Here is a 900,548-nt window from a genome sequence, read left to right as displayed (position 1 = left end):
GCTGAGACTGCATCGATCAGCGTTGCATCCAGCATCGTGCCGCGCTTCAGGATCACGCCGGCCTTCTCCAGCTGCCGGTCGAGTTCGCCAAACAGCTTCTCCAGCAGCCCTTCACCGACAAGCAGATTGCGAAAGCGCGAGAGCACCGTGTGGTCGGGAATGCTCTCTCCCAGCCCAAGCCCGGCAAAACGCCGGAACGACAGCCGGTCGCCGAGCGCCTCCTCAAGTTCGCGATCCGACAGCCCATAAAGCGATTGCAGCAGCAGTGCCTTGAACAGCACCAGCGGCGGCCAAGCCGCCCGACCCGGTCCGCCATCGCGCAGAGGGTTAAGCAGCTTCTCGAAGCGGTACCACTTCACAAGGCCAGACAACCGGTCGAGCGGCGAGGAGCCACCAGACAGCTTGTCGCCCAGAAATCCCTCCACCAGACTCAACTGACCTGTCCGCTTCACCGCCATCGGTTCGTCCTCCGAGCTTATGTCTCAGAGAATCACAACCAGCCAATTACGCAACAGGCCCACAAGGGGAGAAGGAGAGGCGCCAGCTACACCTCGCCCTCATACACCCTCTGCGCCTGCGTCAGCGCCCGGTCCAGCCTCTCGCCCTCGGCATATCCAGCCAGGTTCTCCGGCCGCTCGATGCCGGGCAGCAGCCTCGGGCACGGCTCGGCCGCGCCGATCACTGTCCGCACCGGGATGACGCCGGCCCACGCCGGATGGCCGTAATCCTCCTCGTCGTCGGCAACGCCCTTGGCGCGTACCTTGGCCGACGCCTCTTCGATGCGCATGCCGATCACCATCGTCGCCTTGGCCTCCTGCGCCGAGATCGGCCGCAAGGTTTCGCTGCGGCCGGCATAGAAGCGGTCGACGACGCCGGCCAGCGCCTTCATCTTCTCCTCCGGCTCGTCGACGATCCGCGCCGTGCCAAAGCACATCGCCGAGCGGTAGTTGGCGGAATGGTTGAAGCCGGTGCGCGCCAGCACCAGCCCGTCGAGATGTGAAACGGTGAGACAGGCCGGCGTGCCGCCGCGCAGCTGGCGCAGCATGCGGCTGGCGGACGAGCCGTGCCAGTAGAGCATGTCGCCCTCGCGCCAGTGGATGGTCGGCGTGCAATAGGGCTGGCCGTCGAACGTGTAGGCGACGTGGCAGAGCAGCCCGGCATCCAGCACCGCGAAGACGGCCGCATGGTCGTAGCTGCCGCGCTCATGCAGGCGCTTGACCCGGTTGCGGCTGGTGGTCGGAAAGCTGGCGGCGACGTCGTTCACGGCTTGCGTCCTCGGTTGTTGTCTGGCAACCATGCGCCATGACATTGGTCGAGAAAAGAACCAATCAGAGCAACAAAATTCAGACCAATCTGCCGGATTGGTCGGCGCTGATCCCGGTCCTGCCCGGCGACGGCCCGCGCAGCCGCGAGCTTTACGCGGCGCTCCGCCGGTTGATCGAGACCGGCGCGCTGGCCGCTGGCGCCAAGCTGCCGACCACCCGCGACCTTGCGCGGCGCTTCGGCCTGTCGCGCTCGGCGGCCGTCGCCTGTTTCGAAATGCTGATCTCGGAAGGCTTTGCTGTCGCCAAGGTCGGCGCCGGCACCTTCGTCGCGCCCGACGTGCCACATCTGCCGACAACGCTGGTCAAGGCGCGCCCGCCGGAGATCGACGTCGCCGCCTCGCTGCCTTGCGGGCTAGGCGTGGCGGTATCCGACCCGCGCACGCTCAATTTGTTCCGCATCCTGCTGTCGCGTCACCTCGCCCGCCCCGGCCCCGAACATTTCCGCTATGGCGATCCGCGCGGCGGCCTTCCACTGCGCACCGCGATTGCCACCTATCTCAGGACCGCGCGCGGCGTACGTTGCGACGCCGGCCAGATCGTGCTGACCTCGGGCACGCAGCAGGGACTGGACCTGCTGGCGCGCGCGGCACTGCGCCCCGGCGACGCCGTCTGGCTGGAAAACCCCTGCTATCCCATGGCGCACGCCGTGCTGGCCGGCAGCGGCGCCGGGATTGTCGCCGTGCCGGTCGACGAGGAAGGGCTCGATCCCGAAATCGGCGAGCGTCTGTGCCCAAAGGCACGCGCGGCCTATGTCACGCCCTCGCACCAATATCCGCTCGGCGTGACCATGACGATGCGCCGGCGCCTTGCTCTGCTCGACTGGGCGCGGCGCAACGATGCCTGGATCATCGAGGACGATTACGACAGCGAGTTCCGCTACGCCGGCCCGCCGCTGACCTCGCTGCAAGGCATGGATGGCGCGAACCGCGTCGCCTATCTCGGCACCTTCTCAAAGGTGCTCTTCCCCGGCCTGCGCATCGGCTATGTCGTGGTGCCGGAGCCGCTGCTCGATGCCGTGATGGCGGTCCGGGCGCGCTCCGACCGTTACCCCTCGACACTGGCCGAAGGCGCGCTGACCGATCTTTTGAACGAAGGCCATTTCGCCGCCCATCTCAGGCGCGTGCGCCGCCGGGTACAAGCCGCGCGCGACGTGCTGGTCTCGGGCCTCGAGGCGCATTGCGGGGATGCGCTCGACGTGACGGTGCCCGAACAGGGACTGCATTTGATGGCGATGCTGAGGGGCGGCGGACCGGACACCGCGATCGTCGAGGCGGCAAAAGCGGCGGGCGTTGGCGCGCGTGCCCTGTCCGCGATGTTCATCGACGGGGCGCCGAAGCATGGGCTGGTGCTGGGCTTTTCCGGGTTTTCGGATGAAGAGTTAAGGGCGGCTACGGTGCGGCTGGGTGGGGTGCTGCAACAGCATCCCCTCCCTTCGTCATCCTAGGGCGAAGCAGGGGCGCAGCTCCGTCGCGGAGACCCTAGGATGACGAAGGGGCAGGTAGCCCCCTAATCCGCTTCACCCGCAGGCTTCGCCTTGCCGCACTGCGCCAGCACCTTGCCGATGGCCCCGCTCGATCCCCTCAGCGGAAAGCTGACCGCACCGTATTTCGCCGCACTGACCGACACGTCGCCCTTCGAACGCAACAGGTCGAGCAGTGGATCGGCCTTGGCCAGATCGACCACGAAATAACCGTACATTTCCTCCAGCTGCAGCGTCTTGGTCACGGTCTTGCCGTCGGCCTTGAAGTCGAAAGCGCCGCTGATGCCGGGCTCCGTCTGCTGGCCGCTGGAACCCAGATCGTAGCTCAGCACCGGTTTGTCGAAGCAGGCCAGCATCAGATACGCGTCGCCCTTCGGCCCGCCGCAGACCGAGGCGGTCAGCACGCTGCCGCCCTCGTCTTCCTCCATCTTGGCTGTCCAGCCGCTGCACGATGCGGCAAAGGCCGGCTGCGCGGCCTGCAATACTGCCACGGCCCCGGCGACGACGAGATAGCGAACTTTCATGACTTCCCCTCCGACAATTGCAGCACCCGTCGGCAGCATATAGGAAAAGCGATCCCGTGACATTGGCCGTTGCGGCAAGGTCGCGTGGTCCGGGTTTGGAGAGAGCGGTGTTGAGAGCCTGCGTTCGTCTGGGTGTTTTGATGGCGGCCCTGGTCACCTTGCCGCTCGCCGCCCATGCGCAGTGGAAGCCGGTCGAAAAGGTCGAAACCTACGCAATTTCAGGCCAGTCCGGGCCGGAGCTCTACCGCTCGATCGGCGAGAACGGGCCGAATGTCGGCGTTGCCCGCGCCATCGCCCACACCAATTTCAAGCTGACCTGGACCAGGGACTATCAGGCGCGGGCCGGCGCCTGCGTGCTGGTGTCGGCGAAGCCGAAACTGATCATCACCTACACCTTGCCCAGCCCCTCTTCGCCCTTGCCGCCAGCCATCCAGAAGAATTGGGAGGTTTTTCTTGCCGGCGTCAGCGCCCATGAAAAGGTGCATGGCGCGAGCATTGTCGACATGGTGCGCAAGATCGAGGCGGCGACCGTCGGCCTGACGGTTGCCGACGACCCCAAATGCAGCAAGATCCGCGCCGAAATGACCAAACGCCTGTCCGCACTCTCGCAGGCGCAACGGCAGGCCAGCCGCGATTTCGACCATGTCGAACTCGGCCAGGGCGGCAATCTGCAAAAACTCATTCTTGCCCTTGTGAATGGCGGCTGAAACGCCATCCCGTTCATGCCTCGGAAACCAGCCCGTCGAGCAGCGCCAAACCTTCAGGCCAGCCACCCAGGCCGCTATCGGCATTGATGTGGCCGAACGGCCCGATGACGGCCAGGCGGCTGCCCCATTGCGTCGCCCGCGCCTGCGCATACTCCTGCGAGCCATAGGGATCGTCGGTGCTGGTCACCACCAGCGAGGCAAAGCGCAGCTTGCCCTGCGGAATTCCGGCGAAAGCCATGCCATACCCGGGAAAGACCGCCGACGCTGGATCGGGAACGGCGACCAGCAAGGCAGCCTTGACCGGCCTTTGCGAAATCTTCTGCCAATGCGCGATCAGCAGGCAGGACAGGCTGTGCGCGACCAGCACCGGCGGCTCCGGCGCCGCGATCACGGCAGCCTCCAGCGCCGCCAGCCAGTCGGTGAAATCGGGCAGGTCCCAGCTTGTGGGCTGGAAGCGCCGCATCGCCGGATCGGCGCCTTCCCAGAGCGATTGCCAATGCGCCGGACCCGAACCGCCGCTCCCCGGCAGGATGATGAAATGCGTCATGTCGCCTTGCTCCTATCGATTGATAGGGCATGGTGGCGTCTTGAACTGGCATCGAGAATGGGAAACCATCGGAAAAATCACGTCCTTGCCGATGGATTCAAGGTGACCATGAAGACCAGCGATGAGCGCGCGCCGCTCGACCCGACCGACATCGCCATTGTCGAGGCCCTGCAGGAGAACGGCCGCATCGGCATATCCGAGCTTGGCCGGCGGGTCGGCCTGTCGCAGCCGGCGACCTCCGAGCGCGTGAAACGGCTGGAGGAGCGCGGCATCATCGCCGGCTACACCGCGGTGATCGATCCGGCGGCGCTGGGCCTCGGCATGATGGCCATCATCCGCGTCCGCACCACGCATGAGCACATCCGCCCCTGCCTGAAACAGTTCGCCGAAATGCCCGAGATTACCGAGGTGCACCGGCTGACCGGCGAGGACTGCTTCATCCTGAAAGTGGTCGTGCCCTCGCCCGCCCACCTTGAAACCATCGTCGACGCCGTGGCGCGCCATGGCGCGGTCACCACGGCGCTGGTACTGCGCAGCGAGACGCCGAAGCCGATCGGCCGCGAGTTGATCCGCAGATCAGGCGGTTAGCGGGTCAGATCAAGCGCGGCTGACAGATCCCCCATCGGCGACTCGCCATTGGCGGCCAGCGCCTTGTCGCGGGCGACGATGCCGGAGAGCACCGGCAGGTCGTAGCGCGCGGTGATGAAGCGCAGGATCGACGTCGTGTCATATTGCGTGTGGTCGACCGTGCCCATTTTCGCATAGGGCGAGATGATGAAGGTCGGGATGCGGTTGCCCGGCCCCCAGCGGTCGGCCTTGGGCGGCGCGACGTGGTCCCAGTAGCCGCCATTCTCGTCATAGGTGACGACCACCAGCATGTGGCTCCATTGCGGGCTCTTCTCCAGATGCGCGACGAGGTCGGCCAGATGCTGGTCGCCCGATGTCACGTCGGCATAGCCGCTGTGCTCGTTGAGATTGCCTTGCGGCTTGTAGAAGCTGACAGAAGGCAGCTTGCCGTCGTCGATCGCCTTGATGAACTCGGTCCCATCCAGCCCGCCATCCCTGAGATGCGCGGTGCGCGCGGCGGTGCCCGGCGCATAGCCGGCGAAATAGTTGAACGGCTGGTGGTGAAACTGGAAGTTCGGCACCGGCGTCGCGTTCTTGCCGTCGAGCGTTGCCTGCCAGGCGCCGGCATACCAGGCCCAGTCGATCCCCTTCAGCGACAGCAGGTCGCCGATGGTGATGTCGTGCTGCGGCGGCAGCGTCGTCGGCTGCGTCGGGTCGGCCAGCGCCTTGTCGCCGCCCTCGACCGGCTTGTTGGCGCTCGGCTGGTACGGCGGCTGCATGGTGTTGACGGCGTAGAAGTCGGGCGTGATGGCACCGTCATTGACGAATTTCGGCGCACCGCCAAGTGCCGAGGCTGGCGAATTGTCGGCGACCTTCAGCGTCTTGCCATCGGCCTCGACGACGGCGATCTGGCCCTTCACCGGGCTGGTGTCGGCATGCGGATAGACCGGCGCGCAGGCGCAGGCGAGCATGATGTGGTTGAGGAAGGAGCCGCCAAAGGCACCCTGGAAGAAATTGTCGGCCAGCACGTATTTCTTCGCCACCGCCCACATCGGCAAGCCGGAGCCGTCATAATGGCCCATCACCAGTCCGCCGGAATCGGCCCAGGCGGCAAACTTGTCATTCTTGCCGCCGTCGATCTGCATCTGCTCCTGGTAAAAGCGATGCCAGAGGTCGCGCGTGATGACCGATGTTTTCTCGTTGAAGCCGCTGGCGTCGTCGATGGCGAAGCTGGCGTTGGCGAGATGCGCCGACTGCGCCTCGGTCACCACGGGCGTCACCCCTTTGGCGGTCAGCCCGCCCCAGGCCGGCGGCAGTTCTGAAAGCGGCTTGCCGTCGCGGTCGAGCTGGCGCGCCTGGTCGGCCGAGACATTGGCCAGCCCATTGGCGCCGGGAAAGCCGCCATAGAGATTATCGAAGCTGCGGTTCTCGGCATAGATGACGACGACAGTGTCGATCTTGTCGTAGCCGGGAGGGGCGGCGTTGGCCGTGCCGGCGACCGACGCCAGGGCGGTGGAGGCGAGGCAAAGGGAGAGAAAGGACCTGGTCATGGGAAGATGCCTCGTGGCTGGGGGATGGCTGGAGGACGACACGCATGGGCAACGAAAATACAGGAATGGAGCTACTTCCGTGCCTTGTCACCTTTGTGACATTTGCCGACCCAGCGAACACGGTTTCGTGAACGCCGGGCTGGGTCATGAATCCGTTGTACAGGGTACTTAGTTGCGGATCGAAAACGGACTGCAGGCATGGCAACGCGACGATGGAAGAGCCGGGCGGCAATGATCGCCGCGGCATCGGTGGTAAGCTTCGCCGCGCCAGCAAACACGGCGGCACCGGATGGCGTCCACCCCGGCCCGCTTTCGCGCGCCGACGCCTTCGCCCGGGCGCAGGCCCTGACCGCGCTTGGCAAAAGAATGTTCTTCGACCCGGCGCTTTCCGCCTCCGGCAAACAGGCCTGCTCGTCCTGCCATGATCCGCACCATGCCTTTGGCCCGGTCTCGGCCTCGCCGGTCGAGATGGGCGGGCCGAAACTCGACAGGCCGGGCGTGCGCGCCGTGCCGTCGCTGCGCTACCTCCAGGCGGCGCCCGCCTTCACCGAGCATTTCTACGATTCCGAGGACGAGGGCGACGAGAGCGTCGACAATGGTCCGACCGGCGGGTTGACCTGGGACGGCCGCGCCGACCATGGCAAGGACCAGGCGAAAATCCCCCTGCTCTCGCCCTTCGAAATGGCCAACAAGGATGAGGCCACCGTCACATCAGCCTTGCGCAAATCAGCCTATGCCGATGAGTTCAAGGCGGCCTTTGGCAACGACGTGTTCGACCACGCGAGCGATGCCTTCGACGCCGCCGCCGAGGCGCTCGGCACGTTCGAGCAGAGCGCGCCTGATTTCTATCCCTATTCCAGCCGCTACGACGCTTTCCTCGCCGGCAAGGCTGAGCTGACGGCGCAGGAAATGCGCGGCCGCGCGCTGTTCGAGGACGAAACCAAGGGCAATTGCGCCAGCTGCCATCTCAGCGAACCGGCCAATGACGGCGAGCCGCCACAATTCACCGATTTCGGCCTGATCGCCATCGCCGTGCCGCGCAATGCGGCAATTCCCGCCAATGCCGATCCCGCCTATGTCGATCTCGGCCTGTGCGGCCCGCTGCGCACTGATTTCAAGGGGCGGACTGAATATTGCGGCCTGTTCAAGACGCCGACGCTGCGCAACGTGGCGCTGCGCAAGAGCTTCTTCCACAACGGCGCCTTCCACACGCTGCGTGATGCGGTCGCCTTCTACGCCAGCCGCGACACCGATCCCGGCCATTGGTACCCCAGGAATGCCGACGGCACGCTCAGGCAATATGACGATCTGCCAAGGGCTTACTGGGGAAACTTGAATCAGGATCCGCCCTTCAACGGCAAGAAACCCGGCGACAAGCCCGCGCTGACCGATGCCGAGATCGACGACATCGTCGCCTTCCTGGGCACGCTTACCGATGCCGACCAGCAGGCGGTGCCAGCGAACTGAGCCCCATGCGCCTTGCTCGCCCCGGCCTGCCCGCCGGCGAAAAGAAGGTGTCTCGTTTCTGCCGCATCTGATGCGCGCCAGCACGCGGGAGTCGTAAAGAAAAGACTGATTCTATTAGCGCTTCCTAAACCGCCTTGCGCTATCCCTTGCCACTCGAGGGTGGACGCAGATGAACGCATTCAGGCGAGCGGCCGGATTTGTTGTGATCCTGTTGACCGGCGCGGCGACGCTGGCGGCGTTGCATATCGATGCCCAGCGAAACTTCGCGCTGGCCAAGGAACGCTATCTCGAGAATTCCCAGGCAGCCTCCAGGGCAACGGCGAAGACCGTCGAAGACGCCTTGCGGGCCGTCTATGAAAATGTCCGGACCTTGACCTATCTGCCCAGCGTCCAAAACCTCGACCGGCATGGCACCAATCTGGGCGACGAAGGCCGCGCGACAATCCAGCAGATCTACAACAACCTCGCCAACAACGTCTCCATTTCCGAGGTTTACTTCTTGCCGCTGGATTTCAACCCGGACCGCTTCGATGCGGTGACTGGCAAGCTCGAGGAGCCGATCCTCCAATTCGACCAGCTGATCGTGAATGCCAAGGCGAGATCCGAGGCCTCCGCCGACGCGAAGCCCGGAAAATTGGGCCAGAATGCCCTGGTCCGCCCTCCCGAGGAGATCGAGACCTATGAGTACCACGAACTGGCCAAACAACTCGCCTGGCTGAAGACGAACTATCCGAATTCGAGCGCCATTGACGGGTTGAATGTGCCGATCATCGGCACGAAGGAGCTCATCACCTGCGACAACACCGATTTCATCCACACCGGCAATGACGCCGATCGCTCAGGCTTCATCCTTTCGGTCCCGGTCTTCGGCGGGGATGGCAGCCTGCGCGGCTCCGTCTCGGCGATCATGCTTACCTCGGCGCTGCGCAAACTCTTGCCGAGCACCGACTACGTCATCGTCAATTCAGGCTACGGTTTCGAATCCGACCAGCACAAGATGTCGACGGCCCTGGCGGCGGACTCCCATGCCTTCACCGCGGCCGACCCCAATCTGATCTATTCCGAAGTCATCCCGCTCTCGCTCAACGATCCCAGGAGCGCATGGCGTCTCTGGGCCGGTTTTCCCAACAGCCGGTTCGACAGCAATCTGGACGTCCAGTCCGTGCGTCAATTCGAGCTGGCCGGCTATGCAGCGGTCGCGGTGGTCACGCTGCTGGCGCTGGCCTGCTGGTATGCGATCGGGCGGACGATGACGATGCAGGTCGAGGCTGCCGAGACCCTGGAGCGGCGGGTCGAGGAACGCACCGCCGAGATCCAGCACCTGGCCACGCATGACATTCTCACCGGCCTGCCCAACCGAGGCCTCCTGGCAGAAACGATGGACGAGGCCTTGAGAAGCCTCAGGGACTGCGAGAAGCTGGCCGTCCATTGCGTCGATCTCGATCGTTTCAAACCGGTCAACGACACGCTCGGCCATCCGGTCGGCGACGAGTTGCTTGGTGCGGTGGCGAAGCGGTTGAAACACCATGCCGGCGAAACCGCCATGGTGGCGAGAATTGGCGGGGACGAGTTCGTCATCCTTCAGCTCCTGCTCGACGGCAACGACGAGGCCGGCGGGCTGGCAAGCCGCGTCATTCATGCCCTGTCCGACGAATTCTCCATCCAGGGTCACAAGATCAACATCGGCGGCAGCATAGGCATCGCCGTCTTCCCCGACGACGGGCAAAATTCGGAAACCCTTATCCGCAACGCCGACCTCGCCTTGTACAAGGCCAAGATGGAAGGCCGCGGGACCTGCAGGTCGTTCGAGCCAGGAATGGACGCGAGACTGCAGGAGCGGCGCCAACTCGAATCCGAACTGGCGCTCGGCGTGAAAAAAGAACAGTTCGTCCTGCATTATCAACCGCTGCACGACGCAAAGACCTCGCAACTCACAGGCTTCGAAGCGCTGGTGCGATGGAACCATCCGCGCCTCGGCCTGCTGCCGCCGTCGGAGTTCATCCAACTGGCCGAGGAGACGGGCGTCATCGATGCGCTTGGCGAGTGGATCCTGCGGCGTGCCTGTACCGACGCCGCGAAATGGCCCCTGCCCGTCAAGGTCGCGGTCAATCTCTCGCCGGCCCAGTTTAAACAGCAGGGGCTGTCGCTTCAGGTTGCCTCGGCGCTCGCGGCCTCAGCCCTGCTGCCGTCGCGGCTCGAGCTGGAGATCACCGAATCGGTGCTGCTAGCGAACAACGAAAACACGCTAAACACGCTGCACAGCCTGCGCGACCTCGGCATCTCCATAGCCATGGACGATTTCGGCACCGGCTATTCCTCGCTGAGCTATCTCAGATCGTTCCCGTTCAACCGCATCAAGATCGACCGCAGCTTCGTCAGCCTGATGTGCGAGAGCAGCGAAAGCCGGGCAATCGTCAAGGCCGTCGCCGAACTCGGCACCACGCTCGGCATGACCACAACCGCCGAAGGCGTCGAGACCGAGGACCAGTACAGGCTGGTCAGGGAGAATGGCTGCACGGATGTCCAGGGCTGGTTGTTTGGCCGTCCAATGCCGGTCTGCGAGCTCCATGCGCTTTTCGAACAGCCGGAAGCCCTGACCGCGTAATCTGTCAGCTCCGCCAGGCCGCCAGATCGGCCAGGATCCGCGCCTTCAGCGCCGGGTCGGCATAGCTCGCCTGCACCGATGTCGCGGCGAGCTGGCGGATGGTTTCGTCGTCCCAGGCGAAAGTCTCGGCGCAAGCGGCGTAGGAGGCTTCAAGCGTGGTGTCGAGCAGCGACGGATCGTCGGTGTTGATCGAGACCGGGACACCGGCCTTGCGCAAGGCATCGAGCGGATGTTGCGCAAGCGAGGGATAGACACCGAGCGCCAGATTGGAGACCGGGCAGACGCCGAGCGGAATCTGCCGCTGCGCCAGCAAGTCGACGAGGTCCGGGTCCTCGATTGCCCGCACGCCGTGGTCGATGCGGTCGGCGCCCAGCAGTTCGATGGCGTCGCGAACACCTTCCGGGCCACTCGACTCGCCTGCGTGAACGGTGCGCCGCAGACCTGCCGCGCCGGCACGGCGAAATGCCTCGGCGAAGCGCGGGCCGGTGCGGCCGGCGGCCGCTTCGTTGCCGTCGATCGACAGGGCGACGACGCGCTTGTGCCGGATGTCGCTCAGCATCTCCACCAGATCGATCGCCTCCGCCGCCGACTGGGTGCGCAGCAGGCTGACGCAAAGTCCGACCGGCGGGTGCCCATCCTGCTCGGCGGCCGCGAACCCCGCGTCGAACGCGTCTGTCATCCCCCGAATGTCTTTGTGCCAATGCGGCCAATGCGTCGGATTGACGATGACGTCGGCGTAACGCACGCCGCTTCGGCCCATGCGCTGCGCGAACTTGTAAGCGGTCGTGGCGAGCTGCTCGCGCGTGCGAAAAGTCCCGCACAACCAGTCGAGCATTTCGAGGAAGCTCCTGAGGTCATGGGCTTCGAAAAGCCTGTCGCGCGGCGCGCGCAGCGGAATGCCGGCCTCCTCGCAGTTCGCGATCACATCGTCGGCCTCGAAGCAGCCCTCGATATGGATGTGCACTTCGGCTTTCGGCAGTCCGATGAAGTCGGTCAATGACGCCTCCCCTTTTGGCGGGCGCCATCAAATCATGAAACGGCCGCTGCCGGTTTCAAGAAATGATTGAAAGAACTGCGCGTGGGCCGCGAGACTGGCGGCGCGTCGCTCGAGGCCTCACAGCGCCCTGATAACACCCCCATCCACGCGGATGTTCTGGCCGGTGATATAGCCTGCACCCTCCGAAGCCAGGAAAGCAATCGTCGCGGCGACCTCCTCCGACGTGCCGTAGCGCTGCATCGGCACATTGTCGCGGCGCTCTTCGGTCGCCGGCAGGCTGTCGATCCAGCCGGGCAGCACATTGTTCATGCGCACATTGTCCGGTGCATAACTGTTGGAGAAGATCTTGGTGTAGGCGGCAAGGCCGGCGCGGAACACGGCCGAGGTCGGAAACATCGCGTTCGGCTCGGCCACCCAGGCCGTCGAGATGTTGATGATGGCCCCACCCTTCTGCTTGACCATTTGCGGCGCCACGATGCGCACCGGCCGGATGACGTTCATCAGATAGACATCCATGCCGGTACGCCACTGCTCGTCCGTGATCTCCAGGATCGGCGCGCGCGGCCCGTGGCCACCGCTGTTGACCAGCACGTCGATGCGGCCATAGCGCTCCAGCGTCAGGTCGGCGAGGCGCTGCAGATCATCGTTCGACTGGTTGGAGCCGGTGACGCCGAGCCCGCCCAACGCCTTGGCCAGCGCCTCGCCCTTGCCGGAGGACGACAGGATAGCGACCTTGAAGCCGTCCGCCGCGAGCCGCTTGGCCGCCGCCGCGCCCATGCCGCTGCCACCGGCCACGACAACAGCCACTTTTTCTACACTCATCGGGTTTTCCTCTTCGGGTTGGCGGGCACCACAAGCGGTGATTTCGGGTTGTGGGCGCCGATATAGCTGGTTTTTCCGCTCGGTTCGAACCAGAATGCCTGAAATCAACCAGTAGAAAAACTCCTGCATGCCTGAAGCCTTCCTGAGTCTGCCGCCATTGAATGCGCTGCGCGCCTTCGAGGCTTCGGCGCGCCATCTCAACTTCCGCATCGCCGCGGAGGAGCTGAACGTGACCCAGGGTGCGGTGGCCCAGCACATTCGCGGCCTGGAGACCCATCTCGGCACGAAACTGTTCGAGCGGCTGCCGCGCGGCCTGGCGCTGACCGATCAGGGGCGCGCCTATGTGCCCAACATCCGCCGCGCCTTCGACCTGATCTCGGAGGCGACCTTGCTGCTGCGCCCCGAGCCGGCGCGGCTGACGATCAGCGTGACGCCGAGTTTTGCCACCAAATGGCTGATCCCCCGGTTGCAGGATTTCATGGCCGACAATCCGCTGGTCGACCTGCGCGTGCTGGCCAGCGAGAGCCTGTCGAGTTTCCAGGCCGACGGCGTCGACATTGCTGTGCGGCAAGGCCGCCCGCCCTTCGGCGCCGGCCTGATCGTCGACCTGGTGTTTCCCCAGCAGATCATCGCCATCTGCAGCCCGGCCCTGCTGCCGGCCGGCGCAACCGAAATCGCGGCGGCCGAAATCCAGCATCACGTCCTGCTGCACGACGCGCACAATCTGTGGCCGGAATTCATGGAAAAGGCCGTCGGCCTGAGGATGACCGCCGAACTGAAACGCATGCGCTTCAACCAGACCAGCCTCGCCATCGACGCCGCCATCGCCGGCCAGGGCATAGCGCTGGCCAGCCGCTTCCTCGTCGCCGCCGACCTCGCCGCCGGGAGGCTGGTCCAGCCGGTCAGCGGCGAAATGCGCGGCACGCAGGATTTCCATGTCGTGATGCCGAGAAAGCAGCGCCATCCCGAGCCGACGCAAGCCGTGCGGCAATGGCTGCTCGATGCCGGGGAACGGCCGCCGGTCTAGATCGGCAGCAACGCGTCCGGCTTCACATTGGCGATCGAGGCGTAGGTATGCGTCTCCCTGACGCCGGGCAGCGGCAGGATCACCCGCTGCAGGAAATCCTGGAACATCGTCATGTCGGCGATGCGCGCCTTGACCAGATAATCGAAGCCGCCGACCACCATGTGGCATTCGATGATCTCGGGCGCCCGCACAACCGCCTCGGCGAAGCGGTCGAAGACATGCGGCGCCGTATGGTCGAGCCGCACTTCGATGAAGACCAGCTGTGCCTGCCCGATCCGGGCCGGGTCGAGAACGGCCCGCACCGCCCGGATGAAGCCTTGGGCGAACAGCCGCTTGATACGCTGCGCCGCCCCGGTCGGCGACAGGCCGACGCGGCGGGCCAGATCGAGCGTCGTGCGACGGCCATCCTCTTGCAGCAAGCGCAACAGCGAGCGGTCGATACGGTCGAGATCGTCCATTCCGGGATTCACACTTTCTGGCGACATATAGCGTGATTATCACGCAAAAATCGTGAAAACAGCATATTTCATCACGCTGTCGAGTGGCAATACCGTTGACGGGCAACGCAACCCGACCAAGGCAAATCCCATGATGTCAGCCACACCGACCACCCGCAGCGCCCAGACCAAGGGCGACACAGCCGTGCTCATCCTGAGCGAAACCGAGGTGAAAACATGCATCGACCCGCGCCAGCTGCTCGATGTGCTGGCAGAGGGCTTCAAGGCATTGTCCGGCGGCAAGATCGTCAATCCGGCGCGGCCGCAGCTCGACATTCCGCATGCCGGCTATTCGCTGGCAATGCCGGCCTGGATGGCGGGCATGCATCTGACGGTGAAGATCGTCAACGTGTTCGAAGGCAACATCGCCCGGGCCATCCCCAGCCATCTCGCCACCATCCATCTGTTCGACCCGCAAACGGGCATGCCGGTCTGCGTCATGGACGGCACCTACATCACCGCCGCGCGCACCTCCGGCTCTGCCGTGCTCTCGGTGCGCGAACTCGCCCACCGCGATGCCAGGGTCGCGACGGTGGTCGGCGCCGGCGTGCAGGCCGGCCAGCATTTGCACCTTTTGCCGCTGGTACGGGACTTCACCGAAATCCGCGTCGTCTCGAAAGAATTCGCGGACGCGCAGGCGCTGGCGGCACGGCATCCGGGCGTCGTCGCCGTCAGCGATCTCGAGGCCGCGGTGCGTTCGTCGGATGTCGTGTGCCTGGCAACGCATTCCTACCAGCCGGTGATTTCGGCCGAATGGGTGCGGCCCGGCACGCATGTCTCGTCGGTGGGCGTCGCCCCGCCCGGCGGCGAATTGCCGGTTGAGCTCGTCCGCCGGGCCAGCCTGTTCGTCGAGACCAGGGACGCCTTCGCGCCTACTCCGGTCGGCTCTTGCGAACTCGATGGCATCGATCCACAAACCGGGACCGAGCTTGGCGAGATGCTGCTTGGGCTGCGGCCGGGAAGGACCGGCGCCGACCAGGTCACCGTCTACAAGGCCATGGGTGTCGCGATGGAAGACCTGGTGGCAGGGGACCTCGCTTATCGCGAGGCGGTTCGGCGAGGATTGGGGCGGACCGTGGCCTTGTAGAGGATGCTGCCGATCGTCGCAGCCAGCGCTGCCCTCGCCGCACTGCCGGCCATTTCTTCCCGCTCCACGGGAAGATATGGCTGCGCAAACAACCGAGGACAGGTCGCGCCGTTTGACTGGATACGAAATCATTTTTACCACTGACGGATGCAGTCGAATCCTCCCCAAAAAATCGTCGTCATCGGTGGTGGCATTGCCGGCTTGTCGCTTGCGGCGGCCGTGCGAGACTGGGCCGAAGTCATCGTCATCGAGCGCGAGCCGCATCTCGGCTACCACGCCAGCGGCCGCTCCGCCGCTTTATTCACCGAGACCTATGGCAACCGGCTGGTGCGGGCCCTGACGCTGGCCAGCCGACAGGCGATCATCGAGGGCGGCTTTTCTGCCCATCGGCGCGGCGCGCTGCATGTCGGCTGGGCTGACGACGGTGCGGCAATAGACCGGCTGGCAGGCGAATTGCAGGCGCTGGTGCCCAGCGTGCGGCGCCTGTCGGCGGCAGAGCTGCACGCGCTGGTCCCGGTCATTGCCGCAGAGGCCAGCTGCGGGGGCGTCTATGAGCCGGACGCGGTGGATGTCGACACGGACAAGATGCTTGCGGCCAGCGCCTCGGCGCTGAAGGCCAGCGGCGGCACCATCCGCACCGGCGAGGAAGTCCGCGCCATCGCGCCAAACGGCAGCGGGTTGCGAGTGAAAACGACCGCCGGTGTCCATTCAGCCGACATCGTCGTCAACGCCGCCGGCGCCTGGGTCGATGTCGTCGCTGGCCTCGCCGGGCTCTCCGGCCTCGGCTTCCAGCCCAAGCGACGCACCGCCTTCCTGTTCGATCCGCCTGCGGGCACCAACATCGCCGGCTGGCCGCTGGTGGTCGACCTGCACGAACAGTTCTACTTCAAGCCCGACGCCGGCAGGCTGATCGGCTCGCTTGCCGACGAGACCGACTCCGAACCTTGCGACGCGTATCCGGAAGACATCGACGTCGCCATCGCCGTCGACCGCATCGAGCAGGCGACGTCGATGCGCATCGGCCGGCCGTCGACGCCTTGGGCGGGCCTGCGCACCTTCGCGCCCGACCGCACGCCGGTCGCCGGTTTCGACCCGCGTCTGCCCGGCTTCTTCTGGCTCGGCGGTCAGGGCGGCTACGGTTTTCAGGTATCGCTGACCTTGGCCAGGCTGAGCGCGGCGCTGATGCGCGGCGAGCCCCTGCCCGGCGACGTCACGGCCCTCGGCGTCACCGCCGCGGCGCTGGCGCCCGACCGTTTCCTGGTTCCGGCGACGACACCATGAAACCTTCACTGCCGCTGCTGCTCAGCCTCAATGGCGGCTATGTCGACACGGCCGGCTTTCTGGCGCTGCAGGGCCTGTTCACCGCGCATGTGACGGGGAACTTCGTCACCCTCGGCGCCTCGCTGGTGCTCGGCATTTCGGGCGTGCTCGCGAAGCTCCTGGCGCTGCCGGTGTTCTGCATCGTCGTCATCCTGACCCGGCTGGCCGGCGAGCGCTTGCGCCGGCGCGGACATCAGGCGCTCGGGGTGCTGCTGGCGACCAAGCTGGCGCTGCTCGTCATCGGCGCGGTGCTGGCGATCCGCTTTGGCCCCTTCGCCAGCGGCGACAGCGCGGCCGCGATCGTCACCGGCATGGTGCTGGTTGCCGCCATGGCGATCCAGAACGCCGTCCACCGGGTCCATCTGGCGGCTGCCCCGCCCTCGACGCTGATGACCGGCACCACCACCCAGATCATGATCGACCTCGCCGATCTCATCGGCGGCCCGGCCGCGGAGGCCCGCGCGGCACTGATAGCCCGCCTGCGGCGCATGGCGGCGGCGGTCGCCGTCTTCGCCGCCGGCTGCGCGGCCGCCGCGCTTAGCTTCGCCTTCGCCAATGTCTGGTGCTTCGTCGTCCCGCCGGCGATCGCGCTCGCCGCGCTGCTGCTGCGGCTTTCCGCGCCGGACGGGGAAACCAGATAGCGGCCTCAGTCTTCGCCCAGATCAGGCACTGTAAGGCCGCGACGGCGTACGCGGTCGTCAGCCATCTCTGCTTCTTTCAAAGAGCCGGAGATATTGTTCGAACACGAAAAGCCGATTGCGCCGTTGGCCAGTCACTTCGACTAGAACGCCATGGCTCAATAAATCGGCAATCAATGACGTGGCCGTGTTTGTCGTCGTTCCCAGCAGAGCTGTGACGCCTCTCACGTCGATCAACGGTCGTTTGTACAGATACCGCATAAGCTGCTGCGCGTTTCCCTGACGGCGATGGCTGAAGCGGGGCAGCGTTTCCCGCTCTATCTGTTCCTTGAGCACCAGAATCTGGCGGAACACATCAGCGGACGCGCGCGCCGTCTCCTCAACTCCGTGGAGGAAGAAGACCAACCAGTCGCGCATATGATTGCCCTCACGCACCGCCATGAGGTGATCAATATATGCGGTCTTGTTGCGCTCGAAATAATCGGAGAGGTAAAGCGCCGGTTTGACGAGCAGGCCCTCCGAGGCGAGGTAAAGCGAGATCATAAGGCGCCCCAGGCGCCCGTTGCCATCCAGGAACGGATGGATAGTTTCGAATTGATAATGTGCGATGGCGATGCGAATTAGCGGCGGCACGCGCAGGCTATCTTCATGGACGAACTTTTCCATGTCGCTCATAAGCTCGGGCACTTGCTCATGGTGCGGGGGCACGAACGCTGCATTTCTTAGACTCACGCCTATCCAGTTCTGACTGGTTCGAAATTCGCCGGGCTGCTTGGTTTCGCCACGCACGCCCTGCATCAGGATGGCGTGTGTTTCCTTCAGCAGCCTATTGGAGAAAGGCAGGCGCTTAAGGCTGAGAATAGCGCTGTTGATTGCTTGGATGTAGTTCTGCACCTCCCCCCAGTCGTCGCGGGCTTCCGGAGACAGGTCTTCGATTTGCTTGAAGGCGTCCTCGATATTGGTCTGAGTGCCCTCGATACGGCTAGACTGGGTAGCTTCCTTCGCGACATACATGCTGATGAAGAAATCAATGTCGGGAACGAGTTGCGCAAATGCGTTCAATTCGCCCAATGCCCGGTCGGCGCGACCAAGCACGTCTATCACCTCAGGATCGGAGATGGTCCATGGATGGTTGATCAGCGTCGGCGCGAAACTGCGATATTCTAACCGCTTCTCGTAGCGTCCTGCTCTGTAGGCCGACAAATCCATATTTCAGAAACGTCCCATGTTTCTACAATAAGAGATTCTATATGTCAGATTCGACCAGCGCCCGACAGCTATTTCATTTTCTGAGGCAGTTTCTGAAATAAGGGGCACGCTTGTTTCAGAAACCTTCCGCACCGCAGCGCGCCGACGGGCAAGCCGGCTAGACTGCCCTCAACCTTCGTCCGTCCAGATCAGGCGCAGCAGGCGCAGCAGCGTCGCCCGCTCCTTTTTCGTCAGCCGTTGCAGAAACCTGTCCTCGTGCCGGCGAACCTGTCGCCGCCAGCCCGGCATCGCCTGTCTGGCCGTCGGCGTCAGGGTCAGCACCCGCACGCGCCTGTCCTGCGCATGATCGTCGCGCTCGACCAGCCCGCGCTCTTCCAGTTCGGCCAGCAGCGGCGCCATGTTGGCGCTCTTCATGCCGAGCATGCGGCACAGTTCCGCGGCGCGGATGCCTGGCCGCTCATCGATCAGCGCCAGCATGCCATAGGTGACCGGGCGCAGGCCCGCATCGGTCAGTTCGACCGCGAAATCATTGAGCGCGAAAGCCGAGGCACGCTTGAGATTGTAGCCGATCTGCGCATCGAGCGCGTCGTCGGACATCATCTCCGGCCCGGTATGAGGCTGGGTTTCGTCCATGCCAACCGATCGCCGCGATGCCGGCCCTTGTCAAGCGAAAAAGACTATGCGACATAGCAATCAAGATAGCTATGCTCCATAGCAATTTCCAAAATGGAACGGGAGGACACCGACCATGACCGACGAGACCGTTGCCTTCGATGTCGAGAACGGCATCGCCTGGGTGCGCTTCAACCGGCCGGACAAGCGCAATTGCATGAACCCGACGCTCAACCGGCGCATGATGGAGGTCCTCGACGAACTCGAATACCGCGACGATGTCGGCGTGCTGGTGCTGTCGGGCGAAGGCAGCGCCTGGTCGGCCGGCATGGACCTCAAGGAGTATTTTCGCGAGACCGAAGCCAAGGGTCTCGGCGCCGTCCGCAAGGCGCAGGCGGAAGCCTATGGCTGGTGGCGGCGCCTGCGCTGGTACAGCAAGCCGACCATCGCCATGGTCAATGGCTGGTGTTTCGGCGGCGGCTATGGCCCGCTCTTCGCCTGCGACCTCGCCTTTGCCGCCGACGAGGCGCAGTTCGCTTTGTCCGAGATCAACTGGGGCATCCTGCCCGGCGGCGGCGCCACCAAGGTGGTGGTCGATCTCCTGTCGATGCGTGACGCCATGTACCACGCGCTGACCGGCGAACTGATCGACGGCAGGAAGGCCGCCGCCTGGAAGCTGGTCAATGAAAGCCTGCCGCTGGCCGATCTGAAGGCGCGCGTCACCGAGATCGCGAACACCTTGCTGAAGAAGAACCCGATTGCGCTGAAGGCGACGAAGGACGCCATCAGACGCGTCGCCGAGATGACCTACGACAACGCCGAGGACTATCTCGTCCGCGCCCAGGAGGCGGCCAACTTCCACGACAATTCGGGCCGCAAGGAAGGCATCCGCCAGTTCATCGACGAAAAGAGCTACAAGCCCGGCCTCGGCGCCTACGACAAGGCCAGATGACGCTATAAACGACTGCCAATCTGGGAGGAGATGCGAATGCCGGCCTGGACAACGCCCGATCCCGTGGCCCTGCACGCCAGGGCGCAACCGGATCGTCTCGCTTGTGTCGACCTGGCATCCGGCCGGCGCTGGACCTATCGCGCGCTCGACGAGGCCATCCAGCGCGCCGTCGGCGTTCTCGAAACCGGCTACGGCGTCAAGCCTGGGCAACGGATCGCCACGCTGGCCCGCAACAGCGCCGACCTCCTGATCCTGCAGCAGGCCGCAATGCGGCTCGGCGCCATCTTCGTGCCGGTCAACTGGCGGCTCGCCAGTGCCGAACAGCAGGCGATCCTCGAGGATTGCGGCCCGGCGTTGCTGCTGCATGACACCGCCCCCGATATCGCGTTGCCCGAGGGCTGCATACCAATCGAAGTCTCGGCCTTCGCCAGAGCAGTCGAGGCGCAGGCGCCGGCGCCGCGCTGTCCCCTGCCCGCCGGCGATGCGCCATCGATCATCCTCTACACATCGGGCACGTCAGGCCGGCCGAAGGGCGTCATCGTCACCGAGCGCAACGCCTTTGCCACCGCGGTCAATTTCGGCGTGCTGGGCCGGGTCGGCAATGCCAGCATCTTCCTCTGCGACGCGCCGATGTTCCATGTCATCGGCCTCATCACCAGCCTGCGCCCGCCGCTGCTCCAGGGCGGCACGGTGCTGATCTCGCCCGGCTTTGATGCCGGCGCCACCAATCGCCGCCTTGCCGATCCCACCCTTGGCGTCACCCACTATTTCTGCGTTCCGCAAATGGCCAGGATGCTGCGCGAGCACCCCGACTTCGCCCCGTCGCGCTGGACCTCGCTCACCGCCATTTTCACCGGCGGCGCGCCCAACCCGGCCGCCGAAATCAACTGGTGGCTGGCGCAAGGAGTCCGCATGGCCGACGGCTTCGGCATGACCGAGGCAGGCACGGTGCTTGGCATGCCGGTCGAGGCCGGCCGCATCGCCGACAAGGCAGGCGCGGCCGGCCTGCCGGCGCCGATGATCGGGCTGCGCCTCGTCGACGATGGCCGCGACGTCGCCGCCGGCGAAGCGGCCGAGATATGGCTGTCCGGCCCCTCGATCACGCCAGGCTACTGGAACCGGCCGGAGGAGACAGAGCGCGCCTTTACCGCCGATGGCTGGTTCCGCACCGGCGACATCGCGCGGCGCGACGAGGAAGGCTTCGTCACCCTCGTCGACCGTCGCAAGGACATGTTCATCTCCGGCGGCGAGAACGTCTATCCCGTCGAAATCGAAACCGTTCTGCTCGACCATCCCGGCATCGCCGAAGCCGCCGTGATCGGCGTCGCCGACGCGCGCTGGGGCGAAGTCGGGCGCGCCTTCGTCGTGGTGAAGCCCGGATGCATCGTCGATCCGGCCGATCTGGCAAGCCATTGCGGCGCCCGCATCGCCCGCTACAAGGTGCCGAAAGAATTCCTGCTCACCGAAGCGCTGCCGCGCACCGCCTCCGGCAAGATCCAGAAACACATTTTGCGCACCTGGACAGCACCCGCCGGCGGGCAGGACTGAAGCAGCCCACCGTTCAGCCGACGTGCGCGGAGCGGAAGACCGCCGCAGCAGCAGCCACGATCTCCGCATTGTCCTTGGCCATCGTTCCATCGGCCAGCGTCCCGCCGTCCTCCAACCCGACCCGCGTCGACCAGCGCTTTTGGTGCGCCAACTCCACGAACGACCAGACCGTGGCGTCGACGCCGTGCAGCAGGATCGGCCGCCGCATTTCGGCGCGTTCGAGCACGGCGGCGATGCCGTGCGCCTCGTCGAGCGCCTTGGACAAATCCTGTATGTCGATCTCGATCAGGATGCGCAGCACCCGGTTGTGGTCGGCAAGCGCCACGAAGCGCTCGGCATCGACTGTTGTGGCAAGCCCGGCCTCGACGCCGACGCCGCGCTGGCGCAACAGCTCCATCACGGCGGGCGCGTCGGCCTCGGAGAGATTGACCGAGGCATAGTCCGGCAGCTCGCGCCAGCCGGCGATCGCCGCGCGGGTCCGCGCAACATCATCCTCGATCCAGGCGCCGGTCGACACACCGACCAGCGTGCCCGGGCAGATCAGGCGCACGGCCAGCACCGTCGCATCGACGGCGCCCAGGCTTTCGCGCCCGTCGGCGCCGCGCGGATGGATGTGCAGTTCACCAGCACCCGCCGCGACGCAAGCCGCGGCATCGCTGGCCATCGCCTGCGCGTCGAGCGGCAGCTTCGGGTGGAAATCGCGCGGACGCGCGCCATTGATGCAGGCCTGGACAATCATCGGGGTGCCACCCTCAAAAATCCACCCTAGCCCTCGAAGGATCGCGCGGCAAAGAGCCCAACCTCGAGACTGCTGACAAGACTCAGCCGTGCAGGCCCTGCTTGATCCCCGCCGGAATGTTCATCTGCGCCTGCAGCGAGGGATAATAGTCGGGATCGCCGGCGACCGTCAGCGGATCGAGCTTCTGCGGCTTCAGCGTCGCCGGCGCAATCGCCGTGAGCGGCTTTGCAGCAGCCGACAGCCGGACCAGCGACGGCATGTGCGCCTCGTCGCTGAAGCGCGGCCGAAGATTGAGGTCGTGCGGCTCGTCCTGGTCGAGGACGAGCGTCCACTGCGCCTGGCGCGGCATGGCCCGCGCCCGCAAGGTCGGCGACATGCGTTCGAACGCGATGGCGCGCTCGGCGGCCCCGGCAAGATTGCCCATGGCCTCCGCAAGCAGTGCCTGCGCTTTCCCCAGCCCGAGCCCGGCAACCACCTCGTCCGCCGAAGCGTCGTCGAGATTGATCAGGCGTTTCTCGCCGGCGAAGGAAATCTCCTCGGCGGTGGCTGAAAACCCCGCTGCCAGTGCCGATGTAGCGTAGCGCGGGACGCCGTCGATCACGACAAGGTCGATCCTGGTCTCGTCGGCCGCCAAGAGGCTGGCGTAAGGATCGCCGCCATTGCCCCGCACCAGCATCAGGTCGGCATATTTTCCGGCCTCGATCGAGCCGAGATAGCGGTCCCAGCGCAGCAGGCCCGCTGCGTTGATCGTCGCCATGGCGACGATGTCGCGCTGGCTGAAGAGCGCGCCAGTGGTCTGGCTGTATTGCCAGACCACTTTCATCTCGTGCAGCAGGTTCTTGCTGCCTGTCGGCGACCAGTCCGAGCCGATGCCGATGCGCAGCCCCGCGGCCTTTGCCGCCGCGATGTCGGCGGTCTGGCCGTAGAGCATCAGGTTGGACAGCGGCGACCACACCATGCCGGCGCCGGCCTGCGCCAGCCGGTCGAAATCCTCGCGTTTCAGGGCGTTGCAGTGAATGCCGGTCAGGGACGGCGCGATCGCCCATTCGTCCGGCCCGATCTTGAGGTCGAGGAAATGCTTGCGGGCGCTGGCGTCGATTCCCTCGCTGAGATGCAGCAGCATGCATTTGTGCGTCTTCAGATAGTTCAGGAAAATGTCCTTCTTGTCGGCCGCGAAATCGGGGATCTGCGCCTGCGCATCCGGCAGGTTGGCGTCCAGGCTCTCCTCGACATTGCGCACCAGGCCGCGATATTTGCGCTTGATACCGGCGGCGCTGAACAGGGTCAGCCCTTGCGAGGTGGTGGTGCCGCCGACCAGGCACTTTGCCTCGGTGAACCGCGCGATCGCCGGTGCGACGCCCGGTGCCTTGCCAAGCACCTTCATCGGCTCGGTGACCAGCGTCTGGTATTCGGGCTTGCCTTGCCATGCACCCCGGTTCTTGTAGAGCTTCGGCACCGCCCACAGTTTCAGTATGTCGTAGGCGAGATGATTGTGAAGCTCGATCAGGCCAGGAAAGAACGTGCCGCCGGTCACCACCGGCGACAGATGTTCGAAGCCCGGTGGTGGCGCGACCGAGGCATCCGTCACGGCGATAATACGGTTGGCCTCGATCCAGATGATCGCGTCGGCAAGCACGGTGAATGCCGCGTCCATCTGCACGACGCGTCCGCGATAGGCACGTTTGCTGGCTTGCATGGAACCCCCCTGTTCTTCAAACCCGGCGAAGGCGCGATAGCGGACTAACGCCGGCGGATCGCGCCACGGAGCAATTCGTCAGGAAAGGTCGAAACCCCACAAAAACATATGGTTAGACCTGTTCGACGATTCAATTTCTCAATCGGTCTAATTCGACTTCGGCGCCTTCCAGATCAGCGTATGCCGGTCGTCGGGCTGAGGCCGGCTGACGCTGGCGAACTGCGGCGGCGCCATCGCCCGCAGCCAGCGGTCGTCGCCCATGAAGGCGGGAACCCCGAACGGCAGGTCGCGTCGCGGGATCACCGCATAGTCGGCCTCGACCAGTTGCGCGCCATAGTTTGCCCCGGTGGCATTGCCGCCGGCGTCGGCGGTGACGATGCCGCGCAGCGTGACGATCGCCGCCCGCCAGGCGTTCGCAAGAACCTGCGGATCGTGGCTGCTGGGATGGGGAAGCTTGAACACCTGGGTTCCAGCCTTGCCGGGCCATTTGGCGACAGCGCGCTGGGCCTGCGCGCCGAAAGCGATAACCGCCTGCACTTGCGGCCCCTTTGCCATGTCGAACAGCGCGTTGCGCCACGCCAGATGCGCCGGCTCGTCAAGGATATCGTCACCGCCGGCGCTCTGACTTGGGATCAGCGCGTAGGCGAAGGCATTGAGGCAGAGATAGGACCGGACCAGCCCAAGCTTGGCAAGAAAGCCCTGGACCCGCTGGCCGGCATCGCCGACCAATGTCCTCAGCGCCACCCTTTCGGTCGCCCCGGGATCGGATGCGATGCACAGAACCCGCGCCGACCCATCCAGCCTGCCCCGATAGAAGACCGGCCCCCAATCATACCAGAAGAAGTTCTTGAAGGGGGCGTAGTCGGGCACGCTGGCGAAGTGCTGGGCAAAAGCCGCGGGCGGACCAGGATCGAATTCGACGGCATTGCTCATGCGCCACCTGCAGTGGTTTGAACGCAGCAAGAATTCTTCGATTATTGTACTGACAGTAATTCTATATCCGCGTCACATTCAAGTAGCCCTGGAAATTTTCCCTCTAATAATATTCGGCCTGCGGCTCCCGGCTGAAAATCGCAAGGACGTGTCATTCGGGAACAATTGGACAGGCAAGGATCTTGCCTTGTCGGCAGATTGACCTGCCGTGCCTTCGTTCACTCCGGTGGCATTTGATTAAAAAGCGCCTGTGGATATTTACCCCACATTCTGCCAGGCCGGCCAAGATACATTAGGGCGGGATCATGGAGGGACCATTGACCAGCGATTTTTCAGCCGCCCGCATCCATCTCGAACGCGCCTATCACTATCTGCGCGGCGGTGACGAGACGAGCCGCGCGGCATGCGAGGCTCTCGACCTGCTGATCGAAATGGTGGCGGAGGCACAATACAGGCGGCCCGAGGCCGGGGTGCTGGACTTTCCGCAAGCGACGGCGCGGCACCCTGCCTGATTGAAGCGCGTCGACGCGCTTCAAGTCTTTGCCCTGTGCATGTCCTTATCCCAAAACCGCTACGCACTTTTGGGGGACATGCATTTTGCTTGATGCATGTCCTTATCCCAAAACCGCTACGCACTTTTGGGGGACATGCATTTTACTTGATGCATGTCCTTATCCCAAAACCGCTACGCACTTTTGGGGGACATGCATTTTACTTGATGCATGTCCTTATCCCAAAACCGCTACTCACTTTTGGGGGACATGCATTTTACTTGATGCATGTCCTTATCCCAAAACCGCTACTCACTTTTGGGGGACATGCATCAGGACGCCTTGCGGGCCTGAACTCCGTCTGCCGGCCCGGTCGCACGCGCCACGATCTGCTCCAGCGGCTCAGGCCGGTGCAAGAGAAACCCCTGACCGAAATCGACGCCCATCGCTTGCAGGATGCCGAGCGTCTCGGCTTGTTCGATCTTCTCGGCCACGACGCCGCAGCCGACGCTGCGGGCAATGCCTGATATGGCGGAAACGATCTCGCGGTCGAAGCGGCTCTCGGCGATGTGCTCGATGAAGGAGCCGTCGATCTTGATGGCATCGACCGGAAAGCGCCTGAGATATTCGAACGAGCTCATGCCGGCGCCGAAATCGTCGAGGCTGACCTTGCAGCGCCGCTCGCGCGCCTTGCGCACGAATGTCTCTGCGGCGTCGAAATTGGTGACGGCGGCTGTTTCGGTGATTTCGAAGCCGATACAGGAATGCGGCGCCCCGGTTTGCTCGATGATGCTGTCGACGAAGTCCCACAGCCCCGGATCGCTCAGCGTCTGTGCCGACAGGTTGAAGCCGAGCGTGAGCGCGCCGGACTTCATCGCCGCGCCATGCCGCGAGAGCGCGGTGCGGATGATCCAGCGGTCGAGCCTGGCGGCAATGCCGAAGCGCTCCGCCGCCGGGATGAACTCGCTGGGCGGGATCAGCTTGCCACTACGCCCGACAAGCCGCGCCAGCACCTCGACATGGCGGCTTTCCTGCCAGGGGCGACCAAGCCGGTGGATCTCCTGGCCGAACAGCTTCAGCCGGCCGTCCTCCATGGCGTCGACGGTGTCGGCGGCGAGCCGCGCCGCGTTGAGGCCGCCCGAATTGGCCTCGGCCGAAAACATCGCGAAGCGGTCTCGCCCGGCGGCCTTGGCCGCGTAGCAGGCGTCGTCGGCGCAGGCCAGCGCGTCGGCGACCGTGGTGGCCCGGTCGTTGACGATGGCGATGCCGATGCTTGCCGCAAGCCGCCGCGCGGCCGCGGCAAGGCCGAGATCGGCGCCGCGCACGGCCGCCAGTATGGCGCCGGCCAGCAGCTCGGCCTGCGCCGCGTCGCAATGCGGCACCAGCAAGGCAAATTCGTCGCCGCCGAGTCGTGCCGCATGCGCCGCTGGCGGCAGGCAGCGGCCAATGCCGGCCGCCACGCTCTTCAGCGCCAGATCGCCGGCAGCATGGCCGGCGAAGTCGTTGAGCGCCTTGAAGTAGTCGAGATCGACATAGAACACCGCCAGCGGCACACCCGTGGCGATATGGTCGGCAAGCAGCCTGTCGAAGGCCGTGCGGTTCCACAGGCCGGTCAGCGCGTCGTGGCGGGCGGCGAAGGCGAGCTCCTGTTCGCGCAGCTTGTCCTCGGTGATGTCGCGCACCGTGCCGAGGATCTGGCCGGCAGCACCCGCGGCGGCGACGTAGCGCACCAGCGATTCGATGTGGCGGATTTCGCCGTCGCGCTTGATGATGCGGTATTGCGAGGCGGTAACGCCATTCGAGCCGGGTGCCGGCTGGTGGGCGCGCTCGGTGGCTTCCTTATCCTCGGGGTGCAGAAAACTGTGCCAGAGGTCGGCCGGCACCTCGTCGGCATCGGCGACGAGCCCGAACATCTCCCTGGTGCGCGCGTCCCAATAGCTCTTGTGGGTGGCGATGTCGTAGTGCCAGATGCCGGTGCCGCTGGCGGCGAGCGCCAGGCGGAAACGCATGGTGACCTGTTCGAGCGCGGCTTCGGCCGCCTTTTGCTTCGAAATGTCGGTCTGCACGCCCATCAGCCTGAGCGGCTGCCCGTCCGCGCCGCGCTCGACGATACCGCCGCGGTCGAGCACCCACACCCAGTGGCCCTGCTTGTGCTTCAGCCGCAGTTCCGTCTCGATGGCATCGGTCAGCCCGGCAATGTGGCGGTCGCCGCTGGCCAGCGCCCGTTCGCGGTCGTCGGGATGGGTCAGTTGCAGCCAAAGGTCGCTGGTGTTGGCGAGTTCATTTTCCTCGTAGCCCAGCATCCGCGCCCAGGTCGCCGAATAGAAGCAGTCGCCGGTGCGAAGATCCCAGTCCCAGACACCAAGATGGGCGCGCTCCAGGGCCGTGCCCCAAAACGCTCCACTGCGACTTTTCTTGCCTTGACGCGCCATCGTCTGTTTTCGCCTGCTCCACCCGCGGGCAATCTGCGGCAAAACCAGAGAAGAAACCGTTACCGTTGCGAGGCAGACGGCTGTCGTGGCCAAAGATCATCCGGAGGGGAAAACGGGTAGCCGGTCCGGGGCAGCGACATGCTTCCCGCAGGCAGGGGCCTGATCGCCGGAACTCACCCCACCGATCGTCAGCAATCGTAAATCAAGATTCTGAGTGTCAAGTTTTCGCAAAAGCAATCTTGATACTCTGAAGCAATCCGCAGAACCCAATATTCGCGTTCGAATCGGAAGGCTCTGCGGTTACGGACATCAAAATCATCCTGCTCCGGCAGCCACTTGATGGGTTCGTTGGGTGTTAGGAAAAGAGCGGTACGGCCACGCGCCTAAGTAAAATTTTCTTTAGTTGAAAAAAATAGCTGTCAGGTTTATTTTCACAGGGCCAGCAGAGCAACTCAAAGTGTAAAACAAAACTGCTGGCGGGGAAATCACAAAGCACACCTTGGATAGAGGCGAGCATGACCCAGCTTGGCGCGGTTGGCCGGGCTGGCGCGAGATGTGTTTGCTTGCGAACAGCAATCCATCTCGAAGTTACCTCGGATCATTTGAACGAAACTAACCTGGGAGAGGCATTGCCATGTTGACAAGACATGTCGCGCTGGTTTCGGACGAATCCAGCATCAAGAATTCGGAATTGGTCGCGGTCGCGGGCGCCCTGCAGAAGCAGGTGACGCGGGATTTTGGTCCGATATGGGGAATTCAGGCTGACGTCTCGGCATTTGAGAAGCTTGAAGACATGCCGCTCGACTACTGGCCGATCATCATCAAGGACGATATCGGCGATCCCAATGCGGCCGGCTACCATGAGGACCAACATGGGCAGCCTTATTCGCTGGTCCAGTTTTCAGAGGGCTGGCACCTGACGGCAAGCCATGAACTCCTCGAAATGCTGGGCGATCCCTTCGGTCGGCGAATGGTGGCCGGGCAGTCTCCGGTCGCCACGCAAGGCCGCGTCAAGTTCCTCGTCGAGGTCTGCGATCCCTGCGAGGCGGAGCAGTTCGCCTACACGGTGAACGGCATCACGGTGTCCGACTTCTACACGCCCCACTATCTCGACCCGGTGGCCTCTGCCGGTGTCCGCTACAGCTATACCGGTGCGATAAAGGAGCCAAGGCAGGTGCTGAAGGGCGGCTATCTCAGCTGGTACGAGCCGTCGTCGCGACAATGGTGGCAACGCACCTGGTTCGGGGGTACAAAGGCCGCTGATGGAGCGCTGCAGAACTTGAACGTCGGCAACGGCAATCTGCGGCAGGCGATCGACCGGCTGACGCAAGCCAAGCAGGCAAAGGCGCAACGTCGAGGCGCCAAGCCGCCGCGCATGGCGGCCATGGCGGCGCGCAAGCCCGACATGGCCTTTGCCAACCACGCCGCAGATCTTCGCGCGACGATCGCGGTGGTGACGAAAAAGGCGACGGCCGCCACGGTGGCGAAAAGGCCCAAGTGATCCGCTTCGGTTGCTCGGGTCCCGGCCATAGCAAAGGAGTTGCCCGAGATGGCGAAGAAACCAGGAACAACCGACCAGCCCCCCAGCGCCGGCGATACGCCGGCGCAGATCCGGCGCGCCGAGGAGCTCCGCCGCGAGATCGCCCAAATCGCCAAAGGCGGAACGCCTGCCGGCAAGCCGACCCCGCGCGAAATGACCGACGCGGCCGCGCGCGCCAAGGCCGGCAAGACCGAGGACTAGCAGGTCAGCGAAGATCGCTGCCGTCGCCTGACGCATGTCCCAAAAGTGACCTCGATTTGGGGAAAACGACATGCATGAAAACAACGACTTAGGCGCGTCGCCTATTTCCACTTTGATGCGACGCGATTAGGGCCGGCAGATCACCGCGACCATACCAGATGCGTGGAGGACTTGGCCGGCTGCTCCGGCTTGGCGAAAGGGCTGTTTCGCTCGCAGCCGAGCAGCGCAAGCGCGCCCACGAGGATAAGTGTCCGAAAAATCACACGATGCATTGGATGTCCTTCGATGAGGCTCAAGGCCGTCAACCAGAGCTGCCAGATGAAGAACCAGGCAATTGAAATGGCCTCCATGGCCAGGCTCTCCTGTTGGTTTTGGGTCGGCAATCGCCGTTGAAAAGAGGCCGCGGAGGCCGTCACTTCAGCTGCGCGACAAGCGCATCCGCTCCCCTATCGACACCGGCCTGCGCGGCGGCCAGCGGTTGCATGCTGGCCTTGATGTTGACCGGGCTCGGATATTGCTTGGTGACGAAAGCCTTCAGCAGGCGGTTGGTTCCGGCGTCGAAGATCTCGACGGCGTAGAGGACGGAGCCGGTCAGCGAGCCTTCGCGGTCGCGGGCGGTCTGCACGGTGTTGTAGACGCCGCCGGCGATGTCGAAGCGCGAAAGCGTGCCGAGAACCGGCGTGTTGGCCTTGGCACCGGTCAGCGTCAGCCGCACCCGCAAAGTGTTCGGTCCCGCCTGGCTGGTGAGCGTGAAGCGGCTCTTCAGCCTTTCGGTGAAGCGATCCTGCATATAGCTGGCGATCGCCGCCCGGTCGCCTGCCGGCATCTTGCCGAACTGCCCGTCGGCGCCGCGATAGATGACGACGGGGTCGACGATGACGCTGCTGAATTGTTTCCAGTCGACGGCGGTCGAATAGCTGTAGGGAACCCGCCCGGTTGTCTCGCGGGGATTGGGCGCAAGCTCTGCCGAGGACGATAATCCCGAATAGGCGATCGGGTCGGCACTGACGCAGCCCTGGAGAGCCCCACGAGATAGACCTGAACACGGGTAAAAACAATCCATCCGGTCTGTTTATCGACGTCGACGCCCTCCCCGTCTTTCGATTGGCCAGCAAGAACCGGAGTTTTGCGCGTCCCCGATCGCCCTAGGGATGGCTCAGGTCATCGGCGACACCGATGCCCCCGCCAAACACAAAAGGATGCTCCCAATGACCAAACAGGAAGACAACAAGGCCGTCGTCGTCAGATGGTTCACCGACTTCTGGGGTGAAACCTGCGATCTGTCCGTCGTCGACGACATCGCCGCACCCGACATGCTGCTCAAATATTCCCTGCACGAGCCGCGCCGGGGCCGCGACGACATCAAGGCCTTCATGACCGACTTCCGCGCCGCCTTCCCGGACCTCAACTTCTGGGCCACCGCCGATCTCATCGCCGAGGGCGATTATGTCGTCGGCCAGTGGGAGGGCGGCGGCACGCATTCCGGGCCGGCCTTCGGCGATTTCCTCGCCGGCTCGCTGCCCGCCGCCACCGGCCGCGCCATGCGCTTCACCGGCACCACCGTGCTGAAGGTGATCGACGGCCGGATCGTCGAGGAGATCGGTCTCGACGACGGCGTCGCGGCGCTGACCCAGCTCGGCCTGATCAAGGCCGCCTGATTTTGCAGGGGCCATCGCCGGCCAGGCGATGGCCCGCTTCGACTGCGGCCGAAACCCGGCAACCTTTCGGGGCGTTCGGAGGTGACTCCGCTGTCATCAATACTTATACATTTAACGATCACGCCTTCGTCAACGAATCCTTGATGAAAAAGGAATAATCATAATTGTCTAATATCTGTAATTTTTTTCAAACCCAAAGTGTAACTGAATAGTAATACTTAATCTGCGAAATACCCCTAATAATGCTTTGGGCGGCTGGCGGGTTTTCTCAATGAGTGCGCATACCGGGCAGCGGGACGGCGAAAGCCGCTCGCTTGCCATTTTTGACCTGGACATCGCTGCAACCAGGAGCGGCTGGCTGCTGACTGCCTTGTGCCTGGCTTACGCCCTGGCCGCGCTTTGCCTGCAGCCCAGCCGCTATCTGCACCTGGCGCAATCCTACGCCCAGCCCTTCATCTTCTTCCTGCCCACGCTCCTTGCCGCCGGCCTCGGCCTGTTGGCGCTGACATTTGCTAGGCATAGCCCGACACGGTTCATGCTCGATATGCTCAGGCAGCGCTGGCTGGGCGCCGCACCGGTGATCCTTCTGTTCTTTCTCGGCATCACCGCCTTCACCACCTTCAAGATCGCCATCCCGGAGATCGTTCCATTCTATGCCGACCGCATGCTGGCGGAGCTTGATCTTGGGCTGCATGGCGCCGATCCCTGGATATGGGCGCACAGCGTCATTCCCGAACCCGTCTCGGCGGTCATTTTCCTCGGCTACGGATATGGCTGGCACGTTCAATGGTTCGGCACCTTGCTGTTCGTCGCGTTCTGGAACAACCCGGCAGGGCGTTTACGTTACCTCTGGACGTTGGCGCTGACCACGATCCTGTGCGGCACCGTCCTGGCCATGGCGCTGTCATCCGCCGGCCCGATATTTCATGACCAGTTCTACGGCGGCGACCGGTTTGCCGCATTGCAGGACGCGCTGACGCGGAACGACTACGCCGCGCCGGTCCACACCTATGCCAGCTATCTGCTCACGGCCTACGCAAGCGGCCGCCCCGAACTGGGCGGCGGCATCTCCGCCATGCCAAGCATGCATGTCGCCTTCGCTACGCTCAACGCGTTCTTCCTGAGCGGTTTCGGCCGCCGCTGGGCCGTCGCCGGCTGGTCCTTTGCAGCACTCATCCTGTTCGGCTCGGTCTACACCGGCTGGCACTATGCCGTTGACGGCTACCTTTCGATCCTTGTCGTGTCCGTGCTCTGGTACCTGACGGGCCGTTTCGTTCTGCCGCAGGCGAGCCGCGACGCCACCGTGATAGGACTGCCGCTGCCCGAACCGGCGTCGCAATGACCGGACCAGGCTGAAGCCGGGGCAGACCGTCCCTCCATTGCCCTTTGGGAGAGCCAGGCGGCATTCGCGCCGCCTGGCCTTGCCGGTTACTGGCTCGGCGCCATCGCGTGTTCGCACGACACTTTCGGGTTCATGTCGGCGAACGTGCCGGCCGGGTTGCCCTTCCAGGCCCAGACATGCAGTTCGTAGAATTCACCCAGGCCGTAGCGGTTGGGGGCGCTGTTGAAGTTGAACAGCTGTCCACCCAGCGACGCCGGGCCTTTGGAGGTGATGTATTCGACCGCCACGAGCTTCAGCGTGCCGTCGGCCATCGGCTCGTACATCACTGCTTCGGGACGGGCGATGTCGATCTTGTCGTCCTTCAGATACTGGCCGTTGACGTAGTGGATGCCCATGGCGCCGCCGGTGATGCCGCTGGCGCAGGGAATGGGCGCATAGCCCTCTTCTGTCGCCGCCTTGACGTCGAGAAACCGGCTGTTGGCGGCCCGCACCTTGTCGGCCAGTGGATTGGGACCGGACGCGGCTTCAGCCGCTTCCTGATGCGCCTGTGCGACGGTGGCGCAGACGGCCAGCATGGCCCCCGCCATGACCAGCCTGTTGCGAAAGTTTGATTTCATATCCATTCCATTCTTCTTGAAAAGCACAGCTGGCCGGCCGCCGGAAATACGGCGGCCCAGCAGGCAAGCGCTGTGACTGTTGTTGCTTGGAGATCCCGGTGTGACGCCTGCCGGGAGGGATCATCCCTTCGGCAGATACGGGATCGTTCCGGCCAGATCGGTGTCGTCGATCAGCTGGAAGCGGCTGTCGCTGCCGTCCTGACGGGCCGAAACGAAAGGCGCATAGGACGGATCATTGGTAAAGGCGCGCGCAGCCGCTTCCGACGGGAACGCCATCAAGGCGATCAGCGTGGTGTCGAGCGGCTTGCCTTCAAGCGTCTTCACATTGCCGCTGCGCGACAGATATTTGCCGCCATGCTTGTGGACGATGTCGTGCACCGAGGCCGCGTATTCCGGCACCCATTTCGGGTCCTTCATCTTGATGTCGGCGATAACGTAAGCAGTCATGGTCGTCTCCTGGTTGCGGCGCACAGGGGTATCCCGTGCAACCGGCCAAAGGGCTCGCATGGCAGGGCCCTCGCCAACCAGTCCGCGATCTGTACTGGGGTGGTACAGTTTCCGTACTGGCCGCTTCATTCATGAAGGCCTAATGTTCGGCCCAACTTCGAGGGAGGAACGCCAATCATGAGCCAGCACGGATACAAGCAGTTCTGTCCGCTATCGATGGCCGCCGAGGTGCTGTGCACCCGCTGGACGATGGTGCTGATGCGCGAATTGGTGGCCGGTTCGACCCGCTTCAACGATCTGCGCCGCGGCGTGCCCAAAATGTCGCCGACCCTTCTGTCGCAACGGCTGAAGGAGCTCGAGCTGGCCGGGATCGTCGAGCGTAAGGAGGTTCAGGGCGAGAAGGGGATCTTCGACTACCAGCTGACCGAGGCTGGCCGCGATTTGCGCCCCGTCGTCGAGGCGATGGGTTTCTGGGGGCAGAAATGGGTCGAGTCCCGGCTGTCGCTCAAGAACCTCGATCCGTCGCTGCTGATGTGGGACATGCGGCGCAATCTGAACCCCTCGCCGCTCCCCGAAGGACGCACGGTGATACAATTCCTGTATCAGGACCTGCCGGCGTCCAAACGGTCATGGTGGCTGATCGTCGAAAAGCACGGCGAGGTCGACCTGTGCTGGTACGATCCGGGCTTCGATGTCGATCTCTACGTCTCGACCGACCTGCACACGATGACGGCGATCTGGATGGGATTGCTGACCGTCGAGAAGGCCGGCGCGAAGGTTTCCCTGACCGGCGACCAGGCGATCGGCAAGAAGATGCAGACCTGGCTCGGGCTCAGCCCGTTCGCGGTCGAGCCTAAACGCGCTGCATAGGAGCGCCCAGTGCGCATTTGCCTTGTCGGCCTGGCGGCGGCTCAGGCGCGCTTGCGCTCCCTATCATTCGCAAGGTGATAGGGTTGCACGAGGACTTCGGCAGGAATGTTCCATTCCTTGTTCAGCTTGAAGATCATATCCACGGTAAGGGCCCGCTTTCTGTTCAGCACCTCGGTTGCCCGAGGTGATGACCCGATCACCTCAGCCAGAGCCTTTCGCGACAGGCTGAACAGTTGCATGTGCGACTGAATGGCTTCAACGGGATCGGGCGCTTCGATCGGGTAGTGCTTATCCTCGTAAGCCTCGATCAGCGTTGCGAGAACATCGAAGCGGTCACCATCGAGAGAGCCGACCTCCGGCTCATGCTCGAAATATTTGGTGATTTCGACGATCGCCCAATCATAATCGGCTTCGTTCTTAATGGGTCGAATATTCTCCATCACACCTTCTCCGGATCAATCTTGTCATACTCTTTGTGTGTTCCGACGAATTTGATCAGGACCCGGTGAAATTTGTAGGCCACGTGGACAATCAAGCGGTACTTGTTGCCGCCAATGTCGAAAATGACACGATTGTCACCCACGAAATCGACTGTCGTTCCAAACGCATCCTTGATATCTGTCGGAGTCTTCCAGTCAGCATTGCTGACAGCCACATACCAAGCCGTCAAAGGAGCTTCGGCCTGATTGTGTTTGGCCCAAAAATCCTTCAGCGCTTTCTTGGCGATGATCTGCATGTCTCGATATAGCAACTTCCCAATTTGGGAACAAGAGGGAGTTTTCCCAATCTGGGAAGAGCCCGTGCGAGGCATCCTGACAGTTGGCAGGAAACGGGTGGCGGGGCCGGCTTCCGACGGCTTCAATGCGGCCATGTTCATCACCCTGGCCAGAGACCTGAAATCCACTCCGCTGCCGGTCACTGATGACCCGCGTTGGGCGCGCATCGTCGTGCGCGATAAATCGGCGGACGGCGCATTCTGGTATTCGGTGGCGACGACCGGCGTCTATTGCCGGCCTTCCTGCCCGTCGCGGCGCGCCAACCCCGCCAATGTCCAGCTGCACGACACGCTGGCTCAGGCGAAGGCGACCGGCTTCCGCGCCTGCCGGCGCTGCAAGCCGGATGGCCCCTCGCTCGAGGCCGGCAATGCCGCCATGGTCGCCGATGCCTGCCGCAGGATCGAACACAGCGAGGAAGAGCCCTCGCTCGCCGAACTGGCTGGTGCCGCCGGCCGCAGCGCCGGCTATTTCCACCGCGTCTTCAAGGCGATCACCGGGCTGACGCCGAAAGACTATGCCGCGGCGCACCGCGCCGCCCGAGTCCGCCAGGGCCTCGAGGACGGCGCCAGCGTGACGGCGGCGATCTACGATGCCGGCTTCAATTCGAGCGGGCGCTTCTACGAGAAGTCCACCGGCATGCTCGGCATGACGCCGACGCGCTACCGCGCCGGTGGCGCCAACGAGGACATACGCTTCGCCGTCGGCGAGACCACGCTCGGCGCCATACTGGTCGCGTCGAGCCGCAAGGGCGTCGCCTCGATCCTGCTCGGCGACGATCCGGACGCGCTGGTGCGCGACCTGCAGGACCGTTTCCCCAAGGCGCGGCTGATCGGCGGCGACCGCGACTATGAGGCGCTGGTCGCCCGCGTCGTCGGCTTTGCCGAGGCCCCACAGCTCGGTCTCGACCTGCCGCTCGACGTGCGCGGCACCGCCTTCCAGCAGCGCGTCTGGCAGGCGCTGCGCGATATCCCGGTCGGCGGCACGGTGTCCTATGCCGAGATCGCCGAGCGCATCGGCACGCCGAAGGCAACCCGCGCCATCGCCGCCGCCTGCGCCGCCAACGCCCATGCGGTCGCCATTCCCTGCCACCGCGTGATCCGGAAGGACGGGGCGCTTTCCGGCTATGCCTGGGGCGCCGAGCGCAAGCGCGCGCTGCTCCACCGCGAGGCCGGAGGGTCGGCGAAGACCTACCGGTCCTCGCGGGCCTGACCAGGACCGGTGATGCGCACGATGGCAAGGTCTTCCGCCGCCGGTGCGAACAGCCAGATCGCCAACGGTGCCGCCATCGACGCGAAGTCGCAGGTCTTGGCCGCGATCGGCGAACTTGTCGATGATGGCAAGGCTGAGTGGAGCCGCACCGCGACGGGCGAGGTTGAATTGCGGCTGTTGAGTGGGCAGGTGTTCCTGCTGGGTGAGGCCACCGTCACGCGTGTCTCATAGGCACACTCAGCGCTCTACGGCGCCCCCCTCTGTCCTGCCGGACATCTCCCCCACGAGGGGGGAGACCGCTATCATCGCGGCCTTCGCAAATTTTCAACTTCGCGGGAAGAGCGGGGCGCCAAAGCTGCCAATCTCCCCACCTGTGGGGGAGATGTCCGGCAGGACAGAGGGGGGGCGCCGTAGAGCGCTTACCTTGGCATTGTCGGCCCCTCAAACCCCTTCGATTTGAATTTGAAAGCAAGCATCGGAGTGAGGGCCGACCGGCACACCGCTAGGGTTCAGTCACAACAAGGAGTGAAGGCAATGAACCTCATGCAAACCCACATACCGGCGACAGCCCGCAACGCTGTCGCCCTCAACACCATCACCTACGCCATCGGCCAATCCGCGATAGGTAAAATCCTGGCGGCGCGCAGCCATATCGGCGTCTGCGCCATCCTCATCGGCTCCGGCGCCGAAGCGCTGGAGCAGGATCTCGCCAGCCGCTTCCCCGGCAAGGTGCTGGTCGAAGACAAGGCCGCCCTGTGCGACGATCTCGCGGCGATAGCCCGCTTCATCGAAACCCCCGGCGCAGGCCTCGACCTGCCGCTCGACATGCGCCACGGCACGCCGTTCCAGCAACGTGTGTGGGAGGTGTTGCGCGCCATCCCCTGCGGCGCCACCATCACCTACACCGCGCTTGCCCGGCACCTTGGCCAACCGAACGGCGCTCGTGCCGTGGCGACCGCCTGCGCCGCCAACGCCATCGCGCTCGGCATTCCCTGCCACCGCGTTGTCCGAACCGACGGCACGCTGTCGGGCTACCGCTGGGGCATCGAGCGCAAGCGCGCTTTGCTGGATAAGGAGGCCCAGATATGAACGCCCATGCCAGGGTTGCCGCATCTGCGGTGGAAGTCGCCGAGACACGCGTCGGCGCTTACGAGTGGCCGGCGCTGGCCGCCGAACTCGACGGTTTCGGCTGCGCGGTGATGCAAAAGCTGCTCTCGCCCGAGGAGTGCCGGCGGATCGCCGGCCTCTACCCCCAGGAGCAGCATTTCCGCAGCCATGTCCACATGGCCAGGCACGGTTTCGGCAAAGGCGAATACCGCTACTTCCGCTATCCCTTGCCGGACCTCATCGGCGGCCTGCGCAGCGCGCTTTATCCCCGGCTGGCCGAGGTCGCCAACCGATGGAACGAGCGGATGGGCATCGCCCTGCGCTACCCTGGCATGCATGCCGAGTTTCTCGACCAGTGCCACGCCGCCGGCCAGGTCAGGCCGACGCCGCTTTTGCTGCAATATGTGCCGGGCGACTTCAACTGCCTGCACCAGGACCTCTATGGCGACCTCGCCTTTCCCCTGCAGGTGGCGATCCTGCTCTCCGAGCCGGGTGAGGATTTCACCGGTGGCGAATTCGCGCTGACCGAGCAGCGGCCGCGCATGCAGAGCCGGGTCGAGGTGGTGCCGTTGCGCCAGGGCGACGCGGTGGCCTTCGCCGTCCACAACCGGCCGGTGCAGGGAACCAGGGGCAACTACCGCGTCAATCTGCGCCACGGCGTCAGCCGCCTGCGCTCAGGCATGCGTCACACGCTCGGCATCATTTTTCACGACGCGAAGTGAACGCCGGCTCACGCCTCCCAATAGGGCGGATCGCCAAAGGCATTGCGTAGCCATGCGGTAAGTGCGCGCAGTTTGGCGGATCCGCGCCTGTCCTCGGGACAGGCGATATAGAGGCTGGCCCCTTCAGGCTCGGCACCGACATCGACGACCGTCAACCGCTTGTCGGCGATCTCGGTCCGGATGAAGTAGGCGGGGAGCAGCGCCAGGCCGAGGCCGGCAAGTGCTGCGTCGCGCATCAAAATCCCATTGTTGACGCGCAGCGCGGTTTCCGGGCGGATCGTCACCAGCCGCCGCGAAATCTTGAACCGCCAGTCGGCGGCACCCCGGATGGAATAGATGATGCCCTTGTGGCGTTTCAGCTCGTCGGTGTTTGCCGGCAGTCCGAAGCGCTCGATATAGTCCGGTGAGGCCACGAGGAAGCGACGGCTGGAAGCCAGCTTCCTGACGATGACAGGTCCGTCATCGACGACCGGCCCGTGACGCACAATGGCATCGTAGCCATCGGCCACCACGTTGACGAAACGGTCGTCGACATCAAGCGTCAGTTCGATCCCCGGGTGCCTGGCCAGGAAGCCGTAGAGCGCCGGGCCGAGATGGAGGATGCCGAAACTGGTCGGCGCCGATATTCTGAGCGGTCCAGCGAGGTCGCCGCGATGTTCGGCGATCTCGGCGCGGGCATCGGTCACCTCCTGCATGATGCGCTTGGCGCGCTCGTAAAAACCGCGCCCCGCTTCGGTGATGGAGAGCTTGCGGGTGGTGCGGTCCAGCAGCCTTGCGCCAAGGCTGCGCTCGAGCTCCGACAGCCGCTCGCTGATGACGGACTTGGACAGGTTCATGCGCCTGGCCGCTTCGGTGATCGAACCGGATTCCGCGACGGCGACAAAGGCGGCGGCGGATTCGAGCTTCAACATTGTTCGGTTTTCCCGAATTCACAATCAGGCGACCGACGCCTAACGAAATCAAGGGCATGGTGCCATAGTCGAAAAGGCCGCGATATGGCGGCGGCAGAATAAAAGCTCGGGGTAATGCATCATGTTTCGTTCCTTGGTTATCGTGCTTGGTCTGCTGTCACTCGCCGCTCCGGCCTCCGCGCGCGTGACCCCGTTTCCGACCGGCTTCAAGACGCAGTCGATCGAGACCAACGGCACCAAGCTTTATGTGCGCGTTGGCGGACAAGGACCGGCTGTCGTGCTGCTGCACGGCTTCGCCGATACCGGCGACATGTGGGCACAGGCGGCGATAAAGCTGATGAAGGATCACACGGTGATCGTGCCGGATCTGCGCGGCATGGGCCTTTCGGCGCATCCGGACAGCGGCTACACCAAGAAGAATCAGGCGGCCGACATCGCTGGCGTGATGGACGCGCTGAAGATCGACAAGGCCGACCTGGTGACGCACGACATCGGCAACATGGTCGGCTATGCGCTGGCCGCGCAATATCCCAAGCGCATCACGAAATGGGTCGTCATCGACGCACCGCTGCCGGGCATAGGCGACTGGGACAAGATCAAGCAAAGCCCGCTGCTCTGGCACTTCAACTTCCGCGGCCCCGACATGGAGCGGCTGGTCGCTGGCCGCGAGCGCATCTATCTCGACCGCTTCTACAACGAACTGTCGGCCGACCCGAAGAAGATCGACGAGGCGACGCGCGTCCACTACGCGAAACTCTATGCGCGGCCGCATGCCATGCATGACGCCTTCGAGCAGTTCAAGGCATTCGACCAGGACGCCATCGACAACCAGGCAATGCTTGCCACCGGCGGCAAATTGCCCATGCCGGTGCTGGCAGTCGGCGCGGAGAAATCGGCAGGCACGACACAGGCCGACACCCTGCGCTTCGTCGCGTCGGACGTGACCGGCGCCATCGTGCCCGCATCCGGTCATTGGATCATGGAGGAAAACCCGGACGCCACGGTCAAGCTCATCACCGATTTCCTCGCCAGATAACCGCGCGAAGTGGCCGATATTGTTCTGGCGGCCGCGAACTTGGTGAAAGAGGACGCCGCCAGACAAATCCATCAGCCGTCGGCGGCGATCATGTCCAGGATCCAGGGGCACGCATAATAGTCGGCGATGCGATCGATGACACCGCCCTGCGCATGTATCCGCACGAGATAGGCCGGCCGCCATTCCCCGCCACGCCGCCTGTCGACGACCAGTACCGCCTCCCCTTCGATCGCATCTGGCCGCATGCGCCAGGGCTCGCCGCGCTCATATTCGACGAAATAGGGCGAGCGGGAGAGCAGGCCATTGTAGCAGTCCGAAACCCGCAGCCGGGCATCGGCGCTGGTCAGCGCCCGCACCCCGTCCCAGTCCCTGGCATTGAAGAGTTCGACATAGCGGCCGAGCAGCCGCTCCAGTTCGGGATCGTGTGCGGGTGCCGCGGCCGGCTGCGCCGGTAGAGCGGCGAGCTTGGCGCGGCCGCGATTGAGCGCCGATTTGACGCCACCGGTTGTCGAGCCGACCAGGTCGGCGATCTCGTCGAGCGAATGGTCGAAGACATCCTTGAGCAGCACGCAGGCGCGCTCCTTCGGCGGCAAGTGCACCACCAGCCGCTCGATGGCGCGGCCGGCACCCGGGCCGGCGGGTTCGACGGGCAGCACGATCTCATCCCCAGCATAGCCTGCCTCGGCCTTGAGCCGCGTGCGGCGGTTGCGGATGAAGTCGATGCAGCGATTGTGAGCGATGCGGAACAGCCACGGTCGCAAGGCCTGCGCATCGTCGAGCAGCCCGATCTTGCGATAGGCCTCGAACAAAGCCTCCTGCATGATGTCTTCACCGTCGAGCGCCGAGCCGGTCATGCGCGCGCAATAGCGGTGCAGGCGGACGCGCAAATGCGAGACCGTCTCCAGGAACGCCCTGTAGCGCAGGTCGAACAGGCCTTCGGGATCGAGGCGCAGCTCCATGCCTTGCCTCGTTTCAGGGGAATTGCGGATCTGCTGGTTCATCACAGCACGTGGCTCGGCGTTGCCACAGCATCGCGCAAGCGCCGCGCATCCACAAGCCGGCCCATTGTCACGCCGCCCTGTTGTCGGCGACATTGTCGCCAGCATCCGGCAGGCCCAACCTCGGCCGCACCCAGGCGGCGAAGCGGCCGATCGCATCGTCGGCTTCCGGCGCCTTGCCGGCCATCATCTGGAAGGAGTGCAGCATGTCGTCGAAGACGTCGAGACGCGCCTCGACGCCAGCCTGCCGCGCGCGTTCGGCGAACATGCGGCTTTCGTCGACCAGCGTCTCGTCGGCGCCGACCTGCAGGAAGACGGGCGGAAAGCCGCTCAAATCGGCATAGAGCGGGCTGACCTCCGAATCGAGCCGGTCGCGGTCGCCGATGAAGTTGGTCACCAGCCAGTCGACACCCCCCTTGGCGAAGAAGGGATCCTTTTCGCGGTTGGTTTCGTAGCTGGCAGCGGTCAGCGCCATGTCGAACCAGCCGGACATCATCAGCGTGGCGGCCGGCAGCGGTCGACCTTGCGCGCGCAGCCGCTGCAGGACGCCATAGGTCAGCACCGCGCCGCAGGAATCGCCCGCAAGCGCGATCGCTTTTGCGTCGAAACCCTGGTCGACGAGCCAGTTCCAGGCTGCCATCGCCGCTTCGAGCTGGGCCGGATACTTGCCCTGGTTCGCCAGGGGATAGCCATAGAGCAAGGCCCGGCAGCCGACGGCCTTGGCCAGATGGCCGACCAGCTTGCGATGTGTGTAGATCGAGCCGCCGAGGAAGCCGCCGCCATGCGCATAAAACAGCACGCGCCGGTCGTCGGCGCCCTTCGGCACGATCCATAGCGCGGGCACGCCGCCGGCATCGACCTCGATATAATCGACGCCGCCGGGTTCGCCGGTCAGCGCCGTCCAACTGGCATCGTTGAACTCGACGAACGCCTGCGGGCTGGCCATCTTGCCCGCATTGGCGGCGATCGCCGCGTAGTGGTTCCTGTTTGCTTCGCTCTCAATGCTCGCCATGATGCTCTCCTGGGGTTACGGATCGCGGATAGCGACCTTCCAAGCCAGAGACGAATGGGCTGATCAAAAGGATACGTGGCTGCGCTGTTTTTTTGGATGGCTCGCCTCTGAAGGCCAAGGCCGGCGGGACAGCACCCCCTCTGTCCTACCGGACATCTCCCCCGCAAGGGGGGAGATTGGCAACTTCACCTGACGCGGCCTTTCTTCAACGCTGGAGATTAGCGAAAGCAGAGGTGACATCTGATCTCCCCCCTTGCGGGGGAGATGGCCGGCAGGCCAGAGGGGGGTGTGAAGGATCGCCAGCCCTCGCTATTGGCCGACAGGCGCAAGCCAATGAGCCGGGCAGCGCCTCGCCCTCACCTCGCCGGAGCGTAGCGGTTGACCACCATGCCGCAGCCATAGGCCTTCGAGCCGAGCAGCCGGAGGTTCTGAAAACCGCCCTGGTCGAAGATGCGGCGGCCAGCGCCCAGCACCGCCGGGTTGACGAACAGCTGGAACTCGTCGACCAGCCCGGCGGCGGTCAAGGAGGAGGCGAAGCCGGCGCCGCCGAAGACGGCGATATCCGCCCCCTCGCGCGCCTTCAGCGCCTCGACTTCGCGCGGCAGGTCGCCGCTCACCACCGTCGTGCGTTCCCATCGCGAAGCCTTCAGCCTGTCGCTCGGCACCACCTTCCGGGCCTCCACGATACGCTGGGCGAAGGCGTAGAACGGGTCGTGGGGAAACTTCTTCGCCGCGTTACCCCAATGGGTGAGATAGCCCTCCTCGGCCATCTTGCGGCTGAGCAGGATGATATCGATGCCGGCGAAGACGATGTTGAAATCGCGCTTTAGGTCCTCGTCCCAGCCGATGTTGTCGCCCCATTCCCAGAGCTGCCAGCGATGGTCGTCATTCGCGCCGACAAAACCGTCGACCGACATCTGCATCTGCAGGATCAGCTTTTTCATCGTCGTCTCCTCGTTTGTCCGGTTCAAGGGGAATTGGTTTACTTTTGGAACCATTGACGTGTGGGAAAAATGATGTCAAGAGTAAAGTGATTTAAAAATGGAACCATAGACATGTCGACGCGCGAAAGATCCGGCTGCCCCATCAGCCTGTCGCTGGAACTGCTCGGCGACCGCTGGACGCTGCTCATCATCCGCGACCTGGTCTTCGCCGGGAAAAAGCATTTTCGCGAATTCCTGCAGTCGGATGAAGGCATCTCCTCGCGCACGCTGGCCGAGCGGCTGCAGACGCTGCAGGACGAAGGCATCCTCACCCGCAGCGACGATCCGAGCCATGGGCTGAAGGCGATCTACCGGCTGACCGAGGCCGGCATCGACCTGTTGCCGGTGCTGGCCACGCTCGGCGCCTGGGGCAGCAAGTACCGCAAGGCCGACGATCAGCTCGCCCGCATCGCCGACGAGCTGGCGGCCGGCGGCGAACCGGCGCTGGAGCGGATCAAGGCGGCGCTGCGGGCGGAGCATCTGGCGAACGCTTGATCACCGAAGCTCTTGAAGGACGTCCCAAGGCCGAGGCCGGCGCGTTGCCCAGCGGCACGGCGGATCATCATCGATCCTCATATTCATCGTGAAGGCGGACCCAATCGCCCAGCGTATGCGATGGCCCGTTTTCATTGCGGCCGATGGGAGTGAGGTCGAGATAGCTGTAGGTCCCGATCAGGTTCTCGCCGCCCCGGCTCCGCACCTGGAAAGTGCAATAGATCTTGCCGTCGTCATCCCGGTAGAAAACGGTCGCGCCACCGCGATCCCTGCCTGTCATCGCGACCTCTTCAAAATTGAAGAGCACCTTGCCCGAACTGATCTGGTCCTCGGTGAACGACACCTGGAAGTCGAAATTGAAATCGCTCCCGAACGACGAAACCCAGTCGAACTGCCAGTTCATCCGCGCCTTGAAATCCATGAGCTCGGCCAGAGGAGCGCGCGCGCAGACGACCAGGGAGACGTCGTGATGCCTGAGATGCTGGTTGGCGGCGTCGATGTGATCGCAAAGGAATGAACAGCCGGTACAGCGATAGTCCGCATTGGGCGGAAACATGAAGTGATAGACGATCAGCTGGCTGCGGCCGGCGAAGAGATCGGCCAGCGATTTCCGTCCCTCGCTCGTATCGAAAACGTAGGGCTTGTCGATCCGCAGCCACGGCAATGCCCGCCGGTCCGCCGCGAGCTGCTGACGCTGGCGCGTCAACGCCTTTTCTTTCCCGAGATGCGATTTGTGCGCTTCAAACCACTCCGAGTAAGGCGCGATGATGTGGTCGGTCATGTCGTCCTCCTTACGCACTCAGGCGTATGCTGCAGCCTCGTTGCCCGTCTCTAGGACGTTGTTGAAAACCGCGATCCGACATTTGGCTGTGCAGTTTTCGCGGGAAGAGCGCAGATGATACAGCCGAACGCGGACATACCGCTTGACAGCTGTACGCGTTATGTTCTCTATTCGTTCTAATCCATCAGCAACCGTGGATATGCAGCCGGATGGAAACCACAGCCACCATCCTGCATGCCGATCTCGATGCCTTCTATGCCTCGGTCGAGCAGCTGCTCGACCCGTCGCTGCGCGGCAAGCCGATCGCTGTCGGCGGCGGTGTGGTGCTGGCGGCTTCCTATGAAGCGCGCGCCTTCGGCGTGCGCGGCGGCATGCCCGGGCGCAAGGCACGCGAGCTTTGCCCGCAGCTGATCTTCGTCGGCGGCAATTTCAGCCACTACCAGCGGCTGGGCGACGCGGCGATCAAGGTGCTCGACGATTTCACGCCGGTGGTCGAGCGCATTTCCATCGACGAGGCCTTTGCCGATGTCGCCGGCTGCACGCATCTGTTCGGCTCCCCGCAAGAGATCGCCACGGCGATCCGCCGCCGCGTGCGGGCCGAACTCGGCCTGCCGATCTCGATCGGCGTGGCGCGCACCAAGCATCTGGCCAAGATCGCCTCGCAGGTCGCCAAGCCCGACGGGTTGGTGGTGGTCGATCCCGGCACGGAGCTCGCCTTCCTGCACGATTTGCCGGTCGGCCTGATGTGGGGCGTCGGGCCGGCGACCAGGGCGCGGCTGGCCGAGATCGGCGTCGAGACCATCGGCCAATTGGCGAGGACGCATAGCGGCGCATTGACCAGGCTGCTCGGGCCCGCCGCCGGCGAAAAGCTCGCCGCCCTGTCATGGAACCGCGACCCGAGAAAACTGGAGACCAGGCGCCGCGCGCATTCGGCCGGCGCGCAATCGGCACTTGGCCAGAAGCCGGCCGTGGCGCGGGTGATCGTGCCGACCTTGCTGCATCTGGCCGACCGCGTCGCCAGCCGGCTGCGCGCCAAGGCGCGGCCCGGCCGCACGGTGACGGTGCGCGTGCGCTTTGCCGATCTCAGCGCCGTCACCCGTTCGATCACGCTGGAGCAGCCGATCTCGGCGACCACCATGCTGGCCGAAATCGCGCAGGACCTAGTACGAGGCGTACTCGCCGATCATCCCCGGGAAAAGACGATCTCGCTGCTGGCGATCTCGGTCTCGCATCTCGAGGAAAGTGTCGAGCTGCAGCTCGATCTGCCGCTTGGCCTCGCCGACGAGAAGCGTCGCCCCGGCAGCAAAAAGGGCCTCGCCCGCTTCGGCGCCGACCGCGCCATCGACAAGATCCGCGAACGCTTCGGCAAACAGGCCGTCGGCTACGGCACCGTGGCGCTGGAAGCGGCACGCTCCGTGCCCGACGAATTCAGGGAATTGGCGGAAAAGGAACTGTGAGCGCGGGAAGCGTCAGCCCCCTCGCCCTACGGCTTCCGGATCAACGCCCGGACGTGGCAGGCGCGGCGGTCACGGCGGACAGCAGCTCGCGCTTCACCAGCACCGGCTTCAGATATGTCTTCTTCACGGCAAAGTCCCCCAGCCCAAGCGGCTGGCGGCAGTAACATCCGGCCAGCGCGGCTTGTCAAGAAAATGCGGACTCCGACCTCGCGAGCCGCTTCTTGTCCTGAGGCTCTCCCGGCGATCATCGCGACAATCGAGGTCGCTGACGGGCGAGCCCGGCCCTCTCGCCGTGAAATGCTTGCCAAATCCCGCCATGCCGCCCATACCAACGGCTCGGGTGGATCGCCTGTCGAGAGGTCCGCGCCTCCCCTCTTTTGCCAGAGATACTGTCCGATGTCAGCGACGCCGTACCCTTGGTCGAAGCCGTGACGGCCTCCTCCCCCGCCCCGTCCCTATCGCTTGCCAGCCTTGGATGGTCGGATTTTTTCGGCGACCAGCTTGAACCGGGCGAGGCAAACCTCATCCCGGTCCGCATTGCCATGGTGCATCGTGATCGCCTGAGCGGCCTGTCCCAGACGGGACAAATCGACCTGACGCTGGCGCCGCAGGCCAACACTGGCGACTACGCCGTCGGCGACTGGGTGCTGGTCGAGCCGCATAGTCACCTCTTGCGCCGCCGCCTGACGCGCAAGACGGTGCTGGAACGCCGCACCCAGGGTGGCCGGGTGCCGCAGCTGGCCGCGGCCAATGTCGACACGCTGTTCATCGTCACCTCCTGCAATGCCGATTTCAACATCGCCCGGCTCGAGCGCTATCTGGCGCTGGCCAACGAGGCCGGAACGACACCCGTCATCCTGTTGACCAAGGCCGACACAGCTGAAAACGCCGAGGCGTACCAACGCCAAGCCTCCGCGCTGCAGCGCGGATTGGCGGTGGTGACGCTGAACCCGCGCACGTCGGATGCCGCGGCAGCACTCGCCGCCTGGTGCGGCACGGGGCAGACGGTGGCGCTGATCGGCTCCTCCGGCGTCGGCAAATCGACACTGGTCAACACGCTGGCCGGATCGGCGCAGCAATCGCCGCAGCAGACCGGAGCCATTCGCGAACACGACGCCAAAGGACGCCACACCACCACGGCACGCTCGCTGCATGCCATTGCCGGTGGCGGCTGGGTGATCGACACGCCGGGCATGCGCACGCTGCAGGTAAGCGACGTCGGCTACGGCATCGACACGCTGTTTGCCGAGATCACCGAGCTGGCACCGCTGTGCAAATTCCGCGACTGCACCCATGTGCACGAACCGGGCTGCGCGGTGCAGGCTGCCATCAAGGCCGGCACGCTCGATCCCGAGCGTCTTGCCCGCTGGCGCAAACTGTCCGAGGAAAACCAGCACAACACGCCGGTGCAGAGCGGGCCGCGTGGTAGCAAATCACCCGCCGGCCGTGGAAAGCGGCGCTGAAACGGCTACCCCTACTGCCCTACTGCCCTACTGCCCTACTGCCCTACTGCCCTACTGCCCTACTGCCCTCAAAGCCGCGCCGTACCAAAAACCCGGTCCCACAAAAGCGACGTCACGCCGAAATTGGCGTTGTCGTCGATATGGTGATGCACCGCGTGGCGGCGCTTGAGGGTGTAGAGATAGCTGGGATGGGCGGGATGCCAGTGGTGGATCATGTGGTGGACACTGATGTACCAGAGATAGCCCAGCATCAGCCCGCAGCCGACCGCGCTGGCGGTCGCGAAATCCGAGATCAGCCAAACGGGCAGTGCGATCAACGCATGCACGCCGAGACTGAGCCAGGTCGGCGTGCCGACCGGACTGCGCTCCTCGACATGATGACGGTCGTGCAGATCCCTGATGTAGGGCACGTGATGAAGGACGAAGCGGTGCAGGACATATTCGATCAACGTCCACAGAACGAGACAGATCAGCACCGTGCCGATCCATTCCGGCGCGCTCTCTTCCCCGGCCTCGATCAGCCCGGCCACCCCCAACAGGGCGATCACTAAGGGATAGACCACGAAATCGCTGTAGTAGCCGATCAGACCGAGTTGCATTCCCGATGCCCCAACTGATTTTCGACTCGCCCCAGAAACGACGCTAACAGATTGCCGAACTCGCGGGTGAGGTGCAATCCGGACGCATCTGACATAGCGTCGCAATTTCCCGGTGCAAGTTCGGCACCATGATCCCTGCAGAATCGGCCGACTCGCACCAGCACCGCAAACGGACATGCAATCATGGCAAAACGCAGTGCGGGCCTGCTGATTTATCGTCGAAACGATGGGGATATCCAGGTGCTTCTGGTTCATCCCGGCGGCCCCTTCTGGGCGAAGAAGGACGATGGCGCCTGGTCGATCCCGAAAGGCCTCGTCGACGAGGGCGAGGACGAACTGGCGGCTGCACAGCGCGAGACCGGGGAAGAGCTCGGCATCACCGTCGACGGCCCCTTCACGCGCCTCGGCGCCTACAAGCAACCGGGCGGCAAGATCGTCATCGCCTGGTCCGTCGAGGCCAGAGCCGAGATCGATGTCGCCGCCATCAAGAGCAACAATTTCACGATGGAATGGCCGCCGCGGTCCGGGTCGATGAAAGAATTTCCCGAGGTCGACAGGGCCGGCTGGTTCAGCCTGTCCGAGGCCGAGGTCAAGATCCTTGCGGGCCAGCGCCCGATGCTGGCTGACTTGGCGAGGCAACTGGATGCCGGGTGATCGCCGGCGCCAGTTTCCTTCCATCGATCATCGCTGGATCAAGGCGGTTCAATCCTATCGAAAGACCAGACCCGATCGGCCAGGCCTTGGTTGCCTGGTCCGTTCGATGGCGACGAGAAGCGCGCCCGCCGCCATCAACGGCAAATGGGCATCGGCAAGGCAGAGCGGTAAAAGCATCAAGGCCCAGCAGGTCGCCACGCACCAGCAGGCCAAGGTGAGGCCGAAAAGCAGCGGATCGGTGAACGCCGCCACGCCGAAGATCGACAGCCGCGGACGCAAGTGACATCGGGCAAGGCAACGTGCCCGTGCCGGACTGACCTGCCAGGCCAGGCCTGCCGCGGCAACCACCAGCCCGGCGCCCAGTTCCGAGCCGGTCGAGCCGTGCAGGAGGTAGGCCGTCAAGATCAGGAACACACAGACGACCGTCCAGATCGACAGGTAGCCGGCGATGAAGAGCAGGATCGCTCGCCAGCGATGCCGTGACAAGGAGCGATACCACAAATGCAGAAACGGTCCGGCGAGCGCCGGCGCCATCATCGCGACCACCATCAGCACCGATCCACCAGCAAGCGCCGGCCAGCCGACTGTTTGTATCGCGAAGTCGAGAGCGAACACGCCTTGAGGAATTAGGGCGTTGGGCGGTCCCCCGCACAGCAGCGGCAGCGCGACATGAAGCCGGTCACCCCCAACAATCAGCAGCCATGCACACAGGCTGACGCTCCAGAGCAGAAGCCCGAGCGGGCCGAAACCCCGTGCCTGTAACCATTGTCTCAGCATCAGCTCGACTGACGATAGATGCTCACGCGCTTGATCGAGACCCCTCCCGCTCCAACCGAACTCACCGGCACGAACAGCACGGACAAGTTGCTGAGGTCGGCATTGCCGGACAGATGCAGCCGGTCGATCGTATCGGTGATCTCCAATACTTTCGTCATTCCCGAACCGCCATGCGGTTTGGCCATGTTCGTCGCGGCGCGCGCTCCAAACAGCGACACCACCCCTGCCAGATTATCGGGATGCGCCGCCGGGTCGGCGCCTTCTGGCAGCCCGACATAGACGTCGAACACGGCGGCATTGTTGTCGCTGGTGATGTTCTCGAGGTTCAGAAACACGCGGTCCGGTTCGGGGACAGACCGTGCCGCGAACTCGTTCAGCTTGAAGCTGTTGGTGACTTTGCGGGCGGTCGGCTTGTCGACCTTGATTGTCGTTGACGTGGGCGCGTTGGAGAGCGTGACGGCCTTGGCGTTGGCGCCAAGCAATTCGACGATGGGCTTTTTCGCCACGGAACTGACCTCCGGACCTGCAACGCCTTGGGCGCCTGGTATCACCATGCTCAGCGTTTTCAGCCTGATGCTCAGGCGCTGTTGCCCGGCAAAGGGATCACTGGTGTCTTCATAGACATAATTGAGCGCTGGTGCGGTTGTGTCGAGCATATCTTTCGGCGCAAATCGTTTGCGGGTTCCATCGGGCTGCGGAAGAATGAACTTGTGCCGCCCGGCCGGGCCGTTGAGCCATGAAGAGAGGGTCGGGTTCTTGTGACGTGCGTCACGCTTGCGCCAGACCTCCCACAGCCGGTCGATATTGGCATGGTGCAGCCAGAAGATGGGATCGAGCCCTGCCGTCTCCGGCATCGACATGAGGCCCGCGAAACGCCAGTCGTTTGGATCTTGACCGGCCTGGCTTCCGCCCACTCGCCCGTGCACCACATCATGCGGCACCTGCTCGAGCCAGCCTTCATGATCGCGATCGGCGTCATGCTGGAACGGCGTGCGCACACCGCCAAAGCCGGGTGAACCGTTGGTGACGCCCTCGAACTGCCCATCGGTCAGCGCGGTCTTGGTATCCACGTCCTGTGGCCGGATGACCACCACGCCGTCGCCGCGGCCGTAGCGTCGTTTGTCAAACAGCGGATTGTCGCCGCCATCGGGCCAGACGTTCTTTGCGAAGGCTTCAGGAAGAGCGCGGGGATTGGCGACGGCCTTGCTGTTGTAGTCCCAGTAAGGCAGCGCCCAGTCCACCGGCGCGCCGGGCAATTTCGCGATGGCAGCGCGAACAATGGCTTCAAAAGCCGCGAGATAGCCGCGGTGCCAGGGGACGAAATACCAGCCGTGATGCTGACACTGGCCTTGATCCTGGTTCTTGAATTCAGGCGTCTGCGGCAATTGCTCGGCAGGCTTGAGCCAGCCGAACTCACGCCAGATCTGTTCTTCGATACCATGGATAGCGGCAAGATATCGCCAACTGGTGACATCCGGGAACGGCCGCGCCTTAAGGGCCTGCACGCCACGAGCATACCACAGCAAAACAGGATCCCAGGGCTGCGCAAGACTCCAGACGTTTCGCCGAATTCGAGCCATCGTCTCCCCCTTTGTTTAGCATGGAGAGTATATGCTCGAACGAGACCCGAATCCATTTGAATCCAAAAGTCTGTTCAAAGTAATTCCAAAAAATTTTAGCTATCGGACCACCGACAAGATGGGCTGATTTCGGAAAGATCATGCTCGAACAAACAGATAGGGGCAATCTCGATGGCATCGAGAGCGAACAGGATGCGGAATCCGCTGCCGTCGCCTTCGCCTTGGCGAGTCATCTCTCAATATTCGCGCAAATGCAGAAAGTGGCTTCCGAACCGCTGAGGCAGTTCCGCGCTGTCTCATTCGAAAAACGGGGCGTCGACCGAGGGACGCGGCGAACCTGCCGGCTGACTACGTCGTCTCGCGCAGGATCACCGTCGGTTCCATCAGCACCGTCCGGCGCGGATGTGAGGGGTCGTCGAGAAAATCGATGAGCGCGCCGATCGCCAGGGCGCCGGCTTCGGAAATACGCCGTTCGATCGTCGACAGAGGCCGCACCAGCAGCGGCGCGATGTAGATGTTGTCGAAGCCCATCACCGCGCAGTCCTCGGGAACGCTCAAGCCGCGTTCGCGCAGCGCCACCGTAGCCCCCATCGCCAGCATATCGCTCATGCAGCACATAGCCGAGAAGCTGGTGCGGTCGAGCAGCGTGCGGGTGGCCACCAGTCCAAATCGATGGTTGAACGCGCCGCACTCGATCAGGTCGGGATCGACCGGCAGCCCGGCCTCGCGATGCGCCCGCTCGTACCCCGCCCGCCTGATTTTGGTGTTCGACGCCAAGGGATTGCCGCTGACAAAGGCGATACGCGTGTGTCCCGCCTCGATCAGATGGCGCGCCGACAGGAAAGCGCCCTGCTCGTAATCCGTATCGATGCGCGCGGCCAGGCAATCGAGGTCCGGAATTTCCCGGTCCATCGAGATCACTGGAATCCTGAGCCGCTCCAAAAGGTCGACCTCCGGAATGAGGTCGCTCGCGGCGAGCACGATGCCATCGACGCCGTGACTGGCAAGGAAGGTCAGATGCGCCGCCTCCTTTTCTGGATCGGAGTCCGAATTGCACAGGATCGTCGAATAGCCGCGCTCGCGCGCGGCCTGGTCGCAGGCGCGCACCAGCTCGGTGAAATAGGCGTTGAGGATGTCCGGCACAATGACGCCGATGACGCGCGAACTGCGGGTGATCAGCGAGCGGGCAATCGAGTTCGGCGTGTAGTTGAGTTCCTTGACCAGCGACCAGATCTTTTCGCGGGTCTGCTCGCCGATCGACTGGTCCTTCCGGTTCAGGACCTTTGAAACGGTTGCCGCCGTCACGCCAGCCAGCCGGGCGATATCTTTGATCGTTGTTGCCACAGTCCCTCGCCACTCGACGAACAATGGCCTGTTGTTAGCCGCCATCGCTACATCGCCACGCGACTAGCACGGATCGCGATCCCAACAAACAGGTCGCGTCATCCACAGCCTCTGCCGTCGATTTGACAACCAGTCGGAAAACATCTAGGTAAACGTTTACCTACGTTAATTCAACGCTGTTTTCTGGCGATGAGCAGGCCTGCCCGGCGCAGGCTTGTGTGACGCCGGACGGGAGGATCTATGCGTTTTCGAACCAGCCTGCTTCGCGAGGATTGCTGAATGCCGGAGGCGTTGAAGTCACCCGGCACGGTCGGATCGCAGCAATCCGCTCCGACAAAGCTATCAATCGAGAATCTCAACGTCCGCTTCGGTTCCGTCACTGCTTTGAGCGATGTCAGCCTCGACATCTCGGACGGCGAATTCGTCTGCATCCTCGGCGCCTCCGGCTGCGGCAAGAGCACGCTGTTCAACGTCGTTTCGGGTCTGCTCAAGGCGACGTCGGGAAAGATCGTGCTCGACGGCCACGATGTCTCCAACCGGCCGGGCCAGGTCGGCTACATGCTGCAGAAGGATCTGATGCTGCCCTGGCGCACCGTGCTCGGCAACATCACACTGGCAGCGTCGCTGACGCGCGGCGCCACCGCGCGGGACCGCGTCGAGGCCGCCGAGCTCGCCAGCCGCTACGGCCTCGGCGACTTCCTCAACCATTATCCGCATGCCCTCTCCGGCGGCATGCGCCAGCGCGTCGCCATGATGCGCACCATCGCCGCCGGCCGCCAGGTCATGCTGCTCGACGAGCCGTTCGGTGCGCTCGACGCGCAGACCCGGCTTGGCATGCAGCAATGGCTGCTGCAGCTTTGGCGCGACCTCAAGCGCACCGTCCTGTTCGTCACCCATGATGTCGACGAGGCGATCTATCTCGCCGACCGCATCGTGGTGATGACGCCGCGCCCCGGCCGCATCGCCGAAATCCTCACCGTCGACCTGCCCAGGCCCCGGCCGCTGGAAGTGCTGACGACCGACATTTTTGTCGGCCTGAAGCGGCAGATCATGCAGCACCTCTACCACTGAAGCGCACGGGGACCACTCGAATGAACACACGGTTTGGGGCAGCAGCGGGGCCGTTCTTGATCTGGATCGTGGCCATGGTGCTGATCGTGGTCGCCTGGCAGCTGCTGGTCTGGGTCACCGGGCTTCCCGCCTATGTCATCCCGCCGCCGGCCCAGGCATTCCAGACGCTCTACGACAACTGGCCGCGGCTCTCGGTCCTCACCGGCCAGACGCTCTATGAAACCGCCATCGGCTACGTCATCGGCGCCCTGATTGGCTTCGTGCTTGCGCTCGCCATGGGTCAGATCCGTGTCGTGCAAAGGCTGGTCATGCCGGCCTTGATCATTTCGCAGGCGGTGCCGATCGTCGCCATCGCCGCCCCTCTGGTCATCATCTTCGGCTTCGGCCTGATGCCCAAGCTGATCATCGTCGCCTGGATCGTGTTCTTCCCGGTCGTCGTCAACGTGCTCGACGGTCTCGCCTCGGTCGACCGCGATATGCTGAACCTCGCCCGCCTGATGGGCGGCGGGTCCTTGCGCACCTTCGCCATCGTCAAGCTGCCGGCCTGCATCGGCCCATTGTTTTCCGGCCTCAAGATCGGCGCCACCTATGCGGTGACCGGCGCCGTCATCGGCGAATGGACGGCGTCGTCCAAACAGGGCCTCGGCACCTATCTGCTTACCGCCAACGCGCAGATGAACACGGCCGGCGTCTACGCCGCCATGCTGCTTCTCACCGTCATCGGCGTCGGCTCGTTCCTGCTCGTCTTCGGGCTCGAAGTGCTGATGACGCCTTGGCGCTCCCGCTCCACCGCACCGGCCTGGGCTCAATGGAAGCCCACGCAGGCCAGCGCCGCAGCGTGATTTTGCCACCAATTTTCAACCAGCCGACAACAACCAAAAAGGGGAATGCAATGCACAGTGCTTACACCAGGATGATCTCGGCAACCGTTGGCCTGCTCGCCCTCGGCACCGCCTTCGGCGCGGCTCCGGCCAGCGCCTCAGACCTCACCACCGTCCGCTTCGTCTATGACTGGGCGAGCGCCGATTTCGAGCTGATCCCGACGCTGGTCGCCCAGCAGAAGGGTTTTTATGAAGCCGAAGGCATCAAGGTCGATGTCATCTTCCCGCCGGACTCGCAGACCACGGCCCGGCTGCTCGCCGTCGGCCAGGCCGAGATCGGCTTCGAGGCCACCACCGACGTCGTCTTCGGCGCTGCCCAGGGCATCCCGATCACCTCGATCGGCCTCTACACCAAGAGCAACAATTGGGGCCTGTTCGGCCGCCCCGGCGAGCCGCTCTCGCTCGACAATCTGAAGGGCAAGTCGATCGCCATCTACACCGACTCCTGGACCAAGGCGATGATGCCCTTCGTGCTCAAGGCCGCCAAGCTGACCGAGGACGACGTCAAACTGATCATCGCGCAGGATTCCGACACCAATCTGCTGCTCGCCGGCAAGATCGACATCGCCACCAACACGGAAAACTATCTGGTGCCGCAAGTGCAGGAGACCTTGAAGAAGGACCCGACCAGCCTCGTCGGCACGGCCGCCGGCGCGCCCAACGTGCCGGTCTGGACCTACACGGCGTCGACCGCCTATCTGGCCGACCACGGCGACATCGCCAAGAAATGGATGCGCGCCACCATCAAGGGAACCGAATGGGCCGCCGATCATCCCGACGAGGCAGCGGAAATGTTCACCAAGGCGTATCCGGAAGGCGGCAGCCTTGCCTACAACCTCTCCGGCTGGAAGCTGACCGCAGCCCTGATGAAGGGCGACACCGGCTACATGATGCAGGAAGACAAAAACTGGCTGCCGATCGCCCAGGCGCTGAAGGACACCGACCAGATCAAGGAAGTCCTCCCCGCCTCAAAATATTATACCAACGAACTGCTGAAATAAGCGCTGCGGCGCTCCTCAACGAAGGAGCCATCCTCAAAGGGTGGCCCCTTTGACCCACACAAAGAGAATGGACTTATCAGGCATGGCCAAGAGCAAAATCATCGTCGATTGCGACCCCGGCGTCGACGACGCCATCGCGCTGCTTCTGGCCTTTGCCTCGCCCGGCGAGATCGAGGTCGTCGGCATCACGACGGTCATCGGCAACGTCTCGCTGCCGCTGACCACCCGCAATGCGCTGCGCATCACCGCCATGGCCAGCCGCCAGGACATTCCGGTTTACGCCGGCTGCAGCAGGCCGATCATCCTGCCGCGCGTGCAGCGCGGCGCCTCGGTGCACGGCACTGACGGCCTTGGCGACCTCGGCATGCCAGATGCCACGCATGAGGCTGAGAGCCGGCATGCGGTGGATTTCATCATCGACACGATCCTGCGTGAGCCTGGCCAGATCACGCTCTGCCCGATCGGCCCGATGACCAACATCGCGCTGGCGCTCATCAAGGAGCCGTCCATCGCGACCAAGATCAAGGCCATCGTCTTCATGGGCGGTGCCGCCTTCAGCCCCGGCAACACCGCGACCGATGCCGAGTTCAACATCTGGATCGACCCGCATGCCGCGCAGGTGGTGCTTTCGTCAGGCATTCCGATGACCATGTTCGGCCTGGACGTAACCCGCCACGCGACGCTGACCAAGGCGCGCTTCGACCAGCTCGAGCGCGACGCCAGCCCGATCATGCAGACCGCCATCGCCATGATGCGCCGCTACGGCAGCGGCGATCCCGCTTTGCACGACCCCTGCGTGACGGCGTTCCTGATCGACCCGACTTTGTTCAAGGGCGTTGACGCGGAGATCGAGGTCGACTGCGATCAGGCCGGCGCCTACGGCCGCACGCGGGCGGTGGAAAACGGCGTTGGCAACGGCAAGCCGATCCACGTCATCACCGAGGTGGATGATGAGCGGTTGTTCCAGTTGATCGACCAGCGGCTACGGCTGCTGTAGCGTCTTCGGCGGGGCAATCACGTAGGGTGACGCCCATTCTTCAATCGATCCATAGCCATCCAAACGCCGCCTCCTCTCACCACTCCGCATAATCCCTTGGGGTTATGGCCGCCTTGCGCCGGCTAAGTCATGTTTCGCCTCAACTTCGAGAAATGCAACCGGAGCGCCTTCGCAAACGCCTGATCTCCAGGCGCCGGCCGGCCTCCGGAAAAGCATCGCAAACAAGCTCCCCGGAGGCGGAACAATGCAAGACACAATCAAACTCGACCGCGCGCTCGGACTCTGGTCCGTCGTGCTCTTCGGCCTGGCCTACATGACGCCGATGATCGTCTTCGGCACCTTTGGCGCGCTGGCCGCGGCCAGCCAGGGCACCACCGCCATGGCCTATCTCGTGGCGGCGGCTGCCATCCTGCTCACCGCCATCAGCTACGGCGTCATGGCGCGCGTCTATCCCGTTGCCGGCTCGGCCTATACCTATGCCCGCCGCTCGATCAGCCCCAGCATCGGCTTCCTCGTCGGCTGGGCGGTGCTGCTCGATTATTTCTTCCTGCCGATGGTGATCTGGCTGATCGGTGCCGCCTATCTCGCCTCGGCCTTCCCCGCGGTTCCGACCTGGCTGTGGATCGTCGGCTTCATCGCGGTGACGACCGTGGTCAACGTCGTCGGCATCGCCTTCGCCAACCGCGTCAATTTCATCCTGATGCTGGTGCAGCTCGGCGTGCTCGTCGCCTTCCTGTTTCTGGCCGCCCGCTATGTCGTGGCGCTGAACGGCGCCGGCGGCCTCGTCTCGGTCACGCCTTTCTTCAAGACCGGCGTGCCGTTCTCGGCCTCGGTCGCGGGTGCAGCGATCGCCGCCTACTCCTTCCTCGGCTTCGACGCGGTGTCGACGCTGACCGAGGAGACCAGGGATCCCAGGCGCACCATGCCGAAGGCGATCCTGATCATCGCGCTCGCCGGTGGCGTGATCTTCATCGCCTCGGCCTACATCACGCAGCTCGCCCATCCCGGCATGGACTTCGTCTCGGTCGACGCCGCCGCCACCGAAATCGCCAAGGCAATCGGCGGCGACCTGTTCGTCACCATCTTCCTGGCGACGCTGGTCGTGGCGCAGTTCACCTCCGGCCTTGCCGCGCAGGCCAGCGTCGGCCGGCTGCTCTACGCCATGGGTCGCGACACCGTGCTGCCGGTCTCCTTCTTCGGCAATCTGCATCCGAAATGGCACACGCCGATCCTCAATTTGATCCTGGTCGGCGTGGTCGGGCTCGCGGCGCTGACGATGGACGTCACCACCTCGACATCCTTCATCAATTTCGGCGCCTTCCTCGCCTTCACCGCCGTCAACGTCTCGGTGATCGCGCTCTATCTCAAGCGCGACCAGCAGGTGCGGCCGCTGGGCGTGCTGATCGGACTGGTCGTCCCGGCATTGGCGGCGGTCTGCGACCTCTTCCTGCTGTGGAACCTCGACGAGAACGCCAAGGTGCTCGGCCTGGTCTGGCTAACGGTCGGCATCGTCTATCTCGCCTACCTCACCAGCTTCTTCCAGGTCGCGCCGCCCGAGATGGATTTCGCCGAATAAGGACGGGCGGCGGCCTTCTCACATCGGTGCAGGCCGCCGCTCCATCTCGTTGTTAGGAATCGGAAAAGCCGGCATCCCGTTTGGCCAATTCTAGTTGATAGATACTTCGCGGATGTCTTCTGCGTCGCCATATCTGAAGAGATACGGTCAACGCAACGTAGCCAAATAGGGCAAGCATGCTCCAGAGAACACCGAGATCGCTCATGACCGCGGCGAGAAGAAGCACCGAGGCAACCACGGCCACGGCGTAATACAGGACAGAGGCCCAGACATATCGTTCCATCTGCGAGCTGCTCATTGGTCACTCCCGGCCCGAAAGTGCGATTCACAACTCACCGGCGCCGAGCGATTCATTGCGTTTGGGCCTAGGTCAAGAACAGCCGGAACAGTTCGGCCTGGCTGGATATTGCGAGCTTCGAATAGATCTGCCGGCGATGGACCTTCACCGTGTTGGGCGACAGCGACAGGACCGCGGCGAGCGAGAGGTTGGAATGTCCCTTGAGGATCAGCGTGACGATTTCGAGCTCGCGCCGGGTCAGCAGCGGATGCTCGATCCGCGCCGCCGGGGCCGCGTTCTTGATGTCGAGCGAGAGGCCGGGAACATGATACCAGTGCCGCGCCGCGAGCGCGCAGACGATGGGCGCGGCGGACCTCAGGCGCTCGAGTTCGTCCTCGGCGAAGACCGGCGCCGCACCGGTCCGCGACAGCGACAGCACGCCGGCAAAACCGTTCTCCAGCTTCAGCACGAAACCGATCTCGTCGCCGATCTCGGTGGTCGCGTAGTGCCGCCGATAATATTCGGTGTGCGCGAAATCGTCGGGCGCCAACTCCCGCATCACGATCATGCGTTCGCTGCCATCGCCGCGAACGGCGTCGTAGAACGGGTCCAGCACATAGGCGCCGGCAAGGTAGCGGTCGACGATGATCGAGCGCTCTGCGACGATCTTCTCATTGTAGAGGTCGAAGGCGCGGCCATCCGGCGAATAGAGAAAACCGTTCATCATCTGGAAGGGCGTCAGCAGCCGCAGCGCCGCCGCCAGCGCATCGGGAAATCCGCGCGAGCCGATCGCGGCCGCCGCGGCACCAAGGCCGGCATTCCAGACATCGAAGGACGGATGCGAGCCTTTGTCGGCGGACTTCATGGAAACGGCGGGGCCTCTCTTCCAGTTCAGGTGAGATTGTGCAGGTCCGCCACCCCCGAGCAAGCATGCTTTCCATTTCTTTGCGAAAACCAAAGCCGCCCGGCATGAATTCACCTCCGGAGACCCGAGCCATGACCCATCCGCTGGATCTGACCGCCAACGCGATCGCCGATGGCATCCGCATGGGCGCCTTCAGTGCGCAGACCGTGGTTGCCGAGTCCATCCGCCGCGCCAAGGCTGTCGGCGACAGGCTCAACGCCTTTGCCGTGATCCGCGAGGAGCAGGCGCTGGAGGCCGCCCGCCTGGCCGACCGTGCCGTAGCACGCGGCGATGCGACCGGGCCGCTCCTTGGCGTGCCATTCGCGGCCAAGGACCTGACGCCGACATCAGGCGATTTGACGACGCTGGGCTCCTGGACGAAGGGCGATTGGGTGCCCGAAGAGACGGCGCTGTGCGTGCGCCGCCTGCAAGCGGCCGGCGCAATCCTGATCGGCAAGACGACGACGCCGGAATTCGCCTTTTCCTCCTTCACCAACAGCCCGCGCTGGGGCGTGACCCGCAACCCCTGGAACCCGCAGCGCACCAGTGGCGGCTCCTCCGGAGGGGCGGGGGTGGCGGTGGCAACGGGCGTGGTGCCATTCGCCGAGGGCACCGACATGGGCGGCTCGGTGCGCATCCCCGCCGCCTTCTGTGGCGTCGTCGGGCTGAAGCCAAGCCTCGGCCGCATCCCGATGACCATCCTGCCCAGCGTCTTCGACAACATCTCGCATTTCGGGCCGCTGGCACGCAACGTCGCCGACGCGGTCGCCTTCATGCAGGCGACTGCGGGCGGCAGCGACGAGGACATCACCTCGCTGCCGATCGGTTTTGATGTCTTAGCCGCAAGGGCGGGTGAGTTGGAAGGCAGGCGCTTCGCGCTGTCGCTCGACCTTGGCTATTACCAGATCCAGCCGCAGGTCGAAGCCGTCATCCGGCAAGCCGTCACCGAGATGCGCAAAGCCGGCGCCATCGTCGACGAGGTGGCGATCGGCTGGACGCGCGCCGTCAATGACGAATGGTTCGATCTCTGGTGCGTCTTCATGTCGGCCTTCTTCGGCGACGAGCTTGCCGGTCATCGCCACCATATGGATCCGTCGGTGGTCTCGATGATCGAACGCGGGCTGGCGATGAACGCGACCGCCTACAAGCGGGTGGAACTGCTGCGCACCGCGATGTGGCGGGACATGGCGCGGCTTTTCGAGCGCTACGATGCCTTGCTGTGCCCGACCTGCGCCATCACGGCACCACTCGTGAGCGAGACCGACGACGACTATGTGGCGACGCTGCCCGATGGCCGCTTCAAGGGCCTGGACCTGACCTGCCCCTTCAACATGCTGCCGCAACTGCCGGCGCTGTCGCTGCCCGCCGGGTTCGCGGAAGACGGATTGCCGGTCGGCCTGCAGATCGTCGGGCGGCGCTTCGCCGATGAGGACGTGCTGTCGATCGCGGCGGCGGTGGAGGCACGGCTGGCGGTCGCCGGGATCAATGCGGATCGGTTCGCTGCCGCAACTGCAGTCAGGGCAATCGCATAAGGTAGCGCCACCCCCCACTCAGTTTCACCCAAACCTAGCCGCCATCCACGCCCCGCCCGCCGCATTCGACTCCACCGCCGCCGCGACGAACTTCACCCCGCGCGCGCCATCCACCACATCCGGCACCTGCGCCGCGCGCGCTGCATCCACCGCCCCACCAGAGCGATGCGCCCGAATGATATCCGCGGCGTCGCGGTAGAAATTGGCGAAGGCCTCGATATAGCCTTCTGGATGCGCCGCCGGCATGCGCGACACGCGCCGGGCCTCCGCCGTCGAACCATGGCCGCCGCGCACCAGCGTGCGGGTTTCCTCGCCGTAGGGCGAGAAGCGCAGTTCCTCCGGCCGGCCGCCCGACCATTCGAGCCCGGCTCTGTCGCCATAGATGCGCACGGAGAGGTCATTGTAGTGGCCGGGCGAGGTCTGGCTGGCCAGGATCGTGCCACGCGCGCCACCGGTCCAGCGCATCATCACATGCGCATTGTCGTCGAGCCGGCGTCCCGGCACGGCGGTGAACAGGTCCGCCGACACCGCCTCGGCCTCGCAACCCGAAATATAGCTCGCCAGATTGAAGGCGTGCACGCCGATATCGGCCAGCACCGCCGACTGCCCAGCACGCGCCGGATCGGTGCGCCATTCCGCCTGCTTCTGGCCCTCGGCGTCGATCGGTTTGGTCAGCCAGTCCTGGATATAGGCGCCATGCACGGACACGATCCGGCCAAGCTCACCCGCCATCACCATTTCGCGCGCCTGGCGCACCATGGCGTAGCCGGTGTTGTTCAGCGTGACGACGAAGCGTCGGTTTTTGGCGCGCGCCAGCGTCACCAGCGCTTCGGCATCATCAAGCGTCGTCGACAGCGGCTTGTCGCAGATCACGTCGATGCCCGCCTCGAGAAAGGCGGTGGCGATCGGCGCGTGCAGATGGTTGGGCGTAACGATGACAACCGCCTCGATGCCATCAGGCCGCGCGGCCTCGGCCAGCGCCATCGCATGGTAATCGGCATAGCTGCGTTCCGGCGCGATGCCGATCTCGGCGGCCGAGGCGGCAGCGTTCTCCGGATCGGACGACAGCGCGCCGGCCACCAGCACGATCTGGTCGTCAAGGCGCATGGCCAGCCGATGCACCGCACCTATGAAGGCATTGCGGCCGCCACCGACCATGCCGACCCTCAGGCGCTTGCCCGCCGACCCATCCGATGTTGCGTAGACCATGTTTTCTCCTCCGAGCCGATCATTGGCGACGCGCCAAGCGTCAAGCTCGGCTACCACTTTCGAACACAATTTCCAATTTCCATATTGTAATACGATTGTGCCGCGCTAGCCTGAGACTATGAGTGGGGCGGGCAAATCATCGGGACGATCTCTCAGCGACGAGGCGGCGACGCGCAAACGCGGGCGCTCTCTTGCCGCGCTGGGCTATATCCAGCCGCAGACCTATGAGGAACTGCGCGCGGTGCTGTCCTCCGGCACAGTGCATTTCCCCAAGCGGCTGCGCCAGGTGGCGATCTTCATGTGGCAGCATCCGAGCGATGTTGCGCTCGGCACCATCGCGCAGGTGGCCGCGCAGGCCGGCGTGCAGCCCTCGACGCTGGTGCGCTTTGCCCAGATCTTCGGCTATTCCGGCTTTTCCGATTTCCAGGGCCTGTTCAAGGAACACGTCAAAGGCTCATGGCCGGAAGCGCGCGGCGAGCCGCGCACCGAGGCGGAGCCCAATGCCGCCATGCATTTCCTGCACGGCATGGTCGGCGCTTCGCAGGCCTCGCTCGGCCGCATCGAGGCGGGCTTCGACGTTGAGCGTTTCGAGAAGATGGTAACGCTGCTGGCGGCGGCCGACCTGATCTACGTCATCGGCTCCAAGCGCGCCTTCCCGGTCACCGCCTATCTGTCGCTGACGCTGTCGCAGCAAGGCGTGCGCAACGTGCTGGTCGACAATGTCGGCTCCTCCGCGCTCGACCAGGTCGGCTGCATCGGCGACCGAGACGCTGTGCTGGCCGTCTCGTTCAGTCCCTACAATTCGATCACGCCCGACCTGGTCGCCGTGGCGCATGAGCGCAAGGCCCGCATCGTCACCATCACCGACAGCACCTTCAGCCCGCTGATCCCGTTGTCGGACAGCTGGCTGGAAGTGGTGGAATCCGACTTCGCCGGCTTCCGCTCGCTGGCGGCGTCGCTCGCCGTCGGCATGGCTCTGGTCCAAGGCGTCGCCGCGCGCCGCGGCACATGAGGTGCTGCTGGCACAATTGACTATCGGGAATTGCCGTTCCATATTTCAAAAAATAGAAACTTTGTTCCGGGAGGAGGAATGGAGCTTCATCTGCAAGGCAAGGTCGTGCTGGTCACCGGCGCGACGCAAGGCATCGGCCGCGCCATCGCCGAGACGCTCGCGCGCGCCGGCGCTGAGGGATTGGTGATCACCGGACGCGATGGCAAACGCGGCGACGCCGTGGCGGCGGAACTGTCGGCCATCGGCACGCCGACCACCTTCATCGCCGCCGACCTTGGAGACCCGCAAACCCCTGCCCTTCTGGCGCAAGCCTGCATTGACCGCTTCGGCCGTATCGATGGCCTCGTCAACGCCGCCGGGCTGACCGACCGCGCCTCCTTCCTCGATGCCAGTCTCGACGACTGGGCCTCGCTGTTCGCCGTCAACGCGCGCGCGCCGTTCTTCCTGATGCAGGCGGCGATCGCCGACATGAGGAAGCGCGGGGAGCCCGGCGCCATCGTCAACATCCTGTCGATCAACGCCCATTGCGGCTCGCCGGAACTCGCCGTCTACTCCGCCACCAAGGGCGCGCTGGCGACGCTGACCAAGAACGCCGCCAACGCCCACCGCTTCGACCGCATCCGCGTCAACGGCATCAATGTCGGCTGGACCGACACGCCGGCCGAACGCGTGATGCAGGCCGAAACGCTGGGCCACGGCCCCGGCTGGCTTGACGCCGCTAACGCCGCGCAGCCTTTCGGCAGGCTGCTCAAGCCGGACGATATCGCCAACCTTGCCGTCTTCCTGCTTTCCGACGCGGCCGGCCCGATGACCGGCGCCGTGATCGATCAGGAACAGTCGGTGATCGGGGCAAACCGGTGAACGCGGCTTCGGCATCGTCGGAAACGCTTGGGCCAGCCTTGCTGGACCGGCTTCCGGCCGCTGTCCAAACACCGGCCTACGACCGGAAAACACTCGCTCCCGGCATGGCGCATCTCGGCGTCGGCGCCTTCCACCGCTGCCACCAGGCCGAGTACACCGACGATCTGCTCGCGCGCCAGTTCGACCGCTGGGGCGTTGTCGGCATCAACATCCGCCCGCCCGCCCTTGCCGACACGCTCGGCCGGCAGGGCGGGCTCTACACAAGGCTGATCCGCGAAAACAGCCACATCGAAGCGCGCGTCATCGGCAGCATCGTCCGCGTGGTCGACAGCCAGGCGAGTGCCGCACCGGCGCTCGGCGTCCTCTCCTCATCCGACATCGAACTGGTGACGCTGACGGTGACCGAGAAAGGCTATTGCCACATCCCGTCGAGCGGCGTGCTCGATCTCGACCATCCCGACATCGTCCATGATCTTGCCAACCCGCAAGCACCGCGCAGCGTGCCCGGCATCCTTGCGCGGGCACTGGAGCTGCGCCGGGCCACGCATGGCCGGAAGCTGACGCTGCTCTCCTGCGACAACATCCCGACCAACGGCGGCATCCTGCAGACTGTCGTGCGGAGCTTTGCCGAGCGGCGCGGCAACGGTCTTGCCGACTGGATCGCGGCCAACGCCGCCTTCCCTTCCGCCATGGTCGACCGCATCGCGCCGGCGGTGACGCAGGACGATCTCGACAGCGTCGAGCAATGGTTTGGCTACCGCGACGGCGCCGTCGCCGTCGGCGAGCCATTCCGGCAATGGGTGATCGAGCAGAAATTCGCCGGCCGCGTGCCGCGCTGGGACCTGGTCGGCGCCACCTTTGTCGACGACGTCACGCCGTTCGAGCATCTCAAGATGCGGGTGCTGAACGGCGCCCAGACGACGCTCGCCACACTCGGCGTGCTGGCCGGGCTGGAACACACGTCGGATGCCATCGCCGACCCGCTGCTCTCGGTCTTCGTGAGGCGCATGCTGGTCGAGGAAACGCTGCCGACGCTGATGCCGGTGCCCGGCATGGATCCATCGGCCTATGTCGAGCAGAGCCTCGGCCGCTTGAAGAACACGGCGATCCGCCACCGCAACCACCAGATCGCCACCGACGGCTCGCAGAAGATCGTCCAGCGCCTGCTCAACCCGATCCGTGACCGCTTGAGCCAGGGCGCCAGCATCGGCCTGCTGTCGGTGCCGATCGCCGGTTGGATGGCTTATCTCATCCAGGCCTCCGACCGCTTCGGCAAGCGCTGGCCGGTCTCCGACCCCTATGCCGGCAAGGTTGCCGAGATAGCCGACGCGACAGGCCGCGATGCGGCGGCGTTGGCTTCGGGAATCCTGGCCATCGATACGATTTTTGACCTCGGCCTTGCCGCGAACGAGACATTCCGCGCGACCGTCACATCGGCGCTTGATGAGCTGCTTTCGGACGATCCGATGGCGGCTGTCCGGCACAGTCTCGAACAAGATGAGATCGCCAGGTTGAAACGATCCAAACAATCGGCATTATGAACATGGCCGTGAAGACACGACAGAAGCAATTCCAGGAAAAGTGTGAAACGGTTTTCCGTCCGGAATTGCGCGAAAACAAAGGGAGAGCTCTTCAGCGTTTCCACGAAACGATGAAGAGCTCTGGGGAGGCACTATGAAACTTGGACTGCTCACCGCGCCCTTCGCGGAGACGCCGCTTGGCGAGGTTGCCAACTGGGCAAGCTCGGCCGGCTTCGAGGCGCTGGAAATCGCCTGCTGGCCGAAAACGTCTGGCGCGACCCGCCGCTATGCCGGCACCAGCCATATCGATGCTGCCTCGACCTCAGCCACGCAGGCGAAAGACATCGTCGCCTCGCTGGCGGAAAAGAGCCTCACCGTTTCCGGCCTCGGCTACTACCCCAACCCGCTGCATCCCGATGCCGCGCACCGCGATGCAGTCATCGGCCATCTCAAGAAGGTCATCGTGCTGGCCGCCAATATGGGCGTGCCCGTCGTCAACACCTTCTGCGGCGGCGATGCCGCGAAGACCGTCGACGTCAACTGGCAGGACGCGCTGAAAGTCTGGCCCGAAATCGTCGCTTTTGCGCGCGGCCACGGCATCAAGCTTGCCTTCGAGAACTGCCCGATGATCTTCAGCTATGACGAATGGCCGGGCGGGCACAACATCGCCTATTCGCCACTCGTCTGGCGCCGCATCCTGGAGACCTGGGGCGGCGATGTCGGCATGAATTTCGACCCCTCGCACCTGGTCTGGCAGATGATCGACCAGGCCCGCTTTATCAGGGAGTTCGGCCCCTACATGCTGCATGTCCACGCCAAGGATTTGATGATTGATCATGATGGTTTGTACGAGCGCGGAATCCTTTCGGCCGGGATAGGCTGGCAGGTGCCGCGCATGCCGGGGCTGGGCGATGTCGACTGGAGCGGCTTCTTCTCCGGCCTCTACCGCGCCGGCTATGACGGCTCGGTCATCATCGAACACGAGGACAGGCGATTTGAAGACAGCGACGAGCAGGTGAAGCGCGGTTTTCTGCTCGCCCGCGACGTGCTGCGTCCCTACGTCAAGTGAGGAAAACATGTCGATAACGACATGCGGAGGACAACGAGTTGAGCGGGCCGCCTGAATCTCTTTGTGAGCGACATGCCTCAACGACTTGGAACTGAAACTGAAAAACAATGTGGAGGAGTACTGAAATGAAGAAAATACTGACCATGGTGCCGCTGCTTGCGGGTGCTGCCTTGCTGGCATCGATGGGCGTCTCGGCCGCCGCCGGCAAATACACGATCGGCATCTCCAACACCGTCCAGGGCAATGGCTGGCGCGAGGAGATGGTCTGCGCCATGAAGGCGCAGGCGCTGGCTTCCGGCGAGGTGGCAAAACTCAACATCGCCCACCGCAACACCGACGCCGCCGGCCAGCTGGAAGACATCCGCAATTTGATCAGCGCCAAGGTCGACGCCATCGTCGTCAACCCCGCCGATCCGGCCGGCATCAAGGCAGGCCTGGAGGAAGCCACCAAGGCCGGCATCGTCGTCGTCGCCGTCGACCAGGCGGTCACCGAGCCGTCGGCCTACATCATCTCCAACAACCAGGAGGAATATGCCTATCTCGGCGCCAAATGGCTGTTCGGCCAGATGGGCGGCAAGGGCGAGGTATTTTACATGCGCGGCGCCGCCGGTGCCTCGGCCGACAGCGATCGCGACAAAGGCTTCAAGAAGGCGCTGGCCGAATTCCCCGACGTGAAGGTGGCGCAGGAGGTCTTCACCGGCTGGCAGCAGGACCAGGCCAAGCAGCAGATCCTCTCCTTCCTGTCGACCGGAACGCCGATCAACGGCATCTGGACGTCCGGCATCGACAACGTCATCGTCGACGCGCTGGTGGAATCGCAGGCGCCGCTGGTGCCGATCGTCGGTGCCGACAATGCCGGCTTCGTCGGCCAGCTGAGCTCGGTCAAGGGCCTGGTCGGCGCCGCGGTCACCAACCCCGGTTCGATCGGTGGTGCGGGTGTGACGCTGGCGCTGCAGATCCTTGACGGCAAGAAGCCGGCGCAGCAGACCGTGCTGGTGCAGCCGCAGCTCTGGGAAAACGCCACCGATGAAGGCAAGGCCAAGCTGAAGGCCGCCGCCGACCCGTCGCTCAGCCCCGAATGGCCGGTCTCGATCTCGATCCCGGACTGGACGACGTACACGAAGGACCAGATCGTGGCGTGCAAGGGGCCGGGGGAATAAGGAATTGAATTGCATGGCGAGGACGGTTGCCGTCCTCGCCATTGTAGGTCAGCGCTCTACCCCCCTCTGTCCTGCCGGACATCTCCCCCTCAAGGGGGGAGATCGGCAGTCGCGGCGCCGGCTCTCTTCTTGCAACGTCGAAAATTGGCGAAAGCTGAGACGACGTCTAATCTCCCCCCTTGAGGGGGAGATGTCCGGCAGGACAGAGGGGGGCCTCGTAAAGCGCCAACCATCAGCCAGTTTGCTCTAGAAATATTTGAACAGATTGACCCGAGACCCAAACGATTTGACCACCAGCCCCCTCCTCGACGCCACCGGCGTCGCCAAAAACTACGGCGCGGTTGCAGCGCTGCGCAACGCGTCGCTGACCGTGCTGCCCGGCGAGGTCCACGCGCTGATGGGCGCCAATGGCGCCGGCAAGTCGACGCTGGTGAAGATCCTGACCGGGGCGATTTCGGCCAATGCCGGGCACATCCTGATCCGCGGCGAGGCGCGCGACATACGCTCGCCCGCCGCCGCGCGCCGCGCGGGCCTGCTGCCCGTCTACCAGGAGCCGTCGCTCATCCCCGATCTCGACGTCCTCTCCAACCTCCGCCTCACCGGCACGCCGGTCGAGCCGTTCCGCGCCTGGGTGCGCGAGCTCGGTATCGCGGACCTCGATTTGCGCGACACCGCGCGCGACATTCCGCTGGCCGTGCTGCGCGTACTGGACCTCGCCCGCGCACTCGCCGTCGAGCCTGACGTGCTGCTGCTCGACGAAATGACGGCGGCCCTGCCCGCCAACCTCGCTGAAAAAGTGCTGGAAGTGGTGCGCCGCCAGGGCGATTCGGGACGCGCTGTGATCTTCATCTCGCATCGCTTCGTCGAGATCTCGGCGCTGTGCGACCGCGCCACCGTGCTGCGCGACGGCGAGACCGTCGGCGTCGTCGACATCGTGCCGGGCGTCGAGGAAAAGATCGTCGAGCTCATGCTCGGCACCCGCATCGTCAAGACCCATGTCGCCGCCCGCAGCGCGGCTGAGAAGGCCGCGCCCGCCCCTGCCCGGCCGCGGCTCGCCGTGCACAATCTGCGCGTCGGCACCAAGCTCAACGACGTCTCCTTCGATCTCAGGGATGGCGAGGTCGCCGGCGTCGTGGCACTCGAAGGCCAGGGCCAGGACGAGCTGTTCGCCGCCCTTGCCGGCTCGATCCGGCCCTCGGGCGGCACGATCGAGGTCGACGGCTCTCAGGTGAAATTCTCGCACCCGACCGACGCCATCCGTGCCGGCATTGCCTATGTGCCGGGCGACCGTTCGGAAGCGCTCGCCATGCAGCGCTCGGTGCGCGAGAACATCGCCCTGCCCTTCAGCGCGGCGCTGCGCAATTGGGGGCCGATCAATATGCGCAAGGAGCGCGACACGGTGCTCAGCGCTATCAAGCGCCTGCAGATAGACACCCGTGCGCAAGGCGAGGTGCAGCGCCTGTCCGGCGGCAACCAGCAGAAGGTGACGATCGCCCGCTGGATCGCGGCGGATGCCCGCACCATACTGTGCTTTGATCCGACGCGCGGCATCGATGTCGGCACCAAGCAGGAGATCTACAAGCTGCTGCGCGAGCTCGCCGGCCACGGCAAGTCGGTGCTGTTCTACACCTCGGAACTGGAAGAGGTGCAGCGCGTCTGCGACCGCGTCATCGTCATCTTCGGCGGCCGCCTCGTCGACATCTTTCCGGTGGAGGAGGCAGACGAGCCGGCACTGATGCGCGCAGCCTACGGCCTGCCGCGCGGCGCCAAGGCCGATATCGGCATTTTGGCCGACCCCACCGCCTCCGGCGCGCCAGAGGCTAAGCCATGAACCATTTCCTGCGCCGCCAGGGCTGGGTCATCGGCCTGTTCGCTCTCCTGATCGTCCTGTTCATCGCCACCAAAATCATCCAGCCCGGCTATGGCAGTGGCGACTTCGGCTCGCTGGCGCGGGCGGTTCTCCCGTACGCTTTCGCCGTCGCAGCCCAAACGGTGGTCGTCATCGCCGGCGGCATCGACCTGTCGGTCGCCGCCATGATGGCGCTGACCAGCGTCACCGCCGCCTCGATGATGAATGGCGCGAGCGAGGAATACGCGCTGTTCGTCGTGCCCTTCGTGCTCGCCATGGGTCTTGTCCTCGGCGCGCTCAACGGCCTGTTGATCGTCGTCACCCGCGTGCCCGACATCGTCGTCACGCTCGCCATGCTGTTCGTGCTGCAGGGTGCCGCCCTGCTGGTGCTCGACGCGCCGGGCGGCGCCGCCGCCGAATGGCTGAAGGCGTTGATCTCGGGCACCGTGCCGATCCCCGGCCTGCCCGACGCCATCGACGCCTGGCTGCCCAAGGCGCTGCTGGTGCTGATCGTCTGCCTCTGCGTGATCTGGATCCCGCTTCGCCGCTCGCGCCTTGGCCTCTCCATCTATGCCATTGGCTCGAGCGAACTGGCGGCGTTCCGCTCAGGCGTGCCGGTCAAGCGCACCCGCATCATCGCCTATGCGCTGTCGGGCCTGTTCGCCGCCTTTGGCGGGCTGGCGCTGACCATGAGCACCGGCATCGGCGCCCCCATCCCCGGCCCCTATCTCTTGGCCAGCGTCGCTGCCGTGGTACTGGGCGGCGTCGCGCTCGGCGGTGGCAAGGGCGGCCTGCTCGGCCCCATAGTCGCCGTCTTCGTGCTGCGCCTGCTGCGCACGGATTTGACGCTGCTCGCCATCGACCCCAACGTCACCGCCATCATCGAAGGCGCCATCATGGTGGCGGTGGTGATGTTCGGCGCGTTCATTACGATGCGGGAGCGGCAATGAGCGAGAGTAGCGCCTTACGGCGCCCCCCTCTGTCCTGCCGGACATCTCCCCCACAAGGAGGGAGATTGGCAGCTTTGGCGCCCCACCCTTTTCAGCAACGTTGGAGATTGGCGAAAGCCGCGACAACAGCCAATCTCCCCACAAGTGGGGGAGATGGCCGGCAGGCCAGAGGGGGGCGCCGTAGGGCACAAGCCTCCCGGAACATCGGGCAAACCCCATGAGCACCACCGCGATCACCCCCGTCCCCTTCGGCCGCCGCATAAAACGCTTCATGGCCGACCGGCCGCTCGTCCCGCTGATCATCCTGCTCGTCATCCTGGTGGTGATCCTGCAGATCCTGCGCCCCGGCATCGTCAACGAGCGCTGGATCGCCAACACCATCAAATTCGCCATTCCGCTGGCGATCCTCGCCGGCTGCCAGACCATGACCATGCTGACCGGCGGCATCGACCTCTCGGTCGGCACGGTCGCGACGATGAGCGCCTTCATCATGGCCACGCAAATCGTCAGCCAGGACCCGGCGGTGGCCTTCCTGCTGGCGATGATGCCGGCGGTGCTGATCGGCCTCGTCAACGGCATCGGCGTCGGCGTCTTCCGCGTCCACCCGTTGATCATGACGCTGGGCACCAGCCTGATCGGCACCGGCTGCCTGCAGGTCTACCAGCGCACCGTGATCGCGTCGGGTGCCAAAATCCCCGATTTCCTCGCCTGGCTCGGCACCGGCGTCACCTACGGCTTCCCCAACGCGCTGCTCTTGTTCATACCGCTGGCCGCCCTCATCGTCTTCACGCTCGCCCGCACCGGCTTCGGCCGCCTGCTCTACGCCGTCGGCGACAATGAGCGTGCGACGCGCCTGTCGGGCGTGCAATACTGGCAGGTCATCACGGCGCTCTACGTCACCTCGAGCCTGCTCGCCGGCATCACCGGCCTGCTCTATATCGGCCTGATCAAGGCCCCGTCCCTGTCACTCGCCGAACCCCTGGTGCTCCCCTCGGTCGCCGCCGCCGTCATCGGCGGCACCTCCATCTTCGGCGGCCGCGGCGGCTACACCGGCACCATCATCGGCGCGCTCATCCTCACCGTGCTGACGACGCTCTTGACGATTTTGCAAATGCCGGAAGGGGCGAGAAGGATATTGTTCGGGCTGATCGTGCTGTTTGTCACGGCGGCTTATTTGCGGATTGTGGAGGAAAGGTAGGGGGCGAACGGCTGATTTGGGGCCGGAATCGGACCCGCTGTCAGTCGCGTCGGATTACCGAGCTTCGGCTATACCCGAAGACAGAGGGGGCGCATGACGGGGCAGTTCACAATCGGTCTCATCGGCTACGTTTTAGCGGTAAATTTGCTGGCGTACGCCGCTATGGCATTCGACAAGTCCAGGGCCAAAAACGGTTTACAACGCATTCCCGAGTCGACGCTTCTGACCCTTGCCATGATCGGCGGCAGCATCGGAACCATGATCGCGCAGCAAACGATCCGACACAAGACGCGCAAGGAGCCGTTCCGCTCCACGCTCGTTGGCATCGTCCTGCTCCAGCTCCTCGCCCTGATCGCGCTTATAGTCGGATTGCTCACTACGGGATCGCCCGAAGCGCTCTGGCGATTCCTTACGTCATGACGGCGACTTATCTGCGGATTGTCGAGGAGCGGTAGGGACCTGCCGCCCGTCGCATGTCCCGTTTCGACGTGATGCGCTTAATTTTCTCGCGTGCCGCGATACATTTCCAAGGCGCGGTCCCTGGCCACGGCGTGGTCCACGATCGGCGGCGGATAGTCCTTTCCGATGGAAAGCCCGCACTCCCCGAGGACGGCTACCGGCGCTTCGAAGGGACGATGGATGTAGCGGTCGGGCAGCTTGGCCAGTTCCGGAACATAGCGCCTGATGTAGTTGCCCTACGGATCGAACTTTTCGTCCTGCAGGACGGGATTGAAGATGCGGAAATAGGGAGCGGCGCCTGCGGCCAATCCGGGATTACGGTGACAGTGCACTCTTACGTCACCCCGTCGGCTAATCACCCCCCGCGCCATCCCCCCGATCCTCTCAAGCAACCCTGCTCCCCAAGGCCGCATCCATCACCGGCAGAATCTCCCGCGCCGTCGCTTCCACAGTCAGGCGAGAGCCCAAGCGATCGCGTATCCATAGGCGAATGGCCGCCTTGCCAGTCCTGCCAATTCGAAAATCCGGCCCCCGCCAGGTCTTGACGAAAATCGGTGCGCCTGACACGACGGCAAATGGGGCATTCGCGCCATGGACGACGAGCAGGCGGTGGGCAAGCTGTGAAGCGCTTTTTTCGATTGCTTGCCGCCGTGGTCATGGCGTCCGGCGTGGCCGGGTGCACCAGCGTCTCCTACTACGCGCAGTCGCTGGAGGGCCATGTGCAGATCATGGCCGCGCGGAAAAATGTCGGAAAGCTCATCCACGATCCATCGACGCCTGTGGCATTGCGCACGAAGTTGACGTCGGCGAGCGCCATACGTCGCTTTGCCACGGATGAGCTGGCGCTCCCCGATAACAGCAGCTACCGCAGCTATGTCGACATCGGTCGAGATAACGTGACCTTTGCCGTTTTTGCCGCGCCGCAATTCTCGCTCACGCCACGGACATGGTGCTTTCCGGTCTTCGGCTGCGTTCCGTACCGGGGCTACTTTTCCCAGAAATCCGCGGCTGAAAGTGCTGCCGAACTGCAGCAGCAAGGCCTGGACGTTTACGTCTCGGGCGTCACCGCATATTCCACGCTGGGCTGGTTCAGCGACCCGCTGCTCAGCACCATGCTGCGTCAGGACGTCATATATCTCGCAGGCCTCATCTTCCATGAACTGGCGCATCAGGAAATCTATGTGAACGGCGACTCCGCGTTCAATGAGGCTTTCGCGGTCGCCGTCGAAACCACAGGGGTGAGGAAATGGCTGCGCGCCACCGGCAATCGCGCCGGATTGCGCAATTATGAAATCGATCGCCAGCGCAAAGCGGATTTTCTCGGACTGATAGCGAAAACGCGGGACGAGTTGAGGCAGGTCTATGCCAGCCCCCGCACCTCGCAGCAGATGGCTGCCGCCAAAACAGCCGCGATCGACAGGCTGCGGGTGCGCTACCGGCAAATGCGCGACAGGCGCTGGGCGGGATATCGCGGATACGATGCCTGGTTCAATAGCCCCATCAACAACGCAAAGCTCGCCGCGACGTCCGTCTACGGCGAACAGGTTCCGGCGTTCCTTCGCCTGTATGATTTGTGCTCGGGCGATTATCCAAGGTTCTATGCTTCCGTTCGGCGGATTGCGGCATTGCCCGAGCCTTCCCGCGCGGAGGCACTGAGGAACGCGACGACGTGTCATTGACGTTGACCAGCACGGCGGCCTCGCCGCCCGACCAACGCCGGTTCTGACCGGCGCGCGCGGGAGCGGGGCCGGCCTCACCGTCCGCTCGTCATCCCCCCAATCCCCTCCAGCAGCGCCCCCTGCTCCCCCACCCAGAACCAGTGATCCTCCCCCTCCACCTCGACAAACCGCGCCCCCGGTATCCGCGCCGCCAGATACCGCCCGGCCTCGATCCGCACCGCCCGGTCACCCCTGCGGTGCACAACCAGCGTCGGTGCTCTGACTTTTGACAGCAGCGGCCGCACGTCGGCGTCGCGCAGCGCCTGCAGCAGGCCGGCGACGGCGCCGGGGCTGGAGGCGGCCCGGAGCAGGCCGGCCCACCAGGCGCGCGCCTGGCGGTCTTCGGCGACGCTCGGCGCGAAGGTTTCGATTTCCGCCGGGCCGCCCCAGCCGGCGAGCAGGCGCTGTTGCCATAGGTCGTATTGCGCCGATGTGAGCGCGAAGGGATAGTCCGGCGCGCGGCTGCCCTTGGCGAGCGAGCCCCACAGCACCAGGCCGGTCAGGCGGTCGGGGTAGTCGACGGCAAAGCGGATGCAGCCCGGCCCGCCCTCCGAGGCGCCGACCAGCACGGCGCGGCGGCTGCCGGCGGCGTCCATGACAGCCAGTATGTCGCGCGCGGTGGCCTCGACGGTCGGGCGGGCGCCGACGCGGTCGGACAGGCCCATGCCGCGCCGGTCGAACAGGATCAACCGGCCGAGCCGCGACACAGCATTGAGCCAGGCGCGGCAGCTCCTGTCTTCCCAGATGCGCTCGACATGCGAGATGAAGCCGGGAACCAGCACGATATCGGCAGGGCCGCTGCCTATGGTCTGGTAGGCGATATGGATGCCGTCCACGGCGACATAGCGGGTTCTGGGCATCTCCGGTCCGGCATCGCTGGCGCGCAGCAGAGCGAGCGTCGCCGGGTCGGGCGCCACGCCGAGTTCGTCGCGCAGCAGCCGCACACAGGTCTCGCCCTGGCGCTCGGCCGCCGCCCGGTCGCCAGCCGCCAGATGGGCGCGGATCAAATGGCGGTGTGCGCTTTCGCTCAAGGGATCGAGGGCGGCAAGGCGGGTCGCGTGGACTACAGCGCCGCGCGCATCGCCCCCGGCGATCCTGGCTTCCACCAGCCGCTCCAGCGCCTGCACCAGCCGGCTGCGCAAGGCCTCGCGGCGGAAGAACACCCATTCCTCGAATTCGGGACAATCCGGCAGCGAGAAGCCGGCGAGATAGTCGCCGGTGTAGAGGCGGGCGGCCTCGTCGAGTTGCCCGGCATCGCAGGCATGATCGAAGGCGATGGCATCGGCCTCGACCAGGAGCGCCGGGCGCAGGATGAGCGATGCCGCGCTGGCTGAAATGACCTCCTCGCCGAAGGCGACGCGTATCTTGTAGAGCGTGCGCCGCAGGCGCGCGCGGGCGGCCTCCGCGTCGGCTTCGGGCCACAGCAACGTGGCGGCGACGTCGCGCGCCACCGGTCCGCCGGCCTCGGCGAGGTAGATGACCAGCGCAGCCGCCTTGCGCAAGGCGAGCTCTATCGGCTGCCCGTTCAGCCGGAACTCCGGAAAACCCAGAAGTCTGAGTTGTATCCGCTCCATCGATCCGCACGCGGCCGCAAGGGATTCGAGAGGACGTTGAGGGGACGCCGGCCTTCTATCCATCCCCGCGAAGTCGGGCGATCGGGCCCGATCAACTCCCTTGGAGCGAGAAATGTCACCGGTCAATACATCAAGCCACCACGCACCTCATGCCATGGGCGCCGCACCTGCCAGCACCGGGCATGGAGGTTGAACCATGTGCCAGACCTGCCTCTCCTGGTATGCGCGCTGCGTCGCACCCTATTTCGTCCATGCCGGCTGTTCGGCCGGCGCATTCACGCAGATGCGCAGGCGCGTCATCCCGAGGGCCGAAGGTGTCGTCGTCGAGGTCGGCTTCGGCTCGGGCCTCAACCTGCCCTATTACGACGCCGCGAGAGTACAGCAGCTGATCGGCATCGATCCCGACGGCACCATGCTCGGCCTCGCCGCGCCGAAAAGCCGTGCCATGCCATTCCCGGTCGAATGCATCCGCGCCGGCGGCGAAAGCCTGCCCTTGGCCGACGGCATCGCCGACACCGTGGTCGTCACCTATGCCTTCTGCACCATTCCGGACCCGCAAGCCGCGCTGAGTGAAATCCGGCGCGTCCTGAAGCCGACGGGCCGGCTGATCTTCATCGAGCACGGCCAGGCCGAGGGGCCGCGTTGCCGCCGGTGGCAGGAGCGCCTGAACCGGCTGTGGGGATCAATTGCCGGCGGCTGCCACCTCAACCGCGATCCGTTGCACCTGATCGGCGCGGCGGGTTTTCGCCTGCTCGAGGTACAGCATAGCCGCTTCCCCTTGCCCTTCTGGCAATTGGGCAGCCACCACGCCGGCATCGCGTCGGCGGGCTGACCGACCTTTGCCGGCTCAGGCCGGCACCGCTCTCTTCGCTCGCTGTCCGCCCTGCTCCGCCTCGCCGCACTCGACGAACCGGCGCCAACCGCCGAAGGACGAGATGTCGGAGGCACCGCTGAGCCCAACGGTTTCGGCCAGGAACCCCTTGGCCGAACTGCCGTCCTCGAGCTCGACGGTGCCGATGCCGAGCGGCGGCGGGATGGCGGCGACGAAGCGGCCGAAGGCGTCGGCCGACAGCCGCCAGACCTCGACCTCGACGGCGGCGCCGCCCTCGGCAACGCGGATCAGGCCGGGCTTGGGCACGGACTGGCCGGCCAGCGCATAAAGCCTGTAGGCGGCGGATGTTTTTGCCGCGCGCGAAAACCGCGCGCCGAGCTGGGTGAGCTGGCCGTTGAGCGGCATGCCCGACAGATGCGCGCCGACAACCACGAGATCGATCATCCCGTCATCGGCTGACGACGCTGCCGGCGCAATGCCCGGCTGCGCCCAGCCGGTTGCGCCGAGCGGCAGGCCGCTCGCGGCATGGATGTCGCGGGCAAGTGCCGCCGTCAGCCAGTCCCTGCCGGCCATGGCGAGCAAGGTCACGCTCATGGGCAGCCCGTCGTCGCGCTTGCCGGTCGGCACGGCGATGCCGCACATGTCGAGCAGATTGACGAAATTGGTGTAGGTGCCGAGCCGGCTGTTGGTGGTGATCGGATCGGCGAGCACGGCGTCGAGCGCATAATGCGTCGGCGCGGTCGGCACGCAGAACAGGTCGACCGAGGCGATGACCGGGGCGAGCTTCGCCTTGTACGCCTGCAGCGCATAGAGGCCCTTGAACGCATCGGCCGCCGACAGGCCGCGCGCGCCGCCAATGATCTTGCGCGTCACCGGATGCATGGCCGCTTCGTTGGCGTCCATGAAATCGCGGATCGCCGCATAGCGTTCGGCCACCCAGGCGCCTTCATAGAGCAGATTGGCGGTGGCATAGAAATCGCCGAACGGGATCTCGACCAGCCGGCAGCCGAGCTTTTCCAGCAGGCCAAGCGCCACCTCGAAGCCCGTCTGCATCAAGGCATCGCCGAAGAATTGCAGGTCCGCCTTCGCCGGCACGCCGACGCTCAGCACAGGCGGGCGGGCGGCCAGCGCCGGCACCTTCACGGTTCGCGAATAGGCATCGGCCGGGTCCTTGGCCGCCGCGACGGAGAACACCGCATAAGCGTCGTCGACGGTGAGCGCGAACACCGAGACGCAGTCGAGCGTGCGGCAGGCCGGCACCACGCCGGCGGCCGACAGCGCGCCGACCGTCGGCTTCAGCCCGACAATGTTGTTGAGCCCGGCGGGGATGCGGCCGGAGCCGGCCGTATCGGTGCCGAGCGCGAACGAGACGATGCCGCGCGCCGTCGCCACCGCCGACCCCGACGAAGAGCCGCCTGGCACCAGGCTGGCATCGACGGCGTTCCTCGGGATCGGATAGGGCGTGCGCACGCCGACAAGGCCGGTGGCGAACTGGTCGAGATTGGTCTTGCCGACCACCAGCGCGCCGGCGGCCTTCAGCCGCGCCACCACGGTGGCATCCTTGTCGGGCACATAGGCATATTCGGCGCAGGCGGCGGTGGTCGGCATGCCGGCGACATCGATGTTGTCCTTGACCGCGAACGGCACGCCCCACAGCGGCTTGCCCACCGGATCGAACGGTCCGAGCGTCTGCGCCTGCGCCAGCATCTCCGCCTTGCCGGCGAGATGAATGAAGATGCCGGGATCGTCCGCCGCCGCGATGCGGGCATGAACGGTGTCGATCATATCGGCGACACTGACGCCGGCCGCATAGGCCGCATGCAGACTGCCGATATCGAAGCGGATCTCGCTCATTTGGCCTCCCCCAGAATGATCACCGGCAAGTCCCACTGGATCAGCACGACGCAGCCGTCCTTGGTCCACACCGAATGCTCGGTGCCGACCGGATTCAGGATGACGCTGCCGGAGGGATAGTCGCCATTCTCGTCGCTCTGCGTGCCCTCGAGCACGACGATGGTTTCAAGTCCGACATGGCGGTGGCGCGGCACGCCGGCGCCCGCCCGGTAGTCGAGGATCGCCACCGACGGCTCGACCGGTCCGCCCTTCAGCAGCCAGTGCACGGTGATGCCCTCGCGAAAAGGTTCGAACGCCAGATCGCGCCAGCCGCCACCGACGAGGCCGGCAAAACTCAGATTAGCCATCGGCAAGTCCCTGCAGCACCTGGTCGGTCGTCGCCGTCCAGCCGACGATGGCGCCCTGGGCGCGGATCATGGCGATGGCGGCCGCCTTGAACTCGGGAAAATAGCTTTCCGTCGCGTCTTCGGCGAGCAGGCATTCGTAGCCGCGATCATTGGCCTCGCGCATCGTCGTCTGCACGCAGACCTCGGTGGTGACGCCGGCGAAAACCAGCTGCTGTGCGCCAATCCGCTTCAGTTCGTCACCGAAGCTGGTCGCATAGAAGGCCCCCTTGCCCGGCTTCTCGATGACGATCTCGCCCGGCAGCGGCTTGAGTTCGTCGAGGATCGCTGTACCCGGTTCGCCTGATATCAGCACGCGGCCCATCGGCCCGACGTCGCCGATGCGGATCGACGGATTGCCGCGATTGCGCTTGGCCGGCGGCAGGTCGGATAGATCGGCGCGGTGGCACTCCATCGTGTGGATTACCGGCAGGCCGGCGGCGCGGAACCCCTCGATCAATTTCTTCACCGTCGGCACGATCGCCGTAACCCGGCTGACATCATTGCCGAGGCTGGCGCCGAAGCCGCCGGGCTCGGCGAAATCGCGCTGCATGTCGATGACGACCAGCGCCATCGTCTGCGGCTTGAAGGCAAAGGCGAACGGCTGCGCATCGATTTCCGCCATCAATGATGTCCCGCCATATGCTCGCCGATGGTCTGCACGCTCGCTTGCGCGATCGGCGTCTCGTAGACCAGCGCGCCGTCCGACATGACGAAGATGCGGTCCGACAGTTCCAGGAGTTCGTCGAGGTCCTCCGACATCAACAGCACGGCGGCACCGGCGTTGCGCGCCTTCATGATGCGGGCGCGGATTTCGGCGACGGCCGAGAAATCGAGGCCGAAGCAGGGATTGGAGACGATCAGCAGGTCGACCTCGCCGGTCAGCTCGCGCGCCAGCACCGCACGCTGCACATTGCCGCCCGACAGCGAGGCGATGGGCGACGACAGCGATGCGGTCTTGACCTTGAACTGCTCGACCAGCCTGGCGCTGAAGGCGCGGATGGCGCTGGCGTTGATCCAGCTCACCGGCTTGCCGTTGCCGTCCATGTCGAAGGTGCGGAAGGAGATGTTTTCGGCCACCGTCATTTTCGGCGCGCAGGCATTCTTCAGCGGCTCCTCGGGAATGAGCCGCACATTGAGCGCCCGCGCCTCGGCCCGCGTCGCCGCATAGGCGGAACCGCGCACCAGCACCTCGCCGCCGTCGCGCGGCCGCTGGCCGGCCAACACTTCCAGAAACTCCTTCTGGCCATTGCCGGAAATGCCGGCGATGCCGACGATCTCGCCCGAACGCACGCCGAGATCCTCGATGCGGATCGATTTCAGCCCGGTGCGATCCGGCGCCTTCAGCGATTTGACCTTGAGCACGATCTCGGCATCGGCCCTGGGCGCCGCGCGGCTGTCGAGGGCGGCGATCGGCTGGTCGCCGATCATCATCGCCGCCATCGCCTTGTGGTCGAGATCGGCGACGCGTCCGGTTCCCGTCAGTCTGCCCTTGCGCAGCACGCTGACATCGTCGGCGAAGGCGGTGACTTCATGGAATTTATGCGAGATCATCAGCACGGTGAGGTCGCCTGCCTTGGTCATGTCGCGCACCAGCCCCAGCACCTCCTGCGCTTCGCCCGGCGTCAGCACCGAGGTCGGCTCGTCCAGCACCAGGAAGGAGCGGCCGAGATAGAGCTGCTTGATGATTTCAAGCTTCTGCTTCTCGCCGGCCGCGAGCTCCGCCACCTTGACGTCGAGCGGCAGCTTGAAAGGCATGCGCTCCATGAACACGGCAAGCTCTCCGCGCTCCTTGCGCCAGTCGATGACACCGGGAACTTTTTCGCGCGAGATGACGAGGTTTTCCGCACCGGTCAGCGAGGGGACGAGGGTAAAGTGCTGGTAGACCATGCCGAGCCCGAGCGCCGAGGCGTCGCGCGGACTGGCGATCGTCACCTCGCGGCCATCGACGAGGATGTCGCCTGACGTCGGGTGATAAAAACCCATCATGCATTTGACCAGCGTCGACTTGCCGGCGCCGTTCTCGCCGAGCAGCGCGTGGAAGGAGCCCGCCGGCACCTTCACCGACACGGCGTCCAGCGCCGTGAAGCCGCCGAAGCGCATGGTCATCCCAATGGTTTCGACGCCGACCGCTTTCCTGTCGCTCATCGTGGCCCCCTCAAGGCAGTTGCGCGACGAGCGCCTTCGAGTTCGACACCGTGCCGAAGACGCCGCCCTGCATCTTGATCATCTTGATTGCCGCCAGATGGTTGCCGAAGTCGGTCGCGCCGCAGCAATCCTCCAGCATCATGCATTCATAGCCGCGGTCATTGGCCTCGCGCATGGTGGTGTGCACGCAGACATCGGTGGTGATGCCGGTGAGCACGATGTTCTCGATGCCGCGCTGGTTGAGGATCAGCTCCAGATCGGTGGCGCAGAACGAGCCCTTGCCGGGCTTGTCGATGATCGGCTCGCCCTCGATCGGATAGAGGTCGGGGATGATGTCCCAGCCCGGCTCGCCGCGTACCAGGATGCGCCCGCACGGGCCGGGGTCGCCGATGCCGGCATTGATGCGGCGCGAGCGCCAGCGCTTGTTGGCCGGCAGGTCGGCGAGATCGGGACGATGCCCCTCGCGCGTGTGGATGATGGTGTAGCCCTTGGCCCGCATCGCAGACAGCACCGCCTTGATCGGTTCGATCGGCGCCCGCACCAGCGACAAATCGTAGCCCATATGGTCGACATAGCCGCCCGGCCCGCAGAAATCGGTCTGCATGTCGATGATGATCAGCGCCGTGTTGTCGGGTCGCAGGTCGCCATTGTAGGGCCACGGATAAGGCTCGGCATCGATCGTGTGCTGGGTGAATTCGGCTCTGGCGTTCATCGGCAAAACTCCAGTCATTTGGTGCCAGTCATTTGGTGATCGACAATTCGCCTGGCGCACCCGCTAGCGAGCGTGTCGGCGATGAGGTGGCGATCATGATGATAAGGGTGAGGATGTAGGGAGCGGCGTAGAACAAATAGTAGCCCTGCGTGACGCCGACCGATTGCAGCGCCGGACCAAGCGCGCCCGCTCCGCCGAACAGCAGGGCGGCGGCAAAGCAGCCGAGCGGATTCCAGCGCGCGAAGATGACCAGCGCCACCGCCATCAGGCCCTGGCCCGACGAGATGCGCTCGGTCCAGCTGCCGGGATAGTAAAGCGACAGATAGGCGCCGCCGACGCCGGCCAGCGCGCCGCCGACACCGGTGGCGGCGAGCCGCACCGTATCGGGGTTGAGGCCCATGGCGCGTGCCGCATCCGAACTGTCGCCGACGACGCGCACGATCAGCCCGGCCCGGGTGTTGCGGAAGGCCCACCATAGGATGACCGAAAGCACCGCCCCGATCAGGAACAGCACGTTGACGTCGAGTGCTGCCTGCACCTGCGGTATGTCGGACCAGCCGCCGAAGGGAATGGCCGGCAGATTGGGCGCCTTCGGCTTGATGAACGGCTTGCCGAAGAAGAAGGCCAGCCCCGAGCCGAACAGCATCAGCGCGATGCCGATGGCGATGTCGTTGACTTTCGGGAATTTGCAGATCCAGCCATGGAACAGGCCGAAGCACAGGCCGGCGACGGCCGCGGCGAGCAGGCCGAACCAGGGCGAGTTGGTCATCACCGCCACCGCATAGGCTGTCATGGCGCCGAAGACGAGCGTGCCTTCGAGCCCCAGATTGATGCGGCCGGACCGCTCGGTGATCGCCTCGCCCAGTGAGACGAAGATGAAGGGCGTCGACACACGGATGGCGCCACCCAGAATGGCCAGCGGCACGCCCCAGAGGCCGATCTCGGTCGCGTCCATCAGGCAGTCCCCTTCAAGAGATCGGGCCTCTTCCACAAATCGGGATTGAAGGCCTTGAAGCGGCCATAAAAGGTTTCGCTGAACAGGATGACGATGAAGATCATGCCCTGCAACACCAGCACGGTGGCGTCGGGCAGGTCGAGGCGGCGCTGGATCAGCCCGCCCGAGGCGTCGATGCCGCCGAGCAGGATGGCGACCGGAATGATGGCCAGCGGATTGTGGCGGGCCAGGAAGGCGACGAGGATGCCGGTGTAGCCATAGCCGGCGGCGAGCGAGGCATTGGCGCTGCCTTGCACGGCGGCGACCTCCAGCATGCCGGCGAGCCCGGCGAAGCCGCCGGCCAGAGCGGTGAAGCCGACAATGAGCGGCCCAACGGCCAGCCCCTGCACCTGCGCGGCGCGCACATTGCCGCCGGCGATGCGGGCGGCGAAACCCCAGCGGGTCTTTTCGATGAGCACCCAGGAGAGAATGCAGGCGACGACGCCGACCACCAGCCCCCAATGCACGTCCATGCCCGGTATGTTGCCGATGCGGTAGATCTCCGCCAGCGGCTGCGTCGACGGCTTGTTGAGCGAGGCCGGGTCGCGCAGCGGCCCCTCTACCAGCTGGTTCATCAGCGCGATGGCGATGTAGGCCATCAGCAGGCTGGAGATGGTTTCGTTAACGGCCCGGTAGTGGCGCAGCGCGCCGACGGCACCGATCCAGATGCCGCCGGCGGCCAGGCCCGCCACGCCCATGGCAAGAATAACGATTGGCGAAGGCGCGCCGCTCAGCGCCACGCCTATGGCAGCGGCGGCAACACCGCCGAGCACGATGGCGCCCTCGCCGCCGATGACGACAAGGCCAAGCCGCGCCGGCAGCGCCACGCACAGCGCCGCCAACAGCAAGGGTGCGGCCCGCGACAGCGAGTTCTGGATCGAGAACCAGGAGCCGAAACCGCCCCGCCACATGGTCTCGTAGAGCAGGACCGGCGACTTGCCGACGAGCGCAATGAACAGGCTGAACAGCGCCATGCCGACGATCAGCGCCGCCAGCGGAATGACGAAAGCCTCCGCCCGCCGCGCGATCCATTCCAGCGCCGAGGGATAGACCCTGGCGCCGAAGAGTGCCGGCGCGCCGGCTCCTGTCACCGTATCCGTCATCACCCCGCTCCCCCTCGGATCAGGCAGTCGAACCGACGACGCCCTCGACGAGATAGTCCATGCTTTCGAGCTCGATGGCGGTCTCGACGAAGGCCTGGCCCGCAGTGGCGACGACAGCGCCCTTGTTGCTTTTCAGCGGCCCCTTGATGACGGAGAAGCCACCCTTCATCATTTCGGCCAGCGTGGCGTCGAACTGCTTGCGCGCCGGCTCGCCGACGGCGGGGCCGAGTGGGCTCATCTTGACGAAGCCGTCGGCCAGGCCGCCGCGGGTGAAGTTGGGCAGCGGCGTGCCAGCGACGAGGTCGTCGACGAACATCTTGTAGACCTTGGCCCAGTTCCACTCGGCGCCGGTCAGGTATTTTTCCGGCGCCAGCGGGCTCTGGTTGGCGTGATAGCCGCAGACGAAGGCGCCGCGCCCGGCCGCCGTCTCGACCACCACTTTCGGGCTGTCGACATGGCAGGTGATGACGTCGGCGCCCTGGTCGACCAGCGCATTGGTGGCCTCCGCCTCCTTCACTGCCAGCGACCATTCGCCGGTGAAGATGACCTGGCAGGTGATGGCCGGATCGACCGAGCGCGCGCCGAGCAGGAAGGAGTTGATGTTGAGCAGAACCTGCGGGATCGGCTTGGCGGCGACGAAGCCGAGTTTCTTGGTCTTCGAGGTGTGGCCGGCGACGACGCCGTTCAAATACTGGCCCATGCCGATATAGCCGAAATAGGAACCGGCATTCATCGGATGCTTGGCCTTGTCCCACATGCCGCCGCAGTGGCGGAACTGCACGTCGGGGAATTTCGCGCACATGGCCAGCATGTGAGGGTCGAAATAGCCGAACGAGGTCGGGAAGATCAGCGAGGCGCCATCGAGATTGATCATCGATTCCATCGTCTTCTGGACATCGACCGTTTCCGGCACGTTCTCCTCCTCGACGACGGTGATGCCCTCGATGCCCTTCAGTGTCGCCGCCCCCTCGGCATGCGCCTGGTTGTAGCCATAGTCGTCCTTCGGCCCGACATAGATGAAGCCGACTGTGGCGGTGGCGGCAAAGGCTCTGCTGATGGGAAGGGCCGCCGAGGCAAGCCCGAATGCCGCCCCGGCGGCGGAGGTCTTGAGCAATTGGCGGCGGCTAAGCATGAATCTGTCGGTCATCTGAATGCTCCCCTGTAGGACCCCTTCCGGGTCGGTTAACGCCTTCTCAAGAAAGTGCATGCAATCGCCATGCCAGTTCGAATTGATAAATTTATCCAATAAAATCAATGATAGTTGCAACACGCCATGCACAAGCGAGAGGCAATTGCATGCACTTTTTGCCTTGAAAACAGCCAATTTGACAGACAGATTAAAACATAGGCATAGAGGGTGCGGCCTGAGTCGGGATCGCGCCGTCTGGCCGCAGGATTTCATGGCTCGGAACGCCGGAGCATGGGAGGCGATCGAGATTTGTCGGCAAAGCGCGGGTTGATCCGGTCGGGCACGACCGTCGATCAGATGGTGCGGGCGATCGGCGACCGCATCGTCACCGGCGTGCTGCGCCCGGGCGAAAAACTCGACGAGGTTTCGCTGGCCGCCCGCTTCGAGGTGTCACGCACGCCGGTGCGCGAGGCGCTCGGCCATCTCAGCGCCATGGGCCTCGTCGAGCGGCGACCCAACAGAGGCGCTATTGTCGCCGTCGTCACCCAGGAACATCTCACGTCGATGTTCGAAAGCATGGCCGAGCTGGAAGGCATATGCGCGCGCTTCTGCGCCGAGCGCATGACCGGCAGCGAGCGCCGCGCGCTCGAGACCGAGCACCAGGCCTCGGCGCGGCTGGTGCGGCTGGGTGCCGAGGAAGACTATGAATACTTCAACACCGAGTTCCACAGCCGGCTCTATCGCGGCGCCCACAGCACGCACATCCAAGAGCTGACCGCGACGACGCGCAGCCGGCTGGCGCCCTTCCGCCGCGCCCAGTTCAGGCTGGCCGGTCGGCTGGCCAAATCCTGGCAGGAGCATGACGCCATCGTCACCGCGATCCTGCGTGGCGACGGCGCTGCCGCGGGCAAGGCCGCGCGCGACCACGTCTCCATCGTCAGCGAGGCGAGCGCCGTCTTTGCCGTCGGCGACCAGCCGAAGGCCGCGACCATGACGCCAGTCACCTCAGGCTGAGGATCCAGCTGGCTTCAATGGCATCGGGGACATGGCCAAGCCGTGTCGCACAACCGGTGCGACAAGCCCCCTCACCAAAACCCGACCAGCGACCTCAGCATCGCAGCTGGGCCGACCGCCTCGCGGCATACCTCGCGAAAGCCGGCCCGTCCCGTTGCATCGAGCACGTCATCGTCGATGCCGCGCAGGATGGTGCTCGCATTGCGCCATCCGATCCTGGCCAGCGCCGAGGCCAGCTCGGCGCGCGCGGGATCAAACGCGGTGCGCTCACCCGTCGTGCCCGCAACCTGGTCGAAATCATTGCTCGCGTCGAGCGTGTGCCGCGGAATCTCCACCACGCTACGGACGTCGAAAGGCCTGGCAAAGCCCAGGAAATCAGAGATCAGATACAGCGACGTGGCCGCGGATGAGACGAGCTGCTCATAGCACATGAAATGCACCGGAGCGCCGGTGCGGCGAAGCGCATCCATGGCGAAATAGAACTGGTTCCAGTAATCGGCTGGCGACCGGAACCTGTATTCCATGCGCTTGGGCTCGGTGAAATCCTGCCTGACTTCGAACGGTTGCTCGAGGAACGAGCCGAGATTCCCGTTCGGCTTGAAAATCGTGTCGTTCCTGGCAAGGCGGAACCATGACAGGATCTGTGTGACCGGATCCTTGCTCATGACGACAATGGGCAAGCCCCCATGGTCGACCTCGCGCCCGCTCATGAGCGCCGGGAAGATTCCGTGTTTCCAGAATCCCTGATCGAAGACGACCGGGATTTCGAGGTAACGTTCGATGAGATGCTTGGCGAGATTGGTGCCGGATCGCGGCGTCCCCATCACCCGGACGGCATCAATGCCGGGCCGCTCCCGCGCTCCGCCGAGCGTCGACATGTTCACGATGCTTCCCATTACGCCCTGCGAAAAACGGGTTGATCGGCTACCAATGCGCCGGCCTGTCTGGCCGGCCCGGCCAGCACCGGATGCGGCCCGTAAATCCTGGGCGTCGGATCGTCTGAAGCGGTCTCTGCGACGGGGTCAAGTTCTGCGGCATGGTCGACTTCCGCGACATGGTCAATAGCCGCGACATGGTCGACAATGGTCGCGAAAAACGCGCGCTCGCGGATCGGGCGGTATCGCGTCGTGATGGTGTGGCGCAACTCCGCCAGCCAGACCGGATCGGTGCAGGCCTTGGTGACCGCGGCGCACCAGGCTTCAACGTCGTGCGCGGGAATAGTCGGCATCAGCCCTTGCGTCGCCTCCGTCAGCGACGGCGCGTCCGAAATCAGCACCGGCAGCCCGAAATCCAGGCACTCGGCCGCCCCCAGCCCCCAGCCTTCGACCGCGGAAGGATAGACGCTGAATTCAGCATCCCGGTAGAGTTCCGCCAATTCCCGGTCGCTGAGATTGGGGCGGAACTGGACATGCTCGGCAAGCTCCGGATGCTGCGCCATGAAGGCGGTGAGTTCCTCATACATCCAGCCCCATCGGCCGCACAGCACGAGCGTCGGCAGCCGCTCTCCCAGCAGCGGCAAAAGCCGGTGCCAGACCTTGAGCAGAAGGATGTGGTTTTTCCGGATCTCGATCGTCGAGCAGTAGAGGACGAATTTGCGGTTCCGGTTTTGCTTTACGACGGACATCTCCCGGTCGGTGACGCTTTCCCTCAGGAAGGCGCCGGGCGATGCAACCGCGACCTGGGGAATCCGGCGCAGGCCGGAGGCTTTCGCATGACACTTCACCCTGTCGGCGGTGTATTTCGACACGCAGACGAGCAGCTGCGCATTTTCCAGCTGCCATGCCGTGTTGCGGACAAAACCGCGCGCGTGATGCGGACCGACGAATTGCGGGAAGTCGATCGGAATGAGGTCGTGCATCAAGGTGAAGATGCCGCTTTTGGCTTTTCCCGTGAGCTTCTTGGCGGCGAACTCGTGCACGCTCGCACTGGACAGAAAGCAGATGACGTTTTCGTCTTTCAGCGGATCTCCGGTATCGAGCCTGCTTGGGCGGAGCGCCGACTTCACGATCTTGAAAAGCCGGATGGCCGTCTTGGACAGTTGGAACTTGAGCCCGCGCCGCTTCTCGGAACCCGAGAGGAAGATCGCCGCCACGCGATCGAACTCGCGCCCGCAGGCGAAGGGCGCCTCCCGCATGATCGACAGCACTTTCCACAGCCGCGCCAGATACGAGCTGCCCTCGCCGCCAACCGGCTGCGGCAGATCACCGTCGACAAGCCGCTTCAGATAGCGAAGTTCGGTTTCATCGAGCCTCTGACCCTGCCCCCATGCGTCGACGATGAAGAAGCCGACCGGCGAGCCCTTCCATCGAAGCGCCTGGCGAATGAGCGCCGTTTCGACGCGCGGGATGCCCACTGGCGGATGCGGCCCCCAGCGAAACGGCAGGGACGCATCAATATACAGTTTTTTCAATGGCTTACCTCTGAGGTTGCTTCACCGAAATCAATCAATCCGGAGGCAACAAAATCCGTGGCGGTCAAAGCCGCATCCTTTCGGATCGTTTGCCTTTGTTCCGATCGAGGCCCCGGAGGCTTCGCAAATGGCTTTCCCGGGAGTGCCAATCTATCTACGTGGGAAATTTACCCACGTCAAGTACGCGCGGTTGACTTGTGGGTTATTTTCCCACACATTGAGTCAGTCAGCGACTGTAAGAGGAAAGGAAGCCAAGACATTCCATAGGATTCAGCGGACCGTCCGCCCCCCGCATGGTCCGCGGAAAGCAGCCGTACCAAAAAAGCTCATACCCCTACCCAACGAGCCCCGTACGGCTGTGCCGGCCGGTCCCGTCTATCGCAAAGGACGGACCGGCCGGATTACCGCTCCCTCCACACGCTGGCACATCAATCGCTTCGTCATCCTGGGGCGGAGTAAGGAGCGCAGCGACGCGGCGCAGCCCCCAGGATCCATGCCGCGACTTCGAAGCCTCGCCACGGTGCAGAATTCTGCTCCGCTGCACGCCACGGCTAAGGTCACGGAATGGATCCCAGGGTCTTCGCGACGGAACTGCGCTCCTGCTTCGCCCAGGGATGACGACGCGATGCGCGGCTTCCGGGAAACGATGAAGGCTCTAAGGCCCGCCAGGTCCACCAGGCCCACCGGGACCGCCAGGTCCACCCGGCCCACCGGGGCCGCCCGGACCACCGCCGGGCGCGTCCGGCCCGCCCGGCCCAGGAGGCTGACCAGGCAGACCGGGTGACTTGGGCCCGGGCATGCCGGAGCGGTTTGGCCCGCCGGCACCGCGACCACGCGACGCCGACACAATATTGCCCTCGCGATCGAACCCGACCTCGATAAATGCCCTGACGACACCAGTCGATTTCTCATCGCCGTTCTGATTGTCGACGGCGACGCCAAGACCCGATTCCAGCCGCTGTCCGCGGCGCTGCAAAAACGTCTCGTAAAGAACATCGGCGACATTGGCCTGCGGCACCGGCGCTTCCGCTTCCAGATGCACCACTTTGTATCCGCCCTTGGCCTTGGTGAGGGTCAGCTGAACGCGCCGATTTGCCAGCGGCGACGATCCGGGGCCGATCTTGAGCTGCCCGACCTGCAACGCACCTGAGCGCACCACCGCCAGGCCGCGAAGCTGATAGGTCTGCTGGTGCGGCCTGGCCTCCACCAGGCTGGCGACGATTTTCCCGTCGGGCCGGCGAATGCCGTGGACGGCCACGATATCGCCTACCCCGACCGTCAATCCCTCCGCTAGCTGGCTGGTGTCGACCTGCTGTCCCAGCACCCGCATCGAGCCGGCGGTCTTGCGCTCGACCGGTCCGACCACCTCACTGGTGACATGGATGGCTGAGGTCACGATGCGATCGGCCTGTTGCACCACCGCGACGCGCACGACATGCCCGATCTTGAGGCTGTCCGGGGCGAGGCGGACGCCGTCGATCCAGACCGGCACGTCGGGCTGGTACTGAACCCGCACGCCGTTGACGAAAATGCTGCCGAAGCGCTGGATCGTTCCGACGATGCCGGTGCCGCCGATGCCCTGGTCGCCGTCGGTCCCTGCCGTCCAGCCGGTGCCGCCAATGCCCTGGTCTTTCGACGGTTCGGTCGCCCGCGCAAGCAGACTGAATAACACCGCCGGCACGGCGGCTGCGAGCGTTAGGAAATCCCGTCTGGTCGGTCTCCCGCTCATGCCGTCTCTCCGCCGGCACCCTTGTTTTCAGGCTTTTCCTCGGCAACCAGCGACGTGCCGTCGGAGGTGAGGATATAGACACCCCAGTTCCACCGGCTGGTGCCGCCTGGATCGCTTTGAATGGCCTGGTTTGCGTATTTGTTCAGGCGCAGCAGCGTTTCGACCGCGATCTCGCGGCTGTAGGCCTCGAGCGACCTGGCCAGCTCTTCCGACAGCCCGTCATAGTGGACGGCGCGCTCGAGGAAGGGCGGCGCGTCGGCCAGGACGTTGTCGACCGAGGCCGCCGCGTGATCCCCGAGATTGCGGGCAAAATAGTAGAGCCGGACCTCGCCGTCGCCGCGCGGCACCATTGCCCCTTCCATCAGCACGATCCGGTCCTTGCCGTCGATTTCGACCAGCTTCCGGTCGAGCCAGTCGTCGAGAACCGCGCGTGGCCTGAGATCGCGGGTCACCGATTCCACCAGGCCGGCAAAGGACGGCTCTCCCGCCTCGCTTGTCCGCGCCAGCGGTAACGGCACGCCCTTGGCGTCGACGAACTGCGGATCGGCGAGCCAGCGCGCGACGATGGCGCTCGTCCTGGAAACGGCATCGGGCACCACCCGCACCGGAGCGCCCGCCCCTCTCAGCCGGCTGACTTCCTTCCGGTGGACACCCGTCAGCAGGCTGACCCTGGAGTCGGTCTGCTGCTTGTCCGGCAAGGCGAATTCATGCTCCGCCACATTGACGTAGAGCTGGCGCAGCAGATCGACGAAGGCCGGAAAGGTTACGCCACATTTGATGGCAAGCCGCACCAAAGGGCGAAGAACCCGGTTCAACGCGTTCTGGACCCCTGCGGCATCCAGATATTGTCCCGCCGATTTGCTCATCGTCGTCCTTCACTTGCCAATCGTGAAATCGGTCATCCATCCCTCGGAAATTCCTGCCGAAAATAGCTTGTGGGAAATGCTTCCACAAGGGCACCCGCCAAAGAAGCGACATCGGCGGCCCTTCTGTTGCGTCAGTTCCGGTTGGCCGCATCCAGACGGGGAACGATGCTTCGACTTGGCCGAAATCATCCCGGGGCGAGTTTCACGCCAGTTGACACGTGTGAAATTTTCCCACAACTATGGTCCGGCAGCTGCAACCGCCAGCCCATGCTCGTCAAGGAGAAGCCTTTTGAAGAAGCCTTATGTCAGACCAACCATAGTCCGGGCCGGAGGAATTTTCGAAGAAACACCTGGTGAAGTCACCGGCGGTGCCAGCACATACGCCGGAAATGGAAAGCATATCGATCCCGTTATTTTGATAGCCGCCGATATTGTCTCGTCCTATGTCTCGAACAACCCGATTCCCGCCGCCGAACTGCCTGACTTCATCGGGAAAATCCACGCGTCGATTCGCAATATTTCGGATGGCGCTGCCGATGGTGGCCCAGACGAGATCCGATATGCCGTCCCCGTGAAGAAATCCGTCACCCCCGATTTCATCATCTGCCTGGAGGACGGCAAGCGTTTCAAATCGCTGAAACGGCATATCGAGGCGAACTATGGCCTGACGCCGGACCAGTATCGCAAGAAGTGGAACCTGCCTTCCAACTACCCGATGGTGGCGCCAAACTATTCCGCGACCCGCTCGAAACTCGCCAAATCCATGGGGCTAGGCCGCAAATCAAAATAGGCGGCCGGAGGCGGCGCGCGCCGCCCTCACAGCGCCAGGCTCCCCTGCTCCGCCTCCTCGGCATTGGGGTCGCCGGGCGCCGTGGCCCAGGCGAGTTCGACCAGCGTCACGGTGCGCTTTCCCGTGCCGTCGAGCTGGCAGACGATCAGGCCTTGCTCCTCGATATAGGTCAGGAGACGCCGGGCGCGGCGCAGCGAGTGCGAGCCATAGGCGCGCGCGATCGCGGCGTCGCTCGGGCACGGCCAGCCTTCCTTGGCCGCCCGCGCGATCATCATGAACACGCCCTGCATGTCGTCGGGCAGCAGCGAGGCGCGCACGGATACGTCGCGCCACGCGTCATCCTGCGTCGTCTCGGAGCCAAGGCCGGCGCGGGCGCGCGTCAGCATGCGGCGGAATTCGGCGAGGTCCGGCACCACAGAGGCGAGGCCCTCGATGCGGCAGCGCACGACGAATTCCTGGTAAAGCACGCCGATGACGCGAAAACCCGCATCGGGCTGCGCCAGGATGGCGCGCAGCACGCGGTCGACCCGCTCGCGCCGCTCGGCCAGATCCTCGGCGCTGATTTGCGGCTCCGCCGGTTCGGGGCGGATTTCCAGCGCCGCCGATTTCGCCGCCATCAGCTGGTCGAGCAGGTCTGGTGACGCCACCCGGCGCGGCGTGCGCACCGTCTCGGGCGGAGGCGCGGCCAGGATGATCGCGCGTGCGTCCTCAAGGGCTGATTCCGGCATCGCCATCAGCCGCGGCGTGCCGTTGCGCGGGCTGGTGTCGGTCGGGCCGATGCGCAGCCCCAGCGGCCGCCGTGACAGCGCCGGCCCCAGCGCCATGAACTGCCCGCGCTCCAGATCGCGAAATGCTTCCGCCTGGCGCCGCTCCATGCCGAGCAGATCGGCGGCGCGCGCCATGTCGATGTCGAGGAAGGTGCGGCCCATGAGGAAATTGGAGGCTTCCGCCGCGACATTCTTGGCGAGCTTGGCCAGCCGCTGCGTGGCGATGATGCCGGCGAGCCCCCGTTTGCGGCCACGGCACATCAGATTGGTCATGGCGCCAAGCGAGAGCTTGCGCGCCTCGTCCGAAACCTCGCCTGCCACCGCCGGCGCGAACAGCTGCGCCTCGTCCACCACCACCAGCATCGGATACCAATGGTCGCGGGCAACCTCGAACAGCCCGCCGAGGAAGGCGGCGGCGCGCCGCATCTGGTTTTCGGCGTCGAGCCCTTCGAGGTTGAGCACGGTGGAGACGCGATGGATACGCGCCCGCTCGCCGGCCGCCTGCAGGCCGCGCTCGGTATGCTCCTCTGCATCGATCACCAGATGGCCGTAACGCTCGCCGAGCGAGACGAAGTCGCCTTCGGGGTCGATGATGGTCTGCTGCACCCAGGGCGCGCTCTGCTCCAGCAGGCGGCGCAACAGATGCGACTTGCCGGAGCCCGAATTGCCCTGCACCAGAAGGCGGGTCGCCAGCAGCTCCTCGAGATCGAGGTTCGCTGGGGCGCCCGCCGTGGTGTGTCCCATCTCGATCGCAACGGTCATGTCTCGACTCAAAAAGGTCTCCTGCGCAGCATGGGGCTTAGCAACCCAGGTGCTGCCCGTCGAGCACCGATGGCCCGCCATAGGGTGTTGCACACAGGTGTGAGGGACGACCAAGGGCCATAAGCGTGATCGCCGGCCTGTGGATAGTAACCACCTGTTCACCATGAGCCGGCGTTTCGATTGAAGGCGTCCGGCATCCGCGTAGCCTGACCTTGCATCGCGCCCCAACGAGATGCACCCCAACGCCCCAAATGGCGGCCGGCGTCTTCAAGTTTCCTTTGTGTATGCGCCGGTCGTCAGTTTTTCCGCCAGTAGGCAAACCCCATTCGTCATTGAGCCGCCACTTTAGGCCGGTTAGCATGGGGCGGGCTTATCGGGGTTATGCATGGCGGGTTGGCATCGCTTTGCTTTTTGCGCTGCATTGCTGCTGGCGCTGCAGGCCGTCGTGCTGGCATGGCCGGCACGGGCCGATGACGCCAGGCCGTTGCGCGGCGTGGCGCTGGTCATCGGTGAATCGCAATACCGTTCCCTGCCCGCGCTTCCCAACCCGGCCAACGATGCGCGCGCCGTCGCCCAGCTTTTGACCAGCCTCGGCTTCGAGGTCAGCTCCATTCCCGATGGCGACGGGCCTCGCCTAGGGCGCGGCCTCAAGCATTTCGTCGAGGACGCGGCCGGCGCCGACGTCGCCCTGCTCTACTATTCCGGCCACGGCATCGAGGCCGGCGGCGAGAACTACCTGGCGCCGGTCGAAGCCGACGCCTCCTCGCTTGCCGATCCGGCGAACCGGCTGGTTCCGGTCTCCACTCTGCTGGCTGAACTCAAGGCCAGCGTGCCGGTGGCGATCGTGCTGCTCGACGCCTGCCGCTCCAACCCGTTTCCGCCTGACGCGACGCTGAACGCCCCATCAGGCCCGGCACCGTTGGCCGCCGCCGGGCTCGATCTCGCTCGGGGTGTCGCAGCCCTCGCCGATGCTGCCGATGCGCCGCAAAGTCTGGGCGAGGTCATCGGCTTTGCCGCCGCGCCTGGACGTGCGGCGCTGGACGGCGAGCCCGGCGGCAACAGTCCGTATGCCGCGGCCCTTTTGAAACATCTCGCGGCTGGCGGTTTCGCCTTCGGCGATGTCATGACAATGGTCACCGAGGAAGTCTACGTGAAGACCGGCGGCCGGCAATTGCCCTGGACGAACGCCAGCCTGCGGCGCCTGCTCTATTTCGGCCAGGCACCGGAAGAGACCGGCAGCGACGAGGCCTCGATCCGTTCCGCACGGCGCAAGCTCTTGCTGACCATCGCCGCCACGCCCGCCGAGCAGCGCTCGATGGTCGAAACGGTGGCGGCGCAAAATGAGGTGCCGCTCGACCAGCTCTACGGCATGCTCGGTGCCTTGCAGGTCGACACGTCGGCCGGTCCCGCCGATTTGCGGGCGCAGCTCGCCGCAGGCGCGCAGAAGTTGCGTGAGATCCTCGACCGCCACGATACCGAAACCCGGCAGGATCCGGAATTGATTCGGCTTTCCGGCCTTGCCGACCGCGCGCAATCGGAAGGCGCCATCCAGCTGGCGCTGACCTTCCGCGCCAAGGCGAGCGCTCGCGCCGAGGTGATCGACAAGCAACTCGATGAGGCAGAGGCCGATATCGGGCAGCGGCGGCTGGAGCTGGCTGATACTTTTGCCGACCATGCCCGCACGGCGATCCTGAATTTCGACTATCGCACAGCAGCAGAGCGCTACGAGGACGCCTTCCGCCAGGCCGAGCGCTGGGATCCGAAGACCGCCTTCATCTACAAGATCTTCGAGGGCGACGCGCTGACCGATCAGGGCATGATCAAGGGCGAGAACGCCGCGCTGTCGCAGGCGGTCGACGTCTACGAAGCGGCAAAGCTCCTGCCCGGGGTCACCGTCTTCACCGGCGGCCCGGCCGGCGTCGCCATCAACGAAGGCGTCACGCTGACAGCGCTGGCCGCGCGCGAAAACGGCACGGCGCGCGTCGAGCAGGCGATCAAGGTCTATGAGGACGCGCTAAAAACCTTCACCCGCAAGCGCACGCCGGCAATATGGGCCACCGTGCTGATCAATCTCGGCAACGCCTATGACCTGATGGGACAGCGCGCCGGCGGCACGGTCTATTACGCCAAGGCCATGGATGCCTTCCGCCAGGCAACGAAGGTCTACACGAAGAAGACCAATCCCGATGAATGGGCCGGGCTGCAGAACAACATCGGCAATGAATTCACCGCGCTTGGCGACTCCGGCGATGCCAGGAAGAGCTACGCGGCGGCGATCGATGCCTTCCACGGCGCCCTCTCCGTGTGGACGCGCGACAAGGTACCGGTGCAATGGGCGATGGCGCTGGCCAACCTGGCCGTCGCCTTGCAGAGACTCGGCGAGATCGAGGGCGGCACGGAGAAACTGGAGGCATCGCGGGCCGCCTTCCAGGATGTGCTGGAGGTGCGCACCCGCCAGACCCAGCCGGTCGACTGGGCCAACACGCAGAACAATCTCGGCGCCGTGCTGCTGTCGCTTGGCCAGCGCGGCAAATGCCCGGACTGCTTCACCCAGGCGCTTGCCGCCCTCGACCAGGCGCATGAGGTGATCACCCGCAGGCAGGACCCATTCACCTGGGCGACCATCACCTACAATCAGGGCCGCGCCTATCGCTTCATGGGCGACGCCGAAAACAGTGTGCCGCGCTACCGCAAGGCGCTGGAGCAGATGGACCTCGCTCTAACGGAATTGACGCGCGAAAAATCGCCGGTCATCTGGGGCAAGACCCATTCGGTACGCGGCGAAATCCTGCTCGCCATCGGCACAAAGACCCATGACAAGGCCAGCTTGCTTGCGGCCCGCGACGCCTTCACCGCCGCCCGCGACATTTTTCGCGAGCAGCATTATTCCCCAGGCTTCGAAGGTTTCTACGAGAAGGAACTCGGCCTGGTGGACCAGCAGCTTGCCCTGGCGAAATAAACCTGGACGATGTTCCGATATCGGCCGGGCGTAGCCTCTGGCTTCGCATCAGCTTGGTCGCCGCTTTGGCGCCGTGTCTCAGGCAGGCGTCACCGGCGGCAGATGCGGCGCATCCAGCCCCTCGAAAGGGTCGCGCCAGGCGTCGATGGCTTCGAGCTGGCGATACCAGCGGATGAGCGCGGAATAATCCTCGAGCGGCAGGCCGGCGACTTCGTTGAAGGGCAGGAACGTCGCCATGCGGAAATCGGCATAGGAGACCCGATCTCCGACCAGCCATTGCCGGTTGCCAAGCGCTGCTTCCAGGATTGCCGCCGTCGTGTGGAACAGCTTCAGCCCCTCCTCGACCAGAAGATGATCGATTGGGCCCAAGTGATAACGCTGCTTGGTGCCGCGCTCGAAATGCACCATGTCGCAGGCCCGCGCAAAATTCTCCTTGCCCCAGCTCAGCCAGCGGATCATGTCGGGTTCGTCATGGCCGGTGCGCCAGAAATCCGATCCGACGTCGCGCGACAGCCGGCAGGCTATGGCGTCCGCTTCCCAAAGACTGCCGCCCGGCCACGCCAGTATGGGGAGGGAAAGGTTGGGATTGAGCGGTCGGAATCGCTCCGCTTGCCCCGGCGCGAAGGGTGACGCAAATTCGAAGGTCACCTGCGCCTCGAGATGGCGTGCCACCGCGACCGCCAGGCGCGGATTGGGATTGCGGCTGAAGTACAGTTTCATTTCGCTTCCAGCCGGCATTGGCTCGACCTTGTCACGCATAGATGCCTCTCCCTGTCCTGGCGAACATCGCCAGACCTAGGACGGAGGTGGCCGATCTAATCCGACAAAGTGTGGGTTGACCACCATCGATGGCGAGGCGACACTTCATCTCGCACCAAGGCAGGAGGAATTGCGATGGACGAGCCCGAACGGTGGCGCCACATGTCGACAGCGCCCAAGGACGGCAGCCGGATCCTGGTCACGGTCCGTCCCTCCGAGCAAGGGCCGGCGGAAGTCGACCTCGCCTACTGGGCGCGCGGCGACCAGTTCGCCGGCGAAGGCTGGCGGGCGTCGGATTCCTCACCCGGCCGCGTCGTCGAATATGCCGAACCGGAGCTGAAATGCTGGATGCCCCTGCCCTCGGCCAATCTCAGCCGCGGCGGCTCGATGCCGGCGCCGTGGGAGGGCGACGACGCGCAGCAGCTGGATGGGTCTGGGATTTAGCGGCCGCGCGCGCCTTCCGATCTAATCTTCAAAACAAAAACGCCGCCGTGGCCGGGTTCGGGCCGTCGCGGCCGGTAGCCGAATCCATGCCCGCGATCGTCTCCAAATCCTGCGCGTCCAGTTCGAAGTCGAAGACGTCGAAATTGGCCGCGATGCGGTCCTGGCGGACCGATTTCGGGATGACGATCAGCCCTTGCTGCAGGTGCCAGCGGATGATCGTCTGCGCCGCCGACTTGCCGTGCTTCCCGGCAATGCCCGCGATCGTCGGGTCGCTGAGCAGCCGGCCGCTGCCCAGCGGGCTCCAGCTTTCCGTATGGATGTTGTGCCGGGCGTGAAATTCCCTGAGCGCGCGCTGCTGGAAACGCGGATGCAGCTCGATCTGGTTGGCCACCGGAACCACGCCGGTCTCGCCGATGATGCGTTCCAGATGGTCCCTGTTGAAATTCGAAACGCCGATCGACTTGATACGGCCGGCCTGCTTGAGCTCGATGAGGGTCTTCCAGGCCTCGACATATCTGTCCCGGCTGGGCACCGGCCAGTGAATCAGGAACAGGTCGATCTGCTCGACGCCGAGTTTTTCCATCGTCTCGTCGAAAGCGCGCAGCGCCGCGTCACGCTGGTGGGCGCCGTTGCGCAGTTTCGAGGTGATGAACAGCTCGCGTCTCGGCACATCGGCTGCACGGATCGCCTCGCCGACGCCCTCCTCGTTCTGGTAGCCTTCGGCCGTGTCGATCAGCCGGTAGCCGGCCTTGATCGCCCAGCCCACAACTTGGGCGGTGATGTCGTGATCGACCTGCCACACGCCAAGGCCAAGCTGGGGAATGGTGGCGCCGTCATTCAGCGTGATCTGTGCGGGCATGGTCGGGTCCTTTGCGAAGAGATGTCCGGGCGGTCGCCCAACGCAGCCTATCTAGGCACGCGCTGGGACGACGACCAGTCGCCGTGGACAAATTCGCGAGGCTCGAACTTCGCAGCCCTGATGTCTGCGTCAGGGGAACCGGTTCATTTCGGCCGGCGCACCGCCCGCACCACTCCGGTTGACGTGCTGCCGCAATAGAGGCGGTCGCCGCCATCGGATTCCAGCCCCGAAATGCCGATGCCAGCCGGCATGTCGAGCGTCTCCAGGAGCTTGCCGGTTTTCGGGTCGACGCGGCGCAGATCGCTCTCGTCGCCTTCCCAGGTGGCGTGCCACAGCTCGCCATCCACCCAGGTCACCCCGGTGACGAAGCGGCTGGATTCGATGCTGCGCAGGATCTTTCCGGTCTCGGGATCGATCTGGTGGATCTTGCGCTCCCGGTATTGCCCCACCCAGAGCGTGCCTTCGGCCCAGGTCAGCCCGGAATCGCGGCCGCCGCCGGGCGCCGGGATGGTGGAGACCACCGCGCCGGTATCGGGATCGATCTTCTGGATGCGATCATCGGCGAGCTGGTAAAAATACCGGCCGTCATAGGCGGTGCCGGCATGTGCGGCGACATCGATCGAACGCAGTTTCTGCCCGCTTTGCGGATCGAAGGCATTCAGCCTGTCGCCAGAGGCAAACCAGACATTCTCGCCGTCGAAGCTCACCCCATGGATTCGTTCGATCCCGGGGAAAGGTCCGTATTCGCGCAGGATTTCGGCCGGTGAATGTTTCATGTCTTGATCCTCGTGTGATGGTGGAATGATCCATTCCTAACCAGTTGCCAGCGGCGCCGGGAGTAACAAGGTGGTCGTGAATCCGGCCACCGGCGGCGTCATCCAACGGCGCGCCCGGCCATGGCCGAAAGACTGCACCTTGCCGGCCTCGGCAAGCGGCTCGAGCGCCCGCTGCACGCTGCGCTGGCCGGTTCCGAGCGCCAGCGCGAGCGCCGAACTCGACCAGGCCTCGCCGTCGGCGAGCAAGGCCAGCACCGCCGCATGGCGCTCCTCGATCGGCCGCGCCAGCACCATCACCGCGCGCGCCTGGCGCGGCGCCAGCGTAAAGCCGCGCTTGGTGGCGCTGATGTCGGCCAGCGCGGCAAGCTCGGCGCGCAGCCGGCCGATCTCGACGCGCAAGCGGGCACGGTGCGATTCATCGGCATGCTTGCCGCCAAAGGCGCGCGCCACGAGTTCCTCCCGCGAGACATCGCCGGGCCAGGCTTCAGCGAGTGCCCGCGCCAGTGCGAACAGCACCGGCCGGCTCGCCAGCGAGACCGTGCTGTCGCCGGCACGCACGGCGTAGCGAAACGCGTCGACGACCAGCGCCGGCGACCCCTGCAGCGCCTCGACCTCTTCGAGCAGCAGCGGCCGCTCAGCACCTTGCGTGATCAGCCGCGCCGCCGGCGTTTCCAGCGCCAGCGATGCGGTGGCGACCTCCGCCATCAGGCCTGGAATACCCGCCTGCCGGGCGGCGTTGCGTGCCCATTCCAGTGCCGCCCGCGCCGGCCGGGTTCGGAGTCGCCGCATGGCGATGCCGGCGACGGCGAGTTCATGCGCGGCCCTAGCGGCCGGCGGCAGCGGTGTCGGGTCGAGCCCGGCCAGCACATGCTCGGCCTCGTCGAGACGACCGATCAGCAGCAGGCGTCGCACCTTGAGGTGGCCGGCATGCGCCGCGTTCAGCCGGTCGCCATGCTTTTCCAGCGTCGTGCGCGCCGCGTCGAGCGCCTTGGCCGGCCAGCCCAGGTCACGCGAGACCAGCGCGATCTCGGCCTCGGCGACGACGCATCTGGCGCGCGCGACGGCCTCTTTCGGGCTGAACGCGCGGGCCGCTCGCCGTAAGAGCAGCTTGGCGCGGTCGAAATCGCCGAGCTGCGCCATGGCTATGCCGCGCAGCGCCAGCGCCGGCGCATCCTCGCGCAAGGCGACGCGGTCGAGCGCGCCGAGCGGATCGCCCGCCGCCAGCGCCAGCGCCGCCGCCGTGATCAGCGAGTCCATTCAAATCCCGTCACACTTGTAACTCCCACCCCCGCACCGCCCTAACTTAAATCACCATTGCCGGCCAGCAAGCCGCATCGAGCCGAGGGAGACCTAGCCATCTGGCTGAGAACACACGATTGACGCCAATTCCGGCACTCGCTAGCCTGAGCATCTCAGGTATTCATATTAAGCATCTCATTAGAGGTAGTTGAAAATGCCTGCAACCGACAATCTCGAACACACCGCACGGCCCCGCCATCCCTGCTGCGCCGGGCCGGAGGATGCAAATCCCGTCGCAGATGTAACTCACCCCACCCCGCTTCACCGCTCTAGCCTGGATTCCCAGGTGGCCCGCGACGGCACCACTGGCAAAGGAGAAGACCAATGACCAAGCACATGACGATGCAGACCCCGCCGATCGTTTCCAGGCAGGAATGGGACGCCGCGCGCGAAAAGATGCTGGTGAAGGAAAAGGCGACGCTGCGCGCCAAGGACGCGCTCGCCGCCGAACGCCGGCGCATGCCGTGGATGGAAGTGGACAAGGCCTATGTGTTCGAAGGCCCGAACGGCAAGGCAAGCCTGCTCGACCTGTTCGAAGGCCGCCGCCAGCTGATCGTCTACCGCGCCTTCTTCGAACCGGGCGTCTATGGCTGGCCCGATCATGCCTGCCGCGGCTGCTCGCTCGGCGCCGACCAGGTCGGCCACCTCGCCCATCTCAACGCCCGCAACACCACGCTCGCCTACGCCTCGCGTGCGCCGCAGGCCGATATTGCGCGGCTGAAGACACGGATGGGCTGGGCGATGCCCTGGTACACGATCACCGACAGCTTCGACAAGGATTTCGGCGTCGACGAATGGCACGGCCACAACGTCTTCATCCATGACGGCGACCGCATCTTCCGCACCTATTTCATCAACAGCCGCGGCGACGAGGCGATGGGTACGGTCTGGAGCTATCTCGACGCCACCCCGCTCGGCCGCCAGGAGGTCTGGGAGGACTCGCCCGAAGGCTACCCGCAGACCCCGCTCTACAGCTGGTGGAACTGGCACGACAATTATGAAGCCGGGGCCGACAAGAAATGGGCCGAAGTGGCCGCCGCCGGCGAAGCCGCGTTCAGGGATAAAGCTGAGTAGGAACGGCTGTCCAACTTGGGTTCCTCGCCCCACGAAAGTGGGGGGTCCGAAGGACGGGCGAGACGCGTGGCTCGCCCCGGGACGGTGGCTCGGCGAAGCCGAGACGGAGAGGGGGCTGCGCCCTACGAAGGCCCCCTCTCCGTCCGCTTCGCGGACACCTCTCCCCCGCCTTTGGCGGGGGCGAGGAACCGGATCCTGACGGGGTCACAACCATCAAGGAAAAAGACCATGAGCGACATCCACACGAGCGCCGGCGGCACCGTCCCCGAAAGCACCGAAGCTGCCACCCTTGGCATCGCCGACTGGCTGTGCCTCGCCGCGGCACCGACCTTCGCCGTGATGGCCCTGCTCTCCTGCATGCAGGGCAGTGATGCGGCCATGCTGTGCATGGGTGCCTCGCCGCTGACTGGCATGGCCGCCATGTATCTCCTGATGAGCGCCTTCCACCTGGCACCCTGGCTGCGGGTGATTTCAGGCCGTCATATCCGATAGAGCCGCCCCGCCGCATCAAACATCCCCTTATTCGGAGACAGGCAATGAAGCTCGTCAGGCTGAGAGCGCCGGGTGGCTTGGACAGGCTCGACCTGGTTGAGGAAGATCCGCCACAGCTGGGACCCGGAGAAGTGATGGTGAGGATCCGCGCCTGCTCGTTGAACATGCGCGACGATTTCGCGGTGCAAGGCAAGACACCGCTGGCCGATGGCCGCGTGCCGCTGTCCGACGGCGCGGGCGAAGTGATCGCCGTCGGCAGCGGCGTCGATGCGCTCAAGCCCGGCGACAGCGTCGTCAGCACCTTCTACCCCTGGTGGCAGGACGGCGACATGACACCCGCCACCAGGCGCGACATTCCAGGAGAAAGCTTCGACGGCTTCGCCAGCGAATATGTCTGCATGCCCGCGCAGGCCTTCACGAAAGCTCCGGCGGGCTACACGCATGCCGAAGCCGCGACGCTGACCTGCACCGGCGTCACTGCCTGGCGAGGCTTGGTCGTGTGCGGCAAGGTGAAGCCAGGCGACACGGTGCTGGTTCTCGGCACCGGCAGCGTGTCGATGTTTGCGCTGCAATTCGCCAAGGCCGCCGGCGCCAGGGTCATCGCCACCTCCTCCGACGAGGAAAAGCTGGAGCGGCTGAGCCGCCTCGGCGCCGACGCCGTCATCAACTACAAGGCGGTGCCAGACTGGGGCCACAAGGCCAGGGAGTTGACCTGCGGACGAGGCGTCGACCACGTGATCGAGGTCGGCGGCCCTGCCACGCTGGCGCAGTCGATAGCCGCCTGCCGCACAGGCGGTCACATCGCCCTGATCGGCGTTTTGACCGGCTTTGCCGCCGATGTCTCGATCCCGGCCGTATTCTCGAACCAGATCCGCATCAGCGGTATTTCGATCGGCAGTCGGGCGGATCAAGAGGACATGATCCGTGCGATCGAGATCAACGGCATAAAGCCTGTCATCGACCGCCGTTTCCCCCTGCGCGACATCGCCGCCGCCTTCACGCACTACGCAGCCCAGAAGCATTTTGGCAAAGTCTGCCTCGAGCTTTAGGATGTCCATCAGCAACAGCTAATTGACAGCCTGCCGGAAACGGCGCTCACTGGCTCGTAAAGGTGGATCGCAGCAACAGGCGGCCGATATCGGCCGCCGGCGTCACCTTGGGGAGGATGCCATGCCAACCGTCATCGGTCATCACAACATCACGAAAGACAGCAAGCACTGGTTGAGCTCACCCAAGCGAAAGGAGCTTTTCGGCTCGCTGGGGATCACCAATATCCGCACCTTCGTCGATCCGCAAAACCCGAAGCGGGTGGCCGTGATGATGGACGTTCCGGACATGGATAAGATGGCCGCACTGATGCAGAGCAAGGCAGCCGCCGACGCGATGGCGCATGATGGCGTGGTGCCGGAATCGCTGGTGATCCTGGTCGAGGCGAAGGCGTAGCCGCGCCGCCAGCAGGGGTGCACGTCTTTAGCGTCAGCCAGACATGCGCGCGGGTTTCCCCCGCGCCCATCTCCCCTACATCAATTACACTTCGGCTTGGCGCTGCTGCAGGCGTCGACCAGTTCGGCCGGCGGATCCTTGTGGAAGACGGTCTTGTAGGATTCCAGCACGTTGGACTGCACCACCGGCAGCGACTGCACGCCGACCCAAGCGGGCGTGGGTTGCCCGATCAGCGCCTTCATCATGGCCATCGCCTCGGCGACGCCCTGATCATAGGGGCGCTGCGAGCCGGTTGCCTTGAGTGGCCCGCCCTTGGCGATCTCGATCGCCGACTGCAGGCCGAGATCGACCGTGGTGATCGGAATGTCGATGCCTTGCGCACGCATCGAGGATAGCGTGTCGAGCGCCGGCTGGTCCCAGACCGCGAACAGGCCTTTCACATCGGGATTGCCGGTGAGGAAGTCGCCGGCGATCTGCGAGACTTTCGATGGATCGGTGAAGTCGACCTGCTTCAAGACGATGTCGGGCCGGTTCGCCTTCATCCACTCGCTGACCCCCTTGGTCCGCTCATTGGTGCTGAAATAGTCGACGCCGAAATTCACCAGCCCGATCGTGCCACCCTTGGGCATGCAGGACGCCAGGATCGTTGCCGCGATCTGACCATTGCCCTGGCTGTCGGCCGAGATCATCGAGGCAAAATCCTTTGGCGACGAGAGGCCAACCGGAATGCTGTCCATGAACACCAGCTTGATGCCGGCCTCGCCCACTTTCTTGTAGGTCGGCGCCGTCGCGGTGAAATCGACGGGGATGGAAATGATGCCGTCGGGATGCTGCTGGATGGTGTTCTCGATATCGGCGATCTGCTTGTCGACTTGATATTCGGCCGACGCCACGCCGGTGACGGTGACGCCATATTTGGCCAGCGTTTCGCTGATGCCCGCCACCTGCAGCTGCGACCAGTCGAGGTTGACCGTCTGCATGGAGATGCCGACCTTGAACTTGCCGGCCTTGACCTTGGCGGCTTCGTCGTCGGTCAGTTTCAGCTCGTCGGGCGAAGCCGCCTTTTCGCCATGCGGGCCCTGGCCGACAATGCCCTTGGGGCCAAGCGTCGCCATGTCGACGCCGGTAACGCAGGTGTCGGGCGTTTGCGCGAGACTGAGCGACGTCGACAGCGCGAAGGCGCTGGCGGCGAGGCTGAATGTGCCGAATAGGATTCGTGCCGATTGTTTCATGACTTCCTCCGTTGATCTCTGACGTTTGTTTTGCCGTTTGGAGCCGGCTGTCTTCTGCTGATATCCGCGAGATGCGCGCCTTACCTCCTCGTGAACGCGACCGCGGCGACGATGATTGCTCCCTTGATGACAAGTTGCAGCGACGAGCTGACGCCGAGCAGCACCAGCCCGTTGTTGAGCGTGCCGATGATCAGGCTGCCGAGCAGCGTGCCGAGCACGAAGCCGCGGCCGCCGAACAGGCTGCAGCCGCCGAGGATGACCGAGGCGATGACGTCGAGTTCCATGCCTTGCACGACATCGGGCCGCGCCGCGTGCGAGCGCGCCGACAAGATCAGCGATGCCAGACCGGCGAGCGTGCCGGTCAGCACGAAGGCGAGCGTCGTGACCTGCTTGATATGGACGCCGGAATAAAGCGCCGCCGTCGGGTTGCCGCCGGCGGCGTAAACCCGCCGTCCATAGACACTGTAGTGCAGCAGCAATATGCCGGCGATGGTGACGCCGAGCGTCCACAGGATCGGCGCCGGGATGCCGAGCACCGAGCCCTCACCGAAGATCGCGAAATAATGCTCGTTGGTGATGATGACCGGCTTGGTGTTGGTGACCATCAGCGCCAGGCCGCGCGCGCCACTCAACGTGCCCAATGTCACCAGGAAGGACGGGATTTCGAGGCGCGTGGTCAAGAGACCGTTGATCAGCCCGATCAGCGCGCCCGTGCCCAGCCCCGCCACAGCACCGACGACCCAGTTGTTGGCGACAAAAGCCATGGCCAGCGACGCGCTCATGCCCGAAAGCGCCAGCGTCGAGGCGACCGACAGGTCGATCTGCCTGGAGATGATGACGAACGTCATGCCGACCGCAATGATCGACACCAGCGTCGTCTGGCGGCCGATGTTGAGAAAATTGTCGATCGACAGGAACCAGGGCGATGCCAGGCTGAAGACGATCAGCATGATAGCGAAGGCGACATAGAGCATGTAGGGACGCTCGCCCTGCAGCAGATGCCGCAGCGCCGAGCGACCGCTCGGTTGGTTGGCGGCGGCTTTTGCCGGGCTTTGGGTTTCGGTCATGCCGCGTGCTCTTCCGATGGCTGCGAAAGTTGAATGAGGTGATGGAGATCCTCGGCGCTGCCGAAGTCCGGCCGCGCAATCGTCCTGGTGATGCGGCCATCGACGACGATCGAGATGCGATCACAGAGCTGCAGCAGTTCGGAGAGATCCGAAGACACCAGCAGCACACCGCTGCCGCCGGCCGCCGCGGCACGAATGACGCCGTAGATCTCCTCGCGCGCGCCGACATCGACACCGACCGTCGGCTCGTCGAGCAACAGCACGCGCGGCCGCGGCTCGTTCCATTTGCCGAACACCACCTTCTGCTGGTTGCCGCCGGACAGGTTCTTCACCAGGGTCGACGCGCCTGGCGCCTTGACGGAAAGCCGGCGCATCGCCGCATCGGCGTGTTCGCTCGCCGGACGGCGCTGCAGCCAGCCAAGGCGCGAGAAATACGGCAGGCGCGGCAGGGTCAGATTGCGCTCGATCGAATGTTCGAGAACCAGGCCTTGGACGTGCCGGTCCTCCGGCACCAGCGCGATGCCCAGTTGTATCGCCGCCGCCGGATCTGTGCCCTTCAGCGACACACCGTCCAGCCTGGCCTCACCCGACTGGACGGGTCGCAGGCCGAAGATGGTCTGCAGGATTTCGGTGCGGCCGCTGCCGATCAGACCGGCAAGGCCATGGATCTCGCCGGCGCGCAATTCGAGACTGGCCCCATCGAGCCGGTCATTGCTGACGCCTTTCAATTCGAGCACGGGCCTTTCGGATGACCCGACGGATGACAGCACGCTTTGCCGTGATGCCGTGCTGCCCGTCTTCAGCACAGCATGATCCGGCCCGACGATCGCGCCGACCAATTGCCGCATATTGGTTTGCGCCGTGACGAAGGTGCCGGCGTTCTGCCCGTCGCGGAACACGGTGACCCGGTTCGAGATGCGGAAGACCTCATTGAGGCGGTGGGTGACATAGATCACCCCGACGCCGCGCGCCGCGACCGCCCGGATGGCCTCGAACAGGATTTTTTCCTCATCGTCGGTCAGCGCCGAGGTCGGCTCGTCCAGGATGAGCAGGCGCACATCGCCCATCAGCGCCTTGGCGATCTCGGTCATCTGGCGATAGGCGAAGGGCAGCGAGCCGACCATGGCGCGGGCATCGAGCGGGATGTTCTGCGATTTGAGGAAGGCTTCGGCCTGCGCCACCAGTTGGCGTTTCTTCAAGAAGCCAAGCGGCGTCTTCGGCTCTCGTCCCAAAAGGAGATTGTCGGCGACCGAGAGCGACTCGACCAGGCTCAGATCCTGATAGACCACCGCCACGCCGGCGTCGCGCGACTGGGCGGGCGAGGAAAACGAGACAGGCTTGCCGTCGATTTCGATCGAGCCGCCATCATGCACATGCACGCCGCTCAGGATCTTAATCAGCGTCGATTTGCCCGCGCCGTTTTCACCAAGGAGCGCGTGCACTTCACCGGACAGGATTTCGAGACTGACACCGCGCAGCGCATTGACGCCGCCGAACCGCTTCCTGACGCCCTCGACACGCAGCAAGGGGGCCTCGGAAATCAGCGCAATCGAACCCTGTTCGATCATGACGCCCGCACTTCCTCCCTTTGACGCGTCCCCTACCCAGACTGTCCGGAGCCTCTTTTGAGACTTCTCTTACTTTTTTTGTGACTTTTCCATCACCTTGGGGAAATGTCAAACGGAGTCAGGCTGGCGGCCGGAATGAATCCGGCCCGACCTCGCCATGTTCGGTAATGATGGCGTCGAAGCCGTCCATGGCTGAGAAAAAGGCGCGCTTGAGCTTGCCGATCTTGCTGGAGTCGATGACCAGATAATTTTCGCGCGCCAGGCTCATCACCTTCTGTTTCACCACCGCCTCGTGGAAATGCTCGCAGGTGGCGCCGCGCTTGGCATCGACGCCGGCGGCGGACAGGAAGGCGGCGTTGATGCCGACGCTGTTCAAAATGTCGAAATCATGCGTGCCCGAAAAAGACGCCGACGCCGGATGATAGACGCCACCCAGCATGATGATCGTGACGTTAGGCTTACGGCTCAGGCGCTCCGCGACGTTCATGGCATAACATATTGCCGTTATTTGATAATTGTCGGGAACGAGATCGATCAGATGGATCAGCGTCGTGCCGCAGTCGATGAAGATCGTCTCGTCGGGCCGTATCTTGCGCACCGCATGCGCGCAGGCTTCGCGCTTCGCCGCCGCATGGCTGTCGGCCGCGGTCGCCAGTTCGTAGGGAACATCGGCCTCGATCTCGGCCGCCGCCAATATGTGCCCGCCGAGATAGGCTATCTGCCCCTGGTTGGTGGCGATGTCGCGCCGCACCGTCATCTCCGAGACGCCAAGCAGCGCCGCCGCTTCGCTGAGATGGATAACCCGTCGCTGCGACAGCAGATCGATCAGCCGGGCCGTCCGTTGCGCTTTGCGAGCAGTCATGCGTTGGGCCTGTGCATCCCCTGAAATGTGAGGATTTTAACAACCGCTTTCATTCAGATGCAAGCGCGACGTGCGGGGTTCGCCTTGCCATGGCTAACGGACGCGCCTGTTTACGGGGTTTTGCTTGGCTGGGACTGGTCGCGGAAACCGTCAGGCCTTGGCTGCCGCGCCAAACCGCAGCCCGTCCATCAACAGCTTGACCAAGCGCCGCGAGCGGTCGCGCCACTCCGGCGTGTCGGGCGCCGAATAGATGCCCGAGAGAGCGTGCAGCACGTCCGAGGCGTCGACATCGCCGCGGATGGTGCCGTCAGCCACCGCCGCCTCGACCAGTTGCCGCAGGGCCTGCGAGACGCGGCCCGACGTGTCGGAAAACAGCGTCGAATTGGTGGTGAGCAGGATGCGCAGGCTGGTCGCCAGGCCGCGCTTGGTGGCGATGTAATCGACGAAGCGCCGCATCCATTCTTCCAGCGCGATGTCGGAAGGATGTTTCGCCGCGAGCTCGCCGGCAGCAGCACACAGCGCCTCCACCTCGCGGCGGTAGACCACCTCGACCAGATGCTCGCGCGTCGGGAAATGCCGGTAGAGCGTGCCGATGCCGACGCCGGCGCGGCGCGCGATCTCCTCCAGCGAGGCATCGATGCCGCGCTCGGCAAAGACCGACGCCGCCACCTCGACCAGCCGGTCGCGGTTGCGCTGAGCGTCGGCGCGCAGCGGTTTTTCCACTGCGGCCTTCTCTGCGGCGATGTCGGCGTCTGCCAATTTTTTCTCCACGGACCAAATATGGGGGCTTGAACCCGGCCGGGCCAGCTCCCACCTAACAAACGGAGGCGCCTCCGCTTTAGTGGAGTGCCTTTATCATATAAGAAGGGGAAGCGGTATGTCACGTCTTTCGAACCTGCAAGCCGACATCTCCCCTGCCCGCCTGTTTCCCGGGACATCCGCTGTCATCTCCACCTCCGCCCACACCTGACCTTAAGGTTACCTTGCCCTTCTCCGGCAAGGCACCAGTTCACTTCCCATCCGCGTCAAGCAAACTGGAGCCAGACGCCCATGACCAGCCTTCCCATCACCCTCACCATCAACGGACACCGACACGCGCTGGAGGTCGACCCGCGCGTAACCCTGCTCGACCTCTTGCGTGAGCGGCTTGACCTCACCGGCACCAAGAAAGGCTGCGACCGCGGCCAGTGCGGCGCCTGCACGGTGCTGGTCGACGGCAAGCGCATCAACTCCTGCCTGGCGCTGGCGGTCAGCCATGACGGCGCCGATGTCTTGACCATCGAAGGCGTGGCCCATGGTGAAGAGCTGCATCCGGTGCAGGCCGCCTTCATCGCCCATGACGGCTTCCAGTGCGGCTTCTGCACGCCCGGCCAGATCATGAGCACGCTCGGCCTGATCGCCGAGGGACAGGCCGGCGACGATCCCGAACGCATCCGCGAGGGGCTGAGCGGCAACATATGCCGCTGCGCGGCCTATGGCGGCATCGTCGAGGCCGTCCTGGAAGCCCAGGAAAAACTTGCCACAGCCGACCGGAGGGCCGCGGCATGAGAGACTTCGACTATATCAGACCCGCCACCATTCCCGACGCCATCGCGGCGGCGGCCGAGCCGGGTTCGGCCTACCTGGCCGGCGGCACCAATCTGCTCGACCTGATGAAGGGCGGCATCACCAGCCCCGAGCGCGTCGTCGACATCTCGCGGCTGCCGGAACTCAACCGCATCGAGCGGCTGGACGATGGCGGCCTGCGCATCGGTGCGCTGGTCCGCAATGCCGATCTCGCCCACGACGCGGCGTTCGCAAAAGCCTATCCGGCGGTGGCCGAAGCGTTGCTGTCGGGAGCCTCGGCGCAGCTTCGCAACGCCGCCACGGTCGGCGGCAATCTCCTGCAGCGCACGCGCTGCAGCTATTTCTACGACACCGCCAGCGCCTGCAACAAGCGTGTATCCGGCGCCGGCTGCGATGCACTGGGCGGCGAGAACCGCCTGCATGCGGTGCTCGGCTGGAGCGATGCCTGCATCGCCACCCATCCGTCGGACTTCTGCGTGCCGCTGGTGGCACTCGACGCCGTCGTCGAGATCGAGGGCAAGAAGGGCCGGCGCCACGTCACGCTGGCTGAATTCCACCGGCTTCCCGGCGAAACGCCGCAGCGGGAGAATGCGCTGGAGCCGGGCGACCTGATCGTGGCGGTGCGCCTGCCGGCCGAGGCCGCCTCCTTCGCGGCCAATGCCCGTTACCTGAAAGTCCGCGAGCGCACCTCCTATGCTTTCGCCGTCGTTTCGGCCGCCGCGGCCCTTGTCGTCGATGGCGGCAAGATCCGCGCCGCGAGGCTGGCGCTCGGCGGCGTCGCGGCCAAGCCGTGGCGGGCGCGCTCGGCGGAAGCCGTCCTGCTTGGCGCCGATGCCAACGCGGCGACCTTCGCCAGTGCGGCGGACGCCGCCTTGGCCGATGCCAGCCCCTCCGGCGACAATGCGTTCAAGATCGAGCTTGCCCGCCGCATCGTGGTGAGAGCGCTGAAATCTGCCTTGGCGGGAACGCCCGAGCGGCTGCCGGCCCTTCCTGCCTCCCCGTTCTCAAACAGTCCCGGAGCGCACCATGACGCTTGAACTCAGCCTCAACCAGCAACCCGCCCATATCAGGCAGGGCTCCAGCATCGGCCAGCCACTGACCCGCCGCGACGGCTTCCTGAAAGTCACCGGAGCCGCGCGCTACGCGGCCGACAACCATCCGCCCGGCATGCTCTACGCCGTGCTCGCTGTCTCCAGCATCGCGCGCGGCCGCGTTGCCTCGCTGGATGTCGAGGCAGCCAAGGCGCACAAGGGCGTGGTCGAGGTGATGACGCCCAAGAACCGGCCCGCGCTCGCCGCCGACCCGGATGCCAAGGACCATCCCTTCATGTTCCGGCTCGACCTGCTGCAGAACGACCAGGTCCGCTACCCCAACCAGAGCATCGCCGTGGTGATCGCCGAAACGCTGGAGGCGGCGACCGAGGGGGCGGCGCTGCTCTCGCCGCGCTATGAAGCGCTGCCGGCGCGCGTCGGTCTAGACGGTGGCGAAAGCTTCGTGCCGCGTGGGGTCGGCGTCGGCAATCCGGCCGTCCAGCACAAGGGCGATGTCGAGGCCGGCCTCAAATCGGCGAAGACGCGGATCGAGGCCACCTACGAGACGCCGGCCCAGTACCACAACGCCATGGAGCCGCACGCGATCGTCGCCTCCTGGGATGGCGACCGGCTGTCGATCGACACGCCGAGCCAGGGCCTGGCCCTGGCGCAGGGCCGCATCGCCGGCCTGTTTGGCATCGCGCCGCAAAACATCCACATCCGCAGCCCCTTCCTCGGCGGCGGCTTCGGTTCGAAAGGCATGATTTCCGGGCCGCAGGTGCTGGGCATCCTGGCGGCGCGTCTCGTTGGCCGTCCCGTTAAGCTGGTGCTGCGGCGCGAGCAGATGTACGGGCCGGTCGGCCACCGCGCGCCGACGCTCCAGACCCTGCGCATGGGCATGGATGGCGAGGGGCGGCTGACGGCCATCGACCATCACGCCAAGACCACGTCGAGCACCTTCGACGATTTCTTCGAACCGGCGGCGGACGCCTCGCACACGCTCTATGCCAGCCCTGCCATCACCACCTCGCACGAGGCGGTGCGGCTCGACACCGGGACGCCGCTGTTCATGCGCGCGCCCGGCGAAGCCACCGGCTCGATCGCGCTCGAAAGCGCCATCGATGAGGCGGCGCACGCCTGCGGCATGGACCCGCTGGAATTCCGGCTGCGGAACTATGCCGAGGTCGAGCCGATGACCGGCAAGCCGTTTTCCTCCAAGGCACTGCGCGAATGCTACAGACAGGCGGCCGAGACGTTCGGCTGGGCGAGCCGCCCGATGCAGCCGCGACTGATGCGCGACGCCGACGGTTTCCTCACCGGCTGGGGCATGGGCACCGCGACCTTCCCGGCCCTGATGTTCCAGGCCGAAGCGCGTGCGGTGCTGAAGGCCGATGGCAGCGGCCTGATGGAGACCGGCGCGCAGGATATGGGGCAAGGCGCCTGGACCGCCTTCGCCCAGATCGCCGCCGACGGGCTGGGGCTCGACATCGACCAGGTCGATTTCAGGGCCGGCAGCTCCGACCTGCCCAATGCGGGCATTGCCGGCGGCTCCGGCCATACGGCGACGGCCGGCATGGCGATCCACAATGCGGGTGCCGCCGTCATCGCCAGGCTCGCCGATCTCGCCACCGGCAACGAGGCCTCGCCGCTGTTCGGCGCCGGTAATGAGGGCGTTGTGGCGCGCGGCGGCCGGCTGTATCGCCGCGACAACGAAAATCGCAGCGAAAGCTACGCCGAGATCCTCACACGCGCCGGCCTGACGGAGATCGAAGGCCACGGCAAGGGCGCTCCAGACCCGGCGTCCCAGGAGACCTATGCCAAGCACGCGCATGGTGCCGTCTTCGCCGAGGTCAAGGTCGATCCCGATTTCGGCCAGATCCGCGTCACAAGGCTGGTCGGCGCCTTCGCCGCAGGGCGGGTCATCAATCCCAGGCTTGTGCGCAGCCAGTATTATGGCGGCATGATCTGGGGCGTCTCCTTCGCGCTGCACGAGGAAGCCGTCACCGACCGGCGCTCGGGCCGGATCCAGAATGCCAACCTCGCCGAATACCATGTCCCGGTGAATGCCGACGTGCCGTCGGTCGAGGCGATCTTGGTCCATGAGGACGACCCTTACGTCAATGCGCTCGGCATCAAGGGCGTCGGCGAAATCGGCGTCACCGGTACGGCTGGCGCGGTTGCCAACGCGGTCTGGCATGCAACCGGCGTGCGGCCCCGCCGCTTTCCGATTCGCATCGAGGATCTGCTGGCCTGAAAAGGGGCGAACGCCCGGAGCGAAAGCGCCGGACGGACAGGTGGGCCTCCACCTGTCCAACATGAAATAATCCCACCAGCGTCAAGCAACTGGAGCCCGACGCCCCATGACGAAAATCCCCGTACATCTCGACATTAACGGCACACATCATCACCTGGAACTCGAACCTCGTGTCACGCTGCTCGACGCCTTGCGCGAGCGGCTCGGCCTGACCGGCACCAAGAAGGGCTGCGACCACGGCCAGTGCGGTGCCTGCACCGTCCATATCGACGGCGAGCGCGTGCTGGCTTGCCTGACGCTGGCGGCGCAAGCCGAGGGCCGCGCCATCACCACCATTGAGGGGCTTGCACGGGAGGGCGAACTGCATCCCGTGCAGGCTGCCTTCCTCGAGCAGGACGCCTTCCAGTGCGGTTATTGCACCCCGGGCCAGATCATGTCGGCGGTGGCCTGCATCCGCGAGGGCCATGCCGGCTCCGACGAGGAAATCCGCGAATACATGGCCGGCAATCTCTGCCGCTGCGGCGCCTATCCGCACATCGTCGCTGCTGTGCGCCAGGCAGCCCTGGAGGTCGCATCATGAGGGATTTTTCCTATCTTCGCGCCACGTCGGCTGAGACCGCACGCCAGGCGGCGGCCCTGCCCGGCGCCATGCTGATTGCCGGCGGCACCACGCTGATCGACCTCGCCAAGTGCGGCGTCGCCGAACCCGACACGCTGGTCGACATCACCCATCTCAAAGGCCTCGACCGGATCGAGGTGAACGAGCGCGGCGCCACCATCGGCGCGCTCGCCAAAATGGGCCATGTCGCCGACCACGCCGACATCAAAAGCCACTTCCCCGCCATCTCCGAAGCGCTGTGGCAGGCCGCCTCGGCGCAGATCCGCAACATGGCGACCATCGGCGGCAATCTGATGCAGCGCACGCGCTGCCCCTATTTCCGCGATCCCGCGAATTTTTCCGCCTGCAACAAGCGCACGCCAGGCAGCGGCTGTTCGGCGATCGGCGGCGTCACCAGGGGACATGCGGTGCTTGGCACCAGCGAGGCCTGCATCGCCATGTATCCCGGCGACCTCGCCACTGCGCTGGTCGCCTTCGACGCAACAGTCCATCTCGGTGAGCGTAGGCTTCTGGTGGACGACTTCTTCCTGCTGCCCGGCACCACGCCGGACAGGGAGCATGCGATCGAGCCGGGCGAGATGATCACCGCCATCGAAATCCCCTCATCCGCCGCCGCCCGCCGCTCGACCTATCTGAAGATCCGCGACCGGCAATCCTATGAATTCGCCGCCGCGAGTGCCGCGGTCGGCATCGAATTCGAGGCCGATGGGCGCACCATCCGCGACCTGCGCGTGGCGCTTGGCGGCGTTGCCGCGAAACCATGGCGGGCGCGGGCCGTCGAAGCCGCTTTGAAAGGCAAGGTGCTGGAGCCGGAAGCCGTCCGTGCCGCCAGCCTGCTCGCCGTCGAAGGCGCCGTCGACCATGGCGCCAACCACTACAAGATCGAGCTCGCGCCGCGCGTCGTCGCCAGGGCCATCCTCAAATTGGGAGAGACGGCATGACCGTTCACAACATCAGACATGGCGATGCTTCGGATGGCGTACTGGCGGAAGCCGTCGGCGGCCGGCTGTCGCGCGTCGACGGCCCGGCCAAGATCACCGGTGCCGCCAAATACGCCGTCGAGCAGCAGCTCGAAGGCCTCGCCTACGCCGTGCTGGTCGAAAGCACGATTGCCTCAGGTAAGGTGCGCGCGATCGACATCGCACAGGCAGAGGCAGCGCCGGGCGTGCTGCAAGTGCTGACACCGGACACCATCATCAGCCTCAGGACCGCATCCGACTGGTTCGGCACGCCGCCGCCCGACAAGCCTTATTGCCCACTGGCGCGCGACATCACCTTCTCCGGCCAACACGTCGCGGCAGTTGTCGCCGAAACCTTCGAGCAGGCGGTCGCCGCGGCGGCCCTGGTCGAGATCAGCTATGACGAGACGCCGGCGATCGTCGACCTCAGCGACGGCAAGGCCGGCGACGGCATTCCGATCGACGCCATGACCAAGGAATGGGGCAATGCGCCCGCCGCTTTCGCCGCCGCGCCGGTGCGGATATGCGCCGCCTACAACACGCCGCGCGAATACCAGGCGCCTATGGAGCCGCACGGCCTGATCGCCCGCTGGGAAGGCGATCATCTCACCGTGTGGGAGCCGAGCCAGTGGCTCGACGGCATGGCCCGCACCTATGCCGAATGGTTCGAAGTGCCGTTCGAGAATGTGCGGCTGGTCTCGCCCTACATTGGCGGCGGCTTCGGCTCCAAGGCGCTGGCGCTCAGCCATGGCGCGGTGGCCGCAAGTGCCGCCAAAATGCTGGGCCGGCCGGTGAAGCTGGTAATGACGCGGCCGCAGACCTTTACCGGCTATGGCGGCCGCGCGGCGACCCGGCAGACGGTGACGATCGGCGCCGACCATGACGGCGTGATCCAGTCGATCGTGCATCGCGGCGTCAATGAAACCTCCATCGACGGCATGTGGGTCGAGCCGCTGGGCTCGGTCACCTCGATCATGTACGCAACGCCGAATTTCTCCTCCAAGCAGAATGTCGTGCGGGTGAATTCGGTGGTGCCGGGCGCCATGCGCGCGCCGGGCGAAAACCCCTCGGCCTTCGGCATCGAAAGCGCCATCGACGAGCTTGCCTATGAGGTCGGCATCGATCCGCTGGAGATCCGGCTGCGGAACTATGCCGAGCAGGACCCGCACGCCAAAAAAGCCTGGTCGACCAGGCAGTTGCGCGAGGCTTTTGCCGCAGGCGCCGAGCGCTTCGGCTGGGCCAGGCGCTCGCCAAAGCCGCGCTCGATGCGCGACGGCAATCAGCTGATCGGCTGGGGCGTTGCCGCCGGCACCTATCCGGTGCGGCGCGCCTATGGCGAGGCTGTCGTGCGCATCCTGGCAAACGGTTCGGTCGAGGTCGAAAGCTCCTCAATCGACATGGGCCAGGGCACCTACACCATCCTGGCGCAGACCGCCGCCGAGACGGTCGGCGTGCCGGCCGACGACGTGGTGGTGAAGCTCGGCGACTCCCGCTTCCCCCGCGCCGGCGTCACCGGCGGCTCGCGTCTGGCGGGCGTGATGACCGGTGCCGTCTACAAGGCCGCGACCTCGGCGCTCGACCAGCTGGTGGGGCTAGCGATCAGCGATCCGCGCTCGCCATTCCATGCGCTGCAGGCCAACACGCTGGTCGTCGCCAATGGCCGCATCGGCTCACCGCGCGGCGACGGCCCCGATATCTCGATCGCCGAACTGCTCAAGAGCGTCGGCCGCGACCATATCGAGGCGACCGGCGACACCATGCCGGCCAATTCGACGGCCGACGACCGCTACAAGAACTACACCACCATCGCCATGGCGTTGCCGCACACCGAGGGCGACTATTCCCGCCACTCCTGGTGCGCGCATTTCATCGAGGTGCGCGTCGACGAGGATTTCGGCACGGTGCGCGTGTCGCGCGTGGTGTCGGCGCTGGATTCGGGCCGGCTCTACAACCCGAAGCTCGCCGAAAGCCAGTGGAAGGGCGGCATCATCATGGGCATCGGCCAGGCACTGCTGGAGGAAGGCATCATGGACCGCCGCCACGGCCGCATCGTCAACAACAACCTTGCCGACTACCTCGTGCCGACCAATGCCGACATCCCCGACATCGAGGTAATCTCCGTCGGTATCCCCGACCTGCACTCCTCGGTGCTCGGCGGCAAGGGCGTCGGGGAGCTCGCCATCGTCGGCGTCGCGCCGGCGATCGCCAACGCGGTATTCCATGCGACGGGAAAGAGGATCAGGGACCTGCCGATTACCTTGGAGAAGTTGATTTAGACAGAGGCGTGGTGCGAGGCGCACCCCTCTGCCCTGCCGGGCATCTCCCCCTCAAGGGGGGAGATTGGCAGCTTTGGCGCTCCGCCAGCTCTACAGCCTTGATCATTGGCGAAGACGATGAAGCGAATGATCTCCCCCCTTGAGGGGGAGATGGCCGGCAGGGCAGAGGGGGCGGCCAGGCGCAAACCTCACCACTCCAACCCGAACACCAGCTTGCCGAAATGCAGGCCGCCCGCGGCCATGTGGGCGTAGGCTTCGGCCGCATCATCGGGTGAAAACACCTTGTCGACGACCGGCGCGATCCCGGCAGCGCCGATGGCGCGGGCGGCGTCGCGAAGGTCGGACACCGACCCGGTGTTGTTGCCGATCACCTTCAGTGCCTTGATGATGATCGGCAGCAGGTTGATCGTGGCCTCGGCTCCGGTGACGAAGCCGATGGTGAACAGCGTGCCGCCGGGTGCGGTGGCGTTGATGGCGCGGGCGAAGGTGGCGGTGCCGCCGGTTTCGACGACGAGGTCGGCGCCGAGGCCATCGGTCAGCTCCAGCACCTTGCCGTCCCAATCTGATGTCGCGCGGTAGTTGATGAGATGATCGGCGCCGAGCGCCTTCGCCCGCTCCAGCTTCTCGTCCGACGACGAGGTGATGATGACGGTGGCGCCGGCGGCCTTCGCCAGTTGCAGGGTGAAGATCGAGACGCCGCCGGTGCCGAGCAATACGACGACCGAGCCCGGCCCGACATTGGCGGCGCGGATGGCGTTCCAGGCGGTGGTGCCGGCGATCGGCAGCGTCGACGCCGCCTCGAAGGAGAGATGCGCCGGCACCGGCACGATCGAATTGGCCGGCAACGCGACATATTCGGCCAGCGACCCAGGCAGCGAGATGCCGCGCATCTGCGTCATCTCGTAGGGCCGCGGCCGGCCACCGATCCAGCGCGGCTTGGCATGGGCGACGACACGATCGCCAGCGCTGAAACCCGTAACGCCCTCGCCCAGCGCGACGATCTCGCCGGCGCCGTCGGCGACAGGGATCAGCGGAAAGCTCGGTCCGGGATAATTGCCGCTCGCCACCGCGACATCGACAAAATTGAGGCTTGCCGCACGCTGGCGGATCAGCACCTCGCCGCGCTGCGGTTCGGGTGTGGCGACAGTGGCGGCGCGGAAGGCGTCGAGCCTGGCTTGGCTCAGTTCGATGGCTTTCATGGTTTCACTCCGGTGGGACGATTGATGGTTGAGTGAACCTATCTGCTGCGCTATTTCTGGATAATCATTCCATTTTGCATTTGAGTACTGCGAAACATGCAGCAATCTTACGAGCCTGCGGCCCTTGCCGAAATGGCGGCCTTCGCGGCCATCGCCGAGGCGCGCTCCTTCACCAGGGCGGCGGCGCGTGTCGGGCGTGACGCGACCATCCTGTCGCGGCGCCTGCAATCGCTGGAGGAACGGCTGGGGGTCAGGCTGCTCCATCGCACGACGCGCAGCGTGTCGCTGACCGAGGCGGGCGCCGAATTCCTGGTGCGCGTGCGCGCCATCCTCGCCTCCGTCGACGAGGCCGAGGCCGCCGCGTCGGCGCATGCCGGCGGCGGCCCGCGCGGCCTGCTCAGGCTGGCGCTGCCTGGCACGTTCGGGCGCATGTGGATCGGACCGCTGCTGCCGCAATTCCTTGCCGAATTTCCCGATATCCGCATCGAGGCAGAATTCTCCAACCGTTTCGCCGATCTGGTCGCCGAGAATTTCGACGTCGCCGTGCGGCTCGGCGCGCTGGAGGATTCGCGCCTGGTGGCGCGCAAGGTGGCGACACGGCACCGGCTGCTTTGCGCCGCGCCCGCCTATCTTGCCCGAAGAGGCAGGCCGCGGACACCGCAGGCGCTGCTCGAACATTCCTGCCTGGGCTTCAGCGGCTTCCAGACCTTTCCAGTCTGGGAGATGACCGACCGCGAGGGCCGGCGCGCGCGCGTCGAGGTTTCCGGGCCGTTGGTCAGCGACGACGCCGAGGTGTTGGTTCAGGCCGCCGTGCAAGGCGTCGGCCTGATGATGAGCACCGACTGGCTGATCGGCCGCGAGCTCGCCGACGGACGGCTGGTGCCTGTGCTGGAGGAGTGGACCCTGGCCGACGAAGGCGCGGTCTATGTCGTCGTGCCCTCGGCCAAGGGACAAGCCGCCAAGACCCGCGCCTTCGCCGACTGGATCACCAAGCGATTTTCGCCGGAGCCGCCGTGGCGAGGGTGAGGTGCCGCCATTCGGTTTTCGCCAATCTCCCCACCTATCCTGGAAAATCCCAGTTCGACCGGTTCAGGACAGCGCTGGGTGGAAGAATCTCTTCGGGCTTGAGCTCTCGGCGCTGAACCTCATCGGCGACAAATTCCTCACGTGGCCCCCACGCTCCACCACTGCCGATTTTTAGCGGGATTTTGTCCTGCGTCAGACATTGCGAAAGGTTTATGTCAAACGTACCCGGAGCCATGTCGAACCAGTCGCACGCCTCGCCGAGAACACTGTCCGTGCGCCCCATGCTCTCCGGGATGACATTGCGGCCGAGGTGAATAGCCAGCGAATCTCCGGGCCGGCATTCCGCGCATATGGAGAGCCGCTCAAACGCGCCGCCCTTGGCGGCCCTGAAGGATAGTGCCTGCCCCGTTTGGTCATTGCGGATATTCAGGGTTCGCCGTCCATCGGGATACGATATTTCATCGTAGGTCCACGGATCGTGCCGCCGCAATGCCCTGACCGCACCTTGCCATTGCATGTGCATGGCAAAATCCGGCGGGCGCTTGACTGCGGTTGCTGCTTGGGGTGGCTGATCGAAGTGCAGCCATTGGGCAACGTCCAATAAATTGGCAGGCAGTTCGACCTCCTCGGCGGACACGGGGCGGCGTTCGAGTCTGACAATCGCCGTTGATTGAAACAGCGAGCCGTTCACAGACACCCTGGTGGCAATCTCGATACCATCAGCAGTCAGGCAACTCAGCCATTGCAGTTGAGGGGCCTGCTTGTCTGGATCGCGCCGCACAACTTCCCGCACGTCGCATCGTTCGCCGGCATGCGTCTCGGTCTGGCCGGTTTTGGTTACTGCGCGAATTCGTTCGTAGGATGTCGACGTCTCACGGTTTATCGAAACAGAGGAATAGTTTGAATCCTTGCTGAATGAGACTGTTATTTGCTTTGCCGGATTTGCGTAGATGACAGTCCCCAGTTCGTCCACACGGACCCAGCCGTCATGATGTGTGACGATCCTCGTATGGGATCCGGTCGAATTTCCCGATGGTTGCACCGTCATGGTCGCGACATAGTCGGGGACGTCGGCGGAGGGCGCATAGGGGATGTCGCCTGCCCGCGCCGCGGAACCTGCAAGAACGAGAGCGGCCATGATCGACAATCTCATCATGGGTTCTCCCCCGCTTGCCACGCAGCTGCCAGTCGAACAATTCCCAGCAACAGCGGCTATTTTGCGACTGGTTTCTTACTTTGCCCCACCCTGCCCCTTCATGAACTGGCTGAGCAGATCCACCGGCAGCGGGAACACCACAGTGGACGAGCGCTCGCCGGCGATGTCGTGCAAGGCCTCGAAATAGCGCAGCTGCATGGCCTGCGGTTCGGCTGCCAGCATGCGGCCTGCCTCGACCAGTTTCGCCGCCGCCTGCTGCTCGCCATCGGCATTGATCACCTTGGCGCGCCGCAACCGCTCGGCCTCGGCCTGCTTGGCGATGGCGCGGATCATGCTTTCGTTCAGGTCGACATGCTTGATCTCGACATTGGAAACCTTGATGCCCCAGGCATCGGTGCGTTGGTCGAGAATCTCCTGGATGTCGCTGTTCAGCTTGTCGCGCTCGGCCAGCATCTCGTCGAGTTCGTGCTTGCCGAGCACCGAGCGCAGCGTGGTCTGTGCCAGCTGGTTGGTGGCGGCCATATAGTCCTCGACCTGGATGATCGCACGCTCGGCATCGACGATGCGGAAATAGAGCACCGCGTTGACCTTCACCGAGACGTTGTCGCGCGAAATCACGTCCTGCGGCGGCACATCCTGCACCACCACCCGCAGGTCGACCTTCACCATCTGCTGCACGAAGGGGACGAGGATGATGAGGCCGGGACCCTTGACCCCGGTGAAGCGGCCGAGCGTGAAAACCACCCCGCGCTGATATTCCCTGAGGATACGGACGGCCGCGGACAGGAACACGACCACGACCAGTGCAAGCAGCAGATAGGCGACGTAACCGATGCTCATTGTCTTGCTCCATTCTCTCCCGGATCGCGCCGCCGCACGGTGAGCACGAGGTCGCTGATGTCGGTGACCTCGGCACTGTCGCCGGCGGCGATCGGCCCGTCGGCCTTTGCCCGCCAGCGCTCGCCCAGAGCCAGCACATGGCCCTCGCCGCCCTGCCAGTCGAGGATTTCGACGGGCAGGCCGCGCATCGCCTCGCCGCCGACGCGCGGCGGGTTCTTGCGCGCCGCCCAGACATAGGTGCCGGTCAAGAGCGCCAGCCCAAGCGTCAGCGCGGCGGCGGGACCGATGACGGCCCAGGACATGGCAAAGCCCGGCCCCTCTACCCGCAGCAGCATGGCGGCGCCGAACAGAAAGGCAGCCACGCCGCCGAGCCCAAGCACGACGGTGGGATTGAAGGCCTCGATGACGAGGAAGGCGATGCCGAGCAGCATCAGCGCAAGGCCGGTATAGTTGATCGGCAAGAGGTTGAGCGCATAGAGCCCAAGCACGAGGCAGATCGTGCCGATGACGCCGGGCGCGATCGCGCCGGGACTGGTGAACTCGAAGATGATGGCGTAGACGCCGACCAGCATCAGGATGATGGCGATGTTCGGATCGGTGATGACGGCAAGCAGCCGGATGAACCAGCCGGGCTCCAGCGTCTCGACCGGCAGCCCCTTGGTCGCCAGAACCACTTTTTTGCCGGCAACGTCGACGGTGCGCCCATCGGCCAGTTGCAACAGCTCGGTGGTGTCGTTGGCGACGAAGTCGATGACATGCTCCTGCAGTGCCGCATTGGCCGACAGGCTTGCCGCCTCGCGCACCGCCTTCTCGCCCCAGTCGCCATTGCGCCCGCGCAGTTCGGCGAGCGAGCGGATCAGGGCGACCGCGTCATTGGTCACCTTGGCCATCATCGCGTCGCCTGCCGGTCGACCGTCCTGGCTCTTCTGATCGCCCTGGTCTTTCTGATCGCCCTTATCGCCGCCCGGGAGCGACGGCAGCCCGCCGATCTCGACCGGTGTCGCAGCACCCAGATTGGTGCCGGGCGCCATCGCCGCGACATGGGTGGCGTAGAGGATATAGGTGCCGGCACTCGCCGCATGGCCGCCGGCCGGCGCGACATAGCCGATGACGGGCACCGGCGAGGCCAGGATGTCGGCGATCATCTCGCGCATCGAGGTGACCAGCCCGCCGGGCGTATCGAGTTGCAGGATGAGGACTTCGGCGTTCCGCTTGGCGGCGACATCGAGCGCTTCCTCGAGCTGCCTGGTGCTCGCCGGCCCGATGGCGCCATCGATGGCGACGCTCAGCGCAACCCTCTCGCTCCCAGCCGAGGAGAAGGGAGAAAATGCAGCCACGGCGACAAAGGCCGCGGCAAGAAGGGCCACCCGCGCGAAGGTCACGCTCAAAGCTCCATGGACTCAATATGGGTGGTGCCCCAGCGAAGTCCAATGGGGGCGAAGTCCAATGGGGGAATTGACGTCGGCGATTGCCGGACGTGGCCGAGCACGCAATCGTCCCCCTGAAGGGGGAAATTCGCGGCTTCAGCGGTCAGAATTTATAGGCGATGCCGATGCGGATATCGTGCGTCGTCAGTTCGATGGCATCCGAATTGAAGGGCGCCCCATCGAAAGTCGAGTGGCGCACGGAGGTGTGGCGGCCGAAATCGGCAAACCGGTATTCGCCGCGAACCAGCCAATTGTCGGTGACGGCATATTCCGCACCGGCGCCCAGCGTATAGCCCGCTATCGTACCCCTGGCGTCGGCATAGGCAACACCGCTGGGAAGATCCACTGTGGCGTGCTTGTAGGATCCCACCGCAAGGCCTGTGGTAACAAAAGGCAGCCACCGATCCATCGCGTAGCCGGCCCGCAGGCGAACGGATCCGACTGAATCCAGCTTGAGCTCGCCGCCAAAGGCAGGGTCGTCAACGCCGAGCGCGCGATAGAGCGTGGTGTCTTTCACGCCGGCGAAGCTGTAATCACCCTCGACGCCAAGAACCAGCCCGCTCTCGAACTGATGGTTGAAGCCGGCATACAGGCCGCCGAGACCACCCGACGGACTGTAAGCCCAGCCGTAGTCGTCGAAGCTGCCCGGCGCGAAGGTTTGCCCGACCCTTGCGTTTCCCCAGGCATATCCGGCTTGCGCGCCGATATAGGCGCCGGACCAGTTATAGGTGGCGGCAACCAGCAGAACTTCATTGGTATCCGCCGCGCAAGCCATGCCGATCGGTGCAAGGATTAGGGCCGTCGCGAGAAGAATGGTTTTCATCGTTTGTCTGCTGTTCCGAAATATTGCGTTTCCCCGCGCGGCAAAGGCGCGCGGGGGCGTTCAGCCTGGCGGCTCAGAACTTGTAGCTGAGGCCGACCCGGACATCGTGCGTCTGCAGATCGACATGCGTTTCCGTGAGCAGACCGGCTGCTATCGAGAGGTCCTTGCTGCCGAAGTCGGAGTAGCGATATTCGGCCCGCGCGATCCACCGGTCGGTGAAGGCGTGCTCGATGCCGGCGCCAACGGTCCAGCCGACATGGGTCTCATCATGGAATGGTATTTGGATGGCGCCGCTGCTGCCAATCGCAGTCACTTCATACTTTGCCGCGGCCACGCCGGCAGCGATGTAGGGCAAAGTCCGATCGAAAGCGTAGCCCGCTCGCAGCCGCGCCGCGCCCGACCACTTAAGTTCGCTCTTAAGCAATGTGCTGAAACCACCGCCACTAGCATCGAGGGGCGTTATCGCGTCGGCATTGCTGTAGGCAATGTCAGCCTCGGCGCCGATCACGAAACGGTTCTCCATCTGGTAATTGGCGCCGATATGAATGCCGCCAATAAAACCGTCCGGATCGACGGGAAGGTTAAGGTCCGAGGCCCCACCGAAGCCGCCGCCGGCGACGAAGAAATTGGATTTTCCGGCCATGTAACCGATGTCGACGCCGGCATAGAGGCCGGACCAGTCGTAGCCGGAAACGGGCGAAACCTCATTGATATCAGCCGCGCACGCCATGCCGATCGGCGCGAGGATGAAGGCCGTAGCGAGTAGGATCGTTTTCATTGTTTGTCTGCCGCCCCAGGGGTTGTGGTTCCCCGCCACGAAAAATGCTCCGCGGCGATCGAGCACCCGGTGTTGCATTGTCCGCCGGCCGCGTCTTGGGCTGGGCCGCACTGGAATTGTCCTGGACGGCGATACAGCGCTTTCCCGAGCGGTGTGGCCATTCAGCCGCAGTCGATTTGGCGTCCGACAGGACTGGCGGCGGTGAGTCTACCTGGCGCCGCTCGGCGTCGAGCCGAAGCGGCGGCGGAAGCAGCGATTGAAATAGGAGACGTCGGAGAAGCCGCTGAGCAGCGCGATCTCGCTGATGCGCATCTGGACGTTGCGCCTGTCGGAAAGCATCCGGTGCGCTCTCTGCAGGCGCAATTCGAGAATGCGCTCGGCAAAGCTCACTCCAGTTTCCTGCAGGAGATCATGGACGTAGCGCACGGAGAGCCGCAACTGCCAGGCGACGCTTTGGGCCGAAATGGCGGGATCGGCGAAATTGTCCCGCATCTTTTGCAGGATGGCCTGCAGCCTTGCCGCGCGCAGGCCGCGCAGGCCCGCGAGTTCCGCGGCCTCGCCCTTGGCGCCGGTCGCCAGGCCGATCAGGTCGACGACCGTTTCGGTGGCATGGCTGACAAGATCGGGCGAGACCAGAGCCGGCCCCGCTTCCAGGAAGCTGCAATAGCGCTTGAGCATGCCGAGCGCCTCATTGTCGGCGCCGACGGTCAACGCCAACCGGTCCTCGACATGCGTGAAGGCATTCTCCAGCACGGCGCGCGGGAGCACCACATTGGCCCAGACATTGTTGTCGCCGCCCGTCATCTGCAATGCCTCCGAAGCCGAGACCAACGCGGCCTCCCCCTTGCCCACACGATAGTCTCGGCCGATCTGGGTGCCGCTGAGCACCGTATCGCCATTGTTGATCAGCAAGAGATAGCCATCACGGCCGTCAGCGGCGATGTTGCTTGCCTTGCGCCTGGCATGCCGGATCGTCCCGGCCATCTGCCCGAGCACCAGTGGTCCGACGGCCGTGGCTTCGATCGCCGCCTCGAACGACAGCTTCTCGGAAATCGTATATTCGACCGACCATATTTCGGCGACGTGGATGTCCTGCCAGAGCGCGAACCGAGCATGATGGTCCAGATGCGGCGGCAGGTCGACCGATGAGAAGACATTCTTTTGCAAGGAACAACCAGACCTTTTTCACACGCGCATATTCACTTTGTTGTGCACCGTATTGGACCAGATGATGATCTGTCCAGAGCCGGAAATACTTCTGCCATGGCCGACAATTTAAGTGCCGTTTTAGACAAGAATTTTCCTCGACGTCGTCGATCTGGCCTGCATGGAGATTTTCGGAATACACGCACAAGCCAGCAAAACCGGCGACGTCCGGCCTCATGCGGTCTCTACGCAGCACTTACCGCCGAGACGGCGATGGGAAGGCACAGCTCGCCCCTACTCCGGCGACGGCACCGGGGGCTTCGAGGTCAGCGCGGTGCCGGCGGCCGCGACAATGACGGCGGCGATGCCGGCCAGTTGCGGCGGGGTCAGGCTCTCGTGCAGGAACAGGAAACCGGCCAGCGCGCCCAGCCCCGGCTCCAGGCAGGTCAGCGTGCCGTAGATGCGCGCCGGCATACGGGTCAGCGCCACCATCTCCAGGAAGAACGGCAATGCGCTTGAAAACAGGCCGACGAGCAGCGCGCTGACCAGGATCGACGGTGCGAGCAGCCCCGCTCCCGCCTGCGCCACGCCGAAGGGCAGCACCAGCACGGCGGCGATCGCCATGCCATAGGCGGTGGTGCGGGTACCGAGCTCGGCGCCTGCCTTCTGGGCAAGCACGATGTAGAGCGCCCAGAAGCCACCGGCCGCCAGTGCCAGCATCACCCCGGTCGGATCGAGCGGCTGCAGCGAATGGATGAAGGGCGACAACAGGATGATGCCGGCCACCGCAAGCGCGATCCAGGCAAAATCGCTGGCGCGCCGCGAGGTCAGCGTCGCCACCAGCAGCGGCCCGGAAAATTCGAGCGCCACGGCGACACCGAGCGGGATCCGGGCAAGCGCTGCATAGAACAGGAGGTTGAGCGCGCAGAGCGTCACGCCATAGGCGACCAGCCACGGCAAGGTGGCCCGCGTCGGCCGCATCTGCCAGGGCCGCAGCACCGCGATCAGCATCAGTGCGCCGATGACCAGCCGCAGCGTCGTCGTGCCTTGCGCGCCGATCTGCGGGAACAGCGTCTTGGCGAAGGTGGCGCCGATCTGGATCGACACCATGGCCCCCATCAGCGCCGCGACGGGCAAGGGCGCCGCTTCGCGATTGGCAACCGGCATCGATGTCACTTCTGTTCACCCTCCCCTGCCGTGCCGGGCATCCGCGCGACCCGGCAGCATGGCTGGCAGCTATGGCCTGCCCGGGCGGGCCTGTCGTGAGGCACGGGACGACAGTCGGCTGGGGCAAGCGCTGGAATGGGTCCCGCAAGTCGGGGAACACCCTTCCGGCCACTCAAGGCATCCGTTGGGCTGCCTGCCTAAGCAGCGGCGGCGGCAGAGCGCTTAAAGACGATGGTGACCCGCGTGCCCTCGCTGGCGCTCGAATTCACGTCGAATTCCGCCTTGGCGTTCTCGGTCAGCGAACGCGCGATCAGCGCGCCGAGCTTGCCGGGCTTGGGCCAGGTCTCGCCTTCGGGCAGGCCGATGCCGTCGTCGGCGATGACAATACGGCAGCCATCGCCGTTGACGATGCTGTGCAGTGTGATCGTGCCGCCGTCGCGCCCTTTGAAGGCATGCTTGAGCGCATTGGTCAAAAGCTCGTTCACCACCAGCCCGGTTGGCATGGCGACGTTGACCGACACCGGATAGGTATCGACCTTCATGTCGAGGCGAATGCCCTCGACCGCATGCGAGTTCATCACCGCCGACGCGATCTGGCTGAGATAGACGCCGAGATCGACCTCGTCCTTGTGATCGTCGCCCGACAGCGTCTGGTAAAGGATCGCCAGCGCGTCGACGCGGCCGGCCAGCCTCTCGAACCGCTTCTGGTCCGGCTCCATCGCGTTGCGCGTCTCCAGCCGGATCAGCGCGGTGATCATCTGCAAATTGTTTTTCACCCGGTGCTGCAATTCGCGCAGCAGCGTGTCCTTCTCGCGCACGCGTTCCTCGACCGTAGCTGCATCTTCGGTCTCGCCATGGGCCGAGACGTCGACCAGCGCCACCAGCCGGAAGCAGACCTTGCCATTGTCGTCCTCGATGACATTGGAGTAGGCGTCAACGATCGCCGGCGTATGCTCGGCCCGCTCCAGCCGGAACGTACCGACAAAATCGGTCTCCTCGACCAACGCTTCGAACAGCGCGCGGTCCTTCTGCTGATGCAGGCCGGTGCCGGAAAGTGCCGCCCAGTGCTTCTGGGCGAGCCTGGCCGCCTTCAGCCCTGACAGCTTCTCGAATTCCGGGTTGGCATAGACGACGCGCTCCTTCGCGCCGAGGTCCGAGACGGCAATGGCGATCGGCACCTGGTCGAGGAATTTCTTGAACTGTTCGCTTTCCAACGCGCTGGCAAGGTCCGGCGTATCGAGCAACTGCTCGACCGCTTCGGCCTTCTGTGTGTCGGATGTCATCTGCGGCGCCTGTGCTGTGCGTGAGCGCCATCAGTATCAGCGATAGGGCGCGCCCGCCATCACAATGCAGGAGGATGCTGGCACCTGCCTCCGCGTCAGGGCGCCAAAATCGGTTTCGCTCGCCCCAGGCCGCCAAGACGCCCGCCATCGGTTCAGCCGCTGAACGACACGCCCCTGCGACGCATCCCCGCCTGCACGCCGCGTACGATCAGCCGGGACAGCATCTCCATGTCCCAGGGCATTCCCGGCCGCCAGACATCCAGTAGCAAGGCGATCCGGGCTTCATCGGCATTGTTCATCACCTCGTGCGGGTAGGTGTCGTCCCACAGCATGCCTTCGCCGTCAGTGATGCGTTTCTCCTGATGGTCGATCATCATGATGGTTGCCGGGCGGCCATCGGCCTGTCGCGGAATGACCAGACCAAGGTGGAACCGCATGATGCCGCGGAAAGGCCCGCGGTGGGCGGGGATGTGCTTGCGCGGCGCGAGGAACGAGATAGCCGCCGATTTGACTTCCGGGCATTCGGCAAGCAAGCGGCTGAGAACCGGCATGCGCGCAAGGTTCTCCGGCACCGCCATATCATAGGCCTTGAGCACGAACATGCGCCAGTCCAGCCCGTCATTGGCTGAGATATCGGCCTGCTCCGGCATGATGTCATGGAAGCGCGGGACCTTGCCCAGATGCACGCCAAGCGCTTCGTCACGGATGTCGCGCCAGGCATTGGTGAATTTCGCCGCGTTCGGAAATTCGGTGGCGGCATCGAGGATCGCCGGTGCGTCTATTCGCTTTTCATAGACACGCCGGATCACATCGGATGCAAGATCGTAGGTATGGGACATCGCATTGCCTCCACCACATTATAAACGGACGGCTACGGGTTGTGCTTACACATTTTGTTCACTGTGGCGTCATCGTCGCCGCCAGCCGTGGCCCGGTCTTGACGTCGACGACCTCGGGCCTGCTGCTGTCGACCGTGCCGTCCCAGCCGCCGCCAAGCGCCTTGTTGAGGGCGATGTAGTTGGTCGCCAGAAGCACGCGGCTTTGCAGCAGTGAATCCTCGGCCGAATAGAGCGAGCGCTGCGCGTCGAGCACGTCGAGCAGGCTGGTCTCGCCAGCCTTGTAGAGCGTGCCTTCGAGGCTCGCCGCCTGGCCATAGGATTTCGCCGACGCGGCAAGCTTGCCGATCCGGATGCGCTCCTGCGCCATCAGCACCAGCGCATTCTCGACATCCTCGAGCGCGGCCAGCACCGACGCGCGGTAGGCGATGAAATACTGGTCGCGCTGCGCGCGGGCGACGTCGGCGGCCGCCTGCAGCTGGCCGGCATTGAACAGCGGCACGCTGAGCGACGGCCCGAACGACCAGCCGATCGACGAATTCTTGCCAAGATCGCCGAGATTGAGCGCCGCCGTGCTGATGTTTCCCGTCAGGCTAACCGAGGGATAGCGCGCCGCCTCGGCCTGGCCGACCTTCGCGGTGTACTGCGCATATTGCCGCTCGGCCATGCGCACATCCGGGCGCGACAAAAGGATGTCGGCGGGAATCCCGGTCGGCATCGGCAGGCGCGGCGACGGGATCGGCTTGCTGCGCTTCAGCCGCTCGCTAAGCGCTGCCGGCGGCCGGCCGGTGAGCACCGCCAGACGATGCACCGCCTCGGCATAGCTTGCCTCCAGCGTCGGCACCGCCGCCTCGGTGCTGGCCGCCTGCCCCATCACCTTGGCGACATCGGCGGCCGTCGCCGACCCGGCCAGCGCCATGGTGCGGGTGAGTTCGGCGGTCTGCCGCTGCGACACGGCCGAACGCCGGGCGAGCGCGATGCGGGCCTGGTAGCCGCGCGCCTGGGTGTAATAGGACGCGACATCGCCGACCAGGGTGAGAAGCGTCGAACGCAACTCCTCTTCCGACGCATCGACGCCGTAGCGCGCCGCCTCGACGCCCCTGCGGTTGGCGCCGAACAGGTCGAGCTCCCAGCTGGCGTCGAAGCCGGCCTGGTATTCTGAGTAGATGGAATTGGTCCCCGAAGTGGTCTCGGCCGACTTGTTGCGCGTCACCGAGCCGGAGCCGTCCACGGACGGCAGCAATGTGCCGGCGCTCTGGCGGTAGCTGGCGCGCGCCTCGCGGATCTTGGCCTTGGCGGTGGCGACGTCGAGATTGCCGGCGACGGCTTCCTCGATCAGCGTGTTGAGCTGCGGATCGCGCAGCCGCTGCCACCATTGCGACAATTGCGCCGGCTGGACGGATTTCGTCGGCTTCTCACTGCTCCAGTTCGCCGGCATCGGCAGGATGGGCGTGCGATAGTCCGGGCCGACGACGCATCCGGCGAGCAGAACAGCCGTAATCATGGGCGCAATGAGCCGCCCCGCGGCCACCGGGCCACGTTCAAAACCTGTCATGGAAAGTTTCCTTATTGCTGGTTGGCCGTCGCCGGCTTCTCGTCCTGTTTGGCCGCCCTGCCCTTGAAGATCCGCCGCACCGTGACGAACAGCAGCGGCACCAGGAACACGCCGATCACCGTCGCCGCGATCATGCCGCCCATGACGCCGATGCCGACCGAGTTCTGCGCGCCGGAGCCGGCGCCACTGGCGATCGCCAGCGGCGTAACGCCGAGGATGAAGGCCAGCGACGTCATCAGGATCGGCCGCAATCGTTGTCGCGCCGCCTCCAGAGTCGCCTCGATGAGCCCCATGCCGGCCGCCTGCCGCTCGATGGCGAACTCGACGATGAGGATGGCGTTCTTGGAGGCGAGGCCGATCGTCGTCAGCAGGCCGACCTTGAAATAGACGTCGTTGGTCTGGCCGAAGAGTGTCGCCGCGGCGAGCGCGCCAAAAATGCCGATCGGCACCGACAGCATGACCGCGAACGGGATCGACCAGCTCTCATAAAGGGCCGCCAGGCACAGGAACACGACCAGCGCCGAAATCGCATAGAGCGACAGCGCCTGGTTGCCCGAAAGCCGTTCCTGATGTGACAGCCCGGTCCACTCATGCGAATAGCCGGCCGGCAGTTGCGCCACCAGCCTGTCGATCTCGTCCATCGCCGCACCGGAGCTCACGCCCGCTGCCGCCGCACCCTGGATCTCGACCGCCGCCGAGCCATTGTAGCGTTCCAGCCTGGGGGAGCCGAATGTCCAGTGGCTGGAGGTGAAGGCCGAGAACGGCACCATGGCGCCGCTGGCATTGCGCACCTGCCATTTGTCCAGATCTTCCGGCTGCATGCGGAAGTTCGCGTCCGACTGCATATAGACCGGCTTCACCCGGCCGCGATCGATGAAGTCGTTGACGTAGTCGCTGCCCCAGGCGCTCGACAGCGTGTTGTTGATGTCGGCGAGGCTGACTCCGAGCGCGCTGGCCTTTTCCTGGTCGATGTCGATCGAGAATTGCGGCTGGTCCTCCTGGCCATTGGGCCTTGTGGCGGTCAGCAGCTTGCTCTGTGCCGCGAGGCCCAGAAGCTGGTTGCGCGTCTGGATAAGCGCATCATGGCCGGCGCCGTTGACATCCTGCAGGTAGAAGTCGAAGCCGTTGGTGTTGCCAAAGCCCTGGATCGCGGGCGGGGCAAGCGCGAAAACCTGCGCATCCCTGATTTTGGAGAAGGCACCCATGGCGCGGCGGGCCACCGCTTGCGCCGACAGAGCCGGAGACTTGCGCTGGCTGAATTCCTTCATCGGCACGAAAGCGATACCGACATTCTGCCCGGCGCCGCCAAAACCGAAGCCGGAGGCCGTAAAGACGCCCTGGACAGCGTCCTTTTCCTCCTTGAGATAATGATCGGTCACCTCAGCCAGCACACGTTCGGTCCGGTCCTGTGTCGCGCCGACCGGCAGCGACACGCTGGTGATCAGGATGCCCTGGTCCTCTTCCGGCAGGAACGAGCTCGGCAGCCGGGCAAACATCCAGCCCATGGCGACAACGATGGCGAGGAAGAGGGCGAGGAAGCGCCAGGACCGGTTGATGATGCCATGTGAGCCGTCACGATAGGCCGTCGTGCCGCGGTCGAAGACGCGGTTGAACCAGCCGAACGGGCCGGTCTGCGTGGCATGGTCCTTGGGCCGCCGCAGGATGGTGGCGCACAGCGCCGGCGTCAGCACAAGTGCTACCAGCACCGACAGCACCATGGCCGAGACGATGGTCACCGAAAACTGCCGGTAGATGATGCCGGTCGAGCCACCGAAGAAGGCCATCGGCACGAACACCGCCGACAAAACGGTGGCGATGCCGACCAGCGCCCCGGTGATCTCGTTCATCGATTTTCGCGTCGCCTCCTTAGGCGACAGATCTTCCTCCTGCATGACGCGTTCGACATTCTCGACCACGACGATGGCGTCGTCGACCAGCAGGCCGATGGCCAGCACCATGGCGAACATGGTCAGCGTGTTGACCGAATAGCCGAACAGCGACAGCACGCCGAACGTGCCGAGCAGCACCACCGGCACGGCGATCGTCGGGATGATGGTCGCCCGCAGATTCTGCAGGAAGATGAACATCACCAGGAACACCAGCACGATCGCCTCGGCCAGCGTCTTGACCACCTCCTCGATCGACAGCCGCACGAAGGGCGAGGTGTCGTAGGGGTAGACGACCTCGACCCCTTGCGGGAAGGTCGAGCTCAGCCGATTGATCGTCGAGCGCACCGCTTCCGCCGTGCTGATGGCGTTGGCGCCGGTTGCCAGGTTGACGGCGACGCCGGCCGCCGGCTGGCCATTGTATCTGGCGGCCGTCGTATAGCTTTCAGCGCCGAGCTCGACGGTGGCGACATCGTTGAGGCGCACCAGCGAGCCATCCGTCTGGCTCTTCAGGATGATGTTGCGGAACTGTTCGGCGGTCTGCAGCCGGCTCTTGGCCGTCACCGTGGCGTTGAGCTGCTGGCCCTTGCGTTGCGGCATGCCGCCGAGCTGGCCGGCCGAGACCTGCGTGTTCTGCGCCTCGATCGCCGAGGCCACATCGCTCGGCATCAGCGTATATTTGGCGAGCTTGTCCGGATCGAGCCAGATGCGCATGGCATAGCTGGAGCCGAACAATTGCGTCGAGCCGACGCCCTCGACGCGCTTCAGCGTGTCGTTGATGGTCGAGTCGACATAGTCGGCAAGATCGGTCGAGTTCATCTTGCCGTCGCTGGAGACGAAGCCGATGACCATCAGGAAGCCGGTCGAGGATTTGGAGACGGTGATGCCGTTGCTCTGCACCACCTGCGGCAGCTGCGACTGCACCAGCTGCAGCTTGTTCTGCGTCTGCACCTGGGCGGTGTCGGGATCGGCCGCGCTGGTGAAGGTCAGCGTGATCGTGGCCGCACCGGTCGAGGTCGAGGTCGCCGTCATATAGTCGAGATTGTCGATGCCGGTCATGCCTTGCTCGATGACCTTGGTCACCGAATTTTCGACCGTCTGCGCGTCGGCGCCGGGATAGGAGGCGCTGATGTTGACCGTGGTCGGCGCGATCTGCGGATATTGCGAGATCGGCAGCGTGGTGAGCGCGAGCAGGCCGCCCAGCATGATCACGATGGCGATCACCCAGGCGAAGATCGGCCGGTTGATGAAGAATGCTGACATCGCCTCAGTTCCCGGTCGACTGGCTGCTATCGGCCATCTTGGACGTGGAAGACGTGGATGAAGAGGTCTGTGCCCGGTCCTTGACCTCGCCGGTGGTCTCGTCGATCGTCACTTCGACACCCGTCGCGTCGCCGCCGGGACGCACCAGCTGCAGGCCCTCGACGATGACGCGGTCGCCGTCGCCGACGCCCGAATCCACCAGCCAGTTGTTGCCGACGCTGTTGCGCACGGCCAGCACACGCGTCTCGACCTTGCCCTGCGCATTGATGACCATGGCGGTCGCCTCGCCCTTGGTGTTGCGGGTCACGCCGCGCTGCGGCACCAGGAAACTGTTCTGGGCGACGCCCTCCTCGACCAGCGCCCGCACATACATGCCCGGCAGAAGCAGGCGGTCGGGATTGGGGAATTCGGCCCGCAGCGCGAAAGTGCCGGTCGTCTGGTCGACATTGGCGCCGGCGAATTCCAACTTGCCGGTCTGGTTATAGATGGTGCCGTTCTCGAGCTTCAGCTTGACGCTGACATTGGGGCCGCTGAACTTCAGCCGGCCCTCATTGATGGCCTGACGCAGATTGAGCAGATTGGTGCTCGACTGCGTGACGTCGACATTGATCGGATCGAGCGAACGGATGGTGGTGAGCAAGGTATCCTGATTGGCGGTGACCAGGGCGCCCGGCGTCAGCGACGACTTGTCGATGCGGCCGGCGATCGGCGCGGTGATCTTGGTGTAGTCGAGATTGATGCGCGCGGTTTCGACACTGGCCTTGGCCGACGCCACATCCGCATTGGCCTGCGCCAGCGTTGCCGCGGCATCGTCATAATCCTGTTTGGAAACAACGTTCTGCTTCAACAAGCCGGCATAACGGTCGAACTTGGCCTGCGCCGTCGGCACCGCCGCCTCGGCCTTCTGCTGGGCTGCCTGCGCGCTGTCATAGGCTGCCTGGTAGCTCGCCGGATCGATGAGGTAGAGCGGCTGCCCGACCACCACCTCGCTGCCCTCCTTGAACAACCGTGCCTGGATGATGCCGTTGACCTGCGGGCGCACATCGGCTGTGAGCGACGCTGACGTGCGTCCCGGCAGTTCGGCCGTGATCGCCACCGATTGCGGATGCAACGTGACGACGCCGACTTCCGGCTTGCCGACGCCGCCCATGCCGGCGGGAGCTTTGCTCCCCTCCTGCGAACAGGCCGCCAGAAGAACCGTGGTGACGAGTATCGCCGCGAACCGGCGGGCCGGCAGGGAAGACGGGCTAGACTGGATAGACATGGCCTGGATGATCTTTCGCTGGGGTTGCGGTCGCCGTCTGGCTGTCGGGATCGGAGCGTTCCACCAGAAGCCGGCTCAAATACCGGCCGAGGAAGCGCTGGATGTCGTCCATGAAGGTGTAGACGACGGGAACATAGACGAGGCTGAGCACGGTCGAGGAGATGAGCCCGCCGATCACGGCGATCGCCATCGGCGCCCGCGTCTCGGCGTCGGCGCCGATGCCGAGCGCGATCGGCAGCATGCCGGCGCCCATGGCGATCGATGTCATGACGATGGGCCGTGCCCGCTTGCGGGCTGCGTCGAGCAGTGCGTCGAAGCGGCTCATGCCACGCTCCTTCTCGGCGACCAAGGCGTACTCGACAAGCAGGATCGAGTTCTTGGCCGCAATGCCCATCAGCATCAGTATGCCGATCAGCGGCGATATGCCAAGCGCCTTGCCGGCAATCAGCATGAAGCCGAGCGCGCCGCCGATCGACAGCGGCAGCGCGACCAGGATGGTCACCGGCTGCACGAAGCCGCGGAAAAGCAGCACCAGCGTCAGGTACATCAGCAGGATACCGGCGGCGATCGCGGTGGCGAAACCGGAAAACAGCTCCTGCATGCGCTGGGCGTCGCCGCGCGCCAGTTCCTGCACGCCGGCCGGCAGATTACGCATCGCCGGCAAGGCATGGATGGCCTCGGTCGCCTGGCCGAGCGTCAGGCCGGATAGATCCGCCTCGACCGTGGCGCTGCGGCTGCGCCTCACCCTTGTGATGCTGTTCGGCCCGGCATTGAAGCCGATATCGGCGACCGCGCCGAGCGGCACCGTGCCCTTGCTGCCGATCAGCGGCAGCACGGCCAGTTTCGCCGGGTCGTCGATGGCTCCGTCGGGCAAGGTCACGACGATCGCAACCTGGCGGTCGCCGAGATTGAACTTGGCCAGGCTGGTGTCGGTGTCGCCGATGGTGGCGATCTTGACCGTCGCCGCGATCTCGGTCGGCGTGACGCCCAGTTCGGCCGCTCTGGCGCTGTCGGGGCGCACGATCAGCTCCGGCTTGGTCGTCGCCGCGGTCGAGGTCGGGTTGATGAGGCCGGGCACCGACTTCATCCCGTCGATCAGCGCATCGCTGGCCTTCTGCAGCGCCTCGCCATCGTCGCCGACCAGCGTGATCGCCACCTTGGCGCCGGCAAAGCCGTCGGCACCGAACTGGATGCGGGCGCCGGGGATGTCGTTGAGCTTCGGTGACGCCTCGGCCTCGAATTGCTGCTGGCTGACGCTGCGCTCGCCGCGCGGCTTCAAATTGACGGTGACATAGGCGCTGCGCACCTCGGCCGAGGTCGAGCCACGGTTCGGCCCACCGCCGGATGAGGCCGCGGTGCCGATGGTGGCGAAGATGCTGTCGACGGCCGGCTCATCCTTGAGCCGTTTTGTGATGTCCTGGACGACATCTGTCGTCTGTTCGATCGTCGACCCCGGCTGCAGCTCGACCGAGATCATCGAGCGGCCGCGATCGGTTGCCGCCATGAATTCGGTCGGCAATTTGGTTGCGAGCCCAATCGAGCCGGCGAAGAAGGCGATGCCGGCGACGAGCGTGATCCAGCGATGATCCAGCGCCTTGCGCAACAGCCAGAGATAGGTCGGTACCCAGGCCGGTAGATCGTCCTCGCTGTGGCCGCCGGCGCGCACCAGATAGGCGCCCATCAGCGGGGTGAGCATGCGCGCGACAAGCAGCGAGAACAGCACCGAGACGCAGACGGCGACCGCGAAGGAGAAGAAGAATTTTCCCGGAATGCCGGGCATGAAGGCGACCGGCAGGAACACCGCGACAATAGTCGCCGTGGTCGCCACCACGGCAAGCCCGATCTCGTCTGCCGCCTCGATCGCCGCCTGGTAGGCGCTGGCGCCGGTCTGGCGCATATGGCGCACGATGTTCTCGATCTCGACGATGGCGTCGTCGACGAGGATGCCGACCACCAGCGACAGCGCCAGCAAGGTGATGTTGTTGAGCGAGATGTCGAACGCCGCCATGACGGCGAAGGTCGGGATCAGCGACAGCGGCATGGCGACCGCCGACACCAGCGTCGCCCTGATGTCGCGCAGGAACAGCCAGACGACGCCGATGGCGAGCAGCGCGCCGAGCCACAGCGCCTCGAATGCGGCGTCATAACTTTCCTGCACGAAGCCGGAGGACGAGGTGACTTCGGTGAATTTCGCGGTGTCGGTCTTCGCCGCTATCTCCGCGATTGCGGTCCGCGCGGCCTTGACCACGTCGATCTCGCTCGACCCGACCGACCTGTAGACGTTGAAGGCGACGACCTGCCTGCCGTCGAGATAGGCGGCCTGGCGCGGCTTTTCCCAGCTGTCGACCACCCTGCCCAGATCGGAGAGCTTGACGCCGCCGGCGCCTGACAGCGCGATGCGTGTGTCGGCCAGCGCCTCGACTGTGCCGGCGCTGGCCAGCGTGCGCACCGACTGCTCCTGGCCACCGACGCTGGTGCGGCCGCCCGGCTGGTTGACGTTGTTGGAGGCAAGCGTCTGGCTGACATCGCCGGCGCTGATGCCGAGTGCTGCAAGACGGTCCGGATCGAGCTCGACACGGATGACGCGGTCGACGCCGCCCGAACGGGTGATCTTGGAGACGCCGTCGACCCCGAGCAGCGCCTTGGCGACATCATTGTCGATGTACCAGCTCAACGCGTCCGGCGACATCGACGGCGCCTCGACGACATAGGTCAGCACCGAATTGCCCGATGCGTTCATCTTGGCCACGACCGGCGACTGCGCCGCTGCCGGCAGGCTCGACTGCACTTCCGACACCGCGTTGCGGACGTCATTGGCGGCGGTCTCGGGATCGGTGCCCAATGTGAACTCGACCGTGGTGACGGACGAGCCCTCGCTGATCGAGGTCGAGACGTCGTCGACGCCTTCGAGCGTCGCCACGGCGTTCTCGACCACCCGCGCCACCTGCACTTCCATTTCGCTGGGCGCGGCGCCCGGCTGCGAAACGGTGACGGTGACCGTCGGCAGGTCGATGTCGGGCATGTTGTTGGTGCGCAGCTGCATGAAGCCGTAGAGGCCGGCGATGGTCAGCGACAGGAACAGCACGATGGTCGGTACCGGATTGCGGATCGACCAGGAGGAAATGGCGTTCATCGCGCCGCCTCCGTCATCTTGCCGGCGGTGCCCGCTTGCGCCTCGGCGATCCGCACCAGATTGCCGTCGCTGAGGAAGCCGGCGCCGGCGACAACGACGCTGTCACCCTCCGATAGCCCGCCTTCTATGGCGACCCGGCCGTTCTGGTGCGGGCCAGTGGTGACGGCACGCGAGGCCGCTTTGCCGGCGGCGTCGACCACGAAGACAACAGGCTTGCCGTCCTGCCAGACCAGCGCGGACCCGGCGACGCTGAGCCTTTGCGAGGCGGCGCCCGCGATCGACACGCGGGCGAACATGCCGGGTTTCAGGCCCGAGCCTTCGCCCAGCCCGACATAGACGGTGGCGAGCCGTGTCGTCGAACTGACCGTCTCGGCAATGGAGGACACCTGTCCGACAAAAGTCCGGCCCGAAGCGTCGACGACATTGGCCGCCTGCCCGACCGAGACCGAGGGAAGGTCCTTTTCGGGGACAAGCACGCCGACTTCCAGCCGGCCGTCGCGGATGATCTTCATCAGCTCGGTGCCGGCCTGGACGATCGAGCCGGCGACCGCCGGCCGGCTGGAGACGATGCCGTCGAAGGGCGCGCGGATGGTCGCCTGGTCGAGTTGGGCCTGCAGCCGCTCGGCGGCGGCCTTGGCCTGTTCAAGCGCGGCCCGGCCGGTCTTGACGGCGGTCGCCTTATCCTCAGCCGTTTCGGCGCTGATCGCCTTGCTGGCCAGCAGCCTGTCGGCGCGGCCGGCGGCGGAGATCGCCGTGTCCAGCGTCGCCTGGGCCTGGTCGACGGCGGCTTTCTGCTCGGCCAGCTGTGCCTTGAGCACAGAGGCGTCGAGCCGCGCGACGACATCACCGGCCCGCACATGATCGCCTTCGCCAACCAGCACTTCGGTCAATTTGAGGCTGGAGGTCTCGGCGCCGATGGTTGCTTCCTGCCATGCGGCGACGGTGCCGGTGGCGCTGATCGACGAGGCGATCGCCTCGGAGCGCACCTTTTCGACCGCGACCGTGAGGCTGGCGCGCGGCGCCGCGACGGCTGGCGCGGCCGGTTCAACGGTCGCGCGCCCATAGGCTCTCAGCGCCGCCATCGCCCCCAGGACGGTCAGCACGCCGGCCAGGACAAGATAGGTCTTACGCGATCTTGCGGTCATGATGTCCGTGGCCGTTGGGCTGCTGCGAAACCGGCAGCGACAGGCGCCAGGCGGCAAAGCTAAGGCGCACCGCGCCCTTCAGCGTATCGGCCGGCAGCGCCGCCGGCGTGGCGGCATGGCTGACGCCCTGACTGACCGAGAGCCTCGGGCTCATCGATGCGATCAGCCGCAGCATCATCATGGCTTCCCACATTGCCGTGCTTCCATTGTGGATGAGTTTGAACGGTGGGATGGCGGAACATGCCGCCATCCCACGAGACCGGCCGGCCCGAGAACGGGTTGGGCACCGGGCCGGCCGGCGCAGCCGGACGGAGTTGTCAGCCATTCCCGGGCTGGGGCGGCGGAAGCTGTCCGCCCTGGTCGGGCGGACCTCCAGGTCCGGCTGCATCTTCCGGCGGGCCGCCCCAGGGACCGGGGGGTGGTCCGTGGGGGCGTTCCGCCGAAGCCAGGATTTCGAGCTGTTCGGGCGACAGCTTGGTGCGCAGCTCGGCGATCGCATCCTTCAGCTTGGCGGCCGAAGCCGCGCGAGCCGTGACCTCGTCGGCCAGCCTTTCCTGGAAGGCGAACGGATCGGGCTTGCCGCCCGGAGCCGCATCGGGTCCCTTGGCCTCGGGTTCACCCGGGCCGGGGCCGCCGGTGCCACCGGGGCCGCGATCATGCCGTGGCGGCGCAAGCACGGCCTGCAGCGCGCTGGTGTAGTCGCGCCAGGCGTCGAGCTGCTCGCTGCGGATGCCGACGCGTGTCTCCAGCGCCGCCAGCCGGGCGGCCAGCATGAATTCCGGCGGCGGTCCCATGCGGTGCGGGCCGAAGCCTTCCGGACCCTGCGGACCAAAACCGTGCGGACCCCAACCCTGAGGACCGGGCCGCATCGGCCCATGCGGGCCATTCTGACCGAACCAGCCCATCGGGCCATGGTCGGGTCCATCCTGAGCGATGACCGGGGGCTCGCCGGCGCCGGCATCGGGCTGTGCCGCCAGCACGGGATGGATTGCGGCGACGGAAAACAGGCCGAGCGCAAGAAGTCTGCTTCGCATGACGGTGTTCCTTTCTCTCATGCATCGGACAGCCCTGAGGATAGGAAGCCTGTTTGTCCGCTTCGCGTCGGCATGTTGCCGAAGGTTTCCGCAAAGGGGCAATTTGTTTCCGAATGTTTCCCGCCCCCGGCCAGAAACACTGCGTTGCAATTTTCCATGCCGCTGGCGCGCGCGCTCCCTATAATCAGAGGCAGGCAAGGGCACGCATGATGCAATCACAACCCCATATCCTCGTCGTGGACGACGACCGCGAGATCCGCACGCTGCTCGGCCGCTATCTTGACGGCCAGGGTTTTCGCGTCTCGGTAGCGGCCGACCGGCGCGAATGCGAGCAGAAGCTTGGCGTCGGCCAGTTCGACCTTGTCGTGCTCGACGTCATGCTGCCGGACGGTTCGGGGCTCGACATCTGCCGCGGCTTGCGCGACCGCAAGCCGCATGTCCCGGTCATTCTGCTGACGGCACTGAAGGAAGATGTCGACCGCATCATCGGCCTGGAGCTCGGCGCCGACGATTATCTCGGCAAGCCGTTCAACCCGCGCGAACTCACCGCCCGCATCCGCGCCGTGCTGCGGCGCGCCGCACCGGAAGAGGCGCCCGCTCCCCGCGCGCGCATCTACCGCTTCGCCAGCTACCGGCTGGAACCGGACACCCGCAAGGTGACGGACGCGCGGGGCGAGCTCGTCGACCTGACCGGCGCCGAATTCGACCTTCTGCAGGTCTTCCTCGACCGCCCCGGCCGGCTGCTGTCGCGCGACCAGTTGCTTGACCTCACGCAAGGCCGCGAGCGCGACCCGCTCGAACGCTCGGTCGATGTGCTGATGAGCCGGCTGCGCCGCAAATTCTCCGACACCGGCGACGGCCCGCTGTTCAAGACCGTGCGCAATGGCGGTTACCAGCTGACCGCGCGCGTCGAGACGGTGGAGATCCCGGCGTGAACTCGTTGCGCCGAAGGCTGATCATCCTGCTGGTGGCCTCGATCATCGGCGTCGTCGGCCTTGCCACGACCGTGGCGATCAAGGTGCTCGGCGGGCCATCGCCGGAACTGATCATGGGGCCGGTTGCCCGTCAGGTCCAATTCATGGTGCAGCTGGTTCCCGGCCATGTGCCTGGCGCGGGCGATGCTCCGCTGACCATCCGCGACCACCCCGCCGATGGTCCGGTGGACCGCAAGCACACGCGCGTGCTCAACGACATCCTGCGTGACGACGGCCTCGGCCTCTCGGCCGTTGTCAGCCGTACTCCGGGCACTCCCGGCATGGTCGCGTCGGTGATGCTTCCCGATAAACGTTGGATGATCATCGACGTCCCCGACTTCGATCCGCCGAGGGATGTCTGGCTGGTTCTCGCCGGCTGGATCACGCTGATCGCGCTCGGCGCCACCGCCGTGTCGGTCTATTTCACCAGCGTGCTGGTGCGGCCGCTGGAAATGCTGGAGGCCGCCGTCTCGAAGATCGGCTCGGACGGCTTGCTGGCGCAGTTGCCGGAAGAGGGCTCGGCCGAGGTCAGGGCGACGGCGCATGCGCTGAACCAGCTCTCCTCGCGGCTGCGCGCGGCCATGGAGAGCCGCATGCGCCTGGTCGCCGCCGCTGGCCATGATCTGCGCACGCCGATGACGCGCATGCGGCTGCGCGCCGAATTCCTCGACGAGGACCGCGACAAATGGCTTCACGACCTCGACGAACTCGACCGCATCGCCGACAGCGCCATCCGCCTGGTGCGCGAGGAGGTGAACCAGGACGCCGTCGAGCCGCTGGACCTGGAAAAGATGGTGCGCGACATCGAAGCCGAGATGGTCACGCTCGGCCACGCCGTCTCGATCGGCCCCCTGGACAAGGTCTCGGTGCGCGCCGGCGCGCTCGGCCTGCGCCGGGCGCTGCGCAATCTGGTCGTCAACGCCGCCACCCATGGCAAGGCCTGCACCATTGCCCTCGCCGCTATCGACCGACGCGCCGTGCTGACCATTTCCGACAACGGCCCGGGCATCCCGCCCGACCTCATCAACAAGGCCTTCGAGCCCTTCTTCCGCGTCGACCCCGGCCGCCAGCAATTCATCCCCGGCGCGGGGTTGGGCCTCGCCATCGCCAAGGAGATTATCGAGCGCTACGGCGGGACCGTGACGCTGGAGAACCGCAAGGGGGGTGGGCTGGCGCAGACGGTGGTGTTCAAGGCTGTGTGAGGCGTAAGCAAGCCGTTTTGCCAGGCGACGAAAAAGGGCGACTATGCTGCACCGCGAAAAGTCAATGATTCCAATTCATTCGCGGGTAGATCGGTATGAACTCAAATAGATAAAATGTAGATTTCTCAAATTTTGAGATTTTTTTACAAAGATTCGAGCGCGTCCTGTCTCCCAAGGCAGAAGTGCTTCCGATCAACCAAAGCGGGTAGATCGATACAACTCGAACCACAGGGTTGAAGTGCTATTAAAAACCGCAAGAAAGCGGGAAAATGGCGGTTTTTTGCCAATTTCTTGCCTTGCTCACATAAGTATTTCAGCCTGCTAGATTTTTTGTGTTGCACCGCACAATGCCGTGACCGAACCATCACCTGGGGGACTCGTTTACGACTGGATATACGCCGTGGAGGATTCCGCCAGCTTGACGAACTTGAGCTGTCCATCCGTCGAGTTCGTTCCTGGCTCGGATGGACTCGCAAGGCTCGGGTTTGACAGTGCCGGGTCGCGAGCCAGGCGGCACGGACATCATAGGGGCGCAAGCTGATGGCAAACGCCCGCGACATCCAACTGGATGCACTGAGGGCCATCGCCGTGACGATGGTGTTGTACTCCCATTTCTTCGCGGCGGGAGGATCTTCCTTCTGGGGCCATATCGGTGTGCGGCTGTTCTTCGTGCTGAGCGGCTTCCTGATCACCCGCCTGCTGCTGGAAGCGCGCGCGGCCGCCGCGTTTGAAACCGGCCCGGCGCTGCGATCCTTCTACGTCAGACGGGCGCTGCGGATATTCCCTCCCTATTTTGCCGTGCTGGGTTTCGTCTGGCTGTTTGATCTGGAGCAGTCCAGGGGATCGCTGGTCTGGCATGCGCTTTACCTGTCGAATTTCTGGTATGCGCTTCACAACAACTGGAACCCCTGGGTGCTGTGCCATTTCTGGAGCCTGAGCATCGAGGAGCAGTTCTATCTCGCCTGGCCACTGGTCGTCCTTTTGGCCCCACGCCGGCGCTTCGAACAGATCTGCATCGGCGTCATCGCCCTGTCGCTGGCCTATCGCTTTTACTGGCCCCTCACCGCCAACACGGCGCTGGCGCGCGACCTGCTGCCACCGGCATCCATGGATGCGCTGGCGACGGGCGCGCTGCTTGCCTGCTGGCGCTCCAGAGGTGCGGCCCTGCCGCAATGGATGCGGCTAGGCTGGCCTGCCTTCGCGGCCGCATTCCTTGTCATCGAATGGTTTGTCCCGGCGCCTGCCGATCCGATGCTGGAATGGGCCCATTGGCTGGTGCGGCAAGTCCTGCCCCTGGTGCCGCTGATGGTCATCGTCGCCGCCTGTTCGCGCGGCCTTGGCGGCACCCTTGGCAGGCTCGCGGAGCTGCCGCCGCTGCTGGCCCTCGGCCGTATCAGCTACGGCGTTTATCTCTATCATCCGATATTGCTGTCGCTCGCCGTCAAGTCGCAGGCTTGGATTCCGCTCAATGTTTCGCAGCAAGGACCAGGACGGTTCCTGGTTGCAAGCACCGCCACGATTGTCGTGGCCTCGGTTTCCTGGATGGTTTTCGAAAGGCCGCTCAACAGCCTCAAGCGCCACTTCCCGTATGTCCGGCGAGCCCAGGCCGGTCATGCCGGCTGGTTTGCGCGGCCGGTGGAAGCTTATCCCGGCGGATCGCCCGATGGCCGCACGCCTTCCCTCGACCTCCCGCGAACGGATGCAAGACGATGACCGCCGCGCCGCTCGTCTCCGTCCTGCTGCCGGTCTACAATGCCGGACCCTATCTCGCAGCGGCACTTGGAAGCATCCTGCGCCAGGATTACCGCCGCCTGGAGGTCATCGCGATCGATGACGGGTCGAGCGACAATTCGCTCGAAATCCTGGAGCGATACCGGCAGGCCGACAGTCGCGTCTCGATCATCTCGCGCGAAAATCGCGGCCTCGTCGCGACGCTCAACGAAGGGCTGGCGGTCGCCCGGGGCGAGCTGGTTGCGCGCATGGACGCCGACGACATCGCCTATCCCTGGCGCCTGTCGCGCCAGGTGGCGCTGTTCGAGCAACGGCCCGAGCTCGGCTTTTGCGGCGCCGGCGTCGACATGTTGATCCGCGGTCGTATCGCCAGGGGCAAGCCCGATCCGGTGTTCCAGTTCGGCCGCATGCCCATATTGGCGATGTTCTTCACCATCTTCATGCACCCGACGGTCGTCTACAACAGGAAGGTCATCGAAGACGCCGCTCTCCACTACGACCCGACCTACCGGCACGCCGAGGATTTCGATCTCTTCCGGCGGCTGGCCGCTCGTTACCCGGCGGCAATGATGCCCGAAAACCTGCTCGTCTACCGTACTCATCAGGGGAGCGTGACCCACCGGCACAGCAAGGAGATGCGCAGGACGCATTTGCGCATCGTGGCCGAGAACCTCGAGCGCGAGGGCCTCGCGGAAGCCTCGCGGGACCTGCGCGACATCGGCGAAGCGGTCAGCTTCGACACGGTTACCCGCGCGGCCGACTTCATTCTCGCGCTGGAGGAGCGGATCCGCTCGCTGCCGGACAAGACGCGGCCGAGCTTCGAGGCCGGCGCGCTCAACCTGTTCTATTTCCTTTACCAGCTCGTCGCCGACGAAAAGCAGCCCCCATTGACGCATGAACTGCTGACGCGGACCGCGAAATGGAACGCCATCCGGCGGCGCGAGAAATATGCGTTGCGGCCGGGCGCCTGGGCGCCCTGGCTCAGCCGCGCCTCGCTGTCGGCCGGCAAGCAGGCGGACGCCGTGGAATACTTCTTCAAATCCGCGCCCGCCGCGGCGGTTCTGGCATCTCATCAGGTGGGCTAGAGGCATGACCGTCAAAGCCCACCAACCTCTGCAACGCGACCGTTCGACGGCGCTTGGCGGCGCCCCGGCCGGTCCGCGAGCGGAGCGATCAGGCCCGGAAGTCAGCTTCATCATCTGCACGCGCAACCGCGTCGCCGTGCTCGAGGCCTGCATCAAGTCGGTACAGGCCGCGTGCCGTGCCCATGCCGGCTTCGCGGCCGAGCTCGTGGTCGTCGACAATGGCTCGAGCGACCGCACGGCGGAACGCCTGGCCAGCATCGCCGCCATGTCGGACATTCCATTCACGCCCGTCTGCGAGCCACGCCGCGGACTGGCGGCTGCCCGCAACGCCGGATTGCGGCGCGCGCGGGGGCGCGTGCTGGTGTTCGTCGATGACGATTGCGCGGTGCATCTCGACTATCTACGCGACCTGGAGCGGCACTATGCATCCGGGGAACAGTGGCTCATCCGGGGCGGCCGCGTCGAGCTTGGCGATCCCAGGGACCTGCCTTTCACGATCAAGCGATCGCGGGTGCGCGAGCGGCTGACGCCGGATATTCATCCCGGCGGCTTCGTGTTGGGCTGCAACATGACGATGCACCGCGACGTCGCGGCCCGTATCGGCTATTTCGACGAACGCTTCGGCGCGGGCGGGCCGTTGCGGTCGGCGGAGGACACCGACTACCTCGTTCGGGCGGTGCGGCTCGGCATCGCGGTCGAATATGTGCCCGACATGACGATATTCCATCATCATGGCCGGCGCGATCGCAAAGCCATCGAAAAGCTCCACCGCGACTACAGCCTGGGCAATGGCGGGCTCTGCCTGAAACACATTCGCCACGCGCCCTGGCTGCTTCGGCATTTCTACTGGGCCGTGAGAGGGGCTTTCCGGGAATTGGCGGGCGGGCCCGCCTTCGATCGCGAACTCGACCTGTCGCACTGGCCGATCGTCGGCATGAATGTTCTCGGCGCGGCCAGATACGCACTGCTCCTGCTGGCGAGACGGCCGCAGGCCGAGCCGGTGCGGCAGGATCAGCAAGCCAATGCCGAGGCACCGCTCTGATGCCATTGCTCCCGCCTGGCCTGCCGATGCTGTTTCGCGCTTTCGGAAAGCGGCAACTGCGCCTGGTTCCGGCCGTGGTGGGCCTCGGCCTGGTCAGCGCCGCCCTAGAGGGGTTCGGCATCGGCCTGATCATCCCCCTGCTGGGCATCATCATGGGGCACGGCGATGCGACGGGAATGGCGGGCTTCTCCGCTGTTCTCCAGCAGGTCGGATCGGGCTTCAGCGAGCGCGACCGGCTTGTCGTCATCTCGGTCGCCATACTCGGCTCGATCATCCTGAAGAACGTTTTCGCCTTCGCCAACACGCTGCTGACGACCTTCATCTCCGGCAAGGCCAGTCATTCGATCCGCAGCGCACTGTCGGAGCAGCTGCTGCGGGTCGGCTACCCCTTCTTCCTGCGGCAGAGCCCCGGACGGCTGCTCAACATCATCTCCAACGAATCCTGGCGCGCGTCCGATGCCATCCAGATCATGCTGTCGGCGATCGTCAGCGCATCGGCCGCCATCATCCTCCTGGCCTTTCTGCTGCTGCTGTCATGGCGCATGACGCTGCTGGTCACGCTCGGACTGGCGCTCGTCCAGATCGCGCACGCCATCCTCTCGGCCAATCTGAAAGGCCCCAGCCGCAGCGTCGCTTCGCGCAACAGCCACCTCGCCTCGCAGATGCTCCACCTCGTGCATGCCGGACGCCTGATCCGCATCTTCGGCCAGGAGAGCCGGGAGAAGGCGATATTCGACACCGCCTCCGACGCGGTGCGCCGCGCCTCCTTCGTCCTGCAGGTCCGCCAGGGCGCGTTGCCGCCGCTGACGGAGGTTCTCCACGCCATGCTGTTCCTGGCGGTGGTGATCGGCGCCTGGCTGGCGCAGGTGAGTTTCCCGCTGATCATCGCCTTCGTCATCCTGCTCTACAGGCTGCAGCCGCATATGCGGGCCCTGCAAGGGTCGTGGAGCCAGCTGCAGGGGCTCAGCGGATCGCTGGAAGAGGTGACATGGATGCTCGACCCCGCGGGCAAGCCCAGGCCGCCGCAAGGCGACGGGCCGTTCCACGGTCTGCGCCAGGGCATCAAGTTCGATGACGTGACCTTCACCTATTCCGGCACCGACCGGCGTGAAGTGGTGCTGCATGCGGCAACGTTCGCAATCAACAGTGGCCGCTCGACGGCGCTGATCGGCCGCTCGGGCGCCGGCAAGACGACGATCGTCAACCTTCTGTGCCGCTTCGTGGAGCCGGACACGGGCAGGATTCTCGTCGATGGGTCGCCGCTCGATGGGATCGACGCCAGCCAGTGGCGGCGCCACATCGCGCTGGCCAGCCAGGAGCTGGAACTGGTCGACGGCACCATTTTCGAGAACATAGTCTATGGCCAGGATGCGGCCACGATCGGCGACGCCGAGCGCGCGGCAAGACTGGCCGAGGCGCATGAATTCATCGAACGGCTGCCGCAGGGCTACGAGACGCTGGTCGGCTACAGGGGTGTCAATCTGTCGGCGGGACAGAGGCAGCGGATCGCGCTGGCCAGGGCGCTGGTGCGCGATCCCGATCTGCTCATCCTCGACGAAGCCACCAATGCGGTCGACGGACTGTCGGAAGCGGCCATCGTCGAGACCTTGAAGTCGAGGGCGGGACGGCGCACGACCATCGTCATCAGCCACCATCACAGCACCATATCGTTCTGCGACGACGTGGTGATCCTGAGCGGCGGCCGGGTGAAGAAACAGGCCCCTTTCGGCGCCCTGGCATCGCTCTCCATGGACGAGCTTTACCAGCATGAACCGCTCGACTGACATGGGTTCGGGCAGCGCTTCCCGGTGCCCGCGCCGGTGGTCCGAATCAATCGATGATGATTTGCCGACGGCACCCTGCGCGATCGCACCAATGCCGTGCGGTGCCCGGACTCAGCTAGCGTTCCATCGCGGCGGACCTGTCGATCCGCCCGGGCCGGTGCCCATCGCTTACTCTCCAGATGCGGCGCCGGCCTCCCCTTGTCCAGCCGATAGATGGGTAACACTTTAAACCGGATACATGGGTAACAGTTCTCCCCCTATGCGTCCGTCGCAGCGCCAAGCGGTTTGGTTGGCGCGGCGCTGCGACGGACAAGCTTCATGCGCCTGGTGTCGATGATGCCGAGCGGATGAGCATGGAAGCTGAGCATCCATTCGCCGTCTTCGGTCTCTGCGGCGGCGACCGCTTCGCCGGCCAGTGTTTGCGAGACATAGACGAAGCCGCCATTCCACTTGATCTCGCCATTGTGGCGCACACGGCGCACCGCCGCCTCGTCCGGATAATCGGGCTCGGGCGGCGTTCTTGGCATGGCGCGCCGTGAGGGGCGGTAATGCTGGGCTGGGGTGTCCATGGCCAGTGCCTCATGCGGGCGTTCCTCATTGTAGCTGCGCCGGAAGGCCTCGAAGGCTTGGCCCTGGGCTGTTCTGTCGACCGCGGGTTCCTTAGCCATCGGCAGCATGGTCAGATGAAAGCGCTCATGGCGTCCGTTCTGCTGCGGCTTGCCGGGCGCAATCCGCTCCAGCGTGATGCCAAGCTTGATGAAGCGCGCCGCAAGCGGCGTCAGACCCGTGACGCCGGGCGATGCGAAGGGTGGGCCATTGTCGCTTCTGAAGCGATCCGGCAGCCCATGCTCTTCAAACAGCCGCTCGAACACCGGCCAGGCCTCGGCGTCCGCCGTCGAACCCGTCGCTTCCAGCGCCAGAAGGTAGCGGCTCGATGCATCCATCACCGTCAACGGCTCACAACGCCACCCGTCACGGGTCCGGAACCAGCCCTTGTGGTCCCCGGTCCACACCGCGTTCGGCTCTGAAGCTTTCGGCCATGGACCATTGCCTGCCGCCTTCCAGCGCCTGCGCTTACGCCCCACAAGTCCATGCCGCTTCAGAATCTCACCGGCCGTCGAGACCGCAGGCCAGCCGCAGCAGGGCTCCGCACGCTTGAGCCTGGCCATGATCTTCTTGGGTCCCCACAACGGGTGGACCTCCTTCATAGCCACGATCCGCTCCACCACATCCCAAGGCGTCGCCCGGCCGTGATTGAGCGGCGCTCGCGGCCGATCGTGCAAACCTTCCGGGCCAAACTCCCGATAACGCCCAAGCCATTTGTAGCCGCTCTTGCGCGAGATGCCGTAACCCGCACAAAGCGCACTCATCGTCTCCTCACCCGCAAGGCAATCCACAACAAACCGTAGCCGCTCGTCCATGATGCCAGTCTCTCGCCAAACCATCGCCGGTCCTCCGGCGGACAAGAAAACTGTCACCCATGCTATCGGTCCATTCTGTTACCTATCTATCCGGTTCGGACACCCTTGCCCCCTCTCCCCGCTTTGCGGGCGAGGAACCCAAGCCTTGGGGCGTCGCGCAGACCCCCACCCCGATCCGCTTTGCGGATCGACCCTCCCCACAAGGGGGAGGTGAAGAGGCGCCCTGCCCGCCAGCGGAACAGCGTTCTTATCGAGGCGTGGAAAAGCTGGACTCCCCACCTCCCCCTTGTGGGGAGGTCGGACCGCAGGTCCGGGTGGGGGTGCTGGCGCTGGCTTAGCAAAACTTGGTTTCCTCGCCCCCACGAATGTGGGGGAGAGGTGGCTCGGGCGAAGCCCGAGACGGAGCGGGGAATGGCTCGGCCTCAATGAAGTTCAGAGGGAACCGACGAGCGCCGCGCTGCCCCCTCTCCGACCGCTTCGCGGCCACCTCTCCCCCGCTTTGCGGGGGCGAGGAAATGGCGTCGGCGCTAGCCGGCAATCGCCATCGGTGCCGGGCTCTTGTTGGGTATCTGGATGTCGATCTCCAGCGTCGACATGGTCTCGCCCCTGTCCATCGAGACCTGCAAATAATCCTGGTCGATCTGCACATGCTTGGCGATGACGGCCATGATCTCCTCGCGCAGGATGGAGACGAGGTCGGGCTGGCTGCGGTTGCGGCGCTCATAGGCGAGCAGCACTTGCAGCCGCTCGCGCGCCACCGGCGCGCTGGAGCGCCGCTTGAAGAGGTCGAACAACACTTTCATGCCGCCCTCCTTCCCAACAGCCGGTCGAGGAAGCCCTTGCGCTCGAAGGGAACGACGACCGGCAGGTCCTCGCCCTCCAGCCGCCTTGCGGCGTCGATATAGGCCTTGGCGGCGGTGTTGAGCGGCTCCGACAGCGTCACCGGCGCACCGAGATTGGAGGCCCTGAGCACATCCTGGCTTTCCGGGATGATGCCGAGCAGCGGCACCGACAGGATTTCCAGCACATCGTCGATGCTGAGCATTTCACCCCGCGCGGCGCGCCCTGCGTCATAGCGGGTGACCAGCACGTGCTTGGCGATCTGCTCGCCCTGTTCGGCGCGCATGGTGCGGGCGTCGAGCAGGCCGATGATGCGGTCGGAATCGCGCACCGACGACACTTCCGGGTTGGTGACGATGACCGCCTCGTCGGCAAAGCGCATGGCGAGTTGCGCGCCGCGCTCGATGCCGGCCGGGCTGTCGCAGAAGACATAGTCGAACACCGAGCGCAGCTTGTCGATGACTTCGCCGACGCCCTCCTCGGTCAGCGCATCTTTGTCGCGCGTCTGCGAGGCCGGCAGCAGGAACAGCGTGTCGACCCGCTTGTCGCGGATCAACGCCTGCGACAGTTTCGCCGTGCCCTGGATGACGTTGACGAGGTCGAACACCACGCGCCGCTCGGCGCCCATGATCAGGTCGAGATTGCGCAGGCCGACGTCGAAATCGACGAGCGCCACCTTCTTGCCGGTCTTGGCCACGGCCGCACCGAGCGCAGCCGTCGAGGTGGTCTTGCCGACGCCCCCCTTGCCCGAAGTGACCACCACTACCTTGCCCATGAAAAAAGCCTCCGTCGTTGTTGTTCGTTTGTTGTCCCGGCCGCCCTGACGGCCTTCAATTCAGTCAGTCGCTTCAGCTCAGTGTCTCGACGCGCAGGCCCTCGCCGTCGAGGAAGGCCTGCACCGGTTTGCCGCGCGACACCCCTTCCATCTCCTCGGCGGTGATGTACCAGCCGTCGACCGACAGAAGCTCGGCCTCGTTGCGGCGGCAGAAGATGCGCGCGCCGGTGTTGCCCAGCGCACCCGCCGAAGCGCGCCCGCGCAGCGTGCCGTAGACATGGATCGAACCGGCGGCGACGATCTCCGAACCGGACGCGACCGAGCCCAGCACGATGACATCGCCATGCGCATGCATGATCGCCTGGCCGGAACGGATCGGCGTCTTGATCATCAGCGTGCCCGAATCGTAGTGCGAAACCTGCGGCTCGCTTTCCTCAGTCTTGCTTGCGCCAGCCTTGCCCTTCGCAACGCTGCCGGCATCGGCATGCGCGTCCATACGGTGGTCCGGCGCCCTGCCCTCGGCCTTGCCTTCCCTGCCGGAAGCCTCTTGCCCACCCTTGCGGCCAGGCAACAGCCCATCCGTCGTCGCCTCCTTGGCGCCGACCAGCAAGGGTGGCAGTTCAGGCCCGAGCGAAGCCCCTTCAAGCTCAATGGCATAGATGCGGATGCCGCGCGTCCCCAGCTCCGCCACAAGAGCCGCGATCTCGCTTGGAGCGGGCTTCAGCACATTCAAATCCAGCAGCACCGGCCGCCCGGCAAAATAGCCCGGCGAATTGCCGATCCAGTGATCCAGCCCCTGCAGCCACTCCGCCATGGGCGCTTCCGGGGTCAAGGTGAAAGCGACAAAAGAGCGGGCACGAAAGCGAATGGATTTGGCCTCGAGGGGAGCGGCAAAGGTCACGGCTGGCGAATCCTTACTGAGAGGTAAACGCTAGCGAGGGAATGGTTAACGAATGGTTAATAAGGGTGGGGGAAGCAGGTCCGGTATTGAGCGTCCTGACAGATCCGCGGGTTCGCAGCCGCCATCAGGGGCTCCTACCAGCCAAGCACTGTGCCGGCTCAAGTCGAGAGTGCTCCCACTGAGCAGAACGTCAGCTCAGAGTCGCGATCCTATGCAAATTGGGGTTGGCCGGGCAGCTTGAGAGCGTTCAATTGGATCGTTCCTACGAAGGGATAGTGACTGTTTCAGCGTGCTAGGCGGTGTCGGCTTTTCCGGATCGAGCGCTTTTTGGGTGTACTTCTTTGCTGTCCTTGTCCCAAGGTGACCACTTCTGGATCGGTAGTGCATCTCCTCCTTCATCAAGCACCTCTCGGACACCGCGCATCCTGGCATCATATAGATCGATGATCTCAAGCAGAGCTCGATGCGGCGCAACAATTTGGCCTATGAGCTCGTCGTCCGGCTTTCTGCCATCTTCGACCAATGCACCTAACCGCCGCAAATCGTCGACCAGATCGTCTACTAGTACCTTAGCGTTGGAGATCACGTGAGTAACTGATGGATGTATGTGGTCCGTCCTGTCAACGAATGCACCCAATCCCAAAGCGCTGACAGTCGCCCGCTGGCGCCAATCGCGAATATCGCTGCCTTCCACGGGAGTTGTGCGATTGACTAAATCAGCAGCGATAGTGTGGCTGTCGAATTGTGCCTGGACAATGGCGAAGCGGACATACCAGGCCGCCTCTTCGTTCTGCTCGCGCCGATTCCTCCGCGCTCTCCTGCCCTCGCTTTGAGCAAGCCAAGTTGCACCTACGATCGCGGCGATGGAACCCGCAGCTTGCACCCATGCAGCAGCTTCAGATCCCCAACCAGAATGAGCTACACTGAAATAGGTGGCCCATCCCGCCATAGCGATAAGAACTACGGCCGCACCATAAAACAGCGATCCCAACCAATAGCTTATCCTTAGCCATATGGGCTTGAAATGGGAGCGAAGTACCGCCTTCCTTTTGGCCGTTATATCTGCACTATCCATTGCACGCCTCATCCGCCGCTCTGAGTACTGCGTGGGAGCCAGCTTGTATTGATTTAAACGAATAACGCCATGTCGCGATTCATCGTTCCTTGCGTCCCCTGCATCGTGCGTTGGCTAGCCCTGTGACATTTTTGCAATCTATCAGGAGCCAGATGTAGGTTGTAAACGTATGGCTCAGCGAATCATGTATTTTAGCAGATGAATGTAGTGAAGGAGGCAAGCAGGTGCTGCTGAGTCTATTTTGCGGCGCCGGCGGTCTCGATTTGGGATTCGAAGACGCGGGGTTTGAGGTCGGACTGGCGTTTGACCGAAATAGCGATAGCGTATTGTCCTACAACGAAAATCGGCCCGAAAGGCGCGTAGGGCATGTCGCGGATTTGTCAGCAACGACTGCAGGTATGCTGGATCAAAGGTATGGCCAGCGCTTCAATCCGACTGGCATTGTCGGCGGCCCGCCGTGTCAGAGCTTCAGTCAGGCGAACGTACGGCAGCAGGATGATGATCCCCGTCACCTTATGCCGCTTGTTTTCGCCCGCCTAACTCAACAACTTAACGAGCGCAGCCCCGTCGATTTTTTTGTCCTCGAAAACGTTGTCGGTCTTACGCTTTCGCGACACCGAGAAACACTTCGGAAGACGAAGGAAGCTTTTGATATAGCTGGCTTTGAGGTCGTTCAGACCGTGTTAGATGCACAATTCTACGGTGCACCTCAGTCGCGACAACGCCTATTCCTAGTGGGTTTCAACAGACGCCGTTTCGATGGACTCAAATGGTCGCCTCCGGCCCCCCTAGCAACACCGGTCCGTACGGTGCGCGATGCCATTGGCGGATTGCCGGATCCTATGTTCTTTCAGAAAGGTGCAGACACTAGCAAGTTTCCGCATCACCCGAATCACTGGTGCATGCAACCTAGATCACCAAAATTCGACCGACCAGGCGCGCTTGCCGAAGGCAATGTCAAAAGTCGAAGTTTCAAAACGCTATCGTGGGAGCGGCCTAGCATTGCCGTCGCGTACGGCCATCGCGAGGTACATATCCATCCCAACGGCAAACGCAGACTTAGCGTGTATGAAGCGATGCAGTTGCAGGGGATGCCCCACAATTACCGCCTACACGGCACGATGTCTTCACAGATACGCCAGATAAGTGAAGCAGTGCCAGTTCCCTTGGCGAGAGCCGTAGCAGAATCTGTCAGAGATCAGCTCATATCAGCAGACAGTTCAAGCTGCGGTGTCCAATTGCATGGGACGGACAGGAAGTTCGGCTAGCCACTTGCGCCAAAACGGAATGTCGTAGTGCGCTGAGGCCAGCAAAGCTTCGGTGCTCAGAATTGCCTCCATCCGAAGGCTTTCATCATTCGCAACAGCGTCGTCGAGATACCAAAGTTTTGCGGCCTTATCAATTACGGCAACGGCGTCTTTCAATTCAAGAGGCGGGATAACTGCCGCTCCTCCGGCGCTCCCCGGCTGAACTTTGATACCATCCGGAGTTATTCGAAATGCCAAAGATAGCATATCCGGCTCATCTTTGGAGACCTTATAAGTAAATGCGCTGACAAGTTCAACTTTTGCGGGGAGATTCTGCTGTGCATGGTAATACTGTAGAAGATATTTTCCGAGCCCTATGCTGAAAAGCTTGAGAAAAGAGAAACCCTGCGTTGACCAATGACTGGCAAGCTCACCTGCCAGATTTAACGGATCACCACCGAGGCAGGTTGCTAGCGGATCACCAAATGCGGACGAGTGCTGATCCAGGTTTTTGTGAATCGCGCCTTGTAGCTTTGTCGCTGGAGCGCCGAGCAAATCAGGACTGGCTCTCGTAGTTATGAAGAGTAACCATGGATCGACCGCGGGAAGTTGATGTGCAAGCATTGCCTCCAATGCGTCAAAAATCGAATTCGCTCTGTTTTTTGGGACATAGCCTAAGTGATCACAAGCATCGATGTTGACGACATCAAAGATACCTTTCTGCCGCAGGCGATTGGCAGCCTGACTGCCTTTGATAGCAATATCCTCAAGCCGATCGGCTAGCACTTCTGCGCCATCCGCGATCCGGCCGGCTTGGCGCAGCGCCGATTCAGTTGCCAAGTATACTCCGTTAGAGTCAGCCGCAGGATCTCCAGAATCTGCTCCTTCATAACCCATATCGAAGCCAAAGTAATCGATACGAATGCCACTCGCCGACAGTGTTTCTGCAAGCACACGCACATCAAGCAAATCGGATCCGGGCAGCGTAAAATAGCGAAGAGTTTCTAGACCCTCCTTTGGTCGATGCTTTTCAACCAAACGCTTAACCTGATCAGCCCATTGGTAGAGTCGCACAATCTGCTTAATTGGATGATGCCAAGGAGCGAAATTCTTACGGAGTTCAAGTGATACTCCTAGTACAGTCTCATGCTCTGGATTTGCCCCGAAAACCGCATCGATGTATTGTTCTTCCCCATTGCCCCCGGCAATGGGCTCGATTGCCGCCTCGTTCTCCAGACCGCTGGCCGAGCCCATCTTTTCGCCGATCAAAATTTCCCCCCTCGGAAAATAGCCAGAATGGCCGCGACTAACGTCTGCTGCTCTTCATACGTTCGCCCTTCCAGCACATCGTATGCGGCAAGAACCTGAATCAGGGCGGCAGCCTGACCATCGTATATTGCCCTGTCTTGGGGCTTGGCAGGTTGAGGTACCCCAGATCGCATAATTGCGATCGAACCTGCTTTGCGTGCCTCCTGAGCCTCAGAGGCCGTGTTTGCTATCACCACGTCCGGGGCTGGTTCATCTCCACGCCTTTTCCGCCATATCTCAGATGCAGTAGTAGCTAAATGATCTCGCCCGGCTTGGGCGTCGCTTTGTTTCCGCAGCGCCCTCAATCTATCCGCCTCATCCTTCAGACGGTTCGTTAACTGGCGTATCGCTCCATGCAACCATAGCGTCACTAATTGCAAGTGAGGGTGAGAGTAGTTGAAGCTCTCGCGATCAATATTCAGCGCCGCGTCAAGCCCTCGCTGAACGAAGAGTTCCGACGTAATTTGCCTGAGACGCGTCTGTTCTGACACTTGATATTTGAAGAAATTCGGATCAAAGTTCGACCCGCTTGCGCCTCGGATACGGACTAGAACTCCGTTATTCTCTTTGGGAACAACGCGACCGGTCCAGAACAGATATGCTTCCAGTGACAGGTCGCCGCCGCGCTGGCTTTGCGCAACTCTAGTTAGGTCTGGCTCGAAGCGCCCTACAAACAAGACCGAAGTATTGAGCCCCCTTTGGGTGGTAGCGTAGTGTTTGAACCGTATCGGCCGCTTGAGCTCGACTCCGTCCATTACAACGCGAAAGCCGCCTACCGGATCGAGTCCATCGGTAAGCGCAGGGGCGCCTTTAATCTGGGCTTTCACTGCCTCGCGAACAGTAATGCCTGGGTTCAATCGAACTTCTTGTCCGCGCCCGCGCTCTCTAGTTATCCAATAAAGCTGGAGGTGCCCATCTTGCGTAAGGTCAAATGGATGCCGATCGACATAGGCTACAGGTGCAGCCAACCCCAGTGTCCAGATCATCTCTAGATAGGTGTCTAACGTCGTCGCAAGTTCGGGGCGGTCGAGCCGATCAAACTCGCCCTCCACGGCATCCATCAACTTTGACATCCGGATGTCGGCCGGATCCTCGCTGGTCCAAGGGAGTTTCGGCTTGATGGCCAAAAGTACCGGGCCGTCAGCTGGTTCAGAGAGATTACCGATATATCCAGAATGGTACGTGGGAGGCTCGACCCGCATACTCGCCCAAGTATCGAGATCACCACGTTTGAATGCCGCCTCACGATCGGCGACGCTATCCCAACGGTCTGCGCTTCGTAGGATATCTCGGACTCGTGGTTTCACATCATCAAGGATGATGTCTGTACCGTGCGCTTCCAAGTCGTCGGTTCGCTCTCGGCGGATTAGGACGTCGCCCGCAATATAGTCCTCGCCTTCGTCCGCTTCGACATCGCTTCTGTCCTCAGCATACGCACGAAGCCTAATTTCGGCGAGCAGACGATAATTTTCGCCTCTAGCCTTCGTACTAATCTGGAATCGTCGTGACAACTGACTTATCGAGAAAAGACCAATCCCAATTTTTCCGATAAGTGGGCGTCCTCCCGGAGTACAATCGACATCTTCAGCGCTGACAACGCCGAGACTCTTTCCTTCTTCTCGTCTCTTTGCGCTACCGCCAATGTTCTTTAACAGGCGCGTAAGTGTCTCGTGCGACATGCCGGCGCCGTCGTCGCGGACATATATTCTGGAGAACCGTGGCGCATCAGTGAGGATTGTCACAGTGGAAGCGTCTGCGTCCCACGCGTTGGATATTAACTCGCGTAGAGCTGATGCCGGCTGACGATAAATCCCGTCCGTGACCCGAGCTATCACTCTGTCGCTCGCCGCCAGCCTAGTTTGCACAATTTGCCCCTCGTTGACCGGATTGGCCAACCAGTTAGACAAGTCTTCGCCCTTTTCGATTACTATAGCGTCAGTCACTAATTTTTCATCCCCCGAACCACGTTACTGATCTATGCACTTGGGTGCAACCAGCATCCCGTCGCGATACCGGAATATTCTATCGACATCGGTTTTCCGTTCAGGCTCCCACTTTCGGCGGTCCAAGGAAATTGAAGATCGCAGCCACAAGATCATCATCCGTCTTAGTTTCACAATCCCATATAACCATCGCTGACCACCCAGCTTTTTGGAGCAATTGCAACGACCGTTGATCTCTGGCTTTCGTTCTCGCGAATTTTGGCTGCCAATAATCTTGACGTGACTTCGGCTCGGAGCAATCGATACAGCCTTCGTGCCTGTGCCAGAAGCACCCATGGACAAAGATGACCTTACGACGCGCTGAAAAGACTATATCAGGCTTGCCCGGGAGATCCTTCCGATGAAGGCGGAAGCGGTAGCCATATCGATGCGCGATCTGTCTGACACGCATCTCTGGCCCTGTGTCTTTAGAGCGTATCCGCGCCATATTTGCGCTTCGGCGCTCTTTTGATATTCGATCAACCATAGCTGCTTCGTTCCACCTGGCTCTTTGCGGCTCCATTCGTCCCGGCACGAGGTAGGTCCTACAGCCTTACATACAATAAGGATTGTCGTCGCGACGGGTCAAAGGCTAAGATACGGTGCGTCCCACCCGCCGACGACCCACAGATCCTGATCATTGCTCGATGATGGGCGCCGGCAAGACCCGGACCTTTCGCCCAAACGACGAAACCCCACCGATCGCCGGTCTCGCCGCGTGGAGTTCGAGAACGCAGCCATGCTAGCTTCCATCGAGCCGCCTGAAGCGCGGACCTGAGGGGCAAGTCATGTTGGATCAATGGAGTAATTTCTTCGTCGGGGCGGCGCGGCGGGGCTTGCCGGGTTGATCTTCGTCGCGATCTCGATCAATCCCGAACGCATTGTCCGCAACACGACGCACAAGAACCGGGCAATCAACATGCTGTCGGGCTTCAGCGCGATTTTCATGGCATGCAGCCTGGCACTTCTGGGAGGTCAATATCTTCCGGCACTTGGCGTCGAATTGCTTTTCCTCTGGGGCGTAGCGACATTCATCTTCGTCAGAGGATATGTCGTGGCCCTCAGGGCGGGGATGAGTTCCATCGGCTTGACCGGGCCGCGGCTGGCGGGCGGCACGATCTGTTACCTGGCCGAGGTTGCGGGCGCGATTTTGCTTATTATCGGACGCGGCGTGGGCCTTTACATCGCGGCCCTTGGAACCATCGTCCTGTTCGCCTTCCTGATTTCAGGCGCATGGCTCCTCATCACCGGCATCTACGAAGAGCCGGCCGAGGGATGAGTTGCGGATGGCCGGTCTCCCGAAACGGACAATCGGTTCACTCAGATATGTTGGGCACCCGCCAGCGTGGCGTCCCCACAATCTGCCCACCCTTTGCGGCTTTGAAATAGGTCGCCGCGAGATCCTCGTCACACATCGAGGACAAGTATATCTGGATCGACCCACCATCCTGGGTGACCGGGTAGCGTTCGCCGCATGCATCGAGGCGCTTTTCATACAGGCGCATTTGCTTGCGGGTCAGTCGATCGAAGAATCCAGCCTTGCACTTGTCGATCACGGCTTCCGACATGAATTCGTCGCCGCTCGATCCCCAGGCGCAGGCCTGGTGCAACTTGTGAGCGGCCAGGCAACCGGGGGCGGCCTGAATGTCCTGCTCCAATTGCGCACCTTCCGGGCACTGCGCGTCCTCCGCGGCCGCGGGAGCGATCAAGAGAAGCCCCATCAGGATTGCGCAGCTGGTCCGCATATCGAATTCCCCGGCGGCCTCTCTCCAGATCGATTTTGCGTCGGTCCCAGCTTAGCCGAATGGACGCAAACGGGAAAGATTGTCGCTTCCGGCGGTGTTCCGCGAGCCGCGATTTCACAGGCCTCCGGCTACGGGCAGCGCGGCCGATGCCTTGCGCGGCCTTCGCCTTGGCGGCGCCGGCGAAATGGTGGCATGTGCTATGCCCTCATTCGCGCGGGCTTCGAGTTAGGCGTCGCATGAAAGATCGAAACTTTGCTTTGAATGCGCGTCGGCGCAACCCGTCAATCATCCTGAGGCGGTCAAGATATAGGTCCGGGTGAACGCAATCGAGCATTGTTGAAGGGCTGCCAAGTCCGAGCCTATCGGCAGCCTGATCATCGGCCATGATCAGGATGTTCTGCCTGTACCAAAAGGGCAAACTGCTGTCTGACCATATCCTCGGGCGAATTAGATCGAAGGGCTCGTAGCCCTGTTGCTTGAACAGGGCTGACCAATGGCTCTGCCAGGCCTCGTTGATGTGGTGAGTGCCTCCCTGGGAAGGAATGGCGGCTGAGAAAAGAACAACGGGTGCGCTCCGGCAAAGCCATTCGACAGCGCGCACGGAAGCCGGAGCCGAGATATGCTCCAGGACCTCCGTACAAATTGCGAGGTCAAAGCGTCCAAGGTCGGGGATCGAGTCCTCCAAATCCCCCAGCACAAACTCTGCTTCCGAAATGAGCCTCTGTTCCGCGGGCACCCAAGGTCCGTCGATACCATTTACGCGGGCCACCCCCATTTGTTTTGCCGCCAATAGCCATGACCCGGTTGCCGTTCCGAGGTCGACAACGGACTCGGGCTTGAAATATTCAAAGACGTGCCCGAGTATTTCCTTCGCAATTCTGATTTCGCCCGAGCGTTCCCTAAAAAAATCGCTGTCATAGGTGTTCTGGCTCATAATGCAGTCCTAAAAATTCATTCTAACTCTTTGTTTTGACGCAATTCCAGGCGGAAAACCGCTCACACTTTTCCTGGAATTGCTCTCGTCAAACTCGTTGGGCATGGAGCGCAAACTCGTTTCGGGGCTATGCAACGTTCATTGCCAGCGGGAAGCGTAGCGGCACGACGTCGACCTTCTCGGTGGCGAAAAAGCTTCTGTTTCGAAAATGCCCGAAAACGCGAGTCGACTCTGCCCGGATCCTTTCGATGACGCGCTTGTTTCTGGCGGGCGGCGACCTGGATTGAATTAAGGTCGCAGGCCCGCCGTTTTCCGAAACGAAATGCGCTTGCGTGCAGAGCGCGGGCATCAACTGGTAGGTCGTGTTACGCGCGGTCGTCATCTCGGTTGGATTGAAGAGTGCGAAATCGACCGCCGCTTTGAGACGATTCGTGCCCTTGAGCAGTTTTTGGGCGGCGTCTTTCGAAATCAGATAACCGCACGAGCCCATGTGCCGTCCGGCCAGTCTCCTGACCGAGTATCCATTTTGAGCGGAAACATCCCGGCTCCCGATCCTCACCCGTACGAAGAATGTTTCGAGCTTGACCACATCCGCGTCCCTCGGGATCCAGCTGACATCGGACAGCATCGGTCCGGCGTCGTGGCTGAAAACAACGTCGTCCTCGAAAACAGCGCCATACCGATCGGGGCCGTCCGCGATGCTCTGCCAGCAGAGACGGTGGCTAAGAAAGCAGCAGACTTCCGCCCCGGTCAGCGGGGGTGCGATAAAAGGAACTCCGCGTGCCGCATCGATACCGGCAACACGTTCAAAAGCAATTCCAATGCGGGAAAATTCTGCCGTAACGTCAGCGAGCCGATCAACTGATCGGTCAAGATTGATCACAAAACACTTCACTGCCACCCCCCGAGGCCCTAAAGCAAAATTAGCGATATCTACTTTATGCCCGCCTAGGCAGGAAGTTCATCGTTAGTTCTTATCGCCCCTCTCTTCTCTATAGGGATGCTCCAAGCGGCAGTCAACTTTCCGTGAGCACCAAATGATCGCAGCCGCTGGGCCAAAGGTCGCAAGCTTAGCGCCATCGCGACCGTCAGAGCCCTCAATGCCGCTTGAAATACTGCACCTCGCGCTCATGCTTCTCAGCCGCCTCGCGCGTCTCGAACGTCCCCAGGTTCCGCCTTTTCCCGGTCTTCTCATCCTTCTTGCGCGAATAAAGCCGGTATTTTCCGTCCTTGAGTTTGCGGATCATCTCGCTCTCCCTTGCCAGGATCGATCAGGATTTCCCCCTGGCCTTCAGGCTGCGCGCTGCCTGCTCCACCGCCGCGCGGTCGGTGCCCAGGCGGTCGAGCAGCGCCTGCGCTTCGTCGCCCGAAATGCCGGTGCGCATGGCCAGTTTCTCGACCTCCAGCACATCGGTGCTGGCGATCTCGCGGGTCTCAGGCAGTGCGTCGTCGGCCGTCAGCGGCAGTGCGGCTTCACGGTCGATCTCCATTTCGGCCTGGTGCCAGTGCCGCTCGTGGTCGCCATCAGCGCCGCCTTCGCGTTGCCATATGGCGTAGGCGCGGTCTCGGATCTTGTCGTTGCGGTCGTCGGTCATGGTGGTTCTCCCTTCGTGTCGGGGAGGAACGCCGCGCCGGCGCGAACGATCCAAAAATTTTGCGTGATCGTCGGCTGGGGATCGCAAGGCGTCACGGGTTCAGACGCGCCGGCTCGTTCCTACTCGCACTGACGCCTCGGCCCACCCGAATAGGGCTGGTAGCTGTTGTCCTCGGGACGGTAGGAGCGGTAGCGGCTGAAGCAGGACTGGACGTGGTCGTCCGAAAGATCGGCCGACGCAACCAGGGGCGCGGCGCCGCCTTCGACATAGCTGACTTCGGCGGGCGCGGCCTGGTCGGCGGCGGCGGTGGTGTCGAGATAGGGCGACACGCAGGGGCGCTGCTGGCCGCTGTAGGACATGTAGCTGTTGTCGTCGGGATTGTAGGAGCGGTAGCGGTCCGCGCACCAGCTGACATGGGCAGGTGGCAGCCTGGCCTGCTGCTCGCCGGCGCCGGGCGCCACCGCGACTGTATGGGTCGGGTCGGGCGCCTGCACCCTGGCGGCGGCATCGGGTGCTGCGGGCTGCGCGGCGGCCACCCGCTCCAGGCCCGGCGCGGCCTTGTCCACGGGCTGTGCGTCCTTGGTCCACAGCTGCGAGACACTGTCGGCGGGCCTGGCCTGATGCGCGGGCTTGGCGACAATCAGCCAAGCGGCGAAAGCCAGCCCGCTGGCAAAGACCGCAAGGGTCAGGAAAAAGCCTGCGACCAGTGCCAAAACCGCTTTCATCACACACTCCTTGAGCCCCTGCTAATAGAATGCGGAGCGTCGGGACTGGTTCCAGCGAGCGAGCGTTTGGCAAAGGTGTCTCAAACCGGCAGCCGCACGTCCACCGAAAACTCGTTCTCCACGGCCAGCAGCGCCTTGACCATCTCCTTGTCGCGCTCACGCTTCTGCAGGGTGCGGGCCAGCAGCCAGTCCAGCGACAGCCTGCCGGCGCCAACGGCGGCCAGCACGAACATGCCGCCTGCGATCGCCAGGTCCTTTTCGAAATGCAGCAGTTCGTTCTGGCTGGCGAAGTTGGTGTGGAACAGCAAGGCGGTGGACAGGCAGAACAAGCCGAGCCCGATGCCGCCCAGCCGCGTCAGCAGGCCTGATGCCACCGAGAGCCCTGCCCCCAGTTGCAGCGCGATGGTGGCGATGAACAGCGGCAGGCCGACGCCTTGGGCGGCCATCGCCCTGGCGGCGCCGTCGAAATGGGTGGCCAGCGTCACGCCCTCCTGCAGGAAGATGAAGGACATAAGCAGGCGGCCGGCGAGCAGGGTCACGTCCCTGATGTGGTATTTCGTGGCGAGGCCGTTGAGCTTCGCGGCGATGTCGTTCGGTGTCATGGGTCAGCCTCCATTTTTAGCATGAGGCAAGCGCCGCCCGCCGCGGGACGCACGAGAACGGCGCCTGCCGGATGTGATGTTCGAAAAGGCCGGAGCCGGCTCGAGGGAGAGCGCCGGCTCCGGCAATGGGCGCCAGCCACGAGCGCCCAAACTTTGGTAAGGTCAGCGCCAGCCCTCACTCCGTCTCGGCTTCGCCGAGCCACCCCCCCCACGTCCGTGGGGGAGAGGAAATGGCGGTGGCGCCGTGGGTTTACTGCGTCACCTTGGTGTCGATGGCCTTTTGCAGGTCGGACAGCTCGTCGCAGCCGGCGGGGCAGAGTTTCTGCAGCGAGGCCAGCTGCGCCTTGGCCTTGTCCATGTCGCCGGTCTCGACATAGAGCTCGCCCAGATATTCGCGGGCGGCCTTGTGGTCGGGCTTCAGCTCCAGCGCCTTGTTGTAGTAGGTCAGCGCGGTGGTGAAATCGCCGGTCTTGCGCAGCGTGAAGCCGAGCAGATTGTAGACGTCGGCCTGCTGGTTGTCCTGCGCGAGATCGCGCAGATCGGCCAGCGCGCCCTTGTAATCCTTGGCGGCGATCTTGGCCTGAACGGCGGTGAGGTCGGGCGCGTCAGTGCCCTCGATATCATCCACCGCATAGGCCGGCATGATTGTCGCGACGGGAACGACGGTCAGCACGGCAATGGCGCCGAGCAGGCCGAACAGGGCGTCTCTGCCCAAAAGGGACTGTTTCATTGTCTTTCTCGCTTTGGTTGAGTGCTAGCGTTGAGAGACCGTTTCGAAACTCGCTCTGGCGAGTCATATGGAGGTGGTTTCGAGAACCGGAGCGCAGCGTACTTTTGGGTACGTGAGCACCGGAAGCGCAGAAAGCGCCTCCAGATGGCCGCCAGAGTAGAGTTTCCAAACGGGCTCAAACTTGAACCGGCGTGAAGCCATAGGCACTGCCGTCTTTCACGAAGACGCCGGTGCCCGGGAATGGGAAGTGCGACCCGGAAATGCGGATGTTGTCCGCGATCACCCGGTCGATGATCTTGTGGCGCGTGGCAATCGCCGTCGGCCCATCCTGGTCGTAGGCGCCCTGCCACTCCGGATGCGGCGCCAGCAAAGCGGGCACATACATGGTGTCGGCCGAGATCATCAGCTGTTCCTTGCCGGAATTGGCGAGGTACACCGAATGTCCGGGCGTGTGGCCGGGGGCGGCGATGATCTGGATGCCGGGCGCGACTTCGGCGCCGTCCTCGACCAGCTTCCAGTTCTTCCATTTCGGAAAATTTTCGGCGATGCGCTTGCCCGCCGGCTTGCGGCCCTCGGGCAGCTTGGCCAGCCGGCCGGGGTCGGTCCACCAATTGTATTCCGTGGCGTTGACGATCAGCTCGGCATTGGGGAACACCGGCGTGTTGGTGCCTTTCTCCATCAGGCCCCAGACGTGGTCGGGATGGAAATGCGAGATCATGATGGTGTCGATCGCCTTGTAGTCGATGCCGGCGGCGGCCATGTTGGCCGGCAGGTGCGTGGCATTGGCCTGCCATTGGCCGACGCCCGAGCCGGCATCCATCATGATCAGTTTTCCGCCCATCTTGAGCACGACGACGGTGAGCGGAATGGGCATGAAATCGGTGGTGAGCCCCGCCTTGGCGAGCGCCGCCTTGGTGTCTTCGACCGAGACGTCCTTGATGAAGGCCGGGTCGTGCGGCTTCTTCCAGATGCCGTCATAGATGGCGGTCACCTCGATATCGCCGACCGTGTATTTGTAGAAGCCGACGGTCGGCTCCACCGGGGTTTCGGCAAAAGCGGGGCGGGTGAACTCAAGCTTGCCGGCAAGGCCGAAGGCAGCGGCGGCAGTGGCGGTTCCAAGCAGTGTGCGGCGTGTCATGCTGAACATCGGGTATCTCCTGTGAGGTTGCGTGGCGGTGGCAAAAGTCGGAAGGCGAGAAATTCCAGGGGTGACGGAAGGCCACGCCACATGGCCCTCCGTCCTGATTGCGGACCGGGTCGGGACCTCGAGGCTGTCCCAACCCCTGAACTCAGTTGCCCCAGATGCCCTGGCCTGGTTCATCCGCATCAGTTTTGGTCGTTGCCTGCATGCCGTGCCGAACCATGTCCGGCTTGCGGATCGAGGCGGTGTAGGTGTTGTCGACGGAGGCGGCTGCCGGATTGACGGTACGGTCGCCAAAATGATCGCTGCCGGCGAAGGCGCTGGTGGTGGCCACGAGGATGGCGGCGGCGGTGAGAGCGATGTTTTTCATATCGATGGCTCCTGTTGTTGAGCGATTGCTTGAAGGCGCGCTCAGCGGCCCCAGAGGCCTTCGTCGTTGTGCCGGTTGATGATGTCCTGCGCCGATCCCTGGCTCGGTCCGGTCGTCACCTTGGTGTCGACGCCGTTCTGGTGCGCGGTGTAGGGGATCGAAGCGGTGGCATTGGCGTCGACGGAAGCGACAGGCTGGTTTCCCGTGTTGCCACCGAAATGATCGCTGCCGGCAAAGGCAGCACTCGAGGCAAGCAACATCGCAGCCACGCCGAGAGCGAGCTTGGTCATTTGACAAATCCTTGTTTCGTTTCTCCGGGTCGCGGGCCGGCAGTTTGGCCCCGCTGAAGGAAAGACCCGGCAAGGCGGTGCTTTATTCCCGGGGGTGGCGAGATTTTTTTGGAAGGGGAATCAGGGCTCGATGAACCCAACCTTGGCAGAGCCCAATAGGCGCGACCTAGACACACAAAAGGCGCCGGCGCAGCGCGCCGACGCCTTCAAGGATGCGCCAGACCGGCCCGCCTACGGACAGGTCTTCTTGCCGCAGACCGCGATGCAGATCGCCGGGTTCGAACAGGTGTAGGTTTTCTTGGAACTGGTGCCGGAAGATGAGCCGCCGCTGGACGCGGCGAGCTGGCCGGGGCCGCCCTGGTCCAGCGTCTTCATGTCGCGATTGCTGGCGCTGATCTTGCCGCAGATCTCGGCGCCGCAGACCGCCTTGCAGATCGCCGGATTCCAGCATTTGTAGGCCGCGAAGACCTCGGTAGGAAGAAGGGCGCAGAAAACCGAGATGCCGAATATCAATCTTTTCGCCGCACGCATTGTTGCCTCCTGTGGCCAGTTTTCCCGATGTCACGGAGACCCGGCCGCCCAGCCTCCGTTCCCGCGCATGCCTCATGCAGCGCGTCCGCCGGCGCGACTATGCGGATGCAAAGCCATGGGCGTATCGCACTGGCGGCACAGGCGCATGGCACTGGCGGAACAGGCGCCTCACTGCGCCAGGCCGGCGCGCACCTCGGAAGGCGTCATGCGATAGCGCGAGCGGAACTGCCGGTAGAAGGTCGACGGCTCGACCAGTCCCGCCTCGAAGGCGAGATCGGCGATCGGCCGCGCGGCGAAAAGCGGGCTGGCGAGCTGCCGGTGGATCCGCTCCAGCCGCCTTTGCATGACATAGTCGGAAAAGCCCTGCCCCTCCTCGGCGAAAAGCCGCCTGATGTAGCGCGGGCTGATGCCGAGGCCCCTTCCCGCCATCTCCGCCGACAGCCGCGCTTTGTGCAGATTTTCCTCGATGTAGCGTTTGATGGCCTCGATGCGCGCGGCGCGGACGCCGCGCCCGGCGATCACCTCGCTAACCTCGCGGCTGGCGCCGACCGCGGCCGCGAACAGATCGGCAATGTGCAGGGCCGCCAGCGGCGCCAGCCCGGCGCTCATCCCGCCCTGCGCCACCGCGCCGAGATAGGCCAGCAGAAGCCGCGCCTCCGGCGTGGCGGGATTGATCGCATCGGGCCTGAGATCGCCGACATGGCGCACCAGCGGCTCCAGCGTCGACCTGGCAAAGCGGGCGCAGATGGTCCACTCGCCGTTCGGCGCCCTGGCGCGCCAGCGCCGGTCCATCGGCATGATGCAGGGCGCGCCGGCCGGTGTCTCCACCGTTCCATGGCTTGGCGTGTCAAAAGCCCAGCCGCCGGCGATCCAGGACACGACGAGGTCGTCATTGGCATCCTGCCGCAGCGCTGCCGTGCGTTCCCAGGCCATCGGCGCAACCTTGCCCTCGGCCACGCTCACCCCAGGCAGCAGAAGCGTGGTGGCGCTCAGACGCAGTTCGCCGCCCTCCAGCGGGGCGAGGTCCAGCCGCATGCAGATGCGGCCGTAGAATTCGCGCACGGCTTCTTCGCGCTCGCGATCGGCAATCTCGTCCGTGGACAGGACGATGACATTGTCCGGGCTGGACACCTGCGTTCGATCCCCGTTCTTCCCCTGGGGTTTTCGTGCGGGCGACAGGGACAGTTCAAGGCCTATGTGGACGCTCCGCGCAAAAGTGGCGGCAGGCGCAAGGAATGTGGCCCCAGGTGCAAGATCGGCATCGGATTGTCTGCTGTCCGGGCTTCAGCGGAGTTCGCGGATCCAATGCCATAGGCTGTAGTTGGCCCCATGCCCGCGGTTGAGGCCGCGGCCCTCCGCGGCAAGCGCCCGCATCTCGCGCGGCGTCATGTCGAAGGCACGCCGGAAGGCGCGGACAAAACTCTTGCGGTGAACGAAGCCGTAGCGGCCGGCGATCTCGCCAATGGCTTCGTGCCGGCGGCCGGGATCGACAAGTTCGGCGCGGCAGCGGCGCAGCCTCTCCTCCTGGATGTATCTGGAGAGGCCGCCATGCGGCTCGAACAGATAATAGAGCTTGCGCGTCGAGATGCCGAACAGCGCGGCTATCGTTTCGGCGGCGAGGTCCCGGCCGCTGATGTGCCTGTCGATATGGCGGCGGATTTCGCCGCTCAGCGCCAGTTGCACCGAAATGGCGTTTTCCTCCGCCACGGTCGAATTGATCGCCGCGGCGGCGAGTTCCAGGGTCGGCCTGGTCACCGCCTCGGCATCCCTGCCGCTCATGGCCGGCGCGGCCTGGTAGAGGCCGAGCAGATGGCCGCGCAACAGCGCCGTCAAAGGCGCGTTGCCCGGGATGACGCGCAGATTGTGCTCGTCGGGCGCCTTCAGAAGCGGCGCCAGCAGGCGACGCGGCATGGTCAGGTTGAGGCTGTCGATACCGGACGTCCCTGTCGACTGGGCCTGCGCCAGGTCGGAGACGATCAGGTCGCCCGGGCAGGCCTTTTCATCCAGTCCGCCATCGCGCCGGCCGTGGCTGCCGCGCAGGCAGAGCTGCACGGTGATCTGGTCGAGGCCGTCGCGTCCGATGCGGGCGCGTGAGCGGTCGAAGTTCTGCGCGACGCATCGGTACGAACTGAGCGCGATCTCGCCGAAATCAAACGCTTCCGCATGGACATGGAACCGATCGTCGCCACCATTGCGCAGGCGAACGTCGTAGAAGAAACTCATGTTCTCCTGCCACAGCGCGATGGCCTGCCTGGGCGCCAGGCCCGCTGAATCCAGCACGGAGCGCGGGATCCCGCGATCCGCGAGCGCCCCGCCCGGCTTTTGACCGTTGCCTGCCGCTGCCATCCGCCACGATCCTCCGCGAACGGCGCAGCATAGGCATGGTTGCCGAGCCGCGACAACACCGGGTTTGCACGGCAAGCGCAGGCCGGCTCCACCAGCCCCTCCCCAGTTCACAATGTCCCGCTCAGACACACTTCAGAAACAATATTCAACAGTTCGGAAAAACTGGCGAAAAGATCGGATGCCATAAGCATCCCTCAACGGCCGGGAATCGGCCGCCTCACACGCGCACGACGGTCAAATGCAGCGGCTGCGCAGCCGGCAAAGGCCTGCCAATGCGGCGGCATGAACAGCCTGGCAATGCGCAGTAAGGGCGAGAAAGTTTGGAAATGGATTACGGTATCGATATCGCCGCATTGGACAGGGACGCGGCAAGGCCGGGCAGAGCGCCCGAAACTGGCGACGCGCAGCCGAAAACCGGCGCCGGCTCCGCAATCGCCGCGCACGGCCAGATCCTGACCGGCGCCGACTTCGCCCGGGCAGGTCAGCCCGGCGAGCGGCTCGATGCGGTCTTCGAACAACTCGCCGAAACATTCGCCACCCTGCCGGCGGTGATCTCCGAAGGACGTGTCTGGACCTATCAGGAGCTCGACAGGCGGGCCAACCAGTTCGCCCGCCTGCTTGTCAAGCGCGGCGTGCGGCCGGGTGACCGGGTCGGACTTATTCTCGACCGCTCGGCGGAAACCTATGTCGCCTTGCTCGCCGTGGTGAAGGCAGGCGCGGCTTTCGTGCCGCTGGCCACCGCCTTTCCGCAAGAGCGCATGGCGCTGATCATCGAGGACGCCAACGTCAGCCTGGTCGTGACCATCGCCACCTATGCATCGCGGGCCGACCAGTTGCCGGTTCCGCATGTGCTGATCGACAGCGCCGCCGCCGAGATCTCCAAACAGTCCGACGCCCCGCTGAAGCCCCACAAGGCGCCGGCCCCCGCTGCAGTCGAAGACATCTGCTACATCCTCTACACGTCGGGGACGACCGGCAGGCCGAAGGGCGTGGCCATCCGCCACCAGAGCTTTGTCAACTTCATCCGCGTCGCCGCCGCATCCTACGGCTACCGGCCGGGCGATCGCGTCTACCAGGGCATGACGATTGCCTTCGACTTTTCCTCCGAAGAGATCTGGGTGCCGTTCGTCGCCGGCGCGACCGTGGTGCCCGCACCCGGCCAGATGCCGCTCGTCGGCGAGGAACTCGCCGATTTCCTGCGTCTTCATGACATCACCTGCATGGCCTGCAGCCCGACGCTGCTGTCGTCGATGACATCGGATGTGCCCAACCTGCGCACGCTCCTGGTCGGCGGCGAGGCCTGCCCGCACAATCTGGTGGTGCGCTGGTCGAAGCCGGGGCGGCAGATCCTCAACACCTACGGCCCGACCGAAGCGACCGTCACGGCGACTATGGGCGCGCTGACGCCGGAAAAGCCCGTCACCATCGGTGCGCCGCTGCCCACCTATTCCATCGTCATTCTCGACGCTTCGCTGCCGGAGCTCGCCGAGCCTGGCGAACTGGGCGAGATCGGCATCGCCGGCATCGGGCTCGCGGTCGGGTATCTCAACAGGCAAGACCTGACCGAACAGAAGTTCATCCCCGATTTCCTCGGCCTGCCGAACAACCCGTCGAAGCGCATCTACCGCACGGGCGACCTTGGTCGGATCAACGCCGATGGCGAGATCGAATATGCCGGGCGTATCGATACCCAGGTGAAGATCCGCGGCTACCGCATCGAGCTCGGTGAGATCGAGGCGGTGCTGCTCGACCAGCCTGAGATCGCGCAGGCCGCCGTCACCACCTGGGAGATCGAGCCCGGGCGTGTCGAGCTCGTTGCCTACTACGCAGCCAAGGCCGGAGCGTCGGCGCTCTCGCGCGCCGATCTCGCCCAGACGATGAAGCGGCGCCTGCCGGACTACATGGTGCCATCCTATCTGGAGGAACTGCCGGCAATCCCGATGACGGTGTCGAACAAGGTCGACCTTCGCCAGCTGCCGAAGCCGACAAGCACCAGGCTTTCGGCCGACCGCGCCATGGTTGCGCCCGGCAATGACGACGAAATTTTCCTGGCCGACGCGCTGGCCGCGGTGCTGAAATTCGACGCGGTGTCGGTCGAGGACAATTTCTTCGACGATCTCGGCGCCAACTCGCTGCTGATGGCGCATTTCTGCGCCCGTGTGCGCACCCGCAAGGAATGGGCGACGACGTCCATGCGCGACATCTATCTCTATCCGACGGTCGCGCGCCTGGCCAAGCATCTGAGCGTGGCGGAAGAGATGACGACGGCCACCAATGAGCCTGTCCTCACCCGCCAGGCCTCGAATCTTGCCTACTGGAGCTGCGGCGCGGGCCAGCTTTCGTTCTACCTTGCCTACAGCTATGCCGCGCTGTGGGTCCTCGACCATGGCCTCGACTGGGTCTACGACGCACTCGACGAACCGCTGCAGCTTTATATCAGGTGCGTGGCGCTGTCGGCCGGCGTGTTCTTCGGCATGTCCGGCTTTGCCGTGGCCGCGAAATGGCTGCTCATCGGCCGCTGGAAGGCCGAGGCGTTCCCCATCTGGGGATGGCGCTACTATCGCTTCTGGGTCGTCAAGACGCTGATCCGCTCGGCGCCCGTCGTGCTGTTCCGCGGCAGCCCGCTCTACAGCATCTATCTGCAGCTTCTCGGCACCAAGCTCGGGCACAACGCCGTCATCGAATCCAAATCCGTGCCCGTCTGCACGGATCTCATTTCGATCGGCGCCAACACGATCCTGCGCAAGGAATCGATGGTCCTCGGCTATCGGGCCCAGGCCGGCTATATCCACACCGGGCCGCTGAGCATCGGTCGCGATGCCTTCGTCGGCGTCGGTTCGACGCTCGACATCGACACCTCGATCGGCGACGGCGGCCAGCTCGGCCATTCGTCCTCGCTGCAGCGCGGGCAGAGCATTCCCGACGGCGAGCACTGGCATGGATCGCCGGCCGTGCCGACCACGGCCGACTATTGCAAGGTGCGCACCGCGAACCCCTACGAGGTCCGGCGCTTCCTCTACGAGGCCGTTCAGCTGTTCCTGCTGTTCGCTGTCATCACCCCGCTGCCGCTCCTGTTCCACAGCTATTGGGAATATGTCGGCGACGACTATCAGGAGACGATCGGTCTTGTCGCCATCGGCACCACGGTCACGCTTTTCGGCTATATCGCCGTGGCCTTTTTCGCCGCCACGGTCCTGCCGCGCGTTTTCAGCCTGATCCTGAAGCCGGGCCGCACCTATACGCTCTATGGCTTCCGCTACTGGCTGCAGACCGTGTCCGAATTCTCCAGCAATTCGCGTGTGCTGGGGCTGCTGTTCGGCGACAGCTCGGCCATCGTCCACTACATGCGCGCCATCGGCTGGAACCTCAACAAGGTGGTGCAGACCGGCTCCAATTTCGGCTCGAACCAGCAGCACGACAACCCGCTTCTGTGCGAGATCGGCACCGAGACCATGGTGTCGGACGGCCTGTACATGATCAATGTGCACAAGTCCGCCTCGGCGTTCCGGCTGGAGCCGACCCGCATTGGCGAGCGCAACTATCTCGGCAACAACATCTACTATCCGCCGGATGGCCGCACGGGCGACAACGTCCTGCTCGGCACCAAGGTGATGATCCCCATCGACGGCCCGCTGCGCGAGAATGTCGGCCTGCTTGGTTCGCCTGCCTTTGAAATCCCGCGCATGGTCAACCGCGACAAGGAACTCATCGCCGGCGTCGACGAGGCCGACCGGCGCCAGCGTATCCCGTTCAAGAACCGCCACAATCTGGTGACGATCCTTCTGTTCATGGCGACGCAATGGGTCATGCTGTTCGCCACGCTGGCGATCTGGGACCGGGCGCTGAACTACTACACCGAATGGAACGAGGTCGCCCTCTTCGTCGCCGTGCTCCTGACTTCGGCGATCACCATTCCGTTCTACATCTTCGTCGAGCGGGCAAGCCTTGGTTTCGGCCGGCTGAAGCCGCGGATGACGACGATCTACGATGTCGACTTCTGGCGCCACGAACGTCACTGGAAGCTGGCGGATTCGCCGATCGTGCGCCTGTTCGCCGGCACGCCGTTCCGGCCGATGATCCTGCGCCTGCTGGGCGTCAAGGTCGGCAAGCGGGTCTATGATGGCGGCAGCAACCTCACCGAACGCTCGCTGGTCGAGATCGGCGATGACGTCACGCTCAACGAGGGCTGCGTCATCCAGGCCCATTCGTTGGAAGAAGGTGCGTTCAAGTCGGACTTCATCCGCATCGGTAACGGTTGCACGCTCGGGCCTTCCGCCTTTATCCATTACGGCGTCGTCATGGGCCGGGGATCGGTGGTCGATACGGACTCCTTCGTGATGAAGGGCGAAGAGCTGGAGCCCAACTCGATCTGGCGCGGCAACCCGGCCAAGCTGCACCGATTCGTCGAGCCGATCGTGGAGGATGGCTCCAGAGCGTCATCCTGACGCCCGATAGCATCGGAGGTCACGTGGCAGAGCGATCCGGAAGCACCATAGACATCCGGATCGCCCCAGTGACCCCGGCCAACAGCACTTTGGTCACCGCACTGCAGTTGGCTCCGGAGCAGATGAATTTCGTCGCAAGCAATGCGGACTCGCTGCGCGAAGCCAGATCCGACAGGGACGCGCGGCCGCGCGTCATCATGGCCGGGGATCGTGTCGTCGGGTTCCTGATGTACGAGGCGCCGCACGACGACGACGAGGCGCGGATCTACCGCCTCATGATCGACCGCGCCTGGCAGGGCAGAGGCTACGGCAAGGCCGCGTTGCGTGAAGTGCTCAAGGAAATCGCCGGGCTCGGCCACATCGGCCACGTCTCCATCTGCTATGAACCGGAGAATGAAGCAGCGCGCCAGCTCTATCGCACTGCCGGTTTCGTCGAAGAAGGGCTCGACGAGGATGGCGAAATGATCGCCGACCTCGTCCTGCCGAGGGATGGCCGTTGACGCGGTCGCCCGAAGACGCGTTGACCGAGGCGATGGCGGCAATCGCGCCCCGAGGTGTCCGGACGGGATGCAGGGTGATAGGCGACGCGGACGAGGCCCTTCTGCTCCCGGAGGAAGCGCGTTCCATCCCCGCGCGCCAGCCGGCCATGCGGCGTGCCAGCGGAGCGGCCCGCTGGATCGCACACCGGCTGCTGGCCGATATCGGCATCAAGGACGTCGCCATCCCGCGCGCGCCATCCGGTGCTCCGGTCTGGCCAGCCGGGATAATTGGTTCGCTCGCCCATGACGACGACATGGCCGTGGCGGCGGTCGCGCAAATTGCCGATATCAGCTCGCTCGGCATCGACGTCGAGCCCGCGCTGCCCCTGCCCGATGATATTTTCGCGCTCGTTGCAATCGCCGCGGATCGGATGGACACAGCCGACCAGTCTCTTGCCGGCCGTATCCTGTTTGCCGCCAAGGAGGCGGTCTACAAGGCCGTCTATCCGCTGGACCGCCAGGTGCTGGGCTATGAGGATATCTCCGTCGACCTCAGGGCGGGCCGCGCGACGACAACGACAGGCCGCAGCGCCAGCCTCGTCTACTGCATTGCCCCGCGCGTGGTGGTGCTGGCGTTTGTCGGTAGTAGCGCACCACCCTATTCGCCCACGATCTCCCGATAGTCCCGCACCGCGCCATCCAGCCCGCGTATCCGCCAGCTGTCCCCGTCACGCCCCTCGACAGGACACGGCCCGAGCGGCACCTTGCCGCCGCCTTCCGGCAGGTCGAGCACATAGACGGGGTTGCAGATGCCCGACAGCCGCGCCCTGAGCGCTTCCACCAGCGCCTGACCTTGCGCGATCGTGGTGCGCCGATGCGCCATGCCGCGCGCCAGATCGCCATGGTGCAGGTAATAGGGTTTCACCCCGAGCCGGTACATCAGCTCGCGGCAGAGTTCTTCCAGCACCTCGACCGTATCGTTGACGCCTTTCAGCAGAACGCTCTGGTTGAGCAGCACGAAGCCCGCCTGCCGCATCGTCCGGCAGGCTGTTTCGGTGGCATCGGTGATCTCGCGCGCGTGGTTGAAATGGGTGACGACCGTGACCATCAGCCGGCCCTGCAAGGCCTTGACCAGCCCTGATGTGATGCGCGACGGCAGCACCACCGGCACGCGCGTGTGGATGCGCAGCAACCGCACATGCGGGATGGCCTCGATGCGCGCGAAGATTTCGGCGAGCGCCTTGTCGGGCAGCGACAGCGGGTCGCCGCCGGTCAGGATCACCTCGCGGATCTCGGGATGATCCGCGATATAGGCCAGCGCCGGCTCCAGCGCCTCGCGGGTATAGCCACGACCGATCGAGGTCAGCGATTCCTTGCGGAAGCAGAACCGGCAATAGACCGCGCATTGATAGGTCGGGAACAGCAGCACCCGGTCGGCATGGCGATGCGTCAGCCGGGGCACCGGGCTGAAGTCGTGGTCGGCGATCGGATCGCCAAGCTCGCCCTCCGTTTCCACCAGTTCGCCCGGTGACGGGATGACCTGCGCGCGGATCGGATCGGCGGGGTCGTTCCAGTCGATCAGGTCGAGATAGGCTTTTGGCGCACGCACTTTGTGGAGCGCGGTGGCAGCTTGTGCCGCTGCGCGCTCGGCCGGCGACAGCGGCAGGCGGTCGAGATCGCGCACATGGCGCACGCCCTGGCGGATATCGTCCTGCCAGGCAGTGTCGGGAGCCTCGTCGGGAGGGGCTCGAAGTTTGGTGTCTGAAGTCATCGGTATTCTCGGGGGTCACGTGCCTGGTGCGGACCTATCGGGCGGAAGCCGGTTTCCGTCAACAGCCGCGCTTGCTGCACATTGTCTCGCTGCGACATCAGGACAAGGCCCGTCTCCATCTCGGGCTTTGCCCGAACCGCGGCGCCGGGGCGAGAAAGCCAAGCCTTGGATGGTCCGCGCCGCCCCCACCCCGCTGCTTCGCAGCGACTTGCCAGGGCGAGCCGCGGGTCTCGCCCGTCCTTCGGACCCCCACAAGGGGGAGGGTAAGGACGCGCCTTGTCCGCCATGCGACAGTGCTATTGTGGAGGTACGGAAAAGCGCGCTCCCCACCTCCCCCTTGTGGGGAGGTCGGACCGAAGGTCCGGGCGGGGGTCCTGGCGCAAACCTTTCAGTATCCGGGTTCCTTGCCCGCAATATTGCCTACGCTCTCTTCCCGCCCACCAACCCCAGCCGCAACAGGCTCTCGGCCGTGGCGACGATTGCCTCTTCGGCCGGGCGCGGCGTCCAGCCGAGCAGGCGCGTTGCCTTTTCGCTGGTGGCGTCCATCATCACGCCGAGATGCCTGGCCAGCATCTTCGTCGTCGGATCGCCGCGCAGCGCCAGCAGGCGGATCACCCAGTTGGGGATTTCGCGGCGCGGCACCTTGGCCGCTGCGGCGCCCATCCGCCGCCGCAGCACTTTTGCAACTTCGGCCATCCACAGGCTGTGGCCCGAAATGCCGATGAAGCGCTCGCCCTTGGCCGCGGGACTGGTCATCGCCAGCAAGTGCAGATCGGCAAGGTCGCGCACGTCGACATAGCCGGAATTGACTTTGGGACAGCCGGGCATGCCGTCCATCAGCCGCTTGATCAGCCCGATCGAATGCGAGAAGTCGGCAGCGAGAACCGGGCCCAACACGGCGACCGGATTGACGACGGAGAGTTCGAGGCCACCGCCCTCGCGGGCGATGAAATCCCAGGCCGCGCGCTCCGACAGTGTCTTCGATTTCTGGTAGGGCGCGACAGCGCCGCTGAGGTCTGTCCAGTCCGTCTCGTTGAAGGGCCTGGTCTGCGGCGCATGACCCATGGCGATGGCACCGATCGCCGAGGTCAGCACCACGCGTTTCACGCCCGCATCGCGCGCGGCCTTGAGCACCCGCAGCACGCCGTCGACGGCCGGCCTTACCCAGTCTTCCTCGCGCGTCTGGCTGCCGGAGGGCGTCGGCGAGGCACCATGCATGACATAGGCGCAGCCGGCGACCGCCTCTGCCCAGCCGGCGTCCGCAGTCAGGTCGGCGGCGACGAAGGACAGCCGATCGCCGGGCTCGGCGCCGCCTTCCCTCAGCATCGCACGCACCTCGGCTTCGCGCTTGAGTGAGCGCACTGTCGTGCGCACGCGGTAGCCGGCGTCGAGCAGCTTGAGGATGCAATGCGATGCGATGAAGCCTGAGCCGCCGGTCACCAGCACCAATTCGTCGTTCATGTCGGTCTCCTCTGTCGTCGCCGCTCGCGACGACGCTTGATCGACCATCAGCTATGCGCCCGCACCCGGATTGTGAATGCTTGAAAATCCGCATAAATTGCGCGAGAGTACGAAATGACCGGCGACCCCTTCTCCGACATCCTCAAATTCACCAGCGCGCAAACCATGGTGACGGGCGGCTTCACCGCCGGCGGTCCCTGGGCGTTGCGCTTTCCGGCGCCCGAGAAGATAAAATTCTTCGCCGTGGTGAAGGGCAGTTGCTGGATCCGCCTCGAGGGTGAGGACGAGCCGGTGCGTGCGCTAACGGGAGACGTGCTGCTGCTTGCTTCGCGGCGTTCCTTCATCCTCGCCAGCGACCTGTCCGTCCCGCCGTTGGACGCTATGGCGGTGTTCTCAGGCTGCAAAATCGCGCAGCTCGGCGACGGCAGGGATTTCGTCCATATTGGCGGCCATGTCCTGCTCGACCAGGCGAGCGGGCGGCTGCTGGCGGATGTCTTGCCGCCATGGATCCACATCCAGGCTTCGTCGCCGCAAGCGACGATCCTGCGCTGGATCCTCGACCAACTGGTGCGCGAGCAGGCGGATGGCCAGCCGGGCGCAAGCCTTGCCTCGGCGCAGCTGGCGCAGTTGCTGTTCATCCAGGTGTTGCGGGCGCATCTGCAGACATCGGAGCTGATGCCCGCCGGCTGGCTGCGCGCGCTCGCCGATCCGCGCCTGGCGCCGGCGCTGCGGCTGATGCATGGCGACCCCGGCCGCGACTGGCATCTGGAGGATCTCGCCAGGGCCGCCGCCATGTCGCGCACCAGCTTTGCCTTCCATTTCAGGCAAACCGCCGGCGTCGCGCCGCTGACCTATTTGACGCAATGGCGCATGCATCTGGCCGAGCGCGCTCTGCGCGAGGAAGATACCCCGGTGGCGGTGCTTGCCCGCTCGCTCGGCTATACCTCCGAAAGCGCCTTCAGCAACGCCTTCAAGCGCGCCACCGGCACCGCGCCCAAGCGGTATCGGACCGCAGGGAAAGCCGAGCGGTCGGAGGGTACGGAGGCTCAGTCGCTGAGCATGGTGTCCTGAAACTTCGCGACGAGCCAAGCCTTGCAGCGCCGCGCTGACCCCCACCCCGCTGCTTCGCAGCGACTTGCCGGGGCGAGCCACGGGTCTCGCCCGTCCTTCGGACCCCCACAAGGGAGAGGGTGAGGAAGTGCCTTATCCACCCATGCGACGGAGCTCTTCTAGAGGCGCAGAAAGGCTGAGCCCCCTTACCTCCCCCTTGTGGGGAGGTCGGACCGTAGGTCCGGGTGGGGGTGCTGGCGCAAATCTTTCAGGACCTGCGCGTCACACGGCCGGCACCAAGCACAAGCGAGAGGTGGACAGCTCGGAGCGGCTACTCCTTTGCGCGATAGGCTTCCGGTATGACGAAAACCTCGTCGGCGCGGCCGTAGCCGCCGTCAGCGATCTCTTCCACCAGCACCATCGTGGTGGGGCGCGCGACCTCACCGAAGAAGTCGACGAAGATGGCTGTGATCCGATGGATGAGGTCTTCCTTCTGCGCCTTGGAGAGTGCGGCCTGCGGTACTTTTATGTTGGCGAACGGCATGGTCGTATTCCTTCTCTGAGATTGGATTTCAGGCTTTGGGATGGAGCAGGTCGGCAAGGCCGATCCGTTCCATGAGTTGCGCCCGCACGCGGTCGGCAACGCCGTTGACGATGGCAGCGCCATCGTCGGAAGGGTCGATGTGGACACGAAACGGGCGGCTGCCGTGCGGCATGGCGACGAGCGCGACGATTGCATCGGCGACCTCGGCCGGATCGGCATCCGCGGGTTCAAGAGACGCCAGTCCCTTTAGCGCCTGCTGATCGGCACCGGCATACGGACCCGACCAATAAGCGCCGGCACGCTCCGTGTCGGCGGGTGCCGCAGCATGATGAAAATGCTCCGTGCCTTTGGTGAAGGCGCCCGGCACGACGATCGTCGTTTCGATGCCGAAGCGGGCGAGCTCCAGCGCATAGCTCTGCGCCAGCGCGTCCATGCCTGCCTTGGCGGCGAAGTAAGGCGCCAGGAACGGCGGCGTGCCGCCGCGCGTGCTGCTCGAACCGACCCAGATCATCTGGCCCCGGCCGAGAGACCGCATATGCGGCAGGGCGGCGCGATTGACGCGCTGCGTGCCGACGACATTGACGTCGTAGAGCTGTGCCAGCTGTTCGGGCGAGAACGCCTCGGCCGGTCCGAACCCCATATGCCCGGCATTGTGGATCAGCACGTCGAGCTGGCCGGCCTCAGTGACGATCTGCTGAATCGCCGCTTGCGCCGAGGCGTCGGAGGTGACGTCGAGCGCAATGGTCTTCAGCGCCACGCCCTCGTCACGGGCGAAGTTTTCCATCGCGGCTACCGCAGCACTACGTGCCGAGGGGTCGCGCATCGAGGCATAGACCGTGTGGCCGGCCCTTGCGAGCGCCCGCGCCGTCATCGCGCCAAAACCGCTGGAGGCGCCGGTGATCAGGATTGTCTGTTTCATCATTGCCCCCTTCAGATCACGCCGCCATTGGCGCGGATGATTTGTCCGTTGACCCAGCCACTGTCCGGGCCGGCGAGGAATGAGACCACGCCGGCAATGTCGTCGGGCTGGCCGAGCCGGCCGAGCGGGATCATCTTGGCCGTAGCCTCGATCTGCGCCTCGCTCTTGCCGTCCGTGAACAGGGCGGTCTCGACCGGTCCGGGTGCCACCGCATTGACGGTGACGCGGCGCGCGCCAAGCTCCTTGGCCAGGATATGCGTCATTGCCTCGACCGCCGCCTTGGTGGCGGCATAGATGCCGTAGCCCGGCTGGTAGAGGCCGACGACACTGCTCGAAAAATTGACGATGCGGCCGCCATCCCTGAGGCGTTTTGCGCCTTCGCGCATGCCACGGAACACGCCTCCGAGATTGATGGCGATCTGCGTGTCGAAGGAGGCGTCGTCAGTCCCGGCGATCGGCGACAGCTTCATGATGCCGGCATTGTTGACCAGGATGTCGACGCCGCCGAACGCCTTCTCGCCGGCGTCGAACAGCGCGGCGATGCCGGCCGGGTCGGCGATATCGGCCTGCACGGCGATCGCCTTGCCGCCTTCGGCTGCGATCGCGCCGACGACCGCTTCGGCCTCGGCGTGGCCCCGTGCATAGTTGACGACGACGGCAATGCCGTCGCGGGCGAGCCGCCGTGCGATCGCCGCACCAATGCCCTTGGAGGCGCCAGTCACGATCGCGGTTCTGATTTGGCCACCCGTACTTGTTTGATTGGATGTCATGGAAGTCTCTCCGTTGTTGGTGACACGGATATAGGCCAAGCCAACTTCCCGGATAATCAGCCGCCTCTTGACATCACTATTCGGAAACTGCGAACAAAGGTGATGGATCGCCTGGACACGATGCGGCTCTTCGTTCGCGTGCTCGAGCGGCGCAGTTTTACCGCTGCCGCCGCCGACCTCGGCCTGCCGCGCTCAACCGCGACGGAGGCGATCCGCCGGCTCGAAGAACATCTCGGCGCCCGCCTGCTGGAGCGGACGACGCGGCAGGTGAACGCCACGCAGGACGGCGAGGCCTATTACCGGCGCTGCCTGTCGATCCTGGCCGAGATCGAGGATGCCGAGGCCGCCTTCCGCAAGGCCGAGCCCTTCGGCCTGCTGCGCATCGACGCCAGCACGCTGCTCACCCGCACCTTCCTGCTGCCGCGCCTGCCTGAATTCCTCGCCCGCTTTCCCCGCATCGACCTGCAGATCGGCCAGAGCGACCGGCTGGTCGATCTCGTGCGCGAGGGCGTCGACTGCGTGATCCGCGTCGGTGAGCCGCCTGACAGCGGCATGATCATGCGGCGGCTGGCCATGATCCGCGAGATGACCTGCGCCAGCCCCGCCTATCTCTCTCGCCATGGCATACCCGCCTCCCCCGACGCGCTCGACGGCCATCAGGCCATTGGCTTCGTTTCGTCGCGTACCGGCGAGGTGTTGCCCTTCGAATTCACCGTCAACGGCAAGATGCGCGAGGTCCGGTTGCCGGGCCGCGTCGCCGCCAACAATTCCGACACCGCCGCCGATCTGGCGCGGCTCGGCCTCGGCCTCATCCAGGCGCCACGCTATCGCTTCGAGAAGGACCTCGCCGACGGCACGCTGGTCGAAGTGCTGGCCGACTACCCGCCCTCGCCGACGCCGCTGTCGGCGCTCTACCCGCAGAACCGCCAGCTCTCGCCGCGCCTGCGCGTCTTCCTCGACTGGGCCGCGCACATCTTCGCCGAGGCGAACCTTTAGGGATGCGGCCATCGATCCGTTGCTCACAATGGGCACCTCGCCGCCATCGACCCCATCACCAACGAAACCGTAGGTATTGAAGCAAAATGGCTCTATTCTGCGCGGTCTGGGGTCTTGGGATACGCGGATGGATTTCAGCACAGGCCACGGCTACCTCCTCATCGGCGGCCTCATCCTGGTCGGCGCCGGGCTGCTCATCCTGTCGCTGATCGTCAATCTTCGCGTCGCCCACAGCGTGCGCACCGACGTGCGCCATCGCGAAAAGCTGCTCGAATATTATCGCAACATCTTTTCACAGCTGGGCGTGATCCTGATCGGCATCGGCGTGTCGCTGTTCATCTTCTTCTTCCAGCAGAACTATCAGGACCAGCGCAGGCGCGAGACGGAGCTGCAGCAGGTCCTGGCCAAGCTCGCCGCGCGCATCGCCCGCGGCGCGCCTGTCATGCAGTCGCTGGAAGAATTCGACGAGCTCTTGGATGAAGGCGGGCCCTATCTCGATCCCCATCTCGGCGGCAAGAACACCGCCGTCAGCCTCCAGGGAACAGAGCTCGGCAAACAGGCGGCCAGGATCCTGCTGGTCGAGCGCGACGTCGATCTCGCGGACTTCGAGGTGCTGAACCTGTCGCGCGATTTCGAATCCTCTTTCGTCGTCAACGAGCTCGATTCCAGGCTGTGGTTCGACATCGTGCGCGACGAGAGCGAGATCAAATACGCCACGACCCAGCTCGCCCTCGACTACAAGGACCTGCGAGACACGATCGGCGGCAATCCGGCAGAGGCAGTGGTCGCCGACCCTGAAAAGGAGCGCCGGGTCAAGCAGGAGGTGCTCGACATCTTCTACGATGCCGATCTGCTGCGCCAGCGCTCCAGGCGGCATCTGGCCCGCGCCTGCTGGCTGTTCAGCCAAGGGCGCGGCTTCGTCGGCGCGGCCCCGGTCGATGCGATCGAGGCCGATGCCAGGTCGCAACAGGAATGGCTCGACCGGTCGAAACCGGTGTTGTCGCAGTCGAGGTCGGGCGGCGGCGACTGCTTCAAACTGCTCCAGTTCAACCCCGCGTCCTGAGGAGGACATGACATGCAGGCAGTGCCGATAGCGCATCAAGCCGCGCGACCCGCGGTCGGCCCCGTATCCTCCGTGACCGGCTATCCGGCCGCCGTCCTGTGCTGGCTGCTTTCGGCTGGTGTCTATATCGCGGCCAAATGGGTGGCGCCTGAAATGCCGCCCTGGGGTCTCTGCTTCTGGCGGCTGACGCTTGCCTGCGCCATCCTGCTGCCGATTGTGCACCGTCATCACGACGCGATGATCGGGCTTCTGCGGACGCGCGCGGTGGAGGTCGTCGCCGTGGGCGCGATCGGCCTCACGCTATGCCAGGGTATGATCTACCATGGCCTCAACCACACCGACGCCACCACGGCCGGCATCATCATGGCGCTGTCGCCTGTCATGACGATGGTGCTCGCCCGTTTCGTGCTTGGCGAGCCGCTCGGGCTGTGGAAGTCGCTTGGCGCGCTGGCTGCGCTTGCCGGGATGATTTTCATCGTTGCCCACGGGAACCTGACGGCGCTGCTGCAACTCAAGGTCAACGCCGGCGAGCTGTGGATCGTCGGCAGCGCGTTCTGCTGGGGCCTCTACACCGTGCTTTTGCGCCGTGCCAAATTCGGCATCGAACTCCTGCCGATGGTCGTGCTGCTGCTCGGCGCCGGTGCGCTGGTCGCCTTGCCTTTGCATTTGTGGGAATTGTTCAACGACGAACGCTCCGCCATGAACGTCGACAGCATTCTGGCGCTCGCCTATCTGGCAGGTCCCGGCGGCGCCTTGATGTACTATCTCTACAACAAAAGCGTGGAAACGCTGGGCGCCAGCCGGGCAAGCATGCTGCTCTACCTGCAGACGGTGTTCGTGGCCATTCTCGCCTATCTGCTGCTTGGCGAGGGCTTGCACGATTACGATCTGGTCGGCGCGGCCTTCATCGTCGCCGGCATCGTGCTGGCCACCGTGGTCAAACCCAGATCAGCTCAACCACGCGTGGCGTAGAAATTTTGCAAGTGCGGCACAAGACGTGCGGCCGGCCGCCGCTTGTTGCCCCCGTCAGCCCCTAGTCACCCACCCGCCGCAGCGTGCCGAGATGATTGTCGTCGAGGAAGCCTATGGTCATGGCCGATGCCTTGCCGTCGGGGCCGACGACGAAGCTCACGCCGGTTGGCCTGTCCGGTGTCTCGGCATCGGGGAAGGTCAGGAAGAGATCGCCGTCGAAATGCGTCAGTGAGTAGGACCGGGCGCCGGCCGGGCCGACCTTGAGCACAAGGCTGTCTCCCGCGCTCGCCACGACAGCATCGCCGATGAAGTCGTTGGTGTAGCGGCCGGCATAGGCACCGGCCGGTGCGGCCGGCCTTGCCGGAGACGAAGGCACGGCATAGGTGGCCTTGGCCGCCTCGACCACCGGCCCGAACATGCCGCTGTAGATGCCGTCCCACGCCTTGATCCAGTCCTTCTCGACCAAACCCTCGAAAACGAGATCGGCAAAACTGTCGGACAGCCCCTCCGGCACGCCTGTCGGGAAGGCGTTGGCGAGGATGACGATGCCAAGCTTCTCCTCTGGGAAGACCGTCACCAGCGTGCGTGCGCCGACGCTGAAGGCACCCGCATGGCCCCAGCTCAGGCCATGCCGGCCGAACTCGACATTCCAGCCGAGGCCGTAGAACGATGCACCGCCCGAGACAGGGTTCTTGCCTCGCGTCATCAGCGGCACATGCGTCTGATCCAGCGCATCTGCGGCAATCACCGTCTTGCCGGCGTAGACGCCATTGCCGAGGATGAGGCGCACCCATTGCGACAGATCGCGTGCGGTGGAACTGACGCCGCCAGCGGGCGCCTGCGCATCCGGATCGCGCTTGATCTTCGCGGCCCAGGCGCCATCGACCATAACATGCAGGGCCGCGCGATCGGTGTGCTTGACGAAATCGGCGAGACGCGAACTGGTCGAGGCCATGCCAAGCGGACGATAGAGCTTCTCCTCGGCGACCTCCTCCCAGGATTTGCCGGTCGGCTTCGCGGCCGCGACAGCACCCTCGGTCAGTCCGAAATTGCTATAGGAATAGCCGGCGCGAAAGCTCGACGATGGCGGCACGAACCGCAGCCGATGCAGGATCTCGGCGCGGTCGTAGCCAATGTCCTCAAGGTCGTCACCGGCGGTGCCCGGAAGCCCGCTGCGGTGCGAAAACAGGTCGCGGACGGTGAGTTGGCTAGTCGGATAGGGATCGGCCAGCCGGAAGGCCGGATCGAGGTCGGCGATCTTCGAATCCCAGGACACGGTCCCGTCGCTGACCAGCGCCGCCACCACGGTGGCCGAGACCGGCTTGGAAAGCGAGGCGATCTGGAACACCGTGTCCGGATCGACGGTTTCCGGCTTGCCGGCCTCGCGATGGCCGAAACCTTTCAGGAAGACCACCTCATCGTCATGCACCACCGCGATGGCGAGACCGGGAACGGCACCGTCCTTGACCGTGGCTTCGGCGAGCGCTTCGAGCTTCGGCAGCGCGGCGGCGATGCGATCGGCCGTGATGGTGTCGGCAGGCGCCGCCTGCGGCCAAAGCGCCAGGACGGCGATGAAGGTCCAGAGTCGCCAATGGCAGAGGTTCCGATCCAGCCGCACGCCCGAGCCTCCTCTCCTGCATTCACCCGGCCATGATACAGGCCGGTGCGGACGAGGCCAATGCCTGCCCCCACCTTCGTCGCAATCGACCATCACAACGATTTCAGGCAATCTGACAGATGATGGCGCTCCATGGGGAGATGGGCGCCGCCAGGGAGGACTGACATGACCGGCTTGCCGCGCTACGAAGACGCCGTTGCGGCCTTTCGCATCGAGGATGAGATCGCCAGGCTCGATGGCGATCCGGCGACCGGCATCAACGCCTATGTCGAATGCTGCGGCCGCCACACCGGTGAGAACCGGCTGGCGCTGCGCGCGATCTCGGCCGGCGGCGAACTGCGCGAATTCAGCTTCGAAGATCTCGCTGATATGTCGGGCCGCGTCGCCAACCTGCTCAAGGAGGTGGGTGTCGGTCCCGGCGATGTCGTCGCCGGCATGCTGCCGCGCATCCCCGAACTCATTGCGCTCATCCTCGGCACCTGGCGCATCGGCGCCGTCTACCAGCCGCTGTTCACCGCTTTCGGCCCAAAGGCCATTGAACACCGGTTGGGCTACAGCGGGGCCAAGCTGGTGGTGACCAATCCGGCCAATCGCGGCAAGCTCGACGAGATCGAGACCTGCCCGCCGATCGCCACCATCCTCGGTCCCGGCGATGCCTTGCCCCAAGGCGACATCGATTTCCGCGCCGCCCTCGCCGCCGCTTCCCCCGATTGCGAACCCGTCATGCGCAAGGGTGATGACCTGTTCATGATGATGTCGACGTCAGGCACGACGGGCCTGCCCAAGGGCGTGCCGGTGCCGCTCAGTGCGCTGCTCGCCTTTGGCGCCTATATGCGCGACGCCATCGGGCTGCGCCCCGACGACGTCTTCTGGAACATCGCCGACCCAGGCTGGGCCTACGGCCTCTATTACGCCATCACGGGCCCGTTGCTGCTCGGCATCGCCACCACCTTCAACGAGGGCGCCTTCACCGCCAAGAGCACCTATGACGTCATCGAGCGGCTCGGCGTCACCAGCCTTGCCGGCTCGCCCACCGCCTTCCGCCTGTTGCTCGCCGAAGGACCTGAAGCCGCCGCCCGTATAAAAGGCCGGCTGCGCGTCGTCAGCAGCGCCGGCGAGCCGCTCAACCCGGAAGTGATCCGCTGGTTCGACGCCCACCTCAATGCGCCGATCCACGACCATTACGGCCAGACCGAGAACGGCATGATGGTCAACAACCACCATGGCCTGGCGCATACCGTACGCGCGGGCTCCGCCGGCTTCGCCATGCCGGGCTACCGCATGGTTGTGTTGGACGATGAAGGCCGCGAACTCGGCCCCAACCAGCCCGGCATCCTCGCCGTCGACATCGCCAACTCGCCGCTGCGCTGGTTCGCCGGCTATCACCAGGAGCAGACGCCGGCGATCGCGGGCGGCTACTACCGCACCGGCGACACGGTCGAATACGAGCCGGATGGCTCGGTCTCCTTCATCGGCCGCGCCGACGATGTCATCACCTCATCCGGCTACCGCATCGGCCCCTTCGACGTCGAAAGCGCGCTCATCGAACATCCCGCCGTCAACGAGGCCGCGGTGGTCGGTGTGCCCGACCCGCAGCGCACCGAAATCGTCAAGGCCTTCGTCATCCTGTCGCCCGCCTACCAGGGCAGCCCCGAGCTTGCCGAGGAACTGGCGCAGCATGTCCGCAAACGGCTCTCGGCCCACGCCTATCCGCGCGAGATCGACTTCGTGGCGGAGCTGCCGAAGACGCCGAGCGGCAAGATCCAGCGGTTCCTGCTGAGGAAGGCGGAGGTGGAGAAGCGGAAGAGCTGAGAGGGCCCCACCCGCAATCAGACCGCGAACTTCAGCCGAGGCGCGCACGAAACAAGGTGGTGCCATCCGTCAGGCGCGACCTCGATATATCCCGCAATCCAGCCTCGGTCATCCACGCCCGATACTGACCTTCCGTGTAGGATTCGCCGTGGCGATAGAGGTTCAGGAAGGTGAGGTTGAGAAAGACACCCTCGGGCGGGCCGAGGCGGTCGTTATCGACGACACCCCACCCCGCGATTGCGATCTCGCCTCCAGGGTTGAGGCAACGCGCCGCGTTCAGGATCGAACGGCGTGCCTGGTCCGGCGGAAGCACCTGGACGACGGCCTTCAGGATCGCCAGATCGTGCCGGCCGATCGATGGCGCGACAGTTATGTCCCCCTCTTCAACAGTCACGTCGCTGGCACCGTATTCTGCCAGGATCGAAGGCGCGACCGCTGCGACCGTTGGCAGTTCCATCAGCGTTGCCGCAATCCGCGGCCGCTGCTCGCGAAGCCCGACGAGAATGGTCCCGGCGCCGCCGCCGATATCGATCACCGAACCGACCGCCGAGAGGTCCAACTCGCGGGCCAGATGCCGGCCGAAAATCACCCCGCCCGGTGCGAGCATGCGGCTGAAGGCCGCCGCGGACTCAGGCCCCGCTTCAGAAAAGTCGTGCAGCGCGGCCGGCCGGTTCTGCCGCAGCGAGTCCGCGGTCAAAAGGTCGGCTCCCCAGAGTTCGCGCAGCAGCGCATGATCGCCGCCGCGATAGGTCGGCTTGGACGCGTCGAGGAAGGCAGACGCTTCGGCTCCGTTGCGAAATTGACCGCCCGTGACTTCGAGGAGGCCGATGCTGGCGAGTGCGTAGAGCAGCCGCGACAGACGATCGGGATCGACTTTGAGCGCGGCCCCGAGGCTGTCGGCAGTCGCGGCATCGTCACCGAGCCGGGTGAAGACGCCAAGGTCCAGCCCGGCTCGAAGCGCCAAGGCGGAGGGTACCGCTGCGATCAGCCTGTCGATCCGATCAGAATCCGCCATGTCAGGTCCCCTTGCGCGATCCAGGACCGACTTCGCGGCTCCCATAAGATTAGAACCTCCGTTCTCCGGAAAGTGAAGACAAAATCATTGTTTCGAGTGGCCGACACGATGCGGTAACGGATACGGCTGACAAAGCTGAACCAACGTCGGCTTCGGCGAATGTCTATCGCTGCTTTGAGCAACCCGCAGCACTGCCTGCCCTCTTGCAGTTTGGTTCTAGATGACCGCAGTGACCCTGCCTGCCTTATCGAGGCGACACCCGACTTGCGCTTGCCGGACTTCGATGCCGCCGCGTCTGGCATAGTCTATTCGCACCTTGATCGGCGCCGTGAGCGCCCCCCCAAATTGACGCAAGGCACCTGCGCTGACGGCGCGGACACGGACGGCACCAAGCGGCTTGGCAGCGGACATGATCGCCGTGCGGCAGGCTTGTACGACCGCGGCTGGCGTGCCGGGTTTCGCTGTCAGCCCCTCCAGGGCTCCAAAGGGATATCCCCTGGTGAGGTCGCCCTGGCCGTCTTTGGAAGGCCTGAGGACGGGTGGCAGGACGATCGATTGCCTGGTGGTCCTGGTAAAGGCTGTGGCTGTCGTGGCAGAGGTGGTGGCTGTCGTGGTGGTGCCTGTCGCGGCAGCGGCCTGACCACCGGGCGCGGTTGCCGATCCGTTTTCGGCGGACGCAGCGGCGCCCAGGCCGACACCGGTGGAAAGGCCTCCACCTGAGGTGCCAACGTTGCCGCCGGCACTGACGCCGGCGTTGACCGACCCGCCGCCCGTGCCGACCGAAGCTCCGACGTTTGCTCCGCCAACGCCGCCGACGCTTGCGCCCACCCCGACGGATGCGCCTTGCGAGCCGGCGCTCACCCCAGCACTGACCCCAAGACCGCCGACCTTACCGCCTAAACCTGCATCGAGCGCCGAGGCAGGCCCGGTTGCGATACCGATCGTCAGCGCGGCTGCGAAGTATTTTTTCACCGTCATCCTCCCTGCACTATGCATTTCACCCACCTTGTGTCTCACGGCGGAAGTGGTCGGGTTGGCAGCAAGGCGGGGGGAAGAGCAATGGTTGCCAGCATGACAGGCTGCGGTGACTTTGGGCCCTTCACCTTACGTTTTTTCGGCAAGCCCGGTTTACGGGCTGCGACCGAACGCGGTGGTGAACTTGCAAGCGCACTCTTGGAGGCATTAGGCGCGCGCACCACGGCCGCTGTCCGACGCTTGTCCTTGATGGCGTCGATTTCCTCGCGCGCGGCACTGAGGCTGCGGGCCAAGCCGTTGGCCCTTTCACGTTCCTGGTCCAGCGCCGCACTCAAGTCTGTCGAGCTTTGCTTCAACGCGTCGCGTTCCTTGCGGGCGCTGTCGAGGTCGCGCATGGCTGAATCCGCTCGTTGACGTTCCAGCTCGAGTGCTTTTCTGGCCTGGTTTGAAGCGGCGTCGGCCACTTGCCGATCCTTCGCGGCCCTGGCCTGCTCCGCTGCGGCCAGATTTGCACCTGTCTTGAGAGCATCGATCGTCTGACGCGCCGTGGCGAGTTCCTGTTCCAGGAGCTCAACCTTATGGCGCTCCTCATCAAGCGCCTGCGTCGCAGCGGAGTCGGCCACTTGCCGGTCCTTCGCGCCCTTGGCCTGTTCCGCTGTGGCCAGATTTGCGCTTGTCTTGAGAGCATCGATCGTCTGACGCGCCGTGGCGAGTTCCTGTTCCAGGAGCTCAACCTTATGGCGTTCCTCATCAAGCGCCTGCGTCGCAGCGGAGTCGGCCACTTGCCGGTCCTTCGCGCCCTTGGCCTGTTCCGCTGTGGCCAGATTTGCGCTTGTCTTGAGAGCATCGATCGTCTGACGCGCCGTGGCGAGTTCCTGTTCCAGGAGCTCAACCTTATGGCGTTCCTCATCAAGCGCCTGCGCCGCATTGGCCCGAGGGGCATCCGTGGAGAGTGGCGCTTCGGGCATGGCGTCTTTCTTGCTATCCCAGAGACTGGCTTCCGCCCGGAAATTTTCGATGGCACGCTGCGCGGTCTCCAGATTGGCCGTGAGCGCTTCGTCCGTCTGCTGCTGCTGTTTCAGGGCCTGCGCTTGCCTGGCCAACTCAGCCCGTGCCGCGGCCAATTCGCGGCGCAAGGCCTGCTCATCCTCGCCGGGCAGCGTTCGCGCGCCCTTGAGAGCCTGAGTTTCGCTGAGCGTCACGGATGCATCGGGCGCCTGCTGGCTATTTGCCGGAGACGCCAACAGCAGAATGAGGATCGACGAAACGAGGGACAGCATGGCGTTGCACCCCATGCCACGCATCCCCTGAAGTACAATCGAAGGCCGTCGTTTAACAAGGGTGAAGTCACAGCGTGGATATTTTGACGTAGTCCCCTGCAAGTGATCCATCACTTAACCTCACTTGGCGCGACCCTCACCGCGATCGTATTCTCCACTTAATTCGAGCCACGGCGCTGGATGCCGCGTCACCTGGACGCTATCTTCAATTTCCTTGGCTGTTGTCATTCGAACGAACGAAACGTTTCCCCTGAGACGGCTCTGTTCGGATCAGCCGCGCCGAGCATGCTCCGGCGGGTGCCCGTCGGTCCCTACACCAACATCGCACTCGCCGTGCGCAAGGACCCGCGCATCGTCGAACGGGTAAAGAAGGTCGTCGCCTTGGGCGGCAGCTACACGCGCGGCAACATCACGCCGGCTGCGGAGTTCAACGTCTATGGCGACCCGGAAGCCGCCGACGTGGTGTTCCGGGCGAATTGGGACGTCACCATGGTGGGGCTCGACCTCACCCACCAGACGCTGGCCACCCCCCGGCCTGCAGGACCGGGTGCGCGCCATTCGGCGGCCCGATGGCCAAGTTCATCTTCGATATCTGGGAGTTCATAGCGACCACGCATGGCGGCCTGCTGCAGATCAAGTATCCCGCCATCCATGACGCCTGCTGCGTCGCGGCCATGATCGACGGAAGCGTCTTCACCACCGAGAAGGCCGACATCCGCGTCGAGCTTGCCGGCCGGTGGACCAAGGGCATGACGGTGTGCAATTTCGAGAAGATGGGCGGCATGCACCATTTCGGCGGCACGGCGAGCGAGCAGACCGACTTCCGCCACAGCGTGGCGATGAGGCTCGACCATGCGAAGTTCTGTGACCTGATCGTGGATGCGCTGGAACGGTTGGTCAGGCAGAAATCGTGACAATCAAATAGTGATAGCGGACGTTCAAGAAGGGCTAAGGCGGCTGAGCCCGTAAGCAATGGCATCTTCGATTTGGTGTTCGAACACCTCGGCGTCTCCCTCTTCGACGATGCCCATGATCGCGCGCTGATAGGCATCCCCGAGTGCCAGCGCCACGATCCCGCCAGCGATTGTCAGTGACGCGCTGGAAGGGACCGCGCCAGGCTCGAGCAACCCCGCTATGCGCTGCCGGATAACGCGCATGCCGGACAGCTCAAACACCTTTGACAGAGCGGGAAAGCGCCACCCGTCGGCGACGATCAAGCGATAGAGCGCCAGCGCGTCCGGCTCGAGAAGGGCCGTAATGAAGGCGTGCAGCTCTTCAGCAAGCCGGTCCGCCCTGGGCTTGTTGATATCGGGAGGCGCGGCGTTCTCGATCTCCTCGCGCATGTACTCACACATTGCGGTGACCAATCCCTCAAACAGCGCCTCCTTGCTTGGGAAGTGACGATAGAGGGTCATTTTCGCGATGCCCCCTTCCGCCGCAACCCGGTCCAGCGTCGTGCCGCCGAGGCCATCCCTCAGCAGAATGGGACGCGCCGCACGCAGGATCGAGGCCCTCGTCTCGGCCATCCGCAGCCTGCGCGGATCGTCGTCCCGCCACTTTCTGGAGCTTCCTTCTTGCATGCGATACGATTCCGTCTTATATGATTTTATACGATACGATTGTGTATCGCCTTATAACCCGTAGAGGTCAATATGCGCAACCCCGTCGATCTGGCCCACCTGTTCGCCGACATCATGAACAGCCACAACGCTGAACGCTTCGCCGAACTGGTTTCTGAAGACTACGTCAACCACAACCCCGGCGTCCGGCCCGGCCTGGCCGGTGTCGTTGAGTTCATGGGCCACTGGTTCGAAACCCTCTCCGACACCCACGTCGTCGTCGAGGACGCCTTTGCCGTCGGCGACCGCGTCGTCGGCCGTTACACCTACACGGCCCGCCACACCGGACCGTTCATTGGTGTTCCGGCATCGGGCGCCGAAATTGCCATGCGCTCGATCGATATCTGGCGCGTCGAAGGCGATCGGTTCGTCGAGCACTGGGACGAGCTCAATCTGCAGGAGGTTCTACACCAGATGGGCGCCTACCCCACGGGTGCCTACCCCACGGGTGCCAACCCCACGGGTGCCAACCCGGCGCAAGGAGCTCCGCGATGAGCATCGCCCTGGTCTTGAACGGGATCGTTGCGCTGGCGTTCGCCGGCGCCGGCCTGGCCAACCTCGTCAATGCCGGCAACGCCGAAGCGGACTTCCAACGCTGGGGCTACCCCAAGGGGTGGCGTTTGTTGACGGCGGGTCTGGAGCTCGCAGGGGCAGCGGCTTTGCTGTTTCCACCCACGCGCATCATCGCGCTGGTCGGCCTCACGCTTTTGATCCTCGCCGCGCTGGGCACGCTGATCAAGGCGCGCGAGGGCTTCAAGCACCTCGCCCCGGCGATCGGCTTTACTGTCATGATGCTGGCGGACGCAGCCGTGCTGCAGGTCTGGGCCTAAGGATGCAATCCTCAATGTCGCGGCCATTGAGATCATGCAACGGTGGCAGCGAGAACTGCCGCCGTTTCAGCGCGTCTGCTCCAGTGCGCGGCGTGCCGTTCTGGGCCTCCTGGACAAACCGCGTGCCAACAAAGGGAATTCAGTCCATTCGCTTCGCGCTGGTTTTTTAGTAGGCTGTCGGGAGGCAAGGTCGAGGATCCGGCGTGACGGAAGTCAACGATCGTCTTCTTGAAAGCAAGATGACCAAGGTGGAGCAGGCGCGAGCCTGGAGCCCACGCGTCATCTCGAAATTCGAGACGCTGATCAGGAGCGCCGACGACAACTCACTCTATCGCGTTAATCCGCGGTCCTTTGCCCGCGACCGCGCAATCGCCGAGCCAGAAGCAATCGACCTCTTCCTTCATGCCGCCCGCTGTGGCTTGTTTGACATGAGCTGGGATGTGCTCTGTCCCCAGTCCGGGATGGTGCTCGATAGTTTCGGCGCCCTGCGCACGCTGAAGACCCACTACGTCTGTGGCCTGTGCGACGTATCGGGCGACACCGACCTCGACGACTTCATCGAGGTCACCTTCTCGGTATCGCCGAAATTACGGCGCCTGCCCTACCACGACCCCGAGACGCTCCCTGTCGAGGATTTTCACTGGAAGCTCCACTTCGGACATGACGGGCGGCTGCCGGGGCAAGACGTTCGCTTTCTTGACGTTCTGCGCGGCTTCGTTCGGGGCATGACGTTTCTGCCGCCCGGCACCACCACAGTGCTCCGCGCCGACCTGGGACCGGGCGCCCTTTCGGGCGTCAACGTGCAGACGCAGGCCGCATTCGCTGTGCCGATATCAGGCGATCCGGCGTTGGAGCCGACGCTTCTGAAGATCGATTATGACGGCAAGCGTTTCGTGCCGGCGTTGCCCACTGTGCCAGCTGGTCCGATTGTCATTGAGGTCGCGAACAGGGGGACGGCGCGAGGTTCGTTGCTTGTCATCAACTGGCCGCCCGAGCTTGTCGCGCTGACCACCAAGCCGGCGCTCGATTTCGACCCTTATGTCTCCGGTGGAGCGCTGCTTGCGCGGCAGACCTTCCGCCAGCTCTTCCGGTCCGAACGTGTCGACGAGAAGGAGGGGCTCGGCATCCGGCAGATCACCTTCCTGTTCACGGACCTCAAGGGTTCGACCGCAATGTATGAGCGCCTGGGTGACCTCAACGCCTATGCTTTGGTCCGCGAGCATTTCGCTTTGGTCAACGTGGCGGTTCAGCAGCATTCCGGAGCGGTGGTCAAGACGATTGGGGACGCGGTGATGGCTGTATTCTCGCAGCCGTCGGATGCGATTTCGGCGGCACTCCACATCTTTGAAGAAATCGACCGCTTCAACGGCGACCATGACGGGCCAGGGATCATCCTCAAGATCGGCGCCCATTGTGGACCGTCGATCGCCGTGACGCTCAACGACAACCTCGATTATTTCGGCCAGACGGTGAATGTCGCCGCGCGCGTGCAGTCCTTGGCAGAAGCCGGACAGGTCTGCATTTCCGAGGCGCTCTATTCCGCGCCCGGGGTTCGCGAAATGCTTGCCGGCCATCGTGTCGTGGCTTTTGACGCGCCTCTTCGAGGTGTGGAGGGTGACGCTACTGTCTATCGCATCGTGCGGGGATAGACGCGATTGCGTGCCACGCCCTTTCGCACGCCCTGTGCGGCACATTGCAGCCATTGGCAACACGGTCAATTGGCACTCGATCAGCTCAGTTGGCCGAGATCAGTGCGCCACGCCATCGGATGCGTGCAGCAGTCTCCACGTCGAGCCAACGCGTCCGTCGAACTGCGCGGCAAAATGCTCCGCGGCCACATCCTCCAGGCCGTCATCGACGAGTGCCTCGATGCTTCGCCGCATCAGGGTAAGCTGCATCTGCCTGGCGTGTTCCCGGTCGGCCTCCCGCATGATGGCCATGACGTGGTAGGCGACGACGGGCTGGCCGAGGCACGACATCAGCGCGTTGGCCTCGGCTGTTACGGCAGTAACCGCATCTTCGATCTTCATTCTGGCGATCCTCATCAAGAATGATGCTGACGCCTCCCCGCAAGGCGACGGTGATCCGTCGCTTCTTTTCTTCAAGTTCACTGCCGCGCACGAACGAATGTTGCGCGCCAGGCTGACAATTGCTGTCTTCTCCAGCCCCTCGACCACCCTCGTTCGGCCCAAAAACAATATCCGCCAAATTTGATTCAAAGGCGACCGGATAGTTAACTGATGGTTAATGGCGGTGCTTGCCATCCCTCGCCAATCGGGATGTTTCGCCTCGACGTTTCCTGCCGCGCAATAGCCGCAAAGCTGCCCGATGGCTGCCGGACCTGTTGATCCGCCACGAAGAAAGGTTCTGTCATGCGGTTGGTCTGGACGGTCATGTTTGCACTTGCGAGCAGTGCGGCCTTCGCCGCCGCACCCGAGGACGATTATATCGCCGCGCGCGACAAGGCGATTGCGGAAATCGCGGCGATGGACAGCGCCAACACCCCGGTGGAAACGCTCGATGCGGCCAATGAAAAGGCCCGCGCAGACCTCGAAAAGCGTCTCACCGCCTTGCTTGGCCCCTTCACGGTCAAGGATTTTCCGGCGGCCGGCACGATCAATCTCGAAAGCCTCAGTTCTTCCGATATCGGCTTCGGCATGCTGGACGGGCTGCGCCACGGCACCGATGATGGCCCCAGCATCGTGGCATCGACACGCGGCCTGGTCGAGCGATGGCTGCAATCGCGCGCCGCCGAGACGGATGCCGATCTCAAACTGCCTACCGGCTTCGACGCGGCGCTGAAGCTCGATGCCTTCTACACCCAGGCCATCGGCAGCGACGCCGCCTTCACCAGCACGCTCGACTTTGCGCTGAAGAAGCCGGATGGCGCCGACATGGCGATCGCCCGGCTCGGCGGCTGGGCACAGGATATCGGGCCGAACTACAACCAGGAGGTCGTCGTCACGGTCGTCAAGGGCAACAGCGTCCTGATCGCCGAAGCGCCCGCGACACCGCCCATCCCGAAGATCGCGGCCTGCGATGCCGTCTGGACCGCCGCCGACGCCGCCGCCCAGAAGCTGGCCAAGCAGGCCACAGACGACAGCGACGAGAACACATCCGACGCCGCCAACGCCGCCTGGACGAAGGGCGACAACGACTTCCGCGCCTGCCTGGGCAAGAGCCTGCCGGCGGATGCGGCCTTCCCCGCGCTGCTCGCCCAGGCGCAGACGTTGGCGGATCACATGGCCGGGAAGTAGGCGCGAGAGAGAGGCGCGACGCTGACGCTGCCAATCTCCCCACCTGTGGGGGTTGAGGAGCGGTCCGCGCAGCGGACGGCTCCTCAACCCCCACAGGGGAAGATCGATAGTTTCGCCGCCGGCGCCCTCTTGTTGCCCTCGCATTCCACCACCATATGGTCGGCGCGCTGGCCCAACCGATAGGGTTGCCAGCACCGCAAAAAATGGTTGAAAGGAAGTCCCGCAAGCGCTTCGGCGCGGCGGGCGGACGAACAGCGTGGGGAAATCTGAATGACGACGGATACGAAAGCGACGGAAACCAGGGCGTTCGAGGCGGATGTCTCGCGGTTGCTGCACATGATGGTGCATTCGGTCTATTCCGATAAGGACGTCTTCCTGCGCGAGCTGATTTCCAATGCCGCCGACGCTTGCGAGAAGCTGCGCTTCGAGGCCGTCAGCCGTCCGGAATTGCTGGGCGAGGATCCCAAGCCGCGCATCTCGATTTCGGCCGATCCGGACAACAAGCAGATCACCGTCGAGGACAACGGCATCGGCATGAGCCGCGACGACATGGCCGAGGCGCTGGGCACGATCGCCCGCTCCGGCACGCGCGCCTTCATCGAGCGTGTCGGCTCAGGCAGCGAGGACACGCAACTCATCGGCCAGTTCGGCGTCGGCTTCTATTCCGCCTTCATGGTGGCCGACCGCGTGGACGTCATCAGCCGCCTGGCCGGAAGCGAGGAGGCCTGGCGCTGGTCGTCCGACGGCAAGGGTTCGTATGAGATCGCGCCCGCCCCGCTCGAAGCCGCTCCCAAACGCGGCACCCGTGTCGTGCTGCATCTGATGGACGATGCCGTCTCCTTCACCGGCTCCTACCGGCTCGAGCAGCTGGCCAAGTCGCAGTCGGGCCATGTGCCGGTGCCGATCACGCTCGTCGAAAAACCCGGCGCCGAGGCGCGCGACATAGCCGACGGCACCGCGCTTTGGGTGCGGCCGAAGAGCGAGATCAAGCCCGAGGAATACACCGACTTCTACCGCAGCGTCGCCGGCCAGTATGACGAGCCGGCCGCCACCATCCATTTCCGCGCCGAGGGCCGGCAGGAATACTCCGTGCTCGCCTTCGTGCCGGGGTCGCGTCCGTTCGATCTGTTCGACCAGGACCGCAAGGGCCGCATGAAGCTCTATGTGCGCCGCGTCTTCATCACCGACGACGCCGACCTTCTGCCGCGCTATCTGCGCTTCGTGCGCGGGCTGGTCGATTCCGCCGACCTGCCGCTCAACGTCTCGCGCGAAATGATCCAGGAAAGCCCGCTGCTCGCGTCGATCCGCAAAGGTCTGACCAACCGCGTGCTCGGCGATCTCTCGAAACTGGCCGAGAACGAGGCCGAGGCCTATGCGAAGATCTGGGAGAATTTCGGCGTTGTGCTGAAGGAAGGGCTCTATGAGGATTACGAGCGGCGCGAGCAATTGCTGAAGCTTGCCCGTTTCCACTCGACCGCCTCCGGCGAAGCCTGGCGTGGCCTCGCCGACTATGTCGCCGCGATGAAGGAAGGCCAGAAGGCGATCTTCTTCATGGCCGGCGACGACCGCGCCCGGCTCGAAGCCTCGCCGCAGCTCGAAGGGTTCAAGGCGCGCGGCATCGAGGTGCTGCTGCTCACCGATCCGGTCGACAGTTTCTGGGTGACGATGGCGCCGGACTTCGACAGCAAGCCGTTCAAGTCGGTCACGCAAGGCGTGGCCGAACTGTCCGACATTCCACTGCTCGACGATGCCAAGAAGCCGGACGCGGCGGCAGCGCCTGAGGTCGACGGCTTCCTGGCCTTCGTCAAGACCGCGCTCGGCGATGCCGTCTCGGATGTAAAAGCTTCCGACCGCCTGACCGAAAGCGCCGTTTGCCTGGTCGCACCCGAACATGGCCCCGACCGGCAGTTCGAGCGGCTGATGAACGCCGCCGGCCGCCTCGACAAGGCGGCGAAGCCGATCCTGGAGATCAATCCGCGGCATGAGCGTGTGCTGGCGCTGGCCGGACTGGGCGAGGACGAGCAGGCCTTCAAGGACGACGCCGCCCACCTGCTCTACGACGAGGCGCGCGTGCTCGACGGCGACAAGCCGGCAGATGCCAGGGCATTTTCGCAGCGTCTCGCCCGGCTGATCGAGCGCGGCATTTCCAAGAGCTGAGGCAGCGCTTCGTTCCCGGCTTCATTGTCCCGCAGCAGTGGCGGGCATGCGGTTGGGATGTCTGAGATGGGTTGGTGTGATGCCCGTCTGCTGGCGGAACACACGGCTGAAATGGCCGGCATTGGTGAAGCCGCAGCGATAGGCGATATCGCCGATCTGCAGGTCGCTGCCTTCCAGCAGCGACCTGGCATGATGCACCCTGAGCGCCAGGTATGCCGCCATCGGGCCGATGCCGAGCTCCGTGCCGAAAAGCCGCTCGAGCTGGCGCCGCGAGCAGTTCAGGCGGTCCGCGATCTCGCTGACCGGCAGCGTCTCCTGCAGGTTACTCTCCATCAAAAGCAGTGCGCGCTTCACCGCGCGGCTCGACGCCGCCGGAAACAGGTCGCCGACGGGCTGCACGTCGCGGCTGCTTCTGATGCGGTCGAGCACCAGGATCTTGGCCGCCTTTTCCGCCGCCTTGTGGCCGATGAACTGCGACACGAAATGGCCGGCAAGGTCGGCCGCACCCGTGCCGCCGGCGCAAGTCGAGCGGCCACGGTCGACGGAAAACAGGCTGTCGGCATGGGCGTTGACATCGGGGAACTGGCTGCGGAAATCCTTGATGTGGAACCAGCTGACGGCTGCGGCGTAGCCATCGAGCAGGCCATAGCGCGCCAGCACGAAGCTTCCGGTGCACAGCGCCGTCAGCGGCACCCCCTTCTCGGCCGCCCGCAACAGGAAGGCCTCCTTGTCGGAACTCAGGCTGCGGTTGGTGTCGAGCAGGCCGCCGACCACCACGACATTGTCGAAATCCTCAGGATTGCCGATCCCCTTGGTCGGCAGCAATTCGACACCGCAGCTTGCCCGGATCGGCAGGCCCCGTTCGCCGACGATCTCCCAGTCGAACTCGATCCTGCGGCTGCGGTCGCCCTCGTCGCCCGCCAGCCGCAGCGTGTCGATGAACAGCGACAGCGGCGACAGGGTGAAGTCGCGAACCAGGAGAAAAGCAAACCGCCTAGCCATTGTGTGTCCGGAGCCGCCTTGTCTCAAGCTTATTCAGCCAACACATTATCCTGGAACACCGGACGATGTGTTTGCCAAAAGCGGCACCGGACTTCTCGCTTGTTGCCGGCCGCGCGGTCCATAGCGCCTTCCCTCGACACGTGCCGTCACGGCTTTAAGGGGCATAGGATCGCCCTCCGGCTCGGACCACGTGCAATTCCAGCGGTCGAGGCGCCGATGGGACAAAGAGAGGTTTGGTCAGCGCCTCGGGAATTTCAATTTCGCAACGATCTGACCCGTCGTTGTAGACCAGCGCTCCTTGCGAAATCCGTAGCGCAATATTCGAACCACGCTGGGGTTCATTGGACCACCTATCCAGGGCCGCTATGCTGTCCGGCACGGCAAACCTTTGAAACAGTTGGATCTCGGGAATGAGGAATTTTGGTCGCAGCATTACTGACCAAATTCTATAAGGGAGGAACGTGATCGAAAAATCACTCTTGCTTTCCAGGTCGTCGATATCGGCCATCACTCGCTGAAGTCCGCCCATGCAACTCAGGAGCATGCGATGGAAATTTGGTGGCCAAGGTGAGAACAGAAGATGGCCGGGCAGTTTGTACCTCATATTGCCACTTTTTGTTCGCCTCCACGGCCAAGGGCAATCTTGGTCCGAGTCAGTCGATCGAACGAGAAGCACACCTTTGGTCTCGCGGATTACGGGCCAGAAATTTCTCGCGGGTGAACGGCGAATTGCTTCGTGAAGCTGCGCAATAGCCTGAGCGACGGGGACAGCTTTGGCCAACGCATCGATGGCCGTGGATACATTCGGCCCTTGCTGGCGTATGTATTCCTCCGCCAAGGGCCGATTTAGACTCCTCAAATATCCGCGATAAGTCCGCATATGCTCATTGTGGCCATCATCCTCGCGCTTAGTCACTGATCAAATCCATTTGCCCAAACCGCAACCTATTATTCTATCTATTATCCACTCAACTTCGCAGCCAAATATGGATACCAGTTTCATTTCCTAAAGCGAAACTGAAGAGTGTCTCCGGGTCAAAACAGCAAATGCCCGGACGCACCAACGTCCGGGCTGTCCTTCAAAGCAGAGGCAGGCTCGCTTCACTTCTTGCCGACGCCGGCAGCTGCCTGTTCGATGATCTTGGCGACAGCCGCCGGATCGGAAACGTAGACCGCGTGGCTGCCGGGCACTTCCACCGTCGTCGCGCCGGCCCGGGTCGCCATCTGGCGCTGTGCCGGCGGCGGGATCATGTGGTCGTCGGTGGCAACGAGATACCAGCTCGGCTTCACCCTCCAGGCCGGCTTGGTGACCTTGCCTTCGAGCGCGGCGATACCCCACGGAACCTGCGAGTCCGCCATGAAGGAAGCGAGCGAGGGACGCACATCGGCGGCGAAGGCAGCGGCGAACTTGGCCTTGTCGAGCATCAGGAAGCCGTCGACGGGCGGCAGGATCGGCGGCACGGACGCGCCGGGAGGCGGGTTGGCGATCAGGGTCGAGACCGACTCGCCGGCATCCGCCGCGAAGGCCGCGATATAGACGACGGCAGCCACCTTCGGATCGGTGCCGGCTTCCGACACCACGACGCCGCCATAGGAATGGCCGACCAGGATGACATCGCCTTTCGCCTCTGCGATGGCGCGCTTGGTCGCCGCGACATCGTCGGCGAGTGAGGTGGTCGGGTTCTGGACGATGGTGACATCATAGCCGTCCTTCTTGAGCTGGTGGTAGACGCCTTCCCAGCCGGAGCCATCGACGAAGCCGCCATGAACGAGGACGACGGAATTTGCTGTGGTGTTCGACATTTGAGTTCTCCGTTTCAAAGTGTTGTTTGCGTTGGTTGCAGGAGGACTATGCCGCAGGGCCGGCGGACGCGCTTTGAGACGACCTTCAGGACCTCTTGATTTTCCCTTGAGATGGCTTTGATTTTGCGGCCACGACACCGCTAAGGTGGTGGAGTCGCAATCTTCCACGCGCCTGGAGCCAGCAATTTGCCGTATCTTTTCGAGGATTTCGCCCTGGACGGCGACCGGCGCGAACTGCGCCGCGGCAATGAACTGGTCCCCATCGAGCCGCAGGTGTTCGACTTGCTTCAATATCTGATCGGCAATCGCGAGCGTGTGGTCAGCAAGGACGACCTGGTCGATGCGGTCTGGCAGGGACGCATCGTCTCGGATGCGACGCTGGCCAGCCGCGTCAACGCCGCGCGCAGCGCCCTGCGGGACAATGGCGAACAGCAGCGCCTCGTCCGCACCTTCCCGCGCCGGGGCTTTCGCTTCGTCGGCACCGTACGCGAAGAGGCCGGCGCCGAGGCCATCGCGCCCATCGAGCAGGCGAAGCCTGGCCTTGGCATTCCCGCCCGCCCCTCCATCGCCGTGCTGCCCTTCGTCAACCTGAGCGGTGATGCCGATTAGGACTATTTCGCCGACGGCATGGTCGAAGACATCATCACCGGCCTGTCGCGCATCCGCTGGCTGTTCGTCATCGCGCGGAATTCTTCGTTCACCTACAAAGGCCGCGCGGTGGATATGAAGCAGGTCGGGCGCGAACTCGGCGTGCGCTACGTGCTGGAAGGCTCGGTGCGCAAGGTGGGAAGCCGCGTGCGCATCACCGGCCAGCTCATCGACGCCGAGGACGGCAGCCATCTGTGGGCCGAGCGCTACGACCGCGAGCTGACCGACGTGTTCGCGCTGCAGGACGAGATCACCATCAGCGTGGTCGCGGCCATCGAGCCCAATCTGCGCCGGGCCGAGATCGAACGCGTCAAGCGCAGGCGGCCCGACAGTCTCGACGCCTACGATCTTTTCCTGCGCGCGCTGCCCGATGTCTACACCTTCATGCCGCAAGGCGCCGCCAAAGGCCTGCCGCTGCTCGACCAGGCGCTGGCCATCGAGCCGAGCTATGCGCTCGTCCACGGCTTCGCCGCCTGGGCGCATCAAACGCTTTTCATCCGCGGCGGCATGCAGGCGGAGCACCGTGAGAAGGCCTCCCGCCACGCCCATGCGGCGATCGAGCACGGCTCGGGCGATGCCATGGCGCTGGCGCTGGCCGGCTTCACCATCGGCCTGGTCGAGCATGACCGCAGGCTGGCCGACGAGGCGTTTTCGCAGGCACTGGCGCTCAGCGCCTCCTGTGCCTTCGTCTATACGTTCGGCTGCGTGCCGGTGGCCTATGGCGGCGACGCGGCCCGCGCCATCGACTGGTGCGAGCAGGCGCTGCGACTGAGCCCGCTGGACGCCATGAACTGCGTGCCGCAAGGCATGATCGGCTTCGGCAATTTTCTCGCCGGCCGGCATGAGCAGGCTGTCGTGGCAGGCCGGCGGGCGGTGGAGATGAACCCCGGCTTCAGCATCCTGCACGGATGGCTGGCCGCACCGCTTGCCAGGCTCGGCCGGCTCGACGAGGCCAAGGCGGCGGGAGCGCGGATGTTGGCGCTCGATCCGCATTTTGCGATTGGCCGCTGGTCAGCGGCGGTGGGGCTGGCGCCGGAGATTGTCGGCGAGGTGACCGACGCGATGCGGATGGCGGGATTGCCGGAGTGATTTGCAGTGGGGTGGCCGGAGCCTCCCCAGCGTCGTCATCCCTGGGCGAAGCAGGAGCGAAGCTCCGTCGCGGAGACCCTGGGATCCATGCCGCGACTCTGGACGTGGAATGCAGCGGAGCAGAATTCTGCGCCGCCGCGACGCTTTGAAGTCGCGGCATGGATCCTCGGGTCTGCGCCGCGTCGCTACGCTCCTTGCTCCGCCCGTGGATGACGAAGCGATGGATGTTCCGTCGATCGCCAAGGCATGCGATGCATGAACGACCCGTCAAAGCCTCTGTGCAGAGCAACCGGTCGGTCCGAGAGCGCGATCTAGATCTGCGGTTCCGTTTTCTTGTCCGGGCTACCTTGCCCCAGGCGCGGCTCCGTCCCGGCCAGCAGCCGCCGGATGTTGGCGCGGTGGCGCGCGATCACATAGAGCCCACCGGCAATCACCAGCAGCCGGTAGGGCAGCGGTTGCTCCATGCCAAGGACGAGAACGATCGCCGTCAACGCCGCCAGCATCGAGCTCAGGGAAACAATCCTGGAAAGTGCCAGCACGGCGCAGAAAACCGCTGCCGCGCCCAGACCGATCGGCCAGGACAGCGCCAAGAGCACGCCCAACCCCGTCGCGGCGGATTTGCCGCCGGTGAAATTCAACCAGACCGAACGGCCATGCCCCAACAGCACGGCAAGTCCGGCCAGACACACCGCCCAGGGTACGAAGCTTTGCAGGTCAAGCCCTGCCGGCGGCGTCAGGAACGGCAACGCATAGAGCCGTCGGATAAACACGATCGCCGCCACGCCTTTCAACACATCGACCAGCAGCACCACCAAGGCAGGCCCTTTTCCCAGCGCTCGCAACACGTTGGTTGCGCCGGTTGATCTGGAGCCATGCTCGCGGATATCGATGCCCGTGAGCAGTTTCCCCGCCAGATAGCCGGTGGGCACGGACCCGAAGAGATAAGCGATCGCCAGTCCAGCCACGCTCGCTATCCAGAAAACCATGGATTTACCTTGTTGCTGCAGGCCAATCGCCACGACCTTATATAGCCGCTCTCGGAAAAGGCAGAGTTTGGTAAGCCCAACTCCTTCGCTCAACTCGAGGAACGCTCCGGTCGTACACCGCCCAAGGAGTGGTTCATGCAAAGCCCACCCGAATAATGTTCGCAAATCCAGCACCCACATAGGCGCTTCGTCAAGTTATCTGGCCCCGACACGTCCGGAAGCGCCGGCGACGCCGGTCGTTTAAGCACTACTCCGCCCAGTAAGTTGAAATGCCCCGCACAGCGGATACCGAAACTTCCCGCCAACCTGGAAGGGCAAATTTAAGCGTTTGCTACTAGGCTCGATCGATGAGCTATAGTTCAGGAAAGGTATCCGGGTCGAATTGGCCATTACTGGATTCAGCCTCGGCCGCGTGAGACGGGCCATCTTTTCTTCCGCCAACTTGCCGGCGGCGATCGCTTTTGTCGTGCTTCTGGTCTGCTCCGTCGTTGCCGACCAGCAGAACCGAAGGGTCTCTGATCAACTGGCGCGCGCCGACGTGCTGGCCAAGGTCAACATCATCCGCGCCAAGCTCGAAGGCAACATAAACGGCAATCTCCAGCTTGTTCAGGGGTTGGTCTCGGCCATCGATACGGAACCCTATATGGGCCAGCAGAGATTTGCCTCGCTTGCCGGAAATCTGTTCGAGCAGAAATCGCAATTGCGCAACATTGCCGGCGCGCCCGACCTCGTCATCTCGCTGATGTACCCGATGGAAGGCAACGAGAAAGCCATCGGGCTCGATTACCGCAAGAACGAAGCGCAGCGCATGGCGGCGCTGAGGGCGCGCGACCAGCGGGTGCTGGTGTTTGCCGGCCCGGTAGACCTTGCCCAGGGCGGGCGCGGCTTCATCGGCCGCATTCCGGTGTTCGTGCCGACGGCGGGCGGCGGCGACCGCTTCTGGGGCATCGTCTCCGCGGTGGTCGACGTCGACCGGCTCTACGCGGCAAGCGGGCTGACCGACCCGGATCTCGACATCGATGTCGCACTCACCGGCAAGGATGCGCTGGGCGGCGGCGGCGACCGCTTTTTCGGCGGCGACCAGGTCGTCGCCGGAAATCCCGTATCGGCCGACGTGCAGCTACCATCAGGCTCCTGGCAGATTTCGGCCATTCCCAAGGGCGGCTGGCCGGCGGCTCCGAAGAACGAGTGGACCTTGCGGTCGCTCATGTTGCTCGCCGGAGCGCTGGTGGTGGTGCCGATCATGGTGGCCGGTCGGCTATTCGGCGAAAGGCAGAAAAACTACGCCGAGCTGAGACGCCTGTCCGGACGCCTGGAGCTGGCGCTTGAAGCCTCCGGTATCGGCGTTTGGGAACACGACCTCACCACCAACGAAATGGTGTGGGATGACCGCGTCAACGAGATCTACGGCAAGTCAGCCGACGGCAAGCCGCGCGGCTATGATGACTGGGCGCAGGCGATCCATCCTGACGATCTTGCAAGGGCGAGACAGGACTTCGATCTCGCCGCGGCCAAAAAAGGCCCCTACTCCTCACAATACCGGCTCCTGCGCCCCGACGGCACCGTCCGCCATGTGCGCACGCGCGCGACCTACTTCCAGGACATCGGCGGAACGCCCAAGCTGATCGGCGCCGAATGGGACGTGAGCAGCGACGTGCTGCTCAACGAAAACCTAATTCGCGAGCGCCAGTTGACGGAATCAAAGAATGCCGAACTCAATCTCGCCAAGGCACATATCGAGTATGCGGCGCTGCACGATTCGCTGACCGGCCTTCCCAACCGCCGCTATCTCGATGAACTGCTGGCCGAAAACGGCGAACCGGACCGGCGCACGGCACTGCTGCACCTGGACCTCGACCGCTTCAAGCAGATCAACGACACGCTCGGCCACGCCGCGGGCGATGCCATGCTGGTGCATGCCTCCAAGGTTATCCAGGCCAAAGCGGGCCGTGACGATTTCGTTGCGCGCATCGGCGGCGACGAGTTCGTCGTGGTGAGCCGTGGACTTGACGACGACCAGCTCTCGGCGCTTGCCGGCCGCATCATCGAGGAGATGCGCCAGCCGGTCGATTATCGCGGCCATCCATGCCGTTTCGGGGTCAGCATCGGCATCGCCGCCAACAGCGGCGTCGACGTGAAGCAGTTGCTGGTCAACGCCGATCTCGCGCTTTACCGGGCGAAGAGCCGTGGCCGCAACCGCCACGAATTCTTCAACGAGGAATTGCAGAGCGAGATCGTGCGGACCAAGCAGATCGCCGACGAGATTCTCGGCGGACTGGAGCGGCACGAATTCGTCGCCCACTATCAGCCGCAGTTCGACGCAAGGACGCTTGAGATCGTCGGCGTCGAGGCGTTGTCGCGCTGGAAGCATCCGCGAAGGGGCATCCTGGCCCCCGACGCCTACCTCAAAGTGGCCGAAGAACTCAACGTCGTGGCGCTGATCGACCGCATCGTCCTCAAACACGCGTTGGAGAATTTCGAGCGCTGGTCGCGCAGTCATCTCAACATCCCGCGCGTGTCGGTCAATGTCTCTGCCAGGCGGTTGGAGGATAAGGACTTGATCGAGGGCCTGCGCAAGCTGGCCATCAAGGCGGGAACCGTGTCGTTCGAGTTGGTGGAGTCCATCTTCCTCGATGAAAACGACGATCTGGTCACTTGGAATATCGACCACATCAAGGAGCTCGGCATAGACATCGAGATCGACGATTTCGGCACCGGCCACGCCTCGATCGTCTCGCTGCTCAAGCTGCGGCCGCGTCGCCTCAAGATCGACCGCCAACTGATCACACCCATTACCGGCTCAATGGCGCAACGGCAGCTGGTGGCGTCGATCATCGAGATCGGCAAATCGCTCGGCATCGAAGTCGTTGCCGAGGGCGTCGAGACGATGGAGCACGCGCGCATCCTCAAGGAACTTGGCTGCGATATCCTGCAGGGCTACCTTTTTGGCCGCCCGATGGAGGCCAAGGCCTTCAAGGCCTTCGCGCAATCGCGCAAATGGCTGGCCGCGGGGTAGTGGCCCTACCCCTGGCGTTGCCCTTGGCCTCCGCCTCACCCGGTTGCGGATCGATCGCTACATCGCTATATAGCCGCTGTCGGAAAAGGCAGGGTTGGTTTGGTAAGCCCAACTCCTCTCGGTAACGAGAGCTCTGGTCTTTGGCTTCGTACACGAGATCCCCGCGACGAACATCGGACGCTGCTTGAGCGCCCAATCGTTCGTCCGTGTGGAACTCAACTCGAGGAACGCTCCGGTCGAACACATCGACCAAGGAGTAGTTCATGCACAACCCGATACCCTATGATGTCGTCATTGCCGGTGCCGGTCCTGTCGGCCTGTTTCTCGCCTGTGAGCTGCGCCTGGCAGGCCTCTACGTGCTGGTGGTGGAAAAGGCCGAAAATCCGCGCTCGCCGTTGAAGCGGCTGCCCTTCGGCATGCGCGGCCTTAACGTGCCCACCATCGAGGCCTTCCACCGTCGCGGCCTGCTGGACGACATTGCGCCGCCCGCGAAGGATGGTCCGGGTGGCGCCAAATTGGCAGACGCGCACTGGATGCAGCAGCCGCGCCGCCCGGGCGGCCATTTCGCCGGCATCCAGTTCTACCTCGATGCCATCGACAGCTCGCAATGGCCCTATCGCCTGCCCGGCCCGGCCGGCACCAGCATTCCGGTCGAGATGGAACATCTCGAAACCGTGCTTGCCGCCCGCGCGAGCACCATGGGCGTCGAGATCAGGCGCGGCCTCGGCGTCGAAAATTTCGACCAATCGGACGAAGGCGTGACCATCCGCGCCGGAGGCGAGACTTTTCACGCAAGCTGGCTCGTCGGCTGCGATGGCGGCCGCAGCACGGTTCGCAAGCTTGGCGGCTTTGCGTTCACCGGCACCGATGCCGAGTTCACCGGCTATTCCGCTGAGGTCGAGATGACCGATCCGGACACGCTCAGCCCCGGCCGCCACTACACGCCGACGGGCATGTACACCTACTCCCGGCCAGGCACGATCGCGATGGTCGAGTTCGACGGGGCCGCTTTCCACCGGACAGAGCCGATCACACCAGAGCATGTGCAGGCGGTGTTGCGCCGCGTGTCCGGCACGGACGTCACCTTGACGGCGCTCAGCCTCGCCACGACCTGGACCGATCGCGCTTACCAGGCAACTGCCTACCGCAACGGCCGGGTGCTGCTTGCCGGCGACGCAGCGCACATCCATTCGCCGCTGGGCGGCCAGGGGCTCAATCTCGGGCTCGGCGATGCGATGAACCTTGGCTGGAAGCTTGCCGCCACCATCCGCGGCGACGCGCCGGCCGGCCTGCTCGACAGCTATTTCGAGGAACGGCATCCGGTCGGCGCGCAAATTCTCGACTGGTCGCGCGCCCAGGTCGCGCTGATGCGGCCGAGCCGCAGTTCACGCGCGCTCGAAGCCATCATCCGCGATCTCATCGACAGGCGCGACGGCGCGACCTATTTCGCCGAGCGCGTCTGGGGCGTTTCGCTGCGCTACGATCTCGGCGGCAACCACCCACTGGTCGGCCGTAGCGCGCCCGACTTCGAACTGGCCGGCGGGACGAGGCTCGGCGAACACTTGAGGACCGGGCAAGGCCTGCTGCTGGACTTCAACGCCCACCCTGCCCTCCAGTCGCTTGCAAGCCGCTGGAGCGGGCGGATCAGCTATGTCGCCGAGGATGCCAGGGAGCGTCTCGGCCTGGGCGCCCTGCTCGTGCGTCCCGATGGGGTCGTCGCCTGGGCCGCTAACGCTGAGCCTGACCTTGAGGAAGCTGCTCTGGCGACGTCGCGGTGGTTTGGCGAACCCGAATAGTTGCCTGCGCGTGCTAAGGAACTGTTTGAGCCTGATTTCGGTTGTCTGCTGTGCGAACTGCCGTTCCACGAAGGCAGCTGATGAGCGAACATGAAACATGACAGACAAGAAGCGTGGTTCCCTGCGAAAGGTCCTGAACGGCATCGTTGCCGCAATTGCCACCGCTCCTGATCGCGCATCCGAGAGCGGCAAGGGCACCACTGTGGTCGCCAAATGGCCGCTGCCGCCATCGGCAACGCTTGGCTCCGCTATGCGCCTGAAAGGGATCGAACGTGAAGTTCGAGCCCGCCTGCCATGGGTGGTGAGGAAGTTTGCCAAGGCTGAGACGGGCCGCATCGTCTTGCGCATGTTGAAGACCGACGCGGATGCCTTCCAGGCGGCCTCGGCAACCATCTCCAGGACACTGGAGGGGATCGAAGCCCTGCCCGTGCTTCCGCGCGAGGCAGAAGACATTCTCACCATCTCGGCCCGCGAGCGTCACAAATGGCTGAGGGATGGCCGCCTGAAGAGCATCGGCACGCGCACCGTCAAGATGCGCGGGCGGTCCAAGGCCGTCACCTTCCATGTCTTCGATCCACGCCACATCGAGGACATTCTCGATCGCGACCTGGCGACAGGCTGGCGGGAGGAAGATGCGCGGGAAGTCACAGAGAACAGGCGGCGCGGCGCCGGCAAGGCCGCACTGACGCGAGCGGGAAAACGGGAGCGCAAGGCTCGCAGCGCCAGGACTTCGGGAAAGGAAGGCGCTCCGCAGCCAAAGTTGGAAGGCTGGGATACGTTCGAGGCGGAAGGCCTGCTGCGCTAACAAAACGAGGCAGCGTGTCGGGAACAGCCCCGGTCGTTCGTCCTCTGTGTGCAAGCGCAAGACCTGGACACCAACCCTTCGGAGCCTGCCAATGATCCCCACCATCACCGCCTTTGAACGCTCGCCCGACGGCGGCAAGGGACTGGCGCGCGATACGCGCGTTCGCTGGGCACTCGAAGAAGTCGGCCAGCCCTATGAGGTTCGTCTCGTTTCCTTCGCCGGGATGAAGGCGCCTGGCCATCTGGCCATCCATCCCTTCGGCCAGATCCCCACCTATGAGGAGGGATCTCTGTGCCTGTTCGAGACCGGCTCGATCGTCTTTCATCTTGCCGAGCGGCATGCGGGCCTGCTGCCCAGGGAACGCGATGCCCGCGCGCGTGCCATCACCTGGATGTTTGCCGCGCTCAACACCGTCGAGCCGCCGGTCCTCGACTTGACGACGGCCAGGATATTCGAAGCCGACAGATCCTGGGCTCAGCAGCGCCTGCCGCTGGTGAAAGACCGTGTTCGGGCAGTGCTGGACAAGCTCTCGGCCTATCTGGGCGCCGCCGACTGGCTCGATGGTGCATTCAGCGCGGGCGACCTGCTGATGGTATCGGTGCTGCTGCGACTGCGCATGTCAGGCATTCTGGACGAATATCAAAACCTGGCCGCCTATGTGGCGCGCGGGGAAGCCCGGCCTGCCTATGCCAGGGCTTTCGCCGCGCAATTTGCGATCAACGCGCCATCAGCCAGCTGACACAATTTCGCTTGCTATGGCGCGACCACAGTGGCGGCGAGAAGGTCACGCGAACGCGGCCGCTGCTGGCGGCGGATCGCGGCTGTCGGGCCCCGGAACGGGCTCGTATCGGGCGTAGCAGGCGCTCAGGCGCGCCTGCCCGTTCGAACGCGACCAGAGTGTCTCCTCCAGTTTGAACATGGTTGCGAGCGGCATCGTGGCGTGGATGACGACGGCACCATCCCGGGTTTCCTGGTCCCGGATCTGGCCACGGCGGCTCTTCAGTTCGCCGGTGATGCTGCCGGCATAGTCTGCCGGCGTCACCACCTCGACCCTCATGATCGGCTCGAGCAATTGCACGCCGAGATGCGGCGCGGCTTCGCGAAAGCAGGCGCGGCCCGCAACCTCGAAAGCCAGGGCCGAAGAGTCGGTCTCGTGCCAGGCGCCGTCCACCAGCGTCGCCTTGACGCCGATCATCGGAAAGCCCGCGAACGGCCCCTGCGACAGGGCACTGCGCACCCCCTTTTCGACCCCCGCCACATAGTCGCCCGGAATCGCACCGCCGGCGATCCTGGACGCGAACACCAAGTCTGGATTGTAGGCGTTCGCCTCGAACATGATCTTGACGCGGGCGAACTGACCGTGCCGGCCAACAGCTTCTTGTGGGTGTAGTCCTGCTGATGGCTGCGGGTGATCGTCTCGCGATAGGCAATTTGCGGGGCGCCGACATTCACCGCAAGATTGAACTCGCGGCGCACGCGGTCGATGATGCCCTCGAGTTCAACTTCGCCCATGGCGGCAACGATCGTCTGACCGGATTCCTCGTCCCACTTGACGTGGAACCAGGGGTCCTCGTCCGCCAGTCTCGACAGGGCGATACGCAGTTTCCCCTCATCGGCTCTGGACTTCGCCTCGATCGCGAATTGCAGCAAAGGCCATGGCGCGACAGGTTTTTCCATGACGATAGGATCGCAGGTTGACCGGATGTCCGCAACGGGTGAGGACGAACGCCGCCAACAGCCGCTTCCCCGCTCAGGCGGGACGGCTACGGATAATTCGCCTTGGCGACCGCCGGGCTCAGATCGCCCTGCAACTCTTTCGGCAAGGGCAGGCTCGAGCATTGCAGATGCACGTCGCGGGCGAAACGCTTTCGTTGCTTCTGCTCTGCCTCCTTGGTTGCCGCTATGATGCCTAGCCCGTACGGGCCAAGTACTGCGAATTCCCAACCCGGGTGCTGTTTCTCGCGAAGCTGGTAGTCCGCAGCCGCCGCCCGGGCCTGCTGGCATTGCGGCGACGGCCATTTCGGGTCCTGCGGAGACAGCGACGCGCCGTAGTCGACGGGAGAGGTCGCGCATCCAGCCACCGTCGCGGCCAATGCGGACATTGCAATGCGCATCGCAATTCTCATCTCTGAAGCCCTTCCCCGGTTCCGCAGACCTGGCCGGCGTCCCCGCCACCCCAATCACGTATCCGCGATGTCCCGCCCCTGCGCTTGCCATAGGCCTCGCTTCATGTCGATCTTCCCGAAGCCAGATTCGGGCTGTGTGCCGGGAACCAAATGACAGGCGAGACTGTTCAGTTGTAACTTTGACACAGCGCTGACACGCCCAGCCGGTTGGGCACGCGGCGACCTTGAGGAGTTCTCATATGAAGATTTCGTCCAGTTTTCGTTCCATTGCGGTTGCCGCCATCGCCACTGCCGGCATTGGCTTTGCCAGCGCAGCACACGCCGACAGCGGCACGATCCGCTTTGCCGTCTACAAGGCGGCCTTCTTCGTCGGCGGCTCCGGCGGCGAAGGCACGTTCACCTTCCACGGTAAGTCGTATCCAATCTCCATCGGCGCCGTTTCGGGTGGCCTCGCCTTCGGCGTTTCCAAGACCTATTTCCACGGCACGGTGCGCCATATCAGGCGCGCCCGCGATGTGACGGGTGTCTATGGCGCCGCGGGTGGCGGCGGCACGATCGGCAAGGGCGCCCAGGTAATCGTCATGACAAACGACAAGGGTGCCCAGCTCGAACTTACCGGCAAGCAGGTTGGCCTCCAGGTCAACGCCGATCTCAGCGGCTTTGCCATCTCGCTGAAGTAATGGCCTCCCCCCGTTCGGGGGCACGCTGGACACCAAAGAGGGCGGCGTCGGCTCGACGACCGCCCTTGTTGTCAGCTCCGCAAGCCCGGCGCTTCCTGCCCCGTGCGCTCGACATATTCCGTATAGCCGCCGCCATAGGTGTGGATCCCTTCGGGCGTCAGTTCCAGCACGCGGTTTGACAGTGCTGCCAGAAAGTGCCGGTCGTGCGAGACGAACAGCATGGTGCCTTCATATTGCGACAGCGCCTCGATCAGCATCTGCTTGGTGGCGATGTCGAGGTGGTTGGTGGGCTCGTCCAGCACCAGCAAATTGGGCGGATCGAACAGCATCAGCGCCATCACCAGCCGCGCCTTCTCGCCGCCTGACAGGACGCGGCACTTCTTCTCGATCTCGTCGCCGGAAAAGCCGAAGCAGCCGGCGAGTGCCCGCAGCGGCGCCTGGCCGGCCTGCGGGAAATTGTCTTCCAGCGTCTGGAACACGGTGCGCTCGCCTTCGAGCAGCTCCATGGCGTGCTGGGCGAAATAGCCCATTTTCACACTCGGTCCCCGCGCCACCGTGCCGGTGTCAGGGTCGGAAGCGCCAGCAACCAGCTTGAGCAGCGTCGATTTGCCGGCGCCGTTGACGCCCATGATGCACCAGCGCTCGCGGCGGCGGACCTGGAAGTCGAGCCCCTCATAGATGCTGCGGCTGCCATAGGCCTTGTGGACGTTCTTCAAGGTCACGACATCCTCGCCGCAGCGCGGCGCCGGCTGGAACTCGAAATTGACGATCTGGCGGCGCTTGGGCGGCTCGACGCGATCGATCTTGTCGAGCTTTTTCACCCGGCTCTGCACCTGTGCGGCATGCGAAGCACGCGCCTTGAAGCGCTCGATGAAAGCGATCTCCTTGGCCAGCATCGCCTGCTGGCGCTCGAACTGCGCCTGCTGCTGCTTGTCGGCGATCGCCCGCTGCTGCTGGTAGAATTCGTAATTGCCGGAATAGGCGGTGAGCGAGCCAGCATCGATCTCGACGATCTTGTTGACGATGCGGTTCATGAACTCGCGGTCGTGCGAGGTCATCAGCAGCGCGCCGTCATAGCCCTTCAAAAACTGCTCCAGCCAGATCAGGCTTTCCAGATCGAGATGGTTGGACGGTTCGTCGAGCAGCATGACGTCGGGCCGCATCAGAAGGATGCGGGCCAGTGCCACGCGCATCTTCCACCCGCCCGACAGCTTGCCGACATCGCCGTCCATCATCTCCTGCGAAAAGCCGAGGCCATCGAGCACCTCACGCGCCCGGCCATCGAGCGCGTAGCCGTCGAGTTCCTCGAAGCGATGCTGCGCCTCGCCATATTTCTCGATGATCTCGTCCATGCGGTCGGCCTGGTCGGGATCGGCCATCGCCGCCTCGAGTTCCGCCATCTCCGCCGCCACGTCGCTCACTGGCCCGGCGCCGTTCATCACTTCGGCGACAGCACTGTGGCCCGCCATGTCGCCGACATCCTGGCTGAAATAGCCGACGGTGACGCCGCGATCGACCTGCACCTGGCCCTCGTCGGGCTGCTCCTGGCTGGTAATCATGCGAAACAAGGTCGTCTTGCCGGCGCCGTTGGGTCCGACAAGGCCGACCTTCTCGCCCTTCTGCAGGGAAGCCGACGCCTCGATGAAGACAAGCTGACGGCCGTTCTGCTTGCTGATGCTTTCAAGTCTGATCATGCGGTTTCCGGACTGTGCCTGCGCTGAAAGGATTTGCCCGGCGCCTTACGCGAAGGACGGCGCCAAAGGAAGAGGCGCAAGCGCCGCAGCGGGCGGAGCGCTGCCTTCCCTTCTCCCCTTGCGGGAGAAGGTGGCCTCGCGAAGCGAGGTCGGATGAGGGGTGCTCCAGCTTGGCGCCGACGGCACTCTGTCACCCACCCCTCAACCGTCTCGGCGCTAGCGCGCCGATCCACCTTCTCCCACAAGGGGAGAAGGAAAAACCCAGCCAGAAACACTTCAGAAACAAGATTCAACATCCGGGAAAAACTGAGGAAAACATCGCCTGTCATAACCATCCTCGCAGCGACCGGACAGCGGTCGCCGCACAACGCAAAGGGATGGTCCCGACAATGCAACGACGTTCGACCGGATGGATGGCTGCCCTGACCGGCATTTCGCTTGCCATGCTTGCGGTCGCGCATTCGGATGCGGCGGCGGCGGTTACCCGGAGCGAATATTGCAGCCGGCTCGGTCTTCAACTCGACGGAGCCATCCAGACCAAAGCCAAACCGGGTGCCAGCGCGAGCCAGATCGCGGAGGCAACGGCACTGCAGGACAAGGCGAACCGGTTCTGTGCCGAGCGCAAGCAAGCGCAAGGCATCCGGACCTACGCCAACGCCCTGAAACTTCTCGGCGTGACACCGGTCGACCTCGACCAGTGACAGCAATTTTTGAAGGAAAGCCCATCATGAACAAGCCCCTCCTCTCCGCGCTCGGCCTGGCCATCGCCCTCGGTCTGACAATGCCGGTTGTCGGCATCGCCAATGCGGCGGCCACGACCACCACGACGACGACCGCTCCGGCAACGACGACCGCCCCCGCGACCGCTCCGGCGACTCCCGCTGCGGTGGACGCGGCGAAGACACCGGCCAAGGCGGCCGCGCACAAGCGTCACCGGCACCACAAGAAGCACCACAGGCATGTTCGCAAGCACGCTCACCGGCACGTGGGCAAGAAGCACCACCACCGGCACGTCGCCAAGAAGCACGTCCACAAGCGCACCCACAAGAAGCACGGCCACAAGCACGCCAAGGCGGCTTGATCGCTAACTTTCTTTCTGACTTCCTCCCGGGAAAGGGCCGCCATTCGCTGAAAAGCGAGGGCGGCTTTTTCTTGTGTGCGACAAGGCAAGCCAGATCCGCTGAAGGTTCGTCAAAACAGGCGCTTACAGCAATTCCACGATTCAGATCGTGAACCGCCTCAAGCCACCCCAAGCGCCATCGCGAACCTGACGCCTATTCCGGCAGCGGGTCCGACGGTGGTCTGGAAGGCGTGGTGTGCGGCTTGATGTCTATTTGACCACACCCGTAACGGGCTTGGAAAACAGCACCGTACAATCATCAGGGTGTTGCAAGCAGCGCTTGATCAGAGTGTCGTTTCCCTTCAAGTCGGCCGTAGCGATGTTCTTCAGCTTGATGGATATCTGATTGCCTCTATTCGACTCGTTAGCCAAATCCTGACTGGCTGTAACTCCAAGAAGTCCGCCGCCACCTATCGGTATCTTGTCAGTCGTTATTCCCAATTTGCCGTCGCTGGTGGCTTTCGAGCTAATATTAAAGCTTACGTTAACTTCATCGACGATTAGGCCATATTTTCCATTCGTCTTTGCGCGAAGGCCGTTCAAACCATCGCCAACGTCGTTGAGCGCCTGTTGTACCGTAATTGTTGGAGGATTAGCCACCTCCCTTGGCGTATAGGTGCCGCATCCAGTCAGAGCACCAGGCACTATGGCAAGCACATAGAACGGTTTCATTTGACTTTCTCTGGAATCGCTAAGCCTTTCAGCGGTAATTAAGCATATTCTTATATAAGAGTCGATAGATCGATGCTCTGTTGCCCCCTCGTCAACGCTTCGAAATCCTGGTCAGCCAGTTCGAGCCTACGGTTCGTAGCGCTTTCATCGAGGCCATCGACGACGTCAACGACGGTCAGGCGTCAGGACGCTCGCCAATGCTCTGAAGCTGCTTGGGGTGACACCGAACGATCAGGCTTCCGGGAAAGGGCAGCCATTCGCTAAAAGCGAGGGCGGCTTTTTCTGGTGTGAAAATGGGCAAGGCATCCCATCGGAAATACGCAAAAACAGGCGCTTAAGGCAATTCCACGAATCATATCGTGAACCGCCTCAAGTCACCCCGAGAGCGGCCCGAACCTGCGGCCCGCTCATGCCGCTGTCGAAAACGGCCGTGCCGGGATCGAAGCGGCGGCCCTGCGACAACGGTCCGACCACGACCGGATTGAAGCCGGCATCGCGCACCAACTCCCCTGCCAGGGCGATAGCCCCGGCATCGTCGCCGGCAAGTGGAATGCCTATCCTGTCGCCGGCGCGATGCGCCTGCGATTGCAGCGTCGTCCACATCACCGTGCTGAAGGCGCGAACCAGCTTTGCAAGCGGCAGCAGCGGCGTGACGGCGAAAGCCACGCCGTCCTTGCGGGCGAGTGCCGCGTCGCCGAAAGCGCCGTCGCGCGGCGGGTCGGGCACCGTGGCATCGAGCAGCACCTTGTCGCCGAGTGCTGCCGCGATCTCGGCCGCGACACCCGGCCATGCCCGAAACGGGATGGCGGCCAGCACGACATCCGCGCCGGCAACGGCATCGATGGCCGAGCCCGCCATGGCCTTGCCGCCAAGGCCGGAAAGCATCGAGTGCAACCGTTCGGGATGCCGCACACCGAAGGCCACCTCATGTCCGGCCTCAGCCCACAGCCGTCCGACCGTGCCGCCGATCATGCCGGCGCCCAGAATGCCTATTTTCATCTTCGCCTCCTGTTCGCTCACCAAGGCAGCCTTTTGCCGTCGCGGAAAAAGCCGCCGGTCGGGCCGTCATCCGGCAAGGTCGCGGCCCAGACGATGCCCGCCGCCCCTTGCGCCACCGGGCGCCCGCCCGGCCCGCCCATGTCGGTGGCGACCCAGCCAGGGCAGATGGCGTTGACCAGCACGCCGGAGCCGCGCAGTTCGGCCGCCAAGACGCAAGTCAGCGCATTGAGCGCCGCCTTCGACGTGGAATAGGCCGGTGCGCCCCCTCCCATCGAGGCCAGCGAACCGCCTTCGGAAGAGACATTGACCAGCCGGCCATGCCCGCCAGCCTTGAGCAGCGGTGCGAAGGCCGCAGCCACCCGCCAAGCGCCGAAGACATTGGTCTCGAACGCCTCGCGGATCACGGTCCAGTCCGGCCGCAAGGCGCGCGAGCCGCTGTCGTAATGGATGGCGGCATTGTTGATCAGCACGTCGAGCCGGCCGAACCGGCGCTGCACCTCATCGCCTGCCCTTGCTGCGGCGTCAGGTGCTGCAACATCGAGCGCTATCGCCTCGACATGGCCACCAAGCCCTTTCGCCGGCGCCTCGCCCTTGGCGACATCGCGCACGCCGAGCAGCACGGTGAAGCCGAGTTTCGCCAGCTGGCGGCCGGTCTCCAGCCCGATGCCACGATTGGCGCCGGTGACGAGGGCGACTTTGTTGGGGGGTGTGGTCATGTAGGGATGCCTCTGTATGTCGTCTCAGGGAAAGATGGCACGGACGGAATTGGTTTATTAGGCGGTGGAGATCGCAGTCATTGTTCGACCTGATGCGTGAATTCATCGAGCTGTCCGACGTCGCGTTCCGTCACACCCCCCTCTGTCCGGCAGGGCAGAGGGGGGTGTTCAAGCGCCGAGGTTTCCGCAATTTGCCCTGCCCCAAACCTCATGCCCGAGCAGGAATCGGGTGTCGTCCGGCATCGCACCATGCGATCGTCCAGCCATCACGAGGACCGGCCATGCTCACGCTTCACGATTATCTGCCATCGCAAAATGGCTGGAAAGTCCGGGTCCTGCTCGGCCTGCTGAAGATCCCTTACGAGACCCGCATCGTCTCGATTTTCGAGGGCGAGAGCCATACCGATGCGTTTCACGCACTCAACCCGGCCGGTGCCGTTCCCGTGCTCCAGCTGGAGGACGCCAGCGCCATCGCCGAATCCAACGCGATCCTCACCTACCTCGCCGAAGGCACGCCGCTCCTGCCGGCGGACCGCTACCGGCGCGCCAAGATCATGCAATGGCTGTTCTTCGAACAGTACAATGTCGAGCCCGTCATCGGCTCGCTGCGCTTCTGGACCTTGACCGGGCGGCTCGAGCGCAACCAGGCCATGGTTGCCGGCAAGCGCGAAGCCGGCGCCCGCACGCTCGCCGCGCTGGACCGCAGCCTTGCCGGCATGCCGTTCCTGACCGGAAGCGACCTCACCATCGCCGACATCGCCATCTATGCCTACAGCCACCGCGCCGGGGATTGCGGTTTTTCTCCAACGGACTACCCGGCATTCCTCGCCTGGACCGGCCGCGTGCGCGATGCCATCGGCCCCGGCTACCCCGTCCACCCCTACAGCATCGACCCGCATTCCGGCGGCTGAGGCTCTGCTTCCAGACCTGTCTGTTTACACCACGGCAGAATAGGGATATTTCATATCCTTAATAGAGTTCGGTCGGCCGGAATCCGTGGATGATCCTGAAAAGCCAAGTCGAATGGGCGCTGCACTGCTGCGCCATTCTCGCCGGCCTGCCCGAGGGGCGCTATCTCTCGACAAAAGCGCTTGCCGAGTTCCACGGCCTTCCCAAGGAATATCTCTCCAAGGCACTGCAAAGCCTGTCGCAGGCGGGACTGGTCGATACGACGCTGGGGCCGTCGGGCGGATACCGGCTGGCGCGGCCACCGGCCGAGCTGACCTTCCTCGACATCGTGGAAGCCGTGGAGGGCAAGGCGCGGACGTTTGTGTGCAACAATATCCGCGAGAACAATCCGTGTCGTCCGCAGGGCTATTGCGAAAGCGGCCCTTGCCCGGTGGCGCGCATCATGTGGGAAGCCGATGAGGCCTGGCGTGACAAATTGCGCGCCGTCAGGCTTTCCGACCTCACCGAGGCATTGGCGCAGGATATCCCCGCCGAACTGTGGAAGGACAGCTTCGAATGGGTGCTAGAGCGCGCCGGATGAATGCGAACGCATGACCAGCGCGGGCGGCAGGTCTCTCATCGCGGACAGTGCGCCGGCATAACTCTGGGGCGGCAGGGCAAGGGAAAGGCCGCTCACCTCGCAATGACGATGGACAAGGTCGATCACCTCATTCCTCGCCCGCATCCGGTCGCCCGGACCGGCCACGTAAAAGAGCAGGTCCATCCCGACTGCCACCGCGTCGATCTCCTTGAGCGCGACAAGCGGTGCCGGCTCCTGGATGATCCGTTGGCAGCTCGCGAGAACCGTATGCATGGCCGCTTCGATGACGTGCGGCGCCTGCGTGGCCGCAATCCGCACCGTCAGGGTCATCTGCTGCGTCGCGTCGGGACGGCTGAGATTGGTCAGGCTGAGCTTCGCCAACACGCTGTTGGGCAGGACGACGATGTTGTTTGCGCCGGTCAGCAGATGCGTGGAGCGCCAGGTCGTCTCGACGACCCGTCCTTCCGTGCCGTCGCCGAGCATGATCCAGTCACTGAGCGTGTAGGGTCGCCCCAGCGTCAGCGCGATGCCGGAGAAGACGTCACCAAGCGTGTTCTGCAGCGCCAGCCCGACAATGATCGCGACCACGCCCGACGTTGCCGCCAGCGTTCCGATAGGAGCACCGAAAACGAAGCCTGTTATCGACAGCGCCACGCCGAGATAGATGGCAGCGACGACCAGGTCCTGGAGCAGGCGCGCCTCTCGCGGCCGGTGTTCCAGGACAATGTAGAGGCGCACGAAACCGACAAGCGTCCAGGCAAGGTGTACCCACCAGAGGATGCGCGCCGACTTCGCCAGATACGCGCCCCCGCCTTGGACATCTGTGAGATCTATCTCACCCACCCAATGCGGCAGGATACCGCTGAGGCCGAGCACCGCGGTCATGCCGGCGAAGAACAGGATCTGGACGACCAGGCGCGCCATCGGACGCCCACGCCCCTGGAAACACCAGACGACAATACCGGCAGCACCGAGAAGGTTGATCAGGATCAGAGCCAGATGATCGCCGAACATGGACTCACCGGTGGATTTGAGCTTGCAGGCGCGGCCGGACGCCAGGAAGGCGTCCGGCCTTTGCGCCTACTTCTTGACCGGATAGGTCAGTTCTTTCTGCGCGGTATCGACCACGAACACCGCCAGCAGCTTCGCGGGCTTCGTCTTGCTGCCATTCGCGCTCACACTGTGGCGATCGCCGGGCATCTCCGAGAAGCTCTCGCCGGCCTTGTAGACCTTGACCGGGCCGTCATTGACCTGGCTGCGGATGGAGCCTTCCAGAACCGTCGCGTAGATGAAGGCGGAGCTTGGATGCGTATGCGCCGGCGAGGTGCCGCCGGGGCCATATTCGACCAGAATACCCCTAATGCTTTTGCCCGGAACATTCGGCAGTTCATGCTCATAGACGAGGGTGACCTTGGCGGCCTTCTCGCCGGCGTCATGGGCCTCAGCGGCTCCGGCCGGGCCGGCCAGTGCTGCCGTCATGACGAGAGCGGCAGTGATTGACTTGATCATTTGAAAACTCCTTTTTGTGTTGAGCGATGTGCCGCGCCTGAGCCACGGCGCATCCTGGCGGTCACTTCCGCGCCGAGGTCGGAAACCACTGCTCGAAGGTGATGCGGCCAAGGCGGGGATTGTTGTCGGAGACGAGCGAACTGTCGTTCAGCCGCGCGCCGAAGTAGAGCGCCTCCGGATCGGCCACCACCTCGCGAGGATCGCCGACAGCCTTGAGGTAGCGGGCGACGAGCTCGCTCATGCGCACGCGCTCCGGACCCGAAATCTCGATCATGCCGTTGATCGGTGCCGCGAGCGCGACACCGGCCATGACGTCGGCGACGTCGTCGGATGCGATGGGCTGCACATAGGCGGGCGACAGATGCACCGCCTCGCCGACCGTGCCCGACTTGGCGATGCCGGCCAGGAATTCCATGAACTGCGTGGAATGGACGATGGTGTAGGGAATGCCGGAAGCCTTGATCAGATTCTCCTGGGCGAGTTTGGCGCGGAAATAGCCGCAATCCTGCAGGCGTTCGGTTCCGACAACCGAAAGCGCGATATGGTGCTTGACCCCGGCGGCCTTGTCTGCCGCGAGCAGGTTGCGGCCCGACGTCTCGAAGAAGTCCATCGCCGCCTTGTCCTCGAAGGAGGGTGAGTTGGCGAGGTCGATCACGACCTCCGCGCCTTCGAGCGCATCCCGCAGGCCTTCGCCGGTGATGGTGTTGACGCCGGTATTCGGCGCGGCTGCGATCACCTCGTGGCCCTGCTTGCGCAGGCGTTCGGTGGTCTTGGAACCGATGAGGCCGGTGCCCCCGATGATGACGATTTTCATAATAGTCTCCGTTTGCGGTCGCGCCGCTTTGATTGATGGGCCGAGAAAAGGTTTAGTTCAGGCCGGCCTTGTCGAGGCCGTAGAGCTTGTCCGCGGAGCCGGGCACGGTCTTGAAGGCGACGTTGACGCGGTTCCAGGCATTGATGGCCATGACCGAGAAGGTGAGGTCGGAGATTTCCTTCTCCGAAAGCTGCCCGCGCACACGCTCGTAGAGCTCGTCCGGGATGCCACCTTCGGGGAGTTTGGTGACGGCCTCGGTCCAGGCAAGGGCGGCGCGTTCACGGGGGATGAAAAGGGTCGATTCCCACCAGACGGCGACATGATGGAGCCGCAGCTCGCTCTCACCGTGAATCTTGGCTTCCTTGACATGCATGTCGAGGCAGAAGGCGCAGCCATTGATCTGGGAGGCCCTGATGTGGACCAGATCGCGGATCTTCTCTTCGATGGCGCCGCGTGTCTCGGCCATGCTGAGATCGATGAGCTTCTTGAACAATTCAGGCGATTGCTGCGCGGCGTTGAGGCGCTGTGTCATGGCTTTCCCTTTTTGAGGATATTTGATGTCCTTAAGGATATTTAATATCCATAATCTCTGGACAGTAAAGCGCCACCCGCCTAGGATGCGGACATAAGGCTTATGTCGAAAAGTATGAGGGCGAGGATGGATGTCGTATCGGCGTTGCGAACGTTCCTGCGCGTTGCGCAGACAAAGTCCTTCTCGGCGGCCGCCATCGACCTCGACCTGACGCAGCCGGCGGTATCTCGGCAGGTCTCCGCGCTGGAGGCGCATCTGAAGACCCGCCTTCTGCATCGCACGACGACCGCGCTTGCCCTGACGGCGGAGGGCGAACAGATGCTGCCGATGGCACTGCGCGTCATCGAAGCGGTCGAAGCGCTCGGCCAGGCCAGCAGCGCCGAAGCGGCAACCGTCTCCGGAAAGGTGAGGCTCAGCCTGCCGACGCCGCTCGGCTACTTCATCAGCGACCGCCTGGCAGCGTTGCTGGAGCGCCATCCCGACCTGCAAGTCGAGCTCGTCCTTCGCGACGGGCCGTCGGACCTGGTCGCCAACGCAATCGATCTCGAGGTGCGCCTCGGGCCGGTCGGCGACAGCAGCCTGATGTGCCGCCGGATCGGCTGGACAACCGCCTTTCTCGTGGCCTCGCCGGCCTATCTCGAGGGACGCGACAAACCGCGAGTGCCGCAGGACATCAGGGATCACGCCTGCATTTGCTACAGCCGTGGCGGCGACGGCCGGTCATGGTCGTTCTCCAGTGGAGCGGACGACGTTGTTCTGCGAATCGAGCCTCGCCTTGTCGCCAACAATTCAATGGCCGTCCATCGCGCGGCATTGGCAGGAGCCGGGCTTGCGGTGCTCTCCCACATTCTGGCCGGGTCGGACATCGAATCCGGCAGGCTGGTCAGGCTGATGCCGGATTTTCCGCCGACGCGCCTGCCGATCAACGTCGTCTACCCATCCCGCCGGAATATACCGCTGCGTGTGACGACGGTCCTCGACTTTCTTGTCCAGGCCGTGCGGGGCGATATTTTGATGGCATCATCGGCCCCCTCGCAGACCGAACCATCGCCCCTCATTCCCGCGTCCGAAGGCTCCTACTTCTTGCCCTGCGGATAGATCGTCTCGCCGCGTTTCAGCATCGCGACGAAGGTCTCGATCTTCTTCCGGCGGCCGGCCTCGGTCTTCATGTTGTGGGTGCGGAAGGCAAGCGAGAAGCGGTTTTGCGCGCTGAGCTTTTCCAGCATGGCCTTGGCCGCCGGCTCGGCATCGATGGCCGCCTGCAGATCGTCGGGGATTTTCATCTCCTTGCTGCCGCCATAGGCGCGTGCCCAGCGCCCGTCGGCTTTGGCGGCCTCGACTTGCTTCAGCCCATGCCCGGTCATGCGGCCCTCCTCGATCAGCCGCGCGACATTGTCGATGTTGATCTTGCTCCAGATGCTCCTCCTGCCGCGCGGCGTGTAGCGCTGGAGAAAACTGTTCTCGTCCAGCCCCTTGCGCACCGCGTCGATCCAACCGAAGCACAGCACCACGTCGATGGCCTCCTTCGGCGTGATCGACTTCAGTCCCGATCCGACCTTGTGCACCTTGATCCACACCTCGCTTTCCGTGGCGTGGTGCTGACCGAGCCAGGCGTAGAAACTCGCTGCATCGGGGAATTCCCGGACCTTGTCGGGATCGACCTTGACCGGCGCCATCAGCGGGCCTGCCGGTTCGTTGTCGCTGGCGTCCCTGTCATCTTGCCTCCGTCATTCTACGATTCCCGGCATCATGGCATGGCCCACTGCCAGTTTCCGTCAGTAATGGGACACGCTGAAACGAGACCTGGAACACACCATCCATCGCCCCATTGCCGCAAGAGTGCAACGCCGCCGGCCCCTGTCACTTCCTCCCACCGTGCTATACCACCGCAAGCCGTCAGGCTTTGGGGGACATGCCACAATGAAATCTCTGCTCTTCGGCCTCGCCTTATTGCTGCCGGGCGTGGCGCTGTCCGAACCGATCGAAACCCGCAAGATCATCAACGCGGTGACCGGCGACTTCAACGGCGACGGCGCTCCCGACCTTGCCATGGTGGTCGAGACCGGGCCGAGCGACCCGATGGACATCCATTTCTTCCTCAGGGATATCGAGCACAATTACCTCAAGCCCGTCGAAATCGTGCGCGAGCAGATCGGTGGCGATTGGAACGGCTACGACCGGCCGGGCTACGAGAACTCCGCCACCGAGCCGGAACTGACGATGCTGCCCAACGGCTCTATCAAATTCTACCTGCCGGCGCCGGAGATCGGCAGCGAGCGCACCAACCAGACGCTGACCATCGCCTGGCGCAACGGCGCCTTCATCGTTGCCGGCTTCGCCTACGATTCCGATGATTATCTGCAGGAGAATGCCGCCAGCGCCTGTGACTACAATGTGCTGACCGGCAAGGGCACCAGCTCGAAGCAGCAGCCGGACGGCAGCACGAAGCACAAGACCGTGTCGGCTGAAGGCCAGATCGTTGCCTTCAAGGACTGGAACTCGGGCGACGCCTTCTCCGCTTGCCAGGAATAAGGGACGCGCCCTGCCCCTGCGGCCGGCGTCAGGCCGGTGGCGGCATTGCCGGCGTCAGCCCGTGGCGGCGCATGATCTCCATCATCTTGGCCTTGTCAGGCGGCCCGCCGGCGGCGGCGTTGAGCAAGCCGAATGCCTCGCGAAAATAGTCCGGACCGATCGCCGCCGGCGTGATGACACACAGCGCCTTGGCATCCCTGGTGCCATTGTTGTCGAAGCGGTGGACGGCGCCGCGCGGGATGCAAAGCGCCTCCCCCGGCCCAACTTCTATCGGCTTGCCGTCCACGGTCCAGGTCAGGACCCCGTCAATGCCGTAGATCGTTTCCTCGTAATGATCGTGGCTGTGCGCCGGCGCGGGCAGGCGCTGCGCGCCCGGCACCATCAGTTCGAAGGCGGCGACACTGCCGTTCGAATTTTCGCCCGATACCAGGAAGCGGACCGACAGCCCCTTGGTGCCGATGGTCTCATTGGCTGGGTTGACCTGAAGATCCATGGCTGACATTGCGCAAACCCCTCCGGTAAATTACATTTACTAGTTATCAGTAAACTCAATTTACCGGATCGTCAATGGCCACCTCCACCGAAGTTCTGCAGACCAAGACCGAGGATCTTCTGATCGGCGCCCTGCTGCGCGTGCCGGCGCAGGCCATCCAGCGTCGGCTGATCAAGGAGCTCAACGCCGCCGGTTTCGACGAATTGCGCCTGCCGCATATGGCCGTGCTGCAGTTTCCCGGCCCGGACGGCGCGCGCCCCGGCACCATCGCCGAACGTGCCGGCATGAGCAAACAGGCGATCAACCAGCTGCTCAGCAGCCTCGAAGGGTACGGCTATATCGTCCGCTCCGACGGCGAAGGCAGCGCGCGCGTTGTGCACTCCACCGAACGCGGCCACGCCGCTTTCTGGAAAATGGTCGACATATTGCGTGACATCGAGGAGGAGTGGCGCAGCGAGCTTGGGCCGGAGCGCTTCGACCAGCTGAAGGCGCTGCTGTTCGTCGTCTGGGACAGCCCGCTGGTACGCTGAACGAAACCGCGTTGGTGCGCGGCATCATCGGCTTTTCCGATGGCACCAACGGTTTCTTCCGTTTCCCCTCCGCACGCCGACCTGCCAATTCCCTGCCCTTGTCCCATCCAGCAAAGGCAGAGCGAAATGAACCTTTCGAACCAGAAGATCCTCATCGTCGGTGGCGGCTCCGGCATGGGCCTGGCGCTGGCCAGGCGCTGCGTCGAGGCCGGTGCTGAAGTTGTCATCGCCGGGCGCAGCGAGGACAGGCTGCAAAAGGCGCGCGAGGCGCTGGGCAATCCCGCCGGCCTGGACGTTGCCGTCGTCGACATAGCGCGGGAAGACCAGGTCGCGGACCTGTTCGCGCGCATCGGCGCCCTCGACCACATCATCAGTACGGCGGCCGACATAGAAGGCGCCTACAGGCTGCTGCAGGAGCTTGACCTCAAGGCGGCGCAACGCATGGTCGACAGCAAGCTGTTCGGCCCGCTGCTGCTTGCCAAGCACGGCGCCCCACGGCTGGCAGCAACCGGCTCGATGAGCTTCGTCTCCGGCATCGCCGCCTACCGCCCAGCCGCGCGCGGCTCGGTCGTCGCTGCGGTCAATGCGGCACTTGAAGGGCTGGCGCGGGCGCTGGCCGTTGAACTCGCGCCGATCCGCGTCAACGCCGTCTCACCCGGCTGGGTCGACACCGAGATCTGGGCGCAGGTCGCCGGCGACCGCAAAGCCGAGACGCTGGCCGCGATGGCCAAGCGGCTGCCGGTCGGCCGGGTCGGCCAGCCAGAAGACATCGCCGACGCTATTCTCTTCCTCATCGGCAATAGTTTTACGACCGGCACGACGATGCATGTCGAAGGCGGGCACCGGTTGGTTTAGCTGGTGACCGCCTTTGTCAGGGAGTGTTCGGAAACAAGGCCTTGGGGCGGTTCACCGACTCAATATCTGAACTCGTTTCCAAGCGTTCCGGCATCAGCGTGTCGCGCGCGGCGGCGAGCAATTGCCTGAGCGCCGGCGGCTGGACGCGCCGGCGTCGCCAGATCATCGTCAGCGGTGCTGCCTGGGCTCGGCCGGGCCATGGCAGTTCGACGAGGTCGCCACGCGCCAGCGCATCGCTGACGGCGAGACGGGGAATGAGGCCGAGCCCAACACCCGTCGCCACCAGCCGGGCAATGGCGCCGATGCTGCCAACTTCGGCCGCGGGTTTGGGCGGAGCCATATCCGCCTCGGCAAAAGCGCTGTCGAACATGTGCCGGTAGATGCATCCGGGCTCCGTCACCACGAAGCGCAGCGCGGCAAGGTCTGCCAGGTCGCGCGGCGCGGTGACTTGCCCGGGAGCCGCGACCAGAACCAACGGTTCGGCGCCGATCGTGCGCCTGGCCAGGCGCGCATCGGCGCCCTTCTCAGCATCGCTACGCTCGAAGCAGAAGGCGACGTCGATGTCACCGTCCTCCAGCAGGCGTCGCAGCGTGCCGCTGTCGCTCACCTTCATCCGCACGGCGATATCGGGATGCCGGGCCTGGAATCCCGGCAGCCAGGGCGCCAGCCGGGCCGAGGCGATCGTTTCCAGCGCGCCGATGGTCAGCGTTCCGCTTGTTTGTCCCACCGCCGCCAGCACGGCCGCACGTCCCTCGCCATCGAGCCGCAGCAACTCTTCGGCGATCGGCTTCAGCGCCAGCCCTGCCGGTGTCAGCTCCAGGCCGGCCTTGGAGCGCGTGAACAACGCGGCACCCAGTTCGGCCTCGAGGGTCTGGATTTGGTCGCTGACACTCGATTGGGCGAGGTTCACCGCCTCGGCGGCGCGGGTGATATTGCGGTTGCGCGCCACCGCGAGGAAGGTTTTGAGCAGTCTCGGATGCATCGCCGGCGAAATCGTCCGGCTACTGCAGCTGTGGCTTCTTCAAAAAGCTGCCGCGGTCGCCGGATTTGACGCGCAGCCAGGTTTCGCGGCCGTCGCGCACCACCCGCATCGGGATCTCGGCGCCGGCCGAGCCGCTGTCCCACAGCTTGCGATAGAAGTCGGCGAGCCCGTCAACGGCGCCGTCGCGAACCTCGGAGATGACATCACCCTGGCGCAGGCCGGCCTTGGCCGCCGGGCCGCCCTCGGTGACGCTCATCACCACCACCTTGCCGTCGCTTTCGGCCGACAGCGCGCCGAGCCACGGGCGCGGCGGCTTGGCCACCTGGCCGCGCGTCAAGAGATCGTCGAGGATCGGCGGCAGCAGATCAATCGGCACCACCATATTGATATCGGCGACCTCGCCGGCGCGGCTCATTTGCAGGCGCAGCGAGCCGATGCCGAGCAGCGCGCCATCGGCGCTAAACAGCGGCGCCCCGCCCCAGGACGGATGCGCGGGCGCGATGAAGATCGCCTCGTCGAGCAGATACTCCCAATAGCCGGCGAATTCCTGCTTGGTCACGATTTTGGCCTCGACCGCCCGGCCGACGCCGTCGGCAAGCACCACCGCGTCGCCGATCCGGGCCTTGCCGGCATCGCCGAGCGCCACCGCCGGCAGCCCGGTCGGCGCCAGCGCCTGGACCAGGCCGAAGCCGGACTCCTGGTCATAGGCCAGCGCATGCGCGGGGATGACGCGGCCGTCATGCGCGGTCAGCCAGACCTCCTCGGCCTCGGTGATGAGATAGCCGATGGTCAACACCAGCCCGTCATTGCGGATGACGACGCCGCTGCCTTCCCTAAGCGTGCCCAGCGCACCAGCGGTAAAAGCATCGTCGGGAACGGTGGCGCGCACGGCGACGACGGAGCGCGGATTGGGATTGATGGCCATGATTTTGTCCTGCGATGCAAATGCTTGGCGGCTTCTTCTATAGGTATGCCGTTGAGAGGAGCGCGCAAGGGGTGAGAGGCGGTCCGCGCAGCGGACGAAAAGCCAATTGCTTGGCTTTTCGAGCTTCGAACGCCCTGAGCCTGCGAAGGGCCGGCGCGCGGCGGGGCTGATCTTCCCTTCTCCCCCTGGGGGAGAAGGTGGCCGAGCGAAGCTCGGTCGGATGAGGGGTGCTCCAGCTTGGCAAGGACGGCACCCGTCACCCACCCCTCAACCGTCTCGGCGCTGCGCGCCGATCCACCTTCTCCCACAAAGGGAGAAGGGAAGATCGCGCCCGCATAAACAATAGTTCAATGCAAGTTGAACTTCCCCCTCCGCAGCCCTAGCTATGGTTGGATCCGCCCATCCCGCTCCCACGCTCTTCCACGAGGCCGACATGACAGAATACACCCCGCCGAAAGTATGGACCTGGAACAAGGCAAATGGCGGCGCCTTTGCCAGCATCAACCGGCCGATCGCCGGACCGACGCATGACAAGGAACTGCCCGTCGGCAAGCATCCGCTGCAGCTCTATTCGCTGGCGACACCGAATGGCGTCAAGGTGACGGTCATGCTGGAAGAGCTTCTGGCGCGCGGCCACAAGGGCGCCGAATACGACGCCTGGCTCATCAGGATCAACGATGGCGACCAGTTCGGCAGCGGCTTCGTCGAGGTCAACCCCAACTCCAAGATCCCCGCGTTGATGGACCGCAGCGGCGCGACGCCGGTGCGCATCTTTGAATCCGGCTCGATCCTGGTCTATCTCGCCGAAAAATTCGGCGAATTCCTGCCCACCGAACAGCCGGGGCGCGCGGAAGTGCTGTCCTGGCTGTTCTGGCAGATGGGCTCGTCGCCGTATCTGGGCGGCGGCTTCGGCCATTTCTATGCCTATGCGCCACAGAAATTCGAATACGCCATCGACCGCTTCGCCATGGAAACCAAGCGCCAGATGGACGTGCTCGACCGCCGGCTGGCCGAAACGGAATATCTCGGCGGCAAGGATTACACGATCGCCGACATGGCGGTGTGGCCCTGGTATGGCGGGCTGGCGCTCGGGCGCATGTACAATGATTCCGGCGAGTTCCTGTCGGTGCAGGAATACAAGCACGTTCAGCGCTGGGCGAAGGCGATCGACGAGCGGCCGGCGGTCAAGCGCGGCCGCATGGTCAACCGCGCCTTCGGCGAGCCGGCCATGCAGTTGCATGAGCGCCACGACGCCAGCGATTTCGACACGAACACGCAGGACAAGCTGGCCGCCGAATAAGAGGCGGCAAAGCCACCTCACAAGAAAGCCCGCCACGACCCGTGGCGGGCTTTTCTCGACGCTATACTGGCGTCACACTCACTGCCACGCCATGGTCAGTGCAGCACTTCGACGATCTGACGGGTCTCGGGGTCGACCAGGACGGTCTGGTCGTTGATCACGGCGACGCGGTACTTGACGTTGGGCACTTCGCGCAGTTCGACCTTGTCAGGAACCGGCGAGCCGAGCTTGAGTTCGAGGCCGAGCAGATTGACCGAAGCCAGCGGCTGCTTCTTGACGTATTCGCGAACCACCGTCTCCTGCTCGGGCTGAACGACGATTGTGTCCGCCATGGCCGCACCAAGGCCGCCCATCAGAACGATCGCAGCTGCCGCACTCGAAAGATAATGTTTCATGGTAACCTCCATTATTGGGTATCAAACTGCCACCCAGGAGGAAAACTCAGCCAGCGCCGTGAAGTTCCATCGCAATTTTCCGAATAAATTCGGCACGCCCGACAAATTTCGATTTTATATATTCGCTTAATTCTTCAACAATACGTGATAGATTTCGAACCTTAGAGCGAATATTAAATACATCTGTGCCCGAAGACGCACCCGGGCGCTCCTTCAGGAAACACGATTCGTCGATTGCCTTAGCGACACCTAACGTAGAGCGCGCGCTGTCGTTCCCGAATGCGTGGTCCAGCACCACGAAAAAGGCCCGCTCTGCCGGGAGCAGAGCGAGCCTTTAAACGGTGCCGGCGGAGGTGGCAGCCTCACCGGTCACATCGGGAAAACGTCGGCGTCGGCATCCGGTTCCAGCCATGAGCGGCGTGCCTGCATGGATGCAACCATGCCGCCGTGGCTACGTTGTTCCCCGCATTTCCCCGATGAACCTCCCAGCAAGGATGATCGCGACATGGCACCCAGACCCTCCGCCACCAAGCACCCGTTCATGCTGATGTTTGTCGTTATCGCGTTGATGGCGCCCTTTGCAGGCCTTGCCTGGCGCACGCGCGAATGGATGGGCTGGTAGACCTTCCCACAAAGCCACGCCAGAGGGTATGCCTGGGTACCTTCCCGACGGCACTATCGCCGCCTGATTATATCGGCACTATGGCTGCCGGATTATATCTCATCTGGCTAAAATAGCAGAACATCCGATGGACATTGCCGGAACCGAACAGGGCCTATCGGACCTTTTACGGACACCACCTAAGACCTTGGTCCCACAGGGAAAACCGAGCGGTTCGATGTCGCTGGAGCGAGCCCTCAAGGGGACATTCGGCATGAGCGCCTCTCTGATGAAACGCCCTCATGGGTTCCGCGCAATGTCCGCGTAATGCCCTGGGGATAGCCACCCGCGAGACCAGCCGCGGGACACATCTTGACGATCCAGACGAACAAGCAGCGGGACGCCTGGCTGCGGCAAACCGCCGGCGTCCTCGGCCAGGTCATGGCCCTTTGCGGGCGGCTGGGGATGCGGCAGTCCAGGATCTTTCTCACCCGCTTCGCCTGCAAACCGGTGAGTGTCTTCAAATGGCTCCGCTTCCTCATGGATTTCCGGCGTCGGCATGGGCTCGGTTGCCCGCATGACGACCTTCTGCGCAAAAAACCCTACAAATTCTTCGCCCTTGGGCTGCCCGGCCATCGCGGTTTCGACCTTTTGGTCGACCATTTCAATCTCGCGGCGGCGGGCTTTCCGCGAGACCGGTTGGAGGCAGCCTGGCGCGGGCGGGCGGTGGACATCGGCCAGGTGACCGGACGGCGCGATGCCTATGTGCTGACCATGCGTCTGTCCGTTCATTCCGGCACCGGTCACGAAGGTGCCTTCTCGATCACCCTGACGCGGCAGAGCGACCGGCTCGACCTGGTCAGGCTGAGCTTCGTCCTCTATCGCCTGGGCGCGAGCCCCCAGGGCAGCGGTCGCTACACGGTGGCGATCGGCGGACTTCAGGGCAGCCGGAAGCCGGAGGCCAAGCGTGCCGTCATCGACGCCACGCGCGATCTGTGCGGGCTCAGGCCCAAGGATGCCGCACTGCTGGTCATCGAAGGCATCGCGATCAGAGGCGGCGCCAGCCATTTTCTCGGCGTCTGCGACGCCAGGCACACCATCAACTTCCGCTCGCCCGAAAAACGCGCCGGCAAGCGTGCCGACATGGACCGGTACTGGATCGATCGCGGCGGACCGCAGGGCGGCGAATTCGGCTTTGTCATGCCGGTGCGCAGCCGCGACATGGCAGAGCCGCTCAGCCGGCGAGAGGGCTACAAGTTCGCATTCCTGGCGTTTGGCATGAGCCTCTTTGCTCCGCCGCCCGGACTGAACGAAGTTCCTCACAAAGGGCCTTTGGTCCGATGAAATGTGGAGAATGGCACATCAATGTGGGCATGTCGGACGGCACCATTTTGCGCTTTTCGGCGCCCGCCTTGGCCCCTCGAGAGGGTAAGGAATTATATCTCAATTGGCTAAAATAGTGGAACATCCAATGGACATTGCCGGAACCGAACAGGACTCACCGGACCTTTGTTCCAGCCACCTAAGACCTTGGTCCCAAAAGGAAACGCAAAAGGCCGACGCGGCTCTTCATCGGGAACATCCCGCCTCTGCCGTCGTTTGCCGCAAGGTCTGCGGGCCGGACTCGATTTCGGAGGAAGAGCGATGCACCATCGGTCCATCATCACCAGAACGGGCCACGGCCCGGGTACGGCGATCGCGGTGTTGATGGTCGGACTGGCGGTGGTGGGGATAGTATTCCTCGTGCTCGGCGGTTTGCTCTATTTCGGCGAGGCTTCTTCGGACTCACACGCCCTGTCTTCGGTGCCAGCGCGATCGTTTCAGCAAGCCGATCGCGGAGCGTCGAACTGATCGAAATCCGCTCCGTAACGTTCCGCCGCCTTCTCATGGGCATAAATTGGAGGATCCAAAGTGAAAACCATTCTGCTGTCGGCACTTCTCATTGTCTCTGTCCTGTCCCCCGTCAACATCGCCCCGACGCAGGCCGCCAGCCTCATCATCACCACGGACAATGGCATGCATAACGGCCGGCATCACTGGCGCGATCATCGCTGGCGCAAACATCACAACCGGCATTGCTTCGTGAAGATCAGAAAGCATTGGCGCCATCACCACTGGGTTGTCGAGAAGGTACGGGTCTGCGATTTCGACCGCCGCTGAGCCATGCCAAAAATCCAATTGCCAAGGCCTCATCGTAGATTCCGTCCGAACGCGAGAGTTTTGGCGGCGGCGGCGGTCTGGGGCATGGCGGCTGCCGTTTTGGTGATGATGGTTGCGGGCGCCGCCGGCTTTTAGAACAATTCCAGGAAAAGTGTGAGCGGTTTTCCCGGGAAAAGCGCATAGCGCTTTCCCTTGGGAATTGCGTCAAAACAAAGAGTTAGAGCGGTTCGCCGTTTCCATGAAACGGTGAAATGCTCTAGCCGGCAGCCAACGAAGCTTCGCCGCCATCTTGCAATTATATTAGACATAGCTAATGTAGAGATGCTGGCTCCCGCCAGAAGCCGGCGGGGCTCGGCGTGTCTCCCTTGCACTGACCGCCGGGCCCCATCCGCCATCCTTCGCCAAGCCATGGCTTCAGCGCGCCAGTATCGTCCCGCCGCTCGCCACCGCCCTGCCCCGGCGATAGACCGTGCGGTCCTTCGGCACGGCCACCACCGCCTCGGGCACGTGCTGCGCCGGCATGGCGATGAAGTCGGCGCTGGCGCCGACGACAATGCCGTAGTCCTCCAGGCCCAGCGCCTTGGCGCCGGCATGGGTCACCACATCAAAGGCGGCCGCCAGTTCGTGGTCCTCGTAGAAACCGGAGCGGTAGCCGATCATGTTGGCTCGGGAAAGCATGTCGCCATCGCCATAGGGCCACCAGGAATCGCGGATGTTGTCGGAGCCGCTGAACACGGTGACGCCGGCCTGCCGCAGGGCCGCCACCGGCGGGAAGGCATGGTTGCCGGGCGCGTTGGTCATGATCGCCACCCCGGCCGCCGCCAGCATCGCGCCGGCCTTCGCCAACACATTGGCCGGGATGTCGCCAAGCCCGTAGGCGTGGCTGACCACGACATGGCCTGCCATGCCGAGCGCCTTTGCCCGCGCCGCGATCTCCTCGACCTGGAACAGGCCGAGCGTGCCGCCATCATGCAGATGGATGTCGACGCCGGCGCCATGTTTCTGCGCCAGGGCAAACACCACATCGAGATGGCCCTTCACATCGCGGTCGAAGCTGGCAGGGTCGAGCCCGCCGACAAGGTCGCAGCCGAGCTTCAGCGCCTCATCCAGAAGCTCTGCCGTACCGGGAGACGACAGAATGCCGTTTTGAGGAAAGGCGACGAGCTGGATGTCGATGAGGTCGCGGTATTTTTCACGCACGGCCAGGATGGTTTCGACATGTTTCAGCCCGACCAAGGCATCGACCATGACATGGCTGCGCATGGCCAGGCTGCCATTGCCGATGCAGAGTTCGAGCTGATTCTTGGCGCGTTCCGCCATCGGCGCGGCGGCAGCAAGGTTCTGCGCCTGGAAAGCCACGCGCTCGCGCACGTCGAACCCGTTGGTGCAAGGAATATGCGGGCGCCAGACGTCGCCATAAAACGAGGTGTCGAGATGGATATGCCCTTCGACAAAGGCCGGCACGACAAGCTGGCCGTCAAGGTCGATAATGATGGGATCGATGGCGCCTTCACCCGCCGGAGGCGCCTTGCCGGCCGGCGCGACGGCACTAAAGCGGCCGCTGGTGACAGTGAGATCCGCCAGCAACCCATCAGCCAGTTTCGCGTTGTGAAAGATCGTCTGTTCGCTCAAAATCGTCTCTCGCCCATGGGCGCCATCCCTGCTGAAAGCGCCAGTCCTCGCCGCCCGCCCGCCACGGGTCAATGCGGCAGCAACGAAAAACTGTTTCACGAAATTGCCGCTGGCGCATGCTCCAGTGAGGCAGAGCGCGAATCCGCACTGCGGCTCTTGCCTATTCCGCTTTCGCGGAAGTTCCCGCGGCCCCGCAATGTGCCATTGTGTTATCGCGGCGGTACGAGCCGCCCTGGTTGACGCGGGCGCCCAGCCATCCCAACAATGCGCCCCCCCGCCCGCGTCGACCATGGCAGGAGTTCGGCATTGTGATCCGTCCGGCAGGCCGGGCTGTCATGATCTTTGCTGCCGCTTCAGCCGCCAACCAGCACCTTCGTGGTCACCAGATTGACACCGGCCTCGGCGAATTCGTCATTGTGCCGGGTGATGATCTGTTCAGCGCTCTCGCTGGCGCTGTCCAGCGTGCTGTGGGCATCGGAAACCACGGTGACACCGAGCCCCCTGGCGATCGCGCCCTTGACGGTTGCCGCGACACAAAAATCGGTCTGCGCGCCGAGGAGCACGACCGCACCCGCGCCCTGCCCGGCCACCCAGTCGCCAAAGGCCGGATTGCCGAAAGCATCGCGTACGGACTTGGCGAAGGTCGGTTCATCGTCGGCTTGGCCAAGTGCTGGCCAGACTGGCCAGCCCGGCTCACCCGGCGCCAACGGATCGTCCTCGGGTCCATCGTGCCTGATGAAAGCAACCTTGCGCCCACTGCGCCGCGCCCAGTCGATCACTGCCCGGGTGCGCTCGACAATCGCAAGCGCATCATGGATCGGCGGCTCATGCACGCCGTCGAACATGCCGGTCTGGAGATCGATGACGATGAGCGGCGCGTTGTCTGTGAGGCTGGGTGCTGACATCGTTTTTACATAGCATGGCGGGCTAATCGATCAAGGTTGGGTGGCGTGATGACGGTGCAGGTCACGACTGTTGCCGCCCTGCCAGTCCGACAAAAGTCAGCAGCGGACCAATGTCGTGCCGGTCGGCTGCCTTCAATGCCGAGATATAAGCCGCCCGCCTTTCGTTCATTTTCAGCAGATCCGCCCCGGCGGTCCAATTGATCGGATCGACGCCGTAGAGCTTCTCAAGCATGGCGTCCGCTAGGATGCGGGCATGGCGCCCATTGCCATTCGCAAACGGATGGATGAACACCACCCGGTGGTGAAGCCGCACGGCCGCTTCGACAGGCGCATATGTGCCATGATCCATCCAGTAGACTGCATCATCCAGTGCTGCGCGCAACTGCACCCCGATTTGCATTGGATCGACGCCGATGTTCTTACCGGTGGTCCTGAAGGTTCCGGCCCAATTCCACACCTCGCCGAACAGCCGCCGGTGAAGCTCGATGGCGAAGCCGTCGGTGAGGATGTCCTTCCTTCGTGTCCGGGAGAGCCACAACAGGCCGGACGTGATGTTGGCCTGCTCCAGTTCATCGAGTTCGGCCTGGGTCGTGATGTGCCTGTACTTCAGTCCGCCGAGTTCATTGGGATCAAGCGGCGTCGCACCCTCGGGATAATTGGGCGCAATCGTCATTTGTCCCGCCAGAAATCGGACGGCATTTCATACATCAGTTCGCTTGTCAGGCGGCTCACTTCCCGATCCGTCCGGTTGCCGCCCACCGCCTGGTCTTCGAGCGCCATGTGCTTGCCGGCCGTGGCGACAATCGCCTCCGCCTTTTTCCGCGCCTGGGCGACGATGATGGCCTCGATGGTGTCTGGCGGGACGAACGCGTAGACGAACCGGCATCCCATCGCTTCGGCGGTGGCCTGCATCGACTTCAGGGTGACACCACCTTCGAGTTCGGCCTGCTCCACCTGGGCAATGCGAGCGCGGGTCACGCCCATCCGCCCTGCAAGCTGGGCGCCCGACATGCCGAGCGCCTTCCGCACAGTCCGTATCCAACCCTCCGCTGGAACGTGGATTTTACGGCCTTGGGCGAGATTCACCACCGACTGGTATTGTTGGCGAACGGCCTGCTTGACGCTCATCGTAAACTCATAAGTTGACAGGCATATACATCTTGTAAATGTTTACATATACAAAATTATCTGAAATGTCAACTTATACATTGACATGAAGCGAGCACTGAGCTCTTCAGCATTCACCCCGGCGCGCCGGCAAACAGCACCGCACCATCCCCTCCCGCCGCCGGCCAATCCCTGATGGTGCGGTCGTAGCCGCCGGTCAGCACCGTGCCGTCTGGAGCGAAGGCCACGGCGTAGATCGGGCCGGTCTGGCTGTCGAACATGGCGATCTGGTTGCCGGTTTCCATGTCCCACAGCCGCGCCGTGCCATCGAGCGAACCCGACAGCAGGCGCTTGCCGTCGCCCGACAGCGCCAGCGTATAGACCGTGCCTTCATGGCCTTCGAAACGCCTCACCTCGCGGCCGCTGTCGAGATCCCACACCTTGATTGTCAGGTCGCCGCTGCCGGTGATCAGATGGTGCCCGTCGGCGGTGAACGCCGCGCCATAGGTACCTTGCTCGTGCCCATGCCAGCTGCGCAGCAGCTTGCCGCTTTCGATGTCCCAGAGATTCAGCGTGCCGTCGATGCTGCCGCTGAGCGCTTGCCTGCCATCGGGCGAGACGGCGACCGCGCTGACCGACCAGTCGTGCCCGGTCAGCACATGCAGCACGGAATTGTTGACGAGGTCCCAGACGATGACATTGCCGGTGTCGTGTCCGCTGACGGCGCGCTTGCCGTCCGGGCTGATCGCCAGCTGCCTGACGCCGCCATTCTGGCCGGACTGGAAGACATGCAGCACGGCGCCATCGGCAAGTTTGCGCAGCACGATCTCGCCATCGTCGCCGCCCGTCAGCGCGCTGACGCCGTCGGGCATATAGAGCGCGGTGCGCGCCATGTCCTTGTGGACGCCGAGGTTGCGGATCAGGTGCTTGCCGCCAATGTCCCACAGCTTGATCACATGGTCTGTGCTGGCGCTCATGATCGATCGGCCGTCCGGCGCCACCGAAAGCCAGACGACCGCGTCGCGATGGCCGTCGGGCTGCGTCGGCGCCGCCGGCGGCGGTGGCGGCAATGGCGCCACCGTGGCCGGCGGGATGACCGCGACCTCCGGCGGGGCAATGGGCGTTGGCGCGGCCGCGGGCGGCGCAGGCGGCACCGGCGCGACCGGCGGGTTGGCGGCTACCGGCGGCGGATCGGGCGGCGCCGGCGGAGCTGGCGGCGTTGCCGGCTCCGGGGTCGGCGGCGCGCTGGCGACATCCTGGTTCTTCGGTTCAGCCGGTTTGGGTTCGGCAAGTTTCGGTTCACTGGGCTTGGGCTCGCCGCCCTTGGGTTCGGCTGCCTTGGGCTCGTTTGGCTGGCTGGCAATCTCGCCGCCGCCCCACGGGCCGAACCGATCGACGGCCAGCGCCGCCAGCACGATCAACGGCAAGACGAAGAAAATCTTGCGCAGGCCGGGCCTGCCGATCTCCTGCACTTCGGCCGCGCGGCCGAACAGCGGTGCTCCGGCCATGTGCGCAGGGCGCCCCGGCAACAGGCCGGCCCAGAACAGCAAGGCCCCCAGCAGGCAAGCAAGTGCCGCCACCAGCAACGCGGCCAACCGCAAGGAGGCGGGATCCCGCCATGCATGCGACGCGCCGCTCCAAACGAAAGTCCCGCCGCTCAGCAGCGGGTAGATGCGCGCCAGGCAGGCCAAGGCGGCAGCCAGAAGCAGAACCGCAAACAGCCTGTCAGCCCAGTTGTTCATTGACGCCCCCGCTCGTGCGGCCTGCGCTACCCGCCTCGCACAGCGCGCGAGCCTTGTCGCGCCGCATGGTCCTTGAGACTACCAGCGCAAAAGGCATATCGCAAAGTGCTGCAATCGGCGCCGGCGGCAAGCACACGACACGCCGGCCGCACCAGAAACCGTCACCGCAAGCCCCTTGCGCCCGGTAGCAATACAGGAACGTCCCTTGTCGTCGATACTAAATTAGACTATCGTTATATTGAAGTACGGGAGGACAATATGCCGAACTTTAATGGTGTTGTCGATATTTCTCATCACAATGGGAACGTCAATCTCGTCAATGCTGCCGCTGACGGCATCGTTGGCGTCATCCAAAAAGCAACGCAAGGTCAGCAAGGTGTTGATCCCACTTATACAAGAAATCGTGGTCGAGCAGCTTCGGCTAACCTCCTCTGGGGCGCTTACCATTTCGGAACCGGCAGCGACGGCGTAAGACAAGCCGAAAACTTCCTCAACACCGTAGGAAATCCGAACCAGGTGCTGCTGGTTCTGGATTTCGAGCCAAACCCCACTGGACCGAGCATGACCCTTGAGGAGGCGCGCGCCTTCGTCACTCATATCCGTGAAAAGACAGGGCGGTTTCCGGGCTTCTATTCCGGCCACTACATCAAGCAATTGCTGGGCACAGGCTCCGACCCGATCCTTTCACAATGCTGGTTCTGGCTGGCGCAATACGGGCCGACCCCGGTTGTTCCGCCGAACTGGCAAAGCTGGACGCTCTGGCAATACACAGATGGCGCCTTTGGTCCCGAACCGCACACTGTTCGCGGGATTGGCCGGTCTGACCGCGACTTCTACAATGGCGACAAAGCGGGCCTGCTTGGCTTCTGGGCGGCCAATTCTTGACCCTTTGAGTAGCAACCTCACAGAATCGGGAAGTGCATGGTGCCCAACGCCGGTCTTGCGCCCCAATCAATATCGGGGACCCCGAAGCCTCAGCGCATCATTGTGCTTCTGGACGGGACCTGGAACGACGCCGATATCGGGCCGGCAGACACCAACATCGTGCGCCTGCGAGACATTATCGCCAGGACATTGGGAACCAAAACCACAGTCCCACATGTCGCACCCGCCAAAGCCAGTCATTCGGGCCAGGAACTGGTCAAAAGTTTCTCGGCGGACGGCCGCGAAAACATCGTCTTTTATGAGCGCGGGGTCGGCACGGGGGCCATGGACCGCTTTCGCGGCGGTGTCTTCGGCGAAGGGTTGGGCGAGAACGTAAGGCGCGCCTACAAATTCCTGTCCTATCATTACAAGCCCGACGACGAGATCTTCGTCTTTGGATTTTCCCGGGGCGCCTACACCGCGCGTTCGCTGGTCGGATATCTAGCGGCCGCGGGATTGCTGAAGACCCAATACTGCACCGATGAACTCGAGGCCAAGGCGTGGGGCTTCTACCGGACCGCGCCCAACGACCGGCAGCCTGGCGCCTGGATGGCGTTGCAGAGCTACACCCACGACGTGAAAAAGTTCAGGATCGAATGCACCGCGGTGTTCGAAACCGTCGGCGCACTCGGCGTGCCGCTCGAACCCTTCTGGAGAGCAAATCGCGACCGTTACGCATTTCACGACGTCAACCTGGCCTCGATAACCAATCTCAACCTGCACGCCATCGCCCTCGATGAACACAGGCAGCCCTTCCAGGCCACGATCTGGCGCAAGCCGCAGTTCAAGCAATACGCAACCACGACAGAACAGGTCTGGTTCGTCGGCAGCCATTCCGACATCGGCGGCAGCTACATTCCCGAGGAACTTAGAAGCACGGACTTTCCCAACGCGCTGGATGATATCACGCTCGACTGGATGATTAGGCGGCTGAAGTTTTTCTATAAGGATTTTCCGATTGACGAGAAGCATCATTGGAAAGAGGTGCCGCGCGCTTCCGCGCTGGCAACGCAACACGATTCAAGAACGCTGGCTTACAAGATCTTCAAGCCCGCCTTCCGGTCGATTGCCAACAAACCGGTGACGGCTCTTCGGTTCTGGCAACAGGAGGTATGCCGGGATCGCCATGCCGACCCGATCGCGGAAATGGTCCATGTTTCGGCGATCGAGCGCCTCGGCCAGATGGTGTTGACCGACCGATGTGGGCACCATTACAGGCCGCCCAATCTGCTGGCCGTCTGGCAGCATATCGAGGCAACCTACCAGCTTCCCGCAGGCCATAGGCCGGCCGGTCACATCGATATCTTTATCGTCGATTGGGATGGCAAACCCGTCGAGAAGAAGCGTGGATCCGATTTGATCGCAGCGGCCAACAGCAGGCTGGGACAGCTGGGCCGAATGGCGCACATGGTGCAAAAGGCACGCCATTTGTGGAGCGGGAAATAGGCGCCTGGGTTCGGGGATATCAGCCGTGGACTCACGATACTGTCGTCGGCTTTGCCGGCAGCCCCCGCGCTCACAACAAGCCATACAGACGGGCATGATTGACAGTGGCCGACAATATGGCAGACTTCCCCTGGGATATTCTGGAGAGTCCAGACTATGAAGAAGCTCTATGAGCGGCCTGCTCTGGTCAAGAAAGGCAACCTGAAGTTGGTCACGGGCCACGCCTAATGGCGGCGTTGTGATTTCTGGGCCCCTAGGGTGATTTCCGTATGCCTATGATTTTATTGCGGCAATATTATCGGGAGACAAAACTATGAAGAAGATTTATGAGCGGCCCGCTCTGATCAAGAAGGGCAATCTGAAATCGATCACGGCTGCGACCAACGGCCCGGTCGTGACCTCGAATCCTCCGATACCGCAATAAGTCAGCCCGTCAGCATCAGGTCGTCCAGCACCATTTGCCAAGAATGTTTCGTCGAAAGACGGACACGGGTTACTGCTTTGAGCATCGGGGCGTAGTGCAGCGGCGTCAGTGCCGACAGCGTCAGTTGATCGCTGGCGACCAATTGCTCGCCCAGCCAACACTCGATCAGCGCGATCTCCCCTTCCGACTTCAGCCACGCGGCGCTCAGCAGCACCGAGTGGAACCCGAACGGGGTTTCGCGGCTGAACTCGGCCGGGTAGCCGCTGCTGGTATAGGCGACGTGATCGCCCGAGACATTGCCGTTGACGTAGCCTTCGCTGCCCTTGGTGTGGTCCTGCGCCATGGCGTTGAGGTTGTGCCATTGCAGCCCGGCATGCCCGCACGGGATCTTGCGGAAGCCACGCCCGGTGACGTCGTCGAAGCCGACCGTCCGCAGCGAGGCCTCGTTCGGCAGTGTATGCGACGACAACAGCCCGAGATCGGTGGGATAGGGCGAAAGCGCAAGTTGCCGGTCAAGCCCGCCACCGGCGATCACCACCATGTCGGCCTCGCCGGCAAGATCGAGCCGGAAGGGTAAACCCGGCGCCAGCGCCCGGCTCTCCAGCTCTTGCCCGTCCGCCATCACCGACAGTGTCGCCGTGCCGCCTGCTGTCATCTTGCCGGCCAGGCTGCGCGCCGGCGCCAGCCCGACCGGCTGGGGCAGGTCCTGCGACACCAGCCCGGCGGGCGAGCCAGGCGCCAGCTGAAACTCCTGCGATTGCGTCTCGTTGGCGCTGGGCGAGCGCCAGCGCGGCGGCACCGAAACCGCGAACCGGTAGGTGCCGGGCGCGCGGATCACGGCATTGGCCGAAGACGTCGACATGGCGAAATTGGCAAAGCCGCCATTGTTTGTCCTGGTTGAAGCGACGAAGCCGCCCTGCCCATCGAACAGCCGCACCATGATGCCGGCCATCGGCCGGTCGCCCACGCCGTACGTCCCGTCGCGGTCGACATCGAAATAGACGAAGGACGAGTAGTTGACACTGGCGGTGCTGCGCTCCCAGTCGGTACGCACAGCATAATCGTTGGCCGGATCCGCCCGGCGAGCCGCGCGGCGCCGGACACGTGCCTTGCGCAACAGCCAGACGACGCATGCCGCGACCACAAGGATGACGACGGCCGCCAACAGGATTTCGACGAGGCCGAAATCATGCATGGCGGGAGAGTCTCGATAGTGATCGACGGTCGCTATTGGGAACAGCGTTCATGGATAATCTGGCTGCGCGATTGCTTTGTCGCAGCCTAGCTTGCGATACCGCCGCTGCACAGATGGCGCGGGCGATTGGTGGCATAGACATCAAGGCATCGCCAGCGCCATTACGTACCCGGCCTGGGCGGTGCAGTGACCTGGTCCGTGACCGGTAACTTTCTCACATGTCCGACCGGGCCAGATCAGCCACCAAGCGCATATTTTATCAGATGGCCCATGGTCAGGGACCTGCCTCCGATAGGCGGTTCCCAGTTCGGGTCCTGGATCAGATACGAATGACCGTCTCCATAGGCCAGGCCGACCAGCGTTTCCGCAACGATACGACCTCCAACCGGGCCCAGATGGGCCGGCTCTTCGTCGCCCTTGCTGCCCTTTTTCGACGCGCGCTTGAACCAGTCGTGCTGCGCTTCCGCCAGCACATAGTACCAAAGCGGCGCATTGTCAGCGAATTCCCCATCGATATCGACTACGCTCTTGGCAGTTTTCATGTCATCGAGGACGGCTTTTCCTATCTTCAGATCGGCATCGGGAATAACCGGCACACCCATCGCCCGCGCCACGCTCTGGCCGCTTGGCATACGCAAAGCGAGGCCGCGAAGCAGATTGCGGGACGCGAGATTGGCCGGGTCGTTCTTCGGGTCGATCGGCTGGGCTTGCAGTTGTGCGAGCGTGAGCGGCGGTGAAGCCGGCACCGTCTTTGAAAACTCCGGAAGGAACCCAAGCGGGTTCACCAGCGACGTGTCGATCTTGTACGCCGGCTGAGCCCGATGCTTGCCGCCCTTCTTGCCTGAGCCGTCGATGTCGAAGAACAAGCTCCAGTCGATGGCCCATTGGGTTGGAAATTCGTTGAAACCGTTCAAGCCTCTGCTGGCGACGCCGGCAAATATGAAGAAGCGGCCGGCAAGTCCGCGAGCCTTCTCGTCAGGTGTCGCCGACAACGGATCGTCGCCCCCATTCAGCTCGGTATTCAGCCGATAGATCGGCCTCACCATCGAATGGCCAAACCGGTAGCCGGCGACCGAAAATTCCAATGGCATGTAGGGCATGTTGCGCCAATGGAAGAACTGAAGCTTGGGCTTCTTTTCGGCGGCACTGGCAACTGACCGGCGGTGGGGGAGTATTTCGTCGATCAACCCAGCACCACAGATGCGCGGCAGGAAGTCGTTGAGAACCACATACTGATAGTGCCAACGCACCATGCGCTGGACTTCATCGAAGGTGGCTCCTTTCAGTTTTGGCTCGTCCATCAGCCGGTTGTGCAACCGCATGAATATGCCGTGTAACTGGGAGACGATGACGTTCTCATCGTTGCGCTTGTCCCCAATCAGCGCACGCGCCGCGGAACCGGGATTTTCCGGATCGCGGTAGCGCGGGAGATCACGCGACGGCGAAGGCTTGTTCAGCTCGAACAGCTGTTTGCCCAGCCGAAACTTGCCATCGATATACAAATAGGGTTGATCCGCCGGCCCACGGCCGTAGACGCTGTCCAGGTCTAGGCGGGGCGTCCTGAAATCCACCAGACTGTCCGGATCGTTCATCTGCATCAGCAAGGATGAAGGGTCGAAAGTGATGTCGTGGTCGATGAACTGGCCGAGATAGGTATATCCTGCCGCGATGCCGGTATTTTCCTCGTCGTCCTGAATATGCTTGTCTGTCTCGGCCGCGGCCATGGGCCTGCCGTCCCCGGTTTTCTCGGGGTCGGCCGTCATCGCGTCCCCCAGCGCCAGAAGCGCGCTCTGGGAATGAACCGCTGGAGCGAGCTCCCGGAACATCCGGCCGAAGCGGCCTTCGAATAGGGATGACCGACGCGACACATCGGCGCCTCTGATGCCGCCACCATGTGGGCTGAACGAACTTTTGGCTGCACTTGGTTGCATGATTGCCTCCGCAAATCATTTCGCTCATCGGAAAATATGCGCGCAAAAGTGCAGAGCCACGCATATGCAGCGGCCCTCGGCACCATTTCATGATCAAGATCAACGGAATGGCCGATCGTCCCGCATTTTAACTCTGGGATCGGCCTATGCTTTTCAGTCTATGCTAATATCACAATAAAATATGACGCCAGTCAAGATACTGATCAATAAACTTGATAATTGATGCCAACAAATCTATCGTTTTATACAACTCTAGGGAATCATTGCATTTTCACAGAATAGCTGCCGGGCATTGGACTAGACGCCCTCTCCGGTGAGGTTCTCAAAACCTGCTTCTGACGATCAAAAAACCGACAAACAGCCTTTTATTCAAACCCGTTGTACCGGTTGGTTTTCTTCGATTGGATGCCGAGACAGACCGGTGTTCCATCCCCTCACTTCAACTCCACCCACACTGGTGCATGATCGCTGGCGCCATCCTGCCCGCGCACGTCGCGGTCGATACCCGCCCCCTTCAGCCGGCGGGCGAGGGTCTTCGGCAGCAATATGTGGTCGAGCCTGAGGCCAGCATCGCGCGGCCAGCGGTTCCGGCGATAGTCCCAGAAGGTGTAGAGCGTCTCCTTCGGATAGATCTTGCGCAGCGCGTCGACCCACCCCTGCTCGATGAGGGCGGCGAAGGCGGCGCGGCTTTCCGGCTGCACCAGCGCGTTGTCGTCATAGGAGCGCGTGGCATAGATGTCGCGCGGCTCGGGCACGATGTTGTAGTCGCCGGCCAGCACCACAGGCAGGCCGGTGTCGAGAAGCTGTTCGGCATGCGCCTCCAGCCGCTTGTGCCAGGCCAGCTTGTACTGGAATTTCGGCCCCGGCTGCGGATTGCCGTTCGGCGCATAAAGACAAGCGACGACGATGCCGTTCACCGCCGCCTCGATATAGCGGCTCTGCCGGTCGGCATTGTCGCCGGGCAAGGCATCGCGGGTCAGCACCGGCTCCGCGCCACGCGCCAGTATGGCAACGCCGTTCCAGGTCGGCTCGCCCTTCCACACCGCGCCATAGCCGGCATCGGCCAGCGCGGTGCGCGGAAACTGCATGTCGCGCGCCTTCAATTCCTGCAGGCAGACGACATCGGGTTTGGCGGCCGCCAGCCAGGCCAGCAGATTGCCCAGCCGGCTGTTGATGTTGTTGATGTTGAAGGTGGCGAGTTTCATGGCGGCATGAAGCAGGAAGGCGAAGCTGGGGGCAAGAGAAGGATGCGGCGCGTTGTATTGGGCGAATGGCCAATGGCGGCGCTGCCCCTCATCCGCCTGCCGGCACCTTCTCCCCGCCTAGTGACGGGGAGAAGGGAATTGGTCGCAACGCCGCCGCCCTTTCTGCGACGTAGGCGATTAGCGAAAGCAACGATGACAGCGTCTTTCTCCCCGTCACTATACGGGGAGAAATGTCCGGCAGGACAATGAGGGGCGGCGCCGACGCCGAAAGGAAACGATCGAGCTAACGTGACCGCCCTAAATCCTGTCCGCCCACACCCTCACCGTCTCCGCCAGCGTCTTCAGATGATCGGCGGTCGAGAACCCCGACACGCTCTTGCGCGGCTTCAGATCGTGGTCGCCATCCTCCAGCCACACCACCTCGATCGCATCGGACAACCCATACCCCGCCACCTCGTCCCGCGTGCCGAACTCGTCGCGCGTGCCTTGAAAAATCAGCGTCGGCGTCTTCAGCCCTATCAGATGCTTCGTGCGCAGCTGGTCAGGTTTGCCGGGCGGATGGAAGGGATAGCCGAGGCACAGCAGGCCCGAAATCTCACCCTTGGCAAACATCTCGTCCGCAACCATCGAGGCGACGCGCCCGCCCATCGACTTGCCGCCGATGATGAGTTTCCCGGTCACGCCCCTGGCCCTGAGATCGGCGATCGCCTTGATATATTCCGGGTTCACCGTCTCGGCGCGCGGCGGCGGCTTGCGGTGGCCATAGCGGCGGGCCGCCATATAGTGGAATTCGAAGCGCGCCACCTGGAAGCCGGCGGCGGCCAGCGCCTTGGCGGTGGCGGTCATCGAGGGCGAATCCATCGAAGCGCCGGCGCCATGCGCGAGCAGGATGGTGACGGGAGCGGTGTCGAAGCCGTCGAAGAGGAAGCTAGTGGGCATCAGTTTGCGGGCTCCCGAGAGAAAGATAGGAGAGTTCGGCCCCACCCCTTCTCCAATGCTCCGGTTGAAAGACGATGGAAGCGAAAGCAATTGAGAAAATTGCTGCTACGAAAATGAGGATCGGTCGACCTAATAGAATCCTCTCCTTGTTGGACATCAGATCCTCATCAGAGCTCTCTCCACGATAATATCTGCTCAAACTGATGTTGTTGTCCTGCGAAAAATCCCAGTGATTTCTCCAGTAGAAGCACAGATCGCGAATCTGCTGCACCATCAAAAAAATAAAAGATGCGGTAGATACCGCGAGTAACAAACATAAGAAGGGAAATTCCCCGCCTTTCCAGTCAGTCACCAGATCCTCCGCCTGCAGAACCCATACAGCCCTTCCGCCTCCTATCCGATTTGATCAGGATAGGGAGTGGAGCAAAAGAGGGTCGCTCAGGAAACGGACTTCCGTGTCAGCTGCATATCCACGAACTGCACGCCCTTGGCCGCCACGTCAGCCCATTCGCTATCCGCGTCGAGTTCCAGATACCGCACCCACAGCCGCCGCGCTTCCGGCAGATTGCCGGCATCGAATTCCAGCCGCGCCAGATTGAACACCGGATCGGCATAATTCTTGTCGAGCGCGATCGCCTTCTGCAGATGTCGTCGCGCCGAGGCGTCGCGGCCTTGCTCACTCATCAGCCCGGCGAGGTTGAACCAGGCTTCGACGAAGGCCGGGTCGAGTTTTATCGCCCTGGCATAGTCATGCGCGGCGTCCGCCGCATGGCCGCCGGCGCGCAGGCAGTTGGCGCGGTTGAAGGCGGCGATAGCGTCGCTTGGGTCGATGGCGAGGCAGCGCTGGTAGAGCGCGGCCGCGCCATCATGGTCGCCGCCCTCCTCCGCCGCTTCGGCCTCGGCAAACAAATCCTCCAGCGTGTCGTCGCCTTGTGCCACGCTACCCAGATCGAACAGCAACTGTCCGTCGAGCTCGCTCTGGCCGCCTTCGAGATAGATCGCATCGGGCCGGCCGTGCTGCGAGCCGACATTGAGCGACTTGGCGGTGAGCGAGGCAACCGGGCCGGAGCGATGCACGGAGCGCGCGATGGCGCCCCAGGTCGCGCCGCCGGCGATCAGCCCGGCATATTTGCGCGCCAGGATCAGGTCGCGGAAGGAATAGGGTTCCGCGTCATGCTCGAAGGCATCGAATAGCGAGAGCAGATCGAGATCGGCGCCGGACAGCCTGGATTGCTCGATCAGCGATTGCCGAGACAGTGACGACGCCTCCGGCGCCTTCATCAGCCCGAGCAGGCGCAGAAAACCGTTCTCGCTGATCAGCGCGCGCCCGGCCGCACGCTCCTCGGCGACGCGGCGCTCGATTTCGGCGTCGCTGCTTTTCGTCAATCCGGCCTTGGCCAACAATGTGCGGCCGAAAACGACATGCGTGGTGCGCCTGGTGATGCCGCGCCTGAGTTGCCCGTGCTGGCGCTCGACCTCCCGCGCGGCGAGCCGCAGGGGAAACGCCGCCAGCGCGCCGACCGTGCCGAAGACGGCCCCCGCGACCGACACCGCCGGTGCCGTCATTTCTTGCTCTTGCCGACCGCCTTGAGCAGACTGGCCTTCAGCGGATTTTCAGGCGAACCGCCCGCTGCCGCCTTCTTGGCCGCGGGCTTGGCCGCCACTTCGTCGGCCTTGCTCTTCGACTTGGCCGGCGGCTTCGACTGCGACAGGCTGGCCTTCAGCGCATCCATCAGATTGATGACATTGCCGCGCTCGGGTGCGGCCGCGATGATCGGCTTGTGGCCCTTGAGCTTCTCGCGGATCATCGCCATCAGCGCGATCTCGTAGCGGTCCTCGTAATTCTTCGGATCGAAGGTGGTTTCCTTCTGCTTGATCAGCGCTTCGGCCAACTCAAGCATTTCAGGGTCAGGCTTGCCGGCCGGGATGTTACCGAAATATTCAGCCGTGCCGCGCACTTCGTTCGGGTTTCTCAAGGTGCACACGAACATGCCGTTTTCGCGCGCGCCGATCGTCACCACCCGCTCGCGGCTGGACAGCACCAGCCGGGCAATGGCGAGCTTGCCGGATTTGCGCATGGCTTCGCGCAGCACGGCGAAGGTCTCCTCCGCCATCGCCCCATCCGGCGCCAGATAGTAGGGCGCATCCTGGTAGATGACATCGACCTCGCCCTCGTCGACGAAGGCCTCGATGTTCATCGTGTGGTTGGATTCGATGCGCACCGCGTCGAGGTCGGCATCATCGATGATGATGTACTGCTTGTCCTCATACTCATACCCCTTGACCAGGTCCGAGCGCTCGACCAGCCCGAGTTCGGGATCGACCGGCTTCATGTTGATGCGGTTGTGGGTCTTCTTGTGCAGTTGATTGAACGAGATGCGCTCGCTGGTCGTCGTCGCCGGATAGAGCCGGACCGGACAGCTGACGAGGCTGAGCTTGAGGTAACCCTTCCAACTTGCCCTGGGCGCCATGATACACTCCTACGCGGCCATGCACTGATACTGCTCAGCGCTTTCGTCCGAAGGACGATTGGCGCCGTGGAAATCCTACACCGACCGCGCACAATACCGGCAAATCCCTGACGAAATCTTCCGCTGCGTCTTTGAGGTCGTTGGGGAGAGAATAATTCAAATTGTCGGAAGCGTCGATGGATCGGAATTTGAAACGCTGGCGGGACAGCCCCCCTCTGCCCTGCTGGGCATCTCCCCCTCAAGGGGGGAGATCGGCAGCTTCAGCGCCTCGTCCACTTCAGAAGCGTTGCAGATTGGCGAAAGCCAGGGTGAAGGCCAATCTCCCCCCTTGAGGGGGAGATGTCCGGCAGGACAGAGGGGGGCGACACAGATCGCGGCGGCCTTCATTTTGCGACTACTTCCTCGCCCCCTCGAACACCGGCAAATCCCTGGCAAACTCCTCCATCTCAGCCCACGGATCGCCCGACGTCTCCAGCAAGCCCGGCAGCGAGGAATAGTTCAGATCCTGCGGCGCATCGATCGCTTCCAGATCGCTCCAGCTCACCGGCGTCGAGGCTGGCAGATTGGTGCGGGCGCGCAGCGAATAGGGCGCTGCCGAGGTGTGGCCCCGGGCGTTGCGGTGATAGTCGATGAAGATGCGCTTCTTGCGGTTTTCCTTACCCATGGTGGTTGTGAACGTGTCGGGCGCGGTTGCCGCCAGATGGGTTGATATGGCGCTGGTCGCCTGGTGCAGCTTCTTCCAATTCTGCTTCTTCGTCACCGGCACGGTGATGTGGATGCCGTTGCCGCCGGAAGTCTTGGCGAACGGCACCAGCCCCAACCCTTCCAGTTCGCCCTTGATGTGGACAGCAGCTTCGACCACCTCGCGCCAGGAAATCCCCTCGCCCGGATCGAGGTCGAAGACGATCTGGTCGGGTTTGTCGAGGCTCAAGCGGTGCGTGCCCCAGGTGTGGAACTCGACGACGCCGAACTGCGCCAGCGCCAGATAGCCTTTTGCCCCCTCGACCGAGAGATAGGATTTGGTCTCGCCCTCGGAGTTGGTCGCCTGGAACGTCACCACCGACGGCGGCATGCCGGTGAAGGCGTGGCGCTGGAAGAAACAGTCCTTTGGCAGGCCGGTCGGGCAGCGCACCAGCGACACCGGGCGGCCAAGGATGTGCGGCAGCATGAAATCGCCGACCAGCGCGTAATAGACGGCGATGTCGAGCTTGGTCGGGCCCGTCTTGCCGAACAGCCGCCGCTCCGGATTGGTCACCCAGATAGTGGCAAGGTCCGCTTCCGAGATCAGCCGCTTGCGCTTGGCCGAGACCGGCGTCGACAGGCCGACATCCCTGAGCCCGCGAAACACGCCATGGCGCAGCGAATTGTCCGCCGTGCGGTTGGCATAGTGGATGCGCGCCGAAAACAGCGGCTTCACCCAATGCATCTCGCGCATGATCTCGCGCGGCACGCCTTCGGGTGGCGTCGCGCCCGATGTCAGCGGCTCCAGCCGGGCGAGCAAATCCTCCGCCGTCTCGCGGTCGAAGCCGGTGCCGACCTTGCCGCGATAGTGCAGTTCGCCGTCCTCCCACTCGGCCATGCCAAGCGCGGCCAGCCCTTCCGCCGCTTGCGAGATCGTGTAGCCGGCGATAACGAAATCGTCCTTCTGCAGCGCCTTGCACTTGGTCCAGCTCTTGGTGCGGCCGCTCTGGTAGATGGCGCTGGCGCGCTTGGAGACGACGCCTTCGAGCCCGAGCTCCGTCGCCTGATCGTAAAGCCCCTGCCCCGAGCCCTCGACATGGTCGGAGAACTGGATGGCGGAATTCGCGCCAAGACCGCCAAGCAATTCGGCGAGCAACGCCTTGCGCCGGATGAGCGGCACCTTCATCAGGTCCCAGCCGTCGAGATGCAGGAGGTCGAAGGCATAGAAATGCAGCTTGCTGCCGGCGCCCTCGGCCAGCGCATCCTGCAGCAGCGCGAAGCGGCTGATGCCCTTCGCATCCAGCACCATGATCTCACCGTCGATGATCGCCTCGCGGCACGGCAGTTTGGCGAAGGCATGCGGCAGGTCGCCATAGCGCTTCGTCCAGTCGATGCCGCCACGGGTGATCAGCCGCACCTGCCCGTCGCTGAGATGCGCCATGGTGCGGTAGCCGTCGAATTTGATCTCGTGCAGCCAGAGCTCGTTTGTGTTTTCGGCAGGGCTTTCACCGCCCGGCGGTTTTGGCACCTGCGTCGCCAGCTGCGGTTCAATGCGGCTCAGCGCCGGCGCCTTCACCGCGCCTGGCAGCGTACCGGGTTTCAAGGAACCCGGCTTGGGCGCGGACTTCGCGACCGGTTTCGCGGCGGCCGCCAGTTCCTCGATGCGCAATCCGGATTTGACGCTTTCCGGCCGCGCTTCGAGGATGTTCAGCGCCGTGTCGGCGGCGAGGTCGCGCTCCTTGAACAGCAGCCAGTTTTTCTTGTTCTCGTCCTCGCCGGGCTTGGGCTTCAGCCGGGTCAGCATCCAGCCGCCATTGAGCTTTTCGCCGGCGAGGCGAAACTTGAAGGCACCGGTGCGCAGGCTCTTCTCGACGTCGTCCATCGGCGCCCAGGTGCCGGTGTCCCAGACGATCATCGGCCCGCCGCCATACTCGCCCTCGGGAATGACGCCCTCGAAGTCGATATATTCGAGCGGATGGTCCTCGGTCTCGACCGCCAGCCTCTTGTCGGCCGGGTTGAGCGAAGGCCCGCGCGGCACCGCCCAGCTCTTCAGCACGTCGCCGACCTGCAGGCGCATATCGTAGTGGTCGGCGGTTGCGTGGTGCTTGTGGATGACGAAGCGGTTGCCGTCGCCGCTAATCAGACCGCCCGCCGGTTCCGGCGTCTTGGAGAATTCGCGCTTGGCGCGATAGGTTTTGAGTTTGGAGGGAGCGGGCATGGGTCAGCGTCCGAAGCGCGTGGCAGCCAGCAACCGCGTCGTTCCTTCGCTGCCCGCCAACCCCGCGGTCGTCATCCTCGGGCTTGACCCGAGGATCCATGCCGTGACTGCAGCCGTAGAGTGCGGCCGAGCAGAATTTGGACCGCAGCGGCGATTTGATGTCACGGCATGGATCCCAGGGTCTCCGCGACGTCGCTTCGCTCCTGCTCCGCCCTGGGATGACGAAAGGAAAGGAGCGGCATGCATCAGGTGCAGTTCACCACGCTCAATCGTCGGCAGCCGGCGTCAGCTCGAGCTCGGCCGGCGTAAGCCCCTGCTGCAGCTGGCTCAGCCGGAATTCATCCACCCAGTAGGCCTCGCCGTCGACCAGCACGCGTGCGCGGTAGGCGCCGTCCGAAAAGCTCTGCGCGGTGATGTAGACCTTGTGGGCGTCGAGCGCCTTGCGCACCGCGGCGCGTTTGGCATTCTGGCCGGTGACGGGACTGAACATGACGCTGCCCTCGGTCGCCCTGACACATCAGGCGACTGGGCTCAAGGATGACGGAGACACGCTGTCCTGTCAATTTCGGGCGCGAGCACGGCGCGTGGCCGGCAAAAACTTGCAGGCAGTCCAGACCGGAGCTGTTTTCAGCTTGCCGGTCTGGAACCACCCACCGCCTTGTGTCCTTCCCAAGACAGTGGCTCAGGTAACAGCATCGACGCCGATCCGCTTTGACTTGGATCAAGTGCGCCGCCATGCAGCCACTCGCCAGCGGCCAGTATGGCGATGCGCGGAATGTTTTCGGTCGCGGGGCCATGCCGTTGGTCCTGCGAAAATCCCGCGCCCTTGTCGAAATCGGCTCCCGGCGAACGACATTGGTGTGGCGCCGACCAGGCGCGATCACGTCAAACGACAGGAGCACCATCATGGCCAAGATGCTTGTCATCTACAAAACCCCCGCCGATCCAGCGGCCTTCGAGCGGCACTATTTCGACATCCATCTGCCGCTTGCAAAACAGCTTCCCGGGCTGCGGCGCTACGATGTCAGCAAACAGCCGATCGTGAACATGTTGCAAGGCGAGACGCCCTACATCGTGGCGACCCTCTATTTCGACAGCCTGGAGGCCATGCGTGCGGCCTTTGCCAGCGAGATCGGCAAGGCCTGCGCCGTCGACCGGCGCAAATACGCGCCTGACGACCGTGTGACGATGCTGCTTTTCGATTCCGAGGCGATGTGAATCGTTAATTCGCGGGCAGGCCTCAGGGCAGAAAAACCCGTCGTCTTGCGGCGGCGCGTTTGACGGCAACGTCGAAAGGCCATTTGCGTGTCAGTGCGCGGACGGGAGCGCTAGCGCCGTCAAGCGGCAGTTGAAATGCCTCGGCGAGAACGCCGTCGCCGAGTGGCTTTCGTCTCAGACATCCTCGCTGTCGAAGATCAGCATATCGGCGCCACCCGTCGCGAAGATCTGGAGATCGGCTGCGGCCGCCTGCCCCTCGGCACTGGCAAAGGCATTCTGGATGGCGGCCATGTCGTCGAACTGCAAGGTGGCGATCAGATGGACCTTCGCCGGTCCCGCCGGGGTCATCACCGGGCCACGGTTGATTTCGTAACGTCGCAATCCCGGGATGGTCTTGGCCAGCGGAATGTGTTTTTCGCGATAGTAGGCGTCGAACGCCGCCGGATCGCTGGGCGTGCCGTACATCACCACCAGGCTTGCCATCATTGCCTCCTGCAATCATTGCGCAGCAAGAGCGTGTTGACTTTGCCGGGAGCTTGTCAATCCGTCTGGACGAACGCCTCAGTTCTTCAATCGCCGAAATCGCCGCATCACGCCCTGCACGGCCTTGTACAGCCCCGGCTTAGAGCGCACGAAAAGCTCGGTCTTGCCGCGCAGCTTGATGTAGGCGGTCGAGCCCCTGCCCTTCAGCGTCACCGCCTCGCACAACTCTGCCAGCACCGCGCTCGAAGCGCCGATATGCTGCTTGTAGCCCTGGCTGCCGACCGAGAGGTCGAAATAACCGAGCCCCTGCTCGCATGCCCACACCATCAGCTTGCCGATCGTCGTCAGGCCTGGCGAGACGTTGGGAACCGCGTCCTGGTCGATCCCGAGCAGAAGCGCGTGCAAGGTGCCCTTCATGATCAGCACGTAGATGACGGCGAGATAGGTTTCACCGGCACGCAGCCCGAACAGCCGCACCGAGCCGTCCGACAAGCCCTGCAGGGCGGCGTTGCGGTAGAACTCGACGACCGGTGCCTGTGTCAGCAGGTCGAAACGCCCGAGCTCGCGGAAGCGGTTGAGCCTGAGCTCCAAAAGCGTGGCGAACTGCTCCTCCACCACGTCGGGCGTCTGGGCTTCGACCAGATCGAGCTTGCCCAACTGTCCGAAGCGGCGGCAGTGCTTGTGGAAATTCTTGGCGAAGGACGGTTTGCAGATGCGCTTGATCAGCGTCTGCGGCTCGCCATCCAGGGTCAGGCCCGAGGCAATCTGGATGGAGTCGCGCACCACCGAAAGCAGCGCCAGCGGATTGTCGACGCCATGGATCTGTTTCGGGATTCCCGCGATGTGGAAGCGGTCCGTTGGCGGCAGCACGCCGCACACCGCCGCCCAGGCGTCGTCGGCGCTCTGCCTGGTCCATGGTTTGGCATCGGCCAGCAGTGGCGCCGCGTAGTCGCACACCCCGCCGCTCAGCCATTCGATCACAGTGTGGCCCCGAGCGCGGCGGCGCATCAGCGGCAGCAGCATCACCGGCGCACCCGTGGCGGCGTCATTCACCTCGACGACGAGCAGCTCCGCGTTTCCGGGCATCAGCCGTTTGGCGATCCCTTCCACCCAGGCAAAACCCTGGTGGCCGGTGCACAGGCCTGTCTCCTCAAGGCGCAGCCAGAGGGGCTTTACGGTGTCGAAGCTGGTGTGCAGCCGCGCCGTATAGTGCGCGACGGCACCCAAACCGGCGACATCAGGAGAAACCGGTTGACCCGGTGCATCAGCCACCGCTTCTTTTCGCATTGCCAGGCCTGCCACGTAGTTCTCCTATCGTTCAGGCCCGCCCTCGTCATCCTCCACGAAGACGCCGCAAACCCCGCATCATCCCCTGGGCCGCAGTGCGCAGCCGAGGGTTGGAACGCACGAAGGCTTCGGTCCGGTTGCGGAGCTCGATTGCACTGCTCGCGACACGGCCCCGCACCGTCAACCCATGGCGAAGCTCGGCCAGTACCGAAGCCTTAGCGCCCATACGCTCCTTGTAGCTCTGGTCGCCGACCGACAGGTCGAAATAATCGAACCGCCGCTCGCGCGCCCAGCCTATCAGCCGGCCCATGATCAAGAGGCCCGGTGAGACGTTGGGTACCACGCTCTGGTCCATAGCTATCAGCAGAGCATGAACAGTCCCTTGATGGACCACCGCATATTGGACAGCGATCAGGGCATCGCCAACGCGCAACCCGAAGAGCCGCACCGATCCGTCCGACAGACCCTGCAGGGCGGCGTTGCGGTAGAAATCGACAACCGCCGCCTGCGTCAGCAGGTCGAAGCGGCCAAGCTCGCGAAAACGGCTGAGCCGCATCCGGATCAGTTCGCCGAAGATTTGCTCCACTTCGGCCTGCGTGGCGGCCTCGACCAGTTCCACGCCACCGAGCCGTTCGAGCCGGCGCCAGTCCTTGCCGAATTCCTTGACGAAGGATGGCCTGCACAGGCGCTTGAGGACGGTTTCCGGCTCGCCGTCGATGGCCAGGCCGAAGGTGGTCTGGAGGGAATCGCGCGACGCCGCGAGCAGTGCCAGCGGATTGGCGACGCCGTCGATCCGCCGCGGAATTCCCAGGATGTTGACGCGGTCCGCCGCCGGCAGCACGGAACGCACCGCCGCCCACGCGGCCTGCGCGGATTGTGCGGTCCACCCGCTCGAATCGGCCAGCAGCGGTGCCGAATAGTCGCAGACGCCACAGCTCAGCCATTCGATCACCCGATGGTGGAAGGCTGGCCGCAGCATCAGCGGCAACAACATCAAGGGCGCGCCCGTCACCGCGTTGTTCACTTCAACGATGAGCGGCTCCGCGCCTGCCGGCATCAGCCGCGCCACGATCCCCTCCACCCACGCGAAATGCTGGTGGGCGGTGCAGACACCATCCGTCTGGAAGCGCAGCCAGAGCGGCCTGACCGCTTCGAGGCTGGTGTGCAATCGCGCCGTGTAGGCGTCATTCGCGGCGACGATGACGGGGGGAGAGGCCTGCCCGTCGGGCAAGTCGGTCACCGCAGCAATTTGCATTGCCTGGCCTGCCAAATCCATCTCCTATCGCCTCGCCGCGGCGAACGTGACCGCCCGCCGCCAGGAGCCCAAGCGGCTGTTACGCTGCTGGTCCGGGTGCTCGATGTTCCACATGCGGTGATGCACGAAATACCATGATGCCGCGAGCACGAAGATCTCGGAGACCGCGGAACCCAGCAGCGCCCACGGCGGGGACGCGATTGCCAGCAGGATCGCGATCAGCGCCAGCCCGACGATCGCGCCGCCCAAGGTGATGAAGGCGACGATGCGGAAATCGCCGAGGATCTCAAGCACGATGCGGGGCATGATGTAGAGCATGATCGGAATAAAATTCGCGGTCACGAAAAGCCCGATGAACCCGACCGAAGCATCCTGGAGCGCCTGGGATTTGATCATCGGCAGGACGAACAGGATGGCGCATCCATAGGCCAGGCCGCCGAGCCCCATGACCACCGACCAGATTTTCGCCTGCGCCCAGACGCGGCGCGTTTCGCCTAGTCGCATCAGCTTGGCGAGCTCCGGCTGCGTCATGTTGACGAATGCAAGGCTGATGATGCGCAGCGGGGCGAACAGCACGATCACCGCCGCCAGCGGTGCATAGGCGGCAGGCCCGGCAATGCCCGCGACCAGCAGCGCCAGGCATTGACCCTGGATGTTGGTGGTGGTCGCGCTGAACGCCGACCAGCACAGCTGGCGCCACAGCCTGGTATAGCGCCGGCGCGTCGGCATGCGGAAGCTGATGCGAATTGTGCGGTGCGCCAGCCGGACCAGGACGAAGATGCCGATCAGATTTGCCGCGGCAAGGGCATAGAACACGGTCTGCAGCGCGGCCCCGGCGAACCAGATCGCCAGCCCGGCGAACACGGTGCCGGAGATCGTGAAAGCCGCGTCGCTGATGGAGACGATCACCTGCTGGCGGCGCGCGAAGAATGCCGTGCGCATATGGCTGCGCAGCGACCATGCGCCGACGAAGCAGCCGGCGGCAATGCCGCTCGGGTCGCCCAGGAGATGCATCAGGACGGCCGTGCCGACGGCCATCAGCAGCGCCACCACCAGGGCCGCCGTTCCGAAGGCCACGTCATGGGCGTCGACGCCGGCGCTGTTGGTGCTCTTGCCCATCCATATCGATGCCGGAACCGCGGTGAGCGACCTGATGTAGGACAGGCCGACGCCGCCCATCACCATGGCGATGGCGAAAAGGCCATAGCCTTGCGCCGACAGCATGTGCAGCAGCGCGATGTTGAGGGCAAAATGAAAGCCGCTCTGCATTGCCTCGCCGCCGATCATCAGCACGAGGCGTCGCACAAGATGGATCGGGAACTTCACGGCCGTGTCTCCGCCTGGCGCGTGCTTGCCACCCTGCCCGGCCTTGCGATCGCGGCTTTCAGCTTGTCGGCGGCGATCGCCGCGATCGCGGCCGCTGCGACCGGCTCGCTGAAAATCGTCTCGTAGCGCTTGCGCCCGGCGGCGATGAAACCGCGCCAGGCCTCGGGGGCGAGGATGATCTCTCGCAACTTCGCGGCCAACGCTGATGCATCGCCCGGCGGAACGTGCCAGCCGGTCTCGCCGTCGGCGACCACCTCGACCAGACCGCCGATCGCCGACACCAGCGGCGGACGGCCATAGGCCATCGCCTCGATGGCGACGCGGCCGAGCGATTCCGGACGCCGCGACGGCACGGTGACGATGTCGGCCCAGCGATAATGCTCAGAAGGATCCGGGATGAAGGGCAAGGCGCTGACCTGTCCGGTGAGCCCCATGGTTTCGACCAGTTCGGCCAGAGCGCGCTCGCGCTCGACACTTTCGAAGGCGCCGCCGACCAGCCGCACCTCGATCCTCGATCTGAGTTCCGCCGGCAGCGAGGCGATCGCCTCCAGAAGCACTTCCTGGCCCTTGATCCGGTTGATGCGGCCAAGCAGCAGCACCCGCAGCGGGCGTTGGCCAGCATAGGTCATCGCTTGCGCCGCCGCCGGACCGGCAACGCCATTGTAGACGACGTAAGAGCGCGCGGATCTGGGCTCGCCGAAGGTGGCGCGCGTCGCTTTCGAATTGAAGATGAGGTCGGCATGGCTCCAGTGCATCAGGCCGACGAGGATCCGGCGCAGCACGCCTTCGGGAATTTCATGGATGTGCAGCAGCGCCTTGGCAGGCAGCAAGCGCGAGGCCAGCGCATAATCGGCGACGATCGAGGTGTTGACATAGACGAGGTCACAATTGCTGAGGCGCCGCCAGGCCCGCCACAGCGCCACCGGCAGCCGCGCCATCTCGATGGTCGCCAGCTTGAACATCGCCTGGCGCCGCAGCACCCACAGCGGCTCGAAGACGATGCGGCTGGCATGAGGCTCCAGGATTTCAACGATCGGCCCGCTGCGCGGCAGGACCACTTCGATGTCGGCCGACGGAAACGCGGCGCGCAACGCCGCCACGCTCTCCGCGAAGCTGCGGTCGGAACCGTAGAGTTCGTAGCCCTGATGGATGCAAGCAATCCGCATCTTCACATGCATCTTTCTGTCAGGGTGGTGAGACGATTCCGCCGCCTGACGCTATCGGCGGCCGGAAACTTCAAGCCAACACCCCTTTGGACTTCCCTCGTTATCAGTGTGGTCATGAAACGGATGTTGAACCCGGATCACCACATCAATGCTGCACGCCCTCCGCCGATTCTGGCGCGCAGAAGTCCATTTGCAAGGATTATGCCGAGCTAATATATCCATTTGCGGGTCGACTAGCCCCGGCATCGCCTCGTTTCGATACACATACGTTGGGAAGGTTGACCGATAATGAAACAACCACGGCGGTTGGAACAAATATTTTACAACCCGGGTGCGACAATGGCCGGAATCGCGTCTGGCAGGCATATTGCAAGGCTGCGGTTTTAAGATGAGACAGCCTTCCTCAGCGGACCGAGCGGACTTGAAAGCGCCAGCAGCCATGAAATCGGAACAGCCTGCCATCCTGATCCTGGGAACGCGCGGCATCCCAGCCGCCCATGGCGGCTTTGAAACCTTCGCCGAGAAGTTGGCCCTTTTCCTGGTCGCACGCGGCTGGAAGGTCGGCGTCTACTGCCAGGAAGAGGTCGAGCGGGTCGACCAGCGGGTGCGCCTCGACAGCTGGCGCGGCATCGACCTCATCCACATCCAGGTCGCCTCGAAAGGCCCGCGCGCGACGCTGGAATTCGACTGGCAGTGCGTGCTCGACGCCGCGCGCCGGCCCGGCGTCTGCCTGGTGCTCGGCTACAATGGCGCGGTCTTCCTGACCTGGCTCAGGCTGATGCGGCGCAAGATCATCACCAATATGGACGGCATCGAGTGGCGCCGCCCGAAATGGGGCCGCGCGGCGCGCACCTGGTTCTGGCTCAACGAGTGGATCGGCGCCTGGGCCTCGCACCGGCTGGTCGCCGACCATCCGGTCATTGCCGATCACCTGGCGACGCGCCGGCCGCGCAGCGCCATCGCCACCATTGCCTATGGCGCCGACCCGGTGACGTCGGCGCCCGAGGCGCCGGTGCGCGCGCTCGGCCTCGAGCCCGGAAAATACCTGATCTCGATCGCCCGCATCGAGCCCGACAACAACATCCTGCCGATCGTCGAAGCCTTCTGCAGCCAGAAGCGCGACATGAAGCTGGTGGTGCTCGGCACGCTGTCCGACCAGATTCCCTACCATGTCGCGGTCCGCAAGGCGGCGAACGCCTCGGTGGTGTTGCCCGGCGCCATCTATGACCAGGCGGCGGTGAAGGCGCTCCGCTACCACGCGCGCGCCTATATGCATGGCCACACGGTGGGCGGCACCAACCCGTCGCTGGTCGAGGCGCTGGCCGCCGGCAACATGGTGATCGCGCACGACAATCCCTACAACAGGTGGGTCGCGGGTGCAGCCGCCATCCATTTCACCGACACGCAAAGCTGCGCCGAGCGGATGCAGCAGGCGATGGAGGATGACGCCTTGGTCAAAGCCTGCGGCGAGGCCGCGAGGACACGCGCCCGCGAAGCTTTCCGCTGGGACGATGTCCTGCTGGCCTATGAGAACGAAGCCTACCGGCTTCTCGGCGTGAGCGCCGCAAGAACGGCCGCGATCGACCGTCCCTCGCCCGGCGCGGTATGACGGGCTGGTCGCGACGGCGGATCCTCAAGGCGGCGCTCGCTGCCACTGTCGCGCCGCTCGCCGCTCCATCGCAAGCCGCCACGGTCACCGGTGCCTGGCCATTCCGCCGCGGTGTCAACGCCTGGCCCTGGTTTGCGCTGACACGCGAATTTCCCGCACCCCGCACCGACTATGACTGGCCGCCCTTCCAGTCGCAGCGGCCGGTGCCGACCCCAGACGACCTTGGTCGGCTGCGTCAGACCGGGCTCGACTTCATCCGCCTGCCCGTCGATCCCGGCCCGTTCCTGGCCGCCGACGCCGCGACGCGCGCAAAATTGCTGGACATGGTGGACGCCGCCGTCGCCGCCAGCCTCGACGCCGGCCTTGGCACCATCGTCAACGTCCAGGCCAATGGCGCCACGCATTACTGGAACCCCAACCGCATGGTCTCCAGCACCGCCGCGCCCGAATTCGCGGCCTATCGCGCACTCGTCGGCGAGTTCGCCGGCAGGCTGGAGCGGTTCACACCGGGAATGGTCGCGCTGGAGCCGGTCAACGAACCGCCGCAATCCTGCGATTCCAACGTCTGGTCGCAGGTCCAGGCATCCCTGCTGACGGCGGCCAGGGCGTCGTCCGCAGCCTTGCCGCTGGTCGTCACCGGCGGCTGCGGCTCGATGGTGAGCGGGCTCGTGGCACTCGATCCGGCGCCGCTGGCGGCCTTCGAGCCGATCCTGTTCACCTTCCACTTCTACGAGCCCTATCTGTTCAGCCACCAGGGCGCGCCGTGGATGCGCGAGCCGGTCTATCGCGCGCTGAACAATGTGCCGTGGCCGGCCTCCGCCGGTTCGCTCGAACAGACGCTCGCCTCCGTCAGGGCACGCATGGCTGGGGATACCGAGACCTCGGAAGCGGACAAAAGGGCCGCCTATGCCGAAACCGAGCGCGTGCTGAAAGTCTATTTCGACGCCCAGCCGGATCGCTGGTTCATCGACAAATATCTCAGCCAGGCGCGCGCCTGGGCCGACAGAAACGGCATCGCGCCCAACCGCATCATCATGGGCGAATTCGGCGCGCTGCGCACCGACGCCCGCTACACCGCCGCCCCCATCGCCGACCGCGCCCGCTACATATCAGATGTCCGGCAGAGCGCCGAGGCGGCCGGCTTCCCCTGGGCCTTCTGGGACCTCTTCGACGGCATGGGCATGATGGACGACACCACGCGCGCGCTCGACCCTGCGATGGTCGAGGCGCTGGGGTTGAGGATGGCAGAATAGCGCCGACGGTCGCCCCTCAAAACACCATCTTCACCCCGACATTGGTGTCGATGCTGGTATTGTTGTTCAAGGCCGTGCCGTTGACGGCGCCGTAGAGCGAGACGCTGTCGGTCATCTTCCAGTTGCCGCCGAGACCAAAGCTGACGCCGAAGAGATTGGTGTCGCCTTCCGGCACGGTCGAGGCGATGCCGAGAAGGTTGACATCCGTGCCCGAGCCCTGGACGCGCTGCAGGGCGACAACGCCGAGCGTGGTGAAGAGGCCCCAGCGCTCATTGTCGAATTGGAGCTTGGTCAGCGCCCGCTCCTCCAGGAACCCGGTGTAGTGCGAGGACACCGCCATGTCGGAGCTGGAACCGGTTTCGCCGTATCCCTCGGCGTCGACGCCGAGATAGCGGACGCGCAGTTGCGGCGTCAGGCTGACGCCGGGTTGCAGGGCGACACGATAGCCAAGGGCGAGTTCGGGCGAGACGAAAGTCGAGCCATACTCGCCGATGGCCGTTTCCGTGGCGAGGCCGTTGGTGACCATGCGCTCGGAACGGTTCTTGGCATAGCCGCCAGTAACATTCCCCTCGACAAAGGCCGCACCGGGCGACCAGCTGCCATAGAGCCCTGCATAGTACCATTTGGACTTGAGCGAGGAATCGCCGTCGGTATCGGTGCGGCTGTCCGCAAGGCCGAAGAAGCCGCCGAGGCGCAACGTGTCCGAGAAGCGATGATCGCCGCCGAAGGCAGCGCCGACGAAATTCATCCTGGAGGCTGCACTGGCCGCGTCCTGCGAAGCGACGCTGCGCCCGGCCAGGACGCGCGACCAGACGATGTTGCCGGCGGCATCGCCGACTGCGCCGTTCGAGAAGCCCGAGAAAGCGTTTTCCTGGCCTGAGCCCGTCAACGCCGCCGAGGTAAATGCCCGGTCGACGGCGTTGTCGCCGGCATAGGCGAGTGCGCCGCCTGAAGAACTGGCGACGGGCAAGGACGACGATGACAGCGAGAGGGCGTCGCTGGCGAGGCCCGAGAGCGAGCGGGTAATGTCGAGCGCGCCCCGCGCGCCGGCCTGCACCGCGGAACCATCGGCGACGATGATCTGGTTTCCCTTCACGACATAGGCGCTGCCGCCGGTGACGATCGTGTTGTCCGCGGCGTCGTAGTTGGCGACGTCGAGGATCCAGCTGCCATGGCCGAAGCGGGTGGTGTTGCCGGTGGTGCCGGCATAGTCGATGACACCATCGAAGCGCGCGCCCTTGTCCAGGCCAAGGCTGTTGCCGTCCTTGTTCAGCAGGACCGCGGCAGTGCCGCCGGAGATCAGGCCCGTATTGGTCAGAGTGAGGAGGCTGTCGGCGTAGATGCCGTATTGCCTGCCGGCGATGGTCCCTGAATTGTCGATCGTCGTCGTGGCGACCTGCGAAGACACGCCGCTGACCGAGCCGCTGATCGTGCCGCTATTGGTCAACGCCAGAGCAGCGTCGGCCACCCTGCTTTGCGCAGAGACGCCAGCGCCAATCCTGCCGGCAATCTCTCCCGAATTGTCGATCGTAGTCGTGGCATTCAGCGAAAGGACGCCGTAGTAGCCGAAAATCCAGCCGCTGTTGGTCAACGCCAGGGAGGCGTTGGCGGCGGTGTTCTGCGCGTAGACGCCTTGGCCGTTGTCGCCGTCGATGAAGCCCGAATTGTCGATCGTCGTCGTGGCGACCTGCGAATAGACGCCAAACCGGCCGGTGATCTTGCCGCTGTTGGTCAATGCCAGAGACGCATTGGTGGCCGTGCTGTCGGCATAGATGCCATACCCGGCGAGGTACTTGCCGGCGATCGTCCCGGAATTGTCGATCGTTGTCGTGGTGACCTGCGAATGGACGCCGTAAATGCCGTCGATCGTGCCACTGTTGGTCAGCGCGAGCGATGCATCGGCGAGGGTGCCGAAAGCGAAGACGCCAGCGCCGCCCTTGGGCACGACGTCGATGATCCCCGAATTGTCGATCTTTGTCGTGGCTACTCGCGAAGAGACGCCTCCGCGGCCGGTGATGGTGCCGCGGTTGACCAACGCCAGAGACGTGCCGGCGGCCGTATCCTCGGCATAGACGGCAGCGTCGTACACCCCGGTGATGGTTCCCGAATTGTCGATCGTCGTCGTGGCGAGCAGCGAATCGACACCGTACTCGCCGGTGATCCTGCCGCCACTGCGGTTGGTCAACGTCAGAGACGCGTTGGCGGCCGGGCCATTCGCGTAGACGCCAGCGCCCCCCGTACTGGTGATACTTCCCGAATTGTCGATCGTCGTCGTGACGACCTGCGAGGAGACGCCGAACGTGGCGTTGATCGCGCCGCTGTTGGCCAACGTCAGGGACGCGTTGGCGTCGGTGCTGTCAGCGACAATGCCCGTGCCGTAGACGCCCGAATTGTCGATGGTGCCCGAATTGGTGATCTTCGTGGTGACGCCGTGGGCCGCGACACCATGCCAATCGCCCGAATCGCCGATGGACTTGATCCATCCCGAATTGTCGAGTGTCAGGTCGCCGTCGGTCGAAATGGCCGCCGAATAGCCCGAAATCGTGCCGGAATTGACAATAGTCGCACTGACGGTGCTGACACTGTTGGAGGCCGTAGCGACTCCAATATTGCCACCGATCGTGCCGGTGTTGGTCAAGTTGAAAGAGCCGACCGGCGTGTTTTTTACGTAAACTTCCGCGTAGACGCCATAGCCGCTGTCGCTCCAGATGCGCCCCGAATTCGTGATGGCGGTGGCGCCGCCCCAGGCCTTGACCGCCGCGGTGTTGGGCGATGGGTTGGTGTTCGCGACGATGTCCCCCGAATTGTCGAGGGTCAGGTCGCCGATGGCCCTGAGGGCGAAGGAGCCGCCCGAGATCGTGCCGGAATTGGTCGCCGTCACCGAGTAGGCGTCGATGCCGGCGGACTGCCCCGCTATGATGCCGGTGTTTGTCAGGTCAAGGACGCTGCCGCTCAGGTCGATGGCCTTGTTGCCTTCGATCCTGCCGTCATTGACGATCGTTGTAACCCCGCCACGATTGCCCGCACGTATGGTCACCACGCCCGATGCCGAGATAATGGCGCCCGAGCGATTGGTCAGCGTCAGCGCTCCCTGCGACTGTATTGCCGCATAGCCGCTGTAGCCGCTGATCAGGCCGGCATTGTCGATCGTGGTGGTGTCCGTGGGTGCCGTATCCCAAACGCTGCCGATCATGCCCGTATTGGTGTTGGTCAGGCCGACATCGCCGCTCGTGTGAAAAAAGCAGACCGCCGTCGCGTTGGTGTAGGTCTGATTGTTGAGGGACATCTGGGGGCAACTGGCGCGCGCCACGGCGGGCGCGGCGAGAAGCGCAAGGGTCGATGCGGAGGCGAGGAGAAACGGCTTCATCTGCACGGGTCGGGTCTCGTAGGCTGGGTCCAAATTGCCCCACCCTTGCCACGAATCTCCTGCGTAATCTTCTCGTTCCAGGCAACCGCGCGCGACTTTTTTTGGGAGCAGTTTGCGACTAAGTGCCTGGAATCCATGCCGCTACGAAGATCGAGTGGGGTAACGGTCCAACAGGGCGTGTTGCGCGCTGGCCGGCGTGTATCCGATCTCCCCCTTGTTGTGGGGGAGATGTCCGGCAGGGCAGTGGGGGGCGCCGTGGAGCGCTACCTTCGCCCCGCTTGCACCCTCTGCCCCACCGCCCTTGCCGGCCGGTACAGCACCAGCGCGATCACCACGAATTTGGTCATCAGCGTCGTCTTCGAGGCCAGGCTCTCGGAGGTGTTGAGCAGGATCAGCCAGCCCAGCATCGTCAGCCAGATACCGGCATGGCAGCGGCGCGCCACTTCGTGCATGAACAGGGCGAAGCCGACAAACAACAGCAGGGTGAAGAAGGCGCCCTGGTAGAGGATCAGGCGGATGATCGGGTTTTCGATGCCCTGCTCGAGGCCGCTGATGCGGCGCAGGCTTTCGATGAGATCGATATCAGGCCCCACGATCAGGTCGCGCAGTTCGAAATGCTTGAAGAGCTCGAACATTTCGACGCGGGCATTGGCGCTGCCACTGTCCGACACGAAGCGCTCCAGCAACGCGTCGAAGAAGCCGTATGACGCCGCGACCGCGATGACCACCGGCACCAGCGCGGCAAGGATGAGGCCGAGTGCCGCGCCAAGCAGGTTGACGCGCCCCGTGCGCAGGCTACGCAGGCCCTGGATGAGCAGGTAGCAACCGCCGAGCACGATCGTCGTCACCATCGCGGACCGGCCGCCAAACGCGACCAGCGCCGCGAATTGCAGGCCGATCAATCCGAGCCGCACTGGCATGGACAGCGATCTCGAACCGGAGAGCAGCGCCAGCACATAGATCGAGGTGACCGTGGCGTTGGACAGCGGATGGCCCTGCAGTGCCGTCGAGCGCAAGTCACTCATGAACACCTCGCCGTCGAGGCGATAGGGAAAGATCAGCGTCTTGGTGGCGAACTCGAACAGGGCGAGCAGAGCGTTCACGGTCATGATGGCGTGAACGACGGTCTGCATCCGGGCGAAAGTCTTCTCGTCGTCCTCGCCCAGCATCATCACCAGCAGCGCCGGCGCCACGAAGGTGTCGATCATGCCGGCCATGCCGGGACGCTGCCTGGCGATGACGACGACCAGCAGCACGATCGACATGACCGCCATCAGCGTGCTGGCCGGCCGCCGGTCGGCAACGGCGACCATATAGCCGACCGGATTGCCGAAGGTGCAGGCGCGCCAGGCAAACACCAGCACGAGCAGATAGGTCGACGGATGGATCTTGGTGGCAGGGTTGCCGGTCAGGCCATCGTAATTGTAGCCCACCAGCCACAGCATGCCGCCGGAGATGCCGAACAGCAACGCCACCGTTGCGACCAGGCCGAAGCTGGTCAGCCAGTCGACGGAGCTGCCGGCGACTCGACCCGAACCGGCCCAGCCGGTTGCCGGGTTGTTGGCCCGGACGGCAGCCATGTCAGGCCGCCTCGTCGACCAGCAAGGCGCCGGTCGGCAACCGCCCCATGACGGAAATGGCCTGCGAGGCCGCCGTGACGTCGGCCATCGGCGTCGAGTTCAGCGTCGCGACCATGACGATCTCGTCAACCATCGCGACCAACGGCGAGGCGTTGAGATTGTCGGCCAGCGCGCCGCCGTCGACGACGACGAGGTCGAAGTTGCGGCCCGCCTGGGCCAGCATATGCTGCGTGAAATAGACGCCCTGCGCCTCGGAGAAGACGGCCGTCTGCCGGCCCCGGCCCAGCACCGCGACATTGCTGCCGGCCGTGCGCTGGCTCACCGCCTCGAAGGCGTATTCGCCGCGCAGCACGTCGAGGAGGCCGGGTTGCGGTTCCTTCTTGCCGCCGCTGGCGTTGTTGGTGTCGATGAACAGGACGCGGCTGCCCCTGGCGGCCGCGGCATTGGCGAGCAGCCGCGCCACCCGGCCCCGATGCGCGGCGTCTTCCGGCGGCGACGTCAGCAGGACGGACGGCACCAGCGGCCAGTTCGGCGGACGCCGGCTGGAAGCGAACAGGCGCCGCAGCGCCAACCCAGCGACCGCATCCGTCTTCTGTCCGGCCGCGGCGGCGGCGCCGCCGAAAGGCCACCAGCGGCGGCCGCTGCCCGATTTTACCGGCAGCACGCCGAACACCGGCGCGTCGATGGCCGATTGCATCTGCGCGCTGGAAAGCACGGTCGGCGAGGAATATTCCGCGATCAAGGCGAGCGCGGTGCCCAGCCCCAGCCCACCGAACAGGGCGCCGAACAGCAGCAGCGGCAAGGGCGGCCAGCTCTTCTTCAAGGCGGGCATGGCCTGCGAGATAATGCGCGCATTGGTGCTGTCGACATTGATCTGCTCGCGCGTTTCCTGCGCCCGCTGCAGATAGGTGGCGTAGACCGAGCGCACCGCCTCGAGATCGCGCTGCAATTCGCGCAGCCTGACCGAGGCCTGGTCGGTGTCGAGCGACTTGCTCTTCATGCCGGCGACCTTGGCCTCCAGCGCCTGCTGGTTGGCCAGCGCCCGCTCGTAGTCGGTTTCGGCGGCAGCGCCGATGCGGCCGAGTTCGCGCGCGATGAGGGCGCGCGTGTCGCGCAGTTGCTGCTGGGCGGCGATCATCGAGGGGTGGCGCGGCCCGAGTTCCGTGCCGAGCTGCGAAACCTGGTCGACAAGCGTCGCCTCCTGCGCCCTAAGGCTCGAAATCACCGACGAGCGCATGGCTTCCGAGGTGGCGTCCGGCGCGCCGCCGGACCGGCGCAGCTGGTCGACCTGCGCCTTCAGCGCGGCGGTGCGGCTTTGCGCGGCCGACAGCTGCGTGTTGAGCTCGGTCAGTTCCTGGTCGCTGACCAGATTGCCCGCCGCCATCACCATGTTGTGGGCGGATTTGTAGGCCTCGACGGCGTTTTCGGCCTGCTGCACGCGCTTGCGCTGCTCGTCCAGCCGCGCGGTGATGGAATCGGAAGCATCCGTCGCCATCTTCGCGCGCGCGCTCGCCTGGTCGGCCAGATAGGCCTGCGCGATGGCATTGGCGAGCTTGGCCGCCTTGTCGGCGCTCTTGGCGGTGACGATCACGTCGAGGACCAGCACCTTGTCGGCCCGCTTCACCGCCAGCCGCCGGCGCAGCGCATCGAGCGTCTTGCCCGTCCTGTCGGTTTCGGCCGAGCCCCCGCCGCCGAGCAAACGGCTCAACAACCCGCCCTGCCCGTTGAATTCCGGATCCTCGGTCAGGTTGGTCGCCTCGATGGCCTTGAGCAGCACGCCTGTCGACTGAACGACGCTGACCTGGCTTTCCACCATGGTGATGCCGCCATCGGGCGGAACGCGGCTCGGATTGACGTCGTTGGTGACCACCTGCAGGTCTTGCGGATCGATGAGGATTTCCGAAACGGAGCTGTAAAGCGCCGGCGTGAACAGCCCATATAGCAGCGCCCCAAGGGTCAGCAGCGCGGCGGTGGCTATGATCAGGAAACGACGGCGCACCAATATGCGCTTCAAATCACCCAGCTCGACGGTCGAGGATGCATAGGACGCCGTCGGCAATGGCTCCGGAGCAGCATATTGCATCGGCTCGGGAGCAGGTTGTTGCGGCAACGAGAGCAGGGATGATTGCAAAGGTCGCTCCGACAACACTCCATGTGCCTGCAAAGATTAGATTGCGGCCTCAGCCTAGCTATTCCTTCAACTGTTAAAACACTGTTAATTATGTTGAGAGCTCGTCTGATTTTCGGCTGGGCGTTTACGCATTTTTGGCACGGAGTTTGCGTAATATTAGGCACAGGTGCTGATACGGGCGCGAGCGAGCAGGAGACGAGTGGAAATGGGGCAGCACTTGAGTCCAGCCCTGCCGTGCCGCCATCTCCCCTGCCCTGATATCGAACACCGGCCAGATACGAGACATCACAACGCCGGGGGTGCGACATGCGAGTGAGCCTGCGCCTGGACAGCGAGTGCGTCCGTGCTTTTCACCTGCTGTTGCTGCAGCGGCTGGCGGCACTGGCGCAGGTCGAGGTGTCCGTCGACGCCAGGCCGGCTGGGGGCGGCATTCCCAGCAGCGTCGCGGCTTTGTTTCAGCTTGAGACGGTTCTCCATGGCCTGCCGACGGACGGGCTGGCCAAGCGCCTGCCGCTGTCGGCGCTGGCGCCTTATCGCACGCAGCCACCCGCCTCCCCTGACCTGGTGATCGACCTCTGCGGCGATGTGAGCCTGGAAGGAACCCGCGTCTGGTGCGTCACCTATGACGGCGCTGCCGGCGAAGCGGCCCTGCTGGCACTGATCCTCGACGGCCGCACGCCGGTTGCCCGCATCGAGGAGAACGGCGCCACCGTCGCCGAGGGACGCCTGGGCACCGAATATGGCGGCATCGCGCTTGCCTCCTTCCAGGACATGCTGGCGCGCACGGCAAGCCTGATCCTTGCGGCAATCACCGGCGCGGCGGGGGCCCTGCCCGTGCTGCCTGAGCCGGCGCAAGCCGGTGCCTCGCCGCAGATACCCTCGCCCACCAAGCTTGGCATCCGGGCGGGCAAGGCGCTGGCGCGGCGCATCGTCCAGAAGATCTACCATCTCTGCTACAACGCCCCGCATTGGAAGGTCGGCTGGCGCGAGACCAATGGCCGCGATCTGTTCGACCTGCGCGCGCATCCGGCTTCGGGCTGGCAGGTGCTGCCCGACGACGGCAGCCGCTTCTACGCCGATCCGTTCCCGATCCTGTACCAGGGACAGGTGACGCTGTTCGTCGAGGATTATATCCACCGTCTGGGCCGGGCCATCGTCTCCGCCGTGCCCTTCGGTCCATCGGGGCCGATCGGACGTCCCGAACCGGTACTCGACCTGCCCTATCACCTCTCCTACCCCTTCGTCTTCGAGCGCGACGGCGAGGTCTGGATGGTGCCGGAAAGCTGCGCCAACCGCACGGTCGATCTCTACCGCGCCACCGCCTTTCCCGGCGGCTGGGTCAAGGAAGCGACGCTCTTGTCCGACATCGTCGCCAGCGACGCCACGCTGGTCGAGCATGGCGGGCGCTGGTGGCTGTTCGCCACCGTCCGCGATGGCGGCGGCGCCTTCTCCGACTCGCTGCATCTGTGGTCGGCGCCGGACTTTCGCGGACCTTGGACGCCGCATCCCAAAAATCCCGTACTGGTCGACATCGCCTCGGCGCGGCCGGCCGGCCGCATGGTCGAACGCAATGGCCAATTGCTGCGTCCGGTGCAGGATTGCCGCAGGAGTTATGGTGCAGCCCTCGGCATCGCACGCGTCGCTCACCTTGATTTGAACGGCATGGAGCAGGACGTCGAGACCATCTTAACTCCTGGCGCGCTATGGAATGGACGCAAGCTGCACACGCTCAACGAGGCGGGCGGCCTGGAATTCATCGATGGCTCGGCGATCGCGCCGCGCTGGAAACAACAGGCCCGGCGTTAAGGTAAACAAGTGTTACTACCGGGCACGCGCATGGGTTGCTTGAGGTTGATAAAAGGCTGGAAGATATTTTCCACCACAGATTGTAGAGAGAACAATGACCTGCAGAAAGGGCAGTTGACATGACCCCCGCTGAGGCTGCCCCGGCCGAAGTCGACGTGGCGATCATTGGCGCCGGAATGGCTGGCACCACTCTGGCAACGGTGTTGGGAAACGCCGGCCGCAAGGTGGCGCTGATCGACCCGCACCGCGTCCATCACGACGAGTTCCGGGCCGAGAAGATCGGCGCGAACCAGATGCAACTGTTCGAGAAGCTCGGTCTCGACAAGATGGTCATGCCTCTCGTCACCCCGTTTACCGACGTCGATGTCTTCCGCCTCGGTCAATTCTTCGCGCGTGAAAAGAAGTGGGAATACGCATTTTCCTACGGCGCGCTGATCAATGGCCTGCGCGATGCCTTGCCGTCGCAGGTACCGCTGACGGTCGGCAAGGTAACCGAGGTCTCGACCGGGCCGGACCGGCAGCGGCTTGTGCTGGCCGACGGCACCGTCATCAATGCCCGCCTGCTGGTGGTGGCCACCGGCTACAGCGAATTGGTGCGGCGCGCCATCGGCGTCGAGCGCATCGAACTGTCGAAGGCGCATTCGCTGTCGATGGGATTCGACCTCGCCATTGCGCCGGGTGATTGCGCCTTTCGGGCCGTCACCTGCTACGGCAAGCGGGCCTCGGACCGCGTCGCCTATCTCACCGTCTTTCCCATCGGCGACAGGATGCGGGCGAACATGTTCGTCTATCGCACCGTCGCCGAACAGTGGACGCGCGATTTCCGCGCCGATCCGCAAAAGATGCTTTGCGAACTGATGCCCGAAATATCGGCGCAGTGCGGCAACTTCGAAGTGGCAAGCCCCGTCGAGGTCAGGCAGGTCAATCTGACCACGACGCAAGGCCATCGTCGCGACGGGGTCGTCTTCATTGGCGATGCATTCGTGACGACATGCCCGACGCCCGGCGTCGGCATCGGGCGGGTCATGATCGATGTCGATCAGCTCCATTCGGTTCACATTCCGCGCTGGCTGGAAACGCCAGGCATGGCGGCTGACAAGATCGGCGCTTTCTATGACGACCCGGTCAAGGTGGCCTCGGATGTGGAAGGCATGCGCGTGAGCATCTACGCCAAGCAGATCACCACCGAAACCGGACTGGAATGGCGCGTGCGGCGCCTGCGCAACAACACGGCGCGGCAGCTGATGATCCTCGGCCGCAAGATGCGTCATCTGGGGCCGCGGCGGCAGCCCGGCATGGCGTGAGGGTCTTCCCACTCTCTCCCACTGTCGAAGGCAGAGGCGTTTTCCCTTCTCCTCCCCCGGGGAGAAGGGAAGCACGCCAATTCCGAGATTTCGGAGGAGCAGCTGGCAGCATGGCAATCGCGGACCTCCAGGATTAGCCGAAGCATCCCTCCCCTTCGTCATCCCAGGGCGAAGCAAGGAGCGAAGCGACGCGGCGCAGACCCTGGGATCCATGCCGCGACGCCTGCCAACAAGTGCCGCAGATCAGGATAGTCGCCGCAGCGAATGCCCGCTAAGTTGATGCATGTGACCGGCTATGTGTACATGACCGCGAGCCAGAAGCGCGGCACCATCTATATCGGTGTGAGCAGCGATCTCGGTCGCCGCATGCCTGAGCATAAGTCCGGCCAAGGCTCCCGCTTCACCAGCCGCTATGGTGTGCAGCGGCTGGTCTGGTACGAGGAGTTTTTTGACATCACCGATGCCATCCAGCGCGAGAAGTCCTTGAAGCGCTGGCCTCGTCAATGGAAGATCGAGTTGATCGAGAGAACCAATCCGGACTGGTTCGAGCTGTTTCGCGGAACCGGTTGGTAGAGCACCATTTTGAACCGTTTTTACCTGTCGCGAATGTCACGGCATGGATCCCAGGGTCTCCGCGACGCCGCTACGCGGCTGCTTCGCCCTGGGATGACGAACGCGTGGGAGTCTGTCGCTAATCTCCGAGGCCGAGACTAGCATCAACGGCAAATCGCCAACCTCGCAGACTAGCCGAAGCATCCCTCCCTTCGTCATCCCAGGGCGAAGCAAGGAGCGAAGCGACGCGGCGTAGACCCTGGGATCCATGCCGCGACGTCTGCCGCAGAACACAGCGGCTGAGAACAATATCCGAGGCGGAGCGCAGACGGTGGACGTCAACCCTTCCTCATGCATCGGATGAACTGCCCCCGAGCCCCTCACCCCAACTGCAGCCCCGCCTTCCTCGCCGCCTCGCGCAGGAACGGCAGCCCGACGCCGATGACATCGTCGGGATTCTCCGCCACCGGCCGCCACACGGCGAGCCCGCCGGCGATGTCGACATCGACATGGTTCATGCTTTCCAGCGTGATGGCGCCGGTGTAGCCGATATCGGCTATGGCCTTCATGCAGGCCGCCCAGTTGAGCATGCCGCGACCCGGCACGCCGCGATTGGCTTCCGAGACGTGGACGTAGCCGAGATAGGGTGCCGCCGCCCGGAAACCGGCCTCGAAACTCTCCTCCTCGATATGCATGTGGTAGGTGTCGAGATGGATGAAGATGTTGTCGGCGCCGACGCGTTCGATGATGCGCGTGGCGTCGATGCCGCGGTTGATCAGATGCGTCTCGTAGCGATTGCAGGGCTCGATGCCGAGCTTCAGCCCATGCGCCTTGGCGGCCTTGGCCGCGCGCACCAGGAAGCGGCACATGCCGTTGATCTCGTCTTCGGTTGGCGCCCGTCCGGACGTCTTGCCGATCGTGCCATAGGTGACGCCGCCCAGCCCGCCGCTGCCCACCGCCTCGCAGACGCCGAAAGCCGGTTCGAGAAAGGCCAGCGCCTCATCCGGCCGCGCCACCACATCAAGTGAAGCCGGCAGCCCAAGCGACGGAATAAGCTCGACATTCCACCGCTCGGCGAAAGCGCGCGTGCGCACAGTGTCGATCTCCTCGGGACGCAGCAGCGGGATTTCGAGCAGGCCGATGCCGAGCCCCTTCAGCCGCTCCATCTGCGGTTCGATCAGCTCCAGATCCCAGACCGGGGCGATGGCGAAAGTGTGCAGTCCAAAGGTGTTCATCTCAGCCTCTTTGTTCGTGCGCCGCCGCGGCCGCGGCGTTGCCAGCGGTGCGGCTATTGCAGGCTTCCGGAATGCGGGCCGTTGCCTGGCGAGCCAACGGATTCCCGCATCAAGACCCGGCAAGGTTCGAGCCGCGCTCTCGGCGGCCCCGCCTCGCCTTCAATCCTGGCAAACAGCGCCTCCATCGCGTGGCCGGCGATCTGGCGCACCGGCTGCACGACGGCGGCGATGGCCGGCCAGGTCACCTGCATCCATTCGGCATCATCGAAGCCGACCAGCGAAATGTCGTTGGGGCAGTGCCAGCCGCGCCGGCGGAATTCCGACAGCGCCACCAGCGTGCCCTTGAGGAACAGCGAATAGACGGCCGTCGGGCGTTCGTTCCGGCCTTCGCCCTTGTCAAAATAGTCGCGCAACTGCGCCCTGAGCGGCTCGACATCGGTTTCGGCAAGCACGACATCGATGCGCACATCCGGCGCCAGCTGCAGCGCGGTGGTGCGGAACCCGTCGAGGCGGGCGCGCACCGTCGCCGCCTGCTCGCCAAGGCCGACCACCAATATGTGGCGGTGGCCCTTGCCGATTAGCGCGTGCGCCACTTCGGCGCTGGCCGCGGCACTGTCGGCCGATACGGTGTCGAAGGCGTCGTCCGACAGAACGCGATCGATCAGCACGCCGGTCATGCCGTTGGCCTTCATGAAGGCGGCGGCCGGGCCATGCTCGTTGCGCACCGGCGCCAGCACCACGCCCGCGACGCGCCAGTCATGCATGCGGGCCAGGATTTCCGTTTCACGTGCTTCGGATTCGCGGCTCGATGCCGCCACCAGCGTATAGCCGCGCTGTTCGGCGAGGCTTTCGAGCTGGGTGACCATCTGACCGAAGAATTCGCTTTCGAATTCCGGCATGATGGCGCCGATGATGCGGCGCTTGGCCCGGCGCATGTCCGAGGCCAGCGGATCGACGCGGTAACCAAGCTGTTCGATGGCATCGAGGACGCGCTGCGCATTCTCGGGCTTGACCGTAGTGACGCCGGCCATGACCTTGGAGACGGTGGCGGCGGACACGCCGGCGCGGCTTGCCACGTCGTGTATGGACGCACGCCGCTGCTGGTCCTGCCTATGCGCCATTGCTCCTCCTCCCGAGGCGCGGACAGAGGCATTTTCTGTCCGCTCGAGAAATGAGTAAATCGATTTTTCGCGGTTGTAAATCGGTTCACCGGCGGTATTTTAACCGCCGAGCCGCATATCGCCCGCAACTGTACAACGGTTTTGGGATAACGACATGCGCAAAGCAAAAACGCGCGATAGCATCGCGCCGGGGAGGAATCGTCATGCCAAACAAGACCTTGCCGCTGGTCATCAGCGCGCCGGAACCACGCTCGCTCGAGTTGATCTTCACGCCGCCGCAGCTGGCGCGCTTCAGGGCAAAATACCGCATCGTCGAAACCGCGGCCGATGGCGTCGCCAAGCTGCCGGCCGATGTGCTGGCCGAGGCCCGCTATATCGTCGGCCAGCCGCCGATCTCGCCGGAAACGCTGGCTGAGATGAAAGCGCTGCGCTGCGTCTTCAATGTCGAGACCAACCTGCTCAACAACATGCCATACGAGACGCTGTTCGCGCGCGGCATCCATGTCGTCACCACCGGTCTGGTCTTTGCCGAGCCGGTGGCCGAGCTTGGCCTCGCCATGGCGCTCAACCTTGCCCGCGGTATCGTCGATGCCGATCTCGCCTTCCGCAAGGGCGAGGAACTGTGGGGCGGCGACGGCAATCTGACGGCCCGGCTCTTGTCCGGCGCCGATGTCGGCATCATCGGCTTCGGCGATCTCGGCCGCGCGCTCAACCGCCTGTTGTCGGGCTTCCGCACCCGCACCAAAGTCTTCGATCCCTGGCTGCCGCCGTCGATCCTGACCGACAATGGCGTCGAGCCGGCCTCACTCGACGATGTGCTGACGCAGAGCGACTTCGTCTTCGTCGTCGCCTCGGTGACCTCCGAGAACCAGGGTTTTCTCGGCGCCGACGCCTTTGCCTCGATGCGCAGGGGCGCCGCCTTCATCCTGCTCAGCCGCGCCGGCGTGGTCGATTTCCCGGCGCTGATGGCGGCGGTGAAGAGCGGCCACATCGTCGCTGCCAGCGACGTCTTCCCGGAAGAGCCGCTGGCGAGCGACCATCCGGTCCGCGCCCTGCCCGGCTTCCTGCGCTCCGCCCACCGCGCCGGCGCGCTCGACATTGCCTTCAAGCGCATGGGCGACATGGTGCTGGAGGACATGGACCTGATCGACCGCGGCCTGCCGCCGCTGCGCTCCAAGCGCGCCGAACGTGAGACGGTGTCGAGGATGCGGTCGAAGCCTGTGGATCGGAACTGATCGAAGGCGGCCGTTTCGCTGATTTTGTCCGTGGCTTGAGAAACACCGCACACCATACACAGGCTCAAACTCCAATGGCCGCGCCATGACCGTGCTCGCGGTTGCCAATTGCACTATTGCTAATTTAGTGACAACTTAATTAAAGGATGCTGGCATTGAATGGATTCCAACCCACGGGTTGGAAATGGGGGTGGAAAGCGACATGTACTTTCCGCAATTTCTGGTCGGGATGTCTGCAACGACCATCGGCGTTGCGATCTGGGCCTATTTGGCGACCGGGTCGATCTGGGCGACCCTTGGCTGGTCGGCGTTGACGCTGGTCGTCCTGCAGGCCGGTTACTTCGGCCTGGTCATGCGCCTGATATTCAGGCGATCATCGGAACCATCGGACGCACGCCCGGCGAAAGATTCGACAAGCATGGTCGACATGGTGCTGGAAGACATGAACCTGATCGACCGCGGCCTGCAGCCGCTGCGCTCCAAGCGCAAGACGGTCTCGCGCATGCGCTCCAAGCCGATGGACAAGAACTGACAGAAGAGCAGAAAGGCGCATTTGCGCCTCCTGCCTGCTCGCTTGACAACGAGCCGGCATGCAACGACCCTCAGCCATTCGAACGGGAGGAGGACTCATGCGAAAGCCCTACGACAAGCCGACCTTGGTCAAGCGGCAGAAGCTGTCGGCGGTGACAGCGCAGCAAGCAGCCTCGGGCAGTGGTCCAATCGGCCCGGCCGGTTAGTTTCTCGACACATTTTGAGTGATTGAAGACATACCGCCGGCAGGCAATATCCATCGCGCGTTGCACTACCGCAAACCGTGGAGATTGGCCGGCGCCTCTCCGAGATTCGTCATCCTAGGGCGAAGCAGCCGCGCAGCGGCGTCGCGGAGACCCTGGGATCCATGCCGCGACCTTAGCCGTAGAGTGCAGCGGAGCAGAGTTCTGCACTGTGGCGGCGCTCCTGAGTCCCGGCATGGATCCTCAGGTCTGCGCTACGTCGCTTCGCTCATTGCTTCGCCCGTGGATGACGAAGCAATGGGCGTTTGCACCAATCGTCAACGGGTATCCGTCTGGAAGCGCGCCGCAGCCAAGCGCCCCCTCGATCCCGCTCGGCTCGGTCCGCAGGCCCCTATTTTAGCGCCAACTTGACAAAAGTCGCGTGCACGCGCTTACCTCAGCCATTGCCAAGGAAAGGGGGATTGCATGAAAAAGACCTATCAGAAGCCGCTTTTGTTTAAACGTGACAGGCTGTCGGCCATAACCGCTGACTGCACCCCTTCGAATCCTTGCGCGGCCTGATTTTTTACACGGGGGACGAGGCCATGAAGAAAACCTACGCCAAGCCGACGCTTTTGAAGCGTGAGAAACTCTCGGCGGTTACCGCGGATACTTGCACCTCGGTTTGCATCTGAATCGAAGGACTGAGGCCTGAAACATCGCGAGGTCTTGCGACCTCGCGCCACGAAGATTTGGCTGATCCGCAAGGCCCCCAAAGCTCTAGCCCCGAGATGGCGGCCTCCTGTTGTGATGGAACGATCGTCCCGCTGACAGGTTGTGCAAACGGCCGGGCGGTGGGACGCCCGGCCTACTCCAGAAGGCCCGTCACGATTCGCGTCGGTGGCGGGCCTTTTCGTTTGGCGTCCTCCCTTCGAGGAGCGGAACTTTCCAAACAAAGCGACGTTGGTCCCAGCAAACAATCCGCGAAAGGAAATCCCATGGGAAGCACCAGCGACAAGGCCTCGGGTCTCGCCAATCAGGCCGTCGGCAAGGCCAAGGAAGGCGTCGGCAAGGCCGTCGGCAACGACCGCCTGCGCACCGAAGGCGCGGCACAGGAAGCCAAGGGCAAGGTCCAGAAGGCCGTCGGCGACGCGAAGTCCGCCGTCAAGGACGCGACCAACAAGACCGCCGCCGCGATCAACAAGAACCTCTGAGGGTTCTTCGCTCCTGAAAAGACGATTGAAGGCCGCCGTGCGAACCGGCGGCCTTCTTCATTTGCGGATCTGAAAACGGCAGGGAACGCATTGCCATCCCGGAGATTGAGGAACCAGCGCAGCCCGCGCATTGGCCCCAGGGATTTCCAGTCATGGCGAAGCAAGCATCATCCAAATTGGCCGGGACGGCCGCGACCATCCACGATCAGAAACTGCAGCGCGGCGAAGGCGGCGAACTGCACCAGACCGCCTCCGGTTCGACAGAGGTGCTGACCACCGCGCAGGGCGGACCAGTCGCCGACGACCAGAACTCGCTGAAGATCGGTGCCCGTGGCCCGACAGTGCTCGAAGACTTCCACTTCCGCGAAAAGATCTTCCATTTCGATCACGAGCGCATTCCCGAGCGCGTCGTCCATGCGCGCGGCTATGGCGCGCATGGCTATTTCGAAACCTATGAATCGCTGGGCAAATACACGCGTGCCGACATCTTCCAGCGCGCCGGCGAAAAGACGCCGGCTTTCGTGCGCTTCTCCACGGTCGCCGGCAACAAGGGCTCCGCCGACCTTGCCCGCGACGTGCGCGGCTTCGCCGTCAAGCTCTACACGCAGGAAGGCAATTGGGACATTGTCGGCAACAACATGCCGGTGTTCTTCATCCAGGATGCGATCAAGTTTCCCGACCTGATCCACGCCGCCAAGGCCGAACCCAACAGCGACGTCCCGCAGGCACAGACGGCGCATGACAATTTCTGGGATTTCATCTCGCTCACGCCGGAAAGCATGCACATGATCATGTGGGCGATGTCGGACCGCGCCATCCCGCGCTCGCTGCGCTTCATGGAAGGGTTCGGCGTCCACACCTTCCGGCTGCTCAACGCCAAGGATGAATCGACCTTCGTCAAATTCCTCTGGAAGCCGAAGCTCGGCATGCAATCGGTCGCCTGGAACGAGGCGGTCAAGATCAACGGCGCCGACCCCGACTTCCACCGCCGCGACCTCTGGGACGCCATTCACGCCGGCAATTTCCCGGAATGGGAGCTGCAGCTGCAGCTGTTCGACCAGGCCTTCGCCGACAGTTTCGACTTCGACATCCTCGATCCGACCAAACTCATTCCCGAGGAGGTGTTGCCGCCGATCGCGGTCGGCCGCCTGGTGCTCGATCGCATGCCCGACAATTTCTTCGCCGAGACCGAGCAGGTCGCGTTCATGACGCAGAACGTGCCGCCCGGCGTCGACTTCTCCAACGACCCGCTGCTGCAGGGCCGGAACTTCTCCTATCTCGACACCCAGATCAAACGGCTGGGCAGCACCAACTTCACCCACCTTCCGATCAACGCGCCGAAATGCCCCTTCCACAACTTCCAGCAGGATGGGCACATGGCGATGCGCAACCCTGTCGGCCGCGCCAACTACCAGCCCAATTCATGGGATGAAGGCCCGCGTGAGCAGCCGGCCAAGGGATTCCGCTCCTTTGCCGAAGTCGAGGCCGGACCGAAGGCGCGGTTGCGGTCGGAGACCTTTGCCGATCACTACAGCCAGGCGCGCCAGTTCTACATCAGCCAGCAGCCCGTGGAGCAAGGCCACATCGCTTCGGCCCTGACCTTCGAGTTGAGCAAGGTGCAAACGCCTGTCATTCGCGAGCGCATCGTTTCCCACCTTCTCAACATCGACGATGCGTTGGCCCGCAAGGTGGCGGATGCGCTCGGCTTGAAGGCGATGCCGAAGCCCGCCGATGCTGCGGTGCCGACGCGTCGGAATCTTCCCGCCTCGGATAAGCTCAGCATCCTCAAGAACGGCCCCGGCCGTTTCGAGGGCCGCAAGCTCGGCATATTGGTGACCGACGGCACCGACGCTGCTTTGCTCGATGCCCTTAAGCAGGCGCTGACCAAGGCCGGCGCCAAGTTCGAGATCATCGCGCCGAAGGTCGGCGGCGCCAAGGCGAGCGACGGCAGTTGGATCGACGCACAGCAGATGATATCAGGCGCGCCATCCGTCCTTTACGACGCGGTCGCGCTGTTGCCGGCAAAGCCTGCAATGGCCGACCTGCTGAAGGAATCCACCGCCCGCGACTTCGTCGCCGACGCCTTTGCGCATTGCAAATTCATCGGCTTCGTCGAGGCGGCGGCCCCGCTGTTGGACAAGGCCGGCGTCGCTGAGGATGAGGCGGTCATTGCGCTGGCATCGCCCAAGGATGTCGCGGGCTTCGTCACCAGGCTCGGCGAGTTGCGCTTCTGGGCACGCGAACCGAAGGTGAAGCTGGGCTAACTTCGAACATAGCTCGGTCCGCTCGAGAGCAAAGGCGCCGTGACCAAGCAAGCACGGCGGCTTCGCCCTTTCGACAGGGCTTGCGTATATAAGCGGTATGTCGGTCCTCGATTCTGCGAAGCAATGGGCGCGCAACATCAAGCGCGATGTCGTGGCACTCTGGCTGGCCGCGCGTGATCCGCGCGTTCCATGGTATGCAAAGGCCACTGCTGGCGCGGTCGCGGCCTACGCTCTAAGCCCTATCGACCTGATACCGGACTTTATTCCGGTCATCGGCTATCTGGACGACCTCATCATTGTGCCGCTCGGCATCATGCTTGCCGTCAAGCTGGTGCCAGCCGATCTCATGCAAGAGTTCCGAGACGAGGCGACACGCCGCGCCAAGCCGGTAAGCAAGGCAGGGCTGGCATTCGTGGTCGCGGTCTGGATCCTGGCGGCGCTTGTGTTGCTCTGGCTGTTCTGGCCGAAGCCAGCTTAGGCCGCCAAAGTCATGACGGCCCTGAAGCCTGCAGTCTGGACAGTTGCTTCTCGGCTTCTTCGACAGCATTGGCCTTCACCCTGTCGAAGTCGATCATCGCTTCGAGGTGGCCATGGTCCGTGATGGATTTCCGCACCATCCGCATTGCCAGGATGGCGTCCGCCATGTTCGATACTGACCACCATGATGCAATCCTCGCTTCGCAAATAAACCTTCCTGGAAGCGTGCGGTTCCCGACAACAGGACGGCATTTGCCAAACCGGTAGTTGCTGGTCTCGCATCGATCGATGGGACAGGCTGAGCCCTACGCGTCCGAAGGGTCACTCCGCGTCGTGTCCGGGTTGGTCCGGAAAATCCGCCTGAGAATGTCGCGCGCGATCTCGGCCCGATGCCTGTCCTGGCCGCGCAACTCAGCCCCACCTAGCTTTGCCGGCGCGCCGCCCTTGTGATCCCACACCATCCAGTTGCCTGAATCTTCCTTCAGGCACTCGAATCTGTCCCCTGGCATCAGGCGGGTCTATCTCTCGGCATCAGCGTCTCCATTTCACAGGCCCCGCAATCGAGGCATTTTCACCGCTGGCCGTGCCGGGTTGGATTTGGATGGTGGCCGTGTCCCATGTCGGCCAAGGCGGCATCCGAGGTCCGCCGCGTCTGGAGGCTAGCGAGTTGCCGGTGACCGAACAATGAAGAAGGTCGCTTGGTACGTTTCCGACAGTTCGCGGCACTGGCTAACCGATTGTCGGAAGCGTACGGTCGCCCGTCGCTGGCCGTTGAATGGGCGCTGGCGCTTGAAAGAGCCGATCGCGCTTTCGCCCCACCGATGGGAAAAGCGATGATGCCAAAGGGTTCGGTGGACTCAAATCAGCTTTTGATCCTGGCCAAAGTGCTCGACGAGTATTGTCGCCGGGCCGGCATTGGTGCCGGGCACGCGGCGCGGGAGCGGCTTGGCCGCCGCGTCATGGAGCTGTTTCAGGGCGGCATGGACAAGTCCTCGGAATTGCATGCCGCCATGAACTCCAGCTACGCCGAATGGCTCGGCGAGGTCGATCGCCTGCCTTCATCTTCGCAACAGCCTGTCTTGTGGGCGATCGACCCTGCAATCACGGAACCATCCTGTGCCGAGACTGTTGATTCAGGTGGCGGCGGAGCATTGCGCTTCCCTCAAGCTGATGCGGTGGAGCACTCCGCCAATTCGTCGCCACACCCCTCCACAGAAGAGTTGTAAGTAAGCAGCGCATCCAGTTGCAGGTCCGCTTGTGTTTTCCTTGGCTATGCCCGGAATGACTCGCTATCGGAATGTCGAAAGCGTACAGTTCTCCTGTCGCTAGCCACTGAACGGGCGCTGGCGCTTGAGAGTGTCGATCGTACTCCCGCCCCTGCGGGAGTTGCGCATTGAACTACGAAATTCCAAAATCGACTGTCACCGGCGAGGCACTGGCCGACGAAACCTTGGCTCAGCCAAGATTCCGAAATGAACTGTTGCGCAAGATGAGCGAGCAGGACCTTGCGCTGCTTGAGCCCGGTCTGCAGCGGACAGCTCTGCCGCTGAGAATGCCGCTTGTGACGCCCGGCGTGCCGATCGCAGCCGCCTACTTTATCGAGCACGGAATTGCGTCGGTGGTCGCGCGCACGTCCGGCGGCCAGGAGGCGGAGATCGGGTTCATCGGCTTTGAGGGAATGGCTGGATATTCGCTGGTGATGGCCGACAACCGCTCGCCGCAAGCCTGCTTCGTGCAACTCGAAGGCGAAGCGATGCGCATCGACGCAAGCAGCTTTGACGCGGCTCTGACGACCAGCCCTACATTGCGATTGTTCCTGTTGCGCTTCGTCAATTCCCTGCAGATCCAGACCGGGTATACCGCACTTGTCAACGCACGGCTGAAGTTGGCAGGTCGCCTGGCTCGGTGGTTGCTGATGTGCGACGACCGCGTGGTGGGCGTGCGGTTTTCCATTACCCACGAATTCCTCGCCACGATGCTTGGCGTAAGACGGCCAGGCGTCACCATCGCCCTGCAAGAATTGGAAGGTCTCGCTCTGATCCGATCGCGCCGGGGTGAGGTTGTCATCCTGGACCGGCCTGGGCTGATTGCGCTGGCGCGCGGCGGATATGGGGTACCGGAAGCTGAATATGCCAGGCTTTTGGGAGAGGTCGGTTCGGAGTCTGAATTGACTGGCTAACGGATTGTCGGAAGCGTACAATTCTCAAGTCGTCCGCCGTCTACGGCACACGGACGCTTGGGAGCCAAATCAGGTGCTTTCGCCCTTTCGGGAGGAAAGTCATGACTGAAGCAGAACAACCAAACATTATGCCGCCCAATCTTATTCCAGATGGCGTCGAAGTCACCGAGACCATGGGCGAATGGCGTGTTCGGGTCGTTATCAACGGCAAAGCGCACTTGAGCACGTTTGATGTGGAATCCTACGCCCGGTCCTTTGCCGATAGCCAGCGCATGCGCGTAGGGCTGACCCGGCTCGCTTCACGCCTTTAGTGCGAATTGCCCGCGCCTCCAGATTGTCGGTTTGGTACCAATACCAACCAAAGAAATGTCGGAACCGTACGGTTCCCACCAAGCAAACATCGAAGTCTATAAAAATTTAATATTATTCGACCGATGCGCCATAGTTAATAGACGGCGCCTTTTTTAAATGCTTAATCAAAATGTCATCAGCTTTTGCACGGGCGCTGGTGCTTGAGAGCGCTTAACATTCTCCCGCCCAAGCGGGAGCTATGCAGTGACCGTCAACCGGCCAAACATGTTTTCCGGTATTCCGATCGAGCGAAGTGTCGGCACCATTTCGGTGCTTTGTACACTTCCTCAAATGGCCGACGCCCTGGCAGACGGCTGGCCATCCGAGGGCCCCATGTTTCTGGCGGCACTTGCCGCTCCCGACAGCTACATGAAGGAGTGAACGCGAAATGCCCATCACCCTGCGCACGACACTTTGCGAAACGAGAGATGCGTTGCACGTGCTGCGACGGGCTTTGTTTGTCCGTGGGCATATCGACGCCATGGAAGAGATCGACTCCCTCATTGGGGTCGCAGAAGACAAGGCAGTCCACGCGATCGGCACCATTGACCGGACGGAGATTCGAAAGCCTGTCCTGGCTGCGGTCGCACATCCGGCGGAGCCGGCAGGTATTGTTCTGCTGATTGCGGGGCCAAAGAACCTTGGCGAGCTTCGGGACCAAGGCATGGGCCTCAGCGCGTATTGCGGCAATCCACGCTGCGGTCATCTGCGTTCGCTGGATCTCGATGGCCTGATCGAGACCTACGGCACCCACTATGATTTCAACACCGAAAGGCGGCTGGCATCGAAGCTCGTCTGCAAACGGTGCCAGAATGTGGGAGGAAGGCTGGTGGTGGTCTCCGACAAAAGACCCCGGTATTGAAGCCCGGGGCGCCCCCGGATGCGAACCGCTACGGACCCGCAGGTGACGAGGTCGACCGGCCGTGGCGGCTGCATGAGGCGAGCCTGCCCCTTGTGGCATCCCCTGGCGATGTGCGGGATAATTCCCGGGTTGAGTCAGGAACCATTGCGTGTGGCGCACCGTTGGGTCGAACGGAAGGGACATCCGAAAATGACTGACAAGCCACAGAGGCCACCGGCGGAAACGGACGGCATTGCTCGCCGTTTGGTCGACGAAACCGGCATCACCGATGCACAGGCCCGAGAGCTTATCGCTTTCCTTGGGCCGCACAATTGGACGTCGCTTTTGCGAGAAGCCCGGATATTGAATCCGACGGCGCCTAGATCCGTTTGAAATCGGCAAGCCCCAGGCGCACCCGCTGGCCTTCCGCGAAAGCCAGCGCGTAGGACTCCAACTCGAATGACCGGGTTAGTTCTTGGTCTTCCTCGACCACGCGGACAAACCATTCTCCGCAGGCTTCGACCACTTCGACGCAAGGGCAAACCTTGCTGTTCAACGTCACGTCATCCATCGCAGCCTCCCTGGAAAGCAATGGGGAACGCGATTTTTATAAGGCAGAGCCGCAGCGATTTTCAACATCAAATGTATGCTGTTTGATCCCTGCATTCCCGGCTTCCAAAAGACAGTTTTTTCGTTGCTTGAGAGTGAGATTGCGGGCTTCCAAAAAATGATCTCAAGTGACCTGGAACCGGCCGTACCCATTCTCGTTTTTCGCTGAATAGCGGAAAAGGGAGAGATGCCATGCCGCGCGGAGACAAATCCAAATACACAGACAAGCAGGAACGCAAAGCCGACCACATAGCCGAAAGCTATGAGGACAAGGGCGTGTCCGAGAAGGAGGCTGAACGACGCGCATGGGCCACCGTCAACAAGGACGATGGCGGTGGAAAGAAGGAAGGCGGCTCAGGCCGTGGCAAACATACGGGCCATCCCGCCGCCCACAAAGGCGGCGAGCTCGGCGGCAAAGCGTCTGCGTCACGATCAGCGGCGAGCAAATCTGCTTCGGCAAAGAAGGCAGCCACCACGAGAAAGCGAAATGAGGGGCATGCCAGTCGATAGGACGCTGCCTCACAACGCGTTTGGCCGGTTCTTGCCTCCGTTCGGTCGCGCCTGACGCAAGGCGGGAGATTTATCCTTCTCGTCGTTTCGGCTGTTTTCGATCTCATATGTCAGCCAGCGGCAGAACATGCCGACGATGGATAAGGCTGCGCCACCAACCAGACAGGCGGTAAGCGCTATGCTCTTCGAAGCGCTCGACCAGCTTACGATAGCGAGCAGGATCACACTCGCTGTGGAGATTACATAGCCCACCCCTTTAAGCATATGCAGAGACGATTTGGTCATGTCGGGCACTCTCTTCAGCCGGCTGTTTGGAACATTCCGCGAGCCATGAAGTTCCATCGCGTGCACCGCGCCGGGGCGATTGGTGATGGAAGTCGCGGCGATCGCCGCCTCAACTGAAGGAGAGGCATCTTGATGCCCAACTACCTGAAACTGCCGACAACGACCAAGGGCCTCATTCGGGTGGTGATCGAAACGCCTCGCGGCGCGACGGCCAAACTTGCCTTTGATCCAGGAATGCAGGCGTTCGGCTATGTCCGCCCTTTGCCGGTCGGCATGATGTACCCCTATGACTGGGGGTTCATCCCCTCCACACTAGGCCAGGACGGCGATCCGCTCGACGGGCTTGTCATCCACCAAGCGTCAACCGCTCCGGGTGTGATAATCAACTGCAATCTTCTGGGCGCCTTGCGTGTCAAACAGAAGGACGAGGGCAGGAAAGCCTTGCGCAACGACCGCTACATCTTTTGTCCCCATAGAGAAGACGCTGCGGACGAACTGGTGGCTGCCGATCATGTGCCCGACGACCTGCGACGCGAGATCGAACAATTTTTCCTCTCCTCGGTGGTCGGAACCGGCAAGACGATCAAGTTCAAGGGTTGGCAAGATGCTGCGGGAGCTCGCAAGCAAATCAAGAAGGGCATGAATGCCTTCAGTCGCCAGTCACCTCCGTGAATTGTCTTTGGATAACAGCGTCGGAGAGAAGCTGATGTCGATGCCGCGTCTGGAGTATGGACCGTTGGGACACCGCAGCATGCATGTCTGTGTCGACATGCAGAGGCTTTTCGCCGAGCCATCGGACTGGGCGACACCATGGATAACGCGGGTGCTCCCACAAATAGAGCGGTTGCTCGAAAAGCGGGCACAACAGACCGTGTTCACGCGGTTCGTTCCTGCCCAAAAACCAGGGCAAGGCGCGGGGACGTGGAGACGCTATTATCAGCGCTGGTCGTCGATGACGATCGACAACATCGGCCCCGAGATGGTCGACCTGCTACCGGCGTTGGCAGGCTACTGTCCGCCGGCAACCGTCATTGACAAGCATATCTACTCACCGTGGTTCGAAAGTCACCTAAGAGCGCTCTTGGTCGAACGCGGCATCGACACGCTGGTGATCACGGGAGGCGAAACCGATGTGTGCGTGTTGGCCACTGTGCTCGGCGCCATCGATTTCGGCTATCGTGTGGTCCTCGTCACCGATGCGCTCTGTAGTTCTTCCGACGCCACGCACGACGCACTGCTGACGGTCTATCATCAACGATTCGCGCAGCAGGTCGAAACAGTCGAGATGGAAACCGTGCTCTCGAATTGGAACTGAGCTCCGTGATTTCCCAGTCAGCGAGTTGCGGTGGTGGGCTCACATTTGTCGGTTTCGCTGGCCACTGAGCAGTCAATTGCTGTCAGGCGGCGCGGCCAAACTCGTTCTGGACGATGTCGAGAAGCAGGCCGTCATTGTCCCAGCCGACAGGCTCTTTCAGTCGCCAATCGCACCCCGAACGGTCGAACACGACCGGTGCCGAATAGAGCTGTGCGAAGCCAAGCACCAGCCGTTCGGCGTCGGCGAACGACAGGTCTCCGTGGCGGTCGGCCAGTTGAGCGGCCAGGACCGGAACGTTCACAATTCCAAACTCGTAGATTGTCTTGACCAAGGTGTAATTCAGGTCGTCGCGCAGTTCGACCGGGTGGTTGTGCATGGCAAACTCCTGTCCGAAGGACTGGGTTTTCCCTCACTTTCACCATGCGCCAGGCGCTTCGGGAAAGCAAGACAATTGTAAAAAAAATATTAATAAAATCAATTAGTTAGTATGTTTAGCCAGTGACGCAACCGAGGCACTTTGAGTAGCTGATGCAACAAATGTATTTGGCTACTTCGGAACCAAACAGGCCATTGGCAGATTGTGAGGCACATAAGTCACTTACTCATTCGGCTCACCGGCTGGATTGCCGGAAGCAGGAGGCCATGATGCCTGACAATCTTGAACGCCCCGAACGACTGCAGGTCATGCTGAACGAAGAGGAATTCGCGGCGCTCGACACATGGCGTTTCGACAAGCGCATGCCGAGCCGCGCGGCTGCGGTGCGTGAGCTGCTGCGCCGCGGCCTGGCCGCCGAGGGCTTTCTGCATGCCAACAGCGGCACCCGTTCCGCCGACTTCGGTCTTCTGAGCGGCGAACAGGGCGCCAGCAAGACCAAGCGTGCGGATGGGTGAGGATATCAGGCTACCGCGCCGACGGCGGCTCGATGGCGTCCGCTGGGTCTTCGAAGCTTAAGACCTCGATCAGCATTTCGACAGGCGCGGCCAGGCCCTCGAGGGTGGCACGTATGCCCAATGTCACCACAACAAGGTGATCTTCAGCCTCGCAATTGTCGTTCGCCAGCCTGGCGGGGAGCGGCCTCTTCACTTGCGGATGATCCACTGGCTCTCAAGCACCAGCGCCCGTTTCGTGGCCGGTGACCCTCACCTCTAAGGCGATTGCGAGCGCGCACAACAACAAATGTGGTGTCGTTTTCGTACCGAGCGGCCCGGTTGCTGGAACGTTTTCAGTCGGCTCGCATTTTGAGTGCCACCGAAGCAAAGGAGAATACCGTGGCCCGACTGCCTCAGGACAAGGACCGGATTGAACGCGCCACCCGCGAAGCTCAATCGATCATTGCCATCGAACGCGAGGCGCGTGAGGCAAAGACCGCCCGGCTGCGAGAGCAGCGGCTTTCATCGGAGGCCCCGGCTTCCGCCGGCGCCACTGCGGCAAAACGCAAGCCTGGCGCCCGAAAGGCGACGCACAAAACTCCCGACGCGAGGTGAACTCGTGCTCGACGCTGTATTCGAACACGTCGCCCTCGTCTTCGTCGACCACTCTGAACCAGCGGCTCTGCAAGGCCGGCGTCCAAATCGTTTTGCCGGTGATCTTCTGCAGGGCTTCAAGAGCGGTTGTGCCGCTGGCGAGATGCGATGCCGAAGGCTCACCGCCGTCCATTTCGTGGATCTGATAGCGTGGCATGGCTGCCCTTCCTCTCAGCCAAACTTCGAGAGGTCGCCCAGGTTCCTGGAACGAAATTCCTTCGACGAACTTGCTGGCATTATGGGACCCGGTGCGCGTTACGACCATTGGTGGATGGCATGAACAAATTCCTTTTCGCCGCCGCAGATTTCCTGTCTCGCCCGCCGGGTTTCTACGTCATGATCATCGCCATGGTGGTGTGTACCGCATTGGTGCCTTTCGGTCTGACAAACGCCGTCACCTATGCGCTGTCGGTCGCGGCCATCGTCATCACTGGCGTCGTCTTGATCCAGGGCTACCGCGACACCGCCGCCATCCATGCCAAGCTCGACGAGATCATCGTCGCTCTCGACGACACCAGAAACGATGTTGTCGGGCTGGAACATGCCGACCCGGAGGAGATCAAGGCCAAGCTTACCAAGCTCGAGGAAGAGGCGGCGCGAACCGCCACGGACCAGGCGTAAATCGGTAAGACCTACCTGCGCACGATCCACTCCACAATGTCCGGGTCGATCTCGTCAAGTTCGGTCAATTCGCGCGCCAGCACCCGGGCGTGCATGCGCCATTCGCGTTCGGTGATGCGATTTTCCACGACCAATTTCCTGAAGGCGCCGCGAAGAATCTCGCAGTCGAACGCCGTTACCCCTTTGCCTGAATGGTCCTCTGCCATTTCAGCCTCCGCGTCGATGGCGGGAGCACCTGAGTTGGCTACCAAGCGTCCGTGTGCCGTGTAAGGCGGACGACACGAGAAGCGTACGCTTTCGTACAAAAATAGCGAGTCAATTCGCGGTGGAACGTTGCCACTGCTGCAGGGTTTGTATCCGACAGAGGGCCGCCCGTGCCAGACCAACCCAGCGTTGTCGAGACCCTGCGTATGTCCGGGGGTTCCTCAGTCTGGCGCGAATTGCTCATGACCGGCCGGCGGATTTTTAACCGCAGCTCCTCCAAGCCAAGGGCCCAAGAGATAGGTCGGTTTCGTACCAAGCTGGGTTTGGTACGTTTGCGACACTAACGCTGCGGTCGATCTTCTCGTATGCGAAACGGTGAGAGGGGACGCCGTGCATCGAATTCCAGACCGCATTCCTAGGTTTCTTGGTCCCGAGTCCCCATATCCATGCAATCGTCGGCACGTTGATACGGGCGCGGACGGCTGGGAGATCGGATGGCTCTTGCCCTGCATTGGGCCGCGCCATGACTGAATCTGATCTCGACCGAAATCAATACCAAAACCAGCTGCTGCTGCGCATGAGCGCGGATGATCTCGCATTGCTGGAGCCGCATATGCAGCGTTGCGAATTGCCGCTGCGCATGATGCTTGTCACGCCCAATGTCGCGATAGAGGCCGTCTACTTCATCGAACAAGGCATTGGTTCGGTTGTCGCCAGGACGACGAGCGGCCGAGACGCGGAGGTGGGCTTCATCGGCTTCGAGGGCATGACCGGGTCAACGCTGGTGATGGGCGACGACCGTGCCGCGCATGCCTGTTTCGTGCAGCTCGAAGGCGAGGCCATCCGCATCGATGCCGCGCCGTTCAACGCGGCCCTCGCGGCAAGCCCGACCTTGCGCCTGTTCCTGCTGCGCTTCGTCAACACGCTGCACACCCAGGCCGGCTGCACAGCGCTGGTCAATGCAAGGCTGAAACTCGAGGAGCGGCTGGCGCGCTGGCTGCTGATGTGCGACGACCGGGTGCCCGGCGAACGCCTCGCCATCACCCACGAATTTCTTTCCATCATGCTTGGCGTGCGGCGGCCTGGCGTCACAGTCGCCCTGCAATTGCTGGAAGGCCGCGCGCTCATCCGCTCGCGCCGTGGCGAGATCGTCATTCGCGACCGCGCCGGGCTGCTGGAACTCGCCAATGGCAGTTACGGCGAACCCGAAGCCGAATATTCCAGGCTGATCGGCGAGATCGTGCCGGGCTGATCAGGGCGATGATACCGGGCCTATTTCCGCGCGGCCGGCGCGAAGTCTGGCGAAAAGGCTCAAGGCAGGCGCCGTACGCGCGTCGCTGCCTCGCCCGCGCCCAGCTGCTTGGCCGCCCTTGCCTGGAAGCGGGCTACAGTGCCGCTTCCGCCGACGGGCTCATCCCTGCCAACTGGCCCATCCCTGCCAACTGGCCCATCCCTGCCGACCGGCCCATCCCTCCCAACGGGCATGCCGGCATGTTCCAGGCCAGCGAGCTTGCACCTGGTCTGCTCGGCCGCCGCGCCGATCAGGCAATCGATGGCGAACATGGTGCCCGCATGATCGCTCGCCGCGACCGCCTGGCGGATCTTGCTCAATTGAGTGTAAGTATAGTCGAGAATATCGATCAGCTCTGCGTGGTCCAAAGCACTCTCCATCATTCGATGTCGAGAGGCCGATCCAGGGTCGCTCTTCGCCTGAAGCTACGCCCATTCGCATGGCTTGCATAGGCGATATGTACGAAATCGTACAGTTTCCGCGCCTCCGCGCCGGCCACGCTATTGGCCAAAGGTCCCATTCGCGGCAGCGCGATGTTGTGCGAGATTGGCGCAATATAAGCAATTGCTGAATAACGGTCCGGACGGCTGTCGAGGGGCGGTGTCGTGCCAATTCGCAGGAATCTTGCCGCGAATCTGCGACGGCTGGTCTCCAGCCATGCGTCGGTGGCCGCCGTATGCCGCGGCCTGAACATGAACCGCACGCAGTTCGAGCGCTATTTGCAAGGCAAGAGCGTGCCCAACCAGGCGACGGCGAAGCTGATCTGCGCCTATTTCCGCATCGACGAGGATGAATTGTACCGCGCGCCGGAGGCTGCCGCGCCCGCACACCCGACCCTGTTGCCGATCCACCAGAGGCTTTACGAGAACATGGTGCGCGGCCCGGCTCCCGCCATCGCCGGCGGCACCTATTTCACCTACTTTGCGGTTCCCGACCGGCCCGATCTTGTGATGCGGTCAGTCACCTTCGTGCGGCGCGAGGCCGAGCTGGTGACCTTCAGGCGCGTGACCCGCTGGGCCGAGGGCCTCCGCCGGGGCGGAGCGCGGGCGCCGGGCTGGCACTATGGCGTGGCGATCTCGCAGCTGAACTGGATCTATTTCGCCGGCATCAACCGCCGGCAGACCGGCGAACCGTCAATCGTTGCCGTGCAGTGGGCGCCGTTCTCGGAGCCGGTCCTGGTCGGCAACGCGTTCGTCCTGACCGGAACGAGGCCGGTCTGCGTCAAGGTCATCATGCGCCAGGAGGTCGGCAGGATCAGCCTGAGGCAGACACTGCAGATGTCCGGCATCGTCAGCCTCGACGATCCGCGCCTCGATCAGCTGGTGGCCAGCCTTTTCCGCGAAGGCTAGAGTGCCGTCCCGAACCAAAGGACGTTGGCTCGGGCTAACAGGGATTCGCGATGCTCAACAGTTTCGACTATGGCGGCAAGGAAGCCGACACCGTTCACGCACTGGAGGAGGACATCATCTTCGGCCGGCTGGCGCCGGGCGAACGGCTGGTCGAGGACGTGCTGCTCGCCCGCTTTCCGGTCTCGCGCCACACCATCCGCCAGGCGCTCTACCAGCTGGAAAAGCTCGGCATCGTCACGCGCGAGCGCAACAAGGGCGCCATGGTGCGCCGGCTGTCACCCGACGAAGTCAGGCAGATCTACGAAGTGCGCGAAATGCTGCAGCGCCAGGCCGCGCTGATGATCCGCCTGCCGGCCAGCGAGGCGCTGATCGCCGAATTGACCGAGATCCACCGCATCTACAGCGGCCATGTCGACGCAGGCTATCTCAGGGGCATCCACGAGGCCAATGACCGCTTCCACCTGACCATGTTCTCGGCCTGCGGCAACGCCTATCTCGTCTCCTCGATCGAGCATTACATGCGGCTCAGCCTGCCGGTGCGGGCCAATTCGCTGGCCGACAAGGAAAAGCTCGACGTCTCGCGCCAGCACCACCGGATGATGATCGAGGCGATGAAGCGGCGCGACAATTGGGTGCTGGCACAGCTCTGCGTCGACCATCTGCAGCCGAGCAAGGTGTTTTACCTCCAGGAGATCGAGACGGCTTCTGGCGCGGGTTAGAACCGCCCAGCCGCGAAAGGCGCAAGTCTTCCGCTATTGGGCCGACGGTCGGCGATGAGGTCGCCGACCAGCCGCGCGGTGACGGCCGAGAGCGTCAGCCCGAGATGGCCGTGGCCGAAGGCGTAGATGATGTTGGCATTGCCGGGCGACGGGCCAATCACGGGCCTGGAATCCGGCAGCGACGGGCGAAAGCCGAGCCAATTTGACGACGGTTGGCCGAGCGAGGGGAAGAACTGGCGCACGCCGCGATCGAGCAGCGCCAACCGGCGCGGATTGGGCGGCGAGGACAGCTGGCCGAGTTCGACCGTGCCGGCGACGCGCAGCCGGCCGGCCATCGGCGTCATGTAGAAGCCGAGATCGACCGGGCACACCGGCCGTGTCAGCACCGGCGCCGGCGTCGCGAATTCCAGGTGATAGCCGCGCTCGGTTTCGAGCGGGATGCGGTCGCCGGCCTGTGCCGCCAGCGGCCGCGAGAAGGCGCCGGCGGCGATCACCACCTTGCCGGCGCGCAGCCGCAAGCCGGGACCGCTGAGGTCGACACCACCGGCATCGGCCCGCAGCCCTGTCACCTCGCCCCGCAGCAAGGCAGCACCCCGGTCCGTCGCCGCCTTGAGCAGCCGCGCCATCATGGTCCGGGGATCGGTCAGGTTCATCGACTGCGGGAAAAACAGCCCGCCGCCCTGCACCGCCGGCAGGTTCGGTTCCAGCGCGGCCACCTCGCCAGGGTTCAGCACCGCCTGGTCGACGCCGAATTCGGCGCGCAACGCCCGGCTCGACGCGCCGCCGGCAAGATCATTCGGGCGGCGGTAGAGATAGAGGCAGCCATTGCGGCGCAGCAGATCCCCGGCGTCGGCCTCAACAGCCATCTCCTCCCACGCAGGCAGGGAATCGGCCAGCAGGCCGGCCATCGCGACGGCATTGGCATGGGTGGCGGCCGGCAGCGACTGCCTGACGAAGCGCAGCAGCCACGGTGCCAGCTGCAGCAGCGCTGTCCAGCGCAGCGAAAACGGACTGTCGGCGTTAAGAAGCAGATTTGGCAGCGCGCGCAGCACGGCGGGGTTGCCGACCGGCATGCAGGCATATTCGGCCAGCGTGCCGGCATTGCCAATCGAGGCGCCCGAGCCCGGCTCGTTGGGATCGATGAGCAGCACTTCGCGGCCGTCGCTGGCCAGCCGCAGCGCAGTGGCCAGCCCGACCACGCCGGCACCGATGACGGCGATCTCGACGTTTTTCTCTGTCACAATGTGGTTCCTGACCTCAGACAAAACCCGGCAGCTGCAGATGCCCGGCCGACAGCAGCTCGGCCATGGTGGTCAGCGCCGTGCGCAGATCGTCCTGCGAGCGCGCCGCACCGACATTGATGCGCACGCCGTGCTGCACCGGCTCGCGGCCGACGGCGAAGGCATCGCCCGGCAGCAGCGCCACGCCGCGCTCCAGGCAGGTGCGGGCAAAGCCGGCGCCGCGCCATGGCTCGGGCAGGCGCAGCCAGGCATGGGTGGCGCTCGGCTGGCTCTGCACATCGTAGCGGCCGAGGATTTCGCTCAAGATTGCCTGGCGCTGGCGCAGCTCGTGCTTCTGCACCTCGATGATGCGCGCTGCCGCGCCGTCCTCGATCATCCGTGCGCCGATCAGCGCCGTCAGCGGGCTGATGCTCCAGCAATTGATGCGCAGCGCCGCCGCCACCTGGCCGGCAATGGCGCGCGGCGCGATGACGAAGCCGAGCCGCAAGCCGGGCGCCAGGCATTTCGACAGCGCGCCGATATGCACCGTCAACTCAGGCTCCAGGCTGGCGAAGGAGGGCAAGGCCTCGTCGGCCAAGGGCCGGTAGACGTCATCCTCGATGATCAGGACATTGTGGCGGCGCGCGACGGCCGCAAGCTCATGGCGGCGCGCTTCGCTGAGCGTGATGGTCGTCGGATTGTGCAGCGTCGGCACCAGGAACACCGCGCGGGGGCGCAGCTGCGCGCAGGCGGCGTCGAAAGCATCCGGCCGCATGCCGCCGCGATCCATGGCGACGCCCCTGAGATCCAGCCCATGGACCCGGCAGAGCGCGTTGATGCCCTGATAGGTCACCTCGTCGGCCAGCACCACCTCGCCTTGCCGTGTCACCGCGCCAAGCAGGCAGTCGAGCCCGTGCTGGGCACCGGCCGCCAGCACCACGCGGCCGGGGTCGCCGTCGCCGGCAACGGACTTCAGCCAGTCAGCGACAGCCGCGCGCGCCCACAGCGGCCCTTCCGGCGGATGATAATCCTGCAGCGAGGCATAGTGCGGATCCCTCGGCAAGCGCGGCAACAGCGCCGCCAGCGCGTCGAGATAGGCCGAGGTGGCGGGGCGATTGACCGAGAGGTCGATGATGCCGCTCTCGTCGCTCGGCGCCGAGACGAAGCCGGGTCGCTCGGCCGCCTGCCTGGCCGCCACCGTCGTGCCCCGCCCCGGCCGCGCCTCCAGCAGGCCGCGCTGCTGCAGCGTCGCCAGCGCCCGCGTCACCGTGGTGACGTTGATGCCCAGCGCCCGCGCTATATCGCGCTGCGGCGGCAGCCGGTCGCCGACCGCCAGCGTGCCGGCGGCAATACGCTCGGCGATCGCGTCGGCGAGACGGCGATAGACCGGACTTTCATCCTCGGTAAGGCGGAGATCGCTGAGCATGCGGACAGGATTCGGCTGGAACTGATGTAAGCGCTCTAGCATAAGACAATTCGCCGGACAATAGCGCTTGTGTGACTCAGAACCGGAGAACTCCGAGCGAAAATATCACACAATCGCCGAAAAACTGGCTTGACGCCCAAAGTTGTCTGCATCTATGCTCGATTTCAGATAGATTGTGTGAGCATACAAGTTTGGACGACCCGCCGAGATGCGGGCTTCCAATGGGATGGAACCATGCATCACAAGCCCCACATCGCTTCAGCCCGCCACTTGAGCGGCATCCATCAGGACGGCACCCTATGAGCGCCGCTTACGCCCTGTCCTCTCCGGTAGCGGCGCCTGCCGCCGGCCCGGCTTTCGTCGACTTCGTCGATGTCGAGAAATCCTATGACGGCCGCGCCTTCGCGGTGACCCGGCTGAACCTCGGCGTCGCGCGCGGCGAATTCCTGACCCTTCTCGGCCCATCCGGTTCGGGCAAGACGACGACGCTCAACATGCTGGCCGGCTTCGAACGGCCGACCAGCGGCACCATCACGCTGGAAGGCAAGCCGGTCGACCGTTTGCCGCCCTACCAGCGCAACATCGGCATGGTGTTCCAGAACTACGCGCTCTTCCCGCATATGAGTGTGGCGGAAAACGTCGCCTTCCCGCTCTCCGTGCGCCAGGTCGGCAAGGCCGACATTGCCGGCCGCGTCGGCCGCGCGCTGGACATGGTGCGGCTGAAACAGTTCGGCGACCGCAAGCCGGCGCAGCTTTCCGGCGGCCAGCAGCAGCGCGTGGCGCTCGCCCGCGCCCTGGTGTTCGAACCGAGCCTGGTGCTGATGGACGAGCCGCTGGGCGCGCTCGACAAGAAATTGCGCGAGCACATGCAACTCGAGATCAAGCAGATCCACACCATCCTCGGCGTCACCATTGTCTACGTCACCCATGACCAGAGCGAGGCGCTGACCATGTCGGACCGCGTCGCCGTCTTCAACAATGGCGCCATCGCCCAGCTCGGCTCACCCGACGATCTCTACAACACCCCGCAAAGCTCCTTCGTGGCGAGCTTCATCGGCGAGAACAACACGCTGGAGGGCGTCGTCGACCGCGTCTCCGGCAAGGAATGCCGCGTTAAGCTGACCGGCGGCGGCGAGCTGACAGCGCTTGCCATCGGCGTGGCGCAGGGAGCCGCCTGCCACGTCGCCATCCGCCCCGAGCGGCTCAGCCTTATGCCAGCCGGCGGCAACGCGCTGCCCGCCACGGTCGACGGCCGCATCTACCTCGGCGACCATCTGCGGCTGCTGGCCCGGCTCGGCAACGACCAGGTGCTGACCGTCAAGGTCGGCCCGGAGGCGACCATGGCCAATGGCGAGGCCGTCACGGTCTCCTGCGCGCCGCAGGACTGCCGCGCCTTTCCCGCCGATGCCACGGCCGCCAAGACATCCTGAACCAAACCAAAACAGGTCCATCTCAAAAACAGGGGAAGAAAAAATGAAAATCGCAAAGACCCGGATGCTCGCTTTGGCCGCGGCCACCGCACTGTTCAGCATCGGCCACGCCTTCGCCGATGAATTGTCGATCATGGCCAGCGGCGGCGCCTGGCAGGACGCCCAGCGCAAGGCCTGGTTCGAGCCGTTCAGCAAGGAGACCGGCGCAAAAATCCTCGAGCAGGAATATCTCGGCGATCTCGGCAAGGTCAAAGCCATGGTCGACACCGGCAACGTGCCGATCGACCTGGTGACGGTGGAAACCGCGACCGTGCTGCAAGGCTGCGACGCCGGCATCCTCGAGCGCCTCGACTATTCCAAGATCGGCCCGCGCGACAAGTTCATCGAGGGCTCAGCGCTCGATTGCGGTGTCGGTCTCGACGCTTACGGCGACATCCTCGCCTATGATCCGACCGTGCTGAAGGAAGCCCCGACCTCGGTTCTCGACCTCTTCGACACCAAGAAATTCCCGGGAAAACGCGCCATGCGCAAATTCCCGGCGCAGAACTTGGAATGGGCATTGATGGCCGATGGCGTCGCGCCCGCCGACGTCTACAAGGTGCTGGCCACACCCGAGGGCGTCGACCGCGCCTTCAAGAAGCTCGACACCATCAAGAAGGACATTGTCTGGTGGGATGCCGGCGCGCAGCCGGCACAGTTGCTCGCCTCCAAGGAGGTGGTGATGACCACAGCCTGGAACGGCCGCATCCAGAACGCCATCGACACCGACAAGAAGCCCTTCAAGATCATCTGGAACAACCAGATCCTCGAATACGACATGATCGCCATCCCGAAGGGCGCCAAGAACCCGGAACTCGCCTACAAATACCTCGCCTATATCTCGAAGCCGGAAAACAACGCCAAGCTCGCCAGCTACATCACCTACGGGCCGGTGCGCACCGATGCGGCGTCCTTCGTCGCGGCCGATGCCTTGCCGAAACTGCCCAACGCGCCAGACCACCTCGCCGGCGCCTACCTCGTCGCCGACACCGAATTCTGGGGCGACTATGGCGAGGACCTGGTCAAGCGCTTCAACGCCTGGCTGGCGCAGTAGGAATGTCGGCCTTGCAGCCCAGCGAACTCGACCGGCCCGCGCTGGCCCGCGGCCGGCCGGCCGCCGGCGCGGATCCCGGAACCGCGTCGGCGGCGCTGCGCCGCGCCGAATTCGGCGACCGGCTGCGTTCGCTGGCGCTGGCCGCGCCCCTGCTCCTGCTTCTGGCGCTGAGCTTCGGCATCCCGATCGTGCTGCTCTTGTCGCGCGCCGTCTACGACCCGACCATCGCCAACGCCCTGCCGCGCACCAGCGTGGCCCTTGCCGACTGGAACGGCCAGGGCCTGCCTGCAGATGCCGCCTTCATCGCGCTCGCCGCCGACCTCAGCGACAACCAGGCCAAGGGCACCGCCTATGAGCTGGCCAAGGCGCTCAACGCCCGCTTGCCTGGCGCCCGCAGCCAGGTGCTGAAGACCGTACGCCAGCTCGAAGGCGCGGGCGGCAAGCCGCCGCTCGAGATCATGAAAGCCGTGCCCTTCTGGTCCGCGCCCGGCACTTGGCCGACCATCGCCAACGGCACCCATGCCATCACCTCGTTCTATCTGCTCAGCGCACTCGACCTCAGATGGAACGCCGATGGCGGCATCGAGCGCGTGCCGCCCGAGCAGGCGATCTTCCTACAGGTGTTCCTGCGCACCTTCTTCGTTGCAGCAAGCGTCACGCTCGCCACCTTGCTGCTCGGTTTTCCCCTCGCCTATCTCATAGCGAGCGTGCCGAAGGGGCTGGCGGCGATCCTGATCGTGGCGGTGCTGTTGCCGTTCTGGACCTCGATCCTGGTGCGCACCGCTGCCTGGACTGTGCTCTTGCAGAAATTCGGCCTGGTCAACGACCTGTTGCTGTGGCTCGGCTTCGCCTCCGAGCGGCTCGACCTGATGTACAGCCGCATCGGCCTGATCATCGCCATGACGCATATCCAGCTGCCGTTCACGCTGCTGCCGATCTACTCCGTCATGCGCACCATCGCGCCCTCGCAGATGAAGGCCGCCTATTCGCTCGGCGCTAGGCCGTTCACCGCCTTCCGGCGCGTCTACCTTCCGCAGGTTTTCCCCGGAATCATGGCCGGCTGCCTGCTCACCTTCATCCTGTGCCTGGGCTACTACATCACCCCTGCCCTGATCGGCGGCGCCAGCGACCAGCTGATCAGCAATTTCATCGCCAATTACGTCAATGTCGAACTGAACTGGGAAATGGCGGCGGCCCTCAGCTTCATCCTGCTGGTCTTCACCCTGGCCCTGTTCGGCATCTTCGCCCGGATCCTTGGCCTCGACCGCCTGAAGATGGTGTAGCCATGCTGTTGTCGCCCTACCCCACCTCTGGTGAACGCATCCGCGTCGCGCTGCTGTGGCTGTGGTGCGGCCTGGTCATCCTGTTCCTGCTGGTGCCGATCCTCATCCCCGTGCCGCTCTCCTTCAACAGCGGCGCCTTCTTCATCTTCCCGCTCGAAGGCCTGTCGACGCGCTGGTACGAGGTGGTGCTGGGCACGCAGCGCTGGCAGTCGGCGATCGGCAACAGCCTGATCGTCGCCTTCGGCACGACGCTGATCGCCACCACGCTAGGCACGCTGACGGCCATCGCGCTGTCGAACGAGAAGTTTCCCGGCCGCCGCATCGTCATGCCGTTGTTGCTGTCGCCGCTGATCGTGCCGGTGGTGATCACCGCCGTCGGCTCCTATCTGTTCTACGCCCGCATTGGCCTCGCCAGCACCTATGCCGGCATCATCCTGGCGCATACCGCCCTTGCCAGCCCCTTCGTCGTCGTCACCGTCGGCGCCAGCCTCACCGGCTTCGACCGCAATCTCATGCGCGCCGCCGCCATATCAGGCGCGAAGCCGCTGACCGCGTTCTTCCGCGTCATGCTGCCGCTGATCCTGCCCGGCGTGCTTTCGGGCGCGGCCTTCGCCTTCGTTACCTCCTTCGACGAGGTGGTGGTGGTGCAGTTCCTGGCCAGCGCCGGCCAGCGCACCATGCCGCTCGAAATGTTCATAGGCCTGCGCGAAAAACTCTCGCCCGCCATCACCGCCGCCGCGACGCTGATGATGGCGCTGTCGATCGTGCTGCTGGTGGTGGCGAACCTGCTTGCCCGGCGCGGCCAGGGCCGCCGGGCATCAGCCGGCTAGGCAACAGCCGCGCAGAAAAACACTGAAACTTTTCGCAAGCCGTTCCCGTTTCTCCCGAGATCGCCTCCCAGGCGATCGCAGACCTCCGATCATGCCCCGCCGGCCCCCTGCTGGTGGGGCCTTTTTTGAGGCGGCCGGCGCGGAACAATCTGGGAGACGGAAGTTTCAAATCGGCCGGACCCCGGCACCTCTGGTCAACTCCCGGCGCCCTTGCCGCTCCGGCGCCCTCTCGGCCATAATCCGTCCTCTCGCGGAGAACACCGATGTCGCTCAGCCCCTTGCTCCACGCCTCGCCCGTCATTCAGCTCCACGCGCTGATCGCCATTGCCGCGCTGCTGCTCGGCGCCATGCAACTGTGGCGCACCAAGGGCGACCGGCTGCACCGGGCGCTTGGCCGCGTCTGGGTGGCGCTGATGGCGACGGTCGCCGGCTCCGGCCTGTTCATCTGGACGATCCGGCTGTGGGGGCCGTTCAGCCCGATCCACCTTCTGTCGGTTCTGGTGCTGGTGATGCTGTGGCGCGGCGTGCGGGCCGCGCGCCGAGGCGAGATCGGTGCACACCGCCGCATCATGCAGGGCACCTACATTTTCGGCCTGATCATTACCGGGCTTTTGACCTTCATTCCCGGCCGCACCATGTATGCCGTCGCCTTCGGCCCGCAGGGCGCGACGCCACAAAAGCTGCTGGTGTTTGCCGCCCTGGTGATCCTCGCGGCAGCGGCCGGCCTCTATGCCGCGCGCGGTGCACGGGCGGCAATGCCGCCCATGCGTGGAGAATCCCAGCCCGGAAGCGCATAAGGCCGCCAGTTGCAGGCTGGCTGGACCTGTCAGTCACGCGATGCCGCCCTATCGCATTGTCACCACGAACGGCCGGCGAAAATGTCCGGCTGCCCCGGTTCAGACCGGACCGGACGCCACGAACGCGACGACGGCGGACAGTTTCTCGCGCTTCACCAGAACCGGTTTTTCGTAAGTCTTCTTCATGGAATGCCCCAAAACCCCAGGATTTGCCCGCGTAGGGCGCTACGGAAGCCCTTCATTGTCAAGCGAACGCCCAACAAGGTTCCGTGATCGCCGGCCCGCATTCGCGGCCGTGCCAGCTGCCGGTCAAGGCATCCTGCCTCTTTCCCTCCTTCTTCTGGCCATGTTGCACTGCGAAAAACTTGCTGCATTGCGATATCGGCTGACCAGGCCGACATGCGCGGCGGGCTGGGCATAACGAAGGAGCTGTCGTGGCGGCATCGTTTCGGCCTGATATACAGGGATTGCGCGCGCTGGCTGTCGGCGGCGTCGTTGCCTATCATTTCGGCCTCACCGCGCTGCCCGGCGGCTTTGCCGGCGTCGACATCTTCTTCGTCATCTCCGGCTGGCTGATCACGACGCATTTGATGCGCGAGATCACCGAGACCGGCCGGCTCGACCTCTGGCGTTTCTATGCGCGGCGCGCCCGGCGCCTCCTGCCGGCGGCCCTGTTCGTCATCCTGGCGACGCTCGCCGCCGGCACTTTCATCCTGGCGCCGCAGGAGCAGGCGCTCTATTCGCGCGGCGCCATGTTCGCCTCGGCCTATGCCATCAATCTGTGGCTGCTGCGCTGGTCGTTCGACTATTTCGCTTCGGATGCTGCCAGCAATCCCTTCATCCATTTCTGGTCGCTGTCGGTGGAGGAGCAGTTCTATCTCGTCTGGCCGGCGCTGCTGCTCTTCGCCGCCTGGCTGCATCCGGGCCGGCGCATGGCGGTGCTGGTGATCGGCGCCGCCGGCCTCGCCTCCTTCGCCGCCTGCCTGTGGCTCACCAGCCTCTCTCCGGCCTGGGCCTTCTACTTCTCGCCGCTGCGCGCCTGGGAGTTCGCCGCCGGCGGCCTGGCGACGCTGGCGCCGGCAACATCGTTGCGCAACCGCGCATGGCTTCGCGCGGCACAGGGCTGGCTCGGCCTGGCGCTGATCGCGGCGGCCTATCTCCTATTGAGCGAAGACCTGCCCTTCCCCGGCTGGTACGCGCTGCTGCCGGTTGCCGGCACGGTGCTGGTGCTGCTGAGCGGCGCGGGCAAGGAGCGAGACGAAGAGACAGCCAGCCCGACCGGCTGGCTGATCCTCACGCCCGCTGCAGCGCTTTCGCTGCCGCCCTTGCAATGGGTCGGCGCGCTCTCCTATTCGCTCTATCTCTGGCACTGGCCTGTTATCGTCTACGCCGGCATGCTGGCGCCGGATCTCAGCGTCCTCCAGCGCCTCGGCTGCGGCGCGCTGGCGGTGGCGCTGGCGTTCCTCACCTATCATTTGATCGAGAACCCGGCGCGACGCGGCGGCTGGCTGACCGTTGGCGTTCGAGCGCTGGTTCCGGCGCTTGCGCTGACCGGCGTGGGCGTGGCGGTGGCCTATGCCAATGCGCATCTGGCCACCCGCAATATCGACCCGACCCAGCGCGGCATCGAACAGGCCGCCGAACAGCCCTCAATCGCGCGCGCCGTGGACAAAAACTGCCTGCTCGATTTCCACACGGTGAAGCCGAAACCCTGTACCTTCGGCTCCGCGGATGCCGCCCACACCATCGTGCTGTTCGGCGATTCACATGCCGACCACTGGTCGACACCGCTGGTCGAGGCGGCCAAGCGCAACGACACCAAAGTGGTCACCTATCTCAAATCCTCGTGCCGCGCCTCGCGGCTTTCGACCTTCAACACCGTGCTGAAGCGCGACTACACCGAATGCGACGCCTGGCGCGAACAGGCAATCGCCGACATCATCCGCCGCAAGCCGCGCCTGGTGGTGATCTCGGAATTCTCAATCGGCAACCTGACGCGCGACATGCCCGCCGCCGGCCGCAAGGCCGAGACCGCGCGCTGGCAGGCCGGCCTGCGCTCCACATTGCAGGCCTTCAGCCAGGCCGGCGTCGAGACCGCCGTCATCCGCGACACCCCGATCGGCGACAGTTTCGCCGATTCCTGCGTGGCGCGAGCGCTATGGTGGCGCGAGACCCCCTCGCGCTGCGACACACCGAGAGCCCAGGCCGCCAATGACAGCGCGGCGGCGGAAGAACGCGCCGTGGTCAAAAGCGTCCCTGACACGCTCTATGTCGACCTCACCGACCGCTTCTGCGGCCCGACGCAGTGCCACGTTTTCATCGGTGGCAGGCTGGCGTTTCGGGACCGGCATCATCTGGCGACGGCCTTTGCCGAGACGCTGGAGGGGCCGCTGGAGAAGGCGCTGTTTTAGACCTTCCCTTCCGAGGCAAAACGCAACACCATCTCACGAATCAAAGAGACGATGGAAAGTGGATACCCTCTCGACCACCGAACGCAGCGAACGGATGGCGCGTATTCATGGCAGGGATACGAAGCCAGAAATGGTCGTGCGCCGGCTGCTCCACGGAATGGGCTATCGCTACCGACTCCATCGCGGCGACCTGCCTGGGAAACCGGACATTGTTTTTGGAAAACGCAGAAAGGCGATTTTCATCCATGGGTGCTTTTGGCATCGTCACGATGATCCGGCGTGCCGACTCGCCCGCCTTCCAAAATCGCGGCTGGAGTTCTGGGGGCCGAAACTCTCAGCGAACGCGGAGCGCGATGTCCTAAAACAAGAAGCCTTGAAGCGACTCGGCTGGAACGTACTGGTTGTCTGGGAATGCGAATTGCGGCAGAGTGAACAATTAGAGAACAAGCTGCGCCAATTCGTGGGGGAATAGCATGAAATCGATCGAGCTCTTCGCTGGCGCTGGTGGACTTGGCATGGGTGTCAGTCGTGCCGGATTCACGCCGCAAGCCGTAATTGAGTGGGACCGGTGGTGCTGTGACACCATTCGAGAAAACCGGGCGGATGGGCTTGGCCTCGTTGGTGATTGGCCCGAACCGACCGAGGGCGACGTCCGCCGTGTCGATTTCCGCGAGCACGAGGGTAAGATCGATCTGGTGACCGGCGGTCCGCCCTGTCAGCCGTTCTCGCTGGGCGGCAAGCATCGTGCCCATGCGGACTCCCGTGATATGTGGCCAGAAGCGGTCCGGGCGGTGCGAGAAACCAAACCTCGCGCCTTCATTTTCGAGAATGTGAAGGGTCTCACCCGCGAAACCTTCGCGACATACTTTTCGCACATCGTCCTGCAAATGACCTACCCCGAATTGGCCGCCGAGCCTGACGAGGGTTGGGAAAGCCATCTGCGCCGGCTTGAAAAGCATCATAGCGGCCGTCGCGGCCCAAGGGGCCTCGAATATCGGGTTCTTCCACGTTCGGTGAACGCGGCAAATTACGGTATCCCTCAGCGCCGGGAACGCGTGATTTTTGTGGGTTTCCGCGCCGACCTCGACATCAAGTGGGCTTTTCCACTGGAAACGCATTCCCTCGACGCTTTGCTGTGGGATCAGACCCGGGGCGACTATTGGGACCGACACAAGGTGCGTAACGCTGATCGTAAGATTGGCGATCGCCATTCGGAACGCGCGTCGCGACTAGACGCAAAACCAAAGGCGGAGCCATGGCGGACAACGCGGGATGCAATTGGTGATCTGCCTGATCCCGAGAATGAGTTGCGCAAGGCCGCGAACCATAACAACCATCGATTCCAACCGGGAGCACGATCCTACCCTGGCCATACCGGAAGCCCGCTCGATGAACCGGCCAAGACCTTGAAGGCTGGCGTGCATGGCGTCCCGGGTGGGGAGAATATGCTGCTAAGGCCAGATGGGAGCATACGATACTTCACCGTGCGAGAAAGCGCTCGCCTCCAAACCTTCCCAGACAATTTCCGTTTCCATGGCGCATGGTCGGAAACCATGCGCCAGCTCGGCAACGCCGTGCCGGTGGAACTGGGGAACATCGTCGCGCGCAGCGTGAAGCGTCACCTCACCTTTGGCGGGTCGGACTTTCTGAAATGAAGGCTTATGTCGAATTCGAGTTCGACCTTCCCGGCGCTTTGTTGGCTCGACTGATAGAGGTGCTCGATGAACTTGGCACCGCTCCGCTTAACAACGTGAGTTTGCTAGAGGTGCCCGAACAACAGGGTGTGTATCAACTACTGCTGGACGATCGCGTCGTTTATGTTGGGAAGACCGACGCTGAGGCAGGACTTAACAAGCGTCTGGTTCGCCACGCCCGCAAGATAATGCATAGAGTCGGGCTTGACCCCGCACGTGTCAGCTTCAAGGCGGTTCGAATTTACGTGTTCACCGCCGTAAACTTGGAATCTGACCTTATCCGTCACTACGGCGGCGTGAAGGCCATCGATTGGAACGGGAGTGGATTTGGCTCCAACGATCCCGGTCGGGAACGAGACACCACGAAAGTTGACCCTGAAAACTTCGACGCGATGTTCCCGATCGACATCGATAGGAAAATGGCGTTTGCCATCGACGCTAACGAGACGGCTGCAAGCGCTCTCGTTCGGCTCAAAGAAGCCTTGCCCTACACTTTCCGGTATCAGGGAAGAGGCGGGCGCAGTAGGAAGCCGCATGCCGATTTCGAGGGAACAACTCTGACGGCATTGAGTGGCCCTCTAACCCCACGCGCTGCAATCCAATTTATTGTTGCGGCTTTGCCTCAAGGATGGCAGGCGACGGCATTGCCCGGGTATATCATTCTTTACAAAGAAGACCGCGATTATCCGCAAGCGGACGTTATCGCTGTTTCTGGGCCTGAGACCGGCGCTCCGCAACCAATATAGGCCCATCGCCTACGCAACCACGAGATGATTAGGCAAAACCCGCATCAGCCCGTTCGTCATCATTCATCAAGGGCGCATACGCGCTTTGCTCGTTGGGGTATGTTGCCAAGCCCTCTTGAAGTTCGCGAACTGGTGTAACCAACGGCAACGTAATCATATAAGGGCGCCAGTTTCCGGGTTGCTTAACTGTCTCCGCTTTGTCGAAGAAAGTCACTCCGGTTTCGGAATCATATTTCTCCATATGAATTTGCGGTTCGAGATTGTCGGCCGCGCGTGCCCGGTCAGTAGCGTCTCTTGCACCGTAGCCACGGCTCGTGACGCCCGTATGCGACCCTCCACCGCTCGTCCAGCGGAATGTGAATCTGCAATCCCCGTTCTCATCCAGATCATAGTGGAGTTCGCGCCGAGGATCACGGGCATGAGGGACCCCGTCGTCCGCTCGAGCGATGCGAAAATTGTCTGGAAAAGTGGGAAATAGTTCGCGAGCGATTTCGGGCTTCTCAAGATGCTCGAACAGGCCCAACTGGGCGGCGATATTGAGAATTGGAGCGGTCCGAGCGCTACCATCGCGATTGCGGCGCGTCGAAAGCGTCGCTCGATCTTGCAGGATAAGGCCGTCTACAACCTCTTCTTGCAACCGCGCAAAGAACTCCCGGACCACTGGATCGTTCAAGTCCGCGCGTAGGCGAATAACATTGGTCGGCGCACCACGCCGATGAACACCCGCAATCACGCTGTGCCGACTCGTCGGATAGAAGTATCCGCCACGTCTCCGTCTGTAGTCAGCAACCAGGGACTCATTTTGATCCGACAAAACAACCGTGGAATTCTTGTTGTACCCACAGGCGCGGCCTAAAAGTCCCTGTAGGAGCGAATTCAAATCAGCGGCCTGACGCGCAAAGTCGACGAACCAAGTCACACGTGAAGGGAACGCATCACCCATCCTGGCGCGATTGGTCACGATAATAACGAATGGTCGGTCGAGATGACGTCGTTGACTAAGCGCGCGCTTGACACTGACGCCAGCGTATTCCGACCCAAAATAATTGATAACTTCGATCCCGGCCGATTCTAGGTCGAGGCTTCGTATCAAATCGCGGGCCCGCGTGTTGTTGTTGAATGGCCGAATGCAAATCCCAATCGGCTCTTCAGCATGCTCTATCATCGCGAGGATTGCCGCACGCATGGTCCGCTGAACTAGTTCTTGGTAGGCTGTCTGGTTGCCTCCAAAATTGACGCGACGAGCAAAGCTAGCGAACGCTGGCGGTGCTGCCGAATACGCCTGCAGTGACACCAGGGCGAGATCAGGGATATCGAGTTCGCGCGCGAGACCTGTAAGGCCAAATGTTGTCGGAGGCTGGATATCGACTCCGTCGCTAATCACGTGTCCTCCAAAGTAGTTGAACCCACGATATGTAGGAGAGAGATACTGACGGACCAACCAGACCGATTCCAGTTCGTGCAGTTCATAAGGCGTTGCCGACAGGCCGACGAAACTATGCTGAACTCCGTCTGTCATCACAGCTTCAATCGATTCGAATACCTGCACTAGAACACAAGGCCGGCGACCGGCGACACCATTTGCATCGACCACAATACGATCACTCGCGCCGAACTGGGGTTCATCAATCATGAGCAATGGCTCGAACCCCTGATCGTTCGCACGGCGGCAAAGGTCTGCGATCTGTTGAACCTGTTGGCCGTGTACGCGCCGTTGAACGAAGTCCTCTGGGCGGGGACCAAGATGTACGTCGCCCAGAGCACCGCGAAGTACGTGCGTGCGGTAGTAAGCGATAGTTGGCGAGCGTAGGAATCCAGCGTCCAAGTCGGACGGAACGTTCGTGCCCTCTACCGGTACGACCTTGATCATACCGTAGTAGTTCAAGAAGCTTGTCAGCTCGATGTTGGTCTGATCCTCCTGACTTGTGTGGCTAGTGGTCAGATAGATCGGATAGATTGCGCGCCCGGTGAGTGCGTAAATGATCGGCCCCGCCAGTTGTAGTGCAAGCGACGTAGTGGTTTTGCCGGATTGCATCGCCCCGAGGACCACGCCGTTCTGCCCGGGATTGCCCATCATCTGGTTGATGCAGTCCAAGGCCGTCATAAGTTGAGCGTCGTGAAGAACACCGCTGTCGTCGGGTCGACTAAAAAATGAACCAACTCGATCAAGGATTAAGCCATTTCGAACGGCCCCGACTACGGCATCAATATCTAGCCGTACAGGAAGCCCGAGGCTGGCCGCATGTTCATTGAACACGATACGAAGCCCATGAAGGTGGTCAATGTAATCCTCGACCTGGCGGTCGAAGGATTCCACGGAGGGCGAGGATGAAACGGCAACGGTCATAATGCGACTCAATCTGTTGTGTGTGACGAATTAAGATCACACAATCAAATAGGTCACAACAATTTTAATTATCGAACGTTATTTGTCATACTCCAGACCGAACCGATCTCAGCCCCTTCACCGCCCCATCATCATCCCATAATGCACCGCCACCAAATCCAGCCCGAACATCAGCAGTTTCGTCACCACGTCCGGCTCTCGCCGGTTTGCTCGGCCAGGCCATCGATCGACTTTCGTCGCGGCCTTTCGCACCCACATCTCGCGAATCCATGGAACGGGACCGCCCCTCGCGGGTTATATTAGATCAACCTTGAGAAGGAGGTAGCCATGAAGAAGCTCCTGCTTGCCTCGGTTATCGCCATTGCTTCGGCGGCGGCGATGATCGCGCCTGCCGCCGCCCGCAGTCACGTCTTTATCGGCATCGGCGGCGGCTACAACGACTATTATGGCAACGATTATTATGATGGATATGGGAACTATGGCGGCCGCTACGTCTACAGCCCCTACGACCCCTACGATGACGGCTACCGGCCGCGTTATTTCCACCGGCACCACCACCGCTGCCACATCGAAGTGATCAACCACTGGCGCCATCATCACAGGATCGTCGAGGAAGTCCGCGTGTGCGGATAAACTGATCCCGGCGACACGGATCCGGCCGGCATCCGCCGGTCGGATTGGTGCGCCGCCTCACCGCGCCATCATCATCCCGTAGTGCACCGCCAGCAGGTCGAGCCCGACCTTCAGCAGCTTCGTCACCACGTCCCTTCCCTCACCCGTCTGTTCCGCCAGGCTCTTGATCGAGCCACCGGCGCAGCAGACCTGTCGCACCACCGCCGCGACCTCCCAATGGCATAGTGCCCTCGTGGCGGCGGCATGCGCCCGGCCGGCGTCGAGCACGCTGTCGGCGATGCCGCCGCCCTGGCGGCCGCCGTCGACGCGCTCGCTCCAGCGCATCGGTTTGACGCCCGCCTGCTGGCTGCACTGGAAATCGTCGCGGTAGCGCTGGCCGGCCTCGCGCTGCTGGCGCGACAGCGAGGTGATGCCGATGAGCGGATCAACGTTGCGCACCCGCACGATGCCGCCGGTGGAGGTGTAGCCGTCATTCGACACTTCATACACGCGTCGCGCTTCAGCCGTGCCGGCGTTGAGCCGCTTGCGGCCGAAGGCGTCGTCGCTGAGTGCGAAATCATGGCCGATCTCGCGGCGGATGCGCACCTGCTCGGCCTCGCCCTTCGGCAGTTTCGGCGCCTGCGGTTTGGCGGCTTTGGCTTTTTTGGGCATGGGGTGGCTCCTTGGGCTTGGGGTGTGGTGTTTTTGGTTGGAGAGGCTGTCGGAGATGAATCATCCCGCCACCTGCTTCGCCGGTACTTGCGCTCCCCGCCGCGCCATCAGCTCGCGCATCGTCCGCCGCTCCCGCACCTCGATGCAGAGCTGCGCGCTCGACGGGCAGAACTGGGCGTTGCCGCTCTTCACCTCGCCGCGCACGAAGCGCTGGATGGCGGCTTGCAGGTCGGCAAGCTCGGCGTCGCGCACGGCACTGAGATAGCCGCGCATCTGCATCTCGACATCAGTCAGGGCGGATTGCGGGAAGCATGAGAACATCGCCGCCAGCGCCTTCGTCGCCTGCTGCAGTTCGGCTGCGGTCATGGCTGCGGATCTCCTCGATGATGGCGTTTGCGGCGTCGGTATGGGTTTTCGGCCGCTGCCAGCCGGTCTTCTTCCCCGAGAAAACGGGAGCTGTTCTGGTCTTGCCCGTAGAAGAAAAATGCTGGGCATTTTCAGGGGAGGACACCTCTTGTTCTCCATGAGCCGAAAAATGCTGCGCATTTTCAGCGGAAAAAGCGGAAGCTTTTTCACTCTGGTTTCTGGAGTCTGGAGAATGCTGCGGCAAAGCGCCGGCATTTGCTGGAGGATGCGCCTTTGTTTTCAAGGCGGTGGCAGCACCACCACGTGCCCCGGCGGCGGCCCTCGCCTCGCTTTTGACCTGCGCCTTATGCAGCTCCCTGGTCAGCCTCTTGTGGCCGATCTCGCCTGACTCGCGCTCGAAGAAGGTCAACAGATCGCCACTGATGGCGCGCCATCTCTTGAGCGACAGCCGCGCCACCCGCGCCAGCTTGGCGTCGTCGTCGGGCAGCCGGCCGCCGGCGTTCCACATCGCCATCAGGATGAGCATGTAGGCGCCGATCTGCTCGGTGGAGAGCTGCAACGTGTCGCCGACGAAATCGGAGACGTAGAGCTGCATGAAGGGCCGCTCGCTCATGCCTGCCCCATGCTTGCACGCACGCTAATGGAACCAGCCGCCAGCCCGCACGTTATGACGCGACCATGCCAGAGGGAGGTGTTTCGATGACGGCTTTCATGCCGATTACGCTGCGCTTTTGCGATAACAAGACCATGCTGGTCGGCTCGGTCGCCGACGCCGAGACGGCGTTGCGGCACCATTGGCCCGACAAGACCGCACCCGCCTATGTCGAAGCCGTGCGGCTGGTCAGGCTGGCGGTCGAAGGCAGTTGCTGCCCGCGCACCGCCTTCGAGGCCTTCAGCAAGGCCGCCCGGCAACAGGGAATATTGATGGTCAAGCCGAGAAGCCGGGCGCATGATTGGCTCGACGCCGCCGCCAACCCGTGAAGCCTGCGCGAAGGCGATGCAACCGCCTGGCGGCCTCGCGCGTTTATGAGCGTCGGCTTGAATGCCGCGCCGAGATCGAGGGTGAACGCCGTGGGTACGATGAAAACGCCGCTCAAAGTAAGCCTGGACGGACATGTCGAGGAGATCGACAGCGTCAGCGATGCCGCCGATTTCCTGCAACGCTGGCCGATCGATCGGCGCGGCCATGTCTACCGCAGCGCGCTCAACGCCTGCAGTGCCGCGATTGCGGCACAGATTTCCGAATCCGACGCTATGAAAGTGTTCACCGGCTTTGCCCGCGTCGCCGGCATCCTGGTTGCCGAAGCCGGCCCGGCCATGCGGCTGGAGGCACGCACCGTGCAAAGCCGCATGCCCAAGCAGGGCCGGCAGATACCGAAATAGGCTCACTGGCAAACCCGGCGTTGAAACCGCGCCTGGTGGTAGCCGCAGTAGCTCTTCAGCCCTTTGGTCCGCATGCCGCAGCACAGCATGTCGGCGCCGGGCCGGCCGCCCGGCGCGTCGTTCTCCGGATCCTCTTCCAGCGTCAGGTCGAGCGGCGCGCGGCAGCGGGCAAACAGGCAGTCGATGAAGCGCATCGCCACGCCATGCGGCTGGCGGCCGATGGGTCCGCGCGGCGGCGCCGGCACCTTGAGACGGTAGGCCTCGCCATCGGCGATCAGCACGCCCACCTCGCGCACGAACAGGCGCGGCGGCAGCCAGGCCGGCGAGGAATCGCGTCTGGTCCGCGCCTTGTTCTTGCGCGCGCCCTTGGCGGCATCGACGCCGGCGCGCTTTTCGGCAGTTGCCTTGCCCTTTGCCTGCTTCGCGGCCCCGGGCTCGCGCATTGTCCGTTCGACGGCAGCTTGCCGCACGACCGGCGGCATCCCCCGGCCATTGGCAAAGCCGATCGCGCCCAGCATGGCGTTGCGGTGGACGATGCCGATGATGGCGTTGCGCGACACCGGGCTGCCGCGCAGCGCACTGAACGCCGCCGCGATCCTCGAGGCCGAAAGCCCCTCCTTCAGCCAGCGGGCGATCTCTTGCAGTTCGGCGTCGCTGTAGCTTGCCATGTCCAGGCTCCATCCAGTGGTCCGCCTTCGGCCGCGCTCGAGAGCGCGCCGTCGGCCAGGCGTCAGGGTGCAGGCCCGGTCCGGGCCACGGTCAGAGGTTCGGTGCGAAAGCCGGCTCGCGGGATGGATCAGCCGGAGCGGATTGAGTGCCCGGCGCTCAGGCGCGCCAGCCGGGCCTCCGCCGTCTTCCTGTCGGGCGCGGAAACTGCCCTGCCCGTCATCAGATCGAACAGGATGACGGTGCCGTCCTGCGTGCGGATGCAGGAGCGCGCATAGAGACCGGCAGCATGCCGGTCGAATGGGGGGCCGGAGCCGAGGGGAGCGGCGGCTCCGGCCGTTCCGGCCGCCAGGGACGGGCAGACCGGACCCGAGGCATCAAAGCGCTCGGGCTTCGCCCCGGCCGGGGAGGACGGCCGGGACGGAAGGGAATGGCTGGCGACTTCGGTCGCCTTGTTCGCCTCACGCGAGGCTGGCGCTACCGCGCCATGAAAGCTGGACAGGTTCTGCATGACCAGATATAAGCATAACTCAAAAATGGATGCAAGCCATTCTTTCATAGACGAGAGCCGCTTTCATCGCTCACATGGGCGCCATGGCAAAAACGGAACTGTCGATCAAGGTCGGGGCGGCGATACGCCAGGCGCGCAAGCAGCGCGGCCTGGTCATGCGCCACATTGCCGAGCATAACGACACCGATGTCGCCGCCGTCGGCAATTGGGAAACCGGCCGCAACCTGCCCAAGACCGAGAACCTGTTGAAGACCGCCGCGTTCCTGCGCGTCGACCCGGTGGCGCTCGGCCAAGGGCAGGTCGCCTTCCTCGACGATGCCGGGCCCGTGGCGGATGCCGAGATCGTCACCGATGCCGGCCCGATGCCCGCCGGCTCAATGGATATCGAGGTGCTGGGTGCGGCGGTCGGCGGCGACGACGGCGACTTCACCTTCAACGGCGAGCCTGCCGGCTACGTCCAGCGCCCGCCGGGCGTGCGCAACCTGCCGAAAGTCTTCGCGCTGCATGTGCTCTCCGACTCCATGGTGCCGCGCTACGAACCCGGCGACCTCATCTATTGCGGCGGCCGCGACGCCGTGCCTGGCGACCATGTGGTGATCGAGACGTTTCCGGAAGAAAACGAGAAGAACGGCAAGGCCTTCATCAAGAAGCTGGTCAAGCGCACAGCGGGCGAGCTGGTGGTCGAGCAATACAATCCGCCCAAGACGCTGACCTTCAACCGCTATGCCATCAAGCATGTCTGGCGGGTGATCCCGCTGAAGGAATTGCTGGGGTATTAGCGCCCCTTTTTCCTTCTCCCCTTGCGGGGTGAGAAGCGGTTCGCGCAGCGAACGAAAAGCCAATTGCTTGGCTTTTCGAGCTTCGAACGCCCTGAGCCTGCGAAGGGCCGGGTGGCGCACAATCCACCTGCCGGGTCCCCGCTGCTTCGCAGCGTCCCGGCGTTCGCCGGCCTTTCATCGTGCCACTGGCACGATGAATTCGCTTCGCGAACCGGCTGCTCACCCCGCAAGGGGAGAAGGCAAGTCAGCACCCCCTCAAGCCCGCCTCGCCTCCACCAGCACCTCGCGCTCGCTCAGCATCTGCGCTTCGCTGCGCACGCGCTGGCGCTCGTCGATGAAGGCGGCCTGGATCGAAACCGCCGTGCCCGGCAGCCCGTCGGCGCGGCAGGCCGAGCAGACGATGCGGCCCGAAAGCTCCGCCAGCGGCGTGCTGCCCGTAACGCCGAAACGCCGGAGTTCATCCGGTTTCCACCATCTGTTGCGGCCGCAATCGGCGCACTCGACCGATAGCGAGACGACATGCGCGATGACTGGTCTTCTGCCCGGCAATGCCATTGCCTCTCTACCTCGTTTGTTCCTGATTTGTTCGTATATTCCTGTGTTTTAACCCAGGAGTCGAGTCGCAGTTTTAACACTTTCCCACAAGTTTCTCTTTTATCGATTTTTGAGTTATGCTTTTATAAACTCGCAAATGTGAGTCGCCTGCCGCATCAGACCCGGGAGCTACAATGGATGCCGCCGATTTCGCCCGCGCCTGCGGTTACACCGGCGACAGCCCAGCTCTGCTCGAAGCCTTCGAGGCGATCCGCCGCAACGGCATCGCGCAGGCCCGCCAGGATCATTTCCGGCGCAAGGCCGTCATCGACGAATTGAAACAATCCGAACCGCTGTTCCTGGCCGCGATCGGCCCGGCGCTGTCGGCGGACGAGGCCATCGAGGACACCGCCCGCTTCATCGCCTGCTGGCGCAACATGCCGCGCTGGCGCCAGGAGCGGCGGCTGCCCGACCTCGTCAGGGCCAGGCAGCAGCGTCTCATTGCGCGCTTCTTCCGCCGCTACGGCCATCGCCTGTGGGCGCTCGAAGCAGCTTGAAGTTTGGCACGGCTGGACCAGCCATTTACGGCTTCCCCAGCCATTTCTGGGTTCCAATGTGAGTTTTTTCTTTCTAGATTGCCGAGGGGTGGCTGTTCGTTCGACGTGCATGATTTGGAATGTTCAGGACTGCCCGCTCAAAAATTCAGACGTGGATAACGGCCGGCGCAGGCACCATCGCGGCGCTGTTCGTCGCCGGCCTGATGGGCGCCTTCGGTGCCCTGCCCGCGCATGCTCCACCGCAACTGCCGCCTGACGCCGCCATCGATGCCGGGCGCTGGCGCGTCCAGCCGGTGCGCGCCTATGTCAGCCATGCCAGGGTTTACGGCGTGCTGATGAAGCCCGGCCAGAAGGCGCTGGTGCTTGAGGCCGACCTCACCAACCGCACCGCGCAATCCGACAAGGCCTATTTCAATGTCTTCAAGCCGGACGGGCTCGCCCTGCCCGATCCCATGCCGATGATCGCGCTGACGCGCGATGCGACACTGACGCCGGAACTGCATCCGGGGATGACCGAGCGCATGGCCTATGTCTGGCCGCTGGCCGATGACGCCACTGTCCCGGCCAGCCTGAGCTTCGGCGTCACCGCCGAGATCTTCAAGCCGCGCGACAACCTCTACGGCATGCCCGGCTGGTTCAATCCCTACCGGCTCGGCTCCATCACCTTGCCGATCGCCGACGTGCCGGCGCCGAACGCGCCGGGAAACGGCTCATGAGAATCCGCGTCCTCGGCAATCTCGTCGTCCTCGCCGCCACCGTGGCGCTGAGCTACGGCATGCAGGTGACGAAGCCGCATTATGCCGACCTCACCGCGCCGATCCCGGTCGACGGCACCATGCACGACACGGTGCATGCGCGCAGCTTCGATGTCCGGCTCGACAAGGTGATCTTCGCCCGCCAGCTCAAGACCAACCAGTTCGGCCAGGAAAAACTGCTGACCACCAGCGGCCTGTGGGCGGTGGTGACGACAAATCTCACCGCCACCGCCGCCTCCACCACGATCGCCGACGGCACCTGGCAGGGCCCGACCGGACTGCGCTATCACCAGACGGAGCGGCTGGGCTACCGCCAGGACATGCCGCCGCATGGCGTCGATCCCGGCCTGGAGAAGCGCGGCCTGTTCGTGTTCGAAGTGCCGCCGGACCAGATAGACGGCGCCAGGCTGCTGATATCAGCGCGCCAGTTCGGCCCGCTAGACGCGCAAGCACGCATCAGCGTCGACGGGGTGCCGACCGGAACAGACGGTCAGCCGGTGGATGTGCTGCCGGAATATGATCTCGACGCCCCTCCACTCCAGGGCAAGACATGACCGCCGTTTCAACAGACCTGGAGCCGACGGCCGACCCGCAGGCCGAGAAAAAATGGCGGCGGCGCAGCCTTGTGGCGCTCGCCATCCTGCTGCCGCTAACGCTGGCCGAGACCAGCTACGACAGCACGCGCGAATGGCTGCGTGGTGAGGATCTCATCGCTCGGGATGTCGATTTTGGCCAGTCCGTGTCGTTTGGCGGCAGCGACTGGAAACTGGCCGATCTGCGCGGCGGCAAGGCCGGCCGCCTGCCCGACCACGCCTTCGCCATCATCGCCACCTTCACCGTCACCATTGGCGACCCCGACCTGCAAAGGCAGTGGCTGGGCTGCAAGCTGATGCTGACCGACGCCGCCGGGCGCCGCTGGCTGCCGGACGTCATCGCCGGCGTCAGCCTGCCGCAGGGCGTGATGAACTGCAGCTCGGCGATCTTCTCCGGCGCTGGGAAGGGCGACGTCCTCACCATCGGCGACACTTTCATCGTGCCGGAGGACGCCATCAAGACCATCCGGCCCGCTGTTGGGCTGGGCAGCGAGCGGCCGTGGTATCTGCGGTTCCAAAGGCCGCCGAAGTGAGCGTCCTCTCGGGACCCAGGTTTTGCCATGTCAGCGTTGCCTCTCATCCGCCGCACCTGCCCTTCGCTGCCGCTCCGGGCGTTCGCCGCTCGAAAAGCCAAGCAATTGGCTTTCCGTCCGCTACGCGGACCGCGCCTCACCCCCGTAAACGGGGCGAAGGGAACTGAGCGAAAACGCCGTCTCCAGCACGGCGGCCAGAAAACATATCCTGATCGGCTCGATCAGAATGCCGGTGGAGGAATCCTGGAACGGGCTGCCGAACAGCAGCGTCACGCCGTGCGAGAAGATCTGCCAGACATCGAGTTCGTGCGGGCCGATCAGCCGTGTCGCACCGAGCCACAGCCAGGCGGCGCCCCAGTCGATGACGCGGTAGCCGATGATCAGCGTGCACAGAAGCAGCAGGCTGGAACTCACCGTCAGCCGCACGCCATTGGCGATCGGCAGATAGCGCGAGCGGTAGCCGGCGATGAAATGCTCGACGAAATCGCGCAGGAATTTCGGCAGGCCGGCATAGCGCTTGCCGACCCGCTCGACGCGGTTGTGGACGCGCATCAGCGCGGCATCGTCGCGAACGTCATAGCCGTAGATCAGCGCCGCCATCACCAGCCAGATCAGCGGCAGCAGCATGTAGAAGAACAGGTTGATGGCGACTGTCGAGGGCGCGACCGAGGTGAGTTCGACCGGTACCATGGGTGCGGCCGCAGCCACCGGCACCGGGCTCGCCAACCCGTCGGCCGCCGCTTGCATCACGGACCAGAAATTGCGGCTCATCAGCCATTGCAGCACGCTGTCCTTCCAGCGGCTGATCACATAGAGACCGACGAAGATCCAGTTGGTCTCGCAGATCACCACAACGATCTGCCAGAACGAGGCGGTCTTCGTTTTGGTCTGCATGAGTTTGGCCAGCCGCCGGATCAGCCAGGACACCGCCACCGAGACCAGCAGCCAGCGTGAATCCAGCACGTCGAGCACATTAGCGCTCTGGCCGAAACCGGCCTGGTCGAGCGTTTCGCGCGAATATTGCCGCACGATATCGCCGAGGAAGCCCCAGGCGGCGTAGTAGGCGAAGAACGGCAACAGCGCGATGGTGATCATGCGCACCAGCCGCGAGCCACGCCGGTCGGCCGCCGGCTCGTCGGCGGCCTTGTCCGCGCCGCGCTGCGCGGCCGCGAGATGCGGCAGGCCGGGGCGCAGCACATGGAACATCGCCACCGTCACCACCAGCTGCGCCAGCGCCACCAGCGTCAGCATGGCGAGCCCGGCGAAATGGTTGGCGAGCGCCACCTTGGCCGCTAGCTGCAGCAGGAGATCGCCGGCCAGCACCCCGGCCAGCATCAGAACCACAAGCTGCGGCCAGAACCGCCGCAACAGCGAAAAACTCAAGCTGATCGGCCTGATGATGTCGGCAAACATGAGGTCTCTCACGATGCCACCCGCCCCGCGCCTTTCTACCAAGGCCCGATCGTTTTGCAACCGGGCCGGGAAATGGGGGGTAGCGGTTTGATCATGACGGGCAGCTGGTGCTGGGTTAGGCGCGGGTGATTGAGGAGACGTTGCGCGGGTCATGCGCGGTCTTCCCTTCTCCCCCTGTGGGAGAAGGAAGAAGCGCTCACCGCCTCACCCGCGACTTCAGCCACCGATCGAACGCCACCGCCAGGATCAGGATCAGCCCGATGACGATGCTTTGCGTGTAGGACGACACATTGTTGAACTGCAGCCCGTTCTGCAGCACGCCGATCAGGGCCGCGCCGACCACCGTGCCGCCGACCGAGCCGATGCCGCCGAACAGTGAGGTGCCGCCGATGACGACGGCGGAAATCACCGTCAGCTCGTAGCCGATGCCGGCGACCGCTTCGGAAGAGTTCAGCCGCGCCGACAGCACGAAAGCGGCGAGCCCGGCGAAGAAGCCGACGATGACATAGACCGAGACTAGGATGCGGTCGACGCGCAGGCCTGACAGCCGCGCGGCCTCCGCATTGCCGCCGACGGCATAGACGGCGCGGCCATAGCGTGTGTAACGCAGCACGATGTGGCACAGGATCGCGGCAATGGCGAAGATGATCGCCGGCACCGGCACCGGGCCGATCAACCCCGTGCCGAACCAGCGCATCGAGGCGTCGAAGCCGGAAATCGGGCCGCCATTGGAGATGGTCAGCGTCAGCCCGCGAAACACCGTCAGCCCGCCCAGCGTGACGACGAAGGGCGGCACTTTCAGCCTGGTGATGGCAAGCCCCTGCACGCCGCCGGCGGCGGCACCGACAATGACGGCGGCGAGCAGCGCCGCAAACCAGCCATAGCCCTGCGTGCCCGAGGTCGACAGCGACAGCGTGTTGGCCGCACCGCCCTTGGCGACGACGGCGGCGACCATGCCGCAGAAGGCGAGCAGCGAGCCGACCGACAGGTCGATGCCGGCGGTGAGGATGACGAAGGTCATGCCGAGCGCGATCAGCCCGGTGATCGAGATCTGCCTTGTGATGTTGAACAGGTTGATCGGGTCGATGAAGCTCGGCTTCAGCACGGTGAAGACGACGACCAGCGCCGCCAGGAACAGCAGCGGCCCGAAACTCATCAGCAGCCGCGCGAAATTGATGCCGCCGCGCTCGCTCTGTTCCCCCGCCACGCTCATTGTGCCTGCCTCTCCGCGTCCGGGCTCTGCGCGTCCTGCCCCTGCACATCTTGCTTGTCGAGCGCCATCAATTCCATCAGTTTTTCCTCGTTTGCCTCGACGCCCGGCATCTCGCCGGTAATACGGCCCCGGCGCATGGTGACGATGCGGTCCGACACCGCCAGCACTTCGGGCAGTTCGGATGAGATCATCATCACCGCGATGCCGCGCGCCGCCAGCTGCACCAGGATCTGGTGCACCTCCGCCTTGGCGCCGACATCGACGCCGCGCGTCGGCTCGTCGACGATCAGCACCTTCGGATCGCGCGCCAGCCAGCGCGCCAGGATCACCTTCTGCTGGTTGCCGCCCGACAGGCCCTCGATCGCCTGCTCCGCTGAGGCCATGCGGATCGACAGCATCTTCCTGAAACCCGACAGCGCGTCCCGCTCGCGCCGCTCAGCCATGAAACCGAAACCATTGCTGAATGTGCCGAGCGAAGCGACGGAGAAATTCGGCAGGATGCCGAGTGCTGCGAAGATCGCCTGATGTTTGCGGTCCTCCGGCACCAGACCGATGCCGAGCGCGATGGCGTCGGCCGGCGAGGCCGGCGCAATCTGCTTGCCGTCCAGCGTGATGGTGCCCGCCGCGATCCGGTCGGCGCCGAAAATGGCGCGCGCCAGCTCCGTGCGGCCTGAGCCGACAAGCCCGGCAACGCCGAGGATTTCGCCAGCCTTGAGGTCGATGTCGACGCCGTCGAGCACGATGGCATGCGGCGCCTCGGGATCGCGCACGGTGCGCAAGCTGCGCACCGACAGCACGATATCGCCGGCGACCGCGCGCTGCGCCGGCCGCGCGTAAAGTTCGGAAGCCGCGCGGCCGACCATTTTTTCGATGATGCGCGGCAACTGGATCGGCCGTCCGCGATCGCGGTCGAGATGCCCGGCCAGCCGGCCGTCGCGCAGCACCGTCATGCGGTCGCAGATGGCCGACGCCTCCTCCAGCCGGTGGGTGACGAACATGATGGCGACCTTGTCCTGGCGCAGCCGGTCCATGATCGACAACAGCCGCTGCACCTCCGTCTCGGTCAGCGCCGAAGTCGGCTCGTCCATGATGATCAGCCGGCTCTTCAGCGAGAGCGCCCGGGCGATCTCGACCAGTTGCTGCTCGGCCACCGACAGCGCCGAGACCGGCGTCATCGGGTCGATGGAGAGGCCGACGCGGGCGATGATGTCGCGCGAATCCCGCTCCATGCGCTTCCAGCTCACCAGCCCGAGCGGCCCGACCGGCGCGCGGCCGATGAAAATATTCTCGGCCACCGTCAGCGTCGGGATCAGGCTCAGTTCCTGGTAGATGGTGACGATGCCGAGCCGCTTGGCATCCTGCGGGCTGGACGGCGCATAGTCGGCGCCGTCGAAAATGATGCGTCCGCTGGACGGCGGCATGACGCCCGACAGGATTTTCAAGAGCGTCGATTTGCCGGCGCCGTTTTCGCCAAGCAGGCCGAGGATTTCGCCAGGGCGGATGTCGAGAGAGACATCACTTAGCGCGGTGACGCCGGAAAAATGCTTGGTGACGCCTTCGACGGCGAGCAGGGCGGATGCGGCTTCAGCTGGCAAGGGTTGCTCCCGGATTGTGGATCATGCTGGCTCCGTCAGCGCGCGAACACCCCCCTCTGTCCTGCCGGACATCTCCCCCTCAAGGGGGGAGATTGGCCGTGTCACCGGTGGCGCTTTTCCTCGAACGTTGACGAATTGGCGAAAGCAGAAAAACCAGCCGATCTCCCCCCTTGAGGGGGAGATGCCCGGCAGGGCAGAGGGGGGCGATGCCCCGCCTGCCTTGCCAATCGACCGATCCCCACCGGTCCCCTACTTCGTCTCGCTCAGCCTCTCAGCCTTATCAAGATTGTCCTTGCCGATGACGATCGGCGTCAGCAGCACCAGCTTCTCCTTCGGCTCGGTCTTGTTCTTGGCGTAGGCGACCGCGATCTGCACGGCGGTGCGCGACTGCTGGCCGGGGAACTGTTCGACCGTGCCGGCGAGCTTGCCGTCACGCACCGCGACCAGTGCCTCGGGCAGCGCGTCGAAACCGTAGATCTTGACGTCGGTGAAGTTGCGCGCCGCGCACGCCTCGAGCGCGCCGAGCGCCATGTCGTCATTGGCGCAGATGATGGCGTCCGGCTTGCCGTTGGCGGCGAGGCCGGCTTCCGTCACCGACAGCGCTTCGGCGCGGGCGAAGTTGGCGGTCTGCTCGAAGATGATCTGGTACTTGTCCTTCAAGGGATCGAGCACATTGTGCACGCCCTTGTTGCGGTCGATGGCCGGACCGGCACCCGGCTGGCCCTGCAGATGGAACAGCTTGGCGCCGTTGGGGAACGCCGCCACCATGGCACTGGCCTCCGCCTCGCCGCCCTTGACATTGTCGGCGCCGACATGCGCCAGGACGCCTTGGACACCGTCGACACGGCGGTCGATCGTCACCACGGGAACGCCGGCCTTGACCGCTTCCTCGATGGCCGGCGCCAGCGCATTGACGTCGAGCGGCGAAATGACGATGGCGTTGACCTTCTGCACAAGTGCCGCCTCGATATCGGCGGTCTGCTTGGTGGCCGAGTTCTGGCCGTCGCTTTCGGTCAAATTGACGCCCTGCGCCTGCGCTTCCGCCTTGATCTCGTTCAGCATGTGCACGAAGAACGGAAAGCCGAGATTGGGCACCGAGCCCAGTATGGTGAGTTTGTCCTCGGCAAACGCCGAAGGTGCGGCCAGCACCATGGCGCCCGCGGCCACGGACGTCATCAGGAATTCACGTCTGTTCATGGTTGATCTCCTCCACAAGAACGCACAATCCCCAAGACCGGGATCGGTCTTGGGAAGGGATCATGCGTCGGTTCAAAGTGTTGGAGCATCCTCCTTGCGCGGGATCGCGCATGCCGCTCCAGCTGATTGCCGTTGCAAAAACTGCCTCCCATCGGCATCAGCAAATGGATGCTAACCCAGGGTCAACCATTTGTGCAACATCGATATAACAGTGCCGGGCGGCCAATTATCGGAATTGTCGGAATTTTGATGGAGCTGGGCTGCCCGGCTTCCATTCTCGCGCCACGGCCCTAGTTTGAACCGCGCCGAGCCCATTCCGTAAGACCAGCCATCCCGGAGAATTGCATGAAGCCGCACATCGTCTGCCATATGCTCGCCTCGCTCGATGGCAGTCTTCATCCGAGCCGCTACACGGCGAGCCCCGATGGCGGCGTACCGGAGTGGTCGGGCCTCTATGAGAAGATCCACGGCGATCTCGAAGGTGACGCCTGGATCGTCGGCCGTGTCACTATGGCCGAGATGAGCAAGGCCGGCGTGCACCCGCCGGCACAGATCGGCAAGGTCGAGCGGCCGCATCATTTCGCGCAACGCGATGCGGGCAGCTTTGCCGTGGCGCTCGATGCCTCGGGCAAGCTCCATTTCGCCAAGCCGGATGTCGGAGGCGACCATGTCGTGGTGCTGCTCGGGAACGATGTCTCCGACAGCCATCTGGCGGAACTCACCGCCGACGGCGTGTCCTACATCGTCTCGGAAACGGCTGAGATCGACCTCGCCGCCATGCTCGACGTGCTCGGGCGTGAACTTGGCATCCGACGGCTGCTGCTCGAAGGCGGCGCCGGCATCAACGGCTCCTTCTTCGCGGCCGGGCTTGTCGACGAGCTCAGCCTGCTCGTCGCGCCCGCGCTCGATGCGCGGGCGGCAAATCAGGGTTTTGTCGAGTTCGGCCAAAGCGGCCTCGCCGGCAAGATGCAGTTGTCGCTGACAAGCTGCGAAACCCTGGCGCATGGGCTGATCCACTTGCGCTACGCCGTCAGCCCTGGCTGAGGCCGAAAAGCAGGAAGCGGTTTTCCGTCCAGTTGCCTGGTGCAGAAGTCTGACGGTCGGCTGTGCTTGCGTTGACCGATTGCACGCCTCCATCACTTCGTCATCCACGGGCGGAGCAAGGAGCGTAGCGACGCGGCGCAGACCCCGGGAGCCGCGCCGCAGCCCAAGGGATCCATGCCGGGACTCCTGAGCGCCGCAAACGGTGCAGAATTCTGCTCCGCTGCACCCTTCGACCAAGGTCACGGAATGGATCCCAGGGTCTCCGCGACGGAGCTTCGCTCCTGCTCCGCCCAGGGATGACGAAGTTGGGGAGGCTTCGGCCAACCTCGAACGTTGTGCCGCAGCCCCTCAATACCGCATGGCATCCAGATCGGCGATAAGCGTCGGGCCGATCGGGTGCCAGCCGAGCCGTGCCTGGGTGAGCGCGCTGGAGGCCGGCAGGTCCATGGGAGCAAACATTCCCATCCAGCCGAAATGCTCCGCTGCCTTTTCCGGCGCGATCGAAACGACCGGCAATTTCAGGCCCCGGCCAAGCGCTTCGGCGATGGCGCGCACCTCGACGCCTTCTTCGCCGACCGCGTGGTAGCGCGCGCCCGGCTGGCGCTTTTCCACGGCAAGCCGGTAGAGGCGTGCCGCGTCCAGGAGATGACCCGCCGAAAAGCGATTGCGGCCTTCGCTGACATAGGCCGAGACGCCCTTCTGGCGCGCGATCTCGATGAGCGGCGTGATAAGCCCCTGCTTGACCGGATTGTGCACCTGCGGCAGGCGCACCACCGCCACATTGATGCCGGCCTCCAGCAAGGCATTGCCGGCGAGTTCCGAGGCGATGCGCGGATTGGGGTGGCTGGCGTTGAAGACGTCCTCGACCGCCAGCTGGCCATGTCCGGGGCTGCCCATGCCGACGCCCGAAGTGATCACCAGCGGCCGGTCGGAGCCGGCGAGTGCCTGGCCGAGCGCTGCGATCACTTGGCTGTCCTTTTCGCAGTTTTCGGCAAAGCGCGAAAAATCATGGTCGAAGGCGGTGTGGATCACCGCGTCCGCCTCCGCCGCGCCGCTGCGCAGGCTCGTCGGATCCTCGAGAGTTCCGCGATGCACTTCGGCGCCCGCGGCGGCCAGCCCCTCGGCGCCGGCGTCGGAGCGGGTGACGCCGACCACCTGATGGCCGGCTTGGATGAGTTCGGGCACAAGCGCCGAGCCGATGAAGCCGGTGGCGCCGGTGAGAAAGATACGCATGCAAAATCTCCTGCGGTTGCCTGCGTACTATCGACGGTCTATTATTCCATTAAAGTAGTGATCTTATCATGGTATAATGGCTAACAGGATGCCCACCCCCGGTTCGCTCGCAGCCTTCCTGAAAGACCGGCGCACCCGGCTCGACCCAGCGTCTTTCGGCTTTTCCGGCCGCCGGCGCACGCCGGGGCTGCGCCGCGAAGAGGTCGCCCAGCGCGCCAACATCAGCCCGACCTGGTACACATGGCTGGAACAGGGCCGTGGCGGCGCACCCTCGGCCGATGTGCTGAACCGCATCGCCAAGGGGCTGCTTTTGACCGAGGCCGAGCGCGAGCATCTGTTCATGCTGGGGCTCGGGCGTCCGCCCGAGGTGCGCTACAGGGGCGACGAGGGCGTCAGCCCCCGCCTGCAGCGGCTCATCGACACGCTCGAGGCCAGCCCTGCCCTGGTCAAGACCGCGACCTGGGACGTCGTTGCCTGGAACCGCGCCGCCGAGATCGTGCTGACCGATTACAGCGCCATCCCCGCCGGCCGGCGCAACATCTTGCGCTTCATGTTCCTCACGCCCCACATCCGCGCCAAGCAGCACGATTGGCAAAACCTCGCCCGTTTCGTGGTCGGCGCGTTCCGGGCCGATGCGGCGCGCGCCGGCGCGGTCTCCGAGGTCACCCAGCTGGTGGACGAGCTGTGCGGCGGCAGCGCCGAATTCGCCACGCTGTGGCAGGAGAACGACGTGCTCGCCCATGGCGACGGAACAAAGCGTCTGAAGCACCCGGAACTGGGGGACATCGAGCTGGAATATTCGTCCTTCGCGGTCGACGGCAGGCCGGATTTGAACCTGACCGTCTACAACCCGATCGACAGCGATGTCGCCGACCGTATCCGGGCGATGGCCCGGTGTCCCAAGGGGTGAAAGGCTGGGCGGTCATCTGCTACGACAGCACCTCAACTTCGCTCGCACACCGCTTTAAGAATCTGCAAGGTCGGCCCCCAATAGAGATTGGCATGCGGCCGGATCGCCGGTTCGGCGAAGTCGCTGAGCGTCAGCGTCAACAGCGTGCCGCCGTCAGCCGGCGCCAGGGCGAAGCTGACCAGCGTGTGGTTTTCAGGCACGTCCGCCAGGCGCGAGGCCGACAGCGTGCTCCAGTAGCTGTAGGCGAAGCTCTTCTCCGGCTCGAGGGCCGTGACAGTACCGTGGTTCTCGAACGCCATGCCATGCAGCATCCCGCGTATCACGATCGTACCGCCGGCATGCCCTTCCAGGCTGACGCTCAGGTCCTCGTCGGACATCCATTGCGGGACCATCGCGGGCGTCGTCAGCACGCGCCAGACTTTGGCCGGCGCGGCGGCAATGGCGACAGTCTTGACGATCGGTTCGGAGGGATCGGTCACGACGCGCTTTGGCCTGAGGACTCGGGCGCCAGCACCAGGGCGATCTCCTGCGCCGCCTGCGCGGCATGGCGGCGCACGGTGGCAAGGTCAAGCATGCTGTAGCTGGTCGCCACATAGGGCACGGTGAGTGCTGCGATGGACTGGCCGAACGGCCCGATGACGGGAAAGGCAAGATCGATGACACCGGGCTGCAGCCCGTCCGCGACCTCCTCATGGCCGGCGGCGCGGATGCGGGCAAGCGCATCGCGCATACCGGCCTTTTCGTCAGGGACGGCAGAGGCTTGCAGCCATTGGCTGACTCTGTCCTGCGGCTGGAACGCCATCAGCGTGCGGCCGGTCGCGGTGGCAAACAGCGGAAACTCGGCGCCGACGCGCACCCGGAAGCCGAACGCCGCCGGACTTTCGACCTGCGCCACGATCAGCACCCTTCCGGCATTGTGGACACCGAGATTGCAGGATTGCTGGATCGCGTCCGACAGCCGCCGCATCGATGGCAGCGCCGCCTGGACGAGGCAGCGCAGCGGCTCGTGCCGGTGCGCCAGCTCGAACAGGCGCGGCGACAGGAAATAGAGCCCGGCCGGGCGGTCGCGGAAGATGTAGCCGCGCCGCTCCAGCGCCTGCAGCACGCGGTAGATCTGGTGGATCGAGCGGCCGACCGCCTCGGAAATCTGGCCCTGGTTCAGCCCGTCCTTCTGCTCCGCCAGCAGTTCGATGATGTCAAACGCCTTTTCCAGGGCCGGAACCGAATAGTCCGGGGCGTCAGCAATTTTGCCAGCCATGCAAACCTTCCAGGACCAGAATCAGGAATTGCGGGCAAGTATAGTCAGCGTGCCGCACCCATCGTAGCCATCATCAGCCGGGCGATGCGCCGGTTGATGTCGTCTGGCACCGGCTGCGCGCCTGTCGCCAGGTTTTCGCCCGCAGCACCTTCGCCCTTCACCACTCGCTCCAGTGACAGCGCCTGCAGCATGAAGCCGATATCCATGGATTCGATCGAATTGCCCTTCGGCTCGACGCCGGCAAGGTTGAACATGCGCCCCTCGGCGACGAGGATGACATGCCTTCCATTGGCGAGGTCGAGACGCCGCAACGTGCCGTCCAGATCGGTGGTGCTGGTCGTCATGGCGGCGAGACCCTCAGTGTCGATCTCCCACGGGAAATGCCCGGAATTGGCCAGTACCGCGCCATCCTGCATGGCGGCGATCGCCTCGGCCGGCAGCACGCCGGCGCGGCCGGTGGCGGTGATGAACACTTCCGCCCACGGCGCCAGCTCCGCCAGCGGTGCCGCGCGATAGCCGTCGAGAGCGGCCTCGAGCGCCTTGATCTCGTCGACCTCGACAACCGCGACGCGGCCGCCGAGCGCGCGCAGATACTGCGCGATGCCGCGCCCGCACCAGCCATAGCCGATGACGCAGAAGCGTCGGCCTGGGATCATCAGATTGGTGATGCGCATGAAGCTTTCGACCACAGATTGGCCGACCGCGTGCTTGTTCTCGCCGATCGCCTTCAGCGGACTGTCGTTGATGACGATCGAGGCGAACGGCACCTTGCCGGCCAGTTCGCCGCGCAGCCGGTCGCCGCCCGATGTCGTCTCCTCGGTGCCGCCCAGGATGGACGCCGCCCTGCCGCGTTCGACAATGCCGGCGGCAAGGTCGGCGCCATTGTCGAGCAGCATGTCGGGCTGCGCGTCCAGCACGCGTGCCAGATTGGCATGATGGTCGGCGAGCGTATCGGCGCGGCGACCGAACACGCCGATGCCCTGGCTCTGCAGGAAGGCCACGACATCGTCCTGCGTCGAGCCGTGATTGCCGGTGCCGACGATCTCGGCGCCGCCTTCGGCCAGCACTTCGAGCAGCACCGCCGTCTTCGGCTCGATATGCAGCGACATGCCGATGCGGCGGCCGGCGAAGGGGCGACTGGCGCGGAACTCCTCACGCAGCGTGGCCAGCATCGCCATGCGCGAACGGATCCAGGCGACACGGCCGCGGCCGCGCTCGACCAGCTCGGAGGTCGCCGGATTGGCCGGGGCTTGGGTCATTCGAAGTCTCCGATCATGATCCATATTTAACATTTGCAAAAAAGTTTTTTGCATATGACGAATATGGCAGAAGGTCGTCGGGCGGGCAACCCGCTGCACATTTCCAGGCAGACCCCTTGTGCGGGCTATCATTATACATTATATGCAATTGTATATTGATAACAGCCCTGGTGCTCGATATGACCATGATCCGTGTAAATGACGTGCTGAGCGTCGGTCCCCAGCCCTCGATCTCCGAAATCCGGTCGCTTGCTGGCCATGGGTTTGCAGGAATGATCAACGCCCGTCCCGACGGCGAAGAGGCCTCCCAGCCCGGAAACGCCGCCGAGCGGGAGGCGGCCGGTCACGCCGATGTTTCCTACACCTTCATACCCGTCACCATGCCGACCATCACCGAGGCGGACGTGCGGGCCTTCCAGGCGGCCATGGCCGATGCCGGCGGCCCGGTCTTTGCGCATTGCAAGACCGGCACGCGGGCCCTGACCCTGTACGCATTGGGCGAGGCGCTCGACGGCCGTATGTCATCCCAGGATATCGCGGCTCTCGGCTTGAAACTCGGCATCGACCTGTCGGCGGCGTCGCGATGGTTCGAAGCGCACAGGCAATTGCGACCGGACGTGAAGGGATTCTTCGATCCCCGGACAGGGAGCGTGCAATATGTGGTTTCGGACCCCGACACCCGGAAATGCGCCCTTATCGATCCGGTTCTTGATTTCGACGAGAAGTCCGGAGCGACCACGACGCGCAACGCCGACGCCATGCTGTCCTATGTTGCCGAGAACGGGTTGAGCGTCGAATGGATTCTCGACACCCATCCTCATGCCGACCATTTGTCGGCCGCGCAGTATCTGAAGCAGAAGACGGGCGCCCCGACCGCGATCGGAGCGCCGGTGGTCGATGTCCAGCGCCTGTGGCGGGGCATCTACAACTGGCCCGAACTTCGTGTCGACGGTTCGCAGTGGGACAGGCTGTTCTCGGATGGCGACACGTTCAAGGTCGGTTCCATAGCGGCGCGCGTGATGTTTTCGCCCGGTCACACCCTGGCCTCGATCACCTACGTGATCGGCAACGCGGCCTTTGTTCACGACACCATCTTCATGCCCGACAGCGGCACGGCTCGTGCCGATTTTCCCGGTGGTGACGCCCGCATCCTGTGGAAATCGATCCAGAAGATCCTGGAGCTCCCGGACGAAACCCGCCTGTTCACAGGCCATGATTACCAGCCGGGCGGACGCGCGCCGAAATGGGAAAGCACGGTCGGCGAACAGAAGCGCACCAATGCACACCTGGCCGGCGTGAACGAAGAGGCCTTTGCCGGATTGCGAGCGGCGCGTGACCGAACGCTGCCGATGCCGAAACTCATCTTGCATGCCTTGCAGGTCAACATCCAGGCGGGGCGCCTGCCGGAGCCGGAAGCAAACGGTATGCGCTATCTGAAATTTCCTCTCGATGCGTTGCAAGGAGCCGTGTGGTGAGCGAGATCCAGCCTTATGCAGTGAAGATGTCGCCCGCCGACATGGAATCGCGCGCCGGCGAAGTGGCGGCGCTGTTGAAGACACTGGCGCATCCAATGCGGCTGATGCTCGTCTGCACCCTTGTCGAAGGCGAGTATTCGGTCAGCCGGCTGGAGGAAATGCTCGACATCCACCAGCCGAGCCTCTCCCAGCAACTGACGGTGTTGCGCGACGCCAACATTGTGGAAACGCGGCGAGACGGCAAACAGATCTTCTACCGGCTGACCGCCGAGAAGGCCGCTCAGTTGGTTGCGGCACTTTACACGATCTTCTGTTCGGACGGCCGGCCATGACCTCTTATCTCGTATCCCTTCTTGGTGGAGCCCTTATCGGTCTTTCCTGCGTCATCCTGTTGATGCTGAACGGCAGGATCGCCGGCGTCAGCGGGATTGTCGGCAAGGTGGTCCAGGGCATCGATGTCTGGACAAACGCCGCCTTCGTCGCCGGATTGCTGCTTGGCCCGGTGGTGTACTTCGCGGCCTTTCATCATTGGCCAACCGTGACCGTGACGGCATCGCTGCCCTTGATCATGCTTGCGGGATTGCTGGTCGGCTTTGGGTCCCGAATGGGCTCGGGTTGCACCAGCGGTCATGGCGTGATGGGGCTGGCCCGGCTATCGCCACGTTCGATCGCCGCGGTCCTGACATTCCTTGCGAGCGGCATCGCGGCCGTCGCGCTTCTTCGCGGAGCCTTCCTGTGAGACACACCAGACTACGGCCTGTCGCCGCCTTGGCCGCGGGCACGCTTTTCGGATTTGGCCTGGCGCTGTCGGGCATGCTCGATCCTGTCCGCGTCCAGGGCTTTCTCGACGTTTTTGGTGCGTGGGATCCAAGTCTTGCCTTCGTGCTGGGCGGCGCCGTCGCGGTTGCGATGGCAGGCATGGCCTCTATCCGGCGGATGTCGCGCCCGCTGCTGGCGGATCGCTTCCATTGGCCTGTGAATACGCGGATCGACGCCCCTCTGGTCGTCGGCTCGGCGATCTTCGGCCTTGGCTGGGGCCTGGGCGGGTTTTGCCCCGGCCCGGCGATGGCTTCGCTGTCGCTAGGGCTGACGCCAACGCTGGCCTTCGTGGCCTTTATGCTGGCCGGGATGGTTGCCCATGACCGCTTCCTTCTCGGGAGACTGTCATGACAGCAACCTCGTTTGCCGCCGTCGGCTCTGGCGGCCTGGTCGGTTTCACCCTTGGTCTGGTCGGCGGCGGCGGATCGATCCTTGCCACGCCCCTCCTGCTCTATGTCGTCGGCGTCGCCCAGCCGCACATTGCCATCGGCACAGGCGCGCTTGCGGTGGCCGCCAACGCAATTGCGAACTTCGGCAGCCATGCCTTGAAGGGTCACGTCTGGTGGCGCTGCGCGCTTGTCTTCGCCGCACTGGGCTCTGTGGGGGCTTTCGCGGGATCGACGCTTGGAAAGTCAATCGACGGGGCGCATCTGCTTTTCTTCTTCGGGCTGCTGATGCTGGTGGTCGGCGGCCTGATGGTCCGACCCAGGCGCGGCACTTCGGCCACGGTCCGGCCTGTCGACGCCAAGATGTGCGCGATGACCGCAGCGGTCGCCATCGTCGCCGGCGCGGCCTCCGGCTTCTTCGGCATTGGTGGCGGCTTCCTCATCGTTCCCGGGCTGATCCTGGCCACCGGAATGCCGACAATCAACGCGATCGGCACCTCCCTGCTTGCCGTCGCGGCCTTCGGTCTCGCCACGGCCTTCAACTACGCGCAATCGGGAATGGTTGACTGGCAGTTGGCCGGCGAATTCATCGTTGGTGGTGTTGGCGGGGGCTTGATCGGCATGTTGGCGGCGACCCGCCTGGCATCCTACAAGAACGTGCTCAACCGCATCTTTGCCGCACTGATCTTTGTCGTTGCGGGCTATGTTCTCTACCGCAGCATCGGCGCGTTCACCCTGGGATAGCGGCCGATCCGGACTTCCGCATCATCCCTTGTGTTCGAACACCGCCCCGTAGTGATACGGCGGCAGATCAACCATTCGCAGAAGCCGGAAACCAGCAGCCTCCAGAACCGCCGACACCGCTTCGGGTGACATGCGCATCTCCGTCCTGGGGCCGCGCGGCTGGCCCAGCACGGTCGTCTGCTCTCGCGGCAGCTGATGCCAATTGACGAGCGCAAACAGGCCGCGCGGCTTGAGCGTACGGGCCACGGCTTTGACGAGGGCCGGCTGATCGGGCACACCGTGGAAGGTGTTGGCGATCAGAACAAAATCGATCTTTTCGGGGATCAGTTCCGCGACTTCGCCGGCATCCGCGACAATCCATTTCAGGACCGAAACGCCGAGCTGCTTCACCTCGGCCTTGGCCGCCTCGATCATGTCCGGGTCGAGGTCGAGCGCATAGACGCGGCCGCTGACGATTTTCGCAAGAGGAGCGGTGAAATAGCCGTCGCCGCAGCACAGGTCCAGAGCCGTCATGCCCGGCTCGACGCCCAACGACAGCAAGAGGCCCGACGGGTCTGGCCAAAGCGCCTGCCACCAATCGCGGTCAGGCATGGAGGTGGCGGGAAACATTCCAGTCATGGGCGGACGCTCAAACATTTCGCTGCGGGGCAGCTTTGACCGGCAGGCCGCCAAAGGCAACGCCTCCAAAATCTGGGGCGCCGGCGACGGTCATCCAGCGGCGTGCGGCGCGACCGCGGCCGTGCCGCTCTCCTCAGCCTTGCGTGATTGCCGTCTGATCAAGGCGATGGCGGCGAAGGCCGCGATGCCGAACAGGCCGACCACGACATTGAACCACAGGGCCGGGAAAACACCGAGGCCCGATATCATCAAGGTCAGGCCAAACGGCGCGAAGGCTGAACTGAACTGGCGCGCCGCCGTGATCCAGCCGACATAGGAACCGTAGCGCTCCTGGCCGAACAATTCGAGCGGCAGCGTGCCGCCGACAATGCTCATCAGGCCCGAGCCGAAGCCGAAGAGCACGGCAAACAGCATGGCGCCGGGAACGGAGGGCGCCACCACGAGCAACACCGCAAGGCCGCCGGCGAGTGCCGCGGTCGCGCCGAGCGCCAGCAATGTCTGCGACAGACCCCGGCCGAACAGCATGTTGACCAGCCGGCTCGCCACTTGCGAAGGGCCAAACAGGCTGGCGACCAGAACCGAGGCGCCGCCGAGGCCGACCAGTGTGAGCAGCGGCACCATCTGCACAAGGATCGCCGAAAGCACGAATCCCTCTATGGCAAATCCGGCCAGCACCAGGATGAACAGCGGCGACCATCGCCGGCCGGGCGCCACGCCCGATAGGCCTGACGTCGCCGGGATGATCCGCTCCCTTGCCTTGCCGGCGCGGCCCGAAAGCCGGGCCAGCCACCAATGGATCGGCAGGCAGACAAAGGCGTTGAGCGCGGCAAAGAGAATGAGAACCTCGCGCCAGCCGAGATGCTGGTGCAGCAGAGTCGTCAACGGCCAGAACAGGGTCGAGGCGAAGCCGGCGATCAAGGTGAGATGGGTGATGCCGCGCCGCGCGCCGCCGAGTTGCACGATGGCGACGAAGGCCGTGCTGTAAAGCACGAAGCAGGAGGCAAGTTCCATGGCCAGCACGCCGACGGCAAAGCCGGCGCGCCCCGGCGCCAGCGCGCACAACAGCAACGCGCCTGCCGCCGCCAGCGAACCCGGCACCATCAGGCGCCCTGCCCCGACCCGGTCCGCCAGGCTGCCCGCGAACGGCGCCAGGATGGCGCTCGCCAGCAGCGACACCGACAGCACGGCGAACACCCATTGCTGCGACCAGGCGAGTTCCGCGGCCACCGCCGGCGCCAGGATGCTGTAGCTGTAATACAGCGTGCCATAGCCGACGATCTGCGTGGCGCCCAGCGCCCAGATGGCGGAGGCTGGGATCTTGCCGTCGCTCACTCGGCTGCTTCCATCTTGCCGGCGCAGCCGCAACCGCTTTTGCCGGCCGCCTTGGCGTCGGCATCCGCCACGCAGCAGGCATCGATCGCCGCCGGCGCCGGCCCGCCGCAACAGCCCTGCGACGCGCGGCCTGCCGGTACGGTGCAGACGCCGGTTTCGGGCAGCACCAACTGCACGGCGTCGGCCGCCGCCATGTCGCCGGCAAGCGCCGCCGCGACCGAGCGCACCTGCTCGTAGCCGGTTAGCAGCAGGAAGGTCGGCGCACGGCCATAGCTCTTGATGCCGACCGTGTAGAAACCGGGCTCCGGATGGCTGAGCTCGCGGTGGCCGTGCGGCGGCACGTCGCCGCAGGAATGCTCGTTGGGATCGATGAGCGGACCGAGCGCCTTGACGCCTTCCAGCCACGGATCGAGATCGAGCCTGAGCTCCCGGGTCAGCGACAGATCCGGGCGCTGCCCCGTCGCGGCGATGATGCGGTCGACCGGCCCCAACTCCAGCAAACCGTCTTGGCCCTGCCCCTCGACGATCAGCCTTCCGTCACGCTCGCGGATCGAAAGCGTCGCAAAGCCGGTCACCAGCTGGACGCGGCCGCTTTCGGCGAGCTCGCGCACATTAGCGCCAAGTTCGCCGCGCGCCGGCAATTGGTCGGCGTCGCCGCCGCCATAGATGCGCACGAGATCGGTTCCGCGCACCGCCCAGATGAAGGCCGTGCCGGGCGCCTCATCCGCCAGCCTGGCAAGGTCGAGCAAGGCGTTGGCCGCCGAGTGGCCGGAACCCGCGACCAGCGTCGTGCGGCCGGCATAAAGCGCGCGATCGCGGCCAAGGACATCCGGGATGCCGTAGGCAATGCGATCGGCGAAGTCCGCCTCGCCCTCCGCCGCGATGCCGCCGGCGCCGAGCGGGTTGGGCGTGCGCCATGTCCCCGAGGCGTCGATGACCGCGCGGGCGCTGTCGCGCCTTGTGCCATCGGCGGTTTCGACCACGAGCATGAACGGCCGTGCCGCGCGCTCGCTGCCGCGCACCTTGTCGGCGCCCCAGCGCGATATGGCGACGACGCGCGCCTCGGTTTCGATGGCCGGCGCGAGTTCCGGCAGGCTGGCGAGCGGCTCGAGATAGTGCGCGACGAGTTCATCGGCGGTCGGGAAGGCTTCCGCGTCCGGCATCCGCCATCCATGGCTTTCGAGCAGCTTCCTGGCCGCCTCATCGACGCAATAGCGCCACGGCGTGAACACCCGCACATGGCCCCAATCCCGCAGATTGGCCGCGACACCATCGCCGGCTTCGTAGAGCTTCACCGGCAGGCCCCGGGCCATCAGATGAATGGCGGCCGTCAGGCCAACCGGGCCGGCGCCGATGACGGCGATGGGCAGATCGTTTTGCGTGGCCATAGCTTCTATCCTTCCGGTATTATGGAAATAACAGGCAAAAATTCAGGCGGCCGCGTCATCCGCTGCCGGATTGCAGGCCGCATCGGCGCAGCATTCGTCGGCCAGGAAGCCGATGAGATCGTTCATCATGGGATAGTTGGCGCGGCAGATCAGCGTCGTCGCCTGCCGCTCCTGGCTGACCAGCCCGGTCAGGATCAGGCGGTGCAGATGGTGCGACAGCGTCGAGGCGGCGATGCCGAGGCTCTCCTGCAGGAAGCCGACCGGCCGGCCCGCCTCGCCGGCCCGCACCAGGATACGATAAAGGTTCAGCCGCGTCGGATTGCCGAGCGCTTCCAGTTGTTTGGCTGCTTGTTCGAGTTTCATGGAAATAGCATGCGACTAACGACGGAAACCGTCAAGCCATATTTCGAAGAATATCGAAATAGCCTTCAGACCACCCGCTTGCCGCCAGCATCGACGACGACCTCGCCGTCCTCCTTGGTGAACGGGCCGATATCCGGATTGGGCAGGATATCGAGCACCGCTTCGGACGGCCGGGCCAGCACGACGCCGAGCGGTGTCACCACGATCGGCCGGTTGATCAGGATCGGATGCGCCAGCATGAAATCGAGGATCTCGTCGTCGCTCCATTTGGGATCGCCAAGGCCGAGTTCCGCATAGGGCGTGCCCTTCTCGCGCAGCAATTGGCGCGGCGTCATCGCCATCGCCGCGATCAGTTCGACGAGCTTTTCGCGCGACGGCGGCGTCTTCAGATATTCGATCACCTGCGGCTCCTCGCCCGACTGGCGGATGATCGCCAGCGTGTTGCGCGAGGTGCCGCAGGCCGGGTTGTGATAGATGGTGATGGTCATGGCGCGGCTTTCATTTGCGTGAGGGTCTTGTCAGGGAGGGTCTGGGGTTCAGCCAGCAGCCACCCGGCCAGCGCCAGCGCCAGCAGCGCACCCCCCAGTTCCGCCGCTATGAAGGCCGGTACGTCGGATGGCCGGATGCCGGCAAACGTGTTGGAGAAGGCACGGGCAATGGCCACCGCCGGATTGGCGAAGGAGGTCGAGGCCGTGAACCAGTAGGCTGATGTGATGTAGAGCCCGACCAGCCACGGGATGGCGTCGCTGCGAAAGCGCAGGCCGGCAAGGATGGTGAAAACCAGGCCGAAACTCGCGACCAGTTCGGCCAGCCACTGCCCCTGCCCGCTGCGCACCGTTGCCGACACCTCGAGCAGGGGCAGCTCGAACATGGCATGCGCCACCAGCGTGCCGGCGAGACCGCCAAGAATCTGGACAGCGATGTAGCCCAGCGCCGCCAGCCAGCCGATGTCGCGTCGCAGCCCGAAAACCAGTGTGACGGCCGGGTTGAAATGCGCGCCGGAGACCGGTCCCAGCGTGGTGATCAGCACCACCAGAATGGCGCCGGTGGGAAGGGTGTTGCCGAGCAGCGAAAGTGCGACATCACCGGTCAGCCGGCTGGCCATGATGCCCGAGCCGATCACCGTGGCGACCAGCATGGCGGTGCCCAGCGCTTCGGCGGCGAGGCGGCGGCGAAGGTCGGTCATGTCAACCTCAACATTTGCAGGTCACGGCCTGGAGGATCGGCTGGCAAAGCTCCGGCGCGCCATTGCAGCAATCCTCCATCAGATAGGCAAGCAGATCGCGGAACCCTGTCATATCAGCCCTATAGCGGATGCTGCGCCCGTCGCGTTCGGCATGCACCAGCCCGGCCTGGCCGAGGATCTTCAGATGCGCCGACATGGTGTTCTGCACTGTGCCCAGCCGCGTGGCGATCTCGCCTGCCGGCACACCTTCGCCCCCGGCCCGAACCAGCAGCCGGAACACCTCCAGCCTGGTTTCCTGGCCGAGTGCCGCGAGCGCCAGCAATGCTGCTGTCCTGTCCATCAATCCATCTATCCAGATTTATGGATTAATGGCAGCCGACCATGACAGTGCCGTGACAGCCAGGGCTCACGCTTTGCGCCGGGAAGCGGTCGGGCGTGGTTCGCTGAGATGCGGGCGCCAGCCATGCACGCGGTCGCGTCCCGCGGCCTTGGCGCCGTAGAGCGCCTCGTCGGCACGCCGCAGCAGATCGGCGATCTCGATGTCAGCGCTCCCGTCGAAAGTGCCGACCCCGATGCTGACGGTGACGATGCCCTTTTCGCTGCCGGCATGCGCAAGCCGGAGGTCGCGCACCTTGCTCCGCAGCGTTTCGGCGATGACGAAGGCACCCCGCGCGTCGGTTTCGGGCAGGACGAGCGCGAACTCCTCGCCGCCATAGCGGGCCGCCGCGTCGGCCGGCCGCCGCGCCGTTGCCTCGATGCAGCGGCTGACGGCGCGCAGGCATTCATCGCCCGCCGGATGGCCGTAATGGTCGTTGAAGCGCTTGAACCAGTCGACATCGATGATCAGCAGGCTGAGCGGCGTCGTGTTGCGCCGGCCGCGGGCGAATTCGCGCGCCAGCGCGTCGTCGAAGGCCCGCCGCGTCAACAGTTCGGTCAGCCCGTCGCGGTGTGCCAAGAGGTTCAGCTTCTCGTTGGCCGCCAGCAATTCGGCCTCGACCTGCTTGGCCTCGGTGATGTCGGAAAACACACTCAGGCTGCCGCCATCGCCGGTCGGCCGGGTCCGCACATCGAGCCAGCGCCCGTCGGCAAGCTGGACCTGGCGGTGGCTGGATAATGTCTGCAGGGCCATGATGTCGGCGATCCACGCCTCGACCGCGTCGGGCGGCGTGACACTTTCGCCGCGCGCCACCGAGGCGCGCAGGATGTCGCGGTGGTGAGCACCGGGCACCCTCAAGTCCGCCGTCTTCGGAAACAGGGCGCGGTACCGGGCGTTGCACAGCACCAGCCTGTCGTTGGAATCGAACATCACCAGGCCGTCGGCCATATGCGTCAGCGCGTCGCCGAGCCTGGCCTGGCTTTCGGCCAGTTCGGTTTCCAGCTGCTTGCGCTGGGTGATGTCGCGATTGTGCGTGATCAGGCCGATTACGGCCCCGGCCCTGTCGCGAAACGGCGCCTTCAGCGTCGCCAGCCAGGCATCGGTGCCGTCCTCATGGTGTACGTGTTGCTCGATGGTGGAGGCGACGCCCGATGCCAGCACGGCAAGCTCGTCTTCGCGGAATTCCTGCGCCGTCTCACGCGGGTAAAAATCGAAATCCGTCTTGCCGATCAGCGCCTTGGCGTTGGCCGCCTGCATCAGTTCGGCCGTTGCCGGATTGGCGGCGATGAACCGCCCCTCAAGGTCCTTGACGTTGAGGCAATCGGGCAAGGTCTCGACCACGGCCTTGAAGATGCGCCGCGACTGCAGCGCTTCGAGGCGGCGCCGTTCCTGATAGATCGCCAGCCCCGACATCGCCACGGAGACAAAGATGAGCAGTGTCGAGGGAAACACCACTTTTGGCAAAACCGTCTCGATGACCGACCGCGGCAGGACGCTGAGGCCAAGCAGCGATCCGCAGGCGGTCGCAGCCCCCAGGATCATGATATCGGCCATGCCGGGCCGGCGGCCCCTGAGCGCAAGATTGCCGGTGATGCCGACCAGCATGGTCGCCGCGATCCCGACCGCGCCGGCAAAGGCGCCGATGCCGCCCTCGAAAGTGCGGAAGGCGCCGGCCATCACGCCGGCGACGATGCCGGCGACAGGACCGCCGAAGAAGCCGGCAATGCCAACCATCGTCGCCCTGAGATCGATAAAAACGCCCGGCTGCAACTGCATCGGCGTCAGCATCAGGATGACGGCGCCGGCGCCCATCAGCAGGCCGAAGGCCACCGCCTTGACCGCGGCCGGCCTGCGGTCCAGCCACACATGCGTGTGGATCCAGACCGAAACGAACATCGCAACGACCGCGAGATTGGCCAGCAATTCGGACCAGGGCGAACCCATGCTTCGTCCCCCTTCTCGATGCGTCGAGGGTGCGTCCGCAATCGGCGACGCTGCCCTCGTGGATACGCCGGGCAAGAAAACAAAGTGTTACGGACCGGGTTTGGATTGTTCGGATGTGCCGGCAAGGTTGCGTTGCCAGGGCGGCGGCCTACCCCCAGCGCATGCCACCGACAAAATCGATAAAGGCGCGCAGCGGCGCCGGCGTCAGGCGGCGGCCGGGATAGTAGAGGAACGGGCCGGAAAATTCCTGCCACCAGGGTTCCAGCACCGGCTCCAGCCGGCCATCGTCGAAATAGGGCCGCAGCCAGTCCTCGAACAGCGAGACGATGCCGCCGCCGGCGACCGCCACTTCAAGCGCAAGGGCCATTGCCGTGCCGGTGCTGACCAGAAGCGGGCCGGTCGGCTCGACGCTCACCACCTCGCCGTCGCGTTCGAACTCCCAGGGCGGCGTCAGGCCGCTGGCGAAGCGGCCACGCAGGCAGGCGTGATCGAGCAGGTCGCGCGGATGCTCGGGCCGGCCATGCCGGTCGAGATAGGGCGTTGCGGCGGCGGTGGCGAAGCGCTGCCGGCGCGGGCCGATCGGCACGGCGATCATGTCCTGCTCCAGCCGTTCGTCATAGCGGATGCCGGCGTCGCAGCCGCTCGCCAATATGTCGACGAAACTGTCCTCGGCGGTCACTTCCATGCGGATGTCGGGATAGGCGGCGAGGAAGGGCGGCAACAGGCGCGGCAACACCAGTTTCGCCGCGACGACCGGCACGTTGAGCCGCAGCGTGCCGGCCGGGCGGCCGCGAAAGCCATTGACCACGTCGAGCGCCGCCTCGACCTCGCCGAGCGCCGGGCCGAGCCGTTCCAGCAGCCGCGCGCCGGCCTCGGTGGGCGCCACGCTGCGCGTGGTGCGGTTGAGGAGCCGCACGCCGAGGCCGGTTTCCAGCCGCCGCACCGTCTCCGAGAGACTGGAGGCGCTGACGCTGCCCACCCGCGCCGCCTCGCGAAAGCCGCCGGCGCGCACCACCGCCATGAATGCCTGGAGGTCGCCGAGATCCGTTGCCATTGTTCGCCTTTCCGCACAGGCTGTGCCGATTGCACCATATTATCGTGCAGGTGCGCCTTGTCTACATTGGGCCGATCCACAGGAGATGAGACTATGACCGACATCAGCAAGGCCGGAACCTTCAAACTCGGCGACCGCACCGTAAAACGCCTCGGCTACGGCGCCATGCAACTGGCCGGACCGGGCGTCTTCGGCCCGCCGAAGGACCGCGACGCAGCCCTTGCCGTGCTGCGCGAGGCAATCGCCAGCGGCGTCGACCACATCGACACATCGGATTTCTATGGCCCGCACGTCACCAACCAGATCATCCGCGAGGCGTTGCACCCCTACCCTGCCGGCCTCACCATCGTCACCAAGGTCAGCGCCCGGCGCGGCGCCGATGCATCCTGGCTTCCCGCAATGTCGCCCAAGGAACTGACTGAGGCCGTGCACGACAATCTGCGCAATCTCGGGCTTGATGTGATCGAGGTGGTCAACCTGCGCTCCATGCATGGCATCCACGGCCCCGCCGAAGGATCACTCGAGCCGCAGTTGAACACGCTCGCCGAATTGCAGCGCCAGGGCCTCATTCGCCATATCGGCATGAGCAACGTCACATCGACCCAGATCGCCCAGGGACGCAGTATCACCGATATCGTCTGCGTGCAGAACCAGTACAATATCGCGCATCGCGACGACGACGCGCTGATCGATGTTCTTGCCGCCGACGGCATCGCCTATGTGCCGTTCTTCCCGCTCGGCGGCTTCACGCCGCTGCAGTCGGACACGCTGGCCAATGTCGCCCGCAAACTCGGTGCAACCCCGATGCAGGTGGCGCTCGCCTGGCTGCTGCGCCGCGCGCCCAACATCCTGCTCATCCCCGGCACCTCCTCGGTCGGTCATCTGCGCGAGAATTTGGCGGCGGCGGAACTGGAGCTGCCGGCCGATGCGCTCGCCGTGCTGAACGGCATAGCGGACGAGAAGGCAGCCGCCTGAGGCGACGGCTCGACCATGCCAGCCGGGGCAGAACCTGTCCCGGCTGCTTCGACAGCACGCCTCCACGTCGCCGCCCCTGGCAAATCAAAGACATGTAGAAGCCAAGCATCAGGAATACAAAGCCGGGACAAGACTTCAAATTCCCGTTAACCGCCCATCAATCGAGTGGACTTCGGCGCCATCAGGTATAGAGTGTATTGATACTGGTGCTTGAAAGTATTTGGCGGGGAAGCAAAAGCCCGATCCTGAAGGGGCAACCAGGATCGGAGCGTTGAATGCGCTGGTGGGGCCAGCGCAACCGGTCGCGACAGCTTGAGCCGTACCCGACGCAGGGCCGTGTAATCGGCTTCTGCAAGGCATGATTTATTGCCGAAAAGGGGGACGGGCATGTCAGTCAAGGGCTTTATGCCAGGCACCGGGGCTGCCGGACAACCTGCAATACTGGTTGTTATCCTACATGGCTGGGGATCGACGGCACAGGCGATGGGCGACGTCGCCGAAGCCACTCGTGAAGCATGGAAAGGTACGCATCGCGTCGACACGTTCGTCCCGCTGCTTGCCTATCATCGCTCACTCAGGTCGGCGCGAGCTGTCGACGTCGTGGTGAAGATACTCGAAGACATAGACGAACTCGTCAAAATCAAGCCACCCTACGAACACATCATCCTGATTGGGCATAGTCTTGGGGCCACGATTGCGCGGCGTGTGTTTTTGGTCGCATCGGGCAATCCTCCCGGCTTTGCGACCGAGAAGATCTTTCAGCACCAGCAAAAACGGGAATGGGCCGACAAGGTGCGCCGGATCGTCCTGCTGGCGGCCTTCAATCGCGGCTGGCAGATTTCGCCGCGCCTCAGCTGGTGGTATTCAATCGGCTTCAACATCTGCGGCCTGATAGGCCACCTTCTGCCACGCTGGGCACCGACCATTTTCGACATTCGGCTGGGTGCGCCATTCATGGCCCAGACGCGCCTGCACTGGCTGGCCTATCGACGCCAGCAACTTGCCTCCGGACCGCCGCAGGAGACTTCACAGGCTGCGGGGCCAGCGACATCGCATGAGCCGATACTGGTACAACTCATCGGCAGCACGGACGACCTCATATCCCCTTTCGACCAAGTCGATATCGTTGTCGACGGCAATGCTGAGGGCAGCCCTTCCTACTTCCTGATCAAACTCGACAAGACGGATCACCACAGTGTCATCCGCTTCACCGCGACAGACGACGATCAAGCGGCGGCTCAGGCACGCAAGAGCCGGTTTCTGGTCGCATTAACGGGCACGAAGCGAGATCTAATCGACAAAGCGACTAACCCTTCGTTGCTGATCGACGAGATCGAGAAGCCCGATCCCAAGGTTAAGCATACGGTGTTCGTCATCCACGGCATCCGCGACGACGGCTTCTGGACCCACCGTGTCGCGGAAAAGGTGCGAGAACTGAACAAGCCTCCGACGATCTTCCGCGCCTGGACGCCCACCTATGGCTACTTCGCCATGCTACCCTTCATCCTACCCTGGATACGCCGCCAGAAGGTGGAGTGGTTCATGGATCAATATGTCGGCGCGGTGGCGCAATATCCGAATTCGAGCTTCCACTATGTCGGCCATTCCAACGGTACCTATCTCGCCGCGCGGGCACTCGTCGACTACCCGGCCTGCACCTTTCGCAATGTGCTGTTTGCAGGCAGCGTGGTGCGGACCGACTATGACTGGAAAACACCGATTGGACAGGGACGCGTGGAACGCTTTCTGAATATTGTTGCCAGCAGGGACTGGGTGGTGGCCCTTCTGCCGAAAAGCCTCGAAGGTTTCCGCAGCTTCGACCTGGGCGGAGCCGGCTTCGACGGCTTCAGGCAGGCCAAACGTGACGCCCCTCCCGAGATCGCTGAGCGCAGATATGTAGAGGGCAGCCATGGCGCCGGCATTGCGGAAGCGCAATGGGACAACATTGCCAAGTTCATTGTCGATGGCCAGGCTCCATCGGACGATGCCGCGGGCTTTGTCGAGGAACAGTGCCAGTGGCTGAAGGCTGTGTCACGCACGCGGGCCACTCTATGGGTGCTCGCGGCAATCGTCATCCTGGCTGTGCCGGCTTGGGTGCTGTCCACCGGCATCAGCATCTGGGCGTGTGCCACAATTTTGCTGATCTATGCCCTCGTCGTGAAATTTGTCGTCACCCGCGTGTGACCGGAGAGGACCCGGATCCTCGCATACGGTCGACTCGGGGCTCGATGCACGCGGCCCCCCGTTGACGCAGCCGGCCAATCCCATTATAGAACCAATTAGTTCCAGAACTATATGGTTCCATAATGGCCGTTCAACTCTCCCTCGACGACACATTCGCCGCGCTGGCCGACCCGACACGTCGGGCGATCCTGGCCCGGCTGCTCGATGGCGAAGCCTCGGTTGCCGAACTGGCGCAACCTTTCGCGCTCACCGTGCGCGCGGTCTCCAAACATGTCGGCGTGCTGGAGCAGGCCGGCCTCGTTACCCGCAGCCGGGCGGCGCAAAAACATCTCAGCCGCATCGAACTCAAGCCGCTGCGCGATATCGACCGCTGGCTGGATGACTATAGAAAACTCTGGGAAGACCGTTTCGATCGCATGGAAGACCTCCTGCGGCGCGGCGCGGACAGGCCGGAATGAGCGCGCCCGCATCCTCGACGGCCGACCGCAGCTTTGCCATCGAGCGGATCTTCAACGCCCCGGTCGAACGCGTCTTCCGGCTGTGGACCGATCCGCTTCTGGTGGCGCAGTGGTGGGGCATCAGGGACTGCACCATCCCGCTTTGCCAGCTCGATGTGCGCGTCGGCGGCCGCTGGCGCATCGACATGCTGACCGCGAGCGGCGCGCTCTACCGCAACCAGGGCAGCTATCTCGAGATCGTCGAGAATGTCAGGCTGAGCTATCGCGACGAACCGGATCCCGAGATCCAGGAATGGGCCGGCACGCCGCCCGGCGAGAGCCGCCACACGGTCAGCTTCACGGCCGACGGTGCGCGCACTCATGTCCATTTCGAAGTCACCTTGGCCAGCCCCGCCGACCGTGAGCGCCTGCTGGCGCTCGGCATGCGCGGCGGCTGGATGCAGAGCTTCGACCGGCTGGAACAGTTGATCAGCACAGGAGCCGACCATGCTGGCTGAAAACGCCAAGCCGACCACGCAAGCTGTGTTGTCGCGGGATGGAACACCGATCGCCTGCGAGCGCCGGGGCCAGGGCCATCCGCTCATCCTCGTCGACGGCGCGCTCTGCTCGCGTGCCATGGGTCCGAGCGGCCCGCTGGCCAAGGCGCTGGAAGGCGATTTCACCGTGTTTCGTTACGACCGCCGTGGCCGTGGCGACAGTGGCGACACCTCGCCTTACGCGGTCGAGCGCGAGGTCGACGACATCGAGGCCGTGCTGCAGGCCGCTGGCGGTGAAGCCTATGTCTGGGGCATGTCTTCGGGCGCCATGCTGGCGCTGATGGCGGCGGCCCGCCTGCCCGGCATCAGCAGGCTCGCGCTCTATGAAGCGCCGCTGATCGTCGACAACAGCCGCGCGGCCACGCAAGACGACTGGGCAACGATCCGGCAAGCCATCGCCGACGACCGGCGCGGCGACGCCGTGAGCGCCTTTCTCAAATCGGTCGGCATGCCCGGCCTGCTGATCGCGGTCATGAGACTGACGCCGATCTGGCGCAAGCTCAAGGCGGTGGCGCACACACTGCCCTATGACGGCGCTATCGTCGCCGGCGACCAGCTCGGCAAGCCGCTGGACCCCGCCCGCTGGACCACGCTCGGCGTGCCGACACTGGTGACCGATGGGGGAAAAAGCCCGCCATGGATGCGCCATGGCAACAGGGCGTTGGCGCAGGCTCTGCCCAATGCGCCTTACCAGACACTGCCAGGCCAGAACCACATGCTGAAACCCGCAGCGCACGCGCCGGTGCTGACGGCATTTTTCAACGGGCGGGATTGAGCGGACGCCAACCCGAGGCGAACAACAGGAAAATTTGACCATGCAGCTTCATCGCGATGGCTCAGCAGGCCGGTTGACGCGCCATCGCTTTCACAGTGGCGGTCGTGCTTGCCACCAGCAGAGGCCGTGCACGTGAACGGGGCCAGCACGGCCGGATTCTGACCTGGATCAAACCGCGTTGCTGAAAAGTGGCTAGAAACGCCTGAACGGCGCCCGCCGCGCGGGCGGCGAAGCAGGTGGCACCCATGTTGGAATACAGCGTTGAAGCCAGACGGACCGATGCGCAAGGCAGCGTGGCCACGGCCAAGAACGCCGCACTCGTTCTCGACACCAGTCTCGAGGGCCGGGTCGATGCCTTCAATCCAGCCGAACTGCTTCTGGCGGCGATCGCCGCCTGCATGATCAAGGGCATCGAGCGCGTCACCCCGATGCTCGGCTTCAAACTGCGCGGCGTCAGGGTCGCATTGCATGCCGTTCGGCGTGACAGCCCGCCGGGGATTGCCTCCATCGACTACGAGCTTGTCGTCGACACCGATGAAACCGACCAGCGGCTGGAACTGCTGCACAAGAACGTCCGCAAGTACGGCACGATTTCCAATACAGTCGCCGCCGCCACGAAACTCGAAGGCAAGATCAGGAGAAAAGCATGAGCCGCCTGCATGTCGAAAACCACCAGGTGTCGCGCATCGGCTGGCTGCGCGCCGCCGTCCTGGGGGCCAATGACGGCATCGTCTCGACAGCAAGCCTGATCGTCGGCGTGGCGTCGGCCGCGGCGCCGGCTTCGCAGGTTCTGGTCGCCGGCATAGCCGGCCTGGTGGCAGGCGCCATGTCGATGGCGGCCGGCGAATATGTCTCGGTCAGCTCGCAGTCGGACACCGAGAATGCCGACCTCGCCCGCGAACGCCAGGAGCTCGAGACCCAGCCCGAATTCGAGCGCGAGGAGTTGGCGCAGATCTACGTCAAGCGCGGGCTGGAGACGGACCTGGCCCGCCAGGTCGCCGACCAGCTCATGGCCAAGGATGCACTGGCCGCGCATGCCCATGACGAACTCGGCATTTCGGACATGACCACGGCGCGGCCGATCCAGGCGGCGCTGACCTCGGCGGCAACCTTCAGCGTGGGCGCGGCAATGCCGCTGCTCATGGTGCTGGTGTCGCCGGCCTCCATGCTGGTGCTGGCGGTTTCGCTTGCGTCCCTGCTCTTCCTCGCCCTGCTGGGCGCCATCGGCGCCAAGGCGGGCGGCGCCAACATCCTTCGCGCAACGTTGCGCGTCACCTTCTGGGGCGCCTTCGCCATGGCGCTCACCGCCGGCATCGGCGCGCTGGTCGGCACCGCGGTGTAGACGCCCGACGCCCAGATCCCGAGGTCATTCCTGTTTCTTGCTGCTGCTGATCTTATCGCGCGCGGCCCATACCTCAATGAGCAGCATCGTCACCGTGACAGCCAGGGGTCCCAGTATGAATCCTGGAGCCCCGAACAGGGCGAGCCCACCTATCATCGATATGAAAGCGGGAATTGTGTGAAGCCTCAGCTGGTTTCCGACCAACATCGGACGAAGGACGTTGTCGATGCCGCCTACAACAATACCGCCCCAGCCCGAGAGGATTAGGGCCTTGCCCCAATCACCATCAAGCAAGAGGAGGATTGCTGCCGGTATCCACACGACGAACGAACCCAACACTGGCACGACGGAAAGCAGACTCATCACCACGCCCCAAAGAAGGGGCGTCGGCAACCCGAGGATCCAGAACATCAGCCCGCCCAAGGAACCCTGAACTGCCGCCACGGCGAGCGTCCCGTATACCGTGGCATGGACGGTATCGAACACCCGCTGAAACAGTCGCTCGGTGTCTGCGTTCTCCAGCGGTATCCAATCGCGAAACAGGCGCGCGATTGCGTTCCGATCACGCAAGAAATAGAACAGCATGTAGAACGTCAGGAGGACTTCCGCCACCTGCAACACGGAACCCTTGACGAAGGTCGCACCGGCGTTGCTCAGCCATGTTGCGAGGCTCGCCATAATCGACGGCAGATCGATCTGTTGATTGATCCACCTTCCAATGGGTGCGATGCCGGGATGGGCGTCCAGGAGACGTTGGAGCTCTCCATCGGCCACCCGGGTTCGGACGGAGGCTGCCCCGGAAGCAGCTTCCTCCACCAAGCGCTCTACCAGGAAAGCCGCCGGGACAACGACGAGCAGTACTATCGTCAAGACCGAAACCATCGCCGCAACGTTGGGGTGTTTCAACTTCGTCTCGATCCAGGGATGGAAACGGACAAAGAGGATTGCCAGGGCCAACGCCCATGTGATCGCGCCCAAGAATGGCTCGGCCAAAAGCACGCAGACGACAATCCCGCCGATCGCGGCGGCGGCCAGTACAAGTGTGCCCACGTGGCTTCCACGAACTCGTGGATTGTCGGCGTTCATCTTGCCAACACCGAAACGGTTCGTCCGGGAATTTCCTTCACGTATCCAACCCTTGTTGACATCCAACTCTTCTCCAACCGACGACTGGTCATGGATCGGCTCATTGAATCCGCGGCTAGGCCTTCAGCCGCTCCCCCCAGAATGGCTTCAGCAACTCCAAGCATGCCAGCACGGCGGATCCCGCGGCAAGCGTTACCACCAGATCGTCGAGGTGTAGCGGTCCGAAGCGGAAGAGACTGGTGGCAAACGGCCACAGAAGGGTACCGCCCAGCATTGAAGCAACGGCCACGACAACGATCATGAGCGACCGGTTCGGCCTGATGAGCGCGGTCAAGAGCGACGCGCTGAAGGAGCGGTTGACAAAAATCAGCCCCACGATTGTCAGCACCAGCGAGAAAAAAATCAGGGCGCGGACTTCGTTCTCAGCCATGCCCTGTCTCAGGGCGACAAGGTAAATGGCCGCGAGAAGCGCGAAGGCGAGCGCCCCCTGGATCAGTCCCCACCCGATCAACGCCCCGGAGAACAGTGGCGAGTCCGGATTGCGAGGCGGACGGCGCATGACATCGTCTTCTTCGCTTTCAGCCTCGAAGACCAGCGAGCACACGGGATCGATCACCATCTCCAGAAAGGCGATATGTATCGGCCCGAACAGGATCGGCAGGCCAAACAGCAACGGCAGCAGCGAGAGACCCGCGATCGGCACATGGACCGCGAAGATGAACCCCATGGCCTTGCGCAGATTGTCGAAGATGCGGCGGCCAAGCCGAACGGCTTTGACGATCGAACCGAAATCGTCGTCGAGCAGCACGATCGACGACGCCTCGCGCGCGACGTCGGTGCCGCGGCCACCCATGGCAATCCCGATATTGGCTGCCTTGAGGGACGGCGCGTCATTGACCCCGTCCCCAGTCATGGCGACGATTTCACCGCTCGACTTCAGCGCGCTGACGATGCGAAGTTTCTGTTCGGGCATGATGCGCGCGAACACGGTCGCACTTTTCACACGCAGTGCCAGCTCGTCGTCACTGAGCGCTTGCATCTCACTGCCGGTCACCACGCTTTCGGCATCGAGGCCCGCCTGACGCGCGATCATTTTGGCGGTTGCCGGGTAGTCGCCGGTGATCATCATCACCCTGATGCCGGCGGAACGGCAGTCGCTCACGGCTTCGGGAACGCGCGCGCGCAGGGGGTCCGTCAGGCCGACCAGCCCGAGAAATTCGAATTTGAAATCGTGTTGCGTCTTCGGCAAGTCGGTGCCGCGATGAGACCCGTGGGCCACGCCGAGCACACGCAGCCCCTCGGCCGCCATGGCCTCGACCGAGCTCTTCAGGGCCTTGAAGTCCCTTGCGTTCAGATGGCACAGCGCCCCGATCGCCTCTGGCGCGCCTTTTGCCGCAACCAGCGAATTGCCATCGCCACGTGTCGATTGCCAGACATTCGACATCGCCAGCAGTCCGGGTCGAAGCGGATATGCGTGGACCAGTTCCCAATCCGGTTTGTCCAGAATCCTGTGCTCGGACAGCCGTTCCTTGCCGAGTTTGTGAAATGCGATCTCCATGGGGTCGAAAGGAATCTGGGCGCTGGCAAGCACACCCGTCTCGACCAGATCGGCGAACGCCGCCGGCAGGTCGGTGCCCGGCTTGTCCGCCATCCGAAACGACATTCCATCCGCGGACCGAAGTTCGGCAATCGTCATCCGGTTCTCGGTGAGCGTGCCTGTCTTGTCGGTGCAGAGGATCGTCGCCGAGCCAAGCGTTTCGATCGCGGCGGCCCTGCGGGTCAGGACGCGCGCCTGCGATATGCGCCACGCACCCATGGCCATGAAGATCGTCAGCACGACGGGAAACTCTTCCGGCAGCATCGACATGCCGAGCGCGATGCCCGCGAGCACGGCGTCAAGCCATCCGCCCCGCAGAAGCCCATAAAGCAGGACCGCGACGAGGCTGACCGCGCCGCCGACCATTGCGAAAATGCGTACGACGCGCCGCATCTGTGCCTGCAATCGCGGCGGTTCCGTCTCCATTGAACTCAGCGAGTGCCCTATCTTGCCGATTTCACTTCGTGGCCCCGTCGCCAGGACTTCGCCCATGCCCGAACCGCGAACGATCAGCGAACCCGAGAATATGAAAGGCAGGTCGTCACCGCCTGGTCGGCATTCGCTCAGTGGCGGGGCGCCGTCGGCGGCAATCTTTCGGACCGGTACGGATTCGCCGGTGAGCAGGGATTCGTCGCTCTGCAGATCCTGGCTCTGGAGAAGCCTGGCATCGGCCGGTACCCGGTCACCCTCGCCGAGCACGACGAGATCCCCCCGAACAACCTCGCGACCGGCAATGCGCTTGCGTTCACCACCGCGTATGACCAGGGCGCGAGGGCTGGTGAGATCACGCAGCGCTTCCAGGACACGCTCGGTGCGTGTCTCCTGTATGATGGTTATGCCGATTGACATCGTGGCAAAGGCCAGCAGGATCAGCGCTTCCTCCAGATTGCCCAGAATGAGATAGACAACGCCGCCGCCAAGCAGGAGCGCCAGCATAGGCTCGCGAATGACCTCGAAGGCAATCCGCAACGGCGTGCGTTGGTTGGACCTCGGCAGTTCGTTGTACCCTTCGGCGGCAAGCCTGGCTTGCGCCTCGGCCTCCGAAAGGCCTGGAAAGGGATCTGTCGGCACCTCGGCCATGTCAGCTATCCTTGATGGCCTGTTCGACGCAAGTTGGCTCGTGGAAGGACCTACCTGCTTCGCGGCGCTGATAAAGGACCATCATGAAGCGAGGTAGAGGGCTCAGTGTGACAGGAGGATGGGGAGCCGCAAATCCGCAAGAACACCCTCGGTTGCGCCGCCGAGCACGAAGTCCCTGACCCGCGAATGACCGTATCCACCCATGACCAGCAGCTTGCCACCAATCTTTACGGCATGCTCCTGGAGAGCGGCGCCTATCGAACGGTCGCCCGCTCGGATCGCAGCGCTTTCGACGGTCAGTCCCCGCACCCGCAGGCCCTCGGCAAGGCGTTCGCCGATGTCCTTTCCGGGAAGCGGCTTTTCGTCGACCACGCTGATGACCGTGATCCTGGCGGCGCGTTCCAGGAACGGCCGCGCGTCGGCGACGGCCCGTGCCGCCACGCGGCTTCCATCCCAGGCGATGACGACATGGTCGAGCACACCAACATCCGTCGCTTCGGGAAAAAGGAGCGTCGGCCGGCCTGCGCCGAACAGTATGGCCTCGGCAGTCATGCGCGCCGTCGGATTGTCCGCGGCCAGGCCGACCAGTGAGAGATCGAAATAGCGGCTTTGTTCCGCGGCAGCATCACCCATCAGGGCCGGCGGCGCCGCGATCTCCTGCTGGGTCAGGGTCACCGCGCCCTGTGAGGCCTCCTTGGCAACCGCCTCCAGCAAGATCTTGCCGCACTTGCGGCTGGTCGCCTCGACCTCTCGAATCTTGCTTGGAAGATCGAGCAGATAGCTCGAAAGCGCGTTCGAAACGTCGGGAATGTCGACATCGACAACGACCGCATGAAGCGCTGCCCCCACCTGCCTGGCGAGCGCCACTGCATTCGAGGCGACCTTCGCCGTATTCGCTTCGGGATATGTAGCCAGCGCGAGACATGCCATGAGTTTCATCGGATTTCGCCTCTATTCCATCGGCGGCCAGATGGCCAACGGCATCTTTAGCCCAATGGATGGGTCAGGCTTTGATTCAACGCAAAACCTCCAGACGCTGAGGCTCCGATGATTGCCTCTCAGCGCATCTGCCAGCGATGCCCCCAAAATCGGGCTCCGTTGGATCGCCATGAACAGGCGACGTGGCCTTCACTATAATCTGTTCGCCAACCAGCGAAGTGCCTTGGCCATTGTGCTCACCGCCGATATCGGCGCGCTGGTCGGAATGGCGGTGTAAGCGGCGGGCCAGCCGGCCGCTTGCGATGCCGGTATCACCCGTGCCATCTGTCCGGTTCAACGGACAGACCCGCAGCAGCATGGCAGCACGACCACCCACCGGGAAACCACCCGCCGGCAAGCCGCCAGGCGTCAGCCTGAACCGCGCGCTGTCAAAGCTCGGCCTGTGCTCGCGCACGCAGGCCGAGGTGCTGATCGCCGAGGGGCGCGTGCGCGTCGGCGGCAAGGTGGTGCGCGATGCCGCGCGGCGCGTCGACCTGAACCGCGACCGCATCGCCGTCGATGGCGAAAAGCTGGTTGCCGAGCGCAAGGTCTATGTCATGCTCAACAAGCCGCGCGGGCTGGTCACCACCCGCGACGACCCGCAGCAGCGCGACACCGTCTATGCCTGCCTCGAAGGGCTCGATCTGCCCTTCGTTTCGCCGGTCGGCCGCCTCGACAAGGCCAGCGAAGGCCTGCTGCTGATGACCAACGACACCCACTTCGCCAACCGGCTGATGGACCCGGCCTCGCATCTGCCCAAGACCTATCATGTGCAGGTCGGCACGGTGCCTGACGAAGCGATGCTGGAGACGTTGCGCGCGGGCGTCACCGTCGATGGCGAGACCCTGACCGCCAATTCGATCGCGCTCTTGCGCAGCGGCGGCCGCACCGCCTGGCTGGAGATCGTGCTCGACGAAGGCCGCAACCGCCACATCCGCCGCCTGCTCGCCGCGCACGGCATCGAGGTCAAGCGCCTCATCCGCATCGCCATCGGCGGGCTGCCGCTAGGCGACCTCGCCAAGGGCACGGCGCGGAATCTGACGCCGGAGGAGCTGGCGTTGCTGGCGGAGTGAGCAGTGAGGCTTCGCCCCACGAAGCGCTATTCGACGTCGATGCTCACGACCGTCTTATGGGCATTTCCCGTATAGGTATGGGTCGAAAACGTCACCTCATCGTGTCCCTTGAACCCGGGATTCGACCGGTAAAGCCCCTTGATGCCGTTGACCTTGTGCGTGTTGCATTTCCAGCGCTCGTTCGATTTGGGGAAACCGGAATAGAGCTTTGCGTGCACGAGCCTGACCTTGCCATGGCTTGGGCCGGCGATGACCCTGACATCGTTGGCGCCCGCGCTCGAACAATCCACATTCAGGCTGACATCCCTGAGGATATAGATCTCCTGTCCGGACAGCGCCGTCTTTCGATAGCTCTCAGTCCCCGCGGCCGCCGGCCAGGCCGCCAGTCCCAGGACCGTCAATACCGCCACGAAACCTGCCGTTTTATGCACCATTTTTCAGCGATCCCCTGGCTGCATGAAATCCCTTCGGCGAAAGGCGGGCGATTGCAGCGCCGCCCGCCGTTTCCCGCTACTCGACCTTGATGTTGGCAACATATGTGAAGGCGTTGCCCAGATAGGTGTGGACCGAGATTGTGACCTGGTCCCAACCCTTGAAGCCGGATTTCGACCGGTAAAGCGCCTTGATGCCATTCACCATGCGGGCATTGCATTTTGAACGCTCGTTCGACTTGGGATAGACCGCATGCACCTTGCCGTGGACGAGTTTTACATTTCCGTGGCTCGGGCCGGAAACCACGCGCACATCATCCTTGCCGGCGCTGGAGCAGTCCGCGTTCAGGCTCGCGCCACCGAAAACATAGATCTCCTGGCCCGAAACCGCGGTCTTCTGGTAAGTGGACGAGTGGGTGTAGGCGGCCGCCGGAAAGGCCGTAAATCCCAGAAGCGCAAGCCCCGTTATCACACTTGTCACGCGATAATTCATGTCAGCTCCCCCAGACCGGTGAATTCTCCCATCGATGGTTTTATGATAGCCGCAAACAAGCCGCCAATCACGGAAGCAGCCCCATCAATCAATTCATGGTTATCAGAATAGAATCGAAACAAGATCTCGGTACCTCGGCTTTCAATATTCAATCCGCACGGAGGAGGAATATACTGTCGTCAGGCCAGTCAAAAAGAACTGTAAAAAGCGACCAGAACCAAGAATAAACGCCATAGCGAGACAGCCGATCGGCCGCGAATTTGCCGGATAGTGACCCGACTTCCGCAAACAACACAGCCATGGGCACGGCTCGCCACCGAAAGATCCAGCGTTGCTGGCCGGTTAAACGGCGGACTGCATTGCCCGGTCTGCCGCTGAGCTCGAGAAACCGGCCGAGACCTCCCGGCCCGGGACAGGCGCCCCAGAAAAATTCACCCCCCACCGATGATTTCCGCTCATCCGCGCTGTCTTCACCTACAGGCGCCGGAATTGTCCGGGCCGGAGAAGCGAGGTGAGCCATGCAATCGTTGAAAGGTCAAAATGTCGTCGTGGTCGGAGGCAGCCGGGGTGTCGGCCGCTCGATCGCGGAAGCCGCGCTCGCCGAAGGCGCAACCGTGCTTGCCGTCGCCCGCGGGGCGGAAGCCTTGAAGGAGCTCGCCTGGGAAGCCCCAGGCGTCAAGATACTCGCCGCCGACGCCACGCAGGACACAACACCCGACGCGGTGTTCGCCGCGCTGCAGCCGGATGTGCTGGTGATCTCGGCCGGTGCCTTCGCTGCGTCGGCCTGCATCCAGGACCAGAGCTGGGACGATTTCTCGGCGAATTGGGAGACGGACGTCAAGGCATCGTTCCTGTTCTGCAGGGCGGCGCTGCAGGGCCGGTTGAAGCCGGGCAGCCGCGTGGTGCTGATCTCCAGCGGCGCGGCATTCAGCGGCGGGCCGCCGAACTCCGGCGGCTATTCCGGCGCCAAGCAAATGCAGATGTTCCTTGCCGCCCACAGCCAGAAGGAGGCCGACCGGCTTGGCCTCGGCCTGCGCTTCATGGCGCTGGCGCCGATGCGCATCATGGCCGGCACCGGCGTCGGCCAGCGCGGCATTCTAGGCATTTCCGCCTATCTCGGCATCAGCCCGGCGGATTTCCTGGCCAGCTTGAGCGATGTGCAAACACCCGCCGATGTCGGACGCGCCGTGGTCGCGCTCGCCGGCGGCAAGGTGCAGGGCACCGCCTTCACGGTGAGCGGCAGCGGCCTTGCGGCGGCGGCATGAGGCGCGCAGGATGCAAGGCGAATTGCGCACGGCAGGCTCGACATGACTGATGCTCCCGGCCCGCTTGAGCCGCTGGGCCCGACAGGCCGGCCGATCCTCGATCGGCCGGCCTTCGAGCGCCTGACGGCGACCCACCGCCGTGAACTGAAACTGCACTGCTACCGGATGATGGGCTCGCTGCACGAGGCCGACGATCTCGTCCAGGAGACGTTCCTGAAAGCCTGGCGCGGCCGCGCGCAATTCGACGGGCGCGGCTCGCCGCGCGGCTGGCTCTACACCATCGCCACCAACGCCTGCCTCAATGCCATCAAGGCGCGGGCCACGGCACACCGCATCCTCGAAATGCCCGCACGGCCGCCGAGCGAAGGGCGTGCCGCCGCCGGGCCGGCCGCCGAGCTTGCCTGGCTGGAGCCCTACCCCGACGCCGAACTGCCTGATATCGCCGATGGCGAGCCCGGCCCTGACGCGCGCTACGAGACAAACGAGGCCGTGCGGCTGGCCTTCGTCGCCGCCATCCAGCTGCTGCCGCCCCGGCAACGCGCAGCCCTTCTGCTGTGCGACGTGCTGGGCTGGTCGGCGCTGGAGACCGCGCAGTTGCTGGGCGGCTCGACCGCCTCGGTCAACAGCGCCCTGCAGCGGGCGCGCGCGACGCTTGGCGAGCGCTATCCCGGGGGACGCCCCTTGCAGCGATCGCAGCCCAATGCGCAGGAAAGCCAGCTGCTCGAACGCTATATCAGGGCCTGGCAGGCCGCCAATCTCGACGGCTTCATCGCATTGCTGCGCGAGGACGCCACCTACCACATGCCGCCTTGGCGCGACTGGTACCAGGGACGTCAGGCGATCCATGGTTTCTTCAGGACCGTGTGGGCCAATTTCGCCGGCTATCGTGCGGTGGCGACACGGGCCAATGGCCAGCCCGCCGTCGCCATCTACGCGCGGCGCCATCAGGAGCTGGAATGGCGTGCCCAGTCGCTGCACGTCATCGAGCCAGCCGATGGCGGCATCGCCTCGCTGACGATCTATGTCGCCCCGCTCGGTCCCGGCCTGTTCGCCGCCTTCGGCCTGCCGCCAATGATGCAGGAGAGCTGGTCCGAACCGGAAGCGTGATCATCGCATCTCTCTCCTGACAGAAAGCTGGCAGGAGGCCTGGCCTATAGATCGGTCGGAAAGCCCGGCCGCGGCTTCAGCAATCAAGGAACCCTGCGATGAATTTCGTCTCTATCCGCATCATCACGTCAGACGTTCAGCGCCTCGTGCGCTTCTACGGCGAGATCACCGGCATGCCGGTGACGGTCTACACGGAAGACTTCGCCGAACTCGCGACACCTTCCTGCACACTGGCGATCGGCAGCACGCGCACCTTGATGCTGTTCGGCGGCGACATCGCCCGCCCCGCCGACAACCACACCGCCATCCTCGAATTCCGCGTCGGCGATGTCGATGCCGAATTCGCCAGGCTGTCGGATTTCATCCGGGACACGACCGTGCAGAAGCCGACCACCATGCCCTGGGGCAACCGCTCGCTGCTGTTTCGCGACCCGGACGGCAATCTGGTGAATTTCTTCACGCCGGTGACGGCGGAGGCGATCCGCAAGTTCGAGAAATAGGGGGCGGTGGCGCGGGGTTTCGAGTTGGTCAGCACCTGCATCGGAAATTAGCGAGCTCACCCAACGCGTTCGTCATCAACTCTGAGAAATGGCGGCGTCCCTTAGTCTTGCATTTAGGGTAACGATGATCTTTCGCATGACGGCAGCGATTGCCACCATCGGCTTTTTTCCGTTGGTGACGAGGCGTTTGTAGAAGGGTGCGAATTCGCCCTTTCCAGCTGCGGCGCGCAGGGCCGGCATGAACAGTGCGGTTCTAACATCAGGGCGTCCGCCACGGATTTTGCGGTAGCCTTGCTTTTGTCCGCTGTCGTTTGGGTGTGGTGCAAGGCCAGCAAGGGCTGCAGCTTTGCGGCGTGTCATGGAGCCGAGTTCGGGCAGGATAGCCAAGAGCTTGGCCGCCACGATCGGGCCGAGACTGTCCATGGCCGTGCAGATGGCGGCTCGATGCTTAAGGGCGCTGCTGTTGGCGATCAGTTCGCGGATCTCGGCATCGATGATTTGGAGTTGGCGCTCGACGACTTTGATCACGGCCTCGAAAGAGGTCGCGAGCTTGCGGCCGCCAGGTGCCTTGGCACGGTTCTTCTCTGCGACCTTGATGGTGATGAGTTCCTGGCGGCGGCGAACCAGCGCGCGCAGGCTGGTCTCATCGGCATCGGGCGCCTGCCAAAGGGACAGTTTTGCCCAGCGTTCACGACCGTAGGCTCTCAACATCGCGGCATCGATGGCATCGCTCTTGCCGTGCGTACCGAAGGAGCGGATGTAGCTCTTGACCTTGAGCGTGTCGGCGCGATGGCAGGCAATGCCGGCGCGCAGGCACTCTTCGAGCAGTAGGCTTTCATGGCCGCCTGTCGGCTCGCACACGACAAGGTCGATGTGTTTGTAGCTCTTCAGGAAAGCACGGACAGCTCTGCGCTGATTGAGGATGGTGCCGGTGGTAGTCCCGTCGGCGGCGGTGACGGTGTCCTTGGCGATGTCGAAGCCGAGGCACATTTGCGGTTGTTGGTGCAAGAAGGCCATGCTGGTGGTATCCTTGTCGGGCTTCGGATTGTTTGCGGGCGTGGCGCGAGCCAGCGGCCAATCAACTCTCCAAGCGATGGCGGACAAAGACGGCAGGGACCATGATGACGTCGGGTGTTACCCGGTCCTAAGGGCGGTCGCCTGCCGCCGGGACTGCTGGCTGTGATGGGCCGCAGTCCCGGCCGCCAAACTACCCGATCCTTCTCAAACAATCCTAGGGCGCAGCAAGGAGCGAAGCGACGCGGCGCAGACCCTAGGATGACGAACGCGAGGGGGCGTTCGCGCCAGCCTTGTCGCTATCCTACTTCATATTCCACTTGCGCACGACCGGCTCGCTCGGATCATGCTCGTAGCCAAGCACGCTGATGCTGGCCGTATCGAGCACGAACAGCGCCCCGCCCTCCGGCGGCAGGCCGAGCCAGCGGGCGGTGAGCACGCGCAGGAAATGCGCGCTGGAAAAGATCAGGATCGAGCCGCCAGCTTCGCGAAGCTGTATGATGATCCTGTCGGCCCGGGCACCGACATCGGCCGCCATCTCGCCTTGCGGACAGCCGTCGCGAAACACGTTCCAGCCCGGCCGCTCGGCTAGGATCTCTTTGGTGGTGCGCCCCTCATAGGCGCCGTAGTCCCACTCCTGCAGATCGTCGTTTCTGACGCTTGTCGCGCCAAAGCCGGCCAGCACGCTGGTGTTGTAGGCGCGCTGCGAGGGGCTCGACCAAACCGCCGAGAACGACAGGCCCTTCAGCCGCTCCGCCACGCCCCGGGCGGCGTGCTCGCCGGCCGGCGTCAACGGCATGTCGGTGCGCCCGGTATGCTGCCCCGAAAGGCTCCACGCCGTCTCGCCATGCCGGACCAGATGGATTTGGGGATAGGCACTGCTCATACGCTCGACCTTTCGTTGGTGTCGGGCCAAGCTGTAGCGGGCCGCACAACACAGCGAAAGACCCTGGCGGCCATCGCGGCACTTCAGCGCCATCACCGCTAGCCTTACCAATCCGTAAGGTCCCTGCCACCAAGTTTTCATGAACCTGTCATGTCCGCCCGCCTACCTTGATCCATCGCGGGGCTGCGAGACGAGGGACACTTCAATGAAAACGCTATCTCTGGCGCTGGCTGCGGGTACGCTGTCGGCGGCGTTGGCTGGCGCGCTGTCTGATACCAGCGCCGTCGCCGCACCTTACAAGCATGTACTGCTCATCAGCGTCGACGGGCTTCATGCACTCGATCTGGCAAACTATGTCGCCGCACATCCGGCAAGCTCGTTTGCCGCGCTCGCCCGTACCGGGATTTTCTATCCGAATGCGCTCACCAGCGCCCCGTCCGACTCGTTTCCCGGCCTCGTGGCACAGGTAACTGGCGGCACGCCCAAATCGACGGGTGTGTTCTACGACGACAGCTACGACCGCACCTATTTCGCGCCGGCCTCGGATTGCAAGGGCGAGCCGGGTGCCGAGGTGGCTTTCGCCGAGAACATCGACGTCGACTCGACGCGCCTTGATGGTGGTGGCAAGCCCGGCGATTACCGCAGCCAGATCGACCCGGCAAAGCTGCCGATGACGCTGATCAACGGCAAATGCTCGGTGGTCTATCCGCATGATTTCGTACGGGTCAACAACGTCTTCGAAATCGTCAAAGCGCATGGCGGCCGCACGGCCTGGTCCGACAAGCACCCGGCCTACGAATGGCTGAACGGACCTTCGGGCAAGGGCGTCGACGACCTCTACGCGTTGGAACAGGACAGCTTGATCCCCGGCACGAAGGTCAAGACGACGGGCAGCTTCAAGGCCGAGCGTGACTTCGATGAAGCGCGTGTCCAGGCGGTGATCAACGAAATCAAGGGCCTCGACAGCACCGGCGCGCATCATGCCGCGGTTCCCACGCTTTTCGGCATGAATTTCCAGGCGGTGAGCGTGGGCCAGAAGCTTCCCAAGGCCGGCCCTGGCGACAAGGCCGGTCTGGTCGGCGGCTATCTGGATGCCAGCGGCGCGCCGAGCAATGGTCTTGCCGGGCAGCTCGCCTATGTCGACGGCGCCCTCGGCGAACTGATGGCCGCACTCAAGGACAACAAACTCGCCAATTCGACCCTGATCATACTTGCCTCGAAGCATGGCCAGTCGCCCATCGACCCGGCGACGTTCCAGCCACTGGACGATGATCCATACACGAAGACACCGGGCTACGCCTTCCACATCGCCGACGACGCCGCGCTGATCTGGCTCAAACCGCAAGACAGGGTGAAAAACCTCTCGGCGGCGCAGGATTATCTCGAGAAATCGAGCAAGGCTGAAGGCATCGCCCAGATCCAGCCGCCGAATGTGCTGGCTCTTGCCTATCAGGATCCGGCCACCGACAGCCGTACGCCGGACTTCATCGCCACGGTCAATCCGGGCGTTGTCTACACATCCGGTTCGAAGATTGCCGAGCACGGTGGCGCCAATGCGAACGATCGCAACGTGGCACTTCTCATCAGCGCTCCTTCGCTCAAGCCGAGGTCGGTGCCAGACCTGGTGCAGACGACGCAGGTAGCTCCCACCATCCTGCGGGCTCTTGGCTATGCCGCGAACGAACTCCAGGCTGTGAAGCTCGAAGGCACCCAGGAGCTGCCGGCGACGCCGTTCTAAGCCTGGGAATGATATCGTTTGGCGATTGGCCGCCGGGCATGCCCGGCGGCCAATCGTCTGTGACCGGCAATGTCTGCAGGAAGGCGACCGCATCGCCGATGGTAGGCTGCATCGGATTGGCCTGACGCTGGTTGAGGTCCCACCCTCCTCGCCTGGCCTTGAAGCTCATAAAGCTGGCCCTGTGAGGAGCCCGGTGGCACAACTATATCTGGATGAGCCGCATCAAGGCTCCCGCCACCCCAAGGGCACCGGCCCCTTGCACAACAGGTCAGATCATCATGTACAAACATCTGCTCATCGCCACCGACGGATCGGAACTGGCCGACAAGGGCGTTGCCCATGGCCTCACGCTGGCAAAAGGCATCGGCGCCACCGTGACCTTCGTCACGGTCTCGGAACAATTCCCGACGCTGGCCTGGGGCGGCGCCATGGCCGGCTATGCGGCTGGCGATGAACTGACCATCTACCAGGAAGAATCACGCAAATATGGCAAGCAGGTTCTGGCCAAGTGCAAGGCGTCAGCCGACGCGGCCGGCGTGTCCGCCGAAGTGGTCCATGTCGAGGACAAACGGCCCGCCGAAGCGATCCTCGAACTGTCGCAGGCGCGAGGCTGCGACCTGATCGTCATGGCCTCTCACGGCCGCCGCGGCCTGGGCAAGCTGCTTCTCGGCAGCCAGACGGCGGAAGTGCTGTCCTATACCGCGATCCCGGTGCTGGTGGTTCGGTAAAGCCTAGCCCGAAGGGGCAGAATCCGGCATGCGTCAGCCATTCGTTTGACGCCCGGAGGAATGCAACCAATGGCGCATGAGGATCGCACCAGGATAATTCCGGGGAGAACGCCGGAATCGGCGGTCATGCTGGCGGACGTCAAACGGGCGATGGCGATCACCGCCCGTCTCAACCGTTTGACGTTTAACGACGCGGAGGAGGTCCGCGCTTTGTTCAGCGAGCTCATCGGTAAGACGGTGGATGACGGCTTTTTGCTGATCCCGCCTTTCTACACGACAGGCGGACCCGACATCCGCGTCGGGCGCAATGTCTTCATCAACCAGAACTGCACCTTTTATGACCTTGGCGGGCTCGACATTGCCGACGATGTGCTGATCGGACCGAATGTCAGCCTCATCACCTCAGGCCATCCGCTCGAACCGTCGCGGCGGCGCGCCTTCACCACAGCAAAGCCGATCGTCATCGAACGCAACGTCTGGATCGCCGCCGGCGCAACGGTCATCGGCGGCGTGACCGTCGGCGAAAAAGCAGTCGTCGCGGCGGGCTCGGTGGTGACCAGGGACGTGCCCCCGAACACGCTTGTCGGCGGCAACCCGGCCAGGGTCATCAGGTCGATTGCCGAATGAGGGCACGACTGACATTGTCGCTATGCTATGCTGTTAAACGCAGGGAAGGAGCCATCCATGCGCGAGGACTTCATGCTTGAGGCGTTGCAGCGCGCGGCTGAAGGCACGTTGTTCGACCGTGTTGTCTTTACCGTCGAGCCGGATGTCTACGCTGCGTTTCTGGCACGTCTCGACGCAGCGCAGCAACCGAACCAACGTTTGCGCCGGACTATGACAACAAGGCCTCCGTGGGACGCTACGTGACGCTGAGGACTAGAGCGCGGTCTCCAGCGCCAGATACACCCCTAGCGCCAGCAGCCCGACGAAGAACACCGTTCGAAAAGTCTCGACGCTCATCGCCTGGCGCAGCGCCTGGCCGATGAACATGCCGGCCAGCGCCGGCAGCAGTGCCAGGATCGACCCTGTCAGTTGCGCCGTCGGCGAGGCCAGGGCGCCCTCCCGAAACAGGCCGATGGCAAGGGCCGCCGTCGAGACGGTGAAGGACAGGCCGAGCGCCTGGATGAGATCTTCCTTCTCCAGCCGCAGCGATTGCAGATAGGGCACCGCCGGGATGACGAAGACGCCGGTGGCGCCGGTGACCAGCCCGGTCGCGATGCCGACCAGCGGTGACATCAAGGCCTCGTGGCGCGCCGCCGTAGCGAAACCAAGCTTGAGCAGGCCGAGAATGGCGTAAAGCACCAGCGCTGCGCCAAGCCCCGCCGAGGCCGCGCTCGCATGCGTTCCGGTCAGCACACCTGCCCCGGCGACGGTGCCCAGCAGGATGCCGGCCATCATCGCCCACAGCCGCTTGACGAGGCCGCCGAAAGAGGGGCCGGTAAACAACTGCCAGAGATTGGTGACCAAGGACGGGATCAACAGCAAGGCGGCGGCCTCGACGGGCGGCATCGTCACCGCCAGCAATCCCATCGCCACGGTCGGCAGCCCCATCCCGACCACGCCCTTGACGAAGCCCGCGGCGAGAAAGACGGCACCGATCCAGGCCGCGATCCCGGCACTCAGCATGACCGCACCTTCACTACGCGATCAGTCATGCAGCAGCATGTCCGTCGCATCGGCATCGGGTCTGGGTTTCGCCGGCGCGGCATCGGGGCTGGTTGAAGCCGCCCTTGTCGTACATCCCCGCAACCCGGGCTGCGCCTGCGCCATGGCAAGCGTGGCCACGGCAACGGCCAGCACGATCGCCGCGCTTTCAAGGATGCCAAACCGGCCTGGTGCTTTGTCGCTCATCGCATATCTCCGTCGTAAACGATTTGACGGACATGCGGCTCGCGCACAATGTGGAAGTTGCGCTGTCAGCCTTCGGCCAGGACGAAGGCTGCTTGTAGGAGTCAGCCGGCTTTCCGAACTGCCGGATTGTTTTGCAGGGAACAAAAAGATGCGCTTCGATCTCACCGATCTCCGGCTGTTCCTGCTGGTGGCCGAGCGCGGCAGCATCACCCATGGCGCCGAACTCGCCGGGCTAGCGCTGGCCTCGGCGAGCGCCCGCATCAAGGGCATGGAGGAGCGGCTCGGCGCGCCGCTGCTGGAGCGCCGCCGTCGTGGCGTCGTGCCGACGGCCGCCGGCCAGGCGCTGCTGCACCATGCGCGTGCCGTGCAGAACCAGATCGAAGCGATGGCCGGCGATCTCGGCGCCTATGCCGGCGGCCTGCGGGCGCGCGTACGGCTGATGGCCAACACCGCCGCCACGGCCGAGCTGCTGCGCGACATCCTGCCCGCCTTCCTGGTGGCGCATCCCGGCATCGACATCGATCTCGACGAACGCCCCAGCCACGAGATCGCCGAGGCGGTGGCGAGCGGCGCCGTCGATCTCGGCATTGCCGCCACCTGGGCCGGCCTATCGCATCTCGAACAGAAACCGTTCTTCATTGACCGGCTGGTGGTGATCACCGCGCGGAACTGGCCGGGCCTCTCCGGCCTGCATGCCGTCAACCTCGCCGACATCCTGGGCGAATCCTTTGTCGGTCTCAGCCTCGGCCATGCGCTGCAGGAGCATATCACCCGACAGGCCGCCCGGCTTGGCGGCCATCTGCACATCCGCATCCGCGTGCCCGGCCTCGACAATGTCTGCCGGCTGGTCGCGCAAGGCGCCGGCATCGCCATCGTCCCGGAAAGTGCGGCGCGCCGCTCGGCCCGCACGCTACGCAGCCTGCGGCTGACCGACGACTGGGCGACCCGCCAGCTCAATCTCTGCGCCCGCAGCTTCGACGAGCTGACGCCGCAAGCGAAATTGCTGGCCGCGTCGCTAGGTTGAACCGAAACGGGTCGCTTGCCGGGTCCTCACCAGGGCAACGGACCCTCATCGTAGAAATAGCCGCCGGTCGGACCGTTCTCGTCCAGGGTCGCCAGGCGAACAATGATCTCGGCCGCCTGCCCCACCGTGCGGTAGCCACTGTGTCCGTTGAAGTCCGTCGCGGTATAGCCGGGATCGGCCGAATTGACCTTGATGCCCGCCGCGGCAAGCTCCTTCGAGAAGGCAACGGTGGCGGCGTTGAGCGCCGTCTTGGAGCTGTTGTAGCCGAGGATATTGATCGCATAAAATTCATTGGCCGGATCGGTCAATCCCCCGAGTGACCCCAGCCCGCTGGAAACCATCACCACATTGGCACGCGGAGCTGCCTTGAGCAGCGGCAGGAAGGCCTGGGTGGTGCGGATCGGGCCGAACACGTTGACCTCGTAGACATCCTTGATGATGGCTATGGGCTCTTCGCTGGGAGCGAGCATTGAGCCGAGGACGCCGGCATTGTTGACCAGCACATCGAGACGTCCGTCCTCCTGCAAAACGCGCGTGGCGGCCGCCTCGACGCTGGCGTCGCTGGCGACATCGATATCCAGCACGCGCACGTCATGGCCCTTCTGCCTGAGCTCGGCTGCCGCCGCTTCGCCGCGCTCCCTGTCGCGGCTGCCCAGCCAAACCCTGTAGCCGGCTTCGCCCAGCCGGCGCGCGGTTTCGTAGCCGATGCTCTTGTTGGCGCCGGTCACCAATGCTGTCTTGTCGGTCATTTCCATCTCCAGTTTGATCCGTCTGCGGCAGAGATGGGGCGGACCACTGGCCGCCGCGTGCCGAAAACTGGTGAGTTCTTGCCTATTCCTGCCTGGAGCTTGATTGCCGGCCGCGCCGATGCGATCTACAGGCTGTGATGAATTCGCTCGACGACCTCAAAGCGCTGGTGATGCGCCATGCACGCGGCCGGCTGACCGAAACCGGCATTCCCCGCGTCGCCATCATGAAGGGCGAGGCGACGACCGGGCCGTTGCTGGGGCTCTACGACCCAAGGCTTTGCCTGGTCCTGCAGGGCGCCAAATCCGTCATGATCGGCGATCAGCTGCTGCATTACGATGCCGGCCGCTACTTCATAGCGGCTGTCGAGGTGCCGGCGGTCGGCAAGGTTTTGCAGGCCAGCCCACAGCATCCCTACCTCTCGGTCAGCCTGGCCCTCGACACCACGCTCATCGCCTCGCTGCTGCTCGACATGCCGCCCGTTGCCGAGGCGCCGATCGGCCATGGCTTTGCCGTCAGCCGGGCTGACGAGGCGCTGGTCGATGCGTGGCTGCGCATGATTGAGCTCATCGATCACCCGGCCGAAATCGCTGTGCTGGCGCCGCTGCTCGAACGCGAAATCCTGTTTCGGCTGCTGCAGGGAGCGCAAGGCGCCATGCTGCGCCAGATTGCCGGCGCCGACAGCCGCCTGTCGCAGATTCGCCGCGCGCTGGGCTGGATCCGCGACCACTATGCCGAGCCGTTCCGCGTCGAGGATCTTGCCCGGACAGCTGGCATGAGCGCGTCGGTGTTCCACCGCCACTTCAAGGCGGTCACGGCGATGACGCCGATCCAGTACCAGAAGCGCATCCGCCTCAATGAAGCGCGCCGGCGCCTGCTCGCCACGTCAGGCGATGCGGCCGGCGCCGCCTTTTCCGTCGGCTATGAAAGCGCGTCCCAGTTCAGCCGTGAATATGCCCGCCTGTTCGGTGCGCCGCCCCTGCGCGATATCGGCCGCCTGCGCGCCACGCCCGAGCCCACCGAGCTCGCCTGACCCTCTTGAATTCGAAGATGCAAAAGTAAAGCGGGAAGACCACGCCCTCCCAGCCTTTGCACCGCGCCCCCGAGGGCGATCCATGCGGCGGCTTCTATACGTCCACCACCAAGCGCTTTATCCCGCCTACCCGCATGGATGACGAGATGGTCGTGACTCTGAGGCGACACAGGCCTTGCTGATATTAAAAATTGCCCATAAGGTATTTTTCACATAAGAAAGAAAAAACTGCCCATTTATCTCATTTATGAAAGACAGGGCTTTTGCGGGAACATCTCGATCTGACCGATCGGCGGCTGGTCAAACAGCTGTCGCAGGACGCGCAGCCGGGCATCAACCGGCTCGCCGAGATCTTGGCGATTTCGGTGCCGACGGTGCGCTCGCGGCTGCGCAACCTGCTCGACCGCAATCTGCTCAAGATCGTCGGGCTGTTGAACCTGACCGAGCGGCCCGAGCTGATCTCGGCCATTGTCGGCATCAATGCCCAGGGCCGCGGCCGGGCCCGCGAACTGGCGCAGCGCATTTCCGAACTGCCCTTCGTCAACTCGGCTTCGGTGGTCACCGGGCGCTTCGACATCATCGTCGACGTGACGGTGGCCGGTGACGTCGCCGACCTCTACCGCGTCACCAGCGAGCTGATCCCCGGCGCCGGCGAGCCGGGCGAGGTCGTGCGCAGCGAGACCTTCGTCGTCATGGCGTCCTGCAACAAATGGGTCAGCCTGCCCGAAGGCTGCTGGTCTGATGATCGCAAGGAGACGGCATGAAGATCGCTGTTCTCGGTGGCCTCGGCCTGCAGGGCCGGGCGGCCATCGCCGATCTCGTCGCTAGTGGTGTCGAGGAGGTGATCTGCGTCGATACCGCGCCGGACGGCGCGGCCCGGCTGGCTGATCTGACCGACCTTTCCCGCGTGCGCTTCGTGGTGCCCGAGGGCTCAATCGGCCCGGCGCTTGCCGATGTGCTGGCCGATGCCGACGCCGTCATCGATTTGTTGCCGCAGCCGCTGATGCGCGAGGCGGTGCAGGCCGCCATCGCCACCCGCACGCCGCTGGTCACCACCAATTACGGCAAGGCCATCGCCGACCTGGCGCCGGAAGCCGAACGGGCCGGCGTGTCTGTTATGACCGAGTGCGGGCTCGACCCCGGCATCGACCTCGTGCTCTACGCCCGCGCCGCAAGGCAGTTCGACACGATCGCCGCGATCGATTCCTATTGCGGCGGCATCCCCGAACCGAAAGCGATGGCCAAGCCGCTTTGCTACAAGGTGAGCTGGAACTTCGACATGGTCCTGGTCAGCCAGAACCGCGACAGCGTGATGATCGAGGACGGCAAGCGCGTCGAAGTGCCGGCCGCCCGCCAGCACGACAGTCCTTTCATCCACGAGATCGAGGTCGCTGGCCTCGGCCGGCTGGAAGCCTTCCCCAATGGCGATGCGCTGCATTATGTCGAGATGCTTCCCGCGGCAGAAGGGCTGCGCCGCTCCGGCCGCTACACGCTGCGTTGGCCCGGATGGTCGGCCTTCTGGGCGCCGCTGAAGGAGCTTGGCTTCCTCTCGGAAGACAAGGTGCCCGGCACCTCCAGCAGCCCGCGCGAATTCCTCGGCCGGCTGCTCGGGCCGCAACTGCAATATGGCCCCGGCGAAAAGGACCTTTGCGTGATGCGCAATGTCTTTTCCGGCCTCGAAGGCGGCCGGACCAAGACCGTGACATCCGATCTGGTCATCGAGCGCGACCTCGCGTCGGGCCTGTTCGGCATGAGCCTCGGCGTCGGCTACCCCGCCAGCATCGTGGCGCAGATGCTGGCGCGGCGCGAGATCAGCACACCAGGTCTTTTGAACCCGCTGCTGCATGTGCCCGACGAACCATTCTTCGACGAACTGGCCAAACGCGGCATCAAGGTTGCCGAGACGGTGGCCTGGGACTGAGGATTTTCGAACGGCCCGCCGCCAAACGGCGCCGCCGCTCAAAAAAGAGCCCAAGGGAAGCCGCGGGCAAACAACAACAGGGAGGAATACCAGAATGAAGATTGCCAGACTTTTCATCGCCGGACTTGCGCTTGCGGGCTTGACCGCTGCCGCCAGTGCCGGAACGCTCGACGAGATCACCAAGCGCGGCGAACTGCGTGTTGCCGTGCAGACGCAAGGACCGCCCTTCTCGCTGGTCGGCGCCAATGGCGAACGCACCGGCAGTTCGGTTGAACTGGCCGAGCTGATGGCCAAGGAAATGGGCGTCAAAATCAAATTCCTCGACTTCGACTGGGACGGCCTGATCCCGGCGCTCTTGTCGGGCAAGGCCGACCTTCTGGTCGCCGACATGACGCCGACGCTGGCGCGCGGCATGAAGGTCGCCTTCACCACGCCCTACATGTACACGGGCAGCACCGTCTTCACCAAGGCCGACAGCAAGTTCAAGACCACCGAGGACTGCAAGGCTAAGGGCACCAAGATCGCTGTTCTGCTCGGCGCCACCGGCGAGAAGGAAGCCAAGGCCGCCTTCCCCGATGCCGACATCAAGAGCTACAAGGGCGGCGGCCCGCTGCTGCTCGACGCCGTCAACAACGGCCAGGCTGATTGCGGCGTCAACGACATCTCGGCGGTCAAGGGTCAGCAGACGGCCTACCCCGCCGGCACCTTCACCGTCATGCCGGATCTTCTGTCGAAGGAACCGCTTGCCTTCGCCACCCGCTATGACGAACCGGACCTTTTGGTGTGGATGAACCTGTTCCTCAACCAGGTCACCATCGACGGCCGCCTGCAGAAGAACCTCGACTACTGGGTCAATTCCGACGCCTGGAAGAAGGATCACTAAGCAGCGATAAAAACCGAGCGGCCTCGCGCGCACCTTAAGCGCCGCGCGAAGCCGCTCGGAATTCGCTTCGTCCGTCGCTTCCCGCACTCTGGGGCTTCACCCACGATGCTCGAAAATTTCAGCTTCCGCACCATCGTCGAATATCTGCCTCTGTTCGGTCAGGGCCTGATCACGACCGTCTGGCTGTCGGCAGTGTCTTTCATCGGCGCGCTGATCGTCGGCATCGTGCTGTGCGCCATGAATTTGCAGCGCGGCTGGCTGTTTCGCGCCCCGGCCAAGGCCTATATCGACGCCGTGCGCGCCACGCCCTTGCTGGCGCAGCTCTATTTCCTCTATTTCGGCCTGCCCCGGCTTGGCTTCGTCCTGCCGGAACTGGTCGTCGGCATCCTCGCTTTGTCGCTCAACAGCGGCGCCTATATCGCCGAGATCATTCGCGCCGGCATCCTGTCGATCCCGCGCGGCCAGGTCGAAGCCAGCGTTGCTTCCGGCATGACCTATGTCCAGCGCATGCGCCTGGTCGTCCTGCCGCAAGCCTTCAAGGTGACGATCCCGCCGCTGCTCGGCCAGTCGATCGTGCTGGTCAAGGATTCCGCCCTGTTGTCGCTGATCTCGGTTGCCGAACTGACCCGCGCCGGGCAACTGCTCGCCTCCGACCGCTTCATGCCGGCGGAAGGTTTTGTCACCATCGCCGCCTTCTACCTCCTGCTCTACTACGGCCTGAAGGGACTGGCCGTTGTCTCCAGCCGCTGGCTCGGCACAGCGGGGGCACGCGCATGATCTTGCAACAATTCCTCAGCCTCGCCGGCTCCTATCCCCTCGCCCTGCGCGGCCTCGGCATGACCGTGGTGCTGTCGCTGATCAGCCTGGTGCTGGGCACGCTGCTCGGCTTCGGCCTCGGCATCTTGCGCACCGGCGGCAACCGGCTGATCTCGAGCGTCATCGGCGCTTGGGTCGATCTGATCCGCGGAACCCCGTTCCTGGTGCAGATCTTCCTCATCTTCTTCATCCTGCCGGAATTCGGCATCGAGCTCGACGCCTTCACCGCCGGCATCATCGCGCTGACCAATCTCGCCGCCTGCTTCATCTGCGAGATCGTCGCCGCCGGCATCCGCTCGGTGCCGACCGGCCAGGTCGAGGCGGCGCTGGCGTCCGGCCTGTCGCGCTGGCAGCGCATGCGCCAGGTCGTGCTGCCGCAGGCCATGCGCATCGTGCTGCCGCCGCTGGTCGGGCAATATGTGCTGCTGATCAAGGATTCCTCCGTCGTCTCGGCGATCGGGCTGACCGACCTCACCCGCGTCGGCTGGCTGGTGGTGCAGCGTGTACCGAACGGGCTGCTGGTCTTCTTCCTGGTCGGCGTCGGCTACTTCATCGTCTGCTATCCCCTGATCATGCTCGCCCGCCGGCTCGAACGCCGCATGGGCGCGGCGCATGGCGAGGTGCAGCTGTGACATCGAACCCTAGAGGGCCAGAAAGCATGACCAAGACAGGCCTGACCAAAACCGGCCCAGCCAAAACCGGCATGATCGACTTTCGCGGCGTCAACAAATGGTTCGGCGCGCTGAACGTCTTGAAGGACATCACGCTCAGCGTCGAGCCGCGCGAAGTGGTCGTCGTCTGCGGTCCGAGCGGCTCCGGCAAGAGCACCCTGATCCGCTGCATCAACGGCCTGGAGACGATCAAGGACGGCGATCTCATCGTCGACGGCCAGCGTCTTGGCGATCCCGCCACCAACATGACGCAGCTGCGCACCGAGATCGGCTTCGTCTTCCAGTCCTTCAACCTCTACCCGCACAAGACCGCGCTCGAAAACGTCACGCTCGCCCCCATCCATGTCCGCAAGATCCCGCGCGCCGAGGCCGAACAGGCCGGACGCGAATTGCTGGCCAAGGTCGGGCTGGCCGACAAGGTCAATGCCTATCCGGCACAGCTCTCCGGCGGCCAGCAGCAGCGCGTGGCGATCGCGCGCTGCCTCGGCATGCGGCCCAAGATCATGCTGTTCGACGAGCCGACCTCCGCCCTCGACCCCGAGATGATTTCCGAGGTGCTCGACGTCATGGTCGCCGTCGCCGAGGAAGGCATGACCATGATGGTGGTGACACATGAGATGGGCTTTGCCCGCAAGGTCGCCCAGCGCGTGGTGTTCATGGACGCCGGCGCCATCGTCGAAAGCGGCACGCCCGACGAGTTCTTCTCACATCCGAAGACCGACCGCAGCCGCGCTTTCCTGAGCAAGATTCTCAGACATTGAAGCGCTGAAACCACCCAACGCTCGCATAATTCTTGCGCGGCCCTTTGACCCGCCACGCCTCGGCCCATTCGTCGGCCCCGCGAAAGAAGAAACGCCCGACATAGAGATCGGCGCCGCAGAGATGGCGCACGGTCTGCGCCGCCTCCGGCCCGATTTCGATGAAGTCGCGGCCGTCGGCATGCAGGATGCGCATCGAACCCTCGCCCGGCTCGAGCCGGTAGCGCCGGCTTGCCGGCATTTCGTGGGCGCCGATCCGCATGAGCCCGTGCTCGGTGAAGGCATTTTCCGTGACCACGGCGTCGCCGGCGAAGCGGTGGGTCGCGCCGGTCAGGAAGTCGATCATCGTGCGGCGGACTTTCCAGCCGCCGACGAAGTGGTCTGCCATTGCCTTCATCTTCGCTGTCCTCGGCGAGCGCAGAAAGCGCAACCAACACACTTAGTCTAGACATCACGGCAGCATGCCCAGTGCGCGCAGGCCGGCAACGGCGCCACGATATTCGATGTAGCCCTTGGGGCAGGTCCTGGCAGCGAGACGGTAAAGCCGTACTGCTTCCTTGTTGCGGGCCTGCAGCCGGTCGAGTTCGGCGGTGTAGAAATTGGCCTCACACACTTGCCCGCTTGTTTGCACGGGGTCTCCGGTGATGGCATCGGCAAGGGCCTCGGCGGATGTCTTTTGCCCCAGCAGCATCTTGATCACCGGCGCCGGCCATTTCGACATGTCGAGCTTGGCAGCGGCTTCCCGCAAATGACTGGTGCCGCCACTGCGCCGGTCGATGATGTCGAGCCAGATCGCCAAATAGGCGTTGTCGGGCGCCAGCGCGGCCGCCTTGGCAAAATCGGGCTCCGCCTTGGCCAGCATGCCGGAATAGAAACGCACGAAGCCCCGGCCCGCATAAGCGTTGGGAAAGTTCGGATCGAGCGCGATCGCCTGGTTGTAGTCAGCCAGGGCTGGAGCGAAATCACCCTTCGCCGCCAGGGCGATCGCCCGATTGGAGTAGATTTTTGCCTGTTTCGGGTCGAGACCGATGGCGCGGTTGAGATCGGCAAGCGCACGCTCGTATTCGCCCAACTCGTTCAGGACGAAACCCCGATCGTTCAGCGCCTTGGCATTTGTCGGTTCGAGCGCGATGACCTCGCTGTAGTCGGCGATGGCGCGGTCCCTGTCGCCCTTTTTAAGCCATTCGGTGCCCCTGTCGTAGTAGGCCGCCGCCATCTTGGGATCGAGGCTGATCGCTTGGTCGAAATCGGCGATCGCGCGATCGCCGTCGCCCTTGCGCGACCAAGCCAGACCTCTGTTGTAGCGGATGCTGGGGTCTGTCGGATCGAGGCTGATCACCTGACTGTAGTCCGCGATGGCCTTGCCACCGTCGCCCTTGCGCCACCAGATCAGGCCGCGACGATAGTAGGCATGGACATTTTTCGGATCGAGACCAATCACCTGGTTGTAGTCGGCCATTGCGCGATCGTCGTCGCCCTTGTTGTCCCAGGCATCGCCCCGGTTGTTGTATGAGCTGGCATTCTTCGGATCGAGCGAGATGGCCTGGCCGTAATCGGCTATGGCGCGCTCGTCATCGCCCTTGCGCGCCCAGCTCAGGCCCCGGTTGTGATAGGCCCTGGCATCACCGGGATTGAGCTTGATCGCGGCACCGTAGTCAGCGATCGCACGCTCATCATTGCCCTTATAGGACCAGGCAACGCCTCTGTTGTAGTAGAATTCGGCGTTGTCTGGATCGAGGAAGATTGCCTGGTCCAGATATGTTATCGCGCGATCATAGTCGCCCTTGAGCACCAGGATGATGCCGTTGTTATAGTAGGCGGCCGACAGCTCCGGATTGATGCCGATCGCCTTGTCGTAGTCGGCGAACGCATCGTCATTGTCGCCTCTCCTGGCGAGAGCGCCGGCGCGATTGAAATAGGCCGCGGCGCGGTTGTCCGAAGCCTCCCTCTTGTCTTCGATGATCGCCGTGCAAGCGGCAATCTTGCGGGCGGCCTCCACCCCTTCATTGACACAGTCGGCATGGTCCTTGCCGGCGGCCGTCGCCGCCGTGCCGAGCGCGAACACCAAGGCCGCGGCGGCCAGGCACGAACGCCAATGGAACCTCACGGCGCCGTGCCCAGGGCGCGCAGCGCGTTGGTGGCGGCGGTGAACTCCATGAAATCGCGGGGACAGCCGCTCAGGGCCATTCGGTAGAGCCGCAAGGCCTCGTCGTCGTTGTGCTGCAGCCGCTGGAATTCGGCGATGAAGATATTGGCCTCGCAGACATGCTCGCTCCGCGTCGCGCTGTCGGGGTCATTGGCGTCGGCAAACGCCATTTCGGGCGTCTGGTCGCCCAAAAGCATGCGCACCAGCGGCGCCGGCCATTTCGTCATGTCGAGCCTGGCCTCGCGCAGGATGCTCGGCTGGCCATTGTGGCGGCGGGCGAGGTCGAGCCACATTGCATAATAGGCATTGTCGGCCTTCAGCGCCGCCGCCTGTTCGAAGTCGACCTGCGCCTTGACAGGCGAGCCGGAATAGAAGCCGAGCATGCCCCTGTCGCCATAGACATCGGGGTTTTTCGGATCGAGGCGGACGGCTTCGTCATAGTCGCCGAGCGCGCCGTCGTAGTCGGCCTTGTGCTGCCGCACGAGGCCGCGGCATTCAAAGCCGTCGGCATTCTTCAGACTGAGGCTGATGGCCTGGTTGCAATCCGCGATGGCGCGGTCGTAGTCCGCCTTGTAGAACCAGACACGGCCTCGGCCACTATAGGCATCGGCATATTTGGGTTCGAGGCTGATCGCCTGGTCGTAATCGGCGATGGCGCGGTCATATTGGCTTTTGCGGCCAAACACCCAGGCCCGGCCCCTGTAGGCGGCGGCGTAGTGTGGGTTGAGGCGGATCGCCTGATCATAGTCGGCGATGGCGCTGTCGTAGCGGGCCTGCCGGCTGAAAACCCAGCCCCGGTTCCTGAAAGCACTGGCGAAATCGGGCTTTATCATGATGGCGACGTTGTAGTCCGAAATGGCGCGGACATATTCGCCCTTGGATGCCCAGGCCCGACCCCTGTCGTTATAGATCCAGGCGTCTCCAGGCGTGATGATGACTGCCTGGTCGTAATCCGCGATCGCCCGGTCGAGGTCACCCTTGTCAGCCCAGATCAGGCCGCGATTGTTATAGGCCCTGGCGTAATTGGGATCGATGCCGACCGCCTTGTCGAGATCCGCTATGGCGCGGTCGGCATCGTTCTTCAGCGACCACGTCCAGCCGCGATCGTTATAGGCCACCGCATCTCGGGGATTGACGTCGATGGCTTGCCCGTAATCGGCGATGGCACGATCGTAATCCTTCTTGCCGCGCCAGACGTCGCCGCGATTGCGAAGGCTCTCGCCATCCCTGGGATCGAGCCTGATGGCCTCGTCATAGTCCGATATGGCGCGATCGGTGTCACCCTTCCTGGCCCAGGCATCGCCACGCCGGTGCCAGGCATTGACATGCTTCGGGTCGAGGCTGATCGCCTGGCCATAGTCGGCGATGGCGCGCTCGTCATTGCCCTTGTAGGCCCAGGCAAGCCCAAGGTTGAAATATTGATCGGGATCTTGCGGATCGAGAAAGATCGCCTGGCTGTAGCTGGTGATGGCCTGGTCGTAGTCGCCGGTGCGCAGAAAGGCATTGCCGCGGTTGTTGTAGGCGGCGCTGTTTGCCGGGTCGAGGCTGATCGCCTTGTCAAGATCCGCGATGGCCTTGACGTAGTCGCGCTTGATGTCGTTCCAGATCATGCCCCGGTTGCCGTAGGCGACAGCGAGTTGCGGATTGAGGCTGATGGCCTGGCCGTAATCGGCCATGGCGCGGTCGTAGTCATTCTTCTGGCCCCAGGCCAGCCCACGGTTGTTGAAGGCGTCGGCGTCTTTCGGATCAAGGCTGATCGCCTCGCCGTAATCTGCAATGGCAAGATCATACGCGCCCATATCCGCCAATGCGTTGGCGCGGTTGAAAAAGGCGAGCGCTCGATTGCTTGAAGTCGTCGCCTTGTCCTCGATGGCGCTCTTGCACGCAACAATCCGCTTGGCGATGTCAAGCTTGTCATTGGCGCAATCCTCAAGGCTTCCAGCCAGGGAGGGAACACCGAGTGCGAGCAGGATGGCGAGACCGGCAAAACTCCGCCGCGCCCCCGAAATCAATCGCAAAAATCCATGAAGCATCATGTCAGTGGAATCTGGACCACGTCTGGCGGTTGTTGACCTTGTGCCGACTTGATCAGGCAAATTCTTGATCGCCGCAAGTCGCCGCAAAAAAGAAATCCGCTCAGCCAGCCCCGGTTCCACGCCCGTGCGTCCCGGCCAGATGTTCATCCGACCGCGCATAGCGCGATGGCTGACCGGCTCCCATGGGGAGCCGGTTGCCTTATGAGGAGGCGTAAGAGCAGATCGTCTGGGAGAGCGGCTCAGGCCGCCGTCGGATAATCCGTGTAACCCTTGGCGTCGCCGCCATAGAACGTCGCCTTGTCCGGATCGTTCAGTCCGGCATTGCGCTTCAGCCGGCTGACGAGGTCGGGATTGGCGATGAACAGCTTGCCGAACGCGACAAGGTCGGCATAGCCGTCCCCGACCGCCTTTTCGGCCAGTTCCTTGTCATAGCCATTGTTCACCAGCCAGGCGCCATGTCCACCGGCCTTGCGATAAGTGGCCTTCAGTTCTTCGTAGTCGAACGGCCTGTCGCCCTGGCTGAAGTCGCGCGCGCCGCCAGTCGCGCCTTCGACGATATGGACGTATGCCAGGCCGCGGCTGCCCAGACCCGCCACCACATGGTTGAACAACGGCTGCGGATCGGCATCCGAAGTGTCGTTGGCGGGCGTCACCGGCGACAGCCTGATCCCGGTCCTGCCGGCGCCGACGGCGCCGGTGACCGCGTCGACCACCTCGAACAGGAAGCGCGTCCGGTTCTCGATCGAGCCGCCATACTCATCGGTGCGATGATTGGTGCCCGAGCGCAGGAACTGGTCGATGAGATAGCCATTGGCGCCATGGATCTCGACGCCGTCGAAACCCGCCACCTCGATCGCCGCCTTGGCGGCGCGGCGGAAATCCTCGACGATGCCGGGAAGTTCGGCCGCATCGAGCGCGCGCGGCTCGGAGGTCTCGGCGAACTCGCCGCTGCCATCCGGCTTGACCAGGAAAGTCTTGGAGTTTGCCCTGATCGCCGACGGCGCCACCGGCTTGCCGCCGCCGGGCTGCAGCGTGGTGTGCGAGATGCGTCCGACGTGCCAGAGCTGCACCACGATCTTGCCGCCGCCCTTGTGAACGGCGTCGGTGACGCGCTTCCAGCCGGCCAGTTGATCTTCGCCATAAAGGCCGGGCACGTTGGCGTAGCCCTGGCCCTGATGGCTGATGGCGGTGGCCTCGGTCACGATAAGACCAGCCGTCGCGCGCTGGCTGTAATAGGTCACGGAGAGGTCGCCGGGCACCGCGTTGGGCGAGCGATTGCGCGTCAGCGGCGCCATGACGATGCGGTTCGCCAGCGCGAGATCGCCGGCCCGCAAGGGATCAAAAAGGGTAGCCATGAGAAATGCCTTTCATGCATTCGGGGGGAGGATGGGGAGGATCGTCAGAGATCGGACAAGGCGGCCTGGAAGGCGGCGATGGTTTCTTCATTGCGCTTGTAGAACACCCATTGGCCGACCCGCCGCGTCGTCACCAGGTCGGCCGACGCCAGCGTCGCCAGATGTGCCGAAACACTGGACTGCGCCAGGCCGCGATGGTCGAACTGGCTGGCGCAGACGCCCATTTCGAGCGGATGCGCTTGCGCGGCGAAGTGCTGTTCAGGCTCCTTCAGCCACGCCAAGACATCGCGTCGAAACGGATGCGCCAGTGCCTTCAATATGATGTCGCGGTCCATCTTCACCTCGCATCGATCTCCACCGATATATAGATCGGGTGAAGACGATATGGCAGGAAATCCATGCCATTTTTGCGGGCGATCGGAGAAAAGCCGCTGTCCCCTATGGCACGGTGCCGGAATCAATGCCCCGGGCTGCGGAAGCCTGTGCCGCCTCGCGGTGCTGGGTGCACGACGACGGTGCGGCTACCGAAATTCGTACAGCGGCAGATTGATGTCGTTGCACAGATTGCTACAGAGGGCTTGGATGTAAGCGGGGTCCATGCCGACTTCGCGGGCGCGGGCGAACGCTTCTTTCGCCTCCTTGAGCTTGTGAACCTTCAGGTAGTCGGAGGACCTGACCAGCCAGGCGATCGTCACCAGCGAACGGTTGAAGGGGGATGGCAAAAGCGAATAGGCTTTCTCTCCATATTTGATAGCGCCATCGACGTCGCGATCGCGAAACAATCTTAGCCTGGCATAAGTGGCATTCATGGTGCCCGAGTTCGGATCCTCCTCCAAGGCGCGGAGGTAAATCCGGTCGGCCACGGTATGGTCGCCTCCCATCTCGTAGGCCATTGCCAACAGATTGTCTTCAGGAAGATGCCGCCTGTGGTAAAGGTCCATGACGTCACCGTAGCGGCCCTGCACGACCAACATTTGCGCTTCGCGATGGCCCATCAACGTGACGTCGTAGCCCTTGAGGCCGCCCTCCTCGAGAAGCTGCGACATGACCGCAACGTCACCGAGGCTAAGAGCCAATCTGAAGCGCATCTGCCACACGGACGCGGCCTGTTGCGGATCATCCCTGATCTTGTCGAGGATGACGATCGCGGCGGCGGCGTATTCGGGCCGAAACTGGGGCCGGATGCCCCAATCGTACAGATATCCATCTGCCAGCTTGAGGCGAGCGGTTTCGTACAAGAGTGCGTTTGAAGGCGGCTGTTTGGCTTCAATTCGCTGGGTCACCTCCGTCAGCACGTCCAGGAGACCCGCCTGGTATAGATAGCCTGACAGGCACGCGTGGATGACCTCGGTGAGTTTGCCCATGCCTGGTTCGAGTGCGTATACCTGATCGGCCAGGGCGACCGCGGCGTCGTGGTTGGAGGCCCCCTGCAGTTTGGTGATCGCCAGGATTGCTTCGGCCATCGCGCTGGTCTTTCCGACCGTCTTGGGCAGCGCCGTCCTTGCCCATGTCAGCGCCTCCTCGCGGTGGCCCAGCCGTTCGAACATCAGCGACCAGGTGATGTCGGCCCAGGGGTCCGCGGCGTCCAGGGCCTGCGCCTTCTCGAGTTGCTTTCGCGCTCCCGCCGGATAGCCGGAATAGATATAGGTGCGAGCGCCGTAGATGTAGGCCGGTTGATAGGACGGATCGAGCTTCTCCAGTTCCTCGAACATGATGAAGAAGGATTTGCTCGCGAGCGCCATCCCCATATAGGCGGCTACACTCAGCCACTTTGCCCGGATCGCTTCAACCTGCGCGGGAACGAAATCCGGGTGTGCGGCGACGAAGGCCTGAATTTCGGCTCTGATCTTCTGGTCGTTTGCAGCTGTCCAGCCGTCGACCGCGCTGATCAGCTGCATGAATTTTTGCTGATCCGGCTCGTTGAGCTTTTCCCGCCAGGGCTCTGCTGCCCGTGCGGCGCCCAATTGAGCACCCAGCATCAGGACCAGAAAAACGGCAGTCCACGCTTTGACTGTGGCAAATCTCATGTCGTTCTCACCGATTTCTACGCGGCAAGAATGCATCACGCCAAGTTAATACCGGTGCAAACCGATTGTTCGATTTTTACTGGGTTCATACTGGCGACTATTTGCCGGATGACGACCTGGACCTGTTCCACACTCTCTCGCGGAACCAGAATTCCCCTGGCCGCAGTCACACGACCGCCAGCACCTTGCCGGTATCGTGCTGGCGCACGAAATCCACATGGCTGCCATCCCAGTGATAGGAGTAGTGCCGACCCTGCACCGGCACGGGGATGACGTCGGGCCAGAAGATGCCGATGCATTGTCCCCCCGGCATGCGCACGCTGTTCCACAACAACCCGTCGCTGCCGGCGGCACGAAGTGCCCGCCCTTCCGCCTGCGAGGCGGTGTAATCATCGGGGTCGAGCACGCCGGGCACGGCGTTGACGTCCTCGAGGTCGCGGTCGACGCTGCCGATCAGCACGCGGAAGTCAGCCGTCCAGCCCGGATCCTCGCTGGTGGCACGCATGAAGTTCTGGTGGTGGTGGATGGTTTCGGCGAGCGCCACGTCCTCGCTGTCGCCGGCATAATAGAGGCCGTAGCTGCCATCGGAAAAACGGCCGGGCCGCAGCGTCGAACAATGCACGAAGGGCGCCATGACGAAGCTGGCGCCGGGGCCGGACACCCGCCTTGCCGCCGCGACCTTGCCGAGGTCGCCGATCTCCAGCCGGATGCGTGGATTGGTCTTCTCCTCGACCGAGGCCAGCGCCTCCCAGTCGCGCGGATCGGCAATGTCCTCGAACAGGTCGATCGGCGGATGGATGGAGCGGATGATGCGATAGGTCTGAGGCCAGTGGACGCGGCGCCGGACCGCAAGCCCACTCACCATGCACCACGCTCCGCATCGAGCCATTCGCGCATCGCGGCGAGATCCGAGATTTCGCCGCGCAGCATCAGGTCGAGCGCCGACTGGCCGCCGAACGTGGCATTGGGCTTGCGGATCCAGGCATAGCCGCGCGCCGGCTCGGTGAAGAGATAGCGCAGGCCTTTGTGGATGCCCATCAGATGCGCCATGCGGGTGCGCAAATCGCGGTCGATCCGGCCGATGCCGCCCTCCTTCCAACGTGCCCAGGTGCGCGCCGACATGCCGCCAAGCAGGATGCAGGCCTCCAGATCGGTCAGGTTCCACGCCTTGAACAGATTGACCGTGGTGCGCGCCAGCGCCCCGGCCTCTTCATCCGAAATGGCTGACCCGACGGTCGCCGGTGTCGTGACGATGGACTGAAGCTGCATTTTGCTCACCTCTGCTATTGGCAGAGATATAGCATGGATTTGCCAATTGGCAAGGATGAGGCGAGAGGCGATCCACCTTCCCCCTTGTGGGGGAAGGTGGATCGGCGCGTAGCGCCGAGACGGATGAGGCTGTTCCAGCGAAGTGAGGCGTTGGCGACTTCGTGTTGGCGCAAGGCTTGAGGTTCCGCCAAGCTGGAGCACCCCTTGTGTCTCTCGAATCATGCAGGATCGGGCTGACGGGTGACCCGGGTCATGACCGGATCACCCGTTGCGGCGGAAGCCCGTACACCCCTTGGCATAAGCCCGTGGATGAGCAAGGAACTCCGACCGCATCTTCCACAGCCCGAACGGTTGCTAGGGTTCGACCCCGCACCAGCAAGGAAGGGATCAGAAGATGACACAAATTGCACTGCATGTCGGCATCGATGTGGGCCAAGGAGCGACTGGACGTGGCCATTCGGGAAACAGGGGAGTTGTTCGCAGTCGACAATGACGAAGCCGGTTATGCGGCATTGGTCGAGCGTCTGTCGGGTCGGGCGATCGCCGCCGTCGGCCTTGAGGCGAGCGGCGGCTATGAGCGGGCTGTGCTCAAGGCGCTGTGGCAGAAAGGCCTGCCGGTGCGTCGCATCAATCCGCACAGGCTGCGCCAATTCGCACGGGCGGCCGGCGTCAACGCCAAGAACGATCGCCTCGATGCACGTGTGATCGCCCGTTTCCTTGCGACGTTGCCGGTGCATCCGGTGGAGTTTGATCCAAGTCTGGAGTTGGTGATCGAACTGGTCACCGCGCGGCGCCAGCTCCAAGCCGAGCTCAGCCGTGTCAACAACCAGCTCGAACACGTGCGCGATGCCGCTCTCAAGCGCCTGGCCAAGCGGCGAGCGACCCGGCTCAGTGCCGACATCCTGTTGCTCGACAAACGCATCGCCCAAGCCATCGCGGCCGACCATGCCCTGGCACGGCGCGACCGCCTGCTGCGTTCAACTCCCAGTGTCGGCCCGGTCCTGAGTGCCACACTGATCGCACAGCTGCCTGAACTGGGCCGCTTGTCCAACCGGCGGATTGCCGCCCTTGTCGGGCTCGCCCCCTACGACCACGACAGCGGCAAGCTCAAAGGCAAGCGATGTATCTGGGGTGGCCGCGAGCCGGTCCGCAACGTCCTCTATATGGCCGCGCTCAGCGCCGGAGTGCATAATCCCGTCTTCGCCGCTTTCCGCCAGCGCCTGCGAGCGAAAGGCAAGGTGGCAAAGGTCGCCATCGTTGCCGTCATGCGCAAGCTGATCACAACCCTCAACGCCATGATCCGGGACGACAAACCTTGGAACCCGGCTTGCGTCTGAAACACGGTTGCTCATCCGTCTCGTCGCTGCACGCCGATCCACCTTCTCCCACAAGGGGCCTGTTGCGCAGTTTCGGGAGTGCGCGGACGGGAGTGGAATGCAGCGGGTTGTTGCTTGCGCTTGTGGATTGGAGTCTGGTTTTGAGGGGTTGAGGTGGCGGTTCGGCCCGTACGGCCGGACTGCAGGCGCACCTATCCCGTGATGGCGGCCCATCGGCGCATGTTGAAGGCGATCGCCGCCATCGTCACTTGGGCGGACGCCTTGGCCAGTCCGACGTAGCGGATCGCGGTCAGCTTCATGCGGTTCTTGAGCGTGGCGAAGGTGGTCTCCACCGCCGCCCGACGCCTGGCGATGAGGCGATTGTAGCGTTTGAGCCGCAACGGCAGCTCCGGATGATGCTTGTTGGGGCGGCGCGCGATGCGCACCTTCTTGCCCTCGGCCTTGAGCCGGGCACGCCGGGCGTGCGTGTCGTAGGCGGCATCGGCCCACACCGTCTTCTCGTCGCTGCGGATCAAGTCATCGGCCATCACCGTGTCGTTGACGTTGGCCGGTGTGGTGATCACCGTGCGGATGATGCCAGAGCCCTCATCCACGCCGACATGGGCCTTGTAGCCAAAAGTGAAACCGCCCTTGCCCTGCCGCGTGGTGACACGGGCGTCCGCATCTTTCGAAGGCCGCTCAGCTGTCGGCGGCGCTGAGACTGCATCGATCAGCGTTGCATCCAGCATCGTGCCGCGCTTCAGGATCACGCCGGCCTTCTCCAGCTGCCGGTCGAGTTCGCCAAACAGCTTCTCCAGCAGCCCTTCACCGACAAGCAGATTGCGAAAGCGCGAGAGCACCGTGTGGTCGGGAATGCTCTCTCCCAGCCCAAGCCCGGCAAAACGCCGGAACGACAGCCGGTCGCCGAGCGCCTCCTCAAGTTCGCGATCCGACAGCCCATAAAGCGATTGCAGCAGCAGTGCCTTGAACAGCACCAGCGGCGGCCAAGCCGCCCGACCCGGTCCGCCATCGCGCAGAGGGTTAAGCAGCTTCTCGAAGCGGTACCACTTCACAAGGCCAGACAACCGGTCGAGCGGCGAGGAGCCACCAGACAGCTTGTCGCCCAGAAATCCCTCCACCAGACTCAACTGACCTGTCCGCTTCACCGCCATCGGTTCGTCCTCCGAGCTTATGTCTCAGAGAATCACAACCAGCCAATTACGCAACAGGCCCACAAGGGGAGAAGGAAAACCGTCGCGCTTACTCAGCCGCCTCATACCCCGCGATGCCCTTGATCTCGAGGAAATCCTCGAGCCCGTATTCGGCGTATTCGCGGCCATTGCCCGACTGCTTGTAGCCGCCGAAGGGCAGGCCGGCGTCCCAGGTCGGGTAGTTGATGTAGACATTGCCGGAGCGCATGCGGGCGGCCACGTCGCGGGCCTTCTGGATGTCCTTGGCCTGGATGTAGGAGGCAAGGCCGTAGACGGTGTCGTTGGCCTGCTCGACCGCCTGTTCGACCGTGTCGTAAGGCAGGATCGCCAGCACCGGGCCAAAGATTTCCTCGCGCGCGATGCGCATGTCGTGGGTGACGTCGGCGAACACGGTCGGCCTGACATAGTAGCCGCGGTTGAGTTCGGCCGGGCGGCCGGGGCCGCCGGCGACCAGCGTCGCACCCTCGTCGATGCCGGCCTGGATCAAATCCTGTATCTTGTCGAACTGGATCTGGCTGACGACCGGGCCAAGCTTGGTGTTGGCGCCGTCGGCCGGGCCGACCACGAACTTTTCCGCTGCTGCCTTGGCATAACCCGCCGCTTCGTCATGGCGGTCGCGCGGCACGAACATGCGGGTCGGCGCATTGCAGGACTGGCCGCTGTTGCCGAAGCAGCCGGCGACGCCCTTGGTGACGGCGCGGGCGAGGTCGACATCCGGGAACAGGATGTTGGCCGACTTGCCGCCCAGTTCCTGATGCACGCGCTTGACCGTGTCGGCGGCGGCCTTGGCCACCAATATGCCGGCCCGGGTCGAGCCGGTGAACGACATCATGTCGACATCGGGATGGCTGGACAGCGCCTGGCCGACGCCGGGGCCGTCACCATTGACGAGGTTGAACACGCCTTTCGGCACGCCGGCCTCGTCGATGATCTCGGCGAAGATGATGGCGTCGAGCGGCGCGATCTCCGACGGCTTCAGCACCATGGTGCAGCCGGCGGCGAGTGCCGGGCCGACCTTGCAGGTGATCTGGTTCAGCGGCCAGTTCCACGGCGTGATCAGGCCGACGACGCCGATCGGCTCCTTGACGATCAGCGAGGACCCTTTGACATGGCGGAACTGGAACGTCTTCAGCGTCTCCGCCATCTTCTCCAGATGCGCCTGGCCGACGCCGACCTGGCTGTCGAGCGCCATCTGGCGCGGCGCGCCCATCTCGCGCGACACGGCGAGCGCCAGGTCCTTGGAGCGCTTCTTGTAGACCGCGATGATGCGGTTGAGGATATCGAGGCGCTCTTCCACCGAGGTGAACCCGAACGTTTGGAAAGCGCGTTTGGCAGCGGCCACCGCCTTGTCGACATCGGCCTTGGAGCCGAGCGATATCTGCGCGAAGGCGTCCTCGGTCGACGGATCGATGACGTCGAGCGTGCTGGGCACGACAGGATCGACCCACGCGCCGTCAATATAGAACTGCAGATTGTGTGACATGGTTTTCTCCTTGGGGGCGCCGCATGGCCGTTCCGGCCGTCATATCCAGTCAGAAATAACGATGCACAAACGCCGCTGTCAAACGCAACCCCCGAAATGGTTGAGCCAGCGCGCCAGTGATTGAGCCAGAGGCGTTGGGCCAGCGAACCTGGCCGTTTCGATGGCGTAGGATCATGACAGCAGCGCGTGTCCCGCCTCACCCAGATGCCGTCTCGCCGCTTCCTGATCCACCGCTTTCACCAGCAGGTGATCGCCGTCGAAGGTGGACACCAGGAAGATGCCCAGCCCGTTTTCCGACAGCGGCTGAATGACCGACAACACGATGCCGGTTTCGTCGAAAGCAAAGGGCCCCTGCAATTTGAAGGCGACCCAGTCGCCATCGTGCTTGACCGTGCCTGGAACGCGATCCTGCAGGCACGTGATCGAAAGCTCGTCGTCGGTCCTGGTGATGCTGACGAAGCCTGGCCCGTCCGCCCAGCCGGGAATGCTGTCGCCTGCCCCGAGCCGCGAAATCGCATACGATCCGGGAAGTTGCCTCAATTTGACCCTGGCAGCCATCCGTCATGCCTCCGATTTGCCCGCTATCGCGTCAATCTCTTGCTCATATAGACCGTCATGCCGCCCATGAACGGCTCCTCCCGGTCGACCGTATAACCATGCTTTTTGTACAGCAACACATTGGCCTCGAAGGCGCCATTGGTCAGCAGGCGCAGCTCCGGGCGGCCCGCATCGAGCGCCCTCCGCTCTGCCCGCTCCAGCAGCAGCCGGCCGATCCCCCTGCCCTGCGCCTGCGGCGCGACGCAGACATTCTCGATCCACAGATGGTCGTCGGCCAGCATGGTTTCGATCATCCCGACGATACGGCCGTCGGCGACGGCGAGCTCGAACGGATGCTCGGCAACGGCCTTGTCGTAATCGGCGCGCATCGGCAGCGGCTCGCGGCCGATCACCGGCACCCATTTGGCATAGGCCGCGCGCACGATGTCCCTGATCGCGGCGGCGTCAGCGGGCTCGGCCGGCCGAAACCGGATGGAAGACTTGATGATCATGACAGTGCTCCAGGCATGAAAACCCCGCCGGCGTTGTCGCGGGCGGGGCTGGAAACGAAAGAACCGGATTTATTGTGCCGGGTTTTGTCGTCGCGCAATCAGCTTGCCGCTCCGTGCTGGACGGCGGCGTCGCTGGGTGTTGGTGGGCGCGAGGGCGAACATGACGGTAGGCTGACGCAAGTGGCACGATGCTGTCAAGGTTTGAAACTTGCGGCGCCCCCGAACGCTTCGTCATCCACGGGCGGAGCAAGGAGCGCAGCGACGCGGCGCAGACCCGAGGATCCATGCCGGGACTCTGAAGCGTCACTACGGTCCAGAATTCTGCACCGCTGCACTCCACGGCTGAGGTCGCGGCATGGATCCTCGGGTCTCCGCGACGCCGCTACGCGGCTGCTCCGCCCGTGGATGACGAAGCGTTGTGCTCTTCCGCCAATCGCCTAGGAGGCGCTCAATACTCCTGCGCCGTCGGCCGAAACAGGATCTATCTGATGTCGACCTCGTCGGGCTGGCTCATGGCGAACGCCACGGTCCCGGCGAAGGAATCCGCCGGTATCTCCACCCGGTCGTAGAGCGCGTGCAAGCCCTCGGCGACATCGGGCCCTGTCCGCCTCAGCGATCGATGCGTGCCGCCTGTTGCGGCGAATAGCGCTCGCCCTGCACGGCAATCGCCGAGACCGCGCTCTCGATGTCGGTAAGATCGTCCGCCGTCAGCGCGACAGCTGACGACCCGATGTTCTCCTCGAGCCGATTGAGCTTGGTCGTGCCGGGGATCGGAACGATCCAGGGTTTTTGCGCCAGCAGCCAGGCGAGCGCGACCTGCGCCGGGGTCACCTGCTTCTGCGCCGCGATCGCGACGATCGCATCGACCAGCGCCTGGTTGGCCTTGCGGGCCTCCTCCGCGAAACGCGGCACGGTGTTGCGGAAGTCGCTGCTGTCGAACGTCGTATTGGCATTGATGGCGCCGGTCAGAAAACCCTTGCCCAGCGGGCTGAAGGGCACGAAGCCGATGCCCAGTTCCTCGAGCACCGGCAGGATCGCCTCCTCGGGTTCGCGCCACCACAACGAGTATTCGCTTTGAAGCGCCGCGACCGGCTGCACCGCATGGGCGCGGCGGATGGTGCGCACGCCCGCCTCGGAGAGGCCGAAATGCTTGACCTTGCCCTGGCTGATCAAGTCCTTCACCGTGCCCGCCACCTCTTCGATCGGTACGACGGGATCGACGCGGTGCTGGTAGAGGAGGTCGATGCGGTCGGTCCTCAGCCGCTTGAGCGAGGCCTCGACGACGTCGCGAATATGCTGCGGCCGACTGTCCATGCCGTCATGTCCGGCCGTGCCGGCAATGTCGATGCCGAATTTTGTGGCGATCACCACCTGGTCGCGGATGGGCTGCAGCGCCTCGCCGACGACCTCCTCGTTCTTGAACGGTCCATAGACCTCCGCCGTGTCGAAGAAGGTGATGCCGCGCTCGAACGCCGAGCGGATCAGGCGAACGGCATCCGCCGTCTCCATCGGCTGCCCGTAGGACTGGCTCATGCCCATGCAGCCAAGGCCGATGGCCGAGACTTCGAGGCCGCTGTTTCCAAGTGTGCGCTTTTGCATTTCAATTCTCCTTCGGTGTGATCCGCACCGTGGCGGCGCGGGCGCGCGCCGCGATCATCGGCGCGAGATAGGGGCTGGCTTTGTATTTCGCCCGGTAGGCGTCATCGATGCGGGCGCTGACGCTTCCCTCGACTGCTTCGAAGGTAACGTCCCTGGTCATGCCAGCGGCAGTTATGCGTCCGGCCTTCTGCGTGATCGCGGCCTGATACCAGCGCGACTGCTGGCCGTTGTAGCCGCGCACATAAAGCGCGCCATCGGCAACGACCGACCAGATCCAGGTCGGCGTGCCCAAGGTCACACCGTCATCGCGCAAAGGCGAAATATGCAGATCGTCGGTTGCCGCGATCCTCTCGAGTTCGTCCTTCGACCAGGGCATTTTCCTATTCCTTTTTCTCGGCGTCGGTCTGCTCGAAGACCTTGCGGGCAACGCCGATCGCGGTGCTTGCAACGGGCCATCCGGCGTAAAAGGCGAGATGCGTGATGGTTTCGATAAGTTCGTCGCGGGTGACGCCGTTGTCGAGCGCTCGCTTCATGTGGAAAGGCATTTCATTGATCCGGTAGGTCGAGATCAGGCTGCTGACGGTGACGAGGCTGCGGTCGCGCGGCGAGAGGCCGGGCCGCTTCCAGACATCGCCGAACAACACCTCGTCAGTGTATTTGCCGAGCGCGGGTGCGATATCGGCGAACGGATTCCTGTGCGGCACTGGTGCATCGGTCATGGTGCTTTCCTTCGTTGCGGCATCGGTTCGGGGCGCAAGGCGCTGATGCTTGCCCAAACCCCGTATTGTTTGTCGGTAACATGCTCCATCCAGTCGACGACCTTGCCGTCGAGGGCTTCGGCAATGGCGATGTGGCTCATGGCCGTGGTCGGTGCCGCGCCATGCCAGTGCTTTTCGCCGGGCGCGAACCAGACGATGTCGCCGGGGCGGATCGGTTCGATCGGCCCGCCCTCACGCTGGACCAGGCCGGCGCCCGACAGCACGATCAGCGTCTGGCCGAGCGGATGCGTGTGCCAGGCAGTGCGCGCGCCGGGCTCGAAAGTCACCGTGGCGCCACCGACCCGGGCAGGCTCGCTGCCCTTGAAGGGCGCATCGACGCGCACCGTACCGCTGAAGTAATCGGTGGGGCCTTTTGCGGAAGGCTGCGAGCCGCTTCGCTTGATATCCATGGTTTTTCCCTTGTCGACGCCGGGCAGGACACTGGCACCGGCATCCGGGCCGCCGATTTCGGACAGCCAATCGTGATGGCGTCTATTTAGCGCCTGCGATTGGTCCGGATTAGGTGCTATATCCAGCATGTACTTATGAGGAGAGCTCATCAATGCCGCGAGACAATCTGAACGAGCTGACCGCCTTCCTCGCCGTTGCGCGCGAGAAGAGTTTCACCAGGGCGGCGGCGCAGCTTGGCGTCTCGCAATCGGCGCTCAGCCACACGGTGCGCGCGCTGGAGGAGCGGCTCGGCGTGCGCCTGCTCACCCGCACGACGCGCAGCGTGTCGCCCACAGAGGCCGGCGAGCGCCTGGTGCGCTCGGTCGGACCACGGCTCGACGAGATCGAGGCCGAACTCACCGCGCTCAGCGCCTTGCGCGAAAAGCCCGCCGGCACCATTCGCATCACCGCCGGCGAGCACGCCGCCGACGCCGTGCTGTGGCCGGCGATCGCGCGGCTCTTGCCGGACTATCCCGACATCAGGGTCGAGATCATCGTCGACTACGGCCTGACCGACATTGTCGCCGAGCGCTATGATGCCGGCGTGCGGCTTGGCGAACAGGTGGCGCACGACATGATCGCGGTGCGCATCGGCCCCGACATGCGCATGGCGGTGGTCGGCGCGCCGGCCTATTTCGACCGGCACCCCAAGCCGCGCGTGCCGCAGGACCTGACCACTCACAATTGCATCAATCTGCGCCTGCCGACCTATGGCGGGCTCTATGCCTGGGAATTCGAGAAATCCGGGCGCGAACTGAAAGTGCGCGTCGAGGGCCAGTTGATCTTCAACACGGCGGCTCTGCGCATGAATGCGGTGCTCGCCGGCCTTGGCCTGGCCTATCTGCCGCAGGATCAGGTGAAGGCGCATCTGGCGGACGGCCGGCTGGTGCGGGTGCTGGCCGACTGGTGCCCGCCCTTCCCCGGCTACCACCTCTATTACCCCAGCCGCCGCCAAGCGACGCCGGCCTTCTCGCTGCTGGTCGATGCGCTGCGCTACCGGGGCTAGAACGTCTGGACTGTATTCGCGGTCGTTCTATCTTCGCGATCAAGCCTGATCTTTGCGGAGCCATCGCCGTGACCGAAACCGACCTCTACCGAGGCTACATCGACTGCCTCAACAACCAGGATTGGGAGCGGCTGCATCGCTTCGTTCATGACGAGGTGCACTACAACAGTGAGCGCGTCGGGCTATCAGGCTACCGCGCCATGCTGGAGCGGGATTTTCGCGAAATCCCGGACCTCTATTTCGACGTCCAGTTGCTGATCTCCGATCCGCCCTTCATCGCCAGCCGCCTGCAGTTCAACTGCACGCCGAAAGGAACCTTCTTCGGCCTGCCCATCAATGGCCGCAAAGTCTCGTTCAGCGAGAACGTGTTCTATGAATTTCTGAACGACCGGATCAGGAATGTCTGGTCGGTCATCGACAAGGCGGCGATCGAAGCGCAGCTTTAGAATCTGTTGAGCCATCACGGCTGCTTAGGTTTTCAACGCGGTAGCGTGCCTGGAGGTCACGGCATGGATCCTAGGGTCTCCGCGACGTCGCTTCGCGACTGCTACGCCCTAGGATCCATGCCATTACAGTGGCCGACGAGTGCAACGGTCCAGTATTGTCTGGCGCGCCATTGTCTCCTGTCCAGTCGGCTTGAGGCGCTAATGGGGTCGGACGTTCCCTCGTTGCCCAGCTGGGCAATAATCACCGATCGTTCGCAAAAATCGATCATTCTAACCAAAACAATTCGTTGGAAAGATCGGTTCAGGAATGGCATTCTCCAGGGGTACTCGCCTGGAGAATTGCATTGTCTTCCGCCACCCGTATCGCGAACGATATTCCGAAAAGCCTCATGCCGGCCGATCTGGCCGCTGGCCGCAAGCGGCTCGATTCGGTGTGGAACGGCGTCATCCCCGGCATCGTGCTGGTGGCAATGATCACGGCCGTGGCCTTCTCCGCGCACAATGTCTCCGGCTTTGCCCTGTTCAGCCCGATGATCCTCGCCGTTGTCGCCGGCATGGTCTATTCCAACGTGCTCGGCACGCCGGCGCATGCCAAGGCGGGCATCGCCTTCTCGCAAAAGCGCCTGCTGCGCTTCGCCATCGTGCTGCTCGGCTTCCAGCTGACGCTCGGCCAGGTCGTCTCGATCGGCGCCGGCGGCGTCGGCATTGTCGCGGCGACGCTTGGCGCCACCTTTCTCTTCACCATCACGCTTGGCCGGCTGATCGGCGTCGACCGCAAGCTGGCGCAGCTGATTGCCGCCGGCACTTCGATCTGCGGCGCCTCGGCCATCGTCGCCACCAACATCGTCACCGATGCGCGCGACGAGGACGTCACCTATGCCGTCGCCTCGATCACCCTGTTCGGCACCGTCGCCATGCTCGGCTTCCCGCTGCTGGCGCCGGTGCTCGGCCTCGACCAGCACGCTTTCGGCCTGTGGGCCGGCGCCTCGATCCATGAGGTGGCGCAAGTCATCGGCGCCGGCTTCCAGAACGGCACCCAGTCCGGCGAGATCGCCACCGTGGCCAAGCTGACCCGCGTCGCCATGCTGGCGCCGATGGTCATCGCGCTCGGCCTGATGGCGCGTCGCAAGATGAGCGGCGACCAGCAGACCGCGCGGCCGCCCATGCCGTGGTTCGTCGCCGCTTTCGTCGCCGTCGTGGTGCTGAACAGCCTGGTCACCGTGCCCGCCGAAGTGAAGGCGGCCATGGCGCTCGCCACCACCATCATGCTGACCATGGGGCTCGCCGCCATGGGCTTGCAGGCCGACATTTCGCAGCTGCGCTCGCGCGGCCTGCGCCCGCTGGCGCTCGCCTTCTCCGCCTTCCTGTTCATCGGCTGCTTTAGCTTGATGCTGGTGAAGTTCGCTTAAGGCTCGCAAGCAGCGCTCCACGGCAACGCCGTCGGCGCCGGTCCTCAATCGCGATCAAGCACGTCCTCGATCATGATCGAGGTCTCCCTCTGCGTTCGTATCCGCCGATATCGCGGCATGAACACAGCAACCGAACCGCCAATTGGAGGAAAGCCAGACCTCCAGCCCCAGCCTTGGCGCACGCGTTCGGCAACGGAGATCTCAATGAAATTCTGGACCACGCTTTGCACAATTCTCGTTTCGACGATGCTGATGTTGAACGCGAGCATTGCCGGCGACACCGTCGGCGTTCGCCACTTCGCCGCCCCGTCCAGGGAACGCGGCACGGATCTCGACGTGACTGTCTGGTATCCGGCGGAACCAGGTGGCGAGGCGGTCAACCTTGGCGACAGCGAGCTGTTCGTCGGCACATCGGCCATGCGCGATGCGCCGATATCAGGCGGAAAATTCCCGCTGATCCTGCTGTCGCACGGCGCCGGCCTGGCGGGGACGCCGCAAGCGCTGAGCTGGATTGCAACGCCTTTGGCCAGGCAAGGCTTCGTCGTTGCCGCCCCGACGCACCCCGGAAATGGCGGGAAAAACAGATCCGCCGCCGAGACGATGAAACTCTGGTTGCGCCCCGCCGATCTCACGGCGACACTGGACGCGATCGGCAAGGACACGTTCTTCGGCGATCATTTCGAGCAAGGCAAAATCGGCGTTCTCGGTCTTTCCATGGGCGGCAACACGGCACTGGCGATCGCCGGCGCCCGCGTCGACCCCGAACGGCTGGCGGCCTATTGCGATACGGACGCGCTCAACGCATCGCTTTGCCAGTGGGTCAGGCAAAGCGGCGTCGATCTCCACGCCATGGATCTGCAGCCCGCCAGCCGCGACAACACAGACGAGCGCATCCGCTTCGCCATGGCGATCGATCCCGCCCCGGTCGATGTCCTTGACGCCAGAAGCTTCGCCGGCATCGGGATCCCGCTCGCCATCGTCAATCTCGGCCAGCCAGGAAAGATCCCCGCGACCGCCGATGCTTCCGGCATCGCGAAGGCGATTGCAAATGCGAGCTACGCCACGATCGAGGATGCCAGCCACTACAGCATGTTCGGTGAGTGCAAGCCAGGCGCGGCGGAGATTGTCGTGTCCGAAGAGATCGGCGATCCGGTGTGCGATGATGGGGGTGGGCGATCACGCGGGGAGATTCATGCGCAGCTGATAGAGATGGCGACTGCGGCTTTCACGCGCGCGCTGAAGGCGGGACGATAAGCTTGCGAGGTAGCGCTCTACGACGCCCCCCTCTGTCCTGCCGGACATCTCCCCCACAAGGGGGGAGATTGGATGTCACCACTGCCTTCGCCAATCTTCGACGTTGCAGGAGGAGAGCCGGCGCCAAAGCTGCCAATCTCCCCACCCGTGGGGGAGATGTCCGGCAGGACAGAGGGGGGCGCCGTAGAACTCGGCGCTTATCCAGTGACGAGCGCTCAGTCCTCGAACGAGCTCGCAGCCGCATAGATCGCCGCCAGCGTCTCGATACCCGCCTGGTCGGCCTGGTCGAACCGGCCGGGCAGCGGGCTGTCGAGGTCGAGCACGCCGAAAACGCCTTCATCGTCTTCGAGCAGCACCACCAGTTCCGAGCGCGAATCGGCATCGCAGGCGATGTGACCGGGAAAATCATGCACATCCTTGATCAGCATCGAGGTGCCGAGTTGAACCGCCGTTCCGCACACGCCCTTGCCGACGGCGATGCGCACGCAGGCCGGCTTGCCCTGGAAGGGCCCCAGCACCAGCTCCTCGTCCGAGGCGAGGAAATAGAAGCCGGCCCAGTTGAGGTCGGGCACCATCTGGAAGATCAGCGCCGCGGTGTTGGCGGCATTGGCGATCGAGTCGCTTTCGCCTTCGAGCAGCGCTTTCAGCTGAGCGGCGAGGTCGCGATAGAACGCGGCCTTGTCTGACGTATCGATGGCCTTGGCCGCGAACATGGCTTGTCTCCGAACTGAGAATCGCGGTTCCGTTTCCGCAAGCTGCACCAAACGACCACCACACGACATTAGCGTGAATTCCAGTCGCCGGGAAAGCCGGAAGAAGATGCCCTGTCCGGCATTCGGCAGCACGGCATCGAACCGTGCTGCCTTGATCAGGAAGGCAAGTCCATCAGCCGGCGGGTTTGTAAGCGCCGGCAGCCTTGTTGGCGGCCGCGAGCACCGCCTTCATGTCGAGTTCTTCCAGCACAACCATCTCGGTCAGCGAGCCGCTCGCCCGCACCGCAAGGGACATGCCAATCCCCGCTGACTGGTCCGGCACCTCGCCATTGACAACGACGTCATAGATGCCGCGCGTGAACATAACGCTGGTCACCTTGCCGCCAACGCTTTCAAAAAGCGCCTTGACCGCAGCCTGCCTGTCCGAGCCTTGCATCAATCCTTTGGCGGCATGAGGCGCATAGTTTGCCAAGATCGTCACTTTCATGGGTATTTCCTCCAAATGTCATTGTCTCGTGCCGCTCCATAATTCGAGCGGCACGGAGTGATTTATTTTTCGGAACAATTGCAGGCGCCCTTGGACGCGTTGGCGGCCAAGGGCCCACTGCCCGATGAATATGCGCTTCAGCTAATATAATGACAATACCGGACAGGCCGATACTGCCGACAGGAAGGTGTCTGGCTCGATCCCGGCTCGGCCCGCGACATCGAACTCGCGCCGCTGACCCGCCATGTGGTGCTGGAGCTATTTCAGCGGCAGAAAAAGCTCAACGACCACTTCGTGGATCGGCCCGTCCGGGAGGCGGGATAGCTGTCGTTGGCAATAAACCGGAAAGTCGCGCACTTCCTCGCCGCTGACCGGAAGCCATTCACGATAGAGGTAAAGTGCCGCGGGCTCGAGATTGTTGGTGTTGCCGGGGTAGCGCAGCACCGCGCAGCGTCCGCCGGGGATCACGCCGGCCTTCATCTGCCCGTCATTCGGATCGATCGGCCGATCGGTTCCGACACAAATGTCCATGCTGTAATCGGCAGGGATCGCGGGCTCCCTTTCGGAGCGGAAGATGTTGAAGGTCGGGCTTGTCTCGGGCGACAGGCCCGCTTCCTTGCGCCAGGCGATGAACCGCTGGATGGTGGCGCCGAGCGTTGCCCGGTCACCCCGATGCTCCATGATCGCCACCGGTGTGGGCGGCACTTCGCGGATCGTCACGTCGTCGTGTTCGAAGATTATCTGCATGAGCGTGTTCCTTGCTTTGTCGAAAGGCCCGAAAGCCATGAGCCACGCCCCCCAGTCGGGAGATTTCCGGAACGACGAAGGCGATTGCCCGAACCGTTGCCGAAAGGCGCGGGCAAAGGCATCCGGTGCGTCGTAACCGGCATCCATCGCTATATCCGTGACGCTTTCGTTCCCCGCAAGCCTGTACGAAGCGCGCTTCAGGCGGGCGAGTTGGACATAGCGATGCACGGACACCCCGAAGGTTGACGTGAACTGCCGGTGGAAATGATATTTCGAGAACGCCGCGACGCCACTCAAGGCTTCCAGATCCAGATCGCCATCCAGATGCTGGTCTATGTAGTCCAGCACCCGCTGCATCCTGGCATGGTAGTTTTCAAGCGCCGCCTTCAACGTCTCTTCTCCGTGGCAACACCAGATAGGCGCTGCCCCACATGTCGCGCTCGACCGATCTTGCGGTTTGACACGGGATCGACCGGTGCCCGTCAGCGGCCTCTAACAAGCGCGTGCTGAATGGCATCTTCTGGCTGATTCGATCAGGCGCGCCGAGGGCGGCCGCAAGGCTAGCGGCATCATGATCGAGACGGGCCATGCGCCGGCGCACGCGGTGATCGATCAGTGCACGGGTGGACTGGACTGTTGCGCCGGTTCGCCACGGTATCGGGTGACGGAGAGGCAGGATGGATGCAGGCCGTCGGTATCGTCAACGATCACGCCACCGCCTGCTTCCGGCGATCGGAGGTTGCGCCCTGATCGGGGCGCCGCCAACCACCCTACATCGGGCGTTTGGGCTCACTCTTTGGTGACGTTGCCGTATCGGAATCCGATTTCTTGTGCTTGTCGGCGGCAATCCTGCGGATGCGGTCGAAGCGGCTTTCCTCGGTTTTTTCGGTCGTGACGACCGTCTCTGGCTTCTGCACGAACGTGATCATGGATCCGTCTCCTGGGCTAGAGGCCTATGCGCCGGGAGAAATCCCCGGCGGTAGTTCCGGTACTTAGAGCCGGCGTAGGGGATTCAGGTCAGGCCGAGTCGAAAACGGTGGTTTCCGAGAACCGGAGCGGAGCGTACTTTTGGGTACGTGAGCACCGGAAGCGCAGGAAACCGCCGTTTGCAGGCCGGCCTCACCTGAATCGTTAGTAGCCGCCCATGCCACCACCGCCGCCACCCGCAGGTGCGGCATCCTTGGCCGGAATGTCGGTGATCATCGCTTCGGCGGTGATCAACAGGGCGGCGATCGAACCGGCGTCCTGCAGCGCGGTGCGCACCACTTTCGCCGGGTCGACGATGCCGGCCTTGATCATGTCGACATAGGTCTCGTTCTGGGCGTCAAAGCCCTGATTGTGATCCTTGCTGTCGGTGAGCTTGCCGACGACGATCGAGCCTTCAACGCCGGAATTCTCGGCGATCTGGCGGATCGGCGCTTCGAGCGCACGCAACACGATCGAAATGCCGGCGGTGACATCGTCATTGGCGCCGTTGAGGCCGGCAAGCGCCGACCGGGCGCGCAGCAAAGCCACGCCGCCGCCGGGCACGATGCCTTCCTCGACCGCCGCGCGCGTTGCATTCAGCGCGTCGTCGATGCGGTCCTTCTTTTCCTTGACTTCCGACTCGGTGACGCCGCCGACGCGGATGACGGCAACGCCGCCCGACAGCTTGGCCAGCCGCTCCTGCAGCTTTTCCTTGTCGTAGTCGGAGGTCGTCTCCTCGATCTGGCCCTTGATCTGGGCGACGCGCGCCTGGATGGTCGCCTTGGTGCCGGCGCCGTCGATGATCGTCGTGGTGTCCTTCTCGATCAGCACGCGCTTGGCGCGGCCGAGCATCTCGATGGTGACGTTTTCAAGCTTGATGCCGAGATCCTCGGAAATCATCTGGCCAGCGGTCAGCACCGCAATGTCTTCCAGCATCGCCTTGCGGCGATCGCCGAAGCCAGGCGCCTTGACGGCCGCGACCTTGAGGCCGCCACGCAATTTGTTGACGACCAGCGTGGCCAGGGCCTCGCCTTCGACGTCTTCCGAGATGATCAAGAGCGGCCTGCCGCTCTGCACCACCGCTTCGAGGATCGGCAGCATCGCCTGCAGGTTGCCGAGCTTCTTCTCGTGGATGAGCACGTAGGGCTCTTCCAGTTCGACGCGCATCTTGTCGGCATTGGTGACGAAATACGGGCTGAGATAGCCGCGGTCGAACTGCATGCCTTCGACGACGTCGAGTTCGGTTTCGGCGGTCTTGGCTTCCTCGACGGTGATGACGCCGTCATTGCCGACCTTGTCCATCGCCTTGGCGATCATCTCGCCGACGGTTGCGTCGCCATTGGCGGCAATGGTGCCGACCTGGGCGATCTCGGCCGACGACTTGACCTTCTTGGCTTTCGACTTGATTTCGACGACGACGGCGGCGACCGCCTGGTCGATGCCGCGCTTCAAGTCCATCGGGTTCATGCCGGCGGCAACCAGCTTGGCGCCTTCGCGCAGGATCGAGGCGGCCAGCACCGTGGCGGTGGTGGTGCCGTCACCGGCAAGGTCGTTGGTCTTCGAGGCCACTTCGCGCACCATCTGCGCGCCCATGTTCTCGAACTTGTCCGCAAGCTCGATCTCCTTGGCGACGGTGACGCCGTCCTTGGTGATGCGCGGCGCGCCATAGGCCTTGTCGATGATGACGTTGCGGCCCTTGGGGCCGAGCGTGACCTTCACCGCATTGGTGAGGATCTCGACGCCGCGCAGCATGCGGTCACGCGCGTCGGTGGCGAATTTGATTTCCTTGGCAGACATGATTTTTATCCAGTTCGGTTGAGGAAGGCAGAGCCTCCATGATCGGTCTCTGAGCGTCCTTGCGTGTCCCTAAGGACACGCTGCACGCTGATCAGGCAGCCTTCTTGGCGGCTACGGTCTTGGCGGCGACAGTCTTCTCGGTTGCTGCCTCGCTCTTGTCGATGACACCCATAATATCGGCTTCCTTCATGATCAGCAGGTCCTCGCCATCGATCTTGACCTCGGTGCCCGACCATTTGCCGAACAGGATCAGGTCGCCGGCTTTGACGTCGAGCGGCACAAGCGCGCCGTTTTCGTCGCGTGCGCCGGGGCCGACGGCGATGACTTCGCCTTGCTGCGGCTTTTCCTTGGCATTGTCGGGAATGATGATGCCGCCCTTGGATTTGATATCGCCTTCGGCGCGCCGGATGACGACGCGGTCGTGGAGTGGCCGAAACTTCATGAAAACTTCTTTCTGGGGCCAGCTTAGGCGGCCGCTTCCCCCATATAGGCGCTTTGGCACTCGATAGATAGGAGTGCCAAAATTTATTCGCGGACCCGATGAAATATTGAAAAGTATTATTTCGACCGGCGATTTCGTGATATCGCGAATGGCATAAATAATTCAAAAAATTGAATTTTGCCGATCAAGCGCCTATTTATCGGACAAGTTCACTTTCACGATTTCAAACGCAAGGGAGATTTGTTCGATGGCCGACGGCAATCAGACGATCATGGAAAAAGCTGAAGCCCGCTTCGTCGACAAGCAGAAGAAGACGGCGGAGAAAAACAAGGCAACCGCCGAATACATGTCCGAAGCGAAGGCCAGGGAGATCAAAACGGCGAAGCTCAGGATTTTGCGGCTGGCCAAGGAAGAGGCCGACCGTGTCGCCGAAGCCTTGAACCCGACGCCGAAGAAGAAGCGGGCGACCAAGAAGGCCGCCACAACGGAGGTCAAGACATGAGCCTGACATTCCCCAACCGCAGCCGCAGCTATGACGAAGCCGGCAAGCGCATCCGTTTCGTCGGCCATGACGGCATGTTCCAGATCTCCTTCTCGGTCGCCGCCGACGTGATGACCCGGATGCAGCCGGCAACCGCGGCCAACGAGGCAGGTTACCTCGCGACATTCGACACCGAGAGCAGCGTCATCCGCGGCGTGGCGTCGAAGGCCTACGACCGCACCCGCAAGAGCATGTATGTGCTCACGGCCGCTGACTTCGGCTGATCAGCCCAATGCATGTCGCTCAAAAGTGACCCCGGTTTTGAGATAACGACATGCATAGAAACAAAGATTAAAGTTCCATGCCCTCGATCATCGTGCGTATCTTCGCGGCCTTTTCGAAATGATCGAGGCGGTGGGTTCTGATCCACCATTCCGCTGCTTCCATCAGCAGTTCGGGGTCGTCATTCCTGTTGGCGAAGAACGCGTAGAACGACACGCCGACGGCGGGCCCTTTTTCGGAGATCTTGCGGTCGCAAACCTCCAGTATCTTTTGCCTCAGGCTCGCTCTCACGGGAATCCTCTGGTTTTGTTTCGGCGGGTCTTAGCCCACCCTTTGAGCCGGAAGCCGGAACGTTCAGCCCTTGCGCTCCGCCCTCTCCCGGCGCTTGATGTCGCGGACATTCATCTGATCGAGCATGGCGTTGGCGTCGCGCGGGGTCATGCCGACCATCACTCTTTGCCTGACCTCGACGGGCTGGCCGGTGAAGACATCGATGATGGCCCAGCTCTGGGGCAAATCCATACGCAGCGCATAGCGGTTTGCCATGGTCCTCAGCCCTGCATCATGAAAAACACCGCACCCAGGACCATCATCGTCCAGGCGATCACCGACAGCTTCAGCGCCATGCCGCCATGCGTGGCAAGAAGCCCGCGCAAGCGCGGCACGATGCCCGCCGAAGCGACGGGCGCCGCCACGACGGCGACGGATGCCTTGGCGCCAAGTTTTCCAAAGGCCGGCAGCGGCGACGGTTCACGCACGAAAATGACCTCGAATGTCGGGAAAAATCGGAGCGAGCATGCTCGCGCCCTGCCATAGCACTCTTTTCGCGAGCGCCCTGCATGCCAAATACAAATAGGCAGCTTTAACGTTGGCCCTACGCCGCCCGGGACGATGGCGCCGAGATCTCCCGGCCCACGCCGCCAGAGATGAAAGTCGGCAGGTCGTCGCCTTCGCTGTCGAAGGTCCGGCGCAGATTCTCAGCTATATGATTTGTGGAGGCCTCGCCTCGGGATCGAACCGAGGCTTCAGAGATTTGCCGTCTCCAGCGTAGCCGCTCCGCCACGAGGCCATTGCAACCGAACTAACGGGGAAATGCTTGCGGAAAAGTTAAGCCCGACGGTTCTTCTGTCGGCACTTTGCGAAATGCCGCTTAGCGTCGTCGCGGCAACGCTGTTCGGCAGCCACTGCGCCACCGAAACCCAAAGGAACGCGCGGCGCCACGGGAGTTGAAACGCCGATCCGCGCGGGCAACAGGTGACCGGCAAGCCATGACCCCGACAGGTGATGTAAAACATCAACTCTCAGCCTTAACTCTTTGTTCTCAAAAAATTCAGCCCGGGAAGCCGCTCCGACATTCCTGAAAGTCTACAGCTTTACGCCGCAGCACTGCGGCCCTTCGCCCCGGCTTCCGCCTTGAAGATGCGGAACGTGTTGCGCCCTGCCGCCTTGGCGGCATAGAGCGCGGTGTCGGCCTGCGCGAAGAGGTCGCACGGCGCACCCGCCCCGGCAAAGGCAATGCCGACCGAGGCGCCGAGCCGCAGCGACTGGCCACGCACCGCAACCGGCTTGCCCATCCTCTCGACGATCTCGCGCGCCACGCCGGAGACGGCAGCCCGGTCGAAATGCTGCCCGAGCAGCACCGCGAACTCGTCGCCGCCAACGCGCGCCACCAGGTCCGCCTCGCCGCAACCTTCGGCGAGGCGCTCGGCCGCCGCCTTCAGGCACTCGTCGCCGACGACGTGGCCGAACGTATCGTTGACCGCCTTGAAGCCGTCGAGATCAATCAACAGCAGCGCGCCGATTGGGCGGCTGGCATCCGCCTGCGCCAGCCGCGCCTGGAAGCGGGCGCGGTTGGCAAGCCCGGTCATGGTGTCGAATTCGGCAAGATAGCGCATCCGGTCCGACAGGATCTTTTCCTCGGTGATGTCCTGCTTCATGCCGAAGATGCGCACCGGCACACCTTCCTCGCACTCGACGGTCGCGGTGATGCGGATCCAGCGGCTGTGGCCGGCGAAGGTGGTGATCTCGGCGTCGAGGGTGAAGCCGCTGCGCTCGGCGATCGCGCGGCTGCGCAAACTGTCCAGCGCCTTGCGCGACTCCTGCGGATAGCACTTGATGATTTCGCTGCGGTCGAGCGTGGCGCCGCGGGGCAGGTCGAACAGATCATAGACCACATCGGTCCAGTGCAGCTGTTCGCCGGGCAGGCTGCATTCCCACACGCCGATGCGCGCGGCGACCGAGGCGCGGTCGAAAATCTTGCGGCTGTGCGCCAGCGCAACCTCTTGGCCGGCGATCAGTGCGGCCTGCGCGGCAAGTTCCGCCTTGAGCTTGCCGATGGTGGCATTGCGGTGCCGTTCGTCGGCGCTCTGATGCCCCGCCCGCTTGCCGGGCTGTGCCGGGCCTTTCGGGGCGTAAGAGGTATCGGGCATGGCGGGACTCCTGGCGGGCGACCACCATGACGCGAAAGCCCTTAAGACTTCGCTGACGGCGACCTGGCTTTGCCGGGAGAGGGACAATCCACCCCGTAAATCGCTTGGCTTGACCCTCTCCACTTTCCCCTTGAACACTCCCCCAATCTGGCCTAACCTGACTTGAGAAAAGGTTTTTCCAAACAGTTTCGATCGGGCTCGGCCATTGGCCGGGCCTTGTTCCGGCCTGTAAGAGAAAACCTTTTCCCAACTCAGGATTCCCTTGCGCGATGGCAGCGGACGATCAGCCTGTTCCGGTCTTTCCCAAGCCCGTCACCTTGCGTGACGTGGCGGCGCGGGCCGGCGTCAGTGTCGCCACCGCCTCGAAGGCGCTCAACGACCAGGGACGCATGACCGCCGAGACGCGCGAGCGCATCCGCGAGACGGCGCGCAGCCTCGGCTTCCGCCCCAACAGCCTGGCGCAGAGCCTGCTGAGGCGCCGTTCCTTCACTGTCGGCCTGCTCACCAACGATACTTATGGCCGCTTCTCGCTGCCGCTGATGTCTGGCATTTCGGACGCGCTGGTCGACAATGGCGTCTCGGTGTTCCTGTGCAATGTCGAGGAGGATCCGCGGCTCGGCCAGCTGCATGTCGAGGCCATGCTCGACAAGCGCGTCGACGGCATCATCGCCACGGGAAAACGCATCGACCGCCATCTGCCCGTCGATCTCGCCAACCTGCGCATCCCGGTGATCTACGCCTTCACCCAGCCCGACCCCGACGCCGTCGCCTTCGTCTCGGACGATGCCGGCGGCGCGCGGCTGGCGGTGGAACATTTCTGCCGGCTTGGCCGCAGGCGCATCGCCCATGTCAGCGGGCCGGCGAGCTTTGCCGTGGTGCATGCCCGCGCCCAGGCCTATCGCGACGTGCTCGCCGAAAACGGCCTGCCGGTCACCGAGCCGCTGCTCGGCTCCTGGTCGGAAGCCTGGGGGCATGAGGCGGTGGCGATCCTTTTCGACGGCAAGCGCGAGAGGCCGGACGCCGTCTTCTGCGGCAACGACCAGATCGCACGCGGCGTCATCGATGCCCTGCGCGAGTGCGGCCTCAACGTTCCCGGCGATGTCGGCGTCATCGGTTTCGACAATTGGGAGATCGTCGCCGAAGCCACGCGCCCGCCGCTGACCTCGGTCGACATGAACCTGGTCGCCCTCGGCCGCGAGGCCGGGCTGACCCTGCTTTCCCTGGTCGGCGGCCAGCCCGCCGCGCCGGGCATTCGAAAACTGCCGTGCCGGCTGGTGGTGCGTCAGTCCTGTGGCCGCTCACCGGACGGCTGAAAACGAAAGCGCCGCGTGATCGGCGCCAAGCCGCGCACAGCGGCCAACCTTGGAGGAGGAAAACATGAGGAAGCTGATTGCCAAACTGGCCCTGGCCACTGCCGTTCTGGGCAGCGGTCTCGGTGCCGCCGCCGCCGACACCGCCAACATCTGGGTGCGCGCCGACGGCTCGAATTTCATGCCGCGCATCGTCGACGCCTACAACAAGGCGCACAAGAACCAGATCAAGCTCGACATCATCCCCAATGCCGAGATCATCCCGAAATATGGCGCGGCCGCCGCCGGCGGCACGGCGCCCGACGCGCTGTCGCTCGACCTGATCTACACGCCGTCCTTCGCCGCCGCCGGCCAGTTGGAGGACATCACCGACTGGGCCAAGTCCCTGCCCTATTTCGCCAGCCTGTCGCCGGCGCATGTCAAGACCGGCACCTACAAGGACCACATTTACGGCCTGCCCTTCTCGGCCGACGCCTCGGTGCTGATCTGGAACAAGAAACTGTTCAAGCAGGCCGGTCTCGACCCTGAAAAAGGTCCCACCAACTGGGCCGAAATCGCCGCCGATGCCGAGAAGGTCAACGCGCTTGGCGGCAACATCAAGGGCTTCTACTTCTCCGGCAATTGCGGCGGCTGCAACATCTTCACCTTCACGCCGCTGATCTGGGCCTCGGGCGGCGATATCCTCTCGGAAGACGGCTCCAAGGCGACGCTGGACAGCCCGCAATTGCGCGGCGCCATCGATCTCTACCGCTCGATGGTCAAGAAGGACCTGGTGCCGGCAGGCGCGCAGACCGACACCGGCGCCAACTTCTTCGCGGCCTTCGCCGCCGGCAATATCGGCATCTCGCCCTCCGGCGCCTTCGCCATCGGCGCGCTCAACACCCAGTATCCCAATGTCGATTACGGCGTCACCTTCCTGCCGGGCAAGGACGGCGGCTGGTCATCCTTTGCCGGCGGCGACAATTTCGTCGTCACCAAAGGCACCAAGAAGCTCGCCGTGGTGAAGGAGTTCCTGGACTTCGCCTATTCGCTGGAAGGCCAGACCATCCTTGCCAAATATGGCAGCCTGCCGGTGCGCGGCGATATCGCCAAGGATGCGCTCAGGGAACTCGACCCGCGCTACCAGATCGCCGCCGAAGCCATGGCCAAGGGCAAGACGCCCTATTCGGTGGTGTTCAACGACCTGATCAACTCCGCCAACGGCCCGTGGACGCAGATGGTCAACGAGGTCTTCTTCGGCGACGATGTCGACGGCGCGATAGCGAATGCGCAGGAGACCATGCAGTCGATCATCGACCAGGCGCCGCAGAAGTAGCGGCCGCCTGCCGGCCGCCCGCCTCTCTCCCTGGGCGGGTGGCCGGCGCGCTTTACCCTCCCCCTTTTGGGGTCCGTAGGACGGGCGAGACCCGCGGCTCGCCCCGGCAAGTCGCTGCGAAGCAGCGGGGTGGGGGTCTGCGCCAGCCCCCCACCCGGACCTGCGGTCCGACCTCCCCACAAGGGGGAGGTAGGGCGGCCAACTGGATGCGACGCAAGTACAGGCAAGCCATGACCACCACCATCGCAACCACCACCGCCCCGCCCCGCGTTCGAAAACTCGTCGGCGCCGGGCGCCGGCAGTGGATCGGCCTGCTCTATGTCGCACCCGCGGTGGCGCTGGTCATGGTGTTCTTCGTCATCCCGCTCGGCATGACGGCCTGGATGTCGCTGCACAACTGGCCGCTGATGGGCGAACATTCCTTCATCGGCCTCGACAATTATGTCGCCATCCTGCGCGACACCCGGTTCTGGAACGCGCTCAAATTCACCGGCTACTACACGGTGATCGTCACCATCGCGATCTTCGCCATCGCCTTTCCGCTGGCGATCTTCATCGAAAAACCGCGGCCGCTGACCAACCTCTACCGCACCTTCTTCTTCATGCCGGCGGTGGTCGGCTTCGCCTCGGCGAGCCTGCTCTGGTCCTGGCTGCTCAACGTCGATTCCGGCCTGTTCAGCCCGGCCGCCTACGACCTTGGCCTGATCGACAAGAAGTTCAACCTGCTCGCCACCTTCCAGCCGGCCTTCTGGTCGATCATCGCCATGGTGGTGTGGAAGGTCGCCGGCTTCACCATGATCATCCTGATGACCGGCCTGCAATCGATCCCGCAGGATTTGCAGGAAGCCGCCGTCATCGACGGCGCCGGGCCGTTCGCAAGGTTCCGGGCGATCACGCTACCGCTGATGCGCCGCACGCTGGCGCTGGCGTTGATCCTGTCGGTCGCCGGCTCGATCCTTGCCTTCGACCAGTTCTACATCATCCTGCGCGGCGGCCCGCGCAACCAGACACTGACGGCGGTCTACTGGATCTTCAACCAGTCCTTCGTCTCGTTCAAGCTCGGCTATGGCGCGGCACTCTCGATGGTGCTGCTGGTCATCCTGGTGGCGCTCAGCCTCATCCAGCTGTGGCTGCTGCGCAAGCCCGAGGGGCTAGACTGATGGCGCAGGCGATATCAGCCAGGGGCAAGCTCGCCGCGCGCCTCGCCAGACACTCCACCGGCATCATTGCCTCGATACTGTTCGTCGCGCCGATCGTATGGACGGCGCTGTCCGCCTTCAAACCGGCGGCGGAGGCGCGCCTGCCGCCGCTGCCGCCATGGCCGACCACGGGCTTCTCGCTGGAAAACTATGCCACGCTGAACTCCTTCGGCGACGGACTGTGGGCCTCGGCGCAGAACAGCATCTATGTCTCGGTGATGACCGTTCTGCTGTCGGTCATCGTCAGCGTGCTCGCCGGCTACGGCTTTTCGCGCTTCCGCTTTCCGTTCAAGGACCTGTTCTTCGTCCTCATCCTGTCGACGATCATGATCCCGTTCCAGTCGATCCTGACGCCGATCTTCCTGGTGCTGACCAAGCTTGGCCTGCACAACACGCTGACCGGCCTGGTCGGCGTCTATGTGACGCTGCAATTGCCGTTCTCGATCTTCATGATGCGCAACGCCTTCGACGCCGTGCCGCGCGAGATCGAGGAAGCCGCGCGCATGGACGGCGCCGGTAACGCCACCATGCTTCTAAAGGTGATGCTGCCGCTGGTCTGGCCGGGCGTCGTCACCATCGCGCTGTTCGCCTTCCTCGGCGCCTGGAACGAGTTCCTCGCCGCCCTGGTGCTGATGACCGACCAGTCGAAATTCACGCTGCCGGTGATGATGACGGCACTGCAGTCGGGCCGCTTCGGCGCCATCGACTGGGGCGCCGTGCAGGCGGGCGTCACCGTGATGATGGTGCCGTGCCTGATCCTGTTCCTCGCTTTGCAGCGCTTCTACATCCGCGGCCTGATGGCCGGGGCCGTCAAGTAATCGCCTGACGGCCGAGGCCGTCAACCCATCGATAGAATAATGGAGTGAGTTCATGACCGCATCGCCATCCCCCCGCCCCGCCACGACGGCCAAGCCCAGGCTCGCCTTTCGGCCACTGCCGGTGCCGCAGGTCGACGTGCATGGTTTCTGGGGCGACCGCGCCGATGCGGTGGCCACCCGCACCGCCGACATCCTCTATGAGCGCTGCGTCGAAGCACGCATGCTGGAGCAGATCGATCCGGACCGCCCCTCGCCCGGCGTCGTCATTCCCTTCCACTCGCCCTCGCCCGATGAAGCCGACCGCCAGGGCGCGGAATTCACCGGCTCGACGGTGACGACGCAGATGTTTTGGGATTCCGATCTCGGCAAGACCATCGAGACCGCGGCCTATTCGCTCTACCGGCGCAAGAACCCGGAGCTGGAGAAGAAGATCGACGCCGTCATCGACATGTATGGCAGGCTGCAGCAGGAGGACGGCTATCTCTCCAGCTGGTACCAGCGCATCCAGCCAGGCAAGCGTTGGACAAACCTGCGCGACTGCCACGAGCTCTATTGCGCCGGCCACCTGATCGAAGGCGCGGTCGCCTACTACCAGGCGACGGGCAAGCGCAAGCTGCTGGATATCATGTGCCGCTATGCCGACCACATCGCCTCGGTGCTGGGGCCCGAGCCCGGCAAGAAGAAAGGCTATTGCGGCCATGAGGAGATCGAGCTGGCGCTGGTCAAGCTGGCGCGGGTGACCGGCGAGCGGAAATACATGGAGCTGGCGAAATACTTCATCGACCAGCGCGGCCAACAACCGCATTATTTCGACGAGGAGGCGCGTGCCCGTGGCGCCGACCCCAGGGCCTATCATTTCAAGACCTATGAATACAATCAGTCGCACCGGCCGGTGCGCGAGCAGGACAAGGTCGTCGGCCACGCGGTGCGGGCCATGTACCTCTATTCGGGCATGGCCGACATCGCCACCGAATATGGCGACGACACGCTGCGCGTCGCGCTCGACCGGCTGTGGGACGACCTCACCACGAAAAACCTCTACATCACCGGCGGGCTCGGCCCGTCGGCGCACAATGAAGGTTTTACCAGCGACTACGACCTGCCCAATGAGAGCGCCTATGCCGAGACCTGCGCCGCCGTCGGCCTGGTGTTCTGGGCGAGCCGCATGCTCGGCATGGGGCCGAACGCCCGCTACGCCGACATGATGGAGCGCGCGCTCTACAATGGCTCGATCTCCGGCCTGTCGCTCGACGGTTCGCTGTTCTTCTACGAAAACCCGCTGGAAAGCCGGGGCCGGCACAACCGATGGAAATGGCACCGCTGCCCCTGCTGCCCGCCCAATGTCGGGCGCATGGTCGCCTCGATCGGCAGCTACTTCTACAGCCTGGCGGACGACGCGCTGGCCGTGCATCTCTATGGCGACTCCACCGCTCGCTTCGACATAGCGGGCACGCCGGTGAGCCTGAAGCAGGCGAGCCGCTATCCCTGGGACGGCGCCGTCGAGATCTCGGTCGAACCGCAAGCGCCGGTGGACTTCACGCTGCATCTGCGCATCCCGGCATGGAGCGGCAGTGCGACGCTCCAGGTCAATGGCGAGGCGGTCGACCTCGAAGACATGACCAGCGACGGCTATGCCGCGATCCGGCGCGTCTGGAAAAAAGGTGACCGCGTCCGGCTCGACCTCGAAATGCCGATCGAGCGACTCTACGCCAATCCCGAGGTCCGGCAGGATGCCGGCCGCGTCGCGCTGTCGCGCGGGCCGCTGATCTACTGCGTCGAGGCGTCGGACAATGACAGCCGGCTGCATCGCCTGACGCTGCCGCGCACCGCAGGCATCGAGGCGCATGAGGCGCCCGGGCTGCTGGGCGGCGTGGTGACGCTTTCGGCCACGGCGCGGGCCGATGCCGGCGACGGCTGGCAGGATGGGCTCTACCGCTCCGAACCGCCGGCCAGCGTCGAAACGCGCCTGACCGCCATCCCCTATTACGCCTGGGACAATCGGGAGCCCGGCGAGATGCTGGTGTGGCTGCGCGACGGTTGAGGTCGCCTCTCGCGGGCTCGACTAGGGCCGACTGGATTGGGCGGCGGCAGCAGGCAGCGCCGTCTTTGGTGCGGCTTGCGGCGCGCTGTTGTCGATATGCGCCCAGGCCGGCCGCTCGAACAGGAACATGCCGAAGCCGACGCGCTGGATGATGAGGTAGAGCACCACGGGACTGATGATCGAGACCAGCAGCACCGCCAGGCTGAGCATGCCGGTGTCGGTCAAAAGGCCGCTTGATAGCGCGGCGCCACGGAAGAGCGACATCGGGATGGTGAAGGCGACATAGACGACCAGCGAATGTTCGCCGAGCCAGCGCAGCCATTCCATCGCGGCGAATTGCGACAGCAAGCCGCCAAGCACGCAAAGCGCCACCGCGCCGGCGACGGCTAGAGTGAGATGCAGCGGAGGCCATGCCGCCAGGCCCATCTGCATGCCGACCGGCTGCATGGCATAACCCGGCGAATAGACGAGCAGGCCGTTGACGACAGCCCACAAAGCCAGGCCAGCGACGGCCAGCATCGGGCGGGGTTGCGTCCATTCGACCAGCCGGAACACCAGCGGCGCCAGCACGAAGCCAAGATAGAAGAACACGAAGTAGGCCGCGAATTGTTCAAGCGCATAGCTGTCGGGATGCGGCGCCCACATCTGCAGCGCGGCTGCACACGGGATGACGATCCAGGCGGGCACGCGGAACTGCCGCAAAAGCTTGGCGACAAGGCCGAACACCGCCAGCATGTAGATGAACCACAGCACGCCATAAGGCTGGACGACGGCCATTGCCAGGTCGTGCAGCATGCCGCCGGGATCCCGGCTGAAGATGCCGATCTTCAGACCGATCGAGATGATCGCCCACAGCACGTAGAAATAGAGATAGTGGACGGCCCGCCGGTCTATGTAGCGCCGCCACGGCCGGTCGATCACCTGCGACAGGAACAGGCCTGAGATCAGGAAGAATTCCGGCATGCGGAACGGCGTCGCGAAGCCGATGACATAGTGCAGGAAACCGACGCCGCCCGTATACTCGCCGGTGTTGTAGGCCGAATACATCATGACCACGAGGATGATCGAGAGGCCTTTGGCCGTGTCCACCCACGGCATGCGCATCGGGCTGTTCATGGCGAATCCATCCGGGCCGGCCAAGGCGGCCAGCCATCATCCGGCGATGTCTAGCACCATCAAGCTTCCCAGATCGTAAACGCGGATGGCTTTACGGGTGGCTGGCGGTGCATATCCGCCATATCGATCGCCTACAGTGTCGTGGTCATTGGCAATCTTCTGGCGTCAGCGCTGCCCCTCACTGTCCTGCCGGACATCTCTCCCCGTAAACGGGGCGAGAGGGGCTGGTGGCAACGCCGGCGCCTTTGTTGCAAACTTGGCGATTGGCGAAAGCGGCGACAACAGCATCCTTCGCCCCGTTTACGGGGAGAAGATGCCGGCAGGCAGATGAGGGGCAGCGCTGACGTCGACCGTCTACGCAGTTACTTGCGACCCTTCGACTTGTTCAAAGCCACGGCAGCCCGCACCAGCGCCTTCAGCGCATCCTCGTCGACCTCCTCACCCTTCTGAAAATCGATCGCCCGCCGCGTATTCCCTTCCAGGCTGGAGTTGAACAGCCCCGCCGGATCGGGCAGCGCGGCCCCTTTGGCGAAGGTCAGCTTGACGACGCTCTTGTAGGTTTCGCCGGTGCAGATCATGCCGTCATGCTCCCACACCGGGACGCCGCGCCATTTCCACGTCTCGACCACGTCGGGATCCGCCTGATGGATGAGCGCGCGCAGCCGGGCCAGCATCTCGCCGCGCCAGTCACCTAATTCCTCGATCCTGCCGTCGATCAGTTCGGAGGGGGATTTGCTCTCCTGCGATCCGGTCATGCTCTCTCTCCTCAAAATATGAACAATAGAGCGCTCACATGCGCTCGCCAGGCAATTGGCTGGCCTGTTTCACCCAGGCGCTGAATTGCGCCTCGTCGAACGCGTCGCCCTCATGAATGCTGAGGTAGCGCGTGTCCTGGCTGCTGGATGCGCCCGGCGGCACCGGCTCCAGCGACATGCCGCGAAAGAAGGCCACCTTGATGTATTTGGCGAAGCAATGGACGCCGAGGAACCAGCCCTCGCCTTCGACGCCATAGAGCGGCGAGTTCCATTTGACCGCCTTGTGCACACCAGGCACGGCGCGCTCGATGAGCGCGTCGAGCCGCCCGCCTATCTCGCGCTTCCAGCCCGGCATCGCCGCGATATAGGCCTGCACCGGAGCATCGCCATGACCCTTGGCGATCCGCGGGTTGCCACCGGAAAGCAGCTTCGGCTCGGCCTTGGCGGCTGTCGACTTGGCCATACGCTTTCCTCCTATCCGTTGACGCGCTGCACGCTGCGTCCCTTCGCGACATAGGGCAGCACGAACATATAGAGGCCGCTGAACAGCATAAGGAAGAGCGGCGGCAGTGGCGAATAGACCACCCAGGCCGGCGGTTGCCCAAACGCCATGGTGGCGAAATTGGCGACGACGGTCGCTGTGAAGACGATCGACAGCCAGCGATGCGCCTGCCTGATCCATTTGCTCCAGTCCAAGATGACCTCCCGTGAAAAGCGCGTGAAATCGGGCGCGCTACCAGCGCGCCAGCTGCGTGATCTGGATGAGATTGCCGCAGCCATCGTTGAGCTTGGCGATGGTCGAACCGGTCACCTCGGTCGGCGCCATGGCGAAGGTGCCGCCGCGCGCCGTGATGCGCTCATGGTCGCCCTTGACGTCGTCGGTGAAGAACATCACCGCCGGTTGGCCCTGCTCGAACATCGCCTGCTGGTAGGCCTTGGCGGCTGGCTGGTTGTTGAGCGCCAGCTGCAGCTCGGTGCCTTCGGGCTCGTCCGGCGAGGCGACCGTCACCCAGCGGAACGGCCCGTTGCTGAAATCGGCCTTCTTGGTCAGGCCGAGCACGCCGGTGTAGAAGGCCAGCGCCTTCTCCTGTTCGTCGACATAGATGCTGGTCAGTTTGATCTTCATCGTCTTTCTCCATAGGTTTTGCTGGCGGTGAACCGCCCGGTGAAGTCAAGATTTGGGTTCGGTCGGCCGGATCAGAGCAATTCCAGGAAAAGTGTGAAACGGTTTTCCGTCCGGAATTGCGTCAAAACAAAGAGTCTAATCCGTCCGGTCGAGAAGCTGTTCCAGCTTCTCGAAGAATTGCGGCCAGCCGGTTCTGGCGCCGCCATAGGCGCGCCGCTGATCGGGCCGGAAGCCGGATTGTTCCATGCGCAGATGCGTTCCGGTTGGCGTCGGGGTGAGCGTGAAGGTCACCACGCTCCTGAGGTCGAAAGCCGGATCGGGGTGCGCGAGGTTCCAGGTGTAGGACAGTGTCTTGTTCGGCTCGACGGCCAATACTTCGCAGTCGAGCACGCCGCCCCAATCGGCGCTGATGTTGAAGCGGTGGCCGACAGCGGGCTTGAAATCGTTCTTCATCAGCCACTCCTCGATCAGATGCGGTTGCGTCAGCGCGCGCCAGAGTTTCTCCGGCGGATGGGAAATCTGCCGCTCGACGACGACAGTGCGGTTTTCAGTGGCACTATCGTTCACTGGTCCATCCTTTTGAGCAAATCCTCGAGATCGTCGAACCGGCTCTCCCAGAACCCGGCCATCTCACGTGTCCAGTCCATCAGCGGCGCCAGTGCGCCGAGCTGCGCGCTGTAATGCGTCTGGCGGCCTTCATGGCGGTCGCGCACCAGCCCGGCCTGCTTGAGCAGGCCGAGATGCTTCGACACCGCCGGCTGCGAGACGCCGGACTGGCTGGTCAGCGCCCCCACCGTCTGCTCTCCCTGGCGGCACAGCCGTTCGAAGATCGCCCGCCTGGTCGGGTCGGCGAGCGTCCTGAAGAGCATGTCATGAGCGTCAGGCATGTCAGATCGATAACCCGTTGGCTATTGATTAATGTATAACCACAGGGATATATGTTCGTCAAGCGGTAGATTGGAATGGGCGGGAATGGCTAGACGATCGCATCGGCACGCCCGATCTCCTGCGCCACCAGTTCCTGCAACTGCCACAGATTGCGGTCGCGTATGCCGCAGGCGTCGAGGTGGCGGATCGTCTCGAACAGATATTGCGCGCCCGAGCCCCAGTGGCCGACGGCTCTCGCCAAAGTCGCCGCCACCGCGGCCTTGTCGAGCTTGCCGGCATAGCGCGGATTGGCGGGATCGACGACGAAGCCGAGCGCCCGGCCCTTCCCGCTCTCGGTGCTGACCCGCAGCCAGCGCGGCACGTTGACGGCGGGCAGGATGGTCATCTCGCGGCGCAGCAGCGCTTCCAGATTGTCGGCAACCGGCTCGGCGATCTCGAACACCATGCCCTGGCACTGGCCGCCACGGTCGAGCGCCATCATCAGGCCGGGCTGCTCCGGTGTGCCGCGAAAGCGCTTCACCGTGAAGCAGAACGACCGGTGCCAGCCCCGCGCCACCGCGCGCTCGCCACCCCGCACCTCGCCGACGGGCTTCCACAGCAGCGAACCATAGGCGAACAGCTTCAGCGGCCCGGGCGGCGCACCGGCCAGGATCTCGTCGCGAAACCGCGCATAGTCGGCGTCCAGCATATGAACCATGCCAGGCGTCGGCCCGGCATCCTCGACCACGCGCATGGTCCGCGCCACCAGCGCCTCGGTCAGCGCCATTGGCGCCTTGCGCGGTGATGCCTTGCGCGGTGATGCGTCGGAGTTGGCCTTGCTCATCCTTGCGCTCCCAGCCTTGCCACCATGTTGCCGAAGGCTGGGGGATTCTCAAGGGCGACCGGCGCGAAATCCGCCGGCCAATGCCGGGCGTGCGCGCGACGCACGCCCGGCTGGTCTGTTCTAGAGCAATTTCAGGAAAAGTGTGAAACGGTTTTCCGTCCGAAATTGCGTCAAAACAAAGAGTTAGAGCAGTTCACCGTTTGCGTGAAACGGTGAACTGCTCTAGTGCTTGGTGCTCTTGCCGCCGATGGGGATGCGCTTCGCCTTGCTCTGCGCCTTCTCGGACTTCGGCAAGCTCACGGACAGTACGCCGTTGCGGAAATCGGCCGCGACCTTGTCCTCCGCGACTTCGAAGCCGATCGGGATACGACGTTCGAAGCGGCCATAGAACCGCTCGGAGAACTGACGCTCCTTGTCGTCGGTTTCGGAGTGTTTTTCGCCGCGCAACGTCAGGACGCCGTCATCGAGCAACACCTCGATGTCCTTGTCCTCCATGCCGGGTATCTCGGCTGTCACGCGGATTTCCTTGTCGGTTTCGGAGATTTCCACGCTGGGCCAACCGGTGCCGGCCGAAGAGAACCTGCCCATGGACGGAAGCCGCGACTCGAAGCCGCGGAACATGTCGTCGACCAGGCGGCTCATCTCGCGATGCAGGCCCATGAACGGGTCCCGGTCGCCTTCGCGAAAGAGAGTCGGAGACTGGCTGGTGTCGCGGTTCCACGGCATGAGATCACGAATGGTCATTGCACTTTCTCCTTCCTGTTTCTGGTACGTTTGTATGCACTGCCTGCCATGCTCCGGAGGACAATGCGCCGTCTGAAGCCGGCATCGCTGCCGGCCCCTTCTGTGCTTGCTGTTTTCGCTCTGCTTCTGGTCCGATCCGCTCAACCTTCGGGAACGCCCTCGCCCGTCGCAACGTCATCGCCTCCGGCACATCATGCCCGAGTTCGACGGTCACAAGACCATCGCCCAGCGCGCCGCCCATAATGCTGGCGCGCGCGTCTGCACCGGCCCCATCTGGCGCCGGCATGGTCGATCTGGCGTTCATTGCGAGAGGGTCAAGACCTGTTAATGCAATGTGATCGTCGAACTGCAAAGCCTGCTGACGCCTGATGTACCTGGCAATATCCTCATAGGCCCGGTCAGCATTCGAAAACATGGGCTTGAACGACGGACCGCACGATGTGCGCGAGCGACAGCCGTTGCGTTCGGCGATCGTTGCAACCGCCTGACTGGATTCAGGAACGTCGCGACGCTGGCTAAGGGCTTTTGGCTCGGATTGAATCGTTTTGCCGTATCGGCTCCCCTGTCCATCCGAGTTGATCCATGAAGCGCATGAACCTCGGAACGACAGCATCGGGCGTCGCCTCCCTGTGCCATTGCCTTCGCATTATGGCGCTGTCGACATATCGAAACTCGATCCGCCCGGATGCCAGTGGGCTCACCTTCAGATAAGGCCCGGAATAAGGCTCGACATCCACCTGCTGAATACACAGGTCGAACATCGACATCCATCCAAACAAAACGGAACTCAAAGGACCGCTTGCTATGGAGGAAGCAAGCGCTTCAACGCCGCCGAGTGCCGAAGCAAACGGGTCGGCCGCGTCACTCAGACGCCTGCCTTGAATGGAAACAACGATGTTTGGCCAGGAGTTATGCATTGGTTGAAGATGTTGGGAAGAGGATCGGCCTGTCAACAGAGTGGAAGTGCAGGCAGTGCGGGCAATCTCTATGACTTTTCCATGAACGGCGCCGCCGCATCATTGATCCAGAGGCATCCTCGATCGGTCGTCACTTGTTGTCTTCCAATCTCTCGGCCTGCTGGCCCCAACCCACTTTGCGACTGATAGAAGGCGTATTGGACATGGCTCGAATCCCAAGGCGCGCTAGCGGGATGCCCGCCATGGACATATCGCCAGATCGTCCCCCAGACAGGTTGCCATATGTCGATGGCTTCCCGGAACACATCCAGAAGAACACCAACTGCAAGCCCTTCTTCGTTCGAAAAGCTGAGTTCGAGCAAAGCATTGTTCTGGCTATCCTCGGACAGATATTGCGAATAGGCACCACAATGGACCGAGGTCGACGCTTCCAGATTCCCACGACGCTGGTTCCAAAGCGACAGCCTGTATCCAAGTTCCGGAATTGGCTGTCGCGGCGGCATGTCCGTCTTGTTCTGTCCCTTCAACAGAAAGCGGCGCAAAACCTCCGGCGACAATGTATCGACAGGCTCAGATAGCATCGCCTGCTTGAGCGATCGGCCCATGGGCGCCCAACGGGAGAGCCCCTTGTCGGCTTCCGCCAGCACGTGAAAGTAGGCTGCGGCTTGCGCGACCAACTCGTCGAGAGGTCGTGGCCTCGGGCCCCAATAAACGCAGATGTTGACCGACACGACACCCCTCCCAGAAGCCCTCACCCTATTGGGGAGTCTCTCTCACGACAACGCTGTGTGGCCGCCCACGTCACGACGCCAGCGGCATCGGCACCTTCAGCCCGTCGATCAGCGCGTCGCGAAACAGCGCGATTGGCCGGGCAAGTCGCCCGGCCGGCGGACGGTGCAGCAGCCAGGCGCGCACTTGCGGCTTGAAGTCGGGGCAGTCGATGACCTCCACCTTGTCGCGCCAGCGGCTGTCGGCGAAGGCGCCCGGCGTGACGATGCCGATGCCGTGGCCGCGCGCCACCAGCGACATTCTGAGGTCGACGCTGAGCGCCTCCACCCCGACCTGGAACGGCAGCCTTGCCGCCTCGAGACTCTGGCGGATGAAGGCGCGGAAACCGCAGCCGTTTTCGCTCATCACCCAGGCAAAGCGTGACAGTTCGGCAAGATTTGCCGGCCTCGGCACGCCGAGGCTGGGGGACGCCACCAGCAGCACCGATTGCGTGCCGAGATCGTCGCAGACCAACTCGTCCGGCGGCGCCAGGCCTTCGGCGAGGCAAACGGCCACCGCGTCGAGTTCGCTGCGCGCCACCTGCTCCACCAGTCTTGGCGACCAACCTGAGGTGATGCGCAGCTCCAGCAGCGGAAAGGCGGCACGCAGACTGTCGAGCGGCAGCGCCAGTGCTGCATCGGAGAGATAGGGCATGATGCCCAGGCGGAACTCGCCCTTGACCTCGCCTTGCGGCGACACGCCCGCCTTCAAATCCTCCAGCGAGCGCAGCACCCGCCTGCCATGTTCATAGGCTTCGCGCCCGGAAGCCGTCGGCTTCAGCGGTTTCGACTGGCGGTCGAGCAGTGTCGTCGCCAGCCCGTCCTCGAGATTCTGGATGCGGCGCGTGACGCCCGGCTGGGTGAGGTTGAGCCTGGCCGAGGCGCCGACGATCGAGCCGGTTTCGACCACGGCGATGAAGGCTTCGAGGTCATGGATGTTCATGCGCACCTCGCATAATCATTATCGAATTGATTGAATTGTAGCATGATAACGCTTCAGCATAAAGTCCCCACACAATATGCGACTTATTGAGGACCCTATGCCCGACACCAATGACGGACAGCTGTGCGAGCGGCTGTCGGCCAGTACCATCAGCGGCCCGCAGACGCTGCTCTTTGCCGCCTCTACCGGCATCATCGTCACCAATCTGTTCGCGCCGCAGACGCTGGTCGGCCTGATCGGTCCGTCGCTCGGCGCCAGCGCCGCCAGCGTCGGCCTTGTCGCCATGGCGACGCTGCTCGGCTATGCCGCCGGCCTGTTCTTCCTGGTGCCGATGGCCGACCTTGCCGAGAACCGCGCCTTGATCCTGCGCATGCTCCTGACGGCCGCCCTTGCGGCCGGCGTCGCCGCCTTCGCGCCCACCATCGCCTCGCTGCTGATCGTCCTGTTCGTCCTCGGTGCCGCCTGTTCGGCGATCCAGATCCTGGTGCCGATCGCCGCCTCGATGGCGCCGCCCGGCGAGGCCGGACGGGTCATCGGTGATGTAATGAGCGGGCTGATGATCGGCATCCTGCTGGCGCGGCCGCTGGCCAGCCTCGTCGCCGACGCCTGGGGCTGGCGCGCCTTCTACGGCCTCAGCGCCGGGGCACTCGTCCTGCTCGCCGGCGTGCTCGCCTTCACCTTGCCGCGACGCCGCCCGGAGGCGAAATCGACCTATGGCGCGCTGATCGCGTCGCTGTTCGGCCTGCTGCGCGACGAGCCGGTGCTGCGGCGCCGGGCACTGACGGCGGCCCTGGTGATGGCGGCGTTCAGCCTGTTCTGGACGGCGGTGGCCTTGCGCCTCGCAGCGCCGCCTTTCAGCCTTGGCCAGCGCGGCATTGCGCTGTTCGCGCTCGTCGGCGCCGGCGGCGCGGTGGTCACGCCGCTGTTCGGCCGCGCCGGCGATCAGGGCTGGACACGGTCCGCCACCATCTTCTGCCATCTCGTGCTGATCGGCGCGATGGCGCTCGCCGCCTGGGCCGGCGCCTTCCAGTCCGGAGCCTCATGGCAACCGCTTGTACTGATGGGCGCCAGCGCCGTGCTGCTCGACATCGGCGTCACAGGCGACCAGACGCTCGGCCGCCGCGCCGTCAACTTGCTTCAACCCCAGGCCCGCGGCCGCCTCAACGGCCTGTTCGTCGGCATCTTCTTCATCGGCGGCGCCATCGGCTCCTTGCTGGCCGGTGTCGCCTGGAGCTGGGGCGGGTGGCCAGCGGTCTGCGCCATCGGCGCCGCCTTCGGCCTCGTCGCCCTGCTGGTCGACTGGACCGGCGGGCCGGAATAGGCACTCGCGGACCCGCGATCTTGCGACCCAGGCACGCCGCCACCGGGGCAGGATCGCCGCCGTAAGCGGGAGGGGGCGAACAATCGCGCCATACGCCGTTCGCGGCATCTCGCCATGGGGAACTATATTGCCGGCAAAGCGTTTTAATCCTTGCCGGAGGACGTCATGAACGATGCGTCGGCAAAACCCGTGGGGCCCATCCTTTCATCGACGGAACGTGTGAACACGCTGTCGCATTTTCACCGCGCCGAGATCGCCCGCATGGCGGGCTGGCGCGATCGCCTCGACAGGACCACGAACTGGGCGATCACCGTGGTGGCGGCGATGCTCTCGGTCTCCCTGTCGACGGCCAGTGCCCATCACGGCGTGCTGCTGTTCGCCATGTTGCTGATCCTGCTGCTTTTGTGGATCGAGGCACGCCGCTATCGGTTCTTCGATTTCTACCGGGCGCGCGTGCGCCAGTTCGAGCGCCACTATTTCGCGCAGATCTTCTCGCCGCAGCCTGACTTCGCCTCGGATTGGCTGCTCATTGTCGGCGAAGGCCTGCGCGCGCCAAAATTCCTGCTGTCGCACCGGGCCGCGTTGGCGCGCCGCCTGCGGCGGAATTACATCTATCTCTTCATGATCCTGCTGCTGGCCTGGGTGCTCAAAATAACGACGCCCAGCCTTCAGGTCGGGGGTGTCGGGACCGGCTTCGTCGGCTCGCTTCGCTATGCCGTCGACAGCGCCGCCCTAGGCCCCATTCCTGGCGTAGCCATCGTGATTGTCGTGGCGGCATTCTATGCCTGGCTGTTCGCCATCGTTCTTTTCGCGTCCGGCGGCGACGGCGAACTCACCTTCGGCGACGTCCATGTCTGACATGGACGCCCGACATCGCTCTATATGCCGAAAAACTGCCGTCCGATCATGTAGCCCAGCACCGCCACGACCAGCGGAAACAGCGCCGGCGCAGCCTTGCTGAGAAAGGAAGTCTTTGTGTCTTTGGGCGGCACATAGCGTGCATTGCCGAGATTCTTGGTCATTGCGTACCCCGCGCCAAACCAATCAGTTTCGCGCATGCCGTTATCCCAAAACCGCTGCGCGGCTCCGGTCGACATGCATTAGAATGCGCTTATTAACAGCATGGCCGAATTAACGGGTTGCAAAGAAATTCGATCGAATCGCCGGCTTTGCGTGGTGAAATTCGCAACTCATTTGTCGCTGTTCTCGAAGGCGCCGATGCCTTGCGCGATGAGGTTGGTGGCCATCACCAACGAGATGATGGCGGCTGAATTGAACACCACCACCCACCATTTGCCGCCGGTCAGGAAGCCGTAGCCATCGGCAATCGCCAGCCCCCAATCGGCCGATGGCGGCTGGATGCCGAGGCCGAGGAAGCTCAGCGTCGCGATCGAGAAGAAGGCGTAACCGAGCCGGGTGATGAGTTCGATCAGGATGGTTTCCCGCACATTGGGCAGGATTTCGAGGAACATGATCGCCAGCCGTCCTTCGCCGGCCAGCCGGGCGGCGCTGATATAGTCGCGCTCACGCTGTTCGCGCGCGGCGGTGCGCACGGTGCGCGCCACCAGCGGCGCGTAGGCAAGGCCGATGACCAGGATGACGGTGAGGTTGGAGGGGCCGATCGCCACCAGCGCCATCGTCACCAGCACGATGAAGGGCAGCGACATGACGGCATCGAGCAGCCGCGCGCCGACAGCATCGACCAGGCCGCCAAAGGTGCCGAGCACCAGGCCGATGATGCTGCCGGTGGTGACACCCGCCAGCGTCGCCAGCGGCGCCACCAGCAGGATGTCGCGCGAGCCGACGACGATGCGCGAAAGCACGTCGCGCCCAAGCTGGTCGGTGCCGAACCAGTGCACCGCGTCGGGCGGCGTCATCATCGACAGGAAATCCTCGGCATAGGGATCGAACGGCACGAATTGCGCACCGGCAATCGCGCAGGCGACCCAGAACAAAAGCACCGCCGAGCCGATGACGGTCGACGGCGCCACGTCGGGCAGAAGACCACGCAGCCGGCCGACCCAGGAGAGCCTGATATCGCCGCGCACGGGAGACTGGGTGAGATCGGTCATGGCGCGTTGCGCCGGCGCTGGCGAGGATCGAGCAGCGCCTGCAGCAGATCGCCGATCGCCGCCGTCGAGACGAAGATCGCAGCCATCACCAGCACGCCGGCCTCGAGCATCGGGAAGTCGCGTGCCTTGGCCGCGCTCAGCACCAGATTGCCGAGCCCTTGAATGCCGAACAGCGCCTCGATCACCACCAGCCCGCCGAGCAGGAAGCCGCTCTGGGTGGCGATCACCGCCACCGTCGGCACCAGCGCGTTGCGCAGCACATGCTTAAACAGCACCTGCGAGGGGCTAAGGCCCTTGAGGATGGCGGTCCGCGTATAGTCCGCGCCGCGCGCCTCGATCACCCCTGCCCTGGTCATGCGCGCGACATAGCCGATCAGGTTCAGCACCAGCGGCAGCGCCGGCAGGATGAGGTGGTAGCTGGACGTCCAGAAGCCGGCCCCATCCGGCGCCGCACCGGAGATCGGAAACCAGGCCAGCCACAGGCCGAAGACCATCAGCAAAAGCAGGCCGGAGACGAAGTCGGGCACGATCGAGAGCGAGACGCCGGTCAGCACGATCAGCCTGTCGGCAAGGCTCCCCGAGCGCAAGCCCGCGACGACGCCGGCACCGATGCCGATCGGCATCAGGAACAGCAGCACGACGCCGGCCAGTGCCGCGGAATTCTTGATGCTCGACAGAACGAATGGCGCCACCGGCGCATGCATCGACAGCGAGTCGCCGAAATCCCCGGTGATCGCCTTGCTGAACCAGTGCCAGTACTGCGAGGGGATCGGCTGGTCGGTGCCGAGCTTGCGGTTGAGCTCGGCGACCGCCTGCGCATCGGCGAACGGGCCGAGCATGACGCGGCCGACATCGCCGGGCAGCACTTGCCCGGCGAGGAAGACCAGCGCGCTGACCAGCCACAGCGTCAAAAGCAGCGCGCCCGCGCGAGCCGCCAGGGGCCGCACGATCGCCATCGAGGCGGTCACACGAACGACACCTTGTCGAGCAGCAGGTGCGAGATGGCGGTGAAGCGCACGCCCTCGACCTTCGAGGAGACGATGCGGCTGTATTGCGAGAAATAGCTGATGATCAGCGGCGTCTCGTCGAGCAGCAGGGTCTGGATCTTGCCGGCGGCGACGCGCTGCGCCTGCAGGTCTCGGGCCTTGCCATACTCGAGCAGCAGCGCGTCATAGTCCGGATTGTTGAAATGCGCCGCGTTCCAGGCGCCCGAGCTCTTCAGCGTCGCGTTGAGGAAGATGTCGGGCGTACCGCGATGGCCGAAATCGGTGATGCCGAGATTGGAATCCAGCCATGGCGAGCTGCCGAACGTCGCCGAGCCGTAGTAGGCATCCTGCGGCAGCACGTTGAGCTTGATGTCGATGCCGGCCTTCTTGGCGAAATTCTGGATGATCACGGCATAGTCGGGAATGTCGTAGGCGCGCTCGGTGGTCAGCGTCACCTCGAAGCCGTTGGGCACGCCGGCTTCGCCGAGCAGGCGCTTGGCTTCAGCGATGTCCTGCTTGCGCTGCGGCACCGCCGGATCGGCCGAGGGAAAGATCGGCGCGAACGGCGTGTCGTTGCCGACGATGGCGCGGCCCTTGAGCAGGCCCTTGACCACCGCCTCGCGATCGATGGTCAGCGCCAGCGCGCGCCGCACGCGCTTGTCGGTGAACGGCGCCTGGTCGGTTCGCAGATGCGCCGGATCATGCGAGCTGGCCTGCACGCTGAGCAGCTTGAAGTTGGGATTGCCCTCGATCGCCAGTTCCAACCGCGTGGTGCTGGGGATGACGTCGAGCTGGCCGGCCTGCAATGCCAGCACCTGCGCCTGCTCGTCGTCGAAGAACTTGATCTCGACCCGGTCGGGCAGCGCCTTGTCGCCCCAATAGTCCGGGTTGCGCACGAATGTGGCGCCCTGTTTGGGGCGGAAGGATTCCAGCTTGAACGGACCGGTGCCGTTGAAATTCTTCTCGAAATCGCCGGCATAGTCGGCCGGCACGATGACGGCATTGTAGACGTCGGACGAGACATAGAACGGGAAGTTGCTGTTCGACTGGTCGAGATCGAAGGCGACGGTCTCGTCGTCGACGACCTTGGCGCCGCCCTTGGAGAGAATGCCCTTATAGGCCGACAGCGCGGACGAGCCGCTGGCCGGATCGACCAGCCGCTCGAAGCTTGCCACCACATCCTTGGCGGTGACGCTGCGGCCATCGTGGAACTTCACGCCGGGCCGCAGCTTGAACGTCCAGCGCTTGGCCGTCTCGTCGGCTTCCCACGACAAAGCAAGCTTAGGCTGCAGCCCATCCTTGGGATCGTCGAGGATCAGATATTCGCCGACCTGGCTGAGCACGCCGATGCTGGCCGGATCGGTCACCGTGACGGGATCGATCGCCTTGGTCGGCTGGCCGAGCCCGACGCGGACCGTGCCGCCGGCTGTCGCCGCGCGTGCAGCACCTGGCGTGAACAGCCCCTGCGAGGCGGCAAAGCCGGTGAGACCGAGAAGCGCGGCGTATTTCAGCAGGTCGCGGCGCTTGAGGAAGCCCTGCGCATATTCATCCACGGCGACATTCCAGATGTCGCCATTGGTGCCGCGCGTCGACTGGTTGCGCAAGAGATCGATGTCGGAACGTTTCGTCATTGTCAGTCTTTCATCAATTGGAGGATGGGGGTGAAAAAGCCGCCGTCAGACCGGCTGGCCGTCGAGATGGATGCGGTCGACCGCTTGCGGATAGAAGGCGATGAGCCCTTTGATCTTCGGCATTTCATCGATCGGGTCGCGGTAGCTCCAGGCAATGTCGGGACGAACCGAACCGTCCTTCAGCAGGCCCGACCAGTAGGAGGCGATGCCCTTGTAGGGACATCGCGTCGTCGAATTGGACGCCGTCAGCCGCCCCAGCCGGACATCCTCCGGCGGTAAATAGAACCGCGTCGGCAGATGGGTCTCGAACAGCAGCACCGGGCGCTGGCTGTCGGCGATGATCTCGCCGTCGAACCAGACCTGTACATGACTGGAACTGTGCAACACGTCGATGCGTGCATAGGGATCGCGGGCGTGGACGAAGACTTCCTCTTCCTCCTCGAACCATTGGTCGACCGCCTTCCAGGTGAAGGCGATGCGGCCGGCGAGCGGCGCCAGATTTTCATCCGGGGGTGCCGTGAACGACCACGCCGCATTGGCGGCGCGCCTGTCGCCGCTGTCGATGTCCCAATAGGCGGTCTCGCCGCCCACCGCGTGCGGCTCGCGATGCAGCGACGGCTTCAACACCGACGGATCGACCGAGGACGGCGGGAAGAAATAGATCGGCAGGAAATGGTTGGAGCGCAGCACCAGCACGTTGCGGCTGTCGGCGATGGTGCGGCCGCCAAACTTGACGCGCACCCGCTTGGGGCTGTGCAGGACATTGACGAGACGCGGAGCGGTGGCTTCGCGGGGCTGAAGGTTTGGTGCTGCGGTCATGGCGATCCCCTCAGGACACGGCGCGCGCATTGGCGCGCTGCTCGGCGAAACGGTTGGCGGGGCGGGCAAGGCCAAAACGGTCGCGCAACGTGCCCGGCGCATATTCCGTCGGCACCAGGCCGCGCCGCTGCAGTTCCGGCACCACCTGCTCGGCGAAATTCACCCAGTCCTCCGGCAGCAGCGGGAACATCAGGTTGAAGCCGTCGGCGGCACCCGCGACGAACCAGTCTTCCAGCTGGTCGGCGATCTGCTTCGGCGTGCCGGCAACCGTCGGCACCGAGCCGCTGTTGGCGAGCTTGCGGGCAATGTCGCGCAGGCTGAGATTCTGCTTCGACCATTGCTTGACGCGGTTGAGCGAGGTGCGGCCGCCATTGAAGGTGCTCTCGTCCGGCAGCGGCGGCAGCGGCCCATCCGGCGGGTAGGCCGAGAGGTCGATGCCGCTCCAGCTCGACAGAAGGTCGATGCCGACCTGGTCGGGAAGCAGGCTCTGCAGATACTCCTGCTTGTCGCGGCCTTCCGCCTCCGAAGCGGCGACGATGGGCAGGATGCCGGGCAGGATCTTGAAGCTTTCCGGCCGCCGGCCATGGCGGGCCAGCCGCTCGTTGATGTCCTGCCGATATTTGATGCCGTCTTCCCTGGTGCTGTAGATGGCGAAATGCGCATCGGCCTGGGCGGTGGCGAAATTCTTGCCGTCCTCGGACGAACCGGCCTGGACGATCAGCGGATGGCCCTGCGGCGGCCGCGACACGTTGAGCGGCCCGCGCACCTTGAAATGCTTGCCCTTGTGGTCGATCGGATGGACCTTGTCGGGATCGGCGAAATAGCCCGTCTCCTTGTCGATGAGGAGCGACTCGTCCTCCCAGCTGTCCCACAGCGCCTTGACGATATCGAGGAATTCGCCGGCCCGCTCATAGCGGAAGGCGTGCTCGATGTTGCCGTCGCGGCCGAAATTGCGCGCCTCCTCATCCATCGCCGAGGTGACGACGTTCCATGACGCCCTGCCCTTGCTGATATGATCGAGCGAGGCGAACATGCGCGCGACATTGTAGGGCTCGCTGTAGGAGCTCGATGCCGTGGTGATCAGGCCGATATGTTTGGTCACGGCGGCCAGCGCCGACAAAAGCGTCAGCGGCTCCAGGCGGGCATTGGCGTAGTGCGCGACGCCGCTCTTGACCGAATCCCAGATCGAGACGTGGTCGGCGACGAAGATAGTGTCGATCCGCGCCCGTTCGGCTGCCTGCACCAGCTCGCGATAGTAGTCGAAGTCGAGCACCTCGCGTCCCGGCGCGCGGGGGATGGCGCCATGACATGCGGTGGTCGCCCTGCGGGTTGAAGAAGAACGCGCTGAGGATCATGTGCGACATCTGGATTCCTTCCCTGCGGATGCGGAAAACCGCGGGCGCTGCGGCCTGTGGCCGTGCCCCGAAAATCTTCCAGTCAGCGAAAGTTAGATTGCGCTCGAGCTTAATTCGAGTAATTTTATAGAGATTGTTCCATGTGAAAGCGGAAGCGATTGCCCCTGATCGCCGCGCGCGCAGAAAGTGGTTTCCGGTCATCCATGTCTTCAGTTCTGCCAGCCATGTCTTCGGTTCTAAATGTCGAGCACCTCTCCGTTTCCTATGCCGGAGGCAGGCGCACCCGTCGCGCGGTCGATGACATATCGCTCCGCATCGGCGAGGGCGAAGCGCTCGGGCTGGTCGGTGAATCCGGTTCCGGCAAGAGCTCGGTGGCGCTGGCGGTGCTGCGCTACCTGCCCAAACACGCCCGGGTCGAAGCCGCGCAGCTGGCCTTCGAAAACCGCGAGATCCGCGACCTCTCCGCCGACCAACTGCGCCGGCTGCGCGGCGACCGCATCGCCGCCGTCTACCAGCATCCGGGCTCGGCGCTGAACCCGAGCATGACCATTGGCGGCCAGATCACCGAGACGATCCTGCGCCACCGCCCGATGCATCATGACGATGCGTTTGCGCGCGCCGCCCAACTTCTGAGCCGCGTGCGCGTCGCCAACCCCGAACGCGTGCTGCGGCTCTATCCGCATGAACTGTCGGGCGGCATGCAGCAGCGAGCCAACATCGCCATTGCCATCGCCCTCGACCCGTCGCTGCTGGTGATGGACGAGCCGACCACGGCGCTCGACGCCAGCGTCCAGTCCGAGATCATCGCCATCCTCGACGATTTGCGCCGCGAGCACCGCACCTCGATTCTTCTGATCAGCCACGACATCAATCTGATCCGCCGCTCCTGCGACCGTGTGTCGGTGATGCAGGCCGGGACGATCGTCGAAACCGGTGCCGCCGATGAAGTTTTCGACAACCCGCGCCACGCCTACACACGGGCGCTGGTCGCCGCCATTCCCACCCTCAACCGCACCAAGCGCGACGGCAGGCTGGCCGAGGATGCCAGTCCGGTGGACCTGGTTTCCGACGTGCCGGCCGGGGAGCAAGCGGAAAGCACCCGGCCCGCGCTACGGCGCGAAGTCGCCGTCTCCTGCCGGGGCATAAAACAATCCTTCGGCGGCCAGCCGGTGCTGCACGGCATCGACCTCGACATCGCCAGCGGCGAGACTTTTGGGCTGATTGGTGAATCCGGTTCCGGCAAGTCGACGCTGGCCCGCATCGTCACCGGCCTGCAGCCGCCGACGGCGGGCAGCGTCGAACTGTTCGGCAAGACCGTGGCGCCGCTGGTCGAGCGCCGCCAGGCGAACGAACGGCGCGACGTGCAGATGGTGTTCCAGTCGCCTGACCGCACGCTCAACCCGCGCCAGCGCATCGGCCGCATCCTCGGCCGCCCGCTGCGGCGGCTGGCCGGCCTGCCGCGCCGCGCGGTGCCGCAGCGCGTCGGCGACCTCCTCGCCTCGGTACGCCTCGCCCGCAGCACGGCAGAGCAGAAGCCCGGCACGCTGTCCGGCGGCCAGCGCCAGCGCACGGCCATTGCGCGGGCCTTCGCCGGCCTGCCGCGGCTGGTGGTGCTGGACGAACCGACCTCGGCGCTCGACGTCTCGGTGCAGGCGACGGTGCTCAACCTGCTCAACGATTTGCAGAAGAGCAAGGATACCGCCTATCTCTTCATCAGCCATGATCTCAGGGTCGTGCGCTACATGGCCGACCGGATTGGCGTGCTCTATCGCGGCCGCCTGGTCGAGACCGGCTCCTCCGACCAGATCTTTGCCGGCCCCAACCATCCCTACACGCAGATGCTGCTGGCGGCGTCTTCCAACGATGCGCAGGCGACGACAATCGCCGAAGCGCAAGCCGCCACCGAAGCTGCTCCTGGCGGCTGCGCCTTCGCCGGCCGCTGCCCGCTGGCGGACGCCGGCTGCCATGCCGCCGAGCCGGTGGCCAAGGAGATTGCATCAGGCCATTTCATCGCCTGCTGGAAGCGCGCCGGCTAACCGCTCTATCCGCCGAGATAAAGCCGGTGCAGTTCATCCGGCGACTTGAGCAGTTTCAGGCAGTCGCCGTCATGGACGACGCGGCCGCGCCGCATGACATAGGCGCGGTTGCCGATCGACAAAGCGAGCGCGGCAAACTGTTCGACCAGCAGCACCGCCAGGCCATTGTCGGCGAGCTTGCGCACCGCGCTCATCAGCCTTGTGACGATGACCGGCGCCAGGCCAGCCGACATCTCGTCGATGAGCAGCACTTTGGGCCGTGTCAGCAGCGCGCGGGCGATGACCAGCATCTGCTGCTCGCCGCCTGACAAAAGGCTCGCCTTCACTGTGCGCCGCTGCACCAGTTCGGGAAACAGCGCATAGGCCTCGCCAAGATCGGATCCCGGGTGCAGGCTCACCCGAAGATTCTCCTCGGTGGTGAGCTGGCGGAACACGGTGCGGCCCTGCTCGACATGGGCAAGGCCTTCGCGCGAGCGCACGCCGGGCCGTGCCTTCTGGATCTCGCGGCCGTCGATGGCGATCGAACCGCCGGCGACCGGGATGATGCCGGACAGGCCTTCGAGCAGCGTCGTCTTGCCGGCGCCGTTGGCGCCGAGCACGACGCTGATGGCACCGCTCTCGACGGCTATGTCGAGCGACGACACGACAGGCAATTCGGCGCGGTTGATCGAGAGGTTGGAAACGACGAGCTTGCTCATGCCGCCACGCTCTCTTCCTCGATGCCGAGATAGGCCTTCTTGACCGAACCCTGGTCGAGCACCTTGGCCGGCGGACCCGACGCGATGACGCGGCCGAAGTCGAGCACGGTCACCTCCGAACACACCGCCCGCACCAGATCCATATCGTGCTCGACCAGGAGCACTGCCGAACCGAACAATTTCGGAATTTCGGCGATGCGTTGCCCCAACCGCACGCTCTCCTCATGCGACTGCCCAGCGGCCGGTTCGTCGAGCAGCACCACCGCCGGCCGCGCCGCGACCACGCCAGCGACATCGAGCAGCCGCCTGGTGCCGGCATCGACCGAGACCACCAGCGTGTCTGGATCGGGACAATCGAGCCAGCCGAGGATCGCCTTGGTCTCGCTCGCAGACAGGCCCTTGGCCGCCAGCGCCAGATAGCCGCCGACCGTGAGTTCGGGCGCGATGCGGTTGGTCTGCCAGGTTCGGCGCACGCCGGCGCGGGCGCGCAGATGCGCCGGCATGCCTTCCAGCGGCTTGCCGCCGAGCGCGATGCCGCCTTCATAGCTCGACAGGAAGCCGGCGACGGCGTCGATGAAGGTCGATTTGCCCGCGCCATTCGGCCCGATCAGCCCGGCGACGGTACCGGCAGCAACCGTCAGGCTGACGCCGTCGAGCGCCACCACGCTGCCATAGCGTACGGTGAGTTTTTCAATGCTGAGCGCGGGACCAGCGGCGCGGCTGACCGGGCTCGGCAGATCGCTTGCCGGCGCCGATGCGGCCGCTTTCACACGCGCCGGCATGAGCTTGCGCAATTGCCGCCGAAAAGTTTCGCTCATCGTCTCGCCCGTCGACAGCGCCTGCGTGGCGCCGATGGCGAACAGCACATTGCCGATGTCCTGCGGCAGATCGAGCCGGCGCAGAATTTCCGGGAACATCACCACCAGCAAGCCGCCGATGATGGCGCCCTCGGCGAAATGCGCGCCGGTCATGACCGCCACGGCATAGAGCGACAGCGACTGCATCATGCTGAAATTCTCGGACACCAGCGTGCCGAGATAGCCGGCGAGCAGCCCGCCGGAAATGCCGGCGACAAAGGCCGAGATGGCGAAGGCCGAAAGCTTGGCGGTGGCGATGCTGACGCCATGTGCTGCCGCCGCGCGTTCGGAGTGGCGCACCGCCAGCCAGGACGCGCCGAGGCGCGAACGGCTGAGGATCTCCAGCACCACGGCAACTGCCACGTAGAACAGCAGCACGAAGACGAAATAACCCTCATCGCTGTCGAACAGCTCCGGCCGCGTCACTTGCAGGAAATCGGTCTGGCCGGGATAGGTCATGGTCGCCAGGATGGTGTCGAAGGCGGTGGCGAAGGACAGCGTGACGATGGCGAGGTTTATGCCGCGCAGCCTGAGCGCCGGCAGGCCGATGGCAACGCCGAGCGGCACCGCCGCCAGCCCGCCGATGAGGATCCACACGGGTAACCCGCCCGGCGCCTCGGCGAGGTTGAGGTAGCCGACGGTCCAGGCGCCGACGCCGGCGAACGACATCTGGCAGAGCGCGATCATGCCGGTGCGGCCGGCGACGAGGCCGAGGCTCTGCAGCGCGACGCCGGTGATCAGCACCGAGGTGGCCAGGAACACCCAGTAGGAGGGTAGCAGGCCAAGCAAGGCGACACTGCCGGCAACGAGTGCTGCGGCAATGACGATCAGCGAGGCTTTCAAACTAGCGCGCTTCATCCCAACGGGCCTCCCGTTGCGACCAGAGCAGGACGGCAAGCACGACCAGGAACGGAATGGCGCTGCGATACTGGCTGATGCTGTCGACCGAGCTTGCCATGCCTTCGACCAACCCAAGCACGATGCCGCCGGCGAGCGTGCGCCAAAAACTGCGAAACAGGCCGACAAGAGCGGCAGCCAGCGCCGGCACGACAAGCAGGCTCAGCGTCATGAAATTCGGCGAGCGCTGCGGCGCGATGATCATCAGGGCGAAGGTGGTGAAGGCGCCGGTCATGCCCCAGACCAGCAGCGACAAAAGCTGCACCCTGATGCCGAGCAGTTCTGCCGCCATCGGCCGGTCGGCCAGCGCGCGCAGATTGAGCCCGACCTTGGTGTTGTTGAGGAACAGGTCGGCAAGCACGGTGAACAGCGCTGCGAGCCCAATGGTCAGCACCGAGGCGATCGTCACCTCGACACCGGCCATGCGGAAGGCGGAGCCGGGAAACAGTTCCGGCATGTTGTGCGGATGCTGGCCGCCGGTCAGCCGCAGGCCGATGGCGATGATGCCGACCAGCAGCGCCACGGTGACCGCCGCCTTGGTCGAGGCGCCGGCCTCGCCGAACCACCGCGTCATGATGTAGCCGATGGCCACACCCACCAGCGTGCCGGCGGCGATGCCGACGAGCACCGAGGGCCAGATCGGGAAACCGGCTTCATAGAGCGCGATCAGCACGAAGGTCCCGGCCGTGCCGATCGCCGCGCCGGTGAAATTGACCACGGCGACCAGCCGGTAGGTGAAGACGGCGCAGACGCCGAGCAAGGCATAGGTGCCTCCGGCTGTCAGCCCCGCCACGGCGGATGTGAGCAATGCGTTCATTGGATTCCCAGTCTGGAGAAATGGGCGGGCTTCGAGCCGAATTCTTTGGCGAGGTCGGCGCCGCCCCTCATTTTCCTGCCCGTCCTCCGCAGCAGCTGCGGAGGGTGGACCGGACATTTCTCCCCGTGAACGGAGAGCCTGGATGCCGGCAGGCGGGTGAGGAGCGGCGCCAACGCCCCGGGAGGACTTACTTGGCCTGCGGCAGCACGACCCAGTCCGGCGTCTCGACCGTCCAGGCGCCCTTTTCCAGTCTCATCACCTTGGTCGCCTGCATCGGCGAATGCGTCTTGGCCGTGCCGAAGACATAGGGTGAGCCAGCGAGCGGATTGGTGATCGGCTGCATCTCGTGCAGCGCCTTGCTCACGCTCTCGCGCGTCACCTCGCCGTCGATCGACGCCACCACTTTGAGGAACAACTGGGCGGCGAGATAGCCGCCTTGCGAGAAGGCGGTCAGCGGCCGGCCGGCCTTCTGCATGTCGGCCGCCCATTGTGCGTTGGCGGCCGAACTCTTCTCGGTGAAGGGCTCCCATTCGGTGCCGACATAGATAGGCTGTTTGGTGTCGGCCAATGCCGAGGCGACCTGCTCGGTGTAGCCGGGCGCCAGGAACAGCCAGTTGATGCCTGTGATCTTCTGTGCATCGACGGTCTTGATCAGCTGCACCACTTGCGGCTCGACCTGGTTGGTCAGCACCGCGTCGCAGCCGGCGTCGCGCGCCTTGATGACGTAGGGTGTCAGATCGCCCTGGAAGGGCAGCGTCAGGTCGATGAGATGGATCTTCTTGCCCGAGATCTTTTCCCAGTTCTCGATCGCCTTCTTGTAGGCTTCCTGGGTGCCGCCGATGATGATGAAGAAGGCGCAGAGCTTCTCGCTCTTCAGCTGGTTGGTGGCGTACCAGGCCATCGCGGTGGAGAGCGTGTAGGGCCCGACATTGACCGGCGCCACATTGGGCGAGGAAAAGCATGCGGCGTCGACGCCAAGGCCTTGCACGGACAGGATCTTCTTGCGGCTGTAGGTGGCGGAATTGACGGCGCAGTCGAGCAGGCTGCCCGAGCCGACCAGCGCCACCGCTTCCTTGTTGTCGATGAGATCGCGCGCGGCTTGTGCCGCGACCGCCGGATCGGCCTTGTCGTCGGCGATCGTGTAATCGATCTTGCAGCCATTGATGCCGCCGGCGGCATTGACCGCATCGAACGCCGCCTGGGTCGCCTTCGGCACCTCGCTGAAATCGGCGGGACCGGTGATGGTCGACACCGCGCCGACCTTGATCGCCCCGTCCTTGCAGGTCGGGCCGGCGGCCGACGCCGTGCCGGCTGCTGCCCCAAGGCCGAGGCCGGCGAAGGCCGCCGCGAGCAGGCTGGATTTCCATTGCATGTCAGTCACTCCCCTGTTTTCCTGATTCATTTTCTGATCATGCGGCGGCGCGATCTGGCGCCCTGATGCTGGCGGCGTCGATGGCCGCGAATTTGGTCAGCGTGCGTGCGATCGTCTCTCGCGCAATGTCGCGCACGATGAACACCAGCCGCGTGCGCCGGTCGGCCGATGGCCAAGCATCGAGCCGCACCGGCGGATGGAAGACGTGCTGCACGCCGTGCAGCACCAGCGGCCGCTCCGGCTGGTCAGTGACATGCACCAGGCCCTTCAGCCGCAGCAGGTCCTCGCCCTTCAGCGCCGCGACGTAGTCGAGCCAGCGCGCGAAGGCTGCCCATTCGACCGGCTCGTCGATGACGAAGCTGTAGGACTGGATGCCGTGGTGGACATGGCTGTGGTGATGGTGGTGCGCGTGATCGTGTGCGCAGTCAGGTCCGCATTCCTGCCCCGCCATCTCCAGCCAGGCAGCGATCCTGTCGGGATCGGCCGCCACACCAAAATGCTTGATATCGAGGATGTCGAAGTCGGCCTCGCCATTCTGCGCCAGACTTTGCCGTGCGGTCGGCGCCAGGGCCGTCAGCCGGCGCTGCAATTCACCGAGGACTTCCAGCGAAACCAGATCGGTCTTGGTCACCAGCAGCCGGTCGGCGACCGCGACCTGCTTGGCTGCCTCGGCATGGCGGTCGAGGCTCGACCAGCCATTGACCGCATCGACCGTGGTGACGACGCCGGCGATGACATAGCGGCCGGCGAGATCCGGCTCGGCCATCAGCGTGTGCAGGATCGGTGCCGGATCGGCGAGCCCCGTCGTCTCGATCACGACATGGGTCAGCTCAGGCACATCGCCGGCACGGCCGCGCTGGTCGAGCGCCTTCAGCGTCGCCACCAGATCGCCGCGCACGGTGCAGCAGACGCAGCCATTGTCGAGCAGCGCGAACTGCTCCTCGCTGGCCTCGATCAGCAGATGGTCGAGCCCGATGGCGCCGAACTCGTTGATGATGACGGCGGCCCCGGCCAGCGACGGACGGCGCAGCAGGCGGTTGAGCACCGTCGTCTTGCCCGAGCCGAGGAAGCCGGTCAGCACCGTCACCGGGATGGGGCGGTCAGCTCCGCTCATACACCACCCTCCCCTCGAACCAGGTGGTCAGCACCTTGGTGTCGGCGATCTCGTCGGCGGGTGTTTCCAGCACGTTGCGGTCGAGCTTGATGAAGTCGGCCGACTTGCCGATCTCGATCGAGCCGACCGTGTCGGCGAGCCCAATGGCGCGGGCCGAGTTGATGGTGAAGATTTCCAGCGCGGTGGTGACATCGAGCGCCTGCTCCGGCCACAAGGCAGCGCCCTTGAATTCGCCGCTCGGGTTGCGCCGTGTCACCAGCCCCTCGATGCCGTCCCAGGGATCGGGATTGGGCATCACCGGCCAGTCCGAACCGCCGGCGAGCAGCGCGCCCGCTTCCAGCAGATCCTTGTTCGGCCAGAAGCGTTGGGCCCGCGCGTCGCCCATCGTCTGCTTGTGGCCTTCGAGGAAGCTGGTCGGATACCACAGGAACGGCGACAGGTCGGCGGCGACGCCGAGTTCGGCGAAGCGGGCGATATCGGCCGGCGCGATGTAGCTGGCATGCGCGATGTGGTGGATCAGCCTGGTCGGGCCGTTGAAGGAGCGCACGACATCGATGGCGTCGAGCGCCTGGCTGACGGCGGCGTCGCCGGCGCAGTGGATTTTCACCCCGAGCCCAAGCTTCTCGCATTTGCCGACCCAGCGGATCAGGTCCGGCACGGTGACGATGGTCGACCCGCGGAAACAGCAGCCGAGGATCGGATCATCGGTGTAAGGCTCATGGAAGGCCGCGGTGCGCGCGCCCGGCACGCCATCGAGGAACACCTTGACGAAATCCGGCTTCGCATGGGTGCCGCGATAATTCTCGCGCAGCGCGATCAGTTCGTCGCCGGCAATGCCGAACATGAAGGATGGCTCGACCGCCGGCATCGCCGACACCGACCACGCCGTGAGTTCGCCGCGATCGTCGAGGCCTTTCAGCGCCGCCAGGATCGGCTGCATGGCGGCGGCGTCGAGGAAGGCGGTGACACCGTAGGAGTTGAGCGTGGCGATCGACTGCGCCATCGCCGCCCGGTCCATCGCCTCGGTGTAGTGGCCTGATCTGGCGATGGTGCTTTCGACGATTCCGGCGGCGGATTCGATCATCATGCCGGTCGGCACGCCGGTTGCCGGGTCGCGGCCGATCGAGCCCTTTTCCGGATCGGGCGTGGCGGCCGAGACGCCGGCCAAACGCAGGGCCTCAGAGTTGATCCACCGGTTGTGATAGGTGTCGTCGCGCAACATTACCGGCCGGCCCTGGCTGGCTCTGTCGAGCGCCGCCAGCGCCTCCAGCGTGTTGAGCTTCGGCAGGAGGTCGCTGCCCCACTGGCCGCCGATGATCCATGATCCTTCCGGCGCCTTGGCCGCCGCCTCGCCAACCCGCGCGATCAGCGTCTCGAAGCTCGCCGTCGGCGGGAAACGTAGTTCGAACAGTTCAGCCTGGCCGCCCATCATCAGATGCGCGTGCACGTCGACAATACCTGGCATCAGCATGGCGCCACCCAGATCGACGACACGCGTTTCCGGGCCCGTCAGACCGGCGACGGCATCCGCCTCGCCCACCGCCACGATGCGCCCGCTCTTGACGGCCACCGACGAGGCCCATGGCCGCTTGCGATCCAGCGTGTAGATCAGGCCATTGCTAAGAACCAGGTCGGCACTTCTGTCTGGCATGTCGTCTCGCTCCTCACCGCCGGTTGCGTGCCGCGCGGGCCGGCACTTTGCCATTCCCGGGCCTGGCCATTTTCGGCATTGCGTGCGGCGGACACCCTTGTGTTGCCGCGAAACCGCGCTTGCCCTTGTTTTTTGTTCCCCCATCGGTTCATCATGTGAACCGGTGTTTTGTATGTTATAGCCAGACTGCAAGGCGCTGACGCCGCTGTCAAGTTAATTCACACGCTAACTATCTACTAGTTAACACGATAAGTAAAATGGAGAACCCTGCTATGAGCACGGTCGGCAAGGCGATTTCGCTGCTGGAGCTTTTTACGCCGAAGGAGCCGGAAATCGGCCTCTCCGACATTGCCCGCAAGTCGGGCCTCGACAAGGCCACGGCGCGGCGGCTGCTGGTGGCGCTGGCCGAGCACCGACTGATCGAGCAGGAACCGCTGAGCCGCCGCTACCGGCTCGGCGCCGGCCTGTCCCGCCTGGCCCGCATGCGCGACGCGCATCTACCGTTCGTGCGCGTCGCGGCGCCCATGGTGCGCGAGCTGGCGCTGGAGACCGGCGAGACCGTGCATCTCTCCGAGTTCAGCGCCGGCGCGCTGCTCACCGTGCATGTCGAGCTGTCGGCAAGAGCCAACCGCGTCAGCGTCGATGTCGGCCAGATCCTGCCGCTGCACGGCACCGCGTCCGGCATCGCCTTCCTCGCCTTCTCGCGCCCGGAAACCGTGGAAGTGCATTTCGCCAGGCCGCTGACCGCCTTCACCGCCCACACCATGACCAGCCGCGACGCGGTGATGCAGGCCGTGCGGCTGGCGGCGACGCGCGGCTATTCGCGCAGCGCCCAGGGCTATGAGGAAGGCGTGCACTCGGTCGCCGCCCCCATTCTCGGTTCGGACGGCTTTCCTGTCGGCACGCTGGCCGTGGCCTCGCCGCTGTCGCGCATCGACGACACGACCGCCGAGCGCCAGGGGCAGGCCGCGCGCGAGGCAGGGCGCCGCATCTCGGCCGAACTGACCGGCGAACAATGGCATGCATCGGTGCCGTTGCGGCAGAGATAATTATCATGTTAAGTTATTGATCGTTGCATAAGCCCGCGCCCCAATCCCGCGCCAAGACGGGAAGGCTTGTTTGGAGGAGGAACACATGCACGCTGCCGCCCTTCATGTCAGCATCGCCGATGGGGAGGCTTTCCTGTCGACATCGCGCCTGCTGTTCGGCCCGATCACGCAGCGCTTCCCGCGCGGCACGGAGCCGTCGATCCCGCAGCTTGTGTCGGTCAATCTCGGCGCCTGCCGGCTGTCGGAGATCAAGGCCAATTCACATCTGGTGGTCAATGACCGGCTGTTCTGGCGCAGCTTCGATCCCGACGCGATCAAGATCCTGATGCAGATCAGGGGCCGCAGCCGCTTCGAGCAGCAGCAAATCGCCGTCGATCTCGGCCCGCAATCGGCGATCATTTACGACCCCGTGCGCAGCTACTCCCTGCAGAACCTCAGTGATGTCGACCAGCTGATCCTGCAGGTGCCGCGTTCGACCTTCGGCGACGACACGCTGGCCCGTCTCTCCGCCCCGCTGCCGTTGCCCGGCAAGGAAGACAGCCTGACCCACATCGTCTCCGGCCTGATGCAGATGGCGATCGGCGAGGCGCACAGGCTCGACGAAGCCGGCAGCCGGCGCGTCGGCGAAAGCCTGATCCAGCTGGTCAACGGCCTGATCCAGGCCAAGCCGATGGCGCCCGAATTCCGCCGCTCGCCGCTCGAAGCGCTGCGCGAGCGCATCGTCGCCTATATCGACGCCAACCTCGCCCGCAGCAGCCTGTCGGCGGAAGACATTGCCCGCCACATGGGCTGCTCGCGCCGCTATCTGCACCGCGCCTTCGAAGGCGAAGGCGCAACGCTGGAACGCTTCGTCTGGGACCGCCGGCTGGAGCGCAGCAAGGAGGAATTATTGTCCCCCGCCCGCGCCTCGGCCTCGATCTCCGAAATCGCCTTCGCCTGCGGCTTCAATTCCAGCGCGCATTTTTCCCGCGCCTTCAAGAGCCGCTATGACGTCGCGCCGCGAGAGCTGCGCGAGCGGCTGCGGGCGGTGGTGCATTAGGGGCGAAAATCGACTGCCGTGGATGGCCGGGGTTGACCGACCGGACGATCTGTTTCTCGAAGGATAGTACATCAGGCGTAGGACTTTTCCCTAGGTGTTGGCGGTACGCGGGGCTAACGTGGGGCCATTGGGAGGTGGGCGATGCCAAACGTCTCGATCCGCCGGGCGGACTTCATGATGGTCCTCGCCTATGCTTCGGACCTTGCCACCGGCCATTCTCGCGATTTCGCACTGAAATCCTGCGTGCTTGCGATGCGGATCGCCGATCTTGCGGGATTTTCAGAGCAAGATCGGCGCAACGCCTACCACCAGTCGATGCTCCGCTATGTCGGTTGCAACGCGGATACGGATCTGCTGTCCGCCGCCTTTGGCGACGAAATCGCGCTCCGTCAGGATCTTGTCGGTCTCGACATGGGCAACCGCGCGGAACTGGGCAGGGTCTTCGTGCAGGCCTTCAAGCGGCTCTACTACGATCTCGATCCTGACGCGCAGGCCAAGGCGATCGAGGCCGCGATGTCACAGGCGCTCGCTGTGGCCCGCCCAGTGCTCACCGCGCATTGCGAGGTCGCGCAGCGGATCGGCGAGCGGCTGGGCCTGCCTGGGGAGGTGCGACGCAATCTTGGACAGATTTACGAACGTTGGGACGGCAAGGGCTTGCCGCGTGGGTTGAGCGGCGAGGATGTTTTGCCAGCCGTGCGCCTGATCACACTGGCGCAGGATGCCATTGCGCTCAGCGATGCCGCTGGTATCGAAGGAATGGCCGAAACCATCGCCAGCCGCGCCGACGGCCCATACGAGGCGGAATTGGCCCGGCTCGTCTCGGCCAACGCGCCGACGCTGATGCAGGGGATCGGCACGACGGTCGACCGCGAGACGATCCTGGCGCTCGAGCCCGAACCGCCGGCGACGCTGGACGAGGCCGCCTGTGACGAGGCGTTCCTCGCCATCGCCGACATGATCGACATGCGCATGCCGTTTACGTACGGCCATTCGCGGATGGTGGCGGAACTGGCCGAGGGTGCGGGGAAACGGATGGGGCTGCCCGACCCTGAGGTCCGCGCGCTGCGCTGGTCGGGCTGCATTCACGACATCGGCGAACTCGTGGTGCCGGTGGCGACCTGGATGCGCAACGGTCCGCTGTCGGTGCGCGAACGCGACGCGGCGCAATTGCACGCCTACTACGGCGAGCGGGCGCTGGCCTCGTTCGGTCGCCAGGGCGAGCCGATGGCAGCGCTCGTCCTGCGCCATCACGAACGCCTGGACGGCTCCGGGTATCACCGCAAGGTCGGCGGCTCCGACCTGTCTCCGGCGGCGAGGATCCTGGCAGCTGCCGAAGCGTTCCAGACGTCGCGAGAGGAACGTCCTCACCGCAGGGCGCTGTCCAGCGAGGCGGCGGCGACGCAGTTGCGCGCCGCCATTCGTGAGGGCTGTATCTGCCCCGACGCCGCCGAGGCCGTGCTATCCTTCGCCGGGCAGCCGTCGCGCCGGGCGCCGCCTCGGCCGCTGGCCGGAATGACGCCACGTGAGATCGAGGTGCTGCGCCTGATCGCCGCCGGGCTTACGGCGAAGGAAACGGCTCGGAAGCTGGATATCTCGCCCAAGACCGCGGACCATCACATCCAGAGCGTCTATTCCAAGATCGGCGTGACCACCCGCGCCGCCGCGGCACTCTATGCGGTCGAGCACGGCCTTGTCCGGCCGGGCGAAAAGCAGGCATAGGGAATCCACCCCATGCGCGCCCGCGCCGGAGCGCGCATCGTGATCCTGTCGACGGACCAATGGTGGCCGCGACCGACAGGAGGAAAATCACATGCTTCTCGCAACGACCAAGGTGGTTGACGTCGACCGCTTCATCCACATCTTTTCGACCAAGGGCGCCGACAAGCGCCGGCTGCACGGCTCGAACGGTGCAACCGTGTTCCGCGACCCCAGCGAGCCCGACCGCATCTGGGCGATCTTCGACTGGGACGCCGAGGGCTGGAAGAACTTCGTGTCGGACCCCGAAGTTCCGGCGATCCTGCAGGAAGCCGGCCACATGGGCAAGCCGCAGGCGGCACTGCTGCTCGGCCACTACGAGGCCTGACGTGCGCCGCGCGCCGCCTGCTACCGGCAGCCGCGCGCTCCACGCCCCCAAGATCGGAGAAATGAAATGGACCCGAAACCCATCAAGATCGGCCTTGTCGCCGAACTCACCGGCGCGTTGTCCTTCATGGGCATCGCCAACGCAAACCTCACGACCATGCTCGTCGACGACATCAACGCCAGGGGTGGCCTTCTGGGCCGGCCGGTGAAGGTCGTCATCGAGGACGGCGAGACCACGGACAGCGTTGCCAAGACAAGGACCGCGAAACTGATAGACGTCGACAAGGTCGACCTGGTCGTCGGCGGCATCTACAGCTCGACCCGCCAGGCCATCAAGAGCGAGGCCGTCGTGCGCGGCAGGACGCTCTACATCTACACCGAACAATATGAGGGACAGGAAAGCGATCCCCTCATCTTCTGCACGGGGCCTGTGCCCGCGCAGCAGGTCGAGCCGCTGGTCCCGTGGCTGATGAAGAGCACCGGTGCGAAGAAGTTCTATTTGCCGTCGGCCGACTACATCTGGCCCCATTTGCTGAACAAGGCGGCGAGCCGGGTGGTGCGCGCCAATGGCGGCGAGATCGTCGGCGAGGAGTATTTCCCGCTCGACACCGTCGATTTCCGCCAGACGGTGCGGCAGATCATGGCGAGCGGCACCGACGTGGTGTTCAACACTATCGTTCCGCCCGGCCTGACGCCGTTTCTCGAAGAACTGCACAGTGCCGGCTTCGGCAAACGCGGCGGCAAGATCATCTGCACCTACTTCGACGAGAACTTCTTCAATCTGGTGCCTTCCGAGCAGATCGAAGGCCTCTACAGCTGCCTCGACTACTATCAGGAACTCGAGGACCCGTTTGGCCGTGCGCTCCTGCGTCGCTACCAGGACCGTTTCCCCGGCAGCGCGATGTTGACCGCGGGCAGCGGCTGCACCGGCCACTACCGGGCGATCAAGATGTGGGAGGCGGCGGTGAACGAGGCCGGTACGATCGAGCAGGACGCGGTCATCCGGGCGCTCGATCACGCCCGGATCAGCGAGGGCCCGGGTGGCCCGGCCGAAATGGTCCCCGGCCAGCACCACGTTCGCATGAACATGTACATCGCGCAGGCGCGGGATGGTCGATTCCGGGTCGTCAAGAACCTGGGTCCGATCGATCCTGACGAACGAGTGTTTAGCAGCGAACCTCAACTGAGCGGCGCGCACTGAGCTGGTGGCGACGATCGCGTTCTTCCAAGTGGCGAGGCGGTGAGGATATCGCCCGCCACATGGCTGCTCCCCCGCGCTGGGAACCCCTAAGCCGGCAGCGACGGCTCGGTGTTAACCTCCAGCGCCTCTTCCGCCTCATGTTCGTCCGGAAGCGTGTCGCCGTGCACACCCAGCGGCCGGCCGATCCAGACCGGATCGACCAGATGGTCGCGCTTGGGGTTGGTCGTGTTCGGGTGGATGAGGATGCTCAGGCCGCCATGGTTCAACATCAGCCACGGCACCAGCGTGCCGAAAATCTCGTTGGCGAAGGAGACCTGGTACATGGCCTGGTCATGCGGGCCGACCTGTTTGTCGTGCCAATTGCCCAGGCGCACGCGGAACCGCTCGCCGATGCGCAGCCGCAGCCATTCGGCACGCTGCCGCTCGGCCGGCCCGTCGAAGTAGATATGGGCGTGATAGCTGGCGATCTCGGCCAGCGGCCGTGGACTGTCTTGGCTCATCTCGATGCCCTCCCTCGCAGCGTGGCGACCATCCGGCCATTGAGCCCAAGAATGCGGTCTTAAGCAAGGCCACCTGGCCGCACTTGAGGGGCGCGTCTGCGGCCAATGACATATGGCAGCGCCGCCCCCTCTCCGTCTCGGCTTCGCCGAGCCACCTCTCCCCCATTTCATGGGGGCGAGGAACCCAAGCTTTCAAAGGTCGCGACCTCGACAGTTAGCGTTTCCTCGCCCCCACAAAGTGGGGGAGAGGTGGCCGCGAAGCGGACGGAGAGGGGGCTAGCGCTGCCATATGTGATAGCCCCTGCCCCGACCCAGGGAGAACGATCTTGGTGCTTGCCGCGGCTTTCCCATCGGGAACACCAGCAATGGCCGCGCCCATATTCGCTCGCGATAATGTGTATGGCTGGCATTTGAGACTTCCCTTATCAACGATGCAGCTTTTGCCCATCCATGGTTCCTGGACAGCCCCGTTCGGGAAAGAAATGTGTTTGACGCGTTAACTGGGAGGGAAGTCGACAGGCATTGCGGCCGCCATTGATCCGCTGAGCAGCGGAAGATGGTTGTTCGTGCCTGAGGACGGGAGCGTGCAGCGCCACAAGCGCTGAAGGGACGTCCAACATCTTCAATCCTGCAATCAACGCGGACCACGGAACGGGGCTGGTCGAATGTCGTTTTTTGTCTTTGCACTCATCTTCGCATTCATCCTCTGGCGGCAGCTGGGCAAGAGCCGGCGCCCTGAAAAGGGCGTTCAGTCGGGTGCTTCGCCGCTGGCCGCCTCCACCGACGACGATCAAGACGATCAAGTCGAGGACATCGCCACAGATGTAGCCGGGCTGGTGTCGAGCTTCCTCGGCCAGAACAGCAAGGACCTGATCGAGCAGGCCGTGGGCCGGGCCATGCAGGACTCTGGGATCAGGACCGGCCGCAAATCCACCGAGGCGATAGAGCCGCTCAGGAAGGCAGTCTCGACAAAGACGACGGCATCGCAGCCGCGTGACAAACAACGCGTAAAATATCTGCTCGATGGCGACGGCGGCTACCGCCAGCGCACCGACCGTACCGCACGGCTGCAGCAAGCCTTCGGCGGCAAGGGCCTCTGTTCGCCACGAAATTCAGGGCCGGCGAAAGCGCGGCAGACAAATCGCTGAGCGGGTGGCGGAGCCATCCGGTTCCGCCTGGCCGCGCGTCAACAGGATCGGGCACGCGCTGGGCGTGCCGGTACATCAGGAGGGGAATTCATCATGGCAATCACCAGACAGGTCATCACGTCGCTGCAGCGCGACGGCACGGACGCGCTCGGCACCCGGACCGTGGCGATGAAGATCGTCGACGAGAGCATCGTCTCGGGCTCGCTGCTGACGGTGGAAAGCAACCATTTCTGCATCCTGAAGTCGCGCGGCGCGGTGCTCAACGTCTACGAGACCGGGCAATATGCGCTGCAGACGCCGGACAAGCCGCTGGTCGGATCGGTCGTGCAAGGCTTTTTCGGCGGCTCCTCGCCCTGGGTCTACGAGGTCATCTACATCAACCGTTCCAAGCTCTTGGTCCGCAACGAGGGCGTCGCCACCTCGGCCGAGATGGCGGAGATGTCCTATGTCGTCGACTACTACATCCACATCGACAGCAAGGAAGAGGCGCTCGATCTCATCACCCACATGCCGTTCGCCGGTGCCGTGATCGACACCAAGGAAATCGCCGACTATGCCGGCCCGGCCATCGAGCAGGCGATCAACCAGATCATCCAGATCACCAAGATGGAGAACGTCAACGAGCGCATCAGCGACGTGCGCGAGGCGGTGAAGGCGCACCTCACCGATTTCCTAAAAGTCTACGGCATCATGCTGAACGACCTGAAGGTGCTGATCATGCCGCGCGACGAGCGCATGCGCGAACTGATCTCGCTGCAGGCGATCGGGCTGACCCCGATCGAGTCGGTGCGCTATTACCTGGCGCTGCGCATGGCCGACAAGGGCCTGGTTTCGGCGCCCAATGCCGCCGCCGGCGTGCCCTTCAACATCGGCGGCCAGCCCACGGGCTTCTATCCCCTGGGCGACGAGGTGGGCGCGACAAGATGAGCCGCTTCTACGAAGCCGGGCCGCTCGCCAAAGTCGGCATCAACCTGTTCTATGGCTATGGCTACAATTTCTACCGCCAGGAAAACCAGCTGCGCGCAGACGACCAGCGCGTGCGCCAGATGGCCTGCTCGTTGCTCAACCGCGCCCGCGCGGGCCTCGACGAAGCCGAGGCCCGCTACCGCCGCGACAACATCCCGCCGCCGACGCGGGCCAACCCCTTCCCCGACGCGACGATCGTCGCCAACGCCCAGGCGCTCGAGCGCCTGGGCCGCGAGGTCGGCGCGCTCGAAGGCCTGATCCGCCACCAGCCGGTGCCGGAAAACGACCGCATGACCCAGCGCTACCGCCAGGAAGCCGCCACGCTGGCGGCCTTGGCGGAGAAGGACGCGGTGCTGGTCGGCCAGGCGGAGTTATTGCGGTCGATGCTGGAAGGTGCGGCAGGGGATGCGATATTGGCGGGTAAGCGCGAGATTGAGGAGGGGATTGCCGCGATCACGGCGACGTTAAGGGAGCGGCAGACGTTTTTGCTGTGAGGGTGGGAGGGTGAGCGGGAGGGCGGGCGATGAGACCTACGACCGTTGGAGCCTTAGAAGTGTTACCTATGGTAACTGCTCGGCAAGCTGATCCAGACTCCAAATCTCGAAAGCCGCTCCAGTCAGTGCCTTAACTTCGGCTGCAAGAATCGGGTGAGGAACGCCCTCCCTCGACCAGTCGGGCTTGCGATCTTGGGATAGAAGGGCAACGCGCTCGATATGAGTACCGCTACGCTGTACTTGCAGCAGACCGACCAAGAGGTCTACCCAGACATAGAAGTCCCCGTCTCCATCATCCTTGAAGCCAGGCGGAGTCTTCGTTCGCTTACGCGCGACCGCCATCTCTGCAAATGGGGATCGAGAAACGTAAGGCACAATAGCCTTCTGCTGCAGAAATTCCACAATAATTCGCAAACGCCTTACAGTACCCTCGTCGTAGACATATCCAAAGTCGCCACGGAAATCGTCAAGCAATTTGTTGAATCGTTCTTGGAAGCCGTGAAAGCTTTCATCGATCTTTGAAATGTCTGCCGAAAGAGCGTCGAATTTCTTTTTTATGGACGCTGCCATTGAATCAACAGCGTTGAGTTGATTATTCCAAAATTCCTGAACCACCTGTCCGGGCAGTATCACGACGCCATCGAATGAAGTACTGCCAAGATAGTCCACAATATCGGCGCTTCTTGGATGATTTCCAAGGCGCAACAACACATTTGTGTCGAACGCGATTGCCGTCTTGTTCAGCGTACGTTGGGGCCTCGTTTCTTGGAGAGAGTGAGCCAACGCTTCGAGCGAATCTAAACCGCGATCTCGATTTAGTACCGCAAGAACGCGGCTCGTGGTGTTATCCAGCCGCAGACGTGGTTCAGCTATACCAGAGATCGCCAGCGGCTTGCGCGAGTTCCGCGCCGAGGGTTTGAACGGCCTGTGCATCCCACTCATCGATTTCCCCAAGGCGATCTACCCATTCATGATTCACGGCCCTTGGGAGCATTTTCTGTTTGAAGCTGGCCCAATCCGTTACGGTTTTGTCTCGTCGCTCAAGGTCGGACAAAAACGTGTTGCCGATAGTAGATGACCACGCTGCCCCTTCTTCGTCGCTCATCGCGCCAACGGCAGACTGCCGTGTCCAGATGAGGTGAAGGGTACCGTTCGTTCGAGGCGCAATGGCCTTCTGAATGATCGAAGATCGTAGGAAGCGGAGCACTTGCTTATTGAATGATCGGCTTCGGAGTTTGTCGACAAACTCATCTTTTTCCGGGTTCAAATCCGACAATGCATCAATGAGGACGTGCCAATCGTTGGATTCGTAGACCGACTTTGCCGCCTCGCCCAGGCGACGTTCGACGTTACCTGTCCCGAGATTGCCAACGACGATGCGCCTGACGACCAGTTTCAATGCATATTTCATTCCCTCGAGAGCATCCGGAACGCCGAATGTAGCGAGGAGAATAGGCCGAACTGCAAGTACGCTCAGACTGTTCAGCGCCGAGAATATCTCTAGCGTGCTTCCCTCAGCCGGCCCACCAAGAGTGGGATCTATCATTTGAAGATAGAGGGGCAGATCGTTCTGGAGCATGCCGACCAACTGGGGAGGCGTAGGTGGGATTTTTCCGGACAGAGTGATTCGACCAGCCAAGAATCCAAACAGGTCCTTAGGTAGAACGTAACCACTACGTGCGGTCACGACATGACGGATGTACTGGACGAAATTATTACTTCCCTCATCCGTGAATTGCTTCGAGATCCCTCGCCAGTCTTTGTAGCGCTCGGAACGTTGATTGGGCGGCGCCTGGCTGATGATGTAATTCTTCAGTAGGTCGGCCGTCGTCAGATCCTTGCCACGCGTGTTTATGACTTCATAGACCTGGTAGGCGGTCGAGGCATCGGGATGAACAAACACGGCGAAATACAACTTGTTTGTCAGGAAGTCGGTCCATCTGCCTAGTCGCTTGAAAGGGTCCGACCTCAGATCCTGTTGGAGCCGACTCTTAAGATACTCGAACGACTCGACCATGCGAGCAGAAACGGAGCCGTCTTCGAGCAAATTGGCAGGTCCGCTCCCGGTCGACAAAATGGACTGAAACGTCAGGTCATCGGCATGATCCGATAGCTTGACCCGAGGTGCCGTTGCGTCTGACTCGTAGTCGATTGACCTTAGGAAATCCGCTTGGATGCGTTCCGCCAGCGCTTTGCGCTCTCTGGTCAATGCTTCATGATAAATCGCTGTAGCAAGCAAACTAAGTGTTATGATCCTTTGCTGGCCGTCGACTACGTCCTTTCTACTGTTCAGACCTTCGCCTTGATTGGTCAGGATGATCAACCCGAGGAAATAGGTGTCCGAGTCCAGGCTCCCTTGGAGATCACTCCAGAATTCCGACACCTCATCGGATCCCCAAGCATATTCACGCTGGAACTCAGGTATTTCAAATGTGGTGTTCGAAAAGAGCGCACCTGCGGTGCTAGCAGAGGCGTTTAGGGGTGTGCTTTGCAAATACCCATTCCCTGGAATCATATCGTTTTCGGATCATCCTTATTCCATCAGCTTACGGGGATTTGGGCAAGAAGGTGCCGCCTAGATTCGACGACGGGATGACTGCTCTTGATGCATTCCTGATTCAGTAATCAGCCGATGAACGCACTCTGGATCACTTCAGGGCTCGTCCACTTCGGCGCATACACGAGCGGTGCAACCTCCGCCCTAGCCACCGCACGCCTGAATCGGCGTGAAGACCGCGCACACCGCGCTCTAGGCGTTAGCGGCGGAGCGTGGCACTTCGTCTCGAAGGGTCAACAGCGACCATTCCGGAACGCCCGTTTCTGACCCTTCGATCGTCGAGCCCTTCTCAAGTCCATGTGGCATGGCTAGGCCGCGGTCGTCACCTATCTACCCCCCCGCCAACCGCGGCAGCAAAAAAATCTCCGCCCCCGGCGGCAGCTCCTTGCTCCACGTATCGCGATAAATCGTCCCGTCGATCGCCACGGCAATGCCGCGATCGATCCACGGCTCAAAGCCGGGATACTGTTCAGCCAGTTTCCTGAACAGTTCCCTGATGTCCTTGGCTTCGACCTCGACCTTGCTCTTGCCGCCGGCAAGCTGGCCGAGGGCGCCCCAGAGGGTGACTTCGACCATTGGCCTGAGCTCTCCCTGCCCTAGCCCCGTTCCGCCTCGATCGCCGCCAGGATGCGCGGCGGCGACATCGGGATGTGGGTCATGCGCACGCCCGCCGCGTTCGACACCGCATTGGCTATCGCCGCCAGCGGCGGCACGATCGAGGTTTCGCCGACGCCGCGCACGCCATAGGGGTGGTTGGGGTTGGGGATTTCCAGGATCTGCGTGTCGATCATCGGCAGGTCGGAGCACACCGGGATGCGGTAGTCGAGGAAGCCGGCGTTCTGCAGCCTTCCGTCCTTGCCGTAAATATACTCCTCGTTGAGCGCCCAGCCGATGCCTTGCGCGGCACCGCCCTGGTACTGGCCCTCGACATAGGTCGGGTGCACCGCCTTGCCGGCATCCTGCACCACCGTGTAGCGGATCACCCTGGTGGCGCCGGTCTCGGGGTCGACCTCGATGTCGCATATATGGGTGGCGAAGGAGACGCCGGCGCCGTCGGCGACGAGCTCGCTGTGGCCGGCGATCGGCCCGCCGGTCTTGCCGGATTGCGCCGCGATCTCCTTCAGCGACAGTTTGCCGAGATTGCCGTGCTTCTCGCCTTTGGCGACCGCGTGGCCCTGTTCCCAGACCACGTCGTCGACGGAAATGTCCCACATTTGCGCTGCGCGCTCACGCAGGATCTTGATCGCGTTGCGGGCGGCCGAAATCGTCGCCATGGAGGAGGAGAAGGTGCCGCGGCTGCCATCGGTCATGTCGTTGTAGCCGAGGGAGGAGGTGTCGGCGACCACCGCCTTGAGCTGAGAATAATCGATGCCGAGCTCCTCCGCCGCCACCAGCGACAGCGACGCGCGCGAACCGCCGACATCGACCGTGCCGACGGCGAGCGACACCGAGCCGTCCATGCCGATGTTGAGGTCCACGCAGGTCTGGCCGCCGAAATTGAACCAGAAGCCGCAGGCCATGCCCCTGCCCTGGTTCTTCTTGAGCGGCGCCTTCATGTGCGCATGGTTCTTCACCGCCTCCAGCGTCGGGCCGATGCCGATCGGGCCATAGACCGGGCCGTAGGACGAGCGCGTGCCTTCCTGCGCGGCGTTCTTGATGCGGAAGTCGACCGGGTCCATGCCGAGCTCCTTGGCGAGCTCGTCGACCGCGCTTTCCACCGCGAACGCCGCCATCGGCGCCGAGGGCGCGCGGTAGGCCGCCGTCTTCGGCCGGTTGACCAGCACTTCGTAGCCGACCGTCTTGACGTTATCGAGCTTGTAGCAGGCGAACGCCGTCATGGCGCCGATCTCGGCCCAGGAACCGGCATAGGGGCCGGCGCTGTAGCGCAGCGTCGCTTCGGCGGCGGTGATGGTGCCGTCCTTGCGGGCGCCGATCTTGACGTCGATCGAGGTGGCGCTGGTCGGGCCCGAGGCGCGGAACACCTCGTCGCGGGTCATCACCAGCTTCACCGGGCGTCCGGCTTTGCGTGACAAGGCAAGCGCCACCGGCTCGGCCCAGACATGGGTCTTGCCGCCGAAACCGCCGCCGATTTCCGACGAGGTGACGCGCAGCTTGGAAGCTTCCATGCCGAGCAGCTGGGCGCAGTGCTGGCGGTAGACGAAATGACCCTGCGTGCAGACCCACAGGTCGGCGGTGCCGTCGGACGAGACGCTCGCCACGCAGGCATGCGGCTCGATATAGCCCTGATGCGTCTGCTCGGTCTTGAAGGAGCGCTCGACGATGAAGTCGGCGTGGCCAAAGCCCTGATGGACATCGCCATGGCCGAACTGGCTGCGCTTGGTGACGTTGGAGGGTTTTACCGGCTTTTCCTCGAGGCCCTCGGTGAAGATCGTGTCGTTGATCAGCGGCGCGTGGTGCTGCATCGCCTCGTCGACATCGGTAACATGCGGCAGGATCTCGTAGTCGACCTCGATCAGCTTCAGCGCCTGCCTGGCCGTGCGGGCATCGATCGCGGCGACCGCGGCCACCGCATGGCCGTCATAGAGCGCCTTGGTGCGCGCCATGCAATTGTCGAGGATGTCGTACATGGCGGCATCGCCATCGGTCAGGTCAGGCAGGTCCTTCGCCGTGATCACCGCCTTCACGCCCGCAAGCTTTTCGGCCTTCGAAGTGTCGATCTTCCTGATGATGGCGTGCGCATGCGGGCTGCGCAGCACGCGGCCGACCAGCTGGCCGGCCATGTTGAAGTCGGCACCATAGCGGGCGCGGCCGGTCACCTTGTCGACGCCGTCGGGGCGGATGGGGCGTGTGCCGACGGATGCGAATTTACGTCCGGAAAAACGTGGATCGAAATTCATCTTCAGGCTCCCTTCATCACGATGGCCGCGTCCTGGACGGCGCGCACGATCTTGTCATAGCCGGTGCAGCGGCACAGGTTCCCGGCGAGACCAAAGCGGATTTCCTCCTCGGTCGGGTCGGGGTTTTTCGCCAAAAGGTCCTTGGCCGCGATCAGGAAACCCGGCGTGCAGATGCCGCATTGCAGCGCCGCATGCTCGAGGAATTTCTGCTGCAGCGTGTGCAGCTGGTCGCCATGCGCCATCCCCTCGACGGTCTCGATGCGCCGGCCTTCGGCCTCGGCGCCGAGCACCAGGCAGGAGCAGACCAGCCGGTTGTCGAGGATGATCGAGCAGGCGCCGCAGTCGCCGGTGCCGCAGCCTTCCTTGGCGCCGGTCAGGCCGAGCCGGTCGCGCAGCACGTCGAGCAGCGTCTCGTCAGGCTGGCAGAGGTATTCGATATTGTCGCCGTTGATTGTCGTCGAGACTGCAATACCAGCCATCATTTGCCTCCTGCACGTGCGTAGGCGGTCGTGGCGGCTCTCCTGGCCAGCACACCCGCAACCTTGCGTCTGAAATCGATGGTGCCGCGCTTGTCGTCGATGGGGCGGCAGGCGCCGGCGCAGACTTTTGCCAGCCGCTCCAGCGCTGCTTCGTCGAGCTTCCTGCCGATAAGCGCCTCGGCGGCCTCTTCCACCAGAAGCACCGTGGGGGCGGCCGCACCCAGCGCCACGCGGGCTGCCGTGACGACGCCGTGTTCGTCGATCGTCAGGTTCACGCCGGCGCTGACCACGGCGATGTCCATCTCGGTGCGCGGAATGAACCTGAGATAGGCATCGCCCGAACGCGGCGCGCGTTTTCCAAGCAGGATCGCTTCAATGATCTCGCCCTTCACGAGCGAGGTCTTGCCCGGCGCTATCGGAACTTTTTCCACGGCAATGGTGCGCTTGCCCGAAGGCCCGGCAATGACTGCCTTGGCGCCGGCCGCAACCAGCGCCGGCACGCTGTCCGCCGCCGGCGAGGCGTTGCACAGATTGCCGGTTATCGTACAACGGCCCTGCACCTGCTTCGAGCCGATCAGCTTGGCCGCCTCGACGACGCCAGGCCAGGCCTTCTTCAGGGCCGCGTTCTCGCCCAGCACGGCGCAAGGGACGGCAGCCCCGATGCTGAAGCCGTCGGCGGTTTCGCGGATTTCGCTCAAGCCGGCGATCGACTTGATGTCGACGATCAGGTCGGGCTCGACAAAGCCGCCCTTCATCCTCACCAGCAGGTCGCTGCCCCCGGCCAGGATGGCTGCCGTGCCGGCCGATCCGGCCAATTGGCCAACGGCATCTTCGATTGAAAGCGGACGTATGTAGCGCATCGTCTCCCCTTGGATATGGCAATCTCAGCGACCGTTATAACCAATCGCCTCATAATGGCTATCCGGTTCGTCATTTGCGACGATTGGTCCAGCCGCCGCAAAATCGAGTCCCAAATCGACCTGAATTGGCCTACGCCAGTGCATGTCACCCAAACTGTGCAGCGGTTTTGCGACAACGACATGCACAGAGATGTGACAGGCTTGCGGCCGGGTGCATAAAAATCTAGGCGCCCGTGTCGGATCGGCCAGACCCCGTTCGTCCTTGGGACATTGAACAGGCATCATGAAAGGACAGGATATGCCCGGCACCGTACGTTTGCACCGTGTTCTCACCACCAGCCCGGAAAAAGTCTATCGCGCCTTCATCGAGGCCGACGCGCTGGCCAAGTGGCTGCCGCCGAACGGCTTCACCTGCACGGTCGATCACCTCGAGGCCAAGGTCGGCGGCACGTTCAAGATGTCGTTCCGCAACTTCACCACCGGCGGCAGCCATGCCTTCGGCGGCGAGTATCTCGAACTCGTGCCCGGAGAGCGCCTGCGCTACACCGACAGGTTCGACGACCCCAATTTGCCCGGCGAGATCCAGGTGACCGTGATCCTGAAAAAAGTCTCGGTCGGCACGGAGATCGACATCACCCAGGCCGGGATTCCCGACGTCATTCCGGTCGAGGCCTGCTATCTCGGCTGGCAGGAATCGCTTAGAAACCTGGCAAAGCTGGTCGAACCCGAGATCAATCAATAGCACATTCCAGACACCGTTCGCAGCGGCGTCGGCGGCTGCGAACGGTGTTACTTTCAGATGATGAACCTCCGGCTCCGTCGCATCGTCCTCATCGTCGCGCTGCTCAATCTCGCATATTTCGGGATCGAGTTCGCTGTGGCGCTCACCATCGGGTCTGTGTCTCTGTTCGCGGACAGTGTCGACTTTCTCGAGGATGCCTCGGTAAATCTCCTCATCCTGCTCGCGCTCGGCTGGTCGTTGCGCTCTCGCGCCCGGGTGGGCATGGCGTTGGCGCTCATCCTGCTGGTGCCGGGCCTGGCAACGCTATGGACGGCGTGGGAGAAGTTCAACATGCCCGTGCCGCCGCAGCCCATCGCCTTGACCTTGGCGGGGCTAGGCGCGCTCGCCGTCAACCTCTCCTGCGCCTACATGCTCGCCGCCTACCGTCATCACGGCGGGAGTCTGACGAAGGCCGCGTTCCTGTCGGCCCGCAATGACGCCATCGCCAACATCGCCATCATAGCGGCTGGGTTGGTCACAGCATTCCTCTGGCGCTCTGCGTGGCCGGATCTGGTCGTGGGACTGGGTATCGCCGCGATGAACGCCGATGCGGCACGCGAGGTGTGGCAAGCGGCGCGGGAAGAACGCCGGGCCGAAGCGTAGTTTCGCGCTTTCATGTCACCCTATGTGGTCGGCCATTGCGGCCCATCTTGCCCAGGACGGCTGCGAATTCAGCGTGGCACATCGAGTTTCGACGCGCTTGAACGACCGGGCGTGTTATTGGAGATGCCATGGAACGGAGGCCGAGAAGCATGACCCTGACCAACCGGGACATTGTCGAGCTGACCGAATGGCGGCGCAAGCTGCACCGGCAGCCGGAAATCTCGAACGAGGAGGAGAAGACGGCAAAGGAGGTCGTCTCCTTCCTTGCCGACACCGGGCCGGACAAAGTGCTGACCGGCCTTGGCGGGCATGGCGTCGCGGCGGTCTACGACAGCGGCAAGGCCGGCCCGACCGTGCTGTTCCGCTCCGAGCTCGACGCGCTGCCGATCGAGGAGCTTTCCGGCGTGCCGCATGCCTCGCAAGTGCCGGGCAAGTCGCATATGTGCGGCCATGACGGGCACACCGCGATCCTGGCCGCCCTTGGCCGTCAGTTGGGGCGCGAGCGGCCGGCCAGCGGCCGCGTCGTGCTGATGTTCCAGCCGGCGGAAGAGACCGGCAATGGCGCCGCCGGCGTCGTCGCCGACCCGCGCTACGGCGAGATCGCACCCGACTTCGCCTTCTCGCTGCACAATCTGCCCGGCGTGCCGTTCGGCGAGGTGCGGCTGAAACCCGGCGTGGTCAACTGCGCCTCGCGCGGCATGCGCATCGTGCTGGAGGGCAAGACCGCGCATTCCTCCATGCCCGAGACCGGCATCTCGCCCATGCCGGCGATCTCGGAGCTGATGCCGGCCCTGCCCGCGCTCGGCCGTGCCACCTTCGCCGATGACGATTTCTCCATGGTCACCGTCACTCATGCGCAGATGGGCGAAGCCGTGTTCGGCATCGCGCCCGCGCATGCCGAGGTCTGGGCGACGCTGCGCACCCGCAGCGACGAGCGCATGGCGGATCTCTGCGCCGCCGCCGAATCCCTGGTCAAGGACATCGCCGGCCGGCACCGCCTCGCGGCGCGCTGGGATTACCATGAGATCTTCGTCGCCAGCGTCAACGCGCCGGACGCGGTGGAGCATCTGCAGCGCGCGCTCGACGAAGAAGGCGTCGTGCATGGGCAGGAAGCCTTGCCGATGCGTGCCTCGGAAGATTTCGGCCTGTTCGGCCACGGCGCCAGGTCGGCGATGTTCTTCCTCGGCGCCGGCGAGCGCCACCCTTCCCTGCACAATCCGGACTATGATTTTCCCGACGATTTGATCCCGATCGGCTCGAGGATCTTCATGCGCACGGCGCGCAATCTGCTGGGCTGAGTTCGCCCGAGGTCGTTACGCGGACCTCAGGTAAGGACGTTTTTGGACGCCCCGCTTTGCCTGGTAACTCGCGGCGGGAACCGGACGGCCAACGCGAAAACCCTGGATCCTGTCGATGCCGAATTCGCGCATGAGCGCGATCTGCTCGTCGGTTTCCACGCCTTCGACCAGGATCTGGTGGCCGCGATTGCGTACCAGCGCAATGATGTCCTGCAGCATGGCCATGCCCTTCGGCGTGCCGCAATCGTGCAGGAAGGAGCGGTCGATCTTGACCGTGTCGAAATCGATCAGGCGCAGCCACGACAGGCCGGCAAAGCCGGTGCCGAAATCATCGAGCCAGATCTTGATGCCGAGCAGCTTCAGGTCGCTGATGCAACGCAGAATGTCGGAGTGCATCTCCATCTCGAGGCCTTCGGTGATTTCGAAGGCCAGCCTGTTGCCGGTCACGCCGGTCTCGCCCAGGATGGTGGCGACCGACGCGGCGAAACCAGGCGTCTTGAGCTGGATCGGCGAGACGTTGACGCTGACGACACGCACATGATCGTCCGCCAGCAGCTCGGTACAGACCGTCCTTATAGCCCAGCGGCCGAGTTCCAGGATCGCGCCAGTGCGTTCGGCGACGGGAATGAACAGGCTCGGGGGAACCAGGGTTCCGTCCAGCATCTTGAGGCGCATCAGCGCCTCCACCGCCTCGACCCGGCCCGAAACGACATCCTGGATGGGCTGATAGACGAGTGAAACCAGGCCCTGCGCGATCGCGATCTTCAGAAGCGCCGCGAGGTTTTCGCTCTCGTCGCTGCTCTGCGGATCGGTCGGGTCGAACAGCCGGACACAATTGCGGCCGCCGGCCTTGGCCAGATAGAGCGCGCGATCCGCCTCGTGGATGATCTTCTCCAGCTTGGCGCCGGCCTGCGTCCTGGTGAACGCGGCACCCACGCTCGCCGTCACGATCGAGACCCCGTCGCGCCGCAGCTCATGGGTGATCGCCAGGCTCTCCACGGTGCGGCAAATGGCTTCCGCCAGCTCCGTGACCTGTTCCTTCTTGTCCATGCGGGCGAGGACGATGAATTCCTCACCGCCATAGCGCCCGATCGAGCCATTGTAGTTCTTGATCAGATCGCTCAGCGCATTGGCAACATGGATCAGGCAGCGGTCGCCTTCCTGGTGGCCGTAGCAGTCGTTGAATTTCTTGAAGAAGTCGACGTCGATGAGGATCGCCGCGAACTTGCTGCCGAGCTTTTGCCAGTCGCTCCAATAGTCGCGCAGCTTCTCGTCGATGGCGCGCCGGTTTTCCAGGCCTGTCAGCGGATCCGTCCGCGACAGTCTGAGCAGCGCCTTGCCGCGTTCGGTGGCCTCCTTGTGCTGGATCTTGGCTTCCAGCGCGTTCAGGAAGACGTTGTAGCGCTCCTCGTTCAGCTTCCAGTTCACATAGGAGGTGAAGGTGAAGCATGAAACGTAGAACGTCCCGAACACCATCTTGTATGTCAGCGACGCCGGTAAAAAGTAGTTCACCACGTACAGAATGCACAGGATGATTGTCGACGTTATGATCGACACCTTGAAGCTGAATGTGAAGAAAAGATTGGCACTCATCATGAAAATGGTGCCGAAAACCATATAGTAGGCGACGCTTTCCTTGTCCGCCCCCAGGGATGCCGGGCACAGCCAACCGATATAGCCAAAGATGATGGCCGCGGCACAGGTCACATCAAGCCATTCAGTGGCGACGCCCCGGCGAAGCTGGGTTTCCAGGGTCAGCAGAGCGGTCAATCCGACAGCGAAGCGCGCTGTGATCGTATAGGCCGCCACGTCAGGTATCAGCAGCAGGTCCGATACCGAAAACAGCACATAGATGACGACGGCGATCCACAGCCCGGGCCTGGCGTCCTTCCTTCGCTTCGCCAGGGCTTCGACGCGGTAAAGGATGCGCAGTTCCGCCGCCCCCAATTCCTGGCGCGGATCATACGGTTCCACATCCGCCATATCGGCCAATCTGGATGACGCGCGTTCGTTCACAAACCCCTGCGAAAGGGGGTTTTGCGCTCCGAACTCTTTTCCAGCTTCTGCCCCCACGCAGGACGACTCCTTGGGACGCGACACGATTGCCGCGCGCTAAAATGCGATGGCTCCAGACAAGTTTGCGTTAACTCGAACCCAGAATCTTATCTGCAAGATCGCTAATAAATTGAGATGGTTAGCGGGAAATTAATCATAACGATAAAATGCCCCCAGGTGCCGTTGGCAAATGAAGTATTCTACGCAATAAGTTAACTGACTGTTAACCAAGGAGTCCTGGTGTGCAAACCGTGTTTGATGGCCAAAGCCTGATTACCGCCGAGATGATCGCCGGCAGTCTGCGTAAAGGTACGCTCGAGCAGCATGGCGAAGCGTTCGAGACCGCCCGCGCCGAGTTGGCCCTCATCCTCCACGCGACACAGCAGCAGATCGAGCAGCAGAAATTTCCCGCCGAGATCGTTCGCCGGCTGCTGTCGCTGCTCAGCGCGCTGCGGGCCAAGGTGCATCCCGACGTCTGGCAGGCCTTGATCCCGGTGGCGCAGAACCACCCGATCCTGAAGTACTTTCTCGAGGATCCGCTGACGCACTGGTCCTTCACCAAGCCCAGGGGCTATTCCGGCGACGCGCAGCTGCTCGACTACATCTATTGCGACCCGCATGTGGCCGAGAGCGTGGCCAACGCATCGGAGATCGGCAAGGCGCTTTACAGCCACACGCAGAACGTTCCGTCATGCGTGGCGGCACGCGAACGGCGCGATCTCCTGACCCGCTATGTCGACGAGACCGCGGCCAAGAACGGCCCTGACACCGAGGTGCTGGCGATCGCTGCCGGCCATCTGCGTGAAGCCAACCGCTCCGTCGCCTTGGCCGAGGGCCGCCTCAAGCGCTGGGTCGCGCTCGACCAGGATCCGCAGAGCGTCGGACTGATCGCGCGCGACTTCCAGGGTACCGCGGTCGAAGCCATCGACGGCTCGGTGCGGACCGTGCTGACCAGAAGCCACAAGCTCGGCAAGTTCGACCTGATCTACGCCTCAGGCCTCTACGACTACCTCCAGCACAATGTCGCCGTGAAACTCACCAAGACCTGCCTGCAGATGCTGAAGCCGAACGGCACGTTCCTGTTCGCCAACTACGCCGAAGGCACCCCCGACGCCGGCTACCGGGAAACCTTCATGGACTGGGTGCTGCTGCTGCGCTCGGAAGTCGACATGTGGAACATCGTCAACGCCAGCGTCGACCGCAACGCGGTCGAGGCAAAGGTGTATTTCGGCGAGAACCGCAATGTGCTGTACGCGGTGATTGAAAAGCGCGGGTAGCGACGGCGCCCAACACCCGGCGGGCGCGCTGCGTGAATTATCGATTGCACCAGGCCCAAAGGCGACCTTCGTTGCCTTTGGGCGAATTGCCGCTTCGCGCCCAATGTCGGCTGTAGAACTCAGTCCTGCCAACCACTGAAAGCAGACACTAGCGGCAACCACGCTGGAGGTCGCAGTTGCGCCTCATGTCAGCCGAAGAGGCACGCAGTTGCTCGAACCGGCAGCCGCGGCCTTTGCCGCAACCAATGCCAGCGCAACGAACTGGACGGGCCCTATCAGGCAACAGCCGCCAACTCGCGTAATCCTGCGCCTGGCCCACTACCGAAGCTGCGCCTTACCTTCCGATTTGCGACGCTGCCGACATCAGATCCTGAGTGTTCGGGGCGCCGAATAGGCCGCCATCGAGCACCTCGTTGGAAGTCCAGCGAACGACGCCATCGCGGTCCAGCAAGAACTGGCCGACGAGCTGCGCAATGCCGGTGGCCATCATCTGTTGATCCGCTTCCGTTATATCGTAGCTGTCCTTCTTGTTCAGATATTCGAGCGCCGCAAACGGGTTCATCGGCTCCGGCATCTCGCCCGGCAAGTGGACCCGCATCGACTTCACATCGCTCATTGAAACCTTTTGCGGCCATGCGCTCTCGTCTTCGGTGATCTGCATATTCGGCAATCCAAAGGCGCGGTGTGAAGTCCGCTCCGGATCGGATGCCGCGAGCAGGCCGAGCATCGGATGATACCGCAGGTAGAGGCGTGCCCGCTCGATGGGCGTGTTGACCACTGTCAGGCTTTCGATGCCCTTTTCGTTGAGGGCTGGGGTGAGTTTCCAAAGCATGGCGATTTGGCGCCTGCAAAAAGGACAATGGAGACCTCGATACAGCCCAACCAGCACTGGTTTCTCGCCTCGGAAATCGTCGATGGCGATCTTGCCCTCGCGGGTAATCGCGTCGAGCACGACATTGGGCGCCGTTTCGCCAAGTTGCAGCGGGCCTATGTTGAGACGTTCTGACATTCTGATCCCTCCTCGCGGGTCAATCCACAAGGGATGTGCGGGCGGGTGGCTTGAGCCCATGTGCTGCACATACGTCCTTGGGCATGCTAAAATGGCGGTCGGCCTTAGGACGGCGTCGAGGTCGGCGTCGATAGTCAAATTTATAGCACGGAGAGGGCGGACGCTAGTTCTTAGGGAGGGCAACGCTTTTACTAGATGGCGCCCCACGAGCCGAGCAGGCTCTTGATACCCAGGTGCGATGCCGTTGGCCGACGCCGCCATCTCGTCGTCGCGCACAGCTAATCAGCGCCAGCCCTTAGCGTGAGCGCATCAGGCGGAGCCACCGGATGGATTGCCGCATCAAAACCCATGCTCCGTGCACTGCCGCTCCCATCGGTATCGCGGAGCCGCGAATCTGTGCTAAGCCGCCGCCCGATCAACCAACCAAAGGACGACAGCTGTGAGCGAACTGACCGTGGCCGAGGCGACCGAGAATATCTATGCCTCGCTCCGCGCGGACAATGCCGAGATCGACGCACATATCGCGGCGCTTAAGGCAGCGCTGGCACGCGAGGGGCTGAAGCAGGCGGTATTCGATCCGACCAAGCTGGCGCAGAGCAACCGCTCGGGCCGCAAGTTGATGCAGGCCTATTTTCGCCAGCGCGGCGTGAGCGTGAGCTTTTCGGAGTAGTCCGCGCGGGCGATCTCGAGCCGTTTGAGAAATGAGCAATGGCGGGGATCAAGGCTGATGAAGGATTTTGTTGGCCGCTGGATTGCCGGGAACGACCGGCACACGACCACGACGATCGAGATCAAGATTGTCGATGGCCACCTTGTCGTGCACGCCATCGATGGCTCCAGCGGCGAACGCGCGGAAATCCAAGACCTGACGCATGGGAATGATGAAATCCGTTTCGTCGCCCATTGGTCGTCCGGCAAAACCACCGCGTACCAGCTTCTGCTGTCGGACGGACGGCTGGTCGTCCATTTCACGTTTTCTGAAACTGACCATTTCAAGCGAGATTTGAACCCGGACGGGACGCAGAGGTGGCGCAGCGGCATACTGCACATCGCGCCCGGCCATTCGGCGGGTCATTCGCTTCGCCGGGCAATCCGCACCAGCGGGCGTACCGACGACGTCATCAGTTTTCGCGACAATCTCAGCTGCGGCCCAATTGATTCCCAGGAGTCCTCGGCGCGAGCGCGCTGGTGGGCGTCGATGTACGACGAGTATGACGAGCACGACGTCGATTTCGACGGTTTCTGGCAGCAAATCATGTCGACCTCGGACCGTCTCGTCGTCTGGGTCGGACGCCACAGCGCCCAGGAGCATGCTTTCTTCCTGGCCCTGGTGGATCGCCTGGGCGACCGCCCCTACGACATCATCGACGTCACCGGGCTGCAAATGCCGACGACGCGGCCCGACGGCAAGCCGCGATTGTCGAGCCCCAAACAGGCCGTTTCGCTCATGAGCGAAACGGAGCTTGCCTTGTTGTTCGGCACGGAACGCGCGATGACGAGCCAGGAACGAGAGGATGCCGCGCGGCGCTGGCGGAGTTTGAAATCCGAAAACGCACCGTTCCGCATCGTCACCGACTCTGGGCTCGTCTCGGCGCCAGCGGATATCTTCGATGAGCTCCTGCTCGAGCGGGCCAGCAAGGATTGGCGCAAGATTGCACGGGTCATCGCCGAGACCATGGGACACAATATGGAGCCGTACATCCAGGTCGGCGACTTGATGTTGCTGAGCCGTGTCGTGGCCCTTGTCGATCAGGGAAAGCTCATGGCCCATGGCGATCCCTGGCTCATGCGAAAATGCGAAGTGCGGCTGCCGGATTAGCAGGACAAGCGTCTGCTTCTCGGAAGGACTTCCCACAGGCGTGGCCGGCCGGGTTTTTGGCCTTCTATCTAACCTTGATGACCACCTTGCCCTTGGCGCGTCCTGTCTCGACATAGGCCAGAGCCTCATTGGTCGCTTCGAAGGGAAAGATCCGATCGACAACCGGGCGGATCGCTCCGGATTCGATGAGCGAGGTGATCTTGCCCAGCTGGTCACCTTGCGCCCACATGAAAAGGAACGAAAAGCTCACGCCACGGCGCCTGGCTCTGGCCCGGATGCCGCGGCTTAGCAGGCGCAGCACCGTCCTCAGCACCAGGTTCAGTCGCTTTTCCCTGGCGAATTCGGGATCCGGCGGGCCGGAGATCGAGATGAGCTTGCCGCCCGGTTTCAGCACATTGAGCGATTTTTCAAGCGTTTTGGCGTCCTGGCTGTTCAGGACGACGTCGTAGCCCGACAGGATTTTTTCGAAATCGTCTTTCCGGTAGTCGACGACGACATCGGCGCCGAGATCCTTGACCAGACCCGCACTCGCCACGCTCGCCGTTGTCGCCACGATCGCGCCCAGCTGCTTTGCCAGCTGGATGGCGAATGTGCCGACGCCGCCGGAGCCGGCCTGGATGAAGACCTTCTGGCCTTTCCCTAGATTTGCTTTTTCGACGAGCACCTGCCAGGCGGTCAGCCCGACCAGCGGGATCGAGGCCGCCTCTTCCATGCTGAGATTTTTGGGCTTCAACGCCACGTCGGCTTCATCCATGGCGATGAATTCGGCGAACGCCCCGATCCGGCCATCGCGCGGCCGCGCATAGACATCGTCGCCGGGTTTGAACTTGCGGACTTTCGAGCCCACGCGCATGACCTTCCCGGCCACGTCGTGGCCCAGGATGAAGGGCCGGCGATAGGGCAGGATGAGCTTGAACTCTCCAGTTTTGACCTTGGAATCGAGCAGGTTCACCCCTGCGGCATGGATCTCGACCAGGACGTCGCTGTCCCCGAGTTCCGGTTCCGGCATCTCGGCCAGGCGCAGAATGCCCTTCTTGCTGTATTTGTCGACGACGAATGCCTTCATGGCGGTGACTTTCTGAAAGTGATTTGGCGTGTCGCCTGTGCGTGAAAATCGTCTGCCTTCAGACCGGCAGGCGGAACTGCTTGCGCAAGGTCTTGTCGAACATCTCGGCAGGAGCGAAGCGGCGCAGCAGACTGACCTGCCGTGCAGCCTTGCCTGCGGTATAGCGCCGACGTGGGCGGGCATCGGTCGCCGCCTTGACAACCACCTCCGCCACCACTTCCGGCAGATCGGCTTTGGGCATCACATCGGCAAGCAGCGCCTTGAACCCGGCTCGCGCCTGATCGTATTCCTTGAAGAGAGAATCCGGCTCGATGCCGTTCTGGTCGAAGACGGTGCGCACGAATGCCGGCTCGATGACCGAGACGCGAATATTGAAGGCACGAACCTCGTGATCGAGCGATTCCGAATAGCCTTCGAGCGCGTGCTTGGCCGCCGCATAATGCGCCGAATACGGTGCGGGTACGAGGCCCAATATCGAGCCGATATTGACAATACGCCCTTGGCCGCGCTGCCGCATCGACGGCAACACCGCATTGGTCATGCGGATAACGCCAAACAGATTGACGTCGAACAGGGCCTGTACCTGTGGAATCGAGAATTCCTCTGCGCCGCCAAGCATGCCGACGCCGGCATTGTTGACAAGCACGTCGATCCGGCCGGTCCGCGAGAGCACCGTCGAGACGAGGGCTGCTACCGACTCGCCGTCCGTCACATCGCAAGCCAGCATGGTCACCCCGTCCGGGCCGTTGCCGGCCGCACGACGGCTCGTCCCGAAGACGGTGAACCCTGCTCGCGCCAAAGCCTCGGCGTTGGCGCGGCCGATGCCCGAGGAGGCTCCGGTCACAATGGCGGTCTTTCCGGAATTCATAGTCATGTCATGCTCCAAAGCCGCGAGGGCTAGCTTTTTCTCATTGATTGAATTATACTCATAATATCAAATTACGAACATAATGCAATAGCAGAAAGGCAGGAGCAGCCATGCGCTACGAAAAGGGCCGCAAGGACGCGTCACGCGGCCGGATCATGGAAGTCGCCGCCGATCGCTTCCGGGGTGACGGCATCGCCGCGTCCGGACTGGCGACCATCATGAGCGACGCCGGACTGACCAACGGCGCCTTCTACCCGCATTTCCAATCCAAGGCGGAGCTCGTGCGCGAAAGCGTGGCGGCGGCCATGGAGCTTCAGGCGCAGCAATTGGCGCAAGCACTGGCCTCGGGTGGCCCGGAGGTGGCCATAGAGGCCTATCTGTCGGCCGAGCATCGGGACAATCCGGGACAAGGCTGCGCGTCCGCCGCGCTGTTGCCGGAACTGGCGCGTCAGCCACCGGAAACGCGCGCGGTCTATACCGACCGCTTGCTGGCTCTGGCGCACCAGCTGGCCGCCGCAATTCCACAGGCCAAGGACCCGGAAGGCACGGCGCTGGCTGTCTTTGCGACGCTCATCGGCACGCTGCAACTGGCCCGCGCCGTCGAAGGCACGGACTTGTCGGATCGCATCCTGGCGGCGGGGAAAGATGCGGCACGCACGCTGATGCAGTCGCGTTAGCGCGGCGCCAATCGCGGGCACATAAGGGACGCCTCAGGCGGATCGGGTAGGACCTCCAAAACTCCGCATCACCCCATTCGGCAAGACAGCTTTATCCGGCACGCGATGCGCGCCCATTTATCGGTATCCAGTGCCGCGACCGAAAGATCCGGCGTCCTTTGCCAGCACCAGTTCCGCGTCGTCGGTGACATAGCGGACATAGCGATAGTCGCGGATGAAACTGATCCGCCCTTCCCGCCACTCCAGCCACATAAAATAATCGGGCGTTGGGTTGGCCGGGTCTTCGAACACCGCGATCACCTCCCGGTCCTCAAGCCAGGCCGGCGTGAGCCATAGGCGATCGCTCCTTGCGTAAATTGTGAAGAACATGCCGACATCCGCCGCCCCTGAGCGCGGCGGGTGCAGGGACTGATGGAGTTTCACGTCGTCGGCAAGCAGCGCGCGCAAGCCGTCCCAGTCGCGCTGGTTGAACAGGGTGACATAGCGGACCACAGCGGCGGACGCGATGCGTGCATCGGGGAGCGCGGTGGCATTGGCATTGATCTCCCGAAGCCGGGCGCGACCGCGCGCCAGATGCCCCTTCACCGCGTCGACCGTGATATCCAGCAGACCAGATATCCCGGCCAGCGGCTCGTCAAGCACATCCTTCAGGATGATGACGCTGCGCTGGAGGATCGGGAGTTCCGCAAAACGCGACACCGCGGTCTCTACGGCTTCCCTGCGCATCAGCGCCTCCATCGGGTCGGCCTTGGCGTCGTCGACAATTTCAAGGGCCGCCTCGATCGGCTCCGCGACGCGGATTGCGCGGCTGCGCAGCAGGTCCAGCGCACGGTTGTGGGCGATCCGGAACAGCCATGGTCGCAACTGCGGCACCTCGCACAGCTCGTCCAGGGCAACGAAGGCTCGGGCAAAAGTGTCCTGCACGACGTCCTCGCCGTCGATGACCGACCCCATCAGACGCGAGCAATAGCGGTGCAGCTCCGGCCGCAACGCGGCAGCAAGGGCAAGCAGCCCTTCTTGTCGGTCGCGGTCCACGGCGGGCCCTCCATCGCTCAAGACGCCGTGCCCTCCATGACCGTGACCCCCGCGTCGCCATTGAGGCCGAAGACCACCCCTTCCGCATATCGCGGATCTTCCAGCACGGAAATGACCCTGTCGCCGAATGCTCGGGGCGGCATCGGTGCGCCGAAGCGGGTCACGAATTGTTCCGGCGTGATGCCAATCGAGCCGGCATAGGCCCCGGCCGCGACATCCCCGATTCCCGTGCCGAGGATAATCTGCCTTGGCACGATCGCCTGGAAGCGGATGCCGAGCTTCTTCTCCTGCGCCACGCCATTGGCATATTTGGCCATGAACCAGAGCATGCGCTTGGAGCCGCCATAACCGCCCGACATCTGCGACCCGGTAACGGCAGCTCCGCTCGATCCCACCAGCACGCGGCTGCCTGGCTTGAGCGGCAGGTTCAGCGCCGCCTGCAGCCAGTAGAGGCCGGCCTTGACGTCAGTTTCCCATGCGATGGAGAAATCCTCCCAATTCAGCTGATCCAATCGCCCCATGCGCGGCGTGGCACCAGCGTTCAGCACCACTATATCAGGGCTAACCTCGCCAAGGATGCGATAGGCCGCGTCCTCGTCCGTGACGTCGGCGGAGATCGTGGCGACCCCGAGCCGCGCACCGACCGCTTTCAGCGCCTCGGCGCCACGCGCGACCACGGTCACCTCAGCGCCATGTTCGACCAGTGCCTCGACCAATCCGAGGCCAAGGCCACGGCTTCCGCCGGTGACCACGATTTTCTTGTCCTTGAGGCTCATCGACCTGCTCCATTGCTGAACTGTAGCTAAGACGTTTGAGGAGCGGGAAAAGAGTCAGAGGGGCCGCGATATCCGGAGGTGGTGGCAGTCCGAGATTTGCTGGTAATGTTGGGGATGCGGTGGGGCTGGTTCACGATGAACAAGCACGCGGCAGCTAGTGGGCCGGAAGCCGACCGACTGGTTCTGTGGTCATGAACGTCCGAGCGGACATTGCGGCGCGCTAACTAAGGATGAGCGAGCCTGGGGCTGAAGGAGCAGGGCTTACACTGGCAGGTGACCGATGAGCTTTGCCGCGAGGTGGCCGGACGTCGCAATCGCTGTCATGCGCCAACCGCCGGTCCGGGGCCGCACATCATGCGGTCGCGTTCATGAGATGGTCCGATACCGTCGAGATGAACGCGCGAAGCCGCTGGAGACGCCGTAGGTCCCGGTGATATCCCATCCAGATGTCTCGCGCCGGCGGCGGCGTCGGCAGTTCCAGTCTGCGAATACCCGGGATCTGATTGCCGACTATGCGGGGCAGGACGGCGAGCCCGACCCCTTGCCTGCACATGCGCCCCTGGACGTTGCGGTTGTTCGATCGCAGGACCGGTCTCGCATTGGGGAAACTCTCGATGAGCCAAGCGATATCGGGGAACTGCCCGGTCGACGTATCGTGGGTGATCAGCCGGAAACCGGTCCCGTCGCCATATTTGGGATCAGGCGACTCCTCCGCGATGTAGACGCCGTATTCAAGCCTGAAGAGCCGCCGCTGAACGACATCGGCAGTGTTGAACTCAACGATACGGAAAGCGACGTCGGCCTCCCGCTGGGCGAGGTTGAACAGGCGCGTGCCGGTCAGGATCTCGACGTCGACATTGGGGTAGGCTTTCGAGAAATCCGCGAGGATGGGAGGCAGGACATAGGCCCCGAACCAGTCCGCGGATGAAATGCGCAGATTGCCTTTGAGATCCTGATCTTGCCCCGCAAGCCGGCGCTCCATGGCCAGCGCGCCTTCTTCCATCTGCTCCGCCAGCGCGATGATCCCGTGGCCCTCTTCGGTCAGGACAAGACCGTCCGCGGTCCGCTGGAAGAGCGTGTGACCGATCGCCTGCTCTAATGCGCGCAAGCGTCTGCCGACGGTCGGATGGCTTGTCTGAAGAGAACGCGCGGCGCCGCCGAGCGTGCCGGTTCGCGCAACCGCAAGAAAGATTCTGACGTCACCCCATTCCATCGCGACACCCACAAAACTGAACGCCGAGAATACATTTATGTCAGTTAAAGAACAAATCTAAGCACCTAGATTCCTGCCATCGGTCCATCGGACTGTCTCTCGTGTATCACCTCATATCATTCGGAAGGATCGGCAAATGTCTCTCAAGTCTCTCTATCTCGGTGCTGCGGCTCTTGCAGTGGTGTTCGGCGCGCCCCCCGCTTTCGCGCAGCCGGCCCAAAATGTGATTTTGGTCCATGGCGCGTTGGTCGATGGCAGCGGCTGGAGGGGTGTTTATGAGCGCCTGGTAGCCAAGGGCTTGAAAGTTACGGTCGTTCAGGAACCGAACACTTCGCTGGCGGATGACGTTCAGGCGGTTCACCGCGCTATCGAGCAGCAAAATGGGCCGGTTGTCCTCGTCGGCCACAGCTATGGTGGTCAGATCATCACCGAAGCCGGCATCGACGCGAAGGTTTCGGCACTTGTCTATGTCGCGGCCATCGTTCCGGATGTTGGCGAGGGCGTAGGCGATGTGTTTGAGAAGTGGCCGAGCCCGACCGCGGACGCGTTCAAGCCGACTTCTGACGGCTTCCTGCTGTTCGATCCCGCGAAGTTCCGAGCGGGATTCGCCGCTGACCTGCCCAAGGCCGAGACGGATTTCATGACTAACTCGCAGGTGCCGGTTTCGGCGAAGATCCTCGGAACCAAGACGCAGCACGCGGCCTGGAAGACCAAGCCGAGCTACGGCATCGTGGCCGGGCTGGACATGGCTGTCGGCGCCGAGGCGGAGCGGTCTATGTACAAGCGGGCAAGTGCGAAGGTCACCGAGGTGCCCGGTGCCAGCCATGCGGTTTATATCTCGCATCCGCTCGAAGTCGCCGATGTCATCGCGGAAGCGGCGAGCAAATGAAGCCGATGCCCTGATGTTCAGGCTCAGGGCTGCGGAAAGTTTCGTGGCCCATGCGCCGAAGCCACCGCTGTGGCTTCGGCATCGCGACCGGCCAACTCATCGGTGCGGGTCTCCCGATTCTTGAAGCTGTCCACGAGGAGCTCAGCAAAGCTGTCTCGGCGGGCCTCGGGGAGAAGGACTGGTCGATCATGGCCGACATGACGGTTCGTGGCGGCGACAGCTTTGCGTCGTCTGAAAACAACTCGGAGAAGAAGTAATGAAAACTTGGCTCATCACAGGCTGCTCAAGCGGCTTCGGCCAGCGGCTCGCGCTCGCCGCAGCACAGCGCGGCGACCGGGTGATCGCGACTGCCCGCAATGTCAAGACGATCGAGGAAATGGCCGAGCCTTTCGGCGACCGCATGATCACCTTGCCGCTCGATGTGACCGATGCTGCGGCAGCCGAGGCAGCGGTCGCAAAGGCGGTCGAGACATTCGGTGGGTTTGACGTGCTCGTGAACAATGCCGGCTACGCGCTATTCGGCGCGATCGAGGAAGGCAGGCCCGAGGAATATCGGCCGATGTTCGAGGTAAACGTCTTCGGCCTGATCGAAACCACCAGAGCCGCGCTCCCCGTCCTACGACGTTCGGGGGGAACGATCGTCAACATGTCGTCCGGCGCGGGCATCGAGGGCCGCGGCGGCGGAGGCTATTACCACGCCGCCAAATTCGCCGTGGAAGGGATTTCCGAGGCGCTCGCCGGCGAGCTGGAGCCGTTCGGCATCCGCGTGCTGATCGTCGAGCCTGGGCCGTTTCGCACCGATTTTCTTGGCCGTTCGATCACGATGGCGGCCAACGAGATGCCGGAATACGCCGCGAGCTCGCGCAAGCACTATCGCGAAACCAACAATGGCAATCAGGCGGGCGATCCCGACAAGGCGATCGCGGTGATCCTGCAGGCAGTCGACGCCGATGACGCCCCGCTTCATCTGCCGCTCGGCCCGATCGCGCACTCGATCGCTGAGCGAAAGCTGGCTGCATTCCGCAGCGATATCGACGCCTGGCGTGACGTCTCGATCGCCACCGATTTCGGCCAGCCCTAAGCGCTGGCCGCGAGCTCTCTTTGAACGTCAGCTTCGATTGGAAAGCGATCATGATCGCAACTTTGAAGGGGTTTACCCAGCAACTGGTGCCGGTGAATGGCATCAAGATCAACGCCGTCACGGGAGGCTCAGGCCCGCCGATCCTTCTGCTTCACGGCTGGCCGGAAACATGGTGGGAATGGCACCATGTGATGCCGCTGCTGGCCGAGCATTTCAGCGTGGTGGCCATGGATCTGCGCGGCGCGGGCTTTTCCGACTGCCCGCTTGACGGCTATGACAAGGCCACGATGGCGCGTGACGCACACGAGGTCATGATTGCCCTTGGGCATGAGCGCTACGCTGTTTGCGGCCATGACATTGGCGGAATGGTGGCATTGCCGCAGGCCGCCATTTATCGGGAGGCAGTAACTCACTTAGCCGTCCTCGACGTTCCGCTTCCCGGCTGGACGCAATGGGAGGCGACTACTGCAAGGATTTGGCACTTCAGCTTCCATATGAACCGGGATCTGCCCGAGCGCCTGATCCACGGCCGTGAATATGACTATGTTTCGGCCTTCATGGCAGAGCGGTTCTACGATCACAGCACCTTCAATCCGGCTGACATCGAGATCTACGCCAAGGCGATGGCGCTTCCTGGCCGCACGCGCGGCGGCATGGAATGGTATCGCACCCTCGCCGCCGATCATGCGGCTGCGCTCGAGTACAAGAAGCGGCCGCTCGAGATACCGGTGCTTGGCCTGGGTGGGGACCAGCGCTTCGGTCCGCAGATGGTCCCCATGCTCAAGGAGTTCGCGAGCAATGTGACGGGCGGCTCGATTGCGCGGTGCAGCCACTATGTCGCGGACGAGCGGCCGGACGAAGTGGGGGCCGCTCTGATCGATTTCCTCAAGGCCAATTGAGATTCTGCGATCGCCCCATCGTAGGCCGGGGGATCGCGCCATTGCGGGCGAAGTTGCGCCCACATTTATCGCGTTCGATCGATTAAATAACAAAGGAAACTGTCATGACCGCACCTGTCATTCACGGCGTCAATCATATCGGCATCACGGTGCCCGACATCGAAGCAGCAAAATCGTTCCTGGTGGAAGCTTTCGGCGGCCAGGTGATCTATCAGTCCTTTGGGCCGCAGGATCCGCCGCGGCAGGGACCCGAATTCGAGCGGGCCGTCGGCGCTTTCCCTGGAACGGTCGTGCGTGCGCAGGCGATGGTCAAGATTGGAACCGGACCTGACATCGAGCTCTTCGAAATGCACGGCCCCGAACAAGCCCAGCCGGTTCGAGCGAGCGACTTCGGCATTACGCACTTCGGTGTCTACACCGACGACATCGACGCATCGGTCGAGCGCTTCCAGAAGGCGGGAGGCACACCCCTCACCGCGCCGCGCACTATTCCCTATGCAACCGAGAAAGGTCCTGGAAATAAGGTCTGCTACTGCCGCATGCCATGGGGCACGACGATGGAATTCATCACCACGCCGGATCGCATGGCCTATCATGACCAGACGGCTCTGCGCAGGTGGCAGGACGACGACTGAGCAGGGCGCAAAAGGGTCTGCAATCAGTTAGGTCGCGGCGATGCTGACCCTATCGAAGGGCACGAAACGGACTTTCGCTTCTAGGCTGAGCGAGTGTCTGCTTCCGGGTACCGCATGCACGTACTTGAGCGACGGAGATGAGGCGCATTGCTGACATCAGCAACCATTTTATTTGAGCCTACGCTGAGCACCCTCAAACCACCCGCACCCGCCGCCCAAAACTCCGCATCAGCCCCTTCGGCAGGAACAGCATCGCCAGGATGATCGTCAGCCCCGATATCACCGGGTGATAATCCGGCACAACAATGCGCGCGAGGTCGAACACCGCGTACATGACGAAGGCGCCGAGGATCGGGCCGAGCAGCGTGCCGGTGCCGCCGACCACGGTCATCATCAGCGGCAGCAGCATCCAGTCGAGATCGAAGACGGAATCCGGGCCGACATGGAAGATGTAGTAGGTGTAGAGGCTGCCGGCGATGCCGGCGATGAAGGCGCTGCCGGCGAAGGCGGCGACCTTGACCCTGAGCACATCGATGCCGTTGGCCGACGCCGCCATCTCGTCGTCGCGCACGGCGATCAGCGCCAGGCCGTAGCGCGAGCGCATCAGCAAGTGGATGGCGAGTGCCGTGCCCACCATCAGGCCGAGCCCGACCAGATAGTGCGGCAACAGCGTGTCGAACGTGCCGGCGGGCGCGACGACGCCGAAGGCGCCGCCGGTGAAGTCGCCGCCATTGATGAACATCACCTTGACGATCTCGCCGAAGCCGAGGGTGCCCAGCGCAAAATAGTCGCCGCGCAGTTTGGACAGAAGCGGCAGGCCGATGATGATGGCGGCCACCGCCGCGACCAGCCCGCCCAGCATCATCGTCACCGGGTCGAAATAATAGATGCGCGGGTACGCGTCATAGAGCGAGCCCCAGAGATAATTGCCGCTCCACAGGATCGCGGTGGTGTAGGCGCCGAGCCCGAAGAAGGCATGGTTGCCTAGGCTGATCTGGCCACCGAAGCCGGCGACCAGGTTCCACCCCTGCGCCATGATGGCGTAGATGAAGACGAAGAACAGGAAGGAGAAGGCGTAAGAGTCGATCGCGCCGGGCAGCAGCGGCAACAGGGCGAGCGCCGCGATGGCGGCAGCCGCAATCCACATCCAGGCTTGTCTTGGCAAGGCTTGCTTCAACATGGCGCTCAAGCCTTCTTGTAGGGCCGGCTGAACAGGCCTTCCGGCTTGAACATCAGCACCGCCAGGAACACGCCGTAGGCGATGGCGTTGGTCCAGCCGCCGGAGATGAAATACTGCACATAGGCCTCGATCAGGCCGAGGATGATGCCGCCGGCGAGCGCGCCCGCGACATTGCCGATGCCGCCCAGCGCCAGCGCCACCAGCGCCTTGAGGCTGAAGATGAAGCCGGCAAACGGGTTGAACGGGAATGTGGTCGCGACCGCCACACCGGCTGCGCCTGCCAGCGCGATGCCGATGGCGAAGGCAATGGCGTTGACGCGGTGCGGGCTGATGCCCATCAGCGTCGCCGCCTCCATGTCCTCGGACGCGGCGCGCACCGCCTTGCCGACAATCGTCTTGCGCAGGAACAGCACCACCAGCCCTGTGCCGGCGAGCGCGATCAGAAAGCCCATCGAGCGGGTGAACGAGGTGCGCACGCCCAGGATCTCGATGCCGCTCGCCGTGTATGAGGTGACCACAGCCGCCGTGTTGCCGCCCCACACCACCGTCATCAGGTTCTGGATCAGGAACATCAGGCCGACGGCGATCAAGAGCGAGATGTTGCGGTCCTCTTCGGCCGCCGCGCGGCGGAACAGGCCCTGATAGACCAGCCAGCCGACACCGAGCCCGACCGGCACGACGATCAGCAGCGACAGGAACGGGTCGATGCCCAGCCCGTAGAACAGCGCACGCACGAAATAGGCGGCGAGGATGATCATCGCGCCCTGCGCCAGGAAGATCAGCCGCATGGTGCCGAAGATGAGGCTCAAGCCCACGGCAGCGACACCATACATGGCGCCGCCCAGCGCGCCGTTAAGCGACAGCTGCAGCAGGATTTCGGGAGGTGGCAGGTTGACCATCATTGCACCTCCAACACGCCCATATAGGCCTTCTGGATTTCCGGGTCGGCGATGAGTTCGGCGCCCGTGCCTTGCATGGCGAGCTCGCCGGTCTTCAGCACGAAGCCATAGTCGGCGACCTTCAACGCCTGGTGGATGTTCTGCTCGACCAGGAGGATGGTGACGCCCTGTTTGTGCAAGGTCTCGATCAGCGCGAACATCTGCTGCACCACAATCGGGCTCAGGCCCAGCGACGGCTCGTCGAGGATGAGCAGCGACGGGTCCGACATGGTGGCGCGGGCGATCGCCAGCATCTGCTGCTCGCCGCCGGAGAGTGAGCCGGCCTTCTGCCCTGCCCGCTCCTTCAGCCGTGGAAACAGCGTGTAGGCCTTTTCCAGGGACTGTTTGAAGCGCTTCCGCACCTTGGGCTGGAAGGCGCCGAGTTCGAGGTTTTCCAGCACCGTCATCTGGCGGAACAGGCCGCGCCCTTCCGGCACATGGGCGATGCCCATGCCGGCGATCTCTTCCGGCGCCTTGCCGGCCAGCGGCACGCCCGAAAGAAAGATCTCGCCGCGCTTCGGCTTGAGCAGGCCGGAAATGGTCTTCAACAGCGTCGTCTTGCCCGCGCCATTGGCGCCGACGATGGCCACGATCGTGCCGGGGTCGACATGGATCGACACGCCCCACAGCGCGCCGACATCGCCATAGGCGACTTCGAGATTGGTGACTTCAAGCAGCCGGTTCGCCAAGATAGGCCTCGATCACTTTGCGGTTGGCGACGATTTCGCGGGGCGTGCCGTCGGCGATCTTCTCGCCATGGTCGAGCACGATCACCCGGCTGCAGACTTTCATGATGGCATCGACCTTGTGCTCCACCCACAGGATCGAGACGCCCCGCTCGCTGCGCACACGGCGGATGACATCGACCATGCGCTGGATCTCGGTCGGGTTCAGCCCCGCCATCGGCTCGTCGAGCAGGAGCAGCGCCGGGCTCGACGCCACCGCCCGCGCGATCTCCAGCAGGCGCCGGTCGGAGAGTGTCATATGCGCGGTGCGGACATCGCGTTTTGCGGTCAGCCCCACCAGTTCGAGCGCTTCCTCGGCCGCGGCCGTCGCATGCTTGACGCGCCCGCCGGCGCCATAGACCGCACCGACCATGATGTTCTCGAACGCCGTCATGGTGAGGAACGTGCGCACCAGCTGGAAGGTGCGCGCAATGCCCAGCCGGCAGATGCGATGCGGTGCGGTGCCGGTGATGTCCTGGCCACGGAAACGGATGCGCCCTTGGGTGGGCGTGTAGAGCGCGGTGATCAGGTTGAACAGCGTCGACTTGCCGGCGCCATTGGGACCGATCAGCCCGATCAGCTCATTGGCGCCGACGGCGATGTCGATGTTGTTGAGCACGACAAGCCCGCCGAACCGCTTCTGGACCGCCTCGAGGCGAAGCAGGGTTTCGTCAGGCTGCATCGTGTTTCCGTTTCTCCGGTGGACGTTGTCCTGTGCGGTAATTCATCGGGGGTCAGCGCCGCAGGCGCTCGATGGGTGCTTCACCAAACGAACGCCCCTCGCCCATCCGTCAGCGCTTGTCCCAGGCCGGCGCCGGCTTGTAGGTCCAGTTGCCGTCCGGGAAGATCAGCTGGTGCTTGCCTTGCCACCATTGCGTGGCGACGCTGGGGATCAGCGCAAAGCCGGTCTGGTCGAATTTGAGATCGCCGACCACGGTGTCCTTGAACTCCTGGCCGAAGATCGCGTCGTGAATCGCACCGGCATCGGTCGAGCCCGCCTTCTCGATCGCCTGCGCCAGCACCTGCGCATTGGCGTAGAAGGCGCCGACGGTGACGGAGTCCTTCTTGAACTCGGCCTCATAACGGTCGCCGAGCTCCTTGGCGCCCTTGTAGGGATAGCTCGACGACCAGAAGCCGTCGGTCAGGATATAGTCGGAATCCGCCCCGAGCGCTTCGTGGAACTCGCCCGTCCAGGTGCCCTTCCAGCCATGCAGGTAAGGCACGGAGAAGCCGAGCTCCTTCATCTGGCGCAGCAGTGTCACCGTATCGGCCGGCGAGCCGAACACCAGCATGGCGTCGACATTGGCGGCCTTGAGCTTGGTGATCAGCGCCGAATAATCGGTGGCGCCGATCGCCCAGGGATCGTCGACGGCAAAGGTGTAGCCATATTTCTTGGCCGCCGCTTCGAAGGCGCCGCCAAAACCCTTGCCGTCGGGCGAATCCTCGGAAACCAGCGCCGGGTTCTTCGGCTTCTCATTGGCCGGCAGCTTGTCCCAGATCTCGAAAGGCACTTCGGCACCCGGCCCCGGATGGAAGAAAAACAGTGCCGAATATTTCAGCTTCAGCGGCTGCCATTCGAACGGGAAGGCCGTCGTGATCATGTAGAATTTTTTATACTTCTCGGCGACGATGGCGCCGGCAATGTTCATCGGTCCCGAATGGGTCGACAAGAGCGCATCGACCTTCTGCACCTTGATCAGGTTTTCCAGTGCCGAGGCGACCTTGCCTTCCGAGCTTTCGTCATCGGCCACCACCAGCCGCACCGGCAGCTTCTTGCCGGCCGACTTCACCATGATGCCGCCGGCCTTGTTGATGTCGGCGACCGCCTGCTCATAGGCCCATTTCTGCTCCTTGCCGTCGCCGGCCAGCGGCCCGGTCAAGGAGATCGGCGCGCCGATGACGATCTCGGTGTCGCCGGCATTGGCGATCCCGGCGCCGGCTACGAACGCGGCCGACAGGACGAGGCCCGCCAGCATTACTTTCAGACTGCTTCCCATTTCATCCTCCCAGGTTTTTCGATCGGGCGGACACGGTCGTGCCCGGCCGCAGGCATGCCCTCAGACCGTCGCTGCCGCGACCAGCCTGGTGTCGGTGAACTGCTCGAAACTGAGCGCCTTGCCGTCCTCCATTTCCCAGACATGGACGACGCGCGCCGACATCGGCTTGCCGGTCTTTTTGTAGACACCCGAATAGGTGCCGATGCCGACGATGGTGGTGCCGCCATCGACCAGCTTTTCGAGCTTCAGCGCGTAGCCGTCCCACTCCTCACCGATGCGCTTGAACACGCCTTCAATGATGGCGTCCGGGCCGACATAGGTACCGGCATAGGGAAAGCCGGCCATTTCTGTCCAGGCGGTCTTGTCCGTGACCGGCGCCATCATCGCGGCCAAATCCTTGGCGTCGGAGCCGGCGTAGTGCGCCTTGATCGCGTCGTAGTTTTTGTTCATGGCGTTCCCCCGCGCGGTCAGACCGGCGCCTTGTCCTTGTCGTAGGCGGTTCTGGATTTCTTCTCGATGTGGGCGCCGGCCGGCTTGTTCTCGATCTTGCCCTGGCTGGTCACGCCGAGGAATTTCCCCGTCGAGTGCATGACGTCCCAATTGTAGAAGAACAGCGAGGCGACCGGGATGATGAACTCGCGGAAGCCGAACACATACTGGTTTTCGGCGAACTTCCAGGTCGTCGCCAGGTCGACATCGCCATGGCCGCGCTGGATGCCGACGAGGTTCTGCCAGGCATAGCGCTCGGAAGAGAGATAGATGTGCTCGTAGACGTGGTTGGGGCTGTATGTGTAGTGCGCGGTGAGCCCGATCAGGTCGCGCGTCGGCGCCGGCGCGATGCCGCCCGGCGCCACGCTGGGATCGCCAAGCACGCCGGCCGACCAGGTCTGCGCCACGCGTGGCTCGCCGGGCGCCTCGCCGGCATCGCGCACCCGTTCGCGCACCGACAGCACGCGGCGCGTGCTGGTGTTGATGATGAAGGCCTCGTCTTCATCAGGCCGGGCCGAAAAAATCATATTGATGAAGAACACGTTGGAGGCGACTTCGAGCGCCTCGTACCAGTCGGCGCCTGCCTCGCTGCCTTCGCTCCACGCCACCGTGTCGAGCGATGTGAAGGCAAGGTCGATGGTGCGGCCGGTGTCGAGCGTGACCTTGAAAGTCTGGCCGCGCAGCGCATCCGTCGTCGCCAGCCGGTTGGTGGCGATGCCGGCGGCGAAATCGTCAAAATGCTTCCAGTCCGCCGGTCTGTTCTGGTCGTTCATCGCACTCTCCACATCAATCGACAAAGGCCCAAATCAATCCACAAAAGCGAGCGTAGGCAGGTCGACGACGGTGGCGCCGCCATCGACCGTCAGGATCGAACCGTTCATCATCGCGGCCTCGCCCGAGGCGACGAAGCAGATGACGTTGGACACTTCTTCCGGCGTCGCCGGCCGGCCGAGCGGCACGTCCTTGGTGACCAGCCGGTAGGCCTCGTCGATCGAGCCAAGCCCGTGCTTTTCGACGATCACCTCCATCTGCTCGTCGGCCATGTCGGTCGACACCCAGCCCGGGCAGATGATGTTGGTGCGCACGCCTTTGCGGCCATAGTCGCGCGCCAGCGATTTGCCGAAGCCGATGCAGGCATGTTTCATGGTGACATAGCCGGCCGCGTCCGGCCCGGCGAACAGACCGGCAATCGAGGCGACGACGACGATGTTGCCCTTACGCGCAATGAGATCCGGCAGGCATTCGCGGGCGCAGACGAAGGCGGTGTCGAGATTGGTGCGCGTCGCCAGGCTCCAGGTCTCGTCGCTCATCGAGATCGTCGGGCCGACGCCATGGCCCCCGGCATTGGCGATGAGGATATCGACCGGCCCGATCTTTTCATGCACTTCGGCGAGGGCCGCGCGCACGGCCTGGGGATCGGCGGCATCGCCCTGCACCACCAGCCCGCCAATGTCTTTGGTTACGGCCTCCAGCGGCTCGCGCCGCCGGCCCATCAGCACCACCTTGGCGCCGTCGGCCGCCATGCGCCTGGCGACCGCCGCACCGATGCCGGTGCCACCGCCGGTGATGAAGGCCGTCTTTCCAAGAAATCGCATGGTTCCATCCCGATTGCTGAGCACGCCGGCTATGCGCCGATCTTCGCTGGGGATAGTGCGGCATCCCCGATTTGGCGTCTTGTCCGAGCGGGAACTTTGTTTTGACTGAGCGCGCACTTCGCGCCTGTCTGATGAAATGCCGCGCGACCTCTCGGTCGCGCGGCAGCCGCCCGCCAACTGCCGGCGGCCTATTTCTTCACCGCTTCGAGATCGATGACGATGTCGACATCGGGGCCAAGGCCGAAACCGGCAGCGGCCTTGGCCATCGGGAAGTCCGCGGTGCTGACCTTGCCGGTGGCGGTGAACGCCGCCTTGGTCAGTGTCGCATCCCACGGCGCCGGCGCCTCGTTGACCAGCGTCACGTCGAGCGTGATCTCCTTCGACACGCCGCTGATGGTGAGGTTGCCGGTGACCTTGCCGGCCTTGTCGCTGACCTTCTCGACCTTGGTGCTTTCAAACGAGATCGCCGGGAATTCGGCCGCGTTGAAGAAGTCGGGGCCTTTCAGATCGTTGTCGCGCTGGTCATAGGCGGTGTGCACCGAGCCGACATCGAGCTCGGCCTTGACGCTGCTCTTCGACGGATCGGCCTTGTCCATCACGATGGCGCCCTTCACCGCGTCGAACTGGCCATGCGCGGTGCCATAGATGCCGTGCTTGATGGTGAAGGTGACCCAGGCGTGCTGGCCGTCGATTTCGTAATTCTCGGCGTGAGCCGCCGATGCGAATGCACACATCGAGGCAAAGGCAAAAGCGGCCGTCAGTTTTCTCATCGTCACGTAACTCTCCCCATTGTTGGTTGTCCCATTGTGGTCGTCATTGTCTGGCTCAGGAAAAGCCAAGCGCGGCTCCGTGCGGCGCAAACAGGAGCGCCGTCAGGATGGCCAATATCGCCGGACTGGCGATCAGCAGACCGGCAACCAGCGGCCGCAACGGCCGGGCGCCGGGAACAAGACCCTGCAGCGGGCCGGGCACCAAAGCGGCCACGGCGAGCGGCAAGGGCGAAAGCATGAGCGCCACCGGATTGGCCTTCGGTGCTAGCAGGGCCACCTGGATCAGCACGGTGGCGGCGGCAAAGACGAGCATCAGCCCGGTGCCCTTGCTCCAGCCGGTGGCCGCGCCGCCGCGCAGCACCGCGATGTATTGGACGAGGCACCAGCCGCCGGCGAGCGCGGCCAGCGATCCCAGCAATTGCCCGGCGACTATCGAGGCGCCGAGCACCGAGATGATGGCGCCGGCCAGGCACATGGCGAGCATGGCGGCGGGCGCCAGGAACGGCTCTTCAACTGGAGGCGATGGCGAGGCTTTCAGAGACAGCAACATAGCGACGCCGACGATTGCCAGCAGGCCGGCAATGAGGGCGGCGATCATCTGCAGGTCAAGCGAACCGCCGGCAAGGCGGCGCCAGCCAAGCCACAGCAACGCGGCCGCAAGGGCGCCGGCGACAAGCTTGCCCGCCACCGCAGCGCTGAGCAGGCGCTCGGGCAACAGGCCCGCGACGATCCCGGCAAAGGCGAGATAGATCAGCTTCTGGCTGGCGGCGACTGGCGGCACCACCGGTGGGCCAAGCGTGTCCCAGTAGAAGAACAGCAGCAGCGCGGCCGCCACCAGCGAGAGCACGGGCGAGGATTGCGGCAGGGCAAACCGCGCCAGCAGCGCCATGACCATGCCCAGAACAAGCGGCAGCGCCGCCGTGGTGACCATCGGATTGCCCAGCAATGCGCTCAATGGCCGATACCTCTTTGACACCTGGCAGGCTCGCGCAAAACGCGCGGCTTGATGCGACCTTGGTCTAGGCCAACCGATCGCAAGGCGTCTTGTCCGAGCGGGAACTTTGTTTTGACTGAGCGCGCACTCGCACCGCCTTCGGCTTGAAGCCGGCCGATGCGCTTCATACCCCTCGCTACAGATGTTCATCAGCAATCGAGGAGGATGGCGTGAACGAGAGAATTGTGCCGCCGATCAGCGCCGCCGCCGCCGCTTTCCTGGCGCGTTCGCACCGGCCCTTCATCAATGGCCGTTTCGTCGACGGGCTTTCCGGCGAAGGCCTTGCTGTCGATGACTCCGCCTCCGGCGAGATCGTCGCCTATGTGCCCGAAAGCGGTCCCGAACTGGTTGACCAGGCGGTGCGCGCCGCGCGTGCCGCGCTCGAAGGCCCCTGGGCCTCGATGCGGCCGGTCGACCGTCAGAACCTCATGCTGAAACTCGCCGATGCCGTCGAGGCCGACGCCGATCTGCTCGCCGAAATCGAGAGCATCGAGAACGGCAAATCGCTCGGCGTTGCCCGCATGCTGAGTGCCGGCGGCACCGTCGACTGGCTGCGCTACTATGCCGGCTGGGCCACCAAGATCGAGGGCTCGACCTTCCAGGTCTCCATTCCCGTGCCGCCGGGCGCCAGACACCAGGCGATGACGGTGATGGAACCGGTCGGTGTCGTCGGCGCCATCGTGCCGTGGAATTTTCCGCTGTTGATCGGCATGTGGAAGATCGCGCCAGCGCTGGCCTGCGGCTGCACGGTGGTTTTGAAGCCGCCGCAGGAAACCCCGCTCGGCCTGCTGAGGCTCGCCGAACTGATCGAAGCATCAGGCTTCCCGCCCGGCGTCGTCAACATCGTCACCGGCAGCGGCACCGTCACCGGCGAAGCACTGATCCGCCATCCCGGCATCGACAAGCTGACCTTCACCGGGTCGACGGAAGTCGGCAAGCGCGTCGGCCACGCAGCGGTCGACCGCGTCGCCCGCTTCACGCTGGAGCTCGGCTCGAAATCGCCGATGATCCTGCTCGCCGACATGGAGGAAGGCATCGAACCGCTGGTTGCCGGCCTCGGCATGTTCTTCAACCAGGGCCAGGTCTGCACCTCGGCCTCGCGGTTGCTGATCGAAAAGTCCATCTACGACCGCACGCTGGCAAGACTGGCCGAGATCGCCGACGGCATGACGCTGGGTGCCGGCCGCGACGCCGGAGCGCAGATCAATCCGCTGGTCTCGGCCAAGCACCGCAGAAGCGTCGAGGGCTTTGTCGAGCGCGGCCTGGCCGCCGGCGGCGAACGCGTCAGCGGCGCGCGGCCGGTGCCCGGCAAGGGGCATTATGTGGCGCCGACCATCCTGCACAATGTCCGCCCCGACATGGAAATCGCCAGCGAGGAGGTGTTCGGGCCGGTGGTGGCTGCAATGCCGGTCACCGATCTCGACGAGGCGATCCGCATTGCCAACGACACGCGCTACGGCCTGTCGGCCTCGATCTGGACCCGCGACATGGGCAAGGCGATGACCGCCATCCACGGCCTCAAGGCCGGCACGGTGTGGGTAAATTCGCACAACACGCTCGACCCCGCGGCACCGTTCGGGGGCTTCAAGCAATCCGGCATCGGCCGCGAACATGGCCGCGCAGCGATCGACGGCTATCTCGAAACCAAGACCGTCATCATGCGCTACGCCTGACATGAGTACACAATACGACTACATCATCGCCGGCGCCGGCTCGGCCGGCTGCACGCTGGCCAACCGGCTGGTCTCTGCTGGCAAGCGCGTGCTGGTGGTCGAGGCCGGCCCGGCCGACAACACCAGGCTCATCGACATGCCCGCCACCTTCGCCAAGGTGATCGGCACGGCGCGCAGCTGGATCTACGAATCCGAGCCTGAGCCGAGCGTCGGCGGCCGCCGGCTGCCGGTGCCGCAAGGCCGCACGCTCGGCGGTGGCTCCTCGATCAACGCCATGCTCTACATCAGGGGCCAGCCGCAGGATTATGATGGCTGGCGCGACCTCGGCTGCCCCGGCTGGGGCTGGGACGAGGTGCTGCCGGTGTTCCGGCGGCTGGAACGCAACGAGCGCCTGGCCGGTGAGCGCCACGGCACCGAGGGACCGCTGCCGGTCTCCGATCCGCGTCACCGCCATCCGTTGTCTCTGGCCTATATCAAGGCCGCGCAGCAGGCCGGCTATCGCTACAATGACGACTTCAACGGCGCTGCTCAGGAAGGCGTCGGCTTCTACCAGACGACCACGGCGAATGGGGAAAGACAGTCGGCGGCAAAGGTGTTTCTGCGGCCGCTGGCCGGCAATGCCAACCTCACCGTGATCACCGATGCGCTGGTCACCGGCGTGACCCTGGAAAACGGTGCCGCCAGCGGCCTCGCCTACACCACCTCCGACGGCCAAAGCCATGCGGCGACGGCAAAGGCCGAAGTGATTCTCACGGCAGGCGCGCTGGCGACGCCAAAACTGATGATGCTGTCGGGGCTTGGCCCCGCCGAGCATCTGGCCGGGCTCGGCATTCCCGTCATCCGCGACATGCCCGCGGTCGGCCGCGACCTGCAGGACCATGTCGCCGCACCCGTCTATGCGCTGACGCGTCAGCCGATCTCGCTGCTGGGCGAGGATCGCGGCCTGAAGGCACTGCGCCACGGCCTGCAGTACCTGATGTTCCGCACCGGCCTGCTCACCTCCAATGTCGTCGAGAGCGGCGGCTTCTTCGACACCGATGGTGATGGCCGGCCCGATATCCAGTTCCACGTCCTGCCGGTGATGATCGAAAGCGCAGAACACGGCTCGATCGAGCGCCACGGCATGGAGTTCAACCCGTGTGTGCTGCGGCCAAAATCGCGCGGCACCGTCAACCTGCGCTCGCGCGACGCGGCCGACCCGATCCGCTTCACCACCGGCTTCCTGTCCGACCCGGACGATCTTGCTTTGCTGCTCGCCGGCATGAAGATCGCCCGCACCATCCTGCGCCAGCCCGCACTTCGGGCGGTGGTGGCCGAGGAGTTGTCGCCCGGCGAGGCCGCCGACCTTTCCGACCAGGCGATATCGGACCACATCCTCGAACACGCCAAGACCGTCTATCACCCCTGCGGCACCTGCCGGATGGGCAGCGATGACGACGCGGCGGTCGACCCGCAACTGCGCGTGCGCGGCGTCCCGCGCCTGCGCATCTGCGACGCCTCGATCATGCCAAGGCTGATCAGCGGCAATACCAACGCCCCAGTCATCATGATCGCCGACCGCTGCGCCGATTTCATTCTGGGCGAGTGAAGCGGCGGCTCGGTCCTTGGCGTTCCCCGCCTGCGCCAGAACGCCGAGCAACTGGCCGTATTGTCGATCGAAAACAGCACACGCCCGCTGGCGCTCCGATGGCCGCCAGCCTGCTGTCCCTGGTGCCGGTCATAGTGCTAAGCCTGCTCACGCAGCGCTTCATCGTCGATGCGCCGCGCGAAAAAGCAGGGATCATGAGCACAGTCATCGTTGTCGGCCACATCAACTACGACCAGGTCTGGTCGCTGTCCTCGCCCCTCGCCTCTGGCGCGCGCATCGTCTATTCCAGCCGCAGCGTCCGGCTCGGCGGTGGCGGCTTCCACACAGGCACCCAACTGGCGAAGCTCGGCAACCATGTCCGGCTGATCAGCAATCTAATGGACGACGAATATGGCCGGGCAGCGCTCGCCACATTGCAGGCGAGCGGCATCGATACCGGCTACGTCACCCTATGGGCCGGGGAAACCCGGTTCACCGAAATCCTGCTCGAGCCGAATGGCGAGCGCACCATTTTGAACCCCGGCGGCCAGATGCGCCCGCCCTTCGCCGCACCGGAGCCTGTCAGCGGCGACGCCGCCTATCTCAATGCCCTGGTGCTCGATGCCGGCCTCGTTGCCTCGCTGCGGACGATCCCGCTTGTCATTTCGCAATTTCCGCTGCGCAGCGCCTCGCCGCGCCCGGCCGACATCGTTATCGGATCGCGCGCCGATTTTCCCTGCGAGGACACGCGAGCGATCTGGGAGCGAGCGACGGGGATCGCCGGGCCTCGCCTGAGAACACTGGTGCTGACCGACGGAATGCGGCCGATCTCGCTCTATGACGGCAAGGCGCTCAACCACGTCACGCCGCTGAAGCAGGTTTCCGTACCCGACACGATCGGCGCCGGCGACTGTTTTACCGGGATTTTCCTGCATGGCCTGCTGCAGGGGCTGAGCCTTGAGCTTTCCGCCGAACAGGCCAGCCAGCAAACCGCCGAATGGCTGTCACAACGATCCCGTGCCGGCTGAGACAGGCGGTCCGGCAAGGCCGGCCTTCATGAAAATGTCATAAAAATCAAATGGAAACCGGCATTCGGGTGAACTAGAAAACATGTCCTGGAGAGATCGTGACCGGGGCGGCGGCAAGCCGGCGCAATCGTCGCCATGGTCGGTGTCCTCCGTCACCCATGATGTCGCCGACCTTGTCGCCCGTAAAATCCATGCTGAAACCGCTTCCTTGCAAGAGACATGACATGTGGCTGAGTGATTTCGAAATCGTCCTGCGCGACCGCGTCATCCCAAGCGGCGCGATCAGGATCGAAAACGGCAGGATCGCCGATATCCGCGAGAAGCCGGTCGAGCATGCCGACATAGAGGGTGGCGGCCGCCTGCTGCTGCCCGGCTTCATCGACATGCATGGCGACATGGTGGAGAGGGAAGTCGAGCCGCGCATCGGCGTGCACGTGCCGATGCCGATCGGCATTGCCGAACTCGACAAGAAGCTCGCCTCCTGCGGCATCACCACCGCCTACGCCGCGCTCTCCTTCATCGGCGCCAGCGTCACCAGCGGCGTGCTGCGCTCGGAAGATCACACATCAGCAATCATCGACACCATCGCCGGGATGAAGGACGACCTCCTGGTCGACCATCGCATCCATGCCCGCTTCGAAGTGACCTTCACCCCGGCGATTCCCAGGCTGCAAAAGCTGATGGATGCCGGCAGGCTGCATTTGATCTCGCTGATGGATCACACGCCCGGACAGGGGCAGTACCGCGACGTCGAACTCTACATCGCCCGCATCGCCAAGGAACGTGGCATGTCCGTTGCCGCGGCCTCCGAGGTCGTCGGCAAGCGCATGGCCGGTCGCAACGGCCAGGGTGATGTGCTGAATGCGCTGCAGGACCTGTCGGCGCGTGCGCAAGCCGCCGGCATCGTGCTCGCCTCGCATGACGACGACACGCTGGAAAAGGTGGAACTGGTCCACGGCCTGGGTACCGCGCTCTCGGAATTCCCGGTGACGCTGGAAGCCGCACAGGAAGCCCGCAGGCTTGGTATGCACACCGCCATGGGCGCGCCCAACGCGCTGCGTGGCGAGTCCTATTCCGGCAATCTTTCCGCCCGCCAGGCCTATGAGGCCGGGCTGCTCGACATGCTGGCCAGCGACTATCACCCGGCCTCGATCCTGCCCGCGATAATCGGCCTGGCGGAACTGCGGGACGATGGCCTCGCGGCGGCGGCCGCACTGACCAGCGCCAATCCGGCCACGGCGCTCGGCCTCACCGATCGCGGCGCCATCGAGCCTGGCCTTCTGGCGGATCTCGTCGTGGCCGAGCGTCATCCCGTGCCACGCGTGCGCGCCACCTTCCGCGCCGGTCGCATGATCTACAGCGATGGCACGCTTGCACAGGCGGGGAAAGCAGAACGCCTTGCCCTCGCCGTGGGTGAACGGGTACCGGCTGCCTCCCGGGAAAGCGCGTAGCGCTTTCCCCAGAGAATTGCGTCAAAACAAAGAGATAGAGCAACAGCAATTCCAGGAAAGTATGAGCGGTTTTCCCGGGAAAAGTGTGAAACGGCTTTCGCACAGAAGTTGCGTCAAAACAAAGGGTTGGAACAGTTCGCCGTGTCCGTGAAACGTCGAACCGCTCTAAACGTCGAGCACGACCATCATGCCGCGCACTTCGGCCATTTCCAGCAGCATGTCCTGCAGCGTTTCGACGGTCAGCGCCGCACCGGTTACGGCCAGTAGCTCGGTGATACTCTCTCTCATGGAAATGACCGAGACTCCGGTTTTCTCGGAAAGCAGTCGTCCAATGGCTGCGCGGATCTGGGCATTCTGGTCAGGCATGATTCCCCCTTCATGCTGGATGACGGTATAAGTTTTCTCCAACGGTATGCTTTTTTCGCAACTTCTGCGAGCTTTAGCCTAGGCTTGCAAGCCGTCTGGGTAGGTCTGATCTCCATTATTTGTCCGACAGTTGCTCAGCGACGACAGTAACGGCGGCGCCCACGGCTTGCCGACCGCTTCCATGACCGCAAGCAGGGCCAACGGCACTTCGTGCCGACTGAGCCCGATGAGGGTCTTGTCTTGCGCCGCTACCGGCAATTCCGTGGATGTGTCGAAAATGGAATACGTGCCTGTCGGCTCGTTCGAAATCTCAAAGCGGTTCAATGCAAACCTCTCCGTCCCCCGGGAGCCTTGTAACGCGCGCGCCCATCGGAGGTTGCATGAGGGTGGCCGTTTTTGCGGCAGTGAACCGCGGACCGCACGGCATGCGCCCCGACAGGACCGCCTAGGGCCGCCATGGCACCATCGAAATCGCTTCGCACCATTTTAAATCTTGACGCGTGTCAATTTTTTATAAAACATGCGCAAACGCTGATGGGGCTAGGTCAGCGCTCTGGGAGGAGAAATGCCTGGCATGGAAAAGGTCCCGACCGGGTCCGTTGTCCGCGAGACGTTCGGCGCTCGCTGGGCCGCAGGCCGTGCGGCGTTGCCAATGCCGGCATGGCTCTCGCAGCCACGGGCATCCGTGGGCTTGCCGATGAGACACATCAAACAAACAAGAAGCGGAGGAACAAAATGCGCATCTTCAACGGCCTGACGCTTGGCACGGGCCTGCTGGCGACCATCGTCTCGGCCCCGTCTTATGCCGAGGACGCGGCCAAGGTCGCGGCCATCGTCAAAGGCCTCGACAACCCCTTCTTCCAGACCATGCAGCAAGGCATCGAGGAACAGGGCAAGGCCAGCGGCGTCAATGTCAGCGTCCAGGCCGCAGCCAATATGGGTGACGCCACCGGCCAGGCCGACCGTCTGACCGCCATGGCCCTGCAGGATTTCGATTGCTACCTGGTCAACCCGATCAGCGTCTCCAACCTCGTCCAGGCGCTGGTTCCGGTCGCCCAGAAGAAGAAGCCGATCGTCAACATCGATAGCACCATCGACGCCGAACAGGCCAAGGCCGCCGGCTTTGCCGTCTCGACCTATATCGGCACCGACAACGTCGCCGCGGGCGCGCTGGCCGGCGAGGAAATGCTGAAGCTGGTGCCGAAGGGCGGCAAGGTCGCGCTGATTGCCGGCATCGTCGGCGATGTCGGCTCCAATGCTCGCATCAAGGGCTTCAAGCAGGCCGTCGAAGGCAAGCTCGAAGTGGTGGTGATGGTGAGCGCCGACTGGGATCGTGAAAAGGCGCTGACCGCCGCAACCGATATCCTCGCCGCACATCCGGATCTCGCCGGTTTCTTCGCCGCCAACGACATCATGGCGCTCGGCGTCGAACGCGCCGTGCAGACCTCGGGCAAGGACGTCAAGGTGATCGGCCTCGACGGCATCGTCGACGCGCTGAAGTCGATCGCGGCAGGCGAACTCACGGCCACCGTCGCGCAATATCCCTATGTCGTCGGCGCCATGGGCGTCGAGGCTTGCAAGGCGGCGGTCATGGGCAAGCAACTGCCCGCCAACGTGCCGGCGCCGGTGCTGCTGATCAACAAGGCCAATGCCGACGCCTCGCTGAAGAATTTTCCGCGCCCCGGCGGCGATTATCCCGATCCGCTGCGCGAGCTGTTGAAGTGAGCAATTCCACAGACAACGCGCCCGTCGCCCATTCGGCGGGCGCGGCGGAGGAGAGCCGCCCCTCCCTGTCGGCTCTCCTCCTGGATCCGTCCTTCTGGGCCGACTGGGCGTCCGTCGTCGGCCTGGTCGGTCTCGTCATCATTTTCGGCATCGCCCAGCCGGTCTTCCTCAGCGTCGCCAATCTGCAAGCATTGCTTTTGGCATCGGCGATCCTGGTGGTGCTGTCGATCGGCCAGACCTTCGTCGTCGCGACTTCAGGCATCGACCTGTCGTTGGCGGCGGCCGTCATGCTCGGCGCCATCATCCTCGGTCTCGTCAACGCGGCGGGCTACGGCATCGTCATCGCCTGCGTGCTGGCGGTGCTCGCCACCAGCGCCATCGGCTTCCTCAACGGCCTCATCATCACCGTCGGCAAAATCCCCGACTTCGTGGTGACGCTCGGCACGCTGTCGGCCATCACCGGGCTTGGCCTGATCCTGTCAGGCGGCGAACCCACCATGGTCGGCTCGACCTTCCTGCTTAAACTCGCTTCGGGTTCGTTCGGGCCTTTCGGCTATCCGGTCTGGGTGGCAATCGCCGCCGTCATCGTGGCGCATATCGCGCTCTACCACACGCGCTTCGGTGTCCATCTCCTGGCGACAGGCGGCCAGGTCGAGAGTGCCGGCGCGCTCGGCATCCGCACCAACCGCGTCAAGATCGCCGCCTACACCATTTCGGGTTTCTGCGCCGGCCTCGCCGCCATTCTTCTGGTCGCCCGCATCGGCTCGGCCGAACCGCTGATCAACACCAGCCTGCTCTTGAATTCGGTGGCGGCGGTGGTGCTGGGCGGCGTCAGCCTGTTCGGCGGCCGCGCCAGCATATTGGGCCCGGCCATCGGCGCGCTGATGCTGACCGCCTTGGTCAACGGGCTGACATTGCTCAGCGTCTCGGCCTTCTATCAACCGCTTGCCGTGGGCGCCATCGTGGTGCTGGCGGCGCTGATCATGCGGTACCAGAAATGAGCGCCGTCATCCCCTTCCCTGCCTCCGACACGATCATCGCCTGCGACGGCCTGAGCAAGCATTTCGGCGGCGTGCGCGCCTTCACCGATGTTGCCTTCCAGGCGCGCCGCGGCGAGGTCACCGCCGTCATCGGCGACAATGGCGCCGGCAAGTCGACGCTGATCCGCTGCCTGGTCGGCGTGCATGTGCCGGATGCCGGCTCGATCGTTTTCGATGGCCGGGAACATCCCTTCTCCAATCCGGACGGGGCGCGCAAGGCCGGCATCGAGACGGTGCACCAGAACCTGGCGCTGATCGACGAACTGACGGTGGCGCAGAACCTGTTCCTCAACCGCGAGCTCGTGCGCCGCATCGGCCCCTTCGCCTTCCTCGACCGCAGGGCGATGAAACGCGAGGCCCGCTCCATGCTGTCGCGCCTGTCGATCAACGTGCCGTCGATCAACCAGCGTGTGCGCCGCCTGTCGGGCGGCCAGCGCCAGGCGATCTCGATCTGCCGTGCCGTCGGCTCCGGCGCCAAGCTGGTGGTGATGGACGAACCGACGGCAGCGCTCGGCGTGCAGGAGACCGCCAATGTCGAAGCGCTGATCCGGCGTCTGCGCGAGCAGTCCGTCTCGGTCATCCTGGTCAGCCACAATTTCGATCAGGTGCGGCGCCTGTCCGACCAGATCTGGGTGATGCGGGCGGGAAAGATGGCGGCGACCGTGCGCGCCTCGGAAACCACGGGCAACGAACTCGTCGCGCTGGTCACCGGCGCGGCGTGATCCGCCCAATCGTAGAACCATTGCTGGCCGCAAGCTCGGCCAGCATCAGACTTGAAATCAAGGAGTTTGCGCGTGGCACCACTTCGTGTCGGGCTTGTGGGTCTTGGAGAGGTCGCGCAGTCGATCCATCTGCCTGTTCTGGCTGACCAGCGCGACCGTTGGCGGATCGCGGGCGTCCACGACGTGTCGCCAAGCCTGGTGGCGCTCGTCACGTCGGAATATGCCGGGGTGAAAGCCTTCGACACGGCCGAGGCGCTGATCAATTCGCCTGACATCGACGTGGTCTTCGTGCTGTCGTCCGACGACACCCACAGCCGCTTCGTGCGCGCGGCCATGCAAGCCGACAAGCACATCCTGCTGGAAAAGCCCGCTTGCCTGACGGTCCGCGAGATCGACGAGCTGCTGGCGCTGATGCCGTCTTACCGAAAGACCCTGTTCGTCGGCTACATGCGCCGCTACGCACCAGCATATCTGGCGGCCAGGGACGAACTGCCCGCTCATGCCGACATCACCCATGTCCGCATCTTCGACCTGATCTCGGAAGGCCGGCATTTCCTCAAGAAAAGCCAGAATGTCCTCTATCCCCGGGACATCGACCCTGCTCTTCTTGCGCGCGGCGCCAGGGAGCGGGACGCACTGATCCGCGAAGTCGTCGGTACCGACGCGCCCGCTGACCTGGTGCGCGCCTATCGCGGGCTGACGGCACTGTCGTCGCATCACATCTCGGCGATGCGCGGGCTAATCGGCGAACCCAAAGGCGTGGTGGCCGCGCATCGCACCAATGGCGGCGCCAACACGTCGATCACCTTCGACTACGGCCATTTCGCCTGCCTCTATGACGCGGTGGTCGATGATCTCGGCCTGTTCGACGCCATGATCGAAGTGCGCTCCAACACCAGGCGCGTGCGCATCATCTACGACACGCCCTACATCCGCAGCCTGCCGACCCGGCTCGAAGTGACCGACGCCGGCCCGCTCGGCCCGGTGACGAAAAGCTTCGGTCCGCTCTATGGCGACGCCTTCTCCAACGAGCTGGAGATTTTCCACCGCCATATCGCTGAAGGCACCAAACCGCTGACCGACCTCGCCGACTCGCGCCGCGACCTGGCGCTGATGGCCGGGATCATCGAGAAGATGAAGGAGAGCCGCACAGGCGCCTGAGCCTGCCGGCAAGGTACCGGCAGGCGCAACACGTTCCGGCAAAGACTGCTGATTGGCCCTTGCCGAAGCCGGCGGCCTCGCTCATCCATGGCACGACAGACAACAGCCTGGAACCAGCGATGACCGACGCCAGCCTTCATCTCGTCGAAGCAACGATCGAGCAATTGCGCCGCGCTCTCGATGAAGGCACGGTCACCAGCGTCGAACTGGTCGCGGCGTATCTCAGGCGCATCGCGCATTTCGACCGGCATGGCATCAGCCTCAACGCCGTCCCGGTGCTCAACCCCGACATGTTCAAGGAGGCTGCCGCTTCCGACCAACGGCGGCTCGATGGTGCCCTGCCCGGGCCGCTCGACGGCATCCCCTACACCGCCAAGGACAGCTACAAGGTCAAAGGCCTGACGGTCGCGGCCGGCTCGCCGGCTTTCGAGCATCTCGTCGCCAATGAGGACGCCTTCACCATTGCCCGGCTGCGCGCCGGCGGCGCGGTGCTGATCGGCCTCACCAACATGCCGCCCATGGCCAATGGCGGCATGCAGCGTGGCGTCTACGGCCGCGCCGAAAGCCCCTACAATGCCGACTATCTGACCGCTGCCTTCGCATCCGGTTCGTCCAACGGCTCCGGCACGGCGACTTCAGCCAGCTTCTGCGCCTTCGGGCTCGGCGAGGAGACCTGGTCGTCCGGGCGTGCGCCGGCCAGCAACAACGCGCTGGTCGCCTACACGCCGTCGCGCGGTGTGATCTCTGTGCGCGGCAACTGGCCATTGGTGCCGACCATGGATGTCGTGGTGCCGCACGCGCGGACCATGCCCGACATGCTCGAACTACTCGACGTCATCGTTGCCGACGATCCCGAAACGCGAGGCGATTTCTGGCGCGCGCAGCCTTGGGTCGAACTGCCGAAAAGCTCCGAGGTGCGTCCGCAGCGTTACACCGACCTGGCGCTGGCCGGGTCGCTGAAAGGCAAACGACTCGGCGTGCCCAGAATGTATATCGGCCGCGACAGCGAGGCTGATAGGCCGATCGAGACCCGCGCCTCGGTGCTGGCGCTGTGGGAGCAGGCGGCGGCCGATCTGGAGCGGCTTGGCGCCGAAGTGGTGGAAGTCGATTTTCCCGTCGTCTCCAACTACGAGCGCGACCGCCCCGGCGCCCGCACCATGATCGAGCGCGGCCTGGTGCCAAAAGAATTCGCCGACCGCGAACTCTGGGATCTCTGCATCTGGGGCTGGGACGACTTTTTGCGCGCCAATGCTGACCCTGACATCCCCGATCTCGCCTCGGTCGACGGCCCGAAAATCTTCCCGCAGCCGCCGGGCACTTTGCCCGACCGCTACGAAGGCGGCTTCGACCTGTCGGAGTATGTCGAGCGGGCCAAATCCGGCGTCACACCCTTCACAGATATCCCTACGCTGGAGGATGGGTTGAAGGGGCTTGAGGCGACACGGCGCATCGATTTCGAGGACTGGCTCGACGCGCAAGGCATCGACGCCGTGGTGCTGCCAGCCGCCGCCGATGTCGGGCCGGCCGACGCCGATGTCAACGAGGCGTCCGCCGCGCTTGCCTGGCGCAATGGCACCTGGGTCGCCAACGGCAATCTGGTCTGGCGCCATTTCGGCATCCCGACCGTCACCGTGCCGATGGGCACGATGGCCGACATCGGCATGCCGGTCGGCCTGACCTTCGCCGGCAAGGCCTATGACGACGAAAGACTGCTGCGCATGGCCGGCGATTACGAGCGCGCCACCCAGCGCCGCACGAGCCCGCCGCGCACGCCGGAACTGGCCGATGATGTGTTTTCGGGGCGGCACGTGCAGGCCGGCCACGGCAGGTTGCCGCCACTGGCAATCGCGCTGGTCGCCGAGACGCGCTCTTCCGGCGATCAGGACGAGATCGCGATAACGCTCGACATTGCGGCCGAGGCGGAGAGCGCCACCGTCAAGGTGCACGTCAACGGAGAAGCCGTCGCGATGCAGCGAGCCGGCGCGCACTTCAGCGGAAGCGCCTTCGTTCCAGCCGCCGAGCACAAGCGGTTCCACAGCGTCTGGCGCGGCTCGTATGGTTCAATCGTGACGGCGGTGGTGCGACTGGAGGATGGACGCACAGCCGGTGCCTATCTTGTCACCGGCGGGATTGGATGAGCGCCGGGACTAGGAAGGCAGCGAAGCCAGCCATTCTTCCCAAAATTCCTGTTGCATATGGACGAAAACCGGAACCACGTCGACGCCATCATCAAATATGTCGACCAGATCGGTCTCCTTGGGAAATTGCCCCGTCTTCACCTTGCAGGCTATCAATCCGCGACTTTTTTCCATTACGGTATTTTCCGGATAAACATTGGCACTTGCTCCGTAACAGAAGGGTATCAAGCCATCGACTTCGAGTGCCTGGCGGATTTGGAACAGAGCCTCGAAAAAGTCTTCCTCTTCGGCCTCGATTACCTTGTCCCGATAGCTGCATTTCAGACTGCAGGCAGCGCCGCTCACGTGCAGCGTGAACACGGCTTGCTCGTCGTCACCAACGGAACCTGCGCCGATCAGAAAAACAGTACGGTGATGGTCCATCTCATCCCCCTCGCCATTCGACGGGATGGTAGTGCGATACCGGCCGATTTTCCAGCATGGCAGGGATCGGGACGCGGCCGCCCTCCGTCGTCATCCGCTGGCCGAGCGTCTCGCTGTAAAGGCAAGGTCCCGCCGAATGGCGTCCCATTTGTCCTGGGACAGACCGGCAAGCAGCTTTTCGTCGAGATGGCCTAATCGAATGAGATGGGCAAGAACGTAGATCAGCTGCGAATAGCGGTAATCGAACATCCGATCGATATCCCGCCGCTCTTCACGCAGATAGTCTTCCAGCTCCCACATTTCGGAGGGCTGCGTCACCGCACTCGCCTTGCGCTTGAATTCCGCCATCGTCTTTGCGAGCGCGGCCTCAAGAGCCATATCGAAGGCATGACGGGCGAGCTTCTTTTCGGAAGCAGACCAACTGAAACCATTCATTGGATATCTCCTTAGATGCCCTGTGAATTCAGCCCAAGATTTTCATAAAACCACGCCTGCTGCTACCCCCGCGCCGCCCACAGCAACCCGCGCTCCACCATCATCGCCATCTCCGGCACCGCAAACTCATCCGCCGTGTGCCCAAGCGAACTGTAAAACACCCTCCCCGCGCCATACCGCCGCTTCCAGACCACCGGCATGACAACGCCATCAATCCCCGGGAAATGCGCATCGCTGAAGGTGGTCGTCGCCAGGACCTCGTTGCTCGGATCGACATGCATGTAATACTGCTCCGACCGATAGGCGAAATCGCCGACGCCCCTGGTGATCGGGTCGTCCGGTTGTGTGATCACCACACGATAGTCGATGATGTTGCCGGGATGCGCGACCCATTGGCCGCCGATCATGAACTGGTAGTCGGGCTCGTTGCGGAAACTGTCGCCCATCGTGCCGTGAAAGCCGCCAAGCCCGCTTCCCGCGCGAACCGCCTGCGTCAGGTTCCGCAACTCGGCCTTCTCGATCGTCGACATGGTGATGACCGGTACGATGAGATCGAAGGTAGGCAATTCCGGATCGGCGAACATCGCCGTGCCGTGGCCCAGCGTGACGGTGAATCCATTGCGCTCAAGCAAGGCGCGGATAACGTTGGCGCTACGCTCGGGCGTGTGGCCTTCCCAGCCGCCCCAGGCAATCAGGGCCTTCTTTGGCATGCCATGAACCTCCTGAATCGCCCGCCGCGATCGATGGTTACACGGCGCGGCGGTCAGCGCCAGCCCAGGGCCGGCGCGACATGCGTCAGGATCGCCTCGATGACATGGGCGTTGTAGTCTACGCCGAGCTGGTTGGGCACGGTGAGCAGCAGCGTGTCGGCTTCGGCGATCGCCTCGTCCTGCGCCAGCTCCTTGATCAGCACGTCAGGCTCGGCGGCGTAGCTGCGGCCGAAGATCGCCCTGGTATTCTCCTCGATGAAGCCGATCTGGTCGCGGCTTTCATTGCCGCGGCCGAAATAGGCGCGGTCGCGGTCATCGACCAGCGCGAAGATGCTGCGGCTGACCGAAACGCGCGGCTCGCGCTCGTGGCCGGCCGCCTTCCAGGCCTCGCGATAGATGCGGATCTGCTCGGCCTGCTGGATGTGGAAGGGCTTGCCGCTCTCGTCGAATTTGAGCGTCGAGCTCTGCAGATTCATGCCGAGCTTGGCCGCCCATTCCGAGGTGGCGTTGGTGGCCGCGCCCCACCAGATGCGCTCACGCAGGCCTTCCGAATGCGGCTCGAGCCGAAGCAGCCCGGGCGGGTTGGGGAACATCGGCCGCGGATTGGGCTGGCCAAAACCTTCGCCGCGCAGCGTGTCGAGGAAAACCTCGGCGTGATGCCGCGCCATGTCGGCGTCGCTTTTGCCTTCCGGCGGCTGGTAGCCGAAATAGCGCCAGCCATCGATGACCTGCTCGGGCGAGCCACGGCTGATGCCGAGCTGCAGGCGCCCGCCGGCGATGATGTCGGCGGCACCCGCATCCTCGGCCATGTAGAGCGGATTCTCATAGCGCATGTCGATGACCGCCGTGCCGATCTCGATGCGGCTGGTCTTGGCCCCGACAGCCGCCAGCAGCGGGAATGGCGAGGCGAGCTGGCGGGCAAAATGATGCACGCGGAAATAGGCGCCGTCGACGCCGAGCTGTTCGGCCGCGACGGCGAGATCGATGGACTGCAGCAGCGCGTCGGAAGCCGAGCGCACCTGCGATTGCGACGAGGGCGTCCAGTGCCCGAACGAGAGGAAACCGATTTTTTTCATGGCCCTGAAGTATATGCGGGCGGCACGTGCTTCAATGCCAAAACAGCGGGGTTACACACCGTCGCCTTGCACGATACTCAGGAGTCGCCGTGGAGGGTCGAATGCTCAGGGGAATCCGCATCGTCGAGATCGAGGCGCTCGGGCCCGCACCCTTCGCCGGCATGCTGCTTGCCGATCTCGGCGCCGAAATCATCGTCGTCCACCGCAAGCAGGCGCTCCTGCCCGGACTCCCGGAACGCTCGCTGCTTGATCGCGGCAAGCGCTCCATCGCGCTCGACCTCGGAGATGCCGAGGATGTCGCCCTGCTGATGCGCCTCATCGCCACCGCCGACGGGCTGATCGAGGGATTCCGGCCCGGCGTCATGGAGCGACTCGGCCTCGGCCCGGAGGCCTGCCTGGCGGTCAATCCAATGCTGGTCTACGGCCGCATGACCGGCTGGGGCCAGGACGGCCCGCTCGCCCGCACCGCCGGGCATGATTTGAACTATATCGGCGTGTCGGGCGCGCTCTGGTACGCCTCCTTGCCGCACGAGCCGCCCATGGCGCCGCCGACGCTGGTCGGCGATATAGGCGGCGGCGCGCTCTATCTGGTGATCGGCATACTCGCCGGCATCATGAACGCGCGAGCGAGCGGTGAAGGCACCGTGGTCGACGCGGCGATCGTCGACGGCTCGGCCCACATGATGAACCTGCTGATGGTGCTCGGCCAAATCGGCGGCCTCGCGGCCGAACGGGGCAGAAGCCTTCTCGACGGGCCGCATTGGTGCCGCGTCTACCGCACATCCGATGGCGGGTTCATCAGCGTCCAGTGCATCGAGCCGAAATTCTATGCGCTGTTCCTCGACCGGCTCGGCCTCGCCGCCGATCCGCAATTCGCCAACCAATTCGACCGCGATCTCTGGCCGGAACTCGGCAGCCAGCTGGCGGCGATCTTTGCGGCAAAAACCCGCGACGAGTGGACCAGCCTGTTCGAGGGCTCCGACGCTTGCGTCTCACCGGTGCTCAATCCATGGGAAGCAGCACAGCACCCGCACATGGCCGCGCGCGGTTCCTGGCTGGCGGTGGACGGTGTCCTGCAAGCAGCTGCTGCTCCGCGCTTTTCCCAGTGGGTGCAAAAGACACCGACGAAAGGTCCCGCGCGCGACGAACACGGTGCCGAGATTCGCGCGGAACTGGCGAATCCCCATACAAGCCGTTGAAATCGGCGAGTTTTAGCCTGCTGGAAATCCACCATTGGCTGCCGGGAATTGGCCTGACACTGGCTTGAGCCGACCGCCGAGCGGGCCAGCTACTTCCCGCAATGGTGATCGTTGATCTTGTTTATCGCATTCGCGTCCGGCCCCACCCGATTGTAGGAGCAGGCGCCGGCGGCGGTGGTGAACAGCTGCTGGTCATAATAGCGCGGGCCGCCGAACAGGAAGCCGATGAGATCGTCATCGGCGGGAACATAGCGTTCCGGCTCGGCCTGATTGTAGTAGTGGTTCTGAGTGTGGTGGCGGTGCTTGGCCCCGGCGGATGCCGGCGCGGTCATGCCGCAGGCCGTCGCCAGGGCAAGAGCGCAGATCGCAAAGCGTTTCGTCGTCATCGGCAACACCCTCCTGGCCGTTCACGCTTCCTATATAGGCAAAAATCACCGGCCGGACAAAGGTTCCCTGGCAACGGTTCGCCTGCCCCGCGATTTGCATGCCCGCCGGAGCGAACTGCACAGCGCATCAGAAAATCGAAATTGCCCCTGCCGTGTCGAGCCGCAATGGTCTTGCGGGAGGCAGCCGGCTCAGGGCTGTGGAGGAAACGCCGGAGCTGCGAGGCGGCTCGGGCAAGCTGCCAGTTGAGGCTGGCAGCGAGGGAGGAAGAGACTTGGCTGGTTCGGGCAAATCCGACGGCGCGCGCTCGGGCATCAAACTGTCCCAGGAGCTTGTCGTCGTTGCGATCTCGGTCATCCTCTTTGTTGTGTTCTCGGCGACGCTCAACAATTTCCTGAGCCAGGGCAACATCATCGCCATCCTCAAGAACGTCTCCATCCTCGGCACGCTTGCCGTCGGCATGGGCTTCATCGTCGTCGGCCGCGGCATCGATCTTACCATGGTGGCGGTGATGGTGGTCGGCGTCGCCTTCTCGATCTGGATCTCCACCTGGGGCATCGACTTCACGCTGGCCGTGCTCTGCGGTGCCCTTCTGGCCGCTGCCATCGGCCTGTTCACCGGCATCATGGTGGCGGTGGCCGAAATCCCGCCGATCTTCGCCACGCTGGCCATCGCCTCCTCGGTCTACGGTTCGGGGCGCATCGTCTTTGCCTCCGACGTCCTCTATGCCCCGCTGGACATCGGCTGGCTGAAATTCGTCGGCAGCGGCACCATCCTCGGCATCCCGATGGTCGTGGTCATCTTCGCGGCGGTGGCGGCACTGATGGGCTTCTTCCTGAAGAAGACCCGCTTCGGCCGGCTGGTCTATGCCACCGGCGACAATCCGAACGCGGCCCGCACCACCGGCCTGCCGACGCGCCCGATCATCGTGACGCAATATGTGCTGAGCGCGCTGATCGCCTTCACCGCCGGCATCATCATGCTGGGGCTGGTCACCGGCATCGACACGCGCCTTTACAACTCGAGCCTGATCTACGACGTGCTCTTGGTCGTGGTGCTCGGCGGCATCGGCCTTTCCGGCGGCCAGGGCGGCGTGCGCAATGTCATCGTCGGCACCATTCTGGTCGGCATCCTGACCAACGGCATGACGATCCTGAACTTCAGCTACACCAGCCAGAACCTGATCAAGAGCGTGATCCTGCTGGGCGCGCTGGCGATCGACGCCATCATCAATCCGCGCGACGAGCAGACCTCGCAGAGCGGCGACATCTGAAACAAGAACGCATCAAATCAGGGAGGAAACCATGAAGCTATTCAAGAACTGCCTGTTCGCAGGCCTGACCGCGCTTGCGCTGCTGGGAGCGGCCAACGTCGGCACCGCGCAGGAAACCGACCAGGTCGGGCGCGCGCCCTATCTGGAAACGCTCAAGGGCAAGAAGGTCATCTTCGTGCCGATCTCGCAGGGCATGGACCTCAACCAGGCCTGGGTGATGGTGTGGCAGCGCCACGCCGCCCGCTATGGCTTCAGCCTCGAAGTGCGCGATCCCAACGGTGACACCAATGCCGGCATCCGCGCCATGCAGGGCGCCATCGCCGAGAAGCCGGACCTGATCATCGTGCAGAATCCCGACGTCCAGACCTACGCCCGCCTGCTCAAGCAGGCGCAGGCGGCCGGCATCAAGGTGCTGCAGGTCAACATGCAGTCAGCCACCCAGACGGACTCCTATGTCGGCAATGACTGGATCGAGATGGGCCGCCTGGAAATGGGCGAACTGGCCAAGCACTGCACCGGGCCGAACGCCGTCTCGCACAAGGTGGTCGGCTTGCCGGCGTGCAGACGGGCGCCGCCAACATCTACATGCGAACCGGCATCGACGAGGTGCTGAAGGCCAATCCCGAACTGCAGCTCGTCTCCGACCAGCCGGCCGACTATATGAGCGAAAAGGCCCGCCAGATCACCGAGACGGTGCTGCAGCAGCATCCGGACCTCTGCGGCATCATGGGCATCTGGGACAATGCCGAGGTCGGCGCCGGTGCCGCCGTCGCGGCTGCCGGCAAGCAGGACCAGGTCACCATCGTCACCAATGGCGCGGGCGCCGCCACCGGCTGCGACAGCATCAAGAACGGCCTGCTCGATGTGATCTTCAACTTCAATGCCCCCATCCAGGGCGAAATCGCCGCGCAGCAGATTTCCGAACTGCTGCAGCACCCCGACCGGCAGGCGGGCAGCGAGAAGACCATCTTCTTCGGCCCGATCACCCGTGTCGACAAGACCAACGCGACCGGCCGGAACTGCTGGAAGCCTGAAGACATCAAGTAACGGACTTTCCGATGAGCATGGCCGAAAGCCTCGTGCGCTGGCGCTACCGCCTGCTCCCCGACCATGTGGTCGGGGAGATCCTGACCAAGAAGTGGATCGACAGCGTCATCCCCTTCACGGCGCTGGTCATCCTGTGCGCGATCTTCGGTTCGATCGTGCCGGGCTTCTGGAGCGTCGCGACGCTGACCAATCTCAGCGGCCAGACCGCCGAGCTCGGCCTGGTCGTGCTCGGCATGACCATCGTCATGGTCTCGGGCGGCATCGACCTGTCGGTCGGTTCGACCTTCGCGCTGGCGGTGCTGGTGACGCTCTACGGCATGAATGTCGGGCAATGGAGTTTCGGCACCGGCCTGCTGGCCTGCCTCGGGCTTGGCGTCGTCTGCGGCGCCATCAACGGCGTTCTGGTCGGCTTCCTGCGCATGCGGGCCTTCCTGACGACGCTGGTCACGCTGATCATCTACCGCTCGACCTTCGACGTCATCTTCCCGCAAGTCTCGACGCCGATCGTCACCAGCGGGCCGGATTCGCCGACCTATGATTTCCTCGGCTTCGGCACGATCTGGGGCGTACCGACCTCCTTCGCCGTCTTCGTGGTCATCGCGCTGGCGATCCACCTCGTCCTGTCGCGCGCCCGCTATGGCTGGCGGCTGTTCGCGGTCGGCGGCGCGCGCCGCTCGGCCTACAATGCCGGCATCAATGTGCGTTTCACTCTGTTCAGCGCTTATGTTCTGTGCTCGGTGCTGGTCGCGCTCTCCGGTTTCTTCTTCTCGGCCCGCATCGGCAGTGCGGCCTCCGATATCGGCACCGGCCTCGAACTGCAGGTGCTCACCGCGACCGTGCTTGGCGGCATCTCGCTTGGCGGCGGGCGCGGCTCGGTGGCCAAGGCGCTGATGGGCACGATCTTCGTGCTCGTCCTGTCGAACAGCCTGCTTGCTCTGGCCGTATCCGGCCCGGTCAACTCCCTGATCCTTGGCCTCGTGCTGCTTTTCTCGGTCCTGCTCGACGTGCGCTGGGTGAAGAACCGTCACAAGATCCTGCGCAGCGTCTACATCTCGCCGACCTTCGCCAAGATGCGCGAGCCGATCTCGACCGCGCCGGGCACGCCGATCGCCGTGAACGACCGGTTGAAGGATGTCGGCGTCATCGGCCTTGGCGTCCTCGACGGTGCCGAGGATGTCATCTTCGACCGCCAGGACCGCCTCTACACCGGTACCCGCCAGGGCGACATACTGCGCTTCCAGCCGCCGCATTATACGCAGAGCGAAGTGTTCGCCCATATTGGCGGCTCGCCGCTCGGCATGGCCTTCGACCGCGACGACAATCTGGTCATCTGCGTCGCCGGCATGGGCCTCTACCGGGTGGCACCGGACGGCACAGTGAAGCTGCTGACGGCCGAGACCAACCGCTCGCTGACCTCGGTCGTCGACGACTCGACCATGAAGCTTGCCGACGACTGCGACATCCTTCCTGACGGCCGCATTGTCTTTTCCGAAGCGACCGTACGTTTCGAAATGCATGACTGGTACGCCGATGCGCTGGAAAGCCGAGGCAACGGCCGCATCATCGTCCATGATCCGCGCACAGGTTCGACCCGCACGCTGCTGTCGAACCTGGTCTTCCCCAATGGCATCTGCACCGCCTTCGACGGCCAGTCGGTGCTGTTCGCCGAAAGCTGGGCCTGCCGCATCAGCCGCTACTATTTCGACGGCCCGAAGAAGGGCAAGGTCGAGCGCGTCATCGAAGGCTTGCCCGGCTATCCCGACAACATCAACCGCGCCTCGGACGGCACCTATTGGCTTGCCTTGATGGGCATGCGCACGCCGGCGCTCGATTTGTCGCTGGAAATGCCGGGCTTCCGCCGCCGCATGGCGCGGCGCGTTTCGGAAGACGCCTGGCTGATGCCCAACCTCAACACCGGCTGCGTGCTGCGCTTCGACGAGAACGGCCAGATCCTCGAAAGCCTCTGGGACCGCGCCGGCGAAAAACATCCGATGATCACCTCGATGCGCGAGCACAAGGGCGTGCTCTATCTCTGCGGCATCTTCAACAACCGCATGGGCACGCTGCCGCTGAAGGGCGTCGACCAGAACTGGTTCAGCTCGGATTCCTACTGGGGCAAAAAGGCATGAGCGCCGTGAGCCAGTTTTTCGACCGCTTCCTTGGCCGTGGCGACTGGGCGGTGACGGTGCCGACGCTCGACGGCCCCCTGCTGCCCAACCAGGGATTGGAGGAGGCCGAGACCTTCGCCAGCCTCGCCAATGCAGACAATCTCGTGCGCACCGACAAGGGCGTGCTGGCCAGCAGCGCCGCCTCGCTGGTGCGTTTCGGCGCCGACGGCCATGCCGAAATCCTGCAGGAATTTTCCGGCGAGATCACAGCACTCGCCCATGCCCGCGGCATGACGGCGCTGGCGATCGACGGCAAGGGCGTCGTCATCCGCGGCGGCCTGCATGACGGGCGCGAAGCGACGGGCGACGAGGTCCTGCGGCTCTCCTGCATCACCGCCCTCACCTTCCTCGACAGCAACAGCCTGCTGATCGCCAACGGTTCGGCCTCGCTGCCGGCGAGCGGCTGGCGCCGCGACCTGATGCAGAAGAACGCTTCCGGCTCGCTCTGGCGCCTCGATTTGAAAAGCGGCCGGCTGGAGCTGATCCGCGACGGCCTGGCCTGGCCGGCCGGCATCGCCACCACCGGTTCGAACCGCATCTACGTCACCGAAGCCTGGCGCCACCGCGTGCTGGCGATCGACCTCGCCACCAAGGCGACGTTGCCGGTGCTGGACCATCTGCCCGCCTATCCCGCCCGCATCGCGCCCGCCTTCAATGCCGGCTACTGGCTGACCTTCTATTCCGTCCGCAACCAGCTGGTGGAATTCATCCTGCGCGAGGAGACCTATCGCAAGCGCATGCTGGCCGAGGTCCCGGAAGCGTATTGGATGGCGCCTTCGCTGAGCTCATGGCGCGATTACCGCGAGCCGATGCAAGGCAGCCAGCTGAAGCAGATGAACGTGCTGAAGCCCTATGCGGTCACCCGATCCTATGGGCTGGTGGTACATTGCGACCAGAACATGAAGCCGCTGTCGAGCTTTCATTCGCGCGCCGACGGCACGGTGCACGGCACGGTCAGCGCCTGCGAGGCGGGCGACGATTTGCTCGTCGCCTCGCGCGGCGGATCGCGGGTGGTGCGCGTGGCCGGCGCCGCCGGCGGCAAGCGGGGTTAAGCGATGTCGGATAACATCATCGAACTCAGGGACGCCACCAAGGCCTTCTCGCGCATCCCCGCCTTCAAGAACGTCAATTTCGACCTGCGCAAGGGCGAGATCCACGCGCTGCTCGGCGAAAACGGCGCCGGCAAGTCGACGCTGACCAAGGTCATGGCAGGCGTGTTCAAGCTGACAGAGGGCAAGATGACCTTCGACGGCAAGGAGGTGTCCTTCGCGGCACCCGCCGAAGCGCTGCGCGCCGGCATTGCCATGGTGTTCCAGGAAACCAATCTGGTGCCGGCTATGACCGTGGCGCAGAACCTCTATCTCGGCGAAGAGAAGATGTTCAACCGGCTGCGCGGCCTCTACATCCAGGCGCGGCAATTCCTCGCCGGCATGGGCTTTCAGGTCGACCCGACCGCGCAGGTCAGCACGCTGGGCGCGGCGCACAAGCAGATGGTGGAGATCGCGCGCGCCGTCCACCACAAGGCCCGCGTCATCATCTTCGACGAGCCGACGGCGACGCTGACGCCGGAAGAGAAGAGCCATTTCTTCAACCTGCTGCAGCGCCTGGTCAAGGAAGGCATCGCCATCATCTTCATCAGCCATGCGCTGGAAGAGGCGCTGGCCGTGGCCGACCGCATCACCGTCATGCGCGACGGCGAGATCGTGGCTTCGGGAGACGCCAAGGGCTTCACCCGCGCCACCATCGTGCAGGCCATGGTCGGCCGTACGCTGACCGAAACGCTGCATGGCGAGGTCAAGCGCACGGCCCGGCCCTATGGCGACAAGGTGCTGTCGGTCGAGAACCTCTCCTGCGCCGGCCTGGTGCGCAACTCATCCTTCTCGGTCTTTTCGGGCCAGGTCACCGGCATGTTCGGCCTCGTCGGCGCCGGCCGCACCGAAATGGCCAAGGTCGTTGCCGGCCTGCTGAAGCGCAACATCTTCCATGGCGGCGAGATCCGCTTGCTCGGCAAATCGGTGCGCTACCGCGTGCCGCGGCCGGCGGTGCGCGACGGCATTGTCTATGTCACCGAGGACCGCAAGCTCGACGGTTTCTTCGAGACCATGACGGCCGGCGAGAACCTGCAGATGGGCGAACTCACCGAGGGCGCCAACCCGGTCTCGATGGTGTCCTTGGCGCGCGCCAGGCAGCTTGCCCGCGAATGGGGCGAGCGCTTGAGCCTGCGGCAGACCAGCGACCGCGCCCGGATGATCGAGCTTTCCGGCGGCAATCAGCAAAAGGTGGTGATCGCCAAATCGCTGATCCAGAAGCCGAAGCTGGTGATCTTCGACGAGCCGACGCGCGGTGTCGATGTTGGCGCCATCGTCGAGATCCACCAGCTCATCAGCGATCTCGCCGACCAGGGCATGGCCGTCGTCGTCATCTCGTCCTATCTGCCTGAAATCCTGGCCGTTTCGGACCGCATCCTGGTCGTCAAGCGCGGCCGCGTGGTCGAGGAGATGATGCTGTCGGAAGCGACCGAGGAACGCGTGATGTTTGCTGCAGTGCATTGACCGTCGCAAAGAAAGGCAATGTTTCGCCGGCTAAGCCAGGACCAATGGTTGGCCCCGGCCTATTGCCTTGCAATCGGTTCCGCGTCTGAATAGGTCAGGAGGTCAGACCACCTGCCCGAGCGGACATGTCCAGCATCAACCTCAAACTTCTGCAGACGTTCCTGCTTGCCGCCGAAAACGGCAGCTTCCGTCGTGCTGCCGAAGAGAGCAACCGCTCGCCGTCGGCGGTCTCGATGCAGATACGCGACCTCGAGGAGCAGATCGGCATCTCGCTCTTCATCCGCACCGCGCAGCGCGCCAGCCTGACGCCGGAAGGCCAGGTCCTGTTCGAGGAGATCGCCAACGCGATGTCGCAGGTGCAGACCAGCCTCGACCGGCTGACCGAGATCGCCGCGCGGCGCAAGGGCAAGGTCCAGATCGCTTGCGCCCCGACGCTTGCGGCAAGCCGGCTCGGCGACATATTGGCGACATTCAAGCTGCGCTATCCCCGCTCGATCGTCGAGGTCATCGAAACCCCACCCCAGGCGGCGCTCAGCCTTTTGCAGCAGCAGGAGGTCGAGTTCTATATCGGCCCCGAACTGCCCAACCTGACCGACTTCCAGTTCGAGTCCATCCTCGACGATCCGCTGATGGCCTGCATCCCGACGGAAATCCATGGCGGCGAAAAGAAGCTGCTTCTCTCCGACCTCTTGCGCTACCCGCTGATCCTGCTCAACCGCAAGACGGCGGTACGCGGCCTTGTCGATCGGCTCACGGCGGCGGAAGGCATCGAGCTCAAGCCGCGATACGAGGTCGAGAGCGCGCAGACCGCGGTGGCGCTTGCCTCATCCGGCCTGGGTGTGTGCGTCGTCCCCGGCATCGCCATCTCACGCAATGACGAGCGCATGCGCGTCGTGCCCATCGACCACCGCGACGCCCACCGCTCCGTCGGCATCATCACGGCGCGAGGCTACGTGCACCACTCCTTCTCCGAACAGCTGATGAACCTCATCCGCACCAACCTGCGCGAACTGGCGCATTGAGCAACGCTGGAGATTTGCCGCACCGTCTGTAGCTTCGTCATCCTAGGGCGAAGCAAGGAGCGAAGCGACGCGCGCAGACCCTAGGATCCATTCCGTGACGTCAAAGCGTTGCAACGGTGCAGAAGGCTCACCACCCGGTTTCGCGAAAAAGCTCGAACCAATTTGGATTCGCTTTCTCGATGAGGTCAATCTTCCACTGCCTTGGCCAGCGCTTCAGCGATTTCTCTCGCTGAATGGCATCGGTGATATCGAAATATTCCTCATACCAGACCAGCCGCTGCACGCCGTAGCGGCTGGTGAACTGCGACCCTTGCCCAGATTTGTGTTCGGGCATGCGCCGGCCAAGATCATTGGTGACACCGATATAGATCGTGCCGCGCTTCTTGCTCGAGGTCATGTAGACATAACCGGTCATGGATGGACGTTAGCTGTCGAAGCGACCGCCTTCTATCCTGGACCGCTGTATTTTTCGACTGACGTCACGGAATGGATCCTAGGGTCTGCGCGCGTCGCTTCGCTCCTTGCTTCGCCCTAGGATGACGAAGGCGGGGGGCTTCGCGCACTTGTGATTCGCAGGCCGCCCTCACCTGAATATCGGCATACCCCTCAGTCGGTCTGGATCCAGACTGACTTGGTCTCCAGATACTCATGCAGATGCTCGATGCCGCCTTCGCGGCCGTAGCCGGACATCTTCATGCCGCCGAACGGCACCGCCGGGTCGATGGCGTGGTACATGTTGACCCAGACCGAGCCGGCCTTGATGCGGCGTGCCAGCTTGTGCGCGGTGCCGAGGTGGCTGGTGAAGATGCCGGCCGCCAGCCCATAAGGCGTCGCATTGGCGCGCGTGACCGCCTCGTCCAGCGTATCGAAGGGCATGGCGGAAATGACCGGCCCGAAAATCTCCTCGCGCGCGATGGTCATCTTGTCGGACACCGCGCCGAAGACGGTCGGCGCGATGAAATTGCCACCATCGTAGAGTGCGCCCGTCAGCCGCGATCCGCCGGCGACCAGTTCCGCGCCCTCGTCGCTGCCGGCCTTGATGTAGCCCTCCACCTTGCCGGCCTGCCTGGCATTGATCAGCGGCCCGATTTCGGTCTCCGCCTCGATGCCGTGGCCGATGCGCAGCTTGCCGGCGAATTCGGCGACCCGGCGCACGAATTCGTCGTGGATTTCGCGCGCCACGAACAGCCGCGAACCGGCGATGCAGATCTGGCCCGAATGCACGAACACCGCCATCGCCGCCACCGGAACCGCCTTGTCGATGTCGGCGTCGCGGCAGACGATGATCGGCGACTTGCCGCCGAGCTCCAGCGAGACGCGCTTGAGGTTGGTAACGCCCGCCCGCGCGATCGCTTGGCCAGTCAGCGTCGAGCCGGTGAAGACGATCTTGTTGACGTCGGGATGTTCGGCAAGCCGCGCGCCGGCCTCGGCGCCAGTGCCGGTGACGATGTTGACGACGCCGTCGGGCACACCGGCCTCCTGCATCAGCCTGGCGATCAGCAGTGGCGTCAGCGAGGCATCCTCGGAAGGTTTCAGCACGATGGTGCAGCCGGTGGCGAGCGCCGGCGCGATCTTCCAGATCGAGGCGGCAGTCGGCGCGTTCCAGGGAATGATGGCGCCGACGACGCCGACCGGCTCGCGCCTAGTGAAGGAGACGATCTCGCCGGGAATGGAATTGTCGATCGCCTCGCCATGCAGCGCCGTCGCCATGCCGCCATAGAAGCGCAGCATGCCGATGACGCGGCGCCGGTTGGCCAGCGTGCGCGTGATCGGCAGCCCCATGTCGAGCGTGTCGGAAACGCTGAGCTCTTCCCAATGCGTCTCGAACAGATCGGCGATGCGCAACAGCACGCACTGCCGCTCATAGGGCGAGAATTTCGACCATGGGCCTTCGAAGGCCGCGCGTGCGGCGGCCACCGCCGCATCGATGTCAGCGGCCCCGCCGCGCGGCACCGTCGCCAGCACCTCGCCCGTCGCCGGGTTGAGCGCCTGCATCACCTCACCGGACTGTGCCGCAACCCACTTGCCGCCGATGAACATCGGCCGGAATTCGCCGTGGTAGAGCGTCGCGGCCTTCGCCCTCGGGTCGAAATTCAGCGTCATCGCGTCCTCCTCACGAATTCCGCCGCGACTATTACTCCCGCCACCGGTGACCTCAAACAAGGAAAGCTAAAAGGGCGTTCAGATAATCGGACTGTGCAATCCGAGCGACTTCCCCGATGGTGCCGGCAACGGAGGAACAGATATGAGACTTGCTGGCAAGGTCGCCATCGTCACCGGTGGCGGTTCGGGATTTGGCGAAGGCATCGTCAGGAAATTCGTCGCCGAGGGCGCGCTGGTCGTGCTGATGGACCGTGATGAGGCAGCGGCGGCCAGGGTCGCCGGCGAGGTCGGCAAGAACGTGCGACCGATCACCGGCGATGTCTCGACCGTGGGCAGCTTCGAAGCAGCGGCCGACCTGGCCCGCTCGGCTTTTGGTGGCCTCGACATACTGGTCAACAACGCCGGCGTCGCCCAGCCGCCACTGCCGCTGGAGACGATGGAGGAGGAGCTGTTCGACCGCATCGCTGACGTCAACATGCGCTCAATCTACAACGGCGCCCGCGCGGTCGTTCCGCATTTCAAAGCCATCAAATCGGGCGCCATCCTCAACGTCGCCTCCACTGGCGGCGTCTCGCCGCGGCCGAACCTCACCTGGTACAATGCCTCCAAGGGTTGGGCGATCGCCGCCACGCGGGCCATGGCGGTGGAACTCGCGCCCTTCGGCATCCGCGTCAACGCCATCAACCCGGTCGCCGGCGACACGCCGCTTCTGTCCACCTTCATCGGCTCCGGCGAGGAGAACCGCGCCCGCGTCGTCGCCACCATCCCGATCGGCCGGCTCTCGACGCCACAGGACATGGGCAATGCCGCCGCCTTCCTGTGCTCCGACGAGGCCAGCATGATCACCGGTGTCGACCTCAACGTCGATGGCGGCAAGTGCATCTGAGAGATTGTTGTCCGTGAGGGTTCGGCGATGAAGCCTGTCTACGAAATCGCCGTGGTGCATGGCGACGGCATCGGCCCGGAAGTCTGCGCCGCCACGGTCGAGGTGGTGAAGGCTGCACTCGGGTCCAACAGCCCGCTGCGCTTCAGCGACTATCCGGCCGGCGCCGAGCACTTCCTGAAGACCGGCCAGAGCTTTCCCGAGCCGACCTTCCAGGCCTGCCGGGCGGCGGACGCCATCCTGCATGGCGCCGGCGGCCTGCCCGGCGTGGTCCACCCCGACGGCACCGAAGCAGGGCTGGATTTCACGCTCAGGCTGCGCTTCGAACTCGACCTCTACGCCAACATCCGTCCCATCAGGCTTTTCGAGGGCGTGCAGAGCCCGTTGAGTGGCATCAAGGCCGGCGACATCGACTACATCATCCTGCGCGAGAACAGCGAGGGGCTCTACGCCGCGCGCGGCTCGGGCGCGCTGCTGCGCGGCGAGGTCGCGGTCGACACGCTGGTGCAGACGCGCTCAGGCATCGAACGCATCGTGCGCAAGGCTTTTGAGCTGGCGCGGCAGTCGAACGGCGCGCCGCGCGACGGCCTGCGCCGGGTGACCTGCTGCGACAAGGCAAACGTCTTGCGCAGCTATGCCTTCTTCCGCTCCGTCTTCGACGAGGTGGCGCACGGCTACCCCGACATCGCCACCGAATATGCGCTGGTCGACGCCATGGCCATGCATCTCGTGCTGAAGCCCGGCCATTTCAATGTCATCGTCAGCGAGAACATGTTCGGCGACATCCTCTCCGACCTCGCGGCGGCCACGGTCGGCGGCATGGGCATGGCGCCGTCCGCCGAGATCGGCGACGCCAACGGCTTCTTCCAGGCCGCGCACGGCTCGGCGCCGGACATTGCCGGCAAGGGCATCGCCAACCCCTATGGCACCATCCTGTCGGCCGCCTCGATGCTCGATTGGCTCGGCCACAAGCATCAGGACGGAAGGCTCAATCAGGCCGCCGAACGGATCCGAGGCGTGACGGAAGCCTGCCTTGCCGGCGGCCTGCTCAGCGCCGATCTGAAAGGCAGCGCCTCGACTCGCGAGATAACCCATTCCGTCTGCGACCGGCTGGCAGCCGCGGCGTGAGGGGCTGGCGATGACGGCAGGCGAGGTCTGAAAATGGGATCGCTCGATCGCATGGTTTCGGTCGAGGATTTCCGCAGCCTTGCCCGCCGCCGCCTGCCGAAATCGATCTTCGAATTCGTCGACGGCGGCGCCGGACAGGAACTGACGCTCAACGACAACCGCGCCGATTTCGAGCGGATCAGGCTTGTGCCGCGCGTGCTCACCGATGTCTCCCGGCCGGACTTGACCACATCCCTGTGGTCACAGACCTTGCCGACGCCGCTGGTGATCAGCCCGATGGGCTCCTGCGCGTTGGTCCGGCCCGGGGCCGACATCGCCATCGCCAGGGCGGCGACCGCGCGCGGCATCCCCTACACGCTGTCCACAATGGCCACGACCAGCATCGAGCGCATGGCCAGGGCCGTCGAGGGACCGCTCTGGTTCCAGCTCTATGTCTTGAAGGATTTCGACTTCAACCGGCAACTGGTGCGACGGGCGGAAGAATTCGGCTACTCGACGCTGGTGGTAACCGTCGACCTGCAGGCCGGAGGCAAGCGCGAGAAGGATCTCAGGAACGGCATCTCGATCCCGCTGCGCCCCTCGCCCCGCCATCTCTGGGAAGGCCTGACTCATCCCGCCTGGTCGCTGCGGCTGCTGCATGGCGGGCTGCCGCAATTCGAGAATGTCCGTGGTTATCTCGGCGACACCAGCGCCGGGCTGACGATCGCCGCGCGCGTCGGCAGCAATCTCCACGCCGGCTTCGGCTGGGACGATTTCCGTCAAATCCGCGACTGGTGGAAGGGCCGGCTGTTGGTGAAGGGCGTGCTGCATGCAGGCGATGCGGCAAGCCTTGTAGCGGCAGGCGCCGACGGCATCTGGGTGTCCAACCATGGCGGCCGCCAGCTCGATGGTGCCATTTCGAGCATCGATGCCTTGCCGGCAGTCCGTCATGCGCTGGGAGCCGAGGTCCCGATCCTCATCGATTCCGGCATCCGCACCGGCATGGACATCATCAAGGCCGGTGCGCTCGGCGCCTCCGCGGCGGCGATCGGCCGGGCCGCCCTGTTCGGCGCCGTCGGCGGAGAGGCGGGCGTCGCCAGGGTGCTCGACATCCTGCTCGAGGACGTCGCCAACGGCCTGAAGCTCGCGGGCATGCCGTCGTTGAACCAGATTGGTCCCGACCTGATCGCCTGACAAGGCCGCGCACGCCCGTCCCAGTACAGCCGCCCGTCGCACGGGCACCCCTTCCCGGACCGATCACCAGCGCGTCGGCGCTTTGGCCATTGCGTTCTGCAATATCACAGAATATGCTTGTTGTACGATCGTTCAACAAGCATATTTGCGAAGCCCCGATGACCTGCAATCCCCGCTACGAAATCCTGTTCGAGCCGATGCGCATCGGACCGGTCACCGCGCCGAACCGCTTCTACCAGGTTCCGCACGCCAGCGGCATGACCAACGCGCTGCCGCGCGTCCGCGCCGCCTTTCGCGAAGCCAAGGCCGAGGGCGGGTGGGGCGTGATCTGCACCGGCGCCTGTTCGATCGACCCGAGCTCGGACGACGCGCCGCTGCCTTTCGCCACGCTGTGGGACGACAACGACATCCGCGCCCATGCACTGATGACGGAAGCCGTGCACCGCCATGGCTCGCTGGCCGGCGTGGAGCTCTGGCACGGCGGCGCGTCCGTCATGAACAGGACAAGCCGGCTGCCGCCGCTGTCACCGTCGGGGATTCCCTGGATGGCCACGCATGTCGGCTTCATGGGCAATCTGCGGCCGAAGACCATGGACAAGGCCGACATAAAAGAGGTGCTGCGGTGCCAGGCCGAGGCGGCGCGCAAGGCGCGCACGGCCGGCTTCGACATCGTCTATGTCTATGCCGGCATGGGCTATCTCGGCTACGAATTCCTGCTGCCGGAATACAATCATCGCACTGACGAATATGGCGGGCCGATCGAGAACCGCGTGCGCTTCGTGCGCGAGATGATCGAGGTCACCAAGGATGCCGTCGGCAAGGACTGCGGCGTCGCCTTGCGCGTCAGCCTCGAGGAACTGCGCGGCAGGCCCGGCCGCAACCAGCCCTCCGAGGCGCACGAGCTGATCGAACTTTTGGCCGACCTGCCCGACCTGTTCGACGTCAAGATGGATTCCAGCCCGACCGACTGTTCGGCCTCGCGCTTCACCGGTGAAGGCAGCCACGAGCCGGTAATCGATTTCGTCAAGTCGCTGACGAAAAAGCCGGTGGTTGGCGTCGGCCGCTTCACCTCGCCCGACACCATGGTGTCGCAGATCAAGCGCGGCGTGCTCGATTTCATCGGCGGCGCGCGGCCGTCGATCGCCGATCCCTTCCTGCCGGCCAAGATCCGCGAAGGCCGCGAGGCCGAAATCCGCGAATGCATCGGCTGCAACATCTGCATTTCCAGCTGGCATGACGGCGTGCCGGTGCGCTGCACCCAGAACCCGACCGCCGGGGAGGAATGGCGGCGCGGCTGGCATCCCGAACGCGTCGAGCGCACCGACAGGCCGGAACGCATCCTGATTGTCGGCGGCGGGCCGGCCGGGCTCGAATGCGCGTTGACGCTTGGCCGTCGCGGCCATGAGGTGACGCTCGCCGACAGCAGCCGCAGCTTCGGCGGACGGCTGACCTTCGAGAAGACGCTGCCCGGCCTGTCGGCCTGGAACCGCGTCGTCGAGTACCGCCTCGGGCGCCTGAGCGAAATGGGCAATGTCTTGCTCTATCCCGAGAGTGTTTTGGGCGTGGACGAGATCATCGATCTCGCCCCGGAGCGCGTGGTGCTGGCGACCGGCGCGCGCTGGACCAACATGCTCTATTCCTCGCTCGAGATTCCGGTCGGCCGGCTCGACCATCCCCACGTATTCACACCTGACGACATCGCCGCCGGCCGGCTCCCGCAGGGACCGACATTGGTCTTCGATTTCGACAATTACTACATGGGCGGCGTACTGACCGAGCATCTGGCCGCACAGGGCATTCCGGTCAGCTATGTCACCCCCGCCGGACAGGCATCGGCCTGGACGATCATGACCAATGAATTGCCGCTAGTGCATCGCGCGCTGGCAAGGCGCAAGGTGCCGGTGACAACGCTGCACTTCCTGAAATCCTTCGATGGCGAGACGGCGACGCTGGCGCATCTGTTCACCGGTGAGGAGAGCAGCATTGCCTGCCGCTCGGTGCTGATCGTTGGACTGCGCTTGCCACGCAACGAACTGTTCGAAGCGCTGACAGAACGGGCGGACGCACTCGCGGCCGCCGGCATCCGCAGTGTCGATCGCATCGGCGACACGCTGGCCCCCGGCGCCATCGCCCACGCCGTGCACAGCGGCCACAAGCTCGCGCAAGAGATCGGCGCAAAAACCCGCTGGCAGCCCTACCGCCGCGACACGCCGATCGTCGATGCGGTGGCGGATTTCGATATGCGCACAGCCGCTGAATAGGAGCAATTCCAGGAAAAGTGTGAAGCGGTTTTCCCACAGGAATTGCGTCAAACAGGGAGGTCTAGAAGGCCATGGAACGCATTGCCGCACGTCGCAGACCCGGCCGCCCGCAGCGCGAGATCGGCGGCATCGAGCAGCGGCCGTGGAAGCAGCTGACGCGACCCTACGCGCCGATCGAGATCCTGTCGGCCGACCATGTCCAGACGATCCACGAAATGGGTCTCACCATTCTCGAGGAAATCGGCATGCGCGTGCTGCAGCCGCAGGCGCGGCAGCTCTATCGCGCCGCCGGCTGCGATGTCGACGAAGGCGAGATGCGGGTGCGCTTCGACCGCGCCATGGTGATGGAGCGCGTCGCCATGGCGCCGTCATCCTTCGAGCTGCGCGCCCGCAATCCAGCCAAGAACGTCAAGGTCGGCGGACGGCACTGCATCCTGTCATCGGTCGGCGGCCCGGCCTATGTCATGGACAATGATCGCGGCCGCCGCCCCGGCACCTATGCCGAGATGTGCGACTATCTGAAACTGATCCAGTCGTTCAACGTGCTGCACCAGGAAGGCGGCGGCCCGTTCGAGCCGCTCGACCTGCACCAGAACACGCGCCATCTCGACCTCTACTATGCCGAGATCACCTTGCTCGACAAGAACTGGCAGCCGCAAACCCTCGGTCAGGGCCGCGCCATCGACGCGCTGGAAATGGTGGCGATTTCGCTGGGCACGACGCGCGAGAAGCTGGCGCGGGAGATGCCTGTCTTCACCGGCATCATCAACACCAACTCGCCGCTGCAGCTCGACGAGCCGATGGCCGAAGGGCTGATCGCACTGGCCGAGCATGGCCAGGTCAATGTCATCACGCCGTTCACACTGGCCGGCGCGATGAGCCCGGTGACGCTTGCCGGCGCGCTGTCGCAGCAGCATGCCGAGGCGCTGGCCGGCATCGTGCTGACGCAGATCGTGCGGCCCGGCGTGCCGGTCATGTATGGCGGCTTCACCTCCAACGTCGACATGAAGACCGGCGCGCCGGCCTTCGGCACGCCGGAATACACGCAGGCCGCGCAGATCACTGGGCAGCTCTGCCGGCTGATCGGTGTGCCGTTCCGCTCCAGCAATGTCACCGCCGCCAATTCGGTCGACGCGCAGGCCGCCTATGAGAGCGCGATGTCGTTGTGGGGCTGCCTGATGGGCGGCGCCAACCTGGTGCTGCATGCCGCCGGCTGGCTCGGCGGTGGGCTGACCGCATCCTTCGAGAAACTGGTCATCGACGCCGAGATGCTGCAGATGATGTCGGCCTATTTCGACCCGCCCGTGGTCGACATCGACACGCTGGCGCTGGAAGCGGTGCGCGAGGTCGGCCCCGCCGGGCATTTCTTCGGTGCGGCACACACCATGCAGCGCTACGAGCGCGCCTTCTATTCGCCGCTGGTGTCGAACTGGGACAATTACGACACCTGGATCGAGCGCGGCCAAATCACCGCGCGAGAGCGCGCCAATGTCGTGTGGAAACGCATGGTCGCCGAATACGAGCAGCCGCCGATCGACCCCGGCATCGACGAGGCACTGCGCGATTATATGGAGCGGCGCAAGCGCGAGGGCGGTTGTCCGTTGAATTGAGGGGGGGCAACCTTCGAGGGAGGAACCGGGCAGGACAGGCCGTGGCAGGCCTCCTGGCCTCGTCGCCAGGCGCTACAGGCCCGACCGCTCGGCGGCCGCCGCGTCGTCCGACATCGCAACACGCATTCCGGGCCTGACGATGGCGGGATCGTAGCTCTTGCGGGCGAAGACTTCCCGCACCAGCGGCGCGAAGAAATCCAGCGGCCTGGTCGGGTAGTCCGGATCGAAGCTCGACTGGTCCCATTTCTCGCAGAATTCGGCGCAGTCGTCGAAATAGGCGTTGTTCCTGAAGGCGTCCCGCTTGTGCGGGTTCGCACCGACATGCTCGCCATAGTAGATCAGCTGGAAATCGCCATGCTTTTCCACCACCCAGGCGCACTGCTCGCGCACGAAGGGACGCAGGATGGCGGCCGCGTATTCGTCGTGATTGTAGGGCGCGTAGATGTCGCCGATGTCGTGCAGCAGCGCCGACACCACCCAGTCGCTATCGGCACCGGCATTCCAGGCACGCGTCGCGGCCTGCAGCGAATGGCCGAGCCGCGTCACCTTGTAGCCCGACAGCGATTTGTCGAGTTCGACCATCGCCGCCAGCAGCCGGTCGGCCGTGCCGTTGGCGTATTCGGTCTCATGTTCGGTGAGGAAGGCATAGTCCTCGCGGTCGCCATCCTTCATCTGGGTGAACTTCACGGTTTCCATCGTCCGGACTCCAAAATTTGCGGCAGGTGGCGATCAGCGGCGCATTTCGAGATAGATGTCGTCGCCGTCGATATGAACGGGAAAAGTGCGCGCCCTGAGCTTCTCGTCGACAAGGCATTTGCCGGAGCGGATGTCGAACTCCCATCCATGCCAGGCGCAGCGGATGAGCTCTCCGGCGCGCTCATAGACGAATTCCGCCTTGTCCGTTTGCCTCGTGGTACCGGATATCGGCCCCTCGCAGAGATGGCCCGCCCGATGCGGGCAGATGTTGAGCAGCGCTGCGTAGCCGTCCTCGAGCTGGAATATGCCGACGCGGATGCGGCCGATGGTGACGATCCTCGGCTTGCCGACAGCGACCTCGGCGGCCTTGCAGGCAAAGGTCAGCGCTGGAGCGGTTGCGGCGGCGCTCATCAGGCGACCCTCGCGGCGGCGGCCGGAGCCTCGATGCGCTTGTAGACCTCCAGCGCATTGAGCCCCATCACCTTGTCGCGCCAGGCCGGTGGGATGTGCAGATTGGTCGGCGCGTCGAAATCCCAGTGCGGATAGTCGGAGGCGAAAAGCAGCGTGTTCTGGCCGTCCATGTGCTCCAGCGTCTCCCACAGATGCCTGACGTTCTGGGGCTGCTCCAACGGCTGGGTGCTGAAGCGGATGTTGCGGCGGCAATATTCCGACGGCAGCATCTTCAGCCACGGCGTCTCCTTGCGCAGCGCCTTGAAATTGGCATCGAGCCGCCACATCAGCGAAGGCACCCACGACACGCCGCACTCGATGACGACGAAATAGAGGTCGGGATATTTCTCGAACACGCCGTTGGAGATCATGCTGACCACATGGGTCATCGCCGGCTGGGCGAGCAAGGCGTGCGTTTCCCAATAGTAGGTCGTCGGGCCGCTGGCGATCGCGTTGTGGTTGACGCCGCCTTGGCCGCCGAAATGAATGGCGAAGGGCAGCCCTACCTCGGCGCAGGCTTCGTAGATCGGATGGTAGAAGGGATCGCCATAGGGGCGCTGCGAGCCGTGGCTGGCCAGCACCTGGACGATGTCCTTGTGGCCGCCGAGACGCCGGATCTCGGCTGCGGCGCCATGGGGGTCGGTCGGCGAAATGATGATCGATCCCTTGAAGCGGTTGTCCTTCGGCAGCCACCAGCCGATCATGTAATCATTGTAGGCTTTCACCAGTGCGTTGGCATAGTGATAGTTGGCCAGGGTCGAGGCTTCCAAAGGCTCGTCGGCGGTGAGGATCGCCACATCGATGTCATAGAGATCGAGGTGCTTCTCCTTCATGATCAGGTAATTGTCATCCTCGGTTTCCGGACGGATGTCGTGCCGCGAGAACCCCTCCGGGTGCAGCCATGGACGGTGGCCGTGCGGAAAGCTTCCCCTCGGCCCGGGCTTCTCGCCGCGCACCAGGAAATCGCGCCAGTAGGGTTCGAGATAGGGCAGCAGCACCTCGGCGCTGGACCAGTAGTTGTGGACGTCGGTATCGACGATGAACATGATGTCTTGCCTGCCATTGGGTGGGATGAGAGTTGCGGCAACCGTGCGCTTCCAAGGCAGGGCCGGCAACGCAGCCAGCGGCGGGATGTTGATCGAAGAATCCGATTACCCGTTGTCGGACCGGGCCGAAAAGCGTTAGCGATTGCAGGGAATTCCTGGCGCTGGATAGCCGAGATGCAGATCGAACTCTTGGACACGTTCCTCGACCTTATCGAAACCCGCAACTTCAACAGGACGGCGGAGCGCCTTGGCATCACCCAGTCGACCGTTTCGAGCCGCATCCGCACGCTCGAGACGTTGCTCGACAAACAGCTCTTCATCCGCGGCAAGAGCGGCACGGAACCGACCGTCGCCGGCCTGAGGTTCGAGGAACATGCGCGCGCGGTCAGGCTGCGCTGGCTCGACGCCCGCCGCGAAATCCAGACGGTCGGCAAGTTCGACCGGCTGATCCGCATCGGCATCCAGTTCGAGCTCTACGAACGCGTGCTGGGAGGATGGCTGGAATGGGTGCGGGCGACGATGCCCAAACTGGCGATCTATGTCGAGATCGACTACTCCAACCAAATGATCCTCGATCTCACCACCGGCAGCCTCGATCTGGCGGTGCTCTATTCGCCGCAGCACCTGCCGGACATGCATTACGAGCAGATCGCCGAGGAGAATTTCGTCATGGTGTCGACGCGCGGCCTTGCCTTCGGCGCGGTCACGCCGGCCGACTATATCCGGGCCAACTATTCGGCCTTCTTCAACCGCGCCCACAGGCAGATGCTGCCGGAACTTGAAAACACCCCGGTCTCGACCGGAAATGGCGGCGCTGTCGCCTATCTCTTGCGAAGTCGGGGCGGGACCGCTTTCGTCACCGAGACGGTGGCGACCAGGTTGCGGCAGGAGGGCGTGGCGGAATTCGTCGCCGACGCGCCGAAGATTTCACATCCCATCTATTCGGCCGTTCATGTCAGGCACCATCATTCCCACACCCATCTTCGCCTGCTCAAGGCGCTCAAGCAGATGACCGCATAGAAGCTGTCCAGGACGCAAGAAGGGCCGAGGCAGCCTTGCTCGGCAAGGTGCGAAGCAGCGCTGCCCTCGCATTCAGCCGTCTCGCAGCGGCCCCACCTGCGCTTCCAGCATCTCGAACCCCGCCGCCTCCGCCGCCTGCGGCGTCACCACGCTTTCATCGAGGCACCATTCGAGCCAGAGCCCGTCGACCAAAGCGATGAAATTGCGCGCCAGCGACGGAGCGTCGACTTGCCTGCCGCGTGGCACCGCGACCGCCGCTATATCCTCGGCCAGTTCCGCCCGGTAGGCATCGTAGAGTTCGCGATGCGCTTCCTTGAGGCGCGGGTTGACGGCGATCTCGCCCCACAGCGACAGCCAGATCAAAAGGTTCTCGCGGCTGAAATATTCGGGCGAGAAATTGGAATGCACCAAAGCGGCCAGCGATGCCTCCGGCGGCCAGTCGGATGCCTCGGCACGGCGGCGCTTGGCTTCGGCGATCTGGTTGTTGACGCTGGCGTAGAGCGAGGATTTGTAGACCTCGACCAGCAATCCATCGAGGCTTTCGAAATGATGGTTTATGAGGCCGCGCGAAACGCCGGCCTCCTTGCAGATACGGTCGATGGTGAAGGCGCCGATGCCGCCGACCGACAGGCAGCGCGTCGCCGCCTCGATCAGCATGGAACGGCGCACGTCGGCCTGCTCGCGGCTGAAGCGCGGCGGAGCCTTCTTCACGCCGCGCTTCCTTTTTGCATCTTCTGGCTGGGCTTCCGTCATGCAACCCAGCTAATCGATTATGCTCTTCCTGTCCATGAAGCGCGTTCACGCCTTCTTCTTGAACAGCACCGGATTGGGGTGTCCGTCCGGATAGATGACCGGGTCGAACGCCATCTTGTGGATGGCGACCAGCGGTTGGTGGCAGATGAAGACGAAACCGCCGGACTGCTCCATCAGATCCTCCATGCGGTTCGACAAGGCGATGCGCTTGGCCTCGTCGCTTTCCGCCACCAGCTGCTGATAGCTGGTCTCGAATTCCGCACTGTCGAAGCCCGACCAATTGTAGGCGCCGATCTGGTCGGGGCGGAACCAGACCAGGTTTTCCGACGGGTCGATGCCGCCGGCAAAATCCATCAGAGCGAGATCAATGTTCTTGTAGCCGTCGCCCTGCGTCTTGTCGCCGACGCCCCAGAAGGCAGCTTCGTCATAGGGCTGGATCTCGACCTTGATGCCGGCCTGCTCAAGGCTGGCCTGGATGATCTGCGCGGTCGCGGTGCGGATGGAATCGTTCATCACCGTCAAGGTCAGCGACAGATCGCTGACGCCGGCTTCAGTGAGCAGCGCGGCCGACTTCTCATAGTCGGGCGCCGCGATCAGATTCGCGGCGCGGGCGAATTTGGTGCCGGGCTGGACGACGCCGGTCGAGCGCTTGGTGAGATCATCATAGACGCCGGTGAGGATCTGCCCGACATCGACGCCATACTGCACGGCTTGCCGCACCTTCAAATCCTTGAGCCGCGGGCTCAACTGGTTGATGGTCAGCCAGACATAACGCGTCGATTGCGCCTCGATCAGGTTTGTGTCCGCTGGCGGCTTCTCCTTGACGGCCTTGGTCGCTGAAATGGCTATTTTGGTGTAGTCGAAGGCATCGGCCTCATAGGCAAGCTGGGCCGCCTGATCGTCGGTGACGATATAGATCTCGACCTTCGAAAAGTCCGGCTTCGGTCCCGGCCAGTCCGGGTTGGCGGTCAGCGCCACCTTCTGCTTCTGCTGCCAGTCCGAGAAGAGATAGGGCCCGCAGGTCGCCGGCGGCTGCGTGGTGAATTTGCCGCCCGCCTTCTCGGTGCCGGCGCGGCTGATGATGTGGCCGCCATAGTAAGGCAGGCTGGTGACGAAGATCGGCTGGTAAGGTTCCTTCAGATGGATGATGCCGTTGCGGGCATCGACGACCTCGACGCGGTCGAGTTTCTCGAACTGATAGGCCCAGGGCGATGCCAGCGCCTTGTCGGCAATGCGCTCGAAGGAGAATTTCACGTCGTCAGCGGTGACCGCGCCGAAACCACCCGACCATTTCAGCCCGTCGATCAAGGTGAAGGCGATGGTTTTCGGGTCTTTCTGCTCCAGCTTTTCCGCGCCCCACAGCGACCAGGGCGAGCCTTTGCGGATGTCGCCGAAATGGTTGAGCGAGACATAGATGCCGCGCATCATGACATCCTCGATGCCACCATTCATGAAGGCGGGATCGAGGCATTGCAGATCGCCCTCCATGCGGATGCGCAGCGTGTCACCGGCGGCCGACCAGGCAAAGCTCGGCTTCATCGCCAGGCCGGCGCTCAGCACGCCGGCCGCTTTCAGGAATGCACGTCTATCCATGGACCATTCTGTCATCTCAGTTTCCCCTTTGGTTTGCGGAAGCGCGTGAGAAGGCTTCCCGTTCTTGCCCGCCGGTCTGCAGCGGGAAATGGCAGCGCACCATGCGGTCGGCGCCCATCGGCCGGTAGGCCGGTGCCTCGGTCTTGCAGCGACCTTGTGCAATGGGACAGCGCGTGTGGAACTCGCAGCCCGAGGGCCGCCGGAATACGCTCGGAATCTCGCCGGTGACGGCCGGGGTCTGGCTGCGCCGTCGCGGATCGGGGATCGGCTCGGACTGGATGAGCGTCGCGGTGTAGGGATGCATCGGCGCCGAAAACACATCCTGCGTTGGACCCGTTTCGACCAGCCGGCCGAGATACATGATGGCCAGCCGGTCGCTGACATGGCGGATCATGGCCAGGTTGTGGGTGACGATCATGGCGGCGAAACCCAGTTCGCGCTTGAGCTCGCCGATGAGGTTCAGCACATCGCCTTGCACCGACACATCGAGCCCGGCGGTCGGCTCGTCGGCGAGCAGCAGATGCGGCTTCATCGCCAGGGCGCGAGCCACGCCGACACGGCGCGCCTGCCCGCCCGACAGCTCATGCGGAAAGCGGTCGACGAAGGAAGCGGGCAAACCGACCAGCGCCAGCAGCGCCTTGGCCGCGGCGCGGCGATCCGGCATCGCCACGCCCTGAATGATCTGCGGTTCGGTGAGCAGCGTGCCGATGCGCAGGCGCGGGCTGAGCGAGGCGACAGGGTCCTGGAACATCATCGCCGAGCGCCGGCGCATGGCGCGGAAATCGGCCGGCGTCGCCACATCCCTGCCCTCGAAGACGATGCGGCCGGCGGCGGCCCGGATGAGCCCGAGAATGGTGCGCGCCAGCGTCGTCTTGCCGGAGCCGGATTCGCCAACCAGCCCGATCGTCTCGCCCGGCATCAGCGACAGCGTCACGCCGTCGATGACATTGAAGCCCGGCAGCGGGAACGGATTGACCAGCCGGTTGAGCAAGCCGCCGCGCACGAAGCTCACGGAGAGGTCTTCCACGGCGAGCAGCGGGTTCATGGCGTCACCGCATGGCAGCGCGCGACATGGGTCGCGGCGAGCCTCACCAGCGGTGGCGCGATGGAAGCGCATGGTGCGAAGGCGCGGTCGCAGCGCGGGGCGTAGACGCATCCCGACGGCTGCAGGGTCAGGCTGGGCAGCGAGCCCGGAATGGTCGGCAGCCTGTCCAGCCGCTCATGGAAACGGGCGGGGTCGCAGGCGAGCAGCGCTTGCGTGTAGGGATGCCTGGCATCGTGGAAGATCGCATCGACCTCACCGCCCTCGACCACCTCGCCGGCATACATGACATAGACCCGGTCGCAGAGTTCGGCGATGACGCCGAGATGGTGCGAGACGACGATAGTGATGCCGTTATACTCGCGCCGCAGTTCACGCAGCAGATGGATGATCTGCGCCTCCATGGTGACGTCGAGCGCCGTCGTCGGTTCGTCGGCGATGAGCAGGCCGGGATCGGTCAGCAGCGCGGCGGCAATGGCGACGCGCTGGCGCATGCCGCCGGACAGTTCGTGCGGGAAGCTGCGCATGCGCCGTTCGGCATCGGCGATGCCGACGCGGCCGAGCATGGCGGCGATGCGCGCCCGCTTCTGCGCCCGGCCAAGATCCTTGCGGTGGTGCTGGAAGTCGACGAGCTGGTCGCCGATGGTCAGCACCGGGTTGAACGCCGTCATCGGATCCTGGCTGACCAGCGCGATCTCGTCGCCGCGCAGCAGGCGCTGGCGGTGCGCGTCGAGCTTGGCGAGGTCGACGCCATTGTAGTGGATCGCTCCGTCAACGCGGGCGTTCGCCGGCAATAGATTGGCCAAAGCGGTGACCAGCGTGGACTTGCCGCAACCGCTCTCGCCGACAATGCCGATGACCTCGCCGGGATGCGCCTCGATGTCGACATGACGCAAGGCATGCACGCTGCCATGCGGCGTCTCGTAGCGCACGCTGAGATCGCTGGCGGCGAGCGAGCCGGTCATGCCGGCCTCCGCAATTGCAGGCGCGGATCGAGATAGTCGCGCAGGCCTTCGCCGAGGAAGGTGAAGCCGAGCGTCGCCAGCACCAGCGGCAGCCCACCGAAAATGACCATGAACGGTGCCGAGCGGATCGAAGTGTAACCGTCATAGAGAATCGAGCCCCAGGACGGCGTCGGCGGGCGCACGCCGAGGCCAAGGAAACTCAGGCCGGCCTCGACCATGATGACGACCGGAATGTCCATCGACAGAAGGATGATCAGCGGGCCGACGACATTGGGCAGGAGGTGGATGAAGATGATGCGCGCGGCACTGGCATCGATCAGCCGCTCGGCGAGGATGTAGTCGCTGTTCTTCAGCGCCAGCGTCTGCGCCCGGATCAGCCTGGCATAGCTCGGAAACGAGGTCGCGGCGATGACGATGATCAGCGTGCCCGTGCCGGCGCCGAGCACGGTGATGATGGCGAGCGCGAACATGATCATCGGCAGCGAATTCAGGCTGTCGAAGCTCAGCACCAGTATGGCGTCGAGCCAACGCGGGCCGTAGCCGGCGATCAGCCCGAGCAGCAGGCCGATGGCGCCGGCAATGGCCACCGACACCATGGCGATGGTGAGTGCCGTGCGCGCGCCGTAGATGACGCGCGACAGCAGATCGCGGCCGAGATGATCGGTGCCGAACCAGTGCTCCGCCGATGGCGGCTGCAACTTGTGCAGCACGTCGATCTTGACCGGCGAATAGGGCGCCAGCCATGGCGCGAAGATGGCGGTGACGAGGAAGCCGGTGACCAGGACCAGCGCCACGCAGGTGAACGGATCGGCAAGCAGTGCGCGCAGCAGCACAAAGCGTTGTCGGCCCGGAACGGACAGCGAGGCATCAGCCACGGAAGACATCGCGCACCCTCGGATCGAGCCGTGCGATCAACAGATCGGCGGCAATGGTGATGGAGACATAGATGGCGGTCATGATCAGCACGGTGCCCATGACGACGGGATAGTTGCGGGTGTTGACGGCGTCGGTGATCAGCTTGCCGATGCCGGGCCGGGCAAACACCGCCTCGACGAAGACGGCGCTGGACAGGATGCTGCCGAGGCCGACGGCGACCAGCGAGATGGTCGGGATGATGGCGATGCGCAGCGCGTATTTGGAGACGATCTTCCACTCCGGCAAACCAAACGAGCGCGCGGTGCGGATGTGCGGTTCGCCCATCACCTCCATCATCGAGGCGCGCACCATGCGGGCGATGTAGCCGATCCAGCCGAGCGCGATGGCCGCCGCCGGCATCACCAGCGCCTTGGCCTGGCTGGCGAAGTCACCAGCCTCGCCGGCGCCGATGGCCGGCAGCCAGCGCAGCGTCACGGCAAAGAGCAGCAGCGAATAGATGGCGACGACGAAGGACGGCACGGCGATGACGCCGACCGAGAGCACGCCGATGACGGCATCGGCCGCCGTGCCGCGCCGCATCACCGACAGGCAACCCAAGGGAACGCCGATGAGGAGCGCGACGGCCAGCGCGGTCAGGCCGAGGATCAGCGTGTTCGGCAGTGCCTCCAGCACCAGGGTGGAGACGGGCCGGTTCGACCAGACGTCATAGCCGAGATTGCCTGTCAGCGCGTTGCGGAAGAATTCGATGATCTGCCACCAGACCGGCTGGTCGAGCCCCATGCGCTCGATCAGCAGCCGTTTCAGTTCCGGCGTGGCGCGCGGACCAAGCGCCACGGTCGCGGGGTCACCCGGCACCAGGAAGACGGCCGCATACATCGCAATCATGACGAGGACGAGGATCAGGAGGCCGAGACCGATGCGCTTCACTGCATATGCGAGCATGGCCTCCCTCCTCTTTCCTCAGGCGAAATCGCGCCTGATGCGCTGACTTGCCGAGGCGCTGTGGACGAGCGTGCCCCGTTCTCGCGCCTCGAGCCGCCAGCTCAAATTGAAATGGGTTTCATCGGCTGTCAGTTCGGTCACGGCGATCGCTTCGGTATCGGCCTCGCCGCTGGCGATGGCCCAGCGATATTCGGTGACGAGTTTCGCCGACAGCGGATCGTCAGCCCGGATGCTCATCGTGTCGCTGTTGGCCGAGGAGACGGTGATGCCGCGGTCGTCATAGCGCCGGCGTCCATGGTCCGAGGTCAACGCGATGGTCTGCACGCCCGAGCCGACATCCTCGGTGACGATGCGGCGGTCGAAGCCCTCGTCCAGCGTCGTGGTCGGAACCGGCGGCGCGGTTTCAGCCGACTCGAAACGGACCTCGCGATCACGTTCCGACAGCGGCCGCACCGGAAGCATCATCGTGCTGTCGCCGCTCGCTATCGACAGCGTCGACAATTTCGGCTGCGGCCACAGGATCGGCCAATGCTGGTTGGCCAGCGCCAGCCGGATGCGGTGGCCCTTGGGCACTGAACGGGCGAAATCATTGAGCTTCAGCTTGACCCGGAATGGCGTTCCAACCGGACACGGGGTGGGGTGCTCATGGCTGTCGCGGTGGCTGAAATTGAGCACGCCATAGGTCATCAGCGCTGACGTGCCGTCCGGATAGACATCGCAGAGCCGGGCGGCGAGATTGACATGCGGTTCATCGACGGTGACGAGCAGATCGAGCTCCGGTGCGCCGAGCAAGGTCAGGTCATCGTCCAGCGGCAACGTGTCGAAGCACAGCGCCATGCCGTCCTCGCAGCGCTGGTCGACGGGCATGTCAGGACAGGAGCCTCCATAGCCGCCCCAGCGGCCGCAATCACGGCCGGCGGTGGCTGGCGAGCGGACGGACAGCGTAGCACCCGGTACTGCCTGACCACTCAGACCGGTGGCGTTCAGATGCAAGGCGCGGCGCTCGATGCGCGGCGATGGCCACTGGTCCTCGGCGGCCCAGTTGCCGGCATGGTCAGGCAGATAAAAAGGCTGCGGGCGTTCCTCGCCGGTGATCCAGACGCGGTAGAGCGGCTCATCCATGATGCCGGTGTCTTCGCCGACGAGCCAGTGGCGCCACCAGCGCAGCGCCTCCTGCAGATAGCCGATCAGCGGCCCAGGCGCGCCGCGGCAGGGATAGGCATGCGACCACGGCCCGACGATGCCGAGTTTTGGACCCGGCAGATGTTCGAGCAGGCGCGGCACGAAGTTGGAATAGCTGTCCTCCCAGCCGCAGACAGCCATCACGGCGCATTCGATTGCGGAATGATCCTCGCAAACGGAGCCTTGTCGCCAGTAATCGTCGCGGCGCTGATGCGCGAGCCAGACCTCCGACAGCGAACGTGTCGCTCCGAGCCGGTTCATCCACATGGCGCGCCAGGCATCGCCGACGATCTGTGGGTCGGGCGCCATCGCCTTCTTCACCAGCATGAAGTTCGACCACATCTCCTGCTCGGTCAGCAGCGCGCCGCCCATATAGTGGATGTCGTCGGCGTAGCGGTCGTCGGTGGCGCAGTTTGTGATGATGGCTTTCAGGGCCGGTGGCCGCCGCGCCGCGACCTGCAGCGCGTTGAAGCCGCCCCAGGAAATGCCGGTCATGCCGACATTGCCGTTGCACCAGGGCTGGGCCGCCAGATGGGCGATGATCTCGCAGGCATCTTCCTGTTCGCGCGGCAGATATTCGTCGGCGAGATCGCCGTCGGAATCGCCCGAACCCCTGATGTCGATGCGGGCGCAGGCAATGCCGTGACCGGCAAGCCAGGGGTGGATGTCGATGTCGCGCGCCACCGTGCCGTCGCGGCGGCGGTAAGGCACCATCTCGACGACGACCGGCACCTTGCCCTCTGTGCGCGGACGCCAAAGCGTCGCGGCAATGCGGGTGCCGTCGGCCAGCGCGATCGACAGCGGATCCACGGTTTCGACGGCAAAGGGAAACTCGGTTCGTACCACGGCAGGTACCCGTAAATGCTCTTGTTGAACGTTCGTACAACAAGAGCATTTGCAGCGCAATCCCGCTTCGCTTTTTTGATGCAGAATGCGAACCGTTCTTCGGCCGCCGTGTTGCGCGGGTAAGCTTTCAGGCTGGGCAGAGGCCGGTGTCTGTCACCGAGCCAAAGCTGCCGAAGCAGAGCCGATATGCCTTCGCGATCGAACGAAGACGGTGAGCAAGCTCTGCAGAAATCCGAGGGCCATAGTCACTTTTTTCATCTTCCAAATTTTGTTTCTTCGCGCGCACTGCTACTGAGCGTCGCATTCCAGCGGCAGCTGCGCCTTCAATCAGGAATTTCCGATGACGATCCAGAGCAAATTCAGCGGCCTCGGCACCGATGCCGCGCCCGGACAGGAAGTCCGCCAGCTGGCCGGCGGCATCGACACGATGTTGCGCGGCGACGCGATCGGCGGGCGGCCGGTGGACTTTTCGCATGGCGACGTCGACGCGTTCACCCCGACGCCTGGCTCGTTCGAGGTCTTTTCAGCCGGTGTCGAAACCGGCGGCAAGCAGGCCTACACCGAATATCGTGGCGATCTCGGCATTCGCGAAGAACTCGCCGGGCGGCTCGCAGATTTCACCGGAGCGCCTGTCGATGCCCGTGACGGAATGATCATCACGCCCGGCACCCAGGGTGCCCTGTTCCTGGCCGTCGCCTCGACCGTGTCGCGGGGCGACAAGGTGGCGATCGTACAGCCCGATTATTTTGCCAACCGCAAACTGGTGGAATTCTGCGAAGGCGAAATGCTGCCCGTGCGCATGGACTATGCGACGGCCGAAGGCCGCTCGGGCCTCGACCTCAGCCAGCTGGAAGATGCGTTCAAATCGGGCGCCAAAATCTTCCTGTTCTCGAACCCCAACAATCCGGCAGGCGTCGTCTACTCCCGCGAAGAGATCGAGACGATTGCCGCTCTGGCAAGCCGGTACAACGCCACCGTCATCGTCGATCAGCTCTACGCCCGTCTCCTCTACACAGGCGTGGACTACACCCACTTGCGCGCGCAACAGCTGGATGCGGAAAACATCGTCACCATCATGGGACCGTCCAAGACGGAATCGCTCAGCGGCTATCGGCTTGGGGTGGCTTTCGGGTCGAAAGAAATCATTGCCCGGATGGAGAAGCTGCAGGCGATCGTGTCGCTACGCGCCGGCGGCTATAGCCAGGCCGTTCTGCGCACATGGTTCGACGAGCCGGCCGGCTGGATGGAGCAGCGCATTCGCAAGCACCAGGCGATCCGCGATGATCTTTTGAAGGTTTTCCGCGCGACTTCAGGTATTCAGGTCCGCACGACCGAAGCGGGCAGCTACATTTTTCCGGCCCTGCCCCGTCTGTCCGTCACCGGTAGTGATTTTGTCCGCATCCTGCGCCTGCAGGCAGGAATCATCGTGACGCCTGGAACGGAGTTCAGCCCGTTCTCCGAAAGCAGCGTGCGCCTGAACTTTTCGCAGGACCACGCCGCCGCCGTTGCCGCCTGCGAGCGCCTGGTGGCTCTCGTCGACCGGTACCGCGCATAAGCAGCGGAACGACCCGCGCGGGAACCAGGCGGGGCCGACTATTCAGTGGCGTGAAGAGCCGCGAATTGAAAGCCGGAATTCGTCCCCGCCGCGGTCTCCGTCAGGACATCCAGCGCAAACGCCGCCGAGGCGATGTCGATGAAGATGTCGTAGGACACCGCACCGAACCGGTCGAAGCGGGCCACCACCGCGTCCAGATGCAAGGCGCGGGTCTGCGCGAGATCGCCGGCCTTCAGGCTTTCCGGCCTCAGGTCGGCCATCGAAATCCGCCGCATCAGCGCCGGCGCCGCGGGGCCCGATATCACGAACCACGCCCACCCTTCGTCGCGATAGGCGTCGTAGCCCTTGGAGGACAGCTCACTGTCGTGCCAGGCCTTGCGCAGGTCGCGCAACCGCGCACCGCCGACGCCGGTAGGTGCGGCCAGCAGCACCTCCTGCTGGCCAAGTCGCAGCACGGATGTACCGCAAGACAAGGTAAGGGCGGTGTTCACCGCCTCCGGCAGGGACAGGCCTGCTTCAGCGAGCCAGGCAAGCGTACCGGAGCCACGCAGCCCGAAGCGTTCGGTGTGCGTGCAATCGAAAACGACGTTCTCATTGGCTCCGACGGGACCATCCTTCCGGCTCAGGCGGTGGGCGATGGCATTGCGGCGTAAGCTCGGATCGACATGGCCGGAATGCCCGATCGATGTCCCGCTATGGCTGATCGGGGCCATCCTACATCTCCTGCCGTTTGTTCTCTGGATCATAGAAAGGCGTGGGCACCACGTTGGCCCGCACTTCCTTGCCGCACAGGCCGCGTATACGGAGGCTGGATCCTGGCGTCGCGTCGCGCGGGTCGGCATAGGCCAGCCCGATCCATTTGCCCAGTGTCGGCGAAAAGCAGGTCGAGGTGACGAAGCCCACCGGGCGTCCGTCCCGGAACACGAGGCAGGATTCCGCCAGCCGGATGCCGTGGCCGTCGGGCAGTTCGAAGCCGCAAAGCTTGCGCTTCAGGCCCAGCCTGCCGCGTGCCTCGATGGCAGTCTTGCCGACATATCGGACCTTGGCTTTCGACAGCGCCCATCCCATGCCGAGCTCGTCCGGCGTCGACAGCGCGTCGGTATCCTGGCCGATGATGATGTGCCCCTTTTCCAGACGGAGGATGCGCGAGGCTTCCAGCCCATAGGGCTGCAGACCATAAGGCGCCCCCACCTCCAGCAGTTTTCGCCAAAGCGCCGCGCCGAAGGATTGCGGCACGTGCAGCTCATAGCTCAGCTCGCCGGTGAAGCCGATGCGCATGATGCGGACCGGACACCCGCCGATCACGCCGCCGCGGCCGTTGAGATAGGGAAAACCGTCCGGAGAGAGATCGATGTCGCCGCCCAGCGCCTCGAGCACCTTGCGCGCCGAAGGGCCGGTGACATTGATGGCGGCGAAGGCGGCGGTGACGTTCTGGATATCGACCCGCATGCCCCATTGCGTGTTCGCGAACAGCATGTCGGTGAAGACGCGGGCGACGGCGCCGGTGGTGGCGGTCACGTAGAATTCGCTCTCGGACAGGCGGAAAGCCACGCCGTCATCGATGACCGATCCCATGTCGTTCAGCATCAGGCAGTAGCGCACGCGCCCCACCGGCTGCCTGGCATGCGCCATCGTATAGATGCGGTCGAGGAAAGCGGCGGCATCCGGCCCCCGGATCGCCAGCTTGCCCAGGGTCGAGACATCAAGCATGCCGACCTTATTGCGCACCAGCGTGACCTCGTCGGAGATCGTCTTGCGGACATCGCGATCTCCGCCGTAATGCAGCGGTCGCCACCACGCGCCGACCGGTGTCAGCTTCGCTGCGCCCGCAACATGTTCGGCGTGGATTGCCGTATGCCGGTACGGCACATGGTTCGGGCCGGCCAGCAGTCCCAGTTTCTCCGGACCGAAGGGCGGCCGCGATGTGGTGATGCCAACCTCGCCCACCGTGCGGCCCGTTTCCGCCGCGACGATCCTGGCCGTTGCCAAGGCGGAATGCCGTCCCTGCGACGGCCCCATGCCGACAGTGGAGTAGCGCTTCACCAGCTCAAGGTCGCTATAGCCGTCGCTGACGGCGTTCTTGATGTCCTTGACCTGCAGGTCCTCGTCGAAATCCACGAAGTCCCGCCCCTTGACGTGGGCGGAGAGCGGCTGAAAATGGTTCATCCCTGCCGCGCCGGTATCCGGGATGACAGCCGGCAAGTCGACATCATGACCCACCCCGCGCACCGCGGCCGCGCCCGCGATCTCGCCGCTGCGCAGCACCGAGCTCAGCTCGAAATAGCCTGCCGCGGAACCGGCGACATGAAATGCCTCCGGCAGATTGCTCAGCACGAATTGCCGGCTGGTCTCGTCAAATCCGAGCTTCGCGCCGGCATGCAGCGGCAGCTGGTAAGACGGCGTGTAGCCGGCGGCGACGACGAGATGATCGCACTCCAGCAGCTCCGTGCCATGCTCCGGCGTGCTGAAGCGGATGGCTCGGACATGGCGATTGCCCGCGCTCCCCAACGCTTCCGTCACGGTGACATTCCAGATGATCCGGACGCCGCGCTCGACGAGGTGTTTCGCGATGGGATTGCCGGACGCATCGGCAGTGGGGTCGAGAACGGCGACCAGCGGCACGCCTGCGTCGAGAAGGTCGAGGGCCGCGAGATATCCGTCCCGGTTGCCGGCAAAGACCACGGCGCGCCGGCCAGGGCGAACCGCATAGTGGCGCATCAGCCTCTGCGCCGCCGACGACAGGAGGATGCCCGGCAGGTCGTTGTTGCGGAACACCAAGGGCTGTTCATGCGACCCCGCGGCCACCACGACCTGTTTGGCGCGAACACGGTAGAGCGTCTCGCCCTGCAGCACCGGAAGCCAGTTGTCGGCGAACCAGCCATTGCAGGTCGCATTGGTCAGCACCCGCAGATTGCCGAGCTTTTCGGCAGCGTCGCGCAGCGCCTGCAAAGTCGCCTCCGCCTCTGCCGTCTCGAGCCCGAAGCGCGCATAGGTCAATGCGCCGCCGAGTTCAGGATTCAAATCGACCAGCAGCACCTCGGCACCCGCCTCGGCGGCCTTGATGGCGGCCGAAAGCCCGGCCGGGCCCGCGCCGACGACCAGCACGTCGGTGTGCAGATTTTCCCTGATGTAATGGCCATGACCGGCGGCGGGATCGACCTTGCCGAGACCGGCCGATCTGCGGATCATCGGCTCCCAGAATTTGAGCCAGCTCTTCGCGCCGGGGCCAAAGAAGCTGCGATAGTAGAACCCGACCGGCATGAAACGGCCCAGCCTGTCGAGCACGGCGCCGCGGTCGCGTTCGGCGGTGCCGTTGACGTTCTGGGCCGTGACCTTCAACCCTTCGGCGATCGACCGCAGATCGGCCCGCACATTCGGCTCGTCCGGCAGTTGCACCAGCGTGTTGGCGTCCTGCCCGGCCATGCTCAGGATGCCGCGAGGACGGTGGTACTTGAAGGAGCGCGACAGGATCCAGCGATCGCTGCCGGCCATGGCCGAGGCAATGCAGTCGCCGGCGAAACCTTCGAGCGATCGGCCGTCGAAATCAAAACGGATTTTTCGGGTGCGATCGAGACGCGATCCCCAGGGAAATGGCAGCCGTTCGGTCATGTCAGGCAGGCTTTCGATTGGGGAGATAGGTGGCCAGGATCTGGTCGCTGACGGTGTGGCGCTCGGCGATCAGCACCGTGTTCGACGGTGTGTGCCGCCACCATTCCCGCATCACGCCGAGCGGGTTCTCGGCGTAGAACAGGGCTTCGATCAGTTGCTCGGGCTCATCGGCGCAGGCCTCGCGGACCGGCCCGAGATACTGAAATTCGGTGATGTTGCGTGGCCCGTTCACCGGGCAGGTCAAAAGCTTCATCGGGAGCACTCGTCAGTGGCTGGCGGCCGTGGCGCCCATCTCGTTCAGCAGCGCGAAGCTGTCGAACCGGCGGAGGTCGAATGGTTTCAGGACATCGGGCACGCGCCCGGTGGCGATGGTCTCGGCCATGCGCTTGCCGGCCACGGGCGTCGCCTTGAAGCCCCAGGTGCCCCAGCCGCAGTCGAGCCAGTAGTTCCGCAACGGCGAGGCGCCCATGATCGGGCTGTAATCCGGCGTCATGTCGGTAATCCCCGCCCATTGCCGCAGCAGCTTGACCTTGTGCAGGAAGGGGAAGAGGTGCAGCGCGCCTTCGGCGAGATGTTCCTTCTGGTCGAGCGTCGAGCGCGTCGAGGCCAGTTGGTAGGGATCTGAGCCGCCGCCGATGACGATCTCGCCACGCGAGGACTGCACCAGGTAGGTGTGCAGATTGGCCGACGAGACGAGTATGTCGAGGAACGGCTTCAGCGGCTGCGTCACCATCGCCTGCAGCGGGAAGCAGCGGATCGGCAGCCGGATGCCCGCCATGGCGGCGACCTGGCCATTGAGTCCGCCGACGGCCTGCAGCACCTGGCCTGCGCCAATCGTGCCGCGGTTCGTCCTGACATGGGTGACCCGGTCGCCCGCCTGCTCGAAGCCGATCACCTCAGTGCGCTGGTGGATCTCCACGCCGCGCGCGCCGGCATGCCTGGCATAGCCCCAGGCCACGGCATCATGGCGGGCAGTGCCGCCATCGGCATGCCAGAGCCCGCCCATCACCTCGTGCTGACCGCCGAGATCGAGGTTGAGATGCGGGCAAAGTTCCTTCACCGTCTGGACATCGACCACTTCGATCCTTGTGCCCATATGCTTGCCCATCTCGGCACGCAGATGGAAACTGCGCAGCGTCGCCTCGGAATGCGCGAGCGTCAGCTGCCCGCGCTGCGAAAACATGACGTTGAAGCCGAGATCCCGCGACATCGTCTCGAACAGCTCGACGCCTTCCTTGTAGAAGCGGACCGATTCCTCGGTCATGTAATTGGAGCGGATCGTGGTGGTGTTGCGCGCCGTGTTGCCACCGGCGAGATAGCCCTTTTCCAGCACGGCGACATTGCGGACGCCATGTACATTGGACAAATAGTAAGCCGCCGCGAGACCATGACCGCCGCCGCCGATGATCACCACATCGTAGGATCGTTTCAGGTCCGGCGTCGCAGGGATGTCGCGAAAGGGAACATGCCTGGAACGCAGGCCGTATTTCAGCAGAGAGAAAGGCATGGTTTCCTGCGGTTCAGCGGCTGGGAATGGACGTCAGAAAACCCGCCACGCCGACCTGGCGCAAGAAATCGTTCTTTACCCAGTGACCTCGTTTTCGTAGTGCATGAGAAACTTAAATGGGGTCTCCATGCGAAACCTGCCGCATCTCATTTATCTGGAAGCCTTTGAAGCGGCGGCGCGGCATCTGAGCTTCACCCGGGCCGCCGAGGAGTTGAATTGCACCCAGGCGGCGATCAGCCAACGGGTTCGGGCGCTGGAGCAATTCTTCGCCCGGCCGCTGTTCCACCGGCGCAGCAATGGCCTGGAACTCACCGAAGTCGGCACGGCCTATCTGCCGGGAATAGCCGAGGCTCTGGATCGGGCCGAAGCGGCGACCGAAGGGATGCTGGGCGCACAGGCGCAGACCAGCGTGACCGTTTCAGCCCCGCTCAGCTTCGTCACGCTGTGGCTCGCACAGCACCTGGCTGGTTTCTCCGCTGCCCATCCGCGCATCGAGGTGCGGCTGAACAGCACGATCTGGACCGACCCCAACGTTGAGCTGGCGGATCTCAGCATTCTGGCGCTCGATCCGCTGCAGCCTGTATCGGGTGCCGTGCAACTGGGACAAGAGCGGCTGATGCTGCTCTGCGACCCCGAGACTGGCCGCAAGGCCGCAGCGAAGCCCAGCGCAAACTGGCTCAACACCACACGGCTCATCTATGTGCAGGGCAGGATGCAGCTGCTGGACCTTTGGGCGAAGAAGGAAAACATCGGCATCGCGCCGCAAAAGGCGCCGATCAAGGCCGACAATGCGGCAGCGGCATTGGAGATAGCCGCATGCGCCGGCGGCATCACCGCCGTCATGTCGACCTATGCGGCAAGCTACCTGGCCTCGGGGCGGCTGGTGGCGCCGTTCGGCCCGGGGGAAATCCTGCCCGTTGCCCTGCATGCGGTGCCCAATCAACAGCGCCGGCTTTCGCGGTCCGCGACGCTGTTCCTGCAATGGCTGTCAGGGGAGATACCATTCCACCGCTAGATCGAGCATTGCTTCAGCGGCGCCGGCTCGCGTAGCGGGCATGTTGGCGGATCTCCGAACGGGAAATGCCGGCATCCGCCAGAGTGCTGTCCGGAACCCGCCGCAAGCTTGCAAGCGTCTGGCGATAGACAAGCCAGCGGGTAAAGCGGTCTCGAAGTTCGTACAACATGATCGTCTCCTTGGCGCGGGGAATGCCCGCGCGTTTGGCTAATCGAAAACGCAAAGCATCTGTGCAAAGCGCTTGCATGATCGAAAGGATTGCACTGGCTTCCCGGCCAACCGGGGTGCCTGCCAGTGTCCCGCCAAGCGGGATTGTCCAATGCCGCCAACACCCGGATACTTGCGCATCACGCCCGCTTCGCGCTACAGCCAAGGTCGCAAGGCATTTTTCATTTCTGCAAAATGGATATTGGCTGGGACGATCTTCGGCTGTTTCTCGACGTTGCGCGGCTGGGTGGCCTGAGCGCGGCGACGGCAACCACGCGCCTCAGCGCAGCCACGCTTGGACGACGCGTCACCGCGCTCGAGAAGCAGATCGGCGAACCGCTGTTCGTGCGTCAGCAGACCGGCTATCGGCTGACCCCGGTCGGGGAAGAACTGCTGCGGCGCGCCGAGGACGTCGAGGCGGCGATGCAATCGCTGACCCGCTGGCGCGAAGGCACCTTGCCCGACCGCATTGTCCGCGTCTCGGCCGGGCCATGGACCTCGGCTTTCATATCAGCCCATATCGACAAGGTCTGGACGGTCGATGACGGCATAAGGGTGGAGTTCGTCACCACCACCGGCCGGGTCGACATCGGTCGCCGTGCCGCCGACATCGGCATCCGCAGCGAGCGGCCGACCGAGCAGTGGCTGGCCGGCCGGCAGAGCGGCAAGGTCGCCCACGCGCTTTATTCCGGACGCCACCTCGTCAACGGCATCGCCGCCGGCCTGTTCGTCGGCGTCACCGGCGAAGGCGCAAACATCGCTTCGGCGCGCTGGCTGCAAGCCCATCACGGCGACCGCATTGCCGTGCGCGGCAACAACACCCATTCGGTGCGCGAACTGGTGGCCGCCGGCGCCGGCCTTTCGGTCTTTCCGTGCTTCGTCGGCGACAGCGACCCGCGGCTGGTTCGCGTCGCCCAGCCCATCCCTGAACTCGAAACCGACCAATGGATCGTCACTCATCACGAGGAACGCCATTCCCCGCCGGTCCGAAAAGTCGCCGGCCGGATTGCCGCCTTGATGCAAGCGCACCAGCCGCTGTTTCGCGGCGAAACGCCGATCCGGTAAGCCTCAGGCAATGAGCCGGCCCACAATGCCGATTTCGCGCGCAGGTGGCTATCAGGTTCAGCCGGGTGGCGGCCGCCTTGCGCCGGCTTTCTGGACCTTGACCAGCATCGCCAGGGCCGGCCTGCGGGGCTGAACTATCCGAGAGTTTGACTGGCCAGCGCATAGGTCACCGGCGCGGTTGCACCGCCGACGGCAAAATCGGTGAGGACTTTGCCCATCGACATGGTGAGCACCGTATCGAAAACCGGCATTCCACTGTGCGACAGAAAGGCTGCGAACTCGCCACTGTCCATGTGGGTGTCGATCCGCAGGAAAGACCCCGAATGGTCGGCCACGTGCGGCCGGACGACCGCCACGGCGTCGGCGTCGCTTTGCGCCACGACCGGCCCCACGACATGGCCCCGCCCGAACGGCCGGCAGAGCGCGAAAGCGGTCAGCGTATCGCCCTTGAAAAGCCCATAGCCGGCCGAGTGCGCGAAAAGCCTTTCGATGAGCGCCGCCCGCCTCACGCCAAATCCTGCCGCGTCGAGCGCGATCACGGCAGGAATATCACTTGCGTCCAAAATCCGCACATCGCCTCGAATATTTGCCGGCCTGCCCGTCGTCTGCAAGCGGGCGATGCCCTGGCATTGATAAACGGTCTTCTCCGGCTGGAAGTCGAGCGACAGATAGAGCCGCCTTGCCGCGCGCGTGGCATTAAGGCGCAGATCGCGCCCGGCGACCTTCTCGAAGACCCGTTTCATCAGCCATTGCCCCGCCCCCAGCGTCTGCAGTCGCGGCGAGGTGATGACCATCCCCACAGTGGCGAAATCGGCGCCATGCGCGAACCACATGGCCGAACCGAGAACCCGGCCGATCTCGTCGAGCGCCACGAACCCCTCTCCCGATTCACGCAGGAATTGCCAGTCCTCGGCGCGATGCGGCCATCCCACCGCGAGCGAGTGCGCGTGCAAGCGGTCCAGTTCGACGCCTTCGATGTCGCCGATCCGCATCGAGAAAGTGTCGATTTTCAAGCTTCCGGACGGCTTCAAGTCCATGCCCCTAAAAGATTGTCGCACTCGGCGCGGCACACTGATGGCCACCCTCTGCCCGCCAACGCTAAACGAGCGGACCGGTACGATTAGCTCGAAAGCCGAGCAGCAACGCAAGATTCAACTGAAACATTTCAGCTTTCGGCACGCAATCGCGAAAGAATGCACACACTCTCTCTGGAAATCTAGCAGCATATGGTCGACGGCACCGATCCCGGCGAACCCGAAACGCTTTGAGGGCTGGAATGGACGTCTTCGACATCCTCGATCGTCTCGTCGCCTTTCCATCGGTCGCTGGCAGGCCGAATGGCGATATCGCCGGCTGGATCGAGGCCTATCTCGAGGAACACGGAACACGGGTCACCGTGCTTCCAGGACCGGAAGGCGATCGTTCCAATCTTTTCGCGACGATCGGCCCCGTAGATGTTCCGGGCTATGTCCTGTCCGGCCATATGGACGTTGTTCCCGCCAGCGAGCCGCAATGGAGTTCGAACCCTTTCGCGCTGCGCCGCGACGGCGAACGGCTCTACGGACGTGGCACCACGGACATGAAGGGGTTTCTTGCCGCGGTGCTCGCTGCCGTGCCTGCGTTGGCGCGGCTGCGCCTTGCCAGGCCAATCCACCTCGCCTTCTCCTATGACGAGGAAGTGGGATGCCGCGGCGTGCCGCATTTGATCGCCCGCCTTCCCGAACTTTGCGCGAGGCCGCTCGGCGTCATCGTCGGCGAGCCGAGCGGAATGCGTGCCGTGCGCGGCCATAAGGGCAAGGCAGCCGCCCGCGTGGTCATCAACGGACGCTCCGGCCATTCCTCCCGACCCGATCTCGGGCTCAACGCCATCCATGCCATGGCCACTGCGCTGAGCGCGGCCGTGAGCGAAGCCGAGCGGCTGACAAACGGTCCGTTCGATCCGGCCTTCGAGCCGCCCTACTCCTCGCTGCAGGCCGGCGTCATGGCGGGCGGACATCAGGTCAACATCATTCCCGGCATCTGCAGTCTGGACCTGGAGGCGCGCGCCATACCTGGCGTCGACCCGGCGAGCCTGCTGGCACCTGTGAGGGCACGCGCAGAGGCGCTCGCGGCCGATGGCTTTCGCGTCGAGTGGAGCCCGATGAGCGCCTATCCGGCGATGTCGCTGCCGCCAGACGCACCACTTGCGGGACTGCTGCATACCTTGACCGGCGAAGCGCCGCTTGCCGCCGTCAGCTACGGCACGGAGGCCGGGCTTTACCAGGCCGTGGGGCTCGATGCGATCATCTGCGGACCCGGCGACATCGACCGCGCCCACAAGCCGGATGAGTACATTGTCACCAGCGAACTCGCCGCCTGCCAGCGAATGATCGAGACGCTGGGCGCCCGCTGCGCGACGTGAGGAAACCGGAATGACATTCCTGTTCAATTCCGATGCACGCCGCGGGGCGATCTTCGCCGATACCTTCGCGAGAGAACTGCCGGACGTCCCTTTCACGATGGATGCCGCGACGGTCGATCCCGACACCGTGCGTTATCTGATCAGCTGGACCGTGCCGGATAATCTCGCCCGCTACAGCAACCTGGAAATCCTGTTTTCCATCGGCGCCGGCGTCGATCAGTTTCACCTCGATGCGGTGCCTGCGAATGTGAAGGTCGTGCGCATGATCGAGGACGGCATCGTGCGCATGATGCAGGAATATGTGACGCTTGCCGTGCTCGCGCTCCACCGTAACCTGCCTGGATATCTGACACAGCAGCGCGCCGGTGAATGGGCTGATATCGCGCAGCTCCAGGCCGGATCGCGCCGGATCGGCGTGCTCGGCCTCGGGCAGCTCGGCCAAGCCGTCCTCGACCGCCTGAAGCCCTTCGGCTTCCCGCGCGCCGGATGGAGCCGCTCGCCCCGGCGGATCGAGGGCGTGACCTGTCATCATGGCGAGCTCGGGCTCGACGAGATGCTCGCCGTCAGCGACGTATTGATCTGCCTGCTGCCGCTGACCGAGGAGACACGCGGTTTCCTCGATGCTGAGCTGTTTGCGAAACTGCCCAAGGGCGCAGCGCTCGTCCATACCGGCCGGGGGCCGCAGCTCGACCACGAAGCCCTTGTCGCCGCGCTCGACAGCGGCCATCTTTCGGCGGCGATGATCGACGTCACCGATCCCGAACCACTGCCTTTGGGCCATCCGTTCTGGTCGCATCCGAAGGTCATCCTGACCCCGCATGTCGCCAGCGTCACCCAGCCCGCCAGCGCCGCGCTGGCCGTTATCGAAAACATCAGGCGTTACCGCGTCGGTCTTGATCCCATCGGGCTCGTCGACCGGTCGCGCGGCTATTGAAATTCAACATGAAAGGCCATCCCTTGTCCCTGCTCAAGACCGTCGATACCAGCCCGACCTTCCCGCCGCGCGAATCCGGGGCACTGCCCGAACGGCTGATAGCCGGCAACCCCGCCTTCAAAACCTGGGCGCAGGACGTCGCCAAGGGCGACCTCGTCCATACCGGCGTCTGGGAGGCGACGCCTGGGGAAACGCGCTCGATCAAGGGGGAGACTTTCGAGTTCTGCCACATCCTCTCCGGTGTGATCGAAATCACGCCCGACGGCGGCAAGCCGGTGACCTACCGCGCCGGCGACAGCTTTGTGATGAAACCTGGCTTCACCGGGATTTGGAAGACCATCGAAACGGTCCGCAAGATCTACGTAACCGTAGGGTGACGGGAGCGCGGAGGCGCCGGCCTCCGCAACAGATTTTGCCGTCTGTCATCGCCGGCACACAACAATCATCCGCGACCGATCGTCGAACGGTGCATGCTGCGCCAGAGCCCGCGCTAGGCTCCTGCAGAACAGTCCAGAGTGGGTGCCATGGGCCTGAGCTTCGACCCCGATACCGTCTCCCTTCCCGTCGGCCATTTCATTGGCGGGGAGCTGATCGCGGCCGAGGGTGCGATCGAGATGCACCGCCCGTCGGATGGCGGAGCCTACACCGCCTGCCCTGTGGCCGGCGTCGATATGGTCGACCGGGCGGTGGAGAGCGCGAAGGCGGCGCTGAAGGCCAGCAACTGGGGCAACGTTCGGCCACGCGAACGGACGAAGGCGCTTCAGGCCTGGGCCGACCTGATCGAGGCGGAAGCCGAAACGCTGGCCAGGATAGAGGCACTGTGCTCGACCCGGCCCGTCGGCCAGCTCATCGCCGGCGACATCGCCATCACCGCCGAGCAAATCCGCTTCTTCGCCGAGTTCGCCGACAAGGAAGGCAGCGAGCTCGTGCCGACCGACGACGCCACTCTCGGCATGATCATGAGCGAGCCCTATGGCGTGGTCGGCGCGATCACGCCCTGGAATTTCCCGATCTCGATGGCCGGCTGGAAGCTCGGCCCGGCACTGGCCGCGGGCAATGCGGTCGTGCTGAAGCCGTCGGAAATGACGCCCTTTTCGGCAGTCTACATGGCACAACTCGCCGTCAGGGCGGGTCTGCCGGCAGGGCTTGTAAACGTGGTGCTTGGAGACGGTCCGACGACCGGCACGGCACTGACCGGCCATCCCGAGATCGCCAAGGTCAGCTTCACCGGCTCGACCCGCGCCGGCTCGGCGATCATGGAGAATGTCGCACGCACCGGCGTCAAGCCGATGACGCTGGAACTCGGCGGCAAGAGCCCGCAGATCGTCTTTGCTGATGCCGATCTGGACAAGGCGGCGACGGCCATCGCCGGCAGCGTCACCTTCAATGCCGGCCAGGCCTGCGTCGCCGGCACGCGTCTGATCGTCGAGAGGAGCGTGGCCGAAAGGCTGACGGCCGCGATCCTGGAGAAGATGAAGGCGGTGCGGCCCGGCCCGACCTGGGACGAGGCGACGCAGTATTCGCCCATAATCTCGGAACGGCAGCGGGCGCGCGTCGACGGCATCGTGCGGGCCGCGATCGAGGCCGGCGGCGAATGCCTGACCGGCGGCGGCGTCATGGACAGCCCAGGCTATTTCTACGAACCGACGCTGATCGCCGATGTCGACCAGGCCAATCCGGCGATCGTCGAGGAAATCTTCGGCCCGGTCCTGACCGTCCAGACCTTCGAGACCGAGGAGGAGGCGCTGGCGCTGTCTTCCCATCCGACCTACGGGCTGGCGTCCGGCCTGTTCACCGCCGACCTGTCCCGCACGATCCGCTTCGCGCGCAAGCTCGAGGCCGGCACCGTCTGGGTCAACCGCTACAGCCGCTCGCGCGACCATATCCTGCCGACCGGCGGCTACAAGCGCTCCGGCATCGGCAAGGATCTCGGCCGCGAGGCCTATCTCGCCAACCGCAGGACCAAGAGCGTCCTGATAAGCCTCTAGAGAGATGCCGATGAAGTCCTATTCGATCGCCCTGATCCCCGGTGACGGCATCGGCCGCGATGTCACCGCCGCCGCATGGACGGTGCTGGAGACCGCAGCCAAACACGCGGGCTTTGCCTTGACCGCAACCGAGTTCCCCTGGTCCTGCAAATTCTACAAGGAGACTGGCCGCATGATGCCTGAGGACGGCATCGAGACCTTGCGCGGCTTCGACGCCATCCTTCTCGGCGCCGTCGGCTGGCCGGCGGAGGTGCCGGATTCCGTTTCGCTGCATGGCCTTTTGCTGCCGATCCGCAAGGCATTCGTGCAATACGCCAACATCCGGCCGCACCGCCTGCTGCCGGGCGTCACAGGACCGCTGCGGGCGGAAGGTTTCGACATATTATGCATCCGCGAGAACACCGAAGGCGAATATTCGGGCGCCGGCGGGCGCGTGCATCAAGGCACGCTGGACGAGGTCGCCGTCGAGACCTCGATCTTCACCCGCGCCGGCGTCGAGCGCATCCTGCGCTTCGGCTTCGAACAGGCACGGACAAGGCGCGGCAAACTGGCCTCCGTCACCAAGTCCAACGCGCAGAAATACTCGATGGTGTTCTGGGACGAGATCACGCGAAAGCTGGCGGCGGACTATCCGGACGTTGAAGTGACCAGCTATCATGTCGATGCGCTCGCCGCCCGCATGATCATGGCGCCGGAGAGCCTCGACGTGGTCGTCGCCTCCAACCTGTTCGGCGATATCCTCACCGACATCGGCGCGGCGATCCAGGGCGGGCTCGGCTACGCCGCCTCGGCCAACATCAATCCCGACCGCTCGGCGCCATCCATGTTCGAACCGGTGCACGGCTCGGCGCCCGACATCGCGCATCTCGGCATCGCCAATCCGATCGCCACCATCTGGTCCGGCGCCATGATGCTCGATCATCTCGGCGAAAAGGCCGCGGCCGGCCGCGTCATGAAGGCGGTCGAAGCCGCAACCGCCAGAGGCATGGGCACCATTCCCGGCAAGGACCGTACGGAAGCCATCACCGCCGCCGTCGTCGCGGCGCTCACCTGATTGCAAGGTCGATTTCAATGAAAAACCTCAGAGACAAAAGCCTCTTCCGCGAAGCCGGCCTGATCGGCGGCGAGTGGGTCGCCGCCGGCTCCGGCAAGACCGTCGATGTCATCGATCCGGCGACGCAGGCGGCCATCGGCACCGTACCGGACATGGCCGGTCTGGAGACCCGTGCGGCCATAGAGGCCGCTGCGTCCGCCTATGCGGCTTGGAAGAAGAAGACCAACGCCGAGCGCGCTATCCTGCTGGAGGCCTGGCATGGGCTGATGCTGGCGCATCTGGACGATCTCGCGCTGATCCTGACCACGGAACAGGGCAAGCCGCTGGACGAGGCCAAAGGCGAGATCCGTTACGGCGCGTCCTTCGTCAAATGGTTCGCCGAGGAAGCGCGCCGCATCAACGGCCACACCATCCCCTCGCCCACACCAGACCGCCGCATCATCGTGCTGAAGGAGCCGGTGGGCGTTTGCGGCATCATCACGCCGTGGAATTTTCCCAATGCGATGATCACCCGCAAGGTCGCGCCGGCGCTTGCCGCCGGCTGCACCGTGGTGATCAAGCCGTCCGAGTTCACCCCCTATTCGGCGCTGGCGCTCGGCGCGCTTGCCGAGCGCGCCGGCATCCCTGCCGGCGTCATCAACATCGTCACCGGCATGCCGACCGAGATCGGCAACGAAATCATGGCGAACGAGACCGTCCGCAAGATCTCCTTCACCGGCTCGACGCGGGTCGGCTCGCTGCTGATGCGCGGGGCGGCCGACAGCGTGAAGCGGCTCAGCCTCGAACTCGGGGGCAACGCCCCCTTCATCGTCTTCGACGACGCCGATCTCGACCTCGCCGTCGAGGGCGCGCTGGTCTCGAAATTCCGCAATGGCGGCCAGACCTGCGTCTGCGCCAACTGCATCCTCGTTCAGGCCGGTGTCTACGACGCCTTCGCTGCCAAGCTATCCGCTCGCGTCAACGCCATGACGGTGGGGCCGGGCACACAGCCCGGCGTCGCCATCGGGCCGATGATCAACATGGCGGCGGTCGAGAAGATCAACCGCCACGTCGAGGACGCGCTCGCCAAGGGTGCTGTAATCATCACCGAGAAGCCGGCCTTGCCCGACGGCCCTCAGTATGTCGCGCCGCTGGTGCTGAGCGGCGCCACCAAGGACATGCAGCTCGCCGGCGAAGAGACGTTCGGCCCGGTCGCGCCGCTTTTCCGGTTCGAGACGGAAGAGGAAGCGATCGCGCTGGCCAATGGCACGCCCTACGGCCTCGCCTCCTACTTCTATACCGAGAATCTGCGGCGCGCCTGGCGCGTCGGCGAGGCGCTGGAGTTCGGCATGGTGGGCTTGAACACCGGCTCGGTCTCGATCGAAGTCGCCCCCTTCGGCGGCGTCAAGCTGTCCGGCCTCGGCCGCGAGGGCGCGCAGGCCGGCATCGAGGAATATCTCGAGATGAAGAGCTTTCACATGGGCGGGCTGGGCTGAGGCAGTTTTTGCCGAAGCCGGGCCGGATCGGCGATCACTGAATCCGGTCGAGCGCCTTGTAATAGAGCCCGACCATCGGCAGGAACCAGGGCTTGCCGGAATAGCCCGGAATAGCAGGCCATTCGAGCCCCTTCAGCGGATTGCGGTCCTCGCGGCCGAGCATGGCATCGGCCAGGATCATGCCGAGATGGGTGGAGAGCTGCGCACCGTGGCCGGAATAGCCCATCGCGAACCACACACCGTCCTGGTAACCGGCGCGCGGAAAACGGTCCTTGGTCATGTCGACCAGCCCGCCCCAGCAATAGTCGATCTCGACCTTGGCGAGCTGCGGAAAGATCGCCGCGAGGCCCGCCCGCAGGATCTGTCCGCTCCTGGCGTCGGAGCGCTGGTCCGATGTCGCCGAGAAGCGTGCGCGGCCGCCGAAGATCAGGCGATTGTCCGGTGACAGCCGGAAGTAGTTGCCGATGTTCATCGAGGTGACGCATGTCCGGTTGCCGGGCATGGTGGCAGTGATCTCGGCGTCGCTTAGCGGCCGCGTGGCGATGATGAAGCTGCCGACGGAAATGATCCTGCGACGGAAATAGCTGAAGTCAGGCGTGGTGTAGGCGCCGGTCGCCACCAGCACATTGTCGGCGCTGATGCGGCCGCGCGAAGTGGTCAGCTCATGCCGGCTGCCGGCCTGCTTGTGATCGGTCACCGCCGCGTTTTCATAAATGACGGCACCGTGGCGGGTGGCAGAAGTGGCGAGACCCGTCACATAACGCCCCATATGCATCATGGCGCTCTTCTTCGACAGCATCGCGCCATGGAAGGGCGAGCCGATCTCGGATTTGAGGTCGGCCGCCGTCAGCAGCGCCGTATCCGGATCCACTTCGGCATGGAGGGCCTCGAAGTTGCGGGCGATCGCTTCGAAATGTTGCGGCTTGGAGGCGAGCTTCAGCTTGCCGGCGCGGCGGAAGTTGCAGTCGATGCCTTCTTCGGCGACCAGCGCCTCGATGGTGTCGACGGAGTCGTCAAGCGCCCGGTAGAGCGCGATGGCGCGCTCCTTGCCGAGCTCCGCCTTGGCCGAGAGGTAGCTGTGGGCGAGGCCGTTGTTGAGGTGTCCGCCATTGCGGCCGGATGCGCCCCAGCCCACACGCTGCGCCTCCAGCACGACCACCTTGGCACCGGCCTTCGCCAGCTGGCGCGCGGCGGCGAGCCCGGTGAAGCCGCCGCCGATGATGGCGGCATCGTAGTGCCCCTCGACCGGGCCTTGCGCCCCGCCGGAAAAGACGGGAGCTGTGTCGTGCCAGTAGGAGACGAACTTCATCGGCGATCCGCCTTGTTTCAGAGCCCAACCACGCCTGGAAGACCGGAAATGTCCGATATCTCGACATAGCCATAGTACGGGTTGGCCGGTTCGTGGCCGCGATTGACCCATACCTTGTTCTTGATGCCGAGATCGTGTGCCGACATCAGGTCGTAGCGGAACGAGGACGAGCAGTGAAGAACATCCTCCGGGCCGCAACCCAGCCTGTCGAACATGTATTCGAAGGCCTTGAAGCGCGGCTTGTAGGCCTGCGCCTGCTCGGCCGTGTAGACGGCATGGAACGGCGCGCCGAGCTTCTCGACATTGGACATGATCTGCGCGTTCATGGCGTTGGAGAGGATGACCAGCGGAATTTCCTTGGCGACTTTCGCCAGGCCGGCTGGAACATCCGCATGAGGTCCCCAGGTCGGAACGCGCTCATAGACCATTCTGGCATCGTCGGCGCTGAAAGCAACGCCGTTGCGCTTGCAGGTGCGCTCGAGCGCATTATGGACGACGTCGGCATAGGGCTTCCAGTCGCCCATAATCTCGTCGAGCCGATAGGCCGCGAAATTCTTGATGAACTCCTGCATGCGTGGCTCGTCGAGGCCGCTGCCGTAGAGGTCGCGCGCCGCTTCCGCCATCTGGAAAAAGGTCAACGTGCCGTAGCAGTCGAAGGTGATGTATTTGGGCCTGAAGGAAGCCATAGCAGTCGATCTCCGGTGGAAGCACATCCGCGCTGGGATGTATTTCATCATAGGACGGCAGGCAGCGGCCCACCTGACCGAAATCGCCCTCCCGAAAGCAGAAAGTTCCGTATCCGCCATCCGGTTTGGCACGCTGTAGCATCTGGCGTGCCGATTGTGGCGCCGCGCGCGGCGTTAGGCGCGTCCGCCGCGGGCGATGCCAGCACAAGATGCGGCGCACCCCTCGTGCTACGGCGAAAGATACTGTCCAAGCCAAAGCCTTCAGACGATCTGCGGCGCGCCGATGCCCGAGACTTGGGCTCTAGACGGAAGGATGCCTCATGCCGCAGGGCGAGATCGAACTCCGGGCCTTCGGGCCGGACCATATCGAAGGCGCCGTGGCGCTTTCCCGCCAGGAGAATTGGCCGCATCGCCCGCAGGACTGGCAGATGGCGCTGCAGCTCTCGAGCGGCGCGGTCGCGCTCGACGATCAGGGCCGCGTCGCCGGGACCATCCTGGTCACGCCCTACGGCATGGACTGCGCCATGATCAACATGGTGATCGTCGACAGGAACGCGCGCGGCAAGGGGCTTGGGCGCCGGCTCATGGATCAGGCATTTGCGCTTGCCGGCAAACGTCCGCTGCGGCTCGTCGCGACGGCGGACGGCATGCCTCTCTATGAGAAACTAGGCTTCGTGCCTTCCGGCACCATTTTGCAGCACCAGGGCAAGGTCGCGGCGCTTGGCGCGCCCGATGGCGTGGAAGCAGCCGGTCCTGACGATCTGCCTGACATCAAGGCGCTGGACCGCGATGCTTATGGCGCCGACCGCGAGGCCCTGATCGATGCGCTGGCGGAGCGCGGCCAGTTCGCGGTCATCCACCGCGACGGCGCCATCGAGGCCTATGCCGCGATCCGCCCGTTCGGACGCGGCGAGGTGATCGGTCCGGTCATCGCGGGAAGCGCAGCCGAGGCGAAGGCCCTGATCGGCTTCTTTGCGGCGTCGCGTCCAGGCGCCTTCCTGCGCGTGGATACCGGCAGCGGGACTGGCATCGCCGGCTGGCTCGAGGAAATCGGCCTCACCCATGTCGGCGGCGGCGTGGCCATGGACCGTCCACCCAAGACGGTCGCGGAACAGGCCAGGCCAAAAATTTACGCCCTCGCCAACCAGGCGCTCGGCTAGGAGGACAACAATGCTCGCCAATTCGCTGATCGAACTCGACCGCGCCCATCTCATCCATCCGGTCTCATCCTATCGCGGCCACGAGGCACTTGGTGTCCGTGTCTTGAAATCGGCGAAGGGCGCGACCGTGACCGACGCTTCCGGCAAGCAACTCGTCGACGGATTCGCCGGACTGTGGTGCGTCAATGCCGGCTATGGCCACGACAGCATCGTCGAGGCGGCGGCCCGGCAGATGCGCGAGCTCCCTTACGCCACCGCCTATTTCGATCTCGGCTCGGAGCCGGCCATCCGGCTCGCCTCGGAACTGGCCGAGCGCGCGCCCGGCGATCTCAATCACGTCTTCTTCACGCTTGGCGGGTCGGACGCGGTCGACAGCACCATCCGTTTCGTCCGCTACTACTGGAATGCCAAGGGCGAGCCGCAACGCGACCAGTTCATTTCCATCGAACAGGGCTATCACGGCTCGTCGGTCGTCGGCGCGGGCCTGACAGCGCTCCCCGCCTTTCACGCCGGCTTCGGCATTCCCTTCGAATGGCAGCACAAGATCCCCTCCCCCTATCCCTATCGCAACCCGGTCGGCGAGGACGGCAACGCGATCATCGCCGCATCGCTCGCCGCGCTGAAGGCCAAGATCGAGGCGATCGGGCCGGAGCGGGTCGCCGCCTTCTATGCCGAACCGATCCAGGGCTCGGGCGGCGTCATCGTCCCGCCGAAAGGCTGGATCAAGGCGATGCGCGAGCTCTGCCGGGAGTACGGCGTCCTGTTCATCGCCGACGAGGTGATCACCGGCTTCGGCCGCACGGGGCCTCTGTTCGCCTGCACCGAAGAGGAGATCGTTCCCGATTTCATGACGACGGCGAAGGGGCTGACCTCGGGCTATGTTCCCATGGGCGCCGTGTTCATGGCCGATCATGTCTATAACGTCATCGCCGATGGCGCGGGCGCCTCGGCCGTCGGCCACGGCTACACCTATTCCGCCCATCCCGTCAGTGCCGCCGTCGCGCTTGAGGTGTTGAAGCTCTACGAAGACGGCCTTCTGGACAATGGCATCAAGGCCGGCGCCCGCCTGATGGCGGGATTGAAGGGCCTGAGCGACCACCCGCTCGTCGGCGATGTGCGTGGCCGCGGCATGCTTGCCGCCATCGAACTGGTGGTCGACAAGCGGAAGAAGACGCCGGTTCCAGCATCGGCGATGCCGGCACGGCGCATCTTCGACAGGGCGTGGGACAACGGCCTGATCATCCGTGCCTTTGCCAACGGGGTTCTCGGCTACGCGCCGCCGCTCTGCTGCACCGACGCCGATATCGATGCGATCATCGAGCGCACGCGTCGGACGCTCGACCAGACGCTGGACGATCCCGATGTCCGCCAGGCACTGGCATGACGGCGAAATATGTCGTGTCTCGAAATATCGCCGGGGCGGACGATTTCGCAATTTTGTGCCGCCCCCTCACGCCTTTTCGGCGAATCCAGCGCGGGGGAAGTGCCAGACTGCAGTTAAGACAAGGCCAGAAAGCCCGGATTTCCGGGCCTTCGAGAAAGGCCGACGCCCCGGACAGCACGGAATTTTGTTCTGTTCGACACATGCAATTCGGCCGTACGCAGAGGAGAGCCAGTCTTGGCCAGGGGCTTTAGCGAATTCAAATACTTGACCTTCGATGTGGTCGGCACGCTGATCAACTTCGAAGGCGGGATTACGACCTGCCTGGCGGGAATTGCCGCCGAGGCCGGTGTTTCGATCGATGACGAGGAAGCGCTGAGCCTCTACCGGCAGGCCCGTTACATGCCCGATGCCGGCCTGTTTCCCGACGATCTCGTACGTGTCTACACAGTCATCGCGCCGCGGCTCGGCCTCCCGACCGAGGAGAAATACGGCGTCCGCCTGCGGGATTCGGCCAGTGTCTGGCAAGACTTCCCCGACAGCGCGGCTGCATTGGCGGACCTTGCGAGGTCGCACAGGCTGATCGCCATGACCAATGCAAGGCGCTGGGCGCTCGATCATTTCGAAAAGCAGCTCGGATCGCCCTTTTTCGCCACCTTTACGGCCGACGATACAGGCACGGAGAAACCGGACCCGGCCTTCTTCCAGAAGGTCTTCGATTTCGTGGCCTCCCGAGGCGACAGCAAGGACGACATCCTGCACGTCGCGCAAAGCCAGTACCACGACATCGGCATATCCCGGGCACTTGGCTTGACCAATTGCTGGATCGAGCGCCGGCACGCCCAGAAGGGCTATGGCGGCACGATCGAGCCCGAGCGCTTCACCGCGCCGGACTACCATTTCACCTCAATGGCCGCATTGGCGGCGGCCGTGCGGGAAAGCCTGAAGGAACGAACCTGAGCCCAAGCCCGGAAAGCCGCAGCAAGACGAGCAACCCGGAAACAAACAGAAAGGGGAATGCTATGACCGACAAGATCACCAACTGGACCAGCGCAGACGATGCCATGGTCGAGAATGCCATCCGGCGGGGCGCGAGCCGCCGCGAACTTCTCAAGATGCTGTTGGCCGGCGGCGCCGCGGTTGCGGCGGGCAGCGTGGTGCTTGGCCGTGCCACCCAAGCCGTCGCCGCCACGCCGGTCTCCGGCGGCAATTTCAAGGCCGCCGGCTGGTCGTCCTCGACCGCCGACACGCTGGATCCGGCAAAGGCGTCGCTGTCGACCGACTATGTCCGCTGCTGCTCGCTCTACAACCGCCTGACTTTCCTCGACAAGGATGGCGTCACGCAGATGGAGTTGGCCGAAAGCTTTGACAGCAAGGACGCCAAGACCTGGACCGTGAAGCTGCGCAAGGGCGTCACCTTCCACGACGGCAAGGACCTCACCGCAGACGACGTCGTCTTCTCGCTGAAGCGCCATCTCGACAAGGCTGTCGGCTCCAAGGTCGCCAAGATCGCCGCACAGATGACCGGCTTTAAGGCGGTCGACAAGTCCACGGTCGAGATCACGCTCGCCGATCCGAATGCCGACCTTCCGACCATCCTGGCGCTGCACCACTTCATGATCGTCCAGGACGGCACCACCGACTTCTCCAAGGGCAACGGCACCGGCGCCTTCGTGCTGCAAACGTTCGAACCGGGCGTGCGCTCGGTGGTCACCAAGAACAAGAACTACTGGAAGTCGGGCAAGCCCTATCTCGACTCGTTCGAGTTCATCGCCATCAGCGACGATAGCGCCCGCGTCAACGCCCTGCTTTCCGGCGACATCAGCTTCGCCGCCTCGATCAATCCGCGCGCGATGAAGCTCATCGGCGGCCAGCAGGGCTTCGAACTGTCGAAGACGACCTCGGGCAACTACACCGACCTCAACATCCGGCTCGACATGGATCCGGGCAGCAAGGCCGACTTCGTGACCGGCATGAAGTATCTCGTCAATCGCGAGCAGATCGTCAAATCGGCGCTGCGCGGCCTCGGCGAAATCGGCAACGACCAGCCCGTCTCGCCAGCGAACATCTTCCACAATGCCGACCTCAAGCCGAAGGCCTTCGACCCGGACAAGGCGAAGTTCCACTTCCAGAAGGCGGGCCTGCTCGGCCAGTCCATTCCCGTGATCGCTTCCGATGCCGCGACCTCGTCGATCGACATGGCTGTGATCATCCAGGCCGCCGGCGCCGATATCGGCATGAAGCTCGACGTCCAGCGCGTGCCGTCCGACGGCTACTGGGACAATTACTGGCTCAAGGCGCCGATCCATTTCGGCAACATCAATCCGCGCCCGACGCCGGACATCCTGTTCTCGCTCCTCTACGCCTCCAACGCGCCCTGGAACGAAAGCCAGTACAAGTCGGAGAAGTTCGACAAGCTGATGATCGAGGCGCGCGGCTCGCTCGACCAGGCCAAGCGCAAGGAGATCTACGGCCAGATGCAGACCATGATCTCCGAGGAGGCCGGCACCATCATCCCGGCCTACATTTCCAACGTCGATGCCCTCTCCAGCAAGGTGAAGGGTTTGGAGGCGAACCCGCTCGGTGGCATGATGGGCTACGCAATGGCGGAATATCTCTGGCTCGAAGCCTGAGAGGCGCCTGCCGGGGACCGGACAGCCGGTCCCCGGCACCTATTGCGCAACATGGCTTGGCCGAACGCAACCGCAGGAGCGCTTCCATGAAGTCTGGGGTTCTCAACCTCGTGCTGAAGCGGCTGGCGATCGCGGTCGTCACGCTTTTGATCGTCTTGTTCGCCGTGTTTTTCGCCACCAGCATGCTGCCCGGCGACACCGCGTCGATCCTGCTCGGCCAGGCGGCCACCCCGGAAGCCGTCGCCGGCCTGCGCGAGGCCATGCATCTCAACGATCCGGCAATCCTGCGCTTCCTGCTCTGGCTTCTCGGCCTGCTCCACGGCGATCTCGGCACCTCCTATGCCAATGAGATGCCGGTCGCAGCGCTGATCGGCGGGCGCTTCGTCAACACCATGGAACTCGCCGGCATCACCACGCTGCTCTCGGTGCCGCTCGCGCTGACGCTTGGCATCACCGCCGCCATGCTGCGCGGTTCCCTCTACGACCGCGCCGTCACCATTCTTTCGATCGGCGTCATCTCGGTGCCGGAATTCATGGTCGCGACGCTCGCGGTTCTGCTTTTCGCTGTCTATCTCAAATGGCTGCCGGCCCTGTCCTCGGTCAATGAAGCGCATACGCTGACCGACCTCGTGCGCATCTATGCCATGCCGGTGATCACGCTGACCTTCGTCATCTCCGCCCAGATGATCCGCATGACCCGAGCCGCGGTGATCGAAACGCTCTCCACGCCCTATGTCGAGATGGCGCTTCTCAAAGGCGCCTCACGCGGCCGCATGGTGCTCAAGCACGCGCTTCCCAATGCGCTTGGACCGATCGTCAACGCGGTTGCGCTGTCGCTGTCCTATCTGGTCGGCGGCGTCATCATCGTCGAGACGATCTTCAACTATCCCGGCATCGCCAAGCTGATGGTCGATGCGGTCGCCACCCGCGACCTGCCGCTGATCCAAAGCTGCGCGATGATCTTCTGCCTCGGCTATCTCTTGCTCATCACCGTCGCCGACATCATCGCCATCATGTCCAACCCGAGGCTCAGGTGACGATGGCGCGCATGGCAGCTTCCCGTCGGTCCTTCCTGGGCCACAGCTACAATCTCGTGGGCGTCGTGGCCGCGCTGGTCATCCTGGCGTGGACGCTGATCGCCATCTTTGCGCCCGCCATCATTCCCCATTCGATCAGCGATATCGTCGATGACGATTATTTCGGCCCGATGCGTCAGGGTCTGTGGCTCGGCTCGGACTATCTGGGGCGCGACATGCTCTCGCGGGTGCTGATGGGCGCGCGCTACACCGTCGGCATATCGCTCGCCGCCGTCGTCATCGCCTGCTTCTCGGGCGTGGTGCTGGGGATGATCGCGGCCGTCGCCGGCGGCTGGCTCGACACCTGCCTCAGCCGCTTCCTCGACGCCATGAACTCCATCCCCAGCAAGCTGTTTGGCCTTGTGGTCGTCGCCGCGGTCGGCTCGTCGATCCCGGCGCTGATCCTGACGCTCGCCGTCATCTACATACCGGGCGCCTACCGCTTCGCGCGGGCGCTCGCCGTCAACATCAACACCATGGACTTCATGACCGTCGCCCGCGTCCGCGGCGAAAGCATCGCCTATCTCATCGGGTCCGAGATCCTGCCCAACATCATCCGGCCGGTGCTGGCCGATTTCGGCCTGCGCTTCGTCTTCATCGTGCTCTTGCTCTCCGGCCTGTCCTTCCTCGGGCTCGGCCTGCAGCCGCCGCTCGCCGACTGGGGCGCGCTGGTGCGCGAGAACATTGGCGGCCTGCCCTTCGCCGCGCCCGCCGTCATCATTCCCTCGCTGGCGATCGCCAGCCTCACCATCAGCGTCAACCTGCTGATCGACAATCTGCCGCAGAAGATCAGGGATCGCGACGCATGAGCAATCTCGTCGAGGTCAGGAACCTGAGGATCGAGGCGACGACCGACTCCGGACGCGTCGTCGAAATCATCAAGGGTGTCAGCCTCGACATCGCCGACGGCGAGATCGTCGCCCTGATCGGCGAGAGCGGCTCCGGCAAGACGACGATCGCGCTCTCGCTGATGGGCTATGCGCGGCCCGGCTGCCGGATCATCGGCGGCGAGATCAATGTCAACGGCAAGAACATGGCGGCACTTTCCGAGAAGGAACGGGCGAAGCTGCGCGGCACCGACATTGCCTATGTACCGCAAAGTGCCGCCGCCTCCTTCAACCCGTCGTCCACCATCATGGAGCAGGTGATCGAGGTCACGCGCATCCACGGGCTGATGCCGCCCGAGCAGGCGCGAAAGCGTGCGGTCGAGCTGTTCAGGGCCTTGTCGCTGCCGGACCCGGAAGGGATCGGCGCGCGCTATCCGCACCAGGTTTCAGGCGGGCAATTGCAGCGGCTGTCGGCGGCCATGGCGCTCATCGGCGATCCCAAGCTGATGATCTTCGACGAGCCGACGACGGCACTCGACGTGACGACGCAGATCGACGTGCTGAAGGCCTTCAAGTCGGTCATGCGGGCTGGCGGAATAGCGGGTGTTTACGTTTCCCATGACCTCGCCGTCGTCGCCCAGATCGCCGACCGCATCGTGGTGCTGAAAGGCGGCGAAGTTCAGGAGACCGGCACCACGGCTCAGATACTTTCGGCTGCCCAGCATCCCTACACGCGCGAACTGCTGGCTGCCTTCGAGCCGAAGCCGCGGCAAGCGCATGCGGACGCGGATGCCGGGACTAAGGAGCTGCTGCGCATCGACAATGTGACGGCCGGCTATGGCTCGGTGCGGGCTGACGGACTGCCGCTTATCCGCGCTGTCAATTCCGTCAGCCTGGTCGTCGAGAAGGGGCGCAATCTCGGCGTCATCGGCGAATCCGGCTGCGGAAAATCGACGCTGGCGCGCGTCATCGCCGGCATCCATCCGGCGGCGGCCGGCGACATCATATTCGACGGCAAGCAACTGGAGCGCGCCGCGGGCAAACGCAGCCAGGACCAGCTGCGCGAGATGCAGATCGTGTTCCAGTATGCCGATACCGCGCTCAATCCGGCCAAGCCGGTCGAAGACATCATTGCCCGGCCGCTGGCCTTCTATCACGGGCTCGACAGGCAGTCGCGCTCGAAGCGCGTCGACGAACTGCTCGACATGGTTCGCCTGCCCAGGACGCTGCGCTACCGCCGCCCGTCGGAGCTCTCGGGCGGCCAGAAGCAGCGCGTGAATTTTGCGCGCGCGCTGGCAGCTGATCCCAAGCTCATCATCTGCGACGAGATCACCTCGGCGCTCGACACGGTGGTGGCGGCCGCCGTGATCGAACTGCTCAAGGAGCTGCAGCGCGAGCTGGGCCTCTCCTACATTTTCATCAGCCACGACCTCTCCGTCGTCGAAGCGATCTGCGACGAGATCATGGTCATGTACAATGGGCAGCGGGTTGAACAGATCACGCCCGACAGGCTGCAAGCGCCGACCCACCCCTATTCGAAGCTTCTGTTCTCCTCCGTGCCGAAGCTCGATCCGACATGGCTCGACGGCCTCGTCCGCGACCCAGAGCTGGTCAGTCAGTACGGCCACCGCTAGAGCAATTCCAGCAAGTGTGAACGGTTTTCCGTCCGGAATTGCGTCAAAACTAACGCATGTCGCCCAGAAGTGCACCGCAGTTTTGGGCAACGACATGCATCAAAATAAAGACTGAAAACGGCAGAGCCTCACCTCGGAAACAGGCTGGGCAGCGGCATGTGCGCCTTGACGATGGGTGACTTCAGCACCACGAAGCTGAAATACTTGTCGATGCCGATATCCATGTCGGTCAGCCTCTCCATGATCGTCTGGTACTCGGCTATGCCGGCGGTCACGAATTTCATCAGATAGTCGTAGCCGCCCGACACGAGATGGCATTCGATGACCTGGTCGATCTTCTCGACGACGGCGAGAAAGCGGGCGAAGTCGACCTGGCGGTGATTCTTCAAGGTGATTTCGGTGAACACGGTCAGCGTCTGGCCAAGCTTGCCGATGTTGATCTGCGCGGAATAGCCCTCGATGTAGCCCTCCGATTGCAGTCTCTTGACCCGCATCAGGCACGGGCTCGGCGACAGATGCACCAGTTCAGCCAGTTCCACATTGGTGATGCGGCCGTTCTTCTGCAGTTCGTACAGAATCTTGATGTCGATCCGATCCAGTTTCACGGTCGTCTCCGCAGAACGCACGCCACAGCACAAAATGCTGCCTTGCTCATGGACATTGACACTACCACAGCCCGTTGGCCTGTCCATCCAAGCGGATAGCGCTTTGAAACGCAGCGGCTCCCGATTTCGACCGCGTTGCCGGAATAAAATTCTGCTTCGGCCGCAACTGCGGCAGCGGCTGCCTGCGCAACACGGTAGATTGGCGCTTCAAGGCAGAGAGACCATGGGCGCGCCGCTACAGCAAATCGAGACATCTGGTGACCTGCCAAAGTCCGCGGACGCGGTGGTGATTGGCGGCGGCATCGTCGGTGTCTTCACGGCCTATTATCTGGCCAGGCGCGGCATGAAGGTCGCGCTTGTCGAAAAGGGACGCATCGGCGCCGAGCAGTCCTCGCGGAACTGGGGCTGGTGCCGCCAGCAGAATCGCGACGCCCGCGAGCTGCCGATGGCGACCCGAAGCCTCGATTTGTGGGACAGTTTTGCCGCGGAAACCGGCGAAGACACCGGCTTTCGCCGCTGCGGCCTGCTCTATCTCAGCAATGACGAGGCGGAGCTGGCCGGCTGGGCGCGCTGGCGTGACTTCGCCAGGACGGCCGGCGTCACCACGCATATGCTCGACAGCGCCGGGGCCAGCGAGCGGGGCCGCGCCACCGGCCGGAGCTGGAAGGGCGGCGTCTTCTCGCCGACCGACGGCACCGCCGACCCGTCGCGGGCAGCCCCCTCGGTCGCCCGGGCCATCCTCAAGCTCGGGGGCACCGTGCACCAGAACTGCGCCGCGCGCGGCATCGAGACCGAAGGCGGACGCCTGAGCGGCGTGATCACCGAAAGCGGTACGATCCGGACCAAGCTGGCGGTCCTGGCCGGCGGCGCCTGGGCATCCTCCTTTTGCCGGCAGTTCGGTTTCCGTTTTCCGCAGGCGTCGATCCGCTCCTCGATCCTGTCGGTCTCGCCGGGCGCGGAGGGTCTGCCGGATGCGCTGCACACGGCGAAAATCTCGGCCACGCGTCGCGGCGACGGCGGCTACACCCTCGCCATAAGTGGACGCGGCCGCGTCGACGTGACGCCGCAGCAACTCCGCTTCTCCCCGCAGTTCGTCCCGATGTTCCTGAAGCGCTGGCGCAGCCTCGCGCCGGGCGGGCTGCAGGGCGTACGCTCGGGCCACGAAACGCTCAAGCGCTGGCGGCTCGACCAGCCGACGCCGATGGAGCGGATGCGCATTCTCGATCCGGTCCCGGACCAGGCGACAATCCGCCTGACCCATGCCCGCGCGCTCGAACTTCTGCCCGACCTTCGAAAGACCAAGATAAGTGCTGCCTGGGCCGGCTATATCGACAGCACGCCGGACGGCGTGCCTGCCATCGGCGAGATCCATAGCGTTCCGGGTTTCTTCCTGGCCGCCGGGTTTTCGGGACACGGCTTCGGCATCGGACCCGGCGCCGGTCACCTCGTTGCCGATCTGGTGACCGGGTCGCAACCGATCGTCGATGCTACATCCTACGATCCGGGGCGCTTCGATGCTTCCGTGTGGGGGAAGGTCGCCGATTTCTAGGACGGGATCCTCATCCATGCGCGGTTCGCAATCGCATCAGTCTTCCCGGATAAAGGCGCCGATAGGCGCAGGCCGTACAGGCGCCTGCCCGCGGAATCGACCGACATCGCTGGGGATACAACCGGCTTGCGCTGCTGCGAGTTCAACGGCCGCCAACTGGCAATAGCGCCCCTGGCATCGTCCCATGCCGACACGCGACAACGACTTCACCCGGTTGGCCTCGCCGCCACCGAAATCCACACTTTGACGTACGGCTCCGGCAGTCACGTTCTCGCAGCGGCAGATGATCGCGTCGTCGGGCAGCGCCCGCATCATCTTGGCCGGCCAGGGAAAGGCGCTAGCCAGACCGTGCGCAAAGCGCTCGAGCCGCTTGAGCTTGCGCAGATCGGCGCTGGTGGCGGGCGCCCGATGTCCGAGATCGGCAAGACATGCCACCGCCGCCAGACGCCCCGCGATCTCCGCGCCGTCCGCCCCCAAAAGACGAACCCCGTCACCCGCAAGATAGACGCCATTGCCGGCGCGACCCATCTCATCGGTCTGTGGCAGCCATTGCTGCCACTGCTCATCATAGGTGAAGGCGCATCCCGCCAGGTCGGCGAGATGCGTCTCGGCGCGTAGATGCCAGCCCATGCCGATCGTGTCGCATGGCGTGAGGCGCTGCCTTCCGCCGGCGTCGCGCCAACACATCGCCGTGACACCTTGCCCGTCGGCCTCGATCCTTTCGAGGCTCACGCCTGCATGATAGCGGCCGCCGAGCCGCACCCGCAGGGCCAGACCGCGCAGCGTGACGAGCGGCCGGGCGGCAAGCTTCCAGAAGCCCCGTATCTGCTGACGCCAAGGCGAGGTGTCGAGCACCGCCGCCACTTCCGCTCCAGCCTTGACGAGTTGCGCGCCGACCAGCGTCAGCAGAGGCCCCGACCCCATCAACACGATGCGCCGCCCCAGCGCCACGCCCTGCGCCTTGAGCGCGATCTGCGCCGCGCCAAGGCTGTAGACGCCAGCGCTCTGCCAGCCCGGAACCGGAGCGACACGGTCGGATGCGCCGGTGGCAAGGATCAGGCGGTCATAGCTGACTATCTGCACCCCGCCGTCCCCCAGCACGTGCAGCCGCCCCTCATGCACGGCGATGACCGAGCTCGCTGCGCAATGGGTGAGCCGCCCGTCTGCCACCAAGCGGTCGAACAGCGCATGCAGCGCGCGCGCCTTCGCCGCCTCCGACCCGTAGAGCTGCTCCGGCGTGCGGACGAACCCGTCAGGCGGGCGACGATAGATCTGGCCACCGACGCGATTGCCTTCGTCGATCACCATCGGATAGAGCCCCGCCTCGACCAGCGCCGCCGCCGCCCTTATGCCGGCGGGGCCGGCGCCGACGATCACGACGCGCGGCAACGAGGTGTCGCTCACGGCCAGCTCTCCGGTGGCGTAGTGCGCAGCCGCATGCCTTCCGTGACAAGCGTGGAGCATGCCCGCAGGCGCGGTCCTTCCTCCTGCCAGACCCAGCAATCCTGGCAGGCGCCCATCAGGCAGAAGCCGGCGCGCGGTTCCGGTCCGAACTCGGATGTTCGCAACGCGTGTCCCGACGCCAGCATGGCAGTCAGCACGGTGTCACCGGCCAGTGCAGTGCGCACCTGCCCATCGAGAGAGAAATGCAGCTGCGCCCGGTCGCGCTCGGCCAGCCGGACGATGCGGCCGCCTGTGGTCATTCCGCGGCCTCTTGCACGAGGCGAGGACGCGGCAGTTCGGGGAAGCGTTCGCAAACGGCATCGAAGGCCGCCTGGACACCCTCCGGCCCGGAGCGCCCCTTCATGCGGCGGAAGATCTCCGTCTTGGTGAAGAAGCGCCAGTGGATCGGCAAATCCCCTAGTATGGCGGTGAGCCGGTCATAGGCCGCCGGCGTCCACTGCGCCTCGTAGCCTTCGCGCTCTGGACCGAAATGGAAATGGCCGGCAGCCGCCTCGTGATGCCCACGCCGCCTTTCCGTCGCCTGCTCATCGACCTCGCCGTCGCGAATGACGACGCCATAGTCGGCCTCGGCCGCTATCGGCGAAACGTAGCCGCGCCGCACATCCTGCGCGACCCGCCAGGGCTCGCGTTGATACGGATCGCCGCGCCCGCCGCCTCCGGCAGAGCGGATATCGAGCACGTCGCCTGGCTGCAGCACCGCGGTGTCGATATTGCCCAGCCGCCGCTCGTGCTCTGTCCCCGGATTGACGATCATGTCGGACAGGCCGGCGGCCTTGCCGCCCAGCACGCCCCAGGGACGGAAGAAGCTGCGGTCACGGTTGCGCGCCGTGATCCTGGAGTCGGGAGCAAAGACGCGGAAGGCCATCTCGGTCGCCAGCCCGCCGCGCCAACGGCCCGCACCACCGCTATCCCTGGCGAGCCCGTATTTCAGGAATTCGACCGGAGTCTCGGTCTCGGTGATCTCGATCGGCGTGTTCTTCAGATAGGCGGCATCCGCGCCCGATCCGTTGGTCCCATCGCGATGCGGCATCGCCCCGCCGCCGCCCACCACGGGGTTCACCGCCGTGATGACGGTCCGGCTGGTGCGCTCGTCCGTGGTCATGACGTTGACGATGCAGTTGTTGCCGGCGGGTGCTGCGGGCAGGCGCTCCGGCACGGCTTGCGAGAAGGCGCCGAAAATCACCGATCGCAGCCGGGCGCAGGTGAGCGAGCGCATGCCGACGGCGGCGGGATGCACCGGGTTCAGCACCGAGCCTTGCGGCGTGATGCAGGTGAACGGCCGGGTCAGGCCCGTGTTGAGCAGGATCTTCGGGTTCAGCGTATAGAGCACGTAGTAGACGCCCACCAAAAGCATGGTGTGACGCGGATCGCCGCCCGAAGGCACATTGAGCGAGGACCCGAGCTGCGGATCGGAGCCGGTGAAGTCGAGCACCGCCTCATCACCCTTGATCGTCAGCCTCAGCTTCAGCCGGCACGGATTGGCCTCGACCGAATCCTCGTCGGCATAGTCGGCGAATTCCCAGGTGCCGTCGGGCATGGCGCGCAGCACGTCGCGCGCCTGCGCCTCGGCATGGTCGAGAAGTGCTGCAACGCCCTCGATGAAGCCGGCCTTGCCGAACTTCCGCACCATCGCCTGGATCTTGCGCTCGCCGGTGTTGAGCGCGCCGACCAGCGCCTTGATGTCGCCGATGTTGAGGTCGGGCTTGCGCACATTGGTGCTCATGATCCGCAGGATCATCTCGTCGAAAACCCCTTCCCGCACCAGCTTCATCGGCGGAAAGCGGATGCCTTCCTGATGGATTTCGGTCAGCGCCCGGCTGAGCGAGGCCGGCACCGCCCCGCCCATATCGGTGTTGTGGATGTGCCCTCCGGTCCAGGCGACGATCTCGCCATCGACGAAGACCGGCTTCCACAGATGCGTGTCGGGCGCATGCGTGGCGACGTGACCGGAATAGGGATCGTTGGTGAAGGCAACGTCTCCCGGCCGGTAGTCGTCGACCATCGCGATAGCGCGGCGATAGGAAAGCCCGGGATACCATGTGGCGCCGAGTTCCATCGGCACGGCGAAGGTCGCTCCCGAACGATCCATCAGCATCACCGTAAAATCCTGCGTCTCCTTGACGAAGGCGGAGTGCGCGGTGCGATGCAGCGTGTGGGCCATGTTCTCGGCGGCCGCGCGGGCATGGTTGGCCAGAACCTGCAGGTTTGTGCGATCAAACATGGCGTCACTCCGCGAAGGTCAGCAGGAGGTTGAGATGGCGGTCGACCCGTGCCTGCGCTCCGGCTGGAATGGCGAAGGTGGTGTCTTCCTGAACGACCACGGCAGGCCCGTGGAACATGCTGCCCGAGACGAGGGTCTGCCGGTCGTGCAGGTCGACGGTTTCGACGCTCGCGCCCGTGTAGACCGGGAGCCGGCGCGCCGGGATGGCCGCAATTTCCACTTCTTCGGTCTCCGGGAGGGAGAGTTTCGGCCCGGCGCCTATGGCGGACAGCCGGACGTTCACAAGCTCGATCTCGCCGTCCGGATCGTGGAAATCGTAGAGCTGCTGATGGGTGATGTGGAAGGCCCGCGCGATGGCGCCTGCATTGCCCTCCATCAGCCATTCCGGCAGAAGGACAACCTCGATCTCGTAACTCTGCCCGACATAGCGCATATCGCAGGAGAGGTTGAGTTCCGCTGCCGCATCGTGCCCCTGCGCCGCGAGCCAGTCGCGGCCCTCGCGCGCCAGGGCCTCGAAGGCCTCTCGGATTCCGCCAAGCGCCACGGCCGACAGCGGGCTGAAGATGGTGCGGATGAAGTCGCCGCGCAGGTCCGCCACCAACCCGCCGAGCGCCGACACCACGCCGGGACGGCGCGGCGCCATGACACGCTTCATGCCGAGCTCGCGGGCAAGGAAGGCGCCGAGCATCGGACCGCCGCCGCCAAAGGGCATCAACGTGAAATCGCGCAAGTCCACCCCGGCGCGAGAGGCGAGTTTCTCGACCTCGACGAACATCTCCGACACCGCGATATCGAGGATCGCCTGCGCCGTCTGCTCGACCGGGCGGCCGAGCCGGGCGGCAAGCTCGCCGATGGCGCGATGTGCCAGTCCGGTGTCGATCCTGAGCTGGCCGTAGGCCATCTCGCTGTGACCGAGCCATCCACACACGACCATGGCGTCCGTCACCGTCGCCTGCTCACCGCCACGGCCATAGCAGGCCGGCCCCGGTGTCGAACCGGCCGATTCCGGCCCGACCCGCAGCACCCCTTGCGCGTCGACAGTGGCGATCGAGCCACCGCCGACACCGATCGAACTGACCGACACGGAGGGGATATGCAGCGGGAATTCGCCGATCAGCTCGCCGGTCCCAAACTGCGGCTCGCCGTCGATGATGAGCGCGAAGTCGGCCGAGGTGCCGCCAATGTCGAGGGTAAGGATCTTGTCCTCTCCGGCTTGGCGCGCCAGCCACGAGGCGCCGATGACACCCGAGGCCGTTCCCGACAAGAGCATGTTGACGCAGGCGCGCTTGCCCTCGGCGGCGTTCATCAACCCGCCATTCGACTTGGTCAGCATCGGACGTGCCGGCACGCCGCGGCCCTTCAGCCGCTCTTCCAGTGCCGTCAAATAGCCGGAGACGCGCGGATGGACATAGCCGTTGAGGATGGCGGTCGAGCTGCGCTCATATTCGCGGATGACTGGCCAGACTTCCGCGGAAGAGAAGACGAACAGATCGGGCGCAAGACGGACGATCGCCGCCTTGACCGAGGCTTCCTGCGCGGCGTTGCGCCAGGCGTGAAGGAAACAGACGATGATGCCCAGCGCGCCATTCGCTTTCGCCGCCGCCACCGCACGCTCTACCGCCGCCATATCAGGCGCCCGGGATTCGCTTCCGTCGGCGCGCATGCGGGCCGGGATGCCGAACACCATGTCGCGCGAAATCAGCGGATCCGGCCGCGCGCAGAACAGCGAATACATGTCCGGCATGCGCAGCCGCGCGAGTTCGATGACGTCCTCGAAGCCGGCATTGGTGAACAGCGCCAGTGGCGCGCCCTTGCGCTGGATGATGGTGTTGATGCCGACAGTCGTGCCATGCACGAAACGCGTCATGCGGGCAGGATCAAAGCCTTCGCGCTCGGCGAGAAGGGTGAGGCCCGTCATCAGCTCGGCACCCGGATCTTCCGGCGTCGTCAGCACTTTCAGCGAGGCGACGCGACCGGAATTGGCTTCAAGCGCGCAGAAGTCGATAAATGTGCCGCCGATATCGACGCCGACCTTCCAGTCGGCTTCGTTCCGCGCCTCGTCCGCCGCGATGGCACCATCCATGATACGTCCCTTCCTGTCTGCCAACCAAAGCTGACACGACAGGATGGCCGGGGTCCAAGACGTATGATGAGGAACGATATAAGTCTTGCTTATGCCCTTGTCTTGTCACCGCCCAGCACGACGGAACAGGCCGCGCGGATCTGGTCGCGCATCATCTCATCGGCCCGTGAAAGCGCCCGCGTGCGCGAGGTGAGCAGCGCGATCGGAAATTCCGGCGCATTCGCGAGCGGCCGGACGGCAAGCCCGTCAAACTGGTGCCAGGGCAGCAGCGCGTCGACCAGGGCGACACCCAGGCCAGCCTGGACGAAGCCGACGGCCGAGATGGAGACATCGATCTCGAGCGACGGCGAAAGCGCCACGCCCTGCGCGCGCGCCGCGTGGGCCAACTCGTCGGCGGGGCGGGTGTTGCCGCGATAGGATATCAAGTCCTCGCCGGCGAGATCGGCGAGCGTCAGCTCGGTTTTCCCAGCCAATGCATGCCCGGCGGGCAGCAGGCAGGCGAAGCCGACGCTGCCGATCACCTCCGCCTCGATGTCGGGAGGCAAGCGGTCGTCTAAGGCCACGCCGAGACTGGCATCGCCGGCGCGCAGCATGTCGACGATGGCGGCGATCGGCGCCATGTGGGACCGCAGCAAAATATCGGGATGCTGTGCCCGGAAGCTGGTGAAAGCGCGCGGCAAGATCGCCATGGCCGGCGGCGGCGAGGCGGCGACCCGCACCAGCCCGGTTCGGCCCAGACGCAGGTCGGTGGTCTTGCGGCGCAAGCCTTCAAGCCCCGCCGACACCCTCTCGGCATCGGCGAAGATTTCTAGCGCCTCCGGGGTCGGCCGCAGCCGGCCCTTCACCCGCTCGAACAGCGTGAAGCCGAGTTCGTCCTCGGTGTGGAGCAAGATCTGGCTGAGCGCGGGCTGGGAAATGTTCAGCATCCGCGCCGCGGCGGTCACGGTGCCCGCGCGCATGACGGCGATGAACACTTCGAGCTGCCGGGCCCGCATGGCCACTCCATAGGTTAAGCTTATGGTTCTTGTCCAAACCCATCTTTGACGCAATGAAGCGGTGCCGACAAGATCGGCGTCTTAAGAGATCATCCGCTCGGCATAAGGAATAACCATGGATGTGATCGTGCTGGGCGGCGGACTGATGGGGACGGCTTGCGCCTATTTCCTTGCCAGGCGCGGCGCACGCGTGACGCTGATCGAGCGCAACCGGATCGGCACCGGCGCGACCGTCGCCTCCTTCGGCAACATCCGGCGCACGGGGCGCCATCTGTCCCAGCTTCCGCTGGCCCACCGCTCGCTGCGGCTGTGGGGCGAAGCCGAAAGGATGCTTGGCTGCGACGTGGAATTCCGCGCCACTGGCCATATCCGGCTGATCTTCGATGAAGGCAGCCTTGCCGACATGCGGGCCTATGCCCAAGCCGCACGGCCGTGGGGGCTCGAGCTGGAAGAACTCGGCCCGCGTGAGGTCCGTTCCCGTTTTCCCGGCCTCGGCCCTGACGCGGTCGCCGCATCGTTCTCGCCGCATGACGGCAGCGGCAATCCACGGCTGATCGCACCCGCCTTTGCCGACGCGGCCCGCAAGCTCGGCGTGCAAATCGTCGAGGAGGCTGAAGTCGACACGATCACCCACACGGGTTCCAGTTTCCTTGCCACCACTTCGAAAGGCGCATTCGCCGCCGAGTGCCTGCTCAACACCGCCGGCGCCTGGGGCGCGCGCATCGCAGCACAGTTCGGCGAAGAGGTCCCGCTCGACGCCCGCGGCCCGCAAATGGGCGTGACTGAGCCGCTGCCGCATCGGATCCTGCCGGTGGTCGGCATCTGGACGCGCGACAAGGACCATGGCGCCTATCTGCGCCAGGTCGAGCGCGGCAATATCGTCTTCGGCGGCGCTGCCGAAAGGGTCGCGGTGGACCTCGATCCGGGCCATGCGGTTGCCGACCCGATGCGCCTCCCGTTGCAACTGCGCGCGGTCACACGGCTGCTGCCGGCAATCGCGCAGGTCGCGGTCATCCGCACCTGGTCCGGCTGCGAGGGCTATGTGCGGGACATGCTGCCGGTCATGGGAGGCTCGGCGACGACGCCAGGCTTGTTCCACGCCTTCGGTTTCTGCGGGCACGGCTTCCAGCTCGGTCCGGGCGTGGGCGACGCCATGGCCGAACTCATCATGACCGGCCGTTGCGAAACGCCACTTGACGATTTCAGGATCGATCGCTTCGCCCGCGCAGGTTTCGCGATGAGTGCTTTCGCGAAGGACGGTTCAGTTCGAGCCTCCGGCTGCGCCGGGCTTGGAAAAGCGTCTGGTTGGTCAGCGAAGATCTGACTGGTGTGGCGTTTCGACCAAGCGCATAATCGCCCCCAAGCCTGCGTAGCGTTGAGCTTGCGCCGCAAGGACAGGAGGCCGGCAATGAGCACAGCTCGCGAAAAGGTCGACCGTCAGCGCCGCCGGCTGCTCGGCGCGGTCGCTCTTGCGGCTGCCGGCCAGTTCGGCATGCCGGTCGTGTTCGGCGCGCAGGCAACCGGACAACCGGACGCGTCCTTCGGCCCGCTGAAGCAGGTCGATGCCGGCGTGCTCAAAATCGAGTATGCCGAGGCAGGTCCGTCCGACGGCCCGCCGGTCGTGCTCTTGCATGGCTGGCCGTACGACATTCACAGCTTCGTCGACGTTGCACCGATGCTTGCATCGGCGGGGCATCGCGTGCTGGTACCCTATCTGCGCGGCTATGGGGGAACGCTCTTTCGTTCCGCCGGGACATTTCGCAACGGCGAGCCCGCGGCGCTCGCCGTCGATCTCACCGCCTTCATGGATAGTCTCAAGATCAAAACCGCGGTCCTGGCGGGCTTCGACTGGGGCGCCCGGACAGCCGACATCGTCGCCGCGCTCTGGCCCGAGCGCGTCAAGGCGCTGGTTTCCGTCAGCGGCTACCTGATCGGCAGCCAGGAGGCCGGCAAGATGCCCCTGCCGCCGCAAGCCGAGTTCGAGTGGTGGTACCAGTTCTACCTCGCAACGGAACGCGGCCGTCTTGGCTACGAAAAAAACCGGCGCGATTTCAACAAGCTGATCTGGCATCTCGCTTCGCCGAAATGGGCATTCGATGACGCCACCTACGCGCGCAGCGCGGCGGCCTTCGACAACCCTGATCACGTCGACATCGTGGTCCACAACTACCGCTGGCGGCTCGGCCTGGCCGAAGGCGAGGCCGAGTACGCCGAAATGGAGAAACAACTGGCCACCGCCCCGACCATCGGTGTCCCGACCATCACGATGGAGAGCGACGCCAACGGCGCGCCGCATCCAGCGCCGAGTTCATACGCTAAGATGTTCACTGGCAAGTATGAGCATCGGCAGATCGAGGGAGGTGTCGAGCACAACCTTCCCCAGGAGGCGCCGAAGGCCTTCGTCCAGGCCGTTCTTGACGTCGCCGGTTCGTGAGGCCGTCCGCCCAGCCGTGACGGCGTGACCATGATTTCGCCCCAGCGAGGTGGCCGACGTTCTGTCGGACAGGCGGCACGTGGCTGAACTGGACGAACTGCGAGAGACTCATCCTGCCTTCGGCAATCTCGTGAGATTGGGCGGTCAGGGAGCGTGACGCACATCGTCCGAAGTATCGCTGCTCTGGTGAATATTAGCGCATTTGATAGTATCGCTCCCACGCCGCCAGCCAAGGCACCCGTAGCATGTCGGAAAAGCCTCGAGTAGAGCCTCCAATCGTGGCCCTTACCAACAGCGTCGTGAGCAGGGACGACAGTAGTGTGTCCGACGTTCGCAGCGAGCGGCGCGTTATGACAGCTCTCTGTTATGATCTGGTCGGATCGACCGACCTGCTCGCAGCTCTGGATATCGAGGACTATGACGAGCTGGAGTCGGCCTTTCGGCGTGAGGCAAGACAGGCAATCTCATCGTATTCGGGCGTTGTCGTGATGGAAGCCGGCGACGGTGGTGTCGCACTTTTTCCAGCAGAGATGGAGGCAAAGGACGCGGCATCGCAGGCGATCCGGGCCGGGCTCGAAATCATTGAAGCGTGCAAGCGGGTCGGGCTGGAGAAAGACCATACGGACCTACATGTTCGGGTCGGGATCGCTACATCCATGACCCTCGTTCACGAGGACGGCGGTAACACGGCTCATGCCAGCGTCACTGGCCCTGCTTTGGCCATGGCGACGCGGCTTCAGGCCATGGCTCAGCCGGATGCAATATTGGTGTCCGACGAGACCCGAAATCTGGCGCGGCGGTCCCACGTTTTCAGTTTTCGTGGCATTCACGTTATTAAGGGTTTCGCGGAGCCGGAGCGGACCTGGCGTGCCATCAGCCACAAGCGGGACGTCGACCGCTTCTTCGCCTTCGGGCGCTTGAACAATACGTTTATAGGCCGTGGGGACGAACTGGCCACCATCGCCGCATGTTGGCGCGATGCTGTCGCCGGCAAGGGCGGCGTCATTTTGGTTCAGGGTGAGGCCGGTATCGGCAAGTCCCGGCTGCTTTATGAAGTCCGCAAGAGGACACGCTTTCAGCGGGCAAAATTGCTGCTTTTTCAATGTCAGCCAGGCGGCTCTCACTCGGCCCTTTATCCTCTGCTGCAAAATGTTCGCAGTGAGCTGGCCGGCAAAGAGGGGCGGCTGGAGACCTCAGACGTAGCGAAGGTCTTCGGAAATCAAAGCGTTCACGATGACGACGTGGTCGGCATCTTCTCGTTTCTGCTTGGGGCTGAGGGATCGAACCCCACTCTGAAAGAGGCTGATCTCAAGGTCATCCGGGAGAAAGCCACCTGGGCGGCGCGCAGAAGCATCGAAGCCATATGCAAACGCGGACCACTCATCCTGGTGGTCGAAGACATACATTGGATCGACCCCACATCGAGGCAATTACTGGAGGAAATTGCACTCTTCATTCATCGGCTGCCCGCGCTTCTCATAATGACTGCGCGACCTGGATCTGAGACTTATTCAGAGTTCCGGGACTTGTCGCATATCACTCTGAAGCCGCTCGATCGCGAGGAAACGCGACAGGCAATCATCGCCATGCGGCCGGAAATCGGGTCAGCCACGCACGCGGAGCTCGTTAGCATGGTGGAGGAGGTAACCGGGGGCGTGCCTCTTTTCATCGAGGAAATCTGCCAATGGATCGCCGAAAATGCAGCCTCCATAACGGATCGCCTTGCGCCAGCCGGCTCATCAAGCCGAATATCGGTGTTTGAAGGCATCGTTGAAGCCAGGCTGGAAGCCTTGGGCCCCGCAAAGGATGTGGCACGAGCGGCGGCCGTCGCCGGCAACCGTTTCAATCTGGAATTGCTCCGCAAGCTGTTGCCGGAATACAGTGACGAGACGATCAGGAACGCACTGGACACCCTCATCGAGGCGGAATTCCTCATCCGGGTCAGGCCTTCCGGCGAGCCCGACTATGGATTTCGTCATGCCCTGATCCGAGAGACAATCTACAATGCACTGCTGCGGAGGAGACGGCAGACCCTTCATCAGTCGCTTTTCTCCACTGTCGGCCGCGACCGAAATCTGGCTCCCTGGCTGGGTACGGCTGAACTGGCGGAGCATGCTGAACGCGCTGGCCTTATCGAGGAAGCGATCGATCAGTTCATCGCAGCCGGCCGGGAAAGCTACGTCCGCTCTGCAATGGCCGAGGCGAGACAGATTCTCGACCATGCCATGACCCTTTGCCAGCGAGTGAGAAGGCCGGACAAGCAGGACGTTTTGCGCCTCGCCGCGATGATGCCGCTCGGGCCGATACTTACAGCCACGGAAGGTCCAAACTCGCTGCCGGCCCGCAAACTTTACGAGGACGGGGTAGAGATCGCCAGGCGGCGGCCACTCGCCGAGCGTGCGAAGTGGTTTCCGATCTACTGGGGTTGGTGGTTCACCGACTCCACCATCGACGGGGAACGCGCACGGGCCGTCCTCACCGACCTGAGGGATGTCGACGACCCCGAAGTGCAGTTTCAGGCCAGGCACTGTGTTTGGGCGATCGAATTTAATCTTGGGCACCACAAGAACTGCATCGCGGCGGTCGACGAAGGACTTGCGCTCTATGGGACAGGCCAAAGGGCAGGAGATGCCACTCTGTTCGGCGGCCATGACGCTAGGGTCTGCGGCCTGTCGCACAGGGGTCTCTCTCAATGGTTTACCGGCCGGGCCGCAAGCGCAGTCCGGTCGTTGGCTGAAGCCAGGCACTGGGCAATGCAAACGGCGCATGTTGGTAGTATCGCCCATGCCTACATCAACGAAGCGATGCTTGATTGCTATCGCCGAGATTTCTCGGCGCTGCGCGGCGTCATCGCCGATATCCGCGAATTGACGAAGCGCCACCATCTGCCCTCCCTTGCCGCCTTGGCGCAAATTCTCGAAGGCTGGTGCGAAGGAAACGCTGCTCGGGTTGAGCAAGGCAGGGACCAGATAAGGGAGGGTCTCGCGATCCACGGCGAACTCCAGACGCCGGAAGACTATCCTGTCTACTACGGCATGCTGGCGGAGCTTCTGGCCCGGACAGGCGAGACTGACGAGGCCCTCAGGCTTGTCTCTTCCGCGGCTGCGGAAGCCGAAGCAGGCGGCAGCCTTTCTTGGCTCGCCGAACTCTATCGGCGAAAGGCACATCTGCTTCTACTGAGAGGTTCCTCGGGCACGGATGTTGTTGCCGCGCTCTCCAAAAGCCTGGCTACCGCCGATGAGCAAAATGCGGTGCCAATCCTGCTCAATGCATATGAGATGCTCAGGACATGGGGCGTATCGGAGGAATTATCCCGGCAGTACCGTGGGCGCGTCGCCTTGGCGAAATCAGCCATCGAGCAAGGCGCGGCGTTGTTCGTCAACCTAGAACCAAGCCTGCGCCACTAGCCCGCGCGGCTGGGAGATCGGGAAGCCTCCATGCTGGAACGATACGAGCGCTCGGGTCCTCCGCCGTGCGAAGCGCTCATGCGGCTAATGGCGATGCGCGAGCTCTTGGGCATCACACGGATTGCCGACATCACAGGCCTCGACGTGCTCGACATACCCGTGGTTCAGGCGGTCAGGCCTTTCTCCCTTTTAAATTCCGTTTCGCAAGGCAAGGGGCCGACCGTAACCGAATCTGCGGTATCGGCCATTCTCGAGGCCGCGGAGTCCTGCTTTGCCGAGCGCTTGACGCACTACGACCCCATCGCGGCCTCCGCAGACTCCCTGAATATTCCTCCTGAAAGATTCGAAGCCCATCTCCAGCCTGGTGTCGACGCGGGCTGGCGCAGCAGGGACATAGCTTGGATTCATGCCGAGAATATCCTCAAGGGTGGCTTGCAGGATTGGGTCCCATTCGAGCTTGTACACACTGCCTACGTGTTCCCGCCGCGGCCCCACGAGGAAATCTTCGCTTCATCGACGTCTGGCCTGGCGGCCTCCTTCAAGGAAACCGACTCTATCCTGCACGGGATAATGGAATGCATCGAGCGCGACGCACTTACGCGGGCGGAGCGAATCCATGGCTTTTTCCAGCGCCGTCGAATTGACCCAAGAACGATCGACGATCCGACAGTTGCGGGCCTTCTCGAAAGCCTGGAAGCCAAAGGCCTGCTGGTGGGGCTTTGGCACGCCCCCTCGCCGCTGGGACTGCCGGTGATCTGGTGCCATCTCATGGAGGATCGGCCACCGGAAACTGCAATTCTTCACCATCCGGCAGAGGGCTCGGCGGCAGGTTTCGATGCCGCGTCCGCGATCGTTCACGCAATCTACGAGGCGGCGCAGTCGCGATTGACGGCGATCTCCGGCGCCCGTGATGACCTGACGCGTGTGTCCTATCCAAGATATCCCGATTGGCAAAAAATTGCGGCGCACCGACGCCTCCTGTCCGACGGCCCTCGCGACGTCCATTTCCATGCGATTGCCGGGCAGAACCACACCAGCGCGGGAAATAGGATGTCCGCTCTTCTCGCACAGATCGAGGGCGCAGGAATCGACGCGGTGTACATGATCCAGCTCGATACGAGGCCGCTCTGCGACCTGTCGGTCGTCAGGATCGTCATACCGGCCTTAAGGCCGCTGTTGCATGGCTAGGCAAATGCGTCCCAAGCTGGTCTTCTCCGGTCCCACCCTGTCACAGGGCGAAGTGCTGGAAGTCGTGGAGGCGATCTGCCTTCCGCCGGCTGTGCAGGGTTCGATCATTGCGGCCGTGCAGCATTTTGATCCGAGCGCGATAGTCATCATCGACGGCGGCTTTCAGTCGGAGCCGGCGGTCAGACACAAGGAAATCCTTTGGGCAATAGCGAAAGGTGTTCCGATAATCGGCGCAGCGAGCATGGGGGCACTTCGCGCCGCGGAACTCTTTCCATACATGCAGGGCGTGGGGCTCATCTACCGGTGGTATCGTCGTTTTGCGTTTGCGCCTGACGATGCAGTGGCCGTGCTGCACGGACCATGGGAGGTAAATTCCGCGCCCGTAACCCACGCGCTGATCGATCTTCGCATGACGGTTCGCAGGGCCTGCCGTCGAGGCATTATTTCGGCTGAATACAGAGCCAGCCTGGAGCGCGCCGCGCAAGCTCTCAATTTTCGCCAGCGCACGCTCGCCCGCATGGTCGGTGACGCCTTGTCATGCGAAGGTGATCTCGTTGTCGAGAAATATCAGGAGATCCTCGCCGCAACATTCGTTCAGCAAAAGAAGCAGGATGCGCGCGATGCACTCCGGCTATTGCATCACGGCTTATTCAAGGAGCCCGCCCCCCTGCCGGATTTCCAATTGACGGCGGCTTTCTTTAAGGATCTCGACGAAGCCGGGTTAGAGATTTGAGAGCATCAGGGCGAGAATTCTCAATCTCAACATACGATGCGTTTGGCATTTTGCTAATGTATTAAAAATTGCTAATGTATTAGAATGAGAGGGGCTGAGCTAATAGGAACGCTCGATCGATCCAGCGACCAAAGTCGTTCCGTCGGCACGCGCTTCCTTCTATTCCCCCAGGTGCCCCACCTTGCCGACTACGGCACACCAGAGACCGTCTGGATATCGACCCCGCCGGGCCGGTTAAGCGCCGGTCCGGAGGACCACCGCATCTATGTCCGCGATCCGCTTCTCGACAAGGAACCTTACGAGTATCCCTATCTGCCGCCCTTCGTTGGCGAGGCCTTCCCGCCGGCGGAACCCGCCTACGACGGTCACTTCGACCAGATTTCATTGAATTCACGTCAGTTCCTGGCGGCACACGCCTTCGGGGCAGTCAGCAGGGTCCTGGACATCTGGGAGAGCTACCTTGGGCGGCCGATTACCTGGTACTTCGCCGAAACCTATGAGCGGCTGGAGATCATTCCGTGGGTCGACTGGAACAACGCCCAATCTGGCTACGGTTATCTGGAACTCGGCGTGGACAGGGCGCCCGACGGCCGAACTTATCCCTATGCCCTCAACTTCGATACGATTGCGCATGAGGTCGGCCATGCGATTCTGTTTTCCCTTTTTGGGGTGCCGGCAAATGGCTTGAAGACCGGCGACTTCGCGTCGTTCCATGAGGCGAGCGCCGACATAACGTCGCTTCTGTCCTTCCTGCATTTCGACAGCGGCCTCGACCGGCTGCTCCGCCACTGCGACGGCAACCTCCTCGTCCTGAACGAGCTCAACCGCATTGCCGAACTGATCGGCGACCGGCAGATTCGCCTCGCCAGCAATTCGCGCCGCATGTCTGAAGTCTCCGACGAAATCCATGACAGGTCGCGGCCCTTCACGGGGGCCGTATTCGATACGATCGTCGACAACTACCACGCGAATCTCGTGGGTGATGGACTAGCCGACGGGCGGCTTCTCGATATCGATATTAGAGATATCGACGAGGCCGCCATGCACCGCATCTCGAATTTCACGGCGCTGGCCTTCCGTGCCAGGCCGTTCCTGTTCAAAAGCGCGCTGACCCGGGCGCGCGACGATGTGGCGCTGGCCCTTGCCCGGACCTGGTCCAGCCTCGACGCAGACGATCTGACCTTTGAGAATGCCGCGATGGCCATTACCGAAGCCGGCAGCCGCATCGCGCCGGCGCTGGGCGCCAAGTTCGAGGAAAACTTCAGGTGGCGAGAAATTTCATGAACTGAATTGCCGAAGCGAGGAGAAGCATCATGAGCGACGACTATCACCGTCCTACATATACGACGACCGATTTGCACGGAGCGTTCAATGCAACGCAGGTGCGGCTCTACGGGGTTCCTGGAGTACCAAAGCCAGAAGACAAAAATGAATTTGGAGATATAAACACTATTGTAAAAGAAGGTCAGTACGCCATAACTTTTTCCAAATTGGCGGAAAGCACTCCTGACAATAATTATGAAGAATTGCTGCAAATGATAAAAACAATGTTCGAAAATCAAGGAATTACCAAGCAAGAAAGTTCTTACGTTTTTATTAAATCTGTATTAGATAACTATATGCTACTTTTAAGCGCGATCGACACACAACCAACTAAGAAAGATTCGAAGAAATATAGCTGTGGAGTAATTTTCGGATATGCGTATGAGGGGCACACATACGATCTACCAAAACCAAAGATCATGTTGATACCGGCACCTCCGCTACAGATACCCGGCGATGATTCCGGATATGATCTTAAGAAAGACTATTACAGGGTCTGGATTGTCGATAAGCTTGACCAATGCGTCGAATTCGAAATGAACCAGGGCTTTGTCGAACAGCTTGTTCTGGAGGCGAACCTTCCCGGCAAGCGCTCGCCGACCATGTATGCTGCGAAGCAGGCGCTCGGGCACCGCAGTGGCAGGCTGACTGAGTAGCGGTAGATCCTGCTGCTTCGCGGGCCGTCGAGGGGTTGTGTCTGCCGGCCCGAGCTTGGCGCAGTCGGAAACGACAACTTCGTGGAGCTTGGGGCGTCGAGCTGGCTGCGGCGCTGTCCAATCAACTTCGGAGCTCGGCACCATGGGCTCGGTCCGGGTCGCTTCGCGGCAAGAACCGACAGCAATTTTCATCAGCAAAATCAACGGTCATGGCGGGCCCGGAAGGACGAAGGGCCAGTCGAACGCCTCTACCGCGATTGAATAAGCCTTAATGCGATCGCTGCGCCCCGCCAAGGTTTCGTACACGAGGAAACGACGCTCGCGATCGGTTGCCTGAAAGTCCGCACTGCTCAGAACACGCGCCAGTTGGGCCTTGCGGTCGTCGGGTGGAGAAACGTGCCCCTTCCTGTGCGTGCAATTTCGGCCAATTGATCCCTCGTCCATCTTCACACCACCGCCGACTCGTCCACGCGAATACGAGGGAGCGGCCGGTAATGAGGGGAACCTTCAGGATAGGGCCTTCCTCACTCCAGTCCTGCAGCGGCGATCCTGAAACTGACGGATGCGTCTTCAATACAATCTACAAAATTGTCGGGAAAACCGTGCCCTTGCCGTGCTTAAAATCGCACTCCTTGACAACTCTCAAGACAACATCGCCCCTCGAAGCGATCGCTTCCTACGCTTTCTTCAAAAACTCCGTCCGTAGAACCAGGTTTTTGACCTTTTCGGCCCGACACTCGACCTCATCTTCATTGCCCGTGAGGTGGATGTTTTTGATCAGAGTTCCGCGTTTCAGGGTGACGGACGTGCCCTTGACCTTGAGATCCTTGATGAGCGTGACGGAATCCCCTTCGCTCAGCGGCGTGCCGTTGCTGTCTTTGGCCTTCATGATTTCGCTTCCTGCTTTTGTGCATCCAGCCCGTTGAGGAGATCGGCAAGTTCCTCGGCATCGTGCTGGTTCATTCCAACAATGGTTCGGCTGCCCATCTCGACAGGCCGCCCGGTCCAGGCATCGTTGACAGCCCAGGTGTCTGTCGGCTCCTGAAAGGGTTTGTAGCGTCGAGTCATGCGGATACGATAATCGCCGAGGTTCCCTGTGCCAAGGGTGGTTCAATATTTTTCCGCTTTGTATTGATGTTTTATACGTCAGTGATACCATGAAGAATATCATTTCTCATATTCAAACGCTGATGCCTCAATGATCACTGCTTCCCAGCTTCGTGCTGCCCGCGCCCTTCTCAACATCGACCAGAAAACCCTAGCGGAAATGGCGGGCGTCTCGCTGCCGACGATCCAACGAATGGAAGCCAGCCAGGGCAATGTGCGAGGCGTTGTCGACAGTTTGATGAAAGTGATCAACGCGCTGAGCCGCGCCGGCGTAGAACTTCTCAGCGAACATGTGCGTAGCGACGATGGCGGCCGTGGCGTCAGGTTCCGCCATCCGGACACGCTGCTTGGCAGGCCAAACTAGGCCGTACAAAAGCACACCCTCGGCGCCACGCATTCACCCGCCCTCGCCTTTGTCTTCCCTGCTCAAGAAACACAATGAGTCTTTCCCAGCACGTCAGCTTGCGGTCCCGCCTTTCCACGTGGAAAGGCGAGGTTTGCCCATGATCCTATATCTGCGCCGGTTGACTGGCAGGGAACGAAGCGAAAGAACGGATCGGCATCTCGCCCGTTTCCTGACGTTCATAGCAGGAGCTGCCAACGCTGGCGGCTTCCTGGCAGTTCAGCAGTACACTTCCCACATGTCCGGTATCGTTTCGTCGATGGCCGACCACCTGGCACTGGGCAATGTCGGACTGGCACTTTCCGGATTGGGGGCCTTGTTGTCATTTGTCACAGGTGCTGCCTGTTCGGCAGTCCTGGTCAACTGGGGACGGCGGCAGGGTCTGCAGAGCGAATACGCGTTCCCGCTTGTCCTGGAAGCGATCCTGCTGATGTGTTTCGGTCTGCTCGGCAGCCATCTTGCACGTCACGAAGCGCTGTTCGTGCCAATGACGGTGATGCTGCTTTGCTTCATCATGGGGCTGCAGAACGCCATCATAACCAAACTGTCGGAAGCCAGAATCCGGACGACGCATGTCACGGGCCTGGTGACCGATATGGGCATCGAACTTGGCAAGCTGCTTTATTGGAACATCTCAGGCAATGACTCGGACAGACTCTTCGTAAGAGCAGACCGGAGAAAGCTGAGACTGCTTGCGTCGCTTGTAGCATTGTTCTTTGTCGGCGGCGTCATCGGCGCTGTGGGTTTCAAACACATTGGCTTTGCAGCGACGTTGTTTCTCGCGGCCATTCTCCTTGTGCTGGCCTCAATGCCAGTCTTGGAGGATCTCTCCATTCGCATGAGGCGGCTCTGGCAGTAGCTCGAGAAAGCTGTGCCACATTCCGGATTTGGCGCCACATTCGCGAAGGCGCTGCTCTTAAATTTCGGCAGCTATCCTGAAGCACGAACACGATAAGACCGGCTCCGACGGCAAGAGCAAGCGAACTCGGCCATACCCACTCCTCACGTAGAGTGAGATCGAAGAGATAGCCGCCCGCTAACGCGCCAGCTGCGGCTCCAACGGTCAGAGTTGCCGTGTCCGGTCAGGGGCTCGCGTTTCCGCGCAATATCTATGCTGACGATGACCTGCGTGCGAACCGGTTGGTGCGGGCGATTGCCGTTCGATGGCCAACACGGTTCGCCTAATATCCCGTTGCCCCCTCCGACGCGTTCCAGCGGCCCGCGGTGCGCCACCTTCGCAACTGGCTCGTGAGAGAAGCAATCGAGAGCCCTCTATGAACTTGGCGTTCTGCTCAGCCTTGTCAGTGGCGCCGCACCTTAGGCAGCCCGTCGCGGTCCGCGCCACGGCCTGAATGCCAGCAAGCCGAGCTCATGTTCGATCTCGTCGGCTCCGACCGACGGCGGTATCAGCAGCACTGGCTGGACGAGATCCCGCACCTTGCCTGCCATGACGAGTGCGTTGCGATCCGGAATGCCGCGGATATCGAGCAGTCTCACATCCGCCCAGATATTGGCGAGCTTTGCGGCAACGCGATCCGGCATGATGTCGAGGTCGTGACGAGCATGAACGTTGCCGATCAGAATACCGGAAGAATCCTGGAGACGCGTCTGCGCCAAGCCGAAGAATGTCTCGGCGCACAAGTGATCTGGGATGCGCCCCCCGGAATATGCGTCCATAACGATCGCGTCGTAGCGGTGACGGCCGGCGCGCAAAAAGTCCCGCCCATCGGAGATGCAGCAGTGAACGCCAAGAGGTAGCCCGAAATATTTTTGGGCGATTTGGAAAGCCTTGGGATTGATGTCGACGATCGTAACACGCACACCAACCCTATCCAGCATCGTGCCCAGGCTGCCACCTCCACAGCCGATCATCAGAACATCAGACACCTGCGCCTGTGCGAGAAGACCAAAGATCGCGTGGATGTAGGGCACAACGCTGATGCCGCTCGGATCGCACTCGCTTTGATAGCAGCCACCCTGACGATAGATGAACGAACCGGAGTCCTTGCTCCGCAGAACCTCGATATTGCCGAAATCGGTATGATATTTCGCAACCCGGATCATGACTTTGTCATCACAGCCAATTCCTAAGTCCGCCGCTCGGCTGGTTTCCGTTTGTCAGACCCGTCCAGCGGAGCCGCGGGGGCCCTCCGGCAGCAGGCTCCGCTTCGCAGTTGCAGGACAACTGCTCGGCGAGGCCCAGAGCCTCCCGGCTCGTGTCACTCAGTTTTCTACAACTTCAAGACAGATGCGTCACGCATCATTAATTGAATGCCCGGCATTTTAATATATGCTGCAGCGCGTAGAGATAATATCTCAAAGCTGATCAAAAAGGGGATGCGACCGTGATAACCGCTCCACAGTTGCGTGCCGCGAGGGCGCTCCTTGGTATCGACCAGCGCAGGCTTGCCGAATTGTCTGGCCTTTCCGTGCCGACGATACAGCGTATGGAAGCCAGCGAGTCGATTATCCGGGGCAATGTAGATTCTCTAATGAAGCTGATCGGGGCGCTTGATCTGGCCGGCGTTGAATTGATTGCTGAAGGCGCCTCCAGCCAAATCGGCGGGCGCGGCGTGCGGCTGAAAGCAGATTTTGATCCCGCCAAGATTCTAGGAGGGGCCGAGGCGGACGCCAAAACCCCCGTGAGGAGTGTGGCGTGATTTCGGGGGCCGCAGTTCTCCTGTGGGGCGTTGCCGCGCTCCTGGGGACTGCGGTGATTGCGACTGCGGGAAGCCGTAGATCGGACGCAGGAACGCGCCTGATCTATAGCCTGACACTAGGCATATCGGCGGCCGTGCTCCTGGTTCTCGCCAGCCGCATCGCCGACGATCCCGTGACTCCGTCGACTGCCGCGCTGCCGCTTGGGCTGCCATGGATTGGCGCCCATTTCCGTCTGGACGCGCTCTCGACCTTCTTCCTCGTCGTCGTGAACTTCGGCGGCACCATGGCCAGTCTTTACGGCCTCGGCTACGGCAGACATGAGTCTGCGCCGCATCGGGTGCTGCCGTTCTTCCCTGCCTTCCTAGCCGGGATGAATCTGGTCGTGCTGGCGGATGACGCCTTCACTTTCCTGCTTTCCTGGGAATTCATGTCGCTTGCCTCCTGGGCGCTCGTCATGGCGCACCATCGCGAGCAGGACAATGCGCGGGCAGGCTACATCTATCTGGTGATGGCGAGCTTCGGCACGCTCGCGTTGCTGCTTGCCTTCGGCCTGCTGGCTGGCCCGAGCGGAAACTACACGTTCGAAGCGATGCGTGCCGCCTCCTCTACTCCGCCCGTCGCGGTTTTCGTCCTGGCTCTGATGTTGCTGGGCGCCGGCTCCAAGGCTGGCCTGGTACCGCTGCACGTATGGCTGCCACTCGCTCACCCGGCCGCGCCAAGCCACGTCTCGGCCCTGATGAGCGGCGTCATGACCAAGGTCGCTATCTACGGCTTCATACGCGTTATTTTCGACCTGCTCGGCGAGCCGGCATGGTGGTCGGGCGTTGTCGTGCTTTTCCTGGGCGGCCTGACGGCGGTTCTCGGCATTCTTCACGCCTTGATGGAAAAGGACCTGAAGCGGCTTCTTGCCTATAGCACCATCGAAAACGTCGGTGTCATCTTCGTGAGCCTTGGCCTTGCGCTGGCCTTCAGGGCAAATGCGATGCCATCGGCCGCAGCGCTGGCGCTCACCGCCGCGCTGTTCCACGTCCTCAATCATTCCTTTTTCAAGAGCCTGCTGTTTTTCGGCGCGGGTGCGGTGCTGACCGCAACCGGCGAACGGGACATGGAGAAGCTGGGTGGTCTTATCCATAGGATGCCGCAGACCAGCTTCGTCTTTCTCGTTGGCTGCGTGGCGATCTCCTCACTTCCGCCCTTCAACGGCTTCGTCTCCGAATGGCTGGCTTTCCAGGCTGTCTTGCAAAGCCCGGATCTGCCGCAATGGGCCCTGAAGGTGATGGTGCCCGCGGTCGGCGGCCTGCTGGCGCTGTCGGCGGCGCTGGCCGCGGCCTGCTTCGTAAAGGCCTTCGGAATTACGTTTCTGGGCCGGCCACGGACCTCGGCGGTGGAACACGCGCACGAAGCCGACCGCTACTCGTTGGCGGCAATGTTCGTCCTTGCCGCGCTCTGTCTGCTTGCCGGCATTCTACCGGGCTTTGTCATAGATGGCCTTTCCCCCGTGACGCTTTCGCTCATCGGCAGCCGCATGCCGGTGCAGATGGCGCAACCTTGGCTTTCGATCGCGCCAATCGCCGAGAGCCGCAGTTCCTACAACGGCCTGCTGGTGTTTGTATTCATCGCCATTTCCGCATCCGCCGCAGTCTATGTCATCCATCGCTTCGCCTCGCACGCACTCCGTCGCGGTCCCGCCTGGGGTTGTGGCTTCGCCGATGCCGTCCCGGGCTCGCAGTACACGGGCGTCAGCTTCGCACAGCCTATCCGCCGGGTCTTCGGCACATTCGTGTTCCGCGCGACTGAAAGGGTCGAAATGCCGGCACCCGGCGATACCGGTCCGGCCCGCTTCAATCTGGAAATCCATGACGCGATCTGGGAGACGCTGTATCTGCCCATTGGCAAGGCCCTCGACTTTGCGACCGACCACCTGAATCATCTGCAGTTCCTGACGATCAGGCGCTACCTGACCCTTGTATTTCTCTTTCTCATTGTCCTGCTTTTGGTGCTCGCACTATGGCCCTGATCCTTGAGTTGGCCGTTCAGGGCGCGCAGATGGCGCTGGTGCTTTTGCTGGCACCGCTCCTGACCGGCTTCGTCCGCAAGGTGAAGGCAAGGCTGTTGCGGCGCCAGGGCCCTCCTCTCATCCAGCCCTATCGCGATCTCTTGCGGCTCATGCGCAAGGAGGTCGTTCTGGCCGACAATGCATCCTGGCTGTTTCGCGTCATACCCTATCTGATTTTCGCCTTCACCTGGGTCGCCGCCGCGCTCATCCCGACATTCGCCACCGGCCTCGAGTTCAGTTGGACCGCCGATCTCATAGCGATCGTGGCGCTGCTTGGAAGCGCACGGTTCTTCCTTGCGCTGGCGGCGATGGACGTCGGCACGAGCTTTGGCGGCATCGGCGCCAGCCGCGAGGTGATGATCGCTTCCCTGGCCGAGCCCGCCATGCTCCTGATCGTGTTCAGCCTGGCACTCGTTGCCGGAGCGACGCAGCTGTCCACGGTGGCGGCTTTCATGGGCTCGCCGCAGGTTGGCCTGCGGGTATCGCTCGGAATGTCACTGATCGCTCTCGTCATGGTGGCAATCGCGGAAAATGCCCGTGTACCGGTGGACAACCCGGCGACGCATCTGGAGCTGACCATGATCCACGAGGCGATGGTCCTGGAATATTCCGGTCGCCATCTGGCGATGATCGATTTCGCGGCCTTCCTGAAGCTTCTGCTCTACGTCTCGCTGATTTCCTGTGTCTTCGTTCCCTGGGGGCTCGTGACCACCGGGGCCGGGCCCTGGGCCTATGTTCTGGGCGTCATTTTCTACATCTGCAAGCTTGCCGCGAGCGGCGTTCTCCTCGCCTTGTTCGAGACTGCCATCGCCAAGATGCGTGTCTTCCGCGTCCCGGATTTCCTCGGGGCAGCGCTCATGCTGGCCCTGCTTGCCACGCTCCTGCGGTTCGTCTCGAGGAGCCTCTGATGAACGGCCTCACCTTCGACATCGCTCATCTGCTGGCCGGTGGCCTGGTGCTGGTCAGTTTCATGATGCTGTACCAGGATCGCCTCTTTGCACTGATCAACGTTTTTGCGGTTCATGCCATCGTCCTCGCCCTGTCGGTGGCTTGGCAGGCCTACATCCAGGACGCGCATCATCTCTACGTCACGGCGGCGATTGCCCTCATTTTCAAGGCGATCATCATTCCCGTCGGGCTTCATCGCATCATTCAGCGGCTCGGCATCCATCGCGATATCGAGACGGCGGTCGGGATCGGTTCGACCATGCTCGCGGGAATAGGGCTGGTGACCCTGTCCATGGTCCTGATGCTGAGGGTCACCCCCTACGCCGCCCCCCTCGCCCGCGAGGACCTGGCCTTCGCGCTGTCCATAATACTGCTGGGCCTGCTGGTGATGGTCACCCGGCGGAATGCCGTCAGCCAGGTGGTGGGATTCATGTCGCTCGAGAACGGCCTGGTCCTTGCCGCCACGGGGGCCAAGGGCATGCCGCTGGTCGTCGAGATCAGTGTCGCCTTCTCGATCCTCATCGCCTTCATCGTCATCGGTGTCTTCCTGTTCCGCATCCGCGAGAGGTTCGACTCGGTCGATGTCGGCGCGCTCGACGACTACAGGGGAGAACACCGTTGACCGCGTTTTCCCTCGATGCGGTGGCCGCCATTTTGCTGATACCAGTCGTCGCGGCCGCGCTTCTGGCGGCGCTGCCGAATTATCGGCTGGCGGCTGGCCTCAATGTCGCCGCGAGCTTGCTGACCTTGCTCGCCGCAATATCGCTTTTCGTCACGGTTCGGCCACCGCCCGGTCAATACCTGCTCGTCGACGATCTCAATATCGTTTTCATCGTGCTCAACACGTTCGTCGGCTTCACGACCAGTGTGTTCAGCGCCTCCTACATTGCGCACGAACTGGATACGGGACGGCTGACGGCGACGAATTTGCGATTTTATCACGCAATGTACCAGATCATGATGTTCGGCATGAATCTGGCATTCGTGTCGAACAATATCGGCTTGATGTGGGTGGCAGTGGAGCTTGCCACGCTGACCACCGTGCTCATGGTCGGCATCTACCGCACGCACGAGGCGCTGGAGGCGGCCTGGAAGTATTTCATACTCGGCAGCGTCGGCATTGCGCTTGCCCTCTTCGGCACCATCCTCGTCTACATGGCCGCGCAGCCGGTTGTTGGCGAAGGCACGAATGCCATGGTCTGGACAGTGCTTATCGAGCACGCAGCGCGCTTCGACCCGGCTTTGCTCAACGTTGCCTTCGTCTTCCTGCTGCTCGGTTACGGCACGAAGGTTGGCCTTGCACCCTTGCATGCCTGGCTGCCCGACGCGCACGCGGAAGGCCCTACGCCGATTTCCGCGGTGCTGTCGGGCTTGCTGTTGAACGTCGCGCTCTATGCCGTGCTGCGCTTCAAGCTGTTGCTTGCCGCAAGCCCGGAGGCGATCTCGCCCGGGCCATTGATGATCACGATGGGGCTGACGTCGCTTGTTTTCGCAGCTTTCATGCTTTACCGCCGCCGCGACATCAAACGTCTGTTCGCATATTCCTCCATCGAGCACATGGGCATCATCGTGTTCGCTTTCGGCATGGGTGGCCCGCTCGCCAATTTTGCCGGACTGCTGCACATGGTCATGCACAGCCTGACCAAGTCGGCGATCTTTTTTACGGTCGGCCACATCGCTCAGATCAAGGGAACACAGAACATTGCCGATATCCGGGGGCTGACGGAAACGCATCCGGGGCTTGGCTGGGCGCTCGTCATCGGCGTCGTTGCCATTGCCGGCCTCCCTCCGCTCGGCATCTTCATGAGCGAATTCCTGGTCGTGAGTTCGACATTTGCAAGGCACCCCCTTTTGGCGATGCCGCTGGTGTTCGGGATTTTGCTCGCTTTCGGCGCCCTGCTGCTTCGGTTGACCGGCATCGCATTCGGCGAACCGCGCGGCAGCACCGCGCCCGCCGAGGCCTCCTACGTTCCGATGTATTCCCACTTGGCGCTGGTATTTGCCGCCGGCATCTATCTGCCACCACCGCTGGTCATATGGTTCCAGCATGTCGCCAACCTGCTAGGATGACGCGGACGGAAGAAAAAACATGCCCGCACTGATCGATCTCATCTTTACTGGCAAACGTGTGGACAACCATTTCCCGTGGTCGCGCGCAGTGGTAACCCCGAAAAAATGGAGCTTTGCCGTCGAGCAGCTGGCTGAGGGTCACTGGAGCTTGCTCGGTCTCTGGGGCGAGCCAGGCACCGTCCACATGGCACTCCTCGACGAGGCCGCCGGGGACATCGGCGTTGTCAGCCTGGTATGTCCCGATGGACGTTACCCGTCGGTCGGCCGGCTGCATTCGCCCGCATTGCGCCTCGAACGTGCGGCCGCGGACCTGTTCGGGCTCTTGCCACAAGGCGCGCCCGATACCCGGCCGTGGCTTGATCATGGCCATTGGGGCGTCAGCTATCCGTTGAGTGCACGCGTCCGGACGTCTGCTGCGACGGCGTCCCCCTACCATTTCCTGCCTGTCGAGGGGGAAAGCCTGCATCAGATTCCGGTCGGGCCCGTGCATGCCGGCATCATCGAGCCAGGGCATTTTCGGTTTACAGCGAGCGGCGAAACGATCGTCCGGCTGGAGGAACGCCTCGGATACACGCACAAGGGCATAGAAGGCCTGATGGCGGGGTCCGATATCGACCGAGCCGCCAAACTGGCGGGCAGAATCTCCGGTGACAGTACCGTAGCGTATTCGCTGGCATTTGCACGTGCGGTCGAAGCGGCGCTGAGCGTCGAGGCTCCGCCGCGCGCGGTCTGGCTGCGAGCGCTCATGGCTGAGCTGGAGCGTCTGGCCAACCATCTGGGCGATATCGGCGCCATCTGCAATGATGCTGCCTTCGCGCTCATGCATGCCCACTGTGGTGTGCTGCGCGAGCGCGTATTGCGGGCAAGCGATGCTGCCTTCGGCCATCGTTTGATGCGCGACCGCATCGTGCCTGGAGGAGTGGCAACCTACCTGACCGACGAGGGGACGACAGCCGTTTGGTCTCTCGTCGCAGAGATCAGGCAGCGGTTTCCTGCACTTGTCGAGCTCTACGACAACACCGCGTCGCTGCAGGATCGGACAGTCGCAACTGGGCGGCTGAAGGTGGAACTCGCTCGACAATATCGCGCCGGAGGGTATGTCGGCCGAGCCTCCGGTCGGGACTTCGATGCGCGCCGGAGTCTGGCCTATCCTCCCTATGACGCGCTCACCTTCAATGTGCCTCTCCTCCAGGAAGGCGACGTGAACGCCCGTGTCTGGATTCGCATTCACGAAGTCGAGCAAAGCCTGTCCTTGGTCGAGCAAATCCTGCGACAGTTGCCGGGCGGACCGATCCGTGTCGACTTTGCGCAGACAAGCGGCCCGCACGAAGGCATGGCGCTCGTCGAAGGTTTCCGGGGCGACATTCTGGCCTGGCTGCGTGTTGGCAAAAGCGGCCTGGTCGAGCGCTGTCACCTGCGTGATCCGTCATGGTTTCAATGGCCCCTCCTTGAGGCGGCGATCGAGGGGAACATCGTCGCCGACTTCCCGCTGTGCAACAAATCGTTCAATTGCTCTTATTCGGGCCATGATCTTTGAAGGCACGCCGTCATGCGCAAGCTTCTTTTTGAAAGCCTGATACGCCCCGCTCTCACCGAGCGTCCGCCGTTGGCTAGCAACGCCGCGGTCGACGAACTTGCACGCGCCCTCGATGGGGCTGCTCGCAAGCGATTGGGGCGAAGCCTGGCGATCCGGGCGGTCGACGCCGGTTCCTGCAACGGCTGCGAACTTGAGATGAACGCGCTCAACAACGCTTTCTACGATATCGAGCGTTTTGGAATCCGGTTCGTCGCCTCGCCGCGCCATGCCGATGTACTGCTTGTCACCGGCCCGGTCACAAAAAACATGCGCGAGGCATTGAAGCGGACCTACGACGCAACGCCCAACCCCAAATGGGTTGTCGCACTCGGAGATTGCGCCAGGGACGGCGGCTGTTTCGCAGGCAGCTATGCCGTGGTGCGCGGAGTGTCGGAGGTGGTGCCCGTCGACCTGCACATTCCAGGCTGCCCGCCGCCGCCAATCGAAATTCTGAGGGGCTTGCTCGCCTTACTTGAGCGAGTGAATTCAAGGGCTGGCGTTGCTCAAGGCTGAATATCGACGTGGAGGCTCTTCGGGGCCACTTTGTTGATGCAGCCAAGCGGCTAGGGACTACCAGCCGCGCGCAGATAGCTTCCGCTGCTCCTCACCGAACCGATGCGTTCCGCAGTGAACCCTAGTGAACACGTCAGCGAGATAGCCCCGGCAGTTTCTTGTGCGGCCGAGCGAGATCTATGAGCTGGCCGATCATCTGAAACCACAGGCGCAATAGGCGCGCGGTCAGCCTCTGTCCATGTGGTTCGAAGCGCATGCGGCATCATGCTAGGTAGTGGATATCTAGGCGTTGAACCATCGAGTATCATGTATTATACATTATCATTAATGGACAAAGGAAGCGATAGATTTGCACGGCCGACCCTGTCAGTCGCCCCTTTCACGAGGCTTGGTGGGCCGATGCCCAAATTGTGGTCAGGGGAAATTGTATCGCACCTACCAGAAGCAGGTGGAGCGTTGCGCAGTTTGTGGAGAACGCTTTGGTGACATAGAATCTGATGACGCGGCGCCTTGGTTCACTGTCCTCATAGCGGGCGTCTTTGCAGCGCCCTGTATTTCTTGTTCCAAGGGCTTCTTCTGTTATACTTCGCCGTCACAATGATATTGATCTCTCTTATCATTGCAGCGCTGATACTGCTTTTGTTACCCCGCATAAAAGGTGCTTTGATCAGCGCATTCTGGTTTTCGCGGCTTGAAAACGACGAGCCGAGATGAACACTTTACTGATCACAATTGCGCGTTTCCACAGGCTGTCGCGCTGGTCGATGACTGTTGCAGTGCAGAGCAGTCGTAATTAGGAGACCGAAATGTGATTAGCGCTTCGCAGATTCGCGCAGCCCGGGCATTGCTTGGAATTGACCAGAAAAGCCTGGCTGAGCGTGCTGGCATTTCGCTGTCAGCCATCCAACGAATGGAAGCCGGCGAGAGCGATCTACCGGGCGCGTTCGACATGCAGAAGAATGTCGTAATCGCCCTCAGGGCAGCAGGGATCGAGCTGATTGGCGATCATGAGCGCAGCGGCGGCGGAGGCCGAGGTGTGCGCCTGGCGCATCCTGTCGGTATGGCAGGCCGGACACATTGATGTCAGCTCCAAATCCGATCGTCACACTTCCAGCGCTATAGCATGAGGAACGCGAATGCAGCCCTTGTGTCCGACCAAGGACGAACCTGATAGGCGTGTGGCTCCGGATAATCTCGCGATCGACCCAAGCCGGACTGGGCTTCGCTGCGGCTCTTAGCGATAATGGAATCACTGTGATCCTATCTATGTCCGCTTTTGATAAATAAAACTATTGATTGGAATGCCGGATATTGGCCATAATCGAAGATCTACTGTACCAACTTTGGTGTGCCGTTTCGAGGTCTATGCCTCCGAAAATATCTAGCAAGAAGTGATTTCTGCTCTACTCAGTGACGGTCAGCTGATTTGTGCACGCGCACGGCAACTGCGAGCGAGGCATCACCTACCAACACAGCAGCCAGACCAAGACGATGTGAGCCACCCCGATTCTGCACCACGCTGTGTTTTGGGTGTCTGAAATGCATATTGCTCATCTGGAAATCGCCAATTTTCGCAAATTACTTTCGGTACGGATCGACCTGGCCGATAAGACCACGCTTTTTGTCGGCGCAAACAACAGTGGCAAGACCTCGGCCATGCTGGCGCTCCGGCGCTTCCTTGCCAAACGCGGCAGGACTTTCGAGAAGCATGACCTGACACTGTGCCACTGGGCCGGCATCAACGCCCTTGGACAAACCTGGATGACCCAGAGAGAGAGAGAGAGAGAGAGAGAGAGAGAACGCCAGGACGCAACGCAGCTCGCAACTGCGCGCTCCATGTTGCGTGCCGGCCGTTCGGTCTAGGGCTCGCTCACGCCGGCTTCGTCAACCTCCGCTTCTATCTGGTCACCGACAGCCTTGGCCTTGCCGGCGCCGGAGAGCGTTTTCCCTCTGGCGGAAGTGCCGCCTGGAGCAGCGTCAGGTTTTTCCTGAGGACTTCAATCGAGAATTCGATCTTGGTGACCAGACCAGGATAGGCTGGGCGATCCTTCTTGCAACGAGATTGTCAACTCTTGGATTTGCTCCCCGGCCATTTCAAGTCGTCCCGACATCCGCTCGGAATATACGTGCACCAAGAACCCCACCTGTGCGGCTTCAATGAGCCGCTGCCGACGACGCCGCTGGCGTTCTGCTGGGGACATCGGAGCGCTGCCCTTAAGTGGGCGGCCTCGTTTCCGTTTGAGCTCGCCCTCGGCCATGGTGTCCTCGTTATTATTGTGCGTCACGAAAACTGAATTTGATGACGCCGACTGTCAAGAAGTGGCCTGACAAGGACTCCGCTCCACGAACGTCGTTGAGAATATAGGCTTGCCTTTCCGGTAAGGATTCAAACTGACAGTCATTCACGTCTAGAAATGATCTGCTTGCGCCATGAGCGGCTCCTCAGGAACTAGGTATCGAATGACCGCAGTTGGGCCGTTTGCGGACCGGCTGCTTCAGGCGGCAAATCTTCAAAGCCGGACATTACGGTCACCGTGAGCATTGTCGTGACCTGACCCGATGCTGCCGTTCAGTCTCACGATCAGGAAGGTCCTAGAATGCGAGAAAAGGCGACATGGGATCGCGACAGAAAACTAAAATATCGGAACGTCGCTTCACTCGAGCCCGATCCACACAAAGCCGTCCTGCTTTCGGCAGGGGTATACGATCAGTTTTGCGCGGTTTTTCGAAATGTTACCCGCGAATTCATAGCCCGGCGCAGTACCATCCTGCTGCAGCTGCGCCCACCCCCTGATTTCGCCGGTAGACAGGTCGAAACAACTCTGATGCCAGCGGCAGACCAGGCCAAGATCTGGAGTGATCGTGCTCTCCGTGTGCGGGAGCTTCAGCTTTTCGGCCTGAGTGGAACTTCGCCTTTCGTAGAGCGGCAGATGAAGATGCGGGCAGGCATTGTTGAAGGCGCAATAGTTGTCGGATCCGCGAACGACGACGATATCGCAATCTTCAAAATCGAGAATCCGGCGTTCGTAGGGCTTAAGCTCGTTTTCGGAAAAAGCGCGAACCCACCTCCTGCCGCCCTGACGGATAGTCTCGCGAAGCCCCTTGGCATTCAGGTCGGCGTCAATTTCGGGCTTTAGCCTGACTATTTCGAACAGGCTTGTGCGCTCGGCGGTACCGCGAAGGCGTACCCTGACGAAGTCGCCGATTTCCACCTTGTCGGCGATCTGGTCGCGAAGGGCCTCTGATATTAGCAATCGCGTACCGGCATCTTTATTGGCGGCCTCGACCCGGCTGGCCAGATTTACAACGTCGCCGATGGCCGTGAGACGTTCGTGTCCAGCAAAACCCAATGTGCCGATGACGGCTTCGCCATAGTTGAGGCCGATACGAATATCGAAATCGATGCCATACATCGAGGCAAAGAAAGGCTTCAGACGATCGACCGTGGCGAGGGTCTGAAGTGCGGCGTTCACGGCGCGGAGCGGAGCGTCTGGCTGGTCGTCGATACCGAATATTGCCATGAGCCCATCGCCGATCAGTTTGTCCACGAAACCGCCATTCTGCTCGATGATGTCGCCGACTTGGGCAAAGTAGCGATTGAGCAGATACATCACGTCGTAGGGCGAAAGCCGCTCCGACAGCGCTGTGAAATCAACAATGTCACTGAAGAAGACCGCAACATGCCTTGCTTCGCCGCAACGAGTCGCGGCAGAAGTGCCAAGCTGACTGGTGATCATCATGTCGGTTTCGTCTAGCACCAGGCGTCGGACGCGAAGCTCGCCTTCCGGCCTGAGCTGACAGGCCAGCCGAACCTCATCGGCCAATCTCAACCGGTTCGCCATTAGGGTTTCGTCCGGATTCCGGTCCGGGCAAGCCTCAAGGCCATCGAGAACCCAAACGCGGCATGTCGAGCATTTCGCCCTGCCGCCGCATGCGTGGGCAAATGGCACGCCCGACCTGAGAGCCGCCTCAAGCAAGGTCTCATCCGCGGCCACGTCGAAATCCACTCTGTCGGGTAAAGCGGTTACTTTGGTCATATCACCGAACACAGGTCCGTCGCGTTAACTGGCTTCTCAGTGTAGCACCAATCGGCTCAGGCAATAGAATCGTGCAAAATTCGAACACCAACGAAGCCGAAATGGTTTCGTTGCGGGGACCGGACCATGAGACCTCTTGCATCAGCAGCGACCGCTTGCTGAGCAGACAACGAGGGTTGATCATAGCGCGGATCGTATTGGTGACGTTGCAGAGCAGAAACCGGCTTCCTCGAGATGCGACAACAAGGCAGCAACGATGTACGCCTACTATCAACGCGCGAAGCAGACCATCTCGCTCTAACCGTCGAACTTCCGTCAATGGCGCAACCGCGACCTCCGGCGTGGTCGTCGGCAATGTCTGCTTTCAGGCGGTGGCAAAGCTGACCTCAACGGCCGAGATCAGGCGCATTGCCGCCCGGCAGCATTGGGCCGCGAGCTGACAGTCAGCTCCTAGGCTGAAATCATCAGCAAGCGGACGTTCCCGCTGGCAAGAAGAATTTCGGGCGCCGGCAGGCCTACGAAAGTTCCTGAGGAAGGAAGCCGTGGACCACGGGCAATGGCTACGGGATGTCGATTTTCGGCTGGTGTCGGGGATGGCAGGACCGCCGCCACCAAGCGCCGGGATCGATCCGGACGGACCGCTTCGCCTTTCGGCCGCCCGGCATTTTCGGCGCGGCGTGAGGAGGGTCGCGGCCTTGGCGGCATCGACGATCACCATGGTCGACCGTTGAGTGCCTGCGGCTGAACCCTGGAGCATGCAATGCCAATTCATGGACAGTTCTCTCGATCCGGTGTTCTGGCGTCCGGCGGTCTGCGCGGCTGCCTCCATCGTTCGAACACCTCAATCACGATCATGCGTCCGCCGCAGCAAGGACATGAGCACCACGGGCAGGTTGCGCGGATGCGCCAGCCGGACGAGCTTGCGCGCTAGGTCCGGGCGGTCAAGCGAGTTGGTGAAGAAGAAGCGCAGCGCCGACACGATGGGGAACGCCATCGTCCTGCTGTCTGACCTGGAACCGGCGCAGATCGTCCGCTGCGGCCGTATCCGGTGATCAGTCAAGGAAGGTTGCGAACCGGCCGACATCGTGGAGGTACGTTGGAGCGGGATTGATGCGTATCAAAGCCGACTGAACTCATCCCTGTTAGCCAAGACGCATGATAGTTCGGAGACGGTCATGGCTCACAAACAGGTGTTGTTTCGTTCAGCGGCGCGCGAAAAGATTCTGCGTGGCGCAACCCAGCTCGCCGACGCCGTGCGCGTGACGCTCGGGCCGCGCTCGAAATCGGTTTTGATCGAAAAGAAGTGGGGCGCTCCCATCGTCTGCAATGACGGGGTGACCATCGCCAAGGAATTCGACCTTAAGGATCCCGAGGAGAACCTTGGCGCGCGGATGCTCAGGCAGGCGGCCGAGAAAACCGGGGACATGGTCGGTGATGGCACCAGCACGTCGACCATTCTGGCCCATGCGATGTTCGCTGACGGGGTGCGCAATGTCGTCGCTGGCGCCAGCGCGATCGACATCAAGAAGGGTCTCGATCGCGCAACAAAACGCGCGATCGACACGCTCAAGCAGATATCCCGCCCGGTCTCGACCCGTCGCGAAAAAGAACAGGTGGCAACGATCTCCGCGCACAACGATCCTCTCATCGGCCAGCTGGTCGGCGAGGCAATGGAGAAGGTTGGCGGCGAAGGCGTCATCACGGTCGAAGAGTCGAAGACCACCGAGACCGTTCTGGACGTCGTCGAAGGCATGCAGTTCGATCGCGGATTCCTGTCACCGTATTTCGTGACCGATCCCGAGAAGATGGAAGCGGTCCTGGAAGACGCGCTCGTGCTCATCGTCGAAAAGAAGATCGCTTCGCTGAATGATCTGATCAAGCTGCTCGAGGCTGTAGCAAAGTCGGGAGCGCCCCTGCTCGTGATCGCCGAAGAAGTCGAAGGCGAGGCACTGGCGACGCTCATCGTCAATCAGATCCGGGGCACCTTCAAGAACTGTGCCGTAAAGGCGCCTGGCTTCGGCGATCGCCGCAAGGCCATGTTGCAGGACATCGCCATCCTGACCGGCGGACAGGTCATCTCCGAGGACCTCGGGCTCAAACTGGAAAATGTCACGATGGAACAGCTGGGCCGGGCCAAGCGCATGGTCGTCGACAAGGACAATACGACGATCATCGGTGGCAGCGGAGACCCGAAGGCAATCAAGGGCCGTGTCGAACAGATTCGGCGAGAGATCGACAATACGACGAGCGACTATGATCGCGAAAAGCTGCAGGAGCGGCTGGCCAAGCTTGCAGGTGGTGTCGCCGTCATCAAGGTCGGCGCGCCGACCGAGGCTGAAATGAAGTCGAAAAAGGAAGCTCTCGACGATGCCATCAGCGCCACCAAGGCCGCGGTCGCCGAAGGCATCGTGCCGGGCGGCGGGCTTGCCCTCTTGCGATGCATCACGACCGTGGCTGACGAGGAACAACACTGCGAAGGCGACGAGCGGACCGGCGTGCAGATCCTCAGGCGGGCTCTCGAAGCGCCGGTCAGGCAGATCGCCGAGAACTCCGCCGTCGACGGAGGCGTCGTCATTGCCAAGATGCTCGAAGGCACCGGCAATTTCGGCTTCGATGCGGGAAGGAAGGAATATGTCGACCTGGTTGAAGCCGGCATCATCGATCCGACCAAGGTCGTTCGCATCGCGCTGGAGAACGCAGTCTCGGTGGCGAGTGTTCTGCTCTTGACCGAAGCGACCATGACCGAAATTCCGGAACCGGCGAAAGAACGCACCTTCGAACCAGAGATGGCGATGTAGGCGGCGAGTTCCGGAGCACCGAATTTGGATTGGAGGCGAAAGGCGCGAACCGCCGAGGCCGGCAGGCTTTGATGCGCATCAAGGCGCACGATCGGACCTCAGGTGATCCTGCGGCAAATCTCATCGGAGGGCACCAAAATGATCTTCAACACCATCATGGTTCAACTCGATGTCGATTCTCCGGCAGCGCCGCGAACGAACTATGCGCTGGAGTTGGCGCGACGCTTCGAAGCCACACTGATCGGTTTTGCCGCGGCCGATTCATATGTCTTTGTCCCCGGTGACGACGGCGGGATGGCGGCGGCAGAAATCATGCGTGAGCGCCGGATCGAGATCGAGGATCGCCTGAAGATCCTGAAGGAGGAATTCCTGGGCCTCGTCGGAGACGACGCCACCTGGCGTGAAGAGATCGGGGATCCGACACGCCTGCTCGCGAAACATGCCCGCGCCGCCGATCTCGTCGTGACGGGAACGCCGGTCTCCGGCGCTGATCACCACCGGGTGGTCGACATCGGAACATCGGTGCTGTCGGCCGGACGGCCCGTGCTGATTGCGGCCGACCGGCTTGTTCCGCCCGACCCCAAGAAGGTTCTGGTCGCGTGGAAGGATACCCGCGAGGCTCGGCGAGCAGTCACGGATGCACTGCCGTTCCTGACCGGCGCACAAGATGTGCTCGTGGCGACGATCGAAGAACAAAACCAGAGGGATGCGCGCGAAAGTGTCAGCGACGTCGTCCGGTACATGATGAGGCATGGCATCAAGGCGAGATCGGAAATCCTGGACTCGGATCGTAGGGATGCTTGCGAAACCATTGTCGGACTCGCCCACGGCATGGGTGCCAACCTTGTCGTCGCCGGTGGCTACGGGCATAGCCGGCTGTTTGAATGGGCCTTTGGAGGCATGACCCGCTCCCTGCTCAGGAATGGCTCCGTCAACCGCTTGTTCTCGAACTGACGCACTGAATGCAGGCCGTTCGCCCGGTGACGGCCGGCTTGCGCTTGCCAATATAGAATACAACGGAGGGTGCGAAGATGAAGGAACTGCCGCTTGCCGAGGTCTATCGGCTGATCGAACCGGGTCCAGTCGTTCTGCTGACAACGAGGGCGAGAGGCCGCGCCAATGTCATGACCATGTCGTGGCACATGATGGTGGAGTTTACACCGCCGACGATTGCCTGTGTCGTGTCGAGTGGCGATTTCTCGTTTGCCGCGTTGCGCGACACCAAGGAGTGCGTGATCGCGATTCCGACCGTGGGACTGGCGGACAAGGTCGTGGCGGTCGGCAACTGCTCAGGCCGGGACAAAGACAAGTTCGCGACGACCTGGCTGACGCCGCTGGCCGCCGAGCATGTCGCCGCGCCCTTGGTCGCCGAATGCTTTGCCAATCTCGAATGCCGCGTCGTCGATACCCGGCTCGTCAACAAATACAATCTTTTCGTCCTCGAGGTCGTGAAGGCCTGGGTCGATCCGGGGCAGCCAAAACCAAAGACGATGCACCATATCGGAAAGGGTACCTTCGTGGTGGACGGAGAGACCATCCATTTCGAGTCGCATATGCCCTGAGGTCGCAACTTGATCGGCATCAAGGATCGCAATGCATGGGACGGGCTAGTCTCAGCTGATCCGACCGATACCGAAGAAGAGCGTGAGCGATGAGTTACAAATCCATTCTGCTGAATGTGGGCATAGACGGGCCGATCGCGCCCGTCACCAAGATTGCCATCGATCTTGCCAGGCGCTCCGAGGCCCGGTTGATCGGCTTCTGTGCGGCCGATGCGCCCTTGCCCGTCACGATGGCACCCGAGGGTGCTGCGATAGCCGCCGAGGTCTGGCAGCAATTGAGGGATGACATCAAGAAGCGCTTCGAGGACCTCCACGTCGAGTTTGACAGCCTGGTTGCCGGTTCGGTGGCGACGGAATGGCGCAACACGCTCGACAATCCCAACCATGCCTTGGTCGCGACATCGAGGAGCGCGGATCTCATCATCACCGGAGCTCCTGAAGGGGCTTCCTCCGGCGATTCCTATCGGACTGTCGATCCCGGCAGCCTAGTGCTGCGCGCTGGCAGGCCGGTGTTGATCTCGTCGGCCGGCGCGGAGCAGGCACCGACAGGCAGGATCGTGGTTGCCTGGAAGGATACACGCGAAGCCAGACGCGCGGTGGCCGATGCAGTGCCGCTGATGGCGATGGCGGACGATGTGATCGTGGTCACGATCGATTCCGAGCCGGGTGACCGAACGACAGCCGGCATAAAGGATGTCGCGACCTTCCTGGCCGAGCATGGCATCAAGGCGCGCACCGAAGTGCTGAAGGCCGACAACGAGAGCAACAAGCTGATCGACTTCCTGAGTTCCGCCAAGGCCGATCTGATCGTGTCAGGCGCTTATGGACACAGCCGCATCATGGAATGGGTGTTCGGCGGCGTTACCCGCTCGCTGCTCGACGACGTCCAGCTCTGCCGCTTCATGTCAAACTGATCACCCGCCCCTCGACATGCCTTGGCGTGTTCGTCAGCGACTACGGCTATTGGCACCGGTGGGGCTTGGAAGGGAGGATGGCAAATGCCTTATGCGACCGAGGAAGATCTTCCATCGCCCATCAGGACGCATTTGCCCACGCATGCCCAGGAGATCTTTCGCGCTGCCTTCAACAGCGCTTGGGACGAATATGTCGACCAAGGCGAAAAGCGTGAAGAAACAGCCCATCGCGTCGCGTGGGCTGCCGTGAAGCGCCACTATCGCAAGGCAGGCAGGGATTGGGTGCCCATCCGACCAAGCCGTGTAATTTGATCGAGATCAAGACCGTCTCCGCTGCGTTCATTCATAAGATTTGGGATCGGGCACTTAGGCAATGTGGTTTCAATGACAGACAGCGTTACGGGGCTTCTCAATGCGTGCAACGCGGAGAAGAGCAAAGGGGCGGATTTTCCGACGATCTGGAAAGCCATCCTGAAGGTGCACCCCTGTGTCACGGGATCACCGATCCAGGACCGCAGTGATGACGGTCCGGTGCTGTTAATTCCGTTGATCACCGGACAGTTTCTCGCCTTCCTGGATTCGGAATTCTATCTCCTTTAGCCGCAGCGCTGACGGTTATCGGGGTACGGCGCCCCTCCGGAGATCTTGGCTGGGGATTCTGCGGTCGACACTGCCGGCGACGGTCTCTGCCGCCAGCAATGCCTTCCTGATCGCAGGTGCGTGAGGCCGACATTCCGCCACATCTGGCCCGCGACGGTCGATATCAGCCTGGTTGTGGGCTGTGCGGGCTACTCAAGCCGCTGCCAACGTGTTCTCGATGGCTTCGACTGAGTGCTTCACGAGATCCTTGCCGAGTTCGCCCGCCAGTTTCGCCTTCAGCGAAGGCTCAACATGCTTGCGCAGTTCGCCGAGCGTCCGCGGATCGGCAACGACCACCACATGCTCGAACGCTTCCGTCAGCGCCTCGCGATTGAGATACGCGGCCACGGCAGCGGCAAAATCGTCTTCCCGCAGGCGAGAGTCGTCGGGATTGGCAGTGGAACTGCGGTGGCGACCACCCGAGCCAGTGTTGGCCGCTTGAAGCGTCGGCTCGCCCAATTCAACCAGATCGATCCGGGGCTCGTGACCCTTGTTGCGAAACAGGCGCAATTTCTCGCCGTCGGTTACCGCGACCAGCGTGCCAGTCGTCATAATCATGCTGTTACTCCTTGACATAGATTGAAGGTGTTGCTCGCCATCATGGCCGCGATCTTCACCGCCAGCTTCGCGGTGCGCGTGCCTCGGGACTATCGGCGCGGCGGCCGCTTGAGCCGCCGCGTCAACCGGGTCGAACCATCAGACAATCGCAATCCGGTCTTCCACCATCCGGACGCCCGGCGTCGACCAGGCGGCACGTTCCGCCGCCTGGCGCTCGGACCAGGCCTTGACCTTGCCTTCAAGCGTCACCCTGCCATCCCGCACATTGACGCGGATCGCCTGGGCTTCGACTTCCGCATCACGTTTCAGCGCATCCTCGATGCGCTTCTTGACGTCGGGTACCGAGGCACGTGGGGTGATTTCGATCTGATTGGCCACGCCAACGACACCGGCCAGCCCGCGCACAGCCTCGGCCGCCGCGTTCTTCTGGTATTGCCATTCAACTTTCCCGGTCAGCGTGATCCAGCCGTCCTGGACCTTGACCTGCACCTTGTCCCTCGGGATGGAGACGTTCCAGGTGACCGCATCGACCGCCCGCCTGGCGATCTCGTCGTCCGCGGTTCCCTTCTGTCCGATCAGCCGGACTTCGATTTCCTCGGCAATACCCTTCACGCCCTTGACCCGCTTGACCACATTTTCGGCGGTGGTCTTTTCCCAATAGGAAGAAACATGCCCGGTCAGGGTGACGATGCCCTCGTCCACGGCGACGCCGATGTGGGCGGCGTCGATGCTCGGCTCGAACTCCAACTCATCGAGAATATTCTGACGCAATGTTAAATCCGTCATGGTCTGTCTCCTCTTGAACGGGGGCTTTCACCCCACCCAAAACAAAGCACCCTCGACAGAGGGTCACATTGATCTGGCTCAACAGTTGGCGACTTTCGCTTGCCCTGCTGTCAGCGGCCGTCCTGTCGGTTGGAGACGTCGCTGCTCAAGCGGGAACGGCCTTGCATTCAGCCACCGGCTCGCGAACGGGCTTAGAAAGATCAAGCACCATCCGTCCCTCAACCTTGCCCGCCTTGAGGTTCGCGAAGATCGTGTTGATGTCCTCAAGACGCGCCTTGGTGATTTCGGCCTTCACGCACAGACGCCCGTTCGGCATGAACGCACCGGCGTCTATGCAGGCACGGCTCCATGCCCTTTGTCACAGCACGAAAAAGCCAATTGAAGCCAAGGCCATCACCGCCGTGGCGAGCGCACCGCCGAGAGCCATCCAGCGCGGCAAGGTGAGATGGCCCATGATCCGGGGGTTCATCGCGATCATCATCATGATCGCCATCAGTGGAGCGGCCAAAACTCCGTTCACCACAGCACTCCAATAGAGCGCTCTTATGGGATCCATGCCGACAAAAGTCAGGGACACTCCACCGAGCGTTGCGACCGCAATCGTGCCATAGAAGGCCTTGGCATCTCGCGGGGGCCGATCGAGGCCTTCGGGCCAACGAAACATCTCCGCGACGGCATAGGCGGCGGAGCCGGCAAGCACGGGGATGGCAAGCATTCCGGTGCCGATAATCCCAATGGCGAAAACGGCAAACGCAAACTCCCCGGCGACCGGCCTGAGCGCTTCGGCCGCTTCGGACGAAGTCTTGATCTCGGTGATCCCGTTGGCATGAAGCGTCGCCGCAGTGGCGATGATGATGACGATGGCCACCAGGTTGGAGAAGCCCATTCCGAACAGTGTGTCGCCCCGGATGCGCGACAGCTCCGGCCCGGCAGCGTGAGAGTTGGCGCCCAGCCGTTGACGATGTTGCCTGTGCTGCTCCTCGACCTCCTCCCCGGCTTGCCAAAAGAAGAGGTAAGGACTGATTGTCGTGCCAAGAACGGCAACCAGCGCCATGGCGTGATCGCCGTCGAAGACGATCTGCGGAACCAGCGCACCATAGAGCGCCACGCTCCAGGGCACACGGACTGACAGCACCACCGCCACATAGGCAAGCAGGGACATGGTCAGCCATTTAAGCACCATCACGTAGCGCCGATAGCTCACGAAGATTTCCAGGAAACTGCAAATCAAAGCGAACAGCACCGCATACAAGGACTGCGGGCCACCCAAGAGCAATTTAAGCGCCGCCCCCATGGCGCCGAGGTCGGCGCCGATGTTGATGACGTTGGCGACAAGCAGCAGAAGAACGGCGAAACGCAGCAGCCAGGGCGAGTAGTGTCGACGCAGATTGCGCGCGATACCTTGGCCGGTTACCGCGCCGATCCCGGCACTGATCCCTTGAGTTACAGCCATCAGCGGATAGCTGAAGAGCATGGTCCATGCGAGCGTGTAGCCGAATTGCGCGCCCACCTGACTATAGGTGGCGATACCACTTGGATCGTCATCAGCCGCGCCCGTGATCAGGCCTGGGCCCAAGCTTCCAAGAAAGTTGTAGGGTCGGCGGCGCGTGGTAGCCGATGCGTCTGACGGTTCCATCGAATGGTTCCCCTCACTCTTCTCGTCACGCGAACCGAACTCACCGTTGCCGCGCCGAGTTGTTCCGAGCCTTCGAGCGCGAAGAAGCACGTATTTTCTTCTATCCGGTTTCGAAGTCCGATCGATTGATGCGGGTCAAGGATACGAAGCGTCGAATGGCATAGGAGGGCCAAATCGACACTCTTGAACTCCTGCGCCGAGGAAAGTCATGCCGGAGCCGCTGCAGATCGTGACGCCAAACCCGGGCATAGAGCCAATGACGACGATGGCGGCCACACCAATCCCCGAGAACATCGGGGTGGCAGGAAAATTCCGGGATTTTTCCGATCTCCTCGACAGCCAGGGGGCCGACGGCTTCCGCGCACGGGCCTACAGAAGGGCGGCGGATGTCGTTTCCAGGCTGGAACGGCCCGTAAGCGAAATCCTGGCAAAGGAGGGACGCGACGGCCTCGTCGCCCTTCCGGCCATCGGAACAGGTATAGCTGGGGCGATTACCGAGATGGTTGCAACCGGGCGCTGGTCCCAACTGGAACGGCTGCGCGGCGAGATGGAGCCGGAGGCGCTGTTCCGCTCAATCCCCGGAATCGGACCCCGATACGCGCACCGCCTCGCCGAGGATGGGCAGCTCGAGACCCTCGAAGACCTGGAGAACGCGCTCCATAGCGGCGCACTTCATATCAAGGGTATCGGTCACAGGCGCAAGGAGATGCTGGCGGCAGCCCTCGCCGAGCGGCTCGGCAGGGTTCGGCTGAGAACGACCCATCAATCTCAACCCTTGCCGCCAGTGTCGATGCTGCTCGAGGTCGATCAAATGTATCGCGAAAAGGCTGCGGCCGGCGCGCTTCGCAAGATTGCACCGAAGCGCTTCAACCCGAAAGGCGAGGCCTGGTTGCCGGTGCTGCATGCGCGCCATGACAATTGGCATTTCACGGCGTTCTTCTCGAACACCAGGCTGGCGCACGAACTGGCAAAAACGAGCGATTGGGTCGTGATCTATTTCCAGGCCGACGGCCAACCGGAGGGACGGTGCACTGTCGTCACCGAAACAAGGGGGCCGAGCGCCGGCATGCGCGTCGTCCGGGGACGGGAAGACGAACAGCAACTGAAGGAAACGGTATGATGGCTGCGAGCAGCATTGGCGACGGCGAAACGGAACTCGAAGTTCCGCTCGAAACAGTATGCTTCATCATCATGAAGGCGCGCGAGTTCGATGCCAAGGATCCGGTCACCGAACCCAGCCCCGCCTCCAATCCGTCCGACGACCGGTCCGCCGCGATCCTGGAGGATCATGACGACGACCCGGTTCTCGAAGAATTGCAGTCGCTGATTTCCGATCTTTCCGTCGACGCACAAATCGACCTGGTAGCCCTGATGTGGCTGGGTCGCGACGACCAGTCCGCCGACGAGTGGCAAAGTGTTCGCCAGCAGGCAGCTGACGCGCACAACGAGCATACTGCCGACTATCTCTGTGGGACACCGCTGCTTGCAGACCATCTCGCCGATGGTCTTTCGACACTCGGCTACTCCTGTGTCGAATATGAACGCGAGCACTTTTAGTCATCACAACGCGCTAAGCTTGCTGGCGGACGGCGTTCGATGTCGCCCGCGCACGATCCCTTGATGGCATCGCCATCGGGGCTCCAAGCGGAAGACATTTTCTGACGCCATTGATCCCGATCAATGAGCCGCTCCTTTGCAGGGGCTTTGATGCTGTTCTTGCCAGGCTGAGCTAGATTTGGCGACGCGGGCGCGATGACCTGCGGCAAAACCGCGGATTCGCGAAGCAACGGACCAGTTCGGCGACGACACTTGGCAAGCGGGTCCGCTGACCTCCGGCTCTAGCGCCTCTTGGGAGACCTAAGGTGGAAGGGTGGAGGCGGCGGCACCTGCCTATCAACTCACCTTCAAGGAGAAGACCATGGCTGAAGCTGCCACCAAACTCCCCGTCAAGACAGAGAAGAGCACTGCGCCGACGCCAGCCGGCAACTGGACCACCCCGTTCGAAAGCCTGCGCCGCGAAATCGACCGGCTATTCGACGACTTTCACCCGTTCGACTTCCGCCTGCCTTCGACCCGCTCCCTGTTCGGTCATGAACTGCCGTCCCTGCGCAATGCGGGCTGGTCGGTCGCGCCGGCCATGGATCTCGTCGAAAAGGACAAGGAGTATGAGATCACGGCCGAACTGCCCGGCATCGACGAGAAGAATGTCGAGATCAAACTCTCCAATCACACGCTGACGATCAAGGGCGAGAAGAAGGAAGAAAAGGAAGAGAAGGACAAGGACTACTATCTGTCCGAGCGCCGCTACGGCTCCTTCCAGCGTTCCTTCCAGGTGCCTGAAGGCGTCGACACCGGCAAAATCGATGCAAGCTTCAGCAAGGGCGTGCTGACGGTGAAGCTGCCCAAGACCGCCGAAGCCCAGAAGGCCGAGAAGAAGATCACGGTCAAGGCCGCGTAACAGGCATGGTGACCCGCTTGTCTCAGCGCGTCTGTCCGGCGCGCTGAGACCTTCTCTAAAGGACGATACGTCAAACTGCGTTTGGATGGTACCTAGTCCGGGTACCGAGACTGTTTCGACCCGGGGCCGGTTTGCCGCATCATATCAACGCGATTGTTGGACGACCCTTCCTGGTTTGCCGGGCGCGCCGGACTGATCGCGAGCTTGGATTTCGGCTATCTCAAGCTTCTTCTGCTCCAACGCCAGCAAGCCTTCGATGACACGCCTTTGTTCGGGATCTGTCTCGCGCGCGAGCAAATCCTGAAAGTGGGCAATGTTGGCACGCGCAATAAAGCGGTCCATGACATTCCTTAATTGCCAAGATAACGACATCCTACTCCTAAGTGCGGGCCGCTCAAAGCCATTTACGCCAACGCAGGTTCGCTGCGGCTGGCTAGGTGAAACCCCGTAAGGATCAAACCGAATTTCGCAATGTCAGACATTGCGCCATTGATGTCATCAGAGGCAGATCGTCGTTTCGATCTTGGTGAAGTCAGCTTCGCCACCGAGAGTTCTCCCGCGCGTCTCACCCCCCAAAGCAGGGGAGACACGATCGAACGTGCCGGACCTGCACAGCAGCGAGATGATGAAATGGCAGACCTTGCGGAACGTGGCAGCCCAACTACGGGAAACTCGACTACTGATCGCCGTTTGGAAGGCATTCACGTAGCCGGCAAGCAAGATGCCCGGTCTTTGGATTTGACCTGCGTCAAGGACGCTTTGGCCGTTCCTTCCAAAAATGAATCCATGTGGCAACCAATATCGACCGCCCCTTTTGATCGGGATTTGGAATTGGCCGTCATGGACGGGGATGGCGTTCACGCCCTCGTTTTTCCCTGCAGGCGCATACTGACAGGCTGGACCAAGTCGGCCACGAAGGAACGGGTGGACATCTCACCTACCCATTGGAGAACGTGGAAACCTGACAAGACAGATGTTTAGCGGCATTGCCGCGTTTTTCTATTTGTTGCTGTGCCCGTTTGTTCCCTTGTCGGCCTCCTCGGCCTTTCGGAGCTTTTCTTCTTCTTTCTCGAGCAATTCAAGCAACGCCTTCCGCTTGAGCTGATCTTGCTCCTCTGCCAGGCGCTGGCGAAAATGCTCGATATTCAGGCGCGCGATCCCCTTATCCACTCGTCACCTAAGCAGCCGCAACGGCTTCCCTGTTCGTCTGTGCAGTCACATATCATAGCCAAATCGCCCGCGTCTAATCCCGCCGGGATACGTCAGTTCCACAAAGGCATGCCTCAGATGGCGCGGGGCTTCCGTGGCTTCAAACCACCCTCTTACGCAAGCTCCCCCGAGCAATCCGCACCTACGGCTATGGCCGTATCGACGGCACTCGTTGATGCAGGTCAAGGCCATCAACGCCACCCTGTGATTTCTTTGACACTTGGAATTCGCTGTGAAGGAGACGACCGATGTTTAATTTGCGCAGCAGTGTTGTCGCCGGCCTAATGCTGAGCCTTGTCGCGATGCCGGTTGTGGCCGGAGCTGAAGACAACGATTCTGGTTGGTGGCCTCGTTGGGGTATGGGCCGGATGATGATGGGTCAATGGGGCATGGGCGGCCCGATGGGTGGCTATGATTCAGACGAGATGCTCGATCGGATCGACGGACGCCTCGCCTTCCTCAAGACGGAACTGAAGATTACCAACGAGCAGACGCCCTCCTGGGACGAACTTGCCGGCATCATCCGTAGCACGGCCGAGTCGCACAACGCGTTAATGCAGGGCATGCTCAAAGAATTCCAGGACGGTGAGTTCTTGAAGAAGCCCCTGCCCGAGCGACTGGCCTACCAACAGACCCATCTCGAAGCGCGTCTGGAACAGGTAAAGACTGTCAGGGCAGCAGTCGAAAAACTATACGCAAAGCTGAGCGATGAGCAGAAGCAGGCGGCTGACGAGATTGTCCTGCCTATGATGGGTATGGGCATGGGGCGCTCGGGCTTCGGTCCTGGAATGATGTTCAGATAACCTCCATTGCGTCCTGATCGTGTAGTGCCCTGAAGGAGTTGGATAATCGCGGAGGAACTGACGCATGTTCGTCGCACTTCGCCTTGTGGCCGGGCTAGCTTTGCTCGGCATCAACCAAGCCGCCGGCTCGACGATCTTTCCGACGGGGGTCGTCTACAGCAATTGGACTGACGAGAGCGAAGAGGCCAAGGTGTGCGAGATCGTCCTCGACGTCAGCAACCCGCCATCGCGGGAAGTCGTCAAGTTCATCGCGCTTGCCGGTTACAACAAATTCGACGGGACCGTTCTGGCCGGCTTTCTCATGGCTGCAGCCGACATCACGACAGCCGACAAATATCAAATAGCGCGGATTTCAGGCGCTGCATTCAGCTCCCGCACATTCAACTCGCTCGGCCATTTAGATTACGAAATCTATGACGACGGTACAGTCATGGCGACGACACAAGATCCGCTTCTCGCTATTACTTTCATTAACGCGGTGATTTTCGGAACTTACGAACTGCGTTTTGCGCGCCCAGATTCAAACGCCGAGATGCGAACCTACAAGATTGCATCCGCTCCAGGGGAACCCGTAACCAGCAATTTCATGCACTGCATGGATCACCTCGCTGTCGAGTCCCACCGCACTCAATCAGATGCATCGACAAAAGGAAGCCCGCTGCCGGAGGGAGGTGGCAGCGGGCTCAGCATCGCGACGGATCAGGGAGGATAACCGTCGCTTGCCCATGTCAGGGAGGACATGGGCACCCTAGAGACAGGAACATATTCCTACCATTCAAGGCAGACGTTTCGATTTTTGAGAGACCGTTGTTCGCCGCTTCAGCTTCGCGGAGGAGCTCCGGCAATTTTGGCAGTAGCCGCGACATGACGGTCGAGGCGTTTGAGATATGGCGCTGATAACTTCGTCATGAAGTTCAGCGCCCAAATATGCCGCAATCGCCGTCGCGTTGAATGCGATCGCATCCGAGTTGCTGTCAGGGTGTGTGACAAGAGGGAGAAACGCCCGCAATTTCACGGGTCAAAATCTTGATTGGATCGACGGCAAAGAGTGGCGCCGTCGAAGACCCACAGTTAGGCCTTATCGGCCACGAGCCATTGATATGGCTCAAATCGGCCAACTTGAGGCAACACCTAAGCGCCGCGGCGAACGATGTCGGCGTCCAGGCGCGGCCCACGATTGACGCGGATCAAGGCCGTCGCGGCTGCTCTCTGTTTTGGCTTCGTGAAAATCAGCCACCCCAAGCGGAGTCTCGCCATGGTCGACATCACATCAAGCCCCGAACAAATCAGATCCGCTTCGCCCGAACTGCGGCGACGGCTGGGGCACGAGGTCGCGCGCGTCCTTGTGGAGGAAAACGCCCTGAATCCGGAAAGAGCTTTTCCGAAGCCGGCCGGTGCCGCGGGAGCCCTTCGGTGATGAACTCTCGGCGGACATGGCTGATCGCCGGCCTTCTGATCGCTGTTGGCGCGGGTGGTTACTACGCATGGCAGAAATCCAAGGATGACGATCTGCCGGAAGGCATAGCGAGCGGGAACGGCCGCATAGAAGCGGTCGAGATCGACGTGTCGACGAAGGCGCCGGGCCGGATCAAGGAAATCCTTGTCGATGAAGGCGATTTTGTCAAAGCTGGCGAAGTGCTTGCCCGCATGGACACGGTGCAGCTGGAGGCCCAGCGCCGTCAGGCCGGAGCCCAGTTGCAACGCGCTATGATCGGCGTGGAGACCGCCAATAGCCTGGTAACGCAGCGCGAAGCCGAAAGAACGGCCGCGGCCGCGGTCGTCGCGCAGCGCGAAGCCCAATTAGACGCCGCCGAGCGCACGCTGGTGCGCACTGAGCAGCTTGCCACCAACAACACCATTTCCCAGCAGGTCCTCGACAACGACCGGGCAACCGCGCAGGGAGCAAAGGCTGCGGTGGCTGCGGCACAAGCTCAGCAAGCAGCAAGCGATGCCGCTATCAACGCGGCAAAGGCTCAGGTCATCGACGCCAAGGCGGCGGTCGACGCTGCCCAGGCCGCGATCGAGAGCATCGACGCCGACATCGACGATTCCACGCTCAAGTCTCCGCGCGACGGACGGGTGCAGTACCGGGTGGCGGAGCCTGGAGAAGTCCTGTCCGCCGGTGGGCGTGTGCTCAATCTCGTCGATCTCGGCGACGTCTACATGACCTTCTTCCTGCCCACGGCCCAGGCAGGCCGTGTGGCGATCGGCACGGAGGTCCGCCTCGTGCTCGACGCAGCCCCGCAATATGTGATCCCTGCCAAGGCTACCTACGTCGCTGACGTCGCCCAATTCACGCCAAAGACAGTCGAGACCGAGGAAGAGCGCCTGAAGCTGATGTTCCGGATCAAGGCGCAGATTTCACCGGACCTGCTGCGCAAGTACATCCAGCAGGTGAAGACCGGCTTGCCGGGCGTGGCCTATATCCGGCTGGATCCGCAGGTTGCGTGGCCGGCCAAACTCCAGGGAAAGCTCGCTCAATGACCGCGTGGCCGAGCGCCACCGCAAGTCTTCCCTCACGGCCGGTCGCACGGCTGGAAGGAGTCGGCCATTCCTATAGCAGGACCCGGGCGCTCGACGGCATCACCTTGGACATACCTGCCGGCTGCATGGTTGGCCTGATCGGGCCCGACGGCGTCGGCAAGTCCAGCCTGCTTTCCTTGATCGCGGGAGCGCGGGCAATACAGCAAGGACGCATCGAGGTGCTTGGCGGCAACATGGCCGACGTCCGCCATCGGCAGACCACGTACCCCAGGATTGCGTATATGCCGCAAGGCCTCGGCAAGAACCTCTATCCGACGTTGTCCGTCTTCGACAACATCGACTTCTTCGGCCGCTTGTTCGGGCATAGCCGGGATGAGCGGGAGCGCCGCATTGGCGAGCTTCTGCAGAGCACGGGGCTGGCGCCCTTCGCTGCCCGACAGGCAGGCAAGCTTTCCGGTGGCATGAAGCAGAAGCTCGGCCTCTGCTGCGCCCTTATCCATGATCCCGACCTCCTGATCCTGGACGAGCCAACGACCGGTGTCGATCCTCTGTCGCGTCGTCAGTTCTGGGAGCTGATTGACCAGATCCGCCGCGGTCGCACTGGAATGAGCGTCATTGTTGCAACCGCCTACATGGAGGAAGCCGCCCGATTCGACTGGCTAATCGCAATGGACGGAGGCCGCGTGCTGGCCTCTGGATCGCCGTCGGAGCTGCTTGAGCGGACTGGCGCGCCTGACCTCGACGAGGCCTTTATCGCACTCCTTCCGCAGGAAAGGCGGGACGGCCATCAACAGGTGGTGATCCCGCCCCGATCCGCGGACACCGGCGACGAAGCTGCCATCGAGGCGGAACATCTCACCATGCGGTTCGGCGATTTCACCGCCGTCGACGACGTGAGTTTCCGTATCGAGCGGGGCGAGATCTTCGGCTTCCTGGGCTCGAATGGCTGCGGCAAGACGACCACCATGAAGATGCTGACCGGTCTGCTTCAGGCAAGCGAAGGCAAGGCCCGGCTCTTCGGACGCGAGATAGACCCGAACGACATCGAAGTTCGGCGGCGCGTCGGCTACATGTCGCAGGGATTCTCGCTCTATTCCGAGCTGACGGTCCGTCAGAACCTCGAGCTTCATGCCCGGCTCTTCGGCCTGGCTCCAGACGCCATCCCACAAAGGATCGCGGAGATGGCGCAGCGCTTCGATCTCGCCGGCCATTTGGATGCGCTTCCCGATGCCCTGCCGCTCGGAATCCGGCAGCGCCTGTCGCTTGCCGTGGCGATGATCCACTCCCCCGATATCCTGATCCTCGACGAGCCCACATCCGGTGTGGACCCGGTCGCCCGCGACGGGTTCTGGCAGATCCTCTGCGAGCTATCACGCAAGCAGAACGTCACGATCTTCGTCTCGACACACTTCATGAACGAGGCGGAACGTTGCGACCGCGTTTCGTTGATGCATGCCGGCAGGGTTCTTGTCACCGATACGCCGGCGATGATCGTCCAGAAGCGCGCGGCGCCGACGCTTGAGGAGGCTTTCATCCGCTATCTCGAGAGCGCGGCCGCAGCGAAGCAGACCGCACCGCCGGATGCCGGGACTGAACCGGGACACGCCACCGGCGCGCCGGAAGGGTGGACGAAGCATCCGCAGGAAAAGCGTGGCAATCGCTTCTTCGATCCCCGCCGTATGTTCGCCTATACGCGGCGCGAGGCGCTCGAACTCCTGCGCGATCCGATCCGCGCCACGCTCGCCATCGTCGGCACGCTCATCCTGATGCTCGTCGTGGGTTACGGCATCAACATGGACGTGGAGAATATGACGTTCGCCGTCCTCGATCACGACGATACGGCAATCAGCCGCGACTACGTGCAGCAAATCGCCGGCTCGCGATACTTCACCGAAAAGGCGCCTATATCGGACTACGCCGATCTTGACCGGCGCATGGAAGACGGCGAACTCAGCCTGGCGATCGAGATTCCGCCCGGCTTCGGTCGCGACCTGGCGCGCGGCCGCAACGTCACCATCGGCGCGTGGATCGACGGCGCCATGCCGACGCGTGCCGAGACCGTGCGCGGTTACGTCCAAGGCATGCACGCAGGCTGGCTTGCCCAGAAGGCACGCGAGATCTATGGCGACGCGGCCACGGTCGGTGATTTTCAGCTGGCGATCCGCTATCGCTACAACCCCGATGTCCGGAGCCTCGATGCTATTGTTCCGGCAGTGATCCCGATGCTTCTCTTGTTAATACCGTCGATGCTGGCCGTGCTGAGCGTCGTGCGCGAAAAGGAACTCGGCTCGATCATCAATTTCTACGTCACGCCGGTCACGAGGTTCGAGTTCCTGCTCGGCAAGCAGATACCCTATGTCGTGCTCGCGATGCTGAACTTCCTGCTGCTGACAGCCTTTGCCATCTTCATCTTTGGCGTCCCATTCACCGGCAGTTTTCCAACCTTCGCCGCCGCCGCGTTTCTCTATGTCATCGTCACGACGGGGATGGGGCTGCTGCTCTCGACTTTCATGAGCAGCCAGATCGCGGCGATCTTCGGAACCGCGCTGATCACGATGATTCCGGCCTCGCAATATTCGGGCATGATCGATCCCGTCTCGTCGCTCCAGGGCGTGGGTGCCTTCATTGGCCAGATTTATCCGATGACCTATTTTGTCATCATCTCGCGTGGCGCCTTCTCAAAGGCACTCGGCTTTGACGACCTTTCCAGCGCGTTTTTGCCACTCGTCATCGCCATCCCCGTGTTGCTCGGCCTCGGAGCGGCACTTCTCAGAAAACAGGCCCGCTGAAATGCGTTTCGCCAACATGTTCCAGCTCGGCATCAAGGAACTGCGCGGTCTCGCGCGGGATCCGATGCTGCTCGTGCTGATCGCCTATGCTTTCACCTTGGCGATCTACACAGCGTCCAAGGCGATGCCGGAAACCCTCAATCGCGCGCCGATCGCGATCGTCGACGAGGATCAGTCGCCGCTGTCCTCGCGCATAGTAACCGCGTTCTACCCTCCCTTTTTCACGGCGCCCCGGCTCATCTCCCAGCCCGAAATGGACAGGCGCATGGATTCCGGCATGGACACATTCGCGCTCGATGTCCCTCCGAACTTCCAGCGCGATCTCCTGGCCGGCAGATCGCCCACGATCCAGCTCAATATCGATGCGACCCGCATGTCGCAGGCCTTCACCGGCGGGGGATATGTCCAGTCGATCGTATCGGGGGAAGTGAGTGAATTTCTGGATCACCATCGCACCGAAACCGTGCTGCCTGTCAATCTTGACTTGCGCGCGCGTTTCAATCCCGAACTCAACAAGGGATGGTTTGGCGCCATCACCGATGTGATTTCCTCGATCACCATGCTCTCGATCATCCTGACCGGCGCGGCACTCATCCGCGAGCGCGAGCATGGAACGATCGAACACCTGCTGGTCATGCCGGTAAAGCCGTTCGAAATCATGATGAGCAAGGTCTGGTCGATGGGTCTCGTCGTGCTGGTGGCTTCCGGCCTGTCGCTGGTCCTAGTCGTGCAGGGCCTGCTCTCCGTACCCACGCACGGATCCGCGCTGCTGTTCATGACCGGAGCCGCCCTGGACATATTCGCCATGACCTGTCTGGGGATCTTCCTTGCGACCATCGCGGGCTCGATGCCGCAATTCGGTTTGCTGCTGATGATGGTGCTTCTGCCGCTTCAGTTGCTGTCCGGCGGCGTCACGCCGCGTGAGAGCATGCCTGAGATCATCCAGGCCATCATGTTCGCCGCGCCCAATACACACTTTGTCATACTGGCCCAGGCCGTCCTGTTCCGCGGCGCTGGCCTGAGCGTCGTCTGGCCGCAGCTTGCGGCGTTACTGGCCATTGGCACTGGGTTATTTGCCTTTTCGCTTCGCCGCTTTCGCCAATTCCTGAGATAGGCTCGAAGCAGCCAAGGTTTCGTTCCGTAATCAGCGCCCAGCCACGTTTGCGGTATGAGCATTGTACGGAAAGCCATGAGAAACAGGCCGAAGCCGGCAACCCACAATGTGCCTGCAAGGCTCGTTGAAACTGGGCCGTAGGTGGGCAGAAATTCGACCAAGAGGTGCGACAGGCAGCAAATTGTCATCGCTGCGAACGCACCTGTCGCCCGAACCGAGGTCTCGAAGGCGCGGCGGCGGCTGTGCTTGCGGATCATGCTCGCCATGATGGCGAGAGCCATCGTGCCGATGGCGCCGATCGTCCAGGCATGAACGGCAGCCGCCTGCCCCAGCCTTGCAGGCGCGAAAATGTGGATCGCCAGAAGCCCGAAATCGACGGTGATCCAGCCGTACCCAATATGAAGAGCGAAAACTGACGACGACGCCACCATTCGCCACCCTTTCCACTGGGCGACTCGCATCACCGGACTGCAGGCGGCAAGAGCGCAGGCAAGGCCGGTGAGTTGTACCCTGCGGCGCAACAACCCACGAACCACCTGCGCCTGCGGACCACTCGACACATGTATTCTTTCGGATTTCGATCGAGAACGTGTCAGGTCGCGAAGCGAAAGAGCATACTATCTAGCTGTCGCGGCACACTGGCCGTGCTTTCATCGCGCCATCAAGACCGGCAGCGATTGATCCTGAAGCATTGACTTGGTGGCGCCGCCGAAAATCCGCTCGCGCAACCGGGAATGGCCGTAAGCGCCCATCACCATCAGCTCGGCACTGCTGTCGACCGCGTGCTGGCGAAGAACATCGGCGACGGCATGGTTCGCACTCGGCAGGCGGTCGACTGTTACCTTCACGCCATGCCGGGCGAGGTAGGCTGCGGCATCAGCTCCGGGTTCCTGACCGTGGTGGTATTCGTCCTCCACCGGATCGACCATGACGAGACGCACTTCGTCGGCGCCTGTTAACATATCGAGTGATTCACGGACGGCGCGCGATGACTCAAGACGAGCATCCCACGCGACCATTACCCGCTTCGGCTTCAGTGTCGGCCGAACTCCCGGGGGAACGATCAGCAGCGGCTTCCCGGAAGAAAACAAGGCGCCCTCGATCACCTTGCCTTTCAGCGTCTCGTCAGCGAGCAACTCCGGCCCGATCACCGTAATGTCGGCGTAACGTGCACGGCGACCAATTCTTTCGTCAGCCCAGCCAATTTCAGGATATTCGCTGGAGACATCGGCCGAAAGCGCCCTGCCGGCGAGAAAAGCCGACACGTCAGTCACTCGCTTCTTCAAGAGCCTCTCATCGGCGTGCCGCTCCTTCAGCCAGTCTTCCGAAACGATTGCCGCATACTCTCCGACTGGCGGCGGCGCGGCGATGGCCACAGCAAGAACGGCAAGATGGGCACCAATTTCGTCGCAAAGGTCGGCAGCGAGGTTGAGATCGCCGTCGCTCATATGCGGCCCCGTAACCGTAAGGATCGTCCTGAAAGCCATGGCAGTAGCTCCTGATCTCGGCCAAATTCCACGTCGACGATAGCCAGACCGTTCGGCGTGCTCATTGCGCTGAATCAAAGACTATGCGGACGCCCAATTGATCCGGATCAATGTGTCTGCGAATAGACTCGGTAGGCTCAGCCGATCAATCGGCGGATGCGCACATGAGATTTCTGATCGCAGCAGCTATCGCGGCCATGGCCTGCGAAGCGTCCAGAGCGCAGGAAATGAGCTACGGCCAGGCAGAATATCTGAACTCCTGCGCCGTTTGTCACGGCATAGATGGCAAGGGCGACGGTCCGTTGCGCGACCTGCTGGTCAAACGACCGGCCGACCTGACCCATCTTTCCGAACGCAATGGCGGGACCTTTCCCTATTCGAGGGTCTTCGCAACGATCGACGGTCGCTATGCCGTGTCAAGCCATGGCAACCGCGAGATGCCTGTCTGGGGTCGTGAATTCCTTGAGGACGATGCGAAAACCTACGGCCCTAGCGGCGGCGAGGTTGTGACCACGGAACGCATCCACAACCTTGCGGGTTACGTCGCGACGCTGCAGCATTAGATTTAGGCAGTGCAAGATCGCCAAAATGCCCTGATGAGCGATGGATTGTGCACGTTCGAGGCATGCACCGACCATTATCAACATACTCCACTGCCGCCTCGGCCAAGCGCTAGGTAGTTTCCCGTAGGGATATAACCGAATTTCGCCCCCTGCGGATTCGCGCGATTGCTGTGTCACGGAACAACCGGGAAAACAGCCATGCACGCCTACACGAGCTCCAGAATCTCACTGCCGTCGCATTCTGTGCAACCAAGCCTGCCGGACGCGTTCGACCCAGCACCGCTGCAGCCGGTCAGCTTTTTTCCCGCCGGCGCTGAAATTTATGCTCAGGGCGAGAAGGCCGGTGCTTTCTACCAGGTCGAATTCGGCGCCGTGCGCATCTACCGCCTGCTTGCCGACGGTCGCCGGCAGATCAGCGCCTTCCACCTCGCCGGCGAGACCTTCGGCTTCGAAGCCGACTCGACGCATCATTTCTTCGCCGAAGCGATCAACGCCACCGGAGTTCGCGTCTTCCGCCTGGCTGCCGGAGCGGACATGTCCCGTCAGTTGCTGCCGTTGGCGCTCAAGGGCCTGACGCGCGCGCAGGAACACCTCCTGGTCCTCGGTCGACAGAACGCCATCGAACGTGTCGCCGCCTTCCTGGTCGACATGGCCGAGCGCCAAGGCGGCTTGCGGCAGGTCGAGCTGCCAATGTCGCGCATGGATATTGGCGATTATCTCGGCCTCACCATCGAGACCGTGTCGCGGGTCTTCACCCGGCTGAAGGACAAGGGCGTCATCCGCCTGCTCAACCTGCGCAGCATCGAAATCGTCAAACAGGATGTGTTGCAGACCATGGGCGAATGAGGGTGCCTGCCAGCTCAAGAAGACGACAATGACGCCGCAGAACCGGCCTCAGTTCAAGGGCCAGATGACGACGGAAACACACTTACCACCCATACCGGCTTTCGTTTCCAAGTGCGCTGCGCTCGCCCTGAAGATGAGCCAACGCTGGCCGAGTTCTTCACCCATGTAACGCCTGACAACCTGCACTTTGGCTTTCTCGGCGGAGTGAAGGAAATTTCGCACGAGCGGTTGGTGGCGATGACGCGTTGCGACGACGCTCATATCCATAATTTTCTGGCCTTCTCGACCGACGGGATGCTGATCGCCATTGCGACGCTGGCAAGCGATCGAGCCGACCGAACCGGCGAGGTTGCGATCTGCATTCGCGCGTGTCGCAAGCATCTGGGCGTTGGCTGGGAGCTGCTCGCTTATATCGCGAAATATGCCGAAGAACTTGGCCTAGAGGTCGCTCACTTCTCTATTCCGCAGATGCGTCGAAGAATAATTGTGGCGTGAAGCAGCCGTGATTTGCCGCCTCATTAGATGGGTATTTTGGTGGGTCGTTCCGTGTGGTTCCGCTATCGACCTCGTCCAGTCCAATTTCACTGGCCTATACGCACCCTAGAGAAAGTCCTGAACTGAAGGTCAGAGACTGCGCCCAGAAACGGACAGCTTTTGATCAGCCCCGGCCAGTGGCGAAAAATCGGATCTGGCCAGCACCCCGGCTATCCTGGCAAAGCTGACAAATGCCTGTCGCGCCTCTTCGGTTGTCATCTGCTCGGCGATTGCGGCGTTGCAGCTCCTCACCGCGCAGTTGTATACCGGCCCCCGACGGGCCTTCGGCCATTGATTCAAGTATACGAGCGCCTCCCGCACCGATCCGATGTCGTGTCTCACGTCACCGGTCTTAACCTGCACGGGGGCAAGGAAAGCCAGACTGGTCATTTGTTAACTCCCTGGGGTTGCAAGGTTGATTCAGCATCCCATGACGGCTCTTTCATTTGAGTCTGTTGGACGTCATTTGACCATCCTCGCTATCTGCGAAGGCCGGGGCTTCATCGAGCCCCGGCCTTGCTTCGCGACCGTCATTTGTTGCCGTTGATTGCAATGCGCTTGGCGTTTGCCTGCGCCTTTTTGGACTTGGGCAATGTCACGGTGAGCACACCGTTCTTGAACGTCGCCGCCACCTTGTCGTCTTCAACCTCACGACCGAGACTAAAGCGCCGCTCAAAACGCCCATAATAGCGTTCGCTGAACTGGCGGTCCTTGTCCTCGGTCTCCGCCTTCTTCTCGCCGCGAAGTGTCAGAACACCATCATCCAACATGACCTCGACGTCGTTTTCATCGAGGCCAGGGATTTCGGCCGTCACCCGGATTTCCTGATCGGTTTCCGAGAACTCCACGCTTGGCCAAGTGCCGTTGAGAGGGGCCATGCGGCCCAGCGCCGAAGGCGTGTCAAAACCGCGGAACACCTCATCGAATAGCCGGTTGACATTGCGGTGCAACGACAGGAACGGATCCATGTCGTCACCGCGATAAAGGCTCGGTGCCTGGCTGCTGCCACGGCTCCAGGGAAGCAAGTCACGTACGCTCATTTGATCGTTCTCCTTTCCGTGTTAGGTCGCACCCGGACCCCACCCACGACAGGACGGGGTGCGGGCCGACCGCCAAAGATCAGGCCGCTGCGCTTTCAATGCGCTTGGACGCCGCCTTCTTGTCGGTCTCGACATTGATCGCGATGCGGCGCGGCTTCATCTCCTCGGGAATTTCTTTCTTGAGGTCGATAGTCAGCAGACCGTTTTCGAGCTTTGCCCCGACAATGGTCACATGATCGGCTAGTTCGAAGCGGCGCGCGAACGACCTCAACGCCAGGCCATGATGGAGGTACTGAACCTCGTCGTTCTCTGTCTTGGCGCCCTCGATCACGAGCATATTTGGCTCCTGCGTGATCGTAAGCTCATCTTCCCCGAAACCGGCGACCGCGAGGACAATGCGGTAGGTGTCTTCGCCGAGCTTGGCGATATCATAGGGCGGCCAGTTGTCCGCGTTCTGTGGCGGGCTGGCGTTTTCGAGCAGGTTGAAGATGCGGTCAAAGCCGATGCTCGACCGATAGAAGGGGGAAAAGTCCAGGTTCGTTCTCATAACTACATCCTCCTTGGAGCAACATAGGTACGAGGGAACGCCAAGAAGCATGGCGCTCCCTGACACATCGGCCCCTTGTGCGGCGACCGACGAGGGATGAGTTGGGAATTGACTTCCGCTGCGTCAAGAGGGACCGCCAAGGCAGTTTCGCGACCGCCTTCGAAATGGCTGGTGGCAAGCGCTCCATCGAATACCCATCTGCTTCGCAGGTATTTCGAACGGAGGAAAAGGATGCCCATGACACGCCAAGAGGTTGTCTCGGTCCTCGGACCCGTGGACAACGCGACGATTGCGGAAATCATCGCGTCCGGTGCCTCGCTTGAGGAGTTGAGAGAGGCATGGGCCTGGGCCTTCGGTGACGAGGCGTTGATGAGCCAGGGACGACCGCTGCCGGGAACAAGGGTGGCAGCGCTGATCGACCTGATCGACCCCGACGACGAAGCCGACCTGGTGGATCCGGCCCAAGGGGACCCGGGCGCCGGCCATTAAATGGTGAAGATGCCGTCTATGGCTTCCCATTCAGGCGGACGCGCTCTTTCGTGCGATCTGCTTGGCAAATTGTTTGTGCCGAAGAAGTTATCCGAAATGTATGAACAGGCAACAGTAAGGGGCTTGGCTTTCCCGCGCCCGTTGCCCCCGGTGACGCGCCACTCTGATGCTGCGGCGGCAGATTACCGCCGCAGTGAATTCAGCCGTCACTTTCCATAAGATGGTCTGCATTGCCGATCTTCGGCCCTGTCATCCACGGCGGCGCTACGGGCACGTCCTCGATGACACCGACCCTGCGTGCCCAAGTCGTAAAGGCCTTGTTCGCCGCCTCGACGGACTTCCGACCATCGTAGGCGGAGTAGCATGCATCAGACGCTGCTGCGTGGAGGAGGCCGCGCCTTTCAACCGGCCATTCTTCGAGAAACTCTATCGCATCCATGACACAGCCGATCTTTTGGACACCGTAGCCGTCGTCTCTTACGAAAACCGGCTGTTTGAACGTCGCACTTTCCATTAGTGACCTCCCTTCAAACCGTGGGTAACTGATCCTGCCTCACCGTGTGCGGCGACGATGTCAGTTCCCGGCAAACCCATGCCGGCGAGCTTGGCACAACCAGGACGGAACCGGCATCTCCAAAGAAAATCGTTTCCATGCGATCCTTCCGCTCCTGTTCGACATCCGGCAAGCGCACTCGGCACGTAGGAAAAAGATTGGAAACACGTCTTTTCAGTTCAAGGGGAGCTGGCGAGACGTGCGGCATCTTTATGAATCGGATGCCGGCAACTACAAAGGAGCCTGTCCTATTGCCGCTTGGCGGGTCCGGCCCGGGTCCGGCTATTGAACTGTGAAGATGCCGTCGACGGCCTTCCATTCGGAAGGCCGGATCAGGCGGTGATGGGCGACGCGCACGGAATGCAGCGCGCCTTCGAGTTCGCGCTCCCAGTAATCCAGAAACCCTTTCAGGGTTGGGAATTCCGGTGCAAGATCGTATTCCTGCCAAACGTAAAGCTGCAAAAGGCTTGGATGATCGGGAAGGTGGTAGTGGATCTCCGCAGTTGTGAGACCGTAGCCCTCCATCTGCAGTCGGAATTCCCTGCTGACCATGCGTCTCTCCTATCGCGCGCGTTCAGGCATCAAGTCTTTGCGGGCGATCTCGGACCCGCCGCTCCTTGAGGTCACAGCCTACCTCGGCGCGACTATCGTCCAGTCGGCGAAGGGCATCCATGACGGCGTCGAACGTCACCGGGTTCGAAGCACCAGGTGGTTTTCGCAACGCAGGCATGGATTCGACGGCGCAAGCATCCGACGCCCATGATGCAAGAATGGCGCGCTTTTCCAGAATGTCGAGCGTGCGATCGAGCACCACCTCATCGGGGTGATTAAAGTGCCGCGCCGGGAACAGCAGGCGGTCAAGCGAAGGATCAGAGGCCTCAGGGGCGATCAAGGGCATTTTCGACAAGGTTCGTTCCATCGATGGTCTCCGTTTCCTGACAATCTCCTTGGCACCGTTGGTGTTGCAGTGATCCCTTTCGGGACTCCAACCGCAAAAAATTTCGATGAGTTCGGGTCGAATTTCAAGACCTGAAATCGCGTGTCCCAGCGAAAATAGCTTCATGAATTCATGTCCCTAGCACTCTCAAATGCAGAGTGCCAAAATTTTTCCGGCGAGCCCTTGAAACTCGAAAATGCCAAAACTAGCTCGATATGCGCGCGATGCCTGAGGAAGGGGTCGCGACGCCCTGCACCGGCCCGATATTGCCGGTCCGGTGTGGAGGAACCTCAAAAATCTGTTTGTCCTGAAGGAGAACGACATGACGTTCCGTCCATTGCACGATCGTATCCTGGTTCGCCGCATCGAGGCCGAAGAGAAGACGGCCGGCGGTATCATCATCCCCGACACTGCCAAGGAGAAGCCGCAGGAGGGCGAAGTCATCGCCGTCGGCCCGGGTGCGCGCGACGAGAGCGGCAAGCTCACGCCGCTCGATGTCAAGGCCGGCGACCGCATCTTGTTCGGCAAATGGTCCGGCACCGAGATCAAGCTCAACGGCGAGGACCTGCTGATCATGAAGGAAAGCGATGTGATGGGCGTGATCGAGCAGACCGCGGCGGTCAAGAAGGCCGCCTGACAGAGGCTCCAACCGCAATCCAGTCAATGAAGCTGCCTATTGAAGGAGTGATCCAATGGCTGCCAAGGAAGTGAAATTTCATTCCGACGCCCGTGAGCGCATGCTGCGCGGCGTCAACATCCTCGCCGACGCGGTGAAGGTGACGCTCGGCCCCAAGGGCCGCAACGTCGTCATCGACAAGTCGTTCGGCGCCCCGCGCATCACCAAGGACGGCGTCACCGTCGCCAAGGAAATCGAGCTTGAGGACAAGTTCGAGAACATGGGCGCGCAGATGGTCCGCGAAGTCGCTTCGAAGACCAACGACATCGCCGGGGACGGCACCACGACCGCGACCGTTCTCGCGCAGGCGATCGTCAAGGAAGGCGCCAAGGCCGTTGCCTCGGGGATGAACCCGATGGACCTGAAGCGAGGCATCGACAAGGCCGTCGAGGCGATTGTCCAGGAGTTGAAGACCAACGCCCGCAAGGTGACCAGAAATGATGAGATCGCCCAGGTTGGCACCATCTCGGCCAATGGCGATGCCGAGATCGGCCGCTTCCTTGCGGAAGCGATGCAGAAGGTCGGCAATGAGGGCGTCATCACAGTCGAGGAAGCGAAAACCGCGGAAACGGAGCTGGAAGTCGTCGAAGGCATGCAGTTCGACCGTGGCTACCTCAGCCCCTACTTCATCACCAACCAGGACAAGATGCGCGTGGAGTTGGAAGAGCCCTATGTGCTGATCCACGAGAAGAAGCTGTCCAATCTGCAGGCGCTGCTTCCGGTGCTGGAGGCTGTTGTGCAGTCGTCCAAACCGCTGCTGATCATCGCCGAGGATGTCGAGGGCGAGGCGTTGGCGACGCTGGTCGTCAACAAGCTGCGCGGTGGCCTCAAAGTCGCCGCCGTCAAGGCGCCCGGCTTCGGCGACCGCCGCAAGGCGATGCTGGAGGACATTGCCATCCTAACCGGCGGCACCGCGATCTCGGAAGATCTCGGCATCAAGCTTGAGAATGTCACGCTCAACATGCTGGGCCGCGCCAAGAAGGTGTCGATCGAGAAGGAGAACACCACCATCGTCGACGGCGCCGGTTCGAAGGACGAGATCCAGGGCCGCGTCAGTCAGATCAAGGCGCAGATCGAGGAGACCACCTCCGACTACGACAAGGAAAAGCTGCAGGAGCGGCTGGCAAAGCTCGCCGGCGGCGTCGCCGTCATCCGCGTCGGCGGCTCGACCGAGGTCGAGGTCAAGGAACGCAAGGATCGCGTCGACGATGCCATGCATGCGACGCGCGCTGCGGTCGAGGAAGGTGTGTTGCCAGGTGGCGGCGTGGCGCTTCTGCGCGCCGCCAAGGCACTGGACGGCGTGCAGGCCGAGAATGAGGACCAGAAACACGGTATCGAGATCGTGCGCCGCGCGATCGAGGCGCCCGTGCGCCAGATCGCCGAGAACGCCGGCGCGGAAGGCTCGATCATCGTCGGCAAGCTGCGTGAGAAACCGGAGTTCGGCTGGGGCTGGAACGCACAGACCAACGCGTTCGGCGACCTCTACAACGAGGGCGTCATCGATCCGGTGAAGGTGGTGCGGACCGCACTCCAGGATGCGGCATCGGTTGCCGGCCTGCTGGTAACGACGGAAGCGATGGTTGCCGAGAAGCCGAAGAAGGAACCCGCCGTTCCGGCAATGCCGGCTGGTGGCATGGACTTCTGATGGTAACGGCTGTGTCCGCGCCCGGTGGGCGCGGACACCCTGACAAACGGGTAGAGCCATGAACGTGATGAACTTGAACGTAATTCCCCCGCCGTCGCGTGCGGCCACCGACCTGAACTACGAAGCAGACCTGAAGGTTGCGCTTGACCCGATACTGGTCGAGTTGCTCGACAGAGCAGAGGCCGCGGGTTGGGACCGGCGCAAAGCGGCATACACGGTGATGTTTCTGGCCGCGCGGAATCTTACCGACAGCAAAGGCCCTCCTGGAAACGGGAGTTCGGCAGGCTAAGGCGCGACGCACGCAATCTATCGCGCACGGGCCGTGGGAACGGCTTCCGATCGACTGAGCCAATCACGTGAAACGGAGGAAAACATGAAACACAATCAATTTCAGCATCCCGTGAGGGTGCTCGTGGGTCTTGGGTTTCCGACCAACATTCAAAGCGTAAAAGACGCCTTTGTCCTGCTGGATGAATGGCCGCCATCGAAGCGAAACCCTGCTCATGGCGTCGCGCTCAATGCCTGTCGGGCAGCCCTCGCCGGCGAGGTGGATGCCGAAACCGCTCGCAGCACTTTTGTTGCCTTCGCCCGCCGCATGGATCTGCTTGTACCAGACGCAGGCGACATCGTCGCGGCCAAGGCAGTCGGCACCTTCGGAGCCGCTTCGACAGGCCCCTACAACAAGTCGATGTAGTCGGTCCGTGGGAGCGGAGAAAGCCATGAGGTATATTCGATTTTCCGAACCAGTGAGACTGCGCGTGAGACCCTCAAGGGAGCGGGTGGTTGCCAGCAGTTGGGAAGCACTTGAGTGCCTTCATGACCAATGGCCAGAATGGGCGAGAGGACCAAGCTATCGAGCTGCCTGCCGCACTTGCCGCGACTCCTTGGACGGATGGCGGGCTCCGCAACAAGCAAGAAGGGCATTTTTGAAGGCGGCCCGTCGTGCAGGTTTGGTCCAGGCCTCATAGTGAGCTCAGCGCCGAGGCAAGTCTTTGCTTTGCGAACGACGCAATCTGAACGATCGCACGCCTCCGTCGGACCGGCAAGGAGCGGATATGACCCGGTGGCCGACGTCGGAACCAGCGTAATTGCACGTCGTTGCCGCCGTCTACCGCAAGCATCGTTCCCAAGCCTTTCGAAACGGCGAGTATTGAGCTACGTGTGACGAGTGCATCAATGAGACGGACAAGACTGACGAAAAGGCCCAAAATCATTTCGCCTGGACTTACGTCTCGGCCGCATCAGGGGCACTCTCGCGGGCAGCTGCCGCTCGTCACCGATCAACACTAACAATGGCGCAAGTCTCAAGCATTCCTGCTCCGCCTACAATTTCGTCGCAGGCTGGAGACCCTCAAGAACCTCAAACCCTTTGAATACATTTGAAAAATTTGAAAAAGCGAGCCTCGAACGATTCAGGCTCGGGCTACCCCATAAAACCAAGGGACTCTGCATCTAGCCGACCACGTTTGCCGTAGTCCGGGCTTCGAATGGAACGTGGCCGAGGGCGACCCAGTGCTGGCACTCGGCCTTGTGCCAGGACGGACGTGACTCCCTTTACGCGAACGCCCCATGTATTTTTTTTGAAGCTCGGGAAGGAGACGCGCGACAATGTCTTTCAGCAAGACAGACAAATCGATGCAAATTTGCATTTAAACCGGGAGGCCAACCTTGCTGAGGCCCTCGGATAGATGGTCAATGTCGGCCTGATCGCGGAAGGGGAGCCGTCCAACGTGCTCGGCAAAGGAGTATTTCGGATTGATCTCCATCAGTTCGCGCCAGACCCGGCCGGCTTCCTCGGCCTCGCCCAAATGACCGAGCGCGACAGCAAGAAAGGCACGAGAGAGATCGGTCTTCGGGGCGAGCTGTATACGCTCCCTGAACAGCGCCGAGGCAGCTTCGAATTTGCCGGCGACAAGATAGGCAGAGCCGAGAAAGTGGATGTATAGCTGCTTCAACGCGGGATCGAGCCGGATGGCTTGTTCGATATGGGGAATAGCCGCGAGGGGCTGGCCGCCATAGATGTTGACGATGCCGCGCGAGTTGTGCGCCTGAGCGTAGTTCGGATTGAGATTCAGCGCCGCGTCCGCTTCAGCCGCGGATCTGGCGAGATCCTTTTTCCACAAGTAGAAGACCGAGGCGACGTAGTGCACGAAGGCAACCTGCGGACTCTTCTGCAAGGCCAAGTCGACATGCCGCTCGGCCTTTTCAAGCGACTCGCTCCAGCCGTCCGTCCAATGGAACTGCCAGTTGAGCACCTCGGCCATTGCGAGGCCGGCATAGGGTTCGCCATAGCTTGAATCCTGGGCGATCGCTTGCGCGAACAGGTCGGTCGAGCGCTCGAACACGTCACGGTTCCTGATGGTCCCCCACAGCGCCTCGCGCCCGAGCAGGAAAAAGTCGTGTGCCTTGCTGCTGGTCGTTTTGACAGCACCAAGCATCGCGGCTTCGCTCGGGCTCAGTTTGATCATCAACGCGTCAACGATCCGCCGGGTGACCTCGTCCTGGACCGCGAAGACGTCGCTCAGTTCGCGATCGAAGCGGTCGGCCCAAAGGTGTCCGCCGGTTTCCGCATCGATCAGCTGGGCGGTAATTCTCACACGGTTGCCGGCGCGGCGGATGCTCCCTTCGAGCACCGAGCGGACACCGAGCTCACGGGCCACGTGCCGCACGTCGACAGCCTTGCCCTTATAGGCGAAGCTCGAATTGCGCGCGATCACCATGAGACCGCTGACCTTAGAGAGGTCGGTGATCACATCCTCGGTTATCCCGTCGGCGAAATATTCTTGCTCAGGATCGCCGCTCATGTTCTGGAACGCCAACACGGCGATTGAAGGCTTGTCGGGCAGCGCGAGCTGTGGCGAAGGCTTCTCCGGCACAGCGGGCTTCGCCTGAGCGGGGACTCCGACTTGCAGCGAATAAACTCGGACCGGATCGGCGATGTTCTTGAGTTGCACAGCGCCGCGATCGTTGATTGCGAGGTCGAGCCTTGCCTTGACCTGCCAGTACGCTTGCTCGGAGAGACAGATGCTGCCAGGCTCGCAAATGCCTTCGAGCCGGGCGGCGATATTGACGCCGTCGCCCATCAGATCGCCGTCGCGCTCCTCCACGACATCGCCCAGATGGATGCCGATGCGAAAGTCGATGCGGCGGTCGGGCGGCAGCCCGGCATTGCGCTCAACCATGCCATTCTGCACCTCGATGGCGCAGCGCACGGCGTCCACGACGCTGCGGAACTCGACAAGGGCTCCGTCCCCGGTGCGCTTGACCACGCGACCATGATGCACGGCGATCGTCGGATCGATCAGATCGCTGCGCAGCGCCCGCAGCCGCGCCAGGATGCGATCCTCGTCCGCGCCGGCGAGCCGGCTGTAGCCGACCACATCCGAGACCAGAATCGCTGCTATTTTCCGGGTCTCACTCACGTCGTGCTCCCTCAATCCAGCCTACTGCAGCCAGATCAGCGCCGTCCTTCTCAACATAGAGCCGTTAAGCACAGGGAAGATAGCCCCAAGCCATTGGCCGGATGGTCGGCACAGGATCGACCCGAGTCGTTTGAGACGAATCAGCGAAGCGCCAGACCTGGCGCAATCAAGACGTCCAGCCCTTTCGCTAGCAGCGTCTGCTTTCAAGCAGCGGCTACGAAATCTCCAGGGCCGACATGCAGCGCAAAACAGTCATCTCGCCTGGATTAACAAGGATCACTAGTTCCGCGGCCATTTTCCGATGACAACAGATCGGCGACCGGCTGGCAATCGCGGCGCTTGGAAGCTGGCAGTGCTTTCGGCGGCATTCTAGTGTCGCCCTTTCAGGAACCTAGCCTCGCGAAGCAGCAAATTCCAATCGGTCCCAATGAGCAATCAGTCGCTCGGCTTCTTGCTCGCCGGTACAAGTCTCCCTGGCCAGCCGATCCGCCAACATTTTTCGCTGGGCTTTGGGTTCACCCCATTATCGAATGTCGGGCACATAGGTTCCGCCAAACAAAAGGAACCGCTGAAACTAGGTTTTGTTGCAGGGCTTTTTCTGGCCCTTCCGTGAAGTCCTGAAGCGATGCGTGGCGCGTGTCCTCGTCCCCGCGCACACGCTTTACACGGCCGATCTGCGCCGGCTTAACCCCATTGTGTGGCCGGCCGCACGAAATCTGCCCCTGCCGTTGGAACATTAGAGATCGATGACGGTTCTTTCGCTTTATATGCCGCTGCGTGGTGTCAGCTGAAGGTCGCTTGAGCAATCCGAGCGGCTCGCGCCCATGATCTCTTAGCCGCGAGCTCTCAGACGTCGAGCTGAAGACCGTAGGTCGAAGACGACAGGCTGCGGACGCCGCTGAAAGCTAAAAACAAAGCTAAGAACAGGAGCTAGTCATGAAACATCAAACGCTTGAGGAACTGCAGTCGATCGCCGACATCAATCCGATGGCGCCGGCTCTGCTGATGACCAGAGAGCAACGGGTCGAACGGTGGGCGGAACTGCTCGAAATGAATCCGTCGCGCTGCCTGACCGCGCTCACCGGTACCGAGCATCTTAACTCCAGGCTCCGCGATGAGGCACGGGCAACCGGGTCGCCGATCACCGTTGCCTTCGATGATTCATTGCTGCGTGCATCGGGCCTGAAATCGGACACTTACGGCGAAGCCAAGCGCTTCTTCGAACTGTCCGACTGGCAGTTGCACGACATCGTCTGCAGTTGCCACGCCGGTGCCACGATGCGGGCCGACTGGGCGGCCGGCAGGGTGCGCAGGTTGCTCGGAGGCAGCAAGGTTCTTGCATGGCTGAGAAGCTTAATGGCGCACGGTTGAGTGCCAAACGTTAGATCAGCGAAGACGGGCGCCGCCGCCTCAACTGCAAAATTGCCAGCTGGCGAGGCGGCGCTCGCTGGCCTCCCCGTGCGAATTCCGGTAGCCGCAACCATCTTGCGGGGTTGCGGATTACCTGGACTTCCGCTTTCGGCGACATAGCCGACCGGACTTGACTCTGGGTCGACCCAGTCACGACTGACCCTGAAGGGATATGCCGGCCTTCAGACCTTGCGCAAGATCAACACGCTGTTCGAGGGAACGAGTTATGAATAGCCCGTTTCAGGGGGCGACAGATGGCAAAGCGCATCGCAATCATCCAGGGCCACCCAGACCCGGCGGGCCACCATTTGCTGCACGCGATGGCCAACGCTTATGCCGAAGCCGCAACTGCGGTGGGGCATCAGGTTCGCCGTATCGAGGTCGGGAAGCTTGAGTTTTCATTGTTGCGCACGCAGGTGGATTTCGAGACCGGCGCGTTGCCGCCTGCTCTGGTGCAACCGCGCGAAGACATGCGCTGGTCGGAACACTGGGTGTTTCTGTTTCCGCTCTGGCATGGAACCATGCCGGCGCAATTCAAGGGCTTTCTCGAACACATCTTCAGGCCCGGCTTTGCCATGGAATACAGGAAAGAGGGCTTTCCGAGGCGACTGCTCGCCGGCCATTCGGCTCGTATCGTCGTGACCATGGGAATGCCGGTACTGATTTATCGTTGGTATTTTGGCGCCTACGGACTGCGCGCTTTCGAGCGCAGCATGTTGAGCTTCGCCGGGATCAAACCAATTCGCGAGAGCCTATATGGCCTCACCTTTGCCGACGAAAAGAAGCGGGATCGTTGGATCGAGGATATGCGCAAGCATGGAGCACGGGGCGACTGACCGTATCTTCTGCAATGCGTGCGCATGGACTTGTGGCTCTATGAAAGCGTCCCCGCGTCGAGGTTACTTGCTTAGTCCGACTGACGCTCCGCAATGGCAAATGCCTATAGGTTCTTGGCCTTGCCGATGTCCTGATCCGCGTTCGCGATGATCGAAAAGAAGGCCGCTCTCGCGATATCCTTCTTTGAGGCCTTGGGGTGCTCTTTTTTGACGGCCTTCATTGCTCGCATCCATGACGAGTATTGGCCTGTATCGGCTCCATGTCGCCACCTTAGCAAGGGTAATTGGCGAGCGCCACGACGGTTCTAACGAAGAGAAGGCCCCGCCGGCAGGACCGGAAGGGCTTGTTCTGGGAGGATGGGCGTCTCTTCGCCCATCAGTCGAATACCGCCCGCTTACGATACCGGTGTGACACAGGGACATGAGCGATATCTAGCGTTGCAGATCCCCAACAGCGCTTATGGATGAAAAAGAATTCGCCACCGCTGGGGTCAGCGTTCGCGCCATCACCGTATGCCCTTGACATTTCGATAACCTGAGAAACCCCTAAGACCCGCACGGTTTGACCGAGATCAAAGCCAGCGTTGAACCTTGCTGCGAGGTTGTCATGGTGATTTTCCGAATGTTGAATCGCCTGTGCTTGAGGCTCTTGGCCCCGGGCCATCACTCGCGGTAATGCCCCAGCAATGTTCTCCATAGCCATCGAAGCCGCGTGGATTTTCCAGGGCGTAGCGGTGCTGGACAAGAGTGGCGCGTCGGCTGAAATAGTCACTTCCCTTGCCGCGCATGTAAGTGTCCTGCAAACCGCGAAGATCAATCCACACATGCGAAAGACATAGTCGTGGCCGTAGACATTCAGCCATCGGAATATAGCGGTCCATGCCGTATAACTGCTCGAAGGTAGAGGGTGGGTCGGCGAGCCGAGGCCTAAGACATACAGCAGAAGCGCCTCATCGTAACCTTCCGAGCGATGCTTCAGGAAGCCAGTCTCGGGAGTCCAGCCGTGGGTGACGGTCTTTCCTTTGTTTAGCGCCCAGCGCCAGTCGGCCCGACGGTAAAGCGCATCCGCCAAGGTGCGGATTTCTGTTTCGGCCTTTGTATCCCGGTCGAAGAAAGTGGCAGCCGCCAATACTCCCGCCAGCAGCAAAGTGCTGTCGATGGTCGACAGCTCGCAGCGCCAAGTACGCCGGCCGGTTTGCATGTCGAGGAAATGATAATAGAAACCGCGATGGCCCGTGGCGTCCGGCTCAGGACCGTGAGGGCTGTTCCAGAAGAAGCGTAGCGTAGCCACCGTCCGCTCCACAGCGGCCTTGCGGCTCATGAAGCCATGCTTGACCCCTACTGCATAGCTTCCCAGCGCAAGGCCAGTGGCGGCGATGCTTGCGGGCCAATGGCTTCCGTCTTGTCCCGAATCAGACCGTTGGCTGGGTTTGCCTCATGGACGAAGTAGTCGAATGTCTCTCGCTGCAGAGTCTCGAGGTCGTCGTTCAAGGCAATCGCTTCGCCCTCCCCCAACTCAGCATCAAATTCGGAAACCTACTACAGCGTCTCCCGCGGCGCGACGCTTCCAGTTGATCACCGCCTTGCTGCTACAGTCTATCTGGCAGGAGCCGATGCTATCGGCCTCACCCCGAAGCAGAAACAGGCTATAAATCCCCAGCCGTCGGACAATATCGCCATGGCAGCCGTCAAGGACGGGCCGGGCGTCAGGCTGCAGCATCCCGCGCGCAGCGTTGATTAAGCACCCGGCGCCCTCGCCCCGCTTGTCGGTACTGCATGCATGCGTGCTCGTGGCCGTTAGCCACCTCTGGATACGTGGTTCCTGGGGTTGCCTTTTTGACACCCCCTGCCCGACAAGGGCGCAGGCCTTTACTTTTTGCGGCTGTCGCCTCTGGTCAAAACTCAAGGGGAAGGCCCGCCGCGTCCTCGCAATCGGGCCACTGCGTCAACCTATGCGGGACGCACTCAGTTGTCCGTCAACTTTGGCGCGGAAGACGAGTCATCGGATCCGTCGTTCTCGGTAACGGAACCTGCGCCGGTGCCAGTTGTGCCAGAGGCACCTGTGTTGTCCTCGCCCTGGTCGTCAGCAGATTCCTTTTCACCGTCATGGCTGCCAGAGGTTCCGCTGCTGCTGTGGCTATCGCCGCCATCGTGACCGCTGTCGCCACCGTCATGACCGCCGTCGCCACCGTTGCCCCCACCACCGCCATTGCCGCCACCGCCCTCGGATTCGGCGTGGGCGGCGGCCGGAACGAGGTTGGCCGCACCGTCAAGCGTCAGGTGGTACGGTGCGATGGTGAGCACCAGCGCAGTCGACGCGCGCAGCGTGAGCCAGGCGAGCCTGTTGAAGGGACTTTTGGTCATCTTTTCCTCCTCGTGAAGTGCTGTGTTAGTGAACCAATTCGGTCGAAGGTGCCGCAGCCATGCTGCAGCTGCCGGCTGGCAGAGCAGGTCCGGCGACCATGGCCGCCAAGCCCGCTAGAACGAGAGTGCCATACATGATGACTTCCATTCGGGAAGTTGCAGTGCAGTTGGTATTTCAATGATAGGCCACGACGGCTTGCGACCGCCATTCGTGGGGGATAGCGAATCCAACCTGACAACTGGCTGACAGCCTTTTGGAGTGTAGCCGACCAAGCCGTCGAGTTGGCTGGTCGCGGGCGCTGATACCGCCTTCTACACCAAGGTTGCAACCGCACGGTGCCCGCCGATGCCGGTCGCGAAGGCTCGCGTCATGGCGCAGAGGAATTTGGCGAGATGAAATACCTATTGATGGGCGGACCGGATAAATAGCCTGCCGCAGGATCGTTTGCTCGCCCGAATGATCGGCTGTCCCGATTGGGGTGATCCACAACTAAGCGGGAAATGGTTGTGTATAGTCAACCTAAACTGGGATCCCCTTCCGATTCTCTCAAAGCTGGATTGCATGAGTACCTTAAGGGTTTCAGCTGGACTTCCTCAAATAGTTGATTTAATTGTTCTTTTTGTGGGCACAGGTCAGAGATCCTGTCCGTATGGTTCCGCATAGCCGTTCATTGTGTATTCGGGGTTGGTGCGCGGCCGCGCGACATCGCCGAAATCCGCCGAAATCCGAAATCTCCATAGCCGTCACACCTGTGGCCCGCGGGTTCCTTCCTCGGGGACTTTCGTACACCTGCCGGCGCCCGAAACTCTTCACGTGAGCTGACAGTCAGCTTTTGGCTTGGGCCCACTGATGTCGCGTGCACAACTGCTTTGGACGGCCTATGGATTACCCCAAGCAGAAAATATTAGCCCGATCGTCAGTGCCGTCGCTGCGTATACAGAGGGTAAAATCTGACGGTTCACACCAATCCGAAGCAAGATGTGACCAAGGTGATCTGTGCCGCCGACCCAAGGCTTCCGCCCCTGTAGCAAGCGGCGGGTCGTTACGAATACCGCATCAATCAGCGGCACCGCAATCCACGCCAACGAGGCGTCAAAACCTCTCTGCGAAGCGAGAAGCACGATTGCCGCTCCTAGGAAAAGACTGCCGCTATCGCCCATGAAAACGCGGGCGGGCGGATAGTTGAAGCAGAGAAATCCGAGGCATGCGCCTACGCCGGCCATTCCGATATCACCGCCCAGCCCCAGGAAGGCTGCCGCGATCGCGCTTGCAGCAAGACCATCGGCATGATCGAGCATGTTGACCGCGTTGCAAGCTATCCAGATGACAATCGGAACCCACCACAGACCCGTGATGACCCCTGCTAAAACAGCTGCGCCGGCCAATGCCGTTGCCTTGGCACCGACAGAAAGGGATCGGACGTCATCCATCGCGCCGATCAAACAGAAAACAGCCAGCAGCAGGGTATATTCAACAGGGAGCCACGGGGACATCGCGGCTAACATGGCGGGGCCCGCCAGCCGGGGAACCTCGCCTGATGTGTGCCATCGGTCGTTCTTGACCTTGGAGACCGCTCCGATTTGTGTCGCCAGCCGTGCAAACAGCCACACACCAACAAGCGCTATGAGCAGAGCCCCGATGAACGGGACCAATATGTCAGGCGTCAAGCGATTGCTCGTTCGGTACGCATGTGCTCAATGCAGTCGACCACGGTCTGCTTGGTGCTTCGCAGAGCCCGCCATCCGGTCATGGTGGTTAAGAGGCTTGTGTCGGGAACGCGGTCGTACGTTACGGCGAACCGATCGCCAAAGACGGCGCTGGAAGGCTTCATGACGATTGGCGCGCTCGTCGCGGTGGCGTCAACCACTATTTTTGCGAGATTTCGTATCTGAATCGCCTCGCTGCCGCCCAGATTGACCGGCCGGCCTCGCAACGACCGGCACTGCATTACAAGGAGCAGACCTTCGGCGGCATCGGCAACGTGCAGAAACGCCCGCCTCTGCTCGCCGTCGTCATGAACCACAAGTGGTTCGCCCCGCAACGCTGCATCGACAAACATCGGCAATACGAGGCCGGTCGCTGAGCGCTGGCGCGGTCCGGCCATGTTGAATGGTCGAACGATCCACGTTGGGATGCCGAAATCAAAAAACAGTCCGGCCACCAAATGTTCAACCGCCGCCTTGGCAGCGGCATAGCCCCAACGCGGCCGCAGGTCCGTCGTGACCGGATCGGACTCGGTGATTGGCCGGTCGCGGCCGGAGCCGTAAACTTCTGAACTCGACGTATAAAGCAGCGGACACCGGTGCACTCTGCATGCCTCGACGATCGCACAGCCTGATTCGAGAATGCCGCTGGTGACAGCGAAACGTTCCTTGTGGGCACGCTGAACTCCAATCGGACTCGCCAGATGGAAGACGGCGTCGGCCAATCCGACTTCGTCGTGGATCGCGGCATTGTATGCCGGATCGCCAATCCTGAAGGTATGGATCGTCAGGCGGGGATCACTGGCTGGCAGATTGCGGAGCATGCCGTTCGAAAGATCGTCGATTACGGTTACGGTGCAATTGCGCGCAAGCAACAAATCGACCAGTGCCGACCCTACGAAGCCGGCGCCGCCGGTAACCAGCACGTGTGTGTGCGGGCCGAATTCAACCATGTCCGCGCCGCTGTGGTTGTCCAAGGTTACCATCCTCCAGAACGACCCGCGGCCTCGCAACGCACGGGACAATCTTCTATACAGTCAGGGATGGAGCAAACAACCCGTGTTTCCATCAAGCGGGCGAGTTTTCGTCGTCCTTGATATCATCAACGAATAAATACCCATCCGAAATGCTGCCAATCCTCCCATGATGTGGGCCACGAGGACAGAACTGATTCTGGCACACACATGCCGATGTTTAGGTTTTCGTGGCCCCGGTACGAAACAAAATGTGAGGGTATCCCCACGTTTCTCGCAAGGCGACCTGTAAGTCGAACCGGATGTGTCGCCATTGCATGCGACCGGCCATCGACTCAGGTTGCGCAATTGGGCTAAGAGGCCGAGGGATTGATGGGGGGAGCTTTGAAGTCCGACTATCGGCCAGATATCGACGGACTGCGCGCAATCGCAGTGATCGCTGTCATTCTTTTCCATTTCGACGTGCCCGGGTTCCCGGGTGGCTTCGTTGGCGTCGATATCTTCTTTGTGATCTCAGGCTATCTGATCACGCGCCTTCTGGTGGCTGAAGGCGGCGGACTATCCCTTGTCGAATTCTACGGCAGACGCATGCGCCGAATATTGCCGGCGATGCTTTTGATGATCTGCTTCTCGCTCATTGCCGGCTGGTTCCTGTTGCTCCCCGGGGACTATGCCGGTTTGGGACGCAGTGCGGCATATTCCACGTTCGGATTGGGAAACTATTACTTCCTCTGGAATACCGGCTATTTCGATCGAGAGGCGGCGCTTCTGCCGCTGCTCCATCTCTGGTCGCTCGGTGTCGAAGAGCAGTTCTATCTCGTATGGCCACTGCTGCTTCTGATTGCCAACCGGCTGGCACGCGGCCGCCAGTTGCCGGTAATCGCACTGATCTGCATCGTCGCCGTGGTCAGCTTCTCGATCACCCTCCATCTGGAGGCGATCGATCCGAAACAGGCATTCTATGTTCCCTTCAGCCGGGCCTGGGAATTGGCCTTCGGCGGCTTGCTCATCTTTGCTCCGCCGATAGGCCGCCGGCGCACGTCGGAAGCGTTCGGGCTGATAGGCCTTGGTCTGGTAGTTGCCAGCACCATTTCGATGTCGCCGAGCCAGCCGCTTCCGAACCTTGGCGCGCTCGTTGCGGTGGTCGGCGCTGTTCTGCTCATTTGGCCGCGGACGCACTCAACGATCTCGTCGCTACTTGCGAGCACGCCTTTGCGATCGACGGGCAAGATTTCCTATAGCCTCTACCTCTGGCATTGGCCCATCCTGGTCTTCTTCCGTCACTACGCCGGCACCGCAATGCCGTCAGGGGTCGAATCGTCGGTGCTTATCGCTACGGCCTGGCTGGCGGCGTATCTATCCTGGCGGTTCGTCGAGGAACCTGTCCGCCGACTGCGGGTTGCGCCGTCCCGGGCACTCATCGCAGGTGCCACCGCCGTAGCGATGGTTTGCCTGAGCGCCAATGCGATCTTCGAGGCCGGCGGTTTTACCAGCAGGATTTCGAAGGAAGTGGAGGCGATGCGCAGCCTTGATGTGATGTGGGATTGGTCATGCCCACAAATGGTCAGCATTCCTGAACTGGGCAGCACCTTTTGCGCGTTCGGCGCGCCCTGGGACAAAGCGGCGCGCCACGCCATGCTGTGGGGCGACAGCCATGCCGAGCATCTCGCCCCGCTATTCGACAGCGCAGGCAAGAGAGAAAATACCGCTTTCTTCCTTTACCGAGCCTGCCCGGCTGCCTTCGGGGATGGTATCCACCGCGACTTTCCGGGATTGCCCGACTACCGGGAGAGCTGCGCATCGTCGCGAAAGGCCGCGGTCGGCATGCTGAGACAACGGACAGACATCGACCTCGTGGTGCTGTCCGCGGCCTGGACAAGCCTTGGCTACACCGATGTCGTTGCTGACGATGATGGGAGGCAGACGGACAAAGTCCTGTTGTTGCGGGATGGCCTGCGTAGTCTCGTCAAGGAAATCAAAAGCCCTGATCGGCGCATCGCAATCATTGGCCAGGTGCCCGGTCCAGGCATGGATCTGACTTCGTGCGCGGCGATGCGCGAAAGCGGTATGCTGAGGCGTTGTTCGACCGAGATGAATAGCGAGCAAGTGTTCCGGATATGGTCGCCGATGGTGACCGCACTCACATCGCTCGTTCAGGACAATACTGTCGTCTTTGTCGATCCGCTCAAAGGGATGTGTCCCGACAGACATTGCGCAACCTACATCAATGGCGAGTTCATCTACCGCGATGGCTCGCATATACGCAGAAATCTGAGGTCCGAGACAGACGATGCCATTGCGCGGATGATGGGTCTCTATCCGGCCCTTGCAGGCCAGGCGCAAAACCGGTTATCGGCGGCGAACACCGCGCCGTCTCCAACGGCCGGCAAAAGCAATTGAGCGAGGTGCGAAGCGGCGAAGCTCCGCTCTCGATCGCGACTGGGGCGGCCTGCCAGGAAAACAGCAGCGAGCTGCCTGTTGGAGCAAAGGCCGGCTCCCTGTCATCTACGGCTACTGCAGCAGCAGACCATCATCGCACGGACATCGATGGGCTTAGAGCCGTCGCCGTTCTGGTAGTGTTGTTTTTCCACTTGAGAATTTCAGGTTTCAGCGGTGGCTTTGTCGGCGTCGATGTATTTTTCGTAATCAGTGGTTTTTTGATCACCCGCATTGTGGCTACCGACATCGAGGCAGGGCGTTTCAGTGTGGCGCAGTTCTATTCGCGCCGAGCTCGGCGCCTGCTGCCGGCGTTCTTCACGACACTCTCGCTTTCATGCATCGCCGCTTTTCTGGTGTTTACGCCTCAGCATCTGGAGACCTTCGCCAAATCTCTGACGGCAGCGACTTTCGGCATTTCGAACATCTTCTTCTGGCGCGAGTCCGGCTATTTTGATCTGGCCGCGCGGCTGAAGCCACTCCTTCATACGTGGTCACTGGGCGTGGAGTGGCAGTTCTATCTCGTCTGGCCATTGCTACTTTCAGTTTTGCTTGCCGTATTCCCACGGCGAATGATTTGGCCGATCGTGGCGATTGCCATTTTCAGTTTCTGTCTCATTGTCGCATTCCAGGACGGATCGTTTTGGTTGCTTTCACGAACCTGGGCGGCCGACTGGATCGCGGACGGCCGCGCGACAGTCTTTTACAACACACCCTTCCGCGTATTCGAGTTCTCTTGCGGCGCGGCGCTGGTCTGGCTTCCGAAGCCGCGGCCTGTCCTTGGTCACGAGTTGCTCGCCTGTCTCGGCTTGGTCCTCATAGCGCTTGCGGTTTTCGTTTTCGACAGCCGTTCGGGCGCGCCCGCCTGGAACGTCCTTGCGCCTGCCATCGGCGCTGGCATGGTGTTGCATGCAGACCGTTCGCGATGGGCAGGACTTGTGTTGCGCAATCGTGCGGCCGTCTATCTCGGCCGCATCAGCTACTCGCTCTACCTCCTTCATTGGCCCCTGATCGTGTTCTGCGAATACGGGCTGCTTCGACCCCTGCTGCCGACCGAGGCGCTTTTGGTTGGGCTGCTGTCTCTCGTCTTGGCCGCGTTGATGTTTCATGTCATCGAGCAGCCTTATCGCGCTGGCCGTGGCTTCGTCGCCTTTCCCGGACTTGCCCTGGCTGGCCTGCTCTTATTTCCCGCGGTCAGCTACGCGATGTCGGGCGGAATGCCCTGGCGTCTTCATTCCGTCGCAGGAACCGAACTGGCCGACAGCGTAGCCTTGAAGGCGATTACCGGCTCTTTGGCTTGCCAGGATTTCTGCGAGTTCGGGAACCTTCAAAGTTCAAACAAGATACTGGTGGTCGGGGATTCGCACATCGACCAATACACACGCGCTCTTCAAGAACTCGGTGGGCAGGAATTCCATTTCCTGCTGGCGGAAGCCGGCAACTGCTACGTTGGAGCGGAGCTCCAGACCAGGACCAACGGCGCGGTCACGCGGCACTGCCGGAATGCTACCGACCAGATCGCGCGCTGGTTGAAGGCCGGTGGCATCCTGGCCATTGTCCAGGGGCAACGCTGGCCCGGATATCGCAATCTTCTCGAACGGAAAGTCGATGGCGCGCCTGTCGACTTGCCCGACCTGGCGAAACTGTTTGCGACCATGCTCGGCGATATAGCGAAACTCTATGCCGGTTTTCGCGGTCCGGTGATCCTGATCGGACAAGCGCCGGACGCCTATCTGATTTGCCACTTGAGACCGACTTACGTCTCCTTGCCATGCCCGATTCTCACGCGGGTGGAGCACGTGGCCTTCGATCAGGCCTTCGCGGCCTTCGCCCGCCATTCGAGCTTTCAACTGGTTGATCCCTTCGAGACCATCTGCTCTGCAACTGGCTGTCATGTGACGGACGGCGGAGGGCATAGTCTATACCTGGATGAGAACCACTTCTCGATCTACGGGGCGCGACTCATTGTTCCGAAAATCATAGAGAGGCTTCGGAACGATTTATCCGTGGCGTCACGGCAGCCGTCGTCACAATTGACCACGCGATGATTGTGCCCAGAAGAGTGAAGCACAGTGCGCTGACCGAGAGCGGAACGGCGACCGCGTAGGTTCGCCCATTTCTGCGAGGGTCGCTCGAATCCGTGGCCGCGAACAGCACCGCGTCACGCCGGCGAAAAGTATACTCGCCCGGCCCGACCGCGGGCCATGCATGCGCGGCCCATTCGACTTGGCGGAGCGATGTCCCTTCTTCCCGAAGGTAAGAAGTCTTCAAAGAGGGAATGTCGGCAAAGTTGTCAAACTGGAAAAGGCCGGGAAACTGTGACCGCGGGAGCAGCGTCTCGTACCCGCCTCTTGCGGTAAACATCGCCTCGTTCTGCAGCCGTCCGGCAACAAGCGACGGTGTGATGAGCAATATGGCAATGCAGCCGGCCGCAAAGGCCGCGACGCCTGCAACGGTTCCAAAAGCAACGCTCCAGTGCTCCCCTTTTTTCACCAAAGAATGGCTTTTCGCAAATCCTCGCCGCTCGGCAAGCATGCCGCCAATTCCTAACGCGACCGGAAGAAAGAGACTCGGTGTGAGCAAGAGGTCATGCGACGTCAGCATAACCCCCACGAGTGCGACACCAAGGGCGAGATCTCCGGCGCTGCGGACGAAGCAGAAAGCGAAGCCGACGAGGCCGATCGGGATCAACCAGCCAAGGTGACCAAAAGCAATTGCAAAGAGGAGGAAGGTGTTGTGGGGAGCAAGAGCCTGCGCCTCCTCAAGTCCGCGACCAAAGGGGCCGCCTTCTCTATAAGCGAGCAGGCCGCGCTCCAAAAAGAGTGCTCTTGCCGAAATCGAATTTCTCTTGCCCTCATCCGTAAGACGTTCGCCGAGCGCCTGTATCTTGGCGGCGTTCGTGGATTGGCTTGCAGCGGACGATGGCAGGGAGCTCTCCGGAGGCGGAGATGGGGCAGCGCTCGCCGACTTGTCTGCTGAACTGATCGAAGGTTTTGCCCGAGGCTGGTCAATGACAGCAGACGACCTTCGTCCAGCAAGAGCTGATTGTTTTGCCGGAACTCCCTCGGACGACGGCGCAGCCGGGGCTACAGCGGGAGACGGAACCTGATCGTGTGATGCATCGACAGCCTCCGCTGCCTCATCGAGCGCCTTGCCAACCGATAATACCCCGGCGAAGGATTCGCCGATGGAGACACGAAAATAAGCATTTGTGGCCAGCGCGATACCGATTATCCCCACCAGTGCCAGTGCAACGGCAAGCGGGCGGCTCCAGCCTCTGGCATTGAGCTCCAAACGACGACGGTTGCGAAATTGCTGGCCAAGGCAAACGACGATCGGCACCGCCACCGTGGCAAAGGCGGCAAGAAGGGTCGAACGGGAAACGGTAACGAGCAGCGCGGCTCCCACAAGAACAAGGAAACTGGCGCGCCATTTTTCCGCAACGGCGCGGTAGCTCGCCGAGGCCCCGAGCAACAGTCCAGCAGCGGCCACATTTGGATTGATCGCCAAACCGGCGGCCCGGCCAGGAGTATTGGTGAAGCCGTTGGCGAAGAGGAGGTCGAGGAAGCAGATCGCCGCGTTGAGCGCCGTAACCGCTGCCGACAGGCGCAGCACGATTGCCGGAGCGGAGGCAAGCATGAGGACAATGGCCGCGCCGCCGAGAAAAAGCGTGATCAGATAGCATTTGGCGACGATCCCGACCGGATGAAGCGCAACCGGGACGACTGCCATGGCGGCAGCGGCCCCAAGCAGGAGGATCGCGCTGCGCACGTCCCGACGCGTCGCAAGAACGGCGATCGAAATAACCAGAACGCCGCCATAGAGCGCATGGAAAACCAGCCTCGCGAACTCGTCCCGCCCCGTAAAGAACGGCAGGAAGTATGGCATGAACCAGGACTGATAGATGACGATCACAAAAGCGCAGGCCCCGGCGGAGATGTCCGTCAGGATCGCCTGCGGCGGGCGCACCAAATTCACTGAGCGTTCCGGTTGGGCGCTCACTCACTTGCCCGCGAGATAGAGGCGTTCATAAGCGTCGACCATAGCTTCTATGGAGTAGCGCTCGCGCATCACCCGCTGACGATATTCTTGGTCGGCTGTCTGCTCTGGCAATCGCTGGACAACGGCGAGCAGCCCGCGGGCCAGATCGGCGGGGTCACGAGGCTCAACCAGCACACAACCCGGCATGCCCGAGACAGCCTCCGGATTTCCACCGACATTGGTGGCCACGACCGGAAGACCTGCCGTGAGTTTTTCCATCAGGGCATTGCAAAAGCCCTCCTCGTGCGAGGCGATCACGCCGATGTCCATGCCGGCAAGCAAGCCCGGGACATCGTCCTGCATCCCCAGCAGCCGCACCGCCGATCCAACGCCGAGCCGCTGGGCTTGCTCCATGAGAGCCGGGCCGATGCCCCGGTCTTGTCCGGCTATGAACAACCTCAGCTCCGGCCGGCTTTGGCTCGCGCGGGCGAATGCGTCGATGAGATCGCTGTGGCCCTTATAAGGAATGAGGTTGGCGACGATGACGATACCGACATCTTCAGGTTCAAGACCGAGACGGCGCCTGATGTCATCCCGACTTTGGCCGATAACATCGAAGCGGCTCAGATCGAGACCATTGGCAATCACGCGGACGCGGTCGATGTCATAGCCATCGCGTGTCGCCATGTCGGCTGCGACCGCATGCGAGTTCGCGACCACCACATGTGAAAACCGATTGGCGATTCGATCCATACGTTTCAGCCGTGGCCATCGCTCCTGATGGTTGCCCAGACCGCGTCTCGAGGTGATGACGCGTGGTGCCAGCGCAAACCGGCCTGCCAATGCGCCCAGGAAGTTGGTCAAAGGCAGGAAAGTGTGGACAACGCGTGGCCGGGTCAAAGCGATGCGAACAACGAGCGAAGTGACCGCGGCGCCGAGCACCAGCATCGCCTTCACGCTCGGTCGCGTCTTCGGGGTAGCACTCGATTTGACCTCCGCCTTTGCCGATGTCGGCGAAGCGGGTGACGGATTGGGTCGATGAAGCCCGTACAATATGCGGATTCCGGCACGATCCAGCGTTTGCGCAAGAACGCCACCCGATGAAAGGGCAAAGACCTCGACTTGCCAACCCCGCTTCTTCAACTCCTTGGCGAGCAGCACGAGTTGGCTTTCCGTGCCCCCGAGATCAAGCGTCCCGATGACGAAGAGCACGCTGCGCCGGGTCCTTCTCACGCGCGCGGTCAAAGGCGTGGCAGCGCGCTGTTGGCTTTCAGCATTAGTCATCGCAAGGCCTTCTCGCCGCGTCTCGCGCCCCGCCGCCTGTTCTCGTTGGTCCCGCTTGCCACAAGGCGCCGGGCACCCGCAAGCAGAAGTCGCCATTTGGCATACAATTCACAAAAGGTCGCGACCCGGCAAGGTTAGGACGAGCGAACTGACTTGCGAACCCGCCGCGACACAAGCCGGACCAGTCCTTCACGATGCCGCAGCAGCGCACCTATAGTGGCGAGCAAGATGCCGGTTGCCAGAAACGCGAGCGGCGGAATCCATTTCAAGCGTTCGAACTTTGCCTCGTATGCACGCACGCTATCGAAGTCTTCGGCGGTCCCAAGCGACTGCCAGGACTGACCATACGCCTTTTTCAGCAAGGGCAGCATTGGTCCAAATTGCGCGTAGTAGCTATCGATGATCGACGGATCCTGTTGCACGTCCTCAAGCGTGTGAGGAACGAAAACCCCATAGTCGGGATCGAGAATATTGCCATTCGACACGACCACGGTGTGCTCGGGCACACTATAGATGGTCGCGTCGATGCCTTGATCCGAAAGCACGGAATAGACGATTTTCGAAACCTGCGAACAGAACCCGTAGCCACGAGCCAGCCCCTTACGGGGCGTGACAAACTCATAGTTCTGCAACGTCTCGCGATATTGCGGCCGGAAGCTGAGAATCCAGAGCAGGTAGTTGTCGAAAGCGCTGATGCGTGTGTAGCGCATGTCGGTCTCTGTCCAACTGTCACCTTCCGTCCAATAATGCACCATTCCACCCGCCACAGCCTTTGTCAGGCGCTCGAGATAGGCCTGCATGGGTTCGCCCACACCACGGTAGAGGTCGTCGACATCCGCCACTTTCTCTTCGAACCCTAGCGGCCCCTCGGTTGCCGCGGCAGGCGGTGCCGGGTAAGCGCTGATCAATCCGAGCGGATAGGCCGCGACAAACAGTAGGAAAGCCGCCCCAACTCCTGCCGAGAACAAGCCAAGTGAGCACAGCGATGCAGCAATCAAGCTCAGCCGCGGCCTTTGATCCCGAATCTCGAAGGCATCATTCATAAGTGAAGCCTATCACTTCGTCGCGGCCGTGGCCCCTAGTTCACGACGCGCAAATTTGTGGACGGACCACCTCCGCGCTTCTGTGACAAAATTGTCAATCGACGTGGGTTGTGGCTTGTCGTGGGGCGCCGAACGTGTGCATTGGGCCTTCTGGATGCGGACATCGATTTGGCATTGAGCGGAAACCGAAACCCGGGCAGCACTTTCGACACACTGCGACGCTTGTGGCAGCAGGTATCACAGCGGCGGCAGAGGCAGTTTTTTGGTCTCCTTGTGCTGATGGTGTTTGGTGCTCTGGCGGAAGCCGCCACGCTTGGTGCCTTGCTGCCGTTTCTCGCGCGCATCGCCAATCCCGATGCCGTTGGCGGACAGTCGTTTCTGGCGGGTCAGCTTGCGAGCTTTCGGCTCACCGGTTCTTCTGACAGCCTTCTTGGTCTCACGGTGCTGTTTTCGGTGGTGGCCATCGTAGCCGGCGCCGTGCGCATACTCCTTACCTGGGCCACGAATTCTTACGTCTTCTCGCTGGGGCACGAAGTGGGCGTGAAGGTCTATGACCGAGTTCTACGCCAGCCCTATAGCTACCACGTTTCGCGCAACTCCAGTGCGGTGTTGGCTGCGCTGCGTCAGGTCCAAGCCATTACTGCAGGCGTAATGCTGCCACTGTTGCAATCAATCAGCGGCATAATCGTCGGTGTCTTCGTCGTCGCTGCCCTTTTTGTCCTGAGTTCGTTCATCACCTTCGTTATCTTTGCGGGCTTTGGCGTGGTCTATCTCGCCATGTCGCTTGTGATCCGAAAACACCTCAAGAGAAATGCGAAAATCATCGCAAGCGCGCAGGCCGAAGGCATTCGTTCGGTACAAGAGGGACTGGGTGGCATCCGTGATGTCATCATCAACGACACCCAACCCTATTTTCTCTCACGCTACAGCGAACTCGATTTACGACTGCAACGCGCGAACGCAACGAACGCGCTTGCAGCTGGCGCTCCGCGTTTCGCGATCGAAGCGGCGGGTATGGTGATCATCGCCGCGCTTGCCTATTTCCTCATCATCCGGTCCAACAATGCCGGCGAGGTGCTGCCAATACTGGGAACATTCGTTCTTGGAGCGCAGCGTCTGCTGCCATCTATGCAGCTTGTATACGGCAATTGGGCGCTGATACTGAGCAATCTTGCCGGCGCCGAAGTTGTGCTCCAGGCGCTGGAGGCACCACTTGGCCCAGAATGGAGCCAGCCTCCGGCCAGGCGCCTGCCATTCGATCGAGCGATCACACTCAAGGACGTGTCGTTCCGTTACGCTTCCGACCAGCCCCCGATACTCGAGCGGTTCAATCTCACGATCTCGAAGGGGACCAAGGTCGGCTTCGTGGGCAAGACCGGCAGCGGCAAGAGCACGACGGTCGATCTGATAATGGGTTTGCTCGAGCCGACCAGCGGAGCGATCGAGATCGACGGGCAGGCGCTGGATGGCGCTACGCGACGTGCTTGGCAAAGACAAATCGCGCATGTGCCGCAAAGCATCTTCCTGGCGGACTCGTCGATCGCCGACAATATCGCCTTCGGCATTGACCCTGCCACGATCAACCCCGAGCGCGTGCGCAATGCCGCGCAACAGGCCGCGTTGGCGGACTTCATAGAAAGCTTGCCGCTGGGCTATGAGACACGCGTCGGCGAGCGCGGTGTCCGTCTATCGGGCGGCCAACGCCAGCGAATAGGTATCGCGCGGGCTTTGTACAAACAGGCATCGGTGCTCGTCTTCGACGAGGCTACGAGCGCACTCGACATGGAGACCGAGGCTGCAGTCATGGAGGCGATCCGAGAACTGCCCACCGACCTGACTATATTGATCATCGCGCACCGCCTCACGACAGTCGAAAATTGCGACGAGATCGTAACGCTCGAAGACGGCCAGCCGCATATCTGGACGAGAACCGGCGGACAGATCTCTTGAAGTGCATCGTGTTGACGGATTCACCGACGCGCTTGGCCGTCCTGCCGCTGTCGATCTCCCAAAGCCGCCGCATCAGTTCGGTTTGGATTGCACCTTGTTCGGGTTCTGAAAGAGAAATTCCGTGCAAGCTTCACCCGTGGATATTCTGACGAGTTCGAAATCGAACCGTTCCTTCAGGAAATCGACCACGGCCTGATCGTCGGCGAACTCCATTGGCCAGCCACCCAGCCAGTCGCGGACGTCGGTCATGTAGCTCATGCCCCGCCCTTTCTTCTTCTCGTAGATCTGCTTCAAAAGCAGCGGCAGTCGAAGCGGATTGCCGCCAAGGCCGAAGCGCCAGATGTACCAATATTCCATCCACCACCTTTGCCGAGGGTTGGCGGCATTGTATCGCCGTTTCACATCGAGCCAGAATTGCGCCGAAGGCTGCACGACATTCGACGAATAGAGAGCGATGAAGAGGAGGCCGCCAGGCGCTACCCTGCCCGCGGCATTTTCGATCGCTTGCCACATGGCGCCGGTGTGGTGGAGCACGCCCCAGGAATAGACAAGGCTCCAGGTGCCGAGCGTCTCCAGAAAGCCGGCATCGAGTACGTCGCCTCGTTCGACGGCCCAGTTCGGCGGATCCCCGGCCAACTTGCGCAGCTTGCCGGTGGTACTTACCGAAAGCGGATCAAAGTCGAAGGAATGTATCCGATCCGCTTTTGCGTCGAAGGCGGCAAGCGAGTGCAGCCCGCTGCCACTTCCGATGTCAAGAAAATCCATCCCTTCGAGGCTCTGTTTGCCTAAGAAGGACAGAAGCTTATCGGCCGCCATCTGCCGACGTTCAGCCGAGTAGTGCTTGTCAATGAACGACGCCCAATTGGCTCCAAACTCGTACCGGTTCGATCCTGCAAATGTCATTCCGCGGCTCGGTATCCGACTTCGATAATTTCCATCATATGAGCGGTAACTTTCTGAATATCGTAGCGCTGTTCGGCAATCGATCGGCTGTTCTTGGCCATGCATTCGGCTTCGTCTGGGTTGTCGATTAAGCGGATCATGGCTTCAGCCAGGGGAGTGGTGGCGCCAACCGGCACCAGCAGGCCGTTCACCCCGGGCACGATCGGCGCGCGGCAACCCGGCGCATCCGTCGTGATCACTGGGCGCCCCATCGCCATGGCCTCCAGGACCGAGCGTGACGTCCCCTCGCGATAGGACGGAAGCACGAAGATACGCGAATCTGCGATCACTTGACGGACGTCTTCGACCGGCCCGTGATAGCGGATGGTTCCGTCCGCGACTGCTGCCTCAACTTCTGATACCGGAAAGCCCGAGGGATTTGGATCCTTGTCTCCGACCAGGTCGAAACGAGCGTCAGGTCTGACTGCCTTAACCAGCTTCGCCGCACCCAGATATTCAGCGAGGCCCTTGTCGCGGAGCAGGCGTGCAATCATAAGAAATCGTGGCTGCTCGGGCAATGACGCGACTTTGAACCGGTCCAGATCGACTCCTGAGCCATTGACGACATTGGCTGGCGTGCGCCCGAGCAATCCCAGGCGACGGAAGTCATTCCGGTCGTCGTCGTTCTGGAAGGTGACCGTGGTGGCAACCCGAAGGCTTGAGGCATAAAGAAGCCGAGCTACTGCGTTTACCATCCTCCAGCGTGGTGACTTGTGCCGGTCTGTGAAGGCATAGCCAAGGCCGGTGACAAGCGCGTGCCGTCGCGGTGTCCCAGCAATCAGCGCCGCCGGCATGCCGTAGACAATCGGCTTGATCGCACAGGTCAACACCACCTGGGGCTTGAGCTCTCTTAGCCATTTGTGAAGACGAAAGGCCAACAGCGCATCGCCGAACGGAGCAATCCCGGCACGCTTCATTGGCAATGGATGAAACTGGACGCCGTTTTCGGTCAGCCAACGAACGGTCATCGCATCGACTGGCGCCATGGCATGAACTTCGTACCCGGCATCGCGCAGCGCAAGAAGCAAATGCCCCCTAGTGGTTGCCAGGGACTTTGGTTCGCTCACAATGACGACGATTCGCTTCATGCGGTCATTTCTTGGGCTGCCTGCTCCCGACCATTTGACCGTTGTAGATTTTTGACACGCGAAACCCAATGCTGCCGCATGTTATCCACAACATCGATGATCGTCGGCAGATGGCACCACGAGAAGTGGTCCCAGACTACTTTTGAGGAGGGACTTTACCCCTTCGCAACAGCGTGTCGTTGAATTGACGTAGCGCCTGCCATACAAGCACTTCGACTCACAAGTTACCTGAGGGATCTGCGGATGTCCGAACGCATTGCAGTTATCGGCCTGGGATATGTCGGCCTGCCGGTAGCCGTGGCGTTTGGAGAAGTTTTCCCAGGCACGATAGCTTTCGATATTAGCGAAAGTCGGATCCAGGAACTGCGAGGCGGCGTCGATCGCACCGGCGAGGTCGACACGACTGCGCTGAAGACATCCTCGATCGTACTTACGACCGACCGGGAGACGCTGAAAGGCGCGACGTTCTTCATCGTGGCAGTGCCAACGCCGATAGACGTCAATCGCGCTCCCGATCTTGGGCCTCTGAAACTGGCATCGGAACTTGTCGGAGAAGCGGTGAGCAAAGGCGCGGTCGTCGTCTTCGAATCGACGGTCTATCCAGGCGTGACCGAGGATTTCTGCGGACCAATAATCGAGCGTATTTCCGGCCTTCGGCATCCTCACGACTTCGCGCTCGGCTATTCGCCTGAACGGGCCAATCCCGGTGATCGCGAGCACTCGCTACGACGGATCGTCAAAGTTGTGTCCGGCGAGAACGCCGAAACGCTGGAGCGCGTGGCAAGCGCCTACGCTCGTATCATCGATGCAGGTGTCTACCATGCTCCGTCGATTAAGGTGGCCGAGGCGGCGAAGGTCATCGAGAACACCCAGCGCGATTTGAATATCGCGCTGATGAATGAACTGGCCATGATCTTCGAGCGCCTTGATATCCGCACTCAGGATGTTCTCGATGCAGCGGCGACCAAATGGAACTTCCTCCCCTTCAAGCCCGGCTTCGTCGGCGGACACTGCATCAGTGTCGATCCCTACTATCTGACTGCCAAGGCCGAGGCCGAGGGCTACCACCCGCAGATCATCCTTGCCGGCCGTCGCATCAATGACGGCATGGGAGCCTTTGTTGCCCAGCAGGTCGTCAAGCAATTGATCCGCTCGGACATGCCGGTCAAAGGGGCGTCTGTCGGCGTTCTCGGGTTGACATTCAAGGAGGACGTGCCGGATCTGCGCAACAGCCGCGTTTTCGACATGATCAAGGAACTGAGGCAGTTCGGAATTGTCCCTAAAGTCCACGATCCTCTTGCCGATGCCGAAGCCGCACGACGCGATCATGGTGAAACGATCCTGCCGCTCGACGAAATAGACGATTTGGAGGCGCTTGTTCTGGCGGTGCCGCACAATCATTACCTGCAGAGCGAAAGGTCCCGCCTGTTTCAAATGATTAAGCCGGGTGGAACACTGTTCGACATCAAGTCTGCTATCAAGCCGAATGAAATTCCTGACGAATTAAAATATTGGAGCCTGTAAGGCTCCACCTGAAATTAACGCTAGGATATGCCGTGACATCAAGCAGGCCCGTTCTGATCACCGGCACCGCCGGTTTTATAGGGTTTCATCTTAGCCAGAGGCTGCTTGCCGAGGGCCGGCAGGTGATCGGTCTCGATTCCATGAACGAGTATTACGACGTCTCCCTGAAGCAGGCGCGGCTGGAGCGGCTAAAGGCATTCCCGCACTTTCGCTTCGAGCAAGTCGATCTCACCCAGCGTGACCGGATTTCGGCGCTGTTCCAGACGGCCATGCCCGAAATCGTCGTCAATCTCGCCGCGCAGGCGGGCGTGCGCTATTCACTGACCAATCCGCACGCCTATGCGGAAAGCAACCTCAATGGCTTCCTCAACGTCCTGGAGGGATGCCGGCAAACCTCGGTCGGCCATCTGGTCTATGCGTCGTCGAGCTCGATCTATGGCGGCAGTACGCGCATGCCGTTTTCCGTGCACGAATCGGCTGATCATCCGCTCAGCCTCTACGCCGCCAGCAAGAAGGCTAACGAATTGATGGCGCACACCTACAGCCATCTGTTCGCGCTGCCGACGACAGGATTGCGCTTCTTCACTGTCTATGGTCCGTGGGGTCGGCCGGACATGGCCCTGTTCATCTTCGCCAAGGCCATCCTCGCCGGCGAGCCGATCGATGTCTTCAATCATGGCAACATGCAGCGCGATTTCACCTATATCGACGACATCGTGGAAGGCATTGTCCGCGTCATGCGGCATCCGGCGACCACCAATCCTGATTGGAAAAGCGTCGAGCCGGACCCCGCGACCAGCGATGCGCCATTCAGGATCCACAACATCGGCGGCAATTCGCCGGTTCAGCTCAATCGCTTGATCGAGGTGCTCGAAGACGCGCTGGGGCGCAAGGCGAACCGCAATCTCATGCCCCTGCAACCGGGCGACGTGCCGGCAACTTTCGCCGATGTCAGCTCTCTCGAGGAGGCGACGGGCTTCAAGCCGCAGATTCCGATCGAGATCGGGGTTCCGCGTTTTGTCGAGTGGTACCGGGAGTTCTATCGAGCATGATGCGCAGAGTCTGTGCTTCGCAAAAAGGACGGCAGGTGGGGAGCCCATGAACGCGCGCTATGATTTCGGCCGCAACTGGTCCGGGCTTGCCGTGCTGTTCGAAGAGGAGCATCTGGACCGGGCTTGCCAGGATTTGCGCCGCCTGGTGGGCGATCTGGAGGGGAAGACATTTCTGGACATCGGCTGCGGATCGGGCCTGCATTCAGCGGCCGCGCTGCGGCTGGGCGCAGCGAAGGTCACAGCGCTCGACTATGACGCAGACTGCGTCGAGACGACCAGGGCCGTGCTGTCGCGATTCGCCCCGCAAGCCGATTGGAGCGTCGAGCGGGCCGATATCCTCGATAGGACCTCGCTTCCGACTGGAACGTTCGATGTCGTCTATTCGTGGGGTGTGCTGCACCATACCGGAGACATGTGGACAGCGATCGGCAACGCCGCCGGCTTCGTCGGCCGCAGCGGGCAACTGGGCATCGCTATCTACCTCAAGACACCGCTTTGCGGACTGTGGACGGTCGAAAAGCGGCTCTATGCCTCGCATCGGTGGCTGCGGCCTCCGATCAAGGCACTGTTTGTCTCGGCCTATATGGTGGCGAGGACCCTGCGCCACCGCGATCCGTTCTCGTTTGTAAGGAACTACCGCACGCGTCGAGGCATGGAATTCCTTGCCGATATCGACGATTGGCTCGGCGGCTACCCCTATCAATCGACATCGGCCATCGCGTTGGAGACGGCCATGGAGAAGCTTGGGTTTCGAACCAGGCAGCGCTTCAACGTGACACCTGGAATTGGCCTTTTCGGCACCGGTTGTGGCGAATGGTGTTTCGAGCGAACGGATCAATAGCGCCAGATGTGCGGGATCGTTGGCATTGTGGGTGGAACGGCCGCGACAAGCTGCGGCGGCCTCACCGTGCGCCGCATGGCGGACAGGATCCGGCATCGCGGACCGGACGGCGACGGCGTCTGGAGCGATGCCGAAGCCGGCATCGCACTCAGCCAGCGCCGGCTGGCCATCATCGATCTGTCTTCGGCCGGCGCGCAGCCAATGATCTCGCACAACGGGCGCCATGTCATCGTCTTCAACGGCGAGATCTATAATCACGGCGAGATGCGTGCGCATCTCGACCGGCAATTTGGCGTCCATGCCTGGCGCGGGCATTCCGACACCGAGGTTTTTCTGACCGCCATCGAAGCGCTCGGAATCACAAAGGCTCTTGAACTGGCCGTGGGCATGTTTGCGTTCGGAGTGTGGGACCGACGAGAGAGAACGCTCGTTCTCGGCCGCGATCGTTTGGGGGAGAAGCCGCTCTATTACGGCCGGATTGGCAAGGCGTTCGCCTTTGCCTCCGAGCTCAAGGCGTTTCAGCCGCTGCCGGACTGGCGTCCCGAGATCGACCGCGACGCGCTGGCGCTGATGATGCGCCATAACTACATTCCTGCGCCTTACTGCATCTACCAAGGCATCCGGAAATTACGGCCCGGCCACTTTCTCGTCCTTGCCGATCCTCAGCGCGATCCGCGCGTCGAGAGTTATTGGAGCGCGAGCGAAGTCGCCGCGCAAGGGCAGCGGCATCCTTTCCAGGGCAGCCCCGAGGAGGCGGTCGACGAGGTCGAGCGTCAGCTGCGCCGCTCACTTGAGGGGCAGATGATCGCCGACGTGCCGCTCGGCGCCTTCCTGTCGGGCGGCGTTGATTCTTCCGCGGTCGTTTCGGTCATGCAGTCGATCAGCGCGCGGCCGGTGCGCACCTTCACGATCGGCTTCGATGAAGCGGGCTACAACGAGGCCAACCATGCCAAGCAGGTGGCGCGCCACCTCGGCACCGATCACACCGAGCTTTATGTCAGCCAGGACGACGCGCTCGATGTCGTGCCGCAGCTGCCGGGCATCTATTGCGAGCCGTTCTCGGACTCCTCGCAAATTCCGACATTCCTAGTCTCCAAGATGGCGCGCGGCAGCGTCACCGTGGCGTTGTCGGGCGACGGCGGCGACGAGCTGTTTTCCGGCTACACCCGCTACGCGCTCGCCGATGCGTTCTGGAACAAGCTGTCGCGCATACCGATCGGCTTGCGGCGTGCTTCGGCCAGCCTGGCGACGCTGCCGTCACCCGCGCTCTACAACAACGTCGCCGGCGCCATCATGCCGATCTTGCCGCGACGCCTTCGCCGCGAACGCGTCGGCGACAAGATCCACAAGGCCGCGTCCGTGCTTTCGTTGCGAAGCATGGACGATGTCTATCGTCGGCTCTGCTCGCATTGGGAGCCGTCAGAGATCATCCCGGATTCTGTAGAGCCACCCACCATGCTGACGGGATTGGAAGCGCTTCCAGAATTGTCCGGCAACGTCGAGCGGATGATGTACATCGATATGATGAGCTATCTGCCGGACGACATACTGGTGAAGGTCGACCGCGCGGCAATGGCCGTCAGCCTCGAGACCCGCGTGCCGCTGCTCGACCACCGCTTGATCAGCTTAGCTCTGTCGCTGCCGCTTTCCATTCTGCGCGCCGGCGGCCATACCAAATGGCCACTCAGGCAGCTGCTTTACAGACACGTTCCCAAAGCGCTGGTCGAACGCCCCAAGATGGGCTTTGGCGTGCCCATCGACGCCTGGCTGCGCGGCGCGCTGCGCGAATGGGCCGACGCGCTGCTCGATGAGCGCCGGTTGCGTGAAGACGGCTTCTTTCAACCCGACGCGATCCGGCGCGCCTGGTCCGAACACCTTTCCGGGCATCGCAACAATCAATACCTGCTTTGGGATGTGCTGATGTTCCAATCCTGGCGGGAAGCGAGCCAAGGAGTTTCGTCGGCGGTTGCGGCTTGAACAGATATCAAGGTGGGGCCGGTTTGGTTTTGTCGCATCCGCTCACGCAGTTGGATGAAGGGCAAGACAGTTCCGCACTACCGGATACCAAAGCGAGCGGCTATACGGATTCCGGGCACAGGGCAAAGTACGGTGAGCGCGGATCGTTTGAACGATCCGCGTGTGACCTCGACGACTGCGAAGCAAAGGCATTGAACCTGTTTACATCGCTCCGGCGCCAACTCACGGCCGAACAGGTCAACCGCTACTTTTCGATCGCCTGCTTCTTTTCGCCACCGGTACTCGGTTCGGTGGTGAGCTTCGTCTTCCATGGCGGCGCGCTCTGGTCCTTGGCACTGCTCGCGACCGGCCGACGGCACTTGAACATCGATCGACCGATGCTTGCCATGACCATTTCGATCTATGCCTACTGCGCCGCGCAGATCCTGGCGTCGATCGTAAACGGTACGCTGCGGGCCGATGCCACGCATTTCCTGCCCCTGATCACCTTGCTGTTGTTCCCGATCTCCTATTCGACGTGGAGCATCACCGACAAGGCGACCCTTGCACGCATTGCCGTGCGCGCCAGCGCTGCAGCATGTGTCGGGGCGCTGGCGCTGGCCATCGTCCAATACCATTGGATTGGGATGCTGAGAGCCGAAGGAGGGGCCGGAAATCCCATCGTGTTTGCCACTGTCACCTGCCTGGCCGTGATGACATGCCTGGCAGGTGCTCTATCTGGGGTAGAGAAAGCCTGGAAGCCCCTCACAGCGGCGGCGCTTGCGGGTGTCGTGGCAGCTATTTATTCGGGCTCGCGCATGATTTGGGTGGCCTTGCTGATCGCGGTTGTGGTCGTTCTTGTGATCAATCGCCAAAGGGTTTCCCGATCAGATATGAGGCAGTTGCTGGTGATTGCCGGCGCCTCAACGCTGCTGATAGCGGCAGTCACGTCTCCAATCATCGTCAATCGCACATATGTCCTGTTCGATGACTGGAATGCCCTCGCCGCCAAAGGCGATTATACCACGCCGCTCGGGTTGCGGGTTGGGTTGTGGGACATCGGGCTCGATGCCTTTCGCCGAGCGCCTGTTTTTGGTCAGGGAATGGCTGCCAGCCGTGAGCTTTCAAGGCAGGGGTTCAAGCAGCGCTTTGGGTCGAGCGAAGGCTTCAACCACTTCCACAACGGCTTTCTGACGGCGTTGGTGCAGGCTGGACTCGTAGGTTTGCTAACGTTGGCTGCAATCTTCGTCGTGGCAATCCGGAATGCGACAAGAATCCTGCGCATCAGTGCCGATCCGCTGGAGCGGTTCGGCGCCACCATGATCGTGGTCACCGTCATAATATACGTTATCGGTGGCCTGACAGGCATCCTTGTCGGCCACGATATTCTCGACACGACGCTGATGGTCTTGCTGGTTTCCGGAACATACCTGGCTTGCGGACAGACGCTTTCGCCGATCCGCAAGAGTTAGCCAACAAATCGACTTTCTGCTTTCAGGAAGCCCCAAACTGGGAGCGAATGAGTGGCTGGCCTAGCACTACTTTGGCAGGTTTTTAGGGGCGGGCGAGTTTTTGGAATTCCCAAGAGAGAGTTTGCGTGATTCATGGGAGGTCGGCGTATGGAGGGCCGATCAATGGACGTGGACTGGCAAGCCGATCTCGAGCACTGGCTTCAACCGTTTTTGGCAGGTCTTTCGCATCCAGCTCGGCGCCGGATGTGTCCGCTGTACATTGCCGGTCTGATCGGGCCGGGCGACCGTAAGAGCGTACAACCGATGGCCGCGCGAGCGGGCGATGTCGGCTACGATCAGCTTCATCATTTTGTCGCGGCAGGGGTTTGGGACAGCGCTCCGCTCGAGGCCGCCCTGCTGAAGGAGGCAGATCGCCTGGTCGGCGATGAGGCGGGTTTTCTCGTCATTGACGACACAGCGTTACCGAAGAAGGGACAACATTCGGTTGGTGTCGCGCCTCAATACGCTTCGTCGCTTGGCAAGACATCCAACTGCCAGTCGCTGGTGTCGGTGACCCTGGCCTCACGCGAAGTGCCGGTGATGGTGGGCCTTCGGCTCTTCTTGCCCGACACCTGGACGAATGATCCCGAGCGGATGATGCGGGCGCGCGTCCCGAAGGATCGACAGGTCGCTCTGACAAAGCCGGAGATCGCCATCGAAGAGATCGATCGTGTCATCGCCTCCGGCGTGCGTTTCGGCTGCGTGCTTGCCGACGCGGGCTACGGGTCGAGCAGCTCTTTTCGTCAGGCTTTGAGTGAGCGCGGTCTGCTGTGGGCTGTAGGACTATCGCGACGCCAAAACGTCTATCCGGCCGATGTTGATCTGATCTTCCCGGTCGCGACCACAGGCAGGCGCCGCCAATATCACATCCCGGACCAGCCGCCGGTCTCTGCCGAGGTGATGCTGTCTGGTGAGAGATGGCACAAGATAAGCTGGCGGCGCGGCACTAAAGGTCGGCTGACATGTTTGTTTGCGGCTCGCCGTGTCCGCGTTGCGGATGGTCATAAGCACCGGATGCTCGACAATCGCATGCAATGCATGCCAGGCGACGAGGTCTGGCTCGTCGGCGAACGCCGGTCGACTGGCGAGCAAAAATACTATGTGTCGAACTTACCGGCCGATGCGAGCCTCAAGATGCTCGCCGCCACGATCAAGGCGAGGTGGGTCTGTGAGCAGGCACATCAGCAATTGAAGGAGGAACTCGGCCTCGACCACTTCGAAGGCCGATCATGGACTGGATTACATCGACACGCCTTGATGACCATGATCGCCTACGCCTTTCTCCAAGCCCGCCGCCTCAAAGCAGCGGGACGGAAAAAAAAGAGTCGGCGGACCACCGCCACAACCGAGCATGCCAGCTGTTAGACAAGCAATTCTCGACCTCTTCACGCGGCCGCCGCCCCGCAGATGTCCTCACTGTGAGAAGCTGCTCGCAGACGCCGTCAAACCTAAACTGCCAAAGTAGTGCTAGCGTCTTGAATCAATTTGGGCGAACCGCCTCATAACCCATTGACAAATAACGATTATGTTAGTCGCTAAGAGTCAACGTTTCCTATAGGAAATCAATATGTTGGCGGATGGTTCGCCAAGCCATTTCCTTCGTATTCTCTCGTATGGTCTGGCGAACATAAGGACCAGGAGAAGGACTAGTTTTCCCTCCACGAGGTGCCTCCTCATCCCACAAAGAAGGTCGATGAACCCGTGACGAGCGCGGCTGGTTTGGGGCCGTTAGCGAACCGTCCGACTTGGATCCAAAGGAACTGCTGTTCGGCAGTGACCCGCCATGTGCCGGTTTTGTTGTGGTCTACCGTAGCCGATCTTCGAAGGGCTAGTCGTAAGCGCGTCGTCATAACGCTCAGCGCGTGGCCCGGTGAGACGCGTAGACGATAATCGAGGAGAGAGGAACCGACCTCTCTCCCCAAGGTCTTACGGACGGATGCGGATGACCGTCTTCCCCGTGTGTCGCTCGCTCGCGTTGAAGGTTGCAACGGCCTCGTCGAGGGCCGAAACCTTGCCGATGTTCGTCCGCAGTCGTCCGTCCCGCACCCGCTGGACGATCTCACTCAGTTGGGCGCGATCGGACTCGACAACGAAGTCAACCGCCAGGCCGTCTGCGGGCCGCGCCTCGGCCGGGCCGACGACGGTCACCAGCGTTCCTCCCGCCCTGATCAGAGCTGCGGACCGCTTCTGGATGTCCCCGCCGATGACATCGAACACCAGATCGACTCCACCGACGTCTTCCAGGGCGTCGTTCTCGAGGTCGATGAATTCATTTGCGCCGAAATCCAGCGCCTTCTGAAGGTCGGCGGCGCGCCCCGTGCCGATGACATAGGCGCCGGCCTCTCGTGCGAGTTGCGTCACCATCGAACCGACCGCGCCGGCTGCGCCATGTGCAAGGACGCTCTGCCCCGCCTGAAGACGGCCGTGCTGGAAGAGTCCCTGCCACGCGGTCAGACCCGAGATTGGCAGGCTCGCGCCCACTGTGAAATCGACGTCGCCTGGCAGCGGCGCGAGGTTGCGTGCTTCCATGGCAATATGCTCCGCCAGTGTGCCGTCGCGATACCAATCCGCGAGACCGAACACCCGCTGTCCCACTGAAAGACCCGTGGTGCCATAGCCGAGCGCGGTGACCACTCCGGCCAGCTCGTGTCCAGGGATCGACGGCGTACGCGCCTGGTTGCGGCGGTCGGTCCAGGTCGAAGGCCACTCCAACTCGGTCGGAACGAAGCCCGACGCATGAACCTGAACGACGACGTCGTTTATCGCTGCCTGTGACTTGGGCCGCTCCACCAGTGTCATGCCGGCCGTTCCCGCAGACTGGTCTGTCACAATGATCGCTTTCATGGGTGTCGTCTCCTCAGACATTTGTTGGTTCAGGTTAAATTGCAGGCGCGGAAGGGTCTTCGATCTCACGCAACCAGTTATCGACCCGACACTTTGCGCGACGACCTTGATGTCAATTTGCTCGTGTGCCGTAGTGACACGGATCGCCATTGTGGAGCGAACCTGGGTGGTTCAAGCACCAGCGGCGGCCGAGGGTTAACTCGGCCGCTGCCGCATCATGTTAGCAAAGGCTCTTAGGGGTGCGCCGTCTTCAGCGCGCGCTCCCCGCTCTCGGGCGCGTTGAGCACGAAGGTGACAAGGAGAACCGCAGCACCGTTCGCCCAGTAGTACCAGGCGTCCAGCCCCTGCAGGCCGAGCACGAAGGGCACGGCGACGAAAGTAATGCCGACGAGGCGGTCAACCGCGACATGCAGCCCAAATGGCAGCACCCGGACTACACCGGTCTTGTGATTGGTGAACAGGGTCAGAATGAGGGCGGCGACGCCGGTTGCGACTGACACCCAAAGCGCCAGCGGATTGGCATGGCCGAGTCCGAGCAGGAACGGCGTTGCCATAAGGCTCAGCGCGACGGGATAGTCGAGGAAGGCGTGAACGGTCTTTGTGACGAAGCGAATATTCATGGGACTCTCCGGTTGATCGAGGACTGGGGACTTGCACACCGCTCATATGGAAGACTATGGGTGACGCTTGGTGCCAATTATTTTGCCGATCGTCCCAATGGACCCTTTCGCTGCCCTGTTCGCCCACGTAACGCCGACGGCCCGGACGTTCTTCACCGGGAAGCTGTGCCAGACGTTGCAGTTCACTGGTGTGGGCCATTTGCACCTGTTCAAGGCAGGCGCGCTTACGGTCACCCAGGACGGACAAGCCGACCTCGAACTCGTCGAGCCGACCCTGCTGTTTTTGCCGCGCGGGCGGACCCACAGTTTCGCAGTTGATCCCGAGCGCGGAGCCGACCTCGTATGCGCGACGGTCGAACTCGGGGGTGCGGAGGGCAACCCGATTGGCCAGGGCTTGCCTGAATGTGTGGTACTGCCGCTCGCTGCTCATCCGGCGCTGGGCCCGGTTTGTGATCTGCTGGTCGGCGAAGCCTTCTCTGAAGCTGGTGGCCGCCAGGCGGCGCTCGACCGGCTGTTCGACTATCTCCTGATCCTGATCGTGCGTCACGTCGTTGAGAGCGGCGCCATTTCGACCGGCGTGCTCGCCGGGCTCGCCGACCCACGCCTGGAAAAAGCGCTGACCGCGATGCACGAGGCGCCGAAGAAGCCTTGGAAGCTTGAGGATCTGGCCGACGTTGCGGGCATGTCACGCACGCGGTTCGCCGATCATTTTCGGACGCTGGTCGGCCTGACGCCCATTGAGTACCTGACGGTCTGGCGCATGACGATCGCGCGCCAGCTTCTCGGCAAAGGCAAACCGGTCAAGAGTGTCGCAGCGCAGGTCGGCTACGACAGCGCGGCCGCCTTCTCGCGCGTGTTCAGTCGGGTGACTGGGCAGCCGCCGCGGCGACGTCGCGGGCCTGCGCTGGGATCAGAGGGTCACCCGCCGTGTCTTCATTGACGGTGTCGAGCATCACTTCGACGGGTTTGATATCGTTCAGGCCAAGAACAAGGGACGAACAGGTGGCAAACGGCTTTTCGTGCCGAACACGCCGATGCTGTCTGAGATCCTGGATGCGGCCGACAGGCGCGGCGAGACCATTCTGGTCAACGGCTATGGTGAGCCCTTCTCCGCCAAGTCTCTGACTGGGATGATGGCGCATTGGTGCAAGCTTGCCGGTCTTCCGAAGGGACTGACCCTGCATGGTCTGAGGAAGTCGCTCGGTGTTTATCTGGCGGAGGCCGAGGCCTCAACCAGACAGCTCATGGACGTACTAGGGCACGACGATATCGATCATGCGGAGCTCTATTCGCGCGAGGCATCGCAAGTACGGCTGGCGGTCCAGGGAATGGATCGAGTCGTGCGTCTGGTGACGCGCAAGCCGATGCTTGGCGAACCTATTGGCGAACCTCGTGGCGAACCACCCCATAAAGCCGTTGATGAACAACGATAATGGTGGGCCCGGAGGGACTCGAACCCCCAACCAAGCGGTTATGAGCCGCCGGCTCTAACCATTGAGCTACAGGCCCCACGCCGGCTGGATTAATGTTTTTCGCTTCCCGGCACAAGGCTTTCCCGACCGGCTTTCGCGGATCGCCCAAATCAACCCATAATCGCGCTCTACGCGACCTTTGCGACTGGATCGCAGACCAAGGAGATTTTCATGACCAAACATCTTTTGCCCCTGGCGCTCGCCGCTGCAATCGCTTTTCCGGCGATGGCTGGAGCCGCCGATTCGCCGACGCCCGCCCGCATCATTGTTTCGGGTGAAGGCGAGGCGACCACCCCTCCCGACCTGGCGTTGCTGTCGCTCAGCGTCATGCGCGAAGCCAAGACGGCGCGTGCGGCACTTGACGCCAACAACGACGCCATGGCCGCAGTGATCGCGGCGATGAAGGCGGCCGGCATCAAGGATCGCGACCTGCAGACGGCGGGCATCCAGATCAACCCGCGCTACAACTACACCAACAAGCCCGATGGCAGCCAGGAAGCCGAACTCGTCGCCTACCAGGTGACCAACACGCTTGCGGTGCGCGTGCGCGACATCGACAAGACGGGCGAGATCCTCGACAAGGCTGTCTCGCTCGGCGTCAACCAGGGTGGCGGCATCTCCTTCACCAACGACAATCCGGCAGCAACCATCGACGCGGCCCGCAAGAAAGCGGTGGCCAACGCGATCGCCAAGGCCAAGACGCTTGCCGAAGCCGCCGGCGTGAGCATTGGCCGGGTGCTGGAGATTTCCGACCAGAACATCGCGCCGCCGCCGATGGCGATCAACGCCAAGGCCTTCGACGCCGCCGCCGGTGCGGCTGTGCCGACGCAAGCCGGCGAGAACGCCTACAACGTCCAGGTCACGGTCACCTTCGAACTGAAGTAGGCAGCCCGAATGATGCGTGGTCGAGCCTTGCCCGACCACGCATAAATCCTTCGGCAAATGCCGTGCATGAAAAACCCCGCGGGATCGCTCCCGCGGGGTTTTTTCGAGCCGCACCCGTCCGATGGGGAAAGGGGCTCCGCTACTTCAGACTGACCCATAGGGTCATGTCCCAGGCTCATCTTCGTAGAAGATGATGCCACTACTGATCTTCCCTCAGCGATAGATGACCGGGCAACCGCGCTCGTTGGCGAACACGATGACGACGCGGTCGCCGTCCTGGCGGCCCATCACCTTCACCGTGCGGCGGTTTACGTCGACGATGCGGGCGCGGTAGAGGCCCATGCGTTCGGCCTTGTCGAGGGCGCGGTCCGGCGAGCAGCCGCGGCGCCAGCCGTCACGGCGCCAGTCGTCACCGCGCCAGTCGTCACGGCGCTCATCGCGGCGATGCCGATAGCCGTCGTCGCCGGCATAGACACCAAAGCGCGGATCCTGGTTGTTGCCGAAGCCGAGATAGAGGCTGTCGGCGTGGGCAGGAATGGCCGCCAGCGTGCCGAGGCCGACCAGGGCCGAAAGGGCCGCCGTCTTGATCGTGTTGTACATGGTTCTTTCTCCTTGCTGCGGGCTTGCGCCCGTCCTCGTGAAAACGATGATGGGAGAATGCATCAGCCTGTGTGAACTGTTTACGAACCCGCCGTTCATCTGCGGTTCATGTGGCGGGAAGAGGAAATCTTCGCCAGCTTTCGAACAATGCATCCCCAAAAATCTTGCACCGGTTCCTTGTTCCGGAACCGTGCGGATAAGGGCCTCAAGGCTCGTCGTCGAGCATATAGTCAAAATAATCTTCAGGCTCGGCCAGATCGGTCTCGCTCGCCTTGACCCGGCCACGCATCGAGATGCCGGCCTCATGCACGGTCTCGGCACTGCCCGACACCAGCCGATGCCACCAATAGAGGTCGCGGCCCTCGGCCACCAGCCGGTAGGCGCAGGTGCTTGGCAGCCAGCTGATGGTGCGCACATTCTGCGGCGTCAGCCCGACGCAATCGGGAACGCGCGCCAGCCGGTTGGCATAATCGGCACAGCGGCAGGTTTGTGCGTCGAACAGCCGGCAGCCGACACTGGTCCAGTAGATTTCGCCGGTATCCTCATCCTCGAGCTTCGACAGACAGCATTTGCCACAGCCGTCGCACAGCGATTCCCATTCGTCCGGGCTCATCGCTTCCAGCGTCTTTGTTTTCCAAAACGGCGTTTCCATTTTGGGGATGTGGCCCCAGCGGCGGCCGAGGTCAAGCGTGACAAGGGTTGAAATGCGGCCGCAACTCGGCCGAATGACACGAAGTTGCCTTCAAAAGGCCGGCCATTCGCCCTGTACGGCATCTATCCCCGGCAAACTGGAACCAATCGGGCTAAGATCGGTTTTGGCAAGGATGGGACCCCACAAGGAGAGTTTTCGATGAAACGCCAACCACGGATTCTGGCAGGCACCGCACTTGGCCTGCTGATGGCATCCGCGCCGTTGGGCGCGTTCCCGCTTCAGGGAAGTGCCGCGTTCAGCACCATGCAAGGCGGTGGAACCCCGCTGATCCTGGCACAGGACGCACCCACTGACGAGGCACAGCCGACCGACCAGGAGCAGCCGCGCAAGAAGAAGCGCGAAAAGCAGGCCGAACAGGCGCCGGCCGAGCAGGCAGCGCCTGCGGCCGAGCAGCCCGCCCCGGCTGCCGAAGAGCAGCAGCCGCGCAAGAAGAAGCACGAACAACAGCAGCAGACCGAGCAGGCTCCCGCTGAACAGGCGGCCCCGGCCGCTGAGGAGCAACAACCACGCAGGAAGAAGCGCGATCAGCAGCAGCAGACCGAGCAGGCGCCGGCCGAGCAGGCAGCACCCGCGGCCGAGGAGCAGCAGCCGCGCAAGAAGAAGCGCGACCAGCAGCAACAGACCGAACAGGCGCCGGCCGAGCAGGCCGCTCCCGCCGCCGAGGAGCAGCAGCCGCGCAAGAAGAAGCGGGACCAACAGCAGCAGCAGACCGAGCAGGCGCCCGCCGGCGAGGCCGCTCCCGCAACCGACGAGCAGCAGCCGCGCAAGAAGAAGCGCGATCAGCAGCAGCAGACCGAGCAGGCACCTGCCGAACAGGCTCCGGCTGGCCAGGCAGAGCCCGCCAACGACAACCAGCCGATCAAGCCCGGCAGGAAACACAAGCAGGATCAGCAGAAGCCCACCGAGCAGGCACCGGCGGTAACGCCGGAAGCCGCCCCGACGCCGAAAGAAGCTCCGGCTGGCGAAGCAACGACACCCAAGGTTGAATCGGCTCCGGCCGGCGAACAGCCGGTCCAGGGCGAACAGCCCCAGGACAAGACAAAGAAGCACGGCAAGAAGCCGGTGGGTGAACAGCCTGCCAATGGCGAGCAGCCGGCGACAGGCGAGCAGCAGCAGACGGGCAAGCAGCCCGTGACAGGTGAACAACCGGCCAATGGCGAGAAGCCGGCAACCGGTGAACAGCCAGCCAATGGCAACACGGCCGCGCCTGTCCAGGGCGAAAACCCCGTGCAGGGCGAAGCGCCTGCCGACAAGAACGCTGCCCCCATCCTCGACAGCCAGAAGGATGCCCAACGCAAGGCTGGCGGCCGCAAACATGGCGACAAGGCCGGCCAGAACGGCCAGCAGCAAGATGGTGGCCAGAACGCCCAGCAAGGCGGCGACCAGGGCCAGAAGCCGGTGGTCGCTCCCGTCGACCAGGGTCCGCCTCCAACCGACGACAAGGCAGCCCAGCAGGAGATCAAGCCTGAAAAGCTCGTCCCGGTAACGGAAGAAAAGGGCAAGCGCCTCGACCGGGCGCCCGACGAGAACATCCGCGACCGCCGTCGTCCCAAGGGCGTCGACGTGCTCAAGGAGATCGGCGACCGCGTCATCATCCAGCTCGGCGGCCAGACGATCGTCCAGAGCAATGACGCCCCGCGCATGAACCGCGGCGCCAAGGACGTCTATTACGAGGATCTGTCGCAAGGCCGTAGACGCGAGACGATCCAGCGCGACAATGGCGTCCAGATCGTCACCATCCGCAACCGTTACGGCGATGTCATCCAGCGTTCGCGCATCACGCCGGATGGGCGCGAATATGTGCTGAGCTATGTCGACGAGCGGGACTATCAGGATGAGGGCGACTGGCGCGATCCCGGCGATGACCTGCCGCCGATGCGGCTCAACATTCCGCGCCGGCAGTACATCCTCGATTCCGAGGACGTCGAAAGCGATGACGACTACTACACCTTCCTCGACCAGCCGCCGGTGGAGAGGGTCCAGCGTCTCTATTCGATCGACGAGGTCAAGCGCTCGGCCCGCGTGCGCGACATTGCACGTCGCGTCGACCTCGACACGTTGAACTTCGAATTCGGCTCCTCCTCGATCTCCGACACCGAGGTGCAGAAGCTCGAGGGCGTCGCCAGCGCCATGGAGAAACTGCTGAAGAAGAACCCGGCCGAGACCTTCCTGATCGAGGGCCACACCGACGCCGTCGGCACGCCAGAAGCGAACCTTGCTCTGTCGGACCGCCGCGCCGAGGCGGTTGCCGAAGCGCTGACCAATGCCTTCGGCATCCCGCCGGAGAACCTGACGACACAGGGCTATGGCGAGGAGTATCTGAAGATCAACACGCAGGCGCCCAACCGCGAGAACCGGCGTGTCGCCATCCGCCGTATCACGTCGCTGGTGGCACCGGTCGCCAGCAACAATTAGGTCATGATTTCAAAACCATGACCTGGTTTTTGGACTCAATGCGAAAAGCGCCCATCCCCGGCTCGATCGGGGATGGGAAAGGTTCGGATCCGGGTCCCGGACTCAAGAAGATTTGTACCGGCATTAGAGCCGGATCATTGAATCGCGAACCCGCTCACCCCAGATTCAGGGCTGGGCGTTCCCTGCCCCGTCCCGACTCCAGCGGGATGCATTGAGCCCCGCCGGCCCTCTCCGGCGGGGTTTTTTGCTGTCTTGCAAAATGCATCGGCGTGGTCGAAATACGGCCTGATCACCGACCACAATCCGAACCACTCCATGAAGCGTCTCGAACTCGCCATCGAATCGATCAATCTTGCCTCGCGCTGGCTGCTGGTCGTGTTCTATATCGGGCTTGGCCTGGCTCTGGCCGTCTATGCGCTGTCCTTCGGCAAGAAGCTCTACGAGTTCATCACCACGGTGTTCCCGCTCGGCGACACCGACACCATCCTGAAGATGCTTGGCCTGATCGATGCAGCGCTGGTCGCCTCGCTGGTGGTGATGGTCATCATCTCGGGCATGAAAACTTCGTCAGCCGCTTCGACGACCAAGATGGCGGCGGCGTGCACTGGCTGGCACGATCGATGTCGGCTCGCTCAAGGTCAAGGTCGCCTCGACCATCGTCGCCATCTCCTCCATGAGGTAGCTCCCTTCTCCCCGTTATACGGGGAGGTGAGAAGCATCCTGCCGAAGGCGGGTCAATCGACAACGATTTGTCGATTGAAGCGACGAACGCCCGGAGCCATAGCGCAGGGGCTGTGCCGGAGGCGGATGAGGGGCAGCGCCGACAGGCCGTGATTTTCGTCAGTAGATGCTTTTGACTTTTGTATCGGAGTTGGCAAACACCTCGTCCGGCACGAAAAAGTCGCCGGCCAGCGGCCCGGTCGCGCCTGGTGAATAGACCGAGAAATCCGTGACACCTTCGGCGCGCAGCACCTCTTCGTCGATGTAGAAATTGCCTGATGTCTCGCGCGACGGCCGCATGAAGATGGCATGCGCGGCATCGGCCATGATGTCGGGCGAACGGCTCATCGCCGCGACCGTGGCACCGCCCAGAAGATTGCGCACCGCCGCGGTGTCGATGGTCGAGATCGGCCACAGCGAATTGACGGCGATACCGTCCTTGGCGAACTCCGCGCTCATGCCCAGCGTGCACATCGACATGCCGAACTTGGCCATGGTGTAGGCGACATGGTTCTTGAACCACTTCGCCTTCATGTCGAGCGGCGGCGCCAGATTCAGGATGTGAGGATTGCCGGCCAACTTCAGGTGCGGAATGCACATTTTGGACACCAGGAAGGTGCCGCGCGTGTTGATCTGATGCATCAGGTCGTAGCGCTTCATGTCGGTCTCCAGCGTGCCGGTGAGCTGGATGGCGCTGGCATTGTTGACGCAGATATCGATGCCGCCGAATTTCTCCACCGTCCTTGCAACAGCCTCGGCCACCTGCGCCTCCTCGCGGATGTCGCACAGCACGGGCAGCGCCTTGCCGCCGGCCTGCTCGATTTCCTCGGCAGCGGTGTAGATCGTGCCCGGCAGCTTGGGATGCGGCTCGGCGGTCTTGGCCGCGATCGTCACATTGGCGCCGTCGCGCGCGGCGCGCAGCGCGATCGCCAGCCCGATGCCGCGCGATCCACCGGAGATGAACAGCGTCTTTCCCTTGAGCGACATTTTTCCTCCGCGTGCTGACCCATTCTTCTGGGCCGATCCTTGCCCGTGCGGCTCGCGGATACAAGAGCTTGCCGCGGGAAGCCATGGTGACGCTGCGGAGGCTTTGTTGATCGACAGCGCCCGATATCTATTGGATTTACCGAGGCTCGGATATATATTCTATACAAACAGGCAGAATATAGAATGGCACTATCGATCAAGAACATGGAAGTGGAGCAACTGGCGCGCGAGCTTGCCCGTCGCCGCCACGTGTCCGTGACAGAGGCTATCCGCCAGAGCCTCGAGCGCGAGGTCGCGCGCGAACGGCTGGTGCCGCGCGAAGACGCCAGTGATCTGTTTCAGCGGTTGATGGCGATTGCCGACAGTGCCGGAAAAATCCCCGAACGCGAAGATGCGATGACCGACGACGAAATCCTCGGTTACGACGAGTTCGGAATCCCGACGAAATGATCATCGATTCCTCGGTCTTGATCGCCATTCTGCGTCTCGAGCCAGGCTACGAACGTTTCGTGCTCGCGATCACGCAGGCCAAGAGACGGCTGCTGGCAGCGCCAACGTATCTGGAAACAACGATGGTGCTCGCGGGTGGCCGGCAAGATGAAATCCTGGATCGGCTAGACACCTTCCTGCGGACCGCCTCGATCGAGACGATCCCCTTCACCGCCGACCACGCAGCCGTCGCCCGTCAGGCTTTTCTGCGTTACGGCAAGGGCAGGCATCCGGCGGCGCTGAACTTCGGTGACTGCATCGCCTACGCCACGGCCCGGCTTGAAGCCATGCCGCTTCTGTTCAAGGGTGACGATTTCCGGCTGACCGACATCGAAGCGGCGGTATGATCGATCAGACCAGCACCAGCCCCTGCCGCATCGCAATCGCGATGGCATCGGTGCGGTTGGCGGCGCCCAGCTTGATCAGGATCGCGGCGACGTGGAATTTCGCCGTGTGCACGGAAATGTTGAGCCGCCGCGCGATCACCTTGTTGGGCGCGCCTTCGGCCAGCAGCGCCAGCACTTCCGCCTCGCGCGGCGAAAGCATCGGGCGAACGGCGTGGTCATCGGCCGGTTCATCCTCGAACGGCGCGCCCTCGCCCGTATGGAAATCCTCATCGCGTCCACGGCCGCCATTGCCCGCGACGCGATAGCCGGCCGCCGCCAGCCGCGCCGCCGCGGCGATCAGCAGATCGTCCGCACCCGCAGGCATGACGGCAAACACTTCGCCAGCGGGCCGCTCGCCGCCGGCGCGCCCCGACAGCAGCACCCGTGGTACCGAGGCCGGCACGGCATCTCCGCTCCTGTCGTCGATGATGGCGACGTCGGCCCTGCCGCCGCCGGCCACAACCGGCAGCAGATCGTCGCTCGCGGCAAGCGTGGCAGTCAGGCGCTCGGCGCGCGCGGCATCGCCAAGCGCAACCAACACCACCAGCCGCCGCGAGGCGGCGCTGTCAGCCATGATCCGTTCGCCGGCGAGCGCTTCCATCGATCCTCTCAGCTCAGCGGCTTTTCGCCGATGGTCAGCGCAACATCGCGCTGTTCACCGCCACGCACCACGCCAAGCGTCACCGAAGCGCCGGCGCTGTCCGGGCCGAGCCTGCGGATCAGGTCGCGCGGGCCATGCACCGCCTCGCCGTTCCAGGCCACGATGATGTCGCCCAGCGACAGGCCGGCGGACTTGGCCGGGCCGGCGTCATCGAGGCTCATCACCATCGCGCCATGGGCGTCGCGGTCGCGCACAGGATGCAGGCCGGCGCCGAGATAGCCGCGTGCGACATGGCCTTTTTCGCGCAAGGTCGCCACCGCCCGCTCGATCGTCTCGTAGGGCATGACCAGCGCACGGCCACGCGGCCCGAACAACAGCATGCCGATCAGCGCCCCCTTGGCGTCCAGCACCGGACCACCCTCGAAGCGGCCGCCCGCGCCGACGGCCAGATGGATGCGCCGGTCGATCGTGCCGCCGCGCATCGAGCGCCAGGCCGGACCGACTTCGCCGACCGAACCCGACACGGCCAGTGCCGAGCCCTGGCTGTTGCCGATGGCAATGGCGATATTGCCCGGCCGAACGGCATCGGCCTTGGCAAGGACGGGCGCGGAGGCCGCATCCGCGGGCTTCAACAGGGCGACGCCCGTTGAAGGATCGCGACCGACCAGTTCGGCCTTCACCGCTCCGCCCGAAGCCAGCGTCAGCTCGATCTCCTCGCCGGCCTCGACAGCCTCTTCGGCAGTGACGAAATAGCCGTCGCGCCAGTGGAAGGCGCTCGCCGTGCGGTGGTGATGCGTGGCGAAGCTCGCGGTCGCCGGTGTCGCCGCGGCGGCAAGATCGGCCACGGCCTGCGAAAACGCATTCAGATTGAAATCGCTCATGATGGTCTCCTGGGGTTCGTCATGTCCCAGATATCGCCCGACGGCGCCCCTGGAGGTACTCGCCTGACGGCTAGTTGGCGGTTTGACTGGCCATCTGGTCAGGTCGCGGCGGTTCCAGCCGCTCCGCACATATAGTGTGTGTCGCCCAAAAGTGCTCAGCGGTTTTGGGACAACGGCACACACAGGAAAAAAATCACGATCAAGCCTGAAAACACGGAGCCCTTCCATGGCCCTCGCCGCCGCCAAATTCCAATCTGACGAGACGCTGCTCGACGCCTATTCGACGACGGTGGCCGATGCCGTCGACCGCATCGGCCCGGCCGTCTGCCGCATCGAGCGTGTTGGCGGCCAGGGCGGCCATGGGTCGGGCTTCGTCATTGCGCCGGACGGGCTGGTCGTCACCAATTTCCATGTCGTGGGTGACGCAAGAACAGTTCGTGTGTCGATGCCGGACGGCGCCTCCAGCGAGGGCCGTGTGCTCGGCCGCGATCCCGACACCGATATCGCGCTGGTGCGCGCCGACGGCAGTTTTACCGATGTCGCGCCGCTTGGCGATTCCAAGCGGCTGCGGCGCGGCCAGATCGCGATTGCCATCGGCAATCCGCTCGGCTTCGAATGGACCGTCACGTCGGGTGTCGTCTCCGCACTCGGCCGCTCGATGCGTGCTTCCACCGGCAGGCTGATCGATGACGTGATCCAGACCGATGCCGCGCTCAACCCCGGCAATTCCGGCGGGCCGCTGGTGTCCTCGGTCGGCGAGGTCATCGGCGTCAACACCGCCATGATCCACGGCGCGCAAGGCATCGCGTTTGCGGTCGCCTCCAACACCGCCAATTTCGTCATCTCGGAAATCATCCGCTTCGGCCGTGTGCGCCGCGCCTTCATCGGCGTCTCGGCCGACACCACCAACCTGCCGCGCCGCGCGGCGCTGTTGTCGCAAGTGTCGACCAGCACCGCGGTGCGGCTGCGCAGCGTCGAGAAGGACGGCCCGGCGGCCAAGGCCGGTCTTAAGGAAGGCGACATCATCGCCGCGATCGGTGGCCGCCCGGTCACCGGCGTCGACGACCTCGTGCGCATGCTCGACGCCGAGCGCATCGGCCGCGAGACGCTGTGCACGGTGGTGCGCCGCACCGGCGTCAGCCAAGTGACGGTGACGCCGGTGGCAAGGGCGGACTGAGCAATCGAAGAAGAAGCCCGCGATCCCGGGCTTCCCCAAGCTTAGTTTATTTCTTGCCCTTGGTTGCCAAGACGCATCTTCAACAGGGTGACAAGGTTTGCCGGCATGCCATCAAGAGTTTTGATTTCAGCGGTCTGCGGCCGCTCACGAAGTGCGACGCGCATGGCGTGAAATCCAAGCGCACGGTAGGCCTCCATCTGCTCCTCTGAAAAGAACTGATCGCTGGTCGGCTCATTCGGGAAAAGCGGGTAGCGGCGCTCATAGTCCAGGACATAGTCGGGCTCGTCGCCGGTGACCGACGCCTTGACGTAGAGCAGTATCCCTTCGACCGGGTCGTTTTCATAGAGGATCTTGCCCACCGCGAAATGCCGCAGATGCAGATCCGAACCCGTCGGGATAATCTTGGTGCGGTCAGCGTCGCGGGCCAGCGCCGCATCCCTGACCGGCCGCCAATCGAGCGAGATACGCACGCCGAGATCAATTCTGGCGAAGCGCTGGACATCTGTAAAAGCGCCGAAATTCATGCCGGCATCGGCTTCGGCGTCAACCACGATGATCAGCTTGCACTTGCGCTTGAGCAATTGGTAGAGGCCGATATTGTCGATATGGCCGCCATCTGTGATGTAGACGCGCGAACTGTCCGACCTGAGCAAGCCCATCGCTTCGTGCAACAGATACAGTCGCAATATGTCGTCCCAACTGCGCTGGGAAGGCTTCTCAAGCTCGCTCGGGTTGGGAAGCCAGAATCCCAACCGCAGGTTGAGCAAGGCCAGCGTCGGCCCGAGCAGGCCAAGGTTGGTGCGACCCATGCTTGAAGAAATCGCAGCGCCCGAAATCGCCGCCGCCGCCGCGAGATCCAACTGCCCTTCTTTCGTGGTCATAGCCTTCGAGGTCGCATACCCGGTGGATTCGCTGCCGACAAAATGTTTTGAAAACAGAAAGAATTCGGCATTGCGTCCCCGCTTGCTCGGATCTGGCGCGGGCAGGCTGGTGGATGTTCCTGTGGTCTGCTGAGAATCCCTAGCCCGACGGACGTTCAACGTTCCGTTCATAAGGAGATAAGGTGCCTTCGCGCCGAGAGTAGCCAATGCAATGTCTGCCTGATCTTCACTGCCGCCAAGGCGAAATGCCCAGCGCAGCCGATCACGGTAAAGGCGGTGCAGGCCATTGGCATTTTCGGTGAAATTGAAGGCCACTATTATGACAATGGCACTGATGGCCAGATAGTTGAGCAACACGATGACTTCATCATCGTGCCAGACACCTTTTGCCATTCTGGCGGCGACGGCGAAAACGGTCGAACTTGCCAGGAACAGCAAGACCTTGACGACCACCCAACCGTTGTAGTCGTGCCTCATCGCAGCAAAGAAGTTGCTAAGGCGACCGGAACTGCCCTTTTCGGCGAAACGGCTCACCAGCAATGTTCGCAGTGTCAGGAAAAGCGCCATGCAAACAACGAGGGCCAAGCACAGGAAAAGGCTGTTGTCCGTCAGCCATTCGGGACCGTACGCGTAGCCGCTGGCACGGCCAAATAACCACGACACGTCGAGGCCCCAGATCGTGATTGGAGATATCTTGATGCCCCAGATGGTGATCAGCAAGAAGAAACCATAGATCAGGAGAGGCAAGGCAAGACCGAGCGCCAGGAATACCGCTCGCGCCAGATAACCGCGGATCTGGTGCCCGATCTTCGGTGAATTCAAGGCTTTCTGCACCCAGGAAATCAGGATTCCCCTGAAAGCGGCGGTGGCCGTGACGATGGCCGCAGCCGCTGTGATCAACGCTTTGAGCGTTTCCAATGTCGTCTGCCGATTACCGAATTTCGGCTGGGTAATCTCGATCAGCCACAGGATGATCTTGGGCTGAACTTCGATTAGAAACAGGCTGGCAGTGATCAGCAACAAGGTACGACCACCTTTAGCCCAATTGCTGTCCTGTTCGAGATGCTCGCCTTTGCGCGCCGCGGCATAGCTGTCGGAGTAGGATCGCCGCAGCCCCCATGAGATCAGCCAAATGGCGAGAACCACCATCGCCGATCGTGACAGCACGAAAGGATTGGCGACAACCGATCGCAGGCTGGCGCCCCATCCCTCTTTGCCCCAATCGTCTCCGAAGAGACGGTTGGTAACGTCGAGAACGATGCTGTGGCTGAGGTGGTTGGTGGTCGGGTTTGTCAGGATGACGAATGTTGCCAGCGGCAGGAGCAGTGTCAGCAGCAGCAGGAAATTGACCATCCAGCCGCGCATCAGGATGCCTATCGACAGCGAGATGTCGCGGAAGCCGCGCGGCGCCAGAAAACGGCTGTTGTCGCGGATATGGCCGACGAGCGGATTGTCGTGCACGTCAGACACACCCTCGCCTGAGGCGAAGGGAAAATCGAGCGGTCCGTCTTCGCCGCTTTCCGCCGGTTCTAGTTTCTGACGCGCTATATCGGCTTCGAGTTCCTGACGCGTCATATCGGCGACCATCGCCGATCCGATATAGCCGCCGCCGGACACGGTCGACAGATAGTCGATCCGCGGCGTGAGCTTGTACTGGTCAAGCGCCTGAAGCGCACCAAGACAAAACGAAGCGGATCTTATCCCACCGCCAGAGAGCGCAACACCAAACAGCCAGGCCGGATCACGCTTAGGGACGGAGTCGGGCTTACCGCTGCCAGCATTCGAAACATCTACGCCCAGCCTCTTACGGCGACGGATAATTGAACGATACTCTATCCGAAGAACCGTCTTGAAGTCCTTTGTATGCTGGTTACGTTTGCCTTTTTTCCGTTGATTGGACACAGCTATCCCCCGACGCCGCTATTATTGAGACAATACAACAGGCAAAGATGTTTTCTGCAAGGATTATTACTCGCGGGAAATGGAGGCAGCGCTAGCAACATCCGCAACTTGAAAACCACAAACCGGCAGCTCCGTCATCACTCTCTGTCAACAATGCCCGCCAGGGATCATACTCAAGCCCCCGCCGCGCCCTCCGCATACTGCGCCAAAAATTCCTTGCTGGGCGGGATCGGCTTGATGACGTCGATCAGCACGCCGTTGGGGTCTTTGGTGATGAAATGGCGTTGGCCGAAGGGCTCGTCACGCAGTGTTCGCAGGACCGGCAGGCCGGCGGCGAGGATCCGCTCATAGACGGCGTCGGGATCTCGGACTTCGAAATTGATCAGCAGGCCCGAGGTGCGCCCCCGCCCCTCTTCCGGGATCGTCTCGTGGTCGCCCTGGACGATGCCCAGATTGACGCGTTTGTTGTCCACCGATTGCAGATGCACGTACCAGTCGCTTTCAAACAGCGGCTGGAAGCCGAAATGCTTGACATAGAACGCGGCCGTGCTGGCGACGTCGCCGGTCATCAGCACCGGGTAATAGCTTGTGGTCTTCATCTTTCCTTCTCCCTGGACATAACATACAGTCTGTATGTAAATCGAATTAACATACAGGCTGCATGTATGCAACAGGAACCCGTGCGCCGTTCCAACCGCGACCGCACCGAGGCGACGCGCGCCGACCTGATCGCGGCGGCGCGAAAGCTGTTCACCGAGAAATCCTATGCCGAGACCGGCACGCCGGAGATCGTCACCGCGGCCGGCGTGACGCGCGGCGCGCTCTATCACCACTTCGCCGACAAGCAGGCGCTGTTTGCCGCCGTGGTCGAGCAGGAGGCGCAGGCGGTGGCGCAGGAGATCGACCGCGCTTCGCCGCCCTCGCTCGAAGCCCGCGATGCGCTCATCGCCGGCTCCGACGCCTATCTCACCGCCATGCGCGCGCCCGGCCGCACGCGGCTGCTGTTGCTCGACGGCCCCGCCGTGCTTGGCCGCGCCGCCATGGATGCGATCGACAACCGCCACGGCAACCGGTCGCTGCGCGAGGGCCTGGTCGCGGCGATGCGGGCCAACACGATGACGCGATTGCCGGCGGAGGCGCTGACCGCGCTGCTTGCATCCGCCTTCGACCGCGCCGCACTTGCCATCGAGGCCGGCGCCTCAGCCGAGGATTACCGCGCCGTGCTCATGGCGCTGATTGACGGATTGTCTCCGGATCGTCCTCAGGCACCTCGCCCGGCTCGAACTCGTTGAAGCAGCCGAGCCCGCGCTTGAACCGGTCGATCAGCCAGGCGGCCGCCGGCTTCGGGCTGCGGTCGTTGCGATGCATGGCAAACAGTGGCGAACTCACTTCCTTGTAGGGTTCGAGATCAAGTTCCACCAGGCGGCCAGTGGCCAGGTCGTCGGCGATCAGCCAGCGCGGCAGCCCACCCCAACCCAACCCCTCGCGCATCAGCATGTGCTTGGTGCGCATGTCCGTCAGCCGCCAGGTGCGGTAGGCAAAGACGCCATAGTCGCGCCCCTTGGTGCGCTCGGACTGATCGGTGACGACGAGCTGTGTGTGCTCGCGCACATCCTCGATCTTCACCGGCTTCGGCAGCCGTGCCAAGGGATGGGTGGGCGCAGCGGCAGGCACCATCGACATGAAGCCGATGCGCACGAGATGCACGTCGACCTCGCCCAGCAGGCCGCCAATGCCGAGATCGGCCTGTCCATTGACGACGTGGTCCGGGATCAACCCGAGCGAGCCGATATGCAGTCGCAGCATCACGGTCGGAAACTGCGCCTCGAATGCCTTCAGCACCCGCACCAGCACCGGCGAAGGCAGCGCCGAATCGACCGACAATGCCACTTCGGCCTCCAGCCCGTGATGGTGGCCATCGACGCGCGAGCGCATACGCTGCAGCACGCCGATCATGCGCCTTGCGTCCTCCAGCATCGCCCGGCCGATCTCGGTCAGTTGCGGCTCGCGCGTGCCCTCGCGCTCGAACAGCTTCAGCCCAAGCTGCGCCTCGAGATTGGCGATGCCGTAGCTGATGACGGATTGCGCCCGGTTGAGCTTGCGGCCGGCGGCCGAGAAACTGCCGGTGTCGGCAACGGCAACAAAGATCTGAAGCTGGTCGAGGGTCGGGTTGGGTTGCATCATTGTATCTATTTTGTGGATGGATCGTATAGAAAATATACCAGTTTATCTGATGGATCGATAGCCCCATATGTGGCGGGACAATTCATTCCACTGGAGAGACCCGCTATGTCCATTCTTCTCGTTACCTCGAGCCCGCGCGGCGCTGCCTCGCACTCGACCCGCATCGCCACCGAATTCGCTGAAAAGCTTGTCGCCGCCGATCCGTCGAACACGCTTGTCGTGCGCGACCTCGTCGCCAACCCGCTGCCGCATATCGATGCCGACTACGCGACCGGCATCTACACGCCGGCTGAAGCCCGCACCCCGCGTCAGGCTGAGGTTGTCGGCGTCTCCGACGTCGTGCTCGACGAACTGTTCGCCGCCGATACCGTGATCCTTGCCACCGGCTTCATCAACTTCAACATCTCCTCGACGCTGAAGTCGTGGGTCGATCACATCGCCCGCTCCGGCCGGAGCTTTGCCTATGGCGAAGGCGGTCCCAAGGGCCTCGTCACCGGCAAGAAGGTCTATATCGTGCTGGCTTCGGGCGGCATCTATTCCGAAGGTGCGGCAGTGCAGTTCGATCACGCCATCCCCTATCTGCGCGGCGTGCTCGGCTTCCTCGGCATGACCGATGTCGATGTCATCCGCATCGAAGGCGTAGGCATGGGCCCTGACGCGGTGACCGCCGCACTCGCCAAGGCGACCGCCAAGGTCGACGCCGTCGTGGCCAGCCAGCAGACCGCTGCTGCCGCGTAAGGCGCCTACCATATGACTGAGAAAAGGCAGGCGCCCGCGCCTGCCTTTTTCATTTCAGCCGGCCTACGAGCGGCCGCCGGTGCCTCACACTTTTCCTGGAATTTCTCTAGTCTTGCGCACTGCGTCTGACCGGCACGACCCGGTCAATCCGCTTGCCGCTCGAATCCTCCACGACCAGATGAATGCTTTGAACCTCAGCTGGAGAAGGTGCCTTCAATTGCACCTGCTTGACGATCCAGCCTCCTTCAAATGCCAGGTCCTTAACTTCGACATTGTCCGTGCCCTGTCCGACGCCATACTGAAGTGGCGCCGTGCCGCCCTTTATCACGGCTCGCACCGTAACCAGCCCTGCAGGGCCGACTGGTTGCGGTGAAAGATCCGGCGTGGACAATTCAAACGGCGCCTCCAGATTTGCCTTCGAAGACTCCGCCCCGAAGTAATAGCCGACGATCGTGCCAAACACGCCCAGCAGGAGGGACAAAACTTCCTTCGCCCTCTGAAAGCGACCGTCATTCGCGTCGCTTGGAGCTGGCCCGACCAGCGTGTTGAGGACGAGTGCGACGGCGATTCCTATGGTCACGATCGCGAAGAGATAGGTAATCAGCCCTCTGGCAAGCTCGGGCCTTGCCATTCCCGAAAGAAAGCCGTGATCGACGCCAAGCATCGAAGCGCCGATCATGACAAACAGACTGAGCAGAATCAGAGTTGCAAGGATTACTATCGGATTTTGAAAATTCGCCTGCGAAACATCCGGCTGGGACTCGGCCGGTTTTGGTGTCCCATCGTCCTTGTCTGCCATCACTCCCCTCCTCAGTAGATGCCCTCCATCAGGCCAAATACCATTCCAGCGGAAGCCGGACACAACACCACCCGCATTCCTCGCTCCAACGAACCCTCTTTGGTCGCCTCACACATAGCCGCAGGAATGGACGCTGATGCCAAGTTTCCGAATTTTCGAAATACTTTGTCATAAAGGCGGTCGCCAACGCCCAGTCTAGTCGCCATGATTTTGAGGGCCGACTCGCTGGAACTGTGTGGGAACCAGATGTCGATGCCAGAAACGTCGGGGTATGCCGCCTTTACAAAAGAGGTCATTTCCCTGCTCGCCGTCTGTGTAAGCTCTGAGCTGTAGGCAACCAGTTGATGGACGCCATTGGCTCCAACTTTTGTATCAGGCAAGCAGAAATCGCGAAAGCCGGGAAGTGGTAGATTGCAAAGCGATGCAAACTGGGGTCTGGTTCGAAAACGAAATTTCCAAGCATCTGGCGACCATGTAACGACGGTGGCAGTGGCTGCTTCGCCGATAGTTAGAGCTGGAAATGTATAAGCGATTTCAGCATCGGTCCGCATTTTGAAGATTTCGGGATATCCGTTTTCGTAGACGCTGAACTCAGCATTTACGATCAGGATCCTTGCGTATGATCGGGTCAGCAAAAAGCCTTGGGCAACCTGAAGCGCCCTTGCCCAACTCATGCACGCCTCCGTAATGTCGAAGGCGTCACACTCGATGCCAAGTGCAGAAACCAGGAACGTCGCGTTGGCCGGCTCCAGAAAGCCGCGCCCTATCCCGCAGTATATGACCAGATCTATGTCCCGGGGCACCAGCCCAGCATCGGCGATGGCCGATCGAGAGGCATCACGCAACAGGTCAAAGGCTCTTTCCCCGGCGCCCGTGTCACGGACGTAACGCGACTGTGCGCCGGCTCTTCGGAACAGGCGCTCGATTTTCCGACAATAAGACTCTAACTCTTCTCTGTTTTGACTTTGATTGTAATCACGAATATATCTTAGTATATCTTCATTCGAGATCATTCGGGATGGAGTTCTAAACGCAATTGAATCAATACGCATTCCGGCACCCCGAGCACGTCAGGTAGCCGTATTTTTCACCTCGATCTTGATTGCTTCCCGATTCAGTCATCAGCCCCGCCGGTAGCTCGTCTGAAAAACGACAATGAGAAAAGCCGGAAATTATCTCAATTTCGACGATGGCGCACCCTTTAATCCGGTTCGATCCTGCAGCCGGAGTGGAGCGTGACGGCGGAGATCTGCTCCGCACGAGGGGCGGCTGCCCTGACGCGGTGACCGCCGCGCTCGCCAAGGCGACCGCCAAGGTCGACGCCGTTGTCGCCAGCCAGCAGGCCGCTGCTGCCGCGTAAGACTCTCGATCATCTGAACTCGAAGGGCAGGCGTTCGCGCCTGCCTTTCTTTTTATCAGACATCCTTTGCCTGACCGGTCGTCTCCGTCGCGTCTTGCGTTATTTCCGACAGCGGCGGCAGCACGACAGCCGGATGGCGGCCTTCGCGCAGCATCAGGCCGAGACTGTAGTCGACGGCCAGCTTCATCGCACCGAGCGCCGTGCCGCCGTCTTCCAAAGAGCTGACGGCGATCCGTGTCGGCCACGCAAGGTCCGCCGCGACGTGCTCGACCTTTTCCGTCATCAGCGGATTCCTGCCGACGCCACCGCCAAGCACGATCAGGCCGGGGTCAAGCATGCCGATGCAGCCGGCCGCCAGCCTGCCGATATCGGCAGCATGGCGCGCGACGGCCGCCACCGCCGGCGGTGAACCCTCAAGCGCGCGTGCAAAAAGATCCTTGGCCGACTCGGGCGGCGCGCCTTCCCCCGCCGGCCAGTCGACACGGCAGCGCTCGACCAGCGCCCGCGAGCCGAGGTAGTGTTCGAGCCCTTCACGATGGGGCGTCTCGCTGGCCGACCACGGAAACGGCATGCGGCCGATTTCGCCGGCGGCACCGCCGGCGCCGCGGAACAGGCGCCCCTCGGTGATGAAGCCGAGACCGACCCGCACGCCAACCTGCAGAAAGGCGAAGGTCTGGTGGCCTTGCGCAGCGCCAAAGTGCATCTCGCCAATGGCAGCACAGTTGACGTTGTTTTCCAGGATGATCGGCACCTCGATGCTGCGGCGCAGCAGGCCAAGCACGGCGGATGGCCCACCGGGCCGGTCGAAACGATCGTTGGAGACGATACGCGGCACGGCCACCGCAATGGCGCGCAGCGCACGAAAACTCTTGGCCACGCCAGCCATGGTGGCACGCGCCACCGACAGCACGACGGCGCCGACCTTGTCGGCATCGCCGGCTATCGCCTCCGCGATCGGTTCTTCCGCCGACGCCAGCTTCTGTGCATCCATCGAATAGGCGACGGCGCGCACCTGGGCCGCGCCGACATCGATGCCGATCGCGTAGCCGGCGCCCGGACCGATGCCGTAGATCGTCGCCGTGCGGCCGATGGCGCCACGCTCAATGCCACGCGAGGCAACGAGGCCGAGTGCGCTCAGTTCCGACACCGCCGCCGACATGGTCGGCTTCGAAAGGTCGAGCATGGCGCCGAGCTTCGGCCGCGTCACCGGCCCATGCGCGGCGAGCACGCGCAGCACGGCGCGGGCGCTGTCGGTCAGATTGGGGATTTCCGCAGCCGCCATCTCAGCCGTTCGACCTTTTGCCTGAAATCCTGTCACCAGTCGGTGAAAGCGCGATCGCCGCCCCGACTCGAAAGCCGCATCCTGTTCTCAATGCCCCATTGCCAGGCGGTTTGGCAATTTCCACGATCCGGACAGCGGCGTCAGACTTCGGTCGGCGACCACGGCTTCAGCTTGATATCGGTCTGGCGGTAGCGGAACACGATGTCGGTGAGGCCGGCCGCGTCCTGCATGTCGCCGACAATGAGCTGGATGGCGATGATCTCCAGTATGGCGTCGGCGATGGCGTTGCCGAGCGCCGGAATGGGGATCACCACCAGCCTGTCGGCTGGGGCGACATCGCCGCGCCGCGTCACCAGCACCGAAGGACAGCCCAGCGCGGCGACATCTTGCGCGATCTTGACCTCGCGGCCATCGCCGATGGCGATCAACCCCGTCGCCGCATCCTGCGATTCCATCGGCCCGTGCAGATAGTTCAGCGTGTCCCATCCCGATGCCGGCACCCGGACGGCCTCGCGGATCAGCATCGCCGCCTCGCCGGCATTGGCGAAGCAGACGCCGGCGCCGACGATGTCGATGGACGTTCTGCCCTGCAGCAGCCGTGCCGCCTGCCCGGCAGCGCTTTGCGCACTGGAGAGAACGGTGGCGACAGCGGCAGGCAAACGCGCCCAGTCAAAACTGTTGCCGGCGAGCCTGTCGATCAGCATGCCAAGCGCCAGCAAGGTCCCGGTATAGCCGGTGGAACTCGCGCCATTGTCGGCCCCGGAGGCCGTGGCAAGCACCGCGCCGGTGAGTTCAGCCAGCGGATTGTCGCTGCCGCGACAGACCGCCAGGCGCGGCGACGCCGACGCCTCGCGCATGACGTCAGAGATTTCGCGACTCTGCCCGGAGGCCGACAGCGCGATGAACGCATCGGCGGCTGCATCCGTCCGGCCATAAAGATCGGTCGGCGTATAGGCAAAAGCCTTGATGCCGGAGGCGCGCAGATAGTGCGCGCCAACAAGGGCCGCCTGGTAGCTGGCGCCGATGCCGGCAAGCCCGATCGTCTTGCCGCCAAAAGCGCTGAGATCAAGATCGTCAAGCGCCCCTGCCACCGAACGCCTGCCGATTTCGAGACTTTCCGTCTGGCGCGCCACCGCCTCGCGGTAGCCGATACGCTTCATCATTCAAACAACTCCAATCGACGGGGACAGGTCCTGGCCAACGAGCAGCCGCCTGGCCAAGGCGACCGCGCCAAGCACCGGCGGCTCGCGCAGCAGCAGCACCTGGCTCGACGGTGACACCTTCGCCATCGCCTCGACAAATGCCGTCATCAGCATCGGCTGCTCTGAAATGACACCGCCGCCAGCCACGACAAGGGCGGGATTGGCGCCGCGTTCGATCAAGAGTTCGACCAATGCGGCCAACCCTGCCCCACCTTCCCTGATGACGCGGATAGCCAGCGCCGAGCCGGCATTCGCCGCGTCGAACACGGCATTGGCATAGCGGCCCCAGACCGCCGCCCCGCGCGTTTCGTTGAGCAGGATGCCAAGCTTGGTCTGGTCGTCTGTATCGAGCTCGCGCATCAGCGCGGCAATCAGAGGGTCGCCATCCCGGCCCCGGTCGAGGCTGTGCCGGATCGCCTTGGCCGCCTCGCGCACCAAGGCCGGCGCGCTACCCTCGTCGCCGAGGATCCAGCCCCAGCCGCCGGCGGCCAGCATCTTGCCATTGGCCGTGCGCGCCACCGCGATCGAGCCGGTGCCGGCGACGACGCCGATGCCGTCGACATGGCCAGCGGCAGGCACCATCAGTTCGGCATCGTTGACGACCTGCACCAAACCACCGGTCCGCGCGGCCAGCAGCGCCTGGAACCGTTGGCATTGTTCGTCCGTGTCGCAACCGTGGGCGCCGACCGCCATGGCCGCTGGTGCAACGCCCCCGCACAATCCGGCAACGATCCCGGTCAGCGTTTCGGCATCGGTCTCCATCTGGCGAATGCGCCAGCTCTCCGTCACCAGCACCTCATCGGCGATCGTGTGCTCGCCCTGGCACGCCACGATACGCGTCTTGGTGCCGCCTATGTCCACGCCTGCAATGATTTTCTGGGTCACCGACATCCACCGCGCACGCCGGACGAAGCAGGTCGCCTCGTCTCAATTCACATTAGTTAGGAAACTTTACAAACTATCTTCCCAGACGGCAAGAACTATGATTTGATAATCGTCGTAAAAAGCGCATCAAGCGCGATTGGGAGATTGCAACATGAGCAGGAGAAGGATTGGGCTGGCCCTCGCGGCCGCGTCTTTCGCATGGGGATTGGCCGCCGGCGTGGCGCACGCCACCGACATCTCGTTCTGGACCTGGCGCCAGGAAGACAAGGCCGCCTACAACGAACTTTTCGCCGATTTCACCAAGGCCAACCCGGACATCCATGTGAAGTTCGAGTCGTTCCCGGATGAGAACTATCCGACGATCGTTTCGACCGCGCTGGCCGCCGGCAAGGGCGGTGACGTCATCCACACCCACGCCTATGGCTGGCTCGAGCAGTTCGTGAAGGCCGGCTATTTCGAGCCTCAGGATCTGACCACGGTGCCTTCACTCGCCAACCAGCCCGCCGATGCGCTGGTGGCCGGCACCTACCGCGCCGACAAGAAGGTCTATTCCTTGCCCTTCGCCTCGCAGACGCTCGGCCTGTTCATCAACAAGGACGTCTTCGCCAAGGCCGGGCTGACCCCGCCGACCACATGGGACGAGTTCATAACCGTCAGCAAGGCGCTGAAGGAAAAGGGCATTTACCCCTTGGCCAACGGCATGGGCACCAGCTGGTTCAACGAGATGTTCGTGGCCATCTTCACCAATCCGTTCCTCGGCCAGGAGTTCGTCAGTGACCTGACCTCGGGCAAGACCACCTTCAAGGACCCGCGCTATGTCGCGGCACTCGGCAAGCTGCTCGAATTGCGCGACTACATGCCGCCCGGTTTCGAAGGCATCGACTACGACACAGCGGGCCAGCTGTTCATCAGCGGCAAGGCGGCGATGCTGGCCGGCGGCAGCTTCGACATCGCCACCTACAGAAGCCAGAACCCGGCCATCAACATGGACTTCGTCGCCCCGCCCATGGCCAAGGCCGGCGACACGCCGCAGGTGACCAAGTTCTTCGATGGCGGCTATGCGGTCAACGCCAAGTCGGCCAACAAGGAAGCCGCGCTCAAGCTGGTCAACTGGATGGGCACCAAGGAATTTGGCGACAAGTTTTCCGCCCTGCTCGGCAACATCTCGCCGATCAAGGGTGTCGTCATCAAGGACGAGTTGCTGTCGCACGTCGCCAAGTTGAACGAAACCGCCATGCCGCATATCAATGTCGTCTACTTCCGTTTCGAGAAGCCGACGGGATCGGAGCTGCTGCAGGGCGACATCACCAAGATGATGTCGGGTTCGATCACCCCGGACCAGCTGGCGGCCGACCTGACCAGCGGTCTCGCCAAATGGTACAAGCCTTTCCAGGGCAAGTGACATGAACAACGGCCGGCGCCACACCACAAAAGCCTATCCGTGGCGCCGGTCACTCTGGATCGCGTCCCTGCTGACACCGGCCCTGGTGGTCATGGTGCTGTTCGTGCTCTGGCCGCTGCTGTCGGCCTTCCGCCTTGCCTTTTATGAGTTCAACGGCTTGCAGCCGACCGGATTCATCGGCTTCGAAAACTTCCGCAAGGTGTTGTTCGAACAGCCTTATAGCGACTGGACCTACAACGCGCTGAAGCACAACATCATTGCCTTCGTGGCGCTGATGGTGTTCGAGAACGGCACCGCCTTCCTGCTCGCTTACGCGCTGTTGAAAGCGCTGCCCGGCCATCGCATCCACCAGGTCATCGTCTTTCTTCCCGTCGTGCTGTCTGCGGTCATCGTCGGCTTCCTGTGGAAACTCTTCCTGCATCCGCTGTTCGGGCTGGTGAACCAGACGCTGGCGCTGGTCGGCATCGGCGCCATCCCATGGCTCGGCAATGAACACACAGCACTCGGCAGCGTGTTGTTCGCCAACATCTGGCACTGGCTCGGCTTTCCGACCCTGGTGCTTTTGGCCGGCATGCAACGCGTCAGCAAGGAAGTGATCGAGGCCGCCCGCCTCGACGGCGCCGGCGACTATGTGCTGATGACGAAGATCATCTGGCCGCTGATTGCGCCGAGCGTCACCATCGTCACCATCCTGACCTTCATCGGCAGCTTCAACTGGTTCGAGATCCCCTACGTCATGGCCGGCCTCACCGGTTCGCCCGGCGGCGCCACCGACGTGCTCGGCCTCTATTTCTACCGCACCGCCTTCGGCTCGACGACGACCGGCATCCAGGATTTCGGCCAGGGCAGCGCGCTGGCCGTGATGATGTTCATCATCGTTGCCGGCGTCACCGCAATCGCGCTTCGCTACTTGCGCCGTCGAGAGATCGAACTGTGAGCGCAGTGGTCGGCACCAAGCAAACAGGCGAGCTGTTGAAGAACGGCGCCATCCAGCTGATGCTGGCGATCAACGCCGTCATCATGATCTATCCGCTGTTCGTCATGGTGATGTCGTCCTTCAAGACCAATGCCGAGATCTTCTCCTCGCCCTTCGCCTTGCCCGCGCATTTTTCGCTGGCCAATGCCGAGCGGGTGTGGAGCGAAACCAATTTCGTCCGTTACCTCGCCAATTCCGTCGGCATCACCATGGCCGCGGTGGCGCTGATCCTTCTGTTCAGCACCATGGCCGCCTACGCGATCGCCCGCTACCAGTTCAGGCTGAGCGCTCTGGTGCTGATGTTTTTCCTGAGCGGCATGACCGTGCCGCTGAAACTGGCGATCATTCCGCTGTTCATCCAGCTGGATTCGCTTGGCCTGGTCGACAGCTATGCCGGCCTCGTGCTGGTCTATGTCGCCATGGGCATTCCCTCGGCGGTGTTCATCATGACCGGCTTCCTCCGGACCTTGCCACGCGAACTGGAAGAGTCGGCACGCATGGACGGCGCCAGCGAGTTTCGCATCATGCGCTCCATCATGCTGCCGCTGGCGCGGCCGGCGCTGGTCATCGTCGCGATCCAGAATGCCGTGCCGATCTGGAACGATTTCTTCTTCCCGCTGGTGCTGATCACCTCGGACAATCTCAAGACGCTGCCGCAGGGCCTCACCGTCTTCGTCGGCGAGTTCACCACCGACTGGGGCGTGCTGTTCACCGGACTCACGTTGGCGGCACTGCCGATCACGCTGCTCTACATCGTGCTGTCGAAGCAGTTCATCTCGGGCATCACCCAAGGCGCAGTAAAATAGACGAGGATCCTTTCACGTGGCGAACCAGAACAAGATCATCATCACCTGCGCCGTCACCGGCTCGATCCACACGCCGTCAATGTCGCCGCATCTGCCGGTGAGCGCGCAAGAGATCGCCGATGCCGCGATCGGCGCGGCCGAGGCCGGTGCGGCCATCGTCCATCTGCATGCGCGCAATCCCGCCGATGGCCGGCCCGACCAGTCGACCGAGGCCTTCGCGCCCTTCCTGAAAGTGATCAAGCAACGCTCGGACTGCGTTATCAACATCACCACCGGCGGGGCCGCGACGATGAGCGTCGAGGAACGGGTCAAGCCGGCGGCGACCTTCGCGCCGGAAGTCGCCTCGCTCAACATGGGCTCGATGAATTTCGGCCTCTATCCGATGCTGGAGCGCTTCAAGACCTTCGAGCATGACTGGGAGCGCCCCTATCTCGAAGGCTCGCGCGACCGCATCTTCCGCAACACCTTCGGCGATATCGAGCACATCCTGCGCACCTGCGCTGAAAACGGCACGCGTTTCGAGATCGAGTGCTACGACATTGGCCATCTCTACACGCTTGCCCATTTCGTTGAGCGCGGCCTGGTCAAGGCGCCGTTCTTCGTCCAGAGCGTGTTCGGCATTCTGGGCGGCATCGGCACCCATCCGGAGGACGTCGCGCATATGAAGCGCACCGCCGACCGCCTGTTCGGGCAGGATTACCATTGGTCGGTGCTAGGCGCCGGCCGCAGCCAGTTGCCGATCGCCACCCAGGCGATCGCGCTCGGCGGCAATGTGCGTGTCGGGCTGGAGGACTCGCTGTGGATCGGCAAGGGTCAGTTGGCGAAATCCAACGCCGAGCAGGTGCTCAAGGTGCGCCAGATCATCGAGGGGCTCGGCGCCTCGGTGGCCACCCCTGACGAGGCGCGGCAGATCCTGCAGCTCAAGGGCGGCGATAAGGTCTCTTTCTAGGGAAAACACGAATGAGTGCGCTCACCATATCTGGCGTCGAGAAAGCCTATGGCAAGGCCAGGGTTATCCACGGCGTGTCGGTCGACATCGCGTCGGGTGAATTCGTCATCCTGGTCGGGCCATCCGGCTGCGGCAAGTCGACTTTGCTCAGGATGATCGCCGGGCTGGAGGACATCAGCGCCGGCGAGATCGCGCTCGAAGGCAAGGTCATCAACGACGTCGCGCCAAAGTCACGCGACATCGCCATGGTGTTCCAGAACTATGCGCTCTACCCGCATATGACGGTGCGCGAGAACATGGCCTTCGCGCTGACGCTGAAGAAGACGGACAAAAGCGAGATCGACGCCAAGATCATGCGCGCCGCGACGATCCTCGGACTGCAGGATTTGCTGGAGCGCTATCCGCGCCAGCTCTCCGGCGGGCAGCGCCAGCGTGTCGCCATGGGCCGCGCCATCGTGCGCGATCCCAAAGTCTTCCTGTTCGACGAGCCGCTCTCCAACCTCGACGCCAAGCTGCGCGTGCAGATGCGCACCGAAATCAAGGCACTGCACCAGCGCCTGGGAACCACCATCGTCTACGTCACCCACGACCAGGTCGAAGCGATGACCATGGCCGACAAAATCGTCGTCATGAATGGCGGCATCGTCGAACAGGTCGGCGCCCCGCTCGACCTCTACGACCGGCCGGCCAATCTGTTCGTTGCCCAGTTCATCGGCTCGCCGTCGATGAACATCCTGCAAGGCCGCACCACGGCGGACGGTTTTATCGCCAGCGACGGCACCGTGTTTCCGCTGCCGGCGCTGGGCCGGGGCGAAAGCGCTGCTGCCTGGGGCATCCGGCCCGAACATCTCAGGCTCTCCGACAGCGGCGTGCCGGCGGTGGTCGAAGTGGTCGAGCCGACCGGCTCGGAAACCCTTGTCATGGCCAAAGCCGGGAGCAACACGCTGAGCGCGCTGCTGCGCGAACGCATTCGCGTGATACCGGGCCAACAGGTTTTCCTCGCGCCGGACCTAACCCAGTTGCACCTGTTCAACGCCGAGGATCGGCGCATCACATCCACGGTGCAGTGAACGAGCGCCCTGTTGGCTTTGGCTGGAGGCTAGCCGATGAAATGCCTGAGCAGCCCCGCCGAGGCGACCCCGATCAGCACGGTCGGCAGCATGGACAACCGCATCGCCGCGACAAAAGTGATGGCCAGCGCCAGCAGATCGGCTGGGTTCTTCGACACGAACGCCGGCGCGATAACCGAGATCAGCACGCAGCCTGGTGCCGCTTCCATCACCGCCGTGGCGCGAGCACTGAGCACGCGGTTGCGCAGCACGACATAGCCGCCGATCCGGGTGAGATAGGTGACGCCGGCCATCAGAACGATGGTGAGAAGGGTTGCCATGTCGATCATGCCTCACCTGCCATCAGCCAGGCAGCGGCGAGCCCCGACACCGCGCCCGCCGCGACATACCAGGCGCCGGGAATGAAGAGATAGACAAGGGCGGCGGCGACCAGGCTGACCAGCCACGGCCGCGCCGCCGAAACACTTTTCCACATGCCGCGCATCAGCACCAGGAAGACGGCCGGAAACGCCATGTCGAAACCATAGGTCTCGACATGACCGAGCATCGGCCCGAGCAAGGCGCCGAGCGTGGTGAAGGAAACCCAGGTCAGATACATCGCCAGCGCCGCGCCCATATAGTAGCGCGGGCTGAAGGCCGGCGTGATCCCGGCGGCAGCGCGCTGCTTGGCATCGGCCAGGCCCAGCGCCCAGCTTTCGTCGCACAGGAAGAACAGCGCCGGAAACACCTTGCGCCGCGGCAGGTCGCGCAGGAACGGCGCGAGTGCTGCTCCCATCAGCAGATGCCGGCTGTTGACCAGGAAGGTGATGGCGACGATGAGCAGGATATGCGGTGGCGACGTCCACAACTGGATCGCCGCGAATTCCGAGCCGCCGGCGAAGTTCAGCCCCGTCATCATGGACAGTTCGAGCGTGCTCAACCCTTTCTGTGTGGCCTGGGCGCCAAGCACCAGCGCATAGGGGATGGTGCCGAGCAGCACCGGCGCGCACGATGCCACGCCCCGGCGGAACTCGGATCCCGAGCCATCGCCCGCCGCTTCGATTGTCTGTGAAATGCTCATGCTCAGCCGTCGGCGGGCCTCGCGGCCGCCGCTTCCCTGCGTTTGAACTCTCGTGATACCGGCGGCAACCATACCCACACCGCTCCGCAATTTGGTTGCGAAGATTGTTGTTTTTCACCCATTTTTGGCATTGAGTGTCACTCATGGCCGATAAAGTGGAATTCAACACCATGAAGCTCGATGACATCGACAGGCGCATCCTGCGGGCGCTGCAACGCAACGGCCGCATGGCCAACAACGAACTGGCCAATGAGGTCGGCCTGTCGCCCTCGCCTTGCCTGCGGCGCGTCAAGCTTCTGGAGGAGGCCGGCGTCATCGACCGCTATGTCGCCGTGGTCAACCCTGCCAGCATCGGCAAGGGCCTCACCTTCTTCACCCGCATCTGGCTGAAGACGCAGGACGAGGACACCATCGAGCACTTCGCCACCGAAGTGGCCAAGCTGCCGCAAGTCATGGAATGCTATCTGATGCTGGGCGACTGCGACGCCATGGTGCGCGTGGTGGCGGCCGACATCAACGACTATCGCCGCTTCCAGTCGGAACATCTGAGCCGCATCAAGGGTGTCCAGAACGTCAAGACCGACGTGCCCAGCTGGACGATCAAATACACGTCGGAACTGCCGATCTGACTGGCGCCCGCAAGGCGATCCGGCCGGCCGGAAATAGCGTCATTCCAGACTGGATAAAAAATGCAACCGGATTGTAGGATCGGTCTCCGTGCCAGCGTCCTTCGGACGCAAGCGGCGCTCGGCGCTGCGCTCTGGCATGGGAGATTTGCATGAACCTTTCCTATCGTTGGGTCATCGTCGCGGCAGGCGCGCTGATGTCCTGTGTCGCCATCGGCACGATGTTTTCGCTGGCGATCTTTCTCGAACCGATGGCGCTCGACACGCAGTGGTCGCGCGCCGGCATTTCGAGCGCCATGACGCTCAACTTCCTGGTCATGGGCCTCGGCGGTTTCGCCTGGGGCGCTCTCTCCGACCGTTTTGGCGCCCGTATCGTCGTGGCGATCGGTGCCGTGCTGCTCGGCCTGGCACTTGTAGTGTCGAGCCGCGCCGGCTCGCTTCTGACCTTCCAGATCAGCTATGGCGTGCTCGTCGGGCTTGCGGCCAGCGCCTTCTTCGCGCCGATGATCGCGCTGACCACGGCCTGGTTCGACACCAATCGCGGCCTTGCGGTTTCGCTGGTCTCGGCGGGCATGGGCGTCGCCCCGATGACGATCTCGCCCTTCGCCCGCTGGCTGATCTCGGCCTATGAATGGCGCACCGCCATGTTCGACATCGGCATCATGGCCTGGGTGCTGTTGCTGCCGGCGGTGCTTTTGGTCCGCCAGCCGCCAAAACCCGCTATTGCCGATGCGGCCTCCGCGCCGGTCGCCGAGGGTGCCGGCATGAGCGTGGCGCAGGCGCTGCGTTCGCCGCAGTTCGTCGTGCTCGGGCTGACCTTTTTCGCCTGTTGTGCCGCCCATTCCGGGCCGATCTTCCACATGGTCAGCTACGCCATGCTGTGCGGCGTCGCCCCCATGGCGGCGGTCACGATCTACAGCGTCGAGGGTCTCGCTGGCTTGGGTGGCCGGCTTCTCTACGGCGTGCTGGCCGATAGGCTCGGCGTCAAGCCGGTGCTGATCGCGGGTCTGGCGATCCAGGCGGTCGTCATTGCCGCCTATCTCTCGGTCAACCAGCTCGACCAGTTCTATATGCTGGCCGTCATCTTCGGCGCCACCTATGGCGGCGTCATGCCGCTCTATGCCGTGCTGGCGCGTGAATATTTCGGCCAGCGCATCCTCGGCACCGTGTTCGGCGCCGCGACCATGCTGTCCAGTCTCGGCATGGCGCTCGGCCCGCTCGCCGGCGGCATGGTGTTCGATGCCTATGCCAGCTACCACTGGCTGTTCATCGGCTCGGCCCTTATCGGCCTGGGTGCCGCGGGCATAGCGATCGCCTTCCCGCCCCTGCCGCGAAAGCAGTTGCAGATGGCCTGAAGCAACGGGACGGGCGGCGGCGACAATTCACCGGCGCCCGTCCTTCTCGAAGGTCAATGCCCGAACCAGCGGGCCTTGCGGCTGGAGCCGAAATTCACCTTGTCGACCCGCAAAGCCTCCGACGGTTCGTAGAAAGCACCGGTGGGTTTCGGGCCGGAGAAGAAATCAACATCCACCCTGGCGATCCGGTTGGCACCGAACTCGATGTAGCAGGATCCCGCGCCCGGGTTCCTGGCCGTCGGTTCCTCATGGCGCAGCCTGGCGATCAGGTTGGCAGCAACGGTGCGTGCGGCGCCCTCGGCAAAGACGCCCGCCTTCGGCGCGCCCGTATTGGCAAGATCCCCCAGCGCGTAGACGCCGGGAAATCGGGTTTCGAGTGTGCGCGGATCGATGGTGACCCAGCCGCCCTCGGTGATGCCGGCCTCGACGACGACATCGGGCGCGCGGTTCCGGGGCACGCCCAGGAACAGATCGCAGGGCAGTTCGCCGCCATTGTCGAGCGTCACAACCTTGCGGCCCTCGTCCACGGAAACCACGCGGGTGCTGGGGATGAAGGTGATGCCGCGCTCGGCAAAGGCGGCCAGAAGCGCCTTCGACGTTTCGGGAGACGGGGGCACCGGGCTCGACATCGGGTTCACATAGGTGATCTGGCAGTCGCCCCGGACGCCCCTCTCGGTCAGGTAGTCATGCAGCATCAACGCGCATTCGCTGGGCGCGGGCGGACATTTATAAGGCGCGCCGCAGACGCCGATGACGGCATGGCCCCGGGTGAAACCGGGCAGCACCTTGGCCATGTGAGCGGCGCCCGGAACCGAATAGAATTCGTTGCGGCCAAGCGTGATGCCGGGTGTGCCCGATACGTCATAGTCGGCGCCGAGAGCGATCACCAATATGTCCGCCTCGTGCACACCTTTGTCCGTCGTCACGCGCCGCCGTTCCGGGTCGATGGCGGTGACGGTCTCGCGCTTCATCGTGACGCCGGCCTTGGCGTAGTCGGCGTAGGGCAGCCGCACAGCCGCTTCGGTTGCGCGGCCGAACATCACATCAAGCTTGGCAAAGCCGAACACGAAGGAATCCGACTTGTCGATCAGGGTGACAGCAATGCTGTCACCCAAAGCTTCTGACAAGGACGTGCTGAGCTCCAGCCCGCCGAAACCGGCGCCAAGGATAAGGATACGGGTTTTCATATTGTCACCTCTTGTTGCCGGACGCCTGGAAGAAGGCTCAGGCGTTGCCGTGCGGCTGCGGGACGATGCGGATATAGGGCTTGGGCTGCTTCCAGCCCTCGGGATAGAGCGCCTTGGCTTCATCATTCGAAACCGAACCCGCGATGATCACGTCGTCGCCTTGCCGCCAGTTCACCGGCGTGGCGACGCGATGCTTGGCGGTCAGCTGCATGGAGTCCACCACACGCAGGATCTCGTCGAAGTTCCGCCCGGTGGTCATCGGATAGGCGATCATCAGCTTGATCTTCTTGTCGGGCCCGATGACGTAGACATGGCGCACCGTCTGGTTGTCGGCCGCCGTGCGCCCCTCGGCACTGTCGCCGGCCGTGGCGGGCAGCATGTCATAGAGCTTGGCAATGGCCAGCATCGGGTCGCCGATCATCGGGAAATTCGGCGCATGTCCCTGGGTCTCGGCAATGTCATCAGCCCATCCGGCATGACGCTCGACCGGGTCGACGGAGAGCCCGATGATCTTGACGCCACGCATGTCGAACTCGGGCTTCAGCTTGGCCATGTAACCGAGTTCGGTGGTGCAGACGGGGGTAAAATCCTTGGGATGGGAAAACAGGATGCCCCACGAGTTGCCCAGCCAGTCATGGAAGCTGATTGGGCCGTGTGTGGTCTCGGCGGCGAAGTCAGGCGCGGTGTCGGCGATACGAAGAGACATTTGATCCTCCTGTGAACGGTCGGAATTGACTACGGGTGCAGCTTAGGCAACCTATGTTCCGCCAGCGTTCCCCGCCCCACAGGCGCTTGTGACGGCCGTTTTTTTGGCGGCAATGGCGGATCGCTTGCTGAGGGGTGCTTCGGGTGCGCGTTCAAGTCCAATTGCTCGGCGGGTTCAGTGTCGGTCTGGACGGTCAAGTCATTCCGGCCGCGGCCTGGCGCCGTGACCGTGGCGCGGCGCTGGTGAAGCTGCTTGCCGTCACCCGTTCGCACCGCATTCACCGAGAACAGGTCATGGAGGCCTTCTGGCCCGATCTTGATCCGGAGGCTGCCGGAGCGAATCTGCGCAAGGCCATCCACTTCGCCCGCCGCGCCTTGGGTGCTCATGACCTGATCGAGCAGACGGCCGATGTCATCGCCCTCGCCCCAGCGGCCGATCTTGAAGTCGACGTTGACGCTTTCGAGGCCGCCGCCAAACTTGCCTTGCGAGGCTCCGACCCTAGCGCCTGCGAAATGGCCGCCGATCTCTACATGGGAGACCTGCTGCCGGACGACCCCTATGTCGACTGGTTCGAAACGCCCCGCCAGGCCCTGCGGCAGCGCTATGCCGAGGTGCTGCGGGCCGGCAGACTGTGGCAGCGCCTGATCGCGCTGGACCCGGCCGACGAGCAGGCGCAATGCGCCCTGATGCAGGCGGCGCTCGACGCCGGCAACCGGACCGAGGCGATCCGGCTGTTCAATCAGCTCAGCCAAAGCCTGCGCATCGATCTTGGCGTCGGCCCGGGCGCTGAAACCGTGAAGCTCTACGAAAAGGCGTTGGCCGTGCCTTCGATCGATCCCGTCGGGCTAAGCGACCGCATCCGCGCCTCGCTGGCCTGGGGCCTGCTGCACCTGCAAAGCGGCGATTTCGCCAAGGCCGGCCAGGTCGGCCGGGAAACCCGCGAACTGGCGATGGGCGCAGGGTTGGCCCGCGAGGTTGGCGAGGCCAGCGCCCTGATCGGCCTAGTGGCCCACATGCAGGGCCAGTGGCGCGAACTGTTCAGGGCGGAGTTCATCGAATGGGTCCGCTCCAGGCCGGCCTTCGTCTCCAACGTTTTTGACGGGCATCTGTGCCTGGCCGAATTCTGCCTCTGCAGTGCCAAGGGCCACCACGACATCGCCGCCTCGGCACGGGAGTTGCTGTCGGTGGCCGAGGGCGCCGGCTCGGTCGCCGGACGCGGCCTGGCCTCGCTCGTGCTGGGCGAAGCGGCGCTGTTCTCGGGCCAGCTGGCCGAGGCCGAACGCATGTTGACCGAAGCCGAAAAACTCTATGCGCAGGTGGGAGCCGTTGCCGGCCGCGTACTGGCGCTGCAGCGCCAGACGGAACTCGCGCTTGCCCGCCGCCAGAAATGGCAGGCGGGACGGCTGATCCACCGCGCCACCACCCTTGCCCATTCTTCCTGGCTGGCGCCGCATTTGCTGATCAGCCTGAAAGGGCTTGAGGTGCGCGCCGCCGCCACCCCCGAGAGGATCGCCGAGACCATTCGCGAAGGTGACCGTATGCTGTCATCGGGCTGTAATTGCCAGCCTTGCTCGATGACCTTCCGCACCGCGGCTGCCGTTGCCCTGGCCGAGGCGGGCGAGATCGAGCAGGTCAACCGCCGGCTCGACGAGGCTGAGCGGGTCGCCGGCATGTGGAACGGCGGCCCCTGGGTGGCTGCCGTGTGGGAAGCGCGCGGCGTGCAGCGCCGGGCCGAGCGTAACGAAACCCGGGCGGTGGCGGCGTTCGAGGAAGCAGCCACGCGCTTTGCCGCGCTTGGCAGACCGATCGACGAGGTGCGCTGTCGGGCACGGATGGCTGAGCTGGGCTAGCACCATCCATCGGCGCGAGCCCATCTCAAAAAGCTAATAATCCCAGCGGCTTACCCAGGGTTGCTCATTCGCGAAAAATGGCTTTGCAGCACGGTGCGGAACTTTTGCATCGTCTTTTCGGTCGTCTGCGCATCGGCCGCCGCAAAGCCCATGACAAGGCCGTTTTGCTCCGTGCCATGGCGATACTGAATCGACAGCGCCGAGACGTTTATGCCGTGCTGAAGCGCCGCTTCGGCAACCGCCCGGTCGCTGCATCTGTCGCGGAAAATGCCGACGACCTGGATGCCGGATTCGGTGGTGTGGAAATCCAGCCATTCGCCGAGATGCCTTTGCGCGCTTTCCAGGAAGAACTGCCGCCTCTCCGCATAGAGCCGCCGCATGCGCCGGAGATGGCGGGTGAAATGCCCCTCATTCATAAAGTCCGCAAGCGCGGCCTGGGTCAGTAAGGGCGCGAACTGGCCGCTCACGCTCAACGCCGAGACGATCGTATGGTCGATCGCCTTGGGCGCCACCATAAAGCCGAGCCGCATCGCCGGGAAAAGGATCTTGGCGAAGGTGCCGACATAGACCACGCGGTTTGACGCGCCGATGCCTTGCAGCGCCGGAATGGGCTGGCCCTGAAAACGGTATTCGCCGTCATAGTCGTCCTCGATGATCCACGAGCGCCAGCTTTCGGCCATGTGCAGGAGATTGAGCCGCTGTTCCATCGGCATGGTTATGCCGAGCGGGTGATGGCAGGAGGGCGTCACGAAGATCATGCGCGGAATGACAGCCGGCGGCTCGAGGTGCCAGCCCGCCTTGCTGACGCGCAGCGGTGCCAGCCTCGCCCCGGCCGAGACGAAGGCCGACCCGGCGCCATAATAGCCCGGCTCCTCCATCCACACCGTGTCGCCGTCATCGATCAGCAGTCGCGCCAGGAGATCGAACGCCGACTGCGCGCCATTGGTAACGACGATCTGCTCGGCCGTGCACTTCACGCCGCGCGACGCGGTGAGGTAGCGCGCTATGGCCTCGCAAAGCGGCGGATAGCCGTTGACGTGATAAGTGCCGAAAAGATCGATATGCGCGAATTTGGCGCGGCGGCTGAGCAGTTTCGACCAGGTGTTGAACGGAAAATTGTCCGGGTCCGGCATGCCGGGATGAAAGGCGAGCATGCCCGGCCGGCCATGGTGATAGGGTTGGGCAAGCATGGTCTGCCCGCGCCGCGATATCGGATTGGCGTCCTCGACCGACACCTGTTCCGCCGCCACCGAACGGGTCGGCAGGTCCATGACCACCGAAGGCCTGCGCGGCCGTATCGCCAGATAGCCTTCCAGTGCCAGCTGGTCGCATGCGGCAATCACCGTATTACGGCCGATATTCAGATCCCGCGCCATGACCCGTGTCGAGGGCAGTGCGTGGCCGCTCGGCAGCACACGCCGTTCGATCAGGCCGCGCAACTGGACATAGAGCTGCCTGTGCAGATTGGCGGGGCTGTCGCGATCGAGCGCGATGCCGTCGACGGGAAAACTGGTCTTCATCTGGTTCCTGAAAATCATTGGAATCTGGTTCTAACAATGGAACCAAAGGCGGCCTAGGCTCAAGAAAAAAGCGTTCGGGTTCAGATGGGGCTGGCCGATGCAGTGCATAAGGGTGGGAGTGATCGGTGCCGGCGGCGTCGCCCAGGTCGAGCACATCCCGAATCTGCTCAAGCTGCACCGGCAGTTCAAGATTCTCGGCGTCTACGATCCGTCGCGAAAAGTCCGCGCCTTCGTCGGCGAGGAATTCGGCCTCGAGACATTTTCAGATCTCGACGCACTCCTTGCACTGCCGCTTGACGCCGTGGTCATCGCCTCACCGGACGCGCTGCACCGAGAACAGAGCCTCGCCGCCTTCGCCAGGGGGCTGCATGTCTTCTGCGAAAAGCCGCTTTGCTACAGCACGCAGGACATCGATGAATTGATCGCCGCCAGGGATCGCGCCGGAAAGGTGCTCCAGGTCGGCTACATGAAGCGTTTCGACCCGAGCTACGAGGCGGCACTGAACATGCTGCCCGGCACGGCGCGGACGCTTCGCTGCGTTTCGGTCGAGGTCAACGATCCCGACGCCTGGCCCTTCATTCGGCACGCCTCCACTTGCCGGGGTGATGACGTCGCGGCGGAATTGATTGCCTCGACCGAAGCCAGGCAGCGCGAGCAGGTGGAGCGTGCCGTGCCGGGGATGGACGATCCCGACACCTTTCGCGGCTTTGTCGGCGCCTATTCCTCGTCGATCGTGCACGACGTCAACGCCGTCCACGGCTTGCTCGATGCACTCGGTGTCGCCGATGGCGAGATCGTCGGCGCCTCGCTCTTCGCCAAGGGCGAAGGCGGCCAGGGCGCCGTGCTGCTCCTAGGCGGCCAGGCATTGTGGACCATGGTCCACATCGCCACTCCGGGGCTGCCCGATTATCGCGAGTGCATCACGCTCCACTTCGACGACGCCTCGCTCGAACTGGAATTCCCCTCGCCTTATCTCAATCACCAGCCGACGCGGCTGACCATCCGCACCGGCGACGGCCACACGCTTTCCAGCGGCGACATCCGCAGCGGCTACGAAGAGGCCTTCGTCGAGGAGTTGAGAGGGTTCTGGTCGGCGATCGTCGAAGGCTCAGCCGTGCGCAACACCGCCGAACATGCCCGCCGCGACATGACGCTGCTGGCCGGGCTGACCCGCCATCACCTTGCCCAATCGAAGCAATCAGGAGTTCGCCCGTGACGGTTGTTCGCATCGGCATCAATCCGATCACCTGGACCAATGATGACGTGCCGGAACTCGGCGGCGACACTCCGCTTGAAGTCTGCCTCAGCGAAACCAGACAGGCCGGTTATTCCGGCACCGAACTTGGCGGCAAGTTTCCGCGCCACTCGGCCGAGTTGAAGCGTATCATGGCACAGTATGGCCTTGCTGTGGTTTCCGGCTGGTATGACGGCCGTTGCGACGAAAAGGACCTCAATGCGGAGATGGATGCGATCACGCCGCATCTCCAGCTTTTGAAGGATATGGGCTCCACCCATGTCGTCTATGCCGACACCTCGCGCGGGCGCCACAACGCCATCTGGGGGCCGATCTCGCAGCGTCCTGCGCTGAGCCCCGAGGAATGGCCGGCCTATGGCCGCAAGCTGACGGCGCTGGCCGAACGGATGGCGGATTTCGGCGTGCGCATGGCCTTTCACCATCATATGGGCACCATCGTCGAAACCGACGCCGAGGTTGGCCTCCTGATGCGGCACACCGGCGAAGCGGTCGGCCTGCTCTACGACACCGGCCATTCCATATTTTCGGGCGGCGATCCGCTGGCGCTGGTCAAGGCGCACGTCAAACGAGTCGTGCATGTGCATTGCAAGGACGCTCGCAAACCCGTGCTCGAGCGAGCCCGCGCCGAGGACATGAGTTTCATGGGCGCGGTCATGGAAGGGATCTTCACCGTCCCCGGCGACGGCTTCATCGACTATCCCGCCATTTTGCGCGTGCTGGCCGACAATGGTTACAGCGGCTGGCTGGTCGTCGAGGCCGAGCAGGATCCCAGCAAGGCCAATCCGCTGACCTATGCGACAATGGGATTCCAGAACCTGTCGCGCATGGCACGGCAAGCCGGATTTGACGTCATCGAGTGATCGAGGCCGCCATGCGGCCTCTGGGGAACCAGTGCTGAGGAATGAAACTGGAATGAAGGGGCAACTGGACTGCCGACCGTAATTGCGGCGGCGGAAAACAAACAGGAGGTTCTATGTTTTCGCTTGCGAAATTAGTAAAGCCTGCGCTCGGCCTGCTGGCCGGCTTCACGATGATGGCGGCGGCCACGACCCTTGCGGCCGCCGACGAAACGCGGGTGGTGTTCGTCACCCATGGCCAGAGCGGCGACCCCTACTGGTCGGTGGTCAAGAACGGCATGGACGATGCCGCCAAGACGCTGGGCGTCAAGGCCGAATATCTGGCGCCCGAAACCTTCGACATGGCCAAGATGGCACAGATGATCGACGCCATCACGGCCTCGAAACCGGACGGCATGGTCATTTCGATCCCCGATGCGGCCGCGCTTTCAACGCCGGTCAAGAACGCCGTCGCCGCCGGCATCCCGGTCATCATCATCGATTCAGGCGGCTCGAAACTCACGCACGATCTTGGCGGCCTGCTGTTCATGGGGCAGGATGAATTCCAGGCGGGCGTCATGGCCGGCGAGCGCATCAAGGCGCTCGGCCTCACCAAGGCGGTCTGCGCCAACCACGAGGTCGGCAATTCGAGCCTCGACGACCGCTGCGCCGGCTTTGCCAAGGGGCTGGGAGTCGACGTTCCGGTGATGAACGGCGTCATCGACCCGACCGAAATGAAGAACCGCGTGATCGCCTACATGACCGCTCATGCCGATACACAGTTCATTCTCGCCGTCGGCGCCAGCGGTGCCGAACCGACGCTGGCCGCGCTTGATGAATTGGGCCTCTCCGGCAAGGTGAAGACCGGCACGTTCGATCTCTCCCCCACGATCCTGCAGGCCGTCGTCGCTGGCAAGATGGAATGGGGCATCGACGCCCAGCAATATGCCATGGGCTACATCCCGGTCGCGATGTTCGACCTTTGGAAGAAGTACAAGATCATGCCGATCGCCGACTATCCGACCGGCCCCGGCTTCGTCACCAAGGACACCGCCGCCTCGGTCATCGAGCTGTCGAAACTCGGCAAGCGCTAGCACTGGCGGCCGGGGCCCCGCTCCGGCCGCTTCATCAGAGCAATTCCAGGAAAAGTGTGAGCGGTTTTCCGTCCGGAATTGCGTCAAGACAAGGAGATAGAGCTGTTCAGCGTGAAACGATGAACGGCTCTATGTGAAGGGCAAGCAGCCATGGTTTCAGAGATTCGCGACGAGCGGGTCCGGTCCGTCTCACGCCTCAGCCGCCTGTTGAGCAGGCCGGAGCTTGGCGCGGCGGCCGGCACGGTGCTGGTCTTCGTGTTCTTCGCCATAACGGCGGGAAGCTCGGGACTGTTCAGTGCCAAGGGCATCGTCAACTTCCTCGAAGTCTCGGCCCAGCTCGGCATTCTCGCCGCCCCCGTGGCTCTGCTGATGATCGCCGGCGAGTTCGACCTCTCGGTCGGCTCGATGATCGGCTTTGCCGGCATCCTGATCGCCATCCCCGCCGTGTTCTGGGGCTGGCCGATCTGGCTGTCGCTGCTGCTCACCTTCGCCGTCTGCGGTGGCATCGGCGCGCTGAACGGCCTCGCCGTCGTCAGGACTGGCCTGCCCTCCTTCATCGTCACGCTCGGCAGCCTGTTCATGCTGCGCGGCCTCACCCTTGGCCTCACGCGCGGCATTTCAGGGCGGACCCAGGTGTCGGGCGTGCACGAGCTGGCGTTGCACGATCCGCTCAACAGCCTGTTTTCGGGACAGGTGTTTTCCGGCCTGATCGCCGGGCTTGCCGATATCGGCCTGATCGGCAAGCGGGCCGACGGCCTGCCGTCGATCTCAGGCATCCCGGTGTCGATCGTCTGGTGGATCGTGCTGACACTGGCCTGCACCTGGCTCTTGACGCGCAGCCGCTTCGGCAACTGGATTTTTGCCGCCGGCGGCGAAGCCAATGCCGCGCGCAATCTCGGCGTGCCGGTGGCGCGCACCAAGATCACGCTGTTCGTCATGACGGCGCTCGCGGCAGCCCTGTTCGCGGCGATCCAGGTGCTGGTCACCGGCTCCGCCGACACGCTTCGCGGCACGCAGAAGGAATTTGAGGCCATCATCGCCGTCGTCATCGGCGGCACGCTGCTCACCGGCGGCTACGGATCGGCCGTCGGCGCCATGTTCGGCGCCCTGATCTTCGGCGTGGTGCAGATGGGCATCTTCTACACCGGCATCGACACCGACTGGTTCAAGCTGTTCATGGGCGCCATGATGGTCATCGCGGTGCTGTTCAACAGCTATGTGCGCAACCGCGCCATGAGGAGCCGGTGATGGCCGAGCCCTATGTCGAACTGAAGTCGGTCAGCAAATATTTTGGCTCGGTCGTCGCGCTGAAGGACGTGTCCTTCGACGTCTGTCCCGGCGAGGTGCATTGCCTGCTCGGCGACAATGGCGCCGGCAAGTCGACGCTGATCAAGACGCTGTCGGGCGTCTACACGCCCGACGAGGGTGAAATCCGCGTCCAGGGGAAGGCGACACGGTTTGCCTCGCCCGCCGATACGCGCGACAGCGGCATCGCGACCGTCTACCAGGACCTGGCGCTGGTGCCGCTGATGAGCGTGGCGCGCAACTTCTTCCTCGGGCGCGAGCCGATGCGCAAATTCGGGCCGATCAGCCAGTTCGACGCCGAGTTCGCCAACCGCACCGCCTATGACGAGATGTCGGCGATGGGCATCCAGCTGCGCGACCCCGAACAGCCGGTCGGCACGCTGTCGGGCGGCGAACGGCAATGCCTGGCCATCGCGCGTGCCGTCTATTTCGGCGCCAAGGTGCTGATCCTCGACGAGCCGACATCGGCGCTGGGCGTCCACCAGGCCTCCGTGGTCCTGAAGCTCATCGTCCAGTCCAAGGCGCGCGGCATCGGCGTCATCTTCATTTCCCACAACGTTCATCACGCCTATGTCGTCGGCGACCGCTTCACCCTATTGAAGCGCGGCCGGAGCACCGGCACCTACGCCAAGGGCGAAATCACCCGCGACCAGCTGCTCAATTTGATGGCCGGCGGCAAGGAACTGGTGGATCTGGAACAGGAACTGGCGAAGTCGGCCAGGAATGGGCCGGCCTGAGATACCGCGCCGGCCTGGAACGGAGCATTCGCCTCTCGTCTACCCCAGCGTAAGCTTGTTATTGTGCAGTGCAGCAACGATGTTGCCGTAAGTGCGTTGTGCTCGGGCTTCCGCCATTCCGGCGGTCTAGGATTTCGATTTGCGGAACATCTCAGATACGATCGCTCGCCTTTCGGCCATGCGAGGCCGGCCGGCATTTTCCCAACCGGGCCATCTCGACAGTCTGTCCGACCTGGCCACGTTCGGGTCCAATCCAGGCGCCTTGCGGGCACGCTTCTACGTTCCTGAGAACTTGCCGCGCGGAGCCGCACTTGTCGTCGTCTTGCACGGCTGCACGCAGACGGCGGCCGGCTATGATCACGGGTCTGGCTGGTCTCGCCTGGCAGAAGAGGAAGGGTTTGCGGTGTTGCTGCCGGAACAGCAGCGCGCCAACAATGCCAATCTCTGCTTCAACTGGTTCGTGCCCGAAGACGTCACCCGTGATCGCGGCGAAGTGCTCTCCATCCGCCAGATGATCGAAGCCATGGTGACGAAGCATGGCCTGGACCGCTGGCGCGTTTTCATCACCGGTCTGTCCGCCGGCGGCGCCATGGCGGCGGCAATGCTGGCAACATATCCGGAGGTGTTCGCCGGCGGCGCAATCATTGCGGGACTTGCCTATGGCAGCGCATCGACGATCCCGGAAGCGTTCGATCGCATGCGTGGGCATGGTGGCCCGTCTCAGTCGGAACTCCAGCGACGTCTGGCGCAGGCGTCGCCGCATCAGGGAAGCTGGCCGAAAATCTCAATCTGGCAGGGCACGGCCGACCACGCGGTGGCGCCGTCCAATGCGGACTCCCTTGTCGCCCAATGGCAGAGCGTTCATCGCGTCGGGGCAAGCCCTGTTCGAAAAGAGACCGTCGATGGACAAACGCGGCAAGTCTGGTGCGACGCCGATGGCCGTGAGGTGATCGAAAAATACACAATTGCCGGCATGGGCCATGGCACCCCCTTGAAGACAGGCGGTGCCGACGGCTTGGGCCATGCCGCGCCGTTCATGCTGGAGGTCGGAATATCGTCGACGAGACGTATGGCGGCCTTCTGGGATCTTGCGAGCCGGAATGCACCAAGAGGGGCGAAGTTTGAGGCGGCCGCAGCGAACCCCACCGCAGGTACGGACTTGCGCCCATATATAGCGCCCGAAAAGTCGAGGCCAGCGCGGGTCGAACCTGCCGAACAACCGCGTTCAGATGGTTCACGCGCTTCTGCTACAGGCATTGGCAAGACTATTGAGGATGCGCTTCGCGCGGCTGGCTTGATGCGTTAGCCGAAGGCTGTTCGGCAGAATGGCCCCGCCGCCTTTCGGCTGCGAGGCCCTGTCGATCAAACTCGGTTTACATCGCGAGCACCATCGCGGCCGATTTCGTTCGAGCGGTAGTTCTCCGCGTCAGCGTCGAAGCCGGTCCAACCGTCGGCCTGGTATTCGCCACGCCGTGCTTCCAGGTTAACAGACGTAGCCTGTCCCAGAATCCTTTCGGCCTCCGGCACCAACTGCTCGTCGACCTTGGCTGTGACCAGAGTGCCGCCGCGGCGCACACCCTCGGCGTAGACATGGGCATCATGTTCCGGGACACCGGAATCGGTGAGGGCACCGACGATGCCGCCTGCCGCGCCGCCAACCACGGCACCACCAACGACACCGACGGCAGTGGCAGCCAGCCATCCGGCAGCCACCACCGGACCGACGCCCGGAATGGCCATCAAGCCAAGCCCGGCGAGCAGTCCACCGGCTCCGCCGATCGCGGCTCCCAGTCCAGCCCCACCGGCGGCGTCATCGGCAGCCTTGGAACCGTCATTGTCGTGCTGATTGTCCGAATTGCTGGAAACGATGCTGATGTCGTCACGCGCGACACCGCTGGCTTCCAATTCGCCGACGGCGTCGGAAGCATCATCGTAATTGTCGAAAAGTCCGGTTACGGTTTTCATGGTTTTGATCTCCTGGATTTCAGTGTCAGTTGGTGCCGGCAACGACGTTGCCCTTGTAGTCCAGCGCCACAGTGGTGTTCTTGCCGTCCTTGTTGGCCTGGCCGCGCCAGATGCCCTGGTCGTCCTTGGTCAGCTTCGACACATCGGCGAAGCCGGCGTCCTGGATACGGCCCTTGGCCTGGTCCTCGGTGAAGCTGTTGGCCCCGGGAAACGGAGGCATGGGGTCGGGTGCACCGCCGACCGTGTTCTTGGGCGTCTGCGAATCCGAGGACTGGGTGCCCATGGTCGCCGCGATCTTCTCGATCATCTCCTGATGCATCTTGAGCGTCGGCACGGTCTGCTGGGCGAACGTCTTCAGCTCGGCGTTGTCGCCGTCCTTGGCGTAGCTTTCGAACAGCTTCACGGCATCGGTGTGCGCGTCGCGCTGCATCTGGACGTAGGGGGCGTCGATCGGATCCTTGCCGTTCTGCAGAGTGTCGACATCACCCTTGAGCTTGGCATCCAGTTCCTTGGGAACCGTCAGCTTCTGCTCGCCGGCGATCGTCTCCAGCTTGGCGTTGGCCGCACCGTGATCGTCGATCATCTTGTGGGCGAAATCCTTGACGCTCTGATCCTGCACCTTGGCTTCGGCGACCTTGCTGGAATCGACCTCGAACATGCCGCCCGCAGCGGCCTTGTTGACGAAGTCCTGCGCGCTGTCGGCGGCAAGTGCAGGCAGGGCAAAAGCCATGGCTGTAGTTGTGGCCAGTGAGGCTAGAAATAGGCGTGTTTTCATTGGGGAAGGTCCTTTCATGCACACATGTGCTGGGGACCTAACCTGCGTCAGTCGGCTTTGTTCCGGACGGTCACAGATAATCTGGCGGTGACCTTCGGCGCACGGCGCGTGCCGGATGGCGCGCTACATCCGCGCCCTGGTCGAGCTGGGATCGTAAGGCGAATCCGCAATAACCGTAGCGGTCTTCCATTCCCCCAGTATCGCGACGTCGAGCTTCGTGCCGGGCGTGCTGTGACGCTCGGGCAGCAGCGCCAGCGCCACATCATGCCCGAGCGTGTAGCCATAACCACCCGACGTGATGCGCCCGACCAGCTTGCTGTCAATGTACAGACCTTCGTTGGCAAGCGTACTGGCGCCGTCGGTCTCGATCCTGAGCGTCACCGACCGGCGCTGGTCGTTTTTGTCCTTGTATTTCAAGACCGCGTCGCGGCCGACGAAATCACCCTTGTCGAGGCGGATGAAGCGTTCGAGCCCGCTCTCCAGAGCGTTGAGCTCGGGATTCATGTCGCGGTACATGGCGCGGTAGGATTTCTCCAGCCGCAGCGATTCCAGCGCATGCAAGCCGACGAGCCGCATGCCGTGCTTCTCGCCCTCTCTCAGGATCGCGTCGAGCAATTGCCGCTGGTAGGCCATGGGATGATAGAGTTCCCAGCCGAGCTCGCCCTCATAGTTTACGCGCAACAGTCGTACGTCACTGGCAAGCGCCACGCTGCCTGACTTCACGCCGAACCAGGGAAAGGCCGCGTTCGACAGGTCGATCTCGGTGAGAGGTTGCAGCACGTCTCGCGCGTTGGGGCCAACGACGGTGAAGCAGCCGCGCTCGTCGGTGACGTTCTTCAGGCTGACGCTGCCATCGGCGGGTAGCAGTTTTGACAGATCGTCGAAATTCCAGCGCTCCGCGCGCGGCGTCGAAATGAGGTAAAAACTGTCTTCGCCAAGGCGCGCCACCATGTATTCGGCCTGCACGCCGCCTGCCGGCGTGAGGTGATGCGCCAGCACAGCCCGGCCGACCGCCGGCAGGCGGTTGGCGAGGATCCTGTCGAGCCAGGCCGCCGCGTTCGGCCCCGACACCTCGAACTTGGTCATCGGCGTCATCTCGACCAGGCCGACGGCGTTGCGCACGGCCTGCACCTCCTCGCCGACGAACACGCCCTTGGCGGTCCAGCGCCAGCTATACTGGTCCTTGGCCTCGACACCCCTGGGCGCGAACCAGTTGGGCATCTCCCAGCCGTTGAGCACGCCCCAGACCGCACCCAGTTCGGTCAGCCGCGCATAGGATGGCGCGGTCTTCTGTGGCCGGGCGGCGGGCATGTCCTGCCCCGGATATTTCTGCTCCGCATGCGTGCCCCAGGCCTCGCGGACCTTCTCGCGCGTCCAGGCCTTGTTGGCGTAGTCGCCGAAACGGCGCGGGTCGAGATCGGACGTGTCGAGGCTGTTGCCGCCCTCGACGATCCGCTCCGACAGGTAGTAGCCGATCGTGCCGCCCCACAATATGCCGCCCGGCACGCCCTCGGCCAGCCACACATTGGGCAGGCCCCAGGCCGGTCCCATCAGCGGAAGCTCGTCTGCGGTCATCTGAAAGGGGCCGCGGACATTGGCCTTGATGCCGGCGCGTCCCAGTGCCGGCACGAGCTGCGTTGCCTGCTCCCAGTTCCACGACACCGCCTCGAAATCCTCCTCGACGAGGTCGGCGCCAAACCAGGCGGGAACGCCATCCTCGGCAAACAGCTTGAGGTGTTCGGTGCGCTCGTAGGGACCGAACATAAAGCCATCGCCTTCCTCGCGCAGATAGCCTTCAAAACCCTCGTCGCGCAGGATCGGCATCTCCGCACGTCCCTGCTTCTTGCGCTCCACGATCTCCGGCACAGGCTCGGTGATCCAGTACTGGTGCAGGATCGGGATCGCGGGGATGTCGAGGCCGAGCAGCGCGCCGGTCTGGCGCGCGTAATTGCCGGTCGCGCAGACCACATGCTCGCAGATGATGTCGCCCTTGTTGGTCGCGACCCGCCATTCGCCGCCGGCGGTCCGCTGAAAGCCGGTGACCTCGGTGTTGAGGTAGATCTTGGCGCCCAGGTCCCGCGCGCCCTTGGCCATGGCATGGGTCACGTCGGCCGGGGCGATATGGCCGTCATCGGGATGATAGAGCGCCCCCAGCATATGCTTGTTGTCGAGAAGCGGGCACAGCGCCCTCGCCTCCGCCGGCGACAGCAGATGCGCCCGCATGCCCTGAACGTCGGCGACGCTCATATAGCTCTTGTATTCGTCGAGCCGGTCCCTGGAATTGGCGATGCGCAGCTGGCCGCATTTGTGCCATCCGACCGGCTGCCCGGTCTCGGCCTCGAGCCCCTCATAGATCTCGATGGTCTTGTTGATCATCCGGCCGATATTGATGTTGCGGGCATAGGACGGGACGAGGCCGGCCGCATGCCAGGTCGAGCCGGCGGTCAGCTGGGTGCGTTCGAGCAGCGCGACGTCGGTCCAGCCGCGCTTTGCCAGGCCGTAAAGGATGCCCGCGCCGACGCACCCGCCACCAACAATCACCACCCGCGCATGTGTCTGCATCGACCCACCAAATCCCAGTTATTTCCAACGTGTAGCGTCGAAGCTACAGGCGGCGAAAGGGCCTGTAACGTCTTCAAAAACTGGGGATGATGATAAGCTGGATTTATGCAACAGGGTCCTTTGGCAGTGCATATGCGCCATCGCTAAAGTCATCGCCCATGCGTTGCCGCTGCCGGCTGGTAACACTATAGATGTACCATCGTGCGCGAAGACATTCACACGAAGGGCATTCCTGTTCTCTGCGTTTCATGCGAAGCGCGGCACCGCGGCATTTGTGGCGCCCTCAACCCCGATCAGCTTGTCACGCTGTCCAGGTCGACGAAACGGTACAAGGCGGAAACCGGCAAGGAACTGATGAGTGACACCGAAAGCGTCGAGCGGTTCTCCAACGTTCTTTCCGGCGTCGTGAAACTCACCAAGACGCTGTCCGACGGCCGCCAGCAGATCGTCGGCCTGCAGTTCGCTCCCGATTTTCTGGGAAGACCGTTCCAGGCCGAGAGCACATTGACCGCGGAGGCCGCGACCAATGTCGAGTTGTGCTCTTTTCCACGCCAGGCGCTGGAGCGGATGATGAAGGAGCAACCCGACCTCGAGCATCGGCTGCTCGAACAGAAATTGCGCGAGCTCGATCAGGCGCGCGACTGGATGGTGGCGCTCGGCCGCAAGACCGCAGCCGAGAAGATCGCGAGCTTCCTGTTGATGATCGCGCGCAACATCGATCCGGCCGCCGGCCCGGAGCTCCGCGCCGCCGCTTTCGACCTGCCGCTGTCGCGCGCGGAGATCGCGGATTTCCTCGGCCTCACCATCGAAACGGTGAGCCGGCAATTGACCAGGCTGCGAGGCAACAACGTCATTCGCATCGACAACAACCGTCACATTGTCGTCGACGACCTCGCGCGCCTGGAAGTGCGTTCCGGCGACTGATCGCCGACCAAACGCGATGCGATGAAGCGCTCAGCGCTGCCTGAGAATCCCCGGCAGCACATGGTCTCGCTCGAAGGCGATATGGCGCCGCATGGATTCAAACAGCGCGCGCAGCATGTAGCCGAGCGCCTCGGGGTTCTCGATAGGCCTCCCGTGGCCATGCGCAAGCAGGACCTCACTAAGGTCAGCCGCCGCGCAGTCGTCCTCCAGGTGCTCCATCTTGAGCCGCGCGACGATATCTTCCCCGCCCTGGAGCCGCGCGAAGGCGGGGAAGACAATCTCTTCCTCGAAGCGATGGCACTCTCGCAGCACCGGCAACAGATCGGCCGCCACCGCAAGGCACTGGAAGCGGTCGACGCGCGACGGCAGATCGTCGGCGATACCTTCAAGCATGTGACAGAGCGCAAGCATCCGCACATGCGCCCGCTTCATGTCCGCCGGCCCGCGCAGCGGCCCCAGCTCAGAATCCGTCATGATGGCTCCTCCGCCCCGGCTAGGCTCAAGGCGTGGGCAGCGCGACGGTGTCGTTGGCGGGCTCCTCGCGGACGGTGCGCAGCTCGTACCAGAGCGCATTGAGGATGCCGACGGAGGCGGCCAGTCCGAGGCCAAGGATCCAGGCAAAATACCACATGGTCAAAACTCCGGTTGAATCAGTAGGCCGACGAACCGGCCTTCTCGACGCTCTTCTCGCCGACCTTGCCCCACAGCACGCTGTAGACCCAGCCGGTGTAGGCGAGGATCAGCGGCAGGAAGATCACCGTAGCGATCAGCATGTTGCGCAGCGTGGCGCGGCTTGAGGAGGCATCGAACACGGTCAGCGAATGGCTGGGATTGCTGCTCGACGGCAGAAGGATGGGGAACATGGCAAGCCCCACCGTCGCGATGATCATCGCAACGCCGAACTGCGAGGCAAGGAAGGTCCAGCCTTCGCGCCGGGCCTGGAAGCCGATCGCCGCCAGCAGCGGTGCGACGACACCGAGCGCCGGCACGATCCAGAGCAGCGGATGGGCATGGAAATTCGCCAGCCAGGCGCCGCTGTCCGCCGATACCGTCTTGAGCAGCGGATTGGACGGCCCCTCCCACACGATCGGCGAGGTCACGCGGTAGCCGCCGAGCAGGCCGAGCCAGACCAGCACGCCACCGCCGGCGAAGAGCAGCGAAGTGATGACGGCGGACCTGGCGCCGATCGCACGCGCGCGGTCTTCGACGATGCCTTCCGCCTTGAACGCGAGCCAGGCCGCGCCGTGGGTTATCAGCATGGCGACCGAGACGAGACCGCAATAGAGCGCGAGCGGGTTGAGTAGGCCGAACAGGCTGCCTTCATAGATGGGGCGCAGGTCCGGCGTGAAATGGAACGGCACGCCCTGCAGCGTGTTGCCAAGGGCAACGCCGAAGATGAGCGCCGGCACCGCGCCACCGACGAAGAGCGCCCAGTCCCAGCGGCTGCGCCAGGCCGGATCGGGCCGCTTCGAGCGATACTTGAAGGCAACGGGGCGCAGGATCAGCGCCAGAAGCACCAGGAACATGGCAAGGTAGAAACCGGAGAAGCTCAGCGCGTAGAGCGCCGGCCACGCCGCGAAGATGGCGCCGCCGCCGAGGATGAACCACACCTGGTTGCCTTCCCAGACCGGGCCGATTGTGTTGATCGCCACGCGCCGTTCGGCGTCGGTCCTGGCGACGAAGGGCAGCAGTGCGCCCACGCCCATGTCGAAACCGTCGGTCGCGGCGAAGCCGATCAGGAGGACGCCGAGCAGGACCCACCAGATCACGCGCAGCGTTTCATAGTCGAAGAGAAAGTCGATCATCGTCGTGATCCTTTTTCACTCTGCGGGTTGCAGTGCGGGTTCGGCGTTCGGGCGCAGGTCATCGATGACGCTGGCGACCTCGGGCCCCTTGCGGATGGCGGCCAGCATCAGCTTGACCTCGATGATGGCGAGCACGCCGTAGACGAGCGTGAAGCCGCAGATGGTGAGCGCCAGGTCGGTGACGCCAAGCTCGGACGTGGCGAGGAAGGTCGGCAGCACGCCATCGATGATCCAGGGCTGGCGTCCGAACTCCGCCACGAACCAGCCGACCTCGATGGCGATCCAGGGCAGCGGCATGGCGATGAGCGCGGCACGAAACAGCCAGTGCGGCGCTTCGGTCTCCCGTGTCGTGTGCCACAGCGACACCGCGAACAGCGCGGCGAGCACGAAACCGCAGGCCACCATCAGCCGAAAGCCGAAGAAGAGCAGCGGCACGTAAGGCACGGTCAACCAGGCGGCATCCTTGATCTGCTGCTCGCTCGCCTGCCTCGGATCCGGCAGGTACCGCTTGAGCAGCAGCGCATAGCCGAGATCCCTGGAGCTGGCATCAAAGGCCGCGCGGGCGGCGGTGTCGGTGCGATCAGCCTTGATCTTCTCCAGCGCGTCATAGGCGACGATGCCGTTGCGGATGCGCATTTCGGCACGGGCGACCAAATCGTCGATGCCGGCGATCTGCCTGTCGATCGAGCGCGTGCCGATGATGCCCATCACCCACGGGATGCGGATGGCGAAATGTGTCTCGCGGTCGCTTTGGCTGGGAATGCCAAATGCCGTGAAGGACGCCGGCGCGGGCTCCGTCTCCCACATGGCCTCGATGGCCGCGAGCTTCATTTTCTGGTTGTCGGTCAGCGCATAGCCGCTTTCGTCGCCGAGCACGATCACCGAGAGTGACGAGGCCAGGCCGAAGGCCGAGGCGATGACGAAAGAGCGCTTGGCGAGCTGGACATAGCGTCCGCGCAGCAGGTACCAGGCCGAAACGCCGAGCACGAAAGTGGCGGCGCAGACATAGCCGGCCGAAACGGTGTGCACGAACTTCGCCTGCGCCACCGGATTGAAGATCACCGCCATGAAGTCGGTGACCTCCATGCGCATCGTGTCCGGGTTGAAGGCCGAGCCGACCGGGTTCTGCATCCAGCCATTGGCGATCAGGATCCAGAGCGCGGAGAAATTGGTGCCAAGCGCCATCAACCAGGTCACGATCATATGCGCGCGGGCCGACAGCCTGTCCCAGCCGAAGAAGAACAGCCCGACAAAGGTGGCTTCGAGGAAGAAGGCCATCAGGCCCTCGATGGCAAGCGGCGCGCCGAATACGTCGCCGACATAGTGCGAGTAGTAGGCCCAGTTCATGCCGAACTGGAATTCCATGGTGATGCCGGTGGCGACGCCGAGGGCGAAATTGATGCCGAACAGCACGCCCCAGAACTTGGTCATGTCGCGCCAGATGGTGCGGCGGGTCATGACATAGACGGTCTCCATCATCGCGATCAGGATGGAGAGGCCCAGCGTCAGCGGCACGAACAGGAAATGGTAAAGGGCTGTCAGCGCGAACTGCAGCCGGGACAGGTCGACCAGGAGAAAGTTGGGCATGGGAGCATCCTTTCTGGATACCCGCTCATAACGCGCCGCGAACATCCGCGGCTTGATCTGGATCAATTCGTTTCATCATCGCGTGTGCGAGAAGCGGGCATGAAAACGTCAGCCGTTCCCGCACCGGATCCGAAGGCCGCCCCCTCCGGCCCCGCCCTTTTCCAGGCACTGTCGATCGGCGAACGGCTGGCAAGGCGCGGCTTGCGTCGGCTGCTCATCCTGCAGGTCGCGCGCACCGGGTTGCGCCTCGGCTTCGCCGCGTCGGCGGCGATCGCCACCGGGCGGCTGGTGATGGGCGATCCCGTCGACCCATGGCTGGTCGCGGCGGTGCTGGTGCTTCTCACTTCTGCCTGCCTCGCCGGGCTCGCGTCCGACAGGGCGCAGGCGTCGGCCGAAACCGCCGTCTCGGCTGGGTTGCGCGGGCATGCGGGCGAGCGCCTGAACGACATGCCGGTGCGGCAATTGCAATCGCTGTCGGTCGGCGGCGTCATCGTCTCGATGCAGCGACATCCCGAGGCGGTGGCCGGCCTTGTCGTCGGCCATCGCGCGGCCAGCACGATGATGGGTGCCGGACCGCTGCTTGCGGCCATCGCACTTTTCCTCGTCTCCTGGCAGGCAGCGCTGCTGGTCATCTGCCTGACGCCGGTGATGATCCTGTTCCTCGCGCTGGTGGGCAATGCCATCCGCCGGCGCGCCGACGCCCAGGAACGCGCCTTCGGCCGGTTGGCGGGCCAGTTCGCCGACCGCATCCGCACGCTGCCCACGATCCTCGCCAACCACGCGATGGCCACCGAAGACGCCAAGTTGGCCCGCCGCCTCGAAGCCTATGCGGACAACACGATGGGCGTGCTGCGCATTGCTTTCGTCAATGCCGGCATCATCGACTTCTTCGCATCGCTGTCGATCGCCATCCTCGCCGTCTTCCTCGGCCTTGGCCATCTGAAGCTCGCGATGATCCCCGGCTTCTCCAACCTCGCGCTCTGGCAGAGCCTGTTCATCCTGATGATCGCGCCTGAATATTTCGCACCCTTCCGGCGCTTTTCGGAACAATATCACGCCAAGGCAGAGGGCCTTGCCGCGGCGGCCGCACTTGACCGGCTGCTCGGTGCCGAGCCGGTCGCGGCACAGAGCTTGCCGATTCTCGACCGCCTGTCCCTGGCATTGCCGGAACAGGGCATCGTCGCCATTGTCGGCCCGAGCGGGTCCGGCAAGTCGACATTGCTACGCCGACTGGCCGGGCTCGAACCAGGCGGATCGCTCGACGCCGATGCACTCGCCGGCCGGGAGATCGCCTGGGTTTCCACCGACAGCTGCGTGCCCGAGGGAACGCTTGCCGAAGCCCTTTCATGGAGTATCGCCGCGCCTGCCGGGGACAATCTCGAGGCAGCCGCCAGCGCGATCGGCCTGCTCGACGACGCGCTGTTGCCGGGCGGCCTCGAAGCCAGACTGGACCGGGGCGGAGCCAACCTTTCCGGCGGGCAACGCCTGCGCATCGCGGTCGCCCGCGCGCAGCTTTCCGGGCGGACCGTGCTGGCCGACGAACCCACGGCAAAGCTCGACCGCCAGACGGCCGAAGCGGTGCGACGCATGCTGCTTGCGATCTCGCGATCGCGGCTTGTCGTCGTGGCCACCCATGACCGCGACCTCGCCGCCGCCGCGGACATGACGGTCAACCTCACTCCCAACGATGCCATCGAGGTGGCGGCATGAACACTCTCCTTCAATCTTCAAGCCGGAAGTCGTGGCGGCTGGCGACGGGCTTTGCTTTCTCGGCACTCTGCTGCGGCGTATTGCTCGGCGGTGTTTCCGCCTGGCTGTTGGGATCGGTGGCGATCGCCGGCCTTTCCGCCACCGCCTTCACCTTCAACTTCCACATACCGGCGGCGCTGGTCAGGTTGTTCGCGGTGGGCCGCACGGCCGCCCGCTATGGTGAGCGGCTGGCCGGTCACAAGGCAGCACTTTCGGACCAGGTCGCGCATCGCGTCGAACTCTTCGCCGCGATGGCGGCGGCGCCTGCCGTGCGCCGGGCCGGATGGCAGCTCGGCGATGAGGCGCGGCTGGCCGACTATCTCGACGATGTCGAGGACCTCGACTACGCCCGGCTGCGTGCCGGGCTGCCGGCGCTGACGCTGGCCTGCGGCCTCGCCGTCCTCATCGCGGGTTCGGCGATGCTCGCACCGCTCTCCCTCCTACCGATCATGCTTCTGCTGCTCGCCATCCTGTTCGCGGGGAACCGGATGGCCAAGGCTGGCGCCATGGCATGGGAGCGCGCCAGGTCGATGCGTCGCGGGGGCGCAGGCAGGCTTGGCACGGCCATGGCGTCAGCCGTTCCGCTCAAGGCCGAGGGCGCCTGGCGCCATGAGTGTGGCGAAGCGCTTGCCGCGCTCTCCCGCGCGGATGGCGAGATGCTTGCGCTTCGCCGCCTGCAGGCCGGGTTCGACACGCTCGGCGCCGCCTTCGGTCCGCTTGCCGGCATCAGCGTGATGGCGGCCGCCTGGTATGCGGGACGGCAAGGCACGGAGCTTCTCCTGCCGATGCTGCTTGGCTTTTCGTGGCTGGCGCTGGGCGAAGCGTTGAACGGCGCGTCGCGGATGCTGGTGGCCGTGCTTCGCCGCAACGCCGCCCGGGCCGAGATCGGCAAGTGGACCGAGGTCGGTTCGGCGGACAGGCAAGCGCACATGCCGGACGAACCGCGCCAACTGCGCCACCGCGCCCTGCAGCGCCGCGCGCCGGACGGCCGGCCCATTGGAGCGCCGGTCGCGCTTTCGCTCGAAAGAGGTCGGCCAACGGTGCTCGTCGGCGCAAGCGGTTCGGGCAAGACCAGCCTGCTCAAGCAGGTTGCCGGCTGGATCGGCGAGGATGGATTGGCCACCGGCGACCGCATCCTGTCGGCAGGCGAGCGGCGGGCGCTCTCAGCACTGGTGTTGCATGATGCGGTGATCCTCGAGGACACGGCGCGCGCCAACCTCTTCGTCGGCAACGCACCGGACGCGGCCCTGTGGCGTGCGCTGGAAGCCGTCGAGATGGACAGGCGAATCCATGAAGCCGGCGGGTTGGATGCCTGGATCAGGCAGGACCGGTTTTCGCTCGGCGAGATACAGCGCATCAACCTCGCGCGCGCCTGGCTGTCCTCCATGCCGCTGGTGCTGCTCGACGAGCCGACAGAGCATCTCGACGACGAGCAGGGCGAGCGCATCCTGGAGCGGCTGCTCGCCCACCTGAGCGACCGGATCGTCGCCATTTCCACCCATCGCGCGTTCCCGCTTCGCGACATGGACACCATCGATCTGAAACCGTGAACCGTCGGCAAGTGACGGGCCTCTCATGGCCAGGACGATCGCCTCGCATTTCGACGCCTATCCGGCCTCGGGCGATGCCCGGCATTCAAGTGCTGTTTGAATGAGCAGGCGTTACCGAGGTTTGCTCCGCGAGCAGGCGTCGGGACAAGCTTGCCCGCGCCAGCATTTGCCGCCTCTAGTGCAATGCGGGCGGTCGCCTCGACCAGTCTGCCTACCCGAAGATCCGATCGCCCTGCTCATCGACCAGCTGGATGCCCTTCTTGATCGAAATGTCGACGGCGTCGTCGAGGCCGGCGAAGCGGTCCGCGCGGATGAATTTGTGTTCCTTCACCACGCCGTCGATCTCCTTGGAGACGATGCCGCAGGTCTGGTACTGGCCGTCGTTCTTGTAGGGCGTGGCGCTGATCAGGAAACCCTTGTGCTCGACCTGCTTGGCGGGTGCCGCACTCTTGGGCTCGGCCGCTTCACCGCCGCCGCCACCGAAAAGACGTTTCAGAAAAGACATCGCTCAAATCTCCTTGTTCGTCCAGCAAACCGCGGTCAGTTCGCGATTCACGACGCTGTTGTTCCAGCATGCGCGAATGTGCCGTCGCGTTCCAGCCCCCTGATGAAGACGGCGACCAGGAGCTCGATCTGCTGGTCGATCTCGTCCGCCTGCCGGCGCACTGACCTGGCCGCATAGCCGCTGGTGACGATGCCATGCACGCTTGACCACAGCGTGCGCGCGGCGATCCGGCGCGTGTCTTCGTCGAGGTCGAAATCGCCGCCGGCGAGCACACGGGCAATGATCTCGAACAGCTGGTCGAGCCGCGCCTCATAGGCGTCCGGCTCGGTCAGCGTCGGACGCCGCCTGTTGAAGGCGAGCAGTGCCGGCCAGCTGCCCGGATGCGCCTCGACAAAGCGCACATAGGCGCCGGCCAGCGCCAGCAGGCGCTGGCGCACATCGGTGATGCCGCGCTGGGAAAGATCAGCCATCGCCGCTGCTCCTGCCGCACCCAGCCGGTCGAGCAGCCGCATGTTGACGGCACGGTGCACCCCGTCGAGATCGGAAAACAGATTGTAGACCGAGCCAACCGAGATGCCCGCCTGCTCGGCGATGGTTCTCGCCTTCAGATTGTCCATGCCGCCCTCGTTGAGCAGCACCTCGGCAATCGTCAGCACCCGCTCGCCTATTTCTTCCCTGTCCAGTGCCATGCTTGTCCTTATAGACGCTCGTGCCCTCGGCCCGGGCTGTTCGAACCATGATCGTCCCTTCGTTTACCATAGCCGGGATTTCATGAACAGCGTTCAAAAAGACCTTGAACAATGTTCATTTCCTGTTATGTTGGCTTCGTGAACATTGTTCACGGCAACATTCGAAGGGAGAAGAACCATGCTTAGCCTGATCAGAACACTGCTCGACGGCGCCAGCGCAAGGGCCGAGGATGGCCTCAAGGATCGCTTCGCCATCGACCTTCTGGCGCAGCGCATCCGCGACGCCGAGGCGGGCCTTGCGGCCGCCAAGCAGACACTCGCCTCACTGATTGTCCGCCAGCGTGCCGAGCAAGCCGGTCTCGACCAGCTCGAACGCCGCCACGCGGACCTCGAAAGCCGCACGCGCAGCGCGCTCGCCGCCGGCAATAACGGGCTCGCCGAAAGCGGTGCGGCGGCCATCGCCGAGCTGGAGAATGAACGCGAAGTCCGTCGCGCCACCGTACAGAGCCTTGGCGAAAAAACGTTGCGGATGCGCGTTTCGGTGGAACGAGCGCATCGCCGCATCATCGACCTCAACCAGGGCATGATCTCGGCCCGCGCCATCGATGCCGAGCGCAAGGCACAGTCACGCCTGGTCAGGTCGATCGGCCACTCGGCGAGCCTCAACGACGCCGAGGAGCTTCTGGCTCGCATCAAGGGAGCCAGCGACCCCTTCGAGGAGGCCGGCATCCTCGACGAGATCGACGGCGAACTGCGTCACGAAGCGATCCGCGACCGTCTTGCGGATGCCGGGCACGGCCCGGCGGCGAAGGTGCGCGCCAAGGACGTGCTCGAGCGCCTGAAGACCATCAACTGAAAACCAGACTTTGCAGACCTGACTACCATCCAATCCATCATCATCGAACCAACGGAGAACTCCAATGAACGCCAATCAGACCTACATCATGTTCAACACCGCCTCGGTCGGTGCCGCCTATTTCATGCTCGGCCTGTCGCTGTGGCTGGCGCCGGTCGACCTCGCGACCAAGGGTTATTGGGCCATGGGCATCCTGCTCTTGACCGGCAGCCTGGTGAACCTGGTCAAGTACCGCACCGACGAACGCCTGTCGGCCGAGATGACCGCCAAGATCGAGAAGGCGCGCAACGAAAAGCTGATCAGCGAATATGTCGGCAAGGAATGATGCCATCCGCATCATCGCCAACAAAAAAAGGCCCGGGTCTCCCCGGGCTTTTTTGCGTACCGCAAAGTGCCGCCCGCCTCAGCGGTGCGTCAGCGCTTCCAGCGCTTCAGCCGCGGCTTCGAGGATGGCGATCGCCTCGGCCTGCTTTTCAGCCGGGGCATCGACGATCTCGCCCAGCGCCGCGCGCAGGCGGTGGCGAATGGCACGGAATTCGTCGCGTGTTTCCGAGCGCTCGCCACGGCCACCGCGGCCGCCGCGCCGGTCCTCGCCATCATCGTTCCAGCCGAACCAGTCGCGCGCCTTGGCCATCTTGCGGCCGAAGCGTTCGAGATGGTCGAGCACGCCGTCGATCATCTCGCGGTTGTCGGCAAGATGCGCTTGGCCCGCCTCGGTGATGGAAAACACCTTCTTGTTGCCTTCGCTCGACGAGACGGCATAGCCTGCCTCTTCCAGGAAGGTTAGCGTCGGGTAGACCACGCCCGGGCTCGGGCTGTAGATGCCGCTGGTGCGCTCTTCCAGCGCCTTGATGATGTCGTAACCGTGGCGCGGCGCCTCGGCCAGCAGCGACAGCGTGATCAGCTTGAGATCGCCGTCGGCCAGCATGCGGCCGGCGCGAAACATGTCGCCTGGGCCACCACGACCGCCACCGCGACCGCCATGTCCGAACGGGCCAAAGCCGCCGCCCCCTCTGCCGAACTTGCCAGCCATGTGCATGAACATGCGCTCGCCGAAATGGCCGCGTCCGAAATCCTTGTGCATTGATTGCTCCTTGAGTTCTATCTTACGATATATCTTAATTAGGCGCACGCTCCCGTTGAGTCAAGATATATCTTACGATGTATCGGAATGTGGCGCCAGAGGCTTGCTTTCGCCGAAACGCGCGGCTAGAAGGCGCTCGAGGGTCGATGACCGCTCCGTAAGCGTCTGACGTCAAGCAACGCATCCAACCCCGGTCCTTCCGGGCAGTTACGCCGAAACCGGCGAACGGATGCCACATGCGAACGACCGGACAGTTCAGGGAAACTCCCAAAATGACTGCAAGACATCAGCGCAGGAAGCTGCCTGCGCGCTATGCCGCGATCATCAGCCCCTTGGTGCTGTCGTTGCTGATGACCTTCATCGTCTCGTTCATCTCGACGTTGAAAAGCCTCGGCTTCCACCCCAGCCTGCCGTCCATCTGGATGACCGCCTGAGGCCTGTCCTGGCTGGTGGCGTTTCCGACGCTGCTGTTGGTGCTGCCCATGGTGCGCCGCATCGTCAGGGCGCTGTGCGAGCCGGCTGGCCGATAGAGCCGTAGACAAGGGTCTGGAGACACTTTCCGGACCTTTGCGCGTCATCTAGAGCAATTCCAGGAAAAGTGTGGGCGGTTTTCCGTCCGGAATTGCGTCAAACAAAAAGTTAGAGCCGTTCGCCGTTTCCATGAAACTGTGAACTGCTCTAATGTTACCAGCGGCCTTTGCGCCGGTTCCAGGCGTAGAGCAGGTCGGCGAAGCGATCATAGGCAAAGCGCGTCAGCGGCAAGGCAAACGGATTGCCGAACAGTTTCGCCAGCCAGCCCTCGCCCGGCGTTACCGCCCACACGGCGATGGCGACGTCGGCGCCGACCAGCAGCCGGCCGGCCGCATCGGTGGCGTGCAGCCGCCGGCGGATATCCTCCAGCGAGGCGCCAAAACGGCCAAGCGCCGCCGGCTCCAGATTGATGTCGCGAAATTCGATCCGCCCGGCCTTGACCGCTTCGATCAGCCGACGTTTCTGCCAGCTGATGCCGGCATCGCAGACCGGGCAACGCATGTTGTACCAAACGGTCAGTTCAGGCTTGGGTGTTTGCTTGAGCATGATCTTGGTATGCTCAGCCGTGGCCGTGCCGGTGATGCAGGTCGGGATAGTGCGGATGCCGGTGGCGCATCGGCGCATGCCGGTGCCAGTGCGAATGCGGCTCGCTCACCGGCCCGTCATGATCGTGCTGGTGGTGCTCGTCATGCACGTGGCTGTGCTCGTGTTCCAGCGCCTCATGGTCATGCTCATGCTCGTGGCGTTCCGACAGATGCAGCCACAGGCCGACGCCCATCAGCAGGCCCGCGATCACCAGTTTGAGGGTAACGGCATCGCCCAGCATGACGATGGCCAGCAGCGCGCCGATGAACGGAGCCAGTGAATAATAGGCCCCGGTGCGCGCGGTACCGAGATGGCGCAGCGCCAGGATGAACATCACCAGGCTGACGCCGATACCGAGGAAACCGACGGCGGCCGTCGCCGCGACAATGGACACCACGGGAAACGATGCCCCGGCAGCAAGCGCCAACCCGACATTGGCCGCACCCGCGACCAGCCCTTTCAGCATGGCGATCACGACAGGGTCGGTGGCCGAAATCCTGCGCGTGAAGTTGTTGTCCAGCCCCCAGGCCAGGCAGGCCCCCGCCACCAGCAGGGCGCCCGGATTGAAAGCAACGCCGCCGCCATCCCACGACAACAGCACCGCGCCGGCCAGGATGGCGAAGGCGCCGAAAAGCAGGCGCCGGTCGACATTCTCGCGATAGACGAGCCAGGCGATCGCCATCGTCGCCAGCCCTTCCAGGTTGAGCAGCAGCGCCGAACTGGATGCCGTGTTGAGGCTGAGGCCGAACATCAAAAGCACCGGCGCGACGATGCCACCCATGCCGATTGCCAGCGCCAGCCAGGGAATATCCCGGGTGGTCAGTTGCGCTTCGCCGGCGGCGGCCTGCTTGCCGCGAAGCAGGCGATAGAGAGCGAGGCCGACGCCGGCGCCGAGATAGAGCAGGCCGGCCAGCATGAAGGGATTCACGGCATCGAGCAGCAGCTTGGAAAGTGGCGGCGTCGCGCCGAACAGAGCGGCGGAGCCGAGGGCGAGCGGCACGCCGGGCCAAAGATGCGAATGCGTTTCGGACATGATCTCACCTTATAGCGTGCGCGTCACTTACCGCGCATGGCAGCCTTTGGCCCGACGCATTTGTTGTCGCGAAACAGCGCCCACTCCTCGCACAGGCGCCCCTTGGGCAACCGGCAAAATCCGTATTCATTGCCGGCTTTGTCCTTCCTGATCACCAGGCGCCCGCCGATCTCGCCGCAATGCACCGATGCCGGATTGGCCATGCCGACCGGTTTTTGCGCGGCGGCACCGGCGGCGAACGGCATCGACGATATCAAGGCAAGGTTGGCAGCCAGTAGCGAGACGTTCTTCATCGCGATCTCCCCTGGCCGCAGTCTATCATGGCGACGCGTCCTGTCCTGCGGCAAAGCGCCGTCAGGCCGGCACCTAGCCGTCGCCTTCGAGAGCCCTGCCGCTTGCTTCATCCAAGCGACGAGATGATCTCGCGGTAGGCGAATTCCGGGAAAGCCTTCAGCGTCCGTGATTTGAGGTTTCCGTTCGCGGCCAGCATCAGCGCGAAACGCGCCAGCACCGCATCATCGGGCGCTTCGACCACCGCCACCATGTCGAACTCGCCCATGGTCAGGTAGAACGCCTTGAACGATCCTCCCATCTCGCCCAGCTGCTTCCTGGCGGCGTCGAGGCGCTTGGGCGAATCGCGCACGTTCTTCGCGCCCTGCTCGGTCCAGTTCATCAGCATGATGTAGGTCGTCATGGTACGCCTCCTTCCGGAGCCACGGAGCACGGCGACTTCGCCGGGGCGGGCATCCGGGTTGTCGCCCAGAAAATGCATCCGACACGAAATTATCCTCCCGCAGCGAACATCCCGCAAGGACTACCGCGCGTCGGCGCCGACAAGGGAAAGCCGGTTTAAAAACCCGGCTGATTGCGGCATCTTCGTCATAGCCGTCAGCCCGGGAAATCCTCAATGTCCGGAGCCGATCCGGGCCCGCAGGAGAATGTCATGCGCGAGACAACAGACCTGCCGCCGGATCGGATCGACATTCCCGCCGCTTGGACCGGCGAGGCCATGGCCAGGCATCCGGAACAATGGCTGGTCGAACTGGGCCCGCTGGATGTCGCGGAGCTGGAATCGGCGGCAACCGGCTTTCTCGCCCGCTCGCGCGATATTGGTGGCCTGGCCAAGGCCGATTTCCCGTTGCCTCGGCTTGCCGGCCATCTTGCCGCCCTTCGCCAAAAACTGATCGCCGGCATTGGCTTCGAGGTGCTGCGCGGCCTCCCGGTCGAAAAATATTCGGCTGAAATGGCGGCAACGATCTTCTGCGGGATTGGCGCGCATCTGGGCAGCGCACGCTCGCAGAATGCCCAGGGCCATATTCTCGGCCATGTCCGCGACATCGGCGCCGACGCCAGGAGCCCCACGACGCGCATCTACCAGACGGCGGAGCGCCAGACATTTCACACCGATTCCGCCGATGTCGTCGGCCTGCTTTGCTTAAGGGATGCCATGCAAGGCGGCGAATCCCTGCTGGTCAGCACGGTGACGATCTACAATGAGATGCGCAAAAGCCGGCCCGATCTGGTCCGCCTGCTGTTTGATCCGATCGCCACCGACCGGCGCGGCGAAATCCCGGAAGGCGAAAAACCCTATTTCGAAATCCCGGTCCTCAACTGGCATGCGGGACTGCTGACCGGCATCTACCAGCGCCAGTACATCGACAGCGCGCAGCGCTTCCCCGATGCCATGCGGCTGAGCGCCGCCCACGTCGAAGCGCTGGATCTCTTCGACCGCCTTGCCAATGACCCGAAATTAAACCTGTCGATGCGGCTTCGGCCCGGCGACATGCAGTTCGTCTACAACCATTCGCTGCTGCACGACCGCACGGGTTTTCGCGATTGGCCAGACCCGGACAAGCGGCGCCATATGCTCCGCTTGTGGCTGTCGATTCCCGGCGACCGCCCGCTGCCTGAATGTTTCAGGCAGCGTTATGGCTCGATCGAGATCGGCGATCGCGGCGGCATCATCGTCAGGGGGACACGGCTGAACGTACCGTTGTAGAGCAATGATGAACCGCTCCAGGCAATACGATTTAACGCTTGAAACGAAAAAGGGCGCCAATCGGCGCCCTCAATTCTTCGCGACAGACAAACTCAGCTGTCAAGGAAGCTGCGCAGCTTGCGCGACCGGCTCGGGTGCTTGAGCTTGCGCAGCGCCTTGGCTTCGATCTGGCGGATACGCTCGCGGGTGACCGAGAACTGCTGGCCGACTTCTTCCAACGTATGGTCGGTGTTCATGCCGATGCCGAAGCGCATGCGCAGCACGCGCTCCTCGCGCGGCGTCAGCGAGGCGAGAACCCGCGTCGTGGTCTCGCGCAGGTTGGCCTGGATGGCCGCGTCGATCGGCAGGATCGCCATCTTGTCCTCGATGAAATCGCCCAGATGCGAATCCTCCTCGTCGCCGACCGGCGTTTCGAGCGAGATCGGCTCCTTGGCGATTTTCAGCACCTTGCGCACTTTTTCGAGCGGCATGGCGAGCTTCTCGGCCAGTTCTTCCGGCGTCGGCTCGCGGCCGATCTCATGCAGCATCTGGCGCGAGGTGCGCACGATCTTGTTGATCGTCTCGATCATGTGCACCGGGATGCGGATGGTGCGCGCCTGGTCGGCGATCGAACGCGTGATCGCCTGCCGGATCCACCATGTCGCGTAGGTCGAGAACTTGTAGCCGCGGCGGTATTCGAATTTGTCGACCGCCTTCATCAGGCCGATATTGCCTTCCTGGATCAGGTCGAGGAACTGCAGGCCGCGGTTGGTGTATTTCTTGGCGATGGAGATGACGAGGCGCAGATTGGCCTCGACCATTTCCTTCTTGGCGATCGCGGCTTCGCGCTCGCCCTTCTGCACCTGGTTGACGATCTTGCGGAATTCCAGGATCGAGATCGCCGTTTCGGTGGCCAGATGCTGGATCTCGGCGCGCAGGTCCTTGATCGCATCCTTCTCGTTCTTGGTGAATTCCTTCCAGCCGCGCGAGGTCAGATTGCCGATCGCGCGCGTCCAGTTCGGATCAAGTTCGGAGCCCTGATATTCCTTCAGGAACTCCTCGCGGCGCACGCCATAGCTTTCGGCCAGCCGCAACAGCTTGCCCTCGTTCTGCACCAGGCGCTTGTTGATGTCGTAGAGCTGCTCGACCAGCGCCTCGATGCGCGCGGTGTTGAGCGACAGCGACTTCACCGCCTTGATCAGTTGGTCCTTCAGCTCCTTCAGCCGGCGGTCCTGGCTGGGCGACAGCGTGCCGGCGGCGGCCAGACGGTTCTCGACCTGCTGGTCCTGCAGCTTGCGCAGCTTCTTGTAGGTGTCGGCGATGACGTCGAGCGTCTCCATCACCTGCGGGCGCAGTTCCGCTTCCATCGCCGCCAGCGACAGGCTCGCCTCGTCCTCGTCTTCCTCGTCATCGTCGCCAATGCCGCGCGTATCGGCGCCGACATTGGTGATGTCATCTTCCTCGTCGCGTCCACGGCGCGACTTTTCCTCGGGCTTGGGCGCTTCCTCGATGCGCTCGACCACCGGCGCCTGCTTGGCTTCGGGGCCGGCATAGGTGGCTTCAAGATCGATGATCTCGCGCAGCAGGATCTTGGATTCGTTGAGCTCGTCGCGCCAGATGATGATGGCCTGGAAGGTCAGCGGGCTTTCGCACAGACCCGCGATCATCGTCTCGCGGCCGGCCTCGATGCGCTTGGCAATGGCGATTTCGCCTTCGCGCGACAGAAGCTCGACCGAGCCCATCTCGCGCAGATACATACGCACCGGATCGTCGGTGCGGTCTGTCGGCTCTTTCTTGGTGGTGGTGGCGGCAACCGCCGTGCCGGTCTGTTCGGCCAGCTCGTTGGCGTCTTCCTCGGCATCGGCCGCGGTGTCGCCGGCCTCGGCCTCTTCGCCCTGCTCGTCATCCTCGACGACATTGATGCCCATGTCGGACAGCATCGCCATCGTGTCCTCGATCTGCTCGGAGGTCACTTCCTCGGAAGGCAGCACCGAATTCAGCTCGTCCATCGTGACATAGCCGCGCTTCTTGGCGGCCTTGATCATCTTCTTGACAGCATCATCGGAAAGGTCGAGCAGAGGGCCATCGGTGGCGCCTTCGCGTTCGGTCTCGACCTCTTCCTTTTCCTTAGTCGCCATTTTTTTTATCTTCTCCAAGCGGCTGCCATCGAAGCCGCGTAAACTGTCGGACCAGTCAAAACCGGATGTGCTCGCTTATGAAACGCGCTTCACCGGGCCAGTAACCGTATCTACCGTTAAGTCCAGATTAACCCTGATATCTGTGGCAGGCGGCCTGCCTGTCCAGTGACCAGTACCTCACATCGCTCATTTCCCGTCGGCGCGGGTGCGGGTTAACGTTTCGAATCGTCCTGATTCCGCCATTCTGTCGGAAGGTCAAGCGCCTCTGGCATGATTCGCATGAAAAAAGCGAATCAATTACCCGACTTAGCGCGCCTTGCCCCCTTGGGAAGCCCGGCCACGCTCTCATTCCTGTACTCAGCTGCACTTAGGCTCGCCCAGCCCTGCCCGACGAAACGCCAAATCCTTCGATCAGCGCTTCCGTCGCCTGTACATCCTGAAATTGCGCCTGAATTTCGATCAAATGGCGGAAGTTTTCGTCCGAGGGATCTGCTTCGAGCGCCGCTTCCGCCTGTTTCAGCTCCTTATGTAAGGTGCGCGCGCTGCGCTGCAAGTGCAGTGCCTGGTTCAGAGCGTCGCGGGCATCGTCGAGTGCCGCCGTCTCCAGCGCCGGCCATTGCCGCGCCCGCCGGATCAGGCCGACGGCCCGCTCCCAGATCTCGGCGCAGCCGGCGCGCTCGATCGTCGCCACCACGGCGTGGCGGTCATTGGCCGTGTCATGCGCCATCGCATCGAGGATGGCGGCGTGCAGCCGCTGCAGTTCGGAATTGGCGAGGTCGAGAAATTCGACATGGGCGAAATTCTCGTCGATCAGCGGCGGATGGTTGACCAGGGCCACGATGATCGTCGCCTCGCGCACCGACATGCCCTCGCTGCCGCGCTTGACCAGCGCGGACTGGCCGAGGCTTTCGGTGATTGCCATGCGGCTGCCACCAGGCTTGGCGAATTGTCCGCCGGGTGCGGCTGCCTTGCCCTGCTGCCCCGGTTTCCAGTCCTGGCGCCCTTGCCGCGCATCGCGCTGCGAGCCGAAGAAGCTCTTTTCCCGCTCGCGCATTTCCTGCTGGTAGTGATAGCGCGTGCTTTCGTCGCGGATGCGGCTGGTCAACTCCCGCAGCGTCTTTCCCAGTTCCGCCCGCCGCTCCGGCGTGTCGAAGACACCGCCAGCTGTCTCGCGCATCCACAACAGGTCGACCAGCGGCCGCGCATCGGCAAGCACGGTGCGGAAAGCGTCCGGCCCCTCGGCCTTGACGAGGTCGTCGGGATCCTTGCCTTCCGGCAGCAGCGCAAAACGCGCCGAGCGCCCGGCCTGCACCGACGGCAGCGCGAGATCGGCAGCCCGCCATGCCGCCTTCAGTCCAGCCTTGTCGCCGTCGAAGCACAGCATCGGCTCCGGCGCCATGCGCCACAACAGTTCGAGCTGGTTCTCGGTGAGCGCTGTGCCGAGCGGCGCCACGACATTCTCGAAGCCGGCCTGCGCCAGCGCGATCACGTCCATATAGCCTTCGACGGCAATGACCGTGCCGCCCTTGGCGAGCGCCTTGCGGGCCCGGGCGAAATTGTAGAGCACATTGCCCTTGTGGAAGAGCTCGGTGTCGGGCGAGTTCATGTATTTGGCCAGCGCATCGGGCGCCAGCGCCCGGCCGCCAAAGGCGATGATCTTGCCGCGCGAATCCGGGATCGGGAACATGATGCGGTCGCGGAACCAGTCATAGGAGACCGGGATATCGTCGCCATGACGCACCAGCCCGCACGCTTCGATATCGGCTTTCGGCACGCCTTTTGCCGCGAGATGCTCTTTCAGCGCGTTGCGGCTGTCGGGCGCGAAGCCGAGCCGGAACGAATGCTGCGTTGCCGGCGTGAGCCCACGATCGCGCAGATAGGCGCGGGCCTTGGCTCCCTCGGGTCCCTGCAGCCGTTCCTGGAAGAAGGCGGTCGCCATCTCCATGACGTCGGTCAGGCTGGCGCGTTCCTGCTCGCGCCGCTCTTCCCGTTCGTCGCGCACCGGCATCGGCACGCCGGCCATGTCGGCGATCTTCTCGACCGCCTCGGGAAAGCTCAATCCCTCAAGTTCGGTGAGGAATTTGAAATGGTCGCCCGACACATCGCAGCCGAAACAGTGATAGCGGCCCTTCTTGTCCTCGCAGTGGAAGGACGGGCTTTTCTCGCCATGGAACGGGCAACAGGCCCAATAGTCGCCGCGCGACGCATTGGTCTTCTTGCGATCCCACGCGACGCGCTGACCGATAACCTGTGAAATCGGCACGCGGTCGCGGATCTCGTCAAGGAAGGCGGGCGGAAAGCGCATTGAGGGAACTCGTTTCCCCACCATATAATCACGCCGGCGAAATCCGACGACCCCCAATACGGGCCATACCCGGTTTCCACAGGGCAAAAAGAAAGGCGGCCGTTACGGGCCGCCCTTCCTTCTCAGTCCAGCTGGCAGAACTTACTGCGCGGCAAGCGCGCCGAAGATGACGCCCGACAGGATGCCGACAAGCACATAGTCGTTGCCGACGCGGATCCATTCCTGGTCGCGGCCGGGGCGATGCAGGCCATAGCGGCCATAGTCGCGGATCGGCTGGTGCTGCCTCCAGCCCGAATATCTCTGGCCGTTGCGCCAGTGGTTGCGCTTCACGACGACCTTCTTCTTGAAGACGCGCTTCCTCACATCGTTGTGGTGGCCGGGCTTCTGCCAGTCGACCTTGGTGTAATTCGGCTGCGGCGCGACCGGCGCGTTCATCGGCGCGGCCTGGCCGGTAAGCGACGTGGCGGCGAGCATCGCGACAGCGAGAGCAGAAAGAACAATGCGCTTCATGGGAAGTCTCCTTGGTTGTCGATGCCCCGAGGATTAACCGCCAGCGGATGAACTGAAACTGAATGCCAGCATTACAATTGTGTAATGAAATCTTCTACTTATTCCCGGTATTTGAACATCATCGCAAAGCCGGACGCCAGAAGTGCGCAGGTGCGGCGAATCCGCCGCACCCCCATGGGCCGGCAATGCAACCATCTTGCGCACCCGTCCATTTCCCGACACGGCCTGTCGCGCTGCGACGACCTCCTAAAATCGACAAAACTTTATTATCCGGCTAAAATATTCCGGCTATTATCCACGGCTGCCATGACCATGATTCGTACCCTTGTTTTCTCACCTGATCGCCGCGATGTCCGCATCGCGCGCGCCATTCGCATGAAGGCGCCTCAATGAGCGGTTCCGTCGTTCTTCTGCATCTGGCCGGCGCGGTGGCGCTGATGCTGTTTGCCACCCGCATGGTCAAGACCGGCGTCGAACGCGCCTATGGCGACGTGCTGCGCCACAGGCTGCGCGCCACCATGCGCAATCCGATCATGGCGGTGCTGGCCGGCACCGGCCTCGCCATCGCGCTGCAAAGCTCGACCGCGGTGACGCTGCTGGTCGGCTCCTTCGCCGGTTCCGGCATCGTCTCGGGTGCCGCCGGCCAATTGGCCGTGCGCGGCGCCGAGATCGGCTCGGCACTCGTGGTCAAGCTCTTGACCTTCGATCTCACGCTGCTGGTACCGCTCTGCCTGATCACCGGCACGGTGATGTTCATGGCCACGGAGCGGCGCGACTGGCGTCAGACCGGCCGCATCCTGGTCGGCATCGGCCTTCTGATCCTGTCGCTGGAAATGATCGGCCAGGCCTCCGAGCCGCTGCGCAACAGCCAACTGATGCCGGTCATCATCAACTACTTCTCCAGCGATTCCATCACCGCCTATCTCCTGGCGGCGCTGATCACCTGGCTGTTCCAGTCGAGCATCGCGGCGGTGCTTTTGATGGCGACGCTGGCCGGCCGCGGCCTGATCAGCCCGGAACTCGGCGTCGTCCTCATCCTCGGCGTCAATCTTGGCTCCTCGATCATCGCGCCGATGCTGACGCGCTCGGCCGGGCCCGCCGTGCGCGTCGTGCCGATCGGCAATCTCCTGATGCGCGGGCTGGGCTCGCTGGTCATGCTGATCCTGTTCATGATCGTCCGCCCGCATGTCGGCTTCCTCGGCGCGACGGCGGCCGACCAAATCGTCAACGCCCATATCCTGTTCAATGTCATCATCCTGCTTGCCGGCCTGCCGCTGGCCGGTTTCGTCTACCGTGCCTCGGAAAAGATCGTGGCGCTCGGCACCAAGCCGGCGCCGGCGGCCTCGCTCGACGTCATCGAATTGTCGGCGCTCAACGAAAGCGCTCTGGATGTGCCGAGCCAGGCACTGGCCAACGCCACGCGCGAGGTGGTGCGGGTCTGCGAGACGGTCGAGATCATGCTGAAGCGCATCATCGAACTCTACGAGAGCGCCGACAGCGACAAGATCAAGGCGCTGGCCGCCCTCGACGACCGCGTCGACCGTAAGCACGCGGCGATCAAACTATACCTCGCTAAGGTCACCAAGAACCCGCTGACCGAGGACGAGGCGCTGCGCTGCCAGGAACTGATCGGCGCCTGCGTCAAACTCGAGCAGGTCGGCGACATCATCGTGCGCAACATGCTGGTGCATGTGAAGAAGAAATTCGACCGCGGGCTGGAATTCACCGACGAAGGCTGGAGCGAATTGTCCGCCTTCCACAGCTCTGTGCTGGCCAATGCAAGGCTTGCCTTCAACGTGCTGGTCTCGCGCGACCCCGAAACCGCCCGCCAGCTGGTGCTGGAGAAGGATCAGTTGCGCGACCGCGAGAAGGAAACCAGCGCCAGCCATTTCCTGCGGCTGCGCGAAGGCACCGCCAAGAGCGTCGAAACCAGCTCGATCCACCTCGACACCATCCGCGACCTGAAGCAGATCAACTCGCTGCTGGCGTCGATGGCCTATCCGGTGCTGGAAGAGCGCGGCCTGCTGACGGGGTCGCGGTTGAAGGCGAGCTGAAGTCGCCTCACTGCGCCTCGCTTCGACGGCAAAATACCTTTGCTCCGCTTCCGCCAGTCAGGATAAGGATCGATTGGCCCAGGCTTTCGGAGGAATCGATGGACACCCATTCGCGCAGTTTCGCCAAGGCGCTTTCCTGGCGCGTGACCGGTACCATCGACACGCTGATCATTTCCCTGGTCGTGACAGGAAGCGTCAAGCTCGCCGCAGCCATCGGCATAACCGAGGTCTTCACCAAGTCACTGCTCTACTATTTCCACGAGCGGGCGTGGTTGAAGATCCCCTATGGCCGCAAGACTCCAGCCTAAAGCTGCCACTCAAGAAAACCTAAAGTCGCGACAAAAATTTCTGGATTGCCCCCGCCGTCCATCCGTGGTTTGAGGCCGTTCCAGCCAAGGCTTTCCCATGTCGCTTCCGCTCATCGCCCTGTTCATCGCCGCTTTTGCTTTCGGCACCACCGAATTCGTCATTGCCGGCGTGCTGCCGCAAGTGGCGGAGGGGCTTGGCGTCTCCGTTCCCTCGGCAGGCTACCTCGTCTCCGGCTACGCCTGCGGCATCGCCATTGGCGGCCCGCTGCTGGCTCTCGCCACCAAATCGCTCCCGCGCAAGACCTTGCTGCTCGGCCTCGCCGTCGCCTTCACCATCGGCCAGGCGGCCTGTGCGCTGGCGCCCGATTTCACCTCGATGCTGCTTTTGCGCATCGCCGTGGCGGTGGCGCACGGCGCCTATTTCGGCGTCGCCATGGTGGTTGCCGTCGGCCTCGTTCCCGAGGACAAACGCGGCATGGCGGTGGCGGTCATCCTGTCGGGCCTCACCGTCTCCAACGTCATCGGCGTGCCGGCCGGCACCGCCATCGGCAACATCTGGGGCTGGCGCGCGACCTTCTGGGTGATGTGCGCGCTGGGCGTGGCGGCGACTTGTGCCATGGCGGCGCTGTTGCCGCGCACCACTGGATATCAGGCCAAGCCCGCCGGCCTCGCCCGCGAGGTCCGCGTGCTGGCACGCCAGCAGGTCTGGACCTCGCTGATCCTTATGCTGATGCTGATGCTCGGCCAGTTCTGCCTGTTCACCTACATCACCCCGACCTTGCTGGAGATCACCGGGCTCGACGAAGACCTGGTGCCCTGGGTGCTGCTGCTCAACGGCGTCGGCGCCACGCTCGGCGTCTTCCTCGGCGGCAAGCTGTCGGACTGGAACCTGATGCCGTCGCTGATCACCATGCTTGGCCTACAGGCGGTGACGCTGGCGGTCATCTATGCCGTCAGCCCCTACCCCGTGCCGATGGTCATCGCGATCGTCATCTGGGGCGGCCTCAACTTCGCCATCGGCACGCCGATCCAGACCCGCATCCTGGCCTGGACGGCGGATGCCTCCAACCTCGCCTCCTCGCTGATCCCGTCCGGCTTCAATGTCGGCATCGCGCTGGCCGCATCACTGGGCGCCGCCATGCTCAATGCCGGCTACGGCTACCGCAGCCTGCCGGTGGCCGGCGCTTTGGCGATGCTGGTCGCCGTGCTGGTCGCAGTCGTCTCCCAGGTCTGGGAAGGCCGCAGCAACGCCACGCCGCCGCTGACGGCACCCGCCGAGTAGCCCTCAGCCGCGCCAGCGCAACAGGCGCATGGCGTTGGCTGTGACGAGCACGGTGGCGCCGGTATCGGCCAGGATTGCCGGCCACAGGCCGGTGATGCCCAAAATGGTGGTGACCAGGAAGACCGCCTTCAGCCCCAGCGCCACGGTGATGTTCTGGCCGATATTGGCCATCACCGCCCGCGACAGCCACACCATGCGGGCAACGTCCATGACGCGGCCATGCAGGATCGCCGCATCCGCCGTCTCCAGCGCCACATCGGTGCCACCGCCCATGGCAATGCCGATGTCGGCGGCGGCGAGTGCCGGCGCGTCGTTGATGCCATCGCCGACCTTGGCCACCGTCAGTCCTTCGCGCTGCAGTTCGCCGACGATGCGTTGCTTGTCCTGCGGCAGCAGTTCCGCCCGCGCCTCGATGCCGAGCGAAGCGGCGATGGCTTCAGCCGTGCGTCGGTTGTCCCCGGTCAGCATCACCGTGCGGATGCCCTCGCCTTTCAACGCCGCGATGCCGGCCGCCGCATCCGGCCGTGGCTCGTCGCGCATGGCGATCAGCCCGGCCACCGCGCCATCGGCGATCAGCACCGAGACGGTCTTGGCCTGGCCGTTGAGGCTGTCGATGGCAAGCCTCTGCGCTTGCGTCATCTCGGCACGTTCGCCCGCCGCTGGGCCGGAGCCCAGGAAGACGGCCACGCCGCCGACGCTGCCTTCGACGCCCTTGCCGGAGATTGCCTTCGCCGCCAGCGCCGGCGGCACCGACGCCTTGTCGGCCCTGGCCCTGTCAAGGATCGCCACCGCCAGCGGATGACTGGAGCCTTGCTCGAGCGCCGCCGCCAGTGCCAACACGGAGCGCTCATCGCGGCCATAGGCGACGATGTCGGTCACGACAGGCTTGCCCACGGTCAGCGTGCCGGTCTTGTCGAAGGCAACCGCCGTGATCCGGCGGAAACCTTCCAGCACTGCCCCGCCCTTCATCAGCAGGCCGCGTCGGGCGCCGGTCGCCAGGCCGGCGGCGATCGCCGCCGGCGTCGAGATGACCAGCGCGCAGGGGCAACCGATCAAGAGGATCGCCAGGCCCTTGTAGATCCATTCACTCCAGTCGCCGCCGGCGACAAGCGGCGGCAGCAGCGCTACCAGCGCACCAACGACCAGCACACCGGGCGTATAGTATCGCGAAAAGCGGTCGATGAAGCGCTCGGTTGGCGCCTTGGCCTCCTGCGCCTCCTCCACCAGCCGCACGATGCGGGCGATGGTGTTGTCGGAGGCGGCCGCCGTCACCCGCACTTTCAGCACGCCATCGCTGTTGATCGTGCCGGCGAAGACCGATTCCGCGACACCCTTGTGCTTCGGCGTGCTCTCGCCGGTCACCGGAGCTTCGTCGATATCGCTCGAGCCTTCGACAATCTCGCCATCGGCCGGGATGCGGTCGCCGGGCCGCACCACGATGACGTCACCGACGGCAATCAGGTCCGCGGGTACTTCTGAAGTGCCGCCTCCCCGCTCGACCAGCGCAGTCTTCGGCACCAGATCGGCCAGGCCCTGGATGCTGGCACGCGCGCGGCCGGCGGCGACCCCTTCCAGCAGCTCGCCGATCAGGAACAGCACCACCACGGCGGCCGCTTCTTCCGTGGCGCCGATCATCACCGCGCCAATGGCAGCGATGGTCATCAGCATCTCGACCGAGAACGGCGTGCCGGCCAGCGCCGCCATCAGCGCGCGCCGCGCGATCGGCACCAGGCCGACCAGCAGCGCCGCCAGGAAAACCCAGCGCTCGGCCACCGGGAACAGATGGCCGATACCGTAGGCGGCCAGAAGCGCTGCCGCACAAGCCAGCGTCAGCGCTGCGCGGCGGCTGCGCCACCACGCTTGCCCCGGCTCGGCATCGTTGTGGAGATGAGATGAACCTGCGACTTCCTTGGCGACTTGTCCGTCGCCATGGTCATGATCACGGCCTTCGTGGTCATGATCGGCATGGTCCTGCACTTTGGCCGCCGGCCCCTCGGTCCTGGCTTCGGCCTTGACGATGCCGTAGCCCAGCCGCGCCACCTGCCGCAGCACCTTGTCGTCATTGAGCGGCCCGCCATGGCTGACGGTCATGCTGGCGCCGGTCACGGAAACCGAGACGTCGGCGACGCCGTCGAGGCGACGCACCGCCGTGTCGATCTTGGCCGCGCAGGAAGCGCAATCCATGCCGCCGATCTTGAACCGTGTCTGCTTGAGAGGAGCCGTCATCACATCACCTGTCTGCCCTCGCGCGGCGTGCCGCCGCATGGGCCTTGAACCCTGATGTCAGGCACTGTAATTGCTCTAGTCACTAGAGCTTCAAGAGGCAAAATGCATGTTTTCGATCGGTGATCTCTCGCGCCGCACCGGGGTCAAGGTGCCGACCATCCGCTACTACGAGCAGATGGGTCTGGTCGCCGCGCCCGAACGCTCGGAAGGCAACCAGCGCCGCTATTCCCGGCAGGAGCTGGAGCGGCTGGCTTTCATCCGCCACGCCCGCGACCTCGGTTTTGCCGTCGAGGATATTCGGTCATTGATCGAATTGAGCGGCCACCCCGAGCAGCCTTGCGGCCATGCCGACAAGATCGCGCAGGAGCAGCTGATTTCCGTGCGCGAAAAGATCGCCCAGCTGAAGCGGCTGGAAACCGAACTGGAACGCATCGCCTCCTGCTGCGACGGCAAGACGGTCGGCGACTGCTACGTCATCCGCGCGCTGTCCGACCATGCGCTGTGTGCCGACGAACACGTCTGACGCATGTCCAGAACTGTCAGCGATTTCGGCCTGATCTGCGGCACCTTGCCGGCGGGCATGCACAATGCGATCACCGATGTGCCCGGTGTGCGTGTCGGTCACTGCACGCTGCGCAACGGCGACATCAATACCGGCGTGACAGCGATCCTCCCGCATGGCGGAAATCTGTTCCGCAAGAAGGTGACGGCGGCAAGCCACGTCATCAACGGCTTCGGCAAGACTGCCGGCCTGACGCAGGTACAGGAACTCGGCACCATCGAAACGCCTGTTCTTTTGACCAACACGCTCTCGGTTGGCACCTGCGCCACGGCGCTGATCCGCGACGCCATCCGCCAGAATCCGGATATCGGCCGCACCACCGGAACCGTCAATCCGGTGGTCGGCGAATGCAATGACGGTCCGCTGAACGACATCCAGGCCCTGGCAATATCAGAGGAACACGCCCTCGCCGCGCTGGCCGACGCGCATGCGGGCGTGGTCGAACAGGGCAATGTCGGCGCTGGAACGGGAATGAGTTGCTTCGGCTTCAAAGGCGGCATCGGCTCGGCGTCCAGAAGGATTGCGCTCGGCGGCGGCCATCACCTCGGCGTTCTCATTCTGTCGAATTTCGGCAGGCCCGGAGACCTCGTTCTGCCCGATGGGCGCCGGCCGGACCCCAGACAACCGGCTGAGGTCGAGCGCGGCTCGGTCATGATCGTGCTGGCAACCGATGTGCCGCTCGAACACCGCCAGCTTGAAAGGGTGGCGCGCCGCGCCGGAACCGGCATTGCCAGGCTTGGTTCCTTCTGGGGCCATGGCAGTGGTGACATCGCCATCGCCTTCAGCACCGGCAATCTGGTCGATCACGATGAAAGCCGCGATCTGGTGCCCCTGCACGCGCTCAACGAAGCGCGCATCGACATGCTTTTTCGCGCGGCCGTGGAAGCCACGCAGGAGGCGGTGTTGAACTCCATGCTGTCCGCCGAGGCCTTCACCGGCAGGGCCGGCAAGCATCGCGCATCGCTGGCCGACTGGCTGCGCGAGCAGGCTGAATGACAGGGCGATCTACAAATCGATCCGGAACCGCAAACTCTCCACCCCACCATAGGCGGCATCCTCGAAGAAGCGCTCGACGAGCTTGCCGCCATTGGCCAGGATCACCTTGTGCGAGGCCGGATTGCCCGGCTTGGCAGTGATCTCGACATAGGGTAGGCCGACCGCCCTCGCCTCGTCGAGCATCAGCCGCAGCGCCTGCGTGGCATAACCGCACCGCCGCTTCCACGGCACCACCGCATAGCCGATATGGCCAAGCACATGCGACGGCAGTTCCGCCGTGCCCTTCTGCCAGCGAAAGCCGATCGAGCCTGATGCTTCGCCATCCCAGATCCAGCGGCGGAATCCCGGCAGGCGTTGCACTTGCGTACCGTCCGGCAAGGTGATCGGGCCACCCTTGGCCTCGGGATCGTCGAGGCTGGCCAGGAACGCCACCGGATCGTCCTCTATGGCCGCAAGCTGCTCGCGCGTCGCCTCCATGAGCCGAACGTTGTCGGGCGACCAGCCACGCTCGAGCGCCGCCTTGTAGGATGGCAGATGTTCAAGCGCTGGTTTGACGATTTCGACCATGATCCATGCTCTCCCAGCCACGCAGGGATAGCCTTGGCCGCCGGGGGCGCTCAAGCCGCATGGAAGCGGATCTCGCCCTCGTTCAGGAAGCAGGCTTTGTCGAACAGGGACAAATCAAGCGGGTTGGGCAGGCGAACATCACTGATATCCGGGACCGGCTTCTTCGCCGGATCGTAGGACCGGTCGATCTGCGAGATGAAGACCAGGATCACGCCGCTATCGCACGCGAAAGCCTTCAGCGCGCGGACCTGGTCCATCAGGCCGGGGTTCTCTCGTTTCTGATCGAGCAGTTGCAGATAATCGATGACCGCCAGCGTGCCGCGCGGCGCCGACCCCAACATCCTGACGATATAGCCGGCGCTGATGGCATCGGAAGTGTCGAACTCGAACAGTCCGTCGAACCGGGCCGGCTCGACGCCGATAGCGCGGAACCGCTCCAGCACATCGCGTTGCGTATATTCCAGCGTGAAGAACACGCTGCGATGGCCCGACTTCATCGCTTCGACCGCCAGTTCGAGGCTCATCAGCGTCTTGCCATGGCCCGGCCGCGCGCCGACCAGAACCAGATCACCAGGTGCCAGTTGCGCGAATAACCTGCTGGCGGGCGCCGTCTCGGACAGCTTCGCCGCAAGCAGGCTCCAACTGGCAAATCCCTCTTGCGCGGCAATCCGGTCAAGCGCCTGGTGGAGCGGGATTTTTGCCTCGCGCGACAACAGCCTTGCTTGACGCTTCAGATGGTAGACAGGCGCGGATAGAATCATCTCAAAAACCTTCTGGTGCGAGCAGTTTTCGCAACCCCTCCTTATGCCTGGTGCTCGATCAGTCGGTTCGGTGATGAGAATGCCCCGCATGAACGAATGCTTTCCCAGCGGAGGGAGGAGGCGTGGGCCACGCCAGAATCAGATGATAGCTCAATCCGAACCGACGTAGAATTGGCGGGGCGAAAATCGTTGCACCCCGCACGGCACCGGAGACTTCAGCCAGCGTTTGCCAGGGCAACCGCATCCTGGCCTGCCGGAAAACGGAGTTTGCCCGAAGTGTCGTGGACGGCGGCCCAGATAGCTTCGGCAACGTCGCTTTCCCTGGTGGTCAGCGCGGGCTGGGCGAAGGCCGCGAAGATCGGGGCCGCGAAATCGGCGTAGGCTTCCGGGATCATGTCTTCGATGCGCACCGCAGTGTTTTGCGTAAACCGCGTCGTTGGCGCGTATCCGGGCTCGACCAGCTTGGCGCGGATCCCGAAATAGCCGAGCTCGTGCGCGAGCGATCCGGTGAAACCCTCGATGGCCTGCTTGCTGGCGGTGTAGGCCGCCGCCAGGGGCATCGGCGCCAGGGTGGCGCTGGAGGTGACGTTGACGATCGCCCCGGACCGACGCTCGCGCATCTGCGGGATCACGGCCTGCGCCATCGCCATCACGCCAAAGCTGTTGGTGTCGAAGACCTTGCGGATGTGCGACATCGTTGTCGCTTCAAAGGCACCGACCACGCCGATGCCTGCATTGTTCACCAGAACATCGATCTGACCGGCGGCTTTGACCACCGCCGCGATGCTGGCCTCGCTGGTGACGTCCAGGGGCAGGATCCGCAGGCGCTCCGAGCGCGGCAGTATGTCCTGTCGCGGCGTCCGCATGGTGGCGATGACATTCCACCCGTTGGCGAGGAAATGGCGGGCCGTCTCCAGGCCATAGCCAGAAGAACAGCCAGTGATGAGGATCGTTTGCATGGTAAGCTCCGTTGGTTTCGATAAACCTCCGTAGGCTTGCCAACGCAGACGATCTATAATTTATAGTCCTAGTTTTATTTCCAACTGTCCAAAAAAATCGCTTAGTCCGAGCGAGAGCAGGTCGGAGCTGTCAACGGAAGCGTTTGAAGAGGCCTCGCCGCGAGGGAAGAGCCTCAGCCGGTTGCGCCGACACCATTGCCGCGGGCGAACCTTCCCGGTGAGCAGCCAAGCCGCTTCCTGAAGGCCGTGCTGAAGGCGCTGGCGGACTCGTAGCCGATCTCATCAGCTATTTTGTCCAAGGTTTTCGAGCCGCGGATGAGAGCATCCTTGGCCAGCGCCATGCGCCAGCGAGCCAGATACTCGATCGGGCCGCAACCCAGCACGGCCACAAAGCGAGCCGCGAACGCCGACCGCGAAAGCCCGGCAACCTTGGCGAGTTCCGCGACCGTCCAGCCCACCCGGACATCCTCGTGCATTGAGCGCAGCACGCGCGCGAGCACCGGGTCCCGCATCCCGCTGAGCAGGCCAGCCGCGCCGTGGGCGATGCCATGCCATCGCAGCGCTTCCACGAGCAGAACCTCGAGCAATCTCCGCAAAACCATTTCCTTGCCCGGATCTTCGTTCTCGCACTCTTCCATGATGAGCTCGATAACCTTGCCAAGCCTGCCGGAACGCCCCTGCGATACCGGCACGTGGATGACGCTCGGAAGGAGCGCAACCAGGAGCGGGGCGTTGACCGGCTCGATCCGGAACGTACCGCCGAGCGCGACAAAGTCGGGCTCTCCATCTGGGTCGCCGTGCCGGATGGCAATGTCCATCGGCGCCCTGAGCTCACAGTCGATGCCCGGATGGCTGCTGAGGGAGAATGGCGGTGTGGAAGGCAAGAGGAGGAAGTCGCCTTTCTCGAACTTGACTGGATCCTTGCCCTCGAACGCGATCCAGCACGTCCCTTCCACGATTATGGTGAAGCCGGGGGCATCATAGGCGGCGTAACGCACGCCCCATCGACCGCGTCCCCTGATGGGCTTGGAGATCGCCGTGCTGGGTTGCAAAAGGGAGATGACGTCGCTGAGCGGGTCCATTTTCAGACGGTCGATAATTATTTTGTATGAATCGATTATAGAGCGTCCTTTTGCCGTCTCCAAGCTTGTTGCACGGACGCTGCGAGGAGATTCAGGAAGGCTGGCCCGACATACTTCTCCGCTGGACTGATCGCAAAACGACCCCGCCGCGACACGTTAAACAAGATGTGTCTCGCCGATCGGCGCACGGCCTTTTATGATCGGTTGCGGATATAACACCCGCATAGATTCGCAAGGCTTTGGCAGGAGAATTGAACCGGTGCGGTTGAGATTTGTCCCTCTGGGTATTGTCGTCACCCTCAGCCTTCTTGTTATCGTCATAGCCCTGACGGCGACGGTCCGGTCCTTCGCCGCGCCATCCGGCATCCCGGCTTGGCTGCAGGCCCATGTCGGCGACAGCGACGGCCAGATCTCAGAGGTGGTGCTGGAGCGGGCGCGCGCGCTCTACCTGAAGAAGGTGGCGCAAGGCGCGGTCAGGAACCCCTGCTATTTCGCCATGGATGCCACCCGTCCCGGCGATCTCGGCAATGGCGTGCTCGGGCGCCGGTACTACGTCGTCTGCGAAGCCAGCCAGTCGTTTCGCGCTATCGCATCGGGTCACGGGGCCGGCAAGAACCTGAAAGGCACGGTCGATTTTTCAAACGGCAGGCGGTGTTCCAAGAATTTTGGCAATGCCATGGATTCGGAACTAACGGCTGGCGGGGCATACATGACCCGGGAGTCGAAAACGTCGTTCAAGGGTTTTTATCGCACCGGTGCGAAGCAGGACGCTGCCTTCCTGCGCACCTTCATCCAGTTCGACGGCGAAGGCGAAGCCGCCAACGCCAGGCAGCGCGTGATCGGCGGCCACGCGGCGCAGGTGCTGCGCACCATGTGCATGCGCAAAAGCCCCAACAGCTCCTATGCCGACCATGATGGTCTGGTGCCGTTCGGCAAGCTGGTGGACTATGCGGGCGGCCGCAGCAATGGCTGCACCAGCTGGTCGCCGACGGATGCCCAGCAGATCATCGCGATGGTCAAGGACAACCCGACGACGCTCTACATCTATCCGGAATCGCGCGACATCGCCGCCGTCGCACAAGCAGCAAAAGGCCATTCCCCCTCCGGCGAAGCACCCTATTGGAACGCATCCTGCCTGAAGGAAATCGGCGCGCCGAAATTCTGGCCGCAAAAAACCCTTGAGCCGATGATCGCCCAGTACAAGAAAGATCATCCCGCGCCACCCGCGCAGCCGCTGCCGATGTGCAAGCCGTGAAGTCCGCTCCATAGCAGGCTGCGAACCTCACTCACCCCGCGCCGGCTCAGCGCAGAAAATCGAGCACCGCCTCTATGAATTCTGCCGGATACTCCACGTTCGACAGGTGAACCGCGGGCAGCACAACCAGCTTCGCGCCGGGCACCGCCGCCGCGATCATCTCACTGTGGCTGGCCGCCGTCACCGTGTCGTGCTCGCCGGCGATCACCAATGTCGGCCGGTTGATCAGCGCGACCGTGCGGCGAAGATCGGCATCGCGGACCGCCGCGAACAGACCTGCCAGGCCTTGTCGGTCGATCGCGAGCAGCATCGTGCGAAATTCAGCGATGACGGGTTCGTTGGCCGCCACCATCCGCGCGGGGAACCAGTTGTTGAGGAACATTTCGGCGGTTTCCGACATGTCCCGCGCCTGCCGGACAACGCCAATCCGCTCGTCGAAATAGCTTGCCGGACCGAGATGGGACGAGGTGTTGCTCAGGATCAGCCGGTCGATGCGCTCGGGCGCATGGATGCCGAGCCACTGCCCGACAAAGCCGCCGAGCGACAGGCCGAGGAAATGCACACGTCCAAGGCCGAGCGCATCGAGCAGCTCGATCACGTCGCGGCCAAGCCGGTCGAGCGAATAGGCGCCAGCTGGGGCGCTTGACCCGCCATGGCCGCGAAAGTCGTAACGCAGAACACGGAAATGTTTCGACAGCTCGCCGACCTGTCCGTCCCACATGTGCAACGTGGTGGCGATGGAGTTCGACAGCACCAGCACCGGCTTTGCGGCATCGCCATCGAAGCGGTAGGCGATGCGGGTGCCATCGCCGACAGTCACGAAATTCAGCCCACTCATGATGAAAAGTCCTTCTGGAAGGTTGAATGAGGCGGAGCGTAGCCGCGACGTGTTTTTGTTGATATTACAAAGATAGGACAAACTCTGTAATCAAAGCTGACATGGCCGAATTTACCTTGCACGATTTGCAATGCTTCGATGCGGTGATCCGCACCGGCGGCTTTCAGCCTGCGGCCGCCCTGCTGCATCGCTCGCACCCGGCCGTGTTCGCCGCTGTCGCCAAGCTCGAGCGCCAGCTCGACCTCGTTCTGCTGGATCGCGGCGGCTATCGCGTGCGCCCGACCGAGGCGGGGCTGTCGTTCCACCGCCGCGCGCAATCGCTGCTGCGCGAACTGGAAGGCCTGCGGGTGCACGCCGCCCAACTCTCGATGGGCGAGGAAAGCGAGATCCATGTCGTGATCGGCGATCTCTGCCCGCGGCCGCAGGTGCTGGGCATGCTCGGACGGTTCTTCGCCCAATGCCCGGGCACGCGCCTGCATCTGCATTTCGAGGCCGTCGGCGGTCCGTGGGAACGGCTGTTCGACGACGAGGCCGATCTGATCCTGCACTGGGTCGACAAGGGCGATGCGCGGGTGGAATGGGTCGATCTTTGCAAGGTGCCGTTCATTCCCGTGGTGGCGCCTGGCTTTCTGCCGGAGGGTATCAAAGAGCCGATCACGCCCGATCAGCTGCAGGCACTCACCCAATGCGTCATGCGCGACACAGCCCGCCATTCGCCGCAACAAAACTACTCGCTGATCGAGGGCGCGCCACAATGCCTGGTGGCCGACCAAGGCATGAAAAAGGAAATCATCCTGCAAGGCCTTGGCTGGGGCCACCTGCCCCGCTTCCTGATCGAGGAAGAGCTGGGTGACGGACGCCTGCACTCCATCGCCGGCCGCCATATGCCGGGCCGCACCGAGGAGTTGGTGGTGGCGCGCCGCCGCGACCGGCCGCACGGGCCGGTGGCCAACCGGTTATGGGATCATGTCCAGCAGGAAGCGCCGGCCCTGCGCCTCGCGCTGGAGCCGCCAAGAACTGCTTCGTAGGGCAAGGCCAGACCTAACGATTGCCCTTGATACCTCTACTGCAGCAGGCCCTTGACGATGCCGCTGGCCTTGCCGAAATCCATCTGGCCGGCATATTTCTGCTTCAGCGCGGCGATCACCTTGCCCATGTCCTTCTGGCTGGCCGCACCAGTCTCGGCGATCGCCTCGCGCGCCGCGGCCGCGATTGCCGCATCGTCAAGCTGCGTCGGCAGGAAGCCGCGGATGATCTCCATCTCGCCGCGCTCCTGTGCGGCCAGTTCCGGGCGCTTGCCGTCTTCGAAGGCCTTCGCCGATTCCTCGCGCTGCTTCACCATCTTGGCCAGGATCTGCAGGATCTCCTCGTCGCTGGCGGGATCCTTGCCCGAACCTCGATTGGCAATGTCGCGGTCGTGGATGGCGGCCTGGATCAGCCGCAATGTCGGCAGCCGGTGCTTGTCCTGCGCCTTCATCGCGCTCTTCAGGGATTCGGCGATTTTTCCGCGCATTGTGCTTGTCTCCTTCGAACGGCGCGGACCATAACCTCGCCGGGAGCACAAGGCAAATCTCGAAGGGGCCGGCAAGCCACTGATATTGTTCGACGAAATAAAACGATGTCGGTCCCTGGCTGTATCATTGACCGTTCTGGCACCTTCCCCTATGTACTCGGCCTTGCATAAGACAATGAATTGACGCGCTGAGGCTCGAGAAATCGCTGCCGCGTCGTTTGCTGCGCGGATGGCCCGCCATCGAAGCGCGCAGCCTGATAGGAGTGCCGCCATGGCCGAGATGACGCCCGCCTGGGCCACCGAAAAGCCGACCGCCCTGCTGGTGCTGGCCGACGGCACCGTCATCGAGGGCCGCGGCCTCGGCGCCACCGGCTCCGCGGTCGCCGAAGTCTGCTTCAACACCGCGCTCACCGGCTACCAGGAAATCCTCACAGACCCGTCCTATGCCGGCCAGATCGTCACCTTCACCTTCCCGCATATCGGCAATATCGGCACCAATGGCGAGGACATCGAAGACCTCAACCCGGCCGCCCGCGCCGGCGCTGTCGGCGCCGTGTTCAAGGCCGATGTCACCAACCCGTCCAACTACCGTGCCGCCGGCCATCTCGACCAGTGGCTGAAGAAGCGCGGCATCGTCGCGCTCTCGGGCATCGACACCCGCGCGCTCACCGCGCTGATCCGCGAAAAGGGCATGCCCAACGCGGTCATCGCGCATGCACCCGACGGCGTCTTCGACCTCGACGATCTCAAGCAGCGCGCCGCCGCCTGGTCTGGCCTGATCGGCCTCGACCTCGTCAAGGAAGTCACTTCGGGCCAGTCCTCGGTCTGGCGCGAGACGCCCTGGGTGTGGAACGAAGGCTTTGGCGAGCAGGCAGAGCCGTCGCTGCACGTCGTCGCCATCGACTACGGCGTCAAGCGCAACATCTTGCGCCTGCTCGCCGGCCTCGGCGCAAAGGTCACCGTGGTTCCGGCCAGCACCGGCTCGGAAGAGATCCTCGCCATGCAGCCCGACGGCATCTTCCTCTCCAACGGCCCCGGCGACCCGGAAGCCACCGGCGACTATGCCGTGCCGGTGATCCAGGATTTGCTCAAGACCGACATCCCGGTGTTCGGCATCTGCCTCGGCCACCAGATGCTGGCGCTGGCGCTCGGCGGCCGGACCGCCAAGATGCACCAGGGCCATCACGGCGCCAACCATCCGGTCAAGGACCACACCACAGGCAAGGTCGAGATCGTCTCGATGAACCACGGCTTTGCCGTCGACGCCGACTCGCTGCCCGAAGGCGTCGAGGAAACCCATGTCTCGCTGTTCGACGGCTCGAACTGCGGCATCGCGCTCACCGGCCGTCCGGTGTTCTCGGTCCAGCATCACCCCGAAGCCTCGCCCGGCCCGCAGGATTCGCACTATCTGTTCCGCCGCTTCGTCAATTTGATCCGCGAAAAGCGCGGCGAGGAACTGCTGGCCGAGCGGGCTTAGTGGACCGCGCGCAAATAGCGTGGCGCAGTTTTGGGGGGCAAAGAGATGCGCAAGAATACGAACCTACATGCCGCCGACGAAGCCCTCGAAGACGCAGCCGATGTAGCGATCTACGACGAACGGAAGGCCGAGCTCAAAACCGAAAAGGCCCTCCCCGCTGACATGACATGGATATTCTGCGGGGCCGCCTCACGCACGCCGAATTGGCGCAGATTCGGCGTTACGAGTGAATGAATTGAGCATTAAATCCTCGATGCGGAAGCTTTGACCATTCTAAGGCAATCGCGTGACTTCGACATTTGGCTGAGACCTGCCTCCCGTCGTCATCCACGGGCGGAGCAAGGAGCGTAGCGACGCGGCGCAGACCCGAGGATCCATGCCGGGACTCCCGAGCGCCACCACGGGTCAGAATTCTGCTCCGCTGCGCCTTCGGCTAAGGTCAGGGAATGGATCCCAGGGTCTCCGCGACGGAGCTTCGCTCCTGCTTCGCCCAGGGATGACGAAAGTTGGGTGCTTCCGCCCATGGAGCAACAGTCCGCCAAAACGTGAAGGATGGTGCCACCGGCAGACCCTAAGCGGCACGAGCGCTACCCTAAGCCACCGGCCGCCCCTCGCTCGCCTCCAATATGGCGAACCATTGCTGGCGGTCGAGGGTGATCTCCAGCGCCTTGACCATGGCCGCCAGCCGTTCCGGCTTCATCGAACCGAGCACCGGCACCAGCCGGGCGGGATGGCGCAGCAGCCACGCGATGGCGACGGCGGCGAGATCGCCCGCGCCGATTTCGGCGGCGACCGCCGCGAGCGCTGCCCGCACCCTTGCCTCCCGGCTTTCCTTGCCGGTGAACAGCGAGCCGCCGCCGAGCGGCGACCAGATCATCGGCGCGTAGCCCAGGCGCTGCGCGTGGTCGAGGCTGCCATCGGTCAATGCTGACGTTTTCAGCACCGACATTTCGATCTGGTTGGTGGCGAGCGCGAACGGCAGCCGCGAGGCCAGCAGATCGAATTGCGACGGCGTGAAATTGGAAACGCCGACCGCCCTCACCTTGCCCGCCTTGACCAGTCCGGCCAGCGCCGCCGCCGTCTCGTCGGCATCCATCAGCGGATCCGGCCGGTGCAGCAGCAACAGGTCAAGATAATCGGTGCCGAGATTGGCGAGCGAGCGGTCGACCGAAGCATTTATGTGGACGGCGCTGGTGTCATAGTGCTTCAGCCGGTTCTGCGGCCGGTTGGCCGAGGCCAGCATGATGTCGCATTTCGAGATCAGCTCGATCTGATCGCGCTTGCCCTTCCAACGCGACAGCCCGGCGCCGAAGGCCGCCTCCACCTCGTAATTCCCATAAATGTCGGCATGGTCGAAACTGGTCAGGCCGAGATCGACGGCGCTGCCGATCAGCCGCGCGACCTGATCGGCGTCCGGACGGGCGTCGCCGTCGAGCAGGCGCCAGGCACCGAAGACCAGCCGCGACAGCGACACCCCGTCCCTGGTCAGCGCGATGCGGCTGTCATGGCTCATGCCTGCGCTCCATCTTCCGCCACGTCGGTGGCGACATTTGTGACCGTCGCCGGTCTCGCCACCTTGGTGACGAAGGCGATGAGCGCCAGCAGCAGAAAACACGCACCGACCAGATAGGGCGCGCCGCCGAAGGTCACCGGCGCGCTTGGCCCGGTGAACCAGGAAAAGATCGCCGTGTAGAGCAGCGGCGTGATGATCGAGGTGATCGAGAAGAGCGAGGTCATCGCGCCCTGCAGTTCGCCCTGTGCCGAAGGTGGCACCATGGCGGCGGCAAGGCTTCTCAGCGGCGGATCGGCCAGCGCTTCCAGGCAGCCGACGACGATCACCGCATAGATCATCCAGCCCTGCGAAGCGAAGGCATAGCCGAAGGCGCTCGCCGCCGTGAAGGTCAGGCCGATCACCGCTGTCCTCCACTCGCCGAGCCTGGGGATCACGCGCGGCAGCACAGTGCCCATGACGATCGCGCCGCACAGGCCGAAGGCACCGAGCGAGAAGCCGATCTGCTGCTCGCTCCAGCCATAGCGGTAGTTGGAGACGAACGACCACACCGCCGGATACATCATGTGGCCGAGCGTCATCAGGAAGAAGACGAGCCCGATCCAGCCAATGCCTTCATACTGGCGCATCTGCAGCAGCGTGCCGACCGGGTTGGCGCGCTTCCACTCGAAGCGGCGGCGATGCTTTTCATCGAGCGTTTCCGGCAGGAAGAACATCGCGATCAGGAAGTTCACGAAGGCGAGCCCGGCGGCGAAGTAGAACGGCACGCGCGGCCCGAACGTGCCCAGCAATCCACCCAGCACCGGGCCGATGACGAAGCCGACGCCGAAGGCAATGCCGAGCAGGCCGAAATTCTTCGCACGGTTCTCGTCGTTCGAAATGTCGGCGATGAAGGCCGACGTCGTCGAATAGCTGGCGCCCGAAATGCCGGCCAGCACTCGGCCGATGAACAGCATAGGATAGGACCAGGCGATGGCGCAGATCAGATTGTCGATGGAAAAGGTCAGCACCGAGGCAAGCAGGATCGGCCGCCGGCCGAAGCGATCGCTCAACCCGCCCATGATCGGCGCGAAGAAGAACTGCATGGCCGCATAGACGAAGAACAGCCAGCCGCCCTCGATCGCCGCTTCACTAATGCCAACGCCGGTCAGTTCCCTGAGAAAGGCCGGCAGCACCGGCATGATCATGCCGAAGCCGATAATATCCAGCAGCAGCGTGGTGAAGACCAGCGCCAGGCCCCGCCTGGCGGTTTTGGGATCGATCATGATGGGTCAATCTCCTCCGGCCGCCCTTGGCGCAGGCGGACGCACCTTATAGGCGAACCCGCAAAAAGGAACAATGCGAGAACGGGCGGGAACCGTTGATCCTGACACCCCCTGACGGCGTCTTCGTCGTCAGGTAAGCGCCAGAAACGCTCGCCGAGACTGTTTCGAAATTCGCTCTGGCGAGCCATATAGTGGTGGTTTCGAGAACCGGAGCGCAGCGGACATTAGGTCGGTGAGCACCGGAAGCGGAGAAAACGCCGCCAGATGGCCGCCGGGGTAGAATTTCCAAACAGTCTCGTTAAAGCGCGCCGGTCATCGTATTGCAGTCCGAAAGCTTGCCGCTCTTGTAGCCGCGCGCCAGCCAGGTCTGGCGCTGCTGCGAGGTGCCGTGGTTGAAGCTTTCCGGCACGACATAGCCCTGCATCTTCTTCTGCAGCGTGTCGTCGCCGATCTGCTTGGCGGCGTTCAGCGCGCTTTCGATGTCGCCTTGCTCCAATATGCCCTTCTGCCCGGTGTAGTGCGCCCACACGCCGGCGAAGCAGTCGGCCTGCAGCTCGATGCGCACCGACAGCTGGTTGGCATCCGCTTCGCTCATGCCTTGCCGCATCTGGTTGAACTTGCCCATGATGCCGGTGAGGTTCTGCACGTGATGGCCGACCTCATGCGCGATGACATAGGCTCGCGCGAACTCACCGGAAGCGCCGAACTTTTGATCGAGCTCCTGGAAGAAGGTCATGTCGAGATAGACCTTGTGGTCGCCCGGACAGTAGAACGGTCCCGCAGCCGCCGAGGCAAAGCCGCAGGCGGAGCGAACCTGGCCGGAAAACAGCACCAGCTTCGGGTCCTCATAGGTAAGGCCTTGCGACTTGAAGATGCCGGTCCAGGTGTCCTCGGTCTCGGCCAGCACGGTCGCCACGAACTGCTTCATCTCGTCATTGGCGGGAGCGGTGCCGCTGCCCTGGCCACCACCGCCATTGTCGGTGATCTGGCCGCCACCGCCCGGCAACAGGCCGCCATCGCCACCACCCAGGATCGCTGAGGGATCGAAGCCGAAATACCATCCAGCGATCACCACCAGGATGACGAGGATGATGCTGCCGCCGCCACCGGTGCGGCCGCCGATGGGGAGCTGGAAGCCCCCACCGCCGCCGATCCCACCGCCGCCGCTGTCGCTGCGGTCGTCCTCGATATTGTCACTCTGACGACGGCCTCTCCAGAGCATGGCAACTCCCCGTGATGAACTTCCTCATTGCTCCGGCAAGGCCGGCTCAACCCAACAAACAATTATCCCAATGGTTGCACCAAGTCACAGTGTTTTTCGATGGCCTTTAGGCGATCAAAACCGGCGAGTGGCCTGTTCATGCCTGGACCGAAGCAGACGGAACTCTTGCCGCAGGGTTCATTGCTGCGACTGTCGCCCCATGGTCGAAGATCGGGAAGACCGCTAGTGTCTGATTTTCTGTGTAGCGAGGGGCGCTTGCGGATCATTGGCCAATTCCTGCTGTTGCTGATGGCATTGAGTTGCCTTGGGATCGGGTCGGCCGGCGCGGTGACGCTCGATTCCAGTGTTGCCGTCACCGATCCGGCCACCTTGCAGGCGCTGGAGCGCGGCGGACTGTCGATCAGCCGCCTGCTCGGCCCCGCGCTCGGTCTCACCCGCGACGTCGACAATCGCGGCCTGTTTTCCGTGCCGGCGCTAGCCACGGTACGCGACACGGTCAAGCAGGAGATATCGGACGAGCCGAAGACCAGCCCCGACCCCTATGTCGCCGCCATGGCCAGATCGAGCGACACCAGCCAGAAATTCAATCCGAAATACATCGACGATGACGGCTCGACGCTCGACCTGACCGGCGTCGTCAACCGCATGGACCGCGGCTATCTCGGCCACACCGAATGCGGCGAGATCCGGCTGATCTACCGCTTCCACTATTCGGTCGCCGAAAAGCCGGCCAAGGGCAAGCCAATCGGGGGGAAGACTGGGCAGCGCATCTCCTCGCGCCTGCCGCTGACTATGAGCCTGGTGTTCAACGCCAAGCCCGGGCGGACGCAGGCGCGTGCCTCGAAGGATCTGCCGAGCACCACCGACGTGTCCTGCGCCGACGTCGCCCAGCGTTGGCTCGCCGCCGGCCAAAAAAACCTGCCGCCCGAACAGCTTGCCGCCTGGCTGCGTTCCGACGAAGGTCCGCTGTCCGGCGCGATGTTGAATTCCTCGCAGATCATGCGGCTTGAACTCAACATGCAGGTGCTGCGGCTGTCGGCCTCGACGCGGCGCGATTTCGGCGGCCATGCCGAATATCTGCTGAAAATTTTCAAATGGAATCCGGCGACCTCGAGCTTCTATGAATCGAGGATGGAGAACCAGATCGATCGGGCAACCGTGCTGGCCGACGTCAAGTCCTTCGCCAAATGGCTGCTTACCGACCGCAACATCTACGACCTCGACCATGGCCGGCTGGTCATCGACGAAAAATTCCTGGCCATGAGTGCCGTTTCCGTCGCACCCGGCGGGTTGAGCCGCTCGCAAAACAACATCGCTTATGGGCTGGTCGACGACGCCGATATCGACAAGGCGCTGAAGGATTATGTCGCCAAGGGCAACACGCTCGCCACCATCAAGTCGGTGGCGGGCTTCAATTTGCGGCTCAACGAGATGAGCTGCACAGGCTGCCATCAGACGCATGGTATTGCCGGCTTCCACTATACTGGCGCCGATCCGGCGAGCGAGCCGCGCCGCAACGCCGTCTTCGTGCCGGGCTCGGCGGTGTTCTTCGCCGACCTGCCGCGTCGCCGCGCCATCGTCGAACAATTCGCCGCCGGCAGCCATCCGGATTTCACCAGGGGTTTCGCCGCCCGTCCGGACCCCAGATATGCCGAGGCGCTGAAAGGCACCGACCTCTACAATGGCTGGGGCTCGATCTGCTATCGCGGCGAGGATGCAAGTTTCAAGGACTGGACCTGCGGTGCCGGCCTGCGCTGCGCCGGCGTCCACGAAAGCGCCATCCATCCGGGCTTCGGCACCTGCGTCAGCGAGAAGGGCACCGCGGTCGGCGACCCCGTCGAATTCGGCGAGATCAAGATGTCGACATGGGGCAACGACCAGTATTGCCGCCTCTCGCCGGCCACCGCCAAGGCCTGCGCCATCGACCCCGCACGCGACAAGAAGCCGGTGGTGAAGATCGCCGGCTATGGCGCCGCGCGCCAGCGCTACGACAACCCCGAACAGAAGACCGGCGGCTTTCCAGGCGGCATGCTGCGCAAGGCGACCTGCGACAAGCTTCCCGACGAGGCGACATGCGGCCGTCTGGCCAAGACCGGCTTCAACGACTGTATCGCATCCGGCAAGGACCACAAATTCTGCACCCGGGAATTCACCAAGACCGCCGGCCTGCGCGCCTGCGACAAGGCGCATCCTTGCCGCGAGGACTATATCTGCACCGCTGGCTATGACGACCTGCCCCAGGCCAAGCCCGGCGAAGGCACCTGCATCCCGCCCTATTTCATCTTCCAGTTCCGCGTCGACGGCCACCCCAGAAGCTGGGTGCAGGATGTCCGTGAGTGAGAGAACGGTCGCAGGCAAATTGCAAGGTCCAGTGGACCCTTCAAAAGGCTCGAACGCCCGGAGCCATAGCGGACGACAACCGGCCTCCGAACAGATAGCTTCCGCCTGCCGCTGACCTCGGCGCGGCCTCAGCTTTTCTGCTTGGCCCCGGCGCTCTTGCCGTCGGAGCTTTTCGAACGCTCCTCGAAACGCGCAGCGCCCTTTTCCAGCGGGCGGCCGGTCTCGGCCTCGGTCTTGCGCTCATCCTTCGCCGCCGCCTGCTTCAATCCCTTGGCCGCCTGCTTGCCCTTCGCGGTCGGTGCCTGTTCGACGCCCATTGCTTCCTCCCTTGGCGCGACAATCGCGCACTGTCAGGAGCAACGTGCGTAAGGTGCGGCGGTTCCACCTCGAGAACGGGCTAAGCGCTCAGCGCGGCGCGGTCATCGCCTTGCGGAACGCGTCCAGCGTCTCGGCGCTGACATGGTGCTCGATGCCCTCGGCATCGATGCGCGCCGTCTCGGCGCTGACGCCGAGCGAGCGCAAGAACGCTTCCACCGTCTGGTGGCGGATGCGACTTTCCTCCGCCACCTTGCGGCCGGCCTCGGTCAGGAACACGCCGCGATAGGGTTTTCTCGAGACCAGCCCGTCGGCGCAGAGCCGCGTCAGCATCTTGGCCACCGTCGGCTGGGCGACGCCGAGCCGTGCGGCGATGTCGACCTGGCGCGCCTCGTTGCCGTCCTCGATCAAATCGGCGATCAGCTCGACATAATCCTCGACCAGCGCGCTGCGGCGCGCTTGGCGCTGATGCCGGAAGCCTTCCGAATGGACATCGGCGTCGGGCAGTGGCTCACGCGGGACCGGTCTGTTCTTCAGCGCCAATGCGCGCTCCTCCTCGGGAGTTTGGCCGTCGGCGCTTTTATAGCACGGGCTCTGATTCTTCAGGCCGTTTATTTGCATTCCCCCACAGGCGCAACCGGCGTTTCCACTTCGCCGCTTCTTCGCCGCTTCGCAAACTCGGCCGGGCGCCCGATAAAAAGCACAAACAATGAAATATAGCCTATTGCATAATGTTGAGCCATGGCATAGCTTAGCGACATCCCCCGGACGTCGTGGAAAGCCTTTTCATGTCAGACGCAGAAGCCACAGCCCCCCGATCCTCATGGCGGTTCGCCGGACGGGACGAGGACGATCAGCCCAGCCTGCGCGAAGTCAATTCCACCATCGCCGTGCCGAGTTCGGGCGTCTGGTTCCGCCGGCTGTTCGCCTTCATGGGGCCGGGCTACATGGTCTCGGTCGGCTATATGGACCCGGGCAACTGGGCGACCGACCTCGCCGGCGGCGCCCAGTTCGGCTACACGCTTTTGTTCATCATCATGCTGTCCAACCTGATGGCGATCCTCCTGCAGGCGCTCGCCGCCCGGCTTGGCATCGCCACCGGTCGCGACCTCGCCCAAGCCTGCCGCGCCTATTATCCGCGGCCGGTCAATTTCGTGCTGTGGATCGCCTGCGAACTCGCCATCATCGCCTGCGACCTCGCCGAAGTGATCGGCACGGCGATCGCCTTGCAGCTTCTGTTCGGCATTCCGCTGATCGGCGGCGCCATGCTCACCGCGCTCGACGCCTTCCTGGTGCTGCTGTTGATGAACAAGGGGTTCCGCTATCTAGAAGCTTTCGTCATCGCGCTTTTGATCATCATCTTCAGCTGCTTTGCCATTCAGATCTTCGTCGCCGCCCCGCCGGCCGGCACGATCCTGCACGCGATGTTCGTGCCGTCCTCCGAAATCGTCACCAACCCGGCAATGCTCTACATCGCCATCGGCATCATCGGCGCCACGGTCATGCCGCACAATCTCTATTTGCACTCCTCGATCGTGCAGACCCGCGCCTATGAGCGCACCGAAAAGGGCAAGCGCGACGCCATCAAATGGGCAACGACGGACTCCACCATCGCGCTGATGCTGGCGCTGTTCGTCAACGCCGCCATCCTGATCGTCTCGGCGGTTGCCTTCCACAGCACCGGCCATCAGGACGTGGCCGAGATCGGCCAGGCCTTCGAGCTCTTGTCGCCGCTGCTGGGCCTCGGCATTGCCTCGATCCTGTTCGCCGTGGCGCTGCTGGCGTCGGGCCTCAACTCGACGGTGACGGCGACGCTTGCCGGCCAGATCATCATGGAAGGGTTCCTGCGCCTGCGCATTCCCAACTGGGCCCGGCGGCTCTTGACGCGTGGCCTCGCCATCGTCCCGGTGGTGGTCGTCACCGCATTCTATGGCGAGAAGGGCACCGCCCAGCTGCTGGTTTTCAGCCAGGTGATCCTGTCGATGCAGTTGCCCTTCGCCGTGGTGCCGCTGGTGCAGTTCGTCTCCGACAAGAAGAAGATGGGCAACCTCGCCATTCCGCGCAGTGTCGCAGCCCTCGCCTGGGTGGTCGCGGCGATCATCCTCGTGCTCAATTTCAAGCTGCTCTACGACACGCTGTTCGGGGTCGGTTGAGGTTCCGCCGGGTAGCGCGACAAAACGCCAAATCGCGCTATCTTTCCAGGCATCATGAGCAACATTGAAGACATCAGGAGATTCTACGCGCGGCTGATGGCGGCCAATGCCGCCTCATCGGATCCACGCCTGGAAGAGGTCTTCGCCAGCGTGCCGCGCGAAGCCTTTCTTGGCCCGGGGCCGTGGACGATCGTCGCCAGCGGCGACAAGATCATCACGCCGAGCGCCGATCCGGCCCATGTCTACCAGAACGTGCTGGTGGCGCTCGATGCCGACAAGGGCATCAACAATGGCGAGCCGTTCCTGCACGCCATGTGGATCGGAAAACTGGCGCCGAGACCCGGCGAGACCGTCACGCATATCGGCGCCGGCACCGGCTACTACACCGCCGTGCTGGCCAGGCTGGTTTCGCCTGGCGGCACCGTCACCGCCCTCGAACTCGACGACAGGCTGGCCGAATTGGCGCGCAAAAATCTCGAAGCCTATGGCAATGCGACTGTCGTCCGCGGCGATGCCGTGACCACGCCCCTGCCGCCATCCGACATCGTCTATGTCAATGCCGGCGTCGTCGCCCCTCCGGCCGGATGGCTGAAAGCGTTGCGCCCTGGCGGCCGCATGATATTTCCCTGGCGCCCGGCCGAGCGCGTCCCGCTGGCGGTGCTGGTGACCCGCACCGAGAAGGGCTTGGCCTGCAATCCCTTCATGCGCTCCTGGTTCATCCCGTGCTTCGGGGCCTCGGTCGCGGATCTGGCGGCGAAGATCCCGACACCGAAGCAGGCCGCGCGCAGCCGTTCGATCTGGTTGACGAGCGACAAGGCGCCGGACCGCACCGCCACGGCCATCTTCGGCGACGTCTGGTTCTCGACGAAAGACGTCCGCGCCAAACCCGGCAGCTGACGCATCGATGCGCCGATTGTCCAGAATCTTGCAGGCCCTGTCGGGATGGCTGCGGGCCGGCCGTCCTTGGGCCATAGTCCGGCCGCGACGGCGCGGATGGAACAAGGGAGAGCACTATGAGAAAGATCATCGCCGCCACCTTCGTCAGCCTCGACGGCGTCATGCAGGCGCCCGGCGGACCGGAAGAGGATCCGGTCGGCGGCTTCAGCTTCGGCGGCTGGACCTTCCATTACTTTGACGAGGTGGGCGGCGCGGCAATGGAGGAACTCTTCTCCAAGCCCTTCGCCCTGCTGCTCGGCCGCAGAACCTACGACATCTTCGCCGCCTACTGGCCGTATCAGAAAGATCCGATCGCAGATGCCTTCAACCCGGCGACCAAATATGTGGCGACGCATCGGCCTGACACCCTCACCTGGCAGAACACGCAATGGCTTGGGCCCGATATCGTCGCGGCGCTGCGCCGCCTCAGCCAGGAAGATGGACCTGACCTGCTCATCCAGGGATCAGCCGACCTGATCCAGACCTTGCTCGCCAACGGCCTGATCGACGAGATCCGGCTGATGATCTTCCCGCTGGTGCTGGGCAAGGGCAAGCGGCTGTTCGGCGACGACGCGATGCCGGCCGCCTTCAAGCTTGCCAAATCGCAGACGTCGAGCACCGGCGTCATCATCGCAACCTACGAACGCGCGGGCGAAATCGAGGTCGGGTCGTTCGTCACGGGCGAGCCGTCCGCCGCCGAGCTCGAGCGGCGCAAGAACTGGAAGTAAGATCATCGATACGTGGCGCCAAGCTGGAGCACCCCTCATCCGACCTCGCTTCGCGAGGCCACCTTCTCCCACAGGGGAGAAGGCGGAGCCTGGCGCAAGCTGCTCAGCCAATCTCCAACGCGGAGCCTGGCGCAAGCTGCTCAGCCAATCTCCAACGTCGATGATTGGCGGGCACATGCGCGCAATCTTGCCTTCTCCCCTTGCGGGAGAAGGTGGATCGGCGCGCAGCGCCGAGACGGATGAGGGGTGCTCCAGCGGAGCGAGGCGTTCAAGCTGCAACCGGCCGTCGCGCCAACCCATCCCTGATATGCCGCGCGAATTCCTGTGCCGCAGCCCCAACACCATGCCTCGGCAAATGCAGATTGATGGCGAAATTCGGCAGTGGCGGCAGGCCGACATCGAACGGCAAAATGTCGAGATCGGCCGGCACGGTGGACGCCAGCCAGGTGGTGACCGCGAGGTCGGAGCGCACCGTCGCGGTCGTCGCATCGATATTGCCGTTCTCGAACACGGTGCGCCATTCCAGCCCATGCTCGTTGAGCGCCGAGAGCACCACCGGGCGGAAGGCGCAGGTGTCGGCGACGATAGACACCGGCAGCGGCCGCTTGGCACGGGCAGTGCCGCCTCTGGCGCCGACCCAGACCAGCCGGTCGACGGCCAGGCATTCGCCTGATGTCGGACCGACCCTTTCCTCGATCACCGCAAGGTCGATGGTCCCGGCAGCCAGCGCTGCCGCCAGTTCCGGCGACGAAGCGCAGATCAGCGATATCTCGACCTGCGGATAGGTCTCCGCATAAGCCTTCAGCACCGGCGCCAGCAAGGTGCCGACCAGATCGTAAGGCACGCCGAGCCGCACCTGGCCGGCGACAGCACTTCCCGCCATCTCGGCCCAGATCTCGTCATTGAGGCTGAGCAGGCGCTTGGCCTTGTCGAACAGCCGCTCGCCGGACCGCGTCAGGCGCAGGCCGCGCCGGTCGCGTTCGAACAGGCTGCAGGCAAGCACCTCCTCCAGCCGCTTGACCTGCTGGCTGACGGCGCCTTGCGTCAGGTGCAGCGCATTGGCCGCCGCCGTCATGCTGGACTTGTCGGCGACGGTGACGAAGGTGCGCATCAGCGCCGTATCGAGATTGCGGATCATGGTCTGCATTATAGATGCTAATGCCAAGCATCGCAAACATTGCATTTACTGATGCCTGAACAAGCCTACCATGGCGCTTCCGACAAAGGATGTCCCATGCTCCAGCCTATCCTGCCGCTCATCCTGTTTGCCTTCGTGGCCACCGCCACGCCCGGCATCGCGACGACCTTGTCGACCGCCTCGGGCGCGCAGTTCGGGTTTCGCCGGTCGGTTCCGCTGATGATCGGCAGTGCCGCCGGCCTCGCTACCGTGACCGGGGCGGCCGCGGCCGGGCTCGCCGGCCTGCTGCTGGCGGTGCCTTCGCTGCAACTGGCAATGAAGATCGCCGGCTCGCTCTATCTTCTGTGGCTGGCGCTTAAGATCGGCCGCGCCGGTCCGCCCAATCTCGACGTGACGATGGCCAAACCGAACAGTTTTCTTGGCGGCGCTGGCATCCAGTGGATGAACCCCAAGGGCTGGGCGATGGGACTGGGCGCGGCGGCCTCATTCGCCGCGCTGGCCGACGGGCCGGGACAGCTCGCCTTGCTGCTCGGCTCGACCTTCGGCCTGACCGCCGCCATCTCGCTGTCCATCTGGTGCCTCGCCGGCATGGTTCTGGCCCGGCTGCTCAAGACCGAATGGCAATGGCGCGCGCTCAACATCGTGCTGGCGCTGGTGCTGGCGGCGTCGATCATCCCGATGTGGCGGTCGGCTTAGAGGCTCGTACCCGGTTCCTCGCCCCCGCCAGAGAGGGGAGAGGAACCCAAGCCCTGCCAGGTCAGCGCCAGTACCCCCACCCGGACCTGCGGTCCGACCTCCCCACAAGGGGGAGGTAGGGAGCGCGGCTTTTTGCGGCGTTTCCATAAGAGCACTGTCGAATGGGCGGACAAGGCGCTTCCTCACCCTCCCCCTTGTGGAGAGGGTCGACCCGCATAGCGGGTCGGGGTGGGGGTGCTGGTTCGCAAGCGAACCAGCCCTTGGCCCTCAAGCCGCGTAACGCGCTGCCGGCTTGTTGGCGTGCAGGCTGCCGTAGAAGGCCTGGCGGGCGCCGAGGAACGTGTCCAGCTTGCCGGCATCGGCAAGTGCGGGCACGGTGACGGCTTCGCCCCTGGCCAGGCCGACAAGCGCCGCATCGACCATATCGTCGGCGGTCATGATGATTTCCTTCGGGAGTTGGTCGATATCGCTACCGGCCAGTTCCCAGAAATCGGTCCGGGTCGCGCCCGGCAGCACCACCTGCACATTCACATTGGTGCCCGCGACCTCACGGTGCAGGGCTTCGGTGAAATTGACGACATAGGCCTTGGTGCCGCTGTAGATACCGCCGAACGAGGTCTCATAGGCGAGTACCGAGGCGATGTTGACGATGGCGCCGCGGTTGCGCGCCAGAAGACCCGGCAGCACGGCACGGGTCAGACGGGTCAAGGCGATGACATTGACCTTGATCATGCGCTCGGCCGCGTCGGCGTCGGCCGTTGCCACCACCTGCTGGCCGCCAAGGCCGGCATTGTTGACCAGCAGCGTCACGCTGTCGTCAGCCGATATCGCCTGCTCGACCCGGCGCACATCATTGTCGTCGGAGAGATCGGCGCTGATCACGCTGACCTTGCGGCTGTAGGCGTAACGCAGCTTTTCGGCCAGTTCCTCGAGCCGGTCAGCGCGGCGCGCCACCAGCACGAGATCATAGCCCTGCCCCGCCAGCCGATCCGCATAGACCGCGCCAATACCCGATGAAGCGCCGGTGACAACCGCCGTGCCCTTGTTTGCCTGTCCACTCATTGTCCTGTTCCTTCTATCTCGAAATGTTCGCTTCGACCTGGCCGCCGGCGCCGCAGGCATTCGCCTCTGCTCGCCGACAAGCCGCCTGATTGATTTAGTGGCATATACCACTATCAACGAAATAGGCATATGCCACTATCTTGTCAATGAGTGCATCCGGGATTATTTGTCAGGCAGCAGCCGGACATCATGTCTGCGCCGCTGAGGGAAGCATCATGTCGAAAGAGGCCCTGCCCGGACTGTCGCTCTGCAACAACGCCATGCTGCGTCGCGCGACGCGCAAGATTGGCCAGTACTATGATGATGTGCTGGCGCCCTCGGGCCTGAAAGCCACGCAGCAGGGCCTGCTCTATCAGATCCACATTGGCGATGAACCGGCGATGGGCGCCATTGCGTCGGCCCTGATCATGGACCTGTCGGCGCTCGGCCACACGCTGAAGCCGCTGATCCGCGACGGCTATGTCGAGACCTTCGCCGATCCCGACGACCGCCGCATCAAGCGGGTGCGGCTGACCGCGCAGGGCCTAGTCAAGCTCGATGAGGCGATGAAGCTGTGGCAGGTCGCCCAGCAGCGTTTCGAGGACGTGGTCGGCAAGGAGAAGGCCGCGAGGTTGCGCGCGGCGCTGGATGATATTTCCGCACTGGATTTTGATCTGCCGCCGGCCAACTAAGCTGGCCGGCGGGTTCAAGACGGGGACTACTCGGCCGGCATCGCGACCGGCCGTGCCGCCCAGCGGCCGGCCAGCACAATACCCAGACCGATCAACGGGAAGGCCGCAGCGACCAGGCCGAGATCGGCCGGCGCGCCATAGCGCAGCACGCCACCGCCAACCACGGCGCCCAACGCCACGCCGAGATAAAGCGCCGAGCCGTTGAGCGACAGCACGATCGGGGCGGCATCGGGCGCCAGCTTGATGATGCGGCTGGCCTGCGCCGGCGGGAACGCCCAGCCGACGATGCCCCACGGCACCATCATCGCCATCAGCGCCGGGCCAGCAATATGCTGCGGCAGGAAGGCCGGGATGACGGAAAGCATCACCAGCATGGCGGCGCTTAGCGTCAGCGACCAGCCGACGGTGCGGGTGGCGCCGAACCGGTCGGCCGCCTGGCCGCCGGCGATGTTGCCGATGACGGCGCCGACGCCAAAGGCGAGCAGCATGCCAGGCAGCGCGATCTGGCTGAGCCCGCCGCCCTCGATGGCCAGCGGCGCGACATAGGCAAAGACGGTGAAGGCGCCGGTCAGCGCCAGCAATGTCGTCACCAGGATCGGCATCACGCCGGGCCGTATGGCCGCCGCCAGCCTGCGCTTCAGCGGCAGCCGGGTGCCGACGATGCCCCGCGGCAGCCTGTACCACAGGATGGCGCCGGCGAGCGCGCCGAGCCCGGCAATGGCATAGAAGGTGCCGCGCCAGCCGGCGATCGTCGCGACCAGCGCGCCGAGCGGCGCACCGACGGCGACGGCAACCGTGGTGCCGCCGACGACGACGGCGATGGCGCGCGCCCGGTGATGGTCATCGACCAGCGCCACCGCCGTGCCTTGCGCGGTCGCGGCGAACAGGCCCGACGACAGCGCCATGATGATGCGTGCGATCAGCAGCACTTCGAAGGAGGAGCTCAGGGCGGCGGCGATATTGCCGATGACGAAGAACACCAGCGTCCACAAGATGACGCGGCGCCGGTCCCATTCGCCGGTCAGCGTCGCCAGGATCGGCGTGCCGACCGCATAGGCGAGCGCGAAGGCGGTGATCAGCGTGCCGGCGAGTGGAATGGAAATGCCGGCATCCCTGGCGATGTCGGGCAGAAGGCTGGAGATGACGAAGCCCTCGGTCGAGATCGTGAACGATCCGAGCGCAAGCCAGAAGAGCCGCTTGTCCATGGCAAATGTCCTTAGTTCAAAAGTTATTGAACAATTGGACATAACAGGGCATGATGTCAATGAAGCCAGGGCAAAATAGCTGAAGCCTGCTGACAGCCCTGTGTCAGCACGGATCGTAAGAGGAGAGGCAATGTGTACCGGCAGAGCGGGAGGGGTGCGTTGAAATCGGCCCGAACTGTGCTTAGGTTCGAGCCATGACGTTACCCCATCCCAATACGGACCAGATCAGCCTGCCGATCGTGCTTGGCGTGCTCGGCGATCCGACGCGGCTCGCCATCGTGCGCTATCTCGCCAGCAAGGAAGGCGTGGCGCTGAACTGCAGCCAGTTCCTCGATCTCGGCTCCAAGACCAATCTCAGCTACCACCTTGCCAAGCTGCGCGAGGCCGGCGTCACCCGCGCCGAAGTGGTCGGCACCAACCGCATGATCACGCTGCGCCGCGCCGACCTCGACGCCCGCTTCCCCGGCCTGCTCGACAGCGTCATCGCCGCGGCGGTGGACGACCCGGCACTGCCGGCGGTCGGCGGGCATGATATTGAGATGCCGGCCTAGGTCTGCAGGTTCCGAGCCAGACTTCTCTCGCCCCTAGCGCTGCCAGAAACCGATATGCGGGGCGAGAAGTTCCTCCTCCATCTCGGGGATGGGGCCGTGGACCTCGACCGGCTTCTGCCCGGAGCCGAGGACCGTGCGTGACGAGAGATTCATCGTCGGATTCTCGGCATGGTCGCCGGTCAGCGCGAGAAGCTTGGTCTCCTCGAAGCCGTAGACCAGCCGGCCGATATTCGCCCAGTAGAGCGTTCCGGTGCACATCGCACAGGGCTCGCCGGTCGAGACCAGCGTGCAGGACCACAGGAATTCCGCCGGATAGGCCTCCGCGGCACGCCGGCTAAGCTCGGTTTCGGCGTGGCGCACGGTGTTGATGTTGCCTTGCCGCATCAGGATGCGATCGTCGGGGCCGACGAGCACACAGCCGAAAGGATGGTGCCCATGCGCGGCAGCCTCGCGCGCCACGTCATTGGCGGCGCGGAGGTGGGCGTACATCTGGTCGCGGGTCATCGCCTGGTGCCCTCCGAGGCTGTCTACGCGGATATTCCACATGAACTCTGGGATGGCCCGGACGGTAGCAGATGGAGTGCTGCCGCGATAGCCATGGGTGGATTGCGCACTGTCTCCGGCGGCCTCGAAAGGCGGGGACTTGATAATGAAGTCGGGGGCTTGATAACGAAGGCGGACCGGAGCCCCCAATGGGCTGCACCAAGGGAGTCTCTCCGCATGCGCATCGCCGTCCTCGCCGACATCCATGGCAACGTCCTGGCACTCGACGCCGTGCTGGAGGACCTGGCGCGGCGCGGCGGCGCTGATCTCACCGTCAATCTCGGCGACAGCGTTTCCGGCCCGCTGTGGCCGCGCGAGACGTTTGAGCGCCTGGAAGCGCTGAAGCTGCCGACGGTGCGCGGCAACCATGACCGCCGTGTCGCGGCCGATCCCGCGGACGAGACCATGTGGGCTTCGGATGTCTATGCGCAGGAACGGCTGACCGAGGCGCAGCGTGCGGTGCTTTTCGCCCAGCCGCTGACGCTGGAGATCGCGCCCGGCATCGTCGCTTTCCATGCCCGACCCGACCACGATGAAAAATATCTGCTCGACGCGGTTGTCGATGGCCAGCTGGTGCGCGCGCCGCTGGCGGCGATCCGGCGGCGGCTGAAGGCGCTCGACCCGGCCTGCCGCGCCGCGCTGTGCGGCCACAGCCACCGCACTGAGCTGGTCCGCATCCCCGACGGCCCCGTGATCTTCAATCCGGGCAGCATAGGCTGCCCCGCCTATGACGATTCCACCCCGCCGGCGCATGTGTCCGAACAGGGTTCGCCGCATGCGCGCTACGGCATCGTCACCTTGGGTGGCGAAGGCCGGCCCGACCGTTTCGAGACGATCGCCGTCGACTACGACCACGAGGCGGCGGCACGGCAGGCCGAACAGGCGGGACGGCCGGAATGGGCGCATGCGCTCAGAACCGGATTCATGCCAGGCTGAGCGAAGCTCATGTCAGACTGAGCGAAGCTCATGTCCAGGCTGAACGCTCTTGCGTTCCTGCCGGGCTGAAACTTGTTTCACGCCGCCCCGAAGACGCTTCACATTCGCACTGAAAAAGGCGTGAACATCTCGCTTGTAGACACGGCGCCGCGCCGTCGCTTATAAAACCGGCTTCGCGTGCGGCAGCGTTTTCGGGTTCTGGCGGTGCCTTTGGTAATGCAATTGATCGCCGACAGCCAAGTGATGAGGCGCCGCCTGCGGACAATTCTCTACGCGCTGATCGCCGGTCCGTCGTTGCTGACGGCGTTTGCGGCAGCTTTCCCCGCCCATGCCGAAGACACGCCCTTCATCTCCATCGTCAGCGGGTTGGCCCCCGACGACTTGCTCAATGTCCGCGCCAAGCCCTCGCCGATCGGCAAGACCGAGGCCCGCATCGCCAATGGTGCGAGCGTCACCAACCTCGGCTGCAACGACATTGACGGGCATCAATGGTGCAAGATTGTCTCGGACAATCCGAAAGCCACCGGCTGGACCCCGGCGCGCTACCTCGTTCCCGTCAATCCGGCGCCCGTGCCAGACACCGACCAGCCGGCGGGAGCTCAGGCCGCGACGCCTGCCGAGTCCGGCCAGCCGCCGCCCGACCTGACGGCGCGGCTCGGCGATGTGGTCCGCCCGGCCGCTCCGGAAACGCCGGCGAAATCCGCCGCCACCACCGCGATGCAGGATGCCTACGGCCTGGCACTGGTCGCGGCTGCAACCCCGTCGACCGGAGACGACCCCGCAGCGCCCGCCCAGGATGCCGCCGTCGACACGCAGACCGTCGCCGACCTGCCGCCGCAGCCCGCGGCCCTTGCCCCGGGTAGCGTGGAGGTCCCCTGCGCGCGCTATGTTGGCCAGCCGATGGAACGCTGTGCGGCGACTGTCTTGCACAAGGGCAAGGACAGGGCCGACGTGACCGTCACCTGGCCCGATGGCGGCACACGCGTCATCTCCTTCCATGCCGGTCTGCCAGCCGCCTCGAACGGGCAAAGCGGATTCCGCTTCACCCGCGAGGGCAACCTGAACCTGATCCGCATCGGCGTCTCCGAACGCTTCGAGATCACGGACACGGTGGCGTTTGGGAACTAGGAGGCAGGGCAGTAAGGCAGTACGGCAATAGGGCAATATGTTTTTAAGGGCACTGGAGCCTCCCCCTACTGCCCTACTGCCCTACTGCCCTACTGCCCTACTGCCCTACTGCCCTACTGCCCTACTGCCCTACCCCGCATTTTCGGGGTTACATCTCCCAAAACTCTTCCCTATAAGGCCCACCTAGCCTGATACCAGAATCGCGAGCACAACCGGCCGGGTCTTCCCGTCCCGGTTTTTTGTGCAAGCCGCCCGCCGAACGGACCTATGACATGCCAAGACGCACTGACATCAAGTCGATCCTGATCATCGGGGCCGGCCCCATCGTCATTGGCCAGGCCTGCGAGTTCGACTATTCCGGAACCCAGGCCTGCAAGGCGCTGAAGGAGGAAGGCTTCCGCGTCATCCTGGTCAATTCCAACCCGGCCACCATCATGACCGACCCGGAACTGGCCGACGCCACCTATATCGAGCCGATCACCCCTGAGGTCGTCGCCAAGATCATCGCCAAGGAGCGGCCCGACGCGCTGCTGCCGACCATGGGCGGCCAGACCGCGCTCAACACCGCTCTGTCGCTGCGCCGCATGGGCGTGCTCGAGCGCTACAATGTCGAGATGATCGGCGCCGACGCCACGGCCATCGACAAGGCCGAGGACCGCGCTTTGTTCCGTGAGGCGATGAGCAAGATCGGCCTGGAAACGCCGAAGTCGATGCTGGCCAACGCCACCGACGTCAAGAACGCCGACCGCAAGACGCATGAGGCCGAGCGCGCCGCACTCAAGGCCGAGAAGCCGGAGAACCTCGACGCCGAACTCGATGCGCTGGAAACCCGCTGGAACCTCGGCGAAGGCGACCGCAAGCAGCGCTACATCAGCCATGGCATGGCGATCGCCGCGCAAGCGCTCGACCATGTCGGCCTGCCGGCCATCATCCGCCCCTCCTTCACCATGGGCGGCACTGGCGGCGGCATCGCCTACAACAGGGCCGAATTCTACGATATCGTCCAGTCCGGCCTTGACGCCTCGCCGACCACCGAAGTGCTGATCGAGGAAAGCGTGCTCGGCTGGAAGGAGTATGAGATGGAGGTCGTCCGCGACAAGGCGGACAATTGCATCATCGTCTGCTCGATCGAGAACATCGACCCGATGGGCGTGCACACCGGCGATTCCATCACCGTCGCCCCGGCGCTGACCCTCACGGACAAAGAATACCAGATGATGCGCAACGCCTCGATCGCGGTGCTGCGCGAGATCGGCGTCGAGACCGGCGGCTCCAACGTGCAGTTCGCCGTCAACCCGGCCGATGGCCGCCTCGTCGTCATCGAGATGAATCCGCGCGTCTCGCGCTCGTCGGCCCTGGCCTCGAAGGCGACCGGCTTCCCGATCGCCAAGATCGCAGCCAAGCTGGCCGTCGGCTACACGCTGGACGAGCTGGAGAACGACATCACCGGCGGCGCGACGCCCGCCTCCTTCGAGCCGTCGATCGACTACGTCGTCACCAAGATCCCGCGCTTTGCCTTCGAGAAATTCCCCGGCGCCGAGCCGGTGCTGACGACCGCCATGAAGTCGGTCGGCGAAGTCATGGCCATCGGCCGCACCTTCCAGGAATCGCTGCAGAAGGCGCTGCGTGGCCTCGAAACCGGCCTCACCGGCCTCGACGAGATCGAGATCCCCGGCCTCGGCCATGGGGCGGCGGTTGCCAACCACGCCGACGACCGCAACGCCATCCGCGCAGCGCTCGGCACGCCGACGCCGGACCGGCTGCGCATGGTGGCGCAGGCGATACGCATGGGCACCTCGCTGGAAGACGTGCACGCAATGTGCAAGATCGACCCGTGGTTCCTCGAACAGATCGCCGGCATCCTGGCCATGGAAGCCCGCATCCGCGAGCACGGCATTCCGCAGGACGCCGTCAATCTGCGCATGCTGAAGGCGATGGGTTTCTCCGATGCCCGCCTCGCCTCGCTGACCAAGACCGACGCCGAAGTGATCGCGAAGATCCGCGACAAACTCGACGTTCATCCCGTCTACAAGCGCATCGACACCTGTGCCGCCGAGTTCGCCTCGCCGACCGCCTACATGTATTCGACCTACGAAGTGCCGTTTGCCGGCGCGCTCGCCAACGAGGCGCAGGTGTCGTCGCGCAAGAAGGTGGTCATTCTCGGCGGCGGGCCGAACCGTATCGGCCAGGGCATCGAGTTCGACTATTGCTGCTGCCATGCCGCCTTCGCGCTGCGCGACGCCGGTTATGAAGCGATCATGATCAACTGCAATCCCGAGACGGTCTCGACCGACTACGACACGTCGGACCGGCTCTATTTCGATCCGCTGACGGCCGAGGACGTGCTGGAGATCCTGCGCGCCGAGCAGGCGTCGGGCGAACTGGTCGGCGTCATCGTCCAGTTCGGCGGCCAGACGCCGCTGAAGCTGGCGGATGCGCTGGAGAAGGCCGGCATCCCGATCCTCGGCACCTCGCCCGACATGATCGATCTCGCCGAAGACCGCGACCGCTTCCAGAAGCTCCTGCACAAGCTCAACCTCAGCCAGCCGAAGAACGGCATCGCCTATTCGGTCGAGCAGGCCCGCCTCGTCGCCGGCGAGCTCGGCTTCCCGCTGGTGGTGCGCCCGTCCTACGTGCTCGGCGGCCGCGCCATGCAGATCATCCATGATGAGAGCATGCTGCAGAGCTACCTGCTCGACACCGTGCCCGGCCTGGTGCCGGAGGACATCAAGCAGAAATACCCCAACGACAAGACCGGCCAGATCAACACGCTGCTGGGCAAGAACCCGCTTTTGTTCGACACCTATCTCAGTGGCGCCATCGAGGTCGATGTCGACTGCCTCTGCGACGGCAAGGCGACCTTTGTCTCCGGCATTCTCGAACACATCGAGGAGGCCGGCATCCATTCGGGCGACAGCGCCTGCTCGCTGCCGGTGCACTCGCTGCCTTCGGAACTGGTCGACGAGCTGGAGCGCCAGACGGCGGCCCTCGCCCGCGCGCTCAATGTCGGCGGGCTGATGAACGTGCAGTATGCGATCAAGGACGGCACGGTCTATGTGCTGGAGGTCAACCCGCGTGCATCCCGCACAGTCCCCTTCGTCGCCAAGACCATCGGCCGTCCCATCGCCAAGATCGCCGCCCGCATCATGGCCGGCGAGACGCTGGAAGACGCCTTCGCCCATTATGGCGCCATGCCCGACCCCCGCAATCCCGGCCACATCGCGGTCAAGGAAGCCGTCTTCCCCTTCGCCCGCTTCCCCGGCGTCGACATATTGCTCGGGCCGGAAATGCGCTCGACCGGGGAGGTCATGGGCCTCGACCGCGATTTCGCGCTGGCCTTCGCCAAGAGCCAATTGGGCGCAGGTGTTGATCTCCCCCGCGCGGGCACGCTGTTCGTCTCGGTGCGCGACGAGGACAAGAAAGGCATCTTGCCGGCGGTCAAGCGCCTGGCCGGCCTCGGCTTCAAGGTGCTGGCGACATCAGGCACGCAGCGCTTCCTCGCCGAAAACGGCGTGGTGGCCGAAAAGATCAACAAGGTGCTGGAAGGCCGCCCCCACATCGAAGACGCCATCCGCAACCGCCAGGTCCAGATCGTCTTCAACACGACGGACGGCCAGAAGGCGGTGTCGGACTCGAAATCGCTGCGCAGGGCGACGCTGATGCAGAAGGTGCCGTATTACACGACGCTGTCGGGTGCGGCCGCGGTGGCGGAGGCGATCGCGGCGCTGAAAGCGGGGAGCCTGGAGGTCAGGCCGCTGCAGGAGTATTTTGCGTAAACTCAATCATTGATAGCTATAAAGCCAGTATATCGCCTCCGTTTCCGCGAGATTGTTTTCGGCTTCGTGTAATTTCGTCAATCTTTCGTTTTACAAATGAAACTCTCGCCTTGATCTTTTCGGCAGACGTGGTGATTATCGGTAAATTCTTAGACCAATTCAGATCGTCAAAAGACAATAGAAACTTTTCAGATTGACTTTCATTTTCTCCTGAGAAGGCCTGAACTTCGACCGCCCTCTTTGTGAAATTAAATTTAGCTTCGAATTCCATCTCCTGAGCGTCCTTAACCAAACGCTTCCTCGCGATATAACGCCCAATGGCAGACGCAGACGCCAAAATTGGCTTCATGCTTGGTGAGTAGTCGAGCTCTTTAGGCGCCTGCGGCTTAAACATTAGATAGACTGAGTTCACAAAATTCTCCACTCCGGGATCGCCAAAAGATCCAAACATGTAGGTGGAAACCTCATCTCGCTTTAAAACAAATCTAATCTGAAGATTATGATCGTTTAACTTTAGAATCTCAACGGGATCTGTTTCTCGTAAAACCTGCCTAATAATTACGGCCCAATAATTATACTCGGGAACGGTATACAAATCATCCACCAAGGCAGGATTTATCGCTCTAATCATCGAAAAAACAGAATCGGTCTCGCGAAGCGGAATAATTTTTACTGCCTCCCTAAGGTTTGGCACGAAATAATGAGTCAAAGAGTATGCGGTAAAATATTCCTGAAAAGTTCTATGGATAAAAGAATACTGATCTCCATCCTTAAAAAACATATTTACAGACTCTGTTGCATCGACAAGAAAGTCTTTCGAGTCAAATGTTTGATTCGCTCGCCTTTTCGCTCGATCGATATACTCCAGACATTTCTGCTCTGTGAACGTGTGCTCCATCTCGACGTAAGTTGAGATGCAGAAATAGGAAAAGACCTCAATAAATTCTTGTTCCCCTAAAGACAAACGTCTCTTTCGTTGAAATCCTTGCTTACTGGCATCATGCAGAGTAAAAAGCGTTTGGAATGCATACCTATAAAATACGTGAATATTATCTGGGATATGCCTTATCTGAAGATAAGTCATTAACATCATAAGCGTTAAAAGAGGAGTCGAAAAAAATCCTTTATACTCACTATATCTTTTATTAAGGATATTTTGAACAAACTCCTTCTTTGTGTCCGGATCAAACTCTGTCTTGCTTATCACCTCTAGTGTTTGATCCTTTTCAAAGGGAAGTGCTTGAAAAAGAAAAAATTGCTGCCAAGAGGAAAACCGATCATCATTTCTACTAGAAACCACAATGCCGCAGTTAGGGTATAGGTGCGAAAGTTCTAGTATCTGGCGCTGTATATCGTTTCGAAATTCGTCAGGGATTTCGTCAAATCCATCGAGTATAAATATAAAACGCCCATCCTCCATCATGGCTCTAAAAACGTCTTCAGAGACCACATCTTTCTCGGCGGACGAAGAAACGCGCATTATCGCAAGAAGGTTTTTTTGAGAAATCTCATTAAGCCTCCTCAACTCAAGGAAGATGGGTATTTTGCCACCGGAATTCTGAAAGACACTCATAAAAAAATACTTACAGAATATCGTCTTACCGATCCCACCAAAACCAGTAACAACAATTCTTTTGTTATCTCTTATTTCTTGGCACAGGCTGTCATCGTCGACAATTTGATTCTTGCATCTGAACTTTGTTTTTACATATATCTCATTTATCTTAACCGGACTTTCCTTGTTTATAATAGTCTTAACACTGCTGCAAGTTGTATGCATTTTCTCCAAATATGGGGCAAAGTTTGAAAAATACTGTGCGTACTTCTTACTTATTGTTTTTGTGACAGAGTCAGAAAAACCTGTAAGAAAATCCTTTACAAGGGCCGTCCCCACTCCAATAGCTATCTTATTCGGGTCGATATCCGACATTAGAACCCCCAGATCAATGTTTCCCCATCCGAAGGTTAGCATTAGATGCAGCGCTTCATCTAGAGGCTACGTCGGTCTCGGCGCTTTTTTTGGAGTTGTACTCAATTTTTTTAGGCGGGTCGTCATTGGGCAGATCTTCGTGCGTCTTTTTCGCTGACGCGTTCACATTGATTCGTGGTCGACGACAGGGTTACGCCTATACGTTATAAATAAAAATGTTAGTTCCGGGTAAGTCGAAGGCTTCTAAGTAAAACCACTTCGTTCCAGCTAAATGCGGTCTTGGCGAGCCTGTCTTTCTCGGTCGATACGACGATACTGCCATCCCAATCCTCACGCCACCGCCACACATTCAATCTCGATATCGAACTCCATCGGCCAAGACGCCACCGGCACGAACGTCCGTGATGGCGCGTTTTCGGGGAAATGCCTGGCATAGACCCGGTTGATGGCGCCGTAGAAGCCGGCATTGACGGCGTAGATGCGCACCATCACCACATTGTCCAGCGAGGTGCCGGCCGCTTCCAGACAGTGTTTCAGCGCCTTCAGCGACGCTTCGGCCTGCACCTCGATGTCGCCCTTGACCAGCTTGCCGGTCAAAAGATCGAGCGGTGGCGTGCCGGAGACGAAGACCAGCCCGGCGGCCTTGGTCACCAGCGACAACGGCACGCCGAGCGCGCGCACCGCCGCCGACAGCACCGGCACTTCGACGATTTCCTTGGTCATGACGATATCCTTGAGGTTACGACGAGAGGCGGAAAAATCACGCCACCGCCACGCATTCGATCTCGATATCGAATTCCATAGGCCAGGACGCCACCGGCACGAAGCTGCGCGCCGGCGGGTTCGTGGAAAAATACTTCGCATAGACCCGGTTGATGGCGTTGTAGAAGCCGGAATTGACGGCGTAGATGCGCACCATCACCACGTTTTCGAGCGAAGTGCCGGCCGCCTCCAGGCAGTGTTTCAGCGCCTTGAGCGACGCCTCGGTCTGCACCTCGATGTCGCCGCGCACCATCTCGCCGGTCACCATGTCCACCGGCGGCGTCGCCGAGATGAACACGAAGCCATTGGCCCTCACCGCCGTCGAGCAGGGCAGGCCGAGTGAGCGCACCTTGTCCGACATGACGGGCACTTCGATGACTTGTTTTTTCATGGTGATGCTCCCTGGGTTGGCAGGGAGCTTATCCTGCCGGCGGGTGAACGCCAGCGGAGAGGCATGGTCCAGCGGCTATCGCCCCGGCAAATCGGATAGGGCGCTCCCCCTCTCCGCCCGCTTCGCGGCCACCTCTCCCCCACTTTGGGGGGGCGAGGAACCCAGACTTTTCAACGAAGGCCGAGGCCTCCGAGATTGGCGTTTCCTCGCCCCCATGAAATGGGGGAGAGGTGGCCCGGCGAAGCCGGGACGGAGCGGGGGCTGGCGCCGCCCTGTGCGATTGGCTTCACCCCTGCCCCGGATACGGCGTGCCGTCCTTATGCAAAAACCGTCCATCCGAACTCGGGCTCATCATGTCGATGTCGGAGCAAGTAATAACATCGTCCGGATTGCGCAAGCCGACCTCGAGATAGCGCGCCGTCACCGACGACCGGTTGATCATGTGATGGCCGTTGCCGCTGTTCTTGGCGAAGGTGGCGCAGTCGCCGGCCTTGAGCAGCGTCTCGCCGCCATCCTCGACCAGCGTCAACTCGCCTTCCAGCACATAGACGAGCTCATCCTCATGGCTGTGCCAGTGGCGCTGGCTCGACCAGCCGCCGGGCGGAAGCGTCATCAGGTTGACGCCGAAATCGGTGAGGCCGCCGGCGTCACCCAGGCGCTGGCGGGTGCGGGTGGCGCAAGGGGCATCGAAGGGCGCGGGATAGCCGGAGCCTTTGCGGACGGGGATGGATGCGAGGTCGATCTTGGGCATGGGTGCTCCCGTGGATTGGTGGGGGAAGTCTATGGCACTGCGGGCGCCGGCACAGAGCCACTTTGCGGCAGCGGGTTTGCCAGGCTATTGCAGCCGTCGGAGATTGGCCGAAGCGCCCCCAGCTTCGTCATCCTAGGGCGTAGCAGCCGCGGAGCGGCGTCGCGGAGACCCTGGGATCCATGCCGCGACATCAACGAGAGGCCCAGCGGCGCAGAATTCTGCACCGCTGCACCGCTCAGGAGTCCCGGCATGGATCCCTTGGGCTGCGGAGCAGCTCAGGGGTCTGCGCCGCGTCGCTTCGCTCCTTGCTCCGCCCGTGGATGACGAAGCGAGGGATGGCTCAGCCAGTCTCGGCACACGGTCTCACCCGCGCGCCCCTAGTGCACCGCCGCCAGATCCCTGACATGCATCTCGTGCATCTTCAGCGTCTTCAGCGTCTTCTTGGCGAACTCCTTCAGCGCCGGATCGTCGCCGGACTGGGCATAGGTGGAAAACATCGCCACCGCCTGCTTGTGCGCCTGCGTCTGCAAGGTGATGTATTTGGCCTGGAAGGCGTCGCCGTCCAGCGCCTTGAGCTGGTCGAGCGTCGCCTGGTCGTTCGGCAGCAGCGGCGGACCTTCGGGCGTGACGGAAGCCGTGGTCTGGCTCTTTTCCAGCGCCGCCTTGAAATCCTGGCCGGCCTTGGTGTGGTCCTTGACCATCAGCGCGGCGAAATCCTTCACATCGGCCGCTACACCCTTCGTCTCGGCGAGCTTGCTGCTCTCGATCTCGAAGTGGTTGGCGCTGACCAGCGTCCTGGTGAAGGTTTGGGTGTCGATCTTGTTCTCAGAAACAGGCGGCACGTCGCTGGACGCCTGTTGGGAAAAGGCTGAAGGCGTTCCGGCTAGAAGGGCGAGCATGGCGGTGGCGAGATGCGGTTTCATCGAAACGCTCCGTGAGAGGTGTCCTTGGAGGCCCAACGCGGCAGAGGGCGGTGAGGTTGCCAACGCGCGCCCTCTCCCGTCCGGGAAGGGATGAAAATGCAGCCTCACGATTGCAGCGTGACTGCTCCTCTACGGGCGACGGGGCCCCAGCAGGAAGGCCGTCATCGTTGCGCTCACGCACGCCACCGCCAACAACGCTACGACGCCAGAAGCGCCGGTCCTGCGGCGAATTGAAACGAGGTTTTCTGAAACGGGAGCATTCTGAACCAGCCCGTACAAGTCGGACCTGCTGCCATGCCGAAGGGAAAAGGCGCGGGTCAACTCCGCACCGAGTAGAAAGATTTGCGATGAATAGTAGACCCAGAGCAGTATGACGAGCAGTCCTCCGGCCGCGCCATATGAGGAAGCGATTGCACTTGTACCGATATACCAACCGATAAGCGACTTCCCCAATGTGAACAGAGCGGCGGTCACGACAGCACCGACCCAGACATCCCGCCATTCCAAGGCACGGTCCGGCAGGACTTTGTAGATCGCGGCAAACATCACGGTGATCAGCGAAAAGGATATCAGGGTGTTGATCGCGCTCAGAACAAATTCGCCGGACGGCAATTGAGCGCTGATCACGTTACCCAAGGCCGAGATCGCCGCGCTCGCCACCAAAGAGACCAGCAACATAAAGCCGAGGGCGGCGACCAGACCAAGACTTGCCGCACGGGCGCGCAACAGCCGCGACAGCGAACTCCCTTTCGCTTCAACCTTCCATATTGCATTCAGGGCCTGCTGCATCTCGCCAAACACCGCCGAGGCGGTGACGAGCAAAGTGGCCGTGCCGATGATTGCCGCCAAGGTCCCCGATGATTTGCTGGATGCCCCTTCGAGCGCGGTTTGAAGGAGCGCAGCACTTTCTGAACCCATCAGCCCCGAGATCTGAGCAGACAAAGCCAACTGCGCCGCGTCATGCCCAAACGCAATGCCTGCTATCGCGACAACAATTATCAGAACCGGGGCCAGCGACGTGGCGGCATAAAAGGCCATCGCCGCGCCATGACTAAGGGCATTGTCGTTGACAAAGCCAACCACGCTTTCTCGCACCAAGTCCCATACGTTTCTAACTGTGAGTCGCACTTCGAATCCGTGAAGGGGGTCGCAAACCGTCTCCTATCAATGCAGCGCATCTTCCGATGTTCCGGCCGACTTGAGCGAGAGCTTCACCAGCGATGTGAAGCGCACGATCAATGGTGCGGAAACGGTGCGCAAGGCGAGCAAAACCACTGCGAACTGAAGCGCAAAGGCTGAAGGCGGATGCCTAATGGCAACACCCCTCGCCATACTGCAGCTGCTCCCTCCAATCCGGCCTACCCTCCGGCGTGAAATCCATAAGATTCCACAGGATCTCGCAGGTGCCGATGGCGCGCGGGTCCTGGCCGGGTTCGGGTGGCGCGAAGCCAAGCTCCGACGACCAGAAATGCCTGATGCCGTCACCATCGCGGTGGAACACCGACAGCAGCGGGATCTGCGCGCCGTCGGCATCCTCGGCATTGTAGTCGCGCTTGAAGCTGTTGGCGGCCGACGACACCAGCCGCATGTGCTTCCAGCCACGATCCCGGCCGAGCGTGACCAGGTTTTCGAGCGCGGTTTTCGCCACCACGGCGAAATTGAAGCCGGCGGCTTCGAGATGGCCGACGGCGCCGTCGAACTGGTCGAGCAGCGCCGTGCAGGACGGGCATGGCTGGTCCGGCCGGGCGAGCTTGGCCGTGCCGCCGCTCGCCGCGACATCGCGCGTCTCCTGCGGATGGCGCGGAAACATCATCTGGTAGAGGATGAGACTATCCTTGCCCGGCGCGAACAGCTCCGACAGTTTTGTCTTCGCCGGCTTGCCGTCGGCATCGAGCGCATCGAAGACATAGTCCTGGCGGATCAGTCCGCCCGGCGGCAGCGCGCGCCGCGCTTCGGCCACGGCTTCCATGGCGCGTCGCAGCTCGATTTCCTTCTTCAACAGCTTTTCGCGGGCGGTGCGGTATCTGGCGGATTCGTTGGGAAAGGTGATCATGATCGGGCTCCCTTAAGTCGTCGCCGGCGTCCCGGCGCTGTTGCTCTGCGACCCAAGGACGTTTGGCGAAGACCGGTTCCCGACATTTTTGCGGATGCCACGCAGCGATTGTTGCGGGAACCTCTCCGGCTTTCCAGCATTCACACCACGGGTTAAAGCCAGTGGTGGTCCGGGGGACAAAATGCACGATGACGAGATCGACCTGCGCTGCCCGCAAGTGGTGGCCGACAATGCCGCCAAGGGCTTGCGGCTGCGCAAGCAATTCGGCCGTGGCGGTACCGAGATCGGCGTGGCGCGCGCGACGGAACTGATGAACCGCGAGAAGCTCGCACCGTCCACCATCCGCCGCATGGTCAGCTATTTTGCCCGTCACGAGGTCGACAAGCGCGGCAAGAATTACGGCAATGAGGCAAACCCATCGGCCGGCCACATCGCCTGGCTGCTTTGGGGCGGCGATGAAGGCCGCGCTTGGGCGCTGGAGCTCAAAAAGAAGATCGGCAATGCGCCGGATATTTAGTCAGGAGTACCAGTCCACCTCGAACATCCCCAGCCGCTCGTAGAGCCTGACGGCGGCGGCATTTTCGACCGTGTTGGTCTTGAGGTCGACATGGGCCGCGCCGCGGTCGCGAAAGGTGGCGAAGGCTTGCCACATCAGCGCTTCGCCGATGCCCTTGCCGCGCGCCTCGGGATGAACGGCGAGATCCTTGACGAAAGCTCTTGTCCAGCACAGCGCCGCCGCCGCCAGCCGGCCCTTGGCGTCGATGACGAGGAAGCACAGCGCCGGGTCGAATTCCGGGTCGCCTGAGATGCGCGGCCACCACTCGTCGAACGGGCCGTCTGTGCCGTCGTCGAACACCTCGCTCAGCAGCGCATGCAGAGGCGGCGCATCACCTGGCTCGAAGCAGCGCATGGCAAAGCCATCCGGCCAGTGCGGTGCAACGAGTGTCTCGTCGAGGATCTTGCGCAGCCGGATGTCGTTCGGGGCCGGCGGGCGCGGTTCGGGCATCGCGCTCAGGCGTCGGGCTGCAGGCGATGCCGCTTGCGGTCGACACCCAGCCCGGTCGCCTCGAGCAGGCCCTTGCGCTTGGCGTCGAAATAATAGCCGGTCTGGTAGAGCCAGTCGGCCTTCTTGGCGTTGCCGTCCGCCACCAGCCAGGCGCCACGCAGATATTTGACCGCATATTTCAAATTGGTCTCGGCATCGAACAGACCCTTGGCCGGCCCGTCATAGCCCATGCCGCGCGCCGTCGCGTGCTTGATCTGCATCAGCCCCCAATGGCCATTGTTGTAGGCCTTGGGATTGAAGGTGCTCTCGCGGTTGACGACATGGCGCACCAAATCCACCGGCACCTGGTAGAGGGCGGCGTATTTGACGATCAGCCGGTCGACGTCACCGCGCATGCCTGTGTGCTCTTCCGGAGCGGCAGGGCTGAGCGGCGCGGACGGGAACTGCACCAGGGCAGCCGGGTTCTGCGGCACCACATAGGCCACCTGCTGCACGCCAGGCAGTTTCTGGCCGCTGCCGGCGACCGCCGGCACGACGAGGCCGGCTGTCGTATAGGTCTCGGCGGACTTGATCACGGGCTGAGCTGCCTTCACCGGCTGGCCTGCCTTGGAGGGCGGCGGCGCCTGCCAGGCACTGGGGCTGGCGATCATGATGGCGGGCACGGCCGGAGCCTTCGGCGTCGCGCCGGCAAAGGCCGCGGTTGCCGCGGCCGGTTGGGCGGTTGGATCAAGCGCCGGCGCTGCGGCCGGGCCAGGTGTCAGTTCGGCGGCCTGCACGGGAACAATGCCCGAGGACTGCGGCAGCACTGAAACCGTCTCCGGCAGCGGAATGGTGAAGCCGGCATCGCTGCCGGCAACCGTCGCGGTTTCGGTCAGGGCAGGTGCTGCCTTCATCTGCGAGGTCGAGGTGCAGCCGCTGATGCCGGCCGCCGCCAGGATCACGCCGATCGCGATAAGGGTATGTTTTGCTGGCAAGCCGCGCACGGGTCCGGTTCGTCGGGTGTTAAGAAATCCCTTACACCAGCGATTCAGGGCCGGCAATCGGGGCCATCAGGTGGTTTTCGGGTGGCGGGACTCGGGCCGAACTGCCATATTGTTCCTGATATGTACCGGACGGAATCCCGGTTTTCGCCACTTTGCGCAAAGGAGCGCATCATGGAAACGACAGCTTCGATCACAGCCGGCCACGCAGTGTTAGAAACAGTGATCGGTTTCATGGGCATCGCCTGGAGCGAAAAGGGCCTGATCCGGCTCTGCCTGCCGGAACGCAGCCGCGAATCCGTCGAACGGCGGCTGATGCGCCATGCCGGCGTTTCCGCCTCCACGGCGCAGCCGCCATGGGTGGTCGAGCTGATCGCTTCGATCAAGGCTTATGCCGCCGGCGAGGACGTCGACTTCACCAATGTTCCGGTCGATCTCGACGGCGTCGATGATTTCCGCCTCGCCATCTACGACGCGGCGCGAAAGCTCGGCTATGGCGAAACCACCACCTATGGCGAACTCGCCAAGCGCGCCGGCCAGCCCGGCCTGCCGCGCGAAACCGGTGCCGCCCTTGGCGCCAATCCGGTGCCGCTGGTCATCCCCTGCCACCGCATCCTGGCGGCCGGCGGCAAGATCGGCGGATTCTCCGCGCCCGGCGGCTCCGTCACCAAGGAGAAGATGCTGGCCATGGAAGGCGTGCGCGTTGGCCCACCGCCGCCGGCGCAGGTTTCGTTCGGGTTCTGAACCGCCGGCGCGGACGGCGTCTAGTTGTTGTGGAAGAACCGCCGGCGGAAATGCCGGTCATTGTCCGGCCGCTTGCAGTTGTAGACCGGGCAGGACTTGGTGTCGGCGCTCGGCACATAGGCGTGCGTCCTCACCTCGCCCATGGTGCAGAATTGCTGGCTCTGCACATAGCGGTCGTAGAGCGGCAGGCCGGGCACGCGCTTCGACTGGTAGCGCAGGATGACCGCGCCCTGCCTGGCGATCGTCGACCGCACCTTGCCGCAGCTCATATGCGTCGGGTCGTAGCGCGAGATCGCCTGCGCCTCGGCGGCCACCAGCGTCAGGCAGGCGGCAAGCACAATGGTTTTCATGATTTCCTCCCCTGCGGACCGAACGGCCTCGGCATCCGACCCCGTTGCGAGGCTTTTACCAGATTGGGGCAATCATTGGGCAACCCTTTTGATCACGGCTTTTTTACGCAGTCTTGTTTTTGGAACGAAAGCAGCCTATATCAGCCCCATTGATATTTCGGCCGATCGATCCGGGCCTCGCGATCTTCGCGTTTGCTGACGTCTATCTCCAAAATCTCGATGCACACCGGCTGGACTTTGTCTGGTCAAACTAAAGCAAATGTTGAAGGACTATCTAAAATGGCAACTGGAACGGTCAAGTGGTTCAACGCCACCAAGGGCTTCGGTTTCATCCAGCCTGACGCCGGCGGCGCGGACGTATTCGTCCACATCTCGGCTGTCGAGCGCGCTGGACTGTCGACCCTGGTCGAAGGCCAGAAGATCAACTTCGAGATCGAGCAGGACCGCCGCACTGGCAAGTCGTCCGCTGGGTCTCTGAGCAAGGCAGCCTGATTTTGCGAATGGCGCGCGCCGGGCGAGAGCCCGGGGCGCGCGGCAAGTCACGGATGTACTGACGGTCGCGCGAGAAGCGGGCCCGGAGCGGAAAGACCCGAAACGCTGGATCAGCAGATAGCTGCCAGCCCGGACCGGACGCTCCCAATCAGGCTACCAAGCATGGGAAGGCGGGATTTATCCCGCCTTTTTGTTTGTCTGGGGTTCAGGCCATTTCCCTTCGCAACGCCGATCATGTTATTTTCAATGCATGACCAAGCTCGAACAGATCGAGCGATCCATCGCAGCTCTGAGCACCAAAGAACTAAAGGCCTTTGCCAAATGGTTCGAGGCGTTCCAGGCTGACGTATGGGACAAGCAGATTGAGGCCGATGCAAAGGCAGGTCGACTGGACGGGTTTGCCGAAAAGGCGTTGGCCGAGGTTCGAGCCGGAAACTGTCGACGTCTTTAGCCGTGGCGCCGAGACCTTTTCAAGAATTCGCTCTGGCGAGTCAGATCGCTTGGTTTTCGAGAACCGGAACGGAGCGTACATTTAAGTACGTGAGCACCGGAAGCGCAGAAAACCGCGCTAGGTGGCCGCCAGAGTAGAATTATTGAGAAGGTCTCAACCCACCCACCCGATCGGCACATGCCCCGGATCCGCCTCGACGCGGCCCAGCCAGGCCACGACAGCCGGATAGGCGTCGAGCTGGAACCCGCCCTGTTCGGCCGTATGCGTGTAGGCATAGAGCGCGATGTCGGCGACGCTGAAGGCGTTGCCGGCGAAGAAAGCGTTGTTCTCCAGATATCTGTTCATCACGCCGAGCGCCTTGTGGCCGCGCTCCAGCGTCATCGCCAGCCGCTCGGGCGTGGCATCCCTGGCGCGTTCGGGAAAGGTCAGCAGCGCCTTGCGCACGGCGATATAGGGCTCGTGGCTGTACTGCTCGAAGAACAGCCATTGATAGGCGAGCCCGCGCTCATATTTGTCAGCCGGCAGGAAGCGCGTGCCTTCGGCGAGATAGAGCAGGATGGCGTTGGATTCGGCCAGCCGGCGGCCGTCGTCGAGTTCGAGCAGCGGCACCATGGCATTCGGGTTCTTGGCGACGAAATCGGCTTTTCGCGTGTCGCCGGTATGCGAACTCACCTCGATCGTGGTGAAGGCGAGGCCAAGCTTGGCCATCAGCAGGCGCGGCTTGTAGCAATTGCCGCTGTCGATCATGCTGTAGAGTATCATGGACGGTCCCCGGAGCGCTGCCTTGACCAGGCGATTATCGCAGCAGCCGTGCCCCCAACCAATGATTTGTTTTGGCGCGACCATCAGCGGCGCTGATATGTGACAGCGCTCGCTCAAGGGCATGTCGAGATTCAGGTCAGGCCGAGCCGAGAATGGTGGTTTTCGAGAACCGGAACGGAGCGTACTTTTCGTAGGTGAGTACCGGAAGCGCAGGAAACCGCCGTTCGCAGGCCGGCATCACCTGAAATATCGGCATGCCCTAGCCGAACAGCGGCACAACCTTGTTGTCCCGGCCCAGCAGCGCATCGACGGACAGCGGCTCTTCGTTGAAGATAGTGCCGGCCAGCGCCGGCCGGGCGAGAAGGTAACCTTGCAGCAGGTCGACGCCGCCGTCGAGGGCGACGCGCAGATGGACGGGTTGCTCGATGCCTTCGACCAGCACCCTGGCACCGCGGTCGTGCAGGCTGGAGACCAGCGGGCGGAAGAAGCGTTCGGCGGCGGCGTGGCGGCAGAACTCCCCGAACCAGCCGCCATCTATCTTGACGATATCCGGCTGAAGCAGGCTTACCCGTTCCACGGTCGAATGACCGGTGCCGAAATCGTCGATGGCGATGCGGATGCCGTCGCGCCGCATCTCGCGCACCAGCCTGGCGAGAAGCGCGTCGTCCGCCGCCTGTTCGGTGATTTCGCAGACCAGCATGCCCGGAGCGAGGCCGAGCTCGCCGAGATGCCGGCTCATCAGCCGGATCTCGGCCAGCGCCCGCCCGGTATGGTCGTTGATCATCGGATTGTAGTTGAAGAACAGGTCGAGCCCGTCGACGCCGATATTGTGGAAATTCCTTAAGTGCAGCATCCGGCACATGGTCTCGACAAACAGCCGGTCCGGCGCGGCGACACTTTCAAAGAACGCCCGCGCCGACCCTGCCCGGCCGGCACGGTGCGGTTCGATCAGCCCCTCGACCGCCACCGCGTGCAGCGAACGCCCAAGCAGCGCGAAGATCGGCTGGTAGGCGCTGCGCAGGCGGAAATCGCCATAGACGCCGTACTCGATACCGATTTCATCGGCGAAGATCGCGTCGCCAACAGTGCGCCGCCGCTCGAGCCTCATGGCACGACCCTGCGCCCAAAGGCTTTTGCCGGCCGCCCTGTACGCGGCGTGACGCCAGGAGCAGTGGACGCATCACTTGCAGCGGCAACCGGATCCGGACTGCTTATGCCGAAAACGCGGAAGCTGGTCGGCGCCAGTTCCGGCCGCGCCAGCACGAAGCCCTGCACCATCGAAGCGCCGGACTTCTCGGCGAGCTCCAGTTGCCATCCCTCCTCGATGCCCTCGAACACCGTGCGGATGCCCTGGTCCTCGAAGCTTCTCACCATGGTGGTCAACAGCGCGAAGCCGGCGCCGGACTCCATAAGCTGCGTGATCCAGGTGGCGTCGAACTTGATGATGTCTGGCTTCAACTCCTTGATGCGGTTGATGTCGGAATCGTCGGAGCCATAGTCATCCACCGCGATGCGGAAGCCGTTGGCCCTGAGTGCGGCGACGAAGCCATGCAGGGCCTCCTGCGATGCCGATCTCTGCTCGGTCACCTCGCACACGACGCGGCCAGGATCGATGCCGGCCTCGTGCAGCACAAGCCGCATCTCGCGCAAGGCACTGTCGGCGATCGACCGCTCGGTGAACACCGACGGGTCAAAATTGACGAAGATCGATGCCTCCTGCGGCAGGCAGGCGCCAGCATTGAGGAGGTGCAGCGTCCTGGTCAGCGCCTCGACATGCAGGCGGTCGGCAGCCGGACAGGTCGAGAAGAAGGCCATTGGCGATTGCGGCTCGCCATCGCGGAACGGCCGGATCAGCCCTTCGAAGGCGGCAACCGACAGCTTGCCCTCCTTGAAGGCGAAGATCGGCTGGAAGGCACTTTGCAGCGTGTAGATGCCCCAGACACCTGACGAGGTGCCGTCATCATGACGGATGATATGGGCAAGCCCGATGCTGCGTGACAAAGGTTCCTCGCTCCGCGAAATGGCGGAATGGATTGCGATCCTGCCACTCAAGCCCTTACCGCCCGTTAATGAATTTTTTGTTGCCGCTCAGAGGTTGCAATCACGGCTCCTTGAGGCCTGGATCAGCCGACAATGCTTGCACTGGGCGAAATCATGCGACATGAGAAGCGCCGCGGCCGCTCCTGGCCGCGCCGATCTTCTCAAGGAGAGACAGAGGTCATGGCCTTTCTTGCCGACACCCTTTCCCGCGTAAAGCCTTCCGCCACCATCGCGGTGACGCAGAAAGCCCGCGAGCTGAAGAATGCCGGCCGTGACATTATCGGCCTCGGCGCCGGCGAGCCGGACTTCGACACGCCCGACAACATCAAGAACGCGGCGATCGAGGCAATCCGCCGTGGCGAGACCAAGTATCCGCCGGTGTCGGGCATCGTGCCGCTGCGCGAGGCGATCGCGAAAAAGTTCAAGCGCGAGAACAATCTCGACTACAAGCCTGAGCAGACCATCGTCGGCACCGGCGGCAAGCAGATCCTGTTCAACGCCTTCATGGCGACGCTGAACGCCGGCGACGAAGTCATCATCCCCCGCCCCTACTGGGTCAGCTATCCCGAAATGGTGGCGATCTGCGGCGGCACGTCGGTGTTCGCCGACACCTCGATCGACAATGGCTTCAAGCTGACGGCTGAGGTGCTGGAGAAGGCGATCACGCCGAAGACCAAATGGCTGCTGATGAACTCGCCGTCCAACCCGTCGGGTGCGGCCTACACGGAAGCCGAACTGCGCGCGCTGGCCGATGTGCTGTTGAAGCATCCGCATGTCTGGACGCTGACCGACGACATGTACGAGCACCTGACCTATGGCGACTTCGTCTTCAAGACCATCGCCGAGGTCGAGCCGAAGCTCTACGAGCGCACGCTGACCATGAACGGCGTGTCGAAAGCCTATGCCATGACCGGCTGGCGCATCGGCTATGCCGCCGGCCCCGTCCAGCTGATCAAGGCGATGGACATGATCCAGGGCCAGCAGACCTCCGGCGCCTGCACCATCGCGCAATGGGCTTCCGTCGAGGCGCTCAACGGCCCGCAGGACTTCATCGCCAAAAACAAGGCGATCTTCCAGGGCCGACGCGACCTTGTCGTGTCGATGCTCAACCAGGCGCGCGGCATTACATGCCCGTCGCCGGAAGGCGCCTTCTATGTCTATCCATCCTGCGCCCAGTTGATCGGCAAGAAGACCAAGGCCGGCAAGGTGATCGACACCGACGAGGCCTTCTGCTCGGAACTGCTCGAGGCGGAAGGCGTGGCGGTGGTGTTCGGCTCGGCCTTCGGCCTCGGCCCCAACTTCCGCATCTCCTACGCCACCTCGGACGCGCTGCTGGAGGAAGCCTGCACGCGCATCCAGCGTTTTACGGCATCGCTGACCTGATCGGATCAATCTGAAGACAGAAAGAACCCGGCGCCATCATCGCCGGGTTTTTTGTTGGAGGCCCCTCACGCCTGCTGCTTGGCCTGCCTGGCCGAACGCGCTTCGGCCGGCGCGAGAACCACGATCAGCAAAGCCGCGGTGAGGAACGCGGCAATCGCCGCTGTCAGCATGGCGGCGTGGAAGCCGCCGGCATAGGCGGTGGCGAAGAGCTGGTGCACGCCCCCCTCGCCGATTGCCGCATCGGTTGTGAAATCATGCCGTGAGATGGCCGCACGCGCCACGGCTTCGGCATTGGGCACATTGGCATCATCGAGATATCCGGTCAGCAGGCTGGTCGCCCGCATGCTCATCAAGGCACCGAGCAAGGCGATCCCGATGGCCAGTCCGCTCTGGCGGGTGGCGTTGATGACCGCCGACACCATGCCCGAGCGTTCGCGTGGCGCGTAGGACATGGCGGCGGCACTGCCGGTCGGGATCGCCAGCGAGTTGCCGAGACCGCTGATGGCGAACAGGGCGCACAGCACTGCGTATGGCGTCGACGGCCCGGCCCAGCACATGCCGAGCATCGAAAGCCCGATCAGCACATAGCCCGCCGTCATCAGGAGCGAATGCCCATAGCGGGCGCTCAGCCGGCCGATCCACGGCGACACCACGATCTGGACAAGGAAGGCCGGCGCCATGCGCAGGCCGGTCTGCGTCGGCGACCAGCCCTGCGCCTGCTGCAGGAACATCGAGAAGAAGAAGACGCTGGTGTAGGAGGTGAAGCCGAGCGCGAACGAGGCGACGTTGGCGACGGCAAAGCGCACGTCGCGGAACAGGCCGAGCGGCAGCATGGGCCGTGGCGTGCGCGACTCGAAGCCCAGGAAGATCGCCAGGCCAACGACACCGGCAATGATGGCCGTGATGGTCCAGGCATCGCCCCAGCCGCTCTCGCCGGCCGAGATCAGGCCGAAGGTCAGCGCGCCGAGCCACAGGATCGAGAGCGCCAGGCCGACAAGATCGAGATGGGCATGTTCGGGATGCGCCGTCTCCCCGATCGAAGCAGCACCGAGCGCAATGGTGAAAAGGCCAAGCGGCAAATTGATCAGGAAGATGCTCTGCCAGCCGACCGTTTGCACCAATATGCCGCCCAGCACCGGGCCGACGACCAGCGAAACGGCGGCGAACGAGGCCCAGCCGCCGATGACGCCGGCCCGCTCGCGCGGATCGGGGAAGGCCTGCGTCAGGATCGACAGCGCACCCGGAATGAGCAGCGACCCGGCAATGCCTTGCACCACCCGGCCGGCGAGTAGCGCCGGCAAATTGGGTGCGACGGCGCAGATCAGCGAACCAGCGACGAAGATGCCGACACCGGCTAGCCATGAGCGCTTGCGGCCATAGCGGTCACCGATCAGCCCCGACGACAGCATGAAGGCCGACAGGCAGAGCGTATAGGCATCGACCACCCATTGCAGACCGCCGAAATCGGTGTGCAACGCCTGCTGGATGGTCGGCAGCGCGACATTGACGATACTGACGTCGAGCAGAGCGACGAACGAGCCGAGATAGACGGCGGCGACCAGCGGCAGGCGGTTCTTTGGCATGATGATTTCTGCAGGCGGCTAGGCTCAACTGCCATACTGTTCGCCGGAAACCGCTTCCAGCCAGTCGGCATGGACGCCGTCGAGCGCTTCCTGCATGGCGATATGCGTCATCGCGGATTTCGGCCCGGCACCATGCCAGTGCTTCTCGCCGGGCGCGAACCAGATCACGTCGCCGGCCCTGATCTGCTGGATTGGGCCGTCCCATGTCTGGGCAAGCCCGGAGCCCGAGGTGACATAGAGCGTCTGGCCGAGCGGATGCGTGTGCCAGTTGGTGCGCGCGCCCGGCTCGAAGCTGACCAGTGTCGCTCTCAGCCGCGCCGGCGCCTCCGCCTCGATGATCGGCGTCTGCAGGACCCGGCCGGTGAAGTATTTTTCCGGCGCTATGATGGTCGGCACGCTGCCGCAAGCAATGATCTTCATCGTCTGACCCTGAAACTGGTGGTGAAGGCCCCTCGTCGAGGCAAAATGCATTCTCGGCCGATATCATGTCAGGCGCAACCGACGGTTTGCGATGCCTGGGCGAAGAAGCGGTTTTTTCTCCTTAACCATGAACCTTTCCCGCATGGCGGCACAGCGCGAATTCAATGTCTTTTTAACGGCTCACCACTAGCCGTGAGCCTGCATTGCGGGGGCTGGCGGATGAGCATACTGGCGACGATCAAGGATCATAGCGGCCGGATCTATCGCGGCATCCAGGCCCTGCTTCTACTCAGCATCGGCGCGGCCGCACTCGGCGCCTTGGACATCTCGCGGAACCTGCCCTCGGACGGCGCCTTTGCCATCTCGATCCTGGCCACTGGTCTCGCCTTGCTGGCATTGATGTACATGCGCAGCAGCATCGTCCATCGCTTGCATTCGGCGGCGGCGGTCGAGGCCGAGAAACATCATTTCCTGACCAGGGACGTCATGACCGGGGCGATGACAAGGCGCTATTTCCTCGAAGCGCTGCGCGACAGCCTGGGCACCATGCGCGACCGGCGCGAGGCGACATTGCTGTTGATCGACGTCGATCACTTCAAGCAGCTCAACGACACGTTCGGGCACCAGTTCGGCGACCTCGCTCTGGTGCATCTGGTCAAGACATCGGAACGCATCTTTGCCGGCGGCATGGTCGGGCGGCTGGGCGGCGACGAATTCGGCGTCATCATTCCACACAGCGACCTCGCCCCCATCAACAAGGACATCAGGCAATTGCTCGACACAATGCGGGCCGGCAAATCCCATGAAGGCAAGACCATTCCGCTCTCCATCTCGGTCGGCGTGGCGCTGGCGCCGGCGCATGCCTCCAACACGGCGGAACTGATGCTGGTTGCCGACCTGGCGCTCTATGAAAGCAAGGCGGCGGGCCGGGGCCGCGTCACCGTGTTCGACGAGGAGATGCTGTCCGACAAGCGCTACCGGCGCCTGGTCGAGCGGGAGTTGCGCGCGGCGGTCTATCTCGGCGAGCTCGAACTGCACTACCAGCCGATCGTCAACCCGGACGGGTCGGCCTGTGCGTTTGAAGGGCTGATCCGCTGGCGTCATCCGGTTCGTGGGCTGATCTCGCCGGCCGAGTTCATCCCCATCGCCGAACGCTCGACGCTGATCGACATGCTCGGCGAATGGGTGTTCAAACGGGCTTGCGCCGATATTGGCCATTTCCCCGGGCGCCGCATCTCGATCAACGTCTCCGGCGAGCAGCTCAAGCGCGACGAGATCGTCACCATGTGCGACCGTGTGCTGAGGGAAACCGGCCGTTCGGCAACACAGTTCATCATCGAGATTACCGAGACGGTGGCGACCGCCGCCACGCCGGAAATCCTGCGGCGCCTCGAAGCGCTGCGCGGCCTCGGCTTCCACATCGCGCTCGACGATTTCGGCACCGGCCATTGCGGCTTCAACTATCTGAAAACTCTGCCCATCGACAGCATCAAGATCGACCGTTCCTACATACGCAGCCTCGCCCATGACCAAGTGGCGCAGATATTCGTTTCGGCACTGGCGCAGATCGCCCGCATCCAGGACGTCACCATCGTGGCGGAAGGCGTCGAGACGCAGGAAGAATTCGCGCTGGCCAAGGCCGCCGGCTGCAACCGCTTTCAGGGCTATTTCCTTGGCAGGCCGGCGCCGCGCGACAAGGTCGCCCCCTTGCGCGCGATCAATGCCGAACCCATGGCGCTGAGCGCCTGAGGCCGTCGCACGGCAGCGGATTTCTATTTTCCTTGCCCTGCCGGCAAACAAGTGGGACGATGCATCAGGGCAGGTGGCGACATGAAAAAGAACCCCGCCCGCGACGGTCGAACAGGCCGGCCGCCGCTCAGGACCGATTGACCACGCCTGAACCATGCAAGCCAGTCGGTCCCTAGGGAAACGCCTGAGTGGAGGTCAGCCATGGGTACTCGCGCCGGAGGACGACGCACGGGACCGAAATGCATTGCCATAGTCGGTCCCTTTGCAAGCGGTAAGACGACACTTCTCGAAGCCATATTGGCCCGTACGGGCGCCATCCCCCGACAAAATCCCGTTTCATCAGGCAGCACCGTCTCGGATCATTCGCCGGAAGCGCGCGCCCACGCCATGAGCGTCGAGGCGACCATCGCCACCACCGATTTCATGGGCGAGCAGATCACCTTTGTCGATTGTCCCGGCTCGATCGAATTCTCCTTTGAGGCCGAACCGGTGCTGGCCGCCTGCGATCTCGCGGTGGTCGTCGCCGAGGCCGATGAAAAGAAGATCCCTGCTTTGCAGCTCATCATGCGCAAGCTCGACGATCTCGGCGTGCCGCGCATCCTGTTCCTCAACAAGGTCGACAAGGCGATTGCAGGCGTGCGCGACACGCTGAAGATGCTGCAGCCGGCAAGCTCGGTGCCGCTCCTGCTGCGCCAGATTCCGCTGCGCAAGGACGGCGTCGTCATCGGCTCGATCGATCTGGCGCTGGAGCGCGCCTACATCTACCGCGAATATGCCGAAAGCGAAGTGGCTGAAATACCCGGCGACGACAAGGCGCGCGAACTGGAAGCGCGCTTCTCCATGCTGGAAACCCTGGCCGACCATGACGACCAGTTGATGGAACAATTGCTCGAGGAGATCGAGCCGCCGAAGGACGCGATCTTCGACGACCTCGCCGCCGACCTGCGCGAAGGCGTCGTGACGCCGGTGCTGATCGGCACCGCCGAGAAAGGCAACGGCGTGCTGCGCCTCCTGAAGGCGATCCGCCACGACGCGCCCGACATCGAGGCGACCCGCAAGCGGCTTGGCGCCCAAGACGGCGGCGCCACCGTGGTCCAGGTGATAAAGACCATCCACACGCCGCATGGCGGCAAGCTGTCGGTGTCGCGCATCCTGTCCGGCCAGGTCGCCGACGGCTCGGAACTCTGGCTGCCCGGTGGCGGCGACACGGCGAAGGTTTCCGGCATCTACAAGATGCTCGGCAAGGACCAGTTCAAGCTCACCGCCGCCAAGGCCGGTGACACCGTCGCGCTGGGCAAGTTGGACGAGGTCAAGACCGGCCAGACGCTGACCTCGGCCAAGGGCGGCACCAAACAGCTGTTCACCTTCGAGCCACCGCAGCCGGTCTTCGCTTTCGCGCTGCGGCCGAAGGAGCGCAAGGACGAGGTCAAGATGTCGGCCGCCATCCAGCGGCTGGCGGAGGAAGATCCCTCGCTCAGCCTGCGCCACAACCAGGACTCGGCCGAGACGGTGCTGTCCGGCCATGGCGAGATGCATCTGCGCGTCGTGCGCGAGCGGCTGGAGGGCAAGAACCAGATCTCCGTCGAAGGTCACGCGCCGGCCGTGCCCTATCGCGAGACGATCCGCAAACCGGCGCAGCAGCGCGGCCGCCACAAGAAGCAGTCGGGCGGCCATGGCCAGTTCGGCGATGTGGTGATCGAGATCAAGCCGCTGCCGCGCGGCACCGGCTTCCAGTTCACCGACACCATCACCGGCGGCGTCGTGCCGAAGACCTACATCCAGTCGGTCGAAACCGGCGTGCGCGACTATCTGAAGTCCGGTCCGCTCGGCTTCCCCGTCGTCGACGTCGCCGTCAACCTGTCGGACGGCTCCTACCATGCGGTCGATTCCTCCGACATGGCCTTCCAGATGGCGGCCAAGCTGGCGATGAAGGAAGGCATGGCCGCCTGCTCGCCGGTGCTGCTGGAGCCGGTGATGAAGGTCGAGATCGTCACGCCGTCGGACGCCACCTCGAAGATCATTGCGCTGATCCCGCAGCGGCGTGGCCAGATCCTCGGCTATGACGCGCGGCCCGGCTGGCCGGGCTGGGATGTCGTCGAGGCAACCATGCCGCAGGCCGAGATCGGCGATCTGATCATCGAGCTCCGCTCGGCGACCGCGGGCGTCGCCAGCTACCGCGCCGCCTTTGACCACATGGCTGAACTCACCGGCCGCCTCGCCGACGAAGCGATGAACGCCAACGGCAAGGCCGCCTGATTTCGCCGATTAGCCACTCTCTCCCCGTTTTACGGGGAGAGATACCAGGTCCGTCCTCCGCAGCTGCTGCGCAGGGCGGACAGGACAGTGAGGGGGCAGCGCCAACGTTGAGGATTGTCGAAGTTTATGACGCAGCGGGACTATGCGTCTCGCCCGAAAGTCAGCTGCGGCCTTGGGACAGCAACTTGCATAAAGACCAAAAACGACGCCCGGGGGGGCCGGACGCCGTTTTGTTTGCGGACCGTTTTCTTGGGAGGGGAACGGCAGGTCCGCCGCATGTACAGTCGCCGCGCTTCGGCGGAAAAGGTTCGGACGCGGTAGCCGCCTGAGCCCGGGCCGTACGAGTGATGCCCCCATCTCCCGTCCGAACCACACCGCGTCCTAGCGTCTTCATAGCAGCGGAACGCATCGTTGTCATGTTACCAGAGGTTACATGACACTGTTACGCGGCAATTCTGATGAAATCTCCGGCCATCGCAGCAGGGTTCGGGCAACAAAAAAGCCGGATCAACGAAGATCCGGCTGAGTTTGATTGGAAGTGCCTGTTAAGGCTAACCTCCAGAGGGGAACACTCGAGGGCGCTAATGGGAGGAGAACGCGCCCAGGAGATGATCTATATATCTGCTCTTCATGCCCAAGAAACAAGCATCTATTTTGCAACACACGCATGCAAAAAGACGCAGGCTGTGGTCTAATCCATTCCGGAAGCCAATAGGACCAGCAGAATCGTCAAAACGGAGCGCGCTGCCGGGCCTTTGTCGTCATGAAAACGTCATTCCCGGCCGATTTTGCTCCAAAAAGCCGAAAAACACCTGATGACTTGGAATCAGGCAGCGGCCGTTCAATTCTGAGGCAGCCAGGCGGGAAACAGCCAATGCGTCCTTTTTCAGCGATTGCCGGCAGCGGCGTTTTCCTGATCGCAGCGCCGGGTGTGGTTGCCGGACTTGTTCCCTGGCTGCTCAGCGATCGCTGGGGCTTGCCGTGGTCCACCGTGCCGGGCTTTGTCCTTGCCGGCGGCGGTCTCATCGTCGCCGCGACCGCGGTGCTGCTGCATGCCTTCGCCCGCTTCGCGCTCGAGGGGCTGGGCACGCCTGCCCCCGTCGCGCCGACGGAGAAGCTCGTGATCAGCGGCATCTACCGCCATGTCCGCAACCCCATGTATGTCGCCGTGCTGTCGATCATCCTCGGCCAGGCGCTGCTGTTCTCGAGCTGGACGCTCGTCGCCTATGCCGTCATCGGCGCTGCTGTCATGGGCTCCTTCGTCAGGCTCTATGAGGAGCCGACGCTCGCCAGCCGCTACGGCGCCGACTATGAAACCTACCGCCGCAATGTCCCCGGCTGGCTGCCGCGCCTGACACCCTGGCGGGGCGAATAGATCGCAACCCAGCAGCGCTGCCGATGATCCGCTTGGACTAGAAAGACCAGCTTCTGGCTTTCGCAATGATGAAGTCGCGAAACACGTGCAGCTTCGCCTGGTTCTTCATCGCGTCGGGATAGGCGAAATAGGTGTCGAAGGACGGCACCTCGGTTTCCGGCAAAAGCTGCACCAGACCGGAATCCTTGTTGATCACGTAGTCGGGCAGCATGGCGATGCCGGCACCGCCCTGCACCGCGCGCTTGATCGACAAGATGTCGTTGATCTGCAGCGACGGCACGCGTTGGCCGCCCTCGAAATCGCCGACCGTCTCCAGCCAGTTCAACTCCGACAGATGCGACGGCACCGGCAGGCCGAAGGTGACGATGCGATGGTTTCTAAGCTCCGAGACCGAGGCCGGCTTACCGTGCTTGGCGACATAGGCGGGTGCTGCGTAGAGGTGGAAATGCACGGTGAACAGGCGGCGCTGGATCAGGTCCGGCTGCTGCGGCTGGCGCAGCCGGATGGCGCAGTCGGCCTGGCGCATGGTGAGGTCGAGTTCCTCATTGGCGAGGATCAGCTGTAGGCTGATCTCGGGATAGAGCTCGATGAACTCCTGCACCCGTTCGGTCAGCCAGCCGGCGCCGAGGCCGACGGTCGTCGTCACGCGAAGCACGCCGGAGGGCCGGTCCTTGGTCTCGGTCAGACGCGACTTGATGGTCTCGAGCTTCATCAGCACGTCATGCGCCGTGCGGAACAGCATCTCGCCCTGTTCGGTCAGCACCAGGCCACGCGCATGGCGGTTGAACAGCGGCACGCCGACATCATGCTCGAGCGCACTGACCTGCCGCGATATCGCCGATTGCGACAGATGCAATGTCTCGGCCGCGTGCGTAAACGACCCCGCTTCCGCCGCAGCGTGAAACACGCGTAGCTTGTCCCAGTCCAACGCCATGATTCCCCTCGTTCTGTTTGGCGTCTGAATGAAAAATCAGGCTTTTACACGGCGTTTCTAAGCCGTTTTTTTAACAGTTTTGCAAGCGGCCTATTCCGCTGCTTCGCGATGCACCTCGATACCGGCCAGATACTTTTCCGCTTCCAGCGCGGCCATGCAGCCGAGCCCCGCAGCCGTCACCGCCTGGCGGTAGACATCGTCGGTCACATCGCCGGCCGCGAACACGCCGGGCACATCAGTGCGGGTCGAATCCGGCGCCGTCCACAGGTAACCGTTCGGCTTCTGCTTCAGCTTGCCCGCGAACAGCTCGACCGCCGGTGCATGGCCGATCGCCACGAACACGCCGTCGACCTTGAGATGCGTCTCGGCGCCAGTCACCGCATGCTTGAGCTTCAGCCCTTCGACTGAAGGCGGCAGCGGCGCCTTGCCCGGGCGGCCGGTGATCTCGTCGACCACCGTGTCCCAGATGACGCGGACATTCTCCTTTTTCAGCAGCCGCTCGCGCAGGATGCGCTCGGCGCGGAAGTCGCTGCGCCGATGGATGACCGTGACGCTCTTGGCGAGATTCGACAGATAGAGCGCCTCCTCCACCGCCGAATTGCCGCCGCCGACCACCGCGACATCCTTGCCGCGATAGAAGAAGCCGTCGCAGGTGGCACAGGCAGAGACGCCGAAGCCCATGAAATCCTGCTCGGTCGGAATGCCCAGCCACTTGGCTTGCGCGCCGGTGGCGATGATCAGCGCGTCGGCGGTATAAGTCGTGCCGGAATCGCCCTTGGCGCGGAACGGCCGCACGTTGAGGTCGACCTCGGTGATGATGTCGTTGATGATGTCGGTGCCGACATGCTCGGCCTGCTTGAGCATCTGCTCCATCAGCCACGGCCCCTGGATCGGGTCGGCGAAACCGGGGTAGTTCTCGACATCGGTGGTGATCATCAGCTGGCCGCCCTGCTGCAGGCCGGCGACCAGCATCGGCTTCAGCATGGCGCGGGCGGCATAGACCGCCGCCGTATAGCCGGCCGGACCGGAACCGATGATGAGAACGGGCGCGTGCTTGGTGGTCATCTAGAACCTCTGCGGGGCAGACAATCGGGTGTGCCTTGGGGAATAGCGTGAAATGTCGCGCCTAATGTAAGGGTTGCCAACCACGCCAGCAAGACGAAGGGGCCGTCGTCCCCGGAAAGCTTCGGCCCAAGCGGTTATTCGCATGATCGCCGCTTTCGTTACCGTTCAAAAATCGCGTTGATGAGGGCTGGCGCCAACACAAAAGTCGTTTAATTACAAAATTGCGAAAGATTCTTGCGCCGAGCTTAGACAGCCATGCCCCTAAAAGCCGACCTCGACGCCATCGACTGGAAGATCCTGCGCGAGTTGCAGGCCGACGGGCGCATGACCAATGTCGAATTGTCGAACCGCGTCGGCATTTCGGCGCCGCCCTGCCTGCGCCGGGTCAAGCGGCTGGAGGAAGCCGGCATCATCCGCGGCTACCGTGCGCTGCTCAATGCGCCTGCGCTCGGCCTCGATGTCGTCGCCTTCTGCCTGGTCGGGCTGCACCACCAGGCCGATGCGGAGCTGCGCACCTTCGCCGAGCGCACACGCGGCTGGCCGATCGTGCGCGATGCCTGGATGGTCTCGGGCGAATCCGATTTCCTGCTGCATTGCGTGGCAAGCGACCTCGGCGCCTTCCAGACCTTCGTCATCGAGGAATTGACCTCGACGCCGAATGTCGACACGGTGCGCACCGCGCTCACCATCCGCCGGGTCAAGGATGAAGGCCTGGTCTCCTTCGAGCGCGCCTAGAGCGTTTCACCGTTTCACGGAAACGGCGAACCGCTCTATCTCTTTGTTTTGACGCAATTCCGGACGGAAAACCGTTTCACACTTTTCCTGGAATTGCTCTGAGGCCGCGCGAACGCCGGTGTGCCGCCGAATTCCCGACCTTCGCCACACCGGCGCCGCGTTGGTGTTTGACAGACGCTAATGTACAAGGCTGGACGGCTCTGCCGGACTTCGCCGCCTGCTTGGTTTCTTAAGCAATTCCTGAAAAAGTGTGTAACGGTTTTCGCTCGGAATTGCTTGGAATAGATGGCGAAAGCAGCGTTGCTCTGGGGGCGGCCCGCCATGGGAAGGGGACCATGACTCGATTTGCAAGCCCGGTCTCGGCGCTTATCATCTGCGTGAACGAGGCCGATATGATCGGCCCGTGCCTGGAAAGCATCGACTTCTGCGCCGAGATCATCATCGTTGATTCCGGTTCGACCGACGGCACCGTCGAATGCGTGGAAAGCTATATCGCCAAGGGCTACCCGATAAGGCTGCTGCACAATGACTGGCCGGGTTTTCCGCGTCAGCGGCAATTCTCGCTCGACCATGCCACCCAGCCCTGGTGTCTTTCGATCGACCCGGACGAGCGCGTCGACGACCAGCTGCGGCAGTCGATCGTGGCCATCACGCAGGCGGCCGACAACAAGATCAACGGATGGTACATCCGCCGCCGCGATTGGCTGAAGGGCTATGGCTACGCGCATCGCTGGGTGCTGCACAACAGGCTGATGCGGCTCTTCCGCCGGGAAGGCGCCACCATGGATCTCACCGCGCGGGTGCACGAAGCCTTCCACGTGCCGGGCGAGACCGGCACGATCGAAGAGGGCGTCCTGCTGCATCGCCGCGAAATATCGGTCGAGGAGGATCTTGCCCGGGCCAACGCCTATTCCGGCCTCAAGGCCGTCACGCTGGTCGAGAAGGGCAAGAAGCCCGGCCTGGTGCGGCTGGTGCTGTCGCCGTTCGGCAACTTCCTGAAATTCTACCTGGCAAAGCGCTACTTCCTGTGCGGCCGGCACGGCTTCGTCTACTCGATGTCGGTGATGATCTATTCCTTCGCCACCGAGGCAAAACTCTACGAGGCCTCGGAACGCAACGATCCCGTATGAGCCGTCAGGCCTGGATCAGCACCTGTAGTCCCGGCCGAGCGTTTCAATGGCGGTGATGAGACCGACGACGTCATCACCGTCTTGCAAACGCCTGATGGCGAAGCCGGGTTGAACCGCCGCCTCGCCGTCGACCAGCCAGCCCTGTGCCAGGCCAGCGCGCTTTCCCGCCCGCATGTCGGCCAGCTTGTCGCCGACGATCAGGGAGCGCTGTAAATCGAGATCGAGGCGTTTGCCCGCCTCGATCAGCATGCCCGGATTGGGTTTGCGCATCGGATGATCGGCAACGGCGAGCGGTCCGACACCGGCCTCGTGGTAGGCGCAGGCAAGCACCATGTCGACAGACACGCCCTGATCGCCCAACAGCTCGAGCACGCGGCCGTTCACCGCCGCAAAGGCGCTCCAGCCGAAATAGCCGCGCGCGATGCCGGACTGGTTGGTGACCACGACAACCGGAATCCCGACCCGGTTGGCGGCCGCGATCGCCGGCAGCATCTGCGGCCTGAGTTCGATCTCGGCCGGGTCGCTGGGATAGTCGGTATCGACATTGATGGTGCCGTCACGGTCGAGGAACAGCGCCGGCAGGTGCCGCGGGAAAACCCGCTCGCCGATCCGCTCGATCCATACGCCCGGCTCGGTCAGCGGATGTGGCGTCCCCTTCCCGTCAGCCATTCGACAGGCGCGCTTCGACCACTTCGCAGAGATGATGGTAGAGGCAAAGATGCCCCTGCTGGATGATCGGTGTCGAGGTCGAGGGCACGTTGAGCAGGATATCGCAAAGCGGCTTCAACTTGCCGCCGGTGTCGCCGGTCAGGCCGATCACCGTCATCTCCATCATCCGCGCCTGTTCGGCGGCGGCGAGGATGCTTGGCGAATTACCGCTGGTCGAGATCGCCAGAAGCACGCCGCCCGCCGAGCCATGCGCCTCGACCTGGCGCGAGAACACCGTGTCGAAGCCGTAATCATTGCCCCAGGCGGTCAGCACCGCGGCATTGGCCGGCAGCGCGATGACATTGTAGGCCTTGCGCTCCTTGAGGAAGCGGCCAACCAGTTCGCCGGCTATGTGGATGGCATCGCTGGCCGAACCGCCATTGCCGGCGATCAGCAAGGCCTTGCCCGATGAAAGTGCCGCCACCACGGCGCTCGCCGCCCGCTCCATCTCGCCTGTCAGGTCGCGCTCGACCATCGCCGTGATCGCGGCCGCCGAGCGGACCAGATAGTCGTTCAGTTCAGACATCAAAACCTCAGCTTGTAGAGCCAGCGCGCAATTTGCCGATGGTGCCGGTGGTGCTCTTGCCGGCGACGAGATCGACCAGCACGACGCGCCCGCCGGCCTTCTGCACGACATCGGCGCCGACCACTGTGTCGATCGTGTAATCCGCGCCCTTGACCAGAATGTCGGGCAAAAGCGCCTCGATCAGCGCCAGAGGCGTATCCTCCTCGAACACCACGACGGCATCCACCGAGGCCAGGGCGGCGAGCACGCAGGCGCGATCATGCTGGTCGTTGACCGGACGGCCCGGCCCTTTCAGCCGCCGCACCGAGGCATCGCTGTTCAAGCCAAGCACCAGCCGATCGCACTGGCTGCGCGCCGCGTGCAGCAGGCTGACATGGCCGGCATGCAATATGTCGAAACAGCCATTGGTGAAGCCGACGCTCAGGCCCTCTTCCTTCCAGGCCGCCACCATGCGCGCGGCCGATGCCGCATCGAGGATGGCATCCTTGTGGGCGGTCGGTCCGTGCGAGCGAAACAGCGCGCCGGTGAGTTCCTCGACCGTCAGCCGCGCGGTGCCGCGTTTCCCCACAACGACGCCGCCGGCGGCATTGGCGATCGAGGCCGCCGCGACCGGATCAGCGCCCGATGCGAGCGCCAGCGCGAAGGTCGCGATGACAGTATCGCCGGCGCCCGAAACGTCGAACACTTCGCGCGCCTGGGTGGCGATGTGGCGCGCCTCATCCGGCCCGACCACGCTCATGCCCTTTTCGCTACGGGTGGCGACGACGAAGTCGAAGCCATGCGCCGAAATCAGTTCGCGGGCTGCGGCAACGATCTCGTCATCGGCGAAGACCGCATGGCCGACAGCCTCGCCAAGTTCCTTGCGGTTGGGTGTGATGGCCGTCGCGCCGGCATAACGGGCATAGTCGCGACCCTTAGGGTCGACCAGCACCGGCTTGCCCGCCTCGCGGCAGATGGCGATCAGTTCGGCGGCGACGCCGTCGAGCAGGATGCCCTTGCCGTAATCGGACAGGATGACGATGTCGGCTCCCGTCAGTGCGGTGCGGAAATGCCGGATCAGCCCTGCCCGCTCAGCCTCGTCCAGCGGCTTGACCTCTTCCTCGTCGAAGCGCAGCACCTGCTGGTTGAGCGCGCTGAACCGGCTCTTCGAGGAGGTCATGCGGCCGCGCTGCTGCGAAAGCCCCGCTGTCTCGGCGCCAAGCTCGCCGAGCATGCGCACCAGGCTGTCGCCGGCCGTGTCCGTACCGATCACCGAAACCGGAATGGCTCGCGCGCCAAGCGAGACGATGTTGGCCACGACATTGCCGGCGCCGCCCATGGCCGAGGTCTCGCTACGCCCATGCAGCACCGGGATCGGCGCCTCCGGCGAAATCCGCTCGATGACGCCGTTGACGAAGCGGTCGAGGATGAGGTCGCCGACCACCAGCACGGTGACGCCGCCAAAGCGCGCAATGGCGCGGTGCAAGGGTTCGGGAGAAGGCGGATTGTGCTTGATCATGTCACTGGCAATGTGTGGAAAGGCTGATCTGTGTCGTGCTGAAAATTGTCAATTTACGGGCCGGATCGTCATGCCTGCCGATATACCGCAAATCCACGCAGCGCAACGGCAGCACAGGACCGGCACACTGCGAGCGGTCAGCTCTTCTGCAGCGCAACGTGAACGCCGAGCCCGACCAGCACCGCGCCGCCCGCCCGCTGCATCAAGCGCTGCGCCCGGCTCGAACGCCGCAGCCGCCCGATCACCAGGCCGGCCAGGAACACGCAGACAATGTCGGCCGAGGAGAACATCAAATTGACGATGGTTCCCAGCACCACGAATTGCAGCCAGACCGGAAGCGCCGCCGAGGCATCGATGAACTGCGGCAGGAACGCCATGAAGAAGATCGCCGTCTTGGGGTTGAGCACCTCGACGGTGATGCTCTCGAAAAAGGCTCGCCGAGCCGATTTCCGCTCGATCGTGGGCAGTGCCACGTCGCCCTCCACGCGCTTGCGGAACAGCGAGACGCCGAGCCAGATCAGATAGAGCGCGCCGACCAGCTTGATCGCCATGTAGAGCGGCGGCACCGCATGGAACAGCACCGACAGGCCGGCAGCAGCGGCAAAGACATGAACATAGCCGCCGAGATGGATGCCAAGTGCCGCCGTCAGTCCCGACCAGCGCCCGCGCGCCATCGTCTGCGCCGCGGCATAAAGCATGGCGGGACCGGGGATATAGGCGAAGATCGCCGTGGTGGCGAAAAACGCGATGAGCAATTCGGTCGACGGCATTTTTTGCCCCTTGTGCCCTGCAGGCCGTTCAGTCAGCCCGTGGGATAGCTTTGGATTGGCCTGCGCGGACAACCGCGATGAAAGCGGACATGACTTTCTTGTGGAACGACGGACTGAATGCGCCGATGCGCGCACCGGGTTCGAAATAGGCTGAAGATTCCAGGATATCGTGGTTGTACTCGTCGACTATGACCCAAAGGGGGATAGGGTCAAGGCCGGCACGGCGGCGTTCAATTTCCGGAACGCCAACAGCGATGCGATCGCGGCCGGGCTGCGTTGAAGTGATTGCAAGGATAAAGACATTAGTGCCGCCGGCTTTCCCGGGAAGGACAGCCACGAAGGCGACAGGTCGTGTCTTGCGACCTTCGGTCTCGCCGTCTCCATGTTGGCGGTGCCACAGATATGGATATCGCCAGACGTCCGCGGCGACCGGTTTAATCACGGTCCAATTCCGCTGAGTATTCCTCGAGCATCTCGACATGTTCGGACGGGGCGTCCTTGGCCGCGTAAGCGCGGCGGCTGTCATTGACGAAGCGAGCCTCGTAAGCCTCGATGCTCATCAGGACGTATCTCGGCTTGTTGTGACGCGTGATGGATACGGGCTGCTGGCTGGCGGCCGCAAGCACGTCTCCAAGGTTCTGTTTCAGATCCGTCGATGGATAGTGTTTCATGGGCGCTCCGTTCTGCCCATTATAGACAAAATGGATAAAACAGACAAGCTTGAAAGGGCGAGACGGAGCGAGCACCTGCTTTGTCGACAGCCCGGCTGGGCTCCCTTATAAGGACCGGAATCGCAAGCAACCAGAGGCCTTCATGATCATCGTCACGGGCGGCGCCGGCATGATCGGCTCCAACATCGTCGCCGCGCTCAACGCCGAGGGCCATGACGACATCCTGGTCGTCGACGATCTCACAGACGGCCACAAGATCGCCAATCTCGCCGATCTGAAAATAGCCGACTATCTCGACAAGGATGAATTCCTGCCACGCATCGAGGCCGGGGGGCTCGGCCGCATCGAGGCGGTGTTCCACCAGGGCGCCTGCTCGACCACCACGGAGTGGAACGGCAAGTTCATGATGGAGCTGAATTTTGCTTATTCGAAGCGGCTGCTGCATGCCTGCCAGGCGCTGCGCGTGCCCTTCCTCTACGCCTCCTCCGCCTCCGTCTACGGCGGCGGTTCGGAGTTTCGCGAGGATCCGGCGCTCGAGCGGCCGCTCAACGTCTATGCCTATTCGAAGAAACTGTTCGACGACTATGTCAGGCGCACCGTCTTCGATACCGATCATTCGCAGGTCGCCGGCCTGCGCTACTTCAACGTCTATGGCCCGCGCGAGGCGCACAAGGGCGCCATGGCCTCCGTCGCCTTCCATCTGTTCAACCAGGTCGAGCGCGGCGAAAATCCGAAACTGTTCGGCGCCTATGATGGCTTCGGACCGGGCGAGCAGAGCCGCGATTTCATCCATGTCGGCGATGTCGCCGACGTCAATCTGTGGCTGTGGAAACGCGGCTCGAGCGGCATCTTCAACTGCGGCACCGGCCGCGCCCAGCCCTTCCGCGCCATCGCCGAAACCGTCATCGACACGCTGGGCAAGGGCGAGATCGAATTCATCCCCTTCCCCGACCACCTCAAGGGCAGCTACCAGAGCTTCACGCAAGCTGATATGTCCCGTTTGCGCGCGGCCGGTTATAATGGCCAATTCCGGACAGTCGAAACCGGTGTCAGAGACTATGTCGAATGGCTGAAAGCCCAACGATCCTCGTGATCGGCCCACGCTGGGTGGGCGACATGGTGATGGCGCAGTGCCTGTTCTCGGCGCTGAAGGAGCTCCATCCCAACGCCGCGATCGACGTGCTGGCGCCCGCCTGGGCCGCACCGCTGGTCAAACGCATGCCCGAAATCCGCCAGCAGATCGACTTGCCGCTGAAGCCCGGCGCGCTCGAATTCACCATTCGCCGCCGTTTCGGCCGCCTGCTGCGCGGCCGCTATGACATGGCCTATATCCTGCCGGGCAGCTGGAAATCGGCGCTGATTCCGTTCTTTGCCCGCATTCCGCGTCGTTTCGGCCATCTGCGCGAAATGCGCTATGGCCTTTTGACCGACATCGTACCGCTGCCGGACGCCGTGAAACGGCGCACCGCGCAGGCCTATTTTAGCCTCGCCAAGGGCGGCAGTTTCCGCGCGCCCCACCTGACCGTGGATGCCGGCAACCAGGCCACTTTGCTCGACCGTTTCGGGCTGGCGCCAGGGAAATTCGCGGCGTTAATGCCTGGCGCCGAATTCGGCCCGGCCAAGCGTTGGCCGAGCGAAAGCTATGCCGGTCTTGCCCGCGAATTCATCAATAAGGGTCTGAAAGTCGCCCTGTTCGGTTCGAAGAACGACCGCGACGTCACCGCGGAAATCGCGGCCCTTGCCCCTGGCGTCATCGACCTCGCCGGCCAGACGCGGCTGGAGGATGCCATCGACCTGATCGCGGCGGCAAGGCTGGCTGTGTCCAACGACAGCGGGTTGATGCATGTCGCGGCAGGCGTCGGCACGCCGATCGTCGCCGTCTACGGCTCGACCTCGCCTGAGAACACGCCGCCGCTGGCGGAGCGCCGCGAACTGGTCTGGCTGCACCTCTCCTGTTCGCCCTGCCACCAGAAAGTTTGCCCACTCGGCCATTTCAACTGCCTAAAGACATTGCAAGTCGGGCAGGTCGCGGCGGCGGCGGACCGGCTGCTGGAACTTTCGGCCGCGGCATGAAGGTCCTGATCGTCAAGACATCGTCGATGGGCGATGTCATCCACACCTTTCCGGCCGTCGAGGATGCCAGCCTCCACCGGCCGGACGTGTCCTTCGACTGGTGCGTCGAAGAGGCGTTCGCCGGCATTGTCGCGCTGCACCCGGCGATCGCAGGGATCCACACGGTAGCCATCCGGCGCTGGCGCAAGGCGCTGTTCAAGGGGGGCACCTGGCGCGAAGCGGCCGCGCTGCGCCGCACCTTGCGCGAATGCCGCTACGATCTGGTCATCGATGCGCAGGGCTTGCTGAAATCGGCCCTGGTGGCGCGCCAGGCGGGTGCGCCGATCGCCGGCTTCGACCGCTCGAGCGCGCGCGAACCCTCTGCAACGCTGTTCTACGACGTCACCTACGGCGTGCCCCGCGACCTGCACGCCATCGAACGGACACGGCGGCTGTTCGGGCTGGCGCTTGGCTATCAGCCCGATCTGTCGACGCTCGCTTCAGGCATCGTGCCGCCACCCGGCACCCTGACCGGCATCACCGGAAAAACCGCCTTCCTGCTGCACGGCACCAGCCGCGAGGACAAGAAATGGCCTGTCGAAGACTGGATCGGAACCGCCCGCCTGCTGGTCGAGCGCGGTATGGTTCCGGTCACCACATGGTCGAACGAGCGTGAGAAGTCTGTCGCCGAAGCCATCGCCAGGGCCGTGCCATCCACGGTCGTGGTGCCAAAGTCCCCACTGGCCGACATCGCCGCCATCCTCGGCCGCTCGACGCTGGTCATCGGTGCCGACACGGGATTGACCCACCTCGCCAGCGCCTTTGGCCTGCCAACGGTCGCGGTGTTCTTGGCGACCGAGCCAGGTTTGACCGGCCCGCGCGGGCCCTATGCGTCGACGCTGCTGGCCGCACCTGGTGGACGCGTGACGCCGGCTGAGGTCGTGGCGGAGGCAGAGAGGCTGCTCGCTCTTAAACCGCAGGCACCGGCTTAGGACCTTTTCAGAATTCGCTCTGGCGAGTCGAATAGCGTGGTTTTCGAGAACCGGAGCGGAGCGTACTTTAAAGTACGTGAGCACCGGAAGCGCAGAAAACCGCGCTAGTCGGCCGCCAGAGTAGAATTATCAAAAGGTCCTAGATGAACTGCACCTGGACGATCTCATAGCCCCTGGCACCGCCCGGCGCATTGACCTCGATGGCGTCGCCGACTTCCTTGCCGATCAGCGCCCGTGCAATCGGCGAGGAGATCGAGATACGGCCGGACTTCACGTCGGCTTCCTGGTCGCCGACGATCTGGTAGGTCTTCTTTTCCTCGGTGTCCTCGTCAACCAGCACGACGGTGGCGCCGAACTTGACCTTGTCGCCGCTGAGCTTGGTGACGTCGATCACCTCGGCGCGCGCGATCAGATCCTCGAGCTCGTTGACCCGGCCCTCATTGAGGCTCTGCGCCTCCTTGGCGGCATGATATTCGGCATTTTCGGACAGGTCGCCATGCGAGCGCGCCTCGGAGATCGCCTCGATGATGCGCGGCCGCTCTTCCTGCTGGCGCCAACGCAGTTCTTCCTTCAATGACGCGAACCCCTCGCCTGTCATCGGGACCTTGTTCATGATGCCTGACCTTTCCTGCCGCCACCCCCGCGTTCCGGGGGAGGCCTTGTCGTTGGGTACAAAAAGAAAACGGTCCGGCAGCCTCGGGCTAACGGAACCGTTTCACCGCAATTTGCCCCAATATAGCAATCTTCGCGGGTTTTTCACGCCCAAAAAAGCGGTTTTGCAAAAATCATCCCCGCTTTCACCAGAGGAGGCGGCTAATGAGGCAGGAGGCAATGAAAAAACGGCCGCGATTGCTCGCGGCCGCTTCGGCAAATCTTGGGGGGCCTGATCAGCTCCGCATGAAATGGTCGATCTGCTCGGACAGCATGCCGTATTCGCGCGATCCCTTGCCGGTGCGCTTCTCGATCTCCATCAGTTGCTGCTGGGCGCCGGCGAGATCGCCGATCTGCAGATGCGCCTCGCCGAGATATTCACGCACCAGCGTGTAATTGGGATCGATGCGCAGCGCTTCCTCGTAATAGCCGAGGCCGACGGTGACACGACCGGAATGGCGGTGCGAATAGCCGAGATAGTTGAGAATGCGCGGATCCTGCTTGTTGGCGGCAAGGGTGAGCACCGAGATCGCCTCGTCATAGCGCCCGGCCATCGCCAGCGCATGGCCTGCATCATAGATGCTGTCGTCGTCCAGCATGCCTTCCTGAGGTGCGACACACTTTTTCTTCTTCTTGTCCCAGACCTCTCCCTTCTTGCACTGGGTGACGGTCGCATCGCTGCCACCGCTACTGCCCGCCGCGAACACCGGGACGGCGAAGAACTGCAGCGCGACAAGAGCAGTCGCCGCCTGGATCAGCATTCTTTTATGCATCGAAGCCTCCTTGAGGGGTGAGAATAGAACACTAACGCCAAGCGCTCCGCGTTTCATCCCGGAAAAAAGCAGGGGTGGAGAACATCAGGTGACGGATGCCTGAAATCCGCTATCATCCGGCAAACGACTGACGGAGACGGCCCGTGCAGCGGCGGCTTGAAAAGGACTGGGAACTCTCGATCGGCCCCGACACCGTGCGCCTGTTTATCCTCAAGGCCAAGGCGCTGAGTGCCGCCGTCAACGAGGACTATGCCGACGGCGCCGAACACGAGATCGAATTCGACGGCGACACGCACGACAATCATCACCATGACGGCCTCGCCGAGGAAAGTTCGGAAAACCTGACCGAGGAAGAACTGCGCGAGCTGATCAATGACCTCAATGTCGATGAAGCCGCCGAACTGGTCGCGCTCGCATGGGTCGGTCGCGGCGATTATGACGCCGCGGAATGGGTGGATGCCGTGACGGCGGCGCGCGAACGCGCCAACAAGCGCACGGCCAAGTACCTGCTTGGCATGCCGCTGCTCGCCGACTGGCTGGAGGAAGGCCTCGAAGCGATCGGCGCGTAACGCTGCGGTAACCGATTGTGATCGGGGAAAGCGTCTGTCCAAGCAACTTCGGCATGCCGGCGCCGTTTCGGAGCGATGGCAACGCTGAGCTTTTCACGACTTTGCACCTTGGCGCTGCCTCTGGCGGCTGCGGTCCTGCTGGCGACGCCGGCCGACGCCAGACATCGTCACAGGCATTACCAGCCGCTATCCCCTCGGATGGATCAGTCGTCGACACAGCGTCTGGACCAGCCGCCGAGGGTCAAACAGCGCGTGAGAGCGCGGGGTAAGCAGCCGCCAAAGCAGGCGCCACAGGAAACCCAGGACCAGCAGACCTCGTCCGCCACTGTTCCGGTGCCTGAGCCACGTCCCGCACAAGCGCAAAAGACCGACGCCGCAACGGTGGAAGTGCAAAAGACGGAAGGGCCAAAGACCCCCGACGCCTCCAACCAGCTCAATGAGGAAAAGTCTCGTCAGGCAAAGCAGCCACGCCCCGAGCCGTCAGCCTCCGAACCCTCGGCCCGAGAGCCGTCAACCGAGACCGAAAGCGAACCTGAGCCCCCAGCCGAGGTGCCGATCCCGACACAAAGGCCCGACACCGCGAAACCTGAGGCTCAGCCGCCGACGGTGGCCCCGCAGCAGCCTGAAAAACCGGCGGATGCCGGCGACGAGAGGATGCTTCCCGATCCGCGCTCGGCCGACCGGCCCGGCGAAAAGATGCCTGCCGAGGAAGTCGCCTGCCGCGCACGGCTGAAGGCGCTCGGCGTCGAATTCGAGGAGCACAAGGCGGAAAGCAGTCCCGAAATCGGCTGCGCGATCCCCTACCCCATCATTCTGAAGTCACTTGGCAAGTCGATCGCGATTGCCCCTAGCACCGAGCTCAACTGTCCAATGGCCGAAGCGGCGGCGCGTTTTGCCGCCGACGTCATTCAGCCGGCGGCGAAAGCCGAATTCGGCGCCGACCTCAAATCGACCAACCAAGCCTCGGCCTTCGTCTGCCGGCCGCGCCACGGCACCCGGAAACTGTCGGAGCACGCCTTCGGCAACGCGCTCGACATCGCCAGCTTCACCTTGTCGGACGGCAGGAAGATCGAAATCAGCCCATCGCCGCCGGAAAAGGACGCGGAATTCCTCAACGCCGTGCGCAAGGCCGCCTGCGGTCCGTTCAAGACCGTGCTCGGGCCCGGCGCCGACGCCGACCACGCCTTGCACTTTCATCTCGATCTCGAGCCACGCAGGCATGGCGGCACGTTCTGCCAATAGGATCGCCGCCGCAATTCAGCCTCAGGCGTGAATGCGGGCGCTGAGTTTTCCTTTACCCTTGATCGTTAAAATGCCGGGTATCCAGAATCAGGATTCTGCAAATGGCCGGCAAATTTCGCGCCGTGTTTTCCGCCACCGCGCGCCAATCGAAACCCGCGACACTGCTGGCCGCCGGCCTTGCCCTAGCCGCGGTTTCGGCCTGCAACACCGGCAGCGTGCTGTCGCTGCAGCCTGCCGTCGATGTCGGCGCGCAAACATCGGCCGTACCGCAATATACGGGCATGCAGCGGCTTGTCCCCTCCAACCCCTACATGACGCAGGCCGCCTATCCGCGCATGGATACCCCGATGTCGCCGGTCGAACAGATACCGGCCAGCGAAATCGATTGCCGTCAGCAGTTGAAGCGCCTCGATGTCGCCTACACCGACCTGGCGCCGATCCATGAAGGCCAGTGCGGCATCGACTATCCCGTAAAGGTCACGGCCATCGGCAGTGTCGAGATGAAGCCCGCCGCGACGCTGACCTGCGACATGGCCGCCACCTTCGCGGCCTGGACAAAGAACGAACTCGTTCCCTCCGCCCGCTGGCGCTACTTCTCCGGCGTCAAGACCATCCACCAGGGCTCGAGCTATTCCTGCCGCAACATCGCCGGCGAAGGTGTCTTGTCCGAGCACGGCAAGGGCAATGCGCTCGACGTGATGAGCATCGAGCTCAACAATGGCGACGACATCGACGTGCGCAAACCCGGCCTGTTCGCCTTCCGCACGCGCGGCTTCCTCAACAATGTGCGTGCCGACGGCTGCCAGTATTTCACCACCGTGCTAGGGCCTGGCTACAATTACGACCACCGCAACCATTTCCACTTCGACATCAAGAACCGCAAGAGCGGGTACCGCGCCTGCCGCTAGCACTTGATCAGGCAGGCCCGACGCCGGAAGCGATGATGTGTCGTGCCACAAGATCCTGGATTCGCCAGAGGTTCCGGTCGTGGATACCGCTTTCCTCCAGCTTGCTGACGGTCCTGAACAGATACTGCGCCGACGAGCCCCAATGTCCGGCGGCCCGCGCCAGCGTGTCCGCAACCTGCTCCGGCGCCAGCCGTCCTGCATAGGCCCTGCCGCCCGGCGCGGCGACGAAGGCCAGGGCGCGTAGCGGACCGTCCCTTGTCTGAACCTTGATCCAGCGCGGCACATTGGTTGGCGGGTTGGCATCGATCTCGCGGCGCATCAACTGGCCGAGTTGTCCGAAATGATCTTCCACGGGCAGCCGGTAAACAATGCCGTTGCAACTGCCACCGCGGTCGAGAGCCAGCATCAGGGCCGGCAATTCGCGGGTCCCACGCCAGCGCGTCAGTTTCAGACAGAATGAGCGGTGCCATCCTGGCGCCGTGGCCGGGCGCTGCTCGACCGGTACGAATTCAGGATTCCAGATCAGCGAGCCGTAGGCAAACACCCACAGCGCTTCAGGCCGGTATTGTGACAAGAGTTGCTCGACAAGGCCGTCGAACTCCGCGTCGGTATGCTCGGCTGTTCCAGGCTCGGGGCCGGGATCCGGTTCGATGCGCTCCACCCGCGCGACAAGGTCGGCGGTCAACGCCATCGGTCCGCGGCCTGCCGGTTTCCCCTTCATTCCTGCCCCCACGCAAAAACGATGGCCGACGATAGACCGGCTGCGCATCGCTGGCCATTGATTTCCAGAGACCGTCAGGCAACAGATACCGCACGAATCGAGCCTCCTTCATGAGCCAACGAAGCCTTCGGCGACGCGCGACAATCTGGCTGGCGTCCTTGCTGGGCGCCTGGGTCGCGCTTGCCTATATCGCCGCGCCGGAATTCTGGACATTTCGCGAGCGCGGCTTTCGCGACCAGCGCTTCGAAATGGTGACGCACACGCCGCAAGGCATTCCCGGTGACCCGATCAATATCGGCCTTGTCGGCAGCGAGAGAGAGGTGGTCCATGCCTTCGCTATTGCCGGTTGGGACACTGCTGACGCCGTCACCTTGAGAACCGCCATCGACATCGGCGAAAGTGTCCTGTTTTCCCGCCCCTATCCCGATGCGCCGATGAGCCGCCTGCTGTTCGAAGGCCGCGCCCAGGATCTCGCTTTCGAAAAGCCGGTCGGCGACAGCGCCGACCGGCGCCACCACGTCCGTTTCTGGCAGACGGATACAGTCGGAGACGATGGCCGCCCGCTCTGGCTGGGTGCCGCCAGCTTCGATCGCGGCGTCGGCCTCAGCCACGACACGGGCGCGATCACCCATCACATAGGTCTCGACATCGATGCCGAACGCGACTTCCTGATCGGCGACCTCAACGCAGCCGGTCTGCTGGCATCGACCAGCGAGATGGCAGGCATCGGCGCCACCAAAACCGGACGCAATGGCGGCGGCGACCCCTACTTCACAGACGGCAAGGCAATCATCGGGGTGCTGAAGCAGCAGCAGTGAGAGCCCCGCGGCGAGATCCGTGCCGTCCGTGATAAAGATGAAAATGCGTGAGCTGCCCAATGCCATCGGGCCATGTCGCCTGAAAGACAGGTGTCATATTCTAAAAATGGCGGCCCGCTATTTTCGAGCAGCCCGCGGCAATGCTATTGAGCCCTCATGCTATACGTTGAAATTGCTATCGTGGTCGTCCTCATCTGCGTGAACGGCCTTTTGTCGATGTCCGAACTCGCTATCGTTTCATCACGGCCGGCACGCCTCAAGGCGATGATCGACCGCGGCGTCAACGGCGCCGGCCGGGCGCTTGAGCTTGGCTCCAACCCCGGCAAATTCCTGTCCTCGGTGCAGATCGGCATCACGCTGGTCGGCGTGCTTTCCGGCGCCTTCTCCGGCGCCACGCTGGGTGACCGGCTGTCGGTGTACCTGGCCTCGGCGGGCATGCGCGAAAGCGTCGCCGACCCGCTCGGCGTCGGCATTGTCGTTGCCATCATCACCTATTTCTCGCTGATCGTCGGCGAACTGGTGCCCAAGCAGATCGCGCTGCGCGACCCAGAGCGCGTTGCCGCCCGCGCCGCTCCGGCCATGACCATCCTCGCCACCGTCTCGGCCCCGCTGGTGTTCCTGCTCGACATTTCCGGCCGCGCCATATTGTGGCTGCTTGGCCAGCGCGGTGAAAGCGAGGAGAAGGTCACCGACGAGGAGATCAAGATGCTGGTCGCCGAGGCCGAGCATCACGGCACCATCGAATCCGACGAGCGGCGCATGATCGCCGGCGTCATGCGGCTTGGCGACCGCGCCGTGCGCGCGGTGATGACACCGCGCACCGAGGTCGACTGGATCAATCTGCAGTCCGACGACACGACGATCCGCAAACTCTTAATGGAAACCCAGCATTCGCGCCTGCCGGCCGGCGACGGCGGCGTCGACGTCATGGTCGGCGTCGTCCAGACCCGTGACGTGCTGGCCGCGATCCTTGCCGGCCGCACGCTCGACTCGCGCAAGCATGTGCGTGCCGCCCCCATCGTCTACGACCAGGCCGACGCGCTGGACGTTCTGCACAAGCTCAAGGAATCCGACGTGCCGATGGCGCTGGTACATGACGAATACGGCCATTTCGAAGGCATCGTCACGCCGGCCGACATCCTCGAAGCCATCACAGGTGTGTTCCGCGCCGACCTCGATGCCGGCGACGAGGAAAACGCAGTCAAGCGCGAGGACGGCTCATGGCTGCTTGCCGGCTATATGCAGGCCGACGAGATGGCCGACATCCTGGGCATCGACCTGCCCGAAAACCGCGACTACGAGACCGTCGCCGGCTATGTGCTGTCGCACATGCACCATCTGCCGGCGACCGGCGAATGCGTCGACGCGCAAGGGTGGCGCTTCGAGGTGGTCGACCTCGACGGCCGCCGCATCGACAAGCTGATCGCCACCCGCCTGCCCGGTAGCCAGCGCGAAGCGGTGCGCTGATTGTTCGGCCCTCGGCTTTTGGCCCTGGCGGTCATTGATGATAGGCCGGCGGATTGTCCGGCCCGCAACCTCTACCGCTCCGTGAAGGCGCGAGCGAAGGAATCGAGCATCGGCCGTGCCAGATACTCCAGGAAAGTCCGGTCGCCAGTGCTGATGAACGCCTCGACCGGCGTTCCGGGATAAAGCTGCTCAGGCTTCACGCCGGGCGGCAGGTCGGCGGCAATCCTGAGTTTGACGCGGAAATAGGGCTCATGTGTTGCCTCGTCGACGAGCCGGTCCGCGGAAATTTGTGCCACGGTGGCTGAGACCTCGGGGGTGAGCCGCATGTTCAAGGCGGACAATCGCAGTTTCGCCGGTTGGCCGACACGGACCTGATCGACGTCTTTCGGGCGCAGCCTTGCATCGACAATCAGACCCGGCGCCGTAGGCAGGATCTCCATGATCTTTTCACCGCGCGCAATCACGCTGCCCCTAGCATTGTAGGTCGAGGACACAACGATGCCGGCAGCCGGTGCCTTGATCGTCGTCCGCCGCAACACCGCCTCGGCCGCCCTGACCTGTTCCTCGACGTCGGCCAAGTTGGAACGAACCTCGTCCAGCTTCGTCAGCGCCTCCTCCATGCGTTGCGTGGTCAGGCGCTCGGTCTGCTCCTGGGCTTCGACGATCTGGGTGTTGGCCACTGCGAGATTGGCCTCCAGCGCCCCGGCCTGCCCGACGAGATCGGCCTCGCTGCGCAAAAGCTGCGAGTATTCGGTACGATTGGTGAGGCCCTTGTCCAGCAGGCTGGTCTTGATGCCGAGCTCCTTCTTCACGATTTCGGCTTGTTGCTGAATGGCCTCTTTCTGGGACTGCAATGCCACGACCGACTGCCGATGCATGGCTACGCGTTGGGCGAGGATCGATTGTTCCGAGCCGAACCGGGCGAGTCTGGCGTCGAATTCCTTTTGCTGTTCTCGAATCAGGGCTTCGAAATCGGCCTGGAGCGATGCTGGCGCCGGTTTGGTGATTGGCGCCAGCCTGTCCAACCCGTCGCGTTCCGCCTCCAGCCGCGCCGCACTCGCCCTGAGCGCGATCGACTGTCTCGTTAGCCGGTTGAGCTCGGCCTGCGCGGCTGTCGGATCCAGCACGATCAGATCCTGGGCCTGTTGCACGCGATCGCCGTCATGGACCAGCAACTCCTTGATGATGCCGCCCTCGGGATGCTGGATCAGGATGTTTCCGCCGGTCGCCGAGATCGTGCCTTGTGTGATCACCGCTCCGGCCAAGGGCGCGCTGACGGCCCAATAGCCAAGGCAACCCACCAACAGGGCTGTTGCCGCGTATCCGGCGAATGCCACACGCCTTATGTCGGTACGCGGGTTGCCCTCCCAGGCGAGGCTCTGCGCTGCCATCATCTACGATCCAAAGCGCATGTTATGCGTGCGGATCGTCGTGGCGAACGACCCTGTCACCACCGTATTCGGCTGTGCTGGAAGGCCCTTGCCAGCGACCGAATGCCGTAACACCTCGCTGCTTGGGCCGAAGGCTTCGATCGCGCCGCCGCGCAGAAGCATCACGCGGTCGCAGGACGCGGCAATCGAAGGGCGATGCGTGATCACGACCATCGTGACGCCGGCCGCCTTCGCGGCGGCGAGTACCGCCTCGAGCGCCGCTTCGCCCGTGCCGTCGAGATGGGTGCTGGGCTCGTCCAGGACGAGAATTCTGGGATTGCCGTAGAAGGCGCGCGCCAGCCCGATCCTCTGGCGTTCGCCGCCCGACAGCGTTCTGTCCGACGGACCTATCAATGTCTGGTAGCCGTCCCGCTGCGCCAGGATCAGCTCATGCGCCTCAGCCCGCCTTGCCGCTTCGATGATCGCGGCGTCATCCGCATCGGGGTCGAAGCGGGCGACGTTTTGCGCGATCGATCCCGGAAACAGCTCCACCTCCTGCGCAAGGTAGCCAATGTGCTTTCCGAGCTGGTTTTCGTCCCAGGTCCTGAGGTCGGCGCCGTCGATCCTGACCGCGCCGCCGGTCGGCCGGGCAGCGCCCACAAGCAACCGCGCCAGCGTCGATTTGCCGGCGCCGCTCGGGCCGACAATGGCCAACGCTTCGCCGGCGCCAATTTGGAAGTTCAGCCGCTTGAGGATGGGTTCGGTGCCGGGCTGCGCATTCGGCGCCATGAAGAAAACGTCCTGCACGGAAATCGCGCCAGTCGGATCGGGCAGGATCAGTTTGCGCGCTTCAGCCGGACGCGCCGCAAGCGCCGTCTCCAGCCTTTTCCACGCGCGCCGGGCGTCGGCGATCTGCCGCCAGGCGCCGATCAACTGGTCGAGCGGCTGCAACGCGCGCGACGACACCAGCGAGGAGGCGAAGATCATGCCTGCCGTCATCTGCCCCTTGAGCACCAGCCATGCGCCGGCGCCGAGGATCGCCAGTTGCAGCATCATGCGCAGCGCCCGCGAGGCACCGCTGAAGATCGCATTGGCACTCGAGGAACGGTCATGCAAGGTGAGCGCAGCCGCCACGTGCCGTCCCCAGACCCGCGCGGCGTTCTCCACCATGCCCATGGCGCGCAACGTCTCCGCATTGCGGGCAAAGGCCTGTTCCGCCTGGCTGGCCAAGGCCGAACGCTCCGCGGACAAGGCGTCGTTCCTGCCGATGGCAAGCTGGTTGGCCACGACCAGCAAAAGCAGAAGCGCCGCGCCGGCGACCGTCACCCAGAACAGCACCGGATGGATGAGATAGAGCAAAGCGAGGAAGACAGGGGCGAAGGGCAGGTCGAACAACACCGCCACACCGCGCGACCTGATGAAGGCGCAGAGCGAGGCAAGGTCGCGCAGCGGCGACAAGCCGCCGGCATATTTTGCGCCAAGCGAAATGGCGAATGTGCCGGCACCCAGCTTCCGGTCGACGGTCGCCGCAACGCGCTGCGTATAAACGGCGCGGATCGCGTCCAGCAACCCGAGGAAAGCGAGCGCGAGAACCGCGATGACCGAAAGATAGACAAGCGTTTCGACGCTGGAGGACGGCAGCACGCGGTCATAGACCTGCAGCAGGTAGAGTGGAATCACCAACAGCAGGATGTTGATCAACAGCGAGAAGACGCCGACATCGGCGATGGCGCGCATGAAGACCGGACGCAGGCCGGATGGTCCAGTCATTTCCGCATTCCCCGACGCTGCATGATCCCGAGACCTTACGCGTGGCCCCCGAATTCGGAACCGCCGTGCAGCGTGCTGTTGCTGTGCGTTGCGACACTGTGCGTGGCGGTGCTGCTGCTGGTGATGTTCAGGGCGTTTGCCGGGGCACTGTCCAGCGTATAGGCGCGGACGTAGTCGATCTTCATCTCGGCCGGCGTGGCCAAATGGTCCGGAGGGGTGCCGGCCAAGCCGCCGACCGCGAGATCGACCAGCATGTACATGGGCTTGTTCATGTCGGACGGCGTCGCCGCTTCCGCGACCTCAACACCGTCATAGGTCCAGACGAGCTTGTCCGGCGTCCACAGCAGGCCATAAGTGTGGAAGCCGTCGGGGTTCGAGACACTCACCGTCGACGTGACCTTGGTGTGCGTTCCCGTCTCATTCGAGTGCGCCGTCATGACCAACGAGTTCGGGGCTTGGCCGATCGTCTCCACGACATCGAGCTCCGGCGGCCACGAACCGTCTTCCGGAAGCAGCCAGAAGGCCGGCCAGGCACCGGCGTTCTCGGGCAGGTCGGCCCGTATTTCGAAATAGCCATAGGTTTGCGAGAAGGAATCGTGGGTCGTCAGTATGCCGGAGGTGTATTCGTAATTGTTGATCAGCGGCTTGATGTCGGCCGGCGCCTGCGCCGCGGTGATGGTGAGCACGCCATTGTTCAGGCTGAACGGGTGGACGGAACTCGTCGGTGCGTAGTTGGCGTCGATGTACCATTGCTGCTCGTTGTTGCTGGTCAAGGTGCTGCCGTTCGGCGCTCCCCACCAGAAGTTGGTGTCCCACGTGCCGCCCTGGCTATTGTGAAGATTCAGCGTGTTGAAATCGTCGTTGAAGGAGAGCTGCATTCCGGACTTGTCGATCGGCAATTCGAACTGGCTGGGCTGCAGCTTGTCAATGGTCGTGTCCTTGAACTCGAGGATCTCGCCGGACCCGAGGTTCAACACCACGTTCGATCCCGCCTGGATCATGCTGGAGTGGATGGCGTCGAACGACGTGAACCCATAGCCATTCAGGCGAACGGTGTCGGTGGCGGCAAAATTCGCGATCAGGTCGCTTCCATTGCCTTTCGAGACGATGAAAGTGTCGTAACCGCCGCCGCCATCGATCAGCACATCGTTTCCCGCGCCGCCGTCCAGCGTCTGGTGCCCGGCCTTGGCGGTGATGATATTGTCCAACCCATTTCCGAAAGCATAGTTGTTGGCGTTCGTGACGACGAGGTTCTCGACATTGTCGGGGAGCTTATAGCTCATCCATGTGCTGATCGTGTCGATGCCTGCCCCGGCGGCCTCGGCCACCTTGTTGCTCGCCGCATAGAGGTAATAGATGTCATCGCCTGCGCCACCATGCATGGTGACACCGGATGCTCCGTAGAAGGAATCGTTTCCGGAGCTGCCGTACAAGTCCGGCCCGGCCCCTGCCGCCGAGTACCAATGGGTGGAAGCGCCGCTGTAGGGAAGAGGAACACCCAGGGCGTTGACGAAGAAGCTCATCGGATAAATCCTCCTCGTAATGCCTGGCCCGCCTGGATCGTTCCCAGGCGGCCGCATCCGGACCAAGATCGCCATGCACGATAGCGTTCCAGGAGCTTGCCACAGAGTTCCCCATTGCATCGACCATTCAGTGACGTTTTCCGACCTGGAAGCACACCAACCCGACGCATGGTCTACAGACTGTAATTCGACTGGCGAAATATTTAATGAAATTTTATCGAAGACAGCGATCTACTTATGAATACATTTGGTTCAGGTCACACAGAAGCGCTCCCTGCTTTTGGAGGGGGTGGCGCAATTTCTGCGGTGAGAACTACGCGTCGACGTGTCGTGGAGGGCGCTTCCCCCTCAAACCGCGACTTCGATCGGCTCGGCAAGTCTCGGGTTCGAGCGTGCGGCGATCAGGCAGCTGGCCACGATAAGGCCGGCTCCCGCCAGCGTGGTCCAGGTCACCGCCTCGTCGAAGAAGAACCACCCGAGCGCGATCGCCCAGATGAAGGCCGAGTATTCCGTCGGGATCAGATATTGCGCTTCGGCACGCGCATAGGCCCAGCTCATCAGGAACTGGCCGGCGAGCGACAGTGCCGTTACGCCGGCGAGCGGAAGCCAGAGATTGACGGGCAGCGCAATGGCGAGCCAGGGGGCTGCCAGACCGAGCATGACCGCAACGCCAAGGTTCTGGAACAGCATGATCTCGATGGGCTTGGCCAGCAGCGCCTGTCGTCGCGCGAGGATCAGATTGTAGGCATAGAACACCGTCGAGACGAGCACCGCCGCTGTGCCGAGCAAGGCATCCCTGGCGTAGCTTGTGTGGCCGAACTGGCCGGCCACGATGATGACAACGCCCGCAATGCCGGCGAGCGAAGCCCAGATCGCCTTGCGCTGTATCCTTTCCCCCAGAAGCAGCGCGGCCAGCAGCAGCGCAAACAGCGGCGCCACGAAACTCAGCCCGATCGCCTCCGCCAGCGGCAGTCTTGCAAGCCCCCAGAAAAAGCACAGCAGGACAATGCCGACAATCGTGGCGCGCAGCGCATGCAGCCTCAGCACCGAGGGCGCAGGAAGCGAGCGTGGCCCTGCCAGCCAGCCTGCGCCCGCGACCAAGGTCGCCAGCATGCTGCGCCAAAGCACTGTGTTGTAGACGCCGACCGCGATGACCAGCACCTTCATCGCCGCATCCATGCCGGACAAAAGGAAGATGCCGAACACGCATACGAGCACCGGGATCGTGGGGGAGATTGCGCCGGCCAGGCTGGATGACTTCACGCGGGCTTACTCTAGGTGACGGATGCAGGCTGACATATCAGGGCAAACTGGCAGGGCCAGATGGCAGCCTCGCCCATATGGCGGTCCAACACCCTCGGCCCTTGGCGCGACCGGGGATTTGAACTTTTTTGCCACTTCGTGTCGATTTCGTCACTCGCCGTTCGTCGTATCATCGAACCAACCCAAACAAGGAGACGACCATGCGGTTCATGATGCTGATGATCCCCGGCGGCTACGCGGAGGCGGCGCCCGATGTCAGGCCCGGCGCCGAAGCGGTGGAGGGGATGATGCGATACAATGAGGAGCTCAAGAAGGCCGGCGTGCTGCTGGCGCTCGATGGGCTGCATCCGCCGTCGGAGGGCGCGCGAGTCAGCTTCAAGGGCGGCAAGCCCGTTGTCACCGACGGCCCGTTCGCCGAGGTCAAGGAAGTGCTGGGCGGCTATTGGGTGATCGACGTGCGCTCGCGTGAAGAAGCCATCGAATGGGCCCGCCGCTGCCCCGCAGGCGAAAATGACCTGATCGAAGTTCGCCGCGTCTTCGAGATCAGCGATTTCCCCGAGGACGTCCAGAAGGCGGCGGAAGGCTTCAGCGAGCTGATGGGTTGACGGCCACAGCCACCATCGAAGCGGCCACCATCGAAGCGGTTTGGCGGATCGAGCAGCCGAAGCTCACCGCCAGGCTGGTCCGTTATCTCAGGGATGTCGGGCTGGCCGAGGAGGTCGCCGGCGATGCCTTCCTGCTGGCGCTGGAGCGCTGGCCCCGGGAGGGCATCCCGCGCAACCCGGCCGCCTGGCTGACTGAGGTCGGCAGGAACCGGGCGCTCGACCGGCTGCGCCGCACCACAATGATCGACGGCAAGCACCGCGAACTGGCCATCGACCTCGCCGCGCTGGAGCGCGAGATGCCCGACATCGAGGCCGCACTCGACGAGGATATCGACGACGACCTTTTGCGGCTGATCTTCACCGCGTGTCATCCCGTCTTGCCGGCCGAGCAGCGCGCGGCGCTCGCCCTGCGGCTGCTGGGCGGGCTGTCGACGCCTGAGATCGCCCGCGCCTTCCTGGTGCCCGAAGCCACAGTGGCCCAGCGCATCGTGCGCGCCAAGCGGGCGCTACGCGATGCCGCCATCCCGTTCGAGACGCCGCGCAGCGAGGTGCGGCGCCAACGCCTCGCCGCCGTGCTGGAGGTGGTCTATCTCATTTTCAACGAAGGCTATGTGGCAACCACCGGGCCGGATTGGCTGCGCGCCGATCTCTGCGGCGAAGCGCTGCGCCTCGGCCGCTCCTTGGCGGCGCTGATGCCTGACGAGCCCGAGGTGCTGGGGTTGATGTCACTGATGGAACTCAACGCCTCGCGCTTCCCCGCCCGCACCGGCAAAGCGGGCGAACCGATCCTGCTGCTCGACCAGGACCGCAGCCGATGGAACTGGTCCCTCATCCGGCGCGGCCTCGACGGCCTGAACCGTGCCATGACCATGACATCGGCACCCGGCCCCTATCTCCTGCAGGCGATGATCGCCGCCTGCCATAGCCGCGCGGCAACGGCCGCCGACACTGACTGGATCGCGATATCGGCCTATTACCAGGCGCTTGCCCTGGCGGCCCCCTCGCCCATCGTCGAAATCAACCGGGCGGTGGCCGTCGGCATGGCGTTCGGCCCGGCGCAGGGCCTCGCCATCGTCGAAGCGCTGAAGGATGAGCCGCGCCTGAAGGACTCGCATCTCCTGCCCACCGTGCGCGGCGATCTCCTGGAGAGACTGGGACGTCAGGCGGAAGCCCGCGCCGCGTTCCGCCAGGCCGCAGGAATGACCGGCAACGACAGAGAGCGTGCGCTGTTGCTGGCTCGCGCGGGTGACTAGCCCCGATCTGTCGCACCCGCCGCGAACCGGTGCAGTGGTCCGCCTCAATGGGCGTCCGGAGGCGGCGCCTTCGGCGTGACGTTGCGCAGGAACGGCACCAGCGCCGTGGCGAGGACGAAGGCGACCATGATCACCAGAAACGCATCGGCATAGGCCATGGTCGAGGCCTCGCGATAGGCCAGCGCCCACAACTGCTTCAGCGAGGCGGTATGACCATCCGCCACCGCGCCGGGCAACTGTCCATAGCGCAGCGCGACATTGTCGACGAGCCGCATCGCGGCCTCATTCTGTGGCGTCAGATGCGAGGCGATGGTCAGGAAATGGAAATTGGTACGATTGTTCAGGATGGCGCCGCAAATGGCGATGCCGACCGCGCCGCCGAGATTGCGCATCGTGTTGAACAGGCCGCTGGCATATTTCAGCCGTTCGGGCGGCAGGCTGCCAAGGCCGAGATTGACGCTAGGCGCCACCGCAAAGACCTGCGGGAAGCCGCGGAACAATTGCGGGATCAGAAGCTCTGCCGCGCCCCACTGGCTGGTGATGGCGCTAAAGCTCCACATCGAGGCGCCGAAGGAGGCCAGCCCGAACATCATCAGCCAGCGCGTGTCGAAGCGCTTGGCGAGAAAGATGTAGACGGGAACGCCGATCATCGAGGCGACACCGGTGGAAAACACCGCGAGCCCGGTCTGCAAGGCGTCGTAGCCCCTGACATAGCCCAGGAACAGCGGCGTCAGATAGATCGTGGCGAATATGCCGATGCCGGTGACGAAAGAGAGAAAACAGCCGATAGCGAAATTGCGGTTGCCGAAGGCGCGGAAATCGACCACCGGCTGCGCATAGGTCAGGCTGCGGATAACGAACAGGACCATGGTGATCCCGGCGACGAAAGCGCCATTGCGGATGGTTGCGTCATCGAACCAATTCCAGCGCGAGCCCTCTTCCAGCACATATTCTGCGGTACCGAGACTGACCGCCATCAGCACGATGCCGATATAGTCGGCGCCCTTCAGCAGCGACGGATCCGCCTTGTCGATCTTGACCAGCAGCGCGACGAGGATGGTGATGATGGTGCCCGGAATGACGTTGACATAGAACAGCCAGTGCCAGCTCAGCGTGTCGGTGATCCAGCCGCCGATGACAGGCCCGAGCGTCGGCGCGATCGAGGCGATGCTGCCGACCACCGCGGCCGCATAGACCCGCCTCGGCCCCTGGAAATAGTGGAACGACGAGGTGAACACCGTCGGGATCATCGACGCGCCGAGCAGCCCCTGCAGCGCACGGAACACGATCATGCTTTCGATGCTCCAGGCGAAGCCGCACAGCATGCTGGCGAGCGTAAAGCCGGCCGCCGAGATGGTGAACAGCCAGCGTGTCGAGAACACCCTTGTCAGCCAGCCTGACAGCGGGATGACGATGATTTCCGCCACCAGATAGGAGGTCTGCACCCAGCCAATCTGGTCCTGTGCGGCCGACAGGCCGCCGCCAATGTCCTGCAGCGAAGAGGCGACGATCTGGATGTCGAGCAGCGCGATGAACATCCCCACGCACATCACCATGAACGGCAGGATGCTGACCAAGAAGGATTGCGGGGCGGCGCGCTCGGGCATGGCGTCCTCAGCGCGACGCGGTGTCGACGGTCACGACGGTGGAGAGGCCCGGCCGCAGCGCGACCTTCCGCGCCTGGTCGGGGTCGATGGTGATGCGGACGGGAACGCGCTGGACGATCTTGGTGAAATTGCCTGTGGCGTTCTGCGCTGGGATCACGCTGAAGATCGCCCCTGTTGCCGGCCCCAGGCTGGTGACATGGCCCTTGAGCGGCTGGTCGGGCGCAATGTCGGTATAGACCGTCGCCGCCTGGCCATCGGCCATGGTGCGCAACTGGTCCTCCTTGAAATTGGCGTCGACCCACAGGCCTGTCTCCGGCACGATGGTCAGGAGATAGCTGCCCGGCGAGACATAGGTGCCGACCTGTGCCAGCCGGTTGCCGACGAGGCCGTCGATGGGCGAGCGGATCTGCGTGAAGCCAAGATCGAGCTCAGCCGTGTCGAGATCGGCCTTGGCGGCTGCCACAGCGGCCGTCGCTTCCGCAATCTGCGTGTTGAGCACATCGAGCTGCTGCCTGGCCGCTGCAAGCCCGGCGCGGGATGCGGCAACGGACGCCTTGGCCTGGCTGTCGGCGGCAAGACTTCTCTGCGCGTCCTGCTGCGTGCCGGCCTTGGTGCTGGCCAGCACCGCATAGCGTTGCGCGTCCTGGGTGGTGAAAGTCGCGGCAGCGCTCTTGGCATCGAGATCGGCCTCAGCCTGTTCGATCAGCGAATTCTGCAGCGAGACCTGGGCGCGGAGATTGTCGAGGGCCGATTGCTGCTGCTGGACGGCAGCCTGCGCACGCTCCACCGCCGCCTTGAAGGGTCGGTCGTCGATGCGGATGATGAGCTGGCCGGCGGCGACATGCTGGTTGTCCTCGACGAGGATCTGATCGATGTGCCCGGCGACTCGTGGCGCCAGCGGCGTGACATTGCCGCCGACATAGGCATCGTCGGTCGAGACGAGGAAGCGGCCGGCCTGCCACCAGTGAAAGCCGTACCAGCCGGCAACACCGATCGCGATCGCGGCACCCAGCATGACCAACGGCTTGCGGCGGCTTTTGGCGGGCGCGGGAATCTGGACGGCCGATGGCTGCGCCGGCTGCAGCTCGGCGGCGGAGAGAACCTTGTTCATTTGCCCCGCGCCTCTTCACGGCTTTGATCGACATTGTCGATGAGCGGCAGGCCCGAGCCTTCGCTGCTGAAGCGATAGCGCTGCCGCATGCGCTCGGTCGCCCTGGGGGCCGTCGCCATGGTGAAGCCTTCGCCGTCGAGTTCCCTGCCGGTCTGGCGGTCGACCAGCACCGGTTCGGCCCAGCGCCCGTCAGCCTTGTCCACCACCACAAGGCTCGGGCCTTCTGGCGCCAGATGCTTGTTGCCCCAGGCGAGCAGCGAAAGCAGCACCGGGCGGAAATCGCGCGCCTTGGCGGTCAGCACATATTCATGGCGCAGCGGCCGCTCGCAGTAGGCGCGCTTTTCGAACAGGCCGCGCTCGACCAGGCTGTTCAGCCGGCGCGTCAGGATGTTGGGCGCGATCTCCAGGCTCTTCTGGAACTGGTCGAAGCGCGTCAGCCCCTGGAAGGCGTCCCTGAGCAGCAGGATGCTCCACCATTCGCCGACATCGTCAAGGCTGCGCGCGATGGGGCACGGGCGGGATTCGAAGCTTGTTTTGGCAACCATGGCTGGAGGTCTCTTTCATAATGAAAGTGACACATAGCGAAGTTGGTTGCATTATGCAAGTCACTAAATGTGACCATGGCGGCCTTCGGCCGCGAGCAATGATTGCATCAGTGACCGAGTCCGTCAGCCACCAGCACGACCTTCCCCATCGCACGGCGCTCCTCCAACTGGCGGTGCGCCTCGCTGGCCTGATCGAGTGTGAAACGGCCGCCAATCGCGACCCGCAGCCGGCCGCTTGCGGCCAACTGGAACAGTTCCGACAGGCTGGCTCTCAGCCCGTCCGCGGACAGCAGCGGCAGCAACGCGAACCCCCTGAGCGACTGGTTGCGGCCGATCATGGCTTCCAGATCGGAAGCCGCGAGCCCGTACCGGCCGAGCGCCGCAAACACCAGCTCGCCGCCAGGCGCCAACGCCTGCAGCGACAGCGCCGTCAGCGCGCCGCCGACCGTGTCGTAGATGATGTCGGCGCCCTGCCCGTCGGTGGCGTCGCGGACATGTGTGGGCCAATCCGGAATGACGTAGTCGATTGCCACGTCGGCGCCGAGCGACAGAGCAAGATCGAGTTTGGCCCTGTCGCTGGCAGCCGCGATTACTTTGCTTGCGCCCTTTGTCCTTGCAAGTTGGACAAGCAGCGATCCAACGCCACCGGCGGCGGCCGGCACCAGCACCGTCTTGCCCTCCGGCGCGCTCTGGCGCAGCAGATGCAGGGCGGTCAGCCCCTGCACCATCAGCGCCGTCGCTTCTTCGAACGAGACTTCGTCCGGCAGCGGCACGGCGAGATCGGCCGGTATCGTCACCTGCTCCGCATAGCCGCCATAGGGACGTTGCGAGGCAAACAGCGGCGCCGCGACACGTCTTCCATGAAGCGCCGCATCCACCCCTTGGCCAACGGCCTCGACGACACCAGCCACTTCCACGCCAGGAAACATCGGCAGTTGCGGCGTCACCGCGTAACGGTCTGCGCGCATCAGCACCTCGAAGAAGTTGATGCCGGCGGCACGGACGCGGATCAGCACCTCGCCGGCCAACGGCACTGGCGCCGGCCGGTCGACGACCTCCAGCACCTCGGGGCCGCCGAAGCGGGTGAACTGAACGGCTTTCATGGCAAACTCCGATCGCACTGGCATCGGCCATGGTTTGCCACTATCTGCGAAGCCGCGACTACACACTCATTTCTCCCCTGCTGACCAGGAGGTGACCATGGCCGGTTCGCCCGCGAAAATGCCGATCAAACGGCTGCCGATGCTGCCGGCCGAACGGGCGCTGAAGGTGATCGCCGGGCGCTGGAAGGCGGTCATCCTCTACCATCTCTTCGATGGTCCAAGGCGGCTGTCGGCGCTGAAAGCGATAATGCCCGGCATTACCCAGAAAGTGCTGATCCAGCAGCTGCGCGAAATGGAGGAGCACGGCCTCGTCAGCCGCGAGATCTTCGCCGAAGTCCCGGCGCGCGTTGAATATTCGGCGACCAGCCTCGGCCTCAGCCTCGAGCCGATCCTGCTGGCGCTCTGCCAGTGGGGCCAGCACCACGCCGACGAACTGGACGAGACGCACCGCCTCGCCGACTGCATCATCCGGCCACGGCAGGCCCAGCACGCACACACGGCCTGAATCGAAATTATGGCGGGTTGCCGACGCCGGCTGCCCATCGCAGATTGTCTTCAGAACGGATCAGCAAAAATGCATCGCATAGCTTCGGGCGAACTTTATCAGACCTACACTCTTGGTGACCTGCGCATCACCGCCTTGCGCGATGGCTATGTCGACATGCCGGTCAGGCGGCTTTGGCAAGACGGCAACAAACCCTTTGGCGAGGACTTGCCGCCACAGGTCCCGTTGTTTGGCGGTCAACTCAGGCTCTCCGTCAACGCCTTCACGATTGACGATGGAAGCGAGATCATCCTGATCGATACCGGCGCCTCGAATGCCTGGCACCCCACCATGGGCCGGCTTCCCCAGGCGTTGGGCGAAGCCGGCATCGATGTCGAAAAAGTCCGCACCGTCTGCTTCACCCATACGCATCTCGACCACATCCATGGCCTCGTGCTTGCCGACGGCCGGGACGCGTTCCCGCGCCTGACGCGCTTGCTCGTTCCCAGGCAGGAACTCGGCCTCTTCCATGCCGTGGCGCGGCTCGAGCGGTTTCACGGCATGGCGGAGCCATTCGATGCCGGGGACCGTCTCGGGACACATATCGACATTATCGGCGCTCATGGCCATGAAGTGGGTCACAGCTGCTTTCGCGTTTCGAGTGGCGGCGAGAGCATCTTGATCTGGGGCGACACCGTTCACGTCCCATCGCTTCAGTTCGATCGGCCTGAGCTGACGTGGGAGTTCGACGAAGATCAGGACCAGGCGCGCGAGAGCCGGTTGCGGCTGCTGGCGCATGCGGCGGACGATCATTGTTTCGTTGCCGGCGCGCATCTGGACTCGCCCGGCATTGGCCGTGTCGTCCGCTCCGGCGGCAGCTTCCGATTTGAGCCGCTATAGCCAGAGCAATTCCAGGAAAAGTGTGAGCGGTTTTCCGTCCGGAATTGCGTCAAAATGAAGAGTCTAAAAGGGCGGCGCAAGCGCCGCCCCATATCCCTTGGGAGGATAATCTCAAAAGGCGATCAGGCTGCCTTGACTTCTTCGGCAAGCACGTCGGCATCGCGGGCCTTCTTCAGCGCCTTTGCCCACCAGGCAACGTCGTTGACCAGCGCGGTGGCCGCCTGGTTCAGGTGCTCGAGGTCTTCGAGCTTCTTCTCGCCCTGGCGCACGGCGAGGAAGTCGCCCCAGGCGATGTGGACAGCGGACTTGACCGGCGCCATCTGCAGTTCGACGGCATGGAGACGGAGCTGCTCGACGGCGCGGGCGCCACCGACGCTGCCATAGCCGACGAAGCCGGCCGGCTTCTTGTTCCATTCATTGGCGGCGTAGTCGATGGCGTTCTTCAGCACGGCCGTCGGGCCGTGATTGTATTCGGCGGCGGTGAAGATGAAGCCGTCGAATTCGGCAACCTTCTTCTGCCAGCGCTGCGCCACTTCGTTGGTCGACGGCACCCAGGCGGAAGAGGCGACTTCGTCGAAGAAGGGCAGCGGGAAGTCCCTGAGGTCGACAACCTCGACGTCGATATCGGCATGCGACTTGGCGATCTTGGCGATCCATTGGGTCGGTGTATCGGCGAAGCGCGCGGCGCGCGTCGAACCGACGATGATGGCGATTTTCGGCTTTGACATGGGGGGCTCTCCATTCCAGTAAAAAGCTGGTATCGTTTAGATACCGGCGCTATATGAGATACTGTCAACTGCCGACGCAAGGAGGCACCGTTTTGTTACTGAGGCACCCGCACAACACCGAAGACTGCCGCGCGATTTCGGAAATCCTGCAGCGCGTCGGCGACAAATGGACCGTGCTCGTGGTCGGCAAGCTTGGCGGCGGACCGCTGCGTTTCAACGAGCTACGCGCGGCTGTCGGCGGCATCTCGCAGAAGATGCTGACCACCACCTTGCGCGGACTGGAGCGCGATGGTTTCGTCACCCGCACCGTGTTTCCCACCATTCCGCCGCGTGTCGATTATGAACTGACCGAACTCGGTCACGAACTGTTGATCCCGGTCAGCGCGCTCGGCGAATGGGCGCGCAGAAACACGCAACGTGTGCGGGAGGCTCGCGAAAAATTCGATGGCATGCATGGCTGAAACCCTTGCGTAGCAAGGCGTCAAGCGTTTTGCGTTGAGCGAATTGGGCCAACGACAAACGAGTTCACGATTGTCTGAACGCGACCCGGGCAGCTTGTCTCATGGCGCTCTGAGCAGACTGGCGCATACGTTGGTTTGACGACGCTAAGCGCAGACCAAAGACAACCTGTCAGCTTTTTGGCGCCAGGCCATCGCAGGACGTCGTGCTGCAGGTCGTGCATGTCGCGGCCGGCTTGCGGTCACCCTTGCCGTCTTGCAAGCAAGTGGTGTGCGGAAGATCGTTTTTGACTTCGGCATAGGCGGTGACGCCGAGCAGACAGACCAATGCGACAAGGGCTGCCACGAGCCAGCTGTTCAGTATGTGTTGACGCATTGTCTCTCCCCCAACGCCGGCAGAATCAAGCGTGAAGGCAACCATTGGATGTCGGCAAGCGCATCGCCCGCGCACGGGCGATGTTACAATTGCTCCTAGAGAACGGGGGATTGCGAGAACGGGCTCGTCAGCCCTCGGCCGGCACGGCCTTCGGTTTGCCCTCGCCGTCCAGCGCCACCATGACGAAATCGGCGTGGGTGACCTTCTCCATCAGGTCGGAGAGATAGCGCTGCGCCCAGGCCTCGACCTTCAGCGTCATCGAGGTGCGGCCGACGCGTTCGACATGGGTGTAGATGCACAGCGTGTCGCCGATCTTCATCGGCTTGGCGAAGGACATCTCCTTGACCGCCGCCGTCACCACGCGGCCCCGGGCGCGCTCGGCGGCGCGGATGCCGCAGGCAAGGTCCATCTGCGCCATCACCCAGCCGCCGAAAATATCGCCGGCCGCGTTGGCGTCCGAAGGCATGGCCAGCGTGCGCAGCGTCAGATCTCCGATCGGCCGTCCATCCGCGTATTGCACCATGCAAGAAATCCCTGAGATCGACTGCCGCGATCACGTAGCGATATGGATATGATGCGTCAACGCATCCCGAACAGAATGATGTCGCCCTTGGAATTCGGCTTCCGATGGAGGAGAAGCATACCGAACAGTCACATCAGAACTTGAGGGCACCCGCAGTCGCAGAACCAAAGTACCAATCGACAAATCTATCATATGATCCCCGGCATTGCGCCATATAGTAGGGATTATTCGACGTTTCTTTGGCCTTCAAGGGGCAGCCTTCCATAACTAGCGCTCTCAAACGGCTCACTCTTTCATCATCAAGCTCGGTCTTCGGGTGATTTTGTTCAGGTGTGCTTTGCAGATAGTCAACAACGGCGCCCACATCGATACGAGTCTTGCCAATTCCGCCATATGCCGCATCAATACGTTGCGGCAGCGTCAACTTGGCGGCTTCACCGACGCCATTCGGGCTTGAGCCGGTCAGGGTACGCAGGAAGTCAATCGTCTCGAAGCGTTCACCTACCATTGGACCATGCCAGCTGAGCGCGCCCGCTTCCCACCTGGCGATCTCGTGCAGGGTCTTTCCCTTGATTTGGTAGGCGGCACTGACGTCACCTCCCCTGAGACCATTGGGGCGATTCACATTGCTGGTACTCTCATCCAGAACAAGGACGGCATCTTCCAAGGGGAACTGCCGATCGCTTTTCTCAATGCAAGCTCCAAACAGGCCGACCTTCTGCACCCAATAAACCTGGTGCTTGCTGTCCGGCAAAAGGCAAGCCTTCCCTTGCACCGCACGATAGGTTTCCTCGACCCATAAAGTTTCGGTTTTAAGTGGGTTATCCTCATAGCGATTGTCTAGGATGGTACCTGGCGGCGGTCCCAGAATTGCAACGCGCTCAGCCATCCCGTCGGCAAGCGCGATCGGGCAAATACCTGTCGTGCACGAGTCTTGGCCCTTTAGTGCCAAGGTTTCGATTCTGCCGATGGGATTGTCGATCTTGCGCTGGAGATATTTCGGATCGAGAGCCGCGCGCGCGGCTTCGATAGCGGTTTGCACGCGTTCCTTCTCAAGAGAGGAATGAACTGTGCGAAAGCCCAAGAAGGCAGCTACCAGTACGGGGTATACCGCTAGAGCACCGAATACTTCCGCGCTTGAGCGATCGATGGTGGCGAACGTCAAGAGGACAATTAGTGGGACGATAATCACCCAAAATCCAACTATCATCGGGCCTATGATAAACGGACTGAGGATCATAAACGCCTCGCCGGACATCACGCCGGCGACCAACGTCCAAACAAATAAAAGTATGCCTCCGGAAACAAGAAGGCTTTTGAAAAATCCGAATAGAAATTCCTGTAACCGCATCGCCACTTACAAATTTTCTTCAGGTATTCCGAGAATATGTCGGCCGACCAGTTAGAAAAGAGTTTCCGCCAAGCGGCACGCCCATGCGCATCGATTTCGAGACGACGCGTGGTTAACTGACTGTCGAGTTTGGTGCGGAGCTATGGGGGAGACGCTCCGCAAAAGGACTTGCGGCAACGTCAAAAGTAGCGCGCGAGGTTCGAGCGGATGCGATCGAGAACCGTATCCCCGGAAACGTCAGGGACGAATGCCTTGCCCGTGATCGCCTCGTAAGCCTGCGCATAGATACGCGAGGCCTGTTCGACGATCTCGTCGGGAATCCTGGGGATCGGATCCTTGTAGGGATCGCAGCGCGCCGCCACCCATGAGCGGATGAAATCCTTGTCGAAACTCTCCGGTCGCGTGCCGTTTGCCAGCGCCTGTTCGTAGCTCGCCGCAATCCAGTACCGGCTGGAGTCCGGCGTATGGATTTCGTCGGCCAGGATGATCGTCCCGTTCCTGTCGGTGCCGAATTCGTATTTCGTGTCGGCGAGGATCAGGCCGCGCTCGGCCGCGCGCGCCTGGCCGCGGGCGAACAGCCGCAAGGCGTAGTCCGAGACGGTGTCCCACTGTGCCTGCGTGAGCAGGCCCTGCTCGATGATCTCTGCCTTGGACAGCGGTTCGTCATGGGCGCCATCCGCCGCTTTGCTCGTCGGCGTGATGACAGGCGCTGCCAGCTTCTCATTATCGCGCAGGCCATCCGGCAGGCGCATGCCGTACATGTCGCGCTCGCCGCGCCTGTATCGCGTCAGGATCGAGGTGCTGGTGGTGCCGGCGAGATAGCCGCGGACGACGATCTCGACCGGCAGGATGTCGAGCCTCGTGCCGACGACGACATTCGGGTCGGGATATTCGAGCACATGGTTTGGGCAGATATCGGCGGTTTCCTCGAACCAGTAGCGTGCTGTCTGGGTGAGTATCTCGCCCTTGAACGGGATCGAGGTCAGGATGATGTCGAAGGCGCTGAGACGGTCGGTGGCGATGATGATGCGCCGCCCGTCCGCCAGATCGTAATTTTCGCGGACCTTGCCCTTATAATAGCCCGGCAGTTCGGGAATGAAGGCATCCGACAGGGTCCGCATTGATTTCCTGCCTTCCGCAGCGTGGCCAGAGCATGATTCCGAAAAGTTGCAGACTTTTCGGAAAGACTAATGCCCTCGCATAAGCTGTCGACCCCCTGCATATCAAGCGTGATTGTCGGTATTCCCCGCAACTCGACCTGATATCGCAGTCGCATTTTTCACAACGCATGCCGGAAGGCCCGGCGACGCGGCGAACCCGTCGCGTCTAGGCTGCGGCCAGTTTTCCGGAGCCACCCATTTCAATCATGCAGATCTATGACTTCATCATCGTCGGCTCCGGCTCGGCCGGCTCGGTGCTCGCCGACAGGCTGTCGGCTTCGGGCCGCTTCTCGGTGCTGGTGCTGGAGGCCGGCGGCACCGACCGGCGCTTCTACGTGCAGATGCCGCTTGGCTACGGCAAGACCTTCTTCGATCCGGCCGTCAACTGGAACTACAAGACCGAAGCCGATCCCGGCCTTGGCGGCAATGTCGACCACTGGCCGCGCGGCAAGCTGCTCGGCGGGTCGAGCTCGATCAACGCCATGGTGTGGATCCGCGGTGCGCGTGAGGACTTCGACGACTGGCGTGCCGCCGGCAATCCCGGCTGGGGCTACGACGATCTGCTGCCGGCCTTCAAAGCACTCGAGGACAATGAGGCCGGCGCCGACAAATGGCGCGGCACCGGCGGTCCCCTGCACATCAGCGAAACGGCGAACGCCGTCCATCCCCTGACCAAGCGCTATCTTGCCGCCGGCCAGCAGGCCGGCCTGCCGCTCAATCCCGATTTCAACGGCGCTGGCCAGGAAGGCGTCGGCACCTACCAGATCTCGACCAAGAACGGCCGCCGCATGTCCGCCGCACGCGCCTTCCTGCGCCCGGCGATGAAGCGCGGCAATGTCCGCGTCGAGACCAACGCGCTGGCCAGCCGCATCCTGTTCGACGGCAAGCGCGCCGTCGGCATCGAATATCTGCAGAACGGCCAGACGAAGACGGCGCGGGCCGGCCGCGAAGTGATCCTGTCCGCCGGCTCGATCAACTCGCCGCAGCTGCTGCAATTGTCGGGCGTCGGTCCCTCGGCACTTCTGAAAGGGCTGGGCATCCCTGTCGTTCATGCCAACGAGAATGTCGGCGCCAATCTGCAGGATCATGTCGGCATCAACTACACCTTCAAGGGCAAGGTGCCGACGCTCAACCAGATCTTGCGTCCCTGGTGGGGCAAGCTGCTGGTCGGCATGCAGTACATATTGACGCGCTCGGGTCCGCTGTCGCTGTCGATGAACCATGGCGGCGGCTTCTTCCGCACCGACCCGGCGTTCTCGCGCCCCAACATGCAGCTCTATTTCCAGGCCTTCTCGACCGTCATCCCGAAGAGCGGCGAGCGGCCGATCCTGACGCCCGACCCGTGGCCCGGCTTCTCCATCGGCCTGTCCAACTGCCGCCCGTCGAGCCGTGGCGAGATCATGATCCGCTCCAGCAACCCGCTGGAGTATCCGAAGATCACCGCCAACGCCTATTCCACCAATGCCGACGTCGAGGAGATGCTGGCGGCGGTGAAATTCGTGCGCAAGATCGCCTCGATGCCGGCCATGGCCGAGATCATCAGGGAAGAGGTCCTGCCCGGTCCGTCGATCCAATCGGACGCTGACCTGATCACCGATTTCAGGAAACGTTCCGGCACCGTCTATCACCCGGTTTCGACCTGCCGCATGGGGCCTGATCCCACGCGCGCCGTCGTCGACCCCCGACTGAAAGTGCATGGGCTTGAAGGCTTGCGCGTCATCGACGCCTCGATCTTTCCCGACAACATCACGGGCAACACCAATGCAGCCTCCATCATGACCGGATGGAAGGGCGCTGAACTGGTTCTGGAGGACCAAAAATGAAGATCACCGACGTCAAGACCTGGGTTGTCGGCAACCCGCCACCTGGCATCGGCGGCAAGTATTTCATCTTCGTCAAGCTGACCACCGATGGCGGCGTGATCGGCTACGGCGAGGCCTACAACGCCACCTTCTCCGCCCATGTCACGGCGAAGATGGTCGAGGACATGGCCGAGCGCTATCTCGTCGGCCGCGATCCGCACGACATCGAGAATTTCTTCCGCCGCGCCTATTCCTCCGGCTTCACCCAGCGTCCCGATGTCTCCGGCATGGGCTGTTTCTCGGCGCTCGAAATGGCCTGCTGGGACATTATCGGCAAGGAGGCGAACAAGCCGGTCTACAAATTGCTCGGCGGCCAGGTGCACGAGGCGCTGCGCTCCTACACCTATCTCTACCCGCACACCGGCAGCGTCCATTCCGAGGACGCTCCAGACGGCAGGAACGTCTACAACGACCCTGAGATGGCGGCCGCCTGCGCGCTCGAATATGTCGAGCAGGGGTTCAATGCCGTCAAGCTCGACCCGGCCGGTCCCTACACCGCCTTTGACGGCCACCAGCCGCGCCTTATCGACATCGACGTCTCCACCCGCATGATCAAGGCGATCCGCGAGGCGGTCGGCACCCGCGCCGACATTCTCTTCGGCACGCATGGCCAGTTCACCGCTTCCGGCGCGCTGCGCCTGGCGCGCGCCATCGAACCTTACGATCCGCTGTGGTTCGAGGAGCCGGTGCCGCCCGACATGCCCGAAGTGATGGCACAGGTGGCGCGAGGCACGTCGATCCCGATCGCCACCGGCGAACGGCTGACGACCAAGTTCGAATTCGCCCGCGTCATCGAGAACCGTGCCGCGACCATATTGCAGCCGGACCTCGGCCGCTCCGGCGGCATCCTCGAAACCAAGAAGATCGCGGCCATGGCCGAGGCCTATCACATCCAGGTCGCGCCGCATTGCTATTGCGGGCCGATCGTCGGTGCCGCCAACATCCAGCTGGCGGTGACGCTGCCCAATTTCCTGATCCTGGAATCGCTGAAGCAGTGGGACGGTTTCCACGCCACGCTCTTGAAGAAGAAGATCGAGTGGCAGGACGGCAATGTCATCCCGTCGAAGGAACCGGGCCTGGGCGTCGAGCTCAACGAAGCGGTCTGCGATGCGCATCCCTACACCGGCAAGGACTTGCACCTGCAGATGATGCAGACACCGTTGATGCCGTGAGCGAACGCTACGCCTTCATCGGCCTCGGCCATCTCGGCGGCAACCTTGCCGCCAGCCTGATCCGCAACGGCTTCGCCGTCACCGTGTTCGACCGCGACCCGGCAGCGGTCGAGCGTCTCGTTGCACTCGGCGCCACCGCTGCGAACAGCCCGGGCGAGGCCGCCACCCGCGCGGGCAATGCCATAACCTGCCTGCCCTCGCCCAAGATCAGTGAAGCGGTGCTTGCCGGGTCGGGCGGGTTGCTCGAAGGCCTGCCCAAGGGCGGCACCTGGATCGAGATGTCGACCAATGGCCGCGACGAGATCGTGAGGCTTGCCGCCCTGGCTTCGGCCAAGGGCGTCGAGACGCTGGAGTGCCCGGTCACCGGCGGCGTGCATCTGGCGGCAGCCGGCAAGATCACCGCGCTGGTCGGCGGCGATGCCGCCCTTTACGAGCGCCATCGCCCGGCCATCGAGGCGATGTGCGCACGCTCCTTCCTGATGGGGCCGATTGGCTCGGCGGCGGTGATCAAGGTGATCACCAACATGCTGGCCTTCATCCATCTCGTCGCCGCCGGCGAGGCGTTGATGCTGGCCAAGCAGGGCGGCCTCGACCTCGCCCAATCCTACCACGCCATCGTTGCCTCCTCCGGCAACAGCTTCGTCCACGAGACCGAAAGCCAGCTCGTCCTCAACGGCTCCTATGACATCGGCTTCACCATGGACCTGGCGCTGAAGGATCTTGGTTTTGCGCTGGGCATGGGCAAGGATTTCGGCGTGCCGCTGGAGCTGGCATCCCGCGTCAACGCGATTTTCGAACAGGGCAAGGCGGCCTACGGCGGCAGCGCCTGGTCGACCCAGATCGTCAAATTGCTGGAAGATGCCGTCGGCACCGACCTGCGCGCGCCTGGTTTTCCGGCCAAATTGGAAATCTGACCGGCGAACGAAAAACCAAGCAATTTCATCTACTTGAATCGATAGCCGGATTCAGTTTCGAAACGACTTGAATCAATCTGGCAACGCCTTGATTCAATATCTCAGCGTCAGCGCGCCGGGCAGAATCTCGAAGGTTGCCGGTATGCGCCCGGGCGACTCACCATCTATGTCGACCAAGGCGCCGTTCTTTTCCACATCACCCAGCGGTTCGACAACCACTTTCTTGCCGCGCAATATGGTGATGGCCGGATGGTTGCGGTGTCGGCCGCCATAAAGCAGGCGGATATCCCAGATCAGCTTCAGCTTGCCTGCCGCGCGCAGGATGACGATGTCGAACTCCCCGTCGGTCAATTCGGCGTCGGGCGCGATCATCATGCCGCCGCCGAAGAATTTGCCGTTGGCCACCGCCACCAGCGCCATGCGCGCCTCGACCGGGGCGCCGTCGTCGACGGTGATCCGCACGTCCTGAAAGCGGTAGCGGATGAACTCGACCACGGTGCGCCACAGGAACAGCGTCTTGGCCGACATCTTGCCCTTGCGCTTGTCGGCATTGACCGCGCGGTCGGTGGCGCCCGACAGGCCAAGGCTGGCGATGTTGATGAAGTGGCGGCTGGCCAGCGCGCCATGGTCGTCGATGTAGCAGACGCGGCCGGCATCGACCTTGCGCCCCTTGGCCGTGGCAATCCGCTTCAAGGTCGCGTCCACCGCCTTTGGCAGGCCGAGCCCGCGCGCGAAATCGATGCCGGTGCCGCACGGCAGCAGGCCAAGCTCGGTCGTCTTGCCGCCCTCTTCGGACGCCTGCAGCAGCCCGTCGGCCACTTCGCTCGCCGTGCCGTCGCCGCCCGCCGCGATCACCAGGTCGAAGCCACTGGCCGCGAGGTCGATTGCAAGCCGTTCGGCGTCGCCCTCGGCTTGTGTCTCGCGCAACTCGAATTCGCCGAAGTGCTTCTTCAGCGAAGCGGCGACTTCAGGCCAATGCCGTTTCAGCCGGCCGCCACCGGCTATAGGATTGAGAACCACCCCGACCTTCAAATACTCGCCCTCCCCGGCGCCGGACATCCATGTCCGATCGTTTGCCGGCATTGAAGCCCGCGCCCGTCGGCGGAGCAAGGGGCGCTGTCGGTCGGAGCACCAAAAAGCGGGGGCAGGCTGTCTAAGGCAGCCGGGGCCGAAATTCCGGGGTTCTTCGCAAACGGTCCCCGATAATCCCGCTATCCACAGGCCCAGGGCCATTCCCCAAGACCCTTACCCGGCGTACGTTAAACCCATCTCAGGCGGCCACTGATCGCCAAGCCGAAAGGCGAAGGTGAAAGGCGGATTTCCTGAGGCCCGTACGGCCCGAAGCGAGAGCAGGCTTGCCTGTTTCGAGGGACGGTAGCCGAGACCTACGGGGCCGCGGAAAGCGTGCCAACGCCGACGGCGGACCGATGCTGCCATGAAGGACGGCAAAAACCTTCGATGGCCGCAGGGCAAAGCCCGCAAGGGTGGAGACCGGCGAGGTCCCGAACGGACGCTGCTCTCGGGTGGTGACTGGCAGGACCGTCAAAATCAAGGCCGGCATGGCGCGACGACTTTACGGAAGTTGCTGCCGCGACCGTGTCCTGATCTGACAGGGAGGCGCTGGGAGAAATCCCGGCGCCGACTGTCTTTTGGCCCATCCCACACAATTTTCACGGTGTTTCCGGTTGGGGCTGCAACCGGCGCCAAAATCGGCTAACGTTTTTGCGTCAATTGAAGGGGGGTACTTCATGACGTTGATCCAGAAGCTTGCGGTTGCCTATGCTTTCCTGTTCTTCGGCGTCGTGGCCATCGGTTACATACCGGCGTTCAACGATGCCAACGGCAATCTGTTCGGCCTGTTCTCATTGCAGTGGTATGACGACCTGCTGCACGCCTTCTCCGGCGCATGGGCGTTGGCCGCCGCCTTCATCTCGCACCGCCTGGCGGTTTTCTATTTCAAGCTGTTCGGCTCGATCTATCTGTTCGACGGCGTGCTCGGGCTGATCACCGGCTCCGGCTGCCTCGATGCCGGCATCTTCATCAACGGCTTCCGTTCCCTCAACGACATCGAGTTCCCCGCCCGCTTCTTCGCCAACCTGCCGCACATCGTCATCGGCGGCTTCGCCGTCTATGTCGGCTTCTGGCTGTCGAAACGCATACACGACCACTTCGCCACGGCCTGACCGGCCATGTTCCTGTTCCGCTGGCTGAAGCGCATCATCAAGACGATCGTCTGGCTGATCGTCATCATCATCCTCATCCCGGTCGTCGGGCTGAGCTATGGCTTCCTGACCACGCCGTCGCTCGACAAGACGCCGCTGCCTGGTATCGCCGATGGCGCGCCGCCCAAGGCGCTGGCCGACAAGGTCCGCGCCGAAATCCCCGGCTATCAAAGGCCGGAGGAATCGACCTTCCTCACCTACCCCGAATGGGCGATCGTCTACGCCGCGCGCGAATATGGCGGCTTCGTCGCCAAGGACCAGCCGAGCGGCTTTCCCTACTGGTCCTATGTCGGCCGCTTCTGGCAGGACTACGCCACGGTGATCCGCGCCAGTTCTCCCTACAAGTTCAACTACGCCAACCATCAGATGCTGGTCATCATCGGCACCAGCCACTCGATCGAGCACATATTGCAATGGGCTTATGAGAACACGGTCGGCCGCATCACCGAGGCGACATCGGCCAAGCGCACCGCCGCCGACATTTACCGGGCCAGGGTGGCGGCCGACTACGCAAGCTTTCTCGACCAGGTGCCGTGGTACCAGTTCCCCTATGCCGAAAAGCGCGCCGGCCTGTTTGCGGTGCAGCCGGCGCCGGGTGACAGCTCCGTGCGCACCAGCGAACGCAAGCTCGCCTTCGGCCTCGCCGATACCATCAAGCAGGGCTATGCCGACCTGATCAAGAAGGCGCTCACAGCGACCTCCGACCCGGCCTTCCTGGACATCCATGTCTGGGCCAAAGGCCCGGTCGGCGAAGCCACCCGCAACGAGCCCGACACCTTGCTGGAACGCGACTACGGCACTGAGGGCACCATCTTCGTCACCAAGCGCTATCAGGTGTTCACCGACATGATCCCGCGGCTGATCGACAAGGGCGTCTCCTTCGTCGAGATCGGCGGCAATGACGAGATCATGGTCACGGTGCTCTCGACCGACGCGATCGCCGTTCCCGAAGGCATGCGTATCCTGTTCAGCTATCCGCTGCCGGCGGACACCTCGACGCGCCGCACCGGCATGGTCGTTGCCGTGCGCAAGCTGCATCTGGTGCTGCCGTCGCTCATGAAAGCGGGCGCAAAACTCGAACACGTCTACGATTATTGATGCCTTTCGGCCACGCTTGGCCAGGATCAGGCGTGCCGCCATGCTCATTCCACAATCGCGGCCAAATCCCGCCTTGTTCGCGCGCGATGGAATGATACATGTTGCCTTAAGGGCGACATGCACCTGACTGGGCTGCCGGGGGGCATCTCGAAGGGACAAGACCGTGATCAAGACCGCCCTTGTCGCCATGACCATTGTCGGCTGCGACTGTGACGCAAAGCTGTGCGAATATATCGGCGAGACGCCGGCCAAGTGGTCGACCATCGCCGAATGCGAAGCCGCGATGAAGAGCCAGATCCTGCATCAGCGCAATTTCAACTATCCGCTGGTGTCCGGCATCTGCCGCGCCAAGGGGTCCTCGTCCTCCTCGCAACTGGCCGCCACCGCATCCCGCCCGGAACTGAAGCCTGCCAGCAGGATCGTGCGGACGGAAAGCCCACTGCCTCCGGAACTGAGCCATCGGCCGAGCGTGCCCGTCGGCACGCCGACGACGGCCGTCGAAGCGGACGCTGCCCGGCCCGTCGCCTATGAACAGGTGGTCGATGGCGGCACCGGCGTTCTCTACCGCACCAAGAACGGCTATGCCGTGGTCAAGACCGATCTCGGCCGCGCGGCTTCCGCGACCGCCGACGCGGCAAAGCGTTCGGTGAACTGGCTGACCGGCCTGGTGCCGACGGGGCTTTAGAGCAATTCCAGGACAAGTGTCCGCGGTTTTCCGTCCGGGATTGCGCCAAAACAAGAAAGCAATTCCAGGAAAAGTGTGAAACGGTTTTCGCGGGAAAAGCGCGCAGCGCTTTCCCTTGGGAATTGCGTCAAAACAACCAGCCCGCCTACATCTTGACCTTCAGCTTCTCCCAGAACTTGTCGATCAGCGGCTGTTCGGTGGCCAGGTCCCCGCTACCGACGCGCGTGATGAACAACAGCCCCTGATCGGCAAGGCCGTAGCCGACGATCTCGAAATACGCGGTCTCGGTGCGCGTCTTCACCTCGGCGCGGATGCCGGTCAATTCCTTGCCGTCGGCGAGCTTGCGCGTCGTCGGCTGCTGCGTCAGTTCGGCACCGGCCTGCACCGATTCCCTGGTCATCTCCTGCAGCATCAGCTGGTTGAGCGACACCGGGTTCATCTTCCCGTATTCCTGCACCACGACGATCGTGCCGAGCGCCGAAGCCATCAGATATTGCGTGATGTTTTCGCCGAGGTCGGTCTTGGTCACCGAAATGGTGCTCGGATGGACAAAGGAGAAACTGTCGCCGGAAAAGGTGGCGAAGTCGTTGCGTTGCAGCGTCACCTTGCTCTGCTTGCCGCCGGGCAGCGTCACCGTTGTGCTCTCGCCGGGATCGATATCGACGGCCACACCGTCGATCGTCAATTTGAACGCCTTGAGGTCCTCGGCCCCAGCCGGTCCAGCGCAGAGCGCGATGAGTGTGAGGGCTGCCGCCGATAGCATCCGCATCGATTTGTTCTCCTGCTACGCAACCCCGCTCAGCGCCTTGATGGCACGGTAGAAGGTCGAGGAAAACAGTTCCGTGGGATCATAGTGCCGTTTCGCCACCAGGAAGGCCGGCAGTTCGGGATAGGAGGCCAGCAATTCCCTGGCCGTGTAGTGCAGCTGGTAGGGCAGGAAGAACCGCCCGCCATGCTTGATCGTCACGTCGATCAGCGCCCGTGTCAGCGCCCGCATTTTCGCGTTGCCGTCGGCATCGGTCGGCTGGTTGATGTAGAGCACCAGCGAATAGGCCGGCTCCGGCGCATAGGTCAGCGCCACATCCTCCTTGTGGACGATGCGCACCGAGGCATTGAGCACCGGCAGCGTATGGTTGCGCAGGATCTCGCGCGCTTCGCTGATGAATGGATTATAGGCGGCGCGTGGAATAAAATATTCGTGCAGTATGTCGGTCTCGTCCATCAGGTCGTTGAACAGATACGGCACCGAATCGTGCATCGGGTTGTTGCGGGTGACGAGGCAGGCCTCACCCTGGGCCATCGCCGTGGTGCGCGCCACCGTGCAGTTCTCGAATTTCGGCTCCAGCGTCTTTTCGGTGAACCACTTCAGCTCCTGGAACAGGCTGCCCCATTTCGCCAGGTTGATGATCACCCGCTTCAGCCCGACCGAGCCCGGTTCGCCGATTGCCGGCTGGTCGGCCGGCGGCTGTTCGGCCACCTTGTCATAGCGATAGACGATCATGTCCTCGAGGAAATTGCCCGGCGCCGTCGACAGATGGCCATAGAACAGGCCGATATCCTTGTTCGGCTCCAGCACCTCGGCGAAGAACTTCGGGAAATCGTCGGATTTGATGATCTCGCGCGAGGTGCGGTAAACGGTGTTGTCGACGATATCGAGCGTCGCCTCCACCACCACGCCGAACAGGCCATAGCCGCCGACAACATGGCGGAACAGGTCGGTGTTCTCGGTTGGCGAGCAGCTCGTCACCGACCCGTCGGCCAGCATCACCCGCATCGAGCGGATCGAGCCCGCCACCGAACCTGCCTGGTGGTCCATGCCATGGGCATTAACCGACAGCGAGCCGCCGACCGAAAAAATGTCGGTCGACTGCATCGCCTTCACCGCGAAACGCGGATGCAGCAGGTTCTGGATGTCGTGCCAGCGCGCGCCGGGCTGCAGCGTCATGGTCTTGGCCGCCGTGTCGACGCTCACCTTGTTGAATTTCCTGAGGTCGAGCACCAGCGCATTGTCGTCGAAGGCATGGCCGCCCATCGAATGGCGGATGGCGGCCAGCGACACTTTCAGCCCGTTGGCGCGGGCGAAGGCCAACGCCCTAACGATATGGTCCTCCTCGCTGATCTCGACGACGCCATAGACCGGCGTTCGCGATAGTCCGCTGGCGTCGTTGATGTCACCGCCCTTCGCCAACCAGGGCAGCGAAGGATCGAAGGCCGGCGGACTGGCGATTGGCTTCAGCGGCAGGGCAATGCCGTCGATGTCTGAGATACGGCCGGCATTTTTCGGCCCCGAAGGCCCGCGCGCCAGCCGCGCCATGGTGGTGCCGCCCCACAGCACCGCGCCGCCGACGACAGCCGCACCGAGCACCAGCCGGCGCGACAGGCGGAACCCCTTCTGTTCGTCAGCCATGCAGATCCCCCGTTGGCCAAGGGATAGCGCGGCTCTTTGGCAAAAACCATAGGGGCGCTGCCGGGGCAGCGTTCCGCCACCTCAGTGGCCCGGCGATGAGTCAACAGGAGCATGAAAATGGCCGATCCCCGAAGGAACCGGCCAAGACTGGAACAGGGTCTGAAAGTACGGTCAGCAGGTCTGCCGACGCATGATGCTCGTATCTAGGAAGCCTTCTTGATGGACGTCACCATGCCGGTCTTGTCATCGACGGTTACCGCCACTTTGGCGCCGACCTTCAGTTTGCCGATCTTCGCTTCCGGCGACAGCTGGTAGATCTTGCCGTCGTCGAGCGTAATCGACTTGGTCGTCGGATCGACCGCCTGGATGGTGCCCTGAACGGACGCGGCATAGGCCGTACCGAGGAAGGCGAGCAGAGCAGCGGTGGTTGCGAGGGTCTTCTTCATCGATAGCACTCCGTGCTGTTTCACTTTCCGGGCCGTCGCTTTGGGCAACGACAGCACCGAACGAGCCGATACTGGGCCTGAAAGCCTGCTGCCCGCAAATCACGTTGAGTGACTTTTTGCAAAGGAAATCATAGGCTTAATTCTGACACATTGCTTGCAGCTGACGCGATTTCCAGCCGTATTGTTTGCCTCGGCGCGCGCCGTTCGTCCACGAAAAGAATCGTTTAGCCGATTGCGGCGGGCGCGTCGCGGCCATCACGCAGCCGCCACAATCAGCCCCGGATTGCATCACGCAACAGCCTGCTGATCTTCGATTGATACAAGTTTTGTTTCACGGATCAGCTCAACCGCCATTACAAAGCGGATAAAACTCGCGCTGTGGTTGCAAAATAGAAATGGATGCGGGATCATTCTGACCACTAAGACGAGGGGCTTTCCATGAAGCTTGCAGTCCGGACCATGATGTCCCTGATGCTGGCGTTTGCTCCGGAATTGGCCGGCGCACAAGCCACGGATCCGGACGACGACACAACGGTTATGTTCGCTAAGGACGATCCCGAGATGGCGGTAGCGATTGCGAAGGCGCGTGCCAGCTTGGATGAGTTCCTGGCCCTGACCGAAGCGCCGCCCTCGGGGACGGACAGGTTCAAATTGAAGGTCGAGGTGCGCGATGGGGATATCAGCGAGCACTTCTGGGTCATCCCGTTCCGGCGCACCGAAACCGGCTTCGTCGGCATACTGGCAAACCAGCCAGAAGCAGTGCGCAATGTCGTCCTCGGCCAGAACATAGAATTCACCAGGGACGATATTTCCGACTGGGGATACAGACGCGACGGGCGGCAAGTCGGCAGCTTCACCGTCTGCGTCATGTTCAAGAGAATGTCGAAGGAAGAAGCGGACTACATGCGCGCCAAATCCGCTTACGATTGTTGATCGTATGCCCGGCCGGACTAGCTGGCTTCGTCCTTTGCCCCGATCTTGCGCACCAGGGCAGCCGTCGCCAGCATGGCGCCCATGTCGGAGATCATCGGCGCGACATGCCTGGTGTAATCGAGCGGTACCGAAATCTCCGGCAGTTCAAAGAAATTCTTCGCCTGCGGCAGCAGCAGGAAACCGTCGCCGCCATTGAGCGCAACGCGCGCCGGATCGTCCGGCCAGGTTTCGCCCAGCCATTTCAGCGCCTGCGCCAGCCGGCCGGTCACCAGCGGCCGCGCCGCCTCGACATTGTCGGTGCGGAATTCATAGGCTGCGTCGAGCAAGGGCTCGCCCGACGACAGCTCCTGCAGTTTGGACCCGAACAGGCCGCGGAAGAAGCCGACGACCGCATTGGTCCGCCGCGTCGCCACCAGGATCCCCGGGAACGGCTCGACGGCCTCGAAGGCGACGATGACGCCCTTAAAGGCCGTCGATGAGCCCTTGCCGGTGCCTTCCCGCAGTTCGGCCTCGTAGAGTTCGAACGGAAACCCTTCGTAGCCGCCGGAGACGACATCGTCGAAGGTTTGCCGGTTGAAAGGCCCGACCGCCTCGCGCGGCAGCCGGTCGAACGAGTTCGGCCTGCCGCCGTGCTGGTAGCGCACATCCCTAATGAAGCCGAAGATGATCGGCAGCAGTGTGTCGCGGAACGATTGCTGCAGCCGCGTCGCCGGCTTCATGGCCTGGAAATAGAGCAGGATCGAAGAAGCGAAGCCGATGACATAGAGGAACACATGCGGCGTCGAGAACCATTGCTCGTTGGGATCGGCGACCTTGTTGAATAGCCAGGCGATCACCACCACGGTCACCAGCGCCAGCCCGACGAACAGCGGCACCCGCCAGCGCACCTGCCGCACCGCCGAAGCCCGCGCCGCCTCATAGGCTTCGATGTTCTTCCGGATGCCGGCGATGACTGTCTCATCAGGCATGAAATCCGCTGCTTCCACCGCCACCCCCGCAAGCCTTGACAGGTTCATGATAGCGGGTTTTGCAGGAGAGGCGCCAGACGGATGGCGCTTCTTCCTTCTCCCCTTGCGGGGTGAGCAGCCGGTTCGCGAAGCGAATTCATCGTGCCAGTGGCACGATGAAAGGCCAGCGAACGCCGGGACGCTGCGAAGCAGCGGGGATCCGGCAGGTGGATCGACCACCCCGGCCCTTCGCATGGCTCAGGGCGTTCGAAGCTCGAAAAGCCAAGCAATTGGCTTTTCGTCCGCTACGCGGGCCGCTTCTCACCCCACAAGGGGAGAAGGAAAGATCGCACCCAACCGCCGCTCGACCTTTCCCTTCATCCCACCGTCCAACCCCTCAACCGGCACCAACCGCTCGTGATCACGGTCCCGCAGCCGTACAAACGGCTGCATCCGGTAAGCCGCAATCGCACCGCGCGCCCCCTCCTCCGCACTGACATCGACAACGAAAATTCCGCCAATGCGCCCCGGCCATGGCTGCCGGGCAAGGGCGGTGCCAAGGAAATCGCCGAGTCCATAGGCGACAATCGCGTCGCCGATCCGCTCCATCGGCTGCACCACATGGGCGTGATGGCCGGCGATCAGCCCAACGCCCTGCCCGGCCAGGCGCCTCGCCAGTGCCCGCGTCCTGGCGCGCGGAAAGTGGCGGAACTCCCAGTCCCAGTGCGGCACGGCGCAGAGAAGATCGAAGCCGCGCGGCCAGCGCTCTGCATCGCTGGCCATCGAAACGCGCCCGGCAAACAAATCTTCACCCGCATTGCGCCACAGCGTGAAGGCCGCCAAGCCGACGTTGAGCGGTCCAACTTTGACGGACTGCACCGGGCCGTCGGCGGCAAGGCCGATGCTGCGGATGCCGAGCCGCTTCAGCGCCGCCACCGTCTCGTCGAAACCGGCGACGCCCTGGTCGAGCACGTGATTGTTGGCCAGCGACAGCACGAGTTTCTCGTGCGCGATACCGGCCGCCGCCAGCGCCTCGGCCAGAAACCGCTCGCTCATCGCATGATGCGTACCGAGCTTCGTGCCGAGCACCGCGCTCGGCCTGTCCACGACAGGGCTTTCGCAATTGCCGATCACCAGATCGGCAGTGCCAAGCAGTGCCTTGATCGCCGGATCGCAATCCGGCGCCCGGCGGTTGGCCACCGCCGAGATGTCGCCGATGAAGGCCAGCCGCACCGTCTCTCTTGGTGGGGGCTCCATCAACGTCCCCGCCATCGGCGCAAACCCGTTGCCATCACCGCCAAGCGACGGCTTCAGGAAACGCGGCAGCCAGGACAGTTTGTAGGAAAGCGGATAGTTCGACACGCGACGCCCAATCGTTTGCCTTGTGTAGACGGTCTGCCGGACAGGTTGAAGCGTGTCCGTCGACAATCGCACATCTTCGACGATGACCCGCTGGGCCACATCGACACCGTCGGGCGCGACGCCACAAATGGTGTATATTTGCTGCCCGCGACACATATGTTTTGGGGGAAAAGATGAACAGAATTTCGAGCCTGCTGGCATCCGCCTTCATTGTTCTTCTGCCATTGTCCTCGGCGCATGCCGCCATGCCCGAAGCGGCAACGGCGCTGTTCGAGGCAAAGACCGTGGCCGCGCGCGACAGCGCGCTGTCGACGTTGGAAGCCGCCGCGCCGAAGGATCCGGCATCGGCCTATGCCGCCGGCGCCGGCGAATTCTTCACCGCACTTGAGCTGCTCGCCAGCGGCTTGCACCGCCATGGCTTCGAGAGCCCGCAATCCTTCATGCTGCCGCTGATGCAGTTGCCGGTACCCTCCAATCCCAATCCCGAGCCGCTGACCTACGAACAGTTCCGCGCCATATTGGTGGCCTTCCGCGACCGGTTGGCAAAATCCGCCGCCACGCTGGGCTCGGTGCCGGCCGATGCCGATATCGGCATGGTCATCGACCTCACCCATGTCGGCATCGACCTCAATGAGGACGGCACCATCGCGCCGGATGAAAGCATGGCGGCGATCATGGCCGCACTGTCGCACGGCAGCATTTCGCAGGGCGACACCGCGCCCGCGCTTACCTTCCGTTTCGACCGCGCCGACGGCTACTGGCTGCAGGGCTATGCCGAGTTCCTGATGGCGCAGGCCGATTTCTGGCTGGCGCATGATTTCAAAAACACTTTCGACGGCTCGTTCCACATGCTGTTCCCGCGCGCCAAGCTGCCGTTGCAGGACATCCTTGTGCCGCCGCCGAGCGAGATGGGCTCGAGCATCTTCTCCTCGGAATGGCGCATCGCCGACTTCATCTCGATGGTGCACATGATCAACTGGCCGGTGGTCGAGCCGGAGCGCCGCAAGGCGGCACGCCGCGAATTGCTCGAAATGATTCGGCTGTCGCGCGAGGACTGGAAGGCCATCCGCGCCGAGACCGACAATGACCGCGAGTGGCTGCCGGGACCGCAGCAGAAGGGTGCGAACCCGCTGACCGGCCTCGAAGTCGGCGAGGAACAGGTCCAAGCCTGGCTCGCCACCTTGACCATGGCCGAGGACCTGCTCGAAGGCCGCGCGCTGCTGCCGCATTTCCGCATCACCGGCAAAGGCATCAACATGAAGCGCTTCTTCGACGAGCCGAAGACCTTCGACCTGGTGCTGTCGATCACCGGCCCTGGCATCGCGCCCTATCTCGAAAGCGGCAAGATCCTGACCAGCGAGGATTTCGACCAGATCCAGCGCGAATTCGGCGGTGGCGGGTTTTTGACATTCGCGTTGTGGTTCAACTAAGATCTACCCCCGTTGAGAGAAGCGCGCCAAGGTGTGTTGAGATTCAGGTCAGGCCGAGCCGAAAACGGTGGCTTCCGAGAACCGGAGCGGAGCGTACTTTTGGGTACGTGAGCACCGGAAGCGCAGGAAGCCGCCGTTTGCAGGCCGGCATCACCTGAATATCAATACACCTTAGAAAATCGCACCCTGGTACAGCACCTGCTCCGCCTCATCAGGCGCAAACCGCCTGGCCAGCGACCGAAACGCGCTGTGCACGCCGTCGCGGTCGATGTTGCAGCTTCTCAGATGCCGCACGGCGAGCGTCGGGTCGAAGGCGCTGCGGCCGTGCAGGACGCGCTGATTGTCGAAGACCAGCACTTCGCCCGGCTGAAGCTGGTGCTGGAACTGGTTTTGCGGATCGCAGATCAGCCGCGTCAGTTCGGCCAGCGCCTCGATCAGCCCGTCGATCCGCTCCAGGAGCCCCCATTGCGGTGCGAGGCACCGGTCATTGTAGCGGATGCCGGTGACGGCGCCCGCCGCGTCGAGGCTGATGACATGCGCCTCGGCACTGAAGAAGACCTCGCCTTCGTGCTCGCGGTGGAAGGTGACGCCGTGCCGCGTCAACAGATCGAACAGTTCGGGCGTACGCGTCCGCATCAACTCGGCGACATGAAAGCCGTCGACCATCAGCGACGTGCCGCCGCTGCCCGCGCCCGTGCGGATGGCGTGGAAGAAGATGAAACCCGGCGAGGAATAGCGAAACGGCTCGTCCGTGTGCGGGATCTGCGCCCGCGCCGTCTCACCCGCCACGCGCGCATCCGGCCGTGAGATCAGGTCGAACACCTTGCCGTAGCTGGTCTCGCGGATCGGCCCGTAACGGCCGGCAACCCGCGCCGTCGCTTCCGTCTCAGCCGGCACGCCGGTCAGCATGGCGATGCCGTGATCCCTTAGCGCCCTAAGCGACTGGAACAGCGCTTCGTCATCCGCGACCACCGCATCGAAGGCGAAGCGGCCGAGCCGTGCTGAGAGGTCGCTGTGCCACAGAAGCGGCTGGAAACGGACCGGGCCGGAGCCGCTAACATGGCTCGCCAGAAAGGCCGCGCCGTAATGCGAGACATGCCCATCCTGCCAGATGGCGGTGACCTGCCCGGGAGCGGAGACATCGAAGCTCTCGGCATGGATTTCCTTGCCGACATCGGCCGGCGTCAGCCACCTCTTGCCCGAGGCGGTGTCGCCGCATTCACCGCATTCGCAGGCGAGCCGCAGCCAACGCGTCGAGAGTTTTGCCGAGCGGCCGTCCGCCAGTTCGACGGCAATGCGTGGGCCTTCCGCGCGCATGGCGCGGATCGGCGCGCTGGCATGTCTTTGCTGGCTTGCTTGCTTTGGCGTGTCGAGCATCTGGTGTCCCCTGCGGTTGAATTTCTTCGACCAGCCTAGGGAGCGAAAAGCCCATGTTCAAACGAGTTCCCTTCCTCAAGTTTTGAGGTAAATTCAAAACATGAGGATAGTGCGAGATTTGCCGCTTTCCGGTTTACGGGCGCTGGTGGCCGCCGCCAGGGCCGGCAGCCTGACGCGCGCCGCCGAAGAGTTGGGCGTCACGCCCGGCGCCATCGGCCACCAGATCCGGCAGTTGGAAGAACGGCTCGGCGCCAAGCTGGTGCGGCGCGACGGCAACGGCATAGTGCTGACCCGTGCCGCCGAGGCGGCCTTGCCCGACATCGACCGCGGCTTCGATGCGCTCGCCTCCGGCATGCGCCGGCTGCGCTTCGAACGCCAGGCCGAGACCTTCACCATCTCCGCCGATCCGTCCTTCGCCTCACTGTGGCTGGCACCGCGCCTTGCGATGGTGCGGCCGGCCCTGGGGCGGCTCGAGGTCCGCATCGTCGCGTCCGTAGCGCTGGACGCCATGGCGGAGGAAGGCGTCGACCTCGCCATCAGCTACCGCAAGGGCGCGGCATCGGACATCGCGGCGCTCGACCTCTTCACCGAACGGGTCATCCCGGCCTGCGCGCCGGCGCTGGTCGAGGGGCATGTCGGTCCAGACAGGGCCGAAATGCTGGACAGGATGCCGCTGCTGCATATCGACCCGACGATGGGCGACGATGTCTACCCCACATGGCGGGGCTGGTTCACAGCGGCGGCGCGGCAAAGGAAAGACATCGACCAGGGTCCGCGCTTCGGGTTGACCATCGTCGCGGCGCAAGCGGCGATCGCCGGTATGGGCGCGCTTCTGGCCAGCGAATTGGTGTTGCGCCGCCATCTCGACGCGGGCCATCTCGTCGAAATCGCGCGCGAAATACCGGCACTGACCATCAAGCGTCGCATCGTCTGGCCTGAACACGGCCCGAAGGCACGCCGCGCCGCGGCGGTGGCGGCGGCACTCCTGGCGGCGGCTGACACCGGCATCGATGGCGCCCTGCCCGCTTGAAACTCTAGAAAAACCGCCGCTGGAGCCGCAGCAGCCCGGCCATGGCGCCGGCGATCAGCGCGTTCGATATCACGCCGATCGCGGCGGTCGTCCAGGCGACATCACCCGACTGGCCGAATATGACGAACGGAAATCCAGCGGCGATGACGACAATCGCCGCGGGCAATCCAAGCCAGCCCATGCCCGGCCGCTTGACCAGGCGGCTGAGGAAATAGGAGATCCCGACCAGCAGGATCCTGAGCGGGTCCAATATCTGGGCGATGACAATGGCGGTCAGAAGCATGGCAAGAGGTCTTAGCGCGCAAACCCGTGCAGCCGGGCGAGCAACCACTGCAGCGGATTGCCGACGAATGCCCGGGTGACGAAACTGTCGTGGGCGGCATCCGAGGCGAGGAAGGCGACGGTGCCGGCTTCAAGGCGGCGGGGCGGATCGGAGCTGGCGTTGATGCCCTGGCCCGCCAGCAACTGCCTGATCTCGGCATTGCCGGAGGCCGAGGATTTGCCATAGGCGCTGACGAAGAAACGCTTCCGGTGCTGCGCGACCCAGTTGGCGAAAATGTCGGCCTCGTCGAAGACGGCATCGAGCAGGATGACACCGAGCAGGCGTCCGCTGATGTCACCATTCTTGAGAATGGAAGCTGCCGGGTTGTAGCCCCCACTATAGGCCACCAGCACCACCGGTGCGGCCTCGAACTTCGCCGCCTTGGCGCCTGTCAGCCTGGCAAGGCCCTGCGCGGCCTCGGCCATGAAGCTGGCGAAATAGCCCGGCGTCCAGAAATTGCCGGCGCTGGAATCCTGCGCATTGCTGGCGAATTGCGGCGCCACCAGAACGGCATTGAGGCCGGACGCCTCGACCTGAGCGACCACACGCTGGCGGCCGACCACATCGCGCTGCAAGGTGGCGCCATTGCCGTGAAAGAACACCACAATGACCGCCGGCTTGGCCGGATCGAACCCTTTCGGCACCGCCAGCAGCGTCGATCGGTCGGAATAGGTCTCGTCTTCCCAGTAGATGCCGCCGCGCGGCGAGGTGTGGCCGCGCCTTCCGTCCGCCGCCGTGACGTCGAGGAACGGCGCCTCGCCGTCGGGCAGCTCGCCCCGGTAGGGAAAGGGTGATGCCTTGAACGGCACGATGGTCGAGATAGCCTTGTGCAAGCGTGCCCCCTCACTTGCCACCGGAAACGCCGCCGTGGCCAGCAATCCGGCAACGATGGCGCGCCGGTCCGGCATCAGGCCGCCACCAGCCGCAAATCAGGTGCCTTCGACGGCAGCAGCACGGCGAAGAAGGCCGGGATGGCGATGAGATAGGCGATCGCCGACCATTGCAGCACGGCGCTCAGCCCAAAGCTGGTGGCGACGATCGGCACGGCGGCCGAGCCGATCACCGAGAAACAGCCATTGATGCCCCAGGCCCAGACGAACAGATGCTCCTTGCCCAGCCGCGCCAGCCAGGTCATGGCGGTGGCCATCGGCATGCCCATCAGGAAGGCCGGTGGCGACACCAGCAGGAAGCAGAGCAGCAGCCGCACCGCATAGGGATAGGCGCCGATCCAGTCGAGCACCGGCGAAAGATAGAAGCCGTAGGCGAGCAGCAGCAGGCAGACCGCCAGCAGGACAACCGGCAGCAGCGTTCTGGCGCGGTCGAAGATGCGCTCGGCAAACAGGCTGCCGAGACCGGAAAACACCAGCATCGAGGAGATCAGCACCGAGGCCGAAACGGTCGGATTGGCCAGCGCCACGGTGAAGCGGTTGATCAGCCCGACCTCGACCATGATGTAGCCGAGGCCGAGACAGGCGAAATAGAGGATGGTGCCGAGCTTGCCGCGCGAGCGCGAGAAGACGATGCGCCAGCCGAAGATGACCGGCAGCAGCACCAGCGACGCCGCCGTGATGCAGGCGATGCCGAGCGTCGCCCAGATCAAGAGATAGCCCCAATCGTCCTGGAACAGGTCGAGCCGGTCCAGCGTGCGCGGCAGGTCGGCAACCTTCACATAAGCGGCGAAATAGGGCTGGTCGTTGCTCAGCGCCCGCGCATCGAAGACATAGTCGCCGGCAAGTTTTTCCCACCCGCCGGTCAAAAGCGCGTGCCAGCTCATGCGCTGCAATTCCGTCGCCGGCAGCACCTGCGGGCCGGTGTCGCCGCCGGCGCCCGCACAGGCATCGAGCGTCGGATCGGCCGGCGCCGTAGGGTCGCAATCGGGGTTGACCGGGGCGGTCGGGTCAGCGGGCGCGGTCGCATCGGCGGCCGGCTGCTGCGTCAGTGTCGCGTCCTGTCCGCTGCCGAAGATCGAGGCGCGGTAATCATCGAGCACCTTTTGCGCGCCCGAACCGTCATAAACCATTCCGGGATAATAGACCTCCTCCCAGGACATCGACTTGGTGTAGTCGCGCAGCGTCTTGATCTCGGCCTCGGTGAAGCCGCCGCGCTTGAACAACACGGTCGTGGTCGAGAGGTAGCTCGACACGGCGAAGATGTCGTTGGCCGCACCTTGCGGGTCGAACGCCTTCGCCGCTTCGGCGATGGTCGAATAGAGCTTCAGCACCGATTTCGGCGGCTCTTCCTTGTTCCACAAGGTGACCGACAGCACACCGCCATCGGCAAGCGCATGCATGTAGCTCAGCATCGCCTCATGCGTGTAGGCGTACTTCTCCGAAATGGCGAAGCCGCCCGGATTGGACAGGCCGACGCTGTCGGCAAGGCTGAGGTCGATGACATCGTAGCGCTCCGCCGTGTTGGCGAGGAACAGCCGCCCGTCATAGTCGATCACCCTCAGCCGCGGCTCGGCGAGGATATCGCCGGTGACATCCTTCAACACCGGGTCGCGGAACGCCCGCAATGTCATCGGGTTGCTCTCGGCGACGGTCACCGAGGTCGAGCCGGCATTGAGCGCGGCCTGCGTGGAGATGCCGCCGCCGAACTGCACGACGAATGTCCTGGGCTTGTCCTTGATGACATAGGGATAGTGCATCGGCAGGTAGCGGAAATAGACCTGCTCGGCCGGCGCCAGATTGCGCATGATGCCTTCCGGCCCGTCGCCGTCGCGATACATGCCAACATAGGTGTTGGCCGGCACTTCGGGCATGCCGAAGGCGGCATTGTCGCTCAGGCCCGGCGCGAAATGCATGTAGGAGCTGGCATAGACCTGCAGGTCGCCGAAGGGCGAGACGCTACGGTAGATGCGCTTGCCGTCCGGGAAGTTGCGGGCATAGGCGACGCCCTTGTACTGCGACACGGCAATGTCGGGGATGCCGAGCAGGCCGGGCAGCATGAGATAGCCGGCGACCGACAGCGCCGCCACGACCACGCCGGCAACAACGCTCTTCCAGGCTCCGAACGCGAAGAACCACAGCAGCGAGCCGGCGGCCCAGAGCAGCAGCGGCACGACGATGATGGTTTCCGGCGCGAACAGATAGAGCGACACCAGAACAACGAGGCCGGCGAGCCCCGAGCCGGTGAGGTCAGCGAAATAGACGCGGCCGAAGGCGGTGCGGCTTTTCAGGAAGACGATGCCGAGGAAGAACGCGCCGGCCAGGAACGGCAGGAGATAGAGCAGGAAATTGGCGAGCAGCCGCCATTTCTGCGCCGGGTCGGAAACCAGGAAGATGGCGTTGAACGGCACCGTCTGCGCAACGAGGTTGGAGCCCACGGCAAGCGGGCCGATCAGCAGCAGCGCCGCGGTAGCGGCACCCTGCCAGTGGCGGTCGAACCAGCCCTTGCCGGCGAAGATGACGACGCTGGACAGCGAGAAGCCGAGCATGGCGAGGCTGACCACCAGCGAGCCGAAATGCGACCAGCTGCCGACGGCGAACACCCGCATCACCGCGATCTGCAGCGCGATGATGGCGCCGGCGATCAGTCCGACCGCGAGATAGTGCGCGAGCCGCGGCGCCTCCAGCGAGGCGATGCTTGGACGAGAGGTCGATACGACAGCCGTCATTCAGGCCCCTTGATGCGGCGGTTTAGCTCGGCACCGACGCGGCAACTCAACCGTTATGCGTGCCGACGATCTGGTCGCCTTCCAGCTTGGTGAACGGCACGAACGGCACCACCTTGCCATTGTAGATATCCGAGCGGACGATATTGAACGTGCCATCGGCAAGCTGCTGCTTGATCACCTTGAGCACGTGCTGGGCGCCCGGCGGGCCGACCGGAATGACCATCACGCCATTAGGCTTGAGCTGCTGCAGCAGCGACGGCGGAATATGGTCGATGCCGCAGGTGACGATGATCTTGTCGAACGGGCCGACGCTTTCCCAGCCATAATAGCCGTCGGCATTGCGGCTGGTGACTGAGCCGAACACGCTGTAGCCGCGATCGATCAGCCCGTCATAGGTGCGCCGCGTGCGCTGCGCCAGCGGATTGATGATCTCGATCGTGTGCACCTTGTCGGTGAGGTTGGCGAGATAGGCCGACTGGTAACCGGAACCGGTGCCGACCTCGAGCACGGCTTCGCCGAACTGCACGTCGATGGCCGTCGTCATGCGTCCGACAAGATGCGGGCCGGAAATGGTCACGCCATAGCCGATGTCGAGGAAGGCATGGTCATAGGCGCGCCCCAGATTCTGCGGCAGCACGAATTCTTCACGCGGCGTCGAAAGGAAGGCGCGCTTGTTGCGGTCGTCCAGAACATCCTTGTTGTAGACCATGATCTGGAAGCGATCGAATCGCTCGGCCAAGAACTTGGGATCCTCGCCGCGATTGGCCACCATCCACTCGATGAACGCTTTTTTATCGCTCAACGGCACTTCGGCATTGCGGTCGTAGGGCACCGGCAAGGCAGCCCTGACGGTGGCTGGAAGAATGGAGAACGCCGCCGCACCCGCCGACAGCGTCAAGAAATCCCGACGCTTCATGGAAAAAGCCTCCAGAAGTGGCCTTTGCCACCCCAAAACCAAGCACTTCAACGGGATTGCACCGCCTCCCAAAACGAGTCAATGGCCGTCGGGAGGTGGGCGTCCGGGCCGGAAAATTGTTGCAAACGGGCAACAGTTTTTTGCGATGCCATCGGCCTTTTTCAGCACCTTGGAATGGCGCGCCGCATTGCCGCAGGGCCAGCTGGAGCGCCTTTGCCTTAAATTAGCAAGAGCTGTTGTGCTTGACTCGGCCGTCAAAAACAGGCAGCAAACCTGGATCGGAAGGGCTGAAATACCGCGTGCATGATCGTGGACGAGCCTTTTTTGGCACAAAGTCCACGTCTCAAAGTTGGTTTTGAGAGGGATTGGTTAACCAACTTTGTCCATATTTTGAAGCAATCGGCAATCAACGACAGGCGCGGCAAACGCGTCGGGGACCACCCTGGGATCACTCGCAGAATGGTCGTCGCGGCTGACAAGGCCACGTACGGGGAAAACCGATTGGAGCGAGATTGGTTGCATGGCGTTGTCGAGTAAACACAAAATAATCTGGGACCAACGCGAGGGCGGCGAGTTCGTCGATGCGCAGCGTGCCCCTTCCTTCAACCCGAAACGGATCGTCCGCTGGGTCGCTGTGCCCGGTGCCAGCGCCGCCGTCGGCCTGTGGCTGATCGGCACCATGGCCGGCCTCAGTTCCGTCGGCGCCTCGCTGTCGGCGACGTCGGGCGGCCTGCCGCAGACGCTGGCCATGCCGGGCTCGCTGGCGATGGCCGATCCCCTGAAACAGCATTTCCTGAGGTCGTCGGCGCCGTTCGTGCTGGCCAATGCCCATGGTGGCGCGCAGGCCCTGCACGACCACGCCGTGCAGTGCGGCGCCAGCTGCTTCAAGCTGGCCAGGGTGAGCCCGCTGGCGGAGAAATCCGCGCGCCTGGTGGCTCATGCAAAGCCGGAACAGCCAATCCTGAAGTCGAAGGCGCAGGAGCGCTTCGAACGCATGGAAGCGTCGCTGTCGCCGACCAAGCTCGCCGCTGCCTTTGCCGACGCCGGCAAGCCTGTCGCCACGGCCGATCGTCCGGTGATTTCCAGCATCGGGGCGCAGATTACCGAGGCGTCGCTGGTGCCGTCCGTCCAGGTCGTGGCCAGCCTGTCGGATGACATGCCGGCTCCAGCGGCGGAACGCTTCGCCCGTGCCGATACCGTCGTCCAGACCGCGCCGGCACCGCAGGGCTTTGCCCAGTCGCAAACACCCGACAACGCACAGTTGGCGCTGGCCCTCGTCGAGTCGATGCCGGTCGATGACGAGGCATTCGCCTCGCCGCTGCCGATGACCGAATCCTCGGCCGATGTCGCGGTTGCGCCAGTCGAGACCCAGCAGCAACAGCCCGGCGACGCCGCCGCGCTGCCGGATGCACTAACCGACGACGTGCCGCTGCCGACCCGTCGCCCGCAGTATGACACGCCGCAGCCCAAGGCCGTGGAACAGGACAGGCCCGCGCCGCAGCCCAAGATTGCTCAGCCCAAGATCGCGCAGCAGAAACCGGCGCCGCAAGCGAAGCCGGTCCAGCAGGCACAGCAGCCGACAAGGCCGGCCAGGACCGGCCGGTCTGGCGAGGGCGGCGATGTGCTGGCCTATGCCAAGCCGGACATGCCCTCGGGCGGCCTTGGCCAGGCGTTCAGGAACCTGTTCAACGGGCCGGGCGGCGGAAGCGGCGCGGGCCACGGCGTCGCCGTCTATGACATCAGCGCCAAGACCGTCTACATGCCGGACGGCCAGCGGCTCGAGGCGCATTCCGGTCTCGGCGCCATGGTCGACCAGCCGCGCTATGTCCACGTCAAGGATCGTGGTCCGACGCCGCCCAACACCTACAATCTGTCGCTGCGTGAATCCCGCTTCCATGGCGTCGAGGCCATACGTCTGACCCCGGTCGGCGGCGGCAACAAGTACAACCGCGACGGCCTGCTCGCCCACACCTACATGCTGCGCGGCGGCCGCGCCGAGTCCAATGGCTGCGTCGTCTTCAGGGACTATTCCCGCTTCCTCGCCGCCTTCAAGAAGGGCAAGGTCACACGTCTCGTCGTGGTGCCGCGCCTGAACGGATCGCCGACCCAGGTAGCAACGGACAACGCCCGCGGAGCCTGACGGGACAGCAGGCATCCCCTGGCACCTGCCTGCTCCTGACAGCCTTCTGTCAGGAGCCGCATCCAGGCATGCGCCTCGCTGCATCCCGCTCTTTCCATTTTCGCCAAGACCTCCCATATTCGGGACATGGCCAAATCCCCCGATAAAAGAACGCCGCCGACGGCGGATGACGACCGCGCCGCGCCGAAGCGGCGCAGCCCGCTGACCGATTTCCTCGACGCCTCGGAGCCGCTGCACAGAGGCGGCTTCGCCGAGATGCCGCAGCCCGAACTGTCGGGCACGCCACTGACCGGTTCGATCGCGGATTGGGCCGAGCAGATCGAGCAGGAGGCCGAGAAGGAAGGGCGCCAAACCGGCAAGGGCGACGGCGGCAAATCGCCAAAACCGTCGAAGAAGATTCCCGAGCGCTCCGCCGCTCCGGGTCGCAGCTCGCGCGGCACTTCGATGGGCGGCGCGGCAACGGCCAGGGAGCGGACCGCGGCCGGCCTCAACCCGGTCGCAGGCCTCGACATCTCGCTGGAAGACGCCGAGACAATGGCCTCGAGCAGCGTCACCGCCACGGTGGCAGCGCTGTCGGCACTGATCGAATCCGGCAATCCGCTGCACAAGGATGGCGTGCTGTGGACACCGCACCGCCCTGCCCGGCCGGAAAAATCCGAAGGCGGCATCGCCATCAAGATGGTGTCGGACTTCGAGCCGGCCGGCGACCAGCCGACCGCCATCAAGGATCTGGTCGAAGGCGTCGATAACAACGACCGCACCCAGGTACTACTCGGCGTCACCGGCTCCGGCAAAACCTTCACCATGGCCAAGGTGATCGAGGAGACGCAGCGTCCCGCTCTGATCCTGGCGCCCAACAAGACGCTGGCAGCGCAGCTCTATTCCGAGTTCAAGAAATTCTTCCCCGACAATGCGGTGGAATATTTCGTCTCCTACTACGACTATTACCAGCCGGAAGCCTACGTCCCGCGCACCGACACCTTCATCGAGAAGGAATCCTCGATCAACGAACAGATCGACCGCATGCGCCATTCGGCGACGCGCTCGCTGCTTGAGCGCGACGACGTCATCATCGTCGCCTCGGTGTCCTGTATCTACGGTATCGGCTCGGTCGAGACCTATACGGCGATGACCTTCCAGATGCAGATCGGCGACCGGCTCGACCAGCGTGCGCTGCTCGCCGACCTCGTCGCCCAGCAATACAAGCGCCAGGACATCAACTTCGTCCGCGGCTCGTTTCGCGTGCGCGGCGACACGATCGAGATCTTCCCGGCCCACCTTGAGGACCGCGCCTGGCGCATCTCGATGTTCGGCGACGAGATCGAGCAGATCACCGAATTCGACCCGCTCACCGGCCAGAAAACCGGCGAACTGAAAAGCGTGAAAATCTACGCCAACTCCCACTATGTGACGCCGCGCCCGACGCTCAACCAGGCGATCAAATCGATCAAGGAAGAGCTCAAGCAGCGGCTGGTGGAACTGGAGCGCGCCGGCCGCCTGCTGGAAGCGCAGCGGCTGGAACAGCGCACCCGCTTCGACCTCGAAATGCTGGAAGCCACCGGCTCCTGCGCCGGCATCGAGAACTACTCGCGCTATCTCACCGGCCGTCAGCCCGGCGATCCGCCACCGACCTTGTTCGAATACATTCCGGACAATGCGCTGGTCTTCATCGATGAAAGCCATGTCACCGTGCCGCAGATCGGCGGCATGTATCGAGGCGACTTCAGGCGCAAGGCGACGCTGGCCGAATACGGCTTCCGCTTGCCCTCCTGCATGGACAACCGGCCGCTGCGCTTCGAGGAATGGGACGCTATGCGCCCGCTCTCGGTTGCCGTCTCGGCGACACCGGGCGGTTGGGAAATGGAACAGGCCGGCGGCGTCTTCGCCGAACAGGTTATCCGCCCGACCGGGCTGATCGATCCGCCGGTCGAGGTGCGCCCGGCAAAAAGCCAGGTCGACGATGTCGTCGGCGAGATCCGCGAGACCACCAAGGCCGGCTACCGCACGCTGGTCACCGTGCTGACCAAGCGCATGGCCGAGGACCTGACCGAATATCTGCACGAGCAGGGCGTGCGCGTGCGCTACATGCACTCCGACATCGACACGCTGGAGCGCATCGAGATCCTGCGTGATTTGCGCCTCGGCGCCTTCGACGTGCTGGTCGGCATCAACCTGCTGCGCGAAGGCCTCGACATTCCCGAATGCGGCTTCGTCGCCATTCTCGACGCCGACAAGGAAGGTTTCTTGCGCTCCGAAACGTCGCTGATCCAGACTATCGGCCGCGCCGCCCGCAACGTCGACGGCAAGGTCATCCTCTACGCCGACCAGGTCACCGGCTCGATGGAACGCGCGATGGCCGAGACCAACCGCCGCCGCGAAAAGCAGATGGAGTGGAACGCCGCCAACGGCATCACGCCGGAATCGGTCAAGTCACGCATCTCCGACATTCTGGACTCGGTCTACGAGAAGGACCATGTCCGCGCTGACATCTCGCAGTTCACCGACAGCGCCGGCGCCATGATGGGTAACAATCTCAAGGCCCATCTCGACGCGATGGAGAAACAGATGCGCGACGCCGCCGCCAATCTCGATTTCGAGAAGGCAGCCCGCATCCGCGACGAGATCAGGCGCCTGCGCGAGATGGAACTGTCCATCTCCGAAGACCCGCTGGCCAAATATGCCGACATGGAAAGCCCGGTCTCGGGCCGCGAGAAGGGCAAGCACAACAAGGGCGTGGCCAAACACCGTACGGCAGAAGAACAGGAGCGTTTCCGCAAGCTCGACGAAGCCCGTGCCGCCGAAGAGGCGGCCAGGGCTGCCCGGACCAACCTCTTCCGCAAGCCGGCGCTTGACGAGATGGGCGCCGACGGCGCCGTGCCGTTGAAGAAGCCGCTATTCGCCAAACCTTCAATTGACGACATGGGCCCCGGCACCGACATGCCGACGCCGGCAGGCGCCGTGTCACGCTCGCTGTTCAAGAAACAGTCGGCCGAAGAGGCGCATGGCTCCGACTTCGGCATTCCCGGCGAGCCCGTCAAACCGCTGTTCAAGAAGAATTCGCTGGACGAGATGACGGTGCGGCGAACGGAAAAGCCGGTAGAAGGAAAAGTGCCGGCGAAGCCCCAGCCGACCTCCCCCCTCGCGGGGGAGATGTCCGGCAGGACAGAGGGGGGCGCGAAGGAACGCGACGATTCCCTCAAGCCAATCGTTCGCCAGCGCGCCGGCATCGGCTCTTACGAAGACCCAGGCGATGCCCGCCGCGAGAAGCGCAGGCCGGGCAAGACGGGACGGCCGGGGAAGTAGCAACCTTTTCCTTCTCCCCTTGTGGGCCTGTTGCGCAGTTTCGGGAGTGCGCGGACGGGAGTGGAATGCAGCGGGTTGTTGCTTGCGCTTGTGGATTGGAGTCTGGTTTTGAGGGGTTGAGGTGGCGGTTCGGCCCGTACGGCCGGACTGCAGGCGCACCTATCCCGTGATGGCGGCCCATCGGCGCATGTTGAAGGCGATCGCCGCCATCGTCACTTGGGCGGACGCCTTGGCCAGTCCGACATAGCGGATCGCGGTCAGCTTCATGCGGTTCTTGAGCGTGGCGAAGGTGGTCTCCACCGCCGCCCGACGCCTGGCGATGAGGCGATTGTAGCGTTTGAGCCGCAACGGCAGCTCCGGATGATGCTTGTTGGGGCGGCGCGCGATGCGCACCTTCTTGCCCTCGGCCTTGAGCCGGGCACGCCGGGCGTGCGTGTCGTAGGCGGCATCGGCCCACACCGTCTTCTCGTCGCTGCGGATCAAGTCATCGGCCATCACCGTGTCGTTGACGTTGGCCGGTGTGGTGATCACCGTGCGGATGATGCCAGAGCCCTCATCCACGCCGACATGGGCCTTGTAGCCAAAAGTGAAACCGCCCTTGCCCTGCCGCGTGGTGACACGGGCGTCCGCATCTTTCGAAGGCCGCTCAGCTGTCGGCGGCGCTGAGACTGCATCGATCAGCGTTGCATCCAGCATCGTGCCGCGCTTCAGGATCACGCCGGCCTTCTCCAGCTGCCGGTCGAGTTCGCCAAACAGCTTCTCCAGCAGCCCTTCACCGACAAGCAGATTGCGAAAGCGCGAGAGCACCGTGTGGTCGGGAATGCTCTCTCCCAGCCCAAGCCCGGCAAAACGCCGGAACGACAGCCGGTCGCCGAGCGCCTCCTCAAGTTCGCGATCCGACAGCCCATAAAGCGATTGCAGCAGCAGTGCCTTGAACAGCACCAGCGGCGGCCAAGCCGCCCGACCCGGTCCGCCATCGCGCAGAGGGTTAAGCAGCTTCTCGAAGCGGTACCACTTCACAAGGCCAGACAACCGGTCGAGCGGCGAGGAGCCACCAGACAGCTTGTCGCCCAGAAATCCCTCCACCAGACTCAACTGACCTGTCCGCTTCACCGCCATCGGTTCGTCCTCCGAGCTTATGTCTCAGAGAATCACAACCAGCCAATTACGCAACAGGCCCCTTGTGGGAGAAGGTGGATCGGCGCGTAGCGCCGAGACGGTTGAGGGGTGTTCCAGCGGAGTGAGACGCTGGCGTTCCCTGGAGCACCCCTCATCCGACCTCGCTTCGCGAGGCCACCTTCTCCCACAGGGGGAGAAGGAAACTGCGCTCCACTTGCCTCCACCCCCACCTTTGGTGTAATCGCTCCCGCACACTCAACGTCTTGTCTCGAAAGGAGGGCTCACGTGTTTGCGTTTCATCGCCACCATCGTCAGCGTGGCCCGATTTCTGCCCTGCGAGCTAGCTTGCAGGGCTGACCAGGGACGGTCCGGGTTTTTCCCGCCTCGATTTTTTGGTCTGCCCTTCGTGGTGCCGCAACGCCGAGCCTGATGGCCGGCACGCGCACCGTCAAAGTGCATCCGGAATTGTTCCGGCAAGACCAGAGAAATCAAAATGGCCCTGATCAGCCTCAAATCCCTCGGCGTCACCATGAGTGCACCGCTTTTCGCAAACCTCGACCTCACCATCGGCAGCGGCGACCGGCTCGGCATCGTTGCCGCCAATGGCCGCGGCAAGTCGACCTTGCTCAAATGCCTGACCGGCGAGATGGAGCCGAGCTCCGGCGACATCACCCGCACACGCGGCCTGCGCGTCGGCCATGTCGAACAGTCCGTTCCCCCTGCCCTGCTCAGCCGCAGCTTCCACCAGGCGGTGGCCGATGCCTTGCCGGCGGAGCAGGCCGAAAGCGAGATGTGGCGCGTCGACGTCGTTCTCGACTCGCTCGACGTGCCCGAGGCAATGCGCGAACGGTCGATGCAGGCGCTGAGCGGCGGCTGGCAGAGGCTGGCGCTGATCGCCCGCGTCTGGGTCACCGACCCCGACGTGCTGCTGCTCGACGAGCCGACCAACCATCTCGACCTTGCCCGCATCAGCCAGTTGGAAAACTGGCTGAACGCGCTGCCGCGCGAGGTGCCCGTCGTCATCGCCAGCCACGACCGTGCCTTCCTCGACGCCGCCACCAACCGCACCCTGTTCCTGCGCCCGGAACAATCGCCGGTGTTTGCGCTGCCCTACTCCCGCGCCAGGCAGGCGCTCGACGAGGTCGACGCCTCGACGGCGCGCAAATTCGAGCGCGACATGAAGGTCGCCCAGCAGTTGCGAAAGCAAGCCGCCAAGCTCAACAACATCGGCATCAATTCCGGCAGTGATCTGCTGACGGTGAAAACCAAGCAGCTCAGGGAGCGTGCGGAGAAGCTGGAAGACGCGGCGGTATCAGCGCATCGCGAGAAATCGGCCGGTGCGATAAAGCTGGCCAATCGCGGCACGCATGCCAAGGTGCTGATCACGCTCGACGACGCGGCTGTTGAAACGCCGGACGGCACGCTGCTGTTCAGGACCGGCAAGCGCCATATCTGCCAGGGCGACCGCATCGTGCTGCTCGGCCGCAACGGCGTCGGCAAGTCGCGCTTCGTCACTCTGATCCGCAACGCCATCATCGAGCCCGACACGGTCGCGAATGTGAAGGTGACACCCTCGACGGTGCTCGGCTACAGCGACCAGGCGCTGTCGGGCATCAGCGGCGACGACACGCCGCTGGCGATGGTGTCGCGCCGCTACGATGTCGGCGAACAGCGCGCCCGCTCGCTGCTTGCCGGCGCCGGCGTGGTCATCGAGATGCAGGAGAAAAAGATCGGCGAGCTCTCCGGCGGCCAGAAGGCGCGGCTGATGATGCTGGCACTGCGGCTCGCCAACCCCAACTTCTACCTGCTCGACGAACCGACCAACCATCTCGACATCGACGGCCAGGAGGCGCTGGAGGAGGAGTTGCTGAAGCACCAGGCAAGCTGCGTGCTGGCCTCGCACGACCGCTCCTTCATCCGCGCCATCGGCAACCGCTTCTGGCTGATCGAGAAGCGGAAGCTGATCGAGGTCGAGGACCCCGAGGACTTTTTCCGCGAGGTGGCTGAAGCAGGCGGTTGAGCAGCTAGACAGAGTTCCGGCCTGCCGTCGGCAGGTCGGAGTTTCGTATCACTACATGAGACGTATCGTTGACTTTCAAAACGTATCATGCGATGGTACGCTTCTTGGATAAGACAGATGATACGCTCGTTCAGGGACAAGACCAGTGAGGCCGTTTCGAACGGCAAGGCTCCAAAGGGCTTCCCGGCGGACCTTGTCCGAGCAGCCCAGCGGAAATTGTTCATGATCGACAACGCGACCGAGTTGTCGGATCTGAGGACGCCCCCAGGCAACAGGCTTGAGCCTCTGAAAGGCAACCGCGCCGGCCAGCATTCGATCCGCATCAACGACCAGTTTCGCGTGTGCTTTCGTTGGGCAGATGGGCAAGCCGAGGATGTCGAAATCACCGACTACCATTGAAGGACAGGTGTCAAATGCTGAACATCACCCCCCCTATCCATCCCGGAGAAATTCTCCGTGAAGAGTATCTCATCCCGCTTGGGTTGAAGCCCTACACACTGGCCAAAAAGCTGCACGTGCCGCGCACGCGCATCGAGCGCCTGGCCAGCGAGGCGACACCGGTGACGCCCGACACCGCACTGCGCCTTGCCAAGTTTTTCGGAACCACGCCGCAATTCTGGATGAACATGCAGGCGAGCTACGACCTTGCCGTGGAGGGAGAGGCCAAGAAAGCCGACCTTGAAACGATCGAGCGCATGGCCGCTGCTTAAGGTAAGCAACCCCAGTTGCCCGCACTTTCCCCCCAATCGGAAAAGGCGCATCCTGAGATTTCGCACACCGAGGGAGGAAAACCGGTCATGCACGGGGTGGACGTCGTCAAGAACGTTTATGATGCCTATGCAAAACGCGACATCGTGGGCGCGATGGCCCACTGCTCCGACGATGTCGTCTTCCGCTGGGTCGCCGAACCGGAGGCACCCTATATCGGTACAGGCAACGGCAAACACGAGTTCCTTGCCCGCCTCGTAGCGCTGGACCGTGATTTCGAATACCGCCGCTTCGTCCCGGTGGATATCGTCGACGGCGGCGACAAGATCGCGGCGCAGGTCGAAATCCATCTGACGCGCAGAACCACCGGCCGGGAGCTGGTCATGCGTACCGCCGATTTCTGGACGATCCGCGACGGTAAGGTCATCGAGATGGTGGAGTATTACGACACCGCGCTGGCCGCCTCGGTCCTCTGAAATATTTTCGTCGCTCTGTCGGATCGCCTGAACCTGCGGCGTCCTTGGGATGCCGACACGATGATGCCGGCTTCATCTGAGGAGAACGCATCATGTCCATTCTGTCATCCCTGGGTCGCGTCGCTAGCCGTTACGCACAGACGCGCGCCCGCCACCGCAGCGAGCGCGAGCTGCTGTCCCTGCCGATCGAACTGCGCAAGGATATCGGCTGGCCGGAAATCGTCATCGACGCGCAAAACGGTCCGCGGATCCGCAGGGCGCCCTGACCCTTGCTCAATCATGCGTCTCGCCCGAAAGCGGCGTCGCCCGCATCGACGCGCGCCTTTTGAAAGCTTCGAACCAGCCCGTCAGCCGCGCCCGCGTGCGAAACGACGGAAGCTGGCGGAACGCCATCCAGGACAGCGTGGTGGCAAGCGCAATATGGCCGACATGCAGCGGCGCGTCGTCGTCCATCGTGCTTTCGATCCAGTCGTAGCTCGCCTCGATCTTGTCCCGGTATCCCTGCGCAAGAGCGCCGTAGCGCAGTGGTTCGGGCCTCCTTTCCGTCTCCCAGCGCAAGGCGATGCCCGTCTGCGCCAAGCCTTGGGCGACCGATTGCAGCCGCAATGCCTGCCAGCGCGCCTCGCCGTCTTGCGGCAAAAGCTTGCGGCCGTCATGCAGCGTGTCGAGATAGGCGCAGATCACGTCGGAATCGAAGAGCGCCGATGCGCCCAGCCGCAGCAGCACCGGCACTTTGCCGAGCGGGTTTTCGGCGTAGACGCGAGCGTTGCGCAAGGTCGGACTGGTCTCGTGATGAATGACCTCGAGCCGATCGGCAATGCCGGCCTCATGCGCGAAGACGAGCGCCTTGCGGGCGAAAGGTGAGTGCGTCTGGTAATAGAGGATCATTGTCGTCCCAGGAGTTGAGCAAGCGGCGTGTGATCCACCCGTTCTAGCCTGCGGGCTGCGAGAATTGCGCTCTGATTGACGGCCGCCGACGCAAGTTCGTTTCACGCCTTCCGTTCAAACCGCCGCTTGCACGGCCTGTCCGGAGCCGGCCCGCCCAAAAAATTTCGCGGGCCATGTAGGATTGCCGGCACCTCGTGCGTCCTGTGGCTCGCAAGGCCAAGCAAACGCCCAAACCAGACGCAAAGAGGAGCAAGACATGACTGACCAGACCCCCGTTCAGCCCAGGGCAGAAGTGCTCGGCGGATTGACCCCCTATCTGCAGTTGGACGGCGCCTTCAAGGCTGCCGATTTCTACAAGAAGGCCTTCGGCGCCGAGCAGGTCTTTGCCTATCCGGCGGACGAAAAAGGCCGCACCATGCATATCCATCTCCACGTCAACGGCTCGACGCTGATGCTGGGCGATGCCTATCCCGAGCACGGCCATCCGCATAAGCCGGCGCAAGGCTACACGCTGCAGCTCCATCTCGACGATGGCGACATCGACAGCTGGTGGCGGCGCGCCGTCGATGCCGGCTGCGAAGTGGTCACGCCGTTGCAGGTGATGTTCTGGGGCGACCGCTGGGGCCAGTTGAACGATCCGTTCGGCGTCGCCTGGGCGATGAACGCGCCGGTGAAGTAGATTCCCTGGCGAGCAGGCGTCGCCCGCCACGGCTGACGCGCTCACCGCGCCGGGTCGTATCCCCGCCGACCCGGCGCTCGTTTCAGCAAAGGAGTTCACCATGTCCTATGTCGATGGTTTCGTGCTTGCCGTGCCAAAGGCCAAACTCGACGACTACAAGAAGCTGGCCAACCTCGCAGGCCCGATATGGATGGAACACGGCGCGCTCGCCTATGTCGAATGTATCGGCGACGACGTGCCCTATGGCGAGCTGACCTCGTTTCCGCGTGCCGTTCAGGCAACTGACGACGAGATCGTCGTCTTCGCCTGGGCGGTCTATGAATCCAGGCAAAGCCGCGACACGGTGATGGCCAAGGTGATGGCCGACCCGCGTTTGACACCCGATTTGGGGCCCATGCCCTTCGATATGAAGCGCATGATCTTCGGCGGCTTCAAACCCTTCATAGAGCTGTAGACCCAACATCCAGACCGATCGCCCGCTGCCGCGTGCCGACGCCAACGGCGGGACCCGAAACTCGTCTTCATTTCTCAAGGCAGGACCGACTTATGCGCAAGCTGATCGTATTCAACAGCATCTCGCTCGACGGCTATTTTACCGACGGGCACGGCGCCATGGACTGGGCGCACAGCCAGGATCCGGAATGGAACGCGTTCGTCGCCGACAATGCCAAGGGCGGTGGCATGCTGGTGCTGGGCCGCGTTACCTACGACCTGATGATCCAGTTCTGGCCGACGCCGATGGCGGCCCAAATCGCACCGGTGGTGGCCGAACGCATGAACGCCATGCCGAAGGTCGTGTTCTCCCGCACACTCGACACGGCGAGTTGGAACAACACCGAGTTGGTCAAAAGCGGACCGGCCGCGAAGCTTCGGGAACTGAAGCAGCACCCGGGCAACCACATGACAATCCTGGGAAGCGGCAATCTCGTCGCTCAATTGGCCGAGGAGAATTTGATCGACGAATACCAGTTTGTCATCGTGCCGATCATGCTTGGCGCCGGCAGGACGCTGTTCGAAGGCATCGGCAATCGGCTCAACGTGAAGCTGGCCCGGTCGCAAGCCTTCGGCAACGGCAACGTCTTCCTGCGCTATGAGCAGAAGCCGCAGGCCGGCTAATGCATGTTGCCCAAAGAGATCAGGACAACGATTTCAACCAAACATCGTCCTGATTAATCGCGGCACATCTGCCTGGCTCTTCAGTCCAGTTTGTCGAGCAGCGGCTTCAGCCGGTCTCCATAACGCTTCCACAAATCGACCGAGCCTTGATACATGGGCTGGCGCACTTGCGCGGCGGACGCCGTGCGCACCGGCCGGTCGGTCTCATGGAACGACAGCACGGCATCGTCCCATGGCAGGCCGAGATAGTCGATGAGCGCCCGGCTTTGTCCTTCCTGATCGGCGACGAAATCCTCGTAGCGCACATCGTGCACGACGCCGGGCAGCACCTTGTGCCAATGCGCCATGATGTCGGTGTAGAGATTGTGGAAGTCGGCGAGCTCGCCGAGGTCGTAGCCATAGCGGTGGCTGTCGCCGCGGAAATGCACCTTGTAGATCGACAGGCAGGTTGCCACCGCATCGCGGGCACAGTGGATGATCCTGGCCTTCGGCATCATCATGTGGATGAAGCCGATAAGCAGGAAGTTGCCCGGCATCTTGTCGGTGACGTGGCTGATATGCGGATAGCGGGCATGCAGCATGTCGAGATAGGCCTGGCCTGCCTCGGCGAAATCCGCATCGTCCGTATCCGATACGCCCCAGGGAAAGCCGCCCGGCATGTTGGCCGGGAACTGCTTGCCGACCGCCTTCTTCAGGATGCTGAGCTCGCCGGCGCCATAGACCTTGGGATGGCTGGCGATGATCTGCTCGACCAGCGTCGTGCCCGAACGCGGCATGCCGACGACGAAGATCGGCGCGTCATCGGTGATCGGGCTCTGCCTGTGTCTTTCGAAGAAGCCGGCATCGAACACCGTCTTCATCGCCTCGAATTCGGCGCGTGTCCTGACGGGATCATAGTTGATCCCCTTGCGGCGAATGGCATTGCCTTCGGCGAAGTAGTCGAAGGCCTTGTTGTAGTCCTTCAAATCGTCATTGGCCTTGCCGAGGCCGAAGGACAGCTGCATGCGTGCCAGGCTGTCCGGCGGCGCCTTGGCATGCTGGGCCTCCATGCCGGCCAATTCGGCATCGCGCTCCTTCTGGCGCTTGACCTGCGTCAGCATCAGCCAGGCGGTGGCCATGCCGGGATTGATCGCCAGCGCCTGCCGGAACAGGTCGGCGGCCTCGTCGAGCTTACCCTTCTCCATCAGCCCGACGCCGAGCCCGTGCAGCAGCTCGGCATCCTTGGGGCGGATGGCCAGCGACTCGCGAAAAACCGCCAGCGCCTCGTCCAGGCGTCCGGCTTCCTGCAGGGTTTCGGCAAGTCCGATGCGGGCGCGCACATGGAAGGGATTGCGTGCGACCGTGCCGCGATAGATCTCTTCGGCTTCCTCGAACCGGCCGAGCTGCTTCAGCGACGAGCCGAGATTGTCGCGCGCAGCAAGCTGCTCCGGCCGCAGATCCACCGCGCCTCGGAAGAAGTCGATTGCCGCGTCGACACGGCCGAGATCACGCATCACCGTGCCGAAATTGTTGAGGAAATCGGCATTCGTCGGCTGCAGGCTCACCGATTGTTCGAGGAGTCCCAGTCCCTCTTCGCTGCGCCCGGTCTGGTGCAGCAGCAGCCCCAGGAAATGCGCAGCCGCCGCGTGTTTGGGCTGACGCGCCAGGACTTGCCGGTAGATTGTTTCGGCTTCTTGCCGGCGCCCGGCCTGATGCAGTTGCAGCGCCTGCTGCACATATTGGTCGAGGCCCAGCGGCGGCTGTCCGCCCGCGCCAGTCCTCGCTCCCGCACCCATCGCTCGTCTCTGATCTCTGTTAATGGGAAACCTGCCGTGTTTATCCGCCTGCCGCGATCTAGGCCATTGGCGCGGCAGGTTCAAGTCTCCGCGGGGTTCTGCGGCCTTCCCATCGCCGTGAACGCTATCAGATCAGGCGGTTGGTCTCGGCAACCTGCCTGGCCCGCCTCACCGTGCCATCGGTATCGGAGATCGTGCGCCTGGCCGCCTCATCGCTTCTGATGGTCAACCGTGCCGACTTGACGATCATCGGCTGGCCGGTCGGGCCAACGGCAATGGCATGTATGGCGATCGGCTTGATGACCGGATTTACCGCGACGGTCTTCCCCCTTGAGCCTCTTGTGGAAACCATGGTTTTGTCCTCATTCCGGAGTAAATAAAAAATATCGAGCTGAGAAAGCGCCCCAGCGAATTGTCAAGAATTTTTAGAGATATGCCGACCCATAGCAGAATTATTGGAAGATCTATAGCGATCTATTTTTCGGCCATAGCGCGTTTATTTTCTGAATCATCTTGAATAGGCGGCCCGATCGATCTACATAAGGAAGATCGTTTTGGCCAGAATTGGCATCTCGCGGCGTCAGAGGTTCTCGACCCGCCAATCTCATTCCAAATCGTCGATACCGGGCGCACGGCACATTCGCTGTGCGACGATTTTTCAATCCGCGAAAGACAGATATGACCACCGGAACCGTGAAGTTCTACAATGGCCAGAAGGGTTTTGGCTTCATTCAGCCGGCCGACGGCGGCAAGGACGTTTTCGTCCATGTCAGCGCGCTGGAGCGCGCCGGCTTTCCCGGCCTCGCCGAAGGCCAGAAGCTGCAGTTCGAATTGGAACGTGACGGCAAGGGCCGCGAGTCGGCCGCCAATCTGCAACTGATCTGATCCGGCCGAATTCGATGAACGCTGACCACGGATGTACTGGCAGCTCTCGAAGGCGGCTTATTTCCAGCGATTGCCGGAAATAGGAAAGCGGGGCTCGTCCCCGCTTTTTTGCTTTGGGGCCACTGTTTTACATGACGCCCCAAGGTGTGAGCCAACAAAGCCGTGAACCAACCGAAAGCCAGACGATGCCGGACCGCACCACCCATTCCATTGCCCACTTCACCGCGGCTTTCGCGCTCGGCGGGCTGGAGGGGCAATTGCCGGCCGGCGACTACGACATCGATCATGACGAAGAGCTGATCGAAGGCATGTCACACATTGCCTGGCGCCGCGTCGCCACCTTCATTCACCTGCCGGCGAGGGCGGTGAAGAGCCCGACCACCAGCCAGCTTGTCGCCATCGACCACCTCGAACTCGAAACCGCGCTGAAGCGCGACCGGGAGAATGCAGCATGATCCGTTTCCAGCAGAATACGCGCCCGCGCACCGACACGCCCTCGCACCTTTTCGCCATTGGCCAGACGGTGCGCATGAAGAGCCGCACCGGCCTCGTCCAGAAGACGGCGGAGCTGTTCGAGATCAAGAGCAGGCTGCCGGTCAAGGACGGCTCGCCGCAATACCGTATCCGCAGCGAGCAGGAGACCTACGAACGGGTCACCACGGAAGACAATCTCGAACCGGTCGACAATCCGGCTGTCGCCAACAATCCGGCGGCCTGAGATCTCCGAACAGCCAGCCAACACGCACAAGAGGAGCAGTCCATGTCCAAGGGTCAACAGCGAAGCAATCGCGAAGCGCGCAAGCCGAAGAAGGATAAGGTCGTGGCCAAGCCCGCCTCTCCGTTCGGCTCGTCGGTCAAGCAGGCGGAGAGCGGCCTGAAGCCGAAGTCAAAGGGCTGACAGCCTTGGGGCGCCTCGCATGCGCCCCATCCCCTGCTTTGGGCAGGCGATGAACTGACGACAGGGCCATGCCAAGTCCTGCCACGGAGGCTTGCTTGAACTTCGTCATCGAGTTCTACCGGTCGCGCGACGCCGAGGAAGCAACACTCGACAAGGTGTCGCTGGAAGCGCCGACACTGCGCGACGCCCTGCAAGGCGCGACCGCCCTGTTCCACAGCCTGGCCATGCCGCAAATCCCCGACCGCCTGCGCATCTGCGATGAGCATGGCAGCGAGCTCTATGCCGGGCCTGCCGATGGGGCTTATCCGGCCTAGGCACCACCCGCGCAAGTGCCTCACGAGAGGAGAAGGAAAAACCTCAGCACGGCCCGTCGCCAACGATGCGGTAATCCGCGGCGCGGGCTTCGCAGGCATTGGGGAAAGTGCGCTCCTCGCCGTGCCTGCGGGCGCAGACGGGTGCGTATTCGCGGGTGCAGAACGTCTGCTCTTCACCGCCACCGCCACCGCCACCGCCACTGCCATCACCGTCGCCGCGGCACGGGCCGTCGCGCACGATGCGGTAGCCGGCACGATCGGCAAGACAGGCATTGGCGAAGGTCTGGCGGTCGCCGCCGCGCCGGGCACAGACCGGCTCATATTGCCTGGTGCAGAATTCCGGTTCGGGACGCGGCGGACGCGGGCGTGGTCCGGGCCCGTCATCGACAACGACGGTGCAGGCGGCCAGAAGCACCGGCAGCAACAGCACGGCAACCCCTTGCCGCGAGAAAATTGACGCCAGGAATTTCATGCTGATCTCTCCCCGATCGCGATCCATTCCGATCCTCGCCATTCCCTTGTCGAATGCAACCCCTGTTTGCAGCCTCACACCGAAGCGGCGTCTGAAACCGGGGCGGTCGGCAACAGCTGTCGTTAGCCGCCTCTGGCCCATGCGTGACCGTGGCTGTGGGCCGATGACCCGATCCGCAACCAAGCCTATCTGCGCCCGGTCGACGCTCAGATCGGTCGATTCTTGCGTCGGGATGCGCCCAGTGTGGCGGCCCGCGGCGCTATCTTGCAACCTTCACGTTTCCGTGCGATAAATTCCGTGTTCGGGCATTTGCGACCCGGAGAGCGGAACGTTTTGGACGACCTTTCCCCGATACTGTGAATCTCTGACGGCCCCGTTTTCGGCGGGGGGTTTGACCATGCGCCAATGCATGACTGCCGAAGCAACCACCGGGAACTGCCCTCGACGCCAGGTGGCGGGCAGGACCACCAAAGACTGAACGGGTGAAGGAGTTTCCCCAATGGCCCAGACCGGCACCGTTAAATTCTTCAACGCGACCAAAGGCTTCGGTTTCATCACGCCCGACGGCGGCGCCAAGGACGTGTTCGTCCACATTTCAGCGATCGAGGCATCGGGCCTGCGCACGCTCGTCGACGGCCAGAAGGTCACCTTCGACGTCGAGCCGGACCGCATGGGCAAGGGCCCGAAGGCGGTCAACCTCCGCGCTGCCTGATCATCGGCGCGCCGCGCGTCCTTGACCGCGGGCGGACGAAGGTTCGGAGCTTGCCCCAGCCTCTGGGCGCACAGACAGTTTTTGAAAGGCGCGGCGATTTTCGTCGCGCCTTTTTCACGACTGCGGCAAAGCAGAAATGCATGTCGCCCAAAAGTGGATCCGGTTTTGGGTCTACGACTTGTATCATAACAAGGGCTTGACGCGCTTTAGGCGCCCGCAAAACTTTCTCTTGCCGATGACGCTAAAATAAAGGACAAATTTCCTCTCGGGCATTTGCCGGCCCGAGACTGGAGTTTATGGGATCAAAGGAGCTTCCCATGCCGCAGACCGGCACCGTCAAATTCTTCAACCATGCCAAAGGCTTCGGCTTCATCACGCCGGACGATGGCGCGAAGGATGTCTTCGTCCATATTTCGGCCGTGCAGGCGTCAGGTCTTCCCGGTCTCGAAGATGGGCAGAAAGTAACGTTCGACACCGAGCCGGACAAGCGCGGCAAGGGACCCAAGGCCGTCAACCTGTCTGTCGGCTGAGCCGGCTTCAGACTGTCGGCTCCAGCAGGCCAGCCCGGCTCATTTCGAGCTTGGTTTTGTCGCCTCTCTCGGATCGGCAGGTCGAAATCCGTTCAGCCTCCGTTCAGCCACGGTCGCATATTAGTCTTGGGTAAAGCCGGACCGCATCCCCTGCAAAACTGCACGGCCCGGTACGAAGGAGACCAAGATGAACAGAATTTTCAAGACAGCCGTGCTGTCCGCCGCCATGGCCGCCACCATGCTTGTGGCCCTGCCTGCGGCCAACGCCGATGAATGGCGCCATCACCGCCACCACGGCAATGGCGATGCCATTGCCGCCGGCGTGCTTGGCCTTGCCGCCGGCGCCCTGATCGGTGGCGCGCTGGCCAATGACCGGCCACCGCCTGACGCTAACCGCTACTACGATGACGGTTACTACAATGACGGTTACTACGATCGTGAGGTGCGGGTTCGCCCGGCTCCGGTCCGCCGCTACTATGTGCAGCCGCGGGTGGTCTACGCCGATCGCTACGCCGAACCGTGGACGCGTGACTGGTACGAATACTGCTCGGACCGCTATCGCTCCTTCAACTCCCGCACCGGCACCTTCACCGGCAATGACGGCGAGCAGCATTTCTGCACGGCAAACTGAGTGCATGTCGCCCAAAGTGCGCAAGCGGTTTTGGGATAACGACTTGCACCAAACAGAATTCTGAAGCGCGAAAGCGCTTCAGAGCTTCCCTGCCCAAACAGAAAAGCGCTGACCGCAAGGCCAGCGCTTTTTTTGTTGCCCGGGTGTGTTGAGATTCAGGTCAGGAACGGGTTCGTTCTGCGCTCCTCGCCAAAACGGCCGCCAGGGCCGTGGCCGCAGATGAAACCTATATCGTCGCCGAGCGGCAGCAGCTTGTCCTTGATCGAGGCGATCAGCGTTGCATGGTCACCTCCCGGCAGGTCGGTGCGGCCGACAGAGCCACGGAACAGCACATCGCCGACATGGGCAAACTTGGCCGCGCGGTTGTAGTAGACGACGTGGCCGGGCGCGTGGCCCGGGCAATGCAGCACCTCGAACACGTGCGCGCCGAACGACACGGTCTCGCCTTCGATGAGGAACCGGTCGGGCACGCAGTTGCGCGCGCCTTCTATGCCGTAACGCCTGCCCTGGTTCTCCAGATTGTCGAGCAGGGATTTGTCGGCTGCATGCGGGCCGATGATATCGATGCCGAGCGCCTCTTTCAGCTCCATGGCGCCGCCAGCATGGTCGATATGGCCATGCGTGATCCAGATCGCTTCGGCCGTGATCGCATTGTCCTTCAGCACCGCCAGCACCTTGTCGATGTCGCCGCCCGGATCGACGACGACGCCGTGCTTGTCGTCCATGTCGAACAGGATGGTGCAGTTCTGCTGGAACGGTGTGACCGGCACGATGCCGGCATTGAGCTGACCCATGATCGTCCTTTCGATGTTCACGCGGTGATGTAGAGGCGTCAGGGAAAGGCGTCCACCCCTCGAAAGGCGAACAGTCAGTCGTCCCGGAAACGGAAATGGGCGGCCGAAGCCGCCCATTTGAACAAGCCTGAAAGCGTCAGGCTTACTTCTTCATGGCGCCCATGACCGCACCGATGATGCCGGTCAGGATCGCGCCACCGCCGGCGCCGCCGATGATGTTGTTGAGGTTGAGCGCACTGCCGAGACCGCTCGTCGCCGCCGCGGCCGCTGCCGGATCGACCGCGCCGCCGCCAAGCAGGCTGCCGAGGATTGCCGCGCCGCCGACGCCGCCAATGGCGCCACCCAGGATCTTGGGAAGCTGGCCCATAGCCGCGTTCTTGAGCGCAACACCAACCGCCTGACCACCGATGATACCCGTAATCACCTGTACAATGATCGGAAGAAGCGTGTTCATGTCCATATGATTAGTCCCTCCATAGCTGCCAGCCTCCCGGGCCGACACCATCATGAGACGCCGAATTGACTGAAAGTCAAATGCAGAAACGCTGAAATAAAAGGGGCGGCTCGAAAACCGCCCCTGCTTGCGCGAAAAGCTGTGACTATCGTTATTCTGCGGCGATCGCGTGCTTCGGCTGAACCGCTGCAGAATAGTCGTTCATAAGGTTCTTGGCGATCTCGCCGACCTCGAATCGGTAAGGGCCGATTTCCGACACCGGCGTTACTTCCGCAGCCGTCCCGGTCAGGAAGCATTGCTCGAAGCCTTCCAGTTCTTCCGGCAGGATGGCGCGTTCGATCACGTCCAGGCCGCGATCCCTGGCCAGCCCAATCACCGTGCGGCGGGTGATGCCGTCGAGGAAACAGTCGGGCTTCGGCGTATGGATCTTGCCGTCCTTGACGAAGAAGATGTTGGCGCCGGTTGCTTCCGCGACCTGGCCGCGCCAATCGAGCATCATGGCGTCGGCATAGCCTTTTGCTTCGGCGGCATGCTTGGACATGGTGCAGATCATGTAGAGGCCGGCCGCCTTCGACTTCGACGGCGCCGTGCGCGGGTCGGGCCGGCGCCATTCCGCGACATCGAGGCGAATGCCCTTCAGCTTCTGCGCCGGATCGAAATAGCTCGGCCACTGCCAGATGGCGATGGCGACGTTGATGCGGTTGTTCTGCGCCGAAACACCCATCTGCTCGCTGCCCCGCCAGGCGATCGGCCTGACATAAGCGTCCTGGAAGCCCTGCTTCTTCAACAGCGTGGTCGAGGCATCGTTGAGTTCGGCCACCGAGTAGGGAATCTTGAAGCCGAGCAGGCGCGCCGATTCATGCAGGCGCTCGGTGTGCTCGTTGAGCTTGAAGATCTCGCCGCCATAGGCGCGCTCGCCCTCGAAGACGGCGCTGGCGTAGTGCAGTCCGTGCGTCAGCACATGGATCTTGGCCTCGCCCCACGGAACGAATTCGCCATTCATCCAGATGAAGCCGTCCAGTTGATCGAAGGGAACGGATGCCATGGTAACCTCCCGCGGGCCACGGCCCGCATATCCTTAGTGTCGTTGCGTGTTCTTTTTGGCCGTGATTGGACACGCCGGCCGATGTTGCGAAGCGTAAGCGGATAATCGCGCTCTGGCAAACTCAGGAAGTTCCGGAAAAACCGGCCTGCCTTGCCTTTTCGTTCGCAATCCGCCCAAAACCTTGTCAAAAATTACCATTGCAGGGAAATTACGTCAATAGTACTGACATAATCTCCCGTTCCCATGGAGAAATGATGACGGATCGAAGCGCAGCCGCCGGAAAACCGATCAGGACCGCGATGTCAGTCGAGGACGGCATCGACTTCGCCATCATCGAACTGTTTTTCTTCGCCTACCGCGACTTCACCTCCGATCCCGATCAGATCCTGGCCGACTATGGTTTCGGCCGCGCGCACCACCGGGTGCTGCATTTCGTCAACCGCCGGCCGGGCCTGACGGTTGCCGAACTGCTCGACGTGCTGAAGATCACCAAGCAGAGCCTGGCGCGCGTTCTCAAACAACTGATCGACACCGACCATGTCGTGCAGTTGCAAGGCCCGCGCGACCGCCGGCAGCGCGAACTTTATCCGACGGCGAAGGGCCGTGCGCTGGCCTTGGCCCTGGCACGGCCACAGTCGCGCCGCATCCGTGCTGCATTGGAAGATTCCGGCGCCACCGAACGGACCTTGGTGGAACGCTTCCTCGAAGCGATGGTCAATCCGGAACTGAGAGCTCAGATCGACGTTGGGTCCGCAAAAATGTCAGGGAAAAACCATGGAGAGCACTGAGAGGGTCGATCAGGCGGCCGCACCGGACGACGACGCGCCGCATCTGCTTGTGGTCGACGACGACACCCGCATCCGCAATCTTCTCAAACAGTATCTGACCGAAAACGGCTTCCGCGTGACCGTCGCCGGCAATGCCGGCGAAGCCAGGCGCAAACTCACCGGCCTCGACTTCGACCTGCTTGTGCTCGATGTCATGATGCCCGGCGAAAGCGGCGTCGACCTTACCAAATCGCTGCGGGCCGAAAAGAACGTCCCGATCCTGATGCTGACCGCACTGTCGGAAACCGACAGCCGCATCCTAGGGCTCGAAGCCGGCGCGGATGACTACCTGCCCAAACCCTTCGACCCCCGCGAGCTGATCCTGCGCATCAACAACATCCTGCGCCGCGGCGGCCCGGCGACGACGCCCAAGGTCGAACAGCTGGTCTTCGGCCCCTACACCTTCCAGATCGCCAGGCGCGAGCTGAAGCGCGGCGGCGAGGCGCTGAAGCTGACCGACCGCGAGCAGGAGATCCTGGCGATCTTTGCCGCACGCGCCGGCGAAACCATCCCGCGCCACGAACTGGTAGGTGACGATTCGGAAGTCGGCGAGCGCACCATCGACGTGCAGATCAACCGGCTGCGCCGCAAGATCGAGCGCGATCCGTCCAACCCGGTCTGGCTGCAGACCGTGCGCGGTATTGGGTATCGGCTCAGCGTGGAATAGAATACCGGCCGCGGCGCTAGGGCATGATCCCGAAAAGTGGGAACCGGTTTTCGGAAAAGATCATGCTCCAACAAAGAGTTAGATCAGGAAGACGATCCAACCGAACGTCATCCTGATCGAGTGCCGCAGGCGAAATGAAAAAGAGCCGATGGCGACGACGGAACTGGAAGGGCCGGGATCTGACGGCTTGAGCGCACGCGCCACGCGAACGCTCAAGGCGGTGCCGCGCATCTGGAACCGGTTCTGGCGCCTCGTTTCGCTTTACATGCCCAAGCGCCTTTATGCGCGCTCGCTGATCATCGTCATCGCGCCGATGATCCTTTTGCAATCGGTGGTCGCCTTCGTCTTCATGGAGCGCCACTGGGCAACGGTGACGCAGCGCCTGTCGCAGGCCACCGTGCGCGACATCGCCGCCATCATCGACCTGATCGAGACCTATCCGCACGACGCCGACTACGCCAACATCATCCGCATCGCCCAGGACCGCATGCAGCTGAAGGTCGATCTGCTGCCGCCGGATCCCTTGCCGCCGCCCGGTCCAAAACCGTTCTTCTCTATCCTCGACGACGTTCTCTCCTCAGAGATCACGCGCCAGATCAACCGGCCGTTCTGGATCGACACGGTCGGCAATTCCAACATCGTCGAGGTGCGCGTCCAGCTCGAGAACAAGGTGCTGCGCGTCTTCGTGCGCCGCAGCCAGGCCTATGCCTCCAACACCCACATCTTCCTGATCTGGATGGTCGGCACCTCGCTGGTGCTGCTGATGATCGCCATCCCCTTCCTGCGCAACCAGATCCGGCCGATCCTGACGCTCGCCGAGGCCGCCGAAAGCTTCGGCAAGGGCCGGCCTATGCCGCGCGATTTTCGCCCGCGCGGCGCCGAGGAGGTTCGCCGCGCCGGCTTTGCCTTCATCCAGATGCGCGAGCGCATCGAGCGCCAGATCGACCAGCGCACCGCCATGCTGACTGGCGTCAGCCATGATCTGAGAACCATCCTCACCCGCTTCAAGCTGCAGTTGGCACTGGCCGGCGGCAAGACCGAGACCAAGGCGGCGCTCAACCAGGACATCGACGACATGCAGTCGATGTTGGAGGGTTATCTCGCCTTTGCCCGTGGCGAGGCCTCGGAGGATCCGGGACGTTTCGATCTCGAAGCCTATTTCCAAAAGCTCAGCGACGAAGCCGCCTTGCGCAAATGCAAGCTGTCGACGACGTTTTCCGGCGATCCGACCGTGCATGTCAGGCCGAATGCCTTCGCCCGGCTGTTGTCCAACGTCATCGGCAATGCTTTCCGCTATGCCAAGACGGTGGAGGTCAGTGCCAATCACGGCCGCGGCTCGCTGGTGGTCACTGTCGACGACAACGGCCCCGGCATTCCTGTTGACAGGCGCGAGGACGTGTTCAAGCCCTTCGTGCGGCTCGACGAGGCCCGCAACCTCGATGCCAGCGGCACCGGGCTCGGCCTGTCGATTGCCCGCGACATCGCCCGCAGCCATGGCGGTGACATCACCCTCGACGACAGTCCGCTCGGCGGCCTGCGCGCGGTGATCAAGGTTCCGGCCTGATGCATGTCGCCCAAAAGTGACCTCGGTTTTGGGAGAACGACATGCATAAAAACAAAAAACCTAAAGCGCGTCGCATGAATCCGTTTCAACGCGACGCGCTTTAGGCAGCTCAAGTATCAAGCCAGATATCAGGCTTCATCCGCTCGTCATGAAATCATGGTGAAGAGCGCGCATGAAACGCGCGACTGCAGTTGATTCGGCCCGGCCGCCTCACTTCGACGCCGTACCCGCCCGGGTGCGCTGGAGCGAAGCGAGGGCGGCCGGCTGGTCGCCGTTCCGGCATCGCCTCAAGGCAACCGTCGACCTTTCCAGCAAAGGGCCGCCATGCGCATATTGATGGTCACCGACGCCTGGCGCCCGCAGGTTAATGGCGTCGTCCACACGCTGGAGCGGCTCACCGAAACGCTGAAATCCTTCGACGTCGCGGTGGATTTCCTGACACCCAACATCTTTCGCACGCTGCCCCTGCCGACCTACCCTGACATCCGGCTGGCGCTGACCACACCAGGCCATGTCGCGCGCCTGATCGATGCCTACAAGGCGGATCACATCCACATCGTCACCGAAGGGCCGCTCGGTATCATGGCGCGGCGCTATTGCCGCAATGCTGGCCGGCCGTTCACCACCAGCTATCACACGCGCTTTCCCGAGTATCTCAGCGCCCGCTTGCCGGTGCCGGAAAGCTGGGCCTATCGCTGGCTGCGCGATTTCCATAATTCCGGCCAGGGCACGCTGGTCGCCACCCAGTCGCTCGCCGACGACCTTTCGGCGCGCGGCTTCAACAAGCTGCGGCCGTGGACGCGCGGCGTCGACACCGACCATTTCCGGCCGGACAAGAGGAAAGACCTCGGCTTCCCCGGCCCGGTCTTCCTCTGCGTTGGCCGCGTCGCCATCGAGAAGAACCTCTCCGCCTTCCTCGACCTCGACCTGCCCGGCAGCAAGGTGATCGTCGGCGAAGGCCCTGAGCTTGCCAAGCTCAGGGCAAAATATCCCAAGGCGCATTTCCTCGGTCACCGCCCCAATGACGAACTGGCCGAGATCTACGCCTCGGCCGATGTCTTCGTCTTCCCCAGCCGCACGGACACGTTCGGCAACGTCATCATCGAGGCGCTGGCCAGCGGCACGCCGGTCGCCGCCTATCCGGTGACCGGGCCGATCGACATTGTCGGCGATGGCTTTGGCGGCGCGGTCTCCAACGATCTGCGCGAGGCGTCACTTGCCGCCCTCAAGGTCGACCGCGCCGAGGCCAGAGAACGCGCCATGCGCTACAGCTGGAAGGCTTGTGCGGAAATGTTCCTCGACACGGTCGAGGAAGCACTGGGGATGCCGCGGAGGCTTGCCGCCTGACCCTCTCCTTCGTCATCCACGGGCGGAGCGTTGGCGAAGCCGGCGCGCAGACCCGAGGATCCATTCCGTGAGCTGGAAGCGTCCGCAGCGGTGAAGGATTAAGGATAACGGCGAAACTGCGTGTGCTCGACCAGCCCAGAGCCAGAAGCATCCTTCTGGACCGCTCCGCTTTTCGGCCACTGTCGCGGCATGGATCCTCGGGTCTGCGCGGGCGCTTAGCGCCCGCTCCGCCCGTGGATGACGAAAGCGTGTAACGTGCGACGACCGCAACTATCAGCGATGAATCCTAGAACAGCCGCCCGCCATCCGGCACCCTGCGCTCGATCGCTCCGAGCACCACCGCGCCCTCCTCGTCGGGAAAACCGAGCGTCAGCACTTCCGACATGAACGGCCCGATCTGGCGTGGCGGGAAATTGACCACGGCGAACACCTGCCGGCCAATCAAGCTTTCGGGCGTATAGTATTTGGTGATCTGCGCCGATGATTTCTTCACCCCGATGTCGGGTCCGAAATCGATCTTCAGCTTGAAGGCAGGCTTGCGCGCTTCCGGAAACGGTTCGGCCTCGACGATCGTGCCGGCGCGGATGTCGACATGATCGAAATCGGCAAAACTGATCTGCGGCTTGCGCTCGCTGCTCGAACTCATTCGCGTACGGCTCTAGGCATTGCCGTAGGTCTCGAACAGCACGCCGGCCAGCGCGTCCTTGGCCGAGGTTCCCGACCAGACGACGAACTGGAAAGCCTGGAAATAGCATTCGCAGGCTTCCAGCGCCGAGGACAAGAGCACCTCGACCTGCTGGCTCGACGGCTCGACCCCGCCGGCCAGAAGCAGCGACTGGCGAAACATGATCGCGCCCTCCTGCTCCCAGAGGTCGAAATGGCCGAACAGCATCTGTTCGTTGATCAGCGACAGCAGCCGCATCACTTCCAGCGCGCGGGTTTCCGGCACCTTGATGTCGAAGGCGCAGGCCAGATGCAGCGCCTCGAAATCCTCCATCCAGGAGAAGGAGACGTGATAGTCGGTCCAGCTGCCGGCGACCGAGATCGAGATTTCATCATCGCCGGCCCGTTCGAAGGACCAGTCGTTGTTGTGGGCCACCTGCTCGATAACATCCACCGGATGGATTTCGCGGGAGTATTCGAGTTCGAGAAGTTCCATGGAATGCTTCCTGTGTTCAGGGGGAGCGCCTCACGCTCCGCGGGGCACACACGACGAACAATCTGATCTAGAACTCGGACGGCCAGGACTTCTCGACGCAAAGACCCCAGACCGGACCCCACCGCCCGGCCGCATGACCCTGCTTCGAATCATGCAACAAATTCAGTCTATTGATCGGGAGTCGCGTGAACAGCCCAATTTTTCGCACTGCGTCATTCGCATGTGGAAAGGCGCTGTCACAAAGATTCATGCAATGCCGTTAAGCGATTCACGGCAAAGCGCTTTTCAAGATCGCACTATGTGGAAAAGTTTAACGATTATTTTTTTGCGCGAGGCTTCGCCGCCGCCGCTGGTGCGGCCTCACCGGCGAGTTCTGCAAGCTTCGCTTCGAGCGCCTCGATGCGGGCGGCAAGCCTGCTGTTCTCGTCACGGGCCTTGGCGGCCATCTCGCGCGCGGCCTCGAATTCCTCGCGCTGCACCACATCCATCGAATTGAGGATGCGCTCCGCCTGCCCCTTGAAGGCAGTCTCCACCTCACGCCGGACGCCCTGCGCGGCACCCGCGGCATCGGTCATCAGCTTGGCGAATTCATCGAGAATGCGGTTCGGTCCGGTCGACATGGCAAATCCTCGCTTGCTCGAAATGACGTAGTGGCGCTGAGCGCCGAATGCAAGAACGTTGAGGGCTGGTGCGGCCTCTGCGTTGCTATGGCGCATGGCGGTACCATGCCTATGCGAAGCCTTCAAATGGCCCCAAGCTGTACTTAAGGACGCCAAATCGCCTACTGTGTCGTCATCAAATAGTGCTTCAGCACGCTCCAGTCAGGGTCACCCAATGGCAACGCCCCCGCGCCGACCGACAAATCCGTTCGAAGCCGCCGAAGCGGCCTTCAAGCCGGTCAAGAAACCGGCAGCGCCCATTCGCGAACCCTCATCCGCCCCGAATGTCCGCGAGCTTGTCTCGATCCGGATCGACCGGGCCGTGCTCGATCATTTCCAGGAAGACGGCCCCGGCTGGCAGGACAGGATCAACGACGCGTTGCGGCAGTTTGTGGCCGCCAAGGGCTGAGTTCGCCACCCAAGGCGCGATGGCTCGCAATGGTGATCGGTCGCGACACTTGACGGCGACCGGCTTGCCTTGACCCTGCCAAAACCCTACCGCATGGTCCGCGCCCGAATGCGACCGCAACCGAGAGCTCCCCGTTGAACGAATATTTCCTGCTGCCGCTGGCCTCGCTGCCCTTCCCCAACATCAACCCGATCCTCATCCAGATCGGGCCTCTGGCGGTGCATTGGTACGGCATCGGCTACATCGTCGGCATCCTGTTTGCCTGGTGGTACGCCAAGCGGCTAGCCGCCAACCCGAAACTATGGCCCGACGGCATCCTGCCGATGAAGCCGGAGGACCTCGATGATTTCATTGTCTGGGCAGCGATCGGCGTCGTGCTTGGCGGCCGTACGGGCTACGTGCTGTTCTACGACCTGGCGCGCTACATAGCGCATCCACTCGACATCTTCGCGGTCTGGCAAGGCGGCATGTCGTTTCATGGCGGCCTGCTCGGTGTCATCCTCGCCATGACGCTGTTTTCCATCAAGCGCGGCATCCGCACCTGGTCGCTGTTCGATGTCGTGGCCGCCGGCGTGCCGGTTGGGCTCGGCCTGGTGCGCGTCGCCAACTTCATCAACGCGGAACTTTGGGGCCGTATCACCGACGCACCATGGGGCGTCATCTTCTGCAATGACCGTATCCAGCAGGCACAAGGTCTATGCCCTGCCGGCCTGCTCCCTCGCCATCCGAGCCAGCTCTATGAGGCCCTGCTCGAGGGCGTCGTATTGTTCCTGGTCCTGCGCATCCTCACCCATTCGCGCCTCAAGCTGAAGACGCCGCGCTTCGTCGGCGGCGCCTTCATCTGCGGCTATGGCCTGTCGCGCATCTTCGTCGAGTTCTTCCGCGAACCCGACCAGCAGCTCGGCTATCTCCTCGGCACCAACTGGCTGACCATGGGCATGATCCTGTCGACGCCGATGGTGCTGGCCGGCATCTGGGCGATGGCTACAGCCAAGCCGGTGACGCAAGGACAGCGGCAGGCGACATGACGCGGCTCAAGACCCGCATCGTCGACCTGATCGAGGCGCTCGGCCCCCTTCCCGTCAACGAGTACATGGCGCTGTGCCTGTTCGACCCCGCGGACGGCTACTACACGACGCGCGAGCCGTTCGGCGCCGCCGGCGACTTCGTGACCGCGCCGGAGATCAGCCAGATGTTCGGCGAACTCGTCGCCGTCTGGTTTTACCAGGCTTGGGCAGCGATTGGCCGGCCGATGCCGGTCACTATCGCCGAGATCGGCCCCGGTCGCGGCACGCTGATGAAGGACATGCTGCGCACCCTGTCGCGGCTCGATCCTGATCTGGCCAATGGCGCTGCATTCGCCATGATCGAGACCAGCCCGCGCCTGGCCGAGACCCAGAAACAGACGCTCGGCGCGACGCCCTTCGCGGTTCGCTGGCACGAGACCATCGAGACCTTGCCCGATCAGCCGTTGCTCATCGTCGGCAACGAATTGTTCGACGCCGTGCCGATTCGTCAGTTCGTCCGCGCCGGCGCCAGCTGGCGCGAGCGCATGGTCGGCCTCGACGACCAGAATGTCCTTTGCTTCTTCGCCGGCGCCGGCTCGGTCGACCCGACGCTGCTGCCCGTCGATGCGGCTGAAGCGCCGCAAGGCGCGATCGTCGAGGTGGCGCCGGCCCGCACCGCCCTGATGGCGGCCATTGCCGAGCGCATAGCCCGAAACAGTGGCGCCGGGCTGTTTCTCGACTATGGCCATCTCCGGCCGGGTGTCGGCGACACGCTGCAGGCCTTGCGCAAGCACAATCACGAAGATGTGCTGGCCAATCCGGGCGAAGCCGACCTCACCTCGCATGTCGATTTCGCCGCCCTGGCCGCGGTTGCGCGCGCACATGGTCTCGACGTCCATCTGTCGACGCAAGGCAATTTCCTGCTCGGCATGGGCATTCTCGAGCGCGCCGGCCGGCTTGGCGCCGATGCTGGCCAGGCTGGCCGCGACAAGATCACCGGCGATGTCGAGCGTCTTGCCGGACCGCAGGCCATGGGCGATCTGTTCAAGGTGCTTGCCGTGCTGCCGCGCGGTGTGACCATTCGGCCGTTTGCCACGGCGGATTGACTTTTCACCGCTGCCCCTCCCAATCTCCCGTCCGGTAAAAGAGCGGTCGAACCGCCGGCCGCTTGCTTCCGGACTTTTTCTTGACGAAACCGCCCACACGGACAACAACGCCCGCATGCTCACTCAGACCAAACCGGATCCCGTTCGGTCGCCGCTGCTGGACAAGGCGCAGGCACAAGGCATCCGCCACGGCTATTTCACCCGTAGAGGCGGTGTCTCGACCGGCATCTACCAGGGCCTCAACATCGGCACCGGGTCGGACGACGACAAGGCGCTGGTGGCCGAAAACCGCGCCCGCGTCGCTGCCTGGATGGGCGTGCCGACGAGCCATCTGTTGACCGCCTGGCAGATCCATTCCCCCGACGTCGTCGTCGCCCGGGAACCCTTTGCCGGCGAACGCCCCAAGGCCGATGCCATCGTCACCGACCGGCCGGGCATCGCCATCGGCGCCTCGACCGCCGACTGCGGCCCGGTGCTGTTTGCCGATGCCGGGGCGCGCATCATCGGCGCGGCGCATGCCGGCTGGAAAGGCGCCTTTACCGGCGTGCTGGAAAACACCATCGCCGCCATGGAGAGCCTGGGCGCCCGGCGCGAAAACATCGTCGCCGTGCTCGGCCCCTCGATCGGCCCCGGCAATTACGAGGTCGGGCCGGAATTCGTCGCCCGCTTCGTCGAGGCCGACGCCGAAAACATCGGCTACTTCGCGCCCTCCGTCACATCAGGCCATGCCATGTTCGACCTCAACCGCTACACGGTCGATCGGCTTGCCAGGGCTGGCGTGATCGCCGAGGGCCTCGGCCGCTGCACCTATGCCGAGGAAGATTTGTTTTACTCCTACCGGCGCACCACGCACCGCAAGGAAGCCGATTACGGCCGGCAGGTTTCGGCCATCGTTTTGGAGAATGAATAATGGCGCTGCATTTTGAACGATCGGAATTTGACGCGCGGCGAGACCGGCTGATGATCGAGATGGCCGAGAAGAAGCTCGACGCCATCCTGCTGTTCGCGCAGGAAAGCATGTACTGGCTGACCGGCTACGACACGTTCGGCTTCTGCTTCTTCCAGTGCCTGGTGGTGAAGGCCGACGGCTCGATGGTGCTTTTGACCCGTTCGGCCGACCTGCGCCAGGCGCGTCACACCTCGATCATCGACAACATCGTGCTGTGGACCGACCGCAACGGCGCCAACCCGGCGGTCGACCTGCGCAATCTGCTTAACGACCTCGACCTGCTTGGCGCCCGCATCGGCGTCGAATACGACACCCATGGCCTGACCGCCTATAATGGCCGCCGGCTGGACGAGCAGTTGCAGACCTTCGGCCAGATTGCCGATGCCTCCGGCATTGTCGGCCGGCTGCGCCTGTTCAAGAGCCCGGCCGAGATCACCAAGGCCGAGAAGGCCGCCAATCTCTCCGACGACGCGCTGGACGCAGCACTGCCGCTGATCAAACAGGGCGGCGACGAGGCGCTGATCCTGGCCGCCATGCAGGGCGCGGTCTTTGCCGGCGGCGGCGACTATCCCGCAAACGAGTTCATCATCGGCTCCGGCGTCGATGCGCTGCTGTGCCGCTACAAGGCCGGCCGCCGCAAGCTCACCAAGAACGACCAGCTGACGCTTGAATGGGCCGGCGTCTTCCATCACTACCATGCGCCGATGATGCGCACTGTGCTGACCGGCAAGGTGTCGAAGCGCCATCAGGAACTGTTCGACGCCGCGCGCGCCGCCCTTCTGGCGGTGGAAAAGGCGATGACGCCCGGCAATACATTCGGCGACGTGTTCGACGCGCACGCCCGCACCATGGAGGCGCACGGCTTGACCAAGCACCGGCTGAATGCCTGCGGCTACTCCGTCGGCGCCCGTTTCACGCCGTCCTGGATGGACATGCCGATGTTCTATCAGGGCAACCCAGAGCCGATCGCGCCGCACATGACGCTGTTCGCCCACATGATCATCATGGATTCCGAGACCGAGACGGCAATGACGCTTGGCCGCACCTACCTGACCACCGAATCCCAGCCGAAGCCGCTTTCCCGCCATGATCTCGACTTGATCGTACAGTGAATCCATAATGGGAGGCGTTCTTCGCCAAGGAGTTAGAAGGCAAATGAGACGATCGCATATGACGACCGTGTCATTGCTTGTGGCATTGGCTCTGGCTGCCTGCACCAACGCAAAGGACGTTCTCGAACCTTCCGCCATCACCCCGCCGGCGGCCTCCGCACAGCCCGCGCCGGTAGCGCCGGGCAGTACGGCGGCCACGGCTCCCACCCCCTCAACAGCTGCGCCCGCCACCACAACGGCCGGAGCCGCAACCACCACCGCACCGCTCACCTCGGCCCAAAGCGCTGCTATCCTGTCGAAGACCCGGCTGCAGATCGCACCGATCGTCGGCGCTTCGGTGGAAGCCGCCACTCCGCTGACTGCGGAACTGCAGACGCGCGCCAAGCAGCGTGGAATTACACTTGCCGGCAGCGCCGACCAGACCGCGACCCATGTGCTGAAGGGCTATTTCTCGGCGATTTCGGAGGGCAAGGACACCACCGTCATCTATGTCTGGGACGTCTACGATCCCTCGGGTAACCGCCTGCACCGCATCAACGGCCAGATGAAGGCGCCATCGGTCAATTCCGGCGCCGGCGCGGGCGCCGACAGCTGGAAGGCGGTCTCGCCGGCCACCATGCAGGCGATCGCCGACCAGACCATCGACCAGTTCGCGGCATTTCTGGGCGGCAAGGCCGGCTAGCAAGGCATGCTCGAGTGTTGCCTCTCGGCGATGGCACGAACCTTTCTTGAGTTTAGCCGGCGGATTCCCGATCTCGGCGCTTGCAATACCAGCGCGGGCCGCTAAAAGCCCGGTTAAAAGGTACGGGAGAGTCTGTCAGGCCTTCCCATCCCCCACCAGGAACGGTGCATGAAACTCTTCGCGGGCAATTCCAACAGGGTGCTGGCCGAAGCGGTCGCCCGCTATCTCAACATCCCGCTGGGCAAGGCCAGCGTCAGGCGCTTTGCCGACCAGGAAATCTTTGTCGAAATCCAGGAAAACGTGCGCGGCGAGGATGTCTTCATCCTCCAGTCGACCTCATTCCCGACCAACGATCACCTGATGGAACTGCTCATCATGATCGACGCCTTCATGCGCTCCTCGGCCAAGCGCATCACGGCGGTGATTCCCTATTTCGGTTATGCCAGGCAGGATCGCCGGGCATCGGGCCGCACGCCGATCTCGGCTAAGCTGGTCGCCAACATGATCACCCGCGCCGGCGTCGACCGCGTTTTGACGCTCGACCTGCATGCCGGCCAGATCCAGGGCTTCTTTGACATCCCGACCGACAATCTGTTTTCCGTGCCGGTGATGGCTCGCGACGTGAAGGCCAAATACAAGCAGCTCGGCAATGTCGTCGTCGTGTCGCCCGATATTGGTGGCGTGGTGCGCGCGCGTGCGCTGGCCAAGCGCTTCGACGCGCAACTCGCCATCGTCGACAAGCGCCGCGAGCGCCCGGGCGAATCGGAAGTCATGAACATCATCGGCGCGGTCGCCGGCAAGGATTGCCTGCTGATCGACGACATCGTCGATTCCGGCGGCACGCTGTGCAACGCCGCCGATGCGCTCTTGGCCAACGGCGCCACCAGCGTCACCGCCTATATCACCCATGGCGTGCTGTCGGGCGGCGCTGTGGCCCGCATCAGTGGCTCGAAGCTGCAGGAACTGGTGATCACCGATTCCATCCAGCCGACGCAAGGCGTGCTCGACGCGCCGAACATCCGCGTCATCTCGATCGCCGACCTGATGGGCGAAGCGATTTCGCGCACGGCGACCGAGGAATCGGTGTCGAGCCTGTTCGATTAGTCTAGGCTACAGGACCTTCCAGCCGCGCCGGCACGTTTGGCCGACGAACACTTTCGCCATTGTCGCGCGCGCCGCGCATATAGCCGCGCGGCGAGGAGCCCAGCATGCGCTTGAACATGGTGATGAAGGCCGGCACACTGTCATAGCCCAAGTCGAGCGCCACCCGGGTGATCGGCTCGCCATCGGCGAGCCGCGGCAGCGCCGCGAACAGGCAGGCCTGCTGGCGCCATGTCGACAGCGACAGGCCGGTCTGGCGCTGGAAGGCGCGCGTGAAGGAGCGCCGGCTCATGCCGGCGGCGTCAGCCCATTCGTCGATCGTCGCATGCGGCGAAGGTGCCGCGACGAAGCGCCGGCACAGCATCGCCAGCCTTGGATCGGACGGGAATGGCAGGCCGAGCGGCCGTTCCGGCAAGGTCGGGATCTCATGCAGCAACAGCTTCATGATCAACCCGCCGCGCCCTTCCAGCTCGCCGCCTTGCGGCAGTTTCTCCGATTCCACGATCAGGCTGTGCATCAGCTCGGTAACGCCGACGACGCGCAAGCCTTCCGGCAGGCCGGGAATCGCGCCTGGCATCACATAGACCGAGCGCATCGAGACATCGCCCAGCATCTCGACCGAATGCTCGATGCCGGCCGGAATCCACATCGCGTGGTCTGGCGGCACCATCCAGCGCCCGTGCCGCGTCGTCACCAGCACGACGCCGACCAACGCGTGCAGCAACTGGCTGCGGCTGTGGCGGTGTTGCGGCACGTGGTAACCGTCGGGATATTCGGTCGGTAACGCCACCGCCGGCCCGGCAACCTCCTCCAGCCATTGCCAGCGGCTCTGGTGCAATTGGCCGAGATCGGCATTGCCGGCGCGGAAGATTTCCCTGCCATGTGGCATCGGCTATGGCCCACTTGCGAAACTATTGGACCAAACCACGAAAGAAGTCGCGCGGCAAGCGGCCTATAAGGCAACCGTCCCTAAGGCGGCCGCAGGAGCGTCCGTCAGATTGCCCGCGGGCGTGCCCGCCAAAAAGACCACGGAGCCTGCCTTGACCGATACGACAGCCGCCAGAGTCGCGCCACCCGCGAGCGCCAGTCACACTTCCGCTCAGGCGACGGCCTTCACCGTCATCCTGGCGGTGAGTTTCTGCCATTGCATAAACGACATCATGCAGTCGCTGCTATCGGCCATCTATCCCTTGCTGAAACAGAATTACGGCCTCGATTTCTGGCAGATCGGCCTGCTGACCTTCACCTTCCAGGTGACGGCGTCGCTGCTGCAGCCGGTGATCGGCATGATCACCGACAAGCGGCCGATGCCCTATTCGCTGCCCTACGGCATGGCCTCGTCGCTGATCGGCCTGATCGTGCTGGCCTATGCCGGGCACTACTACCTGCTGCTGCTCGGCGCCTCGCTGATCGGCATCGGCTCGGCGATCTTCCATCCCGAATCCTCGCGCATTGCCCGCTTCGCCTCGGGCGGCCGGTTTGGCCTGGCGCAGTCGCTGTTCCAGGTTGGCGGCAATTTCGGCCAGTCGATGGGGCCGCTGCTGGCCGCCTTCATCGTCGTGCCGTTCGGCCAGACCAGCATCGCCTGGTTCGCCGTCGGCTCGCTGATCGGCATCGTCGTTCTGTGGCAGGTCGGCGGCTGGTACAGCCGCTTGCGCGCCGCGCAAGGCACGCGCAAGGCGGCAAGCTTCGTCTCGCCCTTCCCGCGCCGCAAGGTGATGAACGCATTGATCGTGCTGACCCTGCTGGTGCTGAGCAAGAACGCCTACATCGCCAGCCTCGCCAGCTACTACACCTTCTACTCCATCCATAAGTTCGGGGTTTCGGTGCAGATGAGCCAGGTGATGCTGTTCCTGTTCCTCGGCGCCTCGGCGCTGGGCATCCTGCTCGGCGGCCCGTTCGGCGACCGCTACGGACAGAAGGCGATGATCTGGTTTTCGATCGTCGGCGTGCTGCCCTTCACGCTGGCGCTGCCCTACGCCAATCTGGAATGGACGATGGTGCTGACGGTGCTGATCGGGCTGATCCTGTCGTCGGCCTTCTCCAATATCGTCGTCTTCGCGCAGGAACTGGTGCCGGGCCGCGTCGGCATGATCGCCGGCATCTTCTTCGGCTTCGCCTTCGGCATGGGCGGCATCGCAGCCGCCGTGCTCGGCGTCGTCGCCGACATGAAGGGCATCGATTTCGTCTTCCAGATCTGTTCGTATCTGCCGCTGCTCGGGCTGCTGACGGTGTTCCTGCCCAACATGAAGGAAGCGAGGAAGGCCCAGGCCGCGGCCTAAACCCGGCGGATCGGAATTCACACCGAAAAAGCACCCGCCCGGATGGGCGGGTGCTTTGCCTATCCTGCGGAAGGTTCTAGGCCTTGAAGAAGGCCAGAAGGTCGGCGTTGATGACGTCGGCATGAGTTGTCGCCATGCCATGCGGGAAGCCCTTGTAGACCTTGAGCTCGCCCTTCTTGAGCAGCTTGATTGACAACAGCGCCGAGTCGGCGATCGGGACGATCTGGTCGTCATCGCCATGCATGACCAGCACCGGCACGTCGATTGCCTTCAGATCCTCGGTGAAGTCGGTTTCCGAGAAGGCCTTGATGCAATCATAATGCGCCTTGGTGCCCCCCATCATGCCCTGGCGCCACCAATTGTCGATGACGCCCTGCGATACCTCGGCGCCGGGGCGGTTGAAGCCATAGAACGGACCGGCCGGAACGTCGCGGAAGAACTGCGCGCGATTGGCCGCCTGGGCGGCGCGGAAACCGTCGAAGACCTCGATCGGCAGACCGCCGGGATTGGCAGCCGTCTTGAGCATGATCGGCGGCACCGCGCCAACCAGCACCGCCTTGGCGACGCGGCCGCCCGAGCCGTACTTGGCGACATAGCGCGCCACCTCGCCGCCGCCGGTCGAATGGCCGACATGGATGGCATTCTTGAGGTCGAGATGCGCCGCGAGTTCAGCCACATCCGCCGCATAGGTGTCCATCTCATTGCCGATATCCGTCTGGGTCGAGCGGCCATGGCCGCGCCGATCATGGGCAATGACACGGTAGCCTTGCGCCAGGAAGAACAGCATCTGCGCATCCCAGTCGTCGCTGCTCAGCGGCCAGCCATGATGGAAGACGATGGGCTGACCGGTTCCCCAGTCCTTGTAGAAAATCTGCGTGCCGTCCTTGGTGGTGATCGTGCCGCTGCCGGAACCGGATTTCGTCTGCGAAGCCATCTCAATCTCCTTTGATTGTTGTCGCGGTAAACAATATCGCGATATCGATATTGCTAGCGCAGCCCTGAACCCTTGTCTACAAAAAATATGTATCGCGATATCATTTTTCGTGGTACCGAATTTCCTACGTCGGCAAAAGGAACGCGTCGTGCCTCTCCCGTTGGACAACCAGCTCTGTTTCACGCTCTACGCCACCTCAATGGCGATCAATCGCACCTACAAGCCGATGCTGGACGAGATGGGGATCACCTATCCGCAATATCTCGTGCTCAACGCGCTTGCCGAGGCCGACGGCATGTCGGTTGGCTCGATCGCCCACCGGCTCGCTTTGGAATCGAGCACGATCACGCCACTGGTCAAGCGCATGGAACAGGCCGGCCTTGTGACCCGCCAGCGCAGCCATACCGACGAGCGCCAGGTGCAGGTCGACCTCACAGTCGCCGGGCGCGAGCTGCTTGTCCAGTGCAATTGCCTGAACGAGACCTTGATCGAACGCTCCGGCATGACGCTGGCGCAACTTGATGCGCTGAACCGGCAAATCCAGGCGCTGCGCGATGCGCTGGGTGGCGACCGCTAGCCATTTCGATCCAGCCGTAACTAGCTTTTCTCCCGAAACCCCCAGACGCCTGGAAAGCGCTCTGAGAAGGCGCCTGGAGCCATCGACCGGCCGCGACAGACGCCAGCCCGGCCGAAGGCCTGCGATCACGAAGCGGTGACGGCTGTAACGCACGCTCGGTAGCTTGCGAAGACTGGACATAGCGTCGGGCAAAGCACTTGCGGCGCGTCCCGGCCGAAATCCCGGCGCGATCTGCCAACCTCTCAAGGAATCCACGATCATGTTGAATAGGCGTACTTTTTCCACCGCGCTCGTCGCCGGGGTGGCGACGAGCATACTGGCCGGCTCCGCCAAGGCGCGAGCCCAGACGAGCTCCAAGATTCGCCCCGAGGTCCGCCCCAGGGTCCGCAACGTCGTCCTCGTCCATGGCGCTTATGCCGATGGCTCGTGCTGGTCGGAGGTGGTTGGCCTGCTGCAGCAGGCCGGCTTCAATGCAACCGTCGTCCAGCACCCGCTGACCACGCTGGAGGCAGGCGTCGAGGCAACGCGCCGTGCGATCGCTCTCCAGGATGGACCGACGATACTTGTCGGCCACTCCTTTGCCGGCATGATCGTCAGCGAGGCAGGGGCGGATCCAAAAGTGTCGTCGCTCGTCTATGTCGCGGCGCGCGCGCCCGATGCCGGCGAAGACTACACGGCGCTCGCCAAGACTTTCGCGCCGCCGCCCGCCTCGGCGGGCCTTGTCTGGTCGGCGGGCTATGGCAAGCTCAGCGAGGAGGCTTTCCTGCGGGACTTCGCCGGTGGTATTCCTCGCGAGAAGGCGCGCATCCTCTATGCCGTCCAGGGGCCGATCTCGGATCAGCTTTTCTCCGGAAAGACAACCCAGGCGGCCTGGCGCTCAAAGCCGAGCTGGTATGCCGTCTCGACCGAGGACCGCACCATCAACCCGGATCTCGAGCGCTTCATGGCCAAACGCATGAACGCCAAGACCATCGAGGTGAAGGCAAGTCATTTGTCGCTGATCTCTCACCCGCGTGAGATCACCCAGCTCATCTCGGAAGCCGCTGGGCAGCTCAGCTAGCGAGGTTGGTCCCCGGGGCGGTATGAAGTTCAACCGCTTCGGCGACCGGCTCGTTTGAAATGTTGCAACCCCAAGCCGACCGGCCAGCCGGGAATGCTGAGCCGTACGAGGTGCCCGCAGGCGCCTCCAGCCTCCGGCTTGCACCTCCGGCCGCCTTCCGCTATAGAGCCGCCACCCGCGTAGACACCCTTGGAGGCAACGCGGCGGAAGGCTGCCTTCCCTTGTGATCCCGAACAAAGCTCCGTCTCAAAGCGGGTGCCCTCATTCGGACATCCAGGTCTGGCGGCTTTCGACGTTTACGGCTTGGGCACATTGCCTGCCGCAAACGCTCCATAACACGCGAAAGGAAAAGCCATGAGCCACGATACTTACGAGCTCAAGGCCGAAGCGCGCGAACAGGTCGGTAAGGGGTCCGCCCGTGCAGTTCGCCGCAACGGTAAAGTGCCTGCAGTAATCTATGGTGACAAGCAGCCTCCCCTGGCGATCGCTCTCACCTACAAGGACATCTACTACAAGATCCATGGCGGCGGGTTCCTGACCACGATCGCCACGATCGATGTCGACGGCAAGAAGATCCAGGTCCTGCCGAAGGACTTCCAACTCGACCCGGTCAAGGATTTCCCTGTCCATGTCGACTTCCTGCGCATCGGCAAGGACACCGAAGTCAATGTCGACGTGCCTGTCCACTTCATCAATGAGGACAAGTCGCCCGGCATCAAGCGCGGCGGCGTGCTCAACATCGTGCGTCACGAAGTCGAGTTCCACTGCCCGGCCAATGCGATCCCGGAATTCATCACCATCGATCTCACCGGCACCAACATCGGCGATTCGATCCACATCTCGGCGGTCAAGCTGCCGGCCGGCGTCAAGCCGGTCATCTCCGATCGCGACTTCACCATCGCGACCATTGCCGGTTCGTCGGCGATGAAGCCGGAGGCTGAAGAGACGGTCGAAGCGGCTGCACCTGAAGCGGCTCCTGCCGCCGAAGAGAAGTAACTCTTTCCCGCCCGGAGCAGACGATGCTTGTCTTTGCAGGCCTCGGCAATCCGGGCGCGAAATACGCTGACAACCGGCACAATGTCGGTTTCATGGCGGCGGACGCTATCGCCCGCCGCCATTCCTTTTCGCCCTGGTCGAAGAAATTCCAGGGCCTGATTTCAGAAGGCACGCTCGGCGGCGAGAAGATCGTCCTGATCAAGCCACAGACCTTCATGAACCTGTCCGGCCAGTCGGTCGGCGAAGCGCTGCGCTTCTACAAGCTCGAGCTTTCCGCCCTCACCGTCTTCTATGACGAGATCGACCTTGCCGAGGGCAAGCTGCGCATCAAGACCGGCGGCGGCGCCGGCGGCCACAACGGCATCCGCTCGATCGACGGCCATGTCGGCAACGCCTATCGCCGTGTGCGCATCGGCGTCGGCCATCCCGGCGTCAAGGAAATGGTCCAGCACCATGTGCTCGGCGATTTCGCCAAGGCCGACCGCGAATGGCTCGATCCCTTGCTCGATGCGATCGCCGACAACGCCGCCATGATCGTCAAGGGCGACGAATCCGGCTTCATGAACAAGGCAGCCCTTGCCGTCCAGGGCAAGGCCGCACCCGAGCCGGACAAGCCGGCGCCGAAACAGGCGCCCAAGCAGCAGAGCCACATCCGCCAGGCACGCCCGCAGCAGGCGCCGGCCAAACTGCCTGAGACCGGGCCGATGGCGGCGATGCTGAAGAAGCTGTTCGGAAAAGACTGAAGCGACCGGCGCCGCCTGACATACAGGCAGCGCCGACCCGCAGAACTACATCGCGCCGACGGCCATGCCCTTGGTCGTCTCATTGATGGCATCCTTCACCAGCGCGATCGCCTTGACGCGATGACCGCCCTTGTCCGGCAAGGCCGCCTAAAGCTGGTTGAGCGCGGCCTGGAGATCATTCAGCGCCTGGTTCATCTGCCGTTCAGAACTCCCTCTATGGTGAAGCTGTCGTCACGCGACATCGCTAAATTAGCCCGCGCCGGCATCACGCCGTATTGACGAACGCGTGATCGGCGGCCGGTGCCGGCCCGCCTTGCCGGCAGGCGACGTCCCACGCTAGCACTGGCGCGTACTGGCAAAGATCGGTGGCAGTGAGACCGGTATGGCGGATGATGTTTCGGATCTGACCGGGGAGGCCAGGCAGCTGGGCCTGGCCGGCGATTTCGGTGCGGCCCATCGGCTGATCGACCGGGCCATGGTCCTTGCCGGCGAGGACCCCACCAGGCGGGCGGCATGCACCATCGAGCGCGGCCGGCTGTACAATTCCGCCGGACAGCGGGATCTGGCGCGGCCGCTGTTTGAGGAGGCATGGCGGCTGGCACGAGAGGCACGGGCGCATGTGCTGGCGGCCGATGCGGCCCACATGATCGCCATCGTCGGAACACTCGACGACGCCGTCGAATGGACCGCGATTGGCCTTGCCTATGTCGGCGAACATCCGCAGGCAGAGCCATGGCGCGGCCCTCTGCTCAACAATCTCGGCTGGTCCTATTTCGATGCCGGCCGGTTCGACGATGCATTGCCTGTCTTCGAGCAGGCGGTGGAGGTGCGGCAGTCGCGCAGCCAGGCCCGGGAGCTGCGCATCGCCCGCTACGCGGTCGTCAGGACGCTGCGCGCGCTTGGTCGCCTCGATGAGGCCCGGCGGCTTGCCGAGGAGACGGCCGACGCGGCACGAACCACTGGCGATCAGGCGCCTTACATTCATGAGGAACTGGCTGAGTGCCATGCCGGACTAGGCGACATGAACCGCGCGCGCTCGAGCGCGCGGCACGCCCTGGCCGTTCTCGGGGACGATCCCGCCTTTGTCAGCCGGGAACCCCGCCGGCTCGCCAGACTGCGAGAATTGGCAGGCTGAACGCCGGCCATAGGTTTGCCTTCGCCGGGCCACCCATCCCGCTGGGGGCTTGACGTTGATCACCCCTATCGCCCATAGCCCTCATCAAATTTCGCTTTTCCCGATAGGACTGGACACAATGGGTTTCAAATGCGGCATCGTTGGCTTGCCCAACGTCGGCAAGTCGACGCTCTTCAACGCGCTGACCAGGACGGCGGCGGCGCAGGCCGCCAACTATCCGTTCTGCACCATCGAACCGAACACCGGCGAAGTCGCGGTGCCCGACCCGCGCCTGCAGAAGATCGCGGCCATAGGCAAGTCCAAGGAGATCATCCCGACCCGCATCTCCTTCGTCGACATTGCCGGCCTGGTGCGTGGCGCCTCGAAGGGTGAAGGGCTGGGCAACCAGTTCCTCGCCAACATCCGCGAGGTCGACGCCATCGTGCATGTGCTGCGTTGCTTCGAGGATGACGACATCACCCATGTCGAAGGTCGCATCGACCCCGTCGCCGACGCCGAGACGGTCGAGACCGAGCTGATGCTCGCCGACCTCGACAGCCTCGAGCGCCGCATCGTCCAGATCCGCAAGCGTGCCGGCAGCAAGGACAAGGAAGCCACCACCGTGCTGCCGATGATGGAGGCCGCGCTCGAACTGCTGCAGGCCGGCAAGCCGACCCGTGTATTGCTCAAAGGTATTTCTGCCGAAGATTTGCGCATCCTGCAGGGCTTGAATCTTCTGACCTCGCACCCCGTGCTCTATGTCTGCAATGTCGCGGAGGCCGATGCCGCGACCGGCAACGAGCACACCAGGGCCGTGGAAAAGATGGCCGCCGCGCAAGGCGCCGGCACGGTGGTGATCTCGGCCGCGATCGAGGCCGAAGTCGCCCAGCTCTCCGACGAGGAAGAGATGGAATTCCTGTCCTCGCTCGGCCTCGACGAACCGGGCCTGAACAAGGTCATCCGCGCCGGCTACGAGCTTTTGCATCTCATCACCTATTTCACCGTCGGGCCGAAGGAGACGCGCGCCTGGACCATCCACAAGGGCGACAAGGCACCTCAGGCCGCCGGCGTCATCCACACGGATTTCGAACGCGGCTTCATCCGCGCCCAGACCATCGCCTACAACGACTTCGTCACGCTGGGCGGCGAAGTGGCGGCCAAGGAAGCCGGCAAGGCGCGCGACGAAGGCAAGGAATATGTCGTCCAGGACGGCGACATCATGCTGTTCAAGTTCAATACATGACATCTTGAAGCACCCCGCCTATGGCGAGATTGCCTAATGGCGGCCTCGATACTGTAAAGCGTACTGCTACGGCGATCGATATCTTGGGTAGACGAAAATCACTCAGCCTCAATTGCGCGATAAATACATCGCCATGGCATAGTTTCTCCTAGACACTCCACTCATTCTGCGTATCGATGTACCGGGGTGGAGGGTGACGACGATGGTAACACACGTTTTTGGGGGCCCAGACACCCCTAAGAAGCTTCGTTGCTTACAGGAATATCTTCGAGCCTTTGCTATCGCTTTGCGCGATCAGGAATTCGCTTGCGTTTACATCGACGCTTTTGCAGGCTCTGGGACGCGTACAGAAGTCCGCCCCGGTCTTCCCCTCTTCGGTTCAGAAATGGCAGAACCGGAAGAGGTAACGACACAGGGGTCTGCTAGGATTGCAATCGAAGTCGACCCACCGATGCATTCTATCGTGCTGATCGAACAGGATAGCTCCCGTTTTGCGCAGCTCAACGAGTTGATCTCTGAGTATCCCAATCGCAAGATAATTGCTCGGAACGGAGAGGCTAACGATCTTGTCCAACGCCTTTGCAAGCGCACAAATTGGCGTGGGCCGGAGACAGTCGGTCGTGGAATTCGTGGCGTTGTCTTCCTCGATCCCTATGGCATGGAGGTTTCCTGGGACACGGTAAAGGCCATTGCAGCAACAGAGGCCTTGGACTGTTGGTATTTCTTTCCGTTATCAGGTCTCTACCGAAATGCTCCTCATGACCCAGCAAAGCTCGATCCGAGTAAGCAAGCAAGCCTGTATCGCGTTCTAGGAGCCACCGATTGGCGCGAGCGTTGGTACAATCACGAAAGTACTCGCCAAGACCTGTTCGAAACGAACGGGCAAGCAGTACGCAGAGCGGATGTGAACGCGATTGAATCATACGTGAAGGAGCGCCTGCGAACAGTGTTCAAAGGGGCTGTCTTGGACCCAGTCCGCCTTCATCACAAAGGCGGCGCACCACTTGCTTCACTCTTTTTCGCCGTGTCAAACACTAGCCCGGCCGCAGTCGCACTAGCGACAAAGATGGCCTCTCATATTCTCAAATCGGGAAGATTGTCCCAAAGCCGATCGCGATAGGTGCGACCTGTTACCTTCTTGTTCTTGCCGCCCCATTGTTTGAAGAAGAACGCTGTGTCTGTATCGGTGCACTGGTCGAAAATCTCGTCCACCCATCGCGTATCTAGCGGCCTAGCCTGTGGTCCGCTTTCGCCTCCGACGATTGCCCAGTGAATGCTTTTAAGATTGGCGCCGGCGACAGAGCCGATTAGGGGTTCGAATGAAACGAATCTCACGGCCGCAGGAACCGCACGGAGTTCATCCAGCCTGTACAGCACCCGACTATCTTCGACACTGGTTCCGAGCCAGACGTTCGGAAGCACATTGAACTCGGGGGTGGAAAGTACCTCCGACATCCTATCGGGCCGCTTTGTCAGAATTTGATACGTGTGGCGGGGCGTAGCAGCCATGACCTGCCATATCTCAGCGATGAAGGCGGTTGGCACTTCCGAATGGAAGAGATCAGACATTGAGTTCACGAAGACACGCTTGGGCTTCTTCCATTCTTGCGGAACAGAAAGCGATGCGTGGTCGAGCTTGATCTTGCCCGTCCATTTCGCTTTGCCACCGCTTTTGCGTGTCACCCCCACATACTTGTCGACTCCCATGGCTTCCAGCCGCGCGGCCATCCTCATTGCGTAACAATTTGTGCATCCAGCAGTGAGAATTGTGCAGCCGGCGACCGGGTTCCAGGTCGCATCTGTCCATTCGATTGATGTTTCGGCCATCACTTCACCTTCCGTGTTGATGGAAGAGTGGCATAGACATTGTAAACGTCACTATAAAATATACCCTAGGAATTTGTTCACAACGAGACTTTGAGTTGGCTGTATCACGCCGATCTCGGACGGGATAGACCACGTCCTGCTGCAGCACCGATACCAGCCTCTCGACGAGTTTTTCTGAGCAACTGGGAGCCATCCGTCGGGCCGTCACTTGTCTTGATTTTGTCATGGCACAGGTCTAAGCGGCTGGCACACGGTCGCGCACACGACGAAGAGCCGTGCAATCCGACACGACGCGCAATCCGTACGCACCTTCGCAGGGGAGATCTGGCGATGATCAAGGCATTTGTCGTGGACAATGATCGCCTGCGTGTCGTCGACGACCTGCTGGCGGATGGCGATCGGGTCGTCTGGGCCGACCTCATCAGTCCGACCAAGGAGGAAGAGGCCACCATCGAAAGCTGGCTCGGCGTCGCCATCCCGACCCGCGAGGAGATGGAGGAGATCGAGATTTCCAGCCGCCTCTATATCGAGGACGGCGCCTACTTCATGACCGCCACTTTGCCGGCCCAGACCGAGGTCGACGACCCCCTGATGTCGCCGGTCACCTTCGCTCTTGCCGGCAACAGGCTGATCACCATTCGCTATCATGAACCGAAGGCCTTCAAGACCTTCCCGCTGCGCGCCGAGAAGGTGGCGACAGGCTGCACCAGCGGCGACACCATCCTGATCGGCCTCCTGGAAGCGATCGTCGACCGCCTTGCCGACATACTCGAACGCGCCGGCCGCGACATCGAGGGGATCTCGCGCGATATCTTCGAAGCACGTTCGACCAAAGTGTCGAAGCGCAACCGCGACTTCCAGGAACTCCTGAAAGCCATCGGCCGCAAGGAGGACATCGCCTCCTCGATCCGCGACAGCCTGATCTCCCTGCAGCGCCTTGCCGGCTTCCTCGCCCATGTCGCGACCCAGACCAAGATGAGCAAGGACGTCCGCGCCCGCATCAAGACCTTGTCGCGCGATGTGCTGTCGCTTGCCGACCACGCCACCTTCCTGTCGCAGAAGATCTCCTTCCTGCTCGACGCCACGCTGGGCATGATCTCGATCGAGCAGAACGCCATCATCAAGATCTTCTCGGTCGCCGCCGTCATCTTCCTGCCGCCGACGCTGGTCGCCTCGATCTACGGCATGAATTTCGACGTCATTCCCGAGCTGAAATGGCAGCTCGGCTATCCCTTCGCCATCGGCCTGATGATCCTGTCGGCGATCCTGCCCTTCTGGTATTTCCGCCGCCGCGGCTGGCTCTGAGCGCAGCCGCCCCGCCTGCTGCCTCAGGCTGGCTCACCAGAAAGGACTTGACCAAAACGCTGCCGGCCTGCATCCGGGTTGCCCGATCTCTGGGGATTTAACCGGATTGCCGACATGACCGGAAAAACATGGGCCTATGAGGATTTCGTCGAGGGTGCCTCGTTCGACCTCGGCACCAAACAGGTAAGCGCGGCCGAGATCATCGAATTCGCCAGCGAATTCGATGCCCAGCCGATGCATCTCGACGAGGAAGCCGGCAAGGCCAGCATTCTGGGCGGCCTGTCGGCCTCGGGCTGGCACACCTGCGCCATGTTCATGCGCATGCTGTGCGATGCCTTCCTTTTGGACTCCACCTGCCAAGGCGCGCCCGGCGTCGATCAGGTCAGGTGGAAGAAACCGGTCCTGGCCGGCGATACGCTCAGAGGCAAGCTGGTTGTCCTGGCCAAACGCCTCTCGAAATCGAAGCCGCAACTCGGCTTCGTCACCATGCGCAGCGAGCTGGTCAACCAGCGTGGCGAAAGCGTTTTCGAGCTCGAGAATTCCGTCATGTTCCTGACGCGTGATGCCGCGGGGAATGCCGCATGACCCTGGATGAATTCTTCCGCATCGGCATCACGATGACGCTGGGCTCGCACACATTCGAAGCCGAGGCGATCAAGGCGTTCGCGCGCAAATACGACCCGCAGATCTTCCATATCGACGAGGAAGCCGCGAAGAAGAGCGTGCTCGGCGGGCTCTGCGCCTCCGGCTGGCACACCGCCGCCACCTGGATGAAGCTCAACCTCGAAGCGAGCATGGATGCCGAGGGCGCCAACTGGAACGGCCCCGGCCCGGTCCCGGAATTCGGCCCCTCGCCTGGTTTCAAGAATCTGAAGTGGCTGAAGCCGGTCTTGGCCGGCGAGACTGTAACCTTCAGCCGCACCGCGCTGTCCCACCGCCCCATCGCCTCGCGCCCCGGCTGGCGAATGCTGTCGCTGCGCGCCGAAGCTTTCGATTCGGCCGGCGACAAGGTGCTGGAGTTCGACAGCGCCGTGCTGGTGAAGGTGGAGTGAGTAGCCGGTTCGCGTAACCGAATTCATCGTGCCAGTGGCACGATGAAAGGCCGACGAACGCCGGGACGCTGCGAAGCAGCGGGGACCCGGCCGGGCGGTTGTGATCAAGCGCCCCTCAATGCCCCTCAAACCCGATCAGCGTCCTGACCGGCACGCCAAGCGCCTCCAGCCTGGCACGCCCACCCAGATCCGGCAGGTCGATGACGAAGCAGGCGGCAAGGATATCGGCGCCGATCTGGCGTAGCAGCCTGACCGCCGCTTCCGCCGTGCCGCCGGTGGCGATCAGATCGTCGACCAGGATCACCTTTTCACCGGGGGCAACGCCGTCCTTGTGCATCTCCATCTCGTCCAGCCCGTATTCCAGGCTGTAGGCGACGCGCACCGTCTCGTAGGGCAGTTTGCCCTTCTTGCGGATCGGCACGAAACCGGCCGAGAGCTGATGAGCGACGGCGCCGCCAAGGATGAACCCGCGCGCCTCGATGCCGGCGATCTTGTCGACCTTCTGCCCGGCATAGGGATGCACCAGCTCGTCGATGGCGCGGCGGAAGGCGCGCGCATTGCCGAGCAGCGTGGTGATGTCGCGAAACAGGATGCCGGGCTTCGGATAGTCCGGAATGGTGCGGATCGCCGCCAGCAGCGTGTCTTCGAGCGAAGGTTTCATAAGGCGGCTCCGGATGATCCAGCTGGGCAAATGCGAACGGCGCAGGGACCAAACCCGACGCGACCGACAACGGCTAGCGCGATGTGACGCCCGAGACAAGCGCATCCGGCAAAGGATTGGCCTCGCTCGCTTTGTCCCATGCCTGCGCGACGATCTTCCACTGCCCTTCACTTTTCACCAGCAACAGCATTTCCATGGACCGGCTGGTCTCGGCACTGTTCTCGATCATCTCCGCCGTGACCGCCGCGATCGCGATGTTTCCGAAGACGCAGATGTCGGTGCCGAGCACGGTCTCCTGAAGCGACCGCAGTGAGGTGTCGGACAGGCCGCGCATCCGCTCGACGAAATCGGCGACGCTGGTGCGCCTTGCCGGGCGGGCTGCCGGATAGAGGCTGGCGCCGTCCAGGAAATCGCCCGCGAAATCATCCCACCTTGGGGCGATAGTCTCATCCCAGCTAAGGCTGGCAAACTGCCTGTCGATGATGGCCCGTATCATGTCCTCGTCCGTACCCATCCCGTTCGCCATGATCCGCTCCTTCCGTTCGCCTCCCTGCACCGGAGATTGACACGCGGCACTTGTCCGATCGAATTGCAGCCCAATGAGCTTCATAACCCGTCCGATCTCGATCCGCATCTGTTTGAGCGCCGCGCTATGCCAAAGGACGGGTTGCCGAACGCTCGCATAGGGGTAAAAAGGGGCGCCTGAAGCATCCCTTCCGGTCGAACCATGGTCGCTGCATGACCTATCTTCTGCGGAAAATGCCGACCGTCATCATGGCAACCTCGCTCTTGAGCTGGGCGCCGGTAGCCGTCTCCGCTGCCGAGCGGGCCAGTTGGACGGTCGTGCTGCGCCCGGCAGATTTCGTGGTCGGCGACGCGCTTGGACAATTGCATACGCGTCGACAATGGATGACTGGATTCGACGAACGGTCCGGCGCGTTCGAGATCGCTCTGCGCAAGAAGGCAATCGCGATTTCGGCGCCGCGCTGTCGGATGGACTATCTGATTTTGACGATCCCCTTTTATTACCCTGAAAATCCGAAGCAGGCATCCGTCCGCGAGCGTCGCGCAGTCTATGATGCTCTCGTCGCACTGCAGACGAAGGGCAAAGGCAGCGCAACCGTTGGCGTTGAAGCGCCTGAGCCTCTCGCTCGCAGGGGTAAACGAGGTATCGAGCTTCTTGCCTGCAACCTGTATTTTGCCTTTCCAATATCGGTGCAAGTGTCGACGCAGTGAGCTGTTGCCGGCTTTAGTCTCCTGGAGCCGGCTGCGCGAGAACGAAGACAAACCGACGCCCCGGCTGGCGCGCGCAGCGAGCACCCAAAGCGCGTCGCGTGAATCCGCTTCGACGCGACGCGCTTTGGGACTTACATGCCGAGGTCAGAACGAAGCTCGGCCCTGGCCACTTCGTACTCGGCCTTGAAGTCGTCCCGGTTGAGCAGGACAGCGGCAATGACGCTGCCGGAAATCTTGCCCATCTCCACGTCGGACGCATAGTGGATGCCGCCAACCTCGCGGTTGTGGGCGTATTCGGCCGCGCGCGCCATGATCTCCGCGCGCTTCTCCGGAACCATGTCGGCCAGGATGATGCCCATCATGGTGCCGACAGTGGCATGACCCGACGGCCAGGAGCCGGAACTCGACAGCTTGACCGCGGGCTTGACGAGATCACTGAGCTGGTGCGGACGCGGGCGCTTCCAGACATCCTTGGCCGGATCGACGACAGCGCCTTCGGTCTCGACCACGCGATCGAAGAAGGCGCTGAACTTCGGCAGCCTCTCCTTGGTGAAATTCGGACCCATCACATTGGCGAAGCGCCAGACATTCTCCTCGGAATCGGCAACGGCGTTGGCCACCATCTCGGGCGTGCGCGTCACCTGCAGCGCCAGCACCTCGCCGAGTTCGGCCTTGGTCTGCGCCGAATCGTTGGCCGGCGGCGGCGGCAGGATCATCGTCAGGTCGATATCCTTGTTGGTCACGAAGGGTTTCGCGTCTTCGGCCTGGGCGGCCGAGCCGATGACCAGCAGCAGCAGACCAGCCGCCAGCGATGCGTATTTCTTCATGGGTGCGATCCTTCGTTGGGAATGACGCAGGATCGCCGCCTGCCGTGACGGCCATGTGACATCACCGCCTCCGGAAATGCGAAAAGGGCGCCTTAAGGCGCCCTTTCGTAATCCTGTGCAGCCCCTCGGCGCGGTTAGTGCGCCACGCCTTCCCACACCTTGCGCTTCACGAGGTAGACCAGCGCACCGAACACCAGGAGGAAAAACAGCACGTTGACGCCGGTATGCTTGCGGGCCTCCATGTGCGGCTCGGCCGCCCACATCAGGAAGGCAGCCACGTCGCGGGAATACTGGTCGACCGTCTGCGGCGCGCCGTCATCATAGGTCACCTGGCCGTCGGAGAGCGGCTTGGGCATTTTCAGCGACACGCCGGACATGAAGTAAGGGTTGTAGTGCGTGCCCTCGGGGATGACCATGCCGGCCGGCGGCGTCTGGTCGTAGCCGGTCAGCAGCGAATGGATATAGTCGGGACCGCCGGCATCATACTGGGTGAAGATGTCGAAGACGAATTGCGGAAAGCCGCGCTCGACGCCGCGCGCCTTGGCCAGCAGCGACATGTCCGGCGGTGCCGCGCCGCCATTGGCGGCCGCGGCGGCCTCTACATTGGCGAATGGCGCCGGGAAATAGTCCGATGGCTTGCCGGGACGGTCGAACATCTCGCCGGCATCGTTGGGGCCGTCATGGATGGTGTAGGTGGCCGCCAGCGACTTGATCTGCGCATCCGAATAGCCAAGGCCCGTTGGCCCCTCGAGCGTGCGGAACGCCACCATATTCATCGAATGGCAGGCCGAGCAGACTTCCTTGTAGACCTTCAGGCCGCGCTGCAGCTGGCCCTTGTCATAGGTGCCGAACGGGCCGGTGAAGCTCCAGCTCATCTCCTTCGGCTCGTTGATCGGGAAATGCGTCGGCGCTGCCGCGTTGTGCGCCTCTTCGGCCGCGAAGGCGGCGGTGCCGGCGGCCACAAGGCCGACCAGCGCCAGCGAGGTGAGAATCTTTTTCATGCCAAATCCCCTTAGATTCTCTACCGCTCAGCCCTTGGTCTCTGGCGCGGCCGCGGCGCCCGCCGGATGCCCGCTGCCACCCTTGTTCTTTTCGAGCACCGCCTCGGTGATCGAATTCGGCAGCCTGCGCGGCGTCTCGATCAGGCCAAGCACCGGCAGCGCGACCAGGAAAAAGGCGAAGTAGAACAACGTCGCCATCTGCGCCATGAACACGTAGCTGCCTTCCGCCGGCTGCGAGCCCAGCCAGCCGAGCAGGATGGCGTCGGCCACGAACAGCCAGAAGAACAGCTTGTACCAGGGCCGGTAGACCGCCGAGCGCACCTTGGAGGTGTCGAGCCACGGCACCAGGAACAGCATGACGATGGCGCCGAACATGCACAGCACGCCGCCGAGCTTGGAGTTGATCGGCCCGATGTTGAAGGTGATGGCGCGCAGGATCGCGTAGAACGGCAGGAAGTACCATTCCGGCACGATGTGGGCCGGAGTCTTCAACGGATTGGCGACGATGTAATTGTCGGCATGGCCGAGATAGTTCGGCAGGAAGAAGATGAAATAGGCGAAGATGAACAGGAACACGATCATACCGAACGCGTCCTTGATGGTCGCGTAAGGGGTGAAGGCGACGGTGTCGGTCTTCGACTTGACCTCGATGCCGGTCGGGTTGCTCTGGCCTGTCACGTGCAGCGCCCAGACGTGCAGCACGACGACGCCGGCAATCATGAACGGCAGGAGATAGTGCAGCGAAAAGAAGCGGTTCAGCGTCGGGTTGTCGACGGCAAAACCGCCGAGCAGCAGCTGCTGGATCCACTCGCCGACCAGCGGAATGGCGCTGAAGAAGCCGGTGATGACGGTGGCGCCCCAGAAGCTCATCTGTCCCCATGGCAGCACGTAGCCCATGAAGCCGGTCGCCATCATCAAGAGGTAGATGATGCAGCCGAGGATCCACAGCAGCTCGCGCGGCGCCTTGTAGGAGCCGTAATAGAGGCCACGGAAGATATGGAGATAGACGGCGATGAAGAAGAACGACGCGCCGTTGGCATGCATGTAGCGCAACAGCCAGCCGGAATTCACGTCGCGCATGATCTTCTCGACCGAACCGAAGGCGAGATTGGTGTCGGCCGTATAGTGCATGGCCAGCACGATGCCGGTCAGGATCTGCGAAACCAGCATGATCGCCAAGATGCCGCCGAACGTCCACATGTAGTTGAGGTTGCGCGGCACCGGATAGGCGACGAAGCTGTCATAGACCAGCCTGGGCAGCGGCATGCGGGCGTCGAACCAGCGTTCGATACCGGTTTTGGGCGTGTAGGTCGAGTGTCCCTCGCTCATCGAAATATCCCCCTGCCTCAACCGATAAGGATCTTGGTATCGGAAATGAATTTGAATACCGGCACAGCCATGTTCTCGGGCGCCGGGCCTTTGCGGATGCGGCCGGCGGTATCGTATTGCGAACCATGGCACGGGCAGAACCAGCCGCCGAAATCGCCTTCCTGGCCGAGCGGAATGCAGCCCAGATGCGTGCAGACCTGAACCATCACCATCCAGGCTTCCTTGCCGGGCGTGGTGCGGTTGGCGTCGGTCGCCGGCGCGTCGGACGGCAGATTGGCATTGCGGGCGATCGGATCCTTGAGATCGGAAAGGTTGACGGCCTCGCCGTCCTTCATTTCCTTTTCGGTGCGGTTGCGCACCACGACCGGCTTGCCGCGCCACTTGACGATCAGCGACATGCCCGGCGTCAGCGAGGCGACATCGACTTCGACCGAGGCGAGCGCCAGCGTCGAGGCATCGGGGCGCATCTGGTCGATGAACGGCCAGGCGACGGCACCGGCGCCGACCACGGCGGCCATGCCCGTGGCGACATAAAGAAAATCTCGACGATTGGGATCGTGGATGTCGGTTGCGCTCACGGGTGCCTGATCCTTTCGCCTCTTCCGCGCCGGTGGCCGAGCCTTGTTCCCCGCTCAATCACGCCAACCCGACAGCGCATGGCGAACAGGCTAGCGAATTCCTCCGGCATTTGGACTTCGGTTTATGCGTGAAGCCCGTTTTTGTCCAGACGGGTCAAGGCACAAGGGCAGATTGTCGCGGGGACAAAATCTCCTATTGCCCGGCGGGACGGCGAACCGCCGCAATAGGCGGCTAAACAACCGGGAAACAACCGCAAATCCAAGGCCCCGGCTTGCCTCGACAGAGGGCGCCGGTGTGATCTATCTTCCCAGGCATGGCACACGTCATCGATCGTGAGGAATGGGCTGTTCGCTCCGACCACTGGAAGGGCGAACTGCAATGCGGCGCCTACGGTTCCAACTCCTGCCTGATCTTCAACTACCTGCCTGATGAAGGCGGCGGCCCGCGGCTGCACGCCCACCCTTACGCGGAGATCTTCATCATCCGCCAAGGCACCGGGCTGTTCACCGTCGGCGACAAGGAAATCGAGGCTTCCGCCGGCCAGATCGTCATCGTCCCGCCCCACACGCCGCACAAATTCACCAATCTCGGCCCGGGTCCGCTGGAAACGACCGACATTCACGAGAACGGCACGTTCATCACAAAGTGGCTGGAGTAATCCCTATTTGGCGCCAAGCCTGACCAGCACGGCCCTTGGGATGTCGTACTCGCGGATGACGCCATCGTGCTTGCGCAAGCCGCACAACTCGCGTTGGATGAAATAGCCGTGCACCGCCTCGGCGGCTTCCTTGAGAAGCTTGGGACGCAACTGCTCGTCGCCATTGGCGCGCAACCTGGCCAGCGTTTCTTCCACGCGCTGTCCGGCGCGGCCGAGGGCCGCCGCCTTCTCGGCCAGGATCTCGTGGCCAAGCGCGTCGAAGGCCGCTTCGGCCGCCGAAGAGCCGGCAAGATGAGATGGCGGACGCAAGGACATTTCAGCCCCCTTTTTCGAACGACATGCGATGCGTGACGAATTCTTCACCCAACACCGGCTGAAAGCCAAGCCGTTCGTAGAAAACGAAGGCTTCCGGCGGCGCACGGGTGTTCAACACGGTGAAATAGCGGCGTGCGCGATCGATGACGGTCTCGACCAGCATGCGGCCAAGGCCGGCGCGGCGGTGAGGCGCGCCGACGAACAGGTGCCGCACCCGGCCCTGGTCCCTGCCCTCGGCATAAGGATCGATGTTCAGCCCGCACACACCGGCGAGCTCGCGGCCATGCCATGCCCCGAACAACGCCTCGCCCCGTTTCAGGAACTTGTTGCGGCCGCTCGCCCAGCCGTCCGCCAGGCGCACCAGCATCCAGTAGCCTTCCAGCCGGCTCTCATCCTTCAGCCTGTCGAAGGCCGGCGTGGTTGGCCGGAGCCGCTTGAGCACATAGCCGACTTCTGGCATCTCACCCATGCGCCTACTCCGCCGGCCGCGTCTCTTCGAGCACGCTTTCCTCGTGATACAGGAAGCCGCCCGACTGCCGCTTCCACAGCCGCGCATAGAGTCCGTCGAGCGCCACCAACTCGTCATGCGTGCCTTGCTCGACGATTCGCCCGCCGTCCAGCACCACCAGGCGGTCGAGCGCGGCGATCGTCGACAGCCGGTGGGCGATGGCGATCACCGTCTTGTTCTCCATCAGCCGCGTCAGATTCTCCTGGATCGCTGCCTCGATGTCGGAATCGAGTGCCGAGGTCGCCTCGTCGAGGATCAGGATCGGCGCGTCCTTGAGGAAGACACGGGCGATCGCCACGCGCTGGCGCTGGCCACCCGACAGTTTCACGCCGCGCTCGCCGACAAACGCCTCGTAGCCGGCACGATCCCTGTTGTCGCGCAGGCCCAGGATGAAGTCGTGCGCCTCGGCCTTCTTGGCCGCCACGATCACCTCGGCGTCGGTCGCATCGGGCATTCCGAGCTTGATGTTGTCGCGCAGCGACCGGTGGAACAGGGCGGTGTCCTGGCTGACGACGCCGATATTGGCGCGCAGCGAATTCTGCGTGACCTGGGCAACGCTCTGGCCATCGATGGTGATCGACCCGCCTTCCAGGTCGTAGAGCCGCAGGATCAGATTGGCGAGCGTCGTCTTGCCCGCGCCCGATGGTCCGACCAACCCGACCTTCTCGCCCGGCTTGACGACGAGGTCGATGCCGTTCAGCACGCCGAACCCTTTGCCGTAGTGGAACTCGACGCCCTTCACGTCGATACGTCCGCCGGCAACGACAAGCTCCCTGGCGTCGGGCGCGTCGGTGAGGCCGAGCGGCTGCGAGATCAGCGCCTTGGAGTTTTCCAGCACGCCGAGATTTCGCAAAATGCCGTTGAGCTGCATCATCAGCCGGCCGAGCAGCATGTTGAGCCGCAACACCAGCGACAGGGTGAAGGCGACCGCGCCGACGGTGATCGAGCCCTCGACCCAGAGATAGACGGCAAAACAGCCGATCGCCGTGATCATGATACCCGACAGCGTCGTCAGCGCCATGCGCACGCCGGTGAGCTGGCGGGTGAAGGGGCGTAGCGCGTCGAGATAGATGTCGAAGCCGTTCCTGATGTAGCGGTCGTCGCCGTCCGCCGAGAACAGTTTCAACGTCTGCACATTGGAATAGGAATCGACGATGCGGCCATTGATCATCGAGCCCGCCTCGGCCGTCGCTTCGGCGTGCTTTCGGATCGCCGGCACATAGAGCCTGGCCAGCCCGCCAAAAGCCACGATCCAGACCACCACCAGCGCCGCCAGTCTGAGATCGAGCCCGGCGACCAGCGCCAGCGTCGTCACCGTATAGACGATCATGAACCAGACGACCTCGATGAAGCTTTCCATCAGGTCGCCGGTCGCTTGCCCCGCCTGCCAGACCTTGGTCGCGATGCGGCCGGCGAAATCGTTCTGGAAGAAGGCGTAGGATTGGCGCGACACGTGCCGGTGCGCCTGCCAGCGCACCAGATTGTAGAAGCCTGGCGTGATCGTTTGTTCGTCGACCAGCGCCGAGAGGCCGACGACGACGGTGCGAATAACCAGCACCACCGCGATCATGAACACCAGCTCCGGGCCGGCGGCGGTCCACAGCGCATGCCAGCTGCGTTCGCCGGGAAGCTGGTCGAGGATGTCGACCAGCCGCCCGACGAAGTAGAACAGGCCTGCTTCGACCAGTGGCGCGATGCCGCCGATGACAAGCATGGCGAAGAAGGCGAACTTCGCCTGGCCGACATAGTGCCAGAGAAACCCGCCAACGCTGGACGGTGGCCGAAGATTCGCCGGCTCCCTGAACGGAAAGACCCAGTTCTCGAACCAGCGATAGACGGCTGTCATCATGCGGCGGCCATCATTCTGCGGCTTGCCCCTTCGCGATCACGTCGTTGGCGATATCGGCCGGGATGTCCTCGAACAGGAACCCGCCCGACTGGCGCTGCCAGAGCTGCGCGTAGAGCCCGCCCTTGGCGACCAGTTCGTCGTGCGAACCTTCCTCGATGACCCGACCCTGGTCCATCACCACAAGCCTGTCCATCGCCGCGATGGTCGACAGCCGGTGGGCAATGGCGATGACGGTCTTGCCCTGCATGAGCTTGTAGAGATTCTCCTGGATGGCCGCTTCGGCTTCGGAATCCAGCGCCGACGTCGCCTCGTCAAGGATAAGTATCGGTGCATCCTTCAACATTACGCGAGCAATGGCGATGCGTTGCCGCTGGCCGCCGGACAATTTGACGCCGCGGTCACCGACATAAGCGTCGAACCCCTTGCGGCCTTTGTGGTCCGCGAGGCCGCCAATGAAGTCCAGCGCCTCGGCCCGCCGCGCCGCCTCGACAAGCATCTCTTCTGATGCATCGGGCCGGCCGTAGAGGATGTTCTCGCGCACCGAACGATGCAGCAGCGAGGTGTCCTGCGTGACCATGCCGATCTGGGCCCGCAGAGAATCCTGCTTCACGCCGGCGATCTCCTGTCCGTCGATCAGGATCCGGCCGCCTTCCAGGTCATAGAAGCGCAGGAGCAGATTGACCAGTGTCGACTTGCCGGCGCCCGAGCGGCCGACAATGCCGACCTTCTCGCCCGGCTTCACCGCCAGCGACAGGCTTTCGATCACGCCTTTCTGCTTGCCGTAGTGGAAGCGGATGTCCTCGAAGCGGATCTCACCCCTGGCAACGCTGATCTCCTTCGCATCCGGCCTGTCTTCGACCAGGCGCGGCAGCGAGATCGAGGCGATGCCGTCCTGCACCGTGCCGATGTTCTCGAACAGGCCCGACATTTCCCACATGATCCACTGCGACATGCCCCACATTCTGAGAACCAGGCCGATGACCACGGCGACCGCGCCGATCGTCACCACTTGCCCCATCCACAGCCATAGCGAGATGGCGGTGACAGAGAACAGCAGCAGCGCGTTCAGGATATAGAGCGAACCAAAAAGCACCGTTACCAGCCGCATCGACCGATAGACCGTGTCGAGGAAGCCCATCATGCCTTCCCGGGCGAAGGTAGCCTCGCGCTTGGCATGACTGAACAGCTTGACCGTCTGGATGTTGGAGTAGCTGTCGACGACGCGGCCGGTCATGACCGAGCGCGCATTGGCCTGCTCCTCGCCGACCTTGCCCAGGCGCGGGATGAAATAGCGCAGCAACAGGATGTAGCCGACCAGCCAGACGCCGAGCGGCGCGGCCAGCCGCCAGTCGGCCGAACCGACGATGAACAGCATGCCGAGGAAATAGACGATGACGTAGTTGAGCACGTCGATCACCTTGATGACGCATTCGCGCACGGCGAGTGCGGTCTGCATCAGCTTGGTGGCGATGCGGCCGGCGAACTCGTCCTGGTAGAAGCTCATCGATTGCTTGAGCAGGTAGCGATGCACCTGCCAGCGGATGCGCATGGGATAGTTGCCCATCAGCGTCTGCTGGTTGAGCAGCGAATGCAGCCACACCGTGCCCGGCAGCGCGAACAGCACGATGAAGGCCATCGCGGCGAGCTTCCAGCCTTCCGTCTGCAGGAAGGTCTCGCGGTTCTGTGCCGACAGCCAGTCGACGATGCGGCCAAGGAAGCCGAACATCCACACTTCCGCGATGGCGATGGCCGTCACCAGCACCGCATCGACAAGGATATAGGGCCAGGCGCCGCGCGTATAATGCAGGCAGAAGGCGACCAGCGTCTTGGGCGGCTCGACCGGTTCCGCTGCCGGGAACGGATCGAGCCTTCTTTCAAACCAGTTAAACAACAACATGGGTCATGCTCATTAAATCTGTTTTCCGCTTACGCGGCTTGGCGACGTCCGAAGTCCCCGGGCCTTGTGGCGCCGAGGGCCGACGGTCCGGAATCATCCGGACCGTCGGCCCTGCTTCGCGCAATATAGGGGTTCGCGGGCTTTTCGCCGACAGGCTCGCTTGCCGATCCTGACGGCGCGGTGTCGACAAGCCGGATTTTCGCACCCGGCCGGATCAGCCGGATGATCCGGCGCACCAGCGAAGGCCGGCTCGGATCGGGCACCGCGCGCGAAAAATCGACATCCGGCAGCATGCCGCGATGCGGGCGGCGACGGACTTCGGCATGGACCGCCGACGAATAGGTGTCGCCGATCAGCAGCGCCCAGGTCGGCAGCCGGTGGATATGCAGGCTCCTCGAGCCAGGTATTCTGTAGGGATCGAACATCGGTCCGTCCTCCGTATGAAAATAGAGATGGAAAGGCGAAGCAACGTCGTCCGCCGGCATTCGGCCGGAGGCGCGGATTGCGTCTGTCTGGACACGGCGAGCGTCAGTCCAGGCATGCTCAGTTCGGGCGTTCAGCCCTTTTGACTTTTTGAAAAACATCGCAGGATTCCTTCGAGAGCCGAAAAGGTGTTTCGGCGGGAATCGGTGCGATCAAGTCTTAGAGAGTCAGGAGAATTGTCGTACCGAAACCGCCGGCAGGCAGGTAAGCCCACGAGAGGGGCGCTGGATGTGCATGGTCATCATGAGTTTCCCCTCCATCGGTTCGGGTTGACAATGCTGGCCGTATACCCGACTTCGCAAAAAATGGCCACCCGCAGGTCCAGGAATTTCCAAAACCGGGAAGCCCCTGTGGCCGATCTGCCACTTATTAGAAGGACGCGGAAATGAACTGTCGTCTCCGCATCGCGCTCTACCAGCCGGACATTGCCGGCAATACCGGGACAATCCTGCGCTTCGCCGCTTGCCTCGGCCTTGGCGTCGATATCATCGAACCGGCCGGCTTTCCGCTTTCCGACAAGGCGCTCAAGCGCGCCGGCATGGACTACCTCGAAATGGCCGCCCTGACCCGGCACATTGACTGGAACGCCTTCGAGGATTGGCGCAAGAAGGACGGGCGCCGGCTGGTGCTTCTGTCGACCAAGGCGACACCCCCCTACACCAGCTTCAGTTTCGCGGACGGCGACATCCTCCTGTTCGGCCGCGAATCCGCAGGCGTGCCGGATGCGGTCCATCAGGCGGCGGATGCGCGGCTGACCATCCCGATGCAAGGTGCGGCGCGCAGCATCAATGTCGCGCTCTCCGTCGCCATGGTGGCGGGTGAAGCCATCCGGCAGCTCGGATAGAATCCGCGGCCCATCGGCGACGCCACCCTTGCCATTGCTGACGGCAGTGGTTTCTCCAGCCATTCTCACCCAGGCGCACATCGCCCTCTCCTGTCATTTGCCCTACCAACATTTCTTCGCTACAAGCTCAACTTAACTTGAGGTCAAGCGGAAAAAATGGGAAATGGCTCCAGTAACGGAATTGACAGTCGGCCAAGTGGCCATGCGCAGCGGCGTCGCGGTGTCGGCACTGCATTTCTATGAGGCGCGCGGGTTGATCCGCAGCCACCGCACGTCAGGTAACCAGCGCCGCTACGGCCGCGACGTGCTGCGGCGGGTGGCGATCATCAAGGTCGCCCAGGAGGTCGGCATCTCGCTCGCGGAAATCGGCCAGGCATTGGCATCCCTGCCCGAAGGCCGCACGCCGACGCGCGACGACTGGAACCTGCTGTCGACCGCCTGGCGCGACGGGCTCGACCACAAGATCGCCCAGCTGAAGAAACTGCGCGACGGGCTGACCGACTGCATCGGTTGCGGCTGCATGTCGATCGACAAATGCCCGCTCAGGAACAAGGGCGACCGGCTGGCCAGGGAGGGTACGGGAGCGAGGCGACTGTTGGTAGAATCCTAATCTGCCGCCGGCAACCGCCTGATGGTGAATTCGATCAAATCGCCCGGCCGCTCGAACCAGCTTTCGATCTCGGTCCAGTAGGCCTGTTTGGGAAAGCGCTCGAACCATTCCTTGGCCTTGAGGCGCGCATCGGAGCGCGGCAGCACGAAGGTTTCGCGCAGGAAGCCGTCGCGCGGCATGCGCGCGCGTTCGGCCCGGCTCTGGTCGAGCCTTTTTTTCAGGCCATCCAGCGGCGGTCTTGCCGGGGTGCGCACGAAACAACTCCTTGCACCTGGCACATGACCCCGAAACCGGAACCCGAGTTTCGGAAAGGATCATGCGCGAAAGCAAAGTGACTTGACCCTGTTCCCTAAGAGATTAGGGATCGCGCCGGCAAAAGACGAGTCATTTGTAGGGGCGGGCCGCCCCGCAACCGGAGACGGCACTTGGAACGACCTGAAATACCGGCTGGCCTGCCCGCCGACATCGAAGAGAAGAAGATGAAGGCGCGTTTGTGGTTCGAGGCGCTGCGCGAACGCATCTGCAGTTCCTTCGAGCAGATCGAGCAGGATCTCCAAGGGCCCCTGGCCTCGTGGTCGCCGGGCCGGTTCGAAAAGACGCCGTGGGAGCGTGACCAGGGCAAGGGCGGCGGCGGCACCATGTCGATGATGCATGGCCGCGTCTTCGAGAAGGTCGGCGTCCACACTTCGACCGTCTATGGCGAGTTCTCGCCCGAATTCAGGAAGCAGATGCCCGGCGCCGAGGAAGACCCGCGCTTCTGGGCCTCCGGCATCTCGCTGATCGCGCATCCCTGGAACCCCAACGTTCCTGCCGTGCACATGAACACGCGCATGGTGGTCACCTCCAGGCAATGGTTCGGCGGCGGCGCCGACCTGACGCCGGTGCTCGACCGCCGCCGCACCCAGGACGATCCTGACACCGTCGCTTTCCATCGCGCCATGCAATTCGCTTGCGAGAAGAATGCCGGCGTCGCCGACCACCCGAAATTCAAGGCCTGGTGCGACGAGTACTTCTATCTGTCGCACCGCAACGAGCCGCGCGGCACCGGCGGCATCTTCTTCGACTGGCTGCATTCGGGCGAGGACAAAGGCGGCTGGAATGCCGACTTCAACTTCGTTCAGGATGTCGGACGCTCCTTCCTCGTCGTCTACGGCCACCTCGTGCGCGCCAACTTCAACGAGAACTGGACCGACGGCGACCGCGACGAACAGCTCATCCGCCGTGGCCGCTACGTCGAATTCAACCTGCTGCACGATCGCGGCACCATCTTCGGCCTGAAGACCGGCGGCAATGTCGCGTCGATCCTGTCCAGCCTGCCGCCAGAGGTGCGCTGGCCGTAAGATCAGCCAGTTCCGTCTGGAGTTGACAGAGCGGGCGGCGCACGATGCTTTGATGCAACCAGACCGGCCTTCCCGTGTTATAGTCTTCGCCCCCCGCTCACGTCCGGGAATTCAGCCCGAATACACCGTGAGCCAAAAAAAGTGGCGGAGCCTCGATCGGCTCCCCGGAGGAAAAGGAGAAATCCGATGAAGGCATTCCACTGCGGGTCGCTCGTGCCCGGCTGTGAGTGGCATACCCGTGCCGACGAGGAAGCCGAAGTGATGCGCCGTGCCGTCGAGCATATGCGCGAGACGCATGGCGAGACTGTTATCCGCGAGACGATGATCGAGGCGATCCGTTCGCGCATCGAGAAGGTTCGCGACGCCGCGTAGGTTTTGCCCGGCTTTGCTTCGTGGGCGGCGGCAAGCGAACCGCGCCGGCGCTCACCATTGGGAGCAGCGGGTAAAAACAGCCTCCGGCCGTGACGCCCGCGACTCGCGTTCGGCGCCATCGCGGGCGCGGCGCCAGCCAGGCCCTCTCAAGTCAAAATCATATTTGCCTCCGCTAAAGTAAACCCTGCGGTAACCGAACCCATGCCAATGTCGCGCGGATAATCCGGCTACAGTGGGCTGCCAGAGAAGCCCGTCGCCACCAGGCACTGATCCGGAACGGTGGGGCGAGGTGTTTCGCGCATGCGCGAAAAGTCCGGCAATCGAGTGGGTTTCCGCACGGCGGCGCTCCTGCTGTGGGCGCTGGTCGGTGCGTCCCCGGCCATCGCGCAGGAAATGACGACATCGTTGGTCGACATCCATCAGGGCTCGCCGCTCAGCGATCGCGCGAGAGGCCTGGGCAATGGCGGTTACGAACTTCAGAACGGGACCTTTGTCTCGTTCAACCAATGGTACCGCGCGAGCTGGGTCGACATGCATGTCGACCTTTTGACCCAGATCACCGAGGATACCGGCATCCTTTGGGGTTTCGGGACCGGAGAAGAGGGCGAGAAGTATCGGATCGCGCCCAGCCTCAAGCTTGGTTTCCTCACGCAGATGCATCCGAGCCCGAACAGCACGCTTTCCCTGTCGCTCACCACGACCTTTGGCGGCAGGCTCACCGAAAAGTCCTGCGAAGCCGACTATGGCGACTTCGGTACCTACAGCGTCAATTGCCGGCTCGCGGCCAGCCAGATGGCGCCTGAGGAAACCTTGAAATATCTGGTTAACGCTAAACCGGAGAGCCAGCATCTCTGGCTGAACTACCGTGTTACTTTCTGATCGCCGCGAGGCTGCGAATGAGGAATTCATCGCCCCGAAAGCGATCGCTCATCCTGGTTGTTGTCTGACTGGAGTAGGAACATGTCGGGTACTTGCATGAAGTTCGGCCTCGCCGCCGCCCTTGTCATCCTTTCGGCGCCATTCGCGTCGGCGCAGGAGGCCCTCAACGCCGATGAGACGGCCGCGCTCTGCCACGGTGGCGGGTCCATATGTGTGAGCGCGACGATCCCGGCCGCGCCGGCGGCACAGACGGTACAGAACTGGATGAGCCCCGACGTCGGCGCCGCATGGGCCGCAGGGTACAAGGGCAAGGGCGTCACCATTACCATGGTCGACGACTTCAGCAGCACGTCGCGCTTTTCCGGCAATTTCGGCCTCGGGGTTCAAACCCAGCGGCACGGTGAATGGACCCGCGAGGAAGCCAGCATGGTTGCGCCCTTGGCGACGATCAGGTCGAAAGACTTCACCACCGGTTCATACGTCCCGCTGGCGAGCGGTCTGAACGTGCTCAATCTGAGCTACGGCATGTACGCCAAGGCGGGCTACAGCTTAAACCAGATCGGCTGGGCACCGGAGGAAGCTTCGATCATTTCCTACGCCGCCAAAGGGTCGGCAATTGTCTCGAAGGCAGCTGGCAACGACTCGGTTGCCGTGGGCGGCGTCACCGGCGGCCAGCAGGATTATCTCGACCTGGCCCTGGTCGGCAAAGCCTCGGCGATCTTCGTCGGCGCGCTGTCGACCAACGGCACGACGTCCAACAAGGCCCAGCTTGCCTGGTACTCCAACTACGCCGGCTCGAACACGGCTGTGCAGAGCCATTTCCTCGTCGTGGGTGTCACCGGCGACAAGACCGGCCTTTATGGCACGTCCTTCGCCGCGCCGATCATTTCAGGGTATGCGGCGATCATCGGCAGCAAATTCACCAGCGCGACGCCGACCCAGATCACCAACGATCTGCTCAATACGGCTCGTACGGATACGCTGGTCAACTACAACCCCTCCGTCTACGGCAAGGGCGAGGCGAGCCTTTCACGCGCCCTGGCTCCGGTGGCAATCAGGTAGGCGCCTGGCGTTTCGCTCGACGAGCGCGTCGCCTGTATCCGTTAGAGCGCGACGCGTTCCAGAGCAATTCCAGGAAAAGTGTGAAACGGTTTTCCGTCCGGAATTGCGTAAAAACAAAGGGTTAGAGCAGTTCGCCGTTTCCGTGAAACAGTGAACTGATCTAGGTCTCCAGCGCCTTTGCCGCGCGGTCAAGCAGCGCGCCGCGATCCGGCGCAAATCCCGCTTCGATCCATTCCGTCTCGAGATTCTTGAGGATTTCGCCGAGCTTCGGCCCCGGCGTCGCGCCAAGTGCCGTCAGATCGGCGCCCTTCAGCGGAAACACCGGTTTTTCCCATTTGAGGGCGAAGGCCAGCAGACGCGAAAAGCCGCCGGCTTCGAGCATCGCGGCATTGTCCTCGACAGCACGCACCCGCGCGGCAGCGAGCGAGAGCCGCAGCCGATCGACAAACCCTTGCCGGTCGCCGCGATAGAGCCTTTTCGCCAATTCGCCTTCGGTCGTCTTCGGTTCGACGGCCGTTGAAAGTGCCCAGTGGCGCAAGCGGTCTGATTCCACAGTCGAAAATTTGAGCCGCTCGGCAAGCGTCTTCATGCGCGCGGCATCCGGCGGCACGATCGCCTCCAGCCGCAGCATCGAATCCGCTGCCCAGCCCAGATCCTTCTCGGCCTTGGCCAGCCCATGGATGGCGTCGATGCCCCATTTCTCGCTTTCCGGCAGCGCGGCGGTCAGCACACCGGCCTGCCGCATCCACAACAGCGCCCGCGACGGGTCGGGCGCCGACAGAAGCTTCTTCAGCTCGGACCAGACGCGCTCCGCCGAAAGTTGCGCCAGGCCCTCCTTCAGCCGGGCGCAGGCCTTCAGGCCCTCGGCGTCCGGCCGGCCCTCGCCATACCAGGCGAAGAAGCGGAAAAAGCGCAGGATGCGCAGATAATCCTCACGGATACGCGCTTCCGCATCGCCGATGAAGCGCAGCCGCCGCGCCTCGATGTCGGCAATGCCGCCGACAAGGTCGACGACGGCGCCATCCGCGTCCGCATAGAGCGCGTTGATGGTGAAGTCGCGCCGCTCGGCATCCAGCTTCCAATCGCGTCCGAACGACACTTTGGCGCGGCGGCCATCGGTCTCGACATCGGCGCGCAAGGTGGTGATTTCATAGGGCTTGCCGCCGGCGACCACGGTAATCGTGCCGTGCTCGATGCCGGTCGGCACCGGCTTGAAACCTTCCGCCTCGGCGCGGCGGATGGTTTCGTCGGGCAAACAGGTGGTGGCGATGTCGACATCGGCGACCGGCTGGCCCATCAGCGTGTTGCGCACCGCGCCGCCGGCGATACGCGCCTCGTCACCGCCTTGCGAAAGGGCGGAAAGCAGGCGCTGCAAATGCTTGTCGGCAAGCCAGTTGGCCCTGCCAGCGATCGAAACACTCACGCATAGAGCCTTTCATAGAGCGTGCGGATGATGCCGGCGGTGACGCCCCAGATACGCCGGTCGCCATAGGGCATGTCGTAGAAGAACCATTCGAGATCGTTCCACATGCGGCTGTCGCGCTTGTGGTTCACCGGATCCATCAGGAAGCGCAGCGGCACTTCGAAGGCGGCATCGACTTCGTCGGCGTTCAAGGTCAGTTGGAAACCGGGTTGTACGATGCCCAGCACCGGCGCGATGCGATAGCCGCTGCCGGCGACGTAATCGGGCATACGGCCGATGATCTCGATGCGGTCCTGGCCGAGACCGATCTCCTCGAAGGTTTCGCGCAGTGCCGCCGCCTCCGGGCTGGCGTCTGTGGAATCGATAGTGCCGCCGGGAAAGGCCACTTGCCCCGAATGGTTGCGCAGCCTTTCGGCCCGTTTGGTCAGCAGAACTGTCGCCTCGCCGTCATGATCGACCACTGGGATCAACACCGCCGCGTTGCGTAGCGGCTTGCCCTGGTTGAGCCGCGGATGGCCGGGATTGAAGCGATGGTCGCCATAGTCGTCGCCGGCATGCGCGTCCGGCTGCGCGGCGAAGCGCGCGCGAAAATCGGCCGATGAAAACGGCAACCGTGACAGCTGGTCCATCATGCGCTCAGCCGCTGCAACTGGTCCGCCGGCATGATCGGGAACACAGCACCCTTCGAGCGCACGGCGAACATCGTCTCGCCGCCGATCTCGACCTCCTCGCCATGCCCGACCAGTTCGTACATGACAGGCCGCCCCACCAGCGCCTCCAGCCGGCCGCGCACCAGCACATAAGGCTTCAGGCCGCCGGTCTCGTGCTCGTCGACAAAGCGTAGCGGCCGTTCCGGCCCGGCTTCGACCACGTCGCCGACATTGGTGCGGAAGGTGATGATCTGCTCGTCGCCGCTGCCCGAAACATCCATCTCGACGGCGATGAACGGCGCATCGGCGACACGGATGCCGACCTTTTCCACAGGCGTCACCAGGTAGGTTCTGCCATCGGCGTCCTTGCGCAGCACGGAGGAGAAAAGCTGCACCAGCGGCATGCGGCCGATCGGGGTGCCGAGATAGAACCAGGTGCCGTCGGCCTTGATCTCCATGTCGAGATCGCCGCAAAAGTCCGGATTCCAGCGCTCGACGGGCGCCGCGCCTTTGCCGGCCCGCGCTGCGCGCGAGATCAGCGCCTCCAGGGCGCGCGCCTCGGTTGCCTGCGTAAGGCTTTGTTCGCGATGTTCGTCGTGTTCCGCCATCGTCACGAAATAGTCACTGTTGTTCCGCTTGTCAGCCTAAGTCTGTGATTTAAGTTCGACCATAGGCGCTACGCGAGGCCGAATCGCGGCAACCTATGATATGGTGCAGGCTGGTATTTCCAACCAAAGGGATCGAGCCGAATGAGCGTGATGGTCAAGGAAAGTCCGATCAGCGAAACGGACATGATCGCCGAGGCCGAAAAGGCGCTGGCTGACATTTCCAGGATCCGCGACGGGGTCGGCCGGGTGATCTTCGGCCAGGAGGCCGTCGTCGAGCGCACGCTGGTGGCGCTGCTGGCCGGCGGCCATGCACTGCTGGTCGGCGTTCCGGGCCTTGCCAAGACCAAGCTGGTCGAAACACTTGGCGTCGTGCTCGGCCTTGATTCGCGCCGCATCCAGTTCACGCCCGACCTGATGCCGTCAGACATCCTCGGCTCCGAGGTGATGGAGCAGGACGAGATCGGCAAGCGCTCCTTCCGCTTCATCTCCGGGCCGATCTTCGCCCAGCTGCTGATGGCCGACGAGATCAACCGCGCCTCGCCGCGCACCCAGTCGGCGCTGCTGCAGGCGATGCAGGAATATCATGTCACCATTGCAGGCGCCCGTTATGACCTGCCGGCGCCCTTCCATGTGCTGGCAACGCAGAATCCGCTGGAGCAGGAAGGCACCTATCCGCTGCCCGAAGCCCAGCTCGACCGCTTCCTGATGCAGGTCGACATCCTCTATCCCGAAATCGAGGCCGAGCGCCGCATCCTGCTGGAAACCACCGGCATCGAGGACGCCAAAGCCCAGAACGTGCTGCAGCCGGCACGGCTGAAGGAGATCCAGACGCTGATCCGCCGCATGCCGGTACCCGAAAGCGTCGTCGAGGCGATCCTGACCCTGGTTCGCTCGGCGCGTCCGGGCCAGGGCAATGCCGAGACAGACAAACATGTCGCCTGGGGTCCCGGCCCGCGTGCCAGCCAGGCGCTGATGCTGTGCACGCGTGCCCGCGCGCTCTATGACGGCCGGCTGGCACCTTCGATCGATGATGTGCGGGCGCTGGCCGAGCCGGTGCTGCAGCACCGCATGGCGCTGACCTTCGCCGCCCGCGCCGAGGGCACCAGTGTACGCGACGTGGTGGCGAAGCTCGTGAAAGGGATTTAGGGTCTGGACCCGCTAATATGATCGAAATGGCGCCTGAAATGGCAAAAAGATGCGAGGAGAATCGCGAAGGTCGGGGTCTTTCCCCCGGCCAAGCGCTTCGACGACGCAGCTTGCAGCCATTTCGGCGTCCGGAGGATGTGGTCCATCTGCCCGACTACTTTGTCGCGGAGGACTTGAAAGCCGAATGGCTTCCTGCGCCTTCGCTCCGCGTATCCGAACAGATGGCCTCACACCATTTCGACCATATTAGCGGGTCCAGACCCTAATGGCGCGCATCGGCGAGGTCCAGGCTCCGGCAGCGACGCGCGACGCGCTCGCCCGTGGCCGGTTGCGGGCTTCGCTTGTGCCCGACCTGCTGGTCGAGGCGCGCCGCATCGTCAACACCGTGATCGCCGGCTGGCATGGCCGCCGCAAGCGCGGCATCGGCGAGAATTTCTGGCAGTTCCGGCCCTATGTCGAAGGCGACTCCTCGCGCATCGACTGGCGCCGTTCGGCCCGCGACGACCATACCTATGTGCGCGACCGCGAGTGGGAAGCCGCCCATACGGTGTGGCTGTGGGCCGACCCCTCGCCGTCCATGCTCTACAAATCGACCGGTGCCGGCGTTTCCAAGCAATCGCGCGCGCTGGTGCTGGCGCTGGCCATGGCCGAACTGCTGTCGCGCAGTGGCGAGCGCATCGCCTGGCCGGGCCTGACCGATCCGTTCACCGCCCGCAACGGCGCCGAACGCATCGCTGCCCAGCTGATGCATGCCAGCGACTTGCCGGCAAAGCCTGACCTCACGGACATCAGGCGCTTCTGCGACATCGTCATCGCCAGCGATTTCCTCGATCCGGTCGAGGAGACGATGGAATGGCTCGACGTGCTCGCCCGCCACGGCGTGCGCGCCCACCTGATCGAGGTCGCCGACCCGGCCGAGGAAACCTTCCCCTATGCCGGCCGCACCGAGTTCACCGACCCCGAGACCGGCGATAAGCTGACCGCCGGACGTGCCGAGATGCTCGGCGACGAATATCGCCTGCTCTACACCGCCCGCCGCCAGGAGCTGGCCGGCTGGTGTAAGCGGCTCGGCTGGAGCTTTACCGTCAACCACACCGATCGGCTGGCGTCCGACGCGCTGGTGCGCCTGCACATGGCCATGACCGCCGATGGCTCTTATGCCGCTAGCGGTCGCGCCGGAAAGGTGGCCGTCGCATGAGCTGGCTGCCGCTCTCCTTTGGCGCTCCCATGGTGCTGTGGGGCCTGCTGGCGCTGCCGGTGATCTGGTGGCTGCTAAGGCTGACGCCACCCAAGCCGCAGACCGAGATCTTCCCACCGCTGAAGATCCTGGCGCGCGTCTTGAAGCGCGAGGAGACGCCGCATCAAAGCCCCTGGTGGCTGACGCTGCTCAGGCTGCTGATGGCGGGCCTCATCGTCACCGCATTGGCCGAACCGGTCTTCAATCCGCGCGAAAAACTGCCGGCCGAAGGTGCGGCCCTTGCGCTGGTCATCGACAATGACTGGGCAAGTGCGGCCGACTGGAACAAGCGCGTCGCCACCGCCGAGCGGCTGATCAAGGATGCCGGCTCGAATGGCGTGCCGGTCATCATCGCCTTCACCGCCGAAAAGGCCAATGCGGAGATCGGCCCCTTCGATGCCGCCGCCGCACTCGACCGGCTGCGCGCCGCCAAGCCGCGGCCGATCCCGACCGACCGGCCCGCCGTCTATGCCCGCGTCGCCGGTGTGCTGGAGACCTTGCCCGGCGCCAGCGTTGCCGTGCTGGCTGACGGCCTCGCGGCCAGGGGCGACGAGGCCGCCTTCAACACGCTTTTGTCGAAGAATGCCTCTCGCGTCGTCTGGGCAACCGCCGACCGGCTTTCGCTGACCGGCCTCACCGCCGCCGAGAACCAGGTCGATGGTTTTGCGCTCACCGCCATCCGCGCGCCAGGCGATCCGGCGCCGGCGCAGGTCACCGCCGGCGCCTTCGACGACAAGGGCCGCCGCATCGCCGATGCGACGCTGACCTTCGCGCCCGGCGAAGCCACCGCCACCGGCACGATGGCGGTGCCGTTCGAGCTGCGCAACGACTTCGCCTCGATCGCCCTCGACGGCGAGCGCCAGGCGGGTGCGGTGCGCGTGCTCGACGAAAGCTCCAAGCGCCGCCGCGTCGGATTGCTGTCGCAGGCCGAGGCCGACCAGGCGCAGCCGCTTCTGTCGCCGCTCTACTACATCAGGCGCGCGCTGCAGCCTTTCGCCGATCTGGTCGAGCCCTCCAGCGCCGATCTCGCCGACGCCATCCCGCAGATTCTCGACCAGAAACCGGCGATGATTATCATGGCCGATATCGGCACCATTCCGGCGCAGGTCCGGCAAAGGCTGGTCGACTGGGTCGACAACGGCGGCACGCTGGTGCGTTTCGCCGGCTCGCGGCTGGCCGCCGCCGGCAATGACGACGATTTGCTGCCGGTTCGCCTGCGCACCGGCGAACGTTCGCTGGGCGGCGCGCTGTCATGGACTTCGCCGCAGCCGGTCACCGAATTTCCCAAGGCCGGTCCCTTCGCCGATCTCGCACCGCCCACCGAGGTGACCGTGAGCAGGCAGGTGCTGGCCGAGCCGACACCCGATATCGTCGAGCGCACCTGGGCCGCTCTCGCCGACGGCACGCCGCTGGTCACCGGGCTGAAGAAAGGCAAGGGCACGCTGGTGCTGTTCCACGTCACGCCCGAGGCGACCTGGTCGAACCTGCCGATCTCGGGCAGCTTCGTCGAGATGCTGCGCCGTATCGTCCAGCTGTCACGCAACCAGGGCGCGGCGATCGCCAATGCCGAAGCCGCCGCCACGTCGCTGGCGCCCTACCGCATGATCGCGGCCGACGGCTCGCTGGTGCCGCCGACACCGGATGCGCGGCCGCTGGTGCCGGGCGCCGGCGCACTGCCGGTAACCTTCGAGAACCCGCCCGGCCTGTACGGCTCCGAGACCGGCGTCTTCGCCCACAACCTGCTCGATGCCGCTAGCACGTTCGCGCCTCTGGCGCGCCCGCAGATCGCCGTGCCGGTCACCACGATCCAATATGCCTTCGATGAATCGCGCAATCTGAAAGGTTCGCTGGTCACCGCCGCCCTGGTGTTGATGCTGCTCGACACGCTGGCGGTGTTCTGGATGGGCGGCCTGTTTTCGCGCCGGCCGCGCCGCGCCGGCGCGGCGGCCACCACCGCGGCGGTCCTGATCGCGCTTGGCGCGTTGTTCGGCCATGCCGATTTCGCCCGCGCCGACGATGCCAAGCCGGGCGACGAGGCGGCCATCACGGCGATTTCGAAGACCCGCATCGCCTATGTGCTGACCGGCGTGCCGGGCGACGATTCGATCAGCCGCGCCGGGCTCGAGGGCCTGACCCGCTTCCTGATCGAGAAGACCGCGCTGGAACCCGGCGCGCCGGCCGGCGTCGACATTGCGAAGGACGAACTGTCCTTCTATCCCTTGATTTACTGGCCGATCGATCCGGCGGCGCCCATGCCGAGCCAGGCGGCGATCGCCCGCATCGACGCCTATATGCAACAGGGCGGCACGGTGCTGTTCGACACACGCGACCAGTTCGCCAACGGCATCGGCGCCGATTCCACCAGCCCGGCGACCGAGCGGCTGCGCGACATCCTCGGCAACCTCAACGTGCCGCCGCTGGAGCCGGTGCCGTCGGACCACGTGCTGACCAAGTCCTTCTTCATCCTGCCGGAATTCCCCGGCCGCTTCGCCGGCAGCCCGCTCTGGGTCGAGGCCTCGCTCGACGCCAGCAATGCCGACAACCGGCCGGTGCGCACCGGCGACGGCGTCTCGCCGATCATGATCACCGCCAATGATTTCGCCGGCGCCTGGGCGGTCGATGAGAATGGCGACCCGCTGCTGCCGACCGTGCCGGCCGACCCGATGCAGCGCGTCTATGCGCTGCGCGCCGGCGTCAACATCATGATGTACATGCTGACCGGCAACTACAAATCCGACCAGGTGCATGTGCCCATATTGCTCGAACGGCTGGGGCAATAAGATGAGGTTCTTTATTGCATCTCCGCGGATCGACCGGGGTAAGCCATGAACTGGTCGATCTCCTTCGAACCGCTGATCTCCTGGCCCTTGTTGGCCGTGGTGCTGGTGCCGCTTTTGCTGCTGGCGCTTGTCGGCCTGTGGTTTCGCCAGCGCGGCGGTGTGCTGCGCTTCGTCGCCCTGCTGGCGCTCGCCGCCGCTCTGTTCAACCCGGTGTTCCTCAATGAGGAGCGCGAGCCGCTGAAGAGCGTCGTTGCGCTGATCGTCGACCGCAGCCAGAGCCAGGACATTGGCGAACGCACCAGGCAGACCGACGAGGCGGTGGCCGGGCTGCAGCAGCGTCTTGGCCGCTTCAAGCAGTTCGACGTCCGCGTCGTCGAGGCCGGCAAGTCCGACGCCGCCGAGGAGCGTACGGAAACGCGGCTGTTCGGCGCGCTGGAAGGCGCCTTCCGCGACGTGCCGCCGTCGCGCATCGGCGGCGCCATCATGATCACCGATGGCGAGGTGCATGACGCGCCTCCCGGCGCGCCCGACTTCAACGCGCCGCTGCACGCTTTGATCACCGGCAATGACCACGAAAAGGATCGTCGCATCCGCTTCGAGAACGCGCCGCGTTTCGGCATCGTCGGCAAGCCGCTCGACATGACTTACCGCGTCATTTCGACGGAGAACGAGACCGGCCCGGTCGATGTGCGCGTCTCGGTCAATGGCGAGCAGGTCTCGGTCGAGCATGCCACCGTCGGCCAGGCGATGCCGCTGCAGGTGACCATCCCTGGCGCTGGCCGCAACATCATCGAACTCGCCATCGACCGCGAACCGGGCGAACTCACCGACACCAACAACCGCGCCATCGCGCTGGTCGACGGCATCCGCGAGAATCTGCGCGTCCTGCTCGTATCGGGCGAACCGCATGCGGGCGAGCGCACCTGGCGCAATCTCTTGAAATCCGACGCCTCGGTCGATCTCGTTCACTTCACCATTCTGCGGCCGCCGGAGAAACAGGACGGCACGCCGATCAACGAACTGTCGCTCATCGCCTTCCCGACCCGCGAGTTGTTCGTCGAGAAGATCAAGGATTTCGACCTCATCATCTTCGACCGCTACCAGCACCGCGACGTGCTGCCGATCCTCTATTACGACTACATCTCCGAATATGTCGAAAAGGGCGGCGCGCTGCTGATCGCCGCCGGCCCCGAATATGCCGGCGAGGCTTCGATCGCGCGCACGCCGCTGATGTCGGCCCTGCCGGCGATGCCGACCGGCGAGGTGGTCGAAAAGGCCTTCTATCCGCGGCTGACCGACCTCGGCCAGCGTCATCCGGTGACGCGCGGCCTCGACGGTTCGGCCACCGAGCCACCGCACTGGAGCCGCTGGTTCCGCACCATCGGCGTGCAGAATCCGCAAGGCGAAGTGGTGATGAAGGGTGCCGACAACCGGCCCCTGCTCCTGCTCGACCGCAAGGGCGAAGGCCGTGTCGGCATGCTCCTGTCCGACCAGGGCTGGCTGTGGGCGCGCGGCTTCGAGGGCGGCGGCCCGCATGTCCAGCTCTATAGGCGCATCGCCCACTGGCTGATGAAGGAACCCGAGCTCGAGGAAGAGCGGCTGACCGCCGAGGGACGCGGCATGGTGCTGGAGATCCGCCGCCAGACCATGGCCGACGATCCAGGCCCGGCACAGATCATCACGCCCTCCGGCAAGACGGTGACCGTCAAGCTCGACAAATCCGAGCCCGGTGTCTTCCTCGGCAGCGTCCAGACCAATGAGATCGGCCTGTTCCAGGTCGCCAATGGCGATCTCACCGCGCTCGCCCATGTCGGCCCGGTCAACGCGCCGGAATTCGCCGACGTCGTCTCCACCGAAAACCTGCTGAGGGCACCGACGGAAGCCACCGGCGGCAGCGTGCGCCGGCTGGCCTCGTCCTCTGCCCTTGGCAGCGACGTGACGCTGCCCTCCATCGTACCGGTGCGCTCGGCCGGCGAAGCGTCGGGCAGCGACTGGATCGGCCTGCGCACCACCGACGACAGCGTGCTCAAGGCCGTCTCGCGCGTGCCGCTGTTCGGCGGCTTCCTCGGCCTCGGCCTGCTGCTCCTGGCGATGGGCTCGATGTGGTACCGCGAGGGACGGTAGCGCAACGCCTCTTCCTTCTCCCCTTGTGGGCCTGTTGCGCAGTTTCGGGAGTGCGCGGACGGGAGTGGAATGCAGCGGGTTGTTGCTTGCGCTTGTGGATTGGAGTCTGGTTTTGAGGGGTTGAGGTGGCGGTTCGGCCCGTACGGCCGGACTGCAGGCGCACCTATCCCGTGATGGCGGCCCATCGGCGCATGTTGAAGGCGATCGCCGCCATCGTCACTTGGGCGGACGCCTTGGCCAGTCCGACATAGCGGATCGCGGTCAGCTTCATGCGGTTCTTGAGCGTGGCGAAGGTGGTCTCCACCGCCGCCCGACGCCTGGCGATGAGGCGATTGTAGCGTTTGAGCCGCAACGGCAGCTCCGGATGATGCTTGTTGGGGCGGCGCGCGATGCGCACCTTCTTGCCCTCGGCCTTGAGCCGGGCACGCCGGGCGTGCGTGTCGTAGGCGGCATCGGCCCACACCGTCTTCTCGTCGCTGCGGATCAAGTCATCGGCCATCACCGTGTCGTTGACGTTGGCCGGTGTGGTGATCACCGTGCGGATGATGCCAGAGCCCTCATCCACGCCGACATGGGCCTTGTAGCCAAAAGTGAAACCGCCCTTGCCCTGCCGCGTGGTGACACGGGCGTCCGCATCTTTCGAAGGCCGCTCAGCTGTCGGCGGCGCTGAGACTGCATCGATCAGCGTTGCATCCAGCATCGTGCCGCGCTTCAGGATCACGCCGGCCTTCTCCAGCTGCCGGTCGAGTTCGCCAAACAGCTTCTCCAGCAGCCCTTCACCGACAAGCAGATTGCGAAAGCGCGAGAGCACCGTGTGGTCGGGAATGCTCTCTCCCAGCCCAAGCCCGGCAAAACGCCGGAACGACAGCCGGTCGCCGAGCGCCTCCTCAAGTTCGCGATCCGACAGCCCATAAAGCGATTGCAGCAGCAGTGCCTTGAACAGCACCAGCGGCGGCCAAGCCGCCCGACCCGGTCCGCCATCGCGCAGAGGGTTAAGCAGCTTCTCGAAGCGGTACCACTTCACAAGGCCAGACAACCGGTCGAGCGGCGAGGAGCCACCCGACAGCTTGTCGCCCAGAAATCCCTCCACCAGACTCAACTGACCTGTCCGCTTCACCGCCATCGGTTCGTCCTCCGAGCTTATGTCTCAGAGAATCACAACCAGCCAATTACGCAACAGGCCCCTTGTGGGAGAAGGTGGATCGGCGCGCAGCGCCGAGACGGTTGAGGGGTGTTCCAGCGGAGTGAGACGCTGGCGTTCCCTGGAACACCCCTCATCCGACCTCGCTTCGCGAGGCCACCTTCTCCCACAAGGGGAGAAGGGAAAAGCACCCACCTCTACTCTTCCGGCTCGGTCGTGAACAGCAGCGGGTAGCCCTTGGCCTTGCCGGCATCGGTGGCGCGCGTCGCCTTGGTTTCGGCGACATCCCTGGTGAACACCGCGACCACGCAGACGCCGCGCCGGTGCGCGGTGATCATGATGCGGTGCGCCTGGTCCTCGCTGAGCTTGAACTCGCCCTTCAGCACCGTGACGACGAATTCGCGCGGCGTGAAGTCGTCATTGATGAGGATGACCTTGTAGAGCTTGGGCCGCTCGGTCTGTGGCTTGACCTTGGTACGCGGTTTTGTGGTGATTTCTGGCATCGGAACCGGCAGTTTCACGATCGACGGCGGCGCGATGCATTTTGCCAGACGTCAAACCGATCGTCCAATTTTGATTGTCGCGCAAGCTGGGTCGAGCGCGGCGCTTCACAATCATGTGGGCAATCGCTGACCGCGGTTCAACGGTCCAGATTGGGGCGTAGCCGATTGCCGCCGGGATTGGCCCGGCGTTCCAGCCATGCCGCG

General features: G+C 63.5%; 899 protein-coding genes, 1 tRNA gene and 12 pseudogenes (2 of these 912 cut by a window edge). 443 read left to right on the top strand and 469 right to left on the bottom strand.

Features of this window, described 5'->3' with window-relative positions:
- Together JN279_RS17140 and JN279_RS17135 are read right to left on the bottom strand one after the other, a co-directional pair.
- On the bottom strand, window positions 1-458 hold the 5' portion of the coding sequence (locus JN279_RS17140) for an IS5 family transposase (RefSeq protein WP_096447906.1). Its footprint begins 502 nt before the window's first position; 458 of the gene's 960 nt are visible here — the first part of the coding sequence; it begins with the start codon at window positions 456-458; its stop codon lies beyond the left edge, outside the window.
- Between the two features lie 86 nt (window positions 459-544).
- On the bottom strand, window positions 545-1,297 hold the full coding sequence (locus JN279_RS17135) for a pyridoxamine 5'-phosphate oxidase family protein (protein ID WP_202353455.1): 753 nt from the start codon (window positions 1,295-1,297) through the stop codon (window positions 545-547).
- 5 nt (window positions 1,298-1,302) lie between these two features.
- On the opposite strand from JN279_RS17135, the gene pdxR reads away from it, so the two are divergent.
- Window positions 1,303-2,769, top strand: coding sequence for a MocR-like pyridoxine biosynthesis transcription factor PdxR (pdxR, locus tag JN279_RS17130; protein WP_202353454.1), 1,467 nt, complete (start codon window positions 1,303-1,305; stop codon window positions 2,767-2,769).
- Between the two features lie 62 nt (window positions 2,770-2,831).
- On the opposite strand, the gene JN279_RS17125 is transcribed toward pdxR, so the two are convergent.
- On the bottom strand, window positions 2,832-3,329 hold the full coding sequence (locus JN279_RS17125) for a hypothetical protein (RefSeq protein WP_244734639.1): 498 nt from the start codon (window positions 3,327-3,329) through the stop codon (window positions 2,832-2,834).
- A gap of 140 nt (window positions 3,330-3,469) precedes the next feature.
- Between JN279_RS17125 and JN279_RS17120 the strand changes: the two genes are divergently transcribed.
- Window positions 3,470-4,036: a DUF922 domain-containing Zn-dependent protease gene (locus JN279_RS17120; protein WP_202353453.1), complete on the top strand. Its 567-nt coding sequence runs from the start codon at window positions 3,470-3,472 to the stop codon at window positions 4,034-4,036.
- A gap of 13 nt (window positions 4,037-4,049) precedes the next feature.
- Here JN279_RS17120 and JN279_RS17115 read toward each other — a convergent pair whose 3' ends face one another.
- Window positions 4,050-4,583, bottom strand: a complete 534-nt coding sequence (locus JN279_RS17115) for an RBBP9/YdeN family alpha/beta hydrolase (protein ID WP_202353452.1) — start codon at window positions 4,581-4,583, stop codon at window positions 4,050-4,052.
- Window positions 4,584-4,691: 108 nt separating this feature from the next.
- Between JN279_RS17115 and JN279_RS17110 the strand changes: the two genes are divergently transcribed.
- Window positions 4,692-5,171 (top strand): Lrp/AsnC family transcriptional regulator, encoded by a 480-nt coding sequence (locus JN279_RS17110; protein ID WP_096457543.1) that lies wholly within the window; start codon window positions 4,692-4,694, stop codon window positions 5,169-5,171.
- Here JN279_RS17110 and JN279_RS17105 read toward each other — a convergent pair.
- Window positions 5,168-6,700 carry an acid phosphatase gene (locus JN279_RS17105; protein ID WP_202353451.1) on the bottom strand — a complete coding sequence of 511 codons (1,533 nt, stop codon included), beginning with the start codon at window positions 6,698-6,700 and terminating at the stop codon, window positions 5,168-5,170. The two genes, JN279_RS17110 and JN279_RS17105, sit on opposite strands and share 4 nt — an antisense overlap.
- Before the next feature lie 231 nt (window positions 6,701-6,931).
- On the opposite strand from JN279_RS17105, the gene JN279_RS17100 reads away from it, so the two are divergent.
- Window positions 6,932-8,167, top strand: a complete 1,236-nt coding sequence (locus tag JN279_RS17100) for a cytochrome-c peroxidase (RefSeq protein ID WP_244734738.1) — start codon at window positions 6,932-6,934, stop codon at window positions 8,165-8,167.
- A gap of 169 nt (window positions 8,168-8,336) precedes the next feature.
- Window positions 8,337-10,772, top strand: coding sequence for a putative bifunctional diguanylate cyclase/phosphodiesterase (locus JN279_RS17095; RefSeq protein WP_244734637.1), 2,436 nt, complete (start codon window positions 8,337-8,339; stop codon window positions 10,770-10,772).
- Window positions 10,773-10,776: 4 nt separating this feature from the next.
- On the opposite strand, the gene add is transcribed toward JN279_RS17095, so the two are convergent.
- Both add and JN279_RS17085 read right to left on the bottom strand, forming a co-directional pair.
- A complete protein-coding gene (gene add, locus JN279_RS17090) occupies window positions 10,777-11,769 on the bottom strand; it encodes an adenosine deaminase (RefSeq protein ID WP_202353449.1) in 993 nt (330 codons plus the stop codon).
- Window positions 11,770-11,886: 117 nt separating this feature from the next.
- Window positions 11,887-12,591 (bottom strand): SDR family oxidoreductase, encoded by a 705-nt coding sequence (locus tag JN279_RS17085; protein ID WP_202353448.1) that lies wholly within the window; start codon window positions 12,589-12,591, stop codon window positions 11,887-11,889.
- Window positions 12,592-12,718: 127 nt separating this feature from the next.
- On the opposite strand from JN279_RS17085, the gene JN279_RS17080 reads away from it, so the two are divergent.
- The gene (locus JN279_RS17080; RefSeq protein ID WP_202353447.1) at window positions 12,719-13,618 is read left to right on the top strand and encodes a LysR substrate-binding domain-containing protein; all 900 of its coding nucleotides are present in this window, start codon (window positions 12,719-12,721) and stop codon (window positions 13,616-13,618) included.
- On the opposite strand, the gene JN279_RS17075 is transcribed toward JN279_RS17080, so the two are convergent.
- On the bottom strand, window positions 13,615-14,076 hold the full coding sequence (locus JN279_RS17075; RefSeq protein WP_202353446.1) for an Lrp/AsnC ligand binding domain-containing protein: 462 nt from the start codon (window positions 14,074-14,076) through the stop codon (window positions 13,615-13,617). The genes JN279_RS17080 and JN279_RS17075 overlap by 4 nt on opposite strands.
- 130 nt (window positions 14,077-14,206) lie before the next feature.
- On the opposite strand from JN279_RS17075, the gene JN279_RS17070 reads away from it, so the two are divergent.
- The 3 genes from JN279_RS17070 to JN279_RS17060 all read left to right on the top strand — a co-directional run bounded on the left by JN279_RS17070 (window position 14,207) and on the right by JN279_RS17060 (window position 17,163).
- Window positions 14,207-15,202, top strand: a complete 996-nt coding sequence (locus tag JN279_RS17070; protein WP_244734635.1) for an ornithine cyclodeaminase family protein — start codon at window positions 14,207-14,209, stop codon at window positions 15,200-15,202.
- 147 nt (window positions 15,203-15,349) lie between these two features.
- Window positions 15,350-16,483 carry an NAD(P)/FAD-dependent oxidoreductase gene (locus JN279_RS17065; protein WP_202353445.1) on the top strand — a complete coding sequence of 378 codons (1,134 nt, stop codon included), beginning with the start codon at window positions 15,350-15,352 and terminating at the stop codon, window positions 16,481-16,483.
- Window positions 16,480-17,163: a YoaK family protein gene (locus JN279_RS17060; RefSeq protein ID WP_202353444.1), complete on the top strand. Its 684-nt coding sequence runs from the start codon at window positions 16,480-16,482 to the stop codon at window positions 17,161-17,163. Before JN279_RS17065 ends, JN279_RS17060 begins: the two co-directional genes overlap by 4 nt.
- A 57-nt stretch (window positions 17,164-17,220) precedes the next feature.
- Here JN279_RS17060 and JN279_RS17055 read toward each other — a convergent pair whose 3' ends face one another.
- Window positions 17,221-18,369: a Fic family protein gene (locus tag JN279_RS17055; RefSeq protein WP_202353443.1), complete on the bottom strand. Its 1,149-nt coding sequence runs from the start codon at window positions 18,367-18,369 to the stop codon at window positions 17,221-17,223.
- Window positions 18,370-18,537: 168 nt separating this feature from the next.
- A complete protein-coding gene (locus JN279_RS17050; RefSeq protein ID WP_202353442.1) occupies window positions 18,538-19,002 on the bottom strand; it encodes a MarR family winged helix-turn-helix transcriptional regulator in 465 nt (154 codons plus the stop codon).
- Window positions 19,003-19,117: 115 nt separating this feature from the next.
- Here JN279_RS17050 and JN279_RS17045 point away from each other — a divergent pair, with 115 nt between their 5' ends.
- Both JN279_RS17045 and JN279_RS17040 read left to right on the top strand, forming a co-directional pair.
- On the top strand, window positions 19,118-19,933 hold the full coding sequence (locus JN279_RS17045; protein ID WP_202353441.1) for a p-hydroxycinnamoyl CoA hydratase/lyase: 816 nt from the start codon (window positions 19,118-19,120) through the stop codon (window positions 19,931-19,933).
- 30 nt (window positions 19,934-19,963) lie between these two features.
- Window positions 19,964-21,481, top strand: a complete 1,518-nt coding sequence (locus JN279_RS17040) for an AMP-binding protein (RefSeq protein ID WP_202353440.1) — start codon at window positions 19,964-19,966, stop codon at window positions 21,479-21,481.
- A 13-nt stretch (window positions 21,482-21,494) separates the two neighbouring features.
- Here the strand turns inward: JN279_RS17040 and JN279_RS17035 are convergent, their stop codons facing one another.
- The 3 genes from JN279_RS17035 to JN279_RS17025 form a co-directional block, all read right to left on the bottom strand.
- Window positions 21,495-22,220, bottom strand: a complete 726-nt coding sequence (locus JN279_RS17035; RefSeq protein WP_202353439.1) for a 3-keto-5-aminohexanoate cleavage protein — start codon at window positions 22,218-22,220, stop codon at window positions 21,495-21,497.
- A gap of 82 nt (window positions 22,221-22,302) precedes the next feature.
- Window positions 22,303-23,916: an amidohydrolase family protein gene (locus JN279_RS17030; protein ID WP_202353438.1), complete on the bottom strand. Its 1,614-nt coding sequence runs from the start codon at window positions 23,914-23,916 to the stop codon at window positions 22,303-22,305.
- A 147-nt stretch (window positions 23,917-24,063) separates the two neighbouring features.
- The gene (locus JN279_RS17025) at window positions 24,064-24,849 is read right to left on the bottom strand and encodes a uracil-DNA glycosylase family protein (protein WP_096447942.1); all 786 of its coding nucleotides are present in this window, start codon (window positions 24,847-24,849) and stop codon (window positions 24,064-24,066) included.
- A 317-nt stretch (window positions 24,850-25,166) separates the two neighbouring features.
- Between JN279_RS17025 and JN279_RS17020 the strand changes: the two genes are divergently transcribed.
- Complete coding sequence (locus JN279_RS17020; protein ID WP_202353437.1) at window positions 25,167-25,361, top strand: hypothetical protein; 195 nt, start codon at window positions 25,167-25,169, stop codon at window positions 25,359-25,361.
- A 311-nt stretch (window positions 25,362-25,672) separates the two neighbouring features.
- Here the strand turns inward: JN279_RS17020 and JN279_RS17015 are convergent, their stop codons facing one another.
- A complete protein-coding gene (locus JN279_RS17015; RefSeq protein WP_096447946.1) occupies window positions 25,673-27,772 on the bottom strand; it encodes an EAL domain-containing protein in 2,100 nt (699 codons plus the stop codon).
- Between the two features lie 634 nt (window positions 27,773-28,406).
- Here JN279_RS17015 and JN279_RS17010 point away from each other — a divergent pair.
- Both JN279_RS17010 and JN279_RS17005 read left to right on the top strand, forming a co-directional pair.
- Window positions 28,407-29,273 carry a hypothetical protein gene (locus JN279_RS17010; protein ID WP_096447948.1) on the top strand — a complete coding sequence of 289 codons (867 nt, stop codon included), beginning with the start codon at window positions 28,407-28,409 and terminating at the stop codon, window positions 29,271-29,273.
- Window positions 29,274-29,321: 48 nt separating this feature from the next.
- Window positions 29,322-29,513 carry a hypothetical protein gene (locus tag JN279_RS17005; RefSeq protein ID WP_096447950.1) on the top strand — a complete coding sequence of 64 codons (192 nt, stop codon included), beginning with the start codon at window positions 29,322-29,324 and terminating at the stop codon, window positions 29,511-29,513.
- A 140-nt stretch (window positions 29,514-29,653) separates the two neighbouring features.
- On the opposite strand, the gene JN279_RS17000 is transcribed toward JN279_RS17005, so the two are convergent.
- A complete protein-coding gene (locus tag JN279_RS17000; protein ID WP_096447952.1) occupies window positions 29,654-29,863 on the bottom strand; it encodes a hypothetical protein in 210 nt (69 codons plus the stop codon).
- A gap of 62 nt (window positions 29,864-29,925) precedes the next feature.
- The gene (locus JN279_RS16995) at window positions 29,926-30,576 is read right to left on the bottom strand and encodes a DUF3313 domain-containing protein (RefSeq protein ID WP_096447954.1); all 651 of its coding nucleotides are present in this window, start codon (window positions 30,574-30,576) and stop codon (window positions 29,926-29,928) included.
- 145 nt (window positions 30,577-30,721) lie between these two features.
- On the opposite strand from JN279_RS16995, the gene JN279_RS16990 reads away from it, so the two are divergent.
- On the top strand, window positions 30,722-31,171 hold the full coding sequence (locus JN279_RS16990; protein WP_096457552.1) for an ester cyclase: 450 nt from the start codon (window positions 30,722-30,724) through the stop codon (window positions 31,169-31,171).
- A 271-nt stretch (window positions 31,172-31,442) separates the two neighbouring features.
- On the top strand, window positions 31,443-32,513 hold the full coding sequence (locus JN279_RS16985) for a phosphatase PAP2 family protein (protein ID WP_096447956.1): 1,071 nt from the start codon (window positions 31,443-31,445) through the stop codon (window positions 32,511-32,513).
- An 86-nt stretch (window positions 32,514-32,599) separates the two neighbouring features.
- Here JN279_RS16985 and JN279_RS16980 read toward each other — a convergent pair whose 3' ends face one another.
- Window positions 32,600-33,136, bottom strand: a complete 537-nt coding sequence (locus tag JN279_RS16980) for a hypothetical protein (RefSeq protein ID WP_202353436.1) — start codon at window positions 33,134-33,136, stop codon at window positions 32,600-32,602.
- Between the two features lie 114 nt (window positions 33,137-33,250).
- Entirely contained in the window at window positions 33,251-33,577 is a 327-nt protein-coding gene (locus tag JN279_RS16975) for a DUF1330 domain-containing protein (protein WP_096447958.1), read from the bottom strand.
- Between the two features lie 177 nt (window positions 33,578-33,754).
- Here JN279_RS16975 and JN279_RS16970 point away from each other — a divergent pair, with 177 nt between their 5' ends.
- Entirely contained in the window at window positions 33,755-34,447 is a 693-nt protein-coding gene (locus JN279_RS16970) for a winged helix-turn-helix transcriptional regulator (RefSeq protein ID WP_096447960.1), read from the top strand.
- A 41-nt stretch (window positions 34,448-34,488) separates the two neighbouring features.
- Here JN279_RS16970 and JN279_RS16965 read toward each other — a convergent pair whose 3' ends face one another.
- Both JN279_RS16965 and JN279_RS16960 read right to left on the bottom strand, forming a co-directional pair.
- Entirely contained in the window at window positions 34,489-34,887 is a 399-nt protein-coding gene (locus tag JN279_RS16965; RefSeq protein ID WP_096447962.1) for a helix-turn-helix domain-containing protein, read from the bottom strand.
- Window positions 34,887-35,183 carry a type II toxin-antitoxin system HigB family toxin gene (locus JN279_RS16960; RefSeq protein WP_096447964.1) on the bottom strand — a complete coding sequence of 99 codons (297 nt, stop codon included), beginning with the start codon at window positions 35,181-35,183 and terminating at the stop codon, window positions 34,887-34,889. The genes JN279_RS16965 and JN279_RS16960 overlap by 1 nt, the downstream gene beginning before the upstream one ends.
- A gap of 133 nt (window positions 35,184-35,316) precedes the next feature.
- Between JN279_RS16960 and ada the strand changes: the two genes are divergently transcribed.
- The 4 genes from ada to JN279_RS16940 all read left to right on the top strand — a co-directional run bounded on the left by ada (window position 35,317) and on the right by JN279_RS16940 (window position 38,261).
- Window positions 35,317-36,432: a bifunctional DNA-binding transcriptional regulator/O6-methylguanine-DNA methyltransferase Ada gene (ada, locus tag JN279_RS16955; RefSeq protein ID WP_202353748.1), complete on the top strand. Its 1,116-nt coding sequence runs from the start codon at window positions 35,317-35,319 to the stop codon at window positions 36,430-36,432.
- A gap of 12 nt (window positions 36,433-36,444) precedes the next feature.
- Window positions 36,445-36,663, top strand: a complete 219-nt coding sequence (locus tag JN279_RS16950; protein WP_202353435.1) for a hypothetical protein — start codon at window positions 36,445-36,447, stop codon at window positions 36,661-36,663.
- A gap of 303 nt (window positions 36,664-36,966) precedes the next feature.
- The gene (locus tag JN279_RS16945) at window positions 36,967-37,521 is read left to right on the top strand and encodes a methylated-DNA--[protein]-cysteine S-methyltransferase (RefSeq protein WP_202353434.1); all 555 of its coding nucleotides are present in this window, start codon (window positions 36,967-36,969) and stop codon (window positions 37,519-37,521) included.
- Complete coding sequence (locus tag JN279_RS16940; protein ID WP_202353433.1) at window positions 37,518-38,261, top strand: 2OG-Fe(II) oxygenase; 744 nt, start codon at window positions 37,518-37,520, stop codon at window positions 38,259-38,261. Before JN279_RS16945 ends, JN279_RS16940 begins: the two co-directional genes overlap by 4 nt.
- An 8-nt stretch (window positions 38,262-38,269) precedes the next feature.
- Here JN279_RS16940 and JN279_RS16935 read toward each other — a convergent pair whose 3' ends face one another.
- Window positions 38,270-39,172 carry a LysR family transcriptional regulator gene (locus JN279_RS16935; protein ID WP_096447974.1) on the bottom strand — a complete coding sequence of 301 codons (903 nt, stop codon included), beginning with the start codon at window positions 39,170-39,172 and terminating at the stop codon, window positions 38,270-38,272.
- Between the two features lie 121 nt (window positions 39,173-39,293).
- On the opposite strand from JN279_RS16935, the gene JN279_RS16930 reads away from it, so the two are divergent.
- Window positions 39,294-40,208, top strand: coding sequence for an alpha/beta fold hydrolase (locus JN279_RS16930; protein ID WP_202353432.1), 915 nt, complete (start codon window positions 39,294-39,296; stop codon window positions 40,206-40,208).
- Window positions 40,209-40,279: 71 nt separating this feature from the next.
- On the opposite strand, the gene JN279_RS16925 is transcribed toward JN279_RS16930, so the two are convergent.
- The 3 genes from JN279_RS16925 to JN279_RS16915 all read right to left on the bottom strand — a co-directional run bounded on the left by JN279_RS16925 (window position 40,280) and on the right by JN279_RS16915 (window position 43,162).
- The gene (locus JN279_RS16925) at window positions 40,280-41,209 is read right to left on the bottom strand and encodes a sigma-70 family RNA polymerase sigma factor (protein WP_096447978.1); all 930 of its coding nucleotides are present in this window, start codon (window positions 41,207-41,209) and stop codon (window positions 40,280-40,282) included.
- Between the two features lie 67 nt (window positions 41,210-41,276).
- Window positions 41,277-42,218 (bottom strand): alpha/beta hydrolase, encoded by a 942-nt coding sequence (locus JN279_RS16920; protein WP_202353431.1) that lies wholly within the window; start codon window positions 42,216-42,218, stop codon window positions 41,277-41,279.
- Window positions 42,219-42,574: 356 nt separating this feature from the next.
- On the bottom strand, window positions 42,575-43,162 hold the full coding sequence (locus tag JN279_RS16915; RefSeq protein WP_202353430.1) for a dihydrofolate reductase family protein: 588 nt from the start codon (window positions 43,160-43,162) through the stop codon (window positions 42,575-42,577).
- Between the two features lie 111 nt (window positions 43,163-43,273).
- Here JN279_RS16915 and JN279_RS16910 point away from each other — a divergent pair, with 111 nt between their 5' ends.
- Entirely contained in the window at window positions 43,274-43,696 is a 423-nt protein-coding gene (locus JN279_RS16910) for a winged helix-turn-helix transcriptional regulator (protein WP_202353429.1), read from the top strand.
- A gap of 67 nt (window positions 43,697-43,763) precedes the next feature.
- Here the strand turns inward: JN279_RS16910 and JN279_RS16905 are convergent, their stop codons facing one another.
- Window positions 43,764-44,477, bottom strand: coding sequence for a DUF899 domain-containing protein (locus JN279_RS16905; protein WP_202353428.1), 714 nt, complete (start codon window positions 44,475-44,477; stop codon window positions 43,764-43,766).
- Window positions 44,478-44,686: 209 nt separating this feature from the next.
- Here JN279_RS16905 and dinB point away from each other — a divergent pair, with 209 nt between their 5' ends.
- Together dinB and rsgA are read left to right on the top strand one after the other, a co-directional pair.
- The gene (dinB, locus tag JN279_RS16900) at window positions 44,687-45,934 is read left to right on the top strand and encodes a DNA polymerase IV (RefSeq protein WP_202353427.1); all 1,248 of its coding nucleotides are present in this window, start codon (window positions 44,687-44,689) and stop codon (window positions 45,932-45,934) included.
- Between the two features lie 416 nt (window positions 45,935-46,350).
- Window positions 46,351-47,397 (top strand): ribosome small subunit-dependent GTPase A, encoded by a 1,047-nt coding sequence (gene rsgA / locus JN279_RS16895; RefSeq protein WP_202353426.1) that lies wholly within the window; start codon window positions 46,351-46,353, stop codon window positions 47,395-47,397.
- A 68-nt stretch (window positions 47,398-47,465) separates the two neighbouring features.
- On the opposite strand, the gene JN279_RS16890 is transcribed toward rsgA, so the two are convergent.
- The gene (locus JN279_RS16890; protein ID WP_202353425.1) at window positions 47,466-47,996 is read right to left on the bottom strand and encodes a sterol desaturase family protein; all 531 of its coding nucleotides are present in this window, start codon (window positions 47,994-47,996) and stop codon (window positions 47,466-47,468) included.
- 183 nt (window positions 47,997-48,179) lie between these two features.
- On the opposite strand from JN279_RS16890, the gene JN279_RS16885 reads away from it, so the two are divergent.
- A complete protein-coding gene (locus tag JN279_RS16885; protein WP_202353424.1) occupies window positions 48,180-48,650 on the top strand; it encodes an NUDIX domain-containing protein in 471 nt (156 codons plus the stop codon).
- A gap of 54 nt (window positions 48,651-48,704) precedes the next feature.
- Here JN279_RS16885 and JN279_RS16880 read toward each other — a convergent pair whose 3' ends face one another.
- The 3 genes from JN279_RS16880 to JN279_RS16870 all read right to left on the bottom strand — a co-directional run bounded on the left by JN279_RS16880 (window position 48,705) and on the right by JN279_RS16870 (window position 52,351).
- The gene (locus JN279_RS16880) at window positions 48,705-49,427 is read right to left on the bottom strand and encodes a copper chaperone (RefSeq protein WP_202353423.1); all 723 of its coding nucleotides are present in this window, start codon (window positions 49,425-49,427) and stop codon (window positions 48,705-48,707) included.
- Window positions 49,427-51,007, bottom strand: coding sequence for a tyrosinase family protein (locus JN279_RS16875; protein WP_202353422.1), 1,581 nt, complete (start codon window positions 51,005-51,007; stop codon window positions 49,427-49,429). Before JN279_RS16875 ends, JN279_RS16880 begins: the two co-directional genes overlap by 1 nt.
- A 348-nt stretch (window positions 51,008-51,355) precedes the next feature.
- The gene (locus JN279_RS16870) at window positions 51,356-52,351 is read right to left on the bottom strand and encodes a LacI family DNA-binding transcriptional regulator (RefSeq protein WP_202353421.1); all 996 of its coding nucleotides are present in this window, start codon (window positions 52,349-52,351) and stop codon (window positions 51,356-51,358) included.
- Between the two features lie 279 nt (window positions 52,352-52,630).
- Here JN279_RS16870 and JN279_RS16865 point away from each other — a divergent pair, with 279 nt between their 5' ends.
- The 5 genes from JN279_RS16865 to JN279_RS16845 all read left to right on the top strand — a co-directional run bounded on the left by JN279_RS16865 (window position 52,631) and on the right by JN279_RS16845 (window position 57,877).
- Window positions 52,631-53,422 (top strand): ABC transporter ATP-binding protein, encoded by a 792-nt coding sequence (locus JN279_RS16865; protein ID WP_202353420.1) that lies wholly within the window; start codon window positions 52,631-52,633, stop codon window positions 53,420-53,422.
- A gap of 20 nt (window positions 53,423-53,442) precedes the next feature.
- A complete protein-coding gene (locus JN279_RS16860) occupies window positions 53,443-54,264 on the top strand; it encodes an ABC transporter permease (protein ID WP_202353419.1) in 822 nt (273 codons plus the stop codon).
- A 50-nt stretch (window positions 54,265-54,314) separates the two neighbouring features.
- Window positions 54,315-55,304 carry an ABC transporter substrate-binding protein gene (locus JN279_RS16855; protein ID WP_202353418.1) on the top strand — a complete coding sequence of 330 codons (990 nt, stop codon included), beginning with the start codon at window positions 54,315-54,317 and terminating at the stop codon, window positions 55,302-55,304.
- 82 nt (window positions 55,305-55,386) lie between these two features.
- Window positions 55,387-56,301, top strand: coding sequence for a nucleoside hydrolase (locus JN279_RS16850; protein WP_202353417.1), 915 nt, complete (start codon window positions 55,387-55,389; stop codon window positions 56,299-56,301).
- Window positions 56,302-56,545: 244 nt separating this feature from the next.
- Window positions 56,546-57,877, top strand: a complete 1,332-nt coding sequence (locus JN279_RS16845) for an APC family permease (protein WP_202353416.1) — start codon at window positions 56,546-56,548, stop codon at window positions 57,875-57,877.
- A gap of 52 nt (window positions 57,878-57,929) precedes the next feature.
- Here the strand turns inward: JN279_RS16845 and JN279_RS16840 are convergent, their stop codons facing one another.
- Together JN279_RS16840 and JN279_RS16835 are read right to left on the bottom strand one after the other, a co-directional pair.
- Window positions 57,930-58,175, bottom strand: coding sequence for a hypothetical protein (locus JN279_RS16840; protein WP_202353415.1), 246 nt, complete (start codon window positions 58,173-58,175; stop codon window positions 57,930-57,932).
- Window positions 58,176-58,242: 67 nt separating this feature from the next.
- Entirely contained in the window at window positions 58,243-59,019 is a 777-nt protein-coding gene (locus JN279_RS16835; protein ID WP_202353414.1) for a helix-turn-helix transcriptional regulator, read from the bottom strand.
- Window positions 59,020-59,150: 131 nt separating this feature from the next.
- Between JN279_RS16835 and JN279_RS16830 the strand changes: the two genes are divergently transcribed.
- Window positions 59,151-60,590 carry an amidase gene (locus tag JN279_RS16830; RefSeq protein WP_244734631.1) on the top strand — a complete coding sequence of 480 codons (1,440 nt, stop codon included), beginning with the start codon at window positions 59,151-59,153 and terminating at the stop codon, window positions 60,588-60,590.
- A 24-nt stretch (window positions 60,591-60,614) separates the two neighbouring features.
- On the opposite strand, the gene JN279_RS16825 is transcribed toward JN279_RS16830, so the two are convergent.
- Window positions 60,615-61,799, bottom strand: coding sequence for a Gfo/Idh/MocA family protein (locus JN279_RS16825; RefSeq protein WP_202353412.1), 1,185 nt, complete (start codon window positions 61,797-61,799; stop codon window positions 60,615-60,617).
- Window positions 61,800-61,917: 118 nt separating this feature from the next.
- Here JN279_RS16825 and JN279_RS16820 point away from each other — a divergent pair, with 118 nt between their 5' ends.
- From JN279_RS16820 to JN279_RS16780, 9 genes are all read left to right on the top strand, one after another.
- Entirely contained in the window at window positions 61,918-62,811 is an 894-nt protein-coding gene (locus tag JN279_RS16820; RefSeq protein ID WP_096448020.1) for a MurR/RpiR family transcriptional regulator, read from the top strand.
- 78 nt (window positions 62,812-62,889) lie between these two features.
- On the top strand, window positions 62,890-63,672 hold the full coding sequence (locus JN279_RS16815) for an SDR family oxidoreductase (RefSeq protein WP_202353411.1): 783 nt from the start codon (window positions 62,890-62,892) through the stop codon (window positions 63,670-63,672).
- On the top strand, window positions 63,669-65,213 hold the full coding sequence (locus JN279_RS16810; protein ID WP_202353410.1) for a mannitol dehydrogenase family protein: 1,545 nt from the start codon (window positions 63,669-63,671) through the stop codon (window positions 65,211-65,213). The genes JN279_RS16815 and JN279_RS16810 overlap by 4 nt, the downstream gene beginning before the upstream one ends.
- A gap of 133 nt (window positions 65,214-65,346) precedes the next feature.
- A complete protein-coding gene (locus JN279_RS16805) occupies window positions 65,347-66,261 on the top strand; it encodes a sugar phosphate isomerase/epimerase family protein (protein WP_202353409.1) in 915 nt (304 codons plus the stop codon).
- A gap of 125 nt (window positions 66,262-66,386) precedes the next feature.
- On the top strand, window positions 66,387-67,421 hold the full coding sequence (locus JN279_RS16800; RefSeq protein ID WP_202353408.1) for an ABC transporter substrate-binding protein: 1,035 nt from the start codon (window positions 66,387-66,389) through the stop codon (window positions 67,419-67,421).
- 286 nt (window positions 67,422-67,707) lie between these two features.
- Window positions 67,708-69,252, top strand: coding sequence for a sugar ABC transporter ATP-binding protein (locus JN279_RS16795; protein ID WP_202353407.1), 1,545 nt, complete (start codon window positions 67,708-67,710; stop codon window positions 69,250-69,252).
- Window positions 69,249-70,220: an ABC transporter permease gene (locus JN279_RS16790; protein ID WP_202353406.1), complete on the top strand. Its 972-nt coding sequence runs from the start codon at window positions 69,249-69,251 to the stop codon at window positions 70,218-70,220. Before JN279_RS16795 ends, JN279_RS16790 begins: the two co-directional genes overlap by 4 nt.
- A 217-nt stretch (window positions 70,221-70,437) precedes the next feature.
- Window positions 70,438-71,418: an ABC transporter permease gene (locus JN279_RS16785; protein ID WP_202353405.1), complete on the top strand. Its 981-nt coding sequence runs from the start codon at window positions 70,438-70,440 to the stop codon at window positions 71,416-71,418.
- A 93-nt stretch (window positions 71,419-71,511) separates the two neighbouring features.
- Entirely contained in the window at window positions 71,512-71,838 is a 327-nt protein-coding gene (locus tag JN279_RS16780; RefSeq protein ID WP_202353404.1) for a DUF1294 domain-containing protein, read from the top strand.
- A gap of 77 nt (window positions 71,839-71,915) precedes the next feature.
- Here JN279_RS16780 and JN279_RS16775 read toward each other — a convergent pair.
- Window positions 71,916-72,188 (bottom strand): annotated as a pseudogene (locus JN279_RS16775) (FAD-binding domain-containing protein); the annotation flags it as partial.
- Window positions 72,189-72,533: 345 nt separating this feature from the next.
- Between JN279_RS16775 and JN279_RS16770 the strand changes: the two are divergent.
- On the top strand, window positions 72,534-73,556 hold the full coding sequence (locus tag JN279_RS16770; RefSeq protein ID WP_202353747.1) for an aminopeptidase: 1,023 nt from the start codon (window positions 72,534-72,536) through the stop codon (window positions 73,554-73,556).
- A 74-nt stretch (window positions 73,557-73,630) separates the two neighbouring features.
- Here the strand turns inward: JN279_RS16770 and JN279_RS16765 are convergent, their stop codons facing one another.
- Window positions 73,631-75,169, bottom strand: a complete 1,539-nt coding sequence (locus tag JN279_RS16765; protein WP_202353403.1) for an alpha/beta hydrolase — start codon at window positions 75,167-75,169, stop codon at window positions 73,631-73,633.
- A gap of 196 nt (window positions 75,170-75,365) precedes the next feature.
- Between JN279_RS16765 and JN279_RS16760 the strand changes: the two genes are divergently transcribed.
- On the top strand, window positions 75,366-76,001 hold the full coding sequence (locus tag JN279_RS16760) for a class I SAM-dependent methyltransferase (protein WP_202353402.1): 636 nt from the start codon (window positions 75,366-75,368) through the stop codon (window positions 75,999-76,001).
- Between the two features lie 15 nt (window positions 76,002-76,016).
- Here JN279_RS16760 and atzF read toward each other — a convergent pair whose 3' ends face one another.
- The 8 genes from atzF to JN279_RS16720 are packed head-to-tail and all read right to left on the bottom strand — an operon-like array spanning window position 76,017 to window position 84,342.
- Window positions 76,017-77,855, bottom strand: a complete 1,839-nt coding sequence (gene atzF, locus JN279_RS16755; protein ID WP_202353401.1) for an allophanate hydrolase — start codon at window positions 77,853-77,855, stop codon at window positions 76,017-76,019.
- Complete coding sequence (locus tag JN279_RS16750) at window positions 77,852-78,202, bottom strand: cupin domain-containing protein (RefSeq protein WP_202353400.1); 351 nt, start codon at window positions 78,200-78,202, stop codon at window positions 77,852-77,854. Before JN279_RS16750 ends, atzF begins: the two co-directional genes overlap by 4 nt.
- Window positions 78,195-78,863, bottom strand: a complete 669-nt coding sequence (locus tag JN279_RS16745; RefSeq protein ID WP_096448046.1) for a cysteine hydrolase family protein — start codon at window positions 78,861-78,863, stop codon at window positions 78,195-78,197. Before JN279_RS16745 ends, JN279_RS16750 begins: the two co-directional genes overlap by 8 nt.
- Window positions 78,863-80,386, bottom strand: coding sequence for an ABC transporter ATP-binding protein (locus tag JN279_RS16740; RefSeq protein ID WP_202353399.1), 1,524 nt, complete (start codon window positions 80,384-80,386; stop codon window positions 78,863-78,865). The genes JN279_RS16745 and JN279_RS16740 overlap by 1 nt, the downstream gene beginning before the upstream one ends.
- Before the next feature lie 10 nt (window positions 80,387-80,396).
- Window positions 80,397-81,098: a biuret amidohydrolase gene (gene biuH, locus JN279_RS16735; RefSeq protein WP_202353398.1), complete on the bottom strand. Its 702-nt coding sequence runs from the start codon at window positions 81,096-81,098 to the stop codon at window positions 80,397-80,399.
- Between the two features lie 28 nt (window positions 81,099-81,126).
- On the bottom strand, window positions 81,127-82,053 hold the full coding sequence (locus JN279_RS16730; RefSeq protein ID WP_202353397.1) for an ABC transporter permease: 927 nt from the start codon (window positions 82,051-82,053) through the stop codon (window positions 81,127-81,129).
- Window positions 82,053-83,195 carry an ABC transporter permease gene (locus JN279_RS16725; RefSeq protein WP_202353396.1) on the bottom strand — a complete coding sequence of 381 codons (1,143 nt, stop codon included), beginning with the start codon at window positions 83,193-83,195 and terminating at the stop codon, window positions 82,053-82,055. The genes JN279_RS16730 and JN279_RS16725 overlap by 1 nt, the downstream gene beginning before the upstream one ends.
- Window positions 83,196-83,214: 19 nt before the next feature.
- Window positions 83,215-84,342 carry a BMP family ABC transporter substrate-binding protein gene (locus JN279_RS16720; RefSeq protein WP_183461399.1) on the bottom strand — a complete coding sequence of 376 codons (1,128 nt, stop codon included), beginning with the start codon at window positions 84,340-84,342 and terminating at the stop codon, window positions 83,215-83,217.
- 273 nt (window positions 84,343-84,615) lie between these two features.
- On the opposite strand from JN279_RS16720, the gene JN279_RS16715 reads away from it, so the two are divergent.
- Entirely contained in the window at window positions 84,616-85,338 is a 723-nt protein-coding gene (locus tag JN279_RS16715; protein WP_202353395.1) for a GntR family transcriptional regulator, read from the top strand.
- A gap of 71 nt (window positions 85,339-85,409) precedes the next feature.
- Here JN279_RS16715 and JN279_RS16710 read toward each other — a convergent pair whose 3' ends face one another.
- The 4 genes from JN279_RS16710 to JN279_RS16695 form a co-directional block, all read right to left on the bottom strand.
- Entirely contained in the window at window positions 85,410-86,234 is an 825-nt protein-coding gene (locus JN279_RS16710) for a hypothetical protein (RefSeq protein ID WP_202353394.1), read from the bottom strand.
- Entirely contained in the window at window positions 86,234-87,748 is a 1,515-nt protein-coding gene (locus tag JN279_RS16705; protein WP_202353393.1) for a glycosyltransferase, read from the bottom strand. Before JN279_RS16705 ends, JN279_RS16710 begins: the two co-directional genes overlap by 1 nt.
- A gap of 655 nt (window positions 87,749-88,403) precedes the next feature.
- Entirely contained in the window at window positions 88,404-89,477 is a 1,074-nt protein-coding gene (locus JN279_RS16700) for a DUF5666 domain-containing protein (RefSeq protein ID WP_096448064.1), read from the bottom strand.
- Window positions 89,474-90,343, bottom strand: coding sequence for a DUF6502 family protein (locus tag JN279_RS16695; protein WP_096448066.1), 870 nt, complete (start codon window positions 90,341-90,343; stop codon window positions 89,474-89,476). Before JN279_RS16695 ends, JN279_RS16700 begins: the two co-directional genes overlap by 4 nt.
- 400 nt (window positions 90,344-90,743) lie before the next feature.
- On the opposite strand from JN279_RS16695, the gene JN279_RS38250 reads away from it, so the two are divergent.
- Window positions 90,744-91,133, top strand: a complete 390-nt coding sequence (locus JN279_RS38250; protein WP_244734736.1) for a MucR family transcriptional regulator — start codon at window positions 90,744-90,746, stop codon at window positions 91,131-91,133.
- 26 nt (window positions 91,134-91,159) lie between these two features.
- On the opposite strand, the gene JN279_RS16685 is transcribed toward JN279_RS38250, so the two are convergent.
- Window positions 91,160-92,662, bottom strand: coding sequence for an ATP-binding protein (locus JN279_RS16685; RefSeq protein WP_096448070.1), 1,503 nt, complete (start codon window positions 92,660-92,662; stop codon window positions 91,160-91,162).
- A gap of 385 nt (window positions 92,663-93,047) precedes the next feature.
- Here JN279_RS16685 and JN279_RS16680 point away from each other — a divergent pair, with 385 nt between their 5' ends.
- On the top strand, window positions 93,048-95,621 hold the full coding sequence (locus JN279_RS16680; RefSeq protein WP_096448072.1) for a caspase family protein: 2,574 nt from the start codon (window positions 93,048-93,050) through the stop codon (window positions 95,619-95,621).
- A gap of 78 nt (window positions 95,622-95,699) precedes the next feature.
- On the opposite strand, the gene JN279_RS16675 is transcribed toward JN279_RS16680, so the two are convergent.
- Window positions 95,700-96,341, bottom strand: a complete 642-nt coding sequence (locus tag JN279_RS16675) for a glutathione S-transferase family protein (RefSeq protein WP_096457564.1) — start codon at window positions 96,339-96,341, stop codon at window positions 95,700-95,702.
- Between the two features lie 174 nt (window positions 96,342-96,515).
- Between JN279_RS16675 and JN279_RS16670 the strand changes: the two genes are divergently transcribed.
- Complete coding sequence (locus tag JN279_RS16670) at window positions 96,516-96,824, top strand: hypothetical protein (RefSeq protein WP_096448074.1); 309 nt, start codon at window positions 96,516-96,518, stop codon at window positions 96,822-96,824.
- Window positions 96,825-96,852: 28 nt separating this feature from the next.
- Here the strand turns inward: JN279_RS16670 and JN279_RS16665 are convergent, their stop codons facing one another.
- The 3 genes from JN279_RS16665 to JN279_RS16655 form a co-directional block, all read right to left on the bottom strand.
- Window positions 96,853-97,683, bottom strand: a complete 831-nt coding sequence (locus tag JN279_RS16665) for an aldo/keto reductase (RefSeq protein ID WP_202353392.1) — start codon at window positions 97,681-97,683, stop codon at window positions 96,853-96,855.
- A gap of 143 nt (window positions 97,684-97,826) precedes the next feature.
- Window positions 97,827-98,459 carry a Vgb family protein gene (locus tag JN279_RS16660; protein WP_202353391.1) on the bottom strand — a complete coding sequence of 211 codons (633 nt, stop codon included), beginning with the start codon at window positions 98,457-98,459 and terminating at the stop codon, window positions 97,827-97,829.
- Window positions 98,460-98,495: 36 nt separating this feature from the next.
- The gene (locus JN279_RS16655; RefSeq protein ID WP_202353390.1) at window positions 98,496-99,716 is read right to left on the bottom strand and encodes a helix-turn-helix domain-containing protein; all 1,221 of its coding nucleotides are present in this window, start codon (window positions 99,714-99,716) and stop codon (window positions 98,496-98,498) included.
- A gap of 366 nt (window positions 99,717-100,082) precedes the next feature.
- Between JN279_RS16655 and JN279_RS16650 the strand changes: the two genes are divergently transcribed.
- The 4 genes from JN279_RS16650 (at window position 100,083) to JN279_RS16635 (ending at window position 102,767) form a co-directional block, all read left to right on the top strand.
- A complete protein-coding gene (locus JN279_RS16650; RefSeq protein ID WP_096448082.1) occupies window positions 100,083-100,832 on the top strand; it encodes a DUF899 domain-containing protein in 750 nt (249 codons plus the stop codon).
- A 228-nt stretch (window positions 100,833-101,060) separates the two neighbouring features.
- Window positions 101,061-101,324, top strand: coding sequence for a hypothetical protein (locus JN279_RS16645; protein ID WP_202353389.1), 264 nt, complete (start codon window positions 101,061-101,063; stop codon window positions 101,322-101,324).
- Window positions 101,325-101,368: 44 nt separating this feature from the next.
- Window positions 101,369-102,373 (top strand): zinc-dependent alcohol dehydrogenase family protein, encoded by a 1,005-nt coding sequence (locus JN279_RS16640; RefSeq protein ID WP_202353388.1) that lies wholly within the window; start codon window positions 101,369-101,371, stop codon window positions 102,371-102,373.
- 121 nt (window positions 102,374-102,494) lie between these two features.
- Window positions 102,495-102,767, top strand: coding sequence for a hypothetical protein (locus tag JN279_RS16635; protein WP_032930995.1), 273 nt, complete (start codon window positions 102,495-102,497; stop codon window positions 102,765-102,767).
- Between the two features lie 80 nt (window positions 102,768-102,847).
- Here JN279_RS16635 and JN279_RS16630 read toward each other — a convergent pair whose 3' ends face one another.
- The 5 genes from JN279_RS16630 to JN279_RS16610 all read right to left on the bottom strand — a co-directional run bounded on the left by JN279_RS16630 (window position 102,848) and on the right by JN279_RS16610 (window position 108,267).
- The gene (locus tag JN279_RS16630) at window positions 102,848-103,999 is read right to left on the bottom strand and encodes a substrate-binding domain-containing protein (protein WP_202353387.1); all 1,152 of its coding nucleotides are present in this window, start codon (window positions 103,997-103,999) and stop codon (window positions 102,848-102,850) included.
- Between the two features lie 80 nt (window positions 104,000-104,079).
- Window positions 104,080-105,066, bottom strand: a complete 987-nt coding sequence (locus JN279_RS16625; RefSeq protein WP_202353386.1) for an ABC transporter permease — start codon at window positions 105,064-105,066, stop codon at window positions 104,080-104,082.
- A complete protein-coding gene (locus tag JN279_RS16620; RefSeq protein ID WP_202353385.1) occupies window positions 105,063-106,634 on the bottom strand; it encodes a sugar ABC transporter ATP-binding protein in 1,572 nt (523 codons plus the stop codon). Before JN279_RS16620 ends, JN279_RS16625 begins: the two co-directional genes overlap by 4 nt.
- A 118-nt stretch (window positions 106,635-106,752) precedes the next feature.
- The gene (locus tag JN279_RS16615) at window positions 106,753-107,496 is read right to left on the bottom strand and encodes a DeoR/GlpR family DNA-binding transcription regulator (protein WP_202353384.1); all 744 of its coding nucleotides are present in this window, start codon (window positions 107,494-107,496) and stop codon (window positions 106,753-106,755) included.
- A gap of 150 nt (window positions 107,497-107,646) precedes the next feature.
- Window positions 107,647-108,267: a TetR/AcrR family transcriptional regulator gene (locus tag JN279_RS16610; protein ID WP_202353383.1), complete on the bottom strand. Its 621-nt coding sequence runs from the start codon at window positions 108,265-108,267 to the stop codon at window positions 107,647-107,649.
- 279 nt (window positions 108,268-108,546) lie between these two features.
- On the opposite strand from JN279_RS16610, the gene JN279_RS16605 reads away from it, so the two are divergent.
- From JN279_RS16605 to JN279_RS16580, 6 genes are all read left to right on the top strand, one after another.
- On the top strand, window positions 108,547-109,044 hold the full coding sequence (locus tag JN279_RS16605; RefSeq protein ID WP_096448098.1) for a (2Fe-2S)-binding protein: 498 nt from the start codon (window positions 108,547-108,549) through the stop codon (window positions 109,042-109,044).
- Entirely contained in the window at window positions 109,041-110,099 is a 1,059-nt protein-coding gene (locus JN279_RS16600; protein ID WP_202353382.1) for an FAD binding domain-containing protein, read from the top strand. The genes JN279_RS16605 and JN279_RS16600 overlap by 4 nt, the downstream gene beginning before the upstream one ends.
- Window positions 110,089-112,347 carry a xanthine dehydrogenase family protein molybdopterin-binding subunit gene (locus tag JN279_RS16595; RefSeq protein ID WP_202353381.1) on the top strand — a complete coding sequence of 753 codons (2,259 nt, stop codon included), beginning with the start codon at window positions 110,089-110,091 and terminating at the stop codon, window positions 112,345-112,347. Before JN279_RS16600 ends, JN279_RS16595 begins: the two co-directional genes overlap by 11 nt.
- 106 nt (window positions 112,348-112,453) lie before the next feature.
- On the top strand, window positions 112,454-112,927 hold the full coding sequence (locus tag JN279_RS16590; RefSeq protein ID WP_096448104.1) for a (2Fe-2S)-binding protein: 474 nt from the start codon (window positions 112,454-112,456) through the stop codon (window positions 112,925-112,927).
- Window positions 112,924-113,907, top strand: coding sequence for an FAD binding domain-containing protein (locus JN279_RS16585; RefSeq protein WP_202353380.1), 984 nt, complete (start codon window positions 112,924-112,926; stop codon window positions 113,905-113,907). The genes JN279_RS16590 and JN279_RS16585 overlap by 4 nt, the downstream gene beginning before the upstream one ends.
- Window positions 113,904-116,201 (top strand): xanthine dehydrogenase family protein molybdopterin-binding subunit, encoded by a 2,298-nt coding sequence (locus tag JN279_RS16580; protein ID WP_096448108.1) that lies wholly within the window; start codon window positions 113,904-113,906, stop codon window positions 116,199-116,201. The genes JN279_RS16585 and JN279_RS16580 overlap by 4 nt, the downstream gene beginning before the upstream one ends.
- A 188-nt stretch (window positions 116,202-116,389) precedes the next feature.
- Here JN279_RS16580 and JN279_RS16575 read toward each other — a convergent pair whose 3' ends face one another.
- A complete protein-coding gene (locus JN279_RS16575; protein WP_096448112.1) occupies window positions 116,390-117,400 on the bottom strand; it encodes a zinc-dependent alcohol dehydrogenase family protein in 1,011 nt (336 codons plus the stop codon).
- A gap of 96 nt (window positions 117,401-117,496) precedes the next feature.
- On the opposite strand from JN279_RS16575, the gene JN279_RS16570 reads away from it, so the two are divergent.
- A complete protein-coding gene (locus JN279_RS16570) occupies window positions 117,497-118,426 on the top strand; it encodes a LysR family transcriptional regulator (RefSeq protein ID WP_096448114.1) in 930 nt (309 codons plus the stop codon).
- 34 nt (window positions 118,427-118,460) lie between these two features.
- Here JN279_RS16570 and JN279_RS16565 read toward each other — a convergent pair whose 3' ends face one another.
- The 16 genes from JN279_RS16565 to JN279_RS16490 form a co-directional block, all read right to left on the bottom strand.
- Window positions 118,461-119,582 carry a hypothetical protein gene (locus tag JN279_RS16565; RefSeq protein ID WP_096448116.1) on the bottom strand — a complete coding sequence of 374 codons (1,122 nt, stop codon included), beginning with the start codon at window positions 119,580-119,582 and terminating at the stop codon, window positions 118,461-118,463.
- A 75-nt stretch (window positions 119,583-119,657) separates the two neighbouring features.
- On the bottom strand, window positions 119,658-120,422 hold the full coding sequence (locus JN279_RS16560) for a slipin family protein (RefSeq protein WP_096448118.1): 765 nt from the start codon (window positions 120,420-120,422) through the stop codon (window positions 119,658-119,660).
- Entirely contained in the window at window positions 120,419-121,804 is a 1,386-nt protein-coding gene (locus JN279_RS16555) for an NfeD family protein (protein WP_096457567.1), read from the bottom strand. The genes JN279_RS16560 and JN279_RS16555 overlap by 4 nt, the downstream gene beginning before the upstream one ends.
- Window positions 121,805-121,952: 148 nt before the next feature.
- Window positions 121,953-122,672, bottom strand: a complete 720-nt coding sequence (locus tag JN279_RS16550) for an outer membrane protein (RefSeq protein ID WP_096448120.1) — start codon at window positions 122,670-122,672, stop codon at window positions 121,953-121,955.
- A 73-nt stretch (window positions 122,673-122,745) separates the two neighbouring features.
- Window positions 122,746-123,450, bottom strand: coding sequence for an outer membrane protein (locus JN279_RS16545; protein WP_096448122.1), 705 nt, complete (start codon window positions 123,448-123,450; stop codon window positions 122,746-122,748).
- A gap of 207 nt (window positions 123,451-123,657) precedes the next feature.
- Entirely contained in the window at window positions 123,658-124,617 is a 960-nt protein-coding gene (locus tag JN279_RS16540; RefSeq protein WP_096448124.1) for an AraC family transcriptional regulator, read from the bottom strand.
- Between the two features lie 273 nt (window positions 124,618-124,890).
- The gene (locus JN279_RS16535; protein WP_096448126.1) at window positions 124,891-125,772 is read right to left on the bottom strand and encodes an EamA family transporter; all 882 of its coding nucleotides are present in this window, start codon (window positions 125,770-125,772) and stop codon (window positions 124,891-124,893) included.
- Window positions 125,773-125,960: 188 nt separating this feature from the next.
- Window positions 125,961-127,046, bottom strand: a complete 1,086-nt coding sequence (locus JN279_RS16530; protein ID WP_096448128.1) for a histidine kinase dimerization/phosphoacceptor domain -containing protein — start codon at window positions 127,044-127,046, stop codon at window positions 125,961-125,963.
- A 152-nt stretch (window positions 127,047-127,198) separates the two neighbouring features.
- Window positions 127,199-127,885, bottom strand: a complete 687-nt coding sequence (locus JN279_RS16525) for an aspartyl/asparaginyl beta-hydroxylase domain-containing protein (protein ID WP_096448129.1) — start codon at window positions 127,883-127,885, stop codon at window positions 127,199-127,201.
- Between the two features lie 58 nt (window positions 127,886-127,943).
- Window positions 127,944-129,437, bottom strand: a complete 1,494-nt coding sequence (locus JN279_RS16520; RefSeq protein WP_202353379.1) for an efflux transporter outer membrane subunit — start codon at window positions 129,435-129,437, stop codon at window positions 127,944-127,946.
- Between the two features lie 11 nt (window positions 129,438-129,448).
- Complete coding sequence (locus tag JN279_RS16515) at window positions 129,449-132,586, bottom strand: efflux RND transporter permease subunit (protein ID WP_096448133.1); 3,138 nt, start codon at window positions 132,584-132,586, stop codon at window positions 129,449-129,451.
- A gap of 4 nt (window positions 132,587-132,590) precedes the next feature.
- Entirely contained in the window at window positions 132,591-133,850 is a 1,260-nt protein-coding gene (locus JN279_RS16510) for an efflux RND transporter periplasmic adaptor subunit (RefSeq protein ID WP_096448135.1), read from the bottom strand.
- A complete protein-coding gene (locus JN279_RS16505; protein WP_244734628.1) occupies window positions 133,834-136,983 on the bottom strand; it encodes an efflux RND transporter permease subunit in 3,150 nt (1,049 codons plus the stop codon). Before JN279_RS16505 ends, JN279_RS16510 begins: the two co-directional genes overlap by 17 nt.
- Window positions 136,980-138,128, bottom strand: a complete 1,149-nt coding sequence (locus JN279_RS16500) for an efflux RND transporter periplasmic adaptor subunit (protein WP_202353378.1) — start codon at window positions 138,126-138,128, stop codon at window positions 136,980-136,982. Before JN279_RS16500 ends, JN279_RS16505 begins: the two co-directional genes overlap by 4 nt.
- Entirely contained in the window at window positions 138,109-138,321 is a 213-nt protein-coding gene (locus JN279_RS16495) for a hypothetical protein (protein ID WP_202353377.1), read from the bottom strand. The genes JN279_RS16500 and JN279_RS16495 overlap by 20 nt, the downstream gene beginning before the upstream one ends.
- Before the next feature lie 124 nt (window positions 138,322-138,445).
- The gene (locus JN279_RS16490; protein WP_202353376.1) at window positions 138,446-139,162 is read right to left on the bottom strand and encodes a hypothetical protein; all 717 of its coding nucleotides are present in this window, start codon (window positions 139,160-139,162) and stop codon (window positions 138,446-138,448) included.
- Window positions 139,163-139,371: 209 nt separating this feature from the next.
- Here JN279_RS16490 and JN279_RS16485 point away from each other — a divergent pair, with 209 nt between their 5' ends.
- From JN279_RS16485 to JN279_RS16460, 6 genes are all read left to right on the top strand, one after another.
- Window positions 139,372-140,097, top strand: coding sequence for a response regulator (locus JN279_RS16485; RefSeq protein ID WP_202353375.1), 726 nt, complete (start codon window positions 139,372-139,374; stop codon window positions 140,095-140,097).
- Window positions 140,094-141,338, top strand: a complete 1,245-nt coding sequence (locus JN279_RS16480; RefSeq protein ID WP_202353374.1) for an ATP-binding protein — start codon at window positions 140,094-140,096, stop codon at window positions 141,336-141,338. The genes JN279_RS16485 and JN279_RS16480 overlap by 4 nt, the downstream gene beginning before the upstream one ends.
- A 540-nt stretch (window positions 141,339-141,878) precedes the next feature.
- Complete coding sequence (locus tag JN279_RS16475; protein WP_202353373.1) at window positions 141,879-143,051, top strand: acyltransferase family protein; 1,173 nt, start codon at window positions 141,879-141,881, stop codon at window positions 143,049-143,051.
- Complete coding sequence (locus tag JN279_RS16470) at window positions 143,048-144,154, top strand: glycosyltransferase family 2 protein (RefSeq protein WP_202353372.1); 1,107 nt, start codon at window positions 143,048-143,050, stop codon at window positions 144,152-144,154. The genes JN279_RS16475 and JN279_RS16470 overlap by 4 nt, the downstream gene beginning before the upstream one ends.
- Before the next feature lie 4 nt (window positions 144,155-144,158).
- Complete coding sequence (locus JN279_RS16465) at window positions 144,159-145,196, top strand: glycosyltransferase family 2 protein (protein ID WP_202353371.1); 1,038 nt, start codon at window positions 144,159-144,161, stop codon at window positions 145,194-145,196.
- Window positions 145,196-146,980: an ABC transporter ATP-binding protein gene (locus JN279_RS16460; RefSeq protein ID WP_244734626.1), complete on the top strand. Its 1,785-nt coding sequence runs from the start codon at window positions 145,196-145,198 to the stop codon at window positions 146,978-146,980. Before JN279_RS16465 ends, JN279_RS16460 begins: the two co-directional genes overlap by 1 nt.
- Before the next feature lie 257 nt (window positions 146,981-147,237).
- Here the strand turns inward: JN279_RS16460 and JN279_RS16455 are convergent, their stop codons facing one another.
- The 5 genes from JN279_RS16455 to JN279_RS16435 all read right to left on the bottom strand — a co-directional run bounded on the left by JN279_RS16455 (window position 147,238) and on the right by JN279_RS16435 (window position 151,992).
- Window positions 147,238-148,425, bottom strand: coding sequence for an integrase core domain-containing protein (locus JN279_RS16455; protein WP_096445643.1), 1,188 nt, complete (start codon window positions 148,423-148,425; stop codon window positions 147,238-147,240).
- Between the two features lie 503 nt (window positions 148,426-148,928).
- Window positions 148,929-149,204 carry a cell division topological specificity factor MinE gene (gene minE / locus JN279_RS16450; RefSeq protein ID WP_202353370.1) on the bottom strand — a complete coding sequence of 92 codons (276 nt, stop codon included), beginning with the start codon at window positions 149,202-149,204 and terminating at the stop codon, window positions 148,929-148,931.
- Window positions 149,201-150,016, bottom strand: a complete 816-nt coding sequence (gene minD, locus JN279_RS16445; protein WP_010910549.1) for a septum site-determining protein MinD — start codon at window positions 150,014-150,016, stop codon at window positions 149,201-149,203. Before minD ends, minE begins: the two co-directional genes overlap by 4 nt.
- A gap of 73 nt (window positions 150,017-150,089) precedes the next feature.
- Window positions 150,090-150,917 (bottom strand): septum site-determining protein MinC, encoded by an 828-nt coding sequence (minC, locus tag JN279_RS16440; protein WP_202353369.1) that lies wholly within the window; start codon window positions 150,915-150,917, stop codon window positions 150,090-150,092.
- A gap of 292 nt (window positions 150,918-151,209) precedes the next feature.
- The gene (locus JN279_RS16435) at window positions 151,210-151,992 is read right to left on the bottom strand and encodes a hypothetical protein (RefSeq protein WP_202353368.1); all 783 of its coding nucleotides are present in this window, start codon (window positions 151,990-151,992) and stop codon (window positions 151,210-151,212) included.
- Window positions 151,993-152,216: 224 nt separating this feature from the next.
- Here JN279_RS16435 and JN279_RS16430 point away from each other — a divergent pair, with 224 nt between their 5' ends.
- Window positions 152,217-153,260: a DNA cytosine methyltransferase gene (locus JN279_RS16430; RefSeq protein ID WP_202353367.1), complete on the top strand. Its 1,044-nt coding sequence runs from the start codon at window positions 152,217-152,219 to the stop codon at window positions 153,258-153,260.
- Here JN279_RS16430 and JN279_RS16425 read toward each other — a convergent pair.
- From JN279_RS16425 to JN279_RS16415, 3 genes are all read right to left on the bottom strand, one after another.
- Entirely contained in the window at window positions 153,213-154,508 is a 1,296-nt protein-coding gene (locus tag JN279_RS16425; protein WP_202353366.1) for a PP_RS20740 family protein, read from the bottom strand. The genes JN279_RS16430 and JN279_RS16425 overlap by 48 nt on opposite strands.
- Window positions 154,505-156,490, bottom strand: a complete 1,986-nt coding sequence (locus JN279_RS16420; RefSeq protein WP_202353365.1) for an ATP-binding protein — start codon at window positions 156,488-156,490, stop codon at window positions 154,505-154,507. The genes JN279_RS16425 and JN279_RS16420 overlap by 4 nt, the downstream gene beginning before the upstream one ends.
- 100 nt (window positions 156,491-156,590) lie before the next feature.
- Window positions 156,591-157,016, bottom strand: a complete 426-nt coding sequence (locus tag JN279_RS16415) for a very short patch repair endonuclease (protein ID WP_202353364.1) — start codon at window positions 157,014-157,016, stop codon at window positions 156,591-156,593.
- Between the two features lie 357 nt (window positions 157,017-157,373).
- Between JN279_RS16415 and JN279_RS16410 the strand changes: the two genes are divergently transcribed.
- Complete coding sequence (locus JN279_RS16410) at window positions 157,374-157,808, top strand: hypothetical protein (protein ID WP_202353363.1); 435 nt, start codon at window positions 157,374-157,376, stop codon at window positions 157,806-157,808.
- Window positions 157,809-157,845: 37 nt separating this feature from the next.
- Here JN279_RS16410 and JN279_RS16405 read toward each other — a convergent pair whose 3' ends face one another.
- From JN279_RS16405 to JN279_RS16340, 14 genes are all read right to left on the bottom strand, one after another.
- Window positions 157,846-158,274: a hypothetical protein gene (locus JN279_RS16405; RefSeq protein ID WP_202353362.1), complete on the bottom strand. Its 429-nt coding sequence runs from the start codon at window positions 158,272-158,274 to the stop codon at window positions 157,846-157,848.
- A gap of 205 nt (window positions 158,275-158,479) precedes the next feature.
- Window positions 158,480-159,208: a class I SAM-dependent methyltransferase gene (locus JN279_RS16400; protein ID WP_202353361.1), complete on the bottom strand. Its 729-nt coding sequence runs from the start codon at window positions 159,206-159,208 to the stop codon at window positions 158,480-158,482.
- Between the two features lie 127 nt (window positions 159,209-159,335).
- Complete coding sequence (locus JN279_RS16395) at window positions 159,336-160,091, bottom strand: glycosyltransferase family 25 protein (RefSeq protein ID WP_202353360.1); 756 nt, start codon at window positions 160,089-160,091, stop codon at window positions 159,336-159,338.
- 214 nt (window positions 160,092-160,305) lie between these two features.
- Window positions 160,306-160,455 (bottom strand): hypothetical protein, encoded by a 150-nt coding sequence (locus tag JN279_RS16390; protein ID WP_013894378.1) that lies wholly within the window; start codon window positions 160,453-160,455, stop codon window positions 160,306-160,308.
- Between the two features lie 24 nt (window positions 160,456-160,479).
- Window positions 160,480-160,803: a DUF2934 domain-containing protein gene (locus JN279_RS16385; protein ID WP_202353359.1), complete on the bottom strand. Its 324-nt coding sequence runs from the start codon at window positions 160,801-160,803 to the stop codon at window positions 160,480-160,482.
- A gap of 119 nt (window positions 160,804-160,922) precedes the next feature.
- On the bottom strand, window positions 160,923-161,528 hold the full coding sequence (locus tag JN279_RS16380) for a BA14K family protein (protein WP_202353358.1): 606 nt from the start codon (window positions 161,526-161,528) through the stop codon (window positions 160,923-160,925).
- 80 nt (window positions 161,529-161,608) lie between these two features.
- The gene (locus tag JN279_RS16375; protein ID WP_202353357.1) at window positions 161,609-162,130 is read right to left on the bottom strand and encodes a DoxX family protein; all 522 of its coding nucleotides are present in this window, start codon (window positions 162,128-162,130) and stop codon (window positions 161,609-161,611) included.
- 250 nt (window positions 162,131-162,380) lie between these two features.
- Window positions 162,381-162,860 (bottom strand): tetratricopeptide repeat protein, encoded by a 480-nt coding sequence (locus tag JN279_RS16370; RefSeq protein ID WP_202353356.1) that lies wholly within the window; start codon window positions 162,858-162,860, stop codon window positions 162,381-162,383.
- Between the two features lie 175 nt (window positions 162,861-163,035).
- Window positions 163,036-164,007, bottom strand: a complete 972-nt coding sequence (locus tag JN279_RS16365; RefSeq protein WP_202353355.1) for an MBL fold metallo-hydrolase — start codon at window positions 164,005-164,007, stop codon at window positions 163,036-163,038.
- 142 nt (window positions 164,008-164,149) lie between these two features.
- Window positions 164,150-164,371, bottom strand: a complete 222-nt coding sequence (locus tag JN279_RS16360) for a DUF680 domain-containing protein (RefSeq protein ID WP_202353354.1) — start codon at window positions 164,369-164,371, stop codon at window positions 164,150-164,152.
- A 41-nt stretch (window positions 164,372-164,412) separates the two neighbouring features.
- Window positions 164,413-164,661, bottom strand: a complete 249-nt coding sequence (locus tag JN279_RS16355; RefSeq protein ID WP_202353353.1) for a DUF680 domain-containing protein — start codon at window positions 164,659-164,661, stop codon at window positions 164,413-164,415.
- Between the two features lie 231 nt (window positions 164,662-164,892).
- The gene (locus JN279_RS16350) at window positions 164,893-165,192 is read right to left on the bottom strand and encodes a hypothetical protein (RefSeq protein ID WP_096448187.1); all 300 of its coding nucleotides are present in this window, start codon (window positions 165,190-165,192) and stop codon (window positions 164,893-164,895) included.
- Window positions 165,193-165,360: 168 nt separating this feature from the next.
- Window positions 165,361-166,323, bottom strand: coding sequence for an AraC family transcriptional regulator (locus JN279_RS16345; protein WP_202353352.1), 963 nt, complete (start codon window positions 166,321-166,323; stop codon window positions 165,361-165,363).
- A gap of 153 nt (window positions 166,324-166,476) precedes the next feature.
- Complete coding sequence (locus JN279_RS16340; RefSeq protein ID WP_202353351.1) at window positions 166,477-167,538, bottom strand: helix-turn-helix domain-containing protein; 1,062 nt, start codon at window positions 167,536-167,538, stop codon at window positions 166,477-166,479.
- A 326-nt stretch (window positions 167,539-167,864) separates the two neighbouring features.
- Between JN279_RS16340 and JN279_RS16335 the strand changes: the two genes are divergently transcribed.
- From JN279_RS16335 to JN279_RS16325, 3 genes are all read left to right on the top strand, one after another.
- The gene (locus JN279_RS16335) at window positions 167,865-171,983 is read left to right on the top strand and encodes a Pls/PosA family non-ribosomal peptide synthetase (protein WP_202353350.1); all 4,119 of its coding nucleotides are present in this window, start codon (window positions 167,865-167,867) and stop codon (window positions 171,981-171,983) included.
- A gap of 68 nt (window positions 171,984-172,051) precedes the next feature.
- Window positions 172,052-172,483: a GNAT family N-acetyltransferase gene (locus JN279_RS16330; protein ID WP_202353349.1), complete on the top strand. Its 432-nt coding sequence runs from the start codon at window positions 172,052-172,054 to the stop codon at window positions 172,481-172,483.
- A 32-nt stretch (window positions 172,484-172,515) separates the two neighbouring features.
- Complete coding sequence (locus tag JN279_RS16325; RefSeq protein WP_202353744.1) at window positions 172,516-173,145, top strand: 4'-phosphopantetheinyl transferase family protein; 630 nt, start codon at window positions 172,516-172,518, stop codon at window positions 173,143-173,145.
- Here JN279_RS16325 and JN279_RS16320 read toward each other — a convergent pair.
- The gene (locus JN279_RS16320; RefSeq protein ID WP_202353348.1) at window positions 173,121-174,233 is read right to left on the bottom strand and encodes a KamA family radical SAM protein; all 1,113 of its coding nucleotides are present in this window, start codon (window positions 174,231-174,233) and stop codon (window positions 173,121-173,123) included. The genes JN279_RS16325 and JN279_RS16320 overlap by 25 nt on opposite strands.
- A 420-nt stretch (window positions 174,234-174,653) precedes the next feature.
- Complete coding sequence (locus JN279_RS16315; RefSeq protein ID WP_202353347.1) at window positions 174,654-175,694, bottom strand: SDR family oxidoreductase; 1,041 nt, start codon at window positions 175,692-175,694, stop codon at window positions 174,654-174,656.
- Window positions 175,695-175,808: 114 nt separating this feature from the next.
- Between JN279_RS16315 and JN279_RS16310 the strand changes: the two genes are divergently transcribed.
- Complete coding sequence (locus JN279_RS16310) at window positions 175,809-176,765, top strand: AraC family transcriptional regulator (protein WP_202353346.1); 957 nt, start codon at window positions 175,809-175,811, stop codon at window positions 176,763-176,765.
- A gap of 310 nt (window positions 176,766-177,075) precedes the next feature.
- Here the strand turns inward: JN279_RS16310 and JN279_RS16305 are convergent, their stop codons facing one another.
- Genes JN279_RS16305 through JN279_RS16295 form a run of 3 tightly spaced genes read right to left on the bottom strand, consistent with a single transcriptional unit; the run spans window position 177,076 to window position 178,977 of the window.
- Window positions 177,076-177,288, bottom strand: a complete 213-nt coding sequence (locus JN279_RS16305; protein ID WP_096448205.1) for a tautomerase family protein — start codon at window positions 177,286-177,288, stop codon at window positions 177,076-177,078.
- Window positions 177,289-177,316: 28 nt separating this feature from the next.
- Window positions 177,317-178,210 carry an SDR family oxidoreductase gene (locus tag JN279_RS16300; protein WP_096448206.1) on the bottom strand — a complete coding sequence of 298 codons (894 nt, stop codon included), beginning with the start codon at window positions 178,208-178,210 and terminating at the stop codon, window positions 177,317-177,319.
- 8 nt (window positions 178,211-178,218) lie between these two features.
- Window positions 178,219-178,977: an SDR family oxidoreductase gene (locus JN279_RS16295; protein ID WP_096457573.1), complete on the bottom strand. Its 759-nt coding sequence runs from the start codon at window positions 178,975-178,977 to the stop codon at window positions 178,219-178,221.
- A gap of 102 nt (window positions 178,978-179,079) precedes the next feature.
- On the opposite strand from JN279_RS16295, the gene JN279_RS16290 reads away from it, so the two are divergent.
- The 3 genes from JN279_RS16290 (at window position 179,080) to JN279_RS16280 (ending at window position 182,008) form a co-directional block, all read left to right on the top strand.
- Complete coding sequence (locus JN279_RS16290) at window positions 179,080-179,973, top strand: LysR family transcriptional regulator (RefSeq protein ID WP_096448208.1); 894 nt, start codon at window positions 179,080-179,082, stop codon at window positions 179,971-179,973.
- A gap of 127 nt (window positions 179,974-180,100) precedes the next feature.
- A complete protein-coding gene (locus tag JN279_RS16285) occupies window positions 180,101-181,036 on the top strand; it encodes a hypothetical protein (protein ID WP_096448210.1) in 936 nt (311 codons plus the stop codon).
- A 12-nt stretch (window positions 181,037-181,048) separates the two neighbouring features.
- Window positions 181,049-182,008: a DMT family transporter gene (locus tag JN279_RS16280; RefSeq protein WP_096448212.1), complete on the top strand. Its 960-nt coding sequence runs from the start codon at window positions 181,049-181,051 to the stop codon at window positions 182,006-182,008.
- 61 nt (window positions 182,009-182,069) lie between these two features.
- Here JN279_RS16280 and JN279_RS16275 read toward each other — a convergent pair whose 3' ends face one another.
- On the bottom strand, window positions 182,070-183,626 hold the full coding sequence (locus JN279_RS16275) for a serine hydrolase (protein ID WP_096448214.1): 1,557 nt from the start codon (window positions 183,624-183,626) through the stop codon (window positions 182,070-182,072).
- A gap of 165 nt (window positions 183,627-183,791) precedes the next feature.
- Here JN279_RS16275 and JN279_RS16270 point away from each other — a divergent pair, with 165 nt between their 5' ends.
- Entirely contained in the window at window positions 183,792-185,438 is a 1,647-nt protein-coding gene (locus tag JN279_RS16270; protein ID WP_202353345.1) for an acyl-CoA synthetase, read from the top strand.
- 31 nt (window positions 185,439-185,469) lie between these two features.
- Here JN279_RS16270 and JN279_RS16265 read toward each other — a convergent pair whose 3' ends face one another.
- The 3 genes from JN279_RS16265 to JN279_RS16255 form a co-directional block, all read right to left on the bottom strand.
- Window positions 185,470-186,453, bottom strand: a complete 984-nt coding sequence (locus tag JN279_RS16265) for a methyltransferase (protein WP_202353344.1) — start codon at window positions 186,451-186,453, stop codon at window positions 185,470-185,472.
- Between the two features lie 216 nt (window positions 186,454-186,669).
- Entirely contained in the window at window positions 186,670-187,431 is a 762-nt protein-coding gene (locus JN279_RS16260) for a hypothetical protein (protein ID WP_244734624.1), read from the bottom strand.
- Between the two features lie 35 nt (window positions 187,432-187,466).
- Window positions 187,467-188,708 (bottom strand): hypothetical protein, encoded by a 1,242-nt coding sequence (locus tag JN279_RS16255; RefSeq protein ID WP_202353342.1) that lies wholly within the window; start codon window positions 188,706-188,708, stop codon window positions 187,467-187,469.
- Window positions 188,709-188,993: 285 nt separating this feature from the next.
- On the opposite strand from JN279_RS16255, the gene JN279_RS38245 reads away from it, so the two are divergent.
- Entirely contained in the window at window positions 188,994-189,314 is a 321-nt protein-coding gene (locus tag JN279_RS38245; RefSeq protein ID WP_244734622.1) for a nucleoside hydrolase, read from the top strand.
- A complete protein-coding gene (locus JN279_RS38240; protein ID WP_244734621.1) occupies window positions 189,278-189,622 on the top strand; it encodes a nucleoside hydrolase in 345 nt (114 codons plus the stop codon). The genes JN279_RS38245 and JN279_RS38240 overlap by 37 nt, the downstream gene beginning before the upstream one ends.
- A 24-nt stretch (window positions 189,623-189,646) precedes the next feature.
- Here JN279_RS38240 and JN279_RS16245 read toward each other — a convergent pair whose 3' ends face one another.
- Entirely contained in the window at window positions 189,647-190,288 is a 642-nt protein-coding gene (locus JN279_RS16245; RefSeq protein WP_202353341.1) for a TetR/AcrR family transcriptional regulator, read from the bottom strand.
- A 72-nt stretch (window positions 190,289-190,360) separates the two neighbouring features.
- On the opposite strand from JN279_RS16245, the gene JN279_RS16240 reads away from it, so the two are divergent.
- The 3 genes from JN279_RS16240 (at window position 190,361) to JN279_RS16230 (ending at window position 192,806) form a co-directional block, all read left to right on the top strand.
- Window positions 190,361-190,822 (top strand): ester cyclase, encoded by a 462-nt coding sequence (locus JN279_RS16240; RefSeq protein WP_202353340.1) that lies wholly within the window; start codon window positions 190,361-190,363, stop codon window positions 190,820-190,822.
- Window positions 190,819-191,157, top strand: a complete 339-nt coding sequence (locus JN279_RS16235) for a DoxX family protein (protein ID WP_202353339.1) — start codon at window positions 190,819-190,821, stop codon at window positions 191,155-191,157. The genes JN279_RS16240 and JN279_RS16235 overlap by 4 nt, the downstream gene beginning before the upstream one ends.
- Window positions 191,158-191,360: 203 nt before the next feature.
- Window positions 191,361-192,806, top strand: a complete 1,446-nt coding sequence (locus JN279_RS16230; RefSeq protein ID WP_202353338.1) for an adenylate/guanylate cyclase domain-containing protein — start codon at window positions 191,361-191,363, stop codon at window positions 192,804-192,806.
- Between the two features lie 99 nt (window positions 192,807-192,905).
- On the opposite strand, the gene JN279_RS16225 is transcribed toward JN279_RS16230, so the two are convergent.
- Window positions 192,906-193,187: a hypothetical protein gene (locus tag JN279_RS16225; RefSeq protein ID WP_244734619.1), complete on the bottom strand. Its 282-nt coding sequence runs from the start codon at window positions 193,185-193,187 to the stop codon at window positions 192,906-192,908.
- Between the two features lie 342 nt (window positions 193,188-193,529).
- On the opposite strand from JN279_RS16225, the gene JN279_RS16220 reads away from it, so the two are divergent.
- The gene (locus tag JN279_RS16220) at window positions 193,530-194,414 is read left to right on the top strand and encodes a hypothetical protein (protein ID WP_202353337.1); all 885 of its coding nucleotides are present in this window, start codon (window positions 193,530-193,532) and stop codon (window positions 194,412-194,414) included.
- 270 nt (window positions 194,415-194,684) lie between these two features.
- The gene (htpG, locus tag JN279_RS16215) at window positions 194,685-196,571 is read left to right on the top strand and encodes a molecular chaperone HtpG (protein ID WP_202353336.1); all 1,887 of its coding nucleotides are present in this window, start codon (window positions 194,685-194,687) and stop codon (window positions 196,569-196,571) included.
- 21 nt (window positions 196,572-196,592) lie between these two features.
- Here the strand turns inward: htpG and JN279_RS16210 are convergent, their stop codons facing one another.
- From JN279_RS16210 to JN279_RS16200, 3 genes are all read right to left on the bottom strand, one after another.
- Entirely contained in the window at window positions 196,593-197,573 is a 981-nt protein-coding gene (locus JN279_RS16210) for a GlxA family transcriptional regulator (protein WP_202353335.1), read from the bottom strand.
- A 154-nt stretch (window positions 197,574-197,727) separates the two neighbouring features.
- Window positions 197,728-198,081 (bottom strand): hypothetical protein, encoded by a 354-nt coding sequence (locus JN279_RS16205; protein WP_202353334.1) that lies wholly within the window; start codon window positions 198,079-198,081, stop codon window positions 197,728-197,730.
- A gap of 593 nt (window positions 198,082-198,674) precedes the next feature.
- Window positions 198,675-199,376: an alpha/beta hydrolase gene (locus JN279_RS16200; protein WP_202353333.1), complete on the bottom strand. Its 702-nt coding sequence runs from the start codon at window positions 199,374-199,376 to the stop codon at window positions 198,675-198,677.
- Window positions 199,377-199,562: 186 nt separating this feature from the next.
- On the opposite strand from JN279_RS16200, the gene JN279_RS38235 reads away from it, so the two are divergent.
- Window positions 199,563-199,985 (top strand): winged helix-turn-helix domain-containing protein, encoded by a 423-nt coding sequence (locus JN279_RS38235; protein WP_244734617.1) that lies wholly within the window; start codon window positions 199,563-199,565, stop codon window positions 199,983-199,985.
- Between the two features lie 18 nt (window positions 199,986-200,003).
- Entirely contained in the window at window positions 200,004-201,113 is a 1,110-nt protein-coding gene (locus JN279_RS16195) for a tetratricopeptide repeat protein (RefSeq protein WP_244734615.1), read from the top strand.
- A gap of 311 nt (window positions 201,114-201,424) precedes the next feature.
- On the opposite strand, the gene plsY is transcribed toward JN279_RS16195, so the two are convergent.
- Window positions 201,425-202,099, bottom strand: a complete 675-nt coding sequence (gene plsY, locus JN279_RS16190) for a glycerol-3-phosphate 1-O-acyltransferase PlsY (RefSeq protein ID WP_202353742.1) — start codon at window positions 202,097-202,099, stop codon at window positions 201,425-201,427.
- 412 nt (window positions 202,100-202,511) lie between these two features.
- Here plsY and JN279_RS16185 point away from each other — a divergent pair, with 412 nt between their 5' ends.
- The 4 genes from JN279_RS16185 to JN279_RS16170 all read left to right on the top strand — a co-directional run bounded on the left by JN279_RS16185 (window position 202,512) and on the right by JN279_RS16170 (window position 208,455).
- Entirely contained in the window at window positions 202,512-205,115 is a 2,604-nt protein-coding gene (locus JN279_RS16185; protein WP_202353332.1) for a bifunctional diguanylate cyclase/phosphodiesterase, read from the top strand.
- A gap of 263 nt (window positions 205,116-205,378) precedes the next feature.
- Complete coding sequence (locus JN279_RS16180; RefSeq protein WP_202353331.1) at window positions 205,379-206,911, top strand: FAD-dependent monooxygenase; 1,533 nt, start codon at window positions 205,379-205,381, stop codon at window positions 206,909-206,911.
- 97 nt (window positions 206,912-207,008) lie between these two features.
- Window positions 207,009-207,716, top strand: a complete 708-nt coding sequence (locus JN279_RS16175) for a hypothetical protein (RefSeq protein ID WP_202353330.1) — start codon at window positions 207,009-207,011, stop codon at window positions 207,714-207,716.
- A gap of 91 nt (window positions 207,717-207,807) precedes the next feature.
- A complete protein-coding gene (locus JN279_RS16170) occupies window positions 207,808-208,455 on the top strand; it encodes a glutathione S-transferase family protein (protein ID WP_202353329.1) in 648 nt (215 codons plus the stop codon).
- 45 nt (window positions 208,456-208,500) lie between these two features.
- Here the strand turns inward: JN279_RS16170 and JN279_RS38230 are convergent, their stop codons facing one another.
- From JN279_RS38230 to JN279_RS16160, 3 genes and pseudogenes are all read right to left on the bottom strand, one after another.
- Entirely contained in the window at window positions 208,501-209,052 is a 552-nt protein-coding gene (locus JN279_RS38230; RefSeq protein ID WP_244734613.1) for a hypothetical protein, read from the bottom strand.
- A 164-nt stretch (window positions 209,053-209,216) separates the two neighbouring features.
- A pseudogene (locus JN279_RS38225) lies at window positions 209,217-209,393 on the bottom strand (hypothetical protein); the annotation flags it as partial.
- A gap of 86 nt (window positions 209,394-209,479) precedes the next feature.
- Complete coding sequence (locus JN279_RS16160) at window positions 209,480-209,830, bottom strand: hypothetical protein (RefSeq protein WP_202353328.1); 351 nt, start codon at window positions 209,828-209,830, stop codon at window positions 209,480-209,482.
- 251 nt (window positions 209,831-210,081) lie between these two features.
- Here JN279_RS16160 and JN279_RS16155 point away from each other — a divergent pair, with 251 nt between their 5' ends.
- A complete protein-coding gene (locus JN279_RS16155) occupies window positions 210,082-210,522 on the top strand; it encodes a hypothetical protein (RefSeq protein ID WP_096448255.1) in 441 nt (146 codons plus the stop codon).
- 71 nt (window positions 210,523-210,593) lie between these two features.
- Here JN279_RS16155 and JN279_RS16150 read toward each other — a convergent pair whose 3' ends face one another.
- On the bottom strand, window positions 210,594-212,216 hold the full coding sequence (locus tag JN279_RS16150; protein WP_202353327.1) for an ABC-F family ATP-binding cassette domain-containing protein: 1,623 nt from the start codon (window positions 212,214-212,216) through the stop codon (window positions 210,594-210,596).
- Between the two features lie 389 nt (window positions 212,217-212,605).
- On the opposite strand from JN279_RS16150, the gene JN279_RS16145 reads away from it, so the two are divergent.
- The gene (locus tag JN279_RS16145; RefSeq protein ID WP_202353741.1) at window positions 212,606-212,917 is read left to right on the top strand and encodes a hypothetical protein; all 312 of its coding nucleotides are present in this window, start codon (window positions 212,606-212,608) and stop codon (window positions 212,915-212,917) included.
- A gap of 26 nt (window positions 212,918-212,943) precedes the next feature.
- The gene (locus JN279_RS16140; protein WP_202353326.1) at window positions 212,944-213,297 is read left to right on the top strand and encodes a hypothetical protein; all 354 of its coding nucleotides are present in this window, start codon (window positions 212,944-212,946) and stop codon (window positions 213,295-213,297) included.
- A gap of 249 nt (window positions 213,298-213,546) precedes the next feature.
- Here the strand turns inward: JN279_RS16140 and JN279_RS16135 are convergent, their stop codons facing one another.
- The 3 genes from JN279_RS16135 to JN279_RS16125 all read right to left on the bottom strand — a co-directional run bounded on the left by JN279_RS16135 (window position 213,547) and on the right by JN279_RS16125 (window position 215,723).
- The gene (locus tag JN279_RS16135) at window positions 213,547-214,008 is read right to left on the bottom strand and encodes a hypothetical protein (RefSeq protein WP_202353325.1); all 462 of its coding nucleotides are present in this window, start codon (window positions 214,006-214,008) and stop codon (window positions 213,547-213,549) included.
- A 369-nt stretch (window positions 214,009-214,377) separates the two neighbouring features.
- Window positions 214,378-215,007, bottom strand: coding sequence for an NADPH-dependent F420 reductase (locus JN279_RS16130; protein ID WP_202353324.1), 630 nt, complete (start codon window positions 215,005-215,007; stop codon window positions 214,378-214,380).
- 17 nt (window positions 215,008-215,024) lie between these two features.
- Complete coding sequence (locus JN279_RS16125; protein ID WP_202353323.1) at window positions 215,025-215,723, bottom strand: SDR family NAD(P)-dependent oxidoreductase; 699 nt, start codon at window positions 215,721-215,723, stop codon at window positions 215,025-215,027.
- Window positions 215,724-216,004: 281 nt separating this feature from the next.
- On the opposite strand from JN279_RS16125, the gene JN279_RS16120 reads away from it, so the two are divergent.
- Window positions 216,005-216,634 carry a glutathione S-transferase family protein gene (locus JN279_RS16120; protein ID WP_202353322.1) on the top strand — a complete coding sequence of 210 codons (630 nt, stop codon included), beginning with the start codon at window positions 216,005-216,007 and terminating at the stop codon, window positions 216,632-216,634.
- An 89-nt stretch (window positions 216,635-216,723) separates the two neighbouring features.
- Window positions 216,724-217,212 (top strand): RrF2 family transcriptional regulator, encoded by a 489-nt coding sequence (locus JN279_RS16115; RefSeq protein WP_202353321.1) that lies wholly within the window; start codon window positions 216,724-216,726, stop codon window positions 217,210-217,212.
- Here the strand turns inward: JN279_RS16115 and JN279_RS16110 are convergent.
- From JN279_RS16110 to JN279_RS16095, 4 genes are all read right to left on the bottom strand, one after another.
- Window positions 217,195-218,226, bottom strand: a complete 1,032-nt coding sequence (locus JN279_RS16110) for a mechanosensitive ion channel family protein (protein WP_202353320.1) — start codon at window positions 218,224-218,226, stop codon at window positions 217,195-217,197. The genes JN279_RS16115 and JN279_RS16110 overlap by 18 nt on opposite strands.
- 66 nt (window positions 218,227-218,292) lie before the next feature.
- Window positions 218,293-218,721: a cupin domain-containing protein gene (locus JN279_RS16105; protein ID WP_202353319.1), complete on the bottom strand. Its 429-nt coding sequence runs from the start codon at window positions 218,719-218,721 to the stop codon at window positions 218,293-218,295.
- A 61-nt stretch (window positions 218,722-218,782) separates the two neighbouring features.
- The gene (locus JN279_RS16100; protein ID WP_202353318.1) at window positions 218,783-219,535 is read right to left on the bottom strand and encodes an SDR family oxidoreductase; all 753 of its coding nucleotides are present in this window, start codon (window positions 219,533-219,535) and stop codon (window positions 218,783-218,785) included.
- A 52-nt stretch (window positions 219,536-219,587) separates the two neighbouring features.
- Entirely contained in the window at window positions 219,588-220,067 is a 480-nt protein-coding gene (locus JN279_RS16095; protein ID WP_202353317.1) for a carboxymuconolactone decarboxylase family protein, read from the bottom strand.
- 126 nt (window positions 220,068-220,193) lie between these two features.
- Between JN279_RS16095 and JN279_RS16090 the strand changes: the two genes are divergently transcribed.
- Window positions 220,194-221,165, top strand: coding sequence for a LysR family transcriptional regulator (locus tag JN279_RS16090; RefSeq protein WP_202353316.1), 972 nt, complete (start codon window positions 220,194-220,196; stop codon window positions 221,163-221,165).
- Here the strand turns inward: JN279_RS16090 and JN279_RS16085 are convergent.
- Window positions 221,144-221,743, bottom strand: a complete 600-nt coding sequence (locus tag JN279_RS16085; RefSeq protein WP_202353315.1) for a YdeI/OmpD-associated family protein — start codon at window positions 221,741-221,743, stop codon at window positions 221,144-221,146. The genes JN279_RS16090 and JN279_RS16085 overlap by 22 nt on opposite strands.
- A gap of 244 nt (window positions 221,744-221,987) precedes the next feature.
- Here JN279_RS16085 and JN279_RS16080 point away from each other — a divergent pair, with 244 nt between their 5' ends.
- Window positions 221,988-222,599, top strand: coding sequence for a hypothetical protein (locus JN279_RS16080; RefSeq protein ID WP_202353314.1), 612 nt, complete (start codon window positions 221,988-221,990; stop codon window positions 222,597-222,599).
- A 28-nt stretch (window positions 222,600-222,627) separates the two neighbouring features.
- On the opposite strand, the gene JN279_RS16075 is transcribed toward JN279_RS16080, so the two are convergent.
- Window positions 222,628-223,101: a cupin domain-containing protein gene (locus JN279_RS16075; RefSeq protein WP_202353313.1), complete on the bottom strand. Its 474-nt coding sequence runs from the start codon at window positions 223,099-223,101 to the stop codon at window positions 222,628-222,630.
- Window positions 223,102-223,166: 65 nt separating this feature from the next.
- Between JN279_RS16075 and JN279_RS16070 the strand changes: the two genes are divergently transcribed.
- Together JN279_RS16070 and JN279_RS16065 are read left to right on the top strand one after the other, a co-directional pair.
- Entirely contained in the window at window positions 223,167-223,622 is a 456-nt protein-coding gene (locus tag JN279_RS16070; protein ID WP_095200616.1) for a MarR family winged helix-turn-helix transcriptional regulator, read from the top strand.
- A 126-nt stretch (window positions 223,623-223,748) separates the two neighbouring features.
- The gene (locus tag JN279_RS16065) at window positions 223,749-224,477 is read left to right on the top strand and encodes an SDR family oxidoreductase (RefSeq protein ID WP_202353312.1); all 729 of its coding nucleotides are present in this window, start codon (window positions 223,749-223,751) and stop codon (window positions 224,475-224,477) included.
- Between the two features lie 16 nt (window positions 224,478-224,493).
- Here JN279_RS16065 and JN279_RS16060 read toward each other — a convergent pair whose 3' ends face one another.
- Both JN279_RS16060 and JN279_RS16055 read right to left on the bottom strand, forming a co-directional pair.
- The gene (locus JN279_RS16060) at window positions 224,494-225,459 is read right to left on the bottom strand and encodes a LysR family transcriptional regulator (RefSeq protein ID WP_202353311.1); all 966 of its coding nucleotides are present in this window, start codon (window positions 225,457-225,459) and stop codon (window positions 224,494-224,496) included.
- Between the two features lie 19 nt (window positions 225,460-225,478).
- Complete coding sequence (locus JN279_RS16055) at window positions 225,479-226,384, bottom strand: S1C family serine protease (RefSeq protein WP_202353310.1); 906 nt, start codon at window positions 226,382-226,384, stop codon at window positions 225,479-225,481.
- Window positions 226,385-226,817: 433 nt separating this feature from the next.
- On the opposite strand from JN279_RS16055, the gene yghU reads away from it, so the two are divergent.
- Window positions 226,818-227,684: a glutathione-dependent disulfide-bond oxidoreductase gene (yghU, locus tag JN279_RS16050; RefSeq protein WP_202353309.1), complete on the top strand. Its 867-nt coding sequence runs from the start codon at window positions 226,818-226,820 to the stop codon at window positions 227,682-227,684.
- Between the two features lie 95 nt (window positions 227,685-227,779).
- On the opposite strand, the gene JN279_RS16045 is transcribed toward yghU, so the two are convergent.
- Window positions 227,780-228,079, bottom strand: a complete 300-nt coding sequence (locus tag JN279_RS16045; protein ID WP_096448292.1) for a DUF1236 domain-containing protein — start codon at window positions 228,077-228,079, stop codon at window positions 227,780-227,782.
- Window positions 228,080-229,052: 973 nt separating this feature from the next.
- On the opposite strand from JN279_RS16045, the gene JN279_RS16040 reads away from it, so the two are divergent.
- The 3 genes from JN279_RS16040 (at window position 229,053) to JN279_RS16030 (ending at window position 230,840) form a co-directional block, all read left to right on the top strand.
- Window positions 229,053-230,024, top strand: coding sequence for a DUF535 family protein (locus JN279_RS16040; protein WP_096448294.1), 972 nt, complete (start codon window positions 229,053-229,055; stop codon window positions 230,022-230,024).
- A gap of 300 nt (window positions 230,025-230,324) precedes the next feature.
- On the top strand, window positions 230,325-230,531 hold the full coding sequence (locus JN279_RS16035) for a hypothetical protein (protein WP_096448296.1): 207 nt from the start codon (window positions 230,325-230,327) through the stop codon (window positions 230,529-230,531).
- A 60-nt stretch (window positions 230,532-230,591) separates the two neighbouring features.
- Window positions 230,592-230,840 carry a hypothetical protein gene (locus JN279_RS16030; protein WP_202353308.1) on the top strand — a complete coding sequence of 83 codons (249 nt, stop codon included), beginning with the start codon at window positions 230,592-230,594 and terminating at the stop codon, window positions 230,838-230,840.
- Window positions 230,841-231,254: 414 nt separating this feature from the next.
- Here JN279_RS16030 and JN279_RS16025 read toward each other — a convergent pair whose 3' ends face one another.
- From JN279_RS16025 to JN279_RS16005, 5 genes are all read right to left on the bottom strand, one after another.
- Entirely contained in the window at window positions 231,255-232,472 is a 1,218-nt protein-coding gene (locus tag JN279_RS16025; protein WP_446720410.1) for an amidohydrolase family protein, read from the bottom strand.
- A 353-nt stretch (window positions 232,473-232,825) separates the two neighbouring features.
- A complete protein-coding gene (locus JN279_RS16020; protein ID WP_096448298.1) occupies window positions 232,826-233,377 on the bottom strand; it encodes an isochorismatase family protein in 552 nt (183 codons plus the stop codon).
- A 61-nt stretch (window positions 233,378-233,438) separates the two neighbouring features.
- Window positions 233,439-234,050 (bottom strand): mobile mystery protein B, encoded by a 612-nt coding sequence (locus JN279_RS16015; protein ID WP_096448300.1) that lies wholly within the window; start codon window positions 234,048-234,050, stop codon window positions 233,439-233,441.
- Complete coding sequence (locus JN279_RS16010) at window positions 234,047-234,505, bottom strand: mobile mystery protein A (RefSeq protein ID WP_096448302.1); 459 nt, start codon at window positions 234,503-234,505, stop codon at window positions 234,047-234,049. Before JN279_RS16010 ends, JN279_RS16015 begins: the two co-directional genes overlap by 4 nt.
- 113 nt (window positions 234,506-234,618) lie before the next feature.
- Window positions 234,619-236,226 (bottom strand): WD40 repeat domain-containing protein, encoded by a 1,608-nt coding sequence (locus JN279_RS16005; protein ID WP_096448304.1) that lies wholly within the window; start codon window positions 236,224-236,226, stop codon window positions 234,619-234,621.
- A gap of 258 nt (window positions 236,227-236,484) precedes the next feature.
- On the opposite strand from JN279_RS16005, the gene JN279_RS16000 reads away from it, so the two are divergent.
- The 3 genes from JN279_RS16000 (at window position 236,485) to JN279_RS15990 (ending at window position 239,020) form a co-directional block, all read left to right on the top strand.
- Window positions 236,485-237,111, top strand: coding sequence for a glycoside hydrolase family 25 protein (locus tag JN279_RS16000; protein WP_096448306.1), 627 nt, complete (start codon window positions 236,485-236,487; stop codon window positions 237,109-237,111).
- Between the two features lie 36 nt (window positions 237,112-237,147).
- Entirely contained in the window at window positions 237,148-238,596 is a 1,449-nt protein-coding gene (locus JN279_RS15995; protein ID WP_096448308.1) for a DUF2235 domain-containing protein, read from the top strand.
- A gap of 313 nt (window positions 238,597-238,909) precedes the next feature.
- Window positions 238,910-239,020: a putative RiPP precursor gene (locus tag JN279_RS15990; RefSeq protein WP_192021935.1), complete on the top strand. Its 111-nt coding sequence runs from the start codon at window positions 238,910-238,912 to the stop codon at window positions 239,018-239,020.
- A 1-nt stretch (window position 239,021) separates the two neighbouring features.
- On the opposite strand, the gene JN279_RS15985 is transcribed toward JN279_RS15990, so the two are convergent.
- The 9 genes from JN279_RS15985 to JN279_RS15945 form a co-directional block, all read right to left on the bottom strand.
- Window positions 239,022-240,215, bottom strand: coding sequence for a hypothetical protein (locus JN279_RS15985; protein WP_096448310.1), 1,194 nt, complete (start codon window positions 240,213-240,215; stop codon window positions 239,022-239,024).
- Between the two features lie 236 nt (window positions 240,216-240,451).
- Complete coding sequence (locus tag JN279_RS15980) at window positions 240,452-242,146, bottom strand: peroxidase family protein (protein WP_096448312.1); 1,695 nt, start codon at window positions 242,144-242,146, stop codon at window positions 240,452-240,454.
- A gap of 434 nt (window positions 242,147-242,580) precedes the next feature.
- Window positions 242,581-243,351: an exodeoxyribonuclease III gene (gene xth, locus JN279_RS15975; RefSeq protein WP_096448314.1), complete on the bottom strand. Its 771-nt coding sequence runs from the start codon at window positions 243,349-243,351 to the stop codon at window positions 242,581-242,583.
- Window positions 243,352-243,648: 297 nt separating this feature from the next.
- Window positions 243,649-244,290 (bottom strand): alpha/beta hydrolase family protein, encoded by a 642-nt coding sequence (locus JN279_RS15970; RefSeq protein WP_096448316.1) that lies wholly within the window; start codon window positions 244,288-244,290, stop codon window positions 243,649-243,651.
- On the bottom strand, window positions 244,280-244,642 hold the full coding sequence (locus JN279_RS15965) for a hypothetical protein (protein WP_202353306.1): 363 nt from the start codon (window positions 244,640-244,642) through the stop codon (window positions 244,280-244,282). The genes JN279_RS15970 and JN279_RS15965 overlap by 11 nt, the downstream gene beginning before the upstream one ends.
- 86 nt (window positions 244,643-244,728) lie before the next feature.
- On the bottom strand, window positions 244,729-245,856 hold the full coding sequence (locus JN279_RS15960; RefSeq protein ID WP_202353305.1) for a tetratricopeptide repeat protein: 1,128 nt from the start codon (window positions 245,854-245,856) through the stop codon (window positions 244,729-244,731).
- Window positions 245,853-246,761: a non-homologous end joining protein Ku gene (gene ku, locus JN279_RS15955; protein ID WP_202353304.1), complete on the bottom strand. Its 909-nt coding sequence runs from the start codon at window positions 246,759-246,761 to the stop codon at window positions 245,853-245,855. The genes JN279_RS15960 and ku overlap by 4 nt, the downstream gene beginning before the upstream one ends.
- Before the next feature lie 394 nt (window positions 246,762-247,155).
- Window positions 247,156-249,660 carry a DNA ligase D gene (gene ligD / locus JN279_RS15950; RefSeq protein WP_202353303.1) on the bottom strand — a complete coding sequence of 835 codons (2,505 nt, stop codon included), beginning with the start codon at window positions 249,658-249,660 and terminating at the stop codon, window positions 247,156-247,158.
- A 265-nt stretch (window positions 249,661-249,925) separates the two neighbouring features.
- Window positions 249,926-250,150, bottom strand: a complete 225-nt coding sequence (locus JN279_RS15945; protein ID WP_202353302.1) for a hypothetical protein — start codon at window positions 250,148-250,150, stop codon at window positions 249,926-249,928.
- Between the two features lie 416 nt (window positions 250,151-250,566).
- On the opposite strand from JN279_RS15945, the gene JN279_RS15940 reads away from it, so the two are divergent.
- On the top strand, window positions 250,567-250,878 hold the full coding sequence (locus JN279_RS15940; protein ID WP_096448328.1) for an EthD family reductase: 312 nt from the start codon (window positions 250,567-250,569) through the stop codon (window positions 250,876-250,878).
- 174 nt (window positions 250,879-251,052) lie between these two features.
- On the opposite strand, the gene JN279_RS15935 is transcribed toward JN279_RS15940, so the two are convergent.
- The 5 genes from JN279_RS15935 to JN279_RS15915 form a co-directional block, all read right to left on the bottom strand.
- Window positions 251,053-251,361 carry an EthD family reductase gene (locus tag JN279_RS15935; protein ID WP_095200716.1) on the bottom strand — a complete coding sequence of 103 codons (309 nt, stop codon included), beginning with the start codon at window positions 251,359-251,361 and terminating at the stop codon, window positions 251,053-251,055.
- 78 nt (window positions 251,362-251,439) lie between these two features.
- On the bottom strand, window positions 251,440-252,663 hold the full coding sequence (locus tag JN279_RS15930) for a GNAT family N-acetyltransferase (RefSeq protein ID WP_244734610.1): 1,224 nt from the start codon (window positions 252,661-252,663) through the stop codon (window positions 251,440-251,442).
- 31 nt (window positions 252,664-252,694) lie between these two features.
- Window positions 252,695-253,924 carry a GNAT family N-acetyltransferase gene (locus JN279_RS15925; RefSeq protein ID WP_202353301.1) on the bottom strand — a complete coding sequence of 410 codons (1,230 nt, stop codon included), beginning with the start codon at window positions 253,922-253,924 and terminating at the stop codon, window positions 252,695-252,697.
- Between the two features lie 3 nt (window positions 253,925-253,927).
- Window positions 253,928-255,229, bottom strand: a complete 1,302-nt coding sequence (locus tag JN279_RS15920; RefSeq protein WP_202353300.1) for a hypothetical protein — start codon at window positions 255,227-255,229, stop codon at window positions 253,928-253,930.
- Window positions 255,226-256,395, bottom strand: coding sequence for a glycosyltransferase (locus JN279_RS15915; RefSeq protein ID WP_202353738.1), 1,170 nt, complete (start codon window positions 256,393-256,395; stop codon window positions 255,226-255,228). Before JN279_RS15915 ends, JN279_RS15920 begins: the two co-directional genes overlap by 4 nt.
- Before the next feature lie 439 nt (window positions 256,396-256,834).
- On the opposite strand from JN279_RS15915, the gene JN279_RS15910 reads away from it, so the two are divergent.
- Both JN279_RS15910 and JN279_RS15905 read left to right on the top strand, forming a co-directional pair.
- Window positions 256,835-258,004 (top strand): DUF1972 domain-containing protein, encoded by a 1,170-nt coding sequence (locus JN279_RS15910; protein ID WP_202353299.1) that lies wholly within the window; start codon window positions 256,835-256,837, stop codon window positions 258,002-258,004.
- On the top strand, window positions 258,001-259,257 hold the full coding sequence (locus JN279_RS15905; RefSeq protein WP_202353298.1) for a glycoside hydrolase family 5 protein: 1,257 nt from the start codon (window positions 258,001-258,003) through the stop codon (window positions 259,255-259,257). The genes JN279_RS15910 and JN279_RS15905 overlap by 4 nt, the downstream gene beginning before the upstream one ends.
- Before the next feature lie 16 nt (window positions 259,258-259,273).
- On the opposite strand, the gene JN279_RS15900 is transcribed toward JN279_RS15905, so the two are convergent.
- From JN279_RS15900 to JN279_RS15890, 3 genes are all read right to left on the bottom strand, one after another.
- Window positions 259,274-262,624 carry an autotransporter outer membrane beta-barrel domain-containing protein gene (locus JN279_RS15900; protein WP_202353297.1) on the bottom strand — a complete coding sequence of 1,117 codons (3,351 nt, stop codon included), beginning with the start codon at window positions 262,622-262,624 and terminating at the stop codon, window positions 259,274-259,276.
- Between the two features lie 263 nt (window positions 262,625-262,887).
- On the bottom strand, window positions 262,888-264,204 hold the full coding sequence (locus JN279_RS15895) for a VpsF family polysaccharide biosynthesis protein (RefSeq protein WP_202353296.1): 1,317 nt from the start codon (window positions 264,202-264,204) through the stop codon (window positions 262,888-262,890).
- A 1-nt stretch (window position 264,205) separates the two neighbouring features.
- A complete protein-coding gene (locus JN279_RS15890; protein ID WP_244734608.1) occupies window positions 264,206-266,335 on the bottom strand; it encodes a GumC family protein in 2,130 nt (709 codons plus the stop codon).
- A gap of 306 nt (window positions 266,336-266,641) precedes the next feature.
- On the opposite strand from JN279_RS15890, the gene JN279_RS15885 reads away from it, so the two are divergent.
- From JN279_RS15885 to JN279_RS15875, 3 genes are all read left to right on the top strand, one after another.
- Window positions 266,642-268,141, top strand: coding sequence for a glucosamine inositolphosphorylceramide transferase family protein (locus JN279_RS15885; RefSeq protein WP_202353295.1), 1,500 nt, complete (start codon window positions 266,642-266,644; stop codon window positions 268,139-268,141).
- Between the two features lie 119 nt (window positions 268,142-268,260).
- A complete protein-coding gene (locus JN279_RS15880) occupies window positions 268,261-269,445 on the top strand; it encodes an FAD-dependent oxidoreductase (protein WP_202353294.1) in 1,185 nt (394 codons plus the stop codon).
- 285 nt (window positions 269,446-269,730) lie between these two features.
- A complete protein-coding gene (locus tag JN279_RS15875; protein WP_202353736.1) occupies window positions 269,731-270,018 on the top strand; it encodes a GIY-YIG nuclease family protein in 288 nt (95 codons plus the stop codon).
- Between the two features lie 359 nt (window positions 270,019-270,377).
- Here JN279_RS15875 and JN279_RS15870 read toward each other — a convergent pair whose 3' ends face one another.
- Window positions 270,378-271,232, bottom strand: a complete 855-nt coding sequence (locus JN279_RS15870; RefSeq protein ID WP_202353293.1) for a sugar phosphate isomerase/epimerase family protein — start codon at window positions 271,230-271,232, stop codon at window positions 270,378-270,380.
- A gap of 53 nt (window positions 271,233-271,285) precedes the next feature.
- Entirely contained in the window at window positions 271,286-272,353 is a 1,068-nt protein-coding gene (locus tag JN279_RS15865) for a LacI family DNA-binding transcriptional regulator (protein WP_202353292.1), read from the bottom strand.
- Between the two features lie 203 nt (window positions 272,354-272,556).
- On the opposite strand from JN279_RS15865, the gene JN279_RS15860 reads away from it, so the two are divergent.
- From JN279_RS15860 to JN279_RS15830, 7 genes and pseudogenes are all read left to right on the top strand, one after another.
- Window positions 272,557-273,588, top strand: a complete 1,032-nt coding sequence (locus JN279_RS15860) for a hydroxyacid dehydrogenase (protein WP_202353291.1) — start codon at window positions 272,557-272,559, stop codon at window positions 273,586-273,588.
- 418 nt (window positions 273,589-274,006) lie between these two features.
- Window positions 274,007-274,120: pseudogene (locus JN279_RS38215) on the top strand (hydroxyacid dehydrogenase); the annotation flags it as partial.
- A gap of 97 nt (window positions 274,121-274,217) precedes the next feature.
- Window positions 274,218-274,325: a hypothetical protein gene (locus JN279_RS15850; RefSeq protein WP_096448352.1), complete on the top strand. Its 108-nt coding sequence runs from the start codon at window positions 274,218-274,220 to the stop codon at window positions 274,323-274,325.
- A gap of 581 nt (window positions 274,326-274,906) precedes the next feature.
- Window positions 274,907-274,996, top strand: coding sequence for a putative RiPP precursor (locus JN279_RS15845; protein WP_202353289.1), 90 nt, complete (start codon window positions 274,907-274,909; stop codon window positions 274,994-274,996).
- Between the two features lie 303 nt (window positions 274,997-275,299).
- Complete coding sequence (locus tag JN279_RS15840) at window positions 275,300-275,515, top strand: CsbD family protein (protein WP_202353288.1); 216 nt, start codon at window positions 275,300-275,302, stop codon at window positions 275,513-275,515.
- A 152-nt stretch (window positions 275,516-275,667) separates the two neighbouring features.
- Entirely contained in the window at window positions 275,668-277,779 is a 2,112-nt protein-coding gene (gene katE, locus JN279_RS15835; protein WP_202353287.1) for a catalase, read from the top strand.
- A 97-nt stretch (window positions 277,780-277,876) separates the two neighbouring features.
- Window positions 277,877-278,257, top strand: coding sequence for a YkvA family protein (locus JN279_RS15830; RefSeq protein ID WP_202353286.1), 381 nt, complete (start codon window positions 277,877-277,879; stop codon window positions 278,255-278,257).
- Window positions 278,258-278,267: 10 nt separating this feature from the next.
- On the opposite strand, the gene JN279_RS15825 is transcribed toward JN279_RS15830, so the two are convergent.
- Window positions 278,268-278,423: a hypothetical protein gene (locus JN279_RS15825; protein WP_202353285.1), complete on the bottom strand. Its 156-nt coding sequence runs from the start codon at window positions 278,421-278,423 to the stop codon at window positions 278,268-278,270.
- 138 nt (window positions 278,424-278,561) lie between these two features.
- Complete coding sequence (locus tag JN279_RS15820) at window positions 278,562-278,765, bottom strand: hypothetical protein (RefSeq protein ID WP_202353284.1); 204 nt, start codon at window positions 278,763-278,765, stop codon at window positions 278,562-278,564.
- 189 nt (window positions 278,766-278,954) lie between these two features.
- Here JN279_RS15820 and JN279_RS15815 point away from each other — a divergent pair, with 189 nt between their 5' ends.
- The 5 genes from JN279_RS15815 to JN279_RS15795 all read left to right on the top strand — a co-directional run bounded on the left by JN279_RS15815 (window position 278,955) and on the right by JN279_RS15795 (window position 281,648).
- A complete protein-coding gene (locus JN279_RS15815) occupies window positions 278,955-279,482 on the top strand; it encodes a hypothetical protein (RefSeq protein WP_202353283.1) in 528 nt (175 codons plus the stop codon).
- A gap of 263 nt (window positions 279,483-279,745) precedes the next feature.
- Window positions 279,746-280,435 carry a Crp/Fnr family transcriptional regulator gene (locus tag JN279_RS15810; RefSeq protein ID WP_202353735.1) on the top strand — a complete coding sequence of 230 codons (690 nt, stop codon included), beginning with the start codon at window positions 279,746-279,748 and terminating at the stop codon, window positions 280,433-280,435.
- A 101-nt stretch (window positions 280,436-280,536) separates the two neighbouring features.
- Window positions 280,537-280,746, top strand: a complete 210-nt coding sequence (locus tag JN279_RS15805) for a hypothetical protein (RefSeq protein ID WP_244571183.1) — start codon at window positions 280,537-280,539, stop codon at window positions 280,744-280,746.
- A 244-nt stretch (window positions 280,747-280,990) separates the two neighbouring features.
- Window positions 280,991-281,167, top strand: coding sequence for a hypothetical protein (locus JN279_RS15800; RefSeq protein WP_202353282.1), 177 nt, complete (start codon window positions 280,991-280,993; stop codon window positions 281,165-281,167).
- A 7-nt stretch (window positions 281,168-281,174) separates the two neighbouring features.
- Window positions 281,175-281,648, top strand: coding sequence for a hypothetical protein (locus JN279_RS15795; RefSeq protein ID WP_202353281.1), 474 nt, complete (start codon window positions 281,175-281,177; stop codon window positions 281,646-281,648).
- A 358-nt stretch (window positions 281,649-282,006) separates the two neighbouring features.
- On the opposite strand, the gene JN279_RS15790 is transcribed toward JN279_RS15795, so the two are convergent.
- On the bottom strand, window positions 282,007-282,198 hold the full coding sequence (locus JN279_RS15790) for a hypothetical protein (protein WP_096448364.1): 192 nt from the start codon (window positions 282,196-282,198) through the stop codon (window positions 282,007-282,009).
- 230 nt (window positions 282,199-282,428) lie between these two features.
- Between JN279_RS15790 and JN279_RS15785 the strand changes: the two genes are divergently transcribed.
- Entirely contained in the window at window positions 282,429-282,746 is a 318-nt protein-coding gene (locus tag JN279_RS15785) for a plasmid stabilization protein (protein ID WP_096448366.1), read from the top strand.
- Window positions 282,747-282,755: 9 nt separating this feature from the next.
- Here JN279_RS15785 and JN279_RS15780 read toward each other — a convergent pair whose 3' ends face one another.
- Window positions 282,756-283,031, bottom strand: a complete 276-nt coding sequence (locus JN279_RS15780) for a hypothetical protein (protein ID WP_202353280.1) — start codon at window positions 283,029-283,031, stop codon at window positions 282,756-282,758.
- Between the two features lie 132 nt (window positions 283,032-283,163).
- Between JN279_RS15780 and JN279_RS15775 the strand changes: the two genes are divergently transcribed.
- Window positions 283,164-283,703 carry an inorganic diphosphatase gene (locus JN279_RS15775; RefSeq protein ID WP_202353734.1) on the top strand — a complete coding sequence of 180 codons (540 nt, stop codon included), beginning with the start codon at window positions 283,164-283,166 and terminating at the stop codon, window positions 283,701-283,703.
- 34 nt (window positions 283,704-283,737) lie between these two features.
- A complete protein-coding gene (locus JN279_RS15770) occupies window positions 283,738-284,346 on the top strand; it encodes a cysteine hydrolase family protein (RefSeq protein WP_202353733.1) in 609 nt (202 codons plus the stop codon).
- 82 nt (window positions 284,347-284,428) lie between these two features.
- Here JN279_RS15770 and JN279_RS15765 read toward each other — a convergent pair whose 3' ends face one another.
- Complete coding sequence (locus tag JN279_RS15765) at window positions 284,429-284,722, bottom strand: hypothetical protein (protein ID WP_095200573.1); 294 nt, start codon at window positions 284,720-284,722, stop codon at window positions 284,429-284,431.
- Between the two features lie 269 nt (window positions 284,723-284,991).
- On the opposite strand from JN279_RS15765, the gene JN279_RS15760 reads away from it, so the two are divergent.
- A complete protein-coding gene (locus JN279_RS15760) occupies window positions 284,992-285,237 on the top strand; it encodes a hypothetical protein (RefSeq protein ID WP_202353279.1) in 246 nt (81 codons plus the stop codon).
- 10 nt (window positions 285,238-285,247) lie between these two features.
- Here the strand turns inward: JN279_RS15760 and JN279_RS15755 are convergent, their stop codons facing one another.
- Window positions 285,248-285,430 carry a hypothetical protein gene (locus tag JN279_RS15755; RefSeq protein ID WP_202353278.1) on the bottom strand — a complete coding sequence of 61 codons (183 nt, stop codon included), beginning with the start codon at window positions 285,428-285,430 and terminating at the stop codon, window positions 285,248-285,250.
- A gap of 246 nt (window positions 285,431-285,676) precedes the next feature.
- The gene (locus tag JN279_RS15750) at window positions 285,677-286,027 is read right to left on the bottom strand and encodes a hypothetical protein (RefSeq protein ID WP_202353277.1); all 351 of its coding nucleotides are present in this window, start codon (window positions 286,025-286,027) and stop codon (window positions 285,677-285,679) included.
- Between the two features lie 119 nt (window positions 286,028-286,146).
- Here JN279_RS15750 and JN279_RS15745 point away from each other — a divergent pair, with 119 nt between their 5' ends.
- Window positions 286,147-286,491 (top strand): low affinity iron permease family protein, encoded by a 345-nt coding sequence (locus JN279_RS15745; protein WP_202353276.1) that lies wholly within the window; start codon window positions 286,147-286,149, stop codon window positions 286,489-286,491.
- Window positions 286,492-286,502: 11 nt separating this feature from the next.
- Here the strand turns inward: JN279_RS15745 and JN279_RS15740 are convergent, their stop codons facing one another.
- Complete coding sequence (locus tag JN279_RS15740) at window positions 286,503-286,697, bottom strand: hypothetical protein (RefSeq protein ID WP_202353275.1); 195 nt, start codon at window positions 286,695-286,697, stop codon at window positions 286,503-286,505.
- A 521-nt stretch (window positions 286,698-287,218) separates the two neighbouring features.
- On the opposite strand from JN279_RS15740, the gene JN279_RS15735 reads away from it, so the two are divergent.
- A complete protein-coding gene (locus JN279_RS15735) occupies window positions 287,219-287,947 on the top strand; it encodes a Crp/Fnr family transcriptional regulator (RefSeq protein ID WP_202353274.1) in 729 nt (242 codons plus the stop codon).
- Between the two features lie 59 nt (window positions 287,948-288,006).
- Here JN279_RS15735 and JN279_RS15730 read toward each other — a convergent pair whose 3' ends face one another.
- Window positions 288,007-288,354: a hypothetical protein gene (locus tag JN279_RS15730; protein ID WP_202353273.1), complete on the bottom strand. Its 348-nt coding sequence runs from the start codon at window positions 288,352-288,354 to the stop codon at window positions 288,007-288,009.
- Between the two features lie 237 nt (window positions 288,355-288,591).
- Between JN279_RS15730 and JN279_RS15725 the strand changes: the two genes are divergently transcribed.
- Together JN279_RS15725 and JN279_RS15720 are read left to right on the top strand one after the other, a co-directional pair.
- Complete coding sequence (locus tag JN279_RS15725) at window positions 288,592-289,335, top strand: helix-turn-helix domain-containing protein (protein ID WP_202353272.1); 744 nt, start codon at window positions 288,592-288,594, stop codon at window positions 289,333-289,335.
- Between the two features lie 50 nt (window positions 289,336-289,385).
- Window positions 289,386-290,054, top strand: coding sequence for a GntR family transcriptional regulator (locus JN279_RS15720; protein ID WP_202353271.1), 669 nt, complete (start codon window positions 289,386-289,388; stop codon window positions 290,052-290,054).
- Here JN279_RS15720 and JN279_RS15715 read toward each other — a convergent pair.
- Window positions 290,051-291,295 carry an NAD(P)/FAD-dependent oxidoreductase gene (locus JN279_RS15715; protein ID WP_446720409.1) on the bottom strand — a complete coding sequence of 415 codons (1,245 nt, stop codon included), beginning with the start codon at window positions 291,293-291,295 and terminating at the stop codon, window positions 290,051-290,053. The genes JN279_RS15720 and JN279_RS15715 overlap by 4 nt on opposite strands.
- A 16-nt stretch (window positions 291,296-291,311) precedes the next feature.
- On the bottom strand, window positions 291,312-292,700 hold the full coding sequence (locus JN279_RS15710; RefSeq protein ID WP_202353270.1) for an aminotransferase-like domain-containing protein: 1,389 nt from the start codon (window positions 292,698-292,700) through the stop codon (window positions 291,312-291,314).
- Between the two features lie 299 nt (window positions 292,701-292,999).
- Between JN279_RS15710 and JN279_RS15705 the strand changes: the two genes are divergently transcribed.
- The 9 genes from JN279_RS15705 to JN279_RS15665 all read left to right on the top strand — a co-directional run bounded on the left by JN279_RS15705 (window position 293,000) and on the right by JN279_RS15665 (window position 302,984).
- A complete protein-coding gene (locus JN279_RS15705; RefSeq protein WP_202353269.1) occupies window positions 293,000-294,130 on the top strand; it encodes an ABC transporter ATP-binding protein in 1,131 nt (376 codons plus the stop codon).
- Between the two features lie 43 nt (window positions 294,131-294,173).
- The gene (locus JN279_RS15700; RefSeq protein ID WP_202353268.1) at window positions 294,174-295,223 is read left to right on the top strand and encodes an ABC transporter substrate-binding protein; all 1,050 of its coding nucleotides are present in this window, start codon (window positions 294,174-294,176) and stop codon (window positions 295,221-295,223) included.
- Between the two features lie 2 nt (window positions 295,224-295,225).
- A complete protein-coding gene (locus tag JN279_RS15695; protein ID WP_202353267.1) occupies window positions 295,226-296,506 on the top strand; it encodes an ABC transporter permease in 1,281 nt (426 codons plus the stop codon).
- 2 nt (window positions 296,507-296,508) lie between these two features.
- Entirely contained in the window at window positions 296,509-297,336 is an 828-nt protein-coding gene (locus JN279_RS15690; protein ID WP_202353266.1) for an ABC transporter permease, read from the top strand.
- A gap of 263 nt (window positions 297,337-297,599) precedes the next feature.
- Window positions 297,600-298,133 carry a DUF2306 domain-containing protein gene (locus JN279_RS15685; protein ID WP_202353265.1) on the top strand — a complete coding sequence of 178 codons (534 nt, stop codon included), beginning with the start codon at window positions 297,600-297,602 and terminating at the stop codon, window positions 298,131-298,133.
- 434 nt (window positions 298,134-298,567) lie between these two features.
- The gene (locus JN279_RS15680) at window positions 298,568-300,544 is read left to right on the top strand and encodes an acyltransferase family protein (RefSeq protein ID WP_202353264.1); all 1,977 of its coding nucleotides are present in this window, start codon (window positions 298,568-298,570) and stop codon (window positions 300,542-300,544) included.
- A 58-nt stretch (window positions 300,545-300,602) separates the two neighbouring features.
- Window positions 300,603-301,016: a very short patch repair endonuclease gene (locus JN279_RS15675; protein WP_202353263.1), complete on the top strand. Its 414-nt coding sequence runs from the start codon at window positions 300,603-300,605 to the stop codon at window positions 301,014-301,016.
- Window position 301,017: 1 nt separating this feature from the next.
- On the top strand, window positions 301,018-302,199 hold the full coding sequence (locus tag JN279_RS15670; protein WP_202353262.1) for a DNA cytosine methyltransferase: 1,182 nt from the start codon (window positions 301,018-301,020) through the stop codon (window positions 302,197-302,199).
- The gene (locus tag JN279_RS15665) at window positions 302,196-302,984 is read left to right on the top strand and encodes a GIY-YIG nuclease family protein (RefSeq protein WP_202353261.1); all 789 of its coding nucleotides are present in this window, start codon (window positions 302,196-302,198) and stop codon (window positions 302,982-302,984) included. Before JN279_RS15670 ends, JN279_RS15665 begins: the two co-directional genes overlap by 4 nt.
- A gap of 28 nt (window positions 302,985-303,012) precedes the next feature.
- On the opposite strand, the gene JN279_RS15660 is transcribed toward JN279_RS15665, so the two are convergent.
- Together JN279_RS15660 and JN279_RS38935 are read right to left on the bottom strand one after the other, a co-directional pair.
- Window positions 303,013-305,331, bottom strand: a complete 2,319-nt coding sequence (locus JN279_RS15660) for a hypothetical protein (protein ID WP_202353260.1) — start codon at window positions 305,329-305,331, stop codon at window positions 303,013-303,015.
- Between the two features lie 117 nt (window positions 305,332-305,448).
- Window positions 305,449-305,561, bottom strand: a pseudogene (locus JN279_RS38935) (DUF6456 domain-containing protein); the annotation flags it as partial.
- A gap of 97 nt (window positions 305,562-305,658) precedes the next feature.
- On the opposite strand from JN279_RS38935, the gene JN279_RS15655 reads away from it, so the two are divergent.
- Window positions 305,659-305,964 carry a hypothetical protein gene (locus JN279_RS15655; protein WP_096448412.1) on the top strand — a complete coding sequence of 102 codons (306 nt, stop codon included), beginning with the start codon at window positions 305,659-305,661 and terminating at the stop codon, window positions 305,962-305,964.
- A 57-nt stretch (window positions 305,965-306,021) separates the two neighbouring features.
- On the opposite strand, the gene JN279_RS15650 is transcribed toward JN279_RS15655, so the two are convergent.
- The 3 genes from JN279_RS15650 to JN279_RS15640 are packed head-to-tail and all read right to left on the bottom strand — an operon-like array spanning window position 306,022 to window position 307,594.
- On the bottom strand, window positions 306,022-306,615 hold the full coding sequence (locus JN279_RS15650) for a DUF6456 domain-containing protein (protein WP_202353259.1): 594 nt from the start codon (window positions 306,613-306,615) through the stop codon (window positions 306,022-306,024).
- Window positions 306,616-306,675: 60 nt separating this feature from the next.
- Entirely contained in the window at window positions 306,676-306,981 is a 306-nt protein-coding gene (locus JN279_RS15645; RefSeq protein ID WP_202353258.1) for a hypothetical protein, read from the bottom strand.
- Window positions 306,902-307,594, bottom strand: coding sequence for a YdaU family protein (locus JN279_RS15640; protein ID WP_202353257.1), 693 nt, complete (start codon window positions 307,592-307,594; stop codon window positions 306,902-306,904). Before JN279_RS15640 ends, JN279_RS15645 begins: the two co-directional genes overlap by 80 nt.
- Window positions 307,595-307,680: 86 nt before the next feature.
- Between JN279_RS15640 and JN279_RS15635 the strand changes: the two genes are divergently transcribed.
- Window positions 307,681-307,962 carry a DUF982 domain-containing protein gene (locus tag JN279_RS15635; RefSeq protein WP_202353256.1) on the top strand — a complete coding sequence of 94 codons (282 nt, stop codon included), beginning with the start codon at window positions 307,681-307,683 and terminating at the stop codon, window positions 307,960-307,962.
- A gap of 99 nt (window positions 307,963-308,061) precedes the next feature.
- Window positions 308,062-308,364, top strand: a complete 303-nt coding sequence (locus JN279_RS15630) for a DUF982 domain-containing protein (protein WP_446720423.1) — start codon at window positions 308,062-308,064, stop codon at window positions 308,362-308,364.
- Window positions 308,365-308,366: 2 nt separating this feature from the next.
- Here the strand turns inward: JN279_RS15630 and JN279_RS15625 are convergent, their stop codons facing one another.
- Both JN279_RS15625 and JN279_RS15620 read right to left on the bottom strand, forming a co-directional pair.
- Window positions 308,367-309,032 (bottom strand): GcrA cell cycle regulator, encoded by a 666-nt coding sequence (locus tag JN279_RS15625; RefSeq protein WP_202353255.1) that lies wholly within the window; start codon window positions 309,030-309,032, stop codon window positions 308,367-308,369.
- Window positions 309,033-309,160: 128 nt separating this feature from the next.
- Window positions 309,161-309,541: a hypothetical protein gene (locus JN279_RS15620; protein WP_244734606.1), complete on the bottom strand. Its 381-nt coding sequence runs from the start codon at window positions 309,539-309,541 to the stop codon at window positions 309,161-309,163.
- Between the two features lie 74 nt (window positions 309,542-309,615).
- On the opposite strand from JN279_RS15620, the gene JN279_RS15615 reads away from it, so the two are divergent.
- Window positions 309,616-310,320, top strand: a complete 705-nt coding sequence (locus JN279_RS15615; RefSeq protein ID WP_202353253.1) for an XRE family transcriptional regulator — start codon at window positions 309,616-309,618, stop codon at window positions 310,318-310,320.
- Between the two features lie 255 nt (window positions 310,321-310,575).
- On the opposite strand, the gene JN279_RS15610 is transcribed toward JN279_RS15615, so the two are convergent.
- Complete coding sequence (locus JN279_RS15610; protein ID WP_202353252.1) at window positions 310,576-310,875, bottom strand: hypothetical protein; 300 nt, start codon at window positions 310,873-310,875, stop codon at window positions 310,576-310,578.
- Between the two features lie 173 nt (window positions 310,876-311,048).
- Between JN279_RS15610 and JN279_RS15605 the strand changes: the two genes are divergently transcribed.
- The 4 genes from JN279_RS15605 (at window position 311,049) to JN279_RS15590 (ending at window position 313,292) form a co-directional block, all read left to right on the top strand.
- Window positions 311,049-311,411, top strand: coding sequence for a hypothetical protein (locus JN279_RS15605; RefSeq protein WP_202353251.1), 363 nt, complete (start codon window positions 311,049-311,051; stop codon window positions 311,409-311,411).
- A gap of 119 nt (window positions 311,412-311,530) precedes the next feature.
- Window positions 311,531-312,127 (top strand): hypothetical protein, encoded by a 597-nt coding sequence (locus JN279_RS15600; protein WP_202353250.1) that lies wholly within the window; start codon window positions 311,531-311,533, stop codon window positions 312,125-312,127.
- Window positions 312,124-312,720: a hypothetical protein gene (locus JN279_RS15595; protein ID WP_202353249.1), complete on the top strand. Its 597-nt coding sequence runs from the start codon at window positions 312,124-312,126 to the stop codon at window positions 312,718-312,720. The genes JN279_RS15600 and JN279_RS15595 overlap by 4 nt, the downstream gene beginning before the upstream one ends.
- Window positions 312,717-313,292, top strand: coding sequence for a hypothetical protein (locus JN279_RS15590; protein WP_202353248.1), 576 nt, complete (start codon window positions 312,717-312,719; stop codon window positions 313,290-313,292). The genes JN279_RS15595 and JN279_RS15590 overlap by 4 nt, the downstream gene beginning before the upstream one ends.
- A 120-nt stretch (window positions 313,293-313,412) precedes the next feature.
- Here the strand turns inward: JN279_RS15590 and JN279_RS15585 are convergent, their stop codons facing one another.
- The 5 genes and pseudogenes from JN279_RS15585 to JN279_RS15570 all read right to left on the bottom strand — a co-directional run bounded on the left by JN279_RS15585 (window position 313,413) and on the right by JN279_RS15570 (window position 318,710).
- Window positions 313,413-314,705, bottom strand: coding sequence for a hypothetical protein (locus JN279_RS15585; RefSeq protein ID WP_202353247.1), 1,293 nt, complete (start codon window positions 314,703-314,705; stop codon window positions 313,413-313,415).
- A 196-nt stretch (window positions 314,706-314,901) separates the two neighbouring features.
- The gene (locus JN279_RS15580; protein WP_096448443.1) at window positions 314,902-315,918 is read right to left on the bottom strand and encodes an ABC transporter permease; all 1,017 of its coding nucleotides are present in this window, start codon (window positions 315,916-315,918) and stop codon (window positions 314,902-314,904) included.
- Window positions 315,915-317,027 carry a sugar ABC transporter ATP-binding protein gene (locus tag JN279_RS15575; RefSeq protein ID WP_446720422.1) on the bottom strand — a complete coding sequence of 371 codons (1,113 nt, stop codon included), beginning with the start codon at window positions 317,025-317,027 and terminating at the stop codon, window positions 315,915-315,917. The genes JN279_RS15580 and JN279_RS15575 overlap by 4 nt, the downstream gene beginning before the upstream one ends.
- Window positions 317,001-317,429: pseudogene (locus JN279_RS38930) on the bottom strand (ATP-binding cassette domain-containing protein); the annotation flags it as partial. The gene JN279_RS15575 and the pseudogene JN279_RS38930, both read right to left, overlap by 27 nt.
- Before the next feature lie 333 nt (window positions 317,430-317,762).
- Window positions 317,763-318,710, bottom strand: coding sequence for a substrate-binding domain-containing protein (locus JN279_RS15570; RefSeq protein WP_202353245.1), 948 nt, complete (start codon window positions 318,708-318,710; stop codon window positions 317,763-317,765).
- Between the two features lie 345 nt (window positions 318,711-319,055).
- Between JN279_RS15570 and JN279_RS15565 the strand changes: the two genes are divergently transcribed.
- Window positions 319,056-319,754, top strand: coding sequence for a RibD family protein (locus JN279_RS15565; protein WP_202353244.1), 699 nt, complete (start codon window positions 319,056-319,058; stop codon window positions 319,752-319,754).
- 348 nt (window positions 319,755-320,102) lie between these two features.
- On the opposite strand, the gene JN279_RS15560 is transcribed toward JN279_RS15565, so the two are convergent.
- Window positions 320,103-320,987, bottom strand: coding sequence for an SDR family oxidoreductase (locus tag JN279_RS15560; RefSeq protein ID WP_202353243.1), 885 nt, complete (start codon window positions 320,985-320,987; stop codon window positions 320,103-320,105).
- A gap of 76 nt (window positions 320,988-321,063) precedes the next feature.
- On the opposite strand from JN279_RS15560, the gene JN279_RS15555 reads away from it, so the two are divergent.
- Entirely contained in the window at window positions 321,064-321,897 is an 834-nt protein-coding gene (locus JN279_RS15555) for a helix-turn-helix transcriptional regulator (RefSeq protein WP_202353242.1), read from the top strand.
- Between the two features lie 32 nt (window positions 321,898-321,929).
- On the opposite strand, the gene JN279_RS15550 is transcribed toward JN279_RS15555, so the two are convergent.
- The 3 genes from JN279_RS15550 to JN279_RS15540 are packed head-to-tail and all read right to left on the bottom strand — an operon-like array spanning window position 321,930 to window position 324,414.
- Window positions 321,930-322,376, bottom strand: coding sequence for an SRPBCC family protein (locus JN279_RS15550; RefSeq protein ID WP_202353241.1), 447 nt, complete (start codon window positions 322,374-322,376; stop codon window positions 321,930-321,932).
- Complete coding sequence (locus JN279_RS15545) at window positions 322,373-323,155, bottom strand: IclR family transcriptional regulator (protein ID WP_202353240.1); 783 nt, start codon at window positions 323,153-323,155, stop codon at window positions 322,373-322,375. The genes JN279_RS15550 and JN279_RS15545 overlap by 4 nt, the downstream gene beginning before the upstream one ends.
- Before the next feature lie 44 nt (window positions 323,156-323,199).
- On the bottom strand, window positions 323,200-324,414 hold the full coding sequence (locus JN279_RS15540) for an adenosylhomocysteinase (protein WP_202353239.1): 1,215 nt from the start codon (window positions 324,412-324,414) through the stop codon (window positions 323,200-323,202).
- Window positions 324,415-324,593: 179 nt separating this feature from the next.
- Between JN279_RS15540 and blh the strand changes: the two genes are divergently transcribed.
- Genes blh through JN279_RS15515 form a run of 5 tightly spaced genes read left to right on the top strand, consistent with a single transcriptional unit; the run spans window position 324,594 to window position 327,838 of the window.
- Window positions 324,594-325,889, top strand: coding sequence for a bifunctional sulfur transferase/dioxygenase Blh (gene blh, locus JN279_RS15535; protein ID WP_202353731.1), 1,296 nt, complete (start codon window positions 324,594-324,596; stop codon window positions 325,887-325,889).
- A 26-nt stretch (window positions 325,890-325,915) separates the two neighbouring features.
- A complete protein-coding gene (bigR, locus tag JN279_RS15530; RefSeq protein ID WP_096457619.1) occupies window positions 325,916-326,221 on the top strand; it encodes a sulfite-sensing transcriptional repressor BigR in 306 nt (101 codons plus the stop codon).
- The gene (locus JN279_RS15525; protein ID WP_096448461.1) at window positions 326,218-326,628 is read left to right on the top strand and encodes a YeeE/YedE family protein; all 411 of its coding nucleotides are present in this window, start codon (window positions 326,218-326,220) and stop codon (window positions 326,626-326,628) included. Before bigR ends, JN279_RS15525 begins: the two co-directional genes overlap by 4 nt.
- Complete coding sequence (locus JN279_RS15520) at window positions 326,625-327,059, top strand: DUF6691 family protein (RefSeq protein ID WP_096448463.1); 435 nt, start codon at window positions 326,625-326,627, stop codon at window positions 327,057-327,059. Before JN279_RS15525 ends, JN279_RS15520 begins: the two co-directional genes overlap by 4 nt.
- On the top strand, window positions 327,056-327,838 hold the full coding sequence (locus JN279_RS15515) for a sulfite exporter TauE/SafE family protein (protein WP_096448465.1): 783 nt from the start codon (window positions 327,056-327,058) through the stop codon (window positions 327,836-327,838). The genes JN279_RS15520 and JN279_RS15515 overlap by 4 nt, the downstream gene beginning before the upstream one ends.
- 21 nt (window positions 327,839-327,859) lie before the next feature.
- On the opposite strand, the gene JN279_RS15510 is transcribed toward JN279_RS15515, so the two are convergent.
- From JN279_RS15510 to JN279_RS15470, 9 genes are all read right to left on the bottom strand, one after another.
- Window positions 327,860-328,456 carry a class I SAM-dependent methyltransferase gene (locus tag JN279_RS15510; RefSeq protein WP_202353730.1) on the bottom strand — a complete coding sequence of 199 codons (597 nt, stop codon included), beginning with the start codon at window positions 328,454-328,456 and terminating at the stop codon, window positions 327,860-327,862.
- A 90-nt stretch (window positions 328,457-328,546) separates the two neighbouring features.
- Window positions 328,547-329,788 carry an arsenite efflux MFS transporter ArsK gene (arsK, locus tag JN279_RS15505; protein ID WP_202353238.1) on the bottom strand — a complete coding sequence of 414 codons (1,242 nt, stop codon included), beginning with the start codon at window positions 329,786-329,788 and terminating at the stop codon, window positions 328,547-328,549.
- Entirely contained in the window at window positions 329,785-331,176 is a 1,392-nt protein-coding gene (locus tag JN279_RS15500; RefSeq protein WP_202353237.1) for an NAD(P)-binding protein, read from the bottom strand. Before JN279_RS15500 ends, arsK begins: the two co-directional genes overlap by 4 nt.
- Before the next feature lie 42 nt (window positions 331,177-331,218).
- Window positions 331,219-331,539 carry an ArsR/SmtB family transcription factor gene (locus tag JN279_RS15495; RefSeq protein ID WP_202326610.1) on the bottom strand — a complete coding sequence of 107 codons (321 nt, stop codon included), beginning with the start codon at window positions 331,537-331,539 and terminating at the stop codon, window positions 331,219-331,221.
- A gap of 65 nt (window positions 331,540-331,604) precedes the next feature.
- On the bottom strand, window positions 331,605-332,027 hold the full coding sequence (gene arsC / locus JN279_RS15490) for an arsenate reductase (glutaredoxin) (protein ID WP_202353236.1): 423 nt from the start codon (window positions 332,025-332,027) through the stop codon (window positions 331,605-331,607).
- Entirely contained in the window at window positions 332,024-332,725 is a 702-nt protein-coding gene (locus JN279_RS15485; protein WP_202353235.1) for an aquaporin, read from the bottom strand. The genes arsC and JN279_RS15485 overlap by 4 nt, the downstream gene beginning before the upstream one ends.
- A 7-nt stretch (window positions 332,726-332,732) precedes the next feature.
- Window positions 332,733-333,065 (bottom strand): ArsR/SmtB family transcription factor, encoded by a 333-nt coding sequence (locus JN279_RS15480; protein WP_202353234.1) that lies wholly within the window; start codon window positions 333,063-333,065, stop codon window positions 332,733-332,735.
- Window positions 333,066-333,131: 66 nt separating this feature from the next.
- On the bottom strand, window positions 333,132-335,045 hold the full coding sequence (locus tag JN279_RS15475; protein WP_202353233.1) for a diguanylate cyclase: 1,914 nt from the start codon (window positions 335,043-335,045) through the stop codon (window positions 333,132-333,134).
- 148 nt (window positions 335,046-335,193) lie between these two features.
- Entirely contained in the window at window positions 335,194-336,099 is a 906-nt protein-coding gene (locus JN279_RS15470; RefSeq protein ID WP_202353232.1) for a LysR family transcriptional regulator, read from the bottom strand.
- Between the two features lie 93 nt (window positions 336,100-336,192).
- Here JN279_RS15470 and JN279_RS15465 point away from each other — a divergent pair, with 93 nt between their 5' ends.
- The 7 genes from JN279_RS15465 to JN279_RS15435 all read left to right on the top strand — a co-directional run bounded on the left by JN279_RS15465 (window position 336,193) and on the right by JN279_RS15435 (window position 342,369).
- Window positions 336,193-337,074: an aldo/keto reductase family oxidoreductase gene (locus JN279_RS15465; protein WP_096448483.1), complete on the top strand. Its 882-nt coding sequence runs from the start codon at window positions 336,193-336,195 to the stop codon at window positions 337,072-337,074.
- A gap of 387 nt (window positions 337,075-337,461) precedes the next feature.
- The gene (locus JN279_RS15460) at window positions 337,462-339,258 is read left to right on the top strand and encodes an alpha/beta hydrolase (RefSeq protein ID WP_202353231.1); all 1,797 of its coding nucleotides are present in this window, start codon (window positions 337,462-337,464) and stop codon (window positions 339,256-339,258) included.
- A 122-nt stretch (window positions 339,259-339,380) separates the two neighbouring features.
- Window positions 339,381-339,716: an ArsR/SmtB family transcription factor gene (locus JN279_RS15455; protein WP_202353230.1), complete on the top strand. Its 336-nt coding sequence runs from the start codon at window positions 339,381-339,383 to the stop codon at window positions 339,714-339,716.
- On the top strand, window positions 339,713-340,213 hold the full coding sequence (locus JN279_RS15450; RefSeq protein ID WP_202353229.1) for an SRPBCC family protein: 501 nt from the start codon (window positions 339,713-339,715) through the stop codon (window positions 340,211-340,213). Before JN279_RS15455 ends, JN279_RS15450 begins: the two co-directional genes overlap by 4 nt.
- Window positions 340,203-341,027: an alpha/beta fold hydrolase gene (locus tag JN279_RS15445; RefSeq protein WP_202353228.1), complete on the top strand. Its 825-nt coding sequence runs from the start codon at window positions 340,203-340,205 to the stop codon at window positions 341,025-341,027. Before JN279_RS15450 ends, JN279_RS15445 begins: the two co-directional genes overlap by 11 nt.
- Before the next feature lie 245 nt (window positions 341,028-341,272).
- Complete coding sequence (locus tag JN279_RS15440; protein WP_096448491.1) at window positions 341,273-341,677, top strand: OsmC family protein; 405 nt, start codon at window positions 341,273-341,275, stop codon at window positions 341,675-341,677.
- Window positions 341,674-342,369 (top strand): VIT1/CCC1 transporter family protein, encoded by a 696-nt coding sequence (locus JN279_RS15435; protein ID WP_202353227.1) that lies wholly within the window; start codon window positions 341,674-341,676, stop codon window positions 342,367-342,369. The genes JN279_RS15440 and JN279_RS15435 overlap by 4 nt, the downstream gene beginning before the upstream one ends.
- A gap of 24 nt (window positions 342,370-342,393) precedes the next feature.
- Here JN279_RS15435 and JN279_RS15430 read toward each other — a convergent pair whose 3' ends face one another.
- The 3 genes from JN279_RS15430 to JN279_RS15420 form a co-directional block, all read right to left on the bottom strand.
- Window positions 342,394-343,521, bottom strand: coding sequence for an AI-2E family transporter (locus tag JN279_RS15430; protein WP_244734604.1), 1,128 nt, complete (start codon window positions 343,519-343,521; stop codon window positions 342,394-342,396).
- 49 nt (window positions 343,522-343,570) lie between these two features.
- Window positions 343,571-346,132, bottom strand: coding sequence for a cation-translocating P-type ATPase (locus tag JN279_RS15425; RefSeq protein WP_096448497.1), 2,562 nt, complete (start codon window positions 346,130-346,132; stop codon window positions 343,571-343,573).
- Between the two features lie 102 nt (window positions 346,133-346,234).
- Entirely contained in the window at window positions 346,235-347,071 is an 837-nt protein-coding gene (locus JN279_RS15420) for a universal stress protein (RefSeq protein ID WP_096448499.1), read from the bottom strand.
- 356 nt (window positions 347,072-347,427) lie between these two features.
- Here JN279_RS15420 and JN279_RS15415 point away from each other — a divergent pair, with 356 nt between their 5' ends.
- Window positions 347,428-348,183: a pseudouridine synthase gene (locus JN279_RS15415; RefSeq protein WP_096448501.1), complete on the top strand. Its 756-nt coding sequence runs from the start codon at window positions 347,428-347,430 to the stop codon at window positions 348,181-348,183.
- Window positions 348,184-348,209: 26 nt separating this feature from the next.
- On the opposite strand, the gene JN279_RS15410 is transcribed toward JN279_RS15415, so the two are convergent.
- Window positions 348,210-348,617, bottom strand: coding sequence for a hypothetical protein (locus JN279_RS15410; RefSeq protein WP_096448503.1), 408 nt, complete (start codon window positions 348,615-348,617; stop codon window positions 348,210-348,212).
- Window positions 348,618-348,693: 76 nt separating this feature from the next.
- Window positions 348,694-349,107 carry a hypothetical protein gene (locus tag JN279_RS15405; protein WP_096448505.1) on the bottom strand — a complete coding sequence of 138 codons (414 nt, stop codon included), beginning with the start codon at window positions 349,105-349,107 and terminating at the stop codon, window positions 348,694-348,696.
- A gap of 518 nt (window positions 349,108-349,625) precedes the next feature.
- Between JN279_RS15405 and JN279_RS15400 the strand changes: the two genes are divergently transcribed.
- The 3 genes from JN279_RS15400 to JN279_RS15390 all read left to right on the top strand — a co-directional run bounded on the left by JN279_RS15400 (window position 349,626) and on the right by JN279_RS15390 (window position 351,979).
- Window positions 349,626-350,372, top strand: coding sequence for an SDR family NAD(P)-dependent oxidoreductase (locus tag JN279_RS15400; protein WP_202353226.1), 747 nt, complete (start codon window positions 349,626-349,628; stop codon window positions 350,370-350,372).
- A 42-nt stretch (window positions 350,373-350,414) separates the two neighbouring features.
- Entirely contained in the window at window positions 350,415-351,479 is a 1,065-nt protein-coding gene (locus tag JN279_RS15395) for a sigma-70 family RNA polymerase sigma factor (RefSeq protein WP_202353225.1), read from the top strand.
- A gap of 98 nt (window positions 351,480-351,577) precedes the next feature.
- Complete coding sequence (locus JN279_RS15390; protein WP_202353224.1) at window positions 351,578-351,979, top strand: VOC family protein; 402 nt, start codon at window positions 351,578-351,580, stop codon at window positions 351,977-351,979.
- Between the two features lie 75 nt (window positions 351,980-352,054).
- On the opposite strand, the gene JN279_RS15385 is transcribed toward JN279_RS15390, so the two are convergent.
- Both JN279_RS15385 and JN279_RS15380 read right to left on the bottom strand, forming a co-directional pair.
- The gene (locus tag JN279_RS15385; protein ID WP_096447894.1) at window positions 352,055-352,996 is read right to left on the bottom strand and encodes an IS110 family transposase; all 942 of its coding nucleotides are present in this window, start codon (window positions 352,994-352,996) and stop codon (window positions 352,055-352,057) included.
- Window positions 352,997-353,297: 301 nt separating this feature from the next.
- Window positions 353,298-353,879, bottom strand: coding sequence for a histidine phosphatase family protein (locus JN279_RS15380; RefSeq protein WP_202353223.1), 582 nt, complete (start codon window positions 353,877-353,879; stop codon window positions 353,298-353,300).
- 205 nt (window positions 353,880-354,084) lie between these two features.
- On the opposite strand from JN279_RS15380, the gene JN279_RS15375 reads away from it, so the two are divergent.
- From JN279_RS15375 to JN279_RS15360, 4 genes are all read left to right on the top strand, one after another.
- Window positions 354,085-355,617: an alkaline phosphatase family protein gene (locus JN279_RS15375; RefSeq protein ID WP_202353222.1), complete on the top strand. Its 1,533-nt coding sequence runs from the start codon at window positions 354,085-354,087 to the stop codon at window positions 355,615-355,617.
- Between the two features lie 278 nt (window positions 355,618-355,895).
- On the top strand, window positions 355,896-356,345 hold the full coding sequence (locus tag JN279_RS15370; RefSeq protein ID WP_096448517.1) for a universal stress protein: 450 nt from the start codon (window positions 355,896-355,898) through the stop codon (window positions 356,343-356,345).
- 69 nt (window positions 356,346-356,414) lie between these two features.
- A complete protein-coding gene (locus JN279_RS15365; RefSeq protein ID WP_202353221.1) occupies window positions 356,415-356,972 on the top strand; it encodes a sugar O-acetyltransferase in 558 nt (185 codons plus the stop codon).
- A 57-nt stretch (window positions 356,973-357,029) separates the two neighbouring features.
- Window positions 357,030-357,215, top strand: a complete 186-nt coding sequence (locus tag JN279_RS15360) for a type II toxin-antitoxin system TacA family antitoxin (RefSeq protein ID WP_244734602.1) — start codon at window positions 357,030-357,032, stop codon at window positions 357,213-357,215.
- Between the two features lie 9 nt (window positions 357,216-357,224).
- Here JN279_RS15360 and JN279_RS15355 read toward each other — a convergent pair whose 3' ends face one another.
- Both JN279_RS15355 and JN279_RS15350 read right to left on the bottom strand, forming a co-directional pair.
- On the bottom strand, window positions 357,225-357,974 hold the full coding sequence (locus JN279_RS15355; protein ID WP_202353220.1) for a sulfite exporter TauE/SafE family protein: 750 nt from the start codon (window positions 357,972-357,974) through the stop codon (window positions 357,225-357,227).
- A gap of 21 nt (window positions 357,975-357,995) precedes the next feature.
- Window positions 357,996-358,199: a hypothetical protein gene (locus tag JN279_RS15350; protein WP_202353219.1), complete on the bottom strand. Its 204-nt coding sequence runs from the start codon at window positions 358,197-358,199 to the stop codon at window positions 357,996-357,998.
- A gap of 148 nt (window positions 358,200-358,347) precedes the next feature.
- On the opposite strand from JN279_RS15350, the gene JN279_RS15345 reads away from it, so the two are divergent.
- Window positions 358,348-359,223, top strand: a complete 876-nt coding sequence (locus tag JN279_RS15345) for a LysR substrate-binding domain-containing protein (RefSeq protein WP_202353218.1) — start codon at window positions 358,348-358,350, stop codon at window positions 359,221-359,223.
- Between the two features lie 26 nt (window positions 359,224-359,249).
- Here JN279_RS15345 and JN279_RS15340 read toward each other — a convergent pair whose 3' ends face one another.
- Window positions 359,250-359,978 (bottom strand): SDR family oxidoreductase, encoded by a 729-nt coding sequence (locus JN279_RS15340; RefSeq protein WP_202353217.1) that lies wholly within the window; start codon window positions 359,976-359,978, stop codon window positions 359,250-359,252.
- Window positions 359,979-360,106: 128 nt separating this feature from the next.
- On the opposite strand from JN279_RS15340, the gene JN279_RS15335 reads away from it, so the two are divergent.
- The 7 genes from JN279_RS15335 (at window position 360,107) to JN279_RS15305 (ending at window position 366,055) form a co-directional block, all read left to right on the top strand.
- The gene (locus JN279_RS15335) at window positions 360,107-361,003 is read left to right on the top strand and encodes an AraC family transcriptional regulator (RefSeq protein ID WP_202353216.1); all 897 of its coding nucleotides are present in this window, start codon (window positions 360,107-360,109) and stop codon (window positions 361,001-361,003) included.
- A gap of 263 nt (window positions 361,004-361,266) precedes the next feature.
- Window positions 361,267-361,767 carry an Lrp/AsnC family transcriptional regulator gene (locus tag JN279_RS15330; RefSeq protein ID WP_202353215.1) on the top strand — a complete coding sequence of 167 codons (501 nt, stop codon included), beginning with the start codon at window positions 361,267-361,269 and terminating at the stop codon, window positions 361,765-361,767.
- A complete protein-coding gene (locus JN279_RS15325; protein ID WP_202353214.1) occupies window positions 361,764-362,924 on the top strand; it encodes a saccharopine dehydrogenase family protein in 1,161 nt (386 codons plus the stop codon). Before JN279_RS15330 ends, JN279_RS15325 begins: the two co-directional genes overlap by 4 nt.
- A gap of 94 nt (window positions 362,925-363,018) precedes the next feature.
- Window positions 363,019-363,807 (top strand): ABC transporter substrate-binding protein, encoded by a 789-nt coding sequence (locus JN279_RS15320; protein WP_202353213.1) that lies wholly within the window; start codon window positions 363,019-363,021, stop codon window positions 363,805-363,807.
- Window positions 363,808-363,912: 105 nt separating this feature from the next.
- Window positions 363,913-364,584, top strand: coding sequence for an amino acid ABC transporter permease (locus JN279_RS15315; protein ID WP_202353212.1), 672 nt, complete (start codon window positions 363,913-363,915; stop codon window positions 364,582-364,584).
- Window positions 364,581-365,255, top strand: coding sequence for an amino acid ABC transporter permease (locus tag JN279_RS15310; RefSeq protein ID WP_202353211.1), 675 nt, complete (start codon window positions 364,581-364,583; stop codon window positions 365,253-365,255). Before JN279_RS15315 ends, JN279_RS15310 begins: the two co-directional genes overlap by 4 nt.
- Before the next feature lie 26 nt (window positions 365,256-365,281).
- Window positions 365,282-366,055 carry an amino acid ABC transporter ATP-binding protein gene (locus tag JN279_RS15305; protein WP_274608699.1) on the top strand — a complete coding sequence of 258 codons (774 nt, stop codon included), beginning with the start codon at window positions 365,282-365,284 and terminating at the stop codon, window positions 366,053-366,055.
- Here the strand turns inward: JN279_RS15305 and JN279_RS15300 are convergent.
- The 8 genes from JN279_RS15300 to JN279_RS15265 all read right to left on the bottom strand — a co-directional run bounded on the left by JN279_RS15300 (window position 366,045) and on the right by JN279_RS15265 (window position 374,885).
- Window positions 366,045-366,449, bottom strand: a complete 405-nt coding sequence (locus JN279_RS15300; RefSeq protein ID WP_202353210.1) for a DUF6314 family protein — start codon at window positions 366,447-366,449, stop codon at window positions 366,045-366,047. The genes JN279_RS15305 and JN279_RS15300 overlap by 11 nt on opposite strands.
- A gap of 54 nt (window positions 366,450-366,503) precedes the next feature.
- On the bottom strand, window positions 366,504-368,159 hold the full coding sequence (locus JN279_RS15295) for a tetratricopeptide repeat protein (protein ID WP_202353209.1): 1,656 nt from the start codon (window positions 368,157-368,159) through the stop codon (window positions 366,504-366,506).
- Window positions 368,156-370,210 carry a tetratricopeptide repeat protein gene (locus JN279_RS15290; RefSeq protein ID WP_202353208.1) on the bottom strand — a complete coding sequence of 685 codons (2,055 nt, stop codon included), beginning with the start codon at window positions 370,208-370,210 and terminating at the stop codon, window positions 368,156-368,158. Before JN279_RS15290 ends, JN279_RS15295 begins: the two co-directional genes overlap by 4 nt.
- Window positions 370,211-370,473: 263 nt before the next feature.
- Window positions 370,474-371,589: an alkene reductase gene (locus tag JN279_RS15285; RefSeq protein ID WP_202353207.1), complete on the bottom strand. Its 1,116-nt coding sequence runs from the start codon at window positions 371,587-371,589 to the stop codon at window positions 370,474-370,476.
- 44 nt (window positions 371,590-371,633) lie between these two features.
- Window positions 371,634-371,924, bottom strand: coding sequence for an ArsR/SmtB family transcription factor (locus JN279_RS15280; protein ID WP_032931173.1), 291 nt, complete (start codon window positions 371,922-371,924; stop codon window positions 371,634-371,636).
- Between the two features lie 186 nt (window positions 371,925-372,110).
- Window positions 372,111-373,616 (bottom strand): tetratricopeptide repeat protein, encoded by a 1,506-nt coding sequence (locus JN279_RS15275; RefSeq protein WP_202353206.1) that lies wholly within the window; start codon window positions 373,614-373,616, stop codon window positions 372,111-372,113.
- Window positions 373,617-373,782: 166 nt separating this feature from the next.
- A complete protein-coding gene (locus tag JN279_RS15270; protein WP_096448549.1) occupies window positions 373,783-374,481 on the bottom strand; it encodes an RES family NAD+ phosphorylase in 699 nt (232 codons plus the stop codon).
- Window positions 374,475-374,885 (bottom strand): MbcA/ParS/Xre antitoxin family protein, encoded by a 411-nt coding sequence (locus JN279_RS15265; protein WP_140611808.1) that lies wholly within the window; start codon window positions 374,883-374,885, stop codon window positions 374,475-374,477. The genes JN279_RS15270 and JN279_RS15265 overlap by 7 nt, the downstream gene beginning before the upstream one ends.
- 413 nt (window positions 374,886-375,298) lie before the next feature.
- Between JN279_RS15265 and JN279_RS15260 the strand changes: the two genes are divergently transcribed.
- Entirely contained in the window at window positions 375,299-376,222 is a 924-nt protein-coding gene (locus JN279_RS15260) for an IS110 family transposase (protein ID WP_342216375.1), read from the top strand.
- Between the two features lie 191 nt (window positions 376,223-376,413).
- Here the strand turns inward: JN279_RS15260 and JN279_RS15255 are convergent, their stop codons facing one another.
- From JN279_RS15255 to JN279_RS15220, 8 genes are all read right to left on the bottom strand, one after another.
- A complete protein-coding gene (locus JN279_RS15255; protein ID WP_096447906.1) occupies window positions 376,414-377,373 on the bottom strand; it encodes an IS5 family transposase in 960 nt (319 codons plus the stop codon).
- An 88-nt stretch (window positions 377,374-377,461) separates the two neighbouring features.
- Window positions 377,462-378,895 carry an aldehyde dehydrogenase family protein gene (locus JN279_RS15250; RefSeq protein ID WP_202353204.1) on the bottom strand — a complete coding sequence of 478 codons (1,434 nt, stop codon included), beginning with the start codon at window positions 378,893-378,895 and terminating at the stop codon, window positions 377,462-377,464.
- A 171-nt stretch (window positions 378,896-379,066) separates the two neighbouring features.
- Window positions 379,067-379,453, bottom strand: coding sequence for an ACT domain-containing protein (locus JN279_RS15245; RefSeq protein ID WP_096448557.1), 387 nt, complete (start codon window positions 379,451-379,453; stop codon window positions 379,067-379,069).
- A gap of 23 nt (window positions 379,454-379,476) precedes the next feature.
- Entirely contained in the window at window positions 379,477-379,944 is a 468-nt protein-coding gene (locus tag JN279_RS15240; RefSeq protein ID WP_202353203.1) for a GNAT family N-acetyltransferase, read from the bottom strand.
- A gap of 609 nt (window positions 379,945-380,553) precedes the next feature.
- Window positions 380,554-381,543: an aldo/keto reductase gene (locus JN279_RS15235; RefSeq protein WP_096448560.1), complete on the bottom strand. Its 990-nt coding sequence runs from the start codon at window positions 381,541-381,543 to the stop codon at window positions 380,554-380,556.
- A 1-nt stretch (window position 381,544) separates the two neighbouring features.
- Window positions 381,545-381,919, bottom strand: a complete 375-nt coding sequence (locus tag JN279_RS15230; protein ID WP_096448562.1) for a DUF2255 family protein — start codon at window positions 381,917-381,919, stop codon at window positions 381,545-381,547.
- A gap of 4 nt (window positions 381,920-381,923) precedes the next feature.
- Entirely contained in the window at window positions 381,924-382,262 is a 339-nt protein-coding gene (locus tag JN279_RS15225; RefSeq protein WP_096448564.1) for a carboxymuconolactone decarboxylase family protein, read from the bottom strand.
- Complete coding sequence (locus JN279_RS15220; RefSeq protein ID WP_096457625.1) at window positions 382,259-382,711, bottom strand: (R)-mandelonitrile lyase; 453 nt, start codon at window positions 382,709-382,711, stop codon at window positions 382,259-382,261. The genes JN279_RS15225 and JN279_RS15220 overlap by 4 nt, the downstream gene beginning before the upstream one ends.
- A gap of 152 nt (window positions 382,712-382,863) precedes the next feature.
- Here JN279_RS15220 and JN279_RS15215 point away from each other — a divergent pair, with 152 nt between their 5' ends.
- The 4 genes from JN279_RS15215 to JN279_RS15200 all read left to right on the top strand — a co-directional run bounded on the left by JN279_RS15215 (window position 382,864) and on the right by JN279_RS15200 (window position 386,866).
- The gene (locus tag JN279_RS15215) at window positions 382,864-383,757 is read left to right on the top strand and encodes a LysR family transcriptional regulator (protein WP_096448566.1); all 894 of its coding nucleotides are present in this window, start codon (window positions 382,864-382,866) and stop codon (window positions 383,755-383,757) included.
- A gap of 68 nt (window positions 383,758-383,825) precedes the next feature.
- Window positions 383,826-384,203: an ester cyclase gene (locus JN279_RS15210; protein WP_202353202.1), complete on the top strand. Its 378-nt coding sequence runs from the start codon at window positions 383,826-383,828 to the stop codon at window positions 384,201-384,203.
- Window positions 384,204-384,547: 344 nt separating this feature from the next.
- A complete protein-coding gene (locus JN279_RS15205; RefSeq protein ID WP_202353201.1) occupies window positions 384,548-385,612 on the top strand; it encodes a YeiH family protein in 1,065 nt (354 codons plus the stop codon).
- Between the two features lie 204 nt (window positions 385,613-385,816).
- A complete protein-coding gene (locus JN279_RS15200; protein WP_096448570.1) occupies window positions 385,817-386,866 on the top strand; it encodes an alpha/beta hydrolase family protein in 1,050 nt (349 codons plus the stop codon).
- A gap of 215 nt (window positions 386,867-387,081) precedes the next feature.
- On the opposite strand, the gene JN279_RS15195 is transcribed toward JN279_RS15200, so the two are convergent.
- The 6 genes from JN279_RS15195 to JN279_RS15170 all read right to left on the bottom strand — a co-directional run bounded on the left by JN279_RS15195 (window position 387,082) and on the right by JN279_RS15170 (window position 392,018).
- Complete coding sequence (locus tag JN279_RS15195; protein WP_096448572.1) at window positions 387,082-387,579, bottom strand: GAF domain-containing protein; 498 nt, start codon at window positions 387,577-387,579, stop codon at window positions 387,082-387,084.
- A gap of 172 nt (window positions 387,580-387,751) precedes the next feature.
- A complete protein-coding gene (locus JN279_RS15190) occupies window positions 387,752-388,066 on the bottom strand; it encodes a GYD domain-containing protein (RefSeq protein WP_095200474.1) in 315 nt (104 codons plus the stop codon).
- Between the two features lie 258 nt (window positions 388,067-388,324).
- Window positions 388,325-389,203 (bottom strand): AraC family transcriptional regulator, encoded by an 879-nt coding sequence (locus JN279_RS15185; protein ID WP_202353200.1) that lies wholly within the window; start codon window positions 389,201-389,203, stop codon window positions 388,325-388,327.
- A 380-nt stretch (window positions 389,204-389,583) separates the two neighbouring features.
- Entirely contained in the window at window positions 389,584-389,742 is a 159-nt protein-coding gene (locus JN279_RS15180; protein ID WP_202353199.1) for a hypothetical protein, read from the bottom strand.
- A gap of 202 nt (window positions 389,743-389,944) precedes the next feature.
- Window positions 389,945-391,576, bottom strand: a complete 1,632-nt coding sequence (gene groL, locus JN279_RS15175) for a chaperonin GroEL (RefSeq protein ID WP_202353198.1) — start codon at window positions 391,574-391,576, stop codon at window positions 389,945-389,947.
- Between the two features lie 91 nt (window positions 391,577-391,667).
- Window positions 391,668-392,018, bottom strand: a complete 351-nt coding sequence (locus JN279_RS15170) for a co-chaperone GroES (protein WP_096448578.1) — start codon at window positions 392,016-392,018, stop codon at window positions 391,668-391,670.
- 247 nt (window positions 392,019-392,265) lie between these two features.
- On the opposite strand from JN279_RS15170, the gene JN279_RS15165 reads away from it, so the two are divergent.
- Both JN279_RS15165 and JN279_RS15160 read left to right on the top strand, forming a co-directional pair.
- Window positions 392,266-392,520 (top strand): hypothetical protein, encoded by a 255-nt coding sequence (locus JN279_RS15165; RefSeq protein WP_095200470.1) that lies wholly within the window; start codon window positions 392,266-392,268, stop codon window positions 392,518-392,520.
- On the top strand, window positions 392,517-392,783 hold the full coding sequence (locus JN279_RS15160) for a DUF1488 domain-containing protein (RefSeq protein ID WP_096448580.1): 267 nt from the start codon (window positions 392,517-392,519) through the stop codon (window positions 392,781-392,783). Before JN279_RS15165 ends, JN279_RS15160 begins: the two co-directional genes overlap by 4 nt.
- Before the next feature lie 67 nt (window positions 392,784-392,850).
- On the opposite strand, the gene JN279_RS15155 is transcribed toward JN279_RS15160, so the two are convergent.
- From JN279_RS15155 to JN279_RS15140, 4 genes are all read right to left on the bottom strand, one after another.
- Window positions 392,851-393,072, bottom strand: coding sequence for a DUF6500 family protein (locus tag JN279_RS15155; protein ID WP_096448582.1), 222 nt, complete (start codon window positions 393,070-393,072; stop codon window positions 392,851-392,853).
- Between the two features lie 63 nt (window positions 393,073-393,135).
- Entirely contained in the window at window positions 393,136-393,327 is a 192-nt protein-coding gene (locus JN279_RS15150; RefSeq protein WP_096448584.1) for a hypothetical protein, read from the bottom strand.
- Window positions 393,328-393,332: 5 nt separating this feature from the next.
- Window positions 393,333-393,539: a hypothetical protein gene (locus JN279_RS15145; protein WP_096448586.1), complete on the bottom strand. Its 207-nt coding sequence runs from the start codon at window positions 393,537-393,539 to the stop codon at window positions 393,333-393,335.
- A 615-nt stretch (window positions 393,540-394,154) separates the two neighbouring features.
- Complete coding sequence (locus JN279_RS15140) at window positions 394,155-395,210, bottom strand: diguanylate cyclase domain-containing protein (RefSeq protein WP_202353197.1); 1,056 nt, start codon at window positions 395,208-395,210, stop codon at window positions 394,155-394,157.
- A 269-nt stretch (window positions 395,211-395,479) separates the two neighbouring features.
- Here JN279_RS15140 and JN279_RS15135 point away from each other — a divergent pair, with 269 nt between their 5' ends.
- The 5 genes from JN279_RS15135 (at window position 395,480) to JN279_RS15115 (ending at window position 401,893) form a co-directional block, all read left to right on the top strand.
- The gene (locus JN279_RS15135) at window positions 395,480-396,523 is read left to right on the top strand and encodes a LacI family DNA-binding transcriptional regulator (protein WP_202353196.1); all 1,044 of its coding nucleotides are present in this window, start codon (window positions 395,480-395,482) and stop codon (window positions 396,521-396,523) included.
- Window positions 396,524-396,587: 64 nt separating this feature from the next.
- Window positions 396,588-397,835, top strand: coding sequence for an ABC transporter substrate-binding protein (locus tag JN279_RS15130; protein ID WP_202353195.1), 1,248 nt, complete (start codon window positions 396,588-396,590; stop codon window positions 397,833-397,835).
- A gap of 230 nt (window positions 397,836-398,065) precedes the next feature.
- Window positions 398,066-398,995, top strand: coding sequence for a carbohydrate ABC transporter permease (locus JN279_RS15125; RefSeq protein WP_202353194.1), 930 nt, complete (start codon window positions 398,066-398,068; stop codon window positions 398,993-398,995).
- Window positions 398,995-399,852: a carbohydrate ABC transporter permease gene (locus JN279_RS15120; RefSeq protein ID WP_202353193.1), complete on the top strand. Its 858-nt coding sequence runs from the start codon at window positions 398,995-398,997 to the stop codon at window positions 399,850-399,852. The genes JN279_RS15125 and JN279_RS15120 overlap by 1 nt, the downstream gene beginning before the upstream one ends.
- Window positions 399,853-399,904: 52 nt before the next feature.
- The gene (locus tag JN279_RS15115; RefSeq protein ID WP_202353192.1) at window positions 399,905-401,893 is read left to right on the top strand and encodes a glycoside hydrolase family 127 protein; all 1,989 of its coding nucleotides are present in this window, start codon (window positions 399,905-399,907) and stop codon (window positions 401,891-401,893) included.
- A 21-nt stretch (window positions 401,894-401,914) separates the two neighbouring features.
- Here the strand turns inward: JN279_RS15115 and JN279_RS15110 are convergent, their stop codons facing one another.
- The 12 genes from JN279_RS15110 to JN279_RS15055 form a co-directional block, all read right to left on the bottom strand.
- On the bottom strand, window positions 401,915-403,009 hold the full coding sequence (locus JN279_RS15110) for an acyltransferase family protein (RefSeq protein WP_202353191.1): 1,095 nt from the start codon (window positions 403,007-403,009) through the stop codon (window positions 401,915-401,917).
- A gap of 362 nt (window positions 403,010-403,371) precedes the next feature.
- Entirely contained in the window at window positions 403,372-403,764 is a 393-nt protein-coding gene (locus tag JN279_RS15105; RefSeq protein WP_202353190.1) for a DUF1801 domain-containing protein, read from the bottom strand.
- 34 nt (window positions 403,765-403,798) lie between these two features.
- Window positions 403,799-404,227, bottom strand: coding sequence for a DUF1801 domain-containing protein (locus JN279_RS15100; RefSeq protein ID WP_202353189.1), 429 nt, complete (start codon window positions 404,225-404,227; stop codon window positions 403,799-403,801).
- Window positions 404,228-404,238: 11 nt separating this feature from the next.
- Complete coding sequence (locus JN279_RS15095) at window positions 404,239-404,460, bottom strand: hypothetical protein (RefSeq protein ID WP_202353188.1); 222 nt, start codon at window positions 404,458-404,460, stop codon at window positions 404,239-404,241.
- A 37-nt stretch (window positions 404,461-404,497) separates the two neighbouring features.
- Window positions 404,498-404,890 (bottom strand): VOC family protein, encoded by a 393-nt coding sequence (locus JN279_RS15090; protein ID WP_202353187.1) that lies wholly within the window; start codon window positions 404,888-404,890, stop codon window positions 404,498-404,500.
- Window positions 404,891-405,025: 135 nt separating this feature from the next.
- On the bottom strand, window positions 405,026-405,457 hold the full coding sequence (locus JN279_RS15085; RefSeq protein WP_096448608.1) for an SRPBCC family protein: 432 nt from the start codon (window positions 405,455-405,457) through the stop codon (window positions 405,026-405,028).
- On the bottom strand, window positions 405,454-405,777 hold the full coding sequence (locus JN279_RS15080) for an ArsR/SmtB family transcription factor (protein WP_096448610.1): 324 nt from the start codon (window positions 405,775-405,777) through the stop codon (window positions 405,454-405,456). Before JN279_RS15080 ends, JN279_RS15085 begins: the two co-directional genes overlap by 4 nt.
- 89 nt (window positions 405,778-405,866) lie before the next feature.
- Window positions 405,867-406,601 (bottom strand): gamma-glutamylcyclotransferase, encoded by a 735-nt coding sequence (locus JN279_RS15075; protein WP_096448612.1) that lies wholly within the window; start codon window positions 406,599-406,601, stop codon window positions 405,867-405,869.
- 222 nt (window positions 406,602-406,823) lie between these two features.
- Window positions 406,824-407,345 carry an Hsp20/alpha crystallin family protein gene (locus JN279_RS15070; protein WP_096448614.1) on the bottom strand — a complete coding sequence of 174 codons (522 nt, stop codon included), beginning with the start codon at window positions 407,343-407,345 and terminating at the stop codon, window positions 406,824-406,826.
- Complete coding sequence (locus JN279_RS15065) at window positions 407,332-407,958, bottom strand: hypothetical protein (RefSeq protein WP_202353186.1); 627 nt, start codon at window positions 407,956-407,958, stop codon at window positions 407,332-407,334. Before JN279_RS15065 ends, JN279_RS15070 begins: the two co-directional genes overlap by 14 nt.
- Before the next feature lie 372 nt (window positions 407,959-408,330).
- Complete coding sequence (locus tag JN279_RS15060) at window positions 408,331-408,993, bottom strand: Imm52 family immunity protein (RefSeq protein WP_202353185.1); 663 nt, start codon at window positions 408,991-408,993, stop codon at window positions 408,331-408,333.
- A 70-nt stretch (window positions 408,994-409,063) separates the two neighbouring features.
- Window positions 409,064-409,972 carry a LysR family transcriptional regulator gene (locus tag JN279_RS15055; protein WP_096448622.1) on the bottom strand — a complete coding sequence of 303 codons (909 nt, stop codon included), beginning with the start codon at window positions 409,970-409,972 and terminating at the stop codon, window positions 409,064-409,066.
- A gap of 97 nt (window positions 409,973-410,069) precedes the next feature.
- On the opposite strand from JN279_RS15055, the gene JN279_RS15050 reads away from it, so the two are divergent.
- Complete coding sequence (locus tag JN279_RS15050) at window positions 410,070-411,293, top strand: MFS transporter (RefSeq protein WP_096448624.1); 1,224 nt, start codon at window positions 410,070-410,072, stop codon at window positions 411,291-411,293.
- A gap of 165 nt (window positions 411,294-411,458) precedes the next feature.
- Window positions 411,459-412,151 carry a DUF2270 domain-containing protein gene (locus JN279_RS15045; protein WP_096448626.1) on the top strand — a complete coding sequence of 231 codons (693 nt, stop codon included), beginning with the start codon at window positions 411,459-411,461 and terminating at the stop codon, window positions 412,149-412,151.
- Window positions 412,152-412,171: 20 nt separating this feature from the next.
- Here the strand turns inward: JN279_RS15045 and JN279_RS15040 are convergent, their stop codons facing one another.
- From JN279_RS15040 to JN279_RS15015, 6 genes are all read right to left on the bottom strand, one after another.
- On the bottom strand, window positions 412,172-412,351 hold the full coding sequence (locus tag JN279_RS15040) for a hypothetical protein (protein WP_202353901.1): 180 nt from the start codon (window positions 412,349-412,351) through the stop codon (window positions 412,172-412,174).
- Between the two features lie 132 nt (window positions 412,352-412,483).
- Window positions 412,484-413,365, bottom strand: a complete 882-nt coding sequence (locus JN279_RS15035; RefSeq protein ID WP_202353184.1) for an ABC transporter permease — start codon at window positions 413,363-413,365, stop codon at window positions 412,484-412,486.
- A complete protein-coding gene (locus JN279_RS15030; protein WP_446720421.1) occupies window positions 413,362-414,315 on the bottom strand; it encodes an ABC transporter permease in 954 nt (317 codons plus the stop codon). The genes JN279_RS15035 and JN279_RS15030 overlap by 4 nt, the downstream gene beginning before the upstream one ends.
- Before the next feature lie 14 nt (window positions 414,316-414,329).
- Complete coding sequence (locus tag JN279_RS15025; protein WP_202353183.1) at window positions 414,330-415,982, bottom strand: ABC transporter substrate-binding protein; 1,653 nt, start codon at window positions 415,980-415,982, stop codon at window positions 414,330-414,332.
- 45 nt (window positions 415,983-416,027) lie between these two features.
- On the bottom strand, window positions 416,028-416,801 hold the full coding sequence (locus tag JN279_RS15020) for a DUF427 domain-containing protein (protein WP_202353182.1): 774 nt from the start codon (window positions 416,799-416,801) through the stop codon (window positions 416,028-416,030).
- A gap of 10 nt (window positions 416,802-416,811) precedes the next feature.
- Window positions 416,812-418,074 (bottom strand): LLM class flavin-dependent oxidoreductase, encoded by a 1,263-nt coding sequence (locus JN279_RS15015; protein WP_244734600.1) that lies wholly within the window; start codon window positions 418,072-418,074, stop codon window positions 416,812-416,814.
- Between the two features lie 306 nt (window positions 418,075-418,380).
- Here JN279_RS15015 and JN279_RS15010 point away from each other — a divergent pair, with 306 nt between their 5' ends.
- Window positions 418,381-420,192, top strand: a complete 1,812-nt coding sequence (locus JN279_RS15010; protein ID WP_244734598.1) for a dipeptide ABC transporter ATP-binding protein — start codon at window positions 418,381-418,383, stop codon at window positions 420,190-420,192.
- A 5-nt stretch (window positions 420,193-420,197) separates the two neighbouring features.
- Here the strand turns inward: JN279_RS15010 and JN279_RS15005 are convergent, their stop codons facing one another.
- From JN279_RS15005 to JN279_RS14980, 6 genes are all read right to left on the bottom strand, one after another.
- Window positions 420,198-420,890, bottom strand: coding sequence for an ABC transporter ATP-binding protein (locus JN279_RS15005; protein ID WP_096448641.1), 693 nt, complete (start codon window positions 420,888-420,890; stop codon window positions 420,198-420,200).
- Window positions 420,887-422,605, bottom strand: a complete 1,719-nt coding sequence (locus JN279_RS15000; protein WP_202353180.1) for a branched-chain amino acid ABC transporter ATP-binding protein/permease — start codon at window positions 422,603-422,605, stop codon at window positions 420,887-420,889. Before JN279_RS15000 ends, JN279_RS15005 begins: the two co-directional genes overlap by 4 nt.
- Window positions 422,592-423,461: a branched-chain amino acid ABC transporter permease gene (locus tag JN279_RS14995; protein WP_096448645.1), complete on the bottom strand. Its 870-nt coding sequence runs from the start codon at window positions 423,459-423,461 to the stop codon at window positions 422,592-422,594. Before JN279_RS14995 ends, JN279_RS15000 begins: the two co-directional genes overlap by 14 nt.
- Before the next feature lie 187 nt (window positions 423,462-423,648).
- Window positions 423,649-424,833, bottom strand: a complete 1,185-nt coding sequence (locus JN279_RS14990; RefSeq protein ID WP_202353728.1) for an ABC transporter substrate-binding protein — start codon at window positions 424,831-424,833, stop codon at window positions 423,649-423,651.
- Window positions 424,834-424,870: 37 nt separating this feature from the next.
- Window positions 424,871-425,947, bottom strand: coding sequence for a CobW family GTP-binding protein (locus JN279_RS14985; RefSeq protein ID WP_202353179.1), 1,077 nt, complete (start codon window positions 425,945-425,947; stop codon window positions 424,871-424,873).
- Window positions 425,934-427,598, bottom strand: coding sequence for an amidohydrolase (locus JN279_RS14980; protein ID WP_202353178.1), 1,665 nt, complete (start codon window positions 427,596-427,598; stop codon window positions 425,934-425,936). Before JN279_RS14980 ends, JN279_RS14985 begins: the two co-directional genes overlap by 14 nt.
- A gap of 272 nt (window positions 427,599-427,870) precedes the next feature.
- Here JN279_RS14980 and JN279_RS14975 point away from each other — a divergent pair, with 272 nt between their 5' ends.
- The 5 genes from JN279_RS14975 to JN279_RS14955 all read left to right on the top strand — a co-directional run bounded on the left by JN279_RS14975 (window position 427,871) and on the right by JN279_RS14955 (window position 432,969).
- A complete protein-coding gene (locus tag JN279_RS14975) occupies window positions 427,871-428,647 on the top strand; it encodes an IclR family transcriptional regulator (protein ID WP_202353177.1) in 777 nt (258 codons plus the stop codon).
- Between the two features lie 85 nt (window positions 428,648-428,732).
- Window positions 428,733-429,686, top strand: a complete 954-nt coding sequence (locus JN279_RS14970) for a helix-turn-helix domain-containing protein (protein WP_202353176.1) — start codon at window positions 428,733-428,735, stop codon at window positions 429,684-429,686.
- A gap of 174 nt (window positions 429,687-429,860) precedes the next feature.
- A complete protein-coding gene (locus JN279_RS14965) occupies window positions 429,861-431,405 on the top strand; it encodes an HD domain-containing phosphohydrolase (protein ID WP_244734596.1) in 1,545 nt (514 codons plus the stop codon).
- Between the two features lie 91 nt (window positions 431,406-431,496).
- Window positions 431,497-431,769: a hypothetical protein gene (locus JN279_RS14960; RefSeq protein ID WP_096448657.1), complete on the top strand. Its 273-nt coding sequence runs from the start codon at window positions 431,497-431,499 to the stop codon at window positions 431,767-431,769.
- Window positions 431,770-431,835: 66 nt separating this feature from the next.
- Complete coding sequence (locus JN279_RS14955) at window positions 431,836-432,969, top strand: substrate-binding protein (RefSeq protein ID WP_202353174.1); 1,134 nt, start codon at window positions 431,836-431,838, stop codon at window positions 432,967-432,969.
- 86 nt (window positions 432,970-433,055) lie between these two features.
- Here JN279_RS14955 and JN279_RS14950 read toward each other — a convergent pair whose 3' ends face one another.
- Window positions 433,056-433,469, bottom strand: a complete 414-nt coding sequence (locus JN279_RS14950; protein WP_202353173.1) for a DOPA 4,5-dioxygenase family protein — start codon at window positions 433,467-433,469, stop codon at window positions 433,056-433,058.
- A 665-nt stretch (window positions 433,470-434,134) separates the two neighbouring features.
- Between JN279_RS14950 and JN279_RS14945 the strand changes: the two genes are divergently transcribed.
- The 3 genes from JN279_RS14945 to JN279_RS14935 all read left to right on the top strand — a co-directional run bounded on the left by JN279_RS14945 (window position 434,135) and on the right by JN279_RS14935 (window position 436,077).
- Window positions 434,135-434,617 (top strand): hypothetical protein, encoded by a 483-nt coding sequence (locus JN279_RS14945; RefSeq protein WP_202353172.1) that lies wholly within the window; start codon window positions 434,135-434,137, stop codon window positions 434,615-434,617.
- Between the two features lie 93 nt (window positions 434,618-434,710).
- Complete coding sequence (locus tag JN279_RS14940) at window positions 434,711-435,544, top strand: SPFH domain-containing protein (RefSeq protein WP_202353171.1); 834 nt, start codon at window positions 434,711-434,713, stop codon at window positions 435,542-435,544.
- Complete coding sequence (locus JN279_RS14935; RefSeq protein ID WP_202353170.1) at window positions 435,541-436,077, top strand: hypothetical protein; 537 nt, start codon at window positions 435,541-435,543, stop codon at window positions 436,075-436,077. The genes JN279_RS14940 and JN279_RS14935 overlap by 4 nt, the downstream gene beginning before the upstream one ends.
- Window positions 436,078-436,143: 66 nt before the next feature.
- Here the strand turns inward: JN279_RS14935 and JN279_RS14930 are convergent, their stop codons facing one another.
- The 6 genes from JN279_RS14930 to JN279_RS14905 all read right to left on the bottom strand — a co-directional run bounded on the left by JN279_RS14930 (window position 436,144) and on the right by JN279_RS14905 (window position 442,831).
- The gene (locus tag JN279_RS14930) at window positions 436,144-437,019 is read right to left on the bottom strand and encodes a PIN-like domain-containing protein (protein ID WP_202353169.1); all 876 of its coding nucleotides are present in this window, start codon (window positions 437,017-437,019) and stop codon (window positions 436,144-436,146) included.
- Window positions 436,943-438,571: a DUF262 domain-containing protein gene (locus JN279_RS14925; protein WP_202353168.1), complete on the bottom strand. Its 1,629-nt coding sequence runs from the start codon at window positions 438,569-438,571 to the stop codon at window positions 436,943-436,945. Before JN279_RS14925 ends, JN279_RS14930 begins: the two co-directional genes overlap by 77 nt.
- A gap of 393 nt (window positions 438,572-438,964) precedes the next feature.
- Window positions 438,965-439,210, bottom strand: a complete 246-nt coding sequence (locus tag JN279_RS14920; protein ID WP_013894215.1) for a MoaD/ThiS family protein — start codon at window positions 439,208-439,210, stop codon at window positions 438,965-438,967.
- A gap of 20 nt (window positions 439,211-439,230) precedes the next feature.
- Complete coding sequence (locus JN279_RS14915) at window positions 439,231-441,492, bottom strand: xanthine dehydrogenase family protein molybdopterin-binding subunit (protein ID WP_202353167.1); 2,262 nt, start codon at window positions 441,490-441,492, stop codon at window positions 439,231-439,233.
- 2 nt (window positions 441,493-441,494) lie between these two features.
- A complete protein-coding gene (locus tag JN279_RS14910) occupies window positions 441,495-441,971 on the bottom strand; it encodes a (2Fe-2S)-binding protein (RefSeq protein ID WP_096448677.1) in 477 nt (158 codons plus the stop codon).
- Window positions 441,971-442,831 carry an FAD binding domain-containing protein gene (locus JN279_RS14905; RefSeq protein WP_202353166.1) on the bottom strand — a complete coding sequence of 287 codons (861 nt, stop codon included), beginning with the start codon at window positions 442,829-442,831 and terminating at the stop codon, window positions 441,971-441,973. The genes JN279_RS14910 and JN279_RS14905 overlap by 1 nt, the downstream gene beginning before the upstream one ends.
- A gap of 298 nt (window positions 442,832-443,129) precedes the next feature.
- Between JN279_RS14905 and JN279_RS14900 the strand changes: the two genes are divergently transcribed.
- The 3 genes from JN279_RS14900 to JN279_RS14890 all read left to right on the top strand — a co-directional run bounded on the left by JN279_RS14900 (window position 443,130) and on the right by JN279_RS14890 (window position 445,513).
- Window positions 443,130-443,573, top strand: a complete 444-nt coding sequence (locus tag JN279_RS14900) for an SRPBCC family protein (protein ID WP_096448683.1) — start codon at window positions 443,130-443,132, stop codon at window positions 443,571-443,573.
- 57 nt (window positions 443,574-443,630) lie between these two features.
- Window positions 443,631-444,215 (top strand): cation transporter, encoded by a 585-nt coding sequence (locus JN279_RS14895; RefSeq protein ID WP_202353165.1) that lies wholly within the window; start codon window positions 443,631-443,633, stop codon window positions 444,213-444,215.
- 149 nt (window positions 444,216-444,364) lie between these two features.
- Entirely contained in the window at window positions 444,365-445,513 is a 1,149-nt protein-coding gene (locus JN279_RS14890; RefSeq protein ID WP_202353164.1) for an amidohydrolase, read from the top strand.
- Between the two features lie 15 nt (window positions 445,514-445,528).
- Here the strand turns inward: JN279_RS14890 and JN279_RS14885 are convergent, their stop codons facing one another.
- Complete coding sequence (locus JN279_RS14885; RefSeq protein WP_179297952.1) at window positions 445,529-447,496, bottom strand: putative bifunctional diguanylate cyclase/phosphodiesterase; 1,968 nt, start codon at window positions 447,494-447,496, stop codon at window positions 445,529-445,531.
- 314 nt (window positions 447,497-447,810) lie between these two features.
- On the opposite strand from JN279_RS14885, the gene JN279_RS14880 reads away from it, so the two are divergent.
- Window positions 447,811-448,845, top strand: a complete 1,035-nt coding sequence (locus JN279_RS14880; protein WP_096448687.1) for a class I SAM-dependent methyltransferase — start codon at window positions 447,811-447,813, stop codon at window positions 448,843-448,845.
- A gap of 334 nt (window positions 448,846-449,179) precedes the next feature.
- Here JN279_RS14880 and JN279_RS14875 read toward each other — a convergent pair whose 3' ends face one another.
- Window positions 449,180-449,854 carry a peroxiredoxin-like family protein gene (locus tag JN279_RS14875; protein WP_096448688.1) on the bottom strand — a complete coding sequence of 225 codons (675 nt, stop codon included), beginning with the start codon at window positions 449,852-449,854 and terminating at the stop codon, window positions 449,180-449,182.
- A 439-nt stretch (window positions 449,855-450,293) separates the two neighbouring features.
- On the opposite strand from JN279_RS14875, the gene JN279_RS14870 reads away from it, so the two are divergent.
- A complete protein-coding gene (locus tag JN279_RS14870) occupies window positions 450,294-450,524 on the top strand; it encodes a hypothetical protein (RefSeq protein ID WP_095200414.1) in 231 nt (76 codons plus the stop codon).
- A 57-nt stretch (window positions 450,525-450,581) separates the two neighbouring features.
- On the top strand, window positions 450,582-451,673 hold the full coding sequence (locus tag JN279_RS14865) for a DUF3658 domain-containing protein (RefSeq protein ID WP_096448690.1): 1,092 nt from the start codon (window positions 450,582-450,584) through the stop codon (window positions 451,671-451,673).
- Between the two features lie 64 nt (window positions 451,674-451,737).
- Here the strand turns inward: JN279_RS14865 and JN279_RS14860 are convergent, their stop codons facing one another.
- Both JN279_RS14860 and JN279_RS14855 read right to left on the bottom strand, forming a co-directional pair.
- Complete coding sequence (locus JN279_RS14860) at window positions 451,738-452,739, bottom strand: NADP-dependent oxidoreductase (RefSeq protein WP_096448692.1); 1,002 nt, start codon at window positions 452,737-452,739, stop codon at window positions 451,738-451,740.
- A gap of 58 nt (window positions 452,740-452,797) precedes the next feature.
- Window positions 452,798-453,613 carry an oxidoreductase gene (locus JN279_RS14855; RefSeq protein WP_096448694.1) on the bottom strand — a complete coding sequence of 272 codons (816 nt, stop codon included), beginning with the start codon at window positions 453,611-453,613 and terminating at the stop codon, window positions 452,798-452,800.
- A gap of 104 nt (window positions 453,614-453,717) precedes the next feature.
- On the opposite strand from JN279_RS14855, the gene JN279_RS14850 reads away from it, so the two are divergent.
- The gene (locus tag JN279_RS14850; protein ID WP_096448696.1) at window positions 453,718-454,284 is read left to right on the top strand and encodes a TetR/AcrR family transcriptional regulator; all 567 of its coding nucleotides are present in this window, start codon (window positions 453,718-453,720) and stop codon (window positions 454,282-454,284) included.
- 117 nt (window positions 454,285-454,401) lie between these two features.
- Here the strand turns inward: JN279_RS14850 and JN279_RS14845 are convergent, their stop codons facing one another.
- The 3 genes from JN279_RS14845 to JN279_RS14835 all read right to left on the bottom strand — a co-directional run bounded on the left by JN279_RS14845 (window position 454,402) and on the right by JN279_RS14835 (window position 457,308).
- Window positions 454,402-455,340: a sigma-70 family RNA polymerase sigma factor gene (locus JN279_RS14845; RefSeq protein ID WP_096448698.1), complete on the bottom strand. Its 939-nt coding sequence runs from the start codon at window positions 455,338-455,340 to the stop codon at window positions 454,402-454,404.
- Window positions 455,337-456,095 (bottom strand): SDR family NAD(P)-dependent oxidoreductase, encoded by a 759-nt coding sequence (locus tag JN279_RS14840; RefSeq protein ID WP_096448700.1) that lies wholly within the window; start codon window positions 456,093-456,095, stop codon window positions 455,337-455,339. The genes JN279_RS14845 and JN279_RS14840 overlap by 4 nt, the downstream gene beginning before the upstream one ends.
- A 352-nt stretch (window positions 456,096-456,447) precedes the next feature.
- Window positions 456,448-457,308, bottom strand: coding sequence for a LysR family transcriptional regulator (locus JN279_RS14835; protein ID WP_096448702.1), 861 nt, complete (start codon window positions 457,306-457,308; stop codon window positions 456,448-456,450).
- A gap of 136 nt (window positions 457,309-457,444) precedes the next feature.
- On the opposite strand from JN279_RS14835, the gene JN279_RS14830 reads away from it, so the two are divergent.
- The 5 genes from JN279_RS14830 (at window position 457,445) to JN279_RS14810 (ending at window position 460,812) form a co-directional block, all read left to right on the top strand.
- A complete protein-coding gene (locus JN279_RS14830; protein WP_096448704.1) occupies window positions 457,445-458,197 on the top strand; it encodes an alpha/beta fold hydrolase in 753 nt (250 codons plus the stop codon).
- Between the two features lie 50 nt (window positions 458,198-458,247).
- Complete coding sequence (locus JN279_RS14825) at window positions 458,248-458,454, top strand: hypothetical protein (RefSeq protein WP_202353163.1); 207 nt, start codon at window positions 458,248-458,250, stop codon at window positions 458,452-458,454.
- On the top strand, window positions 458,454-459,278 hold the full coding sequence (locus JN279_RS14820) for an oxidoreductase (protein ID WP_096448706.1): 825 nt from the start codon (window positions 458,454-458,456) through the stop codon (window positions 459,276-459,278). The genes JN279_RS14825 and JN279_RS14820 overlap by 1 nt, the downstream gene beginning before the upstream one ends.
- 50 nt (window positions 459,279-459,328) lie before the next feature.
- Window positions 459,329-460,177 carry an alpha/beta fold hydrolase gene (locus tag JN279_RS14815; RefSeq protein WP_096448708.1) on the top strand — a complete coding sequence of 283 codons (849 nt, stop codon included), beginning with the start codon at window positions 459,329-459,331 and terminating at the stop codon, window positions 460,175-460,177.
- Window positions 460,178-460,281: 104 nt separating this feature from the next.
- Window positions 460,282-460,812 carry a VOC family protein gene (locus tag JN279_RS14810; RefSeq protein WP_096448710.1) on the top strand — a complete coding sequence of 177 codons (531 nt, stop codon included), beginning with the start codon at window positions 460,282-460,284 and terminating at the stop codon, window positions 460,810-460,812.
- 193 nt (window positions 460,813-461,005) lie between these two features.
- Here JN279_RS14810 and JN279_RS14805 read toward each other — a convergent pair whose 3' ends face one another.
- The 10 genes from JN279_RS14805 to JN279_RS14760 all read right to left on the bottom strand — a co-directional run bounded on the left by JN279_RS14805 (window position 461,006) and on the right by JN279_RS14760 (window position 469,461).
- On the bottom strand, window positions 461,006-461,992 hold the full coding sequence (locus JN279_RS14805; RefSeq protein WP_202353162.1) for a branched-chain amino acid ABC transporter permease: 987 nt from the start codon (window positions 461,990-461,992) through the stop codon (window positions 461,006-461,008).
- Between the two features lie 5 nt (window positions 461,993-461,997).
- Entirely contained in the window at window positions 461,998-462,891 is an 894-nt protein-coding gene (locus tag JN279_RS14800) for a branched-chain amino acid ABC transporter permease (protein ID WP_202353161.1), read from the bottom strand.
- A complete protein-coding gene (locus JN279_RS14795) occupies window positions 462,891-463,619 on the bottom strand; it encodes an ABC transporter ATP-binding protein (RefSeq protein WP_202353160.1) in 729 nt (242 codons plus the stop codon). The genes JN279_RS14800 and JN279_RS14795 overlap by 1 nt, the downstream gene beginning before the upstream one ends.
- On the bottom strand, window positions 463,600-464,337 hold the full coding sequence (locus JN279_RS14790; RefSeq protein WP_096448716.1) for an ABC transporter ATP-binding protein: 738 nt from the start codon (window positions 464,335-464,337) through the stop codon (window positions 463,600-463,602). Before JN279_RS14790 ends, JN279_RS14795 begins: the two co-directional genes overlap by 20 nt.
- 109 nt (window positions 464,338-464,446) lie before the next feature.
- Window positions 464,447-465,652, bottom strand: coding sequence for an amino acid ABC transporter substrate-binding protein (locus tag JN279_RS14785; protein ID WP_202353159.1), 1,206 nt, complete (start codon window positions 465,650-465,652; stop codon window positions 464,447-464,449).
- Between the two features lie 60 nt (window positions 465,653-465,712).
- Entirely contained in the window at window positions 465,713-466,102 is a 390-nt protein-coding gene (locus JN279_RS14780; RefSeq protein WP_202353158.1) for a nuclear transport factor 2 family protein, read from the bottom strand.
- A gap of 17 nt (window positions 466,103-466,119) precedes the next feature.
- Window positions 466,120-466,914 (bottom strand): MoaF C-terminal domain-containing protein, encoded by a 795-nt coding sequence (locus JN279_RS14775; RefSeq protein WP_202353157.1) that lies wholly within the window; start codon window positions 466,912-466,914, stop codon window positions 466,120-466,122.
- A 33-nt stretch (window positions 466,915-466,947) separates the two neighbouring features.
- Window positions 466,948-467,736: an SDR family NAD(P)-dependent oxidoreductase gene (locus JN279_RS14770; RefSeq protein WP_202353156.1), complete on the bottom strand. Its 789-nt coding sequence runs from the start codon at window positions 467,734-467,736 to the stop codon at window positions 466,948-466,950.
- A gap of 188 nt (window positions 467,737-467,924) precedes the next feature.
- Complete coding sequence (locus tag JN279_RS14765; RefSeq protein WP_244734730.1) at window positions 467,925-468,506, bottom strand: YceI family protein; 582 nt, start codon at window positions 468,504-468,506, stop codon at window positions 467,925-467,927.
- Window positions 468,507-468,561: 55 nt separating this feature from the next.
- Window positions 468,562-469,461: a hypothetical protein gene (locus tag JN279_RS14760; RefSeq protein ID WP_202353155.1), complete on the bottom strand. Its 900-nt coding sequence runs from the start codon at window positions 469,459-469,461 to the stop codon at window positions 468,562-468,564.
- Window positions 469,462-469,670: 209 nt separating this feature from the next.
- Between JN279_RS14760 and JN279_RS14755 the strand changes: the two genes are divergently transcribed.
- The 4 genes from JN279_RS14755 to JN279_RS14740 all read left to right on the top strand — a co-directional run bounded on the left by JN279_RS14755 (window position 469,671) and on the right by JN279_RS14740 (window position 475,219).
- Window positions 469,671-471,173 (top strand): aldehyde dehydrogenase family protein, encoded by a 1,503-nt coding sequence (locus JN279_RS14755; RefSeq protein ID WP_202353154.1) that lies wholly within the window; start codon window positions 469,671-469,673, stop codon window positions 471,171-471,173.
- 1 nt (window position 471,174) lies between these two features.
- Window positions 471,175-472,761, top strand: coding sequence for a GMC family oxidoreductase (locus tag JN279_RS14750; protein ID WP_202353153.1), 1,587 nt, complete (start codon window positions 471,175-471,177; stop codon window positions 472,759-472,761).
- Window positions 472,762-472,859: 98 nt separating this feature from the next.
- Window positions 472,860-473,768, top strand: coding sequence for a carbohydrate kinase family protein (locus tag JN279_RS14745; protein ID WP_244734594.1), 909 nt, complete (start codon window positions 472,860-472,862; stop codon window positions 473,766-473,768).
- Between the two features lie 224 nt (window positions 473,769-473,992).
- Window positions 473,993-475,219 carry an alpha-D-ribose 1-methylphosphonate 5-triphosphate diphosphatase gene (locus JN279_RS14740; RefSeq protein WP_202353152.1) on the top strand — a complete coding sequence of 409 codons (1,227 nt, stop codon included), beginning with the start codon at window positions 473,993-473,995 and terminating at the stop codon, window positions 475,217-475,219.
- A gap of 165 nt (window positions 475,220-475,384) precedes the next feature.
- Here the strand turns inward: JN279_RS14740 and JN279_RS14735 are convergent, their stop codons facing one another.
- Window positions 475,385-475,585, bottom strand: a complete 201-nt coding sequence (locus JN279_RS14735; protein ID WP_202353151.1) for a hypothetical protein — start codon at window positions 475,583-475,585, stop codon at window positions 475,385-475,387.
- Between the two features lie 78 nt (window positions 475,586-475,663).
- Window positions 475,664-475,909, bottom strand: coding sequence for a hypothetical protein (locus JN279_RS14730; RefSeq protein ID WP_202353150.1), 246 nt, complete (start codon window positions 475,907-475,909; stop codon window positions 475,664-475,666).
- A gap of 411 nt (window positions 475,910-476,320) precedes the next feature.
- Here JN279_RS14730 and JN279_RS14725 point away from each other — a divergent pair, with 411 nt between their 5' ends.
- From JN279_RS14725 to JN279_RS14705, 5 genes are all read left to right on the top strand, one after another.
- Complete coding sequence (locus JN279_RS14725) at window positions 476,321-477,310, top strand: sugar ABC transporter substrate-binding protein (protein ID WP_202353149.1); 990 nt, start codon at window positions 476,321-476,323, stop codon at window positions 477,308-477,310.
- Window positions 477,307-478,311 (top strand): ABC transporter permease, encoded by a 1,005-nt coding sequence (locus JN279_RS14720; RefSeq protein ID WP_202353148.1) that lies wholly within the window; start codon window positions 477,307-477,309, stop codon window positions 478,309-478,311. The genes JN279_RS14725 and JN279_RS14720 overlap by 4 nt, the downstream gene beginning before the upstream one ends.
- Window positions 478,308-479,072 (top strand): ATP-binding cassette domain-containing protein, encoded by a 765-nt coding sequence (locus JN279_RS14715; RefSeq protein ID WP_202353147.1) that lies wholly within the window; start codon window positions 478,308-478,310, stop codon window positions 479,070-479,072. The genes JN279_RS14720 and JN279_RS14715 overlap by 4 nt, the downstream gene beginning before the upstream one ends.
- Before the next feature lie 72 nt (window positions 479,073-479,144).
- Window positions 479,145-480,233 (top strand): Gfo/Idh/MocA family protein, encoded by a 1,089-nt coding sequence (locus JN279_RS14710; protein ID WP_202353146.1) that lies wholly within the window; start codon window positions 479,145-479,147, stop codon window positions 480,231-480,233.
- Between the two features lie 119 nt (window positions 480,234-480,352).
- Complete coding sequence (locus JN279_RS14705; RefSeq protein ID WP_202353145.1) at window positions 480,353-482,371, top strand: amidase; 2,019 nt, start codon at window positions 480,353-480,355, stop codon at window positions 482,369-482,371.
- 9 nt (window positions 482,372-482,380) lie between these two features.
- Here the strand turns inward: JN279_RS14705 and JN279_RS14700 are convergent, their stop codons facing one another.
- The 4 genes from JN279_RS14700 to JN279_RS14685 all read right to left on the bottom strand — a co-directional run bounded on the left by JN279_RS14700 (window position 482,381) and on the right by JN279_RS14685 (window position 485,015).
- The gene (locus JN279_RS14700) at window positions 482,381-482,794 is read right to left on the bottom strand and encodes a hypothetical protein (protein ID WP_096448741.1); all 414 of its coding nucleotides are present in this window, start codon (window positions 482,792-482,794) and stop codon (window positions 482,381-482,383) included.
- A 90-nt stretch (window positions 482,795-482,884) separates the two neighbouring features.
- Window positions 482,885-483,229 carry a hypothetical protein gene (locus JN279_RS14695; RefSeq protein ID WP_096448743.1) on the bottom strand — a complete coding sequence of 115 codons (345 nt, stop codon included), beginning with the start codon at window positions 483,227-483,229 and terminating at the stop codon, window positions 482,885-482,887.
- 62 nt (window positions 483,230-483,291) lie between these two features.
- Complete coding sequence (locus JN279_RS14690) at window positions 483,292-483,939, bottom strand: ThuA domain-containing protein (RefSeq protein ID WP_202353144.1); 648 nt, start codon at window positions 483,937-483,939, stop codon at window positions 483,292-483,294.
- A gap of 53 nt (window positions 483,940-483,992) precedes the next feature.
- Complete coding sequence (locus JN279_RS14685; protein WP_202353143.1) at window positions 483,993-485,015, bottom strand: LLM class flavin-dependent oxidoreductase; 1,023 nt, start codon at window positions 485,013-485,015, stop codon at window positions 483,993-483,995.
- A gap of 101 nt (window positions 485,016-485,116) precedes the next feature.
- Between JN279_RS14685 and JN279_RS14680 the strand changes: the two genes are divergently transcribed.
- Window positions 485,117-486,214 (top strand): CaiB/BaiF CoA transferase family protein, encoded by a 1,098-nt coding sequence (locus JN279_RS14680; RefSeq protein ID WP_202353142.1) that lies wholly within the window; start codon window positions 485,117-485,119, stop codon window positions 486,212-486,214.
- 89 nt (window positions 486,215-486,303) lie between these two features.
- On the opposite strand, the gene JN279_RS14675 is transcribed toward JN279_RS14680, so the two are convergent.
- Entirely contained in the window at window positions 486,304-486,600 is a 297-nt protein-coding gene (locus JN279_RS14675) for a hypothetical protein (protein ID WP_096448751.1), read from the bottom strand.
- A gap of 272 nt (window positions 486,601-486,872) precedes the next feature.
- Here JN279_RS14675 and JN279_RS14670 point away from each other — a divergent pair, with 272 nt between their 5' ends.
- The 7 genes from JN279_RS14670 to JN279_RS14645 all read left to right on the top strand — a co-directional run bounded on the left by JN279_RS14670 (window position 486,873) and on the right by JN279_RS14645 (window position 494,660).
- Window positions 486,873-487,871, top strand: coding sequence for an ABC transporter permease (locus JN279_RS14670; protein ID WP_202353141.1), 999 nt, complete (start codon window positions 486,873-486,875; stop codon window positions 487,869-487,871).
- A 31-nt stretch (window positions 487,872-487,902) separates the two neighbouring features.
- Window positions 487,903-488,484 (top strand): substrate-binding domain-containing protein, encoded by a 582-nt coding sequence (locus JN279_RS38695; RefSeq protein WP_274608697.1) that lies wholly within the window; start codon window positions 487,903-487,905, stop codon window positions 488,482-488,484.
- Window positions 488,430-488,918 (top strand): substrate-binding domain-containing protein, encoded by a 489-nt coding sequence (locus tag JN279_RS38690; protein ID WP_274608696.1) that lies wholly within the window; start codon window positions 488,430-488,432, stop codon window positions 488,916-488,918. The genes JN279_RS38695 and JN279_RS38690 overlap by 55 nt, the downstream gene beginning before the upstream one ends.
- A gap of 11 nt (window positions 488,919-488,929) precedes the next feature.
- Window positions 488,930-491,047, top strand: a complete 2,118-nt coding sequence (locus JN279_RS14660; RefSeq protein ID WP_202353140.1) for an ABC transporter permease — start codon at window positions 488,930-488,932, stop codon at window positions 491,045-491,047.
- The gene (locus JN279_RS14655; protein ID WP_202353139.1) at window positions 491,044-492,138 is read left to right on the top strand and encodes a strictosidine synthase; all 1,095 of its coding nucleotides are present in this window, start codon (window positions 491,044-491,046) and stop codon (window positions 492,136-492,138) included. Before JN279_RS14660 ends, JN279_RS14655 begins: the two co-directional genes overlap by 4 nt.
- Before the next feature lie 3 nt (window positions 492,139-492,141).
- Window positions 492,142-493,638: a sugar ABC transporter ATP-binding protein gene (locus tag JN279_RS14650; RefSeq protein ID WP_202353138.1), complete on the top strand. Its 1,497-nt coding sequence runs from the start codon at window positions 492,142-492,144 to the stop codon at window positions 493,636-493,638.
- 125 nt (window positions 493,639-493,763) lie between these two features.
- Window positions 493,764-494,660: a LysR family transcriptional regulator gene (locus tag JN279_RS14645; RefSeq protein ID WP_202353137.1), complete on the top strand. Its 897-nt coding sequence runs from the start codon at window positions 493,764-493,766 to the stop codon at window positions 494,658-494,660.
- A 127-nt stretch (window positions 494,661-494,787) separates the two neighbouring features.
- On the opposite strand, the gene JN279_RS14640 is transcribed toward JN279_RS14645, so the two are convergent.
- Both JN279_RS14640 and JN279_RS14635 read right to left on the bottom strand, forming a co-directional pair.
- Window positions 494,788-495,075: a GIY-YIG nuclease family protein gene (locus JN279_RS14640; RefSeq protein WP_202353136.1), complete on the bottom strand. Its 288-nt coding sequence runs from the start codon at window positions 495,073-495,075 to the stop codon at window positions 494,788-494,790.
- Between the two features lie 191 nt (window positions 495,076-495,266).
- The gene (locus tag JN279_RS14635; RefSeq protein WP_202353135.1) at window positions 495,267-496,763 is read right to left on the bottom strand and encodes an aldehyde dehydrogenase family protein; all 1,497 of its coding nucleotides are present in this window, start codon (window positions 496,761-496,763) and stop codon (window positions 495,267-495,269) included.
- A gap of 142 nt (window positions 496,764-496,905) precedes the next feature.
- Between JN279_RS14635 and JN279_RS14630 the strand changes: the two genes are divergently transcribed.
- From JN279_RS14630 to JN279_RS14610, 5 genes are all read left to right on the top strand, one after another.
- Window positions 496,906-497,649, top strand: coding sequence for a glucose 1-dehydrogenase (locus JN279_RS14630; RefSeq protein WP_202353134.1), 744 nt, complete (start codon window positions 496,906-496,908; stop codon window positions 497,647-497,649).
- Between the two features lie 27 nt (window positions 497,650-497,676).
- The gene (locus tag JN279_RS14625) at window positions 497,677-498,774 is read left to right on the top strand and encodes an isocitrate/isopropylmalate dehydrogenase family protein (RefSeq protein WP_202353133.1); all 1,098 of its coding nucleotides are present in this window, start codon (window positions 497,677-497,679) and stop codon (window positions 498,772-498,774) included.
- 33 nt (window positions 498,775-498,807) lie between these two features.
- Window positions 498,808-499,947, top strand: a complete 1,140-nt coding sequence (locus tag JN279_RS14620; RefSeq protein ID WP_202353132.1) for an alpha-hydroxy acid oxidase — start codon at window positions 498,808-498,810, stop codon at window positions 499,945-499,947.
- Between the two features lie 158 nt (window positions 499,948-500,105).
- Window positions 500,106-502,208, top strand: coding sequence for an oxidoreductase (locus JN279_RS14615; RefSeq protein WP_202353131.1), 2,103 nt, complete (start codon window positions 500,106-500,108; stop codon window positions 502,206-502,208).
- Window positions 502,209-502,279: 71 nt separating this feature from the next.
- Window positions 502,280-503,818, top strand: a complete 1,539-nt coding sequence (locus tag JN279_RS14610) for a trimethylamine methyltransferase family protein (RefSeq protein WP_202353130.1) — start codon at window positions 502,280-502,282, stop codon at window positions 503,816-503,818.
- A gap of 72 nt (window positions 503,819-503,890) precedes the next feature.
- Here the strand turns inward: JN279_RS14610 and JN279_RS14605 are convergent, their stop codons facing one another.
- The 3 genes from JN279_RS14605 to JN279_RS14595 are packed head-to-tail and all read right to left on the bottom strand — an operon-like array spanning window position 503,891 to window position 506,010.
- The gene (locus JN279_RS14605) at window positions 503,891-504,514 is read right to left on the bottom strand and encodes an HD domain-containing protein (protein ID WP_202353129.1); all 624 of its coding nucleotides are present in this window, start codon (window positions 504,512-504,514) and stop codon (window positions 503,891-503,893) included.
- Between the two features lie 33 nt (window positions 504,515-504,547).
- Window positions 504,548-504,925: a Rieske (2Fe-2S) protein gene (locus JN279_RS14600; protein ID WP_202353128.1), complete on the bottom strand. Its 378-nt coding sequence runs from the start codon at window positions 504,923-504,925 to the stop codon at window positions 504,548-504,550.
- The gene (locus JN279_RS14595; protein WP_202353127.1) at window positions 504,925-506,010 is read right to left on the bottom strand and encodes an amidohydrolase family protein; all 1,086 of its coding nucleotides are present in this window, start codon (window positions 506,008-506,010) and stop codon (window positions 504,925-504,927) included. Before JN279_RS14595 ends, JN279_RS14600 begins: the two co-directional genes overlap by 1 nt.
- 174 nt (window positions 506,011-506,184) lie before the next feature.
- Between JN279_RS14595 and JN279_RS14590 the strand changes: the two genes are divergently transcribed.
- Window positions 506,185-507,030, top strand: coding sequence for a LysR family transcriptional regulator (locus tag JN279_RS14590; RefSeq protein ID WP_202353126.1), 846 nt, complete (start codon window positions 506,185-506,187; stop codon window positions 507,028-507,030).
- 72 nt (window positions 507,031-507,102) lie between these two features.
- On the opposite strand, the gene JN279_RS14585 is transcribed toward JN279_RS14590, so the two are convergent.
- From JN279_RS14585 to JN279_RS14555, 7 genes are all read right to left on the bottom strand, one after another.
- A complete protein-coding gene (locus JN279_RS14585; RefSeq protein ID WP_244734592.1) occupies window positions 507,103-507,741 on the bottom strand; it encodes a TetR/AcrR family transcriptional regulator in 639 nt (212 codons plus the stop codon).
- An 87-nt stretch (window positions 507,742-507,828) separates the two neighbouring features.
- Complete coding sequence (locus tag JN279_RS14580) at window positions 507,829-509,376, bottom strand: ABC transporter substrate-binding protein (RefSeq protein ID WP_244734589.1); 1,548 nt, start codon at window positions 509,374-509,376, stop codon at window positions 507,829-507,831.
- A gap of 16 nt (window positions 509,377-509,392) precedes the next feature.
- Window positions 509,393-510,421, bottom strand: a complete 1,029-nt coding sequence (locus JN279_RS14575; RefSeq protein WP_202353123.1) for an oligopeptide/dipeptide ABC transporter ATP-binding protein — start codon at window positions 510,419-510,421, stop codon at window positions 509,393-509,395.
- Complete coding sequence (locus JN279_RS14570) at window positions 510,418-511,383, bottom strand: ABC transporter ATP-binding protein (RefSeq protein ID WP_202353122.1); 966 nt, start codon at window positions 511,381-511,383, stop codon at window positions 510,418-510,420. Before JN279_RS14570 ends, JN279_RS14575 begins: the two co-directional genes overlap by 4 nt.
- Complete coding sequence (locus JN279_RS14565) at window positions 511,380-512,267, bottom strand: ABC transporter permease (protein WP_202353121.1); 888 nt, start codon at window positions 512,265-512,267, stop codon at window positions 511,380-511,382. The genes JN279_RS14570 and JN279_RS14565 overlap by 4 nt, the downstream gene beginning before the upstream one ends.
- Entirely contained in the window at window positions 512,251-513,201 is a 951-nt protein-coding gene (locus JN279_RS14560) for an ABC transporter permease (protein WP_202353120.1), read from the bottom strand. Before JN279_RS14560 ends, JN279_RS14565 begins: the two co-directional genes overlap by 17 nt.
- An 18-nt stretch (window positions 513,202-513,219) precedes the next feature.
- Entirely contained in the window at window positions 513,220-515,229 is a 2,010-nt protein-coding gene (locus JN279_RS14555; RefSeq protein ID WP_202353119.1) for a CocE/NonD family hydrolase, read from the bottom strand.
- Window positions 515,230-515,569: 340 nt separating this feature from the next.
- On the opposite strand from JN279_RS14555, the gene JN279_RS14550 reads away from it, so the two are divergent.
- Window positions 515,570-516,784, top strand: a complete 1,215-nt coding sequence (locus JN279_RS14550) for a pyridoxal phosphate-dependent aminotransferase (protein WP_202353118.1) — start codon at window positions 515,570-515,572, stop codon at window positions 516,782-516,784.
- A 38-nt stretch (window positions 516,785-516,822) separates the two neighbouring features.
- Here the strand turns inward: JN279_RS14550 and JN279_RS14545 are convergent, their stop codons facing one another.
- From JN279_RS14545 to JN279_RS14530, 4 genes are read right to left on the bottom strand one after another with little or no spacing between them, the layout of a single operon-like run.
- Window positions 516,823-517,497 (bottom strand): hypothetical protein, encoded by a 675-nt coding sequence (locus JN279_RS14545; protein ID WP_202353117.1) that lies wholly within the window; start codon window positions 517,495-517,497, stop codon window positions 516,823-516,825.
- A 1-nt stretch (window position 517,498) separates the two neighbouring features.
- A complete protein-coding gene (locus tag JN279_RS14540) occupies window positions 517,499-520,393 on the bottom strand; it encodes a 2Fe-2S iron-sulfur cluster-binding protein (protein ID WP_202353116.1) in 2,895 nt (964 codons plus the stop codon).
- A 1-nt stretch (window position 520,394) separates the two neighbouring features.
- The gene (locus JN279_RS14535) at window positions 520,395-520,646 is read right to left on the bottom strand and encodes a sarcosine oxidase subunit delta (RefSeq protein ID WP_202353115.1); all 252 of its coding nucleotides are present in this window, start codon (window positions 520,644-520,646) and stop codon (window positions 520,395-520,397) included.
- 12 nt (window positions 520,647-520,658) lie between these two features.
- Window positions 520,659-521,900 (bottom strand): FAD-dependent oxidoreductase, encoded by a 1,242-nt coding sequence (locus tag JN279_RS14530; protein ID WP_202353114.1) that lies wholly within the window; start codon window positions 521,898-521,900, stop codon window positions 520,659-520,661.
- 127 nt (window positions 521,901-522,027) lie between these two features.
- On the opposite strand from JN279_RS14530, the gene JN279_RS14525 reads away from it, so the two are divergent.
- Window positions 522,028-522,915 carry a LysR family transcriptional regulator gene (locus tag JN279_RS14525; RefSeq protein WP_202353113.1) on the top strand — a complete coding sequence of 296 codons (888 nt, stop codon included), beginning with the start codon at window positions 522,028-522,030 and terminating at the stop codon, window positions 522,913-522,915.
- A 13-nt stretch (window positions 522,916-522,928) separates the two neighbouring features.
- Here JN279_RS14525 and JN279_RS14520 read toward each other — a convergent pair whose 3' ends face one another.
- The gene (locus JN279_RS14520) at window positions 522,929-523,084 is read right to left on the bottom strand and encodes a DUF1127 domain-containing protein (protein ID WP_202353112.1); all 156 of its coding nucleotides are present in this window, start codon (window positions 523,082-523,084) and stop codon (window positions 522,929-522,931) included.
- Between the two features lie 125 nt (window positions 523,085-523,209).
- Between JN279_RS14520 and JN279_RS14515 the strand changes: the two genes are divergently transcribed.
- Window positions 523,210-524,187 (top strand): LysR family transcriptional regulator, encoded by a 978-nt coding sequence (locus tag JN279_RS14515; RefSeq protein ID WP_202353111.1) that lies wholly within the window; start codon window positions 523,210-523,212, stop codon window positions 524,185-524,187.
- A 134-nt stretch (window positions 524,188-524,321) separates the two neighbouring features.
- Here the strand turns inward: JN279_RS14515 and JN279_RS14510 are convergent, their stop codons facing one another.
- The gene (locus JN279_RS14510) at window positions 524,322-525,224 is read right to left on the bottom strand and encodes a GNAT family N-acetyltransferase (RefSeq protein WP_202353110.1); all 903 of its coding nucleotides are present in this window, start codon (window positions 525,222-525,224) and stop codon (window positions 524,322-524,324) included.
- A gap of 239 nt (window positions 525,225-525,463) precedes the next feature.
- Between JN279_RS14510 and argE the strand changes: the two genes are divergently transcribed.
- The 6 genes from argE to JN279_RS14480 all read left to right on the top strand — a co-directional run bounded on the left by argE (window position 525,464) and on the right by JN279_RS14480 (window position 532,039).
- Complete coding sequence (argE, locus tag JN279_RS14505) at window positions 525,464-526,588, top strand: acetylornithine deacetylase (protein ID WP_202353109.1); 1,125 nt, start codon at window positions 525,464-525,466, stop codon at window positions 526,586-526,588.
- 10 nt (window positions 526,589-526,598) lie between these two features.
- Window positions 526,599-527,522 carry a 2-hydroxyacid dehydrogenase gene (locus JN279_RS14500; protein WP_202353108.1) on the top strand — a complete coding sequence of 308 codons (924 nt, stop codon included), beginning with the start codon at window positions 526,599-526,601 and terminating at the stop codon, window positions 527,520-527,522.
- Window positions 527,523-527,545: 23 nt separating this feature from the next.
- Window positions 527,546-527,899 carry a cupin domain-containing protein gene (locus JN279_RS14495; protein ID WP_202353107.1) on the top strand — a complete coding sequence of 118 codons (354 nt, stop codon included), beginning with the start codon at window positions 527,546-527,548 and terminating at the stop codon, window positions 527,897-527,899.
- Window positions 527,900-528,046: 147 nt separating this feature from the next.
- On the top strand, window positions 528,047-529,510 hold the full coding sequence (locus JN279_RS14490; protein ID WP_202353106.1) for an aldehyde dehydrogenase family protein: 1,464 nt from the start codon (window positions 528,047-528,049) through the stop codon (window positions 529,508-529,510).
- Between the two features lie 10 nt (window positions 529,511-529,520).
- Window positions 529,521-530,564, top strand: coding sequence for a tartrate dehydrogenase (locus tag JN279_RS14485; protein WP_096457665.1), 1,044 nt, complete (start codon window positions 529,521-529,523; stop codon window positions 530,562-530,564).
- Window positions 530,565-530,581: 17 nt separating this feature from the next.
- Window positions 530,582-532,039 (top strand): NAD-dependent succinate-semialdehyde dehydrogenase, encoded by a 1,458-nt coding sequence (locus JN279_RS14480; RefSeq protein ID WP_202353105.1) that lies wholly within the window; start codon window positions 530,582-530,584, stop codon window positions 532,037-532,039.
- A gap of 34 nt (window positions 532,040-532,073) precedes the next feature.
- Here JN279_RS14480 and JN279_RS14475 read toward each other — a convergent pair whose 3' ends face one another.
- Together JN279_RS14475 and JN279_RS14470 are read right to left on the bottom strand one after the other, a co-directional pair.
- Window positions 532,074-533,348 (bottom strand): NAD(P)/FAD-dependent oxidoreductase, encoded by a 1,275-nt coding sequence (locus tag JN279_RS14475; RefSeq protein ID WP_096448801.1) that lies wholly within the window; start codon window positions 533,346-533,348, stop codon window positions 532,074-532,076.
- 17 nt (window positions 533,349-533,365) lie between these two features.
- A complete protein-coding gene (locus tag JN279_RS14470) occupies window positions 533,366-534,034 on the bottom strand; it encodes a haloacid dehalogenase type II (protein ID WP_096448803.1) in 669 nt (222 codons plus the stop codon).
- A 320-nt stretch (window positions 534,035-534,354) separates the two neighbouring features.
- Between JN279_RS14470 and JN279_RS14465 the strand changes: the two genes are divergently transcribed.
- From JN279_RS14465 to JN279_RS14435, 7 genes are all read left to right on the top strand, one after another.
- Window positions 534,355-535,194, top strand: coding sequence for a GNAT family N-acetyltransferase (locus JN279_RS14465; protein WP_096448805.1), 840 nt, complete (start codon window positions 534,355-534,357; stop codon window positions 535,192-535,194).
- 10 nt (window positions 535,195-535,204) lie between these two features.
- On the top strand, window positions 535,205-536,578 hold the full coding sequence (locus tag JN279_RS14460) for an aspartate aminotransferase family protein (protein WP_202353104.1): 1,374 nt from the start codon (window positions 535,205-535,207) through the stop codon (window positions 536,576-536,578).
- A 234-nt stretch (window positions 536,579-536,812) separates the two neighbouring features.
- On the top strand, window positions 536,813-537,535 hold the full coding sequence (locus JN279_RS14455; protein ID WP_202353103.1) for an HAD-IA family hydrolase: 723 nt from the start codon (window positions 536,813-536,815) through the stop codon (window positions 537,533-537,535).
- 62 nt (window positions 537,536-537,597) lie between these two features.
- Complete coding sequence (locus JN279_RS14450; RefSeq protein ID WP_202353102.1) at window positions 537,598-539,208, top strand: ABC transporter substrate-binding protein; 1,611 nt, start codon at window positions 537,598-537,600, stop codon at window positions 539,206-539,208.
- Window positions 539,209-539,294: 86 nt separating this feature from the next.
- Window positions 539,295-540,245 carry an ABC transporter permease gene (locus JN279_RS14445; RefSeq protein ID WP_202353101.1) on the top strand — a complete coding sequence of 317 codons (951 nt, stop codon included), beginning with the start codon at window positions 539,295-539,297 and terminating at the stop codon, window positions 540,243-540,245.
- A gap of 2 nt (window positions 540,246-540,247) precedes the next feature.
- Window positions 540,248-541,093, top strand: coding sequence for an ABC transporter permease (locus JN279_RS14440; protein WP_202353100.1), 846 nt, complete (start codon window positions 540,248-540,250; stop codon window positions 541,091-541,093).
- Entirely contained in the window at window positions 541,090-542,745 is a 1,656-nt protein-coding gene (locus tag JN279_RS14435) for an ABC transporter ATP-binding protein (RefSeq protein WP_202353099.1), read from the top strand. Before JN279_RS14440 ends, JN279_RS14435 begins: the two co-directional genes overlap by 4 nt.
- Before the next feature lie 128 nt (window positions 542,746-542,873).
- Here JN279_RS14435 and JN279_RS14430 read toward each other — a convergent pair whose 3' ends face one another.
- Window positions 542,874-543,350, bottom strand: a complete 477-nt coding sequence (locus JN279_RS14430; RefSeq protein ID WP_032933129.1) for an Lrp/AsnC family transcriptional regulator — start codon at window positions 543,348-543,350, stop codon at window positions 542,874-542,876.
- 223 nt (window positions 543,351-543,573) lie between these two features.
- Here JN279_RS14430 and JN279_RS14425 point away from each other — a divergent pair, with 223 nt between their 5' ends.
- A complete protein-coding gene (locus tag JN279_RS14425) occupies window positions 543,574-544,899 on the top strand; it encodes an NAD(P)/FAD-dependent oxidoreductase (protein WP_202353098.1) in 1,326 nt (441 codons plus the stop codon).
- 36 nt (window positions 544,900-544,935) lie between these two features.
- On the opposite strand, the gene JN279_RS14420 is transcribed toward JN279_RS14425, so the two are convergent.
- From JN279_RS14420 to JN279_RS14400, 5 genes are all read right to left on the bottom strand, one after another.
- Window positions 544,936-546,303 (bottom strand): FAD/NAD(P)-dependent oxidoreductase, encoded by a 1,368-nt coding sequence (locus tag JN279_RS14420; RefSeq protein WP_244734587.1) that lies wholly within the window; start codon window positions 546,301-546,303, stop codon window positions 544,936-544,938.
- Entirely contained in the window at window positions 546,300-546,602 is a 303-nt protein-coding gene (locus JN279_RS14415; RefSeq protein ID WP_202353096.1) for a (2Fe-2S)-binding protein, read from the bottom strand. Before JN279_RS14415 ends, JN279_RS14420 begins: the two co-directional genes overlap by 4 nt.
- Window positions 546,599-548,584 (bottom strand): hydantoinase B/oxoprolinase family protein, encoded by a 1,986-nt coding sequence (locus JN279_RS14410; RefSeq protein ID WP_202353095.1) that lies wholly within the window; start codon window positions 548,582-548,584, stop codon window positions 546,599-546,601. Before JN279_RS14410 ends, JN279_RS14415 begins: the two co-directional genes overlap by 4 nt.
- Before the next feature lie 4 nt (window positions 548,585-548,588).
- A complete protein-coding gene (locus tag JN279_RS14405) occupies window positions 548,589-550,667 on the bottom strand; it encodes a hydantoinase/oxoprolinase family protein (protein WP_202353094.1) in 2,079 nt (692 codons plus the stop codon).
- Window positions 550,668-550,756: 89 nt separating this feature from the next.
- Window positions 550,757-551,662, bottom strand: coding sequence for a LysR family transcriptional regulator (locus JN279_RS14400; protein ID WP_202353093.1), 906 nt, complete (start codon window positions 551,660-551,662; stop codon window positions 550,757-550,759).
- Between the two features lie 115 nt (window positions 551,663-551,777).
- Here JN279_RS14400 and JN279_RS14395 point away from each other — a divergent pair, with 115 nt between their 5' ends.
- From JN279_RS14395 to JN279_RS14365, 7 genes are all read left to right on the top strand, one after another.
- Entirely contained in the window at window positions 551,778-552,986 is a 1,209-nt protein-coding gene (locus JN279_RS14395; protein ID WP_202353092.1) for an NAD(P)/FAD-dependent oxidoreductase, read from the top strand.
- Between the two features lie 84 nt (window positions 552,987-553,070).
- Window positions 553,071-554,096: an alpha/beta fold hydrolase gene (locus tag JN279_RS14390; RefSeq protein WP_202353726.1), complete on the top strand. Its 1,026-nt coding sequence runs from the start codon at window positions 553,071-553,073 to the stop codon at window positions 554,094-554,096.
- Between the two features lie 320 nt (window positions 554,097-554,416).
- The gene (locus JN279_RS14385) at window positions 554,417-557,503 is read left to right on the top strand and encodes an ATP-binding protein (protein WP_210347620.1); all 3,087 of its coding nucleotides are present in this window, start codon (window positions 554,417-554,419) and stop codon (window positions 557,501-557,503) included.
- 30 nt (window positions 557,504-557,533) lie between these two features.
- Complete coding sequence (locus tag JN279_RS14380) at window positions 557,534-558,691, top strand: YcaO-like family protein (protein ID WP_202353090.1); 1,158 nt, start codon at window positions 557,534-557,536, stop codon at window positions 558,689-558,691.
- A 4-nt stretch (window positions 558,692-558,695) separates the two neighbouring features.
- Window positions 558,696-559,424, top strand: coding sequence for a TfuA-like protein (locus JN279_RS14375; RefSeq protein ID WP_202353089.1), 729 nt, complete (start codon window positions 558,696-558,698; stop codon window positions 559,422-559,424).
- Window positions 559,425-559,508: 84 nt separating this feature from the next.
- On the top strand, window positions 559,509-560,708 hold the full coding sequence (locus JN279_RS14370; RefSeq protein WP_202353088.1) for a hypothetical protein: 1,200 nt from the start codon (window positions 559,509-559,511) through the stop codon (window positions 560,706-560,708).
- Between the two features lie 29 nt (window positions 560,709-560,737).
- Window positions 560,738-561,403: a hypothetical protein gene (locus tag JN279_RS14365; RefSeq protein WP_202353087.1), complete on the top strand. Its 666-nt coding sequence runs from the start codon at window positions 560,738-560,740 to the stop codon at window positions 561,401-561,403.
- A gap of 676 nt (window positions 561,404-562,079) precedes the next feature.
- Here the strand turns inward: JN279_RS14365 and JN279_RS14360 are convergent.
- Entirely contained in the window at window positions 562,080-562,292 is a 213-nt protein-coding gene (locus tag JN279_RS14360) for an alkylphosphonate utilization protein (protein ID WP_202353086.1), read from the bottom strand.
- A complete protein-coding gene (locus JN279_RS14355) occupies window positions 562,289-562,471 on the bottom strand; it encodes a hypothetical protein (protein WP_202353085.1) in 183 nt (60 codons plus the stop codon). The genes JN279_RS14360 and JN279_RS14355 overlap by 4 nt, the downstream gene beginning before the upstream one ends.
- A 130-nt stretch (window positions 562,472-562,601) precedes the next feature.
- Between JN279_RS14355 and JN279_RS14350 the strand changes: the two genes are divergently transcribed.
- Window positions 562,602-562,874 (top strand): helix-turn-helix domain-containing protein, encoded by a 273-nt coding sequence (locus JN279_RS14350; protein WP_096448847.1) that lies wholly within the window; start codon window positions 562,602-562,604, stop codon window positions 562,872-562,874.
- 139 nt (window positions 562,875-563,013) lie between these two features.
- Window positions 563,014-563,760, top strand: a pseudogene (locus tag JN279_RS14345) (YoaK family protein); the annotation flags it as partial.
- A gap of 470 nt (window positions 563,761-564,230) precedes the next feature.
- Here JN279_RS14345 and JN279_RS14340 read toward each other — a convergent pair.
- Complete coding sequence (locus tag JN279_RS14340) at window positions 564,231-564,977, bottom strand: spermidine synthase (RefSeq protein ID WP_202353084.1); 747 nt, start codon at window positions 564,975-564,977, stop codon at window positions 564,231-564,233.
- Between the two features lie 281 nt (window positions 564,978-565,258).
- Here JN279_RS14340 and JN279_RS14335 point away from each other — a divergent pair, with 281 nt between their 5' ends.
- From JN279_RS14335 to JN279_RS14290, 10 genes are all read left to right on the top strand, one after another.
- A complete protein-coding gene (locus tag JN279_RS14335; RefSeq protein ID WP_202353083.1) occupies window positions 565,259-565,573 on the top strand; it encodes a helix-turn-helix domain-containing protein in 315 nt (104 codons plus the stop codon).
- Entirely contained in the window at window positions 565,570-567,591 is a 2,022-nt protein-coding gene (gene hyfB / locus JN279_RS14330; protein WP_446720408.1) for a hydrogenase 4 subunit B, read from the top strand. The genes JN279_RS14335 and hyfB overlap by 4 nt, the downstream gene beginning before the upstream one ends.
- The gene (locus JN279_RS14325) at window positions 567,582-568,538 is read left to right on the top strand and encodes a respiratory chain complex I subunit 1 family protein (RefSeq protein WP_202353082.1); all 957 of its coding nucleotides are present in this window, start codon (window positions 567,582-567,584) and stop codon (window positions 568,536-568,538) included. The genes hyfB and JN279_RS14325 overlap by 10 nt, the downstream gene beginning before the upstream one ends.
- The gene (locus JN279_RS14320; protein WP_096448857.1) at window positions 568,538-569,200 is read left to right on the top strand and encodes a hydrogenase-4 component E; all 663 of its coding nucleotides are present in this window, start codon (window positions 568,538-568,540) and stop codon (window positions 569,198-569,200) included. Before JN279_RS14325 ends, JN279_RS14320 begins: the two co-directional genes overlap by 1 nt.
- The gene (locus tag JN279_RS14315; RefSeq protein ID WP_202353081.1) at window positions 569,197-570,648 is read left to right on the top strand and encodes a hydrogenase 4 subunit F; all 1,452 of its coding nucleotides are present in this window, start codon (window positions 569,197-569,199) and stop codon (window positions 570,646-570,648) included. The genes JN279_RS14320 and JN279_RS14315 overlap by 4 nt, the downstream gene beginning before the upstream one ends.
- 19 nt (window positions 570,649-570,667) lie before the next feature.
- The gene (locus JN279_RS14310) at window positions 570,668-572,185 is read left to right on the top strand and encodes a hydrogenase large subunit (protein WP_202353080.1); all 1,518 of its coding nucleotides are present in this window, start codon (window positions 570,668-570,670) and stop codon (window positions 572,183-572,185) included.
- A gap of 12 nt (window positions 572,186-572,197) precedes the next feature.
- A complete protein-coding gene (locus tag JN279_RS14305) occupies window positions 572,198-572,737 on the top strand; it encodes an NADH-quinone oxidoreductase subunit B family protein (RefSeq protein ID WP_202353079.1) in 540 nt (179 codons plus the stop codon).
- Window positions 572,738-573,128: 391 nt separating this feature from the next.
- Window positions 573,129-573,338 (top strand): DUF983 domain-containing protein, encoded by a 210-nt coding sequence (locus JN279_RS38685; RefSeq protein ID WP_274608695.1) that lies wholly within the window; start codon window positions 573,129-573,131, stop codon window positions 573,336-573,338.
- 207 nt (window positions 573,339-573,545) lie between these two features.
- Entirely contained in the window at window positions 573,546-573,818 is a 273-nt protein-coding gene (locus JN279_RS14295) for a helix-turn-helix domain-containing protein (protein WP_202353078.1), read from the top strand.
- A 458-nt stretch (window positions 573,819-574,276) separates the two neighbouring features.
- Window positions 574,277-574,600, top strand: a complete 324-nt coding sequence (locus JN279_RS14290; protein WP_202353077.1) for an AAA family ATPase — start codon at window positions 574,277-574,279, stop codon at window positions 574,598-574,600.
- Window positions 574,601-575,391: 791 nt separating this feature from the next.
- On the opposite strand, the gene JN279_RS14285 is transcribed toward JN279_RS14290, so the two are convergent.
- Together JN279_RS14285 and JN279_RS38200 are read right to left on the bottom strand one after the other, a co-directional pair.
- Window positions 575,392-576,774, bottom strand: a complete 1,383-nt coding sequence (locus tag JN279_RS14285; protein WP_096448869.1) for an adenylate/guanylate cyclase domain-containing protein — start codon at window positions 576,772-576,774, stop codon at window positions 575,392-575,394.
- Window positions 576,775-577,615: 841 nt separating this feature from the next.
- On the bottom strand, window positions 577,616-577,768 hold the full coding sequence (locus JN279_RS38200; RefSeq protein WP_244734585.1) for a hypothetical protein: 153 nt from the start codon (window positions 577,766-577,768) through the stop codon (window positions 577,616-577,618).
- 181 nt (window positions 577,769-577,949) lie between these two features.
- Between JN279_RS38200 and groL (JN279_RS14275) the strand changes: the two genes are divergently transcribed.
- The 6 genes from groL (JN279_RS14275) to JN279_RS14250 all read left to right on the top strand — a co-directional run bounded on the left by groL (JN279_RS14275) (window position 577,950) and on the right by JN279_RS14250 (window position 582,648).
- Window positions 577,950-579,572 carry a chaperonin GroEL gene (gene groL, locus JN279_RS14275; protein WP_096448871.1) on the top strand — a complete coding sequence of 541 codons (1,623 nt, stop codon included), beginning with the start codon at window positions 577,950-577,952 and terminating at the stop codon, window positions 579,570-579,572.
- A 138-nt stretch (window positions 579,573-579,710) separates the two neighbouring features.
- Window positions 579,711-580,526: a universal stress protein gene (locus tag JN279_RS14270; RefSeq protein ID WP_096448873.1), complete on the top strand. Its 816-nt coding sequence runs from the start codon at window positions 579,711-579,713 to the stop codon at window positions 580,524-580,526.
- A gap of 77 nt (window positions 580,527-580,603) precedes the next feature.
- A complete protein-coding gene (locus tag JN279_RS14265) occupies window positions 580,604-581,134 on the top strand; it encodes a flavin reductase family protein (protein WP_202353076.1) in 531 nt (176 codons plus the stop codon).
- Between the two features lie 89 nt (window positions 581,135-581,223).
- Window positions 581,224-582,048 carry a universal stress protein gene (locus JN279_RS14260; RefSeq protein WP_096448877.1) on the top strand — a complete coding sequence of 275 codons (825 nt, stop codon included), beginning with the start codon at window positions 581,224-581,226 and terminating at the stop codon, window positions 582,046-582,048.
- Between the two features lie 84 nt (window positions 582,049-582,132).
- A complete protein-coding gene (locus JN279_RS14255) occupies window positions 582,133-582,360 on the top strand; it encodes a ChaB family protein (RefSeq protein WP_096448879.1) in 228 nt (75 codons plus the stop codon).
- A 72-nt stretch (window positions 582,361-582,432) separates the two neighbouring features.
- Window positions 582,433-582,648, top strand: coding sequence for a hypothetical protein (locus tag JN279_RS14250; RefSeq protein ID WP_096448881.1), 216 nt, complete (start codon window positions 582,433-582,435; stop codon window positions 582,646-582,648).
- A gap of 192 nt (window positions 582,649-582,840) precedes the next feature.
- Here JN279_RS14250 and JN279_RS14245 read toward each other — a convergent pair whose 3' ends face one another.
- The 4 genes and pseudogenes from JN279_RS14245 to JN279_RS14230 all read right to left on the bottom strand — a co-directional run bounded on the left by JN279_RS14245 (window position 582,841) and on the right by JN279_RS14230 (window position 585,667).
- Window positions 582,841-583,239: a host attachment family protein gene (locus JN279_RS14245; protein ID WP_342216373.1), complete on the bottom strand. Its 399-nt coding sequence runs from the start codon at window positions 583,237-583,239 to the stop codon at window positions 582,841-582,843.
- 144 nt (window positions 583,240-583,383) lie between these two features.
- Window positions 583,384-584,031 carry a BON domain-containing protein gene (locus JN279_RS14240; protein ID WP_096448885.1) on the bottom strand — a complete coding sequence of 216 codons (648 nt, stop codon included), beginning with the start codon at window positions 584,029-584,031 and terminating at the stop codon, window positions 583,384-583,386.
- 145 nt (window positions 584,032-584,176) lie between these two features.
- Window positions 584,177-584,362: pseudogene (locus tag JN279_RS14235) on the bottom strand (hypothetical protein); the annotation flags it as partial.
- A 27-nt stretch (window positions 584,363-584,389) separates the two neighbouring features.
- The gene (locus JN279_RS14230; protein WP_096448887.1) at window positions 584,390-585,667 is read right to left on the bottom strand and encodes an NRAMP family divalent metal transporter; all 1,278 of its coding nucleotides are present in this window, start codon (window positions 585,665-585,667) and stop codon (window positions 584,390-584,392) included.
- Window positions 585,668-585,875: 208 nt separating this feature from the next.
- On the opposite strand from JN279_RS14230, the gene JN279_RS14225 reads away from it, so the two are divergent.
- The 3 genes from JN279_RS14225 to JN279_RS14215 all read left to right on the top strand — a co-directional run bounded on the left by JN279_RS14225 (window position 585,876) and on the right by JN279_RS14215 (window position 588,125).
- Entirely contained in the window at window positions 585,876-586,787 is a 912-nt protein-coding gene (locus tag JN279_RS14225) for a DNA-binding protein (protein ID WP_244734583.1), read from the top strand.
- Window positions 586,787-587,224 carry a DUF3775 domain-containing protein gene (locus JN279_RS14220; RefSeq protein WP_096448889.1) on the top strand — a complete coding sequence of 146 codons (438 nt, stop codon included), beginning with the start codon at window positions 586,787-586,789 and terminating at the stop codon, window positions 587,222-587,224. The genes JN279_RS14225 and JN279_RS14220 overlap by 1 nt, the downstream gene beginning before the upstream one ends.
- A gap of 361 nt (window positions 587,225-587,585) precedes the next feature.
- A complete protein-coding gene (locus JN279_RS14215; RefSeq protein ID WP_096457677.1) occupies window positions 587,586-588,125 on the top strand; it encodes an Hsp20/alpha crystallin family protein in 540 nt (179 codons plus the stop codon).
- A gap of 144 nt (window positions 588,126-588,269) precedes the next feature.
- Here the strand turns inward: JN279_RS14215 and JN279_RS14210 are convergent, their stop codons facing one another.
- Window positions 588,270-588,467 carry a hypothetical protein gene (locus JN279_RS14210; RefSeq protein WP_202353073.1) on the bottom strand — a complete coding sequence of 66 codons (198 nt, stop codon included), beginning with the start codon at window positions 588,465-588,467 and terminating at the stop codon, window positions 588,270-588,272.
- A 129-nt stretch (window positions 588,468-588,596) separates the two neighbouring features.
- Here JN279_RS14210 and JN279_RS38820 point away from each other — a divergent pair, with 129 nt between their 5' ends.
- Entirely contained in the window at window positions 588,597-589,106 is a 510-nt protein-coding gene (locus JN279_RS38820) for a hypothetical protein (protein ID WP_342216372.1), read from the top strand.
- A gap of 18 nt (window positions 589,107-589,124) precedes the next feature.
- Here the strand turns inward: JN279_RS38820 and JN279_RS14200 are convergent, their stop codons facing one another.
- Window positions 589,125-589,295: a hypothetical protein gene (locus JN279_RS14200; RefSeq protein ID WP_202353072.1), complete on the bottom strand. Its 171-nt coding sequence runs from the start codon at window positions 589,293-589,295 to the stop codon at window positions 589,125-589,127.
- A 287-nt stretch (window positions 589,296-589,582) separates the two neighbouring features.
- Here JN279_RS14200 and JN279_RS14195 point away from each other — a divergent pair, with 287 nt between their 5' ends.
- From JN279_RS14195 to JN279_RS14175, 5 genes are all read left to right on the top strand, one after another.
- Complete coding sequence (locus tag JN279_RS14195; RefSeq protein WP_202353071.1) at window positions 589,583-590,137, top strand: Spy/CpxP family protein refolding chaperone; 555 nt, start codon at window positions 589,583-589,585, stop codon at window positions 590,135-590,137.
- A 64-nt stretch (window positions 590,138-590,201) separates the two neighbouring features.
- Window positions 590,202-590,849, top strand: coding sequence for a hypothetical protein (locus tag JN279_RS14190; protein WP_202353070.1), 648 nt, complete (start codon window positions 590,202-590,204; stop codon window positions 590,847-590,849).
- A gap of 704 nt (window positions 590,850-591,553) precedes the next feature.
- Window positions 591,554-592,621, top strand: coding sequence for an HlyD family secretion protein (locus JN279_RS14185; protein ID WP_096448899.1), 1,068 nt, complete (start codon window positions 591,554-591,556; stop codon window positions 592,619-592,621).
- A complete protein-coding gene (gene rbbA, locus JN279_RS14180) occupies window positions 592,618-595,410 on the top strand; it encodes a ribosome-associated ATPase/putative transporter RbbA (protein WP_202353069.1) in 2,793 nt (930 codons plus the stop codon). The genes JN279_RS14185 and rbbA overlap by 4 nt, the downstream gene beginning before the upstream one ends.
- A gap of 1 nt (window position 595,411) precedes the next feature.
- Window positions 595,412-596,524 (top strand): ABC transporter permease, encoded by a 1,113-nt coding sequence (locus JN279_RS14175; RefSeq protein WP_202353723.1) that lies wholly within the window; start codon window positions 595,412-595,414, stop codon window positions 596,522-596,524.
- Between the two features lie 113 nt (window positions 596,525-596,637).
- Here the strand turns inward: JN279_RS14175 and JN279_RS38925 are convergent.
- Together JN279_RS38925 and JN279_RS14170 are read right to left on the bottom strand one after the other, a co-directional pair.
- Window positions 596,638-596,985: pseudogene (locus JN279_RS38925) on the bottom strand (NnrS family protein); the annotation flags it as partial.
- 189 nt (window positions 596,986-597,174) lie between these two features.
- A complete protein-coding gene (locus JN279_RS14170) occupies window positions 597,175-598,011 on the bottom strand; it encodes a universal stress protein (protein ID WP_202353068.1) in 837 nt (278 codons plus the stop codon).
- A gap of 164 nt (window positions 598,012-598,175) precedes the next feature.
- On the opposite strand from JN279_RS14170, the gene JN279_RS14165 reads away from it, so the two are divergent.
- The 3 genes from JN279_RS14165 (at window position 598,176) to JN279_RS14155 (ending at window position 599,915) form a co-directional block, all read left to right on the top strand.
- Window positions 598,176-598,574, top strand: a complete 399-nt coding sequence (locus JN279_RS14165; protein WP_202353067.1) for a c-type cytochrome — start codon at window positions 598,176-598,178, stop codon at window positions 598,572-598,574.
- A 198-nt stretch (window positions 598,575-598,772) separates the two neighbouring features.
- A complete protein-coding gene (locus tag JN279_RS14160) occupies window positions 598,773-599,420 on the top strand; it encodes a helix-turn-helix domain-containing protein (protein WP_202353066.1) in 648 nt (215 codons plus the stop codon).
- 111 nt (window positions 599,421-599,531) lie between these two features.
- Window positions 599,532-599,915 carry a hypothetical protein gene (locus tag JN279_RS14155; RefSeq protein WP_244734580.1) on the top strand — a complete coding sequence of 128 codons (384 nt, stop codon included), beginning with the start codon at window positions 599,532-599,534 and terminating at the stop codon, window positions 599,913-599,915.
- 129 nt (window positions 599,916-600,044) lie between these two features.
- Here the strand turns inward: JN279_RS14155 and JN279_RS14150 are convergent, their stop codons facing one another.
- From JN279_RS14150 to JN279_RS14140, 3 genes are all read right to left on the bottom strand, one after another.
- Window positions 600,045-600,344 (bottom strand): DUF982 domain-containing protein, encoded by a 300-nt coding sequence (locus JN279_RS14150; protein WP_096448912.1) that lies wholly within the window; start codon window positions 600,342-600,344, stop codon window positions 600,045-600,047.
- A 140-nt stretch (window positions 600,345-600,484) separates the two neighbouring features.
- Entirely contained in the window at window positions 600,485-600,994 is a 510-nt protein-coding gene (locus tag JN279_RS14145) for an Hsp20/alpha crystallin family protein (protein WP_096448914.1), read from the bottom strand.
- 79 nt (window positions 600,995-601,073) lie between these two features.
- On the bottom strand, window positions 601,074-601,541 hold the full coding sequence (locus JN279_RS14140) for an Hsp20 family protein (RefSeq protein WP_096448916.1): 468 nt from the start codon (window positions 601,539-601,541) through the stop codon (window positions 601,074-601,076).
- Between the two features lie 237 nt (window positions 601,542-601,778).
- Here JN279_RS14140 and JN279_RS14135 point away from each other — a divergent pair, with 237 nt between their 5' ends.
- Window positions 601,779-602,030 (top strand): hypothetical protein, encoded by a 252-nt coding sequence (locus JN279_RS14135; protein WP_096448918.1) that lies wholly within the window; start codon window positions 601,779-601,781, stop codon window positions 602,028-602,030.
- 199 nt (window positions 602,031-602,229) lie between these two features.
- Here the strand turns inward: JN279_RS14135 and JN279_RS14130 are convergent, their stop codons facing one another.
- The 3 genes from JN279_RS14130 to JN279_RS14120 all read right to left on the bottom strand — a co-directional run bounded on the left by JN279_RS14130 (window position 602,230) and on the right by JN279_RS14120 (window position 603,646).
- A complete protein-coding gene (locus JN279_RS14130) occupies window positions 602,230-602,544 on the bottom strand; it encodes a DUF982 domain-containing protein (protein WP_096448920.1) in 315 nt (104 codons plus the stop codon).
- A 321-nt stretch (window positions 602,545-602,865) separates the two neighbouring features.
- Window positions 602,866-603,135: an usg protein gene (locus tag JN279_RS14125; RefSeq protein WP_096448922.1), complete on the bottom strand. Its 270-nt coding sequence runs from the start codon at window positions 603,133-603,135 to the stop codon at window positions 602,866-602,868.
- Between the two features lie 22 nt (window positions 603,136-603,157).
- Window positions 603,158-603,646, bottom strand: coding sequence for a hypothetical protein (locus JN279_RS14120; RefSeq protein WP_244734578.1), 489 nt, complete (start codon window positions 603,644-603,646; stop codon window positions 603,158-603,160).
- 196 nt (window positions 603,647-603,842) lie between these two features.
- On the opposite strand from JN279_RS14120, the gene groES reads away from it, so the two are divergent.
- From groES to JN279_RS14095, 5 genes are all read left to right on the top strand, one after another.
- A complete protein-coding gene (gene groES, locus JN279_RS14115; protein WP_096448926.1) occupies window positions 603,843-604,157 on the top strand; it encodes a co-chaperone GroES in 315 nt (104 codons plus the stop codon).
- A gap of 55 nt (window positions 604,158-604,212) precedes the next feature.
- Complete coding sequence (gene groL, locus JN279_RS14110) at window positions 604,213-605,841, top strand: chaperonin GroEL (protein WP_064982207.1); 1,629 nt, start codon at window positions 604,213-604,215, stop codon at window positions 605,839-605,841.
- A gap of 58 nt (window positions 605,842-605,899) precedes the next feature.
- Complete coding sequence (locus tag JN279_RS14105) at window positions 605,900-606,130, top strand: hypothetical protein (protein WP_019859969.1); 231 nt, start codon at window positions 605,900-605,902, stop codon at window positions 606,128-606,130.
- Window positions 606,131-606,214: 84 nt separating this feature from the next.
- Entirely contained in the window at window positions 606,215-606,535 is a 321-nt protein-coding gene (locus JN279_RS14100) for a DUF982 domain-containing protein (protein WP_202353722.1), read from the top strand.
- Between the two features lie 25 nt (window positions 606,536-606,560).
- Window positions 606,561-606,809, top strand: a complete 249-nt coding sequence (locus tag JN279_RS14095; RefSeq protein WP_202353064.1) for a DUF982 domain-containing protein — start codon at window positions 606,561-606,563, stop codon at window positions 606,807-606,809.
- Between the two features lie 681 nt (window positions 606,810-607,490).
- On the opposite strand, the gene JN279_RS14090 is transcribed toward JN279_RS14095, so the two are convergent.
- On the bottom strand, window positions 607,491-609,263 hold the full coding sequence (locus JN279_RS14090) for an adenylate/guanylate cyclase domain-containing protein (protein ID WP_096457686.1): 1,773 nt from the start codon (window positions 609,261-609,263) through the stop codon (window positions 607,491-607,493).
- 936 nt (window positions 609,264-610,199) lie between these two features.
- Here JN279_RS14090 and JN279_RS14085 point away from each other — a divergent pair.
- Together JN279_RS14085 and JN279_RS14080 are read left to right on the top strand one after the other, a co-directional pair.
- A complete protein-coding gene (locus JN279_RS14085; protein WP_202353063.1) occupies window positions 610,200-610,634 on the top strand; it encodes a hypothetical protein in 435 nt (144 codons plus the stop codon).
- A gap of 293 nt (window positions 610,635-610,927) precedes the next feature.
- Window positions 610,928-611,509 (top strand): NAD(P)H-dependent oxidoreductase, encoded by a 582-nt coding sequence (locus JN279_RS14080; protein ID WP_096448934.1) that lies wholly within the window; start codon window positions 610,928-610,930, stop codon window positions 611,507-611,509.
- Between the two features lie 376 nt (window positions 611,510-611,885).
- On the opposite strand, the gene JN279_RS38920 is transcribed toward JN279_RS14080, so the two are convergent.
- The 4 genes from JN279_RS38920 to JN279_RS14060 all read right to left on the bottom strand — a co-directional run bounded on the left by JN279_RS38920 (window position 611,886) and on the right by JN279_RS14060 (window position 616,554).
- The gene (locus JN279_RS38920) at window positions 611,886-612,830 is read right to left on the bottom strand and encodes a glucoamylase family protein (protein ID WP_446720407.1); all 945 of its coding nucleotides are present in this window, start codon (window positions 612,828-612,830) and stop codon (window positions 611,886-611,888) included.
- Between the two features lie 644 nt (window positions 612,831-613,474).
- Entirely contained in the window at window positions 613,475-613,873 is a 399-nt protein-coding gene (locus JN279_RS14070; RefSeq protein WP_096448937.1) for a hypothetical protein, read from the bottom strand.
- A gap of 879 nt (window positions 613,874-614,752) precedes the next feature.
- A complete protein-coding gene (locus JN279_RS14065) occupies window positions 614,753-615,541 on the bottom strand; it encodes a glycosyltransferase family 4 protein (protein ID WP_096448938.1) in 789 nt (262 codons plus the stop codon).
- Complete coding sequence (locus JN279_RS14060; RefSeq protein WP_202353062.1) at window positions 615,538-616,554, bottom strand: NAD-dependent epimerase/dehydratase family protein; 1,017 nt, start codon at window positions 616,552-616,554, stop codon at window positions 615,538-615,540. Before JN279_RS14060 ends, JN279_RS14065 begins: the two co-directional genes overlap by 4 nt.
- A 381-nt stretch (window positions 616,555-616,935) precedes the next feature.
- On the opposite strand from JN279_RS14060, the gene JN279_RS14055 reads away from it, so the two are divergent.
- Both JN279_RS14055 and JN279_RS14050 read left to right on the top strand, forming a co-directional pair.
- Window positions 616,936-618,951, top strand: coding sequence for an acyltransferase family protein (locus tag JN279_RS14055; protein WP_202353061.1), 2,016 nt, complete (start codon window positions 616,936-616,938; stop codon window positions 618,949-618,951).
- Between the two features lie 5 nt (window positions 618,952-618,956).
- Window positions 618,957-621,035, top strand: a complete 2,079-nt coding sequence (locus tag JN279_RS14050; protein WP_244734728.1) for an acyltransferase family protein — start codon at window positions 618,957-618,959, stop codon at window positions 621,033-621,035.
- On the opposite strand, the gene JN279_RS14045 is transcribed toward JN279_RS14050, so the two are convergent.
- The 3 genes from JN279_RS14045 to JN279_RS14035 all read right to left on the bottom strand — a co-directional run bounded on the left by JN279_RS14045 (window position 620,965) and on the right by JN279_RS14035 (window position 625,295).
- The gene (locus JN279_RS14045) at window positions 620,965-622,965 is read right to left on the bottom strand and encodes a hypothetical protein (RefSeq protein ID WP_202353059.1); all 2,001 of its coding nucleotides are present in this window, start codon (window positions 622,963-622,965) and stop codon (window positions 620,965-620,967) included. The genes JN279_RS14050 and JN279_RS14045 overlap by 71 nt on opposite strands.
- A 24-nt stretch (window positions 622,966-622,989) precedes the next feature.
- Window positions 622,990-624,252 (bottom strand): glycosyltransferase, encoded by a 1,263-nt coding sequence (locus JN279_RS14040; protein ID WP_202353058.1) that lies wholly within the window; start codon window positions 624,250-624,252, stop codon window positions 622,990-622,992.
- A 134-nt stretch (window positions 624,253-624,386) separates the two neighbouring features.
- The gene (locus JN279_RS14035; RefSeq protein WP_202353057.1) at window positions 624,387-625,295 is read right to left on the bottom strand and encodes a hypothetical protein; all 909 of its coding nucleotides are present in this window, start codon (window positions 625,293-625,295) and stop codon (window positions 624,387-624,389) included.
- 141 nt (window positions 625,296-625,436) lie between these two features.
- On the opposite strand from JN279_RS14035, the gene JN279_RS14030 reads away from it, so the two are divergent.
- Complete coding sequence (locus tag JN279_RS14030; protein WP_244734576.1) at window positions 625,437-627,245, top strand: ABC transporter ATP-binding protein; 1,809 nt, start codon at window positions 625,437-625,439, stop codon at window positions 627,243-627,245.
- A 72-nt stretch (window positions 627,246-627,317) separates the two neighbouring features.
- Here the strand turns inward: JN279_RS14030 and JN279_RS14025 are convergent, their stop codons facing one another.
- Together JN279_RS14025 and JN279_RS14020 are read right to left on the bottom strand one after the other, a co-directional pair.
- A complete protein-coding gene (locus tag JN279_RS14025; protein ID WP_244734726.1) occupies window positions 627,318-628,061 on the bottom strand; it encodes a class I SAM-dependent methyltransferase in 744 nt (247 codons plus the stop codon).
- Between the two features lie 83 nt (window positions 628,062-628,144).
- A complete protein-coding gene (locus tag JN279_RS14020; RefSeq protein WP_096448954.1) occupies window positions 628,145-629,275 on the bottom strand; it encodes a glycosyltransferase family 4 protein in 1,131 nt (376 codons plus the stop codon).
- 243 nt (window positions 629,276-629,518) lie between these two features.
- On the opposite strand from JN279_RS14020, the gene JN279_RS14015 reads away from it, so the two are divergent.
- From JN279_RS14015 to JN279_RS13990, 6 genes and pseudogenes are all read left to right on the top strand, one after another.
- Complete coding sequence (locus JN279_RS14015) at window positions 629,519-630,799, top strand: nucleotide sugar dehydrogenase (RefSeq protein WP_096448956.1); 1,281 nt, start codon at window positions 629,519-629,521, stop codon at window positions 630,797-630,799.
- 32 nt (window positions 630,800-630,831) lie between these two features.
- Window positions 630,832-631,851: an NAD-dependent epimerase gene (locus JN279_RS14010; protein WP_096448958.1), complete on the top strand. Its 1,020-nt coding sequence runs from the start codon at window positions 630,832-630,834 to the stop codon at window positions 631,849-631,851.
- Window positions 631,852-631,897: 46 nt separating this feature from the next.
- Window positions 631,898-632,692 (top strand): class I SAM-dependent methyltransferase, encoded by a 795-nt coding sequence (locus JN279_RS14005; protein ID WP_244734575.1) that lies wholly within the window; start codon window positions 631,898-631,900, stop codon window positions 632,690-632,692.
- Window positions 632,693-632,698: 6 nt separating this feature from the next.
- Complete coding sequence (gene asnB / locus JN279_RS14000; protein WP_202353054.1) at window positions 632,699-634,669, top strand: asparagine synthase (glutamine-hydrolyzing); 1,971 nt, start codon at window positions 632,699-632,701, stop codon at window positions 634,667-634,669.
- On the top strand, window positions 634,666-636,120 hold the full coding sequence (locus JN279_RS13995; protein ID WP_446720406.1) for an O-antigen ligase family protein: 1,455 nt from the start codon (window positions 634,666-634,668) through the stop codon (window positions 636,118-636,120). The genes asnB and JN279_RS13995 overlap by 4 nt, the downstream gene beginning before the upstream one ends.
- Window positions 636,121-636,245: 125 nt before the next feature.
- Window positions 636,246-637,524: pseudogene (locus JN279_RS13990) on the top strand (IS701 family transposase).
- A gap of 561 nt (window positions 637,525-638,085) precedes the next feature.
- Here the strand turns inward: JN279_RS13990 and JN279_RS13985 are convergent.
- Window positions 638,086-639,003, bottom strand: coding sequence for an NADP-dependent oxidoreductase (locus tag JN279_RS13985; RefSeq protein WP_096448966.1), 918 nt, complete (start codon window positions 639,001-639,003; stop codon window positions 638,086-638,088).
- Window positions 639,004-639,236: 233 nt separating this feature from the next.
- Window positions 639,237-639,623, bottom strand: coding sequence for a hypothetical protein (locus JN279_RS13980; RefSeq protein ID WP_202353053.1), 387 nt, complete (start codon window positions 639,621-639,623; stop codon window positions 639,237-639,239).
- 97 nt (window positions 639,624-639,720) lie between these two features.
- Between JN279_RS13980 and JN279_RS13975 the strand changes: the two genes are divergently transcribed.
- Window positions 639,721-640,563, top strand: a complete 843-nt coding sequence (locus JN279_RS13975) for an AraC family transcriptional regulator (protein ID WP_202353052.1) — start codon at window positions 639,721-639,723, stop codon at window positions 640,561-640,563.
- Window positions 640,493-640,972 (top strand): annotated as a pseudogene (locus JN279_RS13970) (tyrosine-type recombinase/integrase); the annotation flags it as partial. The gene JN279_RS13975 and the pseudogene JN279_RS13970, both read left to right, overlap by 71 nt.
- Before the next feature lie 84 nt (window positions 640,973-641,056).
- Here JN279_RS13970 and JN279_RS13965 read toward each other — a convergent pair.
- Window positions 641,057-641,132, bottom strand: a tRNA-Ile gene (locus JN279_RS13965).
- Between the two features lie 134 nt (window positions 641,133-641,266).
- Here JN279_RS13965 and JN279_RS13960 point away from each other — a divergent pair.
- On the top strand, window positions 641,267-641,980 hold the full coding sequence (locus tag JN279_RS13960; protein WP_096448970.1) for an SIMPL domain-containing protein: 714 nt from the start codon (window positions 641,267-641,269) through the stop codon (window positions 641,978-641,980).
- 213 nt (window positions 641,981-642,193) lie between these two features.
- Here the strand turns inward: JN279_RS13960 and JN279_RS13955 are convergent, their stop codons facing one another.
- Both JN279_RS13955 and JN279_RS13950 read right to left on the bottom strand, forming a co-directional pair.
- On the bottom strand, window positions 642,194-642,580 hold the full coding sequence (locus JN279_RS13955; RefSeq protein ID WP_096448972.1) for a hypothetical protein: 387 nt from the start codon (window positions 642,578-642,580) through the stop codon (window positions 642,194-642,196).
- 205 nt (window positions 642,581-642,785) lie between these two features.
- The gene (locus tag JN279_RS13950; RefSeq protein WP_096448974.1) at window positions 642,786-643,232 is read right to left on the bottom strand and encodes a YcgN family cysteine cluster protein; all 447 of its coding nucleotides are present in this window, start codon (window positions 643,230-643,232) and stop codon (window positions 642,786-642,788) included.
- A 198-nt stretch (window positions 643,233-643,430) separates the two neighbouring features.
- On the opposite strand from JN279_RS13950, the gene JN279_RS13945 reads away from it, so the two are divergent.
- Window positions 643,431-645,707: an OmpA family protein gene (locus tag JN279_RS13945; protein WP_096448976.1), complete on the top strand. Its 2,277-nt coding sequence runs from the start codon at window positions 643,431-643,433 to the stop codon at window positions 645,705-645,707.
- A gap of 315 nt (window positions 645,708-646,022) precedes the next feature.
- Window positions 646,023-646,383: pseudogene (locus tag JN279_RS13940) on the top strand (YqhA family protein); the annotation flags it as partial.
- A gap of 164 nt (window positions 646,384-646,547) precedes the next feature.
- On the opposite strand, the gene JN279_RS13935 reads toward JN279_RS13940, so the two are convergent.
- Window positions 646,548-647,414, bottom strand: a complete 867-nt coding sequence (locus tag JN279_RS13935; RefSeq protein WP_202353051.1) for an SDR family oxidoreductase — start codon at window positions 647,412-647,414, stop codon at window positions 646,548-646,550.
- Between the two features lie 183 nt (window positions 647,415-647,597).
- Between JN279_RS13935 and JN279_RS13930 the strand changes: the two genes are divergently transcribed.
- Together JN279_RS13930 and JN279_RS13925 are read left to right on the top strand one after the other, a co-directional pair.
- Entirely contained in the window at window positions 647,598-647,864 is a 267-nt protein-coding gene (locus JN279_RS13930) for a type II toxin-antitoxin system VapB family antitoxin (protein ID WP_095204197.1), read from the top strand.
- The gene (locus tag JN279_RS13925; RefSeq protein ID WP_202353050.1) at window positions 647,861-648,250 is read left to right on the top strand and encodes a type II toxin-antitoxin system VapC family toxin; all 390 of its coding nucleotides are present in this window, start codon (window positions 647,861-647,863) and stop codon (window positions 648,248-648,250) included. The genes JN279_RS13930 and JN279_RS13925 overlap by 4 nt, the downstream gene beginning before the upstream one ends.
- 4 nt (window positions 648,251-648,254) lie before the next feature.
- Here JN279_RS13925 and JN279_RS13920 read toward each other — a convergent pair whose 3' ends face one another.
- Both JN279_RS13920 and JN279_RS13915 read right to left on the bottom strand, forming a co-directional pair.
- Complete coding sequence (locus JN279_RS13920) at window positions 648,255-648,890, bottom strand: helix-turn-helix transcriptional regulator (protein ID WP_202353049.1); 636 nt, start codon at window positions 648,888-648,890, stop codon at window positions 648,255-648,257.
- Between the two features lie 8 nt (window positions 648,891-648,898).
- Complete coding sequence (locus JN279_RS13915) at window positions 648,899-649,771, bottom strand: S1C family serine protease (RefSeq protein ID WP_202353048.1); 873 nt, start codon at window positions 649,769-649,771, stop codon at window positions 648,899-648,901.
- A gap of 226 nt (window positions 649,772-649,997) precedes the next feature.
- On the opposite strand from JN279_RS13915, the gene JN279_RS13910 reads away from it, so the two are divergent.
- Window positions 649,998-650,948, top strand: coding sequence for a S1C family serine protease (locus JN279_RS13910; RefSeq protein ID WP_202353047.1), 951 nt, complete (start codon window positions 649,998-650,000; stop codon window positions 650,946-650,948).
- Between the two features lie 41 nt (window positions 650,949-650,989).
- Here the strand turns inward: JN279_RS13910 and JN279_RS13905 are convergent, their stop codons facing one another.
- Window positions 650,990-653,731 carry a patatin-like phospholipase family protein gene (locus tag JN279_RS13905; protein ID WP_244734574.1) on the bottom strand — a complete coding sequence of 914 codons (2,742 nt, stop codon included), beginning with the start codon at window positions 653,729-653,731 and terminating at the stop codon, window positions 650,990-650,992.
- Between the two features lie 173 nt (window positions 653,732-653,904).
- On the bottom strand, window positions 653,905-654,330 hold the full coding sequence (locus JN279_RS13900; protein WP_202353046.1) for a VOC family protein: 426 nt from the start codon (window positions 654,328-654,330) through the stop codon (window positions 653,905-653,907).
- 66 nt (window positions 654,331-654,396) lie between these two features.
- Here JN279_RS13900 and JN279_RS13895 point away from each other — a divergent pair, with 66 nt between their 5' ends.
- Window positions 654,397-655,023, top strand: a complete 627-nt coding sequence (locus tag JN279_RS13895; RefSeq protein ID WP_202353045.1) for a TetR/AcrR family transcriptional regulator — start codon at window positions 654,397-654,399, stop codon at window positions 655,021-655,023.
- Here the strand turns inward: JN279_RS13895 and JN279_RS13890 are convergent.
- Window positions 654,956-655,912: a LysR family transcriptional regulator gene (locus JN279_RS13890; RefSeq protein WP_202353718.1), complete on the bottom strand. Its 957-nt coding sequence runs from the start codon at window positions 655,910-655,912 to the stop codon at window positions 654,956-654,958. The genes JN279_RS13895 and JN279_RS13890 overlap by 68 nt on opposite strands.
- Before the next feature lie 108 nt (window positions 655,913-656,020).
- On the opposite strand from JN279_RS13890, the gene JN279_RS13885 reads away from it, so the two are divergent.
- Window positions 656,021-656,653: an FMN-dependent NADH-azoreductase gene (locus JN279_RS13885; protein ID WP_202353044.1), complete on the top strand. Its 633-nt coding sequence runs from the start codon at window positions 656,021-656,023 to the stop codon at window positions 656,651-656,653.
- Window positions 656,654-656,759: 106 nt separating this feature from the next.
- Here JN279_RS13885 and JN279_RS13880 read toward each other — a convergent pair whose 3' ends face one another.
- Window positions 656,760-657,452, bottom strand: coding sequence for a hypothetical protein (locus JN279_RS13880; RefSeq protein ID WP_202353043.1), 693 nt, complete (start codon window positions 657,450-657,452; stop codon window positions 656,760-656,762).
- Between the two features lie 11 nt (window positions 657,453-657,463).
- Window positions 657,464-658,465, bottom strand: coding sequence for a 3-oxoacyl-ACP synthase III family protein (locus JN279_RS13875; RefSeq protein ID WP_202353042.1), 1,002 nt, complete (start codon window positions 658,463-658,465; stop codon window positions 657,464-657,466).
- Window positions 658,466-658,641: 176 nt separating this feature from the next.
- Here JN279_RS13875 and JN279_RS13870 point away from each other — a divergent pair, with 176 nt between their 5' ends.
- The gene (locus JN279_RS13870; protein WP_274608694.1) at window positions 658,642-658,812 is read left to right on the top strand and encodes a hypothetical protein; all 171 of its coding nucleotides are present in this window, start codon (window positions 658,642-658,644) and stop codon (window positions 658,810-658,812) included.
- 55 nt (window positions 658,813-658,867) lie between these two features.
- On the opposite strand, the gene JN279_RS13865 is transcribed toward JN279_RS13870, so the two are convergent.
- The 3 genes from JN279_RS13865 to JN279_RS13855 all read right to left on the bottom strand — a co-directional run bounded on the left by JN279_RS13865 (window position 658,868) and on the right by JN279_RS13855 (window position 662,181).
- Window positions 658,868-660,094 carry an ROK family transcriptional regulator gene (locus JN279_RS13865; protein ID WP_202353041.1) on the bottom strand — a complete coding sequence of 409 codons (1,227 nt, stop codon included), beginning with the start codon at window positions 660,092-660,094 and terminating at the stop codon, window positions 658,868-658,870.
- Window positions 660,095-660,234: 140 nt separating this feature from the next.
- Window positions 660,235-661,257, bottom strand: coding sequence for an SIS domain-containing protein (locus JN279_RS13860; protein ID WP_202353040.1), 1,023 nt, complete (start codon window positions 661,255-661,257; stop codon window positions 660,235-660,237).
- Window positions 661,258-662,181 carry a BadF/BadG/BcrA/BcrD ATPase family protein gene (locus tag JN279_RS13855; protein ID WP_244734573.1) on the bottom strand — a complete coding sequence of 308 codons (924 nt, stop codon included), beginning with the start codon at window positions 662,179-662,181 and terminating at the stop codon, window positions 661,258-661,260.
- Between the two features lie 151 nt (window positions 662,182-662,332).
- Between JN279_RS13855 and JN279_RS13850 the strand changes: the two genes are divergently transcribed.
- The 5 genes from JN279_RS13850 to JN279_RS13830 are packed head-to-tail and all read left to right on the top strand — an operon-like array spanning window position 662,333 to window position 667,384.
- Window positions 662,333-663,583: an extracellular solute-binding protein gene (locus tag JN279_RS13850; RefSeq protein WP_202353039.1), complete on the top strand. Its 1,251-nt coding sequence runs from the start codon at window positions 662,333-662,335 to the stop codon at window positions 663,581-663,583.
- 1 nt (window position 663,584) lies between these two features.
- On the top strand, window positions 663,585-664,520 hold the full coding sequence (locus JN279_RS13845; protein WP_202353038.1) for a carbohydrate ABC transporter permease: 936 nt from the start codon (window positions 663,585-663,587) through the stop codon (window positions 664,518-664,520).
- Window positions 664,517-665,365, top strand: a complete 849-nt coding sequence (locus JN279_RS13840; protein WP_202353037.1) for a carbohydrate ABC transporter permease — start codon at window positions 664,517-664,519, stop codon at window positions 665,363-665,365. The genes JN279_RS13845 and JN279_RS13840 overlap by 4 nt, the downstream gene beginning before the upstream one ends.
- Window positions 665,366-665,381: 16 nt before the next feature.
- Window positions 665,382-666,314, top strand: a complete 933-nt coding sequence (locus JN279_RS13835; protein WP_202353036.1) for a 3-keto-5-aminohexanoate cleavage protein — start codon at window positions 665,382-665,384, stop codon at window positions 666,312-666,314.
- Between the two features lie 11 nt (window positions 666,315-666,325).
- Window positions 666,326-667,384, top strand: a complete 1,059-nt coding sequence (locus JN279_RS13830) for an ABC transporter ATP-binding protein (RefSeq protein ID WP_096449008.1) — start codon at window positions 666,326-666,328, stop codon at window positions 667,382-667,384.
- Window positions 667,385-667,413: 29 nt separating this feature from the next.
- On the opposite strand, the gene JN279_RS13825 is transcribed toward JN279_RS13830, so the two are convergent.
- The gene (locus JN279_RS13825; protein ID WP_096449010.1) at window positions 667,414-667,713 is read right to left on the bottom strand and encodes an AzlD family protein; all 300 of its coding nucleotides are present in this window, start codon (window positions 667,711-667,713) and stop codon (window positions 667,414-667,416) included.
- The gene (locus JN279_RS13820) at window positions 667,710-668,444 is read right to left on the bottom strand and encodes an AzlC family ABC transporter permease (protein ID WP_096449012.1); all 735 of its coding nucleotides are present in this window, start codon (window positions 668,442-668,444) and stop codon (window positions 667,710-667,712) included. The genes JN279_RS13825 and JN279_RS13820 overlap by 4 nt, the downstream gene beginning before the upstream one ends.
- Before the next feature lie 170 nt (window positions 668,445-668,614).
- Between JN279_RS13820 and JN279_RS13815 the strand changes: the two genes are divergently transcribed.
- Window positions 668,615-669,073 (top strand): Lrp/AsnC family transcriptional regulator, encoded by a 459-nt coding sequence (locus JN279_RS13815; protein ID WP_096457695.1) that lies wholly within the window; start codon window positions 668,615-668,617, stop codon window positions 669,071-669,073.
- 149 nt (window positions 669,074-669,222) lie between these two features.
- Window positions 669,223-670,425, top strand: a complete 1,203-nt coding sequence (locus JN279_RS13810) for an MFS transporter (protein WP_096449014.1) — start codon at window positions 669,223-669,225, stop codon at window positions 670,423-670,425.
- A 53-nt stretch (window positions 670,426-670,478) separates the two neighbouring features.
- Here the strand turns inward: JN279_RS13810 and JN279_RS13805 are convergent, their stop codons facing one another.
- Together JN279_RS13805 and JN279_RS13800 are read right to left on the bottom strand one after the other, a co-directional pair.
- A complete protein-coding gene (locus JN279_RS13805; RefSeq protein WP_096449016.1) occupies window positions 670,479-671,612 on the bottom strand; it encodes an NAD(P)/FAD-dependent oxidoreductase in 1,134 nt (377 codons plus the stop codon).
- Between the two features lie 37 nt (window positions 671,613-671,649).
- Window positions 671,650-672,318, bottom strand: a complete 669-nt coding sequence (locus tag JN279_RS13800) for a peroxiredoxin (RefSeq protein ID WP_096449018.1) — start codon at window positions 672,316-672,318, stop codon at window positions 671,650-671,652.
- Window positions 672,319-672,461: 143 nt separating this feature from the next.
- Here JN279_RS13800 and JN279_RS13795 point away from each other — a divergent pair, with 143 nt between their 5' ends.
- Window positions 672,462-674,168: an AfsR/SARP family transcriptional regulator gene (locus tag JN279_RS13795; RefSeq protein WP_096449020.1), complete on the top strand. Its 1,707-nt coding sequence runs from the start codon at window positions 672,462-672,464 to the stop codon at window positions 674,166-674,168.
- 50 nt (window positions 674,169-674,218) lie between these two features.
- Here the strand turns inward: JN279_RS13795 and mocR are convergent, their stop codons facing one another.
- On the bottom strand, window positions 674,219-675,706 hold the full coding sequence (gene mocR / locus JN279_RS13790; RefSeq protein ID WP_244734571.1) for a rhizopine catabolism transcriptional regulator MocR: 1,488 nt from the start codon (window positions 675,704-675,706) through the stop codon (window positions 674,219-674,221).
- A gap of 79 nt (window positions 675,707-675,785) precedes the next feature.
- Here mocR and JN279_RS13785 point away from each other — a divergent pair, with 79 nt between their 5' ends.
- The 6 genes from JN279_RS13785 (at window position 675,786) to JN279_RS13760 (ending at window position 682,221) form a co-directional block, all read left to right on the top strand.
- Complete coding sequence (locus JN279_RS13785) at window positions 675,786-676,904, top strand: Gfo/Idh/MocA family protein (protein WP_096449022.1); 1,119 nt, start codon at window positions 675,786-675,788, stop codon at window positions 676,902-676,904.
- Window positions 676,901-677,803 (top strand): myo-inosose-2 dehydratase, encoded by a 903-nt coding sequence (gene iolE / locus JN279_RS13780; RefSeq protein WP_202353035.1) that lies wholly within the window; start codon window positions 676,901-676,903, stop codon window positions 677,801-677,803. Before JN279_RS13785 ends, iolE begins: the two co-directional genes overlap by 4 nt.
- A gap of 113 nt (window positions 677,804-677,916) precedes the next feature.
- Complete coding sequence (locus tag JN279_RS13775) at window positions 677,917-678,873, top strand: rhizopine catabolism ABC transporter substrate-binding protein (RefSeq protein ID WP_096449026.1); 957 nt, start codon at window positions 677,917-677,919, stop codon at window positions 678,871-678,873.
- Between the two features lie 150 nt (window positions 678,874-679,023).
- The gene (locus JN279_RS13770; RefSeq protein ID WP_096449028.1) at window positions 679,024-680,121 is read left to right on the top strand and encodes an ABC transporter permease; all 1,098 of its coding nucleotides are present in this window, start codon (window positions 679,024-679,026) and stop codon (window positions 680,119-680,121) included.
- Window positions 680,121-680,915, top strand: a complete 795-nt coding sequence (locus JN279_RS13765) for an ATP-binding cassette domain-containing protein (protein WP_202353034.1) — start codon at window positions 680,121-680,123, stop codon at window positions 680,913-680,915. Before JN279_RS13770 ends, JN279_RS13765 begins: the two co-directional genes overlap by 1 nt.
- Window positions 680,916-681,054: 139 nt before the next feature.
- Window positions 681,055-682,221 carry an extracellular catalytic domain type 1 short-chain-length polyhydroxyalkanoate depolymerase gene (locus JN279_RS13760; protein ID WP_202353033.1) on the top strand — a complete coding sequence of 389 codons (1,167 nt, stop codon included), beginning with the start codon at window positions 681,055-681,057 and terminating at the stop codon, window positions 682,219-682,221.
- 56 nt (window positions 682,222-682,277) lie between these two features.
- Here JN279_RS13760 and JN279_RS13755 read toward each other — a convergent pair whose 3' ends face one another.
- The 3 genes from JN279_RS13755 to JN279_RS13745 form a co-directional block, all read right to left on the bottom strand.
- Window positions 682,278-682,880 (bottom strand): general stress protein, encoded by a 603-nt coding sequence (locus JN279_RS13755; RefSeq protein WP_202353032.1) that lies wholly within the window; start codon window positions 682,878-682,880, stop codon window positions 682,278-682,280.
- 25 nt (window positions 682,881-682,905) lie between these two features.
- Window positions 682,906-683,655, bottom strand: coding sequence for a DUF4142 domain-containing protein (locus tag JN279_RS13750; protein WP_202353031.1), 750 nt, complete (start codon window positions 683,653-683,655; stop codon window positions 682,906-682,908).
- A 123-nt stretch (window positions 683,656-683,778) separates the two neighbouring features.
- Window positions 683,779-686,217 carry a GcvT family protein gene (locus JN279_RS13745; RefSeq protein ID WP_202353030.1) on the bottom strand — a complete coding sequence of 813 codons (2,439 nt, stop codon included), beginning with the start codon at window positions 686,215-686,217 and terminating at the stop codon, window positions 683,779-683,781.
- A gap of 198 nt (window positions 686,218-686,415) precedes the next feature.
- On the opposite strand from JN279_RS13745, the gene JN279_RS13740 reads away from it, so the two are divergent.
- On the top strand, window positions 686,416-687,141 hold the full coding sequence (locus JN279_RS13740) for a Crp/Fnr family transcriptional regulator (RefSeq protein ID WP_096449040.1): 726 nt from the start codon (window positions 686,416-686,418) through the stop codon (window positions 687,139-687,141).
- Between the two features lie 30 nt (window positions 687,142-687,171).
- Here JN279_RS13740 and JN279_RS13735 read toward each other — a convergent pair whose 3' ends face one another.
- From JN279_RS13735 to JN279_RS13720, 4 genes are read right to left on the bottom strand one after another with little or no spacing between them, the layout of a single operon-like run.
- Entirely contained in the window at window positions 687,172-687,615 is a 444-nt protein-coding gene (locus JN279_RS13735) for a hemerythrin domain-containing protein (RefSeq protein ID WP_244734569.1), read from the bottom strand.
- Window positions 687,616-687,640: 25 nt separating this feature from the next.
- Complete coding sequence (cydX, locus tag JN279_RS13730; RefSeq protein ID WP_202353029.1) at window positions 687,641-687,772, bottom strand: cytochrome bd-I oxidase subunit CydX; 132 nt, start codon at window positions 687,770-687,772, stop codon at window positions 687,641-687,643.
- Between the two features lie 19 nt (window positions 687,773-687,791).
- Complete coding sequence (cydB, locus tag JN279_RS13725; RefSeq protein WP_202353028.1) at window positions 687,792-688,946, bottom strand: cytochrome d ubiquinol oxidase subunit II; 1,155 nt, start codon at window positions 688,944-688,946, stop codon at window positions 687,792-687,794.
- Between the two features lie 15 nt (window positions 688,947-688,961).
- The gene (locus JN279_RS13720; RefSeq protein ID WP_202353027.1) at window positions 688,962-690,533 is read right to left on the bottom strand and encodes a cytochrome ubiquinol oxidase subunit I; all 1,572 of its coding nucleotides are present in this window, start codon (window positions 690,531-690,533) and stop codon (window positions 688,962-688,964) included.
- Between the two features lie 99 nt (window positions 690,534-690,632).
- On the opposite strand from JN279_RS13720, the gene JN279_RS13715 reads away from it, so the two are divergent.
- Both JN279_RS13715 and JN279_RS13710 read left to right on the top strand, forming a co-directional pair.
- Window positions 690,633-692,243, top strand: a complete 1,611-nt coding sequence (locus tag JN279_RS13715; protein WP_202353026.1) for an ATP-binding cassette domain-containing protein — start codon at window positions 690,633-690,635, stop codon at window positions 692,241-692,243.
- Window positions 692,240-693,832 (top strand): ATP-binding cassette domain-containing protein, encoded by a 1,593-nt coding sequence (locus tag JN279_RS13710; protein WP_202353025.1) that lies wholly within the window; start codon window positions 692,240-692,242, stop codon window positions 693,830-693,832. The genes JN279_RS13715 and JN279_RS13710 overlap by 4 nt, the downstream gene beginning before the upstream one ends.
- A gap of 211 nt (window positions 693,833-694,043) precedes the next feature.
- Here the strand turns inward: JN279_RS13710 and JN279_RS13705 are convergent, their stop codons facing one another.
- Together JN279_RS13705 and JN279_RS13700 are read right to left on the bottom strand one after the other, a co-directional pair.
- Complete coding sequence (locus tag JN279_RS13705) at window positions 694,044-694,337, bottom strand: HlyU family transcriptional regulator (RefSeq protein ID WP_096449050.1); 294 nt, start codon at window positions 694,335-694,337, stop codon at window positions 694,044-694,046.
- 47 nt (window positions 694,338-694,384) lie between these two features.
- Window positions 694,385-695,026 (bottom strand): TetR/AcrR family transcriptional regulator, encoded by a 642-nt coding sequence (locus JN279_RS13700; protein ID WP_096449052.1) that lies wholly within the window; start codon window positions 695,024-695,026, stop codon window positions 694,385-694,387.
- Window positions 695,027-695,204: 178 nt separating this feature from the next.
- On the opposite strand from JN279_RS13700, the gene JN279_RS13695 reads away from it, so the two are divergent.
- Both JN279_RS13695 and JN279_RS13690 read left to right on the top strand, forming a co-directional pair.
- Window positions 695,205-695,882 carry a PspA/IM30 family protein gene (locus JN279_RS13695; RefSeq protein WP_202353024.1) on the top strand — a complete coding sequence of 226 codons (678 nt, stop codon included), beginning with the start codon at window positions 695,205-695,207 and terminating at the stop codon, window positions 695,880-695,882.
- 64 nt (window positions 695,883-695,946) lie between these two features.
- Window positions 695,947-696,207: a YiaA/YiaB family inner membrane protein gene (locus tag JN279_RS13690; RefSeq protein WP_023779112.1), complete on the top strand. Its 261-nt coding sequence runs from the start codon at window positions 695,947-695,949 to the stop codon at window positions 696,205-696,207.
- A gap of 78 nt (window positions 696,208-696,285) precedes the next feature.
- On the opposite strand, the gene JN279_RS13685 is transcribed toward JN279_RS13690, so the two are convergent.
- The gene (locus tag JN279_RS13685) at window positions 696,286-696,966 is read right to left on the bottom strand and encodes a PadR family transcriptional regulator (RefSeq protein WP_202353023.1); all 681 of its coding nucleotides are present in this window, start codon (window positions 696,964-696,966) and stop codon (window positions 696,286-696,288) included.
- A gap of 272 nt (window positions 696,967-697,238) precedes the next feature.
- On the opposite strand from JN279_RS13685, the pseudogene JN279_RS13680 reads away from it, so the two are divergent.
- Window positions 697,239-697,496: pseudogene (locus tag JN279_RS13680) on the top strand (DUF2798 domain-containing protein).
- Between the two features lie 154 nt (window positions 697,497-697,650).
- On the opposite strand, the gene JN279_RS13675 reads toward JN279_RS13680, so the two are convergent.
- The 4 genes from JN279_RS13675 to JN279_RS13660 form a co-directional block, all read right to left on the bottom strand.
- Complete coding sequence (locus tag JN279_RS13675) at window positions 697,651-698,043, bottom strand: thiol-disulfide oxidoreductase DCC family protein (RefSeq protein ID WP_202353022.1); 393 nt, start codon at window positions 698,041-698,043, stop codon at window positions 697,651-697,653.
- A 13-nt stretch (window positions 698,044-698,056) separates the two neighbouring features.
- Window positions 698,057-699,115, bottom strand: a complete 1,059-nt coding sequence (locus JN279_RS13670) for a DMT family transporter (RefSeq protein ID WP_202353021.1) — start codon at window positions 699,113-699,115, stop codon at window positions 698,057-698,059.
- A 23-nt stretch (window positions 699,116-699,138) separates the two neighbouring features.
- A complete protein-coding gene (locus JN279_RS13665) occupies window positions 699,139-699,408 on the bottom strand; it encodes a putative hemolysin (RefSeq protein WP_202353020.1) in 270 nt (89 codons plus the stop codon).
- Window positions 699,409-699,515: 107 nt separating this feature from the next.
- Window positions 699,516-699,809, bottom strand: a complete 294-nt coding sequence (locus tag JN279_RS13660; protein WP_095202008.1) for a GYD domain-containing protein — start codon at window positions 699,807-699,809, stop codon at window positions 699,516-699,518.
- Between the two features lie 249 nt (window positions 699,810-700,058).
- Between JN279_RS13660 and JN279_RS13655 the strand changes: the two genes are divergently transcribed.
- Entirely contained in the window at window positions 700,059-701,114 is a 1,056-nt protein-coding gene (locus JN279_RS13655; protein ID WP_202353019.1) for a TauD/TfdA family dioxygenase, read from the top strand.
- A 92-nt stretch (window positions 701,115-701,206) separates the two neighbouring features.
- Here JN279_RS13655 and rpoD read toward each other — a convergent pair whose 3' ends face one another.
- From rpoD to JN279_RS13640, 3 genes are all read right to left on the bottom strand, one after another.
- Window positions 701,207-703,231 carry an RNA polymerase sigma factor RpoD gene (gene rpoD / locus JN279_RS13650; protein ID WP_095201737.1) on the bottom strand — a complete coding sequence of 675 codons (2,025 nt, stop codon included), beginning with the start codon at window positions 703,229-703,231 and terminating at the stop codon, window positions 701,207-701,209.
- A 367-nt stretch (window positions 703,232-703,598) separates the two neighbouring features.
- Complete coding sequence (gene dnaG, locus JN279_RS13645; protein WP_096449066.1) at window positions 703,599-705,536, bottom strand: DNA primase; 1,938 nt, start codon at window positions 705,534-705,536, stop codon at window positions 703,599-703,601.
- Between the two features lie 141 nt (window positions 705,537-705,677).
- Complete coding sequence (locus tag JN279_RS13640; protein ID WP_096449068.1) at window positions 705,678-706,046, bottom strand: RcnB family protein; 369 nt, start codon at window positions 706,044-706,046, stop codon at window positions 705,678-705,680.
- Between the two features lie 84 nt (window positions 706,047-706,130).
- On the opposite strand from JN279_RS13640, the gene JN279_RS13635 reads away from it, so the two are divergent.
- The 4 genes from JN279_RS13635 to JN279_RS13620 all read left to right on the top strand — a co-directional run bounded on the left by JN279_RS13635 (window position 706,131) and on the right by JN279_RS13620 (window position 709,690).
- Complete coding sequence (locus JN279_RS13635; protein WP_202353018.1) at window positions 706,131-706,439, top strand: hypothetical protein; 309 nt, start codon at window positions 706,131-706,133, stop codon at window positions 706,437-706,439.
- A complete protein-coding gene (locus JN279_RS13630) occupies window positions 706,436-708,100 on the top strand; it encodes a Na/Pi cotransporter family protein (RefSeq protein WP_096449070.1) in 1,665 nt (554 codons plus the stop codon). Before JN279_RS13635 ends, JN279_RS13630 begins: the two co-directional genes overlap by 4 nt.
- 98 nt (window positions 708,101-708,198) lie before the next feature.
- The gene (locus tag JN279_RS13625) at window positions 708,199-708,408 is read left to right on the top strand and encodes a DUF2061 domain-containing protein (RefSeq protein ID WP_096449072.1); all 210 of its coding nucleotides are present in this window, start codon (window positions 708,199-708,201) and stop codon (window positions 708,406-708,408) included.
- Between the two features lie 97 nt (window positions 708,409-708,505).
- On the top strand, window positions 708,506-709,690 hold the full coding sequence (locus JN279_RS13620) for an MFS transporter (RefSeq protein ID WP_202353017.1): 1,185 nt from the start codon (window positions 708,506-708,508) through the stop codon (window positions 709,688-709,690).
- A 3-nt stretch (window positions 709,691-709,693) separates the two neighbouring features.
- Here JN279_RS13620 and JN279_RS13615 read toward each other — a convergent pair whose 3' ends face one another.
- Window positions 709,694-711,916 carry a heavy metal translocating P-type ATPase gene (locus JN279_RS13615; RefSeq protein WP_202353016.1) on the bottom strand — a complete coding sequence of 741 codons (2,223 nt, stop codon included), beginning with the start codon at window positions 711,914-711,916 and terminating at the stop codon, window positions 709,694-709,696.
- Between the two features lie 106 nt (window positions 711,917-712,022).
- Between JN279_RS13615 and JN279_RS13610 the strand changes: the two genes are divergently transcribed.
- Together JN279_RS13610 and JN279_RS13605 are read left to right on the top strand one after the other, a co-directional pair.
- Entirely contained in the window at window positions 712,023-712,439 is a 417-nt protein-coding gene (locus JN279_RS13610; protein WP_202353015.1) for a MerR family transcriptional regulator, read from the top strand.
- Between the two features lie 3 nt (window positions 712,440-712,442).
- Window positions 712,443-713,474, top strand: a complete 1,032-nt coding sequence (locus JN279_RS13605) for a DmpA family aminopeptidase (protein ID WP_202353014.1) — start codon at window positions 712,443-712,445, stop codon at window positions 713,472-713,474.
- A 9-nt stretch (window positions 713,475-713,483) separates the two neighbouring features.
- Here the strand turns inward: JN279_RS13605 and JN279_RS13600 are convergent, their stop codons facing one another.
- The 4 genes from JN279_RS13600 to JN279_RS13585 form a co-directional block, all read right to left on the bottom strand.
- Window positions 713,484-714,041 carry a GNAT family N-acetyltransferase gene (locus JN279_RS13600; RefSeq protein WP_202353013.1) on the bottom strand — a complete coding sequence of 186 codons (558 nt, stop codon included), beginning with the start codon at window positions 714,039-714,041 and terminating at the stop codon, window positions 713,484-713,486.
- A gap of 50 nt (window positions 714,042-714,091) precedes the next feature.
- Window positions 714,092-714,802, bottom strand: coding sequence for a DNA helicase (locus tag JN279_RS13595; RefSeq protein WP_202353012.1), 711 nt, complete (start codon window positions 714,800-714,802; stop codon window positions 714,092-714,094).
- A gap of 215 nt (window positions 714,803-715,017) precedes the next feature.
- Window positions 715,018-715,761: an SDR family oxidoreductase gene (locus JN279_RS13590; RefSeq protein WP_202353011.1), complete on the bottom strand. Its 744-nt coding sequence runs from the start codon at window positions 715,759-715,761 to the stop codon at window positions 715,018-715,020.
- 173 nt (window positions 715,762-715,934) lie between these two features.
- A complete protein-coding gene (locus JN279_RS13585) occupies window positions 715,935-716,843 on the bottom strand; it encodes an AraC family transcriptional regulator (protein WP_202353010.1) in 909 nt (302 codons plus the stop codon).
- 259 nt (window positions 716,844-717,102) lie between these two features.
- Here JN279_RS13585 and JN279_RS13580 point away from each other — a divergent pair, with 259 nt between their 5' ends.
- Window positions 717,103-718,098, top strand: a complete 996-nt coding sequence (locus JN279_RS13580) for a hypothetical protein (RefSeq protein WP_202353009.1) — start codon at window positions 717,103-717,105, stop codon at window positions 718,096-718,098.
- Window positions 718,099-718,144: 46 nt separating this feature from the next.
- Here JN279_RS13580 and JN279_RS13575 read toward each other — a convergent pair whose 3' ends face one another.
- Window positions 718,145-718,936 (bottom strand): alpha/beta fold hydrolase, encoded by a 792-nt coding sequence (locus JN279_RS13575; protein WP_096449092.1) that lies wholly within the window; start codon window positions 718,934-718,936, stop codon window positions 718,145-718,147.
- A 101-nt stretch (window positions 718,937-719,037) separates the two neighbouring features.
- Between JN279_RS13575 and JN279_RS13570 the strand changes: the two genes are divergently transcribed.
- On the top strand, window positions 719,038-719,964 hold the full coding sequence (locus tag JN279_RS13570) for a LysR family transcriptional regulator (RefSeq protein ID WP_096449095.1): 927 nt from the start codon (window positions 719,038-719,040) through the stop codon (window positions 719,962-719,964).
- Window positions 719,965-719,999: 35 nt separating this feature from the next.
- Here the strand turns inward: JN279_RS13570 and JN279_RS13565 are convergent, their stop codons facing one another.
- Window positions 720,000-720,449, bottom strand: a complete 450-nt coding sequence (locus JN279_RS13565; RefSeq protein WP_096449097.1) for a GatB/YqeY domain-containing protein — start codon at window positions 720,447-720,449, stop codon at window positions 720,000-720,002.
- A 271-nt stretch (window positions 720,450-720,720) separates the two neighbouring features.
- Here JN279_RS13565 and carA point away from each other — a divergent pair, with 271 nt between their 5' ends.
- A complete protein-coding gene (gene carA / locus JN279_RS13560; protein ID WP_202353008.1) occupies window positions 720,721-721,926 on the top strand; it encodes a glutamine-hydrolyzing carbamoyl-phosphate synthase small subunit in 1,206 nt (401 codons plus the stop codon).
- Between the two features lie 45 nt (window positions 721,927-721,971).
- Window positions 721,972-722,160, top strand: coding sequence for a hypothetical protein (locus JN279_RS13555; RefSeq protein WP_202353007.1), 189 nt, complete (start codon window positions 721,972-721,974; stop codon window positions 722,158-722,160).
- Window positions 722,161-722,518: 358 nt separating this feature from the next.
- Here JN279_RS13555 and JN279_RS13550 read toward each other — a convergent pair whose 3' ends face one another.
- The 3 genes from JN279_RS13550 to ypfJ form a co-directional block, all read right to left on the bottom strand.
- Window positions 722,519-723,439, bottom strand: a complete 921-nt coding sequence (locus JN279_RS13550) for an aldo/keto reductase (protein ID WP_202353006.1) — start codon at window positions 723,437-723,439, stop codon at window positions 722,519-722,521.
- Window positions 723,436-724,701 (bottom strand): TCR/Tet family MFS transporter, encoded by a 1,266-nt coding sequence (locus JN279_RS13545; RefSeq protein WP_202353005.1) that lies wholly within the window; start codon window positions 724,699-724,701, stop codon window positions 723,436-723,438. Before JN279_RS13545 ends, JN279_RS13550 begins: the two co-directional genes overlap by 4 nt.
- Window positions 724,702-724,999: 298 nt before the next feature.
- Window positions 725,000-725,923, bottom strand: a complete 924-nt coding sequence (gene ypfJ / locus JN279_RS13540; protein ID WP_202353004.1) for a KPN_02809 family neutral zinc metallopeptidase — start codon at window positions 725,921-725,923, stop codon at window positions 725,000-725,002.
- A gap of 255 nt (window positions 725,924-726,178) precedes the next feature.
- On the opposite strand from ypfJ, the gene JN279_RS13535 reads away from it, so the two are divergent.
- Complete coding sequence (locus tag JN279_RS13535) at window positions 726,179-728,263, top strand: hypothetical protein (RefSeq protein WP_244734567.1); 2,085 nt, start codon at window positions 726,179-726,181, stop codon at window positions 728,261-728,263.
- Between the two features lie 128 nt (window positions 728,264-728,391).
- Here the strand turns inward: JN279_RS13535 and JN279_RS13530 are convergent, their stop codons facing one another.
- Entirely contained in the window at window positions 728,392-728,580 is a 189-nt protein-coding gene (locus tag JN279_RS13530; protein ID WP_096449109.1) for a hypothetical protein, read from the bottom strand.
- A gap of 88 nt (window positions 728,581-728,668) precedes the next feature.
- Window positions 728,669-729,121, bottom strand: a complete 453-nt coding sequence (gene mntR, locus JN279_RS13525; protein ID WP_096457709.1) for a manganese-binding transcriptional regulator MntR — start codon at window positions 729,119-729,121, stop codon at window positions 728,669-728,671.
- 245 nt (window positions 729,122-729,366) lie between these two features.
- Between mntR and JN279_RS13520 the strand changes: the two genes are divergently transcribed.
- From JN279_RS13520 to JN279_RS13510, 3 genes are all read left to right on the top strand, one after another.
- Entirely contained in the window at window positions 729,367-730,731 is a 1,365-nt protein-coding gene (locus tag JN279_RS13520) for an Nramp family divalent metal transporter (protein WP_202353003.1), read from the top strand.
- A gap of 54 nt (window positions 730,732-730,785) precedes the next feature.
- Window positions 730,786-731,628, top strand: a complete 843-nt coding sequence (locus JN279_RS13515) for a protein-L-isoaspartate O-methyltransferase family protein (RefSeq protein WP_202353002.1) — start codon at window positions 730,786-730,788, stop codon at window positions 731,626-731,628.
- A 116-nt stretch (window positions 731,629-731,744) separates the two neighbouring features.
- On the top strand, window positions 731,745-732,395 hold the full coding sequence (locus JN279_RS13510) for a dihydrofolate reductase family protein (RefSeq protein ID WP_202353001.1): 651 nt from the start codon (window positions 731,745-731,747) through the stop codon (window positions 732,393-732,395).
- A 268-nt stretch (window positions 732,396-732,663) separates the two neighbouring features.
- Here the strand turns inward: JN279_RS13510 and JN279_RS13505 are convergent, their stop codons facing one another.
- Window positions 732,664-733,533, bottom strand: a complete 870-nt coding sequence (locus JN279_RS13505; RefSeq protein WP_202353715.1) for a LysR substrate-binding domain-containing protein — start codon at window positions 733,531-733,533, stop codon at window positions 732,664-732,666.
- 96 nt (window positions 733,534-733,629) lie between these two features.
- On the opposite strand from JN279_RS13505, the gene JN279_RS13500 reads away from it, so the two are divergent.
- Window positions 733,630-734,229, top strand: coding sequence for a LysE family translocator (locus tag JN279_RS13500; protein ID WP_202353000.1), 600 nt, complete (start codon window positions 733,630-733,632; stop codon window positions 734,227-734,229).
- 267 nt (window positions 734,230-734,496) lie between these two features.
- Here JN279_RS13500 and JN279_RS13495 read toward each other — a convergent pair whose 3' ends face one another.
- Window positions 734,497-735,291 carry an SDR family NAD(P)-dependent oxidoreductase gene (locus JN279_RS13495; RefSeq protein WP_202352999.1) on the bottom strand — a complete coding sequence of 265 codons (795 nt, stop codon included), beginning with the start codon at window positions 735,289-735,291 and terminating at the stop codon, window positions 734,497-734,499.
- Window positions 735,292-735,506: 215 nt separating this feature from the next.
- On the opposite strand from JN279_RS13495, the gene JN279_RS13490 reads away from it, so the two are divergent.
- Entirely contained in the window at window positions 735,507-735,962 is a 456-nt protein-coding gene (locus JN279_RS13490) for a MarR family winged helix-turn-helix transcriptional regulator (protein ID WP_096449121.1), read from the top strand.
- 26 nt (window positions 735,963-735,988) lie between these two features.
- Here the strand turns inward: JN279_RS13490 and JN279_RS13485 are convergent, their stop codons facing one another.
- Window positions 735,989-737,167: an MFS transporter gene (locus JN279_RS13485; RefSeq protein WP_096449123.1), complete on the bottom strand. Its 1,179-nt coding sequence runs from the start codon at window positions 737,165-737,167 to the stop codon at window positions 735,989-735,991.
- Window positions 737,168-737,361: 194 nt separating this feature from the next.
- Between JN279_RS13485 and JN279_RS13480 the strand changes: the two genes are divergently transcribed.
- Complete coding sequence (locus JN279_RS13480; protein ID WP_010910977.1) at window positions 737,362-737,718, top strand: ArsR/SmtB family transcription factor; 357 nt, start codon at window positions 737,362-737,364, stop codon at window positions 737,716-737,718.
- A 33-nt stretch (window positions 737,719-737,751) separates the two neighbouring features.
- Here JN279_RS13480 and JN279_RS13475 read toward each other — a convergent pair whose 3' ends face one another.
- Complete coding sequence (locus tag JN279_RS13475) at window positions 737,752-738,222, bottom strand: nucleoside deaminase (protein ID WP_096449125.1); 471 nt, start codon at window positions 738,220-738,222, stop codon at window positions 737,752-737,754.
- Window positions 738,223-738,438: 216 nt separating this feature from the next.
- On the opposite strand from JN279_RS13475, the gene JN279_RS13470 reads away from it, so the two are divergent.
- The 3 genes from JN279_RS13470 (at window position 738,439) to carB (ending at window position 744,101) form a co-directional block, all read left to right on the top strand.
- The gene (locus JN279_RS13470; RefSeq protein WP_202352998.1) at window positions 738,439-739,197 is read left to right on the top strand and encodes a metallophosphoesterase family protein; all 759 of its coding nucleotides are present in this window, start codon (window positions 738,439-738,441) and stop codon (window positions 739,195-739,197) included.
- Window positions 739,198-739,413: 216 nt separating this feature from the next.
- Window positions 739,414-740,325, top strand: coding sequence for an SH3 domain-containing protein (locus JN279_RS13465; protein ID WP_244734565.1), 912 nt, complete (start codon window positions 739,414-739,416; stop codon window positions 740,323-740,325).
- A gap of 272 nt (window positions 740,326-740,597) precedes the next feature.
- Window positions 740,598-744,101 carry a carbamoyl-phosphate synthase large subunit gene (gene carB, locus JN279_RS13460; protein ID WP_202352997.1) on the top strand — a complete coding sequence of 1,168 codons (3,504 nt, stop codon included), beginning with the start codon at window positions 740,598-740,600 and terminating at the stop codon, window positions 744,099-744,101.
- 16 nt (window positions 744,102-744,117) lie between these two features.
- Here carB and JN279_RS13455 read toward each other — a convergent pair whose 3' ends face one another.
- The 7 genes from JN279_RS13455 to JN279_RS13425 form a co-directional block, all read right to left on the bottom strand.
- Entirely contained in the window at window positions 744,118-746,031 is a 1,914-nt protein-coding gene (locus JN279_RS13455; protein ID WP_202352996.1) for an NACHT domain-containing protein, read from the bottom strand.
- A 330-nt stretch (window positions 746,032-746,361) separates the two neighbouring features.
- Complete coding sequence (locus JN279_RS13450) at window positions 746,362-746,754, bottom strand: RidA family protein (RefSeq protein ID WP_202352995.1); 393 nt, start codon at window positions 746,752-746,754, stop codon at window positions 746,362-746,364.
- A 37-nt stretch (window positions 746,755-746,791) separates the two neighbouring features.
- Window positions 746,792-747,184, bottom strand: a complete 393-nt coding sequence (locus tag JN279_RS13445) for a RidA family protein (RefSeq protein WP_202352994.1) — start codon at window positions 747,182-747,184, stop codon at window positions 746,792-746,794.
- Between the two features lie 286 nt (window positions 747,185-747,470).
- Window positions 747,471-747,935 (bottom strand): cupin domain-containing protein, encoded by a 465-nt coding sequence (locus JN279_RS13440; RefSeq protein ID WP_202352993.1) that lies wholly within the window; start codon window positions 747,933-747,935, stop codon window positions 747,471-747,473.
- Between the two features lie 377 nt (window positions 747,936-748,312).
- Window positions 748,313-748,858, bottom strand: a complete 546-nt coding sequence (locus tag JN279_RS13435; protein WP_202352992.1) for a DUF4142 domain-containing protein — start codon at window positions 748,856-748,858, stop codon at window positions 748,313-748,315.
- Window positions 748,859-748,987: 129 nt separating this feature from the next.
- A complete protein-coding gene (locus JN279_RS13430) occupies window positions 748,988-749,941 on the bottom strand; it encodes a YihY/virulence factor BrkB family protein (protein ID WP_244734563.1) in 954 nt (317 codons plus the stop codon).
- A gap of 226 nt (window positions 749,942-750,167) precedes the next feature.
- Window positions 750,168-750,911 carry a DUF899 family protein gene (locus tag JN279_RS13425; RefSeq protein ID WP_202352990.1) on the bottom strand — a complete coding sequence of 248 codons (744 nt, stop codon included), beginning with the start codon at window positions 750,909-750,911 and terminating at the stop codon, window positions 750,168-750,170.
- A gap of 181 nt (window positions 750,912-751,092) precedes the next feature.
- Here JN279_RS13425 and JN279_RS13420 point away from each other — a divergent pair, with 181 nt between their 5' ends.
- On the top strand, window positions 751,093-751,428 hold the full coding sequence (locus JN279_RS13420) for a hypothetical protein (protein ID WP_096449144.1): 336 nt from the start codon (window positions 751,093-751,095) through the stop codon (window positions 751,426-751,428).
- Here the strand turns inward: JN279_RS13420 and JN279_RS13415 are convergent, their stop codons facing one another.
- Together JN279_RS13415 and JN279_RS13410 are read right to left on the bottom strand one after the other, a co-directional pair.
- Window positions 751,429-751,917: a GNAT family N-acetyltransferase gene (locus JN279_RS13415; RefSeq protein ID WP_202352989.1), complete on the bottom strand. Its 489-nt coding sequence runs from the start codon at window positions 751,915-751,917 to the stop codon at window positions 751,429-751,431.
- A gap of 5 nt (window positions 751,918-751,922) precedes the next feature.
- Window positions 751,923-752,891 carry a lytic transglycosylase domain-containing protein gene (locus tag JN279_RS13410; protein ID WP_202352988.1) on the bottom strand — a complete coding sequence of 323 codons (969 nt, stop codon included), beginning with the start codon at window positions 752,889-752,891 and terminating at the stop codon, window positions 751,923-751,925.
- A 180-nt stretch (window positions 752,892-753,071) separates the two neighbouring features.
- Between JN279_RS13410 and JN279_RS13405 the strand changes: the two genes are divergently transcribed.
- Entirely contained in the window at window positions 753,072-753,641 is a 570-nt protein-coding gene (locus JN279_RS13405; protein WP_202352987.1) for a methylated-DNA--[protein]-cysteine S-methyltransferase, read from the top strand.
- Window positions 753,642-753,661: 20 nt separating this feature from the next.
- Here the strand turns inward: JN279_RS13405 and JN279_RS13400 are convergent, their stop codons facing one another.
- On the bottom strand, window positions 753,662-753,991 hold the full coding sequence (locus tag JN279_RS13400; protein ID WP_202352986.1) for a hypothetical protein: 330 nt from the start codon (window positions 753,989-753,991) through the stop codon (window positions 753,662-753,664).
- 279 nt (window positions 753,992-754,270) lie between these two features.
- On the opposite strand from JN279_RS13400, the gene JN279_RS13395 reads away from it, so the two are divergent.
- Both JN279_RS13395 and JN279_RS13390 read left to right on the top strand, forming a co-directional pair.
- Entirely contained in the window at window positions 754,271-754,483 is a 213-nt protein-coding gene (locus JN279_RS13395; protein ID WP_010910991.1) for a cold-shock protein, read from the top strand.
- Window positions 754,484-754,733: 250 nt separating this feature from the next.
- Window positions 754,734-754,934 (top strand): hypothetical protein, encoded by a 201-nt coding sequence (locus JN279_RS13390; RefSeq protein ID WP_096449150.1) that lies wholly within the window; start codon window positions 754,734-754,736, stop codon window positions 754,932-754,934.
- Between the two features lie 153 nt (window positions 754,935-755,087).
- Here JN279_RS13390 and JN279_RS13385 read toward each other — a convergent pair whose 3' ends face one another.
- The 3 genes from JN279_RS13385 to JN279_RS13375 all read right to left on the bottom strand — a co-directional run bounded on the left by JN279_RS13385 (window position 755,088) and on the right by JN279_RS13375 (window position 757,697).
- A complete protein-coding gene (locus JN279_RS13385; RefSeq protein ID WP_202352985.1) occupies window positions 755,088-755,696 on the bottom strand; it encodes a glutathione S-transferase family protein in 609 nt (202 codons plus the stop codon).
- A 259-nt stretch (window positions 755,697-755,955) separates the two neighbouring features.
- Complete coding sequence (locus JN279_RS13380; RefSeq protein ID WP_202352984.1) at window positions 755,956-756,804, bottom strand: EAL domain-containing protein; 849 nt, start codon at window positions 756,802-756,804, stop codon at window positions 755,956-755,958.
- Window positions 756,801-757,697, bottom strand: a complete 897-nt coding sequence (locus tag JN279_RS13375) for an EAL domain-containing protein (protein WP_202352983.1) — start codon at window positions 757,695-757,697, stop codon at window positions 756,801-756,803. Before JN279_RS13375 ends, JN279_RS13380 begins: the two co-directional genes overlap by 4 nt.
- A gap of 219 nt (window positions 757,698-757,916) precedes the next feature.
- Between JN279_RS13375 and JN279_RS13370 the strand changes: the two genes are divergently transcribed.
- The gene (locus tag JN279_RS13370; RefSeq protein WP_202352982.1) at window positions 757,917-759,119 is read left to right on the top strand and encodes a pyridoxal phosphate-dependent aminotransferase; all 1,203 of its coding nucleotides are present in this window, start codon (window positions 757,917-757,919) and stop codon (window positions 759,117-759,119) included.
- Window positions 759,120-759,184: 65 nt separating this feature from the next.
- Here JN279_RS13370 and JN279_RS13365 read toward each other — a convergent pair whose 3' ends face one another.
- The gene (locus JN279_RS13365; RefSeq protein WP_202352981.1) at window positions 759,185-760,702 is read right to left on the bottom strand and encodes an MFS transporter; all 1,518 of its coding nucleotides are present in this window, start codon (window positions 760,700-760,702) and stop codon (window positions 759,185-759,187) included.
- A 24-nt stretch (window positions 760,703-760,726) separates the two neighbouring features.
- Window positions 760,727-761,122: a (R)-mandelonitrile lyase gene (locus tag JN279_RS13360; protein ID WP_096457730.1), complete on the bottom strand. Its 396-nt coding sequence runs from the start codon at window positions 761,120-761,122 to the stop codon at window positions 760,727-760,729.
- 219 nt (window positions 761,123-761,341) lie between these two features.
- Here JN279_RS13360 and JN279_RS13355 point away from each other — a divergent pair, with 219 nt between their 5' ends.
- From JN279_RS13355 to JN279_RS13345, 3 genes are all read left to right on the top strand, one after another.
- A complete protein-coding gene (locus tag JN279_RS13355) occupies window positions 761,342-762,871 on the top strand; it encodes a putative bifunctional diguanylate cyclase/phosphodiesterase (protein WP_202352980.1) in 1,530 nt (509 codons plus the stop codon).
- Between the two features lie 201 nt (window positions 762,872-763,072).
- The gene (locus tag JN279_RS13350; RefSeq protein ID WP_202352979.1) at window positions 763,073-765,127 is read left to right on the top strand and encodes an elongation factor G; all 2,055 of its coding nucleotides are present in this window, start codon (window positions 763,073-763,075) and stop codon (window positions 765,125-765,127) included.
- A gap of 874 nt (window positions 765,128-766,001) precedes the next feature.
- Window positions 766,002-766,502: a methyltransferase family protein gene (locus JN279_RS13345; RefSeq protein ID WP_096449164.1), complete on the top strand. Its 501-nt coding sequence runs from the start codon at window positions 766,002-766,004 to the stop codon at window positions 766,500-766,502.
- A 37-nt stretch (window positions 766,503-766,539) separates the two neighbouring features.
- Here JN279_RS13345 and JN279_RS13340 read toward each other — a convergent pair whose 3' ends face one another.
- Complete coding sequence (locus JN279_RS13340; protein WP_095201789.1) at window positions 766,540-767,436, bottom strand: LysR family transcriptional regulator; 897 nt, start codon at window positions 767,434-767,436, stop codon at window positions 766,540-766,542.
- 90 nt (window positions 767,437-767,526) lie between these two features.
- Window positions 767,527-768,501 carry a thioredoxin-disulfide reductase gene (gene trxB, locus JN279_RS13335; protein WP_096449166.1) on the bottom strand — a complete coding sequence of 325 codons (975 nt, stop codon included), beginning with the start codon at window positions 768,499-768,501 and terminating at the stop codon, window positions 767,527-767,529.
- Window positions 768,502-768,756: 255 nt separating this feature from the next.
- Here trxB and JN279_RS13330 point away from each other — a divergent pair, with 255 nt between their 5' ends.
- Window positions 768,757-769,236, top strand: a complete 480-nt coding sequence (locus JN279_RS13330; protein WP_096449168.1) for an Lrp/AsnC family transcriptional regulator — start codon at window positions 768,757-768,759, stop codon at window positions 769,234-769,236.
- 335 nt (window positions 769,237-769,571) lie between these two features.
- Window positions 769,572-770,366: a glycosyltransferase family 2 protein gene (locus JN279_RS13325; protein ID WP_096449170.1), complete on the top strand. Its 795-nt coding sequence runs from the start codon at window positions 769,572-769,574 to the stop codon at window positions 770,364-770,366.
- Window positions 770,367-770,381: 15 nt separating this feature from the next.
- Here JN279_RS13325 and gmhB read toward each other — a convergent pair whose 3' ends face one another.
- The 6 genes from gmhB to JN279_RS13295 all read right to left on the bottom strand — a co-directional run bounded on the left by gmhB (window position 770,382) and on the right by JN279_RS13295 (window position 774,539).
- Complete coding sequence (gmhB, locus tag JN279_RS13320; RefSeq protein ID WP_096449172.1) at window positions 770,382-771,035, bottom strand: D-glycero-beta-D-manno-heptose 1,7-bisphosphate 7-phosphatase; 654 nt, start codon at window positions 771,033-771,035, stop codon at window positions 770,382-770,384.
- Entirely contained in the window at window positions 771,028-771,600 is a 573-nt protein-coding gene (locus JN279_RS13315; RefSeq protein ID WP_096449174.1) for a D-sedoheptulose-7-phosphate isomerase, read from the bottom strand. Before JN279_RS13315 ends, gmhB begins: the two co-directional genes overlap by 8 nt.
- A gap of 7 nt (window positions 771,601-771,607) precedes the next feature.
- Window positions 771,608-773,098, bottom strand: a complete 1,491-nt coding sequence (gene rfaE1 / locus JN279_RS13310) for a D-glycero-beta-D-manno-heptose-7-phosphate kinase (RefSeq protein ID WP_096449176.1) — start codon at window positions 773,096-773,098, stop codon at window positions 771,608-771,610.
- Window positions 773,099-773,235: 137 nt separating this feature from the next.
- The gene (locus tag JN279_RS13305) at window positions 773,236-773,868 is read right to left on the bottom strand and encodes a LysE family translocator (RefSeq protein WP_096449178.1); all 633 of its coding nucleotides are present in this window, start codon (window positions 773,866-773,868) and stop codon (window positions 773,236-773,238) included.
- A gap of 28 nt (window positions 773,869-773,896) precedes the next feature.
- A complete protein-coding gene (locus JN279_RS13300; protein WP_342216371.1) occupies window positions 773,897-774,310 on the bottom strand; it encodes a hypothetical protein in 414 nt (137 codons plus the stop codon).
- Complete coding sequence (locus tag JN279_RS13295) at window positions 774,303-774,539, bottom strand: type II toxin-antitoxin system Phd/YefM family antitoxin (RefSeq protein WP_096449180.1); 237 nt, start codon at window positions 774,537-774,539, stop codon at window positions 774,303-774,305. The genes JN279_RS13300 and JN279_RS13295 overlap by 8 nt, the downstream gene beginning before the upstream one ends.
- A gap of 142 nt (window positions 774,540-774,681) precedes the next feature.
- Here JN279_RS13295 and rfaD point away from each other — a divergent pair, with 142 nt between their 5' ends.
- Genes rfaD through waaC form a run of 3 tightly spaced genes read left to right on the top strand, consistent with a single transcriptional unit; the run spans window position 774,682 to window position 777,583 of the window.
- Complete coding sequence (gene rfaD, locus JN279_RS13290; RefSeq protein ID WP_096457736.1) at window positions 774,682-775,632, top strand: ADP-glyceromanno-heptose 6-epimerase; 951 nt, start codon at window positions 774,682-774,684, stop codon at window positions 775,630-775,632.
- Window positions 775,605-776,612 carry a lipopolysaccharide heptosyltransferase II gene (gene waaF, locus JN279_RS13285; RefSeq protein ID WP_096449182.1) on the top strand — a complete coding sequence of 336 codons (1,008 nt, stop codon included), beginning with the start codon at window positions 775,605-775,607 and terminating at the stop codon, window positions 776,610-776,612. Before rfaD ends, waaF begins: the two co-directional genes overlap by 28 nt.
- Window positions 776,609-777,583 (top strand): lipopolysaccharide heptosyltransferase I, encoded by a 975-nt coding sequence (waaC, locus tag JN279_RS13280; RefSeq protein WP_096449184.1) that lies wholly within the window; start codon window positions 776,609-776,611, stop codon window positions 777,581-777,583. Before waaF ends, waaC begins: the two co-directional genes overlap by 4 nt.
- Window positions 777,584-777,722: 139 nt before the next feature.
- Here waaC and greA read toward each other — a convergent pair whose 3' ends face one another.
- On the bottom strand, window positions 777,723-778,196 hold the full coding sequence (gene greA / locus JN279_RS13275; RefSeq protein WP_008877613.1) for a transcription elongation factor GreA: 474 nt from the start codon (window positions 778,194-778,196) through the stop codon (window positions 777,723-777,725).
- On the opposite strand from greA, the gene JN279_RS13270 reads away from it, so the two are divergent.
- Window positions 778,195-778,470, top strand: coding sequence for a hypothetical protein (locus JN279_RS13270; RefSeq protein WP_202352977.1), 276 nt, complete (start codon window positions 778,195-778,197; stop codon window positions 778,468-778,470). The two genes, greA and JN279_RS13270, sit on opposite strands and share 2 nt — an antisense overlap.
- Here JN279_RS13270 and JN279_RS13265 read toward each other — a convergent pair whose 3' ends face one another.
- Window positions 778,471-779,007: a tetratricopeptide repeat protein gene (locus tag JN279_RS13265; protein WP_095201798.1), complete on the bottom strand. Its 537-nt coding sequence runs from the start codon at window positions 779,005-779,007 to the stop codon at window positions 778,471-778,473.
- A gap of 143 nt (window positions 779,008-779,150) precedes the next feature.
- Between JN279_RS13265 and JN279_RS13260 the strand changes: the two genes are divergently transcribed.
- From JN279_RS13260 to JN279_RS13250, 3 genes are all read left to right on the top strand, one after another.
- Window positions 779,151-779,576, top strand: a complete 426-nt coding sequence (locus tag JN279_RS13260) for a DUF3775 domain-containing protein (protein ID WP_096449186.1) — start codon at window positions 779,151-779,153, stop codon at window positions 779,574-779,576.
- A 198-nt stretch (window positions 779,577-779,774) separates the two neighbouring features.
- The gene (locus tag JN279_RS13255) at window positions 779,775-780,818 is read left to right on the top strand and encodes an extensin family protein (protein ID WP_096449188.1); all 1,044 of its coding nucleotides are present in this window, start codon (window positions 779,775-779,777) and stop codon (window positions 780,816-780,818) included.
- Window positions 780,819-780,919: 101 nt separating this feature from the next.
- Window positions 780,920-781,726, top strand: a complete 807-nt coding sequence (locus JN279_RS13250) for an extensin-like domain-containing protein (RefSeq protein WP_096449190.1) — start codon at window positions 780,920-780,922, stop codon at window positions 781,724-781,726.
- A gap of 7 nt (window positions 781,727-781,733) precedes the next feature.
- Here JN279_RS13250 and JN279_RS13245 read toward each other — a convergent pair whose 3' ends face one another.
- Window positions 781,734-782,447 carry a gamma-glutamylcyclotransferase gene (locus JN279_RS13245; RefSeq protein ID WP_096449192.1) on the bottom strand — a complete coding sequence of 238 codons (714 nt, stop codon included), beginning with the start codon at window positions 782,445-782,447 and terminating at the stop codon, window positions 781,734-781,736.
- Between the two features lie 110 nt (window positions 782,448-782,557).
- Between JN279_RS13245 and JN279_RS13240 the strand changes: the two genes are divergently transcribed.
- Complete coding sequence (locus JN279_RS13240; protein WP_202352976.1) at window positions 782,558-783,265, top strand: LssY C-terminal domain-containing protein; 708 nt, start codon at window positions 782,558-782,560, stop codon at window positions 783,263-783,265.
- Between the two features lie 156 nt (window positions 783,266-783,421).
- Window positions 783,422-784,732, top strand: coding sequence for a hemolysin family protein (locus tag JN279_RS13235; RefSeq protein ID WP_096449196.1), 1,311 nt, complete (start codon window positions 783,422-783,424; stop codon window positions 784,730-784,732).
- Window positions 784,733-784,803: 71 nt separating this feature from the next.
- On the opposite strand, the gene JN279_RS13230 is transcribed toward JN279_RS13235, so the two are convergent.
- The 4 genes from JN279_RS13230 to JN279_RS13215 form a co-directional block, all read right to left on the bottom strand.
- On the bottom strand, window positions 784,804-786,123 hold the full coding sequence (locus tag JN279_RS13230) for an HlyD family type I secretion periplasmic adaptor subunit (RefSeq protein WP_202352975.1): 1,320 nt from the start codon (window positions 786,121-786,123) through the stop codon (window positions 784,804-784,806).
- Window positions 786,124-786,126: 3 nt separating this feature from the next.
- Entirely contained in the window at window positions 786,127-787,872 is a 1,746-nt protein-coding gene (locus JN279_RS13225) for a type I secretion system permease/ATPase (RefSeq protein WP_096449198.1), read from the bottom strand.
- Window positions 787,873-787,907: 35 nt separating this feature from the next.
- Window positions 787,908-789,395, bottom strand: coding sequence for a family 16 glycosylhydrolase (locus JN279_RS13220; RefSeq protein WP_202352974.1), 1,488 nt, complete (start codon window positions 789,393-789,395; stop codon window positions 787,908-787,910).
- Between the two features lie 348 nt (window positions 789,396-789,743).
- A complete protein-coding gene (locus JN279_RS13215) occupies window positions 789,744-790,658 on the bottom strand; it encodes a DMT family transporter (RefSeq protein ID WP_202352973.1) in 915 nt (304 codons plus the stop codon).
- A gap of 200 nt (window positions 790,659-790,858) precedes the next feature.
- On the opposite strand from JN279_RS13215, the gene JN279_RS13210 reads away from it, so the two are divergent.
- Both JN279_RS13210 and JN279_RS13205 read left to right on the top strand, forming a co-directional pair.
- Window positions 790,859-791,263, top strand: coding sequence for a YciI family protein (locus JN279_RS13210; protein WP_202352972.1), 405 nt, complete (start codon window positions 790,859-790,861; stop codon window positions 791,261-791,263).
- Entirely contained in the window at window positions 791,260-792,516 is a 1,257-nt protein-coding gene (locus tag JN279_RS13205; protein WP_202352971.1) for an RNA polymerase sigma factor, read from the top strand. Before JN279_RS13210 ends, JN279_RS13205 begins: the two co-directional genes overlap by 4 nt.
- Window positions 792,517-792,560: 44 nt before the next feature.
- Here JN279_RS13205 and JN279_RS13200 read toward each other — a convergent pair whose 3' ends face one another.
- The 4 genes from JN279_RS13200 to JN279_RS13185 form a co-directional block, all read right to left on the bottom strand.
- Window positions 792,561-794,123, bottom strand: a complete 1,563-nt coding sequence (locus tag JN279_RS13200) for a DHA2 family efflux MFS transporter permease subunit (RefSeq protein ID WP_096449204.1) — start codon at window positions 794,121-794,123, stop codon at window positions 792,561-792,563.
- Between the two features lie 7 nt (window positions 794,124-794,130).
- Entirely contained in the window at window positions 794,131-795,234 is a 1,104-nt protein-coding gene (locus tag JN279_RS13195; RefSeq protein ID WP_202352970.1) for an HlyD family secretion protein, read from the bottom strand.
- Window positions 795,231-795,779: a winged helix-turn-helix transcriptional regulator gene (locus JN279_RS13190; protein WP_202352969.1), complete on the bottom strand. Its 549-nt coding sequence runs from the start codon at window positions 795,777-795,779 to the stop codon at window positions 795,231-795,233. Before JN279_RS13190 ends, JN279_RS13195 begins: the two co-directional genes overlap by 4 nt.
- A 107-nt stretch (window positions 795,780-795,886) precedes the next feature.
- Complete coding sequence (locus tag JN279_RS13185) at window positions 795,887-796,882, bottom strand: quinone oxidoreductase family protein (RefSeq protein ID WP_202352968.1); 996 nt, start codon at window positions 796,880-796,882, stop codon at window positions 795,887-795,889.
- 97 nt (window positions 796,883-796,979) lie between these two features.
- Here JN279_RS13185 and JN279_RS13180 point away from each other — a divergent pair, with 97 nt between their 5' ends.
- Window positions 796,980-797,387, top strand: coding sequence for a winged helix-turn-helix transcriptional regulator (locus JN279_RS13180; RefSeq protein ID WP_244734559.1), 408 nt, complete (start codon window positions 796,980-796,982; stop codon window positions 797,385-797,387).
- A 69-nt stretch (window positions 797,388-797,456) separates the two neighbouring features.
- Entirely contained in the window at window positions 797,457-798,266 is an 810-nt protein-coding gene (locus JN279_RS13175) for an MBL fold metallo-hydrolase (protein ID WP_202352966.1), read from the top strand.
- A gap of 122 nt (window positions 798,267-798,388) precedes the next feature.
- Here the strand turns inward: JN279_RS13175 and JN279_RS13170 are convergent, their stop codons facing one another.
- Complete coding sequence (locus JN279_RS13170; protein WP_202352965.1) at window positions 798,389-798,994, bottom strand: NADPH-dependent FMN reductase; 606 nt, start codon at window positions 798,992-798,994, stop codon at window positions 798,389-798,391.
- Between the two features lie 92 nt (window positions 798,995-799,086).
- Between JN279_RS13170 and JN279_RS13165 the strand changes: the two genes are divergently transcribed.
- Window positions 799,087-799,455 carry a winged helix-turn-helix transcriptional regulator gene (locus JN279_RS13165; protein WP_183462358.1) on the top strand — a complete coding sequence of 123 codons (369 nt, stop codon included), beginning with the start codon at window positions 799,087-799,089 and terminating at the stop codon, window positions 799,453-799,455.
- A 169-nt stretch (window positions 799,456-799,624) separates the two neighbouring features.
- Here the strand turns inward: JN279_RS13165 and JN279_RS13160 are convergent, their stop codons facing one another.
- The 4 genes from JN279_RS13160 to JN279_RS13145 all read right to left on the bottom strand — a co-directional run bounded on the left by JN279_RS13160 (window position 799,625) and on the right by JN279_RS13145 (window position 802,823).
- Window positions 799,625-799,873 carry a hypothetical protein gene (locus JN279_RS13160; protein WP_244734557.1) on the bottom strand — a complete coding sequence of 83 codons (249 nt, stop codon included), beginning with the start codon at window positions 799,871-799,873 and terminating at the stop codon, window positions 799,625-799,627.
- An 82-nt stretch (window positions 799,874-799,955) separates the two neighbouring features.
- Entirely contained in the window at window positions 799,956-800,351 is a 396-nt protein-coding gene (locus JN279_RS13155) for an acyl-CoA thioesterase (protein WP_095201826.1), read from the bottom strand.
- A 133-nt stretch (window positions 800,352-800,484) separates the two neighbouring features.
- Window positions 800,485-801,702, bottom strand: a complete 1,218-nt coding sequence (locus JN279_RS13150) for a hypothetical protein (protein ID WP_202352964.1) — start codon at window positions 801,700-801,702, stop codon at window positions 800,485-800,487.
- A 179-nt stretch (window positions 801,703-801,881) separates the two neighbouring features.
- On the bottom strand, window positions 801,882-802,823 hold the full coding sequence (locus JN279_RS13145; protein WP_202352963.1) for a phosphoribosylaminoimidazolesuccinocarboxamide synthase: 942 nt from the start codon (window positions 802,821-802,823) through the stop codon (window positions 801,882-801,884).
- Window positions 802,824-803,068: 245 nt separating this feature from the next.
- Between JN279_RS13145 and JN279_RS13140 the strand changes: the two genes are divergently transcribed.
- From JN279_RS13140 to JN279_RS13130, 3 genes are read left to right on the top strand one after another with little or no spacing between them, the layout of a single operon-like run.
- Entirely contained in the window at window positions 803,069-804,685 is a 1,617-nt protein-coding gene (locus JN279_RS13140; RefSeq protein ID WP_202352962.1) for a GMC family oxidoreductase, read from the top strand.
- Window positions 804,682-805,896, top strand: coding sequence for a mandelate racemase/muconate lactonizing enzyme family protein (locus JN279_RS13135; RefSeq protein WP_202352961.1), 1,215 nt, complete (start codon window positions 804,682-804,684; stop codon window positions 805,894-805,896). Before JN279_RS13140 ends, JN279_RS13135 begins: the two co-directional genes overlap by 4 nt.
- A complete protein-coding gene (locus JN279_RS13130) occupies window positions 805,893-806,810 on the top strand; it encodes an NAD(P)-dependent oxidoreductase (protein ID WP_202352960.1) in 918 nt (305 codons plus the stop codon). The genes JN279_RS13135 and JN279_RS13130 overlap by 4 nt, the downstream gene beginning before the upstream one ends.
- 93 nt (window positions 806,811-806,903) lie before the next feature.
- Here the strand turns inward: JN279_RS13130 and JN279_RS13125 are convergent, their stop codons facing one another.
- The gene (locus JN279_RS13125) at window positions 806,904-807,842 is read right to left on the bottom strand and encodes a YegS/Rv2252/BmrU family lipid kinase (protein ID WP_202353712.1); all 939 of its coding nucleotides are present in this window, start codon (window positions 807,840-807,842) and stop codon (window positions 806,904-806,906) included.
- Window positions 807,843-808,558: 716 nt separating this feature from the next.
- Here JN279_RS13125 and JN279_RS13120 point away from each other — a divergent pair.
- The 3 genes from JN279_RS13120 (at window position 808,559) to JN279_RS13110 (ending at window position 810,815) form a co-directional block, all read left to right on the top strand.
- Window positions 808,559-808,993, top strand: coding sequence for a hypothetical protein (locus JN279_RS13120; RefSeq protein ID WP_202352959.1), 435 nt, complete (start codon window positions 808,559-808,561; stop codon window positions 808,991-808,993).
- A 6-nt stretch (window positions 808,994-808,999) separates the two neighbouring features.
- The gene (locus tag JN279_RS13115) at window positions 809,000-810,130 is read left to right on the top strand and encodes a hypothetical protein (protein ID WP_202352958.1); all 1,131 of its coding nucleotides are present in this window, start codon (window positions 809,000-809,002) and stop codon (window positions 810,128-810,130) included.
- A gap of 163 nt (window positions 810,131-810,293) precedes the next feature.
- Entirely contained in the window at window positions 810,294-810,815 is a 522-nt protein-coding gene (locus tag JN279_RS13110; protein WP_202352957.1) for a hypothetical protein, read from the top strand.
- A gap of 145 nt (window positions 810,816-810,960) precedes the next feature.
- Here the strand turns inward: JN279_RS13110 and JN279_RS13105 are convergent, their stop codons facing one another.
- From JN279_RS13105 to JN279_RS13095, 3 genes are all read right to left on the bottom strand, one after another.
- The gene (locus JN279_RS13105) at window positions 810,961-811,584 is read right to left on the bottom strand and encodes a hypothetical protein (RefSeq protein WP_202352956.1); all 624 of its coding nucleotides are present in this window, start codon (window positions 811,582-811,584) and stop codon (window positions 810,961-810,963) included.
- Between the two features lie 15 nt (window positions 811,585-811,599).
- The gene (locus tag JN279_RS13100) at window positions 811,600-813,222 is read right to left on the bottom strand and encodes an FAD-binding oxidoreductase (RefSeq protein WP_202352955.1); all 1,623 of its coding nucleotides are present in this window, start codon (window positions 813,220-813,222) and stop codon (window positions 811,600-811,602) included.
- Window positions 813,223-813,425: 203 nt separating this feature from the next.
- Entirely contained in the window at window positions 813,426-813,668 is a 243-nt protein-coding gene (locus JN279_RS13095; RefSeq protein ID WP_027047290.1) for a DUF1344 domain-containing protein, read from the bottom strand.
- Window positions 813,669-814,106: 438 nt separating this feature from the next.
- Between JN279_RS13095 and JN279_RS13090 the strand changes: the two genes are divergently transcribed.
- A complete protein-coding gene (locus tag JN279_RS13090; RefSeq protein WP_202352954.1) occupies window positions 814,107-814,601 on the top strand; it encodes a YegJ family protein in 495 nt (164 codons plus the stop codon).
- Window positions 814,602-814,618: 17 nt separating this feature from the next.
- Here JN279_RS13090 and JN279_RS13085 read toward each other — a convergent pair whose 3' ends face one another.
- Both JN279_RS13085 and JN279_RS13080 read right to left on the bottom strand, forming a co-directional pair.
- Window positions 814,619-815,569: a DUF3137 domain-containing protein gene (locus JN279_RS13085; RefSeq protein WP_202352953.1), complete on the bottom strand. Its 951-nt coding sequence runs from the start codon at window positions 815,567-815,569 to the stop codon at window positions 814,619-814,621.
- A gap of 300 nt (window positions 815,570-815,869) precedes the next feature.
- Window positions 815,870-816,976 (bottom strand): CapA family protein, encoded by a 1,107-nt coding sequence (locus JN279_RS13080; protein ID WP_244734553.1) that lies wholly within the window; start codon window positions 816,974-816,976, stop codon window positions 815,870-815,872.
- A gap of 107 nt (window positions 816,977-817,083) precedes the next feature.
- Between JN279_RS13080 and JN279_RS13075 the strand changes: the two genes are divergently transcribed.
- Window positions 817,084-818,340 carry a hypothetical protein gene (locus JN279_RS13075; RefSeq protein ID WP_202352951.1) on the top strand — a complete coding sequence of 419 codons (1,257 nt, stop codon included), beginning with the start codon at window positions 817,084-817,086 and terminating at the stop codon, window positions 818,338-818,340.
- Window positions 818,341-818,511: 171 nt separating this feature from the next.
- On the opposite strand, the gene JN279_RS13070 is transcribed toward JN279_RS13075, so the two are convergent.
- Window positions 818,512-819,717: a TauD/TfdA family dioxygenase gene (locus JN279_RS13070; RefSeq protein ID WP_202352950.1), complete on the bottom strand. Its 1,206-nt coding sequence runs from the start codon at window positions 819,715-819,717 to the stop codon at window positions 818,512-818,514.
- A gap of 100 nt (window positions 819,718-819,817) precedes the next feature.
- Here JN279_RS13070 and JN279_RS13065 point away from each other — a divergent pair, with 100 nt between their 5' ends.
- Window positions 819,818-820,747, top strand: a complete 930-nt coding sequence (locus JN279_RS13065; RefSeq protein WP_202352949.1) for a LysR substrate-binding domain-containing protein — start codon at window positions 819,818-819,820, stop codon at window positions 820,745-820,747.
- Window positions 820,748-820,751: 4 nt separating this feature from the next.
- Here the strand turns inward: JN279_RS13065 and JN279_RS13060 are convergent, their stop codons facing one another.
- The 4 genes from JN279_RS13060 to JN279_RS13045 are packed head-to-tail and all read right to left on the bottom strand — an operon-like array spanning window position 820,752 to window position 825,601.
- Window positions 820,752-821,030, bottom strand: a complete 279-nt coding sequence (locus JN279_RS13060) for a hypothetical protein (RefSeq protein WP_202352948.1) — start codon at window positions 821,028-821,030, stop codon at window positions 820,752-820,754.
- A gap of 11 nt (window positions 821,031-821,041) precedes the next feature.
- Window positions 821,042-821,977: a hypothetical protein gene (locus tag JN279_RS13055; protein WP_202352947.1), complete on the bottom strand. Its 936-nt coding sequence runs from the start codon at window positions 821,975-821,977 to the stop codon at window positions 821,042-821,044.
- Entirely contained in the window at window positions 821,977-824,685 is a 2,709-nt protein-coding gene (locus JN279_RS13050; protein WP_202352946.1) for a hypothetical protein, read from the bottom strand. Before JN279_RS13050 ends, JN279_RS13055 begins: the two co-directional genes overlap by 1 nt.
- 46 nt (window positions 824,686-824,731) lie before the next feature.
- The gene (locus JN279_RS13045) at window positions 824,732-825,601 is read right to left on the bottom strand and encodes a protein-L-isoaspartate O-methyltransferase family protein (RefSeq protein ID WP_096449255.1); all 870 of its coding nucleotides are present in this window, start codon (window positions 825,599-825,601) and stop codon (window positions 824,732-824,734) included.
- Here JN279_RS13045 and JN279_RS13040 point away from each other — a divergent pair.
- The 3 genes from JN279_RS13040 to uvrB all read left to right on the top strand — a co-directional run bounded on the left by JN279_RS13040 (window position 825,600) and on the right by uvrB (window position 831,044).
- The gene (locus JN279_RS13040) at window positions 825,600-825,908 is read left to right on the top strand and encodes a hypothetical protein (protein WP_202352945.1); all 309 of its coding nucleotides are present in this window, start codon (window positions 825,600-825,602) and stop codon (window positions 825,906-825,908) included. The genes JN279_RS13045 and JN279_RS13040 overlap by 2 nt on opposite strands.
- A 213-nt stretch (window positions 825,909-826,121) precedes the next feature.
- The gene (locus tag JN279_RS13035; RefSeq protein ID WP_202352944.1) at window positions 826,122-827,741 is read left to right on the top strand and encodes a tlde1 domain-containing protein; all 1,620 of its coding nucleotides are present in this window, start codon (window positions 826,122-826,124) and stop codon (window positions 827,739-827,741) included.
- A 126-nt stretch (window positions 827,742-827,867) separates the two neighbouring features.
- Window positions 827,868-831,044, top strand: coding sequence for an excinuclease ABC subunit UvrB (uvrB, locus tag JN279_RS13030; protein ID WP_244734551.1), 3,177 nt, complete (start codon window positions 827,868-827,870; stop codon window positions 831,042-831,044).
- Between the two features lie 159 nt (window positions 831,045-831,203).
- Here the strand turns inward: uvrB and JN279_RS13025 are convergent, their stop codons facing one another.
- Window positions 831,204-832,163, bottom strand: coding sequence for an IS5 family transposase (locus JN279_RS13025; protein WP_096447906.1), 960 nt, complete (start codon window positions 832,161-832,163; stop codon window positions 831,204-831,206).
- Between the two features lie 493 nt (window positions 832,164-832,656).
- Here JN279_RS13025 and JN279_RS13020 point away from each other — a divergent pair, with 493 nt between their 5' ends.
- From JN279_RS13020 to JN279_RS13000, 5 genes are all read left to right on the top strand, one after another.
- Entirely contained in the window at window positions 832,657-834,183 is a 1,527-nt protein-coding gene (locus tag JN279_RS13020) for an ABC-F family ATP-binding cassette domain-containing protein (protein ID WP_202352943.1), read from the top strand.
- 117 nt (window positions 834,184-834,300) lie between these two features.
- Entirely contained in the window at window positions 834,301-834,582 is a 282-nt protein-coding gene (locus JN279_RS13015; protein WP_202352942.1) for a type II toxin-antitoxin system RelE/ParE family toxin, read from the top strand.
- A gap of 14 nt (window positions 834,583-834,596) precedes the next feature.
- Window positions 834,597-834,893 (top strand): HigA family addiction module antitoxin, encoded by a 297-nt coding sequence (locus tag JN279_RS13010; protein WP_096449265.1) that lies wholly within the window; start codon window positions 834,597-834,599, stop codon window positions 834,891-834,893.
- A 15-nt stretch (window positions 834,894-834,908) separates the two neighbouring features.
- A complete protein-coding gene (locus tag JN279_RS13005; protein ID WP_244734549.1) occupies window positions 834,909-835,367 on the top strand; it encodes a nuclear transport factor 2 family protein in 459 nt (152 codons plus the stop codon).
- Between the two features lie 92 nt (window positions 835,368-835,459).
- A complete protein-coding gene (locus JN279_RS13000; protein ID WP_096449269.1) occupies window positions 835,460-835,633 on the top strand; it encodes a hypothetical protein in 174 nt (57 codons plus the stop codon).
- A gap of 7 nt (window positions 835,634-835,640) precedes the next feature.
- Here JN279_RS13000 and JN279_RS12995 read toward each other — a convergent pair whose 3' ends face one another.
- The gene (locus tag JN279_RS12995) at window positions 835,641-836,255 is read right to left on the bottom strand and encodes a glutathione S-transferase family protein (protein ID WP_202352941.1); all 615 of its coding nucleotides are present in this window, start codon (window positions 836,253-836,255) and stop codon (window positions 835,641-835,643) included.
- A 256-nt stretch (window positions 836,256-836,511) separates the two neighbouring features.
- Between JN279_RS12995 and JN279_RS12990 the strand changes: the two genes are divergently transcribed.
- The 3 genes from JN279_RS12990 (at window position 836,512) to JN279_RS12980 (ending at window position 838,050) form a co-directional block, all read left to right on the top strand.
- Window positions 836,512-836,934 carry a VOC family protein gene (locus JN279_RS12990; protein WP_202352940.1) on the top strand — a complete coding sequence of 141 codons (423 nt, stop codon included), beginning with the start codon at window positions 836,512-836,514 and terminating at the stop codon, window positions 836,932-836,934.
- Window positions 836,935-837,034: 100 nt separating this feature from the next.
- Complete coding sequence (locus JN279_RS12985) at window positions 837,035-837,388, top strand: DUF1428 domain-containing protein (RefSeq protein WP_202352939.1); 354 nt, start codon at window positions 837,035-837,037, stop codon at window positions 837,386-837,388.
- A gap of 92 nt (window positions 837,389-837,480) precedes the next feature.
- Window positions 837,481-838,050, top strand: coding sequence for a dihydrofolate reductase family protein (locus tag JN279_RS12980; RefSeq protein WP_202352938.1), 570 nt, complete (start codon window positions 837,481-837,483; stop codon window positions 838,048-838,050).
- An 80-nt stretch (window positions 838,051-838,130) separates the two neighbouring features.
- On the opposite strand, the gene JN279_RS12975 is transcribed toward JN279_RS12980, so the two are convergent.
- Both JN279_RS12975 and JN279_RS12970 read right to left on the bottom strand, forming a co-directional pair.
- Window positions 838,131-839,765 carry a tetratricopeptide repeat-containing sulfotransferase family protein gene (locus JN279_RS12975; protein WP_202353710.1) on the bottom strand — a complete coding sequence of 545 codons (1,635 nt, stop codon included), beginning with the start codon at window positions 839,763-839,765 and terminating at the stop codon, window positions 838,131-838,133.
- Window positions 839,766-839,952: 187 nt separating this feature from the next.
- Entirely contained in the window at window positions 839,953-840,177 is a 225-nt protein-coding gene (locus JN279_RS12970) for a hypothetical protein (RefSeq protein ID WP_096449279.1), read from the bottom strand.
- A gap of 326 nt (window positions 840,178-840,503) precedes the next feature.
- Here JN279_RS12970 and JN279_RS12965 point away from each other — a divergent pair, with 326 nt between their 5' ends.
- The 5 genes from JN279_RS12965 to JN279_RS12945 all read left to right on the top strand — a co-directional run bounded on the left by JN279_RS12965 (window position 840,504) and on the right by JN279_RS12945 (window position 841,922).
- Complete coding sequence (locus JN279_RS12965; protein WP_096449281.1) at window positions 840,504-840,710, top strand: cold-shock protein; 207 nt, start codon at window positions 840,504-840,506, stop codon at window positions 840,708-840,710.
- Window positions 840,711-840,895: 185 nt separating this feature from the next.
- Window positions 840,896-841,165 carry a hypothetical protein gene (locus JN279_RS12960; protein ID WP_096449283.1) on the top strand — a complete coding sequence of 90 codons (270 nt, stop codon included), beginning with the start codon at window positions 840,896-840,898 and terminating at the stop codon, window positions 841,163-841,165.
- Window positions 841,162-841,428, top strand: a complete 267-nt coding sequence (locus JN279_RS12955) for a hypothetical protein (protein WP_096449285.1) — start codon at window positions 841,162-841,164, stop codon at window positions 841,426-841,428. The genes JN279_RS12960 and JN279_RS12955 overlap by 4 nt, the downstream gene beginning before the upstream one ends.
- Window positions 841,429-841,470: 42 nt before the next feature.
- Complete coding sequence (locus JN279_RS12950) at window positions 841,471-841,608, top strand: hypothetical protein (protein ID WP_179298059.1); 138 nt, start codon at window positions 841,471-841,473, stop codon at window positions 841,606-841,608.
- Window positions 841,609-841,703: 95 nt separating this feature from the next.
- Window positions 841,704-841,922 carry a hypothetical protein gene (locus tag JN279_RS12945; RefSeq protein ID WP_096449287.1) on the top strand — a complete coding sequence of 73 codons (219 nt, stop codon included), beginning with the start codon at window positions 841,704-841,706 and terminating at the stop codon, window positions 841,920-841,922.
- Window positions 841,923-841,965: 43 nt separating this feature from the next.
- On the opposite strand, the gene JN279_RS12940 is transcribed toward JN279_RS12945, so the two are convergent.
- Window positions 841,966-842,394 carry a Kazal-type serine protease inhibitor domain-containing protein gene (locus JN279_RS12940; protein WP_202352937.1) on the bottom strand — a complete coding sequence of 143 codons (429 nt, stop codon included), beginning with the start codon at window positions 842,392-842,394 and terminating at the stop codon, window positions 841,966-841,968.
- A 499-nt stretch (window positions 842,395-842,893) separates the two neighbouring features.
- Here JN279_RS12940 and JN279_RS12935 point away from each other — a divergent pair, with 499 nt between their 5' ends.
- From JN279_RS12935 to JN279_RS12925, 3 genes are all read left to right on the top strand, one after another.
- Window positions 842,894-843,106, top strand: coding sequence for a cold-shock protein (locus JN279_RS12935; RefSeq protein WP_006202520.1), 213 nt, complete (start codon window positions 842,894-842,896; stop codon window positions 843,104-843,106).
- 317 nt (window positions 843,107-843,423) lie between these two features.
- Window positions 843,424-843,636 carry a cold-shock protein gene (locus JN279_RS12930; protein WP_008877668.1) on the top strand — a complete coding sequence of 71 codons (213 nt, stop codon included), beginning with the start codon at window positions 843,424-843,426 and terminating at the stop codon, window positions 843,634-843,636.
- Between the two features lie 187 nt (window positions 843,637-843,823).
- Window positions 843,824-844,267, top strand: a complete 444-nt coding sequence (locus JN279_RS12925; protein ID WP_202352936.1) for a BA14K family protein — start codon at window positions 843,824-843,826, stop codon at window positions 844,265-844,267.
- 155 nt (window positions 844,268-844,422) lie between these two features.
- Here JN279_RS12925 and JN279_RS12920 read toward each other — a convergent pair whose 3' ends face one another.
- The 3 genes from JN279_RS12920 to JN279_RS12910 form a co-directional block, all read right to left on the bottom strand.
- A complete protein-coding gene (locus JN279_RS12920) occupies window positions 844,423-845,061 on the bottom strand; it encodes an MBL fold metallo-hydrolase (protein WP_202352935.1) in 639 nt (212 codons plus the stop codon).
- Between the two features lie 142 nt (window positions 845,062-845,203).
- Window positions 845,204-845,521, bottom strand: coding sequence for a hypothetical protein (locus JN279_RS12915; RefSeq protein WP_096449293.1), 318 nt, complete (start codon window positions 845,519-845,521; stop codon window positions 845,204-845,206).
- 145 nt (window positions 845,522-845,666) lie between these two features.
- On the bottom strand, window positions 845,667-846,560 hold the full coding sequence (locus JN279_RS12910) for a branched-chain amino acid aminotransferase (RefSeq protein ID WP_202352934.1): 894 nt from the start codon (window positions 846,558-846,560) through the stop codon (window positions 845,667-845,669).
- Between the two features lie 254 nt (window positions 846,561-846,814).
- On the opposite strand from JN279_RS12910, the gene JN279_RS12905 reads away from it, so the two are divergent.
- From JN279_RS12905 to JN279_RS12890, 4 genes are all read left to right on the top strand, one after another.
- Window positions 846,815-847,348, top strand: coding sequence for a MarR family winged helix-turn-helix transcriptional regulator (locus JN279_RS12905; protein WP_202353709.1), 534 nt, complete (start codon window positions 846,815-846,817; stop codon window positions 847,346-847,348).
- On the top strand, window positions 847,335-848,054 hold the full coding sequence (locus JN279_RS12900) for a response regulator (RefSeq protein WP_096449299.1): 720 nt from the start codon (window positions 847,335-847,337) through the stop codon (window positions 848,052-848,054). Before JN279_RS12905 ends, JN279_RS12900 begins: the two co-directional genes overlap by 14 nt.
- A 148-nt stretch (window positions 848,055-848,202) precedes the next feature.
- The gene (locus JN279_RS12895; protein ID WP_202352933.1) at window positions 848,203-849,618 is read left to right on the top strand and encodes an ATP-binding protein; all 1,416 of its coding nucleotides are present in this window, start codon (window positions 848,203-848,205) and stop codon (window positions 849,616-849,618) included.
- A gap of 324 nt (window positions 849,619-849,942) precedes the next feature.
- On the top strand, window positions 849,943-850,965 hold the full coding sequence (locus JN279_RS12890; protein ID WP_202352932.1) for a glycosyltransferase family 4 protein: 1,023 nt from the start codon (window positions 849,943-849,945) through the stop codon (window positions 850,963-850,965).
- Between the two features lie 286 nt (window positions 850,966-851,251).
- Here JN279_RS12890 and JN279_RS12885 read toward each other — a convergent pair whose 3' ends face one another.
- The 3 genes from JN279_RS12885 to JN279_RS12875 all read right to left on the bottom strand — a co-directional run bounded on the left by JN279_RS12885 (window position 851,252) and on the right by JN279_RS12875 (window position 852,744).
- Window positions 851,252-851,611: a tRNA-binding protein gene (locus JN279_RS12885; protein ID WP_202352931.1), complete on the bottom strand. Its 360-nt coding sequence runs from the start codon at window positions 851,609-851,611 to the stop codon at window positions 851,252-851,254.
- A gap of 12 nt (window positions 851,612-851,623) precedes the next feature.
- Entirely contained in the window at window positions 851,624-852,124 is a 501-nt protein-coding gene (locus JN279_RS12880; protein WP_027030631.1) for a YbjN domain-containing protein, read from the bottom strand.
- Window positions 852,125-852,441: 317 nt separating this feature from the next.
- Window positions 852,442-852,744 carry an accessory factor UbiK family protein gene (locus tag JN279_RS12875; RefSeq protein ID WP_096457761.1) on the bottom strand — a complete coding sequence of 101 codons (303 nt, stop codon included), beginning with the start codon at window positions 852,742-852,744 and terminating at the stop codon, window positions 852,442-852,444.
- Between the two features lie 214 nt (window positions 852,745-852,958).
- Between JN279_RS12875 and JN279_RS12870 the strand changes: the two genes are divergently transcribed.
- The 7 genes from JN279_RS12870 (at window position 852,959) to JN279_RS12840 (ending at window position 859,152) form a co-directional block, all read left to right on the top strand.
- Window positions 852,959-853,192: a BrnA antitoxin family protein gene (locus tag JN279_RS12870; protein WP_202352930.1), complete on the top strand. Its 234-nt coding sequence runs from the start codon at window positions 852,959-852,961 to the stop codon at window positions 853,190-853,192.
- Window positions 853,193-853,326: 134 nt separating this feature from the next.
- Window positions 853,327-854,220 carry a prolipoprotein diacylglyceryl transferase gene (lgt, locus tag JN279_RS12865; RefSeq protein ID WP_202352929.1) on the top strand — a complete coding sequence of 298 codons (894 nt, stop codon included), beginning with the start codon at window positions 853,327-853,329 and terminating at the stop codon, window positions 854,218-854,220.
- Window positions 854,217-855,305: a class I SAM-dependent methyltransferase gene (locus tag JN279_RS12860; RefSeq protein WP_202352928.1), complete on the top strand. Its 1,089-nt coding sequence runs from the start codon at window positions 854,217-854,219 to the stop codon at window positions 855,303-855,305. The genes lgt and JN279_RS12860 overlap by 4 nt, the downstream gene beginning before the upstream one ends.
- A gap of 115 nt (window positions 855,306-855,420) precedes the next feature.
- Window positions 855,421-856,215, top strand: coding sequence for a peptidoglycan editing factor PgeF (pgeF, locus tag JN279_RS12855; protein ID WP_202352927.1), 795 nt, complete (start codon window positions 855,421-855,423; stop codon window positions 856,213-856,215).
- Window positions 856,215-857,366 carry a M24 family metallopeptidase gene (locus JN279_RS12850; RefSeq protein WP_096449315.1) on the top strand — a complete coding sequence of 384 codons (1,152 nt, stop codon included), beginning with the start codon at window positions 856,215-856,217 and terminating at the stop codon, window positions 857,364-857,366. The genes pgeF and JN279_RS12850 overlap by 1 nt, the downstream gene beginning before the upstream one ends.
- Before the next feature lie 43 nt (window positions 857,367-857,409).
- On the top strand, window positions 857,410-858,048 hold the full coding sequence (locus tag JN279_RS12845; protein ID WP_202352926.1) for a hypothetical protein: 639 nt from the start codon (window positions 857,410-857,412) through the stop codon (window positions 858,046-858,048).
- 168 nt (window positions 858,049-858,216) lie between these two features.
- Window positions 858,217-859,152: a ribose-phosphate pyrophosphokinase gene (locus JN279_RS12840; RefSeq protein ID WP_019860650.1), complete on the top strand. Its 936-nt coding sequence runs from the start codon at window positions 858,217-858,219 to the stop codon at window positions 859,150-859,152.
- A gap of 1 nt (window position 859,153) precedes the next feature.
- On the opposite strand, the gene JN279_RS12835 is transcribed toward JN279_RS12840, so the two are convergent.
- Window positions 859,154-860,038, bottom strand: a complete 885-nt coding sequence (locus JN279_RS12835) for an AraC family transcriptional regulator (RefSeq protein WP_096449319.1) — start codon at window positions 860,036-860,038, stop codon at window positions 859,154-859,156.
- A 151-nt stretch (window positions 860,039-860,189) separates the two neighbouring features.
- Here JN279_RS12835 and JN279_RS12830 point away from each other — a divergent pair, with 151 nt between their 5' ends.
- On the top strand, window positions 860,190-861,431 hold the full coding sequence (locus tag JN279_RS12830; RefSeq protein ID WP_202352925.1) for an MFS transporter: 1,242 nt from the start codon (window positions 860,190-860,192) through the stop codon (window positions 861,429-861,431).
- A 76-nt stretch (window positions 861,432-861,507) separates the two neighbouring features.
- Here JN279_RS12830 and JN279_RS12825 read toward each other — a convergent pair whose 3' ends face one another.
- Window positions 861,508-862,365, bottom strand: a complete 858-nt coding sequence (locus tag JN279_RS12825) for an alpha/beta fold hydrolase (protein ID WP_202352924.1) — start codon at window positions 862,363-862,365, stop codon at window positions 861,508-861,510.
- A gap of 148 nt (window positions 862,366-862,513) precedes the next feature.
- Here JN279_RS12825 and JN279_RS12820 point away from each other — a divergent pair, with 148 nt between their 5' ends.
- The 7 genes from JN279_RS12820 (at window position 862,514) to JN279_RS12790 (ending at window position 869,218) form a co-directional block, all read left to right on the top strand.
- The gene (locus JN279_RS12820; protein ID WP_202352923.1) at window positions 862,514-862,942 is read left to right on the top strand and encodes a MarR family winged helix-turn-helix transcriptional regulator; all 429 of its coding nucleotides are present in this window, start codon (window positions 862,514-862,516) and stop codon (window positions 862,940-862,942) included.
- A gap of 256 nt (window positions 862,943-863,198) precedes the next feature.
- Complete coding sequence (locus tag JN279_RS12815; protein WP_202353708.1) at window positions 863,199-864,002, top strand: alpha/beta fold hydrolase; 804 nt, start codon at window positions 863,199-863,201, stop codon at window positions 864,000-864,002.
- A 354-nt stretch (window positions 864,003-864,356) separates the two neighbouring features.
- Window positions 864,357-864,998 (top strand): 50S ribosomal protein L25/general stress protein Ctc, encoded by a 642-nt coding sequence (locus JN279_RS12810; protein WP_096449327.1) that lies wholly within the window; start codon window positions 864,357-864,359, stop codon window positions 864,996-864,998.
- Window positions 864,999-865,021: 23 nt separating this feature from the next.
- Complete coding sequence (gene pth, locus JN279_RS12805; protein ID WP_202352922.1) at window positions 865,022-865,741, top strand: aminoacyl-tRNA hydrolase; 720 nt, start codon at window positions 865,022-865,024, stop codon at window positions 865,739-865,741.
- A gap of 382 nt (window positions 865,742-866,123) precedes the next feature.
- Window positions 866,124-866,876, top strand: a complete 753-nt coding sequence (locus JN279_RS12800; RefSeq protein WP_202352921.1) for a tetratricopeptide repeat protein — start codon at window positions 866,124-866,126, stop codon at window positions 866,874-866,876.
- A gap of 118 nt (window positions 866,877-866,994) precedes the next feature.
- Window positions 866,995-868,098: a redox-regulated ATPase YchF gene (gene ychF, locus JN279_RS12795; protein WP_096449332.1), complete on the top strand. Its 1,104-nt coding sequence runs from the start codon at window positions 866,995-866,997 to the stop codon at window positions 868,096-868,098.
- A 202-nt stretch (window positions 868,099-868,300) separates the two neighbouring features.
- Entirely contained in the window at window positions 868,301-869,218 is a 918-nt protein-coding gene (locus tag JN279_RS12790) for a three-Cys-motif partner protein TcmP (RefSeq protein WP_096449334.1), read from the top strand.
- Here JN279_RS12790 and JN279_RS12785 read toward each other — a convergent pair.
- Window positions 869,173-869,925, bottom strand: coding sequence for a DUF5131 family protein (locus JN279_RS12785; RefSeq protein ID WP_096449336.1), 753 nt, complete (start codon window positions 869,923-869,925; stop codon window positions 869,173-869,175). The two genes, JN279_RS12790 and JN279_RS12785, sit on opposite strands and share 46 nt — an antisense overlap.
- 330 nt (window positions 869,926-870,255) lie before the next feature.
- On the opposite strand from JN279_RS12785, the gene corA reads away from it, so the two are divergent.
- From corA to JN279_RS12770, 3 genes are all read left to right on the top strand, one after another.
- The gene (gene corA, locus JN279_RS12780) at window positions 870,256-871,230 is read left to right on the top strand and encodes a magnesium/cobalt transporter CorA (protein WP_096449338.1); all 975 of its coding nucleotides are present in this window, start codon (window positions 870,256-870,258) and stop codon (window positions 871,228-871,230) included.
- A gap of 114 nt (window positions 871,231-871,344) precedes the next feature.
- On the top strand, window positions 871,345-871,815 hold the full coding sequence (locus JN279_RS12775) for a MaoC family dehydratase (protein WP_096449340.1): 471 nt from the start codon (window positions 871,345-871,347) through the stop codon (window positions 871,813-871,815).
- The gene (locus JN279_RS12770) at window positions 871,812-872,282 is read left to right on the top strand and encodes a MaoC family dehydratase (RefSeq protein ID WP_096449342.1); all 471 of its coding nucleotides are present in this window, start codon (window positions 871,812-871,814) and stop codon (window positions 872,280-872,282) included. The genes JN279_RS12775 and JN279_RS12770 overlap by 4 nt, the downstream gene beginning before the upstream one ends.
- A gap of 115 nt (window positions 872,283-872,397) precedes the next feature.
- Here JN279_RS12770 and JN279_RS12765 read toward each other — a convergent pair whose 3' ends face one another.
- Together JN279_RS12765 and JN279_RS12760 are read right to left on the bottom strand one after the other, a co-directional pair.
- Entirely contained in the window at window positions 872,398-872,943 is a 546-nt protein-coding gene (locus tag JN279_RS12765; protein ID WP_096449344.1) for an adenine phosphoribosyltransferase, read from the bottom strand.
- Window positions 872,944-873,016: 73 nt separating this feature from the next.
- Complete coding sequence (locus JN279_RS12760) at window positions 873,017-873,577, bottom strand: nuclear transport factor 2 family protein (RefSeq protein WP_244734546.1); 561 nt, start codon at window positions 873,575-873,577, stop codon at window positions 873,017-873,019.
- Between the two features lie 104 nt (window positions 873,578-873,681).
- Here JN279_RS12760 and JN279_RS12755 point away from each other — a divergent pair, with 104 nt between their 5' ends.
- On the top strand, window positions 873,682-874,179 hold the full coding sequence (locus JN279_RS12755) for a hypothetical protein (RefSeq protein WP_202352920.1): 498 nt from the start codon (window positions 873,682-873,684) through the stop codon (window positions 874,177-874,179).
- A 131-nt stretch (window positions 874,180-874,310) separates the two neighbouring features.
- Here the strand turns inward: JN279_RS12755 and JN279_RS12750 are convergent, their stop codons facing one another.
- From JN279_RS12750 to petA, 4 genes are all read right to left on the bottom strand, one after another.
- Window positions 874,311-875,006 carry an acid phosphatase gene (locus JN279_RS12750; protein WP_202352919.1) on the bottom strand — a complete coding sequence of 232 codons (696 nt, stop codon included), beginning with the start codon at window positions 875,004-875,006 and terminating at the stop codon, window positions 874,311-874,313.
- 134 nt (window positions 875,007-875,140) lie between these two features.
- Window positions 875,141-876,007 (bottom strand): cytochrome c1, encoded by an 867-nt coding sequence (locus tag JN279_RS12745; protein WP_096449350.1) that lies wholly within the window; start codon window positions 876,005-876,007, stop codon window positions 875,141-875,143.
- A gap of 27 nt (window positions 876,008-876,034) precedes the next feature.
- Window positions 876,035-877,336 carry a cytochrome b gene (locus JN279_RS12740; RefSeq protein ID WP_096449352.1) on the bottom strand — a complete coding sequence of 434 codons (1,302 nt, stop codon included), beginning with the start codon at window positions 877,334-877,336 and terminating at the stop codon, window positions 876,035-876,037.
- A gap of 17 nt (window positions 877,337-877,353) precedes the next feature.
- A complete protein-coding gene (gene petA / locus JN279_RS12735) occupies window positions 877,354-877,914 on the bottom strand; it encodes a ubiquinol-cytochrome c reductase iron-sulfur subunit (RefSeq protein ID WP_096449354.1) in 561 nt (186 codons plus the stop codon).
- Window positions 877,915-878,228: 314 nt separating this feature from the next.
- Here petA and JN279_RS12730 point away from each other — a divergent pair, with 314 nt between their 5' ends.
- Entirely contained in the window at window positions 878,229-878,573 is a 345-nt protein-coding gene (locus JN279_RS12730; protein WP_095201909.1) for a cupin domain-containing protein, read from the top strand.
- Between the two features lie 3 nt (window positions 878,574-878,576).
- Here the strand turns inward: JN279_RS12730 and JN279_RS12725 are convergent, their stop codons facing one another.
- The 5 genes from JN279_RS12725 to JN279_RS12705 are packed head-to-tail and all read right to left on the bottom strand — an operon-like array spanning window position 878,577 to window position 883,567.
- Window positions 878,577-878,888, bottom strand: a complete 312-nt coding sequence (locus JN279_RS12725) for a DUF6665 family protein (RefSeq protein WP_096449356.1) — start codon at window positions 878,886-878,888, stop codon at window positions 878,577-878,579.
- Window position 878,889: 1 nt separating this feature from the next.
- Window positions 878,890-879,357, bottom strand: a complete 468-nt coding sequence (locus JN279_RS12720; protein ID WP_096449358.1) for a GNAT family N-acetyltransferase — start codon at window positions 879,355-879,357, stop codon at window positions 878,890-878,892.
- Between the two features lie 4 nt (window positions 879,358-879,361).
- The gene (locus tag JN279_RS12715; RefSeq protein ID WP_202352918.1) at window positions 879,362-881,245 is read right to left on the bottom strand and encodes an ABC transporter ATP-binding protein; all 1,884 of its coding nucleotides are present in this window, start codon (window positions 881,243-881,245) and stop codon (window positions 879,362-879,364) included.
- 10 nt (window positions 881,246-881,255) lie between these two features.
- On the bottom strand, window positions 881,256-883,142 hold the full coding sequence (locus tag JN279_RS12710) for an ABC transporter ATP-binding protein (RefSeq protein WP_202352917.1): 1,887 nt from the start codon (window positions 883,140-883,142) through the stop codon (window positions 881,256-881,258).
- Between the two features lie 29 nt (window positions 883,143-883,171).
- Window positions 883,172-883,567, bottom strand: a complete 396-nt coding sequence (locus JN279_RS12705) for a hypothetical protein (protein ID WP_096457771.1) — start codon at window positions 883,565-883,567, stop codon at window positions 883,172-883,174.
- Window positions 883,568-884,010: 443 nt separating this feature from the next.
- Between JN279_RS12705 and JN279_RS12700 the strand changes: the two genes are divergently transcribed.
- The gene (locus JN279_RS12700; protein WP_202352915.1) at window positions 884,011-884,469 is read left to right on the top strand and encodes a tRNA (cytidine(34)-2'-O)-methyltransferase; all 459 of its coding nucleotides are present in this window, start codon (window positions 884,011-884,013) and stop codon (window positions 884,467-884,469) included.
- A gap of 163 nt (window positions 884,470-884,632) precedes the next feature.
- The gene (gene soxR, locus JN279_RS12695; protein WP_096449366.1) at window positions 884,633-885,079 is read left to right on the top strand and encodes a redox-sensitive transcriptional activator SoxR; all 447 of its coding nucleotides are present in this window, start codon (window positions 884,633-884,635) and stop codon (window positions 885,077-885,079) included.
- On the opposite strand, the gene JN279_RS12690 is transcribed toward soxR, so the two are convergent.
- Window positions 885,076-885,333: a hypothetical protein gene (locus JN279_RS12690; RefSeq protein ID WP_023770299.1), complete on the bottom strand. Its 258-nt coding sequence runs from the start codon at window positions 885,331-885,333 to the stop codon at window positions 885,076-885,078. The genes soxR and JN279_RS12690 overlap by 4 nt on opposite strands.
- A gap of 171 nt (window positions 885,334-885,504) precedes the next feature.
- On the opposite strand from JN279_RS12690, the gene hemF reads away from it, so the two are divergent.
- The 4 genes from hemF (at window position 885,505) to JN279_RS12670 (ending at window position 888,732) form a co-directional block, all read left to right on the top strand.
- Window positions 885,505-886,419, top strand: a complete 915-nt coding sequence (gene hemF, locus JN279_RS12685) for an oxygen-dependent coproporphyrinogen oxidase (RefSeq protein ID WP_202352914.1) — start codon at window positions 885,505-885,507, stop codon at window positions 886,417-886,419.
- 186 nt (window positions 886,420-886,605) lie between these two features.
- Window positions 886,606-886,791: a DUF1059 domain-containing protein gene (locus JN279_RS12680; RefSeq protein ID WP_202352913.1), complete on the top strand. Its 186-nt coding sequence runs from the start codon at window positions 886,606-886,608 to the stop codon at window positions 886,789-886,791.
- A gap of 300 nt (window positions 886,792-887,091) precedes the next feature.
- Window positions 887,092-887,670: a hypothetical protein gene (locus JN279_RS12675; RefSeq protein WP_202352912.1), complete on the top strand. Its 579-nt coding sequence runs from the start codon at window positions 887,092-887,094 to the stop codon at window positions 887,668-887,670.
- Window positions 887,671-887,751: 81 nt separating this feature from the next.
- Complete coding sequence (locus tag JN279_RS12670; protein WP_096449374.1) at window positions 887,752-888,732, top strand: S8 family serine peptidase; 981 nt, start codon at window positions 887,752-887,754, stop codon at window positions 888,730-888,732.
- 160 nt (window positions 888,733-888,892) lie between these two features.
- On the opposite strand, the gene JN279_RS12665 is transcribed toward JN279_RS12670, so the two are convergent.
- The 3 genes from JN279_RS12665 to JN279_RS12655 are packed head-to-tail and all read right to left on the bottom strand — an operon-like array spanning window position 888,893 to window position 891,413.
- A complete protein-coding gene (locus tag JN279_RS12665) occupies window positions 888,893-890,155 on the bottom strand; it encodes a CCA tRNA nucleotidyltransferase (RefSeq protein ID WP_202352911.1) in 1,263 nt (420 codons plus the stop codon).
- Window positions 890,152-890,784, bottom strand: a complete 633-nt coding sequence (locus tag JN279_RS12660; RefSeq protein ID WP_202352910.1) for a CoA pyrophosphatase — start codon at window positions 890,782-890,784, stop codon at window positions 890,152-890,154. Before JN279_RS12660 ends, JN279_RS12665 begins: the two co-directional genes overlap by 4 nt.
- Window positions 890,784-891,413, bottom strand: coding sequence for a DUF1285 domain-containing protein (locus tag JN279_RS12655; protein WP_202353706.1), 630 nt, complete (start codon window positions 891,411-891,413; stop codon window positions 890,784-890,786). Before JN279_RS12655 ends, JN279_RS12660 begins: the two co-directional genes overlap by 1 nt.
- A 141-nt stretch (window positions 891,414-891,554) precedes the next feature.
- Between JN279_RS12655 and JN279_RS12650 the strand changes: the two genes are divergently transcribed.
- The 4 genes from JN279_RS12650 to JN279_RS12635 all read left to right on the top strand — a co-directional run bounded on the left by JN279_RS12650 (window position 891,555) and on the right by JN279_RS12635 (window position 898,700).
- Window positions 891,555-892,559 (top strand): AAA family ATPase, encoded by a 1,005-nt coding sequence (locus tag JN279_RS12650; RefSeq protein ID WP_096449384.1) that lies wholly within the window; start codon window positions 891,555-891,557, stop codon window positions 892,557-892,559.
- 265 nt (window positions 892,560-892,824) lie between these two features.
- A complete protein-coding gene (locus JN279_RS12645) occupies window positions 892,825-893,757 on the top strand; it encodes a DUF58 domain-containing protein (protein WP_096449386.1) in 933 nt (310 codons plus the stop codon).
- Window positions 893,754-896,576 (top strand): DUF4159 domain-containing protein, encoded by a 2,823-nt coding sequence (locus JN279_RS12640; protein ID WP_096449388.1) that lies wholly within the window; start codon window positions 893,754-893,756, stop codon window positions 896,574-896,576. Before JN279_RS12645 ends, JN279_RS12640 begins: the two co-directional genes overlap by 4 nt.
- Before the next feature lie 45 nt (window positions 896,577-896,621).
- Window positions 896,622-898,700: a hypothetical protein gene (locus tag JN279_RS12635; protein WP_096449390.1), complete on the top strand. Its 2,079-nt coding sequence runs from the start codon at window positions 896,622-896,624 to the stop codon at window positions 898,698-898,700.
- 163 nt (window positions 898,701-898,863) lie between these two features.
- Here the strand turns inward: JN279_RS12635 and JN279_RS12630 are convergent, their stop codons facing one another.
- The 3 genes from JN279_RS12630 to JN279_RS12620 all read right to left on the bottom strand — a co-directional run.
- On the bottom strand, window positions 898,864-899,823 hold the full coding sequence (locus JN279_RS12630) for an IS5 family transposase (protein ID WP_096447906.1): 960 nt from the start codon (window positions 899,821-899,823) through the stop codon (window positions 898,864-898,866).
- A gap of 215 nt (window positions 899,824-900,038) precedes the next feature.
- Complete coding sequence (gene clpS, locus JN279_RS12625; RefSeq protein ID WP_095202027.1) at window positions 900,039-900,344, bottom strand: ATP-dependent Clp protease adapter ClpS; 306 nt, start codon at window positions 900,342-900,344, stop codon at window positions 900,039-900,041.
- A 137-nt stretch (window positions 900,345-900,481) separates the two neighbouring features.
- Window positions 900,482-900,548: the 3' portion of a hypothetical protein gene (locus JN279_RS12620; protein ID WP_096449392.1), read on the bottom strand. The gene runs 245 nt beyond the window's last position; only the last 67 of its 312 coding nucleotides appear in the window; its start codon lies off the right edge, out of view; the stop codon is at window positions 900,482-900,484.

This window comes from Mesorhizobium sp. 113-1-2 (assembly GCF_016756475.1).
GTDB classification, from domain to species: Bacteria; Pseudomonadota; Alphaproteobacteria; order Rhizobiales; family Rhizobiaceae; genus Mesorhizobium; species Mesorhizobium loti_C.
Note: the sequence above shows the minus strand (reverse complement) of the source record. Positions and strands in the feature narration are given on the sequence as shown.

Bases quoted from the DNA above. Each gene is read 5' to 3' on its own strand.
- JN279_RS17135 (WP_202353455.1), bottom strand. From the start codon at position 1,297: ATGGTTGCCAGACAACAACCGAGGACGCAAGCCGTGAACGACGTCGCC.
- pdxR (WP_202353454.1), top strand. From the start codon at position 1,303: ATGACATTGGTCGAGAAAAGAACCAATCAGAGCAACAAAATTCAGACC.
- JN279_RS17125 (WP_244734639.1), bottom strand. From the start codon at position 3,329: ATGAAAGTTCGCTATCTCGTCGTCGCCGGGGCCGTGGCAGTATTGCAG.
- JN279_RS17120 (WP_202353453.1), top strand. From the start codon at position 3,470: ATGGCGGCCCTGGTCACCTTGCCGCTCGCCGCCCATGCGCAGTGGAAG.
- JN279_RS17115 (WP_202353452.1), bottom strand. From the start codon at position 4,583: ATGACGCATTTCATCATCCTGCCGGGGAGCGGCGGTTCGGGTCCGGCG.
- JN279_RS17110 (WP_096457543.1), top strand. From the start codon at position 4,692: ATGAAGACCAGCGATGAGCGCGCGCCGCTCGACCCGACCGACATCGCC.
- JN279_RS17105 (WP_202353451.1), bottom strand. From the start codon at position 6,700: ATGACCAGGTCCTTTCTCTCCCTTTGCCTCGCCTCCACCGCCCTGGCG.
- JN279_RS17100 (WP_244734738.1), top strand. From the start codon at position 6,932: ATGATCGCCGCGGCATCGGTGGTAAGCTTCGCCGCGCCAGCAAACACG.
- JN279_RS17095 (WP_244734637.1), top strand. From the start codon at position 8,337: ATGAACGCATTCAGGCGAGCGGCCGGATTTGTTGTGATCCTGTTGACC.
- JN279_RS17085 (WP_202353448.1), bottom strand. From the start codon at position 12,591: ATGAGTGTAGAAAAAGTGGCTGTTGTCGTGGCCGGTGGCAGCGGCATG.
- JN279_RS17080 (WP_202353447.1), top strand. From the start codon at position 12,719: ATGCCTGAAGCCTTCCTGAGTCTGCCGCCATTGAATGCGCTGCGCGCC.
- JN279_RS17075 (WP_202353446.1), bottom strand. From the start codon at position 14,076: ATGGACGATCTCGACCGTATCGACCGCTCGCTGTTGCGCTTGCTGCAA.
- JN279_RS17070 (WP_244734635.1), top strand. From the start codon at position 14,207: ATGATGTCAGCCACACCGACCACCCGCAGCGCCCAGACCAAGGGCGAC.
- JN279_RS17065 (WP_202353445.1), top strand. From the start codon at position 15,350: ATGCAGTCGAATCCTCCCCAAAAAATCGTCGTCATCGGTGGTGGCATT.
- JN279_RS17060 (WP_202353444.1), top strand. From the start codon at position 16,480: ATGAAACCTTCACTGCCGCTGCTGCTCAGCCTCAATGGCGGCTATGTC.
- JN279_RS17055 (WP_202353443.1), bottom strand. From the start codon at position 18,369: ATGGATTTGTCGGCCTACAGAGCAGGACGCTACGAGAAGCGGTTAGAA.
- JN279_RS17050 (WP_202353442.1), bottom strand. From the start codon at position 19,002: ATGGACGAAACCCAGCCTCATACCGGGCCGGAGATGATGTCCGACGAC.
- JN279_RS17045 (WP_202353441.1), top strand. From the start codon at position 19,118: ATGACCGACGAGACCGTTGCCTTCGATGTCGAGAACGGCATCGCCTGG.
- JN279_RS17040 (WP_202353440.1), top strand. From the start codon at position 19,964: ATGCGAATGCCGGCCTGGACAACGCCCGATCCCGTGGCCCTGCACGCC.
- JN279_RS17035 (WP_202353439.1), bottom strand. From the start codon at position 22,220: ATGATTGTCCAGGCCTGCATCAATGGCGCGCGTCCGCGCGATTTCCAC.
- JN279_RS17030 (WP_202353438.1), bottom strand. From the start codon at position 23,916: ATGCAAGCCAGCAAACGTGCCTATCGCGGACGCGTCGTGCAGATGGAC.
- JN279_RS17025 (WP_096447942.1), bottom strand. From the start codon at position 24,849: ATGAGCAATGCCGTCGAATTCGATCCTGGTCCGCCCGCGGCTTTTGCC.
- JN279_RS17015 (WP_096447946.1), bottom strand. From the start codon at position 27,772: ATGGCGCGTCAAGGCAAGAAAAGTCGCAGTGGAGCGTTTTGGGGCACG.
- JN279_RS17010 (WP_096447948.1), top strand. From the start codon at position 28,407: ATGTTGACAAGACATGTCGCGCTGGTTTCGGACGAATCCAGCATCAAG.
- JN279_RS17005 (WP_096447950.1), top strand. From the start codon at position 29,322: ATGGCGAAGAAACCAGGAACAACCGACCAGCCCCCCAGCGCCGGCGAT.
- JN279_RS17000 (WP_096447952.1), bottom strand. From the start codon at position 29,863: ATGGAGGCCATTTCAATTGCCTGGTTCTTCATCTGGCAGCTCTGGTTG.
- JN279_RS16995 (WP_096447954.1), bottom strand. From the start codon at position 30,576: ATGGATTGTTTTTACCCGTGTTCAGGTCTATCTCGTGGGGCTCTCCAG.
- JN279_RS16990 (WP_096457552.1), top strand. From the start codon at position 30,722: ATGACCAAACAGGAAGACAACAAGGCCGTCGTCGTCAGATGGTTCACC.
- JN279_RS16985 (WP_096447956.1), top strand. From the start codon at position 31,443: ATGAGTGCGCATACCGGGCAGCGGGACGGCGAAAGCCGCTCGCTTGCC.
- JN279_RS16980 (WP_202353436.1), bottom strand. From the start codon at position 33,136: ATGGATATGAAATCAAACTTTCGCAACAGGCTGGTCATGGCGGGGGCC.
- JN279_RS16975 (WP_096447958.1), bottom strand. From the start codon at position 33,577: ATGACTGCTTACGTTATCGCCGACATCAAGATGAAGGACCCGAAATGG.
- JN279_RS16970 (WP_096447960.1), top strand. From the start codon at position 33,755: ATGAGCCAGCACGGATACAAGCAGTTCTGTCCGCTATCGATGGCCGCC.
- JN279_RS16965 (WP_096447962.1), bottom strand. From the start codon at position 34,887: ATGGAGAATATTCGACCCATTAAGAACGAAGCCGATTATGATTGGGCG.
- JN279_RS16960 (WP_096447964.1), bottom strand. From the start codon at position 35,183: ATGCAGATCATCGCCAAGAAAGCGCTGAAGGATTTTTGGGCCAAACAC.
- ada (WP_202353748.1), top strand. From the start codon at position 35,317: ATGTTCATCACCCTGGCCAGAGACCTGAAATCCACTCCGCTGCCGGTC.
- JN279_RS16950 (WP_202353435.1), top strand. From the start codon at position 36,445: ATGCGCACGATGGCAAGGTCTTCCGCCGCCGGTGCGAACAGCCAGATC.
- JN279_RS16945 (WP_202353434.1), top strand. From the start codon at position 36,967: ATGAACCTCATGCAAACCCACATACCGGCGACAGCCCGCAACGCTGTC.
- JN279_RS16940 (WP_202353433.1), top strand. From the start codon at position 37,518: ATGAACGCCCATGCCAGGGTTGCCGCATCTGCGGTGGAAGTCGCCGAG.
- JN279_RS16935 (WP_096447974.1), bottom strand. From the start codon at position 39,172: ATGTTGAAGCTCGAATCCGCCGCCGCCTTTGTCGCCGTCGCGGAATCC.
- JN279_RS16930 (WP_202353432.1), top strand. From the start codon at position 39,294: ATGTTTCGTTCCTTGGTTATCGTGCTTGGTCTGCTGTCACTCGCCGCT.
- JN279_RS16925 (WP_096447978.1), bottom strand. From the start codon at position 41,209: ATGAACCAGCAGATCCGCAATTCCCCTGAAACGAGGCAAGGCATGGAG.
- JN279_RS16920 (WP_202353431.1), bottom strand. From the start codon at position 42,218: ATGGCGAGCATTGAGAGCGAAGCAAACAGGAACCACTACGCGGCGATC.
- JN279_RS16915 (WP_202353430.1), bottom strand. From the start codon at position 43,162: ATGAAAAAGCTGATCCTGCAGATGCAGATGTCGGTCGACGGTTTTGTC.
- JN279_RS16910 (WP_202353429.1), top strand. From the start codon at position 43,274: ATGTCGACGCGCGAAAGATCCGGCTGCCCCATCAGCCTGTCGCTGGAA.
- JN279_RS16905 (WP_202353428.1), bottom strand. From the start codon at position 44,477: ATGACCGACCACATCATCGCGCCTTACTCGGAGTGGTTTGAAGCGCAC.
- dinB (WP_202353427.1), top strand. From the start codon at position 44,687: ATGGAAACCACAGCCACCATCCTGCATGCCGATCTCGATGCCTTCTAT.
- JN279_RS16890 (WP_202353425.1), bottom strand. From the start codon at position 47,996: ATGCAACTCGGTCTGATCGGCTACTACAGCGATTTCGTGGTCTATCCC.
- JN279_RS16885 (WP_202353424.1), top strand. From the start codon at position 48,180: ATGGCAAAACGCAGTGCGGGCCTGCTGATTTATCGTCGAAACGATGGG.
- JN279_RS16880 (WP_202353423.1), bottom strand. From the start codon at position 49,427: ATGCTGAGACAATGGTTACAGGCACGGGGTTTCGGCCCGCTCGGGCTT.
- JN279_RS16875 (WP_202353422.1), bottom strand. From the start codon at position 51,007: ATGGCTCGAATTCGGCGAAACGTCTGGAGTCTTGCGCAGCCCTGGGAT.
- JN279_RS16865 (WP_202353420.1), top strand. From the start codon at position 52,631: ATGCCGGAGGCGTTGAAGTCACCCGGCACGGTCGGATCGCAGCAATCC.
- JN279_RS16860 (WP_202353419.1), top strand. From the start codon at position 53,443: ATGAACACACGGTTTGGGGCAGCAGCGGGGCCGTTCTTGATCTGGATC.
- JN279_RS16855 (WP_202353418.1), top strand. From the start codon at position 54,315: ATGCACAGTGCTTACACCAGGATGATCTCGGCAACCGTTGGCCTGCTC.
- JN279_RS16850 (WP_202353417.1), top strand. From the start codon at position 55,387: ATGGCCAAGAGCAAAATCATCGTCGATTGCGACCCCGGCGTCGACGAC.
- JN279_RS16845 (WP_202353416.1), top strand. From the start codon at position 56,546: ATGCAAGACACAATCAAACTCGACCGCGCGCTCGGACTCTGGTCCGTC.
- JN279_RS16840 (WP_202353415.1), bottom strand. From the start codon at position 58,175: ATGAGCAGCTCGCAGATGGAACGATATGTCTGGGCCTCTGTCCTGTAT.
- JN279_RS16835 (WP_202353414.1), bottom strand. From the start codon at position 59,019: ATGAAGTCCGCCGACAAAGGCTCGCATCCGTCCTTCGATGTCTGGAAT.
- JN279_RS16830 (WP_244734631.1), top strand. From the start codon at position 59,151: ATGACCCATCCGCTGGATCTGACCGCCAACGCGATCGCCGATGGCATC.
- JN279_RS16825 (WP_202353412.1), bottom strand. From the start codon at position 61,799: ATGGTCTACGCAACATCGGATGGGTCGGCGGGCAAGCGCCTGAGGGTC.
- JN279_RS16820 (WP_096448020.1), top strand. From the start codon at position 61,918: ATGAGTGGGGCGGGCAAATCATCGGGACGATCTCTCAGCGACGAGGCG.
- JN279_RS16815 (WP_202353411.1), top strand. From the start codon at position 62,890: ATGGAGCTTCATCTGCAAGGCAAGGTCGTGCTGGTCACCGGCGCGACG.
- JN279_RS16805 (WP_202353409.1), top strand. From the start codon at position 65,347: ATGAAACTTGGACTGCTCACCGCGCCCTTCGCGGAGACGCCGCTTGGC.
- JN279_RS16800 (WP_202353408.1), top strand. From the start codon at position 66,387: ATGAAGAAAATACTGACCATGGTGCCGCTGCTTGCGGGTGCTGCCTTG.
- JN279_RS16790 (WP_202353406.1), top strand. From the start codon at position 69,249: ATGAACCATTTCCTGCGCCGCCAGGGCTGGGTCATCGGCCTGTTCGCT.
- JN279_RS16785 (WP_202353405.1), top strand. From the start codon at position 70,438: ATGAGCACCACCGCGATCACCCCCGTCCCCTTCGGCCGCCGCATAAAA.
- JN279_RS16780 (WP_202353404.1), top strand. From the start codon at position 71,512: ATGACGGGGCAGTTCACAATCGGTCTCATCGGCTACGTTTTAGCGGTA.
- JN279_RS16770 (WP_202353747.1), top strand. From the start codon at position 72,534: ATGGCGTCCGGCGTGGCCGGGTGCACCAGCGTCTCCTACTACGCGCAG.
- JN279_RS16765 (WP_202353403.1), bottom strand. From the start codon at position 75,169: ATGGAGCGGATACAACTCAGACTTCTGGGTTTTCCGGAGTTCCGGCTG.
- JN279_RS16760 (WP_202353402.1), top strand. From the start codon at position 75,366: ATGTGCCAGACCTGCCTCTCCTGGTATGCGCGCTGCGTCGCACCCTAT.
- atzF (WP_202353401.1), bottom strand. From the start codon at position 77,855: ATGAGCGAGATCCGCTTCGATATCGGCAGTCTGCATGCGGCCTATGCG.
- JN279_RS16750 (WP_202353400.1), bottom strand. From the start codon at position 78,202: ATGGCTAATCTGAGTTTTGCCGGCCTCGTCGGTGGCGGCTGGCGCGAT.
- JN279_RS16745 (WP_096448046.1), bottom strand. From the start codon at position 78,863: ATGGCGGAAATCGATGCGCAGCCGTTCGCCTTTGCCTTCAAGCCGCAG.
- JN279_RS16740 (WP_202353399.1), bottom strand. From the start codon at position 80,386: ATGAGCGACAGGAAAGCGGTCGGCGTCGAAACCATTGGGATGACCATG.
- biuH (WP_202353398.1), bottom strand. From the start codon at position 81,098: ATGAACGCCAGAGCCGAATTCACCCAGCACACGATCGATGCCGAGCCT.
- JN279_RS16730 (WP_202353397.1), bottom strand. From the start codon at position 82,053: ATGGACGCGACCGAGATCGGCCTCTGGGGCGTGCCGCTGGCCATTCTG.
- JN279_RS16725 (WP_202353396.1), bottom strand. From the start codon at position 83,195: ATGACGGATACGGTGACAGGAGCCGGCGCGCCGGCACTCTTCGGCGCC.
- JN279_RS16720 (WP_183461399.1), bottom strand. From the start codon at position 84,342: ATGACCGACAGATTCATGCTTAGCCGCCGCCAATTGCTCAAGACCTCC.
- JN279_RS16715 (WP_202353395.1), top strand. From the start codon at position 84,616: ATGGGAGGCGATCGAGATTTGTCGGCAAAGCGCGGGTTGATCCGGTCG.
- JN279_RS16710 (WP_202353394.1), bottom strand. From the start codon at position 86,234: ATGGGAAGCATCGTGAACATGTCGACGCTCGGCGGAGCGCGGGAGCGG.
- JN279_RS16700 (WP_096448064.1), bottom strand. From the start codon at position 89,477: ATGAGCGGGAGACCGACCAGACGGGATTTCCTAACGCTCGCAGCCGCC.
- JN279_RS16695 (WP_096448066.1), bottom strand. From the start codon at position 90,343: ATGAGCAAATCGGCGGGACAATATCTGGATGCCGCAGGGGTCCAGAAC.
- JN279_RS16685 (WP_096448070.1), bottom strand. From the start codon at position 92,662: ATGACCGTTGCGATCGAGATGGGACACACCACGGCGGGCGCCCCAGCG.
- JN279_RS16680 (WP_096448072.1), top strand. From the start codon at position 93,048: ATGGCGGGTTGGCATCGCTTTGCTTTTTGCGCTGCATTGCTGCTGGCG.
- JN279_RS16675 (WP_096457564.1), bottom strand. From the start codon at position 96,341: ATGAAACTGTACTTCAGCCGCAATCCCAATCCGCGCCTGGCGGTCGCG.
- JN279_RS16670 (WP_096448074.1), top strand. From the start codon at position 96,516: ATGGACGAGCCCGAACGGTGGCGCCACATGTCGACAGCGCCCAAGGAC.
- JN279_RS16665 (WP_202353392.1), bottom strand. From the start codon at position 97,683: ATGCCCGCACAGATCACGCTGAATGACGGCGCCACCATTCCCCAGCTT.
- JN279_RS16660 (WP_202353391.1), bottom strand. From the start codon at position 98,459: ATGAAACATTCACCGGCCGAAATCCTGCGCGAATACGGACCTTTCCCC.
- JN279_RS16655 (WP_202353390.1), bottom strand. From the start codon at position 99,716: ATGGACTCGCTGATCACGGCGGCGGCGCTGGCGCTGGCGGCGGGCGAT.
- JN279_RS16650 (WP_096448082.1), top strand. From the start codon at position 100,083: ATGACCAAGCACATGACGATGCAGACCCCGCCGATCGTTTCCAGGCAG.
- JN279_RS16645 (WP_202353389.1), top strand. From the start codon at position 101,061: ATGAGCGACATCCACACGAGCGCCGGCGGCACCGTCCCCGAAAGCACC.
- JN279_RS16640 (WP_202353388.1), top strand. From the start codon at position 101,369: ATGAAGCTCGTCAGGCTGAGAGCGCCGGGTGGCTTGGACAGGCTCGAC.
- JN279_RS16635 (WP_032930995.1), top strand. From the start codon at position 102,495: ATGCCAACCGTCATCGGTCATCACAACATCACGAAAGACAGCAAGCAC.
- JN279_RS16630 (WP_202353387.1), bottom strand. From the start codon at position 103,999: ATGAAACAATCGGCACGAATCCTATTCGGCACATTCAGCCTCGCCGCC.
- JN279_RS16625 (WP_202353386.1), bottom strand. From the start codon at position 105,066: ATGACCGAAACCCAAAGCCCGGCAAAAGCCGCCGCCAACCAACCGAGC.
- JN279_RS16620 (WP_202353385.1), bottom strand. From the start codon at position 106,634: ATGATCGAACAGGGTTCGATTGCGCTGATTTCCGAGGCCCCCTTGCTG.
- JN279_RS16615 (WP_202353384.1), bottom strand. From the start codon at position 107,496: ATGACTGCTCGCAAAGCGCAACGGACGGCCCGGCTGATCGATCTGCTG.
- JN279_RS16605 (WP_096448098.1), top strand. From the start codon at position 108,547: ATGACCAGCCTTCCCATCACCCTCACCATCAACGGACACCGACACGCG.
- JN279_RS16600 (WP_202353382.1), top strand. From the start codon at position 109,041: ATGAGAGACTTCGACTATATCAGACCCGCCACCATTCCCGACGCCATC.
- JN279_RS16595 (WP_202353381.1), top strand. From the start codon at position 110,089: ATGACGCTTGAACTCAGCCTCAACCAGCAACCCGCCCATATCAGGCAG.
- JN279_RS16590 (WP_096448104.1), top strand. From the start codon at position 112,454: ATGACGAAAATCCCCGTACATCTCGACATTAACGGCACACATCATCAC.
- JN279_RS16585 (WP_202353380.1), top strand. From the start codon at position 112,924: ATGAGGGATTTTTCCTATCTTCGCGCCACGTCGGCTGAGACCGCACGC.
- JN279_RS16580 (WP_096448108.1), top strand. From the start codon at position 113,904: ATGACCGTTCACAACATCAGACATGGCGATGCTTCGGATGGCGTACTG.
- JN279_RS16575 (WP_096448112.1), bottom strand. From the start codon at position 117,400: ATGAAAGCCATCGAACTGAGCCAAGCCAGGCTCGACGCCTTCCGCGCC.
- JN279_RS16570 (WP_096448114.1), top strand. From the start codon at position 117,497: ATGCAGCAATCTTACGAGCCTGCGGCCCTTGCCGAAATGGCGGCCTTC.
- JN279_RS16565 (WP_096448116.1), bottom strand. From the start codon at position 119,582: ATGATGAGATTGTCGATCATGGCCGCTCTCGTTCTTGCAGGTTCCGCG.
- JN279_RS16560 (WP_096448118.1), bottom strand. From the start codon at position 120,422: ATGAGCATCGGTTACGTCGCCTATCTGCTGCTTGCACTGGTCGTGGTC.
- JN279_RS16550 (WP_096448120.1), bottom strand. From the start codon at position 122,672: ATGAAAACCATTCTTCTCGCGACGGCCCTAATCCTTGCACCGATCGGC.
- JN279_RS16545 (WP_096448122.1), bottom strand. From the start codon at position 123,450: ATGAAAACGATCCTACTCGCTACGGCCTTCATCCTCGCGCCGATCGGC.
- JN279_RS16530 (WP_096448128.1), bottom strand. From the start codon at position 127,046: ATGACATCCGACACACAGAAGGCCGAAGCGGTCGAGCAGTTGCTCGAT.
- JN279_RS16525 (WP_096448129.1), bottom strand. From the start codon at position 127,885: ATGTCCCATACCTACGATCTTGCATCCGATGTGATCCGGCGTGTCTAT.
- JN279_RS16520 (WP_202353379.1), bottom strand. From the start codon at position 129,437: ATGACAGGTTTTGAACGTGGCCCGGTGGCCGCGGGGCGGCTCATTGCG.
- JN279_RS16515 (WP_096448133.1), bottom strand. From the start codon at position 132,586: ATGTCAGCATTCTTCATCAACCGGCCGATCTTCGCCTGGGTGATCGCC.
- JN279_RS16510 (WP_096448135.1), bottom strand. From the start codon at position 133,850: ATGTCTATCCAGTCTAGCCCGTCTTCCCTGCCGGCCCGCCGGTTCGCG.
- JN279_RS16505 (WP_244734628.1), bottom strand. From the start codon at position 136,983: ATGAACGCCATTTCCTCCTGGTCGATCCGCAATCCGGTACCGACCATC.
- JN279_RS16500 (WP_202353378.1), bottom strand. From the start codon at position 138,128: ATGACCGCAAGATCGCGTAAGACCTATCTTGTCCTGGCCGGCGTGCTG.
- JN279_RS16495 (WP_202353377.1), bottom strand. From the start codon at position 138,321: ATGTGGGAAGCCATGATGATGCTGCGGCTGATCGCATCGATGAGCCCG.
- JN279_RS16490 (WP_202353376.1), bottom strand. From the start codon at position 139,162: ATGCGAAGCAGACTTCTTGCGCTCGGCCTGTTTTCCGTCGCCGCAATC.
- JN279_RS16485 (WP_202353375.1), top strand. From the start codon at position 139,372: ATGCAATCACAACCCCATATCCTCGTCGTGGACGACGACCGCGAGATC.
- JN279_RS16475 (WP_202353373.1), top strand. From the start codon at position 141,879: ATGGCAAACGCCCGCGACATCCAACTGGATGCACTGAGGGCCATCGCC.
- JN279_RS16470 (WP_202353372.1), top strand. From the start codon at position 143,048: ATGACCGCCGCGCCGCTCGTCTCCGTCCTGCTGCCGGTCTACAATGCC.
- JN279_RS16465 (WP_202353371.1), top strand. From the start codon at position 144,159: ATGACCGTCAAAGCCCACCAACCTCTGCAACGCGACCGTTCGACGGCG.
- JN279_RS16460 (WP_244734626.1), top strand. From the start codon at position 145,196: ATGCCATTGCTCCCGCCTGGCCTGCCGATGCTGTTTCGCGCTTTCGGA.
- JN279_RS16455 (WP_096445643.1), bottom strand. From the start codon at position 148,425: ATGGTTTGGCGAGAGACTGGCATCATGGACGAGCGGCTACGGTTTGTT.
- minE (WP_202353370.1), bottom strand. From the start codon at position 149,204: ATGAAAGTGTTGTTCGACCTCTTCAAGCGGCGCTCCAGCGCGCCGGTG.
- minD (WP_010910549.1), bottom strand. From the start codon at position 150,016: ATGGGCAAGGTAGTGGTGGTCACTTCGGGCAAGGGGGGCGTCGGCAAG.
- JN279_RS16435 (WP_202353368.1), bottom strand. From the start codon at position 151,992: ATGGATAGTGCAGATATAACGGCCAAAAGGAAGGCGGTACTTCGCTCC.
- JN279_RS16415 (WP_202353364.1), bottom strand. From the start codon at position 157,016: ATGGTTGATCGAATATCAAAAGAGCGCCGAAGCGCAAATATGGCGCGG.
- JN279_RS16405 (WP_202353362.1), bottom strand. From the start codon at position 158,274: ATGCGGACCAGCTGCGCAATCCTGATGGGGCTTCTCTTGATCGCTCCC.
- JN279_RS16400 (WP_202353361.1), bottom strand. From the start codon at position 159,208: ATGAGCCAGAACACCTATGACAGCGATTTTTTTAGGGAACGCTCGGGC.
- JN279_RS16390 (WP_013894378.1), bottom strand. From the start codon at position 160,455: ATGATCCGCAAACTCAAGGACGGAAAATACCGGCTTTATTCGCGCAAG.
- JN279_RS16385 (WP_202353359.1), bottom strand. From the start codon at position 160,803: ATGACCGACGACCGCAACGACAAGATCCGAGACCGCGCCTACGCCATA.
- JN279_RS16380 (WP_202353358.1), bottom strand. From the start codon at position 161,528: ATGAAAGCGGTTTTGGCACTGGTCGCAGGCTTTTTCCTGACCCTTGCG.
- JN279_RS16375 (WP_202353357.1), bottom strand. From the start codon at position 162,130: ATGACACCGAACGACATCGCCGCGAAGCTCAACGGCCTCGCCACGAAA.
- JN279_RS16370 (WP_202353356.1), bottom strand. From the start codon at position 162,860: ATGAAACAGTCCCTTTTGGGCAGAGACGCCCTGTTCGGCCTGCTCGGC.
- JN279_RS16365 (WP_202353355.1), bottom strand. From the start codon at position 164,007: ATGTTCAGCATGACACGCCGCACACTGCTTGGAACCGCCACTGCCGCC.
- JN279_RS16360 (WP_202353354.1), bottom strand. From the start codon at position 164,371: ATGAAAAACATCGCTCTCACCGCCGCCGCCATCCTCGTGGCCACCACC.
- JN279_RS16355 (WP_202353353.1), bottom strand. From the start codon at position 164,661: ATGACCAAGCTCGCTCTCGGCGTGGCTGCGATGTTGCTTGCCTCGAGT.
- JN279_RS16350 (WP_096448187.1), bottom strand. From the start codon at position 165,192: ATGCGTGCGGCGAAAAGATTGATATTCGGCATCTCGGTTTTCTGCGCC.
- JN279_RS16340 (WP_202353351.1), bottom strand. From the start codon at position 167,538: ATGGCAGCGGCAGGCAACGGTCAAAAGCCGGGCGGGGCGCTCGCGGAT.
- JN279_RS16335 (WP_202353350.1), top strand. From the start codon at position 167,865: ATGGATTACGGTATCGATATCGCCGCATTGGACAGGGACGCGGCAAGG.
- JN279_RS16325 (WP_202353744.1), top strand. From the start codon at position 172,516: ATGGCGGCAATCGCGCCCCGAGGTGTCCGGACGGGATGCAGGGTGATA.
- JN279_RS16320 (WP_202353348.1), bottom strand. From the start codon at position 174,233: ATGACTTCAGACACCAAACTTCGAGCCCCTCCCGACGAGGCTCCCGAC.
- JN279_RS16315 (WP_202353347.1), bottom strand. From the start codon at position 175,694: ATGAACGACGAATTGGTGCTGGTGACCGGCGGCTCAGGCTTCATCGCA.
- JN279_RS16310 (WP_202353346.1), top strand. From the start codon at position 175,809: ATGACCGGCGACCCCTTCTCCGACATCCTCAAATTCACCAGCGCGCAA.
- JN279_RS16305 (WP_096448205.1), bottom strand. From the start codon at position 177,288: ATGCCGTTCGCCAACATAAAAGTACCGCAGGCCGCACTCTCCAAGGCG.
- JN279_RS16300 (WP_096448206.1), bottom strand. From the start codon at position 178,210: ATGATGAAACAGACAATCCTGATCACCGGCGCCTCCAGCGGTTTTGGC.
- JN279_RS16295 (WP_096457573.1), bottom strand. From the start codon at position 178,977: ATGACATCCAATCAAACAAGTACGGGTGGCCAAATCAGAACCGCGATC.
- JN279_RS16290 (WP_096448208.1), top strand. From the start codon at position 179,080: ATGGATCGCCTGGACACGATGCGGCTCTTCGTTCGCGTGCTCGAGCGG.
- JN279_RS16285 (WP_096448210.1), top strand. From the start codon at position 180,101: ATGGATTTCAGCACAGGCCACGGCTACCTCCTCATCGGCGGCCTCATC.
- JN279_RS16280 (WP_096448212.1), top strand. From the start codon at position 181,049: ATGCAGGCAGTGCCGATAGCGCATCAAGCCGCGCGACCCGCGGTCGGC.
- JN279_RS16270 (WP_202353345.1), top strand. From the start codon at position 183,792: ATGACCGGCTTGCCGCGCTACGAAGACGCCGTTGCGGCCTTTCGCATC.
- JN279_RS16265 (WP_202353344.1), bottom strand. From the start codon at position 186,453: ATGGCGGATTCTGATCGGATCGACAGGCTGATCGCAGCGGTACCCTCC.
- JN279_RS16260 (WP_244734624.1), bottom strand. From the start codon at position 187,431: ATGACGGTGAAAAAATACTTCGCAGCCGCGCTGACGATCGGTATCGCA.
- JN279_RS16255 (WP_202353342.1), bottom strand. From the start codon at position 188,708: ATGCTGTCCCTCGTTTCGTCGATCCTCATTCTGCTGTTGGCGTCTCCG.
- JN279_RS38245 (WP_244734622.1), top strand. From the start codon at position 188,994: ATGCTCCGGCGGGTGCCCGTCGGTCCCTACACCAACATCGCACTCGCC.
- JN279_RS38240 (WP_244734621.1), top strand. From the start codon at position 189,278: ATGGCCAAGTTCATCTTCGATATCTGGGAGTTCATAGCGACCACGCAT.
- JN279_RS16245 (WP_202353341.1), bottom strand. From the start codon at position 190,288: ATGCAAGAAGGAAGCTCCAGAAAGTGGCGGGACGACGATCCGCGCAGG.
- JN279_RS16240 (WP_202353340.1), top strand. From the start codon at position 190,361: ATGCGCAACCCCGTCGATCTGGCCCACCTGTTCGCCGACATCATGAAC.
- JN279_RS16235 (WP_202353339.1), top strand. From the start codon at position 190,819: ATGAGCATCGCCCTGGTCTTGAACGGGATCGTTGCGCTGGCGTTCGCC.
- JN279_RS16225 (WP_244734619.1), bottom strand. From the start codon at position 193,187: ATGAAGATCGAAGATGCGGTTACTGCCGTAACAGCCGAGGCCAACGCG.
- JN279_RS16220 (WP_202353337.1), top strand. From the start codon at position 193,530: ATGCGGTTGGTCTGGACGGTCATGTTTGCACTTGCGAGCAGTGCGGCC.
- htpG (WP_202353336.1), top strand. From the start codon at position 194,685: ATGACGACGGATACGAAAGCGACGGAAACCAGGGCGTTCGAGGCGGAT.
- JN279_RS16210 (WP_202353335.1), bottom strand. From the start codon at position 197,573: ATGGCTAGGCGGTTTGCTTTTCTCCTGGTTCGCGACTTCACCCTGTCG.
- JN279_RS16205 (WP_202353334.1), bottom strand. From the start codon at position 198,081: ATGGCCGATATCGACGACCTGGAAAGCAAGAGTGATTTTTCGATCACG.
- JN279_RS16200 (WP_202353333.1), bottom strand. From the start codon at position 199,376: ATGTCGAACACCACAGCAAATTCCGTCGTCCTCGTTCATGGCGGCTTC.
- JN279_RS16195 (WP_244734615.1), top strand. From the start codon at position 200,004: ATGGTCGAAGACATCATCACCGGCCTGTCGCGCATCCGCTGGCTGTTC.
- plsY (WP_202353742.1), bottom strand. From the start codon at position 202,099: ATGGTTTTCTGGATAGCGAGCGTGGCTGGACTGGCGATCGCTTATCTC.
- JN279_RS16180 (WP_202353331.1), top strand. From the start codon at position 205,379: ATGCACAACCCGATACCCTATGATGTCGTCATTGCCGGTGCCGGTCCT.
- JN279_RS16175 (WP_202353330.1), top strand. From the start codon at position 207,009: ATGACAGACAAGAAGCGTGGTTCCCTGCGAAAGGTCCTGAACGGCATC.
- JN279_RS16170 (WP_202353329.1), top strand. From the start codon at position 207,808: ATGATCCCCACCATCACCGCCTTTGAACGCTCGCCCGACGGCGGCAAG.
- JN279_RS38230 (WP_244734613.1), bottom strand. From the start codon at position 209,052: ATGTTCGAGGCGAACGCCTACAATCCAGACTTGGTGTTCGCGTCCAGG.
- JN279_RS16160 (WP_202353328.1), bottom strand. From the start codon at position 209,830: ATGCGCATTGCAATGTCCGCATTGGCCGCGACGGTGGCTGGATGCGCG.
- JN279_RS16155 (WP_096448255.1), top strand. From the start codon at position 210,082: ATGAAGATTTCGTCCAGTTTTCGTTCCATTGCGGTTGCCGCCATCGCC.
- JN279_RS16150 (WP_202353327.1), bottom strand. From the start codon at position 212,216: ATGATCAGACTTGAAAGCATCAGCAAGCAGAACGGCCGTCAGCTTGTC.
- JN279_RS16145 (WP_202353741.1), top strand. From the start codon at position 212,606: ATGCAACGACGTTCGACCGGATGGATGGCTGCCCTGACCGGCATTTCG.
- JN279_RS16140 (WP_202353326.1), top strand. From the start codon at position 212,944: ATGAACAAGCCCCTCCTCTCCGCGCTCGGCCTGGCCATCGCCCTCGGT.
- JN279_RS16135 (WP_202353325.1), bottom strand. From the start codon at position 214,008: ATGAAACCGTTCTATGTGCTTGCCATAGTGCCTGGTGCTCTGACTGGA.
- JN279_RS16130 (WP_202353324.1), bottom strand. From the start codon at position 215,007: ATGAAAATAGGCATTCTGGGCGCCGGCATGATCGGCGGCACGGTCGGA.
- JN279_RS16125 (WP_202353323.1), bottom strand. From the start codon at position 215,723: ATGACCACACCCCCCAACAAAGTCGCCCTCGTCACCGGCGCCAATCGT.
- JN279_RS16120 (WP_202353322.1), top strand. From the start codon at position 216,005: ATGCTCACGCTTCACGATTATCTGCCATCGCAAAATGGCTGGAAAGTC.
- JN279_RS16115 (WP_202353321.1), top strand. From the start codon at position 216,724: ATGATCCTGAAAAGCCAAGTCGAATGGGCGCTGCACTGCTGCGCCATT.
- JN279_RS16110 (WP_202353320.1), bottom strand. From the start codon at position 218,226: ATGTTCGGCGATCATCTGGCTCTGATCCTGATCAACCTTCTCGGTGCT.
- JN279_RS16105 (WP_202353319.1), bottom strand. From the start codon at position 218,721: ATGATCAAGTCAATCACTGCCGCTCTCGTCATGACGGCAGCACTGGCC.
- JN279_RS16100 (WP_202353318.1), bottom strand. From the start codon at position 219,535: ATGAAAATCGTCATCATCGGGGGCACCGGCCTCATCGGTTCCAAGACC.
- JN279_RS16095 (WP_202353317.1), bottom strand. From the start codon at position 220,067: ATGACACAGCGCCTCAACGCCGCGCAGCAATCGCCTGAATTGTTCAAG.
- JN279_RS16090 (WP_202353316.1), top strand. From the start codon at position 220,194: ATGGATGTCGTATCGGCGTTGCGAACGTTCCTGCGCGTTGCGCAGACA.
- JN279_RS16085 (WP_202353315.1), bottom strand. From the start codon at position 221,743: ATGGCGCCGGTCAAGGTCGATCCCGACAAGGTCCGGGAATTCCCCGAT.
- JN279_RS16080 (WP_202353314.1), top strand. From the start codon at position 221,988: ATGAAATCTCTGCTCTTCGGCCTCGCCTTATTGCTGCCGGGCGTGGCG.
- JN279_RS16075 (WP_202353313.1), bottom strand. From the start codon at position 223,101: ATGTCAGCCATGGATCTTCAGGTCAACCCAGCCAATGAGACCATCGGC.
- JN279_RS16070 (WP_095200616.1), top strand. From the start codon at position 223,167: ATGGCCACCTCCACCGAAGTTCTGCAGACCAAGACCGAGGATCTTCTG.
- JN279_RS16065 (WP_202353312.1), top strand. From the start codon at position 223,749: ATGAACCTTTCGAACCAGAAGATCCTCATCGTCGGTGGCGGCTCCGGC.
- JN279_RS16060 (WP_202353311.1), bottom strand. From the start codon at position 225,459: ATGCATCCGAGACTGCTCAAAACCTTCCTCGCGGTGGCGCGCAACCGC.
- JN279_RS16055 (WP_202353310.1), bottom strand. From the start codon at position 226,384: ATGGCCATCAATCCCAATCCGCGCTCCGTCGTCGCCGTGCGCGCCACC.
- yghU (WP_202353309.1), top strand. From the start codon at position 226,818: ATGACAGAATACACCCCGCCGAAAGTATGGACCTGGAACAAGGCAAAT.
- JN279_RS16045 (WP_096448292.1), bottom strand. From the start codon at position 228,079: ATGAAACATTATCTTTCGAGTGCGGCAGCTGCGATCGTTCTGATGGGC.
- JN279_RS16035 (WP_096448296.1), top strand. From the start codon at position 230,325: ATGCACCATCGGTCCATCATCACCAGAACGGGCCACGGCCCGGGTACG.
- JN279_RS16020 (WP_096448298.1), bottom strand. From the start codon at position 233,377: ATGTCAGCACCCAGCCTCACAGACAACGCGCCGCTCATCGTCATCGAT.
- JN279_RS16015 (WP_096448300.1), bottom strand. From the start codon at position 234,050: ATGACGATTGCGCCCAATTATCCCGAGGGTGCGACGCCGCTTGATCCC.
- JN279_RS16010 (WP_096448302.1), bottom strand. From the start codon at position 234,505: ATGAGCGTCAAGCAGGCCGTTCGCCAACAATACCAGTCGGTGGTGAAT.
- JN279_RS16005 (WP_096448304.1), bottom strand. From the start codon at position 236,226: ATGAACAACTGGGCTGACAGGCTGTTTGCGGTTCTGCTTCTGGCTGCC.
- JN279_RS16000 (WP_096448306.1), top strand. From the start codon at position 236,485: ATGCCGAACTTTAATGGTGTTGTCGATATTTCTCATCACAATGGGAAC.
- JN279_RS15995 (WP_096448308.1), top strand. From the start codon at position 237,148: ATGGTGCCCAACGCCGGTCTTGCGCCCCAATCAATATCGGGGACCCCG.
- JN279_RS15990 (WP_192021935.1), top strand. From the start codon at position 238,910: ATGAAGAAGATTTATGAGCGGCCCGCTCTGATCAAGAAGGGCAATCTG.
- JN279_RS15985 (WP_096448310.1), bottom strand. From the start codon at position 240,215: ATGCATGATTTCGGCCTCGTCGAAATCCTGTTGGCGGCCGTCGTCATC.
- JN279_RS15980 (WP_096448312.1), bottom strand. From the start codon at position 242,146: ATGCAACCAAGTGCAGCCAAAAGTTCGTTCAGCCCACATGGTGGCGGC.
- xth (WP_096448314.1), bottom strand. From the start codon at position 243,351: ATGAAACTCGCCACCTTCAACATCAACAACATCAACAGCCGGCTGGGC.
- JN279_RS15970 (WP_096448316.1), bottom strand. From the start codon at position 244,290: ATGCCCACTAGCTTCCTCTTCGACGGCTTCGACACCGCTCCCGTCACC.
- JN279_RS15960 (WP_202353305.1), bottom strand. From the start codon at position 245,856: ATGACGGCACCGGCGGTGTCGGTCGCGGGGGCCGTCTTCGGCACGGTC.
- ku (WP_202353304.1), bottom strand. From the start codon at position 246,761: ATGGCGCCCAGGGCAAGTTGGAAGGGTTACCTCAAGCTCAGCCTCGTC.
- ligD (WP_202353303.1), bottom strand. From the start codon at position 249,660: ATGCCCGCTCCCTCCAAACTCAAAACCTATCGCGCCAAGCGCGAATTC.
- JN279_RS15945 (WP_202353302.1), bottom strand. From the start codon at position 250,150: ATGTTCAGTCCCGTCACCGGCCAGAATGCCAAACGCGCCGCGGTGCGC.
- JN279_RS15940 (WP_096448328.1), top strand. From the start codon at position 250,567: ATGGCCAAGATGCTTGTCATCTACAAAACCCCCGCCGATCCAGCGGCC.
- JN279_RS15935 (WP_095200716.1), bottom strand. From the start codon at position 251,361: ATGGCAAGCCTGGTGGTGATGTACGGCACGCCCAGCGATCCGGCGGCG.
- JN279_RS15925 (WP_202353301.1), bottom strand. From the start codon at position 253,924: ATGGATTTGGCAGGCCAGGCAATGCAAATTGCTGCGGTGACCGACTTG.
- JN279_RS15915 (WP_202353738.1), bottom strand. From the start codon at position 256,395: ATGCGGATTGCTTGCATCCATCAGGGCTACGAACTCTACGGTTCCGAC.
- JN279_RS15910 (WP_202353299.1), top strand. From the start codon at position 256,835: ATGAAATCGGAACAGCCTGCCATCCTGATCCTGGGAACGCGCGGCATC.
- JN279_RS15905 (WP_202353298.1), top strand. From the start codon at position 258,001: ATGACGGGCTGGTCGCGACGGCGGATCCTCAAGGCGGCGCTCGCTGCC.
- JN279_RS15900 (WP_202353297.1), bottom strand. From the start codon at position 262,624: ATGAAGCCGTTTCTCCTCGCCTCCGCATCGACCCTTGCGCTTCTCGCC.
- JN279_RS15895 (WP_202353296.1), bottom strand. From the start codon at position 264,204: ATGGCTGCCGTCCGGGCCAACAACCCGGCAACCGGCTGGGCCGGTTCG.
- JN279_RS15885 (WP_202353295.1), top strand. From the start codon at position 266,642: ATGCGAGTGAGCCTGCGCCTGGACAGCGAGTGCGTCCGTGCTTTTCAC.
- JN279_RS15880 (WP_202353294.1), top strand. From the start codon at position 268,261: ATGACCCCCGCTGAGGCTGCCCCGGCCGAAGTCGACGTGGCGATCATT.
- JN279_RS15870 (WP_202353293.1), bottom strand. From the start codon at position 271,232: ATGAACACCTTTGGACTGCACACTTTCGCCATCGCCCCGGTCTGGGAT.
- JN279_RS15865 (WP_202353292.1), bottom strand. From the start codon at position 272,353: ATGGCGCATAGGCAGGACCAGCAGCGGCGTGCGTCCATACACGACGTG.
- JN279_RS15860 (WP_202353291.1), top strand. From the start codon at position 272,557: ATGCCAAACAAGACCTTGCCGCTGGTCATCAGCGCGCCGGAACCACGC.
- JN279_RS15850 (WP_096448352.1), top strand. From the start codon at position 274,218: ATGCGAAAGCCCTACGACAAGCCGACCTTGGTCAAGCGGCAGAAGCTG.
- JN279_RS15845 (WP_202353289.1), top strand. From the start codon at position 274,907: ATGAAGAAAACCTACGCCAAGCCGACGCTTTTGAAGCGTGAGAAACTC.
- JN279_RS15840 (WP_202353288.1), top strand. From the start codon at position 275,300: ATGGGAAGCACCAGCGACAAGGCCTCGGGTCTCGCCAATCAGGCCGTC.
- katE (WP_202353287.1), top strand. From the start codon at position 275,668: ATGGCGAAGCAAGCATCATCCAAATTGGCCGGGACGGCCGCGACCATC.
- JN279_RS15830 (WP_202353286.1), top strand. From the start codon at position 277,877: ATGTCGGTCCTCGATTCTGCGAAGCAATGGGCGCGCAACATCAAGCGC.
- JN279_RS15825 (WP_202353285.1), bottom strand. From the start codon at position 278,423: ATGGCGGACGCCATCCTGGCAATGCGGATGGTGCGGAAATCCATCACG.
- JN279_RS15820 (WP_202353284.1), bottom strand. From the start codon at position 278,765: ATGCCAGGGGACAGATTCGAGTGCCTGAAGGAAGATTCAGGCAACTGG.
- JN279_RS15810 (WP_202353735.1), top strand. From the start codon at position 279,746: ATGAGCGAGCAGGACCTTGCGCTGCTTGAGCCCGGTCTGCAGCGGACA.
- JN279_RS15805 (WP_244571183.1), top strand. From the start codon at position 280,537: ATGACTGAAGCAGAACAACCAAACATTATGCCGCCCAATCTTATTCCA.
- JN279_RS15795 (WP_202353281.1), top strand. From the start codon at position 281,175: ATGCCCATCACCCTGCGCACGACACTTTGCGAAACGAGAGATGCGTTG.
- JN279_RS15790 (WP_096448364.1), bottom strand. From the start codon at position 282,198: ATGGATGACGTGACGTTGAACAGCAAGGTTTGCCCTTGCGTCGAAGTG.
- JN279_RS15785 (WP_096448366.1), top strand. From the start codon at position 282,429: ATGCCGCGCGGAGACAAATCCAAATACACAGACAAGCAGGAACGCAAA.
- JN279_RS15780 (WP_202353280.1), bottom strand. From the start codon at position 283,031: ATGACCAAATCGTCTCTGCATATGCTTAAAGGGGTGGGCTATGTAATC.
- JN279_RS15775 (WP_202353734.1), top strand. From the start codon at position 283,164: ATGCCCAACTACCTGAAACTGCCGACAACGACCAAGGGCCTCATTCGG.
- JN279_RS15770 (WP_202353733.1), top strand. From the start codon at position 283,738: ATGTCGATGCCGCGTCTGGAGTATGGACCGTTGGGACACCGCAGCATG.
- JN279_RS15765 (WP_095200573.1), bottom strand. From the start codon at position 284,722: ATGCACAACCACCCGGTCGAACTGCGCGACGACCTGAATTACACCTTG.
- JN279_RS15760 (WP_202353279.1), top strand. From the start codon at position 284,992: ATGCCTGACAATCTTGAACGCCCCGAACGACTGCAGGTCATGCTGAAC.
- JN279_RS15750 (WP_202353277.1), bottom strand. From the start codon at position 286,027: ATGCCACGCTATCAGATCCACGAAATGGACGGCGGTGAGCCTTCGGCA.
- JN279_RS15745 (WP_202353276.1), top strand. From the start codon at position 286,147: ATGAACAAATTCCTTTTCGCCGCCGCAGATTTCCTGTCTCGCCCGCCG.
- JN279_RS15740 (WP_202353275.1), bottom strand. From the start codon at position 286,697: ATGGCAGAGGACCATTCAGGCAAAGGGGTAACGGCGTTCGACTGCGAG.
- JN279_RS15735 (WP_202353274.1), top strand. From the start codon at position 287,219: ATGACTGAATCTGATCTCGACCGAAATCAATACCAAAACCAGCTGCTG.
- JN279_RS15720 (WP_202353271.1), top strand. From the start codon at position 289,386: ATGCTCAACAGTTTCGACTATGGCGGCAAGGAAGCCGACACCGTTCAC.
- JN279_RS15710 (WP_202353270.1), bottom strand. From the start codon at position 292,700: ATGCTCAGCGATCTCCGCCTTACCGAGGATGAAAGTCCGGTCTATCGC.
- JN279_RS15705 (WP_202353269.1), top strand. From the start codon at position 293,000: ATGAGCGCCGCTTACGCCCTGTCCTCTCCGGTAGCGGCGCCTGCCGCC.
- JN279_RS15700 (WP_202353268.1), top strand. From the start codon at position 294,174: ATGAAAATCGCAAAGACCCGGATGCTCGCTTTGGCCGCGGCCACCGCA.
- JN279_RS15695 (WP_202353267.1), top strand. From the start codon at position 295,226: ATGTCGGCCTTGCAGCCCAGCGAACTCGACCGGCCCGCGCTGGCCCGC.
- JN279_RS15690 (WP_202353266.1), top strand. From the start codon at position 296,509: ATGCTGTTGTCGCCCTACCCCACCTCTGGTGAACGCATCCGCGTCGCG.
- JN279_RS15685 (WP_202353265.1), top strand. From the start codon at position 297,600: ATGTCGCTCAGCCCCTTGCTCCACGCCTCGCCCGTCATTCAGCTCCAC.
- JN279_RS15670 (WP_202353262.1), top strand. From the start codon at position 301,018: ATGAAATCGATCGAGCTCTTCGCTGGCGCTGGTGGACTTGGCATGGGT.
- JN279_RS15665 (WP_202353261.1), top strand. From the start codon at position 302,196: ATGAAGGCTTATGTCGAATTCGAGTTCGACCTTCCCGGCGCTTTGTTG.
- JN279_RS15660 (WP_202353260.1), bottom strand. From the start codon at position 305,331: ATGACCGTTGCCGTTTCATCCTCGCCCTCCGTGGAATCCTTCGACCGC.
- JN279_RS15655 (WP_096448412.1), top strand. From the start codon at position 305,659: ATGAAGAAGCTCCTGCTTGCCTCGGTTATCGCCATTGCTTCGGCGGCG.
- JN279_RS15650 (WP_202353259.1), bottom strand. From the start codon at position 306,615: ATGCCCAAAAAAGCCAAAGCCGCCAAACCGCAGGCGCCGAAACTGCCG.
- JN279_RS15645 (WP_202353258.1), bottom strand. From the start codon at position 306,981: ATGACCGCAGCCGAACTGCAGCAGGCGACGAAGGCGCTGGCGGCGATG.
- JN279_RS15640 (WP_202353257.1), bottom strand. From the start codon at position 307,594: ATGAGCGAGCGGCCCTTCATGCAGCTCTACGTCTCCGATTTCGTCGGC.
- JN279_RS15635 (WP_202353256.1), top strand. From the start codon at position 307,681: ATGACGGCTTTCATGCCGATTACGCTGCGCTTTTGCGATAACAAGACC.
- JN279_RS15630 (WP_446720423.1), top strand. From the start codon at position 308,062: ATGAAAACGCCGCTCAAAGTAAGCCTGGACGGACATGTCGAGGAGATC.
- JN279_RS15625 (WP_202353255.1), bottom strand. From the start codon at position 309,032: ATGGCAAGCTACAGCGACGCCGAACTGCAAGAGATCGCCCGCTGGCTG.
- JN279_RS15620 (WP_244734606.1), bottom strand. From the start codon at position 309,541: ATGCAGAACCTGTCCAGCTTTCATGGCGCGGTAGCGCCAGCCTCGCGT.
- JN279_RS15615 (WP_202353253.1), top strand. From the start codon at position 309,616: ATGGGCGCCATGGCAAAAACGGAACTGTCGATCAAGGTCGGGGCGGCG.
- JN279_RS15610 (WP_202353252.1), bottom strand. From the start codon at position 310,875: ATGGCATTGCCGGGCAGAAGACCAGTCATCGCGCATGTCGTCTCGCTA.
- JN279_RS15605 (WP_202353251.1), top strand. From the start codon at position 311,049: ATGGATGCCGCCGATTTCGCCCGCGCCTGCGGTTACACCGGCGACAGC.
- JN279_RS15600 (WP_202353250.1), top strand. From the start codon at position 311,531: ATGTTCAGGACTGCCCGCTCAAAAATTCAGACGTGGATAACGGCCGGC.
- JN279_RS15595 (WP_202353249.1), top strand. From the start codon at position 312,124: ATGAGAATCCGCGTCCTCGGCAATCTCGTCGTCCTCGCCGCCACCGTG.
- JN279_RS15590 (WP_202353248.1), top strand. From the start codon at position 312,717: ATGACCGCCGTTTCAACAGACCTGGAGCCGACGGCCGACCCGCAGGCC.
- JN279_RS15585 (WP_202353247.1), bottom strand. From the start codon at position 314,705: ATGTTTGCCGACATCATCAGGCCGATCAGCTTGAGTTTTTCGCTGTTG.
- JN279_RS15580 (WP_096448443.1), bottom strand. From the start codon at position 315,918: ATGAGCGTGGCGGGGGAACAGAGCGAGCGCGGCGGCATCAATTTCGCG.
- JN279_RS15570 (WP_202353245.1), bottom strand. From the start codon at position 318,710: ATGAACAGACGTGAATTCCTGATGACGTCCGTGGCCGCGGGCGCCATG.
- JN279_RS15565 (WP_202353244.1), top strand. From the start codon at position 319,056: ATGAAGCCGCACATCGTCTGCCATATGCTCGCCTCGCTCGATGGCAGT.
- JN279_RS15560 (WP_202353243.1), bottom strand. From the start codon at position 320,987: ATGCGTATCTTTCTCACCGGCGCCACCGGCTTCATCGGCTCGGCGCTT.
- JN279_RS15555 (WP_202353242.1), top strand. From the start codon at position 321,064: ATGGCTAACAGGATGCCCACCCCCGGTTCGCTCGCAGCCTTCCTGAAA.
- JN279_RS15545 (WP_202353240.1), bottom strand. From the start codon at position 323,155: ATGGCTGGCAAAATTGCTGACGCCCCGGACTATTCGGTTCCGGCCCTG.
- JN279_RS15540 (WP_202353239.1), bottom strand. From the start codon at position 324,414: ATGACCCAAGCCCCGGCCAATCCGGCGACCTCCGAGCTGGTCGAGCGC.
- blh (WP_202353731.1), top strand. From the start codon at position 324,594: ATGACCATGATCCGTGTAAATGACGTGCTGAGCGTCGGTCCCCAGCCC.
- bigR (WP_096457619.1), top strand. From the start codon at position 325,916: ATGTCGCCCGCCGACATGGAATCGCGCGCCGGCGAAGTGGCGGCGCTG.
- JN279_RS15525 (WP_096448461.1), top strand. From the start codon at position 326,218: ATGACCTCTTATCTCGTATCCCTTCTTGGTGGAGCCCTTATCGGTCTT.
- JN279_RS15515 (WP_096448465.1), top strand. From the start codon at position 327,056: ATGACAGCAACCTCGTTTGCCGCCGTCGGCTCTGGCGGCCTGGTCGGT.
- JN279_RS15510 (WP_202353730.1), bottom strand. From the start codon at position 328,456: ATGACTGGAATGTTTCCCGCCACCTCCATGCCTGACCGCGATTGGTGG.
- JN279_RS15500 (WP_202353237.1), bottom strand. From the start codon at position 331,176: ATGGCCACGCAAAACGATCTGCCCATCGCCGTCATCGGCGCCGGCCCG.
- JN279_RS15495 (WP_202326610.1), bottom strand. From the start codon at position 331,539: ATGAAACTCGAACAAGCAGCCAAACAACTGGAAGCGCTCGGCAATCCG.
- arsC (WP_202353236.1), bottom strand. From the start codon at position 332,027: ATGACCATCACCATCTATCACAACCCGGCCTGCGGCACCTCGCGCAAC.
- JN279_RS15485 (WP_202353235.1), bottom strand. From the start codon at position 332,725: ATGACCGACCTTCGCCGCCGCCTCGCCGCCGAAGCGCTGGGCACCGCC.
- JN279_RS15480 (WP_202353234.1), bottom strand. From the start codon at position 333,065: ATGGACAGGACAGCAGCATTGCTGGCGCTCGCGGCACTCGGCCAGGAA.
- JN279_RS15475 (WP_202353233.1), bottom strand. From the start codon at position 335,045: ATGGGTTCGCCCTGGTCCGAATTGCTGGCCAATCTCGCGGTCGTTGCG.
- JN279_RS15470 (WP_202353232.1), bottom strand. From the start codon at position 336,099: ATGGCAACGGATCTCGGCGACCTCCAGGCATTCATGGCGGTGGTGCGC.
- JN279_RS15465 (WP_096448483.1), top strand. From the start codon at position 336,193: ATGACCGACATCAGCAAGGCCGGAACCTTCAAACTCGGCGACCGCACC.
- JN279_RS15460 (WP_202353231.1), top strand. From the start codon at position 337,462: ATGTCAGTCAAGGGCTTTATGCCAGGCACCGGGGCTGCCGGACAACCT.
- JN279_RS15455 (WP_202353230.1), top strand. From the start codon at position 339,381: ATGGCCGTTCAACTCTCCCTCGACGACACATTCGCCGCGCTGGCCGAC.
- JN279_RS15450 (WP_202353229.1), top strand. From the start codon at position 339,713: ATGAGCGCGCCCGCATCCTCGACGGCCGACCGCAGCTTTGCCATCGAG.
- JN279_RS15445 (WP_202353228.1), top strand. From the start codon at position 340,203: ATGCTGGCTGAAAACGCCAAGCCGACCACGCAAGCTGTGTTGTCGCGG.
- JN279_RS15440 (WP_096448491.1), top strand. From the start codon at position 341,273: ATGTTGGAATACAGCGTTGAAGCCAGACGGACCGATGCGCAAGGCAGC.
- JN279_RS15435 (WP_202353227.1), top strand. From the start codon at position 341,674: ATGAGCCGCCTGCATGTCGAAAACCACCAGGTGTCGCGCATCGGCTGG.
- JN279_RS15425 (WP_096448497.1), bottom strand. From the start codon at position 346,132: ATGGCCGAGGTGCCGACAGATCCCTTTCCAGGCCTTTCGGAGGCCGAG.
- JN279_RS15420 (WP_096448499.1), bottom strand. From the start codon at position 347,071: ATGAAACTCATGGCATGTCTCGCGCTGGCTACATATCCCGAAGCGAAT.
- JN279_RS15415 (WP_096448501.1), top strand. From the start codon at position 347,428: ATGGCAGCACGACCACCCACCGGGAAACCACCCGCCGGCAAGCCGCCA.
- JN279_RS15410 (WP_096448503.1), bottom strand. From the start codon at position 348,617: ATGGTGCATAAAACGGCAGGTTTCGTGGCGGTATTGACGGTCCTGGGA.
- JN279_RS15405 (WP_096448505.1), bottom strand. From the start codon at position 349,107: ATGAATTATCGCGTGACAAGTGTGATAACGGGGCTTGCGCTTCTGGGA.
- JN279_RS15400 (WP_202353226.1), top strand. From the start codon at position 349,626: ATGCAATCGTTGAAAGGTCAAAATGTCGTCGTGGTCGGAGGCAGCCGG.
- JN279_RS15395 (WP_202353225.1), top strand. From the start codon at position 350,415: ATGACTGATGCTCCCGGCCCGCTTGAGCCGCTGGGCCCGACAGGCCGG.
- JN279_RS15390 (WP_202353224.1), top strand. From the start codon at position 351,578: ATGAATTTCGTCTCTATCCGCATCATCACGTCAGACGTTCAGCGCCTC.
- JN279_RS15385 (WP_096447894.1), bottom strand. From the start codon at position 352,996: ATGGCCTTCTTGCACCAACAACCGCAAATGTGCCTCGGCTTCGACATC.
- JN279_RS15380 (WP_202353223.1), bottom strand. From the start codon at position 353,879: ATGAGCAGTGCCTATCCCCAAATCCATCTGGTCCGGCATGGCGAGACG.
- JN279_RS15375 (WP_202353222.1), top strand. From the start codon at position 354,085: ATGAAAACGCTATCTCTGGCGCTGGCTGCGGGTACGCTGTCGGCGGCG.
- JN279_RS15370 (WP_096448517.1), top strand. From the start codon at position 355,896: ATGTACAAACATCTGCTCATCGCCACCGACGGATCGGAACTGGCCGAC.
- JN279_RS15365 (WP_202353221.1), top strand. From the start codon at position 356,415: ATGGCGCATGAGGATCGCACCAGGATAATTCCGGGGAGAACGCCGGAA.
- JN279_RS15360 (WP_244734602.1), top strand. From the start codon at position 357,030: ATGCGCGAGGACTTCATGCTTGAGGCGTTGCAGCGCGCGGCTGAAGGC.
- JN279_RS15355 (WP_202353220.1), bottom strand. From the start codon at position 357,974: ATGCTGAGTGCCGGGATCGCGGCCTGGATCGGTGCCGTCTTTCTCGCC.
- JN279_RS15350 (WP_202353219.1), bottom strand. From the start codon at position 358,199: ATGAGCGACAAAGCACCAGGCCGGTTTGGCATCCTTGAAAGCGCGGCG.
- JN279_RS15345 (WP_202353218.1), top strand. From the start codon at position 358,348: ATGCGCTTCGATCTCACCGATCTCCGGCTGTTCCTGCTGGTGGCCGAG.
- JN279_RS15340 (WP_202353217.1), bottom strand. From the start codon at position 359,978: ATGGAAATGACCGACAAGACAGCATTGGTGACCGGCGCCAACAAGAGC.
- JN279_RS15325 (WP_202353214.1), top strand. From the start codon at position 361,764: ATGAAGATCGCTGTTCTCGGTGGCCTCGGCCTGCAGGGCCGGGCGGCC.
- JN279_RS15320 (WP_202353213.1), top strand. From the start codon at position 363,019: ATGAAGATTGCCAGACTTTTCATCGCCGGACTTGCGCTTGCGGGCTTG.
- JN279_RS15315 (WP_202353212.1), top strand. From the start codon at position 363,913: ATGCTCGAAAATTTCAGCTTCCGCACCATCGTCGAATATCTGCCTCTG.
- JN279_RS15310 (WP_202353211.1), top strand. From the start codon at position 364,581: ATGATCTTGCAACAATTCCTCAGCCTCGCCGGCTCCTATCCCCTCGCC.
- JN279_RS15305 (WP_274608699.1), top strand. From the start codon at position 365,282: ATGACCAAGACAGGCCTGACCAAAACCGGCCCAGCCAAAACCGGCATG.
- JN279_RS15300 (WP_202353210.1), bottom strand. From the start codon at position 366,449: ATGAAGGCAATGGCAGACCACTTCGTCGGCGGCTGGAAAGTCCGCCGC.
- JN279_RS15285 (WP_202353207.1), bottom strand. From the start codon at position 371,589: ATGGCTACCCTTTTTGATCCCTTGCGGGCCGGCGATCTCGCGCTGGCG.
- JN279_RS15280 (WP_032931173.1), bottom strand. From the start codon at position 371,924: ATGGACCGCGACATCATATTGAAGGCACTGGCGCATCCGTTTCGACGC.
- JN279_RS15275 (WP_202353206.1), bottom strand. From the start codon at position 373,616: ATGAGATTTGCCACAGTCAAAGCGTGGACTGCCGTTTTTCTGGTCCTG.
- JN279_RS15270 (WP_096448549.1), bottom strand. From the start codon at position 374,481: ATGGTGAGTGGGCTTGCGGTCCGGCGCCGCGTCCACTGGCCTCAGACC.
- JN279_RS15265 (WP_140611808.1), bottom strand. From the start codon at position 374,885: ATGCAGCTTCAGTCCATCGTCACGACACCGGCGACCGTCGGGTCAGCC.
- JN279_RS15260 (WP_342216375.1), top strand. From the start codon at position 375,299: ATGTCGGCATCGATGTGGGCCAAGGAGCGACTGGACGTGGCCATTCGG.
- JN279_RS15255 (WP_096447906.1), bottom strand. From the start codon at position 377,373: ATGGCGGTGAAGCGGACAGGTCAGTTGAGTCTGGTGGAGGGATTTCTG.
- JN279_RS15250 (WP_202353204.1), bottom strand. From the start codon at position 378,895: ATGTCACACAATCTGCAGTTCTATATTGACGGCGCGTGGGTCGATCCT.
- JN279_RS15245 (WP_096448557.1), bottom strand. From the start codon at position 379,453: ATGGCTGCCAGGGTCAAATTGAGGCAACTTCCCGGATCGTATGCGATT.
- JN279_RS15240 (WP_202353203.1), bottom strand. From the start codon at position 379,944: ATGATCATCAAGTCTTCCATCCGGTTTCGGCCGGCCGAGCCCGCTGAC.
- JN279_RS15235 (WP_096448560.1), bottom strand. From the start codon at position 381,543: ATGCAAAAGCGCACACTTGGAAACAGCGGCCTCGAAGTCTCGGCCATC.
- JN279_RS15230 (WP_096448562.1), bottom strand. From the start codon at position 381,919: ATGCCCTGGTCGAAGGACGAACTCGAGAGGATCGCGGCAACCGACGAT.
- JN279_RS15225 (WP_096448564.1), bottom strand. From the start codon at position 382,262: ATGACCGATGCACCAGTGCCGCACAGGAATCCGTTCGCCGATATCGCA.
- JN279_RS15220 (WP_096457625.1), bottom strand. From the start codon at position 382,711: ATGGATATCAAGCGAAGCGGCTCGCAGCCTTCCGCAAAAGGCCCCACC.
- JN279_RS15215 (WP_096448566.1), top strand. From the start codon at position 382,864: ATGCCGCGAGACAATCTGAACGAGCTGACCGCCTTCCTCGCCGTTGCG.
- JN279_RS15200 (WP_096448570.1), top strand. From the start codon at position 385,817: ATGAAATTCTGGACCACGCTTTGCACAATTCTCGTTTCGACGATGCTG.
- JN279_RS15195 (WP_096448572.1), bottom strand. From the start codon at position 387,579: ATGTTCGCGGCCAAGGCCATCGATACGTCAGACAAGGCCGCGTTCTAT.
- JN279_RS15190 (WP_095200474.1), bottom strand. From the start codon at position 388,066: ATGAAAGTGACGATCTTGGCAAACTATGCGCCTCATGCCGCCAAAGGA.
- JN279_RS15180 (WP_202353199.1), bottom strand. From the start codon at position 389,742: ATGATCACGTTCGTGCAGAAGCCAGAGACGGTCGTCACGACCGAAAAA.
- groL (WP_202353198.1), bottom strand. From the start codon at position 391,576: ATGTCTGCCAAGGAAATCAAATTCGCCACCGACGCGCGTGACCGCATG.
- JN279_RS15170 (WP_096448578.1), bottom strand. From the start codon at position 392,018: ATGAAGTTTCGGCCACTCCACGACCGCGTCGTCATCCGGCGCGCCGAA.
- JN279_RS15165 (WP_095200470.1), top strand. From the start codon at position 392,266: ATGGCCGACGGCAATCAGACGATCATGGAAAAAGCTGAAGCCCGCTTC.
- JN279_RS15160 (WP_096448580.1), top strand. From the start codon at position 392,517: ATGAGCCTGACATTCCCCAACCGCAGCCGCAGCTATGACGAAGCCGGC.
- JN279_RS15150 (WP_096448584.1), bottom strand. From the start codon at position 393,327: ATGGCAAACCGCTATGCGCTGCGTATGGATTTGCCCCAGAGCTGGGCC.
- JN279_RS15140 (WP_202353197.1), bottom strand. From the start codon at position 395,210: ATGCCCGATACCTCTTACGCCCCGAAAGGCCCGGCACAGCCCGGCAAG.
- JN279_RS15135 (WP_202353196.1), top strand. From the start codon at position 395,480: ATGGCAGCGGACGATCAGCCTGTTCCGGTCTTTCCCAAGCCCGTCACC.
- JN279_RS15130 (WP_202353195.1), top strand. From the start codon at position 396,588: ATGAGGAAGCTGATTGCCAAACTGGCCCTGGCCACTGCCGTTCTGGGC.
- JN279_RS15125 (WP_202353194.1), top strand. From the start codon at position 398,066: ATGACCACCACCATCGCAACCACCACCGCCCCGCCCCGCGTTCGAAAA.
- JN279_RS15120 (WP_202353193.1), top strand. From the start codon at position 398,995: ATGGCGCAGGCGATATCAGCCAGGGGCAAGCTCGCCGCGCGCCTCGCC.
- JN279_RS15115 (WP_202353192.1), top strand. From the start codon at position 399,905: ATGACCGCATCGCCATCCCCCCGCCCCGCCACGACGGCCAAGCCCAGG.
- JN279_RS15110 (WP_202353191.1), bottom strand. From the start codon at position 403,009: ATGAACAGCCCGATGCGCATGCCGTGGGTGGACACGGCCAAAGGCCTC.
- JN279_RS15105 (WP_202353190.1), bottom strand. From the start codon at position 403,764: ATGACCGGATCGCAGGAGAGCAAATCCCCCTCCGAACTGATCGACGGC.
- JN279_RS15100 (WP_202353189.1), bottom strand. From the start codon at position 404,227: ATGGCCAAGTCGACAGCCGCCAAGGCCGAGCCGAAGCTGCTTTCCGGT.
- JN279_RS15090 (WP_202353187.1), bottom strand. From the start codon at position 404,890: ATGAAGATCAAACTGACCAGCATCTATGTCGACGAACAGGAGAAGGCG.
- JN279_RS15080 (WP_096448610.1), bottom strand. From the start codon at position 405,777: ATGCCTGACGCTCATGACATGCTCTTCAGGACGCTCGCCGACCCGACC.
- JN279_RS15075 (WP_096448612.1), bottom strand. From the start codon at position 406,601: ATGAGCAAGGCCAACTCCGACGCATCACCGCGCAAGGCATCACCGCGC.
- JN279_RS15070 (WP_096448614.1), bottom strand. From the start codon at position 407,345: ATGACCATTCGTGATCTCATGCCGTGGAACCGCGACACCAGCCAGTCT.
- JN279_RS15065 (WP_202353186.1), bottom strand. From the start codon at position 407,958: ATGCTGTCGTTCCGAGGTTCATGCGCTTCATGGATCAACTCGGATGGA.
- JN279_RS15055 (WP_096448622.1), bottom strand. From the start codon at position 409,972: ATGAACATCCATGACCTCGAAGCCTTCATCGCCGTGGTCGAAACCGGC.
- JN279_RS15050 (WP_096448624.1), top strand. From the start codon at position 410,070: ATGCCCGACACCAATGACGGACAGCTGTGCGAGCGGCTGTCGGCCAGT.
- JN279_RS15045 (WP_096448626.1), top strand. From the start codon at position 411,459: ATGAACGATGCGTCGGCAAAACCCGTGGGGCCCATCCTTTCATCGACG.
- JN279_RS15040 (WP_202353901.1), bottom strand. From the start codon at position 412,351: ATGCGCGAAACTGATTGGTTTGGCGCGGGGTACGCAATGACCAAGAAT.
- JN279_RS15035 (WP_202353184.1), bottom strand. From the start codon at position 413,365: ATGACCGATCTCACCCAGTCTCCCGTGCGCGGCGATATCAGGCTCTCC.
- JN279_RS15025 (WP_202353183.1), bottom strand. From the start codon at position 415,982: ATGACGAAACGTTCCGACATCGATCTCTTGCGCAACCAGTCGACGCGC.
- JN279_RS15020 (WP_202353182.1), bottom strand. From the start codon at position 416,801: ATGACCGCAGCACCAAACCTTCAGCCCCGCGAAGCCACCGCTCCGCGT.
- JN279_RS15010 (WP_244734598.1), top strand. From the start codon at position 418,381: ATGTCTTCGGTTCTAAATGTCGAGCACCTCTCCGTTTCCTATGCCGGA.
- JN279_RS15005 (WP_096448641.1), bottom strand. From the start codon at position 420,890: ATGAGCAAGCTCGTCGTTTCCAACCTCTCGATCAACCGCGCCGAATTG.
- JN279_RS15000 (WP_202353180.1), bottom strand. From the start codon at position 422,605: ATGAAGCGCGCTAGTTTGAAAGCCTCGCTGATCGTCATTGCCGCAGCA.
- JN279_RS14995 (WP_096448645.1), bottom strand. From the start codon at position 423,461: ATGAACGCATTGCTCACATCCGCCGTGGCGGGGCTGACAGCCGGAGGC.
- JN279_RS14990 (WP_202353728.1), bottom strand. From the start codon at position 424,833: ATGCAATGGAAATCCAGCCTGCTCGCGGCGGCCTTCGCCGGCCTCGGC.
- JN279_RS14985 (WP_202353179.1), bottom strand. From the start codon at position 425,947: ATGAGCGGAGCTGACCGCCCCATCCCGGTGACGGTGCTGACCGGCTTC.
- JN279_RS14980 (WP_202353178.1), bottom strand. From the start codon at position 427,598: ATGCCAGACAGAAGTGCCGACCTGGTTCTTAGCAATGGCCTGATCTAC.
- JN279_RS14975 (WP_202353177.1), top strand. From the start codon at position 427,871: ATGAGCACGGTCGGCAAGGCGATTTCGCTGCTGGAGCTTTTTACGCCG.
- JN279_RS14970 (WP_202353176.1), top strand. From the start codon at position 428,733: ATGCACGCTGCCGCCCTTCATGTCAGCATCGCCGATGGGGAGGCTTTC.
- JN279_RS14965 (WP_244734596.1), top strand. From the start codon at position 429,861: ATGATGGTCCTCGCCTATGCTTCGGACCTTGCCACCGGCCATTCTCGC.
- JN279_RS14960 (WP_096448657.1), top strand. From the start codon at position 431,497: ATGCTTCTCGCAACGACCAAGGTGGTTGACGTCGACCGCTTCATCCAC.
- JN279_RS14955 (WP_202353174.1), top strand. From the start codon at position 431,836: ATGGACCCGAAACCCATCAAGATCGGCCTTGTCGCCGAACTCACCGGC.
- JN279_RS14950 (WP_202353173.1), bottom strand. From the start codon at position 433,469: ATGAGCCAAGACAGTCCACGGCCGCTGGCCGAGATCGCCAGCTATCAC.
- JN279_RS14945 (WP_202353172.1), top strand. From the start codon at position 434,135: ATGTCGTTTTTTGTCTTTGCACTCATCTTCGCATTCATCCTCTGGCGG.
- JN279_RS14940 (WP_202353171.1), top strand. From the start codon at position 434,711: ATGGCAATCACCAGACAGGTCATCACGTCGCTGCAGCGCGACGGCACG.
- JN279_RS14935 (WP_202353170.1), top strand. From the start codon at position 435,541: ATGAGCCGCTTCTACGAAGCCGGGCCGCTCGCCAAAGTCGGCATCAAC.
- JN279_RS14930 (WP_202353169.1), bottom strand. From the start codon at position 437,019: ATGAGTGGGATGCACAGGCCGTTCAAACCCTCGGCGCGGAACTCGCGC.
- JN279_RS14920 (WP_013894215.1), bottom strand. From the start codon at position 439,210: ATGGTCGAAGTCACCCTCTGGGGCGCCCTCGGCCAGCTTGCCGGCGGC.
- JN279_RS14915 (WP_202353167.1), bottom strand. From the start codon at position 441,492: ATGAATTTCGATCCACGTTTTTCCGGACGTAAATTCGCATCCGTCGGC.
- JN279_RS14910 (WP_096448677.1), bottom strand. From the start codon at position 441,971: ATGGCTGGTATTGCAGTCTCGACGACAATCAACGGCGACAATATCGAA.
- JN279_RS14905 (WP_202353166.1), bottom strand. From the start codon at position 442,831: ATGCGCTACATACGTCCGCTTTCAATCGAAGATGCCGTTGGCCAATTG.
- JN279_RS14900 (WP_096448683.1), top strand. From the start codon at position 443,130: ATGCCCGGCACCGTACGTTTGCACCGTGTTCTCACCACCAGCCCGGAA.
- JN279_RS14895 (WP_202353165.1), top strand. From the start codon at position 443,631: ATGATGAACCTCCGGCTCCGTCGCATCGTCCTCATCGTCGCGCTGCTC.
- JN279_RS14890 (WP_202353164.1), top strand. From the start codon at position 444,365: ATGACCCTGACCAACCGGGACATTGTCGAGCTGACCGAATGGCGGCGC.
- JN279_RS14885 (WP_179297952.1), bottom strand. From the start codon at position 447,496: ATGGCGGATGTGGAACCGTATGATCCGCGCCAGGAATTGGGGGCGGCG.
- JN279_RS14875 (WP_096448688.1), bottom strand. From the start codon at position 449,854: ATGTCAGAACGTCTCAACATAGGCCCGCTGCAACTTGGCGAAACGGCG.
- JN279_RS14865 (WP_096448690.1), top strand. From the start codon at position 450,582: ATGAAGGATTTTGTTGGCCGCTGGATTGCCGGGAACGACCGGCACACG.
- JN279_RS14860 (WP_096448692.1), bottom strand. From the start codon at position 452,739: ATGAAGGCATTCGTCGTCGACAAATACAGCAAGAAGGGCATTCTGCGC.
- JN279_RS14855 (WP_096448694.1), bottom strand. From the start codon at position 453,613: ATGACTATGAATTCCGGAAAGACCGCCATTGTGACCGGAGCCTCCTCG.
- JN279_RS14850 (WP_096448696.1), top strand. From the start codon at position 453,718: ATGCGCTACGAAAAGGGCCGCAAGGACGCGTCACGCGGCCGGATCATG.
- JN279_RS14840 (WP_096448700.1), bottom strand. From the start codon at position 456,095: ATGAGCCTCAAGGACAAGAAAATCGTGGTCACCGGCGGAAGCCGTGGC.
- JN279_RS14835 (WP_096448702.1), bottom strand. From the start codon at position 457,308: ATGGAATGGGGTGACGTCAGAATCTTTCTTGCGGTTGCGCGAACCGGC.
- JN279_RS14830 (WP_096448704.1), top strand. From the start codon at position 457,445: ATGTCTCTCAAGTCTCTCTATCTCGGTGCTGCGGCTCTTGCAGTGGTG.
- JN279_RS14825 (WP_202353163.1), top strand. From the start codon at position 458,248: ATGCGCCGAAGCCACCGCTGTGGCTTCGGCATCGCGACCGGCCAACTC.
- JN279_RS14820 (WP_096448706.1), top strand. From the start codon at position 458,454: ATGAAAACTTGGCTCATCACAGGCTGCTCAAGCGGCTTCGGCCAGCGG.
- JN279_RS14815 (WP_096448708.1), top strand. From the start codon at position 459,329: ATGATCGCAACTTTGAAGGGGTTTACCCAGCAACTGGTGCCGGTGAAT.
- JN279_RS14810 (WP_096448710.1), top strand. From the start codon at position 460,282: ATGACCGCACCTGTCATTCACGGCGTCAATCATATCGGCATCACGGTG.
- JN279_RS14805 (WP_202353162.1), bottom strand. From the start codon at position 461,992: ATGTTGAAGCAAGCCTTGCCAAGACAAGCCTGGATGTGGATTGCGGCT.
- JN279_RS14800 (WP_202353161.1), bottom strand. From the start codon at position 462,891: ATGGTCAACCTGCCACCTCCCGAAATCCTGCTGCAGCTGTCGCTTAAC.
- JN279_RS14790 (WP_096448716.1), bottom strand. From the start codon at position 464,337: ATGCAGCCTGACGAAACCCTGCTTCGCCTCGAGGCGGTCCAGAAGCGG.
- JN279_RS14785 (WP_202353159.1), bottom strand. From the start codon at position 465,652: ATGGGAAGCAGTCTGAAAGTAATGCTGGCGGGCCTCGTCCTGTCGGCC.
- JN279_RS14780 (WP_202353158.1), bottom strand. From the start codon at position 466,102: ATGAACAAAAACTACGACGCGATCAAGGCGCACTACGCCGGCTCCGAC.
- JN279_RS14775 (WP_202353157.1), bottom strand. From the start codon at position 466,914: ATGAACGACCAGAACAGACCGGCGGACTGGAAGCATTTTGACGATTTC.
- JN279_RS14770 (WP_202353156.1), bottom strand. From the start codon at position 467,736: ATGCGATTTCTTGGAAAGACGGCCTTCATCACCGGCGGTGGCACCGGC.
- JN279_RS14765 (WP_244734730.1), bottom strand. From the start codon at position 468,506: ATGAGAAAACTGACGGCCGCTTTTGCCTTTGCCTCGATGTGTGCATTC.
- JN279_RS14750 (WP_202353153.1), top strand. From the start codon at position 471,175: ATGAGTACACAATACGACTACATCATCGCCGGCGCCGGCTCGGCCGGC.
- JN279_RS14745 (WP_244734594.1), top strand. From the start codon at position 472,860: ATGGCCGCCAGCCTGCTGTCCCTGGTGCCGGTCATAGTGCTAAGCCTG.
- JN279_RS14740 (WP_202353152.1), top strand. From the start codon at position 473,993: ATGTGGCTGAGTGATTTCGAAATCGTCCTGCGCGACCGCGTCATCCCA.
- JN279_RS14735 (WP_202353151.1), bottom strand. From the start codon at position 475,585: ATGCCTGACCAGAATGCCCAGATCCGCGCAGCCATTGGACGACTGCTT.
- JN279_RS14725 (WP_202353149.1), top strand. From the start codon at position 476,321: ATGCGCATCTTCAACGGCCTGACGCTTGGCACGGGCCTGCTGGCGACC.
- JN279_RS14715 (WP_202353147.1), top strand. From the start codon at position 478,308: ATGAGCGCCGTCATCCCCTTCCCTGCCTCCGACACGATCATCGCCTGC.
- JN279_RS14705 (WP_202353145.1), top strand. From the start codon at position 480,353: ATGACCGACGCCAGCCTTCATCTCGTCGAAGCAACGATCGAGCAATTG.
- JN279_RS14700 (WP_096448741.1), bottom strand. From the start codon at position 482,794: ATGGACCATCACCGTACTGTTTTTCTGATCGGCGCAGGTTCCGTTGGT.
- JN279_RS14695 (WP_096448743.1), bottom strand. From the start codon at position 483,229: ATGAATGGTTTCAGTTGGTCTGCTTCCGAAAAGAAGCTCGCCCGTCAT.
- JN279_RS14690 (WP_202353144.1), bottom strand. From the start codon at position 483,939: ATGCCAAAGAAGGCCCTGATTGCCTGGGGCGGCTGGGAAGGCCACACG.
- JN279_RS14685 (WP_202353143.1), bottom strand. From the start codon at position 485,015: ATGAAAAAAATCGGTTTCCTCTCGTTCGGGCACTGGACGCCCTCGTCG.
- JN279_RS14680 (WP_202353142.1), top strand. From the start codon at position 485,117: ATGCTCAGGGGAATCCGCATCGTCGAGATCGAGGCGCTCGGGCCCGCA.
- JN279_RS14675 (WP_096448751.1), bottom strand. From the start codon at position 486,600: ATGACGACGAAACGCTTTGCGATCTGCGCTCTTGCCCTGGCGACGGCC.
- JN279_RS38695 (WP_274608697.1), top strand. From the start codon at position 487,903: ATGAAGCTATTCAAGAACTGCCTGTTCGCAGGCCTGACCGCGCTTGCG.
- JN279_RS14660 (WP_202353140.1), top strand. From the start codon at position 488,930: ATGAGCATGGCCGAAAGCCTCGTGCGCTGGCGCTACCGCCTGCTCCCC.
- JN279_RS14655 (WP_202353139.1), top strand. From the start codon at position 491,044: ATGAGCGCCGTGAGCCAGTTTTTCGACCGCTTCCTTGGCCGTGGCGAC.
- JN279_RS14650 (WP_202353138.1), top strand. From the start codon at position 492,142: ATGTCGGATAACATCATCGAACTCAGGGACGCCACCAAGGCCTTCTCG.
- JN279_RS14645 (WP_202353137.1), top strand. From the start codon at position 493,764: ATGTCCAGCATCAACCTCAAACTTCTGCAGACGTTCCTGCTTGCCGCC.
- JN279_RS14640 (WP_202353136.1), bottom strand. From the start codon at position 495,075: ATGACCGGTTATGTCTACATGACCTCGAGCAAGAAGCGCGGCACGATC.
- JN279_RS14635 (WP_202353135.1), bottom strand. From the start codon at position 496,763: ATGACGCTGAATTTCGACCCGAGGGCGAAGGCCGCGACGCTCTACCAC.
- JN279_RS14630 (WP_202353134.1), top strand. From the start codon at position 496,906: ATGAGACTTGCTGGCAAGGTCGCCATCGTCACCGGTGGCGGTTCGGGA.
- JN279_RS14625 (WP_202353133.1), top strand. From the start codon at position 497,677: ATGAAGCCTGTCTACGAAATCGCCGTGGTGCATGGCGACGGCATCGGC.
- JN279_RS14620 (WP_202353132.1), top strand. From the start codon at position 498,808: ATGGGATCGCTCGATCGCATGGTTTCGGTCGAGGATTTCCGCAGCCTT.
- JN279_RS14615 (WP_202353131.1), top strand. From the start codon at position 500,106: ATGACCTGCAATCCCCGCTACGAAATCCTGTTCGAGCCGATGCGCATC.
- JN279_RS14610 (WP_202353130.1), top strand. From the start codon at position 502,280: ATGGAACGCATTGCCGCACGTCGCAGACCCGGCCGCCCGCAGCGCGAG.
- JN279_RS14605 (WP_202353129.1), bottom strand. From the start codon at position 504,514: ATGGAAACCGTGAAGTTCACCCAGATGAAGGATGGCGACCGCGAGGAC.
- JN279_RS14600 (WP_202353128.1), bottom strand. From the start codon at position 504,925: ATGAGCGCCGCCGCAACCGCTCCAGCGCTGACCTTTGCCTGCAAGGCC.
- JN279_RS14595 (WP_202353127.1), bottom strand. From the start codon at position 506,010: ATGTTCATCGTCGATACCGACGTCCACAACTACTGGTCCAGCGCCGAG.
- JN279_RS14590 (WP_202353126.1), top strand. From the start codon at position 506,185: ATGCAGATCGAACTCTTGGACACGTTCCTCGACCTTATCGAAACCCGC.
- JN279_RS14580 (WP_244734589.1), bottom strand. From the start codon at position 509,376: ATGGATAGACGTGCATTCCTGAAAGCGGCCGGCGTGCTGAGCGCCGGC.
- JN279_RS14575 (WP_202353123.1), bottom strand. From the start codon at position 510,421: ATGAACCCGCTGCTCGCCGTGGAAGACCTCTCCGTGAGCTTCGTGCGC.
- JN279_RS14570 (WP_202353122.1), bottom strand. From the start codon at position 511,383: ATGACCGGCTCGCTCGCCGCCAGCGATCTCAGCGTGCGCTACGAGACG.
- JN279_RS14565 (WP_202353121.1), bottom strand. From the start codon at position 512,267: ATGTCTTCCGTGGCTGATGCCTCGCTGTCCGTTCCGGGCCGACAACGC.
- JN279_RS14560 (WP_202353120.1), bottom strand. From the start codon at position 513,201: ATGCTCGCATATGCAGTGAAGCGCATCGGTCTCGGCCTCCTGATCCTC.
- JN279_RS14550 (WP_202353118.1), top strand. From the start codon at position 515,570: ATGACGATCCAGAGCAAATTCAGCGGCCTCGGCACCGATGCCGCGCCC.
- JN279_RS14545 (WP_202353117.1), bottom strand. From the start codon at position 517,497: ATGGCCCCGATCAGCCATAGCGGGACATCGATCGGGCATTCCGGCCAT.
- JN279_RS14540 (WP_202353116.1), bottom strand. From the start codon at position 520,393: ATGACCGAACGGCTGCCATTTCCCTGGGGATCGCGTCTCGATCGCACC.
- JN279_RS14535 (WP_202353115.1), bottom strand. From the start codon at position 520,646: ATGAAGCTTTTGACCTGCCCGGTGAACGGGCCACGCAACATCACCGAA.
- JN279_RS14530 (WP_202353114.1), bottom strand. From the start codon at position 521,900: ATGCCTTTCTCTCTGCTGAAATACGGCCTGCGTTCCAGGCATGTTCCC.
- JN279_RS14525 (WP_202353113.1), top strand. From the start codon at position 522,028: ATGCGAAACCTGCCGCATCTCATTTATCTGGAAGCCTTTGAAGCGGCG.
- JN279_RS14520 (WP_202353112.1), bottom strand. From the start codon at position 523,084: ATGTTGTACGAACTTCGAGACCGCTTTACCCGCTGGCTTGTCTATCGC.
- JN279_RS14510 (WP_202353110.1), bottom strand. From the start codon at position 525,224: ATGGACTTGAAGCCGTCCGGAAGCTTGAAAATCGACACTTTCTCGATG.
- argE (WP_202353109.1), top strand. From the start codon at position 525,464: ATGGACGTCTTCGACATCCTCGATCGTCTCGTCGCCTTTCCATCGGTC.
- JN279_RS14500 (WP_202353108.1), top strand. From the start codon at position 526,599: ATGACATTCCTGTTCAATTCCGATGCACGCCGCGGGGCGATCTTCGCC.
- JN279_RS14490 (WP_202353106.1), top strand. From the start codon at position 528,047: ATGGGCCTGAGCTTCGACCCCGATACCGTCTCCCTTCCCGTCGGCCAT.
- JN279_RS14485 (WP_096457665.1), top strand. From the start codon at position 529,521: ATGAAGTCCTATTCGATCGCCCTGATCCCCGGTGACGGCATCGGCCGC.
- JN279_RS14480 (WP_202353105.1), top strand. From the start codon at position 530,582: ATGAAAAACCTCAGAGACAAAAGCCTCTTCCGCGAAGCCGGCCTGATC.
- JN279_RS14475 (WP_096448801.1), bottom strand. From the start codon at position 533,348: ATGAAGTTCGTCTCCTACTGGCACGACACAGCTCCCGTCTTTTCCGGC.
- JN279_RS14470 (WP_096448803.1), bottom strand. From the start codon at position 534,034: ATGGCTTCCTTCAGGCCCAAATACATCACCTTCGACTGCTACGGCACG.
- JN279_RS14465 (WP_096448805.1), top strand. From the start codon at position 534,355: ATGCCGCAGGGCGAGATCGAACTCCGGGCCTTCGGGCCGGACCATATC.
- JN279_RS14460 (WP_202353104.1), top strand. From the start codon at position 535,205: ATGCTCGCCAATTCGCTGATCGAACTCGACCGCGCCCATCTCATCCAT.
- JN279_RS14450 (WP_202353102.1), top strand. From the start codon at position 537,598: ATGACCGACAAGATCACCAACTGGACCAGCGCAGACGATGCCATGGTC.
- JN279_RS14445 (WP_202353101.1), top strand. From the start codon at position 539,295: ATGAAGTCTGGGGTTCTCAACCTCGTGCTGAAGCGGCTGGCGATCGCG.
- JN279_RS14440 (WP_202353100.1), top strand. From the start codon at position 540,248: ATGGCGCGCATGGCAGCTTCCCGTCGGTCCTTCCTGGGCCACAGCTAC.
- JN279_RS14435 (WP_202353099.1), top strand. From the start codon at position 541,090: ATGAGCAATCTCGTCGAGGTCAGGAACCTGAGGATCGAGGCGACGACC.
- JN279_RS14425 (WP_202353098.1), top strand. From the start codon at position 543,574: ATGGGCGCGCCGCTACAGCAAATCGAGACATCTGGTGACCTGCCAAAG.
- JN279_RS14415 (WP_202353096.1), bottom strand. From the start codon at position 546,602: ATGACCACAGGCGGCCGCATCGTCCGGCTGGCCGAGCGCGACCGGGCG.
- JN279_RS14410 (WP_202353095.1), bottom strand. From the start codon at position 548,584: ATGTTTGATCGCACAAACCTGCAGGTTCTGGCCAACCATGCCCGCGCG.
- JN279_RS14405 (WP_202353094.1), bottom strand. From the start codon at position 550,667: ATGGATGGTGCCATCGCGGCGGACGAGGCGCGGAACGAAGCCGACTGG.
- JN279_RS14400 (WP_202353093.1), bottom strand. From the start codon at position 551,662: ATGCGGGCCCGGCAGCTCGAAGTGTTCATCGCCGTCATGCGCGCGGGC.
- JN279_RS14395 (WP_202353092.1), top strand. From the start codon at position 551,778: ATGGATGTGATCGTGCTGGGCGGCGGACTGATGGGGACGGCTTGCGCC.
- JN279_RS14390 (WP_202353726.1), top strand. From the start codon at position 553,071: ATGAGCACAGCTCGCGAAAAGGTCGACCGTCAGCGCCGCCGGCTGCTC.
- JN279_RS14380 (WP_202353090.1), top strand. From the start codon at position 557,534: ATGCTGGAACGATACGAGCGCTCGGGTCCTCCGCCGTGCGAAGCGCTC.
- JN279_RS14375 (WP_202353089.1), top strand. From the start codon at position 558,696: ATGCGTCCCAAGCTGGTCTTCTCCGGTCCCACCCTGTCACAGGGCGAA.
- JN279_RS14370 (WP_202353088.1), top strand. From the start codon at position 559,509: ATGAGAGGGGCTGAGCTAATAGGAACGCTCGATCGATCCAGCGACCAA.
- JN279_RS14365 (WP_202353087.1), top strand. From the start codon at position 560,738: ATGAGCGACGACTATCACCGTCCTACATATACGACGACCGATTTGCAC.
- JN279_RS14360 (WP_202353086.1), bottom strand. From the start codon at position 562,292: ATGAAGGCCAAAGACAGCAACGGCACGCCGCTGAGCGAAGGGGATTCC.
- JN279_RS14355 (WP_202353085.1), bottom strand. From the start codon at position 562,471: ATGACTCGACGCTACAAACCCTTTCAGGAGCCGACAGACACCTGGGCT.
- JN279_RS14350 (WP_096448847.1), top strand. From the start codon at position 562,602: ATGATCACTGCTTCCCAGCTTCGTGCTGCCCGCGCCCTTCTCAACATC.
- JN279_RS14340 (WP_202353084.1), bottom strand. From the start codon at position 564,977: ATGATCCGGGTTGCGAAATATCATACCGATTTCGGCAATATCGAGGTT.
- JN279_RS14325 (WP_202353082.1), top strand. From the start codon at position 567,582: ATGGCCCTGATCCTTGAGTTGGCCGTTCAGGGCGCGCAGATGGCGCTG.
- JN279_RS14320 (WP_096448857.1), top strand. From the start codon at position 568,538: ATGAACGGCCTCACCTTCGACATCGCTCATCTGCTGGCCGGTGGCCTG.
- JN279_RS14310 (WP_202353080.1), top strand. From the start codon at position 570,668: ATGCCCGCACTGATCGATCTCATCTTTACTGGCAAACGTGTGGACAAC.
- JN279_RS14305 (WP_202353079.1), top strand. From the start codon at position 572,198: ATGCGCAAGCTTCTTTTTGAAAGCCTGATACGCCCCGCTCTCACCGAG.
- JN279_RS14290 (WP_202353077.1), top strand. From the start codon at position 574,277: ATGCATATTGCTCATCTGGAAATCGCCAATTTTCGCAAATTACTTTCG.
- JN279_RS14285 (WP_096448869.1), bottom strand. From the start codon at position 576,774: ATGACCAAAGTAACCGCTTTACCCGACAGAGTGGATTTCGACGTGGCC.
- JN279_RS38200 (WP_244734585.1), bottom strand. From the start codon at position 577,768: ATGGCGTTCCCCATCGTGTCGGCGCTGCGCTTCTTCTTCACCAACTCG.
- groL (WP_096448871.1), top strand. From the start codon at position 577,950: ATGGCTCACAAACAGGTGTTGTTTCGTTCAGCGGCGCGCGAAAAGATT.
- JN279_RS14270 (WP_096448873.1), top strand. From the start codon at position 579,711: ATGATCTTCAACACCATCATGGTTCAACTCGATGTCGATTCTCCGGCA.
- JN279_RS14265 (WP_202353076.1), top strand. From the start codon at position 580,604: ATGAAGGAACTGCCGCTTGCCGAGGTCTATCGGCTGATCGAACCGGGT.
- JN279_RS14260 (WP_096448877.1), top strand. From the start codon at position 581,224: ATGAGTTACAAATCCATTCTGCTGAATGTGGGCATAGACGGGCCGATC.
- JN279_RS14255 (WP_096448879.1), top strand. From the start codon at position 582,133: ATGCCTTATGCGACCGAGGAAGATCTTCCATCGCCCATCAGGACGCAT.
- JN279_RS14250 (WP_096448881.1), top strand. From the start codon at position 582,433: ATGACAGACAGCGTTACGGGGCTTCTCAATGCGTGCAACGCGGAGAAG.
- JN279_RS14245 (WP_342216373.1), bottom strand. From the start codon at position 583,239: ATGACGACTGGCACGCTGGTCGCGGTAACCGACGGCGAGAAATTGCGC.
- JN279_RS14240 (WP_096448885.1), bottom strand. From the start codon at position 584,031: ATGACGGATTTAACATTGCGTCAGAATATTCTCGATGAGTTGGAGTTC.
- JN279_RS14230 (WP_096448887.1), bottom strand. From the start codon at position 585,667: ATGGAACCGTCAGACGCATCGGCTACCACGCGCCGCCGACCCTACAAC.
- JN279_RS14225 (WP_244734583.1), top strand. From the start codon at position 585,876: ATGCCGGAGCCGCTGCAGATCGTGACGCCAAACCCGGGCATAGAGCCA.
- JN279_RS14220 (WP_096448889.1), top strand. From the start codon at position 586,787: ATGGCTGCGAGCAGCATTGGCGACGGCGAAACGGAACTCGAAGTTCCG.
- JN279_RS14215 (WP_096457677.1), top strand. From the start codon at position 587,586: ATGGCTGAAGCTGCCACCAAACTCCCCGTCAAGACAGAGAAGAGCACT.
- JN279_RS14210 (WP_202353073.1), bottom strand. From the start codon at position 588,467: ATGGACCGCTTTATTGCGCGTGCCAACATTGCCCACTTTCAGGATTTG.
- JN279_RS38820 (WP_342216372.1), top strand. From the start codon at position 588,597: ATGTCAGACATTGCGCCATTGATGTCATCAGAGGCAGATCGTCGTTTC.
- JN279_RS14195 (WP_202353071.1), top strand. From the start codon at position 589,583: ATGTTTAATTTGCGCAGCAGTGTTGTCGCCGGCCTAATGCTGAGCCTT.
- JN279_RS14190 (WP_202353070.1), top strand. From the start codon at position 590,202: ATGTTCGTCGCACTTCGCCTTGTGGCCGGGCTAGCTTTGCTCGGCATC.
- JN279_RS14185 (WP_096448899.1), top strand. From the start codon at position 591,554: ATGAACTCTCGGCGGACATGGCTGATCGCCGGCCTTCTGATCGCTGTT.
- rbbA (WP_202353069.1), top strand. From the start codon at position 592,618: ATGACCGCGTGGCCGAGCGCCACCGCAAGTCTTCCCTCACGGCCGGTC.
- JN279_RS14175 (WP_202353723.1), top strand. From the start codon at position 595,412: ATGCGTTTCGCCAACATGTTCCAGCTCGGCATCAAGGAACTGCGCGGT.
- JN279_RS14170 (WP_202353068.1), bottom strand. From the start codon at position 598,011: ATGGCTTTCAGGACGATCCTTACGGTTACGGGGCCGCATATGAGCGAC.
- JN279_RS14165 (WP_202353067.1), top strand. From the start codon at position 598,176: ATGAGATTTCTGATCGCAGCAGCTATCGCGGCCATGGCCTGCGAAGCG.
- JN279_RS14160 (WP_202353066.1), top strand. From the start codon at position 598,773: ATGCACGCCTACACGAGCTCCAGAATCTCACTGCCGTCGCATTCTGTG.
- JN279_RS14150 (WP_096448912.1), bottom strand. From the start codon at position 600,344: ATGACCAGTCTGGCTTTCCTTGCCCCCGTGCAGGTTAAGACCGGTGAC.
- JN279_RS14145 (WP_096448914.1), bottom strand. From the start codon at position 600,994: ATGAGCGTACGTGACTTGCTTCCCTGGAGCCGTGGCAGCAGCCAGGCA.
- JN279_RS14140 (WP_096448916.1), bottom strand. From the start codon at position 601,541: ATGAGAACGAACCTGGACTTTTCCCCCTTCTATCGGTCGAGCATCGGC.
- JN279_RS14135 (WP_096448918.1), top strand. From the start codon at position 601,779: ATGACACGCCAAGAGGTTGTCTCGGTCCTCGGACCCGTGGACAACGCG.
- JN279_RS14130 (WP_096448920.1), bottom strand. From the start codon at position 602,544: ATGGAAAGTGCGACGTTCAAACAGCCGGTTTTCGTAAGAGACGACGGC.
- JN279_RS14125 (WP_096448922.1), bottom strand. From the start codon at position 603,135: ATGGTCAGCAGGGAATTCCGACTGCAGATGGAGGGCTACGGTCTCACA.
- JN279_RS14120 (WP_244734578.1), bottom strand. From the start codon at position 603,646: ATGAAGCTATTTTCGCTGGGACACGCGATTTCAGGTCTTGAAATTCGA.
- groES (WP_096448926.1), top strand. From the start codon at position 603,843: ATGACGTTCCGTCCATTGCACGATCGTATCCTGGTTCGCCGCATCGAG.
- groL (WP_064982207.1), top strand. From the start codon at position 604,213: ATGGCTGCCAAGGAAGTGAAATTTCATTCCGACGCCCGTGAGCGCATG.
- JN279_RS14105 (WP_019859969.1), top strand. From the start codon at position 605,900: ATGAACGTGATGAACTTGAACGTAATTCCCCCGCCGTCGCGTGCGGCC.
- JN279_RS14100 (WP_202353722.1), top strand. From the start codon at position 606,215: ATGAAACACAATCAATTTCAGCATCCCGTGAGGGTGCTCGTGGGTCTT.
- JN279_RS14095 (WP_202353064.1), top strand. From the start codon at position 606,561: ATGAGGTATATTCGATTTTCCGAACCAGTGAGACTGCGCGTGAGACCC.
- JN279_RS14085 (WP_202353063.1), top strand. From the start codon at position 610,200: ATGAAACATCAAACGCTTGAGGAACTGCAGTCGATCGCCGACATCAAT.
- JN279_RS14080 (WP_096448934.1), top strand. From the start codon at position 610,928: ATGGCAAAGCGCATCGCAATCATCCAGGGCCACCCAGACCCGGCGGGC.
- JN279_RS38920 (WP_446720407.1), bottom strand. From the start codon at position 612,830: ATGAGCCGCAAGGCCGCTGTGGAGCGGACGGTGGCTACGCTACGCTTC.
- JN279_RS14070 (WP_096448937.1), bottom strand. From the start codon at position 613,873: ATGACCAAAAGTCCCTTCAACAGGCTCGCCTGGCTCACGCTGCGCGCG.
- JN279_RS14040 (WP_202353058.1), bottom strand. From the start codon at position 624,252: ATGACTAATGCTGAAAGCCAACAGCGCGCTGCCACGCCTTTGACCGCG.
- JN279_RS14035 (WP_202353057.1), bottom strand. From the start codon at position 625,295: ATGAATGATGCCTTCGAGATTCGGGATCAAAGGCCGCGGCTGAGCTTG.
- JN279_RS14025 (WP_244734726.1), bottom strand. From the start codon at position 628,061: ATGGCGGCCGATAAGCTTCTGTCCTTCTTAGGCAAACAGAGCCTCGAA.
- JN279_RS14020 (WP_096448954.1), bottom strand. From the start codon at position 629,275: ATGAAGCGAATCGTCGTCATTGTGAGCGAACCAAAGTCCCTGGCAACC.
- JN279_RS14015 (WP_096448956.1), top strand. From the start codon at position 629,519: ATGTCCGAACGCATTGCAGTTATCGGCCTGGGATATGTCGGCCTGCCG.
- JN279_RS14005 (WP_244734575.1), top strand. From the start codon at position 631,898: ATGAACGCGCGCTATGATTTCGGCCGCAACTGGTCCGGGCTTGCCGTG.
- asnB (WP_202353054.1), top strand. From the start codon at position 632,699: ATGTGCGGGATCGTTGGCATTGTGGGTGGAACGGCCGCGACAAGCTGC.
- JN279_RS13985 (WP_096448966.1), bottom strand. From the start codon at position 639,003: ATGAAAGCGATCATTGTGACAGACCAGTCTGCGGGAACGGCCGGCATG.
- JN279_RS13980 (WP_202353053.1), bottom strand. From the start codon at position 639,623: ATGAATATTCGCTTCGTCACAAAGACCGTTCACGCCTTCCTCGACTAT.
- JN279_RS13975 (WP_202353052.1), top strand. From the start codon at position 639,721: ATGGACCCTTTCGCTGCCCTGTTCGCCCACGTAACGCCGACGGCCCGG.
- JN279_RS13960 (WP_096448970.1), top strand. From the start codon at position 641,267: ATGACCAAACATCTTTTGCCCCTGGCGCTCGCCGCTGCAATCGCTTTT.
- JN279_RS13955 (WP_096448972.1), bottom strand. From the start codon at position 642,580: ATGTACAACACGATCAAGACGGCGGCCCTTTCGGCCCTGGTCGGCCTC.
- JN279_RS13950 (WP_096448974.1), bottom strand. From the start codon at position 643,232: ATGGAAACGCCGTTTTGGAAAACAAAGACGCTGGAAGCGATGAGCCCG.
- JN279_RS13945 (WP_096448976.1), top strand. From the start codon at position 643,431: ATGAAACGCCAACCACGGATTCTGGCAGGCACCGCACTTGGCCTGCTG.
- JN279_RS13935 (WP_202353051.1), bottom strand. From the start codon at position 647,414: ATGTCGCTCAAGGGAAAGACGCTGTTCATCTCCGGTGGATCGCGCGGC.
- JN279_RS13930 (WP_095204197.1), top strand. From the start codon at position 647,598: ATGGCACTATCGATCAAGAACATGGAAGTGGAGCAACTGGCGCGCGAG.
- JN279_RS13925 (WP_202353050.1), top strand. From the start codon at position 647,861: ATGATCATCGATTCCTCGGTCTTGATCGCCATTCTGCGTCTCGAGCCA.
- JN279_RS13920 (WP_202353049.1), bottom strand. From the start codon at position 648,890: ATGGAAGCGCTCGCCGGCGAACGGATCATGGCTGACAGCGCCGCCTCG.
- JN279_RS13915 (WP_202353048.1), bottom strand. From the start codon at position 649,771: ATGAGCGATTTCAATCTGAATGCGTTTTCGCAGGCCGTGGCCGATCTT.
- JN279_RS13910 (WP_202353047.1), top strand. From the start codon at position 649,998: ATGGCCCTCGCCGCCGCCAAATTCCAATCTGACGAGACGCTGCTCGAC.
- JN279_RS13900 (WP_202353046.1), bottom strand. From the start codon at position 654,330: ATGAAGACCACAAGCTATTACCCGGTGCTGATGACCGGCGACGTCGCC.
- JN279_RS13895 (WP_202353045.1), top strand. From the start codon at position 654,397: ATGCAACAGGAACCCGTGCGCCGTTCCAACCGCGACCGCACCGAGGCG.
- JN279_RS13890 (WP_202353718.1), bottom strand. From the start codon at position 655,912: ATGCAACCCAACCCGACCCTCGACCAGCTTCAGATCTTTGTTGCCGTT.
- JN279_RS13885 (WP_202353044.1), top strand. From the start codon at position 656,021: ATGTCCATTCTTCTCGTTACCTCGAGCCCGCGCGGCGCTGCCTCGCAC.
- JN279_RS13880 (WP_202353043.1), bottom strand. From the start codon at position 657,452: ATGGCAGACAAGGACGATGGGACACCAAAACCGGCCGAGTCCCAGCCG.
- JN279_RS13875 (WP_202353042.1), bottom strand. From the start codon at position 658,465: ATGATCTCGAATGAAGATATACTAAGATATATTCGTGATTACAATCAA.
- JN279_RS13870 (WP_274608694.1), top strand. From the start codon at position 658,642: ATGGCGCACCCTTTAATCCGGTTCGATCCTGCAGCCGGAGTGGAGCGT.
- JN279_RS13865 (WP_202353041.1), bottom strand. From the start codon at position 660,094: ATGGCGGCTGCGGAAATCCCCAATCTGACCGACAGCGCCCGCGCCGTG.
- JN279_RS13860 (WP_202353040.1), bottom strand. From the start codon at position 661,257: ATGATGAAGCGTATCGGCTACCGCGAGGCGGTGGCGCGCCAGACGGAA.
- JN279_RS13850 (WP_202353039.1), top strand. From the start codon at position 662,333: ATGAGCAGGAGAAGGATTGGGCTGGCCCTCGCGGCCGCGTCTTTCGCA.
- JN279_RS13845 (WP_202353038.1), top strand. From the start codon at position 663,585: ATGAACAACGGCCGGCGCCACACCACAAAAGCCTATCCGTGGCGCCGG.
- JN279_RS13830 (WP_096449008.1), top strand. From the start codon at position 666,326: ATGAGTGCGCTCACCATATCTGGCGTCGAGAAAGCCTATGGCAAGGCC.
- JN279_RS13825 (WP_096449010.1), bottom strand. From the start codon at position 667,713: ATGATCGACATGGCAACCCTTCTCACCATCGTTCTGATGGCCGGCGTC.
- JN279_RS13820 (WP_096449012.1), bottom strand. From the start codon at position 668,444: ATGAGCATTTCACAGACAATCGAAGCGGCGGGCGATGGCTCGGGATCC.
- JN279_RS13815 (WP_096457695.1), top strand. From the start codon at position 668,615: ATGAAGCTCGATGACATCGACAGGCGCATCCTGCGGGCGCTGCAACGC.
- JN279_RS13810 (WP_096449014.1), top strand. From the start codon at position 669,223: ATGAACCTTTCCTATCGTTGGGTCATCGTCGCGGCAGGCGCGCTGATG.
- JN279_RS13805 (WP_096449016.1), bottom strand. From the start codon at position 671,612: ATGAAAACCCGTATCCTTATCCTTGGCGCCGGTTTCGGCGGGCTGGAG.
- JN279_RS13800 (WP_096449018.1), bottom strand. From the start codon at position 672,318: ATGTCTCTTCGTATCGCCGACACCGCGCCTGACTTCGCCGCCGAGACC.
- mocR (WP_244734571.1), bottom strand. From the start codon at position 675,706: ATGATTTTCAGGAACCAGATGAAGACCAGTTTTCCCGTCGACGGCATC.
- JN279_RS13785 (WP_096449022.1), top strand. From the start codon at position 675,786: ATGCAGTGCATAAGGGTGGGAGTGATCGGTGCCGGCGGCGTCGCCCAG.
- JN279_RS13775 (WP_096449026.1), top strand. From the start codon at position 677,917: ATGTTTTCGCTTGCGAAATTAGTAAAGCCTGCGCTCGGCCTGCTGGCC.
- JN279_RS13770 (WP_096449028.1), top strand. From the start codon at position 679,024: ATGGTTTCAGAGATTCGCGACGAGCGGGTCCGGTCCGTCTCACGCCTC.
- JN279_RS13765 (WP_202353034.1), top strand. From the start codon at position 680,121: ATGGCCGAGCCCTATGTCGAACTGAAGTCGGTCAGCAAATATTTTGGC.
- JN279_RS13755 (WP_202353032.1), bottom strand. From the start codon at position 682,880: ATGAAAACCGTAACCGGACTTTTCGACAATTACGATGATGCTTCCGAC.
- JN279_RS13750 (WP_202353031.1), bottom strand. From the start codon at position 683,655: ATGAAAACACGCCTATTTCTAGCCTCACTGGCCACAACTACAGCCATG.
- JN279_RS13745 (WP_202353030.1), bottom strand. From the start codon at position 686,217: ATGCAGACACATGCGCGGGTGGTGATTGTTGGTGGCGGGTGCGTCGGC.
- JN279_RS13735 (WP_244734569.1), bottom strand. From the start codon at position 687,615: ATGACGGATTCTGAGCTGGGGCCGCTGCGCGGGCCGGCGGACATGAAG.
- cydX (WP_202353029.1), bottom strand. From the start codon at position 687,772: ATGTGGTATTTTGCCTGGATCCTTGGCCTCGGACTGGCCGCCTCCGTC.
- cydB (WP_202353028.1), bottom strand. From the start codon at position 688,946: ATGATCGACTTTCTCTTCGACTATGAAACGCTGCGCGTGATCTGGTGG.
- JN279_RS13720 (WP_202353027.1), bottom strand. From the start codon at position 690,533: ATGCCCAACTTTCTCCTGGTCGACCTGTCCCGGCTGCAGTTCGCGCTG.
- JN279_RS13715 (WP_202353026.1), top strand. From the start codon at position 690,633: ATGAAAACGTCAGCCGTTCCCGCACCGGATCCGAAGGCCGCCCCCTCC.
- JN279_RS13710 (WP_202353025.1), top strand. From the start codon at position 692,240: ATGAACACTCTCCTTCAATCTTCAAGCCGGAAGTCGTGGCGGCTGGCG.
- JN279_RS13705 (WP_096449050.1), bottom strand. From the start codon at position 694,337: ATGTCTTTTCTGAAACGTCTTTTCGGTGGCGGCGGCGGTGAAGCGGCC.
- JN279_RS13700 (WP_096449052.1), bottom strand. From the start codon at position 695,026: ATGGCACTGGACAGGGAAGAAATAGGCGAGCGGGTGCTGACGATTGCC.
- JN279_RS13695 (WP_202353024.1), top strand. From the start codon at position 695,205: ATGCTTAGCCTGATCAGAACACTGCTCGACGGCGCCAGCGCAAGGGCC.
- JN279_RS13690 (WP_023779112.1), top strand. From the start codon at position 695,947: ATGAACGCCAATCAGACCTACATCATGTTCAACACCGCCTCGGTCGGT.
- JN279_RS13685 (WP_202353023.1), bottom strand. From the start codon at position 696,966: ATGCACAAGGATTTCGGACGCGGCCATTTCGGCGAGCGCATGTTCATG.
- JN279_RS13675 (WP_202353022.1), bottom strand. From the start codon at position 698,043: ATGCTCAAGCAAACACCCAAGCCTGAACTGACCGTTTGGTACAACATG.
- JN279_RS13670 (WP_202353021.1), bottom strand. From the start codon at position 699,115: ATGTCCGAAACGCATTCGCATCTTTGGCCCGGCGTGCCGCTCGCCCTC.
- JN279_RS13665 (WP_202353020.1), bottom strand. From the start codon at position 699,408: ATGAAGAACGTCTCGCTACTGGCTGCCAACCTTGCCTTGATATCGTCG.
- JN279_RS13660 (WP_095202008.1), bottom strand. From the start codon at position 699,809: ATGACGACCTACATCATGCTGATGAACTGGACCGAGCAGGGCGCGAAG.
- JN279_RS13655 (WP_202353019.1), top strand. From the start codon at position 700,059: ATGCGCGAGACAACAGACCTGCCGCCGGATCGGATCGACATTCCCGCC.
- rpoD (WP_095201737.1), bottom strand. From the start codon at position 703,231: ATGGCGACTAAGGAAAAGGAAGAGGTCGAGACCGAACGCGAAGGCGCC.
- dnaG (WP_096449066.1), bottom strand. From the start codon at position 705,536: ATGCGCTTTCCGCCCGCCTTCCTTGACGAGATCCGCGACCGCGTGCCG.
- JN279_RS13640 (WP_096449068.1), bottom strand. From the start codon at position 706,046: ATGAAGCGCATTGTTCTTTCTGCTCTCGCTGTCGCGATGCTCGCCGCC.
- JN279_RS13635 (WP_202353018.1), top strand. From the start codon at position 706,131: ATGAAATCTTCTACTTATTCCCGGTATTTGAACATCATCGCAAAGCCG.
- JN279_RS13630 (WP_096449070.1), top strand. From the start codon at position 706,436: ATGAGCGGTTCCGTCGTTCTTCTGCATCTGGCCGGCGCGGTGGCGCTG.
- JN279_RS13625 (WP_096449072.1), top strand. From the start codon at position 708,199: ATGGACACCCATTCGCGCAGTTTCGCCAAGGCGCTTTCCTGGCGCGTG.
- JN279_RS13620 (WP_202353017.1), top strand. From the start codon at position 708,506: ATGTCGCTTCCGCTCATCGCCCTGTTCATCGCCGCTTTTGCTTTCGGC.
- JN279_RS13615 (WP_202353016.1), bottom strand. From the start codon at position 711,916: ATGACGGCTCCTCTCAAGCAGACACGGTTCAAGATCGGCGGCATGGAT.
- JN279_RS13610 (WP_202353015.1), top strand. From the start codon at position 712,023: ATGTTTTCGATCGGTGATCTCTCGCGCCGCACCGGGGTCAAGGTGCCG.
- JN279_RS13605 (WP_202353014.1), top strand. From the start codon at position 712,443: ATGTCCAGAACTGTCAGCGATTTCGGCCTGATCTGCGGCACCTTGCCG.
- JN279_RS13600 (WP_202353013.1), bottom strand. From the start codon at position 714,041: ATGGTCGAAATCGTCAAACCAGCGCTTGAACATCTGCCATCCTACAAG.
- JN279_RS13595 (WP_202353012.1), bottom strand. From the start codon at position 714,802: ATGATTCTATCCGCGCCTGTCTACCATCTGAAGCGTCAAGCAAGGCTG.
- JN279_RS13590 (WP_202353011.1), bottom strand. From the start codon at position 715,761: ATGCAAACGATCCTCATCACTGGCTGTTCTTCTGGCTATGGCCTGGAG.
- JN279_RS13585 (WP_202353010.1), bottom strand. From the start codon at position 716,843: ATGGACCCGCTCAGCGACGTCATCTCCCTTTTGCAACCCAGCACGGCG.
- JN279_RS13575 (WP_096449092.1), bottom strand. From the start codon at position 718,936: ATGAGTGGGCTGAATTTCGTGACTGTCGGCGATGGCACCCGCATCGCC.
- JN279_RS13570 (WP_096449095.1), top strand. From the start codon at position 719,038: ATGGCCGAATTTACCTTGCACGATTTGCAATGCTTCGATGCGGTGATC.
- JN279_RS13565 (WP_096449097.1), bottom strand. From the start codon at position 720,449: ATGCGCGGAAAAATCGCCGAATCCCTGAAGAGCGCGATGAAGGCGCAG.
- carA (WP_202353008.1), top strand. From the start codon at position 720,721: ATGGCCGAGATGACGCCCGCCTGGGCCACCGAAAAGCCGACCGCCCTG.
- JN279_RS13555 (WP_202353007.1), top strand. From the start codon at position 721,972: ATGCGCAAGAATACGAACCTACATGCCGCCGACGAAGCCCTCGAAGAC.
- JN279_RS13550 (WP_202353006.1), bottom strand. From the start codon at position 723,439: ATGAGCCATGACAGCCGCATCGCGCTGACCAGGGACGGGGTGTCGCTG.
- JN279_RS13545 (WP_202353005.1), bottom strand. From the start codon at position 724,701: ATGATCGATCCCAAAACCGCCAGGCGGGGCCTGGCGCTGGTCTTCACC.
- ypfJ (WP_202353004.1), bottom strand. From the start codon at position 725,923: ATGCTCTGGAGAGGCCGTCGTCAGAGTGACAATATCGAGGACGACCGC.
- JN279_RS13530 (WP_096449109.1), bottom strand. From the start codon at position 728,580: ATGGGCGTCGAACAGGCACCGACCGCGAAGGGCAAGCAGGCGGCCAAG.
- JN279_RS13520 (WP_202353003.1), top strand. From the start codon at position 729,367: ATGTCAGACGCAGAAGCCACAGCCCCCCGATCCTCATGGCGGTTCGCC.
- JN279_RS13515 (WP_202353002.1), top strand. From the start codon at position 730,786: ATGAGCAACATTGAAGACATCAGGAGATTCTACGCGCGGCTGATGGCG.
- JN279_RS13510 (WP_202353001.1), top strand. From the start codon at position 731,745: ATGAGAAAGATCATCGCCGCCACCTTCGTCAGCCTCGACGGCGTCATG.
- JN279_RS13505 (WP_202353715.1), bottom strand. From the start codon at position 733,533: ATGATCCGCAATCTCGATACGGCGCTGATGCGCACCTTCGTCACCGTC.
- JN279_RS13500 (WP_202353000.1), top strand. From the start codon at position 733,630: ATGCTCCAGCCTATCCTGCCGCTCATCCTGTTTGCCTTCGTGGCCACC.
- JN279_RS13495 (WP_202352999.1), bottom strand. From the start codon at position 735,291: ATGAGTGGACAGGCAAACAAGGGCACGGCGGTTGTCACCGGCGCTTCA.
- JN279_RS13490 (WP_096449121.1), top strand. From the start codon at position 735,507: ATGTCGAAAGAGGCCCTGCCCGGACTGTCGCTCTGCAACAACGCCATG.
- JN279_RS13485 (WP_096449123.1), bottom strand. From the start codon at position 737,167: ATGGACAAGCGGCTCTTCTGGCTTGCGCTCGGATCGTTCACGATCTCG.
- JN279_RS13480 (WP_010910977.1), top strand. From the start codon at position 737,362: ATGACGTTACCCCATCCCAATACGGACCAGATCAGCCTGCCGATCGTG.
- JN279_RS13475 (WP_096449125.1), bottom strand. From the start codon at position 738,222: ATGACCCGCGACCAGATGTACGCCCACCTCCGCGCCGCCAATGACGTG.
- JN279_RS13470 (WP_202352998.1), top strand. From the start codon at position 738,439: ATGCGCATCGCCGTCCTCGCCGACATCCATGGCAACGTCCTGGCACTC.
- JN279_RS13465 (WP_244734565.1), top strand. From the start codon at position 739,414: ATGCAATTGATCGCCGACAGCCAAGTGATGAGGCGCCGCCTGCGGACA.
- carB (WP_202352997.1), top strand. From the start codon at position 740,598: ATGCCAAGACGCACTGACATCAAGTCGATCCTGATCATCGGGGCCGGC.
- JN279_RS13455 (WP_202352996.1), bottom strand. From the start codon at position 746,031: ATGTCGGATATCGACCCGAATAAGATAGCTATTGGAGTGGGGACGGCC.
- JN279_RS13450 (WP_202352995.1), bottom strand. From the start codon at position 746,754: ATGACCAAGGAAATCGTCGAAGTGCCGGTGCTGTCGGCGGCGGTGCGC.
- JN279_RS13445 (WP_202352994.1), bottom strand. From the start codon at position 747,184: ATGAAAAAACAAGTCATCGAAGTGCCCGTCATGTCGGACAAGGTGCGC.
- JN279_RS13440 (WP_202352993.1), bottom strand. From the start codon at position 747,935: ATGCCCAAGATCGACCTCGCATCCATCCCCGTCCGCAAAGGCTCCGGC.
- JN279_RS13435 (WP_202352992.1), bottom strand. From the start codon at position 748,858: ATGAAACCGCATCTCGCCACCGCCATGCTCGCCCTTCTAGCCGGAACG.
- JN279_RS13425 (WP_202352990.1), bottom strand. From the start codon at position 750,911: ATGATCACCTTTCCCAACGAATCCGCCAGATACCGCACCGCCCGCGAA.
- JN279_RS13420 (WP_096449144.1), top strand. From the start codon at position 751,093: ATGCACGATGACGAGATCGACCTGCGCTGCCCGCAAGTGGTGGCCGAC.
- JN279_RS13415 (WP_202352989.1), bottom strand. From the start codon at position 751,917: ATGCCCGAACCGCGCCCGCCGGCCCCGAACGACATCCGGCTGCGCAAG.
- JN279_RS13405 (WP_202352987.1), top strand. From the start codon at position 753,072: ATGGAAACGACAGCTTCGATCACAGCCGGCCACGCAGTGTTAGAAACA.
- JN279_RS13400 (WP_202352986.1), bottom strand. From the start codon at position 753,991: ATGAAAACCATTGTGCTTGCCGCCTGCCTGACGCTGGTGGCCGCCGAG.
- JN279_RS13395 (WP_010910991.1), top strand. From the start codon at position 754,271: ATGGCAACTGGAACGGTCAAGTGGTTCAACGCCACCAAGGGCTTCGGT.
- JN279_RS13390 (WP_096449150.1), top strand. From the start codon at position 754,734: ATGACCAAGCTCGAACAGATCGAGCGATCCATCGCAGCTCTGAGCACC.
- JN279_RS13385 (WP_202352985.1), bottom strand. From the start codon at position 755,696: ATGATACTCTACAGCATGATCGACAGCGGCAATTGCTACAAGCCGCGC.
- JN279_RS13380 (WP_202352984.1), bottom strand. From the start codon at position 756,804: ATGAGGCTCGAGCGGCGGCGCACTGTTGGCGACGCGATCTTCGCCGAT.
- JN279_RS13370 (WP_202352982.1), top strand. From the start codon at position 757,917: ATGGCCTTTCTTGCCGACACCCTTTCCCGCGTAAAGCCTTCCGCCACC.
- JN279_RS13365 (WP_202352981.1), bottom strand. From the start codon at position 760,702: ATGCCAAAGAACCGCCTGCCGCTGGTCGCCGCCGTCTATCTCGGCTCG.
- JN279_RS13360 (WP_096457730.1), bottom strand. From the start codon at position 761,122: ATGAAGATCATTGCTTGCGGCAGCGTGCCGACCATCATAGCGCCGGAA.
- JN279_RS13355 (WP_202352980.1), top strand. From the start codon at position 761,342: ATGAGCATACTGGCGACGATCAAGGATCATAGCGGCCGGATCTATCGC.
- JN279_RS13350 (WP_202352979.1), top strand. From the start codon at position 763,073: ATGGGTACTCGCGCCGGAGGACGACGCACGGGACCGAAATGCATTGCC.
- JN279_RS13345 (WP_096449164.1), top strand. From the start codon at position 766,002: ATGCGTCCTTTTTCAGCGATTGCCGGCAGCGGCGTTTTCCTGATCGCA.
- JN279_RS13340 (WP_095201789.1), bottom strand. From the start codon at position 767,436: ATGGCGTTGGACTGGGACAAGCTACGCGTGTTTCACGCTGCGGCGGAA.
- trxB (WP_096449166.1), bottom strand. From the start codon at position 768,501: ATGACCACCAAGCACGCGCCCGTTCTCATCATCGGTTCCGGTCCGGCC.
- JN279_RS13330 (WP_096449168.1), top strand. From the start codon at position 768,757: ATGCCCCTAAAAGCCGACCTCGACGCCATCGACTGGAAGATCCTGCGC.
- JN279_RS13325 (WP_096449170.1), top strand. From the start codon at position 769,572: ATGACTCGATTTGCAAGCCCGGTCTCGGCGCTTATCATCTGCGTGAAC.
- gmhB (WP_096449172.1), bottom strand. From the start codon at position 771,035: ATGGCTGACGGGAAGGGGACGCCACATCCGCTGACCGAGCCGGGCGTA.
- JN279_RS13315 (WP_096449174.1), bottom strand. From the start codon at position 771,600: ATGTCTGAACTGAACGACTATCTGGTCCGCTCGGCGGCCGCGATCACG.
- rfaE1 (WP_096449176.1), bottom strand. From the start codon at position 773,098: ATGATCAAGCACAATCCGCCTTCTCCCGAACCCTTGCACCGCGCCATT.
- JN279_RS13305 (WP_096449178.1), bottom strand. From the start codon at position 773,868: ATGCCGTCGACCGAATTGCTCATCGCGTTTTTCGCCACCACGGCGATC.
- JN279_RS13295 (WP_096449180.1), bottom strand. From the start codon at position 774,539: ATGAAACACTATCCATCGACGGATCTGAAACAGAACCTTGGAGACGTG.
- rfaD (WP_096457736.1), top strand. From the start codon at position 774,682: ATGATCATCGTCACGGGCGGCGCCGGCATGATCGGCTCCAACATCGTC.
- waaF (WP_096449182.1), top strand. From the start codon at position 775,605: ATGGCTGAAAGCCCAACGATCCTCGTGATCGGCCCACGCTGGGTGGGC.
- waaC (WP_096449184.1), top strand. From the start codon at position 776,609: ATGAAGGTCCTGATCGTCAAGACATCGTCGATGGGCGATGTCATCCAC.
- JN279_RS13270 (WP_202352977.1), top strand. From the start codon at position 778,195: ATGATGCCTGACCTTTCCTGCCGCCACCCCCGCGTTCCGGGGGAGGCC.
- greA (WP_008877613.1), bottom strand. From the start codon at position 778,196: ATGAACAAGGTCCCGATGACAGGCGAGGGGTTCGCGTCATTGAAGGAA.
- JN279_RS13265 (WP_095201798.1), bottom strand. From the start codon at position 779,007: ATGCATAAAAGAATGCTGATCCAGGCGGCGACTGCTCTTGTCGCGCTG.
- JN279_RS13255 (WP_096449188.1), top strand. From the start codon at position 779,775: ATGGATCAGTCGTCGACACAGCGTCTGGACCAGCCGCCGAGGGTCAAA.
- JN279_RS13250 (WP_096449190.1), top strand. From the start codon at position 780,920: ATGGCCGGCAAATTTCGCGCCGTGTTTTCCGCCACCGCGCGCCAATCG.
- JN279_RS13245 (WP_096449192.1), bottom strand. From the start codon at position 782,447: ATGAAGGGGAAACCGGCAGGCCGCGGACCGATGGCGTTGACCGCCGAC.
- JN279_RS13240 (WP_202352976.1), top strand. From the start codon at position 782,558: ATGAGCCAACGAAGCCTTCGGCGACGCGCGACAATCTGGCTGGCGTCC.
- JN279_RS13235 (WP_096449196.1), top strand. From the start codon at position 783,422: ATGCTATACGTTGAAATTGCTATCGTGGTCGTCCTCATCTGCGTGAAC.
- JN279_RS13230 (WP_202352975.1), bottom strand. From the start codon at position 786,123: ATGGCAGCGCAGAGCCTCGCCTGGGAGGGCAACCCGCGTACCGACATA.
- JN279_RS13225 (WP_096449198.1), bottom strand. From the start codon at position 787,872: ATGACTGGACCATCCGGCCTGCGTCCGGTCTTCATGCGCGCCATCGCC.
- JN279_RS13220 (WP_202352974.1), bottom strand. From the start codon at position 789,395: ATGAGCTTCTTCGTCAACGCCCTGGGTGTTCCTCTTCCCTACAGCGGC.
- JN279_RS13210 (WP_202352972.1), top strand. From the start codon at position 790,859: ATGCGGTTCATGATGCTGATGATCCCCGGCGGCTACGCGGAGGCGGCG.
- JN279_RS13200 (WP_096449204.1), bottom strand. From the start codon at position 794,123: ATGCCCGAGCGCGCCGCCCCGCAATCCTTCTTGGTCAGCATCCTGCCG.
- JN279_RS13195 (WP_202352970.1), bottom strand. From the start codon at position 795,234: ATGAACAAGGTTCTCTCCGCCGCCGAGCTGCAGCCGGCGCAGCCATCG.
- JN279_RS13190 (WP_202352969.1), bottom strand. From the start codon at position 795,779: ATGGTTGCCAAAACAAGCTTCGAATCCCGCCCGTGCCCCATCGCGCGC.
- JN279_RS13185 (WP_202352968.1), bottom strand. From the start codon at position 796,882: ATGAAAGCCGTTCAGTTCACCCGCTTCGGCGGCCCCGAGGTGCTGGAG.
- JN279_RS13180 (WP_244734559.1), top strand. From the start codon at position 796,980: ATGGCCGGTTCGCCCGCGAAAATGCCGATCAAACGGCTGCCGATGCTG.
- JN279_RS13175 (WP_202352966.1), top strand. From the start codon at position 797,457: ATGCATCGCATAGCTTCGGGCGAACTTTATCAGACCTACACTCTTGGT.
- JN279_RS13170 (WP_202352965.1), bottom strand. From the start codon at position 798,994: ATGTCAAAGCCGAAAATCGCCATCATCGTCGGTTCGACGCGCGCCGCG.
- JN279_RS13160 (WP_244734557.1), bottom strand. From the start codon at position 799,873: ATGGTTGCCTTCACGCTTGATTCTGCCGGCGTTGGGGGAGAGACAATG.
- JN279_RS13155 (WP_095201826.1), bottom strand. From the start codon at position 800,351: ATGGTGCAATACGCGGATGGACGGCCGATCGGAGATCTGACGCTGCGC.
- JN279_RS13150 (WP_202352964.1), bottom strand. From the start codon at position 801,702: ATGCGGTTACAGGAATTTCTATTCGGATTTTTCAAAAGCCTTCTTGTT.
- JN279_RS13145 (WP_202352963.1), bottom strand. From the start codon at position 802,823: ATGCGGACCCTGTCGGATGCCTTCATTCCCGAACTGCCGGGCTATTAT.
- JN279_RS13140 (WP_202352962.1), top strand. From the start codon at position 803,069: ATGCAGATCTATGACTTCATCATCGTCGGCTCCGGCTCGGCCGGCTCG.
- JN279_RS13135 (WP_202352961.1), top strand. From the start codon at position 804,682: ATGAAGATCACCGACGTCAAGACCTGGGTTGTCGGCAACCCGCCACCT.
- JN279_RS13120 (WP_202352959.1), top strand. From the start codon at position 808,559: ATGACGTTGATCCAGAAGCTTGCGGTTGCCTATGCTTTCCTGTTCTTC.
- JN279_RS13115 (WP_202352958.1), top strand. From the start codon at position 809,000: ATGTTCCTGTTCCGCTGGCTGAAGCGCATCATCAAGACGATCGTCTGG.
- JN279_RS13105 (WP_202352956.1), bottom strand. From the start codon at position 811,584: ATGCGGATGCTATCGGCGGCAGCCCTCACACTCATCGCGCTCTGCGCT.
- JN279_RS13100 (WP_202352955.1), bottom strand. From the start codon at position 813,222: ATGGCTGACGAACAGAAGGGGTTCCGCCTGTCGCGCCGGCTGGTGCTC.
- JN279_RS13095 (WP_027047290.1), bottom strand. From the start codon at position 813,668: ATGAAGAAGACCCTCGCAACCACCGCTGCTCTGCTCGCCTTCCTCGGT.
- JN279_RS13090 (WP_202352954.1), top strand. From the start codon at position 814,107: ATGAAGCTTGCAGTCCGGACCATGATGTCCCTGATGCTGGCGTTTGCT.
- JN279_RS13085 (WP_202352953.1), bottom strand. From the start codon at position 815,569: ATGCCTGATGAGACAGTCATCGCCGGCATCCGGAAGAACATCGAAGCC.
- JN279_RS13075 (WP_202352951.1), top strand. From the start codon at position 817,084: ATGAACAGAATTTCGAGCCTGCTGGCATCCGCCTTCATTGTTCTTCTG.
- JN279_RS13070 (WP_202352950.1), bottom strand. From the start codon at position 819,717: ATGCTCGACACGCCAAAGCAAGCAAGCCAGCAAAGACATGCCAGCGCG.
- JN279_RS13065 (WP_202352949.1), top strand. From the start codon at position 819,818: ATGAGGATAGTGCGAGATTTGCCGCTTTCCGGTTTACGGGCGCTGGTG.
- JN279_RS13060 (WP_202352948.1), bottom strand. From the start codon at position 821,030: ATGCTTCTGACCGCCATTGTCATCGCCCAGATATTGGACCCGCTCAGG.
- JN279_RS13055 (WP_202352947.1), bottom strand. From the start codon at position 821,977: ATGCCGGACCGGCGCGCCATCGTTGCCGGATTGCTGGCCACGGCGGCG.
- JN279_RS13050 (WP_202352946.1), bottom strand. From the start codon at position 824,685: ATGACGGCTGTCGTATCGACCTCTCGTCCAAGCATCGCCTCGCTGGAG.
- JN279_RS13040 (WP_202352945.1), top strand. From the start codon at position 825,600: ATGGAAAAAGCCTCCAGAAGTGGCCTTTGCCACCCCAAAACCAAGCAC.
- JN279_RS13045 (WP_096449255.1), bottom strand. From the start codon at position 825,601: ATGAAGCGTCGGGATTTCTTGACGCTGTCGGCGGGTGCGGCGGCGTTC.
- JN279_RS13035 (WP_202352944.1), top strand. From the start codon at position 826,122: ATGGCGTTGTCGAGTAAACACAAAATAATCTGGGACCAACGCGAGGGC.
- uvrB (WP_244734551.1), top strand. From the start codon at position 827,868: ATGGCCAAATCCCCCGATAAAAGAACGCCGCCGACGGCGGATGACGAC.
- JN279_RS13025 (WP_096447906.1), bottom strand. From the start codon at position 832,163: ATGGCGGTGAAGCGGACAGGTCAGTTGAGTCTGGTGGAGGGATTTCTG.
- JN279_RS13020 (WP_202352943.1), top strand. From the start codon at position 832,657: ATGGCCCTGATCAGCCTCAAATCCCTCGGCGTCACCATGAGTGCACCG.
- JN279_RS13015 (WP_202352942.1), top strand. From the start codon at position 834,301: ATGATACGCTCGTTCAGGGACAAGACCAGTGAGGCCGTTTCGAACGGC.
- JN279_RS13010 (WP_096449265.1), top strand. From the start codon at position 834,597: ATGCTGAACATCACCCCCCCTATCCATCCCGGAGAAATTCTCCGTGAA.
- JN279_RS13000 (WP_096449269.1), top strand. From the start codon at position 835,460: ATGTCCATTCTGTCATCCCTGGGTCGCGTCGCTAGCCGTTACGCACAG.
- JN279_RS12995 (WP_202352941.1), bottom strand. From the start codon at position 836,255: ATGATCCTCTATTACCAGACGCACTCACCTTTCGCCCGCAAGGCGCTC.
- JN279_RS12990 (WP_202352940.1), top strand. From the start codon at position 836,512: ATGACTGACCAGACCCCCGTTCAGCCCAGGGCAGAAGTGCTCGGCGGA.
- JN279_RS12985 (WP_202352939.1), top strand. From the start codon at position 837,035: ATGTCCTATGTCGATGGTTTCGTGCTTGCCGTGCCAAAGGCCAAACTC.
- JN279_RS12980 (WP_202352938.1), top strand. From the start codon at position 837,481: ATGCGCAAGCTGATCGTATTCAACAGCATCTCGCTCGACGGCTATTTT.
- JN279_RS12970 (WP_096449279.1), bottom strand. From the start codon at position 840,177: ATGGTTTCCACAAGAGGCTCAAGGGGGAAGACCGTCGCGGTAAATCCG.
- JN279_RS12965 (WP_096449281.1), top strand. From the start codon at position 840,504: ATGACCACCGGAACCGTGAAGTTCTACAATGGCCAGAAGGGTTTTGGC.
- JN279_RS12960 (WP_096449283.1), top strand. From the start codon at position 840,896: ATGCCGGACCGCACCACCCATTCCATTGCCCACTTCACCGCGGCTTTC.
- JN279_RS12955 (WP_096449285.1), top strand. From the start codon at position 841,162: ATGATCCGTTTCCAGCAGAATACGCGCCCGCGCACCGACACGCCCTCG.
- JN279_RS12950 (WP_179298059.1), top strand. From the start codon at position 841,471: ATGTCCAAGGGTCAACAGCGAAGCAATCGCGAAGCGCGCAAGCCGAAG.
- JN279_RS12940 (WP_202352937.1), bottom strand. From the start codon at position 842,394: ATGAAATTCCTGGCGTCAATTTTCTCGCGGCAAGGGGTTGCCGTGCTG.
- JN279_RS12935 (WP_006202520.1), top strand. From the start codon at position 842,894: ATGGCCCAGACCGGCACCGTTAAATTCTTCAACGCGACCAAAGGCTTC.
- JN279_RS12930 (WP_008877668.1), top strand. From the start codon at position 843,424: ATGCCGCAGACCGGCACCGTCAAATTCTTCAACCATGCCAAAGGCTTC.
- JN279_RS12925 (WP_202352936.1), top strand. From the start codon at position 843,824: ATGAACAGAATTTTCAAGACAGCCGTGCTGTCCGCCGCCATGGCCGCC.
- JN279_RS12920 (WP_202352935.1), bottom strand. From the start codon at position 845,061: ATGGGTCAGCTCAATGCCGGCATCGTGCCGGTCACACCGTTCCAGCAG.
- JN279_RS12915 (WP_096449293.1), bottom strand. From the start codon at position 845,521: ATGGACATGAACACGCTTCTTCCGATCATTGTACAGGTGATTACGGGT.
- JN279_RS12910 (WP_202352934.1), bottom strand. From the start codon at position 846,560: ATGGCATCCGTTCCCTTCGATCAACTGGACGGCTTCATCTGGATGAAT.
- JN279_RS12905 (WP_202353709.1), top strand. From the start codon at position 846,815: ATGACGGATCGAAGCGCAGCCGCCGGAAAACCGATCAGGACCGCGATG.
- JN279_RS12900 (WP_096449299.1), top strand. From the start codon at position 847,335: ATGGAGAGCACTGAGAGGGTCGATCAGGCGGCCGCACCGGACGACGAC.
- JN279_RS12895 (WP_202352933.1), top strand. From the start codon at position 848,203: ATGGCGACGACGGAACTGGAAGGGCCGGGATCTGACGGCTTGAGCGCA.
- JN279_RS12890 (WP_202352932.1), top strand. From the start codon at position 849,943: ATGCGCATATTGATGGTCACCGACGCCTGGCGCCCGCAGGTTAATGGC.
- JN279_RS12885 (WP_202352931.1), bottom strand. From the start codon at position 851,611: ATGAGTTCGAGCAGCGAGCGCAAGCCGCAGATCAGTTTTGCCGATTTC.
- JN279_RS12880 (WP_027030631.1), bottom strand. From the start codon at position 852,124: ATGGAACTTCTCGAACTCGAATACTCCCGCGAAATCCATCCGGTGGAT.
- JN279_RS12875 (WP_096457761.1), bottom strand. From the start codon at position 852,744: ATGTCGACCGGACCGAACCGCATTCTCGATGAATTCGCCAAGCTGATG.
- JN279_RS12870 (WP_202352930.1), top strand. From the start codon at position 852,959: ATGGCAACGCCCCCGCGCCGACCGACAAATCCGTTCGAAGCCGCCGAA.
- JN279_RS12860 (WP_202352928.1), top strand. From the start codon at position 854,217: ATGACGCGGCTCAAGACCCGCATCGTCGACCTGATCGAGGCGCTCGGC.
- pgeF (WP_202352927.1), top strand. From the start codon at position 855,421: ATGCTCACTCAGACCAAACCGGATCCCGTTCGGTCGCCGCTGCTGGAC.
- JN279_RS12850 (WP_096449315.1), top strand. From the start codon at position 856,215: ATGGCGCTGCATTTTGAACGATCGGAATTTGACGCGCGGCGAGACCGG.
- JN279_RS12845 (WP_202352926.1), top strand. From the start codon at position 857,410: ATGAGACGATCGCATATGACGACCGTGTCATTGCTTGTGGCATTGGCT.
- JN279_RS12840 (WP_019860650.1), top strand. From the start codon at position 858,217: ATGAAACTCTTCGCGGGCAATTCCAACAGGGTGCTGGCCGAAGCGGTC.
- JN279_RS12835 (WP_096449319.1), bottom strand. From the start codon at position 860,038: ATGCCACATGGCAGGGAAATCTTCCGCGCCGGCAATGCCGATCTCGGC.
- JN279_RS12825 (WP_202352924.1), bottom strand. From the start codon at position 862,365: ATGGCTTCGCAGACGAAATCCGGTTCCGGCAGCGGCACGATCACCACC.
- JN279_RS12810 (WP_096449327.1), top strand. From the start codon at position 864,357: ATGAGCCACGATACTTACGAGCTCAAGGCCGAAGCGCGCGAACAGGTC.
- pth (WP_202352922.1), top strand. From the start codon at position 865,022: ATGCTTGTCTTTGCAGGCCTCGGCAATCCGGGCGCGAAATACGCTGAC.
- JN279_RS12800 (WP_202352921.1), top strand. From the start codon at position 866,124: ATGGCGGATGATGTTTCGGATCTGACCGGGGAGGCCAGGCAGCTGGGC.
- ychF (WP_096449332.1), top strand. From the start codon at position 866,995: ATGGGTTTCAAATGCGGCATCGTTGGCTTGCCCAACGTCGGCAAGTCG.
- JN279_RS12790 (WP_096449334.1), top strand. From the start codon at position 868,301: ATGGTAACACACGTTTTTGGGGGCCCAGACACCCCTAAGAAGCTTCGT.
- JN279_RS12785 (WP_096449336.1), bottom strand. From the start codon at position 869,925: ATGGCCGAAACATCAATCGAATGGACAGATGCGACCTGGAACCCGGTC.
- corA (WP_096449338.1), top strand. From the start codon at position 870,256: ATGATCAAGGCATTTGTCGTGGACAATGATCGCCTGCGTGTCGTCGAC.
- JN279_RS12775 (WP_096449340.1), top strand. From the start codon at position 871,345: ATGACCGGAAAAACATGGGCCTATGAGGATTTCGTCGAGGGTGCCTCG.
- JN279_RS12770 (WP_096449342.1), top strand. From the start codon at position 871,812: ATGACCCTGGATGAATTCTTCCGCATCGGCATCACGATGACGCTGGGC.
- JN279_RS12765 (WP_096449344.1), bottom strand. From the start codon at position 872,943: ATGAAACCTTCGCTCGAAGACACGCTGCTGGCGGCGATCCGCACCATT.
- JN279_RS12760 (WP_244734546.1), bottom strand. From the start codon at position 873,577: ATGCGGATCGAGATCGGACGGGTTATGAAGCTCATTGGGCTGCAATTC.
- JN279_RS12755 (WP_202352920.1), top strand. From the start codon at position 873,682: ATGACCTATCTTCTGCGGAAAATGCCGACCGTCATCATGGCAACCTCG.
- JN279_RS12750 (WP_202352919.1), bottom strand. From the start codon at position 875,006: ATGAAGAAATACGCATCGCTGGCGGCTGGTCTGCTGCTGCTGGTCATC.
- JN279_RS12745 (WP_096449350.1), bottom strand. From the start codon at position 876,007: ATGAAAAAGATTCTCACCTCGCTGGCGCTGGTCGGCCTTGTGGCCGCC.
- JN279_RS12740 (WP_096449352.1), bottom strand. From the start codon at position 877,336: ATGAGCGAGGGACACTCGACCTACACGCCCAAAACCGGTATCGAACGC.
- JN279_RS12730 (WP_095201909.1), top strand. From the start codon at position 878,229: ATGGCACACGTCATCGATCGTGAGGAATGGGCTGTTCGCTCCGACCAC.
- JN279_RS12725 (WP_096449356.1), bottom strand. From the start codon at position 878,888: ATGTCCTTGCGTCCGCCATCTCATCTTGCCGGCTCTTCGGCGGCCGAA.
- JN279_RS12720 (WP_096449358.1), bottom strand. From the start codon at position 879,357: ATGGGTGAGATGCCAGAAGTCGGCTATGTGCTCAAGCGGCTCCGGCCA.
- JN279_RS12715 (WP_202352918.1), bottom strand. From the start codon at position 881,245: ATGATGACAGCCGTCTATCGCTGGTTCGAGAACTGGGTCTTTCCGTTC.
- JN279_RS12710 (WP_202352917.1), bottom strand. From the start codon at position 883,142: ATGTTGTTGTTTAACTGGTTTGAAAGAAGGCTCGATCCGTTCCCGGCA.
- JN279_RS12705 (WP_096457771.1), bottom strand. From the start codon at position 883,567: ATGTTCGATCCCTACAGAATACCTGGCTCGAGGAGCCTGCATATCCAC.
- JN279_RS12700 (WP_202352915.1), top strand. From the start codon at position 884,011: ATGAACTGTCGTCTCCGCATCGCGCTCTACCAGCCGGACATTGCCGGC.
- soxR (WP_096449366.1), top strand. From the start codon at position 884,633: ATGGCTCCAGTAACGGAATTGACAGTCGGCCAAGTGGCCATGCGCAGC.
- JN279_RS12680 (WP_202352913.1), top strand. From the start codon at position 886,606: ATGAAGGCATTCCACTGCGGGTCGCTCGTGCCCGGCTGTGAGTGGCAT.
- JN279_RS12675 (WP_202352912.1), top strand. From the start codon at position 887,092: ATGCGCGAAAAGTCCGGCAATCGAGTGGGTTTCCGCACGGCGGCGCTC.
- JN279_RS12670 (WP_096449374.1), top strand. From the start codon at position 887,752: ATGTCGGGTACTTGCATGAAGTTCGGCCTCGCCGCCGCCCTTGTCATC.
- JN279_RS12660 (WP_202352910.1), bottom strand. From the start codon at position 890,784: ATGGACCAGCTGTCACGGTTGCCGTTTTCATCGGCCGATTTTCGCGCG.
- JN279_RS12655 (WP_202353706.1), bottom strand. From the start codon at position 891,413: ATGGCGGAACACGACGAACATCGCGAACAAAGCCTTACGCAGGCAACC.
- JN279_RS12650 (WP_096449384.1), top strand. From the start codon at position 891,555: ATGAGCGTGATGGTCAAGGAAAGTCCGATCAGCGAAACGGACATGATC.
- JN279_RS12645 (WP_096449386.1), top strand. From the start codon at position 892,825: ATGGCGCGCATCGGCGAGGTCCAGGCTCCGGCAGCGACGCGCGACGCG.
- JN279_RS12640 (WP_096449388.1), top strand. From the start codon at position 893,754: ATGAGCTGGCTGCCGCTCTCCTTTGGCGCTCCCATGGTGCTGTGGGGC.
- JN279_RS12635 (WP_096449390.1), top strand. From the start codon at position 896,622: ATGAACTGGTCGATCTCCTTCGAACCGCTGATCTCCTGGCCCTTGTTG.
- JN279_RS12630 (WP_096447906.1), bottom strand. From the start codon at position 899,823: ATGGCGGTGAAGCGGACAGGTCAGTTGAGTCTGGTGGAGGGATTTCTG.
- clpS (WP_095202027.1), bottom strand. From the start codon at position 900,344: ATGCCAGAAATCACCACAAAACCGCGTACCAAGGTCAAGCCACAGACC.